The sequence below is a fragment of the Enterococcus salsurae genome, assembly GCF_054784955.1.
The window spans coordinates 173,015-856,337 of record NZ_BAAHWY010000001.1 but is presented as its reverse complement, the minus strand read 5'-3'; the positions used below and the strand labels follow the sequence as shown (position 1 = coordinate 856,337).

General features: G+C 41.4%; 642 protein-coding genes, 9 tRNA genes, 1 rRNA gene, 1 other RNA gene, 21 pseudogenes, 2 riboswitches and 4 other annotated features (1 of these 680 only partly in view). Of the genes and pseudogenes, 513 read left to right on the top strand and 161 right to left on the bottom strand.

All coding sequences use genetic code 11. The annotated features are described in order from the left end of the window. The first annotated feature begins 11 nt into the window (after positions 1-11). The 22 genes from rrf to ACYVRS_RS04140 all read left to right on the top strand — a co-directional run bounded on the left by rrf (position 12) and on the right by ACYVRS_RS04140 (position 14,384). Positions 12-127: ribosomal RNA gene (gene rrf / locus ACYVRS_RS04245) — 5S ribosomal RNA — on the top strand. Positions 128-143: 16 nt separating this feature from the next. Then, a tRNA-Val gene (locus tag ACYVRS_RS04240) sits at positions 144-216 on the top strand. Positions 217-219: 3 nt separating this feature from the next. After that, positions 220-292, top strand: a tRNA-Lys gene (locus tag ACYVRS_RS04235). 14 nt (positions 293-306) lie between these two features. Further along, positions 307-388, top strand: a tRNA-Leu gene (locus tag ACYVRS_RS04230). 8 nt (positions 389-396) lie between these two features. Continuing rightward, a tRNA-Thr gene (locus ACYVRS_RS04225) sits at positions 397-469 on the top strand. Between the two features lie 11 nt (positions 470-480). Beyond that, a tRNA-Gly gene (locus ACYVRS_RS04220) sits at positions 481-552 on the top strand. A gap of 17 nt (positions 553-569) precedes the next feature. Beyond that, positions 570-655, top strand: a tRNA-Leu gene (locus ACYVRS_RS04215). A gap of 12 nt (positions 656-667) precedes the next feature. Next, positions 668-741: transfer RNA gene (locus tag ACYVRS_RS04210), tRNA-Arg, on the top strand. 30 nt (positions 742-771) lie between these two features. Beyond that, positions 772-845 (top strand) — tRNA-Pro (locus ACYVRS_RS04205). Positions 846-941: 96 nt separating this feature from the next. Then, positions 942-1,823, top strand: coding sequence for a ribosome small subunit-dependent GTPase A (rsgA, locus tag ACYVRS_RS04200; RefSeq protein WP_312542818.1), 882 nt, complete (start codon positions 942-944; stop codon positions 1,821-1,823). A 12-nt stretch (positions 1,824-1,835) separates the two neighbouring features. Next, on the top strand, positions 1,836-2,486 hold the full coding sequence (rpe, locus tag ACYVRS_RS04195; protein ID WP_054114899.1) for a ribulose-phosphate 3-epimerase: 651 nt from the start codon (positions 1,836-1,838) through the stop codon (positions 2,484-2,486). Further along, entirely contained in the window at positions 2,487-3,128 is a 642-nt protein-coding gene (locus tag ACYVRS_RS04190) for a thiamine diphosphokinase (protein WP_313540813.1), read from the top strand. A 136-nt stretch (positions 3,129-3,264) separates the two neighbouring features. Continuing rightward, positions 3,265-4,122: a rod shape-determining protein MreC gene (gene mreC / locus ACYVRS_RS04185; RefSeq protein WP_312498424.1), complete on the top strand. Its 858-nt coding sequence runs from the start codon at positions 3,265-3,267 to the stop codon at positions 4,120-4,122. Positions 4,123-4,124: 2 nt separating this feature from the next. Further along, complete coding sequence (gene mreD / locus ACYVRS_RS04180; protein WP_054114821.1) at positions 4,125-4,634, top strand: rod shape-determining protein MreD; 510 nt, start codon at positions 4,125-4,127, stop codon at positions 4,632-4,634. Positions 4,635-4,808: 174 nt separating this feature from the next. After that, on the top strand, positions 4,809-6,164 hold the full coding sequence (locus tag ACYVRS_RS04175; protein WP_461202640.1) for a C40 family peptidase: 1,356 nt from the start codon (positions 4,809-4,811) through the stop codon (positions 6,162-6,164). Positions 6,165-6,304: 140 nt separating this feature from the next. Then, positions 6,305-8,002 carry a PTS sugar transporter subunit IIBC family protein gene (locus tag ACYVRS_RS04170; protein WP_461202638.1) on the top strand — a complete coding sequence of 566 codons (1,698 nt, stop codon included), beginning with the start codon at positions 6,305-6,307 and terminating at the stop codon, positions 8,000-8,002. Then, complete coding sequence (locus tag ACYVRS_RS04165) at positions 7,965-9,995, top strand: BglG family transcription antiterminator (protein WP_461202636.1); 2,031 nt, start codon at positions 7,965-7,967, stop codon at positions 9,993-9,995. The genes ACYVRS_RS04170 and ACYVRS_RS04165 overlap by 38 nt, the downstream gene beginning before the upstream one ends. Before the next feature lie 12 nt (positions 9,996-10,007). Next, positions 10,008-10,442, top strand: a complete 435-nt coding sequence (locus ACYVRS_RS04160) for a PTS mannitol transporter subunit IIA (RefSeq protein ID WP_312542822.1) — start codon at positions 10,008-10,010, stop codon at positions 10,440-10,442. A 149-nt stretch (positions 10,443-10,591) separates the two neighbouring features. Beyond that, positions 10,592-12,358 (top strand): PTS mannitol transporter subunit IIBC, encoded by a 1,767-nt coding sequence (locus ACYVRS_RS04155; RefSeq protein ID WP_461202633.1) that lies wholly within the window; start codon positions 10,592-10,594, stop codon positions 12,356-12,358. Between the two features lie 13 nt (positions 12,359-12,371). Next, positions 12,372-12,809 carry a PTS mannitol transporter subunit IIA gene (locus tag ACYVRS_RS04150; protein WP_054114826.1) on the top strand — a complete coding sequence of 146 codons (438 nt, stop codon included), beginning with the start codon at positions 12,372-12,374 and terminating at the stop codon, positions 12,807-12,809. A 13-nt stretch (positions 12,810-12,822) separates the two neighbouring features. Then, positions 12,823-13,971, top strand: coding sequence for a mannitol-1-phosphate 5-dehydrogenase (locus tag ACYVRS_RS04145; protein WP_054114827.1), 1,149 nt, complete (start codon positions 12,823-12,825; stop codon positions 13,969-13,971). 113 nt (positions 13,972-14,084) lie between these two features. Next, positions 14,085-14,384, top strand: coding sequence for a hypothetical protein (locus tag ACYVRS_RS04140; RefSeq protein WP_312498413.1), 300 nt, complete (start codon positions 14,085-14,087; stop codon positions 14,382-14,384). A gap of 71 nt (positions 14,385-14,455) precedes the next feature. On the opposite strand, the gene ACYVRS_RS04135 is transcribed toward ACYVRS_RS04140, so the two are convergent. Beyond that, positions 14,456-14,968 (bottom strand): type 1 glutamine amidotransferase domain-containing protein, encoded by a 513-nt coding sequence (locus tag ACYVRS_RS04135; protein WP_313540162.1) that lies wholly within the window; start codon positions 14,966-14,968, stop codon positions 14,456-14,458. A 132-nt stretch (positions 14,969-15,100) separates the two neighbouring features. On the opposite strand from ACYVRS_RS04135, the gene ACYVRS_RS04130 reads away from it, so the two are divergent. From ACYVRS_RS04130 to ACYVRS_RS04120, 3 genes are all read left to right on the top strand, one after another. Further along, entirely contained in the window at positions 15,101-15,652 is a 552-nt protein-coding gene (locus tag ACYVRS_RS04130) for a hypothetical protein (protein WP_313540164.1), read from the top strand. Positions 15,653-15,831: 179 nt separating this feature from the next. Then, the gene (locus ACYVRS_RS04125; protein ID WP_313540167.1) at positions 15,832-16,254 is read left to right on the top strand and encodes a hypothetical protein; all 423 of its coding nucleotides are present in this window, start codon (positions 15,832-15,834) and stop codon (positions 16,252-16,254) included. Positions 16,255-16,262: 8 nt separating this feature from the next. Next, the gene (locus ACYVRS_RS04120; RefSeq protein WP_313540170.1) at positions 16,263-17,015 is read left to right on the top strand and encodes a DUF6681 family protein; all 753 of its coding nucleotides are present in this window, start codon (positions 16,263-16,265) and stop codon (positions 17,013-17,015) included. Positions 17,016-17,097: 82 nt separating this feature from the next. Here the strand turns inward: ACYVRS_RS04120 and ACYVRS_RS04115 are convergent, their stop codons facing one another. Then, positions 17,098-17,505 (bottom strand): Hsp20/alpha crystallin family protein, encoded by a 408-nt coding sequence (locus ACYVRS_RS04115; RefSeq protein ID WP_054114833.1) that lies wholly within the window; start codon positions 17,503-17,505, stop codon positions 17,098-17,100. A 188-nt stretch (positions 17,506-17,693) separates the two neighbouring features. On the opposite strand from ACYVRS_RS04115, the gene ispE reads away from it, so the two are divergent. The 8 genes from ispE (at position 17,694) to thiT (ending at position 25,697) form a co-directional block, all read left to right on the top strand. Next, positions 17,694-18,545: a 4-(cytidine 5'-diphospho)-2-C-methyl-D-erythritol kinase gene (gene ispE, locus ACYVRS_RS04110; RefSeq protein ID WP_054114834.1), complete on the top strand. Its 852-nt coding sequence runs from the start codon at positions 17,694-17,696 to the stop codon at positions 18,543-18,545. Positions 18,546-18,778: 233 nt separating this feature from the next. Beyond that, the gene (locus ACYVRS_RS04105; RefSeq protein ID WP_313538865.1) at positions 18,779-19,711 is read left to right on the top strand and encodes a metal ABC transporter substrate-binding protein; all 933 of its coding nucleotides are present in this window, start codon (positions 18,779-18,781) and stop codon (positions 19,709-19,711) included. An 11-nt stretch (positions 19,712-19,722) separates the two neighbouring features. Continuing rightward, a complete protein-coding gene (locus ACYVRS_RS04100; RefSeq protein ID WP_054114836.1) occupies positions 19,723-20,403 on the top strand; it encodes a metal ABC transporter ATP-binding protein in 681 nt (226 codons plus the stop codon). Continuing rightward, positions 20,376-21,206, top strand: coding sequence for a metal ABC transporter permease (locus tag ACYVRS_RS04095; RefSeq protein ID WP_054114837.1), 831 nt, complete (start codon positions 20,376-20,378; stop codon positions 21,204-21,206). The genes ACYVRS_RS04100 and ACYVRS_RS04095 overlap by 28 nt, the downstream gene beginning before the upstream one ends. A gap of 151 nt (positions 21,207-21,357) precedes the next feature. Next, the gene (gene purR, locus ACYVRS_RS04090) at positions 21,358-22,185 is read left to right on the top strand and encodes a pur operon repressor (RefSeq protein ID WP_312498399.1); all 828 of its coding nucleotides are present in this window, start codon (positions 21,358-21,360) and stop codon (positions 22,183-22,185) included. A gap of 162 nt (positions 22,186-22,347) precedes the next feature. Beyond that, positions 22,348-23,727 (top strand): bifunctional UDP-N-acetylglucosamine diphosphorylase/glucosamine-1-phosphate N-acetyltransferase GlmU, encoded by a 1,380-nt coding sequence (gene glmU / locus ACYVRS_RS04085; RefSeq protein ID WP_461202629.1) that lies wholly within the window; start codon positions 22,348-22,350, stop codon positions 23,725-23,727. Between the two features lie 111 nt (positions 23,728-23,838). After that, positions 23,839-24,813 (top strand): ribose-phosphate diphosphokinase, encoded by a 975-nt coding sequence (locus ACYVRS_RS04080; protein WP_312498397.1) that lies wholly within the window; start codon positions 23,839-23,841, stop codon positions 24,811-24,813. A 157-nt stretch (positions 24,814-24,970) separates the two neighbouring features. After that, positions 24,971-25,072, top strand: a riboswitch (TPP riboswitch). A gap of 52 nt (positions 25,073-25,124) precedes the next feature. Beyond that, complete coding sequence (gene thiT / locus ACYVRS_RS04075) at positions 25,125-25,697, top strand: energy-coupled thiamine transporter ThiT (protein WP_461199037.1); 573 nt, start codon at positions 25,125-25,127, stop codon at positions 25,695-25,697. A 33-nt stretch (positions 25,698-25,730) separates the two neighbouring features. Here the strand turns inward: thiT and ACYVRS_RS04070 are convergent, their stop codons facing one another. Beyond that, a complete protein-coding gene (locus ACYVRS_RS04070; RefSeq protein WP_054114842.1) occupies positions 25,731-26,519 on the bottom strand; it encodes a hypothetical protein in 789 nt (262 codons plus the stop codon). Positions 26,520-26,750: 231 nt separating this feature from the next. On the opposite strand from ACYVRS_RS04070, the gene ACYVRS_RS04065 reads away from it, so the two are divergent. From ACYVRS_RS04065 to gor, 18 genes are all read left to right on the top strand, one after another. Next, a complete protein-coding gene (locus ACYVRS_RS04065; protein ID WP_313538859.1) occupies positions 26,751-27,464 on the top strand; it encodes a class A sortase in 714 nt (237 codons plus the stop codon). Between the two features lie 73 nt (positions 27,465-27,537). Next, positions 27,538-29,208: a patatin-like phospholipase family protein gene (locus tag ACYVRS_RS04060; protein WP_461199041.1), complete on the top strand. Its 1,671-nt coding sequence runs from the start codon at positions 27,538-27,540 to the stop codon at positions 29,206-29,208. After that, positions 29,189-29,404 carry a YdbC family protein gene (locus ACYVRS_RS04055; RefSeq protein WP_054114845.1) on the top strand — a complete coding sequence of 72 codons (216 nt, stop codon included), beginning with the start codon at positions 29,189-29,191 and terminating at the stop codon, positions 29,402-29,404. Before ACYVRS_RS04060 ends, ACYVRS_RS04055 begins: the two co-directional genes overlap by 20 nt. Before the next feature lie 45 nt (positions 29,405-29,449). Beyond that, on the top strand, positions 29,450-30,334 hold the full coding sequence (locus ACYVRS_RS04050; RefSeq protein WP_461199043.1) for a YicC/YloC family endoribonuclease: 885 nt from the start codon (positions 29,450-29,452) through the stop codon (positions 30,332-30,334). Positions 30,335-30,346: 12 nt separating this feature from the next. Beyond that, the gene (locus ACYVRS_RS04045; protein WP_054114847.1) at positions 30,347-30,628 is read left to right on the top strand and encodes a hypothetical protein; all 282 of its coding nucleotides are present in this window, start codon (positions 30,347-30,349) and stop codon (positions 30,626-30,628) included. 126 nt (positions 30,629-30,754) lie between these two features. Continuing rightward, positions 30,755-31,369 (top strand): guanylate kinase, encoded by a 615-nt coding sequence (gmk, locus tag ACYVRS_RS04040; RefSeq protein WP_461199044.1) that lies wholly within the window; start codon positions 30,755-30,757, stop codon positions 31,367-31,369. A gap of 5 nt (positions 31,370-31,374) precedes the next feature. Then, positions 31,375-31,680, top strand: a complete 306-nt coding sequence (gene rpoZ, locus ACYVRS_RS04035) for a DNA-directed RNA polymerase subunit omega (protein ID WP_054114849.1) — start codon at positions 31,375-31,377, stop codon at positions 31,678-31,680. A 125-nt stretch (positions 31,681-31,805) separates the two neighbouring features. Then, entirely contained in the window at positions 31,806-34,208 is a 2,403-nt protein-coding gene (priA, locus tag ACYVRS_RS04030) for a primosomal protein N' (protein ID WP_054114850.1), read from the top strand. A 10-nt stretch (positions 34,209-34,218) separates the two neighbouring features. Continuing rightward, complete coding sequence (gene def / locus ACYVRS_RS04025; protein WP_054114851.1) at positions 34,219-34,710, top strand: peptide deformylase; 492 nt, start codon at positions 34,219-34,221, stop codon at positions 34,708-34,710. Then, positions 34,703-35,656 (top strand): methionyl-tRNA formyltransferase, encoded by a 954-nt coding sequence (gene fmt, locus ACYVRS_RS04020; RefSeq protein ID WP_461202626.1) that lies wholly within the window; start codon positions 34,703-34,705, stop codon positions 35,654-35,656. Before def ends, fmt begins: the two co-directional genes overlap by 8 nt. Next, on the top strand, positions 35,646-37,004 hold the full coding sequence (gene rsmB / locus ACYVRS_RS04015; RefSeq protein ID WP_313538849.1) for a 16S rRNA (cytosine(967)-C(5))-methyltransferase RsmB: 1,359 nt from the start codon (positions 35,646-35,648) through the stop codon (positions 37,002-37,004). Before fmt ends, rsmB begins: the two co-directional genes overlap by 11 nt. 14 nt (positions 37,005-37,018) lie before the next feature. Continuing rightward, complete coding sequence (locus ACYVRS_RS04010) at positions 37,019-37,759, top strand: Stp1/IreP family PP2C-type Ser/Thr phosphatase (RefSeq protein ID WP_312542847.1); 741 nt, start codon at positions 37,019-37,021, stop codon at positions 37,757-37,759. Continuing rightward, positions 37,756-39,738, top strand: coding sequence for a Stk1 family PASTA domain-containing Ser/Thr kinase (gene pknB, locus ACYVRS_RS04005; protein WP_313538848.1), 1,983 nt, complete (start codon positions 37,756-37,758; stop codon positions 39,736-39,738). The genes ACYVRS_RS04010 and pknB overlap by 4 nt, the downstream gene beginning before the upstream one ends. A 227-nt stretch (positions 39,739-39,965) precedes the next feature. Further along, entirely contained in the window at positions 39,966-40,433 is a 468-nt protein-coding gene (locus ACYVRS_RS04000) for a CtsR family transcriptional regulator (RefSeq protein ID WP_054114856.1), read from the top strand. 5 nt (positions 40,434-40,438) lie between these two features. After that, entirely contained in the window at positions 40,439-42,919 is a 2,481-nt protein-coding gene (locus ACYVRS_RS03995) for an ATP-dependent Clp protease ATP-binding subunit (protein ID WP_313538846.1), read from the top strand. A gap of 376 nt (positions 42,920-43,295) precedes the next feature. Then, complete coding sequence (locus ACYVRS_RS03990; RefSeq protein ID WP_313540848.1) at positions 43,296-44,216, top strand: peptidase U32 family protein; 921 nt, start codon at positions 43,296-43,298, stop codon at positions 44,214-44,216. A gap of 13 nt (positions 44,217-44,229) precedes the next feature. After that, positions 44,230-45,471, top strand: a complete 1,242-nt coding sequence (locus ACYVRS_RS03985) for a peptidase U32 family protein (protein WP_313540846.1) — start codon at positions 44,230-44,232, stop codon at positions 45,469-45,471. Positions 45,472-45,613: 142 nt separating this feature from the next. Beyond that, on the top strand, positions 45,614-46,957 hold the full coding sequence (gor, locus tag ACYVRS_RS03980; RefSeq protein WP_461199052.1) for a glutathione-disulfide reductase: 1,344 nt from the start codon (positions 45,614-45,616) through the stop codon (positions 46,955-46,957). Between the two features lie 40 nt (positions 46,958-46,997). Here gor and ACYVRS_RS03975 read toward each other — a convergent pair whose 3' ends face one another. The 4 genes from ACYVRS_RS03975 to ACYVRS_RS03960 all read right to left on the bottom strand — a co-directional run bounded on the left by ACYVRS_RS03975 (position 46,998) and on the right by ACYVRS_RS03960 (position 51,114). After that, entirely contained in the window at positions 46,998-47,984 is a 987-nt protein-coding gene (locus tag ACYVRS_RS03975) for a polyprenyl synthetase family protein (protein WP_461199053.1), read from the bottom strand. A gap of 11 nt (positions 47,985-47,995) precedes the next feature. Further along, positions 47,996-48,559 (bottom strand): Gx transporter family protein, encoded by a 564-nt coding sequence (locus ACYVRS_RS03970; protein ID WP_054114863.1) that lies wholly within the window; start codon positions 48,557-48,559, stop codon positions 47,996-47,998. Between the two features lie 10 nt (positions 48,560-48,569). Further along, entirely contained in the window at positions 48,570-48,980 is a 411-nt protein-coding gene (locus ACYVRS_RS03965) for a NusG domain II-containing protein (protein ID WP_054114864.1), read from the bottom strand. 190 nt (positions 48,981-49,170) lie between these two features. After that, positions 49,171-51,114 (bottom strand): NAD(P)/FAD-dependent oxidoreductase, encoded by a 1,944-nt coding sequence (locus tag ACYVRS_RS03960; RefSeq protein WP_054114865.1) that lies wholly within the window; start codon positions 51,112-51,114, stop codon positions 49,171-49,173. Positions 51,115-51,385: 271 nt separating this feature from the next. Between ACYVRS_RS03960 and pplA the strand changes: the two genes are divergently transcribed. The 14 genes from pplA to menA all read left to right on the top strand — a co-directional run bounded on the left by pplA (position 51,386) and on the right by menA (position 62,581). Continuing rightward, the gene (gene pplA / locus ACYVRS_RS03955) at positions 51,386-52,327 is read left to right on the top strand and encodes an extracellular electron transfer flavoprotein PplA (RefSeq protein ID WP_054114866.1); all 942 of its coding nucleotides are present in this window, start codon (positions 51,386-51,388) and stop codon (positions 52,325-52,327) included. Between the two features lie 238 nt (positions 52,328-52,565). Next, on the top strand, positions 52,566-53,003 hold the full coding sequence (locus tag ACYVRS_RS03950) for a hypothetical protein (protein WP_461199056.1): 438 nt from the start codon (positions 52,566-52,568) through the stop codon (positions 53,001-53,003). A 16-nt stretch (positions 53,004-53,019) separates the two neighbouring features. After that, entirely contained in the window at positions 53,020-53,610 is a 591-nt protein-coding gene (locus tag ACYVRS_RS03945) for an accessory gene regulator AgrB (RefSeq protein ID WP_313540854.1), read from the top strand. Then, a complete protein-coding gene (gene agrD / locus ACYVRS_RS03940) occupies positions 53,607-53,741 on the top strand; it encodes a cyclic lactone autoinducer peptide AgrD (protein WP_461199059.1) in 135 nt (44 codons plus the stop codon). The genes ACYVRS_RS03945 and agrD overlap by 4 nt, the downstream gene beginning before the upstream one ends. Before the next feature lie 25 nt (positions 53,742-53,766). Beyond that, complete coding sequence (locus ACYVRS_RS03935; protein ID WP_461202623.1) at positions 53,767-55,134, top strand: sensor histidine kinase; 1,368 nt, start codon at positions 53,767-53,769, stop codon at positions 55,132-55,134. Further along, entirely contained in the window at positions 55,131-55,880 is a 750-nt protein-coding gene (locus ACYVRS_RS03930; RefSeq protein ID WP_312542866.1) for a LytR/AlgR family response regulator transcription factor, read from the top strand. The genes ACYVRS_RS03935 and ACYVRS_RS03930 overlap by 4 nt, the downstream gene beginning before the upstream one ends. Before the next feature lie 394 nt (positions 55,881-56,274). After that, positions 56,275-56,667 carry a hypothetical protein gene (locus ACYVRS_RS03925; protein WP_312542868.1) on the top strand — a complete coding sequence of 131 codons (393 nt, stop codon included), beginning with the start codon at positions 56,275-56,277 and terminating at the stop codon, positions 56,665-56,667. 88 nt (positions 56,668-56,755) lie between these two features. Then, positions 56,756-57,499 carry a hypothetical protein gene (locus tag ACYVRS_RS03920; RefSeq protein ID WP_461199061.1) on the top strand — a complete coding sequence of 248 codons (744 nt, stop codon included), beginning with the start codon at positions 56,756-56,758 and terminating at the stop codon, positions 57,497-57,499. Between the two features lie 20 nt (positions 57,500-57,519). Further along, on the top strand, positions 57,520-58,281 hold the full coding sequence (locus ACYVRS_RS03915; RefSeq protein ID WP_312498703.1) for a hypothetical protein: 762 nt from the start codon (positions 57,520-57,522) through the stop codon (positions 58,279-58,281). Continuing rightward, the gene (locus ACYVRS_RS03910; protein WP_461202620.1) at positions 58,274-59,053 is read left to right on the top strand and encodes a hypothetical protein; all 780 of its coding nucleotides are present in this window, start codon (positions 58,274-58,276) and stop codon (positions 59,051-59,053) included. Before ACYVRS_RS03915 ends, ACYVRS_RS03910 begins: the two co-directional genes overlap by 8 nt. A gap of 25 nt (positions 59,054-59,078) precedes the next feature. After that, positions 59,079-59,729 carry an ATP-binding cassette domain-containing protein gene (locus ACYVRS_RS03905; RefSeq protein WP_313539021.1) on the top strand — a complete coding sequence of 217 codons (651 nt, stop codon included), beginning with the start codon at positions 59,079-59,081 and terminating at the stop codon, positions 59,727-59,729. A gap of 284 nt (positions 59,730-60,013) precedes the next feature. Then, positions 60,014-60,283, top strand: a complete 270-nt coding sequence (locus tag ACYVRS_RS03900; protein ID WP_461202619.1) for a hypothetical protein — start codon at positions 60,014-60,016, stop codon at positions 60,281-60,283. A 257-nt stretch (positions 60,284-60,540) separates the two neighbouring features. After that, complete coding sequence (locus tag ACYVRS_RS03895) at positions 60,541-61,617, top strand: FAD:protein FMN transferase (RefSeq protein ID WP_313539023.1); 1,077 nt, start codon at positions 60,541-60,543, stop codon at positions 61,615-61,617. Positions 61,618-61,627: 10 nt separating this feature from the next. Continuing rightward, positions 61,628-62,581: a 1,4-dihydroxy-2-naphthoate polyprenyltransferase gene (gene menA, locus ACYVRS_RS03890; protein WP_313539025.1), complete on the top strand. Its 954-nt coding sequence runs from the start codon at positions 61,628-61,630 to the stop codon at positions 62,579-62,581. A 63-nt stretch (positions 62,582-62,644) separates the two neighbouring features. Here menA and ACYVRS_RS03885 read toward each other — a convergent pair whose 3' ends face one another. Further along, positions 62,645-63,607: a biotin--[acetyl-CoA-carboxylase] ligase gene (locus ACYVRS_RS03885; protein WP_461202616.1), complete on the bottom strand. Its 963-nt coding sequence runs from the start codon at positions 63,605-63,607 to the stop codon at positions 62,645-62,647. Positions 63,608-64,040: 433 nt separating this feature from the next. On the opposite strand from ACYVRS_RS03885, the gene rpoB reads away from it, so the two are divergent. Together rpoB and rpoC are read left to right on the top strand one after the other, a co-directional pair. Next, positions 64,041-67,658: a DNA-directed RNA polymerase subunit beta gene (gene rpoB / locus ACYVRS_RS03880; RefSeq protein ID WP_054114878.1), complete on the top strand. Its 3,618-nt coding sequence runs from the start codon at positions 64,041-64,043 to the stop codon at positions 67,656-67,658. An 86-nt stretch (positions 67,659-67,744) separates the two neighbouring features. Next, positions 67,745-71,395 (top strand): DNA-directed RNA polymerase subunit beta', encoded by a 3,651-nt coding sequence (gene rpoC, locus ACYVRS_RS03875; protein ID WP_313539034.1) that lies wholly within the window; start codon positions 67,745-67,747, stop codon positions 71,393-71,395. A gap of 87 nt (positions 71,396-71,482) precedes the next feature. On the opposite strand, the gene ACYVRS_RS03870 is transcribed toward rpoC, so the two are convergent. After that, positions 71,483-72,127 carry an A24 family peptidase gene (locus tag ACYVRS_RS03870; RefSeq protein WP_461202614.1) on the bottom strand — a complete coding sequence of 215 codons (645 nt, stop codon included), beginning with the start codon at positions 72,125-72,127 and terminating at the stop codon, positions 71,483-71,485. A 124-nt stretch (positions 72,128-72,251) separates the two neighbouring features. Between ACYVRS_RS03870 and ACYVRS_RS03865 the strand changes: the two genes are divergently transcribed. Further along, positions 72,252-72,740, top strand: coding sequence for a Dps family protein (locus tag ACYVRS_RS03865; protein ID WP_086275881.1), 489 nt, complete (start codon positions 72,252-72,254; stop codon positions 72,738-72,740). Between the two features lie 52 nt (positions 72,741-72,792). On the opposite strand, the gene argH is transcribed toward ACYVRS_RS03865, so the two are convergent. Further along, complete coding sequence (argH, locus tag ACYVRS_RS03860; RefSeq protein WP_461202612.1) at positions 72,793-74,172, bottom strand: argininosuccinate lyase; 1,380 nt, start codon at positions 74,170-74,172, stop codon at positions 72,793-72,795. Between the two features lie 69 nt (positions 74,173-74,241). Further along, a complete protein-coding gene (locus tag ACYVRS_RS03855) occupies positions 74,242-75,456 on the bottom strand; it encodes an argininosuccinate synthase (protein ID WP_054114883.1) in 1,215 nt (404 codons plus the stop codon). A gap of 408 nt (positions 75,457-75,864) precedes the next feature. Here ACYVRS_RS03855 and rplM point away from each other — a divergent pair, with 408 nt between their 5' ends. The 3 genes from rplM (at position 75,865) to ACYVRS_RS03840 (ending at position 78,651) form a co-directional block, all read left to right on the top strand. Then, the gene (rplM, locus tag ACYVRS_RS03850; RefSeq protein ID WP_326930183.1) at positions 75,865-76,311 is read left to right on the top strand and encodes a 50S ribosomal protein L13; all 447 of its coding nucleotides are present in this window, start codon (positions 75,865-75,867) and stop codon (positions 76,309-76,311) included. 20 nt (positions 76,312-76,331) lie between these two features. Further along, positions 76,332-76,724 carry a 30S ribosomal protein S9 gene (gene rpsI / locus ACYVRS_RS03845; protein ID WP_054114885.1) on the top strand — a complete coding sequence of 131 codons (393 nt, stop codon included), beginning with the start codon at positions 76,332-76,334 and terminating at the stop codon, positions 76,722-76,724. Positions 76,725-77,493: 769 nt separating this feature from the next. After that, complete coding sequence (locus ACYVRS_RS03840) at positions 77,494-78,651, top strand: hypothetical protein (protein WP_461202610.1); 1,158 nt, start codon at positions 77,494-77,496, stop codon at positions 78,649-78,651. A 241-nt stretch (positions 78,652-78,892) separates the two neighbouring features. On the opposite strand, the gene ACYVRS_RS03835 is transcribed toward ACYVRS_RS03840, so the two are convergent. Together ACYVRS_RS03835 and ACYVRS_RS03830 are read right to left on the bottom strand one after the other, a co-directional pair. After that, positions 78,893-79,336 carry a helix-turn-helix domain-containing protein gene (locus ACYVRS_RS03835; protein ID WP_461202608.1) on the bottom strand — a complete coding sequence of 148 codons (444 nt, stop codon included), beginning with the start codon at positions 79,334-79,336 and terminating at the stop codon, positions 78,893-78,895. 310 nt (positions 79,337-79,646) lie between these two features. Further along, on the bottom strand, positions 79,647-79,868 hold the full coding sequence (locus ACYVRS_RS03830) for a helix-turn-helix domain-containing protein (protein ID WP_461202606.1): 222 nt from the start codon (positions 79,866-79,868) through the stop codon (positions 79,647-79,649). A 264-nt stretch (positions 79,869-80,132) separates the two neighbouring features. Here ACYVRS_RS03830 and ACYVRS_RS03825 point away from each other — a divergent pair, with 264 nt between their 5' ends. The 6 genes from ACYVRS_RS03825 (at position 80,133) to ACYVRS_RS03800 (ending at position 87,687) form a co-directional block, all read left to right on the top strand. Continuing rightward, complete coding sequence (locus tag ACYVRS_RS03825; RefSeq protein WP_461202604.1) at positions 80,133-83,162, top strand: glycoside hydrolase family 2 TIM barrel-domain containing protein; 3,030 nt, start codon at positions 80,133-80,135, stop codon at positions 83,160-83,162. A 19-nt stretch (positions 83,163-83,181) separates the two neighbouring features. After that, the gene (locus ACYVRS_RS03820) at positions 83,182-84,477 is read left to right on the top strand and encodes an ABC transporter substrate-binding protein (protein WP_461202602.1); all 1,296 of its coding nucleotides are present in this window, start codon (positions 83,182-83,184) and stop codon (positions 84,475-84,477) included. 23 nt (positions 84,478-84,500) lie between these two features. Then, positions 84,501-85,382, top strand: coding sequence for a carbohydrate ABC transporter permease (locus ACYVRS_RS03815; RefSeq protein WP_461202600.1), 882 nt, complete (start codon positions 84,501-84,503; stop codon positions 85,380-85,382). Further along, the gene (locus ACYVRS_RS03810; protein ID WP_461202598.1) at positions 85,379-86,194 is read left to right on the top strand and encodes a carbohydrate ABC transporter permease; all 816 of its coding nucleotides are present in this window, start codon (positions 85,379-85,381) and stop codon (positions 86,192-86,194) included. Before ACYVRS_RS03815 ends, ACYVRS_RS03810 begins: the two co-directional genes overlap by 4 nt. A 180-nt stretch (positions 86,195-86,374) precedes the next feature. Next, entirely contained in the window at positions 86,375-86,608 is a 234-nt protein-coding gene (locus tag ACYVRS_RS03805) for a hypothetical protein (protein ID WP_461202596.1), read from the top strand. Continuing rightward, the gene (locus ACYVRS_RS03800) at positions 86,575-87,687 is read left to right on the top strand and encodes a hypothetical protein (protein WP_461202594.1); all 1,113 of its coding nucleotides are present in this window, start codon (positions 86,575-86,577) and stop codon (positions 87,685-87,687) included. The genes ACYVRS_RS03805 and ACYVRS_RS03800 overlap by 34 nt, the downstream gene beginning before the upstream one ends. Positions 87,688-87,803: 116 nt before the next feature. Here ACYVRS_RS03800 and ACYVRS_RS03795 read toward each other — a convergent pair whose 3' ends face one another. Continuing rightward, the gene (locus ACYVRS_RS03795) at positions 87,804-89,180 is read right to left on the bottom strand and encodes an MATE family efflux transporter (RefSeq protein WP_312498442.1); all 1,377 of its coding nucleotides are present in this window, start codon (positions 89,178-89,180) and stop codon (positions 87,804-87,806) included. A gap of 387 nt (positions 89,181-89,567) precedes the next feature. Here ACYVRS_RS03795 and ACYVRS_RS03790 point away from each other — a divergent pair, with 387 nt between their 5' ends. The 14 genes from ACYVRS_RS03790 to ACYVRS_RS03725 all read left to right on the top strand — a co-directional run bounded on the left by ACYVRS_RS03790 (position 89,568) and on the right by ACYVRS_RS03725 (position 105,909). After that, positions 89,568-90,545 (top strand): ABC transporter permease, encoded by a 978-nt coding sequence (locus ACYVRS_RS03790; protein WP_461202592.1) that lies wholly within the window; start codon positions 89,568-89,570, stop codon positions 90,543-90,545. 11 nt (positions 90,546-90,556) lie between these two features. Beyond that, complete coding sequence (locus tag ACYVRS_RS03785) at positions 90,557-91,444, top strand: carbohydrate ABC transporter permease (RefSeq protein ID WP_054114370.1); 888 nt, start codon at positions 90,557-90,559, stop codon at positions 91,442-91,444. Positions 91,445-91,510: 66 nt separating this feature from the next. Further along, on the top strand, positions 91,511-93,124 hold the full coding sequence (locus tag ACYVRS_RS03780; RefSeq protein ID WP_312498437.1) for an ABC transporter substrate-binding protein: 1,614 nt from the start codon (positions 91,511-91,513) through the stop codon (positions 93,122-93,124). Beyond that, positions 93,121-94,599: a glycoside hydrolase family 32 protein gene (locus tag ACYVRS_RS03775; RefSeq protein ID WP_461202589.1), complete on the top strand. Its 1,479-nt coding sequence runs from the start codon at positions 93,121-93,123 to the stop codon at positions 94,597-94,599. The genes ACYVRS_RS03780 and ACYVRS_RS03775 overlap by 4 nt, the downstream gene beginning before the upstream one ends. Continuing rightward, a complete protein-coding gene (locus ACYVRS_RS03770; protein ID WP_312498433.1) occupies positions 94,596-95,474 on the top strand; it encodes an ROK family protein in 879 nt (292 codons plus the stop codon). Before ACYVRS_RS03775 ends, ACYVRS_RS03770 begins: the two co-directional genes overlap by 4 nt. A 53-nt stretch (positions 95,475-95,527) precedes the next feature. Next, entirely contained in the window at positions 95,528-96,496 is a 969-nt protein-coding gene (locus tag ACYVRS_RS03765) for a LacI family DNA-binding transcriptional regulator (protein WP_054114366.1), read from the top strand. Between the two features lie 172 nt (positions 96,497-96,668). Continuing rightward, positions 96,669-96,818 (top strand): transposase, encoded by a 150-nt coding sequence (locus tag ACYVRS_RS03760; protein WP_396206137.1) that lies wholly within the window; start codon positions 96,669-96,671, stop codon positions 96,816-96,818. A gap of 163 nt (positions 96,819-96,981) precedes the next feature. Further along, positions 96,982-97,530 carry an RNA polymerase sigma factor gene (locus tag ACYVRS_RS03755; RefSeq protein WP_461202586.1) on the top strand — a complete coding sequence of 183 codons (549 nt, stop codon included), beginning with the start codon at positions 96,982-96,984 and terminating at the stop codon, positions 97,528-97,530. Continuing rightward, positions 97,527-98,768: a DUF4179 domain-containing protein gene (locus ACYVRS_RS03750; protein WP_461202584.1), complete on the top strand. Its 1,242-nt coding sequence runs from the start codon at positions 97,527-97,529 to the stop codon at positions 98,766-98,768. Before ACYVRS_RS03755 ends, ACYVRS_RS03750 begins: the two co-directional genes overlap by 4 nt. A 379-nt stretch (positions 98,769-99,147) precedes the next feature. Further along, entirely contained in the window at positions 99,148-100,755 is a 1,608-nt protein-coding gene (locus ACYVRS_RS03745) for an ABC transporter substrate-binding protein/permease (RefSeq protein WP_461202582.1), read from the top strand. A gap of 12 nt (positions 100,756-100,767) precedes the next feature. Next, positions 100,768-101,502 (top strand): amino acid ABC transporter ATP-binding protein, encoded by a 735-nt coding sequence (locus ACYVRS_RS03740; RefSeq protein WP_461199114.1) that lies wholly within the window; start codon positions 100,768-100,770, stop codon positions 101,500-101,502. Positions 101,503-101,591: 89 nt separating this feature from the next. After that, entirely contained in the window at positions 101,592-102,542 is a 951-nt protein-coding gene (locus ACYVRS_RS03735) for a M24 family metallopeptidase (protein ID WP_461202580.1), read from the top strand. Positions 102,543-102,816: 274 nt separating this feature from the next. Then, positions 102,817-105,441, top strand: a complete 2,625-nt coding sequence (locus ACYVRS_RS03730) for a calcium-translocating P-type ATPase, PMCA-type (RefSeq protein ID WP_461202578.1) — start codon at positions 102,817-102,819, stop codon at positions 105,439-105,441. A gap of 153 nt (positions 105,442-105,594) precedes the next feature. After that, positions 105,595-105,909, top strand: coding sequence for a hypothetical protein (locus ACYVRS_RS03725; protein WP_461202576.1), 315 nt, complete (start codon positions 105,595-105,597; stop codon positions 105,907-105,909). A gap of 160 nt (positions 105,910-106,069) precedes the next feature. On the opposite strand, the gene ACYVRS_RS03720 is transcribed toward ACYVRS_RS03725, so the two are convergent. The 3 genes from ACYVRS_RS03720 to ACYVRS_RS03710 form a co-directional block, all read right to left on the bottom strand. After that, positions 106,070-106,270, bottom strand: coding sequence for a hypothetical protein (locus ACYVRS_RS03720; RefSeq protein WP_313540738.1), 201 nt, complete (start codon positions 106,268-106,270; stop codon positions 106,070-106,072). A gap of 77 nt (positions 106,271-106,347) precedes the next feature. After that, positions 106,348-106,812, bottom strand: coding sequence for an AAA family ATPase (locus tag ACYVRS_RS03715; protein ID WP_461202575.1), 465 nt, complete (start codon positions 106,810-106,812; stop codon positions 106,348-106,350). A gap of 36 nt (positions 106,813-106,848) precedes the next feature. Continuing rightward, a complete protein-coding gene (locus ACYVRS_RS03710; RefSeq protein WP_313540742.1) occupies positions 106,849-107,211 on the bottom strand; it encodes a hypothetical protein in 363 nt (120 codons plus the stop codon). A gap of 222 nt (positions 107,212-107,433) precedes the next feature. Then, positions 107,434-107,506, top strand: a riboswitch (Fluoride riboswitch). Positions 107,507-107,546: 40 nt separating this feature from the next. Between ACYVRS_RS03710 and ACYVRS_RS03705 the strand changes: the two genes are divergently transcribed. Beyond that, positions 107,547-107,894: a MarR family winged helix-turn-helix transcriptional regulator gene (locus ACYVRS_RS03705; protein WP_461202573.1), complete on the top strand. Its 348-nt coding sequence runs from the start codon at positions 107,547-107,549 to the stop codon at positions 107,892-107,894. Continuing rightward, positions 107,894-108,928, top strand: coding sequence for a threonine aldolase family protein (locus ACYVRS_RS03700; RefSeq protein WP_461202571.1), 1,035 nt, complete (start codon positions 107,894-107,896; stop codon positions 108,926-108,928). The genes ACYVRS_RS03705 and ACYVRS_RS03700 overlap by 1 nt, the downstream gene beginning before the upstream one ends. A 222-nt stretch (positions 108,929-109,150) precedes the next feature. Here the strand turns inward: ACYVRS_RS03700 and mazE are convergent, their stop codons facing one another. After that, positions 109,151-109,381: a type II toxin-antitoxin system PemI/MazE family antitoxin gene (gene mazE / locus ACYVRS_RS03695; RefSeq protein WP_313540748.1), complete on the bottom strand. Its 231-nt coding sequence runs from the start codon at positions 109,379-109,381 to the stop codon at positions 109,151-109,153. Positions 109,382-109,491: 110 nt separating this feature from the next. Between mazE and ACYVRS_RS03690 the strand changes: the two genes are divergently transcribed. From ACYVRS_RS03690 to ACYVRS_RS03625, 14 genes and pseudogenes are all read left to right on the top strand, one after another. Next, positions 109,492-109,917: a cytidine deaminase family protein gene (locus ACYVRS_RS03690; protein ID WP_312500052.1), complete on the top strand. Its 426-nt coding sequence runs from the start codon at positions 109,492-109,494 to the stop codon at positions 109,915-109,917. Positions 109,918-109,983: 66 nt separating this feature from the next. Beyond that, on the top strand, positions 109,984-110,361 hold the full coding sequence (locus ACYVRS_RS03685; protein ID WP_461202569.1) for a hypothetical protein: 378 nt from the start codon (positions 109,984-109,986) through the stop codon (positions 110,359-110,361). 352 nt (positions 110,362-110,713) lie between these two features. Then, on the top strand, positions 110,714-112,180 hold the full coding sequence (gene abc-f, locus ACYVRS_RS03680) for a ribosomal protection-like ABC-F family protein (RefSeq protein WP_461199129.1): 1,467 nt from the start codon (positions 110,714-110,716) through the stop codon (positions 112,178-112,180). A 267-nt stretch (positions 112,181-112,447) separates the two neighbouring features. Beyond that, positions 112,448-113,293, top strand: a complete 846-nt coding sequence (locus ACYVRS_RS03675) for an SDR family oxidoreductase (protein ID WP_461202567.1) — start codon at positions 112,448-112,450, stop codon at positions 113,291-113,293. A 235-nt stretch (positions 113,294-113,528) separates the two neighbouring features. Next, complete coding sequence (locus ACYVRS_RS03670) at positions 113,529-114,170, top strand: hypothetical protein (protein WP_461202565.1); 642 nt, start codon at positions 113,529-113,531, stop codon at positions 114,168-114,170. Then, positions 114,142-114,621: a hypothetical protein gene (locus ACYVRS_RS03665; RefSeq protein ID WP_461202563.1), complete on the top strand. Its 480-nt coding sequence runs from the start codon at positions 114,142-114,144 to the stop codon at positions 114,619-114,621. Before ACYVRS_RS03670 ends, ACYVRS_RS03665 begins: the two co-directional genes overlap by 29 nt. Positions 114,622-114,696: 75 nt before the next feature. After that, positions 114,697-114,966, top strand: coding sequence for a hypothetical protein (locus tag ACYVRS_RS03660; protein ID WP_054114339.1), 270 nt, complete (start codon positions 114,697-114,699; stop codon positions 114,964-114,966). Positions 114,967-115,060: 94 nt separating this feature from the next. Next, a complete protein-coding gene (locus ACYVRS_RS03655) occupies positions 115,061-115,942 on the top strand; it encodes a LysR family transcriptional regulator (protein ID WP_461202561.1) in 882 nt (293 codons plus the stop codon). A gap of 112 nt (positions 115,943-116,054) precedes the next feature. Beyond that, positions 116,055-116,468: a cupin domain-containing protein gene (locus ACYVRS_RS03650; RefSeq protein WP_461202559.1), complete on the top strand. Its 414-nt coding sequence runs from the start codon at positions 116,055-116,057 to the stop codon at positions 116,466-116,468. A 16-nt stretch (positions 116,469-116,484) separates the two neighbouring features. Next, the gene (locus tag ACYVRS_RS03645; protein ID WP_461202557.1) at positions 116,485-116,796 is read left to right on the top strand and encodes a carboxymuconolactone decarboxylase family protein; all 312 of its coding nucleotides are present in this window, start codon (positions 116,485-116,487) and stop codon (positions 116,794-116,796) included. Between the two features lie 30 nt (positions 116,797-116,826). Continuing rightward, positions 116,827-117,963, top strand: a complete 1,137-nt coding sequence (locus ACYVRS_RS03640) for an MFS transporter (protein ID WP_461202555.1) — start codon at positions 116,827-116,829, stop codon at positions 117,961-117,963. 105 nt (positions 117,964-118,068) lie between these two features. Beyond that, positions 118,069-118,203 (top strand): annotated as a pseudogene (locus tag ACYVRS_RS03635) (Txe/YoeB family addiction module toxin); the annotation flags it as partial. 103 nt (positions 118,204-118,306) lie between these two features. Further along, a complete protein-coding gene (locus tag ACYVRS_RS03630; protein WP_461202553.1) occupies positions 118,307-118,606 on the top strand; it encodes a rhodanese-like domain-containing protein in 300 nt (99 codons plus the stop codon). 266 nt (positions 118,607-118,872) lie between these two features. Continuing rightward, a complete protein-coding gene (locus ACYVRS_RS03625) occupies positions 118,873-119,667 on the top strand; it encodes a hypothetical protein (protein ID WP_461202551.1) in 795 nt (264 codons plus the stop codon). A gap of 132 nt (positions 119,668-119,799) precedes the next feature. Here the strand turns inward: ACYVRS_RS03625 and ACYVRS_RS03620 are convergent. Beyond that, a pseudogene (locus ACYVRS_RS03620) lies at positions 119,800-120,388 on the bottom strand (recombinase family protein). Positions 120,389-120,763: 375 nt separating this feature from the next. Here ACYVRS_RS03620 and ACYVRS_RS03615 point away from each other — a divergent pair. From ACYVRS_RS03615 to ACYVRS_RS03590, 6 genes are all read left to right on the top strand, one after another. Beyond that, positions 120,764-120,967, top strand: a complete 204-nt coding sequence (locus ACYVRS_RS03615) for a hypothetical protein (RefSeq protein WP_461202549.1) — start codon at positions 120,764-120,766, stop codon at positions 120,965-120,967. A 27-nt stretch (positions 120,968-120,994) separates the two neighbouring features. Beyond that, positions 120,995-121,519 carry a hypothetical protein gene (locus ACYVRS_RS03610; RefSeq protein ID WP_461202548.1) on the top strand — a complete coding sequence of 175 codons (525 nt, stop codon included), beginning with the start codon at positions 120,995-120,997 and terminating at the stop codon, positions 121,517-121,519. A gap of 1 nt (position 121,520) precedes the next feature. Then, on the top strand, positions 121,521-121,703 hold the full coding sequence (locus ACYVRS_RS03605; protein WP_312542937.1) for a hypothetical protein: 183 nt from the start codon (positions 121,521-121,523) through the stop codon (positions 121,701-121,703). A gap of 488 nt (positions 121,704-122,191) precedes the next feature. Beyond that, the gene (locus ACYVRS_RS03600) at positions 122,192-122,458 is read left to right on the top strand and encodes an NUDIX hydrolase (protein ID WP_461199146.1); all 267 of its coding nucleotides are present in this window, start codon (positions 122,192-122,194) and stop codon (positions 122,456-122,458) included. Between the two features lie 217 nt (positions 122,459-122,675). Next, the gene (locus ACYVRS_RS03595) at positions 122,676-122,879 is read left to right on the top strand and encodes a hypothetical protein (RefSeq protein WP_461199148.1); all 204 of its coding nucleotides are present in this window, start codon (positions 122,676-122,678) and stop codon (positions 122,877-122,879) included. Positions 122,880-122,893: 14 nt separating this feature from the next. Continuing rightward, positions 122,894-123,157, top strand: coding sequence for a rhodanese-like domain-containing protein (locus ACYVRS_RS03590; RefSeq protein WP_461199150.1), 264 nt, complete (start codon positions 122,894-122,896; stop codon positions 123,155-123,157). Between the two features lie 114 nt (positions 123,158-123,271). On the opposite strand, the gene ACYVRS_RS03585 is transcribed toward ACYVRS_RS03590, so the two are convergent. The 4 genes from ACYVRS_RS03585 to ACYVRS_RS03570 all read right to left on the bottom strand — a co-directional run bounded on the left by ACYVRS_RS03585 (position 123,272) and on the right by ACYVRS_RS03570 (position 128,636). Continuing rightward, positions 123,272-124,399 carry a glycerate kinase gene (locus tag ACYVRS_RS03585; protein ID WP_461202546.1) on the bottom strand — a complete coding sequence of 376 codons (1,128 nt, stop codon included), beginning with the start codon at positions 124,397-124,399 and terminating at the stop codon, positions 123,272-123,274. A 14-nt stretch (positions 124,400-124,413) separates the two neighbouring features. After that, complete coding sequence (locus ACYVRS_RS03580; RefSeq protein WP_461199153.1) at positions 124,414-125,895, bottom strand: glycoside hydrolase family 1 protein; 1,482 nt, start codon at positions 125,893-125,895, stop codon at positions 124,414-124,416. A 10-nt stretch (positions 125,896-125,905) separates the two neighbouring features. Further along, positions 125,906-127,717 carry a beta-glucoside-specific PTS transporter subunit IIABC gene (locus tag ACYVRS_RS03575; RefSeq protein WP_461202544.1) on the bottom strand — a complete coding sequence of 604 codons (1,812 nt, stop codon included), beginning with the start codon at positions 127,715-127,717 and terminating at the stop codon, positions 125,906-125,908. Between the two features lie 127 nt (positions 127,718-127,844). Beyond that, entirely contained in the window at positions 127,845-128,636 is a 792-nt protein-coding gene (locus ACYVRS_RS03570; RefSeq protein ID WP_461199155.1) for a MurR/RpiR family transcriptional regulator, read from the bottom strand. A 404-nt stretch (positions 128,637-129,040) separates the two neighbouring features. On the opposite strand from ACYVRS_RS03570, the gene ACYVRS_RS03565 reads away from it, so the two are divergent. From ACYVRS_RS03565 to ACYVRS_RS03500, 14 genes and pseudogenes are all read left to right on the top strand, one after another. After that, a complete protein-coding gene (locus ACYVRS_RS03565; RefSeq protein ID WP_461202542.1) occupies positions 129,041-130,252 on the top strand; it encodes a DNA cytosine methyltransferase in 1,212 nt (403 codons plus the stop codon). Positions 130,253-130,370: 118 nt separating this feature from the next. Beyond that, on the top strand, positions 130,371-131,978 hold the full coding sequence (locus ACYVRS_RS03560) for a hypothetical protein (RefSeq protein WP_461202540.1): 1,608 nt from the start codon (positions 130,371-130,373) through the stop codon (positions 131,976-131,978). A gap of 53 nt (positions 131,979-132,031) precedes the next feature. Further along, on the top strand, positions 132,032-132,430 hold the full coding sequence (locus tag ACYVRS_RS03555; protein ID WP_461202538.1) for a hypothetical protein: 399 nt from the start codon (positions 132,032-132,034) through the stop codon (positions 132,428-132,430). A gap of 369 nt (positions 132,431-132,799) precedes the next feature. Further along, the gene (locus tag ACYVRS_RS03550; RefSeq protein ID WP_461202536.1) at positions 132,800-135,547 is read left to right on the top strand and encodes a Z1 domain-containing protein; all 2,748 of its coding nucleotides are present in this window, start codon (positions 132,800-132,802) and stop codon (positions 135,545-135,547) included. A 10-nt stretch (positions 135,548-135,557) separates the two neighbouring features. Continuing rightward, entirely contained in the window at positions 135,558-137,621 is a 2,064-nt protein-coding gene (locus tag ACYVRS_RS03545) for a hypothetical protein (RefSeq protein WP_461202534.1), read from the top strand. Then, positions 137,621-138,553 (top strand): hypothetical protein, encoded by a 933-nt coding sequence (locus tag ACYVRS_RS03540; RefSeq protein ID WP_461202532.1) that lies wholly within the window; start codon positions 137,621-137,623, stop codon positions 138,551-138,553. Before ACYVRS_RS03545 ends, ACYVRS_RS03540 begins: the two co-directional genes overlap by 1 nt. A gap of 11 nt (positions 138,554-138,564) precedes the next feature. Continuing rightward, positions 138,565-139,245 carry a DUF6339 family protein gene (locus ACYVRS_RS03535; RefSeq protein WP_461202530.1) on the top strand — a complete coding sequence of 227 codons (681 nt, stop codon included), beginning with the start codon at positions 138,565-138,567 and terminating at the stop codon, positions 139,243-139,245. After that, complete coding sequence (locus ACYVRS_RS03530; protein WP_461202528.1) at positions 139,242-140,222, top strand: phospholipase D family protein; 981 nt, start codon at positions 139,242-139,244, stop codon at positions 140,220-140,222. Before ACYVRS_RS03535 ends, ACYVRS_RS03530 begins: the two co-directional genes overlap by 4 nt. A 40-nt stretch (positions 140,223-140,262) precedes the next feature. Beyond that, positions 140,263-141,528 (top strand): DNA (cytosine-5-)-methyltransferase, encoded by a 1,266-nt coding sequence (gene dcm / locus ACYVRS_RS03525; RefSeq protein ID WP_461202526.1) that lies wholly within the window; start codon positions 140,263-140,265, stop codon positions 141,526-141,528. Positions 141,529-142,334: 806 nt separating this feature from the next. Continuing rightward, entirely contained in the window at positions 142,335-142,646 is a 312-nt protein-coding gene (locus tag ACYVRS_RS03520; RefSeq protein ID WP_313540821.1) for a PTS lactose/cellobiose transporter subunit IIA, read from the top strand. 13 nt (positions 142,647-142,659) lie between these two features. Next, positions 142,660-142,971 (top strand): PTS sugar transporter subunit IIB, encoded by a 312-nt coding sequence (locus tag ACYVRS_RS03515; protein ID WP_461202524.1) that lies wholly within the window; start codon positions 142,660-142,662, stop codon positions 142,969-142,971. Further along, complete coding sequence (locus tag ACYVRS_RS03510) at positions 142,968-144,260, top strand: PTS sugar transporter subunit IIC (protein ID WP_313540824.1); 1,293 nt, start codon at positions 142,968-142,970, stop codon at positions 144,258-144,260. The genes ACYVRS_RS03515 and ACYVRS_RS03510 overlap by 4 nt, the downstream gene beginning before the upstream one ends. Before the next feature lie 25 nt (positions 144,261-144,285). Next, the gene (locus ACYVRS_RS03505) at positions 144,286-145,755 is read left to right on the top strand and encodes a glycoside hydrolase family 1 protein (RefSeq protein WP_461202521.1); all 1,470 of its coding nucleotides are present in this window, start codon (positions 144,286-144,288) and stop codon (positions 145,753-145,755) included. Between the two features lie 238 nt (positions 145,756-145,993). Beyond that, positions 145,994-146,847, top strand: a pseudogene (locus ACYVRS_RS03500) (IS30 family transposase); the annotation flags it as partial. A gap of 67 nt (positions 146,848-146,914) precedes the next feature. Here ACYVRS_RS03500 and ACYVRS_RS03495 read toward each other — a convergent pair. Continuing rightward, the gene (locus ACYVRS_RS03495) at positions 146,915-147,910 is read right to left on the bottom strand and encodes a LacI family DNA-binding transcriptional regulator (protein WP_086275838.1); all 996 of its coding nucleotides are present in this window, start codon (positions 147,908-147,910) and stop codon (positions 146,915-146,917) included. A 179-nt stretch (positions 147,911-148,089) separates the two neighbouring features. On the opposite strand from ACYVRS_RS03495, the gene ACYVRS_RS03490 reads away from it, so the two are divergent. The 8 genes from ACYVRS_RS03490 to ACYVRS_RS03455 are packed head-to-tail and all read left to right on the top strand — an operon-like array spanning position 148,090 to position 157,256. Beyond that, on the top strand, positions 148,090-149,409 hold the full coding sequence (locus tag ACYVRS_RS03490; protein ID WP_086275837.1) for an ABC transporter substrate-binding protein: 1,320 nt from the start codon (positions 148,090-148,092) through the stop codon (positions 149,407-149,409). Beyond that, positions 149,409-150,284 (top strand): carbohydrate ABC transporter permease, encoded by an 876-nt coding sequence (locus ACYVRS_RS03485; RefSeq protein ID WP_003125478.1) that lies wholly within the window; start codon positions 149,409-149,411, stop codon positions 150,282-150,284. The genes ACYVRS_RS03490 and ACYVRS_RS03485 overlap by 1 nt, the downstream gene beginning before the upstream one ends. After that, entirely contained in the window at positions 150,271-151,107 is an 837-nt protein-coding gene (locus tag ACYVRS_RS03480) for a carbohydrate ABC transporter permease (protein WP_003125479.1), read from the top strand. Before ACYVRS_RS03485 ends, ACYVRS_RS03480 begins: the two co-directional genes overlap by 14 nt. A gap of 12 nt (positions 151,108-151,119) precedes the next feature. Continuing rightward, on the top strand, positions 151,120-152,628 hold the full coding sequence (locus ACYVRS_RS03475) for an alpha-amylase family glycosyl hydrolase (protein WP_461202519.1): 1,509 nt from the start codon (positions 151,120-151,122) through the stop codon (positions 152,626-152,628). Then, the gene (locus tag ACYVRS_RS03470) at positions 152,625-153,530 is read left to right on the top strand and encodes an MTP-1 family protein (RefSeq protein ID WP_461202517.1); all 906 of its coding nucleotides are present in this window, start codon (positions 152,625-152,627) and stop codon (positions 153,528-153,530) included. The genes ACYVRS_RS03475 and ACYVRS_RS03470 overlap by 4 nt, the downstream gene beginning before the upstream one ends. 11 nt (positions 153,531-153,541) lie before the next feature. Then, entirely contained in the window at positions 153,542-154,609 is a 1,068-nt protein-coding gene (locus tag ACYVRS_RS03465; protein WP_086275833.1) for a BtaManbiosPhlase, read from the top strand. Continuing rightward, entirely contained in the window at positions 154,606-156,324 is a 1,719-nt protein-coding gene (locus tag ACYVRS_RS03460; RefSeq protein ID WP_461202515.1) for a phospho-sugar mutase, read from the top strand. Before ACYVRS_RS03465 ends, ACYVRS_RS03460 begins: the two co-directional genes overlap by 4 nt. Continuing rightward, a complete protein-coding gene (locus ACYVRS_RS03455; protein ID WP_461199490.1) occupies positions 156,321-157,256 on the top strand; it encodes a DUF1861 family protein in 936 nt (311 codons plus the stop codon). Before ACYVRS_RS03460 ends, ACYVRS_RS03455 begins: the two co-directional genes overlap by 4 nt. A gap of 967 nt (positions 157,257-158,223) precedes the next feature. Here ACYVRS_RS03455 and ACYVRS_RS03450 read toward each other — a convergent pair. Both ACYVRS_RS03450 and ACYVRS_RS03445 read right to left on the bottom strand, forming a co-directional pair. Continuing rightward, a pseudogene (locus ACYVRS_RS03450) lies at positions 158,224-158,761 on the bottom strand (transposase); the annotation flags it as partial. A 151-nt stretch (positions 158,762-158,912) separates the two neighbouring features. After that, positions 158,913-159,275: an IS110 family transposase gene (locus ACYVRS_RS03445; protein ID WP_461202513.1), complete on the bottom strand. Its 363-nt coding sequence runs from the start codon at positions 159,273-159,275 to the stop codon at positions 158,913-158,915. A 341-nt stretch (positions 159,276-159,616) separates the two neighbouring features. Here ACYVRS_RS03445 and ACYVRS_RS03440 point away from each other — a divergent pair. Next, a pseudogene (locus ACYVRS_RS03440) lies at positions 159,617-159,832 on the top strand (transposase); the annotation flags it as partial. Here ACYVRS_RS03440 and ACYVRS_RS03435 read toward each other — a convergent pair. Then, positions 159,815-160,297, bottom strand: coding sequence for a transposase (locus ACYVRS_RS03435; protein ID WP_461202511.1), 483 nt, complete (start codon positions 160,295-160,297; stop codon positions 159,815-159,817). The pseudogene ACYVRS_RS03440 and the gene ACYVRS_RS03435 sit on opposite strands and share 18 nt — an antisense overlap. Between ACYVRS_RS03435 and ACYVRS_RS03430 the strand changes: the two genes are divergently transcribed. The 5 genes from ACYVRS_RS03430 (at position 160,297) to ACYVRS_RS03410 (ending at position 164,738) form a co-directional block, all read left to right on the top strand. Then, on the top strand, positions 160,297-161,220 hold the full coding sequence (locus ACYVRS_RS03430) for an IS30 family transposase (protein ID WP_461202652.1): 924 nt from the start codon (positions 160,297-160,299) through the stop codon (positions 161,218-161,220). The genes ACYVRS_RS03435 and ACYVRS_RS03430 overlap by 1 nt on opposite strands. Positions 161,221-161,325: 105 nt before the next feature. Further along, entirely contained in the window at positions 161,326-163,176 is a 1,851-nt protein-coding gene (locus tag ACYVRS_RS03425; RefSeq protein ID WP_461202509.1) for a heavy metal translocating P-type ATPase, read from the top strand. Positions 163,177-163,239: 63 nt separating this feature from the next. Then, complete coding sequence (locus tag ACYVRS_RS03420; protein ID WP_054117211.1) at positions 163,240-163,476, top strand: heavy-metal-associated domain-containing protein; 237 nt, start codon at positions 163,240-163,242, stop codon at positions 163,474-163,476. A gap of 1 nt (position 163,477) precedes the next feature. Then, entirely contained in the window at positions 163,478-164,029 is a 552-nt protein-coding gene (locus ACYVRS_RS03415) for a Dps family protein (protein WP_054117210.1), read from the top strand. Between the two features lie 16 nt (positions 164,030-164,045). Beyond that, entirely contained in the window at positions 164,046-164,738 is a 693-nt protein-coding gene (locus tag ACYVRS_RS03410; RefSeq protein ID WP_054117209.1) for a Crp/Fnr family transcriptional regulator, read from the top strand. A gap of 110 nt (positions 164,739-164,848) precedes the next feature. Here the strand turns inward: ACYVRS_RS03410 and ACYVRS_RS03405 are convergent. Next, positions 164,849-165,283 (bottom strand): annotated as a pseudogene (locus tag ACYVRS_RS03405) (replication protein); the annotation flags it as partial. A 532-nt stretch (positions 165,284-165,815) separates the two neighbouring features. On the opposite strand from ACYVRS_RS03405, the gene ACYVRS_RS03400 reads away from it, so the two are divergent. The 5 genes and pseudogenes from ACYVRS_RS03400 to ACYVRS_RS03380 all read left to right on the top strand — a co-directional run. Beyond that, on the top strand, positions 165,816-166,130 hold the full coding sequence (locus tag ACYVRS_RS03400; RefSeq protein ID WP_266166957.1) for an ArsR/SmtB family transcription factor: 315 nt from the start codon (positions 165,816-165,818) through the stop codon (positions 166,128-166,130). A gap of 13 nt (positions 166,131-166,143) precedes the next feature. Continuing rightward, on the top strand, positions 166,144-167,223 hold the full coding sequence (arsB, locus tag ACYVRS_RS03395) for an ACR3 family arsenite efflux transporter (protein ID WP_461202507.1): 1,080 nt from the start codon (positions 166,144-166,146) through the stop codon (positions 167,221-167,223). A gap of 17 nt (positions 167,224-167,240) precedes the next feature. Then, positions 167,241-168,902, top strand: coding sequence for an FAD-dependent oxidoreductase (locus tag ACYVRS_RS03390; protein ID WP_461202505.1), 1,662 nt, complete (start codon positions 167,241-167,243; stop codon positions 168,900-168,902). A gap of 235 nt (positions 168,903-169,137) precedes the next feature. After that, a pseudogene (locus ACYVRS_RS03385) lies at positions 169,138-170,219 on the top strand (IS30 family transposase). Positions 170,220-170,509: 290 nt separating this feature from the next. Then, positions 170,510-170,824, top strand: a pseudogene (locus ACYVRS_RS03380) (transposase); the annotation flags it as partial. Positions 170,825-171,004: 180 nt separating this feature from the next. Here the strand turns inward: ACYVRS_RS03380 and clpL are convergent. The 4 genes and pseudogenes from clpL to ACYVRS_RS03360 form a co-directional block, all read right to left on the bottom strand. Next, positions 171,005-173,119 (bottom strand): ATP-dependent protease ClpL, encoded by a 2,115-nt coding sequence (gene clpL / locus ACYVRS_RS03375; protein ID WP_461202503.1) that lies wholly within the window; start codon positions 173,117-173,119, stop codon positions 171,005-171,007. A 650-nt stretch (positions 173,120-173,769) separates the two neighbouring features. Next, positions 173,770-174,573 (bottom strand): annotated as a pseudogene (locus ACYVRS_RS03370) (AAA family ATPase). Next, a complete protein-coding gene (locus ACYVRS_RS03365) occupies positions 174,566-175,993 on the bottom strand; it encodes a transposase (protein WP_461202501.1) in 1,428 nt (475 codons plus the stop codon). The pseudogene ACYVRS_RS03370 and the gene ACYVRS_RS03365 overlap by 8 nt, the downstream one beginning before the upstream one ends. After that, positions 175,971-176,555 (bottom strand): recombinase family protein, encoded by a 585-nt coding sequence (locus tag ACYVRS_RS03360; RefSeq protein ID WP_016612514.1) that lies wholly within the window; start codon positions 176,553-176,555, stop codon positions 175,971-175,973. Before ACYVRS_RS03360 ends, ACYVRS_RS03365 begins: the two co-directional genes overlap by 23 nt. Positions 176,556-176,795: 240 nt before the next feature. Between ACYVRS_RS03360 and ACYVRS_RS03355 the strand changes: the two genes are divergently transcribed. The 4 genes from ACYVRS_RS03355 (at position 176,796) to ACYVRS_RS03340 (ending at position 181,088) form a co-directional block, all read left to right on the top strand. Beyond that, the gene (locus ACYVRS_RS03355) at positions 176,796-177,155 is read left to right on the top strand and encodes an ArsR/SmtB family transcription factor (protein ID WP_003726380.1); all 360 of its coding nucleotides are present in this window, start codon (positions 176,796-176,798) and stop codon (positions 177,153-177,155) included. After that, a complete protein-coding gene (locus ACYVRS_RS03350) occupies positions 177,152-179,269 on the top strand; it encodes a heavy metal translocating P-type ATPase (protein WP_001291323.1) in 2,118 nt (705 codons plus the stop codon). The genes ACYVRS_RS03355 and ACYVRS_RS03350 overlap by 4 nt, the downstream gene beginning before the upstream one ends. 130 nt (positions 179,270-179,399) lie before the next feature. Next, positions 179,400-179,969, top strand: coding sequence for a recombinase family protein (locus ACYVRS_RS03345; RefSeq protein WP_461202497.1), 570 nt, complete (start codon positions 179,400-179,402; stop codon positions 179,967-179,969). A 39-nt stretch (positions 179,970-180,008) separates the two neighbouring features. Next, on the top strand, positions 180,009-181,088 hold the full coding sequence (locus ACYVRS_RS03340; protein WP_461202495.1) for a hypothetical protein: 1,080 nt from the start codon (positions 180,009-180,011) through the stop codon (positions 181,086-181,088). 68 nt (positions 181,089-181,156) lie between these two features. On the opposite strand, the gene ACYVRS_RS03335 is transcribed toward ACYVRS_RS03340, so the two are convergent. Continuing rightward, a protein-coding gene (locus ACYVRS_RS03335; protein WP_461202493.1) for an IS6-like element IS1216 family transposase occupies positions 181,157-181,838 on the bottom strand; the annotation gives its coding sequence in 2 pieces (ribosomal slippage) (positions 181,157-181,828 and positions 181,830-181,838; 681 coding nt in all). 154 nt (positions 181,839-181,992) lie between these two features. Here ACYVRS_RS03335 and ACYVRS_RS03330 point away from each other — a divergent pair. The 8 genes and pseudogenes from ACYVRS_RS03330 (at position 181,993) to ACYVRS_RS03295 (ending at position 192,688) form a co-directional block, all read left to right on the top strand. Next, entirely contained in the window at positions 181,993-182,793 is an 801-nt protein-coding gene (locus ACYVRS_RS03330) for a MurR/RpiR family transcriptional regulator (RefSeq protein WP_461202492.1), read from the top strand. Between the two features lie 113 nt (positions 182,794-182,906). Beyond that, positions 182,907-184,277, top strand: coding sequence for a glycoside hydrolase family 1 protein (locus ACYVRS_RS03325; protein ID WP_461202490.1), 1,371 nt, complete (start codon positions 182,907-182,909; stop codon positions 184,275-184,277). Positions 184,278-184,282: 5 nt separating this feature from the next. Continuing rightward, positions 184,283-185,572 carry a PTS sugar transporter subunit IIC gene (locus tag ACYVRS_RS03320; RefSeq protein ID WP_461202488.1) on the top strand — a complete coding sequence of 430 codons (1,290 nt, stop codon included), beginning with the start codon at positions 184,283-184,285 and terminating at the stop codon, positions 185,570-185,572. Positions 185,573-185,680: 108 nt separating this feature from the next. Continuing rightward, positions 185,681-187,357, top strand: coding sequence for a glycoside hydrolase family 3 protein (locus tag ACYVRS_RS03315; protein WP_461202486.1), 1,677 nt, complete (start codon positions 185,681-185,683; stop codon positions 187,355-187,357). 24 nt (positions 187,358-187,381) lie between these two features. Beyond that, positions 187,382-189,820, top strand: coding sequence for a glycoside hydrolase family 2 TIM barrel-domain containing protein (locus ACYVRS_RS03310; protein ID WP_461202484.1), 2,439 nt, complete (start codon positions 187,382-187,384; stop codon positions 189,818-189,820). Between the two features lie 205 nt (positions 189,821-190,025). Then, positions 190,026-191,107 (top strand): annotated as a pseudogene (locus ACYVRS_RS03305) (IS30 family transposase). A 280-nt stretch (positions 191,108-191,387) separates the two neighbouring features. After that, positions 191,388-191,834, top strand: a pseudogene (locus ACYVRS_RS03300) (transposase); the annotation flags it as partial. Positions 191,835-192,484: 650 nt separating this feature from the next. After that, positions 192,485-192,688, top strand: a complete 204-nt coding sequence (locus ACYVRS_RS03295) for an LPXTG cell wall anchor domain-containing protein (RefSeq protein WP_461199170.1) — start codon at positions 192,485-192,487, stop codon at positions 192,686-192,688. 310 nt (positions 192,689-192,998) lie between these two features. Here the strand turns inward: ACYVRS_RS03295 and ACYVRS_RS03290 are convergent, their stop codons facing one another. After that, positions 192,999-193,082, bottom strand: a complete 84-nt coding sequence (locus ACYVRS_RS03290) for a type I toxin-antitoxin system Fst family toxin (RefSeq protein ID WP_071869432.1) — start codon at positions 193,080-193,082, stop codon at positions 192,999-193,001. Between the two features lie 209 nt (positions 193,083-193,291). Here ACYVRS_RS03290 and ACYVRS_RS03285 point away from each other — a divergent pair, with 209 nt between their 5' ends. Then, on the top strand, positions 193,292-193,615 hold the full coding sequence (locus ACYVRS_RS03285; protein WP_077915062.1) for a helix-turn-helix domain-containing protein: 324 nt from the start codon (positions 193,292-193,294) through the stop codon (positions 193,613-193,615). A 379-nt stretch (positions 193,616-193,994) separates the two neighbouring features. On the opposite strand, the gene ACYVRS_RS03280 is transcribed toward ACYVRS_RS03285, so the two are convergent. Further along, positions 193,995-194,489 carry a P-loop nucleotide/nucleoside kinase family protein gene (locus ACYVRS_RS03280; RefSeq protein ID WP_002337568.1) on the bottom strand — a complete coding sequence of 165 codons (495 nt, stop codon included), beginning with the start codon at positions 194,487-194,489 and terminating at the stop codon, positions 193,995-193,997. Between the two features lie 907 nt (positions 194,490-195,396). On the opposite strand from ACYVRS_RS03280, the gene ACYVRS_RS03275 reads away from it, so the two are divergent. The 19 genes and pseudogenes from ACYVRS_RS03275 (at position 195,397) to ACYVRS_RS03185 (ending at position 212,533) form a co-directional block, all read left to right on the top strand. Continuing rightward, positions 195,397-195,819 carry a cupin domain-containing protein gene (locus tag ACYVRS_RS03275; protein ID WP_002307506.1) on the top strand — a complete coding sequence of 141 codons (423 nt, stop codon included), beginning with the start codon at positions 195,397-195,399 and terminating at the stop codon, positions 195,817-195,819. An 83-nt stretch (positions 195,820-195,902) separates the two neighbouring features. Continuing rightward, entirely contained in the window at positions 195,903-196,556 is a 654-nt protein-coding gene (locus ACYVRS_RS03270) for an ABC transporter ATP-binding protein (protein WP_002307505.1), read from the top strand. Continuing rightward, entirely contained in the window at positions 196,553-197,317 is a 765-nt protein-coding gene (locus tag ACYVRS_RS03265; protein WP_002337614.1) for an ABC transporter permease, read from the top strand. Before ACYVRS_RS03270 ends, ACYVRS_RS03265 begins: the two co-directional genes overlap by 4 nt. Positions 197,318-197,727: 410 nt before the next feature. Continuing rightward, positions 197,728-197,982 (top strand): DUF302 domain-containing protein, encoded by a 255-nt coding sequence (locus ACYVRS_RS03260; RefSeq protein ID WP_231455875.1) that lies wholly within the window; start codon positions 197,728-197,730, stop codon positions 197,980-197,982. Positions 197,983-197,987: 5 nt separating this feature from the next. After that, positions 197,988-199,168: pseudogene (locus ACYVRS_RS03255) on the top strand (DNA topoisomerase); the annotation flags it as partial. After that, positions 199,168-199,407 (top strand): annotated as a pseudogene (locus ACYVRS_RS03250) (transposase); the annotation flags it as partial. The pseudogenes ACYVRS_RS03255 and ACYVRS_RS03250, both read left to right, overlap by 1 nt. 534 nt (positions 199,408-199,941) lie before the next feature. Continuing rightward, positions 199,942-200,514 carry a Dps family protein gene (locus ACYVRS_RS03245; protein WP_461202482.1) on the top strand — a complete coding sequence of 191 codons (573 nt, stop codon included), beginning with the start codon at positions 199,942-199,944 and terminating at the stop codon, positions 200,512-200,514. Positions 200,515-200,658: 144 nt separating this feature from the next. Continuing rightward, positions 200,659-201,363 carry a Crp/Fnr family transcriptional regulator gene (locus ACYVRS_RS03240; RefSeq protein WP_003125436.1) on the top strand — a complete coding sequence of 235 codons (705 nt, stop codon included), beginning with the start codon at positions 200,659-200,661 and terminating at the stop codon, positions 201,361-201,363. Positions 201,364-201,591: 228 nt separating this feature from the next. Next, positions 201,592-201,930, top strand: coding sequence for a hypothetical protein (locus ACYVRS_RS03235; RefSeq protein WP_407857802.1), 339 nt, complete (start codon positions 201,592-201,594; stop codon positions 201,928-201,930). Beyond that, entirely contained in the window at positions 201,915-202,769 is an 855-nt protein-coding gene (gene lgt / locus ACYVRS_RS03230; RefSeq protein WP_068710168.1) for a prolipoprotein diacylglyceryl transferase, read from the top strand. Before ACYVRS_RS03235 ends, lgt begins: the two co-directional genes overlap by 16 nt. 146 nt (positions 202,770-202,915) lie before the next feature. Beyond that, complete coding sequence (locus tag ACYVRS_RS03225; RefSeq protein ID WP_003103602.1) at positions 202,916-203,149, top strand: heavy-metal-associated domain-containing protein; 234 nt, start codon at positions 202,916-202,918, stop codon at positions 203,147-203,149. A 197-nt stretch (positions 203,150-203,346) separates the two neighbouring features. Then, positions 203,347-205,251 (top strand): heavy metal translocating P-type ATPase, encoded by a 1,905-nt coding sequence (locus ACYVRS_RS03220; protein ID WP_087626983.1) that lies wholly within the window; start codon positions 203,347-203,349, stop codon positions 205,249-205,251. A 310-nt stretch (positions 205,252-205,561) separates the two neighbouring features. Continuing rightward, complete coding sequence (locus ACYVRS_RS03215; RefSeq protein ID WP_075492049.1) at positions 205,562-205,924, top strand: ArsR/SmtB family transcription factor; 363 nt, start codon at positions 205,562-205,564, stop codon at positions 205,922-205,924. Positions 205,925-205,940: 16 nt separating this feature from the next. Continuing rightward, entirely contained in the window at positions 205,941-206,558 is a 618-nt protein-coding gene (locus ACYVRS_RS03210) for a CadD family cadmium resistance transporter (RefSeq protein ID WP_047389834.1), read from the top strand. Between the two features lie 789 nt (positions 206,559-207,347). After that, on the top strand, positions 207,348-207,908 hold the full coding sequence (locus ACYVRS_RS03205) for a recombinase family protein (RefSeq protein WP_016171843.1): 561 nt from the start codon (positions 207,348-207,350) through the stop codon (positions 207,906-207,908). A gap of 249 nt (positions 207,909-208,157) precedes the next feature. Further along, positions 208,158-208,898 (top strand): MurR/RpiR family transcriptional regulator, encoded by a 741-nt coding sequence (locus ACYVRS_RS03200; protein WP_258173302.1) that lies wholly within the window; start codon positions 208,158-208,160, stop codon positions 208,896-208,898. A gap of 94 nt (positions 208,899-208,992) precedes the next feature. Next, positions 208,993-210,426: a 6-phospho-beta-glucosidase gene (locus ACYVRS_RS03195; protein ID WP_075492047.1), complete on the top strand. Its 1,434-nt coding sequence runs from the start codon at positions 208,993-208,995 to the stop codon at positions 210,424-210,426. Then, positions 210,416-211,027 carry a YczE/YyaS/YitT family protein gene (locus ACYVRS_RS03190; RefSeq protein WP_430604980.1) on the top strand — a complete coding sequence of 204 codons (612 nt, stop codon included), beginning with the start codon at positions 210,416-210,418 and terminating at the stop codon, positions 211,025-211,027. Before ACYVRS_RS03195 ends, ACYVRS_RS03190 begins: the two co-directional genes overlap by 11 nt. Before the next feature lie 24 nt (positions 211,028-211,051). After that, positions 211,052-212,533, top strand: a complete 1,482-nt coding sequence (locus ACYVRS_RS03185) for a PTS transporter subunit EIIC (RefSeq protein ID WP_016171847.1) — start codon at positions 211,052-211,054, stop codon at positions 212,531-212,533. 421 nt (positions 212,534-212,954) lie between these two features. Here the strand turns inward: ACYVRS_RS03185 and ACYVRS_RS03180 are convergent. After that, positions 212,955-213,493 (bottom strand): annotated as a pseudogene (locus ACYVRS_RS03180) (IS30 family transposase); the annotation flags it as partial. 186 nt (positions 213,494-213,679) lie between these two features. On the opposite strand from ACYVRS_RS03180, the gene ACYVRS_RS03175 reads away from it, so the two are divergent. The 12 genes from ACYVRS_RS03175 to ACYVRS_RS03120 all read left to right on the top strand — a co-directional run bounded on the left by ACYVRS_RS03175 (position 213,680) and on the right by ACYVRS_RS03120 (position 225,371). Beyond that, the gene (locus ACYVRS_RS03175; protein ID WP_002318881.1) at positions 213,680-213,943 is read left to right on the top strand and encodes an AbrB/MazE/SpoVT family DNA-binding domain-containing protein; all 264 of its coding nucleotides are present in this window, start codon (positions 213,680-213,682) and stop codon (positions 213,941-213,943) included. Further along, positions 213,937-214,281 carry a type II toxin-antitoxin system PemK/MazF family toxin gene (locus ACYVRS_RS03170; protein WP_461202477.1) on the top strand — a complete coding sequence of 115 codons (345 nt, stop codon included), beginning with the start codon at positions 213,937-213,939 and terminating at the stop codon, positions 214,279-214,281. The genes ACYVRS_RS03175 and ACYVRS_RS03170 overlap by 7 nt, the downstream gene beginning before the upstream one ends. A 1,217-nt stretch (positions 214,282-215,498) precedes the next feature. Continuing rightward, entirely contained in the window at positions 215,499-215,831 is a 333-nt protein-coding gene (locus tag ACYVRS_RS03165) for a hypothetical protein (RefSeq protein ID WP_022797073.1), read from the top strand. Continuing rightward, positions 215,809-217,770 carry a V-type ATP synthase subunit I gene (locus ACYVRS_RS03160; RefSeq protein WP_461197946.1) on the top strand — a complete coding sequence of 654 codons (1,962 nt, stop codon included), beginning with the start codon at positions 215,809-215,811 and terminating at the stop codon, positions 217,768-217,770. The genes ACYVRS_RS03165 and ACYVRS_RS03160 overlap by 23 nt, the downstream gene beginning before the upstream one ends. Next, positions 217,767-218,237, top strand: coding sequence for a V-type ATP synthase subunit K (locus ACYVRS_RS03155; protein ID WP_005225567.1), 471 nt, complete (start codon positions 217,767-217,769; stop codon positions 218,235-218,237). Before ACYVRS_RS03160 ends, ACYVRS_RS03155 begins: the two co-directional genes overlap by 4 nt. A gap of 13 nt (positions 218,238-218,250) precedes the next feature. Beyond that, positions 218,251-218,835 carry a hypothetical protein gene (locus ACYVRS_RS03150; protein WP_054115304.1) on the top strand — a complete coding sequence of 195 codons (585 nt, stop codon included), beginning with the start codon at positions 218,251-218,253 and terminating at the stop codon, positions 218,833-218,835. A 3-nt stretch (positions 218,836-218,838) separates the two neighbouring features. Then, positions 218,839-219,825 carry a V-type ATPase subunit gene (locus ACYVRS_RS03145; protein WP_461202475.1) on the top strand — a complete coding sequence of 329 codons (987 nt, stop codon included), beginning with the start codon at positions 218,839-218,841 and terminating at the stop codon, positions 219,823-219,825. Continuing rightward, complete coding sequence (locus ACYVRS_RS03140) at positions 219,815-220,123, top strand: V-type ATP synthase subunit F (RefSeq protein WP_054115302.1); 309 nt, start codon at positions 219,815-219,817, stop codon at positions 220,121-220,123. The genes ACYVRS_RS03145 and ACYVRS_RS03140 overlap by 11 nt, the downstream gene beginning before the upstream one ends. A gap of 15 nt (positions 220,124-220,138) precedes the next feature. Then, positions 220,139-221,926 carry a V-type ATP synthase subunit A gene (locus tag ACYVRS_RS03135; RefSeq protein WP_461202473.1) on the top strand — a complete coding sequence of 596 codons (1,788 nt, stop codon included), beginning with the start codon at positions 220,139-220,141 and terminating at the stop codon, positions 221,924-221,926. Next, a complete protein-coding gene (locus ACYVRS_RS03130; RefSeq protein WP_461202471.1) occupies positions 221,910-223,307 on the top strand; it encodes a V-type ATP synthase subunit B in 1,398 nt (465 codons plus the stop codon). The genes ACYVRS_RS03135 and ACYVRS_RS03130 overlap by 17 nt, the downstream gene beginning before the upstream one ends. Then, positions 223,288-223,917: a V-type ATP synthase subunit D gene (locus ACYVRS_RS03125; RefSeq protein WP_022797081.1), complete on the top strand. Its 630-nt coding sequence runs from the start codon at positions 223,288-223,290 to the stop codon at positions 223,915-223,917. Before ACYVRS_RS03130 ends, ACYVRS_RS03125 begins: the two co-directional genes overlap by 20 nt. Positions 223,918-224,000: 83 nt before the next feature. After that, a complete protein-coding gene (locus ACYVRS_RS03120; protein WP_461202469.1) occupies positions 224,001-225,371 on the top strand; it encodes a TrkH family potassium uptake protein in 1,371 nt (456 codons plus the stop codon). Positions 225,372-225,538: 167 nt separating this feature from the next. Here ACYVRS_RS03120 and ACYVRS_RS03115 read toward each other — a convergent pair whose 3' ends face one another. Continuing rightward, positions 225,539-226,597, bottom strand: a complete 1,059-nt coding sequence (locus tag ACYVRS_RS03115) for a zinc-binding dehydrogenase (RefSeq protein WP_461202467.1) — start codon at positions 226,595-226,597, stop codon at positions 225,539-225,541. Between the two features lie 171 nt (positions 226,598-226,768). Between ACYVRS_RS03115 and ACYVRS_RS03110 the strand changes: the two genes are divergently transcribed. Beyond that, positions 226,769-227,179, top strand: a complete 411-nt coding sequence (locus tag ACYVRS_RS03110; protein ID WP_086275796.1) for a MerR family transcriptional regulator — start codon at positions 226,769-226,771, stop codon at positions 227,177-227,179. A gap of 70 nt (positions 227,180-227,249) precedes the next feature. Here the strand turns inward: ACYVRS_RS03110 and ACYVRS_RS03105 are convergent, their stop codons facing one another. The 3 genes from ACYVRS_RS03105 to ACYVRS_RS03095 form a co-directional block, all read right to left on the bottom strand. Further along, positions 227,250-227,834 carry an acyltransferase gene (locus ACYVRS_RS03105; RefSeq protein ID WP_461197950.1) on the bottom strand — a complete coding sequence of 195 codons (585 nt, stop codon included), beginning with the start codon at positions 227,832-227,834 and terminating at the stop codon, positions 227,250-227,252. Positions 227,835-227,971: 137 nt separating this feature from the next. Then, on the bottom strand, positions 227,972-228,775 hold the full coding sequence (locus ACYVRS_RS03100) for a Cof-type HAD-IIB family hydrolase (protein ID WP_461197951.1): 804 nt from the start codon (positions 228,773-228,775) through the stop codon (positions 227,972-227,974). A 45-nt stretch (positions 228,776-228,820) separates the two neighbouring features. Then, entirely contained in the window at positions 228,821-229,450 is a 630-nt protein-coding gene (locus tag ACYVRS_RS03095) for a sugar O-acetyltransferase (RefSeq protein ID WP_461197952.1), read from the bottom strand. A gap of 177 nt (positions 229,451-229,627) precedes the next feature. Here ACYVRS_RS03095 and ACYVRS_RS03090 point away from each other — a divergent pair, with 177 nt between their 5' ends. Both ACYVRS_RS03090 and ACYVRS_RS03085 read left to right on the top strand, forming a co-directional pair. After that, complete coding sequence (locus ACYVRS_RS03090) at positions 229,628-230,629, top strand: ROK family protein (RefSeq protein ID WP_461197953.1); 1,002 nt, start codon at positions 229,628-229,630, stop codon at positions 230,627-230,629. Between the two features lie 58 nt (positions 230,630-230,687). Continuing rightward, entirely contained in the window at positions 230,688-230,957 is a 270-nt protein-coding gene (locus ACYVRS_RS03085; protein ID WP_461197954.1) for a hypothetical protein, read from the top strand. A 93-nt stretch (positions 230,958-231,050) separates the two neighbouring features. Here ACYVRS_RS03085 and ACYVRS_RS03080 read toward each other — a convergent pair whose 3' ends face one another. Beyond that, a complete protein-coding gene (locus ACYVRS_RS03080) occupies positions 231,051-232,451 on the bottom strand; it encodes a M23 family metallopeptidase (RefSeq protein WP_461202465.1) in 1,401 nt (466 codons plus the stop codon). Between the two features lie 183 nt (positions 232,452-232,634). Here ACYVRS_RS03080 and ACYVRS_RS03075 point away from each other — a divergent pair, with 183 nt between their 5' ends. Further along, positions 232,635-233,102, top strand: coding sequence for a GNAT family N-acetyltransferase (locus ACYVRS_RS03075; protein ID WP_086275791.1), 468 nt, complete (start codon positions 232,635-232,637; stop codon positions 233,100-233,102). Between the two features lie 218 nt (positions 233,103-233,320). Here the strand turns inward: ACYVRS_RS03075 and ACYVRS_RS03070 are convergent, their stop codons facing one another. Beyond that, positions 233,321-234,424 (bottom strand): iron-containing alcohol dehydrogenase family protein, encoded by a 1,104-nt coding sequence (locus tag ACYVRS_RS03070; protein WP_461197956.1) that lies wholly within the window; start codon positions 234,422-234,424, stop codon positions 233,321-233,323. 1 nt (position 234,425) lies between these two features. Beyond that, positions 234,426-235,361 carry a bile acid:sodium symporter family protein gene (locus ACYVRS_RS03065; RefSeq protein ID WP_461202463.1) on the bottom strand — a complete coding sequence of 312 codons (936 nt, stop codon included), beginning with the start codon at positions 235,359-235,361 and terminating at the stop codon, positions 234,426-234,428. Between the two features lie 680 nt (positions 235,362-236,041). Between ACYVRS_RS03065 and ACYVRS_RS03060 the strand changes: the two are divergent. The 5 genes and pseudogenes from ACYVRS_RS03060 to ACYVRS_RS03040 all read left to right on the top strand — a co-directional run bounded on the left by ACYVRS_RS03060 (position 236,042) and on the right by ACYVRS_RS03040 (position 242,574). Beyond that, positions 236,042-238,696 (top strand): annotated as a pseudogene (locus ACYVRS_RS03060) (HAD-IC family P-type ATPase). Positions 238,697-238,902: 206 nt separating this feature from the next. Next, positions 238,903-239,421 carry a VOC family protein gene (locus tag ACYVRS_RS03055; protein WP_054115281.1) on the top strand — a complete coding sequence of 173 codons (519 nt, stop codon included), beginning with the start codon at positions 238,903-238,905 and terminating at the stop codon, positions 239,419-239,421. Positions 239,422-239,705: 284 nt separating this feature from the next. Continuing rightward, on the top strand, positions 239,706-240,779 hold the full coding sequence (locus ACYVRS_RS03050) for a FecCD family ABC transporter permease (RefSeq protein ID WP_313538919.1): 1,074 nt from the start codon (positions 239,706-239,708) through the stop codon (positions 240,777-240,779). A 5-nt stretch (positions 240,780-240,784) separates the two neighbouring features. Then, on the top strand, positions 240,785-241,555 hold the full coding sequence (locus ACYVRS_RS03045; RefSeq protein ID WP_313538917.1) for an ABC transporter ATP-binding protein: 771 nt from the start codon (positions 240,785-240,787) through the stop codon (positions 241,553-241,555). A gap of 5 nt (positions 241,556-241,560) precedes the next feature. Further along, complete coding sequence (locus tag ACYVRS_RS03040) at positions 241,561-242,574, top strand: ABC transporter substrate-binding protein (RefSeq protein ID WP_313538915.1); 1,014 nt, start codon at positions 241,561-241,563, stop codon at positions 242,572-242,574. 133 nt (positions 242,575-242,707) lie between these two features. On the opposite strand, the gene ACYVRS_RS03035 is transcribed toward ACYVRS_RS03040, so the two are convergent. After that, on the bottom strand, positions 242,708-243,673 hold the full coding sequence (locus tag ACYVRS_RS03035) for an NAD-dependent epimerase/dehydratase family protein (protein ID WP_461202650.1): 966 nt from the start codon (positions 243,671-243,673) through the stop codon (positions 242,708-242,710). Positions 243,674-243,862: 189 nt separating this feature from the next. Here ACYVRS_RS03035 and ACYVRS_RS03030 point away from each other — a divergent pair, with 189 nt between their 5' ends. Then, a complete protein-coding gene (locus ACYVRS_RS03030) occupies positions 243,863-244,282 on the top strand; it encodes a MerR family transcriptional regulator (RefSeq protein WP_312542711.1) in 420 nt (139 codons plus the stop codon). A gap of 142 nt (positions 244,283-244,424) precedes the next feature. Next, entirely contained in the window at positions 244,425-244,961 is a 537-nt protein-coding gene (locus tag ACYVRS_RS03025) for a hypothetical protein (protein WP_313538913.1), read from the top strand. 56 nt (positions 244,962-245,017) lie between these two features. On the opposite strand, the gene ACYVRS_RS03020 is transcribed toward ACYVRS_RS03025, so the two are convergent. Next, a complete protein-coding gene (locus tag ACYVRS_RS03020; RefSeq protein ID WP_312498033.1) occupies positions 245,018-245,746 on the bottom strand; it encodes a DUF554 domain-containing protein in 729 nt (242 codons plus the stop codon). A gap of 137 nt (positions 245,747-245,883) precedes the next feature. Here ACYVRS_RS03020 and ACYVRS_RS03015 point away from each other — a divergent pair, with 137 nt between their 5' ends. The 4 genes from ACYVRS_RS03015 to lpdD all read left to right on the top strand — a co-directional run bounded on the left by ACYVRS_RS03015 (position 245,884) and on the right by lpdD (position 249,381). Continuing rightward, positions 245,884-246,762: a LysR family transcriptional regulator gene (locus ACYVRS_RS03015; protein WP_313538911.1), complete on the top strand. Its 879-nt coding sequence runs from the start codon at positions 245,884-245,886 to the stop codon at positions 246,760-246,762. A gap of 108 nt (positions 246,763-246,870) precedes the next feature. Next, complete coding sequence (locus ACYVRS_RS03010; RefSeq protein WP_461202459.1) at positions 246,871-248,346, top strand: UbiD family decarboxylase; 1,476 nt, start codon at positions 246,871-246,873, stop codon at positions 248,344-248,346. A 27-nt stretch (positions 248,347-248,373) separates the two neighbouring features. Then, entirely contained in the window at positions 248,374-248,952 is a 579-nt protein-coding gene (locus ACYVRS_RS03005; protein WP_461202457.1) for a UbiX family flavin prenyltransferase, read from the top strand. Next, on the top strand, positions 248,953-249,381 hold the full coding sequence (lpdD, locus tag ACYVRS_RS03000) for a prenylated flavin chaperone LpdD (RefSeq protein WP_312498038.1): 429 nt from the start codon (positions 248,953-248,955) through the stop codon (positions 249,379-249,381). Between the two features lie 72 nt (positions 249,382-249,453). On the opposite strand, the gene ACYVRS_RS02995 is transcribed toward lpdD, so the two are convergent. Together ACYVRS_RS02995 and ACYVRS_RS02990 are read right to left on the bottom strand one after the other, a co-directional pair. Further along, on the bottom strand, positions 249,454-250,182 hold the full coding sequence (locus ACYVRS_RS02995) for a class I SAM-dependent methyltransferase (RefSeq protein WP_461202455.1): 729 nt from the start codon (positions 250,180-250,182) through the stop codon (positions 249,454-249,456). Positions 250,183-250,276: 94 nt separating this feature from the next. Continuing rightward, a pseudogene (locus tag ACYVRS_RS02990) lies at positions 250,277-251,469 on the bottom strand (MFS transporter). 347 nt (positions 251,470-251,816) lie between these two features. Between ACYVRS_RS02990 and ACYVRS_RS02985 the strand changes: the two are divergent. The 6 genes from ACYVRS_RS02985 to ACYVRS_RS02960 all read left to right on the top strand — a co-directional run bounded on the left by ACYVRS_RS02985 (position 251,817) and on the right by ACYVRS_RS02960 (position 259,153). Beyond that, positions 251,817-252,782, top strand: a complete 966-nt coding sequence (locus tag ACYVRS_RS02985) for a tRNA dihydrouridine synthase (RefSeq protein ID WP_054115257.1) — start codon at positions 251,817-251,819, stop codon at positions 252,780-252,782. Between the two features lie 221 nt (positions 252,783-253,003). Further along, positions 253,004-253,447, top strand: coding sequence for a MarR family winged helix-turn-helix transcriptional regulator (locus ACYVRS_RS02980; RefSeq protein ID WP_312498041.1), 444 nt, complete (start codon positions 253,004-253,006; stop codon positions 253,445-253,447). An 83-nt stretch (positions 253,448-253,530) separates the two neighbouring features. Continuing rightward, positions 253,531-254,931 carry an MDR family MFS transporter gene (locus ACYVRS_RS02975; protein WP_312498066.1) on the top strand — a complete coding sequence of 467 codons (1,401 nt, stop codon included), beginning with the start codon at positions 253,531-253,533 and terminating at the stop codon, positions 254,929-254,931. Positions 254,932-255,104: 173 nt separating this feature from the next. Then, positions 255,105-256,001 carry an EamA family transporter RarD gene (gene rarD, locus ACYVRS_RS02970; RefSeq protein WP_461202453.1) on the top strand — a complete coding sequence of 299 codons (897 nt, stop codon included), beginning with the start codon at positions 255,105-255,107 and terminating at the stop codon, positions 255,999-256,001. 302 nt (positions 256,002-256,303) lie between these two features. After that, a complete protein-coding gene (licT, locus tag ACYVRS_RS02965) occupies positions 256,304-257,143 on the top strand; it encodes a BglG family transcription antiterminator LicT (RefSeq protein ID WP_313539178.1) in 840 nt (279 codons plus the stop codon). A gap of 141 nt (positions 257,144-257,284) precedes the next feature. Further along, complete coding sequence (locus ACYVRS_RS02960; RefSeq protein ID WP_461202451.1) at positions 257,285-259,153, top strand: beta-glucoside-specific PTS transporter subunit IIABC; 1,869 nt, start codon at positions 257,285-257,287, stop codon at positions 259,151-259,153. 77 nt (positions 259,154-259,230) lie between these two features. Here ACYVRS_RS02960 and ACYVRS_RS02955 read toward each other — a convergent pair whose 3' ends face one another. Together ACYVRS_RS02955 and ACYVRS_RS02950 are read right to left on the bottom strand one after the other, a co-directional pair. Next, entirely contained in the window at positions 259,231-259,902 is a 672-nt protein-coding gene (locus tag ACYVRS_RS02955; protein ID WP_313510207.1) for an ABC transporter ATP-binding protein, read from the bottom strand. 1 nt (position 259,903) lies between these two features. Then, a complete protein-coding gene (locus ACYVRS_RS02950) occupies positions 259,904-260,998 on the bottom strand; it encodes an ABC transporter permease (RefSeq protein WP_313539169.1) in 1,095 nt (364 codons plus the stop codon). A 112-nt stretch (positions 260,999-261,110) separates the two neighbouring features. Here ACYVRS_RS02950 and ACYVRS_RS02945 point away from each other — a divergent pair, with 112 nt between their 5' ends. Both ACYVRS_RS02945 and hemH read left to right on the top strand, forming a co-directional pair. Beyond that, positions 261,111-261,698, top strand: coding sequence for a TetR/AcrR family transcriptional regulator (locus tag ACYVRS_RS02945; protein WP_313539166.1), 588 nt, complete (start codon positions 261,111-261,113; stop codon positions 261,696-261,698). A 118-nt stretch (positions 261,699-261,816) separates the two neighbouring features. Then, the gene (hemH, locus tag ACYVRS_RS02940; RefSeq protein WP_461202449.1) at positions 261,817-262,764 is read left to right on the top strand and encodes a ferrochelatase; all 948 of its coding nucleotides are present in this window, start codon (positions 261,817-261,819) and stop codon (positions 262,762-262,764) included. An 82-nt stretch (positions 262,765-262,846) separates the two neighbouring features. On the opposite strand, the gene ACYVRS_RS02935 is transcribed toward hemH, so the two are convergent. After that, positions 262,847-263,512, bottom strand: a complete 666-nt coding sequence (locus ACYVRS_RS02935) for a cyclic nucleotide-binding domain-containing protein (protein ID WP_054115249.1) — start codon at positions 263,510-263,512, stop codon at positions 262,847-262,849. Between the two features lie 192 nt (positions 263,513-263,704). On the opposite strand from ACYVRS_RS02935, the gene ACYVRS_RS02930 reads away from it, so the two are divergent. The 5 genes from ACYVRS_RS02930 to ACYVRS_RS02910 are packed head-to-tail and all read left to right on the top strand — an operon-like array spanning position 263,705 to position 267,808. Beyond that, the gene (locus ACYVRS_RS02930; protein WP_313539187.1) at positions 263,705-264,625 is read left to right on the top strand and encodes a phosphate/phosphite/phosphonate ABC transporter substrate-binding protein; all 921 of its coding nucleotides are present in this window, start codon (positions 263,705-263,707) and stop codon (positions 264,623-264,625) included. A 55-nt stretch (positions 264,626-264,680) separates the two neighbouring features. Then, complete coding sequence (gene phnC / locus ACYVRS_RS02925; RefSeq protein WP_461197967.1) at positions 264,681-265,445, top strand: phosphonate ABC transporter ATP-binding protein; 765 nt, start codon at positions 264,681-264,683, stop codon at positions 265,443-265,445. Next, positions 265,442-266,221: a phosphonate ABC transporter, permease protein PhnE gene (gene phnE, locus ACYVRS_RS02920; protein WP_054115246.1), complete on the top strand. Its 780-nt coding sequence runs from the start codon at positions 265,442-265,444 to the stop codon at positions 266,219-266,221. Before phnC ends, phnE (ACYVRS_RS02920) begins: the two co-directional genes overlap by 4 nt. Before the next feature lie 20 nt (positions 266,222-266,241). Further along, positions 266,242-267,000 carry a phosphonate ABC transporter, permease protein PhnE gene (gene phnE / locus ACYVRS_RS02915; protein WP_396170588.1) on the top strand — a complete coding sequence of 253 codons (759 nt, stop codon included), beginning with the start codon at positions 266,242-266,244 and terminating at the stop codon, positions 266,998-267,000. Positions 267,001-267,004: 4 nt separating this feature from the next. Next, the gene (locus tag ACYVRS_RS02910; RefSeq protein WP_313539157.1) at positions 267,005-267,808 is read left to right on the top strand and encodes a metallophosphoesterase family protein; all 804 of its coding nucleotides are present in this window, start codon (positions 267,005-267,007) and stop codon (positions 267,806-267,808) included. Between the two features lie 69 nt (positions 267,809-267,877). Here ACYVRS_RS02910 and ACYVRS_RS02905 read toward each other — a convergent pair whose 3' ends face one another. Next, positions 267,878-269,299, bottom strand: a complete 1,422-nt coding sequence (locus ACYVRS_RS02905) for a glycoside hydrolase family 1 protein (protein WP_312542741.1) — start codon at positions 269,297-269,299, stop codon at positions 267,878-267,880. 169 nt (positions 269,300-269,468) lie between these two features. Between ACYVRS_RS02905 and ACYVRS_RS02900 the strand changes: the two genes are divergently transcribed. Further along, on the top strand, positions 269,469-270,182 hold the full coding sequence (locus ACYVRS_RS02900) for a GntR family transcriptional regulator (protein WP_313539154.1): 714 nt from the start codon (positions 269,469-269,471) through the stop codon (positions 270,180-270,182). 145 nt (positions 270,183-270,327) lie between these two features. Further along, entirely contained in the window at positions 270,328-271,650 is a 1,323-nt protein-coding gene (locus tag ACYVRS_RS02895; protein WP_313539152.1) for a PTS sugar transporter subunit IIC, read from the top strand. A 133-nt stretch (positions 271,651-271,783) separates the two neighbouring features. Here the strand turns inward: ACYVRS_RS02895 and ACYVRS_RS02890 are convergent, their stop codons facing one another. The 3 genes from ACYVRS_RS02890 to ACYVRS_RS02880 form a co-directional block, all read right to left on the bottom strand. Further along, on the bottom strand, positions 271,784-272,830 hold the full coding sequence (locus tag ACYVRS_RS02890) for a peptidylprolyl isomerase (protein ID WP_461202447.1): 1,047 nt from the start codon (positions 272,828-272,830) through the stop codon (positions 271,784-271,786). Positions 272,831-272,964: 134 nt separating this feature from the next. Further along, positions 272,965-273,321 (bottom strand): YtxH domain-containing protein, encoded by a 357-nt coding sequence (locus tag ACYVRS_RS02885; protein WP_312498056.1) that lies wholly within the window; start codon positions 273,319-273,321, stop codon positions 272,965-272,967. Beyond that, positions 273,322-273,747, bottom strand: coding sequence for an HIT family protein (locus ACYVRS_RS02880; protein WP_313539150.1), 426 nt, complete (start codon positions 273,745-273,747; stop codon positions 273,322-273,324). It lies immediately after the preceding gene. A gap of 208 nt (positions 273,748-273,955) precedes the next feature. Here ACYVRS_RS02880 and ACYVRS_RS02875 point away from each other — a divergent pair, with 208 nt between their 5' ends. From ACYVRS_RS02875 to ACYVRS_RS02805, 15 genes are all read left to right on the top strand, one after another. Continuing rightward, positions 273,956-274,435, top strand: coding sequence for a hypothetical protein (locus tag ACYVRS_RS02875; RefSeq protein ID WP_313539148.1), 480 nt, complete (start codon positions 273,956-273,958; stop codon positions 274,433-274,435). A gap of 62 nt (positions 274,436-274,497) precedes the next feature. Then, complete coding sequence (locus tag ACYVRS_RS02870) at positions 274,498-275,226, top strand: ABC transporter ATP-binding protein (protein ID WP_461197968.1); 729 nt, start codon at positions 274,498-274,500, stop codon at positions 275,224-275,226. Positions 275,227-275,228: 2 nt separating this feature from the next. After that, positions 275,229-276,440: an ABC transporter permease gene (locus tag ACYVRS_RS02865; protein WP_461197969.1), complete on the top strand. Its 1,212-nt coding sequence runs from the start codon at positions 275,229-275,231 to the stop codon at positions 276,438-276,440. A gap of 102 nt (positions 276,441-276,542) precedes the next feature. Next, positions 276,543-277,322 (top strand): phosphotransferase family protein, encoded by a 780-nt coding sequence (locus ACYVRS_RS02860; protein WP_461197970.1) that lies wholly within the window; start codon positions 276,543-276,545, stop codon positions 277,320-277,322. Between the two features lie 57 nt (positions 277,323-277,379). Continuing rightward, positions 277,380-278,030 (top strand): tRNA (guanosine(46)-N7)-methyltransferase TrmB, encoded by a 651-nt coding sequence (trmB, locus tag ACYVRS_RS02855; RefSeq protein ID WP_054115233.1) that lies wholly within the window; start codon positions 277,380-277,382, stop codon positions 278,028-278,030. Between the two features lie 79 nt (positions 278,031-278,109). Further along, positions 278,110-279,075 carry a competence type IV pilus ATPase ComGA gene (gene comGA, locus ACYVRS_RS02850; RefSeq protein WP_312498068.1) on the top strand — a complete coding sequence of 322 codons (966 nt, stop codon included), beginning with the start codon at positions 278,110-278,112 and terminating at the stop codon, positions 279,073-279,075. Continuing rightward, positions 279,026-280,057, top strand: a complete 1,032-nt coding sequence (comGB, locus tag ACYVRS_RS02845) for a competence type IV pilus assembly protein ComGB (protein WP_461197971.1) — start codon at positions 279,026-279,028, stop codon at positions 280,055-280,057. Before comGA ends, comGB begins: the two co-directional genes overlap by 50 nt. Next, on the top strand, positions 280,054-280,374 hold the full coding sequence (comGC, locus tag ACYVRS_RS02840) for a competence type IV pilus major pilin ComGC (RefSeq protein WP_313539295.1): 321 nt from the start codon (positions 280,054-280,056) through the stop codon (positions 280,372-280,374). The genes comGB and comGC overlap by 4 nt, the downstream gene beginning before the upstream one ends. After that, positions 280,374-280,817, top strand: a complete 444-nt coding sequence (gene comGD / locus ACYVRS_RS02835) for a competence type IV pilus minor pilin ComGD (RefSeq protein WP_312542754.1) — start codon at positions 280,374-280,376, stop codon at positions 280,815-280,817. Before comGC ends, comGD begins: the two co-directional genes overlap by 1 nt. Beyond that, a complete protein-coding gene (comGE, locus tag ACYVRS_RS02830; protein WP_313539292.1) occupies positions 280,798-281,115 on the top strand; it encodes a competence type IV pilus minor pilin ComGE in 318 nt (105 codons plus the stop codon). The genes comGD and comGE overlap by 20 nt, the downstream gene beginning before the upstream one ends. After that, positions 281,105-281,521, top strand: a complete 417-nt coding sequence (gene comGF, locus ACYVRS_RS02825; protein ID WP_461197972.1) for a competence type IV pilus minor pilin ComGF — start codon at positions 281,105-281,107, stop codon at positions 281,519-281,521. The genes comGE and comGF overlap by 11 nt, the downstream gene beginning before the upstream one ends. Next, the gene (gene comGG / locus ACYVRS_RS02820; protein WP_461197973.1) at positions 281,493-281,855 is read left to right on the top strand and encodes a competence type IV pilus minor pilin ComGG; all 363 of its coding nucleotides are present in this window, start codon (positions 281,493-281,495) and stop codon (positions 281,853-281,855) included. Before comGF ends, comGG begins: the two co-directional genes overlap by 29 nt. 168 nt (positions 281,856-282,023) lie before the next feature. Continuing rightward, entirely contained in the window at positions 282,024-283,028 is a 1,005-nt protein-coding gene (locus ACYVRS_RS02815) for a class I SAM-dependent methyltransferase (RefSeq protein ID WP_461197974.1), read from the top strand. Positions 283,029-283,052: 24 nt separating this feature from the next. After that, positions 283,053-284,237 carry an acetate/propionate family kinase gene (locus ACYVRS_RS02810; RefSeq protein WP_461202445.1) on the top strand — a complete coding sequence of 395 codons (1,185 nt, stop codon included), beginning with the start codon at positions 283,053-283,055 and terminating at the stop codon, positions 284,235-284,237. Between the two features lie 364 nt (positions 284,238-284,601). Beyond that, positions 284,602-286,062 (top strand): peptide MFS transporter, encoded by a 1,461-nt coding sequence (locus ACYVRS_RS02805; protein ID WP_313510179.1) that lies wholly within the window; start codon positions 284,602-284,604, stop codon positions 286,060-286,062. An 84-nt stretch (positions 286,063-286,146) separates the two neighbouring features. Here ACYVRS_RS02805 and ACYVRS_RS02800 read toward each other — a convergent pair whose 3' ends face one another. Continuing rightward, a complete protein-coding gene (locus ACYVRS_RS02800; protein ID WP_396170615.1) occupies positions 286,147-288,138 on the bottom strand; it encodes a KUP/HAK/KT family potassium transporter in 1,992 nt (663 codons plus the stop codon). A gap of 271 nt (positions 288,139-288,409) precedes the next feature. Here ACYVRS_RS02800 and ACYVRS_RS02795 point away from each other — a divergent pair, with 271 nt between their 5' ends. Together ACYVRS_RS02795 and ACYVRS_RS02790 are read left to right on the top strand one after the other, a co-directional pair. After that, positions 288,410-289,168 (top strand): ABC transporter ATP-binding protein, encoded by a 759-nt coding sequence (locus ACYVRS_RS02795; protein WP_312500003.1) that lies wholly within the window; start codon positions 288,410-288,412, stop codon positions 289,166-289,168. Further along, positions 289,165-290,745, top strand: a complete 1,581-nt coding sequence (locus ACYVRS_RS02790) for an ABC transporter (RefSeq protein WP_461202442.1) — start codon at positions 289,165-289,167, stop codon at positions 290,743-290,745. The genes ACYVRS_RS02795 and ACYVRS_RS02790 overlap by 4 nt, the downstream gene beginning before the upstream one ends. 246 nt (positions 290,746-290,991) lie before the next feature. Here ACYVRS_RS02790 and ACYVRS_RS02785 read toward each other — a convergent pair whose 3' ends face one another. The 4 genes from ACYVRS_RS02785 to ACYVRS_RS02770 form a co-directional block, all read right to left on the bottom strand. Further along, on the bottom strand, positions 290,992-291,468 hold the full coding sequence (locus tag ACYVRS_RS02785; RefSeq protein WP_313539273.1) for a universal stress protein: 477 nt from the start codon (positions 291,466-291,468) through the stop codon (positions 290,992-290,994). A 61-nt stretch (positions 291,469-291,529) separates the two neighbouring features. Continuing rightward, positions 291,530-291,817, bottom strand: coding sequence for a hypothetical protein (locus ACYVRS_RS02780; protein ID WP_312500006.1), 288 nt, complete (start codon positions 291,815-291,817; stop codon positions 291,530-291,532). A gap of 155 nt (positions 291,818-291,972) precedes the next feature. Further along, a non-coding RNA gene (gene ssrS / locus ACYVRS_RS02775) (6S RNA) lies at positions 291,973-292,167 on the bottom strand. 104 nt (positions 292,168-292,271) lie between these two features. After that, positions 292,272-293,546, bottom strand: a complete 1,275-nt coding sequence (locus ACYVRS_RS02770) for a replication-associated recombination protein A (RefSeq protein ID WP_312497944.1) — start codon at positions 293,544-293,546, stop codon at positions 292,272-292,274. A 185-nt stretch (positions 293,547-293,731) separates the two neighbouring features. On the opposite strand from ACYVRS_RS02770, the gene ACYVRS_RS02765 reads away from it, so the two are divergent. The 20 genes from ACYVRS_RS02765 (at position 293,732) to ACYVRS_RS02670 (ending at position 315,541) form a co-directional block, all read left to right on the top strand. Beyond that, positions 293,732-294,352, top strand: a complete 621-nt coding sequence (locus ACYVRS_RS02765) for a DNA-3-methyladenine glycosylase (protein WP_313539271.1) — start codon at positions 293,732-293,734, stop codon at positions 294,350-294,352. A 17-nt stretch (positions 294,353-294,369) separates the two neighbouring features. Then, positions 294,370-294,858, top strand: a complete 489-nt coding sequence (locus tag ACYVRS_RS02760) for a DUF3013 family protein (RefSeq protein WP_312497942.1) — start codon at positions 294,370-294,372, stop codon at positions 294,856-294,858. An 11-nt stretch (positions 294,859-294,869) separates the two neighbouring features. Then, positions 294,870-295,817, top strand: a complete 948-nt coding sequence (gene prmA / locus ACYVRS_RS02755; RefSeq protein WP_313539269.1) for a 50S ribosomal protein L11 methyltransferase — start codon at positions 294,870-294,872, stop codon at positions 295,815-295,817. 1 nt (position 295,818) lies between these two features. After that, the gene (locus ACYVRS_RS02750) at positions 295,819-296,574 is read left to right on the top strand and encodes a 16S rRNA (uracil(1498)-N(3))-methyltransferase (RefSeq protein ID WP_313539267.1); all 756 of its coding nucleotides are present in this window, start codon (positions 295,819-295,821) and stop codon (positions 296,572-296,574) included. Positions 296,575-296,578: 4 nt separating this feature from the next. Continuing rightward, positions 296,579-297,223 carry a deoxyribose-phosphate aldolase gene (locus ACYVRS_RS02745; protein WP_313539264.1) on the top strand — a complete coding sequence of 215 codons (645 nt, stop codon included), beginning with the start codon at positions 296,579-296,581 and terminating at the stop codon, positions 297,221-297,223. Between the two features lie 180 nt (positions 297,224-297,403). Then, positions 297,404-299,614 (top strand): RelA/SpoT family protein, encoded by a 2,211-nt coding sequence (locus ACYVRS_RS02740; protein WP_461202439.1) that lies wholly within the window; start codon positions 297,404-297,406, stop codon positions 299,612-299,614. A 7-nt stretch (positions 299,615-299,621) separates the two neighbouring features. Beyond that, positions 299,622-300,068, top strand: coding sequence for a D-aminoacyl-tRNA deacylase (gene dtd, locus ACYVRS_RS02735; protein WP_461202437.1), 447 nt, complete (start codon positions 299,622-299,624; stop codon positions 300,066-300,068). 278 nt (positions 300,069-300,346) lie between these two features. Then, positions 300,347-301,846, top strand: coding sequence for an ABC transporter permease (locus ACYVRS_RS02730; RefSeq protein WP_461197982.1), 1,500 nt, complete (start codon positions 300,347-300,349; stop codon positions 301,844-301,846). 13 nt (positions 301,847-301,859) lie between these two features. Beyond that, positions 301,860-302,534, top strand: a complete 675-nt coding sequence (locus ACYVRS_RS02725; protein WP_054115212.1) for an ABC transporter ATP-binding protein — start codon at positions 301,860-301,862, stop codon at positions 302,532-302,534. Next, positions 302,527-304,017: a PASTA domain-containing protein gene (locus tag ACYVRS_RS02720; RefSeq protein WP_461202435.1), complete on the top strand. Its 1,491-nt coding sequence runs from the start codon at positions 302,527-302,529 to the stop codon at positions 304,015-304,017. The genes ACYVRS_RS02725 and ACYVRS_RS02720 overlap by 8 nt, the downstream gene beginning before the upstream one ends. A gap of 224 nt (positions 304,018-304,241) precedes the next feature. After that, positions 304,242-305,981, top strand: a complete 1,740-nt coding sequence (locus ACYVRS_RS02715) for an ABC transporter ATP-binding protein (RefSeq protein WP_312497935.1) — start codon at positions 304,242-304,244, stop codon at positions 305,979-305,981. A gap of 25 nt (positions 305,982-306,006) precedes the next feature. Beyond that, complete coding sequence (locus tag ACYVRS_RS02710; protein ID WP_054115318.1) at positions 306,007-307,842, top strand: ABC transporter ATP-binding protein; 1,836 nt, start codon at positions 306,007-306,009, stop codon at positions 307,840-307,842. A 137-nt stretch (positions 307,843-307,979) separates the two neighbouring features. Continuing rightward, on the top strand, positions 307,980-308,474 hold the full coding sequence (locus ACYVRS_RS02705; protein WP_313538758.1) for a methylated-DNA--[protein]-cysteine S-methyltransferase: 495 nt from the start codon (positions 307,980-307,982) through the stop codon (positions 308,472-308,474). Positions 308,475-308,573: 99 nt separating this feature from the next. Beyond that, positions 308,574-310,067: a phosphohexomutase domain-containing protein gene (locus ACYVRS_RS02700; RefSeq protein WP_461197984.1), complete on the top strand. Its 1,494-nt coding sequence runs from the start codon at positions 308,574-308,576 to the stop codon at positions 310,065-310,067. Positions 310,068-310,095: 28 nt separating this feature from the next. Beyond that, the gene (locus ACYVRS_RS02695; RefSeq protein WP_054115207.1) at positions 310,096-310,299 is read left to right on the top strand and encodes a hypothetical protein; all 204 of its coding nucleotides are present in this window, start codon (positions 310,096-310,098) and stop codon (positions 310,297-310,299) included. 154 nt (positions 310,300-310,453) lie between these two features. Beyond that, positions 310,454-311,128 (top strand): two-component system response regulator SapR, encoded by a 675-nt coding sequence (gene sapR / locus ACYVRS_RS02690; protein WP_054115206.1) that lies wholly within the window; start codon positions 310,454-310,456, stop codon positions 311,126-311,128. Further along, positions 311,125-312,162, top strand: a complete 1,038-nt coding sequence (locus ACYVRS_RS02685) for a sensor histidine kinase (protein WP_313510157.1) — start codon at positions 311,125-311,127, stop codon at positions 312,160-312,162. The genes sapR and ACYVRS_RS02685 overlap by 4 nt, the downstream gene beginning before the upstream one ends. Positions 312,163-312,299: 137 nt before the next feature. Further along, a complete protein-coding gene (locus ACYVRS_RS02680; protein ID WP_461202433.1) occupies positions 312,300-313,166 on the top strand; it encodes a GRP family sugar transporter in 867 nt (288 codons plus the stop codon). 20 nt (positions 313,167-313,186) lie between these two features. Further along, positions 313,187-314,572 (top strand): APC family permease, encoded by a 1,386-nt coding sequence (locus ACYVRS_RS02675; protein WP_461202431.1) that lies wholly within the window; start codon positions 313,187-313,189, stop codon positions 314,570-314,572. Positions 314,573-314,659: 87 nt separating this feature from the next. Next, positions 314,660-315,541 (top strand): ribokinase, encoded by an 882-nt coding sequence (locus ACYVRS_RS02670; protein WP_461202429.1) that lies wholly within the window; start codon positions 314,660-314,662, stop codon positions 315,539-315,541. A 68-nt stretch (positions 315,542-315,609) separates the two neighbouring features. Here ACYVRS_RS02670 and ACYVRS_RS02665 read toward each other — a convergent pair whose 3' ends face one another. Beyond that, positions 315,610-316,803, bottom strand: coding sequence for a toxic anion resistance protein (locus ACYVRS_RS02665; RefSeq protein WP_054115201.1), 1,194 nt, complete (start codon positions 316,801-316,803; stop codon positions 315,610-315,612). A gap of 99 nt (positions 316,804-316,902) precedes the next feature. Then, positions 316,903-317,550, bottom strand: coding sequence for a 5-bromo-4-chloroindolyl phosphate hydrolysis family protein (locus ACYVRS_RS02660; RefSeq protein ID WP_461202427.1), 648 nt, complete (start codon positions 317,548-317,550; stop codon positions 316,903-316,905). A gap of 216 nt (positions 317,551-317,766) precedes the next feature. Here ACYVRS_RS02660 and ACYVRS_RS02655 point away from each other — a divergent pair, with 216 nt between their 5' ends. From ACYVRS_RS02655 to ACYVRS_RS02635, 5 genes are all read left to right on the top strand, one after another. Further along, positions 317,767-318,345, top strand: coding sequence for an NUDIX hydrolase (locus ACYVRS_RS02655; RefSeq protein WP_461202425.1), 579 nt, complete (start codon positions 317,767-317,769; stop codon positions 318,343-318,345). After that, positions 318,338-318,634, top strand: a complete 297-nt coding sequence (gene macP, locus ACYVRS_RS02650) for a cell wall synthase accessory phosphoprotein MacP (protein ID WP_054115198.1) — start codon at positions 318,338-318,340, stop codon at positions 318,632-318,634. Before ACYVRS_RS02655 ends, macP begins: the two co-directional genes overlap by 8 nt. A gap of 120 nt (positions 318,635-318,754) precedes the next feature. Further along, on the top strand, positions 318,755-319,450 hold the full coding sequence (locus ACYVRS_RS02645; protein WP_312497926.1) for a 5'-methylthioadenosine/adenosylhomocysteine nucleosidase: 696 nt from the start codon (positions 318,755-318,757) through the stop codon (positions 319,448-319,450). Positions 319,451-319,484: 34 nt separating this feature from the next. After that, positions 319,485-320,042 carry a cysteine hydrolase family protein gene (locus tag ACYVRS_RS02640; protein ID WP_461202423.1) on the top strand — a complete coding sequence of 186 codons (558 nt, stop codon included), beginning with the start codon at positions 319,485-319,487 and terminating at the stop codon, positions 320,040-320,042. Positions 320,043-320,044: 2 nt separating this feature from the next. Next, on the top strand, positions 320,045-320,344 hold the full coding sequence (locus tag ACYVRS_RS02635; protein ID WP_054115195.1) for a hypothetical protein: 300 nt from the start codon (positions 320,045-320,047) through the stop codon (positions 320,342-320,344). Positions 320,345-320,410: 66 nt separating this feature from the next. On the opposite strand, the gene ACYVRS_RS02630 is transcribed toward ACYVRS_RS02635, so the two are convergent. Next, positions 320,411-322,303, bottom strand: coding sequence for a M13 family metallopeptidase (locus ACYVRS_RS02630; protein WP_461202421.1), 1,893 nt, complete (start codon positions 322,301-322,303; stop codon positions 320,411-320,413). A 138-nt stretch (positions 322,304-322,441) separates the two neighbouring features. Here ACYVRS_RS02630 and ACYVRS_RS02625 point away from each other — a divergent pair, with 138 nt between their 5' ends. Beyond that, the gene (locus ACYVRS_RS02625) at positions 322,442-322,981 is read left to right on the top strand and encodes a C39 family peptidase (RefSeq protein ID WP_312497924.1); all 540 of its coding nucleotides are present in this window, start codon (positions 322,442-322,444) and stop codon (positions 322,979-322,981) included. A 71-nt stretch (positions 322,982-323,052) separates the two neighbouring features. Next, complete coding sequence (locus ACYVRS_RS02620) at positions 323,053-324,018, top strand: ribose-phosphate diphosphokinase (RefSeq protein ID WP_312497923.1); 966 nt, start codon at positions 323,053-323,055, stop codon at positions 324,016-324,018. A 66-nt stretch (positions 324,019-324,084) separates the two neighbouring features. On the opposite strand, the gene ACYVRS_RS02615 is transcribed toward ACYVRS_RS02620, so the two are convergent. Beyond that, the gene (locus ACYVRS_RS02615; RefSeq protein WP_461202418.1) at positions 324,085-325,110 is read right to left on the bottom strand and encodes a LacI family DNA-binding transcriptional regulator; all 1,026 of its coding nucleotides are present in this window, start codon (positions 325,108-325,110) and stop codon (positions 324,085-324,087) included. Positions 325,111-325,215: 105 nt separating this feature from the next. Beyond that, positions 325,216-327,480: a glycoside hydrolase family 65 protein gene (locus ACYVRS_RS02610; RefSeq protein ID WP_461202416.1), complete on the bottom strand. Its 2,265-nt coding sequence runs from the start codon at positions 327,478-327,480 to the stop codon at positions 325,216-325,218. 238 nt (positions 327,481-327,718) lie between these two features. On the opposite strand from ACYVRS_RS02610, the gene ACYVRS_RS02605 reads away from it, so the two are divergent. Next, the gene (locus tag ACYVRS_RS02605; RefSeq protein WP_461202414.1) at positions 327,719-329,893 is read left to right on the top strand and encodes a PTS transporter subunit IIBC; all 2,175 of its coding nucleotides are present in this window, start codon (positions 327,719-327,721) and stop codon (positions 329,891-329,893) included. 79 nt (positions 329,894-329,972) lie between these two features. Beyond that, positions 329,973-330,797: an endonuclease/exonuclease/phosphatase family protein gene (locus ACYVRS_RS02600; protein WP_461202412.1), complete on the top strand. Its 825-nt coding sequence runs from the start codon at positions 329,973-329,975 to the stop codon at positions 330,795-330,797. A 100-nt stretch (positions 330,798-330,897) separates the two neighbouring features. On the opposite strand, the gene ACYVRS_RS02595 is transcribed toward ACYVRS_RS02600, so the two are convergent. From ACYVRS_RS02595 to msrA, 9 genes are all read right to left on the bottom strand, one after another. Continuing rightward, on the bottom strand, positions 330,898-331,335 hold the full coding sequence (locus tag ACYVRS_RS02595; RefSeq protein WP_461202410.1) for a hypothetical protein: 438 nt from the start codon (positions 331,333-331,335) through the stop codon (positions 330,898-330,900). Then, entirely contained in the window at positions 331,328-332,101 is a 774-nt protein-coding gene (locus ACYVRS_RS02590) for a MurR/RpiR family transcriptional regulator (RefSeq protein WP_054115186.1), read from the bottom strand. Before ACYVRS_RS02590 ends, ACYVRS_RS02595 begins: the two co-directional genes overlap by 8 nt. A 61-nt stretch (positions 332,102-332,162) precedes the next feature. Further along, a complete protein-coding gene (locus ACYVRS_RS02585; protein WP_461202408.1) occupies positions 332,163-333,494 on the bottom strand; it encodes a 6-phospho-alpha-glucosidase in 1,332 nt (443 codons plus the stop codon). Positions 333,495-333,510: 16 nt separating this feature from the next. After that, complete coding sequence (locus ACYVRS_RS02580; RefSeq protein WP_461202406.1) at positions 333,511-335,103, bottom strand: alpha-glucoside-specific PTS transporter subunit IIBC; 1,593 nt, start codon at positions 335,101-335,103, stop codon at positions 333,511-333,513. Positions 335,104-335,317: 214 nt separating this feature from the next. Continuing rightward, positions 335,318-335,989 carry a type 1 glutamine amidotransferase gene (locus tag ACYVRS_RS02575; RefSeq protein ID WP_461197995.1) on the bottom strand — a complete coding sequence of 224 codons (672 nt, stop codon included), beginning with the start codon at positions 335,987-335,989 and terminating at the stop codon, positions 335,318-335,320. After that, positions 335,982-337,331: a MurT ligase domain-containing protein gene (locus ACYVRS_RS02570; RefSeq protein WP_461202404.1), complete on the bottom strand. Its 1,350-nt coding sequence runs from the start codon at positions 337,329-337,331 to the stop codon at positions 335,982-335,984. Before ACYVRS_RS02570 ends, ACYVRS_RS02575 begins: the two co-directional genes overlap by 8 nt. A gap of 185 nt (positions 337,332-337,516) precedes the next feature. Continuing rightward, complete coding sequence (locus ACYVRS_RS02565) at positions 337,517-338,923, bottom strand: TrkH family potassium uptake protein (RefSeq protein WP_313510131.1); 1,407 nt, start codon at positions 338,921-338,923, stop codon at positions 337,517-337,519. A 105-nt stretch (positions 338,924-339,028) separates the two neighbouring features. Then, positions 339,029-340,093, bottom strand: coding sequence for an iron-containing alcohol dehydrogenase family protein (locus tag ACYVRS_RS02560; RefSeq protein WP_461202402.1), 1,065 nt, complete (start codon positions 340,091-340,093; stop codon positions 339,029-339,031). A gap of 158 nt (positions 340,094-340,251) precedes the next feature. Further along, positions 340,252-340,770, bottom strand: coding sequence for a peptide-methionine (S)-S-oxide reductase MsrA (gene msrA, locus ACYVRS_RS02555; protein WP_312499333.1), 519 nt, complete (start codon positions 340,768-340,770; stop codon positions 340,252-340,254). Between the two features lie 88 nt (positions 340,771-340,858). On the opposite strand from msrA, the gene ACYVRS_RS02550 reads away from it, so the two are divergent. From ACYVRS_RS02550 to upp, 7 genes are all read left to right on the top strand, one after another. After that, the gene (locus ACYVRS_RS02550) at positions 340,859-341,038 is read left to right on the top strand and encodes a GNAT family N-acetyltransferase (protein ID WP_313539236.1); all 180 of its coding nucleotides are present in this window, start codon (positions 340,859-340,861) and stop codon (positions 341,036-341,038) included. A gap of 97 nt (positions 341,039-341,135) precedes the next feature. Beyond that, complete coding sequence (locus tag ACYVRS_RS02545) at positions 341,136-341,720, top strand: thymidine kinase (RefSeq protein WP_312499330.1); 585 nt, start codon at positions 341,136-341,138, stop codon at positions 341,718-341,720. 3 nt (positions 341,721-341,723) lie between these two features. Beyond that, entirely contained in the window at positions 341,724-342,797 is a 1,074-nt protein-coding gene (prfA, locus tag ACYVRS_RS02540; protein ID WP_313539233.1) for a peptide chain release factor 1, read from the top strand. Further along, entirely contained in the window at positions 342,790-343,647 is an 858-nt protein-coding gene (gene prmC / locus ACYVRS_RS02535; RefSeq protein WP_461202399.1) for a peptide chain release factor N(5)-glutamine methyltransferase, read from the top strand. The genes prfA and prmC overlap by 8 nt, the downstream gene beginning before the upstream one ends. A 176-nt stretch (positions 343,648-343,823) precedes the next feature. Further along, positions 343,824-344,852 carry an L-threonylcarbamoyladenylate synthase gene (locus ACYVRS_RS02530; RefSeq protein ID WP_461197998.1) on the top strand — a complete coding sequence of 343 codons (1,029 nt, stop codon included), beginning with the start codon at positions 343,824-343,826 and terminating at the stop codon, positions 344,850-344,852. A gap of 80 nt (positions 344,853-344,932) precedes the next feature. Continuing rightward, entirely contained in the window at positions 344,933-346,174 is a 1,242-nt protein-coding gene (gene glyA / locus ACYVRS_RS02525; protein WP_461197999.1) for a serine hydroxymethyltransferase, read from the top strand. A 180-nt stretch (positions 346,175-346,354) separates the two neighbouring features. Continuing rightward, positions 346,355-346,984, top strand: coding sequence for a uracil phosphoribosyltransferase (upp, locus tag ACYVRS_RS02520; protein ID WP_054115173.1), 630 nt, complete (start codon positions 346,355-346,357; stop codon positions 346,982-346,984). Between the two features lie 62 nt (positions 346,985-347,046). Here upp and ACYVRS_RS02515 read toward each other — a convergent pair whose 3' ends face one another. Then, positions 347,047-347,283 carry a hypothetical protein gene (locus tag ACYVRS_RS02515; protein WP_054115172.1) on the bottom strand — a complete coding sequence of 79 codons (237 nt, stop codon included), beginning with the start codon at positions 347,281-347,283 and terminating at the stop codon, positions 347,047-347,049. Between the two features lie 124 nt (positions 347,284-347,407). Here ACYVRS_RS02515 and ACYVRS_RS02510 point away from each other — a divergent pair. From ACYVRS_RS02510 to ACYVRS_RS02480, 7 genes are all read left to right on the top strand, one after another. Further along, a tRNA-Thr gene (locus tag ACYVRS_RS02510) sits at positions 347,408-347,480 on the top strand. Between the two features lie 219 nt (positions 347,481-347,699). After that, a complete protein-coding gene (locus ACYVRS_RS02505) occupies positions 347,700-348,881 on the top strand; it encodes an FtsW/RodA/SpoVE family cell cycle protein (protein ID WP_313539257.1) in 1,182 nt (393 codons plus the stop codon). A gap of 10 nt (positions 348,882-348,891) precedes the next feature. Next, on the top strand, positions 348,892-349,269 hold the full coding sequence (locus ACYVRS_RS02500) for an arsenate reductase family protein (RefSeq protein ID WP_312499320.1): 378 nt from the start codon (positions 348,892-348,894) through the stop codon (positions 349,267-349,269). After that, positions 349,251-349,589 carry a glycine cleavage system H family protein gene (locus tag ACYVRS_RS02495; RefSeq protein ID WP_461202396.1) on the top strand — a complete coding sequence of 113 codons (339 nt, stop codon included), beginning with the start codon at positions 349,251-349,253 and terminating at the stop codon, positions 349,587-349,589. Before ACYVRS_RS02500 ends, ACYVRS_RS02495 begins: the two co-directional genes overlap by 19 nt. A 79-nt stretch (positions 349,590-349,668) precedes the next feature. Beyond that, positions 349,669-349,918: a binding site (T-box leader), on the top strand. 74 nt (positions 349,919-349,992) lie between these two features. Then, a complete protein-coding gene (locus tag ACYVRS_RS02490; RefSeq protein WP_054115168.1) occupies positions 349,993-351,030 on the top strand; it encodes a methionine ABC transporter ATP-binding protein in 1,038 nt (345 codons plus the stop codon). Then, the gene (locus ACYVRS_RS02485; protein ID WP_054115167.1) at positions 351,020-351,709 is read left to right on the top strand and encodes a methionine ABC transporter permease; all 690 of its coding nucleotides are present in this window, start codon (positions 351,020-351,022) and stop codon (positions 351,707-351,709) included. Before ACYVRS_RS02490 ends, ACYVRS_RS02485 begins: the two co-directional genes overlap by 11 nt. Before the next feature lie 52 nt (positions 351,710-351,761). Then, a complete protein-coding gene (locus tag ACYVRS_RS02480) occupies positions 351,762-352,619 on the top strand; it encodes a MetQ/NlpA family ABC transporter substrate-binding protein (protein ID WP_054115166.1) in 858 nt (285 codons plus the stop codon). Positions 352,620-352,660: 41 nt separating this feature from the next. Here the strand turns inward: ACYVRS_RS02480 and ACYVRS_RS02475 are convergent, their stop codons facing one another. The 3 genes from ACYVRS_RS02475 to ACYVRS_RS02465 all read right to left on the bottom strand — a co-directional run bounded on the left by ACYVRS_RS02475 (position 352,661) and on the right by ACYVRS_RS02465 (position 355,035). Continuing rightward, the gene (locus ACYVRS_RS02475) at positions 352,661-353,683 is read right to left on the bottom strand and encodes a helix-turn-helix domain-containing protein (protein WP_461202394.1); all 1,023 of its coding nucleotides are present in this window, start codon (positions 353,681-353,683) and stop codon (positions 352,661-352,663) included. A 251-nt stretch (positions 353,684-353,934) separates the two neighbouring features. After that, a complete protein-coding gene (locus ACYVRS_RS02470; RefSeq protein ID WP_461202392.1) occupies positions 353,935-354,252 on the bottom strand; it encodes a DUF960 domain-containing protein in 318 nt (105 codons plus the stop codon). A 168-nt stretch (positions 354,253-354,420) separates the two neighbouring features. After that, positions 354,421-355,035 (bottom strand): 50S ribosomal protein L25/general stress protein Ctc, encoded by a 615-nt coding sequence (locus tag ACYVRS_RS02465; protein ID WP_461202391.1) that lies wholly within the window; start codon positions 355,033-355,035, stop codon positions 354,421-354,423. Between the two features lie 301 nt (positions 355,036-355,336). On the opposite strand from ACYVRS_RS02465, the gene ACYVRS_RS02460 reads away from it, so the two are divergent. From ACYVRS_RS02460 to udk, 3 genes are all read left to right on the top strand, one after another. After that, complete coding sequence (locus tag ACYVRS_RS02460) at positions 355,337-356,053, top strand: 16S rRNA pseudouridine(516) synthase (protein ID WP_313540630.1); 717 nt, start codon at positions 355,337-355,339, stop codon at positions 356,051-356,053. Positions 356,054-356,067: 14 nt separating this feature from the next. After that, positions 356,068-356,751 (top strand): YjjG family noncanonical pyrimidine nucleotidase, encoded by a 684-nt coding sequence (locus ACYVRS_RS02455; RefSeq protein ID WP_054115161.1) that lies wholly within the window; start codon positions 356,068-356,070, stop codon positions 356,749-356,751. An 82-nt stretch (positions 356,752-356,833) separates the two neighbouring features. Then, complete coding sequence (udk, locus tag ACYVRS_RS02450; RefSeq protein WP_054115160.1) at positions 356,834-357,457, top strand: uridine kinase; 624 nt, start codon at positions 356,834-356,836, stop codon at positions 357,455-357,457. Positions 357,458-357,804: 347 nt separating this feature from the next. Here udk and ACYVRS_RS02445 read toward each other — a convergent pair whose 3' ends face one another. Next, a complete protein-coding gene (locus tag ACYVRS_RS02445; protein ID WP_461202388.1) occupies positions 357,805-359,118 on the bottom strand; it encodes a sensor histidine kinase in 1,314 nt (437 codons plus the stop codon). A 3-nt stretch (positions 359,119-359,121) separates the two neighbouring features. Beyond that, on the bottom strand, positions 359,122-359,796 hold the full coding sequence (locus tag ACYVRS_RS02440; protein WP_461198006.1) for a response regulator transcription factor: 675 nt from the start codon (positions 359,794-359,796) through the stop codon (positions 359,122-359,124). Between the two features lie 131 nt (positions 359,797-359,927). On the opposite strand from ACYVRS_RS02440, the gene ACYVRS_RS02435 reads away from it, so the two are divergent. From ACYVRS_RS02435 to ACYVRS_RS02410, 6 genes are all read left to right on the top strand, one after another. Further along, positions 359,928-360,650, top strand: coding sequence for a polyphosphate polymerase domain-containing protein (locus tag ACYVRS_RS02435; RefSeq protein WP_054115157.1), 723 nt, complete (start codon positions 359,928-359,930; stop codon positions 360,648-360,650). Next, positions 360,640-361,317 (top strand): DUF4956 domain-containing protein, encoded by a 678-nt coding sequence (locus ACYVRS_RS02430; RefSeq protein WP_313540624.1) that lies wholly within the window; start codon positions 360,640-360,642, stop codon positions 361,315-361,317. The genes ACYVRS_RS02435 and ACYVRS_RS02430 overlap by 11 nt, the downstream gene beginning before the upstream one ends. A gap of 14 nt (positions 361,318-361,331) precedes the next feature. Further along, positions 361,332-363,194, top strand: coding sequence for a carbohydrate-binding domain-containing protein (locus tag ACYVRS_RS02425; RefSeq protein WP_461198007.1), 1,863 nt, complete (start codon positions 361,332-361,334; stop codon positions 363,192-363,194). 159 nt (positions 363,195-363,353) lie between these two features. Next, a complete protein-coding gene (locus tag ACYVRS_RS02420; protein WP_461198008.1) occupies positions 363,354-364,838 on the top strand; it encodes an ABC transporter permease in 1,485 nt (494 codons plus the stop codon). A gap of 10 nt (positions 364,839-364,848) precedes the next feature. Beyond that, positions 364,849-365,520 (top strand): ABC transporter ATP-binding protein, encoded by a 672-nt coding sequence (locus ACYVRS_RS02415; protein WP_461198009.1) that lies wholly within the window; start codon positions 364,849-364,851, stop codon positions 365,518-365,520. 122 nt (positions 365,521-365,642) lie between these two features. Beyond that, positions 365,643-366,095, top strand: coding sequence for a YaiI/YqxD family protein (locus tag ACYVRS_RS02410; protein ID WP_054115152.1), 453 nt, complete (start codon positions 365,643-365,645; stop codon positions 366,093-366,095). 41 nt (positions 366,096-366,136) lie between these two features. Here ACYVRS_RS02410 and ACYVRS_RS02405 read toward each other — a convergent pair whose 3' ends face one another. Beyond that, positions 366,137-367,882 carry an ABC1 kinase family protein gene (locus ACYVRS_RS02405; RefSeq protein WP_461198010.1) on the bottom strand — a complete coding sequence of 582 codons (1,746 nt, stop codon included), beginning with the start codon at positions 367,880-367,882 and terminating at the stop codon, positions 366,137-366,139. A gap of 192 nt (positions 367,883-368,074) precedes the next feature. On the opposite strand from ACYVRS_RS02405, the gene ACYVRS_RS02400 reads away from it, so the two are divergent. The 12 genes from ACYVRS_RS02400 (at position 368,075) to ACYVRS_RS02345 (ending at position 380,703) form a co-directional block, all read left to right on the top strand. Then, positions 368,075-369,136, top strand: coding sequence for a D-alanine--D-alanine ligase (locus ACYVRS_RS02400; protein WP_312541609.1), 1,062 nt, complete (start codon positions 368,075-368,077; stop codon positions 369,134-369,136). An 81-nt stretch (positions 369,137-369,217) separates the two neighbouring features. Further along, complete coding sequence (locus tag ACYVRS_RS02395; RefSeq protein WP_461198011.1) at positions 369,218-370,567, top strand: UDP-N-acetylmuramoyl-tripeptide--D-alanyl-D-alanine ligase; 1,350 nt, start codon at positions 369,218-369,220, stop codon at positions 370,565-370,567. Between the two features lie 285 nt (positions 370,568-370,852). After that, positions 370,853-372,397 (top strand): degradosome RNA helicase CshA, encoded by a 1,545-nt coding sequence (cshA, locus tag ACYVRS_RS02390; RefSeq protein WP_313537595.1) that lies wholly within the window; start codon positions 370,853-370,855, stop codon positions 372,395-372,397. Between the two features lie 231 nt (positions 372,398-372,628). Continuing rightward, positions 372,629-372,994 (top strand): holo-ACP synthase, encoded by a 366-nt coding sequence (gene acpS, locus ACYVRS_RS02385; protein WP_054115147.1) that lies wholly within the window; start codon positions 372,629-372,631, stop codon positions 372,992-372,994. 63 nt (positions 372,995-373,057) lie between these two features. After that, positions 373,058-374,179, top strand: coding sequence for an alanine racemase (alr, locus tag ACYVRS_RS02380; protein WP_313537591.1), 1,122 nt, complete (start codon positions 373,058-373,060; stop codon positions 374,177-374,179). A 9-nt stretch (positions 374,180-374,188) separates the two neighbouring features. Further along, complete coding sequence (locus ACYVRS_RS02375) at positions 374,189-374,560, top strand: type II toxin-antitoxin system PemK/MazF family toxin (protein WP_054115145.1); 372 nt, start codon at positions 374,189-374,191, stop codon at positions 374,558-374,560. A gap of 11 nt (positions 374,561-374,571) precedes the next feature. After that, positions 374,572-374,874, top strand: coding sequence for a hypothetical protein (locus ACYVRS_RS02370; RefSeq protein ID WP_313537586.1), 303 nt, complete (start codon positions 374,572-374,574; stop codon positions 374,872-374,874). Between the two features lie 204 nt (positions 374,875-375,078). Further along, a complete protein-coding gene (rlmN, locus tag ACYVRS_RS02365) occupies positions 375,079-376,143 on the top strand; it encodes a dual-specificity RNA methyltransferase RlmN (protein ID WP_313537615.1) in 1,065 nt (354 codons plus the stop codon). A 246-nt stretch (positions 376,144-376,389) separates the two neighbouring features. Continuing rightward, positions 376,390-377,073, top strand: a complete 684-nt coding sequence (locus ACYVRS_RS02360) for a DUF969 domain-containing protein (protein ID WP_461198012.1) — start codon at positions 376,390-376,392, stop codon at positions 377,071-377,073. Next, positions 377,074-377,994, top strand: coding sequence for a DUF979 domain-containing protein (locus tag ACYVRS_RS02355; RefSeq protein ID WP_313537580.1), 921 nt, complete (start codon positions 377,074-377,076; stop codon positions 377,992-377,994). A gap of 32 nt (positions 377,995-378,026) precedes the next feature. Then, complete coding sequence (gene pcp, locus ACYVRS_RS02350) at positions 378,027-378,674, top strand: pyroglutamyl-peptidase I (RefSeq protein WP_313537578.1); 648 nt, start codon at positions 378,027-378,029, stop codon at positions 378,672-378,674. A gap of 367 nt (positions 378,675-379,041) precedes the next feature. Then, on the top strand, positions 379,042-380,703 hold the full coding sequence (locus ACYVRS_RS02345) for a peptide ABC transporter substrate-binding protein (protein WP_313537576.1): 1,662 nt from the start codon (positions 379,042-379,044) through the stop codon (positions 380,701-380,703). Between the two features lie 98 nt (positions 380,704-380,801). Here the strand turns inward: ACYVRS_RS02345 and ACYVRS_RS02340 are convergent, their stop codons facing one another. Further along, on the bottom strand, positions 380,802-381,137 hold the full coding sequence (locus tag ACYVRS_RS02340; protein WP_313537612.1) for a DUF3899 domain-containing protein: 336 nt from the start codon (positions 381,135-381,137) through the stop codon (positions 380,802-380,804). Between the two features lie 90 nt (positions 381,138-381,227). Here ACYVRS_RS02340 and opp3b point away from each other — a divergent pair, with 90 nt between their 5' ends. From opp3b to ACYVRS_RS02315, 5 genes are read left to right on the top strand one after another with little or no spacing between them, the layout of a single operon-like run. Further along, positions 381,228-382,169, top strand: coding sequence for an oligopeptide ABC transporter permease (gene opp3b, locus ACYVRS_RS02335; protein WP_054115140.1), 942 nt, complete (start codon positions 381,228-381,230; stop codon positions 382,167-382,169). Further along, complete coding sequence (locus ACYVRS_RS02330; protein WP_313537574.1) at positions 382,169-383,212, top strand: ABC transporter permease; 1,044 nt, start codon at positions 382,169-382,171, stop codon at positions 383,210-383,212. Before opp3b ends, ACYVRS_RS02330 begins: the two co-directional genes overlap by 1 nt. Continuing rightward, positions 383,212-384,264 (top strand): ABC transporter ATP-binding protein, encoded by a 1,053-nt coding sequence (locus ACYVRS_RS02325; protein ID WP_313537609.1) that lies wholly within the window; start codon positions 383,212-383,214, stop codon positions 384,262-384,264. The genes ACYVRS_RS02330 and ACYVRS_RS02325 overlap by 1 nt, the downstream gene beginning before the upstream one ends. Before the next feature lie 13 nt (positions 384,265-384,277). Then, positions 384,278-385,225, top strand: a complete 948-nt coding sequence (locus ACYVRS_RS02320; protein ID WP_313537571.1) for an ABC transporter ATP-binding protein — start codon at positions 384,278-384,280, stop codon at positions 385,223-385,225. 28 nt (positions 385,226-385,253) lie between these two features. Then, a complete protein-coding gene (locus ACYVRS_RS02315; protein WP_082348598.1) occupies positions 385,254-386,249 on the top strand; it encodes an RNA-guided endonuclease TnpB family protein in 996 nt (331 codons plus the stop codon). Between the two features lie 140 nt (positions 386,250-386,389). Here the strand turns inward: ACYVRS_RS02315 and ACYVRS_RS02310 are convergent, their stop codons facing one another. After that, positions 386,390-387,220: an NUDIX domain-containing protein gene (locus tag ACYVRS_RS02310; RefSeq protein WP_313537567.1), complete on the bottom strand. Its 831-nt coding sequence runs from the start codon at positions 387,218-387,220 to the stop codon at positions 386,390-386,392. Positions 387,221-387,272: 52 nt separating this feature from the next. Continuing rightward, positions 387,273-387,545: a hypothetical protein gene (locus ACYVRS_RS02305; RefSeq protein ID WP_461198013.1), complete on the bottom strand. Its 273-nt coding sequence runs from the start codon at positions 387,543-387,545 to the stop codon at positions 387,273-387,275. A 180-nt stretch (positions 387,546-387,725) separates the two neighbouring features. On the opposite strand from ACYVRS_RS02305, the gene metG reads away from it, so the two are divergent. The 10 genes from metG (at position 387,726) to ACYVRS_RS02255 (ending at position 402,781) form a co-directional block, all read left to right on the top strand. After that, a complete protein-coding gene (gene metG, locus ACYVRS_RS02300; RefSeq protein ID WP_313537561.1) occupies positions 387,726-389,732 on the top strand; it encodes a methionine--tRNA ligase in 2,007 nt (668 codons plus the stop codon). 250 nt (positions 389,733-389,982) lie between these two features. Then, the gene (locus ACYVRS_RS02295) at positions 389,983-392,661 is read left to right on the top strand and encodes a cation-translocating P-type ATPase (RefSeq protein ID WP_461198014.1); all 2,679 of its coding nucleotides are present in this window, start codon (positions 389,983-389,985) and stop codon (positions 392,659-392,661) included. A 171-nt stretch (positions 392,662-392,832) separates the two neighbouring features. Then, a complete protein-coding gene (locus ACYVRS_RS02290) occupies positions 392,833-393,261 on the top strand; it encodes a hypothetical protein (RefSeq protein ID WP_054115132.1) in 429 nt (142 codons plus the stop codon). A 532-nt stretch (positions 393,262-393,793) separates the two neighbouring features. Next, on the top strand, positions 393,794-395,299 hold the full coding sequence (gene abc-f, locus ACYVRS_RS02285; RefSeq protein WP_461198015.1) for a ribosomal protection-like ABC-F family protein: 1,506 nt from the start codon (positions 393,794-393,796) through the stop codon (positions 395,297-395,299). Between the two features lie 445 nt (positions 395,300-395,744). Further along, positions 395,745-396,818 carry an ABC transporter ATP-binding protein gene (locus tag ACYVRS_RS02280; RefSeq protein WP_313537553.1) on the top strand — a complete coding sequence of 358 codons (1,074 nt, stop codon included), beginning with the start codon at positions 395,745-395,747 and terminating at the stop codon, positions 396,816-396,818. After that, positions 396,818-397,699, top strand: coding sequence for a carbohydrate ABC transporter permease (locus ACYVRS_RS02275; protein WP_312499378.1), 882 nt, complete (start codon positions 396,818-396,820; stop codon positions 397,697-397,699). Before ACYVRS_RS02280 ends, ACYVRS_RS02275 begins: the two co-directional genes overlap by 1 nt. A gap of 3 nt (positions 397,700-397,702) precedes the next feature. Then, positions 397,703-398,521, top strand: a complete 819-nt coding sequence (locus tag ACYVRS_RS02270; RefSeq protein ID WP_312499379.1) for a carbohydrate ABC transporter permease — start codon at positions 397,703-397,705, stop codon at positions 398,519-398,521. Beyond that, a complete protein-coding gene (locus ACYVRS_RS02265; RefSeq protein WP_313537550.1) occupies positions 398,505-399,794 on the top strand; it encodes an MBL fold metallo-hydrolase in 1,290 nt (429 codons plus the stop codon). Before ACYVRS_RS02270 ends, ACYVRS_RS02265 begins: the two co-directional genes overlap by 17 nt. A gap of 23 nt (positions 399,795-399,817) precedes the next feature. Beyond that, positions 399,818-401,095: an ABC transporter substrate-binding protein gene (locus ACYVRS_RS02260; RefSeq protein ID WP_054115127.1), complete on the top strand. Its 1,278-nt coding sequence runs from the start codon at positions 399,818-399,820 to the stop codon at positions 401,093-401,095. 138 nt (positions 401,096-401,233) lie between these two features. Then, entirely contained in the window at positions 401,234-402,781 is a 1,548-nt protein-coding gene (locus ACYVRS_RS02255; protein ID WP_461198016.1) for a bifunctional metallophosphatase/5'-nucleotidase, read from the top strand. 48 nt (positions 402,782-402,829) lie between these two features. On the opposite strand, the gene ACYVRS_RS02250 is transcribed toward ACYVRS_RS02255, so the two are convergent. Genes ACYVRS_RS02250 through ACYVRS_RS02240 form a run of 3 tightly spaced genes read right to left on the bottom strand, consistent with a single transcriptional unit; the run spans position 402,830 to position 404,416 of the window. Then, the gene (locus tag ACYVRS_RS02250; RefSeq protein ID WP_313537545.1) at positions 402,830-402,991 is read right to left on the bottom strand and encodes a hypothetical protein; all 162 of its coding nucleotides are present in this window, start codon (positions 402,989-402,991) and stop codon (positions 402,830-402,832) included. Positions 402,992-403,023: 32 nt separating this feature from the next. Further along, entirely contained in the window at positions 403,024-403,374 is a 351-nt protein-coding gene (locus ACYVRS_RS02245) for a hypothetical protein (RefSeq protein ID WP_461198017.1), read from the bottom strand. A gap of 19 nt (positions 403,375-403,393) precedes the next feature. After that, positions 403,394-404,416 carry a lactonase family protein gene (locus tag ACYVRS_RS02240; protein ID WP_461202385.1) on the bottom strand — a complete coding sequence of 341 codons (1,023 nt, stop codon included), beginning with the start codon at positions 404,414-404,416 and terminating at the stop codon, positions 403,394-403,396. A 119-nt stretch (positions 404,417-404,535) separates the two neighbouring features. Here ACYVRS_RS02240 and ACYVRS_RS02235 point away from each other — a divergent pair, with 119 nt between their 5' ends. Further along, on the top strand, positions 404,536-404,889 hold the full coding sequence (locus ACYVRS_RS02235; RefSeq protein ID WP_461202384.1) for a PTS glucitol/sorbitol transporter subunit IIA: 354 nt from the start codon (positions 404,536-404,538) through the stop codon (positions 404,887-404,889). 14 nt (positions 404,890-404,903) lie between these two features. After that, entirely contained in the window at positions 404,904-406,067 is a 1,164-nt protein-coding gene (locus tag ACYVRS_RS02230) for an AI-2E family transporter (RefSeq protein ID WP_313537537.1), read from the top strand. Between the two features lie 80 nt (positions 406,068-406,147). Here the strand turns inward: ACYVRS_RS02230 and ACYVRS_RS02225 are convergent, their stop codons facing one another. Continuing rightward, the gene (locus tag ACYVRS_RS02225; RefSeq protein WP_313537535.1) at positions 406,148-407,008 is read right to left on the bottom strand and encodes a MurR/RpiR family transcriptional regulator; all 861 of its coding nucleotides are present in this window, start codon (positions 407,006-407,008) and stop codon (positions 406,148-406,150) included. 216 nt (positions 407,009-407,224) lie between these two features. On the opposite strand from ACYVRS_RS02225, the gene rpsO reads away from it, so the two are divergent. From rpsO to celB, 5 genes are all read left to right on the top strand, one after another. Then, on the top strand, positions 407,225-407,494 hold the full coding sequence (gene rpsO, locus ACYVRS_RS02220) for a 30S ribosomal protein S15 (RefSeq protein ID WP_054115120.1): 270 nt from the start codon (positions 407,225-407,227) through the stop codon (positions 407,492-407,494). A gap of 214 nt (positions 407,495-407,708) precedes the next feature. After that, positions 407,709-409,826: a polyribonucleotide nucleotidyltransferase gene (pnp, locus tag ACYVRS_RS02215; RefSeq protein WP_313537533.1), complete on the top strand. Its 2,118-nt coding sequence runs from the start codon at positions 407,709-407,711 to the stop codon at positions 409,824-409,826. Positions 409,827-410,018: 192 nt separating this feature from the next. Next, entirely contained in the window at positions 410,019-410,795 is a 777-nt protein-coding gene (locus ACYVRS_RS02210) for a DeoR/GlpR family DNA-binding transcription regulator (RefSeq protein WP_313537531.1), read from the top strand. A gap of 131 nt (positions 410,796-410,926) precedes the next feature. Next, positions 410,927-412,306, top strand: coding sequence for a glycoside hydrolase family 1 protein (locus ACYVRS_RS02205; protein ID WP_461198020.1), 1,380 nt, complete (start codon positions 410,927-410,929; stop codon positions 412,304-412,306). A gap of 23 nt (positions 412,307-412,329) precedes the next feature. Continuing rightward, on the top strand, positions 412,330-413,676 hold the full coding sequence (gene celB, locus ACYVRS_RS02200) for a PTS cellobiose transporter subunit IIC (RefSeq protein ID WP_461198021.1): 1,347 nt from the start codon (positions 412,330-412,332) through the stop codon (positions 413,674-413,676). A 60-nt stretch (positions 413,677-413,736) separates the two neighbouring features. Here the strand turns inward: celB and ACYVRS_RS02195 are convergent, their stop codons facing one another. From ACYVRS_RS02195 to mvk, 5 genes are all read right to left on the bottom strand, one after another. Then, positions 413,737-415,611, bottom strand: a complete 1,875-nt coding sequence (locus ACYVRS_RS02195) for a heavy metal translocating P-type ATPase (RefSeq protein ID WP_461202381.1) — start codon at positions 415,609-415,611, stop codon at positions 413,737-413,739. Between the two features lie 190 nt (positions 415,612-415,801). After that, a complete protein-coding gene (gene fni, locus ACYVRS_RS02190; RefSeq protein WP_461198022.1) occupies positions 415,802-416,842 on the bottom strand; it encodes a type 2 isopentenyl-diphosphate Delta-isomerase in 1,041 nt (346 codons plus the stop codon). Further along, positions 416,839-417,921, bottom strand: a complete 1,083-nt coding sequence (locus tag ACYVRS_RS02185) for a phosphomevalonate kinase (RefSeq protein WP_054115113.1) — start codon at positions 417,919-417,921, stop codon at positions 416,839-416,841. The genes fni and ACYVRS_RS02185 overlap by 4 nt, the downstream gene beginning before the upstream one ends. Positions 417,922-417,931: 10 nt before the next feature. Then, on the bottom strand, positions 417,932-418,936 hold the full coding sequence (gene mvaD / locus ACYVRS_RS02180; protein ID WP_313537520.1) for a diphosphomevalonate decarboxylase: 1,005 nt from the start codon (positions 418,934-418,936) through the stop codon (positions 417,932-417,934). After that, entirely contained in the window at positions 418,929-419,861 is a 933-nt protein-coding gene (mvk, locus tag ACYVRS_RS02175; RefSeq protein WP_313537518.1) for a mevalonate kinase, read from the bottom strand. Before mvk ends, mvaD begins: the two co-directional genes overlap by 8 nt. A 302-nt stretch (positions 419,862-420,163) precedes the next feature. On the opposite strand from mvk, the gene ACYVRS_RS02170 reads away from it, so the two are divergent. After that, positions 420,164-420,805: a deoxynucleoside kinase gene (locus tag ACYVRS_RS02170; protein WP_082348597.1), complete on the top strand. Its 642-nt coding sequence runs from the start codon at positions 420,164-420,166 to the stop codon at positions 420,803-420,805. A gap of 85 nt (positions 420,806-420,890) precedes the next feature. Continuing rightward, positions 420,891-421,796, top strand: coding sequence for a magnesium transporter CorA family protein (locus tag ACYVRS_RS02165; RefSeq protein WP_461202379.1), 906 nt, complete (start codon positions 420,891-420,893; stop codon positions 421,794-421,796). On the opposite strand, the gene ACYVRS_RS02160 is transcribed toward ACYVRS_RS02165, so the two are convergent. Continuing rightward, complete coding sequence (locus ACYVRS_RS02160) at positions 421,793-422,425, bottom strand: pentapeptide repeat-containing protein (protein WP_461198024.1); 633 nt, start codon at positions 422,423-422,425, stop codon at positions 421,793-421,795. The two genes, ACYVRS_RS02165 and ACYVRS_RS02160, sit on opposite strands and share 4 nt — an antisense overlap. A gap of 335 nt (positions 422,426-422,760) precedes the next feature. Between ACYVRS_RS02160 and nox the strand changes: the two genes are divergently transcribed. The 4 genes from nox (at position 422,761) to rplT (ending at position 425,559) form a co-directional block, all read left to right on the top strand. Continuing rightward, positions 422,761-424,095 carry a H2O-forming NADH oxidase gene (gene nox / locus ACYVRS_RS02155; RefSeq protein WP_054115107.1) on the top strand — a complete coding sequence of 445 codons (1,335 nt, stop codon included), beginning with the start codon at positions 422,761-422,763 and terminating at the stop codon, positions 424,093-424,095. 87 nt (positions 424,096-424,182) lie between these two features. Beyond that, positions 424,183-424,306: a sequence feature (ribosomal protein L20 leader region), on the top strand. A gap of 48 nt (positions 424,307-424,354) precedes the next feature. After that, complete coding sequence (infC, locus tag ACYVRS_RS02150; protein ID WP_054115106.1) at positions 424,355-424,876, top strand: translation initiation factor IF-3; 522 nt, start codon at positions 424,355-424,357, stop codon at positions 424,874-424,876. Positions 424,877-424,936: 60 nt separating this feature from the next. Next, positions 424,937-425,137 (top strand): 50S ribosomal protein L35, encoded by a 201-nt coding sequence (rpmI, locus tag ACYVRS_RS02145; protein ID WP_003128650.1) that lies wholly within the window; start codon positions 424,937-424,939, stop codon positions 425,135-425,137. Positions 425,138-425,199: 62 nt separating this feature from the next. Further along, entirely contained in the window at positions 425,200-425,559 is a 360-nt protein-coding gene (rplT, locus tag ACYVRS_RS02140; RefSeq protein WP_054115105.1) for a 50S ribosomal protein L20, read from the top strand. A gap of 295 nt (positions 425,560-425,854) precedes the next feature. Here the strand turns inward: rplT and ACYVRS_RS02135 are convergent. Further along, positions 425,855-427,248: pseudogene (locus ACYVRS_RS02135) on the bottom strand (IS3 family transposase). A gap of 369 nt (positions 427,249-427,617) precedes the next feature. Here ACYVRS_RS02135 and ACYVRS_RS02130 point away from each other — a divergent pair. The 10 genes and pseudogenes from ACYVRS_RS02130 (at position 427,618) to ACYVRS_RS02085 (ending at position 438,112) form a co-directional block, all read left to right on the top strand. After that, the gene (locus ACYVRS_RS02130) at positions 427,618-427,935 is read left to right on the top strand and encodes a DUF2500 domain-containing protein (protein WP_461202377.1); all 318 of its coding nucleotides are present in this window, start codon (positions 427,618-427,620) and stop codon (positions 427,933-427,935) included. Between the two features lie 312 nt (positions 427,936-428,247). After that, a pseudogene (locus tag ACYVRS_RS02125) lies at positions 428,248-428,767 on the top strand (recombinase family protein); the annotation flags it as partial. Between the two features lie 108 nt (positions 428,768-428,875). Then, the gene (locus ACYVRS_RS02120) at positions 428,876-431,587 is read left to right on the top strand and encodes an ATP-dependent DNA helicase (RefSeq protein ID WP_461202375.1); all 2,712 of its coding nucleotides are present in this window, start codon (positions 428,876-428,878) and stop codon (positions 431,585-431,587) included. Positions 431,588-431,834: 247 nt separating this feature from the next. Continuing rightward, positions 431,835-432,137 (top strand): hypothetical protein, encoded by a 303-nt coding sequence (locus ACYVRS_RS02115; protein WP_461202373.1) that lies wholly within the window; start codon positions 431,835-431,837, stop codon positions 432,135-432,137. 324 nt (positions 432,138-432,461) lie between these two features. After that, on the top strand, positions 432,462-433,052 hold the full coding sequence (locus ACYVRS_RS02110) for an MptD family putative ECF transporter S component (protein ID WP_054115102.1): 591 nt from the start codon (positions 432,462-432,464) through the stop codon (positions 433,050-433,052). 15 nt (positions 433,053-433,067) lie between these two features. Further along, positions 433,068-433,760 carry an energy-coupling factor transporter transmembrane component T family protein gene (locus ACYVRS_RS02105; protein WP_054115101.1) on the top strand — a complete coding sequence of 231 codons (693 nt, stop codon included), beginning with the start codon at positions 433,068-433,070 and terminating at the stop codon, positions 433,758-433,760. Beyond that, positions 433,757-435,169: an ATP-binding cassette domain-containing protein gene (locus ACYVRS_RS02100; protein ID WP_461202371.1), complete on the top strand. Its 1,413-nt coding sequence runs from the start codon at positions 433,757-433,759 to the stop codon at positions 435,167-435,169. Before ACYVRS_RS02105 ends, ACYVRS_RS02100 begins: the two co-directional genes overlap by 4 nt. 160 nt (positions 435,170-435,329) lie before the next feature. Next, positions 435,330-436,037: a response regulator transcription factor gene (locus tag ACYVRS_RS02095; protein WP_313538078.1), complete on the top strand. Its 708-nt coding sequence runs from the start codon at positions 435,330-435,332 to the stop codon at positions 436,035-436,037. Then, complete coding sequence (locus tag ACYVRS_RS02090) at positions 436,027-437,370, top strand: sensor histidine kinase (protein WP_461202369.1); 1,344 nt, start codon at positions 436,027-436,029, stop codon at positions 437,368-437,370. Before ACYVRS_RS02095 ends, ACYVRS_RS02090 begins: the two co-directional genes overlap by 11 nt. 115 nt (positions 437,371-437,485) lie before the next feature. Continuing rightward, positions 437,486-438,112, top strand: a complete 627-nt coding sequence (locus tag ACYVRS_RS02085) for a PepSY domain-containing protein (protein WP_313538080.1) — start codon at positions 437,486-437,488, stop codon at positions 438,110-438,112. Positions 438,113-438,174: 62 nt separating this feature from the next. Here ACYVRS_RS02085 and ACYVRS_RS02080 read toward each other — a convergent pair whose 3' ends face one another. Beyond that, the gene (locus ACYVRS_RS02080) at positions 438,175-438,345 is read right to left on the bottom strand and encodes a hypothetical protein (RefSeq protein ID WP_162838219.1); all 171 of its coding nucleotides are present in this window, start codon (positions 438,343-438,345) and stop codon (positions 438,175-438,177) included. Positions 438,346-438,417: 72 nt separating this feature from the next. Beyond that, positions 438,418-438,867 (bottom strand): acyl-CoA thioesterase, encoded by a 450-nt coding sequence (locus ACYVRS_RS02075; protein WP_054115096.1) that lies wholly within the window; start codon positions 438,865-438,867, stop codon positions 438,418-438,420. 217 nt (positions 438,868-439,084) lie between these two features. Further along, positions 439,085-439,291 (top strand) — a binding site (T-box leader). A 118-nt stretch (positions 439,292-439,409) separates the two neighbouring features. Between ACYVRS_RS02075 and hisS the strand changes: the two genes are divergently transcribed. The 4 genes from hisS to ACYVRS_RS02055 all read left to right on the top strand — a co-directional run bounded on the left by hisS (position 439,410) and on the right by ACYVRS_RS02055 (position 445,606). Next, the gene (gene hisS, locus ACYVRS_RS02070; RefSeq protein WP_461202367.1) at positions 439,410-440,723 is read left to right on the top strand and encodes a histidine--tRNA ligase; all 1,314 of its coding nucleotides are present in this window, start codon (positions 439,410-439,412) and stop codon (positions 440,721-440,723) included. Continuing rightward, on the top strand, positions 440,720-442,495 hold the full coding sequence (gene aspS / locus ACYVRS_RS02065) for an aspartate--tRNA ligase (RefSeq protein WP_312541653.1): 1,776 nt from the start codon (positions 440,720-440,722) through the stop codon (positions 442,493-442,495). Before hisS ends, aspS begins: the two co-directional genes overlap by 4 nt. A gap of 157 nt (positions 442,496-442,652) precedes the next feature. Next, positions 442,653-443,528, top strand: coding sequence for a YitT family protein (locus ACYVRS_RS02060; RefSeq protein WP_312498147.1), 876 nt, complete (start codon positions 442,653-442,655; stop codon positions 443,526-443,528). Positions 443,529-443,725: 197 nt separating this feature from the next. After that, a complete protein-coding gene (locus ACYVRS_RS02055) occupies positions 443,726-445,606 on the top strand; it encodes an acyltransferase family protein (RefSeq protein ID WP_313538086.1) in 1,881 nt (626 codons plus the stop codon). A 108-nt stretch (positions 445,607-445,714) separates the two neighbouring features. Here the strand turns inward: ACYVRS_RS02055 and dhaL are convergent, their stop codons facing one another. The 4 genes from dhaL to ACYVRS_RS02035 form a co-directional block, all read right to left on the bottom strand. Then, on the bottom strand, positions 445,715-446,317 hold the full coding sequence (dhaL, locus tag ACYVRS_RS02050) for a dihydroxyacetone kinase subunit DhaL (RefSeq protein ID WP_312498316.1): 603 nt from the start codon (positions 446,315-446,317) through the stop codon (positions 445,715-445,717). A gap of 16 nt (positions 446,318-446,333) precedes the next feature. Then, the gene (dhaK, locus tag ACYVRS_RS02045; protein ID WP_312498317.1) at positions 446,334-447,317 is read right to left on the bottom strand and encodes a dihydroxyacetone kinase subunit DhaK; all 984 of its coding nucleotides are present in this window, start codon (positions 447,315-447,317) and stop codon (positions 446,334-446,336) included. Beyond that, positions 447,314-447,718 (bottom strand): dihydroxyacetone kinase phosphoryl donor subunit DhaM, encoded by a 405-nt coding sequence (dhaM, locus tag ACYVRS_RS02040; RefSeq protein ID WP_312541656.1) that lies wholly within the window; start codon positions 447,716-447,718, stop codon positions 447,314-447,316. The genes dhaK and dhaM overlap by 4 nt, the downstream gene beginning before the upstream one ends. A 211-nt stretch (positions 447,719-447,929) precedes the next feature. Next, positions 447,930-450,263, bottom strand: coding sequence for a cation-translocating P-type ATPase (locus tag ACYVRS_RS02035; RefSeq protein ID WP_461202647.1), 2,334 nt, complete (start codon positions 450,261-450,263; stop codon positions 447,930-447,932). A gap of 230 nt (positions 450,264-450,493) precedes the next feature. On the opposite strand from ACYVRS_RS02035, the gene queG reads away from it, so the two are divergent. Next, a complete protein-coding gene (gene queG, locus ACYVRS_RS02030; protein WP_312498320.1) occupies positions 450,494-451,660 on the top strand; it encodes a tRNA epoxyqueuosine(34) reductase QueG in 1,167 nt (388 codons plus the stop codon). A 95-nt stretch (positions 451,661-451,755) separates the two neighbouring features. Here queG and ACYVRS_RS02025 read toward each other — a convergent pair whose 3' ends face one another. Further along, positions 451,756-452,112 (bottom strand): hypothetical protein, encoded by a 357-nt coding sequence (locus tag ACYVRS_RS02025; RefSeq protein WP_054115088.1) that lies wholly within the window; start codon positions 452,110-452,112, stop codon positions 451,756-451,758. 165 nt (positions 452,113-452,277) lie between these two features. Between ACYVRS_RS02025 and ACYVRS_RS02020 the strand changes: the two genes are divergently transcribed. The 6 genes from ACYVRS_RS02020 (at position 452,278) to ACYVRS_RS01995 (ending at position 457,855) form a co-directional block, all read left to right on the top strand. Further along, positions 452,278-453,153 (top strand): SPFH domain-containing protein, encoded by an 876-nt coding sequence (locus tag ACYVRS_RS02020; RefSeq protein ID WP_054115087.1) that lies wholly within the window; start codon positions 452,278-452,280, stop codon positions 453,151-453,153. Between the two features lie 3 nt (positions 453,154-453,156). Further along, a complete protein-coding gene (locus tag ACYVRS_RS02015) occupies positions 453,157-453,651 on the top strand; it encodes an LURP-one-related/scramblase family protein (RefSeq protein WP_313538092.1) in 495 nt (164 codons plus the stop codon). A gap of 186 nt (positions 453,652-453,837) precedes the next feature. Next, positions 453,838-454,710, top strand: a complete 873-nt coding sequence (gene scrK / locus ACYVRS_RS02010) for a fructokinase ScrK (protein ID WP_313538133.1) — start codon at positions 453,838-453,840, stop codon at positions 454,708-454,710. 123 nt (positions 454,711-454,833) lie between these two features. Then, on the top strand, positions 454,834-455,571 hold the full coding sequence (locus tag ACYVRS_RS02005; protein WP_313538094.1) for an alpha/beta fold hydrolase: 738 nt from the start codon (positions 454,834-454,836) through the stop codon (positions 455,569-455,571). A gap of 108 nt (positions 455,572-455,679) precedes the next feature. Then, complete coding sequence (gene trhO, locus ACYVRS_RS02000) at positions 455,680-456,636, top strand: oxygen-dependent tRNA uridine(34) hydroxylase TrhO (protein ID WP_461202363.1); 957 nt, start codon at positions 455,680-455,682, stop codon at positions 456,634-456,636. A 280-nt stretch (positions 456,637-456,916) separates the two neighbouring features. Further along, on the top strand, positions 456,917-457,855 hold the full coding sequence (locus ACYVRS_RS01995) for a 2-dehydropantoate 2-reductase (protein WP_313538098.1): 939 nt from the start codon (positions 456,917-456,919) through the stop codon (positions 457,853-457,855). 64 nt (positions 457,856-457,919) lie between these two features. Here the strand turns inward: ACYVRS_RS01995 and ACYVRS_RS01990 are convergent, their stop codons facing one another. Further along, the gene (locus tag ACYVRS_RS01990; RefSeq protein ID WP_461202361.1) at positions 457,920-458,708 is read right to left on the bottom strand and encodes a PHP domain-containing protein; all 789 of its coding nucleotides are present in this window, start codon (positions 458,706-458,708) and stop codon (positions 457,920-457,922) included. Between the two features lie 132 nt (positions 458,709-458,840). On the opposite strand from ACYVRS_RS01990, the gene ACYVRS_RS01985 reads away from it, so the two are divergent. The 6 genes from ACYVRS_RS01985 to ACYVRS_RS01960 all read left to right on the top strand — a co-directional run bounded on the left by ACYVRS_RS01985 (position 458,841) and on the right by ACYVRS_RS01960 (position 464,510). Further along, positions 458,841-459,710 (top strand): helix-turn-helix domain-containing protein, encoded by an 870-nt coding sequence (locus ACYVRS_RS01985; protein ID WP_313538102.1) that lies wholly within the window; start codon positions 458,841-458,843, stop codon positions 459,708-459,710. A 207-nt stretch (positions 459,711-459,917) separates the two neighbouring features. Next, on the top strand, positions 459,918-460,994 hold the full coding sequence (locus ACYVRS_RS01980) for a Gfo/Idh/MocA family protein (RefSeq protein ID WP_313538104.1): 1,077 nt from the start codon (positions 459,918-459,920) through the stop codon (positions 460,992-460,994). Between the two features lie 28 nt (positions 460,995-461,022). Continuing rightward, on the top strand, positions 461,023-461,778 hold the full coding sequence (locus ACYVRS_RS01975; RefSeq protein ID WP_313538106.1) for a sugar phosphate isomerase/epimerase family protein: 756 nt from the start codon (positions 461,023-461,025) through the stop codon (positions 461,776-461,778). Beyond that, positions 461,775-462,494: a ThuA domain-containing protein gene (locus ACYVRS_RS01970; RefSeq protein WP_313538108.1), complete on the top strand. Its 720-nt coding sequence runs from the start codon at positions 461,775-461,777 to the stop codon at positions 462,492-462,494. Before ACYVRS_RS01975 ends, ACYVRS_RS01970 begins: the two co-directional genes overlap by 4 nt. Next, on the top strand, positions 462,491-463,459 hold the full coding sequence (locus tag ACYVRS_RS01965) for a sugar phosphate isomerase/epimerase family protein (RefSeq protein WP_461202359.1): 969 nt from the start codon (positions 462,491-462,493) through the stop codon (positions 463,457-463,459). The genes ACYVRS_RS01970 and ACYVRS_RS01965 overlap by 4 nt, the downstream gene beginning before the upstream one ends. A gap of 22 nt (positions 463,460-463,481) precedes the next feature. Beyond that, the gene (locus tag ACYVRS_RS01960) at positions 463,482-464,510 is read left to right on the top strand and encodes a Gfo/Idh/MocA family protein (RefSeq protein ID WP_313538109.1); all 1,029 of its coding nucleotides are present in this window, start codon (positions 463,482-463,484) and stop codon (positions 464,508-464,510) included. 46 nt (positions 464,511-464,556) lie between these two features. Here ACYVRS_RS01960 and ACYVRS_RS01955 read toward each other — a convergent pair whose 3' ends face one another. Continuing rightward, on the bottom strand, positions 464,557-465,468 hold the full coding sequence (locus tag ACYVRS_RS01955; RefSeq protein WP_313538111.1) for an ArsR/SmtB family transcription factor: 912 nt from the start codon (positions 465,466-465,468) through the stop codon (positions 464,557-464,559). Positions 465,469-465,709: 241 nt separating this feature from the next. On the opposite strand from ACYVRS_RS01955, the gene ACYVRS_RS01950 reads away from it, so the two are divergent. From ACYVRS_RS01950 to ACYVRS_RS01895, 12 genes are all read left to right on the top strand, one after another. Next, entirely contained in the window at positions 465,710-466,975 is a 1,266-nt protein-coding gene (locus ACYVRS_RS01950; protein ID WP_152911878.1) for an extracellular solute-binding protein, read from the top strand. A 64-nt stretch (positions 466,976-467,039) separates the two neighbouring features. After that, positions 467,040-467,948, top strand: a complete 909-nt coding sequence (locus ACYVRS_RS01945) for a carbohydrate ABC transporter permease (RefSeq protein WP_396170195.1) — start codon at positions 467,040-467,042, stop codon at positions 467,946-467,948. Between the two features lie 15 nt (positions 467,949-467,963). Further along, positions 467,964-468,800: a carbohydrate ABC transporter permease gene (locus ACYVRS_RS01940; protein WP_054115072.1), complete on the top strand. Its 837-nt coding sequence runs from the start codon at positions 467,964-467,966 to the stop codon at positions 468,798-468,800. Positions 468,801-468,804: 4 nt separating this feature from the next. Further along, positions 468,805-469,215, top strand: a complete 411-nt coding sequence (locus ACYVRS_RS01935; protein ID WP_461202357.1) for a hypothetical protein — start codon at positions 468,805-468,807, stop codon at positions 469,213-469,215. A 12-nt stretch (positions 469,216-469,227) separates the two neighbouring features. Continuing rightward, on the top strand, positions 469,228-471,021 hold the full coding sequence (locus tag ACYVRS_RS01930) for a glycoside hydrolase family 2 protein (protein WP_461202355.1): 1,794 nt from the start codon (positions 469,228-469,230) through the stop codon (positions 471,019-471,021). Positions 471,022-471,050: 29 nt separating this feature from the next. Next, a complete protein-coding gene (locus tag ACYVRS_RS01925; protein ID WP_461202352.1) occupies positions 471,051-472,457 on the top strand; it encodes a glycoside hydrolase family 43 protein in 1,407 nt (468 codons plus the stop codon). Between the two features lie 4 nt (positions 472,458-472,461). Then, the gene (locus ACYVRS_RS01920; RefSeq protein WP_461202350.1) at positions 472,462-474,237 is read left to right on the top strand and encodes a glycoside hydrolase family 2 protein; all 1,776 of its coding nucleotides are present in this window, start codon (positions 472,462-472,464) and stop codon (positions 474,235-474,237) included. A 446-nt stretch (positions 474,238-474,683) separates the two neighbouring features. Then, positions 474,684-474,839 (top strand): putative holin-like toxin, encoded by a 156-nt coding sequence (locus ACYVRS_RS01915; RefSeq protein ID WP_461198056.1) that lies wholly within the window; start codon positions 474,684-474,686, stop codon positions 474,837-474,839. A gap of 267 nt (positions 474,840-475,106) precedes the next feature. Further along, positions 475,107-476,042, top strand: coding sequence for an alpha/beta fold hydrolase (locus tag ACYVRS_RS01910; RefSeq protein ID WP_313538124.1), 936 nt, complete (start codon positions 475,107-475,109; stop codon positions 476,040-476,042). A 116-nt stretch (positions 476,043-476,158) separates the two neighbouring features. Further along, a complete protein-coding gene (gene serC, locus ACYVRS_RS01905; protein ID WP_461202348.1) occupies positions 476,159-477,238 on the top strand; it encodes a 3-phosphoserine/phosphohydroxythreonine transaminase in 1,080 nt (359 codons plus the stop codon). Continuing rightward, positions 477,239-478,423: a phosphoglycerate dehydrogenase gene (locus ACYVRS_RS01900; RefSeq protein WP_461202346.1), complete on the top strand. Its 1,185-nt coding sequence runs from the start codon at positions 477,239-477,241 to the stop codon at positions 478,421-478,423. After that, positions 478,423-479,646 (top strand): DUF1015 domain-containing protein, encoded by a 1,224-nt coding sequence (locus tag ACYVRS_RS01895; RefSeq protein ID WP_461202344.1) that lies wholly within the window; start codon positions 478,423-478,425, stop codon positions 479,644-479,646. The genes ACYVRS_RS01900 and ACYVRS_RS01895 overlap by 1 nt, the downstream gene beginning before the upstream one ends. Positions 479,647-479,737: 91 nt before the next feature. On the opposite strand, the gene ACYVRS_RS01890 is transcribed toward ACYVRS_RS01895, so the two are convergent. Both ACYVRS_RS01890 and ACYVRS_RS01885 read right to left on the bottom strand, forming a co-directional pair. Continuing rightward, positions 479,738-481,090 (bottom strand): Nramp family divalent metal transporter, encoded by a 1,353-nt coding sequence (locus ACYVRS_RS01890; protein WP_313540669.1) that lies wholly within the window; start codon positions 481,088-481,090, stop codon positions 479,738-479,740. A gap of 156 nt (positions 481,091-481,246) precedes the next feature. Next, the gene (locus tag ACYVRS_RS01885) at positions 481,247-483,586 is read right to left on the bottom strand and encodes an ABC transporter ATP-binding protein/permease (protein WP_313540671.1); all 2,340 of its coding nucleotides are present in this window, start codon (positions 483,584-483,586) and stop codon (positions 481,247-481,249) included. 140 nt (positions 483,587-483,726) lie between these two features. Between ACYVRS_RS01885 and ACYVRS_RS01880 the strand changes: the two genes are divergently transcribed. The 7 genes from ACYVRS_RS01880 (at position 483,727) to ACYVRS_RS01850 (ending at position 492,670) form a co-directional block, all read left to right on the top strand. Beyond that, positions 483,727-484,182 (top strand): MarR family winged helix-turn-helix transcriptional regulator, encoded by a 456-nt coding sequence (locus ACYVRS_RS01880; protein WP_312498786.1) that lies wholly within the window; start codon positions 483,727-483,729, stop codon positions 484,180-484,182. A 187-nt stretch (positions 484,183-484,369) separates the two neighbouring features. Next, positions 484,370-486,160, top strand: a complete 1,791-nt coding sequence (locus tag ACYVRS_RS01875) for a glycoside hydrolase family 13 protein (RefSeq protein WP_461198061.1) — start codon at positions 484,370-484,372, stop codon at positions 486,158-486,160. 306 nt (positions 486,161-486,466) lie between these two features. Continuing rightward, positions 486,467-487,519, top strand: coding sequence for an aspartate-semialdehyde dehydrogenase (locus ACYVRS_RS01870; protein WP_461202341.1), 1,053 nt, complete (start codon positions 486,467-486,469; stop codon positions 487,517-487,519). 123 nt (positions 487,520-487,642) lie between these two features. Beyond that, a complete protein-coding gene (locus tag ACYVRS_RS01865) occupies positions 487,643-489,325 on the top strand; it encodes a ribonuclease J (protein WP_312498792.1) in 1,683 nt (560 codons plus the stop codon). A gap of 296 nt (positions 489,326-489,621) precedes the next feature. Further along, on the top strand, positions 489,622-490,305 hold the full coding sequence (locus ACYVRS_RS01860) for a metal-dependent hydrolase (RefSeq protein ID WP_461202339.1): 684 nt from the start codon (positions 489,622-489,624) through the stop codon (positions 490,303-490,305). A gap of 30 nt (positions 490,306-490,335) precedes the next feature. Continuing rightward, positions 490,336-491,667, top strand: a complete 1,332-nt coding sequence (locus ACYVRS_RS01855; protein ID WP_054115056.1) for a DRTGG domain-containing protein — start codon at positions 490,336-490,338, stop codon at positions 491,665-491,667. A 58-nt stretch (positions 491,668-491,725) separates the two neighbouring features. Continuing rightward, complete coding sequence (locus ACYVRS_RS01850) at positions 491,726-492,670, top strand: DHH family phosphoesterase (RefSeq protein WP_461202645.1); 945 nt, start codon at positions 491,726-491,728, stop codon at positions 492,668-492,670. Positions 492,671-492,745: 75 nt separating this feature from the next. Here ACYVRS_RS01850 and dapD read toward each other — a convergent pair whose 3' ends face one another. From dapD to dapA, 3 genes are read right to left on the bottom strand one after another with little or no spacing between them, the layout of a single operon-like run. After that, complete coding sequence (dapD, locus tag ACYVRS_RS01845) at positions 492,746-493,459, bottom strand: 2,3,4,5-tetrahydropyridine-2,6-dicarboxylate N-acetyltransferase (protein WP_313538628.1); 714 nt, start codon at positions 493,457-493,459, stop codon at positions 492,746-492,748. 12 nt (positions 493,460-493,471) lie between these two features. Further along, positions 493,472-494,227 (bottom strand): 4-hydroxy-tetrahydrodipicolinate reductase, encoded by a 756-nt coding sequence (gene dapB, locus ACYVRS_RS01840; protein WP_461202337.1) that lies wholly within the window; start codon positions 494,225-494,227, stop codon positions 493,472-493,474. A gap of 12 nt (positions 494,228-494,239) precedes the next feature. Then, entirely contained in the window at positions 494,240-495,121 is an 882-nt protein-coding gene (gene dapA, locus ACYVRS_RS01835) for a 4-hydroxy-tetrahydrodipicolinate synthase (protein WP_312498795.1), read from the bottom strand. Positions 495,122-495,335: 214 nt separating this feature from the next. Between dapA and ACYVRS_RS01830 the strand changes: the two genes are divergently transcribed. From ACYVRS_RS01830 to ACYVRS_RS01795, 8 genes are all read left to right on the top strand, one after another. Then, entirely contained in the window at positions 495,336-496,508 is a 1,173-nt protein-coding gene (locus ACYVRS_RS01830) for a M20 metallopeptidase family protein (RefSeq protein ID WP_461202335.1), read from the top strand. After that, entirely contained in the window at positions 496,505-497,806 is a 1,302-nt protein-coding gene (gene lysA / locus ACYVRS_RS01825; RefSeq protein WP_461202333.1) for a diaminopimelate decarboxylase, read from the top strand. The genes ACYVRS_RS01830 and lysA overlap by 4 nt, the downstream gene beginning before the upstream one ends. A gap of 44 nt (positions 497,807-497,850) precedes the next feature. Further along, positions 497,851-498,678 (top strand): diaminopimelate epimerase, encoded by an 828-nt coding sequence (gene dapF, locus ACYVRS_RS01820; RefSeq protein ID WP_461202331.1) that lies wholly within the window; start codon positions 497,851-497,853, stop codon positions 498,676-498,678. A gap of 91 nt (positions 498,679-498,769) precedes the next feature. Next, positions 498,770-498,996 (top strand) — a binding site (T-box leader). A gap of 54 nt (positions 498,997-499,050) precedes the next feature. Further along, a complete protein-coding gene (locus tag ACYVRS_RS01815) occupies positions 499,051-499,902 on the top strand; it encodes a MetQ/NlpA family ABC transporter substrate-binding protein (RefSeq protein ID WP_313538634.1) in 852 nt (283 codons plus the stop codon). A 12-nt stretch (positions 499,903-499,914) separates the two neighbouring features. Beyond that, positions 499,915-500,940 carry a methionine ABC transporter ATP-binding protein gene (locus ACYVRS_RS01810; RefSeq protein WP_312499520.1) on the top strand — a complete coding sequence of 342 codons (1,026 nt, stop codon included), beginning with the start codon at positions 499,915-499,917 and terminating at the stop codon, positions 500,938-500,940. After that, the gene (locus tag ACYVRS_RS01805) at positions 500,933-501,592 is read left to right on the top strand and encodes a methionine ABC transporter permease (RefSeq protein WP_312499519.1); all 660 of its coding nucleotides are present in this window, start codon (positions 500,933-500,935) and stop codon (positions 501,590-501,592) included. Before ACYVRS_RS01810 ends, ACYVRS_RS01805 begins: the two co-directional genes overlap by 8 nt. Before the next feature lie 215 nt (positions 501,593-501,807). Beyond that, on the top strand, positions 501,808-502,140 hold the full coding sequence (locus ACYVRS_RS01800; RefSeq protein ID WP_054115047.1) for a zinc ribbon domain-containing protein YjdM: 333 nt from the start codon (positions 501,808-501,810) through the stop codon (positions 502,138-502,140). 85 nt (positions 502,141-502,225) lie between these two features. Next, positions 502,226-502,942: a zinc metallopeptidase gene (locus ACYVRS_RS01795; RefSeq protein WP_054115046.1), complete on the top strand. Its 717-nt coding sequence runs from the start codon at positions 502,226-502,228 to the stop codon at positions 502,940-502,942. A 50-nt stretch (positions 502,943-502,992) separates the two neighbouring features. On the opposite strand, the gene ACYVRS_RS01790 is transcribed toward ACYVRS_RS01795, so the two are convergent. Together ACYVRS_RS01790 and ACYVRS_RS01785 are read right to left on the bottom strand one after the other, a co-directional pair. Further along, entirely contained in the window at positions 502,993-503,682 is a 690-nt protein-coding gene (locus tag ACYVRS_RS01790; protein ID WP_461198064.1) for a hypothetical protein, read from the bottom strand. After that, positions 503,679-504,155, bottom strand: coding sequence for an RNA polymerase sigma factor (locus ACYVRS_RS01785; RefSeq protein WP_461198065.1), 477 nt, complete (start codon positions 504,153-504,155; stop codon positions 503,679-503,681). Before ACYVRS_RS01785 ends, ACYVRS_RS01790 begins: the two co-directional genes overlap by 4 nt. A gap of 681 nt (positions 504,156-504,836) precedes the next feature. On the opposite strand from ACYVRS_RS01785, the gene pyrG reads away from it, so the two are divergent. Then, positions 504,837-506,444: a CTP synthase gene (pyrG, locus tag ACYVRS_RS01780; RefSeq protein ID WP_313538641.1), complete on the top strand. Its 1,608-nt coding sequence runs from the start codon at positions 504,837-504,839 to the stop codon at positions 506,442-506,444. 84 nt (positions 506,445-506,528) lie between these two features. Here pyrG and ACYVRS_RS01775 read toward each other — a convergent pair whose 3' ends face one another. Then, the gene (locus ACYVRS_RS01775; RefSeq protein WP_313538643.1) at positions 506,529-506,993 is read right to left on the bottom strand and encodes a YehR family lipoprotein; all 465 of its coding nucleotides are present in this window, start codon (positions 506,991-506,993) and stop codon (positions 506,529-506,531) included. Between the two features lie 358 nt (positions 506,994-507,351). Here ACYVRS_RS01775 and ACYVRS_RS01770 point away from each other — a divergent pair, with 358 nt between their 5' ends. The 5 genes from ACYVRS_RS01770 to ACYVRS_RS01750 all read left to right on the top strand — a co-directional run bounded on the left by ACYVRS_RS01770 (position 507,352) and on the right by ACYVRS_RS01750 (position 512,352). After that, positions 507,352-508,221 carry a class II fructose-bisphosphate aldolase gene (locus ACYVRS_RS01770; protein ID WP_054115041.1) on the top strand — a complete coding sequence of 290 codons (870 nt, stop codon included), beginning with the start codon at positions 507,352-507,354 and terminating at the stop codon, positions 508,219-508,221. Between the two features lie 233 nt (positions 508,222-508,454). After that, on the top strand, positions 508,455-509,714 hold the full coding sequence (murA, locus tag ACYVRS_RS01765; RefSeq protein ID WP_461198066.1) for a UDP-N-acetylglucosamine 1-carboxyvinyltransferase: 1,260 nt from the start codon (positions 508,455-508,457) through the stop codon (positions 509,712-509,714). Positions 509,715-509,716: 2 nt separating this feature from the next. Beyond that, positions 509,717-511,012, top strand: a complete 1,296-nt coding sequence (gene rho, locus ACYVRS_RS01760; protein ID WP_054115039.1) for a transcription termination factor Rho — start codon at positions 509,717-509,719, stop codon at positions 511,010-511,012. Between the two features lie 100 nt (positions 511,013-511,112). Then, entirely contained in the window at positions 511,113-511,376 is a 264-nt protein-coding gene (locus ACYVRS_RS01755) for a type B 50S ribosomal protein L31 (protein ID WP_005228304.1), read from the top strand. 349 nt (positions 511,377-511,725) lie between these two features. Next, positions 511,726-512,352 carry a DUF4230 domain-containing protein gene (locus tag ACYVRS_RS01750; protein WP_461202329.1) on the top strand — a complete coding sequence of 209 codons (627 nt, stop codon included), beginning with the start codon at positions 511,726-511,728 and terminating at the stop codon, positions 512,350-512,352. A 140-nt stretch (positions 512,353-512,492) separates the two neighbouring features. Here ACYVRS_RS01750 and ACYVRS_RS01745 read toward each other — a convergent pair whose 3' ends face one another. The 3 genes from ACYVRS_RS01745 to ACYVRS_RS01735 all read right to left on the bottom strand — a co-directional run bounded on the left by ACYVRS_RS01745 (position 512,493) and on the right by ACYVRS_RS01735 (position 515,479). Beyond that, positions 512,493-513,245, bottom strand: a complete 753-nt coding sequence (locus ACYVRS_RS01745) for an AbrB family transcriptional regulator (protein ID WP_461202327.1) — start codon at positions 513,243-513,245, stop codon at positions 512,493-512,495. Beyond that, a complete protein-coding gene (locus ACYVRS_RS01740; RefSeq protein WP_461202325.1) occupies positions 513,175-513,564 on the bottom strand; it encodes an AbrB family transcriptional regulator in 390 nt (129 codons plus the stop codon). The genes ACYVRS_RS01745 and ACYVRS_RS01740 overlap by 71 nt, the downstream gene beginning before the upstream one ends. 136 nt (positions 513,565-513,700) lie before the next feature. Continuing rightward, entirely contained in the window at positions 513,701-515,479 is a 1,779-nt protein-coding gene (locus tag ACYVRS_RS01735) for a sensor histidine kinase (RefSeq protein WP_461202323.1), read from the bottom strand. Between the two features lie 53 nt (positions 515,480-515,532). Here ACYVRS_RS01735 and ACYVRS_RS01730 point away from each other — a divergent pair, with 53 nt between their 5' ends. Further along, entirely contained in the window at positions 515,533-516,249 is a 717-nt protein-coding gene (locus ACYVRS_RS01730; RefSeq protein ID WP_461202321.1) for a response regulator transcription factor, read from the top strand. Here the strand turns inward: ACYVRS_RS01730 and citG are convergent. From citG to ACYVRS_RS01715, 3 genes are all read right to left on the bottom strand, one after another. Then, positions 516,226-517,110, bottom strand: a complete 885-nt coding sequence (gene citG / locus ACYVRS_RS01725; RefSeq protein ID WP_461202319.1) for a triphosphoribosyl-dephospho-CoA synthase CitG — start codon at positions 517,108-517,110, stop codon at positions 516,226-516,228. The genes ACYVRS_RS01730 and citG overlap by 24 nt on opposite strands. Beyond that, entirely contained in the window at positions 517,082-517,777 is a 696-nt protein-coding gene (locus tag ACYVRS_RS01720; RefSeq protein ID WP_054114538.1) for a GntR family transcriptional regulator, read from the bottom strand. Before ACYVRS_RS01720 ends, citG begins: the two co-directional genes overlap by 29 nt. 118 nt (positions 517,778-517,895) lie before the next feature. Further along, a complete protein-coding gene (locus ACYVRS_RS01715) occupies positions 517,896-519,242 on the bottom strand; it encodes a CitMHS family transporter (RefSeq protein ID WP_461202317.1) in 1,347 nt (448 codons plus the stop codon). A 430-nt stretch (positions 519,243-519,672) separates the two neighbouring features. Between ACYVRS_RS01715 and ACYVRS_RS01710 the strand changes: the two genes are divergently transcribed. From ACYVRS_RS01710 to ACYVRS_RS01660, 11 genes are all read left to right on the top strand, one after another. After that, entirely contained in the window at positions 519,673-520,014 is a 342-nt protein-coding gene (locus ACYVRS_RS01710) for a hypothetical protein (RefSeq protein ID WP_461202315.1), read from the top strand. Between the two features lie 18 nt (positions 520,015-520,032). Beyond that, on the top strand, positions 520,033-520,431 hold the full coding sequence (locus ACYVRS_RS01705; RefSeq protein ID WP_461202313.1) for an acetyl-CoA carboxylase biotin carboxyl carrier protein subunit: 399 nt from the start codon (positions 520,033-520,035) through the stop codon (positions 520,429-520,431). Positions 520,432-520,455: 24 nt separating this feature from the next. Then, on the top strand, positions 520,456-521,571 hold the full coding sequence (locus ACYVRS_RS01700) for a sodium ion-translocating decarboxylase subunit beta (protein WP_054114534.1): 1,116 nt from the start codon (positions 520,456-520,458) through the stop codon (positions 521,569-521,571). Positions 521,572-521,594: 23 nt separating this feature from the next. Beyond that, positions 521,595-521,720 (top strand): OadG-related small transporter subunit, encoded by a 126-nt coding sequence (locus ACYVRS_RS01695; protein WP_086275536.1) that lies wholly within the window; start codon positions 521,595-521,597, stop codon positions 521,718-521,720. 12 nt (positions 521,721-521,732) lie between these two features. Then, a complete protein-coding gene (gene citC / locus ACYVRS_RS01690) occupies positions 521,733-522,728 on the top strand; it encodes a [citrate (pro-3S)-lyase] ligase (RefSeq protein WP_461202310.1) in 996 nt (331 codons plus the stop codon). Positions 522,729-522,740: 12 nt separating this feature from the next. Beyond that, positions 522,741-523,049: a citrate lyase acyl carrier protein gene (gene citD / locus ACYVRS_RS01685; protein ID WP_461202308.1), complete on the top strand. Its 309-nt coding sequence runs from the start codon at positions 522,741-522,743 to the stop codon at positions 523,047-523,049. Then, on the top strand, positions 523,037-523,924 hold the full coding sequence (gene citE, locus ACYVRS_RS01680; RefSeq protein ID WP_461202306.1) for a citrate (pro-3S)-lyase subunit beta: 888 nt from the start codon (positions 523,037-523,039) through the stop codon (positions 523,922-523,924). The genes citD and citE overlap by 13 nt, the downstream gene beginning before the upstream one ends. A gap of 2 nt (positions 523,925-523,926) precedes the next feature. Further along, positions 523,927-525,459 carry a citrate lyase subunit alpha gene (gene citF / locus ACYVRS_RS01675; protein WP_461202304.1) on the top strand — a complete coding sequence of 511 codons (1,533 nt, stop codon included), beginning with the start codon at positions 523,927-523,929 and terminating at the stop codon, positions 525,457-525,459. Then, positions 525,452-525,991, top strand: a complete 540-nt coding sequence (gene citX, locus ACYVRS_RS01670) for a citrate lyase holo-[acyl-carrier protein] synthase (RefSeq protein WP_461202302.1) — start codon at positions 525,452-525,454, stop codon at positions 525,989-525,991. The genes citF and citX overlap by 8 nt, the downstream gene beginning before the upstream one ends. Before the next feature lie 4 nt (positions 525,992-525,995). After that, positions 525,996-527,387, top strand: coding sequence for an oxaloacetate decarboxylase subunit alpha (locus ACYVRS_RS01665; RefSeq protein ID WP_461202300.1), 1,392 nt, complete (start codon positions 525,996-525,998; stop codon positions 527,385-527,387). Positions 527,388-527,848: 461 nt separating this feature from the next. Further along, positions 527,849-528,721 carry a PhzF family phenazine biosynthesis protein gene (locus ACYVRS_RS01660; RefSeq protein WP_461202298.1) on the top strand — a complete coding sequence of 291 codons (873 nt, stop codon included), beginning with the start codon at positions 527,849-527,851 and terminating at the stop codon, positions 528,719-528,721. Between the two features lie 125 nt (positions 528,722-528,846). Here the strand turns inward: ACYVRS_RS01660 and ACYVRS_RS01655 are convergent, their stop codons facing one another. Genes ACYVRS_RS01655 through ACYVRS_RS01645 form a run of 3 tightly spaced genes read right to left on the bottom strand, consistent with a single transcriptional unit; the run spans position 528,847 to position 531,399 of the window. Then, positions 528,847-529,620: an ABC transporter permease gene (locus ACYVRS_RS01655; RefSeq protein ID WP_461202296.1), complete on the bottom strand. Its 774-nt coding sequence runs from the start codon at positions 529,618-529,620 to the stop codon at positions 528,847-528,849. Between the two features lie 4 nt (positions 529,621-529,624). Next, on the bottom strand, positions 529,625-530,428 hold the full coding sequence (locus ACYVRS_RS01650; protein WP_312499422.1) for an ABC transporter permease: 804 nt from the start codon (positions 530,426-530,428) through the stop codon (positions 529,625-529,627). Further along, positions 530,425-531,399 carry an ABC transporter ATP-binding protein gene (locus ACYVRS_RS01645; protein WP_461202293.1) on the bottom strand — a complete coding sequence of 325 codons (975 nt, stop codon included), beginning with the start codon at positions 531,397-531,399 and terminating at the stop codon, positions 530,425-530,427. The genes ACYVRS_RS01650 and ACYVRS_RS01645 overlap by 4 nt, the downstream gene beginning before the upstream one ends. 346 nt (positions 531,400-531,745) lie before the next feature. Between ACYVRS_RS01645 and ACYVRS_RS01640 the strand changes: the two genes are divergently transcribed. The 12 genes from ACYVRS_RS01640 (at position 531,746) to ACYVRS_RS01585 (ending at position 542,258) form a co-directional block, all read left to right on the top strand. Next, positions 531,746-532,411: a CPBP family intramembrane glutamic endopeptidase gene (locus tag ACYVRS_RS01640; protein ID WP_461202291.1), complete on the top strand. Its 666-nt coding sequence runs from the start codon at positions 531,746-531,748 to the stop codon at positions 532,409-532,411. Positions 532,412-532,714: 303 nt separating this feature from the next. After that, entirely contained in the window at positions 532,715-533,776 is a 1,062-nt protein-coding gene (locus ACYVRS_RS01635; RefSeq protein WP_054114522.1) for a DUF1002 domain-containing protein, read from the top strand. Between the two features lie 58 nt (positions 533,777-533,834). After that, on the top strand, positions 533,835-534,209 hold the full coding sequence (locus ACYVRS_RS01630; RefSeq protein WP_313539111.1) for a YccF domain-containing protein: 375 nt from the start codon (positions 533,835-533,837) through the stop codon (positions 534,207-534,209). A 250-nt stretch (positions 534,210-534,459) separates the two neighbouring features. Next, complete coding sequence (locus tag ACYVRS_RS01625; RefSeq protein ID WP_313539108.1) at positions 534,460-535,212, top strand: amino acid ABC transporter permease; 753 nt, start codon at positions 534,460-534,462, stop codon at positions 535,210-535,212. A gap of 35 nt (positions 535,213-535,247) precedes the next feature. Next, a complete protein-coding gene (locus ACYVRS_RS01620; protein ID WP_461198070.1) occupies positions 535,248-536,060 on the top strand; it encodes a transporter substrate-binding domain-containing protein in 813 nt (270 codons plus the stop codon). 12 nt (positions 536,061-536,072) lie between these two features. After that, positions 536,073-536,783: an amino acid ABC transporter permease gene (locus tag ACYVRS_RS01615; RefSeq protein ID WP_054114518.1), complete on the top strand. Its 711-nt coding sequence runs from the start codon at positions 536,073-536,075 to the stop codon at positions 536,781-536,783. Further along, positions 536,780-537,526 (top strand): amino acid ABC transporter ATP-binding protein, encoded by a 747-nt coding sequence (locus tag ACYVRS_RS01610; RefSeq protein ID WP_054114517.1) that lies wholly within the window; start codon positions 536,780-536,782, stop codon positions 537,524-537,526. Before ACYVRS_RS01615 ends, ACYVRS_RS01610 begins: the two co-directional genes overlap by 4 nt. A 23-nt stretch (positions 537,527-537,549) precedes the next feature. After that, positions 537,550-538,770, top strand: a complete 1,221-nt coding sequence (locus ACYVRS_RS01605; protein WP_312499411.1) for an aminotransferase-like domain-containing protein — start codon at positions 537,550-537,552, stop codon at positions 538,768-538,770. 12 nt (positions 538,771-538,782) lie between these two features. Then, positions 538,783-539,754, top strand: coding sequence for an NAD(P)-dependent oxidoreductase (locus ACYVRS_RS01600; protein WP_461202288.1), 972 nt, complete (start codon positions 538,783-538,785; stop codon positions 539,752-539,754). A gap of 25 nt (positions 539,755-539,779) precedes the next feature. Next, positions 539,780-540,532 (top strand): amino acid ABC transporter ATP-binding protein, encoded by a 753-nt coding sequence (locus ACYVRS_RS01595; RefSeq protein WP_021150487.1) that lies wholly within the window; start codon positions 539,780-539,782, stop codon positions 540,530-540,532. 14 nt (positions 540,533-540,546) lie between these two features. Then, positions 540,547-541,719 carry an MFS transporter gene (locus ACYVRS_RS01590; protein WP_461198072.1) on the top strand — a complete coding sequence of 391 codons (1,173 nt, stop codon included), beginning with the start codon at positions 540,547-540,549 and terminating at the stop codon, positions 541,717-541,719. A gap of 92 nt (positions 541,720-541,811) precedes the next feature. After that, positions 541,812-542,258: an Lrp/AsnC family transcriptional regulator gene (locus ACYVRS_RS01585; protein WP_313539100.1), complete on the top strand. Its 447-nt coding sequence runs from the start codon at positions 541,812-541,814 to the stop codon at positions 542,256-542,258. Positions 542,259-542,315: 57 nt separating this feature from the next. Here the strand turns inward: ACYVRS_RS01585 and ACYVRS_RS01580 are convergent, their stop codons facing one another. Further along, entirely contained in the window at positions 542,316-542,747 is a 432-nt protein-coding gene (locus ACYVRS_RS01580) for an Lrp/AsnC family transcriptional regulator (RefSeq protein WP_054114513.1), read from the bottom strand. A 158-nt stretch (positions 542,748-542,905) separates the two neighbouring features. Between ACYVRS_RS01580 and ACYVRS_RS01575 the strand changes: the two genes are divergently transcribed. After that, positions 542,906-544,252 (top strand): aspartate ammonia-lyase, encoded by a 1,347-nt coding sequence (locus tag ACYVRS_RS01575; RefSeq protein ID WP_461198073.1) that lies wholly within the window; start codon positions 542,906-542,908, stop codon positions 544,250-544,252. Positions 544,253-544,394: 142 nt separating this feature from the next. Here ACYVRS_RS01575 and ACYVRS_RS01570 read toward each other — a convergent pair whose 3' ends face one another. Continuing rightward, positions 544,395-545,246 (bottom strand): MurR/RpiR family transcriptional regulator, encoded by an 852-nt coding sequence (locus tag ACYVRS_RS01570; RefSeq protein ID WP_461202285.1) that lies wholly within the window; start codon positions 545,244-545,246, stop codon positions 544,395-544,397. Positions 545,247-545,405: 159 nt separating this feature from the next. On the opposite strand from ACYVRS_RS01570, the gene gnd reads away from it, so the two are divergent. Continuing rightward, positions 545,406-546,305: a phosphogluconate dehydrogenase (NAD(+)-dependent, decarboxylating) gene (gene gnd / locus ACYVRS_RS01565; RefSeq protein ID WP_461202283.1), complete on the top strand. Its 900-nt coding sequence runs from the start codon at positions 545,406-545,408 to the stop codon at positions 546,303-546,305. Between the two features lie 11 nt (positions 546,306-546,316). Continuing rightward, positions 546,317-546,462: pseudogene (locus tag ACYVRS_RS01560) on the top strand (D-isomer specific 2-hydroxyacid dehydrogenase family protein); the annotation flags it as partial. A gap of 225 nt (positions 546,463-546,687) precedes the next feature. Here ACYVRS_RS01560 and ACYVRS_RS01555 read toward each other — a convergent pair. Further along, positions 546,688-547,482, bottom strand: a complete 795-nt coding sequence (locus ACYVRS_RS01555) for a helix-turn-helix transcriptional regulator (protein ID WP_461202281.1) — start codon at positions 547,480-547,482, stop codon at positions 546,688-546,690. Between the two features lie 253 nt (positions 547,483-547,735). Here ACYVRS_RS01555 and ACYVRS_RS01550 point away from each other — a divergent pair, with 253 nt between their 5' ends. The 4 genes from ACYVRS_RS01550 to ACYVRS_RS01535 all read left to right on the top strand — a co-directional run bounded on the left by ACYVRS_RS01550 (position 547,736) and on the right by ACYVRS_RS01535 (position 552,553). Beyond that, positions 547,736-549,352, top strand: coding sequence for a glycoside hydrolase family 43 protein (locus tag ACYVRS_RS01550; protein WP_461202279.1), 1,617 nt, complete (start codon positions 547,736-547,738; stop codon positions 549,350-549,352). After that, entirely contained in the window at positions 549,349-550,674 is a 1,326-nt protein-coding gene (locus ACYVRS_RS01545) for an ABC transporter substrate-binding protein (protein WP_461202277.1), read from the top strand. Before ACYVRS_RS01550 ends, ACYVRS_RS01545 begins: the two co-directional genes overlap by 4 nt. Positions 550,675-550,807: 133 nt before the next feature. After that, positions 550,808-551,719 (top strand): carbohydrate ABC transporter permease, encoded by a 912-nt coding sequence (locus tag ACYVRS_RS01540; RefSeq protein ID WP_054114497.1) that lies wholly within the window; start codon positions 550,808-550,810, stop codon positions 551,717-551,719. Further along, entirely contained in the window at positions 551,720-552,553 is an 834-nt protein-coding gene (locus ACYVRS_RS01535) for a carbohydrate ABC transporter permease (RefSeq protein ID WP_312541729.1), read from the top strand. Between the two features lie 57 nt (positions 552,554-552,610). On the opposite strand, the gene ACYVRS_RS01530 is transcribed toward ACYVRS_RS01535, so the two are convergent. Beyond that, positions 552,611-553,789 carry an ROK family protein gene (locus ACYVRS_RS01530; protein ID WP_461198077.1) on the bottom strand — a complete coding sequence of 393 codons (1,179 nt, stop codon included), beginning with the start codon at positions 553,787-553,789 and terminating at the stop codon, positions 552,611-552,613. A gap of 225 nt (positions 553,790-554,014) precedes the next feature. Between ACYVRS_RS01530 and xylB the strand changes: the two genes are divergently transcribed. The 7 genes from xylB (at position 554,015) to ACYVRS_RS01495 (ending at position 564,719) form a co-directional block, all read left to right on the top strand. Then, on the top strand, positions 554,015-555,514 hold the full coding sequence (gene xylB, locus ACYVRS_RS01525) for a xylulokinase (protein ID WP_461202275.1): 1,500 nt from the start codon (positions 554,015-554,017) through the stop codon (positions 555,512-555,514). 97 nt (positions 555,515-555,611) lie between these two features. Beyond that, the gene (xylA, locus tag ACYVRS_RS01520; protein ID WP_461202273.1) at positions 555,612-556,919 is read left to right on the top strand and encodes a xylose isomerase; all 1,308 of its coding nucleotides are present in this window, start codon (positions 555,612-555,614) and stop codon (positions 556,917-556,919) included. A 138-nt stretch (positions 556,920-557,057) separates the two neighbouring features. Continuing rightward, positions 557,058-558,524, top strand: a complete 1,467-nt coding sequence (locus tag ACYVRS_RS01515) for a glycoside hydrolase family 1 protein (protein WP_461202271.1) — start codon at positions 557,058-557,060, stop codon at positions 558,522-558,524. A gap of 28 nt (positions 558,525-558,552) precedes the next feature. Next, entirely contained in the window at positions 558,553-559,962 is a 1,410-nt protein-coding gene (locus ACYVRS_RS01510) for a response regulator (RefSeq protein ID WP_461202269.1), read from the top strand. 141 nt (positions 559,963-560,103) lie between these two features. Beyond that, positions 560,104-561,012: an ROK family protein gene (locus ACYVRS_RS01505; protein WP_461202267.1), complete on the top strand. Its 909-nt coding sequence runs from the start codon at positions 560,104-560,106 to the stop codon at positions 561,010-561,012. Continuing rightward, entirely contained in the window at positions 560,999-563,269 is a 2,271-nt protein-coding gene (gene yicI / locus ACYVRS_RS01500) for an alpha-xylosidase (protein ID WP_461198082.1), read from the top strand. Before ACYVRS_RS01505 ends, yicI begins: the two co-directional genes overlap by 14 nt. 4 nt (positions 563,270-563,273) lie before the next feature. Next, positions 563,274-564,719, top strand: a complete 1,446-nt coding sequence (locus tag ACYVRS_RS01495) for a glycoside hydrolase family 43 protein (RefSeq protein WP_461198083.1) — start codon at positions 563,274-563,276, stop codon at positions 564,717-564,719. A gap of 63 nt (positions 564,720-564,782) precedes the next feature. On the opposite strand, the gene ACYVRS_RS01490 is transcribed toward ACYVRS_RS01495, so the two are convergent. Further along, a complete protein-coding gene (locus ACYVRS_RS01490; protein ID WP_461198084.1) occupies positions 564,783-566,579 on the bottom strand; it encodes a sensor histidine kinase in 1,797 nt (598 codons plus the stop codon). Beyond that, positions 566,576-567,181, bottom strand: a complete 606-nt coding sequence (locus ACYVRS_RS01485; protein WP_313539622.1) for a YesL family protein — start codon at positions 567,179-567,181, stop codon at positions 566,576-566,578. The genes ACYVRS_RS01490 and ACYVRS_RS01485 overlap by 4 nt, the downstream gene beginning before the upstream one ends. A gap of 236 nt (positions 567,182-567,417) precedes the next feature. Between ACYVRS_RS01485 and ACYVRS_RS01480 the strand changes: the two genes are divergently transcribed. From ACYVRS_RS01480 to ACYVRS_RS01455, 6 genes are all read left to right on the top strand, one after another. Beyond that, positions 567,418-568,359 (top strand): ABC transporter permease, encoded by a 942-nt coding sequence (locus ACYVRS_RS01480; protein WP_313509173.1) that lies wholly within the window; start codon positions 567,418-567,420, stop codon positions 568,357-568,359. Positions 568,360-568,374: 15 nt separating this feature from the next. Continuing rightward, positions 568,375-569,307, top strand: a complete 933-nt coding sequence (locus ACYVRS_RS01475; protein WP_461202265.1) for a carbohydrate ABC transporter permease — start codon at positions 568,375-568,377, stop codon at positions 569,305-569,307. A 21-nt stretch (positions 569,308-569,328) separates the two neighbouring features. After that, positions 569,329-571,083 carry a type 2 periplasmic-binding domain-containing protein gene (locus ACYVRS_RS01470; RefSeq protein ID WP_054114483.1) on the top strand — a complete coding sequence of 585 codons (1,755 nt, stop codon included), beginning with the start codon at positions 569,329-569,331 and terminating at the stop codon, positions 571,081-571,083. Between the two features lie 105 nt (positions 571,084-571,188). Further along, positions 571,189-571,857 carry an SGNH/GDSL hydrolase family protein gene (locus ACYVRS_RS01465; RefSeq protein ID WP_461198087.1) on the top strand — a complete coding sequence of 223 codons (669 nt, stop codon included), beginning with the start codon at positions 571,189-571,191 and terminating at the stop codon, positions 571,855-571,857. Continuing rightward, complete coding sequence (locus ACYVRS_RS01460; protein WP_313539614.1) at positions 571,841-573,307, top strand: alpha-L-fucosidase; 1,467 nt, start codon at positions 571,841-571,843, stop codon at positions 573,305-573,307. Before ACYVRS_RS01465 ends, ACYVRS_RS01460 begins: the two co-directional genes overlap by 17 nt. Before the next feature lie 9 nt (positions 573,308-573,316). Further along, positions 573,317-574,126, top strand: coding sequence for an alpha/beta hydrolase (locus tag ACYVRS_RS01455; RefSeq protein WP_461202263.1), 810 nt, complete (start codon positions 573,317-573,319; stop codon positions 574,124-574,126). A gap of 147 nt (positions 574,127-574,273) precedes the next feature. Here the strand turns inward: ACYVRS_RS01455 and ACYVRS_RS01450 are convergent, their stop codons facing one another. Further along, entirely contained in the window at positions 574,274-575,512 is a 1,239-nt protein-coding gene (locus tag ACYVRS_RS01450; protein ID WP_312499991.1) for an amidohydrolase family protein, read from the bottom strand. A 178-nt stretch (positions 575,513-575,690) separates the two neighbouring features. Here ACYVRS_RS01450 and ACYVRS_RS01445 point away from each other — a divergent pair, with 178 nt between their 5' ends. The 7 genes and pseudogenes from ACYVRS_RS01445 (at position 575,691) to ACYVRS_RS01415 (ending at position 583,905) form a co-directional block, all read left to right on the top strand. Beyond that, a complete protein-coding gene (locus ACYVRS_RS01445) occupies positions 575,691-577,811 on the top strand; it encodes a glycoside hydrolase family 65 protein (RefSeq protein ID WP_461202261.1) in 2,121 nt (706 codons plus the stop codon). Positions 577,812-577,941: 130 nt separating this feature from the next. Next, a complete protein-coding gene (locus ACYVRS_RS01440; RefSeq protein ID WP_461202259.1) occupies positions 577,942-579,285 on the top strand; it encodes a hypothetical protein in 1,344 nt (447 codons plus the stop codon). A gap of 208 nt (positions 579,286-579,493) precedes the next feature. Continuing rightward, positions 579,494-580,855, top strand: a complete 1,362-nt coding sequence (guaD, locus tag ACYVRS_RS01435; protein WP_461202257.1) for a guanine deaminase — start codon at positions 579,494-579,496, stop codon at positions 580,853-580,855. Positions 580,856-580,859: 4 nt separating this feature from the next. Further along, complete coding sequence (locus ACYVRS_RS01430; protein ID WP_235505458.1) at positions 580,860-582,176, top strand: uracil-xanthine permease family protein; 1,317 nt, start codon at positions 580,860-580,862, stop codon at positions 582,174-582,176. Positions 582,177-582,524: 348 nt separating this feature from the next. Next, positions 582,525-583,142 (top strand): aggregation-promoting factor, encoded by a 618-nt coding sequence (gene apf / locus ACYVRS_RS01425; RefSeq protein WP_312499553.1) that lies wholly within the window; start codon positions 582,525-582,527, stop codon positions 583,140-583,142. Between the two features lie 264 nt (positions 583,143-583,406). Beyond that, a pseudogene (locus tag ACYVRS_RS01420) lies at positions 583,407-583,496 on the top strand (hypothetical protein); the annotation flags it as partial. A 22-nt stretch (positions 583,497-583,518) separates the two neighbouring features. Beyond that, positions 583,519-583,905 carry an MmcQ/YjbR family DNA-binding protein gene (locus ACYVRS_RS01415; protein WP_312499551.1) on the top strand — a complete coding sequence of 129 codons (387 nt, stop codon included), beginning with the start codon at positions 583,519-583,521 and terminating at the stop codon, positions 583,903-583,905. 91 nt (positions 583,906-583,996) lie between these two features. On the opposite strand, the gene ACYVRS_RS01410 is transcribed toward ACYVRS_RS01415, so the two are convergent. Beyond that, positions 583,997-584,788, bottom strand: coding sequence for an L-threonylcarbamoyladenylate synthase (locus ACYVRS_RS01410; RefSeq protein ID WP_312499559.1), 792 nt, complete (start codon positions 584,786-584,788; stop codon positions 583,997-583,999). 435 nt (positions 584,789-585,223) lie between these two features. Here ACYVRS_RS01410 and ACYVRS_RS01405 point away from each other — a divergent pair, with 435 nt between their 5' ends. Further along, complete coding sequence (locus ACYVRS_RS01405) at positions 585,224-586,060, top strand: YitT family protein (RefSeq protein WP_461202254.1); 837 nt, start codon at positions 585,224-585,226, stop codon at positions 586,058-586,060. Between the two features lie 61 nt (positions 586,061-586,121). Here the strand turns inward: ACYVRS_RS01405 and ACYVRS_RS01400 are convergent, their stop codons facing one another. Continuing rightward, positions 586,122-586,787: a GntR family transcriptional regulator gene (locus ACYVRS_RS01400; protein WP_312499549.1), complete on the bottom strand. Its 666-nt coding sequence runs from the start codon at positions 586,785-586,787 to the stop codon at positions 586,122-586,124. A 192-nt stretch (positions 586,788-586,979) separates the two neighbouring features. On the opposite strand from ACYVRS_RS01400, the pseudogene ACYVRS_RS01395 reads away from it, so the two are divergent. From ACYVRS_RS01395 to ACYVRS_RS01380, 4 genes and pseudogenes are all read left to right on the top strand, one after another. Further along, positions 586,980-588,586: pseudogene (locus tag ACYVRS_RS01395) on the top strand (mannitol dehydrogenase family protein). After that, positions 588,577-589,653, top strand: coding sequence for a mannonate dehydratase (gene uxuA, locus ACYVRS_RS01390; RefSeq protein WP_461202252.1), 1,077 nt, complete (start codon positions 588,577-588,579; stop codon positions 589,651-589,653). The pseudogene ACYVRS_RS01395 and the gene uxuA overlap by 10 nt, the downstream one beginning before the upstream one ends. Before the next feature lie 17 nt (positions 589,654-589,670). Then, complete coding sequence (gene uxaC / locus ACYVRS_RS01385; protein ID WP_461202250.1) at positions 589,671-591,059, top strand: glucuronate isomerase; 1,389 nt, start codon at positions 589,671-589,673, stop codon at positions 591,057-591,059. Between the two features lie 129 nt (positions 591,060-591,188). Then, on the top strand, positions 591,189-591,503 hold the full coding sequence (locus tag ACYVRS_RS01380) for an MGMT family protein (protein WP_461202248.1): 315 nt from the start codon (positions 591,189-591,191) through the stop codon (positions 591,501-591,503). A gap of 136 nt (positions 591,504-591,639) precedes the next feature. Here the strand turns inward: ACYVRS_RS01380 and ACYVRS_RS01375 are convergent, their stop codons facing one another. The 3 genes from ACYVRS_RS01375 to ACYVRS_RS01365 all read right to left on the bottom strand — a co-directional run bounded on the left by ACYVRS_RS01375 (position 591,640) and on the right by ACYVRS_RS01365 (position 593,725). Then, positions 591,640-592,410, bottom strand: coding sequence for an ABC transporter permease (locus ACYVRS_RS01375; RefSeq protein ID WP_312541752.1), 771 nt, complete (start codon positions 592,408-592,410; stop codon positions 591,640-591,642). Continuing rightward, entirely contained in the window at positions 592,403-593,338 is a 936-nt protein-coding gene (locus ACYVRS_RS01370; RefSeq protein ID WP_461202246.1) for an ABC transporter ATP-binding protein, read from the bottom strand. Before ACYVRS_RS01370 ends, ACYVRS_RS01375 begins: the two co-directional genes overlap by 8 nt. A 141-nt stretch (positions 593,339-593,479) precedes the next feature. Further along, positions 593,480-593,725 (bottom strand): helix-turn-helix domain-containing protein, encoded by a 246-nt coding sequence (locus ACYVRS_RS01365; protein WP_312498827.1) that lies wholly within the window; start codon positions 593,723-593,725, stop codon positions 593,480-593,482. 192 nt (positions 593,726-593,917) lie between these two features. Between ACYVRS_RS01365 and ACYVRS_RS01360 the strand changes: the two genes are divergently transcribed. Both ACYVRS_RS01360 and ACYVRS_RS01355 read left to right on the top strand, forming a co-directional pair. Beyond that, entirely contained in the window at positions 593,918-594,181 is a 264-nt protein-coding gene (locus tag ACYVRS_RS01360) for a hypothetical protein (protein ID WP_461202244.1), read from the top strand. A gap of 12 nt (positions 594,182-594,193) precedes the next feature. Further along, positions 594,194-595,126, top strand: coding sequence for a LacI family DNA-binding transcriptional regulator (locus ACYVRS_RS01355; RefSeq protein ID WP_312498829.1), 933 nt, complete (start codon positions 594,194-594,196; stop codon positions 595,124-595,126). A 47-nt stretch (positions 595,127-595,173) separates the two neighbouring features. Here ACYVRS_RS01355 and ACYVRS_RS01350 read toward each other — a convergent pair whose 3' ends face one another. Further along, entirely contained in the window at positions 595,174-595,959 is a 786-nt protein-coding gene (locus ACYVRS_RS01350; protein WP_461202242.1) for a MerR family transcriptional regulator, read from the bottom strand. A gap of 110 nt (positions 595,960-596,069) precedes the next feature. Here ACYVRS_RS01350 and ACYVRS_RS01345 point away from each other — a divergent pair, with 110 nt between their 5' ends. The 5 genes from ACYVRS_RS01345 (at position 596,070) to ACYVRS_RS01325 (ending at position 601,821) form a co-directional block, all read left to right on the top strand. After that, on the top strand, positions 596,070-596,924 hold the full coding sequence (locus ACYVRS_RS01345; RefSeq protein ID WP_312498832.1) for an HAD-IIB family hydrolase: 855 nt from the start codon (positions 596,070-596,072) through the stop codon (positions 596,922-596,924). Between the two features lie 13 nt (positions 596,925-596,937). Beyond that, on the top strand, positions 596,938-597,288 hold the full coding sequence (locus ACYVRS_RS01340) for a DUF1827 family protein (RefSeq protein ID WP_461202240.1): 351 nt from the start codon (positions 596,938-596,940) through the stop codon (positions 597,286-597,288). A gap of 130 nt (positions 597,289-597,418) precedes the next feature. Continuing rightward, positions 597,419-598,885, top strand: coding sequence for a nicotinate phosphoribosyltransferase (locus tag ACYVRS_RS01335; protein ID WP_461202238.1), 1,467 nt, complete (start codon positions 597,419-597,421; stop codon positions 598,883-598,885). Between the two features lie 64 nt (positions 598,886-598,949). Next, positions 598,950-599,774, top strand: coding sequence for an NAD(+) synthase (nadE, locus tag ACYVRS_RS01330; protein WP_461198099.1), 825 nt, complete (start codon positions 598,950-598,952; stop codon positions 599,772-599,774). A 223-nt stretch (positions 599,775-599,997) separates the two neighbouring features. After that, positions 599,998-601,821, top strand: a complete 1,824-nt coding sequence (locus ACYVRS_RS01325; protein WP_461202236.1) for an LTA synthase family protein — start codon at positions 599,998-600,000, stop codon at positions 601,819-601,821. A 45-nt stretch (positions 601,822-601,866) separates the two neighbouring features. Here the strand turns inward: ACYVRS_RS01325 and ACYVRS_RS01320 are convergent, their stop codons facing one another. Further along, complete coding sequence (locus tag ACYVRS_RS01320) at positions 601,867-603,516, bottom strand: MutS-related protein (RefSeq protein WP_461202234.1); 1,650 nt, start codon at positions 603,514-603,516, stop codon at positions 601,867-601,869. A 29-nt stretch (positions 603,517-603,545) separates the two neighbouring features. Then, positions 603,546-604,001 carry a class Ib ribonucleoside-diphosphate reductase assembly flavoprotein NrdI gene (gene nrdI / locus ACYVRS_RS01315; RefSeq protein ID WP_312498841.1) on the bottom strand — a complete coding sequence of 152 codons (456 nt, stop codon included), beginning with the start codon at positions 603,999-604,001 and terminating at the stop codon, positions 603,546-603,548. 128 nt (positions 604,002-604,129) lie between these two features. Between nrdI and gloA2 the strand changes: the two genes are divergently transcribed. Both gloA2 and ACYVRS_RS01305 read left to right on the top strand, forming a co-directional pair. Continuing rightward, the gene (gene gloA2 / locus ACYVRS_RS01310; protein ID WP_313538795.1) at positions 604,130-604,507 is read left to right on the top strand and encodes an SMU1112c/YaeR family gloxylase I-like metalloprotein; all 378 of its coding nucleotides are present in this window, start codon (positions 604,130-604,132) and stop codon (positions 604,505-604,507) included. Between the two features lie 97 nt (positions 604,508-604,604). Next, positions 604,605-605,171, top strand: a complete 567-nt coding sequence (locus ACYVRS_RS01305) for a GNAT family N-acetyltransferase (protein WP_054114448.1) — start codon at positions 604,605-604,607, stop codon at positions 605,169-605,171. A gap of 4 nt (positions 605,172-605,175) precedes the next feature. Here the strand turns inward: ACYVRS_RS01305 and ACYVRS_RS01300 are convergent, their stop codons facing one another. Together ACYVRS_RS01300 and ACYVRS_RS01295 are read right to left on the bottom strand one after the other, a co-directional pair. Then, positions 605,176-605,697 (bottom strand): LURP-one-related/scramblase family protein, encoded by a 522-nt coding sequence (locus ACYVRS_RS01300; RefSeq protein ID WP_312498846.1) that lies wholly within the window; start codon positions 605,695-605,697, stop codon positions 605,176-605,178. Positions 605,698-605,737: 40 nt separating this feature from the next. Further along, on the bottom strand, positions 605,738-606,607 hold the full coding sequence (locus tag ACYVRS_RS01295) for a Cof-type HAD-IIB family hydrolase (RefSeq protein WP_054114446.1): 870 nt from the start codon (positions 606,605-606,607) through the stop codon (positions 605,738-605,740). A 129-nt stretch (positions 606,608-606,736) separates the two neighbouring features. Here ACYVRS_RS01295 and ACYVRS_RS01290 point away from each other — a divergent pair, with 129 nt between their 5' ends. The 5 genes from ACYVRS_RS01290 (at position 606,737) to ACYVRS_RS01270 (ending at position 610,203) form a co-directional block, all read left to right on the top strand. After that, positions 606,737-607,414, top strand: a complete 678-nt coding sequence (locus ACYVRS_RS01290; RefSeq protein WP_461202231.1) for a uracil-DNA glycosylase — start codon at positions 606,737-606,739, stop codon at positions 607,412-607,414. A 152-nt stretch (positions 607,415-607,566) separates the two neighbouring features. Then, the gene (gene pta, locus ACYVRS_RS01285) at positions 607,567-608,550 is read left to right on the top strand and encodes a phosphate acetyltransferase (RefSeq protein WP_054114444.1); all 984 of its coding nucleotides are present in this window, start codon (positions 607,567-607,569) and stop codon (positions 608,548-608,550) included. Positions 608,551-608,682: 132 nt separating this feature from the next. Further along, positions 608,683-609,156, top strand: coding sequence for a tRNA (adenosine(37)-N6)-threonylcarbamoyltransferase complex ATPase subunit type 1 TsaE (tsaE, locus tag ACYVRS_RS01280; protein ID WP_312498849.1), 474 nt, complete (start codon positions 608,683-608,685; stop codon positions 609,154-609,156). Beyond that, entirely contained in the window at positions 609,149-609,670 is a 522-nt protein-coding gene (locus ACYVRS_RS01275) for a GNAT family N-acetyltransferase (RefSeq protein WP_312498850.1), read from the top strand. Before tsaE ends, ACYVRS_RS01275 begins: the two co-directional genes overlap by 8 nt. Before the next feature lie 17 nt (positions 609,671-609,687). Then, entirely contained in the window at positions 609,688-610,203 is a 516-nt protein-coding gene (locus tag ACYVRS_RS01270; protein ID WP_313538803.1) for a GNAT family N-acetyltransferase, read from the top strand. Positions 610,204-610,328: 125 nt separating this feature from the next. Here ACYVRS_RS01270 and ACYVRS_RS01265 read toward each other — a convergent pair whose 3' ends face one another. Beyond that, positions 610,329-610,862, bottom strand: coding sequence for a 3'-5' exonuclease (locus ACYVRS_RS01265; RefSeq protein WP_054114438.1), 534 nt, complete (start codon positions 610,860-610,862; stop codon positions 610,329-610,331). Between the two features lie 212 nt (positions 610,863-611,074). Between ACYVRS_RS01265 and ACYVRS_RS01260 the strand changes: the two genes are divergently transcribed. After that, positions 611,075-611,614 carry a ClbS/DfsB family four-helix bundle protein gene (locus tag ACYVRS_RS01260; protein WP_461202228.1) on the top strand — a complete coding sequence of 180 codons (540 nt, stop codon included), beginning with the start codon at positions 611,075-611,077 and terminating at the stop codon, positions 611,612-611,614. Positions 611,615-611,666: 52 nt separating this feature from the next. On the opposite strand, the gene ACYVRS_RS01255 is transcribed toward ACYVRS_RS01260, so the two are convergent. Beyond that, positions 611,667-612,419 (bottom strand): exodeoxyribonuclease III, encoded by a 753-nt coding sequence (locus tag ACYVRS_RS01255; protein WP_312498855.1) that lies wholly within the window; start codon positions 612,417-612,419, stop codon positions 611,667-611,669. A gap of 158 nt (positions 612,420-612,577) precedes the next feature. Here ACYVRS_RS01255 and murB point away from each other — a divergent pair, with 158 nt between their 5' ends. Then, positions 612,578-613,480 carry a UDP-N-acetylmuramate dehydrogenase gene (gene murB / locus ACYVRS_RS01250; RefSeq protein ID WP_054114435.1) on the top strand — a complete coding sequence of 301 codons (903 nt, stop codon included), beginning with the start codon at positions 612,578-612,580 and terminating at the stop codon, positions 613,478-613,480. Positions 613,481-613,588: 108 nt separating this feature from the next. Further along, a complete protein-coding gene (locus ACYVRS_RS01245) occupies positions 613,589-614,746 on the top strand; it encodes a hypothetical protein (protein WP_312498859.1) in 1,158 nt (385 codons plus the stop codon). A 45-nt stretch (positions 614,747-614,791) separates the two neighbouring features. On the opposite strand, the gene ACYVRS_RS01240 is transcribed toward ACYVRS_RS01245, so the two are convergent. From ACYVRS_RS01240 to ACYVRS_RS01225, 4 genes are read right to left on the bottom strand one after another with little or no spacing between them, the layout of a single operon-like run. Further along, a complete protein-coding gene (locus tag ACYVRS_RS01240) occupies positions 614,792-615,436 on the bottom strand; it encodes an ECF transporter S component (protein WP_461198112.1) in 645 nt (214 codons plus the stop codon). Position 615,437: 1 nt separating this feature from the next. Further along, positions 615,438-615,995, bottom strand: a complete 558-nt coding sequence (gene coaC / locus ACYVRS_RS01235; RefSeq protein WP_461202225.1) for a phosphopantothenoylcysteine decarboxylase — start codon at positions 615,993-615,995, stop codon at positions 615,438-615,440. A 24-nt stretch (positions 615,996-616,019) separates the two neighbouring features. Further along, positions 616,020-616,772, bottom strand: a complete 753-nt coding sequence (gene coaB / locus ACYVRS_RS01230) for a phosphopantothenate--cysteine ligase (RefSeq protein ID WP_461202223.1) — start codon at positions 616,770-616,772, stop codon at positions 616,020-616,022. After that, a complete protein-coding gene (locus ACYVRS_RS01225) occupies positions 616,769-617,758 on the bottom strand; it encodes an acrylyl-CoA reductase family protein (RefSeq protein ID WP_461202221.1) in 990 nt (329 codons plus the stop codon). Before ACYVRS_RS01225 ends, coaB begins: the two co-directional genes overlap by 4 nt. Positions 617,759-618,098: 340 nt before the next feature. Between ACYVRS_RS01225 and ACYVRS_RS01220 the strand changes: the two genes are divergently transcribed. From ACYVRS_RS01220 to ACYVRS_RS01200, 5 genes are read left to right on the top strand one after another with little or no spacing between them, the layout of a single operon-like run. Next, positions 618,099-618,641, top strand: a complete 543-nt coding sequence (locus ACYVRS_RS01220) for a helix-turn-helix domain-containing protein (RefSeq protein ID WP_054114429.1) — start codon at positions 618,099-618,101, stop codon at positions 618,639-618,641. A gap of 17 nt (positions 618,642-618,658) precedes the next feature. Beyond that, complete coding sequence (locus ACYVRS_RS01215) at positions 618,659-619,744, top strand: ABC transporter ATP-binding protein (RefSeq protein ID WP_461202219.1); 1,086 nt, start codon at positions 618,659-618,661, stop codon at positions 619,742-619,744. Positions 619,745-619,756: 12 nt separating this feature from the next. Then, positions 619,757-620,566, top strand: coding sequence for an ABC transporter permease (locus ACYVRS_RS01210; RefSeq protein WP_312499810.1), 810 nt, complete (start codon positions 619,757-619,759; stop codon positions 620,564-620,566). Beyond that, the gene (locus ACYVRS_RS01205; protein WP_054114426.1) at positions 620,563-621,405 is read left to right on the top strand and encodes an ABC transporter permease; all 843 of its coding nucleotides are present in this window, start codon (positions 620,563-620,565) and stop codon (positions 621,403-621,405) included. The genes ACYVRS_RS01210 and ACYVRS_RS01205 overlap by 4 nt, the downstream gene beginning before the upstream one ends. Next, positions 621,402-622,475, top strand: a complete 1,074-nt coding sequence (locus ACYVRS_RS01200; RefSeq protein ID WP_313538819.1) for an ABC transporter substrate-binding protein — start codon at positions 621,402-621,404, stop codon at positions 622,473-622,475. The genes ACYVRS_RS01205 and ACYVRS_RS01200 overlap by 4 nt, the downstream gene beginning before the upstream one ends. A gap of 264 nt (positions 622,476-622,739) precedes the next feature. Here the strand turns inward: ACYVRS_RS01200 and ACYVRS_RS01195 are convergent, their stop codons facing one another. Continuing rightward, positions 622,740-623,498: a MurR/RpiR family transcriptional regulator gene (locus tag ACYVRS_RS01195; protein WP_461202217.1), complete on the bottom strand. Its 759-nt coding sequence runs from the start codon at positions 623,496-623,498 to the stop codon at positions 622,740-622,742. Between the two features lie 229 nt (positions 623,499-623,727). On the opposite strand from ACYVRS_RS01195, the gene ACYVRS_RS01190 reads away from it, so the two are divergent. The 5 genes from ACYVRS_RS01190 (at position 623,728) to ACYVRS_RS01170 (ending at position 628,602) form a co-directional block, all read left to right on the top strand. After that, the gene (locus tag ACYVRS_RS01190) at positions 623,728-625,116 is read left to right on the top strand and encodes a glycoside hydrolase family 1 protein (protein ID WP_461202215.1); all 1,389 of its coding nucleotides are present in this window, start codon (positions 623,728-623,730) and stop codon (positions 625,114-625,116) included. Positions 625,117-625,143: 27 nt separating this feature from the next. Beyond that, entirely contained in the window at positions 625,144-626,442 is a 1,299-nt protein-coding gene (locus ACYVRS_RS01185) for a PTS sugar transporter subunit IIC (protein WP_461202213.1), read from the top strand. 632 nt (positions 626,443-627,074) lie between these two features. After that, positions 627,075-627,779 carry an HAD family hydrolase gene (locus ACYVRS_RS01180; protein WP_313540387.1) on the top strand — a complete coding sequence of 235 codons (705 nt, stop codon included), beginning with the start codon at positions 627,075-627,077 and terminating at the stop codon, positions 627,777-627,779. Between the two features lie 269 nt (positions 627,780-628,048). After that, complete coding sequence (locus ACYVRS_RS01175) at positions 628,049-628,282, top strand: type II toxin-antitoxin system prevent-host-death family antitoxin (RefSeq protein ID WP_461202211.1); 234 nt, start codon at positions 628,049-628,051, stop codon at positions 628,280-628,282. Continuing rightward, complete coding sequence (locus tag ACYVRS_RS01170) at positions 628,279-628,602, top strand: type II toxin-antitoxin system RelE/ParE family toxin (protein ID WP_461202209.1); 324 nt, start codon at positions 628,279-628,281, stop codon at positions 628,600-628,602. Before ACYVRS_RS01175 ends, ACYVRS_RS01170 begins: the two co-directional genes overlap by 4 nt. A 179-nt stretch (positions 628,603-628,781) precedes the next feature. On the opposite strand, the gene add is transcribed toward ACYVRS_RS01170, so the two are convergent. From add to ACYVRS_RS01150, 4 genes are all read right to left on the bottom strand, one after another. After that, positions 628,782-629,813 (bottom strand): adenosine deaminase, encoded by a 1,032-nt coding sequence (add, locus tag ACYVRS_RS01165; RefSeq protein ID WP_461198127.1) that lies wholly within the window; start codon positions 629,811-629,813, stop codon positions 628,782-628,784. 152 nt (positions 629,814-629,965) lie between these two features. Next, positions 629,966-631,072, bottom strand: coding sequence for an alanine dehydrogenase (gene ald, locus ACYVRS_RS01160; RefSeq protein WP_313540381.1), 1,107 nt, complete (start codon positions 631,070-631,072; stop codon positions 629,966-629,968). Between the two features lie 143 nt (positions 631,073-631,215). Continuing rightward, on the bottom strand, positions 631,216-631,935 hold the full coding sequence (locus ACYVRS_RS01155; protein WP_313540378.1) for a C39 family peptidase: 720 nt from the start codon (positions 631,933-631,935) through the stop codon (positions 631,216-631,218). A gap of 90 nt (positions 631,936-632,025) precedes the next feature. Then, positions 632,026-633,960 (bottom strand): ABC-F family ATP-binding cassette domain-containing protein, encoded by a 1,935-nt coding sequence (locus tag ACYVRS_RS01150; RefSeq protein WP_461202206.1) that lies wholly within the window; start codon positions 633,958-633,960, stop codon positions 632,026-632,028. Positions 633,961-634,178: 218 nt separating this feature from the next. Here ACYVRS_RS01150 and ACYVRS_RS01145 point away from each other — a divergent pair, with 218 nt between their 5' ends. Continuing rightward, a complete protein-coding gene (locus ACYVRS_RS01145) occupies positions 634,179-634,853 on the top strand; it encodes a redox-sensing transcriptional repressor Rex (protein ID WP_054114398.1) in 675 nt (224 codons plus the stop codon). Between the two features lie 305 nt (positions 634,854-635,158). Here the strand turns inward: ACYVRS_RS01145 and ACYVRS_RS01140 are convergent, their stop codons facing one another. Continuing rightward, a complete protein-coding gene (locus ACYVRS_RS01140; protein WP_313540374.1) occupies positions 635,159-635,527 on the bottom strand; it encodes a thioredoxin family protein in 369 nt (122 codons plus the stop codon). 211 nt (positions 635,528-635,738) lie between these two features. On the opposite strand from ACYVRS_RS01140, the gene ACYVRS_RS01135 reads away from it, so the two are divergent. The 7 genes from ACYVRS_RS01135 to ACYVRS_RS01105 all read left to right on the top strand — a co-directional run bounded on the left by ACYVRS_RS01135 (position 635,739) and on the right by ACYVRS_RS01105 (position 640,159). Continuing rightward, on the top strand, positions 635,739-636,665 hold the full coding sequence (locus ACYVRS_RS01135; RefSeq protein ID WP_461202204.1) for a permease: 927 nt from the start codon (positions 635,739-635,741) through the stop codon (positions 636,663-636,665). A 3-nt stretch (positions 636,666-636,668) separates the two neighbouring features. Then, positions 636,669-637,499: a TIGR03943 family putative permease subunit gene (locus tag ACYVRS_RS01130; protein ID WP_312500080.1), complete on the top strand. Its 831-nt coding sequence runs from the start codon at positions 636,669-636,671 to the stop codon at positions 637,497-637,499. 145 nt (positions 637,500-637,644) lie between these two features. Continuing rightward, positions 637,645-637,911 carry an IreB family regulatory phosphoprotein gene (locus ACYVRS_RS01125; RefSeq protein ID WP_005228556.1) on the top strand — a complete coding sequence of 89 codons (267 nt, stop codon included), beginning with the start codon at positions 637,645-637,647 and terminating at the stop codon, positions 637,909-637,911. After that, on the top strand, positions 637,911-638,345 hold the full coding sequence (gene ruvX / locus ACYVRS_RS01120; protein WP_054114394.1) for a Holliday junction resolvase RuvX: 435 nt from the start codon (positions 637,911-637,913) through the stop codon (positions 638,343-638,345). Before ACYVRS_RS01125 ends, ruvX begins: the two co-directional genes overlap by 1 nt. Before the next feature lie 20 nt (positions 638,346-638,365). Next, complete coding sequence (locus ACYVRS_RS01115) at positions 638,366-638,689, top strand: DUF1292 domain-containing protein (RefSeq protein WP_054114393.1); 324 nt, start codon at positions 638,366-638,368, stop codon at positions 638,687-638,689. 239 nt (positions 638,690-638,928) lie between these two features. Next, positions 638,929-639,651, top strand: coding sequence for an epoxyqueuosine reductase QueH (locus tag ACYVRS_RS01110; RefSeq protein ID WP_461202202.1), 723 nt, complete (start codon positions 638,929-638,931; stop codon positions 639,649-639,651). A 79-nt stretch (positions 639,652-639,730) separates the two neighbouring features. Beyond that, entirely contained in the window at positions 639,731-640,159 is a 429-nt protein-coding gene (locus ACYVRS_RS01105; RefSeq protein WP_313539909.1) for a GNAT family N-acetyltransferase, read from the top strand. A 54-nt stretch (positions 640,160-640,213) separates the two neighbouring features. Here ACYVRS_RS01105 and ACYVRS_RS01100 read toward each other — a convergent pair whose 3' ends face one another. Then, positions 640,214-640,522, bottom strand: coding sequence for a DUF2316 family protein (locus tag ACYVRS_RS01100; RefSeq protein ID WP_313539912.1), 309 nt, complete (start codon positions 640,520-640,522; stop codon positions 640,214-640,216). Positions 640,523-640,692: 170 nt separating this feature from the next. Between ACYVRS_RS01100 and ACYVRS_RS01095 the strand changes: the two genes are divergently transcribed. Then, the gene (locus ACYVRS_RS01095; protein ID WP_313539915.1) at positions 640,693-641,796 is read left to right on the top strand and encodes an alpha-hydroxy-acid oxidizing protein; all 1,104 of its coding nucleotides are present in this window, start codon (positions 640,693-640,695) and stop codon (positions 641,794-641,796) included. A gap of 14 nt (positions 641,797-641,810) precedes the next feature. On the opposite strand, the gene ACYVRS_RS01090 is transcribed toward ACYVRS_RS01095, so the two are convergent. Next, positions 641,811-642,200 (bottom strand): hypothetical protein, encoded by a 390-nt coding sequence (locus tag ACYVRS_RS01090; RefSeq protein WP_461202199.1) that lies wholly within the window; start codon positions 642,198-642,200, stop codon positions 641,811-641,813. A gap of 129 nt (positions 642,201-642,329) precedes the next feature. Between ACYVRS_RS01090 and ACYVRS_RS01085 the strand changes: the two genes are divergently transcribed. The 9 genes from ACYVRS_RS01085 (at position 642,330) to fic (ending at position 650,429) form a co-directional block, all read left to right on the top strand. Next, complete coding sequence (locus tag ACYVRS_RS01085) at positions 642,330-642,956, top strand: glycosyltransferase family 32 protein (RefSeq protein WP_461202197.1); 627 nt, start codon at positions 642,330-642,332, stop codon at positions 642,954-642,956. Positions 642,957-643,045: 89 nt separating this feature from the next. Further along, positions 643,046-643,558: a GNAT family N-acetyltransferase gene (locus ACYVRS_RS01080; RefSeq protein WP_461202195.1), complete on the top strand. Its 513-nt coding sequence runs from the start codon at positions 643,046-643,048 to the stop codon at positions 643,556-643,558. A gap of 99 nt (positions 643,559-643,657) precedes the next feature. Beyond that, positions 643,658-644,500 carry a DUF368 domain-containing protein gene (locus ACYVRS_RS01075; RefSeq protein WP_312499861.1) on the top strand — a complete coding sequence of 281 codons (843 nt, stop codon included), beginning with the start codon at positions 643,658-643,660 and terminating at the stop codon, positions 644,498-644,500. A gap of 245 nt (positions 644,501-644,745) precedes the next feature. Beyond that, positions 644,746-646,203, top strand: coding sequence for an amidase (locus tag ACYVRS_RS01070; RefSeq protein WP_313539920.1), 1,458 nt, complete (start codon positions 644,746-644,748; stop codon positions 646,201-646,203). Between the two features lie 16 nt (positions 646,204-646,219). After that, positions 646,220-647,068: a transporter substrate-binding domain-containing protein gene (locus ACYVRS_RS01065; protein ID WP_461202192.1), complete on the top strand. Its 849-nt coding sequence runs from the start codon at positions 646,220-646,222 to the stop codon at positions 647,066-647,068. Continuing rightward, complete coding sequence (locus tag ACYVRS_RS01060; RefSeq protein WP_461202190.1) at positions 647,068-647,748, top strand: amino acid ABC transporter permease; 681 nt, start codon at positions 647,068-647,070, stop codon at positions 647,746-647,748. Before ACYVRS_RS01065 ends, ACYVRS_RS01060 begins: the two co-directional genes overlap by 1 nt. Positions 647,749-647,899: 151 nt before the next feature. Continuing rightward, positions 647,900-648,535 carry a GyrI-like domain-containing protein gene (locus tag ACYVRS_RS01055; protein WP_461202188.1) on the top strand — a complete coding sequence of 212 codons (636 nt, stop codon included), beginning with the start codon at positions 647,900-647,902 and terminating at the stop codon, positions 648,533-648,535. Beyond that, positions 648,532-649,458 carry an ROK family protein gene (locus tag ACYVRS_RS01050; RefSeq protein ID WP_461198145.1) on the top strand — a complete coding sequence of 309 codons (927 nt, stop codon included), beginning with the start codon at positions 648,532-648,534 and terminating at the stop codon, positions 649,456-649,458. Before ACYVRS_RS01055 ends, ACYVRS_RS01050 begins: the two co-directional genes overlap by 4 nt. A 365-nt stretch (positions 649,459-649,823) precedes the next feature. Then, entirely contained in the window at positions 649,824-650,429 is a 606-nt protein-coding gene (gene fic, locus ACYVRS_RS01045; RefSeq protein ID WP_461202186.1) for a protein adenylyltransferase Fic, read from the top strand. A 398-nt stretch (positions 650,430-650,827) separates the two neighbouring features. On the opposite strand, the gene ACYVRS_RS01040 is transcribed toward fic, so the two are convergent. Beyond that, positions 650,828-652,018, bottom strand: coding sequence for an AI-2E family transporter (locus ACYVRS_RS01040; protein ID WP_461202183.1), 1,191 nt, complete (start codon positions 652,016-652,018; stop codon positions 650,828-650,830). A 184-nt stretch (positions 652,019-652,202) separates the two neighbouring features. Here ACYVRS_RS01040 and ACYVRS_RS01035 point away from each other — a divergent pair, with 184 nt between their 5' ends. Beyond that, complete coding sequence (locus ACYVRS_RS01035; protein WP_054115521.1) at positions 652,203-652,406, top strand: DUF1659 domain-containing protein; 204 nt, start codon at positions 652,203-652,205, stop codon at positions 652,404-652,406. 33 nt (positions 652,407-652,439) lie between these two features. Beyond that, the gene (locus ACYVRS_RS01030; RefSeq protein ID WP_312499955.1) at positions 652,440-652,652 is read left to right on the top strand and encodes a DUF2922 domain-containing protein; all 213 of its coding nucleotides are present in this window, start codon (positions 652,440-652,442) and stop codon (positions 652,650-652,652) included. 111 nt (positions 652,653-652,763) lie between these two features. Here the strand turns inward: ACYVRS_RS01030 and ACYVRS_RS01025 are convergent, their stop codons facing one another. Further along, positions 652,764-653,147, bottom strand: coding sequence for a PaaI family thioesterase (locus tag ACYVRS_RS01025; protein ID WP_461202181.1), 384 nt, complete (start codon positions 653,145-653,147; stop codon positions 652,764-652,766). Positions 653,148-653,324: 177 nt separating this feature from the next. Here ACYVRS_RS01025 and menB point away from each other — a divergent pair, with 177 nt between their 5' ends. The 7 genes from menB (at position 653,325) to ACYVRS_RS00990 (ending at position 660,916) form a co-directional block, all read left to right on the top strand. After that, positions 653,325-654,140 carry a 1,4-dihydroxy-2-naphthoyl-CoA synthase gene (gene menB / locus ACYVRS_RS01020; RefSeq protein ID WP_054115518.1) on the top strand — a complete coding sequence of 272 codons (816 nt, stop codon included), beginning with the start codon at positions 653,325-653,327 and terminating at the stop codon, positions 654,138-654,140. Then, positions 654,140-655,591, top strand: a complete 1,452-nt coding sequence (gene menE / locus ACYVRS_RS01015; protein ID WP_461202179.1) for an o-succinylbenzoate--CoA ligase — start codon at positions 654,140-654,142, stop codon at positions 655,589-655,591. Before menB ends, menE begins: the two co-directional genes overlap by 1 nt. Beyond that, on the top strand, positions 655,584-656,951 hold the full coding sequence (locus ACYVRS_RS01010) for an isochorismate synthase (protein ID WP_461202177.1): 1,368 nt from the start codon (positions 655,584-655,586) through the stop codon (positions 656,949-656,951). The genes menE and ACYVRS_RS01010 overlap by 8 nt, the downstream gene beginning before the upstream one ends. Next, positions 656,944-658,653 (top strand): 2-succinyl-5-enolpyruvyl-6-hydroxy-3-cyclohexene-1-carboxylic-acid synthase, encoded by a 1,710-nt coding sequence (gene menD / locus ACYVRS_RS01005; protein WP_461202175.1) that lies wholly within the window; start codon positions 656,944-656,946, stop codon positions 658,651-658,653. The genes ACYVRS_RS01010 and menD overlap by 8 nt, the downstream gene beginning before the upstream one ends. After that, positions 658,650-659,480: a 2-succinyl-6-hydroxy-2,4-cyclohexadiene-1-carboxylate synthase gene (gene menH, locus ACYVRS_RS01000; protein WP_312498267.1), complete on the top strand. Its 831-nt coding sequence runs from the start codon at positions 658,650-658,652 to the stop codon at positions 659,478-659,480. The genes menD and menH overlap by 4 nt, the downstream gene beginning before the upstream one ends. Positions 659,481-659,500: 20 nt before the next feature. Continuing rightward, positions 659,501-660,616 (top strand): o-succinylbenzoate synthase, encoded by a 1,116-nt coding sequence (gene menC / locus ACYVRS_RS00995; RefSeq protein ID WP_312498269.1) that lies wholly within the window; start codon positions 659,501-659,503, stop codon positions 660,614-660,616. Positions 660,617-660,793: 177 nt separating this feature from the next. Next, entirely contained in the window at positions 660,794-660,916 is a 123-nt protein-coding gene (locus ACYVRS_RS00990; RefSeq protein ID WP_312498270.1) for a hypothetical protein, read from the top strand. 124 nt (positions 660,917-661,040) lie between these two features. Here the strand turns inward: ACYVRS_RS00990 and ACYVRS_RS00985 are convergent, their stop codons facing one another. Together ACYVRS_RS00985 and ACYVRS_RS00980 are read right to left on the bottom strand one after the other, a co-directional pair. Next, positions 661,041-662,573 (bottom strand): AMP-binding protein, encoded by a 1,533-nt coding sequence (locus ACYVRS_RS00985; RefSeq protein WP_461202173.1) that lies wholly within the window; start codon positions 662,571-662,573, stop codon positions 661,041-661,043. Between the two features lie 138 nt (positions 662,574-662,711). Further along, the gene (locus ACYVRS_RS00980; RefSeq protein ID WP_461202171.1) at positions 662,712-663,338 is read right to left on the bottom strand and encodes a DapH/DapD/GlmU-related protein; all 627 of its coding nucleotides are present in this window, start codon (positions 663,336-663,338) and stop codon (positions 662,712-662,714) included. 91 nt (positions 663,339-663,429) lie between these two features. On the opposite strand from ACYVRS_RS00980, the gene ACYVRS_RS00975 reads away from it, so the two are divergent. From ACYVRS_RS00975 to ACYVRS_RS00960, 4 genes are all read left to right on the top strand, one after another. Further along, the gene (locus ACYVRS_RS00975; protein WP_313538377.1) at positions 663,430-664,623 is read left to right on the top strand and encodes a phosphoglycerate dehydrogenase; all 1,194 of its coding nucleotides are present in this window, start codon (positions 663,430-663,432) and stop codon (positions 664,621-664,623) included. Positions 664,624-664,678: 55 nt separating this feature from the next. Beyond that, entirely contained in the window at positions 664,679-665,323 is a 645-nt protein-coding gene (locus tag ACYVRS_RS00970; RefSeq protein ID WP_313538375.1) for a GntR family transcriptional regulator, read from the top strand. 129 nt (positions 665,324-665,452) lie between these two features. Continuing rightward, positions 665,453-666,667 (top strand): quaternary amine ABC transporter ATP-binding protein, encoded by a 1,215-nt coding sequence (locus ACYVRS_RS00965; protein ID WP_054115506.1) that lies wholly within the window; start codon positions 665,453-665,455, stop codon positions 666,665-666,667. Continuing rightward, positions 666,660-668,390, top strand: a complete 1,731-nt coding sequence (locus tag ACYVRS_RS00960; protein ID WP_312498281.1) for an ABC transporter permease/substrate binding protein — start codon at positions 666,660-666,662, stop codon at positions 668,388-668,390. The genes ACYVRS_RS00965 and ACYVRS_RS00960 overlap by 8 nt, the downstream gene beginning before the upstream one ends. Positions 668,391-668,435: 45 nt before the next feature. Here ACYVRS_RS00960 and ACYVRS_RS00955 read toward each other — a convergent pair whose 3' ends face one another. From ACYVRS_RS00955 to ACYVRS_RS00945, 3 genes are read right to left on the bottom strand one after another with little or no spacing between them, the layout of a single operon-like run. Beyond that, positions 668,436-669,272 carry a histidinol-phosphatase HisJ family protein gene (locus tag ACYVRS_RS00955; protein ID WP_461202169.1) on the bottom strand — a complete coding sequence of 279 codons (837 nt, stop codon included), beginning with the start codon at positions 669,270-669,272 and terminating at the stop codon, positions 668,436-668,438. A 6-nt stretch (positions 669,273-669,278) separates the two neighbouring features. Beyond that, positions 669,279-669,935, bottom strand: a complete 657-nt coding sequence (locus ACYVRS_RS00950) for a sugar O-acetyltransferase (protein ID WP_313538369.1) — start codon at positions 669,933-669,935, stop codon at positions 669,279-669,281. Continuing rightward, complete coding sequence (locus ACYVRS_RS00945) at positions 669,928-670,341, bottom strand: VOC family protein (protein WP_313538367.1); 414 nt, start codon at positions 670,339-670,341, stop codon at positions 669,928-669,930. Before ACYVRS_RS00945 ends, ACYVRS_RS00950 begins: the two co-directional genes overlap by 8 nt. 149 nt (positions 670,342-670,490) lie before the next feature. Here ACYVRS_RS00945 and ACYVRS_RS00940 point away from each other — a divergent pair, with 149 nt between their 5' ends. Next, positions 670,491-671,471, top strand: a complete 981-nt coding sequence (locus ACYVRS_RS00940; RefSeq protein WP_313538365.1) for an ROK family protein — start codon at positions 670,491-670,493, stop codon at positions 671,469-671,471. A gap of 89 nt (positions 671,472-671,560) precedes the next feature. On the opposite strand, the gene rnhC is transcribed toward ACYVRS_RS00940, so the two are convergent. Continuing rightward, a complete protein-coding gene (gene rnhC / locus ACYVRS_RS00935) occupies positions 671,561-672,487 on the bottom strand; it encodes a ribonuclease HIII (protein WP_054115500.1) in 927 nt (308 codons plus the stop codon). Between the two features lie 215 nt (positions 672,488-672,702). Between rnhC and zapA the strand changes: the two genes are divergently transcribed. The 9 genes from zapA to ACYVRS_RS00890 all read left to right on the top strand — a co-directional run bounded on the left by zapA (position 672,703) and on the right by ACYVRS_RS00890 (position 682,270). Then, positions 672,703-673,143: a cell division protein ZapA gene (zapA, locus tag ACYVRS_RS00930; protein ID WP_461202167.1), complete on the top strand. Its 441-nt coding sequence runs from the start codon at positions 672,703-672,705 to the stop codon at positions 673,141-673,143. Between the two features lie 23 nt (positions 673,144-673,166). Continuing rightward, positions 673,167-673,721, top strand: a complete 555-nt coding sequence (locus ACYVRS_RS00925) for a CvpA family protein (RefSeq protein WP_054115498.1) — start codon at positions 673,167-673,169, stop codon at positions 673,719-673,721. 73 nt (positions 673,722-673,794) lie between these two features. Beyond that, on the top strand, positions 673,795-676,158 hold the full coding sequence (locus ACYVRS_RS00920) for an endonuclease MutS2 (RefSeq protein WP_461202165.1): 2,364 nt from the start codon (positions 673,795-673,797) through the stop codon (positions 676,156-676,158). Between the two features lie 96 nt (positions 676,159-676,254). After that, complete coding sequence (trxA, locus tag ACYVRS_RS00915) at positions 676,255-676,569, top strand: thioredoxin (RefSeq protein ID WP_054115496.1); 315 nt, start codon at positions 676,255-676,257, stop codon at positions 676,567-676,569. 147 nt (positions 676,570-676,716) lie between these two features. Continuing rightward, positions 676,717-679,002 carry a L,D-transpeptidase family protein gene (locus tag ACYVRS_RS00910; protein ID WP_313538359.1) on the top strand — a complete coding sequence of 762 codons (2,286 nt, stop codon included), beginning with the start codon at positions 676,717-676,719 and terminating at the stop codon, positions 679,000-679,002. Positions 679,003-679,118: 116 nt separating this feature from the next. Further along, a complete protein-coding gene (locus ACYVRS_RS00905; RefSeq protein ID WP_461202163.1) occupies positions 679,119-679,445 on the top strand; it encodes a PadR family transcriptional regulator in 327 nt (108 codons plus the stop codon). After that, on the top strand, positions 679,432-680,097 hold the full coding sequence (locus tag ACYVRS_RS00900; RefSeq protein ID WP_461202161.1) for a DUF2812 domain-containing protein: 666 nt from the start codon (positions 679,432-679,434) through the stop codon (positions 680,095-680,097). Before ACYVRS_RS00905 ends, ACYVRS_RS00900 begins: the two co-directional genes overlap by 14 nt. A 27-nt stretch (positions 680,098-680,124) precedes the next feature. Then, positions 680,125-681,024: an ABC transporter ATP-binding protein gene (locus tag ACYVRS_RS00895; protein WP_461202159.1), complete on the top strand. Its 900-nt coding sequence runs from the start codon at positions 680,125-680,127 to the stop codon at positions 681,022-681,024. Beyond that, entirely contained in the window at positions 681,017-682,270 is a 1,254-nt protein-coding gene (locus ACYVRS_RS00890; RefSeq protein ID WP_461202157.1) for an ABC transporter permease, read from the top strand. The genes ACYVRS_RS00895 and ACYVRS_RS00890 overlap by 8 nt, the downstream gene beginning before the upstream one ends. Before the next feature lie 48 nt (positions 682,271-682,318). On the opposite strand, the gene ACYVRS_RS00885 is transcribed toward ACYVRS_RS00890, so the two are convergent. Next, positions 682,319-683,032: a gamma-glutamyl-gamma-aminobutyrate hydrolase family protein gene (locus tag ACYVRS_RS00885; protein WP_461202155.1), complete on the bottom strand. Its 714-nt coding sequence runs from the start codon at positions 683,030-683,032 to the stop codon at positions 682,319-682,321. A gap of 68 nt (positions 683,033-683,100) precedes the next feature. Further along, positions 683,101-683,323, bottom strand: partial view of a lactoylglutathione lyase gene (gloA, locus tag ACYVRS_RS00880; RefSeq protein WP_054115554.1) — the 3' portion only. It continues 152 nt past the right edge of the window; only the last 223 of its 375 coding nucleotides appear in the window; its start codon lies beyond the right edge, outside the window; the stop codon is at positions 683,101-683,103.

The following is a 683,323-nucleotide window of genomic DNA, read 5'->3' as shown; positions in this document are numbered from 1 at the left end:
CAATTGAATAGTGTGGTGGCGATAGCAAGAAGGATACACCTGTAACCATGCCGAACACAGAAGTTAAGCTTCTTAGCGCCGATTGTAGTGAAGGGTTTCCCTTTGTGAGAGTAGGACGTCGCCACGCGTTTTTTTTACCTTATGGGGGTTTAGCTCAGCTGGGAGAGCATCTGCCTTACAAGCAGAGGGTCAGCGGTTCGAACCCGTTAACCCCCATATGAGCCGTTAGCTCAGTTGGTAGAGCATCTGACTTTTAATCAGAGGGTCGCAGGTTCGAGCCCTGCACGGCTCATAGTAATAACCTATGCGGGTGTGGCGGAATTGGCAGACGCACTAGATTTAGGATCTAGCGCCTTCGGGCGTGGGGGTTCAAGTCCCTTCACCCGCACTTAAATCGCCGGCTTAGCTCAGTTGGTAGAGCATCTGATTTGTAATCAGAGGGTCGAGGGTTCAAGTCCTTTAGCCGGCATCAGGATTTATGCGGAAATAGCTCAGTGGTAGAGCACCACCTTGCCAAGGTGGGGGTCGCGGGTTCGAACCCCGTTTTCCGCTTTTGCCAACGCAATAAAGCCGGGGTGGCGGAACTGGCAGACGCACAGGACTTAAAATCCTGCGGTGAGTGATCACCGTACCGGTTCGATTCCGGTCCTCGGCATTTTTATATGATGCGCCCATAGCTCAATTGGATAGAGTGTTTGACTACGGATCAAAAGGTTAGGGGTTCGACTCCTCTTGGGCGCGTAGTCTTTTTATTTTTTTGTTTACTATTATCGGGAAGTAGCTCAGCTTGGTAGAGCACTTGGTTTGGGACCAAGGGGTCGCAGGTTCGAATCCTGTCTTCCCGATTTTTTATGTCTGAAGCAGATATGCTTCAGGCTTTTTTTGTCTTCAGAAATAGTGGATAAAGTATGATACAATAGAACAAACGAGGAGGAATCTTTTTGAAAGGACAAATCATCAAAGCTTTAAGCGGCTTTTATTATGTTGATGCGGCAGACGAAATCTTCCAAACCCGTGGACGGGGGAATTTTCGCAATCGCAATATCACACCATTGGTTGGGGATGAAGTCGTATTTGAAAGCAGCAGTCGGACTGATGGCTACTTATTAGAAGTTTTGCCGCGTAAAAACCAATTGGTGCGTCCCCCTGTGGCGAATGTCGATCAAGGTGTTGTAGTAACAAGCCTGATCGAGCCTAATTTTTCGTATAATTTGCTGGATCGTTTTTTAGTTACACTAGAATATGAAGACATAGAGCCAATCATCTTTTTGACAAAGGCTGATTTAATGGCGGATGAGAAAATGATTCACGAAATTGAAGCAATTTATGAGAAAATCGGCTATCACGTGATCACTTCTAAAGCTGATGGAGAAGAACTACAGGCACTACAAAGGTATTTTCCTGAGCGGCTTACCGTCTTTATGGGACAATCGGGTGCTGGAAAATCTACACTTCTTAATCGGATCATGCCTGAACTTGAGTTGAAAACTGCGGCTATTTCTGAATCATTAGGGCGTGGCAAGCATACGACAAGACACGTTGAACTCTTGCCAATTTGTGATGGTTTAGTGGCAGATACACCAGGTTTTAGTTCCATTGATTTTTTGGAGATCGAGAGCAGTCAGCTGCCTAAGTTATTTCCAGAATTTCAAGCAATAGCAAATCAATGTCGTTTTCGAGAATGTATGCATTTAAATGAGCCTGATTGTGCCGTGAAAGAAGGCGTCAATGAAGGCCACATCGCAGCCTCTCGTTATAACAATTATGTACAATTTTTAGAAGAAGTAGAGAACCGACGTCCGGTTTATAAAAAGAAGAAGTGAGGGAATCCAATGATCAAGTTAGCGCCATCGATTTTAAGTGCTGATTTTGCAAATTTGCAAAGAGATATTGAATTAGTTGAGCAACATGGAGCCGATTATATCCATGTTGATGTTATGGACGGACACTTTGTCCCCAATATTACTTTAGGCCCTAACATCGTTAAAGCGATTCGTCCTGTAACGAAGCTGCCATTAGATGTCCATTTGATGATCACTGAGCCTGAAAATTATATCCATGCATTTGCTGAAGCCGGTGCAGATATTATTGGTGTACATGCCGAAGCAACCGCACATATTCATCGGGCAGTTCAAATGATCATTGCCGAAAATGTGAAAGCTGAAGTTGTGATCAATCCGGGAACACCTGTTTCAGCAATTAAACATGTTTTATCTATGTGTGATCAAGTATTGGTGATGACGGTCAATCCAGGATTTGGTGGTCAATCTTTCATTGAAGAGTCATTAGAAAAAATTAAAGAGTTAGCTGAGCTGAAAGCAGAAAATCAGTACCATTACGATATTGAAGTAGATGGTGGGATCGTACCAGAAACGGCCAAACGTTGCTTAGATGCTGGTGCGAATGTTTTTGTAGCAGGAAGCTATATCTATGATGCGGATGAACCTGCCGCGCAGATCAAGGCGCTGAAAGAAGCATTGCAGTAGATGAGGATCCTATTAGCTGCTGGCGGTAGGCCTGAAACATGGCCAGATCTAATCAACTATGATGTATTTGTTGGCATTGATCGAGGGGCATTTTATTTATTCAATGCTGGGTTTCCTTTGACACTTGCAATAGGTGATTTTGATTCACTGACACCAGAAGAATTGGTTCAAGTAAAAACACAAGCTGAAGCATTTATCCAAGCACCGCCAGAAAAAGATGATACAGATACGCAACTTGCTTTAGCCGAGACTTTGAAACGTTATCCCACAGCTGCCATCGATTTAATCGGTGTGACCGGGGGACGGTTAGACCATTTGCTGGCGAATCTTTGGCTTGTTTTAGAGCCTAGATTTCAACATTATGCAGCAAATATTCGTTTACTTGATCGTCAAAATAGTATTCGTTTTTACTTGCCGGGGAGCCATCTGATCACCCATGAAAAAGGCATGAATTATTTGGCCTATTGTTGTTTGACGCCGGTAGTCAATCTAACTTTAAGAGACAGCAAATATGTATTGAACAATATGGATGTTTCTTACCCAACTTCTTATGCCAGCAATGAGTTTGTCACTGAAACAGCTGCATTTTCATTTGACGAAGGTGTGATAGCGGTGATTCAAAGCCGTGATGAAGAGACCTAGGTCTCTTTTTTTTGTTATTGAAATTTTCAGAAAGTCAATTACAAAAAAAACATTAAGACGGTCAACTTATCTTTTGTTTCAGTGATTTTAATGGTAAAATTAAGCCTATCAGTTTCTAACTATTTGAGGTGTCTTTGTGAAAAAGTTTAATCCGAATAAAAATATTATTATCACATTGATTATTGTGATTTTAGTCGTGACCGTATTGAGTGTGACCATTGCCAAACGTGCAGTGGGTAATTCGACAAATGTTGTTCAATCGACAGTGAATGATACCATGGCGATCGTTGATAAAGTGATCACAGCCCCTATCCGCTGGATTGAAAGTGGTGCCAACTCTGTGAAGAACTTGTTTGTCACGTTTGAAGAAAATGAGCGTCTGAAAGAAAAATTAGACAGCTATGATGAACTTGCCCAATCCAATGAAAATTATCAACGTGAGATTGATGCGTTAAAAGAAGAATTGGCGCTGAATGAAACATTGACCAATTATGATAAAATCTCAGCGAATGTCATTAATCGCTCACCTGATACTTGGCAAGATATGCTAGTTGTCGATCAAGGAACCAAAGACGGTGTTGAGATCAATATGGCAGTCATGTCACAAAAAGGCTTGATTGGTCGTGTGATTGAAGTCAATGCGGCGTCTTCTAAGGTGGAATTGTTGACATCTGAAAATCAAAATTCCAATCATTTTCCAGTGAGGATCAGCGGAGAAGATGGAGAAAACTTTGGTATCTTAAGCAGCTATGACCAAAAAGAAAAATCACTAGTCATTACACAGTTAACGGGCTCAAGCGAGCTAAAAGAAGGCGATGTCGTTCAAACATCTGGCCTCGGTGGGAATTCTCCAGCTGACCTTGCAATCGGTACAGTTGTCAGTACGACCAAAGATGAATTTGGCCTGGATACAAAAGTTTACGTCAAACCGTATGCACAAATGTATGATATTCAAACTGTGACCATTATCAAACGGTTGGCAGGTGATGAATAGCCATGAAAAAGCATGACTATATCAAATATATTTCAGCATTATTCTTGTTTGTGATGATGCTTGTCGATGGACAGTTGACGCGGTTGTTAGAAAAATGGACACAGGATAACTATATTGCCAGTGCGCATGTCTTGCTGATTGCTTTATTATGCGGCGCCCGATATCTGCCGAGAAATTTTCTGATTCCTACAGCGTTGGTTATTGGATGTCTATACGATCTATACTATATAGGTTTGATCGGAATTTATACTGTTGCCTTTCCGTTGATTGTTTGGATCATGTATTTGCTTGATAAAACAATCTATCAAAATATTTTTACCATGTTTTTTGGGATGATCATTTTTGTCACAAGTCTGGAAATCGTTACGCTGAGCATTCAGCTTTTGTTTAAAATTGCATCGGTCAATACGTCCTTTTTTGTATCAAGATTTTTGGCCCCGACATTATTGCTGAATATGATTTTATTTTTTATTTTAGTGATTCCATTTATGAAGCTATTCAAAGAAGAATAGCTTCACTTTTTTTGTTCTGAACCATCGTTAAATGAAATGTTTTTGTAATATTTCCTTTATCAATCTGACATGGGGCTATGTTACAATCAGTTTAGCCTAAATATCTTTAGATATTTTTAAGTAATTGTACATAAAAAAAGCACATTATGAGCATGTCAGCCGGAGGAATGAAGCGTGAAAAAACGTATTTTGTCAGCATTATTAGTAAGTTCGATCGTTCTTACAACAATTGCCACACCGACAATTGTTTCAGCAACTGATTATGACAACAAAATTGAAGCGAAAAATCAAGAAATCACAGATCTAAAAGATCAACAAGCAAGTACGCAAGCGCAGGTTTCAGCACTTGAAAGTGAAGTTGCTGGCATCAACGATAAAGCGCAAAACTTATTGCAGCAGCAAAGTGAATTGCGCAGTGATTCTGAAAAATTGACACAAGAAATTGCTGATTTGAAAGTAAGAATCGAAAAACGCGAAGCAGCCATTCAAGAACAAGCGAGAGATGTTCAAGTCAATGGAAAAAGTTCTTCATTCATCGATGCTGTTTTAGAAGCAGACTCTTTGACCGATGCGATTGGCCGCGTCCAAGCGATGACGACGATCGTGAATGCCAACAATGACTTGGTTGAACAGCAAAAAGCTGATCAAGAAGCAGTCGAAAGCAAAAAAGCTGAAAACGATGAAAAATTAAAGACGATTGAAACCAACCAATATGAGTTGGAAACTCAATTAAGTGATTTGCAAACCAAACAGGCAGCTTTGAATGTTTTGCAAGCTGATTTGGCTCTGCAACAAGCCAGCAAAGAAGATGAAAAAGCTGATCTAGAAAACCAAAAAGCTGAATATGAACCAGAACAAGCCCGCATTGCTGCGGAAGAAGCTGCTGCCAAGGAAGCTGCTGCCAAAGAAGCCGCTGAAGCACAACAAGAAGCCGAAGCTACTGCAGCTCAAAGTACTGAATCATCTACAACTGCTAGCTCAAATGAAGGATCAACAAGTTCAGCATCATCAACGAATCAATCTTCAAATAACGACAGCAATACAGAGACTTCAACTTCTGAGAGCAATTCAAGCAATACATCAAGTAATAGCCAAGAATCAGAGAATACCGATTCATCAACTAATAACTCAGGGTCGACGACTGATTCCGGCAGCACATCAGCACCTGCGCAATCAGTGGATGGTGCAGCCATTATTGCGGAAGCACAAAAATACATTGGCACACCTTATCTGTGGGGTGGTTCAACACCTAATGGTTTCGACTGTTCTGGTTTCACGCAATATGTTTTTGCTAAAGTCGGCATTTCATTGCCTCGGGTGACGTATACGCAAGAATATGCAGGTACTGTTATTTCAATCGATGAGGCCAAAGCGGGTGACTTGCTATTTTGGGGCAGTCGCGGCAGCACCCGTCATGTGGCGATCGCTATGGGAAATGGACAATACATCCATGCACCAACAACTGGTCAAACTGTATCAATCAGTAGTTATTCATACTACTCTCCAGATTTTGCGGTTCGCGTAAATTAATCAAAATGATCTTCAAAAAAAGCTGGCGTTTGACGTCAGCTTTTTTAGTGTCTTATACTATTCTTGCAGAAGAAACGATGGAAGGCAGTATTTTCATAGGGTCGAAAGTTAATGTGAAGTTCGAGAGAAAGGTAACAAGCATGATAAAACGCACATATGCAGCCAGAGAAAAAATGGATACGCTTAAATTTTATACAAACTACCTCACCAGAATGATGATGCCTAATTTGAGTATATTTATTGCTTGGATGCTCATCTCTTTGGTTTTGACCCAGCTAAATGTCGAATCAGCAATCATTCAACAAGCGGAAAAAGGCATCTTTCAGTTTGTGCTGCCATTAATGATCGCCTATACAGGAGGGGAACTTCAGTATCACGGCCGAGGAGGGATTACAGCTATCCTCGCTGTATTCGGCTTGATTTTAATGACAGATGCACCCCAAGTATTTGGTGCGATGGCACTTGGTCCAAGTGCTGGTTGGCTGATCAAACAGTTGGATATGAGAATCAAAAATAAAGTACCAACCGGATATGAAATGATTACTTCGAATATATCGGTAGGTTTTGTGGGCGGCTTGCTTTTTTTGCTTAGTTTCTTTTTATTGGCGCCTTTGTTCGAAAGCGTCAATCAAGCAAGTTATCGAATGGTTGACTTCTTTATTAACAAAAATGCGATTGCCATTATCCATATCATTCTTGAACCGATGAAGATTTTCTTTTTCAATAATGTCATCAATCATGGTTTGTTGACTCCTTTGGGCATTGAAGATACTGCTGTCCATGGTCGCTCACTTTTGTTTTTGATTGAAACCAATCCTGGACCGGGGATGGGGGTCTTAGCGGCTTATTGCTGGTTGAGCGCAAAGCCAATGCGAACTAACGCTGCTACTGCAATCGTCGTCCAGGCGTTGGGCGGTATCCATGAGGTGTATTTTCCATTTGTCTTGCTTCATCCAGCACTGTTTCTGGCGCCAATCATGGGGGGCATTAGCGGCACATTGATTTTTCAATTATTTGATGCGGGACTCAAGGCACCCGCATCACCAGGTTCAATCCTCATCCTCTTGGCCAATGCCCCTTTGACAAAAATGGCTGCTGTTCTAGGAGGAATTGTCATTAGTATGTTTGTTTCATTTACCATAGCAAGTATTGTTCTGAGAAGAAGCAGTCCAAAGTACGAGGTGAAAAATATGCCAAAGATCAATCAAATCACTGAGATCATCGTTGCTTGCGATGCTGGTATGGGCTCTAGTGCGATCGGTGCCAGTATGTTAAAACGCCAATTGCAAGCAGCTCAGATAACCTTGCCTGTTCGATATGAATCGATTTATCGTGTCACGGATCAAGACAATATTTTGCTGGTCACACAAAAAGAACTGGCTGCACTTGCCCAAAAGCAAGCACCATCTGCCCAACACTTTCATGTTGGAAACTTTTTAGATACAGCTGAATATGATCAGCTGATCTATCACATCCAAACAACACAAGCACCAGACGATCCCACTACGGCGATGGCCCCACAGTCTACAGTACGTGCAATGGTCTTTTTGTATCAGGGAACGGTACGAGGATCACAAACGATGGCAGTAGAGTTGGTCAAAAAAATGGTTTCTGAGGAAGGGTTATCGATTGAAATCAGTAAAGCACCATTGGAAGAGGTGTCTTTTTCTAAAGATGTGATCTATATCGCTTCAGAAGAATTAGCAAAGACAGTAGATGCCAAAGGCGCAGCACTATTTGCAGTCAACGACATGCTGCAAATGGAACAATATCGTCAGTTGCTGACAGAAGGAGCCGACTATGTTCTTAACCAAACGCGAAACGATTTTATTAACTGAACTAATGAATAGTGCAGGGCCTGTATCGTTGGATCGAATGATGCAAGTCTTAAAAGTCAGCAAGCGGACACTCTATAGAGAACTCGCTAACTTGGAAAATTCTTTGCAGCGAGTGGATGCATCATTGGAAAAGAGTGGCCGCGGTGCTTTCCAAATCATTGCTTCAGAACAAGGGTTCCGACAATTGCAAGAAGCGATCATGACGGACACAGGGCAAGAATTTGCCGCCAATGAACGACAACACCATATTCTATTACAACTGACGATGGCAAAGGAGCCAGTATCGATTCACGATCTATTAGCAACCTATCAAATCAGCAATACGACCTTTTTTGCCGACATCAAACAATTGGAGGAAAGTTTAGCGCGCTTGCCTTTGCGGATTGTCCGCAACCAGGGCTATGAAATCCAAGGATCGGAAAAATATCGCCGCTTGGTAACTGCCAATACGATGGTGATGGAAATCAATGAGTATCAGTTTTTTCACTTGCCCGAAGCAGAAGAGCAAGAGCGATCCGTTTTTCAATTCATCTCTCGTACCCACTTATTGTTGGCACAGCGTTTGGTTCGCGAGATGATCGAGCCTAAGTTTACAGAACTTAGTGATCGTAAATTGGCGTTTATTATCTTGATGTTGGCATTGGCGATGGATCGTGTCGAGCAAGGGCATGCTGTAGAAGAAGAAACCTATCCTAGCCAACTCAATAAAGGACTCTTAAAGGCAGCGAAGCAAGTCTTTGGTAAAGTGGCTGAGCAGACCAAGTTGTTGTATTCTATCAATGAAATTGTCTTTTTTGCTGTTCTGTTGGGTGATTTTGCCAATTCATTTGATCGAGATTTTTTTGATGAAAATTTCGATACTGATTTGGCTTATCGGGTCAAACGTCTGATAGAAGGTGTCAGCAAGCAAACTGAGGCGGCATTTTATGAGGATACCAATCTCTATAAAATGTTATTGACACATATTTCTGGGGTGATGACGCGGGCAATTTTAGAAGAAAATCAATTGAATAATCCAATCTTAGAAAAAATCATGAATCAATATGTAGAGATAGCGGCTGCCATCAGAAGCAACTTGCCGCATATCTTTTCGCAACAACAATTTTCCGAAGAAGAAATTGCCTACATGGTCTTGCATTTTGCTAATTCCTTAGAGAAAAATCCTAAAGTATTAGAAGTTAATATTGCAGGGGTTTCACCTAGTGGCTTAGCCTCAATCAGTTTGTTGGAGATGCAGTTGCGAAAACATTTTCCGTTCATCAACCAAATCACCTTTTTTCGCGTGGGAGATGTGCAGCGGGAGAAAATCGAAGAACACTACGACTTGATTATTTCTACTTCGTTGCTGCCGGGTTATCAAGGAAACTATCAACTGGTTTCACCGATATTACTAGACGAAGATATCAAAAAACTTAAAACGGCCTTTCAAGAAATCAGTCAGCAAAAGCACTCGGCCCATAAAGCACCTCCGCAAGCGAGTAAAAGTGATACCTATGAAGAAGTTTTGGCCTTTATTGACGCTATCAACGCTTTGTTAGCTCTGTTTCGTGTTGAAATGATCGACAACAGTCTCGATTTAGAACAAACCCTTGCTGAAGTCATGGCTCGTTTTGAAAGAACGCTGATTGCTGATCCCAAAAAAGTAGCTGGAAAATTGTTAAAACGGTATCTTCAAGCACCGGTTGGTATACCCGACACGCATGTTGCTTTGTTCCATGCATCGAGTTCAGCGATTCTGGCGCCGGTCTTTCGCATCTTTGATTTACGCCAACCTTTAGAACTATTCGCGATGGACAAAAAAGAAATCACGGTCACACGGCTGCTCGTTATGCTTGCACCTTATCCAATCAATGAAAAAAGCAGCCAAATGCTTGGGAAAATCAGCGGATCGATCATTATGAATGATTTGAATACTGAGATATTCAACTCGGGGAATGAATCGATCATTTACCAGTTGTTGTCATCCCTTTTGATTGAAGAAGTCAAACAATAGGAGGAATACGCGTTGTATATTCCAATCGAACGAATTATTGTTAACCAGCAATTTGCCAGTGCGGAAATTGCTTTACAGGAAATTGGTGCCTATCTGGTACAACAGGGCATCGTTGCTGAACCCTATGTCGATAGCTTGTTGCGTCGGCAACAGCAGTACGGTGTCTATATTGGTAATTTTGTGGCATTGCCTCACGCTGAAGAACAGGCGCATCAATGGATCATGGAAGAAGGGGTCTTTTTATTCCAAGTACCTGATGGTGTAGATTTCGGTACTGCAGCAGAAGCCAAGATCGCCACGATTTTGTTCGTGGTCATTCTGAAAGAAAAGCAGTTATCTTTTTTACAGGAGATTGCCTTTTTTTGTTCAGATATCCAAAACGTCCGCTTACTCAGCGATGCCAGCAGCCCGCAAGAGATACAGCAAATTTTACTAGCTGAAGAATGAAGCAATCTGGAAGCTTAGCAAGTATATCTTGCTAGGCTTTTTTTGCGTGGAAAATATTTGGCACAGCTTTTTGTGCCAAAGGGCGACTTTCGGCAAGTTTCGTAAGCGCCTACAATGAGGGTGTCAAGAAAACGAAGGGAGTTAGGAAAATGGAACAAGTACAAGGAGCAAATAAATCATCGCTGAAAGCCAAAGTCCAAAAACTGGGGAGCACGTTATCAAGTATGGTGATGCCGAATATCGGCGCATTGATTGCATGGGGTGTATTAACGGCATTATTTATTCCAGATGGTTATTTACCAAATGAATCTTTCGCAACGATGGTCGGTCCGATGTTGACTTATTTGATCCCAATATTGATTGGCTACACTGGTGGGAAAGTGATTGCTGGTGACCGCGGTGCGGTCGTGGGCGCGATTGCGACAATGGGTGTGATTGTCGGAACAGATATCCCGATGCTGCTGGGAGCCATGATCATGGGTCCTTTAGGCGGCTGGGTGATCAAGAAATTTGACGAAATGTTTCAAGATAAAATCCGAGCTGGCTTTGAGATGCTGGTCAACAACTTCTCAGCAGGTTTGATCGGTTTTGCTTTAGCTTTACTAGGATTTGTTGCAATTGGTCCAGTTGTCAATACATTGACTGAAGCCATGGCTTCTGGTGTAGAAGTGATCGTCAATGCTCATTTGATTCCACTGGCAAATATCTTTATTGAACCAGCAAAAATTTTATTTTTGAACAACGCAATCAACCACGGTATTTTGACACCGCTTGGCACTGAACAAGTGAGTGAATTCGGTAAATCGATTCTTTATCTATTAGAAGCAAACCCTGGACCAGGTTTGGGTGTCTTGCTTGCTTTCACTTTGTTTGGCAAAGGGGCTGCAAAATCCTCTGCGCCAGGTGCGATTATCATTCATTTTATTGGCGGAATCCACGAAATTTATTTCCCATACGTAATGATGAAACCAATTATGTTTTTAGCAGTAATAGCCGGTGGGGTTTCTGGTAGTTTCACCTTCCAATTACTAGGTGCTGGATTACGCGCACCCGCTTCACCAGGATCAATCATTGCGATCATGGCCATGACCCCATTTAACTCAGTCATGAGTGTAGTATCCGTATTAGCCGGAATCGCGGTGGGTGCCGGGGTATCATTTGTGATCGCCGCAGCGATCTTGAAAGCCGATGCCAAAAATACTGTTGATAACTTTGAAGAACAAGTCCAACAAACACAAGCGGCAAAACTCAGCGCAAAAGGGATCGCCGTACAACCTGTCAGCGGTATCAACCGGATCATCTTTGCTTGTGATGCAGGCATGGGCTCTAGTGCTATGGGCGCATCGATTTTGCGGAAGAAAGTCAAAGAAGCTGGTCTAGCACAACAAGTCAGCAATTCTGCGATCAACAATTTACAAGACGATGTCAACGCATTGATCGTGACGCAAGAAGAACTGCAAGAACGGGCAAAGCAAAAAGCACCAAATGCGACCTTTGTAGCAGTTGAAAATTTTCTGAATTCACCTCGCTACGATGAAATCGTTGCAAGTCTTTCAGGCAATACAGGTGAAGAAGCAAAAAAGCCTGAAGCGTTTCAACCAGAAGAACAGTTTTCATCAAATGAGTTGAAACATGTCAATGAAATTATTTTGGCCCACGATGACCGTAAGGGATCGGCTACGATGGCAAAAAAAGTCGTCCAAGATCTACTGACCAAAGAGTCATTGACAGTGCCAATCAGAAAGAGTCATATCAATGATCTGCAGGCGAGTGCCTCATCGTTGGTCATTACCAAAGAAGCATTGACCCAGCAAGCCAAAAATACAGCACCTGAAGCCATTCATTTTTCTGTTAATAGCTTGATGGGCAATACCAACTATCAACGAATCATCTCTTCACTGAAAGAAACAGTATAGGAAGGTGTGTACGATGAAAGAATTACAAAAAGAAATGATCGAACTGAATAAACAGTTTGCGACAAAGGAAGAAGCCATTCGCTACTGTGGAGAAAAGTTATTGGCCGCAGGCTGCGTTGAACCCGAATATGTCGATGCAATGGTGGTCAGAGATGAGATGCTTTCTGTCTATATGGGGAATTTTATCGCTATTCCCCATGGAACAGATGAAGCCAAGAAATATGTCAAAGAATCTGGGATCTGTATCGTACAAGTGCCAGACGGTGTCAACTTTGGTACAGCTGAAGAAGAAAAAATCGTGACGGTTCTTTTCGGGATCGCCGGCAAAGGGGAAGACCATTTGCAACTGGTCCAACAAATCGCCCTGTTCTGCAGTGACATCGACAATGTTGTTGAATTGGCTGATGCACTGGACAAAGAAGAAATTGCCAGAAGCTTAACGGTGGCATAAGGGGGAAACAAAGATGAAAGCAGTTCATTTCGGTGCCGGCAATATTGGCCGGGGATTTATTGGCGAGATATTAGCCAACAATGACTTTGAGATTACATTTATCGATGTCAATGATACAATCATTGACGCCTTGAAAGCGCGAGAAAGTTATACGATCGCACTAGCAGATGATAGCCACGAACAGATCCAGATCGATCACGTGACTGGGTTAAATAATGCCAAAGAACCCGAAGCAGTGATCCAAGCGATCGCTGAAGCAGACATTCTGACTACGGCGATCGGCCCCAATATTTTGCCGCGGATTGCTGCATTGATCGCCCAAGGTCTAGAAGCCCGCGCACAAGATACGACGAAGCAGCCAATCGATGTGATCGCGTGTGAGAATATGATAGGTGGATCAACCTTCCTGAAAAGTGAAGTTCAAAAACATCTCGCAAATTGGCAAGAGATCGAGGCAACAGTAGGCTTTCCGGATGCAGCCGTGGATCGAATCGTTCCCATGCAGCAGCATGATGATCCATTGTTTGTGCAAGTCGAACCTTTCAGCGAATGGGTCATCCAAGAAACAGGAATGAAATCAGGCATTTACTTAAACGGTGTCCACTATGTTGCCGATCTGGAACCGTATATTGAACGGAAATTGTTTAGTGTCAATACTGGGCATGCCACAGTTGCCTATACAGGCGCATTGCAAGGCTATCAGACGATCGATGAAGCGATGCAAGACCATTTAGTTGTTATTCAGCTAAAATCGGTCTTAGAAGAAACTGGACGGCTATTGATTGAGAAATGGGATTTTGATCCTGAAGAACATGAACAATATATCGAAAAAATCATCCAGCGCTTCAAAAATAAATATATTTCTGATGCTATTACCCGCGTAGCACGGACGCCTGTGCGGAAATTAGGAACGGAGGAACGGTTTATCCGTCCAGTCTTGGAATTGGAAAAACGCAATGTCCAGCCAGAGCATCTGTATGAAACGATTGGAATGATCTTTAATTACCATGATCCAGAAGATGAACAAAGTCGCCAACTGCAAGCACTTTTGGCAGAAAAAGAGTTGTCAGAAGTGATTACAGAAGTGACTGGTCTGACGGATGTCGAAATGATTGACCTCATTCGGCAAAATATCGAAAAATATGCCTATGTGGCAGCATAAAGCAACAACCACTGGTTTGACTCAATTTTAGAGTCAAACCAGTGGTTTTATCATTTCTAGGATTGACTTTTATCTGGTCTAGCTGATAATAGAGAGTGAAATGAGGGGATCATATGGATAGATGGTTTGAAGAAGCACAGCTGCATGTCGTTGAGCTGCCAGTTGAATGGGTAGAAGACCGCCCATTGTATCAGGCATTTATTCGCGAGTTGCCGACGCTGCAAGCACAAGGCTCTTCTCGTCAAGCAGTCTATCGGCAATTGGCCGAGTTGTACGCGGCATATGCGGCACAACTAAGAGAGCGTGCCGAATCAACGGAAGAGATGACCTCTTCTTTACTGACGACGGAAGAACTGTTGAAATATTATGATGGTGAAACCTTCGATGGGTTTGAATTGCCGCAAAATGACTAAAAAAAATCAGCCGCTGACTTTGATCAGCTGGCTGATTTTTTGCAGGATATGAACGCCCTGCAATGGAGACATTATTTCAATGCATCAACGATCGCTTGATTGAAAGCGGGGATGTCGTCAGGATTCCGACTGGTGATCACACGATAGGTCTCATCGATCACCACAGGTTGATCTTTGACATCCGCGCCTGCGTAAGCCAAATCAGGGCGTACTGAATCATACGCAGTCAATGTCAGTTTATCTGTTAAACCAGTTTGAATAAACAGCTGTGGGCCATGGCAAATGGCAAAAACTGGCCGATCTGAGTTGATGAAAGCTTTAGTCAGATCCACATAACGGTTATCTGCTCGTAGTTGATCAGGAGAGAATCCGCCTGGGATCAACAAGGCATCGAAACGATCTGGGTCAATGGCATCGATGGTTGTGTCCACCGCGAAGGTCCCGCCTTGTTTGCCGGTTACTTGAGAAGTGCCTTCATTACTAATCACGACGACATCGTGTCCGGCAGCTTCTAACGCTTCCTTAGGTGCTGTCAATTCAATATCTTCTACTAAATCTGTGACGATCACTGCAACTTTACTCATATGATTTCCTCCTTATGACTTGATGGACAAGACGTCCACCTGTTACTATTTATGCTAACGAAGTTTGTCATTGCTGACAAATGATTTGTTTGGCAGCGAGACATACGTCTATCAAAGAAAGAGGTGCCTGATGTGGCTGAGATCGAGTTATATATAGCAGAAGATCCTTTATGTTTAGAGAAGGTGACGTTACACTTTATGGGCAGCGAGGTGAGCCGCGCGCCACAAAAAATATTTGAAAAAGCCGATGCCAGGATGCACGAATCAGTAGATCACTTATGTACAGTGCTTATAGAAGAGGCAATCACTCAGTTAGAAGCAATTGGCGAAGAGTCAGATTATCTTGATCTCATCTATCTCAGGATCAAGGATGTTTATCAGACGAGAAGCGGCAAACAATTGATACAATACCCTTTCCCTAATATGGAGGCTGCATTAAGACCGATCATGATGGAGGTAGCTGAGCCAATCGCTGAGAAGTTCTATGAGGAACTGACCAATCAATTGGAAGAACTTACAGACGACGAGTTGTTCAGTACCTACTACCTTGATGACCAACAGGTCGTGATCCAATTGACGGCGCCAATCGACTATGAAGAAATTTTGGCCATCGACACTTTGATCAGAAATTACCACGACACACTGCACATCGTGTATGAAAAAATCTATCCCTATATCGTTTAACGACTGCTAAGACAGTCGTTTTTTGTTGCAAACGGATGCAAGTTTAGCTTTTTTTTAAATCAAGCCAATTGTTGCTAAGAAACCTTGACCCTTGTGAAAGAAACGATTATAAAGAAAATAAGCGGTGCAATCCTTTAAGCCAGATGTGCATCAAATAGAGAAAGAAAAGGATGAGATCTATGCGCAAAGTTCCGCCAATTTTGAAACCAATTGCTTTATTGACGATTTCAACGATCATCGCTACGGCAACGGGCGTCGTCAATTCTCAAAGTTACCGTGCCCCAAGTACGAGCAGCCAAACAAATGAATCGACTGACCAGTCCGTACCCGCGTCGACACAAACCTCAGTGAGTCAAGAAACGGGTGAACAACAAACACAGCCGACAAGCAGTTCTCAATCTATGGAGCAAGAGCAGCCAGCTTCATCGGTTGATCAAAACGTGACAGAAGAAACAAGCAGTGTGACAACGGATGACAGTACGACACCTTCCAGCGAGGCGAATACTGAACAAGAAAGCCAAGAAAATCAACAAACGCCAGCTTCTAGTGAAGAGAATAGTGTGGATCCACAAGTCGTTACAGACGAAAATCAAGATGAGTAGGTGAAGAGATGACACTTATATTAGATATGATCAATGGCATCCACAAATTTTTGGGCTATTTGGATATTAGTCCGAAATACTTAAATCGGGCCTATACCGTTTTGAGTATCATTCCCACGGCGTATATCTTACGGATCATCTTTGGTTTGTTCTCTAACCAAAACTATGTCCAAGCAACGCTGTATAGTATCGGTTTTTTGCTCTTGATCTACTTCTGGATCTTGAATATCTTTTACTATTTTTTGGATAAAAATATGAAAGGCGATGTGACCCAAGTATTTGTCAAAGTATTGCCAGATGAAGTATTCAATATCGAAAGCGAGCACGTCAGCACGACACAAATCGATCATTTGCACACCGAAAAAGCCCAAATCGACTTCGAGGAAGACTATCAATTGATTTTGGCAGATCACTTGCAGACCTTGATCAGTCGTGATGAATTGCGTTTGCAGCCATTGAAAAATGGATTTACGATTCCTAAGAATACGTTATATCCCTATTACTTTATCAAACAACAATCAGCCAATCGTTATATCTTGCAGATTGGTACCAGCTATAGTGACATGACCGCTATTGGCACGATTCAGTGGCAAGAGGAGAAAGCGTTGGAGCCAGTTGGATTATTCATCACTGGGGGCGATTTCCTCAAAAATGAGGTGACGTATCATGAGCCTTACAGCTTGAAATTATACATCAAAAAAGCGGTGAGCCAAGAAGAAGCTGCCACGTCTAGACAAGCGTATCGCCGTCAAAAAAAATAAACGTAGTTGTGTAAATAGTGAAAACCTGCGCCAAAAGGTTTGCAATGCATCATGCATGCAAGCCCTCGCGCAGGTTTTTTGGTTATTCAATAGGAATATTTTTGGCAGGCGCATCTTTATAACTTGCTTTAGGCAAGGTCAAAGTCAGCACGCCATCTTCAAATTTAGCTTTGATCGAGGCTTCATCGATATCTGTTATCGTGAAGGTCCGCTGATAAGCACTGCTGGAACGTTCTTTGCGCAAATAGTGGCCCAGGTCGTCTTTTTCTTCCACTTCATCCGTTTGCGTTGCCGAGATCGTCAAGGTGTTGTTGACATAACTAACGCGGATATTTTCTTTTTTGATGCCAGGCAAGTCTGCTTTTACGAGATATTGATCTTCGTATTCTTTAATATCTGTATTCATTTGCCGTTCTTGCCAAAAGCTATTCATTAATTTTCCCAACAATTCTTCGCCGCCTGTAAAATCTTTTGGAATCAAGTTTGCCATAATGTTCCCTCGCTTTCTTTTGTGTATATAATGATTGGTTCTCAGTTGCTACTTTTATTTTACGAGGAACAACAGGAAAGGGCAACCAAAAGGTCGGCATCTAAGAAAACAAGAGAAATCACTCAACTATCTTTACAGAATCTGCTATGATAGAACTAAACAACTATCAGATGATGGGATGAATGAAGATGGAGATAATTGAAAAAGCGCCCGCTAAGATCAACCTCGGTCTTGATGTCGTAGACAAAAGAGCAGATGGGTATCATGAGTTAGAGATGGTGATGTCCAGCGTTGATTTAGCCGACCGTCTGATATTGGAAGAACTTGCAGAAGATAAAATCATTATCGAAACCAATAAAGCGTTCTTACCAGTAGATAAACGTAATAACGTTTATCAAGCAGCAAGTCTGATCAAAAAACGATTCGGGATCACCAAAGGAATCAAAATCAAAATCACCAAGCATATTCCTGTTGCAGCAGGATTAGGTGGTGGCAGTACCGATTGTGCTGCGGCATTGCGGGGGATGGTTCGTTTATGGGATCTGCACATATCCATGGAGGAACTGATCGAGATTGGCATGGAAGTGGGGACCGATGTTCCCTATTGTCTATATGGCACCACAGCCCATATCGCCGGAAAAGGAGAAATCGTCACACCCTTAAAACCGATGCCGCAATGTTGGGTCGTTCTGGTGAAGCCGCGCTTGAGTGTGTCGACAGGTAAAATCTTTCAACAAGTAGCATTAGACCAATTGCATCATCCGAATATTGCTGCCTTATCTGAAGCAATTTTGGCAGAAGACTACCCAGCGATGGTGGCAGCGATGGGCAACAGCTTAGAAGCGATCACGATCCCTAAGTATCCAATTGTGCAGCAAATCAAAGACCGCATGCTAAAATATGGTGCCGATACCGCGTTGATGACCGGTAGCGGTCCAACTGTCTTTGCTCTATGTCAAAAATACTCTCGAGCACAACGCGTATACAATGGGTTAAAAGGTTTTTGTGATGAAGTCTATTTGGTTCGGACATTGAAATAACAGACGACAAAAAACACAAGTGGATGACTTGTGTTTTTTGTATGTGGCCAACATATGAACAAAAGTACGGATGTTTTCCGATTTAGCAGTCGATTTCCTGAGCAAATCGGAAAACATCCGATTTATCTTGACGAAGTTGCAAAGATTTGATACAGTATCTTTTGCTTGATAAAACGGAACAAGTCCGTTTTATAATGAGATTGTCGATTTTAAAAGGAACAAAGGAGAAAATAATGAAAAAAATCATCGCCGCAACCGCACTGTTTTGTAGTTTGCTCTTAGGTGCCTGCAGCAATAGCCAGAGCAATGACGCTGATCCTGCGAAAGATGCAGGATTGTCGATCGTGACGACTTTTTATCCAATGTATGAGTTTACCAAAGAAGTAGTCGGTGATGCTGGAGAAGTATCCTTGCTGATCCCAGCAGGAACCGAACCTCATGATTTCGAACCAAGTGCCAAAGATATGGCCAAAATCATGGAAGCTGATGCCTTTGTCTATAATAGTCCATCATTAGAAACGTGGGTATCAAACGTAACAGATTCTATTGATACAAAACAAACAGCGATCATTGAAGCCGCCCAAGATATTGACTTAGCAGAAAATGAGGAAGACCATGACCACGAAGAAGCAAACCATGACCACGAATTAGATCCGCATGTCTGGACGGATCCGGTGTTGGCCATCCAAGAAGTAAAAACGATTCGTGATCAGCTGTCAGAAGCGTACCCTGGCCAAAAGGACCAATTTACGGAAAATGCCGCGGCCTATATCGAGAAGCTAGAGGCATTAGATAAAGCTTACAGTCAAGCGTTTAAAGAGGCGACACAACGGACATTCGTGACCCAACATGCTGCTTTTGGGTATTTGGCACGACAATACGATTTGGTTGAGGCATCGATTTCTGGGATCTCGCCAGATCAAGAGCCAACACCTAGTCGTTTGGCTGAGTTGAAAGAATACGTCGAAGAAAATCAAGTCAAAGTGATTTATTTTGAGGAAAATGCATCGTCTAAAGTCGCAGAAACGTTGGCGAATGAAACAGGCGTCGAGTTAGCAGTCTTGAATCCAATAGAAAGCTTGACGCAAGAACAGATGGACAATGGCGAGACCTACCTATCCGTAATGGAAGACAATTTATCGGCTTTACAAAAAAGTATCAAATAAGGAGGCGCTCCGTGCGTTATATCGATGTAAAAGACTTAACCTTTTATTATGATGATGAACCAGTTTTAGAAGACATTTCTTACTATGTAGAAGATGGAGAGTTCGTCATCTTGACAGGAGAAAATGGGGCAGCCAAATCCACCCTGATCAAAGCAACACTAGGCTTGCTGAAACCGTCAAAAGGACAGGTCACAGTAGCTAGTCAAAATGTGGCAGGTGAAAAATTAAGTGTTGCGTATATTCCCCAGCAGATTGCTTCTTTCAATGTGGGTTTTCCAAGTACAGTTTTGGAATTGGTAGAATCTGGCCGCTATCCTAAAGATCGCTGGTTCAAACGTTTGACCAAGCGTGATCACGAACATGTACGTCGCGCTTTGGATGCGGTGGGTATGTGGGAGATGCGCAACAAACGGATTGGAGAACTATCCGGCGGGCAAAAACAACGGATTAGTTTGGCACGGATTTTTGCCACAGATCCTGATCTGTTTATTTTAGATGAACCAACGACGGGAATGGATGAACAATCACGTAATTTATTTTATGAACTATTGCGGCACAATGCCCATGATCATGGCAAATCGATTTTGATGATCACCCATGACCACGAAGATATCAAAGAATACGCGGACCGTCAGATTCGCTTAGTGCGGAAGGAGGATTCACCATGGCGCTGCTTTCATATGAATTCATGAGAAGGGCTTTTTTAGCCGCTATTTTTATTGCAGGTATCGCACCGATGCTAGGCGTCTTTCTCGTGATCCGTCGCCAATCTTTAATGGCAGATACACTTTCCCATGTTTCATTGGCAGGGGTGGCTTTAGGGTTCTTCCTCAATTTGAACCCGGATCTAACCACCTTGCTTATCGTGGTGATCGCAGCCATCATCCTGGAATATTTGCGAACATTATATCGAAGCTATTCGGAAATATCGATTGCTATTTTAATGTCAGGCGGGTTAGCCCTTGCACTGGTCTTAATGAATCTTAGTGGTGGGAATTCTGCGACAAGTATCCAATCATACTTATTTGGGTCAATCGTGACGATCACCCAAGAGCAAGTCTGGATTTTAGGCTTCCTTTTCTTGATTGTTTTTGCTTTATTCTTTTTGTTCAAGCGGCCCATGTATATATTGACATTTGACGAAGATACCGCCCATGTGGATGGTTTGCCGATTCGTGTGATGTCGATGCTGTTCAATGTCTTAACAGGTGTGGCCATTGCCATGATGATTCCCATCGCAGGGGCACTATTGATCTCAGCCATCATGGTCTTGCCAGCAGCCATCAGTATGCGTTTAGGTAAAAGCTTTAATGCAGTGATCTTGATCAGTGTCGTGATTGGCATGATCGGTATGATGACGGGATTGACGAGTTCGTTTTATTTAGACACACCACCAGGAGCCACGATCACGTTAGTTTTCATCGGTTTGTTCTTACTCATCAACCTGATCAAACGGATCATCATTCTCTTCCAACGAAAACAACGGCTAAAATAAACCGCTTTATGAAAAAGAAACGAAGAATCAGCGTTTCTTTTTTTTATATTCTAATCAAACCCGAACGTTTTAAACTTATTTTGAGATAATGCTCGCATTTATTTCAGAAAAGCCTTATAATAAGGCGAATAAACTAAAGGAGTTGTCTGGTGTGAAAATACGTCGCAGTGAACGTCTGATCGACATGACCCACTATTTATTGAATCATCCCCATGAACTGATTTCATTGTCTTTTTTTGCGAAGCGTTATGCCTCTGCAAAATCATCGATCAGTGAAGATCTTTCGATTATCAAAAAGACTTTCAAAGAGCGTGGAACTGGCCTGTTAGATACTGTACCTGGCGCAGCGGGCGGTGTTTTTTTTGTGCCTGAAATCTCAAAGGAAGAAGCGTATGCATATGTAGAAGGATTGGCAGAACGGTTGTCGGAACAAGACCGTTTACTACCAGGCGGCTATGTGTATCTTTCAGATTTATTGGGGGAACCAGAACTGTTGCGGCAAGTTGGCCGAATCATTGCGTCAAAGTATCTTGGTGAAAAAATCGACGCGGTCATGACGGTGGCGACGAAAGGTGTACCCATCGCACAAGCCGTTTCTTATTATCTGAATGTCCCTTTCGTTATCGTTCGTCGGGATTCTAAAATCACTGAAGGCTCAACTGTGAGCGTAAACTATGTTTCCGGATCTTCTGAGCGGATCGAGAAGATGGAATTATCCAAACGCAGTTTAAAACGCGGTTCTCGCGTGTTGGTGGTCGACGACTTTATGAAAGGCGGCGGTACGGTCAACGGGATGAAGAGTTTGATCGAAGAATTCGAAGCAGAACTCGTCGGGATCACGGTATTTGCTGAAACGAAATTCAAAGGTAAGCGGGCAATCACGGATTATAGCTCATTGTTGTACGTCGAAGATGTTGATACACAAACCAAAACGATCTCGGTTGTACCAGGAAATTATTTTACAAAAGAAGCTGAATAATTGAAACACCTTGCTCGCGGATGTTCATCTGAAGCAAGGTTTTTTTTTAATTGGTCTAGGTGCAAATAACGCTAAACATTGAAATTTACAATCACTTGGGCTAAACTAATTATAGGATAAACCAAAGGGCAGAACATGTCCCAATCGATAGGAGTGGAATACGTGGAAGCACGTTATGCAATTATTTTGGCAGCTGGTAAAGGCACACGCATGAAATCAAAGTTATACAAAGTCTTACATCCAGTTTGCGGGAAACCAATGGTCGAGCATATTATGAATCGTGTGGCTGTAACTGCACCTGAAGAGATCGTTACGATCGTCGGTCACGGCGCAGAAATGGTGAAAGAACAACTAGGGGACCGCACACAATACGCCCTTCAAGCTGAGCAGTTAGGGACAGGGCATGCAGTTGTCCAAGCTGAAACATTTTTGAAAGGCAAAAAAGGGACAACACTTGTGATTAGCGGGGATACACCGCTTTTAACGACCGAAACATTGAACAATTTGTTTGATTACCATCAAGGCAAAAACGCCTCAGCCACAATTTTAACTGCCCAAGCAGACGATCCAACCGGTTATGGCCGTATTTTGCGTGATCATGTCGGCATCGTAGAGAAAATCGTTGAGCAAAAAGATGCTACAACGGAGGAAGCACTAGTCAGAGAAATCAATACAGGGACGTACTGTTTTGATAATGAGCTGCTTTTTGATGCCTTGGCAAAATTAGATACAGACAATGCGCAAGGGGAATATTATCTAACGGACATTATCGAGATCTTGAAAGAAGAAGGCAAAATTATCGCGGCGTATCAAACCGAAGATTTCAATGAATCATTAGGCGTGAATGATCGCTTGGCATTGGCCGAAGCCAATCGATTGATGCGGATTCGTATCAATCAAACCCACATGCGCAATGGTGTCACGTTGATCGATCCGGCAACGACTTACATTGACGAAGGTGTTGTGATCGGTTCAGATACATTGATTGAAGCAGGGGTCGTGATCAAAGGCCAGACAACGATTGGCGATGATTGCATCATCACAGCCTCGTCGCAAATCATTGACAGTCAAATCAAGGATCATGTTACGATCAAAGCATCTGTTGTCGAAGAAAGTATCATTCATGCAGGAGCCGATGTGGGTCCTAATGCGCACTTGCGGCCAAAAGCTGAAATCATGGAAGGTGCCCATGTGGGCAACTTTGTTGAGATCAAAAATGCCACGATCGGCGAAGGAACCAAAGTTGGTCACTTAACCTATGTTGGGGATGCAACATTAGGCAAAAATATCAATGTCGGCTGTGGTGTCGTATTTGTCAATTATGATGGCAAACATAAATTTAAAACGACTGTCGGCGACAACACCTTTATCGGTTCGGGTTCAAATTTAGTTGCACCATTGGCGATTGCTGAAGAAACGATGATCGCAGCAGGATCCACGATCACCCAAGATGTGCCCAAGCACAGTATGGCGATTGCACGTGCCCGCCAAGAGAATAAAGCGGATTATGCAAAAAAACTGCCTTATCTAAATGAGAAATAGCGAAATGACTTGATTTATTCACGAAAAATGACTACTATTTATTAGGAAGAAGATTCTAGTAAAATAGTCGTCATTTTTTATTAGTTACACGTAAAGAAAGTGGAGGTTCTCATGTCAAATCATTATTTTGATCCAAGATTGAAGATTTTTTCTCTGAACTCAAATCGTCCTTTAGCGGAAAAAATCGCAGCTGCAGTAGGTGTCGAATTAGGTAAGTGTTCCGTAAAACAATTCAGCGATGGCGAAATCCAAGTGAATATCGAAGAAAGTATTCGCGGTTCACATGTCTATGTGATCCAATCGACCAGCAGTCCTGTAAATGATAACTTAATGGAATTGTTGATCATGATCGACGCATTGAAACGCGCAAGTGCGAAGACGATCAATGTGGTCATGCCTTATTACGGCTACGCTAGACAAGACCGAAAAGCACGTTCAAGAGAACCAATCACAGCAAAACTTGTAGCAAATATGATTGAAAAAGCCGGTGCGGACCGTATGGTGACACTTGACTTGCACGCATCACAAATCCAAGGATTTTTCGATATGCCAGTCGATCATTTGATGGGTGCGCCATTGATTGCCAATTACTTTTTAGAACGCAATATCCAAGGAGATGACGTTGTTGTCGTTTCACCAGACCATGGTGGCGTGACGCGCGCGCGCAAACTGGCTGAGTTTCTTAAATCACCCATTGCAATCATTGACAAACGTCGGCCTAAAGCCAATGTAGCTGAAGTCATGAACATTATTGGTCATGTTGAAGGCAAAACGTGTGTCTTGATCGATGATATGATCGATACGGCAGGAACCATTACACTAGCGGCCAATGCCTTGAAACAAGCAGGTGCCAAAAGTGTCTATGCCTCATGTACACACCCAGTATTGTCAGGCCCAGCTTTGGAACGGATCGAAGATTCTGCCATCGAACATTTGGTTGTGACTGACTCGATTTATTTGCCAGCAGACCGCAAATCAGAAAAAATCGATGAAATCAGTGTTGGTGCGTTGATGGGCGAAGCCATCAAACGAATCCATGAGAACAAACCTGTAAGTCCATTGTTTGAATCAAAATTATCTATCTAATACTTGGCGATCCTTCAAGTATGTTGTATCCTCCAGTTGACCGAGACAGCTGGAGGATTTTTATATTTGATTGGTATCGGAACAATAACGCTTCTTTTTTTACAGAAGTATGATATGCTATGAGAGGACTTACAGTCCAAAAAAAAACAAATAGAATCTAATCACAAAGGGGAGCCTGAAAAGGCTGAGAATGAGTATACTCTAAACCCTTCGTACCTGTTTCGGTCATACGAACGTAGGAATTGTGACGAGTTGAAGTGTCTGACACTTCTCCTTTGTGAATTGTGATGATTCGAAAAGGAGGAGTTTTTTTGACGAAAAAAATTGATCTGCGGGTATGGACGGAAGGGACGATGATTGCGGCGCTTGGGGTGGCATTGTCTTTTATTCCAGTACAATCGGTCAATGCAGGGTTGGATCTCTCGCTGGGATTGGTTCCTTTGGTCTTGTATTCCTATCGCCGCGGTTTTGTGCCTGGTGTGACAGCTGGCTTCATGTGGGGGCTATTGAACATACTGGTGGGTAGTGCCATGAAAAATTTCATCAGCGTCCCGCAAATTATTTTTGAATATCCTTTTGCCTTTGCCTTTGGTGGATTTGGCGGGTTGTTTGCCAATCGGATCCAACAAGCACTGCGGAACAAAGCCAATATCGCTTATTGGTATATCGGGATTGGTGGATTTATCGCCGTGGTTTGCCGCTGGTTCTGGCATTTCTGGGCGGGGGTATTTGTTTGGGGAATGTATGCACCAGAAGGTCAAAGCCCCTATGTCTATTCACTGATTTTTAATGGCGGGTCCGTAGTGATCAACACCATATATGTTAGTGTTGTGTTGATATTATTAGCCAAAACCGCACCAAAATTATTTTTGCCGAAAGGATAAAATAAAAAATGTCATGCCCGCGAGTCGTGTGGGTCATGACATTTTTTTGTCCATAAAGCCAAAAGCTAGATCTTCTTGATCAATATCTAATGTCCATTTTTTTTGGTTGGCGTAGTAGCGCAACACGGCAATTTGATCAAGGGAACTTTTGTTGACTTGGCTGCTTTTCAAACCGGAGTCTTCCATCAGATAAATCGGGATCGTGAATGTTTTGTCGATCAATTGATCTTGGCTCAAGCAGAATAAGACACCTTCTTGCATGACACTACGGAGTTCTTTCAGTAGATTGAAGTCTAATTTTTCGACAGAAACAGCTTTTTTGAAGAAAGAAATACGGTCGTTGATTTTTTCTAAGACGATTCGGGTGATTCGATCGGCTAAAATGCGGTAATACTCGTCCAAGTAGCGGTAATATACACGGGAGCGGTTGTCTTTCAAATCAAAAAAGACAAAGTTGTTTTGCAATTTATAAAAAAACGGTGAATGCAAGTGGGTTTTCATATGGCCAAAATATAACAGTTCTGAAATCTCTAACGGTGTGAGTTCCTTCAACATATCGAAATCATTGAAATCGACCCATTTCATTTCTTCCGTGACGCGTCCTTTGTTCAATTGCTGGAAGAAAAGTTGCACATTTTCGATGCCGCGAATCACTTTGAGGCCAGTGTGGCCGTCAAATTCACCAAATTCGCTGGAAGGATCAAGCAAAAGCAGATTCTTGGGTTGATGCACAATGCTCTTGTTGAAATCTTGGGGGGCAAGCCCACGGGTCAAGACGGCATTGCTGGTTGTATCTATATGTACGTAAATCGTATTGGACATGCCGGTTGATCCCTCCTATGTAATATGTTCATTCTACAACAAAGCGCTGAAAAATGCTTGTATCTTTTCGTTTAAAGTTATATTACAAAATAACAGAAAAAACAATTTTTAAGCTCCACCCCCCTCTTTGCCTAAACATTTCTTTTCTTTTGGTAAAATAACTGAGCAAAATTGGCGCTATCAAGAGGTTTTTGGTATGATAAAAGGAGATAAAAATTGGAGAGATATGAGATGAAAAAAAAGAAGAGATTCAGGCGCTGGCTCAGCAATCTTTTTTTGTTATTATTGCTTTTAGTTGGACTCGTGCTGGTATTCAACAATCAAATCAAAAACTTCTTTATCAAGCAGACCGGGGATGCATACGCGGTCAGTGAAATCAGTCGTGCCGATGTCGAAAAAAACATGGAAGCTGACACGACATTTGATTTCGATGCAGTGGAGCCGGCCAGTTCAGAAGCAGTGCTGAGAGCGCAACTCAGCAATAAAGTATTGCCTGTGATCGGGGGCGTAGCGATCCCAAGTGTGGCGATCAATTTACCGATTTTCAAAGGGTTATCCAATGAAGCCTTATTATATGGTGCAGGGACTTTGAGCCCTACGCAGCAAATGGGTGAAGGCAATTATGCCTTAGCCAGTCACCGCGCACAATCGCCGGAACTGTTGTTTACACCTTTAGATGATGTGGCGATCGGTGCAACGATTTACATCACTGATTTGGAGAATATTTATACCTACACCGCGACTTCAACAGTGCGGGTCGAGCCAACAGATGTCTATCTTTTAGACGAAGTGGAAGGACGCAAGATGATCACATTGATTACCTGCGGCGAAATGGGTGGTATCACTCGGCGGGTCGTGCAAGGGGATCTGCAAGCAGTGACACCTGTTGCTGCAGCCACATCAGATATGTTGGCTGCATTTAATATGGCACAACGAACATTTTAACGTGAAGAATAGCGAGTGGTAGGTCAACAGCCGTGTCATTCGGCTATTCTTTTGTTCTTTAAGGAGATTTCTGATGAAAGCCAAAAAAGTAACGACCGTCGATTTCGTGTTGCAACGAAGGGCGTTTCAAGAAAGCCAGCTGACCTTTTCATTCTTTGACAGTCATTCTGCAGGCAGGGCGTATTTTGGCCAGCACATAGAGGAACAAGGCTGGCAGATCAACACACGTCAAGGCCGCTTGTACCTCAGTTGCCGTCTTGAAGAAAATCAAATGATCATTTATGATTTGTTGCATGAAGCCGATACGCAGTTTTCATGGCAAAAATACACGGGGGTTGTCGAAAGTTTTGCCCGCAGTCGATTTGCCGCAAGTGTCTGTTGGCGATTGCCTGACCATCCGCTATTTTCGGAGTTTTTCACCCAGCAAGGCTATCAAAAGGTGGCAGCCGGCTTTCAAAAAACATTGGTTTATAATACAGCCTTGGTTTTAGGTGGCGGCGGGGCTCATGGCGCATATCAAATAGGGGTCTGGCAAGCGCTGCAAGAGCGCGGCATCAATTTCAAGTGGATCACGGGTACCTCAGTGGGGGCGTTGAATGGCGCATTGATTTTGATGAATGATGTGGAAGCAGCGGTGGACTTGTGGGCCAATATTTCTAATGCCAAAGTTTTGCAATATCCGTTGGCAGAAGCCAAAGCGCAGACGTTGCGAGAAATGATGGACCAGACGCATTCCTTAGTGGTGACCGCATTGAAAACCAATGGTGCGCGCACGGAACCATTAGCCGCTTTATTGGCTTCAGTATTTGACGCAGAAAAATTTGCGCAAACGACTAGACAACTGCTGATTTGTACCACGCGACTGCCTGATTTCAAAGAAACGATTTATACCTTTGATCCTGCAGATACGGCAGAGAACCTGCAATGGCTGTTGGCTTCAGCATCTTTTTACCCGGCGATGCAAGCCCAGCAAATCAATGGTACTTATTATATCGATGGCGGCTACCGCAATAATCTGCCGATCGATGTAGCCATTGCACAAGGCGCAACAGAATGTATCACCGTGGATGTCCAAGGACCCGGCGTCAATAAAAAAATCAATGTGCCGGAAAATATCGCGCAAATTTCTCTCGGTTCCCCGTGGACGATGGGCAGCTTCTTGATCTTTGATGCCCAAAGGTCTTTAGACAATATGACCTTGGGCTATTTGGAAACGTTGAAAACCTTTGGCAAGTACCAAGGCTATTGGTATACTTTTGAGAAAGATGCCCAGTTCCAGCGTCCATGGCGACAGTGTTTGCGTTGGTTGAAGCAAGAGCACGCGTATCTATACGAAGAAATCAAAAAAACTGATTTCTTAAAAAAACTGCGTAAATTTTATCAAGGGGATATCCCAGTGGCCGAGTGGGGACGGATCTTGTTGGAGTGCAGCGCCAAGACATTACATTTGCCGCCAACAGTCATTTATGAACCAGCAACGATGACCCAAGGCATTGCCAAAAAAATTGCGCAAGAAGCCAATGGCGGTAGCGAAGCGTGGTCCATCAGTGAGTGGCTGACCTTTTATAAAGACCGTTTTTACCTTTTATCGGAGCAAAATCGTTTTTTGTTCTTTTATCGAACACAAGCCTTATCCACACCTGCATTGCAGCAAATCCGCCGGCGATATCCTCTGCTTGCGACGCTTGCTGCTTATAGTTATTATCTTTTGAAAGGAGATAGAGATGGAGAAATTTTCTTATGAAATCGTTGAAGAGATTGCCGTTTTGTCAGAAAACCCGAAAGGATGGCGCAAAGAATTGAACTTGGTCAGTTGGAGCGGACGGCCGCCGAAGTTTGACTTGCGAGATTGGGCACCTGATCATGAAAAAATGGGCAAAGGCATCACATTGTCCAATGAGGAATTTGAAGGGTTGAAAAAGGCATTGGCGTCAATGTAGTCGCCAACCGCCAAGTCAGGTACGACCAAGAAAGGACGTCAACAGATGAAAAGTATGACAGGTTTTGGCAAGGGCAGTGCGGATACACCAGCTGGCCAAATCGAAGTAGAGATCAAAAGTGTCAATCAGCGCTTTTTTGATTTACAATTACGCATGCCTAAGCAATTGAATACCATCGAGAGCACGATCAGACAACAAATCAAGCAGACCCTGCAACGCGGGCGCATCGAACTATATGTCACGATAAAAGAGACCGCAGCGCAGCAGAAACAAATCAATATTCAATGGGATCTATTGTCGGCATTTATGGAAGAAGTAGAAACAGAAGCAAAGCAACGTTTCGGCCTCACTGATTTGCCCAGGGAACAATTATTGGAGCGCTTTTTGACCAATGACGCTTTTTTGTCTGTATCAGACAATGAACCAGAGGAAAATCAGCTCACATCAGGGGTCTTGGCTGCGTTGACGGACGCGTTAGCCGCTATCGAGCGCAGTCGCCAAGCAGAGGGTGCTGGCATTTTGCAAGTGTTGCAAGAGAATCAGCAGCAACTGCAAGACAAACTGGCGGAGTTGTCGCAATTTGTCGCTGTCTATGAGGCAGATTACCAAGCCCGTTTTGAGAAAAAATTGACCGCTTATCTTGGGGAAACTGTCGATCAAGATCGCTTGCTGACAGAGCTAGCCTTGCTATTGGAGCGTGGCGACATCCACGAAGAAATCGATCGTCTAGGCATCCACTTGACAACAATGACCAGTTTATTGGCCACTGAAACACCGGTTGGTCGGGAGTTGGATTTTTTGATCCAGGAAATGAATCGCGAAGTCAATACGATCGGATCGAAATCAGGCGCGATCACCATCAAAAATCACGTCGTTCAAATGAAGACGATCCTAGAAAAAATCCGCGAACAAATCCAAAATATTGAGTAGGAGGAAGCAACAATGACATATTACGATATCACTTTTCATGAATTAAGCGGCAAAAGTATCATCAAACGGAGTGTCCCTTCGGACAAAACAAATTTCGATGCATGGCAAGATGCTTGTGCAGCCATCGAACCCGATTTTTTGCATATTCTAGTCAATGGAGATGCCGTTTCGTTGAACCGACGCTATATCGTGCGTATTGATTGCCAAGAAGTATCAGATCCAACTGAAAAAGCCATCACCGCAAAGGATGAATTGGCAGGTGTCATCAATACCTTGAGCAATATGGGCTTTTAATGAGAATCTCGCAGACGAGGGACTAGCTATTTCATAAAATTCCCATTATAATAAAGTAGTTCTTGAAAGTTGCTGAAAAAAAGTGCAAAATAGACGTTAAGCAAATGTCAGTGAAAGGACGTCATTATGTCAGAGCGAGGATTACTTATAGTTTTATCAGGGCCTTCTGGAGTAGGCAAAGGCACCGTTAGAAAGGCGATTTTTGAACGTGATGACAACGATTTTCAATATTCGGTGTCAATGACAACACGCCAACAACGCCCAGGAGAAGTCGAAGGTGTAGATTATTATTTCCGCAGTCGCAAGGAGTTTGAAGCCTTGATCGAGGCTGGCGAAATGTTGGAGTATGCCGAATATGTCGGCAATTATTATGGCACACCATTGTCTTATGTCAGACAGACCTTAGACCAAGGAAAAGATGTTTTCTTGGAGATAGAAGTACAAGGGGCTAAACAAGTCAAAGACAACGTACCCGACGGAGTCTTTATTTTCTTGACGCCGCCTGATCTGGCCGAATTACGCTCTCGTATTACAGGAAGAGGGACCGACTCTGCCGAAGTGATCGATGAACGCATGCGGGTGGCCCGCGAAGAAATCGAAATGATGGCATTATATGATTATGCTGTTGTGAATGATGAAGTCCCCAAGGCAGTCGATCGGATCCGCGAGATCATTTCTAGTGAACATTTTCGCGTCGACCGAGTGATCGGAACCTATATCAAAATGTTAGAGGAGCTGTAAGAAAAATGATGTTAAAACCTTCAATCGATTCATTATTGGATCGTGTCAATTCAAAATATTCATTGGTGATCCTAGCCAGCAAACGTGCCCATGAGCTAGATGCCGGTGCCCAAGCAACATTGGAATCTTTTGACTCAGTCAAAAGTGTTGGCCAAGCATTAGAAGAAATCGAGGCAGAAATGGTCGTAAACGATCCGCATCCAGAAATCAAACGTGCCCGTTTGAAGATGGAGCAAGAAGAACGTAAAGCGCTAAAAGACCAAGAACAAAAAGAACTAGAAGCGCGCATTCGTGACGAACAAAAGCTTTAAACAAAACAGCTGGAGCACGCCTGTGTTCCGGCTTTTTATTTGGTTTGCCGATCGTTAAATTTTTGTAAGGGATACAGACAAACAGACAGCTATTTAGTAAAATAGAGCCTAAAGGAGGAGCAGAGATGACGCACATAGCAGAAGTCATCGTGGATGTCCCCACGATGCAGACCGACCAGCCGTTTACATATGAAGTACCAACTGAATTACAAGCTGTCATCGAAACTGGGATGCGTGTGGAAGTCCCCTTTGGCCAAGGCGATCGCCACATCCAAGGCTTCGTCGTTGGATTGTCACAGATAGCAAAGATTGACCAGCCATTGAAACCAATCACGCGGTTGTTGGATCTTTCACCAGTAGTCAATGATGAGCTGCTCCAACTCGCCGATTATATGAAGCAAACCACATTCGCCTTCAAAATCACTTGCTTGCAAACGATGTTGCCGAGTGTGATGAAGGCCGAATACCAAAAACAAATCGTTTTGTTAGATGATAGCCACCAGATTCGCAGTTATTTTCCAGAAAACGGGGTACTAAGCTGGCAAGATGCTGAAGCAGCTGGTTTGCTGCCGCGTTTAAAACCATTACGATCAGCTGCCGTAGTAGAAGTACAGTACTTAGTCAAAAATAAGAACAAAGCCAAAATGATCCGCTACGTGCAACGACAAATCGATCCGGCAGTGATTCCTGATATCGTGGATCAGTTGCGTAAAGGGTCGACCCGAAAAGCAGCGCTCTTACACATTTTGTCACAGGAAGCCTATCTGCCGGTTTCCTTTTTTACCGAAAATGGCATTTCTTCTGCTGTCTTGAATCAAGGGGAAGCAGAAGGGTGGTTGACCTTCAAAGAAGTGGAAGCCTACCGAGATCCTTTCAAGGACCATGACTTTCAAAAAACCAGCCCACTTGAATTAAATACCGATCAAATAAAAGCAGTGACGGCTATCACAGCAGCCGTGCAAAACAAGCAAGCCCAAACCTTTTTACTGGAGGGCATCACTGGCAGCGGTAAAACTGAAGTCTATCTCCAAACGATTGCGCAGTTGCTGGAACAAGGCAAAACAGCGATCATGCTCGTACCCGAAATTGCATTGACACCTCAGATGGTGGAACGCTTCAAGAGCCGTCTAGGCAATGCCGTCGCGGTCTTGCACAGTGGCTTGTCGCAAGGCGAAAAGTATGATGAGTGGCGCAAGATCGAACGAGGTGAAGCGCAAGTCGTGGTTGGTGCCCGATCAGCTATTTTTGCTCCGTTGAAAAATATTGGGGTGATCATCGTTGATGAAGAACATGAAGCGACATACAAACAAGAAGAAGCCCCCCGTTACCATGCACGAGATTTAGCCATTTGGCGTGGCTCTTATCACCATTGCCCTGTTGTGCTAGGCAGTGCAACGCCTTCACTGGAATCGCGGGCCCGGGCACAAAAAAATGTCTATCAGCTATTGCGCTTGAACCAACGAGCAAAAGCCAATGCCCAACTGCCGACAATCGATGTCGTAGATATGCGGACTGAGTTTGCGCAAAAACAATACCAAACCTTTTCAAAACTACTCCAGGAAAAAATCGTTGATCGTTTGGCGCGTAAAGAACAAATCGTCTTGTTGTTGAACCGCAGAGGCTATTCTTCCTTCGTGATGTGTCGCGACTGCGGCTATGTTTTACCCTGTCCCAATTGCGATATTTCTTTGACCTTGCATATGGATACAAAAACGATGCGCTGCCACTACTGCGGCCATGAAGAACACATTCCGCATCGTTGCCCCAACTGTCAAGCCGACAAGATCCGTTATTATGGAACGGGTACCCAAAAAGTGGAAGAAGAACTGCATGAATTATTCCCAGAGGCGCGCGTGCTGCGGATGGATGTCGATACCACGCGTAAGAAAGGCGCACATGAGAAGATTTTAACGGCCTTTGGCGAAAAGAAAGCGGATATTTTACTGGGTACCCAAATGATTGCCAAAGGTTTGGATTTTCCCGATATTACTTTGGTAGGCGTCCTCAATGCTGACACAGCATTGAACTTGCCAGATTTTCGCTCCAGCGAGCGAACATTTCAATTGCTGACGCAGGTTAGCGGTCGGGCAGGACGAGCTGAAAAAACCGGTGAAGTAGTGATCCAGACTTTCAACCCAGAACACTATGCGATCCAATTGGCACAAACGCAGGATTATGAAGACTTTTATCAAAAAGAAATGTGGGTCCGCCATCAAAGCGGCTATCCGCCTTACTTTTATACCGTTAAAATTACGTGCAGCCATCCTGAAGAACAGGTGGCGGCCCAGAAAATGTTTGCTATCGCCCGCGACCTCAAACAAGAGCTTTCTCCGCAAAGTGTCTTGTTGGGTCCGGCACCTAGTGCGATTTTGCGGATCAAAAACCGTTATTATTATCAACTGATCATCAAATATAAACAAGAACCGCAATTACCAGCAATGTTGACCCGTCTGTTGGATCAAAGTCAAATCGATCAGCGCAAAGGCCTATATGTGTCGATTGACCAAGAGCCGTTGAATTTTATTTAGAGGAGAAATTATGCGTTATCCAATTATATTAAATCCCGACGAACGTCTTCGTCGTAAAGCCAAACCTGTATCCGTGATCACAGATGAGCTGGTCCAGTTGTTAGATGATCTTTATGAGACGATGGTCGCCCATGACGGCATTGGCATCGCTGCACCACAAGTTGGCAAAAATCTGCAAGTGGCTATCGTTGAAGTAGACGAAGACGATCGGTTTGAACTGATCAATCCTGAAATCATCGAAGCCAAAGGCGAAACGCTAGATGTTGAAGGCTGCTTAAGCATTCCCCATACATTCGGTACGGTCAAACGGGCGGATGAGATCACTGTCCGGTACTATGACCGTGAAGGAGAAGAAATGGAAGTGGAGGCTTTTGGCTATTTGGCGCGTGCCATGCAGCATGAAATCGATCATTTGAACGGTGTCTTATTTACCGATAAACTGATCGAACGTATTCCAGAAGAAGACCTAGAAAAATATATGGAGGAACATGACCATGACTAAAATCGTCTTTATGGGGACACCGGCTTTTTCAGTGCCGATCCTTGAAGGCTTGCTAGAAGAAGGCTACGAAATCGCTGCAGTTGTGACACAACCAGACCGACCCGTCGGCCGTAAAAGAATCATCACACCGACACCAGTCAAAGAAGCTGCTTTGAAACACGGGTTACTTGTTTTACAACCAGAAAAAATCAGCGGTTCTCCAGAAATGGAACAAATCAAGACGCTGGCGCCTGATTTATTGATCACGGCAGCTTTTGGCCAATTTCTGCCTAGCAGCTTGTTGGCAGTTCCTACACATGGTGCGCTGAATGTCCATGCATCATTGTTGCCGAAATATCGCGGCGGTGCGCCCGTGCATTATGCCATCATGGCAGGTGATCAAGAAACTGGCGTCACCATCATGGAAATGATCAAAAAGATGGATGCTGGCGGCATTTTTGCCCAAGAACGGTTACCAATCACCCCTCAAGATGATGTAGGTACGATGTTTGACAAATTAAGCGCACTAGGTAAAACGCTATTGCTGCAAACTTTGCCAAAAATTTTATCGGGGGAATTGACACCTGTGCCTCAAGATGAAGATTTGGTGACCTACTCGCCAAATATCAGCCGAGAACAAGAAGCAATCGATTGGGGCAAAACAGCCCAGCAAATTGATGCACAAGTTAGAGGCATGCGGCCATGGCCTATCGCATTCACAATGTATCAAGACCAACGTTGGAAAATTTGGTCAGTGTCATCAGTAGCGCAAACGACAACTGCTGCGCCGGGTACGATCATTGAACGCAGCAAAAAAGAATTATTGATCGCCTGCGGATCAGGAACCGTTTTAGCAATCGATTCATTGCAGCCGGCAGGCAAAGGCCAACAAGACATTGCCGCTTTTTTAAATGGTAGTGGACAACAGGTTCAGGTTGGACAAAAGGTCGGTGCATATGAAGCGTGATGTAGGAGATATTCAATATACCGTTCGATATGTAGCGCTGGATGCACTGCTTAGGATCGAAAAAGGCGGGGCTTATTCCAATCTCTTATTGCGAGAGTTGATCAGCCATGGGCGCCTAAACAGCAAAGATGGCCGCTTATTGACAGAATTGGTCTATGGTACAGTCAGCCGACAAATCCTGCTTGATTTTTATTTAGAACATTTTATCAAGGATGCCAAAAAAGTTGAAACATGGGTCAAATCTTTGTTGCGTTTGTCGCTATATCAATTATTGTATCTAGATAAAGTACCGGACCATGCGATCATTCATGAAGCAGTAGATATCGCGAAAGCCAAAGGCAATCCAGGTACAGGGAAGTTCGTGAATGGCGTCTTGCGCAATGTCCAAAGAAAAGGTGTACCAGCCGTTAAAGTGCTCAAAAAACCGCTCAAACGCTTGGCCACGGAGATCAGTATGCCCAAGTGGCTGACAGAACAATTGGTGGATCAAATCGGTATGGAAGAAACACGAGAGCTAGGGTATTCATTATTCGACCCGAATCACGCCAGCGGTCGGATTGACTTAGCGCGTATCTCTCAAGAGGCGGCGATCGCACAATTACAAGAAGAAGGTATCGATGCCAGACCTAGTGAAATCTCGCCTTATGGCATTATCGCCGATAAAGGCTTTTTGGCTGGTTCCTCCTTGTACCGATCGGGTATGCTGACGATTCAAGACGAAAGTTCTATGCTGGTGGCACCGGCATTGCAGATTGCACCCGATCATAAGGTGTTGGACGCTTGTGCGGCACCTGGGGGCAAGACCACCCACATTGCTTCTTTCTTATCCGCAGAAGCCGGCGGTAAAGTGACGGCATTGGATATTCATGAGCATAAAGTGAAATTGATCCAGGAAAATGCGACCCGCTTGGACGTATCCTCTGTCGTTGAAGCGATGGTCTTAGATGCGCGTAAGGTCGCGGATACATTTCCTGCAGAATCTTTTGATCGAATCTTGGTCGATGCGCCTTGCTCCGGTTTAGGCCTGATGCGCCGCAAGCCAGACATCAAGTACAACAAAACAGCCGCTGATTTCGCGCGGTTGCCAGTCATTCAACGGGCAATTTTGGAAAGTGTTGCCCCAACACTGAAGAAATCGGGTATAATGGTGTACAGCACATGTACGATTCTTGCAGAAGAAAATCAACAAGTTGTGGCCGCCTTTTTGGCTGATCACCCAGAATTTGAGTTGTATGATATCGCAGTTGATCCTGTGGTGGCATCATCGATCAAAGACGGTTTATTAACGATTTATCCGCAAGATTTTATGACAGATGGCTTTTTTATCAGTTGTCTGCGCAAAAAGTAATGAGGTGAAAGAAATTGGAGATACGTTTTCAATCAGATGTCGGCAAACGGCGTAATACGAACCAAGACTTTGCAGCAACCTATGTCAATAAAGCAAATATCACATTGGCACTGCTTGCAGATGGCATGGGCGGCCATCGTGCCGGCGATGTAGCCAGTCGACAAGCAGTTAGTGAGATCGGCACCGCTTGGGAACAAACGACACTGACCGATAGTGAAAAAACGGCCCAATGGCTGATCCAAAAGATTCAGCAAGAAAGCCAAGCCATTTACCAAAAAGGCCAAACGCAAGAAGAACTCAATGGTATGGGTACAACGATCATTGCCGTGGCGCTTTTTGGCGATCAATTTACGATTGCCAATGTAGGCGACAGCCGTGCGTATTTGTTGCGTAATCATACATTGACACAAATCACGGAAGATCATTCATTGGTCAATGAATTGGTCAAATCGGGACAAATCACTGCTGAAATGGCCTTGAATCATCCAAGGAAAAATGTGTTGACCCGCTCTGTGGGGATGCCCAGTGAAGTAGAAGTGGATGTAGCGATCCATTACTTTGGTGCACAAGACTATTTATTGGTTTGTTCAGATGGATTGACCAATATGGTGTCTGATCAAGAAATCGCTGCGACGATCGAAGGAACGCCAGCGTTAGAAACCATTGTCCAACAATTGATCGACCAAGCCAACGCTAGAGGCGGCGTAGACAATATCACTGTACTGCTGATCAAAGTCGGAGGAGAAGGCCTATGATAGAAATTGGCAAGAAAATCAACGGCCGTTACAAAATCATCGGCAATATCGGCAGTGGCGGCATGGCCAACGTCTTTTTGGCCCACGATCTGATTCTAGACCGTGAAGTTGCTATCAAAGTCTTGCGCTTTGATTTCCAAAATGATCAAAGTGCGATCCGTCGTTTTCAGCGTGAAGCATTGGCAGCTACTGAATTGGTTCATCCCAATATCGTGACGGTCTATGATGTAGGTGAAGAAGATGGGATGCAATTTTTGGTCATGGAATACGTCAAAGGCATGGATCTGAAACGATACATCCAAACGCATTATCCAGTTCCTTACTTACAAGTGGTGGATATCGTGCAACAAGTATTGTCGGCAGTAGCCTTAGCCCATCAGCACCGAATCATTCACAGAGATTTGAAACCGCAAAATATTTTGATCAATGAAGAAGGTGTCGTGAAGATCACCGATTTTGGGATTGCGATCGCATTATCGGAGACATCGATCACGCAAACCAATTCGATGTTAGGTTCAGTCCACTACTTGTCACCAGAGCAAGCCCGGGGCAGCATGGCGACCAATCAATCGGATATCTACGCCATCGGGATCATTCTATATGAAATGTTGACGGGCAAAGTACCGTTCGACGGTGAGTCAGCCGTCACCATTGCATTGAAGCATTTCCAAGATGATATCCCATCGATTCGCATCTATGATAAAAATGTCCCACAATCGATTGAAAACATCGTATTGAAAGCCACTGCCAAAGAACAAGCCGATCGCTACAAAACGGCAGACGAAATGCGAGAAGATTTGGCTACTGTTTTGTCACCAGACCGTTTGAACGAGCCTAAATGGACGCCCCATGCTTTGATGGATGAAACACGGGTGATCACACCGATAGAGGAAGCAGCCATCGTGGCACCTGCGGAAACAGAACCAGTTGAGGTACCTGAGGAAGAAACCAAGGACAAACCTAAGAAGAAAAAGAAATGGTGGTTGATTTTTCCGATTTTAGTGTTTGCAGCAATACTTGGGATCGGCGGTTATTTCTTATTTGGCGGTGGTCGAGGAGATGTCGCGATCCCAGATGTCAGTGGCGATACTGAGGCCACTGCGCGAACGACCCTGACGGATGAGGGCTTACAAGTTGCTGAGGAAGTGGAAGAAATCGCTGACGATGAGATCGAGGCAGGCCAAGTGGTCAAAACCGATCCCCCAGCCGGCAACGAGGTCAAAAGAAATGCGACCGTGACCCTGTATATCAGCAGCGGCACGGAGAAGATTGCTTTCAAAGACTATACTGGCCAAACCTTTGAAGATGTCAAAGAAGAATTGATCAAGCTGGGCTTCTCTGAAGATCAGATCAATTCAGAAACCAAGTCAGATGAAGATGTTGCCGAAGGAGATATCATCAGCCAATCTCCAGCAGAAGACGAAGAAGTATCGCCGAAAGAAGATACAGTCAGCTTCGTTGTCAGCAGTGGCCCGGCTTCTTTCGAAATGGACAACTATTATGGGAGGACTGAAGCAGCTGCAAAAGCAGATCTAACCTCTAAAGGTGTTGCCTCAAGTCAGATTTCGATCGTCTACGCCACCAGTGATCAGCCATCAGGCACTGTGATTGCCCAGGCACCTGAATCAGGCGGTGAAGTGTTTGCTTCTAGAACGACGATCACTTTGACGATCAGCAGCGGACAAGAAATGGTCAATGTGCCGCGGATCGTCGGCAAATCACAAGCGGATGCTGAAGCAGACCTAAATGAAGCAGGATTACTCTATGATATCGAAGAAGCGTCTGATTACAGTGATACCCCAGCCGGTCAAGTGACAAGCGTTTCACCAGGTGCGGGGACATCAGTTGCTGTCGGCTCAAAGGTGACCGTCACTGTATCAAAAGGACCAGAACCAGAAGAATCAAGCAGCAGTTCAACGACAAGTTCAGACTCCACAACCGAAACACCAACGAGTTCTACTACATCGGATGATGATTAATCCATAGCAGCATCGTATTTTTTTAGAAACGTCAATCGCCAGCATCGGGAAATGCTCCCTGCTGTCGACTTGGCGTTTTTTGTACTAGTCAAGCAAAGAATCAGCCCAATTCCGTATGTGATTTTAAAAATTCCTTTAGTAAACGCCCCCTGTTAAGCGTACGTCTTTGCAACGACGTAAAATTTGGGTATAATGAAGGTCAGAATTAGTCAAGGGAGGGAAATGAATTGAGTCATCATAACACTTCCGATTTGATTGAAGCCTATTTGAAAAAAATCCTTGAAGATAGCGAAATCATTGAAATTCGCCGTGCCGAAATGGCCAACCTTTTCAATTGTGTGCCTTCACAAATAAACTATGTCATCAATACCCGTTTTACCGTACAGCGGGGCTATACCGTTGAAAGCAAGCGAGGCGGGGGCGGATACATTCGGATCGAAAAAGTCAAAATCACAGATAGCCATCACTATTTAAAAGAAATCAATCAATTATTTGATGAAACGATTTCGGAAAAAGATGCCTATGCGATTATTCAAAAGCTGTATGAGGAAGGAATCCTGTCCAAGCGAGAAGGCAATTTATTATTGACCGTCATCGCGAAAGCAGTTCTAGGACGTTCTCCTTATGAAAATAGAACACGCGCAGATTTGCTCCATGCAATACTAGAACGATTAAGTTATGAAGACAGGAAGTGAAAGAGATGGATGAACTATTCACCCAACGCGCGAAAGCCGTTTTGGCGATTGCGCAAGAAGAAGCGAAATACTTTAAGCACCAAGCCGTTGGTTCAGAACACATCTTGCTTGCCTTAGTCATTGAACAAAATGGCATTGCTGGCAAAACACTACGAGAAATGAATATCACTGAAAATGATATACGTGAAGAAATCGAACATTTGACCGGATATGGCACTGTACGCCATTATCCAGAGAACGCCTATTTGGCTTACTCGCCACGGGCGAAACATACCTTCGCCTTTGCTGGAGATGAAGCCAAGCGATTAGGGGCTCCGCAAATTGGTACAGAACATTTATTGCTGGGACTATTACGAGATGAAGACATTCTGGCGTCTCGGATCATGCTGAATTTGGGCTTAAGCTTAGCCAAAATGCGGCAATTATTGAAGAAAAAAATGGGCTTTAGTGAAACCAAAAATGGTGCAGCCGGTCGTCGTCGTCCAGCCCAAGGAAAGGCGCAGCCACAAGGCACGCCAACCCTTGATTCATTGGCGAGAGATTTGACCAAATTGGCCAGTGACAAACGCTTAGACCCTGTTGTCGGCCGTGCCAAAGAAGTCAAACGGCTGATCCAAATTCTGAGTCGCCGGACCAAAAACAATCCAGTATTGGTTGGTGAACCTGGTGTAGGTAAGACCGCGATTGCTGAAGGGCTAGCCCAAAAGATCATCAATGGCGAAGTTCCAGAAGATATGCAGAACAAACGCTTGATGATGCTAGATATGGGGGCATTGGTAGCAGGCACGAAATACCGTGGCGAATTTGAAGATCGGATGAAAAAAATCATCGATGAAATCTATCAAGATGGGCAAATCATTCTCTTCATCGATGAATTGCACACCTTGATTGGTGCTGGTGGTGCAGAAGGCGCGATCGATGCCTCAAATATCTTGAAACCAGCATTGGCCCGTGGGGAACTGCAAACCATCGGGGCAACTACACTAGATGAATACCAAAAATATATCGAAAAAGATTCCGCACTTGAACGACGTTTTGCTCGAGTTCAAGTGGATGAACCAACACCCGAAGAAGCCGAAGAAATTTTACGTGGCTTACGTCCACGTTATGAAGAACATCATGGCGTAGAAATTTCTGATGAAGCATTGCATGCAGCCGTTCAATTGTCTGTTCGCTACATCAATTCCCGTCAATTGCCTGATAAAGCCATCGACTTGATGGACGAATCGGCAGCCAAGGTCCGCTTGGATCGCACGGATGAGAGTTCAGAGTTGGCTGAATTGCAAAATGATATCGCCAATTTGATCGAAGAAAAAGAAGCTGCGATTCGCCAGCAAGATTTCGAAGCCGCAGCCCGTTTGCGGATCAAAGAAAAGAAATTGACCCAGCAATTAACGGAAGTAGCTTTCATGGAAGTCAAAGAAGCATCGGGCTATGCAGATAGTGTGACTTCTGAAGATGTTGCAACTGTCGTGTCTCAATGGACAGGTGTACCCTTGCAGCAAATGGAGAAAAAAGAAAGCGAACGCTTATTAGATCTTGAGAAAATCTTGCACCAACGCCTTGTTGGTCAGGAAGAGGCGGTCAAAGCCGTTGCCCGTTCGATTCGACGCGCCAGAAGCGGGTTGAAAGATCCTAACCGTCCGATTGGTTCCTTTATGTTCTTAGGCCCAACCGGCGTGGGTAAGACTGAATTGGCGAAAGCCCTAGCGGAAGCCATGTTTGGCAGCGAAGATGCCTTAGTCCGTGTCGATATGTCTGAGTTCATGGAAAAATATAGTACCAGTCGATTGATTGGGTCACCGCCAGGCTATGTCGGCTATGACGAAGGTGGGCAGCTGACCGAAAAAATCCGCTCTAAGCCTTATTCAGTCATTTTGCTGGATGAAGTCGAAAAAGCCCATCCAGATGTTTTCAATATTCTATTGCAAGTCTTAGATGATGGCCATCTGACGGATGCCAAAGGCCGAAAAGTCGATTTCCGCAATACGATTTTGATTATGACATCAAATATCGGGGCACAAGCAATCCGAGAAGAAAAAAGTGTTGGCTTCAATGTGACGGATCTGACCAAAGACCATCAAGCAATGCAAAAACGGATCCTTGAAGAGTTGAAGAAAGCCTTCCGCCCAGAATTCTTGAACCGTGTCGATGAAACAGTCGTCTTCCAATCATTGGGTGAAGGCGAGATCCACGAAATCGTCAAAATTATGAGCAAGTCGATTATCAAGCGATTGGCGACACAAGACATTCAATTGAAAATCACGCCATCTGCCATCGATGTGATCGGCAAGGCTGGTTTCGATCCTGAATATGGTGCCCGTCCTATCCGACGTGCACTGCAAAAAGAGGTTGAAGATCGGTTGAGTGAAGCCTTGCTATCTGGACAAATCCATTTAGGTGACAAAGTCACGATCGGTGCCTCTAAGGGAACGATCACCTTAAATGTCAAAGAAGGCCAAGCCAAAGTATTGCAACAAGTCTAATCACGGAAGGCAGCAGGTATCCTGTTGTCTTCTTTTTTTGTTTGCACATGTATGAGAAACGAAAAGGCCCGTTGATCTATCTATTGAAAGGGCTTCTTTTGTTACCGCCAGACAGCTGCATCTATTGATTCAGTTTTTTTTCTTAAGCCTTTTTTGTTGGCTCATAGGCGCAAGGATTGCATTCATGTATCATTCGTATCAAGGAAATCTCGTCAGTTATGCGTGTATATTCACAAACATTTTCCATGTAAAAGCTTTCTATATCAACAATGAAAACTGATCGACATCATTTTTCGTGAAAGAAAGAATAGCGGATGCTATTGGAAACTTGCTGTCTATGTGATACTATGAATGAGTTAAAAAAAGGAGGCGCACTATGGTCGAGATTATTGCAACGGTCGAATCGATCGAACAAGCGACGGCGATCATGCCCTATATCGATACTTTATTTTTTGGAGAAGAAACATTCGGACTGCGGTTGCCGGCATCCTTTTCTCGTGAAGAACAATCCACATTGATCCAAATGGCCCACCAAGCAGGCAAGAAAGTAACAATTGCTGTCAACGGGATCATGCATCCCGAAAAAATGACTTTGATCCCCGAATATTTACGTTTTTTACGGGCACAGGCAGCAGATCAAATTGCCATCGGTGATCCAGGCATTATTTACCGCATGCAGCAAAATCCTGAATGTGCGCTGCCATTTATATATGCAGCTGAAACCTTAGTTACCAGTGCACGCCAAATCAATTTTTGGGGCCAAAAAGGTGCAATTGGTGCAGTCTTAGCGCGGGAAGTTCCTTTCGATGAAATGAAAGACCTTGCGCCGCAAGTCGATATTCCAGTAGAAGTATTGGTCTATGGTGCAACTTGTATCCACCAATCGAAACGGCCGTTACTGCAAAATTATTATCACTATACGCAACAAACAGAAGAAAAAAATCATAAACGCGGATTGTTTCTATCGGAACCTAAAAAAGAAGAAACCCATTATTCAATTTATGAAGACAGTCATGGTACCCATATTTTTGCCAATAACGATCTTAACTTGATGGAACAACTGCTGGAATTGACAGAACATGGCTATCATACGTGGAAATTGGATGGACTATATACACGAGGAACTGCTTTTGTCGACATTGCGGCCTTGTTTGCACAAGCCAAAGCGGCAATTGAAACCGATCAATTCACAACAGCTGATGCCATGCATCTGAGCACACAAATCCAAGCACTTCACCCGCAAAATCGGGGACTGGATACTGGATTTTATTCTTTTGATCGTGATGATATCAAGTAAGGAGCAATCGGAAATGACAGTCAAACAAGCATTGAAACGACCAGAAGTGTTGGCACCTGCTGGGACGTTAGAAAAATTAAAAACAGCGATCCATTATGGCGCAGACGCTGTCTATATCGGCGGTAATGCCTATGGATTACGCAGCCGTGCCGGCAATTTTACATATAAAGAGATGGCGGAAGGCGTTGCTTTTGCCAAAGCCCATGATGCCAAAGTCTATGTGGCAGCGAATATGGTCACCCATGAGGGCAACCAAGAAGGCGCGGGAGAATTCTTCCGAGAGTTACGGGATGTCGGCATTTCAGCTGTGATTGTATCTGACCCAGCATTGATCAGTATTTGTGCTGCGGAGGCCCCAGGTTTGCCGATCCATTTATCGACACAAGCTAGTGCCACCAATTACGAAACACTAGAGTTTTGGCGGGAAGAAGGCTTGGAACGTGTGGTTTTGGCACGGGAAGTTTCGATGGCAGAAGTGGCTGAGATCCGCAAACATACAAGTGTTGAGATTGAAGCCTTCATCCATGGCGCGATGTGCATTTCTTATTCAGGTCGTTGTACGTTATCGAACCATATGTCGATGCGAGATGCCAACCGCGGCGGGTGTTCGCAATCTTGCCGCTGGAAGTATGACTTGTTCGATATGCCTTTTGCAGGAGAACGGAACAGTTTGACCAAAAACGGCGCAATTGAAGAAGAATACTCCATGAGTGCAGTAGATATGTCGATGATCGAACATATTCCTGATTTGATCCAAAACGGTGTTGATAGCTTTAAAATCGAAGGGCGCATGAAATCGATCCACTACGTGTCCACTGTAGCCAATGTCTATAAAGCAGCCGTTGACAGTTATATGGCCGATCCTGACAATTATGTCTGCAAACAAGAATGGATCGATGAGTTATGGAAAGTGGCGCAACGAGAATTGGCCTCAGGTTTTTATTACGATACACCAAGTGAAAATGAACAACTATTCGGAGCCCGGCGCAAAATCCCGCAATACAAATTCATCGGGGAAGTCATGGCGTATGACCCAATCACCCAAACCGCCACGATTCGCCAAAGAAATCACTTTTCAGTCGGCGATGAGATCGAATTTTATGGTCCCGGATTCCATCACTTTCACCAAACTGTGGAAGTCATGTATAATGAAGATGGTGAAGCCATCGATCGCGCACCAAATCCAATGATGCTTTTAACGATGCCGGTCAAAGAACCAGTAGCCGTTGGAGATATGATTCGGAAGAAAAAATAAGGTCGAGAGTTATTCTCGGCCTTTTTGCTATCCATCCTCTAGGTTGTCATGCTCCACATGACAGAATGGAAGAGGAACAGCACTAAAGGAACCTAGTGGCACATAGTTACGCTAAGAACATAACAAAGGGAGGAAATAAAATTTGGAAATTTATGATTACATAGTGATAGGCGGCGGTAGTGGCGGGATTGCTTCTGCTAATCGTGCGGGCATGCATGGTGCCAAAGTATTATTGATTGAAGGAAATGAATTAGGCGGTACCTGTGTCAATGTCGGTTGTGTGCCCAAAAAAGTGATGTGGCAAGCCAGTGAAATGTTGGAGATGATCAAGCGGGATGCACCTAGTTACGGAATTTATCCACATGTGGATAAATTTGATTTCGCGGATCTTGTGGATAAACGTGAAAAATATATTGAGTTCTTGCATTCAGCCTATCAAAAAGGCTTAGATAGCAATCATATCGATGTGATTCGAGGTTATGCACAGTTTGTGGATAACCATACAGTGACCGTCGATGGCACAGCCTATAAAGGCAAACATATCCTGATCGCTACAGGTGGCAAACCAAGTAAAATGCGTATACCTGGTGGCGAATATGCGATTGATTCCAATGGATTCTTTGCCCTCAAACATGCACCTAAACGGATGATCGTCTTAGGCGCTGGCTATATCGCTGCAGAAATCAGTGGTGTCAGTCAGCAACTAGGCAGTCAGGTGGCTTGGGCTTATCGCAAAGAACGGCCATTGCGGACTTTTGATCAGATGCTGGCAGATAACTTAGTAGAGATGTACCAAGAAGCGGGTATCGAAACATATGCTGGTTATACTGCGAGGGCGATTACTAAAGAGGATGAAACCTATACGGTCACCTTTGAAAATGGCGCTACTTTGACTGGAGATTGTGTCCTGTTTGCAGGGGGCCGTATCCCGAATACAGATCAGTTGAATATTGAAAACACGGATGTCACATTAGATGAAAAAGGATTTGTTGTGGTTGATAAATATCAAACGACTACCGTTGACCACATCTATGCAGTCGGCGATGTGATCGGCAAATTAGATTTGACACCAGTAGCCATCGCCGCTGGCCGCCGTTTATCTGAACGGTTGTTTAACGGACAGTCCGAATCTTATTTGGACTATGATCTCGTACCGACGGTTGTCTTTACGCATCCGCCAATTGCTACGATTGGTCTAACCGAAGAAGCGGCCCGCACACAATATGGAGAAGCAATCAAGGTTTACCGTTCACGCTTTACCCCGATGTATTTTGCTTTGAATGACTATCGGCAAAAATGTGAAATGAAATTAGTATGTCTTGGCAAAGAAGAAAAAATCATTGGCCTGCATGCTATTGGTGTAGGTGTGGATGAAATGTTGCAAGGCTTCGCAGTCGCAATCAAAATGGGGGCAACAAAAGCTGATTTTGATCAGACAGTGGCGATCCATCCAACGGGTTCAGAAGAATTTGTGACGATGCGTTAAAAAAAGTTGTTGAGGGGCTTCCTCAACAACTTTTTTTTGATTAGTTTGTGCGGCTTAAAATTTGTTCAGTGATGCGATAAAGATAGTCTTTACTCTCGTCTGGTGTTTCTGGCAGTTTCTTGATGCCTTGCAAGGCTTTATCGGTGTATTTGGCGGCTAATTTTTTGGCCTCAACCAATCCTTTACCCTCTTGCACCAGTTGATAGATCACTTGGGTATCTGCATCTGTCATGGCGTCTTTTTTGGCTAATATCGGCAGCATGTGCGTCCGGTCAGTCTTTAATGCCAACAATAAAGGCAGTGAATAGACCCCCTGACGGACATCTTCCAAAACCGGTTTGCCAAGCTGCGCAGAAGCTTGGCTATAATCAAGAATATCGTCCATGATTTGGAAAGCCAATCCAATTGATTCGCCAATTTCTTTGGCTTGATTGGCAAACCGCAGCGAAGTGCCGCTTTCATATGCCCCTATAAAACAACTCAAAGCAAACAATTCAGCTGTTTTGCCGCTGATATTTTCTAAGTAATCGGCGACCGTCACATTGACATCGTATCGTTTACTCATTTGCCCCAATTCGCCAGCCAATATTTTTTCCATACTGCGAGAATTCATTTGCAGGCTTTTCATAGAGCTGGCATAATCCGCCATCAATTTGAAACAGCAGACAAATAAGTAATCGCCCGCATAAACCGCCACATCGTTGCCAAACTGTGACCGAATCGTTGGCAAGCGGCGACGTGTATCTGCGTGGTCAACGATATCATCATGGATCAATGATGCCGTATGCAGCATTTCGATCGATGCCGCCAATGCCACAGCTTTTTCAGGATCTTTCTCACTGCCAAAGGAAGAGAATAAGAGTTGATAGGCTGGGCGCAATAATTTACCGCCGGAATGAATCATAGCGAGAATGGCTTCTTCAACAGCCTTATTTTTTAATTTGAGCGATTTTTCCATTAATTGCAAGGAGGCAGACAAGTCAGCTTGCAGTGCTGGATATTCTTGCCACATTGAATGAAGTTTCATAATTGGCTCCTTTATTTTGAATCCGTCGTGCGCCATTTGACCTTTGTCTGACGCTCATAATCCAGTTGAAAACGGCGAAGCGTTTCAACGCGTTGTAATAAGTAATTGGCGGCGATCCCGATGGCTATCCCGGACAAAATCCCAAAAAAAGACAAGACAGGTAAATAGAGCATCACACTCCATGATTGTGCAATCCAAGAAGCGGTCACTAGTTGGCCTACATTATGCAAAAAACCGCCTGCCGCACTAATCCCGATAATGCTGACTCTTTTAGGCCCTAATTGTTTCACTAGGAGCATGCCGAAATAACTGAGTAGCGAGCCGCTCATGCTATACAAGAAGGTGGAAACAGTCCCGCCGAGCAATGTGGTGAGGATCAATCGCAGCCAGATCAGCAAAAAGCTGTCTTTTTTTGGCATCGTGAACAAGGCGATGATCGTGATCAGATTCGCTAATCCCAGCTTGGCACCAGGTGCAAAAGCGAAAGGATAAGGGATCATATTTTCCACTAAGCCAATCACGACACCTTGTGCCACCAAGAGGGAAATGAAAATTATTCGTTGTAATCGACTCATAAGCAAACGATCAATAAATCAGATCGTCGGTTTCACTCCCATCTGAAGCTTGGATTTCTATCACCATTTTGTGGGGCAGACACACGATCGTTTCGCCGTTTTTGCTGGCCCAGCCGCGACGTACGCAGATCTGATCACCGCAATTGGCTTCTTTGATCCGGATACGATCGCCATCTATTTCAAGTAAATTATAATCACCATCTTCATCTTCGTAAAGATAGGTATAGCTTTTTTGTCCTTCTACGAGATCAAAACGTTTGATCTCAGTGCCATCCACCCGCAAAACAGCTTCTTTGGTTGCTGTTTGTGTTTGCCCGAAAATGAGGATTGGCAAAAAAGAGCTGAGAATCAAGAGGAGGATGATCACGCCGTCCCACGGTTTTAAATGGGCGTTTTTGATAAATGTTTTCAATTTTGTCATCATAAGACTCCTGTTCTGACATGGGATCTGTTTCATTCTAGCACAATCACCCATTCTTCTACTAGGTCTATCCGCCAATTTATAGGCAAGTGCATAGGATCGATCCATAATTTGGAAAAAGACTAAGACACTGATCAAAAATCAGGCTGTCTCAGTCTTTTCTCGTGCTATTGAATTGTTCCTCAAAGGATTATTTTTTGCCGTATAAAGATCGTGGTGTACCGTACCACCATTTACCTACAGTACGTTGCAACCATGGAATCACCCAACGATCTAAACCAACTGCGCGGCCAGAACCATTCATCAAGGCGAAGGCAACTGGAATGAACCAGATGTTGACCCAATAGAACATGCCGGACATACAGAAAGTGATCACCAAGATGATCGTTGTTGCGTTGACTAACCATGTGAACAAACCAGCCATCAAAGCCAAAGCCAAAGCAATTTCAGCGAAGACCATGAATTTTTGGAAGAACATTGCGACATCGTTGTTCGGCATGATGAATTGCATCACTTTTGTGAACCAATCAGGTGATTTTTCGATCACGATCATTGGTTGTTCGCCGTAAGCATAGCTTAAACCGAAATGCGCTGCTTGCGTTGCCGCTTCACCAGCTGCTTCACCAGCGCCACTTGCTGCACTTGCTGCATCTGCCGCTTCGCTCGCGCCACTTGCCGCGTCTGCAACAGTTTGATATTCCCAAGTCCATGGGAAGACACTGTTTCCTTGGAACCAAGAACCTTCACCAAACCAAGTACTTGGTTTGAATACTTCACCATTGTCGCCTAAGATTTTGGTAAAGGCTTCAATGAACCAAACCAAACCGTAGAAAATACGTAAAGGCACACTCCACAAGACATTACCATAACGAGAAGTATGGCCGCGGGCCACTGTCCGGTCGTCTTTGATGTGGAAAATTTCATGCATCAAGTATTGGAACATATAGTAACCTGAACGAATATCAAAGAAATATTTTAAGTTGACGATATGCTTCATAATGATGGCTAAGAAACCACTTAAATGAATTTTGTTGAATAAGTTCGCTACGCCCCATTTCGCGCCGATCGATACCATAAATCCTTGATAGTTTCCTTTGAATTTATGTTTCTCGCCGCCTTTGATGGCTGCTACGATATTGCTTGCCGCAGTATGACCAGTTTGTTCAGCTGCTTGCACGATTTGTGGTGTTGGCGTATTCGGGAATTCTTCGAAGTAAACCAAGTCACCGATAATATACATATTTTTGTCTTCATAGCCTTTGGCTTCCATATATTCATTGGCAACCAAACGGAACCCACGGGCTGTTTCCAAACCAAAGTCAGCTGCATCGCTGGTTCCTTTCACACCAGCTGTCCAAATCAAGGTATGCGTTGGTACAGTTGACCCATCTTTCAATTTGATATGGTCAGGTGCGACTTCAACGATTGGTGCATTCAAGACCAAATCAACATGATTTTTCTTCAAGTAACGTTCTGCTTTAGCTGCATCGTTACGATCCAACATGTTCAAGATCGTTGGCATTGCTTCAACGACTTTCAGGCTGATCTCGCTTGCATCTAACTTGTAATCTTCTGCTAGACGGTCTTTCCATTCAATCAGTTCACCGATCATTTCGATCCCAGTAAATCCAGAACCGCAGACAACGAATGTCAACATTGCTTTACGCAAAGCTGCATCGGGTTCGATCGCTGCTTTTGCGACAGTTTTTTCGATATGTTCGCGAATGCGGACAGCATCGTCGAATGACCACAACGTGAAGCCATGTTCTTTCACACCAGGCGTACCGAAGTCGTTTGGCTCGCCACCCATACCAAGAACAAGGTAATCAAAGGAATAGCTACCTAATTTTGTTTGAACAGTTTTATTTTCTTTATCGATACCTGTTACAGTATCGGTAACCAAGCGGACATTTTTCTTACGGGCGAACAAACGTTGCAGATCGTATTGGATCGCAGTTGGTTCAACGCGTCCTCCAGCGACTTCATGCAGTTCAGTCATCATCGTGTGATAAGAGTGACGGTCGATCAATGTTATCTCAACATCATTGTCTTTTTTTAGCTTTTTTGCCATGTACTTTGTTGCAGAAACCCCTGCATACCCCGCACCGACAACGACAATGTTTTTCTTTGCCATTGCAAATCTCTCCTTAGTAAAAAATAATCTATGATAATAATTACACAATCGAACCTATTATATAGAGAAAAGTTCCATTTGTCTAACTATTCTGTTGAAAAAAATAGGGATTTCATGAAATTCGTGAAAATTTCCGGAAATCAAAAAAGAAAGTAAATTTATGTGAAAAAGCGTTAAGTAAGCGGTTGACATATTGATAATTTACTTTACAATGTTATATATATCACAAACTTTTTTGTGGGAAAAATAATATAGTAAAAGGTGGATAATCATGAAAGCAAAGAAATTGATTGTAGGTATGGCAGTATTTTCATTCGCAGCGTTATTGTTAGGGGGCTGCGGATCAGACAACAACAGTGCTGACTCTTCGTCAACTAACGAAACAACATCACAAAGTTCTACAGTGGCATCATCAACGGCAACAAGTGAAAGTGAAGCGACAGTGGTGGCTGGCGCGCCTATGCAAGATGGCACTTACAAGTTAGAAGAAAAGAATTATAAAAATGATTATAGAGTATCATTTGAGATCACAGTCGTAGATGGCAAGATCACAGAATCTAAGTATGACAACATCAATGCCGATGGCGAATCAAAAACAGAAAACACTGAATACAATGAAACGATGAAAGAAAAAGCAGGTATCAGCCCAGAAGAATTTATTCCTAAATTCAATGAAGAGTTGGTTGCTGCCCAAAGCCCATCTTCGATCGAAGTGGTTTCAGGTGCGACACATTCATTTGATTCATTCCAAAACTATGCACAACAATTGATCCAAGCAGCACAAGCCGGTAATACAGAAACGATCGAGATCGATAATGGCGCAGACTTGCAAGATGGAACATATACTTTAGAAGAAAAGAACTATTCTAACGGTTACCGAGTAGCCTTCTCTATCACAGTTGCCGATGGCAAAGTATCAGAATCAAACTATGACTATGTCAATGAAGCTGGTGAATCGAAGAAAGATGATGCCGACTACAACGAAAACATGAAAGCGAAATCTGGTACCAACCCTGAAGAATTCATTCCAAACTTCAACGAAGAATTCGTCACAGCAGTCAATGCAGAAGATGGGTCAGTTGCTGACATGGACGTCGTTTCAGGTGCGACACACAGCTTCCACAGCTTTGTGATCTATGCACAACAATTATTGAACGCTGCTGAAAAAGGCGATCAAACACCAATCGAAGTTGACAACTTTGTCACTGAATAAGCTTCTAGCAATGCATGAACAGCATCCTGAGGGATGCTGTTTTTTTGTTGAGTGAAAAGAAACGGATAGGAAAGATTGATCAGAACAAGTAACGTTTGGGTAGTCCTAAACGTTCAATTACTTTATTTGATGTATATTTACGAATGAAAAGATAGGTTTGGCGATATCAATGTGTCTGTAAAGTAAAAATGGGTAAGATAGTACGTAAGAGGACATACAAAAGAGGAAGGTAGAAAGCGTGTTGGACATATTAGAGGACAAATTAACAAGCATTCCATTTGCGTCTTTCGAAATGGTAGAAGAGGCGAATGGTGAACCAATTGTGATATATGAAATTTTTAAATTACTTAATTGTATGCCCAAGAATAGGGATGATCGATTTGAGTATGACACAACACTCATCATTGTTCTAAACAACCAATTGTTTATAAAACAAAAGAGAAAGAAGCAAGTCGATGTTTTTTTCAATCATCTTTTCAATCATTTAACAGAAGAGGGGCATTTTTTATTCTTTATTGAAACTGAATCTTCTAAAGAGCGTATTTCACTTTTAAAAAAGAAGGTGGAGGAGCTACTATTATTCATGGATAGAAAATGGATTGAAATACCGGATTTGGAAGGTCCATGGAGTGGAATGATCGTGGATAGAGTGATTGAAACAGACCTCGGATATTAGGAGAGAGGGGTAAAGAATGGAAGAAAAAGCACAATTACTAAACTTATGGCATATTGAAAAAAGAATGAGTTCATGGCTAGTTGAAAAATTGCCAATCCATAAAGAGCATGATCAGAATTTATATATCAAAGTTACGTTTGGTGCAGATGTGTTCATGAACAATTTGCTGAAGACATTGATTATCTATGGCATGGCGCTATATTTCGAGTTATTTATGCTAACGATGATTTTTCATGCGAGCTTTCTTCTTATACGTAGGCATGCCTATGGCAGACATGCAAAAAATACATTTCATTGTGTTTGTATCAGCATGTTACTTTTCTTATGTATCCCCTACTTGATTCGCCAATGGGTTCTGCCATTTCCTATACTCATGATCCAAAATATCCTTTCACTTACGATTCTTACAATCTTTGCGCCTGGAGTGACAGCGAAAAATAAAATTCGTGATGAGCGCAAACAAGAGTTAAGGGTTAAGGCGGTGACGAATAGCTTGATATTAAGCGTGATTCAACTACTTGTTCCATTGAATCATGCAAACTTAATTGCTGGCGGGATGTTTGTTGCGGCGTGTTTAACAATTATTAAGGAGGAGAAGAACAAATGAATTTTATAAAAGCCGGATTAACCAAATTTGTCATATCATGTTTTCGCTTTATTGGTGAATATAGTGTTTTAACTTGTTGTGTATCTTATTGGGATGAGATTGAAGTTCCGGATGAATTAATCATAAAATAAAAACGCCAAAAAAACATATATAAGTATGTTTTTTTGGCGTTTTTATTGTAAAATAGAATTAAAACAAGAAAGCTGGGTTTATCTACTAATGTGGTACCTATATGCATTTTACCAGTCGTTATTATTATTTTTAACTTGCTATGTCTTAGATAAAGATCAAGATAATATCTTAACCTTAACACAAGTAATTTTAGCTATTGGTGTGTGTATATTATCAGCGATATCTGGAATATTTATGGGAATATATGGTGCATTTATAATGCTTATAAGTATATCTTTGTTGAACTTTCAAAGAAATAAAAATTTACAACGTTCAATTGGCATCACTTCAATTGCTTCAATACTTTCGATAATAGCAGACCATTTATCTAATCTGGTTCGAATATTTCTGGGATTCGAAAATTCAGTCTACAGTTCAGCTATAAGTTTATTTAGATATGGTCTTTTCTTTAGTTTAGTAGTTGCTCTATTAACATACATAACTTCTTTTTTGTTTATATCTTTAAAGAGAATTAAACAGATCGAAGTACGAGATAATAAGATATTTATTCTTGCTAATTTTTTCATTCTTATTACTTACTATTCGAGTATTTTCCTAGGTTCGTATCTAGGCAATTCATCAGATTTAGTTCGTCTAAATTTCTTTTTCTTTTTATTATATCTGTGTTTATCTATCATAGCATTCAGTTTCTACTATCGAGCAATGAAAGCAAAGGTTGAAATGATCAAAAAGGAGTCAGATTACCAATCACTAATGGAATACACAGAATCAATGGAAAACCAGTACAAGGAAGTCCGAAAGTTTCGACATGATTTTCAGAATATTTTAAATTCCCTTGACGATTATGTTTTATCTGAAGATTTTTCAGGGTTAAAGAATTACTACTTAAATGAAATCAAACCAACATCTGAAGAAATATCAGAAATGAACTTTAAATTAATTGAATTACAAAATATAAAACAAAGAGAGATCAAAAGTGTTCTTGCATTGAAGTTGATGAATGCTCAAAATATTGAAATCGAAGTAAACCTAGAAGTAAAAGAAGTGATTGAGGATATTCCATTGGATGCGATTGTTTTGGTTCGCGTGTTGGGTATATTGTTGGACAATGCCATTGAAGCAATAGAGGAATTGGCAATTGGCAAGCTCACAGTGGCAGTATTTAAGAATAAACAAGAAATACAATTCATTATTCAAAATGACTGTAAAGATCATATGCCATCTATTCAGCAACTCAAAAAAGAAGGTTTTTCTACAAAAGGCGATAATCGAGGTCTTGGTCTTAGCAATATAAAAGAGATGTTAGCTAATTATAAAAATGTAGTGCTAAAAACCACTATCAAAGATCAATTGTTTACCCAACAATTCATTATTACTAGGAGGGACATATGATGCTATCAGTCTATATATGTGAAGACAACAGCAGCCAAAGAAAGAAAATGGAGCAGTTCATTACAGACTTTATCATGATTGAAGCGCTAGATATGGAGCTAATATTATCCACTGATGATCCCGAAGAAATGTTGACGTATGTTCGGCAGAATCCCGAAAAAGTTGGATTATACTTTTTAGATATAGATTTAGGTCATCAAATGAACGGCATGACGTTAGCTTCTGCGCTCAGAGAAATCGATGACTTGGGGAAAATCGTTTTTGTCACCACACACGCTGAGATGTCTTTTTTGACATTTACATACAAAATAGAAGCAATGGATTTTATTATTAAAGAAGAAACCCATCAGTTGCAGACCAAAGTTCAAAGCTGCATCATAACGGCTTACCAAAGATATGTCACTGATCGCAGTGGTAAGAAAAAGTTGTTTCAACTGAAAGTAGGGGACACGCAACAAAGTTTGCCGATAGATGACATTATAGCTTTTGAAGCTTCAACGTCAGCGCATCGGTTGATTTTATATACCGAGGACAGCGAACTAGAATTTTACGGTACAATGAAGAATTTAGAACAAAGGCTGCCTAATTTTTTTAGAAGTCATAAATCCTATCTCATTAATCTCAATCATGTATCTCAGTTGAAAAAACAAGAGCGAGTAGTGGAAATGTCAAACGGGCTGGAATGTTTTGTGTCTGTAAGAATGATTTCTAAATTAGCAAAAGTTTTGCATCAAAGAAATGAGTAAAACACACTAAATGAAATAAAATGATACGAGCAAAAGATCATATATTCTTTTGCTTTTTTTTTGAACTACCTGTCGATTGAATTTGACTAAGCAGACTAAAAATGACGTTGAAGAAGTCGTGTATGTTTTTGATAGAACGAAATAATACGGTTGCGCGTATATATATAGGTTTGAAGAAGAAAGCGTATATTCTGTTGATATTTAAGTACACTGATGAGTGTAAAGAAGAAATAAAAAAAGCAAAGCCATTAAAGTATATCTGCTAAAAACATTTAATGTGCAGCTTTGGAAGGAGGAGCGATTTGTTACAAATAGCATGGATCCTATTCGACAAGCAGAGTTGAATTGAAAATTAAAGAATGAAAACTAAAACCCCAATGTGAGGAGAAAAAATATGAATAAAACAAGAAAAAAAATTATGGCCGTTACTTTTATGTTAGCTTTAGTCGGCGGTCCTATTGCCTCAGCGCAAACATCATATGCAAATTTTAGTACTACTACAGGTAGGCTCAACGGAAGTGGATATACGGCATATCAAAAGAAAACAAATGCAAGTAACTCAGGGGATGTCCAAAAATTTTATAACGGCGGGTACAATGCAGATATCCGAATGAATAGCAGCGTTGGGAGTGGTACATGGAGACGTCAAATCGGTAGCCAATCTACTACAACTACTATTGCACCACATTCAAGTGTGAAATCAGGAACAAATGTTAGAATACAGGTCTCAAATAATTTAACAACGACTGTTAACACGCAATCAAGTGGGTCGTGGAGAGCGAGATAGAAGTTAAAAAAGAAAAATAAGGCAAATAGAATCATTTTTGCCTTATTTTTTTAAACTAAATTTGCACTAAGGTAGGAGCGGTGATTTTATGATGAACGAAATAAAACAATTAAGATGGATGGCAATGTTTTCCTCTTTTTGTGGTTTAGCAATAATTTTAATCTACTCGGTGATCGTCAACACTAACTCAATGTTTGAAAGTAATCTTCAACTATGGGAAGTCAGTCAAGATTTTTTTAATTTTTTATTTCCTTTATTTGCCACAATTCCCTTTTGTACGCTGCTGTTCTTAGAAGTCAAAGAGGGTTATCTAACATTTGTACATAACAGAATAAAACTAAAAAAATACTTGAAGTTAAAATATCAAGCCGGAGCGTTGCTTTGTGGCGTGAGCATTTTTCTAGTATCGTTTATCAGTTTCATTATCATTCTCTATCTCATCGATATTCGCTTCCCGGTGTCAGACGCTGAAGTTGAAATGAGGTACTTCTTTGATGGTATTCGACTAAATCAACCGTTAATTTATGGGTTCTTTTTATCGTTGTGGCGAGGATTACTTGGAATAGTATATTACACGTTGACATTTAATTTAGTATTTTTTACGTCAAATATTTTTATTGTGTCGACAGGTGGTTTTATCTATTCTCTCATCGAAAATTTTATTTTTTCAATTTTAGGAAAACCACAATATTCGATGACCTCTTCACTTATTCCTACACGTGTGAGCCCTGAATGGACGACGATTTCAAGTTTATTGATTGGTCCTTTGATCCTCATTTTTTTTATTGCAGTATTCATGATTTTGCAAAAGAGAAGAGGGGTCTTCAATTGATGGCAAGGAGTCGGCGATGTATGAATCGTTCTGTTTTTCGATATGACTTAGTTAAAGAATTATATTCTTGGAAAACTATTTTTATGGTGACCCTTTTTTCATTTTATGTTTCAACGTATCTAAGTACAGGTTACCAATTGGCGTTAACAGCAATTGAATTTATGATTATGTTGATCACAGACCATTACTACATTTTATACATTTTCCTTGCGCTCTATATTTTTGCAACAAACAGTGTCAAAAAAAAGCAGAGAGCATTCGTAATGATCCGTTGCAAAAACTATCTTTATTTTTGGCTTCAAGAGTTATTGAATAGTGCTTTACTAGCGATTTTCATGGTTGGTCTTCATTTGTTCACTATTGGGATGATTAGCTTTTTACACTTTCCGGCAACGTCTGATTTTAGCGGCAATCCAACACCTGAGCTGCCATTAGATGTATATCGAGAGAAATTTTCTTCGCCAATCATTACTTTGGCTGTTGTATCATTATTTTTAATCATGGGATTGATTTTTTTCACTGTCATTATTAGGTGGATGGAACATTATATCTCACAACGTAGTATTCATCTAGTGACATGGACCATCTATCTTAGTGGCATAATTGGGTTGCAAATGGGTTGGGATGAACATCTACCGTACTTATTTATCAATAATTACTTGATGTTACATCACGCAATAGCTAGAGATGCGCTTTTCAATATACTAATTGTTCAATTACTTGTTTTGGGTGGGGCGCTCTATTGTCTAAAAAATGGTAAGGGGATAAAAAACTATGAGTAAGGGTATATTTTGGTATTTTACTCATTTTATGTCTAAAAGAATCATCATGATAACACTGATCATGCTTGTCATATTTACGATATTAGATGCCTTGTATTTAAGGGTGTTTTCCAAAGAAGAATTTATTATACATTCAGGACTTGGATATGGCCAAGGGTATATACATTTACTTGATTTTGTTAAATTATTGATTTTAAATTGTACGCCAATTTATTTTATCAGCATGGTGATGGCAGATGATGCGTTTAATGACAACGCACGCATCATCCGGCTTGGAAACTTTCGCAGGAGCTTTAAGCAAATGCAAATGGTTCATTTTTTTGTCGTAACTGTCTATGTTCTTTTATATGCGAGTGTAGTTGCGATCATCACATGTATATTTTCGACAGAAACATCTATCTTCTCTATTACGGATATTCTTCTGACGAACCAAGATTTTTTTATCGGTGTACATGACTTACAGATTCTCATTATTACAAGTATTTTGAAAATCTGTGAACTAATGATGCTGCAAATATTTTATTTGATTATTTATGTATTGAGCAAAAATACAGTGGTGTCCTTTTTATCTTGTCTAGGATTGTATAGCATCTTATTTTTCAATATGTCCAGTTATATGCCAGTGGGCATATCATCAATTCAAAGATTGGTCATGCTTAATCAAACATTTGTTCCAGCAAGTGTTGTCGCTGCAAGTATATTAGTAGCCTCGTATGGTGTTGGCTATTTTATCATATGGAAAAAAGGATGCAGAAATGTGTTTTCATATTAAAAAATTATAATAGGGGTGATGTACATTGAGTCATATTATTGCATTGGAAAATATTGAAATGACCTTTAAAAAGCGATCTATTTTTTCAGATTTACATTTAACTATTGATAGGCCTAAAGTAGTGGGTTTTATTGGAGAGAATGGCAGTGGAAAGTCAGTACTATTTAAAATCATTGCCGGAATTTACCGTGCGGATAAGGGAAGGGTATTTATTCGTGACGTGAAACTTGGTGATGGGGGGATAGATTTTGCAACAAACTTAGGTCTCTTAGTAGATAGCCCAGGATTTATTGGCGTTTATACTGGATTAGCAAATTTAAAATACCTTGCTGGTATTCAGAACAAAATCGATGATGACAAAATTATTGAGCTGATGCAATTAGTAGGATTAGATCCTAATGATAAGACGTTGGTCAAAAACTATTCATTGGGGATGAAACAAAAATTGGGTATTATTCAGGCAGTGATGGAAAATCAGGATATTATTATATTGGATGAACCGTTTAATGCATTAGATGCCAAATCGGTTTCAATCGTAAAAGAACTTGTCATGACATTATTTGAAGAAGGAAAAACAATTCTTTTGACAAGTCACAATCAAATGGATCTGGATGATTTATGCCATGAAATGTATCGTATAGAAGATTTTAAATTAAATCCAGTTTCTACTAAGTAACTAACTTCAAAGAAGTAACTTCAAAGCTGTAGGTTGATAGTTGCCATGTATCCTGAGCAATCACAACTTTGTCACTAAATAAGCTTCCAGCAATACATGAACAGCATCCTGAGGGATGCTGTTTTTTTGTCCATCAGAAAGTATATACCTAGCTGTTTTTTTCACGAGATTCATCGTGGCGTGAAAAACGTGAGTATCTATTCTGGTACTGTCCATTATATAGTGAAGTCAAAAGCGTCAGTATAAGACTAAGTAGACACACCAACAAATGAAAGGATGTTTTTTTGAAAATAGATAAAATCGATTTTTCTGCTTTTGTGTATAAAATGAGTTGCTTGGAGTATTCCTACTACTTGATAAAAAATGGGCAATCCAATATCACCTTAACAAGCAAAGAAAAAGAAGAGATAGAAAGTATTATTTATAACCAATTACATAGAGCTTTACTGTCTTCACGACGCACCTATTTGTTCTCCTCTAAAGTCAAACTATCCAAAAAAGAAAAAGCCATTTATAAATTATTAAAGAAATATGCGCATATCGTTGAGACGTAAGATAATGGAAATGTTAAAGCGCGCATCAATGGATTGATAGCGAAACGATCGATTAGATCTCTTTTATCCAGGCAGTATTCGTGTACGTTTGAACGAGGTAGCTCATAGTGAACCACCCACGAAGTGAAATCCGCATGCTATTTTCTCCGACCATTAAAGAATCCTAAAACCAGCACCGAATCATAGAAAAAACCTTTTCATCGATGCAAAAAAAGGCTATTATATGATGGTTGAAGTCAATAGAAAAGAGGAAAATCATGAAAAAGAAACTACCGTTTTTTCTGATGATTGTTTTATGTGTCACAATGTTGGCAGCATGCGGCAGTGAAAAGGAAACAACCACACTTAGAGACGATCCTTATTATCAAGAAGAATTTTTGTTAGGCACTTATACCCGTATTCGTATTTATGATGAAGGCAAGGAATCTGCGATGGAACCAGCTTTTGCCCGCATCAAGGAGTTGGGGGACAAGATCACAATCAATCAATCGGGTTCTGAGATCGATGAGATCAATTCCCAGGCTGGGATCAAACCGGTCAAAGTGTCCGATGATATCTACTACTTATTAAAGGACGCTTATGCGTATAGTGAAAAGTCGGATGGCGGATTCAATATGGCGATCGGTGCAATCACACAATTGTGGCGCATTGGATTTGACGATGCCCGCAAACCAGAACAGTCAGAGATCGATGAAGCGTTGAAACATATCGATTACAATAAAGTTGAATTCAATGACGATGACCAAACGGTTTATTTGCCGGACAAAGATATGATCATTGATTTGGGTGCGATCGCCAAAGGATATATCACAGACGAAGTGGTCAAAGTGTTGAAAGACAATGGGGTCACTTCAGCAATCGTTGATTTAGGCGGGAATGTTTATGTGCTTGGTCATAGCAATCGCGGGGAAGATGAACCGTGGAATGTCGGCATTCAAGATCCAAATAAATCTCGTGGATCGATCATTGGGAGTATCAAAGAAACCAACAAAACAGTCGTCACATCAGGTATTTATGAACGCTACTTGAAAGTCGGCAATCAGACGTACCATCATATTTTTGATTCAGAAACCGGCTATCCTTATGACAGCGATGTAGCTAGTGTGACTGTCATTACCGACAAATCTATTGATGGCGATGGGTTAACGACTGTGGCCTTTGATAAAGGGGTCAAGGAAGGGCTTGCGTACATCGAAGAACATACAGAAGATGGCACGGATGCGATTTTCATCACCAAAGAAGACATTGTCTATGTGACAGATGGCATCAAAGATACCTTTGAATTGTCGGATGAATCTGGGTATACGATGGGAGATCGTTCAGATCTAGAGTAGGAGGAGTCAAATGTCCCTTGCGGTATTTTTAGAAGTTGTCGAGCTGCGGACCAAAGTAGCAAGTGTGTTTCCCTTTGTGATGGGGGTATTGTTCTCTTTGGTGTATTTTCATGAAATACATCCGGTAAATACAGTCATCTTTTTTATCGGTATGCTGGTTTTTGATTTGACCACCACATCGATCAATAACTATATGGACTTTAGAAAAGCCAAATCAGAGCAATACAAGTTTGAACACAATGTGATTGGACGAGAAAAAGTACCGGAAGCATTGGTGCGCAACATGATTTTTGGGATGTTGGCGTTGACCTTTGTGATTGGCTTGTATTTGACCTATGCGACAGGTTGGCTGCTGCTGGTGATGGGGGCTGTGGTTTGTTTCATTGGGGTCTTTTATACCTTTGGGCCAATCCCGCTGTCTCGGATGCCGTTAGGTGAAGTCTTTAGTGGATTTACGATGGGATTGGGGATTTTTGCGATCACGATCTATATCAATACTGTGAATCAAAAAGTCTTCTATCTAGCCCTTGATTTTGCGAGCGGGACATTTGGTCTGATTGGCAATCTTTGGGCGGTCTGCGCCATCGTGTTGGCTTCCTTACCCTTGGTGTTTACGATCGCCAATATTATGTTGGCCAATAATTTACGAGATTTAGAAGCGGATATCGAGAACCATCGGTATACGTTGGTCTATTACATTGGTCGTCAACATGGGATCCAATTGTTTCAAGGCATGATGCTGGCGTCTTATGCCGCCTTGCTGCTAGGTTTCTTGTTTGGGATTTTTCAATGGCCGATTTTACTGGTCTTCTTGTCATTGCCGAAAATTCGCCAAAACTTGAAGGCACATCAAGCCAGTCTGCCTCATCCGAAGAGCTTTGGTTATTCGATCAAGAACATGATTTTTTTCAATAGTTGTTATGCTGGTGGTTTGCTGCTGTGCTTATTCTGGCAACTGATTTGAATCGGCAAAAAACGTCTGCGATGCATCAGCCAAATGGTTGATCTTTTGCAGACGTTTTTGCGTTTAGTATTTCTCTAGACTGATCTCGCCAGAAGACAAGACCTTGGTTTCCGTGGCAGTTTTGACCACTAGTTCCCCCGTTGAAGTAATATCTTGTGCGATCCCTTCATAGGTGACCCCTTGTTGGGTAAATTGGACGTGGCGTCCTAAGACAAAGGACTTCTCACGGTAACGACCCAAATAATCGTCGTTAGGCAATGCAGCCAATAAAGCAAAGAAGCGGGTCCAAATCTCAGTGATCAATGCACTACGAGAAAAGGTTGGTGCTTCTTCGTGGGCAAACAGTGAAGTGGCTTTGTCGCGAATCTCAGCTGGGAAGTCGGACTGGGGAATCGAGAAACTAATGCCGATCCCAATAATGATTGATGTGATCCGTCCGCTCTCGAAATCACTCGTGGCTTCAGACAAGATACCACAGATTTTCTTGCCATCTAAATAAATGTCGTTGACCCATTTGATCGACGTTTGTTGACCCAATAAAGCATCGATGGCTTCAGCAACAGCAACAGCAGCCAGTACAGTGTATTGGGGCAATTCTTGGAAAGATTGGTTGGGTTTTAAGAGCAGGCTCATATAGATTCCTTGTTTTTTCGGTGAAAAGAAGGGCCGATTAAAACGACCATGGCCGCCTAATTGTGTTTCAGTCAGAAACAAGGCCGGTGTCGTCACGTCAAGCTCAAGCGCCGCCAATTTGGCTTCTTTCATGGTCGATTCAGTCGCTTCACTCGTACTAATCGTGGGAATCATGGCTAAATCTTTGCTCAATGCTGCGGCATTGTACAGATCAGTAGAAAGATAGCGATAGCCGTTGGCCAAATGGTCAAATTGATAGCCTTCTTTTTCCAATTCTTTGATGGCTTTCCAGACGGCGGTTCGAGAGATTGCCAATGATTGGGCAATTTTTTCGCCAGATAACACAACATCTGATTGCTGGAGCAAATGCAGGATTTTTTCTTTGGTTGTCATAGCCGATTTCCTTTCAATATGTTTCACGTGTAACGTTTTCGTAAGCATAGCAAGAAAATAAGAAAAAGCAAAGAATTTTCAGATAAAATTTTGAGATTACGCGTCCGTTTTTTCTTAAAAAAATCTTAGCATTTGCCCCCATCAGAAAAGGATTGGAACTTCCAATGAAAGCTTGACATAAAAGTGTTTCATCTGTATAATAAGGAGTTGCAAAAACTATCTGAACGAAAAAAGCAGAAACGAAATATTGTCCGTTTCGGCGTAGGAATAGGAAAACAAAAGTAGAAAATGCCCAATGCATCTGTTCTATTTTTGGTTTTTTTTTGCCTAAATGCCGCAAAAAATGCTTTCTGTTACACATACTTAATATTTGTAATAGTTTTGTAAATAATCGGATAGCCTTTTTGAAAGACTTTATGAAGAGGTGAAGAGCTTGGCTGGACACGTAGTAAAATACGGAAAGCACCGCGAACGTAGAAGTTTCGCACGGATCAGTGAAGTATTAGAATTACCGAATTTGATTGAAATTCAAACCGACTCTTACCAATGGTTCTTAGATGAGGGCCTAAGGGAAATGTTTGAAGATATTTTGCCGATCGAAGGATTTAATGGCAACTTGTCCCTTGAATTTGTTGATTATGAATTGAAAGAACCGAAGTACACAGTAGAAGAAGCCCGCGCCCATGATGCGAACTATTCCGCACCATTGCACGTGACATTGCGTTTGACAAACCGTGAAACTGGCGAAATCAAATCACAAGAAGTCTTCTTTGGCGATTTCCCATTGATGACAGAACAAGGCACATTCATTATCAACGGAGCGGAACGGGTTATCGTTTCTCAGTTGGTCCGTTCTCCAGGTGTCTATTTCCACGGTAAAGTGGACAAAAACGGAAAAGAAGGCTTTGGTTCAACTGTGATCCCTAACCGTGGTGCATGGTTAGAAATGGAAACTGATGCCAAAGATATTTCTTACGTACGGATCGACCGTACCCGCAAAATTCCTTTGACTGTCTTGGTCCGTGCTTTAGGGTTCGGTTCAGATGACACGATTTTTGAAATTTTCGGTGACAGTGATTCATTGCGCAACACGATCGAAAAAGACTTGCACAAAAACGCAAGTGATTCTCGTACTGAAGAAGGATTGAAAGATGTTTACGAACGTCTGCGTCCAGGCGAACCAAAAACAGCAGACAGCTCAAGAAGCTTGCTGAATGCCCGTTTCTTCGATCCAAAACGTTACGACTTAGCAAATGTTGGTCGTTACAAAGTCAACAAAAAATTAGATTTGAAAACACGTTTGTTGAATCTAACATTAGCAGAAACATTGGTTGATCCTGAAACAGGCGAAATCATCGTAGAAAAAGGCACTGTGTTGACGCACCAAGTCATGGAAACATTGGGCGCCTTTATCGATAATGGATTGAACAGTGTGACATACTATCCATCTGAAGATGGTGTTGTCACTGAACCAATGACTGTACAAGTCATCAAAGTCTTCTCACCAAAAGACCCTGAACAAGAAGTCAATGTGATTGGCAATGGCTATCCAGATACAGCTACACGGACGGTTCGCCCCGCAGATATCATTGCTTCAATGAGCTATTTCTTCAACTTGATGGAAGGAATCGGCAATGTCGATGATATCGATCACTTAGGGAATCGTCGGATCCGCTCTGTCGGTGAATTGCTGCAAAACCAATTCCGTATCGGTTTGGCACGGATGGAACGTGTGGTTCGGGAACGGATGTCGATCCAAGATACCGAAACATTGACACCACAACAATTGATCAATATTCGTCCAGTTGTTGCAAGTATCAAAGAATTCTTTGGTTCTTCTCAGTTGTCACAGTTCATGGACCAAACAAACCCATTGGGTGAGTTGACCCATAAACGTCGTCTATCTGCCTTAGGACCTGGTGGTTTGACTCGTGACCGCGCCGGCTATGAAGTCCGCGACGTTCACTATTCCCACTATGGCCGTATGTGTCCGATCGAAACGCCTGAAGGACCAAACATCGGGTTGATCAATAGCTTGGCGTCTTATGCGAAAGTCAACAAATATGGGTTTATCGAAACACCTTACCGCCGTGTGGATCGCGAAACAGGTCGCGTGACAGACAAAATCGATTATTTAACTGCTGATACCGAAGACCACTACGTTGTGGCCCAAGCGAACAGCTTGTTGAACGAAGATGGTTCATTCGTGAATGATGTCGTTATGGCCCGTGCCACTTCTGAAAACTTAGAAGTAACGATCGACAAAGTGGATTACATGGACGTTTCACCAAAACAAGTAGTTGCTGTCGCAACTGCATGTATTCCTTTCTTAGAAAACGATGACTCCAACCGTGCCTTGATGGGTGCCAACATGCAGCGTCAAGCTGTGCCGTTGATCAATCCGAAATCGCCTTGGGTCGGTACAGGTATGGAATACAAATCTGCCCATGACTCAGGTGCTGCATTACTATGCAAACAAGACGGAATCGTTGAATATGTCGATGCTGCTGAAGTCCGCGTACGTCGCGACAACGGTGCGCTAGATGTATATTCAGTAACCAAATTCCGCCGTTCAAACTCAGGAACAAGTTATAACCAACGCCCATTGGTTGCCCTTGGCGAAAAAGTAGAAAAAGGCGATATCTTAGCAGATGGCCCTTCTATGGAAAATGGCGAAATGGCTTTAGGCCAAAACGTCCTAGTCGCATTCATGACTTGGGAAGGATACAACTACGAAGATGCCATCATCATGAGCCGTCGGTTGGTCAAAGATGATGTGTATACTTCGGTCCATATTGAAGAATATGAATCAGAGGCCCGTGATACAAAATTAGGACCTGAAGAAATCACCCGCGAAATCCCGAACGTAGGGGAAGACGCATTGAAAGACTTAGACGAAATGGGGATCATCCGCATTGGTGCTGAAGTCAAAGATGGCGACTTGCTTGTTGGTAAAGTTACACCGAAAGGCGTGACTGAACTATCTGCTGAAGAACGCTTATTGCATGCGATCTTTGGTGAAAAAGCCCGCGAAGTCCGTGATACATCCTTGCGTGTACCACATGGCGGCGGCGGTATCGTCCACGATGTCAAAATCTTTACCCGTGAAGCCGGCGATGAATTGTCACCTGGTGTCAATATGCTGGTTCGCGTTTATATCGTCCAAAAACGTAAAATCCATGAAGGGGATAAAATGGCCGGACGTCACGGAAATAAAGGGGTCGTTTCACGCATCATGCCTGAAGAAGACATGCCTTTCTTGCCAGACGGCACACCAGTCGATATCATGTTGAACCCATTAGGGGTACCTTCTCGGATGAACATCGGACAAGTATTGGAATTACACTTAGGAATGGCTGCCCGCCAACTAGGTATCCATGTCGCAACACCAGTCTTTGATGGTGCAAGTGATGAAGATGTTTGGGCAACTGTCGCAGAAGCTGGAATGGCCAGCGACGCTAAAACAGTCCTTTACGATGGCCGTACCGGAGAACCATTTGATGGTCGGATCTCTGTCGGTGTGATGTACATGATCAAATTGGCCCACATGGTCGATGACAAATTGCATGCCCGTTCAATCGGACCATACTCATTAGTTACACAACAACCATTGGGTGGTAAAGCCCAATTTGGTGGACAACGTTTCGGAGAAATGGAAGTATGGGCACTGGAAGCTTATGGTGCTGCATATACATTACAAGAAATCTTGACCTACAAATCTGATGATGTCGTTGGTCGTGTGAAAACATACGAAGCCATCGTCAAAGGTGAACCAATTCCAAAACCAGGCGTACCAGAATCATTCCGCGTATTAGTGAAAGAATTGCAATCATTAGGTCTAGACATGCGTGTCTTGGATATCGATGATGCAGAGATCGAATTGCGTGACATGGATGATGACGATGATGATTTGATCACCGTTGATGCCTTAACAAAATTTGCTGAGCAGCAAAATGCCCGTGAATTAGAACAAAAAGCACAAACAGAAGCTAAAAATGCCGCCGATGCGTTGAACCAACAAATCGAAACAGCAGAAGATCGCTTGCAATAATAGCCAAGTGCCTTCTTTCCGCAACCTGCGGAAAGAAGGCCTGCGCTATCGGACATGTCCATGAAACGAAATGGAGGGAACCTTTTTTGATCGATGTAAATAAATTCGAAAGTATGCAAATCGGTTTGGCTTCTCCTGAAAAAATCAGAAGCTGGTCTTATGGTGAAGTAAAAAAACCAGAAACCATTAATTACCGTACGTTAAAACCTGAACGCGAAGGGTTGTTTGACGAGCGTATTTTCGGTCCTACCAAAGACTGGGAATGTGCTTGTGGAAAATACAAACGGATCCGTTACAAAGGAATCGTTTGTGACCGTTGCGGCGTTGAAGTAACCCGCTCTAAAGTACGTCGTGAACGCATGGGCCACATTGAGTTGGCTGCGCCAGTATCACATATCTGGTACTTCAAAGGGATTCCTTCACGGATGGGTCTCGTCTTAGACATGAGCCCCCGCGCATTAGAAGAAATCATCTACTTTGCCTCATATGTCGTGATCGAACCAGGCAATACCAGCCTTGAGAAAAAACAATTATTGACTGAACGGGAATACCGAGAAAAACGGGACCAATACGGCCAAGAATTTTCAGCAGCTATGGGTGCTGAAGCCATCAAACAATTGCTAGATGGTGTTGATTTAGAAGGCGAAGTTGCTGAACTGAAAGAAGATTTGAAAAATGCAACTGGCCAAAAACGGACCCGTGCGATCCGCCGTTTGGATATCTTAGAAGCTTTCCGTGCTTCAGGAAACAAACCAAGCTGGATGGTCATGGATGTCATTCCAGTGATTCCGCCTGATTTGCGCCCAATGGTGCAATTAGAAGGTGGCCGTTTTGCCACAAGTGACTTGAATGACCTTTACCGTCGTGTCATCAACCGTAACAACCGTTTGAAACGCTTGTTAGACCTGAATGCACCGAACATCATTGTCCAAAATGAAAAACGGATGCTTCAAGAAGCTGTTGATGCATTGATCGATAATGGCCGCCGCGGCCGTCCAGTCGCAGGTCCAGGGAACCGCCCATTGAAATCTCTTTCTCATATGTTGAAAGGGAAACAAGGACGTTTCCGTCAAAACTTACTAGGTAAACGGGTTGACTACTCTGGTCGTTCCGTTATCGTCGTAGGTCCATTCTTGAAAATGTATCAATGTGGATTGCCAAAAGAAATGGCTATCGAATTGTTCAAACCATTTGTGATGCGTGAATTGGTTTCCCGTGAAATCGCCTCAAACATCAAAAATGCCAAACGCAAAATCGAACGCCAAGAAGATGAAGTTTGGGATGTCTTAGAAGACGTCATCAGAGAACATCCAGTCCTATTGAATCGGGCACCTACGTTGCACAGACTAGGAATCCAAGCTTTTGAACCAGTATTGGTTGAAGGCCGTGCGATCCGTTTGCACCCATTGGTTTGTGAAGCCTACAACGCCGATTTCGATGGAGACCAAATGGCCGTTCACGTACCGTTGAACGAAGAAGCCCAAGCAGAAGCACGGATGTTGATGCTTGCAGCGCAAAACATTTTGAATCCAAAAGATGGTAAACCAGTTGTAACCCCATCTCAAGATATGGTTCTAGGGAACTACTACTTGACGATGGAAGAAGAAGGCCGTGAAGGGGAAGGCATGATCTTCCGTGACATGGATGAAGCCGTGACTGCTTGGCGCAATGGCTACGTGCATTTACACTCACGTATTGCTGTGAATCCAAACACACTGGGCGACAAACCTTTCACTGCTGAACAAAAAGAACGTTTGATGGTAACGACTGTCGGTAAAGTGATCTTTAACTCGATCATGCCGCCTGAATTCCCATTCTTGAATGAACCAACAGACTTCAACTTGACTGTTCAAACACCAGACAAGTATTTTGTCGAAGCGGGTACTGACGTGCCAGCATTCATCAAAGATCAACCATTGGTCTTGCCATTCAAGAAGAAAAACTTAGGAAATATTATTTCTGAAGTCTTCAAACGTTTCCGTATCACAGAAACGTCACGCATGCTTGACCGCATGAAAGACTTGGGATACAGCCACTCAACAATGGCCGGTATCACTGTTGGGATCGCCGATATCATGAACTTGCACGAAAAACATGACATCATTGACAACGCCCATAAACAAGTCGAAACGATCACCAAACAATTCCGTCGTGGTTTGATTACAGATGACGAACGGTATGAACGGGTTATCGGCGTGTGGAATGCAGCCAAAGATGAGATCCAATTGAAACTGATGGAATCATTGGAAGCGAAAAACCCAATCTTCATGATGTCAGATTCAGGTGCCCGTGGTAACATCTCCAACTTTACTCAGCTTGCTGGGATGCGTGGATTGATGGCCGCACCGAATGGCCGTATCATGGAATTGCCGATCATTTCGAACTTCCGTGAAGGTCTATCTGTCTTAGAAATGTTTATCTCTACCCATGGTGCCCGTAAAGGGATGACCGATACCGCCTTGAAGACAGCCGATTCAGGTTACTTGACCCGTCGTTTGGTTGACGTGGCCCAAGATGTCATCATTCGTGAAGACGATTGTGGAACGGACCGTGGTTTAGATATCCAAGCGATTCGTGAAGGCAATGAAATCATTGAAGCACTAGAAGAACGCTTAGTTGGTCGTTATACACGTAAATCGATCATCCATCCTGAAACTGGCGCAGTAATGATGGGTGTCAATGAATTGATCACAGAAGATTTGGCTCGTGCGATCGTAGATGCGGGTATCGAAACCGTATCGATCCGCTCTGTCTTTACATGTAACACCAAACATGGTGTATGTAAACATTGTTATGGCCGTAACTTGGCAACTGGTTCTCAAGTTGAAGTAGGTGAAGCAGTCGGAACCATCGCTGCCCAATCTATCGGTGAACCTGGTACGCAGTTGACCATGCGTACATTCCATACCGGTGGTGTAGCCGGAGACGATATCACACAAGGTTTGCCTCGGGTCCAAGAAATCTTTGAAGCCCGTAACCCTAAAGGTCAAGCGGTCATTACTGAAGTAACTGGTGAAGTCATCGACATTTCTGAAGATCCTTCAACCCGTACCAAAGAAGTGACGATCAAAGGTGAAACGGATACTCGTACGTACACAGTACCGTATACCGCCCGCATGAAAGTGGCAGAAGGCGACTTCATCCACCGTGGTGCACCATTGACTGAAGGTTCGATCGATCCTAAACAATTGCTGCAAGTTCGCGATGTGCTGTCAGTTGAAAACTATCTATTGCGTGAAGTTCAACGTGTTTACCGGATGCAAGGGGTAGAAATCGGCGACAAACATATTGAAGTAATGGTTCGTCAAATGTTGCGTAAAGTTCGCGTCATGGATCCAGGTGATTCAGGTATCTTACCAGGTACATTGTTAGATATCGCCGACTTTACTGACCAAAACTACAATACATTGATTGCTGGTGGCGTTCCTGCAACAAGCCGTCCGGTATTGCTAGGGATCACGAAAGCTTCCTTGGAAACAAACAGCTTCTTATCTGCTGCTTCCTTCCAAGAAACCACACGTGTATTGACTGATGCTGCAATCCGCGGCAAGAAAGATCCATTGCTAGGATTGAAAGAAAATGTTATCATCGGTAAAATCATCCCAGCTGGTACTGGTATGGCCCGTTACCGTGAAATGGAACCAAAAGAAGTTTCAGTAGCAAGCGAAAATGTCTATAGTATTTCTGACATCGAAGCCCAAATGGCTGCTGAAGATGCGTTGAATAATCAAAAATAAGCTAAAATGAATGAGCCAATGTTCTGAATAACAAAACACCTGAGAAGTCAGTGATGATTTCTCAGGTGTTTTTTTGATGAATATAGCTTATAGGGAGTTAGGAATAAGTCGGACGATACATAGACCCAAACTTAAAAAAGGAACGAAAGGTAAGTGGTGAATAGGCCATCTCCATATGACATAGTACAAGGCAAAAACTACCATGCCTAAGCCGCTGGCAATGAGCAGCAGCCAGGCAAGCTCTGATAAAGTCAGCCAAGGTGCCCATCCAATCAGGAGCAGCACATCGCCATCGCCTAACTTCCCCCATAGAACAAAGCCAAACATAGGGAGGACAATCAGTAGTGTATGCCAATGTATGTGGTTGCCTTGCAAGAGATGGCCAGCAGCTACTGCCGCTAGACCTGGATAGAGCAGGCACGCAGGGACGCTGTAATCAATCAAATCAGTGATACTAAGCAAATAGCCGCTAGTTAGCCAAATCACTGTCAGCACCGCCTCAGAAGCGGATAGACTGTTGAATATCGTACATAGCAAAATCCCATAGATCAAACCGATAGCGGAGATTGTGAAAGGATTGAAAGAAAGGATAGTAGATGCTTTTTCAGGAAAACCTTCGGGGTCTTTTGATGGTTTGGTATACGACAATGGCGGTTGGCTATAATACTGGTGAAGTAAATAGACCAAGATCGTTCCCAGAATCCAGCCAAATAAGAAGATAAAAACTGACATATTCAATCACCTCATAAAGAAATACGTAAATATGTTGAGAAATTTTCTCAAGTAGAGGATTTCAGTGTACTTTTATCGAGATTCGTACTATGCTTAAATTAGAGAAATTTAAGGAGGAATCGTTATGAAATTTGAACAAACAAAAGAAGTTTTGAACCAACTTGTTGCTGATTTGAGCCAAATGGCAATGGTCGTTCACCAAACACATTGGTATATGCGTGGACCAGGATTTTTGACTTTACATCCGATGATGGATGATTTTATGGATGATTTGAACGATCAATTGGATGAGATCTCAGAGCGTTTGATCACATTGGATGGTTCACCTTATTCAACATTACGAGAAATGGCTGACAATACACAAATCCATGATGAAGTAGGCAATTGGGACCGTACGATCCCAGAACGCTTAGCGACATTAGTGGAAGGCTATCGCTACTTGGCTGACTTATACCAAAAAGGCATCGAAGTCAGTGGTGAAGAAGGCGATGATCCAACACAAGATATCTTTATCGGCTTCAAAACAGCCATCGAAAAACGCATATGGATGATCCAAGCGCATCTAGGCGAAGCGCCATTGATCGATCCAGCAAAATCACGGGTCCGTCATTAAACAAACGAAAAAGTGCGGGGCATAAAGCCTCCGCACTTTTTTTATTTATGGGTCAATGCGCCATCAATGCTTCTTTGGCGACCTTGATTTGATACGCGACTTGATCGAACCCAGTCCCGCCATAAGAATGACGATTTTTGACAGCGGCATAGGAATCAAGTTTGTCGTAAATATCGGCGTCGATCAATTCGTTGATGGCTTGATAGTCTTCCAAAGGAATATCTTGCAAATAGATCCCTTTGCTGAGACAATCACTGACCAACTTCCCAACGATCTCATGGGCCTGTCTGAAAGGAATGCCTTTGGTTGCCAGATAATCTGCCAATTCAGTGGCGTTGGAGAAGTCTTTCTCTGTCGACTCTTTCATCCGTTCTTGGTTCACCGTCATCGTGGCAATCATCCCCGCCATGATCTGCAGGCTTTTGGTGATGGTTTCGGCACTGTCGAACATGCCTTCCTTGTCTTCTTGGAAGTCTTTGTTATACGCCAAAGGCAAACCTTTCATCACCGTCAATAAGCCAAAGAGGTTCCCATAGACACGTCCTGTTTTTCCACGGATCAATTCCGCCATGTCTGGGTTTTTCTTTTGAGGCATAATCGAACTGCCGGTAGAGAAGGTATCCGTTAGTTCGACAAATTGATATTCATGGCTGCACCAGAGGATGATTTCTTCACAAAAACGAGAAAGGTGCATCATCAAGAGCGATGCATTGCTTAGAAACTCCAAGATGAAATCACGGTCGCTGACCGCATCCAGGCTATTCGCATAAATATGGCTAAACCCCAGGGCATCTGCCGTGAATGTGCGGTCGATAGGGAAGGTGGTCCCTGCCAATGCAGCACTGCCTAAAGGCATGATATCGATGCGGTCCAAGCTCTCGCTGAAGCGGGCTTGGTCTCGTGTCAGCATACTATAGTAGGCCAGTAAATGATGGGCAAAAGAAATCGGTTGGGCGTGCTGTAAATGCGTATAGCCAGGCATTACAGTATATATATTGGCTTCCGCTTGATCCACCAAGGCCTTGCGCAATTCTTCGATCAATCCAATGACTGTTTCAACGACTTCTTTCAGATACAAATGCATATCCGTTGCGACTTGATCATTTCGACTGCGGGCTGTATGCAGCTTGCCAGCAGTTGGACCAATCAATTCGTGTAAGAACGTTTCGATATTCAAATGAATATCTTCATTCTCGACACTGAAAGTCAGTTCGCCTGCTGCTAGTTGTTGCTGGATCGTTGTTAAGCCGCCAATGATTGCTTCGCTGTCTGCTTGGCTGATGATCCCAGTATGGGCCAACATCTTTACATGGGCCAAACTACCCATGATATCCTGTTTTGCTAATTTTTGGTCAAAGGAGATCGATGCCCCAAATGCGTCGACCCACGCTTCGTTTTTGCCATCAAAACGGCCACCCCATAATTTTGCCATGTCACACTCACCTCAAAAAAAGATTACGGCTGAAGCGGCACCTGCGTGTCTTTTCAGCCGTGTTGGTTTTTAAATCAATGTTTCGGTTAGTTTTTGCTGCGCTTGGATCTCTGCGTGGACTTTACTTGGCAGTCCCCATAGTTTGATGAAGCCAATCGCTGCATGTTGATCAAACGTATCTGCAGACGTATACGTCGCTAAGTTTTCATCATATAGACTGTTTTCTGATTTCCGACCTTCACAAATGACGTTGCCTTTGAATAATTTCAAACGCACGATGCCGTTGACGTAGACTTGCGTGCTTTTCAAGAAAGCAATCAAGGCATCAGTGATCGGGTTGAACCACAAGCCGTCATAAATGATTTGGGCCAATTGTTGTTCGATGATTGGTTTGAAATGTGCCAACTCACGGACAAAGACCAAATCTTCCAATTCTTTATGGGCGGTCATCAAGGTGATGGCCCCTGGACATTCGTAGACTTCCCGCGATTTGATGCCCACCAAACGGTTTTCGATATGATCGATCCGGCCAATCCCATGTTCACCAGCCATTCGATTCAACTTCAAAATCAATTCAGCCAAATTCAAGGTTTCACCATCGATCGCTGTCGGTACGCCTTGATCAAACGTAATCTCAACGATGGTTGGCACGTCAGGCGTGTCTTCCAATTCTTGTGTGATGGCATAAGCCCCTTTAGGCGGTGTTGCCCACGGATCTTCTAAGACGCCGCATTCGCATGCGCGTCCCCACAAGTTTTGGTCGATTGAGTAAGGATTGTCTAAATCAGCAGGGATCGGCACCCCTTTTTCTGCGGCATATGCAATCTCTTCCTCACGGGACCATTTCCATTCCCGGACAGGAGCGATGACTTTCAAATGCGGTGCCAAAGCTGAGATCGCCACTTCAAAACGTACTTGGTCGTTGCCTTTGCCGGTACAACCATGGGCAACCGTCGTCGCGCCAGTGGCCAAAGCCAATTCAACCAATTTTTTGGCAATCAATGGTCGAGACAAAGCGGATACTAACGGATAAGAGTTTTCATAGAAAGTATTGCCTTGTAAAGCAATCAAAGCGTAATCTTGCGCAAATTCTTCGCGGGCATCGATGGCATAGGATTCGATGGCGCCAACTTCCAAAGCTTTATTCTTGATCGACTCGGTGTCGCGGCCTTCGCCAATGTCCAAACAACAAGCGACCACGTCATAGCCTTGATCCGTTAACCATTTAATTGAGACAGAGGTATCTAAGCCTCCAGAATAAGCCAAAATTACTTTTTCTTTCATATTTATGAACTCCTTTTCTCGGTTGTATTCAAGTGATTGAAGTTATCTTAACAGAATAAAAATAGAAAATCAAGCAATAAATTAAATATTTATACATAATATGATGCTGAATTCATCTTTTATACGTAAAAATGTGAGTGCAGATGAAAGGCCTGCATAGGCATGGTCAATTTATTATATACACTAGATTCGATTGAATATGCAATTTTATGAATAGTTGATAGGAAGAAATAAACATGGAGGAATATCAGGAGAAAGCGGTGAAAGAAAATTTTTGAAAACACGTGGAAATACGTTGACATTAGGCATCTAAGAGGGTATTATGTTAGATGGTATTGTTTGCCCCACAAGAGCCCCGGAAACTCAAGTGTATGTCAAACATTCGTGAAATTGAATTGGAGGAAAAAAATCGTGCGTACAACATATATGGCCAAACCAGGCGAAGTAGAACGTAAATGGTACGTAGTAGATGCAACAGATGTTCCTATGGGTCGTCTTTCAGCAGTCGTAGCATCTATCTTACGTGGTAAAAATAAACCAACATTCACACCTAACGTGGATACAGGCGATTTCGTAATCGTCATTAATGCAGAACAAATCAAATTAACAGGTAACAAAGCAAGCGATAAAATTTATTACCGTCACTCAAATTACCCAGGAGGATTGAAATCAATCTCTGCTGGTGAATTACGTGCTAAAAATTCTCGTCGTTTGATCGAAACTTCTGTTAAAGGCATGCTTCCTAAAAACACTTTAGGCCGTAAACAAGGAATGAAACTTCATGTTTATGCTGGCGCTGAACACCCACATGCTGCTCAACAACCAGAAGTATTGGATATCACAAACTTAATCTAATTAATTAGGAGGGAATTTCATTGGCACAAGCTCAATATATCGGCACTGGCCGTCGTAAAAATGCAGTAGCCCGCGTACGTTTAGTACCAGGTACTGGTAAAATTACTGTTAACAAAAAAGATGTTGAAGAATACATCCCACACGCAGACTTGCGTGAAGTTATCAACCAACCATTCGGCGTTACAGAAACTAAAGGTTCTTATGATGTTTTTGTAAACGTAAATGGTGGTGGATATGCTGGACAATCAGGTGCAATCCGTCATGGTATCGCACGTGCATTGTTAGAAGTAGATCCTGACTTCCGTCTAGCGCTTAAACGTGCTGGCTTGCTTACACGTGACGCTCGTATGGTTGAACGTAAAAAACCAGGTCTTAAAAAAGCGCGTAAAGCTTCACAGTTCTCAAAGCGTTAATCTTTTTATACAGATTTCGAAAGGCATTCTCCGTTGGAGGATGTCTTTTTTTGATGTATACGAATTATTCATCGATAGGTAGCATTATTTCTGCTATAATTATGAAAATCTAATCTTGTGATCTAAATCTAAATTATAGGTTACAACTACGGGGTGCTGGAATTGAATAAACTTAATATTTGATATAATAATATCGAGTAGAAGGAATCAGTCCCAAAGAAAGCTAATAATAAAAGGCAGAGATTGCATCTTTCTTAAATAGAGATAAAGGGAGTACTAATTATTTAGGTGCTAATGATAACGGAAATCTAGCTGAATTTCTAGATAAAGTAAATAGTATAAAGAAGTGATGGAAAAATTACTAGTCGCCAAGTGATTCAAGATGCACTAGACATACAGAAAAGCTGTACATCTGAGTTATTTCTAGTCTGTAGAAGCAGTAATAACTGTTTCTGATGTCCAGTTACTATATAATATTTATCAATCAATGATGATAGTTAACTTTAAAATGATTTCTTGACGTTATCGGAGGAAATGTCATTAATCATATCAAGGTTATAGATGTAGGACGATAGGGGAATAAAATATGATGCAAAGAGAAATATTATAGTTTATATTTTAATCAGCCAACTTATCAAGTTGAGGTGATAACGACATATGTATTTGTATATTTGTTTGGAAAATTCCATGAAGAAGAGAGCGTTGATTTTCCAATATTTATATGCTTGTTAAAAAGATGAAAATAGAGGTTTATTAAGGAGTTGAATATGTGTTTGTTTATATAAAAGAAAATCCAGAAGAATTTATAGCGGTATTTACAGTTATTAGTGCGTTGTTATTAAATTTATTAGGATTTGGTGATGAGGAATTAAAGGAAAAGAAACTTAAAGTTATTTTGTTAAGCTATGGAATTATATTTATGTTGGTGCTTACTGCGGGAGAGAGAGTAACATTATTTCTATTTATTTTTAACATCAGTCTCTTTCTATTTGGTGGCTTGATGTATGGAACAAATGGGAATCAAGATCTAGAAAAAGAACTGAATTTATTTAGGTTTATTATATATAATTCTAGTGCATGGCTTTTATTAGCACAGAACTATATAATATTAGCCTTGACAATAATTCAATATTTCCTAATATTGTTATTTCAAATTTTCAATTTTAGCTTGTTTTTCATAACTCTTATTCTCAGTGTCGTTTCAATATTTTCATTATTTATACAATATCTTTTAGTAATCAAAGATTATTTCAATTTAAATCATTTTAGTAAAGTTTTATCGCAATTATCTCAACCTAAAACGATTGCGCTGAACATGGGAGCTCCTAATAAGAGGTTTAATAATCTAAAGGAAAATCAGATGAAACTCCTAGCTTTTGTAATATATTGTGAAGATAAAAACTTTTTTGAGCGTAAAAGTAATACGATTAACTTTATTGACGTAAAAATGAAATTTAAGAATCCGTCAATATTCAAAGAAATAGTTATTGATGAAGAATCACGTAGACGAACATATTTCAGGGGATATTCGACAATTGAACAACAATTAGTCCGACAATTCTCAATGGCAGCCTACTCTTATAGGTATACTTTTAGGAGAAAGCTATTTAATGATTGGTTATATACCCCACTGTTTTGTAGGTCAATATGTGATAGAAAAGCAAGGACATATGGGAAAAAGAAAAAGAAAAAAGCTCGTAAGGAGCTAATGTGGAATTTAAAATATATGATGTTGATACAATATTACGTAATTGTTTTAAGAAGTCCTAAGAATCCAAAAGATTTAATCAAAGAAATGTCTAAACACTCTAGAGTTTCAATACCAGTATATGATGAAATGTATTCTATTTTTAAAGATTCAAATAAGGTTAATTACTATATGGAACAAATTAAAGATAATGCCGCAAGAGAATTTAATTTCTATTGATAGATGCTTATTTTTTGAGAATTAACGGCAACGATAAAAATTAGGAAAATAGGTGTGGACATAATTCTGTACAAAAAAGTTCAGACTTATGTCCGTATTTCAATGCCTAATTAACAAAACATCAGAAATATAATTTCCTTCTCTTGATAAGGAATAATTAAACAGATTGATTATCAATTGAGTTTAACAAATCAATTAAAAATCCCGATTCAGCCTGCTAAAAAAAGCAATTAGACCTATATTATATCTGTAATAACTTCTCACCTATCAAACGATTCATAACCTCAAAAGCCATAGCTATATCCTTCCGATCCTCACGCGAAAGTTCCCTACCTTCAAAAGTTAAACCCGGTTCACGCTCTAAATATTCAATAAAATAAGGTATCTGTTTAGAGATATCTTTCTGATTATTTCTTCGATAGTCCAAAAACTTTTCTTGTTCGTCAAGATCAACTTCTGTTTTGTTATCCAGAATCAGATCCGTAGATACTTTAAATATTTCAGCCAACTTCAAAATTTCTACATCTCTCAGCGGTCGTTCTCCTCTTTCAATTCTACCCAGAACATTTTTATTCAAATTTAGCAAATCTGCTAAGTATGTCTGAGAAAAATCTCTGCTTTCTCTGAGACCGACCACGTTGTTACCGAAATTTGAGTATTTATAGGTATTTTTTTGTTTGGTCATAGGAAATATACCTTCCAATATCTATTTTATAAAATCGTATCATAGAGCACAAAATAGATTCAACTTAAAAATCCAGAAGAAGGATATAATGTTGTGATTTATAGTCACAAAAAAGAAAAAACCAATAAATTGTTGCTTATAAAAGCAACAATATGTATAATAAGCACCAATGATACTTATATAAGTATCATTGGTGCTTATTTATTAAAAAATGATTCATGTCACGTTTTTCTAAAATATCTTCACTTAAAATAATTCTCTCTCTTTTTCAGTGAATTTAGTTGATACAACTAAGAAGCATACACGTTGCTTATTTATCTTCAATTGTCAAAATTTCACGAATATCATCTATATCCAAAGCCTCAGCTATCCGTTCGATATATTCAATATTGATACGTTGCCGTTTACCGCTAGATAATTCACTCAAACGGGCAATATCTATGTCGGATCGGCGGGAAAGCTCACGTAAAGAAATATTGTGTTTCTTCACGAGCTCTTGAATATGAATGACTAACATTTTTTCTTTATACATAAAATTCACCTCTTCACTTGATACTTATATAAGTATCGTAGATGAAAATATTATATTTTGTGTTACTTGTATAGCAATCATAGATGCTTTTTTACTCGTAAATTAACATTGAGAGAGTACTCAACAATTTATATGAAGGAAAATGGCGTTTTTATATTGAACGATAGAAATGTAACGAAGAAACCAATATAAAATTGCCGAGTAACATATACAATTTTCTTGCGAAAGACGTGATCAAAAATTTCATTATTTTAGGAGGACACCATGCTAAAAGAAAAAATCTTCAACCCAGCAATCTTACACGAAAACCGTCTAGCCCCCAGATCCAGTTTCTTTGCCTATCAGACCATCGAATCAGCACTGCAAAACAATCCCACCGATGCTTATGGCTATCAATCACTAAACGGTACATGGGATTTCCAGCTGAGCAATGAAGAAAATGTAACCGCATACGGACATAAGATTGAAGTACCTTCTCATTGGCAGTTCCAAGGACATGGACAACCCATCTATACCAACGTTCAATATCCGTTCCCTGTCGATCCGCCATTTGTCTACAAAGACAATCCCACCGCTTTTTACCGAAAAGTATGCTGGATCGATGAACTAGGTCCGGAGTATATTCTGCATTTTTCCGGTGTAGAATCGGTTTTTGAAGTCTATGTCAATGGACACTATGTCGGATACAGCACAGGGAGTCGACTGGCCGCCGAATTTGATGTGACACCCTATATAATAAGCGGCAACAATGAAATCTGTGTACAGGTCAAGCAATGGAGCGCGATGAACTATGTAGAAGACCAAGATATGTGGTGGTTAGGCGGGATTTTCAGAGATGTCTACCTCTTTTGCCAACATCCGCAAGCCATTCAAAATATCACGATCCAGGCCGACTTATCCAATGACTACCAAGACGGTGTCTTTGAAGCAACAATGTTTTTTAAACCCGACATACGAAAGCAAGCAGCAAAAAGTATTATCGAAATTGAATTGACTGACCACAACAATGTAACCGTTTTAAATCAAACGCAAGACCTACAAACGAATACCAAAACCTGCAGCCTTTCAGGGAAGATTCCACATGTGACACCGTGGAATGCCGAAGAACCATATCTTTATAAATTGTTGATCAAGCATTATATCGACGGGGCATTGTTGGAAGTCATTCCTTTGCAAGTCGGCTTCAGGCATATTTCGATAGAAGCAGGTATGTTGAAAATCAACGGCCAGCGAATTGTCCTAAAAGGCGTCAATCGCCATGAATGGCACTGTGAAACAGGGCGAAGTCTGACATATGACACAATGAAGCAAGATGTCTTGATGATGAAACAGTTTAATATCAATGCAGTGCGTTGTTCGCACTACCCAGCTGATTCAAGGTTCTATCAGTTGTGTGATCAATATGGCTTGTACGTCATTGATGAAGCAGATATCGAAACCCATGGTATGGATATTGTCCAAAGAATCAATGAACTAAGCAATAGTGATATATGGTTGCCAACGTATTTAGACCGCGGAGAAAGAATGGTTGCCAGTAACCGAAACCACCCCTCTATTATTTTCTGGTCATTAGGCAATGAATCTGGCTACGGAGAAAATCATTTGAAAATGGCGTACCTGATCAAGCATTTGGATCCGAGCCGATTGATTCATTATGAAGGGGAGGCCCGTTACTGGAAGACTTTCGGGGTATATAGCCAATGTGAAGCCTCAGATGTGATTTCAACGATGTATACGTCCGTTGAGGAAATGATAAAGCAGGGACAAACTCCTTTAGATCAACCGCATATCTTATGCGAGTATGGGCATGCGATGGGGAATGGCCCAGGTGGTCTGATTGACTATATGGATCTTTTTTATCGTTATCCTAGATTGCAAGGCGGGTTTATCTGGGAATGGATCGACCACGGTTTGTTGCGCAAAGATCGGTCTTCAGGTGAGACGTATTACAGCTATGGCGGTGATTTTTCTGAAGAGATCCACGATGGCAACTTTGTGATCGACGGTTTACTATTTCCAGATCGATCCCCTTCGCCAGGTTTGTTTGAATACAAGAAAGTGATTGAGCCAGCGCAGATCAGCATCAATCTTCAAGAAAAAAATTACCATGTGATCAATCGCTTTGACTTTCGAAATTTGGCTACGTTACGACCGGTGCTGCAGATCAAGCACGATGATCAAGTGGTTTATCTAAAAGAGTTGCCTCGAGTGGATCTCCAGCCACAAGAAGAGAAGTGCTTGCCTTTACCAGATGATGCGTTAGCATGTTTGGCAGCTATCAGGCATGCCAATATCACCATCTTTTTCTTCGAAGAACAGATAGCGGTGTTCACTTTGGAAAATGCATCTGCATGGGGGCAGGAAATCATGGATGAACCAAAGCCTGAGAAGATTGGTCCAAGGAAGGACACTACATTTGTTTGTTCCGAAACGACAGATGAACTGACCATTACTTTGGCGGATCAAGTCTATGTTTTTCAGAAGCAGACGGGCGTATTTCGCCAATGGATCGTCGATGGTGAGCCACTCTTCATCAAACCATTGCAAATGAACTTTTGGCGGGCTATGACTGATAATGATCTGCTAGGCAGTGAAGAGTTTGGTGCGGCAATCATCAGTGATGAATGGGAAAAATATCGCATTCGCTATCTCAAGGAACGTCTGCTTGATTTTCAATACAAACAATCTCCTGAAGAAGTAAAAATCGATGTGAAGATAAAGACCATGCCGATCTCCCTTGATTGGGGTATTCAGTTGTTCTTTACCTATAGGCTCTCTATAACAGGAGAAATCCAGGTTGAAGTAAGAGGGGAACCTTTTGGTAAGGGCCCGCAAACACTGCCCAGAATCGGTATGCAATTGATGATTGAGAAAGAGCACCAGCATGTGGAATGGTATGGTTTTGGTCCACATGAAACGTATCCGGATAGTTGTCAAAGCGGCTACCTCGATTGGTGGAAAAAAACGGTCGCTGAGATACATACACCTTATGTTCGACCACAAGAGAATGGCAATCGCATGCAGACAAAGACGTTTCTATTATCAAAGGATTCAGGAAAGGGATTACGGGTTGCAAGTGAGGCATTAAACTTTAGTGTCCATCACTATACGCAAGACAATGCAGCACAAGCGACGCATCGCAATCAGTTAGTCGAAGCAGACGGCATTGAAGTAAATATTGATGCAGCTGTTCAAGGTCTAGGCACCGCCAGCTGTGGTCCAGGGATTCTACCGAAGTATCTTTTATTGAATCAGACATTTCATTTTGAGTTTACGATGCATTATCTAACTTAAGTCAGGAGGAAAATAGACAATGAAAAAAGTATCTTTGTTTTTGGTCATTTTTGTATTAGGGGTATTGGCTGGATGTGGCAGTGAAAGTAGTACGTCTGGCAGCGATGCGAAGGAAACGAGTGAGGGGCAGGAAATCACCATTTGGGCGTGGGATCCTAAGTTTAATATTGCCGCTTTTGATTTGGCTGAGTCATATTATCAGGAAGATCATCCCGGTTTTAGCATCAATGTCACAGAAATATCACAACAGGATAGCGTGCAAAAAATGAATACGATTTTTAGTTCTGGTGGGACACAAGGGCTGCCGAATATTGTATTGATCGAAGATTTTCGTATTCGGAATTTTTTAGAAGTATTTCCTGAATACTTTGTTCCATTAACGGATTATATCAATGTTGAGGACTTCATGGATTATAAAATTGAAGTTTCTTCTGTGGATGGAGAGCAGTATGGGATGCCTTTTGATTCAGGGGTAGCCGGTGTCTATTTGAGAAAGTCGATCATTGAAGAATCTGGATTGGCGATAACCGATTTTCATGACATCAGCTGGCAAACCTTCAATACATTAGGTATACAAGTAAAAGAGGCAACAGGAAAGCCATTATTTTCAATCGATATGAATGATTTGGCACATTTGAGAATGATGATGCATTCTAGCGGGTATTGGTATACAACGGAGGATGGCGAAACACCATTTATTGATGGCAATCCGTCTTTGAAGCAAGGATTTGAAGATTTGAAAATGATGCTTGATTCAGGAGTGATCACGACACATAACGGATGGGATCAATTGTTGGCTGGTTTTAACAGCGGTGATGTTGCGGGTGTTTTACAAGGGAATTGGATCACGCCCTCTGTTAAATCAGAAGACAGTCATAGTGGTGACTGGGTAGTGGTGCCAGTACCCAAACAAGAGAATATCGACACATCAGTTCATGCAACGAACTTAGGCGGTTCATCTATCTATGTAATAGATATTGACGGGAAAGAAGAGGCGCTACACTATATTTCAGAAGTATTCGGCAAGAACATCGCTTTTTATGAAGAACTTGTTCAAACAGTAGGTGCGATCGGCTCATATATTCCGGCATCAGAAGGAGAAGCCTACAAAGCAACGGATCCATTTTTTGACAACCAACCGATCTATCAAGATTTTGTGACTTGGGCGACAGAAATTCCATCTGTTAATTTCGGCAAAAACACATATGCACTAGAAGATATTATGAATCCTGTTTTTCTAGACTATGTCAATGGTGCTGATTTGGCAGAGGGTTTAAAGAATGCGCAAGCAATTGCTGAAAATCAATTAAACTAACACTTGCTGAGGAGAATGTACTTATGCGTAATCGATTATTGTTGAAGAAAGGGGCGCTGACGGGTTGGTGTTTTATTGCCATCCCGACGCTCTTGATTTTCTTTTTCTCATTCTATCCGATGGTTCAGGCTTTCATGATGTCATTGCAATCAGGCACAGGTATTGGGCTGAGTTTTAGTGGGTTAGCCAACTATCGGCGACTATTTTCTGACCAAACATTTTTAGCAGCCACAAAAAACACGCTGACCTTTCTCTGTTTTCAAGTGCCGATCATGGTTATACTGGCGATGTTTTTTTCCGTACTATTGAATAATCGAGCCCTCAAACTCAAAGGCGTTTTTCGGACAATTATTTTTTTGCCAGCTGTCACTTCATTGGTGGCTTATTCAATGGTATTTAAGTCCCTTTTTTCAAATAATGGGGTCATCAATGGGATTTTACTAAGGCTATCGCTTGTATCCGAGCCGATTGCTTTTTTCTCAAGCCCTTTTTGGGCGAAGGTGATTATTGTCTTGGCGATTACTTGGCGTTGGACGGGGTATAATATGATTTTCTTTCTATCCGCTTTGCAGAATGTTGATCCGTCGATTTACGAAGCGGCCAGAATTGACGGAGCTTCGCCGCTCAAACAATTTTTCAACATTACGATACCAATGCTGAAGCCAGTTATCTTGTTTTCAGCAGTTACTTCAACGATTGGGACATTGCAACTATTTGATGAACCGATGAATTTAACTCAAGGCGGACCAGGGAATGCGACATTCACGATTTCGCAATACATCTATAACCTGTCTTTTCGCTATACACCAGACTTTGGCTATGCTTCTGCAGTGTCTTATGCCATTGTGGTTATGGTCATCTTCTTTTCATTCATTCAGTTCAAGGTAGGAGGAGATGATACATGAAAAAAGTTGGCAGTTATCTGTTCTTAGGGTTCTTCACGATTCTTTTTGCTTTTCCTTTTTATTTTATGCTTGTCAGTATGACCAATCCGACAGTAGAGATCATGCAAGGGAAACTCACACCCAGTACCCATTTGCTGGAAAACTGGCGCAATTTGCGCGCAACGTATGATATTGGACGAGTATTCATGAATAGTGCCAGGATTTCTGTTTTACAAACGCTATTTTCTATAACGATTGCATCGTTAGCTGGGTATGGTTTTGAGATCTACCAAACCCGAGCGAAAAATGTGATTTTTCATGTGTTGCTGCTATCCATGATGTTGCCCTTTGCAGCAACAATGATCCCATTGTTCCGTATGTTTGGCAGCTTTTCAACGACGATTCCCTTTGTCGGATTGGATACAGTGGCTTCAGTTATTTTGCCCACGTTGTCGACAGCATTTTTGATTTTTTTTTTCAGGCAAAATACCAAGATGTTCTCTAGGTCTTTGATCGAAGCCGGACGGATAGATGGGCTGTCTGAGATTGGGATATTTATTCGTATTTATATGCCCACAATGAAAACAACATATGCGGCTGCCGCCATTATCACCTTCATTAACAGTTGGAATAGTTATCTATGGCCGTTGATCACCCTCCAAACCCAAGAAAAGCAAACATTCCCTTTGCTCATCTCGGCCATCGGCGCAGCCAATAATCCAGATTATGGCTTGTTGATGCTGGCGATCATGGTTGCTACATTACCGACCATGATCGTGTTCTTTTCTTTGCAAAAATATTTTGTGGCAGGGATGTTGGGGTCGGTGAAGTAAATATAGTGCTATTTGGACACAATCGTTGGGTTGTGTCTTTTATACATAGATAGATAACTAAACAATCCTAGCATTATATTTATGAATTACTGAGTAGAAGTATGATGTCGTGATATACTAAATAATTATAGGTATATATTAATTGAATTAAAAATTTTGTAGGTATGAGGCGATGTAGGGATGGAGATATTGAGTATAGTTTTAATTCTATCAATGGTTTTGATAATAAGTTTAAGATTGGTTTTTAAGAAAAAGAAGAAACAAGTAGAAGAGGAGAAGGCAATAAAAGCACCGACTGTTGTTGTAGAAAAAGAGAAGAATCAGCATAAAGATCTAACGAATAGTACCGAATTTTTTTTGAAAAATAGTTTAGGAACGAATTGGTTTTTAAGCGCTCAGATGGCACAGATATAAAAGAAAGAGAATATAGAGAAGTTTCATTTTCTCAAGTTAATCAGGTAAGTGGTGTAGTGGTTAATGGTGCGCTGCCTGTTTTACAGCAAGTTATGACAGCAGAAAAGATTGCTAAAGTTGCACCCAATGGATTGTTTACCACATCTGTTAATATTGATAAATTATCAAAATTTAAAGATGGTAGCTTTTCCACCATGGTACGTGATGCGCATAATGATTTAATTGGTCATGAAGGATTCACAAAAGTTACAGATATCGTGAAAGGAAATCCTATAGTGGCAATAAGCGCAGGTATGCAAGCTTTGGCACTGGTTTCTAGTCAGTATTATTTACATGAGATCAACACGCAACTGGAGGATATTTCGGGAAAACTAAATGAATTACTGAGTATTCATCACGATGAAAAAATAGGTATGCTTCTCACTGTAAAAGAAAGACTGTCTGGAATTGCAAGCAAAGAAAATGTTGACGGGCACGATATTAATGAAATTAGAATTTTGCTAAGAGATACGCGAAATGTTTTTTCAGAATATAGCGTCAGACTGTCTCGACAACAAGAAGATTTAAAAGGCTTTAAAGCAAACAATCTTTTTGAAAAAAGTAGGATTGCTTTGTTAGAAGAAAAAATTAGTGATATCAACTTTACAGCTAAAATGGTTTTTGAAGCAGATCAGTTAAGTCTTCAAGCTGAATTATCAGAAATCGCTGTACGTATGAAACTGAATAGTGACACTGAAATTCTTAAAGAATTAACGAATCAGTTACAAGAGCATTATGAGGACAGTTTTTATAAGAAAATAGATCATTTTGTAATAGACGAATATCGCCCGACAGTCCAAGCAAAATATCGTGAGCTAGGGAAGAAATATCTATTGAAACATCCAGACCATTTAAAACAAATCAATGATTCGTTACGTCTATCTGAACTAAGAGGAAATGATACATATGTTGGCAAGCTAACACAACGAATAATAGAGGATTATGATAAAGAACAAAAACTTCTTTATATGCCCGGCGATGATATGAATGAACAAAGAGTATTTTTAGAGGTGGAAAATTTGGCATACAACTCGAACTAGGACATAATTAGGAGTTGGTGACACACAAAACCACCCATAGAAAAAACAAAAAAATCGAATCATCAAGTTTGCGCATGCATCTTGATGATTCGATTTTTTCATTACATATATTTTCCTCAATGCACGATATTTTTCACCCAAAGATCAGAGCGGATCAAGCGGTACCCGATCCCACTCTTCAACAGTTCTACCAATTGGCAGCACAAGTAAACCAAGACAATCGAGAGCGTCGTATGCGTACTTAGTACAAAGGCCAACGGCAGAACGATCACCCAAGTGAAGACACTGTCGAACAAAAAGGTAATAAAGGTTTGGCCACCAGAACGTAAAATGAAATAGCTGGCATGGTTAAAGGCGTACATCGGCATACACAATGCAGCTACTTTGATAAATTGGCTGGCTAGGCTTTTGACTGCCGGTTCGGTTTGGTAGATTTCTGGAAAGAACGGTGCCACCACCAGCATCAAAATTCCCAGTCCGAGACAACTAACGACAGAAAAGAAAAGCAGTTTTCGTGCACTGTCCTTGGCTTCATCGAATTTATCAGCGCCTAAAAGTTGACCGACCATTATAGCAACTGCACCACCCAGTGCCATATAGACAATGTTGAACAGGTTGGAAACAGTAGAAGAAATGTTCAAGGAAGCAATCACCGATAACCCACGAACGGAATACGCTTGAACGATCATCGTTTGGCCAATTGCCCAAAGGATTTCATTGGCCATCAAAGGCGAACCTTTACGCAAAATCTGTTTCACCAACTGCAGCGGTACGCTGAATTGATGGTAGACCCGAACGGCAAACGGATTGTCCTCGACATGGCGATGCACCCAATAGACTGTGATGGCACATTCAACGATACGGGCAATCATTGTTGAAATCGCAGCGCCCCGAACGCCCAATGCAGGGAAGAAGAATAGGCCGAAAATCAGCAAGAAATTCAAGGCCGTATTGATGACTACGGCGATGCTGCTGGCAAACATCGGCACCATCGTTTTGCCCATTTCTCTAAGCGAACTAGCATACGCTTGAGAAATGGCAAAAAATGGCAGGCTGAACAATAGGATGATTAAGAACTCTTTGGCAGAGGTCAAAGCAAGAGCCAACTCAGCACTATCGCCACTGCCATGCAAATAGAGACGAATCAAGAAATCTTGCCCAAAGAACAACAACCCCATCGCAAATAGACAAATCAACAAATTGCCCACCAATTTGAAGCGAAAGGCATCCCGCATCCCATGATAATCTTGCTTCCCATAGAACTGGGTCCCGAAAATACTGCCCGCAGAAACGATCCCAAAGATGCTCAAGTTAAATACAAAGATCAGTTGGTTGACAATGGCTACACCCGACATTTGTGCGGTCCCGATTTGTCCCACCATTAAATTATCTAATAAGCCCACAAAGTTGGTGATCGCATTCTGGATCATCACTGGAATCGCGATCGTTAAGACCGTACGGTAAAAGGCTTTGTTTCCAATATATTTTTGCATGATTCCTCCATAAACAATAAATAATTTCAAATATGCTTACTCAGTATAGCAAAAAGTCGCTGGTTTAAAAAGCAGGGTTTGATGTGAGACAGATAAGATTCGTTTTTTGATGACCTTTAGTTAGAATTGATGAGCGTATCAGTGGGAATACTCAAGAAAAATACTTTGATGGGAAATGACTAGAAAATCAAAAAGAAAGGCAGACGTAGCGATAGATTTTGTACAATTATAAATTTTTGTACTATCAATATACATTTTGATATTGACATGAAAAAGAAGGCGTGCTAATCTAAAAGCAGAAAAAGGGAAACGTTTCCACTTTTGCGTTGGGAGGTTTTCTTTTTTAAAAAGTCAAAAATGGAAACGTTTCTAAAAAGGGGGATCTATATGGAAAAAGTGATAAAGGAACAGTTTTCGGGACGAAAACGAGCCATACCTAATCCTGATAGAAAAAAAGAAAAATGGCAAAAGTTCAGAAAAAAAGTAGCAAAAGACAAGTGGCTTTATTTACTCATGGTTCCAGGCATTTTACTTACAATTGTTTTTCGTTATTTCCCAATGTATGGCGCCATCATTGCGTTCAAAGATTACAACCCAATGCTGGGCATTTGGGAAAGTCCCTGGGTTGGCTTAGCGCATTTTCGAACATTTATCTCTTCACCTAACTTTTCAGTCTTGTTAACCAATACTTTGAAAATTAGTGTTTATGGACTGATATTGGGCTTTTTTCCTCCCATACTGTTGGCATTGTCACTAAATCAAATTCTTAATAAAAAAATCAAACAAAAAATCCAATTGATACTTTATGCGCCTAATTTCATTTCTGTCGTCATTATAGTAGGTATGCTCTTTTTGTTCTTATCTGCAAATGGTCCAATTAACGGGCTCGTCGAAAAATTCACAGGACAGTCCATTATGTTTATGTCAAACCCTGATTATTTTCGAACAATTTACATTCTTTCTGGTATTTGGCAAGGGATGGGTTGGGCTTCAATACTATATACAGCGACTTTAGCTGGCATTAGTTCAGATTTATATGAAGCTGCAAATATCGATGGCGCAAATATCCTGCAAAAAATTTGGTTTATTGATTTGCCCGCGCTCAGACCTGTTATGGTTATCAATTTTATTTTATCAGCAGGAAATATCATGAATGTTGGTTACGAGAAAGCTTACTTGATGCAAACGTCAATGAATATTCCAACTTCAGAGATTATTTCGACATACGTATACAAAATAGGATTGCAATCTGGTGATTATGCGTATTCAGCAGCCGTGGGGTTATTTAATATGATCATCAACGTAGTACTTTTATTGCTTGTCAATGGAATTACTAAAAAAATAAATGACGGCGAAGGCTTATAGGGGGAAATAAAATGAATCTTACTATGTATACGAAGATAGACAGGCAGTTGCTCTGGGTCAATCGTATTATTGTTGGGTTTTTGGTGATAATCACACTAGTGCCACTGGTATACGTGGTGGTAGCCTCATTCATGGATCCGGCTACTTTAATCAATCAGGGGATCAGTTTTAATCCTAAAGATTGGACGACGCAAGGGTATAGTCGTGTGTTTGCTGATGATGCTATTTTAAGAGGATTCCTCAATTCATTGTTCTATTCGTTTAGTTTCAGCTTCCTGACAGTATTCATTACAATGATTACGGCATATCCGCTGTCGAAACCAGATTTAGTGGGTCGTAGGGTCATCATGATTTTCTTCATCATTACCATGTTTGTTGGTGGGGGATTGATTCCAACCTATTTATTGATCAAAAATTTAGGAATGTTAGATACCGTTTGGTCCTTGATCGTTCCTGGGGCAATCAATGTTTGGAATATCATATTGGCGCGGACATACTTCATGAGTTTGCCGAAAGAACTATCTGAGGCTGCCACGATCGATGGCGCCAATGACTTGCAAATTTTGTTTAAAATTATGCTGCCTTTAGCAAAACCAATAATGTTCGTGTTATTTCTATATGCGTTTGTGGGGCAATGGAATGCCTATTTTGATGCCATGATTTATATAAAGAATCCCAATTTAGAACCTTTACAGTTAGTTTTAAGGAACATACTGATTCAAAACCAGCCTTCTCAAGATATGGTAGGCTCAAATACAGCCATGGCTGAAATGAAACAAATCGCTGAATTGATCAAATATGCCACCATAGTTATCTCGAGTTTGCCATTGATCGTCATGTATCCATTCTTTCAAAAGTATTTTGATAAAGGCGTATTGGTTGGTTCGGTCAAAGGATAAGATATGGATGTATGGTTTATATCAAGAAGTCATCAAAATAAAAATTTTTTTAAAGGAGAGAAACAAATGAAAAGGAATGCAAGAATGATCACCACATTAGTAACAGGTTCATTGCTTTTGGCTGGTTGTGGAGGCGATTCAAAGGACAGCGCAAAGTCAAGCCCAGATTATGAGCTAGCAGATATCAGTTTTCCGCTTGCTGAAAATGTGACATTAAAAATGATGTCGCAAAGTGCAGCACTCGCACCAAATGATCCCAATGAAAAATTGATTTTTCAAAGAATTGAAGAGGACACCAATGTTCATATAGATTGGACCAACTATAAAGCTGATTTTGCGGAAAAAAGAAATCTAGATATTGCAAGTGGAGATTTACCAGATGCAATATTTAATGCTGGCGCCGGGGACTATGACTTACTTAATTGGGCAGAAAGTGGTGTGATTGTGCCGGTTGAAGATTTGATTGACCAGTATATGCCGAATTTGAAAAAAATATTTGACGAGTACCCTGAATATCGTCAATTATCTACAGCACCAGATGGTCATATCTATTCTTTTCCATGGATTGAAGAATTGGGTGAGGGAAAGGAATCGATCCATACGGTCAATGACATGGCATGGATCAATGTAGAATGGTTGGACAATTTAGGACTAGATATGCCGACGACAACGGAGGAATTGATGACCGTATTAGAGGCGTTCAAGACAGAAGATCCTAATGGAAACGGAGAAGCAGATGAGATTCCCTTTTCATTTATCAATGATGGTGGAAATGAAGACTTGAAAATGCTTTTTGCTGCCTTTGGCGAAGGGGACAATGATGATCATTTGATCGTCGACAATGATGGCAATGTGCAGTTTACTGCGGATAAAGACGGATACAAAGAGGCAATCGCTTACTTTAATGAAATGTATCAAAAAGGCTTGATCGACAATGAGGCTTTTGAGCAGGATTGGAATACGTACGTCGCAAAAGGAAAAGAACAAAAATATGGTGTGTATTTTACTTGGGATAAGACCAATGTGACTGGAGACAATGACCAATATGATGTACTGCCGGTATTAGCAGGGCCGGATGGGCGAAAACATGTGACGAGAACAAATGGTGTCGGCTTTTCAAGGGATCGGTTCGTGATCACTAGTGCGAATAAGAACTTAGAACTGACAGCTAAATGGGTCGACAAAATGTATGAGCCATTACAGTCTGTACAAAACAACTGGGGAACATATGGAGATACAGAACAAGCAAATATTTTTGAGCTGAAAGATGGGATGTTACACCATCTGCCTTTGGATGGAGTCGCGCCAGGGGAATTGAGACAAAAAACTGAAGCAGCCGGACCTTTGGCTGTGTTGAACACCTATTATGGCACGGTTACGACAATGCCCGACGATGCACAGTGGCGCTTAGATTTGATGCATGCTACTTATTTGCCTTATATCAATAATGAAAATATCTATCCAAAAGTTTTTATGGAAAAGGATCAAACAGATCGACTGGCAAAAATAGAAACAGATATGTGGGATTATATTTACCGCAAGCGTGCAGAATGGATTACGAATGGCAATATTGATGATGAGTGGTCAGATTACTTGGCTGAGTTGAGTAGAGTGGGAATAGAAGAATGGCTTGAAATCAAGCAAACCGGTTATGATAATTTTATTAAAGGGACTGAATGAATTTGACAGAGAAACGGAAAGACACGATAGAACAGGCAAATCACTTCATTGCGCAATCCAAACATCAAGTGAACCAGCAATACCGCCATCAGTATCATCTGATGGCGCCGATTGGTTGGATAAATGATCCGAATGGGTTCATTTTTTTTCAAGGCGCATACCATTTATTTTATCAGTATTATCCTTATGATAGTCAGTGGGGACCGATGCACTGGGGACATGCCAAATCAACGGATATGATACATTGGGAACATTTACCAGTCGCACTGGCGCCTGATCAGTGGTATGACAAAGATGGTTGTTTTTCAGGAAGTGCGCTCGAAAAAGATGGTTTGCTCTACCTTATGTATACAGGACATAGGATAGAAGAGGGCAAAACGTACCAAACACAATGTATTGCTATGTCTAAAGATGGTATCCACTTTGAAAAGTTAGAGAATAATCCGGTAATTGGAGAATCGATTCTTGGCAAGGAAGGGAGCATTCATGATTTTCGTGATCCAAAAGTCTTTGTACATGGCGAAACATATTTTGCTGTTGTAGCCACTAAGACTGAACATGATCGAGGGCGTATTCTTCTCTTTTCATCAGAAGATTGTATCAACTGGCAGTTTTACTCCATTCTTCTGGAGGGCGATGCATCTCAAGGAATCATGTGGGAGTGTCCGGATTTATTTCATTTAGATGGTAAAGATGTATTGATTTTGTCACCAATCCAGATCGAAAAGAATGGTTATGAATACCATAATATCAGTTCTACGATGGCATGTATCGGAAAAATGGATTGGCAGACTGGTAAACTAGAGGTAGAAACGTACCATGAAATCGATTTTGGGTTAGATTTTTACGCGCCACAAACGACGCTCGGAGCCGACAATCAACGAATCATGATAGCGTGGATGCAAATGTGGGCCAGAACACTGCCAACCCATGTATTAGGCCATCGTTGGGCTGGATCAATGACATTGCCGCGGACCTTACATGTAAGAAATGGGCGCTTGGTGCAAGAACCCTTTCCCCAAATCCATGATGCGTTAAATCTTCAATTAAATGAAGAACAAATAATAGTCAATGAACATCCGATTGTGTATCGACGCGTAATAGAAGACAACACATATTTGCGCCTAGTTATTCAGCTAAACGAAGCAAGAGAATTTACGTTCACCTTGGCTGGATTGCAATTGAGCTATTCTTATGACAAAGAAGCGTTGACGTTGTCACGAGAGAACGTTGGCCATGTGATCTCAGGAGATGAACAGCCAATACTGACACAAAGAACGATCCAGACTCCTTTAATAGAAGATTGTCTAACGTTAGAGATTTTTCGTGATACATCGTCGATCGAAGTCTTTATTAGCGGGCAAGAAACCATAACAACTACTTTCTATGAAGAAGAAAAGAATAAAGATTTAATTTTCTCAGCAACTGGAAATGCAATAATTCAACAGTTGGATATAGGTCAGGTGATAGTATGACGTACTATGGCGCAATCGAAGCAGGAGGCACAAAGTTTGTATTGGCAGTAGCGGATCAAGAAAACCAAATAATTGCGCAAGTTTCGCTTCCTACAGAGACTCCAGAAAAAACGCTCAGCGCTGTGCAGACATTTTTCAAGCAATATAGCTTGAAAGGATTAGGTGTTGGGAGTTTTGGACCATTAGATCTGGATCCGAAATCTTCTACTTATGGTTGGATCACCAATACACCAAAAGTTGATTGGCAATTTTTTGATTTGCTTAGCTACTTGAAACAACATATTTGCAATCAAGTTACATTAACGACAGATGTCAATGCTTCGTGTTTAGGTGAATACTTATATGGGGCTGCGAAACATGTGCGTAGCTGCTTGTATTATACTGTGGGCACAGGTGTCGGTGCCGGTGCAATCAATCAAGGTACATTCGTTCAAGGTGCTGCACATCCTGAAATGGGACATGTCATCATACGCAGAATGGATGGCGATGATTTTGAAGGTATTTGTCCTTTTCATGGTGATTGTTTAGAAGGCATGGTCAGTGGTCCTGCATTAGAAAAACGTACTGGAAAATTAGGAAAGCTTATCTCAAAAGAGGATGAACATTGGACATATGTGGCAAATTATTTGGCACAATCTGTGTATAATGCGAGTTTGACATTAGACCCTGAAGTTATTTTGTTTGGGGGTGGTGTTTTTAAGCAAACACATTTATTACCAAGAATCAAAAGTGCATTTGATGAACTAAATCATGCGTATAAGAAAATAGGAGATCAAGATTCTTACTTGAGATTGGCAGCGTTAAATGACCAGCAAGGCGTTTTGGGATGCCTTGCGCTAGCTAAGCAGACAGAGAGACCACTTATCCCGCACTAGTCTTTTGTGTCTTGCTCCATTATAATAAATCGTAGAGATTGCGAGGGGATTTTGTGAAAGCTACGATGAAAGAAGTTGCTAAGCTAGCGGGTGTTGGTGTAGGAACTGTATCAAGAGTGCTAAATAATGGATCTGTGAAGCAATCCACACGAGAAAAAGTGGAAACTGCTATCAAGTCTTTAAACTATCAACCAGACATTTACGCAAGAGGATTAAAGACAAATAAAACCAATACGATCGCCTTAATTTTGCCTAGTGTATGGCACCCTTTTTTTTCAGAATTTGCTTTGCATGTTGAAAGTCATTTAGAAAGAAATCATTATAAACTCTATCTTTGTAATTCTAATGGAAATTCAGAGAAAGAGCGAGAATATATCCAAATGGTCATGCAAAATAAAGTGGATGGCATCATTGGTATCACCTATTCTGATATTGATGAATATATTTCCAGCAATCTTCCTTTTGTAAGTATTGATCGTTATTTTACTGAAGATGTAATCTATGTGACATCTGACAATGCAGCTGGAGGAGAATTGGCTGTTAAAGAGTTGCTAGATAGGCAATGTCATCACTTAGCGTATATTGGTGGATATCAAGATACACCGAATGAAACAAAAAATCGCCGTAAATTTTTTGAATTGTCTTGTGAACGTTATGGAATCAGGTATGATGTGTTAAATATGCTCGAACCAATTGCATGTATTGAGGAACAGATCACAGCATTTTTGACTACCCATCCATTGATCGATGGCATTTTTACAATCAATGATTCAATGGCTTTAGAAGTATGCCGGGTGCTGTCTAAAATGGGGCGAAGGGTACCTCAAGATGTCCAAGTGATTGGATTTGATGGGCAGCGCATTAGAGCGGAGGAAGATTATCTGGTCTCAACGATTGTGCAACCTATTCAGGACATGGCCATCCAGGCTGTAGAACTGCTTTTAGATGTGATTGAAGGCAAAGAGGTTGAAAAACGTACGGTTTTGCCGGTGAAATTTGCTGAAGGCGGCACAACTAAATAATATCCAGTGAATTTGGAGGCGACCCGCTAAACTGAGGTGAAATATAGAAGCACCTCTTGTTGTATTCAAGTTAATGTAGTGCCCCTAAAAGTTAGACTTTTAGGGAGTGGATAAATCTGGAGTTGGTATAATAAACTAGACAAAGAATTAAGGGAAGGCGAAGATCTAGATTATGCCAAGACGTTCATTTGATAAAGCATTTAAAATCGCCGTAAAACTGGTGACGGAAGAAAAATTTTCTGTTAAAAAAGTTAGCCTACAGCTAGAAGTTCACGCGAATAGCTTGTATCGATGGGGTCAAGAAGTTGAAAAATATGGATAAAAATGCGTTCCCTGAAAAAGGGGGCTCTATAATTTATGGGACTGAAGAATCATTTCTGATTCATCAGTCCCATAAATTATAGAGCCGAAATAAATTTTTACATCATTTTAGTATTTTTAATATTTTGTCTTGTATATAAATATAAAGGAGAAAAATGCTGGAGATGAATGAAAAAGATGCGTATTTGAAAGACCGCTTGCTGCAGCAAAACAATGATGCGTTAAGAGAAGTCATTGATACCTATTCGCATGACTTGTATGCGGCAGCGGCGATTGTACTTACCAAACAGTATGCGCAACGTGTGCAAGATATAGAAGAAGTCGTACAAGATACCTTTGTTTTTCTGTGGCGGTATCCGGAAAAGTACAATCCTGAAAGAGCCTCCTTGAAAACCTATTTGTCTTGGAAAGTCATTAGTCTAGCAAAAAACAAAGTGGTAAAGAACAATCGAGAGATGAAATTGTTCGCTTCACTAGCTGGTCTGTATCAACATCAACAAATACCTGATTGGTTTGATGATCACTATCTTGATATGTTCCTTGCCTTGCCTGACAAAGCCAGAGAGGTCATGGTGCGGCGATTGATTTTGAATCAAAAACCAAAAGATATCCAAAATGCACTCGGCATACCACTAAAAGAAATCAATAATATCCTTTTCTACTATAAAAAACGCTTGAAAGACATGATCAGAGAGGGGATGGATACGAGATGAAACAGGATACTCAAAAAGTGGATCTCTTCTTGCAGGAAGAAGGCCTGCTTGATACGATTGATGAACAACGAATTTTTCGCGCAGTTCAGTCTAAAGCAGTTCCCCGAAAACCGAAGAGGCTGAAAAAAGGTGTCGCATTGATGGTTGCGTCTTTTTTGATCCTTACTTTAGTTGGATTTACGACTGTTCCTTATCTTTCCAAAATCATCAACACGTATTTTGGGCACAACTTTAGCACTTTGTTGACACCGCAAGAGGAAATCAGTGTCACAAAAAATGGGGTTAAAATTCGGCTGCTGCAGTATTTTCAAGATAATGGTGTGTATTACACAGTCATATCGACTGAAGGGACCGAGCAGAAAGTGTTGATTGATCCTGCTGATGTACCTGGTGTGTCTGTGATCAAAGAAATCACGCCTGAAAAAGAGCATAGGAAGCAGTTCTTTTTACTCACCAGTTTCGATAAATTATCCGAATTAGCGATTAAGCTGCTGCAAACAAATCCAGTCAAAATCAAAGAGGAGATAAAGTTAAGCAGCAATGAAGAGAGGGCTGCCAATCAATCTGAGCAGATATCTCGTTCAGCTATTTTAAGCAGTACAGGCATTGAGGAAGCCAATGATCCGCTGTTGATTCTTAAGGGAGAACATCGGTCAACAGACGACTATTTCGCTATCAGCAGCTATGGGATGATTCAAGATAGATTCCATGTCCAGATTCAAAGCCTGAACAAATCCATCAATGACCTTTTACTTTCAGCGAATACAGACACAGAAGTGGTATATCAGCCGACTGTGACATATCTGTTTGATTATTATCAGGGAGCGAATAAAACGTACCGGAAAGAATTTGTTTTTGACATAGATGAATTGGATAAGGTGGATGCTTTCACTATTTCTGGTACGTTGTTTACAGAACAAATTTCTGCTGATTGGACTATAGACATGGGTGATCCTGATCCATTGCCAACGAAAGTATTTGAAAGTACGGACAAAGCAGTATCTGTTACTGTTTCTCCATTATCTGTCCATATCCAAACACCGTATACAACACGGTTAGCAGGTAGTTCAGTGATTGCGGAAGATAGTGAAGGGAACAAACAAGAATTGGCCATTTTAAATCCACAGGATCAGCAGGGAACCAATGATATGACCTATATGACATACTATAATGATCTTAGTCGAATCGAAAAGGTATATATCGGTGATGAGGTGTTTACACTAGCTGTCCACCGGTAATCGGTACTTTGGTACCATGGCTTGAATGATCAACAAAATAACGAATGAGGCAATAAAAAAAGTAAAAACAGTTGACGTACCCTGAATAAATGGATAGAATATTTCTTAATAAAGACAAGGAGGCTTTTTTGATGCAAACACACGTAATGAATACTGGACAATTTTATTATTACGCTTTTTATAGATGATGTTTGCGTCATATAGATGCAAACAACAGTTGTTTGTATCTATGAAGAGCTCATTTTTGGTGCCTGCATAGATTGGTGAATCTAATGTAGGGCTGAGAAATCGAAACTGATTTTTTATACAACTTTCTGCCGACATTAGAATGATCTGATGTCGGTTTTTTGTGTAGATAAGGAAAGAGGTATGGAGAAAAATGAAAAAAAGAGACAAGGAACAGAAAGGGTGGCAACTGGTTGTTGCAGCCGTCATCTTGGGATTACTGGTCGTAGTAGGGAGTCCTTTTCAAGCAGCAGCGCAAACCGTTGTGGTAGGAACTTCTGGTCAAACCAAACCATTGAACTTTTTCAGTGAAGACAATCAATTGACTGGATTTGAAATCGATGTATTGAAAGAAATGGACGAGCGTTCAGACACTTTGAACTTTACATTTGAAACAGCTGAGTTTGCCTCATTGTTTGCGGGACTGGATGCGAAAAAATTTGATTTAGTCGTTAATAATCTTGGGGAAAGTGGTGACCGTCGAGAGAAATATTTGTTTTCTCTGTATCCATATATCGTCACTCATAATGTGTTGATAACCGCTACAGACCAGTCAGATGGATTGTCGATTGGTGATCTGAAAGGAAAATCAGTGGCGGTTGTCCCTGCTTCACCACAATCACAATTTTTAGAGTCGTGGAATGAGGACAATCCAGACCAAGCTGTACGCATCCAATATGTGGATTCGGATCCATCGCAAATCATTCGCGATGTAGAGAGAGGGAAATTTGACGCAACAATCTACGCGACGACCTATGTCCATGATGTGGAATCGACCTTTGGCATTACACTAAAAACGCATCCCATTGAAAACGAAGCAGATATCAGACAACCCGGTTCGTACTTTATTTACCGTAAAGATGAAGTGGCATTACGGAATGAAATGGATGGACTTTTAGCAGAAATGCGTGCGGATGGCACATTGGCTGAAATCAGTGAGCGGTATTTAGGTCAAGACGATACAAAACTAACAAACGAGATTATTGAAAAAAATGATGCGTTGAACAAAGAAATCGTGACAGCTACAGAAAATACTGCTGTCGAGACCGAAGCAAGCACGAAGGGGAAATTATTTGTTCCGTCGATGATTCCAACAATCATGAAGCAATTGTTGCCAAAACTACCCATCACTTTACTGATGACGGTCGTATCAGTGGCGATTGGGTTCTTGCTGGGTTTTTTGATTGCCATGATTAAGATAAAACAGATTTCTTTATTGACTCAGTTGAGTAATGTTTTTGTTTCATTTATGCGGGGGACACCACAATTGGTACAACTGTTCTTGTCCTTTTATGGCTTCCCTATTCTCGTAGAATGGCTTGGAGAAAAGCTGCATTTTAGTGCGGATGTCAATGCGATCCCTGCGTTAGTGTATGTATTTATTGCGTTTGGACTGAATGAAGCTGCCTATACTTCGGAAACATTCCGTGCGGCCTTATCATCTGTTGATCAAAGTGAGATTGAAGCGGCCAAATCGATTGGTATGACGAATGCGCAAACCATGCGCCGGATCATTTTGCCCTCAGCGTTAATAGTAGCTTTGCCGAATCTAGCCAATAGTTTGATAAGTCTGCTTAAAGCAACCTCATTAGCTTTCACTGTGACAATTGTAGATATCATGGGTCAAACACGAATCATTGCCGGTGCGAACTTGCGCTTTTTTGAAGCCTACATTGCCGTTGCCCTTGTGTATTGGGCGATGTGTATTTTTATTGAGCAGTTGTCAAAGGTAGTCGAACGCAAGTTGAAAGTGGATCAGTAAAGGAGAAAAGATATGCTTACATTAAATAATTGGAACAAGTCTTTTAAAGATAATCATGTATTAAAAAATATCAATTTGACTGTCGGTACTGGTGACGTACTTACGATCATTGGGTCAAGCGGTTCCGGTAAATCGACCTTATTGCGTTCGATTAATTTCTTAGAACCTGCAGACGCAGGCACTATTCAAATCGGCGAGGTTGTCTACGATGTAGCCAAGGCCACAAAAAGAGATATCTTGGCTGTCCGAAGACAAACAGCCATGGTCTTTCAAAACTATGCCCTATTCTCTAAAAAGACAGTTAAAGAAAACGTCATGGAAGCGCTGATTCAAGTGAAAAATCTGTCTAAAAAAGAAGCCATCGAACGTGCAGAGGGGCAATTACATTTGGTGGGTATGGCAGACCGAATGGACTTTTATCCGAATAAATTATCAGGTGGGCAACAGCAACGTGTAGGCATCGCACGGGCATTAGCCATTGAACCAGAAGTCATTTTATTTGATGAACCTACGTCGGCTTTGGATCCAGAACTTGTCTCAGGTATTTTAGCGCTCATCAAAAAGATTGCCCATCAAAATACGACGATGATTCTCGTGACTCATGAAATGAAATTCGCTAAAGAAGTATCAGATCAGGTCATATTTTTGGATCAAGGGACGATTTTAGAGCGAGGCACCCCAGACGAATTGTTTAACCATTCAAAAGAAGCGCGAACGAAGCAGTTTATTCAAGGATTTCAATCATGAGAATGAACATGTTATCCTAGTCATAGAAGAAGACACTAGCATAAAGTCACAGAAAGAAGGGCCAACATGTCGGTCTAGTTGGTTGGAAAATGTTCACGACTGCTGGAGACAATCGAAAACTGTATGATCTGCCTGCATTTATCGTCAACGGAGTGGAAGCCCTCGTTGGCTCAGAGAATGTCAGCAATCAGACTGATCTATTCATTCATAGCAACTACGGCGTTCGGTCCCAAAACAATGCCAATGAAATCGCACATTATGCGTTTGGCTCATCTTTGGCTTCAGATTGTGTATTACGGGCAATCGACGAAGTAGCGGTAGGAAAAACGGAAATGGAGATTGGCAGTCATTTGGTGAAATATGGCCAACGCACGAATGTCTTTCCAATTGCCGCGACGGGTGAACGCTTTGAACATGCTGTGATCTCACCTACAGACAAGAAAATAAAATTAGGCGACAAAATGTCGATCACCACAGGCTTTAAAGGCGGATTGGCCAGTCGCAGTGGATACGCCGCTGCATCAGCTCAGGATCTGCCTGAAGAACAAAAAGCATATATAGAGAAAGTAGCCGCACCGTACTACAAAGCGGTAGTGACCTGGCTGGAAAATATCAAGATCGGCATGCAAGGCAAAGCGTTATATGCATTGATTGAAGAAGTTCTGCCGCAAGCCGACTATCACTGGCATTTAAATCCGGGTCATTTAACCTCTGATGAAGAGTGGATGTCTTCACCGGTGAAGAAAGATGCAACGATTCCCTTAACATCTGGTATGCTGCTGCAAATCGATATCATCCCCTCAGTTGCAGGTTATGCGGGAACAAGTTGTGAAAATGGCATTACTTTGGCTGACGAAAACCTGCGGCATGCATTAGCCGAATCTTATCCAAATTTTTGGCAACAAATCATCAAGCGCCAAGCGTATATTCGTGCGGTACTCAATATTGATTTACCTGATGAAGTCTTACCATTATCCAGCGGCGTTGCTTACTATACACCCTTCTTTTTAGCGAAGGATGTCGCGTTTGTTAAAGGATAGGTGAGGTTGAGAGTTACATCGTAGACCTTTAGTTTCCCATGAGATAAAACCAACCAGTAGAGAAATTGTCATGCATTATACTCATTTCTAAACCCGTCGAATTCGACGGGTTTAGAATAGTTGTCCACAGGTTATGCACAACGAACAAATCATACGCTGATATCACAGCAGAATCCCGATTCTCTGCTGTGATTCTTTTCATAAACGCACCAAACAGCGCCAAAATAGAGTATAGTATTATATTGATAGTTAAAAAAATGAATATGAATAGGGGATGAATCGTTTGACATTATGGTTTGCCAAATCCAAAGTGGAAGTTTTACAGGCTTTGGATACTGACCAGCAAAAAGGACTGTCTAAACAAGAAGTCGAAAAGCGGCTGCAGTCTTTTGGTCAAAATGCACTAGACGTGCAAAAGAAAGAAAGTTTATTGAAGAAAGTGATCGGGCAGTTAAAAGATCCGATGATCATCGTATTGTTGATTGCGGCATTTCTTTCCTATGTATCCAGCGGTTTTGAAGATTGGGTCGAATCAGTGATCATTCTTTTGATCGTGGTGATCAATGCCATTATTTCGATCTCGCAAGAAAACAATGCCAGCAAATCACTGGAAGCTTTACAAAAAATGTCTGCACCTTTGGCCAAAGTGATCCGGGATGGACAACTGGAACATGTGGATACAACCACATTGGTACCAGGGGACATTATTGAGTTAGAAGCGGGAGATTTGGTTCCTGCCGATGCCCGAGTGCTGAAAGCAATCAATCTAAAAGCGGATGAAGCGGCGATGACAGGTGAATCGGTACCGGTCAACAAGAAAGATATCGACAACCTGCCAGATGATACCGGCTTGGCGGATCGCAAAAATATGTTGATTTCTTCCACCGTGATCACCAATGGCCGTGCAACATGCGTGGTCACTGACACAGGGATGAAAACCGAAGTCGGTCGGATTGCGGGCATGTTGATTTCTGAAGATGAGAACATCACGCCTTTGCAAAAGAAAATGGCTGAAATTTCAAAAATATTGTCGATTATTTGTTTGGGTATCTGTGTGTTGATGTTCGTTGTCGGTTTATTATATGGCCGTCCGATCCTAGATATCTTTATGATGGCTGTTTCACTGGGTGTTGCTGCAATTCCTGAAGGATTAGCAGCAATTGTGACCATCGTATTGGCATTAGGTGTTCAGCGTTTGGTGAAACGCAATGCAATTGTCAAAAAATTGCCAGCTGTAGAAACGTTAGGGGCAGCTTCCGTGATTTGCAGTGACAAAACTGGGACATTGACTCAAAACAAAATGACCATTGTAGAAACGTTTGCTTATGGAGAGGAATCAGAAGCTGAGTTGCTGACGATTGGTGCACTTTGTAACGATTCAAAATTAATTGGTGATGCTGCAGATGTCCAAGTGACGGGGGATCCAACAGAAACAGCTTTCGTCACCAAAGCTTATGAAGAACAATTGAACAAAAATGATTTAGAAGTAATGTATCCACGGGTCGCAGAAATTCCGTTCGACTCTGAACGGAAACTAATGAGTACCATCCATAAAACTGCTGCTGGCTATCGGGTTATGGTCAAAGGAGCACCTGATGTCCTACTGACACGTTGTATCATCGATGGTGCAGACCAACAGATCATTGCTGACAAGAATGCCGAAATGGCATCGAAAGCCTTGCGTGTTTTAGGGGCAGCGTATAAAGATATCACAGAAGTACCAGAAGAATTGACTTCAGAAGACATTGAAAATGGCTTAACCTTTGCTGGGTTGGTGGGTATGATCGATCCGCCGCGACAAGAAGTCAAAGAAGCTGTGGCGCAATGTTACGATGCAGGCATTCGTCCAGTCATGATCACAGGGGACCACAAACTGACTGCAGTGGCGATCGCCAAAGAGTTGGCGATTTTCCGTTCCGGCGACCTTGCGCTGACAGGTGCCGAATTAGATACCATGCCGCAAGAAATCTTGGAAGAAGAAGTCAGCAAGTATTCTGTTTATGCCCGGGTTTCACCGGAGCACAAAATGCGCATTGTCAAAGCGTGGCAAGCCAACGGCATGGTCGTTGCGATGACGGGTGATGGCGTCAATGATGCCCCTGCTTTGAAAGTCGCAGATATCGGTTGTGCGATGGGGATCACTGGTACAGATGTAGCCAAAGGTGCGGCAGATATGATCTTAACAGATGATAACTTTGCGACGATCGTTCATGCAGTTGAACAAGGACGCGGTATCTATGCCAATATCAAGAAATCGATCCAATATCTATTAAGCTGTAATATCGGTGAGATCATTACGATCTTTGTTGCAACTGCCTTGAATTTCCACCAAATGCCTTTAGTAGCGATCCAACTGTTATGGTTGAACTTAGTGACCGACTCCTTACCTGCGTTGGCTTTGGGAATGGAACCTGTTGAACCAGGCGTCATGAAACAAAAACCACGAGATTCACGGAAAAGTATTTTTGCTGATGGCTTTGCCTCAAGTATGATTTTTTATGGTGTCTTGGTAGGGGCGATCACCTTAGCAGCGTATTGGTTAGGGGAGTATGTTCTGTCAGATCCAGGGATAGCTGATGGAACGGCCAATACAATGGCCTTTGCCACATTGGTCTTCGGGGAACTGACGCGGGCGTATGCTGTTCGTAGTGAAACCCGCTCGATCTTCAGCATTGGTTTATTTTCAAACAGTGCCATGAATAAAGCCTTCGTTGTTAGCTTGGCGATGCAATTGGCGGTCCTATTCATTCCTTTCTTGCAAGATATCTTTAGAGTGACAAGCTTGAATGGAACAGAATGGCTGATCGTGATTGGCTTGTCATTGATTCCACTGATTGTCAGCGAATTGAACAAATTGATTCGCCACGGCGGAAAAAAGACAACTGAAGCAACAGCATAATCCAAAATAAGCATCATGCAGACCATGAATACAATGGTTTGCATGATGTTTTTTTAGCATGGTATACTTTTAAGCAAAATAGGAGAACAGCAACTAAGTGCTCTGACAAAGGAACGGATGTTGGATACAACAATTATATGAAGGAGGAATCAGATGGACAAGTCATCAAATGAAGCTTACCTATATCAAATCTCCACCAACCCCATCCATCAAAATGGCACCCTTCTTTCCATGCATGACCAAGATACCGGGTTTGGTTTTGGTGGAGAGCTTTCCATTGTCACAGGCATGAACAACTCCTTAGAGACAACGATTGCGACTATCAAAAATAGTACAATGGTGTATATTTCAGGTGAGGTTGACGCAACAACTTATTTTGAACTTAGGCTGGCTATTTCTTTGGAAAAGACCGTGTATTATGTGACGGAACGAGGCGACAACGCTGTTGAAGCGTTGCTACCCATATGATATGGCGCAACTGAACTGTGTGTCATTCAAAACATTTATCCAGATAGTGGAAGAGCAGTTATAAAAAAGCAAGTAGGCGCTATCCTCACGATAGCGCTTACTTGCATACGATTTGTCCTGCTTTCCTATGGAGCAGCACGGATCTCCATGATTCAAATGTTTATGTCCAATTCTGAAGAAAATCAACAAATAGCTGTAGCATCTCACGATCATTCTTCCACCGATACGCTGCTACGATTGCCTGTTCCTCCTGATTGGCATGTAAATCAAGAATATGGATGTGGTATTTTTCTGCTAGGCTGCCGTCGTTCATCCCTGAATATAAGAAAGCCAAACCTTCTCCTAGCGACACTTTCGTCAACCTTTCATCCAGGTCTTTCGCAGAAGCGATAAGCTTCTGTCCCTGTTTGTTTTGTATCATCCAAAATTGATATGCATTCAAAAACCGATCAAAGTATAAATGTCTCTCACAACGTCGTCGATGGATTGATCGGTGGATACGATCCTATCACAACTTTGCATCAGCAGTGGTTCAACAGTTTCCTTATCCTTTAGAATATTGGTCCATTCGGTTTCACTTTTGCCAAATTGATTGTTGCTTCGGTTTTGGATGCGCTGGTGCATCACATCGATAGGCGCAGTCAGCAGAATGACCCAATCAAGAGAAGGATAGATCTCTTTTTGGTTGATCGTTGTTCCAGCAAAAAATAGTGGTTCGTTGGGATGTGCTTCGATATATCGGATGATTTTATTCGTGTCCATAAGGTAGTCAGCGACCGTATCATCAAAGATGATCCAGTCATTATAGTCCAAATCAATGCATTGGTGACCACTTGATCGAATGTGATCAAGAATTGTAGATTTGCCGACACCGGACATACCGGTCAATAAAACTTTTACCATATGAGGACTCCTTTTATATAAAAGAAATTAGACGAGTCAATGTTTTTTTCTGTATATTTTCGTACAAAGTGTCGTCAAGACATGTGCAATGACAAAACTGACAATCAACAACCCAAAGGCAATGGCGAAAGACAAAATAGTTTGATTCAAGAAATTTTGAAAAATAGGAAGTGTCACGAACAAGTAAAAACTAAGGATCGTCAAAGCAATGCTTAGTACATAAAAACTAAGGATTTCTGAAAAAGTCTTCTTGTTTTCATATTTTGTATCTATCGAAGCAAAGTCCCCTTGTTGGAATGGAACAGGTGAACCCTGCTGTGATGGATCAGGTTTTGTATTCATGGTGTTGAAAGTATTGTTGGGTATTTGTGTGTTCTTTCCTTGAGGTTTATCGGGCATGATTGACTCGACTCCTTTATGAGGATTATAGCATAAGCATGGACGAAAATATTAAGATGATCATTATTGAATGCTTTCCTTAGATTTAAAGATTAAGGTAGACGGCTGGTCATTTGATGAAAAGTGACACGCTCATTGATAATATAGTACATGCTTCAAGCATAAAAAAGATTTTTCTATCTATTAGTATTGACGAATAATGATAGGTATATGATAATGAGTGGAGAATAGGGGAATGAATGTCTCCCTCAGTGATTACTGAAACCGCAATTTTGCTAATGACTTCTACAAGCTTTTTTTGAGCTTGTAGAAGTCATTTTTTTTAGGAGGAAACGATGTTTAAGAGTATCGGTGAAATCAGCCGACAGCCTAGTGTGACCGCCAATGCTCTGACCCAGTACTTGATGATAAAAAAAAGCTATTTAAGCCGTATGCTGTCAAAGCTCGAAAAAGACGGGCAGATTTTTCGGAAGAAAGATCCAGTGGATAGCCGTGTCTATCATCTCTACCTGACAGAAGCAGGCCAACAGCTAAATGCCTTTATCGAAGAACGGTCGAATGAGAAAGTGCAGGGACTAACAGAACACTTGGATACCGAGGAGCTACAGACACTCGTTGGTGCCATGGAAAAGATTACGACAATACTCGACAAAGTCGTGCCAAATGAAATGGAGGAAATCTAATGCTATCTTTTGAAAATGATTATTCGGAAGGGGTTCACCCCGCTATTTTAGACCGATTTGCCGCAACCAATATGGTGCAAGAAAGCGGCTATGGCACAGACATATTCACTCAATCGGCCAAGGAAAAAATTCGAGAAGCGATTGGACTAAAAGAAGCGACCATTCACTTCCTTGTCGGTGGTACGCAGACAAATCAAATCGTGATCGACAGCCTATTGCGCAGTTATGAAGGCGTGATCGCTGCCGATACCGGCCATATCAGCACCCACGAAGCTGGTGCCATCGAATACAGCGGCCACAAAGTATTGACGATTCCTGCCGAGGCGGGAAAACTATCGGCCGCATCCGTAGCCAACTATCTGCAAACATTTTATGCCGATGCCAATCACACGCACATGGTGTACCCAGGGATGGTCTATATTTCTTATCCCACAGAATATGGCACGTTGTATACGAAAGAAGAATTGACCAAATTGTCTCAAGTATGCCAGGACTATGAGATTCCTTTATTTATTGATGGTGCACGTTTGGGGTATGGGCTAGCCAGTCCGCAAGCAGATCTGACCTTTGCGGATATCGCCGCACTAAGTGATGTGTTTTATATCGGCGGCACCAAAATAGGCGCACTTTGCGGAGAAGCTGTCGTCTTTACCAAACAAAATGAACCCAAGCATTTCACTACATTTATCAAGCAACATGGTGCCTTGTTGGCCAAAGGTCGACTTTTAGGCATTCAGTTTGATACATTGTTTACGGATGATTTATATCTAACAATCAGTCAACATGCCGTTGCGATGGCAATGATACTCAAAGAAGGTATGATTGCCAAAGGCTACCCTATGTACTTAGATTCACCCACAAATCAGCAATTTTTTATCCTGCACAAGGACATGTTGAAAACCTTGGAAGCGCATATCAAATTTTCTCGATGGGAAAACTACGATGACCACCATCAAGTCGTACGTTTTGCGACAAGCTGGGCTACCTCAGCAGAGAATATTGCGGCGTTGCTGGCGTATCTGCCGGAGGTTTGAGTAAAGGTAAGCATTTGATAATGGTATTGTGAGGGATTGTTGGTGTGACCATCGAATAAATAAAAAATCAGGCATCATCTCACAACGAGGATGCCTGATTTTTTTACATAGAAGCTATAGAATAGTCGGTGTTGAAGTAATCCACTATAGATTAAATTCATATGTAAGCATGACTAGGCTAGAGCGTCTTTTTCTAGGTAATATATCGCTTGTCATTTGTCATCAAATAAGTTCTCTTCCCTCAGGTAAGAGAGCCATCCATTCATCTGCTTCATAAAAAGCAGCTTCATCGCCTATTAAAAAAGGGTCTTCTACCTTCGGAACCAAAAAGATCGTCCCATCTTCGACATACACAACAATATAGTCTTGATTGGCCATAGGCTTGTGTTCATGATTAGATGGTAAAGTGATGATTACAGAATTTCCTTGCATCCTCGATGTAGCTGTAAGCATGTGAATCACTCCTTTTGGTATACTATACCATGATATAGGAAGAAGCATCGTTGTTTCATGGAACAATGGTATAATTGAATCCTAACTGGTCATAACTGAAAGGGGTCTATATGGATATTTGGGCGCAACTCTATCAAGAAGCAAAAGCACTGTACAATCCGCATGAAGTATCACCGTTTATCTACGCTGAGCATGTCGTTTGTGCTTTAGAAGCCGGCGATGGGCAAATTTATACCGGGTATTGTTTTGAAGCTACAGCTGGTGTTTTCCACCTTTGCGCCGAACGTGCAGCGGCTTTTAACATGTATCAACAAAGCAAACAGACCAAAATCAACAGGATCATCACCTTTCGTGATGAAGCACCCGCAGCAGTCGGCGGTATGCCCTGTGGCGCCTGTCGAGAGTTTCTGATGCAATTGGATCAGGAAAATGCGGAAACAACCTTTATGGTGGACTATCAGAAAAGAGAAATCGTGACACTAAAAGAATTGCTGCCGAAATGGTGGGGTGCAGACAGGTATGATGCAGCACCATGAGTCATAGTCTGAAGTGCCAAATGAACGGATGAATATCAGAATCAATCTCTGGAAAGGAGCAAGCGAATGGATAAAGAATCGAATGGTACGTATATCTATCACATATCTACCAACCCCAAACACCAAAAGGGCGATCTTTTTTCGATGGATGAACAAGCTATCGGATTTAGCATTCAGGGACAGGTATCGATAGTTACAGGCATGAATGATTCTTTGGCAGCAACGATAGCGACTATCAAAAAAAGTGAGCTAGTATATATGGCTGGTGATGTTGATGCCACAACATTATTTGAATTGGGCATAGCCATTTCTTTGGGGAAAACAGTGTATTATGTGGCTGAACAAGCCGAAAACAAGGTCGCAGCGTTGTTTCCTTATGATGTGGAACAACTAAAATATATTTCCTTTCAGCAGTTCATGGATATTGTGGAAGCGTATATTTAGAAAGTGTTGCTGGAATCACTCTTTCTAAATATAGATTCTGTTCCAAAATTTGGTTGATCCCAAACATATGATTGGCCTGCATTTTGTATAGCGAAATAGTATTGGACTTTACATCTTTCTTTAAGCATGGTATCTTTGAATTAAAGAGATGTAGAGGGGGAAAAGTAATGACAGCGTCTATGAAATTGCGTAAAAACCTTTTGAATGGCTAATTAAATAAAATTCAAAAGACTAGGTGAGCAATTTCAAGGGATGAGTGTATACTTTTCTAATATTTTATGCGAGGCATAGTCGGATACTATGCCTCTTTGCGTACACTTTTCTGGGTTTTCCTAGCAAGAAAGGGAATACTATGGAAAATTTATCGATAAAATTAACAAACATACAGCAAAGTTTCGGTGCAAAAGAGCTATTTTCTATCAAAGAATTAACAGCTTATCAAGGAGATCGTATTGGAATTATTGGTTCAAATGGGCAAGGAAAATCTACGCTACTGAAAATCATTAAAGGCGATCTGATACCTGATGTAGGAAAAGTTCAAAGAGAAGTAGAATTTAACTTTTTTACCCAAATCGATGAAATCAATGAATTGAAGAATATTGATTTGCTTGATTGGGAGTTGATGGGCCGCTTGTCAGTTCCTAAAAATCAAGTAAATACGTTAAGCGGTGGTGAGGAAACAAAATTTCGTTTGACACAAATTCTTTCTGATTATCAAATGGGGCTTATGTTAGATGAACCCACTACTCATTTGGATAGAGCAGGCATGCATATACTAATTGAAGAGCTTCGCTATTATTATGGAACATTATTATTTGTCAGCCATGATCGAACTTTTCTAAATCAACTAGCAACGAAAATTTGGGAAGTGAGAGACGGAAAAGTTTATGAATATCTTGGGAATTTTGATGATTACCAAGAACAGAAGAAACAAGAGACATTAGAAAATGAGCGAGCCATTGAACGTTTTTTGAAAGAAAAGCAGCGCTTAGAATCTGCAATTATAAAAAAGAAAGAGCAAGCAGAAAAAAGCAATCAACTATCTGCTAAGAAAAAGCAGAAAAATATACGTCCGGATCGTCTGTCTTCCTCCAAACAAAAAGATACGGTTCAGGCAAATTTACAAAAATCTGCTAAAAGTATGGAAAGCCGTTTAGATATGCTAGACGAACAGAAAAAAATAACAAAAAAAAGGAGAATCGTATTTCCACCTTCTCAAACAGTCGCAATCCATAATAAATATCCAATCAGAGGTGAAAACTTTTATTTGAAAAAAGGTGATAAGCTTTTATTCAAAGATTGTAATTTTCAATTTGATTTAGGTAAACGAATTGCTATCACTGGAGGAAACGGGACTGGGAAATCTTCTTTATTACACAGTATTTTGGCCAATGACCAAGGAATTGTACTTTCACCCAAGGTGGTCTTTTCAATCTATCAACAGATGTCTTATAAAATGAGTGGAGAAGGAACAATTTTGGATTATTTTTTTAAATTAACTGAGTACAAGGAGTCTGTTATTCGTAGTGTCTTGCACAATGTAGGATTTTCGCAACTAGAAATGACTAAACCAATCAACGGGTTAAGCGGTGGAGAAGCGACGCGATTACAAATAGCGTTGCTTTTCATAAAGCCATCAAATGTTTTGATTTTAGATGAACCAACCAATTTTATTGATTTAGAAACAATCAGTGCTCTGGAGAACCTTATTCGGTCCTACCAAGGAACTGTAGTTTTTACTTCTCATGACGATTATTTTGTAGGTAAAGTTGCGGATGAAGTATATGAAATAGTGGATTATAGTCTAAAAAAATTATAAGGATGTGTATCCTACTACACAAAAATCAGTATAGATAAGAATCATATATAAAACCTGATGGATTTGTTCATCAGGTTTTCCTTTTGTAAAAGTAGACCCAAAAAAAGGTTAGCAGTGTCCTTTTATATTTCATCTTTGTATAGTGGATCTGTTTCTCCAAGTTTTCTTTTTCTTTTACTTGACGAAACACGGCAAACTGCGTATGATGATGTTGTAACTATATTAATTACAACTAAATAACATAAAAAATGAAGGAGTGTATGATAAATGACCTACTTAGTCACTGGTGCAACAGGTGGATTTGGCGGATTGGCGCTACAATTTTTGAAAGAGTTGGTACCTCAAGAAGAGATTTATGCGTTGGTTCGGAGTGAAGAAAAAGGCGCTGCGTTGAAAGAAGCGGGCTTTCATGTGCGGATCGGGGATTATTCTGATCTAGATTCGATGAAAGAGGCTTTGACAGGTATCGATCGTTTGCTATTTGTGTCAGGCGGCACAGACAATCGTCAGGCGGAACATACCAATGTTGTGAAAGCGGCGCAAGAAGCGGGTGTCTCATATATTGCCTACACAAGTTACGCTGAGGCCACAAGATCGACAACTGCGTTAGCTGCAGACCATATCTTTACGGAAAAATTGATTGGCGAAAGCGGGATTGCCCATACATTTTTGCGCAACAACTGGTATCTGGAAAACGAATTATTGCTCATTGGTGAAGCACTCAAAACGGGTAAGTTTGTGTACGCTGCAGGAGAAGGCAAGACTGGCTGGGCATTGAGAAGAGAATATGCTGAAGTTGCCGCCCATGCATTAGCTGGCAAGGATTTTCCTGAGATTCTTGAATTATCAGGGGCACCAATCACGTATGAAGCATTGGGGGCAGCACTAAAAGAAGCAACTGGTAAAGATCTAGAGATCGTGGCCACCGATGATCAAGGCTTTGTACGGCACTTGGTGGCAGGAGGACTGCCGCAACCAGTAGCGGAAATCTTTTTGACTTTCCAACAAGATATCAGAGACGATCAACTGGCAGTTTACAGCGATGACTTTGAAAAAGCATTAGGCAAACCATTGGTCAGCCGTGTGGACGGGTTAAAAGAATTGCTGCAATAAGGAAATAGAGAAGCTTTATTCCGGAACATGCAGTCCAAAAATGACAGCCAAAAGCAGATATTGATTGCTTTGGCTGTCATTTTTGTGTATATAATTTTCTTCTGAGGCGTTCAAGGCCTCAATCGCTCAACTTTTGCCAACAAGAGAGTATTTATTTAGTTTGAAGGGTAAGATATACTATGACTAAGTCGATGCGAAGCATGTAGACGACAGCAGCATGTAAAGGGGTGATTTTGTGAAAAAAAGCATATTTGTACTTATCAGTATCATGCTCATCGGTAGCATCATATTTCATGCTTATAGCAATTATATCAATGGACATATTGTTGGGATGATACAAGATGAAGACAGCAGCCTACAATTCAACGAGGCCATGTACTATCCCGTCTACAATGCAGAACATATAGACGAAGGCGACTTTTTGGGCTATCTCACAAACGGGCGCAGTCGGATAGAGGTTTTTGATTCAAAAGAAAAACTGTATCAAGTCACTGATGAAGAGCCAATGGACTATCTTCTCTATACACTTCATGCCAAAATGGAATTGATTCGCGTTCTGCATGTTACCAACCATGTGAAGACGATACCTATCACATTTTTTGACCAACTTCCATATGAATCGATAGATGATATCACATATCATGGCCAGTCATTTCATCAATACTTGGCAGTCGAAGAAAATATCACCCAGCAGTTGCGTATCCTAGATGAAGATGCCACGTTGGTGTACTATGCTTTTGAAAGCGTTCCTTCACACCAATGGTTGGTTGTATACAATAAAGAAGCAAATACGTATCATGCATTTTTTACAGAATTCGATCAGTTAGATGCAGTGCCGGCTGCAATCTATGTCTATCATCAACCGGATACGTTGTAGAGAAGGGATAACAAGTATTGTGACAAGCAACCAGAAAAAGATTGGAATCGGCGTATTATTTTGTGGGCTCATCATTGTCTTAGGCGTAGCTGTTTTCTTTCTCACTCACCCCAAAAAAGACCTGTCGATCATCAATGCGCAAGGGACGATTCAACAGTCGATGACCCTGACAAGACAGTATCAAAATGGAGAAGAAACCATATATCATAGCGATACAATCCATTCTGCAGAAGCAGCTGTTCCTGATAACGAGAGCAGCGGTGAGAGTAGTCTATCCCTGATGATCAATGGTCAAGCGCAGACAATCGTTGGGTATATCGATAGCAATACAAAAAAATATTCACTCGAACTTAAAGTCGTTGATTTCGAGGAAGCCACAGGAAGAATCGTGATAGCTGTCACGTATGTTGACGGCTTGAATGATCATAAGAGGGAATTTGTTTTTGAGTGAAACAAAAAAGGGGGAGTTAATATTAAAAAAAGCTATTTGATCCTACTCAGAACCATATTATATATAGGTGTGCCAATGATTATTGGATTGATTGTTGGTCATATATTTGATTTCAGCCCATTCATTTTTGCAGCGATTATCTATGGCGTGATGTTCATTTTTATGATTCCTTCAGATAGTTTCTTTTCTAGTTCAGTTGACTATCAGACGAAAACCTTGAATCCTACTTTTAGACCGGCCAAGTTTGAAATGAAGACAGATAGTCTAGAAAGCACAACAAAGGTCATTGTCGTTTTTTTGGCTTTGATTATTTGCCTTATAATTGTCTATTATCAGTACGTATAAAGTAGATTTCAAGACGATAAACCTTGAAAAAAGTCGCTAGCGCATTATCCCTATAAATCTGCTATAGTAAAAATAAAAGAAGAAGAGGCACAGGATGGAAATCAGACTTTTACGTTATTTTTGGACAGTTGCCCAAGAAGGCAATATTTCAAGAGCGGCGAAACTATTGAATATCACGCAACCTACCTTGAGTCGTCAGATTCGCGAGTTAGAAGAAACCTTGGGCGTGCCGTTGTTTCGCAGAGAAAAGAACCAACTGTATTTATTGCCGGATGGCCTTTTTCTCAAAGAGCGGGCAGAAGAGTTGATTCTTCTTAGTGATAAATTAGATCGGAACTTTGCTGAAAGGAAGCAGGCGCAGCTTGAAGGCGTGATGACCATCGGCTGTGTGGAAGCAGATAATTCGGACACTGTCGCCATGATGCTGGAAGAAATGGTCAAGGATTACCCCAAAGTCACCTTCAACTTGGTGACGGGCACTAGTGATGATATCAGTGACAAACTCGACAAAGGATTGTTGGATCTAGCTGTCTTACTGGAACCAGCATCCTTGACAAATGTCCATGTATTAAAGCTGCCGCGAGAAGAAACATGGGGGTTCTTAGTGTCAAAAGATTGGCCCATTGCACGCAAAAACCAGTTGACGCCAGCAGATATTCAAGGACTGCCGCTGCTGTGTTCCAATAGAGAAGAAGTGCAGCGGTTATTGGCTTCGTGGGCTGGCGTGCCATTGGCACAGCTCTCGATCGTTGGCCATTTCAACTTATTGTTCAATACTTTGCCATTGGTGGAACACAACGTAGGAATCGCCTTAACGATTGAAGGTGCTGTGACGAAACGAGCAGCCGATCATACCGTGTTTATTCCCATGGAACCAGCGATCCAGACAAACTGTCTATTGGTGTGGAAAGAACGGATGCAAACACCTGCAGTGCAAGAAATCATTATGCGCTTCAAACATGCCTTCAAAGCATAGCATGATCTAAAAAGAGCATTAGACGAATAGTGAAACGAGAGGTACGATGATGCTATACATCGTACCTCTCGTTTTTTTGTAGGACGAAATCAACATAATGGAGGAAAGTAATATGAGCAAACATGAAGAAGTTAAAGACGGTCTGATCTTCCCAATCGGAGAAAAAAATGATGCCTATGCACAATATTTTATCGGGCAAAGCTACTTGCAAAGTCTAATCGCTGATCCAGCAATCAATGTCGGTGTCGGCAACGTGACTTTTGAACCAGGCTGCCGCAACAACTGGCATATTCATCACGATGGGTTCCAATTACTCCTCGTCACAGGGGGAGAAGGCTGGTACCAAGAAGCAGGCAAACCAGCGCAATTCCTACAAGCTGGAGATGTCATTACCACCCATGATGGCGTCAAACATTGGCATGGTGCCGCAAAGGATAGCTGGTTCACGCATATCGCGATCACCGCAGGCACCCCAGAATGGCTAGAACCAGTCACAGATGAATGGTACAACAACTTAGATAAGTAAGAAGGAGAGATTTATGATGAAAAAACAAACAGCTGGCAGAGAGCAACTAGGCGAATTCGCCCCACAATTTGCAGCATTGAACGATGATATTTTGTTTGGCGAAGTCTGGGTAAAAGAAGACACCTTGTCTGCCCACGACAGAAGTATGATCACCTGTGCGGCACTTTTGGCAATGGGTGCCCCACAACTGGAAGCACATTTGACGATCGCAAAAACCAATGGTGTGACCAAAGACGAAATCGTTGGACTGATCACACATTTAGCTTTTTACGCAGGCTGGCCAAAAGCTTGGAGTGCCTTTGCACTGGCAAAAGAGATCTTCGAATAATCAATGACGCAGCTAAGGAAGATTTCTTTATTGTCCGTTTCTTTATTGGTTGTTTCAGCAGGGGCGATCGCCGGAAATATCCCAGCGATCGCTCAGGCTTATCCTACCGTTAATGAAACGTTGGTCGAACTTTTGACAACGATCCCTTCATTATTTATTATCTTAACCATTCTTATCAGTCCCAAAGTCGCGCAGCGTATCGGCTACAAACGAACTGTCCAAGTAGGGATTGGCATTGTCTGTCTGGCAGGCTTACTGCCAGTGGTGACAACCTCCTTCACTAGCCTTTTCTTAAGCCGGATCCTCTTTGGCGTTGGCGTGGGGCTATTTAATCCTTTGCTTTATACGATAGCTGCCGGTTTATATTCGGGCGGTCATCTGGCGACAGTCATTGGATTGCAAAGTGCCTTTGAAGGTATTGGTGGAATGCTGATCACCTTTTTGGTTGGCCAATTATTGGTCACTGGATGGCGCTATTCCTTTATGGTCTATGCCCTATCCATACCAATTCTTTTTCTATTTGGTTTGTTTGTACCTGACATCAGACCAACCACATCCAATGAGAAAGAAGCCAAGACAAGGCCAACGATTGATCGGACACTGATCTATTATCTGATCTTGCTCTTTCTGGCAGTGACTGTTTATATGTCGATTGCGGTAAAGGTCACGGGCTTGCTCTATGATAAAGCGATTGGGGATGCAACAGATGGCAGTAATTTATTGGCATTCATCGGGTTCGGTGCAATGACAGCCGGCATGGTATTCGGCAAAACAGTCCGTATCTTTAAGGAATGGACGATTCCCGTGTCATTCTTAGGAATGAGCATAGCGCTCCTGCTTTTAGCGCGTGCATCAAATCTCTGGATTGCCTCCCTCGCAGTCGTCATATGCGGCTTCTCCTTCCGAACCTTCGTCCCTTATGTCTTTAATGAAGTCAATCAAAAGAGTCAACAGGCCACAGATCAAACAGCGCTGCTGCTGATCTTCTTCAATATCGGGACTGCTGCCACACCACTCACAATCGCCTATCTACAACATCTATTTCCTTTCCTGCACCAGTCAGGCTTGTTTTATGGCGGGGCTGTGTTGATGCTGGTGTTGGGTGGCGTTGTGGTTGTGGGGAAAGTTAGTTTTATGATGAGAATGAATGATTCAAGGAAGAGATAGAAAAAGATCGCTTACTTTAGCGTAGAATATAATGTACAATAAAGGTGAATTTACCACACATGATTTAATTGAGGTAAAGATGGAAAGGTAAGGCGTGGATACCCTTTTCTAGGAAAACCAGAACCACTAAAATATGATCTATCTGGAAAATGCTCCAGAAGAATTACAGATGAGCATCGGCTGATTTATAAAGTTGAACATGATACAATTTTTATCTACTCGGCAAAAGATCATTACTGAAACAAGCAAACCCACATCCATCGATGTGGTTTTTTGCAGTTCAATTGACAAAAAGCCACTTCACCTGTTAAATAAAGCCACAAGACATAAAGGAGTGGCAAAAATGTTCCCATCAATCAGCAATGACGCATTTTATCAAAGAAGCAAACAAACACCTTTAACGATCATCGATGTACGAGAAAGCGATGAATTTGCAGAAGGACACATACCCCAGGCAATTAATCGGCCATTGAGTAAATTGGTGGAAGAAACCGACTCATTTGAGAAGGATAAAACGTATTATATCGTTTGCCAGTCTGGCGGGCGTTCGTCGCAGGCTTGTAGTTATTTGAGTAGTCAAGGCATTCGAGTGGTGAATGTTTTAGGTGGGATATCTGAGTGGCAAGGTGAGGTTATTAGGTAAATAAAAAACATGAGCGAGTAAATGGCTCATGTTTTTTTGTGCTATGAATGGAATTAAAGCTACATTCAGAATGACAGTATAGTACAAATTAGCCTGAATTCACTTGTTGCCTCATCTGAACTTTTATGCGATCCTAATAAGAAGAATACGATCAAGTTAAGGGGGATATATGAAAAAGAAATACAAGTAGTTGGCGCGGCCATAAAAGTAAACTCAAATCTTATTTGAAAATATACCGTGAAGAAACTGAATATAACGTCTTAGAATTGGCAAAAAAAGAATATCAAGTTCTTTCTAATTATGAAAATAACCAGTTTGAATCAGCAGTTGATTTGTTAAGTAGTAACTTTATAAATAATTCAGATATTTCTATAGATGATCAAGGTTGGTATTTACAATTAGGAGCACATATTACAAACTCACATAACCAAAGCGCAGCAAATGATATGCAAATAAAAGCGAAACAAAAAAATGCAAATCTTTTAATACCTGCAATACCACTTTTGACGAAAAAGACCCGATCAACAACTGAACAAATAACAAATGTAAAAAATTGGATAAATCAATATGACAATGCTACAGATTTTCAAATTACAGTTCGTTCTATATTAATTAAGCTTGTTTATTCGCCGAAGAATAATAGCAATATCTTTGAATCTGGACTTTTGGAAATCGGTGAGTTTCTGGATATGATTCTTCAAGACTCGAAAATGATTACAATGATGGACCCGATAATTTTTTGGGCGACTAGGGATTATAGTTTTGTCATCGAATGTAAAAACCGAACAACTAACGACAAGTTTTCAAGAGATAATGCCGAACAGTTACTGCACTCAGAAAATTGGTATAACGGCTCTTTCATTAGCGGACCTGATGTTTTTTGTATTGCTTTTCATAAATCAAATGTACTATTTAATAATGTACACGTTAATCACAATTGCTATTCAGTAAATGATAAGATGCTTGAAAAATTTAAAAGTAAAATATTAAATTTCGTTAATGCTTTATCTATTAAAAACCCATCTGACTGGACGAATACTGAAATTGCTAGCTTAATGTAAGAGAACCTTTTACTGGATAAACAATTTATACAAAATTTTACAGTTGCTTTTTCATACAGCTAATAAACAGAAGTGAATGAATAGTTAATTTTGAAAAATTACTTAATTAAGAAATTTTTTTAATTTTAACTTTTATTGAAAACTATCTATTTTTATTCTATAAACAGTTTGTCTGGTAACATTATACTCCTTTGCAATCTTTGAAATAGCAATTCCCTTATTAAGATCTTCAACGATGCTTTTATAAACAAGGCGATGTTGAGGATCTTTTGTGTCTGCACTATAGAGTTTGGGGCGACCTTTATAAACACCATTCGCTTTAGCAATCTTGATTCCTTGTACCTGGTGTCGTTTTGATTCGGTACGCTCTTGCTCAGCAATCATGGCCAAGATCTGAACGATTAGGTTTTTGATAAATTTATCCAGGAGAGGATTTCTGATCGCTTCAGCCATAATTGTAAACTAGTGATAACCAGCTGTACATTTTTCTTCTTAGGATAATTCACGAAATCAATGATCTCATCATAATTCCTTCCGAGTTAATCGATAGTTTCCATAATAAAAACATCCTGTTCTCTAACAAAATCTAAAGCCTCTTGAAAAATTGGTCTTTGAGTGATGGTTGCTCCAGATTGCTTCTCGATGAAAATTTTTTCATTTCCTAAATTTGACGTTGTTCATTTTGATCGATCGATGAGACTAGTATGTATGCAATTTTCAAAAGTTCAACCTACTTTCTTACACAATTTAAAACACCCCCTAATCACACACGAGAAAACCGTATTTTTCTAATGTAACGATTATGTCTATTTAAGGTACGCTTTAAACATACAATACGTTTATATTTTATAGAAAATAATAGATTATAATTAAAGAGAGATAGTTTGAATTCAATCTTTAGAATCCAAAGCTATAAGGGAACAACGTAAAATTGACAGTTCACAGTTATAACTAACGAGCAAGAACAGAAATACTCAGTAACTGTGATCTTTCAGATGAAGGGTAATCGTTTAAAACCGTTAAGAAAACGCTTGCTTTATAGGAGGTTTTATTATACAGTTAATATAAAATTAATAAAGGGTAAGGGGAGTTGTTAATGAACAAACTTATTTCGTTATGTTTAGTTTCTATGATGTTTTTGGGATTGTCAGTACCTGTAACTGTGTATGGAGAAGAAGTTTTTGAAAATGTAGATACAGAAGTAGATACAGAAGTAGATTCAGAAGCAATTAATCCATATGTAGAAGAAAAATTGACTGATCAAGAGATATTAGAACAAGAACAAGCTTTAGGTGATTAAATTGCTTCAAATAATAGTTCAAACCCAATGTTGAGAAGCGCAACCGGACAGACTTGGAAATTAGTAAAAACAAGAAAATTAACTACGGATCAAGTTGTTGCAACCCAATATGTACAAAAATTGGATGCTAAAACTTCTAAGTCTAAATCTGTTTCTTTTTCATTTGGAATAAATGCTGAGATTAAAGGTGTAAAATTAAGTACCTCTTTTAGTTATAGTACATCTATGACACGTAGTGGACCTTCTAATGAGAAGATAGTCGGAACTCAAACGAAAGCCAGTCACGCATACTTCACCGCTGCTATATGGGGATATGTGAACGAGTATACTTATGATGTTTATGATAATGGTAGTGGTAAGAAAATTAAGACTGTAAAACAAAATGGTTTTATTCGGACTAATACACAAGGTTATTCACAGAATGCGTATACAAGAAAAGATGGAAAGGTAATGGTTGAGAATGCTTCTGGAACAAAGTACAAAACTTTCAATTCGCATGATTCATTTGTGAACGGTTTTGGCAGAGGTAAATCTTCTAATTTATGGTGGTAATATGAAAAAGATTGGTATTGTTTTAGTTCTTTTTTCACTTTTGATTTTAATTATTTTACCAAAAATAATTTTCCCTGAATCTGATACTGTTGATTCTACAGGAATAGTGAATGCTATACGCTTTACTGGATTATCTTTAATATTGTCTGCAATAGGGATTAAACTTTTTTTTAAAGATAAATGAGTTTAAAAATTATTAATTAAACAAAAGATAAGAATGCTGGTATTGAATATGTTCCCTATAAAGTAGACAAGGAAAAAACAAAAATTCCCAATCTATTTTATAGGGAGTTTTCGTATGTCTAAAAGAAGACATTTTTCTGTAGAAGAGAAGTAACGTATTATATCGTTTACCAGTCTGGCGGGCGTTCGTCGCAGGCTTGTAGTTATTTGAGTAGTCAAGGCATTCGAGTGGTGAATGTTTTAGGTGGGATGTCTGAGTGGCAGGGTGAGATTAGTAGGTAAATAAAAAACATGAGCGAGTAAATGGCTCATGTTTTTTTGTGTGCTATGAATGGAATTAAAGCTACATTCAAAATAACAGTATAGTACAAATTAGCCTGAATTCACTTGTTGCCTCATCTGAACTTTTATGCGATCCTAATAAGAAGAATACGATCAAGTTAAGGGGGATATATGAAAAAGAAATACAAGTAGTTGGCGCGGCCATTAGTGAACCTGTGGGAATTTCCTAGTGACAAAATCGAAGAAGATGAAAATAGAGTTTGCACGCTTAAATGTGAGTTAGCAGAAGAACTTAGGATACAAGTAAGCATTCAAGAGGAAGACTTTGAATTTTGTCGTAATGAATATGATTTTAGTTTCGTAAATCTAACGACATTTATTTGTGTATTAGGTGAAGTAGCGCCACAATTAACAGAACACATACAAGTAAAGAGTGATATCAAAGATGTGCGCGCTCTGATTGACACCATGTAAACCAATGATTGCTTATAAAAATAGTAAAATCATGAGATATTTGTTTCATCAAACAAGGATGGAAGATTTTATTTATGAAAATGGCGTATTTAAGTTTATTGTTTGGTTTATCACTATTCATATTTGGAGGAAACAAGGAACTGGGACTATAAAAAAAGCTTATGGTGTTTCATTTAGTAAAAAATTTGTATATAAATAAACCTGAGGAGGTTTCTTAATGAAAAAAACAATAGGAATTCTATTATTAGTTGTTGGTGTGCTGATACTAATATTTTTAAATAACTTTATTGAGCCTCGTTCTTTAGAAGATATGCCCACAACGGAGTACAATATAAGAATGAGTATTAATGCAGCTAGATATTTAATTATGGCATGTATATTGTCTTTTTTCGGCATCAAACTAATTTTAAAAGACCTCTAATAAGACATGGATTTATGGAATACCTCGTTGTTAAATCATTGATCCAATGGAAAAATTTATGTGTCAAAATAAAGAAAAAGGATATATCTTGTGAAAAAAAAAAGATAAAAATTTGTATCGGTCATCCTCAACAATTTTTTGATAGAATCATTCTTAATGCCATCAATCGACCGTTGCGTAAATTGGTTGAAGAAATCGACTTATTTGAGAAGGATAAAACTTATTATATCGTTTGTCAGTCTGGCGGACGTTCGTCGCAGGGGGAGATTGGTAGGTAATATAGGCTTAATAAAATTGTTGGAGAAGATGCAGAAGATAAAAATAACCCCACATAATAGAAGGATTTCTTCTATTATGTGGGGGTTACAATGCTTATCTGGATACTTATTGAGCTATTTCGCTAAATGTACAATCCGCATGATATCACGACCAGTTTCCTTGGCTAGTCTCTGTGTTTGTCGCATGGAATCGTTCAATGACATAGGCCCTCGTGTCAGGTTAAGGATTAAATCAAATCCGGATTCATAATTAGCTGTATTTACTTCACTTGCATCACCAACGACTGCGATAACTTTTTTATGTTGTGATTTAGCTAATTTTGCAATTACTGTAGGGAGTTTTCCGTAGGCGGACTGTGCGTCCATTTTCCCCTCGCCAGTAATGACAAAATCAGCAGACTGGATGTGCTCAGAAAGATGGAGCATGTCTATGATAAAATTAGCTCCAGAAACAAAGTGACTATTTAAAAAGCTGACAAAACTAAATCCAATTCCACCAGAAGCGCCAGTACTCGGAAGTAGCGCATAATTTGTTCCGGTTGATTCACATACTATTCTTGCATAGTGTGCAATAGCCAAATCAATTGTGACCAAATCAGCGACTCCTTTTTGATTCCCAAACATATGTGTTGCCCCTGTAGGTCCGGTTAAAGGATTAGAAACATCTGACAGTAATATAAATTCTATTTTCAGTATACTAGTATCAAGATCATGCGTAGAAATCGTTAAAATATCAGCTATTTCAGAAACACCAGGTACTATTTCTTTGTTGTTCTTATTTTTGAATGAAACACCAAATGCTTGCATCATGCCGATACCAGCATCATTTATCCCACTCCCACCTAAGCCAACAATACATTTGTCCACCAAGGGATGCTTCTTTAGAATTGCTAGAATCATTTTTCCAAATCCATATGAGCTCGCATTTTTTGTGTCTAAATGAGTATCTAATTGGTGAATACCAGCAGCTTCAGCAACTTCCACCACAACCGTATGCGAATCAACAAGAACATATTTAGCTGTTATCCTTCTCTGAAATAAATCGATTGTATCTATAGTAAGACATTCGCCACGCCTATTTTCATAGAAAGCTGCCAAGGTTCCTTCGCCACCATCGGCGACTGAGTAAGACTGGATGGTTGTTTGAGCATCGATTTCTTTGATGCCATCTGCTATGGCAAGGTTCATTTCTTCAGAAGTGGCACTACCTTTAAATGAATCGATCGCAACAAGTATATTCATTCAAATATCCTTCCTTATTGTTTCATAGTATCTGTTAATGTATTTCCATTTGAAGCAATGACTTCTTTATACCAATCAAATGAAGCTTTTTTGTATCGACGATAGGTTCCATTTCCAAAGTCATCTAGGTCAACATAGATAAAACCATATCTCTTTTCCATTTGATTCGTGGAATTGGAGATAAGATCGATACATCCCCAAGAGGTATACCCCATCACATCAACGCCGTCTTGATTGATTGCATGAGAAATTTGCATGATATGATCGTTCATATATTGAATACGATAATCATCTTTAATTTCACCGTTAACCAACTTGTCCTTTGCACCTAGACCGTTCTCTACAACAAAAAGCGGCTTTCTATAGCGGTCATATAATTCGATTAAAGAAATACGCATACCCAAAGGATCAATTTGCCATCCCCAGTCTGTTGCATTTAAGAAAGGATTTTTAATTGTCGTTGCAGTGTTTCCTTCATTGATATCTAAACCTTCTTTGTCGTAGGCGGAACAAGACGAACTGTAATAGCTAAACGAAACGAAATCGACTGCATATTTTTTCATAACAAAATAGTCTTCAGATTCGACCGATAAATGGATACCTTCATTCTCGTACTTTTTCAATAAATAAGCTGGATATTCTCCAAATACTTGTGTATCAGAAAAGGCAAACAACTTCCTTGCATCAAGCTGTGCAGCTAAGACGTCTTCAGGTTTTGAAGTTAACGGGTAATAAGTCTGTTTTGTAATCATACAACCAACTTTTGACCCCGGGATGAGTTGATGGCAAATTTTAGTCGCATGCGCACTTGCTACAAATTGATGATGCATTGCCTGATAGATTGCTTGTTGATATTTTTCTTCACTTGAGAAATGATCGCGCAATAGACCACCAGACATAAATGGATGTCGAATAATGCTATCAATTTCGTTGAAAGTGATCCAATATTTGACTTTATGTTTATACCTTGAACAAATTGTTTCAACATATCTCGTAAAAAAATCAATGGCTTCTCTGGATGCCCAGCCATTGTAGGATTCAGTGAGATTCAATGGCTGTTCGTAATGACTCATCGTCACAAGTGGTTCAATACCATATTTTGCTAACTCATCAAATACATCATCATAGAACTGTAATCCGGCTTCATTTGGGACAAGTTCATCACCGTTCGGGAAAATACGGGACCAAGCGATGGACATTCGATAAACTTTGAATCCCATTTCAGAAAATAGTTTGATATCTTCTTTGTAATTGGTATAAAAATCGATACCGTGGCGTTTTGAGTAGTATGTGGTGTCTTCGGACTGACGTGCTTTCGCAATATCATCAGAGGTGATCGACCAATGTTGACTCATATTTTTTTTGTCAACGTTTGGTTTGAACAGGCAGATGTCAGCAACTGACATTCCTTTTCCATCAACATTCCATGCACCTTCCATTTGATTGGCCGCTGTAGCGCCACCCCATAAAAAATCTTTTGGAAATCGTTTATTCATTTATTTACTCCTATTGTTCAACTGATAAAACAAACTCAGTTTTCATTTTGTTACCAAGGGATGCAGTAGTCATTTCTTTTACTGGTTTTGTAAGGATGACCATTGTTGTAGGATCATAACCAGCTGCAATAATTTTTTCTAAATCAAAATCAATCAACGGTTGACCTTTCTTCACCACGCTACCTTGCGTTACTAATGCTTCGAAAAATTGACCTTTTAAATTGATTGTATCGATACCAATATGAATTAATAGGTCAAGCCCATTTTCAGAAGTTAAACCAATCGCATGTTTCGTATCAAAAAGCATCGAGACTTCTCCATCTATTGGTGAAACCAAATGCCCATCTGTTGGTTGAATGGCAAATCCTTCGCCCATTATTTTTTGAGAAAATACTTCATCAGAGACATCTGATAAATCAATAACAGTACCATTTAATGGAGAGTCAATGTTTGTTTTTGTAGCCAATATTTCTTCAGGTTTAAATCCCCAAATATACGTAATAATAAAGGTCGCTACAAAAGAAATCACCATGGTGATCAATGCATGAATCAAGTTCATCGGATTTTCTCCAACAAATACCGGGAGCAATGCAATGCCTGCACCTCCTGCTGAGTATCGTACTAATCCAGAAAAACCGGCATATGCGCCACCAATAAGTCCACCAGCCATTACAGAAAATAGAATGCTTTTTTGTTTGATTGTTACACCGAACATCGCAGGTTCAGTAATACCTAGAAGCGCAGTAAATCCAGCTGAACTAGCAATTGATTTTTGCTCGGGATTTTTTGTCTTAATTGCAACAACTAGTGAAGCTGCTCCTTGAGCAATATTTGATGCTAAAGAACCAGGCCCTAATAATGTTTCGGAGCCAGTTTGTGCAATAGAAGATAACCAGAATGGAGCCAAACTCCAGTGCATACCTGTCATAACCAATAGTGGGAATAAACCACCGATAACAGTTGGAACAATCCATGATCCATATGCATTTAATCCTTCTATGAAATTTGCGACAACATTCCCAATTAAGTTGCCTAAAGGAGCTAAAACAAGCAAAGTAATCGTTGCTGTAACAGCAATTACCACAAGTGGTTTTAAGAAATATTTCAAAAAGTTCGGAATGATCTTATCACTGATTTTCTCTACATAAGACATAAGCCAAGTAGACAACAAAGCAGGTATGATTGTACTACCGTAGCTCACCAATGTGACTGGCATACCCATGAACGTGAGTGGGGTGCATTCTGCCACAATGCCCGTGAAAGTCGGATGAATCAAAGCCGCCGCAACCACCATCGCTAATACTTGATTGGTTTTGAATTTTTTCGCAGCACCATAAGCAACAATAATAGGCATAAAGTAAAAGGCTGCATCTGCAACAAAATTCAATAGGACATAAGTATCTGATGTATTGCTAATCCATTTCAAGTTCACAAATAATGCCAAAAATGCTTTCAATAATCCAGCACCAGTTAAGGCAGGGATCATAGGCGTAATTGATCCAGATATAATACCTAGAACACGGTTAAACCAGCCTTCTGTTGATTGGTTGTGTTCAGATGTATCCGTTTCAAATTCTGAGCCTAACACGTCAGTGATTGCTGCGTATGCTTCAGGTACATCTGTACCGATAATGATTTGATATTGTCCAGATGTGCGCGAGATTCCTTTAACACCGTCAATTTTTTCGACTGCTTTGTCTTGAGGGATCGTGCTATCTTTTAATACAAATCTTAGTCTTGTTGCGCAGTGGGATAAATCTGATATATTCTGTTTTCCACCAACTGCTTCCAAAATTTCTGACCCTGTTTTTTTGTAATCCATTTCTAAACCTCCAATATAATGATGAAACCGATTTCCCAACGAAAGTATACTTGATTTATTCATCACTCAATCCTTATTTTCAAATTCTGAAAATAAAAACTGATTCCTACATGTGAGGAATCAGTTTTTATTGCACATATTTTTGGTAATAAATTAAAGTTATTAATTGTACAAGTAGAAGAGAATCAACGGGGTGGGCAGAAAAACTATTGGCGTTATCAGGTAACAAGATGGTCTCTTGGACATATCTTAACTTTGCTACTTCCTCATTCATGGTGATGACATAAATTTTCAAGTGTTCTTTTCGGGTAATTGTAGATATATATTCTCTAACATAATTTCCGGATAAAGAAAAGATGATGACTAATAAGTCCTCTTGACTATCTTCAACAAAGTCAATTTGCTTATTCGGTGTTAACCGTGTTTCTATGATTTTTTTGCATCTAAATAAATTATTTTGCAACATTAGTGAAATTGTTTCCATGTGCATAGCACCAAATGTGACTACATTTTGATAATGATAAATATCATCTACTAAGGAATTTAATTTATTTAAGTCTAGTGTTGACTTAAGTGAGTCAATATCTCTTTGTACTGCACTTAAATAGCTATCTGCCAAAGAATTGCTATCTTCTGTATTTTGAAAATCATACCGTGGCTCTGTCGCGCGCTTATGGTCATTGATCAAATTCCTAAGCTCAGCAAAACTCTGCAAGCCGATTTCTTTACAGAATCGACTGATTGTTGCTGTAGAAACATGTGTCTTCGCAGCAAGGTCTTTTATGGCTACATCATGAAGATCTTCCATATGCGTTAAAATATATTTTGCAACGATATAGTAGGGAGAATTTGTTTCAATCCTATTTAAGAAAGTATATAAAATCACGCCTAATCCATAAGGTCCATTTAATTGTGCCATGAATTTACCTCCGAGTATGTTCTTTTTATATAATACTACTTATTTGGGGAGGGTGGGTGATTAAATAAAGGGTATCAGTCTAAAGTACAGAAAAAGTCATCTGTCTTAGTCAATTATGTGATTGATATTGTTAGATAATTTGAGGTGGAATTTGACAACCTAAATATTAGTAAGCAAAGCATCAGTAGATTTATAGAAATAATTCAATTTTTTGTGTATTCGAAAAAATATAATGAGAATTTAGAGTATTTTTATATAGAGCAATGGTTTTGAGTAATCTCAGATATTGTTTTAATTAAGCAGAAAAAGAATTTTTTAAAATAGGAAATATGTCAACATAATACGAACAAGTGTGCTAAAATAACTAGGTTACAATAAAAATAAAGTAGAAAAGAGTGAGCTACATGACAAATTCTGTAAGTTCTTCGGACAAGAGTAAACGTACAATTGCAGCGTTTTTTTCGGGTGTTGGAGGAATTGAGCTAGGTTTTAAAAATACTGGTAAGTTCAGAGTGGTGTATGCGAATGAGTTTGATAAAAATGCAGGTATTACTTATCAAGTAAATCATCCTGATACTCCCCTAGATTCGCGAGATATTCATGAGGTGACCCAAAATTTATCTGAAGTGCCTAAAGCAAACATCATCATGGGAGGTTTTCCGTGTCAAGCTTTTTCAATTGCTGGGTATAGAAAAGGTTTTGAAGATGATAGAGGAGACTTATTTTTCGAATTACTAAAGGTGATTAATAACCAAAAACCTGAAGCAATTTTCGTTGAAAATGTTAAAAATATGGTTACCCATGATCATGGAAACACATTTAAAATAATAAGAGAAGCTTTGGTTATGAGTAATTATTTTATCAAGTGGAAAGTGCTAAATGCTAAAGATTACGGGAATGTTCCTCAAAATCGCGAGCGTATTTACATTGTAGGCTTTAGATCAAAAGATGCATACGATTCTTTCCAATTTCCAGATAAAATTGATTTAACGAATAAATTGAATAGTGTGATAAACTTTGGTCTTAAAGCTGAAGACAAATTTTATTATGATGAACATAAAACCGTTTTTTGGGATCAATTACAACCAGCTATCATTTCTCAAGAAACAGTTTATCAATGGAGAAGGCAATATGTACGAGAAAACAAATCGGGTGTTGTACCAACGTTGACAGCGAATATGGGAACTGGAGGACATAATGTTCCACTTATTTTAACTGATGATGGAAGAATTAGAAAATTAACACCTAAGGAAACTTTTAATGTGCAAGGTTTTCCGGAAACTTTTGAATTACCTGATATATCGAATGGTCAACTATATAAACAAGCGGGAAACAGTGTCGTGGTACCAGTGATTGAACGCATTGCTAATAATATTGATGAGGCACTTAATCATGGAATCTATAGGTATGATGCAATTCCGAAAGGAAAGTATTCTATTATGCATACAGTGATGGATGGGCGTTTCGTAGGACAATCAGAATTGGTAGCTACAGTTAATAGTGAAAAAGAATTAGCTCAATTTTCAATCGATCAAGGGATATCCTTTTTAAGCCATGAAGACTACTTGCGAAATATCCAGAAGAACAAGTATTTAGATTTTTATAGTTATGAATAATTATTTACAAATTTAGTTAGAAATAAAATATAATATCTCTGTTTTTGCTGAGGCCCGCTACACGCCTCAGTTTTTTTGGTATACTATAACTAAACTATTATAGGGCGAGGGTGATCTTATGTGGGAAAAATTAGATCATGAAAAAAAAGAAAAGTATAGATTGTTAATTACAAATTTTGCGAGTTTAAGTGAATCATTTTCGCAAAAAAGTGAGAGCCAATATGAATCTGAAAATATTTCGGAAGCGGTTGCGCCAATTGTTAACTCTAAATTTCAAGAAACTGCATTCCAGCGTGCATTTGGTGCAATTGGAGAAGATATAGCAAATACTAGTTATGATGCTTCCTTACAGATAGATGAAAAACATAAATATTTAATAGGAATAAAGTCTTTTGGTATTCATTCCGGTGATCAAAAAATAGCTCAATTTAAGGCTAGTAGTGTATCTGAAGATTGGCGTAGAACTCTAGGAGAAGCAAGAGAGAATGCTAAGCGATTAAATGATAAAAATTTAGCTGACCTAGAAAATGAAGAACTTTATAAAAATATTGCTATGAAGATAGCAAAACTAAGAAATGAACGGATTGCATCATCAAAAGAACTGATCAAAGGTTTCGATGCTTCCGACGATACAAGCGTTGAAGCGTTATATCATGTATTGATGCCATCTAAAAAAAATGAGCATCCACAGATTTTTGTTGGAGAAATAGAATATACTCCTATTAATATTGAAAACTTAAAGATACTAGGCTCAACTTCTTTAAAACACTCTGCAAATTTTAAGTTTACGGATGGCCATCACACATATAAATATGCAGATGCAGATTCACAACTATTTATGAATTTTCAAAATAAAGATATCATTGTAGATACTTGGAACGTTAATTATGTAGAAGATGCGTTTTCTTTCTTTGAGAATATTCATCAGACTATTGAAACTATCGCTGAAGAAAGAAAAGTCGAAGCCACAGTGTCTTGGATGATTGCAAACAAAAAAGGGCAGGTTGAGAGAAGTTCTGGATTCAATGGATTTGACGGGGCTACAAAGTTAGCAAAAGCAAATGGATATCGAGAAAAGAGAATACAAAATTTTAGAGAAAAATATAGTGATATTATAAGTGCTATAGAAATGAACTATATTACTGATAAGCTAGAATTGATTTTATTAAATAAATTTTCTACAACAGAAGAAAAAGAAATAATGAAAGGTTTGCGTTCAGAGCTAAGAGACTATATTCTTGTTTTAGATAATGAATATATAAAACAAGAAGTGTTTTCAATGGTTTATCGACCAGTAAGTGAAATGTATATTCCTATTCCAGATGCTAAAAATTTTCACATGAGTTATCCTGATTTTTTTGGTGAGAATATTGGCACATTCCAAAATAACTCAAGTAAACTTGCGTTGCCTAAGGACAAGAGAGAGTTCATTTTAGAATTTCTTCCAAGCAAAGATCGTGTAGTAGCCTATATTAATCAAGACAATGGAAAGAGTATTCAGTCTGTTAATGAACAAGGTATTTTGGGTGAGTGGATTCTGAGAGGTATATTTCAATTAAGAGAGTACGAACCTCTTACAGGAGAACGATTAAATGAACTTGGTATAAATGGAATTAGATTAATTAAGTATGCAGATAGAGAAAGTATTGGATTGGAATTTATTTGGATTGATATTGAGAATCCTCCTTTTGACGCAATTGGATGGGTTAAAGAAAATCATAAGTAAATTAGGAGTCCAATCACTAATTGTCTAAATAATATAAGATAGAAGGAATATGTATGCCTAATAGAGGGGATTCATTTATCGTTGAATTGACAAGAACACATGTATCTTGGGGAGAACATAGAAATACTAATTCGAGAGGAAGGGTTGCTGGAGAATGCTATATACCTATACCCCAAAAGTATGCAATAAGATATAGAATTTATAATGTGAATAATGACGGGAATGGAATTGGTAAAAATGAATTCATGGCCACTTCTTCAGATGGATTTTATAACGGGATTGTTAAAGTTAGTGGTAATTCGAAAAGTGGATCAATATTTGCAAAGAATATTTCAGAGTCAGGAAACCTAAAAGGATTTTCAGAATGGTTTTCTACAGCCAATATTAAGGAAGGATCAAAAATTAAAGTTGAGTGGTTATCAGAAACAGTTATACTATTTACCAAAATATAGCAAAGAAAAAAGTAACTTATTGTAAGGCATGTTACAGTTTAATCAGAAAAAACAGTTAGATAAAGACTAATTAATTACAAGGTATTTGTAACCGCTCGTCAGGATTTCTTGAGGATTCTTGATAAGTTAATTACAAATACCTTTTTTATGTGTGTGAAGTCTAGAATGGAGATTTAAATGAACTGTTCATTTAAAAAAACAAATTCCAACATTCCTTTATATTTATATAGTAAAAAAGAATGGTTAAACATATAATTAAAGTATAGGTCAATTTAATAAGTTTTATATAATAAAAATAATCAGGTGATATTTGACTTGAATTCTAGTTGTTTTATTAAAAAATCAATATAGAGAAAAGGAGTGCTTTTTATGGATTTTTCAGATTCTAGATATCAAAAATTAAAGGATCTTATTCATGAAAAAATAGGTGAGGGTTATCCATGGGATAAAATAGAAAGTTTTGACATAGTTAGCGAAGGTTATGCTATTCCCGCAAAATATTATTGGTCTGTCCAATTGGAGCAAGCTAAAATTCCTGAAGAAGAATTTAGCAAAGAGGATTGGAAGAATTTAGTAAAAAGTGAAAAAGAAAAAAGTAAAATCAAACATTTAGGAAAACTTGCAAAAAAAACAAGAAATAATGCTATAGCTTCGGTGGAAAGAAGCTCTCAGTGGTATGGATATCGAGAGCATCTTAGAGCGGAAGGTTTTTCAAGCGAGTCAATTGAAGGGATACAATCTTCTTGTCAAGAAATTTTGCAGCAACTAGACGATAATACAATAAATTCAAGTCCGGTTAAAGGATTGGTTGTTGGAGAAGTACAATCAGGAAAGACTGCTAACATGGCAGGGCTAATATCAATGGCTGCAGATTATGGTTTTAATTATTTTATTATATTTTCAGGAATTATCGAAAACCTTAGAAAGCAAACTGAAGATCGGATGTTTAATGATTTAAAGAAACCAGCAAAAAAATTTCAATGGCACCGTATCGAAAATCCATCTATTCAAAAAGCGTTAAATACTAATGAATTACGGTGGGAAAATATTCATTTAGATAAAAATGAACGATATTTTACTGTCTGTTTAAAAAATAAATCTCGTATGGAAGATCTTTTAAAATGGTTATATCAAGATAAAAATAAAGTTAAGAAATTAAAAGTTCTTATTATTGATGACGAGGCTGATCAAGCTAGTATTAATACAAATGAAGAAACGAAGTGGAGAACTTCAATAAATGATGCAATGCTAAATATAGTGGATGGAGTAGAAAGTAATAAGTTGCTCGCCTCAAACTATATTAGTTATACTGCAACTCCGTACGCTAATATTCTCTCGACAGGTGAAAAAGATACGTTGTATCCATCAGATTTCATATTCCAGTTAAATTCACCTGCGGATTATATTGGCGCTAAAAAACTTTTTGGATTAGAAGACCCTCAGCGTGATGTAGATATTAATTATGTACGAGATATCCCAACTGGAGAAATAGCGATGATAAGCAAGATTCATAAAGAAGCTATGTTGGATATTCCAGATTCATTAAAGCGGTCAATAGACTGGTTTTTTGTTTCAAGTGCAGCACTTAGGGCAATGAATTACCGAAAACCAGTCTCAATGTTAATTCATACCAGTCATCTTAAACAGCATCATATGAATATAAATAATGCTATACAAAGCTATATTAAATCGATGAAAAATGATATTCCGGCTTATTTAAAAAAATTAAAAATTCTTTATAGCGATGAACGAGCAGAGCTTCCATATCAAAGTTTTATTGATGGAATGCCAGGTTATTCCTCGAAGACTATTAATAATTATCCAGAGTGGTCAGAAGTGAAACCGCAAATTGAAATTGTTTTACATGGAGAAGAATTAAGTAAGTATACTAAATTAGATGAAGATAATGTCCCTTTGTATGATTTCAGAGGTTTTCAAATAGCTATCGATAATAGCGACTCAAGTATTCCTAAATCTGATGATGAAGTAGTTCGTTTAGCTTATCCAGAAGAAAAGGCAAAATTATCGTTTGCACCCATGTTTATCGTTATTGGTGGAAATACATTATCACGAGGATTAACACTCAAGGGACTTACAACAACCTATTTTTGTAGACAAACAAATCTAGGTGATAGTCTAATGCAAATGGCAAGATGGTTTGGTTATAGAAAAGGATACGAGTTGTTTCCGAGAGTGTGGTTGAATAGTCTGACTATTGAAAGGTTTGGATTCTTAACACAATTAAATGAAGAATTATTTCAAGAAATAAAAGATATGGACGAAAGAGGTCATACACCGTCAAGTTGGGCACCAAGATTGAAAAATACACCATCACTTCAATTTCTTCAATTAACTTCATCTAATAAAAGGAGAGGAGCACAAGAAATTGAACTAGACTTTACGGGAGAAAATTGGCAAACAACTATATTCGATAAAGATATTGAAACTCAAAAGAGAAATATGAATCTAACTAAAAATTTTCTTAATTCTCTAGAATCAATGGACGATACTTTTATCGATAATTCTAGAATGATATGGCGAGACGTTGATTTTGAATTAGTGCAAGACTATCTTTCAGCGTTTAGTTTTAATGACCGAACTAAGTTCGCACATGTATCTTCCTTATTAGAGTGGTATCAAGAGGTAATTCAAGAATCGGGTTACCAAAACTGGACTGTTATGGTAAGTTCTAAAGGAAGTATTACTAAGAGTACTGATGAAAACGAAGATTGTTTAGTTCATGGGTATAACGTGCCTAGTGTAACTCGGAGTTATAGATCGGAAGATGAATTATCATATAATATAGGTGTATTGAGAACGCCTACGGATCAACTATATGATATAAAAGGTATTACTAAACAAGAAATAGCAAATTTTAAAGGAACTGATATTAAGAAGATTCGGAAAAAATATAATTTCGATCGTGTACCTCAATTAGTTATTTATAAGATAGATGGAAATAATTCGCTTCAAGATAAAAGAGGTATGCGTATAGGAACTGATATAATTGGAATATTTTTAAGTCTTCCGGGCATAAGAAAGACATCGCAAATAGCTAGATATGTGAATGTTAGGCTCCCGCAAGATGATGAGATGAAAGACATGATAGAAGAATAGAGGTTGAAAATTGCATATATATAAATTACCAAGACAAAAATTTGCACAAGATGGTAAAGCTATTTTAAGAAGTTTACAAAATGATAATCTTCCATTAATAGATTTAGTAATTAGAGAGTCTTTCCAAAATTCTTTAGATGCTACAAAACCAAATCAAGAAGCTACGAAAATTGATGTATTGACTAATGATATAGATACAAATTCAGTTGCTAAACATTTTGAAGGGCTTGAGGAGAAACTTAGCGAAAGGTTTACGTCGGAACAAACAGTACTTGTTATTCAAGATAGAAATACGATTGGTCTTCAAGGAATTACGGATGAACGAAATGCTAGCCAAGATGAGTTAGATAAGAGTAATTTTTACAAATTAGTTTATGGACTTTCAATGAATCAAGAAGGTGAAGGAAAAGGAGGTTCTTGGGGACTAGGAAAAACTAGTTTTTTTCGAATAGGTATTGGTATAGTAGCATATTACACCCGTGTAAAGTTAGACGATGGGACATACGAGGAACGAATAGCTGCCTCCTTAATTGAAGACCCTAAAAATCCTGATGCTTTAATAGACTCATCTCTCGGACTAGCTTGGTGGGGAGATAAAGATAATAATAACCATTTTGATACACGTCCCATAACAAATAATGATAAGATATCTGTGTTTTTAAGCGATTTTGGAATTCCAAGATATACTGAAAATGAAACTGGAACAACAATTATCATACCATTTATAAATAGAGAATTATTTTCTCCTTTAAAGGATGAAGGAGAAAAAAAGTCGATGTGGTGGGAGCATTCTATTGAAGACTCAATCATACTAGCCATACAAAGATGGTATGGGCCACGTATATTAAATGAAATATACTCTAGAGAACATAAGCAGTCCTTTCTGTTAACATCAGTAAATGGAAAAAGCTTGAATCCGTCAAATTTTGAGAAAACGTTCCAATGGTTTCATAAAATTTATAATGCTGCACTAAATAAGGTATCGCCGTCAAATGACTCACCCATAAAAGTGAGCAAAATTGTTGTGCCAAGAGATGCACTTGCTATTACTAATCAAGCAATAGGTTATGTTGCATATGCAAAATTATCTCTTTCTCAACTTGGGATGGAACAAAACTATTCTCCGTTTTCTTATGTTAATCATGAAGATTTGGAAGATAAACAAGGAAAAGGACATGCGCTTTTAGCATATTCGCGTAAACCCGGTATGGTAATTGAATATGAAACGGAAGATTCACCTTGGTTTAAGAATGTTAACTTAACAGATAATACGTTTATACTAGCTTTTTTTGTTCCATCAGGGGAGGCTTTATTACGGGAATCTTATCAGAATAACTATAGTAAGTCGTATACTACACTAGAAAGTTATTTAAGAGATACAGAAAACGCTGATCATGCCAAGTGGATTGATAAAACTGAGGGGCAAAAAAGGATTTCACTTGTAACAAGAATACAAAAATATACAGCTAATGCCATATCTAATACGTTTGCGTTAGAGGATCCAAGAGATTCTAACTCATTGACTTCTGCACTCCAAAGAAAGTTTGGTCAAATACTATTACCGCCAGAAAATTTCGGTAAAAGTGCTAATTATGGAAGAAAAAGTAATGGGGGAAACAGTTCACATAAAGTATCTTTGAATAGTAAAATATCAGACATAAAAGTTGTAAAATCAGTACTAATAAATGAGTCTCAAGTTCGAGTTGAATTTCTAGCATTTTTACATAAGGCTGGAATATATGATATAAGGTTTGATGTCTCAAGTGTAGAAGGATTAATAGATGAAAAAGATTGGATAAGAAATATGGGTAAGGTTAGATATCCGTTCATTATACGGAAAATGGATTTTACACAAATCAATGGAATGCCTTTCTCATTAACTGGGGGAGAAATTTCAGATCTATCTGTTCAGCTTTTTCCAAATAATTTAAAAGGTGCAATTCGAGTAAATTCTCAGTTTACACAAGGCATTAAATTATATGGATTTATTCATTTAGAAATATCGGACAAAACATTACAACCCGAATTAGTTGTTCGACAAATAAAATCTGAGGGTAGAAAGGGGGAAGAGTAATGCCAGCTATTTCTTTGTACCGATTAATTGATGATAAAATATTAGAAGAAGCCGGGTTAAAAATTAATCAACCAGAAATTTATTATGAATTGGAAGACGCAACTATAGAAATTCCTATTAATGAACAAACCAGCATAGTAAATATTAATGAATTAGATGGTACTTGGACTCCAGAATTGCATAATCTAATGATTAGCCAAAATATTGAATTTAATAATTTTTCTGTTTTTTTTGGTGAGAAAAGCATAACAATGCCCAATAATGACATAGGTATAGCCGTCCATATATACTCAAGAGAGTCTAATTTTCAAACTACAACTTCGTTAGAATTTCACCAATTTGATCAAAATAATGTATCATATTATTTAAATCATATTTTTGAAAAAGATTCCATTAAAGGTAAAATAAATTTTGATTTTTTCCTATATTTAAAATCATCAAAAACGTCTAATTTTTTTCAAGCCGATATAGTTGGAAGCAAGTTAGCAGAGGACTCTGTATTGACATATACAATTGCTATTGATGGTACAGGATCAATGTTCCCAATATTAGAAACGAATGAGCCAGGAGCGCCACTGTGGTCACTAGATACAAACTGGAATGATCCTTTGGCAGATCCTTTTAATACCTCATATGTTTCATTGAGGTTGAATCAAGCACATCCAAGATATAATAGTCTAGTGGGTGCAAAAGGAAAAGTAGACGCATACTTAATGAATGAAATATTGGCAAATTCTATGAGTATAATTACGCAATCAGTTTTATATGGAGAAGAACCATTGACACTTGAAGAAATAAGAGATGAATCTGAGGATGATAGTATTGGTAAAGTTGTTTATTATTGGATTGAATCATTTAATTTAAATACTCGTTCTCCTGCAGAAATTTCGAATTCATTTCATAAATATTTAGAATCGATGAATTTATCATAGGAGGTACTTAATTGAATATAGAACCTTATAATATATCTCAAGCAGAAAAAGATTTTCGAGAATTGACAATTGAAACAATTGATCCACGAAATTTTGATATAGATAATAAGTATCGTGAATTACGTTTAGCATTGCTAGATGCTAGAGATAGAGTATTTACTGAACTAGAGTTAGATGGTGGAATTGATAATCACAAGTATGAATTTGATTTATCATTTGGTATAGAAGTATACAATATATTAAAAAACGAATATAAACTTTCTAATAGACAATTAAGCAATGATGACGTTTGGCGATTTATCAATATACGTGTTGTTCCTGACATTCTTCATGCACGCTGGGGCTTTAGAGAAGCTTATTACTTCCGTGAATCTAGAAGACTGTATATGAAACGAATTTTTTGGTATATTGAACTAGCTTGGTGTGGTGATTCTGAAAGTACTTTTAAGGTACTTGAAAATAACGATACAGACGTTATAGCGGGATTTGTGGAACGCCCAGGATTAGGCTATGATGTCCCAGTTTACAAAGAAATACTTAAACAAATTTATTTAAATGGTCTAAAAGGCCGTGAAAGTATACGTCCTATACTAAAGTTGCATACAGCAAGATTAAAAGTAGTATCTCCATATTTGGTTACTGGGGGCATCCAAGGATATGTTGAAAAACTAATCGAGGTAACTAAACAGTGAAGTTTTTTGATACTAATCTATACGAGAACGTTATAATAAAGAATGCGAAATTATCGAATAAGTTAAGAATTATTAGTGGATATGGTTCAGCAAAATTTGCTAAAAAAGTAATGAATGATTTTCCACATTTATCTATTGACTTATTTTTAGGGATGTCCCTTCAAGGTATAAGTAAAGAAAATCATTCGGAGTTTATAGCTTTGATGACGCTAAATGATAAGTTTCAAGTATTTTATCAAATTGAAAATCCTGTAACCCACATAAAATTGTATCAATTTCTTAATGATGACAAAGTAATTGCTACGTTTTGCGGATCAGCAAACTTTACCTCACACGGGTTTATTGAATGGCACGAGATGTTAACTATAACTGAGGAAAATGTAAGTGGGTTGATAGAAAATCAACAGAATATTTCTCTTTTAGCTAATAATAGTTTTATTGAGGACTATATTTTATTTTACGATGAAAACATACTAAATATAGATGCTAACACTGTGAATAGCTTTGAAACAGATAATTCAATAATAAAAAATATTGAAACCCGAACCCAAACAAAAAAGATAACAAATAATAAACTTTTTTGGTCAAGATTGAATAGAAGCTCTCTTGAAGAAATAAAAATTCCTATTTTATATGAGAACTCAAAACTTTATGCTCCGGTAAACGCAAAGTTTTTTAATTCTATAGGATATCTAATGCAGCCAAATGGTGTTTCATTTGAAAAATTCTTTCCTATTGGAGAATCACTACAGTTTTTAACAGATGATGGTATTGTTTTACAAGGGGAAGTTCCTATAGGTAAATCAAGAAGATTATATTTCCACCGAGAAATATACGACTATATATTTTCTCGACTGAATATCTCTGAAAATAAACCGTTAGTATGGGAGCAATTGTTAAATTATGGTAGGACAGATATAGTAGTTTATAAAGAAGACAACAAGCATTATTTACTGGATTTTCACCAGCCTAAATAAATGTTAGAATAGTATCATTGGTTTTAAGGAAGGTGAAAAAATGCTAAACGTTGTGGAAACATTTAGTGGTATCGGATCACAAACACAAGCATTAAGAAATATAGGTGTTCCGCATAGAATTTCGGCAACATCTGAATGGGAGATAAGTGCACTCTTTGCTTATGATATTTTGCATCATGGTAATCAAGATTTAAGTCCGTATAGACATCATACTAGAGATTCGTTAGCGCAAAAATTGAGTCAATTCGGTTTAAGTACTTCTGGTAAAGACCCCCTTACATATCAATCTTTATCTACAATGAATATGATTCAATTAAAATCAATTCTTTGCGCGATTGAACGAAGTAATAACTTGGGCAATATAACACAAATTCACGCCGAAGATTTGGAAGAATCTATTGACTTACTGACGTATAGCTTTCCTTGCCAAGATCTTTCTGTATCTAGTCATTGGTGGCATAACAAGAGTGGTATAGAAAAAGGTTCTGGAAATAGGTCTAGTTTGTTATGGGAAGTGGAGAGAATCCTGGGAGAATTAGTGCAACAAGAGAGAGCTTTGCCAAAATTTCTTCTAATGGAAAACGTTTCGGCAATTCTTAATCAAAACCATATAGGTAATTTTAATGAATGGCGCAATTTTTTGTCCGGCATTGGATATGTAAATCAAACTTATACGCTTAATGCAAATGATTTTGGTATTCCTCAAAGAAGAGAACGTACATACATGCTTTCGGTATTGACATCTAATAAAGAAGATGCTCTAGAAGTAGAAAAATATTTCTTTGAGAACAATCTTGAAAACTACAAAAGAAAATTAGACTCAAATACTCCACTTGACAAATATTTAAAACTTGATTATTCAAATCCAGTTTATCGTAACGAAGCTATAGAAAGTACACCTAAATTTACTCCGAGTAGAATGAAAATATATCAACAAAATGTTGTTTTAGCTCATGATGATAGTGTGTGTGAAAGAGTGGTAGCAAGAACAATTACTACTAAGCAAGATAGACATCCTAATTCTGGTATAATAACATATTCAGATGATAAGCAATTAGTTCCAGGAAGTAAATATAGAAACATTACATCTAGAGAAGCTTTCTTATTGATGGGTTTTACTGAAAATCAATACAATCTATTAATTGAAGCCAACATTAAAGTAACCAATGATCGTTCAATGATTGCGCCAAGTAAAATGTTGAAACTTTGTGGAAACAGTATTGTGGTTAATGTTTTAGAGGCTATTTTCAAACAAATGATAGAGATAAAAAATAACGTGTTAGATAGTAAACTTGAATCTGTTTGACTCTAAGCCACTACTAACAGAATTAATCATGTTCAATTCATAAAATCAACTCCAATGATATAGAGCCAAAATCTGCAAAGCCCAACCGCTATGCAGATTTTTTTGTTATTTTTACCCCTCCCTTATATAGGCACCCCAATCCCCATGTTATTAAACCCCTCACCTCAAATGTTCCCCTTGCAAACCTAAACCGCTTTCAGATAAACTAGTAAGCGAATAGAAACCAAAAAAATAGGCACTTCGTAAGGTGTTGGCGCACCTATACGAAGCCCTGACTAGTCACAACCCTTACAAGGACGACCAATCAAGTTGCCATAGTTGATACCCGTAGGCATCAACGTGTTTATTGTACCGAAAAAGCGGATTCATTTCTAGTGGTTTTCCACCTTTTTCGTGAAAAAAATACGTGCTGCTATACGCTTATTTCGCTATTTCACAGGCATTGGACACCCGTCCAGTGCCTTTTTGCTTTGTTTGATAAAGGATAGACGATTTGAAATGAATGATGGGTATACCCTCGGTACCAGCGCAGTACCGCAACGTGTTTCCTAGTCTCAGCAGCTGCCAACTACTGGGACCGCAAAGCACATAGGTGGCACGAAAATAGGCAGTCATAGTTGAACCAAGGCATAGGTATAATTTGAAAATATACACATCGCACCAACTTGTGCCACCTATCGCTGAAATAAGCAACGGGATCAATCTTCTGATCCTAGATAAAGAAGGGCAGTTTTTGGTTTCTATTCGTTTGTTTGCACAGTGACTCAAGAAATAATAGCACATAGGGAATAGAAAGAGGAGAGACGATGGAAAATGTCGAAATCAGCTTCACATTGATTCTGCATGCGGGCAATGCCAAATCATCCGCGATGTTAGCAGTAGAAGCAGCACGAGAAGGCGACTTCACTGCAGCCGAACAAGCTATGGAAGAAGCCAAAACTGAATTACACAAAGCCCACCAATGTCAGACCGACTTGATCCAGTCAGAGGCCAGAGGTGAGGCGACGGCCTTATCGATTTTATTGATCCACGCACAAGACCATTTAGCCATGGCGATGACAGCGACAGAGCAAGCCGCCGAATGGCTTTATTTATATAAAAAAATCACGAAATCATAGGAGGACACAAACAATGAGAATTATGTTAGCCTGCGCTGCAGGGATGTCTACCAGTATTTTAGTCACAAAAATGGAATCCGCAGCCAAAGAACAAGGCAAGGATTACAAGATTTGGGCGATCGATCAAAGCATGATTGAACGTGAACTAGGCAATTTTGATGTCTTATTATTGGGTCCGCAAGTCCAACATACGATGCGGAAAGTCAAGAAAATCATCAATGGCACTGTACCTGTCGCTGTGATCAAAGCTGTCGATTATGGACGTGGCAATGGCGCAGCTGTGCTGAAACATGCGGAAGAATTGATCGAAGGAGGTCAAGCATGAGTGCGTTTGATACTTTTGCTGATCGTGTCAGCATCGTTGCGGAGAAAGTTGATGACAACAAATACTTAAGTGTAGTCAAAAATACATTTACAGTACTGATGCCGTTCATTATTGTAGGGTCATTTGCCACACTTGGTAATTCATTATTGACCAGTGAGAGTACTGGCTTGGCACAATTTTCAGCGCTGCAGTTTTTAACTGTGTTGGAGCCAGCATTCACTGCGATTAATTTCGCAACAATGAATACGATGACATTGGCTGTGATTGTTATTTTAGGGTGGATTCTCGGTGAGAGGAACAATGAGAATGGCATCATGTGTGCAGTGGTTTCTCTCAGTGCGTATATAGCCGTGGTACCACAAGGCGTTGAAACCATGGTGGATGGCGTGGAAAGCCTCGCATCTGGTTTGCCAGTCGCCACACTAAATGCTGGGGGGCTCTTCATTGGGATGTTTTTAACGATTATCACAGTCGAGTTCTTTTGTAAATTGAACAAAATCGAGAAACTGCAAATCAAAATGCCGCCAAGCGTTCCAAGTGCCATTAGCAAATCCTTTAGTGTGCTGATACCGATTTTCATTACTTTATTTGTGATTGCAATTGCGGGTCGCTTGTTTGAACTGGCAACAGGATTATATATTAATGAAGCACTGTACCAATTTTTGCAAGCACCGTTAGAAGGGATTTTGCAACATCCGGCAGGAATCATCGGCTTAGTGGTCATCTCGCAAGTATTTTGGCTTGTGGGCATCCATGGTGGTCTGGTCATCTCGCCGATTCGTAATCCGATTCTAATCGCTGCATTGGCAGCCAACATTGCGGCCTTTGAAGCGGGACAAACACCGGATCAAGTCATTACCATGGGCTCTTGGGTCACATTCTTGGTTGTTGGCGGTGCGGGGTTGATTTTATCTTTAAATATTGCATTGCTCTTATTTTCTAAAAAAGATGACCTTCGGGCTGTGGCTAAGATTGGATTAGTTCCTTCTTTGTTTGGCATTAGTGAACCTGTCGTATTTGGACTGCCGTTGGTACTGAATCCAATTTTTGCGATCCCTTTTGTTTTGGGGAGTGGGATACCGGCGGCGATTGTTTTGGTGGCCAATCAGTGGGGATTCCTTGGATCAAATATCGTGGATGTCCCCTTTGGTTTGCCAATCATTATCGGGGCCTTCCTTGGATGGGGAATCAATGGTGTGATTCTACAGGTTATCCTGATTGCATTGGGCGTGCTGATCTATTTGCCGTTTGTTTTCTTAAGCAATCGAACCATGTCAGCTGATGCCTGAGACCTATAAGTAAAGGAGAGAAATGATGACGAAAAATTATTTTCCAGAGGGATTTTTATGGGGTGGTGCGATTGCAGCCAACCAAGCAGAAGGCGCTTGGGATATTGAAGGCAAAGGGTTGTCGGTCGCTGATGTTGCCCGCTTTAAACCAGATGTATCCGTAGAAGATTATCAACAACAATGGCATGTTGACGAACAAAGTATTGCAGCAGCGATAGCTGAGAAAGGCACAGCTAATTACGCAAAGCGACGAGGCATTGATTTTTATAATCGATACGAGGAAGATATCGCCTTGTTCAAAGAAATGGGCTTTAACGTTTTGCGGGTATCCATCGCTTGGACACGCATCTTTCCCAACGGTGATGAAGATCAGCCCAATGAAGCAGGCCTTGACTATTATCGGGCACTATTCACAGAACTCCGAGACAATGGCATTGAACCCCTGGTAACATTATCCCATTATGAAATGCCGCTGCATTTGGTTACCCATTATCAAGGATGGGTCTCACGTGAAGTCGTCGATTTCTTTGCAAAGTTTTGTCGCGTAGTTTTTGAAGAATACAAGTCATTGGTGACCTACTGGCTGACCTTTAATGAAATTGACAGTGTCTTTAGGCACCCTTTTACAACTATTGGGGTTGTAGAAGAGCGCTATCCAGACAAAGCCAGTGCTGAAGCCGCTATTTATCAAGCATTACACCATCAGTTTGTTGCCAGCGCTTTGGCAACGAAGTATTGCCGTAAATCCAATCCTCAAGCGCAGATTGGCGCAATGGTGACCAAATTGATGACCTATCCCGAAAACTGTCACCCTGAGAATGTGGCTTTAGCGGAGAAAGCCAATCGGGAGAATCATCTTTATTCAGATGTTCAGGTGTGGGGCGCTTATCCCCAATGGATCCTAAATGAATGGAAAGAAAAAGGGATAGAAATCCAGATGGAGAATTGGGACTTGGCAACGATCAAGTTGTACACTGTGGACTTCTTATCATTTAGTTACTATATGTCTTTGGTGGTTTCAAAAGATGCAGACCAAAGAGAAAAAGTCAGCGGCAACATTGCCACAGGTGTCAAAAATCCTTATTTGCCTATGACGGAATGGGGTTGGCAAGTGGATCCAATCGGATTGAGAACTTCGCTGATCTCCCTATATGACCGCTACCGCCTCCCACTGTTTGTGGTTGAAAACGGCATTGGCGCCATAGATACACCGGATGCCCATGGAGAAATCAACGACCAATACCGGATTGATTACTTTAAAGCACACTTTGAACAAATCAATTTGGCGTTAAAAGAAGGCGTTGATTTGATGGGGTATACTTCTTGGGGATGTATCGATATTGTCAGTGCATCGACCTCCCAGATGAGCAAGCGTTACGGATTTATCTATGTCGATGCCGATGACTACGGACAAGGGACATACAATCGGAAGAAGAAAAAATCCTTTGCATGGTACCAGAAGGTCATTTCATCCAATGGGGCGGATCTAGATTGAAAGGTCTGATAGCCAATTGAGTTTTTGATGCGCTGACCTCCCTGGCTCAGTAGTCATCGAACCAGATTGCCCACCTGAAGTCATGGTGGGAGATCAGATTTTGGTGAAGAAGAAGTTATCCTAGACTTGACCATGTTTTTCAGTAGTAGTTCACATGAAAAAGCCAGACCGATTGCGAAGAGGTCTGGCTTTTTGTTGTTCAGTGCGCAAAGGTATTCTGTTTCCTAGACAGATTGCATCAAGAAATTCAATACATAGACAAAGTTTGAAAACTGGTGCTACGATACTGAACTACTATCAACAATACAAAGAAAACAAAAAACGCTGCGTAGACGCTCGATGGCTTTACCAGAGGAACAAAAAGAATATGTTCAAAAGAGGGTTGTTCAAGGGTGGACACCGGATGTGATTGTCGGCCGCTCGGAAATGAAACTTGATTGTTTAGTCCGTACACTGTATCGAATGTTTCGAACTGGCGCATTTAATGTGCGTGATTTGCCTATGAAAGACAAATGAAAACCAAATGGACACCAAGAAAAACGTGGGAAACAAGCTTTTCGGCGCAGTATACATGAGCGCATCAAGGAGCATCCAGAATTTGGAAACGAGATTGGCCATCTTGAAGGAGACACTATTGTCGGTCAAAAACACAAAAGTGCTGTTATTACATTGGTGGAACGTTTGTCAAAAGTGATTATTACATTGAAGCCAGCCGGTAGACAGGCAATGGACATTGAAAATCGAATTAATCATTGGTTTCAAACGGTTCCTAAACATCTGTTTAAATCAATTACGTTTGACTGTGGGAAAGAATTTTCAAATTGGAAAGCTATGGGAAATCAAAATGATATTGATATTTATTTTGCGGATCCAGGCACCCCGTCACAACGCGCTCTAAATGAACATTCAAATGGATTATTACGTCGTGATGGATTAGTTAAAGCCATGGACTTCAATGAAGTATCAGAATCATTTATTCAAGCTGTTGCTTCCAAACGAAATCACATCCCAAGAAAATCTCTAAAGTATCAAACACCGATGGAATTATTTTTGAGAAATATAAAACCAGATGATTTGTCTAACTTAATTTGACAAATGAAATTTTAAAAAATTAACAATCTGAACAAAATTGTTTCCGAGATATTGATTCAAATTTATATTATTTAGTATTGGGAATCCGAACCGATTCTCGGACGTTCAGCTGTGGAACAATTTGCTGATGGACGATTGGTTCTTTGGGATGAGCGATGCGATGGACCAATGTCCGAATCGCCAACTGACCCATAAACTTCAGATCGGTAGCGATATTTGTCAATTGAGGAATCGCCATGCGTGTAAATTCAGTTTCATCAAAACAAATCACGCTGATATCTTTGGGAATCGTGTAACCAGAAGATTGAAGATAACTGTTTAACATGAAAGCTAGCCCAGAATTCACGCAAAACCATGCATCTGGCATTTGTTTTATATTCTTTAAGCTGTTAAATAAAGCACCTTGAGATTCTTCAATTTCTGTGATTTCAATCGTAGGATCATTTGTTAGATTGTGTTCTCGTAAAGCCCGTTGATACCCGCGATAACGCTCAAGATAGCTGGGAGAAAATGCTGTATCACCAATAAAGCCAATTCGCTTCATTCCATTTTCAATCAGAAGTGAGATGGCTTGGAACGTTCCGTCGGTGTTTTTTGTCAAGATGGCATCTGCTGTGAGTGAAGGATCATGGTGATCGATCAATGTGACAGGAAGCCCAGTATCAATTACTTTCTTGATGTAGGCATTTTTACTATGAGACAGGATCAGGATACCGTCATACTTTTTTAAGTTTGGCGGAAGCTTTAGGCTAAGTAAGTCTTCCTCTGTAATGGTATAAGTATCAAGTTTGATCGCTGTTTTTTGAGCTTCTACTTCTGCACTTTTAACGATCTCGCCAAAAAAACTCGTTTGAGAAAAAGCAAATTCGGTTGCCATCAATAAGAATGACATCGTGGTATCTTCATTCATCGTTTGATAACGATAGCCTAATTCATCTGCTTTGTTTTTAACGAGTAATTTGGTTTGTTGGCTGACACCAGGCTTATTTCTCAACGCCTGTGAGACAGAATTTTTTGAGATGCCCAATGCATCGGCAATATCTTGCATAGAGGCTTTTTTCATATTTTCACCTTATTTCTCCTAGTCTTATAATGATTATACCATAATGTTACAAAATTAATAGCCTAAAATAATTACAAAAGTAATGTTGTAATTATAATTACGTAATGTTGACAATTAAAATGACGGGTGGTATGATGACGTTGTAAAAAGAAATCGCTTACTATTTAGGAGGAACGATCATGAAAATGAAAAAAATGCTTATTGGTATTGCTGCGGTAGTGGCAGGGACAGTTTTATTCACTGGTTGTAGCAATCAATCAAAAGAGAGCGGTTCTGGGGCAACTGATGGGAAGACAAAGATTACTTTTTGGGCTGCACCCAATCCAACACAATTGAAGTATTGGCAAGAAATGGCCGCAGACTTTGAGAAACAAAATGAGGACATTACAGTTGAAGTTTCTCAAATGAAGGAAAGTCCATCTTCTGAAGCAACAATCCAAAGTGCAATTGCTTCTAACACCGCACCAACATTATCTGAAAACATCAACCGTAGTTTTGCTGCCCAGTTGGCTGCTAGTCAGGCTATTTTACCATTAGAAAAACAAGATTCTTTCGATACGATCGTCAAAGCTCGTAATATGAGTCAAACCATCGATAGTTGGAAATTCTCTGATGGTAGTCAATACGTGCTACCTGTTTATTCCAATCCGATTTTGTTTGGCTGGCGATTAGATAGTTTGAAAGAATTAGGCTTTGATGAAGTGCCAAGAACCTATTCAGATTTATTGAAAGTCGTCGACAAAATCAAAGGAACGGACAAAGCACTTTGGGCGAAAAAAGACTTAGCAGATCCAACGGCTTGGATGCGTTGGTTTGATTTCTTCCCACTCTACAATGCGGCCAGTGAAGGTGCGAGCTTTGTCGAAAACAATCAATTCACAGCTAATGAAGCTGCCATGACAGATGTATTTGGTTTGATGCATACATTAGCGGATGCAAAAGTACTGCGCACCGGTGAAGCAACGGATCCCTTTGAAAACGGCGATAGTATTATGACCGATTTGGGTCCTTGGACGTTCCCTAACTGGGAAGAAAAATACCCAGAGCTGAAGTTTGGTGAAAACTACACGGTTACTACGCCTGTGGTACCTGATGCTTTAGCGGATGCAGAACAAGTATCCACCTATGCAGATGCTAAAGGAATCGTGATGTACGCCCAAGCAACAGAAGAAGAACAAGCGGCAGCGATGAAATTCTTGGAATTTGTTTATTCAGATGAAAACAACGACATGAAATTACTAGAAATGACTTCGCTTATTCCAGCGCGTGATGATGCAACAGAAAACGATGCTTTCAAAGCCTACTTTGAAGAAAATCCAGCGATGAAAGTCTTTGCAGAAAATGTGCCTTACGCTGTTCCAGCAATGGACAACGAGAAATACAATGACATTCAGCAAGTATTTGGCGAACAAGCATGGGTGCCAGTTGTTCGGGGTGAAAAAGATGCGAAAACAGCTGTGAGCGATGCGAAGACGGCTGTCGAAGGGGCGCTTCAATAATGAGTAAGAACACAAAATTGGGCTGGTCATTTACCAGCCCCTATCTGATTTTTACATTGATTTTCTTTCTACTTCCTTTATTTTGGTCATTTTGGCTAGCATTAACGAGTTGGAATATGATTTCACCGACCGTTGAATTTGTTGGATTTCAGAATTTTATTGATGCGATAAAAAGTCCAGCGATCCAATCTGCATTCGTTGTTACATACAAATTTCTGATTATCTTTGTACCAATGGCGCTGGTTCTTTCGATGGTGATTGCGCTATTAGTCAATAGCCTGCCAAAGCTGAAGGGGTTATACATGGTGGCTTTCTTCTTGCCTTATCTGTCAAGCGGGGTTGTCACTTCTTTGATCGTCAAAGGATTGCTTTCCTACAACGGTCCCTTTAATACCTTCTTGCGAACGAGACTAGGCTGGGATATTGATTGGCTAGGTAATCCCCATGCAGCCATCATCATCGTTTCTCTGATGATCGCTTGGAAGATGTCTGGCTACTATGCGCTGATCCTAATTTCGGGCTTAGGGAATATCAACAAAGAAGTGTATGAAGCAGCGGCAATCGATGGTGCGAGTCCTTGGACAAGGTTTTGGAAAATCACCTTTCCCATGTTGTACCCAGCATTCTTTACGGTTACAGTTCTGGCGGTGGGGATCAGCTTTGGTATCTTCACAGAGGTCTACCAGTTGACAGGAGGCGGACCAAACTTTGCGACCAATACATGGCAAATGGAAATCTACAATCAAGCCTTTGTTAATTTGAAATCCGGCTACGCGTCTGCAGTTGCACTAATGGCTTCTGTCGTTACTTTTGCATCTATCGGCGTTATTCGGAAGTTACTAGAAAAGTGGGGTGAAAAAAATGGTTGGCAATAAACGAACGAAGGGAAAGAACAGTGTCCTATATCTAGTAACCACCCTGGTGATGCTCCTCATGACGTTTCCTTTTGTCTATCTTGTTTTGCACTCGTTTGCTGCTTGGGATCAAGTCGATCGAAAAATTATCCCGACCACTTTTAGCTTACGTTCTTGGACGTGGCTGTTTGGCGGTTCGGCCACTTCAGCAGATGTTCCTTGGATCGGTGCATTCGTGAATACAACGATCGTGGCTACGATCGCAACGTTTTTAATGATGGTCTTTGCATTGATGGTAGGGTATGCGCTTGCCAAAATCGAATTTAAAGGGAAGAAATTCGTGAATCATTTTATTCTCTTTCAAATGTTTTTCCCAGCGATCATTTTGCTGATCCCCCAATTTCTAATGGTGACCAAAGTGGGATTATTGGATTCTTATGCTGGAATGATCATTCCGACTGCAATTAGTTTATGGGCGATTTTTATGTATACCAACTTTTTCAAAGCCATTCCCGATGCGTTGATCGAGGCTGCAAAGTTGGATGGGGCAACGGAAATGCAAGTGTTATTCAAAGTGGTATTGCCAATGTCTAAGTCGATCACAACGGTGATTTTTCTTTTCCTATTCACGGATCGTTGGACGAACCTGCTTTGGGATATGATCGTTTCAAAGAGTGATGCGACTGTTACGCTGAATGTCTTGATTTCGCAAATGTTTGGGCCCTATGGGACATATCCAGGACCAATGTATGCAGCCTCTGTGTTGCTCACGTTACCGTTGATCCTTTTGTTTTTGATTTTTTCAAAACGATTCCAAGATGGGATGCAATTTACACTGAAGTAAGGAGTCCAACGAATGTGGTGGGAAAATGCTGTGTTTTATGAAATTTATATTGCCTCCTTTGCAGATAGTGATGGGGATGGAATCGGCGATATCAATGGGATTCGCAAAAAATTGCCTTATTTAAAAGAATTCGGTATAGATGCCCTCTGGCTAACACCATTTTATCCGTCTCCTAAAGTCGATAATGGGTATGATGTCTCCGATTATTGTGCGGTTGATCCTCAGTATGGTACTTTAGCCGCTTTTGATCTCCTTGTGGAAGAAGCGCATCAGCTAGAAATGAGAATTATCATTGATGTCGTAGTTAATCATACTTCTACCAAACATCCTTGGTTCATCGAATCAGCCAGTGGCAAAGAACATCCAAAGCGAGACTGGTATATTTGGCGGGATCAACCAAACAACTGGGAAAGTTTTTTTGGTGGATCTGCTTGGAAGTATGATGCGGCTACGGACCAATATTATTACCATAGCTTTGCCGAAGAGCAAGCAGACTTGAACTGGCAGAATCAAGAAGTGAAACAAGCCGTTTTTGATGTCTTGCGATTTTGGCTAGGCAGAGGTGTCGATGGGTTCCGTTTTGATGTCATCAACAATTTGACGGTCAGTGATCAATTTATTGATAATCCAGTGAGAAAAGATGGGAAACAAGATCATTGCATTGATGTGAACCAGCCGGGGATCAAACGTGTGTTAAAGGAATTAAATCAGTGGATCAAAACAGTCGATCCGTCAATTTTTACAGTGGCTGAAATTAGCTCGGATCAACTAGCACGGATCAACAGTTATACAGAAGATGGATTGTTCGATACCGCATTTCATTTTAATTTGGGCAGCATGGAAGAATTGGATCTTGAGAAACTAACTAGAGATTTTAAAGAAATGAGTCAACAAAAGAAAATTCCTACGCTGTTCTTTAACAGCCACGACATGAGCCGTTCATGGCAGCGACTGGCAAAAGAAAACCGCGACATCTATCGCTTATTGACCGTGTTTCTGTTGATCAATCGTGGCATTCCCTTTTTATTTCAGGGAGAAGAACAAGGGGTGGGGGATTATTTGCCTCAGCAGCTAGCTGATATCAGGGATATTCAAGCAAAAAATAAATACCAAGAAGAACTGATTTTAAGCGGAGAGTCACACGCTTTAATAATGGCCAATCAAGTGAATCGTGACCGCTCGAGGGGCATGCTTCCGTGGCTATCAAATCAGCAAAGCGGTTGGATCGGATTGGCAGCGGTGAACCAGGAGGCGAAGGGGATTTTGGCAGATTATCAAAATCTGATTCGGTTGCGAAAAACAGAAGGACCTTTTACAGCCATCCGCAACATTGAGTTAACAGGAGATTGCTTGAGTTATCAAACGGAAAGCCTACAAATTGTTTTAAATTTTGGACAGCCGATCAAGCACTCGTTAGAAGGAAATCGAAAGACCATTTTTGGAAATGGCATGTTAAGTGAAGATGGTCACTGGGTTCATCTGCCGGCAAAGGCATGTTGGATTGGAAAGGAGCAGCTATGATTTATATCAAGCAATTATTGCAGGAGTATCGAAATGAGAAAGCCAAAGTAGTCAAAGAAGCCGCAATTTTGCGATTCAGCGGTGTGGGTGATCAAGATGTTTATAATATCACTGCCCCTTTTGAATTGGCGGGGAAAGAAGTGATTGCAGGTCGCATTGAATCAAGAGACAGTGAAGTTTCCACTGTCAGTTTATTTGAAGAGGTTGAAACAAACAGGTGGACACTAATCGCTGATAGTATCGAACTTTCTTTACAGGATCCTTTTTATACCCGAATTGACGGACAAGTCATCCTTGGGGGGGTTGAAGTTGTTTTTCTAGAAGATGGCACAGCGAATTGGCGTACGGTTTTTTATCACTTGGCGACTCTTTCCGAAGCAAAAAAAATCTTTGAGGGGCCGTGGGGAATGAAAGACTTGCGCTTGAAACAATTATCTTCTGGAGAAATCCTAGTGCTGACACGACCGCAAGGAAGTAAAGGTGGCCGAGGCAAGATAGGTGCAACGATCGTTCACGCGCTTAGTGATTTGACCATTGAAATAATTACAGAAGCCCCGTTACTGTCTGACCAGTTTTGTGAAAGCGAATGGGGTGGCGGCAATGAGATCCATGAGATTGATGGCGACATTTGGGTCTTAGGCCATATCGCGAATTTCGATGATCAAGGAAATCGTCATTATTATGCGATGGTTTTCTGTCTGGAACGAAATCAATTTGCTATGATACAGGCAAAAATTATTGCAGAAAGAAACGATTTCCAACAAGGACCAATGAAACGCCCAGATTTAGAAGATGTCGTCTTTAGCGGCGGACTTCACATTTACGAAGATCATATCGTGCTATATGCTGGTATCAGTGATGCAGGCGCGCAGAAAATTAAACTAGAAAATCCATTTAGATAGAGGTTAAGCAGATGAAAATAGAACGTTTTAATGAAAATCCATTGATCACTCCCGCAGATGTGAAACCATTACATGAAGGGTATGAAGTGATTGGCGCCTTTAATGGTGGAGTAGCAAAATACAACGATGAAGTCTTACTTTTATTACGTGTGGCAGAGCGCCCAATCTCTGACGACCCTAACGTTATTAAAGCGCCTGTATTTGATCCAAGAACACAAACGATGGAAGTATTAACATTCCACCGAGATGATCCGGATTATGATTTTGACGATCCGAGAATGATCCGCAAAAAAGACAAGTTGGATAGTTTTGTCTATCTGACATCTCTTTCTTATATTCGAATTGCCCGCAGTAAAGATGGGCATCATTTTACGATTGATGAGGAGGCATTCTTGTATCCTTTCAATGAATATCAATCATATGGCATCGAAGACGCGCGATGCACACAGATTGGCGATACTTACTATATCAACTTTAGTTCTGTCTCACCAATGGGTGTTTGTGATTCATTAGTAGCTACCAAGGATTTTCAATCCTATCAAGATTTAGGGAATATCTTTGCACCAGAGAACAAAGATGTGCTGATTTTTCCAGAACAAATCAACGGGCGTTATTACGCCTTACACCGTCCTTCTCTGAAAAGTATTGGCAACTATGACATTTGGATTGCTTCTTCGCCAGATTTAGTTAGCTGGGGACAGCACCGGCATTTACTAGGGATTCGTGAAGATTGTTGGGATAGTGGGCGTGTAGGTGGAGGGCTAGTTCCTATTAAAACCGACGAAGGCTGGCTGATTATTTATCATGGTGCGACTCCCGAACATCGCTATTGTATGGGCGCAGCATTAGTAGACTTGCAAGACCCAACAAGAGTCATTGCTAGAAGCCAAAAACCAATCATGGAACCAGAAGCTGATTATGAAAAGAATGGGTTCTTCGGCGATGTCGTCTTTGGCTGTGGTGGTATTCTAGTTGCTGATCAATTGACGATGTATTATGGCGTAGCAGATACTTCAATGGCTGGCTGTACCTTGTCGATTGCAGAGATTCTCAAACAATTAAAAGAGGTAGAAAAATGAACTGGAAAAGAAAATATCAAGAATGGCTTGATTTCCCATCTTTGGAAGCAAACTTGAAAGATCAGCTGCTCGCTCTGTCTGATCCTGCTGTGATAGAAGAACACTTTTATGACTATTTGGCTTTTGGGACAGGGGGGATGCGGGGAGAGCTAGGCGTTGGCATCAACCGAATCAATGACTACACCATTAAGCGGGCAGCGCTTGGATTAGCTCACTATGTTCAAAAAGCGCATGCTGAACAACAGGGGGTAGTGATTTCTTTTGATAATCGACATGGTTCAAAACGATTTGCGGAATGGACCGCTCGCGTATTAGCCAGTCAGGGGATTCGGGTCTATTTATCTGATCAATTACGTCCGACCCCGCAATTGTCTTTTCTAGTTCGTTATTATAAAGCCTTTGCAGGTGTCATGATCACTGCGAGTCATAATCCTAAGCAATACAATGGATTTAAAGTGTATGCCTCGGACGGCGGTCAGATCACACTAGGAACTGCCGAAGAATTGATGGGAACATTAGCAAGTATTCAAAATGAATTAATGATCGAGGCGGATTTATTGTCAACTTATGTCGAACAACAGTTGATTGATATTTTTGGGGAAGAAGTAGATGCGTTGTATTTAGATCAATTGATTCAGGTGACCCAAAATCCTGAAAGGATCCGCCATTTTGGATCACAGCTTTCAATGGTTTATACACCACTTCACGGTACTGGAAATGTATTGATACAAAAGGCCTTTCAACGCTTGGGATTTACGAATCTTCGGATAGTGAAAGAGCAAGAACTGCCTGATCCTGATTTTACAACTGTCTCTTCTCCTAATCCAGAAGACCAACAGGCGTTTATTCTAGCATTGAAAGAGGCTCAAACACAGCCAACACAGCTAATTCTAGCCACAGATCCAGACGCGGACCGCTTGGGTGCTGTTGTACGTAAGGACGGACAGCCAGTCTTTCTAAGTGGCAATCAAATAGGGGTGTTATTGCTTGATTATTTGATTAGTATGAAAAAAGACTCTTTAGACAATAAATTTATCGCAAAAACGATTGTAACATCTGATTTAGGGGCAAAAATTGCCGAAGCTTATGGCATTGAAGTTAGAAACACGTTAACAGGATTTAAATTTATTGGGGAACAAATCCAATTATCAGAAGAAACAAAAGATAAAACCTTTCTTTTCGGCTATGAAGAAAGTTTTGGGTACCTGGCAGCCCCATTTGTTAGGGATAAGGACGCGATTCAAGCAGCTGTATTATTGGCTGAGACCGCACTGGACTGTTTCCTTTCCGGAATTGATTTAGTTGATCGCTTGAATGAAATCTATGACCGTTATGGTTATTACGAAGAGCAATTAGAAACAAAAGTTTTTCCCGGTAAAGATGGACTGTCGCAAATGAATCAGCAGTTAGATCGTTTAAGAACCCTGTCATTTTCTCATTTGGGGGATTTTGTCTTAATGGCCAAAGAAGATTTCCTGACTTCTGAACGGTGGGTGGCCGGTCAATCAATCGAAAAAATTACATTGCCATCATCCAATGTTCTAAAATATATATTTACCGATGGTTCGTGGGTCTGTCTGAGACCTTCAGGTACAGAACCAAAATTAAAATTTTATTATTCTGTCAATTCTTCTAGTCAACAATCTACAAAGCTGAAAATGCAACGGTTGAAGAGATTGTTTCATTCATTAATTATAGAGAGGGATTTAAAATGAACGTAACACAACAAAAAAAGAAATTTGAATTACAGCACATTACCAATACAGGAGAAATATTAGAATTTGATGGCGTGCCTGGTTTTGACGTCTATAATTGTTCTCAACCTTTCATTTTTAATGAAGAATGGTACATGTATGGAAGGGTAGAGAAGCGAAGTGAGTGGATGAACTCTCACGTACGACTTTTCAAAAAAAGAAGTGAACTTCAATGGTCTTTAGTAAATAATGCCATGATTTATCAACTTGAGGATCCATATATTACTAAAATAAAAAATCACATTGTATTAGGTGGAACTCACGTCCAAGTAAAGCAAGAAAATTTTTTGGGTGCTTATTACGGATATTTTTATTATGGACAAGAATTAGATAATTTAAAATATTTTACAACAGGACCTCGTAACATGAAAGATATCAGAATTGTAGAACTTAAAGATGGGCGTATAGGAATTTTTTCTAGACCGAGAGACACAGCATTAATTAAGAAATATGGTAGTGAATCCCTAATAGGTTTTATAGTTGTAGATAGTTTAGAAGAACTGACAGCTGAAACAATTTACCAGGCCCCAATATTACCCAATTTGTTCGAGAATGGAGAATGGGGTGGGGTAAACCAAGCTTATCTGTTAGACTCGGGGAAAATTGGTGTCATAGGTCATCGTGCCTACAAGAATGGTGATCAAAAGGTATACACAGTAATATCTTTTGTATTGGATCCTATCACTCGTCAGATTGATAATTATAAAATCATAGCAACAAGAAAAAGTTTCCCTAAAGGACCGGCCAAGCGTTCTCATCTACAAGACTGTTGTTTTCCCTCAGGAATCACCATCGAAAAAGGTAAATGTATTCTTTATTCTGGACTAGGTGATTGTAATGAGGGAATTGTTGAGATACCATATCCATTTAAAAATGATGGAAGTATTTGTTAAATTTTATAAAAATTATTTTATACATTACAGACTTGATTAGATAAGAATCAAAAGTTTGCATTTTGTCGTGATAACATTTAAAGATTTTAGTAAACAACAAAAAATAATTTCGCAATTAATATCGAATTAAATATTACAATCTTAATATCTATTATATTGTAGGATTGACGATAATTAGTTTAGTCGATGGCATGCTTCTGTCTAAGTATTCTTTGATAAACAGGACAAAGATTCATTGGGCACTGTTAGCCAATAGATAATTTAGTAGAATAAAGTCAGTTTAAAATAAAGTACAAAAAATGTACTAAATAACTTTAAATGGCGATATTATGTTAAGTCCAAGGTAGAGAATACAAAGTCTAGTGAAGAGACAGGTTTTATCTATACTGCTTGTAAGGACAAGGGATATTTCGACTGAGTAGCAATGTATAAAATTAAAAAAAGTGATCAACTTTGAGGTTAGGTTACAAGTAAAAAGAATGATTTTAGTAATTGGGAATAACAGTGGCTACGGAATATTGATTTAGTGAGAAAAAGTGTAATTGACTAATTCTTCGTGAATTTTTATGTAGGTATATAGAGGTGGTAGTTATGAAAAAATTTCTTAGTTATTCTATGTATTTTCACTATTTTTGGTCTTTCTGCTTGTGGTGATTTTACAAGTATGACATCGCTAGGAGCTGAGTACAAGGAAATTCCAAAGAATATCAGAAAATCTTTAGTCAAAAATAGGCAAAATATAAGGCGAGAAGACTACTACGTAGAATGGTACGATTTCGGGAAACTGGAAGACAAATCTAGAGAGATATTGGAGATTACGATGAAATTCAAGCCTGCCGTGGTCCAACAATTAAATTAGCAATATCAAATAGCGGTATCCAAAACGGCTCTTTGTCGATAAGGACTGATGAGTTGTGCAAAATCAAATCTGGATCAGAATGAACCTCATTCTGACTCAGATTTTTTGTTATCTTACTTTGATTAATTGATTGATCAAAGAGATTCTAATTCTCATGTTCTCAAATGATTTAAATCCGTAGGATACTCGTTTCATTGTCTTTATATGGGTATTCTTCGCTTCTGTTTTTCCATCGGAATAAGGATAGATCATTGCGTTGTGATGCTTTGTTCATAGGTCAAAAGGTTTTGAAGCTTCTTCCGAAAGCCGTCATCTAACGTTTCGGGAAGTTCTGCCAATAAGGAGAAAAATAAGTCGGGATCTTTGTCTTGAAAAGCTTCAACTGATTCATGAAAAAAGAGATATGCCTCCTTTGAGAGCGTGGAAAAGCCAAAAAATCGATCAATCATTATTACTTCATATAGAAACGTGCATTTAGGTGCTAGAAAATTTTTCCATGTTTTGTATTCGTAATGGTTAATGTTTGCTTTGCACGATTTTTTAGCGGAAAGTGCCAGTTCTTTTTCAGTTTTTCTGCCTGACTTTTCTGTCCTGCTTTACGAAGCTCATTCATTTCACGGATACGCAACTCATTGAATCTTTGGTCACAAAAGCATTTTCTATAAAGTTGCTTGTTACAGTTGCACTAGAATGCGTGTGTAGCTTACTTTTTTTCGAGTATAATCCTCTTTCAATCTGGCTGTATGTCGAGTTAAATACTTCAACTCAATTATTGAAGGGTTAGCACTAAATGATTGTTAATCAAGATCTGTTCGTATTTTTCGAGCGATCGTCATGGTGTCTTTTTTATCGGTTTTGATTTTTTGCAAGCTTTGATTTTTGGCATATTCTTTAATTAAGTACGGATTATAGCTGTAGGTTGGGTAGCCTTGCGTCCGAAGGAAGCGTAAGATATTAAAGCAATAATGATCGGTATCTTCTAAGGCGATTTGAATGTCTTCACCGGTAGATTTCTGCAAATTAGCAAGCGTCATTTGAAGCTTCGTAAAGCCTTCACGATTGTTTTTAATCTGAAGATGACGAATAAAAATCGCTCCTTTTGTGTCAATAACCGCTAAGTCATGTTTATGCTTGACAACATCTATTCCAACATACAACATAAGTATCACTCCTAATCAGATAAAATTCACGCTTTGATCCACTCACTCTTTGCCATGTAACCTTGTGATCAATCAAGCGTCACGAACAGACGTCAAGCGCTAACAAACTTATTAACAATTTGACAAAGAGATGTGGCTAGAGCCTTTCATTAACAGTATTCCAAAGGAATCTGGTGGAGAACGTACTAGTCCACAGAGTCTAACTCAATTATAGATAGAATAACAGCTAAATAAAACGAAATAGCTGATTAATTGAGTAATCTAAATATATAAGGAAGAACGTTTATGTCCAATTACAAAAAATACGATGAAGATTTCAAAAAAGCTTAGCTAATCTTTATCATGGCGGGAAAACTCAATCCAGTTTATGCAAAGAATATGGGGGCTCACAAACAGCCATCTCACGATGGATCAAACTCTATTCTGAAGTGGAAATGGAATCAGATGAACTTCTGACTGCTAACCAAGTAAGAGAACTTCAAAAACAAAAGGCCGCTTTAGAAGAAGAGAACTTTATCTTAAAAAAGCGATTGTCCTATTCACGCCACATTCCATAAACGACTAAGAGCTATCTGTTTGAAATGATAGAGCAGAAGCTGGCATATCTCATAGGCTGCGCTTAATTGATCATTATAACTTAAAAGGTCATCCATAATTGCTTTTTCAGTCATTGGTCTTCTGAACGATCGATTGTACCTGTAATTCGAGCTATCAAAGTTATAAGAGTTTTTAAGAAACAGTTTCCAGAAACGCTTTAATCTTTTATATTTGATTGAATCTGTTTTATGGTATTTATTCATCGTTTGAATACGTAGTTGATTGAGTGCGTGAGAGATTTGTTGGACAATGTGGAAACGGTCCGTAACGATTTGAGCATTAGGGAAAACTGATTTGACCAATTCAAAATAAGGGGCATTCATATCCATAACGATATGCTTTACCTTTGCCCTTGTTTTGCGACTATATTTAAGGAAATAGGCTTTTAAAAAAGCTAGTTTGCGGTTCTCTAGTACACCAATCAATCATAGAGTCTTATTTCAAAAATAATCAATCCGTTGCCAAAACTGCGCAATGCTTAGGACGTGCGCGACAAACGATTCATAACGTGTATCAATTTTTGAAAACTGGTGCTACGATACTGAACTACTATCAACAATACAAAGAAAACAAAAAACGCTGCGGTAGACGCTCGATTGCTTTACCAGAGGAACAAAAAGAATATGTTCAAAAGAGGGTTGTTCAAGGGTGGACACCGGATGTGATTGTCGGCCGCTCGGAAATAAAACTTGATTGTTCAGTCCGTACACTGTATCGAATGTTTCAAACTGGCGCATTTAATGTGCGTGATTTGCCTATGAAAGGCAAACGAAAACCAAATGGACACCAAGAAAAACGTGGGAAACAAGCTTTTCGGCGCAGTATACATGAGCGAATCAAGGAGCACCCAGAATTTGAAAACGAGTTTGGCCATCTTGAAGGAGACACTATTGTCGGTCGAAAACACAAAAGTGCTGTTATTACATTGGTGGAACGTTTGTCAAAAGTGATTATTACATTGAAGCCAGCCGGTAGACAGGCAATGGACATTGAAAATCGAATTAATCATTGGTTTCAAACGGTTCCTAAACATCTGTTTAAATCAATTACGTTTGACTGTGGGAAAGAATTTTCAAATTGGAAAGCTATGGGAAATCAAAATGATATTGATATTTATTTTGCGGATCCAGGCACCCCGTCACAACGCGCTCTAAATGAACATTCAAATGGATTATTACGTTGTGATGGATTAGTTAAAGCCATGGACTTCAATGAAGTATCAGAATCATTTATTCAAGCTGTTGCTTCCAAACGAAATCACATCCCAAGAAAATCTCTAAAGTATCAAACACCGATGGAAATATTTTTGAGAAATATAAAACCAGATGATTTGTCTAACTTAATTTGACAAATGAAATTATTTAGAACTACTGCATAAACTTGATAGTAATCAAGTTTATATCTCTTAAAAACTAATATACTGTGGTTGTACTAAAGTATAGGAGGGGTTTATATGCAACAGACTATATTGAAACATAAAAATCATATTACAGTTATTAGTGGTCTATTCATTATTATAGGTTTTATTGCACATTTCATCTTTAACAATACGGTTATCTTTAATAGTGCTTTTATAATTGCTTCCATATTGGGTGTTATACCAATTGCAATACAGGCTTATCAGGCTATAAAAGTAAAAGTAGTGAGTATTGATGTTTTAGTAACGATAGCCGTTATTGGTGCTTTCTTTATTCAAAATTACGAAGAGTCAGCTATTGTTACTTTTTTATTTTTATTCGGGTCATATTTAGAACAGCGTACACTTAAGCAAACACGGTCTGCTATTAAAGAGTTGACGGAAATGGCTCCAGAGACTGCTTTTAAGCAATTGAACGAGGGACAATTTGAAGAAGTAGATATTGATAAAGTAAAGGAAGGGGATATTCTCTTAGTAAAAACTGGGGCCAAGATTCCAGTAGATGGTAGGGTAACTACTGGAAAAGGATATGTAAATGAGGCTAATATCACCGGCGAATCTTTACCTCTAAAGAAAGAGAAGGGTGACAAAGTATTTGCCGGTACCACTATGGATAATGGGACTATTCAAATAATCGCTGATAGAATTGGGGAGGATTCTACATTTGGTCGAATTATTGAATTAGTAGAAGAAGCACAAGATTCTAAATCGGAAGCTGAACGATTTATTGACCAGTTCTCTCGTTGGTATACACCTGTGGTCCTTATCATTGGGCTATTAGTTTGGCTACTAACTAAAGATACAGCACTTGCGGTTACTGTATTAGTACTTGGTTGCCCAGGGGCCTTGGTCATTGGTGTACCTGTTTCAAATGTCGCGGGTATAGGAAATGGTGCAAAGAATGGAATTTTGTTTAAAGGTTCTGAAGTGATTAGTCATTTTGCAAATGTAGATACAGTCCTATTTGATAAAACAGGTACCTTAACTGAAGGAAAGCCTGAAGTTAGCGAATTCGTTTACTATGGAAATAATCAAGAGGAGGATTTATCTCTATTATACTCGGTTGAAAGGGAATCTGATCATCCCTTAGCTGTCGCTATTACAAATAAATTAGCGCAATATAAACTAAGACCTGTAGATAATACGCAGGTTATAAAAGGTGGGGGTGTAATTGCTCACGTTGACGGACACCTTGTTGCAGTAGGGAATAAAACCTTAATGGAACAAGAAAATATACCACTATCTGATGATGTTCTTAAAGAATTAGATAAATTAGAAAGAGCCGGTAGTTCAATTGTATTAACGGCAGTTGATCGTAAGTTAATTATTTTAATGGGAATCCGTGACCAAGTTCGAGCAGGTGTTAAACAAGACCTACAAAAATTAAAATCACTTGGTGTTAAAAATCTCATTGTATTATCAGGGGATAATCAAGGCACAGTTAATTTAGTTAAAAAGGAGCTAGGATTAACCGAGGCTCATGGCGATATGTTACCTGAGGACAAGCAAGCGTTTCTAAAAGAAAGACAGTCTACTGGTGAAATTATTGCTTTTATTGGTGATGGTGTGAACGATAGTCCTTCTCTAGCTACTGCAGAAGTAGGGATTGCTATGGGAAATGGGACAGATGTGGCTATTGAAAGTTCAGATATTGTTCTAATGAATTCCAATTTTAATCGTCTCCCCCATGCTTTAGGTTTAGCTAAAGGGACATATGCGAATATGCGACAAAATATTCTAATTGCTGTTGGTGTGGTGATAATTTTATTGGTTAGTTTAGTATTTAGTGAATGGATGTCTATGTCGATTGGCATGTTAGTTCATGAGGCAAGTATTTTAGTAGTTATTTTAAATGCGATGAGATTAAGAAGATATGAATTAAGATAATTGATCTACGTCAATTATCTTAAAAGAAATGTCCTGTATAATTTATTTAAAGGAGTGATAGATATGACTAAAGCAACATTAAAATTAGAAACATTAACTTGTCCATCATGTTTACAAAAAATTGAAAATGGTTTAAAACAGACAGCTGGTGTAGAAAAAGATTCTGTAAAAGTACTGTTCAATGCAAGTAAGGTAAAAGTGGATTTTGATGAAGAACAAGTCAATTTGAGTGCAATTGAAAAATCTATTGAAAACCTAGGATATTCAGTTATTAGTTCAAAAGTAAAGGAAGGTGTATAAAATGACAACAGCAAATGAAAGACAAGAAAAATTAGCTGCTGAAAAAGCATATAAAGAACACATTCATCATACTAAGATTAATGCTGCAGCTGTCACAGATCATATACTTGCTAATATCCATACCTTACATGTAAAATTACATCAATATCATTGGTATGTAAAAGGCACAAATTTCTATTCATTGCATAGTGTTTTTGAGAATTTATATAATGAGAATGAGACATGGTTTGATAAGATTGCAGAACGTTTACTAGCTTCAGGATTTAAGCCAGCTTCAACAACTACTGAATTTCAGGAATTTACAATAATTTCTGAAGATCCGTCTGAAAAATATTATTCTGCTGAAGAAATGGTCATACAGTTAGTAGGAGATTTTAGGACTAATCGTGAATTTACCGTTCGTGCAATGCGTTTAGCACAAGAAGAAGCAGATGATGCATTAGAAGATTTACTAATTAGTTATAAAGATTACTTAGATATAAATATTTGGCAACTTCAAGCCTTCGTTAACAAGGATGCGTTAGAAGATGATGACTATATAGATAACGATTAATTAGGAGGAAAGCTGTATGGCACACCATCACCACCATAGTCATATAGATTGTATACGTTTAGTTCCGATTTTTAATCACCTAAATGAAGAACAAATGAGTTTAATTGCGCAATCAGCGCAAGAAGTACATTATGCAAAGAATGCGTTGTTATTTGGAAATGGTGATAAAGATGACACACTTTATATTATAAATAATGGGCGTGTACGTGTTTATAACTTAAATGAATCTGGTCGTGAACAAACTGTACGCATATTAAATCCTGGTGATTTTATGGGAGAAGTGGCTATTTTTCAAACTGAAAGTTACCATTCTAATTATGCTGAAGCAATATCAGAAGTAAGCATATGTAGAATTCATAAAAAGGATATGGATGACTATTTAGGCGCTTACCCAGAAATTATGAGAAGAATACTATCAGATGTTACGAAACGGTTACAGGTATCAGAAAAGCAAACGATGCAGGTTGGTTTGGAGCAAGTAGAGTCTCGTATTATTGATTTTCTATCAGAATACGTTGAAGATGAAGAAAACCATACTTATGTGACTTTACCAATGTCGAAAAAAGATCTAGCCTCCTACTTGGGTACAACCCCAGAAACAATAAGTCGCAAGTTCTCATCATTGGAAGAGAGAGGTTTAATTAAACAGCATACTCAAAAACATATTGAGATATTTGATTTAGATAAATTATTATTTGCATCAAGTTAAGTTAAATGGTTCTATGATAAATAGTATTGGTTACCAACACTATTTATCATAGAACCCAATTTTTTAGTACAATGATCCATGGTGATATCCTTTCTTGGTGTAGTTTTGTTTTAGAAGCCTAGAAAGTCAGCATAATTATCAATCTCATTTTCGTAAATATAAGTGGCAATATCTTTCATCACACTTATTTTACTTGTTTTCGTTAATTCAAAATAACTTTCAACATCAGCACCACCATGACCAACTATTTCATCACGTGAATATTGATATTTTTCAGGATTATCCAAATGAATAAAATATCTAATCATTCCACGTCCTGAACCAACTTTTTGTGGTGCAGGCACATTCAAAGGTTCAATAATTTTCTCAACTGCTTTTAACGTAATCGGCCCATCAGCCGATAACATTACATGCCAATGCGGTTTTTTGATCGTTCCATCAGGATTGAAATCTTTATCATGCAAGGGACTTTCAATCCAACGCATATGCGTTTCGTCTAAAATCTCTCGCCAATTTTTTGGCGCACTCTCTGGATACACAATAAATGCCCAAACTCTTTCACTTCACTGACAACACCTTCTACTAGCGTTTTTATCTGTTCAGCCGTTACACTCTTAGATTTCTCAAAGAAAGCCGTAAAATGATATGCTTCCTATAAAGTAGACAAAGAAAAAACAAAAATTCCAAATCTACTTTATAGGGAGCACTTCATGACGAATTTCTGGACACTCTTTTTAGATACTGTAATTTATAGGTATCACTCTATTTTTGTGTTCATAAACTCGTAACTAAATCATTGTTCAATTAAAATTTAGGTTTATGAGTATTAGGACAAATCTTGGATGTGGTCAAAAATTTAAGGGTTTATGAGCTCTCTTTGATTGCTATAACTATAAAAGAGTTCAAGATAGAATATTCTTTAACAGTTTTTCTATGCTAAATTAACCTATAATGAGAGTGCTAACTATACTATTAATTCCTATTTACTTAGAAATTATGAGTAAACAACTTGACCTTATATAGATGGTTGTCTATATTACATATATAGACAACCATCTATATAAGGAGGGTCGAAAAATGAATTATGAATCTCTTTCATTAGTATTAAAATCTCTAGCGGATCCAAATCGTATGAAAATAGTAGATGTGCTTTCTTGCGGTAGTTTGTGTGCATGTGATTTACTTGAATATTTTGATTTTACGCAGCCTACACTTTCTCATCATATGAAAGTACTTGAAAAAGCGGGTGTCGTTTGTGTAAGTAAAAAAGGGCAATGGCACCATTATTCATTGAGGGAAGAATTTGTTGTAGAATTTATGGAATCTATTCAACAATTACTTGTAAATAATGAAGACAACTGTGTATGCAAAGTAAAAGAAGAATCTAAGTAGGAGGAAAGTAAAAATGAAATCAAAAGGTAAAGCTGAAGGGTTAGGCTTTTTTGAAAAGTATTTAACTCTATGGGTAATTTTGTGTATGATAATCGGAATATTGATTGGACAGTTTGCTCCAGCTATCCCTGATACATTAAGTCAATTTGAGTATTTTCAGGTCTCAATTCCAACGGCTATTTTGATATGGTTGATGATTTATCCTATGATGTTAAAAATTGATTTTACCAGTATTGTTCGTGCTGCTAAAAAACCTAAGGGATTAGTTATCACGTGCGTTACTAATTGGCTTATTAAACCGTTTACGATGTATGGCATTTCAGCACTCTTTTTTTATGTGATTTTCCAACAATTGATTCCAATAGAACTAGCAAAAGAATACGTCGCTGGTGCAGTTATTCTAGGAGCTGCACCATGTACAGCGATGGTTTTTGTGTGGAGCTACCTAACAAAAGGTGACTCTGCCTATACTTTGGTTCAAGTCGCAATCAACGATTTAATTATCCTAGTATTATTTGCACCTATTGTTGCTTTTTTGCTAGGCGTTGATAATGTAAGTGTCCCTTTAGCCACTTTATTACTGTCAACTGTTCTATTTGTAGTTGTTCCACTGTTTTTAGGCTTCATTACTCGAGTGTTGATCATAAAAAAAAGAGGTTTAACCTATTTTGAAAATGTCTTCTTGAAGAAATTTGATTCAGTGACGATTATTGGTTTATTACTAACTCTGATCATTATTTTCTCCTTCCAAGGTGAAAGAATTATTTCCAATCCATTGCATATTTTATTGATTGCAATTCCTTTAACGATTCAAACGATTTTAATATTTACAATTGCTTATAGTTGGTCAAGATTTTGGAAGTTGCCACATAATATTGCTTCTCCTGCTGGAATGATAGGAGCAAGTAACTTTTTTGAGTTGGCAGTAGCGGTATCAATATCACTTTTTGGATTACAGTCGGGAGCAACTTTAGCAACAGTCGTAGGCGTACTTGTGGAAGTGCCAGTTATGTTACTTTTAGTTAAGGTTTCTAATAAAACAAAAGACGGGTTCATAAATCCGGAATCTTTGAGTGAAATCAAGAACGTATAAAGGATAGGTGTGGAGAAATGAAAATCATCATTATTGGATCTGTCGCTGCTGGAACAAGTGTCGCTGCAAAAGCAAGAAGGAATACTGAAGATGCAGAGATTGTTTTGTATGATAAAGATATGGATGTGTCTTACGCAGTTTGTGGGATTCCATATGCAGTGGGGGGAGAAGTGGAAAACTTTGATGAACTGACGCCTCGTAATGCTGAATGGTTTAAAAAAAGGTACGACGTAGATATTCATACCTCTCATGAAATAACTCAGGTTGACTATGATAAAAAATTGGTGCACGGAATCAATCTAATTACAAAAAAATCATTTACCAATAATTTTGATGTTTTAGTGTTGGCCACAGGATCGGTTTATAATACCCCAGAAATATTTGTTAATAGACATTTTGAGAATGTTTTTCAGGTGAAAAACATTTCGAGTGGGAAAAGTATCAAGAAGTTTGTAGATGAAAACGAGCCAAAAAAAGCAGTTGTCATTGGTGCTGGATATATTGGTTTAGAAATGGCCGAGCAGTTGCAGAGACTAGGTCTTGAGGTCTCGTTACTTCAACGAAGTAAATATCCCATGTCCCATTTAGACTGGGACATGTCTTCAAGAATCATTAATGAAATGAAAAGGAAAAACATTGCCTTTTTCCCTGAAGAAACCGTCAGAAAAGTTAACGGTGATGGTCGTCTGAAGTCTATTGAAACGGCTAAAGGAACTATCTTTTCGGCAGATATTTTTGTATTAGCTACCGGAGTAAAGCCGAACACCGCATTAGCAAAATCCATGGGAATTAAATTAGGAATTACCGGAGCTATAGAAGTAAACGATAAGTTAGAAACCAATTTTTCAAATGTTTATGCTGTAGGTGATGTTGCAGAAAGTTTTGATTGTATAACTAGGCTACCTGTTTATCGACCTTTAGCTTCAACAGCCAATAAAATGGGAAGGATCGCAGGAGATGTTATTACAGGTGGCAATCTACGACACAAGGGAATCTTAGGAACTGGTATTTTACGATTCTTTGATTTAACAATTGCTCAAACTGGTCTCACAGAAAAAGATGCTTTAGCAAATGATATAGCCATTACTACTTTATATAATATTAAACCTAATAAGCCGGACTATATGAATGGTAAAGAGATGGTGATCAAAGCGATCGCAAATAAAGAAAATGGGAAGATACTTGGGGCACAAATCATTGGATATGATGGGGTAGATAAGCGTATCGATGTGCTTGCTACTGCTATTTCATTTGGCGCAACTGCTGAAGATTTATTTCACTTGGATTTAGCATATGCCCCACCTTTTTCTACAACAAAAGATCCCATCCATTATACTGGGATGGCTTTGAACAACGATATAAATAATGACACTCCGTTGATGACCCCTATAGAGCTATTGAGAAGAATTGATAGCGGTGAAAAATTACAAATTATTGATACTAGATCAAAAAAACAGTTTGAAACTTCGAAAGTTGAGGGAGCAATTCACATACCTTTAGCTGAGTTAAGAGATCGATATGAGGAATTGGATAAAGAATGTGTGACAGTAACTTATTGTAATAAAGGCGTTACTGGAAATGCAGCACAAAATATTTTACTGAACAATGGCTTCAGACAAGTCTATAATTTATCTGGAGGAAACAAAAATTATCAGGAAATACTTAAAAACACAAGATGAAATGAGGAAGAAAAGCAATAACTAATGAGAGAAGAAAAGTGAACCGCCGTACGTATTGTGGTTGCTAAACTTTTAAATTTTCCTATTCGATTAGGTGTATTTTTGAATATCCTTATTCTAATTTTTGTGGCGAATTTTAAAATGAACTTAGCCACTTCATAAAATAAAAAAACATCATTGCCCAATTTCATGTATTATTGAAGTTCCTACACAATCAATAAAGGATGAAATGACAATGACGCAAACTGAGAATACCACATTTTTACGCAAAGGCAAACACCTTGATTATGAAGAACGAAATAAAATTGAAGCTTGGAAACAAATCGATCGCCCTTTGTCGAATCGTGCAATCGCAAAATTACTCGGACGTGCCCCTCAAACCATTCATAGCGAAGTAAAAGACGGTACGGTTCGCCAAATCAGGCGCCAAGTCCAAAATGGTAAAACCTACGAATATGAATCGTTTGTTTATTCCGCAGATGCTGGTCAAGCCGCTTACGAAAACGCACGAACAAATTCTCGCAAACAACCGAAATGGGTTTCTTCGCCAAAGTTCATGGCGTATGCCGATCATCAAATGAAGACAGAAAAACAAGCGCCTGATGTCGTTGTTGGTCGTGCAAAGAAACTCGGCTTGTTTCCAAATGAGACAATCCCTTGTACCACAACCCTTTACACCTATATTGATCTCGGATGGCTGGAAACAAAAATATTGATCTGCATCTCAAGGTTCGACGAAACACCAAGCGATCACAGAGTAGGAAGAATAAAAAAATTCTCGGCGATTTGATCGAAAATCGACCAGATATTGTCGATACTCGTGAACGTTTTGGTGATTGGGAAATTGATACGGTGAACGGACTGCGCGTTGGCAAAGACCAAGCATTGCTTACATTGACCGAACGTAAAACACGTTACGAAATAATCATCAAAATCGATGGAAAAGCAGCTAATCCAGTTGATCGTGCACTGACTGCTTTAAAAGAAGCTGCGGGCAACGATTTCGAAGTGCTTTTCAAAACGATTACTTCAGATAATGGTGCTGAATTCGCTGGTCTAACCACACTTCTTAAAGATGTTACGGAAGTTTATTTCACCCATCCCTATTCTTCATGGGAACGAGGGACCAACGAAAATCATAATGGGATGATTCGCCGTTTTATACCGAAAGGAACACGTATGGAAGATGTAGCGTTGAGTACCATTCGTCGTGTACAGGATTGGATGAACAATTTGCCGAGAAGAATATTGGGTTACGCCACTCCGCGTGAGTGTTTATTGAACGAGCTATCGGAGCTATCCTTAGCCGCTAGATAACCAACAAAAACTAAATAACCAATGAATTTCAATAAGTGGCTAACTTGCACTTGAAATTTGGGAATCATATATAATTTTTACAATTAAAGAAATAATTAAGACTATATAAAAAATATTTCGGTACAAACTTTGATCATATTTTAGAAATACTAAAGCTAAAATAAAAACAACGACTAAAATTATATGGTAAATTTTAAATTTAGAACTTTTCATGATAGCTCACCCTCTTTTTTATTGCCATTCAAATCCCCATGGTATTGAAGTCCCACTAAATATCATGCCAGGTACGAAAATTGAATGACTTCGCCAACAACTGGCATCAGACCTATCCCAAGTTAATCAAAAATCTGCTTAAAATGCCGAATCTGCTCACTTTAATGGATTTCCCACCAGCTATTCGCGGTTCATTGTATTCAACCAACTTCATTGAGAACTTTAACAAACATCTCAAACGCAACACCAACCACAAAGAACAATTTCCAACGGAAGATTCACTGGATCGATTCCTGGTTTCTCAGTTTAATGTCTACAACGAGAAGTCCATGAAGCGAATCCATCGCGGATTCAAAGGACTTCAGGACACCCTGGAATCATCCTTTATTTAAATTAACTACATATTATATGTACGGAAGCATTTCATTTACACAAGATTCTTGACGCTACACATATTACTCAATAGATTAATATCAAATGGTGAAAATCAACGAAAAAAGGAGATCTATCAAGCAATCTCCTTCCCAATAAATCTCCTCTTATATAAAGTTATTTATGAACACTGATTTAAGCTAAGCTGCCGATATCACAATCTCAGCATCCACTAAATCAGCCTTCAAGTTTTTGACATCTAAATGGTCAAGGTAGAAATCCGTTACCTTATCACGAATTTGTTGTTCAATTACTCGCCGTAATGGCCGCGCACCCATTGCTTCATCATAGCCTTGTTCCATCAGCCAATCTTTGGCCGCTTTAGTTACCTCAAGTTTGATGGATTTTTTGGCTAAAGTTTTTTGTACATCCGCCAACATCAACTCGACAATTTGACTTAAGTCTTGCTTAGTCAGATGTGAAAATTCCACGATTCCATTAAAACGGTTCAGAAATTCTGGGCGGAAAAATGGTGCTAACTTATCCATTAATGACTGATCTCGTTGCTTGTCACCACTTAATGCTTCATTACCAAAGCCAGCATTAGAAGTAGCAATAATAATCGTATTTTTGAAATTAATGACATTGCCTTGTCCATCCGTTAAGCGCCCATCATCCATCAATTGTAACAGTAACGTTAATACTTGTGGATCAGCCTTTTCAATTTCATCTAATAATACAATGGAATATGGATTACGCCGAACCCGTTCAGTTAGAGTATTAGCATTATCTTCATAGCCTACGTATCCAGCCGAGGTACCAATTAATTTCGACACAGCTGTACGATCAGCATATTCACTCATATCTAGCCGAATAATCGCATTTTCATTTCCAAACATATCTAAGGCTAATTGCTTAGCTAATTCAGTCTTTCCTACGCCAGTTGGGCCCACAAACAGAAAACTTCCAATCGGCTGATCACCCTCTGAAAAGCCCGCACGGTTACGCCGAATTGCTTTTGCTACCATTTCAACCGCTTCATCTTGACCGATTACCTTACTTTTCAGACGCTTATCAAGATTTTTCAAGCGCTCAATATCATTAGCGCCCATATCAGAAACTGGTATACCAGTTAAACGTTCAACCGATTGTGCCACATCATCAATCGTGGCAGTGATTTTTTCTTTTTGATCCGTTTCATTAATTTTTTGCTTGGTTTCCTCGATCGACTTCTTGATATCAGCGGCTTTTGTAAAGTCCTCCGCTTTAATGGCGGCCTCCTTAGCTGCCTCTAATTTTTTAAGGCGTTGATCCAATGTCTCAACATCAGTTTGCGAATTTTTAGCCGCTAAATGAGCCGCAGTCATGTCGATCAAATCGATAGCTTTATCTGGCAAAGTGCGTTGTGGTATATATTGGATTGAATAATCCACAGCCGCCTTCAAAACATCATCTGGTAATACAACATGATGATGTTTTTCGTACAGCTCTTTAACACCTTGTAATATACGTAAAGTGTCAGCGGCCGTCGGTTCATTAATCACAACATCATTGAATCGCCGTGCCAAAGCCGCATTTTTCAAAATAGTATTGCGATATTCATCTTGAGTCGTAGCCCCGATTACACTCAGCTCGCCACGTGACAAAGCAGGTTTAATGATATCAGCCAATCCTTTGCCACCATCTTCACCACCAGTGGCACCCGTGCCGAGAATCTGATGAATTTCATCGAAGAATAGAATAATATTACCAGCTGCTTTAACTTCCTCTACCAGCTGTTTAATATTTTCTTCAAAAGAACCGCGATATTGAGTTCCCGCTTCCAAAGACGATAAATCAATCGAATAGATTTCTTTATCTTGAATCGTTTCTGGAACTTTACCAGCCACAATTGCTTGTGCCAGACCTTCGACGACTGCAGTTTTACCTACACCGGCATCACCTACTAAGATTGCATTATTTTTCGTTCTACGACTCAAAATTTCTGCAGTTTCTTGAATCTCTTTCTCACGTCCAATCACTGGATCTAGTAATCCATCACGAGCCTGTTCCGTCAAATTAGTCCCTAACTTTTCTAAAATCCCTCCTTTTTTAACAGCCTGTTTACCATCTTTAGATACTTCTATTGTTTTATTATTTTGGGGTAGCTTACCAGTTGCTCGGTATTGAGCAAACTCATCTGATGTCAACGATTGTCCATTAACTAAATACCGTGCACGCTCCGAATTTTGATTATCCATGCGCCGAAATAATTGATTGAAAACATCATCCATATCATTGTTAAAAAAAGGATCATTTCCGTAGAAATCTGCCATATTACCACACCTCCATAAAAATTTATATGTTTAACTTAGTGACCATAATATCCTTTAAAACTACAACTGAATTGTATCACAATTTTTATGTATCGCTAAGTAAAGTGCTTACAGAATCAATTAGAAATAATTAGGATAATTTTGTTTAAACAAAAGAGAAATCAATTTCATAAAATGAATTGATTTCCCTACAAGGTTCCCTATTTAATAGCCCTTGATAAAGAACTTGAATTAACAAGTTACTTTCCAGACCAATTTTAATTTAAGAGACTAATACTCATACGCGTGGTGCTAGTTAAATTTAGACAGTAAAAAAGACTGACGGTTTACACTTAGAGCAATCTATAGTAAAGAAGTGTTAAGCGTATCAGACTAAGACTTTGCTTTTTCGTGGGCTTCGATTGCCAGAACGTCCTTTGAAACTTCGTTCAATTCATTACCTCATTTCTTTTATTGTTTTCATTTGTCTAACTTAATTTGACAAATGAAAAAGGTATTTAGCTTTTATCATTCTAAATCAAATTGTATATTTAAAGCGTACCCAAAATAGACACTAACAAAACATTGATTTTACTGGGTGTAACTTTTCTATTTAAATGGCAAAAATTTCCAGCAATAAATGACAAAAGCTACCAACTTTTGGTAGCTTTTTATATGCCTATCACTAAACTATCTCTTGCTGCTTCGACAACTTCTACAGTAATCTTATCCATTTGATTGATTCTTAAAATACGATCAATCTGTGCAAATAAACGATGAATAAGCCTAAAATTTCCTTTTGTAATTTTAATGATAGTTGTGATAGCCTCTTAATCAGAAAAATCTTCTAACTTAATATCAATTCCTAAGTCTGACCATTTGTATTCCAAAATATGATGTGTTTCATCCTTACTAAGGTTATCAAATTCATGCGCAAATCCTATGCGAGAGTAAAGTTGCGGATAACGAGACAACCTTTTTTCAATACCAGGCATACCGATAAGAACCATTGCCAGATCATTTCTATCATAAATATCTCTTAACTGTTCTAAATGCTGAAGCTTTAAACGATCAATTTCATCGACAATAATTAAATCAATTGCCTCATAGGTTTTAGGCACAGAAGGATCTTCTTGATTGTATTTTAGTACCATATGCATTGCTTTAGTCAGACCTATTCTACTAGTTATTGTGTTAATATCAGAACTGACACGAGACATCTTTTCAGCTGGTGCAGTATAAAAAACTTTATTTACACCTAATATTTCATCTGTTGCATTTTTTCCAATATCATCAGCACGATGATAGGCAATTTGCTTTTCTATATTATCCCAGTTACAGTAATACCTTGAAGATAATGTTTTACCTACGCCAGGAGCACCATAGCAAATTCCAATATACTTATATTTAATACATGCGTCACAAAATTCAGCAAATCGTTTATATTCTTTTGTTTCAATAAAGGTTTTATTCATTATAGTACCTCTTTAAAGCTGATTTCTTAGGTGGGGTAGTTATTTCTTCATACTTTTTCTCTTCAATTAATAATTTTACAGAACTTGGTACTTGTATTTTTTGTTTTAATAATTTTTTTCGTTTATTTCTAGCAAAAATTAAATCATCCATATTAATTTCATAATTTGAAATATCTGGAGAAATGGCATTACAAAGAAACTGATTCTTATAAAATACTCTAATTTCTGCCAAATCATTTGGCGTATAACGGATTAAAACAGGTTCTCCAACAAACGCAGATAAATTAGGATTAGTATATCGTAATCCTTGGAAATGAATTCCATCAGAGTGGACTTTTCGAGTTTTTGGAATTTCTAATAACAATAAATCTAACTCTTCTAAACTATTAGGCATATTCGGTAAAAATAATTGCTCACTCCATTTTTTTATCGGACTTACTTTAATAGAAGAATGATTTGTTTGATTATATTCATTGATAAGAAAACAGTGTAATTTCTCTTTAAATTCTTGAATAGTTAATAATTTTTCGTTGCAGTTATTTTCAATATAACCTGGTAATCCTTCTAAAAGCATTTGGTTAATTGTCTGGAAAAAACGCTCAATTTTCCCACGCCCTCTTGGAATTCCTATGGCAGAAAAAATGAGATTTATTCTTAAATCAACAGCGACTTGTTCCATAAAATTTGAAGTAAAATCACTTCCGTGATCCGTATAAAAATTTTCAGGAATACCACATATAGGCCACGAAGAATCTTTTTTTGTCCAAATAGCTTGATGTAAGGTTAATGCGGTATTGATTGCTGAAGGGGCAGAAAAACTCAAATAATAACCAGCAACTGCTCGACTATAATCATCTAATATAATGGTCAACCAGGGACGATTAATATTTCCTTTTTCATCAAGCAAATTGATATCTAATAAGGTATGATCTGCTTGCCAAATTTCATTCGGACGTGTTGCTCCCCTTATAGCAACCAAATCATAATTCTCTTTATATGTTTTCTCTCCCTCATGGGCTAACTGAATGAGACTTTTGGGAATACTTTTCCGTAATTTATAAATTTGAGAATAACTTGGTATATCCAGTTTGTTTTCTTTACAATAGGAAGCAATTTTTCGTGATAATGTCTTAGTACTTATTTTTTTGTATCTCAATACCAATTCTTCTATTTTTTGTCGAACTTCTTCTGAAATCCTAATTTGCTCAAAATCTGTTCGAGTCTTTCTAATTAAACCAACTAGACCATCATGTTCATATTTTTGTACCCACCGATAGAGTGTACGAGTAGACACTTTATTTTTAATAGCTATTTCTTTTATCGTTTCTTGTTTATTAAGATAAGGCTCAATAATTTTATATTTTTTCATAGCAGCTATTCTATGCTGTTCTGAAAAACTAGTGAGCGTTTGTCTTTCCATCTTTTTCCTCCATTTTATCTAAATAACGGTAAATCGTTGTTCGAGAAACATTCCAACGTTCGGCAATCGTTTTAATAGGTGTTCCACTATCAACTAGAGTCTTTAATAATTCTAAGTCTTGGGTTTTTAATTTTTCAGGACGACCTCCAAAGCGCCCTCTTGCTCGAGCCGCTGCTCGTCCTGCTGCAGATCGTTCCAATATTAAGTTGCGTTCAAATTCTGCAAATGCAGCAAATAAATGAAACATGAGCTGACCAGTCGAACTAGATTTATCCATCGTAATGTTTTCTTGAAGACTATGAAAACTAACACCTCGCTCATTCAGTCGATTGACGATTGAAATCAAATCTTCCATATTTCTACCTAAACGATCTAAGCGCCAAACAACAAGTGTATCGCCAGAGCGAACAAAATCAATCGCCATTTCTAATCCTGGTCGATTACTTTTTGCTCCACTTATATGATCGGTAAAAATTTTTTCACAACCAAATTTATTTAGGCTGTCTTCTTGTAAATCCAAATTTTGTAAACCAGTAGATACCCGGGCGTATCCTATTTTCAAAAAAAATCACTCCTTCATTAATTTTATTGTAACATAACTTTATGCCAACGGTATAAATGAACATATATTTTGATATGGGTTTGTGAACATATAATAGAATCAAAATTATAGAAATAAGATAAAAAAATAGAGTGTTCAGAAACGCCTCATTTTATGAACATTCAAACATTCACTTGAATATAGATGGATGTTCTGATACAATACATTCAAACAAACATTTGAATGTAAAGGAATGATCGTATGAATAATGAAATTTGTGAAATTACTTGTATTCATGAAGACAAAGTTAATCGTGCTAAATCTAAACTAGCAAACTTTGATACTCCGTCAGTAAGTGGTTTCTTTAAAATATTGTCAGATGAAAATCGACTTAAAATTGTACATGCTTTAGTTCATGAAGATGAGCTATGTGTTTGTGATATTGCTAATATCATTGATGCTTCGGTCGCAACAACTTCACACCATCTGAACTCCTTAAAAAAATTGGGAGTAGTTGATAGTCACAAGGATGGTAAGTTAGTCTACTATTTTATTAAAAATATCAAAATCTTAAATCTTATGGAGCTTGGCGTAAATTTTAAAGAAGAGGTGCTAGCATGAGTGAGAAAATGACCGAAAAAACCTATCGAATAGAAGGATTAAGCTGTACAAATTGTGCAGGTAAATTTGAAAAAAATGTAAAGCAGTTGCCAGGAGTTACGAGTGCAACAGTAAACTTTGGTGCAAGTAAGATTTCAGTAGAAGGCCAAACAACAATTGAAGAACTCGAAGAAGCGGGAGCCTTCGAAAATCTTATCATTCGTGATGATCAAGAAAATGATGAACAAGTTAGATCAAAAGAGTCTTTTATTAAACGGAATATCGCTTTAATCATCTCTCTTGGTTTTATACTTGTTGCTGTGATTTCCCAACTATCATTGGGCGAAGATCATTTATTAACGAAAGCTCTTTATATATTGGCAATAATAATTGGTGGATTTGATTTATTTAAAGAAGGGTTCTCTGATTTGATCAAATTGGACTTCTCCATGGAATCTTTAATGACTATTGCAATTATTGGGGCCGCATTTATTGGAGAATGGGCCGAAGGTTCTATTGTAGTAATACTATTTGCTATTAGCGAAGCTTTGGAACGATTTTCAATGGATAAAGCAAGACAGTCGATTCGTTCTCTTATGGATATAGCTCCCAAAGAAGCTCTTATCAGGAGAAACAATGTAGAGCAATTAGTCAGTGTCGATAAAATCGATATCGACGATATTATGATCATTAAACCCGGACAAAAAATAGCCATGGATGGGCTTGTTATCAACGGTCATTCTTCAGTAAATCAAGCAGCAATAACAGGAGAATCGGTTCCTGTTGAAAAACAGTTAGATGATGAAGTGTTTGCAGGAACACTAAATGAAGAAGGTGTTCTTGAAGTCAAAGTAACAAAAAAAGTAACGGATACAACGATTGCCAAAATCATTCACTTAGTTGAAGAAGCGCAAGGAGAACGAGCTCCTGCACAAGCCTTTGTAGATAAATTTGCAAAATACTATACGCCATTCATAATTATTATGGCCCTTTTGATAGTGGTTGTTCCTCCGCTATTCTTTGGTGGTGACTGGAATAAATGGCTTTACCAAGGGTTATCCATTTTAGTTGTCGGATGTCCTTGTTCATTAGTGATCTCAACACCTGTTTCAATTGTTTCGGCTATTGGTAATGCAGCAAAAAATGGTGTTTTAGTAAAAGGCGGAGTCTATCTGGAAGAAATTGGTCATTTGAGAGCAATTGCTTTCGATAAGACTGGAACCTTAACAAAAGGAAAGCCTGTCGTAACGGATTTCATTGCAACCAGTTCTGAAACTGATATAAATTATCTATCGATTATTTCATCGTTGGAATCTCTTTCTCAACACCCATTAGCTTCTGCTATTTTAAACGAAGCGGATAAAACTAATGTGGATTACAAGTCAATACAAATCGAGGATTTCCAATCTATCACAGGTAAAGGACTTACAGGTATACATCAAAACATACGTTACTATATTGGAAGCCCTAAACTGTTTTCTGCATCAGTAATCGAAGAAACAGCGGTCAAAGTACAATACAGACAATTTCAAGAACAAGGGAAAACCGCCATGTATTTCGGTACTGACGAACAAATTTTAGGAGTAATTGCTGTCGCGGATGAAGTAAGAGATTCAAGTGCTGCCGTTATTTCTGAACTCCACAAGTTGTCAATTGAACACACTATTATGCTTACTGGTGATAATACTAAAACCGCTGAATCTATTGGTAAGCAATTAGGTGTGACTGAAATAAAAGGAGATCTAATGCCTCAAGAAAAATTAGATTCGATTAAAGCGTTGCGGACAACTTATAATAAAGTAGCAATGGTGGGCGACGGCATTAATGATGCACCAGCATTAGCTGCATCGACGGTTGGTATTGCAATGGGCGGTGCAGGAACAGATACGGCTCTCGAAACTGCTGATGTTGCTCTAATGGGCGACGATTTACAAAAATTACCATTCATTGTTAGACTTAGCCGCCAAACTCTAAAAGTAATTAAGCAAAATATCACTTTCTCATTAGGTATAAAACTATTAGCTCTACTACTAGTCATACCAGGTTGGCTAACACTATGGATTGCTATTGTAGCAGATATGGGAGCAACGCTTTTAGTAACATTAAACGGATTACGATTGATGAAAGTTAAATAACACAACAAATAAAAGAAGGCATGTTTATAAGCGTGCCTTCTTTTTATGATACATTTTTAGTTTTTTTGAACGCTAGTTATGAAGCAAACTATGCGCCATTTAAATATTAAAATGACAGACGGACCAGAATTTGGATCGACAAATCGAGGCACTAAAAAAAGCAGGAGCAGAAAAAATCTTTGAAGAGAAAATGTCTGGAAAGAGTATGACAGATCGGGAGGAACTACAGAAGGCTTTGGGCTTCCTACGAGAGAAAGATGTCTTTATTGTGGAGTCCTTGGATCGACTGGGTCGGAACTATGATGATATCGTTCAGATGGTGCAGCGACTTGATAGGAAAGAGATCAGTTTAATCGTTTTGAACTTACCCATTCTGAACCATGATTTAGGAGATCCCAATCTTCAGAAACTGATCCGGAATATGATTGTGCAGCTGTTGTCCTGGACTGCTCAAAATGAACGTGAAGAAATTAAGCGGAAGCAGCGACAAGGAATTGAGATAGCAAGAAAGAAAGGCCACTATAAGGGGCGACCAGTTAAGTATGCCGCCGATGCCAAAAATCCGCGTGACCGCTTGACATATAATGTGATCGTGAACAAATTAAAGAAAGAAGAGCCAATTAAAAAAATTGCAGAAGAAACAGGAGTAACCAGGGATACTGTTTATCGAATAAAAAAGATGATGGATAAGATATCGTGAAGAAAATCATATTTTGAATGTAAGGGGACGAGTTCCATTATGAAAAAAGAAGATTTTATTAGAAAAGGGGCACTTTTATTAATCAAGAATGATGTAGAGACACTTAAACAATTAGGAACTCACATGGAATCACCTACAAGTTTGATGTTGCTTCCATATATTTGTCTATGCTGCAATGAAGCCCTCAATTTTATGGAATATAATCTTCTAGCTGAATATTTAACATCCTCTCCAATCAGTTATACAGAAGTTCGGAATAAACTCAAATTATTCAGTAATCGTTATGGTAAATCTATCAAGCAAATAAAATTAGTTGATTCCAGACAAGATAATGAGTTTAAATCCAAACTAAGATTTAAGTGGATGGAAAACTGGAAGATTCATTATAACTTAGGTATTTATTGTACTCCTCAAGGACATGTTGTAGGAAATACACAGTATGTAGCTTTTTTACTGCAGAATCCCTCATTCAACTTAAATGAAGACAATAATACCCTCTACGAGTTCGGGGTTTTTTTGGGATCAGCCCTACAGAGAATTTCACAGGATTTAAACTTCTTACAATTGGATTCCCAAATTAATATGAATGAAGTCTTAATGGACTGGCAGTATAAGGATTTTCATACAGATAAAAAATTTAATCTCTTTCTTGAAATGGAAGATGGTAAGGAGCTTACATTATTTTTGTTACATCTTTTATCTACAGTTAATTTTGTAGGGTATGAGCTACCGAGATTTGTAGACAACGAAAACCCTTGGCTGCTTCGTATTCAATACATTACTGTGCACTATGTTAATGAGAGCTTGAATCGTATCAAAGATATGGACTTACCTTATAAAGCTCTTATTAGAGAAGAAGTAAAGGATAATTCCTTATTGAATAGTACTTTCCGAAGTTGTATGTTCCATTATGGATTCTATAATAAGGGAGAATGCTCTATTAAGGATGAATATTTACATGAAGAGCTCTTTTTTGGGTTAATCGAAAGTTGCTTTGAAGGAAAGTCGTATGAGGAATACCAAAAGCTTTTAGTTAGAAAAATTTTCAGCTTGTCGAAAACTATGGAAACAATCCTGTCCCTACCTGTTCACCGTTTTAAACCCCTTTCTGGTAAATAACAAATGAATTAATGGGTTCTGTTGCAAAGTTTTAAATAAAGAATAAAATCCCTTACGGTATCTATGATTTAAGCTGGGATTCCCAATAATACCTTGATTTCAGTACAGACCGAAAACCCGAAGAGAGTGCCTTCTTTTCGGGTTTTCTTATATAATCCTCGAATGGCTTCCATGCCTTTAATCGTGGTGGAGGCAGTGCGTAAACTTCGATAGAATTTATTGCGTCTCTTTACTGGACGATGGTCTTGTTCAATCAAATTATTCAGGTATTTAATGGTACGATGTTCTGTCCCATGATAAAAGCCGTATTCTTTTAGTTTCTTAAAGGCACTTGTAATAGAGGGGGCTTTATCTGTGACTACAACCTTCGGTTCATCAAACTGCTTCACTAACCGCTTAAGAAAAGCATAGGCTGCTTGTGTGTCCCGTTTTTTACGTAACCAAATATCCAAGGTTAAACCATCTGCATCGATGGCTCGATACAAATAATGCCATTTTCCTTTAATTTTGATGTACGTTTCATCCATTTTCCATGAATAAAAGGATTTTTTATTTTTCTTTTTCCAAATTTGATAGAGTAGTTTGCCATATTCTTGCACCCAACGATAAATCGTCGTATGAGAAACGTTAATGCCACGATCATATAAGATTTCTTGAACTTCACGATAGCTAAGGTTATAACGAAGATAGTAGCCCACGGCTACAATAATCACATCCTGCTGAAATTGCTTTCCTTGAAAAATGATTCATCGTCATTCCTCCTGCTATCTTTTTCTATTATTCTACTTTATTTGATAGTAGATTTAAAACTTTGCAACAGAACCGGAAATTTCGCCAATTCAACTTTGCTTTCCCTAGCTTTCATTGTATATTTAGGTGAAAGCGTATTTAGGAGGTAGATCGAATGGAAAATAAAGGAACCTCAGTCAGAAGTCTTTTGTTGCGCTATTTAAATAATCAGAAAAAACAAGACAATAATTACTTTATTGCACAGGCGATTCTAAGAAGTTTTTCGAAAATCCCTAAGATGACCATTTATGAACTCGCAGAAGAATGCTTTGTGTCGACTGCAGCGATTTCGCGATTCATTCGAATTTTGGCTTTTTCATCTTATACGGAATTCAAACAAGCGGTTGAAAAAGAGATCGATATCGTCAGCGATTATTCCAAAAAAGTGATCCAGCCCGTGGAACAAAGGGAGGAATTTCTGGACGAATTCACCTCAAATCTTTTGATCAATTTGAGGTACGCCAAAGAACATCTCTCGATTTCAGAACTTGAAACAGTGGTCTCTGCGATCTATGAAACAGAAAACGTTGCTGTGTTTGGCTTAGAATTTGCTGCTTTTATGGGACAGCATTTGCAAAGCAAATTAGCAAGCATGGATAAAATTATTCGGATTGGTTTTACAGTGGAAGAGCAATTAAAAATCGTGGAAGAAAGCTCGCCAGATAGCTTGGTTTTGATTTTTTCGATGGAGGGCGGTTTCTTTTACTTTAGTGAAAAAGTGATTGCAGCCTTGAAGAAAAAGGGAATCAAAATTATCGTCTTTACGTTTAAGCATTCTCCAATCATTGAGCGAAGTGCAGACCAAATTATCCTCTGTGGAGAGATCAACGAAAATACCGAAGGGCGGATTGCTATCTTATATATGATGGAGTTAGTGATTTATATGTATATGAAAAAGTTCTATTTGCCTCAATAGTTTCATATTTTGAAACAAGACCTTTGGATTTGAAACCAGAGGTCTTGTTTTGTTGTCGTTAGAATTAATCCCGGATGGTATCGTTTTCTTATAAGGGAAAGGTGGAAGGAACAATGGTCAAAAAAGATTTTTATTGGGGGGCATCAACCTCAGCATTTCAAGTAGAAGGAGGCTTTGGTGAAGGTGGAAAAGGGATTGCAACAACAGATGTGCGTCACGTACCGGAGGGAATTGCTGATTCAAAAGTAGCATCAGATCAGTATCATCATCTATTAGAAGATGTTGAGTTAATGGATGAACTAGGAATTAATCTCTATCGTTTTTCCTTTAATTGGACTCGAATCATGGGGGATGGATATCAGGTCAATCAAGAAGGAATCGAATTTTACAATCAGTTGATTGATGCTTGTCTTGAAAAAGGAATCACCCCTTTTCCAACGTTATACCATTTTGAAATGCCACAAGCTTTTGTGGAGGATTTTGGTGGTTGGCGTTCCCGAAAATGTATTGATCTCTTTGTCAAATATGCTGAAGTCTGTTTTGAAAACTTTGGAGATAGAGTCAAACTTTGGGGAACGATTAACGAGCAATTGATTGCGACTGCTGCTTCAGATTTGAATGGGAATCACGAGTCTGATCCTAATAAAAAAATGAAACAAATGTATCAAATGAGCTATCACATGTCTCTTGCAGAAAAAAAAGCAATTGCCCGTTTTAGAGAGATTGTTAAGAATGGTAAGATTGGTCCAGTTTGTTCGATGCAAGTGGTGTATCCAGAAACTCCGGCACCAGCTGATATTTTGGCATCAAAAAATGCTGAAGACTTTCTGCAAAATTGTTTTCTTGATATGTCTGTTTTGGGACGCTATCCTAAAAGTTATCAGCATTACTTAACAAAAAAAGGCTGGTTTCCGGAAACTAAACCGGATGATGATGAGATTCTTCGCCAAAATAAGCCTGATTTAATCGGTATCAATTACTACGCAAGTACCTGCATCCGATCATTAAAGCCAAAAGAAGATACGAGTAAGTTGCCACCCTTTTACCGCAACGAATTATTTACATTAGGTACAAATACCTATCTGGAGAAGACGAAATGGATGGAATTTGGTATTGACCCTGAAGGATTATATATAGGTATGCGGTCGATTTATGAAAAATACCATTTACCAATGATGGTAACTGAAAACGGTTTAGCGTATTCTGATAGTATTGAAGACGGGCAAATTCACGATGTCTATCGTATTGATTACTTGGAACAGCATATTAAGCAATGTGAGCGTTTTATGGAAGAAGGATATCCTTTATTGGGTTATAGTCCTTGGTCACTACTTGATTTGGTTAGTTCACACCAAGGGTTTAAAAAGCGATATGGTTTGATTTTTGTTGATCGCACAGATGAAGATCCGAAAGAATGTCGACGAATTCCCAAAGACAGTTACTATTGGTACCAAAATAAAATAAAAAACACTAAAAAGGGGTAAGAAAAATGAATACATTTATCCACTTTATGGAAAAAAGATTTATTCCCGTTGCGAATAAAATTTCTTCGAATCGCTATTTAAAAAGTGTGAGTACAGGTTCGATGTCATTACTAGGCGTTATTATGTTGGGTGCCATCTTTACAGTTATTTCTAGTTTAAGCTGGGAACCGTATCAAAACTTTCTATCAGTGACCAACATTGGGACAGTGATGAATTATATTCCAGCTTACACAATTGATTTATTAGGTTTGTATATGGCATTTAGTATTGCCTACTGTGGAGCAGGAATATTCGGGATCAAAGAACAAGCCTTGGGGACTGGGTTCATCTCATTGGTATGTTTCCTGTTATTAACGCCACTCACTGAAAATCCCGAAGCAAGAGCTTCATTTTTAAGTACCAATTATTTAGGTGCGCGCGGGGTCTTCGTGGCAATTTTCGTTTCACTGATCACGATTCAACTGATGAAATTTTTTGTGGAAAAAAATATTACGATCAAAATGCCCGATGGGGTGCCAGAAATGGTGACAAAGTCATTTACTTCTTTAATTCCAGCAGTTGTGATTGCATCACTTTTTGGAATTGTTAAATTTGGTTTTAGCGTAACTAGTTATAATTCGGCGACAGATTTTGTTTATACATTGCTTCAAGAACCATTGCAGCGATTGACGGGTTCCTTAACTGCCTTTTTGATTCTTATTTTGATCTCGAATCTCTTATGGTTTTTCGGGATTCATGGTTCAATGACCGTATTGCCGATTCTCATGCCGATTTTCTTGGGTTATCTTGCAGACAATAGTGCTGCTGTGGCGGCGGGAGAAGCAGTCCCTCATGCCATTAATTTTGGATTATACGATTTGGCATGTTTAGGGGGGAGCGGTGCAACGATTGGTTTAGTGACTGATATGTTTTTATTTTCCAAGAGTAAGCGCTACAAATCATTCTCAAAAATCGTATTTCCGAGCGGTCTTTTTGGCGTAAATGAACCGGTTGTCTTTGGAATGCCGGTGATGTTGAATGTAATGCTTTTGATTCCGTTCTTATTGACGCCATTAGTGATCACTTCTCTTGGGTACGCGTTGATTTCCATGGGAATAATTACCGCACCGATTGGCATCCTGGGGGCGAGCTCGTTGCCTCCGCTGATCCACGGCATCGTTCAAGGGAGTCTCTCCTTTGGTATCTATCAACTGTTTGCAGTTGCTATTTCTATGGCTATCTACTACCCATTCTTTAAAACCTTGGATAATCAAGCAGTTCAAGAAGAACGCTTGGCACAAGAACAAGCTGCATAAGAAACTTGCGCAGGATTTACATGTAACCATAATAACAACAAACGAGCGCAAGAGTGAATTGATTCTTGCGCTCGTCGTCTGTGAAAACATCGATTGGAGGACAACTCAATGAGAGAGACCAAGAAAAAACAAATTCAGAAGATTGTAGAAAATATGTCAGTTACGGAAAAAATTGGTCAGCTTTTTTTCGTGATTGGACAATCTGGTTCCGTAGAGGAATTGACGGCATTTATTAAGAAATACCAACCGGGGGGAATGATGTATCGCCCCGACAATGCTGAAAAGCTGAAGAATCAGCTAAGAACAGTCCAAGATGCTAGCACGATACCGGTGTTTCTTTCCGCAAATTTAGAGTCAGGTGGAAACGGTATTCTTACAGAAGGGACATGGGTCGGTAACCCTATGCAGATTGCCGCTACAGATTGCACCGAAAATGCCTATTACTTAGGAAAAATTGCTGGGTTAGAAGCGTCTCAAATTGGCATTAATATGGCTTTTGCACCGATTGTCGATATTGATTATAACTTCAAGAACCCAATCACGAATACTCGCACATTTGGAAGTGATCAAAAACGAATTATTCGCATGGCTCAAGCGCAGATAGACGGCTTTTCTGAGAGTAACATCATTCCAGTGATCAAGCATTTTCCTGGGGATGGTGTTGATGAAAGGGATCAACATTTACTGAGTTCGATCAATTCACTCTCCGCTAATGAGTGGATGGAATCGTATGGGAATATTTATCGCCAGTTTATTGAAAAAAACGTCAGCTGTATCATGGTGGGACACATTTATCAGCCAGCATGGGAGCGAAAACTTTTACCAACTATCAGAGAAACCGAATTGATGCCTGCTTCTTGCTCGAAACTTCTAGTTAACGGGTTACTAAGAGACACACTGGGCTTCAATGGTTTGGCTATCACTGATGCAACACCAATGGTCGGTTACACGACGATCATGCCTCATAGTGAGCGACTCGTTGCTTCAATCAATGCAGGAATCGATATGTTGCTTTTTAATAAAAATATTGATGAAGATTATGAAGTGATCACATCTGCTGTAAAAGATGGAAGCATTTGTATGGAACGTTTGGATGAAGCAGTCGCACGAATTTTAGCAGTCAAAATATACCACGGTTTATTGACTGAAGTAAGGGGAGAGACAGTCGATACTATTCCCAAAGGTATCATCGATCGTACTGAATATCAGTGGGTAACGAAGAAAATTGCTGATGAGTCGATTACATTGGTCAAAGACAGAGAAAAACACTTACCACTCACACCACAACGATACCCTCGAATCCGTCTCGTTATTTTGGGTGATTCTGACGACGGTGAGTTTAAAGAGGGAGGACGAGTGGGTCCGCTTTTTAAAGCTGGATTAGAAGCAGCTGGATTTGAAGTCAACCTTTTCGATAATCAACAATTGGATTTCCAGGAGGTTTTCGAGGCAGGGGTTGAGGATCTTAGAAATAAATTTGATTTGGCATTGTATGTTGCTAATGTTGAGACTGCCAGCAATCAGACAACTATTCGTTTGGATTGGAATCATTTGATGGCTGCAAATGCTCCCTGGTATGAAAAGGATCTCCCTACCATTTTTGTTTCTACTGCCAATCCCTATCACTTATTTGACATCCCTTATGTTTCAACTTTTATCAATGCGTATACAGGAAATCCAGAAACAGTGGAGGCTGTAATCCAGAAATTGCTAGGGAAAGAACCGTTTAAAGGTAAGAGCCCGATCGATCCATTTTGTGGGGACTTTTTAGCTAGAGCAAAATAACTTTTATAATAAGGCGGAGAAAAAATGAGACAAAATCGATTACTGAATGATGGCTGGCAATTTCACTTAGGTGAGATAGAAGAGCCAATGAAAACAGTCAGAAAAGCCGCAGCTATCGGTGGCTTGGCAGCTCCGCTTGAAAATGAAGCGGGGGATACTGTTTTGATAGGTGCTGGTGGAGAACATTTTCTACGGCTGATTGCTCAAGGTGATCGTGAAAAAGGCTTGAGAATGTTGGCGAACACTGCTTTGGAAAGTGAACTTGACGAAGATTGGGTATCTGTTGATCTCCCTCATGATTGGAAAAATGAACTTCCGTATGTTAATGATCCCGATTTACTGATGAGTGGATCAAAGCCAGATGGCATTGCCTATTACCGTAAGACTTTTGCGTTAACTCTAGATGAAGTGAACGAAAAGCAAGTGACTCTCCACTTTATGGGCGTCATGCGTATGGCATCTGTCTGGTTTAATGGTGTATTTCTAGGTGATCATTACAGTGGATACTCTGATTTTTCTTTTGATGTCTCTGAACTGATACGCATCGGCTCAGAGGGAGTGAATGTGGTGTTGATCAAAGTGGATACGACGAAAGGCGCGGAAGGCTGGTGGTATGAGGGAGCAGGTATATATAAGGATGTATATTTAGAAATAAAACCAAAGCTTCAGATTGTGGCAGAAGCATCGTTTATCGAAACAACTGAAATAAACCAGCAGGAAGCGCTCCTTAAAATCACCATTGGTCTTGCTAACCATCATTTTGAGAAAAAACAAAAGATAACGATCAAAAGTCAGGTGGCTGATCAACAAAATGTCCATGAGTGTAACGTGGATCCTTTGGCGACAACAGAATGGAGTTATTGTCAAAAAATCTGCGCGCCTCAGCTATGGTCTCTCGAGAATCCGCATCTATACCAAGCTACTTTTCAACTATTTGATGGCGAGAACCAAATCGATGACTATCAGCTTTGTTTTGGTATTAGGACAGTCGCATATACTACGAAAGGTTTTCTGCTTAATGGGGAACGTAAAGAATTAAGAGGGGTCTGTGAGCATCAAGATTTTGGTGGTCTAGGTGTCGCATTACCAAAAGATATTTTACGGTATAAGCTGTTGAAAATGAAAGAAATGGGGGTAAACGCCTATCGCAGTGCACATCACTTTGCTTCCAAAGATCTCCTTGAATTATGTGATGAGTTAGGTATCATCGTTATGAACGAGAACCGCATCTTGGAATCTAGTGAGTGGCGGACAAATGAGCTGGTAAAAATGGTGAAGCAAACACGTAATCATCCTTCTCTTTGTTTTTGGTCCCTTTGTAATGAAGAGGTGATTGGTCATACGCCGCTTGCTTACCGAATGGCACAAAAATTAGCAGCTGTGATCCGAACCCATACTTCGCAAAGTCTCATTGTTTCAGCGGAATTACTTAATCCTGCTGGTCAGGTGGATGCTTCTTATATGCGTATTTTTGATGTGAACGGGGTCAATTATCCTGAGTCTGCTGTAAATGGGACAGGTTTAGTTGCTGTAAAGGAAAAGTATCCGCTATTTTCATATCTTAGTACGGAAAGTGCTTCTTACTTTTCGACAAGAGGGGTCTATCAAGATAACAGCGAAAAATGTCATACTTCAAACTTTGGTTCTCTTTATTCTATGGTCTTACCTGGGAAACGAAAGCCTGAAGAGCCAGGAACCGGTGGTACGGCTAAACCGAAAGAAGTACTGCGTTACTTAGAAGAACATGCCTATATGGGAGGTGTCTTCTTGTGGACATTTATGGATTACTACGGTGAGCCAGCACCGTTTCACTGGCCTGGAATCAGTTCTCAATTTGGAATTACAGATACGGTCGGGTTTGAAAAGGATTCTTTTTATTATTATCAATCAAGGTGGACTGAAACACCAATGGTTCATGTGTTTCCTCACTGGAACAAAGAAGGGTTAACAATTGACCAAGGGGTTACGGAGGTGAGGACTTTTTCTAATTGTCATACTGTTGAGTTGTTTCTGAACGGGAAGAGTTTTGGAAAGAAAAAAAATGATAAAGATGGCCTATCTTGGCATATTCCTTATGAACCAGGTTGTTTAAAAGCCATTGGTGTCAAAGAGGAACAAACAATTGAAGCAACTCGAAAAACAAGTGGTCCGACTGATTCTGTCACAGTTAAAGAACGATTCTGTGGAGCGGACTACTCTCTATTTGAGATCCAAGGAATCGATTCAGAAGGGATCGAGGTGCCAACTGCAGACGAACTTGTAGCGGTTTTGGTAAAAAATGGCACAATCCTCGGACTTGCTAATGGCGATCCCGCAGATCTAGACGGGTATAATTGCCAAGAGAAAAAACTTTTTTCAGGAAAATTAATGGCAATCATAAAAAAAGAACCAGGAAAAGTACCACTTATCCAAGCAGCACTAAAAAAGTTGAGTGAACAAGAAACAATTGAAATCGGATGTTAGTAATAAGAAATATTCGTGGTTTAGTAAGAAGTATTCTAGATTTAGTTCTTCTAAAATTGTTTATAAAAGTATCTAAATAATTTACTTAATAATTGATTGGCGAATTTTAAAATGAACTTAGCCACTTCATAAAATAAAAAAACATCATTGCCCAATTTCATGTATTATTGAAGTTCCTACACAATCAATAAAGGATGAAATGACAATGACGCAAACTGAGAATACCACATTTTTACGCAAAGGCAAACACCTTGATTATGAAGAACGAAATAAAATTGAAGCTTGGAAACAAATCGATCGCCCTTTGTCGAATCGTGCGATCGCAAAATTACTCGGACGTGCCCCTCAAACCATTCATAGCGAAGTAAAAGACGGTACGGTTCGCCAAATCAGGCGCCAAGTCCAAAATGGTAAAACCTACGAATATGAATCGTTTGTTTATTCCGCAGATGCTAGTCAAGCCGCTTACGAAAACGCACGAACAAATTCTCGCAAACAACCGAAATGGGTTTCTTCGCCAAAGTTCATGGCGTATGCCGATCATCAAATGAAGACAGAAAAACAAGCGCCTGATGTCGTTGTTGGTCGTGCAAAGAAACTCGGCTTGTTTCCAAATGAGACAATCCCTTGTACCACAACCCTTTACACCTATATTGATCTCGGATGGCTGGAAACAAAAATATTGATCTGCATCTCAAGGTTCGACGAAACACCAAGCGATCACAGAGTAGGAAGAATAAAAAAATTCTCGGCGATTTGATCGAAAATCGACCAGATATTGTCGATACTCGTGAACGTTTTGGTGATTGGGAAATTGATACGGTGAACGGACTGCGCGTTGGCAAAGACCAAGCATTGCTTACATTGACCGAACGTAAAACACGTTACGAAATAATCATCAAAATCGATGGAAAAGCAGCTAATCCAGTTGATCGTGCACTGACTGCTTTAAAAGAAGCTGCGGGCAACGATTTCGAAGTGCTTTTCAAAACGATTACTTCAGATAATGGTGCTGAATTCGCTGGTCTAACCACACTTCTTAAAGATGTTACGGAAGTTTATTTCACCCATCCCTATTCTTCATGGGAACGAGGGACCAACGAAAATCATAATGGGATGATTCGCCGTTTTATACCGAAAGGAATACGTATGGAAGATGTAGCGTTGACTACCATTCGTCGTGTACAGGATTGGATGAACAATTTGCCGAGAAGAAAATTGGGTTACGCCACTCCGCGTGAGTGTTTATTGAACGAGCTATCGGAGCTATCCTTAGCCGCTAGATAACCAACAAAAACTAAATAACCAATGAATTTCAATAAGTGGCTAACTTGCACTTGAAATTTGGGAAAAATAATATTTAAATTTAACTTAGATTTTTAAAATGATAAATAATTTTTAAACTACATCCAAATCACTGTTCAAGTTTATGTTCGCTTGTCATTTAAAAAGTGTATTAATTTTTTTATATATCGTCGATTGTAAAATTAAGCTAGACAACTAAAAAGATCATTTGTGCTACACTCAAAATAGTTCCGACCAAAGAATTATTAAGGAGTGAGTACAAATGACCTACACCCATCTTACAACAGACGAACTAGTAATCATAGAGTCTTATTTCAAAAATAATCAATCCGTTGCCAAAACTGCGCAATGCTTAGGACGTGCGCGACAAACGATTCATAACGTGTATCAATTTTTGAAAACTGGTGCTACGATACTGAACTACTATCAACAATACAAAGAAAACAAAAAACGCTGCGGTAGACGCTCGATTGCTTTACCAGAGGAACAAAAAGAATATGTTCAAAAGAGGGTTGTTCAAGGGTGGACACCGGATGTGATTGTCGGCCGCTCGGAAATGAAACTTGATTGTTCAGTCCGTACACTGTATCGAATGTTTCAAACTGGCGCATTTAATGTGCGTGATCTGCCTATGAAAGGCAAACGAAAACCAAATGGACACCAAGAAATACGTGGGAAACAAGCTTTTCGGCGCAGTATACATGAGCGAATGTGTTTTGCAAAACATCCGCCCCCCCTTTCCTACATTTTATCGTGGCCCTTTACACAATGAAGAAATGAAGATAAAAAAAGAAGTTGCGAAAATTGTTTGAATAGTGCTGCATGAAAGATACTTTTCTACTAGAATTGTCTAATTAAGTTCAATATTAAGAGTGTTTGTAAAAATTATAAAAATGAGATAAAGAATCTAATAAGTATTTTTTTAAACACTATTTTTTATTAAAAAGGTTTAAAGAATTGAAATTCTTATAGAGTTGAATTTTTTGTCATGATACTTTTGTTTAAAAGGAGGAAGAGACTTATGCTCTCATACACAATTTATTTTTTTGCAGTTTGGTTTATACCCTTAGCCATAATTATTTATGGAATTTATAAAAAATCAAAGAAGTTTTGGCTTACAGGAATTTGCTTAATTCCAATCTTCCTTATCGTTATGCCGGTAATAGCTATGTTTTTTGGTGGAGATAATATGTAAATTATTTTAGATGAGTCAAAAAAATTGACTCTTCGTAAAATTTTTCATGTTAGTTTTTCCATTCTTGCTATTCTATAGGCTGATTATTTAGCTTATTAACGATAGACTCAATTGGTTTATTGAAACATACGCTACCTAAAAAATAATTAATCGTCAAATGATTTTTGAATATAGGAACAACAAAAAAAGTTGAAGCTAAAGAAATTGGAGCAGACGTTCAAAAAGACGGAACAGTTACAGTTAAACGTTTAGACGGAAAAATGAAAGTTTTACCAAAAACAGGTGAAACAGCAAATATTGCATTGTCTGTCCTAGGTTCATTAATGGTATTAGGATCAGGAATCATTTTAAAAAGAGAATTTAAGTAAATTTAAAAGCATGGTCGCAAGTTTCACTAGCAGCCATGCTTTTATTGAATCATTGTAGGACATTTTAAAGATAAAATTGCCCACTTTAAAATTAAACATGTGCTTAGAATCGTTCTAGGCAACACCAATAACAACAGATAGAATCAGCAACTTGGCTTCATTTTAAAATCATGCTATAATGAATGTGCGAAACGAGATAAGTTCTAATGAATAGCACAAAAGCCCAACCTATTGCGAGTAGGTCGGGCTTTTCTTTGCACTTGTTGCGAATACAAGCGTGTAAGTTAGACAGCAACTTGCTTGCTATCGTCTAATCATCTAACCAATGATCAACTAATGTGATTATTAGACCCACTAAAAGTGGTGCGATAACTAACGAGATAATTTGTTCCATGAATAGCACCCCCTTACGGGGCAAGTTGCCGTTAATTAGTATAGCATACTTAATATTCTAAACAGTTGATAAATTAAGATAAAAGCTAAAATCACTAATCACAAGTGATTTACAAGGTGTAACGATATAATTAAATGGAAAACGTGCAAAATATTTACATAAACAGGGGGGAGAAACTTGGAACTAGCATTTAGAGAAAACTTAAAAAGATGAGAGGTACCAAATCAAAAGAAAAATTCTCCCAAGAATTAGAAATGAGTAGATCAAATTATTCACGAATAGAATCAGGAAAATCAGATCCAACCATAAAAACACTAGAACAAATTGCAAAGTTAACTAACTCAACGCTAGTAGTGGATTTAATCCCAAATGAGCCAACAGAACCAGAATCAGAACAAGTAACATTGGATTTAGAAATGGAAGAAGAAATAATCTCAACTCTCCAAAATCCTCAAAATACCGCTATATCAAGCCATTTCCAGCCTCTACTTATCCACCCTTGTTATCAATCCCACCAACTCGATGTGGCTTGAGAGGACAGAATGAATGTCATTTGAGTATGTTCGTTCTCGGAAACATATCCACTGCGTTTTTAGCACTATCGGTAGACGGGAACATATCCATTCATGATAAAAAATAACGTGTCTAATTGCATAATCATAATTGAGTAGAGTTGTCAAAAGAATAAACATAACGTATTTCAGTAATTTTTTTTCCTGTAATTTCAATAATGCATTCATCGTCTTCATTGCATCGCCACTTATTCTTCCGGCTGAATCAATACTACCCCCTGCTCTGAGATGACAATAATGATATCACCTGAAGCTGGTATCCCCTTGTTGGAAGTATATCTTTCAAAAAATTTGACAAAACTTATCATCTAGTACAATTTCCATGCCTAAAACCACAATATTAATATCCCTCGACTACTATAACTTCACCTTCTTCATCAGTTGGGGGTTGAAAATGATCATAATAAGTGGAAGCTGTTTGCTCCGTCAATATGATATCATTTTGATGATTTCCGTTTCTTTTTCGAATACGTTCCATAACAACTTCCTTAGGTGTCTTTATATAATAGATTTTGGGTTCTATGTCGTATTTCTTTAATAATGAAATATATTCATTTCTCATTTCTCTAGACCAAAATGAATAATCGAGAACAATATCAATGTTTTGCATGATAAGTGAAATTAGTTTTTCATCAAGATAGGTTTTAATATCTTCTAAAACCTCCTGAGGTAAAGGATGTTCATTCAAACCTCGTTTGAATGATTCTTCATCATAAGATAGTATTGTCATCCCGGTACTTTCAAATTTTTTTGCTAGTGTTGATTTACCTGCTCCCGCAGGGCCGCACATTAAAATAACTTTACTTTTCGACAAATTATCTACTGTATTTTTCATTGATATAACCTCCTATAACAAACCAAGAAAACATGACACTCTCCTTAAGCATTATTACTATTCGCTCTTTTCATGATTTCCTGTACTATTGATGTTTTAGCATTCGCATAGTGCTGGACATGCCTCCATCTATGCATTGGCACTTAATCTCTTATTACTGGAGTTAAATTCATATGATTTTTAATCTGCAAAAAAGTTTATAGCACCGTCGCTTATACCAGAAAATATAACAAACGCCGCATTGTTTTTTTGTGCACTTTAATAATCTATTCAACTAAGGAATTAAGCTGGCTGTCAAGAGAGTAATATCGTATTGAATCTCAGGTGGAAATTTTCTGCGGTATCTTTTTTGACTGAAATGACATTAGTGTCTTTTGGGGATTGTGTATGTAAGTATTTTTTAAAATCATTTTAACAAGTTTTGGACAAAAATTCTTATGAAAAAACAGAATTTAAATAGCATGATAAATTAGAGAAGATAGTTTAATGTGCTTATAGGAACACCCCACTTTTACAGTCACAATCAATAACCTTGCTACTTTCTTTCGAAATTGATAAGAGTCTAAAGGATTGACAACGCTTGATAGTGAGCATAAACTTAATGTACGCTAGTTAGTTTACAAGTGCAAACTAAAAAAGTATGATGTGTCGTCTCTGAAATTCTCCCTGATTCAAGTCATAACCAGAGTACATATCGGTTATTTTTTGATTCCATATTTTTTCCTTTATGTGCTGAGGATTAAGGGGTACCAATTGTAATTGCGCGTTATATGGTCTTTGTTTAGAATCGCTCTCCAAAAAGCCAATTTTTTTGCATAGAATTTTAGATGTGGTGCCATTAATTAGAATTATTATAAATAAGAAGTAGGTATCATTGTTTCAGTACAAAGACTAGGAGGAATGGAAGATGGAAATAGACTACAAGGATCATGGGAAGAAGCCGTATATCATTAATATTGAAGACGCCACCACAGGAAATGATAATTACCGGACGACCATTTGGACAGGCAGTAAACTGCAAGTCACCGTAATGTCCATTCAACCGGGCGATGACATCGGTTTGGAAGTGCACGAAGGCATTGACCAATTTATCCGTATTGAAGAAGGAGAAGGCGTGTGTAAAATGGGGCCTTCTAAAGATAACTTACATGTTCAACAAAAAGTGATGGATGATGACGCCGTATTTGTTCCGGCGGACATGTGGCACAACATCGAAAACACCGGTGATAAGCCGCTCAGACTGTATACCATTTATGCTGGTCCAGATCACCTTGAAGGAACGGTTCACCCTACTCATGAAGACGCCAAAAACGATCCAAACGAACACTGAGGTACACTAGGATGAAACAAAAGCCCTGCACCCGTATGGATGGTCCACTGGTGCAGGGCTTTTTTATAAAGGAGAGAAGTGGTATGAGTGATTCATTGTTTCAATTAGAGAAGGTTGGTTTTCAGGCAAACGGAAACCAAATCCTTCAAGATATCTCTTTTACAGTAAACAAAGGGGAAGTGATTGTTTTTTCTGGTCCTTCTGGAAGTGGAAAAAGTACCCTTTTGAAATTAATTGGTACGCTGCTTTCCCCAACTTCCGGAAAAATTTATTATCGAGGTACGGATCTGCAAAAAATCGATCCTGTGGAGTATAGAAAAGAAGTCTCTTATTTCTTTCAAAACGCTTCTCTATTCGATGAGACAGTTCAAGAGAACTTGTCTTTTCCTGCCCGCATAAGAGAAGAAGGATTTGATCGGGAACGTGCAAAAAAATTGTTAGAACGAGTTCAAATACCTGAAACTTACTTATCGAAAGAGGTCAAGGAACTATCAGGAGGGGAAAAACAACGGGTTGCATTGGTCCGAAATTTGATGTATCAACCGAAAGTGTTGCTCCTGGATGAAGTTACAAGTTCATTGGACCAAGAAAACAGAGCGATTGTCCTTGATTTAGTCCGAGACATGATGAAAGACCAACAAACTACGGTGTTGGCCGTCACTCACAACCAGGAAGAAATCGACCAAGCTTCTCGTCTGATTACTATCAAAGGTGGAAAAATGGAGGAATCGAAATGACAAACAATTTGGAAATCAGTAATCTTTCTTTGCTTTTATCCTCTGTCCTCTTGATAGTTGCCTTGTTGATTGATTACAAAGAGAAATTGGGATTAGGAAACGACATTTTTATTGCGGGAATTCGCGCTGTCGTTCAATTATTCCTTATTGGATATGTATTGAGCTACGTATTACGAGTGGATAACAACTTTCTCACTTTAGCGATGGTTTTGTTCATTGTGTTCAACGCTTCTTATAACGCCCATACACGCAGTGAGGGGATCAACCGCTCTTTTAAAATTTCAACGACGGCTATTGGAGTAGGAACAGCCTTGTCCTTACTCATTCTTGTTTTTTCAGGAGTCATTGACTGGTCCCCTTCCCAAATCGTTCCAATTACAGGCATGATTGCCAGCAACGCCATGACTGCGATTGGAGTGACCTATCGGTCTTTGAATTCAAAATTTACGGACCAACGCCAACAGGTATTGGAAAAATTGGCATTGGGAGCCAATAAAAAACAAGCGTCCATGAGTATTGTAAGAGAAAGCGTCAAAACGGGCATGGCTCCTTCAATTGACCAAACAAAAACGGTTGGACTTGTCAGCCTACCAGGTATGATGTCAGGGTTGGTTTTTGCGGGAATTGATCCTGTTCAAGCGATTCGTTACCAAATTGTTGTGATGTTTATGTTGATTTCAGTTACTGCGATTTCTTCGTTTATTGCTAGTTATATGGCTTACCGTGAGTTTTATAACAATCGCAGTCAATTAATTATATGATTTGGGATGATACACTACTCTTAAAACCAGTGGTTACAATTTTATGTAGTTAAAAGAAGACCTCACGAGAATAATTGCAAAAAGAACTTCTTTTTTTAAGGAAGAAGGATATTTTTGTCATCGAATCTTTGGAACGACTAGGGCGAAACTATGATGAAATTTTTTATATAGTGCAGCAACTGGATTAAAAGGATATCGGACTGATTGTTTTGAACATGCCTATCCTCAACCAATGAGAACTTTCGACGAAATCATGTTCTAGAAAGAAATTTCTATCCAATAAGAATTCCAAATCATGGACACTATTATCAAAGAAGCTTTAATAGATAAAATATTCAAAGCAGATTCTAAAAAAGTCGATTCCACAAAATATACATGAAATGAAAAATGGAGGAATATAAGTGAACTTTATGTATGAAGTTAAAACAACTAAATCATTCCAAGCGGCAACAGAAGCACTCATTGAGAAACTCAAAGAAAGAGAATTTGGTGTATTGTATCAAGTTAATTTTAAAGAAAAAATTAAATCTAAAGGGTTAGATTTCCCTACAAATTTTGAGGTATTAGAAGTATGTAATCCAAAACAAGCAAAAGAAGTATTGGAAAAACGTATTGAAGTTGGCTACTTTTTACCGTGTAAACACGCCAAATTGCCGATTGGTTGATCGGCATGAACGTAAGCCCTTTGTATACGTTAAATTTACAACAGAAGGGCGTACAAGGTACATTTTCCCTAGGACGTGTTCAAACGCCCACCTTATACCTTATTTTTCAGCGCCAGGAAGCCATAGAGAATTTTAAAAAAGAACCTTTTTTCGAGGTGGAAGCTAGTATAAAAGTAAACCAAGGGTCATTTAAGGGCGTTCTAAGCCCCACACAGCGTTTTAAAACCCAAGAGGAGCTTTTCTTTTAGCTTTTGTTTCTTCTAAACAAGCTAAAATAGGCAATCAAGAGGGGATAATTGCTGATGTTCAAACCAAAGAGAAGAAAACGAATAGTCCGAGTTTGTTTTCTTTAAGTAGTTTGCAATCAAAAGTCAATCAGCTTTATAAAGCGACAGCGAGCCAAACTTTAAAAGCTATGCAAAGACTGTATGAAGCAAAATTATTGAGTTATCCAAGAACAGATACACCATTTATTACAGAGAACGAATTTGCTTATTTAAAGGCGAATTTTGGCAAATATAGCGGTTTTTTAGGACTTGATCTTGAAATGGTTCAAACAGAGCCTAGAAAGCGTTATGTGGACGGTAGTAAGGTACAGGAACACCACGCCATTATCCCAATGAAACAAGTACCTACAGAATCTGCATTAGCTAAAATGGACGATTTACAACGAAAAATTTATGCTTTAGACGTTAAAACGACCGTTGCCATGTTTTTACCTGATTACTTGTATGAAGAAACCAAGATACAAACGAAAGTAGCTGATTTGCTGTTTCAATCGATCGGAAAGACACCAAAACAAGAAGGTTGGAAAATTCTTTTCAAACAACAAACCAAAGAAGAAAAAGAGGACGTTCAAACGTTACCACTCGTTATCATTGGCGAACGTGCCGAAGTTGATGTTAAGAGTGTTGAAAAAGAAACGCAACCGCCAAAAGCTTTTACAGAGGGTACACTTTTAACCGCTATGAAAACGGCGAATAAAACGGTTGATAATGAAGAAGCAATAAAAATTTTACAAGAAGTTGAGGGGATTGGAACAGAAGCAACAAGAGCAAGTATTATTGAAGCGTTAAAACAAAAAGAATATATCCAAGTGATTAAGAATAAACTTGTTGTAACTGAAAAAGGAAAATTATTGTGCCAGGCAGTTGAAAGTCAGCACCTTTTAACGAGTGCTGAAATGATTTCCCATTAGCCATACGCAAGACTATTTACTCTACGAACTTGATTGAATCCTTTAATAAGCAAATCAAGAAATACAGCCACCGCAAGGAACAGTTCCAAAATGAAGAGTCGATGGAACGTTTCTTAGTCTCGTCTTTTGATACTCACAACCAAAAATTCCTAGGTCGCAGTCATAAAGGTTTCCAACAGGCCGAAGGCGAGCTCGAACAAATGCTGAGTCAACCGATGGAGAATTAGAAACAATCTACAGTAGGAAAGAACCATTTACACAAAATTATTGACGCTCCCAAGCTAAAACTCCTATTAATCGATCTACTAAAAATAAATAAAAAATTCTTTTCAATTTTTATTTATGGTATGACATAAATAAAGTAAAGTTATTCTTCTAGGTTAATCTTATTAATGCTCTTTCTCACTAGTGTTGCATGCAACACTAGTGAGAAAGAGCATTAAATATACTGCAAGGCAAGACATTTGGTAATTGAAGAATAACAAGCAAAAAAATAGCAGTCAGGTCTCTTGACAAAGTATAGTTGCTATTCTTTTTTTAGGCCCTACTTTAATGAAATTTTTGTTTGGAGGGAACGACTTCATTCCTTTGATTATTTCAGTTGAATTTAATAGAGAAGCCTGGCGTCTATTAAGAAATACTTTTCTTGATGAGCGTCAATTTTTTTAACGGAAATCTATCCTATACTAAATTCAGTAAAGAAAAAGGAGGAATCAAAGAAAGCTATTTTAAACAAACCAAAATTATAGGAGGAATAAATCATGACTGAAAATAAAGCTACTCAAGAAAGAACACCCCAAGAAAGATTGCAAGAAGAACAAGAACACAAGGAACATGTTCATCATACGAAAATTAATGCAGCGGCCATTGCGGATCATCTTTTAGGCAACATGCATACATTACATGTGAAACTGCACCAATATCACTGGCATGTAAAAGGAGCCAATTTCTTTACGTTGCATGAAAAATTTGAAGAGTTGTATAACGAAAATGAAAAATGGTTCGACAAACTTGCGGAGCGTCTAATTACTTCTGGGCATAAACCTGCTTCGACAACGGTTGAATTTGAAAAATATTCGATGCTTTCGGAAGATGCAGTTAATAAATACGCTAAAGCAGAAGACATGGTTGAAAATATTATCGAGGACTTCAGAAGCACTCGTGACCTAACTATTCGCGCGATTCGTTTAGCTCAAGACGAGGGTGACGATGCTTTAGAAGATACATTGATTGCTTTTAAAAATGACTTAGACAAGAACATTTGGATGCTGCAAGCGTTCATTGGTAAAGAAGCATTAGAAGATGATGACGCTCTTGATGAGGATGAAGATTAAGGTAAAAGTAGAAGCTGATTTAGGGATTGGAATTCTTTCCAGTCCTTTTTCCATTTTCTTGATGTGCATCAATTTTTTTGTAGTAAGAAACTTATATAATAAAAGCAGCGAATATAAACAAAATAAATAAAGGGGGAGAATGAATTGACTAAACATACCCATCATGAAATTGGCGACCACGCAGCCTGTATCCGCTTGGTTCCAATATTCAATCACTTAGAGGATAGCGCGATGAATTACATTGCTGAAAAAGCCCACACGAAACAGTATCAAAAAGGAGAGTTTCTGTTTCGTTCACAAGAAAAAGAGGATACTTTATATATTATCAATCGTGGGAAAATCCGTATTTATCGATTGGCAGACTCTGGCAAAGAGCAGCTAGTGCGGATCTTGAACCCTGGTGATTTCACCGGAGAATGGACCTTGTTCAACCCGGATGCAGTACACGAGGAATATGCCGAAGCAACCCGAGATACCGTTGTCTGTATGATTCAGCAAAAAGATGTCCAAGATTTTCTGGAACAATACCCAGCTATTTCTTTAAAACTATTGGCGGAAATGTCTAAACGGTTAGAAAGTTCAGAACGTCAAACGACACAAGTAGCCTTGGAGAGTGTCATTACCCGTTTAGTTTTGTTTTTGGCAGAAAATGTGGAACCTGAAATGGGCAACTCTCCCACCATCACCCTGCCGATGGAAAAAAAGGACATTGCTTCCTATTTAGGAACGACACCTGAGACCATCAGTCGCAAATTTGGAGAATTGGAGGACGAGGGATTGATTCAACAGCTGTCTGGGAAAAGGATCAAGATTCAGGATTTAGATGATTTATTGCTTTACAGCGAATAATCGGACACACTTTTTTCTACACGTTGGTGTTCTGTCGCTCTTCATTAACAACGGGACAGAACTCAGTGCTTTTGCTTCCATCTGTCCGTTTTTGGCTTTTTTAAGACAGAACGACCTTCATTCATTGGAAAAATAAAAGCACAAACATGATAACCCTCAAGTTTTTTTGTTTTATTTTTCTTTAAGATAGGGTTGTCGAACAAAACGTAAAAATAAGTAGGGGTGAATGTGCATTGTTTTTGGGTGATAGTTGCCATCACGTTGTCAGCAGCGGGTGCATTCTTTGTGGTCCCTTTCACCAAGAACACGATTGGCGGCGAAGCAAAAACGTCTAACGTTGTTGAGGCAGATAGGTTAGCTATGGAAAAAGAAGAGGAAGTTGTAAAAGGAGCCGGCGTAATCGGACACGGAAAAGTGGCGTATTACGAAGCGAGTGACCAGGGAGATAAAAGTTTATTCACTGTTTGGTTTCCATGGAGCTTAGCCGGAATCTTGTTCAGCATCACCATGACTAGAATGACGCGAAAAATTGAAGAAATGGAGCAAATAGAATGGGATTCGTATTAGGCGTTTTGAATCCCCATGTGGTGGAGATTGGTTCTGTTGTGATTCATTGGTATGGAGTCATTATTGCAGCGGGCATATTAGCGGCTCTCCAGTTGAGCACCAAGGAAGCAAAGAAAAAAGGACTGGAAGAGGATACCATTATCGATATGGCCTTATGGGCAATTCCGATTGGACTCCTCGGCGCTCGGCTTTATTATGTGTTATTTGAACTTGGTTATTATCTGCAAAATCCAGGACAAATCCTTGCGATTTGGAATGGCGGCATTGCGATTTATGGGGGATTGATTGCAGGAGGGGGTACGCTATATTGGTATGCAAAGAAAAAAGGTACTTCTTTGGCACTCGTTCTTGATATCTTAGCGCCCAATGTATTGTTAGCCCAGTCCATTGGTCGTTGGGGCAATTTTATGAATCAGGAAGCTCATGGTGGACCGGTTACTCGTCAATTCTTGGAAAATCTTTATTTACCTGAATTTATCATTGAACAAATGAATATCAATGGTACCTACTACCATCCGACTTTTTTATACGAGTCATTGTGGAGTTTGTTGGGCTTTGTCCTCATCGTCACTATACGGAACCGAAAACAGCTTTTGCGTCAAGGAGAAGTCGCTTTGAGTTACGTTTTGTGGTACTCAGTGGGTCGGTTCTTCATTGAAGGTATGCGAACGGACAGTTTATGGATTGGCGAGTGGATCCGCGTTTCGCAAGCCTTGTCTCTGGCCCTGTTTATTGGCGCGATTGTAGTATGGTTTATACGCAGACAAGATTATCCACCAATTTCTTATTATTCTGATGGCAATAAGGGGCAGAAAAAGACTATTAAGATGGTGAATTGAGCAAAAAGATAAAAAGAAGTGCAAAACTTGATATGCGTCAATTTTCGTTTGCTAAAAGTGAGCTATACTACAGTTGTAAAGAGGAAAAGGCAGTGTTCATTAATCTGCTGCCGATAAAATAAAAACACATAAAGGAGATAGGAATTATGGAAAAAGCTATATTGCAATTAGAAACGTTGTCTTGTCCAAGTTGTATGCAAAAAATTGAAGGTGCCGTGAAATCAGTTAACGGTATTGATAAAGACAGCATTAAAGTATTATTCAACTCCAGCAAAGTCAAAACCAATTTTGATTCAGCTGTCACTTCGATTGAAGAGATTCAAAAAGCTATCGAAAACGTAGGCTATCCGGTCCTTAAAGCAAAAGTCAAGGCCGCTTAACAGATTAAATGAACTAGGCAATTCTGGAAGAAAAGCTATTTTTCCAGGATTGCTTTTTTTGTTGCAATCCGATTCGAGGTGCTTAGAAACGATAAAAGAGAACTTTCTAAACTTGATGTCAGTCAATTAATTACTTAGGCAATTATCTTATACTGTGTTTATCAATAAAAGAGAAATTAAATTTGGAGGGAAAAAGCATGCAACAATATATATTAAGCAAGAAAAATGTTATCACCGTCATCAGTGGATTGTTAATCGTACTCGGTTTCTTCAGTCACTTTGTTTTAGAAAACGTAGGACTTTCAGAGTGGTCTTTGATCATCGCCTCTGTCTTTGGGATTACGCCAATTGCCATTCAAGCGTTTCAAGCAATGAAAGTCAAAGTCATCAGTATTGATGTCTTAGTCAGTATTGCAGCGATTGGTGCGCTTTTTATTCAAAATTATGAAGAATCGGCTATTGTCACGTTCTTATTCTTATTCGGACACTACTTGGAACAACGAACATTGAACCAAACGCGATCTGCTATCAAAGAATTGACTGAAATGGCACCCGAAAGCGCCTTGAAACAAATGGATAATGGCGAATTTGAAGAAGTAGAAGTGGATGATATAGATGAAGGGGATATCTTGCTCGTTAAAACGGGTGCGAAAGTTCCAGTAGATGGCATAGTCCTTACGGGTGAAGGGCATATCAATGAAGCTAGCATTACAGGTGAAGCTGTTCCAGTCAACAAGCTAGCTGATGCAGAAGTTTTTGCAGGAACCATTTTAGAAAACGGAACGATTCAAATCAGAGCTGACCGAGTTGGTGAGGACACCACATTTGGAAAAATTATTGAACTCGTGGAAGAAGCACAAGATTCTAAATCCGAAGCGGAACGGTTCATTGATCGCTTTTCTAAATACTACACACCAGCTGTCTTGGTTCTGGCAATTGTTGTATGGGCGTTCAGTCAAAATATTGAGTTAGCAATCACCATCTTGGTTCTAGGTTGCCCAGGCGCATTAGTTATCGGAGTGCCTGTCTCAAACGTTGCCGGTATTGGGAATGGTGCTCGTAACGGTGTTCTTTTAAAAGGGAGTGAAGTCATTCAAGACTTCAGCAATGTGGATACAATTGTATTTGATAAGACAGGTACTTTAACTGTCGGAAACCCAACCGTTGCAGCGACTGAACTGTATGAAAAAGATTCTGCTGAAACGCTTGGCTATCTGGCCAGTGTGGAACGGGAATCAGATCATCCATTAGCAAAAGCGGTCTTAAATCAAATTGGAGAAACAAACTTTTATCCTGTTGAAGGAACTGAAGTCGTGAAAGGCGGCGGAATCGTTTCAAGTGTAGCTGGACATAGAGTGGCTGTTGGGAATGTGGCCTTGATGGAAAAAGAAAATGTTACTCTCAGCAAAAAAGTGCAAAAAGATGTCAAACGGTTTGAACAACAAGGGAACTCTCTCGTTTTGACAGCGGTCGACGGTGAATTAAAAGTACTGATGGGCATTCGCGATCAAGTCCGTCCGGGTGTGAAAGCTAATTTGCAGGAATTAAAAGACTTGGGCGTGAAAAATCTAGTCGTTCTTTCAGGAGATAACCAAGGAACCGTTGATGTGGTCGCCGGCGAACTTGGTTTGACCGAAGCTCACGGCCACATGTTGCCGGAAGACAAATCGGCTTATATTGGAAAACTTCAACAACGTGGTCAAATTGTAGCCTTTGTTGGAGATGGCGTTAACGATAGTCCGTCCTTAGCTTTAGCAGACATTGGAATCGCAATGGGAAGCGGAACGGACGTAGCGATTGAAACATCCGATGTCGTTTTAATGAACTCGAACTTCAGCAACTTGCCTCACGCATTAGGATTAGTAAAAGCCACCGCAAATAATATGAAACAAAATATCGTGATTTCAATTGGAGTAGTGTTGGTCTTGTTGACTAGCGTCTTCTTCAGCGAATGGATGAATATGTCTATCGGAATGTTGGTTCATGAAGGTAGTATCTTGGTGGTAATTTTCAATGGCATGAGATTAATGAAGTATAAGTTGAAAGGTCGAAAAGAACAAAAAGAAGTATCAGCACCTGCAGAGAAAGTAAAAATATCTTAAGAATAAATTAGAAGAGGCTGAGACAATAGTCCATCCTTGAAATGACAAAAGTGGAAACTCAGATTTTTAAATCTGGGATTTTCTGCTTTTTTGAGTTCTTAAAAAAAAAATAAAAGTATAGAGTATGTTCTTTATAAAATTAATTTTCGTGAAAATGATTAAAAAATTTAATAATAAAATTTAAATTCCTATTAAGTTGTAACACATGAAATTGCTTATAATAGTGTATTGGAATTAAGATAGATTGACAAACGAGTGATCAAATAGATATACTTCATTCAAACAATCGTTTGAATTTGAGGTGAGATGAATGGAAAAAGTTTGCCAAGTGACTATCGTACATAAAGAAAAAGTAAATGTAATAAAAAATAAATTGGATCAAAAAGATTTTTCAAACTTACTTGTGTTAGGGAAATGTTTCAGCGATTCTTCTAGAATTAAAATTTTCTATGCTTTAGAAACCTATAAGGAAATGTGTGTATGTGATTTAGCAGAAATACTTACTGCTAGTGTCGCTACAACGTCACACCATTTACGTTTTTTAAAAAAATATGGAATGGCAAAATCACGTCAAGATGGAAAAGTAGTTTATTACTCTTTAGCGAATGAAGACATCCTTTCCGCTATTCGTGTTTTTTTTAAGTTATCAGAAAATCTATCTATGAAATCTTAGTTTGGAGGAAGTTATTTTGTTACAAAGTATTTTTTCAGCTATCGCTGTTTATATTTCTACCAGTATTGATTATTTGTTTATCTTGCTCATTATCTTTTCTCAAAGCCACACACAAAAAGGTATTCGTCACATTTTTTGGGGTCAATATCTTGGAACAGGTATTTTGGTAGCCGTAAGTTTGTTTGCTGCTTATGTGCTAAATTTTATTCCGCAAGATTGGATCATTGGACTTCTTGGATTAATTCCAATTTATTTAGGTATTCGTGTCGCTGTGATAGGTGAAGAGGAGGAAGAAGAAGAGGAAGTCGTTGAAAAGTTAGAATCTAGAGGAACCAGTTGGTTATTTTGGACTGTCGCCTTAATAACCATTGCGTCAGGTGGCGATAATTTAGGCATTTATATTCCTTACTTTACTTCGTTAGCCTTTTCAGAAATTGTTATTACTTTAATCGTATTTGCTTTCTCTGTTGCAGTTCTTTGCTATGTCAGTTATAAATTAGCAAAAATTTCCTTTGTTTCCGAAACATTAGAAAAATATGAACGAATCATTGTTCCTATAGTGTTTATTGGTTTAGGAATTTATATATTGATCGAAAATGGTACGATTCAAACTTTATTAAGTTTATTTAATTAATAAATAGTTTGACTGTTAGCACAAAAAAAGACATCGATTAAATCTCGTTGTCTTTTTTTGTGATAACAGATTGGCGCATTATCCAAATAGTATCATGCGATACATGAAATTAGATAAAATCATGTATGAAGAACCCTACACCCATAGGGTTCTTTTTTATGACCGCCAGAAATAAACGATTATATACCATAATCGGATAAAATCATGTATCGAAAATAGAAGCCTACGTTTTTTCTTTAATTATGTCTAATTTGGGTGTACCCAAAGCAGACACATGTAAAACATTGATTTTATTGGATGTCATTTTTATATTTAATTGGCACAGTTTTTTCTAATTATTTGTCATATTCATAGTCAACTATAGCTACAAAAGCAACTAATTTTGGAGATAGATTGAGATATTTAAAAATCTATCATGAAAAATTAGTTGCTTTTGTCACTTAGCGCTGAAAATTTATGCCATTTATCTAAAAAAATGACAGAGTATTGACTATAGTTTTCAGTTCCAGTGTCATTTTTATATTTAATTGGCACAGTTTTTTCTAATTATTTGTCATATTCATAGTCAACTATAGCTACAAAAGCAACTAATTTTGGAGATAGATTGAGATATTTAAAAATCTATCATGAAAAATTAGTTGCTTTTGTCACTTAGCGCTGAAAATTTATGCCATTTATCTAAAAAAATGACAGAGTATTGACTATAGTTTTCAGTTCCAGTAAAATCAAGGGGTTCAGAGGTGTCAGAACTAATGGTCAAAAGTAAAATAGGAAAAGAGGTTGAAAAACATGAAATATGGCTATGCACGGGTGAGTACACGTCACCAAGATTTGGAAGGGCAGATGCGACAGCTGGAAGAGGAACGGTGTGATAAAATTTTCTTCGAAAAAATAACAGGGACAAAAAGTGATAGACCAGAATTCCAAAAAATGCTTCAGAGGATTCAACCTGGCGATGCGTTAGTAGTCACAAAATTAGATCGGTTTGCGCGAAGTACACAAGATGCCTTAAATACGATTAAGTATCTTTTTGAAAAGGGCGTTCAGATTAATGTCCTTAATCTAGGTATAATTGAGAACACTTCGACGGGAAGATTAATTTTTACAATCTTTAGTGCATTTGCTGATTTTGAACGGGACTTAATTGTGGAAAGGACACAGGAAGGAAAGGCGATTGCGAAGCAACGTCCCGGATTTAAGGAAGGGCGACCAAAAAAATATTCAAAACAACAGTTATCTTTGGCAATGCAGCTACTTGAAGAAAATTCTTATACAGAAGTAGAAAAAATGACTGGTATTAGTAAAAGTACTTTGACACGCTATAAGAGAAAATACATGTCACAACACTAGCGATTTTTATATAAATTTCGTTTGTCAAATTGAAAAATCTCACTCCTACATCTCGTTATGCGATAGCGGTCTTTAATCAGTGCACAAAAAAATATCGATTCAGTCAAAGAAGAACGTCTGATTTATGAGAAAGAACGCATCCATTTATGATTCTCTCGATGTACTTTTGAATAAGTCTTTAGCCACTTCATTGAGCTGTTTATTCTCTCTGTTTTAACTTTACTTTATAAAGGACTGATATGATTGATAATGGATAGATTAAATGATGTAATAAATTCCTATAAAAAAAATTCGACATTCTATATATTGAGTTTATTCTTTCAAGAACATATTCACGAGATTCCTTATATTACAATGGATGAGGTTGCTAGTAGAACCTTTGTATCAAAAAGCCAAATTTCTAAATATGTCAGATATTTAGACTATAAAACTTACATTGAGTTTAAAGACGCTTGCGTAGAATACCTCGAATCCTTAGAGAGACGCCGTCACGATTCGAAAGCATCTAACAATATGAAAGATAATAGTTTAATCTTTGCAGGTACTATGATTCATTTTCTTAACTCTTTAACAAGTTCGTTAGATTATAATCAACTGGAGTTATTAACTGAACAGCTTACTTCCGCAAATACTATATTTGTCTTTGCTCAAGGCGATGCGCGCTATCTCTGCCATCAGATCCAAACAGAACTACAAGTGATTAACATGAATGTTATTATTTGCGATGTTGGTTTTCAACATTCCTACGATATTAACGACAATGATTTATTATTAGTACTCAGTATTGACGGCAATACTTTCAAGTACGACAAACGAGTAGTGAAGAGACTCGAAAAAATGAATGGAACAAAATGGCTTATAAGTTGTCAAAGTAATATAAAATTCAAAGGGCAACAGTTACATGTTCCCATACAATATGGAAAGTTCAATGCCTACTTCTTCAAATATGTTATTGATTTATTAATCCTCAATTTAAAGCAAACCTATTAAGCTTATTCGTCAAGGAAGTTTCTTTTAAAGAAACTTCCTTTTTGATTAGCAACATATACCTTATACTTTGTGATAAGAACAAGGAGGAATATACATGTCATTTCCAAAGAATTTTTTATGGGGCGGAGCAACTGCTGCGAATCAAACAGAAGGGGCTTACAATATTGATGGACGAGGTCCTTCAAATCTAGATTATATGCCTTACGGGGATTTACGTTTTCAAGTAGGTACAGGAAATTTGGACCCTAAATCTTTACCAGAGGATACTTTTTTTCCATCAAGAGTCGCCATTGATCATTATCACCATTACAAAGAGGATATTGCACTGATGGCCCAAATGGGATTTAAAGTCTATCGATTGTCAATCTCTTGGTCAAGGATTTATCCTAAAGGAGATGAATCACAACCTAACCAGTTAGGTTTGGACCACTATTTGAATGTCTTTAAAGAGTGTCGAAAGCATAATATTGAACCCTTAGTAACCATCAATCACTTCGATATCCCTATGTATTTGGTTAATGAATATGGGGGTTGGAAGAATCGTCAAACTATTGATTTTTATTTAAAATTTACCGAAACATTATTTAATCATTATAAAGACTATGTCAAATATTGGCTCACTTTTAATGAAATCAATATGGTCTTACATTTTCCTTTTGTAGCAGCAGGCCTAACTTTCAAGCCAGAGGATAATAGAGAGCAGATCGTAACTGATGTGATTCATCACCAATTAGTCGCCAGCTCGAAAGCGACCCAAATTGCTAAGGAAATAAACCCAAATTTTCACATTGGATGTATGTTGGCTGCTGGAAGCTACTATGCACAGACACCACATCCAGAAGATGTCTGGAAATCTATCCAAGATTCCCGTGAAAGCTATATGTTTTCAGATGTCCAAGTAAGAGGATACTACCCTAATTATTACTTAAAACAAATCGAACAACGCGGTCTCACTCTTCCTGTTAAAAAAGGCGATATTGAAGCTTTAAGAGATCACACTGTAGATTTTATTAGCTTTTCTTACTACTCTTCAAGAGTAAGCAGTGCCCAACCTGATGCTGCGAATCAAACCGAAAGTAATATCTTCGCTTCAGAAATTAATCCTTATTTGGAAACTAGCGAATGGGGTTGGCAGATTGATCCATTGGGGTTTCGCATTACAATCAATGAAATTTATGATCGTTACAACAAACCCATGTTTGTTGTCGAGAATGGTTTAGGGGCTGTCGATAATTTAACAGAAAATGGTGAGATTCATGATGATTATAGAATTAAGTACCATAAAGAACATATCAAAGCCATGTCGGACGCAATCACTCTAGATGGTGTCGAATTAATCGGTTATACATCATGGGCGTGTATTGATTCTATTTCTAACGGAACCGGTGAAATGGCTAAGCGCTATGGTTTTATTTATGTTGACCGAGATGATTCCGGGAAGGGAACATTCCGGCGTATTCCGAAAAAATCTTTTTATTGGTATCAAGAAGTAATTAAGAATAACGGTGAAAATTTAAATGATAAATAAATTTAATCTAACCTCATTATTCCGTTTATTTCTTCTTTTATTCGGATCTTTAGTTATGGGCTTAGGAGTTTCATTATCCATATCAACAGGTTATGGGAGTGATTCTCTTTCTTGGGTCTGGCAGGGTATTTCACTTCATACTAATTTAACTTTAAATCAATCCAATATGATTATCACTTTACTAATGCTGATTCCACCTTTAATTTATGACCGCGCTCAATTAGGTATTGGGAGTATTCTCCAACCTTATATTGTTGGAGCAACTGCCGAATATATATTAAATCAAGGACTCAGTAATCCGGGCAACTTTCTTTTCTTAATTATGGGTATTTTATTACTTGGGATTGGAGCCGGTATCTATACAAGTGCAAATTTAGGGAAAATGCCTTATGATGCATGTGTTTTTTGGATTAGTAAGGTCACGAAGCGATCAATTGGGTTGATTAGAAGTTTAGGGGATCTGTGTCTCTTTATTATTGCTTTGTTGCTTAATCAGCATCTTATTATTGGTCCTTTAATCTCCGTATTTCTGATTGGTTACATTCTAAACACTACGTATAATCTAATTAATAAGTTTATATTAAAAAAAAGTTGTCTCTAAAGCACAATTTTAGGAGGAATCGGAATGAGTAAACATACACAACTCGCTGAGAACATAATTAAACTAGTGGGTGGTCAAAAAAATATTAAAAGCTTACGTCATTGTATTACGCGCTTGCGATTTGAATTATATGATGAATTAAATGCAGATACTGACGCTATTAATTCGCTAGATGGAGTAATCACTGTCGTTAAGGCGAGCGGCCAATACCAAGTGGTCATAGGTAACGAAGTTGCTGATGTGTACGAAGAAATTAATAATCAACTAAAAAGCAACAAAGTCGTCGAGCATGAAGATTATGAAGATAGTACGAAAGGTAATAAAGTAAATATTCTAGACAAATTTATTAACTTTATTTCAAGTCTATTTCAACCATTTTTAGGTGCACTAGCTGCAGCTGGGATGATCAAAGGACTTGTTGCTATTTTTGGATCTTTTGGACTAAATGTTGATAATAGTGGTTTAGTCGCCATATTGAATATTGCTGGAGACGGATTTTTTCAGTTTCTCCCTATTATGCTAGCAGTCACTGCAGCGAGGTCATTAAAACTTAATGTTTTCAGTGCATTAGCGATTGCTAGTGCGCTTCTATACCCAACTATTGATAGCTTAGCCAGTGGAAATTCAGCTTTTATTTTATTTGAAAATACAATATTCCAGTCTGACGTCTATCAGACTTTCCTAGGGCTCCCGATTATTTTACCACCTGGTGGATATTATGCAACAATTATACCGATCATCATCGCAATTTGGTTCGGAGCTAAGATAGAAAAAATAGCAAAAAAAACTATCCCTAAGTCTGTTCAAACATTTTTCGTACCATTTGCTGTACTGTTAATTGCTATTCCAATTTCTATACTAATTATTGGTCCAGCCGCTTCATGGTCATCAGACTTGGTTGGAGCCCTATTTAAATATTTATACGAATTGAATACAATTCTTTTTGGTGTATTAATTGGAGGACTTTGGCAGCTACTTGTTATGTTTGGTTTACATTGGGGACTGATTCCAATTGCTATATTACAAGTTGTTGAACAAGGATACTCTCCTATATTTGGTGCTAGTGATGTTGCTTGGGCGGGAGTTATGGGTGTATTGTTGGCTGTATTTTTTAAAGCAAAAGATACACAAACTAAAGAAATTACCTTACCTGCTACACTTTCATCTTTCTTTGGTATTACTGAGCCTGGAGTATATGGTACTTTACTGCCTCAGAAGCATTTATTTATCATTGCATTAATTGCAAGTGGGATTGGCGGGGGCTATTCAGGTTATTTTGATGTTGTTCCATATCGTATGGGTGGGCTTGGTATTTTCAGTCTAGCAAGTTATATACCTGATAGCGGAGAAATTACCATGAATGTATGGCATCGACTCATATCTTATATTCTAACATTCATCATTGCTTTCATCATTACTCTAGTCTATGAGCAGCGTAGAGAATTGAAAGCTGAAAAAAATATTCGCCCAGTGGAAGATGGAACAAGAACAAGTGGAAATGGTTGAATCATTAGCTCATGATTTAGAAAAACCCCTCTTTCCATTATAAGAGGATATTTCGAGGCAATACTAGAATCTAATATTGATGACAATGAAAAATTGCATAGATACTTAACAGTTATAAAAGTAAACTTAGAGAAAATCAGATAGAAATATCGGTTCTATGTTAACTTGGGTGGACAATTTTAGTCCCTTATTTAATTAAAAAATTTGAACACTTTTCATGGTAGTTATTAAACTGCTATGAAAAGTGTTTTTTCGTTATTTTAACTTTTGCAAAGTCATTACATCACCTTCGTTTATTCTCTTTATACTTTTACTTCTAATTCTTATTTATCGATATAATTATATATAAACAATTATTGGTTCGTAATTTCTAACACTTGTGCGATATCTTACAGATAAATCATACATCTATTCCTAAATCTAAAGTAATGACGGCACTTTTATATGAATGCCAACGATCGTATCACCTTCAAGGTGACCAAACTCAGAATTGAAATCAGGATAATTATCAGGTCGATCATGGATTGAGCGCTGATACTGTTGTTTTCCCCGTTTTTCCTGACGGCCATTGGGTTTTCTTTTACCTTTCATCGGTAGTGTGTCACTATCAAATATTCCTTTAGAAAATAAACGATAAAGTGTTCTCATACCGCATGAAACAGGCCTTTCTTGTCGCCCGATAATGACGTCAGGCGTCCAACCAAGAGTGACTTTCTCTTTAATGTAATCTACTTCATGAGCAGGTAATTGAATGACTTTTCTACCACATTTTTTCTTATTTTCTTTATACTGGTGCCAATAATCAAGAGCAGTCTTGCCTTGCTTGAACTTATTGACTACATTATAAATAGTTTGTATAGCACGTCCCATTCGGTTAGCGATTTCAACCGGTTTATTATGTTGAAGATAATATGATTCTATCATTGTCAGTTCGTCTATGGTAAGATGTTTGTAGGTCATTTATGGTTACACTCCTTTGTTTTCTTTCGTCGGAAATACAATTTGAGTGTACCATAAATGCCTTTTTATTTTTCTAACTTAATTTTACAATTCGCGTTATAAAAAAGATATTAATGGATAATTATGTATATACGAAAATCGAGATATATGTTATACTTTGTATATACAATTAAAGAGGTGAATAACATGGAAATGATACCAATCAAAAAATGGGGAAATAGCAACGGACTTAGATTGCCAAAAAATTTAATGGAATTTCTGGAATTAAAGACTGATGATCGAGTATCAATCAAAAGCGAAGATGTTAATGGAAAAAGACGATTAATTATCGAACCAGCAATTTCAAAAGAAGAAGTAACTATTGAAGAGCTTTTCAAAGATTACACAGAGGGCAAAGTAAATATTAAAATTCAGGATTTAGGAAGCCCAGTAGGGAGAGAACTATGGTAGATGTTCCAAGACAAGGTGATATTCTTTTATTGAACATAGCTCCCAGATCTGGCCATGAACAGACTGGAAGAAGACCTTATATTGTTCTTAGTCACGATATTATTGCAGATACTAGTAATGTGGTTATTGTTGCACCGATAACTACAACTAGTAGAAATTACCCACTATACATTGAAATAACAGAAAATCATAAAATGAAAACACGCCGAAAAGTTATGTTAGATCAAATCACAACAATTGATTATGAAGCCAGGAACTGCAAATTTCTAGAAAAAGCTTCTGAAAAATTAATAGAAGAATTATTAACAAAAATACGAGCTGTATTTCAAAAAGTATAAATTATTTTTTCATAAAAAGTCGACCCCAAAAATTAGAAAAAAAATCTAATTCTTGGGGTCGTTTCATACTTTCAGAATCCTGCCGGTACCCCAAAAGCACACAAAACTATTATCGCGAATGAAATAATCATTTTGTGATATTTCCATTCATTTATTGTTACTGAAATGAAATCAATAAGTCAATACACAGAGGTCATAGCATAGCTTCAGAAGTTGGCACGCAAATTTATTCGTATCAAAATATTTATGAAACCGAACGATTGAAATAAATCAGGAATTTTATTGTTCCGTTTCATTCGTTTGAACAGTCGAAATCCTGGTTCCTTCAGGAGCAAATGTTGGGCAAATTCCCGAACTATTACTCTATTTGACATATTATTAAGCTGCGTACAGTGATAGTACGCTACTTTTACTGCTATATAATAAATTTTATACAATTAATTATCTAAGATACAAACTATTGAACAATCATTTTAAAAGACAAGTCAATGAGACACAATCAGATTCTGTCACATTCGATAAAATTGCTCTATCCTTAGAGGCTCTAAGAGAAAATTATTTTTCTTTTAGCGATTTTTTTCTATAGCTTTTTTAAATGTGACTTATCATCTGTTATAGTCGTATTAAGTAACATTTGTGAGGTGGCTAAACCGGAAAATATGGGCAATGAAATTAGATGCTTTTTAGTATGTATAAAATAACTACGGTCTAATAAAACGCCAATAAATCCTATAGCTAATATATTTTTTCTGCAATGTGTCCCATCGCAATCGCAGGTTGGCGATTGATTTCTCAGAGATTCACACATCTTTTTCTGATCATCCGATAAGACAATGGTTATATAATCGGTCCTCTCCAATTCTTTCGAATCTTTTGAAAGAATAATTTAGGGGTAAAGAATGTTAATATATAGAGTTTAGAGTAAATGTTGCCGCTGATTGGCGAAGTGCAGAGTGGTCTAGTGATGAGAGATGAAAATAATTGCACTTATCTATTGATGATTGGGATTATTTTTGTTAGAATATATATTGTATCAAAAAATTGAAGACACAAAGGTTGAGCATTTCGGTGTTTCAAGGATCAGGTTTGCCAAGGGGTGAGGCGAACATTCTTGGAGGAATGCTGGCCTTTTTTTGTTATAAGCATACTTCTTCGCGAGGTATGCTTTTTTGTTTGTTTTTCAGTTGAATATACACATGATTATAGGAGGGGAATTAATGAGAGAAGCTTTGACTCGTTTACGAGAAGCAGAAGAAGCCAATGAACAGCAATTGATCGCTTTGAAAAAAGCGCTACAATTGGAAGAAGCGCAGCAACAACAAGAATTGCAAAAACGGGCTGCCGCTTTGGAAGAGGCACTTGCACAAGAACAAGTCGCAGTCGAAGAGCAGTTACACCAGTCGCTGGAAGCACAAAAGCAACGGCTGGCAGAAGAAAATCAACAAGTTTTAGATCGTTACCAAAAAAATATGCAAAGCTTCCAAGAGCAAGCGATTCAACAGATCGTTGAAGGAGTGATCGGGACTTATGGCAGTAACCAAACTAAATAAATTAACGTTGATCACCCCGAAACGCTACCAAGAAAGTTTGTTGACGAAGTTGCAAGCGATGCAGTTTGTTGAAATCGAGAATGTATTTGAGAAAGAAGCCAACGAAACTTGGTTGCAGGAATTTTTTGCAGGTACAACGCCAGAAAGTACTTCTCATCAGACACTGATTCGTCGTCTACAAGAAGCAATCCGCTTTATTCGTCAAACTGGCGATGCGAAAAAAAGCACGGAGTGGCGGCGGGCTGCCTTGCGGCTGTCGGACTTTGAAACAAGCTTCGATGAAGCAGCAGCTTTAACAGAACTAGGTCAAGTTGAGAATTTGCAGGAGCGCTGGTTAGAGACGATTGAAGCGATCGAAGCAGCGACTCAGGCAGAAGATTGGGCGACACAGTGGCAAAATCTTGACGTGCCACTAGAAATTGAAGCACCTACACATACGTGTTTTTTTGCAGGTAGTGTTGAAGAACCACGCTGGGAAGATCTAGCTGAAGCTTTGCGTCAATTGGAAGATGTTTATATAGAAGTCATCTATTCTGATCAGAAGAAAGTTAATTTCAGCTGTCTTTTTTTAGCAACGACCGAGGCGCAAGTTTTCCAATTGTTTCACCGTTTTGGGGTGAAGAAAGAAACTGGCCTAACATCAGAATCACCAAAAGTGGTTTTGCAAAACGCGAAACAAGCGTTGACTTCCTTGACGCAGCAGCGCAAAGAACTGATTACAGAAATCAGTCAGCACAAACAACGGCTGATCCTGTTGCAGCAAGCGGAAGAACTGTTTTTGACTCGTGAGAATCGTGCAATGATGCAACAACGTCTAGCGGCAGGTCAGACATTTTCGCTCTTGCGCGGGTGGATTGCAGAAAAGGATCAACCGTTAGTGGCAGAAATGGTCCAAGAATCCTTTGCCAATGAGATTTACTATTCATTTGAAGAACCAACGGCAGACGAGATTGCTGCCAATCAAGTACCAACGAAGTTAAAAAATGCTTCATTTATACAACCCTTTGAAATGCTGACGGAAATGTATAGTTTGCCGAAATACGATGAAATTGATCCAACCCCTTGGATGACGCCTTTCTATTATGTTTTCTTTGGGATGATGGTGGCTGATTTAGGTTATGGTGCATTGATGGCTGTAGCGACAACGATTGGGCTGTATGCCTTACGTTTGCCAAAAGGAACCAAACGATTTCTGAAATTGTTCCAGATATTGTCTGTACCAACCATGATTTGGGGTGCAATCTACGGCTCTTTTTTTGGTGCTACATTGCCTTTCCAGCTTTTATCGCCCGCCGAAGATTTTATGGCAATCTTTGGTCTATCGATGATTTTTGGTGGCATCCAACTGTTTACAGGTCTTTATTTGGCGGCTAAAGAAAACATCCGCAAAAAGGATCTTTTAGGTGCAGTAAACGAAGGCTTTGCGTGGCTAGGACTTTTGAGTGGTCTGCTAGTGGCAGCCGCAGGCAATCTTTTGATTGATGTCCCTGCATTAACCACTGTCGGCTTGATTTTAGCGGGCTTTAGTGCCTTATTGATTATCGTGGTACCGATTCTTAAAGGGAAAACCAAAGTGGGCGGCTTCTTTCTAGGGTTGTACGACTTGTACGGTGTGACGAGTTACATCGGTGACTTTGTCAGCTACAGTCGCTTGATGGCTTTAGGGATCTCCGGTGGGAGTATTGCAGCAGCCTTCAACTTATTGGTGGGCTATTTGCCGCCAGCTGCTCGTTTTTCAGTGGGTATTCTCTTATTGCTTGTACTGCAAGCATTGAATATCTTTTTATCGTTACTGAGTGCATATGTGCATGCCGCTCGTTTACAATATGTAGAATTTTTCGGCAAATTTTTCACTGGTGGTGGACGTCAATTTGAAACCTTTACGCCAAGTGAGAAATATGTTGATTTTGACAAAGAAAATGGAGGAGACAATAAATGATTGATTACTTGATTAACAATAATGGTGGTATGGTGTTTGCAATTATCGGAATGGGGATTGCGACGATCTTTTCTGGGATTGGTTCAGCCAAAGGTGTGGGCCAAACTGGTGAAGCAGCGGCAGCTTTAACGACGAATCAGCCTGAGAAGTTTGGACAAGCTTTGATTTTACAATTGCTTCCTGGGACACAAGGTCTATACGGATTCGTTATTGCGTTTATGATTTATGGCAGCTTAAGTGGTGAAATGTCGACAGTGACTGGTATGGCTTATTTGATGGCATCACTGCCAGTTGCTTTTACTGGTTTATTCTCAGGAATGGCCCAAGGAAAGGTCGCTGCAGCTGGGATTCAAATTTTAGCGAAGAAACCAGAGCATTTCTTTAAAGGCGTGATGTTCTCAGTAATGGTTGAGATGTATGCCATCTTAGGCTTTGTTATTTCTTTCTTACTTTTAGGAACGATTTAAAGGGGGCGAAGGTATGGATGCAATCGACAAAATGATTGCTGAACTAGACCAAGAAGCGCAGATAAAACGGGAACGTTTGGCTGCCGCTGAACGTGCTAGGATCAGTGAAACCATGGCACGTGACTGGGCGAAGAAAGAGTCGGACTTGCAGCTTCGTGCCCAGCAAGCAAAAAAGCAAGTCGAAAAAAATTATCAGCAAGCCCTGAATCGCCAATCAAGTGCCGCCAAGCAGCAAAAAATGGTGAAGCAAAATGAATATCTGACACAACTTTTTGAGCAAGCTTATCAACAAATGATTGGTTGGACACCAGAAGAGCTCCAGACATTTGTTGAAAATGTGCTGGAGCGGCTGCCAATCAGTGGCACGTTGACCTTTCATGCGGGTCTAGATCAAGCAGCCCACTTAGATGATACTTGGGTCGCGGCTTGTCAGTCCGACTTGCCGTATCAAATCAAGGTAGGAACACCATTGTCAGAAGCTGGATTTTTGGTGGATGACAATGGTATTCAATACAACTTTACTTATCGTGTGTTACTTGAAGAATACAAGAAAGAATCCCGTGAACGGTGGTTACAGATCATACAAAAAGGAGGTTGATCCATGAGGAACTATCATCAATTGAATCCCATCATTCGGCTGAAAGAAATGACTTTACTGAAGCCGCAAGAAGTGGAACAAATGATTACGGCAAAAAACTTTGCTGTGGTCGAAACGGTGCTGCAGCAGACCCATTATCAACGCTATTTGCATCCATATTTTCACGAACAATTCGAAATATCACTTGATGAAGAATTGTTAAAGACAATCAAAGAATTGATCGAGCTGGTTCCCAATCAAGAAATCCTCCGATTGTATATGATGCCTTTTACTTTCCACAATCTGAAAGTCTTGACCAAAGAGTCAGTGACTGGAAAGGATTATGCGCATCTACTGGTTGAAGACGGTTTTTACACGATCGACGAATGCCGGACCGCCATCAAAACAGGCGTATCAGAAGTATTGCCTGAGAAAATCGTGACTACAATTCAAGAGGTTCGGGAATACTTGGAAGGCGGCGCTGTGTTGCAAGGCATCGATATCATATACGATCGCCGGTATTTGCATGAACAACGGCGATTGGCAGACAAAATCAATATACCTGAACTACAAGAAGCCGTCATTAAGATGATCGATTTAACCAATATAACCATCGCCGCTCGCTGTCTGAGCCAAAAGCGATCCTGCAGTTTTATGAAGGCGGTCTTGGTGAGTGTCGGCAGTATCCCGAAAGAAGAATTTTTAGCGTTTGCAGATGCGTCCTATAGCGACTTTATAACGTTCTTATTAGAAAGTGAGTATCAGGAAGTGATGCGGCCAATCATTCATGAACAAGTGATCGACTTCGCTGGCTTGGCGCTTTTACAAGACAACTTGATTACAGAAAGCTTTGCACCAGCCCAAATAGATGCTTTAGGACCACTACCTTTACTCGCATTTTTGAATGCTAAGATTTTGGAACTGCAAAATCTGCGTATCTTGCTGGTAGGCAAACGCAGCGGCTTTACGGAAGGACAAATCAGAGAAAGGATGCGGCGCTATGACGCATAAAATCGGTGTGATCGGCGAGAAAGAATCCGTCATTCCTTTTCAATTATTTGGGTTCCAAGTTTGTTATGCCTCGGAAGAAAAAGAAGTCAAGCAGGCACTGGCAAAATTAATGAAGAGTAGTACGATTATCTATCTGACTGAAAAATGTGCAGAGATGATTCCCGATGAATTAGCAAAGGTCCAACAAAAAATGACACCTGCGATCATCTTGATTCCTGATTACGATGGTTCCCGAGGAATCGGCAGACGGATGATTCAAGATAATGTTGAAAAAGCGGTCGGACAAAACATACTATAGAGAGGAGCCGATGTTGTGGAAAAAGGAACAATTATTAAAGTATCAGGTCCATTGGTTTTAGCCAAAAATATGGGTCATGCAAGTTTAGAAGATATCTGTTATGTAGGAGATTTAGGCGTGGTCGGTGAAATCATCGAAATGCGCGGCGACGTCGCTTCGATCCAAGTCTACGAAGAAACTTCAGGGATTGGTCCCGGAGAACCAGTCGAAACCACTGGTGAACCGCTATCCGTGGAATTGGCTCCCGGAATTATGTCTCAAATGTTTGATGGGATCCAACGCCCATTGGAAACCTTTATGGATGTTACCAAAAGTAACTTCTTGACTCGCGGGGTGCAATTGCCTGCGTTGAATCATGAGAAAAAGTGGTCTTTTGTACCGGTGGTCGAAGTGGGTGCAGCGGTTAGTACCGGAATGGTTATCGGAACTGTGCAAGAAACACCACTGATCGATCACAAAATTATGGTTCCTCATGGCATTTCAGGAACAGTCAAAGCTGTTTATGCAGGGGAATATACGATTGATGAAGTGATTTATGTCTTAGATACGACTAAAGGAGAACGTTCATTTACGATGCTACAAAAATGGCCGGTTCGTCATAGCCGTCCAGTGAAGCAAAAACTGAATCCAATCGAACCGATGATTACAGGACAGCGCGTGATTGACACGTTCTTTCCAATCGCTAAAGGCGGGGCTTCAGCCGTTCCGGGTCCTTTTGGTGCGGGAAAGACCGTTGTTCAGCATCAAATTGCCAAGTGGGCGGATGTCGACTTGGTTGTCTATGTTGGCTGTGGGGAACGCGGCAATGAAATGACAGATGTAATGAACGAATTTCCAGAGTTGATCGATCCTCGCAGTGGTGAATCTTTAATGGCTAGAACCGTTTTGATTGCCAATACATCAAATATGCCAGTAGCCGCTCGGGAAGCGTCGATTTATACGGGGATTACCATTGCAGAGTACTTCCGTGACATGGGCTATTCAGTGGCGATCATGGCGGATTCAACCTCACGTTGGGCGGAAGCACTGCGAGAAATGTCTGGTCGTTTGGAGGAAATGCCTGGGGATGAAGGATATCCGGCTTATTTAGGTAGCCGTTTGGCAGAGTATTATGAACGTTCTGGGAAAGCGATTTGCTTAGGTTCTGATCAAGAAGGCAGTATTACTGCAATCAGCGCCGTGTCACCATCTGGTGGGGACATTTCGGAACCAGTTACTCAAAATACTTTACGGGTCGTTAAAGTATTTTGGGGCTTAGATGCCACATTAGCGCAAAAACGTCATTTTCCATCAATCGATTGGTTGAAGAGTTATTCTTTATATGAAAACGAACTTGGCGCCTTTTTGGATCAGCAAATGCAAGTGGATTGGTCCAAACAAGTAACAGAAGCCATGCGGATGCTACAAAAAGAATCTGAATTGTCAGAGATCGTTCGTCTTGTCGGTATCGACGCTTTATCAGAAAAAGATCAATTATTGCTGGAAACGACCAAGTCCTTGAGAGAAGATTTCTTACAGCAAAATGCTTTTGACGATGTCGATACGTTTACCTCTCGTGAAAAGCAGTTCAAAATGCTAGAAACGATCTTATTGCTCCACAAAGAAGCCGAAGATGCGTTAACACTAGGTGCGTATCTTTCAGAAGTCTACTCAGGAATTGAAGAACTACGAGACAAAGTTGCACGCATGAAGTATTTGCCTGAAGGTGAATTTGCCAAAATTTCTGCTTTGCATCAAGAAATCAAAGCAACCATAAAAGAAATTTTACAGAAAGGAGACCGTACTGATGATCAAGGAATATAAAACGATTGGAGAAGTCGTCGGTCCATTGATGGCCGTCGATCGTGTCTCTGGTGTCAAATACGAAGAGTTGATCGAAGTCCGCATGCAAAACGGAGACATGCGACAAGGCCAAGTGCTTGAGATTCAAGAAGACAAAGCATTAGTCCAAATTTTTGAAGGGACTGGAGGGATTAACTTGCGCGAATCAGCGGTCCGCTTTTTGGGGCATCCTTTGGAATTAGGCGTTTCAGAGCAAATGATTGGGCGCGTCTTTGACGGTTTAGGACGGGTCAAAGACGGTGGAGTAGAGATCGTTCCCGAAAAATTTATGGATATCAACGGCGAAGTCATTAATCCAGCAGCCCGAGATTACCCTGATGAATTTATTCAAACGGGGATTTCATCAATTGACCATTTGAACACATTGGTTCGGGGACAAAAACTACCAATTTTTTCAGGTTCTGGTTTGCCTCATAAAGAATTGGCCTCTCAAATTGCCCGTCAAGCACAAGTGCTAAACTCGGAAGATGAATTTGCTGTTGTATTTGCCGGCATTGGGATTACCTTTGAAGAAGCAGAATATTTTATGGAAGATTTTCGGCAAACTGGCGCCATCGACCATTCTGTTGTCTTTATGAATCTAGCAAATGATCCAGCGATCGAGCGGATCGCTACTCCACGAATGGCATTGACGGCAGCTGAATACTTGGCCTATGAAAAGGATATGCATGTCTTGGTGATCATGACGGATATGACCAACTATTGTGAAGCTTTACGGGAGATCTCTTCTGCACGCCGTGAAGTACCGGGACGTCGTGGGTATCCAGGGTATCTCTACACGAATTTGTCAACGTTATATGAGCGTGCCGGACGAATTCGCGGCTTGAAAGGTTCAGTGACGCAGTTGCCGATTCTGACTATGCCAGAAGATGACAAAACGCATCCAATTCCTGATTTAACAGGCTATATCACTGAAGGACAAATCATCTTGTCTCGGGATTTATATAAAAATGGCATTCAACCGCCAATCGATGTCTTGTCATCGCTGTCACGCTTAAAAGATAAAGGGACAGGCGAAGGCAAAACACGTAAAGACCATGCTGCAACGATGAACCAGTTGTTTTCTGCATACGCGCAAGGACAGCAATCCAAGGAATTAGCAGTTGTTTTAGGCGAATCGGCCTTGTCAGAAGTTGATAAAATCTATGCTAAATTTGCAGAACGCTTCGAAATTGAATACTTGAATCAAGGATATCGAACCAACCGCTCCATTATCGAAACCTTGGAATTGGGCTGGGAATTATTGGCGATGTTGCCAAAAGTCGAACTGAAGCGAATCAGTGATGCGTTACTGGCGGAATATTTACCGGAAGAGGAGAATAATGGCGCAAAAAAACGTTAATCCAACCCGCATGGAGCTGTCGCGCCTCAGTAAACAATTGGCGACAGCTAAACGCGGCCATAAATTATTAAAAGATAAACAAGATGAACTCATGCGTCAATTTATTGAATTAATCAAAAAAAATGATCATTTACGTAAAAATGTGGAAGAGCAGTTGCAACATGCCATGAAGGCATTTCGCTTGGCCAATGCCACAATCAATGAAAAATACATTGAAGAAATGTTTATTTTACCTGCAACTGAAGTCTCCCTTGAATTATCAACGAAAAATATCATGAGTGTAGAAGTACCGGTCATGCATTTTGACTATGATGATGCTGTGATGCAAGCGCCGATCGAATACGGATTTTTGAATTCCAATGTTCCTTTAGATAACGCCGTCGCCCGTTTTACAGACGTTATGCCCAAGCTGTTGGCTCTAACAGAAATCGAAAAAACCTGTCAATTGATGGCAGGGGAAATCGAACGAACCCGCAGGCGGGTCAATGCGTTAGAATATTTGACGATCCCTGAATTAGAAGAGGCCATATATGGGATCAAAATGCGGTTAGAAGAAAACGAACGAGCGAATGTAACAAGAATGATCAAAGTGAAGAATAAATCAAAATAAAATGGTATGATAAGAGAAAAACGAAAGCAAAAGACTTGGATTACTAAGACATTCGTTTTTGAAAAAGGTCAAAGGAAATGAGAATGAAAAAAAGAGATCGTTTGAAAAAAAAGTTGGCACATCAACACTTTTTAATTCCACAAATCGTCTCACTAGTGTTTCTCTTACTGATATTGGCAGGGACAGGCTTACTGATGTTGCCTACGGTCACCAAAAGTGGTGAAGGTACCAACTTTTTAGATGCTCTGTTTACTGCTACTTCAGCTATTTGTGTGACGGGTCTTTCTACCTTAACGGTGGTGGATCATTATAATATCTGGGGCCAAGGCATTTTGTTGATATTGATTGAAATTGGTGGAATCGGCTTCATGTCGATTCCCGTCTTCTTTTACATTTTGGCAAGAAAAAGAGTCCATCTTAGTACGCGGATGATTTTGCGAGAATCCTTGAATCTAGATCGTATGTCCGGTGAAATCCATTTAGCATGGTACATTATCCGGATCGCCTTTTTGATCCAAGTTAGTGGGGCTGTATTGCTGGCTTTTGCTTTTGTTCCTCGTTTTGGTTGGCGCCAGGGTCTCTGGTATAGTGTTTTTCATGCGATTTCGGCCTTTTGTAATGCTGGTTTTGATTTGTTTGGCAACAGTATGGTCGGATTTCAGAATGAACCGTTTGTGCTAGGGGTCATCAGTTTCTTGATTATCGCCGGCGGTCTCGGTTTTCTCGTTTGGTTCGATCTCCTGCATAGGGCATCCAAAAAACGTTCCTTACATAGCCGCTTGGCATGGATCACAATGATCGTTTTGATTGTTCTTGGAACGGTAGGCTTCTTTTTGACCGAAAAAAATTCACAGTTGATCACTGGTGATTCTGTCATTGAACGCTTTTTTCAATATTTGTTCTTAGCGGTCACCCCAAGAACAGCTGGCTTTTTCAGTATTGATTACGGACAAATGAGTCAAGCCAGTTTGATGCTGACGATGATGTTAATGTATATCGGCGGAACCTCCGGATCAACTGCTGGGGGATTGAAGACAACGACATTTGCAGTCTTGATCATCAAGGTCCGTAGCTTGTTAAAAGGACGCAGCCAAGCTGAGATTTTTGGCCGAACAATTAAAGAATCTGCCGTTTCGCGAGCTTTTACTTTGTTTTTTCTAACTTTGTCGTTATGTTTCATATCTATTTTCCTGTTATCGATTACTGAAAATATGCCGCAAAACCCTACATTCGGTTTGCAATATATTGCCTTTGAGGTCTTTTCAGCTTTTGGGACTGTGGGCTTGACGATGGGACTTACGCCCTATTTATCGGTTTTCGGCAAGCTATTGATCATTCTTTTGATGTTCATTGGTCGTGTGGGAATCATGACAGTTGCTTTTTCATTGATGAAAAAAGCCAACCAGCGAGAAGTTGGATACAAATTTCCTGAAGAGCGAGTGATGATTGGTTAAGCTAGACGTATTCTGTTAAAACAGTTGCGTATTTCAAAAGAGGATGATTTTTTTTCTGAGTAAATCATAGGAGTGAATATCTATTTTTATGTAAACGAAAGGGGCTGTTGATACAGCCCCTTTGTACTTTATGTGTGTTTTTCTCACACTAAGTAACACAGAATCATTCAGTCGGTCATCTTTTTCGAAACAACCACCATCGATTTGATCGTGCGACGATTTTGCATATCTGCATAGGCTTGGTTGATTTGTGCCAATGGATACGTTTGGGTGAAAACACGGCCAGGATCAATGGACCCATCCAAGACTGCTTTCAGTAAGACTTCTTTGTCATAGGTGGTCACAGAAGCAGACCCACCGGCAATCGAGATATTTTGGGCAAATGTCGAGCCAATGGGCCGATTGTTGTAGTGAGGGACACCGACATAGCCAATACGGCCACCATTGTGCAAGACCCCAAGCGCTTGCTCGATAGCCGCTTCGGTACCAACACATTCTAATGCCGCATCAGCGCCACCACCTAAGACTTCTCGTACTTCAGCAATCCCGGCTTCACCGCGCGCTGCAACGACTGCTGTTGCACCAGATTGGCGGGCCATTTCTTGACGGTCTGGGTGTCGACTCATTAAGACGATTTGTGAAGCCCCAAGCATTTTTGCGGCGATCACCGCGCATTGACCAACGGCCCCATCGCCAATAACGACCACTTTATCGCCTCTTTGAACATGGGCACAACGGGCAGCATGATAACCTGTTGGCATCACATCTGCCAAAGTCAGCAGTGATTTGATCATGCCTTCTGTGTAATCCGATGGTTGACCAGGGACTTTGACCAGCGCCCAGTTGCCATAATGGAAACGAACGTACTCTGATTGAAAGCCATGGGACCAGTTGGTCGCACCTTGGTGGCGATCACAAGTCCCATCGAATCCTGCAAGACAGGCATCACATTCCCCACAACCATGGGTGAAAGGAACGATCACGAAGTCACCGGGTTTAACGGTGGTAATAGCTGTACCAATTTCTTCCACAATCCCTAATGCCTCATGGCCATCGTTGACAGAGTGGGGTTCTTTGTTGTCGCCATGGGCATAAGACCAGAGGTCAGAACCGCAGACACAGGCCCGCACGATTTTGATGATGACATCATCAGTTGCTTGCAACTGTGGTCTTTCTACTTCTTGGACAGAAACAAGCCCGGCTTTTTCAAAAATAGCTGATTTCATATACATCCTTCTTTCTTTTTCAACATACAGCTAGTGTAAATCTTGAAGTGTACTTTAAGGCAAGACAAAGACGTCAAAAAGGTGCAAAAATGTTTCTGGTTGACTTAAAGTATACTTTAGGGGTTAAACTAAGGTTGAAGCAATGCAAAAATCACAAAGAGGGTGGCTTATATGGCAGATACGATTGGCGCAGTCGCCAAAAAATTCAATCTCAATCCGTCTACATTGCGGTACTATGACGCAGAAGGGTTGATTCCAGCAATCAAGAAAAACGAGCAAGGCAACCGCATATTTGATGAAGAAGCGGTGTCTACCTTATTCACGATTGAATGTTTGAAAAAATCAGGGATGTCGATCAAAGAAATCAAAACATTCATGTCTTGGTGTCAAATTGGAGATGACTCACTCAATCAGCGCCTCGCCATGTTCAAAGAACGCAGAGCATGCCTAGAAGCGCAAATCAGCGAATTGACCGCGACATTGGATTATATCGACTACAAAATTTCCTATTATACACAAGCAGTCGAAGATGAAACAGAAACCCATGTGAAAGGGACTTTCCGATTCAAGCAAGAGGCATAAGCCATAGGATAAAACAAGCAACCAAAAACAGGTGGCGCAGCATTTTTTGCTGCCCACCTGTTTTTTTGGATCAATGAGTGGCGGGTGTATCCTCGATCGTTTTGATCAGTTTTGCTGGTACGCCGCCTACGATCGTCTTGGGCGCCACGTCTTTTTGGACGACTGCGCCGGCTGCAATAATCGCGTGGTCACCAATCGTGACACCAGGCAATATGGTTGCTTGCGCGCCAATCCAGACATTCTTGCCAATGGTGATAGGCGCTGGGTAGAGATCCTTTCTGGTTTTTGCTGAAAGCCCGTGATTCAATGTGGCCAGCACCACGTTGTGTCCAATCAGCGTGTCATCGCCGATAGTGATTCCACCTTGGTCTTGGAAGTGGCACCCAGCGTTGATAAAGACACCTTTACCAAGGGTAATATTTTTGCCGCAGTCTGTATAAAAGGGTGGAAATAAACCAAAATCAGTATCGACTTCTTTGCCAATCAATAGAGCGAAGCGTTGCCGCAATTCTGCCTGTGTATGATACTTGTTATTGATCTCCGTCGTATGTTTGCGGGCTTCGTCACTTATCTTAGCCATCATCTGGTGATAGTCCGAACCTGCCTTTACGACTTGTCCGCTATTTAAATAATCTGTGAATGTCTTGTTATCCATGTGTCCATCTCCTTTATGTGTCTGTCATAGCTGTGTGCTTTATTCTAGGTTACAGCTTCAACTCAACTTGAAGTCAACTGCAAAGGAGCAATCAACAAAAAAAGCTTGCCATCGTCTAGAGGCAAGCTTGGGGAAGCTTAAGCAAATGTGGTGAGTAATTTTTCGATGGTGCGTAGGACGCCATTTTCGTCATTTGATTTTGTGACAAAATCAGCGCGCGCTTTGACTTCGTCAAAAGCGTTGGCCATCGCAAAGCTGATGCCTGCTTGTGCAAATAATTCCAGATCATTGAAGCCATCGCCAAAGGCAATCGTTTCGGCTTTGGTGACGTGCAGTCTTTTTTGCAATTCATTGACAGTTGTTCCTTTATGCACATTATGGTTTGAAATATCGATCCAAGCAGCTTCCGAGGCTACGATATAAGCGCGATCACTGAATGACTGCAATGATTTGACACTTTCAAAGCAGCGTAGTTTCGGATCGAAGACAGTGATCTTGACAAAATCTTCTTGGATGTCGGCAAGATCGGCCATTTTTTGAACAACAGCGTAAGAACCGCGCACTTTTTGGGCTTCTTCTTCAGGAGTTGTTTCTTTGATAAAGGCCGCTGTCGGTGTGCAGGCAATAATCACATGATCTGAGGCGATCGAATCTAAAGTCTGGATGATTTCTCGACCGACTGTGTTTGGCAACAATGATTCATAGACATATTGGCCTTGATGTTTGATGCGTGTAGCACTATCTCCTAAAATCCAAATGTTTTTTGACGCTTCAAACCCAAATAATTCTTCGACGCGTTCACATTGCTTGCCCGTGCAAGCCGCAAAAATAATGTCTTTGTCGTGCATCAATGCTTGGATCCGTTGGTATTCTTGCTGATCAAAATCACTCTTGCTTGTCAAAAAAGTGCCGTCTAAGTCAGTAATAATTAGTTTTATCATGGTACGTTCTCCTTTTGTTGGCTTGCCCTTTGGCGAAGCGTCATCTTATGGTTGTTGGTTTACTTGTTGGACTGTTTGTAGTTCACTCGCGTTGATTGGCCGATTGTTTCGATAATAGTGGTAGTCATGTTCGTTGATGGATCGCAATACACGGCACGGGTTGCCTACCGCAACGGTATTGTCTGGGATGTCTTTGGTCACGATACTGCCAGAGCCGATCACACAATTTTCACCGATCGTTACCCCTGGATTGATCACCGCGCCGGCACCAATCCAGCAATTGTCTTTGATCGTGACCGTTTCAGCATACATAAAGGTGCGGTAGTCGGGGTGAACAGGATGCCCAACAGTGGCGATCGTGACATTGGCTCCGAACATGACCCGGTCGCCAATCAAAATCTGCCCATCATCAATGAAATTGCACTGATAATTGACATAGCAATCTGTTCCAAAGTGAATATTGCTTCCATAGGTGAATAGGAAAGGGGTTTCAATCCAAGCATTACAAGAAGCGCCAAAAATATCTTTTTTCAGCACCTCTTTTTCGGCGAGCTGGTCTGGCGATAAAGCATTCAATCTATGACGCTGCACCCGCGCGCGCTGTCGTTCAATATCTAGCCCTTGGCAGTGATCAAGAAATAACTGACCAGAGGCGATTCGTTTTTTCATATCCATAGCTTACCTTTCTGATTTTAGTTAAAGTTTTTAATTAAGTATATTAACTAAGTGGAAAGATGTCAAGAAAAAATGTGATAAAAAGCATGAGCTAGCTGTGCAGATTTACTTTTTCCGACAGATAGGGTATGATCTATGAGAGTTAATTAATAGATTTAATTAAGGACGTGCTTTTTTATGTCACAAAACAAAAATTTGATTCGTGAAAAAAATATGCGTGCCATCAAACAAATGATGCGTGAAAAGGGGACCGCCTACAAGGCAGAAATCGCTGCTGAAACGGGGCTGAGTGTGGTGACTGTGAATGCGCTGGTGGCCCAGTTGGTAGAAGCAAAGGTCTTGATTGAAGGAGATTTGATGCCGCAGACAGTCGGTCGTCCAGCCATCGCCTATCATTTCAATGAGGAGCAGCAGTACTTCTTATTGCTAAGTATTCAAGAGAAGCTGACCCCGAACTACCGTCAATTGATGATTCATGGTCAAATCGTGAACTTGGCCGGGGACATCAAATATACACAAACAACTGAATTTTCAGAAGTGACAATGCCCTTCTTTTTGGCATGTGTCCAGCCATTTCTATCTGCTGGTTTTGAGATCGCCAAAATCGGCGTGTCGATCCCTGGTAAAATCTACCAAGGGGTGATTCTGTCCAGTTGGGAAAATTTATTGAATCAATGGCATTTACAAGACGCGTTGTCTGCATTTGCTTCTGTACCAGTAGTTATCCAAAATGATGCCCATTTGGTCACGATTGGCTATACGGTTCGAGAAAAACGCAGCAAAGAAGAAACGATCGTCGGTATTTTCTATCCCGAAAATAGTATGCCTGGTATCACGATCTATGCCAAAGGGACATTGATCGAAGGCAATATGAACTTAGCCGGCGAGGCAAAATTTTTGCCTCATTTGATGGAAGAGATCTTTCCTTTGACAAACGAGAAGTTGATTGGGAATTTAGTTGAGATTTTTACGATTTATAATGCAGTCATTGCACCAAATACCTTTGTGATCTCGGCTGATTCTGTCACTGAGACCGCCATTCGAAACAAGATTGCGCAATCCACGCTATTGGCCATGCAAGTCAACCAGCCTCAATTTTTATTCGTGGACCAATTTACAGCATGCTTGTATACGGGTTTGCTTTGGTTGGTGCTGAAAGACAGTGAGTATGCACTATAGACGTATCATCCTTGCCCGCACAGTTAGATAATCATACAGTAAAGAAAGGGGATCGATTATGAATACGATCATTGTAAGCTTGACGATCTTACCTGTGGTCTTGCAACTGCTGATGCTGCTGTTTCTTATGCAATCTCGACAGCCAAGGACACGAGGGATCAAGATACTATTTTGGGCAATGTCCATTTTGAATGGCGTAACTGCTATGTTCGTTGCCCTTCTGCTCGGTTATTTGGCGGATGAGAGGCTGATTGCTTCCACATCGTATATGCTGATCCCAGTGCTTGCAACAGGATTGGCAGCCATCGCGACGCTGCTCAAGGTATAAAGGCAACTGTGGCATCAGCAGGCAGAAACGAAAAAAAATGCTAGACTAGGTTGGTTGTCCAGCGCTGGCTAGCATTTTTTAGTTGCCTGTGGTCTATTTGTTCAACACCGTCATTGGATCGATCAATTGATCTTGCGCCAACGTAGGGGACAAACTTACTTCAAAGTGCAAGTGTGGGCCAGTACTATTGCCTGTGCTGCCCATTGACGCAATCACTTCTCCTTGTGCGACTTTTTGGCCGACTTTTACAAGGTTTTGATTGTTATGCGCATACAAGGTGGTCAGGCCATTGTCGTGAAGGATCGCGACATAATTCCCCCATGAATAGTGGCTTTCCGCACGAATCACAGTGCCTGATTGACTAGCGTAAATAGGTGTGCCCATTGGTGCAGCAAAATCGACACCCCGGTGGAAACCACCGCCTCGCGGACCAAATGAAGACGATATTTGCGGATCTTTGACCGGATAGATCAAGGCTTCGCTGCCTTCTGGCAATTCTTGGTCATAGCTGGTCAATGCATAGGCTTCGATCAAGGCATTTAATTTTTGGTCATATTGACTATCCGTTGCATAACGACCAGTTAAATAAGCAGTTGCTTCTTCATAATCTTCGGTCTCTGATTTCCATGCGCCTTTATAAAATTCTTCGTTATGATCCAAACCATTCTTCAATAAATCAGCATAATCTTGCAAAGATTCGGCATATTCATTGTAGTGTCTGAAGGCTGCAGTGATGGTAAAATAATTGCCTGATGCGTCTTCTTCTTGGGTGCGGAAATTGACACCCTGGCCTTCAAATGTCCCTTTGATGCCGAACAAATTGAAATAAGGCGCTTGACTCAATTGACTTTGTCCATTGCCAGATTCCAAAATGGCTTGTGCGATCATCACTGACGCATATAAATCTTCTTCCAGACCAATTTCGCGGGCATCTTCACCAATTTCTTGGATAAAAGCCCAAGTTTCTTTGGTTGGCGTCACTTGGATCGATGAGGCGTCGGTGACTGTAGTGGTGCCATTGTTGCTTGTTGCTGATTCTGAAGGGGTGTTACCAGGTGTGGTGGTTTCAGGTTGTGCGGGTGTCTTTTCAGGGACACTTGGTGTACTGGTGTCTGGTGTTTCTTCAGCAGGTGTTTCAGGCTTCACCGGTGTTTCGGGTTTTGTTTCAGGTGCTGTAGGCTCCTCAGGTGTTGGTTCTGCAGGTGTCTCAGGTGTTGTCGGTGTTTCAGGTTCAGCAGGTGTTTGAGGCGTTTCCGGCTCCTCAGGTGTTTCAGGTACTACTGGTGTTTCTGGTGCAGGGACGCTCTCTTCTGGCGTCGTCTCCACCGGTCCTGTTTCCGTTACTTCAGGGACCGCTTCGGTTGCAGGTGTTTCTATTGTACCGCTTTCCTCAGCTGCGTTGTCGCTAGCGACTACAGCGGCTGAAACGGGTAAACTCGTTAATAATTGGCTGCATACCAACGCAATGGCGAGCCATTTTCTTGTATGTTTCAAAATATAAAACCTCCTTTATATCATAGTGTACCAAGGGGGGACAGACATGTGTAGTCAAATTTTTCATGCAGTTGTGAAAAATTTAACAAGACAAAGCATTTAGCAACAGTTTCCTGTAGATTTTGGTAAAATAATAAAATGATGAGAGCCTATACCATCATTTTACAAGAAAGGGTGACTTTTTTGAAACTAAAAGGGTATCGTTCTACCTACCATGAAGATGTAAGACATTATGTGCAAACAGAAGAACTGTTGCGATACACAGGCACACCGCAAGACAATATCGCAATTTCTGCAACCACCCCGACGCATCACTCTATCTTAGTATACGAAAAAAATCAGCTTGTGTGTTTTTTTGCTTTGGATGAGGGAGCGTTAAAAACGCAATACACCTCAGAACCGTCGGCGTTCGTACTTCGCAGTTTTTCAACAGATGCACGCTACTTGCGTAGAGGTTATGGCAAGCAGGCATTAATGTTGTTGCCTGATTTTGTGCGCAATCAGTTTCCTGACATCAAAGAAATCGTTTTAGGAGTCAATCAGAACAACTTGCCCGCACAAGCTTTGTATGAGAAAGTCGGGTTTGTCGCGAACGGGCGAATACTCCAGGGGCCTAAAGGACCGCAAAATATATTGATGTTGTCCATTTGACAGCTATCCTAAAGAACAAAGACGTGTCTGGACAAGAAATTCTCTTGCGGACACGTCTTTTTGATTGTTTAGGCAAAGAAGTAGGAAGGGTCTAGTCCTAGATGGATACAGATTGTTTGCCAATCTTTGGCTTCGGGATAGCGTTGATCAATACATAGGGATTGGTCGCGATTTGCTAAAAAGAAAGATGTATCCTAAAATCAACTTTTATATGAAAGTCAGATTGTTTTCACTAATGAATCAACTTGAGCTTGCGTCACATGATACGCCTCAACCGCCAAGATCGCTTCCTTGAACATCTCCCGTGTGATCTCATATGGCACATGGACGATGTCGTTGGTGGTCATCGCTTTGTCCAAAATCGCATCCAAATCGCTGGCAGCATTCAGCTGCATATCCGCCAAACAAACTGGCAATCGATTTTCTTTCATAAAACGATAGATTCGTTCAAAAAGTGCTTCTTGCTGATCCAATTTCAAGAGGGCTAAGACGCCATAGCTGACGGAAGCACCATGAAGGAAGTCTTCCATTTTTTCTAAGACGGTTGTGCCATAGTAGAAAGAATGGGCCATTGCGGAGTTGTAGTCATTGATCACCAAGACGGAGACCAAACCAGTGGTCACAATGATGTCCAAAACGACTTGTTCAATCGAATAAGACGGGATATTGGCGGCGCTATCGGTCAACGCTTGGGTACCATACGTCAATAAGCGTTCGGTACACATTTTGCCGATTTGGATCCCCAGTCCGTCCGTGTAATCTAGCTGGTCGCCTCTAGCAGAAAAGCTGGATTCGATTTCTTTGGATAAGGCATCGCCAATCCCTGCCCACAAATATTTGTCAGGGGCTTCCGCTATGATTGCGATATCGATGAAGGCATGGGTTGGTGGTTTGGTTGGGAAGAATAAGCCTTGCATTTCGCCATTTTCTTGATACATCACGCAAACAGCAGTGACTGGTGAACAGTTGGAACCAATCGTCGGAAAGGTAAAAATGGGCTTGCCTAATTTTTCAGCAGTGACTTTGACGGTATCGCAGACCCGGCCGCCACCAACTGCAAATAAGACATCCGCATTTTGGACACTGGGTTCTTGCAAGAGTGTCTCAACGTTTTCATAGGTAGAGTTGCCACCATACCAAAGGGTATCGGTGACAGTCACTTCTTTCGTTAGGGCAGCTTTGATCTTGGTTTCAGCTTTTTCAAGGGCGGTTTTGCCCCCGATCATCACGGCTTTGGTGCCATAGGATTTGACGATATCATTGATGGCGCTGTAGGCATCGGCACCGATGGTATAATTTGGCAAAAAGATACTTTGACTCATATTATTTTCCTTCTTTCTTTGATACGAGATTGGCTAAGATGGGTCCTGTGATTTGATGGATGACCATCCCGACGGCAGCAGGCGTCACGGCAGCTGCGATGGTCGCGAAATGCACATTTGCTAAGGAAATCGCGAGGCCGGTATTTTTCATCCCTAATTGAAACATGATTGATTTGGCTTGTTTGGCACTGACCCCGAGCATTCTGCTGAGTCCGTATCCGGCACCGTAGCCAATTAGGTTGTGGACCAAGACCAATACGATGACAATGAAACCGGATTGAACGATCACGGCACCGTTTTTAGCGACGGTTCCTGCCACGATCAACAGGATACTGACGGAGGAAATCAAGACGAATGTTTGCAGCCATTGATCGATATACTTATGTATCACACGGTGGACGATGACCCCGAAGATGATTGGGACTAAGACCATTTGCAAAACAGACAACAGCATATCGACAAATGAAATCTCAGTATATTTTCCTGCTAAGATGTAGGTCAAAAAAGGTGTGACAACCGTGGCCAAAAGGGTGGAGACGGTTGTCATGGATACGGTCAGCGCCACGTCGCCTTTCCCGATAAAGGTCATAACGTTGCTGGCGGTACCGCCGGATACCGAGCCAAGTAAGACAAAGCCGATGATCAATCCGGAGGAGAGGCCGAATACTTGAGCGAGTCCATAGGCGACCAACGGGCTGATCGTAAATTGAAAAAGAACACCAATAATAAAGGCTTTTGGCTGGATAACAACCATTTTAAAGTCATCAAGATTCAAGGTCATGCCCATGCAAAACATAATGATGCTTAACAGATTCGTGATTCGAGGTGGAATCCACAAAAAAGGTTGCGGCATGAAGTAGGCGAGTATCATGAGGAGAATCATAATATAGATCAAATATTTATTTACAAAGGCAGCGATCTTATTGACAGTTTTCATCGTAGGTTTCTTCCTTCCACATCCTGTTGTAGCAGGATCATCTATAGAGTCAACGTTTATCAAATCTGCCATACATGACAGTTAATAAACGGAATATAAGGGCAAATTGAGGTATAAAAAAACATTCCATCAAAGAAGCGAAATCTTCTTTTAGATGCAATGTGAATAGGGACTTTTTGAATGTTTGTTCAAAAAAGTCCCGTTTATAATAATAAAATAATGACTTGATTCGGCATTCGTTTCGACATCTGTTTCACGCTCCTATTTTGTCAGAAAATTCATAATATTAACAATAATTTCTTTTCAGTCTACAAAATCCAATAAGAAATGTCAACAGCTTTGCGAGAAATTTTGTCATTTTTTCTGAAATATGCAAGAAAACATCATCTTTGTTCTGTAATGGTTTCATCAAATAAGCGAGTAGGAATCTGTTCTTTGATGGGTGAAAGAAGCGGATTCTTGATAGTCAAAAAAGACTACGCTATCATAGAGGCTAACTTTAAATCTGGAGGTGGTAAATAAATGTCTAGTGACTCGAGTGATGGTGAGCAGAAAATGTATTTTGCGTTGCCTTACTTCCTAATTGAATAGCGAATAATCCAGCACGTTTATTTATCATGTGATAAATAAAGGGGCTTTTTTGTGCTATTGATTTTCGCAGATAGAAAGGGAAGAGAAAAATGAGTAAACAAGCATTTCAACAAACAGTAGCGGAAACCCGCGAGACCTATCATGTGCAACAACTTGATGATGGACTGACAGACAGGCAGGTGACCGAAAGACTGGCTCGGTATGGATTGAACCAGTTGGCGGTCGAAAAAACCTCAAAATGGCGCTTATTGCTGCGTCAGTTCAACAACATGATTATTTATATTTTGATATTTTCTTGTGTATTGACTTTACTGATGGGCCATCGCTCAGATGTATTGATCATTGGTATCGTTGTGATCGTGAATGCTTTGATCGGATACTATCAAGGAGCCAATGTCTCAGATGCATTGGAACGAATCAAAGAATTGCTATCCGCAGAAGCGACTGTCTATCGTGACGGCGTCCGTCAAGATATTCCTGCGGAAGAAGTTGTACCGGGAGATGTCGTCTTCCTGGAAGCCGGCGATAATGTGCCTGCTGATTTACGTATCTTTGAAGCAGATAACTTACGGCTCCAAGAATCCGCGCTAACTGGAGAGCCAGATTCAGTTGAAAAAAATACGCTGCCTATTGATGATCCAGCGACACCTTTAGCCGAACGAACCAACTTGGCATTTGCCTCAACATCAATGACTTCCGGCAGTGGGAAGGGGATCGTGATTGCCACTGGGGAACAAACTGAGATTGGCCAGATCTCATCGGAAGTCAATCTTGCAAAAGAACGCAACCCCCCCCTTGATGAAAGAGATCGATGGCTTAGGCAAAGGGATTACCTATGTGATCATGGCTGTCGCGATAGGTTTGTTTATCATCAGCCTATTCCAGCAAACATATGCTTTATCCGTACTATCGTTAGCGGTGGTCACGATGATCGTGGGATCGATCCCTGAAGGATTGCCGGCGACGACTTCTGTTGTGCTAGCAATGGGTGTCAGTGATATGGCAAAGAACAAACATACGATCATCAAAACATTGCCTGCAGTTGAAACACTAGGCTCTGTCGATGTGATCGCCACAGACAAAACTGGTACTTTGACCAAGAATGAGATGACCGTCAAAGACGTGATCCTTGCAACGCATCAATACCATGTCACCGGAGATGGGTATGCACCAGAAGGAAAGCTTGTACCAGTGACACAAGAAAGTGCTGAGGATACCCAACAATTGGCATTGTTCTTGGCTGCCGGGTATGAAGTCAATGATACTGTTTTGGTCAATGAGTCATCACGTTGGCAAATCAATGGGGAACCTACGGATGGTTCATTTTTGACCCTGTATCATAAGCAGTATCCATATCCAGAAGCACCTGTGTATCGAGAATTGTCTATGTTGCCTTTTGATTCGGACAATCGCTATATGGCAAAACTCGTGGAAGACCAAGCCCAACAACGCCTGCTCTTCCTTAAAGGCGCCCCTGACAAAGTGTTTGCGATGGCGAAGACAGCGGACCCAGCCTTTGATGAAGCGTATTGGACTGCCCATGTTCGTCGCTTATCCGAGCAAGGAAAACGGTTTGTCGCTGTGGGCTATCGGCAAGAAACAGCAGCTGAGATCACCGATCAGACGTTTGAACAAGGAATCCAGCTGCTTGGCCTTGCTGGTATTATCGATCCTCCTCGTGATGAAGTGATTGCTTCTTTGAAAGAAATGAATCAAGCGGGTATTCAAGTAAAAATGATTACTGGCGATCATCCCTTAACAGCCAAAGCGATTGGCGAAACCTTAGGCTTAGCACCAGAGATCAAGACAGTCACTGGTACCGAACTAGACGGGATGACAGAAGCTGAATTTCAAAACGCAGCTGTCAATAACCAAGTGTTTGCCCGAACCACAGCGAAAAATAAGTTTGATATTATCAAAGCACTGCAAGCCAAAGGCAAAGTGACAGCGACGACTGGAGATGGTGTCAACGATGCACCCGCATTGAAACGAGCAGATATTGGTGTTGCGATGGGAATCAGCGGTACCGATGTGGCGAAAGATGCGGCGGATATGATTTTAACCGATGACCATTTCGGTACGATGTCCGATGCTATCCGGGAAGGGCGCCGCATCTATGACAATATTAAAAAAAGTATTCTTTTTTTATTGCCGACGTCATTTGCTGAAGGGTTGATCATCGCTTTTACGATCTTGATGCAGCAAGAAATGCCTTTACAGGCCACGCAATTGTTGTGGATCAATATGGTATCAGCGATCACGATCCAGTTCGCGTTTATCTTTGAGCCAGATGAAGCAGGAATCATGAAACGGCAACCGCGTAAAACAGGAAACAAGCTGTTAACGAAACACGATTGTTGGCAAATGGGGTATGTATCGGTCTTGATGGCCCTCATCAGTCTGATTGCCCATGATTGGCTCTTGGCCCAAGGTGTCAGCGAAACAGTGGCCAGTACGATGATGGTCAATATCGTTGTCTTGAGTAAGATTTTCTATTTATTCAATATTTGTACCAATGCTCCAGCATTTTCTAAAGCGTCCTTTACCAATCCAAAGGCTTTTTGATTATAGGCATCATGTTGGTCTTGCAGTTCTTGTTGACCTATGTGCCATTCATGCAACGGGCCTTTCATACCGCCAATATAGATCTTACTGGGTGGCTGATTGCTATTGCATCAGGAATCATTGTTCTATTGGTGACAGAATTAGACAAATGGCTGCGGCATCGGCGAACTGCTGATTAAAGAAACAACTGACCTGATCTATCTTATGTGATCGTGGATCAAAGCAGACCCAAGAATAAACAAACCCTGCTTCAATAAAGGGTTTGTTTATTTGTTTACAGTAAAAAATATGCATTTTTACGCGATGTTTTATGTTTGACAGATACATTCCTTCTTGTGCACTATGAAAAGGAACGATTGAAAAAAAGTGAGAATGGGGGAGGATCATGAACAATAATATGCACGGCATCGATCATATTGGTTTGACTGTACCGAATTTAGATGAAGCCACACAGTTTTTTTCAGAGGCTTTGGATGCAACTGTTATTTATGATACGTACAAAAAAACAGAGCCGATCAAGGATGCTGCATTTACCAAAAAACGCTTAGGTATCCCAAACGATATGGCAGAACGGGCCATTCGTATGATTGGTTTGCCGAATGGCCCGCAAATCGAATTATTCGAATTTGTTGGACCGAATCAAGCCGGACCAGTCGCCCCTTCTGATTATGGCTGGCAGCATGTCGCATTCAAGGTGGATGATATCCAAGAAGCAGTAGCGAAAGTTGAGGCTGCCGGTGGAAAAAGAAATGCAGATCCCACTGATTTAGGCGGGATCGAAGCTGGTGCGGGCAACCAATTCTGTTATTGTCGAACACCATGGGGCTCAACGATCGAATTGATTGCCTATCCGACACCGCAACCCTATTTGGCACAGGCAGAGCGAAGAAAATGGGATGTCTAAGTAAAGAAACGATCCAATATAAAGCAGCATATAAAAAAGGCACAGTCTGGTATGTGCCTTTTTTTTTGCGGTCAAAGATAGGGACTATCTTGGTAAATAACAGGTAAATGAAATATTTATTAGTGAATTTTCAGAAAATTATTTACATTTGTGAGGCTTTTACTTATAATAAACTCAATCATTGAGAGTGATTCTCATTTGCAATTATTAGATTCTCTTATGCGTTTGCACAATCATACACAGAACATTGTCTATCGTTGCTGTGTATCAAAGGGGATAAATATATGTCGGTCGGAATAATCAAAACAAATCGGTGGTTCGTGTCCACCACAATTTTTGCGCTACTGATAGTGGCTATCTTACTATCTGTAGGAATTGCCTTGGCCAATGGTCAAGCAGATATATCAATAGGTGAAGTGTACCAAATTTTATTTTACAAATTAAGTAACGGCCTTTATGGCAGTATAGCTGGATTATCAGAAGCCAACGTCAATATTGTTTGGTTTGTGCGGGCACCACGGGTGTTGTTATCGATTTTCGTTGGAATGGGTCTGGCGATCAGTGGGGCTGTGATGCAAGCAGTCGTACAAAATCCCTTGGCAGATCCATATATTTTAGGTATTTCTTCAGGCGCTTCATTAGGTGCAACCTTCGCGATTTTGGTTGGATTTGGCGGTTCAGCACTGGTTCTGCAATTGGGCCTTTCTTTCGGTGCATTTGTTGGGGCGGGTCTGGCGACTATTTTGGTCCTGGTCCTTTCCAGTATCGGCGGGAGAATGACTTCTACCAAGCTCGTTCTTTCAGGCACAATTGTCAGTGCATTATGCAGCTCAGTGTCGAATTTGATTGTCTACTTAGCCAGCAATGCCGAAGGAATGAAAACGGTGGCTTTTTGGTCAATGGGTAGTTTGGCCTCGGCCTCTTGGAACAAGTTGACGTTTATTGTGCTGATCGTCTCGCTCGTTACGGTCTTTTTCTTATCGCAATACCGTATTTTGAATACGTTGTTATTGGGAGATGAAGTCGCGTCGACTTTGGGGGTCAAACTGACGTTTTATCGACGCCTTTATATGATTTTGGCCGCATTATTGACCAGTATTATTGTGGCTAATTCCGGAATGATTGGTTTTGTGGGATTGATTATCCCCCACATCGTACGTGGCGTCAGCGGCTCAGATCATCGTTTATTGATGCCGATGACGGCGTTGACCGGCGCTCTTTTCTTGATCTGGGCGGATGTGATCGCTCGTGCCACATTGCATGGTGTAGAATTACCGATCGGGATCATCACGGCCATTATCGGTGCACCGATTTTTATTTATATTATTGTCAAACGACAATATAACTTTGGAGGGTAAAGTGGATGAAATTAACAGTCGATGCACTCAATCTCACAATCGGTGATCAGCAGATTTTAAAGGATATCTCGGTGCAAACACAAGAAGGACAATTTGTCGGTTTAATAGGCTCGAATGGCAGCGGCAAATCCACCTTATTGAAAGCTATATACAAAACATTGAAACCTGACAGTGGGGAGATCCACCTTGGGGACATGAATATTTTAAAAAGTACTGAAAAAAAAGTGGCGCAGCAAGTAAGTGTTGTCAGCCAGTTCAATGAAATAAGTTTTGATCTCACAGTGGAACAGATGGTTCTTTTGGGTCGGACGCCCCACAAATCACTATTGGAGCAAGATACCCAAGCAGATGTCGATCTGGTCGAGCAAGCCCTCGAAAAAACAGGATTAAGCCGCTACAAAAAACGCAGTTATCTATCTTTGTCTGGTGGAGAAAAACAACGGGTCGTCTTAGCGCGCGCCATCACGCAGGAGCCGAAATTCATGATTCTTGATGAACCCACCAATCACTTAGATATCAGATACCAACTGGATATTTTAGAAACAGTCAAAGCATTGAATATCGGCATATTGGCTGCTTTGCATAATTTGGAACAGGCAGCCAATTATTGCGACATCATCTATGCGTTAAAAGATGGGCAAGTGATTGGTTGCGGTACACCGGAAACGTTATTGACCGAAAGTCTGATCGAAGAAATCTATGGGGTAAAGTGCAGTATCTATCACCATCCGATCACCGGCGGTTTAGGTTTTCATTATTATTTTGAGAAGGAGTAGCGTAAATGAATAAATGGGGTAAAATGATTGGCTTAGGATTGGTTATGATGACATTGAGTGCTTGTGGAAGTAATGATAGCGATGCAGCAGCATCCACGTCCAGTGAGGCTGCAAGCACCTATCCATTAACGATCAGCAATTTTACAAAAGCAGAAGGCGGCACAGAGTGGACAGCAAAAGATCAGACCTTTACAGAAGCACCAAAGAAAGTCTTGGCCAATTCACAGCCAGCAGCTGAATTGTTGCTGCACCTAGGATTGAAAGACAGAATTGCCGGTGTAGGCGCGACTTTTGGCGCAGCTGACGCATCTGTTGCGGATGAATATGCCGAATTAAATGATTTAGGTAGTGATTATATCAGCAAAGAAACTGCGTTGAGCGTGGATCCGGATATGATTTATGGTCGGGGTGGGTTATTTGACAACCAAGACTGGGGTGTGGGGACGGTTGACTCATTGAATGAGATGGGGATCCCAACCTATGTCCAAGAAACATCCGTTACAGGGGCGACGTTTGACTCTGTCTATAAAGATATAGAGAACTTAGGCAAAATCTTTGATGTGCCTGAAGCAGCTGCAGCATTTGAGCAAGAATTGAAAGATCGCCAAGCAGCTTTAGAAGACAAAGTGGCAGACAAAGAAGTACAAACCTTCGCGCATCTATTTATGTCTGACCCTAGTGTGGTCAGTGTCTACGCAGCGCAAGATGAATCTTTCTTTAATAGCAACTTTGAAATGATCAAATTAGACAATGTCTTCAAAGATTATTCCGGAGAAGTGAGTGTTGAAACGTTGATTGAAACAGATCCAGATGTCTTGATCGTAGGCGATTGGTCAACGATCGAGGGCAGTGTCTCTGGGGATGAGATCATTCAAGGCTTGTACGACAATGAAAAATTGTCCAGCATGAAAGCCATCAAGAACAAACAAGTCTATGCACTAGACTACAATTATCTATTTGGATATGGGTATCAAGCTTTGACGGGGTTAGAACAATTGGTTGATGAGATGGCGAAGTAAACACAAAAAAAGTGAATAGAACGCATGAACAGTTTGGTGTGAAAGCCGAGCTGTTTTTTCATGGCTTTCTATGTGCTATCATGTTTGCAATTGACCATGTATTTGCATCAATTCTTTTCTCTTGCTGCTGTGCTTACTTTTTGTCTTCAGCCGTAATCAAACTATCCACAGCTGCCAAAAGTGCTGTTTGATTATCTGCTAATGGGTGCCATCCTAAAACAGCTTTGGCTTTTTGATTGCTGACTTGGCGATTCATGCTCAAAAAGAGGGCGCCTTCCTTGGCTTGGTGGTTGAATAAGGCACCGAATTTTATGATCCATTGCGGTATCTCTTTCGTTGTTACACGTGAAACCAATTGTGGTCGTTGTTGCTGAATGATCGTGGCCATTTCTTTCATTGTAATTTGGCCATCACAAGAAGCGATGAAACGTTGGCCGGCTGCTTCTGGAGTAAACATGGCTAGCAAATGGATTTTTGCCACATCTCGCACATCCACAATATTCAAAGGAATATTTGGGTACCGTTTGTTGGCACCAGCCAATAATGTGTCTATCAACGTAAAACTACCAGAAACATGCTGATCTAGTGATGGACCGAATATCGCAACAGAGTTGACAGTCGCAAAGGTATACGCTGGTTTCTCAGTTGCAACGAAAGCCCAAGCGGCTTGTTCGTCAAGTAATTTTGATTTTTCATAGATAGATAAACCAGGTTGTTCAGGATCTGTCCAATCGGCTTCTGTCGTTGTCGAATGTTTGTCCAGGTTGCTAAATCCGACTGCACCAAAATTGGATGTCATGACGACACGTTTGACAGGGCTGTTTTTTGCTGCTTGAAGAATACGGATAATGCCTTCTGTTGCAGGACGGATCACTGCTGCTTCATCGGTGACTTTGCCAAAGAAAACTGGAGAAGCCACACTGAATACATAGGTACAATCAGCCATCGTTTCATGCCACTCAGCATCTTTGGCAAATCTGCTTCGACAAAGGAAAGTTGATCCAATGCGGTAATCCCATTGCCCGCCATCGTACGTAAAATTTATTCTTGACTCTTCAGTGACCGAACGGTCGTTTTCACTGTATGGCCTTCTTGTAATAACTGAAAAATAATGTGGGAAGTCAAAAAACCTGTGCCGCCGGTAACCAATACTTTTTCTTTCGTATCTGTTTCCTCCTAAATTTAAGCGAACTGTGAATGATTGTTTTATTGATAGCCAAATTGTAAACCCTAGAGTATACTCTAGGGAAAGGAGACTGTTTGAAAATTTTTGAAAGGTGCGAAATCAATGACTTATTCTATCAAAGAAGTGGCCGAAATGTTTGATCTATCTGTCTACACCTTGCGCTATTACGACAAACAAGGTTTGATGCCTTTTGTGGTCAAAAATCCTTCTGGGTATCGTGCATTTACAGAGTCTGATTTATCTTTGATCCATACGATTTGCTGTTTGAAAAATACCGGTATGCCGATCAAAGAGATCCGCAAGTATATCGAGTATTGTATGGCAGGACCTCAAACAGCCCCCCAACGCCGGGTGTTGATGGAGGCACATCGTAAAAAGATCGAGGACGAGATGACAAAGTTAAGAGAGAATTTGGTAGAAATCGACCATAAACTGGAAATCTATACAGATCCGCAAGCAGAACAGATTTTACAAGAGATGCGGGAGTATACGGAGAATGAAAAGGCAGCCCTTCATTTTTGAGGGGCTGCTTTTTTATGTATTATTTTTTGTTCATTTCTCTAATTTGCAGTTAAAATATTTTTATGATCTAAATATTGATAAGTACCATATGAGAACGTATACTGAACAGTAATAATAGATCGTACAAAATAGGGGGAAGTACATGAAAAAATGGTTGGGTTGGTTAGCGTGTCTATTAATTGTAGGTTTGTTCATATACGGTGGTATGCGTTGGGTTTTTCCTGATATGTTTGGCAATAAAAGCACTTTATCAGCGTATGTAGAAGCAACCGATGATACACAAACCACATTTTTGGTCAAAGAAGCAGCTGGTACCTTTCAAGTGACTACGCGTACGCCTGACGAGGAAAAGAAAACTTGGTTGAGCAATGCAGAGCTAGTTAATGACTATACAGGGGACTGGACAGTAACCTTTGGACTAAAAGGGAAAGGGCAAGATGGGGTAGTCGAGTCGACCAAGATGGACGATCTTTCTGTAGGTGGGACGGTCACCAGTGATTTAGCCTATGCTGCGTATATACCGTATGCCACAGCGAATGGCAATGAGGTGGGCTTGTTTGTTGCGACAGATGACCAAGAGATCATCAAGGCGATTCAAAAAGACCCACAGTCTGCTGAAGAATATAAAGAAAAAGCAGAAATCCGATATATTGGTATTGAAACGGCATCGAACGATTAAAAAAGCTGACCCTTTCGGCGGTCAGCTTTTTTGCATATTGATATATAAGGTATATTTTATAGCAATGGCAATATCCAATTGACCCACATCCAACTAAAAGGCATAATCAAGACCATTGCCGGAATCATATCCGCAACAGGGAACATTTTGACTTTGATCATACGAAAACCAGTCGCTAACATCAAGATACCGCCGCAGGCTTTAAAATCCAAAATCATATCAGGGGTGGTTAATGGGAAAATGAATTTTGCCAACAAGAACAACAAGAAAAAGATAATAAATTGTGGAATGGCAATGACTGATACGACGAATCCTAAGTTGCAAGCGAAAATAGCAGCAGTGAAGAAATCTAGAATAGATTTGGCGATCAGAACCGAACTGTCACCAGTCATACCTGAATCTAAGCTACCGTAGATTCCCGTTCCGCTAGCACAAAACAGGACGATAACTGTGATCAATGTGCTCATGAATTCATCTTCTGTTAGACTGATGCTTTCGTTTGGCACGATTTTGGCAATTGGCTTTTGCATCATGCGGGCACCTTTATTGATGATATCCCCTAAGTGGATCGCCAATCCAAAACCAGTACCAATAACCATCGCAAAAATGACAGCAGGCATGTATCTCATTGGTGCAATGGCAAAAATCCCCATTGCCATTGAACAAGCACCGAAGACCAAATTGATTTCTGTTTTGAATTTCTCTGGCAATTTTTCACCTAAAAAACCGCCAAGTAGTCCGCCGAGTAAGACGGATAACGCATTGATAATGACTCCTGTAGGCATGAAACTCGCTCCTTCAATAAATAAAATAGGTACAATAAGTACATCTGACAGTGCTTATTGTACCAAAGAAAATTTTCGCAACAATTCAAAAATCATGATAAAGTATTCTAAAATGGAATAGATGAGAGGCGCCAAAAATGGATATTCATAAACTTGAGATTTTTATCGATTTATCTGAAACATTGAACTATACAGAAACCGCTGAACGACAATTTACGACCCAAGGCAATATCTCAAAACAAATCATTGCGTTGGAAAAAGAAGTCGGCGCACCATTGTTTGAACGGGCCCATCGCCAAATCAGCCTTAATCCATTAGGAGAACTTCTGCTGCCTCATGCACAAGAAATCGTCATGCAATATCAGCAAATGCAGCAGCATTTGAGCGAACAACTGTCTCAAGATAGTTTGGTTTTGATGATGCTGACGATTCCGACGATGGCCAATTACTATGGATTTGAACTAATCACTAAATTTCTTAAGCACCACCCTGAAGTCGATGTGCAATTGAAGGAAGGTGAAGGCAACGCATTGCTGCCATTTCTGAAAAGCGGACAGAATCATGTGATTTTTGCCCGCACCTTTAGCCGTACCATGGCTGAATGCGAGATGTTGTTGACTGAAGAAGACCGATTTGTCGCTGTTTTGCCGAAACACCATCCGCTAGCCAATGAAAAAAAGATTGCCCTTGCTGATTTGGGTATGGAACAATTTGTTGCCTTAGAAGAAGATACTTTGATCTATCAACCTATGGTCGATCTTTGCCATGAAGCGGGGTTTGATCCGCAAATCAGCTTTCGCAGTGCCCGAATCGACTTATTGCTGAATATGGTAGAACGTGAATTGGGTGTGTCACTACTTATGGAAAAAAGTATCGACAAATATTGGGTCGATCGTGTCGCCATTGTGCCAATCACTCCTACGAAAAAGAGTTACCTTTCGTTTATTCGGACAAAAAATAGTCATTCATTGGCGAGTCAGCTGTTATGGCAGTACATCAAGGAAGAAGTGAACTGAGAAGGGGCGCCTATTCCAAAATGGAATAGCTAGTGACTGAAAGTGAATTGTTCTCTTCGTGCAAGCCTTATATCATAAGGTTGTAAACGAAGAAGGAGGAGCACAATCATGTCAAATACACCTTATGATTTACGTAAAGTGATCGAGGAATTAAAACAACTGCCTGGTCAATATCATGAAACAGATGTTGAAGTGGATCCTGAAGCAGAATTATCGGGGGTTTATCGCTATATTGGTGCTGGTGGTACCGTTCAACGTCCAACACAAGAAGGACCTGCCATGACCTTCAACAACATCAAAGGGTTTCCTGGCATGCGGGTCAATATCGGTACTATGGCAAGCCGTAAACGGGTGGGTCAGATTTTACATCATGACTACCGTACCTTAGGTCAATTACTACAAAAATCAGTCGAAAATCCAATCAAACCAATCAAAGTCGCAAAAGAAGAAGCACCGGTCCAAGAAGTCGTTCATCTAGCGACTGATGAAGGTTTCGATATCCGAAAATTGATTCCAGCACCGACCAATACAGAAGAAGATGCCGGACCTTATATTACTTTGGGTGTTGTCTTAGGTTCAGATCCTGATAAAACAATGAGTGATGTGACGATACACCGGATGGTGCTAGAAGATGAAGACACGATTGACATGTACATTATGCCTGGCGGCCGCCATATTGGTCATTTCCAAAAACAATTCGAAGCATTGAATCAACCTATGCCGATCACGATCAATATCGGTTTAGACCCAGCCATCGCGATTGGTACGACTTTTGAACCACCAACCACGCCTCTTGGCTATAATGAATTGTGGGTAGCAGGCGCCTTGAGAAATGAACCTGTACAACTGGTAGATGGTGTCGCTGTGAATGAAGTGGGCATCGCCCGTGCTGAGTTCGTGATCGAAGCTGAGATCATGCCAAATCACACCATGCAAGAAGATATCAATACCCATACAGGCAAAGCAATGCCAGAATTCCCTGGCTACACAGGTGATGCCAATCCAGGTGTCAATGTGGTCAAAGTCAAAGCAGTGACGCACCGAAAAGACAAGCCAATCATGCAAACAACGATTGGTCCAAGTGAAGAACACGTATCTATGGCGGGCATCCCTACAGAAGCAAGTATTTTGGGTCTGGTAGACAAAGCGATCCCAGGGAAAGTCGTCAATGTGTATAATCCACCAGCAGGTGGCGGGAAATTGATGACCATTATGCAAATCCACAAAGAAAATGAAGCGGATGAAGGCATTCAACGTCAAGCAGCGATTTTGGCGCTCTCTGCATTCAAAGAGTTAAAAACCGTTATTCTGGTGGATGATGATGTGGATATCTTTGATATGAATGATGTGATGTGGACTTTGAACACACGTTTCCAAGGCGACAAAGATGTGATCGTGATTCCTGGCATGCGTAATCATCCCCTTGATCCTTCAGAATTGCCACAATACAATCCAGGTGTGATCCGTTTTAGAGGGATGAGTGCCAAAACCATCTTTGATGGCACAGTACCTTTTGATATGAAAGAACATTTTGAACGTGCAAAATTCAAAGATGTTCCTCATTGGCAAAAATACTTGGATTAAGCAAGAATGAGGAAAGAGGAATGACCTATGACAAGAAAGAAAAAAATCGTGATTGGCATCAGTGGGGCTTCAGGAACAACGTATGCAATTGATCTAATCAAGAAATTACACGCCAATCCAGAGGTGGAAACCCACGGCGTGATCAGTACCTGGGCGAAGCAGAATTTGAAGCTAGAATCAGATATGTCATTGCATGAACTAGAATCTCTATTGGAGGACTATCATTATGCTATCAATGATCTTGGTGCCACGATTGCGAGTGGATCCTTTCTTGTCGATGGGATGGTCATCGTTCCAGCAAGTATGAAAACAGTCGCAGCCGTTTCGATGGGATATAGCGACAACTTGATTGCACGTGCGGCAGATGTCACCTTAAAAGAACAACGAAAGCTGATTCTCGTTCCTAGAGAAACACCATTAAGTACGATCCATCTGGAAAACTTAACAAGATTATCCCGATTAGGTGTTCAAATCATCCCACCAATTCCGGCTTTCTATAATCATCCAGAAACGATTGCAGATTTGGTCAACCATCAAACGATGAAAATCATGGATGCCTTAGGAATCGAAAATGAGAGCGATGGGCGTTGGAAAGGGGAAGAATAAATGCTGACCCAAAGATGCCAAACTACAGAAGCAGGCTATACGATGACGGCAGAAGCAGTTTTTGTAGGCGCTGATTTATTGATTGTTCTGACTGGTGGCGATGTGCCGCATTTAGGCACAGTGACAGCTGTTGCGGATGATATGGCTACGGAAACGATTCGCTTCCATAGCCATCACGGACGCTACCATAAAGATGATGTCCTCAGTACGATCATCGCAGAAATCATCAAAGATGCATTGCCCGGGCATTGTCTGATCACTGCCGGGATACATGTGAATGATATTGCTGATGAACAAATCAAAGCTTCCGCTAACATGGCTAAAGATCTTGGCCATCAATTGCTGCAGTGGCTGCAAACAACCGAAATCTCTCTGCCAGATACGGTATATACACGGTATCGGCAGACGTTTGATGAACAAAACGAATAGCATATTTGTAATAAAAAAAGATAAGTTGAAATGTGATTTTCAACTTATCTTTTTTGTTTTGATCAACTGCAACTATTTCCTAGCTGCAACCAACAACATCATAGGTCTGCGTAATTCATCTTTCATTTCTGGAAGATGCATCATTGTTTCCGGTGGTTGCGGCTCGATCACATCAGTGATGACCAGCCCTGCTTGCAACAGGGTATGTAAATAAGTGGTGAGGGTGCGATGGTATTTTTGCACCGGTTCACCTAAAAAGACAGCGTCTCTCACGCCTTCTTCATAATAATGGTCTACTGGAAAATGCAGTTTTTCCCCATTCAAACCATAAAACCAATCTTGATCACCTCGTGCTGTAAATACCGGATGTTCCACCGAAAAGACAAAAGTCCCATTCGGGCGTAACCAGCGGGTAATGTTTTGTACAAGTGATGAGAAATCGGCAATATAGTGAAAGGCCAGTGAGCTGATGACGCAGTCGAAGTGGTTGTCGGGATAATTGAGATCTTCCATTGCTGCACAATGATAGCTTATATGGTCATTCGCATTTTTGGCTTGCGCAACCGCCAACATTTTTTGAGATACATCGATGCCAACGACGTGACTTGCCCCGTGATCGGCTGCAAACTTGCAATGCCAACCATAGCCGCATCCAAGGTCAAGAACCTCTTTGTTCGTGAAATCGGGCAATAGCTTTTGCAATTCTGACCATTCGCCTGCACCTGCCAATCCTTGAGTGGATCGTGACATTTGGCTATATTTTTTAAAAAAATCTGGATTGTTATAATGATTCACTGTCATGTTCGATGCTCCTTTTATTATGCACGAATGATGGACACAAACGAGAAAGATACTATCAGTGTATCACAGCTGCCGACTAAAATTGAAGCTGGTCTTAGCTTCTTGTTTTAGGTTCTGCAACAGCCTGTCGGCGAACGTGGCGATTTAGTGTAACTAACAAGACTAGGGTCATCAATGTAAAAACAGCTCCACCAGGACCTACATACTTTGTGCCGTTAAATTGAACGATCAAGCTGCAGACCCTAAGGCAATCCCGAAATTAGCGAATATTGAATTTAGAGACGAAGCCAAAACCAGTGATTGAGGGAACGATGCTTCAGCAATCTCAAGAACATGTAATTGAATAGGGGAATTGATCAAATACACCGTCAATCCCAGCAGCATAATATCGATCGTTCCAAGAATCGGTATCGTCAGCAAAAATGGCAAGGAAATCAATAAAGCCAATTGGCAAAGGTAGACCTTAGGCATGAAAGACAATCCGGGGCCTTCCGCGATTTTTCCGCTTAACTGATTGCTCAACAAGGACATGAATCCATAGACCGTAAAAGTGATCGTGATCAGTGAGATACTAATGTGCAATTGTTCGGAGAACAAAGGACGGAGATAGGTATAGACGACATATACGGCGGCTAAGCTAAACATCGTGATCAAGACACTAAGCTGGATCTGGGGATGTTTGAAAATAGTGAACTGATCTGAAAAGCGGTTGTGTTCAGAACGGACTTGTTTGAAATCAGCGGGTAAGCTGAGCCAAACAAAAAGCATGGCCACAATACTGATGACAAAAATCGTATAGAAAGCCATCGGCCAACCAAATTGATGGCTGAGCCACGTACCCAGGGGCACCCCAAAGACAGAAGCCACACTAAAGCCGGAACAGACCCATGAAATCAACCACGCTCTTTTTTCTAAAGGGGCTAAATGGGTGCCGAAGGCCATTGCAACGGAAATGGCGGCACCAGAAACAATGGCTACAACGATTCTTGAAATCGATAAAATCAAATACGTTGGGGCCAATGCCGTCAATAGATTGCCGACAGTAAAAATACCAAGAAGAATTAGCAATACTTTTTTTAACGGTCTTTGACCAATCAAACTGGTGATCACGGGTGTGCTGCAGGCATAAATCAAAGCAAATATCGTGACCAAATAGCCAACGGTTGAAACTGAAACAGAAAATTCACGGGATAAATCATTTAGAATACCCACAATGATAAATTCACTAAATTCTAAAATAAATGCAATCAAGATCAATACGAAACTTTGAAATGGGAATTTTTTCAACCAACTAACCTCACTTTTTTATTATTGAATAGACCACTTGTTATAACGTGCTGAAATATCAACGAATAGCAAGCGTTCACGTAGTATACCAAAAGAGTCTTTTGGCCGTTAAACGAAGGACACATCAGTCAGAGAATCATAATAAAGTGATTGTGCTTAAAAATAAGTGACACGAAGCAACAAATAAAAGGCTCGGGTGAAGCAATACTATTTTTCGTAGAGAGTAAGTTTGAGAGGCAGTTTCTTTGCGCGCCATTTTTTGCTTCTTTTGTCTATTCCTAGTATAATAACTTTGTTTTGCGAGGAGTATCTTGCTGACTTGAGGTCAAAGAAATGGAGCGTAGATCATGACAACAAATTTTTGGGCTGAATTACCGTCGCCCTTTTTCGTTTTGGCACCTATGGAAGACGTGACTGATGTCGTCTTTCGACATGTGGTGCAAGCAGCCGGTGCACCGGATGTGTTTTTTACCGAATTTACCAATTCAGACAGCTATTGTCATCCAGAAGGTCGCGACAGTGTACGTGGTCGGCTGGTCTTTACTGAGGATGAACAGCCGATGGTGGCACATATTTGGGGAGATAAGCCTGAATTTTTCCGTGAGATGAGTATTGGACTGGCTGAAATGGGCTTTCAGGGGATTGATATCAATATGGGATGCCCAGTACCCAATGTTGCTGGTCGAGGCAAAGGCAGTGGATTGATTTTGCGGCCTGAAGTTGCAGCGGAATTGATTCAAGCCGCCAAAGCTGGGGGACTGCCTGTGAGCGTCAAAACGCGGTTAGGCTATACCGAGCTGGGGGAGATGGAGGCTTGGTTGACCCATGTGCTGCAACAAGATATTGCCAATTTGTCGATTCATATGCGGACCCGCAAGGAAATGAGCAAAGTTGATGCCCATTGGGAACTGATTCCTGAAGTTGTAGCATTAAGAGATAAAATCGCGCCACAAACCAAGTTGACGATCAACGGCGATATTCCTGATCGGCAAACAGGCTTGGCCTTAGCTGAAAAATATGGTGTCGACGGTTTGATGATCGGCCGGGGGATTTTCAAGAACCCCTATGCCTTTGAAAAAGAACCTAAAGACCATACGTCGGAAGAGTTGTTGGGATTGCTGCACTTGCAATTAGATCTGCAAGACCATTATGCGCAAATGGTGCCCCGTTCGATCGCTGGTTTGCATCGATTTTTCAAAATTTATGTTAAAGGCTTTCCTGGTGCCAGTGAATTACGTGGAAAATTAATGAATACCAAGTCTACAGATGAAGTGCGCCAGTTATTGGCTGCTTTTGAAGCACAGCAAACGTAAGCCATGAAGTATTGAGTTGTCGCTGACTCAATACTTTTTTTGTGTTCAAACCCGCTAAGAGAAGAAAATAGCTAAATGAATACGCCTTCCATGAAACGACTTCTTGACAATAGATAGGTACCTATGTAAAATGGACTATGTCTTTTAAGTAGGTACCTATCTAAACAGTTTCACTTTGGCGTGATGTACATAGTAAAAACAGAAAGAAAGGAGAAAATACAATGGCTTATTCAGATGTAGCAATCGTAGAACGATTATTTGAAGTATATAAATTGAATCGACGATATGCGGAAAAGAAATATGGCAATTTTATGCCGGGACGCGGACAGTTCAATTGCTTGATTGTATTAGATGAAAAAGGCACGTTGACACAAAAGGATCTGGCGGCTTATTTGGCGATTCGTTCGACATCTACGGGAGAACTGATCAAAAAATTGGCGGAAAAAGGCTTGATCCATAAAGAAATTGATCCAAAGGACAAACGGAGTCATCTGATTTCATTGACAGAAGCTGGCAAAGCAGAAGCACAGTTGATGAAAGACAAGCGCAGCAAAGCACATACCGAAATGTTGACCTATTTATCAGACGAGGAAAAACAAATTTTTGGCGAAGGTTTAGCCAAAATCGAAGCATTTTACCATGAGAAGGAGGCACACATGGATTGAGTGACCTAAATGAACCGAATGACCTAAATGAAGTAAATCATATAAACAAGCAGGTCCATGAACGAACGGAAAGGCAGCGAACGTTGATTTTCATCAATTTGATGATTACCTGTATTGCAGTATCGATGTTGGCGACAGCCCTCACAACGGCATTGCCAGCAATCGTGACCGACTTGCAGATCTCAGTGACAACAGGTCAGTGGTTAACTAGCGGCTATTCATTGGCGATGGCGATCGTGATGCCTTTGACTGCCTATTTGATGAATCGGGTACCAACGAAGAAATTATATTTATCTGCCTTAGGGATCGCGCTGGTAGGGTTGTTATTATGTGCTGGGGCACCGAACTTTTTTGTTATGATGATTGCGCGTATCTTGCAAGCAATCGGGAATGGTATTCTGACCGCTATGGCGCAAGTAATTTTGTTGACGATTTATCCAATGAATCGCATTGGCGTCGTGATGGGCTGGTATGGCTTGTCGATCACGGCAGCTCCAGTGATTGCACCAACGTTGGCGGGGCTGATCGTAGATCGGCTGAACTGGCATGCGATTTTTTATATTGTTGCGGCGATCGTTTTGCTATCATTGATTTGGGCGATTCGAGTCTTTGACGATGTCTTGCCTACAGCCAAAAGCCGATTTGATCAATTATCTTTTGTGCTGAGTGCCTTCGCTTTTGGTGGGGTGACATTAGGATTTGGCAACATTGGCAGTTATGGATTTATGAGTGTACCTGTCTTAGGGTCACTAGGGATTGGTTTGCTGGCTGGTATTTGGTTTGTTTTCAGACAATTTCGATCAACCCAACCATTTCTTGATTTACAAGTGCTGAAAACCAAAGAATATGCAATCAGCGTTTTTGGCAGTATCTTGCTGTATTTAGTCTTGATGGGATCAGCGATGTTGATGCCGTTATACGTACAATCGATCCTCGGCAAATCGGCGACGATATCCGGATTGGTGATTTTGCCAGGCTCTTTGGTTTCGGCCCTGCTTAGTCCGATAGCCGGCCGTATTTATGATAAAATCGGCATCCGTCTGTTAACGATTTTCGGTGGCGGTTCTCTGGTTTTAAGTAATATTGGGATGTATTTTGTTCATATGGACTCAAGTATTTGGCTGGCGGTTTGTTTGAATATACTGCGGTGTGCAGCGACAGGTTGCTTGTTGATGCCCTTTGTCACATGGGGCAATAAAAACATTGCACCAGAATTGACTGCCCACGGGACAGCGTTGCTCACCTCTTTGCGAACAGTAGCTGGTGCGATCGGTACGGCACTTTTTGTTGGCATTATGAATAGTGTTGCCCAAAAAAGCACCACTTTGTCCGGGGCTGCGGCTTTGCTCCATGGGATGAATGTATCTTTTCTATTGATGACGATCGCATCAGGGCTGCTGTTTGCGACCGGTTTGTTTTTGATTCGAGACAAGCAGGATACTACGCCTGTCTGGGTCGAAGGGGCAGAAGAACCAATTGAATAAGGGCAGCGCTGCTGTAAAAAAAGACGAAGAAAACGATTGTTTTGTTCGTCTTTTTTCATGAAAAGGATATGAAAAATCAGAATTTTCGCTATAATAAGGTAACTTATAAAAAGAGGAGGCGTATTTTTCTCCTGATCGAGTGGTTGTCGGTCCTCAGAAAAATCAATCGATACATGAAAAATAAAGGGATTTATTATGGGTTGTCAGCATATGTATTGTGGGGATTGATCACCCTTTACTGGAAAATGATCGTTGGGGTATCACCTTTAGCCACGATGTGCTATCGGATTTTATGGTCGTTTATTTTTATGATTCTATTTATTCTTGTATCTGGCAAATGGACACAATTTATCCAGGAACTAAAGTTATTGTTGAAAAACAAAGCTTTTGCGGGATTGGTCGCATTGGCCTCTGTGCTGATTTCGATCAATTGGTTTACGTTTATTTTCGCTGTAAGTGCAGGACATGTGATGCAAGCGAGTTTGGGTTATTATATCAATCCGTTGGTCAATGTCTTGTTAGCCACGCTGTTTTTGAAAGAACGATTGAGTCGTTCAGGCCTTATTGCCTGTTTATTGGCCAGTATCGGGGTAATCATGCTTTCGATCCAAACCGGCAGTGTGCCGTACGCTTCATTGATCATGGCCTTTTCTTTTAGTACCTATGGCTTGATCAAACGTCGTATCCCGGTTAGTTCTGTCACCGGATTAACAGTCGAGACTGGCATCATTTTGACCTTTGCGCTGATTTATATTTTCGCTTTTTCTAGTGTTGGGTTCATGGATTATCCATTACAAACCAATCTCTTGTTGGCGGGGGCTGGAATCGTTACAGCGATCCCTTTGCTGCTCTTTGCCGAAGCCGCGAAAAGTATTTCGTATATCTCATTAGGGTTTATCCAATATATCAATCCGACGATCATGCTGTTACTGGCAGTCTTTTTGTTCCACGAAACGTATACAGTGGCGCAGTTCTCTGCCTTTGCCTTTATCTGGTTTGGGATTGCCGTCTTTACATACGGCACACTGGGCAACGCCATCAAAGCACGTCGGATGCAAGGGTTAAAATAATCGGTCAGTATATGGAATGAAGAAAAGTAGAGGCGAGGGGATCAATCCTCGTTTCTTTTTTAGTTAAAAAACATAATGATACATAAAAAAGATTATTTTTTTAAGGGAATTGGTCTACTTGGATAACACTGCTATGGCAGTTGAAAGAAATCCTTTTTGAAAAGGGTTGCATCTGTTAAATGAGTATGTTATTATTCTCTCAGTTACAAGGATTGTTACTGTTCGGCAGGCAAAACCAGAATTGACCGTAGTGTATTGATGGGGAGATTCTAGGTTTTTTTATTTTGGAGTGAGTGATATCGATGATCATTGGAAAAATTTTGAATAATAATGTCGTGATCTCGACCAATGATGCCGGTCAGGAAGTCATCTATATGGGACGAGGGATCGCTTTTAAGAAAAAAGTGGGCGACCCAGTTGATGCGGCTTTTGTGGAAAAAGAGTTTGTCTTAAAAGATGGATTGACAGCCAATCAGTTTCAACAATTATTCTCTGATATCCCAGTGGAAGAGGTCGAAGCTGTCAAACAGATTGTTGACGATGCGGAAACGATTTTAGGGGTTGAATTATCCCAAAATATTTATCTGACTTTGACCGACCATATGCACTATGCCTTGATTCGCGCACGAGAAGGCATCGAGATTCCCAATCCGCTCTTGTTCGAGACACGCAAGTTTTATCCTAAGGAATATGGTGTTGCCACAAAAGCGATCGACTATTTCGAGGATGTATTTGGGGTCAGATTACCGGATACTGAGAAAGGGTTTATTGCCTTTCATATCGTCAATAGCGAGCAAGCCAATGGGACGATGGAAACCACGATGCAAGCTGTTGAGATCGTTCGTGATGTGTTGGCGATCATTAGTCGCTTTTATGGACGTGTCTTTAATCCGGACTCGTTGAATTATCAGCGAATCACCACGCATCTACAGTATTTCGCACAGCGGTATTTAAGTGATGCACTATCTAGCGAGAAAGATGAGTTTTTATTTGCACTTGTGCAATCAAAGTACCCAAAAGCGTTTCAAACGGTACAACGGATCAATGAGTATTTGATCAAGACCTACGATAAATCGATTGGTGAATCAGAAATGATTTATTTGACGATCCATATCGAACGGGTGGTCAATGATCAAAAGTAATAGACATTCAATCGTTCAAGGATTGTTACTGTTCGGCAGGCAAGACCCAGATTGAAAAGACAACAGTCAGCATGGTTTGATTTGCTGATGGTCGTTTTTTCAATCTGGGTTTTTTTATATCAAAAAAAGGAGTGTTGTAAAATGAGTACAAACAAAGAAATCGCGGAACGTGTCTTAACGGCCGTTGGCGGCAAAGAAAATGTCAATAGTGTGGTCCATTGCGCCACCCGCTTACGATTCAAACTAAAAGATGAGCAAAAAGCGGACACAGCGGCTTTGAATCAAGATGATGATGTGATTCAAGTGGTTCAAAGCGGTGGGCAATATCAAGTCGTGATCGGCAGCCATGTCAGTGATGTCTATCGTGAACTAAATAGTGTAGCAAATTTCGATGGCACTGCTGAAAACACTGGTGAAAAAGGGAATATCTTCAATCAATTGATCGACATTATTTCGTCCATTTTTACACCGTTTTTAGGTGCGATGGCTGGTGCAGGGGTCTTGAAAGGGTTCTTGACTTTGGCGCTGACCTTGAATTGGATGACAGCCGAATCTGGCGTGTATACAGTTTTATATGCCATTGCAGATGGGTTGTTCACTTATTTACCTGTAATGTTGGCCTTTACAGCGGCTAAAAAGTTTAAAACCAATGAATTCTTAGCTGTTTCTTTGGGCATGGCATTGGTTCATCCCAGCATCACGGCATTAGCTGGCCAAACGCTGCACTTTTTTGGGATCCCAGTGATCATCGGGGCAAGTGCCTATACGTCATCGGTCATTCCAATCATTTTGGCAGTCTTTCTACAAAGTTATGTCGAACGTTTCTTTAAAAAAGTTATTCCGAGTTTCTTGCAAATCATTTGTGTGCCGTTAGCGGTATTTCTGATTATGGCACCATTGACATTTATTGTTGTTGGCCCATTAGGAACGATTCTTGGGAATCTGCTAGGAAGCGCTTATGGCAGTATTTATGACTTTAGTCCGCTTGTCGCTGGCGCAGTTATGGGTGGATTATGGCAAGTATTCGTGATGTTCGGTATGCATTGGGGCTTTGTACCGATTATGTTGTTGAATCTAAGTCAAAATGGTGTCGATACGATGGTTCCTATGTTGTTGCCAGCCGTTGTCGCTCAAGGTGGTGCCGCATTGGCAGTCTTCTTTATCACAAAAAATGTAAAGTTAAAAGGTTTAGCTTTGTCGTCAACGATCACAGCATTCTTCGGGATTACCGAACCGACTGTTTATGGGGTCACATTACCATTGAAAAAACCATTTATCGCTGCTTGTATCAGTGGTGCAATCGGCGGCGCATTTATAGGGTTTAGTCATGTTGAAAACTTTACTTTTGGTTTAGTGAGTGTCCTGAGCTTACCTTCATTTATCCCTCAAGATACCAAAGATCTTAGTGGGTTGATTGCAGCATCGATTGGTACGGCAATTGCCTTTGTTGCCGCCTTTGTCTTGACCTTCGTCTTGCGTTTTGAAGACAAACCCGACACAGCAGCTGCTAAAGAAACGAATGGACCAGCAGCGCCAGTGACTATTAGTGGTACGGAACGAATCATTTTGAGCAGTCCGTTAGAAGGCAAAATTCTTCCGTTATCTGAAGTTAAAGATCAAGTTTTCTCTTCAGGTGCATTAGGAAAAGGGATCGCGATCGAACCTGTTGTTGGTGCATTGTATGCCCCGGCAGACGGCACGATCACGACACTATTTCCTACCGGTCATGCTGTTGGCTTAACGACAACAGAAGGTGCAGAGATTTTAATGCATATTGGGATGGATACAGTTGAATTAGAGGGCAAAGGCTTTGAAACCTTCGTTAAACAAGATGATCAAGTCAAACGCGGAGACTTGCTGGTCAAATTTGATTTAGATGTAATCAAAAATGCGGGCTTCTCAACGGTTACCCCTATCGTTGTCACCAACACACCAAATTATTTAGATGTGCTGGATATGAATCAAAGCGATGTCTTGCAAGGCGAAGATTTCTTGGCAATCGTGAAATAAATAAACGAAATGACCACAAGCAGCGGGGATTCTTCCGCTGTTTGTGGTCATTTTCCTTGAGAGAATGGAAAGTAAAATCAAGCTTCTTCCTGTAGCAAACCGTCCTTCATCCGATACGTTCGATCGCTCCATTGCGTCATCCGCGGATCATGTGTAACCATGATGATCGCTTTTTGTTTGTCATGCGCCTCTTTGGCCAATAACTGAACAACTTCAAAGGCATGATCAGAGTCTAAACTGGCGGTCGGCTCATCAGCTAAGATGATGGCAGGATCATTGAACAATGCGCGGGCAATTGCCACGCGTTGGCGTTCACCACCAGAAAGTTCTTTGGGAAACTTGTCTTTCAAATCAAATATGTCTAGTGATTGCAACAGTTCTTCTGCTTTGGCTTCTTCATGTCGCTTGTTCAACTTGTCAACGAGGGTAAATTGTTCTTGAACAGTTAAAAAGGGAACTAAATTTGCGCTTTGCAAGATAAAGCCAATTTCGTCGAAACGGGCTTTGGCACGTTCTTTTCCTGTTAAGTGAGTAAAGGGACGAGTGCCAATCGTGATCGTCCCTTCTGTAGGGGTTTGTAAGCCACCGGCAATCGTTAAAAAGGTGCTTTTTCCTGATCCAGAAGGGCCGATGATACTGATAAATTCACCCGCTGCTACGTTAAAATCGATGCCTTTCAAGGCAGTGACTTCTGTGTGGCCACTGCCAAATCGTTTGATGATGCCTTCCATAGATAAGACTGTTGCCATCTTATTCGCCTCCTATCGCGGTAATGGGATCAACTTTGGTCACGGTACGAATGGAGAATAGTCCGCCGACCATAGAAACGACGATCAAAATCACACCATACAATGACCATTGGATCAAATCAACTGTGAAGGGCATCGCTGCGGGTAATACAAGGCTTGTCAAAAAACTCAAAAGATAAGCCAAAGCGACACCGACAATACTCACGATCAAAGATTGACCGACAATTGAACGGACCAAATAGCTTGTTGCTACCCCTTGGGCTTTTAGTATCCCAAAGAGACTGGTTTTTTGCAAAGTCATCACATATAAAAAGATACCAACAACTGCTGCTACAACAATAAATAAGAAGTAAACCATGGCATTCAGTGTGAGTTTTTCTGCAGCATACCCAGGTAGATTTTGAATGAAGTCATCCATGGACAACGTCGTTAATTTGGTTGTTTCATCTTTATTGTCCAAAGAAACTGCGGAAGCTGCTGATTTTGTGGCAATCAGAGTGATCGGTTTCTGGCTATCGTCAGTATAGGCTTGCTGGCCATATTTTAGCTGCGTATAGGCATCTAGATCAAGGTAGAGCACTGGAACCACACTATATGTCGTAGCTTTAGTGACACCAACGATCGTGAAGGTCGTGTCGTCACTGCCTAAAGTGATTTGATCCCCCAGCTGATAATCATCATCCAATAAATTCTCAGAAACGATCACTTCGTTTGTTGCTTGATATAGCCGGCCATCAATGACCTTTGGGACAACAAAACTATCTGCTGCTGCACCAAAAACAGAAAGGTTGGTTTTTTCATCCGTGCCTGCATGGGCGATCGCAGAAGCAGTCAGGCCGACAGCTGCTTTTTCTTTCGCGCTTATCCGATCGAGATCTCCTTGTGTGAGGATAGAGGCGCTGGCTACTTTGTTGCTATCTTCTGACAGAATGATCGAAGAAGCCCCCCAATCACTGACTGCTTTTTTGTGACCATCTGACAACCCGTTAGCGAGCCCTGACAACATGAAGACAACATAAGCGACTAAGAGCATGATGCCAATGATCAAGCTATACCGTAACTTGGCATAGCGGATTTCTTTCCACGCTAAATACATAATGCATTTCCCCTTTCGAAAAATATCATACACCCTCGGTGACATTTTGTCACCGTTTTTGTTTGCTTTTTTTATGCTATAATTTAAAAAAACGAAAGAGGAGGGCAATTGTATGCCGAAAGCGACCTTCAATCATTTGCCTGCAGAAAAAAAAGCGTTTGTGCGCGGGGTGTTATTGCACATTTTTGCTAAACAACCTTTGAGCCAAGTGAAAGTCAGTGAGATCGTTCATGATCTGCAAATGTCTAGAGGCATCTTTTATAAATATTTTGAGGATTTAAATGATGCGTATGATTATCTGATCAAAGATGCTGCCAATAAAATCCATGGTCGGATTTTGCAGCAGATTGCCCGACATCATGATGATTTTTTTGCAGGATTGGCTGTTTTTTTGACTGAGGCATTGGCATACGATCCTGCTTCTGATGGGTATAAAGAATTACAGCTGTTGACTCAAAATAGTTATTTGTTTTCTTATCGAAGTGAAGATCCGCATGGCGCAGAGGCGTGGCAAAAAATTTTGACCGCCAATCATTTCAATATCAAAGGGGAAGCAGAAGCTATGAGTTTTTTGTATTTTTCTATGAAATTGGTGATCGACAGCTTGACGGATGCCTATGCCAATGAATGGACGGCGGAAACACTGCTCCAAGACTTTGATTATAAAGTCAGTTGGTTAAAACGGGGCATCCAATCCTGAAGCATCCGACTGCGTCAAAAATCAGCGTCCCTTTTACTTCACAAGCATATCGTAAGCTTCAGGAGCGAATGTTCGTTATAATAAAGCTTTGTGCAGTATGACTAAAGGAGATGGATCCGTGGAAAAGAAGCGCGGGGTATTATTGATCAATTTAGGGACACCAGATAGTCCTGATCCGCAAGATGTAAAAAAATATTTGAAACCTTTTTTATCAGATAAACGTATTATCAAAATGCCAAGTGTTATTTGGCAACCGATTTTGAATAGCTTTATTTTAACGACACGACCAAAAAAATCAGCGGCTTTGTATGCACAAATTTTTGAAGATGGTGTTTCTCCTTTGCTGAAATATGCACGTGCGCAAGAGGCAAATCTACAGCAGTTATTACCAGATACGAAAGTCGGTATCGCTATGTCTTATAGTTCACCTGCGATCCCAGATGCCATCGAGGAGATGTTGGCTGGTGGTGTGACTGATCTAACGGTCATTCCGTTATACCCGCAATATTCGGGAACAACGGTAGGCTCCGTTTTTGACGACGTCATGGGTTTCTTTCGTCGTTCTGACAACATCATCGATCTTCGTTTTATCCGCTCGTTTTATGATCATCCTGGATATATTGCTTATTATGCTGACAAGATCAAGCAGGCATTGGCTGCACATACAGTGGATGCAGTAGTGTTTTCTTATCATGGTATTCCGGCATCCTATGTGAAAGATGGCGATCGATATCCTGAAGAGTGTACAGCCACCACACGTTTGATCATGGAAAAAATGGGAATAGATGTGCCGCACTTTCAAACGTTCCAATCTAAATTTGGTCCCAATGAATGGCTCACTCCAGCGACAGACGCGACATTAAAGACTTTACCTGGACAAGGAATCAAAAAAATCTTGATCGTTGCACCAGGATTTGTGGCGGATTGTTTAGAAACGATCGAAGAATTGGAACAAGAAAACAAAGGATATTTTTTGGCATCCGGCGGAACCGACTATCATTACGTGCGCCCCTTTAATGAGGAGCGAGCGCTATCAGAGATTTTTGTCGATTTGCTGAAAAAATAGAAAGACACTAAAACAGCGAGAAGCACCCCTAGAAGAGGTGTTTCTCGCTGTTTTTTCTCGCTATTTATAATGTCATTTTTGGTTAACTAAGATTTTCTGCTAAAGATTCTAGTGCAGCTATATCAGATAAGATATAACCTTTTTTGTCGCGCTCGATCCATTTCTCTTCGCGAAAGTTATTGATGGTTCGTAAAAGATGGCGATAACTGACATTTAGAATAGCCGCGCAAGTAGTCAGTTGGAAAGAAAAGCGCTCATTTTCTTGATTTGCCAACATAAATTTTGCCAATCGGGCTTCTACTGGTGTGTTCAAGGCGTTTGCCAAGTTGATACCGGCATTTAAGCGATAACTAAGCAATTGACACACTGTTTGCAAAAACCGAACATCTTGCTGTAATGTGGTGCGATACCGGTTGAGTGGAACACAGACACATATACAGGTAGAAGCAGCTTTGACACTACTTTTTGGAATCAACTCCCAAAGCGAAGACGCTTCACCCAATGGGGATGCTGGTTGCGCATAATCTATACAGATCGTTTGGGTGTCGGAGGAAAAAGAGTAAACCATCACTGTCCCTTCAACTAAAAAATAAAGGTAGTCTGATGGGGTTTCTGCATAGATCAAATGTTCTTCTTTATCAAATTTTTGCAGAGAAGCCATCGACAGCAGATCACTATCCATGTACCCCTGCAGGTCAAAGGTGTCAATGTATTCTGCTAAGCGTTGACTATCATGAATGATTTTCATCAAATGCGCCTCCCACATGATTTCTCTAAGTATAACGTAGAATTTCCATAGACTCAACACGAACGATAAAAAAAAAAATATGTAAATTGTATGTAAAAATAAGGTAAAATAGGACATATGTCACTTCATTTTATATAAAAAATTGCTATGATTTACAGGTAACGCAGGGTAAACCATTAGGAGGAAAAAATGATGCTTATTAAAAAGATGACCAAAGGGATTGTGGCAATGAGTTTGGCTTTGCTATTGACTGGCTGCAGTAGTGGGAGCAGTGATCAAAGTGCTGAAATGGATAAATTGGTGGTTCAGTTTGTACCTACCAACAATGATGGCACGATGGAAGCCAAAGCCAAGCCATTTGCTGAATATTTATCTAAACAATTAGACCGTGATGTCGAGGTGACGTTAGCTACAGATTATTCAACGATCGTTGAAGCGATGGCATCGGGACAAGTGGATCTAGGTATCATGCCGCCTGCAGCCTATGTGCAAGCCAAAGATATGGACGCAGCTGAAGCGATTTTGACTTCTCAATTAGGCGAATATGATCAAGAAACTGGATTACCGATCGAAGGAGAGAAAACCAATACCTTCAAAGGTGAAATTTTGGTTCGTGCGGATAGCGGCCTAAATGAACTGACAGATTTGAAAGGGAAAAAAATAGCCACATTGAGTCCAAACTCAGCAAGTGGGTATATTTATCCAGTCGCAGAAATGAAAGATGCAGGAATCGATCCAACAACAGAAGCGACGTTAACGACAGTCAATGACATTCCTAGCGAGATCACAGCCGTCCTTAACGGGCAAATGGATGCCGCATTTGTTTTTGAAGGAGCCCGCAATGTATTTGCGTCAAGTTTTGCCGACAATGATCTGTTTTCTGAATTGAAAGTATTGTATTTGACTGAAGGGGACATCCCAAATGATGCCATCGCTGTTCAGCCAACAATGGATGATGCGTTGAAATCTGAAATCAAAGAAGTTTTTCTGCATATGGCAGATGATGAAGAAGGTGCTGAAGCAATGGCATTGTGGGGACATCAAGGCTATGAAGAAGCGGCTGATTCAGCGTATGATACCATTCGTGACTATACCAAAAAGGCTGCAGAATAAAATCATAAGGTAGTCCCTCTTTTGGGGTCTGCCTTTACATAGATGGAGAATAAAGATGATAACATTTGATCATGTATCAAAAACCTATCCAAATGGCGTACAAGGATTAACAGACATCAATTTGACGATCGGACAAGGGGAATTCGTAGCAATCATTGGTCTAAGCGGCGCCGGTAAAAGCACACTGCTTCGATCAATCAACAAACTAGTCCCAATTACAGAAGGGGATATTCGGGTCAATGAACAATCAGTGACTAAAGCAAATAAGAACGAGTTGCGGTTGATTCGACGACAGATTGGCTTGATATCGCAGCAGTTCAATTTGGTCAAACGCAGTACTGTGCAGAAAAATGTCTTATCCGGCAGATTAGGCTACTACAGCACATGGAGAAGTATTTTAGGCCTTTTTACAAAGGAAGATTATCAACAGACGCAGACCGCCTTGGCATCTGTCGGCCTGTCAGATAAACTGCAAACCCGCAGTGATCAGCTTAGTGGTGGTCAACAGCAACGGGTATTGATTGCCCGGGCTTTAGTACAGCAAGCCCCTATTATTTTGGCCGACGAGCCCGTGGCTTCCCTTGACCCCATCACAACTGAAAAAGTCATGCACGACTTGCAGCAGATCAATCAAACTATGGCAAAAACGATCGTGATCAATCTGCATTCTGTACCATTGGCCAGAACCTATGTAACCAGAGTGATTGCCTTGAAAGCTGGAAAAATTGTTTTTGATGGTTCGCCGGAAGTTTTGACAGATGAACGTTTGGAACAAATATATGGCAAAGCTATTTTTGAAGAAAGTGGGGGAGATCTTTGAAGCTAAGAGATACAGTTCACTTTCATCTATATAAGCATCTCTTGCTTCTGATCTTTTTATTGTTGTGCTTTCAAAGTAGTGTTTGGATCACGGGTGCTGATTTTACCAAAATTTGGACAAACAGCAATCAAATGACGGCATTTTTTGCGCGGTTTTTACATCCAGATGTACGCTATATACCTAAGCTGCTCCTTCCTTTGCTGAAGACGTTGCAAATGTCCTTTCTCGGTACCATCATTGGTGTAGCAATGGCATTGCCCTTTAGTTTATTGGCAACAACCGTGGTCACCGAAAATCGTTGGCTTTCTATAGTGATTCGCTTCATTTTAGGGTTGATACGGACAGTGCCGAATTTATTGCTGGCGGCTTTATTCGTTGCCATCGTAGGGATAGGAGAAGCGACTGGGGTCTTGACCATCGCAGTCTTCACATTTGGAATGGTCTCTCAATTGATGTTTCAAGCAATCGAAACGATCGATCAGGCGCCGATTGAAGCAGCTGCTGCAGTAGGCGCCAACAAATGGCAAATCACTATTTACGCGATTTTGCCGCAAGTGATGGGACAATTTGCCAGCTACACTTTTTATGCTTTTGAAGTGAATGTACGGGCTTCAACCGTTCTGGGATATGTAGGTGCTGGAGGGATTGGTGTGATTTTGAATGCATCACTGGCATTAATGAATTACGAACGGGTGTCGATCATCATTATACTGATTTTAATGACGGTTGCTGTAGTCGATTTTTGCAGTGAACGAGTCAGGAGGGCGTTTCTATGATGGTGAAAGATATAAAAAAAATGACATGGGTCTGGTGCAGTATTTTTATGGCGTTCGTTCTGCTTGCGTTGTTGACATTAGATTACTCTAGCCTAAGTACTTTTTCGCTTACCATGGGGCAGGAAGTGATCAGAGGCTTGAGCAAGCCAGACTGGTCATTCTTTTATGATGGCAGCGGAGAAGATTTGTTTAGTTTGTTACTACTGACATTGGCGATTGCTTGCTTGGGTACGATGATTGCTGCAGTTTTGGCGATACCCATCACGTTGATCAGCGCGGCCAATCTTTGGCAAAGTGCCCCGTGGGTCGCTAAAATGGGTAAAATGATCTGCAATGTGTTGCGTGCCTTTCCAGAGTTGGTGTATGCCATTATTTTCGTGAAGGTTGTAGGCCCAGGACCTTTTGCAGGTGTCATGGCGATTGGTGTTCATCAAATCGGTATGTTGGGTAAACTTTTCACTGAGGAGATGGAAGCGATGAACGATCATTCGATAGAGGAAGCACAAGCAGTAGGGGCCAATTTTTGGCAAACCATGTTTTTTGTTCGGGTACCTTATCTCGCACCAATCTATAGTTCCTTTGCTCTGAATCACTTTGAGATCGCAGTGCGAAGTGCAGCGACCTTGGGATTAGTAGGTGCCGGCGGTATCGGGGCGCCTTTGATTTTTGCCATTCAAACACGCACGTGGAGCAAGGTGAGCATCATCTTGCTGGGTGTTGTCGTCACCGTTTTTTTACTGGATCAATTGACCGGTATCATTAGAAAGAAATTGAGATGATCGTATGAATATATTACACGTTTCAGACATCCATTATCGTCAGCAGTATGCAGCTCAAACCGAAGGCTATCAAGGGATGCTTGGCCGGATGCAAAGCCCGATGATTCCATTGACCACTTGTATCGAACGTGCGAAAGAAAAAAACACAATAGATTTGCTCATTGTTAGTGGAGACTTAACTGAAGATGGTTCTCCAGAAGATTACGCTTATCTCAAGCAAAATCTTCGAGATATGCTAGGCGAGATCCCAATACTTGTTACGTTGGGGAATCATGATATCAAGGCCAATTTTAGACAAGGCTGGTGTCAATCGGCAAGTGAGTCATCGCCATACAATCAAGTGTTTGATGCAGGGGAATTTCGGATCATTTGCTTCGATAATTCTTGTCATGGCTTTGCGGATGGTGTTGTAGATGAAAGGCAATTTTTATGGTTAAAAGAGATCTTAGGGGAAGAGGATGGAAAACCGGTTCTTTTTGTGACCCATCATCATCTTCTTAAAGGGCAAGCTAGTACATCAGCTTGGCCAGGTGCAAATCGTTTGCTCGATTTATTAGGAAACAAAGATATTTGTGCGATATTATGTGGACATACACATCATGCTTATACAGGTACAGTTAGAGGGATACCCTATTTTACGGTTGCAAGTATGTCGTTTGTCGGAGAAGACGAAGGGAACGGCATCGTCCGCTTTGAAGAACGATATGGGTATAATTTATACACGATTACAGCCGGAAAACTGACCTACCATTCAGCAGAAAATTTCCGGCCCAACCATGTATTGATGCGTCTTGATATGCGACAGTAAAAAAGAAGGCAAAGTTCGTTCTAAAGATACTGGAACGGACTTTGCCTTCTTTAATTTGTGTTGCCAATATTATCGAATGAGTAAATCAGTGTCATAAAGAAAGCCATTTTCCTCACTCAATGTTTTATAGAAATAGCCGCTTTTTTTGATGGTTCTTGTTTGTGTCTCTAAGTCTAATGATACAAGACCGTAACGATTTTTGTATGAATTTATCCAGGACCAACAATCAATAAATGTCCACAAATGATACCCTTTAATGTTGCAGCCATCTTGGATTGCTTGCCAAAGATATGCTAAGTGATCTTGGATGAAGGAAATCCGATAATCATCGATCACTTGTCCGGTTTCGTCCATAAACCTTTCTTCATCTGCTACCCCCATACCGTTTTCTGAGATAAAAGCTTCGATATTGCCATAATTGTTCTTTATATCAAGACACAAATCATACATCCCTTTTTCATAAATTTCCCAACCACGGTATTCATTCATTCGTCTTCCAGGCATAATATGATGCTCGAAAAACCAGTCAGGTAGGAAAGGTCCATCAGGGTTGATGGCAGTTAAGCGTGCTTTAACTCGGCGAGGTTCGTAATAATTCAGACCTAAGATTTGTGCTGTATTCTCTTTGATAGTAGCTAAATCTGACTCTTGGTAGTCAGCCGGCATTTGTTCATATGATTTTAAAAGAGTAATCAATTTTTCGGGAAATACGCCTTTAACCATTGGATCTAAGAAACTTCGAGTATAGAATAAATCTGCAATTTCTGCAGCGCGAACATCCGCTGAATTTTGACTTCTAGGAAAAGTTGGACTCAGATTAAGAATTACACCTATTTTGCTTGTCAAATCATATTTTTTGAATGCTTCTATTGCTTTTGCATGAGCCAGAATTGTAAAGAATGCTGCTTGTGCACCTCTTTTGAAATCAATCATATTAGGATAATGAAAATCTTCCAAATAAGAACCTAAGATTGGACCTAAAGGCTCATTGAATGTGAACCAATGGTACACTAAGTCACCAAAATATTGAAAGCAAGTATCCGCAAAGTGAACATAGGCGTCTACAACTTCTCTGGATTCCCAGCCACCTTGGTCTTGTAGTTTCGCGGGCATATCAAAATGATAGAGATTTGCGAATACTTTGATACCATTATTGTTCATCTCAGTAAATAAATCACGGTAGAATGCGATGGCTTTTTTATTTGGTTCTCCAACGCCATCATTTGGAAACATCCGCGCCCATGAAATTGAAACACGGAATGAATTGTGCCCGGTTTGTTTCATTAGTTGAATATCTTCATGATAGCGATGAATGTGATCGGTAGTCGTATCAGGACCGATTCTTTTATAAAACCGATTGGGCTGTTCGTGAAACCATCGTTCCCATACGGTTTCTGCTTTTCCGGTTTCACCTCGTCCCTCAGCTTGTTCAGCAGACCAAGCAGATCCCCACCAAAAATCTTTTGGAAAGACTAATTGTTTTTTTGTCATATCTTTTCCCTCCACTCAATGACATTATTTTAACACCGCTTTCACTTTAAAGTAAATACTTTTATGCAAAAATATATATCTTTTTTTATGGTGTATATTTTTAGTAGCATAAACTGATGTCTTTATGATAAAGTAGGGTTATGATTGTTTGGTGAAAGGAAGTTTTGAAATGAAGAAACAGCCCAAATATATGGAAGTCTATACAGATATCAAGAAAAAAATTGCTAAAGGTACATATCCGATAGGTGAGAAACTACCACCAGGTGATATTTTAGCGAAAAATTATCATACAAGTAAATTAACGGTCAAAAAGGGGATCGATATGCTCGTATCAGAAGGACTCCTGCGTACAAGAAGTGGTTATGGTACTGAAGTATTGCGCACACCAATCGATAATTCAAAAGTATTTGGTCCGAATGAAGGACTGTTTGACTTGGTAGGAGAAGAGCATGTTACGTCGAAGATACATACATTTTCCATTGAACTACCAAAAAATGAAGTCGCTACCATTCTGGGAATCAATCCAAATGAATATGTCTATAATATTATTCGAAGTCGCTTTATTGACGGTGATCCCTACTCAATCGAACAAACCTTTATGCCTCTTTCAGTTATTCCCGGATTGGAGCCGAAGCATTTGGAACGCTCAGTTTATAGGTATATCACAGATGAATTAGGATTAGAAATTAAATCTTCCCATATTTGGATCAAAGGCGATGTTGCGAGTACATTTGATGCAGAAGTTTTATCCATTGATCCAGGTTCTTTTATGATTGAAGTAGACAAAGTGGTTTCATTATCTTCTGGTTTGCCATTTGAATACTCATTGTCTCGCCATTTATATCAAGATTTTATTTTTGAAGCAGTATTTGTAGAGAAATAAAAACCAACGTAGAAGTTGGTTTTTATTTTTTATTTATACAAAGGTATATAATTTTATATAAAGGTATTTACTTTGTTGAAAAGCTGATGTATTATCATGTCATAAGCAATCGCTTACAGCGAAATAGAGGGAGATGGATTGTATTATGAGTAAAAAAGATGCTATTTTTGAAAAATTTGGTATCATTGCGACGAAGTTGGGGAATCAAATACATTTGCGTACACTGCGTGATGCATTTGCAACTTTTATGCCATTTATGATGTTGGCGGGGTTTGTCACATTGATTAATTATGTGATTTTAGAACCCACAGGTTTTATGGGGAAAATCATTGATCCGGCAACGTTAACAACAATTCAAGAAATAGGAACATCAATAAGCAATGGGACATTGAGTATCACGACATTGCTAGTTGTGGCAGCGGTATCATATCATATGTGCGTCAGTAGAAATTATACCAATCAAATCGCTGCGGTATTAGTAGCTATTTCAACATTTGTTGTATTAACACCTATGATGACATTCTTTACACCTGAGGGAAGTCAACAAGCTTTTGAAGTTAGCGGGGTAATACCCGTTACACATACCGGTGCTTCAGGTATGTTTGTGGGGATTTTTGTTGGACTAGCAGCTACAGAATTATTTATCAAACTTTCAAATAACCAAAAACTGCAGATTCAGTTATCGGGTAACATCCCACCAGCAGTGTTGAAATCATTCAATGTGTTGATACCCATTATGATAACAGTCACTACTTTTGCCATTGGTTCTTTTGCAATCAATCAACTATTTCATATGGACGTTAATACGGTCATTACTACTGTAATCACAGGGCCTTTGAGTAAAGTGACGACAGGGTTGCCAGGATTCTTACTCATCACATCGATTGCCAATTTATTTTTTGGCTTTGGCATTCATCAAGCGGTTATTTCTGGCTCACTATTAGATCCGTTTTTATTACAAAATATGCAAGAAAATATGGCAGCTTATGCCAACAAAGAGGAAATACCACATATTATCAATATGGCGTTTAAAGACACTTTTGCAGTGATGGGTGGCTCGGGAAATACGATTGCTTTGCTGATTGCTATATTTATCTTTAGTCGTCGAAAAGATTACAAAGATTTTGCGAAACTTTCCGTAACACCTGCGATATTTAATATTAGTGAACCGATCATTTTTGGATTGCCGATTGTATTCAATATTAGCTTGATTATTCCTTTTGTATTGGCACCAATTTTTTCTTTAACTGTTGCCTATTTTGCCACCGCTGTTGGTTTGATTAACCATGTCGTAGTTCAGATTCCTTGGACTACGCCACCTGTGATCTCCGGATTTTTAGCTACAGGAGGCGACTGGCGTGCCGCAGCATTGCAGATCGCGATTATTGCAGTCAGTGTGTTCATCTATCTGCCTTTCTTGCGTATCGATGAAAAAGTAACATCAAACATGAGTAAAAAAAGCAATTAATTAAAAGTTTTGATTTGAAAATCACATTTTTTGCAGTGCGTGTTTAGGCCAATATTAATGTGAAACGATCGAACACAAAAAAAGTACAACCACTTCAGAGTGGCTGTACTTTTTTATAATTATAAAGGGATAACTATTCAGCAGAAGAATCAGTTGCACTTTCGCTAGTTGCAGTTGAATCATCAGTTGAATCAGTTGCTGCGTCACTGTCTGTACTATCAGTTTCAGAAGAGTCTGTAGCATCAGTTGCGGAAGAGTCAGTTGTAGAATCTTCTGTATCGGCAGCTGTGATGTAATCAGAAAGCAGATCAGCAAGATCAGAATCTTTCATTTTGACATTGGCAGCTTGTAATTCTGTACCAATCGTTGAAGCAACAAATGTGGAATCATTTAACAATGTGTTTTGAGCGATTTCAGTCAATTCATCATTGAATTTGTCCATGTCATTGCCTTTATCTTGGTTTTTCACCATTTTGACAACATAGTAGCTTGTTGTATAAGTTGATGTATCCGTTGCTGAAATGACATCTGAGATTTCGCCATCTTTTAAAGCAAAAGCAGCTGTTTGTACTTCAGTCGGTACATCTGTTGAAGTAGAATCAAATTTGATCGTCCCGCCATCTTCAGCAGTTGCTGTGTCAGTTGATTTATCTTTTGCAATCTCACCAAAGTCAGCGTCATCTTTATTCACTTCATCTAAAACATCATTTGCATCATCTTCACTTGCTACTTTGATGATTTGTGCTTCTACTTCAGGATGGAAAGAATCCCAAGCAGTTTTCAATTCGTCATCCGTGATATCCATGTTGGCTTTCAAACCTTCTTGTAAAGACAATTGTTGTCTAATTTGTTCACGGTAGGTTTTAGTTGTGTAACCAGCAGATTCTAATGCGGATTCAAAGGTATCACTGCCGCCATATTGATCAGCAGTCGTATTGAATTGTTCATCGACCATATCATCGGTCACTTTGTCGCCATATTTTTCATCGAATACTTTTAAGACGATCAATTGACGAATCAAACTTTGGTTCGTTGAATCTGTTTTTGCTTCATCGTAAAAATCTTGAACGGTGATCGTACCACCTTTCATTGTTGCAATTTCTTCACTGGAACTGCCACAAGCAGCTAATGCAAAAAGGCTCATTGCACTGACAGCGGCTAAAATCAATTTTTTCTTCATTCTAGTAAGCACTCCTATTTCGTCAAAATTCTAAATAATCACAAATCCTACTATACCACTTCTATAAAAGGTTGGAAAGAAAACCGTAGATGTTTCAAACAAAATTCATAAAAACTACAATGTTTCTTAGGAGACTACTCTTCATCGGCGGTTTTAGCTTGGATCGTTGTGACATGCTGATTGAGTTGCTCAAGCTGGGTTTTGATCCGCTCGATCCGTGGTTGGGCTTGGAATTTAAACGATTCTAGATCCTTTGTGAAAGATTCTGTCACTACTGGGATCGTTTCGTCTATGGTTTTGCGGGTGACCATCACAGCATCTTTTAAATGTTTGACACTATCATTGAATTCAAGGGTTGCTTCCGTGGTTTCATCCAAATAACGAATCATCTGTTCGCGGGTTTCTTGCCCGCTTTTAGGTGCAAACAAAAGCCCACCTAAACCGCCGGCTAATGAACCGAAGAACAAGCCTTTAATGAATTGACCAATCATCTAACGCACCTGCTTTCTGATTTTATCTGCGATATCTGCTAATTTTTCAGTCGTATAGTCTGCTGTATGGTCGCCGAAATGCATTGAGAAATCGTCTTCTTTGCTATACCGAGGAATCAAGTGGATATGGGAATGAAAGACAGATTGATAGGCCAAGGCTTTATTATTATTGACGATATTCAACCCCTCGATCTCAGGAAACGCGTCTTCGATGGCTTGAGCGATTTTCGGGATACGGGAAAACACATCCGCTGCTAACGCATCATCAAAGTCAAAGATGTCCATGACATGTTTTTTGGGGATCACAAGGGTGTGGCCGGGTGTGACTTGAGAAATATCCAAAAAAGCATAAACGACATCATCTTCATATACTGTATGACTAGGAATCTCCTTTTGACTGATTTTACAAAAAATACAATTGTCCATTGCAAGAACCTCCTTTATCTATTCATCTTACTTTACCATATTTGCTTGCATTTCGTCAGATTTCATTCATAAATCACAATGGCAAAACTGCTCTATCAAAGAACAACAAAGTTTGATTTGAAAAAATAATAAAACTTCTCAAGAAACGCTTGCATTTCAATTCTGACAACCCTAGACTTAATCTTAATGAATCGGAAAGTAGGATTATATGAAACCAATTATAAAAAAAACGCTGCAACAAAAGAAAACCTTTCCCGAAAAAGCACGCTACCTGGCGTATGCCTACAAAGAATGGCTGATTGCAGGCATCGTGATCATCGCTGTCGGCGGCTCGCTGATTTATTCAGTGACCAGACCGAAAGAGGAGTTTGTCACAGCCGCCGTTGTTTCAGAAAGCGCATTGGATCAAGATACGCAAAATGGACTGACAACTGTGGTCAGCCAGTGGGCGAAGGCGCAGGATATCGATGAAGACACGCTGACGATCAATTTTGTCTCCTATGATGAACCAGCGGCTGTTCAAGCGTTCACTACACGTTTAGCAGCGGGGGCCATTCAGATCGTGGTCTATCCGACTGCAGAATCTCAGACTTGGCAAGATCGTTTTGGCAGTCAAGACTTGGCAGTAGAAACGCTATCTGTTGGAGAAGAAGACTATAGTTTGCAAGTCACCAACCGCTTTGATTAGTTGATGGACTACTGTTGCATACGCCAAGGCATGGTATAATTGGCAAAACGGAGGAGAAAAGAATGACACTACAAGTAGAAAATGTGACGGGCGGCTATCATCAGCTGCCAGTATTGAAAAATATCGATTTTACGATCGAAAATGGTGAATTGGTCGGATTGATTGGACTAAATGGTGCAGGAAAAAGTACCACGATCAAAGAGATCATCGGTCTTTTGCAACCCCATAGCGGCAAGATCATCATTGATGGATTGACGTTAAAAGAAAATCCTGAGGCCTACCGCAAAAAAATCGGGTATATCCCAGAAACCCCTTCTTTATATGAAGAACTTACGTTGCGAGAACACATTGAAATCACAGCTATGGCCTATGGATTGCCTCAAGAAGAAGCAATGTCCCGAGCGGAACGGTTACTCAAAACATTTCGATTGGAAAACAAACTGGATTGGTTCCCAGCCAATTTTTCTAAAGGGATGAAGCAAAAGGTGATGGTTCTTTGTGCTTTTTTGATTGAACCAAGTGTCTATATCATTGACGAGCCCTTTTTGGGGTTAGACCCATTGGCGATCAATGCTTTATTAGAGTTGATGAATGAAATGAAACAGTCTGGTGCGGCGATTTTGATGTCAACCCATATTTTAGCTACCGCAGAAAAATATTGTGATAAATTCATTTTGCTGCATAATGGCGAGATTCGTGCCCAAGGCACATTGGCGCAATTACAAGCGGAATTTAAAACACCTGACGCATCACTGGATGATCTGTACCTAGCGTTGACAAAGGAGCAATAACTATGACTGATTTCTTTTCTCAACGATTGCAGCGCCACCAAAAACATATGATGCGTTATTTACGCTATGTGTTCAATGATCATTTTGCTTTGATTTGTACGTTTTTAGTTGGTGGATTGGGGTTGTATTATTCTGAACTGTTAAAAACATTGCCTCAACCGTTTAGGATCGGTGGCTGGATCGTTTTATTGTTGTGGATAAGTGCTTTGTCCTTTGGTCGTCTAGCCACATTAACGAAACCAGCGGACTTGATTTTTTTATTAGCGAAAGAAAGTCAAATGGCTGCTTATCTGAACCGGGCTGTGCGCTACTCTATGTGGCTGCCTTTTGGTGTGCTTTTTCTGATCGTCGGGGCTTCGATGCCATTGGTGGTGGTTTCTGTTGACATGCCTTTCTCTTCCTTTCCTCTATATGTTCTCCTGATGTGGTTGTTGAAAATCAGTGATTTAACGATCCAGCGGCTGCGGTTGTATCAAGATACGACCGCCCAAAGCAAGCGTCAACGGCTGATCTGGCTGTTGGCAGTCATTGCTTCCATCAGTTGCAGTTTGTGGCTCACGCCTTGGTTAGGTTTATTATTGGCGGTCGTACAAGCCCTTTGGTTTGTCTTCTTCTTAAAAGCGCCCAAGCATTTGCTGGCGTGGGATCAGATGATCCAAGTGGAACAAACTCGGTTGCATCGAATCTATCGTTTTATCAATCTGTTTACGGATGTACCGCAAATCACAGCACAAGCCAAACGCAGAAAATATCTGGATTGGCTCTTGAATTGGGTACCTAAAGACCACAAGAACACCTATCTTTATCTTTATCTGCGACGCTTGATTCGGGGAAGTCAATACGGTGGACTGTATGTTCGTCTCACGTTGATTGCCAGTTTGATTCTTTGTTTTGTACAAGAGACGTGGCTTAGTTTGCTGATTGGCTGTTTGTTTATTTACTTGATCGGCTTTCAGTTGCTTCCATTGACCAATGAGTTTCAATATATGGTCTTGACGCACTTGTATCCGGTACAAACAGAACAAAAAGTTGCTGCGATGAAAAAAGTTTTGGCACTGCTGTTATTTTTCGCAGCGTTGATTTTTGCGGTGATTGGTGGCTTTACGCTGACATCACTCAGTCAATGGGGATTAACTGCTGGCGGTTACTTCATTTTTACCGGAGGATTTTTGAAAATCTACTTGCCAAATCGCCTCAAAAAAATGAATCCATGAAATAGATTGTTTTTCTCAAAAAAAGCGAACGCATATGCGCTTGACGGCGACACTTTAGGAAGCTAGAATAAGAGTTACTGTGAAATAAGGAGAGAAGTAAGGATGGATATTCGTTTGGATCAAGATTGGCGGATGCGGCCAATCAAAGGCGACACCGGAAAAGCCTATATTGGGCTTAAAGACGACGATAAAGTCTTTATCAAACGGAATACGACTCCGATGCTAGCAGCACTCTCTAAAGAGGGCATTACGCCGAAGCTCGTATGGACGAAACGGACGGGCAACGGTGACACACTATCGGCACAAGAATGGTTGGATGGACGCGTCTTAGACCCTGAAGAAATCGGTCAACGCAATGATGTGATCGATGTATTGTATCATTTGCACCACTCCAAAACATTGGCGCAAATGTTAAGCAAAATCGGCGGCCAAATCATGACCCCAGAAAAAATGGTCAAAGAATTTTCGGAAGATTTGCCAATATCGGTGGCGCAAAATCAATTCATCCACCTCGTGACGACTTATTTAAAAAAGAATATTCCAACTTTTCAAGCCCAAAAAGCAACGGTTGTGCATGGAGATGTCAACTATCGTAATTGGTTAGTGTGTCAAAACTATCTGTATTTGGTTGACTGGGATTCCATCATGTTTGCTGATCCAGCCATGGATATTGGTACGATCTTAGGCCATTACGTTCCTCTATCTAGCTGGCCTCATTGGTTGATGCGTTATGGTATCCACGGCAGCAGTGAAGTGATCGAAAAAATTTATTGGTATGCCTTATTGAGCATGCTGCAAGAAGTCAAAAAATATTATCTGCGGGGCGATTTTAAAGCAATGAACGCAGAGATTTTACAATTAAAAAGAATTTATAGTGAATAAAGCCAAGATGGAGCACAATAAACTGGTTCCATCTTGTTTTTTCGGAGAGGAAAGATTATGAGAGTAAGAAAACGCGCGGGTGCACCAGAGCTTGTGGCAGCCCATCCAGAATTTGTGGTAGCAGATCCTACAGAATGGAAAGGACGCTGGCAAGAACGGTTTGGCAACGACCACCCGATCCATATTGAAATCGGTATGGGAAAAGGACAATTTATCACAGGAATGGCAAAAGCCAATCCAGACATCAATTATATTGGTATCGAGATGCAGATCAGTGTCGTATCGATTGCCTTGGATAAATTGATCGCCGAAGAAATCCCAAATGTTCAATTATTACATGTAGATGGTTCGGCGTTAACTAATTATTTTGCAGACCATGAGGTAGATCAAATCTACTTGAACTTTAGTGATCCGTGGCCGAAGAAAAAACACGAGAAACGTCGTTTGACCTCGAAAGCATTTCTTGCAGTAGATGAACAGATCATTCGTCCAAATGGTGAAATCCATTTTAAAACAGACAACCAAGGGTTATTTGAATACTCATTGGCTAGTTTTTCTCAGTATGGCATGATATTGAAACAAGTCTGGTTAGATTTGCATACAAGTACGTATGAAGGCAATATCATGACTGAATATGAGGAAAAATTTGCCAATCGCGGGCAACGGATCTATCGTGTCGAAGCCCAATTTGTGGCAGAAGAAAAATAAATAGCAATGCTCGATCAAGACGAAGCTTAAATATGCTTCGTCTTTTTTGCGTACTTCTATTTAGGAGGGGATAGACATGATGGATATTACAACTTTTTCAGATGAATTGGTGGACTATGCACGCAAAGCTTGTATCCAAGATGTGTCTGTGCTGCCGCAATTAGGCCAAACAGCCGTGGTCTGCAGCAAAAGCTATCAACGATTGCTCTATGCGCATCTATCCGATGAAGAAGCGCAGCAACTGATCACACGCTTTAAATTTTTGGGCGGCATGGATGTGGGTGAACGGCGCAAAGCCCAATTAGGGGCGCTCAGTTACCCAATAGCCAGTGGCGATCAGCGGATTCGGATTTCAACAGTGGGGGATTACCAAGGGAGAGAGAGTTTGGTGCTGCGTTTTTTGTATACCGTCGATCAGCAGCATATCAGCTATTTCTTCCCAGAAGACATGCAAAACATCTTGGCAGCGACGCGTTATCGTGGTCTGTATTTGTTTGCGGGACCAACTGGTTCTGGTAAATCGACCTTGATGTATCAAATCGCTAACGAAGCGCAAGGGCAAGTGATCACCATCGAAGATCCCGTTGAAATCGAAGCAGCGCATTTTCTGCAATTACAAACGAATCTAAAAATCAGCCAAGACTATGACGAATTGATTCGTCTATCCCTGCGCCACCATCCCGAACTGCTGATCATTGGTGAAATCCGTAACCGGGAAACGGCGCAAGCTGCTGTCCGAGCTGCTTTGACAGGTCATCGGGTGTTTGCGACGATCCACGCCCGAGGTGTAAAGGAAACGAGGACGCGTCTAACAGAATTGCTGGGTGAAACAACTAGCCTGAACCATGCCTTGCAAGGGGTTATTTATCAGCGGCTCATGCCCAATGCGGAAGGGGACGTCCAAGGCGCAATGGCATATGCATTTGTTGATGCCCAGCAATCTTGTACATGGCAGCAGACATTAACGCAAATCTACGAGAAAGGATGGATCTCAAATGATACGTTTCAAAAAGAAGGCGGACAAATTGCCCCGCAAAGCAGCTGAATCTTTTTTGGCCACATGTACGATTTTGTTGGAGAGTGGATTTTCATTGCAAGAAAGTCTGCAGGTCATGTTGCGCAGTGGCCAATATATGCCTTCAGTGATTCAAGATCAGATGGCGATTCTGGCGCAAGGGAGATCATTGGCGCAAGCGGTGGAGAATTTACAACTAACTGCATCTGAAATCAATCAATTGTATTTGGCAGAGACACATGGAAACTTGATTGATACTTTGCGTCGGATGGTTGATTATCAAGTACTATTCAACAAACAAAAGCAGCTGTTGCAAAAAACGATCCTCTATCCTGCTTTATTATTGGTTTTTGTCTTTAGTGCATTGTTTGGCATGCGCAGCTTCTTGTTGCCGCAGCTTTTAGCTTCAGGCATGATCGATGGGGACCACTGGGGCATTCGATTAGTGGAACAGGCACCCATCGTATTGTTGGGTTTCGTGCTGCTCATTGTCGTCCTCTGGCTGTTGGCCAAGTATATATTCTCTCGAAAAACAGCCATTGAAAAAGCCGAGTTCTTTAGCCGCATGCCTTTATTTGGTTCAGTCTATCGTTGCTGGCAAACGAGTTTTTTTGCTTTGGAGTGGGGCAAGCTGTTCCGCCAAGGGCTAGAAATCAACCAAATCATTGTTTGTATGAAGGAAACCAATAAGGCGACGTTGATCCAAGAACTTGCTATACGATTGGAGCAGACGTTGGTGCAAGGAGGGCGGTTGACAGATCAACTGGAACAGTATCATTTTTTGACACCGGAGTTTGCCTTGATCGTTTTTCAAGGAGAAATCAAAGGTCGGTTGGGAGAAGAGTTGTTTGTGTATAGTCAGTTATTGTCTGAACGGGTCTTTGAACGGGTAGAAAAAACGATCCAATGGATTCAGCCGGTGATTTTCTTATTTGTAGCGTTACTGATTGTCGGGATTTATGCAGCGATGTTTTTGCCTATTTATGGAAATATACAAGGAGTGATTGAATGAGTATATTGTTGAACCAACGCATATGTGCATTGAAAAAAAGAAAAGGCGACTTAAAAAAAGGATTTACTTTAGTTGAAATGCTGATTGTTTTATTGGTGGTCAGTGTTTTGATATTGTTGTTTGTTCCGAATTTGGCGCAACAACGCGGGACGGTCGATGAAAAAGGCAACGCGGCGATCGTGAAAGTGGTTGAGACACAAATAGAATTGTTTAGACTGGAAAACAACCGAGAACCAAGTGCGAATGAACTTGTCGATAGAAACTACGTGTCAGCTGAGCAATATCAGATTTATCAAAATAGACCGCCCTCAAATTAATGGCCCAGTCTAAAGGTTTTACACTCATTGAAAGTTTGATCGTTCTTTCGGTAGTTAGCATCTTTGTACTGTTGCCGATTTTAGCGATCGATCAATATCAAAAACAAATCGAAGTGGTCGGTTTTTGCGGAAGATTAGAAAAAGGCTTATACACTGCACAACAAACAGCAATCATTGATCAGCGTCAAACACGTGTGGCGTATACGAGCGGAACGGATCCCGCAGTACATTTTCAATCGACGATCACAGGGGAGCTGCGTTTAAACAGTATCGATATGCCTGAACAATTAGAAGTCCGCAGCTTTCCTACGATTTTATTCAGCAGCAACTCTGGCAATAATAGCAGTTTTCCGCGGATTGTTTTGTATTGGCCAGAAAAAGAGCAGACGATCACCTATAAATTTCTTTTTGGGAGTGGACGTTATGAGAAAATCATCGAATAAAGGGTTCATTCTTCTCGAAAGCATGCTGGCCTTTAGTGTTTTGACCACGTGTATTTTTATCTTTTTACACTTGCAATCTGCCTCGCTGCAACAAAGTGCCCATTTACAAGAAAAAGCTGAAATCTTGCGGGTCTTGTATGAAGAAGTCCAATATCAGCAGACCGCACTACCCGCAAACGTTTCATACAAAACGATCCGCAAAGACATGTATCAAGTAACATTTTGGCAGTCCAATCAACAGCAACAAGTCCAGATCAATAAAGGAGATAGTCAGGTGGTGATCAAAAGTGAAAACTAGCGGGTTCACCTTGATCGAATGTTTGTTGGCGCTGGTCGTTTTGTCAGTCAGTTTGTTGATGGTCGATGGCATCATCAAACAGATTCCACAAGTCAACCAACAGCTTTCTGACAGGAAAGATCAGGAGTGGCATATTTTTTTATTGCAGCTTGAAAGAGAATTGGCGACTTGTACGTATATCTCTGTCTCGGACTATACGTTGTTTTTGCGCAGCGCAGAAAATAATGTCGTGACGATTGATCGGATCAATGGTGTGATCCGGAAACGTGACAACAACGGATATCAACCACTGTTGACAGAAGTCAGTGGACTGAGTTACCAGAAAATCAATGAAAGTATACGCTTTACAGTTACTTTTGAGAATGGAGTACAAAAAATTGGGCAATGGAAGATCCATACGGTATAAAGGGGGGATTTTACTCACCGCTTTGTTACTGATTCAATTGTTAAGTCTCATGCTGATCACTGTTTTGGAAAGCAGTCGAACCACCACAGATTTTTATCATAAAACCATCCAACGCTATGAGGCTTCGATCATGAGTGAATTGTTTTGGGCCGAATATCAGTCAGTTCTTTACCCTAAAAGTGGTACCAGACAGTTCAATACGGGGGAATTAACCTATGAAAGCCGAGGAGAGCAAGTGGTCATCACATGTATGGTAGGGACGAGAACCTTTACATTCTATTACGCACAACCCCCTGAAACACCAGAAATAGACACAGATGAAGAAACAGATTAGTACAGAAAAAAGATGCCGTGGTTTGGCATCTTTTTTCTTATAGACAAACGGAGAAAAATGTTTACAGCTTCACAAATTAATCTGAACGAAAGCGATTGATTATTTTTCACAAATCAGCTAGAATTAAACAGGTATATAAGTTGTTATAGTTTTGAGAAGAGGTGCGAGATGTCCGCAGAGAAAATGGAGTCATCCTTTCATTTGACTGTCGAAGCCATTCAGTTGTTGCAAAACGCATTAGAATCATCTTTTTTTGATTCTTATGTAGAAACCATCGAAAATTTTATTGATCATTATCAAGTGCGTGTGATCGATGGTGTACCCGATGAGACAACGGTTGCTCGACTGCAAACCATTTATGAAGAGCTCAAAGCAGTGTCACTGACTGCTGAAGAAAAGCGTAAACTTGCGCAATTGCTCCTTTTAAAAGGAGGTCAAACTGAACGGCTGCAAGCCAATCATCAACTCACACCAGATAGTCTAGGCTTTTTATTCGTCTACCTGATTGAACAGTTGACCAACGCCGATGATACAACGCAGATCCTAGATTTGTCAGTAGGAATGGGCAATTTATTACTCACGGTTTTGCTGAATCTGCAATTGGCAAAGAGACAAGTAGAAGGTACCGGCGTCGATATCGATGAAACCTTGCTGGCGATTGCCGCAGCCACTAGTGAATGGACACAAGCGCCTTTGCATTTGTTCCATCAAGACGGCTTGCAAGATCTGTTGATCGAACCAATGGATATCGCGATAAGCGACTTGCCTGTCGGCTATTATCCGCAAGACGAAAAAGCAGGTCAATTTATTTCAGCAGCGCCAGAAGGCCACAGTTATGCCCATCATTTATTGATGGAACAAGCCATGAACTATGTAAAGCCTGATGGGTTCGGGATATTCTTGATGCCAAGTAATTTCCTGGAAACTGAACAAAGCGACTATCTAAAAAAATGGTTGAAAGAGAAAGTCTATCTGCAAGGCATGATTCAGTTGCCGGATGAACTTTTTAAGCAAGCACATTCACGTAAAAGTATCTTGCTTTTACAAAATAAAGGAGAAATGAGCCAACAAGCCTCAGAGGTCTTGCTTGTTAAATTGGCCTCCTTGAAAGAACCAAAGAATATCACCAAACTTTTTGAACAATTTGCTGCTTGGAAGGCGGCAAATCTGTAATATAAACCGGATAAGGAGATCATCATGTCAAAAACAATCGCTATCAATGCTGGAAGTTCAAGTTTAAAATGGCAATTATATCAAATGCCAGAGGAAACAGTAATTGCCAAAGGAATCGTAGAAAGAATCGGTTTGAAAGATTCAATTTTCACGATCAAATATGGTGAAGATCAAAAATTCGAACAAATCATCGATATCAATGATCACGAAGTAGCAGTAAAAATGCTATTGGATCAATTGATCGAATTATCGATTTTAGGTGCGTATGATGAAATCACAGGTGTGGGTCATCGTGTCGTTCACGGGGGAGAAGACTTCCCAGAATCAGTGATCATTACAGATGAAGTGATGACACGTATCCAAGATTTGGCTGAATTTGCACCATTACACAACCCAGCAAACCTCATGGGAATCACGGCCTTCAAAAAAATCTTGCCAGAAATCATTAGTGTGGCAGTATTTGATACCTCTTTCCATGCGACAATGCCAAAACACAATTATTTATATAGCCTGCCAATCGAATTTTACAATGACTACAAAGTTCGTAAATATGGTTTCCATGGCACCAGTCATCGCTATGTGTCAGAACGTGCGGCAGCGATGTTAGGCAAACCAATCGAAGAACTGAAAATCATTACATGTCATTTAGGCAATGGCGCATCGATCACAGCAGTCGATGGTGGTAAATCAGTTGATACATCAATGGGCTTTACACCATTAGCAGGTGTAACGATGGGGACTCGTTCAGGTGATATCGATCCTGCCGTATTGCCTTATTTAATGGAAAAACTTGACTTGAACATCGATCAAATGGTAGATGTATTGAACAAGAAATCCGGTTTATTAGGTTTAACAGGTATCTCAAGCGATATGCGTGATCTAGAAGCAAACTACGACAAAGATGAAGTCAAAGTTGCTTATGACGTGTTCACTGACCGTATCCGCAAGTACATTGGCGGCTATGTGACAACTATGAATGGTGTTGATGCAATCGTCTTTACGGCAGGAATTGGTGAAAATGATGCCCATGTCCGCAGTGAAGTTATCAAAGGCATGACATGGTTCGGTTGTGCATTAGATGAAGCACAAAATGCCAAACGCGGCGAAGAACTTGTGATCTCCACAGAGGATTCCAAAGTGAAAGTATTATTGATTCCAACAGATGAAGAATTAATGATTGCCCGCGATGTCGAAAGTTTACGGGGATAATTCCAATAACCGAACAAGCCGCTCTGCTGAGAAGATAGTTTCTCTAGTAGAGCGGCTTTTTTGGTTTTCCTATCGTGAAGACAAAGACAATTTGATCAACTGATAAAAATTGGTTAAGACCATTTTAATGTTTTGTTGATTTTTTTAATAATTATATACGCGTTAAAATAAACATGTAAGTGCTTCTTTGCTTTTTCTCTAATAAATATTTCATTTTCATGCGGTGGTAAGATGAAAATCTGACATGTCTTCTCACCATTTTAGCCTTGTAAAGCAAGTGAAATGAGCATAAACTAGCGTGTATGAATTTTCAGAAAAATTCAGCTATTCAATTTTCATTACTTTATTTAAGGAGCCAGGAATTATGGAGAAAGAAAAAACTTTTTTAGGTCAGCCGCGAGGGCTTTCGACACTGTTTTTCACTGAAATGTGGGAACGATTCAGCTACTACGGAATGCGTGCCATTCTGGTTTACTTTATGTACGATGCAGTGACCAATGGCGGATTAGGTTTGCCAAAAGGGACCGCTGTTGCAATCATGTCTATTTATGGCTCATTAGTGTATATGTCTAGTATCGTTGGTGGCTGGGTTTCTGACCGTTTGCTTGGATCAAATAAATCTGTCTTCTATGGCGGGATATTGATCATGTTTGGTCATATCGTTTTGGCAACACCATTAGGGATACCAGCCTTGTTTGTATCGATGATGTTGATCGTTATCGGTACCGGATTGTTAAAATCAAATGTTTCTGGTATGGTGGGGCACTTATACAGCAAAGATGATGTTCGTCGTGATGCTGGATTTTCTATTTTCTACATGGGCATCAATATTGGGGGCTTGTTGGCACCGATCATCGTAGGGATCTTAGGTCAAAATGTCAACTATCATCTAGGATTTTCTGTGGCAGCAATCGGGATGTTCATCGGATTGGTGCAATACTATGTCCAAGGAAAAACAACCTTGAAATCAGTCGCAACAGCACCAACCAATCCTTTGACAGCTTCTGAGAAGAAAACATTCTTCCGAAACATCGTCATTGTTTTAGTGGTCTTGGCGGCAATCTTTGGCGGCGCAGCAGCTGCTGGCTATTTATCCGTTGACTTCTTTATCAACTGTATCAGTGTTTTAGGTATCTTTTTACCAATCTACTATTTCACAAAAATGTTGCGTTCAAAAGATGTGACAGCCGATGAGAAGAAAAAAGTATTGGCCTATATTCCATTGTTCTTGTCTGCTATTGTGTTTTGGTCGCTAGAAGAACAAGGCTCTTCGATCTTGGCGTTGTTTGCTGCTGATCGGACACAAGCATCTTTATTCGGAATCACGATTCCAGCTAGTTTGTATCAAACTTTGAACCCATTGTTTGTTGTCTTATTGACCCCGGTTTTTGTTTGGTTATGGACCAAATTGGGGGATCGCCAACCACGAACTGAAGTTAAATTTGCCATTGGCTTGATTTTGGCTGGCTTGTCATTTGTCTTGTTGATGTTCCCAAGCATGATGTTTGGTGTCGATCAACGGGTAAGTCCATTGTGGTTAGTATTCAGCTTCCTGATCATGATTGCTGGAGAAATGTGTTTATCACCTGTGGGCTTGTCCGTGACAACTAAATTGGCACCAAAAGCTTTTGAAGCACAAACCTTAGCTATTTGGTTATTGGCAGATGCTTCATCCCAAGCGATCAATGCCCAAATCGCCCGCTTCTATACCCCGCAAACAGAAGGTGCTTACTATGGCATCGTCGGTGGGATCGCAGTGGTCGTTGGGATCATTTTGTTCATGGCAAGAAAACCAATTCGCAAATTGATTGGCAATATCCATTGATCAAAGACTAAATAAACCTCAAGCGCAACAATCGCCCGTTGATCGGTTGATTGACAGCTTGAGGTTTTTTTTGCGTTGTTAAGGTTAGCTGCGTTCTGACAAATGACTTTCTTTTGGCTGACCAATCACCAATGGGACCGTTTCGTGGACCACATCACTGTATTCTAGGCCAAACCAACGTTCTGGTGAGATCGTATGGCGTTTGATAAAGAGTTTCATTTGCATAATTTGTTTTTTCCATTTTGACAAAGCAGTGGCATTAGATAATTCTTCTTCGATCAAGACGAATTGGAAATCCCCCACATTGCGTCCAGGAGTCAAAGAGTAACGCTGCGGCTGCTCGGGCAAGCGACCATCTTTCATCAGTTCTTGAATGATTTGGCGAATGTACACATTGACTTCTTGCGGTACCCGAAAACCTAGGTACAGTTTTAATTTGACGATAAAGTCGGTATCGGCCATAGAGACTTCATAGGATTTCGTATAAGGCTCATCTGTGACTTCGACATTGACAAACCAATAGACTTTCGCCCGCTTTGGCCGTTTGTCTAAAATTGAATAGATAAACTGTTGACCGATGTGATCATCCGTCAAATTAGGGACCATGAAGACCACATTGGTTTGTGACAACGGCAAGGAATCATCATTTTTTAATTGTTCCAACTGAGGAATATAGGCAGACAAAGAGACTTCTTCAGCAACATGTTCTTGAATTTGATTGCCCCATTCCCAAATCAGCATAATCATGATGATCACACTGGCCATAATGACTGCGACATAGCCCCCATGTAAAAACTTCGTGGCACTTGAAATAAAGAATACACTTTCGATCGCCGCAAAAAAGAGGGTGATGAAAGGAGCCAATAGGCGTGTTTTTTTGTTTTGGTGCAAATAAAAATAGAGTAAGATCGTGGTCATCAGCATCGTGACCGTAATGGACAATCCATAGGCAGCTTCCATTTTCGTTGAGGTTTGAAAAAGCAGGACCACGCCAGAACAAGCAATCCACAATAAGGTATTGAGGGCTGGGATATACATTTGCCCAATTGAAGCGCCAGGGTAAATAATCTGCATCCGCGGCAAAAGTTTTAATTTGATTGCTTCAGAAACTAACGTGAATGAACCTGACAACAACGCTTGAGAAGCGATGACTGCGGCAATCGTTGCAAATCCTACACCAAAAACGGTCCAGCCTGCTGGCAGTGCTTCAAAAAATGGATTTATATGGTCAATCGATTGATAGTTTGGCTCTTGATACACTTGCAAAAGCCAAGCTGCTTGACCAAAATAATTCAACATCAAGCAGATTTTGATATAAGGCCAACTGGCATAAATGTTTTTTTTGCCGACATGCCCTAGGTCAGAATACAACGCTTCGGCACCTGTTGTTGCCAAAAAGATATTGCCTAAGATGAATAATCCTGAAGCATTGTCTGGGCTAAATAGCAAGTTCAGGGCATATCTAGGGTCAAGGGCTCTGATCACTGAAAGGTCTCCGGCAAAGTTAAAGACACCCACCACACCTAAGAAGGTGAACCAGCCAAACATGATTGGGCCAAAAGCCTTCCCGACAAATTCGGTACCAAAACGTTGCAAAGCGAATAAGACCAGTAAAATCGCTAATGTGATCCCGACAATAATGGATTGATCATTGCCAAAACGGTCGTAGAATAGAGGGATTCCTCGTAACCCTTCGATCGCTGTCGTCACAGTCACAGCAGGTGTCAGTACGCCGTCTGCCAATAATGCCGCACCACCAATGATTGCTGGAATGATCAAGTAACGGCTATGCTTGCGGACCAAAGTAAAAAGTGAAAAAATACCACCTTCACCATGGTTGTCTGCATTCAACGCAATGAGGACGTATTTGACTGTAGTCAATAAAGTCAATGTCCAAAAGACCAAAGACACACTGCCTAAGATGAAGTCAGGCGTCAGTGAAGACAATCCCCCATTATCTTCCACTAAGGCTTTCATCACATAAAGCGGACTGGTTCCAATATCTCCATAAACGACCCCCATGGCTACCAGCAATCCCCCGGCAGTTATTTTTTTCATTTGATTTGTTGCGCGCATGTGTTTATTCCCTCCAATTTTTTCATGCAAAAAGACCTAAGCGGCCCTTTGCCACTTAGGTCTTGCAAGAAACATCTTAAACCAGCGGATTCCCGCTTGCTGTTGATCTAAGATCATGGAAATGTCCATGTGCTACTCCCCTAAAGTTCCCTCATTATCATTGTTTTTTGATTTCTTGTCAACCAAAAGAATAAAAAAATCGCAATAAACATTTTTCTTTCTATTTTCGATAACGTAAAATAACATTCAAAGAGTAAAAGGAGGGTAAGCGATGATTGAAATCAAACATCTTGTTAAAAAGTATGGGACCACATTGGCGTTGAAGGATCTGTCTTTAACGATCCGTCAAGGAGAGATTTTCGGCTTTTTGGGTCACAATGGGGCGGGGAAGTCAACGACGATCAAAAGTATGGTTAGTATTTTACAGCCGACCAGCGGTGAAATTTTTGTCGATGGTCAAGCCTTATCTAGTCATCGAGAAGCCATCAAAAAACAAATTGCCTACGTCCCTGACTCGCCGGATCTATTTTTACAATTGACCGCAGCGGAATACTGGGACTTGATTGCCGCAGCATATGAAGTGCCGCAAGAAAAGAAAGAACAACGATTGCAGGAGTTGGGGCAATTGTTTGATATGTTGACCCACGCAGAGGAAACGATCGCTAGTTTTTCTCATGGTATGCGGCAAAAAACCTTGCTGATTGGTGCACTGATTCCAGACCCGGATATTTGGATCTTGGATGAGCCATTGCAAGGCCTGGATCCCCAAGCCGCATACGATTTGAAGCAGATGATGAAACAGCATGCTGAAAAGGGAAAGACTGTTATTTTTTCTACCCATGTCTTGGATACTGCACAGCAGTTGTGCGACCAATTGGCCATCCTAAAAAAAGGTGAATTGCTCTATAACGGATCGGTTTCAACATTGCTGGCTGACAATCCAGACACTTCTCTAGAAACCATTTATCTGCAAATGACGGGTCGTAGTCCGGAGAGCCAAACAGTGGAAAGTGGAGATGCAGTCCTATGAGAAAACAGCAGCTCTTGATGTTGACCAGAATCAATTTACTGTATGCGAATCCGCAAATGACAGATAAAGCCCGTAAAAAAGGGAAGACTGGTGGAAAACTGACCCGCTATCTCCTTTGGCAATATGGCTTATCGGGATTAACCTTTATCCTTATCTATGGGGTGGCTATGTTTACGATGGATTTCAGCCAAATGCCTGGTTTCTTTACTTATTATGTGGCCCTCTTCGGTATTTTAGGATTCTCGCAAGGGATCTCCGCTATTTACAATGTTTTTTTTGAAAGTCAAGATCTCATGGCTTATTTGCCTTTACCCTTCAGGCAAACTGAGATTTTCGCTGCTAAGATTTTAGTGGTATTTTTGACGGTAGCGCCTTTCGTCTTTCCAATGATGGTGCTATTCCTATTGACTGGTGTGCGTGCGTCTTTATTTTTTGTGGTGACGATCGGTGTATCGATATTGTTGTTTCTTTTCGTGTTGGTGATTTTATTTAGTATCTGCAGTTTGATCGTATTCGGATTAACACGAACCAAGTTCTTTCTCAAACATAAAAAACTGGTGACGACATTGCTTTTAGTTGTGACGATAATCGTGGTCATGGCTGGGGTTTTGATGATGAATCAAGTCACTTCCTACGACACAGAGATCTTAGATCGAGGGGCGATCGTATTCTTGCTGCCTTTTTACTATGTCATGACTACGCCTTTTCACCTATCAGGTGTATTGAGCTTTGTCGGAATCATTGGGCTAGCAGTTTTGTTGGTTGGGGCACTTTACTGGCTGATCTTACCTAAATTTTTTGAACAAGTAGCAGCTGCAGCGCCGAATCAAGGCAATCTAACACGAAAGCATAAAAAAGGACGGAATTTGAGCCAATTGCTCTTCAATTACAATTCGCAACTGATTCGAGATCCGAATCTGATCATGCAGGTGTTTTCGTCTTCTTTATTGATGCCTATTGTTTTTCTATTGTCTTTTGTCTTCACAGGTGTCTTTCGCTTAGATCAATTGGATGAACGTTTTTTGGGAGTAATGTTCGTGGCAGGGGGAGCCTTAGCAGTTTTAATGGTCAATCCAACGTCGTTTGTCAGTAATCTGATTTCTTTAGATCAGGAGAACTTTTTGTTTGTCCGTTCTTTGCCTTTATCGATGAAAACATACCTCAAAGCAAAATTTCATTTTGGTCTGTTGATACAAATTATGTTAGCTGTGGTGGTCGCAGTCGTGGCCATGTTCCTATTACAGGCGCCATTTGTCTTGGGCTGTGCCTTTGTATTAGGTGCAATATGGAGTACGATCCTGATCAGCAGCCACTACTTTGCCCGCGATTATCGGTTGCTCTTACTGCAGTGGACCAATATTAGTCAATTATTTGCGCGAGGGGCTGGCAGTGTCGGATTGGCTTTAGTGACGATGGGGACAATCTTCTTAGCATCTATCGTGATAGGCGCTTATGCTTTTGCAGCTACAATAGTTGATTTTTGGCTCTTGAATTTGCCTGTATGTATCGCGTTGCTCGTCATCACTTTGATTGTATACTTGCAGATCCACCTTAAATTTTGGCGTCGATTTTCTTGAAATCGGCGTTTCTTTTCATAGCAATGGCATGTCAACGAATGAGAAATGAATATCTATTCAGAAAATTCAGAATAAACTATTTACATTAACGCCAAAACATGTTTAGATAGAGATACCTATTACTTTGCTTTCATTTTTTGCTGTACAAGTTAGGATAACCGACTTGTCATCCTGAATGGTTTTTACCATTCAGGCTTTTTTTTGCACAAAAAAAGCCTATCTGAAATCAGACAGGCGCATGTAAGCTTATTTTTTGGTATCTTCTGTTGGCAATTGATTGTGCAAATCTGTACGGACCACCAACACGTCGCATCCTGCATGACGGATCACGTATTCAGACACGGAGCCAATAAAAATACGTTCTACAGCATTCAATCCGGTAGCACCGATCATGATCAAGTCGATATGATGGTCTTCAGGCAGTTGTTTGGCGATGATTGGTTTTGGTGAACCATATTCGATGACGGTCTTAACTGAAGCAACATCGTGGTCGTGGGCATACGCTTCATAGTCTGCCAAAGTTTGTTTTGCCATTTCAGTTGCTTGTTCAGCCAGCATGCCGTCAAAAGAAGAAACCGTTTGAAAGGCACGGGTATCGATCACATGTGCCAAAATCAATTCAGACTCGTTTCGTTGCGCTACATTGACCGCTTTCTTAAAAGCAAGCTCCGATTCACTCGATCCGTCGACAGCGACCATGATTCGTTGATATTGTTGTAACATATGAAACACTCCCATCTGATCTTTTCTTTTATTGTAGTCCTTTTTGACCGAAAAAGAAAACCTAATCTCCGCTTTTTTTCATTTTATGGGCAAGCATGATACTAAAAGCTGCAGATGAAATCAGCAATAGTGCCAAATAGAATAAAGCAATCAGTTTCAGATCGATCACCGCTACGAGGATCGCCAACAGTCCTAGTACCAGATGGACGACGCTATAGAGTTTAAGAAATGCTTGGTTGTTCGCCGTTTTAGGAATCATCGTGAAAAAAATGGCTTGTTTCGCATAAAGCATGTAACTAGTAGCAAATAAGACAAGTGCCACGAGTGTGAATAAAAAGATGATCATCATATGCAATTCTCTCCTGTAATCAAAGATATATTTAGTATAACGAAGTCCTGGCGGAATAGCAAAGAACCGCCAGTCTGCTTAAGAAAGATAAAGCAGCCAACAGACAAAAAAAGCCACCTGTCAAATAACAGGTGGCACATTCTATAAAAGAATGGGTAATATCCGTAGATGCCGTTCTTTTTCCCGTAGTATTGATCCCGCAAATTCTAGCAGGTGGGTTCCACGGTCTAAGCTTCGAACTACCAAAAGAAAAGGCATGTTACCAGCATTGACACAAGACAGATCCCAAGATATCAATAAAAATGTTCGGTCAACACACAAAAGGGATAACTCGTACATCACAGAATTCCCACCCTTATAGTAGCACAGGAATATAAAAGGTGCAATAAAGTTGACTGAAAACGATACCAAAAATTAAAAATGATTGGTGTGAATAGTGGAAGATGCTGTGATATCAATGTTTTTTGCGGTTATTCAACTGTTGATAGCGTTGTCCAAGAGCTTGTTCATACTTGCCTGTGGCTTTCGGCTCGTAATAATGGGTACCTTTTAATTTATCCGGTAAATACTGCTGGTCGACCCAGGCATCATCAAAATTATGCGGATATTGATAACCGACACCACGGTTTAGTTTTTCTGCGCCTTTATAATGACTATCACGTAAATGATCAGGGACATCGCCAGCCTTGCCATTACGAATATCCGCGATGGCGGCATCCAATGCCATATAAGCACTATTGGATTTGGGGGATAAACAAAGATCGACGACGGTATCTGCTAATGGAATCCGGGCTTCAGGTAAGCCTAGGCGCTCTGCTGCCAATACAGCATTCACAGTGCGTGCGGCAGCTGCGGGATTGGCCAGACCAATATCTTCATAGCCAATCACCATCAGACGGCGGCAAATAATAGCCAAATCACCCGCTTCAACTAAACGCCCCAAGTAATGCAGCGCGCCATCGACATCACTGCCGCGTATCGATTTTTGAAAAGCAGAGATGACATCATAATGGGCATCGCCATCTTTATCATGGGTCAGTGCTTTGCGTTGGACACATTCTTCGATCACGGAAAGAGAAAGGTGGATCACACCATCTTCAGATTTGGGTGTGGAGCGGGCAGCGAGTTCTAACCCATTCAAGGCACTGCGCAGATCACCATTTGTGGCTCTAGAAAGATGGAGTCTGGCTTCTTCGCTTAGCGTAATGGCTTCATTACCTAACCCCCGTTCGCTATCAGCCAATGCTTGATCGATCGCCAGCAAGATATCCTCTTCTTGCAATGGTTTGACTTCGAAGATTTGGGTTCGGCTCCGAATGGCTGGGTTGATGGTGATATAAGGGTTCTCGGTTGTTGCGCCAATCAAAATTATTTTGCCGCTTTCCAAATGAGGCAGCAAAAAGTCTTGCTTGGTCTTATCCAAACGGTGGACTTCATCTAGTAACAAAATCACTGTCCCGCTCATGCGGGCTTCTTCAGCGACAATCTGTAGATCCTTTTTCGTGTCTGTTGCGGCATTCAACATGCGGAACGCGTAACGGGTCGATCCAGCGATTGCGCTGGCGATACTCGTTTTTCCGGTTCCAGGAGGTCCGTAGAGAATCATCGAAGACAGCATTTTGGCTTCAACCATTCGACGAATGATTTTTCCGGGACCAACCAAATGCTGCTGGCCAACGACTTCATCTAGATTTCTGGGACGCATGCGGTAGGCTAATGGTTGTTGCATAAAAACGATCCTCTCCTTTTTTATTAGTATAGCATAGAATCAAAAACCGCCGGTGCACAGCGTGCTGTCGTTTTTTGATCGAATACCCGCTGCAAAACGGTTTTTACGCGCATTTCAGCAGATTTGGTTCCAATGATAGTAACTTGCCTTGTAATTGTGTAAAATAGGGTAACGGAGTGATGACTATGGATGACTTAATGGCTTTATTGAATCAAAAAGACACAACAAAGATTGCCCGTGCGTTGATTGGTATGTATCTGGTCCATGAAACGACAGTTGGTCGTTTGGGCGGGTACATCGTCGATTGTGAGGCTTATCTGGGGCCAGAAGATTTGGCAGCGCACAGTGTCGGTATGCGGCAAACCCCAAGGGTGCGTGCGATGTATCAACAAGCAGGGACCATCTACTTATATACGATGCATACCCACAGGATCGTCAACATCATTACCCAGCCTGAAGGCACGCCTCACGGCATCATGATTCGCGGGTTAGAACCAGTGGAAGGTATTGAAGAGATGCACAACAATCGTCAGACAAAAGGGCCCGCATTGACCAATGGACCAGGAAAACTAGTCCAGGCGATGAACATTGGGCCAGAACTATATGGTGCATCGATCATCACCAGCCCACTCCATTTGGAGCCGCAAAAGAAACGGCTGCCAAGAACGATCATGGCTTTACCGCGAATTGGCATTCCCAACAAAGGAGAATGGACGGACAAGCCATTGCGTTTTATCGCAGCGGGCAATCCTTATGTGACAAATATCAGAAAATCAGCGGTCCAACCGGATCATGGCTGGTTATAAGAAAGAAGGAAAAAAACATGGCGAAAGAAACGATTTTAACGTATTTAGACCAACGTTTGACCAAACAGATCACAGAATATGATGTGGCTATCGACTGGGATGCCAAGAATCATACGATTGAACTTGTCCTGCGTTTATTTGCAGAAAATCCAGCCCACCAAAAAATCGATGATGCCGATGGTGTGGCCTCTGAAGAAGACATCATTGAATTTGAAGATGGCATCTTATTATATGATCCGCAGAAATCTAGTTTCAATGAAGCGGACTTTTTGGCAGTGATTCCTTACGAAGGGAAAAAAGGATCGCGAAAAGCGTTATTGGATGGTTTGGTCGATTATATGAAAGAGATATTGAGTGAAGGAGAAAGCGACTTGTTGGATTTCCTAAATGACGATGCGGAAGATGCTGTATTCGAGTTGAGATTTGATGAACAAGCATGGCTTGAAAAAGTCGCGAAATACCAAACAAAAGATGGGGATACAATGATCCCTTATCCAAGTTATTAAGGAGCAGAATCATGAAATGGAATGAAGTAACTGTTGCCACCGCGAGTGAATCAGTTGAAGCTGTAGCCAATATTTTGATGGAACAAGGGGCCAGCGGTGTGGCGATCGAAGATGTGTTAGATGTTGAAAACTTCAAAAGTGATGCCTACGGGGAAATATTAGACAAAGAAACCTATACGACTTTGGCTGAAGGGGCCCAAGTCACAGCCTATTTTCCAGAAACGATTTTTTTACCGGAAGTGCTGCCGATCATTAAAGGCGCCATTGATCGTTTGCCTGAGTACGGCTTAGCGCTTGGCAAAAATGAGATTTCTACGAATGAAGTGGTTGAAGAGGCTTGGGCGACCGCTTGGAAAAAATATTATCACCCTGTGCGGATCTCCCGCTATTTGACGATCGTCCCAAGTTGGGAAAAATACCAAGCCAAGCAAGCAGATGAAAAAATCATTACGTTAGATCCCGGCATGGCCTTTGGGACAGGCACACACCCAACGACCCGCTTGACATTGCAAGCATTGGAAGTCTATGTGCGCGGCGGAGAAACGGTATTAGATGTTGGAACTGGTTCAGGTGTTTTAAGTATTGCCAGTAAACATTTAGGGGCACAAACTGTGCATGCCTATGATTTAGATGAGGTGGCTGTCCGTTCGGCAGTAGAAAACATGCAGTTGAATCCGATTGCCCATGATGTACATGTGCAAGCCAATAATTTATTAACGGGTGTAGAAGAAACAGCTGATATCATTGTCGCCAATATCTTGGCCGATATTATTTTGTTGATGATTCCAGATGCGTGGCGTTTATTGAAAGCAGAAGGCACGTTGATCGTTTCGGGGATCATTGAAGCCAAAAAACAACTTGTTGTAGAAGCGATGCACGCCCAAGGATTTGAGATCGACCAAGTATTTACCCAAAAAGACTGGGTAGCGATCGCATTCAAAAAAGCTGAGGAAGAATGATATGCAACGATATTTTATAGATCAGCCGTATCAAACACAGGCAGAGTATGTGCTAAGCGGTGAACCATTTCATCATATGATCCGCGTCATGCGCATGACGTGCGGCAGTCAAGTTGGGTTAGTATTTAGTGACCAATTGGCCATCATTGCCGCTATCAGTCGTATCGATGAAACATCTGTCTATCTGACAGAAATCGAAAAAGAACAGCAAAACAAAGAATTGCCCATTCATGTGACCATCGCCAGCGGATATCCCAAGGGTGACAAACTAGAGTTGATCGTTCAAAAAGGCACTGAACTTGGCGCCGCTGCTTTTATTGGTTTTCCAGCCCAAACATCTGTCGTCAAGTGGGATGATAAGAAGCTGCAAAAAAAACAACAACGGCTGTACAAAATCGCCCAAGAGGCCGCAGAGCAATCGCAACGGCAAGTAGCACCTTCTGTAACGCTGCTTAGCAGCGAAACGATGTTCTGGGCGCAACTTTCAGCATATGATTACATCGTGGTGGCGTACGAAGAGTCAGCCAAGCAAGGCGAAACAGCTATGCTGTTACAACTATTGGCGGATGTGAGACCTGGTAGTAAACTATTGGCGATTTTTGGTCCAGAAGGTGGTTTGGCCCCTGCGGAGATCCAAATGGCTGAAAGTCATCACGGCGTAGTATGCGGGCTAGGTCCCAGGATCTTGCGCACAGAAACAGCACCTTTATATTTTTTAAGTGCTGTCAGTGTACAATTGGAATTGACAAGGAAGTGAGAGAATGGAAGCACACCACAGAAATGTCAGTGTTCGTTTATTAGCGGCTGATTTGACAGATTGGTATTTAAAAGATGTATTGATGGATTGCCAACAAACAACGGTCAAAGAAATCGTCGTTCTTCCAGCAACGATCCGTCGTGCCAAACAGTTGGCCCAAACCTCTGATATACAGATTGGCGGAGTCATCGACTATCCGTTGGCACAAGGAACGACGGCAAAAGTGGCGTTTGAGATTGGCCGTGCATTTATGGATGGCGCAGACTTTCTTGAAGTATGGCTCCCGGCATCTTTGTTGCTGCATAATAGCCGCGGCTTTGAAGAACTGATCGAAACGATCCGCTCATTGACGTTGACCGGCGGCGAGATCCGTTTGGCTTTACAAACGGAGAGCATGAATGAATTGACCAAAATCCAAGTAGCCCAACAGCTGAAAGCCCAAAACTGGCCTAGTGTTGTGTTAGGGCAAGAAACCCCGCTAGCGGATGCGATCCATGATGTGACACTTTTTGCTTTAGACGGCGGTGATCAACTGATGATCCAAAGTAATCCAGAAGCTATTGATGGGGCAGCTTATGATCAGTTGGCCGCAGCAGGGGCATCAAAAGTCAGCATTCCATTCACTGCCTATGATGCGTTCTTCGCATAAGTGTGACGTTGGCTAGCGAGCACCAGTGATTGAAAAATAATGAAAAAATTTGTATAATGTCAGTGATTATGAGTAAGAGTGGTTTAGACAGGAGTCCATGCTTGAAAGAGTTTGCTTCGGCAACCTCTTATGCGGGACTGCTGTCTAATTTTTGAAGACAAGAAGAAGGAGGCGACAATCATGGCGAAAGAAGTCATTTTGACCGGCCCAAACGTGATTAAGTTAGTATCGTACTATATGAGCGATGAGCATGTGGCATTTGTCCAAAAAGCGTTAGATTATGCGACAGAGGCCCATAAAGAACAATTTCGCAAATCTGGCGAACCATATATCATCCATCCAATCCAAGTTGCGGGTATTCTTGCTGAATTGCAAATGGATCCCCATACGATCGCGACGGGGTTTTTGCACGATGTCGTTGAAGACACTGACATCACATTAGCCGATTTAAAAGAAAATTTTGGTGCCGATGTGGCCATGCTGGTAGACGGCGTCACGAAATTAGGCAAAATCAAATATAAATCTCATGAAGAACAACTGGCAGAAAATCACCGAAAAATGTTGATTGCTATGGCGCAAGATTTACGGGTCATTATGGTCAAATTAGCAGACCGTTTACATAATATGCGTACGTTGAAACATTTGCGTGAAGACAAGCAGCGTCGAATCGCCCAAGAAACCATGGAAATATATGCGCCGCTGGCACACCGCTTAGGGATCAGCCGAATCAAATGGGAACTGGAAGATATTTCATTGCGTTACCTCAATCCGCAACAGTACTACCGAATCGTTCATTTGATGCAAACCAAGCGGGAAGAACGAGAAGCATACGTGTCAGAAACCGTAGAAGAGATCCGGGTGGCAACAGAAGAACTTGATATTTTTGCAGAAATCTATGGCCGCCCAAAACATATTTATTCGATTTACCGCAAAATGAAAGATCAAAAGAAACAATTCAATGAGATCTATGATCTGCTGGCGATCCGGGTCGTAGTGGATTCAATCAAAGATTGTTATGCCGTCTTAGGGACGATCCATACCAAGTGGAAACCGATGCCGGGCCGCTTCAAAGACTACATTGCGATGCCCAAAGCCAATATGTATCAATCTTTGCATACAACGGTGATTGGCCCTAAAGGCAATCCAGTAGAGATCCAAATCCGGACCCATGAAATGCATGAAATTGCTGAATTTGGGGTAGCTGCCCATTGGGCCTATAAAGAAGGCAAGACTGAGAAAGTCAAACCGGATAAAATGACCCAGCAAGTCGGCTGGTTCCAAGAAATTTTGGATTTGCAAGACGAGTCGTATGATGCATCTGAATTCATGGAAGGTGTCAAAGGGGATATTTTCAGCGACAAAGTCTACGTTTTTACACCAAAAGGCGATGTCACAGAACTGCCGCAAGGCTCAAGCCCGTTAGACTTTGCCTATAGTATCCATACCGATATCGGCAACAAAACCACCGGTGCCAAAATCAATGGCAAAATGGTTCAACTTGACTACAAACTGAAAAATGGCGACATCATCGAAATTTTGACCTCGCCGAACTCTTTTGGTCCAAGTAAAGACTGGATCAAATTGGTGGCAACAAGTAAAGCCAAAAATAAAATCAAGCGTTTCTTTAAAGACCAAGATCGTGAAGAAAACATCATCAAAGGCCATGAAGCAGTCGTTCGTACCTTGCAAGATATGGGCTTTGTGCCAAAAGAATTTTTATCAAAAGCCAAGATGGCAGAAGCCTGCGAGCGATTCAATTACCATACTGAAGACGACTTGTTTGCCTCGGTTGGCTTTGGTGAAGTCAGTCCGACAACATTAGCCAACCGGCTGACGGAAGAAGAACGGCGAGAAAGACAAATCGAAAAACAAAAACAGCAAGTGCAAGATATGATCAATCAGCCAGCCAAAAAAGAACCGGAGAAAATGAAGGTTCGTCATGAAGGCGGGATCGTTATCGAAGGTGTCGACAATTTGTTGATCCGGATTTCTCGTTGTTGTAATCCAGTTCCGGGAGATGAGATTGTCGGCTATATCACGAAAGGTCGAGGGATCTCCATTCACCGCAGCGATTGTCCGAATGTCCAAAACAAAGAGGCGGCCAATCGATTGATCGATGTCGAATGGGAAGATGCTTCAGATAACAACAAGGAATACAATGCCGATCTTGAGATCTATGGCTATGACCGATCCGGTCTGCTCAATGATGTCTTGCAAACGGTCAACACCATTAGTAAGCGTTTGGTCAGCGTAGAAGCGAAGACCAACAAAGACAAAATGGCTACGATCCGCATCACTGTCTCGATCCAAAATTTGACCCATCTGCGATCGATCGTGGATAAAATCAAACAAATTCCCGATGTGTACAGTGTGAGACGAACGAAAGGATGATGGCAAGATGAAAGCAGTCATTCAGCGGGTTCGTCAAGCCAGTGTGGCCATCGAAGGGACCGTTGTTGGTGAAATCGAGCAAGGATTGATGGTATTATTGGGCATTACCCATGACGATCAACAGGAGGATGTGGATTATCTGATTCGCAAAATCATGCAGTTGCGCGTTTTTGAAGATGAGGCAGGCAAGATGAATCGTTCCCTGGCTGCAATCAACGGTGCAATTTTGAGTGTTTCCCAATTTACATTGTATGGTGATACGAAAAAAGGCAATCGCCCCAGCTTTATCAAAGCTGCCCCTCCCGCACTTGCAATTCCTTTGTACGAGGCCTTCAATCAAGGTCTGAAAGAGTCAGGTGTAACTGTAGCAACGGGTCGGTTTGGCGCCGACATGCAAGTGTCTCTGATCAATGACGGACCTGTAACGATCATCATTGATACCAAAGAAAAATAATGCGACAAAGTACCTATTCGTTCAAAACGAGTAGGTACTTTTTTTGGTGAAAAACCAGGATACCAACGACTGAAACGCTATCTTACAAAACTGTTAGAAAAATCCATTCATCCTCTAATGTTATATAACGCAGATTAAGTCGCTTTTTAGATGGTGATTACAATGTTTGTCCTGTTATCTTAAAAAAATAGTACAAATAACCTCCATTTATTCAGATTGTTCTTACTGGCGAAGTATGGAATAATTGTTAAAAAATAATGTCACTGGAGGAAATGACAATGAATTTTTGGCAGCGCGCATTAAAAAGCATCACTCGCAGGAAAGGGAAATCATTTATTTTATTTTTAGTTGTATTTGTATTGGGAAATGTCATTGCAGGCGCAGTAGCAATCCAGCAATCAACAGCCAATGTTGAAAGAGAAACAAAAAAGAAAATGGGCAATGTGGCGACGGTCGAAATGGAATATGAACGTTTTGAAAAAGAAACGGCGGATATGCCAGACGAAGAAAGATATAGTGAAGATTTTTATCCAAAGACTCCTAGTGTAGATGTCTATGAACAGATAGGAGAATTGAGTTATATCAAGTATTATGACTATTCCAATACGAGTGGTTTTGAAACGAATAAATTAAAAGTATATACGCCAGAAGACGGTTCAATGGGCATGGGCGGCAACTATTTCTCACTAAAAGGTGGCAACCTGACCGAACCATTGGATATGCGTGAAGGTTTGATCAAGCTGGTTGAAGGAGAAGGCTTTACTGATAAAGACATCAATGAGTCAACCAATGCTGTTTTAGTCAGTAAAGAAGTAGCAGAAGCCAATAATTTGTCCGTTGGAGATCAACTCGTCTGGGATATTCGCAGCGAAGTGTATATGGATAGTTCAGAAGCCGAATCTGATGAGGAAACAGAGGATAGTGGCAGTACCGTCGTGACTTTCGACTATCCGGTGACGATCGCGGGTATCTTCTCTGTCGTTAAAAAAGATGATAGTAGCCAATCAGATCAATCAGATAGTGCACAACAAAGCAACCAAGCGTGGATGCTGATGGATCAGATCAATACCTTTTACGCAAGTAATAATTTTGTGAAAGAATTTAACAAGGTCCAAATGGAAAAACTATGGGGAGAATCAAGTGAAGATGTGGATGATCAGCAATACTATACCCCAATGTTTGTCTTAAATTCTATTGATGATGTGGATGCCTTTAGGCAAGAAGCAGATGCCTTGCTGCCTGATTATTATAAGGTCGTTACCAATACGGATCAATATGACGAGATTGCCGGCGGCTTTAATCGTTTGGGTGTGATCGCCAACTACATCGTCATCATCGCATCGATTGCGGCCATGTTCATCATCTCGTTGGTTGTGTTGCTGTTCTTGCGGGATCGCAAGCAAGAGTTGGGCATCTATCTTTCTCTAGGGGAGAGCCGAGGAAAGGTGATCGGTCAAATCGTGATCGAAGTATTGCTGGTTAGTGCGACGGCGCTATTGGTATCGTTAGTGACCGGGAATCTTTTAGGCGGCGCAGTATCTAATACCTTGATGCAAAGTGACTTTATGTCGCCGCAAGTTGACAATGGGATGGTTTATTACGGTAGTTTGATGTCTGTCGATCTCAATTTGAATGATGTGAAGGATGCCTATCAGGTCAATTTCTCTGTTGGGTATATCATCACCTACTTATTGCTGGGGCTAGGCACAGTCTTGTTATCAGCAGTCTTGCCATTGCTTTATATCTTGCGCTTAAATCCGAAGAAAATCATGATGTAGGAGGAAAAACACCATGACATTACTAGAAACCAAAGCAGTCGATTATTATTACCAAGACGGGGATCAACGCCGCTACATCCTGAAAGAAACCTCTGTTGCCTTTGAAAAAGGCAGATTTTACGCAATTTTAGGTCAATCTGGTTCTGGGAAAACCACCTTTCTTTCTTTGATCAGTGCTTTAGACAGCCCGAAAACGGGTGAAATCTTGTTTGAAGGCACCGACATCGAAAAAATCGGTCATGAAAATTACCGTCGGGACGATATCAGTATCATCTTCCAAAGTTACAATTTGATTCCTTATTTAAGTGCTGTCGAAAATGTACTGGTACCGATGTCGATCACCAAAAACAAGTTGCCAGACAATCAACAAGAAGTTGCCTATAATTTATTGGATTATATTGGCATCACGAAAGAAAAAGCCAACCGGCTAGTCAATCAACTCTCAGGTGGGGAACAGCAGCGTGTCGCCATCGCCCGCGCGTTAGCCACCAATGTGGACATTATTTTGGCAGATGAGCCAACTGGAAACTTGGATGAGGCCATGGAACAGGAAATCATTGATATCTTCAAAGATTTGGCCCATGTTCATAACAAGTGTGTGATCGTCGTGACCCATGCCAATGAGATTGCCCAGCAAGCCGATGAAGTCTTGTATCTTCGTAAAGGTGTGTTAAGCAGTCATGAGTGATTTTTTATCCAATTTCAGTCCAGATAAGTATGATGGCAAAAAGCAAGAACCGACACCTCAAGACAAACCAGAAACACACACGCAAGCACCTGCGCAGGAAGAAACGCCTGTGCCTGCAAACGATCCAGAGACCACAGGAAGTCGGCGAGGAAGCAAGCCTAATGGTCGTCGTGAGGCCAAGGACGAGGAACAAGCAAACAGCAACAAGCAATCTGTGAGCCGTTTTGGTCAGGAAGAAACAGAGTTTGACCCAACGTACAAAAAGCGAAAACGAAAAAAGATCTTTATCATAGCGGCTCTTTCCCTCCTTCTAGCGGTGGTGATTGGTATCGTGTATTATCAAATGACCCATGTCACAGTCCCTGACTTTAAAGCAAGCAATCTTTCGGATGCACGCACCTGGGGCAATGAGGAAGGGGTGACCCTTAAGGTCGAGCAAGTCTATGATTTTGAGCTGGATACCAATCAAATCATTGATCAAGATGTAGCTGCAGACAAAAAAATCAAAAAAGGGGCGACTTTGACAGTAACGGCTAGTCTTGGTCCAGATCCAGAAGAACAGTTGACATTGCCTGACTTTGCTGAGATGGAAACGGCGGCAGCCAAACAATGGATCGAGGACAACAAAGCGGAGAATATTTCCTTGATCGAACAATTTGATGATACCGTTAAAGCCAATGCTTTTATTAAGCAAGAAGCCAACAATAAAGAATTGGATTTGACAGCCTACCGCCGGAAAGATCGCTTAAGCGTCTATTATTCTAAAGGCAAAGAAGTCTTCGAGAAAGATATCGAAGTCACCGATTTTACGGGCAAAACGAAAGCTGAAGCGGCAGAATGGGCCAAAAAGAACGAGTTGACCTACAAAGAAGAAGCGGTATTTTCTGATAATGTCGCGGTGGATCTAGTGGTGTCACAGGAACCGGTCAAAGGCAGTAAGCTAGCGAAAAAAGACACCTTCCTTGTGAAAGTATCCAAAGGGGAAGCCATGACAGTGCCAGACTTCTCTCAATATACGATCGAAGAAGCCCAAGGATTAGAATCTAAGATCCCCGTTCAAGTCTCAACGATCTATGCCACCAACGTTTCGTATGGCAGTTTCATCAGTCAATCCGTCGAAGCAGGCAAAGAATATGGCGAAGGCGATAATCTGCCGACAGTGCAGGTCGTTTATTCACTAGGACAACCTTATCTGAAAGATATACGTTTGCAAGCAACAGAAGGCGATCTGCCGAAGTTGTTCTTTGATGAATACAAGTCTAAAGGCGCGTATATTTACTATGATATTTACTATGTTGATTCTGCAGAACCGAAAGGAACGGTCGTGGAAATGAGCCGCTATGGCGAATTCATTCCTTTAGAAACATGGATCACGATTGGAATCAGCCGCGGCAATCTGCAAGGAGCAACCACCACTGTGCCGGAAGAAACGCTAGCGGATGCACCTGTTGAAGAAACAGACACTGTCGATTCTGGGGAGTAAACGAAAGCTATAAGCAAATAAATGAAGCAACGGTCTTTAAAAGCGGCTCAGTCGGTCGCTTTTGAAGACCGTTTGCCGCTTCTTACAAAGCTATGCGTTTTTTTGAGAAAATAGTCTTAAAAAAAAGAGCAAACCAGAAGCTTGTATTCGGAGAAGTGATACAGTAAACTTGATGTAACAATAAAATCGGTGTTTGATGCCATTTACAGAAAGGGAAGAAAATAATGATAAAAAAATTGCTCGCAAATGTGGGCAGCTACAAAAAAGACAGTTTGATGACCCCCGTATATGTAGCGGGAGAAGTGGCATTGGATGTGATCATGCCCTTGATCATGGCAATGATGATTGACCAAGGGATCGAAAAAGGAGACGCCAGCGTAATTCTGCGAGATGGTGGCTTGCTTTTTTTATTGTCTTTATTGGCGTTGCTGCTAGGCACTTTGGGTGGACGAACAGCGGCGATCGCTTCCGCTGGGTTTGCTCGTAATTTAAGACATAACTTATTTACACGGATCCAAGATTTTTCTTTTTCAAATATTGATCGCTTTTCTTCGGCTAGTTTGATCACGCGGATGACAACAGATGTCACCAATGTTCAAAATGCCTATCAAATGATTATCCGCATTCTTGTACGCAGTCCGTTAGTGTTGATATTTTCCTTGGTAATGGTTAGTACGATTAGTCCAGAACTGATGACGATCTATCTGGTTGTGCTGCCGATTTTGGCGATTGGTTTAGCGTTGGTGATCAAATTTGCACACCCGTTGTTTTTGAAAGTCTTTCGAATCTATGACAAGTTGAATAATGTGGTGCAGGAAAATCTGCAAGGTGTGCGGGTCGTTAAATCTTATGTCCGAGAAGAACAGCAGGAAGAGATTTTTGACAAAGTCTCAGAAGATGTTTATCGCAACTTCACACTGGCGCAACGAATTGTTTCCTTCAACATGCCATTGATGCAATTTTCAGTCTATACGTGTATGTTGCTGTTGTCTTGGTTTGGTGCTCAGCTGATCGTAGAGCAAAGTAGTCTGACAACTGGTGAATTGGTCAGCATGTTCAACTATACGATGCAAATTTTGATGAGTTTGATGATGATGTCGATGGCATTTGTTCAAATCTTGATTGCTAGAACCTCTGCGGAGCGCGTGGTAGAAGTACTGGATGAAGAAAGTGATTTAAAAAATAACGCTGAGCCGCTAACAACGATCAGAGATGGTTCTATCGTGTTTGAAAATGTTTGTTTCAGTTATGCGAATGACAAAGACAAATTGGCCTTGGAGCAAGCCAATCTTGAGATTGCTTCAGGAGAAGTCATTGGGATCATTGGTGGAACAGGGAGTGGGAAATCGTCCCTTGTTCAGTTGATTCCCCGGCTCTATGATGTGATCGAAGGTCATGTCAAAGTCGGCGGTCATGATGTCCGTGACTATGATTTGGCCGTTTTAAGAGATCAAGTCAGCATGGTGCTGCAAAATAATGTGCTTTTCAGCGGAACGATCAATGACAATTTGCGTTGGGGCAACGAAAATGCCTCTGATGAAGAAATTCGTCGCGTAGCAACGATAGCCCAAGCGGACCCATTTATCCAAGAATTTCCGGATAAATATGAGACCATGATCTCTCAAGGCGGAAACAATGTTTCTGGTGGTCAAAAACAACGGCTGACGATTGCCCGCGCTTTGTTGAAAAAACCAAAAATCTTGATTCTAGACGATTCTACGAGTGCTGTCGATACAAAGACAGACCGCAGTATTCGCGAAGGATTGAAACGGGAGATTCCAGGGACGACAACGATCATCATCTCGCAGCGAATCAATTCGATTGAGGATGCCGATCGGATCATCGTCATGGATGATGGTAAAATCAATGGAATTGGCACGCATGATGAATTACTAGCCAACAATACGATTTATCAAGAAGTGTATCATTCCCAACAGAAAGGATTTGGTGAAGGTGAAGAATAGACAAGCAGCAAATCCAGTAGGAACGATGAAACGGTTGTTAAAAACCATGTTTGGGGATTACAAAGGTCAATTGCTGATCGTGATGTGTATGATTTTATTAAGTGCGTTTGCCAACGTGCGCGGTTCGCTCTTCTTGCAAGTGGTGATCGATGATCATATCGCACCATTGTTGGGACAAAGTAATCCTAATTTCAGCAGTTTGCTGCAAGCAATCATTCAGATGGGGATCATCTATTTGATTGGGATTTTGGCTGGGTTGGTCTATAACTTTATGATGGTCAAAATCAGTGAAGGGACGCAAAAAAAGATTCGTGATCAAATGTTCACCCATATGCAATCATTGCCAGTCGGTTACTTTGACGCACGCTCGGATGGCGATATCATGAGTCACTTCACCAATGATACAGACACACTCCGTCAAATGATCTCGCAAAGTATTCCTAATTTGATGATGGCAGCAGTAACATTTTGTTCCGTGTTTATTGCGATGTTCTCAATTAGTTTGCCGTTGACACTCTTCGTCTTGCTTTCTATTGTCTTAATGTTGAACGTGATCCGCTTGGTTTCAAGAAAAAGCGGGCGTTTCTTCGGTGCCCAACAACGAGATTTAGGTGCAGTCAATGGCTACATTGAAGAAATGATGCATGGTCAAAAAGTCGTGAAAATCTTTAACCATGAAAAAGTTGTGATGGCTGAATTTGATGCTCTCAATGATCAACTGCAAGAAAGTGCGACCAAAGCCAATGTCAATGCCAATACGTTGATGCCGATCATGATGAATCTTTTGAACATTCAATATGTGCTGATCGCCATTATCGGCGGGCTGTTTGCAATCAATGGCGTGTCTGGATTGACAGTAGGGATGATTGCTTCTTTTCTGCAATTAAGCCGCTCATTGAATGGCCCAATCAGTCAAGTGTCACAACAAATCAATTTTGTGATCATGGCATTGGCAGGTGCCGAGCGGATCTTTAATCTCTTAGATGAAACGCCTGAAGTGGATACAGGCTATGTGACATTGGTCAATGCCAAGTGGTCACAAGGGCAACTGGTAGAAACCCAAGAACGCACCGGGACATGGGCGTGGAAACATCCCCATGAAGATGGCACGATCACTTATACAGAAGTCACTGGTGATGTGCGCTTTGAAGAAGTTGACTTTGGTTATGTCGATAACAAAATGGTCTTACAAGATATCAATTTGTTTGCAGAACCTGGTCAAAAAGTGGCCTTTGTTGGTGCGACCGGCGCTGGCAAGACGACGATCACAAATTTGATCAATCGGTTTTACACGATCCAAGAAGGAAAAATCCGCTATGACGGAATCAATATCGAAAAAATCCAACTTGAATCATTGCGCCGTTCATTAGGGATCGTTTTGCAAGATACCCACTTGTTTACCGGGACGATCAGAGAAAATATCCGCTTTGGTAAACTAGATGCAACAGATGACGAAGTATTAGCAGCGGCCCAGTTGGCGAACGCTGATATGTTTATCAATCATTTGCCGCAAAAATATGATACGGTGATCACAGGGGATGGAGATGGCTTGTCCCAAGGGCAACGCCAATTACTGGCGATTGCCAGAGCAGCGATTGCCGATCCACCGGTGATGATCTTAGATGAAGCAACTTCAAGCATCGATACGCGAACAGAGCGCATCGTGCAAACAGGGATGGATCGCTTAATGACTGGACGCACTGTCTTTGTCATCGCGCATCGCTTATCAACGATCCAGAATTCTGATGTCATCATGGTGATGGACCATGGACGCATCATTGAACGCGGGACCCACGATACACTACTAGCCGAAAAAGGTACCTACTACCAATTGTATACTGGTAAAATCGAATTAGATTAAGCAAAAACAGCGGCGTATCAGAAAAGCCGCTGTTTTTTTGTACCGTATCGTCTGGTTTGTGTATACTAGAGAAAAGAGCTTTGATTGTGGGCACTATAGATCAACTGGGTTCTCAAGCAAACAAGAAGAGGTGCTGTATGACTTTCACACGACAAATAATCCACATCAATGAAGAAACGTATGAAGCTGTTCGAACAGAAAAAGGCTATGTCTATTTTGGAAAAGAAGCAGCCCATGATGAATGGATTAAGTTTTTTCCGCTGGCAGTGCTCCACGAGGGCAATGAAATCAATAGCAAAATCGAGCTGCAGCTCCAACGATACTTTGCTGGAGAGGCAATCGCCTTTGACATTCCCTTCGACTTTGTTGGTACACCATTTCAACAAGCAGTCTGGCAAGCGTTGACTGAGATTCCTTATGGACAAACGATCAGTTACAGTGGGTTGGCGCAAAAAATCGGGCGACCAGAAGCAACGCGGGCAGTAGCCAATGCTGTTGGCAGAAACCCATTAATGATTCTGGTCCCTTGTCATCGTGTATTAGGAAAAAATGGGCGGTTGACGGGCTATCGCGGCGGTTTACCAACCAAACAACGCTTATTGGCACTAGAAGGAATCGCTTATAAGATGTAACATAAACTGATTTAAGGTAAAAAATACTAAAAGCCCACCCATTTCAGCAACTGTCTGGTATAATGAAGATGATTCCGGTTACAAGAAGGGGTGGCGAAGATGACGTTTATGGATTTACAAAATGGTTCTGATATTCGGGGGATTGCGATAGCAACTGCTGATGAAGAAGTGATATTGACAGAAGAAGCAGTGGCAGCAGTGGCATCAGGATTGCATCACTGGTTAGCCAGTAAGGGCACAGGTCCGTTTCGGGTGGCAGTGGGCAGAGATAGCCGCTTAAGCGGAGAGGCCCTGCAACAGGTATTGATGACCCAGCTGCAAGCTGAAGGCATTGATGTGATCGATTGCGGACTGGCAACGACGCCTGCGATGTTTATGAGTACCCAATTTCCAGATTTTGCTTGTGATGCCGGGGTGATGCTGACGGCTAGTCATTTACCCTATTATTTTAATGGCATTAAAGTATTCAGCCGTGAAGGCGGTGCAGAAAAAGCCGATATCCAGTACATCTTAAGCCATAGCCAACCACAACCTAAGGATGAGCTAGGCACCTATCAGCAAAAAGATTTGATCACACCTTACGCAGAGGATCTAGTGACTAAGATCCGTCAGGGGATGGGGACAACTGAGGCGCATCCGTTATCAGGTTTGAAAATCATCGTTGACGCAGGAAATGGAGCAGGCGGCTTTTTTGCCGAAAAAGTGTTGCTTCCATTAGGCGCAGATAGCAATGGCTCACAATTTTTAGAACCGGATGGGCATTTTCCAAACCATATCCCGAATCCGGACAATCAAGAAGCGATGAAAAGCATCACTGATGCTGTATTGAGAGAGCAAGCAGATCTTGGAATCATTTTTGATACAGATGTTGATCGCTCGGCAGTAGTCACTAAAAGCGGTGCCCCGTTAAATCGCAACAATATGATTGCGGTGTTAAGTAAAATCGTGTTGGCCGAGCATCCTAGTACAAAGATCGTGACCAACTCCCCTACCTCAGATCATTTGAAACGATTCATTGAATCGTTAGGCGGACAACAAGTACGCTATATTTCCGGTTACCGCAATGTGATCAACAAAGCCATTGCCTTGAACAATGCAGGAGAAGATGCCCTGTTAGCGATTGAAACTAGCGGTCATGCGGCCTTTAAAGAAAATTATTTTCTAGATGACGGTGCATATGTGATCGCGAAGATCCTTATGATTTTACCGGAGCTCCAAGCACAAGGCACCTCGCTGGAGGATTTGATCGCGACACTAAAACAGCCGTTGGAGACCCAGGAGTTGCGCTTTAAGATCAATACGCCAGAATATCGGCGGTATGGTCGTCAAGTGATCGCTGATTTTGGCGCATTCAATCAAGAAGGTTGGGTCATTGATCCTGAAAACGAAGAAGGTATACGTGTCAAAGTAGCAGAACCATATGGCAATGGCTGGTTTTTGTTACGGATGAGTTTACACGAGCCGTTACTCGTGTTGCAGATCGAAAATGATGTTGCAGGGTATTTGCCGGCCATTGCCCAGAAAGTCGGTGACTTCTTCAATCAGTATCCAGCGATTGATCAAAGTCAATTACGGTCGTTTTTGTCAGAATAAAATACGTCATAGAAATGCAGGGAAAAAAATGGTGATGGTAATGGGTTTGATCATGTTGGTGACTTACGGAACAAATTTCTTTTTGATACGCTATTTGAAGCAGCGGCCCCATATTGATGTCATAGAAAAACTCTCAATGTTGTTAGGAATCAATATGAGTGTGCTGTTTTTAGACGGTATTTTATTATTCGTTGGAAAATTGCTGATCGACACCGTAGAAATCATTGAGTAACGCACACAACAGGGAAGAGAGAACCGAAAAGATCCGCCATATGGATGGCGGGTCTTTTATTATTGGTTAAATGAGCGATTATTGTTCGCTTTCAGGTATATTTTTTGATACAGTTAAGGAAAGTATTTTCGAAAAAAGTGAGGCATGCATATTTATGGCTAAAATCATGGTAGTAGAAGATGAAGTTGTCATTCGGCAATTGATCATGGAGGAATTGGAAAAATGGCAATTTGATACGATTGGCACGACAGATTTTCATCAAGTAGGTGCCGATTTTGAAGCAGAAAATCCCCAATTGATCCTTTTGGATATCAATTTACCGGTGTTTGATGGGTATTATTGGTGCCAAAAAATTCGAGAAACATCGAAGGTACCCATCATTTTTATTTCTAGCCGCAATACCAATATGGATATGATCATGGCGATGAATATGGGCGCCGATGATTTTGTGACTAAGCCCTTTGAGATCGATGTTTTGATCGCAAAAATCAACGCATTGCTGCGTCGTTCGTATAATTATGTTGAGAGCAGCAATGAAACATTGGTCCATAACGGATTGACGTTGAATATTGACAATAGCAGTATGTCGATCAATGATGAAACGATCGATTTGAGCAAAAACGAGTATCGCTTGCTCTATATTTTAATGAAGAATCATGGCAAGATTTTAAGTCGTGAAAAACTCCTGCGGGCATTGTGGGATGATGAGCGGTTTGTGGATGACAATACCTTGACCGTCAATATCAACCGATTGCGTCGGAAGATCGAACAAACAGGGACTGCAGGTTATATTGAAACCAAAGTGGGCCAAGGGTATATTGTGCCATGAACCATCTAAAAACGCTGCTTGGCTTTCTCAAAGATCGTTGGCTACTGCTGGCTGCTTGGTTGATTCTATTTGTTTTGACTGTGTTGGTCTTTTGGTTGATCCCCCACTCACCATTAGACTGGGGAACTGTTGGCTACCTATTTTTGATGCAATGCGTCCTGCTGGTCTTTTTTTTGGCGGTCAGTTTTTTGGCAAAGCGGCGTTTTTGGCAAAAACTCACGCCGCGATCTGGCGAAAATTTATTGCAAAATTATCTGCAAGGGGCGCGCTCTGTCGAAGAAGAGCGGATCGAGCGCTATATCAATCAATTGATTAGCGAACATCAAGAGTTGATGCAGCAAGTCGTGGGCAATCAAGAAGAGCAAAAGGAGTATATTGATTCATGGGTCCACGAGATCAAAGTGCCACTAGCCGCTTCTCGTTTATTGCTCCATGCTGTGGAGTTTGATATTCCTGATGATAAATTTATCTTATTAGAGAATGAACTCAACCGCATCGATGCTTACGTCGAACAAGTCTTGTATGTTTCCCGATTAGATAGCTTTTCGAAGGACTATCTGGTTCAAGAAGTGTCGATAAAATCAGTGATTCAACCTGTATTGCGCAATCAGGCCAACTATTTTATCCAAAAGAATTTGCATTATAAAGTCGTGGGAGATGATCAGCCAATCTTGACAGATGAAAAATGGCTGTCCTTTATTTTTAGCCAGTTGGTGAGCAACGCGGTCAAATATACGCCTGATAATGGCCAGCTGACGATCCAAATCGATAAAGATCCACAAGGTACGTATTTGCGATTGATCGATACTGGTATTGGTATTCCCCCAGAAGACCTGCGCCGTATTTTTGATAAAGGGTTCACAGGTGAAAATGGGCGTAAAACCGACACCCATTCTACAGGATTGGGTCTATATTTAGCCAAAAATCTGGCCAAGGAGTTAGGGATCGAACTGACTGCCGCGTCTACTGTTGGAAAAGGCACAACCATGACCTTGTTTTTCCCTTTATTAAGCTATTATGAAGAAATTCGCTAGAAAAATGAGGATTGGTTAGGTACAGTATCACGCCTGATTTTCACATTGTTTTCAGCAAATTATAACTTGTCCTTTAAACGTTTTCACTGATACACTTACCCTTGTGTACTAAAAACTGAATAGTAAGGATGAATAAAATGGAAATGCTTGTAGCTTTAATCCCTATGTTCGCGTGGGGCAGCATCGGTTTAGTCAGTGGAAAACTTGGAGGCGATGCCAATCAACAAACACTAGGGATGACGATTGGTGCGTTTGTCTTTTCGCTGATTGTGTTTTTTGTCACGATGCCTACGATTGACGGGAAAGTGATCATCATTGGTTTACTCTCAGGTTTATGCTGGTCTGTCGGTCAAAATGGCCAATTCCATGGCATGAAACATTTAGGTGTTTCTGTAGGTTTGCCGTTGTCAACAGGGATGCAGTTGATTTTGAATACTGTGGCAGGGGCGGTCTTTTTTGCTGAATGGACACAAACCCGCGATTACTTGTTAGGCATCTGTGCCTTGATCTTGTTGGTGCTAGGTGCGTATTTGACGGCACGACAAGATGGAGAAAAAGCGCCAGAAACAGAAAACAAAATGCTCGATTTTCCTAAAGGATTCAGAGCTTTGATCTCTTCTACGATTGGTTATGGTGCCTATACGATCATTATCACTTGGGCAGGAATCGATCCGTTGGCGATTATTTTGCCTCAAAGTATCGGTATGCTGATTGGTGCCAGTTTGTTCGCATTACGCAAAACGACGGTGGATCGCTATGTTTGGAAGAATACATTGTCTGGTTTGTTGTGGGGCGTCGGGAATGTGTGTATGTTGATCACCGTACAACAAGTCGGTTTGGCAGTTGGGTTTTCATTGTCGCAAATGGGCATCATTATTTCAACGCTGGGCGGTATTTTCATTCTAGGAGAAAAGAAAACCAAAAAAGAATTGCGTTATGTTGTCATTGGCTGTTTGCTGGTGATTATTGGTGGCGTTTTGCTGGGATATATGAAAGCGGCGTAACGTAAATTTCAGGAGGAACCATGGATTTATTTCGTAAAAAGGTCATACAACCAGAACGTGTGACAAACCTAAAGAAAGAATTGAAATTAAAAGATTTGATCATGCTGGGGATTGGCGCCATTATTGGTACGGGGATTTTTGTTGTGACCGGGGCGGCATCTGCTGAGTATGCAGGACCGGCACTGATTTTGTCCTTTGTGATTGCCGGGATCGTGGTGGTGTTGTCAGGTCTGTCTTTTGCAGAATTTGCTTCTCGTATTCCGGTTTTGGGGGGCGCTTATTCTTACTTGTATGTCGTTTTTGGGGAATTCATTGCCTGGTCGGCCGGTTGGTTCCTGATTTGTGAATTCTTATTGGCTGTTTCTTCGGTGGCCTCAGGGTGGTCCGGATATGTCCAAGGATTCTTAGCCAGTGCCGGGATTTATTTGCCTACGGCGCTGACGGCGGGGTATGACCCAAGTAAAGGGACGTATATTGACTTGATTGCTGGTTTGGTGATCGTCTTTGTCACTTTATGGGTGAGCCAAGAGGCGAAGAAAGCCTTGCGATTGAATAATGCAATGGTTTGGGTCAAATTTGCGATCATTGCCTTATTTATCATCTTTGGTGTATTTTTCGTCGAGCCGGGCAACTGGCAGCCCTTTATGCCGTTTGGCTTCTCAGGTGTCTTTAATGGTGCTGCTTTGGTGTTCTTTGCTTTCTTAGGGTTTGACGCGGTCGCAATGGCGGCTGAAGAAGTCGAGGATGCCAAGAAAAATGTTCCCAGGGGGATTATTGGCTCGATTGCAATCGCCACTGTTTTATATATCGTGGTGACACTGATTTTGACAGGTATCGTTCCGTATACTGAATTAGGTGTTAGTGATCCGGTAGCATTTGCGATGCGTTATATCAACCACGGATTGGTCGGTTCGATTATCTCCGTCGGTGCGATCTTGACACTCTTAACAGTCACGATTGCTATGATGTATTCATTGGCACGCTTGTTGTATGCAATCAGCAAAGATGGATTGCTGCCGCGTTTTATGCAAGAGGTAGATCCAAAGCAGCAAACGCCCAAAAAAGCGACCTATGTTGCTGGGGCCTTTGCCTTGTTCTTTGCTGCCGCATTTCCATTGAATATTTTGGCTGAGTTGACCAATATTGCCGCATTGTCGTATTTGATTTTAATGTCGCTAGGTATTATCAAACTGCGCAACATGTTGGGAGAACCAAAGAAAGGGGAATTCAAAGTCCCCTTTGTTCCAGTTCTACCATTGCTTTCCGTGGCCAGCTGTCTATTTTTGATGACCCGTCTGCAAATGACCACTTGGATCGTTTTTGCGATTACTTTGGTGATTGGTGTGGTGATTTATTTTGTGTATGGATATCGGCATAGTGCGTTGCAAGATGAGGAGAAGAGTTAGCTTTAGGCTGACTCTTTTTTGCTGTTTATCATAGCCTAAGGGAATATGATAAACTACCTATATATATGATTTTGGGGAGGAGAAAAAATGCCAAAAATTTTGGTCGTAGGTAGTCTATCTATGGACTATGTAGTCGAAACACAGCAAATACCGCAACAAGGCGAGACGGTATTTGGTACGCAGTTCAAACAATTTTTTGGCGGCAAAGGGGCCAATCAAGCTGTCGCTGCGAGACGCGCAGGGGTGGAAGTTGCCTTTTGCGGTGCGGTGGGTGATGATCTATTAGGTCAACAATTGATCAACAACTTAGCAGACAATCAGATCGAAACGGATCATGTCGCCAAAATCCCAGCATCAACTTCAGGAACAGCGCACATTACATTGTTTGAAGGAGATAATCGGATCATTGTTGTGCCAGCTGCCAATCAGCAGCTAACTGCATCTTTTATTCAACAGCGCTTGATTGACTGGGAAGATCTCTCAATGGTTATTCTGCAAAATGAAATTCCTCAAACGGTCAATCGCGCACTGATTGACAGGTGCTGTGAGAGAGGGATCCCCGTTTTATACAATCCAGCACCAGTGACACAGCTTGACTCAGAAATCATAGGTCAAATCACTTATCTTACACCAAACGAGGAAGAATGTAAGGCCTTATTCTCAGAGCTGTCGATTGAAGAAGCGGTACAAAAGTATCCGAACCAGCTCATTGTGACTTTGGGTGCGCAAGGGGCTATCTATCATGATGGCCAAGCGGTGCGCAAGGTTCCTGCTATGTCATTAACAAAAGAGCAAGTCTTGGACACAACAGGTGCTGGGGATACCTTCAATGGTGCTTTTGCCGCAGCAATTTGTCGTAACTTATCTCTGGAAGCGGCAGTACAGTTTGCCAATCATGTAGCAGGATTGTCCGTGCAGCAATTGGGTGCCCAAACAGGAATGCCCTATCTAGATGCTTTCTCTAATTAAACAAAAAAGCCAAAAGCGCATATCAGATAACGTGCAGGGCACGTCTGATATTGCTTTTGGCTTTTTCTTTATTTATTCCCCGTCAAATCCAACAGACGGTCTTTCAAATCTTCTTCTAAATGACCCAATTCCACTTCGGCAGCCCGACGTTTTTCTTTTCCTTCGCGTTGGATGCGTAATGTTTCTTGGATGGTTTCTACCAAATCATTCTGCGTTTTTTGCAAGGTTTCGATATCGACGATGCCCCGCTCGTTTTCTTTGGCTGTTTCGATTGCAGAGACTTTAAGCATTTCAGAATTTTTCTTCAACAGTTCGTTGGTTGTTTCAGATACTTGTCGTTGTGCTGTAACGGCATCTTTTTGTCGCAACAAGGTCAATGCAATGACGACTTGGTTTTTCCATAATGGAATGGCTGTGTTGACAGAGGCTTGGATTTTCTCTGCTAAAGCCTGATTGGTGTTTTGGATCAAACGAATTTGTGGTGCTTGTTGGATCGTGATTTGGCGTGCCAAGCGCAAATCATGGGTCCGTTTGTCTAAACGGTCCAAAAACTGAGTATAGTCATTGGCAATCTGTACATCCATTTGATCATTGGTTTGTTCGGCTTTCTTCATAGCTTCAGGAATGATGGTGGTTTGTAATTCTTGCATTTTCAATTCCCCAGCTGCGATATAGATATTTAATGCGTCAAAGTAGTCTTTATTTTTATGATAAAGCTGCTCCAGCATTAAGTTGTCTTTCAGCAGACCATCTTTTTCTTTGTCTAGTTTGACGGCGATTTTATCGATTTGGGCGCCGATTTTTTGATATTTCGCTGTGATCTCAAAAATTGATTGTTTGACTTTGCCAAACATCCGCTTGAATAGATTGCCTTCACCCGCACGCAATTCATCGGGATTGGCTTCTTGCAAGCGATACATCAATTCTGTCAATGAATCGCCAACAGGACCAATATCGGCTGCTTGTACATGATTCAACATCGATTGCGAAAATTCCCCGAGCTTCGTCTGTGCGGCTGCCCCATAAGTGATGACTGCTTGCTGATCAGTGGCATCGATCTTGTTGGCAAGTTCTTGGGCTTGTGCCTGTCTTTCTGGCGGCAATTTGTCGATTAGCCGAGGGGCTTGTTGTTGTTCTTGCAGCGCAGTGATTTCTGCTTGTTGTGTAGTTGTCAACGTGTCGACAGGGGTTGCAAATGGGTTGTTCAATAGATCGTCAAGGGTATCGTTGACTGGTTTTATTTGATCAGGTGTATCACTCATAGAAACTCCTCCTAAAAATGTGTTCATTTCGAAAAAAATCTAGCCTGGGCTAGATTTTTTTTTAGATCTGATTCGCTTATGTAAGCGTGAGATCTATCCCTATTCATTATCGCGTTTTATGCTTTGTTTGGCAATGGATAACTCAATATCCATATCATCAAGGTCATCTGCAACAAATTGCGAGTAATCTTTGGCGATCAAAGAGGCCATTTGTTCGATGATCTGGGTGCTTTCTTCGATTTTTTCATAGGTTTCACGACTTTTGATCTCATGTTCGTTAATCTCGATGAATTTGTCGGTTAGATCGACCATATTTGGCAAATGGGTATAAAGAAAGTGATTGGCCAATGGCAGCTTATTTGGTTCCTTGACCAATTCTTTAAAGAGCGCCTTCGATGCCCGTAAAGCGTCATGCCGCAAGTCAATCGCTTTTAGTTTATTGTTGCGGGCAATGTTTTTTTGCAGTTGGTCGATTTGCTGTTTGCTTTGGTTCATCGTGTCGCGAAATAGTTCGATTTCACGTGTCGACATCCCGCTTTTCAAATAGTGCGCTTCTCTTTCTTTGGTCAAAGAAGGCAACACATGGGGATTGGCTTCGACTTTGCGGCCTCTAAGGCCGACCACGATTAAAACGATACCTGCTAACAACAACAAGGTTGTAAATGTATCAGTACCAGTTGCGCTAACAAATAGCAGCAACATAATGAGTATGATCGCACCAGCGATCAACCGGATGTTTTTTTTCATTTTTCCTCCTCCTAAAAAAATCGTTGGACAAGTTGATTTGGTTGTTCGACATCTTTATTTTAGCATGTTCCAGCGGATAAAAATATCAGACTTGGGGTGGATATTCTGATATTTAGTAAATTCATAAGCTTTCTTGTCTTTTCTTAAGAAGATATTTTTGGCAAATTATGCTAAAGTGTTTGTTAGATAAGACGAGTAAAGGTTAGGTGGAGAAAAATGCTTGAATATACAGATTTTGAAGAAAAAACGATCCAGCGCAAGGAGATCTTCCATGGAAAAATCATCGATGTTGTGATTGATGATGTGGCTTTGCCAAATGGCGGCACCAGTAAACGAGAACTGGTCTTTCATCCTGGCGGTGTTGCGGTGATCGCTTTAACAGCAGAAAATAAAATGGTGTTTGTGCGCCAATTCAGAAAACCATTGGAACGGGTCATCTTAGAAATACCTGCTGGGAAAATCGATCCTGGTGAAGGGTCGACACCTGAATTGACAGGTGCCCGCGAGCTGGAAGAAGAAACGAGTTATCGTCCAGATGCCCTTGAACATCTTTATTCTATGTATTTATCGCCAGGTTTTGCCAACGAGATCCTGCACATATATTGTGCCACGGCTATCACGAAAGTGGAAAATTCGTTGCCGCAAGATGACGATGAAGTGTTGGAAATCTATGAACTGACTTTTGAAGAGGCGCAAGCTGCTGTGGCAGATGGAAGGATTTGCGATGCCAAAACATTGTTTGCGTTGCAATATTGGGAATTGCTGGAATTGAAACGGAGGAAGGGCCTTGCCTAAAGAACCATTGATCACTCGTTCGGAATTGCGGCGACGCAAAGAAGAGGAAGAGGCGGCGAATGAACGCAATCAAAAACTGATCGCCAAACAAAGCAACAAAGAATTACAGAAAAAAGAAAAGCAAATCGACAACCATTACCGAAAAGTACGTAAGCAAACAAAGGATATCACCAAAACGCGGGCCGGAGAAAATCAAAAGTCCCGTGATTTGAATCGCTTTTTGATGAAAGCAATCGTGATCGTTGGTTTGTTGTTGATCGTTGTTGGCTTGGCTATTTTTCTGTTGTAATTCGCTGCGTTTATTATAAAAGAGAAGCATGCAGAGATTCATATGGGGGTTATTTGGTTTGATATGGCCTAATGATAGCTGCTTTGTATAATGTATGGATTTTTGAAGGGGGATATATGTATGAAAATCGGTATTATCGGTGCAATGGATGAAGAAATCAAAGCACTAAGAGAGCAATTAGCCACACCATTGTCATGGGAAAGAGGCGGTGCGCTATTTATTTCTGGGAGTATCGGCAATCATGAAGTGATCGTGGTACGTTCTGGTATCGGCAAGGTGTTGGCCTCGATCACGACGAGCTTGCTGATTCAGCAATATGGTGTCAATATGGTGATCAATACGGGGTCTGCTGGCGGCATAGGGTCAGGTTTGCAAGTCGGTGACTTGGTGATCTCAGATAAAGTCGCGTACTTTGATGTTGATGTCACTGGTTTTGGTTATGCGTTTGGCCAATTGCCTGGCGGAATGCCTTTGTATTATGAAGCAAGCCGCTATTTGATCAGTGAAATGACGAAAGCAGCTGAAGCCACTGATCATATTGTGAAGAATGGGCTGATCGTTACAGGGGATAGCTTTATCAATGATCCGCAAAAAGTTACGGCTATTTTGGATCACTTCCCTGAGGCGTTGGCTTGTGAAATGGAAGGGGCAGCGATCGCCCAAACTGCGCAACAATTCAATGTACCTTTCTTGATCGTTCGGGCGATCAGTGACACGGCAGACCATGGAGCCACCCAATCGTTTGATGACTTTATTTTAGATGCGGGCAAACGTTCGGCTGAAATGGTGCTGGCTTTTCTTAAGCAATTAAAGTGAGGCTAGCAGCGCTAGACTAAAAGGAGGATTTTCTATGAGAGCATTGCTGTCCATTGATTATACAGTTGATTTTGTAGCTGATGACGGCCGTTTGACTACAGGTCAAGCAGGTCAAGCGATTGAACAACGGCTGGTAGATCAGACACAAGCGTTTATTGACGCTGAGGATTTTGTTGTTTTTGCGATAGACCGCCATGACCCTGAGGATCACTATCATCCGGAAAGTCAGTTGTTTCCACCACATAATATTGCAGGCAGTTCTGGCAGAGCATTGTATGGATCGTTGGCACCACTGTATGAAGCGCAAAAAGATCGTGAAAATGTGTATTGGATCGACAAGCGCCATTACTCGGCATTTAGTGGAACAGATTTAGATATTCGGTTGCGAGAGCGCGGCATCACGGAGATATATTTAACGGGTGTTTGTACAGATATTTGCATTCTCCATACAGCTGTAGATGCATATAATTTAGGCTATCGATTGGTGATTGATGCAGATGCAGTCGCGAGTTTCGATGCGGTTGGTCATGAATGGGCATTGCGCCATTTTGAACAAACACTCGGTGCCAAAATCATAGCGAAGGAGGAATAGTCATGGGATGGATGGATCAACTGAAAGAAAATTTTAGTTTTAGTGAATTGACTGGATTATATCAAGCATATCAAAAAGGTAATTTAGATATCAAAGGATTGCTGAACAATGATTTTTTAAAAAAATATACGGATTTTGCTGACTTGGATGCTTTCATGGCAAAACTTGGTATCAAAGATGAGAATCAAATCATGGACTTCTTGAAAGACCGTGGCAACCGACAAAAAGCCGATCAAGTGGTCAATGCCCATACGCAATTTGATTCAGTAATCGCTATGTTAAAGAAAGCGTTGAATCAATAATTGTTTGATAAACCAAAAAATCCATCACGAAAACGGTTGATGCCGTTTTCTGTGATGGATTTTTTTTTACCAGATATGGACCCGTTTTTCGGGAGCAAGATACATAGGGTCTCCTGGTTTGATGTCGAAGGTCGTGTAGAATGCGTCGATGTTTTGAACTTGAAGATTGGCTCTCAATTTTGCTGGGCCGTGGACATCGATCGACAGCAATAACTGTTGATACTGCTCTTTGGCTTTGGTACGCCAAATTTTTGCCCAGTTGATAAAGAAGTCTTCCAATGCTACGTCCGCTTCTTTTTCAGCTGCCTCTAAGGCACAACTCAATCCGCCGGCATCGGCGATGTTTTCAGAAACGGTTAACGTCCCGTTCACGGTACCGCCCGCAAATGGTACACCGTCAAAGGCTTTGATCATATCTTGTGCCAACGTGTCAAAATGGGCCAAATCTTCTTCAGTCCACCAATTATTCAAATTCCCAAACTCATCAAATTTGGCACCGTTGTTGTCAAAGGCATGAGAAATTTCATGGGCGATGACTGCCCCGATCCCGCCATAATTGGCACTGGATGATTGTTTTAAACTATAAAATGGTGCTTGTAAAATGGCTGCCGGAAAGACAATGACGTTTTTGAACGGATGATAATAAGCATTGACCGTCGCGGCAGACATTTCCCACTCGTTTCGATCAACTGGCTGCTGCCACTTTTTAAATCCGTCTTCTCGGAATAAGCGGCCAAAGCGCAATGCATTTTGTAAGAGTGAAGAAGTCTCATCCGTATGCAGCTGATCGTAGATCGCTGGGATTTGATCAGGATAGCCGACATGAATGCCTAAATTGTTTAATTTGACGATGGCTTTTTCACGGGTATCCTGACTAAGCCATTGATTGCTGGTCAATCGGTTTTGATAGACACCAATCATGGTCTCTACCATATGTTTGACATCATTTTTGGCTGTTTCACCAAAATATTTGCGACCATAATAGTCACCCACCACTTGGCTGAACTGACCAATCGTTAAATAGTAGGCGGCTTTTTGTTGGGGCATCGCTTCGTCGATCCCAGACAAATAGCGGCCGTAAGTGCCTCCTAATTGTCGGATCTCTTCGCTCAGGTAAGCCGTATATGTCAAACTTTGGTTGACGATCATCCAGCCTTTCAGTAAATCGAAATGGCTCAAAGAGAGCAAATGATCGAATGCTTCGAAATATGCTGGTTCTGTGACGATCAGGGATTCTGGTGTGGCTGAAAGTAAAGCAGTCAAGGTTGTTTTGAAATCGATATGGGAAGATTGTGCAGCAAAAGCATCCAATGTTTGCGGGTTGTAATTTTTGCTGTAATCTGCACTCTCTTCCGCACTGCGTACATGGGGCGCAATCAATTTATCAAAAGTAATCGCTTGTTCCACCAGGGATTCAGCAGCTGCTTGGTCTTTGCCGTAAGCCACCAGTAATTTTACTGCCATATCAAAGTAGACTTGCAGCATTTCTTCTGCTTGCGGGTTGTCCGTGTAATACGTCTTATCCGGTAAAATCGTTGCTGGTGGATAGACGAGTAATGTATTCATTTTGGCGTTCTTCATGTCAGAATCGACATCGAATTGGAAAGGCAATGTGATACCATCCAAGATAAATTGGTCCAATTGCTGATTTAAATCATCATAAGAAGCTAAGGCTTCAATTTTTGCTAGGATAGGTAAGACTTCTGTACCGCCAGCAGCATCGCGTGTTGCAAAATCCTTTGCCAACCGGTAGAAAGCGACCGCGTCTTTCATCCGGCCTTTGGGTGTTGCATGGGGATCTTTGGCCATGTTCTCGAATTCTGCGATCATCAATGTGTCGATGCCATCTACCAAATCTTGAAACCCGCCAGTTGCAGGTTTATCCGCAGGAATCACTGCAGTGTCCATCCACTCGCCGTTTACATAATCATAAAAATCATCTTTTAACAGGGTTGTCATGTCTTTCGCTCCTCTCGCTTTCTACTATTATGAATCAAAAATCGAAAGGACGCAAAGAAAAGTTTTTCTTTAGATAAGGATTCGATAGGAGATTGTTCGATCCTTTGAGGTATAATAGAAACAAAGAAGGTGAAGCAGATGGAAAAATCCACATGGCAGGGCATCCCCGAAGAACGCTTTCGTTTGTATCGGCAATGGGTCACGCCCTCGGGGTATTTGTGCGGGACATATGCAGCGGCTGTTTTTTTGGCTTATTATCAGGATCACATCGACGCGTCCATCATTCCTCAAGCATTTCGCAAGAAAAATCAACGGGATCTCACGGCTGTGACCGCGTTTTTGCGATTGGTGATCCAACCACATGGGTTGCCGACAATCTCTTGGCAAGTTGCCCATGGATTGAGTCGTTACTTTGCCCATTTTCAATTGCCTTATCGTGGGCGCGCAACGATGGTTGGTGGCTGGCAACGTGCTTGTAAGCGAATCGATCAAGGAAAACCTGTGATTATCGGTATCTTGAAACCATTGGGCAGCACGTATGGGAATCATTGGGTGGTTGCCTACGCCTATTTAGAAAATGATAAAGGAGAACGATTCTTTAAAGTCCATGACAATTGGGGAAACTATAGGAAAGTGATTCCAGCTAGTTGGGTGAACGGCACTGTGACATTACCTTGATCCCGCGACTTAAAAAAACAGCAAATTTGTGCTAGAATAGATAAAAATAACCATATTCATTGGAGGCAATCATGGGCGAGAGTTATAAAGATAGTTCGTTGAAGATTTTTAGTTTGAATGGCAATCTGCCATTGGCAGAAAAAATCGCAAAAGTGTTCGGAACAGAACTAGGGAAATCGAAAGTGAAACAATTTAGTGATGGCGAGATTGCGATCAATATTGAAGAAAGTGTTCGCGGGGATCACATTTATATTATCCAGTCGACCAACGAACCAGTCAATGACCATTATTTGGAGCTGTTGATCATGATCGATGCGATGAAACGTGCTAGTGCCAAAACCATCAACGTGGTCTTGCCTTATTATGCTTATGCACGGCAAGATCGTACAGCAAACCCGCATGAACCGATCACAGCAAAATTGATTGCGAACATGCTTGTTGAAGCAGGTGCTTCTCGGGTGCTGACGTTAGACCTCCATGCTGTTCAAGTACAAGGATTTTTTGATATTCCAGTGGATAATTTGTTCACGATTCCTTTATTTGCCCATTATTACCGTCAAAAAGGGATGACAGGAGACGATTATGTCGTAGTTTCGCCTAAAAACAGCGGTGTTCAAAGAACCCGCAGTTTGGCAGAATATCTGGATACAGCCATTGCGATCGTTGATCAAGATGAAGCACAAGAAGGCTACGTGATTGGTGATGTTGTAGGGAAAAAATGTATTTTGGTCGATGATATTCTGAATACCGGTGCAACGTTGTCCAAAGCTGCCCAACTATTGAAAGAAGCTGGAGCAACTGAGATCTATGCCTGTGCCTCTCACGCATTGCTTTCACCGCCGGCCAAGCAAATCCTTGATGACTCACTGATCGAAAGTATTTGTGTGACGGACTCTTGTTGGACAGAAGATGCACGGCATCCAGAAAAATTACAGTATATCTCATGTGCTGAACTCATGGGTGAGGCGGTCAAACGCATCCATGAAAACACACCGATGAGCCCGTTATTCCGTTTAGAAAGCAAAGACTATCAATAATAGAGAATAGAAAAACAGCCACCAAATGCTGATTTGGTAGCTGTTTTTTTGTAGAAACGTGAATGGTCACACTTGATCCACATGATGCAAGTTCAAGACCGTTTCTCGTTTGATCAATTTATGCGGCACGACCAATTGCATGCCATTGGAGTCTTCGTGATTCAATTGTGCCATCAGACGCTCGGTGGCGATTTTGCCTAGAGACAATACATTGATATCGATACTCGTCAAATAGGGGTGGGTCAAGGTCGCAAAAATCGAATTGTTGAAACTGATCACTGAAAGATCATCAGGAACCTTGATGCCGTACATTTCAGCCAATTGAATGATCCTCACCGCAAAAAGATCATCGATGACCACGATAGCCGTTGCTTGTGCCTGCTTGATGACTTCTTCGAAGGTGACATAATCCTCGGCTTTCTCAAAAGTCAACGCCGGATAGAAGGGTAAACTGGCTAGCATCATGGCTTTCTGGTAGCCAAAAAAACGCTCGAAATAGAGGTTTTCATGGGTGGTGTTAGTGGCAAATAAGATACGGGTATGGCCTTGAGCAATCAAATGTTCGGTCGCCTGTTTTCCTAAGAGTTGGTTGTCATTATCGACAAACACGATTTTATCTTCATTGCTGTAAGGATGACCAATCAAAGTAAAAGGGACTTCTTTTTCGACTAAGTAGTTGATGATTGGATCTTTCTCATCAGAGTAGACGAGAATAAAACCATCCACTTGTTTTTGCAGATGCATACGTTCCACATTTTTCAATAGTGTATCAAAATCTCGGGCAGAGGCGACAGCAACTGTCATTTGGTGATGACGGGCCTCTTCGTTGATGGCTTCTATTGTTTCTAAGTAAAAGGGATTTCCTAGCCGTTCTTTGGAATCTAAGGGGGGCAAAACGACGCCAATCGCACTGGAAATTTGTTTGCCAAGATTTCGGGCCGCTAAATTGGGCACATACCCCATGTCGGCCATCACTTTGCGGACTTTCTTTTTGGTATCTTCAGAAATACTTGGATGATTGTTGACGACGCGTGAAACCGTAGAAGTGGCAACCCCAGCTTTTTTGGCCACATCTTTGACCGTTATACTCACTGTTACTCCTCCTTTTTTAGCTTATAGTATCACAAAGTATCACTGTTATGGTAGGACCAATCAAAAGAAAGAAGAAATGCAGCCATTTCTTCTTTCAATCAAATCTTATACGATGTCAGCTGTTACTTCTGTTTCTAAAATGCAGTCTTTGCCGTAAAGTTTGATTGGCAATGAGTCACCTGAGATTTTCTTCAACGTAACGGTCGTATCATCGACAGACACAAAGATCAAACGATCCCGGTAGTTGATGTGGAATGCATAACTGCGCCAGGTACTTGGCAAGAATGGTGCAAAGCCTAAATGACCATGGTCGGTTTTCATTTGGGCGAATCCTTGTACGATTGCCAACCAGCTGCCGGTCATTGATGTGATATGCAAGCCGTCATCGGTATCGTTGTTATAATTATCCAAGTCAAGTCGTGCAGTTCGTTCATACATTTCTAAGGCTTTTTCTTCCATGCCCAGTTCTGCGGCTAAAATAGCATGCACACTAGGGGATAAAGAAGATTCATGCACAGTCATTGGTTCGTAAAAATCGAAATTCCGTTGTTTTTCTTCTTTGGTAAATTGATCACCGAAGAAATAAATTCCTTGCAGCACATCGGCCTGTTTGATAAAGCAAGAACGTAAAATATGGTCCCAAGACCAGTTCTGGTTCAATGGCAAATGCGCAGGGTCTAAGTCGGATACCGGCATCAAGTCTTTGTCTAAGAACGTATCGTGTTGAACGAAGACCCCTAATTCTTGATCTTCTGGGAAGTACATGTTGTCAATGATATCCTGCCATTTGGCTTGCTCATCTGCAGAAATCTCGACATTGGTTTCATCTTCGAAAGTGCGATAATTTTCTAAAGTATAGCGTAAGACCCAAGCAGCCATTTTGTTGGTATACCAGTTGTTGTTGATGTTATTTTCGTACTCATTTGGTCCAGTCACACCGTGGATCATATACGCTTGCTTTCGTTTCGAATAATGGACACGGTCAGCCCAAAAACGTGCGATAGCCGTCAATACGTCCAATCCCTCATGTTTCATATAAGTCGTATCACCAGTATAATTTGTATAATTATAGATCGCGTAGGCAATTGCCCCATTGCGGTGGATTTCTTCAAAGGTGATTTCCCATTCGTTATGACATTCGATCCCAGTGAAGGTCACCATCGGATATAAGGCACCAGCCAATCCCTGTTTTTGGGCATTGATGTGGGCTTGCGGCAACTGATTGTGGCGATATTTCAATAAGTTGCGTGTCACTTCAGGTTTCGCTAAAGCCAAATATAGTGGTACAGCATAGGCTTCCGTGTCCCAATAAGTGGCACCGCCATATTTTTCACCAGTGAACCCTTTCGGTCCGATATTCAACCGCTCATCTTCACCGTAATAAGTAGAGAACAATTGGAACAGGTTAAAGCGAATCCCTTGCTGGGCGGCGTCATCACCTTCTATGATGACATCCGCTAAGGCCCAGCGTGCTTGCCATGCATCGACTTGTTCTTGCCGTAATTCTGCGTATGAAGCTCCATATAAAGCAGCCAATTCAGTGATTTTTGCTGGATGGTCAGCTTCTGGCACATCACGGCTTGTAATAATCAACACTTCTTTGATCAGTGAGAATGCTGTCCCAGCATCACCGCTAAAAGCAAAGGTGTCGGCTACAGAAAGTTCACTTTTTATGGAAGCGTCAGGGACTTGATCGTGGTGCATTGCAGAAGTGACAGTAAATTGTTCGATATCAAAATGATTCTCTACTGTACGGGTCGTCAAATAGCTGAAATCAGCTGCTTTTCCATCAGCCAATTCTTCCCAAAAACGTTCATCATAATTGCTGTCTTCGTTGTGGACATTATTGTCCAATTTAGAAACGATTTTGACTTCAGCGTGGCCGTCTAAGATTTCTGCTTCCATCTTGATCAAAGCAAGTTCTCGTTTAACGATACTTAAAAAACGTTCGAAAGAGAATTTCACAGTGGCGCCTGCTAAAGACACGGTAAATGTCCGGCTTAAAATACCTGTTTGCATATCTAGTTCCATCCGGAAATCTTTCGGACTGACTTTGGCTAAGTCTACCTGCTGGTCGTTGATATATAAGTCCATTGCGATAAAATTAACAGCGTTGATCACTTTACCGAAATAATCGGGGTAACCATTTTTCCACCAGCCAACGCGGGTTTTGTCAGGGTACCAAACACCAGCAATATAGGTGCCTAAATGATGGTCGCCGCTATACTGTTCTTCAAAATTGCCCCGCATGCCCATGTAGCCATTTCCAATACTTGTTAACGACTCTTGCAGTCGGCGGTTTTCTTTATCTAGTGTTGATGTGGCGATTTTCCACGGATCGATTTCGAACAATCGTTGGATTTTCTTCATGAATGAGCCCTCCATAATTTTTATGATATATTTATCATAAGCGCAAACGATTGCGTGGTCAAGTCTTTGTTGTTGCATTCTGCGAGTTTTCTTGTTTTTGTTAATAATCTTTAATGAAAAAGGCTTTTTTTCTATTGTTCATTCAGAAATTGATGGTTTACAAAATGTTTTTTCTTCGTTAGAATAAAAAAGTAGAGAAACCGATTGCGTCAATCGTTTCAGAAAGGAAGGAAAGAAGATGAAAAAATTATTGAGTTTCGAATTTTGGCAGAAATTCGGAAAAGCACTGATGGTGGTCGTTGCAGTCATGCCAGCGGCTGGGTTGATGATCAGTATCGGGAAAACGATTCCGATGATCAATGCTGACTGGGGCGTCCTTGTTACCACAGGCGGTGTGATCGAAAGTATTGGTTGGGCAATTATTGGCAATTTGCATTTATTATTTGCGTTAGCGATTGGTGGCAGTTGGGCAAAAGAACGAGCTGGGGGTGCATTTGCAGCTGGTATCGCCTTTGTATTGATCAATCGAATCACTGGGTCGATTTTTGGCGTGACAAGTGCCATGTTAGCAGAGGAAGGGGCGTTCACCCATACCTTATTCGGCACAAAAATCATGATCGATGGCTTTTTTACAAGTGTATTGGAAGCACCTGCTTTGAATATGGGGGTTTTTGTGGGGATCATTGCGGGATTTGTTGGGGCAACTGCGTATAACAAATATTATAATTTCCGCAAATTACCGGATGCGCTATCCTTCTTTAATGGCAAACGATTTGTTCCCTTTGTGGTGATTGCACGGTCAGTAGCTGTCGCATTGGTCCTTTCTGTGGTATGGCCATACATCCAAGCTGGTATCAATAATTTTGGGCTGTGGATCGCCCAGTCGCAAGAAAGTGCACCTATTTTGGCACCGTTTTTATTTGGTACTTTAGAACGGTTGCTGCTGCCATTTGGCTTACATCATATGTTGACGATTCCAATCAACTATACAGAATTGGGTGGGACTTACACGATTCTTTCTGGCGCACAAGCAGGAACGCAAGTGTTTGGTCAAGATCCATTATGGTTGGCGTGGGCGACTGATCTAGTTAATATGCGCAATGCCGGAGACACATCGCAGTATCAATTTTTGTTGGAAAACTTTGTGCCGGCCCGCTTTAAAGTGGGGCAAATGATTGGTTCTTCGGGTATTTTGATGGGCTTGTCTTATGCGATGTATCGCAACGTCGATGCGGACAAACGCCACAAGTATACGTCGATGTATTTGTCAGCAGCCATCGCGGTCTTCTTGACAGGGGTAACAGAACCATTAGAATTTATGTTTATGTTCGCGGCTGTACCGCTATACATTGTCTACGCAGTTGTACAGGGTGCCGCTTTTGCGATGGCGGATATCGTTCATCTGCGTGTGCATTCCTTTGGCAATATTGAGCTGTTGACACGAACCCCAATGGCAATCAATGCAGGTTTAGGGCAAGACTTGATCAATTTTGTTCTCGTGACCATTGTTTTTGGTGTCGGTATGTACTTCCTGGCGAATTTCTTGATCAAGAAGTTCAACTTTGCTACACCTGGCCGAAATGGCAATTATGAAGTCGAAGGAGCTGCAGATACGCCGGCAGCAGCAACGGCAGACGGCACGCTTGACCCAAATGCACAAGTCGTGAAAATCATAAACTTGTTGGGTGGGCGCGAGAATATTCAGGATGTTGATGCTTGCATGACACGGTTACGAGTGACCGTGAACGATCGGACAGCTGTCGGTGATGAGCGATCTTGGAAAGCTGCTGGTGCATTAGGTTTGATCGTCAAAGACAATGGCGTTCAAGCCGTCTATGGACCGAAAGCAGATGTCTTAAAATCAGATATCCAAGATCTGTTAGATTCCGGTGTTACGATTCCAGCAGCAGTCATTTCCGAGCCAGCAGATACACCGAAGGCGCATCAAAGCCAAGGCTTGACGATTGACATGGTGTCGGTTGCAGATGGAGAAGTGGTTCCAATCGAGCAAGTGAAGGATCCAGTTTTTGCAGGTAAAATGATGGGCGAGGGATTTGCAGTCATTCCTGACCATGAAACAGTGTATGCACCGGTATCTGGGAAAGTCACTAGTGTTTTCCCCACCCAGCATGCCATCGGTCTGTTGATGGATGAAGGCGTCGAAGTCCTCGTGCATATGGGATTAGATACAGTTGATTTAGATGGCAAACCATTCAACGTCCATGTGTCAGAGGGACAGCAAGTCGCGCTAGGCGAGGCAATAGCCGAAATGGATATTGCTGCGGTGGCCGCTGCAGGAAAAGAAACAAGCATCGTGGTTGTCATCACAAATACAGATCAGATTGATGCATTCACATTGGAACAAACTGGCCAGCAATCAGGGAAGAAGGTTGTTGGAACGATCAAATTATAATACAATAAACCATCGGGTCATGTTGATTGACCCGATGGATTTTTTCGCAATGATTCGATATTGAAAGATAGGAGCTATCATGAAAGTTTTAACGTTAAATACCCATAGCTGGTTAGAAGAACAGGCAGAAGAAAAGCTGCAGATACTCGCCGATGAAATCGCAGCGGAGGACTATGATCTCATTGCGCTGCAGGAAGTCAATCAAAGTATGACGGCGCTAACGATATTCCCTGACGGTTCCTACTGTCCAACGCAAACCTTTGTTGAGATCAAGGAAGATAATTTTGCGTTGCGTTTGGTTGAAGCATTAGAGATTAGGGATATTGAGTATTATTGGTCCTGGAGTTATAGCCATATCGGTTATGATCGCTATCACGAAGGCAATGCGCTGTTATCAAAGCAGCCGATCGTAGCAACGGACTATCTGGCGTCAAAAACCAATGACGTATTAGACCATACCACTAGGAAAAATTTGAGCGGATTGACAGAAGTCGCTGGCAAGATGGTCCGTGTCCTAAGCTGTCATTTCTCATGGTGGGAACAAGACAAATTTGCTCATGAGTGGCAGCAAACGGAAGCATTCTTAAAAGGAACAACGGAACCAATCTTGCTTCTTGGCGATTTTAACAATGATGCGGCCAGTCCAGGGTATCAGCTTGTGTTGGATAGTCCATGGCAATGGCAAGATGCGTTTGCCGCAGCACAGCAAACAACTGGCGCAGCGACGGTGAATAAGAAAATCGATGGGTGGCATGAAAACGAAGGACAGTTGCGGATCGATTATGTCTTTGTTACAGGGCACGTAATTGTCCAAGAATATGAGGTCGTTTTTGATGGCAACCGTGTACCGGTCGTTAGTGATCACTTTGGTGTGAAGGTCGTTTTGGCGTGGAAAGAAGAGTAGCAAAAAAGGAATCTCTGTAGGAGATTCCTTTTTTTGTTTATGCAGGCATACCGTGATGCAGTAAACAGGAGGCGCATGCCCTAAAAAATCATTCAAATAGTCAAATTCTATTTAGAATCAGTAAAATGAGTAAAGTTAAGCTGATACAGATTGTACATGAAACATACACAACCCCTTTTTCTAAAGAGGTTGGATTTTCTGAGTGATTTTCTAACTGATTTCGATAAAAGAAAACCAATCCGGCACCAATCAAATTTCCTGTCATTATTTGTTGGAATAGTAAAACAAAGAGATACCTACCTAATAAACCATTTTTACTTTGCGAGAGGCGGGCGATGTAGTGGAGAGACCCCGTTTGAAGCATCATGATGCTTGTCAATAATATACCTAATGTAAATAAAGGATTGGCTAATAATAGTGAATGTAGTGAAATGTTTTGGGTTGTGATCGTAATAGATACATATAAATAATACAAACAAGAAACAATCATCCAGTAACCCAACAAAATAGGATGGAATGGAAACTTTCGTTTAGTCATAGTCACTCTCCTTTAGCGTAAATTGTCCATAAGAGCGAATCAAATAATCAATCAAGCAGTTTAAGCCAATCAATGACTGGCTAGGGATTTTTTTTCGTCCTATTTGAAAGAAATCACAGAAATAGGTTAGGTGATAGGTCGTATGGCGGGCAAAATAATTATCACCTGGCGCAGTTAATGAAAGTACGGGAATCTTGCGAATAGAAAAGGTACTGATATTTTCTTTGATATTTTCTGTTTCGCCACTCAATGATGCAATAATTACACAATCTTCTTTTGTGATCATTGGCATCACCATATCAAACTCAGTTTTATTTGGTAGTACGATGACTCTTTTTTCCATTGACAACATCATTTTTGAAAACTCTTCGATGGCTTTTTTTTGAGAAAAACCTGTCGCGTAACAATAAATTGTTTTGCTATCATCAAACAACTTGTTGATCACACGCAAATCTACTTTATTCATATAGTTCAGGGTAGCGAGAATATCATCCATTTGTTTATCGAATATAGATTTATCGTGGCGTTTCACTTGTTCTTCTTTTTGTTGATTTCGCATGAAATACTTGAATTCGGAATAACCAGAGAATCCAAGTTTCTTTGTTAGGCGCAAAATAGATGATTTAGACACATGTACACGTTCAGCCAAATCAATAATATTCAGTTTTGAGATCGTGTCCTCATTTTTCAGAATGTAAGATAGAATTTCACGGTCAAGAGTGCTTAAATCTGAATGATGTTGGTGAATCAAAATCTGTAATTTCAAAAAAATTCCCTCCTTTTATTTAAGTATAACTGAAAAAGAGGGAATTCGGTGGACGTACTAATCAATGGAGTGTAGGCCAGAATGATTGATTCGCTTCAATCAAATCATCTAACAATTCTTTTGCTACTCTTGCATTCGGAACTACTTTAGATAAAATCAATGCTTGCCATAATTTATGATAAGAATGTTCTTCCCATGCTTCAACCACTAATTTCTCTACGGCGACTTGCTGTTCCATCATCCCTTTTTGAAAGCGGGGAATACTGCCTTGTGTGATGGGCACAGGTCCATTGCTTCCTACGATACAAGGGACTTCAACCATAGCAGTTTGATCAAAATTGACGATCGCTCCTTCATTGGGTACGATCAACAACATCCTTTCTTGTGTGTTGTAGGCAATAGCACGGGCTAAATCAACAATATAACTGGCATGCTCATCCACTTCTAAGGAAGTATCTTTGGCTGTTTGGTTTTCAATGATTCTTTGACATTCACCAAATACATGTTTTTCACGACCGGCCATAACCTCATTCGCTCGCGTGAAATTTGGATTGGCATGAGCAACTTCATCTTGTGGGAAAAAGTAGTACTTCAAATACGTATTGGGTAAGGTAGAGGGATCAATTTCGTAAACTTCTTTTGCTTTAGCAAAAGTATGTGACCAACTCGCATCGGTATGTTGTGATGCTTCAATTTCTTCTGCTAAAGAGTAACCATACTTAGCTACGTGCGCTTTAATAGCTGGCATCAGATCCTTTCCTGACTTATCACGAATATCTGTCCACCATCCAAAATGGTTTAAGCCATAATAGCGGACAATTAGGTCCTTGCGGGATGCCAATCCAATTGCTTGCGCCATCCGTTCTTCAATGCCCACAGGCATATCGCAGATATTGATGATTTTCGCATGTGGTCTTAATTTACGGGTTGCTTCTGCAACGATTGCTGCTGGGTTTGAGTAGTTTAACATCCATGCTTCTGGTGAATATTGTTCCATGTAATCAACCAATTCCAATACACCGCCAATAGACCGCATACCATAGGCTATCCCGCCAGGACCACAAGTTTCTTGACCAACAACACCGTACTTCAAAGGAATTTTTTCATCTTTCTCACGCATGGCATACAACCCGACACGAATATGCGCCATCACGAAATCAACATCAGTAAATGCCGTTTCAGGATCAGTAGTCGCTAAAAAATCAATCTCAGGGGCACGTTCCTTCAATAAAATTTCACACGCTTGAGCGACTTTATCTTGTCGCTCCTCTAAGTTGTCATAAAATTTGATTTGACGAATTGGAAAACGGTCTAAATGTTCAAGTAACATCAAAACGATTCCTGGCGTAAATGTACTACCGCCTCCTGCAATAACGATTGAAAATTTTTTCATTTATAATTCTTCCTTTCTATTCATCGATCATTAATAATTTTTCGAATTGTTCCCTTACTTGTGGCACATCTAAACCAACTATGACTTGAAAAGCATTCCCATTTCTAACAACACCGTGGGCACCGCCTTCTTTAAAGACATTGTCTGGTAATACCTGATTTTGATCTCTGACTGTGATGCGGAGGCGTGTGGCGCAATTCGTCACTTTATCGATGTTATCGCGCCCGCCAAAACCCTCTAGATAAACAGCGGCTTGTTCTGTATATCGATTTGCCCCGGCAACTAAGGGGGTTCCGTTGGCTGCTTTTTTCTCTTTATACTCTTTTTTCGAATATAGTTTTACCTCTGCGTTGCTGTCTTCTCTGCCTGGTGTAGCCAAGTTGAATTTCAAAATCAAGAAACGGAAAACGATAAAGTAAATTGCAGTGAAGGCTAGACCTATCAATAATTGTGTGAAAATCATTGATTTATGATTTTGGAACAATGGAATCCAAACTTTGGCTAATAGATCAATGAACCCACCACCCATATCACCAACAACACCAAAGGCAAACATCGTTGCAGCCATTGTAGCTGCGAGAACAGCATGTACGGCAAACAGTGGCGGAGAGATAAACAAGAATGTGAATTCTAGTGGTTCCGTAATACCAGCTAAAACAGCTGTTAATGTTGCAGGAATCAAAATCGCTAATACTTTCTTTTTATTCTCAGGTTTAGCTGTAAAATAAAAGGCAGCTGTAATACCTGGGGCAGCAAAAATTTTGGAATTTCCATGAAGCGCGAAACCACCTTCAGGAAATAGCTGTTTTAATGGCGTGCTTGATTGTGCAAATTCTTGCAAATGTGCCATCCAGTATTTTGAAATACCTTCTTCAACAACAGCAGGACCAAAAACAAAAGGTGTATAAACGAAGTGATGGAGGCCTGTGGGAATCAATATTCGCTCTAAAAATGTATATAGCCACACCCCAAAGACACCGGCACTTGCTAAGAATCCTTGCATTGAACCAATACCTGCTTGAACTTTTGGCCAAATCAAAGCAATCAGAAAAGCAACTGGCAACATAATGAAAAAACCTAGAATAACAATGAATGAAGAACCTTGAAAAATACCAAGAAAATCTGGTAGTTTTGTATCAAAGAATCGATTATGCAAATAAACGACGATTGCAGATATAAAAATTGCACCGATGATTCCTGTATCTAATGTTTTGATTCCAGCTATTAGCTTCAAACCACTCTCCCCACCAGCATCCGCGGCGAAGTTCACACCAAAAAAATCTCCAAAGTATTCAATCATACCAGATATAAAATAATTACATGTAATATACACGACAAACGCCTCCATGGCAGCGCGTGCGTTTGCTTTTTTGGCTAAGCCAATTGGTAAGCCTATAACGAAAAGCAATTCCATTTGATTGAATACAGTCCAAGCGCCATTCTCAATAATCGTCCAGATGGCATACCAGGTAGTACCTTCTGTAGCGATACTGCCAACCAACATTGGGTTTTTGAAAATAATACAAAGTGCTACCATAATACCTGAAAATGAAAATAGAAGAACGGGTGTAAACATGGCGCCTCCGAAGCGCTGAATCTTTTCCATCATTTTTTTAAACATCCCCTTTCAATTTTTACTACATTCTTAGTATAAAAAAATGTGATAGCGGTTACAACGGTTCTTTAATGAGTAGGCACTTGGATTCAAACGTTGAGAAAAGGTAGCAAAGTCAGGGAATTTTCCCGCAAAAAAAGAACAGCACTAAATTATGCTGTTCTATACACTATAAAAATAAGTTTAGCTTGATGATGAAAGGCATGCTCTACACATCAATCTCCCCATAACGATTGGTCAACGCAGTACGGATCAAGCGTTCCGCCAAATGTTCGTTGCGGGCAAGTAATGGACCATGGAAATAAGAACCGAACACATTCCGGTAAACGACACCTTCTGTTTGATCTTCTCCATTGTTGCCATGGCCTTCGATGACTTTGCCAAGAGGCTTTTCGCCTTTACCTAAAAAAGTCCGCCCATTATGATTTTCAAAACCATAGTATGTTTCGTCGAATCCTTCATTGTGAATCACGATGTCACCGATGAAACGATTGTTGTCTTGGCTAAGTGTATAGTGATCGAGCGCGCCGATGCCCTCGATTTTCTCCCCATTGGCCCCCATATAATAATGCCCTAATAATTGATAGCCGCCGCAAATAGCTAACATGACACCATCATTTTCGATATAGCGGGTCAAGTCGTCTTTTTTACTTTGGATATCTTTGGAGACAATCAATTGTTCAAAATCCTGCCCACCGCCAAAGAAGACCAAATCATATTTTTCGGCATCGAAAGGTTCATGGATACTGACAACTTCCACATTGAAGGCAACGCCCATTTTCTCAGCCACATAGCGCAGCATCAGGAGATTGCCGTTGTCGCCATAGGTATTCAGCAAGTTGCCGTATAAATGGGCAACAGATAGACTGTACTTAGTCACGTCCCATCCCTCCTTTGATATAGCCTTTTTCTGCTAATTTTTTGCGCAATTGCAAGACCGCAGTATACGTGGCTAAAATATAGACTTTTTCTGTCGGAAGATCAGCTATATCATTGATTACTTCATCTAAGTCTTTGGTTTCAGTGATCGATTCTTCTGGAATGCCAGCAACTTTCAGACGCAAGGCCATGTCTTTATGGCGATCACCGCCTGCAATCACTTTGGGGATACCCATTTGTGCAAAAGCTTCATGGTCACCATCCCAAATCCAGCTGACGTCGATGCCATCTGCATAATTGGCATTCAATAGACAGACCAGAGAGAATGGGTATGGGGAAAGACCGATCATATCAATAACTTGATTAAGACCAACAGGGTTTTTGACCAAAACAAGGGTGCATTCTTTGTCACCGATCCGGATCACTTCTTGACGTCCGAAGACTTTCTCATCATAGGCTAAACCAGACTTGATTTTCTCGGGTGCCATTTGATAGTATTCCGCAACAGCGGTTGCCGCCAAGGCGTTGTAAACATTGTACATACCGCCAACTTCGATCCGATAGGGATTGTTATCGATCACAAAATCAGCTGAAGTATTGTCCATCGCTGAGATCGCAGTCAATCGATAGTCTAAGTTTGGCCGATGGAAGCCGCAATTTGGACAGTAATACTTGCCCAAGTTGGCATAGGTGATCATTTGGTAATGCAGCAAGTGATGACATTCTGGACATAAAACACCATCCGTATTGTAATGAGCCATCTGCTCTTGATCAGGCAAATGATCGAATCCATAATATTTCCGAGGATTGACCGTTTTGACAGAATTGAATAGCGGAGAATCACCATTGCATAATATCGTCGCTTCAGGTGCATTTGCAGCCCCTTCAACGATCATCTTATATGTTGTATAGATTTCTCCATAACGATCCATCTGATCGCGAAAAATATTGGTAAAGACAAATAGTTCTGGTTTGATATAGCGTGTGACTTTGCTTAAGCTGGCTTCATCAATTTCTAAAACAGCAAATTTTTTGCCTTTTTTTGGCTTTGCAGACAAGAACGTCGAAACGATCCCTTGCACCATGTTTGCGCCAGTTGGATTGGTGAGTACTTCATCAAATTCCTGACGCAGAATGTTGACTGTTAATGCGGTCGTTAAGGTTTTGCCATTCGTTCCTGTGATAACGACCACTTGATAATCTTTGGCCAAATGATCCAAGATATGCGGATCGACTTTTAATGCCAATTTGCCTGGCAGACTAGATCCGCCTTTGAAAAAGTTTTTTAATACCCACTGAGAGGTCTTACCGACTGTGACCGCCAGTTGACTTCGTATACCCATAATTTACCCTCCATTTAGCGCACTGAAAAGATCACGCAAATTCAATTTATCATACCATATCCAACCAAAAAGGTTAAATTGCTTTTGCTATTCTTTAAGTTTCTGCTAAGGAGAATAAAAAAAGGCCAGCAACAAAGCTGACCTGTATGGTACAAGCAATCTAATGAACAGGAAAAAGACATCTGTTAACCAATAATGATTTTCTCAGTTGGATATTCATAGCCGATGTCGCGGGTTTCTTTCGGTACGAACAGCATCAAGGTATAGAGCATGCCAATCCGTCCGATGAACATCAGCAAGGCAATCACCAATTTGCCAATCGTAGATAAATCCCCTGTAATCCCCAACGATAACCCGGTCGTTCCAAAAGCAGAAGAAACTTCGACAATGATCGCAATCAAAGGAATATCTTCGGTTGCGGTCAAGAACAACACGCAAAAGAAACACATCCCCATAGATAGCATAAAGACGACCACTGATTTTCGCACATCATCATCGTCAATGCGCCGACCAAAAATACTGATGTTGTCTTCACTTTTCAAGAAAGCATATAGATAAAGACCAATGATAGCGATCGTCGTTGTCCGAATGCCGCCGCCAACAGAACTTGGACTGCAGCCGATAAACATCAACAAAGAGAAAACGATCAATGTCGTCGTTTGAAAATTTCCTAAATCATGGATCTGCAAACCAGCATTCCGCGTGGTCATTGAATAGAACATGCTGTTTACCCACATTCCGCTAAAGCTGTAATCTTTGAACAAATGATCTTTTTCAAGAAAGAAGATGGCCAGGGTACCGCCAACAAAGAGGATCACAAAAGCCAAGACAGCGATTTTGGTAAATAAGGAAAAACGAAACGGCAATTGGCGGCGCCGTTTTTTTAGTTTAAATTGGACCCACTCGCGAAAATCCATAATGACTGGAAACCCAATGCCGCCAATAAAAATCAACAGCATGATGGAGATCAAAAAGAAATAATCATGGGCAAAGGGTAAAATGGAGTTGCCTGTGACATCAAAGCCAGAGTTGGTGACTGCTGATATGGCTTGATAAAAACCATAAAAAATTGCATCCCGCCAATGATCGTAATAGCCATACAAGTGAAAATAGATGGCAAAGACCGTGCCAGCTATGACTTGGCACAACAGAATGATGGTGAATGTCGTACGAATCATGCGCACGATCCCGCTTAGTTTAGGCTGGTTCATATCCGTCATGATCAGCTGTCGTTGTTTTAAGCTGATTTTTCGTCGAGAAACGATCGCAAAAAAAGTAGAGATCATCATAATACCCAATCCACCTACTTGAAAAAGGACTTCAAGCAGCACCACGCCGCGGTCATTGAAAATATCATTGATCGGAAATGTGGTGAGCCCAGTCACGCTGACCGTACTGACAGCCATAAAAAAGAGGTCGATGAAAGAGGCATGAGAACCCGGTTCACGAAAAAAAGGCAGATAAAACAAAGCCAATGAGAGAACGGTCATCACAATATAATAAAAAACGATCACTTGGATCGAAGAAACATTTTTAGATAAAAATGTTTTGCCGCGACGTTGTGTCAGGCGGGCAAAGCGGCTGATGTTCATCTTGATTAACCCCTTACTTGGTAAACTAAGAATAGTATACCAAAGAATAGGGGGTTTTTGAATGGAAGTGATAAGGCAGGACATGGTTGCTGTTTATCTTTAGCGTTAGAGAGCTTCAACAGCAAGGATCGCTTGGTAGACTTTTTCGGTCGTGATTGCTGGATCAATCAACACGAAGGTTTCTTCCGGCTTGATCGCATATTGTAAAACATCTTCAAAATATGCTTGATCGGTGCGGGTGACATGGATATCTTTTAACTTCATCGGTAAATGCAACGCTTCATAAAAAGGGCGCAATTCTTCAATCACCGTAAAGTCATTGGTATAAGCGAGTTGGACCCAGATGCAATAAGCGACTTTATTGCCATGCAAAACAGCATGTGTTTCTGCCAAGTAAGACAAGCCGTCATGGAGCGCATGTGCGCCAGATGTACGACCGAAATCAACTGCAAAACCGCCAACTTCGCCAGCCAACGCAATGATCGCATCTGTGATACGGGCAAATGCGGGGGTCAAATGTTGGGCTTGCAAATCAGCGACTGCTTGGTCGGCATCTTGAATCAGCAGTTCTTTGATCAAACAAGCACTTTGAAAACCTAAGCGAACCAACGCTGTTTTTTGATCCTCGGTCAGATGACGATAAATGGCTTCCATTTCATAGTATTTTGCCAACGTGTCAGCGATACCGGCGATAAAATAATCGACTGGTGTCGCCAATAAGAAGGCCGTATCAACGAGGGTCAGATAGGCTCCTTTTTTTGCATAATCGATTTTGTTGATGGTATGGTCTGGATGGTAGACAACGATCACTGGCGTGAACGGCGCGCAGTTAGACACAAGTGTAGGAATGACGATCAGTTCAGCCCCTAGCCTTTCTGAAGCAATCTTTGCTGTATCTGCGACACGACCACCACCGATCGCTACGACAGCATCTGCACTGCCAATCTGATCTGCAAGAAATTGGCCATTCTCATAGCTGGAAGAACCATCATAACGATAAACTGGGTAATCAAAATCATGGGGATAATAGGCTTCAAATGCAGCAAAGGATTGGTTGCCAGTAATCACTGCAACTTGTTTGAACACTTTTAAATAGTCAGGCAGATCCTTTAATACGTGTTCACCGGTCACATACCGGTTAGGGCCAGGGCGAACTTCATTGGCTAACATACACAACACTCCTCAATAATCGTCAGAATTTTCAACCATATTAACGCGTAATCAAGCCTATTGTCAATTTTTTTTGATAGAAGAAAAAGCCGGTCTATTCATCTGAGATGAATGGATCGGCTGATAGCTGCTATTTGCGACAATGATCGTGTTGCGCGTCAAAGCCAAGTCTTACGAATAAATCCGGCACGACCAGAACCTTCGCTGTAGGCGTTGTAGTGGGCGGCATTTTTCTTGTAAAAATCTTGGTGGTATTCTTCAGCGGGATAGAATGGTTCAGCTGGCTCAATGCTGGTCACGATTGGTCCTTCAAAACGGCCGCTGGCTTGCAGGTTGGCTTTTGATCGTTCAGCAATATCTTTTTGTTCTTCACTATTGTAGAAAATCACCGGTCGATAAGAATCACCGCGGTCCGCGAATTGACCGAAGGCATCGGTCGGATCGGTTTGTTGCCAGTAAATCGACACCAATTCATCGTAAGAAATCAGCGCAGGGTCAAAGGTGATCTCGACTGCCTCCGTATGTCCTGTTGTACCAGTGGTCACTTCTTGATAAGACGGATTGGGGACATGCCCACCTGTAAAACCGGAAACGACTTTTTCAATGCCAGGCAATGAATCGAAGGGCTTGACCATGCACCAAAAACAACCACCTGCAAATATTGCTGTGTCTTTCATATTAAATGCCTCCTTTTTCTACTATGGTAAGCTTCTCATGGCGAAAAACAAATGATATGCTTGAGGTAAAGGAAATAGGAGGGATCATTTGGGTTGCGGTCCATCCCGTGCCCAGCGGCAAGGAGCCCCTCGACAACTGTTGTATCATGTTCTGGAAGTCTGTCAACAATCAGATGCGCCAACGATTTATTTACCTATACAAACTTGGAGTCATCACGCCATTGCTTTGTATCGTTATGAAACTGTCCATACATTTCCCCCAACTTGACTTTATGGATGGCAAACACAGCTGCATGAATTTAAGTCTGTAAAAATTTCGCTTTTTCAAGTATAATACCAAAGGAGTATGAGGAAGGATGGGCGAAATGGCACAGCTTTTTTTTAAATATGGCGCGATGAATAGTGGGAAGACCATTGAGATTTTAAAAGTGGCACACAATTATGAAGAACAAGACAAGCCAGTCGTGATCATGACTAGTGGTTTAGATACTAGAAGCGGTATTGGCAATGTATCCAGTCGAATTGGCTTAGAACGCGATGCGATCCCAATCTTTGATGAAACGGATCTATACAATTTAATCAAAGATTTAGGCTATACACCTTACTGCATTTTGATCGATGAGGCACAATTCTTGAAAAAGCATCACGTATTGGCTTTTACCAAAATCGTCGACGACTTAGGTATCCCTGTGATGGCGTTTGGTTTGAAAAATGATTTTCGCAATGAGCTGTTTGAAGGCTCGAAATATTTGCTCTTGTACGCAGATAAAATAGAAGAAATGAAAACGATCTGCTGGTTCTGTCACAAAAAAGCGACAATGAATCTGCATTACATCGATGGCAAGCCAGTCTACGAAGGAGATCAAGTCCAAATTGGCGGCAATGAAGCCTATTATCCGGTTTGTCGAAAACATTACTTTCACCCTGTCATGCAAAAAGAAGGAGAATAAACCATGTACGATCAGTTACAATCAATAGAAGACCGTTATGAAGAATTAGGCGAATTACTGAGTGATCCAGCTGTTATTTCCGATACCAAACGGTTCATGCAGCTTTCCAAAGAAGAAGCCAATACCCGGGATACAGTTGAAGTATACCGCCGCTACAAAGAAGTAGTGGAAGGAATCAAAGATACAGAAGAGCTGCTTGGCGAAAGTTTGGATGCCGATATGGCAGAAATGGCGAAAGAAGAACTTTCCGATCTAAAGAAAGAAAAAGATGTTTTAGAAGACCGTATCAAAATCCTATTGTTGCCAAAAGACCCGAATGATGACAAAAATATCATCATGGAAATTCGTGGTGCTGCTGGCGGAGATGAAGCGGCTTTATTTGCTGGTGATCTATTCAATATGTACCAAAAATACGCGGAAAATCAAGGCTGGAAAGTCGATGTGATGGACGCCAATGTTACTGGTATTGGCGGCTACAAAGAAGTCATCATGATGATTACTGGTGATAGCGTCTTTTCAAAGTTGAAGTATGAAAGTGGTGCCCATCGTGTGCAACGGGTACCGTCAACGGAATCTCAAGGACGGATCCACACGTCAACGGCAACGGTCGTTGTCATGCCAGAAGCCGAAGAAGTAGAGATCGATATTGCTGACAAAGACATTCGTGTCGATATTTACCATGCTTCAGGTGCAGGTGGACAGCACGTCAACAAAACGGCTTCTGCGGTTCGCTTGACCCACTTGCCAACAGGGATCGCTGTTGCCATGCAAGATGAACGTTCTCAGTTGAAAAACCGTGAAAAAGCGATGAAAGTGTTACGGGCGCGGGTCTATGATCAAATTTCGCAAGAAGCGCAAAGCGAATACGATGCCAATCGTAAATCAGCTGTCGGTACAGGTGATCGTTCTGAACGGATCCGTACTTATAATTTCCCGCAAAACCGGGTAACCGACCATCGAATCGGGTTGACTATCCAAAAATTGGATCAAATTTTGGCTGGTAAGTTGGATGAGATCGTCGATGCATTGATCGTGTATGATCAAACATCGAAGTTAGATGAGATGCAAAATGGCTAAAACCTATCGAGAAGTCCTTTCACGGGCTTCTTCTTTTTTAGAATCTGCCGGATTGGAAGGATATGCGATCCACTATCTTTTTTTGCGGCGCAAGCATTGGCAGCAATTGGATTGGCTGCTGCATATGGATAAAGATATTCCGCAAACGGATGAACAGCAAATAGCTGCTGATTTGACACAATTATTGGCCCATCAGCCACCGCAATATCTGCTAGGATGCGAAGAATTTTATGGGCACACGTTCAAAGTGACCAAAGATACGCTGATTCCCCGACCAGAAACTGAAGAATTGGTTGAGGCCTGTTTACACGTGACGTCAGCACAAGGCCTATTGCGGGTGGTGGATATTGGTACAGGCACAGGTGCGATTGCAATTTCCTTGAAAATGGCTCGGCCTGATTGGCAAGTGGCAGCAGTGGATTTGTCCCCTGCCGCATTGGCCGTAGCCAAAGAGAATGCGGATGTGCTTGGCGCAGAGATCGATGTTTATCAAGGGGATACATTGGCGCCAGTCATCGAACAGCAATGGGATTTGATTGTGTCTAATCCGCCTTATATCAGTCAAGATGAATGGCATTGGATGGATGTAAGTGTCAGGGAAAATGAGCCTAAGATGGCACTTTTTGCAGAGGACAACGGGTTAGCGATGTATAAAAAAATGGCCACCCAAGCACAACAATGTTTAGCAGTGAATGGGCAGATTGCAGTGGAGATCGGGTTTCAACAAGGCCAGGCTGTCCAAGAAATTTTTGCCAGTGCTTTTCCCCACAAACAGGTCACGATCAAAAAAGATTTAGCTGGTCAAGATCGAATGGTTCTCGTCACTCATCCACAGTTTGTGGATAAATAATTTTTTTTGCGGGGATAATTTAAATGAAAAACCTATGATATGAACAAATTCAAGTGAAATCGAGTTATGAACAGACTTGTCCACACTTGACAAACGATTTATCCACAAAATGTGGATAAAAAAGCAAAAAATGTTGATAACTATGGAAATGTACAAAATAAGGATGTGGATAAACTGTGGAAACCAAAATATTTGATCAACAACATATTGCCGAAGCTGCCGCCGTTATAGCCAACGGAGGGTTGGTTGCTTTTCCGACTGAAACTGTCTATGGGTTAGGGGCCAGCGCACTGTTGCCAGATGCAGTGGCGCAAGTTTATCAAGTCAAAGGACGACCAAGTGACAATCCTTTGATTGTCCACGTTGCTGCACCGACACAAGTGGAAACATATGTGGATAACTTATCCCCGGTGGCTAAACAGTTGATGCAAACATTTTGGCCGGGTCCGCTGACATTGATTTTTAACATCAAGCCCAATAGTTTACCAAGTATCGTCACAGGAGGATTGCCCACTGCGGCCTTTCGGATGCCGGACCATCCTCAGACGGTGGCATTGATCCAGCAAGCACAGCAACCCCTCGTTGGGCCCAGTGCCAACACTTCTGGGAAACCCAGTCCTACATCAGTGGACCATGTATGGCATGATCTTCATGGGAAGATCGCCGGAATCTTGGATGGGGGCGCAACGCGCATTGGTGTGGAATCAACAGTGCTTGATTTGAGTGATCCGTCAGGGACACCCATCATTTTACGACCAGGCGCGATAACCAAAGAGCAGCTTGAAGCAGTTTTAGAAAGAGACGTTTTGTTAGATAAACATTTGGTATCTGCTGGAGAAACACCGAAAGCGCCTGGGATGAAGTACAAACATTATGCACCAAATACCAGAGTGATGATGGTGAAGGATGCAGACTGGGCGGCAGCGACCGCTTGGGCGCAAGCCAATCACTTCAAAGTTGGGGTACTAGCAGGTCCTGCGATCGCTGAAAGGGTCCGCACGGAAACAGCGGCTGTATATCAATATTTCAACGACAGCGCTGAAGCCGCAGCGAGAGGTTTATTTGCCGGCTTACGGGCTTTGGATGAATCGACTGTGGGGCTTGATCTCTTGTTCGCAGCCGCATTTCCGGAAGAAGGAATAGGCGCTGCTTATATGAATCGATTGAAAAAAGCGGCAAACCACGAATATTTCCAAGAAAAATAAAGGAAATCGCTCATTCGTTATAGGTGGCTTTTAGGAAATATGATACAATGCAACCATTAAGGTTAAGGGGTGTTGTAAGCATGGATTATCAAACGTTTGATCCCGAGTTGTGGCAAGCGATCGACCAAGAAGCAAATCGTCAGCAAAACAATTTGGAGTTGATTGCGTCAGAAAATATCGTTTCTGAAGGCGTAATGGCTGCTCAAGGCAGTATTTTGACCAACAAATATGCTGAAGGGTATCCTGGGCGTCGCTACTATGGTGGTTGCGAATTTGTTGATGTTGTAGAAAATTTAGCGATTGAACGTGTGAAAGCAATTTTTGGTGCAGCATATGCCAATGTGCAGCCACATTCAGGATCACAAGCCAATACGGCTGCTTATCTAGCGTTGATCGAAGCCGGTGATACGGTTTTAGGAATGGATCTATCCGCCGGTGGTCATTTGACCCACGGTTCACCAGTGAATTTCAGCGGCAAGACCTATCATTTCGTCAGTTATGGCGTTGACCCTGCCACTGAAGTCATCGACTACAATGTCGTTCGAATTTTAGCCCGCAAACATCAACCTAAGTTGATCGTTGCTGGTGCTAGTGCATATTCCCGAACGATCGATTTTGCGAAATTCCGCGAGATCGCTGATGAAGTTGGTGCCAAATTGATGGTGGACATGGCGCATATCGCGGGTCTGGTAGCAGCAGGTCTTCATCCAAATCCAGTGCCATATGCAGACATCACCACTTCAACCACCCACAAGACCTTACGGGGACCACGAGGCGGTTTGATTTTGACCAATGACGAAGCGTTGGCCAAAAAAATCAACAGTGCTGTTTTCCCAGGGATTCAAGGCGGTCCATTGGAACATGTGATTGCCGGCAAAGCAGTTGCTTTCAAAGAAGCACAAGAAGATAACTTCAAAGTGTATTCTGAGCAAGTGATCAAAAATGCCCAAGCAATGGCCAAAGTCTTCAATCAAGCACCGCAAGCCCGATTGGTTTCAGGCGCGACAGACAATCATTTATTGTTGATCGATGTCCGTGGTTTTGAATTGAACGGCAAGGAAGCAGAAGCATTGCTGGATCAAGTCAATATCACTGTCAACAAAAATTCGATTCCCTTCGAATCATTGAGTCCTTTCAAGACTAGCGGTATTCGAGTAGGCACGCCAGCAATCACGAGTCGCGGATTTAAAGAAGAGGATGCTGTGGAAGTGGCGAAGCTGATCGTCAAAGTATTGGAAAAACCAAATGATGAAGCAACAGTGGCGGAAGTCAAAGCCCAAGTCAAAGAATTGACCGACAAATATCCGCTTTATCAAAACTAACAGAATAGGACTGTGACAGATGATTGCCTAGACAACCCTCGTATATACGAGGAGGTGTCTGCAAAAAAAATCTGGCACAATCCTTTTTTTTGAGGGAATCACCCTGCAAAAAAAGTGCAAGGTTGTATCAAAGGACAATATGCTTTAAAATAAAAGAAAAACCAAAGGAGATTTTTTAAAATGGGTAAATTTCAAGTAATCGATCACCCGCTGATCCAACACAAATTGACGATGATCCGCGACAAGAACTGTGGAACAAAAGTTTTTAGAGAAGTAGTCGATGAAATCGCGATGTTGATGGCGTACGAAGTGTCACGAGATATGCCGCTAGAGGATTTAGTGATCGAAACACCGATCGAAGAATCAACACAAAAAACCTTATCTGGTAAAAAAGTTGCGATCGTACCGATCTTGCGTGCCGGCTTAGGCATGGTAGATGGTATTTTGGAATTGATCCCAGCAGCGAAAGTGGGACATATCGGTATGTACCGTGATGAAGAAACATTGGAACCTCACGAATACTTCGTGAAATTGCCTGAGGATATCGATGAACGCCAATTGTTTATTGTTGATCCAATGTTAGCAACTGGCGGTTCAGCGATCATGGCAATCGATGCCTTGAAAAAACGCGGTGCGTCAAATATGAAATTTGTGTGCCTCGTTGCAGCACCAGAAGGGGTCAAAGCCTTGCAGGATGCACATCCAGATGTAGATATCTATACAGCAAGCTTAGATGAACGCTTGAATGAAAATGGCTATATCGTCCCTGGATTGGGCGATGCTGGTGATCGCTTGTTCGGCACAAAATAAATAAAAAAGGGAAAATCTTCAAGATTTTCCCTTTTTTTGATGCTGAGTACGGCTCAGCAAAGTTAGATTTTGGTTAACTGTTTGTAGTTGATGATCAGGACACCATTGCTTTGGGTCACTAATTTTTGGTTGTCCGCAGTTTCGTTTAGTTCAACGACAGCGGAATTTTTTAACTGTTTCGTGATCGTACCCGTTTGCTGGATACCATGGATCGTGAACGTGACAGGAGTGGCGACCTCAAATGTTGAACCTTCTTGTGACGGGACAATCGTTGTTTCAAATTTACCAAATGTAGCCATGTAAAAACCTCCTTGATATCTTCATTATAACATATTTTTTGAAAATTTTCAGCAATTGGAATTTTTCTCCCCAAACCTCTTTACAAAACGAGTGTTATTACCTATAATCGTCTTTGTGTGAGTTGCCAGCTTAGCTCAGTTGGTAGAGCAACGCACTCGTAACGCGTAGGTCACAGGTTCGAATCCTGCAGCTGGCATATTGAAAAGACGATGATCTTCTCTTTAAACAGAAGATCATCGTCTTTTTTTGTTTGATGGGTGTATGCAGATACAGCAGCTGAAAAATATCATTAATCCTTCCTTTCATGAAAATCATTAAAGTTTCTAAATTTTTTATGAATGCGGACGGAGAATCCTTTCTTTTCTAGGCAAACATCACTATAATGGATAAAGATTCTACAGAAGAGAGTGTGGGCATGGAAAATACACGAAAAAAGAGTGACAATCGAATTGACTACGGTGTGATTTTACCCGTATTTTTATTATGTCTGATTGGGGCGGCTTCGCTTTATGTAGCGTTGACCCATGACCCCAGCAATCCGTCGGTATGGCGGATCTTAGGCTTCCAAGCGTTGTGGTATGTGTTGGGGATCGTGGCGATCATTATTATTATGCATATCAAATCAAAATGGCTTTGGAAATTGACCCCATATATATATGGCGCAGGGCTTGTAGTCATGTTGGCGCTGGTCAAGTTTTATGATCCAGCCATGGAAGCTTCTACAGGCTCGAAAAACTGGTTCCGCTTTGGCTCCTTTACCTTGCAGCCGTCGGAATTGATGAAGATCGCCTTTATTATGATGTTGGCGCTGATTGTGACGAGGCACAATGTGCAAAATCGCGAACGTACGCTGAAAAGCGACGGCTTGCTGATTGCTAAAATGTTGGCAGTCACGATTCCAGTCCTCATACTGATCACTTTGCAAAACGATTTTGGTACCATGCTGGTCTTTCTAGCAATCTTTGGCGGGGTCTTCTTGATGTCAGGGATTTCCTGGCGGATCGTGGTCCCAGTGATTGCAGCTTTTGTCTTGATTGGCGGAGGAACGATTTTTCTTGTAACGACAGATACGGGGCGAGAGTTGTTGTATAATACTGGGATTTTCAAAGAATACCAATTTGCCCGGATCGATTCTTGGCTGGATCCTTTCCATGATACACAAGGACAATCTTTTCAGTTGGCGTATGCGTTGATGGCTATTGGCTCTGGCGGCATGTTTGGTAAAGGGTTCAATGTCAGTGATGTCTATGTGCCCGTAAGAGAGTCAGATATGATTTTCTCCGTTATTGGAGAAAACTTTGGTTTTGTGGGGAGCGCCTTCGTGATTTTGCTCTATTTTATTTTGATTTATCGCATGATTCGCATCTGTTTTGATACGAATAATGAATTTTATGCCTATTTGGCGACGGGGATCATCATGATGATTCTTTTCCATGTATTTGAGAACATTGGTGCCAATATCGGTCTATTGCCGTTAACAGGGATTCCTTTGCCGTTTATCAGTCAAGGTGGTTCCGCACTATTAAGTAATATGATTGGGATTGGGTTGATTTTATCCATGCGGTATCAAGCAGAAACCGCACCTAAAACGTTATAAGGAGTATGTGATGGTTGAATTATATTGCTATCCCAAATGTGGGACCTGTAAAAAAGCACAAGCGTGGTTAGAAGAAAATGATGTCGCATTTGAACATATTGATATCGTTCAAGATACACCAAATGAAACACAGATAAAAACGTGGATCGAAACGAGCGGGTTGCCTTTGCGCCGGTTCTTTAACACAAGCGGCATGAAATACCGCGAGTTGGGTCTAAAAGATAAGGTACCTCAAATGACAATCGCCGAAGCAGCAGCGATTTTAGCGACTGATGGGATGCTGATCAAGCGACCATTGATTGTAGCAGGTGAACGATTTTTGATCAACGGGTTTAAAGAAAACGAATATGAAGGAGTTTTACTAGAATCATGGAAAAAAGATGTTTAAGAAAAAAAGACAATTTGTGGATTTTGTTTAATGGCAAAGAATATTGCGTTGGTTTGACCAAAGAAGCCCAAGAAGAACTAGGTGTAATCACTTTTGCTTCAATCCAAAAAGTTGGTACTGCGTTGCAACAAGGAGATACATTGGTTGAATTAGAAGCCGAAAAAGCAGTCAGTGAATTTACAAGTCCGATCACAGGGGTGATTTCTTCTATCAACGAAAAAATCGACCAATCTATCGATATCTTAAATGATGAAGACGAGATGAATGCTTGGTTAGTTAGTTTCAAAGATGTCGATCCGAGTCAATTCGACGCCCTCTAAACAGGTCTTTACAAATAACTAGTTTTTTTACAAAAAGAATTGACAGGACCATGAGACGTTGCTATAATTTGCTCAATAAATGAATGCTTTGAAAAGAAGAGTACATCCTTTTGACATATACAGAGAGCCTTGTTCGGTGCAAATAGGCGATGAAGAAACGGTGGAAGATGGTCTTTGAGCAGGATAGGTGAGTTTGTATGAGCCTATCACGGGAAGCACCCGTTATCGTGCAGCAGTATGCGAAGCAATTCAAGTACTGAACGAGGTTGTTGATGCGAGTCAACAACAAATCAAGGTGGTAACGCGGAAGTTGTGCTTTCGTCCTTTGTAACAGTATAATGTACAAAGGACGGAAGCTTTTTTTGTATGCAGCCGCCTAAAGCAAAAGAAAGATGGGAGTACAATGGCACTAATCGAATTAACACATGTGAAGAAATCATATGCCCAAAAGAAAACAGCCGTTCACGCGGTCAACGATGTATCATTGCAAGTCGAAAAAGGGGATATTTATGGGATCGTCGGCTACTCAGGCGCAGGAAAAAGTACCTTGGTACGATTGCTGAATGGACTTGAATTGCCAACCGATGGCGATGTCGTGATCAATGGTCAAAACATCTTGGCATTAAAAAACAAAGAATTACGCAACTTTCGTAAAAAGATCGGGATGATCTTTCAGCATTTCAACTTGCTATGGTCTCGCACGGTGATCCAGAACATTGAGTTGCCGTTAGAGTTGGCGGGTGTCAAAAAAGCACAACGCCGCCAAAAGGCCAAAGAATTGGTGCAGTTGGTGGGCTTAGAAGGTCGGGAAGATGCCTATCCAGCCCAATTATCTGGTGGACAAAAACAACGGGTCGGCATTGCCCGGGCTTTAGCCAATGACCCTGAAATCTTGTTGTGTGACGAAGCAACGAGTGCTTTGGATCCTCAGACCACAGAAGAGGTCTTGGAACTGCTCTTATCTATCAACAAGAAATTACATTTGACAATCGTTTTGATTACCCACGAAATGAATGTGATCCGTAAGATTTGCAATAAAGTTGCTGTGATGGAGCTAGGGAAAATCGTTGAAGAAGGATCGGTTCAAGCGGTTTTCAGCAATCCGCAACAAGCAGTGACCAAACGGTTTGTTCAGCAGGATCTTGAACCAGAAGAAGATCCCGAAGAGCTGCGACAAGCGTTCTTGCGAGAAAATCCCCACGGCCGATTGGTAACATTGACCTTTACCCAGGACAACGCCAATGAACCGGTGATTTCACAAGCGATTCGCCAATTCAAAATTGATGTGAATGTCGTCTATGGCAAGATCCAACAAACCAACGAAGGCTCTTTCGGGGCGTTGACTGTTTTATTGACAGGCGATACGAAGGAGATCGACCAAGCAGTCGCATTCTTCGGCGCGCAACAAGTCGCTGTGGAGGTGATCGAACATGGGAAATAAATCATTTTCAGAAACCTATTTGAACTTTGAGCAAATTGATTGGGGCAATATGCAGCAAGCAACGATCGACACCTTGTTTATGACGTTCTTTTCGATGGTTTTAGTGATTATTATCGGTTTACTATTGGGATTGGCGTTATACTCTTTAGGACGCAAGTCTACCACAGGTGCAAGTGTTGCTTATAACATCGTATCCATCGTCAGTAACGCGTTCCGCTCAACACCATTTATGATTTTGATGGTCTTGATCATTCCCTTTACGACATTATTAGTCGGTTCTTTCTTAGGAGCAAAAGCAGCGATTCCTGCGTTGGTATTATCTGCAGCGCCGTTTTACGCACGGATGGTTGAAATTGCCTTTCGTGAAGTTAGTCCTGGCGTGATCGAAGCTGCGGAAGCAATGGGCGCTAGTTATTGGGAAATCATTTACAAAATCGTGATTCCTGAAAGTGTACCAGCATTGATCTCAGGGATCACCGTAACAACGATCTCAATGATCGGCTATACCGCAATGGCGGGGGCAATTGGTGCCGGCGGCCTAGGTTCACTGGCCTGGCAAGAAGGATTTCAACGTGGAAATTACACTGTGACGCTCGTCGCAACAGTGATTATTTTACTCATCGTATTTATTTTACAAGGCTTAGGCGACTTCTTAGCCAAAGCCACCGACAAACGGTAAAATAAGGAAGATGGACCAAGATTAAAAGTGGAGAATATGGGAGGAAATAAAAATGAAAAAGATTTTAGGTTTTGCAACAACAGTTTTGTTAACAGCAGCATTGGCCGCATGCGGCACAGGATCAAATTCAAGCAGTTCTGATTCAACGACAGCCAGCAGCGGAGAAAATACCAAATTAGTTGTAGGTGCTTCTGTCACACCTCATGCTGAAATTCTAGAACAAGCTAAACCGTTATTGGCTGAAGAAGGAATTGATCTTGAGATCCAAACGTTTGATGACTATATTTTACCGAACAAAGCTTTGGAAAATGGGGACATTGATGCCAACTATTTCCAACACATTCCTTACTTGAACAAGCAAATTGCAGACAATGGCTATGATTTTGTCAATGCAGGCGCGATCCATATCGAACCAATGGGTCTATATTCTCAACGTATCGATGATATTGCTGATTTGGCAGACGGTGCGACTGTTATTACATCTAATTCTGAATCTGACTGGGGTCGGATCTTGACGATCTTACAAGATGCTGATTTGATCACATTGAAAGACGGTGTGGATACAGAAACAGCGACTTTCGATGATATTGCGGAAAACCCTAAGAACTTAGAATTCAAACATGACATCGACCCTTCATTATTGGCAACTGCTTATCAAAATGATGAAGCAGACTTAGTGGCGATCAATGCAAACTTTGCTTTTGGTATCGACTTGAATCCAGTTGATGATTCTGTCTTATTAGAAGCAGACAATTCACCTTACGTGAACGTGATCGCAGTACGCAAAGGCGATGAAAATACCGATAAAATCAAAAAATTGGTCGAAGTACTGCACTCTGACGAAATCAAAGACTTTGTTGATCAAGAATGGCAAGGTTCTGTCAAAATCGTTGATGCAGATGCGCAATAATCCAGCATAGATCGTTGAACACATCACCCTAGTTTCTTTTACTAGATGGTGTGTTTTTTTATCGTCAGCATAGGCTGAAAGATGGATTGTTTGTGCCAGATACATTCGTAAAGCAAAGGTAATTCGGGATGCTTTTTTAGTAATTTTTCATAATGGGGCAGTTGCAATAAGAAACTTTGAATCAATTGTACCGTTGTTTCTGAAAGTGAAAGAAGCGCTGGTTGAAAGACAAAAATATTGCCCTCAAGCAAAGCACACACTAAATGGATTTGGTATATTTGGGATAAACTGTCTGCCAAAGGCTGATCCACATGATCTTGAAGAACGGAATCAACGATTCGGCTGATCAATGTTGCATCATGGGGTGGGACAAAGAATGTTTCTTGGGCCAAAAGCTGTTTCCATAAAAAAAGATAGGCAGTGTCAGTGGTCAAATAATAATCCGGCACAAAGCACCTAGGCCTAATTTCCTCCACAGTGATACAGGAAGCCGAAGGATAAATTGCCTGCTGGCGCAAGGTATGGATATCAAAAAAATGTTGATAAAGCCTGGATGGAGAATCATACAGAGAAGGCAGCAAAAAAGTTGTCAGTTTGAACAGCAGGAAACGAATCTGACGTTCATTGCCTTTAACAAATGGATATGTCCGACGGTCAATGGCGATCAAATAAGGGGAGAGAAACTGGGCAAAGGAAACAAAGCGTCGATGAAGGGTCGCTGTACTCATATACGCAGCGTTGCCAAGCATGGGGAAAGTCAACACTGGTTGTTTCATAGATAGGATCAAAAGCGCTAAGTTTTGGCTTTTATGCAATAAATCGGCGATGAATGCCGGCTGATTTTTCAGCAACGCTTTGAAATCGGTACTCCTGATCTTTCCAGTAGTGATATGGCAATTAAAGAAAGCGGATTCATTTGACCGGCTAGCGATCAAACGCCGCACGGTTTTATCAGATATCCGCTGTATAGTGGCTGCTTTTTTGACAGACAGCGGATTTTCTTCCAACAAGGCAGCCGCTAGCTGACATATGAGAATAATCTCTTTCTCTAACAGTTTGTCCAAGCGCAATCACCTCTTAACAGTTAACGTTTTGTCATTATTGTAGTAGAAATGTGTCTGTTTTTTCTGTCTATAATAGAATACTTCGTAAAATATAATAAATAAATATACAGGGGAACGAAAAAGAAGCTCTTGCCCGTTTCTCCAATAAAAAAAGAATGATAAATCCAATAAAAAAAACTATCCTCTTCTTGAAAAGGATAGTTTAATAAATAGATTGTGTTATTCCTTAAGTTCCAAGCCTGATTTGGTGCTTAACGGGTCTCACTTGGCAGCAGAATCGTTTGTCGTTGGCCATCATCATAAGCATAGATGCTTTTCGGCAATGATTCATCATAAAAATAGGGGAGATCCACCCCTAAGGCCAATTCAGAATGTGGTTGTGAAAAGAGTAGTGTGACGCGTCCTTGATTGTTTTGAACGTCGAAGGTCAATAAATTTGTCAGCGGGAAAACCCCTTTCAAATCCAGATCAATAATCATCCAAATACTGTCGATCAACTCACCAGGCATTCTTTGGACGATGCCACCCGAGGCGTAGCGGCTGCGTTCGTGATCAAATGTTTCAAACATAGCAATCCCTCCTTCAAAGGTCTTGATACAGGCAACACATTTCGTGTATCTATCATAAGGAAGATGCTGAGAAAAAGCAAATGATTTTGATTTTTCTTATAGAAAAAAACAGTACCCTGTTGAAGCAGTACTGTTTTGATAAGTCATCTACGGACGCAGATGACAGATTTATTCTTCTTCTTCGCCGATCACTGCAGGTTCAGCTACTTCGCCAGCTTCTTCATCTTCAGGAATCTCTTGTGGTTCAGTGATCGCAACGATTTGCTCTTCTCCATCAGTAACGATCGTATAATCATCGTTCTTCGGTAGATCAGCAACTGTCAATGAATCACCAATTTCTAAAGCAGTCACATCGACTTCCACACGCTCAGGCAATTTGTCAGGGGTTGCGGAAACGACAACTGCATATAAGTTTTGTGCTAAGACACCACCAGCTTTGACACCAGCAGCTTCACCAGTCAAGCTGACTTCAGCTTCAACTTCGGTTTCTTCATTCATATCGACTGAAAGGAATTCAACGTGGGTCAAATTGCGGGTAAAAGTATCTGCTTGATACTCTTTGATCAACGTATTGACTTTCTTTCCTTCTAAATTGATCGTGATCACGGTATTCAATCCATTTTCACGCAAGATTTTTTCTAATTCAGTGGCATTGACTGCAATTGCAGTACTTTCAACTTTGTAGCCGTTGACTACTGCAGGCACTTTGCCTTCGTGACGTAATTTGTTCCTTAAAGAACGGGGGCGGACTTCTCTTTTCGTAACTTCTAATGATACTGACATAACTCAATTCCTCCTAAAATTTTCTCGGTTTGCCCGAGCGTTTTTTAAGCAAATTTTGTTAACTCTGCACATTAAGTGGTACGTGAATGAAAACACGCAAAAGGACAGTTGTGTACACAACTGTCCCGGAAAGTTTTGGTTCAACTTTTCTCCACCAGGTCGTAACGCTGTGTATGAGAAACTTTATTTACTTTACTCTTTAACCTTACCCGCTATCCAAATGAAAGTCAACTGATATGAAATCTCACTAGTTTTCAGATTGGACGATCTACGCTATAATAGCCGCAATGGAGAGAATTTTATGCGTTTAGATAAACTGATCGAAGAACAATTACATACCCCAAGAAAAACCATGAAGCGCCTGTTTCAGACTGGACATGTCTATGTGGATGGTAAGATCGAGCGTCGGCCTGAACGAAATGTCGATCATGCATTGCATCGCATTGTTGTCCAAGGCAAACAATTGCAAACCGATGACGTCTATTTTCTATTGAATAAACCAGCTGGTGTCGTGACGGCTAATCACGATCAGCAGCATCCAACCGTGATTGATTGTTTGGCATCCGCTGACCAGCGGTCCGATCTTTATGCTGTTGGACGTTTGGACCGAGATACGGAAGGATTGGTATTGCTGACATCGAATGGGCAACTTGGCTATGCACTGATGCATCCAGAAAAAGCCGTCACGAAGTGCTATGACGTAATCGTGAATGGGTGTTTGACTAAAACCGACCAAGCAGCCTTTGCTGCTGGCGTGGTCTTTCATGATGGGACAACTTGTCTGCCAGCTAAACTTACGATCCTTTCAGCCCAGGAAAAGCGATCACAGGCGATCGTGCAGATAACGGAAGGCAAGTTTCATCAAGTAAAGAAAATGTTTCTTAGTCGTGGTGTCAAAGTGATCGGCCTGAAAAGAACGGCCATCGGACCTCTGACTTTACCGAAGGATCTCGCAACGGGGCATTACCGCACATTGACCCAAAAAGAACTAGAAAGTTTAGTGGAATATTTTCACTAAGAAAGAAGGAAGCAATGACTTACAAAACATTATTATTCGACGTTGATGATACGCTGCTTGATTTCCAAGATACAGAAAATCAAGCGTTGCAAAAATTATTCGCCGCACAAGGGATCCAGATGACAGATACCTTAAAGCAAACCTATCAGACGTTGAATCATGGATTATGGCAAGATTTTGAAAAAGGAAAATTGACCCGTGAACAAGTGACAAATGAGCGCTTTGGCTTATTTTTTGCCACACTCGGAAAAACGGTGGATAGCGCTGCTTTGGAGCAGCAATATCGAGGGTTTTTGAATCAAGGACATAAACTTTTGGGCAACAGCGATCAAGTACTGGCTCAGCTGGTGCCTGATTTTGATGCCTACGTGGTGACGAATGGCGTGTCGAAAACCCAATATCAGCGCTTAAAGGATGCCAAATTGATGTCTTTTTTCAAGGATATTTTTGTGTCTGAGGATACAGGTTATCAAAAACCGATGAAAGAATTTTTCGATTACGTTTTTGCCCGTATCCCGAATGTAAAAAAACATGAAACAGTGATCATCGGCGACTCATTGAGTTCGGATATATTAGGGGGTCAATTGGCAGGAATCGATACGATTTGGCTGAATCCGCATAAAAAAAACACTGACGGCATCAAGCCTACCCATATGATCGAATCGATCGAACAATTGCCTGATTTATTACTGGGCTGATTTTTCAGAAATAGTAGTAATTTGCAGAAATTTCGCTATAATAGAAACAGTGCGAATTTTAGAAATGAAAGAGGTAAATCGAATGACGAATGGCAAGCCCATTATAATTGGTGTGACAGGTGGATCAGGAAGCGGTAAAACAAGTGTGAGCCGAGCGATTTTTAATCACTTTCCGAATCATTCTATTATGATGTTGGAGCAAGACTCATATTACAAGGATCAAAGTGAATTGAGTTTCGAAGAACGATTGAACACCAACTACGACCATCCTTTTGCATTTGATACAGATTTATTGATCGACCACTTGAAACAGCTGCTTGCGTATCAAACGATTGAAAAACCGGTCTATGATTATGTAGCACATACCCGCAGTGAAGCCACGATCGTTCAAGAACCGAAAGAAGTCATTATTCTAGAAGGTATCTTGATCTTAGAAGATGAGCGTTTGCGTGATTTGATGGACATCAAATTATATGTTGATACAGATGATGATATTCGTATCATTCGTCGTATCAAACGTGATATGGAAGAACGGGGCAGAACATTGGATTCAGTCATCGAACAGTATCTAACAGTTGTGAAGCCGATGTATCACCAATTCATCGAACCAACGAAACGCTACGCCGATGTCATTGTGCCAGAAGGCGGCGAAAATCATGTGGCCATTGATTTGATCACCACGAAAGTTGCGACTTTCTTATCGTAAAACAAAATGTATCATATAGCTGCAGTCTAGCGTGCAGTGGTCGCCCAAAGCCGGATGGTCTATCTAGGTTTTGGCGGCCATTTTTATACATTACAGGCGATTTAGTCAAAAAAAGGTAGCATTCATGAGGATTGTGTGTTAAAGTAATCCTCATGCGACGAGTCGAGAAGGTCTAGCATTTGCTGACCAGATTGATAGCAGAGGCACACCGCGTAAGCAACCTGCCGGATTTGCAGGGTGTCGGAATCGTCCTTTTGTGGAGATAGGGCTTTTCTACTAGCAATAGTACTGTGAGTAAAAAAACAGCTATGAACGTTTTCGTTCATAGCTGTTTTTTTTTGCGTACATCATTCCTTGGGCAAGCGAATTTGGAAAATAACCCCCTTAGGCAACAGATCTTTGACACTAATTTGCCCTTTGTGCTCATCGACAATTTGTTTGGCGATGGCTAACCCTAGACCGTAGCCGCCGGTTTCTTTCGAGCGAGAACGGTCTTCTCGATAAAAGCGATCAAAAATGCGGGCCTTTTCTTCATCCGTGATCGAAGGGCCTGTGTTTTTGACCTCGATCAGCCAATGCTTATTAGAGATTTCCGAAAGCAGCGTGATTTTGTCCCCAGAGCTAGTATATTTCAACGCATTGTCTAACAAGATCACTAAGACTTGATGGATCTTTTTTTGATCAAATATCGCGGTTGCATCAGCGAAATTCTCGATAACAAAACGCTTCTCATCTAATTCAGCAATTTCTTTGAATGGCTTGACGAGCTCAGCGATAAACGGTGCCAGTTCAACTTTTTCTTTCACTAAGGTCAATTGATTGGCATCGCTGCGGGCAATCGTCAGCAAATCGGCAGTCAAGCCTGTCAAGCGCCGGGTTTCCGCCAATGCTTGGGCGATGCTTTCTGATTCATCAATAATGGTATGGTTGGGTTTGGTAAACAACCGTTCCAAACTATTTTGGATGATCGTCAAGGGTGTGCGCAGTTCATGAGAGGCATTTTCAACAAACTCTTGCTGCTTTTTCCATGATGCCAAGATTGGCCGCATACTCAATGTGGTCAAGAAATAACTGATACCAATCGACAAAATCCAGAAAAAGACCATCGATAAAATCAAAATCGTTTGAAAATTTGACATGGCATTTTTGATTTGGTTGGTATTGGCTAAAACCTGAATATAACTGACACCTAAATTGTTTGACGGTGCCGCTGTAGTGATCGAACGAAAGAGCAGCTTGTCTTCGGTTGTAGAGGTCGATTGATCATCAATCGAAAAAGATTGAATACTGTCCAGATTTTCGGTCGATAATATCAGATTCGTCAATTGCGAAAAACGCCCGCCTAGCGCTTGCTTATTCAAGATTTCACCATCTTCTGACCATAAAATCAATTGGGTATTGAAGCGATTGGTTCCGGGAATGTTGGGCATGGCGGAACCCGGAGGCATCGTCAGACTGTCAGATTGATAAGAATTGATCTCTGCTTGGATCAAGCGTGTATCTTCGATAGCTTGTTCCAAAGATAGATCCGTTTCACGATAGGCGGATTGATTGAACAGCTCCAAGACGATCACACCTAATAAGAAAAAGACCAAGGCAAATGCACTGACGTTGATCAAGAAAGACTGCAATCGTTGTTTGTTCGAACGCTCATTGTTCATCGGCTACGCTCCTTGCATGATATAACCAACATTACGCAATGTGCGGATCTCTTTATCAATACCGGTATCTCGCAAATGTTTGCGTAAGTTGCTCATATAGACTTCAACAACGGTCAAGGTGGTTTCTGAATCAAAGCCCCAAATACGGTCGAAAATTTGTTCTTTCGTCAAGATAATCCCTGGGTTTTGTAAAAAGTAGAGCAACAATTCAAATTCTTTGCCTTGAATCGGCAATAATTCCCCTTTGTACGTCACTTCGTTCGCTGCCAATTTGCACAGCAATCCATTGTATTCTAAATGATTCTCATTGAACAATCCTAGTGATCGTTTCAATAGGGCTTTGACCCGCATCAATAATTCTTCTCGGTAAAAGGGCTTTGTCAAGTAGTCATCCGCCCCTTTTTGAAAGCCTGTGACTTTATCCTCTAAGCCATCTTTTGCGGTTAGGATCAACACTGGGGTCTGGATCCCCTTGCTTCTTAATGCCGCCAACACTTCATACCCATCCATTTCAGGCATCATCAAATCTAAGATGATCAAGTCGTAGATGCCTGTTTCAGCTTCGTATAACCCTTCACTGCCATCAAATGATTGGCTGACTTCGCCGATTTCACTAACGATTTCTTTGATATTTTCAGATAACGTTTTGTCATCTTCGACAAGTAATATTTTAATCATTTTTCCACCTCTTTAATGATAAGAATAGCATGAATAGCATAAAAAATACTTAAAAAGCAGAGAATTACTTAAGCTGGTTTTAAGTTGCTTCCTTTAAATTATAAACAAGAACAACGAGGGAGGACAAGCAAATGAAACTTAAGAAAGTTTTCCAACGAAAAGAAACCAAATATTTGATCCCAAACGATCGCTTTCCCGCATTCTTTGAAGCGTTGCAGCAACGAATGCAGATTGATGTGTATGGCAAACATACGATTATGTCGCTGTATTATGACACGGATGACTTCCGTTTTATCCGTCATTCAATGGATAAACCGAAGTACAAAGAGAAATTTCGGATCCGGAGTTATGGGGTGCCAAGCCAAGATAGTTTGATTTTTTTGGAGATCAAAAAGAAAGTCAATGGGATTGTTTACAAACGACGCGTACCCATGTCCTATCAGCAGTATCAGCATTGGGTCAGGAGTGGACAATTGCCAGAAACAGTTGAGCCAGCGCAGATTGCGGCTGAAATTAAATGGTTGTTCAAACAAAACCAAGATTTGACGCCACGGGTACTGATCGCCTATGACCGTTTGTCGTTGTTTGTGGATGATGACAGTGATTTTCGGGTGACTTTTGATCAAGCGATTCGTTTCCGTACATGCAATTTAGATTTGGCTGCCGGTAGTGATGGTGCATTGGTGGCACCAGAAATCGGCGTCTTGATGGAGGTCAAGGCCCTTGGTTCATATCCGTTGTGGTTCGTTGACTTGCTGAATACCTATGGTGTACGCAAGGGCAGTTTTTCAAAATATGCGCAGACTTACCAACGGCATTTATTCAAAAAGGAGGAAGTTTTACATGTTATCTAGTTTGTTTTCAGGCGATACCAGTTCATTGGAGTGGGGGAGCCTGTTGATTTGTATAGCCGCTTCATTGATTTTAGGTTTATTGGTGGCAATCGTGCATATGATCAAAAATGTCTATACCAAAAATTTTGTGATCACATTGGCTGTTCTGCCGATTTTGGTGCAGTCTGTGATCATGCTGGTCAATGGCAACTTAGGAACGGGGGTTGCGATCCTTGGCGCCTTTAGTCTGATTCGTTTCCGTTCAGTGCCAGGAGGATCCAGAGAGATCACCAGTGTCTTTTGGTCAATGGGGATTGGTTTGGCGACCGGAATGGGGTATGTCGGCTATGTGGTTGTCTTTTCGATCATTGTGGCGTTCTTTTTAACGCTCTTATACACCGTCCCATTTGGCGATCGCCAAAAGACAGCCGAACGAGAATTAAAAATCACGATTCCCGAAGATTTGGATTATCCGCAACTGTTTGATGATATTTTTGATACCTACACCCATTCAGCCAAATTAGAATCTGTTAGAACAACAACTATGGGCAGCTTATACGAACTGAGATACCGCTTGATGCTGAAGGATCAAGCACAAGAGAAGCAAATTATTGATGAAGTCCGCGTGCGCAATGGCAATCTGCCTGTTGTATTAGGCAAAGCTGCTGCGAATCGCGATGAGCTATAGAAGGAGGACTTTCTATGAAAAAAATCATTTATCCATTATTGTTATCGACACTGCTTTTGGGTGCCTGTGCCCAGTCCGATACAACGTCTAGCAGCAGCTCAAGTGCTGCAGCAGCAACTTCAGGTTCAGCTGCAGCAGTGACCAATGTGTCGACAACATTGGATGATACAACGGATTATTATGGCACATATGAAGACGAAGATGTTGATGCGAGTTATGACGAATCAGCTGCCACTACGATCACGCTGAACGATGATGCCACAGAAGCTGCAGATGGCGTGACGGTCGATGGCCAGACAGTGACGATCACCCAAGAAGGCACGTATGTAGTCAATGGTTCATTGAGCGACGGGCAACTGATCGTGAATGTCGACAAAGAGGCCAAGGTACATTTGATCTTCAATGGTGTCACCATCACCAATGAGTCAGGTGCGGCTGTGGTGGTAGAGCAAGCCGAAAAAGTCATCACAACATTGGCAAGTGATACAACGAACACATTGACAGATGGCAGTGACTATACACTGGCGGATGGCGAAACAGAACCAGATGCTGCTTTTTACAGTAAAGAAGATCTATCTATCAATGGTGATGGCAAACTGGTGATCACTGGTAATTACAGCAATGGGATCCGCAGCAAAGATGATTTGGTTTTAGCTGGCGGGACATATGAGATCACCGCCAAAAACAATGCGATCAAAGGGAAGGACTCTGTATCGATTTTAGCAGGTCAATATACGCTGAATACTGAAGAAGGGGATGGCATCCAAGCCAATAATACTGAAGACACTGCGAAAGGCTATGTAGCAATCGACGGTGGCACCTTTACGATTCAAAGCGGACGGGATGGGATCCAAGCGGAAACCAACCTCAGCATCCAAAACGCAGATATTTCGATCCAAACGGCCGATGGTGCACAAAGTCAATCCATCAGCACCGATGAAAGCTATAAAGGATTGAAAGCTGGCGGGGCTATGATCATCAGCAGTGGGACTTTCACCATCGATAGTGCCGATGATAGTCTGCACGCCAATGATACGATCACGATTTCCGGTGGTACGATCACTGCCAATAGTGGCGATGATGGCATTCATGCGGACAATGAATTAACGATCAATGATGGAGATATCTCAATCGAACAATCTTATGAAGGATTAGAATCCAGTGTGATCAATATTGCCGGCGGTACGACCCAAGTTGTCGCCAGTGATGATGGTGTCAATGCTGGCGGCGGCAGCGATACCGATGAAGGTACAGGGCAATTTGGTCAAGACAGCTTCGGCGGTGGACAGCCTGGCGGCGGTGATGAGGCTGACGACAGCAAACTAGTGAACATTACCGGTGGCACATTGGTGGTTGATGCAGAAGGTGACGGTATCGACAGTAACGGAAATGTGACCATGAGCGGCGGAACAGCAATCGTCAATGGACCAACAACTGGCGGGAATGGTGCGTTAGATTATAATGGTACCTTTACCTTGACAGGCGGCGTCTTATTGGCGGCTGGCACCACTGACATGGCCATGAATGTGAGTGATGGTACGCAACAATCTGTGGCGGTCACGTTTGATCAATCGCAATCGGCGGATACGCTAGTCACCTTGCTAGATGGTGACAGCAATGCCATTGTTTCTTACGCGCCAAGTAAATCCTATCAACATGTGGTGATCTCTACGCCAGACTTAACAGATAGTTCATATACACTGGTTAGCGGCGGCAGCAATGATGGCGAATCTACCTTTGGCTATTATGCCGGCGGTACGGTGTCCGATGGTACTGAATTGGGTACATTGCCAGTGTCAGATACAATTGCCAATTTGACACAATCTGGAGAAACAGCCTCCACGAATCAAATGGGTGTCGGCGGTTTCGGTCGCTAGGCATCTAGCCAAGTGAAAACAGATGATCAAAAAGGAGAAAACGGAACGAAAGCAGGCAAAATAGCTGTTTTTGTTTCGTTTTTCTTCATTTGGTCGTTTAAGTTTCTATTAAGTTAAAACAAGTATAGTCAGCTTATGTTAAATATAGGAGGAAATGCTATGAATTTTTTTAAGCGAGGGCTTCAAAGTGTATGGGCCAAAAAAGGCAGAACGATTCTGCTGATCGCCGTTTTTTCAGCTATTTTGATTTTTGTTTTAGCAGGCTTGACCATTAGAAGTGCGGCGTTGGTTGCGACCGAAAATGCCCAAAAGAGTGTTGGCGCTACTGTGACTTTACAAGCCAACCGTGAACAAGCGTTTCAACAAGGAACGACAAGTTCAGGTAGTGATAGCGAAGCGTCACGCCCAGATCCTGGCAGCTTTCAATCCACACCAGTGGAGATCGAGGATGCACAGGCCATCGCAGACATAGATGGTGTGGCGTCATACAGTTTTGAAGTCAGCACATCGGCAGATGCTGTCAGTGGCATCGAAGCAATCTCAAGCTCAGATACGGACACATCCACTGATGATTCCAGCGCAGATGCCAACCAAATGGGTGGGATGCCTAGCGGCGGGATGCAAGGGGGCGAAATGAGTTCTGGTGATTTCCAAATCACAGGCGTTTCCACAAGTGCCGCTTATACGAGTTTTTCTGAAGGTACCGCATCGCTGACAGATGGGGAAGGCATCACAGCAGAGGATGAAGGCACCAACAATGTAGTGATTGAATCTGCATTGGCTGAGGCCAACGATTTGGCAGTAGGCGATACCTTCACGATCACAGACAGTGACGACAATGAAGTCGAGGTCACGATCAAAGGCATTTATGAAACGTCAGAAGTCGGCAACAGCATGAGCCAAATGTTTAGTTTCCTGAATCCTGCCAATACGATATTCGCGTCTTATACCTTCGCCAATACATTAAGCGGCAATGATGGAACGATTGATTCAGCGACCTACACACTAAGTGATCCTTCTGAAATGGATGCTTTCGTAGAAGAGGCAGAAGGATTGATCGATACGGATACGTATAGTATTCAATCGAACGATCAACAGTATCAATCTATGTTGACACCATTGAATAATGTGGCTAGTTTTGCCAAAAATATCATTATATTAGTGGCTGCAGCAGGTGTCATCATATTGACCTTGATCGTGATGATGTCGATTCGTGAACGCCGCTATGAAATTGGCGTTTTGCTATCATTGGGTGAATCACGAGCAAAAGTGATTTTCCAATTCTTTACGGAAATCTTTATCTGCATGATCTTTGCTTTGGGCATTGCTGCGGCGAGCGGCAATCTTGTAGGGAATGTTGTAGGTGAGCAGTTGCTGGCACAACAGACAGAAACGACGACTGATCAAGATACGACCAATGCCGGACCTGGCGGCGGAGGCGGGATGCAGCAAATGGGCGGCAATGGCGGTGGCTCTTTCCCTTCCTTTACCCAATCTGAAGAAATCCAATCATTAGAAATCACTGTTTCTGCAGAAGAAATCGGTCTATTGGCATTGATGGGCTTAGGTATCAGCTTTGGCTCGATCATTTTATCATCGGCAGGCATTTTACGTCTGAATCCGAAAAAAATCTTGGTTTCCTAGGAGGGGTATAATGACACTACGAACAGAACAACTTGGTTATTGGTACCAGACAGAAGCGGAAGCGTTATTTCGTTCAGTCGATTTGACGTTTGAACCAGGGAAGATGTATGCGATCCTTGGGTCTAGCGGTTCTGGCAAGACCACCTTTTTATCGTTGATCACGGGGCTAGATACCCCTAAAGAAGGCAAAATCTTATATAATGACGAAACTTTGGCGAAAATCGGCTTGCGGGAGTATCGACGCAAAGATGTATCGATCGTTTTTCAAGCCTACAATTTATTGCCGTACATGTCTGCTTTAGATAATGTCACAACGGCGATGTCGATCGCTCAGTCACAACAAACAGACAAAAAAGCGTATGCCTTAGCAAATTTGGCCAAAGTTGGCATCACTGAAGAGTTGGCGATGAAAAAAGTAACCCAACTTTCTGGTGGGCAGCAGCAGCGGGTAGCGATCGTACGGGCCCTTTGTTGCGAGCATGAACTGATCGTTGCGGATGAACCAACCGGGAATTTGGATGAAACCACATCAAAAGACATCGTGGCATTATTTCAAGAAATCGCCCACGAACAAAATAAATGTATTATTCTAGTGACCCATGAACAAGATGTCGCCAAAGCATGCGATGTCGTCTATGAACTGAAAGACCGCAAATTTTCGATCATCGAATCCGTGAACTGATTCGGTGAAATAAAGAAATAATCAAGCAGAGGCATTGTTCTGGGCATCCTGCCCAACAATGCCTCTGCTTGATTATTGGTGCTGTGACCCGTACAATAAAAGCAAAAGCGAGGGGGAGCAATATGCGATTGTTGATCGACGGAGATGGTTCACCTGTCAAAAATGAAGTGATCGCCCTTGGTGCAACATATCACTTGCCTGTAATGATCGTGACCAGTGTCGATCATTATACCAAAAAAGAATTTCCAGCCCATGTACAATTCATCTATGTAGACAAAGGCTCTGATCGCGCAGATTATGAGATCGTCAAAGAGATTAAAGCTGGAGATTTTCTGGTGACCCAGGACTATGGCTTGGCATCGTTGGTTTTGCCCAAGCATGCACGTGTGTTTCACCATAACGGCACCGAATACTTAAAAGAAACCATTGATTTTTTACTGGGACAGCGCTATCTAGGTGCCCAGATGCGCAAAGCCGGCAAACGTACCAAGGGGCCGAAGCCTTTTACCAAAGAAGATCGGCTTCGTTTCGAAGAAATATTTGAAACAGCGATCAAAGAAACGCAGAACAAATAAAGACCGGGACACTGCCCACGAAAAGCAGTGTTTGCCGGTCTTCACTCTTGTTTTCGAAAATGATCATAAAAATATTTGCCAGCCAATAAGATACAGGCGATAAAAGCCAAACAAAAGCCGAATATGCCCATGCGATGGACGAAATCCCCTTTTTCAGGACTGGCGACCACCAATAAGGAGGAGCTTAAGATGACTGCCGCCAAAATAATACCGATCACTAAGCGATTGACCATTTTGTCAAATCGATCGAGTAATTGTTTTTGTTCACGAATTTCTAAATTCAAACGGTGTTTGCCAGTAGCAAAGGTATCAAGTACAGCCAATGCGCGGTCAGGCATACGGCCAAGCGCACGCAAGCTTTTGGCAGCAGCAAGAGTACTTTTCTTTAATTCTTCAGTGGCATCGAATTGAGCTAAAAAATACTTTTGTGCGAAAGGCTGTGTCACTTCCATCATAGATAAATCTGGATCCAATGCTTTGATGACACCTTCTAATGTCCCAAATGCCTTGATCAGCAAAGTGATATCGCGATTCATTTGTAAATGATTGTCATAACATATCTTGATCACTTCGCCCATGACTCTTTGGAGATCGATATCCTTTAGCGGCATATTATAGTAGTTTTCAACAAAGCGCTGCAAATCTTGATAAAACAAGACTTCATCAAAGGCAGTGCCTTGGCTGCCGCACAATCTGAGCACAGCCTTGCCGACTTCTTGTGTATCTTGGGTATAAAGCGCGATCAAGGCATCTGCCAGACGGCTGCGCAATGCCTGATCCAAATGACCCATCATCCCGAAATCCAAAAAAATCACTTGATAGGGCGGCAAGATAGATTCATCTTGCCATTTTAAGGTATAGTCTACGCCACCTAAAACGCCCACGCGTTGCTTTAATTGAAAAGGATGGGGACGATGTTCTTGATCAGCAAAAACATGGAGGAATAGATTTCCAGGGTGAGGATCTGCATGAAAAAAACCATCTTCAAAAACTTGTTTCATAAAGTTCTTCACCAGCAATGTTCCTATGGCTTTTTTGACTTCTTTGACAGTTTGGTTGCCATAAAGCAGTTCCTGATCAGCGCGGTTCAACAAGCAATTCAAACTCTCGCCTGCCATAAAATCCATGACCAAGACTTTTTGCGTACACCATTCGGGGTAAACTTTTGGCAATGCCAGTTGGGGATCTTGATGGTTGTCACGATAGAATACTTGCGCATTGGCCATCTCTTGCAGAAAATTGGTTTCGTTGGCCAAAGAGCGGCGGATTTCTGCCAAGACACTTTTCAGATCTACTACATTGGCTTCCGGCACGTAACGGATCAGAGGGATCGCTTTTTCAAAAAGGTTCAAGTCCACCTCGATGTCGGCGATGATCCCTGGATGCTGTACCTTGACGATCACTTCTTTTCCGTTACGCAAAACAGCGTGATGGGCTTGTCCAATCGATGCGGAGGCGACGGGCAGCTGATCAAAGGAAGTAAAAACATCAGATAGAGATTGTTGGAGCTCAGCTTCAACTAAAGCTTTGACCGCTTGGAAAGGATCACTTTTGACATTGTCTTGCAACTGTTTGAACGCTGCAGCAAAAGAAGGATCCAGCAAATCTGTTCGTACCGAAAGCATTTGGCCAATTTTGATAAAGGTTGGGCCTAATTCCTCAAACGCTTGCCGGACCATTTCTGGTTGTTGCTGTTTGCTGATATTTTGCAGCACTCTGTATTTGATAAAGACCTGAACAATTTGTTTTAATCTGATCCGTCTGGAAGGAATCGTTTCTTTTGCCATCTTTCACACCTCATCATTCACATCTTGATATAGTCATAGTACTGACAAATTGAAAAACATTCAACTCTGGACCTATCTATTCCTTTGAGAGAAAAGATTTTTTGTCCAAGATTTAGTGCCGATTGACTGAATTTATGCTAAAATGTGAAAGACTTAGTGTGGTAGAAACCATGGATGCAGGAGGAATTTCTTTTGAAAATCATTTTATTATATGGGGGACGCAGTGCAGAACACGATGTATCGCTGCTATCCGCTTTTTCAGTAGTCAATGCTGTATATTATACTTACTACCAAGTGCAATTAGTAATGATCACGAAAGAGGGACAATGGCTCAAAGGGCCATTATTGACTGAAGCACCAACCTCTAAGGATGTATTGGCCTTGACAGATGACGCCCATAAAGGTGAAGTCATTCAACCAGGCGCCATTTATGAAGAAGAAGCAATCGTCTTTCCATTGTTGCATGGGCCGAATGGAGAAGACGGCACGATCCAAGGTTTCTTGGAAACGATTGGCATGCCTTACATTGGCGCAGGCGTACTGACAAGTGCTTGCGGCATGGATAAAATCATGACCAAATATATCTTGCAAGCTGCAGGGATACCCCAAGTACCCTATGTGCCTGTTCTTAAGAATGCCTGGAAAGAAAACCCTAAAAAAATCTTCGATCAATGTGAAGGCAGTTTGCTGTACCCAATGTTTGTGAAGCCTGCCAATATGGGATCAAGCGTAGGAATCTCCAAAGCAGAAAATCGCGAAGAATTGCAAAACGCTTTGCAAGAAGCCTATCGCTATGACACAAGAGCCATTGTTGAACAAGGAATCGAAGCCAGAGAAATCGAAGTGGCTGTTTTAGGCAACGAAGATGTACGTACCACGATGCCTGGTGAAATCGTCAAAGATGTTGCATTTTATGATTACAATTCAAAATACATCGATAACCGAATCGATATGCAGATCCCAGCACACATCCCTGAAGACACGCAGGCAAAAGCGCAGGAATTTGCCAAAAAAGCATACACGATGCTAGGCGGCAGTGGACTGAGTCGTTGTGACTTCTTTTTAACAAACAAAAACGAACTGTTCTTAAACGAATTGAACACGATGCCAGGTTTTACAGCGTTTAGTATGTATCCACTATTATGGGAAAAAACCGGCTTGCCATATGGCGATTTGATTGAAGAATTGATCCAATTAGGCATGAACCGTTTCAATCAACGCCGGGCATTTTTGACTGACGTCGAAGCTGAATAATGAAGAAGAAAGCCAGGCTCAACTCAAGGGAATACTTGAAGCGAACTTTGGCTTTCTTTTTTTAATAAAGGAGATAGATCCATGAATCTGACAATAGAAGAAGTAGCCGCTTTATTTGAACAAGAAAGCAATGACCAGAGAACAATCTCTTCCGTCGAGTTTGACAGTCGCCTAATCAAAGAAAATAGTTTGTTTGTTCCGATAGCAGGAACCAGAGATGGCCATGAATTTGCGCAACAAGCGAAGGACAATGGCGCAATCGCCACGCTTTGGAGCCATCCAACGATCCTGCCCCCTGAACATATCCAGGTTATCCATGTGGAGGATACGGTGGCTGCTTTTCAGCGATTGGCACGAGGCTATAAAGAAAAGATCAATCCCAAAATCATTGGTATCACAGGCAGCAATGGCAAAACAACAACAAAAGACATGGTAGATGCCGTAATGGCACAAAGCTATAAAACCTATAAGACCCAAGGCAACCATAACAATGAACTAGGGGTACCTTTGACGATCCTGCATGCGCCGGCAGATACGGAAGTCCTGATTTTAGAAATGGGTATGGACCACGCAGGGGAAATCGAAGTATTGTCATTATTGGCAGAACCAGATGCCGCCACGATCACCTTGATCGGTGAGGCCCATATCGAAAATCTAGGTTCACGGGAAGGAATCGCCAAAGCAAAAATGGAAATTGCTGCCGGACTGAAAAAAGATGGCTTTATGATGGTTCCAGCTGACGAACCATTATTAGCCCCTTATCTGCCTGAGCTAACGCAAACAATCAAAACCTTTGGCCTAGCAGCAGGTGATGTGCAAGGAACGATTTTAGCAGAAGCACAGCAAGAAACAACCTTTTCTGTTGAAGGCGTCAAATATACGATCCCCGTCATTGGCGGTTATAATGTCAAAAATGCCTTGATCGCTATTGGCATGGGCCGGTATTTTGCTGTGCCTGACGCAGCGATCCAAGCAGGTCTGGCAGGCTTTCAGTTAACAAAGAACCGCACCCAATGGCTGACAGCAGGAAACGGCGCTGCACTTTTGAGTGATGTGTACAATGCAAACCCTACAGCGATGGGCTTAGTGTTAGATAGTTTCAAAAAAATCCCACTTCAAGGCAGACGAATCGCCGTATTGGCAGATATGCTGGAATTAGGGCCAGACAGCGCTGAGATGCATGCAGGAATGGCGGCACATATCGATGATACTGTACAAATGGTCTTTTTGTACGGTCCAGAGATGAAAGCATTACAAAACCGTTTGACTGATCAGGGCTTTGCAGGGCAAATCTATCACTTTGACAAAGAAGAAAAGACGGGATTGATCAATGCCTTAATAAAAACTTTAAGTCCCGAAGATAGCGTTGTGCTCAAAGGCAGCAATGGAATGGGTCTAAATGAAGTAGTCGATGCCTTGATCGGAATGTAAAACAGAATTGAAATCTTGCTGAAACTTTCAATTTATGCTATACTTATCTAACGCCGAAAGATGAAGCACAGAATGATTACTGTAAAAAAAACATTGACGTTTTGAGATAAATGATGGCTGAAGCATATCTTTTTGTTTTAGCCTTTTATAATGCCTTCGAGAAGCGGTTTTTCGGTACCGAGAGAAAGATAAGAGTAATTGGACTGCTCTTGTGTTTCTGAAGAACTACCTACGCTTCAATGATAAAAACAGGCATCGAGATGATGACCAAATAGGAGGATCCATTTGAAATTTAAAGATCTAGAATTATCCAGCGAATTATTGACTTCTGTTGAGCGTGCCGGCTTTGAAGAAGCAACACCCATCCAAGAAGCAACGATTCCGTTAGCCCTAGCAGGCAGAGATGTGATTGGTCAAGCACAAACTGGTACTGGTAAAACCGCTGCTTTCGGTTTGCCAATGCTAGAAAAAATTGACACGACAAACCAACAATTACAAGGTTTAGTTATTGCGCCAACCCGTGAATTGGCTATCCAAACCCAAGAAGAATTGTATCGTTTAGGGAAAGACAAAAAAATCCGTGTCCAAGCAGTATACGGTGGGGCAGATATTGGTCGCCAAATCCGTCAATTAAAAGATCGTCCACATATCGTTGTTGGTACACCAGGACGTATGTTGGACCACATCAACCGCCACACCTTGAAATTAGGCACGGTTGAAACCCTTGTATTAGATGAAGCAGACGAAATGTTGAACATGGGCTTTTTGGAAGATATTGAAAAAATCATCAGCCAAGTGCCAGACGTTCGTCAAACATTACTATTTTCTGCAACGATGCCGCCAGCAATCAAAAATATTGGTGTCAAATTTATGAAAAATCCTGAGCACGTTCAAATCAAAGCCAAAGAAATGACGGCTGATTTGATCGATCAATATTATGTGCGCTCGAAAGACTTTGAAAAATTTGATGTGATGACGCGCTTGTTGGATGTTCAAACGCCTGAATTAACCATCGTCTTTGGCCGTACCAAACGTCGTGTTGACGAGTTGGCTCGTGGATTAGAAGCCCGTGGTTACAAAGCAGAAGGCATCCATGGGGATCTTTCTCAACAAAAACGGATGAGCGTCTTGCGTTCATTCAAGAGCGGTAACTTAGACATTTTAGTAGCAACAGATGTCGCTGCCCGCGGCTTGGATATCTCAGGTGTGACCCATGTCTACAACTACGATATCCCACAAGATCCTGAAAGCTATGTGCATCGGATCGGTCGTACCGGTCGTGCTGGTAAAGGCGGCATGTCCGTGACTTTCGTTACACCAAACGAAATGAGCTACTTGCATGTCATTGAAAACTTAACCAAAAAACGGATGACACCTCTTCGTCCGCCAACCGAAAAAGAAGCCTTCAAAGGTCAATTAGGTGCAGCATTAGAAGCGGTAGAAACCAAGATGGATGAAAATGGATTAGACAACTATTTGGCAGCTGCAGATGATTTGGTTGAACGCTACTCAGCGCAAGATTTAGCAGCCTTGTTGTTAAAAACATTGGCGAAAGATCCGACTGATCAAGTACCAGTTAAAATTACGCCAGAACGTCCACTTCCTCAAGGGAAAAAATCATTTGGCAACAAGAATGGTCGTCGCAGCAATAGCAATGGTGGCAACCGCAACCGTAAAGAAGGTGGCAGTCGCGGCAATGGCAGCTATAGCAAAGACGGCGGCGGCAGCAACAAAGCCCGCGGCAACTATGCAAAAGATGGTGCCAAACGCAACAACCGCCGCAGCAATGACAAAAAACGCGGTTTCGTGATTCGCAACAACCAAGACTAAGCTAAAAAAGCAGAGCCCTAAGTCAACGCCTCGGCAGATCTTAAGAAATATTCTTTAAGATCTGTCGATGTCCGTTCGTCTTAGGGCTTTTTTTTTTGATTTTTTTATAATCAAATCGTAAAGAAAATAGTTAGGCATGGTATTTCGCCGAATTTTTGGTAGAATGGTAACTAGTTGAAGGCGTTGTTGTTGGATAGACAGCAACTGTCGAGAATAGTTGGAGAGATAAAGATGATCAAAGGAATAGGCATCGATGCAGTGGAACTGCCTCGTATCAAGACGCTGATTGAGGAAAAGCCCCGCTTTATTGCACGAATTTTAACAGAAGCTGAAGTGGAATTGTTCGACAAGCTGCCGTTGAAACGGCAAGTCGAATTTCTGGCAGGAAGATATGCTTGTAAAGAAGCATTCTCTAAGGCGTGGGGCACAGGAATAGGTAAATTATCCTTTCATGATATCGAAATACTAACGAATGAGGTCGGTGCCCCGGTGGTCACCAAAGCGCCACATCCTCTAAGTATGATTTTTGTCAGTATCACCCATACCAATGATACAGCATTTGCACAAATTATTTTAGAAGTGCCCGCAATCAGTTGAAACAGCCTAAACAAGCACCAGCTGTTCAACTTCATGCACGTTGTAGGAAAGAAGGAATCAAACATGGTCGTTGCACGTCATAGACCCACCAAAGCGATTATCGATACCGCTGCTATTACAGAAAATATCCAAAATGAACGGAAACGGTTGGCCAATGATACGGCGCTTTTTGCTGTGGTCAAAGCCAATGGCTATGGTCACGGTGCTGTGGAAACAGCACAAGCAGCGATAGCAGGCGGCGCAGCAGGCTTCTGTGTGGCAACCATTGATGAGGGAATTGAATTGCGTGAAGCAGGCATTGCGGCCCCAATATTGTTGTTAGGTGTCGTAGCGGTCACAGATATTGCCTTGCTCGCAACCTATGATTTTTCATTTCCAGTTGCGAGTCAAGAATGGCTGTCAGATGCTGAACACTATCTATCAGACATGTCTTTGCCACGGCCTTTGCGGGCCCATATCAAGGTCGATACAGGCATGGGGCGGATTGGTTTTTTAGATGCCCAAGCTGTTGCACACGCAGCTAGCTGGTTAGATCAGCACCCTGCATTTGAATGGGAAGGCATTTTTACCCATTTTTCAACTGCCGACCAAGCAGACACTGTTTATTGGCAGCAGCAGCATCTTTTTTTTCAAGAAGTCTTAACAGCACTGCCGCATTTACCGACATATATCCATACAGGGAACAGTGCCACTGCATTATGGCATGAGCAAGCTGTGGGGAATATGATCCGCTATGGCATCGCAATGTATGGATTGAATCCGTCAGGACATGCATTGGAAGCACCGATCCCGTTAAAACCAGCGTTGTCGCTAGTTTCTACCTTGATTCAAGTGAAATTGCTTGAAAAAGGCGCTGGAATTGGCTATGGTGAAACATATATCACGCCACAACAAGAATGGATCGGTACCGTTCCAATCGGCTATGCGGATGGCTGGTTGCGCAAAATGCAAGGATTTTCCGTACTGGTTGAAGGGGTATATTGTGAAATCGTTGGGCGGGTCTGTATGGATCAATTGATGATCCGATTGCCTCAAGCATTTCCAGTTGGTACCACAGTTACCTTGATTGGTGAAAATAATGGGGAACGTATCACGATGCAAGATGTAGCGGATCAATTAGGGACGATCCATTACGAAGTTGCATGTACATTGTCAGCGCGGGTGCCGCGAGAATACAAAAGTTAGGGTGGTCCTATGGTAAAAAGAGGAGATATTTATTTTGCGGATCTATCACCAGTCGTCGGTTCAGAGCAAGGTGGCATTCGTCCAGTATTGGTCATTCAAAACGATTTGGGCAATCATTTCAGCCCAACCGTGATCATCGCTGCGATCACTGCCAAGATGGCCAAGCCGAAATTGCCAACGCATATTGGCATTTCCTCCGATTGTACCGGAATTGGCAAAGATTCGGTGATTTTAATGGAACAGATCCGAACCATCGACAAATGTCGGTTAAAAGAAAAAGTCTGTCATTTAGACGAAAAGATCATGGATGAAGTCAATGCGGCATTAATGGTCAGCATTGGGGTTGAAACGGCGTATACGCCATCAACGATCCAGGTGTGAGGCACGCAGCAATGATTGGATATATTTTTATAGGATTAGTTATATTATTATTGTTTTTATTTACTTATCAACACTTGCGCCATTTTTTGAGTGAATCAAAAAAGCAGCAAGAAAAGGTTATAAAAGGCTATTACTTGGTCAGTCATACATATGAAGAAAAAAGTACAAATCAGCAAAGTCACTACTATGGTGTTTTCCAACAAGGCGATCAAAGCTATACGCTGGAAATATCCTTATCGCTGTTTTTGCAATTACATCCGCCAATGCGGGGAGAACTGATTGCGCAAGATGGCAAAGTTCAGACATTCAGTTAAATATCTAATGAGAATCAACTACTTGTGTATGGTCGGTACAAGTAGTTTTTTTGTGAGAAAATAAGTCATTTTAAATGCAGGGCTTGTGTATATTTTCATCATTGATGCAAAGGAGATAAGACTTTGATAAATGCTTGCAGGATCGGTTGATTTTGTAAGATCTTTCAGTTATAGTATGTAGCGACTAGTTTGAAAAGAGGAAAAATTGTGAACCCATCTATTTACGGATCAACCAAAGAATCATTGTCTTTGTGGTTAAATGAACAAAATGAAAAGAAATTCCGGGCCAACCAAATTTGGGAATGGCTGTATGAAAAACGCGTCCAAGATTTTTCTGAGATGACGAATTTGCCCAAAACCCTAATTGAAAAACTGATCAACGCTTTCGTGATCAATCCACTGAAACAAATCGTCGTTCAAGAAGCCAGTGACGGCACGGTCAAATATCTGTTTCAGTTGCCAGACAATCATATGATCGAAACCGTCTTGATGCGTCAGGACTATGGGATGTCTGTTTGTGTAACGACACAAGTAGGCTGCAATATTGGCTGCACATTTTGTGCCAGCGGTTTGTTGAAAAAACAACGGGATCTGACTGCCGGTGAGATCGTGGCACAGATCATGCTCGTACAACATTATTTTGATGAACGTCAAGAAAATGAACGGGTGTCGCATGTGGTCGTCATGGGAATCGGTGAACCATTCGATAACTATGATCATGTGATGAGCTTCTTGCATATCATTAACGATCCCAAAGGACTTGCGATCGGCGCCCGCCATATCACAGTCTCCACCAGTGGACTGGCACATAAAATCCGAGAATTTGCCGAAAATGGCTTGCAAGTCAATTTAGCCATCTCATTGCATGCACCGAACAATGAAGTCCGGACGTCGATGATGCGGATCAACCGCAGCTTTCCTATCGAAAAATTGATGGCGGCAGTCGATTATTATTTGGAAAAAACCAATCGCCGTATCACTTTCGAATACATTATGCTAGATCATGTCAATGACCGGCCAGAACATGCCAGAGAGCTTGTGGCCTTGTTGAAGGACAAGAAGAAGCTGACCTACGTCAACTTGATCCCGTACAATCCTGTCAGCGAACATGATCAATACGCCCGCAGCAAAAAAGAAGATGTGGCTGCTTTTTATGATATTTTGAAAAAGAATGGCATCAACTGCGTGATCCGCAAAGAGCATGGTGCTGATATCGATGCCGCATGCGGCCAGTTGCGGAGTAAGCAAATGAAGAAAGCGACAGCTTAAATATATCCATTGGCGCGTATGCGCTCGAGAAACGATTGCACGATCGCTTCATTTCGTCATGACGGATAAAAATCATACATGCATAACTGATGCGTGTATGATTTTTTTGTCTACATACAACATATTTAATAACGATAAAAGAAACCGATTGAGTATGAGAATATTCTAAAAACAATGTTTTGTACTTGAAAAATGCATTATACTTAAGAATGGTTTTTACTATAAATAACTTAGTGGGAAGATTTTATGGAATGGATCAAACTAATTGGTATCTTAGTTATCCTGATTGGTTTTTTGCTGAAATTGGATACGATCGCTGTCGTAATCATTGCTGGTTTTGTGACATCGTTAGTGTCTGGGATCTCGGTCACAGATTTTTTGACGATGTTAGGAGAAGCCTTCGTTAACAACCGTTTGGTAACACTGTTCTTACTGACATTGCCAATGGTTGGTTTGTCTGAACGTTTCGGATTAAAACAACAGGCGGTGATTTTGATTGAAAAAATCAAAGGGTTGACGCCAGGCAAGTTTTTAAGTTTGTACTTATTTATTCGTGAGGTTGCAGGGTTCTTCTCAATCAGAATCCAGGGCCATACCCAATTTATTCGGCCGATCGTTAATCCAATGGCACAAGCTGCCGCAGAAAATAAATTTGGCGAGATCGACGAAAAGGACCAAGAGAAAATCAAAGCGCGCGCTGCTGCCAATGAAAACTTTGGGAACTTTTTTGCTCAAAACACGTTCGTGGCCGCTTCAGGTGTCTTGTTGATCGTAGGTACCTTGAAATCACTTGGCTATGAAGTTGCTGCAAGTGCCGTTTCTCAAGCCTCATTACCCATCGCATTGATTGTCCTAGTCATTACAACGGCTTCGAACCTTTTGTTCGATCGTAGTTTAGCCAAAAAATATGGCAAGAAGGAGGAAGAATAGATGGCAGATTCTATCAATACGATTTTAGAATTCTTCTATATTTTGATTGGCTTGTTGGCGATGATGACGGCAGTTCGTGTCTTTCGTGAAACAAGCCATCCAACACGTTTAGGTACGGCGGCATTTTGGCTGCTGCTAGGGGTGGTTTTTGCTTTCGGTAATTTTATCCCTTATATCATTGATGGGATTTTGATTGTCTTGATGGGCTGTTTGACGATGTTCAAACAAGTTCAAATTGGTAAGATCGTCGATGTAGATGAAGAGAAAGCTGAAACTTCAGCAAGAAAAATCGGCAGTCTGATTTTTGTTCCTTGTATTTCGTTGGCGGTGATTGCTGTCGCGATCTCTTATACGCCTTTAGGTGGCCAAGTAGGGATCGGGATCGCTTCTGTACTAGCACTGTTGATTGCTATTGCCATCACCGGAGCCAAACCTAAAACGGTGTTGGACGATTCAGACCGGATGTTGCGTCAAGTGGGTACGGCAGGTATTTTGCCTCAGTTATTGGCTGCTTTGGGGGTGATTTTCAATGCTGCCGGTGTTGGGGATGTCATTTCTCAAGGAATCTCAGGTGTTGTACCTGAAGGCAATCGTTTGGCAGGCGTTGTCGCGTACTGTTTGGGGATGATGATCTTCACCATGATCATGGGCAATGGCTTTGCCGCGTTCACAGTCATTACCGCCGGTATTGGTGTGCCTTTTGTGATTGCGCAAGGGGGTGACCCTGTTGTTGCTGGTGCGTTAGCGATGACCGCTGGCTTCTGCGGCACGTTGCTGACACCTATGGCTGCCAATTTCAATGCATTGCCAGTGGCGTTGCTAGAAATGAAAGATGCCAATGGGGTGATCAAAGCCCAAGCACCGATTGCTTTGCTGTTATTGGTGATCCATATCGCTTTGATGTACTTTTGGGCGTTTTAGTGATACAACGGAAATAGAGAGGATGAACATGAATGAAAATTTTGATTACCGGATTTGATCCATTTGGTGGCGAAGCCATCAATCCCGCATTAGAGGCAGTCAAGTTATTGCCCGATACGATCGGGGGTGCACAGATCATCAAAGCTGAAATTCCAACAGTCTTTGGCAAATCCGCTGCGATCGTAGCGGAAAAAATCGACGCGCATCAACCTGATGTGGTACTGAACATCGGTCAAGCAGGCGGTCGATTTGCCATCTCGCCTGAACGGGTCGCGATCAATGTAGACGATGCCCGTATCCCAGATAACGAAGGCAATCAACCAGTGGATGAAGTGATCCAAGCACAAGGACAGCCAGCTTATTTTACCCAGTTGCCAATCAAAGCAATGGTAGAAGCCATGAAAGCCGCTGGAATCCCAGCGGCTGTTTCCAACACGGCAGGCACGTTTGTTTGCAATCATATTATGTACCAAGTCCAATATATGATTGATACACAGTACCCAGCAATCAAAGGCGGATTTATCCATGTGCCGTTTATCCCACAACAAGTGGTAGACAAAGCAGGACACCCAGCCATGAGTTTGGCAGATATTGCTACAGGACTTGAAGCAGCTGTCTCAGCTATCGTAGAATTCTCAGACAAAGACGACTTGAAAGCAATCGGCGGCGCGATCCATTAAGCAAGATGATTTTGCAAAGGCACGGTATAAGCGAAGACTTATAGCGTGTTTTTGTTTTACCTAAAATAGGGGAGATGATTATCTGTAAAACAGAAAGGAAATCTAACGAAAATTCATTGAAAAATTTCATTCCCGTCTGTTTTTTAATTATTTTTTTTAATAATTACATATAAGCAAAAAGTTAAAAAAAGCTTTCACTAAGCGTTCAATGAGAATAGCGTAAGAAAATAAAAAGAATACTATCTTTAATGACTGTTTTTTATCAAAAAAAAGATTGCTTTTTTAATAATTATTAATTAAAATCTTATCTAACTTCAGAAATCGAAGGATTATTCTGAAAATTATTTCAATTAAGGGGTAGGACAGGATGAAAAATAAATGGGCATATGGTTTGGTTGCTGTGTGCGGCTTAGTATTAGCAGGCTGTACAACAGGCGGAACCGATAGTTCAGGCGACAACACTGCTTCAAGCGGTACAAGTGATGCAGAACAAGTATTTAATGTAGTGGTTTCTCAAGAAATGCCAAGTGCAGATTTATCTTTGGCAACAGACACGATCAGTTTCAGTGCATTGAACAATGTATATGAAGGCTTGTATCGTTTAGATGCGGACAGCACACCACAACCTGCTGGTGCTGCGGAAGCGGCTGAAGTCAGTGAGGATGGCTTGACTTACACAATCAAATTGCGTGAAGATGCGAAATGGTCAAATGGTGATCCTGTAACAGCTGCAGATTATGTCTATGGTTGGCAACGGACTGTGAAACCAGAAACAGCGTCTGAATATGCGTATTTGTATGCACCAGTTAAAAATGCTGAAGCCATTACAGCTGGCGATACTGATCCATCAGAATTAGGCATCAAAGCGGTGAGTGATTATGAATTAGAAATCACATTAGAAAAAGCAACACCATATTTTGACTACTTATTAGCATTCCCATCATTCTTCCCGCAAAATCAAAAAGTGGTGGAAGAAAATGGTGATCAGTACGCAGCAACAAGTGATAATGCAGTCTACAACGGACCATTTGTTTTAAGCGGTTTTGATGGTGCTGGTACGGATACAGAATGGGCGTACGAAAAGAACGACCAATATTGGGATAAAGACACAGTTAAATTACAAACGATCAACGTTAGTGTCGTGAAAGAATCAGCAACTGCTTTGAATCTATTCCAAGATGGCCAAGCAGATGATGTGATCTTGACTGGTGAATTGGCGCAACAAATGGCCAATGATGAAGCGTTTGTTTCTCAACCAGAAGCAACAACTTCTTATTTAGAATTGAACCAACGTGATGAAGATTCTCCTTTCCGCAATGAAAACTTGCGTAAAGCTATCTCATACGCAATCGACCGTGATGCCTTAGTGACATCGATTCTAGGTGATGGATCTATTGCATCATCAGGATTGGTTCCAGAAGGGATGACATTCAGCCCAACAGACAATACAGACTTCACTGAGGCTGCCGGCAGTGTACTTGAGTACAACGAAGACAAGGCCAAAGAATATTGGGAAAAAGCCAAAGAAGAGTTGGGGATTGATTCATTAGAATTTGATATCTTAGCTTCTGATACAGATTCAACGAAGAAAATCATTGAATACTTGCAAGATACGATCCAAAACACATTGGACGGCGTGACAGTTACCTTAAGCCCAGTGCCATTCTCTGTTCGTCTAGATCGCTCAAATGCGGGTGACTTTGATGCTGTTATGGGCGGTTGGGGTGCTGACTATGCGGATGCAAGCAGCTTTACTGACTTGTTCACAACAGGCAACTCTTACAACCGTGGTCAATGGAGCAACGAAGAGTACGATGCAGCTGTTGAAGCATCGAACACAACTGATGCCAATGATCCAGAACAACGCTGGGAAGATTTGGTCAATGCTGAGAAAATCATCATGAACGAACAAGGTGTCATTCCAGTATACCAAAAAGCTGAAGCACATTTACGTGCGACCAACGTCAAAGGTGTCGTTGTCCATGCAGCTGGCGCACAATATGACTACAAGTGGACATCAATCGAATAATCACGAGTAGTTGACTTGAAAGGCCGAAGAAAAGGCTGGGACAATTTCTTGTCTCAGCCTTCTTCTATTGGTAGATGTATGCGAGCAGAAATAAGCTATTAACTAGTAGCAATCAGTAAAAAGAGCATGGAGAGGATGAATAGAAAAAATCCGGGCCATACCCAAAAGGCATAGCTTTGCTTGCCAACTTGCGACATTTTCAGATAATCGGTTTTGTTTCTCGCAAAGGTTTTTTTCATGGAGTATTGAAAGTGGTCAAAGAAACCAGAAGCAAATACCCAGAGAAAACCGCCGATGATCAAGAAGAACATCGCCCATAAAAAGAGGGCATCTGAAAGAGTTGCGAAAGTCAATTCGTTTTTGAACGCCAACCAGCTAAGGGAAGCGGCAAAACACAAGAGGGTGATCCACCCGCTGCTTTTATTTATTTTTATTTTCATGATCTGGCTCCTTTTTAATGATTCGTACTATGTTAATTTACATAATTATTGAATAGAAGTCAAAATACTTAAGGGGGAAAACGCGTGAACGGCTTTTTGAAATATTTATTAAAACGAGTATTCTATATGGTACTTACCTTGTGGTTGATTGCCACCATCACATTTTTCTTGATGCAATTCTTGCCAGGAACACCATATACCAATGCAGAAAAATTGAGTCCAGAACAAATTGCTTTGCTGAATAAGCAAGCTGGCTTAGACAAGCCAATCATTGTCCAATACGGACTTTATCTGATGAATCTAGTGAAGGGTGACTTCGGGATCTCCTTCCAATTTAAAAATCAACCTGTAGCGAATTTATTGTCAGGACGAATTGGTCCATCCTTGCAATTGGGTGTCCAAGCAATCATTTTCGGCACGTTCTTTGGGATTATCTTAGGAACGATCTCAGCAATGAAACAAAATACATGGGTGGATACAACATCGACGTTGGTAGCCATCTTGGGTCGTTCGATCCCGAACTTTGTGTTCGCAGTGTTACTACAATACATTTTTGCAATCAAACTTGGTGTGTTGCCAATTGCAAAGTGGGAAACCTTCGCAAGTACCATTTTACCAACTGTCGCCCTGGCTATGTCGCCATTGGCAGATTCGGCCAGGTTCATTCGAACTGAGATGGTAGAAGTCTTGCACAGCGATTATGTAGAATTGGCTAGAGCCAAAGGGCTTAGCCGCTGGGAAATCGCCTTTAAACATGGGTTGCGGAACAGTTTGATTCCCTTATTGACCTTATTAGGACCATTAGCAGTTGGCTTAATGACAGGGTCATTGGTTGTTGAAAACATTTTTGCCATTCCTGGAATCGGGGAACAGTTCGTTAAATCAATCATGACCAATGACTATCCAACAATCATGGCAGTCACGATTTTGTATTCAGCTATGTTGGTCTTTGTGATTTTGATCGTAGATATTTTATACGGTATCGTTGATCCGCGGATCCGTGTATCAGAAGGGAGTCGTGGCTAATGGCAGAGAAGCCTTATACAGCAAATGAAGTAGCTGCGATTGATGCAGCAAAATTTCAACCATTACAAAAAAATACCAAAGAAGAACGAGAAGCGATTGCCACACCATCTTTGACCTTCTTCCAAGATTCTTGGCGTCGTTTGAAGAAAAACAAAGCAGCCGTCTTTTCTATTGTTTTACTGTTGATCATCATTGCGATCTCGATCATTACGATTTTCGTATCGCCTCATGATCCAACCGCTCAAAATGTAAAATTCACCAATTTGCCGCCCAAAATCCCAGGTATTAATATCAATGGGTTGAATGGTTACGCAATGGTAGGTGGAGAACTTGTTGATAAATACGCCGCTGCCAATGTCCCTGACGGCACCTATTACTTATTGGGAACAGATGGCTTAGGTCGTGACTTGTTGAGCCGATTGTTCGTGGGTACGCGTATCTCCTTATTGATTGCGTTTATCGCTGCGCTGTTGGATATCGTTTTCGGTGTGACCTATGGCTTGATCTCAGGCTTACTGGGTGGACGTGCAGATAATGTGATGCAGCGCTTCTTGGAAATCCTTTCAGGGATTCCCAACCTAGTGGTCATGATTTTGATGCTGGTCGTCTTTGAACCAGGGATTCCATCGATCGTGGCTGCCATGGCCATCACCAACTGGATTCCAATGGCACGGATCGTCCGAGCGCAAACGATGAAATTGAAAGACCAAGAATTTGTCTTAGCAGCAACGACTTTAGGTGAGAGTCGCTCCAAAATTGCCATGAAACATATCTTGCCGAATATCTCAAGCGTCATTATCGTTCAAATGATGTTTAGTATCCCCTCTGCGATTTTCTTCGAGGCCTTCCTGAGCTTCATTGGACTGGGCTTGAAACCACCTGCAGCTTCATTGGGGATGTTGTTGAGTGATGGGTACAAAACGTTCTTGTTCTTGCCTTACCAAATGTGGGTACCGGCTGTGACTTTATCTGTGATCATGATTGGTTTTAACTTGCTCGCAGATGGTTTACGAGATGCCTTTGATCCGAAAATGAAAGAGTGATTGCGATGAAAAAAGTCTTAGAAGTGAAAAATTTAGAGATCTCCTTTGATACCTTTGCCGGTAAAGTCAAAGCAATCCGCGATGTCAGTTTCGATTTGTATAAAGGCGAAACATTAGCGATCGTGGGAGAATCAGGGAGTGGCAAATCTGTGACGACACGCAGCATTATGGGACTATTAGCCAGCAATGCCAATGTCGACAATGGACAAATCTTGTTCAATGGTACCGATATTCTGACCAAAACTGAAAAAGAATTGCAAAAAATCCGCGGCAAAGAGATCGCGATGATTTTCCAAGATCCGATGACTTCTCTTGACCCAACAATGCCAATTGGCAAACAGGTGGCAGAGTCATTGATGAAACACAACAAAATCAGCAAAAAAGAAGGGCTGAAACAAGCCTTAGACTTGTTGAATCTGGTTGGCATACCAAATGCCGAAAAACGCTTAAAGAATTATCCCCATCAGTTCTCAGGTGGACAACGCCAACGGATCGTCATTGCGATCGCGTTGATCTGCTATCCGCAAATCTTGATTGCCGATGAACCTACAACTGCATTGGATGTAACGATCCAAGCACAAATCTTAGAGTTGCTAAAAGACATCCAAAAGAAAATCAATTCATCGATTGTCTTTATCACCCATGATCTAGGGGTCGTTGCCAACGTTGCAGACCGTGTAGCCGTGATGTATGGTGGGAAGATCGTTGAAGTAGGTACAGCAGAGGAAATCTTTTACAATCCTCAGCATCCTTATACATGGGGCTTGTTAGGATCAATGCCAACGTTGGAAGGGACCGGTGATCGCCTTTATGCGATTCCTGGATCACCACCAGATTTATTGGATCCGCCGACCGGCGATGCATTTTATCCGCGGAACGAATTTGCATTGCAAATCGATGCAGAAGAACAACCGCCATTCTTTGATGTATCACCGACCCATAAGGCCGCTACTTGGTTATTGGCACCCCAAGCACCGAAAGTAACGCCGCCTGACGAAATTTTGATTCGGTGGAAAAAATTCCAAAAAAAGAATAGCCAAACAACAGTCTAAGGAGGAGAAACGGTTGGAAAAAGTTTTACTTGAAGTAAATAATTTAAAGCAATATTTTAATGTTGGCCGCAAAGACGAAGTCAAAGCCGTAGATGACATCTCCTTTAAAATCTATGAAGGAGAAACCTTTGGACTAGTTGGCGAGTCAGGCAGTGGAAAATCCACTACTGGTCGGACAGTGATTCGGTTGAACAACCCGACCGGAGGGGAAGTACTCTTTGATGGACACGATGTAATGAAGATCAAAGGCAAAAAAGACTTGGCCGATTTTCGTCGTGAAGTGCAAATGGTTTTCCAAGATCCATATGCTTCCTTGAATCCGCGGATGAAAGTGCGGGACATCATTGCAGAAGGTATCGATATCAATGGTTTAGCCAAAAACGAAACAGAACGGAACCAGCGTGTAGACGATTTGTTGAAAACTGTTGGCTTGAATCCAAGTCATGGCACGCGCTATCCTCATGAATTTTCGGGGGGACAACGGCAACGGATCGGTATTGCCCGCGCATTGGCTGTTGACCCTAAATTTATCATTTGTGATGAACCCATCTCAGCGTTGGATGTATCGATCCAAGCACAGGTAGTCAACCTGCTGCAAGATTTGCAAGAACAACATAAACTTACGTATCTGTTCATTGCCCATGATTTATCAATGGTCAAACATATCAGTGACCGTATCGGCGTTATGCACAACGGGAAATTGTTGGAAGTCGGCACGAGTGATGAAATCTATCATTATGGTGTACATCCATATACAGAGAGTCTTTTATCAGCGATTCCATTACCAGATCCTGACCATGAACGTCAGCGGAAACGGATCAAATATGTCAGCGAACCTACAGATGATCAACCAAGACAAATGGAAGAGATCGCACCAGGTCATTTCGTTTACGCATCGAAAAAAGAGGTTGCACAGTATCAAGAAAAATTGGCACAAAAAAAGGGGCAAGTATTGGTTTAAAGGTATAGGGGGATAAGGTTAGGAGGAGATGAAACTGAGTGTTTTAAAAGCATACAAATTTCGGATCTATCCTAATGGACAGCAAAAACAATTCTTCATTGAAACGTTTGGTTGTGTAAGATTTACGTACAATCAATTATTGAAAGCAAAAATGGATGAATTGGCAAACAAGGAAGTAAAGTTAGGGTTAACACCAGCTAAATTGAAGAAAGACTATCCGTTTTTAAAAGAAACGGATAGTTTAGCATTAGCGAATGCACAACGGAATCTAGAACGGGCTTTTCGGAATTATTTCCAAAAACGGGCTGGCTTTCCAAAAATGAAAACCAAAAAAAGTGTGTGGCAATCATACACGACCAACAATCAGCAACATACGATCTATTTTGTCGACGATCAACTCAAGCTGCCGAAATTGAAATCATTGGTACCGGTGAAATTGCATCGGGAAATCAAAGGAACGATCAAATCAGCGACTATCTCAGCAAAAAACGGGACAGAATTTTATGTATCGATTTTATGTTTGGAAGAAGTTGAACCTCTGCCAAAACAACAACAGAATATTGCACTGATCTTTGATCCGCAAATACTGGTACAGGCCAACCATTCTTTGCCAGTAGCCTGTACGCATGCCTTGTCAACGCTGCAAAAATTAGTGAAGGCGGAAAATAAGTTAACGATCAAAGCCAAAGCGGTCAAACGCAAGAAGATCCTCTTGAACAATGCCCGCAATTATCAAAAGCAAAAAGGCAAAGTGGCCAAACTTTATCGGCTTCATGGCTGTCAAAAGCGGGAATATATTGATCAAATGAGTTACCACTTAGTTAAACAATACGACACGATTTTTATTGAAAAAATCAATGAAGATATGGATGTCGCTGGTAATTACAGTGTCAGCGATTGGCACCAATTTATTCGTAAAATGCAGTATAAAGCCAAATGGTATGGGAAAGAGCTGCATTTTGTTCCTTTATCGGCAACGGAAAACCAAAAAATGACAGAATTATTGTCACAGATGGGCTCTTGATGGTCAAAACTGGAAGGAACGCCAGGGTTCGCCTAGGGTATAGAAAAAGCCAATAGCGGCTTTTGTTTCTAGGAACCACGTTCACTAATTATGATTAGCCAGTAAAACCCTCCAAACACGCGTTTGGAGGGTTTTACACATTACATTTTATTGTCTAATACAGCATCATTCAAGCGGTAGATCTTTGATGGGCGGCCGATACCAACTGGCTTTTCGCCAACTTCGATCAAGTATTGCAGCATGGATTTTTTGAAGTTGGAATGGTCGATCAGTTTAAAGTCGATCCCTAAGAACTTGGCAAAGACTTTGCGGGCTTCTGTGATCGTAAAATCCCGACCTAAGACCAAAAGGACTTGCGGCTCATGTTCCATTTTGTTGGCAACGCGTTGGAAAGCTTTCAAAATAATGGCACTATGGTCGAAAGCCAGGGTGTCTTTCCCGATAGAATCCCCTGACTGCATGTCTAGGATAATCTCGATCTCACCACTGCTCAACAATAGTCGATGACCCTGGCGCTCTAAAGAAAACCAGCGGACTTGATTGGCATCATCCCCCGCACTCAAAGGTTCTTCCCCAATGAATGCTAGATAGCTGACAGTGATGACCCAACCTCGCGGATCGCGATTTGGGGTACTGAAGGTATGCAATTGTTCGATATTCTGCTTAGAGATCGTCACACCAATTTCTTCATTGGTTTCACGAATGACACTATCACCGGTGGATTCTTGGGGATTGACGAATCCGCCAGGCAGTGCCCAAGAATTGCGAAAAGGATGACCTTTTCGTTGGATCAAGGCAATTTTCAATTGTTCCTCTTCTTTGTTGTAGCACATTAAGACCATATCGACGGTTACGGAAGGTTTTTCATATTTTGGTTGATCTTGTTCTTGGTACCAAGCAAGAAAGTCAGCTTCTGAAGCTTCTTGTTCGTAATAATGTTTTTCTGCTGATTTAGAGATGAATTTTTCCATGGGTTTCTCCTGCATAGATTCATTTGTGGGCATGTTTTTTTATGACCTGTCTTTATTGAAACAAATACGGACAGACTAGATTGACAAAAAAGAGGGCGATATACAGCCAAGTTAATTTTTGCTGATCATGCAATGCACGGTAGCCGCAATAAGCGAACCAAGCCAGAAGCATGATGCGCAGTACAGTCACAATGGCAGCAAATGCCGATGCTTGGCCTTGGCCATTGAAGTAGGCATAAGCATACAGATAATAACTTGAACCAATCAGATGAATGACTGTCAGTAAGATAGACAGCCAAAAAAATCGTTTGTTAGATTTTGACATAAGCGTTCCTTTCAACAGGTGATTTATCTCTATTATAACAAATATCGACCCTGTTTTTCAAAGTGAGGAAATCGGCTGCTTAGACAGCTTCATTCCGAACAAAAAAAGAAAAAACTAGCTAAGAATTATGGTATACTACCTTAGTATACACTTTATTCGACAGAAGGAGGACACCTGTCCATGGCTGAAAAAGAAACATTTTATATCACGACGCCAATCTATTATCCAAGCGGTAAATTACATATCGGAAACTCATATACAACCATTGCCTGTGATGCAGTGGCGCGTTACAAACGCTTGATGGGCTTTGATGTGTTTTATTTGACCGGTGTCGATGAACACGGTCAAAAAATCGAGAAAAAAGCAGAAGAATTAGGCGTAGACCCTCAAGAATACGTAGATAAAATGGCAGCAGATGTCAAAAAGTTATGGAAAACACTGGATATCAGTTATGACAAGTTTATCCGTACCACGGATGATTATCATAAAAAATCCGTGCAAAAGATTTTCCAACAACTCCTTGATCAAGGGGATATCTATTTAGGCGAGTATGAGGGCTGGTATTCTGTATCAGACGAAGAATATTTTACGGAAACTCAATTAGCTGAAGTTTTCCGTGATGAAGCGGGTCATGTCATCGGCGGGAAAGCACCAAGCGGGCATGAAGTCGAGTTGGTCAAAGAATCATCTTATTTCTTCCGCATGAGCAAGTATGCCGATCGTTTGGTGCAATACTATGATGAACACCCAGAATTTATTCAACCTGAATCTCGCAAGAATGAAATGTTGAATAACTTTATCAAACCAGGGCTAGAAGATTTAGCTGTTTCTCGGACGACGTTCAAATGGGGCATTCCTGTCACTGCTAGTCCGGAACATGTGGTTTATGTATGGATCGATGCGTTGTCCAACTACATCACTGCTTTAGGCTATGGCACAGAAGATGATACGTTGTTCCAAAAATTTTGGCCTGCAGATGTCCACATGGTAGGGAAAGAAATCGTCCGTTTCCACACGATTTATTGGCCAATCATGCTAATGGCATTGGATTTGCCATTACCAAAGAAAATCTTTGGCCATGGCTGGTTGATGATGAAAGATGGCAAAATGTCGAAATCTAAAGGCAATGTCGTGTATCCAGAAATGCTGGTTGAGCGCTACAGCTTGGATGCATTACGCTATTATTTATTGCGGGCAGTACCTTTCGGCAGCGACGGTGTCTTCACGCCGGAAGATTTTGTTTCTCGCTTGAACTATGACCTAGCTAACGATCTAGGCAATTTGCTGAATCGAACAGTTGCGATGATCAATAAATACTGTGACGGTTTGGTACCAGACTATGCCTCTAAAGTGACACCTTTTGACAGTGAATTGTCCACAACAGCTGCCAATGTCGTGGGGCGTTACCATGAAGCGATGGAAAAAATGGAATTCAGTACGGCATTGTCTGAAGTATGGACACTGATTTCAAGAGCCAATAAATACATTGATGAAACGCAGCCTTGGGTCTTAGCCAAGGAAGATGAACGCAAAGCAGAATTGAACAGTGTGATGGTGCATTTAGCTGAAAGCTTGAGAATCGTTGCCATTTTGCTGCAACCAGTGATGACGGAAACACCGGGCAATATTTTCAGTCAATTAGGATTAGCTGTTGAAGCTATGGACTTGAAAGATTTGCGTTTTGGTGAATTCCCAAGCGGCACCAAAGTCGTTGCCAAAGGCACACCGATTTTCCCTCGTTTGGAGTTGGAAACAGAGATCGCCTATATTCAAAAGAAGATGGCTGAAGGTACGCAAGGACCAGAAGAAACGGTGAAATGGAATCCGGAAGAAACCAATGTGCAATCGGAAAAAGAAGAAATCAAATATGAAGATTTTGACAAAATCGAATTGAAGGTAGCAGAAGTCATTGATTGTCAAAAAGTCAAAGGTGCAGACAAATTATTGCAATTCCGTCTCGCTGCTGGCGATGATCAAGACCGCCAAATTTTATCAGGCGTGGCTGAGTTTTACCCAGACCCGCAAGTCTTGATTGGCAAGAAAGTCGTGATCGTTGCGAACCTGAAACCGCGAAAAATGCGCGGACAAGTCAGTCAAGGGATGATTTTGTCAGCAGAAGATACAGAAGGCCGCTTAGAAATCGTGGATGCGCCTAAAGGCATGCCAAATGGTGCCATCATCGCTTAAAACTTTTGATGGCTTATCCTAGCGCTTTGGATTGCAACGAAAGAAAACTTTTTGTATAATGAGTGTTATTGATATGATCATGAGGGAGTAACTGGCGGTTTTTCAATCCGTGGCAACATCACCATCCTGAAAGCAATTTCTGGTGTTGCCTTAAATAGTGAGACTTATGTATGTGTTCCAGTGCATACATAAGTCTATTTTTTTTCATTTCATGTACAATAAAGGAAGGTAATACAAGGGAGGAAATAGGATGTCGGAAGAAAATAAAAAAGAACAATTGGCGCAGGCTTTCTATGCGCAAGATACCGCAAGTGTGTTGCAAGAATTGCAATCAGATACCAATGGACTCACAAACGATGAGGCCAAGAAACGCTTGGCTGAATACGGCCCCAACGAACTTGAAGAAGGCAAGAAAAAATCAATGCTCCAAAAATTCTTTGAACAATTCAAAGACTTGATGATTATTGTCTTGTTGGCCGCAGCGATCATCTCAGCTGCCGTTTCGCATGAATTTGTTGATTCGATCATTATTTTAGCTGTTGTCATTATCAATGCGATCATGGGTGTCGTTCAAGAAGCCAAGGCTGAACAAGCGATCGAAGCATTGCGGGAAATGTCGACACCAAATGCCAATATTTTGCGTAATGGCCACACTGTGACGGTCAAAAGTGATGAGTTGGTTCCCGGCGATATCGTTTTATTAGAAGCTGGCGATGTCGTTCCCGCAGATTTACGTTTATTAGAAGCAAGTTCCCTAAAAATCGAAGAAGCTGCACTGACAGGTGAATCGGTCCCTGTTGAAAAAGAATTGACAGTGATCGAGGGCAACGATATCGGGATCGGTGATCGGGTCAATATGGCTTATTCAAACAGCAATGTGACCTATGGGCGAGGGAAAGGCGTTGTTGTCAATACAGGGATGGGCACTGAAGTAGGTAAGATTGCCGGCATGCTGGCCAGCGCCCAAGAAACGGAAACACCGCTCAAACGCAATTTGAATGAATTAGGCAAATTTTTAACGATTGCGATCATCGTGATTGCAGTGATCATGTTCTTTGTCGGCACGATCTTTAATCACACTTCATGGGTTGACATGTTGCTGACATCCATCTCATTAGCTGTGGCGGCGATTCCAGAAGGACTGCCTGCCATTGTAACGATCATTTTGGCATTAGGCACGCAAGTGATGGCCAAACGCAATGCGGTTATCCGCAAGTTGCCAGCTGTTGAAACATTAGGCGCGACAGATATTATTGCATCAGATAAAACGGGTACGCTAACATTGAATCAAATGACCGTTGAAAAATTGTATGTTAACAATCATCAACATGCTGCGACTGAAGACATTCCGTTGGACAACATGGCGTTGAAAGTCATGAACTTTGCCAATGACACCAAATTCGGTGAAGAAGGCAATTTGATTGGTGATCCAACTGAAACTGCCCTTGTGCAATTTGGGATGGATCAAGGGTTCCACGTCCGTGATTTGGTTGACCAAGAACCACGTGTGGCCGACCTGCCTTTTGATTCTGATCGAAAATTGATGAGTACGATCCATCAACAAGAAGATGGCCGCTATCTTGTAGCTGTCAAAGGTGCACCAGATGTGCTGCTAGGCCGCACGGCAAAAGTGTTATTGGATGGACAAGAAGTACCAATGGATGACCAGCAAAAACAAGCCATTTTGACCAATAATACCGATATGGCTAAACAAGCGTTGCGGGTGCTAGGTATGGCCTATAAATATGTTGCTGCCATACCAGAAAATCTCGAATCAGAAATCGTTGAAAATGATTTGGTCTTTGCCGGTTTAGTCGGCATGATCGATCCAGAACGGGCAGAAGCGGCGGACGCTGTCAAAGTCGCCAAAGAAGCCGGTATCCGGCCAATCATGATCACCGGGGACCACCGAGATACTGCAGAAGCGATCGCCGGTCGTCTAGGGATCATTACACCAGGTGACGACGATGCTGTATTGACTGGGGCTGAACTGAACAAAATGAGCGAAGCTGAATTCGCACAAAAAGTGACGCAGTATTCTGTTTATGCGCGGGTATCTCCGGAACATAAAGTACGAATCGTCAAAGCATGGCAGCAAGAAGGCAAAGTAGTTGCCATGACTGGGGATGGTGTCAATGATGCCCCAGCATTGAAACAAGCTGATATCGGTGTTGGTATGGGGATCACAGGGACAGAAGTATCTAAGGGCGCCTCTGATATGGTCCTAGCAGATGACAACTTTGCCACCATCGTAGTAGCTGTTGAAGAAGGCCGCAAAGTCTTCTCGAATATCCAAAAATCGATCCAATATTTATTGGCTGCCAACTTAGGGGAAGTCTTGACTTTATTCCTTGCCACGCTATGGGGATGGGATACGTTGCTGCCGATCCATTTACTTTGGATCAACTTAGTGACGGATACCTTCCCAGCCATCGCTTTAGGGATGGAACCTGCCGAAAAAGACTTGATGAAACATGCGCCCCGCGGTCGTAGTTCAAACTTCTTCTCCGGTGGTGTCATGAGTAGTATTATCTATCAAGGGATCTTAGAAGCAGCAACAGTGCTCTTTGTCTATTGGTCTGCCATCCAATGGCCGGTCCACACAAACTATACTGATATCCATGCAGATGCCTTAACGATGGCCTTTGCGACATTAGGCTTGATGCAATTGTTCCACGCATTTAATGTGAAATCTGTCTATCAATCATTGTTTACGGTGGGGCCTTTCAAGAACAAAGCCTTTAACTGGGCGATTGTATTGTCCTTTGCCTTGATGATGGTCATCATTGTAGTACCAGGATTGAATGACATTTTCCGTGTCGCTCATTTAGACCTATATCAATGGGGCATCGTGCTGGGTGCATCTTTTGCGATCATTCCGATCGTAGAGATCGTGAAGGCAGTGCAGCGCGCAATGGGGCGCAAATAAGCAGTCCCTTAGCGCCAATGATCATTCGATAAAGTGCTGTAAAAGCATTGAACCACCACTTCATAAACCAAGCAACGCGGTTTATGAAGTGGTGGTTTTTCTTCACCCTTTCTATTTCCCGCTAGAAACGGTAAAATAGATAGTATCAACAAAAGAAAGTAGGAATCTATTGTGCGACCAAATTTAGGCTATTATGTCCAAACGATCAATGATTTAGTGAAAGAAACCGAAACAATCGGGGAAAGTATGCATCCCAACTATGAAGAAATCCGTCAAGCAATCGACGAAAAAAAGACAGCTGACCTTTCCCAAGAACGTTTAGCAGAGATTGCTGAAACATTCAAAGAAGGCACAGACAAGTACCGAGTAATGCTGAAAAAAATCAGTCAATTACGACCACCAGCAAATGTGATGGGCATCCACAAAAAATTTGAACGGTCCTATATGAGTTACGTGGCAGGCTGTGATGAAATGATTCTCAGTATTGCTGATGGCGTAGACCAAGAAGCATTTGATGCTGCAGAACAAAAGCAAGACCAAGCGACAGATGATATTTCCTTTGCGATTCAACGGATGACCGCACTATTGTTAAAAAAATGATATATAAAAACGCTTAAACAAGAGTTATTTAATTTAACTGTTATTTTATTCACATGATTAAATGTTAAATCGGCGCTATAATAAAGCCACAACCAACAACCTTTTTATTTTTCATTTTACTCCTTTTGCCACCGGGACTAACCAACCTGGTGGTTTTTTGTATTCTTAAGTGTTTTTTTATATACTTTTAAATGCGTATTTAACGAATCTTTGTGAAAAAAGTGCTTTCGTTTTTTCTGCAACGTCCTATTGGCAGACGTTTCGGCGGAAGAAATGAAAAATGTTTGCTTTTGTTGAATCAGGCATGCTATACTGTTGGCAATTATAAACGAAGTGAGGGATCTTCCATTGAAAAAGTAACCAATTTGTTGAAAGCTGCATAAGACTGGAACCACCAAGGGGACAGTCTGCAGATTTTCAGAATTGGCAACTTTTTTCTGGAAGGTCTTTTTGTGTCCTTTTCTTTTGCTGATTTTCTGAAAATACCTATAGGCTCCCGTCTATTCAGTGAATAGACACGAGGTGATAAATAATGGGCACAATCAGTATCAAACAATTAACCTTTGGCTTTGACAGTCAAGAACAGCTGTTGTTCGATCATACCAATTTAACAATCGATACGCATTGGAAGCTAGGCCTTTTGGGTCGAAATGGTCGGGGGAAAACTACTTTGTTGCGGTTGCTGCAAAATCAGCTGCCTTACAGTGGGACGATCACGCATGGCCAAACGTTCGTCTATTTTCCGATGGCGATCAATGATCCGCAACAGTTGACGTATCATGTCTTGCAAGAATCAGGAGATGTAGCGTTGTGGCGCTTAGAAAGAGAATTAAACTTGTTGCAGATAGCACCCGACGTATTGTGGCGTCCCTTCGATACATTATCCGGAGGGGAGCAGACGAAAGTACGTTTAGCACGGCTGTTTGTCGATGAAGAAAACTTCCCCCTAATCGATGAACCAACGAATCATCTTGATATCACTAGTCGTGGTCATGTAGCCAGTTATTTGCAGCAAAAAACCGGCTTTATCGTAGTAAGCCATGATCGTCAATTCATTGATGATGTCGTCGATCACGTGCTAGCCATCGAAAAAAGTCAGCTGGTGCTGTATAAAGGCAATTACACAACTTATGATACCCAAAAACAACAAAAAGACAGTTATGAGCAAGAACAAAATGCGAAGTTGAAAAAAGAAATCACCCGCTTGCAGCAAACTGCCGCAGAAAAAGCAGAATGGTCACGGGGACGAGAACGTGACAAATTGGGTTCTCCTACTAAAAAAGGCAGTGGGGGTATCTTTGATACAGGGGCAATCGGCGCCCGGGCCGCGCGCACCATGAAACGATCAAAAGCCATTGCCAAACGAATGGATGAGCAAATCCAAGACAAGTCGGCTTTGCTAAAAGATATTGAATACATCGATCCGCTAAACATGTATCCTTTGAACAGCCATCACGATGTATTGCTGCAAGCAGAAAACTTCGTATTAGGTTATGACCGTCCGTTGTTTCAACCCTTGACTTTTTCGATACAACAGCAAGACATTTTGGGGATCCAAGGGGCGAACGGCTCAGGCAAATCTAGTTTGATCCAAGCACTATTTGGCACCTTCACAGGCGCAATGTCTGGTGATATCCAATTGGCACATCAAATCAAAGTCAGTACTGTTAGGCAAAATTATGAAGACAATCGAGGCACATTGGCCGCATTTGCTGAAATGCAAGGCATTGCCTATCAAGACCTGCTGAGTAATCTAAAAAAATTAGGCTTAGAACGGAGGGTATTTCAAACCCCGATTGAAAAAATGAGTATGGGACAACGCAAACGTGTGGAGTTAGCGAAGTCGTTGGCGACGCCAGCCGATCTCTTTATTTGGGATGAACCGCTGAACTATTTAGATGTCTTTAACCAACAGCAATTGATCGAAGTGATTACAACGGCAAAACCTACGATGTTGCTCATTGAACACGACCGTTATTTTCTTGATCAAATTGCAACAAAACAAATCAAGCTGATAAAACCCAAGGCAAACGACTGAGTGGTTTTTTAGAACGACCGTTAATTGACGTCGTTCTATTTTTTTGTTATTTTTACCCTCCTGATTGAGCGTGATAAACAAATAAGAATAATGAGAGTTGCAAGTGGCGTTGAGAGCGTTTTATCTGTATGGATAAAAAAAGGGCTATTTTTCGCTTTATTTTTATGTAAATGCAAAAATAAATGAAGAAATGATAAGATAGGAAGCGATATTATGGATGCCGAAAAAGATAGACTCATTTAAAATTAAAAATTCTTTCATAATTCCCTATGGTTTTTACAAAACATTTACAATAATAGTATCGAATGAAAATAATCGTTTGTTATCATTAAAATCGAATTTCTTTGCATGTTTGACAAGACATCAGGCGTTCGTGCTTTTTTTATGGCCTGATATGTTAGCCAACTGGATTGGGAATGAGAAAAAGAAAACGGAGGGGCAGTTTTTGATAGAAGTAGTGGGGTTGAAGAAGGTCTTTGATAATAAATTTGAAGCGTTGAAAGCAGTCGATTTTACCATTGAAAAAGGAGATCTAGTTTGTTTGTTGGGCCCTAGCGGTTGCGGTAAATCAACCATCTTGAATTTGATTGCTGGTTTGCTGCATCCAACGGGAGGCGATATCCGCTTTAATGGCAGCTCTGTAGTCAAAACAGAGCCCAAAGACCGCAATATCGGGTTTGTATTTCAAAACTATGCGCTATATCCGCATATGACAGTCTTAGAAAATGTGATGTTTCCTCTTACCGTGGGAGAAAAGAAAATCAAAAAGGCGGAAGCCAAGCAGATTGCTGAAACATACATGCGTTTGACCAACATTGAAGAGTTAAGTCAGAAAAAGCCGGGGACATTATCTGGTGGTCAACAGCAACGGGTAGCGATCACACGGGCATTGGTCCAAAATCCTGAGGTTCTCTTATTGGATGAGCCTTTAAGTAATTTGGATGCTCGACTACGGTTGAAAATTAGAGAAGAGATTCGGCGGTTGGTCAAAGAAGTTGGGATCACAACGATTTTTGTGACCCATGATCAAGAGGAGGCATTGTCCATCAGTGACAAGATCATTTTGATGAATGAAGGCGTGATCCAGCAAAATGATGATCCGCAAAACTTATACTTAGAGCCGAATAATCAATTTGTGGCCAAATTTATCGGTAATCCGATCATCAATATGCTGCCAGTGACAATCAAAGAGGGGCAAATGATGCATCCAGTATTTACGATCCCTCTTGCTCGGTTTACGGATATTCGTTTTAAGAAACCTGTGCCAGACGGACAATATACGTTGGGCATCCGACCAGAAGATGTATTGACCACGACACAAGATGCCTTGTTTACGACGCAGATCAAGAGTGTAGAACTGATTGGCCGCGAGCGAATCTTGAACTTTGACCTGGCAGATAAACATGTGAAGTCGATCGTCACTATTGAGGAAATCATCGAAGAAGGTGCAGAGGTGGCGTTTGATTTTCAGTATAAGAAGGCCTTCATTTTTGATGACAAAGGGGAGCGGGTCTACTAATGTTTAAAAAAAATTATAACCCCGAAAATCAACCCAAAGCCTGGCTGTTCTTACTGCCTTCATTGGTCATCATCTTTTTGTTCAGTGTCTATCCGTTGTTTCGCTCGTTGATCATGAGTTTTCAAAAAGGAACGCTGATCAACCAACGTTATGCTGGGATCGAAAACTATCAAAAAGTCTTGACCGATCCAGTTTTCTTTAAAGCATTACGTAATACTGCACTTTTTGCTTTCACGGTGGTACCGATTGCCTTGATTTTGTCTTTGGCGATTGCCTGGATCATCTTTGAAAAAGTCAAACATAAAAGTTTCTTTGAGACGATTTTCTTTATGCCTTATGTCACCAGTACGATCGCGATCGGGATCGTCTTTCGCTATTTTTTCAATGGTTCCTACGGGATTATCAATTACTTATTGAGCCTGGTGGGCATCGCGCCAGTCAATTGGTTGGATAACGTCAATATGAGTATGACAACACTGATCATCTTCGGGGTTTGGACGAGTTTGGCCTTCAATATCATCATTTTATTGGCAGGGATGCGCAATATTGATCAAGAGCATTACAAGATCGCAAAGATGTTTGGTGCCAATAACTGGGAAATCTTTCGCAGGATCACGTTTCCGCAATTGATCCCAACTTTTGCTTTCTTATTGACAGTCAACATTATTGCTGCATTCAAAGTGTATACCCAAGTATATGCATTGTTCGGTGGACAACCAGGAATTGCGAAGAGTGCGACAACAGCTGTCTATTACATCTACGACAAGTTTCATATCGCAGGTCGGCCAGGAATAGCCATGGCGGCAACGGTCATCTTATTTGTGATCATTTTGCTGGTCACTTTTGTCCAAAATAAAATCTTGAAGAAAGTCGGTGAGTAACAGATGAAAAAAATCGTGACCTGCCTCTCACTGCTATTTTTGGGTCTGTTGGCGATCATTACTGTCTTCCCATTTATTTATATGATTTTGGCAGGATTGATGACATACAGCGAAGCGACAAGCATTCCGCCGACGATTATTCCAGCATCCTTTCAATGGGAAAATTATGCTGAGGTTTTTACGAAAGCACCATTTTTGCGTTACTTCATCAACACAGTGTTCGTTTCTGCGGTCACAACGATTGCAACACTGATCACTGCGGTCCTCGCCGCTTTTGCGTTGACGAGTCTAGAATTCAAATACAAAGGCCTAGTCATCGCCTTGATGATCTCATTGCTGATGGTCCCGTATGAATCGATTATTTTCACCAACTACAATACGATTGCCAGAATGGGCTTGCTCAATACTTATAGCGCCTTGATCATTCCATTTTTGACCAGTATATTCTATATCTATTATCTGAACGGTTATCTTAAGAGTATTTCCAATACGTTCTATAAAGCTGCCAAAATCGATGGTGCTAGTGATCTGGCGTATATCCGTCGGATCTTGATCCCAATGTCAAAACCAGCGTTGGTCACAGTGGGGATCTTGACCTTCATTTCCAGCTGGAATTCATTTTTATGGCCGCTGCTTGTGACGAACGAGAAAAAATACCGATTATTGAACAATGGATTGGCTGCATTCACGACAGAAAGCGGCAGTGATGTCCATTTACAAATGGCTGCTGCCACACTGACGGTCATTCCGATTTTGATCATTTATTTGATCTTTAGAAAAGAAATTATCAAAGGAGTGGCAAAAGATGGTATCAAAGGATAAAACCAGTATTACATTTCACAGCGGCATCATGACTATTGGCGGTACAGTGATCGAAGTGGCATATAAAGATGCCCATATCTTTTTTGATTTTGGAACGGAATATCATCCTGAAACGCCATTGCCCAATGAAGAACTGAAGACGCTGGTCGATCATCGTTGGGTACCACAGCTGAAGAACGTCTACGATCCGCGATTGACCTATCAGTACCAAGGAGAAGAAAGCAAGACATACCGTGAAACAGCTGTCTTCTTATCTCATGCACATCTCGATCATTCAAAAATGATCAATTACCTTGATCCGGCGATTCCTTTGTATACATTGAAGGAAACCAAAGCGATTTTGGAAGTGCTGAACCGCAAAGGGGACTTTTTGTTGCCGGTTCCTCATGAAGCCCCTCATTTTGTTCGGGAGATGATTGGCTTAGCCCCTCACGATGTGATTCGGGTAGGCGATATCGAAGTGGAGATCGTCCCTGTCGATCATGATGCCTTTGGGGCCGCTGCGCTATTGATTCGTACACCAGATCATTTTATTGCGTATACCGGAGATCTGCGTTTGCACGGGAATCATCCGGAACGCAGTCAGGCTTTTTGTCAATTGGCGAAAGGCACGGACTTGTTGATGATGGAAGGCGTCAGTATTAGTTTTCCTGAGCGGACACCTGATCCAGCAACGATCACCGTTGAGAGCGAAGCGGCACTTGTCCAAGCCTTTGTGGAATTGGTACAGGAAAATCCCCATAGACAAATCACCTTCAATGGTTATCCAGCCAATGTCGAACGGTTTTTGGCATTGGTAGAAGCGTCACCACGGAGGGTAGTATTGGAAGCACAGCAAGCAGCACTGTTGAAAGAAATATTTGACAAAGATGTTCTGTATTACAGTATCGATGGTCAGGTGCCAGACCTTTTGGCGCCGGAACACGCGATTTCTTATCAGGCACTATGTGCGGATACCACACAATATGTGTGGCAAGCGGTGGCACATTTTGAAGATCTACAAACGGGTGGATTATATATCCATAGTGACGCCCAGCCTCTAGGCGACTTTGATCCTGCTTATCAAACATTTTTGGATCAATTGGCGGCACTGGATATTGCATTTGTTCGTTTGCCTAACTCGGGCCATGCAACACCAGCAGATTTGGATCAAATCATTGCATGGATCGAGCCTAAATGTTTGGTTCCTATCCATACGCTGCGACCAGAAAAATTGGTCAATCCGTTTGGTGAAAGAATACTGCCGCAACGCGGTGAGAAAATCATTTTATAAGAAGGAATAGGGGAGAGAAGAAAATGACAACAAAGAAATGGGTATTTGCAGCAGCTGCTGCCGCAACATTGGTATTAGGGGCGTGTGGCAACAATGACTCTTCAGCTGGAAACGATGAAGAAATCGCAACGGAAATCACAGAAGAAACCACCGTCACTTTTTGGCATGCGATGAATGGCGCGCAAGAAGAATCATTAACCAAGTTGACCGATGCATTCATGGCGGACAATCCAAATATCAAAGTTGAACTGCAAAATCAATCGCAATATTCAGATCTGCAAGCCAAAATCAATTCAACTTTACCATCTCCTAAAGATTTGCCAACCATAACACAAGCCTATCCAGGTTGGTTATGGAATGCCGCACAAGATGAGATGCTGGTAGATCTAGGGGAATATATCGATAATGATACGATTGGTTGGGGTGACCAAGAAGAGATTCGCTCTTCTTTATTAGAAGGGGCACAAATCGAAGGCGTTCAATACGGGATTCCTTTCAATAAATCAACAGAGATGCTCTTTTATAATGCCGATATGCTAGAAGAATACGGGGTTGAGGTACCAACAACGCTAGATGAATTAAAAGCTGCTTCGCAAACGATTTATGAAAAATCTGACGGGAAAGTCGTAGGTGCTGGATTTGATTCATTGAATAACTATTATTCAATCGGCATGCAAAATCAAGGTGTCGATTTTGACAAAGATTTGCAATTAGACAGCGATGAATCAAAAGAAGTGATCAATTATTATGCAGAAGGGGTCAAAGATGGCTATTTCCGCATTGCTGGTTCTGATCAATACTTGTCTGGTCCATTCGCTAACGAACAAGTGGCGATGTTCATTGGTTCGATTGCTGGTGAGGGCTATGTCAAGAAAGATACTGAAGGCAAGTTTGAATATGGTGTTTCTGCTCGTCCAGAAGCCATTAATCTGCAACAAGGTACGGATCTATACATGTTCAATAGTGCATCTGCTGAAGAACGGACTGCTGCGTTTGAATATATGAAATTCTTGACCTCTCCTGCGTCACAATTGGAGTGGGCAGTCGCTACCGGATACATGCCTGTTGTAGAATCTGTCTTAGAAAGTGATGACTACACCAACAATCCTGATACAAAAGTCGCTGCTGAATTGGCATCAGCAACCAAAGAATTATTCTCTTTGCCAGTGGTTGAAAACAGCGACTCAGCGTACACTGAAATCCGCGCGATCATGGAAAATATTTTGTCAAATACTGACAAAGATGTCGATCAATTGATTGAAGAAGCGAAACCACAATTGGAAGATGTGTGGAATCAATAAGACGTCGTACGTTCTTTAAGGTATAATAAGCGTAAACGCTTTGATGAAACGATGACAAAAGGATTTGTGTCATAAGGTGTTGCGATACCTAGACACAGATCCTTTTGTGTACATAGCTGAATAGAGGAGAATAGTTATATGAAAATCACGTTCTTAGAAACAAGCGATATGCACGGTTATGTCGCACCTACCAACTTTTCTGACGACCAGGAGCAAGGATTCGGTACCGCAAAAGTCGCTGCCAAAATGAAACAGCTGAAAGCAGAAGCAAACGGCCCGGTGATCACCATTGAAAATGGCGACTTTATCCAAGGTTCGCCATTGAGTTATTATATTGCGAAAAGTCAGCATCCTGTCGCTGCATTGACAGCGCCCGTCAACCAACTTGGGGTAGATGCCCATGTGTTAGGCAATCATGAATTCAACTACGGATTAGATTACTTGAAAGAAGCCATCAGCAGCTACCAGAGTCCAGTGCTGGCGGCCAATATCGTCAACGATACCGGCGAGCCGTTTTTCGGACAAGCGTATACGATCATCGAAAAAGAAGGCGTAAAGATCGCTGTTTTGGGCTTGGTGACACAATATATTCCTCACTGGGAACAACCAGCAACGATCAAAGGGATGACCTTTCAATCAATCGTGGATACGGCAAAAGTGTATGTCCCAAAATTAAGAGAATTAGCTGATATTGTCGTCATAAGCTATCATGGGGGATTTGAGAAAGACTTGACGACAGGAGAACCGACAGAGTTGTTGACAGGAGAGAATGAAGGCTATCAATTGCTCCATGAAGTTTCAGGCATCGACGCGCTATTCACTGGCCATCAGCACCGTGAAATTGCAGGTGTGGTCAATGGTGTACCTGTTGTTCAGCCAGGATTCCGAGGAAGCTTCATCGGGAAAATCGAATTGACTGTAACCACAGATGAGGGGCGTGTCCGGGTAGTGGAACGTGAGGCAGCATTGGTGCCGGTGGCTGATGCAGCACCAGATGAAGCGACGTTGGCCTTATTGGCGCCCATCAATGAGGAGCTGAATACATGGTTAGACCAACCTTTAGGTCAAGTGCAAGGCGATATGCGGATTACAGATCCAATGGGTGCCAGGATCAAAGAGCATCCTTATATCGAGTTTATCAATCAAGTACAAATGGCTGCTAGCGGAGCGAAGATTTCAGGTACTGCGTTGTTCAATAATGAAGGAAAAGGTTTTGGCAGCACGATCACGATGCGTGATGTCATCACCAATTATATTTATCCGAATACATTGGCCGTTGTCCGAGTGACGGGGGCAGAATTGAAGGCGGCATTGGAACAAACAGCGAACTATTTAGTGAGTGAAGCAGGGCAAATCATTTTCAATCCAGCATTCATCGATCCTAAACCGCAATATTACAATTATGATATGTACGAAGGCATCGAGTATACCATCGATCTGCGGCAACCAACAGGGCAGCGGATCACTGCGCTCGCATTCGAAGGCGCAGCGATTGGCATGGAACAGCCCCTTGATATCGTGATCAACCAATACCGAGCAGTCGGTGGGGGCAATTATGATATGTTTTCTGCAGATAAAATCATTCGAGAGATCCAAGTAGATATGACCGAACTGATTGCTGATTATTTGAAGGCACATCCTATGATCGAAGCAGCAACCAATCAAAATTTCACCGTGATCGCCTAAAAAAAGGCACCTGAGAAGTGAAGACTTCTTAGGTGCCTTTTCGCTGATTTAGTTCTCTACATTCCGGACATAATCATCGAAATACTTGATCAAATCCGCTTTGACTTGCTGATAATCTGCTTCTGTATATACTTTGTCTGCTAATTTTGCTTCAAAGAATGGCATTTCCAATTCTTCTCGCAATCGATCTAATACGTCTTCTCGATTCATGGGCTCACCTTTTCATGTTTGATTTGCTTCCATCATAGCAAATTGAATGAGGCTGTCAATGCTTCATAGGCTGAAGCTGTTTGGGTCAACCGATTTTTTAAAGAAACAAAATCATCGTCATCATGAAAAAGAACTTGTTTCAATTCAAAATAATAAATTTCGAACGCATCAAAGAAGGCTTTGACTTCAGGTGTTTGCAGTTCTTTGAAGGTGTCACAGCGAATATACGCTTTCTCTGCGATCGCATAGGCTTCAGCTGTTGTCAGTAAAACCAGCGACTCATTATAGCGCCGACTGGTGACCAATTCATATGTTGATTGGGATTTATTGTAAATATTTGAGAAATCTTTTAGTACAAGTTCCTTTGGCGTTTTTTCAAACATGGGGGAGTCCTCCAGAGAGTTATTTTTCGAATAATACACAGACGCATTCAGGTGTATAAATGTCTTTTTCCAACAAGGTCAAGACACCAGTGTCTGTATCACGACGGTATAAAGTCAAGTTATCAGAATTTTGATTGGCATTGACTAGGTAGCCGTTGCTTGGATCTAAATCAAAGTCCCGCGGGAAGTCGCCTTCAGTCGAAATCGATTGAACAAAAGTCAGTGCGGCACCATCTGCTGCAACTTCAAAGACAACGATTGAATTATGACCACGGTTAGAGCTGTAAACAAAGCGTCCGTCAGTTGAAATACGTACGGCAGCACCACTATTGAAATCAGTGAAATCAGCAGGGATCGTTGAGACTTTTTGGATCGCTTCAAAGCTGCCATCTACTTCGCTGTATCGCAGGACAGTCAATGAACTATCCAATTCACCAACAAGGTATGCATATTGATTGTTGGGATGGAAAACCAAATGGCGTGGACCAGTACCATCTTCTGCTACATAGACTGAAACTTCGGTCAATTTGCCTTCTGCGGATACATCGTAGGTGTAGACACGGTCTGTTCCTAAATCACAGACAGCCAAACGTTGATCAGGCGTTAAGTCTGTATAATGGACATGCGGTTTGTCTTGGTTTTCATGGGAGCCAACGGGTTCGTCATGGTAAATGCTGTCAGTGGCTTCGATACTGCCGTCTGCCAAAATTTTATACACATTGACTTCTCCTTTATGGTAATTGGCGCCATAGAGCAATTGACGACTTTCGTCTACAGCTACATAACATAAAGGCGCGCCTTCTTCAGTGGCTGTGTTCAATAGTGTGAAATCAGGGGTATATGCTGCAGCCCCGCCTTTACCATCAACTTCAGTTACGGAATAAACCGCTTCTTTTTTACTGCGTGCCAAATACGTAGGGCTGGTTTCTTCTGCCCGTAAGGTTAAATCAGATAATGTTTCTTTCTCTGTATCTAAAGCGATCGAATAAATCCCTTTACTTTCGCGACGCGTATACGTACCTAAATAAATCGTTTGCAACATAAATAACCTCCTAATATTTTCATTTCTTTTTAATTCTACCATACTATGCGGATTTCGGCGGTAAGAAAAACTCTTTATGTTATAATAATCATGGAAGAATTGAAAGGGGAGTTTGTCTTATGAAACAAGGAACCATCAAAGAAATCGGGCCGCAAGCCATCGATGAAAAAGAGAAAATGCTGATTTTCTTCGGTGAAGAAGCTGGTGGTGCACTAAAAGAATATTCAGTGATTCAATCTTTGCCTGATTCCCAAGCGTTGATTGTCAAAAAAGACGATCAAATTTTTTTTGGAGATCAAGCCTATAGTGTACAATATGTAGGAGCTGTTGCGAACCAAATTTTGCAAACGATCCAACACGTCACGTTTGTTTTCGGTGAAGTACCAGCAGAAAATCAATTGTCTAGTGCGATCTATTTAACACCAGCAGTAGTGCCGAGCTTGGCAGTTGATATGAAAGTGACCTACAAATAGGGGGCCGTCTATTCATGAAAGAAACAAATAAGAAGCCATATTCTTGGTTTTGGAAATGGTTTTTGAACAATCAAGCAGTGACCAGTCTATTGGTCATTCTTTTGGTTTTGCTGATTTTGTTTATGTTTACCAAAGTATCATATTTATTCGAACCTTTTTGGCAATTTTTGGCCATTGTCGGATTGCCAATTATCTTGGCAGGGATTTTGTACTATTTGATGAATCCGACGGTTGATTATTTAGAGCGTAAGGGAATCAAACGTATTTACAGTATATTTGGCTTGTTTATTCTGGTGGTTGGGTTGATCGTTTGGGGTGTTGTCGTGATCATTCCGAAGATCCAAGAACAGTCTTTAAGTTTTGCTGACAATCTGCCAGGTTATTTAACGATCATTGAAAATAAAGTCAATGAAATTTTGTCAGATCCAATCTTTTCACAAGTACAAGACCAAATCGAAGCGTCCAATGAAAAGCTGATTACATCAATGACGGATTTGATTCAAAACTTATCGAAGAGTACGATCCAGAATTTAGGTAGTTTCTTCGGTGCCGTAGCAACGATCGTATTGGCAGTAATCACAATGCCCTTCATCTTATTCTATTTGTTGAAAGATGGTCGGCAGTTGGCGCCTTATTTTGTAAAATTCTTACCAACGAAGATGCGTCAGCCTTCACTTGTCGTGTTAAAAGAGATGAATGATCAAGTGTCGTCTTACATCCGTGGTCAACTGACAGTGGCGTTTGCCGTAGCGATCATGTTTATGATCGGTTTTAGCTTGATTGGTTTGGATTATGCGATCACTTTAGGTATCGCAGCCGGCTTTTTGAACTTGATTCCTTATCTCGGCTCATTTTTGGCCATGGTGCCAGCGGTTTTCTTAGGCATTGTTGGCGGGCCGATCTTGCTGGTAAAAGTCTTGATCGTCTTTGTGATCGAGCAGACGATCGAAGGCCGCTTTATCTCGCCACTTGTCTTAGGGAATGAATTGTCGATCCATCCTGTAACGATTCTATTGGTATTGTTGACCTCTGGTAAGCTGTTTGGGCTGGTGGGCGTCATTCTAGGGATCCCTGTTTATGCAGCTGCAAAGGTGATCATCACCCATGTCTTTGAATGGTATAAGGAAGTATCTAATTTGTATGAAGAGGATACAAAAAGTGAAGTCAAGCAAGAATAGCAAGCAATACTGCAATATACAAAAAAACTTGTTGTCATCTGACAACAAGTTTTTTTGATTGACGATCAGTGAAAGCGAGCTTACAAGTATTTCGTTCTAAAATCAGCGATTGCTTGCCGCGACTCATAAATATTGCGGGCCAAACGTTCATTTTTACTTAAAAAAACATAGAAAAGGACATCCACCGCCAATAAATGGGCAATGATCGAATTGGTGGCAGCACTGCGGCGATTGGCCTCTTTGGCTCGAGAAACTTGAAGAGGCACATCTGCTAGTTTCGACAAAGGATTATTGCCGTAGCGGGTCAAAGAGATAATAGGGATTTTTTTGCCCACGGCGAACTCAGCCAAATGGACCATTTCGGGGGTATGTCCACTATTGGAAATCACCCATAACACACTTTTTTTCTCGTATTTTACAAGTTGCGGCAGCAGCAGATTATAGTCGTTCTCGAAAATCACGATTTTTCCTAAGCGTGTCCATTTTTGCTGGATATCCTGGGCAATCAATGACGAAGCACCGATCCCGCAGACAAAGATTCTTTCACGGGTCGCCAACAAATCGGTCGCTGCTACCATGAGGGATTCATCTAATAAATTGGCTGTTTCAGTCAAAGTGACCTGGGCATTATGACTTAATTTGGAGGTGATCGCTTGGAAAGGCTCGTTTAATTCAACATCTGCGTAACCCAATTTCTCGTGGGGATTTTGGCGCAGACCAGTTTCGGCAGATAATTGTATTTTCAAATCAGTCAGACTGGCAAAACCAGTTTTCTTGGCAAAACGTACCACGGTAGGGGCACTGATCCCGGTCGCCTCAGCCAATTGGCTGGCAGTCATGGAAGGCACCTTTTCAGGATTTTCTTCCATAAAGACAAAGAGTTTCTTTTCAGAGAGGGACAGTTCGTTTTTCATGCTCTCGATTCGGGAAAGAACACTCATTCTTTCACATCCTTTACATCAATATCTAAAAACAGTATAACATAAGATTTGTATGAGCTTTCACTATTCGCAAAAAGAATCGGGTCATTAACTTGCTTTTTTACCTAGAATAAAGTAAAGTAGTAACGTGCGAAATGCACGTGTCCTGTTACTTGGTTCAACGAATCACCAACGTTTTACTCAGTCGCAGGGGAAAAAGAAGAAGAGGTGAAAAACATGGCAATTTCAAAAGAACGCAAAAACGAACTAATCAACCAATTTGCACGTCATGAAGGAGATACTGGTTCTCCAGAAGTTCAAATCGCTGTCTTGACAGAAGACATCAACCAATTGAACGAACATGCACGTATGCACAAAAAAGACCACCATTCATATCGTGGTTTAATGAAAAAAGTTGGACATCGTCGTAACTTGTTGGCTTACCTACGTAAAAAAGACGTACAACGTTACCGCGAATTGATCCAAGCTTTAGGATTACGTCGTTAATCAAAATGAGGAAAAGTGAGGTTCAACCCGAATCTCACTTTTTTTGCTATGAACCACCGCTTTTGAGTTGGTGAATCAAAAGGGATGGCCAAAAATAATCATGCTGGATCCTAGTGAGCAGTATCCTACTAACCAAATGAAAGCAGCGGATGAGATGCCGATTTTTTCATTTGTTTAGTAGTGACTTACTTGGAACAGCCCAAAGGAGCAGAACATGACAGAAAAACAAGTATTCAAAACAACTTGGGGCGGACGCCCATTAGAAGTTGAAATCGGACAAATGGCCAAACAAGCCAATGGCGCTGTTTTGGTTCGTTATGGTGATACAGTCGTTTTAAGTGCTGCTGTAGCTTCTAAAGAAGCAAAAGACACAGACTTTTTTCCATTAACCATCAACTATGAAGAAAAAATGTACGCAGTAGGGAAAGTTCCTGGCGGCTTTATCAAGCGGGAAGGACGCCCAAGTACAGCAGCTACATTGACTGCGCGTTTGATCGACCGTCCAATCCGTCCGATGTTTGCTGATGGCTTCAGAAATGAAGTTCAAGTCACGAATATCGTGATGAGTGTGGAACAAGATTGCACACCAGCAATGGCTGCAATGTTTGGTTCATCTTTGGCATTGTCTATTTCTGATATTCCATTCGACGGCCCAATCGCAGGTGTCGATGTTGGTCGTGTCAATGGCGAATACGTCTTGAACCCAACAGTGGAACAAGCAGAACAAACCGACATCGAGTTGACAGTTGCTGGAACCAAACAAGCCATCAACATGGTTGAATCTGGTGCCAAAGAAGTCTCTGAAGAAGATATGCTCGGTGCATTGCTTTTTGGTTTTGATGCCATCAAAGAATTGGTTGCTTTCCAAGAAGAAATCGTTGCTGCAGTCGGCAAACCAAAAATGGAAGTCAAATTATTGCAAGTGGATGCTGATCTGAAAAAAGAAATTTTCGATCGCTATTACCAAACAATGAAAACTGCGGTGATGACTGAAGAGAAATTGGCACGGGAAGATGAAATCGACCAAGTCAAAGATACAGTCAAAGAAGTTTACGCAGAAAAATTTGCTGGACATGAAGAAGAAGCACAGCTCTTAAAAGAAGTGAAACAGATTGCGGAAGATCTTGAAAAAGATGTCGTACGTGAATTGATCACGATCGACAAAATTCGTCCTGATGGCCGAAAATTAGATGAAATCCGTTCATTGGCTTCAGAAGTTGGCTTATTGCCACGCGTCCATGGTTCAGGCTTGTTCACACGGGGACAAACACAAGCATTATCTGCTTGTACATTGGCACCTTTAGGTGAGCATCAAATCATCGACGGATTAGGTGTCGAAGAATCAAAACGTTTCATCCATCATTACAATTTCCCACAATTTTCAGTAGGGTCAACTGGCCGTGCCGGATCACCTGGTCGTCGTGAAATTGGTCATGGTGCGTTAGGTGAACGTGCCTTAGCGCAAGTGATTCCTGATGAAACAGTCTTTCCTTACACAATTCGTTTGGTTGCAGAAGTTTTAGAATCAAATGGTTCTTCTTCTCAAGCAAGTATTTGTGCCGGTACGTTGGCATTGATGGATGCTGGTGTGCCAATCAAAGCGCCAGTAGCTGGTATCGCTATGGGTCTGGTTTCTGATGGTGAAAACTATACGATCTTAACGGATATCCAAGGCTTAGAGGACCACTTAGGGGACATGGACTTTAAAGTTGCGGGAACCAAAGATGGGATCACTGCTTTGCAAATGGATATCAAGATCCAAGGGATCACAGAACAAATCTTGACCGAAGCGTTAACACAAGCCAAAAAAGCCCGTATGGAAATCTTAAATGAATTGACTTCAACCCTAGCTGCACCACGTGAAGAGTTAAGTCAATATGCACCGAAGATCGAAATGATTCAAATCGAACCAGCGAAAATCAAAGATGTGATCGGCAAAGGCGGCGATACCATCAACGGCATTATTGAAGAAACTGGTGTTAAAATCGATATTGATCAAGACGGGAAAGTATCGATCGCTTCTGCTGATGCAGAAATGATCAAGAAAGCCATCAAGATCATTGAAGAACTGACCAAAGAAGTCAAAGTTGGCGAAGTCTATCTTGGTAAAGTTGTACGCGTTGAAAAATTTGGCGCATTTGTCAACTTGATCAAAGGCAAAGACGGCTTAGTCCATATCTCACAATTGGCCAATGAACGGGTCAATAAAGTCGAAGATGTGGTCAAAGAAGGCGATGAAATCTTAGTTAAAGTCACTGAGATCGACAAACAAGGCCGCGTCAATCTTTCAAGAAAAGCGTTATTGAATGAAGAAAAAACAGAACAAAAATAAAAGATAAGCGTACGTCGTTTTTCAATACAACAAAGAAACAAAGTCGAATTTGATTCGGCTTTGTTTTTTTTGTGATTTTTGATTGAAAGATTTTTTTTTGAATGGTAGCGCTAGATAGGGACAGATTTATTCTTTGCGTTACGTGATAAAATAAGAGATAATTCAAAATATTCGCTATGAAGGGAGCCTATGATGAAAGCGAGTCAAGGGAGTGTCTACCGTCGTCGAGAAGCAATGATCCAGTATATTGAAAGAAGGGGACAAGCAACTGTTAATGAGTTAGCAGTCTTATTTCATGTGTCGTTGGTGACGATACGCAGGGACTTATTGTTTTTAGAAAAAAAACGATTGATTGAGCGATACTATGGGGGTGTGCGTATCAACAAAATCCCCCAACCATATCACCATCAAGAACAGTCATCTTCAATAGAAACAGCTGGATTGATCCAATTTTGCCAATCATTTGTGCAAAGGAAACAAACGGTTTTTGTCGGTGCCAGCAAGCATTCAACTGCTTTGATTGAGGCATTGGTTCAATTGGATGTCACCATCATCACAAACGATTATCAGGCGTTGTCTATCGCACAAAGGGAGGACCCCGATATGATTTATTTATGTGGTGGCGAGTTAGAAGCTGGAACAAATGCTTTGGTCGGAGATATTGCGACATGGACTTTTTCAAAATTTGATGCGGATCTATGCTTTTTGGAAGTGGTTGGGATAAATGAACATGAAATCACTAGCCGTTCTTTGGCAGAGTCGTTTGTTTACCGCACGATGCTTCATCATACGAAAGGAAAAAAAATCATTTATACAGACGGGAAACATTTGGGTCAGGTGCCGGGATTTATGATAGACAGAACGTTCTCAATGGACCATTTGATCGTACCTAGAGAAGTACCTGCATATCTTCATACGTACTTTGCACAGGCAGGTGTGGTCATCGACTCGCTAGCTGCATCAAAATAAATCATCAAGTCAAGCAACCGTTCATAAAAAAAGATTCATGAACGGTTACAGGAGATGTCTTGAAATTAGCTTGGCAAAAGATTAACCTAAGGGTCAGAAAGCGCTTTACTAAAAAGAGATAGGAGAACGATATGACAGAAAGATTTCCAAAAGATTTTTTATGGGGGGCATCGATTTCTGCCCATCAAACAGAAGGTGCCTATGCAACTGATGGGAAGGGACTTAGTGTCCAAGATACCCGTCCCCGAGATAACCATGAGATTGCTGACTTTACCGTAGCAGTTGACCATTATCATCACTACAAAGAAGATATTGCATTGCTCGCTGAAATGGGGATCAAGATCTTTCGTTTTTCGATTGCTTGGACACGGATCTTTCCCAATGGCCGTGGGACCATCAATCAACAAGGGCTCGATCACTATAGTGATGTGATCGATGAACTGCTGAAGTATGATATCCAGCCGTATATCACTTTGAGCCATTTTGATTTGCCGCAAGCTTTAGAAGATGAAGGTGGTTGGACGAATCGAGAAACAGTGACAGCCTTCAAAGAATATGCCGAAACGTTGTTTACAGCATACGGTGATCGTGTGACCCATTGGTTAACGATCAATGAACCCAATATCATGCTGTTGGTAGATCGCAAGATTTTAGGTAAAGAGATTCCTTTGCAGGAAAAATATCAGCAGTTCCATCATTTGATGATGGCTGAAAAATATGCCTTTGACCGGTGTCATGCATTGGTTCCTGGCGGAAAAATTGGGCCAGTGCCGAATATTTCATTGGTCTATCCGGCAACGAGTAAACCGGAAGACAATCAAGCCGCCCTATATTTCAATAGTGTTCGTAATTGGGCTTATCTAGATTTTGCGTGTTTTGGTCGTTACAATGCTGTTTTTAAGGATTATCTTCAACAAAATCAGATTACTGTCACGTTTGCGCCTGAAGATGAAGTACTGATGAAAACAGCTTTGCCTGATTTTGTGGCGATGAACTTTTATACGACAGTGACTGTAGAACAACCGACGACAACTGGGGATATGAAAAATGGCATCAGCGATCAGCAAAGTGAAGATATCATGGAACGCGGATTCTATAAAGGGTTCACCAATACGTATTTAAAAAAGAATGCCTTTAATTGGACGATTGATCCGTTAGGGTTGAAAACCACGCTGCAGACGCTATATGACCGCTATCATTTGCCTATTATCATTACTGAAAATGGGTTAGGTGCGGAGGATCAATTAACAGCGGACGAAAAAATCCATGATGATTATCGTATCGACTATTTGGCACAGCATACAGCGCAATGCTTGGCAGCGATCAATGCTGGCGTAGAACTGATTGGTTATAGTCCTTGGTCGGCAATTGATTTGATCAGTGTCCACGAAGGGATCAAGAAGCGCTATGGGTTTATTTATGTCGATCGGACAGATGATGACGAGAAGGCACAAAAACGGTATCGGAAAGATAGTTTTTATTGGTATCAAACATTAATCAAAGAAGGGTGAGCCCTTGGTTGGAGGAGTAAAAAATGAATAGTGTCTTTGGTTTTTTAGAAACACGCCTGATGCCGCCTTTGAATAAAGTGGCGAATCTACGCTTTATCCGGGCGATCATGCAAGCCGGTATTATTACGGTGCCATTTACGATCGTGGGTTCTATCTTTTTGATTATCAATAATCTGCCCCAGATCATCCCACCGTTAGCTGGTTTTTTTGAAGGAACGATTTTGAAATTTTCCCCTTTGTATACGGTGGCAACAACGATGTCGATTGGCTCGATTGCGGTCTTTTATTGCTTGGCAACGGGCTATTACTTGACTGAGATCTATCGTAAAGAGGATAAGCTGGGTGTCAGCAGCTTTGTCGGGGCGATCCTGGGCTTGTACGCGTTCTTGATGACGATCATTCAAGTGGATATCACAGACGGGGCAGCGCAATTGCTACAAACTGAAAGTGATACAGCCATTGTGTATAATGGCATCGCTGTTGGCGGTTGGATCACGCGTTTTAGCGGCGTTGGGATTTTTATCGGTATCATTACCGCTGTTTTGGCAACAACCGTCTATCGCTTGTGTGTCAAACACAATATCACGATCCAAATGCCTGAGGGCGTGCCGGATGGTGTCAGCAAGGCATTTGCTTCATTGATCCCGGCAATCTTGATTGCCTTTTTGATGGTGATCATCAATGGCATCTTAGCTTTGTTCCATACGGATCTGCATGGCTTGCTCTCAAAACCGTTTGAATTTGTGAAAGATTTGACGGGGTCATGGTTAGGGATCATGGTGATCATGTTGCTGATCCATCTATTATGGGCAGTCGGTGTTCATGGAACGGCAGTGATCAAGAATAGTTTTATCAACCCGATTTTATTGGTTGCCTTGACGGAAAACATTGATGGGGCAAACAATATTTTTGCTGGGGATTTCGTGAATATGTATATCTTTATTGGCGGAGCTGGTAGTACATTGGGCTTGGTTTTACTGATGCTTTTTGTCGCCAAATCGCAGCAATTGAAAGTATTGGGGAAAGCAGCCATTTTACCAGGATTATTTAATATCAATGAACCGGTGATCTTCGGGGCACCGATCGTCTATAACCCATACTTGATCATCCCGTTTATTGTGACGCCCATGATTACGGCATCCATTGCGTACTTTGCGTCATCCGTTGGCTTTGTCAGCAAAATCATCACTGGTATCCCTTGGATCTCTCCCCTTGGTATTGGGGCTTTCTTAGGTACTGGCGGCGATTTTCGCGCCGTATTGATCGCGTTGATCAATTTGGGTGTATCGATTGTCTGTTATTACCCCTTCTTCAAAATGTATGATGGCAAATTGTTTGCGGAGCAAGAAGGGCTTAAACAAAGTAAATAAAAGAAATGCAGCACATCCGTTTTTTAGATGTGCTGCATTTTTTGATATAAGACGCAATCATCACAGTGAGGGGTCGGTAGATGCTGCTCTTTTTTTGAGGGGAATCAACAGCCGCAAGCCATTGAGGATCACTAGGATCGTACTGCCTTCATGACCAATCACACCGAGGGGCAGTGACAAGAAACGTAAGAAGTTCGAGGCGATCAATAGAAGGATCACGCCAATGGAAAAAAGAATGTTCTGTTTGATGATCCGCTGTAATTTAAGGGCTAAACGATGACAGTCGACTAAACGCAACAGATCATTTTTCATCAACACGATATCAGCGACATCCATGGCCACATCTGTTCCTTCTCCCATAGCGATACCCAGACTAGCTGTGGCAAGTGCAGGGGCATCATTGATGCCATCGCCGATCATGGCATTGACTTGATACCGCGCTTTCAATGTCTTGATGGCCGTCGTTTTTTCATCGGGCAGACAGTCACTGAGATAGTCATCTATGCCGATTTCTGCGGCCACACGTTGGGCAGTGCCTTGATGATCGCCTGTCAGCATGGTTGTGTGGATACCAAGTTTACAGAAATAACGGATGCATGCCTGGGCATCTGTCCGGGGTTGATCTAATAATGCCAAATAGCCAACAAGTTTCCCATCTCGGTTGATATAGATCATCGTTTTTCCTTGGGCTTTTAATTGATCCAGTTGCGCCGTTTGCTGCGGGGATAAATCGGCTGTAGTGGCTTCTTTGCCTATTTGCCAATGGTGGTCTTGAACGTCTGCAGTCAATCCAACTCCTGCGTGTTCATTCACTTTCATTGGTAATGGCTCCGTGTCGGCGTAAAACCTTTTGATTGCTTCTGCTAATGGATGTGCAGATTGTGCCTCCATGCCTACGATCAAACGAGGCAGATCGGGGATGTCCTCAAAAAAAGCAACATCTGAAACAACAGGTTGACCATTGGTCAAAGTGCCAGTTTTATCAAAAGCGATCGCCTTCATGTGGGCGAAAGTATCTAATGCTTGCCCACCTTTGCAAAGGACACCGATCCGGGCAGCGTGGGAGATTGCGGCCAGCGTTGCGGGTGTAGCTGAAGCCACCAATGCACAAGGTGAGGCAACAACGAGTAATACCATACCGCGATAAAAACTTTCTTGAAATCCCCAATCCGTATATAACGTGCTCAAGATGATCATCAATGGCACCATACCCATGACGATGGGCACATAAATCTTTTCGATTTTTTCAATGAGTGTAGCGGTTTGGCTAGGGAGTTGCTGGGCTTCTTCGACAAGTTGAATGATCTTGGCAAAACGTGTCTGTTCACTCGTGTGGGTGACAGTGATCAATAACGGCTGCCCTAAATTGATCGTTCCACCATAGACTGTATCTCCCTGTTGCTTATCTACGGGCAATGATTCACCGCTGAGGGCTGCTTCATCGACAGTGCTGATACCATGGATGATTTGTCCATCAATAGGAATAGCAGTGCCTTTGGCTACCATGATTGTATCATGCATAGTCAATTCTTCGACGGCTACTTCTTTCAGTTGCCCATCTGACAGCACACGCTGTGCAGTGGTGGGTTTCAAAGCCATCAAGGAACTGATTTCACGGGTGCTTTTGTTGGTGGTATATTCTTCCAGTGCACCACTCAGGCAAAAAATAAAAGTCAACATGGCACCTTCGAACCAGTGACCAATGGTACAGGCACCAATTGCAGCTAACGCCATCAACAAATCAACATTGAGTGATTTATCTGTCCACAACTCCTTGATCCCTGCCCATGTTTGTTTCCAACCACCGGCAAGAATCGCCAATCCATAGGCCGCTTCACTGAAAGGCAAGGCAAGATAGGATAAAGCAGTGCCTACAATCATGAGAATAAGGCAAATTAGGGTAGATATCATGGCTGAACTGGTTGATTTAAGCATCAGAACGCCTCCTTCTTTTTTTGAGCACTGTCTGCTTTATCTTCAGCATAGCATATTGGGCATTTTGATTGTAAAAAAATAGGCTACTTGATAATGAAAGTGATTATCAAAGCTATCGTTGGCTGAAAGGCCAGAAAAAAGAACGTCTGACTCAAGGAGAATCAGACGTTCTTCGTAAAGATAGGATGGATCAACGGAAACTATAAGTGGTTAAAGGAATACGTCTTGCTTCGCACCAGTCTTTGACAGGTCCGCTAAATACCAAAGGCACATTCGTCAAGTCACTGGTCTGGGACTGCCCAACCATGGCATAAAGCAAGGTCAATTCTGCTTGCCAAGATTGAATGGTGGCAATCGTTTCCTCTTTGCCTTTGGTCAATAGAAGGTTCAGTATCGTACCAGATAAACCAACGCTTTTGGCGCCGAGGCAGAGGGCTTTGAAAATATCGAAGGCATCTCGTATCCCTCCCGACGCGATGCGGGTGAATGCTTGTTTGACTTCATTTGATTCCAATAAGGAGATGACCGTAGATTGACCAAAATGATCGAGATAAGCCATTTCGCGCTTTTTGCGACGGGCATTTTCGATTTGCGTAAAACTTGTACCGCCACTGCCTGCAACATCAATGGTTTCAACGCCAATATCCAGCAACTGCTGAATGGTTTCCCGCGACATGCCGAAACCGACTTCTTTCACGATCACAGGGACATTGACCTGGGCAACGGTTTTTTCTAATAAGGTCAACCATTGGCGGAAGTCACGATCCCCTTCAGGCATGACCAATTCTTGGGGGGCATTCAGGTGGATCTGCAAGGCATCTGCTTGAAACAAATCAATTGCCCGCTGCGCATTCTCAACAGGGCTGCCAGCACCGATATTGGCAAGCAAAAAGCCAGTGGGAAAAGTCTCTCTGACGACGGTGAATGTGTCAGAAACAGATGAATCTTTCAGCGCCGCTGATACTGAGCCTGTCGCCATCATCAAGTCGCACGCTTGAGCAATCTCCGCCAAATCGCGATTGATCTCTTTGGTTTTTGGACTGCCGCCAGTCATGGCGTTGATAAAAAAAGGGCTGGTGAAGGAGCGGTCGAATAATGTGGTTGCGAGGGTCACTTGGTCAACATCTACTCCCGGAAAGGAATGATGGACAAGCTGAACCGCATCAAAGTCATTGCTGCGATCTTTGTGAAACGCTTTGGCTAAAGATACGTGTTCATCTTTTCGATTCATACTTGATCCTCCCGATAGTGGTAGACATGTAATGGCAACGGTATGATAGCCGCTTTTTCCCAGGCGCTCATCAAAGGTAAAATCCCCGTTTTTTGATCGACGATCACGATTCCGCAGTCACCACCGCCTGCACCAGAAGACTTGGCTGCACCGCGATAGGTTTCTGCTAAGTCGCATAGTTTTTTGAGGGCGGGGGTTTCGATCAACACACCAGTCAAGGCAGATAATCCCACCAATAACTTGCGGTTTTCAGTGATCATTTTTTTGATTGTTCGGCTATCTTCATTCAAGAAGCCATCGATCAACCGATTGACACAAGATTTGCTGGCATTGAGAAAATCAGCATAGGCAGTTTCCTTGGCTTCTTTTGATTGATACACTTGATCGACTAAATCAGAAGTAGAAGCGGGAGAGCCTGTCCAACCAATCAGCAATCGCAATGTTTTCGGTACGGTGAGCGGGCGAATCGACAATCCTGGCCAGTCCGCTGCCAACAAATCAGTCAGCGAGCGTTGTTTCTGCTGCGTCAAGACCCAGTCATGGTCAAAGGTCGAAAATGCCAACCAGCCGCCATAACATGAGGCCGCGATGTCACCGCAAGAGCCATTGCCTTGTATCGCTAAATGAGCCAAAGCGGCAATTTTGAATTGTGTCAATCGATCCATGTTCAACTGATAAAACAAGTTCAATGCTTTGACGGTGGCCACCGTCACTGCACCACTAGAACCTAGACCATATTTCCGGCCATTGGAATTATCCAATTCACTGGTCACTTTTAAATCATAAAAGGACAAAGTAGTCCCTTTTTCTCGTGCGTACTTTTCTGTTAAGCGAATAGCGGCCAAAATATAATGGAAAGGATTGTCACGGTGATCTAAAACAAGTTCTCCTTTACGCCTAGTCCAACGGATAGGCAAGTCACTATATTGAGCAGATTGGATACTGCCGTTTTTCTTGGCTTGCTCGATCGTGATATTGATAAATTGGTCAACGGCTACGATAATCGCGGGGTGACCAGGCTCAACCACCGCATATTCACCTGCAATAAATAATTTTCCCGGGACAGATAGTTCAATCATGTCGACACTCCTATTTGCTCATTTTTGGTACGTCATTCTCTAAGGGTAATGCAGTCAGTCCAGAACCAGCGTGCGCCAATACCAGCTGTTCTGGTGTGAAGCTTGCTTGCAGTGCGTCTAAAATCGCTTGTTCGTCTCGCTTTTGGCACAAGACTTTGACATTTGGTCCAGCATCCATCGTAAAGTAACAAGGCAGACCTTGTTGGCGTATGTGTCGGACGCAATCCATCGCTCGCAGCGATTCTGGCGACCAGTATGTGAAAGGCGGCTGGGCAGCTAAGGTCGTCCCATGCATTTTCAACGCATTGGACTCGGTGACAGCGCCCAAAGCAGCAAAATCTTTGTCAGCAATCGCTTGTTTGATCGTTACCAAGTCTTTTGCTGCAGCGGTCAGCCAACCATCATAAAAACTAGATGTTTCCACCGTCCGGCGCATCCCATCGCGGCTGGAGACTTCCTTTTCTTGGTCATTGATCAAGATGAAAATCATGCTCAAGTCATTTTCCCAATTATCTGATGCTACTTGCAAAGCGTAAGAGGTGTCATCTGTTCCTTGCTGCCACTCAGCAAAGCCGCCATATATACTGCGGCAGGCGGATCCAGATCCTTTCCGTGCCAAACGGGATAGTTCCTCCACTGAAAGCTGCATGTTCAAAGCCTCGTTACAAGCGCCTGCTAAAGCAGCTAACCCACTTGCAGAAGAGGCCAAACCAGCAGCTGTCGGCACGAAGTTGCGGCTGTCGATGGAGGCATAGAGCGGACAGTCTGCTTCGGAACGGATCATATCTAAGAATGCGCTGATTTTTTTGGTAGCTGCTGCAGATTGTTCTATGCCATCTAAGAAAAATCGGTCCTCTGCGAAGTCTTCTGCAAACGTGATAGATGTTTCTGTATAAAACGCATCTAACGTGAGAGACAGACTATTGTTCATCGGTAAAATCAGTGCTTCATCTTTTTTGCCCCAATACTTGATCAACGCGATATTCGTATAGGCACGTGCTTTCCCTTTATACATGTTCATAAACTCCTAATCCTTGTATCCAAGCCGCACGGGCGCCTTCGGACAATAAAATATGGCTGATCGTTTCAGCCTTTTCTCTGGTATCGGTCAAGACGATCAAACAACCGCCGCGACCGCCACCGGTCAATTTGGCACCATAGGCACCCTGCTGTCTTGCAGTGGCGACTAAATGATCCAGGCGATCATTGCTGACGCCCAATTGTTGCAACGCCTGATGGGCATGATCCATAGCCTGACCTAGGGCAGTTAGCTGATTGTTGATCACAGCTTGCTTGGCTGCCTTTGTTTCCTGTCCCAACTGCTGGATCGCTTGACTAGCTACCGTGGGTTCTGTATCGAAAAGATGTGCCACACTTTTGACTGCTTCACGGGTCTGTCCTTTGATTCCGGTATCTGCGACCAATAAGTAGCCATCGATCGTTAAGGGGAAAGAAGTGATTGGCTGACCTTTGATAAAATAGATCGCATCGTGTCCGCTGGCTGCGGCTGCATCAATGCCGCTCGGATTGCCATGGGCGATTTTCTCAGAAAAATCAACATAGACCATTAATTCTTCTTTGGTATACGCATGACCGATCCAATCAAAAAAAGCCCGGGTCAAAGCAACCGCTACTGCTGCACTCGATCCCATTCCTCGTTCAGAAGGGATGGTGCTGACGATCGTCGTTTGAAACGGCGCCGTCTGAAAATCCTGCTGCAACCGCAGTAACAATGTTTTGACATTCTTCATATGTGGAGGGGCATCCGATAACGAACCATGAAAATAGCTTGAAATCAATGTATTGGTTGTACTATCGATGATTTCGACTTGGACTTTTGCCCCCGAAAAAGGGAAGGCAATCGCTGGTTCTCCATAGACAACAGCATGTTCCCCCATCAAGATGATTTTACCCGTAGCTATGCCACTACCGACTGACATGTTTTTCCTCATTTCTTTAGGGAGCGTAGCCCACCTATATCTTTTTTTAACTATCATTATCGTAAAAAACGACTGACAAAAATTAAATTGAATGAAAGATCCTTTCCTATTCTACTAGAAGATGACTGATTCGTTAAGCATTCCGACAGAGATTTGCAAAAAAAGCAAAAATCTTTAAACTTTTATTGAAAAAAAACTTGATGTATGCTTCATTAATTTTAGTTGACGGTACAAGATATAGTGTTGTATAGTTGATATCGCAAAAGAAACATACAATATTTAGTGTAAGTGAGTTGGGGGATATGAGCGTGATCGTATTAGCAGGAACGATTGGTGCCGGCAAATCAAGTTTAACAGCATTGATTGCCAATCATTTAGGCAGTGAAGCCTTTTATGAATCGATCGATGACAATGAAGTGCTGCCATTATTTTATGCAGATCCAAATAAATATGCGTTTTTACTGCAAATATATTTTTTGAATAAACGATTTGATAGTATCAAGAAAGCCATGACAGACGACAACAATGTGCTGGATCGTTCGATTTACGAAGATTCGTTATTGTTCCATTTAAATGCTGATTTGGGACGAGCAACTGATACAGAAGTCAAAGTCTATGACGAATTATTGGCCAACATGTTGGAAGAATTACCCTATGCGGCCTACAAAAAACATCCTGATCTATTGGTACATATCCGAGTATCTTTTGACACGATGCTAGAACGGATCCAAAAACGCGGCCGTGAGTACGAGCAGTTGACCTTTGATCCAACATTGTACGATTACTATGAAGAATTGAATAAACGCTATGATCAATGGTATGCGGACTATAACGAGAGTCCCAAAATTCAAATCGACGGCGACCGTTTCAATTTTGTCGAAGATCCGGAAGCTGCACAAGCCGTGTTGACCATGGTGGAAGACGCATTGAAAGGCGTACGCTAATTGATCGATTGACCCAAAGACCGCTTATAAGTGGGCTTTGGGCTTTTTTTCTTTTATAATAGAAAGGAAGACTGGAGGGAACGCTTTGGAAAAGAAACATTTATTCAATGATGGCAACTACGAATGGATCCAAGTGGACCAACAAGATGCCACGAGTATTACTGCTTTACAAAAAGAATACCGTTTGTCAGATGAGATGCTGACCTATTCATTGGACAAAAATGAACGCGCACGGGTGGAGTATGATACGGATGAAGCTGCCTTGTTGGTGGTGTACAATGTCCCGCAGCAAGACAAACGGGACAATCACTTTGAAACAAGTCCGATAACCTTTATTTTGAAAAAACAGCAATTGTTTACCTTCTCTTCACAGCATACACAGTATGTGATTCCAATGATGGAACGTCTGATCATGCAATCACCGATGCAAACACCCATCCACTTTTTGTTTCAAAGTCTATTTTTGATATCAGGGACGTTCTTCCCGCTGGTGGAAGAAGTCAACAGTGACCGTATTCGACTCAATCAAAGACTACGCGAAAAAACAACGAACAAGAATCTATTGCAGATGTCCGACTTAGAAGTGGGGCTTGTCTTTTTGGTGTCTGCTTCTAAACAAAATGCAGTATTGTTGGAACAAATCAAAGCCTTATCGATATACCGCTTGATGGATGCTGACGAAAAAGAGCAATTGGATGATGCACTGATCGAAGCCAAGCAAGCGGTGGAAATGACGCAGCTGGCTTTTCAGATTTTGGAACAGCTGTCAGGCACGTACAACAACTTGTTGAACAATAACTTGAACGATACCATGAAATTTTTGACAGTTTGGTCCTTGTTGTTGACCGTACCGTCGATCGTCACTAGCTTCTTCGGTATGAACGTACCTTTGCCCTTTACCAATTCTGTATTTGGCTGGGGGATCGCTTTGCTGATCAGTTTGGTGTTGTCGATTTGGATGCTAGTAGCCCTTTGGCGGCGCATTCGCTAATCGATGACTAAACCCAAACCTGCGGCAATGATCAAGGCTTGTTCTTGATCAACGACAAGTCCTTTCAGCTGCGCCATGGAGAGGGCGATTTTCTCAAAGTGATTGCTTCTGAAATCTAATGAAGCCAATTTTGTATGGAACCAATTGCTGTTGTTCAGCTGGTTTTCCTCTAGGGTCAGGTGCTTCCAATCGACTTCTGTAAATTCACTATCGTTGCACTGACAATGATCGATTAGCATGGTGCGTATATTGGTATTGCTAAAGGAAGAGAAGTTGGCGGTGCAATCGATAAAGGTACAATCGCGAAAGTAACTGTCCGCAAAATTGGTGCCAGTCAATTTGCATTGCTTAAAGACCACCCGATGAAAACTAGCGCCGTAACATTCAAGATTCGAAAAATCACACTGCTCAAACACGACATGTTGACATTCCCATTGTTCAAGTCGGGTTTTTTGCAGGGTGATTTTTTTGAGTTGGCATTGCTTTAAAAGCAAATTTTTGCACGTGTCATAACTGCAGTCAGCGTCTTCAAGAAACGCCCCTTCGAATATTTTTTCCTCTTCAAGATAAAAATCACTTGGAATGAGTGTCGGAAGCGATGGAGGGAGGGGCAGATTTTTTTTAGTCATAGAATGTTCCTTTCCTACTTTTTTTCTAGTATACCATGAGGGGTGATTTGCGGGATGTATTCTTGCTGAATCTTTGTTTGAGATTGTGAAATTTATTCAATGGCAGTCAGGAATGCTTTTAAATTGGTCGAAACCAAGCATAAAATTTATTCTAAAATTCACAATCTTGTCTTCGGACGAGATTGTCAGGTCTGTTTATCCATCAGTTTCATGCAACAAAGAGGGGGTAGTCTTGCGAAAACTGTCAATTTTTTTGAAAAACCCGAAAAAGTTGATAGTAGTTCTTTTCACAATCTAGCTATAATGACAATGTAAACAAAAGGAGGAAATTTTCCATGACAAAAACAGTCATCATCGGTGCGAACCATGCAGGGATCGCAGCCGCTAATACATTATTAGACAATTATCAAGATCAAGAAGTAGTCATGATCGATCGAAATACCAATTTGAGCTACCTAGGTTGTGGGACTGCTTTATGGGTTGGTCGTCAAATCGACTCATATGAAGGATTATTTTATACCAAACGCGAAGACTTTGAAGCCAAAGGTGCTAAAATCTACATGGAAACAATTGTTGACCATATCGATTTTGCTAAAAAAGAAGTTCACGCTGTGACACAATCAGGTGAAGAAGTCGTTGAATCTTACGATAAAGTTGTGATTGCAACAGGTTCTGTTCCAATCTCACCTAAAGTACCTGGTCGTGACTTGAAGAACATCCATTTCTTGAAAAAATTCCAAGATGGTCAAACTGTGGATAAAGAATTGGCTTCAGATGAAGTCAAAAACGTAGCAGTCATCGGTGCTGGTTACATCGGTGTAGAGATTGCGGAAGCAGCAAAACGCCGCGGCAAAAATGTTCTATTGTTTGATGCAGCAACACGTGCATTGCCAAACTACTATGATAAATGGTTTACAGACGATATGGATGTCAACCTAGCAGACAATGGCATTGAATTGCATTTCGGCGAATTGGCGCGTGAATACAAAGGAACTGATAAAGTAGAAGCAGTTGTCACTGACAGTGGTGAATACCCAGTTGATTTAGTCATCAACGCGATCGGTTTCTTGCCAAACAACGAATTAGGCAAAGATCACTTAGAATTGTTTGCGAACGGGGCATACTTAGTAGACCGTCACCAACAAACAAGTGATGCAGACGTATATGCAGTGGGTGACTGTGCGACAGTTTACTCAAATGCTTTACAACAAACAACTTATATTGCATTGGCAACCAATGCGGTTCGTTCAGGAATCGTTGCTGCCCATAACATTGGCGGCACTTCATTAGAATCAACAGGCGTTCAAGGTTCAAACGGTATTTCAATTTTCGGTTATAACATGGTTTCAACTGGTTTATCTGTGGAAGCAGCTGAACGCAATGGGTTGAAAGTGAAATATTCAGACTATGAAGATACACAAAAACCAGGCTTCATGAAAGAAAATGCGACAGTGAAGATCCGGATCGTTTATGAAGAAGACTCTCGTCGCGTCGTAGGGGCACAAATGGCATCACGCACATCTGAAATTGCGATGGGTATCCACATGTTCTCATTGGCGATCGAAGAAGGCGTGACCATCGACAAGATGAAATTACTAGACATTTTCTTCTTACCGCATTTCAACCAACCATACAACTACATTACAATGGCTGCATTGAAAGCTGAATAATCTTAAGAGCCGAGGCGAAGTGCCTCGGTTTTTTTGTGTAAAAACATTGACAAGTGGTGTGGAAGACTATATACTATAAGAGTTGAGAAATAAAAGTAGAAGCACCCGCTTCTCGCCTGAGTGATGATCTTGCTGGGCAGAATAGGATTCCAATCATTTATTTGTATGGAATACGTGCGGGTTCGTGAAGAACTCGTTTTTTTTATTGTCTGATTTCGAATCGACAAGCTTTTCTTTCTCTCAAAAAACTCGGAGGTGAATGACCATAGCAAAGGATATGATGGTAAACGACGGCATTCGTGCACGTGAATTGCGTTTGATTGATCAAAACGGCGAACAACTTGGTGTAAAGAGTAAAGCTGAAGCATTACAAATTGCAGAACGAGCAAACCTTGACGTGGTATTGGTGGCACCAAATGCAAAACCGCCAGTAGCAAGAATTATGGATTACGGAAAATACCGTTTCGAGCAACAAAAGAAAGACCGCGAAGCGCGTAAGAAACAAAAAGTAATCAGTATCAAAGAGGTTCGTTTAAGTCCAACGATCGATGTGAATGATTTCAACACAAAATTGCGTAATGCACGTAAATTCCTTGAAAAAGGTGATAAAGTGAAAGCTTCTATCCGTTTCAAAGGCCGTGCCATTACCCATAAAGAAATTGGTCAGAAAGTGTTGGATCGTTTAGCTGAGGAAACAACTGATTTGGCAACCGTTGAGCAAAAGCCCAAAATGGACGGCCGCAGTATGTTCTTAGTATTAGCACCAAAAAACGATAAATAATGACTCACTGAGTTTCAGTTTAAAGTCAGATAACGAAAGATTTTGAGGAGGAAATTAGTTATGCCAAAACAAAAAACACACCGCGGATTAGCAAAACGCGTCAAACGTACTGGCGGCGGCGGATTGAAACGCTTCCGTGCATTTACTAGTCACCGTTTCCACGGCAAAACAAAAAAACAACGTCGTCAATTGCGTAAAGCTTCAATGGTTTCAGCTGGCGATTACAAACGTATCCGTCAACAATTAGCACGCATGAAATAATTGCGTCACCAGTCTTTACGTCAACAAATAATGAGTGATTTTCAAATTAGGAGGAATTATACATGGCACGTGTTAAAGGTGGAACAGTAACTCGTAAACGTCGTAAAAAAGTGCTTAAATTAGCAAAAGGTTACTACGGTTCTAAACACACTTTATTTAAAACAGCAAAAGAACAAGTAATGAAATCATACAGTTACGCATATCGCGATCGTCGTCAAAAGAAACGCGACTTCCGTAAATTATGGATCGCGCGTATCAACGCAGCGGCTCGTATGAATGGCTTAAGCTACTCAAAATTGATGCACGGCTTGAAATTAGCTGAAATCGACATCAACCGTAAAATGTTAGCTGACTTGGCTGTAAACGATGCAACAGCATTTACTGCATTGGCTGACCAAGCAAAAGACGCTTTAAACAAATAATCAATCGTTGGTAACAACGTTAACCCCCACTCATTGAGCGGGGGTTTTTGTGGCTCTTCGACATTTAGTGTTGGTAGAGATAAATTCAGTTGAAAAATTAAGTCTGATCCAGTTAAACAGATTGTTTAGCGGGATTTAATTTTTGTTGTAAAAATAAGTCCTTGCATAATATAAATTCTGGCACGAAAGTTGAAGAAGATACGGTAGTGTTAACGACAGCGATAAAATGTAGGAAAAGGGGTGCGGATGCTTTTATGGACCTTTTTCAACAATTACATTCCTGTTTCTTCCGATATTAAATAGGACTTAGTCCTCCTAAAGATAACTTGTTCCGATGATTATTATACCACTGGATGTAGTCATCCAAATGATCCATAAATTGATTCATTGAGGTGTTTTTCTAGTCCCGTTGGTAAAACATTGCATTCTTTAATCTTCCAAAGAAGCCTTCACACGCAGCGTTATCTGGTGAGCAACCTTTTTTTGACATGGAACGTGGCACATTTGTTTTGTTCATTCTTTCAATCCAACCGGGCCATCTATAATGAGCCCCGCGATCAGAAGGAACAATTGTCCAACTAATAATAGCTCCATCATAATAATCAACAATTGGCGACAAATAAACTTTTTCTGCCGGGATTTTGATTTTAGTAATATCAGTCAACCATTTTTCATTAGGTTTTGTCGCTTTAAAATTCCGATTCAATAAGTTTGGTTGTGCAGTACTGATCTCACCAACATAGGAAGAGTTTTTTTTTGCTTGGAAAATATAATGATTAGATTTTCCACGATCATCAACATCCGTACAACTTTTTCAGAAAGAATTTTCCCATATTCTTTAGTTCTTGATGAATTCTGCGGTAACCATAAGCGCAGAAGTTACTGTTGAAAATAGTCACAATCAATTGATATTATTCAACATATTTATCTGATTTATCACTTACATGTTTCTGATTAAAATAGCTGTTTTTAGACAAATGAAGCTATTGAAGAAGTTCATTTAATTTAAATTGATTTCTTAAGGCATCAATCAATCGTGTCTTTTCCTGATTTGTCAATTGAAGGAGATGGATGTCTTCTTCTTTTTTTAGTAGTTCAGTAGTTCCTTCAAGTAATGCCTTCTCGAGTTGCATTGGTGTACTTGTTTTTGTAATTCTTCGAATTCCGTTAACAGTAACTCTTTTTGTTCTTCTTGGGTCATACGCAGTGGAAAACCACTTTCAAGATACATGTCTTTCCATTGATACAGAGTGACTCTACTGATGCCTTCGGATTCAGCTAAGATTTTTCTGTTGGTTTGAGGCGCATAGAATTTTTTGAAGACGTCATCTTTTTGATCTTGGATTAACATTACTGCACTTTTCCGAAGTTTTTAAGCCCTAGGCGCTAGTTCTTCACACCATTGCCGTAAAGACTCTCGATTAGGGTAACCAAGCAATCGAATCGTCCTTGAATAGCACTATCTATATTCAAAATAATGATTTACAGCTATTCGTTTTTGTTCTTCAGAATATTTTGATTTTTTTCGGTGTTCTATATGAAGCGCTCCAGATATAAAATATTCCTTGTATCATTTGCGAAGTGCGCCAACGGACGGATGGCCTAATTCACGAATAGTAATAGCATAGGAACAATCGTACTTTAAAAATAACTGAATGGCTTTTTTACACGTTATTCGTGGGAAAACATGCGAACATTCCTCCTGAATTCTTTTTTGGTCCAGGATTATGTCCGCACTCCCTTTCCTACATTTTATCTCTGTCGTTAACATCTCAAATTCAAGTTATAATATAATTCCTCACAAATTGATGAAAACCTATCAAATTTGAACGAGTTTGAGACCAAAACCTTTTAAATATCAATAATTGAGTATTTTTGTAAACGAATAAAAGAAGGCGTAAATAAGTCATTTTATGATGGTCATTTTCTAAGTGTAGTTTGATTATTTTTCTGAGATAGAAATTTGTAACTTAAATAATGTATAATATAATAAACAACATAATTTTTTGATTATATTTGTAAAATTTTGAATTAGATAAATTGAAAGGGCTGTATTTCATGGATTTTCTATTTACTTTATTTGTATTTATTTTCATAGCAATTATCTTATTTCAAATTGTCGAGTTTCTAAAAAATGAATCTACACCAGAAGTCTCAATTCCTGCCACATTAGTGGATAAAAGCATGAGAAGTAGTAGTAATGTTGATGCAAATGGGATTTCTAATCAATCAATTACTTATTTTCTTCTATTTGAACTTGAAAATGGAGAGAGAATAGAATTTAGGGTAGGACATGGTAAATACAAATTATATGTTATCGGAGACAGTGGAGTTTTAAGATATCAGAGGAAAAGGTTTAATTCTTTAGATAGGTAAATACTAGATTAGATATCTTGTTTATTGATATTAGAATTAAAGTTTTTTAGTTCTTTATTTCAGATGAAACTATATCAAATTCGAACGAGTTTGATAAAAAAACTTGTAAACATCAATAATTGAGCATTTTTTTAAACTAATAGAATAAGTTGATTAATCAATGAATTTTCTTGATTATTTTCTAAGTGCGGTTAGATTATTTTTTTGCGGTAAGAAATTCAAATTAATTAAATTATTTATGGTGGGAATGGAAAGATACTAAGGATATTAGTATAATAAGGTGAAATTTTTTCAATCAAGGATGTGAAAATCGTGAAGAAAATTGATTTTAGAGAGGAGCAGAAGTTAACTAACCAACAGAAGAAGATACAAGAAGCGTTTAGTAATAATCGTGAAGTAGAAGTTATTCCTGCAAAAATATCTAATTCTTCTATACAGAAAAAAAGAGTAGGTGCATATTGCAGATTAAGTACGTATGATGAAACCCAATCCGGTAGTTTCGAACTACAAATCCAATCGTATACGGAAAAAATACTGTTAAATCCAGAATGGGAATTTGTCGATATTTATGCGGATAGAGGAGCATCAGGTACTACTATAAAAAAAAGAGAACATTTTAATCGTATGTTGAATGATTGCCGATCAAATAAGATTGATTTGATTATTGTGAAAAGTATTAGTCGGTTCTCAAGAAATGTATTAGATTTTATTTCAATTTACAGATAATTGAAAGCGCTACCCGATCTTGTGGGAGTGTTTATTGAAGATTTTGAATATCAATACTTTAGATACTACTAGTGAAACGTTGTTATTAATACTGAGTGTAATGGCTTAAGTAGAAAGTGCTTTCTCATTTAATTAAGTGGATGAATATTATTGTGATAAAATTACTCATACTAATATGTTTAAAATAGTTTAAGTATGAAAGGATGATGTTTTTTTGAAGAAGATTGATATAGCTATACTAGACATTGATAAAAATATATGTAAGAACATTGAGAGAAATCATGATGATAGAGGGTACTTATCTCAAAATATATTAGCACAATTGAGAAATTTTGTAGAACATATTTCAATAAAGTACTTCGTTCATTCAATTAGTGGAGACATAAGCGGCATCCCAGAGGAAAAATTTAATGAGATTAATCAGGGGTTGAAATTTATTAAAGGTAATTCTAAATTGTATTTTTTAAATAAATTTCATCAAATGCTTCAAAAATCTGCTTCACATTATACGATGAGTGAAGAAAACTCTGAGCGACTAATGCTAAAGTATTATGAATATCTTTTGAAAATAAAAAAAAATTTGAAAATAGATTTTAATTTAAATGTTCTTTCAAATATTGATAAGTTTCCAGTTAATTTAGATAATCAGTTGAGTGATTATTATGAAAAAATAGTTGATAAATTAGAAATGACATATGTCTCTGAAATATCTGAGGATAGATACTATATACAGAAGACAAAACCTTTTTTTATTGATAATGAAATTTACTATGAAATTACATTTAGGGAAGCAAATGACAAAACAAGTAAATTTGAAAGAAATATTGCGTTCACTAACCAAGACATCCTATCAAATTATGCTGTGAAATTATCAATTAAGCATGACACAGTAAGTATGTATGGTAAACATATGCCAATTCTTATTATTAATGACTGGGAAGTTTCAATTCGTCCATGTGAATTAAATGTTTTTTCACAAATTTTAAATAATTCCACGCAAATTCAATCAAATCATAATGAATACAGAAGGTTAATGAAATTCATAAAAAAAAGTAGATTTAATATATTAGATATTCTTTTATTAGAGACGAGTAGTTACGAAAAAGTAAAAAAATATGTGACTTCCAAATCAAAACAAGTCTATTTATTTAAAACGCTTGATACATGTAGAGAAATCATCCTTAATAATCGTCCTGGATGTAATATGCTAAGGTATCTTTCTTACAATTTAAATAATAAAATTATGAAGTTGCAAAAAAATATCTATGGAAATTATTGTGAAAGATTATCAAATTTGAGAGTAGAATATGGATGTATACCTTTTGATGAAATGCCATTTGTAAGTTCACTAATAGGTCATAATCCTAAGATATATGACTTATTATGGTGCATAGATACAAATGGTAGAGAACATGAGCTATTAGCTAGAAAAATTCAAATCAATTCTCAAACTAATGGTAAACTATACACTTCAATCGATGAACTTGAATCTTTTGAGGATATCCATTTGTTGATAGAGAAGTATAATTCCAATTTATATTGGAAGCATAGGAAAACTAGAGGAATAGGCAATGTTGGGAAAAACTACTATATCAAAGGTTTTGAAGATGATGTTATTAATATATTAGAGAAATTAAAAGAAATTTCGAAAGAAGGAATAGAGAGTTATGAAAACTCAGTTGAATCTTGGCTAAACACAGGAAGCTACATTATTGATTGTAAAGATAAAAAGGAAATTTTGAAGACGATGTTTTCTAATTCTAAGGTGTCTTTAATTTATGGTGCAGCAGGTACAGGGAAATCAACAATGATTAACCATGTTAGTATTTTTTTTGGACTTCAAAAAAAATTACTTTTAGCTAATACAAATCCGGCAGTCGATAATCTGAAAAGGAAAGTTTCTGCTCCTAATTGTGAATTTAAAACTATTGCAAAATATTTATATAGCAAAGAGAAACAAGTTTGTGATTTATTGATAATAGACGAGTGTAGTACTGTTAGTAATTCTGATATGAATAAAATTTTATCGAAGGCAGATTTTAAATTGTTAATCCTTGTAGGTGATATTTATCAAATTGAATCAATTACTTTTGGAAACTGGTTTAAATTAGCAAAGACTAATGTGTTAAGAACTTCTGTGTTTGAATTGACAGAACCTTATAGAACAAAAGATAAGCCTTTATTAAACTTATGGACAAAAGTAAGAAAAAATGAAGATGATTTAATTGAATATCTAACTGCGAATAATTACTCCGTTAGACTAGATGAAAGTGTATTTTTAACTGATGATTTAGATGAAATAATTTTGTGTTTAAATTATGATGGTTTATACGGAATAAATAATATCAATTGTTTTCTGCAAAGCAATAACCCTAATAAACCAGTGAATTGGGGAGTTGTATCATATAAAATTGGTGACCCTGTGCTATTTAATGAAACATCAAGATTTTCTCCATTACTGTTCAATAATTTAAAAGGTAAAATTTCTAATATTGAGAAATTAGATACTGAAATTATTTTTGATATTGAGATAGAAACGGTAATTAATGAGATGGATATTGTAAATTTAGATCTGGAATTGATTTCATCAACCAAAAATAGCTCAATAGTTCGATTAAGTGTTTATAAGTATCCAAATATGAGTGATAATGATAATGATAGTGATGATACAGTTGTTCCATTCCAAATAGCTTATGCTATTTCTATTCATAAAGCTCAAGGCTTAGAATTTAATTCGGTAAAATTAATAATAACTGATGAAATTGACGAATTAATAACGCATAATATCTTGTATACAGCTATTACAAGGACTAAAAAGAATTTAAAAATATATTGGACTCCAGAAACAGAAAAGAAAGTAATAGAACATATTAGGATAGACGAGAGTAGAAAAGATGAATCGATTTTGAAAAGAAAATTAAAATGATATTATTCAAAAAATTTCAATTTTTATTAAAGTAAATGATATGCGTTCGAGCTATTTTAAAATTAAAGATTGGTAGAAAAAAATTATGAATATTAAACGCACGACGCTAGAACTTTCCATAGATGGCGTATTTTCGTGCGAAAAGTTTGCCTATTTTTATAATGCCATTTTTCCGCGCCCAAAAAAAGTCAGTGGGTTAAATTGGATTTTGTCTTTGAGCTTTTGAATATGTTAAAGGAGTTTTTAGATGGGAATTAAAGTTGTTACAATTTGTGGAAGTATGAGATACGCGGAACAAATGTTGAGAATAACAGAAGAGTTAGAGTTGTTACAGGGGTTTGCAGTTATTCAATGTAGCTACAATGTATCTGGGAAGACCTATAGTTCAATAGATATTGCTACTTTGGCAAAAAGTCACAGGAAGAAAATAGCGATTAGTGACGCAATTTATGTTGTCAATATATCTGGCTATATTGACAACAGTACGAGACAGGAAATAGAATATGCTTTATCTAATGGCAAAGAAGTTATGTATCACGAGCCGTTATAAAATATGTGTTGCGCTGTACGCTGTAGGAATAATCTTAATATCTGTAAGTGATTTTGCAGGGAATCCACGGGTTGTAGCGGATCAAATCGATGTCGGTGCCTATCAATCTTCCGCTTATTGATCAATAATGCATGCCGTAAAAAGAGTGAGAAGAGGATAAAAAAGCAATCGCAAGGAGCGGCGTGCCTCCTTGCGAGCATATTTCATCTGTTTGTGGTGCCATTTATGCTATACTCAAACTTTGTAACAAAGAATTTGCGTAAGGGACAGAGTGAGGCAAATGGTTGTACATCCTCTCTGTTCAACAAAAGGAGCGTATCAACAGTGAAGAAGTTAAAGGTACAAGATTTGATTGCAATTGGGATTTATACGGCTATTTACTTTCTATTGATGAGTGTCTGTTTATTGATCTTAAGATTCGTGATCCCTGGTTTTCATAATTTATTTATTCCTGCAGTATCGGCATTATTTTCTGGTGTGATTTATCTTATTTTATTGAACAAAGTACCAAAATTTGGCGCTATCACCATTATGGGTACCGTTGTCGGGCTCTTTTTTTTGATTTCAGGTCACTTTCCATTGGCATTTTTACCCAATATGCTGTGCGCACTTGCTGCAGACTTGATTCTCTATCGTACAAAATTGGCGGCACAAGTCAAGGTGATGGTCAGTTATATTGTGTTTAGTTTTGGCTTGATGGGACCGATTTTGCCGTTATGGCTGATGAAGAATGCTTATATAGATTCTTTGATTGCCCGAGGAAAAGATGAGGCCTACATCAATGGGGTCTTTGCTCATACGACGACGGCGATGTTTGTGTTCTGTGCAGTGGCTGTTTTGATAGGCGCCATTGTGGGATTATTTATAGGCAGCCGGTTATATGACAAGCATTTTCGCCCTGCCGATCAAGAATAAAAAGGATGACTTGTGGTGAATAAATCAGTTTTTGACCCCCGTACCAAATTAGCCGTGATTCTTTGCGCTAGTTTTACAATGATGATCCCTGTTGGCTGGGAAGAGGAATGTCTATTCGTGACATGTCTCTTCCTGCTATTTGTATGGAGTGGTTTTTGGAAAAAAGGGCTCGCATTGTATCTATTGTTTCTGTTTTTGACTTGGACGGACCAGCGATTGTTTGCCCAAGGTGATCATCTGTGGGTATTCATCCTTGATTTCTTTTCGGTCGGTTATCGGCGGTTGCTGCCCACGATCATGGCAGCAGTCTTCGCAGTCAGCGGCACGAGAAATAGCGAATGGATGGCGGCTTTGCAAAAAATCCACATACCCAACGTATTGTTGGTTCCATTGGCGGTATTGTTTCGCTTTTTCCCAACATTGATCCAAGATTTTAAACGGATCCGGCAAGCAATGCGCTTTCGGGGAATTGGCATGAATGGCGCTTCGTTGTTCTTGCATCCCATCCAATCCCTGGAATATCTGTTGATTCCGTTGCTGATGTCTGCGGAAAAGACCGCTACTGAATTATCTGCCACTGCATTGGTGCGGGGGCTGGCGACAGACACGCGGCATACAACTGTCTACGATCAAAAGTTGCAATGGCGTGATGCGTTTGTCTTGTTGGTCCTTTGCGGCTTTTTATTGGGAGGGGTGTGGCTTACGTGATTCGATTGGCAAATGTTCAGGTGATACGAGAAAAAAGAGCTGTTTTGACAGATGTTTCCGTGATGATTCCCTCTGGCGAAGTGATCGTCTTGTGCGGTGCCAGCGGGAGCGGTAAATCAACGATCTTAAATGTATTGAATGGCTTGATTCCAGAGTTGTATCCAGCAACGGTCAGCGGTGTGATCCAAGTGGATGCTATCTCGTTGCCGGTAGCTGATTTTTCAGCCTATGCCCAAAAAATTGGGGTCGTTTTTCAAAATCCGAAGACCCAGTTTTTCACCACAGATGTTTATGCTGAATTGGCCTTCTCAATGGAAAATGCCGGCATTGCCCCTCATTTGATTCGGCAGCGAATCAAGGAAACGGCAGCACGATTTGCGATTGCCCATTTACTATCTGCTAGTGTCTTTGATTTATCTGGAGGCGAACAGCAGCTTGTGGCATTGGCTGCGGCTGCGATGCTACCCCACGATGTATTCTTATTGGATGAACCTTCAAGTAATCTGGATGATGTGGCATTGGCGAAGTTGGTTGATGCATTGATTGCCTTGAAGCAGCAAGGAAAAACCATCGTGATCGCGGAGCATCGCTTGGCGTATCTGACTGGATTAGCGGATCGCTATTGTTTACTTGAAGAAGGACAGATCAAAAAGCTTTTTCCAGCAAATGAAATCCTCTCCTTTAGTTCGCAGATGATCCATGATCTGGGGTTAAGGCAGCTGCAAGAACCTGTAGATTTTAATGAGGGTGGATACAGTGATACAGAAAAAAATGAAGCGTTGGTGATCACAGGGTTGAAGATCAAACAAACCAGAAAAAAAGCGCCCCGTCCTTGGGCTGTTTCGATCCCTGCGTTAACCTTACCGATGAAACAAGCAATCGGCATTACAGGACCCAATGGAGCGGGAAAATCAACATTGGTTCAAGTATTATCAGGGTTAAAGAAGGCGTCAAAAACTGCCTTTCATATAAATGGACAAGCAATTTCGCAAAAACAATTGTTGCAAAATAGCTTTCTGGTGATGCAAGATGTCAATTTACAGTTGTTTTTTGAGACCGTAGAAAAAGAGTTGCTGATAAAAGCTGAGAAACAGGCGGACTTCGAAAGAATCGTTGCTTTGCTGGATTTGTCTGCATTGCTGCAACGTCACCCGCAAAGTTTATCTGGCGGCGAAAAACAGCGAGTGGCTATTGGCAGTGCCTTGTTATCAGGAAAACGTTTCTTGTTTTTTGATGAACCTACCAGCGGATTGGATCTGCGGCAAATGGAAGCCGTCAGTACGTTACTTCAGCAAGTTGCCAAAGAAGTGGACTTGCTTATAGTGATCAGCCACGATCAAGAATTTCTGCGAAGAACCTGTCCGCAGGTAATTCGCTTGGCCGAAGGTATGTTGGCAGATGATGAGTAAAGATCAATCTGATAGACCGTTCCTGTTGCAGAGGGAACGGTTTTTTTCTGTGATTCGATCGCTATATGAAAAAATCTTCATCAAATTTTGGCACAATCGATTAGCGGCAAGAAAGATTATCCGTTAAGATAGAACAAAAGAGAGCGTTAGGAGGGATCATATGGCTTTCAAAATCTTGATTGTAGAAGACGAAGAAAGTTTAGCTAGTTTTATCCAACAAGAACTGCATTTTGAGGGATATCAGACGCTGTGGGCCAAAGACGGTCAAGCAGCATTGACGATGTTTCAAGAAGAGGTGTCTTCGATAGATTTGATTTTATTGGATTGGATGCTGCCTATTTACGATGGCATGACTGTTGCGCGCCGGATACGAAAAAACAGTGAGGTGCCAATCATCATGATGACAGCGCGAAACCAAACGGCGGATATTGTGACAGGACTCGATGTCGGCTTAGATGATTATCTGACCAAACCTTTTGATATCGAAGAACTGTTTGCACGAATTCGTGTGATTGAACGGCGCATAGCGAAAATGGCACAATTGCAGCACAGCAGCCAAACCCAATGGACGGCTGGTGGGTTGCACTTAGATGCGGCGAAACATTTGGTCACGATCAAGGATGAACGCATTGAACTGACCCCAAAGGAATTTGGCATCTTATATGAATTAATGAAAGAACCAGGCATTGTCAAAACCCGAGATGATTTATTGAATGAGATCTGGGGGTATCACTATGACGGGCAAACCAATGTAGTAGATGTCTACATTCGGACACTACGCAACAAACTGGCTGTACACATCACAGGAGAGGTCATTGAAACTGTCCGTGGTGTGGGCTATGTTTTGAGGGCAGGAAATGAGCAATAGCAAAAAGAGGCTGTGGAGACATACCGCCCAGTTTCAGCTGACACGGCAGTTTTCGCTGCTGCTGGGTGCAGTGATGCTGTTTTTCAATGTTGTGTTTATAGTCCTGTCGATTGGCTTCTTGTATGAGCGAATCGAGGATCAAACAGACAATGTTTTTGAGGCTATTGAAAAAGGGCATGCTGCAACAAGCGGATGGTCGTCCTTGATCGATGCTTATGTATCTGCAGATGAAGAAAATGCATTGCGGGTACAACAGCCAGATGGCACAGTCTACGTATCCCAAGAGGGGCAGGAAGTGTTCTCTGCATTGGCTGCAGGCAAGATCACGCCTTTGCTAGAAGGCGTGGTCTTTAGTGAAAAAGGTGTTTATTTTTCGAAATCGGAAAGCATCAATGGAGACCAAGTCACCGTCGCGTTGAATGCAGAAGCTAGTGTGGAATTGGCCTATGGGTTGTTGTGGATCAGCAGCTTATTGAATCTTGCCGCGGTTGTGATCGGCAGTCTGTTGATATATTGGCGAGTAGGCAAATGGAGTCGAAAATTGACCTTGATGGCCAGTGAAATCACAGCGATCGAGTCGGGCGGGCAAGGAGAATTAACAGTGGTAGACGAACCTGTTGAGATTCAATCAGTCGCTGTTTCTTTCAATCAATTGCTGAAAGACCAGCGGGAAACGATCGCCCGTGAAAAGCAGTTTATCGCTGATGCATCGCACGAATTGCGCACACCTTTAGCGGCGATTCGCGGACACGTTCAACTGATTCAGCGCCGTAGTGAGGCACATCCGGAGATCATTCCATCCTCTCTAGCCTTTATCGATAAAGAATCCAAACGCTTAGAGGGCTTAAGCAATCAATTACTGGATATGGACAGGCAACAAGTGAAGAGGCAGACAGCAACGTTGAATGTTGGCCAGCTGATCCGAGAAATATGCGAAAAACAAGCGATCATAAGTCCGCAAACCATCGATTATACGATTGACGAGCCACTGCTGATGCAAGGTGTAAAAACCGATTTTCAACAAATTGCGCAAAATCTGCTGGAAAATGCAGCCAAATATTCCCCAGATGATGGGATGATCCATGTGCGCTTTTGTCAACAAGGCAGTCAGGTATGTTTGACAGTGGCGGATCAAGGCATAGGGATTCCTGATGATAAGAAAGAGCGGATCTTTGATCGCTTTTATCGTGTAGAGGATTCTCGATCAAGTGAGATCGCCGGTTCAGGGATTGGTTTAGCGTTGGTCAAGCAAATTGCTGATCAATACCACGCAACGATCACTGTGGCGGACAATCAAGCGCAGGGAAGTGTGTTTACGGTTTTTTTCCTTTGAGTAAAGAATAAATGAACATTTCTTCATCTAACCTTCAAGCATTTTTGATTCTTTTTGATCGCGTACTTGGTATGCTAAAGATACAAACAAGAAAGCTTATAGGAGGAAACATCAAATGAAGAAAACAACGATTTTTATGGGGATTGCCTTTCTCGGATTATTGGCTGGATGTACCCAAAACACGACGCAAAGCAGCTCAGCACAAAGCACTGAAAGCAGTGCGTCAATGGCAATGTCTGCCACAGCTTCAACCGAGCAAAGCGCCAGCGGGGAGACGGCATATGCGACAGGGGAATTGCCTTCAGTGACTGTGGAAGAAGCTATACAAATCTTTCAAGATACGCATCCAGATGCCGTCGTCACTTCTTTGGAATTGGATACGACTTTCGGCAATTACTTCTATAAAATCGAAGGTGTAGACGATAACAACGAATATGAATTAACGATCGATGCAGAAACCAAAGTGGTTTCTGATGCGCGGACAGAAAAGCTAGATGCAGATGAGCAAAATGGCGTGAAAAAGGCAGAAGATCAACTAAACACGCAAGACTTACTGTCCTTGACTGAAATATCCGATATCGCTGTCCAAGAAGTGGGTGGCGGTGAAGCCACAGATTGGGATCTGGATAAAGAAATGAATGTGACGTATTGGGAAGTCAAAGTGCAAGAGGGAAATACCAAAACCAATGTCAAAATCAATGCCCAAACTGGCGAAGTCTTAGAAACGGAAATAGATGACTAAACGCTTTGAAGATAAAAAACAGCAGCTAGATTCTTTGATAAAAGAATCTAGCTGCTGTTTGTTTACGTATGTTGTTTGACTTCTTTCAACGGTTTGACGCGACCACCAATTTTAGCTGCAAATGCTTCGGACTGTTGCCGATCTTCAAAGACCCATAATTTGTCTGGAATTTTTTCACGTGTGCGACGACCATCTTTGCCTATGTACCCATGCAAAACTTTGATAACGTACATCGCCATCTTCCTTCCCTGAAATTACCTTTGATTATACGAAAGCAGTTTCAAAAAGCAAGTATAATGCCTCGGTCAGGCCTCTTTTGCCGTAGTTTCAGACAGGGCAGCATAGTCAGCAAAGCGTTGATGGATCTCAGGGAATTGGCGCTTTAACTGTACCAGACGGTTGGTCTCTTTGGCTAAGAAGCAATGTTGAGAAGTACCGATCGTCGTTAATTGCCCATCGCTGGTTTTAGAGATTTCATAGCGGAAATCCAAACGTGTACCTGTGTACTTATCGACCAATACCTTGATCAAAACTTCGTCTTCATAGTGAATCATTTGTTTATATTGCGCAGACACACCCAAAACGGGGACAATCAGGCCTACTGATTCAATCGTATGATACGGCAAATCTAAATAAGCCAAAAGTTCGACACGGGCTTCCTCGAACCAGCGGATATAGTTGCTGTGGTGAATGATGGCCATTTGATCGGTTTCGTAATAATGGGGTTTGCGGATATAGCCAGGATATAAAGACATAATCAGACTCCTTTTTTTAGCTGTGGTTGTTACTCAGCATAACCCAATTTGAACGAAAAGCAAAGCAAACTTGGCGCGCATTGTTTACTTGGTACAATGGAATGATCACCGCGTCCACTATTTACAAAAAAGGCTGAAAATATGCGATCAAAAGGTTTGAAAAAATCTTGAAAAATCTTGACATTTCACCTTGTTTCTTGTAGTTTATAGATAATATCTATTATCGATGAAGGATCGAGTACTTTGATTTTCCCCCTTAAAAGAGAGAACTGCCATGGCTGAAAGCAGTGAAGGAGCAAACAAAGGAAAGACAATCTGGAGATGAACAGAAGCAAAGCTGTTCCGTGACCGAGCGTTAATCGTGATGAGGAGAAAGCAATTTCTCGAATTTAGGTGGTACCGCGTGTGATAACTCGCCCTTGTGAACAAACAAGGGCGGGTTTTTTGTTGTCAAGCAGTACGGACAAGAAAGCAATACATATAGAGCAGCAGCCAGAAGGTATATGACGAGCAAGACCCAAACAATAGGAGGATGAACGAGCATGAGTTACCAACGTCCAAAAGGGACCAATGATATTTTACCCGGTGAATCGGAGAAATGGCAGTTTCTGGAAGAAACGGCACGGTTGGTCTTTCGTGACTATCAATTTAATGAAATCCGCACACCAATCTTTGAACACTTTGAAGTGATTGCCCGCAGTGTCGGGGATACGACTGATATTGTATCGAAAGAAATGTATGACTTCCACGACAAAGGGGAGCGCCATATTACATTGCGGCCAGAAGGTACAGCACCGATCGCCCGTTCTTATGTGGAAAACAAACTATTTGGACCGGAATACACCAAACCGTATAAAGTATTCTATATGGGACCGATGTTTCGCTATGAACGGCCGCAAAAGGGCCGTTTGCGCCAATTTCATCAAATCGGTGTCGAAGTCTTTGGTTCAGCGAATCCCGCAACGGATGCTGAAACGATGGCCATGGCCATGGACTTTTACCGCCAACTTGGCTTGAATCAATTGCGCTTAGTCATCAATTCATTGGGAGACAAAGAAACCCGCCAAAATTATCGTCAAGCATTGATCGATTACTTGATGCCGCATGAAGCAGAATTGAGTGAAGACTCAAAACGCCGCCTCCATGAAAATCCATTACGGGTTTTAGATAGCAAGGACAAGCGCGATCAAAAATTTGTCGCCGATGCCCCATCTATTTTGGATTATTTGACGCCAGAGGCAAAAGCCCACTTTGACACAGTGACGACCATGTTGGATGCTTTAGGGGTTGCTTATGAAGTTGATGCGACGATGGTTCGCGGGTTGGATTATTATACCCACACGATTTTTGAAATCATGAGTGATGCACCAAAGATGGGCGCACAAGCTACGATTTGTGCTGGTGGCCGCTATAATCATTTGGTAGAAGAGCTAGGTGGACCAGCCACACCAGGTTTTGGTTTTGCTTTAGGGATGGAACGTTTATTGTTAACGCTAGAAGCAGAAGAAGTCGTGATCCCTGCATTGAATCAACTAGATGCGTATGTCGTTGGTTTAGGACAAGAAACCAATATAGAAGCATTGAAAGTCGTGCAAGCCATTCGCAACTTTGGTTTTTCGGCTGATCGGGACTTTATGGATCGCAAGGCCAAAGCACAATTCAAATCCGCTGATAAACAAGGGGCACAGTTGGTGCTGACTTTAGGTGAAACCGAGTTGGCACAACAAGTCATCAATATCAAATCAATGGCTAGTCGAGTAGAAAAACAATTTCCGCTGGCAGCACTTTATGATCATTTCGATGAAATCTATGACGAAATGACCACGACTATGATCGAACAAGGAGAAGAAAAATGAGTAAACGTACAGTATATTGCGGGCGCGTATCTGACGCCCAATTAAATCAAACGATCACACTGAAAGGCTGGGTCCAAAAGCGTCGGGATCTAGGGGGCGTCATCTTTATTGACTTACGCGATCGTGAAGGGATCGTTCAAATCGTCTTTAATCCAGAAGTATCAAAAGAAGCATGGGAAATTGCAGATAAATGCCGCAGTGAATACGTATTAGAAGTCACTGGTGAAGTGATCAATCGGGCGCCAGAAGCAATCAATCCGAAAATGGTTACTGGACAATATGAAGTGATGATCACCGATATCACGATCTTGAACACAGCCAAAACACCGACGTTCTTGATTGAAGATGACCAAACCGTCAGCGACGAAATTCGCATGAAGTACCGTTATTTAGATTTGCGTCGGCCGAAAATGACCCAAAATATCGTGATGCGGGCGAAGACGACACAGTCGATCCGCAATTTCTTAGACAATCACGACTTTTTGGATATCGAAACGCCTTATTTAGCAAAATCAACGCCAGAAGGTGCCCGGGACTATTTGGTGCCTTCAAGGGTCCATCCAGGCCATTTTTATGCGTTGCCGCAATCACCACAAATTTTCAAACAATTATTGATGGGGGCAGGCTTTGATCGGTACTACCAAATCGTACGCTGCTTCCGTGACGAAGATTTGCGTGGCGACCGTCAACCAGAATTTACGCAAGTCGATATCGAAACAACCTTCTTAACTGCGGAAGAAATCCAAACGTATACAGAAGAAATGCTGGCAAAAGTCATGCGAGAAGTCAAAGGGCTAGACGTGACATTGCCTTTCCCACGAATCACATATGATGAAGCAATGAGCCGTTACGGCAGTGACAAACCAGATACCCGTTTTGAGATGGAATTGATCGATTTGTCTGACGTTGTCAAAGCGGTGGACTTCAAAGTCTTCCAAATGGCGCTTGAAAAAGGCGGCGTTGTGAAAGTCTTGAATGCGAAGGGTGCTGCGGACAAATATTCTCGTAAAGATATGGACAACTTAGGTCATTATGCAGGCCAGTTTGGGGCGAAAGGTTTGGCTTGGGTCAAAGTGGAAGCTGATGGGCTGAAAGGGCCAATCGCAAAATTCTTGACTGAAGTTACTGACGAGATCATTGCCGCTGCCAATGCTGAAGTTGGGGACATTTTGATGTTCGGTGCTGATTCTTTTGCTGTGGTATCAGCGACCCTAGGCGCGATCCGTAATAAACTGGGCAAAGAACTTGGTTTGATCGATGAAAGCAAATTTAATTTCTTATGGGTCACTGATTGGCCGCAATTTGAGTATGATGATGAAGCGGGTCGTTTTGTTTCAGCCCATCATCCATTCACATTGCCAAAAGAGCGTGATATCCCATTATTGGCGACTGATCCTGCAAAAGTATATGCTGAGGCGTATGATATTGTCTTGAATGGCTACGAATTAGGCGGCGGTTCTTTGCGGATCCATGACCGGGCTGTGCAAGAGCAAATGTTTGAAACATTAGGTTTCTCCCGACGTGAAATGCAAGCACAATTTGGTTTCTTGTTAGATGCATTAGATTATGGCTTCCCACCACATGGCGGTATCGCTTTAGGGTTGGATCGCTTGGCGATGTTGTTGGCAGGAGAAGACAACATCCGCGAAGTCATCGCCTTTCCAAAAAATGGGAAAGCTGCAGACCCAATGTCACAAGCGCCAAGTACCGTATCACCAATGCAATTGTTTGACTTGAGTATCGATGTCACAACAGTTGAAGAAGACGAATAGACAAAAATGATTTGAAGAAATGAGTAATGAATCAGAAACTGATGAAGGAATGAATATATTTCATGAGAATTTGTCGATTTCTTTCATTGTTCATTTCTTTTTTTGTTTGCTGACGTATAATAAGACCAAAATCACAAAAGCGAGGCTGCAAAATGCAATGAATCCCCTATTTAAATGGCTCCCACACCCAGACTATGCGAGTAAATTATCCTTTTCTGTCGTCTATGCATTATTGGCATCAATTGCCGTCAATTTCTTTTATCAACCAGGTCATATCTATTCCAGCGGTATTACAGGGGTTGCCCAAATCATTACCACACTATCGAAAGATTGGCTTGGGGTCTATCTGCCTGTATCCCTGACATTACTGTTGCTGAATATCCCGCTGTTTTTTATTGGGTGGTTCAAAATTGGGCATAAGTTTACGATCTTTACCGGTATCACTGTTTTATTGACATCATTGTTCGTCCAAGTACTACCGGAAGAAACGGTAACGACTGATCCAATGATCTGTGCCATTTTCGGTGGCGCCATCAGCGGTGTTGGGATCGGCTATGCATTAAAAAACGGCTTGTCTTCTGGCGGGTTGGATTTTATCAGTATTGCGATCCGCAAACGGACGGGTCGAACGATTGGCACAATCTCGATCGGGTTTAATATCGTGATTTTGTTTGCTGCGGGTATTTTGTTCGGATGGCAATACGCATTGTATAGTGCAATTGCGATTTTTGTCAGCGGCAAAGTGACGGATGCTGTTTTTACCAAACAAAAGAAGATGCAAGTCACGATCATCACTAGAAACCCCGAAGAAGTGATCCAAACGATTCAAAGACATATGCGTCGCGGGATCACCATCATCAATGAAGCTGAGGGTGCTTACAAACATGATAAACAAACCGTCCTGTTGACTGTCGTGACACGGTTTGAATTGCCAATGTTGCGCAGTGCCATGAAAGAGTCTGATCCGAAAGCCTTTGTCAGTATTGCGGACAATGTGCAAATCTTGGGTCGTTTTTATGAAGAAGAATTATAAGATAAAGCATGAGAAAAGTATTTCGTTGATGAAATACTTTTTTTATACAAAAATTAATTTTTTTAGAAATATAACAAAAGGTGCTAGCTTAAAGGGGGTCATTTCTGGTAAATTATGAGAGAATGACATATGCAGGTTTTTTTGTCATTTATTTACGAGAAAAGCAAATGGATCAATTTGAGAAAAGTGGTTGGATAATGAGCAAACGTTTAAGCACAAGCCGTTACATCACAGGTTTCGATGGTATTCGAACATTAGCAGTGATCGGCGTTATTTTATATCATTTATTGCCTACCCAAATGCGGGGCGGGTATTTAGGCGTACCAGTATTTTTTGTTGTATCGGGTTATTTGATCACGGACTTGCTGCGGCAAGAATGGGATCAAAATGGGAAAATAAAGGTGATTGATTTCTATGTTAGGCGGATGAAACGTCTCTATCCCGGCATGGTCGTGATGCTGGGGCTGGCAGCTGCCTATATCACCTTATTCCAGCGTAATTTGTTGAACAATCTACGAGGTGTCGTGGTCAGCTCCTTGCTATATTACAATAATTGGTGGCAAATCAACCATGGCTTATCTTACTTTGACCGATTCGGTAATGAGTCCCCTTTTACACATTTATGGTCTTTGGCAGTAGAAGGACAGAATTACTTGATTTGGCCGTTGGTGTTCATTCTGTTGATGAAGATCGGTAAGAAGCGAAGCAGGGTGTTCAATGTTGTAGCAGGCATCACCGTTTTTTCAGGTATTCTGTTCGCAGTGTTGTATACGCCGGGGGCGGATCCAACGAGGGTCTATTATGGAACAGATACCCGTTTGTTCTCTATTTGGATGGGGAGTGCGCTGGCTTTTATCTGGCCAACGACTCACTTGAAAAAAGAAATTCCTATCAAGGCCAAACGAATATTGAATCTGTCAGGGATCGTTTCGCTGCTGGGGTTGGTGTTCGCCTTCTTCTTGCTGGATGATCATTTGACCTTCGTCTATTATGGCGGCATGTTTTTGATCAGTATACTGGCCACGGTACTCGTCGCCGTGACTGCCCATCCTGGGGCTAGTCTGAATCGGCTGTTGACCAATCCGTTGTTTAGTTATATTGGCAAGCGCAGTTATGGGATCTATTTGTATCAATTCCCAGTGATGATCTTTTATGAAGCAAAAGTAGGCAATATTGGGGAGAATGTTTTATTGCATACGTTGGTTGAACTGTTCTTGATTTTACTTTTTAGTGAGCTGTCGTATCGTTTTATCGAGAACCCACTACGAAAATTCAAATACAAGCATACAGTAAGCACCGTACGTGGGTGGTTTACAAAGCCTATCTTTAGTTGGAAGAAGCCATGGGTGATTCCGGGGACATTGATCACCATGATTGCGTTAGTTGGGATTATCTCAGCGCCAACGAACTATGTGGATGCGCAACAGCAGCAATTGAAAGATACGATTGCTGCCAATAAGAAAGCGGCAGAAGAAACCCAAAAAAATGCCAACGGAGATAGTGCGCAAAGCAGTACGGACAGCAGTGATGCTGCCGATACTACTGAAGCTGAACAAGATATCATGACCAAATACGCGTTGTCAGAAGCGCAACTCAAAAAGGCTGAATCACTGGAAATCACCGCTTTTGGCGACTCCGTGATGCTGGATGCCACAGCCGATCTTCAAGAATTATTTCCCCAAGCAGTTGTTGATGGCGATGTCGGCAGGCAGTTGTATGCCAGCCCTGATCTGATCAAATCATTGAAAGATCAAGGTTTATTGCGAGATACGGTCTTGGTTGGCTTAGGGACAAACGGCTCATTTACGGAAGCGCAATTCGATAGTTTTATGAGTGAGATCGGGGATCGCAATGTGTATTGGGTCAATGTACGTGTACCGACGCAGCGTTGGCAAAATGAAGTCAACCGTATGCTGGAAAAAATGGCGGATAAATATGACAATATGACGTTGATCGATTGGTATGACTTGAGCAACAGCCAAGAATCTTGGTTTTATGAAGACCGGGTCCATCCGAATCCGGATGGCATGGTTGAATACGTGAAGTTAGTTGCCCAAACGATTTTAGCGGAGGATTAAACAAACGAAACACCCAAGCAACAGATGTTAGCTGCGACAGTTGGTCAGCAGCTTGCATCGTGTGTGCTTGGGTGTTTTTTTGTAAAATGCGCTGTAGTCGATCTTTGGTTATGGTTCGATCACCGTAAGCAAGGTTTTAAAAAGAATGGCACTGGAAGCTGCCCCCGGGTCGATATGACCAATTGCCCGTTCGCCTAGATACGAAGCCCGGCCTTTTTTGGCTACAAGTTCGCTAGTATGGGCTTCAGCTGTGTCGATATCTGACTCGGAAAGGCCGCCTTTTTGCAAAGCCTCCGCGACAGGTTGCCAGACATCAACCATCGTTTTGTCTTCGAATTCGGCTTTGCCTCGTTGTTTGATGCCGGCGAGTCCTTCGGCAATGATGTCCCCTAATGCTTCATACGAAGTGATCTCATCTAATTCTTTGGTGGCTTTGGTCATGTTCATAAAGGCGGAACCGTACAAAGGACCAGAAGCACCGCCAACTTTTGAGATCAAAGCCATCGAAAGTACTTTGAAGGTATCACTGATTGTTTGTGGTGATTGTTTTTGAAAAGCCTCTTGATAAGCCGCGACGCCGCGGGCCATGTTGTTGCCATGATCGCCATCACCGATAGGGGTATCCAAATCACTTAAATAGGCTTTGTTGTCTTCAATGGCAGTTGTAAATGTATTTAACCAAGTTTGGATCGATTCAGTTGTCAGATTCATTTGGTGGTTCACTCCTTTACCATGCAATAGTTGTCACAGGGGCGGTCAGTGCCTCTGTGTAGTCTGTATCTGTACAGTCGATCAAGGTCAAGGATAAGCCTTGCATATCGATCGAGGTCATATAATTGCCAACTTTGTGGAAGCAAACGGTGACGGCTTTTTCGGCCAATAGTTGTTCAACGTCATTGGCAAAGACGAAGAGTTCCATCAAAGGTGTACCACCCATACCGTTGATCAAGACGCCAATTTTTTTGGGTGTTTGTTCATAATCGGCCAATAGTTTTTCAACCAACTCTTTGGCCAAATCCTTTGAGGGCTGTAATTTTTCTCGCCGATAGCCTGGCTCTCCGTGGATGCCGACACCATATTCGATTTCGTCGTCAGCCAACGCAAAACCGGGTTTGCCGACTTCTGGGACTGTGGCAGCTTTCAAGGCAACACCAATCGTTTTGATTTTTGCAACGATCGTATCGCCGAGTGTTTTTAGTTCTGCTAAAGAGGTGCCGTTGCGGGCAGCATTCCCAAGGATCTTGTGCACAAGGACTGTCCCTGCAACACCACGTTTGCCAGCGGTATAGGTACTGTTTTCAACGGCGATGTCATCATCGACGACAACGATCTCTGTTTGGATATCTTCCATATCAGCCATATCCTTAGCCATTTCAAAATTCAAAATATCGCCTGTATAATTTTTGACGATCAACAAGACACCCTGTCCTTGATCGGCGGCCTGGATACCATGCAAAATCTGATCAGGTGTAGGGGAAGTGAAGACATCTCCTAAAACGGCAGCACTTAGCATACCGTCGCCAACAAAGCCAGCATGTGCCGGTTCGTGGCCACTGCCGCCACCAGATACCAAACCAACTTGCGGCTGCTGATCATTTTTTGCAAGCACCCGTGTATCTTCAACTTGATGGATCAAATGCGGATAACTACCTGCCAATCCTGCCAACATTTCTTCGACGATCTTGCTTGGATCATTGATAATTTTTTTCATGCTGTGGGCCATCCTTTCTCTGCTGCTTTTTTTGCTTCTGCTGTGATTTGCGATAAATCATCACTAAAACCGGCGGTTATGGCTGCCGCGAAGGCGCCTTCTACCAATGGTGCATCGATCAAATGATATCTCTTCTGCTGTTCAGGTGCCAACATATCGTAGGCAAGTTCCGCATTCAGCACGGCACTGCCTAAATCTGCAAAGACGAGGATCAGCGCCGTTTGATCGGATTCATTGACAGCGTCTATGATTTTTGTGGCATCAGAACCTAATGCGCCATCCGCGGTACCGCCAAGCGCATAAAGAGTTACCGTCTGCGTATCTGCCATATCTTCAATCATTTGTTTTAAGCCTTCAGTAAGTTGTTGACTGTGAGAAACGAGTAAAATACTTTTTTTCATGCATGATCACCAACGCTTTCTGAGCAAATTTGCAGCACAGTTCAATCATTTTGTCCGCATTAAAAAATAAAAGGCACACAATGATTGTAACCGCCTACAAGATTAGTATAACAAATTTTCAAAATCTTGCATGGATTTCATTTGGTCAGTGGGGGATGGGTCTATCCATGAAAAAAACGTCCCCGTAAATATACGGAAACGTCTAAGTATGTCATTCGTGTTGTGCTTTTGCTAGGCGCATGGCTGTCCACTTTTTGGCCAATAAAGACAAGCCGGTGAACAAAATGATATTGATGACCATCAATCCTATGAAATAAGGCAATGTCACGGCTGTTAAGAAACTGATTTCCAATAAGTGATGGAAGAGCATCGCAGCCACATAGATGCCTATCGTGGTGGAGATTGCTAAGAAAAGACGTAGCGGATTTAACGGCAGACAGGCACGAATCACTGCCAAACAACTGATCCCAATCAACAAATAATATAATAATGTTGTGGTATCGCCTGCGTGCCACCCGTAATCGGTTTGTAAGAAGCGCACAGCGAAGTAATTCACGAGCACGAGCAAGGCATTAGGTAAAGCATGCAGCAAGGCAGTAGACAAGTAGTTTCCATGAATGCGTTGCTTATTTTCTTCGAAAGATAAGAAGAAAGAAGGATAGCCTTCGATCGCTAAATCAATCAAAGTGATTTGGATCGGCAAGAATGGAAAGGCACTGGAAGTCAAAATACAAATCAGGGACAAGAGAAAACTGTAGATCGTTTTGATAAAAAAGATCCCTGAGGCTTTGGTCACATTATTGACCACCCGGCGGCCTTCAAACAAGACATCTGGCAATGTGGTGAAATCGGAGTCCAATAAGACAAAATTGGCGATTTGTCTTGCGGCACTATCCCCAGCAGCCATGGCAATGCTGACATCGGCTTCCCGCAAGGCCAACACATCATTGACGCCATCACCAGTCATGGCTACAGTTCGGTTGGCGGCTTTTAATTCTTCCACCAGTAGTTTCTTTTGTTCAGGCGTGACACGGCCGAAAACTGTATAGCGCAAGGCTGCGGCGCGAACGTCTTCTTCCGTAGATAAAGTGGATAGATCAATGGCTTTTTCGGCATAAGGGACACCGGCACGTTGGGCAATCGCCGCGACAGCGATTGGATTATCCCCAGAGATCACTTTCAAATCAATGCCTTCATCGGAGAGATAAGCCAAGGTTTCTTGGGCGTTTTGGCGGATAATGTCCGATAAGACAATGACAGCTATCGCTTGTGCGTCAGTAGGATCAAACGCTTCTTCGGTGTGTTGTGCTGTTGTTGAATGGGCCAAAATCAGTACCCGCAAACCGGCCATTTGTGCTGCCTTGACTTCAGGTAATTCCCTGCAGTCAGCAACTTTTTCTGGCGCCCCCAAATAGAGCGTACCTAGTGAATCGAAAGAAACAGCGCCCCATTTGCGTTCGGAAGAAAAGGGGAGCATGGTTACAGGGGTTTGTGCTGCGCTGACAGGCAAAGCTTCTCGCAAGGCTTGCATGGTCAAGTTATTATCGGTACTTGCGGCTAAATAATGACCAAGGAACACATGAGGATCGACTGTATCCTGCAATGGCAGCACGTCTTCTAAGCGCATTTTGCCTTCTGTCAGCGTACCGGTTTTGTCTAGACAAAGGGTATCGACATGGGCCAATGTTTCAATCGCATGCATTTCTTGGACAAGGATCCTTTTTTTGGCCAGTTTGATCACACCTGTGGTCAAAGCGATGCTGATCAGCAGGACAAGGCCTTTAGGTAACATGCCCAATAAAGCTGCGGCAGAAACGATCACCGAAGATTTGATGCCTGTATCTCGCAAGAAATAAGCTTGCAAAAATAAGATGACGCCAAGAGGAACGATCACATAGCTGGTGAATTGTGACACCCGACGAATCGATGAAACCAATTCAGAACGTATAGGTTTGTGGACTTTGGCTTCATTGCTTAGTTTCGCTGCGTAATTATCAGCACCCACATGAAGAACTTCAGCCGTGACCTCGCCACTCACAATAAAGCTGCCAGATAATAAACGGTCCCCTGCTTGTTTGACAACAAGATCGGCTTCACCTGTCAGCATGGCTTCATTGACTTCCACGCGTCCAGATTGAATCGTTAAGTCAGCAGGGATCTGATCCCCTGCGCCAAGTACCACCCAGTCGCCAAGTACCAATTCCTTCGAGGTGTGGCTGCTGATTTGACCATCCCGCCACACCCGCAAAGTTTGAGGTGCAATGAGCGAGAGCTTTTTGACCAGATTCCGCGCATGAATTTCTTGACTGATCCCGATGGTGATATTGACCAAGATGATGACTAGATAGAACATATTTGAGTAGGCACCCACTGCAAATAAGAAGATACCGATCAGTATATTCAAAAAATTGAATAAGGTGAATATATTGTCTTGAATAATGGCTGTAGTTGTTTTACTGGCGGTTGTTTCATAGTCATTATGCAAGCCAGCTGTTGTTTTTTTGGCTGCTTCTGCAGAAGTCAGCCCAATCGTTGTTTGATCCATAATCTTCTCCATTTCACTTTTTCTTTTATTAGTCTAGCATGACAGACCTTTGAAGTAACCAATGATAACGGTAACAAATCAAAGCTAATTGAAATCTTAAAATTTTGTACGCATTTTTCGATGTATACAAACCAAAAAGAGCTAGATATCGACATTCTGCATTTACTTTCGTATAATGGGAGAATAAAAAAATATGCTTTGAACGGTCAGTTATCAAAAGAGGAGCAACTATGTCTTTAAAAGAAAAAATTATCGCTGAAAGCAAGCGGTTAGGCATCGATAAAATTGGGTTTGCATCTGCAGAACCTTTCACTTATTTAGAAGAATCACTGCGAGAACAAAAGGCCAAAGGGCATACCTCGGGTTTTGAACATCCAGTGATCGAGGAGCGTATCTATCCTGAGCGGACTTTCGAGAATCCTCAAACAATCATCGCCATTGCACTAGCTTATCCAACAAAAATCAAAGAAAAAGTACCTAGAGATGAAAAAAGAGGCATGTTTGCCCGTGCTTCTTGGGGAATTGATTATCATGATGTGCTGCGTGACCGTTTAGATAAGTTGATTGCCTTTATCCAAGCGCAAGCAGCATCTATGGAAGCAGCGGAAGACTGGCGATTTGCACCGCAAGTGGATACCGGAGAATTGGTGGACGTTGCTGCAGCACAACGAGCCGGACTAGGTTTCATAGGACGTAATGGGTTATTGATCACGGAGGAGTTTGGTTCTTTTGTTTATTTAGGAGAAATCGTCACCAATATCACCTTGGCCCCAGACGAAGAAGTGCCTTTTGGTTGTGGAGAATGTACCCGCTGTATCACAGCTTGTCCCACCAAAGCACTGCTGGGAGACGGCCGGATGAATGCGCAACGCTGTCTCTCTTATCAAACACAAACCAAAGGGATGATGCCTGAGGAATATCGGAAGAAAATGCATAATGTGATCTACGGTTGTGATATCTGCCAACTGGTTTGTCCGTATAATCGAGGCAAAGATTTTCATTTTCATGCTGAGATGGAACCGGAAGTAGAGACTGTCTATCCTAAATTGAAACCGATGCTTTCGCTGTCCAACAAAGACTTTAAAGCACAATTTGGCCATTTATCTGGTTCATGGCGCGGCAAGAAGCCCCTGCAGCGCAATGCCATCATTGCCTTAGCCAATGTCGGAGATCGTAGTGCCTTGCCAGACATTTGGCGGTGCGCCACTGAAGATGTAAGACCCGTCATTCGGGGGACCGCTTATTGGGCGATAGGTCAGTTAGGAGTGAAAGAACCGGCGCTTTGGCTGGCCCGCCTGCAAGAGTGCCAATCCCTTGATCCAGAAGAAGAAGCCCAACAAGAACTAGGCCCGGCTATCGCCCGTTTGCAAGCTGTGCTAGACAAACAAGCACCATAAGCAATTTCCGCAAACAAAAAAGAAGCGACCTGTGACAGGTTCGCTTCTTTTTGTTAGTCTAGAACGTCATCTTGTTAGTCTAGAACGTCATCTTGTTAGTCTAGAACGTCATCGCTTTCAACGATTTCTTCTGCTTCAAGTTCAAAATCAGGCGCTGGATGGACTCTTTCTGGCAGTTCCATTTCCAATTCGCCTTCGCCGCTGTACTGATTGTCCGTGTCGGCGACGTCGATCAAAATGTCTTCAGGCAATTCTTGATCCAAGCGATACCCCTCTGCATGACGGGTATCTAATAAGGCCAACAGATGCTGCCATTCATCTTTAGAAATGACCACCACGTCGATACCTTCTGTATTTTGGATCTCAACGACAGAAGACAAATCAGTCCCGACAGTTTTGATGATATTTTCTAATGACCATTTGGTATTTTCTAAATCGATTTTTTGTGTCATAATATGTGCTCCTTTTTTGACTAGAATGGTTGCTCCTTTAATTGTAACGGGAAATGGGTCAAAATCAAAATAGGACGATTGGTCCTGTAAAAAAATGCGTAAGAACATTTGCAGACTTGAAACAACCGCGGTAAGATGGAGAGAATAAGACAAAGGAGGAACAAAATGAAAGAAAAACAAACGTTTCATGTGAATGGGTATTTGGCATTGGTGGTGTTGATTGGGTTGTTGATCGGTGGTGCCTATATGTTTTATGACGGTGCGGTCAATGAACGCGCATTTGAGATCATCATCGGTGTGGTTTTGTGGATCATTTCTTTTTTATTCCTCAGCTCACTGACCATCGTGCAACCGAATCAAGCCAAAGCAATTTTGTTTTTTGGTCAATATTTAGGCACGATCAAAGCCAATGGTTTGTTCGTGACCACACCATTGACACAAAAGATCAATGTATCATTGAAAGTCCGCAACTTTAATAGTTCTTTACTAAAGGTCAATGACTCTGATGGCAATCCAATCGAGATATCGGCGGTGGTCGTGTTCAAAGTCGTTGATACCGCAAAAGCACTGTTCGACGTTGACTACTACCAAAACTTTATTGAGATTCAAAGTGAAACGGCAGTTCGCCATATTGCCAGTCAATATCCATATGACACATTCAATGATGACGACATCACCTTACGTGGGAATACCAATGAAGTGTCAGCCGAATTAGCCAAAGAGTTGCAAGAACGGTTAGCTGTTGCTGGTGTTGAAGTGATCGAAACGCGCTTGAATCATTTGGCTTACGCGACAGAAATTGCCAGTGCGATGCTGCAACGACAACAAGCCAAAGCAATTCTTTCCGCCCGCCAAATCATTGTTGAAGGGGCCGTTTCAATGACACAAATGGCTTTAGAACAGATCGAAGATGGCCAAGACATCAATTTTACAGATGACCGTAAAGTGCAACTGATCAATAATTTACTGGTATCGATCATTACCGATAAAGGCACGCAACCAGTGATCAATACCGGAGATGTCAAAGAAAAAGGAGTCTAACAGATGAAAAAACTCTATATCAAGCAAAAGGTATTTAGTATTGGTGAAAAATTTACTGTGATGGATGAACAACAAAATCCCCGTTACTATGTGGAAGGCAGTTTTATGCAAATTCCTAAGCGTTTTAAGATTTTAGATGAACAACGCCAACCAGTGGCAGAGATCACCAAGAAAGTCTTTAGTTTGCTGCCAAAGTTTTTTGTTGAAGTCCATGGCAAAGAAGCCATTGTCTTATCTAAACAATTGACTTTTTTCAGAGCAAAATACGACATTGATGCAGAAGGGATCAGTGTTGATGGCAACTGGTGGGATATGGACTTTGTTGTCAACCGCCATGGCAAACGAGTCGCTGAGATCCACAAAAAATGGATCTCATGGGGAGATACTTACGAAGTTGTGATTTATGAAGAAGATATGGACGATTTGATCATTTCTTTGGTTATCGCCATTGATCGTGTCAAAGCAGATGACAATGCAGCAAGTTCAGCGAGTTCTTAACAGAGAAAGATCTGCAGGATGCAGGTCTTTTTTTGTCCGTGAGGGAAAAATAGACAAGTGAAAGTGAAATCGGTTAGAATCTTATGGTCAAAGGGTTTATTCATGGGATAAGTTTTGTCGATCGCCTAGTATTTCCAATAAAAGTTAGTTAAAATGAAGTATCAACCAAAGAAAGAAGTGGAGTACATGTTATACGGTTCGATCGAAGCCGGCGGCACGAAATTTGTTTGCGGCATTGGCGATGAAGAAATGACGATCAAAGAACGGGTTAGTTTCCCTACCACAACACCTGATGAAACGATGGCGTTGGTGATTGACTTTTTTAAACAATATCAAGACCAGTTGGCGGGCATCGGGATTGGTTCTTTTGGACCAATCGATATCCATCATGAGTCACCAACTTATGGCTATATTACGTCAACGCCAAAGTTGGCATGGCAGAATTTTGACTTTATCGGCACGATGAAAAAAGCATTTCCTATACCGATTTCATGGACAACAGATGTCAATGCGGCAGCTTACGGGGAATATGTTTTTGGCAATGGCAAAGGCCGTCGCAGTGTTGTCTATTATACGATAGGTACCGGCGTGGGCGGTGGTGCGTTGCAAGATGGCCGTTTTGTTGAAGGGTTCAGCCATCCTGAGATGGGTCATGCATTGGTCGTGCCCCATCCTGATGATGATTTCAAAGGCAGTTGTCCGTTCCATGGCAATTGTTTAGAAGGCATGGCTGCAGGACCAGCGATTGAAAAACGATTAGGCAAAAAAGGCCAAGATGTGTCAGAGGATGATCCATACTGGGCCATTGAAGCCAGCTATATTGCCCAATGTGCCTATAATACAACATTGATGCTCTCACCAGATGTGATCATATTTGGCGGTGGGGTCATGAAACAGCGGCATATGCTGGAAAACGTCCGTCAAGCATTTCAAAAACTGATCAATGGCTATGTAGAAACGCCGACTTTAGATAAATACATCGTTACGCCAGCACTAGAAGACAATGCGGGAACATTAGGCTGTCTGGCATTGGCAAGAGAAGCAGTTTTACACGCATAGGAAAGCGAAGACCATGCGGTAGCTGGCATGGTCTTTTTCATGATAGGCTGACTAGGAGCGTACAAAGGGAACTTGCTTTGCAGAAAGCTGGACATTCCGTATACTTAGAAAGAGGTGGAGAAAATGAAAGTAGCAGTACGCAAAAGAAAAATCGGCAATATTCCTGTGTTAGAGGTGGTACCGGAGGCGTTGATCTATGAACCGTTACCATTGATCATTTATTATCACGGTTGGCAAACCAGCAAAGAGTTGGTTTTGACCCAAGGGAGAAAGTTAGCACGTGCCAACTTTCGAGTGATTTTACCAGACGCCGCTAACCATGGCGAAAGAAAAACTGCTTTATCGGAAATTCCGTCCCTAACGTTTTGGCAAAGTATTCAAACGAACTTGTTCGAGTTTGCATACTTAGTAGATTTCTTTGAAAATTTAGGTTTAGTCAATGGACAAATTGCAGTCGGCGGCGTTTCGATGGGGGGCATGACCACTTGCGGTCTTTTGTGCCAACATCCTGAAATCACTGCGGCTGCCTGTATCATGGGTTCTCCTTCCATGATCAGCTATCGGGCGCGCATCCAAACCCATGCCGGCGCAGCTGGCTTTTTTGTGCCAGACGATTATGCGAAGCTGTTGGGTTGGATGGACGACTATGATCTGCAATCGCAACCAGAAAAATTAGGTCAGCGACCGTTGCTGTTTTGGCATGGGACCCAAGATGAAAAGATCCCCTATCAAGATGTAGAAGCTTTCGTAGAGGCCAATCCTGAGGCCAACCTACAGTTTATCTCCCGAGAAGAACGGCATTTGGTTCGCGGTGAAACAATGGATCAAGTCACAGCATTTTTCGTCACATCGTTGCAGTGATCAATGTTGCAGCAATTGGCGAGATTGTGTGAAAAGGTACAAGCATAAAACTCGTTTTTTGTCACGAGATAACCTATACTGTAGTGTGCAAAAAAAGGAGGAATTATTGTGAATTACCGTGTCTTATTGTTTTACAAATATACAACTATCGAAGATCCAGAAAGCTTCGCAAAGGAGCATTTAGCATTTTGTAAAGAAAACGACATCAAAGGTCGTATTTTAGTCGCAAAAGAAGGTATCAACGGCACGCTTTCAGGAACGATCGAAGCGACAGATAGATACCGGGAAATGATGGAAGCAGATCCTCGTTTCCAAGGCATTTTTTATAAGATTGATGAAGTGGCAGACCATGCCTTCAAGAAGATCTTCGTCCGTCCAAGAAAAGAATTGGTTTCATTGAATCTTGAAGATGATATCGATCCATTAGAAATGACTGGGAAATATTTAGACCCGAAAGCGTTCAAAGAAGCATTGTTGGATGAAGATACAGTTGTGATCGATGCCCGAAATGATTATGAGTATGATTTGGGTCATTTTCGTGGTGCGGTTCGCCCAGACATTCGCAGTTTCCGGGAATTGCCGCAATGGATCATCGACAACAAGGAACAGTTTATGGACAAAAAAGTGGTCACATACTGTACCGGCGGTATTCGCTGTGAAAAATTCTCAGGTTGGCTCATGCGGGAAGGCTTTGAAGATGTTGCCCAATTGCATGGCGGCATTTTTGCCTATGGCAATGATCCAGAAGTACAAGGAGAATTGTGGGATGGCAAAATGTATGTCTTTGATGAACGCATCAGTGTGGAAATCAATCACGTAGACAAACAAGTAATTGGCCGTGATTGGTTTGATGGGACACCATGTGAACGTTACGTGAACTGTGCTAATCCTGAATGTAACCGTCAATTCTTGACGTCAGAAGAGAATCAAGCTGCGCATTTAGGTGCCTGCAGCTACGATTGTGCCACGCACGAACACAACCGCTATGTTGAAAAACATGGCATTTCCGAAGCCGAAAAGGAACGTCTATTGGCGAATTTTGCGGTAGAAGCCATGCGGGCATAAGTAGTTTGGTGTGAAAAGATAGGTAGTGAAATACTTGTTAGTTGGACGGTCATGACCGTGTCGGCTAGCAAGTATTTTTTTGTGGTTGCAAGCGGTCAACCGTTTACACGAGGAAGAGCGTACTGTAAAGGAGTAGTGTACGTTCTTTAATTATCAGAAAAATCAAACTATTCCAATTCGCTTTTTCTTAAATTTTCTTGCTTGAAACGCAAGCCTCTCGCATATTTGGGCAATTTAGAGTAAACTATACCTAATTGTCAGATAGGAAAGAGGAAGATAGATGAAAATTGTTATTGCTGGTGCTGGTGCGATGGGTAGTCGCTTTGCGATCATGTTGAAAAGAGGCGGCAACGAAGTGACGTTGATCGATGGTTGGCCGGCGCATATCGAAGCGATTCGGGAACATGGGTTGAGAGCCAATTTGAATGGAGAAGAAATCGCCGTTCCATTTCCAATCTATGCGCAACAGGAAATCCCTTCAGACACACAAGCAGATTTGATTTTGGTATTTACTAAGGCGATGCAATTGGATCAAATGATGCAAACGATCCAGCCAATGATCGGTGAAGAAACGAAGATGCTTTGCCTTCTAAATGGCATCGGCCATGAAGATACGATTGAAAAATATGTAGCTGCTGACAAAATTTTTCTTGGGAACACCATCTGGACGGCAGATTTGATTGGCCCTGGCCAAGTGCGCTTATTTGGAGAAGGCTCAGTGGAATTGCAGAATTTGAAACCAGGGTATGAAACTGAAGCGAAGGAAGTCGCGGCTGTCTTGGCAGCTGCAGGTCTACATGCTGCATATTCAGAAAATATCCGTTATTCAATCTATCGCAAAGCCTGCGTCAACGGGACATTGAATGGCTTATGCTCGATTTTAGATGTCAATATTGCCCAGTTTGGCAGTACCTCAACAGCTCGGAAAATGGTTGAAACGATCGTTGCAGAATTCGCTGCTGTTGCCCGACATGAAGCAGTCGAATTAGATATTCCAGAAGTGGTTCGTCATATTGAAGAAACGTATGATCCAGCAGGGATCGGCATGCATTATCCATCCATGTATCAAGACTTGATCAACAATCACCGAAAAACCGAAATCGATTATATCAATGGCGCCATCTCACGCAAAGGTAAGAAATACGATGTACCGACGCCTTATTGTGACTTTTTGACGCAATTGATCCACGCGAAAGAAGAAGTGTTGGAAGCGAAGTAACAGCGTCCGAAAAGAAAAACGGGTCTGCAGAATTGCTGCAGATCCGTTTTGTTGTGAATAGCCATTATGCTTCCGGCAAATCCGTCATCATCCGTTCCGTACCTTGAAACACAGCCAATTCTGTCACGTCAAAAGAACGCAGCAGTTTGCTCATCGCAGCAAAATCCATACGATAATCACTTGCTACATGGGCGTCAGAACCGAGGGTGAAGAGCTTGCCCCCTACGCTTTGATATAAAGGAATCGCATACTCGTACAAATGGGCATTCTTGTAGGGGCCAAAACTTTTGGCATTGATCTCCATCGCCAATTCTCGCGCCACGATTTTCTTGAAGATCGTTGTCAATTCAGTTTCAAAATGCTGCGCCAATTCTTCTTGACTGAAATCAAAACGGCGCAATCCATAATCGAAATGAGTCATGATATGGCCTTCAGGAAATGAGTCGAGGACGGTTGACATCTGTTCAAAATAGATTTTTGCCACGTCGAATTTGTCTTTTTTCAAGACAGCATCATCCATATAATCAAAGGTACCGTTTTGATGGATACTGATCAGTTTCAAATCATAGGGATGGTCATGGAGATAGTCGAGAATCTGTTGTTCTTGGCCAGGAACTACGCCAATCTCAATCCCTTTCAGCAAGTGTGTGCTGGTGGTATCTTGCAATTGCTGATGCTTTTCGACTAGGCGTTGATAATCAGGAATATCATCGTGAAAATTCGAATAGGGGTTTTTTAGATCAAAGTGATCTGTCGCTACAAAAAATTCAGGTTGGTACGCCAAATAATGTTCAAATTGTTCATTGGAATCGAAGGATAAAAAGGTGTGCAAATGTTGGTCATAGTAGTTCATAAAAAGCCTCCTTTTTCTGAATACGATACCACAAAAAGCCAGTAGAAACCATGCTCTTGCAGAAAAGGTTTTCTCTTCTATTCATTTTCTATTATAATAGACTACGAATAGCTGAGAAGGAGCCGTCAGTCGATGAGTATGTATCTAGAAATTCCGGAATTTGAAAGTGAATTTCGTTTTCGCACGTTTTTAAATGATGGATTAACGATCGTTTACCCCCACGTACATAAAGAAATCGAGATTATTTATGCCAAGCGCGGCACAGTCAATATTGGTGTTGATGATACGATCGTTGAACTGCGGGAAGGGGATTTGTATCTTTTTGCCAGCGGTCAGCCGCATTATTTTCTGGCATCTCCAGAAAGTGAGCGTTATGTCTACCAATTTGATTTGAAACTATTTGAAGAAGGCTTATTAAGAGAATCTGAAACGTCTCTTTTGCGTTTGTTTGAAGAGGGTGAGCCCCATAGCCGTGAATGGCCTGATAGCTTTACTGAGAAAATCACAGGTCTGTTGACTGAGTTGTATCAACTAGAAGAAGAGAATGTCCGAGGAAAGCGCTATTTGATGATGGGCTTACTCTATCAAATCATTGGAGAATGTTATCAAAGTTTACCCAAACGTCAAAAAGTCCATGGTACGTTGAAGCGTTCTGCTGCCCAATACAAAGAAACATTGCAACGATTGAATCAAGTCTTCGAGTATATTGAATCACATTATCAAGATGTGCTGACGATGGAAGAAACTGCGCGCTATGTTGGGTTTAGTCCCCATTACTTTACCCGTTTTTTTAAGACCAATACTGGGAAAACATTTATGCAGTTTTTGACGGAGTATCGGATCAATCAGGCCAAATTTATCTTGGCCAATCAAAAAATACCGATGGCAGAAGTGGCAGAGAAAGCAGGATTTGCCAGTGTAAAAACCTTCCATCACGTCTTCAAGGAAACGGTAGGTCAATCGCCATTACAGTACCAAAAACAACTGAATTTAAACGAGTAACACAACTTGCTGGGATCCACGGCAAGTTTTTTTTGTCGCTAAAAGGCACCTGTTCCCAATCCGAAATAAGCACGTCCTGACATATTTGGTGAGAATTCCATAAGATAAATTTCGGGAATTTTTTCCTTGGAAAGCGGGAAGAAGTTCGTTTGCGGGTTCGTTATAATAACTCTATAGAAAATAAAAAGCGTTTTCAGGAGGAAAGTTATGACAGTTAAAGTTGGAATTATTGGTTGTGGCGGGATTGCGAATGGCAAGCATATGCCTGCATTGTCACATGTTGAAGAAGTAGAAATGGTGGCATTTTGTGATTTGATCATTGAACGTGCAGTGGAAGCAAAATCTGTTTTTGGAACAGAGGATGCACAAGTGTTCAGTGATTATCAAGAGATGTTGGCACAAGCGGATCTTGATGTGGTCCATGTGTGTACACCAAATGCCTCTCATGCAGAATTATCGATTGCTGCGTTAGAAGCAGATTGCCATGTGATGTGTGAAAAACCAATGGCCAAAACCACTGAAGAAGCCAAGGCGATGATCGAAGCCGCGAATCGTACAGGCAAAAAATTAACGATCGGCTACCAAAACCGATTCAGAAAAGATTCTCGCTACTTGCATGAAGTTTGTTCAGAAGGCCAACTAGGCAATATTTACTTCGGGAAAGCCCATGCGATTCGTCGTCGTGCAGTACCGACATGGGGTGTTTTTCTAGATGAAGAAGCCCAAGGCGGCGGTCCATTGATCGATATTGGTACCCATGCCCTAGACTTGACCTTGTGGATGATGAACAATTACAAACCAAAATTCGTGGTCGGCAAAGCCTATCATGAATTATCACAAACCAAAAATGCAGCCAATGCATGGGGCTCATGGGATCCTGAAAAATTCTCTGTTGAAGATTCTGCCTTTGGTTTTGTTGTGATGGAGAATGGGGCAACGATTTTCCTTGAAGCGAGCTGGGCTTTGAACAGTTTGGACGTCAAAGAAGCCAAAACAACGCTGATTGGCAGCAAAGCCGGTGCAGACATGAACAACGGCTTGACGATCAATGGCGAAGACCATAGCTTGCTCTACGAAAAAAATATTGAATTAGAAACTGGCGGCGTTGATTTTTATGAAGGCACTGGCGAAACCCCTGAGATCCTAGAAGCCCAATCATGGATCCAAGCGATCATCAATGATACAGAGCCGGTCGTAAAACCAGAAGAAGCAATGGTCGTGACCGAGATTTTAGAAGCCATCTACAAATCATCAAATACAGGTGAACCTGTCTATTTGGGCTAGAGAATAGAAGCGCATGGGAGGAACGGACATGACGAAACCAAAAATTGGCGTACAACTATGGAGCATCCAGGATGCCTGTAAAGAAGACTTTGCCACAGCGTTGCAAACGGTCAAACAAGCAGGCTATGATGGGGTTGAATTTGCCGGTTATTATGATCACTCTGCGGCGGAAATTGCCGCGCTGTTAACTCAGTTATCCCTTGAAGCAGCGGCTTCTCATATTCCCTATGAAGCATTGCTGCCTGATAAGATCCAAGAAACATTGGCGTTTGAACAAGCAATTGGCAACACGCGTATCGTGATTCCTTATGCCAGTTTTGATACTGTTGAAAAATGGCAGGATTTTGCCCAATCACTGAAAGACATTGCCCAACAGGTCCAAGCGGCAGGAATGACATTATATTATCATAACCACGCCCATGAATTTACCGAAATTCATGATCGATCCATGATCGACTTGTTGCTGAAAGATAACCCATCTTTAAGATTAGAAGCAGATCTGTATTGGTTGGCATTTGCCGACGTGGATGTATTGCCGTGGCTGACGGCGCATCGAGAAACAGTTGGATTGGTCCATATCAAAGATATGCAAGCACAACCAAAAGAAAGCACCGAAATCAATCGAGGTATCCTGCCAATCAAAGACTATGTGGAGGCAGCAAAAGCCCTTGATTTGCCATGGTTGATCGTTGAACAAGAAGCGTTCCAAGCCTATGGCCCGTTAGAAGCAATTGCCATTGATTATTTACAATTGAAAGAGATCGTAGAGGAGGTCCACCAATGATTAACGTCACAGTCTGGAATGAATTTCGTCATGAAAAAACGGATGAAACAGTCCAAAAAATGTATCCAGAAGGCATACATGGTCAAATCGCTGCTTTTTTGGGCGCGGACGACTTTGAAGTGCGAACAGCAACTTTAGATGAACCAGAGCATGGGCTGACGGAACAAGTATTAGCCGATACAGATGTTTTGATATGGTGGGGACATATGGCCCACGACGAAGTCGATGACACGATTGTCGCAAGAGTCCATCAGCGCGTGTTAGAAGGAATGGGTTTGATCGTTTTGCATTCTGGTCATTTCTCAAAAGTATTCAAAACCTTGATGGGTACTTCTTGTGATTTGAAATGGCGTGTCGATGACCGCCATGCCCGGGTGTGGAATGTCAATCCAAGCCATCCAATCGTGGAAGGTGTCGGAGAATATATTGAATTAGAACAAGAAGAAATGTACGGTGAACATTTCGATATCCCTGCGCCAGATGAACTGATTTTTGTTAGCTGGTTCCCAGGGGGCGAAGTGTTCCGCAGCGGGTGCACATTCCGACGTGGAAATGGCAAAATTTTCTATTTCCAACCCGGACATGAAACATTCCCGAGCTATTATAACGAGAAAGTCCAAAAAGTCATCAAAAATGCTGCCCGTTGGTGTGCGCCAACGGAAAACAGCTATCCCTATTATGGACACTTTCAAGCATTAGAGGAGGAAATCAAATGAAATTAGGCGTATTTACACCTTTATTCAACCAATTAAGCTTTGAAGAAATGATCGATGAAGTAGCCAAAAAAGGCTTGCAAACTGTGGAAATCGGCACTGGCGGTTCTCCAGGGAATGCCCATCTAGATATCGATCGATTATTAGACAACGAAGCTGCACGCAAAGAATATTTAGCGAAGTTAGCAGACAAAGGATTATCGATTTCTGCATTAAGTTGTCACAACAATCCGATTTCTCCATTAAAAAATGAAGCCCAAGAAGCAGATGAATTGCTGCGCAAAACGATCAAACTAGCAAGCTTGATGCAAGTGCCAGTAGTCAATGGTTTTTCTGGCGTCTCCGGTGGGAATGCGACAGACACACAAGTCAACTGGCCAGTCCTGCCATGGCCGACTGAATACGACGACAATTACAATTACCAGTGGGACCAAAAATTGATTCCATATTGGAAAGGCATCAACCAAGAAGCTGAGGCAGCCGGTGTCAAAATCGGTATTGAATTGCACGGTGGATTCTTAGCCCACACACCTTATACAATGCTGAAACTTCGAGATGCGGCCGGTAAAGCGATTGGCTGCAATCTTGACCCAAGTCATTTATGGTGGCAAGGCATCGATCCTGTAGCCGCAGTCAAAATCTTAGGGGAAGCAGATGCCATCCATCACTTCCATGCCAAAGATACCTATTTGGATCAAGACAACATCAATATGCATGGGTTGACAGATATGCAACCGTACAGCAATGTCAAAAGCCGGGCATGGACATTCCGGTCAGTCGGCTGCGGCCATAGCCTGCAAGTCTGGTCAGATATCATCTCTGCACTGCGCATCTATGGGTATGACTATGTATTGAGTATCGAACATGAAGATCCAATCATGTCCATCGATGAAGGATTGACACGGGCGATCAGTAATCTAAAAACGATCATGATTCGCGAAGAAGCCTCATCTATGTGGTGGGCGTAAGAACGGAAAGGTGGTTCAAAAAATGAGTGCAATCAACTTTGCAGTAATCGGCTATGGTGGCATGGGCGCTTACCATGTGCACAATATTATGCCGAATGAAAACGAACGGATCCATATCGTAGGTACGTACGATATTTCAGAAGAACGGCAGGCTATTTCGCAAGAGAAAGGCCATAAAATCTATAAAAGTTATGAAGACGTATTGGCAGACGCAGAAATTGAAGCGTTGCTGATCGCAACACCAAATGACTTGCATAAAGACTTATCGATCGCAGCACTGCGGGCTGGCAAACATGTGGTGTGTGAAAAACCGGTTGCTTTGAATGTCGCGGAATTAGATGAAATCATGGCTGTTGCAAAAGAAACAGGCAATACATTTATGGTCCATCAAAACCGACGATGGGACCCTGATTTCTTGATCGTACGAGAATTGTACCGCAATGGACAAATTGGGGACTTGTTCCAATTGGAATCACGGGTCCAAGGTGCTAACGGTATCCCAGGTGATTGGCGACATGTCAAAAAACAAGGTGGCGGTATGCTGTTAGATTGGGGCGTGCATCTGCTAGATCAACTGTTGTGGTTGGTGGATAGTCCAGTGAAGGATGTTAAAGCAGACTTAAGCTATGTCTTAGGTGAAGAAGTCGATGATGGATTCTTCAGTCTGATCACCTTCGAAAATGGCGTTAAAGCAATCGTCGAAGTCGGAACGTCCAACTATACACAGTTGCCACGCTGGTATATCAAAGGAACAGAAGGCACGGCAACGATCACGGATTGGTCATTGAATGGTGAAATGGTTCGGGCGACAGGTCGAGAAGATGTTGCCGCACCAAAACCAGTGCAAGCAGGCGTAGGTTTGACCAAAACAATGGCACCGCCATCCGAATTAGCCGCCGAGAAAGTCCCATTCCCAACGGCAGAAGCGGATTTCGATCCATTCTACAAAAACTTTTACCATGTCGTGCGTAATCAAGCAGAACCAATCGTGAAAAACGAAGAAGTGCGGCAAGTGATGTTGCTGATTGAGCGAATATTTGCAAGTGCATAGAGAAAAAGGATCACAGACCAATTTATTGGTCTGTGATCCTTTTCTATTAACTATCTAAATAATAAACATTCACAAGAATATTTTGATTGTGATTCCCGAATCCTTTGCCAAATAAGGTGAGTCCGCCTTTATTTTTGGCATTTTCTTCGATTTCTAAGCGCAGTTTTATAAAAGGAGAATCATCCAGGTTTAGATCATCGATGGTAACTTCTGAATATGATTCACCATCAATTCCGGTGTCTAGTTTGTTGATCCGAATGTGTTTGAGCAAGCCATATTGACTAAAGCGATCATTCCACCAAAGGGGCGTATAGCGACCTCTGGTGTCTGAGAAATTTCCAGGAACCGTATAGACAGCTACTTTGACATCGTTGACAAAAATCGAAATATCACTTGGCCAAATGTTATTGGATAGTGGGAATTCCGAAGCCAATTCAAGACTGATTTCCAACAATTCTGCTGTTTCAGACTCTTGCAAAAGGTTTGGGATCTTGTACTCCACAAAGCCTTCGCTAAACCATAGCAATCCTGCATTGACACGATTGGAATCTAAGAAATACTTTGGATCATCCGATTTGCCAACCACTTCTTTGACAGTGGCCAAACCGCAGGTTGGGTTGACAGAGAAATCAGTAAAGTGGCCAATGCTGAGATCGGTTGAGTGCAACTTAAAGGCTTGGTAGATTCTTTCTGGAAATGTGATATGGATATCGTCTACTTTTAAAAAAACCATTTTTTTATTTCGATTGGCGCCAATCCCTCTTTCTGAATCTAATAATCCAGCATCCTCCATTTGTTGTACATGGCGGGTGGTGATGGCATTGCTGATCTGTAATTCTTTGGCGATCTCACTGATACTTTTCTTTTCGCTGCCGATAAAGTGAATCATTTTTAACCGTGTTTCGCTCGCTAATGCTTCATACACAGCAAGTGAGTGTTTCGTTAAATCAAGTTCCATTGCTTCATCTCCTTAACTTTTAAGTTAAACTAAATGCAGGGATCTTAGGTAACATTTCTATGTTCATTAACCAATGAGTTGTTTTTACTAAATTAATATACCATAGCATTGACAGCGCTTGCAATAGATGATAATTTAATTTTTGTAAACGGAAACAACAAAATACTAATACTAATTAGTTAAAGTATAAGTCGTGTATAAAGATTAACGAATTAACTAATTGGTAAAATGGAGGATGGCAATGAAAGCGAATAAGATGGCAAAGTGGTTGGTGATGGGTGTCTGTGCAGGTCTCTTGGTTGGTTGTGGCAATTCGTCTAGCAGTTCGGGAAGCAGCAAGAACGAAATCACGTTTTGGAATCCATTTACGGGGGCAGATGGGTCAAATATGGTGGCCATGATCGATGCCTATAACAAAACAGATCCAGAATATAAAATCAAAAATGTGTCCTTAAAAGAAGGGGATATGTATGCAAAGATCCCAACGGTTGTCAATTCAGGCAAGAATATCCCGGATTTAACCATCGTCCATGCGGAACGGATCAAACAATACAACGATAATGGGATGCTAGAAAGTTATGATGATTTGCTGGGAGATTATGAAAACATCAATGCTGACAATTATGTTGCTGAAGCTTGGAATCTTGGAGAATTAGATGGCTCTCGCTACAGTGTACCGCTAGATATTCACAGTTGGGGAACTTATTACAACAAAGATTTAGTCGAAAAATATGCACCAGGTGCGTTGGATGACAATATTTTGACATTTGATGAGATCAAAGCAGCCGGAGAAAAAGCAGCTGCAGATGACGTTCGTGGTATGGCTGTTACTTGGGTCAAACCAAATTTCTTATCGTTGATGAAACAATACGGAGGTGCGTTGACTGAAGATGGCACAGAGCCAACTTTAGATACGCAAGCATCTAAAGATGCCATCGGCCTATGGAAAGAAATGTATGACGAAGGTGTGACAACAAAAGATGGTGAAGATCCAACACAATTATTCCTTGCAGGTAAATTGATTTTCTTCCCAGAAGGTATCTGGTTGCAAAACAATTTGAAAGACGCGGAATTTGAATGGGGATTGACCAATTCACCACAGTTATCTGATGATTTAAATGAAACAGTCAACTGGGCTTCTTCGCACCAATTTGTACGCTTCAACAGTGAAGAACGTACAGATGAAAAAGAAAAAGGCATCATGGATTTCTTAGAATGGTTACGTACGAATTCACTTGAATGGGCGAAAGCTGGTCAAAATCCTGCCTCATTAGATATTTTGAATGATGAAGAATACCAAGAAATGCCACAATCAATATTCATCTCAACACCAGAACAACAAGCAACATTGAGCATCTTCGATTATAAATACAACGGATATGTTGCAGAATACTTAGATGCCCATGGCTTTGATACGATTTTTGGCAAACAAGAAATCGATGACTTTACGTCTGGTATGCAAAAAGAAGTAGCAGACAAGATAGCAAAAGATAGTTCGAACAAATAAACATGAACGGTATCAGCTTGGTTCTGTGCTGATACCGTTTTTCTTCAAGAAGGGAGCATGATGTATGATCACGTCGATGGAAAAAACCAAGACGGTCAAGAAATCAACAACGAAAGAATGGTCTGCCTGGCTATTTGTCGCACCTCATTTAATTATTTTTTCTATATTCTTTCTCATTCCAGTTGTTTTTGGGATTTATATTTCCTTCACAGATTGGGATTTATTCAATGCACCAACATTTGTCGGTCTGGATAATTATAAAGAATTGTTCTTCAATGTAGATTCGACGTTCTATACCCAGTTAAGGACTGGTTTGACCAATACCTTTATTTTTGTTCTCTGTGCAGTGCCATTTTGTATTATCGTTCCGCTGCTATTGGCAGCTGCACTGAATACCAAACCGTTTCTGAGTAAAGTATTTCAGTCTATATTCTATATGCCTTCACTTTTCGCCATTTCTGCCATCGTCATCATTTGGACATTGGTTTTTAACGTGAACTATGGCCCAATCAATTCAATCTTCAACACATCCACACCTTGGACTGGTACGCAGCCATATGCGTGGATTGCATTGGTTGTTGTCACTGTATGGTGGACGATCGGCGGAAATATGATTATTTATCAAGCTGCCCTGAATGGTATTCCAAAAGATTATTATGAAGCGGCGGATATCGACGGCGCTACTGCTGTTCAAAAGTTCTTTAAAATCACGTTGCCGTCCATTCGCGGACAAATCTTATATACCGTTGTGATGACGACGATCGCACAATTCAATGTGTATGGACAGCCCTTGATGCTAACTGGTGGCGGACCGAATAATTCGACGCGGGTATTGCTGATGTATATTCAACAGAACGCCTTCGGATCAGGACAATCGATTGCGGGGATTGCCTCAGCAATGGCAGTGATTTTAGGGGTATGTATCATGATCGTTTCTGCAATTCAATTCAAATTTCTACGTGTTAAAAGATAAAGGAGGTCCAAGCGTATGAAAAAAAGAACAATTTCATCAGTTGTTGCGTTTATATTTCTTATCATCATGGCAGCGATTTGGCTCGTGCCTTTATTGTATGGTGTATTGACTTCATTCAAGTCAGAGATGGAGCTGATGACTGCTGGTTTTAAAATTTTACCCATTGAATGGGTCTTGACCAACTATACCGAGTTATTAGTCAATAATACCAGTACGCCGCTTGTTAAGTGGTTCATGAATTCAATGTTTATATCAGTCAGCCACACCTTGTTGGTATTGGTTGTTGTTTCCTTTTCGGCTTTCGCTTATAGCCGATTGCAATTTAGAGGCAAAAATGTATTATTTTCTTTTTTACTGGCAACGATGATGTTTCCTTCAGTGGTGAATTTGATTCCCCTCTATAAAATCGTTGATATTTTTGGATGGGTCAACACACCTTTGGCCATGATCGTTCCGGGCGCTGCTGGCGTCTTCAATATTTTCTTAGTCAAGCAATTTATGGACAATATCCCCAAAGATTTTGATGAGGCTGCCCAAATTGATGGCGCAGGCGACTTGACCATTTTTATGCGAATCATCTTGCCGTTGATCAAGCCAGTACTACTTGTTGTTGCTTTGTTCTCATTTACGGGCTCTTGGAATGATTTCTTGTGGCCATCAATTGTGTTTAATGATATCGAGAAAATGCCGATCACTTCTGGCTTGCAGTTGTTGCAAGGTATGTACCAAGCCCAACCAACGCTCTTGATGGCAGGCGCATTGATTGCCATTATTCCAACGTTTCTACTGTACTTATTTGCCCAAAAATACTTCTTGCAATCGATGTCTTTATCGGTTGGCGTGAAAGGATAAGACAATGAGCAGAAAAATGGAACGGCGTTTGGTGCTGATCATGGGGATTTGGCAAATCATTGACGGCTTGATCACGATCATTTTTTATGGGTTAGGAAACCAATTGAATCTCTTTGGGTTCAATAGTGGGAATGTGACTTACTTGAAGCAGTTAGATGCGACATATGGCAATATCTTTTTGTTTGTCAGTAGTTTTGGCGTTGTGTTGATCGGTTTGGGCATCGTCAACATTCTGCTGAGTAAAAAATATATCAAAGATGATCAAATCCATTTTAAGATGGGCATGTACATCATGATTCAGAGCTTGCTCTCTTATTTTATTTTGGACTTTATTAGTTTGATTTTAGGCATGACCGCAGGTGTCTTGTTGATTGCCAAAAATAAATCGATTCGATTGAAAAAAAAGCTGGCATAAAAGGAGGTAATTATGAACAGAACAGAATATCCAAGACCACAATTTGTCCGCGATAAGTGGACAAACTTAAATGGTGAATGGTTATTTATGTACGATGACCAAAATGTAGGTGTGGAAAATAAATGGCAGGACGATCCATCCCATTACCAGAAAACCATCCAAGTACCTTTTGTCTACCAAAGTGCGGAAAGTGGCATTGGTGATCGTACCCCGCATGATATTGTGTGGTATATGCGGGAGTTTGAGGTGTCTTACAGCAAGCACGAACGAGTGTTGCTGCATTTTGGTGCTGTGGACTATGAAGCGGACATCTATATCAATGGACAACATGTCAAAAATCATATCGGTGGGCATACATCATTCGAGGTGGATATCACGCACCAGTTGCTTGAAGGTTGTCTGCAGCGGGTAGCGGTTCGTGCCTACGATCGGCATGATGATGAGAGTACACCTCGCGGAAAACAATTTTGGGAAGCAGAATCCGCAGCGATTTGGTACACCAATTCTACCGGTATTTGGCAAACTGTCTGGTTAGAAGTGGTCCAAGATAGTTACTTGCAAAAAACAAAGTTAGTTCCACGATTTGATGCGGGGAAAATCGACATCACTGCTGAAGTGAATCAGGTGATCAATGATTTATCTTTGGCTTATGAGATTACATTTGGAGAGACTGCTATTGCAGCAGGTACTGCTGTGTTCACTGAAGCAAAAGTTGTCTTCGAAGTCGAATTGTTTCAAGAACATATTTTCAGGACGAATTTTCATAACAATGGTTGGTCCTGGACGCCAGAGAACCCGCAACTTTTCGATATCCGATTTACACTCAAACAAAAAGATAGATGTCTCGACACAGTGAACAGTTATTTTGGCATGCGGAAAATCCATACTGAAAACGGGATGGTGTACTTAAACAATAAGCCATATTATCAAAAATTGGTGTTAGATCAAGGCTATTGGCCAAGCGGATTGTTGACTGCACCAACAGATGAAGCGTTCCAACAAGACATCTTGCTGGCGAAAGAAATGGGCTTCAATGGTTGTCGCAAACATCAGAAGACCGAAGATCCACGCTTTTTATACTGGGCGGATCGGTTAGGTTTTCTTGTCTGGGGGGAATGTGCAGCACCAGCGATTTATAATGAACGATCGGTCTCTCGCTTGATGCATGAATGGACGGATATCATTGATCGTGACAGCAATCACCCCTCGATCGTGACGTGGGTGCCAATCAATGAGAGCTGGGGTGTACCGGCGATTGGCCATGATCGCCAACAACAACATTTTTCGCAAGCCATGTATCATTATATTCATTCGATAGATCCAACGCGCTTGGTCATCTCAAATGATGGCTGGGCGATGACTGAAACGGATATATGTGCGCTGCATAATTACAGCCATGGTACGCAAGAAGAACCTGAGAAGTATGACTACTTCAAAAAAACACTAAGCACAAGAGAAAATCTGGTGTCGAGAATGACATCTGCCTGGCCTGTGTTTGCCAAAGGATTTGCTTATCAAGATCAACCTATCTTATTGACTGAGTTTGGCGGTATCGGTTTTGATGTGTCTGGGCAACCAGGATGGGGGTATACCTCTGCAGACAATGAAACAGACTTCTTGAAAGACTATCAACGCATCATGACTGCAGTCTATCAATCGGTCGGTCTTTGGGGTTATTGCTATACGCAGATCACTGATGTTGAACAAGAAATCAATGGCTTATTGACCTATGACCGTCAGCCAAAAGTACCATTAGTGGCGATCAAAAAAATCAATGACCAATTTCACGCCCCTCAAGTCGATTAGTCCAAAACAAGGACAAAAGGAGAGAGTGAATGAAGAAAAGAGGGTTTGTATGGTTGTGCATGTGCGGCGCTGCGTGGGTTTTGAGTGGTTGCGGACATGCTGCGACCCAAAGGACAGTTGTGGAAGATTTCACACCGATTATCGACAATGATGGTGCAGATCCTTGGATCTTGCAGACAGATGATGTCTACTATTATACGAAAACCACTGGCAATAATCTTACACTTTGGCGCTCAGAACAGTTGACGGATGTCGCTGCTGGCGAAGAAAAAGTGATCTGGGAAATGCCGGCGGATCTTGAGAATATTTGGGCACCTGAACTCCATTTTATAGAAGGACAATGGATCGTCTATTTTGCCGCCAATAAACCTTCAGAAACCCATCGAATGTATGCCCTCATCAATGATCAAGCAGATCCTTACTCAGGTGAATGGGTGTTGAAAGCTGTGGATGGCATGGATGACACATTTGCCATTGACGGAACGGTGTTGACGCTTGGGGACACCAACTACTTCATTTGGTCTGGTTGGGCAGGGTATGAAAATGTGGCCCAAAATATTTATATCGCAGCAATGACCTCGCCGACGTCAGTTCAGGGAGAAAAGCAACTGATTTCTGCACCAGAATATGCGTGGGAAATAAAGCAGACACCTTTGATCAACGAGGCACCGCAAGTCATCATCAAAGAGAATACTGTCAATTTGGTCTATTCTGGCAGCGGCAGTTGGGACAATGATTATGCCTTAGGTTTGCTGACAATGGCGACCGATGCAGATCCATTGGTCAAAGACAATTGGCAAAAAGAAACTGAACCCATCTTTCAGCAGACGGACGCAGTATTTGGTCCTGGTCATAACGGATTTGCCAAATCAAAGGATGGTACAGAAGATTGGTTGATTTATCATGCTGCCCGATGGGATCATTCTGGTTGGGCGCGGTCGATCCGGCTGCAGACCTTCACGTGGGATGAAGCGGGCAAACTAGTGATAGATCAGCCGCTGGGAGATGGAGAAACACAAACGCTGCCTGCTGGTGAGCCAAGCCGATTACGTTTAGCAGCGAAAGATGCTGTCGCAGCAGGAGATCTCACAACGATCGCCGATGAGGCTGCCCTTACGAAGCAGATTGTTTCTGGCTTTGAGTCAACAAATGATCGGTTGACTTTCCAAGCAAAAATTGATCAAACCGGTGATTATACAGTGATTGCTTATGTCAAATCACCTGACTATCTGACGCTATCTGCGCCAATACAATTCAACATGGGCAACAAAGAAGAGGTGCAAACACTATTGGTGCCGCCATCTCAGTATTATCAGCCCATTCAAGTACGATTTTCCTTAGTAGAAGGAAGCGAAGAAATCATCTTATCATCCGAAATTGGGGTCGATACAGTGCAAGTCGACCGCTTGGAAATTATTCAAATAGACGAGGAGTAACTTTATGACAATCGATCGCAGTACACATCCACGCCCGCAATTTATCCGAAAGGATTGGGCTTCACTTGATGGCAAATGGGATTTTGCTTTTGATGATGAAAACAGAGGCAAAAGAAACAATTGGTTTCAAGGGTTTGAGCCACAACACAAGATTCAAGTGCCTTTTACATATGAAACTGAGGCAAGTGGCATTCATGAGGAGAACCATCATCAAATTTTATGGTATCAAACAACCTTTCAAGCACAGGCCGATCAGCCAATAACACTTCATTTTGAAGGGGTAGACTACGTAACAGAAGTCTGGGTCAATGGACAAAAAATTGGCCGAAATCAAGGTGCATATAGCCGCTTTTCATTTTTGGTCGACAGTGAATTATGTAACGGAGACAATCGCTTGGTCCTTCGGGTAGAAGATTCATTGGCCACTGATCAACCACGTGGCAAACAGCGCTGGTTGAAAGATAATTTTGGTTGCTGGTACGTACAGACCACTGGGATCTGGAAATCAGTTTGGCTTGAAAATACGCCGACCCAGTATTTAGATCGTGTGAAAGTCACGCCCGCTTTCGATCAGGATCAAATGATTTTTGAGCCGCAAGTGAAGCATCGGGGAAGTTACAGGACAGGATCGGAAGAAAAGCTGTCTTTAGAAATCAAGTTGCTTTTTGATGGGTTATTAGTCAGTCAATCAGTCACTGCATTGACGCATGACAGTGCGCCCATTGCGTTGGATACGAGAGTTCGAGAAGACGCTTGTTGGGGGACTAAAGTATGGCACCCGCATCATCCAGATTTATATGATATCGAATATCTATTGCTTGATGAAAACAGGCAAGTGATTGATGAAGTCCATAGCTATTGCGGCATGCGCAAAATAGCGATCGAAGAAGGGCAGATTCTATTAAACAACGAAAAACTTTATCAACGCTTGATTCTGGATCAAGGCTATTGGCCGGAATCTGGCATCACGCCACCTTCGATCGACGCAATGAAAACTGACTTAGCACGTATACTTGAAATGGGGTATAACGGATTAAGAAAACATCAGAAAATTGAAGATGAGCGTTTCTTATACTTATGCGATCAAATGGGGCTGTTGGTTTGGGTTGAAATGCCCTCGACGTATACCTTCAACGATACAGCAATCCAGAATCTGACAAAAGAATGGACATCGATCGTGTGGCAGCATTACAATCATCCTTCTGTCATTACTTGGGTGCCATTTAATGAGTCTTGGGGCATCAAAGGCATCCATTCGTTGGTGAAACCGCAACAACTGACAGAAAGTATCTATCACTTGACCAAAGCGATCGATAGCCAACGGCCGGTCATCACGAATGACGGCTGGGAGCATACAGTTTCTGATATTTTGACATTACATGATTATGAAGAAGTAGGCGAGCGATTCAGTCAGCGCTATGCAGACAAAGAAGCGATCGTTACCAATCAGCAAATGTTCAACAACGATTGGTTTGCTTTTGCCCATGGCTATCACTATAATGGGCAACCAGTGATCATTTCTGAGTTTGGTGGAATCGCGTTTACGACCGACTCTGATGAAGATTGGGGGTACGGCAACCAAGTCAAAGATGATGCAGCCTTTATGGCAAGATTCGATGCTATTCACCAAGCAATCCAAAATTTACCTTATGTCACAGGCTATTGCTATACCCAACTGACAGATGTCGAGCAAGAAGTCAACGGTCTATTAGATCCTCAAAGAGCACCTAAAGTTGATCTGGCGGCAATCAAAAAAATCAATCAACGCCGTATAAAATAGAGACGAATTTATAGTATTTGTCGAAGGCACGGTCTTCGACATTGATTAGACGATGACAACGATCGCCGATCAGTCCAAAGTCTTCTTTACCCTATCCTATAGTTTTGATTTGACGCAGGTGATGTGCAGAAATTGAACTTCCTTACTTACCATGCTGAAGTCCAAAAATCAATTGATTGAAGGATTGAAGAAAAATAACGGTCTGGAATCTTAAAGTGCCCCCTAAAAGTCTAACTTTTAGGGGGGCACTTCAAGATTCCAGGTCTTTTTTTGAAGGGAAATGGTGATGCTGGTGCGACTGGAGGAACAAGTTCTGTTGCTTAAACAATACCGATAAAATAACGCTAAAACCTTTGGTAAATCTAGGCTTTTAGCGGAGGGCATGGTATAATATGCGTACAGTAAAGTTTGTGACGGTGGCTATCTTTTGAAAGGTGGTGGTGCTTATGAAAGTAAGTGCTGACTCTTTAGAAAGGAGAAGCCTTTTGTCTGTAGCTGAAGCATTAGGGCTAATGATGAGTTTCGGTTCATTAATCGTGACGATCATCTTTGGCATCCTATCAGCAGTGAAAAATGACAAAAAAAATAACCGTCTACTTTAGCAGGTCACGGTTATTTTCGTTTAAATAATTGTACTGCCACCGTCTTAAATGGTGCTGTAGGGGAGTTGTTCGCGCAACTCCTCTTTACATAGCAAGTATAGCAATATTTCAGTGAAATATCAACCTTTTGCACCACAGACGTGCCTTGTACGTCTATTTTTTTGCCCTCCTTTCTTTTTTTTGTGAAAAAACAATTGACCTATTGCGCACTGCGAAAACTATGTATAATAAAGTCAACATACAATACAAAGATGGAAGAGGTGCCAAATGAATCCTTTAAGAGAGTCTATCCAGTCGTCAAATGGACAAGACACATTGCATATCCTGTCTTGGATCCCAGAAGAAGAACCCAGCGCTGTGGTACAACTGATTCATGGAATGATTGAACACATTGCCCGTTACGATGATTTTGCCCATTACTTGGTTTCTTTAGGGTATGTCGTGATTGGTCATGATCATTTAGGTCATGGTGAAACGGTCAAGGAGAAAGAGAAGTATGGCCATTTTGGAGAGGTTGATGGTGTGGACTTCTTGGTTGCGGATTGCGGCCTGATCCATCAATTAGCTGCTGAAAGATATCCTAGATGTCCGTATTTCATTTTAGGTCACAGTATGGGATCGTTGATTTTGCGCAATTATCTTTTTCAACAGCCAAAACCTTTAAACGGGGCAATCATTATGGGTACAACGATGGAGCCAGCAGCCTTGATGAAGAGTGGACAATTCGTGACACGAATGTTCAGACCCTTTGCAAAACAAGACTGGCCGTATCGTGTGATGGACCAAATGGTGTTTGGCAAACACAATCAGCGTTTCAGACCGAATCGGACAAAAAAAGACTGGTTATCTAGTGACGCGTCACAAGTAGATACCTATTTACGAGATCCTCATACGCAATTTCATTTTTCTTTGTCAGCTTATAGAGATTTATTTGTGCTGACGGAAACTGCTAGTGCGTCAAAAAATCTTCGTAAAATCGATTCTCGATTGCCATTGCTTTTGATCTCTGGCGACCAAGATCCCGTCGGGCATTATGGGGAAAGTGTGCGACAATTAGCAAAACAACTTGAAGGGAATGCTGACGTGACGATGTATTTGCTGGAAAATGGCCGACATGAAATTTTAAATGAGAAACAAAAAGACATTGTGTATGGGGAAGTCGCAAGATGGTTGTCAGTAAAACGCTGTAATGACGAACGTTAAGGAATTGCTAGTTTTTTCTGAAAATTCCAATTCATTTTTTCTTTTAAGGGTTCTTTCATCCAAGGTTATCTGTTATAATAATTTTCACATCTAACAATAAAGGAGAGATTTTTTGTATGACTGTTTATAATTTTTCAGCTGGTCCCGCCGTATTGCCCCACACTGTATTGGAAAAAGCACAATCCGAACTTTTGGATTATCGTAACAGTGGGATGTCCGTGATGGAGCTGAGTCATCGATCCTCCTTATTTGAAGAAATCATTCAAGATGCTGAAAACTTGCTTCGTGAATTAATGGCTATTCCAGAAAACTACCAAGTATTGTTCTTACAAGGTGGTGCAAGTTTACAATTCAGCACAATTCCTTTGAACTTAGCTCGCCATAAAAAGGCGTTGTATGTCAATACTGGATCTTGGTCACAAAAAGCGATCGAAGCGGCACAACAGATTGCAGACGTGACTGTTGACGTGATTGCTTCAAGTGAAGACAAGCAATTTTCGTATATTCCTGACATCGATCCATCTTCTATCGATCAAGATGCTGCATATCTACACATCACGACCAATAACACGATCGAAGGCACTGCGTTTCAGACGATTCCAAATGCTGGGATTGTTCCGGTCGTTGCAGATATGTCTTCTAATATCCTGGCCAATGATTATCAGGTGGAAGATTTTGGTTTGATCTATGCAGGTGCCCAAAAGAATATAGGTCCAGCAGGATTGACGGTTGTGATCATCCGTGATGATCTGCTAAATGATGAGGCCATTTTTGCGCCAATGTTGGATTACCGTCTACAAGCCAAAAATGATTCATTATACAATACGCCGCCAACGTATACTATTTACATCGCCAAATTGGTGTTTGAATGGTTGCAGGAACTGGGTGGTGTCAAAGAAATCCTAGCACAAGACCGCCAAAAAGCAGCGTTGCTTTACCAAGCAATTGAGAAATCAACATTGTTTAGCAGTCCGGTTGCTGAAGATAGTCGCTCATTAACGAATATTCCTTTCGTTACTGGCGATAAGGAATTAGATCGCCTGTTCAATGAACAAGCTGTCGAAGCTGGTTTTGAGAATTTGAAAGGGCACCGTTCTGTTGGCGGTATGCGTGCCAGTCTATACAACGCCTTCCCTATCGAGGGTGTTCAAGCGCTAGTTGATTTTATGCAAGCATTCGAAGCGGAGGTCAAATAAATGTTTCAAATCAAAACATTCAACGCGATTGCACCCGAAGGTTTACAACGATTAGAAGAAGCAAATTACGCAATCAACCAGAGTGAGCAGCCACAAGGGATTCTCTTGCGCAGCCAAAAATTACATGACTACGATTTTCCAGAAAGTGTACTGGGGGTTGCTAGAGCGGGTGCCGGCACCAATAATATTCCTGTTGAGGCATGTACAGAAAAAGGGATTGTTGTCTTCAACACACCTGGAGCCAATGCCAATGCTGTCAAAGAATTGGTGATTGCCAGCTTACTGTTAAGCGTTCGTCCGATCATTCAAGGGGCACAATGGGTCCAAACGCTAAGTGGATACAATGTGGAAGAACAAGCAGAAGCCAACAAAAGCCAGTTTGCTGGAACAGAATTAGAAGGAAAAAAATTAGGCATCATTGGTTTAGGATCGATTGGTGCAATGGTAGCCAACGATGCGTACCGTTTAGGGATGGAAGTCGTTGGGTACGATCCTTATGTTTCTGTAGATACTGCATGGACGATTTCTCGACGTGTCAAACGTGCCAATGATATCGCAGAAGTATTTTCAACCTGTGATTTCATCACAGTGCATGTGCCTTTGATGGAAAACACACGTGGGTTGATTGGTGCAGCTGAAATCAGCAAGATGAAACCTACAACGAAGATTTTTAATTTTTCGCGGAAAGAAATCGTTGATACAGACGCCATCCTACAAGCATTGCAAGAAAATCGGTTGGCCGGTTATACGACAGATTTTGCGGATGAACAATTGCTGCACAACGAAAAAGTTCTGGTATTGCCGCATTTAGGCGCTTCGACCGAAGAAGCAGAAGTCAATTGTGCCAAAATGGCTGCTAGAACGTTAAAGAAGTTTTTGGAATTTGGGACCATCAAACGGTCAGTCAATTTTCCTACCGTTGAAATGGCCTTCCGTTCACCTTATCGAATCACGATCATCAACCGGAATGTGCCAAATATGCTCGGGCAAATTTCTTCGATCATCGCCGAAAGTGGGATCAATATCGACAATATGTTAAATCGTGGGCGGGATGACTATGCCTATACACTGGTTGACGTCGACTCTGAGGACAAAGACTTATTGCAGGCGTTGGCAGGGAAGTTACGAGACAATGAAAATATTATTCGGGTGCGGGTCATCCAAAACCAGGAGGCTGGTTATTAATGGTGAAAGTCTATCCTTTTAAAGCGATTCGGCCACAGGCAGCATTGGCGACACAAGTCGCAGAGTTGCCTTACGATGTGGTCAATTCTCAAGAAGCGGCCGCTTATGCTGCGGACAACCCGTACAGCTATTTTCATATCGATCGTTCAGAAATTGATTTGCCAGGTGTAGATCCCTATGCGCCAAAGGTTTACCAAAAAGCGGCAGACAATTTGACGGCCTTTAAGGATGCAGGCTGGCTTGTGCAAGATGAACAACCTGCGTATTATTTGTATCAATTGACGATGGATGGACGCAGTCAAACTGGATTGGTGGTTTGTACATCGATCGATGATTATATTTCTGGTCAAATCAAGAAACACGAATTTACCCGACCGGAAAAAGAAATTGACCGTATCAACCATGTCTTAGCGTGCGATGCCAATACCAGCCCGATTTTTTTGAGTTACCGTCAACCGGCTGCTTTGAAAGAACAAATCGATGCGTGGCAAGCAGCGCATCCACCAATCTATGACTTTGCTAGTTACCATGATGTTCAGCATCGCGTGTGGCTGGTGGATGATCCAGCATTGTTGGAGATCATTAGCGGCGCCTTTGCCCATGTGGATGCATTGTATATTGCTGATGGTCATCACCGTACAGAATCAGCGGTGAAAGTTGGACTGCAAAAACGTGAAGCTGGCCAAAGCAGCATAGAAAGTGAACGATTCCTGTCTATTTTGTTTCCTGAAAATGAATTAGCGATTTGGGAGTACAATCGTGTGTTGCGATATCCTGTACCAGAAAACTTTTTTGAGGATTTGTCTGTCAACTTCACGATCGAACAGACAACGGACAAAAAACCAGCGCAAGCAGGTACGATCCATCTTTATTTGGATCAGCAATGGTGGGCATTGACCATCAAGCCTACTGCTATTCCAACGGATGCCGTCGGGCGTTTAGATGTTTCTTTGCTGCAGACGTATATATTAGAAGCAATTTTCGGCATCAAAGATATTCGTACCGACAAAGGGATTGACTTTGTTGGCGGGATTCGCGGGCCAGAGGAGTTGGAGCGTTTGGTGGATAGCGGTGATTGGTCGTTAGCATTCTCGATGTATCCGACACAAATGAGTGACTTGCTGGCTGTAGCAGACGCCGGCGAAATCATGCCGCCTAAATCAACATGGTTTGAGCCCAAATTATTGAGCGGGTTGTTCTTGCATGACTTAGAAACCAAATAAAATTGAATCACTAAAAAAGATACCTTAGAGACAGATCGTGTCTAAGGTATCTTTCTTTTGTAGTCAATACAACAGGCGTTTTTATCTTGTGTTAGAACAATCCTGCCAGTGTATCGATGATTAGCCGTGCGTTCAAGATCGTCAAAGCAATCATACAAATCCATCCTAAGACAGACACCCATAAAGGATTTTTGAAGCGATCACCCATGATTTTTTTAGAGCTGGTGAACAAGACCAATGGGATCATCGAAACCGGAAGGGCTAAACTGAGAAACACTTGTGAATAAATCAATAGACTATCCAGCGATTGTTCATTACCGCCGAAATAAATCGTACATAGCAGTACGGGAATGACAGATAAGCTGCGGGTGATCAAGCGTCTGGCCCAAGTAGGGATCTTCATGTGAATAAAGCCCTCCATTACGACTTGGCCGGTCAGCGTACCGGTGATCGTCGAGTTTTGGCCAGAAGCCAAAAGGGCAACTGCAAACAAAACACTTAACACAGGACTTGCGACAGCCCCCGCGATCGTGGAGTTTTGCAGGGCATCAAAGAGTGCAGAGAAGGTACCAACTTCTTCGCTATGCCCGAAAAAGAGAGCACTCCCTAAAATCAACAGCAGACAATTGACCAAAAAAGCAGCGGACAATTGAATATTTGAATCCCAAGTGGCAAAACGAACCGCTGTAGCTACTTCGCCTTGATTTTGTCGGTCGATTTTTCTGGATTGCGATATCGACGAATGCAAGTATAGATTGTGGGGCATGACAGTGGCACCAACGATGCCTAAGGCCATCGTTAATTGCCCGTGGTTCAATACTTCTTTTTGGGGTATGAACCCTTGCAGTACGTCAGGCATATTTGGTTGTGCGATCGCTACTTCGTACAAAAAGACCAACATGATCACCAATATCAAGGTCATGACAATCGCTTCGATTTTTCTGAATCCTAATTTCATCAAGAATAAAAGCAATAACACATCGAAAATCGTTAAGATGACACCTATCAGCAAAGGGATGCCAAAAAGCAGGTTCAAGGCAATGGCACCACCGATGACCTCGGCGATATCAGTGGCCATGATCGCCAGTTCCGTGACGATCCACAAAACAAATCCCAGCCCTTTGCTGGTATGTTTGCGGGTCGCTTGGGCTAAATCCATCTGTGTGACGATCCCTAGTTTTGCAGCCATATATTGCAAGAGCATAGCAATCAGACTCGAAATCAGAATCACGGACAGCAGCAAATACCCATATTCGGCACCGCCGCCGATGGAAGTGATCCAATTACCTGGATCCATGTAGCCGACAGCGACTAATGCGCCTGGACCTGAAAAAGCCAGTAAATTGCGCCAAAAATTACCGTTTTTTGGAATGGTGACTGTATTGTTTATTTCTTCTAAGCTAGGCCCGTTGGCTGCTTGGATCAATTTTTTTTCTTCATTCATGCTTTCACACCCAATCTTTTTAGGTACACCTAAAATCAAATCAATTGTAGTCCTCATTTATGAAAATATCAAGTGAAAATCACTGAAAAACCATAATAATTTAAAATGGCAAAAAAAAACCACACAGCAGGCTGTGTGGTCGAGTAACGTTATTGTTTAATCGGCACGTAAAGCGATAGCGGCATCTTTTTTTGCTGCCATCCGTGCAGGGATGTGTCCGCCAATCATGGTCAAAACAGTGCTGACGACGATCAAAATCAATCCGTGAAGCGGATTTAATTGGGCCACATTTTCTAAATCTGTCATATTGTATAAAACAGCATTGATTGGGAAAGTTGCCAACCATGCGATGAAGACGCCTAATGCGCCGGAGGCGATACCTAAAATACACGTTTCAGCATCGAAGACACGAGTAATATCTTTTTTACGCGCACCCAATGCCTTTAGCACACCGATTTCTTTGGTTCGTTCTAAGACGGAAGTATAGGTGATGATCCCGATCATGATCATGCTAGTGACCAATGAAATACCAGCAAAGGCAATCAATACGTACGTGATGGCATCCATCAATCCACCTGTTAATTGGGTCATCGTCCCTGCTAAGTCAGAGTAGACGATTTGATCTTCACTGTCTTTTCCTTCGTTGTAAGCATCCAAGTAATCTAGGATTTTTTCTTTGGCGTTGAAGTCATTTGGATAGATCATAATGCTGTTTGGAATATCGCTGCCGCCAAGATAAGCAATCAATGAATCTTTGGTACTATCATCAACTGGTTCATTGGTCATCACGTTTGTATCGCTGTCTTCTTGTGCTTGTACGATAGCTGAATCTTGGTTTTCCTTGATGACTTCTTGGGCCAAAGTATCGCTATAAGCGATACCAGTTGAGAGCAAGTTCATCGTTGAGTTTTGCTTGATGCGTAAAATCCCGCTGATCGTTAGTTCTTTGTTGCTGTCATTTTCATATACGGCATCTAAATCTTGGTTAGGAATGAAGTTGCCGGTAGGTAATTCGGTATAGTAGGCATCATTTGTCGCTAAAGTGATTGTTGTGCCGACTACATCATCAAAGTTTACAGTGTCGCCATCTTCGATATCAAAGCCAAGATTGATCAAGGCGTTGACATTGGTGACATTGTTTTCATCTACGATCAATACAACGTCTGTACTAGCACTTGGATAACGACCATCTAAAAGATCATAATTGTCTTCTAAGAAATTGCCATTGCCTTCAGACAGTTGCTCAGGAAATGTAGATACACCAATTCCTGTTGAAGCACTCATCGCACTCATCATGGTGCTGGTTTGTTCATTGTCTGCAGAAGCATTTGAAAAGCTGACTTGTTCAACCGTATCATCGATTTTACGGAATAGGTTCAATGAAGTAGAACGGGTATAGCCGATGTTGTTGCTTAGTTCAGGGTCGATATCATTGATATAGTCAATAAAATCTTGGTCAATATTGTTGATATGTGTGGCACGATCAGCATCACTTAATTTTGCTGTGATTTCTTTATCTGCCGGAAACTCTTCTTTTTGGGTACGGGTAAGAGCTGTTGGATCTTGTTCTGTCGCGACTTGTGAAATCGTGATTGGGAAACGGGACAATGTTTCAGATTGTGTATCGTCGATTTGTTTTTGGAAGCCAGTCGATAAGGCGAGTACGATGGCAATCCCGATAATCCCTATACTTGAAGCAAAAGCAGTCAAGAATGTCCGGCCTTTTTTGGTGCGGATATTATTGAAAGACAGGCGCAATGCAGTCATAAAGCTCATTTTTGTATGCTTTAAGTGGAACTGGTCTTTCTTTTGTCCTTCAACATGAGGGTTGGAGTCGTGAACGATTCGCCCATCTTTGAATTCAATGATACGACCAGCATATTTATTGGCCAATTCAGGGTTATGCGTCACCATGATGACGAGTTTTTCTTTCGACAATTCTTGGATCAATTCCATGATTTGCACGCTGGTTTCGGAGTCCAAAGCGCCTGTTGGTTCATCACACAATAAAATGTCTGGGTCATTGGCTAATGCCCGGGCGATAGCCACACGCTGCATTTGTCCGCCAGAAAGTTGATTTGGCTTTTTGTGCATATGATCCGCAAGGCCCACACGTGTCAGCGCATCAGAAGCTTTGGCTCTTTTTTCTTCCTTTGATACGCCGCTCAATGTCATCCCAAGTTCCACATTGTCAATAATGCCCAAATGGCTGATCAAGTTATAACTTTGGAAGACAAAGCCGATGGAATTGTTTCGGTAAGCATCCCAGTCTCGGTCTTTAAAGGATTTTGTGGATTTTCCGTTGATGACCATATCGCCAGAATCATAATTGTCTAAGCCGCCGATCACATTCAACATGGTGGTTTTCCCGGAACCGCTGGGGCCTAAAATGGCCACGAATTCTTGTTTACGGAAAGAAACAGATACACCGTCTAAGGCTTTGGTGGTACTTGAACCTACCGTATAATACTTTTTAATGTCTTTTAATTCTAACATGCTGTCACTCTTTTCTTGCTGTTTTCACAACTTTTTTCATCCTGTATCCACGCTATCACAATGGTTAACAAAAATCAACGATTATCATTGTTTAATTGAAAGATTTATACTAAACTAAAAGATAGAAGAGAGGGAGCAAGATGGAGAAACAAATCGGGGAATTCAATATTGCTGTGTTTGCAGAGATTTTTTCATTGATGGGAAACATATTATTTGAAGAAATCGGGTTAGAGGATTTAAAATTGACAAAAATGGAAATGCTGGAGCTGGTGATCATTTCCAGTAATGAAGGGTTGACCATGTCTGAACTGGCGAACCAAATTGGTACATCGAAAGTTCAAATCAGCCGTTCTGTATCTGGTTTGGAAAAAGATGGTTTTGTGCATCGTGAAACCAACGGGCTGAATCGACGGAATGTCAACGTCTATCTTGATGAAGCGGGCAGACAATTGTTTGTCCAAAAGAAGCAGCAAGTCGAAGAACGTTTGAATAGTAAAGCGGCTGAAATGTCTCAGGCGGATTACAACCAGTTAACGGATGCCTTAAGTGATGCCGTTCGATTGTTGCGCAAGTATGATATTTTGAAGCGTCCATAAATAAGCGGCTTGAGATTGATTTGCCAAAGCAATCGATTGCTTAGATGTTTTTATTCGATGATATGTACATCGATTATATAGTTAAAAAACAAGAGATAAACGAAAGCAACCGATTGCATTTATCTCTTGTTTTTGTGCAGATATTGTGGGAGAATGGAAGCAACAAAACAATCAAAAGGAGATCTGTATGAATACAACTGCTATTTACCATCGTCCCGAAAGCGAATTTGCTTATTTATATGAAAAAAACCAGATGCATATCCGTCTACGCACTGCCCGCCAAGATATCCGCCATGTCCAATTGTTGTGCGGTGATCCGTATACGCTTTATAAAGAAGCGTGGTATCAAAAGAGAATCCCAATGGAAAAAATATTGTCAACAGACTTGCATGATTATTGGCAAGTATCTGTCGGCGCGGAGTTCCGTCGCTTGGCTTATGGCTTTTCCATTGAGAGTTTTGATGGGTTACATGTTTTTTATGGGGACCATGGGGTCTATCCCTTTGAAGAACAATATTTAGAAATGAACAACAACTACTTCCGGATGCCTTATTTTCAAGAAGCTGACCGTTTCAAAGTACCTGAATGGGCCAAAGAAACTGTGTGGTATCAAATTTTTCCAGAGCGTTTTGCAAATGGTGATCCATCTAATGACCCTGAAGGAGTTTTGCCTTGGGGATCGAAAAATCCTGATCGACAAGATTTCTTTGGCGGTGATTTGCAAGGGGTCATCGATCATTTGGATTATTTGGTCGATCTTGGGATCAACGGCATTTATTTCTGTCCTATTTTTGAAGCTTATTCCAACCACAAATATGATACGATTGATTATTTGGCGATCGATCCTGCCTTTGGAGACAACGATACCTTTAAACGATTGGTAGAGGAGTGCCACAAACGTGGTATCAAAGTGATGCTGGATGCCGTGTTCAATCACATGGGGGATACCTCTAACCAGTGGTTAGATGTCATCAAGAATGGGCAAGACTCACCCTTTGCCGACTGGTTCCATATCAATGAATTTCCTGTTGATTACAAAGAAGGGGAGAACTTTGAAGATGCCTACGATATTACGTATGACGTATTTGCTTTTACCCCGCATATGCCAAAATTAAACACAGAGAACTCAGACGTTCAGGCGTATTTGTTGAATATTGCCCGTTATTGGATCGAAGAATTCGATATTGACGCATGGCGATTAGATGTCGCAAATGAAGTCAGCCATTCCTTCTGGAAAAAATTCCGACAAGTCTGTGACAATGCAAAAGATGATTTTTATATTCTCGGTGAGATATGGCACTCATCACAACGTTGGCTGCAAGGCGATGAATTCCATGCTGTCATGAATTATGCCTATACTGATGCGATCATTGAGTTCTTTGTCAAAGACGAAATCTCCATGACCAAAATGGTATCGGAATTGAACAATCAGCTGATGCTCTACCGGGAACAAACCAATCAAGTCCAATTTAATATCCTAGACTCTCATGATACCCCGCGTATTTTGACGCTGGCACAAGGGGATAAAGATTTGATGCGGCAAGTCATGGCCTTTATGTATCTGCAACAAGGGGTTCCTTGTTTGTATTATGGCGATGAAATCGGCTTGACAGGAGATATGGACCCCGACTGTCGAAAATGTATGATATGGGAAGAAGAAAAGCAAGACCGCGATCTGCTGCAATTTACAAAGAATCTGATCCGTCTGCGCAAAGAAAATCAAAAAGTCCTGTCTGAAGGGGCGATGCATTGGAATTGGGTTTCAGAAGACGATGGCTTGATTATTTTCGAAAGAGAATTAGAGGCACAGCGCATGATTGGTATCTTTAATACCGGTGATGAGCAAATCACTTTATCTAAACCAGAAAATGTTCTGTTGCAGCAATTTATGCAAGAGGAAGAAGAAATCATCGTGATTGATAAAAAAGGGTTTGTGATCGCTAAAGTCGATCAAGAAGATACTATCGAAAAAGAATAGAGTAAAAATGAGGCAAGATTCCCGTGGAATCTTGCCTCATTTAAGTTATTGGGTTTTTTTAATTTCCCCATGCACGTTGGAAAGAATCTTCCCCAAAATTCCTTCTGCGGCTATTATAGCCTATAACATATGAATGTGACAAATGATATCTATTCAGAATGAGCGGGTTTTTTGAAAAAAAAGTGCGAATTGCTGAAAATTCTGATGATTCACAACATTTTTCATTGCTTCTTTCATAAAGGTCTTTTCTTTTTTGAGGGATATGATAAACTAGGGAAAATAGTTGAATATTCGAGGAGTGATTTGATGAGTACAGGGTATCACGTAGCGGTTGTTGGCGCGACGGGCGCAGTTGGCACAAAAATGATTGAGATGTTGGAGCGAACCACGCTGCCCATTCAAACGATCAGATTATTGGCGTCTAAACGCTCTGCTGGCAAGACCCTTGTGTTCAATAATCAACCTATTGTCATTGAAGAATTGACCCCAGACTCTTTTGAAGGGATTGACATTGCGTTGTTCAGCGCTGGCGGGGGGATCTCCAAAGTCTATGCACCGGAAGCTGTCAAGCGCGGGGCTGTTGTTATTGACAATACCAGTCATTTTCGTATGGATCCTGAAGTGCCTTTAGTGGTGCCGGAAGTCAATGCCCACGCACTGGCGCGGCACAAAGGCATCATTGCCAATCCCAACTGCTCAACGATTCAAATGATGGTCGCTTTAGAACCGATTCGGCAAAAAGTTGGGTTGAAACGGTTGATCGTTTCAACATATCAAGCTGTCTCTGGTGCGGGTGCCAAGGCCTTGGCTGAGTTGGCGCAAGAATCAACAGATTTATTGGCGGGCAAGCAGCCAGAAGAATTGAATCCAGAGATTTTACCAGCTGGAAGCGACAAAAAACATTATCCGATCGCTTTCAATGCGTTGCCGCAGATCGATGTTTTTGCAGATGACGATTATACGTATGAAGAGTGGAAAATGATCAATGAAACCAAAAAGATCATGGAGGATGAGACGATCCAAGTGGCAGCAACTTGTGTGCGCATCCCGGTATTTAGCGGCCATTCTGAATCGGTGTACATTGAAACAGCTGACCATGCCGATGTCGCTGCGGTCAAGCAGTGGATCAGTGAAGCACCCGGCGCGGTCTTGCAAGATGATCCGAGTCAGCAAATCTATCCTCAAGCCTTAAACAGTGTGGGGAAAACAGAGACCTTCGTTGGGCGGATCCGCAAAGATTTAGATGTAGCCAATGGTTTGCATTTATGGGTGGTTTCTGACAACTTGCTCAAAGGTGCTGCCTGGAACTCTGTACAAATCGCCGAAACCTTGCACCAACAAGGTTTGGTCCATGTGTAAACCATAAGAATTTCGGAAAAAGTGTGGTGAATGCCACGCTTTTCTTTTTTTTGTTGTATAATAGAAAAGACGGCTTATGCTTGGGATATAAAAGATAAAGAAAATTATAAGAGGTGAATAGAAGTGGAAACAATAAAAATCATTCCTCTTGGCGGCGTACGTGAGAACGGAAAGAATATGTACATTGCTGAAGTAGGAGAGGATATATTTGTGCTGGATTGCGGTGTCCGCTATCCAGAAAATGAATTATTAGGAATCGATACAGTCATTCCTGATTTTACCTATTTAGAAGAAAATGCTGACCGTGTTGCTGGTGTCTTTTTGACCCATGGACATGCGGATGCAATTGGGGCCTTGCCTTACTTCTTGGAGAATATTCAAGTACCCGTATTCGGGACGGAATTAACGATTGAATTGGCTAAGTTAACAGTGAATAAAAATGAAGCTACCAAGCGTTTTAAAGATTTCCATATTATTGATGAACATTCAGAAATCGATTTCGGTGACGCAACGATCAGTTTCTTTAGAACGACCCATTCAATCCCGGATTCAGTCGGGATCAGTGTCAAGACAAAAGCTGGCAATATCGTTTATACAGGGGACTTCAAGTTTGACCAAACAGCGATTCCCATGTATCAAACAGACTTTGGTCGTTTAGCAGAAATTGGCAAAGAAGGCGTCTTAGCCTTATTGAGTACTTCTTCTAATGCAGAAAATCCTGCACCAGTTGCTTCTGAGTTGACCATCCAAGACGAAGTTTATGACAATATTCGTTACTGGGAAGGCCGGATTATTGTGGCTAGTGTGGCCAGCAATCTGCAACGGGTCCAACAAGTATTAGATGCAGCCTTTCGTTCAGGCCGTAAAGTTGTTTTGACTGGACAAGATTTCGGTCGAATCATCAAAACGGCGATGAAATTAGGCAAGTTGAAATTACCAGCTGAAGATTTATTGATCACACAAAAAGAAATGAAGAAATATGCACCGGAACAACTATTGATTTTGGAAACAGGACGTATGGGTGAACCAATCAGAGCCTTGCAAAAAATGGCCAATGGCACACATCGTTCGCTAAAAGTGCAAGAAGGGGATTTGGTGTATATTACGACGACCCCAACAACTGCGATGGAAACGATCGTTGCTAAGACAGAGGATATGATTTATCGGGCAGGCGGAACGGTCAAACAGATTTCGGACAATTTCCGCGTGTCTGGTCATGCCAATCCCAATGATCTGCAACTAATGTTGAACATGATGAAACCGAAGTATCTGATTCCGATCCAAGGCGAATATCGCCAACTGGCAGCGCATGCTGATTTGGCGCATGAAGTCGGTATTCCAATGAAAAACATTTTCATCACTGCACGTGGGGATGTGCTGGAGTACAAAAAAGACCACATGCATGCTGCTGGCAATGTACCTGCTGAAAACGTCATGATCGACGGTATCGGTGTGGGGGATATTGGCAATATCGTATTGCGTGATCGTAAAGTACTATCAGAAGATGGTATTTTTGTGGCTGTCGTGACGATCAATCGTCGCGAAAAGAAAATCGTTTCTGCACCGCAAATCACTTCTCGCGGCTTTGTGTATGTCAAAGCGAGTCGTGACTTGATCCGCGAAAGCGGTGAGATCGTAGCTGAAATCGTTGAAAAACATTTGCACGATGAAGAGTTTGAGTGGAGCAAGTTGAAACAAGATATCCGCGATCGTTTGAGCCGTTTCTTGTTTGAACAAACCAAGCGTCGTCCGGTGATCCTGCCTGTGATCATGGAATCAAGTCAAAGAAATCGTCACCGTAAATAAACCGTCATTTGCTGTAACTAAAGCCAATGAGTGCCCAAAAGCGATTCCGCTGACTGGGGCCTCGTTGCGCTTCAGTTACAGTTTTTTTTAGTCTCTGTTCTGTGCTGAATCAATGATAAAAACTGTGTCATTTCCTTTTTTTAAGAATACCTTGGTTTTATGGTATAGAGACCAGCGGATGGCTATAAAGGGGATTGATCAGGTGTTGTCGATTTTCCTCTTTGGGTATCCTGTATTTATCTGTTATAATAAAAAATATTAGACTGTATCAATGGATAGGAAAGGAGTTTTTTTACATGAAATTGACATACCATGGACACTCCGTCGTGACAATTGATTTTGACAATGGACAAAAAGTGTTGTTTGATCCTTTTATCAACGGTCATCCTGCAACGGATTTGAAGGCAGAAACAGTAACAACAGACTGGATCTTGATCACCCATGGTCATAGTGACCATATCGGGGACATGGTCGATATTGCGATGCGCAATGAAGCGCCGGTCATCAGTGTTGTAGAAGTCTGTCAATATGCTGCGCGTAAAGGCGTTTCAGAAACACATGGCATGAATATTGGCGGGTCCTATGACTTTCCCTTTGGCCAAGTGACTTTCGTCGACGCAAAACATAGTTCGGGGATTGAAGAAGACGGCACAACGATCTATATGGGAAATCCTGCAGGGATCATGATCCAAGCGGAAGGCAAAACGATTTATTATGCGGGTGACACAGCGCTGTTTGGCGATATGGCTTTACTTGGTGAACAATTCGATATTGATGTGGCTTTCTTGCCGATTGGGGATAATTTTACGATGGGGCCGCAAGATGCTGCAACGGCTGCAGGATTATTGCAAGCAAAAAAAGCAATACCGGTCCATTACAATACATTTCCGCTGATCAAACAAGACCCGCAAGCATTTATTCAGCTGCTGCCAAAGGGTGTAGGACAGATAATGACGATCGGTGAATCGATCACCTTATAAAAATGAAGATGGTTCGTAGAGGGGATAGTTATGGCAACAAAACATGATTTGATTTTAATGCATATCGAGAATTTACCGGTTGGCGACCGCATTTCTGTGCGGGGCATCGCAAAAGATTTAAATGTTAGTGAAGGAACAGCGTATCGGGCGATCAAAGATGCTGAAAATATTGGTTTGGTATCAACGATCCAGCGAGTGGGAACAATCCGCATCGAACGAAAATTAAAAAAACATATTGAAAAACTGACCTTTGGTGAAGTGGTTCAAATCATTGAAGGCAATGTGCTTGGCGGTGCCAGCGGGTTGGATAAAGATTTGAACAAATTTGTGATTGGTGCCATGAAAGAGTCTGCGATGGAACGCTATATCACACCAGGTTCATTGGTGATCGTCGGGAACCGAAATGAAGTCCACAAATTAGCGTTAGAAGATGGTGCAGCGGTTTTGATCACTGGGGGATTTGAAACAACACCAGAAATTTGTCGCTTGGCAGATGAGCTAGCGTTGCCGATCTTACAAACGACCTACGATACATTTACAGTAGCGACGATGATCAACAGAGCCTTGAGTGACCAACTGATCAAGAAAGACATCATGTTGGTGAGTGATATTTATATGCCTTTAGAAAAAACAAAATATCTCCATACATTTGATACTGTCAAAGACTATAAAGTCCTTTCAGAATCAACCAACCATTCTCGCTATCCTGTGGTCAATAAAAATATGCGGGTCGTGGGGATTATAACTGCAAAAGATGTGTTGGAGAAACCAGATACACAAATCATTGAACGGATCATGACCCGTGATCCGCGCATCGTCAAGAAAGAAATGAGTGTCGCTTCTGCTAGTCATCAAATGATTTGGGATGGCTTGGAAGTCATGCCTGTAGTGGCAGATGATTTATCATTGATAGGGATCGTGACGCGTCAAGATATTATGAAAGCCATGCAAATGGTCCAAAGACAAACGCAAATCTCTGATACGATCTCTGATCAGATCTCAGGACAGATGCAAGTGATCGATCAAGATTTTGAAGGCAATAAACTGCCGCAACCGCATTTCAGCTTTGCAGTCACACCGCAAATGGTCAATGAAGTCGGGACGATTTCTTTTGGTGTATTGAGCGAAGTGATCGCCAATACAGCCAAACGAACGATGCAACTCAATCAAAGACGAAATAGTTGGATCGAACAAGTCAATCTGCATTATTTCCGCTTGATTCAATTAGAAAGTGAAATTATTATTCAACCAAGAATTTTAGAATTGGGTCGACGCTCAGCAAAAATCGATATTGAGGTAACGATCGAGAATTCTTTGGTCGCTAAAGCAATCGTCGTTTGCCAAGTCATGGAACGGCCATAATCAAAGCAATCGCAGGAGATATCAAACGGCAAATCGAAGAGAGAAAGTTGTGACAGACATGAATGTACAAGAAGAAATTTTACAGACGATCCAGCGGTATCAAACGATTATTATCCATCGCCATCAACGCCCTGATCCAGATGCCTTAGGGTCTCAAGTTGGCTTGGCAGAGATATTACGCAACAGTTTTCCGGATAAAACCATTTATCAAGTCGGTGGTCCGGTAGAAGGTCTAGATTATCTGGCACAAATGCACACTGTGACGGACGATGATTATCAAGGTGCCCTTGTGATCGTTACGGATACAGCCAACGCACCACGGGTCAGTGATCAACGCTATGACAAAGGCGCCAAATTGATCAAAATCGATCATCATCCAAATGATGAACCTTATGGAGATATTGTCTGGGTCAATACGCAGGCCAGCAGCTGCAGTGAAATGATTGCTGCTTTTTGGTCAGATCATCAAGAAATACTTAAAATGAATAAAGAAGCTGCCCGTTTACTTTACGCAGGCATCGTTGGTGATACAGGCCGCTTTTTATATCCTGCCACCACAGCAACCACCTTACGGCTCGCTGCTGATTTATTGGACTTTGGCTTTGATGCACCAAAAATCAATCGTCAAATCGATCAAATATCTTCATCAGTCGCACGGCTTTCCGGGTATGTCTATGAACATCTGGAAGTGGATGAGATAGGTGCTGGAAAAGTGATCCTTTCACAAGAATTACAGCAATCTTTCGGTGTGGTCGATTCAGAAACATCAGCGATCGTTTCTTTGCCAGGGAAAATCGAAGATGTTTTGGCTTGGGCGATTTTTGTCGAACAGCCTGAAGGCTATTATCGCGTGCGGATGCGTTCGAAGGGACCTGTCATCAATGAGATTGCCAAGCGCCATCATGGCGGGGGGCATCCATTAGCTAGTGGCGCCAATGCAGCTGATTTAGAAGAAGTCGCAGTGATTTATCAAGAAATCCAAGAAGCGATCCGACAAGCATAAAAAAAGAAGCAGCCGACAAGCTGCTTCTTTTTTTATGCTTTTCAACACCTAGTAGGCGACAGGAGCATGGGGAGATCATCCTCGCAAGTCGTCTAAGAATTCGGTTTTGATTTTGGTTTTGTCATCTTTCATTTTGATGACCTTTGCAGGGGATCCGGCAACAACTGCACCAGCGGGCACGTCTTCAGTCACCACAGAACCGGCGGCTACGACGGCACCTTCACCTACACGCACACCTTCCAAAACGACTGCGTTGGCGCCAATCAATACATGATCTTCTACGACCACTGGACTTGCTGAAGGTGGTTCAAGGACACCAGCCAAGACGGCACCAGCACCAATATGGGCTTTCTTGCCCACAGTTGCCCGAGCGCCTAAAATAGCCCCCATATCGATCATCGTTTCTTCACCAACGACGGCCCCAATATTGATGACTGCGCCCATCATAATGACAGCATTTTTCTCGATGATGGCTTGATCACGGATAAAGGCGCCTGGCTCGATCCGCGCATCCACAGCGGTTAGGTCTAAAAGCGGAATGGCTGAATTCCGGCGATCATTTTCCAAATAATGATCGGTGATCTTGTCTTGATGTTCCGTGAGAAATGCAGCGACTTTTTGACTATCGCCAACAACAAAGAAAAACTTCCCGCTGCCGAATAATTGAATGTCGTCAACCTCAACGTCTGACAGGTCGCCATTGATATATACTTTGACTGGGGTCTGTTTGTTGGCGTCTTTGATATATTTTGCTAATTGATACGGATCTGAAAATTGTAATTCTGACATAAGATACCACCTTTACTTATCGAGTAGATTTTGCATAGAATAGAGTCCTGGTGCTTGATCAGCCAAAAAGACTGCTGCTTTTAAAGCACCGTTTGCGAAAATGTCGCGTGAGAGCGCGGTGTGTTTCAGTTCAATGATTTCATCTTGTCCCGCATAGATAACAGTATGTTCCCCAGGGATCGTACCGCCTCGTACAGCGTGGATGCCTAGTTGTTGTCGATCGTTGACGAGGTCGCTGCCAGAACGGCCATAGAGATAATCCTTCTTGTTTGCGCAACTGTCATTGATGGCGTCGGCCAACAATAGTGCGGTGCCGCTAGGTGCATCCAGCTTCTGATTGTGGTGTTTTTCAATGATCTCGATATCGAAATCAGCTTCTAGTGCTGGGGTGATCGACTGGAGCGCTTTGATCAAGACATTGATCCCCAATGACATGTTGGCGGAATAAAAAACTGGAATGACGTTGGCCGCTACTGGCAGCATCATTTGCGTTTCTTCCGTTAATCCTGTGGTTGCCACCACGATGGGCAATTGCTGATCAACACAGTAATTCAACAGCTCAGGGACATTGCTGTAATGCGAAAAGTCGATGACGACATCGATCGTTTCTTTGATGTAAGCGGCTGAATCATAGATCGGAAAAGCGCCGTTAAGATCTTTGTGGCGATCCAATCCAGCTGCAACTTCAAGATCTGGGTGCTGCCCAATCAGTTTTTGCAACACCTGACCCATGCGGCCATTGGCGCCGCTTAATAAAATGTTTTTCACCTTGCTGCCTCCTTAAAGCAAACCGTATGCAGTCATTTCTTCTTCTAAATGGACCAAGGTCGCATCTTCCGGCATGCCAAGGGGCAACCGGTAATGCAAATCGCATTTTCCTAGTAAGGACACCGCTGCTTTGATCGGCACTGGGTTTACTTCTCTGAAGATGGCATCGATCAATGGTTTTTGTTTCAGTTGTTCTTGAATGGCCGGCTGAAGATCGCCTTCTAAGAAATCAGCAACCAATTTCGCCGTTTGTTTAGGTGCGATGTTAGCAATCGTTGAGATGACGCCAGCGCCGCCAAGTGCGAGGATCGGTGTCACTTGATCATCATTGCCGGAATACAGTGCAAAATCATCATCTGCCAAGCGTGCGATTTCAGCAATTTGTGAAATGTCGCCACTGGCTTCTTTGATCCCTTTGATATTTGGAATCTTTTTCAACTCAGCTACAGCGTCAGGGGTTAAATTCAAGCCTGTGCGGGAAGCTACTGAATATAAGATCACGGGTAAATCAACACTTTGACAAATGGCTTCATAATGCGCCACTAAACTTCTTTTTGTTGCTTTATTGTAGTAAGGTGTCACCACCAATAATGCATCTGCACCAACACGTTGCGCTTCTTGCGAAAGGTAAATGCCATGCTGGGTGTTATTCGAACCAGTACCACCGATCACGGGAATTCTGCCAGCGACTTGCTGCACCACAGCTTCGATGACTGCGATGTGTTCTTCGTCGTCCAGTGTGGAGGCTTCTCCGGTCGTACCACAAGCAATGATCGCGTCAGTTCCTTGTTGCACATGCCACTCTGCCAACTCCTTCAACTTGTCGAAATCCACCGAACCATCTTGAAGCATAGGGGTGATCAAAGCAACGCCAGAACCTTTGAATATTGTCAAAATACGACACATCCTTCCAACCAATTTTATTTTTGTCTATAAGATAAGTGTACCAGAAAAGTTTGAATAAAAATCGAAAAATTTAGACAATTTATCTATAGATTATTCGAATTATATACTATAATATTAACCAATATCAATGAAAAACCATGAAAAACTGAATATCCAGCCCCTTTATGGATAATTTATTCGGATGAAAGAAAGGTGTTTTTACATGCAAGTATCTCAAGCTGTCAAAGATTTAACTGAGGATGTGGTGCGTTATCGACGTGCGTTACATCAAATTCCTGAATTGGGGTTGACCGAGTTCAAGACAAAAGAATACTTGCTGCGTCAGTTGCAATCTTTTGGCATTAAGGAGATCTATCCTATTTTAGATACAGGTTTAGTGGCGGTTTTCCGCAGTGAAGTACCAGGGAAAACACTTGCTTTTCGAACAGATATTGACGGATTGCCGATCCAAGAAGAGACTGGGGTCGCGTTTCATTCAACCCACGAGGGGCGCATGCATGCTTGTGGGCATGATGGACATATGGCCACAATGTTGGGTTTTGCTAAGTATTTGTCCGCACACCCAGACGCGATCCAAGGAACGATCATTCTCATTTTCCAACCAGCAGAAGAAGGGCCAGGGGGGGCACAACTGCTGATCGATGAAGGTGTCTTGCGGGATTTTGCGGTGGAACAAATCGTGGGCTTGCATGTCTTTCCGGATTTCCCTGAAGGTGTGATCGCTTGCCGCAAAGGGCCGATGATGGCCCGCAATGGCGAAATCAATATCACGATCCATGGCGCCAGCGCCCATGGGGCACAACCGCAACAAGGAAGTGATGCGATCTTGGCAGCTGCGGCTGTGATCCAAGGGTTGCATTCAGTGATTTCTCGCAACATCAGTCCGTTGTCCTCTGGTGTGATCACGTTTGGCAAAATCCATGGTGGAGATGCTGAGAACATCATTCCGGGAAAAGTTGTCTTGAATGGGACGATGCGCGCGTTTGATGATGATGTGTATGATACGATGACACAGCGTGTGACTTTGTTAGCGGAAGAAATTGCTAAAGGCTATGGTTGTCGTGCAGAAGTAGAATTTGAGCACCTGTATCGTGTCGTAGATAATGATGCACAAATGGTGGATGTTTTGGCGAAAGTCGCAGGAGATAGTTATCTCGAAACCCCAACCTATATGTTGGCGGAAGACTTTTCGATGTATCAAAAAGAAATTCCTGGTGTTTTCTTTTTCGTTGGGATACGGAATGAAGACAAGGGATATACGTACCCGCTGCACAGCAATAAAATGAATTTTGATGAAAAAAATCTCTTGCAAGGGATTGAGTGTTATGTCCGACTGATCCCTGCATTGAATGAAACGAAAGGAGCTGCAAAATGACAAAAGAAATCAAAGAAAACCATTTATACATCGATGGTGTCGATACGGTGTCATTGGCGCAAACATTCGGGACCCCCTTGTATGTCTATTCTGTTTCTGACATTCGGGAAGAATGTCAGAAAATCCATGCGGCCTTTTTGGCTCGCTATCCGCATACGCGAGCGGCTTATGCAGCCAAAGCATTTTGTACAACTGCGATGTTGCGGATCATTGCTGATGAAGGATTGTCATTGGATGTTGTGAGTGGCGGTGAATTATATACGGCGATCCAAGCTGATTTCCCTGCAGAACATATCGAGTTTAATGGCAACAACAAATCAATCGAAGAGCTGACAGCGGCCATCGAGTATGGTGTTGGCCGGATCATTGTCGATGGGATCCAAGAAATCGGCATGATTCGGGCGATTTGCCAAGAGATGAATCAGGTGGCGAAGATTATGTTGCGGATCACACCAGAAGTGTCTGTAAAAACGCATCAATTTATTTCTACTGGCCAAAAAGATTCTAAGTTCGGGATTCCATTGGATGAAGACATCTTGTTTCCGCTGATAGCCGAAGTCATTGATGCGCCAGAGCTCGATTTTTATGGGCTGCATTTTCATGTTGGCAGTCAGTTATCCGATAACCAATCACATCTAGGCGCTACAGATGCAGCCCTGCAGTTAGTCAAACAAATTTTTGATCGGTTTTCTTATTGGATCAAGGAGTTGAATGTTGGTGGCGGTTTTGGTGTCCGTTATACTGAAGCGGACATCCGTCAGCCTTACAGTTTCTTCCTTGACCCAGTGATGGAAAAAATCGATGCATTTTATCAACAGCAAAACCAAGAACGGCCAACGATCGTTATTGAACCTGGGCGTAGTATTGTTGCAGAGGCCGGTATTAGTTTGCATACGATTGGCAGTATCAAAACACTTCCTGGTATCCGGACGTATGCCAGTATCGATGGTGGGATGACAGACAATATTCGTCCGGGTTTGTACCAAGCAGCTTATACAGGCATCTTGGCTAACCGCGCCAATGAACCAGCAACAGAAACCATCACGATTTCTGGCAAAGCGTGCGAAAGTACCGATATATTGGTGAAGGACTTGGCGTTGCCGCCCGTTAAAACCGGTGACATCTTTGCGACATTTTCAACAGGGGCTTATGGCTATTCAATGGCCAGCAACTATAACAATCTGCAAATCCCAGCTGTTGTGTTTGTCAATGAAGGCCAAGCAGAATTGGCCGTCAAACGCCAAACCTATCAGCAAATGATCCAAAATGAAGTGATTCCTTCATTTTTAACGAAATAAATCGGCGTTTGGTCAGATCAAAATAAGAAAGCAGGTGACCAACCATGAAGATTCCCTATACCAAAATGCAAGGTGCCGCCAATGACTTTATCGTGATCGATAATCGGTCATTGAAGCTGACCCATGAACAACTCTCAACACTAGCGATCCAAACTTGTCAACATAAATTCTCGATTGGTGCCGATGCCGTGATGGCAGTGGACTATCCAGAAGGCACAGCTGATTTTCGCATGCGTTTTTACAATGCAGATGGCACGGAAGCTGAGATGTGCGGAAATGGCGCGCGTTGTATTGCGCGTTATGCCTATGAACAGCAAATCGCTGGTGAAGCAATGACCATTGAAACAGTGGCTGGGGATGTACCCGCTTGGCGCTTAGACAAGAAAGAATACAAAGTTTTGTTAAATCCGCCAACAGTGACGCGTTTTGATCAATCCTTCCCAGGAACAACGGTCACAACGCTGGATTATGTTGAATTAGGCAATCCAGGGATCCCCCATGCTGTCGTCCATTATCCAGGTTTAGCAGATGTACCTTTAAATGAGCTGACAGACACTGCAAAAGCGATACGCCATTGGGATGCTTTTCCGAAAGGCGCCAATGTCAATTTCTATGATGAGACGCCAACAGGTGATTTAGTCGTCAGAACCTTTGAACGCGGGGTGGAAGACTTCACGTTTGCCTGCGGTACGGGTTCGGGTGCTACTGCCTATGCAGTGTCACACCATCAAGGGAAAACCACGGCAGAAGTCTTGCTGCAGGTGCTAGGTGGAACCTTGACTGTAGTCGTTGACCACGAAAACCTTGCGTTGATTGGTGATGCCATCATGGTGTCAGAAGGGTTGATCACAGATGAGAATTTACATCTATAAACTAGGTGAAAACACTTGTAAATGAATTGGATTTTCATGAAAAAAAGATTGACAATCAAATCTGCGTATCGTATAGTTAAGCACAATTAAAAAATACGCAACGATAAGAAAAGTAAATCATTGCTGCTTGTTTCAGAGAGCTCGGTCTGGTGGGAAAGAGCACAAGCGATTGATCGAAGATGGTCTTTGAGCGTTTGTATGTGAGCTTTAGGCTAGCCTACAACGGGATGCCCGTTACAGCAAATCAGTGAACTGATAAGGTTGATTTCGATCAACGAATAAAGGTGGTACCACGAACTTGGTTGTTTCGTCCTTTCTCTATGCTTATAGAGAAGGGATTTTTTTTATTTTAAAATAAAGGGGAAATGAAGAATGATAGGGTTAAAAAAATTAACAGTTGGGTTGGCGGCAACTGCCGTCTTGTTCACACTAGCAGCTTGCGGAAACGGCAGTACCAGTGAAACAGAAGCATCAAGCACAACAGCAGCGCTAGAAGAAAAAGTAGTAGGTGTTGCACCTGGTCCTTATGGTGATATGGTAACAGATGTGATTTCACCATTATTGGCAGATAAAGGCTATACTTTGACAACAAAGGTCTTCAATGATTATATCCAACCAAACAATGCCTTAGCCAATGGGCAAATCGATGCCAATTTATTTCAACATACGGCTTATTTAGAAAAATTTTCAGCAGACAATGATTTAGATTTGACAGCATTACAAAAAGTACCAACATTAGGAATGGGGATCTATTCCAATAAACTGACTAGTCTGGATGATCTAGCAGATGGTGCAACGGTATCGATCGCCAATGATGCATCAAACTTGGCACGGACCTTGCAATTGTTAGCCGCCAACGGCTTGATCACGATTGCAGAGGATATCGATGAAACCAAAGCCACTGTAGCGGATATCAAAGACAATCCGAAAAATTTGACCTTCAAAGAGCTGGATGCTGCACAATTGGCCCGTTCTTTAGATACCGTAGATGTAGCCTTGGTACCTGGGAATTTTGCTTGGGCGGCTTCCTTAGATCCGGCGGATGCATTGGCGCTAGAGTCGTTGAAAGAAGAATATAAAAATGTTTTTGTTGTTCGCACAGAAGATAAAGACAGCGACTTTGCACAAGCTGTGACTGAAGTGTTGGAGAGTCAAGATTTCAAAGATGCGATTGCTGATTCAGCTTTCAAAGATTTCAATCAACCAGATTTTTGGACAGAGTAAGAAGGAATAGCGATGGTAAAAATAGAAGTAAAACAGGTTTCGGTTTTATTCAAACAAAATAAGCAATTCAAAAAAGCGGTGGACAGTGTGGACTTTTCCGTACAGACAGGAGAAGTGTTCGGTATTGTGGGCTTGAGCGGCGCGGGGAAAAGCACCCTCGTTCGGACGTTGAATTTACTGCAAGTCCCTTCAAGCGGCCAGATCTTGATCGACGGAAAAGATATCACGAAAGCGCGGGGACAGGAATTGCGGCAAATCCGCCAGAAAATCGGCATGATTTTTCAACATTTCAATTTGATCCATAATCGAACGATCAAAGAGAACTTAGCGTTTGCGCTAAAAGCCGGCAACTACCCCAAAGACCAGCGGGAAGCTAGGATTATGGAATTACTGGAAATGGTGGATTTAACAGATAAATTGCATGCGTATCCCAATAATTTGTCTGGTGGCGAGAAACAGCGGATCGGCATTGCCCGTGCCATTGCTAATCAGCCGGAAATTTTGCTCTGTGATGAAGCAACGAGTGCGTTGGATGTTGAAACCACCGAAGAGATCCTGCAATTATTGACGAAAATCAAAGAACAAACCGGTATCACGATCGTCTTTATTACCCATGAATTAGATGTTGCCCGCAAATTTTTTGATCGCGTAGCAGTAATGGAGAACGGCCGAATCGTGGAAGAACAAACGACCTATGGGCTGTTCAGTCAACCCAATCAACCAATCACGCAAAAGTTGGTTGGCCGTTATTTAGATTTGACACTACCGGAGGAAATATTGGCGCTCTTTACACAGGGCGATTTGCTGGAATTAAGATATCAAGGGGAGTATACGTTGGAACCCTTGATTTCAACAGTAGCCAAAGCGTATGATGTGGCTGTCAATATTATTCATGGCAAAATTGACTATATCCAACAAGATGTGATCGGTATTTTATATGTATATTTGACAGGCCCGCAAGAAGAAATCGACAAAGCCCGCGCGTATATTGCGGCCAATGTCTTCTCTTTGAGGAAAGTAGGTGCAGCCAATGACTGAAACGATCGAGATATTGAAAACCAATTTGCCTAAGGCGCTTTGGGAAACCTTCTTTATGGTAGGGACTTCTGCAGTGATCGGCGTTGTTTTTGGCTTGTTGATAGGGCTCGTGCTGTTTTTAGTAAGCAGCCGACTTTTTTATAGAAACAAAGCTTTGCACCATGTGGCTGATTTTATTGTCAATGCGATTCGTTCACTGCCTTTCTTGATTCTCTTGATCACATTGATTCCTGTATCGGCGTTGTTGATTGGTGACCCTTATACACCAGCAGGAGGGGCTATCGCATTGTCGATTGCGGCCATCCCATTTTATGCACGGATCGCGGAGTCGGCCTTCGCAGAAATCGACTATGGTGTTCTAGAAGCGAGTATTGCTTCTGGCGCATCTACAGGTCAGATCATCCGTGAGGTGATTTTGCCGGAAAGCTTGCCAGCTTTGATTCGCGGCTTTGTTTTGACACTGATCAGTTTATTGGGCTACTCCGCCATGGTCGGTACGATTGGCGCAGGTGGGATCGGCGATTTAGCGATCCAATACGGGTATTACCGTTACGAAACGGCAATCTTGATTTTTGTGATTGTTTTGCTGATCGTTATCGTGCAAATCATCCAATGGATTGGCGATGCCTGTGCCAATTACTTTTCGAAATAAAGACATATGTATGGTAGGAAGAATAGGGGATTCCCCCCTGTGGCACCATAGACAACATGCACTGCAGAACGGACACATGAAAGTTCGGATGCAGTGCATGTTTTTTTTACAATTTTTATGACGAAAATAGTGGTTGCATCCGGTATCAATTTTGGGTATGCTGAAGCCGAATTGTTTTTTTTACAACTATACTATTTTATCAAAGGAGCAACAATATGACACAAATGCCACATTGTCCTACGTGCCAATCAAGTTATACATATGAAGACAGGGGGTTCTATGTTTGCCCCGAATGCGGCCATGAATGGGAAGACGCGCAAGCCACAGAAGAGCTGCCGGTTTACAAAGACGCCAATGGCAATCTTCTGGTCGATGGTGATACCGTGACTGTGATCAAAGATCTCAAAGTCAAAGGTGCAACAAGTGCCATTAAGCAAGGTACAAAAGTGAAAAACATCAAATTGGTCGAAGGTGATCACAATATTGATTGTAAAATCGATGGATTCGGTGCAATGAAATTGAAATCCGAGTTTGTAAAAAAAGGTTAAATACAAAATTTTCGTTTCATCTTCACCGTTTTTTCACGACTTTAATGGTAAAATAAGGTCAAAGATTTAAAGGAGGAATACACTTATGTATGGTATGGGTGGATATGGTTTTGGTTGGTTTTACGACCCTACGTTTATTTTAGTGATCATCGGTATGGTTATTTCGATGGCTGCTTCAGCATATGTCAAAAGTACCTTTAACAAATTTGACAAAGTCAAAAGCCGCAACAATATTACTGGAACGAAAGCGGCACAATTCATTTTGGAAAGCCAAGGCATTCATGATGTTGGTGTTCAAGCCATCGCGGGTGATTTAACAGACAATTATAATTCAGGCAATAAAACACTGAGCTTATCGCAAGCTACGGCGCAATCAACCTCGGTTGCGGCGATTGGTGTCGCAGCCCATGAGTGCGGACATGCGGTCCAAGATGCCAAGGGCTATTTTCCGCTGCGTCTGCGCCATGCGATCGTTCCGATCGCCAATATTGGCACTTCGATTTCGATTCCTTTGATTTTGATCGGTGTGTTGCTTCGTGGTTCGTTTCTTGTCAACTTGGGATTGATCGCTTTTTCATTGGCGTTTATTTTCCAATTGGTGACGCTGCCTGTCGAATTTGATGCCTCAAAACGGGCAATCAAAATTTTGGCAGACGGAGGATTATTGACAGAGGAAGAAGTTCCCCAAGCACGACGGGTACTGTTTGCCGCTGCATTAACCTATGTCGCAGCAGCGGTTGCTACATTGTTACAATTGCTGCGTTTGGTTATTTTGTTTGGAAATAACAATCGTCGGAATTAAACTTTCTGATAAGAGAAAAAATCTGCAGAGTAAATTTCTGCAGATTTTTTTTATTCAACGAGCGCATAGATATAAAATACAAGATCTAAGGTCTTAAGGTTTTCTTGCGCAATATTAAGTTTGAAGTCATCATAAATTTTCAGCGCATCTCCACTTGCTAGATAAAACAATGGAATTTCCTGCTTTTTTTGAATCTTCACTTGGTTATTTTCGATGCTGGTCACACCACCGAATGGGGGTGAAGCTTCTTCATCTTCTGTCGGATACCCGTACTGTGTCAAATCCGTGATTGCGCTAGACTTGGCGCCCTTGGAAAATATTTCTGTCAGCAGCTTGCCTTCACCTTTAGGAAAACCGATGTTCATGTAGCCGCTGAGATCTGCGTCTTTCTCATAGGTGAGAGATGCGGCCGAATCGTGACCAACTCTATCGCCAAAATGGTATGTGTCGACAAACACTGTGATCGAAGTTGCATGCGTGTTGAACATGAGATGAGAGCCGTAATCAAACAGTAAACTGCTAAGTCCATTATCATTTTCTGATTGAATCAAATGATTGTCTGGAACACCAGCCATTTTGTCTCCTTGGAAAGGACCGTAATTATAGTAACGCAGATACCAGGTAAGTGGGACACCTATAAATAGAATCAAACTGAATATAATAGTAAACATGATTTTTCGATTATTTTTACGTCTAGCTTTTTTCACGATAGCTGCTAATTCTTTGTCTTCAAGTGTCATTTTTCCTTCTCCTCTAATATCATTTTCAGTTGCTTTCGGCCGCGATAAAGAGATGTTTTGATACTGTCTTCAGATTTGTTGAATAAAAAACTGATTTCTTTGATACTACGTCCTTCGCTATATTTCATGTATAGAAGCGTAGCTGTGGTCAAAGGCAATTGCAGCAACGCATCATACAGTCGATCATCTGCTTCCTGCCATTCCGTACCTTCATTGACAGGGAGATATTGTCTGAGAATACGATTGCGACGCTTTGTTTGGTTATATAGATTGAAATAACGATTGATGCCTACACGAAACAACCACGGACGGATAGCATCAGCGGATAAGACCTGCTCGATCTCAAGTATTTTGACGAGGGATTCTTGTGCAATATCCTCAGCATCTTGCAGACTAGCGCCAATGGATCGAAGATACTGAATCAAATCTTTGGTCAATGCAAAAAGATACTGTTCATATTGATCTAACTGCATGTCGGTCCTCCTCTCATCAATACAACAAATCACTTGAGAAAAAGTGAACAAAAGAATAGAGAAAAATTGGAAAAATGCTTTGTTTGTTGTTTATAGCTATTGTCGCAAATCTTTTCGTTAGAATCAACCAACCGTCCATTCTGGAGAAGCGTATGAGACAGAATCGGGAAACCCACAAAAAAACAAGATACAACTCAGTATCTTGTTCAGGGTCAAACCATAGCGTAGAAGGCAGGAATCGAACCTGCACCTCACATTTGCCAAAAATACCTAGAATGAACCTTCCAATCATTTTTAGCAAAACGAGTAAAGCGCCAGTCTTCATCTACAAAAACGATTATGACAGATAAAAATCAATAAAGTAGGCGTAAAAAGAGATATTCTTTCGAATAGATATGGTGAAATCGTGAAGAGTAGTTAAGAATTTTTAATTACGGGTGGGTTTATGAAACCTCATGGAAGAACCACCTTCGATTTGAAACTCAATTCTTTTTCTGAAAAAATCCGATAAAGTTTTCTTGACATTTATCAGGTGAGATTGTATCATTCTGTTTGGGCACTCTTTACAAGAGTCAGAAAGTGATTTAGAATTTTCGCTCCCTATTCATTCGATGGATAGGGAGCTTTTACTATTTTCTAAGTGCTTTTCCTGTAAAATAGATTAAAGGAGTTTTTCAGTTTATGACAAAATATATTTTTGTAACCGGCGGCGTGGTTTCTTCAATTGGTAAAGGTATCGTTGCAGCGTCATTGGGCCGTTTGTTAAAAAACCGCGGCTTGAAAGTAACGATCCAAAAATTCGATCCTTACATCAATGTCGATCCGGGCACAATGAGCCCATATCAACATGGGGAAGTATTTGTAACAGATGATGGCGCAGAAACGGACTTGGACCTTGGTCACTATGAACGGTTTATTGATATCAACTTGAACAAATACTCAAACGTAACAACTGGAAAAATCTATTCAGAAGTTTTGCGGAAAGAGCGAAAAGGGGAATATTTAGGCGCGACTGTCCAAGTCATTCCACATATCACCAATGAAATCAAAGAAAAAATCATGCGGGCTGCCAAAATGACAGACTCAGATATTATTATCACTGAAGTCGGCGGCACAGTTGGGGATATCGAGTCATTGCCTTTCTTAGAAGCGTTGCGTCAAATGAAGGCCGATGTAGGTGCGGATAACGTGATGTACATCCATACAACCTTGATCCCCTATCTAAAAGCTGCAGGAGAAATGAAAACCAAACCAACACAACACAGTGTCAAAGAATTACGTGGCTTAGGCATACAACCGAATATCCTAGTTGTCCGTACAGAACAACCAGTTTCCCAATCAACCAAAAACAAATTGGCGCAATTTTGTGATGTGGCGCCTGAAGCAGTGATCGAATCTCGCGACGTTGAAACACTGTATTCAATCCCATTGGCACTGCAAGCGCAAGGCATGGATCAAATCGTTTGTGATCATTTGAAATTGACTGCTCCAGCAGCTGATATGACAGAATGGCAAGCATTAGAAGAGAAAGTCCTGAACTTGAAGAAAAAAGTCCGGATTGCACTTGTCGGAAAATATGTTGAATTGCCAGATGCCTATTTATCTGTGGTTGAAGCGTTGAAACATTCTGGTTTTGCTTTTGACGCAGACATTGAATTGGATTGGATCAAAGCCCAAGACATTACTGCTGAAAATGTAGCTGCCTACTTATCAGATGCAGACGGTATTTTGGTTCCCGGTGGTTTTGGTGATCGCGGCATCGAAGGGAAAATCGAAGCCATTCGCTATGCCCGCGAAAACGATGTACCATTCTTAGGGATTTGTCTAGGGATGCAAATGGCATGTGTGGAATTTGCCCGCAACGTAGTTGGTTTAGAAAATGCCAATTCTGCAGAAACAGATCCTGAAACAGCCAATAACATCATTGACTTGATGGCCGATCAAGAAAATATCGAAAACATGGGTGGTACATTACGCTTAGGTCTATATCCATGTAAAGTGAAGAAAGGTACCAAAACAGCTGCGGCTTATAATGATGAAGAAGTGGTGCAAGAACGTCACCGTCACCGTTATGAATTCAACAACCAATACCGTGAGATTTTTGAAGCACAGGGAATGGTATTCTCTGGTGTATCACCTGACAATCGGTTGGTTGAGATCGTGGAAATTCCAGAAAACAAATTCTTTGTTGGCTGCCAATTCCATCCAGAATTGATCTCACGTCCAACACGTCCACAACGCTTGATCAAAGCGTTTGTTGGGGCATCATTAGACAATCGCCAAGCCTAAATAAAAAACGCTATGCCGCTACTGTTCTTTCATGTGAAAGACAGTGGTGCATAGCGTTTTTTTCTATTGTGACCCCTGAGGGAGTTATTCTTCTTTTAGTTCATATCCTTGATCCAAAAGCATCTCTTCTGTCCGTTCCATACTGATACCGTTGTCCGTGTCGCCCTCAAAGCTGACACCAGGCAATTGTTTGGCGGAGTCATAGTCCAACTCATCGTAATTGATGGTCAAAGATTCAGTGGCTTCGCTGTCACTATATTCTAGAGAGTAATCCAAGCCTTGAACTTTCTGGTATTGTTCTGCGATGGGGTCCAGTAATTCTTGTGCTTCTTCTTTCGTTGTCGCACCGATCGCTTCATAAGGCATGACATTGTTCGCTGTCTGACTTGTGACTTTGTCGCCATCATAATGGAACACCAATTCCATCGAAACCCCATTTTGCGCCATTGTGAACGTTTTTGACTCTTCAGATGTACTCGTACCATTGCCGCAGGCTGCCAAAAATAAAATACCAATCAATGTAAAAAATCCAAGTAATGCTTTTTTCATTTTATCCCTCCTTTTTTAATATGATAGTATAGGCGCTTTCACAAGGCTATTGATATGCTCAAAAATAGCTGGACTGAGAATTATGATAAAACAGCGAAAAAAATTGTGAAATTTTTCGCGAATTTTCACATGTGAAATAATGTGATAAATGCAAGCAGGCAGGAAAGAATTGCTTATAAAACGGCAAGTTTTCTGAAAACCGTTTGAAAATAAGGTTCTTTTGACTTTGTGCAGACTTTTTTTGAAAAGATAAATTCTTCTTTTTAGTAGCAAATACCGCAAATATTTGCTAAAATAGCAGTGTCGGTTAAGCATGGCTTAACAAATAAAGTTTTTTAAAACTTAGGAGGAATTTTTTATGCCAGTAGTATCAGGAGCTGAATTCTTAAAAGCTGCTCGTCAAGGCGGATATGCAGTCGGCGGATTCAACACAAATAACTTAGAATGGACACAAGCGATCTTAAAAGCCGCTGAAGCAAAGAAAGCACCAGTTTTGATCCAAACTTCAATGGGCGCTGCGAAATACATGGGCGGTTACAAAGTTGCTAAAGATATCATTACTAACTTAGTTGATTCAATGAACATTACTGTTCCAGTTGCGATCCACTTAGACCATGGTGATTACGATGCAGCAATGGAATGTATCGAAGTTGGTTATACTTCAGTTATGTTCGATGGCTCTCACTTACCATTTGATGAAAACTTGAAATTGGCTAAAGAAGTTGTAGAAAAAGCACACGCAAAAGGCATTTCTGTTGAGTGTGAAGTTGGTTCAATCGGCGGAGAAGAAGATGGTATCATCGGTTCTGGCGAATTAGCTGACATCGAAGAATGTAAACAAATGGTTGCAACTGGTTTAGATTACCTAGCTTGCGGTATTGGTAACATTCACGGTCAATATCCAGAAAACTGGAAAGGCCTTGCTTTTGACCACTTACAAGCAATCGCTGATGCTGTAGGTTCTGATGTACCTCTAGTATTACATGGTGGTTCTGGTATTCCTCAAGAACAAATCCAAAAAGCAATCGCTATGGGTGTTTCTAAAGTCAACGTAAATACTGAATTCCAATTGTCATTTGCTAAAGCTACACGTGAATATATCGAAGCTGGCAAAGATCAAGAAGGCAAAGGATTCGACCCTCGTAAATTATTGGCACCAGGTGTTGCTGCAATCGTTAAAGATGCAGAAGAACACATTGACTGGTTCGGTTCAGCTGGTAAAGCTTAATTCGAATAACTGCTAAAAACCGTTAGAAAGATGTCTTTCTAACGGTTTTTTTATGCTTTGGATAGGACTAGAAAATGAATAAAAATCATTATCCGCAAGACATACAGCCATCGGCTGCTACACCTTCAGCAGGTGACAACGTCGCGTGAGAAGATGGTTCTTTTTTCTTTGCTGATTTTATGCTAAAATCAATTTAGTATACACAAATTTTAAAAAAGTATAGGTGGATATAAATGAAGAAAATTGTCATTGAAGGCAATCGTCCCTTAAAAGGGGAAGTCACCATCAGCGGGGCAAAGAACAGTGCTGTGGCGTTGATTCCAGCTGCGATCCTCGCAGATTCTCCTGTTGTTTTAGAAGGAGTGCCAGACATTCAAGATGTGCACTCATTAATTGAAATCCTCGAAATCATGGGTGTCAAAACCCATTTTGCACACAATACCCTCGAAATTGATCCAACCAATATTGTCTCGATCCCAATGCCAAGCGGAAAAATCAATAGTTTACGTGCGTCCTATTACTTCATGGGTGCTTTGTTGGCCAAATTTGGTGAAGGTGTCGTTGGGTTGCCAGGCGGCTGTTTCTTGGGACCACGCCCGATCGATTTACACATTAAAGGATTTGAAGCGCTGGGTGCTACTGTGACGAACGAGCATGGTGCAATGTATTTGCGCACTAGTGAAGAAGGGCTAGTTGGTGAACGGATCTTTTTGGATATGGTGTCCATCGGTGCGACGATCAATGTGATGCTGGCCGCTGTCAAAGCCAAAGGCAAAACGATTATTGAGAATGCTGCACGGGAACCGGAAATTATTGATGTTGCTACATTGTTGAACAATATGGGCGCTAAAATCAGAGGTGCAGGCACCAACGAGATTCGTATCGAAGGCGTAGAAGAATTGCATGGATGCCGACATTCAATCATTCCTGATCGCATTGAAGCTGGGACTTACTTGTCCTTGGCTGCAGCTGTCGGGGAAGGGATCGTAGTCAAAAATGTGATTTATGAGCATCTTGAAAGCTATATCGCCAAATTAGAAGAAATCGGTGTCCGCATGGATATCAGCGAAGATGAAATTTACGTTCATCCTTCGAAAGACCTAAAACCTGCTGTCGTCAAAACCTATCCATATCCAGGATTTGCAACTGACTTGCAACAACCAATCACACCTTTGTTATTGAAAGCCCAGGGCAAGTCAGAAATTTTAGATACGATCTATGCGAAACGGGTCAATCATATTCCTGAATTGGCAAGAATGGGTGCCAATGCGACAACCGAAGGCAATATGATCTTTGTGAGCGGACCAAGTCAATTACAGGGCGCAGAAGTTGTTGCATCAGATTTACGAGCTGGGGCTTGTCTGGTGATTGCTGGGTTGATGGCACAAGGTACAACGACCGTCTTCAATGTTGAATATATTTTGCGTGGGTATGACCACATTATCGAAAAACTGACTGCATTGGGTGCGGATATCCAAATGATAGAGGAGTAATTATGAGCGATTATTTAACAATGGCTGAATTGGAAAACAAAACGTTGAAAGAAATCTATACTTTTGCCAAACAGTTCCGGATTCCGTATTACAGTCAAATGAACAAAAAAGAATTGTCTTTAGCGGTGATTCGTGCACAAGCGGAGAAGCAAGGCTTCTTCTATATGGAAGGTGTTTTGGATATCGTGGGGCAAGAAGGCTATGGTTTTTTGCGGCCCATCAATTATGGTCCTAGTGCAGAAGATATTTATATTTCTTCTTCACAGATCCGTCGCTTTAGTTTGCGTAACGGGGATAAAGTTGCCGGCAAAGCAAGACCACCGAAAGAGTCGGAACGTTACTATGGGTTGATGCATGTGGAGTCTGTCAATGGCAAAGACCCAGAAGAGGCCAAAGAACGTCCGCATTTTCCAGCCTTGACGCCACTGTATCCGAACCGTCATTTGAATTTGGAAACCACCGCTGGGCGCTTATCTACCCGAATGATCGATATGTTTTCACCGGTTGGTTTTGGACAACGTGGCCTGATCGTGGCCCCGCCAAAAGCTGGGAAAACAAGTATTTTGAAAGAAATTGCTAATGGGATCACCGATAATTATCCAGATGTTGAATTGATCGTCTTGCTGATCGATGAACGGCCAGAAGAAGTCACTGATTTAGAACGCAGCGTCAAAGGGGATGTGGTGTCCTCAACTTTTGATTTGCAGCCGAGCAATCATACCCGAGTAGCGGAGCTTGTGTTGGAACGGGCGATGCGCTTGGTGGAAGACAAGCGGGATGTCGTGATTTTGATGGACAGTATCACGCGTTTGGCACGGGCATATAACCTAGTCGTACCGCCAAGCGGCCGAACGTTGAGTGGGGGGATCGACCCTGCTGCGTTATATAAACCAAAGAAATTCTTTGGCGCGGCCCGTAACATCGAAGAAGGCGGCAGCTTAACTATCCTGGCGACAGCTTTAGTTGATACCGGCAGTCGCATGGACGATGTCATTTATGAAGAATTCAAAGGAACCGGCAATATGGAATTGCAATTATCACGCAGTTTGGCTGAGCGTCGTGTCTTCCCTGCTATAGATATTAGAAAATCAGGAACCCGCAAAGAAGAATTGTTGATGAGCAGCGAGCAGTTAGAAGAAACATGGCGTTTACGCAACAACATGACCGGTGACTCATTAGAGTTCACGGAACAATTCATCCAATTCCTGCGAAAAACCAAAAACAATCAAGAATTCCTTGCTGCGTTTCAGGAAGTTCATTTCGGCGACAAACGTCCAAAAAGAAATATCAAAAGATAATTGCATCTGTAAATCAAACATGGTAAGATAGTCATGTTGTAAATTCGACAAAATCAACTCTGGTGAAGCAAATGAGCCAGGGCAAAGGAGAGAAGAAGAAATGAAACAAGATATCCATCCAGATTATCATCCAGTTGTATTCATGGACTCAACTACTGGTTTCAAATTCTTATCAGGTTCTACAAAGAATTCTCAAGAAACAGTTGAGTGGGAAGACGGCAACACGTATCCATTGATCCGTGTCGAAGTAACTTCTGATTCACATCCATTCTACACTGGACGCCAAAAATTCACACAAGCAGACGGACGTGTGGACCGTTTCAACAAAAAATACGGTCTCAAAGACGCAAACGCTGCGGAATAATAGACATATTGATTTATCAATATTCAGCGACTTTCTTTTCGAAGAAAGTCGTTTTTTTTGTGCAATTAAAGTTGTATTCTTTTGATGCATCATTGAATAAAATGGATAAATAAAAGGATACACATAAACTAGAGTGATCATAAAATAACTTGAAGGTTATCTGTTTTGAATGTATCATTAATTTAAAGGAAATGAAGCAACATAACTATATATTGAGGGGCTAAGTGATGAAAAAAAACTTTGGGGTTGTTTTGATCGTATTATTGAGTCTGCTATTTGCATTTCTTAATCCATTTATTGCTTTGCTTATTTTAGTAATTGGCATGGTTCTTTTCAAAGGAGCGAAGCGATGATAGGAACATTTTTATTGAAGTTATTCAGGGTGAAAATATATCTGTGGCTAGTTGTACTTTTTATTGCTGCGTATATAGCGCTAATGTTGATGAACAAGTATAGTGAACCGAGTATTGCAGAAACACAATCATATTCAATGGTTAAATATTTGGAAGAAACGCAGGAGCAGGTTTTTCTGAATGTGGGCATCCAAGATGTTGAAACGCAAACGAATAATACGAAAATTCCCTGGACTAAGATAGGCATTCCACTTACTGAGAAAAAAGCGATTATTATTTTGAACTATCAAGCAAAATTGGGGATAAAAAAACCAATAGATATCGAACACGAAGAAGACGGGAAATATAAAATTACGATTCCTCAATATGAAGTGATTGGCGTGGCTTTAGATGAAGAAAATCCGTATCAACTATTTAACAAGAGTGGTGAACTTTTGAGTAGTTCAACGGAAGAGATCGATACAGGAAAATTGGTAACGGAAACGCTGTCTAATGAGAGGCAAAAACATTATTTGGATCAATATAAAGATTTCTTAAATGAATCAGCTAAGAATTATTATGAATCTTTATTTGATTCAATTGATTCGGAAATTGAATTGACATTTGTTTTTCCTGATCAATAGGATCACTATAAAGTATAGCTGATGAGTGATTGCTATTTTGTTTTTACATTAGCTGAATTATTTTAATTAATATTTACATTTCTTATATAATCAAAAAAAAGCCTCGTTAGAGGATTTTTTTGTTGCACGCAAAATTTTGCTCAATTCATCATATGTATAAAAAAATTGATCAACTGTGGTAGTACCACAATCGCAAACAGGGTACGTGTGATTTGAATACTAGCAATAGAAGTTAAATCACCGCCTAAATCAGCAGCAATCAGAGAGATATCTGTTGCACCAGCGGGGGATGAAGCAAAAATTGCAGACTGAGTATCAAGTATGTCAAAATGGCTGACAATCAATGTAAAGGTTATGTTGACCAATAAGAAACCGATAAACAAGATAATGATTGGTAAGACTAAGGTTTTCATTTGTGAAAGACTGTGCATCGTAAAAGTGCTGCCAATAATTGAAGCCGCCAATATCTGTGCACCATATCTTACATATGGTGAAAGAGAAAAAGGATCCACTCTCAATTTATACATAAAGGAGAAAAGCAAGGCAAAAATTAAAGCGCCAACAGGAATACCGAGGAACACACCAAGGGAGCCGCCAATAAAAGCAATAAACAAGATCTTTATATCGTTGGTCATTGATTTCTTGGCCACGATCGTTACTGAAGACGCAGATTGATTATCCTTATTAGTACGGGATTTTTGTTGTTTATTTTTTTTAGCAAAAGTAGTCAAAATCAATTTTGACCATTGAGGCAAGATGATCAACATACCTACAAGTCTTGCCAATTGCATTATAGCAACGATTTCAGCATTCGCACCCATATCAATACTGATGAGGGAGACATCCATGATACCTCCGGGTAAGCAAGATAAGAGTGCAGTTGTCCAATCCATTGAAAAAAAAATGAACAAAAATAGCACCCAAGATAAAGCTGTTGATAGTAAATAAGGACATCAAGAAAATAATTGGCAAAATCAAATGCTTTAATTGTAAAAAAGCATTTCTAGAACTTTGTTGGCCGATATAAGCACCGCTGATAACTTGAGCGAAAAACTTCATAGAACGAGGCAGAGCCATTTGATTTGTCAGAATCGAGAGGATGGCGACTGCAATCATACCACCGGTCATAAAAGCAGCTGGTATTTTCATTCTTTTAAATATCAAACCACCAATCAAGGCGATAAGAAGTGTGAAAACAATTTGGATTATCACAAAGGCCTCCTTTAGATGTCTGTTTTTTTATATAATAAACATTTGGTCATACAAATTGTTCTTTCATTGTTCTTTTCCATTTATCAATTGCGAAGTTGGTATAATTAATATGGCGAGCAGTTAACAGGCATTGTTCTTACTCGATAGGCACACCAAGGTAAAAGGTGGTGCCTTCATTGCTGCTTTTTAGATCAATGATCCAATCGTTCTTTTTGACGATAGAAGCAACAGTGAAAAGCCCTAATCCGGTTCCGCCAGAAGATGATTTAGTAGTGAAAAATCGTGTGAAAATCTTTTCTTGTAAATCAAAGGGAATGCCCGGCCCATTATCTGCAATTTCTATCAATGCAATTTTTTTGTTTTTCATTGAGTGGGGGATATCCGAAAATTGAAAATCAACCAAATAAGCATAAGGACTGAGTCTGATCGAGCAATTTGCTTGTGCCTGATAGGCATTCATTAGCAAGTTATAAATGATTACCTGCAAATCAATGGCATCAAAAATGCCATTGCCGACTTCTCTGACGTCGACAGTAATAGACATTTTATTAGATAAAAGCTGTTGAATAGTTGTGATTGCTTCTTTCAGTGTGTCAGCAATTGATATTTCTTTTTTATTTTGGACGTCAATTTTAGAAAAGCGTAATACATTTGTGGATAATTCTTTCCCTTTTTCAGCTGCGTGATAAACTTCTTCCAAGTCTTCGACAAGAGCTGAATTGCTTTTGTTCTCGTCAATCAATAATTGCAAGTGTCCAATCATTGGCGTAAGGAAGTTGTTCATATCATGAACGATTGTGGTTGTCAGAACACCAATGGTTTCGAGTTTTGATTCTTGAATAATCGATTTTTCAATTTCGTGCTTTTCTTTTAGTAATTCCTGTCTGGTTTGTAACTCATTGTACTCAATATAGATGCGATTTCTTTTGATATAGTTTCGGATGAAGAAAGTGAGTAATACAATAATGATCATAAGGAGAACAAGTAATCCTAAAGAAATTAAGCTGTCTTGTAATAAAAGACCATTTCGTTCGTAATAATCAGAATTGCTTGCAACGATTAAGCGGGTATGTCCAACTGAAATCCATTCATAAGCAGATAATTTTAGGACTTTTTCAGGAAATTCTTCATTCCACCAGTAGGAATAATACATGGCAGTTCCTTTTTCAAACTGACGTTGTTCTTTTTCTAATTGTCTCAAGTCAGTGAAATCTAGATTAGGAAACTTATCATACCGATCATCAACGATAGAAAGACCGATTTGATCGCCAGAGGGATGCATGACGATTTTCATATTTTTGTCTTTGACCATTGTATATCCAGACAATCCAGAATCATTGGCGAAGTCGGTATTGTATAGTGTTTGCAGTTGCAAAGGCATGACCAAGGTCAGCGTTTGGTCATTCAATGTGAAAGATTTATATAAATTCATATAAGCATTGTGCTGCGCAAAATAGATACCGCCATTCGTTACATAATGATTGGCAAGAAGATCATTGGAAGCGATATCAGCAATTGAATTGTCGATGACTGTTTGTTCTTTCAAAGATGGGATATTTTTGAAAGAAACTTTAGATTGGATCTGCTGGTTCTGGTCAATCAAAAAAAGACCGATCGCAGCGTTCGTTGCATTGGCTGATCCTGGCAGAGTAGCTGCTTGGTTTAGGTTTGGTGAGTGAGTATCTTCTATATAGTTATCAACATATAATGAGAGCGATGCTTTGTATCCATCGATGCTATGGCGAATCAATTTGATTGCAGATTGATTGATGGTGGCCAGTTGTTTCTTACCAAGAGTGATTGCTTGGCTTTGTGCCTTGTGATAGCTTGTATAGGTAAAGATAATGCCAGCTGTTGTTAGGCTAAACGTAAGAACAATAATAAGGTAAAGCCAAAGTTTTGATGGTGGTTTCATTGTAAATCCCTTCCTTGCTGACTATAATTATAATGAAATAGGAGGAGTTTGTTTTGAGAAATGAAAAAATTTTAATTGTTGATGATGATCCGGCCATTCGGAGATTGATTTGGAAATCGTTACAATCGACAGGTATTTTGATTTACCAAACAGATTCTGTTGATAAAACTATTGCAATCAAGTCTCGTGTGACATTTGATTTATTTTTGTTGGATATTAGTTTGGAGCATGAAAACGATGGATACCATTTAGCACAACTCATTCGAGAAGAAAATCCGACTGTTCCTATTGTATTTTTGAGTGGTAAAAAAGAAGAAAAAGATATTATTAATGGCTACGAGATTGGTGCAGATAATTTTATTACGAAACCATTCTCACCAGCCGTTTTGAAGGCGCAAATTGTTTCGATCCTTGATAGATTGAAAGTATATTTGAAGGATGCTAAAGAAGTACCAACTGTGGATATATGTCATGGTATTTTTAGATTTGACCAAAAACGCTATCAGTTTTTCAAAAATGATCAACCTATCAAGTTTTCCTCGAAAGAGATTCAACTGATTCGTTTTTTTATGGAATTTCCAGACCAAGTTTTTTCAAAAGAACAAATTTACAGCAGTGTCTGGAATGACGGGGAATTTGATGCAAACACAGTCATGGTTTTTATCAATCATTTGCGCAGTAAAATTGAGGATGATCCCAAACAGGTTCGCTACTTAAAGACTGTTTGGGGCATCGGGTACACGTTTTTACCAGAAGGTGAAACCTTCTAATTGTAAGAAATAAATTGCTAAGGCAAGTAAATCGGCAGAACCACCAGGACTTAAGTGACGATCGATCAATACTTGATCATAGGCTGTTAATACATGAAGCAAATCTGATTTTGGGAGGTTTGCTTCGTGTATTTTTTTCATTTCACATTGTACCTCTTTCATAGCTTCGTATCCGCCGCGATGAACTAAATTGCTGTCTTCCGTTTCGCTCATCAAGTAAACAAGGCCCCGCAACAATTTGATGTTCCCTTCATCTGGCAATCGCCGCAAATAGTTTAATAATTTTTGCACAGTAGGATATCCAGCCACAGCTTCTCCTCGGATACCAGTTAGTCCGTAGGTGAGATAGTTTTTTTGTCCATAGGATAATTCATCTTGCACGTTTAGCCCTTGCAGATCACATTCGACAAGATGGCGGCACAGAGCTGCAGCAATATTAAATAGTTGATCGGTATCTGATTTCGTCCATGCTTTCACTGTTGTTTGCTGATAATAAAATCCAGTTGCCCCTAATATAATAGCGAAAGAGAAGTTCGCCCCCTTATGGGTATTGATTCCTTTGGTAGCAGTCATCATAGCCGATTCTGCCTGTTTGCCGATTTCCCTTAATTCTTCAAATAATGAAATATATGATTGCTGATGATAAAAACCGGCGTGGATATATTGAATAAAGAACGGAGCAAGACTAGTGATACTGCTGATAAACGTAAAGACGTTCATATCGGTATGCGCGCCATTTGATTGTGGGTCTACTAAACCAGGTTTTGGTGATAGTGAAACTTCATAGTGTAAGGCATTTATGGCACAATTTACTGCGTGTTCAATCGGTTGATTAGTCAATTTTACGTCGTTCCATTTCATTTAAAATAAATTTCAAGGAGTGATCCAAATGTTCATGGGTGATCATCGTGATTTGTTCAATATTTTTTGTTTTCATTCCACGATAAATCAACCAGTGCTCGTTCAGCGCCGTTTCCCTGCGTTTAGAGGAACGGATGGCGATATCTCTGAAATAGACAAGATAAGCTTGTAAATCGAGAACGATATTTTTTAAGCGAAGCATCTGACTCTTTTCATAAATGAATGCATTAAAGTCAGAAAAGTTTTCTAGTAATTCATCTACCTTGTCTTGACGATTGAATTGTTCACCCCGTTTGAGTAGGGCATGTAAATCCTCAAAGTCTTTAGCAGACATCAATTCCATTGCTTTAATCGTTGCTAATGTGTCTAATGATTTTCGAATGGCATAGATTTCATAGGCATCTTTGATACTAATCCCTTTGACCACGATGCCTATTTTGGGGACATGCTCAACAAGCTTTTCAGCAGCAAGTTGTTTCATGGCATAACGAATCGGGGTTCGGCTGATATTTAATGTATCCGAAAATTCTTTTTCGTTAATACGAGAGCCCGCTGGAATATCGCCTAAGATAATTGTTTTCTTAAATGCTTCATAGATAAGCAGTTTCAATGGTTTGTTTTGTGTAAGGTCTAAATTTTTAGTGACTGCAGGAATAATTGAATGCATTGTTTTTCTCCAATCTTTATGAAGACTCAGCAAGTATCATCATATGAACAGGTGCTTGCATCGCTATAATTGAAACTATCGAGCGTGCGTTTCCATGCTCGATAGTTTCAATGTTTAATTATTGCGGAATATAAAGTGGCATATGCCCCATTAGGATTATCGTTACAATGAAAATAATGAAAATTCCAAGTGCATATTTTGCTGCTTCTTTTTGCCATTGGCCCATATCTAATCCGGTTAAACGTAGTAATAGATAGATGAAGGCAACAAGCGGGCTAAGTAAATGGAAGGCTTGTCCCATCAAAGAAGCAAGTGCCATTTGCATATTTGTGAATCCATAAGAACGACCAGCTTCAGCTAAGACTGGTAAAACACCAAAGTAAAAGCCGTCATTTGAAATAAAGAATGTACCAGGTGCTGAAATCAGCGCAATGACAAGTCCCCAGAAACCAGCAAGTTGGCGAGGAATAATCTGAGTGAAGCTGTTTGCCAACGCAGTTGCCATACCAGAACCTTGGAAGAGACCCATAAATACACCAGCAGCAAATACTAGGATGACAACTTGAACGGCATCTCCACCATTTGCCCCAATTCTAGTTGATTGATCTTTTAGAACAGGGTAATTGACCATTAAAGCAATACAAGTACCCACAAGGAATAACAAGATAGGTGGTAGTGCAATAGAGGAAATAAAGGAGCTTGCAACTAACCAGCCAATCAAGACGATTGTTAAAATACCATTGAACAGGAAGTTTTTTGGTCTGCGAATTGCTAATGTTTCTGGATCGGTAACGGTGGTCATTTCAATAATCTCAGCATCAGTCAATTCAGTGATGCCTAAACGAGTTCTTTCTTGTTTACCCATTCTTCTAGCAACAAAGAAAGTAACATATAATAAAGAAACAACCATGCCAGGCAACAAATAGGATAGAATATCTGCATCTACTTCCAAAACAGCCATTGCTCTAGCCGTTGGTCCACCCCAAGGCAATAAATTCATAATCGTATTTTGTAAAATAATCAAAACGCCAAGGTTCATCATTTTCATATTTAATTTTTTATAAATTGGAATAAAGGCGGAACAACAAATCAGTGTTGTTGTCGTGCCATCACCATTTAATGAGACAGCTGCTGCGACAACAGCAGTGGCCATCAAGACTTTCATTGGATCGCCCTTGGCAAAATAAATCATCTTTTTTGTGATAGGATCAAATAATCCGGCATCTAACATGATAGAGAAATACAAAATAGCAAAAAGCAACATAATTCCTGTGTTTGCTGTTGTTGAAATTCCTTCGAGGACAAATTCCCCTATATTTCCATCTTCAGAAACTCCAGCGACTATAGCAATAAGAGTAAATATTAACGGGATGATTACTAAGGATGTAAATGGCGACATTTTCTTTTTCATGATAACGTACATAAATACAATAATCATGGCATATGATAAGACGGTAAGTAACATTCTCTTCTTCCTCTCCTATATCTTAATGTAAGCGGTAACAAAAACGTTTTTTCTAACTACAGGCCTGCAGTTGTTTAAGTGATATGAATCACATATATAACATATTTTTTATATTGATTTACATAAAAAACGTTATTGTTTGCTTTACAAGATTAAGAATAAACATTCTAAATATTAAAAAAAAGAGGAGATTTAAAAAAGAACAAGAAAAAAACAATTTCTGAACTTAAATCTTATTTAGAACTTAAAAAGTTCTTAATGAAATATTAATGCTCAATAAACGCTGTTATATCAGTGTTTATGGTCGTTTTTTTTGTTTTTGGCAAAAAATGAACAACAAAAAAACAATTCATGTGCTGAATAAGGCTAGCCGATTCTGCTAGTTTTTTTATAATGAAATGGAAGACAGCGAGAAAGAAAGGAGAAGTAAATGGACTTTATAAAAAGATTGTTCAAAAAAACACATAACGAAGCTACATCGTCAAATGAGAACAAAAAGATAGCGGTTACGGAAAATAAACCTTCAGTGAACAACGAAATATGGAAAGAACTTCCCGCTTACATTCCTGCGTCAACCGAAGATTATCGAATCGTTAGTTTGATTGCCACCGCATTGGCAGCCGAATCTTACCCAACAAGTCAATTTGCGATCAAGAAGATTGAACAGAGAAATCCAGAAGTGAAATTAGTGTCACTTATTTCATCTTGTATAGGGGCAGAAAACGCTGATTTTTCAGATGTTACTATCAAAAAAATTTTTAAAAAAATATAAATAAGTGAGGGAAAATAGATGTTGCGTAAATTTAAAATAGCGATTGATGGCAAAGAATATTTAGTAGAGATGGAAGAAGTAGGGGCACCTCAGCAAGCAATAGCCCATCAGGAAAGTGCACCAGTTGCTCCTGTTGCAGAACCAGAAGTAAAACCAGTGGCAGAGACTCAAACTGTTGCGCCCACACCTGATGTTCCAACAGATGGAGAAGCGATCAATTCCCCTATGCCTGGTACTATCTTAAAGGTTTTAGTCAATATCGGAGATAGTATTCAAGAAAATCAACCTTTGATGATTTTAGAAGCAATGAAAATGGAAAATGAGATCGTTGCAAGTAAACCAGGTGTGGTAGTTGCTATTCAAGTAAATACTGGAGACATCGTGAATCCAGGAGATGCGTTAATTACAATCGGATAATTTAGTGAGAAGGAAGTGACATAAGTGGAAACATTAATTGAAGGTGTTATGGGGTTAGGGTCAGAACCTGGACGCATCGTAATGATGGTCATTGGTGGTGTTTTGATGTATTTGGGTATCAAGAAAGAGTACGAACCAACTTTGCTTGTACCTATGGGATTAGGCACGTTATTGGTCAATTTTCCTAATTCAGGTGTTTTAAGTGCTGGTGGGGAAGCTGGACCTTTCCAAGTACTTTTCGATATAGGGATTTCGACAGAATTATTCCCATTGCTTTTATTTATCGGAATTGGCGCAATGATTGATTTTGGTCCGCTTTTGCAAAATCCATTTTTGCTATTGTTCGGCGCAGCAGCTCAATTTGGTATTTTCTTTACGATTATCGTTGCTGTTCTATTAGGATTTGATTTAAATGATGCTGCTTCAATCGGTATTATCGGTGCAGCTGATGGACCAACATCGATTTTTGTGGCCAATACCTTGAATTCGAAATACATGGGTGCGATCATGGTCGCGGCTTATTCTTATATGGCATTGGTTCCTATTATTCAACCAGTTGCGATCAAAGCTGTAACAACAAAACATGAACGTAAAATTCGGATGACTTATCGTGCAGGAGAGGTATCTCAAACAGCGAAAATATTATTTCCAATCGTGATCTCAATCGTTGCTGGTCTCATTGCACCTGTATCTTTACCATTAGTAGGATTTTTGATGTTTGGTAATCTGCTTAGAGAATGTGGCGTGCTGGATCGCTTATCGATTACTGCACAAAATGAATTAGTGAATATCATCAGTATTCTCTTAGGTTTAGCGATTTCAGTAAAAATGCAATATGAAGAATTCTTACAAGTGGATACGTTGATGGTTATTGGATTAGGATTAGTTGCGTTTATCATGGATTCAGTCGGTGGGGTATTGTTTGCTAAGTTGTTGAATTTGTTCCGCAAAGAAAAAATCAATCCGATGATTGGTGCTGCAGGAATCTCAGCATTCCCTATGTCTAGTCGAGTCATCCAAAAAATGGCAACGGATGAAGATCCGCAAAACTTTATTCTGATGCATGCTGCGGGTGCCAATGTTTCAGGACAGATTGCCTCAGTAATTGCAGGTGGTTTATTGTTGGCGCTGATTGCTTAAACAAATAGAAAGGGGACAAAACAATGAGTCAAGACTTACTGACTTCTTTTGAATTATTATTATTTGGATGGGGTGGGGTCTTCGTAGTTATTTTGATTATTTACTTAGCCTCGTTACTTCTATCAAAGGCTTTTCCAGTCAAAAAATAAAGAAGGCATTTTATGTATAAATTAAAACGAATCTGGTTATCAAAAGATCCGCACGCATATAAACAATGGGAAAAATTGGTTACAGCTGCCGGTCTTACCGTTGGGGAAGAAGTGACTTACACGATTGGCTTGTTTGACGAAGACAACTTGATTGCCACGGCATCTTGTTATCACAACATTATGAAATACATTGTGGTGTGTAAAGAGAAACAATCTGAGCAGCTTTTGACGCGAATGGTCATTCACTTAACGGTGCGGATCAAGGACGAAGGATACACCAATTATTTTGTCTACACGGCGCCAAAAAATCGTGTGATTTTTGAATCTTTAGGTTTTCATGAAGTAAATGTGTGTAAGGATATATTATTTATGGAACAAGGCACGCCGTCATTTGCCAGTTATATTGATTTTCTTAGAGAAAAAGCGACGGGGGAAAAAGCAAGTGGAATTGTGATGAACGCCAACCCTTTTACCAAGGGGCATCTGCACTTAGTTGAGATTGCTGCTAGTCAAAGTGACCAAGTATATCTGTTTGTGGTTTCAGAGGACAACGCCCAATTTTCGTTTAAAGAAAGATTGGAGATGGTCCAACAAGGAGTCGCTCATTTATCAAACGTACTCGTTTTACCGACAAACAATTACTTGGTTTCATCTGCAGTTTTCCCAAGCTATTTCTTGAAGGAGCATGCACCTCTTGAAATTGCTAAAACACAGGCGGCTTTTGATGCAAAATTATTTAAAGAAAAAATTGCCCCCGTTCTGTCGATCACCACACGCTACGTTGGCGAGGAACCTTTTTCGGATGTCACCCGTCTATATAACGAAGCGATGGCCTCAGTATTTCAACCAGAAATACAGTTGAAAATTATACCGCGCTTACTGGTGGGGCAAACTGCAATATCGGCAACAAAAGTTAGGCAAGCACTTAACGATAATGATTATGACATATTAACGCAGTTTTTACCTGAATCAACCTATTCATTTTTGAAAGAACATAATTATATTTAGAGGTGATGTGAAGTGGAAATCAAAAAAAGTGCAGTTGCAGGATCTGTTGAATCAAGTGATATCCTGATTGCCATTGAACCAATTAAAGATCAAGAAATCATACTCTTGTTAGATAGTAGTGTTGAAAAACAATTTGGTAATCAAATTCGAAAAGTGATTCTGGATACTCTAGCACATTTGAATGTATCGGCTGTTAAAGTAACTGCTACTGATAAAGGCGCGCTTGACTGCACCATCAAAGCCAGAACATTGACGGCAGTTCATCGTGCTGCAGAACAAGAGCAATATGCTTGGGAGGAGATTGACACATGGAACGACTAAGAAGAACTATGATGTTTGTACCGGGTGCAAATGCAGCAATGCTAAGAGATGCACCATTATTCGGTTCTGATTCTGTCATGTTCGATTTAGAAGATGCAGTTTCTTTGAATGAAAAAGACTCTGCCCGAGCATTGGTTCATTTTGCTTTGAAAACATTTGATTATTCGCAAGTCGAGACGGTTGTCAGAATCAATGGGTTAGATACGGTAGGGAGATTAGATATCGAATCCATGGTTTTAGCAGGCGTGAATGTTATTCGTTTACCAAAAACAGAGACAGCGCAAGATATCGTTGATGTTGAAGAAGTCATCTCTCAAGTAGAGAAACAACATGGTATCCCAAGAGGAACTACTAAAATGATGGCCGCTATCGAGTCAGCAACGGGTGTATTGAATGCCCGAGAAATCGCTGTCGCATCAGATCGCTTGATAGGAATTGCATTGGGTGCAGAAGACTATGTGACAAACATGAAAACAAATCGTTATCCAGATGGGCAAGAATTGTTGTTTGCCCGCAGTTATATCTTGCATGCTGCTCGAGCAGCAGGGATCGTAGCGATTGATACGGTTTACTCAGATGTCAATAATACGGAGGGTTTTATTGCTGAGACCACGCGTATCAAGCAACTTGGTTTTGATGGTAAATCAGTAATCAACCCACGACAAATTCCTTTGGTAAATGCGATCTATGCACCTTCTGAGAAAGAAATCCAACATGCAAAAGAAGTCATTTGGGCAATTAATGAAGCTGAAAGCAAAGGGTCAGGTGTCATTTCCTTGAATGGGAAAATGGTAGATAAGCCAATTGTAGAACGCGCGCAACGCGTGATTGCACTCGCCAAAGCAGCGAAGTTGATTACAGGGGAGGAAGTGTGAACATGGTTTTAAATAAAGTAGGCAAAGAAATTCCTCAAGCATACGCCGATCAATACGGTGTCTACCAGAATGAGACTGTCAATATTAAAACGTATCATGAAGCAAGTCGGACCATCAATCCTGTGATTCCTGGACAGTCCAAATTGGTAAACAGTATTCGCGAGGCTATTGAAAAGACAGGGCTGAAGGATGGTATGACCATTTCATTTCATCATCATTTCCGTGAAGGTGATTATATCATGAATCTAGTCTTGGCTGAAATCGCGAAAATGGGCATCAAAAATCTAGCGATTGCCCCAAGTTCAATCGCCAATGTACATGAACCTTTGATTGATCATATCAAATCAGGGGTAGTAACAAATATTACTTCAAGCGGGCTTAGAGATAAAGTCGGGGCGGCAATTTCAGCAGGTATTATGGAAAATCCCGTGGTGATTCGATCCCATGGTGGAAGAGCAAGAGCTATTGCTGCGGGAGATATTCACATAGATGTCGCTTTTCTTGGTGCGCCAAGTGCAGATGCTTATGGCAATGCAAATGGAACAAATGGAAAAGCAACCTGTGGCTCTCTGGGGTATGCGATGATTGATGCAAAATATGCCGATCAAGTGGTTATAATTACAGATACATTGGTACCATTTCCTAATACGCCAATCAGCATTCCGCAGACAGATGTAGATTATGTCGTACAAGTTGATGCGATCGGAGATCCTTCTGGGATCGCTAAAGGCGCAACACGTTTTACCAAAAATCCCAAAGAATTATTGATTGCCGAGTATGCAGCGAAAGTCATTATCAACTCTCCTTATTACAAAGAAGGTTTTTCTTTCCAAACCGGAACAGGGGGTGCTGCATTAGCTGTCTCTCGTTTCTTAAGAGAAGCAATGATCAAAGATGATATCAAAGCTAGTTTTGCTCTAGGCGGAATCACGAATGCGATGGTAGAACTATTGGAAGAAGGCTTAGTGGATAAACTGATCGATGTACAAGATTTTGACCATGCATCAGCAATTTCACTGGGGAAAAATGCCAATCATTATGAAATCGATGCGAATATGTATGCATCACCTTTAAGTAAAGGCGCCTTTATCAATCAACTAGATACGGCAATTTTGTCTGCTTTAGAAGTGGATACTGATTTTAACGTCAATGTCATCACTGGATCAGATGGTGTGATTCGGGGGGCATCTGGGGGACACTCAGATACAAGCATGGCGTGTAAAATGAGTTTAGTTATAGCACCCCTTGTGCGGGGCAGGATTCCAACAATCGTGGATGCAGTCAATACGATCGTCACGCCAGGTGCGAGTATCGATGTGATTGTCACGGAAGTAGGGATCGCTATTAATCCTACACGTCAAGATCTGATGGATGCGTTTGGATCGTTAGATATTCCGCAATTTACAATCGAAGAGTTAAAGGAAAAAGCATACAGTATCGTTGGCAAACCTGAGCCAATCAAATATGGTGATAAAACAGTAGCATTGATTGAATACCGCGACGGATCAATTATTGATGTGGTCAAAAATGTATAAAGCATTTGTCGATGGACCTGTTATCACTTTGGCTGACATGCTCGATGCAAGGGAAAATAGAGCTATGATTCAAAAAGAGTTAATGATGGCAGATATACAAGCATCATTGGTCGTAGCAACTTTGAATATTCCAGGCCCAATCAAGAATTCTCCTGTCCTTACCAAAGTATTTGAAACGATGATCGTGGAAGTTGAAGAAGCTGTTAAAGATACGGTGCCTATAGCTAATCTTTATCGAAACTTACCTACTGGTCCTGAATATTTTCTTGTTCTTCCCATCACTAGGTATGAATTAAAGAAGCAGATGACACATATTGAAATGACCCATCCATATGGTAGACTGATGGATCTTGATGTGCTGCATCTCGAGCAAGAATCAAACCAAGTCGTACCGGTAAGTCGTACAGAAATAGGACTAGCAACAAGAACATGCTTTGTTTGTGATCAAGTAGCGAAAGAATGCGGCCGTTTGCGAAAACATAGTATGGATGAGATGTATCAAGCGATACAAAAAATCATCGAGGAGGAATGAATAGATGAAAAAAATTCGCTTCACAGAAACTGTCCTACGCGACGGACAACAAAGTTTGATCGCAACAAGAATGCCAACAAGTGATATGCTGCCAATAATAAAAACAATGGATAAAGCGGGCTACCATGCCTTAGAAATGTGGGGCGGCGCAACTTTTGACGCTTGTCTACGTTACTTAGAAGAAGATCCGTGGGAAAGACTGCGGTCAATTCGAAAAGAAGTCAAACACACTAAGTTGCAGATGCTGCTAAGAGGTCAAAACATACTGGGGTATAAAAATTATGCAGATGATGTTGTCCGAGAATTTGTACAAAAATCAGTTGAGAATGGAATTGATATCATTCGCGTATTTGATGCGTTAAACGATGTCCGTAATTTGGAAACAGCGATTCGTGCTACGAAAGAAGCTGGCGGAGAATGCCAAACGGCCATTTCATATACAACAAGTCAAATTCATACGGTGGATTGTTTTGTGGATCTTGCGAAAAGAATGGCCGCGGCTGGTGCAGATTCGATTTGTATCAAGGACATGGCAGGGGTTTTAACGCCGAATGTGGGATATGAATTAGTCAGTCGAATCAAAAATACGGTAGATTTACCGTTAGAAGTTCATACCCACGCAACAAGCGGCATTGCAGAGATGACATACTTAAAAGTAGCAGAAGCGGGTGCAGATATCATCGATACAGCGATATCTTCTTTTGCAGGTGGCACAAGTCAACCAGCTACAGAGTCAGTAGCGATTGCATTGGATACTTGCGGTTTTGATACTGGATTAGATATGTCGTATGTTTCGGAAATCGCAGAATATTTTAATCCTATTCGTGATCGATTCCGCAACGAAGGATTGTTGAATCCTAAAGTCAAAGACATTGAACCAAAAACACTGATTTATCAAGTTCCTGGTGGCATGCTATCTAATCTTCTTAGTCAATTGACTGAGCAAGGTTTGCAAGACAAATATGAAGAGGTTTTAGCTGAAGTTCCTAAAGTCAGAGCTGATTTAGGGTATCCACCACTTGTGACACCTTTATCCCAAATGGTTGGTACACAGGCATTGATGAATGTTATTTCTGGTGAAAGATACAAATTGGTTCCTAGTGAGATCAAGGATTATGTGAAAGGTCTCTATGGTCAATCTCCCGCACCGATCAGTGAAGAAATCAAGGAAACAATCATTGGGGATGCAGAAGTGGTTACTGATCGACCGGCAGATCTGATTGCGCCTCAGTTGCCGGCTATCCGTAAAGAAATTTCACAGTATGCAAAATCCTCAGAAGATATCCTCATGTATGCACTATTTCCGCAACAAGCAAAGGATTTCTTAGGTAGAAGAGAAGATCCATTTTATGATGTGCCTGTGCAGGAAGTTAAAGTGACAATAGATATTGATTAAACATACTGCGCAGTAAAAGCATCCGTAGGTTAATAATGCCTTACCTTCACTTTTATAGGTTTATAAACAAAATGCCATGAACTTGAACACATTTCTTCTTTGTTTTCAGAAGATTAGCGTTCAGATTCATGGCGTTGTTGTTTCATTGTCAATTGGATTTCTCCTTAGCATGTCACAAATAATCCGGGAAAAAGAAAATCACCGAAACAAGCACCAAACTAATCAAAATCAGCCCAGACAAAGAAAGGAACAATAGTCCAAAACGTTTCTTTTTATAACTGATTCGCAGAAGAATCAGGTCCATGATCAAAAATAAGATGAAAATCAGAGAAAAGCCCATAATCGTTCCTCGTTTGCTTTTTTTTCTATCTTATCAAAGAATGCTTGATTTTCCTAGGCGAAAAAATAGCTTTGACAAATTTGCTGTCGTCTGATTAGATAATCAAAAAGGGGTGCAGCAAATGACGAAGGTAAAACAATATGATGTCTTCACAATGATACCAGGAAAAGGCAATCCGGCAGGTGTGGTTTTTGAAAAAGAGGGGTTGATAGACCAAGAGATGCAGAATATGGCACAGGCCGCTGGTTTTAACGAAACTGCCTTTATTTTGCCTTCGAAAAAAGCCGATTATCGCTTTCGTTTTTTTACACCAGGTCACGAAATGGCGCTATGTGGACATGGAACGATTGCTTGCGTCCAATCCCTGGTGGACATGGGGCTGATTGCTGATGGACCCATAACGATCGAAACCAATGCAGGGGTTTTACCGATCAGTGTAACCATGACTGGTGAAAAAATACTGATCACGATGCAGCAAGCTGCGCCAAAATTTGTTCCGTGGATAGGCGATACTGAAGGTTTGATGGCGTCAATTGGTCTAACTGTGGATGATTTGGATGCGGAACATCCAATCGTTTATGGTAGTACAGGTATTTGGACGTTACTTATTCCAATCAAAGACCTGCAGCGTTTTGCTGCTATGCGTCCGGATAACCAACAGTTCCCACGGCTATTGACCGACATGCCACGTGCTTCAGTCCATCCGTTCACTATAGAAGTTCGTGAGGAAAAAGCAATGATGCATGGACGCCACTTTTCCTCTCCATACTCTGGTACGATTGAAGACCCGGTGACAGGCACTGCTTCAGGTGTCATGGGGGCGTATTACAAAACCTATATTCAACCTGATTTACCTACACCCGCTTGTTTACCTATCGAACAAGGCCATGAAATAGGCAAGGATGGCATGGTTTATGTCCATGTGACAGAAGCGCCAGCATTGTCGATTAAGATTTCTGGTACTGCGGTTTTTGCGAAAGACGTATTACTTTAATGAAAAAGCGATGCACACACGCCAATGATTCAACTAGTAGTCGTCTGATATTTTCAGTCGGTAAAAAAGCAAACCATCCTTAAGAATCACTGAAAAGGATGGTTTTTGTTGTTACATATATCATGTTATGATCCCGTGGATACATAATTCTTCAACCCAACTCGCCAGAACCAGATAGCTGGCACAGCGAAGACCAAACAAACAAGAGGCGAAGCAATCCACAATGGATTTGTCCGTTGGCCGATCAGATACAAAAATGGATAATATTGGAACCAAGCCATTGGCACCACGTAGGTGAGTATGCGTAAGACTTGTTTGCCGTAAATACTGAATGGATATCGTCCAAATTCTCGGGCGCCATCCGTAAAAATGTTCATAAATTCTAATCCTTGGATCGTGAAAAATGAGATTGCTGCATAGACAAGAAACAACAAACTAAAAAAGATACTCCCACAAATGATCATCAAACAAAGTGTCACGATCGTACCAAGATGCCAATTCACACCACTTCTAGGAATCGCATAGAAAAAGACCAAGACAGCTTGCAGTAAGCGGCCAATACGAGAAAATTCCATTTTAGAAGCCAGTACCTGAAAGATCAGTGAACGGGGACGAACCAAAGCGCGATCGAATTCACCGTTGCTGATCATCTGGGGAAACAGATCAAACCCGCGCCCGAAGCATTCGGCCATCGAATAGGACAATAGGACTGTTGCAAAACACAGCAAAACCTCTTCGAAACGAAAGCCATTGACTTGATGAAAGCGAGTGAACATAAACCAAATACCTAGAAACGCAGTCAGTGAGCCAAGGAACTGACCCAATGCCGTGAAAATAAAAGAAACTTTATATTGCAATTGACTCTTTAAATGAATACAAAAATAGTGCCAGTAAACCATCGCCTTAGCCTCCTTGAACGACCACCCGTTTAAGGGCTTTTTTTAACCACCATTTGCCGAACGCAAACAACACAATCAGCCAAAAAATCTGTAACAGCAAACTACGTATTGCATCAAGTCCCTGTAAATCACCACTGTAAATGCGCAAAGGCACATTCTGCATGGCGGCAAACGGCAGCACTTCGGCAATTTGTCGAAATGGTTGCGGAAAGAAAGGAAGAGGGACGATGCCGCCAGCTAAAAATTCACCGATCGCACCGACGACCACCCTTACCCCGATCGATGATAAGGTATAGAATGTTGAAATATAAATCAATTGGGACACAGAAACGACCACGCCTAAACTAAGCAGCAAAGAAAGGATAAACAGGAAAAGAGTTGTGATCGTTGGAGGTAGTACAAGACGATAAGGCGCCGGCAGTAAGAAAGCTATCGCAAAAATCGGCAGACAGCGTAAGACAGCCTTTGCTGATCGATTGGCGATGGATTGACAAAACCAACGATGATAAATATCCATTGGGCGCGCCAATTCATAAGCAATCGAGCCGCTCGTAATGGATTCGAAGATTTCGTTTTCAAAAAACCAGAGCATGAACAATGATAAAAAAGCTTGCTGCATCCAGACATAAGAAACTGTCTGTTGAAAGCGCATAGGAAAAGCAGTTGGATCAGTTTGATAAAAGGCGTGAAAAGCGAGTATCTCCATCATGCCCCAGACAAACTGAGTGACCATACCTGCAATCGCAGCTGAACGATACTGCAGCGTATGGATGAAACGAATACGAAACAATGCGCGGTATTTGATCATATGTGATACTCCTGATACATTTTGGCCACCATTTCTTCAGCTGTGATACTCGCGACAGCCAAGTCTGTGATCTCAACATGCTGACTAAAGAAATTGATCAATTGTGCAACCGAAAAAAAGTGAGGATCGACTTTCATCACAGCACGACCATGCGTTTCTTCCACCATTTGGACAGATGCAGGTAACGGCGGCAACTGTCCAGTGTAATCAAGAGACACAGTTTTCACATCTGAAAACTGTTGTTTGAGTTGGTCTAAACGTCCATCAAGAAGGATCTTTCCTTTGCCAATCAACAAAATACGTTGCGTCAAGGCTTCAATATCTTGCATGTCATGGGTAGTCAAGATAACGGTAGTGCCTTTTTCTTGATTGAGGCGTTTGATAAATTGCCGTACAGCGATTTTGGATACGGCATCTAAGCCGATCGTTGGTTCATCCAAGAAAAGAACCTTAGGATCATGGAGTAAAGAAGCCGCGATTTCACAACGCATACGCTGTCCCAAACTGAGGGAACGGGCGGGTGTTTTAAGCAGCTCACCTAGATCTAATAACGCAGTTAATTCCTGCAAATTTTTTTGGTACCGCGGGTGATCGACTTGATAAATATCTCTGATCAAATCAAAACTATCGATCACAGGGACATCCCACCAAAGTTGACTACGTTGGCCAAAAACAACACCAATTTCTTTGACATGCTTCACCCGGTCTTGCCAAGGGATGCGACCGTTGATCAGACATTGACCTTGATCAGGTGTCAAAATACCGCACATCATTTTGATCGTGGTACTTTTCCCTGCACCATTGGGGCCGATGTAGCCCACCATTTCGCCTTCTTGAATGGTGAAACTAACATCTTGCAGCGCATGGATCGCTGTGGTTTCTCTTGAAACGAAGGCCTTTGTTGCGGCCAAGAAACCACTTTTACGCTTTGCGACGTGGAACGTTTTACTGAGATGTTCTACTTGGATCATTTGGATTCACTCACTTTCTTTTGACAACAACGCGACAAAAAGAGCATTCGCAATCGAATACTCGCAACGAGATGGTCCAAACGAACATGGTTGGGGCAGCGGTTCGTCAGCCAAACAAAAGTAGCAATAGTGTATCATAGCTGAAAGGTGAATACAATCTATAGTCGGAAAAATGCGTGATCTAAAGCGTATTTGTTTAAAAAGGGGGTTTGATGTACAAAAAAAGCAAAAAACTATTTATTTGCATAATCGCCTTGATTCATCTAGCGATCATCGGTACTATTAAAGTGAAAGGATGAAGGCATGTCGTCTTCATCAAGAAAATAAAGAACGAGCAGGAGGGTTTATGAAAACAGTCAAAAATGTATGTATCGTCATAGGGTTATTTCTATTAAGTCAAATCAGTATGACCACGTTTGGTCTGGTGAAGCTTCATTATTTAGAGGTAGGTGAAAACTATATCCCAAGTTTGGTATCCTATGGACTAATCGCCTTAATCCTCATCAATATCGGGCTGACTATGTGGCTAGCAAAAAAATTACGACTCGCCAGTTTTACATTCGATTGGTCTACCAAAAGGAACTGGGGATGGATCATTGGGGCGTTTGTCATTGGAAGAATCATCGCCATCGTCGGTACGCTCTTTTTGCAAGCAAATACCGGACAGCAGACGACCGCCAACGATGCGCTGTTAAATAATATATTCTCAGGCGAGAACCCGCTATTGATTTTTTTGTTGCTCGCCGCTGCTGCACCAGTGATGGAAGAAATCGTGTTTCGTGGGGGAATCATTGGCTTGGTGTTTAAGAACTATCAAATTGCAGGGATTATTGTAAGTATTAGTCTATTTGGATTGGCCCACACTGCTACTAGTTGGATCGAGTTTGTTATCTATGCATTGATTGGGTTGCTGATGGCACTCGTTTATGTGAAAACGAAGCGATTAGAAGCGGCCATTGCAGTCCATTTTCTGAACAATGTCATTGGTGCGATCGCGATGATGTTTTTGTAAAGGATATGGGTCATCGTTCTAAACAATGCAGATTCTTTACCAAAAAAATAACCATCGCGGTCTAAAGGCGACGGTTTTTTTTGTCATTTTTTGCTGCTAAAGTAGTTTATTTGATCGTGAAAAAAGAAAGCTCGTTTCCTTTTTCCTTTATTTTACAAAAATTCACGATGTTCTATAAGTTTTTCTTCAAATCGGACCCTAGCCGTAGGTACTTGCCAAATACCTATTGTACAATAGAGGATAGTTACCAACGGTTGATAGTTATGCGACCGTATCCTAAATTCGATCCACATGGAGGAACTTATGAAAAAACAAACACGTAAACCCATCGCGATAATCGCCACGCTCTTGGTATCAAGCCAAGTTTTACTTACGATCCCGACCGTATTCGCTGAAGAAACGTCTACGACAGAGAGTATCATACCGATTTCTGGAACAGTAGATACCACAAATTCAGAATCGACAACCGCGTCATCGGATAGCAGCGAACGCTTGCAAGTCAATGCGGTGGCTATTGGAAATGCTTTAACGAAAGACCAAGAAGACTACACGTTAGATAAACTAGGCATCCAAGGAGAAACGCCTATTTATACGACTTCTGGTACGGATTTGATGAAGTATATCCCTGATGGCGGGTTTACTTCCGATTGGGCTGTCTACAGCTCGGTGCGCATGCAGACATTAGACGAAGGGGCCGGCATCACAGTAGACATCGCCACTCCGGACAATATCACTAAGATCACTGCTGCGCAGTATCAAAATGCCGCATTGACTGCCGGCATCACTGATGCGAAACTAACAGTTGCTTCAGCTGTACCGATCGATGGTTCAGGTGCCTTGGCAGGCGTCTATAAGATCGTTGAAGAATCCGGCGGAGTCATCAACCAAGACCGTGTAGCTGTGGCACAAGATGAAATGGATGTTTTGTCAACGATCACAGAAGAGAATAAAGACAAAGATGGCTATTCAGATGATGCCTTGAATGCTGCACAAGAGCAAGCAAAAGCCGATTTGGCTGCGCAGACTGCAGATGGTACGGATTTGACACAGTCTGATATCCAAGAAACAGTCGAAAAAGCCTTGAAAGATAATGGATTAGAGGGCATCGTGACAAACAGTCAGATTGCTGAATTAACGTCATTGATGAGCGATATGAAAGACAACAATATCTTTGAAGATTTTGTCAATGAGTTGGATCTATCTGAAGCGCGAAAACAAATTGAAGAGACATCCAAAGGGTTATGGGAAAATATCAAAAGTTTCTTTAGCGGCTTATGGTCTTCGATCACAGGGGTCTTTGGCGGCGATGACACCGATACAACTTCTGATACGACTACGAGCGAGTCAACGAGTACGATAGAATAGTCTGTTCAGACAAATCACATACATCATCAAGGGTTTTCAGAGGAAAGGGAGTGGAACAATGCACGTTTTAGGCAATATCATTTGGTTTATCTTTGGCGGCTTAGTTGGTGCCATTTCCTGGTTTTTGGCAGGCTGTCTGTGGTGCATCACGATCATAGGAATCCCCATCGGATTACAATGTTTTAAATTTGCCAGCTTGTCATTGGCTCCTTTTGGCAAAGATATTGCTTATCGTGGTGGTGGTGTTTCTTTGATTCTGAATATTATTTGGTTGATTGTATCAGGATTACCGATTGCATTTGGTCATCTGATCAGCGCCTTATTGCTGACAATCACAGTTGTTGGTATTCCTTTTGCGGCGCAATCACTAAAGATGGCTCGGTTGGCCTTGATGCCTTTTGGTGCAGAGATCGTGTCGAATCGTTGGAAATAATGAAAGCAGTCGATTTGCCGAGAGTTGGTGTTTGTTCACCAATTTCTTGGCTTTTTTTTATTTGTGACCAAACAGAAAAAAAGATGATGTCGCTTTCTTCTTATTTTTCTTTGGTAAAAGGACTGGATCACAAAATAATCATAGATAAACTTCGTCTGCTATTGTCTAAAATGGACTTTATAAGGTATTGTTATGAAAATTCAGAAAATTCTGAAATACAAATTTGAGTTTTATTCGAGGGGGGAACGATATGTCCGCATTTTTTCAATGGCAATTGGTTTGGGAGTATTTTCCAAAGATTTTAAGTGCCTTGCCGGTCACGCTGATGATCGTAGGCGTAGCGACAATCGCAGGCTTGCTTTTAGGGATTTTGCTTGCATTTATTCGTGTCGAGAAAGTGCCATTTCTCAGTCAACTGGCGGCAATCTTCGTTTCATTTATTCGAGGCACACCGATATTGGTCCAGCTTTATGTGGTGTATTATGGTGTACCCGCCTTATTACAAATGATACATATCGATGTTTCTTCATGGAACAAAATCATTTTCATCTATATCACCTACGGATTAAATACTGCTGCCTTTCAGTCTGAAACTTTCCGGGCTGCGATTCTAAGTGTACCGGTCACACAGAAGGAAGCGAGTATTGCTTGCGGATTGACGAAAACACAAATGTATCGACAAGTGATTTTACCGCAAGTTGTCCGTGTCGCATTACCTGCATTTGGTACAACTACGATTGCACTGCTGCAAGACACATCGCTGGCTTTTACCATTGGGGTCGTGGATGTTGTCGGCAAAGCGCGAGCGATAGGCGCAGTGACCTTCCATACGCTTGAAGGCTATGTCGGTGCGGCGATCTTGTTTATTACCTTAAGCTTCCTCTTAGAACGTGTTTTCACCGGTCTGGAACGTCGGATGAGTTTTTCGAAAACAAAACAACAAACAGCAAAAGTACCACTGATATCATGGACCAAAAAACAACAAAAAATCAAAACAACATAGGAAAATTTTGGGTAGAGGGAAAGGGAGGAATTCAAATGAAAAGAACGATTTTAGGTGCAAGTACATTGGTGACACTTTTGGTTTTAGGGGCTTGCGGAAGCAGTTCTGCCGACACTGCAAGCAGTGGTGCAAGTGATGCAACAGAAATCAAGGTGGGTACGGGGAATGAAGCGTTGCCCTATGCCTATTTAGACGAAAATGGTGAATATGATGGCTATGATGTCGCCGTCGTTAAAGCAATCGACGACAAATTAACTGATTATACCTTTACCTTTGAAGGGGCGGATTTCCCAACGACGTTATCAAATTTAGAAAGCAATAAAGTCCAGATGGCTGCCTATGAATATGAAGTCAATGATGAACGGAAAGAAAAATTCGTCTATGGGGATGTAGGCTATGTGGTCTGGGATACGTATATCGTCTCTGATCCAGATGCCGGTACGGTCTACGATAGCTTCGAAGATCTAGCAGGAAAAAAAGTCTATGTGACGACTGCTACCAACCAAGCAGCAATGGCTGAGGCTTATCTGGCAGAAAATCCCGATGCTTTTGAATTGGTTTATGGGGAATACAACAATGAGCAAATCGTACAAGCAGTCACTTCAGGTGCGGTCGATGCAACGTTAGCACCAGAATATCAAGTCGATAATTGGAACAATTCATTTAGTGAAAATCTAGAGATCGGCAGCGAACCAGTCCACAACTCAAATGCCTACTTATTGTTCAACAAAGAAACGGACCAAGACTTTATTGATGCGGTCAATACAGCGTTAGAGGAATTGAAAGCAGATGGAACGATCAAAGAATTATCAGAAAAATATCTAGATGGGGATTACGTCCCAGAATAGGGAGGAATGGCGATGAGTTTTCAATTGTCTATTATGATCGAAGCGCTGAAAACAGCAAGTCATTATATTGGTACGACGCTTTTTATGGCGTTGACTGCACTCGTCATTGGCGCGGTGGTTGGGTTGATCATCGCCTTGATTCGTCTGTATAGGATCAAGATCCTCGCACCAGTGCTGCAAGTGATGGTCACGGTCTTAAAAGGGGTCCCAGTGGTTTTAGTGATTTTAGCGTTATATCTTATTTCTGCCAAACAGTTTGATATTTGGGCGGAGTCGATGCATTGGACTTTGCGATTTAAAGATTTCAATATGGTTTGGATAGCGATCGCCGCCTTGAGTTTAATGTCTGCTATCAATAGCAGCGAGATTTTCAGGGGCGCATTTGCGGCAGTAAAAAAAGGGCAGTTCGATGCAGCCAAATCGATCGGCATGACGAACGTTCAAGTGATCCGTCGTGTGCTGCTCCCGCAAGCCTGGCCGATTTCATTACCCATGTTCAGTAATTTGCTGATCTCGTTGGTTAAAGCGTCGGCCTTAGCTTCCATGGTCAGTGTCGTCGATGTTTTTGCGGCAGCTAAGATTACGGCCCAGCAGAATTATCGTTTTTTAGAAGCGTATGTGGCTGTTGCGATCATTTATTGGCTGATTAGTTTGGTCATCGAAAAAGGGGCACAATTACTGGAAAATCGGATGTTGCGCAAACTAAGGAGGGCCGCATTATGATGAAAGTAACAGATATCCATAAGCGATTCGGCAAACAAGAAGTGTTAAAAGGGATTGATCTTGATGTCGCTAAAGGCGAAGTAGTCGTCTTATTGGGGCCTTCCGGTTCGGGAAAAACGACCTTCTTGCGTTGTCTCAATTTTTTGGAACGAGCAGATCAAGGTGTGATTCAATTGGGAGAAACCACCACCACATTGCACAAAGCAAGTAAAAAAGAAATATTGACCCATCAACGGCAAACAGCGATGGTTTTCCAAAATTATGCCTTGTTTCAAAATAAAACAGCCAAAGAAAATATCATGATGCCATTGATCGTGACCAAAAAACAAAGCAAAGAAGCTGCCCTGCGAACAGCAGAGGCTTTGTTGGATCAAGTCGGCTTGTCTGAACGACAAGATTTTTATCCTAGCCAACTGTCAGGTGGTCAACAGCAGCGTATCGGGATCGCCCGTGCGTTGGCGTTGAATCCTAAGGTCATCTTGTTTGATGAACCTACCTCGGCATTGGACCCGGAACTAGTGGGACAGACATTGGCGCTGCTCAGAGAAATTGCGGAAGCCGGTGCGACCATGGTATTGGTGACCCATGAAATGAAATTCGCGTATGAAGTAGCAGACAAAGTCGTTTTCATGGAGAATGGACATATTGTTGAACAAGGCACACCGCAACAAGTATTCGAGGAAACCAAAGAAGAACGAACCAAAGCCTTTTTAGCCCGCTTTACCACGCAGCTGGCTGGCTAACAACTATGCAGGGAGGAAATAGAATGGCCTATCAATTCGCACAACGTATCATGACATTAGAAGCATCTCCATTAAGAGAGAATGCCAAAAAAAATATGGAGTCTGCAGCAGCTATTTCCTTTGCTTACGGATTTCCACCGACAGAAGCATTTCCAATGGCTACATTGAAAGAGATCTCGCAAAAATTATATAACGAAGCGGACCCAGAGTCTTTCTTGCAGTATGGGGCATCAGAAGGGTATCCGCGCTTACGGACCTTGATCAAAGAACGTTTGCGTCAATTGTCAAATATCGATAACGAAGAGGAGGTGCTGGTGGTGTCGGGCTCGACCCAAGCCATGGATTTGGCGGTCAAAGTCTTTTGTAATGAAGGCGATGTGGTGTTATGCGAGGAGCAAACATTTTCCGGTGCGGTGAATGCCATCAAAGGATATGGGGCGATCCCAGTGCCGGTACCGATGGATCTTGCAGCAGAATCAATGGATCTTGACGCTTTAGAAACAATCCTCAAAACAGACGCAAGAGTGAAAATGCTGTATCTGATCCCCACTTTCCAAAACCCTTTAGGCACATCAATGCCATTGGAAAAACGTAAAGCCATTTATGCATTGGCGTGTCAATATGATGTGCTGATTTTTGAAGACGATCCTTACGGTGAGTTGTTGTATGAAGGTACACCGATCCCTAAGATGAAAACATTAGATACCGAAGGACGAATCATTTATGCGGGATCTTTTTCAAAAATTTTGGCACCTAGCAGCCGGATTGGTTTTATGATGGCTGCTGGTCCTGCAATGGAAAAATTGATTTTGGCCAAGCAATCCGCCGATTCCCACACCAATTTTTATTGGCAAGTGGTATTGGCCGAATATATGGATCATCATGATTTCGAAGGTCATGTGGCCCAATTGACCTTGTTGTATCAGGAGAAATATGCCCGCATGCTGCAAGCATTACAGGCACTGCCAACGGATAAGCTTACCTTTATCAAACCAACAGGCGGCTATTTTATCACCTGTTTCCTATCGACTGAGGTGGACGCAGAGCGGTTCTATGATTATCTGGATGAGGCGAAAGTTGCGGTTATTCCAGGCAATATCATGAGTGTTGCGGGAAAAGGCTACGAGCATTCATTTCGGCTGAATTTTACGAAGCCGACATTGGCACAGATCGATCAAGGGATTGCTTTATTAGGTGATGCGTTGGAATACGCTATGCCGCCAGCATATGAAGGGGTCATTTAGGAGGTGTTGCCGATGAAATTGATTTATTACGGGGTAAGTGAAGAAGAAATTGCTTATATCGAACGGTGGCAATTTATCCACAAAACACCAGTGACGATCGTAATGGAGGGCTTGTCTTGGGAGAATATCCATTTGGCAGCAGGGCACGACGGCATCTGTTTGTATCCTAGTCTGGCTATGCAGCAAGATGAGTCCCTGTACCAACGCTTGCATATTTTAGGGATGAAGCAGTTATCGATCAAATCAACGGGGGTCGACGGTGTTCGCTTTGACTGGGCGCAAAAGCATCAGTTGACGGTTACCAATGTCCCTTCTTATAGCCCAACATCGGTGGGCCATTACACTGTGATGTCGATCTTGATGGCTTTACGCAATATTCCAGCAATGATCAAAGGAAAACTTGATCGACGGTCTGTGATTGGTCGGGAGCTACAAGACGTAACAGTCGGTTTGTTAGGCACTGGTCGAATCGGTGCTGTAGTCGCAGAAGCGATTTATCATATGGGGGGACATGTGATTGCCACTAGTAGGAGTGAAAATCCTCGGTTGAAGGGGATTGTCGAATATGTGTCATTTGAGACCTTGATTGCTGCATCGGACGTCTTGTCGATCCATATCCCGCTGACAAAAGCATCAGAAGGACTATTTTCGGCATCTGTTTTTGCACAGATGAAGCCTGGTAGTTGTCTGGTCAATACGGCACGTGGCGGAATCGTTGATACGGATGCGTTGATTGCCGCACTCGCGCAAGGGCGTTTGTCTGGTGTTGTATTAGACGCTATCGCCAATGAAGAACGGTATTTTTCAGTTGGGTGGGATCAAAATCCTTATTATCAACAGCTGAATCAACTGCCAAATGTGCTTTTGACCCCGCATATTGCGTATTATACCCAATTGGCTGTACAAGAAATTGCAGAAACAGCTTTGAACAATGCAAGAGATATTTTGCTAGAAGGACAATCTGCCAATACGATCGCGCTTTGAGCGATAGAAAAGAAAGGGTGGGAGTATGCTGCAAGCAGAAATCAAAGGATTGAAGAAGTCTTTCGATAAACAAGTCATCTTAAAAAATGTTGGCTTACAAATTGAACGTGGGGAAGTTGTGTGCATCATTGGTCCTAGCGGCTCTGGAAAAACGACCTTTTTGCGTTGCTTGAATTTGTTGGAGCAGCCTGACGCGGGGAGTTATTCTATCGGTGACTTCCAGTATGATCTCGCACATATTGGCAAAACCCAACGATTGGAGATCGCCCGCAAAACAGCGATGGTCTTTCAATCCTATGAGCTGTTCAGCCACATGAATGTGTTGCAAAATGTGGCGGAAGGACTACGCACACCACGGCGCTTCCCAAAAAAACTGGCAGAAAAAGCAGCGCTATCTGCTTTAGAAAAAGTGGGTTTGGCAGATAAAGCCATGATGTATCCTAGTCAACTGTCTGGTGGACAGCAACAACGTGTAGGTATCGCCAGAGCGATGGCTTTGACGCCAGAATTATTACTGTTTGATGAACCAACTTCAGCGCTCGATCCAGAACTTGTCGGTGATGTTCTAAATGTCATGAAGCAACTGGCTGATAGTGGGCAAACGATGATCATCGTGACGCATGAAATGCAATTTGCACAAGAAGTCGCGGATAAAGTGATATTCATGGCGGATGGTGTGGTGGTAGAAGCGGGAACACCAGAAGAAATTTTTGAGGACCCGCAAGAAGAACGTACACAGCAATTTTTGACACAAGTACGTTTTCAATTAGCTGTATAGAAGCGAGGCACAATATGGAAAAGGTGAACAGCTCTAGTCGGCTTTGGTCGAAAGATTTTTATTTAGTGATGGTGGTCACAGCACTAGCAATGACAGCCATCACGACCCAAATGGGGACCTTGCCGTTATATGTTGCTTCTTTAGGTGGTTCTAAAGCAGTATCCGGCGCCATTGTAGGTGTCTTAGGGCTATCTGCTTTGTTTTGCCGTTTGCCAATCGGTGTGGCATTGGATCGATATGGACGCAAAGTCTTGCTTTGTATGGGCTTAGCCATCCTGTTGATTGATTTTAGTTTATTGAATCTGCTGCAGGGGCTATTGATGCTTTTTTGTCTGCGCATCTTGCAAGGGGTGGGCAATAGTTTGCAAGCGACAGCAGCGGCGACGATGGCAGTTGATACGATTCCTGAAGGCAAATTAGCAGTCGGATTGGGGTATTTTAGTATCGCTCAGGCTGTGCCGAGTGCCATCGGCCCGTTGATAGGACTTGCTGTTGTAGAAAATTATGGATTTCCTGCACTTTTTCGGATGGCTGTCTTGTTGAGCGGAACGGCTTTTTTATTGAGTTTGTTTTTGAAAGAACAGCCCTTTTCACGGGAGAATAGGCACTCTGGCGAAGAGAAATCATCGTTACGAGAACTGCTTCGCATCAAAGCGGTTGTGTTTCCTAGCGGTATCCTTTTTTTGATATGCTTTGCCAATTCTGGCGTGGTAGCGTTTATTGCGCAATATGCCCTTGAACGTGAGATTATCGGCGCAGGCTATTATTTTACGGTCATGTCGATCATGACGGTCACAACACGGGTCGTATTTCCACGTTTGCTCGCCAAAATCCATACGGCTACACTGATTTATGGCAGTTTATTATTGATTTTGGTTTCTTTTTGTCTGTTGCCATTTACAACACAGCTCAGCGGCTTGCTTCTGGCCGCGAGTTGTTATGGTGTCGGTTATGCCGGCTTATTGCCTGTGATGAATACGATTGTATTAGAATCGGTGTCTGAGGCGCAGCGAGGGCAAGGGACAGCGGTATTTTCAGCAGCCCTAGATGTAGCTTATGGAGGTGGGGCTTTTTTGTGGGGAATCATCGCCAGTCTTTTTGGCTTTGACATGATGTTTTTTGGGTGTGCTCTGTTTGCTTGTGGGGCGATGATTGCTTATCGCTATTTCCAATTATCTCAGCGTTGATGTTAGGAAATTTAACATAGGATGTAATCTGTAACTTGCGCTTCTGTTGTTTTCTCGATAAACTGAGAAAATAATGAGAACGGGGGATGATTATGGATAACTTAGACCGCAAGATACTGAACATCATGCAGCAAAATGCCCGAGTCACTGTCAAACAGATCGCAGAGCAATGCTTTATTTCGTCGCCATCTGTTTCTGTGCGGGTACAAAACCTTGAAACCCTTGGTTATATCCGTTCTTATCAGGCACTGATCGACTACCAAAAACTTGGTTATCTGATCAAAGCGTATGTCCATTGCGCAGTGAATGCCAAAGATAAAGAAGCCTTCTACGACTATATCGCAGACATCCCAAATGTGATCGAGTGTGACTGTATCACTGGAGATTATTCTATGCTCTTAAAGGTTTATTTTAGTGATACAGTCGTCTTGGATCGGTTTATCACAGATTTGCAATTTTATGGAGATACCAAAACCCACATTGTATTTTCAACGAATGTCGGACCACGAGGCTTGCAAGTGCCAGTCGATGACCAGTGATCCCTGCATATAAAAAAGCGTGCCTGTCTACGTGAGATAAGCGCGCTTTTTGGGTTTTCAGAATTGATATCCTCGAGAGGGAACTGGCGTCGAGAAAACGATTTGGGTGTTGGTTCGACCGAATTTTTGCAAGTCATTGATAAAGCTGTCCAATGATTTGGTAGAAGGGAAAACGACTTTGATTAGCATCGAATAAGGGCCTGTGACACAATCACATTCCAGCACATTGGGGATCGCCTGTATGAAAGGATAGAAACTTGCTTTTTGCTGTGGTTCGATCGACAGGTGGATAAATGCTTTGATAGGCAAGCCGGCTTGTTCATAGTCAATCGTCGCTTGATAATACAACAATTGCCCGGTTTCTTCTAAATGTTTTATTCGTTGGGAAACAGCAGGTGCAGTGATGAATAACGCTTCACTTAACTTTTTGATCGATAACCGACCATTTTGCTGCAACAGATTCAACAACTTCTTATCTAGTTCATCCAAATACTTTCCTCTTTTCTGTTTTTGTACTGTTTCTCTTTGTTTTTCAAAGTGAAAGGAATCAATTTCAAGGATTAACAAAGAGATGGCTGAAAAGGCTCGTGTCTTTTTCTCTTATGTGATATTTTATCACATATAATACAAAAAGGGGCGTTTAAATCATGATGAGGATCGAATCAGATACAATTGGCAGTCTACCTATATACGAGGGGGCTTATTATGGCATTCATAGTTATCGCGCAAAAGAAAATTTTGCTTTCACTGATCAAAAAGTTGATCTGACAATGATCAAACAAGTAGCACGTATCAAAGCCGCAGCTGCGCTAGCCAATCAACAATCTGGCACGCTATCCAAAGAAAAAGCACAAATCATTGTGACTGCCGCGGAAGAAATCATCATGGGCAAGTGGGATGAAGAATTTATTGTTGATACATTTCAGGGGGGAGCAGGAACATCCACCAACATGAATGTGAATGAAGTGATCGCCAATCGCGGGTTAGAATTGATGGGGCATAAGAAAGGGGAATATCAATATCTTCATCCTTTAGACGATGTCAATCAAAGCCAATCCACCAATGATGTCTATCCTAGTGCTGGGAAACTGGCTTTGCTTATATATATTGAACAATTGGATGAAGCACTGGTACAGTTGATTGACAGATGGCATATGAAAGCGAAAGAATTTCAGCATGTGGCAAAAATGGGCCGAACCCAACTGCAAGAGGCGGTGCCAATGACAGTAGGTGAAAGTTTCGCTGCATATGCCCACAGTTTGACGCGCTGCCGTGAACGGCTGCACCACTTATCGGCAGAACTATTGACCTTAAATATGGGGGGGACAGCCATTGGGACAGGTCTTAATGCGTCCTATCGCTATCAAGAATACCTCTATCAAGAATTGAACCGACGTTTTCCAAGACCTTTACGGCCAGCGAATGACCTTATTGATAGTACACAGCATACCGACAGTTTCGCCTCGATTTCAGGTGGATTAAAAACGATTGCTATCACATTGAACAAAAGCGCCAATGATCTGCGGCTCTTAGCCAGCGGTCCGCGAACTGGTTTTCATGAACTCAACTTGCCAGCAAGACAAGCAGGCTCATCGATCATGCCGGGCAAAGTCAATCCAGTCATTCCAGAAGTTATTAGTCAAATTGCCTTTCAAGTGATTGGAAATGACGGTGCCATCACCTTTGCGGCAGCTTCTGGAGAATTGGAATTGAATGCTTTTGAGCCGGTGATGTTCCATAATTTATTTGAATCATGTCAACTGTTGACCAAAGCGTGTCAAATTTTTGCTGATAAATGTGTGGCGGGGATTACCGTGAATGAAACAGCGTGTGCGGAAGCCGTGGCTAGCAGTACGGGGAGCGTCACAGCCCTTGCACCACAAATCGGGTATGAAAAAGCTAGTGCACTTGTCAAAGAAGCTTTAGCAAAAAATTGTTCCATCGACGAACTGTTGGTGCAAGAATCAATCCTGCAAACAGGGACCTATCAGTAAGGAACAGTCGGATCCTCTATCTATTCAAAAGTATAAAAAAACTTATCCGCAGCAAAGACCGCTGTCTGTTCACAGACAAATGGGCTTGCTGCGGATAAGTTTTTTTCGGTTATGCTAGAGGGAAGACTATGCTGTAAAATGATCAACTCTCTTTGATTTTTGAAATCGAGCGACGAATCTTCTTGATCGATTGTTGTGCAGCATCCCGATTGATGAACATTAAAATCACATATAGTGCATCCATGATGCTGAGTTGCGAGATCCGTGAAGCCAGTGCTTCTGAACGAAATTCGGTTTCTTCGGAAATAGAGATAAAAACCACGTCACCTAGTTTAGCCAAAGGTGAGCCAGCATGACTAGTGAGAACGATGATTTTTGCGCCAGCTTCTTTGGCGATTTGCGCCATTTCGATCGTTTCACGAGATTTCCCCGTATGGGAGATAAAAATCGCACAGTCATCAGGAGTCAGCAAAGAAGCTTCCATCAGTTGAATATGGAAATCCGTACTATGGTATACCGCAATAGGTGAACGCAAGAATTTATGATAGGCATCTGTAGCAACGATTTCAGAACCGCCCACGCCAAAAAAATAGACCCGCTTAGCGTTATCGATCATAGAGACCGCTTGATTAAGATTCTCCTCCGTCAATAAATTACGGGTATCCGTCAGTGTGGACATATTGGAGTCAAATACTTTTTGCGCCATTGTCAATTCATTGTCAGATTGTTGGATGTTCTCATGGAAAGAAATAGCAGATAAATCGTTTTCTTGCATCAGCATGGACATCTTAAAATCTTTGAAGCCATTGTAGCCCAATTTTTTTGTGAATTGAAAAAATGTCGAATCCGCAATCCCTAAGGTGTTAGAAAGATCACTGATTGAGCTATGGCTGACTTTACTAGGATTCTCCAAAATATAATCGGCGATTTTTTGTTCTTTCAAACTAAAATCTTTATAATGTGTTTTAATTTGCAAACGGATAGATAACGTCAAAATAGAACCTCCTTTCAAGGAATGAGATAGATTATGCTTAATTTATCATAAAGACATGGAATTTCATATCAAAAAGCTAACAAAAATATTTTTTCTTTTTTGTGTTTACAAAAAAATATTTTTTTGTATAATGGAGATATAAGAAATGGAGGCGCTGACATGGAGATTGGCATTATCGGCCTAGGTAAAATGGGCTTGAATCTTGCATTGAATTTAAAAGACAGTCAGTATCGTGTGATCGGTATGGATATTTCACAGCAGGCCCAGCTTGCAGCAAAAAAGGAAGGGATCGAAACGGTTGCATCTGTGGCTGCTTTGGCAACGGATTTTACAGGCAAGCGTATTTTTTGGCTCATGTTGCCAGCAGGGGAGCCTACTGAGCATGTACTGATAGCGCTGCAACAGCTGGCAGAACCCGGTGACATCATTATCGAAGGTGGGAACACCAATTATAAGGATTCGATCCGTCGGGCTGCAACTTTCAAGGAAAATGCGGTGACATATTTTGATTGTGGGACATCCGGAGGAATCTCTGGTGCCCGCCATGAGGCCTGCTTGATGATTGGCGGCGATGAAGCGGCGTTTCGCAGGATCGAACCGTTATTCAAAGTTATATCAACCGAAAATGGCTATTTGTATGCAGGACCTTCAGGCAGCGGACATTTTCTAAAAATGGTTCACAATGGCATCGAATATGGCATGATGCAAGCCATTGGCGAAGGCTTTCAATTGATTGAACGAAGTGATTATAACTTTGATTTGGCTGCAGTGGCAAAGGTGTGGAATCATGGTTCTGTCATACGTAGTTGGTTGATGGAAATCGCAGAAGCACAATTCTCAAATAGTCCGCGTTTGGCAGAATATCGAGGAATCGTGGCTGCTTCAGGAGAAGCCCAATGGACTGTCGAAACAGCTCTTGAAATGAATGTGGCTGTCCCAACGATTGCCTTGAGTTTGTTTTTGAGAAATCTGTCGCAAGAAGAAGACAACTTTTCTGGAAAAGTGGTTGCTGCGTTGCGTAATGGATTCGGCGGGCATGAGATGGTGGTGAAGGAATAAGGGGGAATCCTATGAAACAATTTAAGATCGCTGTAGTAAATTCCAGCAGTTTCGGTAAAATTTTTCCACAACCTAGTTTTTTGAGCACAAAGATGAACTACTATTCATTACGCGCCATGGTGTGAATTATAACAATTTGGATTTAGAGGCTGCAAAATATGCTAAGATTCCAGCATTTTTAATTGAAGACGATTTGACCGATCTACCGGTCAAAAACTCCGGGAAACATCTTTTGCTCAAATATCCCAAAGTTCAGGACGCGAAAGATGCGGAAACAAAGATTTTTTCTGATTTGAATGAGGTAAGAGATTGGTTCATTAATCACAATTTATGAAAATCACAGTGCCTTGCTATATATGTGAGGTACTGTTTTTTGTGACTGCTAATTTTTTGGCACTGAAAAAAGTGCATTGTGTTTTAAGCGATAGGCTTTTGGTGTTAGAGACGTCAATAGTTTGAAATTTCGATTAAATGTTCGAACATTTTGAAATCCCGCTTCTTCCGCCACTTCTGTGATAGGCAATAGACTATGAGTAAGCAAGAAGGAAGCATGACGAATCCTTGCTTGGTTTAGGAGACGAGGAAATGAGCTTTTCAGTTTATCCGTGATCAACCTTGATACATAGACGCTACTGTACCCAACGTGACTACTTAATATTTCAAGATTCAGCTCTTCTTTGAAGTGTGATTCGATATAGATAAGGAGCTGAACCAGTATATCATCTTGATTTTTAACTGGAAGTAAGGTTGTTTGGTGTTCAAAAAGGTATAGCAGATGATATAGCGCAGATTTTCGGAAATAAAGAGAATCTGTTTCGAATAAAGGATAATAAAGCTGTTTAGCGACAGATGGATCGATGGTGATGACTGGATCAGACAAACTGAAGTCTCTCGTTTTTGCATAAAAATCAGGTATATATTCCGGCGAGAAAACAAGAATATGCAGCTGCGATTCTCTAGGTGTTTCAATAGCATGGGTCTGGTATGGCATGACCAATAATACTTGGCCAGCAGTGAGGACATACGGACTTTTTTCTATTTTGACAACCGCATCGCCATCACTACAAAAAAGTAGCTCAAAGGAGCGATGGAAATGCTCCATGTAGTTTAGAGAATAGGGATGATAACTTGAAACGCCAAGATATTCGCCAAAATGGTATTCTTCTATAATGGTCACTTTCTTTTTCTCCTTTTTTTTGTCTGTCGATGTGCGGAAATTGTCCTGTAAATGACAGCGATTTCATTTTATAATTATGACAGTTCAGCTGGAAAAAGTAAATAGAGCAATGATTATGGTTTTTTTATAAAGGTATATCGCAGTGAGTTTTTTTTTAGCTAAGTATATTAGTAAATAAAACTTACTAACCTTAGTGATTAACTATTCTGATGGTCAGTTGAAGCATAAATTCACAAAAAGAGGAGGAGTTTATTTGATTATCAATCCAATACTGGCAGGCTTTCATCCAGATCCGAGTATATGTCGTGCAGGGGAAGATTATTACATTGCTACATCGACCTTTGAGTGGTTTCCAGGAGTACGTATTTTCCATTCGAAAGATTTGAAGAATTGGCGCTTGATTAGTACGCCACTCAATCGTAGCAGTCAATTGAATATGTTGGGAAATCGAGATTCTGGTGGTGTTTGGGCACCAAACCTAAGTTACAGTGATGGACGCTTTTGGCTAATTTTCTCAGATGTGAAAACGCAATCCAACAGTTGGAAAGATGTAAATAATTATTTGGTCACATGTGAAACAATAGATGGAGAGTGGTCGGAACCAATCTATATGAATTCCTCTGGTTTCGATCCATCTTTGTTCCATGACGAAGATGGTAAAAAATATTTTCTGAATATGGTTTGGGATTATCGTCCCGAGAATCACTCCTTTTATGGAATAGCCCTTCAGGAGTTTGACTGGAAAGCTAAGAGGTTAGTAGGGCAACCAAAGATTATTTTTAAAGGAACCGATCGAAAACTGACAGAAGCACCAGTTATGTATAAAGTAAACGGCTATTATTATTTGCTGACGGCAGAAGGAGGGACGAAATTTGAACATGCTAGTACGATTGCTCGTTCTAAACAGATCAATGGACAGTACGAGGTCCATCCGCAAAATCCGCTAATCAGTTCATGGGCCCATCCAGAAATTCAATTGCAAAAAGCCGGCCATGGTTCGTTTGTTCAAACCCAAACTGATGAATGGTACTTTGTACATCTAACTGGTCGAGCATTAAAGTATCCGGAAACACCACTGATAGAAAATCGCGGTTATTGTCCTCTTGGGAGAGAAACAGCAATCCAGTCTGTTTATTGGGAAAAAGATTGGCCGTATATCACAGGAGGAAACTATCCAAAAAATGAGGTTCCTCAGCCGCAACTAACCGAACATCCATGGGAAATTGAAACAGGATTTGATGATTTTGAAGATGAATCGTTGGCACCGATATTTCAAACATTGAGGATTCCTTTTTCTGAGGAAATCGGTAGTTTGTCCGCACGACCAGGATATTTGCGATTATATGGGCGAGAATCTTTCAACTCATTATTCCACCAAGCAATGGTGGCAAGAAGATGGACCGATTTCCACTTTGAAGCAACGATAGCAGTCGAATTTTCACCTGAATCTTTCATGCAGTTGGCAGGGTTGACGAATTACTACAATACACAAAATTGGTCGGCTATTTACATTACCCATGATGAATATAAAGGAAAAATCATCACCTTATTGGCCAGCGAAAAAGGTGAATTGAAGAGGAAAGTAGACACAAAAATTGAGATACCTCTAAATGTTCAGACAGTTTATTTCAAAACAATCGTTAACTATAGTCAATATCAATATGCTTATTCATTTAATCAAAAAGAGTGGCTAGTGATTGATCAGCTATTTGACAGTTTGGTTTTATCTGATGATTATGTGTCAGAGCATTATGGAGGTTTCTTTACGGGTGCTTTTGTGGGAATGTTTACGATCGATACCACCGGTAATCGTTTGGTGGCTGATTTTGATTCATTTGACTATCAAAAAATCGAGGAGGAAGAAAGATGAATAATTGGAAACGGGTGATACAAACAGCGTCATTGATCGGCGTAGGCGCTCTTTTACTTACTGGCTGCGGAAATGGTTCAGGAAATAATGCGTCAAATAACGGCGCATCTGGGAGCAGTGGAAAGGATGAACTCGTTGTTTGGACGTTTACCTCGGAATTATCAACTATGATCAATGATTATTATTTGCCGGCGCATGACGATTTAGCCTATGACATTCGTATTGTGGAGATTCCTTCTGACCAATTCGAGACCAAACTAGATCCGATTCTAGGCGCTAAAGATGCACCTGATGTGATTGCTTTAGAATCAGCCTTTGTCAAAAAATATGTGGAATCAGGCATGATGGCAGACCTTGGCTCACTTGGACTTGATGAAGCTGCGACAGACACGTATCAATATGTCAAAGATGTAGGAACTTCAAAAGACGGAGTTCTTCATGCATTGGCTTGGCAAGCTGCTCCTGGTGGTTTTTATTACCGGGCATCGATGGCAGAAGAGCTTTTAGGGATCGATGATCCAACGGCTGCACAAACGACCTTGTCAGATTATGATAAGTTCTACAATGAAGCAAAAGAAATCAAAGAAAAAAGTGGTGGAACGACCTATATGATTTCTAGTGTCCAAGATTTGGCAAAACCTTTTTATGGTCAGCGAGAACATGGATGGGTTGAAGACGGCAAATTAGTTATCGACAACAGTCTATATGACTTGTTGGATGTATCACGAAAATTTGTTGAAGAAGGGCTGACACAAGATACAGAAGGACAGTCAGAAGCTTGGTTCGCTGGCATGAATGGCGACAATGTATTCGGTTATAGTTTGCCGACATGGGGACTACATTATTGGTTAAAACCAAATGCGACAGCTGCCGATAACTCTAGCACAACGGAGGGTGACTGGCGCATGATTCAAGGACCATCATCTTGGTTCTGGGGCGGTACGTGGATCGGTGCCACAGCAAATTCTGAGATGCAGGAAGAAGCGGCGCAATTGGTGGCTTATCTGACGACAGATCAAGAATTTTTAAAACAATGGGCAGAAGATACCGGTGACTTTGTATCGAATGAGCAAGTCGTTGAAGAGATTAAAAGTGAATACGAAGAGGAATTTTTAGGTGGCCAAAATCACTATGCAGAATTTGCAGATATGGTACAAGATATCAATGCGAAAATTCTGACAGAGTATGACCAAACGATTGAAACACTCTTTACGGATAGTTGTTTGACGCCATACTCAAAAGGAGAAATTGATCAACAAACGGCAATCCAAAACTTTAAAGATGCAGTCGCCAACGCATATCCAGATATTCAAATAGATTAGGCGTTCCTGCTGAAACCGGCACCGAATAAGAGTCGGTTTCAGCTTCTTCTCGGCATTATGTCGCTATTTGAAGAGCTTAACTTTATAGACATGATCTAGCTGTGGAGGAGAAAAATTATACAGGGGGATTATGATGCAGAATAAGAGAAAATTTGAACAATATCATCGCTATGGGCTACTATTTATCGCACCATTTTTTCTAGCATTCTTGGTTTTTCAACTTTATCCAATTCTCTATACGATTTATCTGAGTTTTACGGATCTTAAAGGGTGGAATCCAACTGCCAATCTCGTGGGACTAGATAATTATTTTTCTATTTTCCGCAATCCGTTATTTTTAAAATCGATCAACAACACTTTTATTTTGTGGGGCGTAAACTTTCTCCCTCAAATTGGCTTAGCTCTTTTGCTAGCGGCATGGTTTACCAACATCAAGCTGCACTTAAGAGGGAAAGGCTTTTTCAAAGTTGTTTTTTATTTGCCCAATATTATTACCGCTGCTTCAGTAGCAATCTTATTTTTCGTTTTGTTCAGCTTTCCATTAGGACCAATCAACCTTGTTTTACAGCACTTTGGTGTTTTGGACCAACCTTACGACTTTTTTCGCAGTGAAACGGGAACTAGACTAATTGTTTCTTTTATCCAATTTTGGATGTGGTATGGCCAGACAACGATTGTTTTGGTTTCTGGAATCTTGAGTATTGATGATGCTCTTTTTGAATCAGCAATGGTCGATGGAGCTAATGATAGCCAAATTTTCCGCAAGATCACGCTGCCTTTGTTGAAACCAATCTTGCTCTATACATTGGTAACTTCCTTGATTGGTGGCTTACAAATGTTTGACATTCCATTTTTGCTGACAAACGGCAATCCTAACAATAGTGTCTTAACGATCACGATGTTTATCTACAACCAAGCATTTACTGGCAGTCGAAATTTCAATGTTGCTGCAACGGCCTCGGTGCTATTATTGGTGCTTTCAATCATATTAAGTACACTATTGTTTCAGTTTTTCAAAGAAAACAGCAAAGTGGGGAGAAAATAAATGGAAAACAGCTATCGAGCAAAGCGATTATTGATTTATGTCTTTCTAGTGTTACTGACCATTCTAAGTATTTTGCCTTTTTGGGTTGTCTTGGTCAATGCGACTCGTTCAGCTGAACAGATCCAGCAAGGGTTGTCCTTATGGCCGGGAAGTAATCTACAATACAACTGGTCCGTATTAATGGGCAGAGGGTTCAATATCTTCAATGGGTTTAAAAATAGTTTCTTAATTGCAGCTGGAGCTACCGTTCTCAATGTTTATTTTTCTGCATTGACGGCTTATGGTGTGATTGCTTATGAATTTCGTGGGAAAAAAATATTGTTCGCAGTCATTCTAGGATTGATTATGATTCCTCAGCAGATTAGCATGATCGGTTTCTATCAATTTATGAATCGCCTAGGACTTTTGAATAACTTTCTTCCATTGGTTTTACCCGCGATTGCTTCGCCAGCTACAGTATTTTTCTTAAAACAATACTTAGAAACAATTTATCATCCTGATTTAGCAGATTCTGCACGTCTGGATGGTGCTGGTGAAATCAAAATATTCCATCAAATCATGCTACCTTTGATGAAGCCAGGTTTAGCTACTATGGCAATATTTTCTTTTGTAACGTCTTGGAATAATTTTTTGATGCCATTGATTTTGATAAATGACACAGAAAAATATACGTTGCCAATGTTGGTTCAATTATTGAAAACCGATGTATATCGCACAGAATTTGGTAGTATGTATCTAGGGATCTCGTTAAGTATTATTCCTTTACTGTTGATTTATCTGTTTCTATCGAAATACATTGTTGGTGGTGTGACTGCTGGAGGAATCAAAGGATGATAAGAATTTTTTTGCAGAAAATAAAAATCTGGACTGAATATCCAGTCCAGAAATCAGCTAGCGTAGATGTTGAGATAGACCAAGTGATGCAAAGCGTAAATCACTGATATTCAGGAAGTGCTTCGCAACTAAAACATTGCCACCAAACAATGGGGCTTGATCGCCTAGTTGACTGTTTTTGATTCTGGTTTTTTTAGTAAACTGGCTGGTCAATTTTTGCTGTAAAGCATGGAGCAAGGCAGGGATTTTGCGATAGACTGAGCTGTTTATAAAGACTTCTTCTGGATCTGAAAAAGTGATGACATTATTCAAGCCAATACTAAGAAACTCAACATTCTGTTGCGCCAATTCAATTGCAGATTTGTCCCCGGCGTGATAGGCTTTTGCGAAGGTATCTGAATTGACGATATCCGTTTCTGTATATTTTCTATAGGTATCAAATAATACCTTGTTCGAGGCATATTGCTCTAGACAGCCCCGGTTTCCACAGGGACATAAGTTGCCGTGGGGAAATAACGTGGAATGACCGACTTCTCCAGCCATACCGTGCGTACCAGTTTGCAACTGGCCGTTGACAATAATCCCGACACCAATACCGCTATGAACGCTAACACTTAGCAAATTTGTTGAATCAGAAGAAAAACAGTACTCTCCTAAAGCAGTCAGATTGGCTTCGTTCTCTATATAGACAGCTGTATTGTATTTCTGGTTTAGCGGTGTGATGAAGTCAAAGTCTTCCAAGTCATAGTAGGGGGTAAAGGCAATTGATTGATTGTGAATGATACCATGGATCGCAAGACAAATCCCCACCAAACCGTGTGTGGTTTTTGGCATTTTCGGCCAAAACTCTTTCATCATTGAATCGATCGTTGCTAATACGTTCTCTTTTGTAATCATCTTATCTGAGTGATTGGCAGAAGCTATCATCTCTCCATTGATGTAGGACAACATTCCGCGAACATAGTTATAGCCGATGTCAAAAGTAACCGCTAGGCTACTGTAGTGGTTGAATTGCAGTTGAATTGGCTTTCTTCCACCAATCGAAGTAGAATCACCAATCCCGACTTCACGTACAAAATCAGTTTCAATCAATTTTTTTGTTATTTGAGAAACAGACGCTTTATTGAGGTTTGTCAAATTTGATACTTCAGCTCTTGAAATATTCTCATTATCAATGATCGTCTTTAATACAGCCGACTCATTTTGTTCGCGTATACCCATTTTATTGATAATCATGTGTTCTCCTCTTCATCACTGTAATTAGTGTTAGTTTACCGTGCAAATTAATAATGTGCAAGCCATCGGACATAGAAAAATAAAGATAGGGAAAATGAAAAAGTTTACTGAAAGCGCTTGACTAAAATGTATAATTCCTATATTATCCAATTAGTTAGTTTTGAAAGCTAATTAACCTATTGCGCGTCAAACATTTAAATGTCGAAGTGAGAAAGGAGAGAATAAATGGCTTATCTTTTAGGGTTGGATCTAGGAACAAGTTCGTTAAAAGGGTTAGTGTTTGATCAATCAGGAGACCTTTGTGGCACAGCAAGTGCAGAATACCCGCTATCATCACCTAAACCAGGTTTCAGTGAACAAGAACCAACACACTGGCAAGAGGCGGCCGATGCAGTGATTCACGACTTGATCAAAAAGCTTCCTCAGTTACAAACTGAATTAATTGGTATTAGTTTCTCTGGACAAATGCATAGTTTGGTTTTATTGGATGAATCAAATCGTGTTATACGGCCAGCAATTTTGTGGAATGATGTTCGCACAACCAAACAATGTCAACGGATAATGGCATCTTTTGGTGAGGAAGTAAAGGCAATGACTAAGAATATTGCACTTGAAGGGTTTACTTTACCCAAAATTTTGTGGGTACAAGAGCATGAACCTGAAAAGTGGCAACGGGTCCGTCATATCATGCTGCCAAAAGATTATTTGGCTTTTTGGCTAACAGGCAATTATTCGATGGACTTTTCAGATGCAGCAGGAACTTTAATGTTGGATATTGCGAATAAATGTTGGTCTGAAGCCATCATCGAAAAATTTTCAATTTCTCCAGATTTGTTACCACCGCTGTTTGAGTCTGCTGCGCCTGTCGGTAAGATGCGCAGTGAATTGAAAGAAGCTTTCGGATTTGAGCAAGAGATCACAATTTATGCAGGTGGAGCAGACAACGCTTGTGCCGCGTTAGGTTCAGGCATCATTTCGGAAGGAATTGGCATGGTATCGATTGGTACAAGTGGTGTTTTCCTTTCTTTTGAGGAAGCGCAAGAAGTTGATTATCAAGGCAATCTGCATCTTTTCCGCCATGTAGTCAAAGACAAAATGTATTCGATGGGTGTTACCTTAGCAGCGGGGAATTCTTTGAGTTGGTATCGAGAAACATTTGCACCTGACCGAAGCTTCTTGGAATTATTGACTGAGATTGGGGAGGTAGAACCTGGATCAGAAGGCTTATTGTTTACACCATATATTGTGGGGGAACGTACGCCCTATATCGACAGCAAAATTAGAGGTAGTTTTATAGGAATTGATACAAGGCATCGCGCGAAGCACTTTAGCCGTTCAGTTTTAGAAGGCATTACCTTTTCGTTGAAAGATTCGCAAATGATAATGGAAGAACAAGCCCAACGTAAGTTCACCCAAATAATTTCAGTAGGGGGTGGTGCACAGAATTCGGATTGGTTACAAATGCAAGCGGATATTTTCAATGCAGAAATACTCACGTTATCGACAGAGCAAGGACCGGGGATCGGAGCTGCGATGTTAGCAGCTATTGGTAGCGGTTTGTATCCAGATGCAGCAACTTGTGTTGACTCGTTTGTAAAGTATGGGGAAACCATTCACCCAATTCCTGAGAATGTCCTGAAATATCAACAAATTTATTCAGTCTATCGCACTATTTATGCGCAAACTGCACCCATCTGTCATACGCTTATGCAGATTGAAAGATAGTTCAGATCGTTGCGTAGATTTAGCTAAATGATGGAATAGAATAATACGAGCGTGTAAGTTAGTTTGCTATACTAAAAAACAAAATGGAGGCAATAGTATGACTTATTTCCCAGAAATCGAAAAAATCCAGTATGAAGGTCCAACAACAGACAATATGTTTGCATTTCGCCACTACGATGCCGATGAAGTCGTTCTAGGCAAAAAAATGAAAGATCATCTTCGCTTCGCTATCGCTTATTGGCATACGATGACCCAAGATGGGTCAGATCCCTTTGGCGCGCCAGTCAACAAGCGCACTTGGTTTGGCGAAACGGAAATGGAGACAGCCAAGAATCGTGTAGAAGCATTCTTCGAAATTTGTGAAAAATTAGGGGCAGAATTCTTCTGTTTCCATGATATCGATGTGGCACCAGCTGGTGAAACATTGGAAGAGTTTTTCCAAAATCTTGATGAAATCACCGATTTGATCAAAGAAAAAATGGATCAAACCGGAATCAAATTGCTTTGGAATACTGCAAATATGTTCTCCCACCCACGCTTCAACAATGGTGCTGCTTCAACTAACAACGCCGAGGTGTATGCATACGCAGCCGCACAAGTCAAAAAAGGTCTAGATATCTCGAAAAAATTAGGCGGAGAAAACTATGTTTTCTGGGGTGGTCGTGAAGGCTATGAAACTTTATTGAATACGGATATGAAATTTGAACAAGACAATATTGCGCGCTTGTTTAAAATGGCGATTGCGTATGGTGAAAAAATTGGTCATAAACCACAGTTTCTATTGGAACCAAAACCAAAAGAACCATCAAAACACCAATATGATTTTGATGCAGCCACAACAATGGCCTTTATCCAGCATTATGGTTTAGAAGGCGATTTTAAGTTGAATTTAGAAGCCAACCATGCGACATTGGCTGGACATACTTTCGAACATGAAATTGCGGTTGCCCGCAGTTATGATGCGCTAGGATCGTTAGATGCGAACCAAGGGGATATGTTATTAGGTTGGGACACGGATGAGTTTCCAACAAATGTATTTGATTCGACACTTGCTTTATACGAAGTGCTGGAAAATGGAGGTATCGCACCTGGTGGTATCAACTTTGATTCCAAAGTTCGTCGCTCATCGTTTGAAATGGAAGATTTGCTATTGGCGCATATTGCCGGTATGGATACCTATGCAAGAGCATTAAAGGCAGCGGCAAAATTAAAAGAAGACCGCTTCTTAGATGCGTTGAAAGAAAAACGATATGCTTCTTTCCACGAGGGCATCGGTTCAGCAATCTTGGCAGATAAAGAAGATTTGGAATCACTTACAGCATATGCGTTGGATCATGATCAAATCGAATTAGAATCTAGCCACATCGAATATGTGAAATCGCGTTTGAATGATTATTTGTTTTAATGTTTGACTGTCGTTCTTTGGAGCGACAGTTTTTTCAGTGACATATGCATTTGAGAAGAGTCTTAAAAAAAAACAAATAATATGGTACGATAAAATGTAACCGGTTTATTTGGGGCTGAAAATGAAGGGGGAAACTTAATGTTTCACACGCAATTAGATCCTTTTCCACAAAATTTTTTATGGGGTGCAGCTTCAGCTGCCTATCAAATCGAAGGGGCATGGGCGACAGAAGGCAAAGGGCCTTCAATTTGGGATACCTATGCACAGGTCCCTGGAAATACCTTTGAAGAAACGAATGGTAAAGTGGCGATTGACCATTATCATCATTACAAAGAAGATATCGCCCTAATGAAAGAAATGGGGCTGGGTGCCTATCGCTTTAGTGTGGCTTGGTCACGGATTTTGCCAGATGGTGAAGGAGAAGTCAATGAAGCTGGATTGGCATTCTATGAAAATCTAGTGGATGAATTAGTAAAACAAGGCATTGTCCCCATTTTGACGTTGTACCATTGGGATTTGCCCCAAGCTTTACAAGATAAGTATCAAGGATGGGAAGGTCGAGAAACAGCAGTGGCTTTCGAGAAGTATTGCCGCATTCTTTTTGAACGGCTAGGGACAAAAGTGACCTATTGGGTAACGATGAACGAGCAAAATGTGTTTACTTCATTAGGTTACCGTTGGGCAGCGCATCCACCTGGTGTAAAGGATTTGAAACGGATGTATGCAGCCAATCATATCATCAACATAGCCAATGCAAAGGCAATCAACTTATTTCATGAGATGGTCCCATTAGGGAAAATCGGTCCAAGTTTTGGTTATGGCCCAATGTATCCATTCAGCTGTGATCCTGAAGATGTTTTGGCTGCTGAAAATGGTGAAGCATTCAATAATGCTTGGTTTTTAGACGTCTATTGCAAAGGAGAGTACCCAAAATTTGTATACAAGCAATTAGCCAAAGCAGGACTGGCACCCGTTGTGACTGAAGAAGATCAAGCCATTTTAAAAAAAGCAAAACCTGATTTCCTGGGCATCAACTATTATCATGGCGGTACGGCGCAGCAGAATAATTACCAAAAACAAATTGCTGAAAAGAGAGCGTTCTCGAAAGTGGATCCCTACTTGATGCAAGCCGAAGATGGTACATTCTCACCAGAAGAAACGATGTTTGCGACTGCTGAAAATCCCAATTTAAAGAAAACCGATTGGGGGTGGGAAATCGATCCGGTAGGCTTCCGAGTGGCATTGAGACGAATCCAAGCCAACTATGACTTGCCTATTTTTATTACAGAAAATGGATTAGGGGCGATCGATCAGCTGACAGAAGATAAAAAAATCCATGATCCATATAGGATCACCTATCTGCAAGAACATTTGCTTGAATTACAAAAAGCGCTGACAGACGGGGTGGAGATCATCGGTTATTGTGCATGGTCATTTACGGATTTATTGAGCTGGTTGAATGGTTATCAAAAGCGATACGGGTTTGTGTATGTTGATCGAGATAATCAAAGCGCACGTCAGTTGGAACGCATCCCGAAAGATAGTTTTTATTGGTATCAAGAATTGATACGAACAAATGGTGCTAGTTTGATCAGTCATACGTAAAGTATTTAGGGGGAATGGAGGTGGAAAGATGCGGAAAGTGTTGATTGTTGATGATGAAATGTCGATTCGAAACGGATTGCCTTTGATCATTGATTGGGAGAGCTTAGGCTATCAGATTATTGGTTTTGCTGAAAATGGGCAGATTGGGTTGGAAAAAATTCGAACACTCAAACCGGATGTCGTGATTGCGGATATCCAAATGCCTGGCAAAAATGGCCTAGAAATGGTTCAAGAGGCAGTTGAGGAAGGGCTTTTGTTCTATGCGATTATACTGTCAGGGTATTCAGATTTTGAGTATGCAAAACAAGCGCTACAACTTGGGGCAGTCACCTATTTATTGAAGCCAATCGATGAAGAAGAACTAATCGATATTCTAACCAAAATCGATCAAAAGGCCAAAACAGATCAACAGAAGAATCAAAAGAGTCAATTAATCGATAAACTTTTTGGTGGTGATCCAACTGGTATCAAACAAGCACAATTTGCCAAACTGCTGCGGGTATCGGAAGAAGCCAATAGTCAAAAATTGACGGAAAAATTATCTGATCATGTTTCTCAAGTCATCCAATTGATCCATCGACATCACCAATATCTTGTTTTGCTGAATGATGAGCGATTTCCTGATGAAGAGATCGACCAATGGTGTCGTAAATGGTTGAAATCAGAAGAAATATTGATTTCTCGATGGGTTGCTGCGCAAGACAATTTGAAACCTTTGATGGTTGATATTCAAGCATTAAGCAAATTAATTTTTTTATTTCCGAATCAAGTGATTTCTCATCATGTTCTTGATATGGATCAACAACGTGAGGAACGTGAAGTTATCAAAGAACAACTCGTTATGTCCCTGCTATCGAATCAATCTTTACAAGAATACATCACAAGCTATTATCAATCCTTTTATGGATCTTTGACTTTGGAAGAAGAAATCAAGTGGCAAATCAATGGGGATATTGAAGGGATCCATCATCAAATTCAAGAAAAATTAGCATTGGACATCGACTGGTCGATGGATGCGTTGCATCAGGAGATTTTTCTGGCACAAACATTTCCAATGTTGCAATCAGTGGTTTCTGATAAGTTAAGCCAACTGCAAGAGACGATTGCCAGCAGTTTGAACCAAGTTGATATTATCGAAGCATTGATCCAATATACGAAAAAACACTATAAAGAAGATTTGACGCTAAAAAAAATTGGGGCTCATTTTAATTACAATAGTGCATACTTAGGCAAAAAGTTTCATAGAGATACTGGGCTGAATTATCTCGCTTTTTTGGACAAAGTCCGTATGGATAAAGCAGTAGAAATGTTGAGACATTCCAATTTAATGGTCTATGAGGTAGCTGAGTTGGTTGGGTATAGCAATGTGGATTATTTCTACAAAAAGTTCAAACAGTATCATCATGTGTCGCCAAATGAATTTCGAAAAAATGAATAGCCTATCAGATGTCCGAATGTGTTTTCGGACATCTATTTTTTAGGGTAAGGATGACTAAATTACTTGGTAGGCGTCTATTCTATTCTTTTATATAATTTAATTGAACGTGTAAGCGCTTTTCGATCGAAGGGAGGAGAATAGATGAGACAAGTCCGCTTGTGCTTTGATGTTGGCGGTACGTATATTAAATTTGGGGTGTTTGCACAAGACAATACTTGGCTTTCTCAAGGGAAGATAGCGACACCCCATGAAAGCAAGGAAGTCTTTTTTGATGCGTTATTAGCCAAAATCGTTGAAATTGAGCAAACAGCAATAATTGAAGGGATTGGCTTAAGCTTTCCCGGTTTTATCGATCCTGAACAAGGAGTAGCCATCATGGCAGGGGCGCTTGCCCCTATACATGGGTGCAACATAATAAAAGAGTTGCAGGGACGATTGATAGGTAATTATCCTATTTGGATCGAAAATGATGCGAGATGTGCAGCCTTAGCAGAACTTTCTTCTGGACATGCCACAGATGTGCAAGACTTTGTACTGATCACATTAGGAACTGGTGTGGGTGGTGCACTGGTCCACCAGCGTAAGCTGATTCGAGGCTTAGGCTTTCGTGCAGGAGAATTTGGGATGATGGTGACAGATTTTCAAGCTTCTTCTTTTGCGACATTGCATGATTTAGCATCAACTAGAGGGTTGATTGATGCTTTTCGGCAGACAAAATCGATCCCGATAACCAAAGAAATACTTGGAGAAACGATCATGGAACAGTGGGACAAAGACCCTGAGACGCAACAAATCGTGCGACAGTGGGCTAGGTATGTTGCGATTGCCATCTATAATTTAGCAGTGACGATGAATCCGGAAAAGATATTGATTGGTGGAGGGATTAGTCAAAACCCTGTTCTCCTACCTATAGTGAGACAAGCACTCAAAGACAATCCTCACTGGCTAGATTTTCAAGTCCCCCTAGAAACGTGTCGTTACTATAATGATGCTGGTTTGTTGGGGGCACTATCATTGATTGAACAAGGAGGAAAAAATGAAATTTTCTGATGGCGGTTGGTTATTCCGTGAAGGATTTGATGTGAAATTTGCGGTGCATGTGTACGATGCCCGTAAAACGCAAGACAAGCTAGTTTTGTACTTGCCTTATAGTTATGTTGGGCACAAAGGAGCAACCTTGGATGGTGGACTTTTAACGATGGAAGTCACTACGCCAAGGCGCAATATTATCGGAATCACACTGTTCAATTACAAAGGGGTTCAAGCCAAATTACCTGGATTTGACTTGATCACTGAAGAAATCACACCAGAGATCTCAGAAGATGAGGGAACCTATGTCTTTCGATCGGGAGACTTACAGGTGATGATAACCAAAGGTGAACATGTGACAGCTGATTTTTACTACAAAGACACGCTGATTACACAAAGTAAGCCACGCAGTAAAGCGGTGGTCATTGATCCTAATGAGAAGACATATATCAGTGAGCAGTTGACATTGGATGTTGGCGAAACGATCTATGGATTGGGAGAACGGTTTACAAATTTTGTTAAAAATGGCCAAAGTGTGGATATTTGGAATGCGGATGGTGGAACAGGGACGGAACAAGCCTATAAAAACATTCCATTTTATCTAAGCAATAAAGGATATGGTATTTTTGTCAATTCGCCAGATCGGGTTCAATTCGAAGTTGGCAGTGAGAAAGTCTCCCGTGTGCAATTCAGTAATCCGGGTCAATCGTTGCAATACTATGTCATCGCAGGGGATGATTTAAAACAAGTGATTCAGCGTTATACGGATTTGACAGGAAAACCAGCGTTACCGCCGGCGTGGTCCTTTGGCTTGTGGTTAAGTACCTCTTTCTTAACTGATTACGATGAGCAAACAGTTACTTCTTTTGTAGACGGTATGGCAGAACGTGAGATTCCACTAGAAGTCTTCCACTTTGACTGCCTCTGGATGAAAGAGTATGAATGGTGCAACTTTACTTGGGACGAGCGCACTTTCCCGGAACCTGAGAAGATGCTTCAGCGATTGAAAGCCAAAGGTTTGAAAATTTGTGTCTGGATCAACCCTTATATTGGTCAAAAATCACCGCTCTTTGACGAAGGGATGGCCAATGGCTATTTCTTGAAACGTGAAAATGGTGATGTATGGCAGTGGGATAAATGGCAAGCGGGATTAGCTATAGTGGACTTTACAAACCCTGCAGCAGTTACTTGGTACAACAGCAAATTACGGGCGTTGCTAGATATGGGGGTTGATTGCTTTAAAACTGATTTTGGAGAGAGAATTCCTACAGATGCAGTTTATTTTGATGGTTCTGATCCTGAAAAAATGCACAACTACTATGCGTTTTTATACAATAAAGTTGTGTTTGATCTATTAAAGGAAGTCAAAGGAGAATCTGAAGCGATTGTGTTTGCGCGGGCAGCTTCTGTGGGCTCTCAACGCTTGCCTGTCCATTGGGGCGGTGATAGTACTTCTGATTATCCATCGATGGCTGAATCTTTGCGCGCTGGATTATCCTTTGGTATGGGGGGATTTGGTTATTGGAGTCATGATATTTCTGGCTTTGAAGCAGGGGCAACACCAGATTTGTATAAACGTTGGACCCAATTTGGTTTGTTATCCTCTCATAGTCGATATCACGGCAGTTGGGAATACAAAGTGCCTTGGGTGTATGACGAAGAAGCAGTGGCTGTATCGAAGGCCTTTACCAATCTGAAACTATCTTTGATGCCCTATCTGCAAGCACAGTCTGTGTTAACAGCCAAGACGGGGCTGCCGATGATGCGCGCGATGGTCTTAGAATTTCCAGAAGACCAAATGACGCACTATTTGGACCGTCAGTACATGTTAGGCGAACATCTTTTGGTGGCACCAATTTTTAATGCACAAGGGACAGTTTCCTTTTATGTACCAGATACCAAAGGCGTTTGGATCGATTATTTGTCTGGTAAGGCCTATACAGGTGGTCGCTGGTATCAAGAAACCTATGATTATTTTCATTTGCCATTGCTGGTTCGGCCTAATCAAATGATCATTGAAGGTTCTGAGCAGACGAAGGCAGTTTATGACTATGTCCAAAAACCGTTGATCCATCTTTTTGATCCGCAAGAGGCGGCAAGTGCAGAAATCTATGATCACCGAGGCCAATTGGTCGGTGGTGTACATGTGACGAAAGCAGACGGCCAGCTAATTATTGAACTAGAGGGGATCAAAGAAGCGACGTTGTGCATCCATACGGCTGCTGGCGCAACAACGCATCAATTGACGGCTGCAAAAACGACCATCAAGGAGGACTAAGTGGATGTTGACGATGACTAACCCGATTTTACCGGGGTTCCATCCTGATCCGAGTATTTGTCGAGTAGGCCAAGATTACTATCTAGTAACGAGTACGTTTGAATACTTTCCGGGTTTACCGATTTATCATAGTCAGAATTTAGCAGATTGGCGATTGATTGGACATGGAATTTCACGTCCGGAGCAGCTTACGTTATCTACGAAGCAGCCGAATGCCTTTGGATTATATGCACCTACGCTGCGCTATATCAACGATCGATTTTATCTTGTATGTACCAATGTTGGGGGAAACCAAGGAACGGAAGGCAACTTTTTGATATGGACAGACAATATTTACGGTGAGTGGTCTGAACCGATTTGGTTGGATACGCCAGGAATTGATCCGACGCTTTTTGTTGATGATGATGGACAAACTTATTATTTGGGTACACACAAAGATATCTATGTGCGAACAATTGACCTAGAGACTGGCATTCTAGGGAAACGGCATTCTATCTGGACTGGCAGCGGTGCGGCAGATCCCGAGGGACCGCATTTATATAAAAAGGATGATTTTTACTATTTACTGATTTCGGAAGGAGGCACTTCGTATGGTCATATGTTGACAATGGCACGCAGTCCTTCATTGATTGGACTGTACGAAGCATGTCCCAATAATCCAGTGATGACCAACCGAAGTACCAATCTGCCTTTGCAAGCCGCTGGGCATGCGGATTTGGTTCAAGATCCAATGGGAGAATGGTGGGCTGTCTGTCTGGCTGTTCGTCCAATCAGCTACCCACTGCGGCATCTTTTGGGACGAGAGACATGCTTGCTGTCTGTTGAGTGGTCGGATGATTGGCCTATATTTGGCGAAGAAGGACATCTACCGCTTACCGTCACATTGCCTACAACCGCGACGTTGGCTGTATCCAGAAAGCCCGATTACCTCACGTTATTCGAGTGGGACACAGATTTGATCCAACAGACGGCTCAAAACTTCACACTGTATCCCATTGAAACTGGCTTGTCAGATCAAGCCAAACTAGCTGCTGTTTTTCAAAGGCAGACAACTTTTGATCAGCAATTTCAAGTCACATTCGATTGTACCTCTTTGGTTGAGGGAACCGTGGGAATGACAATGTTCTTGAATGCATCACATCACTATGATTTATTTATTGAAAGAAAGCAGCACAGACAACAATTGGTGTTTCGTAGACAGATTGGTTCTTTATGGAAAGTTGAAAAAGAGCTGTCTTATGCGAAAGCAATCGTCACGTTAGGCATTGAAGCTGACAAAGAAAGCTATCGATTCTATTTCTTAGATGAACAGTTGCAGAAGCAGTTTATCGGCAGTGGAGAGACCCGTTATTTGACGACTGAAGTTGGCGGCGTATTTACTGGCATCATGGCTGGTTGTTTTGCAAGTACACAGCGAACCAATCAACAGGTTGTTGTCACGGGATTTTAATAAGAGAAAAAGAAAGACCACCAATTTGCTCACGTGGATAAGCAAATTGGTGGTCTTTCTAGGTTAATCAGAGACTGCTTTATCAATGGTTAAATCATGGATTCTTAGGATAACTTGGGTTCCACTGCCAAAGATGCTTTCAATCGTCAATCCATAGTCCGGTCCATAAAACATTTTGACCCGGTGGTTGACATTTGCTAAGCCAATATTTTTTTTTGCATGGGTCGAGGGTATTGCAATTTTTCGCTGCAGCAGTTCTAACTTCTCAGGGGTGATTCCAGTACCGTTATCCTGAACGACAATTAGCACGTCATGATTTTCTTTGGTGATTGTCAGACGGACGAATCCGGGATAAGTAAGTCCTTCTAGGCCATGAGAGATGGCATTTTCTACGAGGGGTTGGACCAAAAGAGGCAAGATCTGCATGTCCTTTTGATTGATTTCGTTTGAAACAGAATAGGAGAAGTTCACACGGTTGCCAAAACGCATACGTTGGATCTTTACATAGACATGTACTGCATCTAGGGATTCTTCTAGACTTGTCAATTGCGTACCGTGGGCTTCCAATGTGTAGCGCATGGATTTTGCCAATAATTTGATTGCATAGACCACATCTGAATTGCCAGAAGTTAGTGCCATCATTCGGATCGTTTCAAGCGTATTGAACAAAAAATGTGGATTGATTTGTCCGGCAAGTATATTAAATTCCATTTGTTGTTGTTGATTCAATAATTCTTGCTGAGTCAAGCGAGAACGATAGATTTCTTCTTCATTGGTTTTGATTCGCTGGATAATCTTATGAAAGTCGAGGGAAATCTGTGAAATCTCATCCTCACCACTGATATTTTGAAAGAAATCATAGTCTTCGATTGCCGCAAAGTAGACAGCTTGCTGCAACTGAGAAATCCGCTTGGTAAAAAAACGAGCAAAGAGATAGACAATCATAAACGTGGCAATCAAAATTACCAAAACGATCGTACTCCAGCGAATAAGATTGGCTTGAAGATTTGAATATGCTTTTGTATCGGCAGCATAGATGGTAATGACATCTTCTTTATTATTCATCATCAAAGTGCTTTTAGTGAGCAAAATTTTATTCTGATTACTGTTTAAAAAAAAGGTAGTAGGCTGTGTATTGGCTAAATTTGTGAGTTGACCAATTTCTCCGACTTGACTGATTTTGTCACTATAAAAAATGGGGTCATCATTCAGTTGTAATTCTAGCTCATAAGAAGAATTACGCAATCGATTACTAAGGTAATTATAGTCAATTTGGATGTCTAAGACAGCTGTTTCTGTTGATAAAGGTAAAGGCAACGATTTATACAAATGCAAGCGATTAGCATTGCTTTCTTCTGGTAAGGTCATTAGAAATGCATCTGGCTGTACGAGGGCTTTTTGATACCAAATAGTCTCTCGGGTTGCGTCATCAACTTGTTGAAAATATGTATAATTGGGGATGGATCGATTTGTCGTATAAATGGTTATATTTGCAATGGATGTTTGCATTTTTTTGATTTCATCTAGTTGATCGTAGTTAGCTATATCTGCGATCGCGCTGATATCTGTCTCATAATTTGTAGTCAAAAACTGACGCAAATGTGTATCGTTGGAAAGAGAACTTGCGGTATTGTTTAAGGTATTTGTTGTATCAAAAAGGACTGATTTGACGCGTTGCGCATTTAATTCCGCAAGATGTTGATAATTCGCAGTCAATTGTCTGGTTGAATCAAAAACAAGGAATAAACCAATAGCAACAGTTGATAAGAATATAACAGGTAGATACACGATGAACAATTGCCGGCGAATGGAAAACTGACTCAAGCGACGGAAAATGGATAAATATCTGATATTTTTCATGCGTGTTGTTTACGAAAAACGGACAACAAGAGAAATGAGCTGCAGTAGATCACAAATGAAAAGCCAAAAATCAACAAAAGCATTTTAACAACAGGGAATAAGATAACCATACAAAAGGCTGTAACAGGTATCAGTGCAAGCCCTAACGACCGAACGGGTGCTGATAAAGGTAATAGAAATGCATTTTTAAGTGTATGCTTAAAGCTGTTCTCGTAGCGGCCTATCAGTGCCAAACAATAAACGAGAACAATAAACAAGTAAAGTGCTGCGACAGTTAAAAGAAGTGCAAACACACTGGCAAGAATTGTTTCTGCTGAAAACCAAAACAAGCTGCTATAGATCAATGCAACAATCGGAAACAAAAGCAACAAAAAACTGGCGGTTGCCTGCATAAAATTTGTACGTAGTGCTTGTAGATAGCCGATGATCAGTTCTCCTCGTTCATCATCCGCAAAGCGAATCGTGACTTCAAAGAGAGCCGAAGTAGCTGCCCCTATCGTAAAGAGTGGGAGACAGGAGAGCAGATAAAGTATGTTCAAAAAGGTAAATTGGAAAATAGTCGTAGTCACTTTATAAAACTGGCCATCTGGATTGTATTTCATGATGATTCCCCCAATGAATTAATATATCCATATAATACGTGTAAAAAGAGAATTTTGAAAGCCTTATCAAAAATCACAGATGAATAAGAACGCTGCGAAATCAGTCTTTTTGTTCAATAAGGGAAAAATAATGTCTAAAATTGACGGATTGACCTCTATTTTTAACAGGTGGCAAAACGTTTTTCAGATGCTAGTATTAAACATGTAAAAGCGGTTACAACAGAAGGGGGAGGAAGATGGACATACAGAAAAATACGATGCCAAAAAGGAGTAAGCGGGTGACACGTGAAGGGAAGATCATGTTTTTATGTATTGTGCCTTTCTTGGTATTGGTCTTTTTATTCTCTTATTTTCCTTTACATGGTTGGATTTATTCTTTATATGATTACAAACCAGCACTGGGATTGGGACGAAGTGAATTTGTCGGGTTTCGCTGGTTTCGCTTATTGGTGTCAAGTCCTACTCAAGTCGATCAAATCGTACAAGTGATGAAAAATACCTTTGCGATGAGTTTCTTGGGTATTGCCACATCGATTTTGCCAGTCGGATTTGCGATTTTACTGAATGAAATCAAGTGCAAATGGTTCAAAAATTTGGTTCAAACATTGACAACCCTACCTAATTTTATTAGTTGGGTATTGGTTTATACGATAGCCTTCAGTCTTTTTTCATCTACCGGATTGGTCAATACTTTGTTGCAAGAATGGGGATTTGTCACGGATCCAATCAAATTCTTAGATAGTGGCAATCATACATGGTTGATTATGTGTTTATGGAATATTTGGAAGGGATTAGGCTGGGGCGCAATTATGTACTTGGCGGGTATTTCTGGAATTGATCCAGAATTATATGAATCGGCAAGGATCGATGGCGGCAATCGTTTCCACTTGATGCGTCACATTACATTACCTGCACTCATGCCGACATTTTTAGTGATGCTGATGTTATCAATCGCCAATTTGTTGAACAACGGCATGGATCAGTACTTCGTCTTTCAAAATGCCTTTAACAAAAATACGATCCAGGTACTGGATTTATATGTCTATAACTTAGGGATGGGGGGCAACAGCCTATCTCTGGCAACAGCCATTAGTATGCTGAAAAGTGTGATCTCCGTTGCTTTACTGGCAATCGTTAATGGCGCATCTAAAAAAATCAGAGGTACGTCCATTATATAGAAAGGAGTGGCTTTTATGGAGTTGTCACTGACGGAAAAGAAAAGAGAAAAGAAAGTTCGGCAGACCGATGATCTTTGGTTTAAAATCATCAATTATACGTTCTTTGTGGTCATCACATTGATCTGTGCTTACCCTTTTTATTACTTGATCATCAATTCAATCAGCAACAATGAGTTAAGCGCGTTAGGACAAATTCGGTTTTTCCCAGAAGGTATTCATCTTGAAAACTATAGTCAAGTATTGCAATTAAAAGGACTGCCTCTAGCTGCGACAGTTTCGATAGCTAGAACAGTCATTGGAACAGCCGCAACAGTTTTGGCTTCGGCATTTCTAGGATTCATGTTTACACAAGAAAAAATGTGGAAGCGAAAATTTTGGTATCGTTTTGTGGTCATCACGATGTATTTCAATGCTGGGCTGATTCCATTGTTTATTACGATGAAAACATTAGGGCTGACAAATAGTTTTTGGGTCTATATTTTACCAGCAGTCGTACAACCCTTTAATATTATCTTGGTCAAAACGTATATCGAATCCATTCCAAAATCGTTGCAAGAAGCCGCAGAAATGGATGGTGCGGGTATCATTCAAGTTTTCTTCCGCGTGATTTTACCAAACTGCACACCGATTTTGGCGACTGTAGCGATTTTCTCCGCAGTTGGACAATGGAACTCATTCCAAGATACCTTGATTTATATTACTGATCAAAGCCTCTATTCACTGCAATATTTGCTCTATACTTATATCAATCAAGCCAATTCGCTGGCACAGATGGTCAAGAATACCTCGGGATCACTATCGAGTATTGCATCGGCTGCGACAACTCAAACGCCGACATCGATTCGCATGACCGTATCTGTTATCGTTGTTTTGCCTATTATGTTCATTTATCCGCTGTTCCAAAAATATTTTGTCAAAGGAATTATGTTGGGCGCGGTCAAAGGATAATCAAAAGAAAGAGGGAAGAAAATGAAAAAAATGTCCAGATATATGACAACAGGGTTAGTGGCAGTTACATTGCTGGGTGCATTGTCCGCTTGCGGAGGTTCGTCAGATGCAGACCAAGATTCGGCAAGCAGCGATGGCAATTATGATGAAACGATCACCATTGATGTATATGATGGCTTGGCCAATTACATGGGGATGCAAGAAGGTTGGTTCGCGAAAATCGTCAAAGATAAGTTTAATATGGAACTGAATATTATTGCGCCAAATGTGGCTGGAAATGGAGATACATTGTATCAGACACGGACAGCTGCTGGTGATTTAGGTGATTTGATTATTGTAGATAATGGACAGCAATACAATGAGTTGGTTGAAGCGGGTCTGCTGACTGATGCAAGCCAATACTATGAAAACATGGACAATGTACAGCGGTTCGATGCGGCGGTTCAGAATTTAAATGACGGGACGGACGGCATCTACGGCTTTCCTACATCAGTCTCTACCCTTAAGTCTACGGATCCTTCTGAAGGGTTAGACCCGACGTTCGGCGCATATGTCCGGTGGGATCTATATGCGGATCAGGGGTACCCTGAAATCGACACTTTAGAAGATTTGTTGCCTGTGATTCAAAAAATGCAAGAAGACAATCCAACCACTGAGTCTGGGAAAAAAGTCTATGGCTTTTCTCTTTTCGGTGATTGGGATGGCAATATGATGAATGCAGGAAAACAATTGGTTACCTACTATGGGTATGATGAGCAAGGATTTGTCTTAGCCAAGGCTGATGGATCAGACTATCAAAGTATCTTGGCCAGTGACTCTGAATATATTCGGGCGCTTAAGTTTTACTTCCAAGCTAACCAATTAGGGTTGATCGATCCAGAATCAACAACGCAAAACTATGATACCTTGTTTGCAAAATTCCAAGATGGGCAGGTGCTATTCTCATGGTGGCCGTGGTTAGGACAAGCTGCCTTTAATACAACCACCAACTTAGATGCTGGTAAAGGGTTCATGTTGGCACCTATCCAAGATCAGACCATTTTCTCTTATGGCGCTGAAGTATATGGCGGCAAACAGTTCATAGGTATTGGATCAAATGCGGAAGACCCAGAAAGAATTGCTGCTTTTATTGACTGGCTGTACTCTGCAGAAGGTGTGTTGGCAAATTCCTCGCAAACTAGCGGCAGCAGCGGTCCAGAAGGTTTGACTTGGGAAATGAAAGATGGCGAACCGGTACTCACTGACTTCGGGAAACAAGCGTTGTTAGATGGAAATGGCGATGTACCAGAAGAATATGGCGGTGGTACGTACAAAGATGGTGTGTCTGCATTGAATGTCAATACGGTTTTACCAATTGATACCAATCCAGATACTGGTTTCCCTTATGCGTATACAATGTGGGAAAGCTATCAAAATGAGAACACCAATCCAGTAAAAGAAGATTGGTCCAAGAATATGGATGATGCAGAGTCAACGATTGCCTATCTGGAAGATCATGACCAATTGGCAGTTGCTCCCGGTGCAAGTTATGTCGCACCAGAGGACAGTTCAGAAATCTCGACATTGAGAAATCAAGCGAAGTCAACGATTGTTGAGTATTCATGGAAAATGGTTTTTGCAAAAGATCAAAGTGAGTTCGATAAACTGTTGAAAGAAATGCAAGATACTGCTGATGGCTTAGGCTATCAAACTGTCTTGGACTTTGATATGGCGAATGCCAAAGATCAAAATACGAAACGAGAAGAAGTGGCCAAAGAGTTTGGCGATGCAGATTAAAAAATGATCCAGTGAAATACAAACGATAGTACGGCATAAACTGTTGCGAAAAAAGATCGATCCTTAGCTTCAGGATCGATCTTCTTTTTTTTAGGAGGAAATGTGATGATAATAGAAAAAAAAGACCGAATACTTTTTGTGGGAGATTCGATCACAGATAGCAATCGTAATTATGAGGCTATCCCTGCTGGATGGTCGTCGTGGGGGGATGGCTATGTCAATTTGATCAATGCTTACACCACGGCTTTGCTGCCCCGTGAGGAGTTGATGATCGTCAATCGTGGCGTCAGCGGCGACACCATCCTTGATTTGAAGAAGAGGTGGCAAGTAGATGTACTCGATTTTAAGCCAGACTGGCTTACGATCATGATTGGTGTGAATGATGTCTGGCGTCACTTTGATGGAACCTTTGCACAAACGCCATTGGTTTCATTAGATCGATTTGAAAGCGAACTACAGACGTTGATTGAACGAACATTGCCTCATGTAAAAGGCATCATTTTACTGAGCCCGTTTATGGTTGAGCAAAATGAGAAAGATCCAGTTCGAGAAATGCTGTTGGGATATCAACAAGTGATCCAAACACTTGCCGAAACATTCGGATTGCCCTATGGAAACGTACAAGAAAAGATCGATGATTTTTTGAGACACCAATCGTCTTATGTACTAAGTAGTGATCGGGTGCATCCATCACTTGCTGGTCATGTGTTGATTGCGAAGACATGGCTTGAAACGACAGGTATTCTGGAGGGAAAAGATGCAGACAATCGCTGAGATCACACAGGTCGCCAATCAAGGTCCTTTTGCACCAAACTGGTCATCATTAGGGCGGTTTTCAATGCCAGAATGGTTTGTAAAAGCCAAATTCGGGATTTTTGTCCACTGGGGTCTTTACAGTATCCCCGCGTATAATAACGAGTGGTATTCTAGAAATATGTATTTGAAAGGCCACCCAGAATTTGACCATCATGTCGCAACCTATGGTCCACAAAAAGAATTTGGCTATAAAGACTTTATTCCCATGTTTACTGCTACCGCATTCGATGCACAAGAATGGATGAAGGTTTTTAAAAAAGCTGGTGCCCAATATGTATTTCCTGTAGCAGAACATCATGATGGCTTTCAAATGTATCAAAGCAGCGTCTCCACATGGAATGCTGCCGAGAGGGGGCCGAAAAAAGACATTTTGGCTGAGCTAAAGCAAGCAGCAGAAGACCAATCGCTGCATTTTTGCACATCTTCCCATCGTGCGGAACACTGGTTCTTTATGGGACACGGCAAGGAATTTCCTAGTGATGTAGTGGAACCATTACAAAAGGGAGATTTTTATTGGCCAGCGATGCCAGAGCCAGATAATCAAGATTTATACAGTGAACCTTATCCCACGGAAGAATTTCTAGACGATTGGCTGCTAAGAACTTGCGAATTAGTGGATGAGTATCAACCGGAATTGCTGTATTTCGATTGGTGGATCCAGCATGAGGCATTTAAGCAACATCTGCAATTGTTTGCCGCATATTACTATAACCGTGGTGTGGAGTGGGGCAAGCAAGTAGCAATTTGTTACAAGCATGATGCGCTGATGTTTGGCACCGGTATCGTTGAAATTGAAAGAGGGAAATTCGCCGAACCGCAACCGTTTTATTGGCAAACGGATACAGCAATCGCACGAAATTCATGGTGTTATACAACCACCTTAGACTATAAGTCAAGCAGTGAGATCATTCGAGACTTGATCGAAGCCGTGAGTAAAAATGGCAATATGTTATTAAACGTTGGGCCAGATGGACAAGGAAAGATTCCTGACAAGGATCAAGAGATACTCGCAGATATTGGTGTGTGGTTAACGATGAACGGCACGGCCATTTATGAAAGCAAACCATGGCGTATCGCTGGTGAGGGACCGACCACTATAACAGCAGGTCAATTTCAAGAAAACAAGGTCACACAGTATACAAGTCAGGATTTTCGCTTTACGATTCAAGGTGATTCGTTGTATGCTATGCAAATGATCAGCCCAATGGACGGCCACGCATGTATTCAATCCTTGTCTTTGTCTAGCGATCAAAACTTGCCGGCCTTTCATGGTATCATTCAAAACGTTGCACTAGTAGGACATCCCCAACAAAATCTCGATTGGCAAGCGACACATGATGGATTGTCTATCAACTTTGCGCCAATCGAAACAGATAAACCAATCGTGTTTAAAATTACAATGAAATGAGGCATCCAAGTGTTACACAAAAAAATTGAGGCACTACGACCAAATAGCCAAGCAACATTGACCACTTATATCATAGAGAATTCAGCTGAGATCGAAGTGAATCGCCTTCGCCCCGCAGTCATTATTTGTCCAGGAGGCGGGTATGAAATGCTCTCTGATAGAGAAGCAGAACCGATTGCCATCAAGATGATGAGCTTTGGCTTTCACGCGTTTGTGCTTCATTACAGTATCAAACCAGCTGTCTATCCTATCGCGTTGACGGAATTGGCAACAGCCGTTCAATTAGTGCGCCAGCAGCATGAAGCGTGGCATGTGGATCCGGATAAAATCATCGTTGCGGGATTTTCTGCAGGCGGCCATTTGGCTGCCAATCTAGGTGTATCATGGCAGGAACCATTCTTATCAGAATTGCTTGATGGACAAAAAGAAGAGTGGAAGCCGAATGGCTTGCTGCTAAGTTATCCTGTCTTATCAAGTGGTAAGTTTGCGCATGAAGGATCATTCCAGTCGCTTTTGGCAGATGCATACGTAGAGCAAAAAGACGCGCTTTCACTTGAACATCTTGTATCCGCACTTACGCCACCTACTTTTTTATGGCATACATTAGAAGATGGGTTGGTCGCAGCAGAAAACAGTTTGTTGTTTGCAGAGCAGTTACGGAAGTACGATGTTCCTTATGAAATGCATATTTTTCCGAGAGGGGGCCATGGTCTGAGTCTAGGGACCAAGGAAACAGCAAATGGCGGTATTCATAACATTGAACCGTCAGTTGTCCGTTGGCCTGAGTTGTTCGCAGATTGGGTGAAGTGGAATATTTGATTTTGAATGTTTCATGAGTAAATAAATTAAAGCGGCGCTCTTCTAAATATGAAGTAATCTAATAAGAAGCGACCTAAAAGGTAGATTTTTAGTCTAACTTTTAGGTCGCTTCAATAATGTCTAGTATGTGTCTCTTTTTTCCTTCGATTACTTAGGTGAAGGTGATTCATTTGATGTAGACCAAATAATCTTCCCTCGATAAAAACTCTTCGATACAACGCCTTTACGTGCTACGAAGGCAGCAGAGGATGTAGCAGTCGTAAGCACGAAGTTTGCTTCGTCGCCAACTTTCGGCCATTGTTGCAGACCTGTTTGGTCGATCGTGACCTTGCCGTCCGTGACCAGCCCCAATGCCTCAGTCAATGCCTCTTGGGTGTTGATACCAAATATCTCTAAATAACGAACCAATTTTTCTTGCAAAGATCCGTCACCCAATGAAGACCACGAATCATAGACGTTGTCACAACCGATATGGACTTTCACACCATAACTTTGGAGTTCTTTTAATGGTGGAATCGTATGCGGCGAGAGAGGGATGCTAGAAATAATATGAATATTTAGGTCAGCTAAAGCTTTGAAGACTTGTGCCCGTTCCTTCCCCTCAAAATCATTCAGTCCAAAGGCATGACTGATCGACACGTTGCCTTCTAAACCGTGAACGTGGGTTAAGCGTATGATTTCTTTGATCGTGGCTCTGCCAGCTTCTTGTCGGTCATGAAGATGGATATCGATACCTGTATGATGCTTTGTTGCCAATTCAAAGGTTTGTTTCAAAGAGGCTTTGTAGTCTTCATCTAAAGTATAGGGATCCACACCGCCAATCAGTGCAGCCTTTCCAGTCGCTAGAGCCGCTTCGATCAAAGGCTTCGCTTGGCTGCGAAGTAGCCCATGCTGTGGGAAAAGAACGAGTTCAGAGCCAAAAGACTTTTGTGCCACCAATCCAGCAATAGCGTCAAAATACCGCAATTCAGTCATCGGTTCGATATCAATATGAGAGCGGAAAAAGATCGTTCCGTGAGGGAGTTCGGCATCAATCAATGCCTCTGCACGGTCTTCGATGGATAACGGCAATGCATCTAATTGTGGAATCTCTGATTCAAAGCGTTCAACTAATGATGCCGCTGGCGTCACAGGTCGCCATGCCGTCCCTAATTTGCTTTTGTCCAAATGACAATGTTTTTCTACCAAACCTGGTAAGAGCAGTTGGTTTTTTCCATCTAAGATTTTTGCAGTTTGGTCTTCTATCCATTGATCCATCGGTAAAACAGCGGCAATGGTGCCATCATTGATACCGATTGCTGAGACTTGTTTTTGTGTATCATACGCCCAGTCATCTTGTTTTAAATAGGTGGTTTCAATAAGAACGTTGATTAGCCATACGTCCAAGACATCGCCTTCTTTCTTTTTTTACTATGTTAACATATCTAAATCTTTTTTTAGATTAGTCAACTTATAAGGCGGTCAGGTGTAAGTGGTGCGGCTTGCATTCATTATTGAGTCGTGTAGGATAGATATAAAGCAAGAAGTCGATAGACTGGATAGAGATTAACAAGGAGGCGCTTTTATGGTAAATCATCAATCATTTCAATTATCTGCAGAAGAATTACCCCATCAGACTCAAGAATATTTAGAAACACTTTTTGCTGTAGGCAACGGTCAGATTGGTGTGCGCGCGGGGCACCCGCTGAAGGTGAATCAATTTTATCCTGGAAATCCTGGTGTCTTCGTGAATGGTTTTTTTGATAGTGAACCCATTCAGTATGGAGAATGGGCCTATGGTTATGCCAAGAACCATCAGACAATCTGTAAGCTGCCCAATTTACGTGGTGTAGTTTTGCGTATCGGACAAGAAAAGTCATCTGACAGTGAATGGCAGACAAAACGGACAGTAATGGATATCGATTTGTCTACGGGAGTGCTAACAGAAACTTACCACATCACAACACCGTCAAATAAGCAGTTTGATCTACATATGGCCTCCTTTGCTTCGATGACGCGAAGAGAGTTATATGCCTGTCGCTATACCATTAAGAACTGCGATTTTTCGGATGCAGTTGAACTTACGCATACGCTAGACCAATCGTTTTATACAATTAAGACAGATGATCCTCGCGTGGCCAATAAAAATCATCAGCTAGAAAAAGAATCAATTGCAGATTATCATATTTGGACGGCGCCTCATAGCAACAAACGGATTGCACTGCGCTTAGATTTAAAACCCCATCAACTGGTTGAGGGTGCTTCTCTGGAAGCTATTTTTCAGTTGGCACTGTTGGATGACAACCAGACAGCACCTTTTCAAAATCAATGCGTAGCGTATTCACTTTTATTAGAAGAACAAAGGAATAGTTACCGTGGTTTTTGGGAAAAAAGTGATATCTTGATCGGCGGCAATGAACAATTGCAAAAAGGCATAAGGTTTAATCTATTTCATTTGAACCAAGGCGCTGGCAGGGATGGCAAAACCAATTTTGCTGCGAAAGGATTGACGGGTGAAGGCTATGAAGGCCATTATTTCTGGGATACAGAAATGTATCTATTGCCTTTTTTCATCTATACAAATCCAGAAGTTGCAAAACAATTACTGACTTATCGAGGCAGTATTTTGCCGCAAGCCAAAGCAAGAGCACAAGAATTGGGGCAATCAGGTGCATTGTTTGCTTGGCGGACTATTGATGGCAATGAAACTAGTGCCTATTATCCAGCTGGAACAGCGCAACTGCATATCAATGCAGACATCGTTTATGGATTCCAATTGTACGAGCGTGTTACCGGAGATCATTCGTTAATGGAAGGAATTGGCAAGGATGTTGTATTTGAAACCGCAAAGTTTTGGCTGGATTATGGAACTTATGCCCGCAAGCATGGGCAAGATTGCTTTGGTATTCATGGAGTGACTGGGCCGGATGAATATAGTGCCCTTGTCAATAACAATTTTTACACCAACAAAATGGTGCAAAATAATCTTTACTATGCGTCAGAGCTAGCAGAACGCTACGGTATGTATACTGAAGAGAGCAGCAAATGGTTAGCGGCAGCAGATGCAATGTACTTCGGTTTTGATGAGGAACGTAAAATCACTCAACAAGATGACTGCTTTTTAGATCAAGCAGTCTGGCCTTTTGAAGAAACGCCGGCTGAGAATTATCCATTGCTGCTTCATTATCATCCAATGATCATTTACAAATATCAAGTGTGTAAGCAAGCGGATACTGTACTTGCTGAGATGTTATTTACAGGCGATTTTAGTCTGGAACAATTAGCCCGTGACTATGATTACTATGAAAAAGTTACCACCCATGACTCATCGTTATCGCGTTCGATCTTTAGTGTGATGGCTAGCCGAATTGGCGATACTGAAAAAGCATATAGTTACTTTATGGATACAGCATTAATGGATCTCACTGATTTGCAAAAAAATGTCGAGGATGGCATCCATGCTGCCAATATGGGGGGGAGTTGGTTAAGCTTGATTTACGGTTTTGCAGGACTGTACTATGATCAAGGCTTGCGAATGACGAACCATTTACCAAAAGAAATTGAGCAGTTGTCCTTTACGCTTACCTATTTAGGTGAGTCCGTGAAAGTCACTTTGGATAAAGGGAACATTGCCTGTGTGTTGCAAATAGATTCTCTGTTGGTTGTTGAAGAGATGGATGGGGGCATTCGGATCAGACAGAAATAAGTAAATCATGAATAGATACATCAAAAAGGTTGCCGCTTGCAACCTTTTTTTGCATAGTTAACAGTTGACACACCCACCATAAAGCGTAGGATAAAAGTAAAGCATTCTATCCTAAAAAGGCGGTTCTTCGATGACATCTAATCCAGCCCATCACGCACTATTTGTTCTAAGTAATACACTGACGATCGTTCCGTATATTTTTTTTCTTTCGATCAGTAAGGAACAGACCTTATTCGCTATATTGGCATTTGTTTTATATTATACGTTCAAAATGACTGGGGTCTTTTTTTTACAAACCTTACCCCAATTTTCGACTTCAGCTTTGTTGACGATCAGTTTTTGGATTGGCACAGTTGGGGCGCTTTTCGGCATCTTTAGTATGGTTTGGGGAAGTGCGCTTTTACCGGCAGCGGCCTTGATTGGCTTGAGCGCTGCTTGGATACCGCCTGCAGATCTCATGTATCGTCAACAAGCACAGCTGCAAGAACGATCACTAAAGAATGATTGGCGATGGGTGCTTATCTATTTGGTGCTGCTTCTGGGGGCCATTCAGTTGAATGGTAAATGGCAAGCAGTCGGATTATTTACTGGCTATTTGTTCTTGTTTATTTCTGCTATCTGGCAGAGTGGGAAGATCAATGTTCGGCCTAGAGGTGTATGGCAAATGCTAAAGCAAGTGACAGGAAAACAGCTGTTGGCTTATTTATTGTTTTTTGGTCTGCTTTTCTTATTGCGGACTGGACGACTGCTGAAGTCAAACACATTGTTTGAATGGGCGCTTTTTGGTTTTATGTTTGTGTTTGCTTTACTGATGCTGACAGTGGGGAGAAGAAGTCAGTTCTGGCGGATGCCATTTTATTTGAATGTGTTGACGTTTTTGCATGGAATCGTGGGGAATTTTTTGTTTTTATTTGGCTCAGTCTACGTTGGCGCGCGGTTTGGTCAAGCGGTTTTGACTTCTCATGTATATATTCCATATGCGATCGGTCTGTTTGTTTCAATGACTTTTGGTGTTTTTTTAGAAAAGAAGCTTGGGGCATCTACGATTTTCGTGCATCTTTCCGGATTGATCCTTTGCACATGGCTTTTTTGCTTTGATGCAATGTTGCCTATAGGAATGGCAGGCATTAGTTTTTTTAATGGCGGCTTGAATCGTTGGCTTGGCCAACGTTATCGGATGTTGACTGCAGAAACGATCGAAAATAGAAGTTTAGCCAAATATGCGACACAGAGCAAGGGAAGTTTAGTCCATCAATTTCTTTTGATGGGACTGTTGTTTGGGTTGATCCAAAAAGCGCAACTTCCTGTAAATGCGATTTTTCGCTTATCCAGTACATCAGGAACGCTGCACCAGGAAACAATCGTTGGCGTATTAGATCCAGCAAAATGGGTTTCTGCTGTTAGTATCATCCTCTTGTTTCTTGTCGCGGGGTGTTATTTCCGAAAAGATTTAAAACAGAACCCATTGCCATGATACATTGGATCAATGGACTTAAGAACAGTGAGAACTGTTCTTTTTTTGCAACCGGATAAAAACCGAACGTTGATCAGAAAAGTGTCATTTATCATCACGATTATTATTGCGCTTTTTTTGTTTAGCGTTAAAATAAGAACATCCCACGTTTAAAAGAGGAACATTGTCCTTTTTTAGCGTGTTTTATGATGAATGGAGGCTTTACTGCATGACCACCGAGAGTTATTTCAAAGGGGACGTGTTTCATACACCAACAGATGGAAAATTAGAATTTCTCGAAGATGCTTTGATTCAAGTTGATTCTGCTGGCATCATCACAAAAGTAATAAAAAAAACCGATAAGCACTACGAGAAAGCCTGTCAACAGGCTGACATCACTTTGTCTTTGAGCACGGGACAATGTTTTTTGCCAGGGTTTGTTGACTTGCATGTCCACGCACCACAATGGCCGCAAGCGGGTATCGCCCTGGATGAGCCTTTGAATGTATGGCTTGACGAATGTACATTTCCTTTGGAAGCCAAATATGCGGATACTGATTTTGCCCAACAGGTCTATGCAGATTTGGTCACGCAATTACTGTCTAGAGGGACAACAACGGTTTTATATTTTGCGACGATCCATTTAGAAGCGAGTCTGTTGTTGGCGAAGATCTGTGTCGAAAAAGGACAACGAGGGTTAGTCGGCAAAGTTGTGATGGATGATCCACAAGCCAATCCAGATTTTTATCGAGATGCATCGACTGAAGCTGCTTTACAAGAAACCGAACAATTTATCCAAAGCGTCCAAAAGTTGGCTGAATCTGCCCTGCAAGGTGTATATCCAGTTGTCACGCCAAGATTTGTTCCCAGCTGTACCGATGAAGGACTAGCTGGTCTAGGCGCGTTGGCACAAAAATATGATGTCCATGTGCAAACACATTGCAGTGAAGGACAATGGGAACATGACTTTGTCCAAGAACGTTTTGGCAAGACGGATACTGAAGTGTTAAAAGATTTTGGTTTATTGAAAGAAAAAGCGGTTATGGCCCATGGCAATTTTATTCGTCCCCAAGATGGGGCACTGTTTATTGAAACTGGCGCGGCAGTTGCCCATTGTCCAATCTCAAATGCATATTTTGCTAATGGGGTGATTCCCATCAAACAATTGAAAAAGCAAGGTGTCACAATTGGCTTAGGGACTGATATATCTGGCGGATTTTCGCCTAGTTTATATGACAATATCAAACAAGCGGTGATGTCATCGCGTATGCTTGAAGATGGTGTTGATGTCACGCGTGCCCAACATGAACGTGGGGTGGCGGATTCGCGTATTTCTGTGATAGATGCCTTTTCCCTTGCTACAAAAGGCGGCGGTGACGCTTTGCAATTGCCTATTGGGGTTATCAAAGAAGGGTATGCTTTCGATGTTCAAGTCATTGATTCCCGAAATCAAGGCAATCCATTACCCGATTTTGGTGTCTTTCCAACACCGGAAGCACGATTGCAAAAAATCTTGTACCTAGCGACAATGCAAAATATTCGTCAAGTATGGGTCCAAGGAAAAAAAGTACATGACAAACAAGGAGAATGAGTACGTGGAAACTTCAAAAAATAAACATTTAACGATTGGCATCAATGACGATATTCCTTTTGGACAAGCAGTGATATTAGGGCTGCAACATGTTTTAGCGATGGATGTCTATGTACCGCCATTTATTATTGCCACAGCTGTGGCGATGTCATCATCAGATGCCTCCGGATTGATCCAATCAACTTTTTTAGGGGCAGGGATTGCTTCTTTGATCCAAGTATTATTTTTTCTGAAATTACCTGTTTGCCAAGGGCCATCTTTCGTACCAGTGGGTGCGATCATTGGGATCTACTTTGGGGCGAAAGGCATGGATACTGTATTAGGTGCGAGTATCGTTGGTGCAATTGCAGTTGTTTTGCTCGGTTTTACAGGCATTTATAAGTATATCGTTCGACATTTTATTCCAACGATCGTTAGTGGAACGATCATCATGATCGTTGGCTTGACGTTGCTGCCAACAGCATTTACGAGTAATATTTATCCTGCAACGGAAACTTTGAGTGCAAATCAGAATATGCTTTTAGCAGCGATCACTGCGGCTATCTTGATTCTTTTTTCTATGTTAGGGGACTATTTCCCGGGATTAGGCAAATACTTTCGTATCAGCTCTGTCATCATTGCTTTAGTCATCGGGACGACGATTGCATCATTCATGGGCGGGGTTGATTTTCAATCAGTTGCAGAGGCGCCATTGTTTAGTTTGCCTAAGTTGGCCTTTGTTCATTATGGTTTGCACTTCGATATTTCTGCCATCTTGACCATGCTGGTGATTTATATGGTATTGTTGGCAGAAACAACAGGTACTTGGTATGCGGTCAGCTCTGTGACCGAAGAACCGATCACGGATGAACAAATCAATAAAGGGGTCATTGGCGAAGGATTAGGTTGTATGGTGGCCGCTTTGGTGGGCACGACACCAGTCACTGGTTACTCAACAAATGCAGGAATTATTTCGATCACTGGTGTGGCGAGCAAAAAAGTTTTTGTTATGGCTTCATGTTGGTTCATTTTGTTGTCCTTTATTGGCAAACTATCTGCCTTGATCCACGCAGTTCCTTCTTCAGTGATTGGCGGTGTATTCGCGGTGGTTTGTGTCATCATCTTGCTCAGCGGATTTCGTGTGATCAAGAATCAAGCATTTTCCGAGCGGGAATTGTACATCATTGGGGTTCCTTTGATTATCGCCATCGGTCTTTTATTTATGCCAACAGAAATCAAAGAATCCGCACCTCAATTTTTGCAATACCTGCTTGATTCGCCAATTGCGCTAAGCGCAATTGCTGCAATCGTGATGAACAAATTGATTCCAGTGAAAAACTGAGATCCATTTTAGACAAAGCAAGCGGACGTCAAATTGGCTGGCCGCTTGCTTTTATGTTACATAAACGTGTTAAAGCGGTTTATTTGTAATATTTGAAAATGATCATTGGGTAAATCAGTTTAATTTCAAATTAATTAACGAAATTGGTTTGAATATATCCGGGTATTTTCCTTTTGTTATAAGGATTCTTCGCTATTCTTACAAAACGTAAGAATTTTGTCTTTTTTTCACTCAAATTGTAACGCAGTTATCACCTATGAAATATTCTTCGATGTTAGACTAGTGCATGCGCTTGAGTTATTTCAACTCTCGCATATCGATGTTTATCAAAGAAGGAGATATTACTATATGAAATCTTTTAAAACTGTTTTACTAAGTACAGCTGTCTTGGCCGGGTTTGGTCTTTTCTTAGGTGGCAAAGATGCCTTTGCCGACGAACAATATACTGTTCAATCTGGTGACACACTATCCACTATTGCATACAATTACTTTGGCTCTGCAGATGCAGTCGATGCCATTGCTGAAGCAAATGATATTGCAAATATCAATTTGATCTATGTTGGTGAATCGTTGGTGATTCCTACTGATGATAGCGATTATACAGCCTCTTCTTATGAAGGATCATCTTCCTCATATGCAGCAGCTAGTGAACAACCTGCCCAATCAGAAGCATCTCAAGCCAGCAGCAGCCAAGCGTCATCAAATTCAGAAAGTACAACAAGCTATACATCTTCAGCAACAGGTTCTGAATCTTCTGCTAAAGAATGGATTGCCAACAAAGAGTCAGGTGGCTCATATACAGCGACGAATGGTCAATACTATGGTCGTTACCAATTAACAAATTCATATTTAAACGGTGATTACTCAGCAGCCAATCAAGAAAAAGTTGCCGATGAGTATGTAGCTTCACGTTATGGTTCTTGGACAGCAGCCAAAGCTTTCTGGGAAGCCAATGGATGGTACTAAACATCTAACGAACAGACCTTTCGGGGTCTGTTTTTTTATTCATATCTGTTTGATTGACATACTATTGCAAGGTATAATGTTAACAAAGGTTTTCTGTTTTATCGATGGGAAACAGCTGGTCTGGAGCGTAAATCAAATCTGTGCAGTAATGAAACCGTTATTATAGGCGGAAATCATCAGTATATTGCGTCGATAGTACTTACCAAGCAATTCTATCTAGAGTGTAAGGACCTGATTTATTAGTATTAAGAAGAAAGTCGTTCCCTCGGGATCATGGGTACGATATTGGTTGCATTGGCTGGGTTCTTTGGTATAGGACGCCGGAAGAAATCAGAAGAAGATCAAGATAAATAAAATCATAGGGAAGGGCAAATGAATGGATGAGCAACAAGTAGCTTCTAGAATCGATCAATTCAAACGTTTTGGTGAAAGTTTACCTGGTGCAAAAGTATACTATCGAGAGGACTGGGGAACGATTTATTTTGATTTGCTGGGCAAACAATTCGGAATGATGTCGCCAGAACCTACTGCAGATACATTGATTACGCTAAAAAATTTACCTGAAGTGAATGAATCTTTGCGGGAGCAATTCCCCGGTGTGATTATTCCAGGATATTATGCAAACAAAACACATTGGAACTCCATAAAAATTGCAAACGAAGAAATGGATCCTCAGGCAGTGGAATCACTGATCAAAGTTTCCTATGACCTAGTAAAAGAGAAGTTAACGAAAAAGCAAAAAGCTGCATTGCTTGAGATGTAGTATCTCCCAAACGAGGTTGCTCAGAAGAAGAAAAGGACTTGCAAGGTAGACAACAACGTCTACCTTGCAAGTCCTTTTTAGTATGCTTTCATTAATAATACTCACCATGACGATAATCCCATGAATTGAACGTATCAGACAAGTACATTTGTATTTTGTCTACATCCAAACCTTTACGGATCAATACAGGGGCAGGTGTGATGGAGCGTTGATCGCCTTGTTCAGGAATCAATTTTCCCTCTTTATCTACAAAAGAAACCATGACCCCTTGTTCATAACGGGTTTCAATCGATTTATCAGGTTGAATTGAAGCAACATAATCATTGCTTTCGATAATCAAATCTGCCTCTTCAGCAATTTGTTCACCTATTCCTTCAACCAGACCACGATTCCCTTTACCAGAAGGATTGGCAGAACTCGCAAACAATAACGTGTGGTCTTTCTCCCACAATGCCTTTGAGATTTGTTCTCCTGGTACACCAAATTTGATGACAAAGCAACTCGTGCCGCGAACATCGGTCATCAGCTCTTCAGATCCATCAGCCGGAATGTAGGTTTTCCCGGATTCTTTCCAAGGTAAAATAGCACCGAACAGCACATCGTTTTCCCAGCAGGTTTGATATACGGCAGCTGTTTCCGCATTTAATTCGGCTAATTCATGCAACTGTTCCAAAGAGCCGCAAAGCACCACACCAGGTTTATTGCGTTTTCGGTTTTTTGCAGAGAATTTCCGCTCTAGTCCTTTTTTATCTGATACTGTGATGATGTAACCAACTTTTGTTGGACAGACAACAACGTTGCCTTCTCCCTGCAATAGGTCAATTGCGGATTGGCTAGGTTCCCCAGACCATTTGATATGTTTATCTTGACTCAAGTGACTCATCCTTTCTTGATACATGAATACTCTTACTGAAAATAAGGTGGAATATTCTGAAAATTCTGATTCCCAGTTGTTACCACTGATGATAAGGGAATCAAAATGGATAGTCAAGAGGATTTAACATGATTATGTGAAAAGCTAGAAAAAAGGCGCTACCAATTAGCTGACTATAGCGAGACGTTCATATTCCCTTAGGAGTAAAAAATTCAGTATGTAATGAAAAAATTGACTATTATCATTGTTTTTTTTATGTCATCATTAGAAAAGTCCCATTCATAGTACACGCACTACCTGTTCTGATGCATGTGGCAATAATCAAGAATGGACCATAAACTTTGTTGGTACGAATAAATAAGCGTATAGTAGAAATGTGTAAGAAAACGTATCTATTGAACGTTCATATAGGACAACAGACAGTTCAACGAAAAGAGGAGAAAAATGAATTTTATTAAATCATATGGAAAAATTACCGCTGCGTTATTCCTTTTAGCTGCAAGTATCAATCTTTTTTTAGGCCCGCATCATATTGCAGCAGGAGGGGTCAGCGGCATTGGGATTTTGCTGGAATCATCTTTAGGCTGGGACCGTGCAGTTGTCATTATGGTCTTGAATATTGCTATGCTCGTTTTGGCTTATATCTTCTTAGGTAAAGGGCCATTCATGAAAGTAGTATTTGGCAGTTTTGCCTTTCCTTTAGCGATTGCCATCGTGCCTGAAATAAAAATTGCAGATGATCGCTTGTTGTCTGTGATTTTCGGCAGTGCTATTTTCGCGGCAGGTGTCGCAATCTTGTACAAAAACCAATCCTCTAGTGGTGGAACGACCATTCCGCCACTCATCTTTAAGAAATATTTTGGTCTTAATCCAGCAATCGGTCTGTTGGTGACAGATGCAGTTGTTGTGTCGATGAATTTGTTTGTCTTTGGTTTTGAAGAGTTTCTATTTGCTATTTTGTCGATCGTGATTACATCGGCAGTCATGAATTATATTGAAACTGGCTTTAACAGGAAAAAATCACTTATGATCATGAGTGATGAACATTTAGAAGAGATTCGAACCGCGGTTTTTGAGAAAGTGAGCCGAGGGGCGACGCTGTTGAATGCGCAGGGAGGCTATCAGCAATCAGAAAAGCAAGTCTTGCTGATTGTTTCAAGTGACCAAGAATTTGTCCGTATTCGACAGATTATTGAAACAATCGATCCTACAGCGTTTGTGATCGTGAGTACAGTTTCGGAAGTTTTAGGGCAAGGGTTCAGTTATCATCCGATTGAATAAAAAAATCATAAAAAGAACAAAGACGATCGTTGTTTCTATCCAATGATCGTCTTTGTTCTTTTTATTGAGAAAAATAGTCTGGGTAGGCTTGTTGCACCACCAATAAGTCATTGTCGATCACATCGATATGTTTTTCTACTAAAGAAGTGATTTTCTTTTCGTCACGGGCTTTTAATGTGTGTAGAATTTCTTGATGATCATTTAAAATGACATCCCAGGATAACGCTTCGACTTCTAAACGCAAATATCGAAACCGATTCAAAGGCAAAATGACCGCTTGCAGCCAATCCCAAACATTTTCCTTATCGGATATTTGGTAAATCAAGTGATGGAAGTCTTCATCTAATTGAAAAAAAGCCTGCTCATCTTTTAATTGCGCATAGGTTTGTTGCAAAATGATCAGTTTTTCTAAATCCTTGAGCTGTTCATTCGTAATGACTGTGCAAGCAATCCTAAAAACTTCTTTTTCTAAAGTTTCACGAACGAAACGAGCTTCCGCGATTTGTTTGGTATTCATACGAGAAACATAGGTGCCGCTTTGAGGAATGACATCGATCAATGCTTCTCTGCGAAGCCGAATCACCGCTTCTCTAATCGGTGTCCGACCTATGGACAATCTTTCTTCTAGGTCTTTTTCTGAGATTTTTTCCCCAGGGATCAATTGTGCTGTGAGAATCATCGATTTGATCGATTCATAGGCTTGGTGTTGGAAATTCGTTGGTTTCATCAGGAACGCTTCTTTCTATTCAATGTCCTTTAAGGAGGCCAAATCGACCATCAACGGCGATTTCTTAAGTCATTGAATCATCAATCAAAATATAAACTAGTATATATTTTGATTGAGTTTTTGTAAAGGGTTGCAATTTTTCAGAAGGTGAACTAAAATACTAATATATCAGTTAGAGAAGGGGGCGTTTATGTGTTTGATTTAAAGGTTTTACATGCAGCAGGGGTTCAACTACCAAAGAAGGACAAAAATGAGGTCATCAAAAATACGAAAAAAGAGCCGCGATGGGTGCATTTTGGTGGAGGGAATTTGTATCGTGCATTTCATGCGGAAGTTGCCCAAACTTTGATTGATCAAGGGTTTCTCGAATCGGGTATTATTGTTTGCGAAACGTTTGATGAAGAGGTGATCGATCAAGTATATACACCATACCAGCAAGATATATTAGAAGTGATCATGCACGAAAAAGGGCGCTTTGAGCAGAAATTATTACAGTCAACAGCTGCAAGCTACTTTTGCCATCCTTCCCGCGAAGAAAGTTATCAAGCAGTCAGAGAGGTTTTTCAAAATAAAGCCTTGCAAATGGTGACGGTCACCATCACGGAGAAAGGCTATGGTATAACAACAAGTACAGGTGCATATCTAAAATCAGTCGAACAGGATATCATTGCGGGACCACATGAAGCAACACATACAGTGAGTATTTTGGTTAGTCTGTTATGGGATCGCTTTCAAGCAGGGGCTGCACCACTGGCTTTGATTTCAACGGATAACTTTTCTCAAAATGGCCAACGATTCCAAAGGGCAATCTTGACGATTGCCCAAGAATGGGTCGCGAAAGGCCATGTTCCACAAGCATTTGTTGCGTATTTAAGTGACAAAGAAAAGGTTTCTTTCCCATGGTCAATGATTGATCGAATCACCCCTAATCCTTCGCAAGTAGTCTTAGATCAGCTGACTCAAGCAGGAATCGAAGGGCTGTCATTGATCCGGACCAGCAAAGGAACAAATATTGCCCCATTTGCGAATACAGAGGCAACCCATTATTTAGTGATCGAAGACGACTTTCCTAATGGTCGCCCTGAGTTAGCAAAAGGCGGGGTGATCCTAACGAGCCGAGAAGTTGTTGATAAAGCAGATGTCATGAAAGTAACAACTTGTTTAAATCCATTGCACACAGCTATGTCAATATTTGGTTGTCTGCTCGGTTTTCAGACGATTGCAGAAGAAATGGCAGACCAAGATATTTCTCGACTTGTCAAAGGAGTTGGTTATATAGAAGGATTGCCAGTGGTTGAAGACCCTGGTATTATCCAACCGAAGGCATTTATTGATGAAGTCATTGGGTTGAGATTGCCTAATCCATTGATTCCAGACACCCCCAACGGATTGCGACAGATACGTCGCAAAAGATGGCAATCCGTTTTGGTGAAACCATCAAAAAATATGCGGAAAATCAACGTGTGGATGAACTACAGTTTATTCCATTGGCCATAGCAGGTTGGCTGCGGTATTTGTTGGCGATCGATGATGAAGGACAATCCTTCAAGGTAAGTCCAGATCCATTGTTGCCAGAATTGCAAGAGCAATTGTCAGCCATCAAAATGGGAGAAGCGATGGATACTGCAGTATATATTCAGCCTATTTTAAAGAACGAAACACTTTTTGGTCTTGATTTATACACAACTGGACTTGGCGAAAAAGTACAAGCTTATTTTGAACAAATGCTGACAGGCCCTGGAGCGGTTCGTCAGACTTTACATGAAACAGTAGGAGGCGTATCAGAACAATGGAGATGACATTTAGATGGTATGGCAAAGAAAATGATAATATCAAATTGACAGATATTCGGCAGATTCCGGGAATGAAAGGCATCGTTGGCACATTATTTGATATTCCAGCGGGGGAGGTTTGGCCTAAAGACCGGATCGCTTCTTTGGTTGCGGAAGTTGAGCAGGCTGGTTTGACCTTGAAAGTAATTGAAAGTGTGAATATCCATGATGATATCAAAATCGGCTTACCAACGAGAGATCAATATATTGAAAACTACAAAGAAACGATCCGCAATTTGGCTGCTTTCGGAATCGAGGTCATCTGTTATAATTTCATGCCGATTTTTGATTGGATCAAAACGGACCTTAACTATCAGCTGCCTGATGGCTCTTTCACGATGGCTTTTGAAAAGGCAGGTATCGATAAGGATCCTGAAGAAATCGTGAAGGAAGTTGAAGAATCGAGTTCAGGCTATACATTACCTGGTTGGGAGCCGGAACGTTTGGCCCATGTGAAAGAATTGTTTGACGCATATAAGGATGTCGATGACGACAAGTTAAGAGCGAATTTTGCTTATTTCTTGAAAGCAATCATTCCCACCTGTGAGGAGGTCGGGATCAAGATGGCTGTCCATCCGGATGACCCACCCTATTCGATCTTTGGGTTGCCGCGAGTGGTCAAGAATCGTGATGACTTAGACTGGATCTGTCGTGTTGTGGATAGTCCGTCGAATGGTATCACATTGTGTACGGGAAGTATTGCGGAGGACCCAAGCAACGATGTCTATCAAATCTTGGCTGAATTCTGTCGCCGGGATCGGATTCCATTTGCCCATGTACGTAATATCAAATATTTGGGAAATGACAAAGATTTTTATGAGGCGCCACATTTGTCTTCTGAGGGGTCATTGGATATGTACAAAATATTAGAAGCAATGTACACCAATGGTTTTGATGGGTATATTCGTCCAGATCATGGACGAATGATTTGGGGAGAAACAGGGCGTCCAGGCTATGGCCTGTTCGATCGTGCAATTGGTGCTTCTTATTTACTGGGCCTTTGGGAAGCTATCGATAAAGCAATCGGCAGATAAGAAAGGAGGCGGAACGCATGTTTTTAGACGAAAATTTTGTGTTGAAAAATGATATTGCCAAGCAGCTGTATCATGGATACGCAAAGGATCAGCCGATTATTGACTATCACTGTCATCTTGATCCAAAGGAAATCTATGAAGATCAGCCTTTTAGAAATATCACAGAAGCATGGTTAGCCGGCGACCATTACAAATGGCGGTTGATGCGTGCGAATGGGGTGCCAGAAACCTTGATTACAGGGGATGGCTCTGATTATGACAAGTTTGCTGCATGGGCCAAAACAATCGAATTATGTATTGGCAACCCGCTGTACATTTGGGCCAATCTCGAATTGAAACGGATTTTTGGCATCGAAGCGCTGCTGACAAAAGAAAATGCAGCCATTATTTGGGAAAAAGCCAACCAAAAATTAACAGAAAAAGACTATACACCAAGACAATTGATCAAAAAAATGAACGTATCGGTCATTTGCACGACAGATGATCCTGTTGATGATTTGCTGTATCATCAACAGCTGAAAAATGAGTCTTTCGCTGTCTATCCGACATTCAGACCAGATCGTGCATTGAACATCCACTTGCCTGAATATACGGACTATTTGCAAAAACTATCCGAAGTTTCGCATACGTCTATTCAAACATATCCCCAATTAATAGCAGCATTAGCGAATAGAGTTGCTTATTTCCATCGCCATGGGTGCCGATTATCAGATCATAGTTTGGCACAATTGGCTGATAGTCGCTATGATCAGGAACGAAATAGTGCTATTTTTGCGAAAAAAATGGCGGGTGATCCCTTGTCTAGTGAGGAGATCATGGCCTACCAATCTGGGCTGCTCGTTGAGTTGATGAAGCTATACGCCGACTATGAATGGACAGCACAATTACATTTATCAGCTACGCGAAACAATAGCGGTCTTTTGATGGCGCATGTAGGACCGGATAGTGGTGGGGATGCTATGGGGGATGGTCGATTGGAAAAGGGTGTCAGTCGCCTGTTTGACCAATTGCAATGCCAGGGCAAATTGCCAAAAACGATTTTATATTCTTTGAACCCGAAAGATTATGTCTCCCTCACTGCCTTGATGGGTTGCTTCCAAGAAGAGACCCAAGGGAAGTTGCAACTCGGATCAGCTTGGTGGTTCAACGATACATACTCCGGTATGCGGCATCAGTTGACGACGTTAGCTGAAGGGGGGATTCTCGGGAATTTTGTAGGAATGCTGACAGATTCTCGCAGCTTTTTATCCTATCCGCGGCATGAGTATTTTCGGAGGATCTTGTGCCAAGTAATCAGTGAGTGGGTAGAAGATGGACAGTTGCCAGAAGACTTGCCATATTTAGGTGAAATTGTAGAAAAAATCGCCTATCAGAATGCAAAAAATTATTTTCACTTTGGACAATGAATATAGGAAACTCACTACAGCGATAAAACCGGTGATTCGGTTTACCGCTGTAGTTTTTTTGATTTACGAATGACGGAATTTCCAGTAGGATACTAAGATAAGCGCTAAATACAGGACGAGGTGTAGTGATTGAATCCATTTTATGAAGAAGTATATGCTTTAGTGGCAAAGATACCATACGGAAAAGTAGTGTCCTATAGCCAAATATCATGGTATTTAGGAAAGATGAATCAAGCACGAGCAGTGGGTCGTGCAATGAAATTAAGTCCCAGTGATTTACCTGCACACCGTGTTGTCAAGGCAGATGGCGTGTTAGTCGGGGCGTCGGCAGAAGACAGACGCGCTGCCTTGATGGCTGAAGGCATTTTGTTCAAACCGAATGGCCGTGTCGATATGAAAGCTTGCAGTTGGCAGATACCCGCTGCTGATTTAGAACAACATTGAGAAGGATACTGGCATGAGATGCTAATGCTAAAGATGGTGAGGAGCATTATTAGAAAAAAGTTATATTAAAAGCTTAATATCCAAGCAAAATAAAAGACGCGACTCGAAAGAGCCACGCCTTTTATTTTTGTCGAAACTAACTTCTCAATCCACGGCCATTTTCGATCAAATACCAACACACGCCATACAGAACGGCAATAAAGAGGACTAGAATGCTGATCGATAAGAGAATAGGAACGTCGATCGTTCCTAAAAAGCCATAACGAAATCCTGAAATCATATAGACGATGGGATTTACTTTAGAAACGGCTTGCCAAATGGGTGGCAGCATACTGATCGAGTAAAAGACGCCACCTAAATAAGTCAAAGGTTGTAAGACAAATGTAGGTACGATCGATACATCATCAAAAGATTGGGCAAAAATGCCGTTCAATAGGCCAGCCAGTGAAAAGAGAATCGCCGTCATAAGTAATGTCAGTACAACGATGGTCCAAGAAAAGACATGGAGTGGAACAAAAAAGAGGGAAATAATAGTCACCAGAATCCCTACCAAGACACTCCGACCTAAGCCGCCAAAAACAAAGCCCCAAATAATGACATGTGTCGGTACCGGTGCAACCAGTAATTCTTCAATATTTTTCTGGAATTTTTGAGAGAAAAAAGAAGAAGAGACGTTGGAATAAGAACTTGTGATCGTGGACATCATAATTAAACCAGGCACGATAAATTCCATGTAAGAAAAGCCGCCCATATCACCAATTCGGCTGCCAATCATCTTGCCGAAGATAATAAAGTAAAGAGAAGTGGTGATGACTGGCGGAACCAGAGTCTGGACCCAGATCCGCAAATAGCGGTTGGTTTCTTTGGCCGCTAAACTTTTTAATGCAGTAAAATAAAGACTAAACATGTTTTTCCCCCGCTTCGTGCGCTTCTTCTGTAATTTTCAAAAATAGTTCTTCTAAACGATTGGATTTATTTCTCATTGAGAGGACAGTCACACCTTGATCGCTAAATTGGCGAAACAAATCGTTGACCCCTTGATCTCGCGCAACTTCAACAGCGATTGTCTGCGGATCTTCCATTTGGCTGACATAGTCTGTGATCACTGGTGCAGTGGTTACTGGCGCAATATCGAATAAGAAGGTTTCAAATTGTAATTTCGCCAATAGTTCTTTCATACTGGTGTTTTCTATCAAAGCGCCTGATTGGATGATACCAATATTGCGGCAAAGCATTTCTGCTTCCTCCAAATAATGGGTGGTCAAAATAATCGTTGTGCCTTGCTGATTCAATTCGCGTAAAAAAGTCCACATTTCACGGCGCAACTCAATGTCGACACCCGCTGTCGGTTCATCCAAAATCAACAAGCGCGGTTCGTGCATCAATGCGCGGGCAATCATCAAGCGTCGTTTCATTCCGCCAGACAACATGCGTGCCCGAACATGACGTTTTTCCCACAAATTGGCTTGCTTTAAATATTTCTCACTGCGATCTAAGGCTTCTTTACGAGAAACCCCATAGTAACCTGCTTGATTGACCACGATTTGCTGTACCGTTTCGAAAGGATTAAAGTTGAATTCCTGTGGAACTAAACCAATCTGTTGTTTGACTTGAACCAATTCTTTGTCTAAGTCATAGCCAAACACCTTTACGGTACCGGAAGATTTGTTGACCAAAGAAGTGATGATACCGATGGTGGTTGATTTACCGGCCCCATTTGGTCCCAGCAAAGCATAAAAATCGCCTTCTTCAACCGTGAGATCGATGCCCTTCAAAGCCTCAACCCCAGTGGCATAGACTTTGCGTAATGCATTTATTTCTAGTGCATATGTCATGATAATAGAATCTCCTTATGTAAGTGATGCTTTATTGTAGCATTTCTTCGCCAACAAGACCGAATAGTTTGATTTTTCTTAGATAAGTGCACAAAAAAAACGATCGAAACGATCGTTTGAGCAGCATGATCCGTCAAGATTTTAATTGTCGCGTCGCGGCTGTTCTGTCTGCCCGAGCAAATAGTCAACGGATACTTGATACAAAGCAGCAGTATGTAATATAGTCAAAACATCTGGCAGCCTTTCACCCTCTTCATAGGTTAAATAGTCAGTCAAAGGCACATCCAAGTGTTGTGCAGTTTCTTGTGCTGTGAAGCCTAGCTCCTCTCTTAAGTACTTAAAACGGCAGCCTAAAGTATCTAATAAAAATGCTTCCTCTAACGTCACGTAGCACGTCCTCCTTTAAAAACAACCAGTATCAACAACCCTATCACCTATTGTATCAACAATCTGTGAATTTGCGAAATGATTCACATGGATGCTGGTTAGCCCAGTCAAAATAACTGAACAAAAGGCTTGCTCTGGGACGCGTTTCATAGCGTATGCTTAGGGTACAAAAAGAAGGAAGGATTGGTATACATGAATACTTATATGAAAAGAAACGATGAACAATGCTGTTATGTATCTTTGTTTTTTGATGGAGAGAAGTTGGTCCTTTCGCAACCAAAAGGTTTTTTGCCTGACACAAAATACGCGCTTTCACAGGCAGATATTTCACATCTGCGCTTTGATGAACACTTCGGTGCGCAAAGAATCGGTTTTGTGTACAAAAATGATTACTATCAATTTTATGCTTGCGGCTTAAGTGTGATAGACTATATGAAAGAACAATTAACCGCGTAAGGAGCATAGGCTATGGCAAATATTCGGGATATTGCAAGAATGACTGGCTATTCAGTATCGACTGTGTCGCGGGTCATTAATAACAATCCCTATGTCAGTGAACAGAAACGACGAGAGATTTTGGCAGCCATGCAAGCCGTCAATTATATTCCCAACCATACGGCACGGGTCTTAAGTGTCGGCAAAACCAAAAATATTGGTGTGATTCTGCCATTTGTCAACCATCCCTATTTTGATGCCTTATTAAGCGGCATCACAACAGCTGCATTTTCTCGTGGCTACAAAGTGACATTGCTGCCGACAAATTATGATCCGCAAGCGGAGGAAGCGTATCTCAAAGAATTTGCTGCGAAAAGCTTTGATGCCATGATCATCACCTCTCGTGCCAATCCCATCGAAGTGCTATTGCCTTATTTGGCCTATGGACGGATCATTTTCTGCGAAAAAATCGCAGCAGTACCAGATGGCTGTACCTATATAGATCGGGAAGGATCCATTCGAGAAGTTTTTACTTTCTTTCAGGCACAGGGAATCACAAGTATTGGGGTGACCCTAGGCAGAAGCCGCAAACTAAGCAGCAACTCCAAAATCACAGTTCGATTAGCCAAAGAATATTTTCCGGCTTTTTCGGAAGACTTGATTTTTTGGGATAGTCTGACGGAAGAAGATGGTAAGGAAGCCGCGGTCTTTTTTGCAGACAAAGGCGTGGAGGCGATATTTACGAATGGGGATCGTGTGGCTGCTGGAATCCATTTAGCCAAGCCAGACGAATGGCTCGTGATTGGCCGTGATCATTTGTTTATCAGTGATGTATTGCAACTCTCAACGATTGATTATCATTTACAAGATTGTGGCGAAATGGCCGTCCAGTTGGCAGTCAATGAAAAAAGCGGCAGTTTCAAAATTCCGTATACGTTTGTGCAACGCCCAATGGCAAAAAAATGAAGACCTCTTGCATCACTTGTGGGTGACAAGAGGTCTTTGTCTATGCTTCACTTTGTTGCGCTGCTATTTGTTCGCGTATAATAGTCGATCAATTGTTTCAGCAAAAGGGTTGCGCCGGTTCCCGCCCGTTGATCATAGTAAGCGGTAAAGCGAGGATCACTCACGTACATTTCGCCTAAGCCGCGATGGTAATCAGGTGTATAAAAAGGAGCGGCTTGGCTCAGCCATTGTTTGTGCTTCGTAAATGCTGTTTGGGCTTTTTCTGATGAAAGATCTGCTGGATTTTCCTGCAGCATTTCCTTCAATAAGCGCATCAAACTCTCTTCATCGGCGGATAATTGTGCAAAGACTGTCTGCGGCATCTCTTGCCATTTCTTTTGACTGTCTGCAACAGTCTGCGCACCATACGTTTTTCTGGCTTCTTCTCCGTACAAAGTGTCGTTCTCAGCTAATGTATGTTCTTTAAAATATGCAAATTTTTCTTGATCGTTCATTTCCTTCTCTCCTTCGTAAGTGGCAAGTGTGTCAGCCAGTGCTGCCAGTAAAGCGTCGAGCGTTTGTCGCTGCTGTGTCAATTGCTGATAATGGTATTGCAAGGTATGGTGAATCTGCGTTTCGGAACTATCTAGAATCGAAGTGATCGTCTCCAATGGTAGGCCAAAAGCCTTAAAGTACAAAATTTGCTGCAAGCGGTCGGCTTCTTGTGTGCCATAGAAACGATACCCATTTTCTGAAACTGCAGCGGGTTTCAGCAATCCGATCTCGTCATAATAACGTAAGGTGCGGCTGCTGACACCAGATAATTTGGCTAAGGTGCTGATACTATATTTCATCATGATTCCTCCTATAGATCGAGCATACAAGTTGACGGTACGAGAAGGTCAAGAAAAATGTTTTACCTTTTTTTGTTGTGCTATAATTATAGCAAAGAAAGGAAGATAACATGCAAATCATTTTTTCTGATATTGATGGCACATTTCAAGAAATGGGACACCCGATCCCAGCAATCAACAAAGAAGCCATTCGTGCCTTGCAAGACCAAGGGGATCATTTTGTTTTTGTTACAGGCCGTGGTGTGGAGCTGGTCCAAGACATGATGCAAGAGGAAGACATCACTTGTGACGTTATTTTTGGTAATGGCGCTGGTATGATGCTGAAAGGAAAATCCCCGGTATTGACTCATACAGTTCCGATAACGACACTGACTCGGGTCATTGATATTTTGGAAGCCGCGCAAGTGTTTTATTTTCTGCACACGGATCAAGGGATTCTCTCCCCAGAAGCGCACCGCTATGAAGCACAATTCCAAGCCAGTCGCGCTGCACTGATCGCTGAGTTGGGTGAACGTGGAGAAATGATCGCAGATTATAAGTACAACTTTTTCTACAACGAATGTATCCACCATAAAGATGTTTTGGCGTATATGCAAAATAATCCTACGATCAAGGTCATGAAAATTGAATTAATGGAAGCCTCTGATGAAAAACGGGCTGCATTGCGCACCTTGATCCAAGGAGAAGATGCAGATATCTTCCAATCCTTTGTACAAACCTTAGAAATTGTGGATCCGTTAGCAACAAAGGGTGCTGCGATCCGAGCATTTTTAGCGGATTTTCCTGATGCCAAAAGTTATGGTATTGGTGACGGAGAAAATGACCTGCCGATGTTCGAAGCAGTCGATGTTTCTCTGGCTGTTGCCAATGCAAGTCAAGCGATCCAAGCTGTTTGTGATCGAACCATTGACAGTGCGGAGAATGGCGGTGTCGGCACATTTATTCTAAGTGAATTGATTTCATGAGAGGATGATAGTGATGAAACTGATTGAAACACCTGTAAACCAAAACTTAAATATGGAATCTTTTTATCCGAATATCTCCAAATTTATTTTTGATAAAACAGCTGTGAAGCTGTACAAAATTTACGCATTGGACCGGACGCAAATATTGTATGTCGATACGTATGATCAAATTTCTTTGGTCTTGATCAACAACAAGAAGAAAATCAGCCGTGAAGAAGTGGATACGGGCATCCACCGTTTACTAAAGGTAGACCGCAGTCAAGTGACTGTCAATGTGACGATCCGCAAAGAAATGGAAGCCAAAGGCATTGTTTTTTCACAACCACGCAAAGATATCATTTTGGTTCAACTGCCAATCGCGTAAATGAACATCGATTGATGACAGAGAAAGTGCCAATTGGACTTTCTCTGTTTTTTTGAATTGAACAATATTTTCTGCGTTTTTTGTTTTTTTTGCTATAATGAGAAGAAGTAAGTTAAAGGGAGTAAGACACATGCAGAAATTATTTAAAGATGATACCTTGACGTTGCACACAGATTTATATCAAATCAACATGATGCAGACTTATTGGGAATTGGGTCGGGCAGAATTAAATGCAGTCTTTGAATGCTATTTTCGGGAGATGCCATTCGAAAATGGCTACGCGATCTTTGCAGGATTAGAACGCTTGATCGATTATTTGAATGATTTATCATTTTCAGCATCAGATATTGATTATCTTCGTGAAATCGGCGGCTATCCAGAAGCATTCTTGGACTATTTGAAAGCTTTTAAGTTTTCTTGTACCGTTCGTTCAGCTTTAGAAGGTGATTTGGTTTTCAATAACGAACCAATCATTCAAGTGGAAGGACCGTTGGCGCAAGCGCAGTTGGTCGAAACAGCGCTGTTGAATATGGTCAATTTCCAAACGTTGATTGCAACCAAAGCGGCCCGAATCAAGTCGGTGATTGGTCCAGATCCTTTATTGGAATTTGGTTCTCGGCGGGCGCAAGAGATGGATGCTGCGATTTGGGGCACCCGGGCAGCGTTTATCGGCGGCGCGGATGCGACGAGTAATGTACGTGCGGGCAAGATCTTTGGCATTCCTGCCAGCGGGACCCATGCGCATTCGTTGGTGCAGTCCTACGGCAATGACTATGATGCCTTTATGGCCTATGCGAAGACCCATAAAGACTGTGTTTTTTTGGTCGATACGTATGATACCTTGCGTTTAGGTGTACCGAATGCCATTCGAGTGGCCAAAGAGATGGGCGACAAAATCAATTTCCTTGGTGTTCGTATCGATAGCGGCGACATGGCTTACATCTCTAAAAAAGTGCGGGAACAGCTCGATGAAGCTGGATTCACAAAAGCCAAAATCTATGCGTCAAACGATTTAGATGAGAATACGATTTTGAGCTTAAAAATGCAAAAAGCCAAAATCGATGTGTGGGGTGTGGGTACGAAGTTGATCACGGCTTATGACCAACCGGCACTAGGTGCAGTGTATAAATTGGTGGCAATTGAAAATGCCGAAGGGCAAATGATTGATACCATCAAATTATCCAGCAACGCTGAAAAAGTATCCACACCTGGCAAAAAGCAAGTATGGCGTATCACCCGCAAATCTGATGGGAAATCAGAAGGGGATTATGTGACCCTGTGGGAAGAAACGCCGCAAAAAGAAAAAGAATTGTTCATGTTCCATCCGGTCCACACCTTTATCAACAAAACGGTCACGGACTTTGATGCACGACCACTGCTGCAAGATATTTTTATTGAGGGCAAGCAAGTGTATGAGGTGCCTGATCTAGAGCATATCAAAGCGTATGCCACAAATTGTTTGGACTCCCTATGGGATGAGTACAAACGTGATTTGAATCCGCAAAAATATCCAGTCGATCTGTCACAAGAGTGCTGGAATCACAAAATGCGGACCATCGAAAAAGTCCGCAAACAAACCAAAGGTGAGATTCTGTAGATGCAAGATAACTGATCTGCATGTATAGTGAGTGGCACAATAAAAAATCAAGGGGGCATTTTTTATGACATTGCAAAATGAAATTATCAAGGAATTAGGTGTATTGCCAACAATCGATCCAAAAGAAGAAGTACGTAAGAGTATTGATTTTCTAAAAGCGTATTTGCAAAAAAATCCATTCCTGCATACCTTTGTCTTAGGCATCAGCGGCGGACAAGATTCTTCATTGGCTGGTCGGATCGCACAATTGACGATGGAGGAAATGCGCAGCGAAACCAATAATCCTAACTACCAATTTATCGCTGTACGCTTGCCTTATGGCGAACAAGCTGATGAAGCAGATGCCAAACGCGCTTTGGATTTCATCCAGCCAGATATTTCTTTGCGGGTCAATATCAAAGGTCCGGTGGATGCCGAAGTTGCAGCTGTTGAAGAAGCAGGTCTAGCAGTTTCCGACTTTAACAAAGGCAATATCAAAGCCCGACAACGAATGATCACACAATATGCGATCGCTGGCGAAAAAGCTGGCGCAGTGATCGGTACCGATCATGCGGCAGAAAATATTACAGGTTTCTTTACAAAATATGGTGATGGCGGTGCGGATATTTTGCCATTGTTCCGATTGGATAAACGTCAAGGCCGCCAGTTGCTGGAATACTTGGGTGCACCAGAAGCGCTGTATACCAAAGTACCAACAGCCGATCTAGAAGATGGTAAACCATTGGTTGCTGATGAAGCCGCATTAGGTGTCACTTACAATGATATCGATGATTATTTAGAAGGCAAAACCGTTACTGGTGAAGCACAGCAAACGATCGAAAACTGGTGGAATAAAACACAGCACAAACGCCATCTGCCTGTGACGATCTTTGACGATTTTTGGAAATAAACCAGTCTGCTAAATCCAGATAAGATCCTTGGAGAAAAATGAGTCGCGGGGAAATTGGGTGTCAACGCGCCTAGCGACTCTTTTTTAGGCCGAGGATTTTTTTGCATATCCGTGCATGTTGTCAGGAGACCTTGCTAACTACAACGACTTTACATTGTTTCCGTGAAAGCATAAAATACGGAGGGGACTAAAAATGGTCAGGGTACAAGGAGGAACAGTCTGAATGAAACAAAAACTCCCTCAATATGGGAAAATCGCTTTAAAAGTGATGGCTGTGATTGGCTTGATCATTTTCAGCAATCTTTTTTTACAGTGGTGTCAAAATAATCTATCGATAAGTCTGGCCCTTAAATTTGCCTTTTCATGGCATACGGAGAAATTCTTTTTAGCTTGCTTGGTTCTTGCACTTGTCTATGGCTTTTTTGCGAGTATCGCAGGATCCTTGCGCATAGGCGGGGTGTTCTATAGTGTCGGGATCGGTATTTTAGGCTATGCCAATTATATGAAGATGTCCTATCGGCAAGAGCCGATTTATCCAGATGACCTCAAAATGGTGACACAATTTACGCTGCTGCGAACCATGATCGGCAATGGGGCATTCTTATTGGCGCTGCTATTAGCCATTGCAGCTATCGTGGCTGTGGGCTGGAGTATCTATCGCAGCCGCAAGTTGAAGCGTAGACAGCAGATTTTCCGAGGGGCAGTGCTGATTCTATGTTCTCTAGGGCTGGTCTATGTTTCGCATTTCAACGATAGTACGAATCTGTTGCGTAAAGCCTATAATCGAACAGCCCTTTGGATTCCTTATTCGCAAAAAATGAATTATTACAATACAGGTTTTATTGGCGGTTTTTTGTATAATTTGCGGGTGGATGCGATGGAGAAACCAGCAGGGTACAGCAAAGAAGCTGTTGAGGAGATTGCTGCAAAGTATAGTGCATTAGCGGCTGATACCAATAAGACACGGGACAGTGAAGCGCCCAATATCGTCTATGTGATGAGTGAAAGTTTTTCTGATCCTAGTCATTTAAAGGGCATTACGATTACGGGAGATCCTTTGGAAGATTATTATCAAGTAGCAGATCAAACGATCAGCGGTAAGATGCTGTCACAAAACTACGGTGGTGGGACAGCCAATATCGAGTTTGAAGCATTGACTAGTTTTTCGATGGGGTTGATGAATCCGCAAATGACGACGCCGTATACAATGCTGGTACCGAAATTGACACAATTGCCTTCTTTGGTGTCATTTCTTAAGCAAGATGGATATGGGGCTACAGCCATTCATCCTTATGATACATCGATGTATAAGCGCAAAGATGTTTATGACGTGATGGGCTTTGATTCGTTTTTGGATCAAGATACCATGACCTATACGGACAAAATTGAAAACAATCCCTATATATCGGACGCGTCAGCTTATAAAGAAGTCATGTCTGTTCTTTCAGACGAAGCACAACCACAATTCGTTCATTTGGTGACGATGCAGACCCATATGCCTTATGTGGGCAAATATGATACATTGGATTATCAAGCTACAGGTGACGGGAACATGGATTCATTGGAGAATTATTTACAAGATGTGTCCTACAGCAGTACAGCATTGAAAGAATTCATCTCTGAATTGTCTACCTTGAACCGGCGCACATTGGTTGTCTTCTGGGGAGATCATTTACCGGGGATCTATTCAGATGCGATCAAAGATCAAAATGACACCGCCACATTGCATGAAACACAGTTTCTGATGGTTGATTCTGATGGAGATTTCCAACAACAAGATGTTGCGGTCACGAGCCCGTTTTACTTTGCACCAACGCTGTTGGAAGAAAGTCAACAGCCGACCAATGGCTTTTATGAGATGTTGTTGACCTTGCAAGAGGAATTGCCGGCTTTTGAAACGGGTCAATATTATATCGGCGGACAATGGCAAACCCAATTGTCCTTGAATAAGGAAACCCAAGCGGTTTATGATGCCTATCAAATGATTCAGTATGATGTTTTGCAAGGAGAGCAGTATAGTTTAGCGACCGATTTATTCGGAGAATAAAAAAGAATCACTTTAGCTGCGATGCAGTGAAGTGATTCTTTTTGTTCATGATAGATCAGACCAGGTTCTGGTATCATCAAAGATCGCGGCAGCATGATTGGCGTGATCAACGATGGCTTGTGGATAGCCCAGTACACCAAGCAGTGCGATGGCATTGCGGCTTTTGGCAGCGCCAGTCTTGACTTTATAGTCGAATGAAATACCGTCATCAGCTGTGACTTGTTCAGAAAAGTGAATGTTGCGGCAATCCTGTTTGAGTATCTCAGTCAGTTCGATATCGTGGGTCGCAACAAAGGCAAGACTTGGATAGCCGCTGAGCCAGTGGATGATACTGGAAGAAGCGGCAATTCGCTCAACTGTGTTGGTTCCTTTCAAAATCTCATCAATAAAGCAGTAACACCGTTCTTTGGTAGCTACTTGATCCAGCAGGCGTTTGATCGATTTGATCTCAGCGACAAAATAACTATCTCCTTCAAACAGATCATCTTCGACAGCCATTGAAGTAATGACATGTCCTGGTGCCAACGTGAAGGTTTCTGCTACCGCTGTATAAATCGTTTGTGAAAGCCAACAATTGATGGCAATACTTTTGACATAGGTCGATTTGCCGGAAGCATTGGCGCCAGTCACAAGGGTATTGTGTCCCCAGTCGACATCATTCATGACGGCTTCTTTCAGTAATGGATGATAAGAACCGCTTGATACGACAGGCCCGTCTTGGAAATCAGGGATGCAGGTGATTGGCATATACGTTCGGAAATTCAAGATCGCCGCTGCGACTTCTAACTTTCCTAAGAGATCCCAGAGTCGAATGGCATCGTCGTGGTGCTTGGCTAAAGTGCTAGTCACCGATTGGTAGGAAATGAAAGGCAACATAAAGAAAATATTGATGTATTCAAATAGCATATCGCCGTCACTGCCATTTTTGGCGCGGAAGGACAGCCCAAAACGTGGAATATTCTTTAACGGTTTCAGTGCGTCTTTGATTTCTTGTTGCAGTGGTGTAGCGATTTTAGCGATTTGATTGCCGCTAGCAATGGTTTGTACCAAGTAGCGCATACTGTTCAGTTCTGTTTCCAAGCGGGCTTTTTTGATGGAGTAATAGATCGTATTGAACAAGATACCACCTATTGTCAAGATCAAGCCCACAGGAATCCCAATCGCAAACAAAAGCAGCCCAATGAGCGGCAACAGGCCTAAACAGATAAATAAAGGCAAGGAGCCAATAGACGGCGCAGCTTCTTGCGCCAAGTAGGATTTCGAAAAATTATGATCTTGCTTGCCTAAACGGGCAAACGTATACTGCGACTGTTCTCTGGCAGAATGGTTTTGCGCAAAAAAAGCAATCAGCTCTTGTAATTGGCTATCTTCTTTGAATTGATAATTGCGCAATTGCTGATAGAGTGCTTCTGATCCGACACTTGAGTAGGTCAGATTGATGGCTTCAAATAAATGAAACCCATCAAGGTCATACCATGTGATATCATCGATTTCGCTATCGAATTGCTGAAAGTTTTTTTCGATCTGCCAAGCTTTCTTCAAACTATCCTCTTTGTCAAACCGCGGTTGGTGGGGGATCTTGCCCCAAGAACGTTGGACATAGCGGCGCAGCTTGATTCGATTCCAAATGTCTAATGCGATGAGCGCCGCGACCACGGCGAGGATGAGCACCAATACTGTGAATTGTGGGGTCATGCGTTTTCTCCAATCCTTTGCTGTTCAGTCTACTTGATCGTTTCGGCTGCGTGCGGGTCGATTTCTTTCAAGATATGATAGATTCGTTCAATATCTTGGTTTGTTCCTCTTAATTCGAAGTCAGCCAAAAAAGGAACGGCAAATTGCGCTGCATATTGTTTGGCAGTCAGACAATACTGATAGTTGAAATTTTTGTTGCCACTGCCGATGACACCCAAACAATGTTGGGCATTGTCACCGAAATCGATATATTCCCGCAGTGTTTCGGTCAAAATTTCTTGATCGCCATTATCAACGCCATTACCGCCTTCTAAATAAGTCGGTACAAAGGCAACGAAGGGTTCTGTTTCTTCTGTCAAGGCGCTGTTGTCATGGATCTCTTTGATGGTCCAATCTGCTTCAACAGTTTGTTCTGCCGCGTATGCCTGCAATCGTTGAACAAACGCTCGGGTATTTCCAGATATTGATATAAATAATAAATTCATTGATGATCACCTTCCCATCACAAGTATACCAGAAACACAGGGGCAAAAAGGTAAAAATTTGCGTGGTTTTTCCTAGCAAAAAACAGGGACAGAGGATACACTGATAGAGAAATGAGAGGAGAGAGTCTATGTTTGATCAGATGCACCATATCGCCATCATTGCCAGAGACTATCAAGAAGCCAAGATGTTTTATGTAGATAAACTGGGGTTTGAGGTGATTCGAGAACACCACCGGGCGGATAAAGGAGATATCAAAATCGATCTTCGTTTTGGTTCCTCAGAGATTGAATTGTTTATCAACCAAAATGCACCAACAAGACCAAGTTTCCCTGAAGCTGCGGGTTTGCGCCATTTGGCTTTTCATGTGACACACATTGAAGAAGTGGTGGCCGCTTTGGCAGCGAAAGGGATTGATTGTGAACCGATACGTTTTGATACGTTTACGAATAAGAAAATGACTTTCTTTCAAGACCCCGATGGATTGCCGCTTGAATTGCATGAATAAACGATCGTCTATCGGGACAGGTCCGTGTGGTGTTGAAAAAAGCTTGGTTTTTATACTGAAAGTTGTTATGCTAAAAGAGTAGCTAGGAGGAATAATCGTGATAAGATTTGCAAAAAAAGAAGATCGCTTCGCAATGGCTGAGTTGGTCTTAGTGATTTTAAAGGATATGGAGTTGCCTTTTGTCAAAGAAATCGGTGAAGCAAAGACGCTAGAGATATTGGCAGATGCTATGCTGGAACCGAGTTACCGCTATGGGTATACGAGAGCATTGGTCAACGAAATCGATGGCACCGTAGCAGGTGTTGCATTTGGGTATCCAGATAAAGAAGAAGCAACGATTGATCAGCCGTTGGACCGTGTATTAGAACAATATGGATTGAGTAAAGACATGAAGTTATTTATTGATGAAGAAACGATGCCGAATGAATGGTATTTAGATACCATATGTGTCGCAGAAGCGTTTCGTGGACATGGTGTCGGATCTGCGCTATTAGAGGCGCTGCCAAAGATTGCCCATCGCGATGGTTATGATGTGATTGGATTGAGTGTGGATCGCGCCAACCCGAATGCCAAACGACTGTATGAGAAACATGGATTTGAAGTTGTGGCGGAACGGGAAATCAGCGGACACCTGTATGATCATATGCAAAAGAAAACCAGCTGAGCAATCAGCTGGTTTCGTTGTGAAGCCGTAATTCTAAAGGATGATCGGCTTTTTTTTGGCGATTATACAACCAATAGTCCATGACTGCGGCAATGCAAATACAAACTGGCGCATCCTGGTCATCCGTTACATTTAGGACATAGTAATCCCCCGTCAACAAAGTGGCTTTATCCATCTCCATGATTTTCCGATTGAAATGATGGATGCCATAACGATGATTGTAAATATCGCCATGGACAGCCCAATGTAATTGCTGGATATAGTAAAAGTCCCCAGGCCAATTAAAAATTTTCTGCAGCGTACCGACTTTTTCAAAGTCTTTGTAGATTTCAAAGCGGGTGCCAAAGGTAAAACTGATTTGCTTGATACTGGCTAACAGCTCACCATTCAAACAATAGAGGGACAAGGCATCCCCTTTGGTTCCCCAGCGGCCAACCATCAAAAACAGCGATTTGCCCTTTTCGTCTTTGACGATAGTTCGCGTGATTTTACTCAGTTGTCTGTCTTGAATAAAAAATTCTGACATCCTTCCGCCTCCTTTTGTATCCCCAAAAAGCAGTATGTGATTATAAGTTTTCCTCGATCGCACGCATGATCGCTTTCCCAACGCCGGACTCGATGTTGGTACTGGTCAAATATTTCGCGGTCTCTTTGACTTCCAGTTCACCATTTCCCATAGCAAAACTCACACCTGCAACTTGCAGCATGCTCAAATCATTTAAATTATCGCCAATCGTTAGCACTTCAGATAAATCGATCCCTCGATCTTTGGCCACGTGCGCCACAGCAATTCCTTTTTGGGCATTGCGATGATTGATCTCAATATTGTTTTGACCAGAAGAGGTGACCACCAAGTCACCATATCCATCGATGACTTGTGTGATCGGCGCCAAGACGCTGTCACCGTCAGGATGGAAACAAATGATTTTCAAGAATTCTAATTCTTCCAGCAAAAATAGTTCGGAAAAATCAGTGACATAATTGATCGGCAAAAATTCTAACCGAGCGGCGGTCATCGCAATCGCCATTTTGTGGGTCAAATGGGGCATCGCCTCCGCAGTATGGATCGCAAAATTTTCGATCCGTCGTGTTTGGCTTTCTGAATAGATCCCATTGCTGGTTGAGATTTCAAAGTAGATATTTTGTTCTTTCAAAAGATCAATGATAGAGCGGGTTTTTTCGCGATCGATCGGCACCGTAAACAATGAGGTACCACTTGAATCAAAGACTTGTGCACCGTTCAAATTGATCATCGCGCAATCTAAACCAGCTTCTTCTAAAGGAGGCAACGCCTCTTTGCGGTTACGGCCAGTTGCAACCATGAACTCGATGCCTTTTGATTGGGCATATTTGATCGCTTGAATGTTTTCTTCTGAAATTTGCATACTGGCATTCAATAAAGTTCCATCCATATCAGATGCAATTAATTTTATCATGTTCAGCGTCCTTTCTGATTGTTTCTACTAACTAGTGTACCACAAAATGGGGTGGAATTTTTTGTCTATGAGTAAATCTTGCGTCATCTTCTATCGGTTTGATATGATGAACAAAAAGGGAGGCGTAGTATGAATCAATCATTACCCCAAGACTGGCAAGAACGATTGGCGGCGAGTTTCGCACAGCCATATTATCAAGAACTACAGCATTTTTTAGACAACGAGTACGAGACACATACGGTGTATCCGCCCAGAGATCAAATCTTTGCAGCGTTGCAATACACGCCGTTTGAACAAGTAAAAGTCGTGATACTAGGGCAAGACCCATACCATGGCCCAAATCAAGCCCATGGACTTGCATTTTCGGTGCAGCCTGGGGTGAAATTACCACCATCGTTGCGCAATATATATCAAGAATTAGCAGATGATCTGAAGGTTACACCACCAATCGATGGCTATTTGGTCCCTTGGGCTAAGCAGGGAGTCTTTTTACTGAATACCGTACTGACTGTACGCGCAGGTGAGGCAAATAGTCATCATGGCCGCGGATGGGAGAAGTTGACTGACACGATCATTGAGACGTTAAATCAAAGAGCGCAACCGGTGATCTTTGTTTTATGGGGCAAACCGGCACAAAAGAAAATCCACCTGCTTGATACAGACAAACATATTGTATTGACGGCACCACATCCTAGTCCCTTATCTGCGTATCGCGGTTTTTTTGGCTCAAAGCCTTTTTCAACGATCAATGCGGCATTGCGGGATCTCGGAGAAACCCCTATTGCGTGGACTAGTCATGATAAATAAGTGAGAAGGCCTGTTTTGCTGGATATGTGTCAGCGAATTGTGAAGCGCTTAACGAAAGTCGAAAACTTTGACTAGTACAGCATTTTTATCTGTTCTTTTTTTCACTTCTATTGTACAATGTAAGGGTATAAAAAAACTGGAGGTCATTATCCGTGGAATTATTCGAAAGCTTAAAATTTAAAATCGTGCGTCGTCATATCAAAATCGTTTTCCCTGAAGCAACTGATCCTCGTATCTTAGGTGCTGCCAGCCGTTTACGTTCAGAAGAATTGATCGAACCTGTTTTGGTCGGCAATCCTGAAGAAATCGAAAAAGCTGCTGAAGCGCGCGGTATCAACATCGCCAACTTTGAAATCGTTGATCCAGCTTCTTATGATCGTTGGGATGAAATGGTGGAAGCTTTCGTTGCTCGGCGTAATGGCAAAGTAACCAAAGAACAAGCTGAAGAAATTTTGACAGATGTCAACTATTTCGGCACCATGCTTACTTATATGGGCATCACTGATGGGATGGTATCTGGTGCAATCCATTCAACAGGAGATACTGTTCGCCCAGCCTTGCAAATCATCAAAACCAAACCTGGTGTCAGCCGTACGAGTGGGGCTTTCTTAATGGTCCGCGGCCGTGATCAAGAAAAATATTTGTTCTCAGATTGTGCGATCAATGTTAACCCAACCGCACAAGAATTAGCTGAGATTGCTGTTGATTCTGCAAAAACTGCTGAATTATTTGAAATCGATCCTAAAGTAGCGATGTTAAGCTTCTCTACTAAAGGTTCCGCGAAAGCACCAGAAGTAGACAAAGTAGCTGAAGCAACAAAAATTGCCCAAGAATTGGCACCTGAATATGAGATCGATGGGGAATTGCAATTTGATGCAGCCTATGTATCCTCTGTTGCTCATTTGAAAGCGCCTGACTCTGAAGTCGCAGGTAAAGCAACAGTCTTTGTCTTCCCAGACTTGCAATCAGGAAACATCGGTTACAAAATTGCCCAACGTTTTGGGAATTTCGAAGCGATTGGCCCAATCTTGCAAGGATTGAACAAACCAATCTCTGACCTTTCTCGTGGATCAAACGAAGAAGATGTCTACAAACTATCGATCATTACTGCAGCACAAACATTGATGGAAAAATAATCTTGCTTGAAAGCTGCTCCTTCATAGGAGCGGCTTTTTTTATGTTTGTTGCGAGAGAAGGACTGTATCTTTACAAGGATTAGTCAAACAGGCTATACTAACACAAAGCAAATAGAATAAAGGGTGGTAAGAATGATAACCATTGAGAATACTGAGGCAACGCAAGCTTTAGCCATTGTGATCGGGCAAGCAGCACAACCAGGAGATAATTTGATTTTGACCGGCGATTTGGGGGCGGGCAAAACAACGTTGACGAAAGGAATTGCTAAGGGTTTGGGCATTGACCAACTGATCAAAAGTCCGACCTATACGATTATCCGGGAATACAACCAAGGACGAATACCTTTGTATCATATGGATGTCTACCGCGTATCGTCGGGCGCCGATGCGCTGGGGTTGGATGAGTATTTCGAAGGAGATGGCTTGTCTGTGATTGAGTGGGGCAACCAGCTGGAAGAGGCTTTGCCAGAGACATATCTAGAACTGATTCTTGAAAAAGATGATACAGATCCAGATAAACGGATTGTGAAGTTCAACGCATTTGGCCAACGAGGGGCTGCTTTTTTGACCCGGATCCAGCAACTTTGGGGTGCAGATCATGACTGAGATTCAGTTGGACATTCGAGAAGCACAAGGGGCCGATGCAGCCGGTGTACTAGCAGCCAGCCAGCAACTGGCGCTGGAAACAGACTTTCTGCTGATGGATGACAATGGCTTGGCACTGCCGGAAGCCCTGTTAGCACAAGAGCTTGAGGCATTGGCTGAAGCAGACAACTATATGCTGTTGCTTGCCTTAGATGGGGATACGGTGATAGGCTTGGCATCGATCAAAGGCCATAATGAACATCAGCTGGCACATGTGGGGGAAGTTGGTATTTCGATCCTTAAAGAGTATTGGGGATTGGGTCTAGGTACTATCTTATTGGAAGAGTTGCTTGCTTGGGTCAGTGCATGTGGTGTTCTGACACGCATCGAATTAACTGTTCAAACGAGAAATCAACGGGCAATCGGACTGTATCAGAAATTTGCTTTTGTCACTGAAGGGTGTATGAAACAAGCTGTGCAAACAAAAGAAGGCGACAAAGTGGATGTCTTGATGATGGCACGGTTATTTGATTAAACCAGAGGAGGTGCGGTATGGAATTGAGAGAAGTGACACAATCAGATGAAGCGCAAGTGACACTTTATCGGAAAGCGTTTATGGACCGTGGTGAGGTTATCCATGGCGGTGCAGGATTGGCACAAGCCGCATCTGCTGCTCAATGGCTGGCAGAGTTGCCGCTTTTTGCGTCGAAAGATACTGTACCAGAAGGATTTGTTCCGGCCAAAACATATGCTGCTCTTGAAGATGGACAAATTGTCGGCTTACTGAATCTGCGATTGGCACTCAATGCCTTCTTGCGGGATTATGGTGGGCATATCGGTTATTCTGTAAAACCAGATCAGCGTCAAAAAGGACTTGGCGCAGCAATGCTCAAAGCTGGTCTGCAGCAAGCCAAAGCGGAAGGATTGACGAAAGTTTTGGTAATCTGTGACAAAGAAAATGTCGGATCAGCGAAAGTGATCGAAGCAAATGGCGGTCGCTTTGCTGAGGAAATCAAGGATCCTAGTGATGGTGCTCTGTTGCGGCGTTATTGGATCGATTTGATATAGGCGCAACATTCGAATGAAAAGCAGCAACAACCGCAAAAGAACCAGTTTGGGCTCTTTGCGGTTGTTGCTGCTTTAATAGACTGATCAAGGAGACCATATACGGACTCAAGGTCTTTGTGCATCGATTATTTGACCAATACAAGTTTTTTTAGTGGTTCAATGCCAAAATCGTGTTCCTGCCGCAGCAAAATCTGGGCACAGGCACGACTATCTTCTAGGGCATCATGATGATTCAAAAGGGGAATCTGTAATTGCTCACAGACCGTATTTAATTTGTGGTTGGTAAATTCCGGATATAATTTGCGACTTGTACGTACGGTACACAAGGACATGAAGTTGGGCTGAGTCAGTCCATAATAATCCAAGCAGCCAGCAAGGACGCCATTATCGAAGCCTGCATTGTGGGCGACCACTAAACTATTTAAATGGTAATATTGTTGGATCTTCTGCCACACTTCAGGAAACTTCGGCGCATCCTGTACATCTTCGGGATGAATCCCGTGGATCTGGATGTTTTTCCAAAAGAAATCTGTTTCTGGTTGGATCAATGTATAATACTCGCCAACGATTTTGCTTTCTCGCACCATGACCAATGCCAATGAACAGGCACTATGTTTTTGATAATTCGCCGTTTCAAAGTCCATTGCGATAAAATTCATAGCCTTCACCTCACCTGTCATTTTAGCACAATTTCTTTTAGAAAAACGACTCGATCTTGCAGGTTTAGGCAAAATTAAGTAATTGTTCATTGGACGCACGCGAGATGCTTCTAAATGCGGCGTACGGTTTTTAGGATATGGAAAGAAAGAATGATACTGTTTTCACAAATGATGGGCCCATGCTATAATCATAGAAAACGGAGGATGATGATATGGCAAGACCAACAACGAAAGCCACATTGATCGAAGCGAGTACCAGCAAATATACCGAATTGATCAACTTGCTGGGATCATTGACACCCGAAGAAATCAATCAACCTTTTTCATTTGATCTTTCCAAAGAAAAAGGCGCCCATTGGCAGCGAGATCAAAACATTCATGATGTCTTGATCCATTTGCACGAATGGCATAAACTGCTGATCGATTGGGTTGTAAGCAATCAACAGGGGGAGGCAAAACTGTTTCTGCGAGAGGGCTATAATTGGCGCAACTATGGCGCGATGAATGACGCCTTTCAAGAGGAAAACCAAGACAGCAGCTATCAAGAAGCGTTGATGCTGTTTCAAGCCAGCCATGAACGTGTCATGGCGCTTTTGGCAGACTTCTCAACGGATCAACTATTCACAAAGAAGGTGTTCTTGTGGGTAGGCGGCAGCACATTAGGCAGCTACTTTGTATCATCGACTGCTAGTCACTATGACTGGGCAATCAAGAAAATAAAGAAATTCAAGAAAGCCTTAATTGCTGGGTAGGATATCAATTGATTTGCAGGCAATCAAAAAAGCAGCCTAGGCTGCTTTTTGATTAAGATAATTGCAATTCAACTGGACAATGATCACTGCCCAAGATATCTGTATGGATCTTCGCATCCACCAAGCGGTCTTTTAAGTCATCGGAAACAACAAAGTAATCGATGCGCCAACCGGCATTATTTTGGCGGGCATTGAAGCGATAACTCCACCAAGAATATACGCCTTCTAGTTCAGGATAAAAGTAGCGGAAGGTATCAGTATAACCAGCAGCCAAAAGGGTTGAGAACTTCCCTCGTTCTTCGGGGGTAAATCCGGCATTCTTTTGGTTGGTTTTCCAATTTTTGATATCGATATTTTGATGGGCCACGTTTAAGTCGCCACACAAAATCACTGGTTTTTGGACCTTCAAGGAATCAAGATACCTGAGAAAACTTTCTTCCCAAGTCATTCGGTAGTCTAAGCGCTTGAGTTCATTTTGAGAATTTGGTGTATAACAAGTCACCAAGTAGAAATCGTTGTATTCCAAAGTAATGACCCGTCCTTCTGTATCATGAGCGGCTTCACCAATACCATAATTGACAGATAAAGCGGGTTCTTTTGCGAAAATCGCAGTGCCAGAATAGCCTTTCTTTTCGGCATAATGCCAATATTGATGATAGCCTGGTAAATCAAGTTCGATTTGCCCTTCTTGCAGTTTGGTTTCTTGCAAACAAAAGAAATCAGCATCAAGTGCGGCAAATGCTTCATAAAAATTCTTTTTGACGATGGCTCTGAGGCCATTGACATTCCAGGAAATAAATTTCATTCTGTATCCTCCTCATGTTCTTGCTTCAATTCATTTTACCTAAAATCGGCAGAATATCAAAGGAAGGGATTGTTGCAGGCTGTTTGGGCAAGAGGTAGCAACTTTTTCGCGAACATGCTAAAATAAAACAGAATGTGAAAGCGAAAGGAACTTTTTTTGTGAATAAAGAAGAAATGATTACGCAATTTCCCAAAATTGCTTTATTAAAAGATGAACCCTTGATGAATTATACGTACACTAAGACGGGAGGGCCAGCAGATATTTTGGCTTTTCCAAAGATAGCTGATGAAGTCAAACAACTGGTCGATTATTGTCGCAACGAAGGGATACCATGGCTTGTGCTTGGTAATGCGAGTAATTTGATCGTTCGTGATGGGGGTATTCGTGGTGTTGTGATCATGTTGGCGGAAATGAATGAGATCTCGGTAGAAGGAACGACCATCACCGCAGCAGCTGGAGCCAAGTTGATCGATACGACCTATGTGGCACTCCATGAATCATTGACAGGTTTTGAATTTGCCTGCGGGATTCCCGGAAGCGTAGGTGGTGCTGTCTTTATGAATGCCGGCGCTTATGAAGGCGAGATCCAAGATGTGTTTGTTTCTTGTGATGTCTTATTGGCCGATGGCCAGATCGTGACCTATCATCAAGCTGAGATGGACTTTGCTTACCGCCACAGTGCATTGCAAGAGCAGCAAGCCGTGATTCTCACGGCACGCTTTGCATTAGCTGAAGGTCCCCAAGAGCAGATCAAAAAGCGGATGGACGAATTGACGGCATTGCGTCAAGAAAAGCAGCCATTGGAATATCCATCTTGCGGCAGTGTCTTCAAGCGTCCAAAAGGCCATTTCACGGGTGCGTTGATCCAAGAAGCGGGCTTGCAAGGATTGAAGTGGGGCGGCGCCCAAATCTCCGAAAAACATGCCGGATTTATTGTGAATGTGGATCATGCAACGGCCACGGATTATGTCGAGTTGATTGCACATATCCAAGCAGTCATCAAAGAGAAATTCGATGTGACATTAGAAACAGAAGTACGGATCATTGGTGCGCATGCATAAATAGCTTAGGCAAACAGTCATTCCGCTGTTTGCTTTTTTTTATCAAGGTTTATCAATTGTAAGGCACATGGGAGTTCGGTACAATAAATGCGAAGGGAAGTGAGTAGAATGAGAAAATGGCTTAAAGTGTTTTTAGTTGTTGGGTTGATGGCTGTATTAGGTGCATGTACCAAGTTGCCGCAGGAACAATTTTCTGAAGCGTTGACAACCAAGCAAGCGTTCCATGGGGGAGACTTTTCGATGACGATCGATACATTCGATATGGGGGATGGTCAAACGTCTGATGAAGCAGCCAATATCTATGCTTCAATGATCATGTCGCAAATCGTTGGAACGAAGGTGACTGGAACTGTTGTGCAAGACCCAGACACGGATGCTGTATCGTTGGATATGACAGTCGGATTTGGCGGGCAAGAACTGCCTATTTCAATGATTTTAGATACTACCTCGGATACGGCATATCTATCTGCTGATATTTATCAAACATTGATGGGGTATGTAGTGGCTTATGGGGACAGTAGTTATCAAACTACACCAGGAGCGACCGATCTGGAAGGCAAATTTATTCGTATAGATGATGCGGATTTAGATAGTTATTTAGAGGGAACAGCAGACACAAGCAAAACGGAAGATTCTACGATCTTGCCAATGCTAGGGACCTTCAATAGTGACACCTTTGCTGACTATTTGAAGACGTTAGATCGAGATTCTTTTGAGAAAGATGGTGACGAGATCAGTCATACCTTCACCAAAGCAGAGTTGACGGATTATCTCACCTACGCCAAAGCGCAAGATCAAGATACACAGATAGATGCGCTGCAATCAGTGCTTGATGCGGTTTCGGAAATCACAATCAAAACCACTGTCAATACGAATAGCAATAAACAAACGATGGTCATTGATCTGGTACAGGCCGATGCATCACAACTCGCACTAGGGATGACAGTCACATTTACCGGCAAAGAGAGTCAGCAATCGGTCATTATTCCAGCTGCAGAAGATGTGATCGAAGCAGAAGAATTGTTTTCAACATATGATAGCTGGGATGATAGTTACGATGATGCAGATACGTCGACTTCAGATGACTGGACTTCATTTATGCTGACCGATGATGAATTTGATGCCTTGCTTGAAGAAGTCAGCGGGCTGTCTGGCCAAATGAGTCAAGAAGACATTGACTTTTATCTGAGCTTTTATCAAGACTATTTAACGGAAGATCAATATCAGCAATTGGTCGAAGCATTACAGGTGAGTCAGACATTTTAACAAAGAAGACGACGTATGATCATGAATTGATCATACGTCGTTTTTTTATATCCGATTTTTATTTCGGTTTGTTACAAGCCGAAGCAGAACACTGGCAACGGCCATTGTCGCGATCCCAGCCACCATCGCTTCTGGGATGCCTTGTGTGAAGATCACGCCCAATATCGCAGCGTAGATCGCGTTGCCCGCTTTACCAACAACTGCAGCGTATTCTTGATGGAACAAGAAATAAATCAAATTCATGACAAGAATCGTATTGGTTAAACCACCAGCGATGCCTGCCAGTAACAATGACAGACTCTGTTGTTTGTTTTTCCACATTTTTTGACAACCTTTAAAGACAAAATAAGGCGCAACGCCAATCAAAATGCGGGGAATCAACGCAACGAGAACGGCTTTCCAACTGCCTTGATCAGTGCCGTATAAAGGTACGAAGGGAGAAAAGACGAAAGACAGCGGTGTGATGATCAAGGTTGAGCGGATCATGCTGATGAGTCCGAAAGCGCCACCTAAGAATCCGCCGATCCGCGGGCCTAAAATAATCGAGGCAATGATCACGGGAATATGCATGGTTGTTGCATTGATAGGACCTAACGGGATAAAACCCAAAAAGGGAACAGAAGCCAATAAAATCAAAATACCTAAAAAGAATGCGGTCAAGACTAAGTCAAAGGTTGATCGTTTTTTCATGTTAGACACTCCGAGTTTCTAAAGCTGCAACAGCTTTTTCTACAATCGTTTCGGTGGCAGCAAGGGCACCATTACCAAAATCCCCACATGCCAACAAAGCTTCCCGCGGATCGATTTCTTCGAAACCGACTTCGTGTAAAATGGCGAGATTTCGTTGTACGATCGGGTTTTGATACATGACAGTGTTCATGGCCGGTGCAATCAGACGCGGTACGGATAAGGGCAATGCCAAAGCAACCGTTGAAATCAGGTCGTCCGCCAAACCGTGGGCGAGTTTGCCGATGAGATTGGCACTGGCTGGCGCCAATAAAAACAAGTCCGCTTGTTTAGCCAATTCGATATGGTTGATACGGTCGGGTTGATTTTCCTGCATGACATCGACATGGATCGGTCGTTTGGCTAATGATTGCAATGTCAATGGTGTAATAAATTGGGTACTGTTCTTCGTCATCAAGACATCGACCGCATACCCTTTCTTTGTTAATTCGTTGGTTAGGTCAGCGGCTTTATAGGCAGAGATACTGCCGCTGATGCCAAGTAGTACATGTTTTTGTTCCATAGCTGTTTCTCCTTTGTATAGGTGTTAGGCAGAATGCAGGTCATGTTGCAGTGTCGTGACGATCAAAGCGGCCAGTTCGGCTTTGGTTTTTCCTTGGGCAACTTCGCCAGCTTGATTCAATAAATACCCGATATGCTGGGTTCCGTGAATCTGCTGCAAGTCGTTGGCCAGTACATAATCGGCCTGACTTTTGCGCAAACTGGCTTGGGCAACGGCAAATAACGCTTCTTTGCTGACATTGGTCAATAATTTAAAACCCACCAATAGTGTGTCAGGTTGTAATTGTTTGATGATTTGGATCATTTTTGGGGTTTTTTCTAAAACAACAAACAAATGATCAGTATCTGAAGAAATTTTGCCGCTTGTCTGTTTTTCTGCAGCAAGTACTTCTTCGATCAGTGCAGGTGTTACTTGGTTGTCGAAATGCGGCAATGCCTGATTCAAAGCTTGATAAAAAGCCTGTTCTGAAAAACTTGCAGCCGGTGTAAAATCACTGACGGCCATACTATGGATGACTGCATCATAGGTTTTTGTTGTCAGCAGATGCTGCAAGGTATTGAAAAGATCATTGGTTCCTTCAATCAGATGTAATGTCAAGCGCGGATCTGCTTGCGGCTGTTTGGCTGTTCTTGTCGTCACATAATCGATTTGACAAGTCGGATCATCAAGCCATGCCTGCGCCAGTGCTTGACCCAAAGCACCTGTTGAATGATTGGTGATCGCTCGGACATCATCGATTCTTTCAGATGTTCCACCGGCGGTAATCAAAATGTTCATTTCTCGGCAGCCACCTTTACGATGGTTCTGCCTTGGTGGCTGCCTGCTAACAAGGCAGCTAAGGTGTCTTGTAATTGGTCCAAGATGATTTCTTGGGTGTGCAATCGATCACACACTGACCAGTCAGCAGCTAATTTCCCCCAGATCAGGTTTCGTACCTCATGTGAGACATTGACAGAATCAATGCCGACTATACGGATCCCGCGTAAAATAAAGGGCAATACCGTGGTTTCCATTTTGATGCCGCCAGCATTACCGCACAAGAATGCACCCCCACCGTAAGCAATCTGTGGTAGTAAGCCGCTGATCAGCTCGCCGCCAACGGTATCGATCACAGCAGCAAATTGTTGTTTGGCCAGAGGTTTGATTTTCTCCGGCATCACTTCATCAGGTGTCATGATTGCAGTGGCACCTAAGTCCAGCAACCATTGTGCTTCTTTTTTGCGGGAAAGGGCAATGATGTTGCGATACCCTAATTTGTTTAATAAAGCAATACTGACACTGCCTACGCCACCGCTGGCGCCGGTCACTAAAATAGGTGCCGAAGCTTCAAGCTGTAATTCTTCTAGGGATTGGACGGCTAAAGCAGCGGTGAAACCAGCAGTGCCATAAACCATACTATCTTTCGCTGACAAACCAGCTGGTCTTTTGATCAACCAGTCAGCGGGGACCCGCTGGAATTGGCTATAACCGCCAGGGTGGGAAACACCGAGGCCGTATCCCGTCAGTAAGACTTGATCGCCTGCGGAGAAAGCAGCGGATTGACTGTCGATGACTTCGCCAGCCAAATCGATCCCTGGCGTCATGGGATAGCTGCGGATCACCCCGCCGTTTTCTTTCGCTGCTAAAGCATCTTTATAATTGACATCAGAATAGTCAACCCGGACAAGAACGTCGCCTTCAGGTAGATCAGTCAATGCTGCTTTTCTCACAGCAGCTGTAAATGTTGGTTCATTGTATACGCGGAACGTAGAAAAATTGGTCATTTATGACCCTCCTTTGATTGTTTGTACCCATAATACCATAAGCGCTTCAATTTTTGATTCTTGAAGCGACAAAACGTTTTGTTCAGTAGTCATTTTTAAATAGAAACAAAAAAATGTCCAAATCTAGGCTTCTTCGATACACTAAAATAAGTGGTTGTGGATTGGCATGGCAAAGCGCGGAGCGTACATTGCACCTAACAGAGAAAAAAAGACAGTATTCTAATAAAAAATACTTGTGTTTTCTGCAAATATTTGTATACTGGAAAAGGTGAAATTAAACATGGAGTTTACTTATAGCAAACTTTTTTGCAAAGGTGTACCTGTTTAGGAGGAGAAGCCTATGGAAATTGGCGATAAGCTGCGTAATCTGCGAATCCAAAAAAATCTAACTCAGGAAGAGCTAGGGGAACGTACCGACTTGACGAAAGGGTATCTTTCTCAGCTCGAGCGAGATTTAAGCTCGCCATCAATGGAAACTTTTTTTACAATATTGGAAGTCTTGGGTGTAACGCCGGAAGAGTTTTTCCGAGAAGATCAAGCCCATCACCAAATCGTTTATCGTGATGAAGACAGTACCCGTTATGTTGATGAAGAAAATGGCTATGAACTCAAGTGGCTGATTTCTGATTCCAACGAAAAAGAGATGGAACCGATCCTCTTGACCTTCGAAAAAGAAGGCGAGTACAAAACGTTTGAACCATCGTTAGCAGAAACATTTATCTATGTGTTAGATGGCACCATCGCATTGACTTTGGGGGATACACAATACAAAGCCCGCAAAGGACAATCGGTCTATTATCAGGCCACAGAACCGCATCAATTAAAAAATATCGGGCGCCAAAAAAGCCGTGTGCTAGTTGTCGTCACGGATTCTTATTTATAAGTACAGGGGGAAGAAGTGTGGGAAAAACAATTATTTCATTCAACAATGTCGTGAAGCGTTTTGATGATGAAACAGTGTTGAAAAGTGTTGATTTTGATATAGAAGAAGGGCGTTTTTATACGTTGCTAGGCCCTTCCGGTTGTGGGAAAACAACGATTTTACGAATCATTGCCGGGTTCACAGAAGCGACGGAAGGCGATGTTTATTTCGATGGGCAACGCATCAATGATGTGCCGGCAAATCAGCGCCAAGTCAATACGGTCTTTCAGGATTATGCGCTATTTCCGCATATGAATGTTTTTGAAAATGTGGCATTTGGTTTGCGGATCAAAAAACTGCCTAAAGATGAAATCAAGCAAAAAGTCTTAGATGCCTTGCGTCTGGTCCAGCTGCCAGGATACGAAAATCGTGAGATCAGCGAAATGTCTGGTGGTCAGCGGCAACGGGTAGCGATTGCTCGGGCAATCGTCAATGAACCAAAAGTCTTGCTGTTGGATGAACCTTTATCGGCATTGGACTTGAAATTGCGGACAGACATGCAATATGAATTGCGGGAATTGCAGCAGCGCTTGGGCATCACGTTTATTTTTGTCACCCACGACCAAGAAGAAGCATTGGCGATGAGTGATGAGATCTTTGTCATGAACAAAGGGAAAATCGTGCAAAGTGGTACGCCAGTTGATATTTATGACGAACCAATCAATCACTTTGTAGCGGATTTCGTTGGCGAAAGCAATATTGTCAATGGCACGATGATCGAAGACAATATCGTGGAATTTGTGGGTAAGCGATTTGAGTGTGTGGATGGCGGGATGCGGCCGAATGAAGCTGTTGAGATCGTGATCCGTCCAGAAGACTTGAGTTTGACAACGTTGGATAAAGGCAAGTTAGTGGTGGAAGTTGATACCCAACTGTTCCGTGGTGTCCACTATGAAATTATTTGTTATGATGAGCAAGGCAATGAATGGATGGTCCATTCCACACGTAAAGCTGTTGAAGGCAGCAAAATCGGCTTGTCCTTTGAGCCTGAGGATATCCATGTCATGCGGTTCAATGAGTCTGAAGAAGACTTTGATGCACGTTTAGAAAGCTACGAAGATTAGGAGGGAAGCACATTGGCGAAAATGCGTCGTTTTTATGCGATACCCTATATCTTTTGGTTATTGCTATTTGTCATCGCACCAGTATTATTGATCATTTATCAATCCTTTTTTGATATGAATGGCCATTTTTCACTGGTCAATTATCAAAGTTACTTAGGTTCAGGGAAATACCTGATCATGACACTGAACTCGGTCTGGTATGCGTTTTTGATCACAGTGATCACCTTGGTCATCAGTTATCCAACAGCCTATTTCTTGACCAAGTTGCGACACAAAGATTTATGGTTGTTACTGATCATTTTACCGACTTGGGTCAATTTATTGTTGAAAGCTTATGCCTTCATTGGGATCTTTGGGATCCATGGCAGTGTCAATAACTTCTTGGAAATCATGGGCGTCGGGCCTAAGCAGATCCTGTTTACTGATTTCAGCTTCTTGACGGTGGCAGTCTATATCGAACTGCCGTTTATGATCATGCCAATCTTCAACGCGTTAGAAGAATTGAATCCTTCTTTGATCAGTGCCAGTCGTGATCTAGGCGCGAATAGTTTTGAAACTTTCCGTCGGGTCATTTTCCCATTGTCGCTGAATGGGGTCAAAAGTGGCGTGCAAGCCGTCTTTATTCCATCTCTTTCCTTGTTTATGTTGACACGTCTGATTGGTGGTAATCGTGTGATCACATTAGGTACAGCCATTGAGCAGCACTTCCTTGTGACACAAAACTGGGGAATGGGCTCCACGATTGGCGTGATCTTGATTATTGCAATGTTTATCGTGATGTTGCTGACAGGTGAGAAAAAGAAAGGGGGGCAACGTAAATGAGAAAATTTCGCTGGTCGAATCTGTATTTGATCCTGGTGTTTATTTTATTGTATGTGCCGATTTTCTATTTGATTTTCTATTCCTTCAATGATGGCGGAACGATGAACGAATTTACTGGGTTTACATTTGAACATTACCAGTCCGTTTTTCAAGATACCCGGTTGATGATCATTGTGTTGAATACCTTTATGTTGGCTTTCTTGTCGGCTTTATTGGCTACAGCCATTGGTACCTTTGGGGCAATGGGCATTTACTATACAAAAAAACGTCGGACGCGGACAGCCTTATTGAGCTTGAATAATATCTTGTTGGTATCTCCAGATGTCATCATCGGTGCTAGTTTTTTGATTTTCTTTACAATGGTTGGCAGTTTATTCCGCGGGTTCAGTTTGGGATTCTTTAGTGTTCTACTGTCCCATGTGGCTTTCAGTATTCCAATCGTTGTTTTGATGGTCCTGCCGAAATTGCAAGAAATGAATGATTCGATGATCGATGCCGCCCGTGATTTAGGCGCCAACAATTTGCAAGTCATCAAAAATATCATTTTGCCTTTCTTAACACCAGGAATCATTGCTGGGTACTTTATGGCATTTACGTATTCATTAGACGACTTTGCGGTGACCTTCTTCGTCACAGGCAACGGCTTCAGCACATTGTCCGTTGAAATCTATTCCCGGGCTCGACAAGGCATCAGTTTGGAGATCAATGCATTAAGCACGCTGGTCTTCTTGTTCTCAATGATTCTCGTGGTTGGTTATTACTTTATCAGTAAAGAAAACGTCTCGAAAAAATTGCGGAAAAACCGCCGGAATCAAGTGGAGGTGGCAAATCTGCGATGAAACGACTACAATCTTTGCTTATCGGCATTGTTGCGATCGTCCTTATTTTGCTCTTCGGTGTCCGTGAACTAGAACATTCTTCTGGCATGGCGGGGGCCAAAGTCTTGAATATCTACAACTGGGGCGATTACATCGATCCGGATCTATTGACCAAATTTGAAGAAGAAACAGGCTATAAAGTCAATTATGAAACCTTTGATTCAAACGAAGCCATGTTCACGAAGATCCAACAAGGCGGTACTTCGTATGATATTGCGATTCCTAGTGAATACATGATTCAAAAGATGATGGAAGAAGATTTGTTGAAACCATTGGATCACAACAAAATCAAAGGCTTAGATAATATTGACGCCCGTTTCTTAGACCTTAGTTTCGATCCAGGTAATCAATATTCGATCCCGTACTTTTGGGGAACTTTAGGGATCGTGTACAATGACAAGTTCTTTGATGAAGGTGAGATCACTGAATGGGATGATCTTTGGAAGCCAGAGTTGAAAGACAGTATCATGTTGATCGATGGCGCACGAGAAGTCATTGGATTGGGATTAGACAGTCTAGGGTATTCTTTGAATAGTAAGAATGATACTGAATTGCAAGAGGCCTTCAATAAATTGCGAGAAATGACGCCAAATATCAAAGCCATCGTAGCTGATGAAATCAAGATGTACATGGCCAATGAAGAAGCGTCTGTGGCTGTGACTTTCTCAGGAGAAGCAGCCGATATGATGTACGAAAACGAGCATATCCATTATGTGATCCCTTCGGAAGGCTCAAATCTGTGGTTTGACAATATGGTCATTCCAAAAACATCGCAAAATGAGGAAGGTGCCTATGCCTTCTTGAATTTCATGTTGGAACCAGAGAATGCTGCGCAAAATGCGGAGTACATTGGCTATTCAACACCAAATGAAGCCGCAATGGCCTTGTTGCCAGATGAAATCACGGAAGATGAACAATTCTATCCGTCAGATGAACTGATGCAGCACTTGGAGGTCTATGAGAATCTAGGGTCTGAGTATTTGGGTATCTATAATGATTTATTTTTGGAGTTGAAGATGTATCGGAAGTAATCAGTTGGCAAGAAAAGGTATTCTTACCTCTAGTCTTATTCTAATTTAGCTAAGATTTATCTAGAAAAAATAAAGGCAACAAAGCTCGCATTTAACGCTAGCTTTGTTGCCTTTTTATATGGATTAGTGGAATAGTTATCATAAAAAATATATCATAATATACCAAATAGTTAATAATAAAAAAGACGGAAGATACATATGAGTATGATAGAAGATGATAGAGGAAGGTTATATTTGGGTTTAAGCTGATTATAATGTCTTCTATTATAAATACTCATTTAATTGATGAATTTGCTTTGAGATATATTCAATAAAATGTAAAACTGGAATTTGAGTAGTCGCAGTAACGTGGATTTGTTGAGTTCGCTCAGAAATCATAAATTCTTCATGAGGAACATAGTAGGTTAAGGAGACGTCCGACATTTTCGCCATTGTATTATTTTTATTGTTCGTTATAGAAATAATGGTCGCTTTTAATAATTTAAAACGAGTTAAGCGATTGATGACGCTTTTGGTTTCACCCGACACAGAGAGCGCGATAATGACTGTATCATGAAAATCATCTTCAGGTATTGAATAGTATGGTGTATCGATATACTGAGCAGATTTACCCATACTGGAAAGATAGAGTGCACCATATTTTGCTAGCACACCTGATGGACCAGCACCAATAAACATCACTTTTCGCGATTGATGAACTATACGAATGACGTTATTTATGCTCTCTTTTAATGTTTTATTTTGATCATACATTTTAAAATATTGAATAATTGGTTGTGCTGCTGTTGTCTTCGTGTTTGCTTGTTTCTTCGTATGTTCTTTAAATTTTGACTTAAAATCAGCCCACCCGTCGCAATCCATTTTTTTACAAAAATTAAGGATGACTGTTGTTGATACATGTGCTTCATCAGCCAATGTTCTTATTTTCATATGAATAATTTGCTTTTCTAGGCTTAAAATCGTGCTGTACACAATAAATTCTAAATCGTTTAACTGTTGGATCCGTTCGTAAGTAAATAACAAATTCCTTCCTCCTTTCTTGAAAATGAAAGCGGTTGTTTTTTCGATTATAGCAAAATATTGATGATAGTGTCTATAAATCCTTGAAGTATCGTCATTTCTCTATTTATATGTAGTAGCTCGTTTTTTCATTTGTTTTTTGGTCAAAAACAGGTTTTTTACTGAGCTAGAACCATTGTTGCTGTATGTCTACTCTGATACATTTTGCTTATAAAGGTGAAGGAGGAATTTGATGAAAAGTCAGAGAGCGGTATTGAAAGAAGGATTTTTATGGGGAAACTCTGTCTCGAGTATGCAGACAGAAGGCGCATGGAATGAGGGTGGAAAAGGGCGTTCAGTTTATGATGTGAGAGAAGCGACCGAATTTGCTTCTGATTGGAAAGTGGCAACGGATAGTTATCATCGGTATAAGGAAGATTTTGATCTAATGCAAGAAATGGGCATGAACTGTTATCGGTTTCAAATATCGTGGAGTCGCGTGAATCCTCGGGGAGATGGGGGATTTAATGAAGAAGGTATTGCTTTTTATGATCAGTTTATTGATGAGCTGATCAACCGAGGAATTGAACCTTGTATTTGTTTGTATCATTTTGATATGCCGTTACACTTGGCCGAGACATACAATGGTTTTTTGGATAGACATGTTGTAGACGCTTTTGTGCGATATGGGAAAGAAATGGTGAAACGTTTTGGACACAAGGTGAAATATTGGCTGACTTTGAATGAGCAAAATTTATACAGTACAACGAAAGCGTTTAAATATAGTGGGTATCTTAAAGGGGAACAAACCCTTGAGGAGTTATATACGATTAGTCATCATGTGATGATGTCTCATGTACTTTTTTCAAATTATGTAAAAGCAAATTTTCCAGATTGTTTAGTCGGTGGAATGTTGACATATATGGAGTTTTATCCATTAACGTCAAAACCGGAAGATGTTTTTGCAACCCGGCAATTAGATGAATTCTTGAATCATAACTTACTGGAGGTGTTTGTAAATGGTTTTTATTCTAAAGAAGTAGTGGCATTTATGGAAAATGCGGGTCTATTACACATTTTACGAGAAGGAGATTTAGCTGAACTCGCAAAAACAAAAAATGATTTTTTAGCGTTTAGTTATTATGCTTCACATACGGTAGATGCCAGTCTGATTCCAGATAATACGCCTGTCAATTACTATTGGGAAAAAGGATATGCCCAAAATCCGTATTTAGAAGCGTCAAAAGATTGGGGCTGGCAAATTGACCCACTTGGCTTGAGAAACATATTGGCAAAAATGAGTAACCGATATAAGATGCCGCTTTTTATCAATGAAAATGGGATTGGTGTCAAAGAATATTGGGATGGTATAAACGAAATTCAAGACGATTATCGAATCGACTATCATAAAATTCATATACAGGCGATGAAGGACGCCGTTGCATATGATGGCGTAGAATTGCTTGGGTACTTGGGATGGGGATTGATTGATATTTTAAGTTCACAAGGTGACATGAGAAAAAGGTACGGCATGGTTTATGTGAATAGAGAAAATCATGATTTAAAAGATCTAAGACGCATTCCTAAGAAAAGTTTTTATTGGATGAAAAACACGATTGAAAGTAATGGGGAAGAACTTTAAAGATATGAGATAGAAAGGGAGAAAGAAATGGAAGAGAATAAATATTTAGATAAATTCACAGTCGTTGCCGCTAAGTTCGGTAATCAAGTGCACTTACGTTCACTTCGAGATGCTTTCGCTATACTCATGCCCTTCTTTATTTTGGCAGGCATGGCTGTTTTGATCAATAATGTTGTCTTTCCATGGTTCTGGCAAGAAGATAGTCTATGGACTGCTCAATATTGGGGGAAGATGGTAACGAACGGAACTTTGAATATATCCAGTATCTTACTAGCGCCAATGATTGCATATTGTTTGTCAAAGAATAAAGACTTTAAAAATCCGATTGCAGCTACAGGCTTGGCGCTTTCGGTATTGGTCGTAATCATGCCTTTTGCAACGACAGTTACACCAATTGATGCTGAATCTGCAGTGGATGTCATTGGTATCATGCGATTTAGCGACTTAGGAACACAAGGGATGTTCGCAGGTATCATCGTTGGCTTGCTTTCAACTGAATTATTTATCAGAATATCAGCCATTAAACAACTGGAAATTAACCTAGGAGATGATATTCCACCAGCAGTTGGAAAATCATTTAATGTGTTGATTCCTGTAATGTTAGTTGTTTCAATTTTTGCCGGCTTCTCTTTAATTTTATTAACAGTCTTTGATACCAATCTATTGGATCTAGTTGCTAAATTTATTCAGGAACCACTACGCGGCATCAATACTTCATTATGGGGCGCGATATTGATATACAGTATTGGGAATTTCCTGTTTACATTAGGAATCCACCAAACCATTGTTAATGGTGTTTTATTAATGCCTGTTGCTTTGATCAATATGAATGAAAATATGTTGGCACTTCAAAATGGAGCAGAAATACCCAATATTATAACTAATGTATTTATACCGACTTTTGGCATGATCGGTGGAATCGGGAGTACAATTTCGTTGATTTTGGCCACAATTATTTTTGGGAAACATCGTGCAACCAAAAGTGTGGCTAAATTAGGAACAGCTCCGGGAATTTTTAATATTAATGAACCGGTGATTTTTGGTTACCCTATCGTATTTAACCTGCCACTAATGATCCCATTCGTACTATTACCTTCTTTGGGATTGATTATCGCTTATTATGCGACTGCTTTAGGTCTTATGAATCATACAGTTGTTTTGATTCCTTGGACAACACCACCATTGCTCAGTGGGTTTTTAGCAACCGGTGGAGATTGGAGAGCGGTTATTGTTCAATTAATCATTATTATAATGGGTGTGTTCATTTATTTGCCATTTATGAAGATCAGTGAAAGAACTGCATTGAAGATGATGAATATGAATTAATGAAGTATTTTTGGAATTGAAGATGTATCGGAAGTAAGGCAAACGCGAAAGATATTGGTGTAGATCAGTAGCTTTCGCGTTTTTGGATACGTATCACAAAAATGACGTCCTGATCATATGGTATCTTTTTTTTTATATTAATGAATATATAGTTAAGTAATTGGAGAAAGAGGGGATTATTGAAAGAAGTGAAAAATGAAATTTTGGTAACTGGTACGTTAAATATAGATATTTAGTATTGAAAACTTGTTTTTTTGTGGGCACTTGATTTTTGAGATAATATAGTTAGAATTTTTATAACAAGTATCAGATGATGGTACTGGTTTTATTGTTTAATTCTATAAATTGCAACAAGTAAACAATTTTGTTTCAAAGTTGCTGCAAAGAAATGTAATATTCAATATTTGGTTATCTGTTTATAATAAAAACGTATAATGGTCCTTTTTATATAAAGGATATATCTTTATGGCTGACTATCAATTCAATAAATATAGTAGTCTGTTAGTTTTATTTTTCCAAACTATAAGGAATAAAAAAATGCATTGACGTGGTAAAATAGTTGTTACTAATGATTTTGTGAAAATGGCATTGATGTTTTAGATACATAAAATTTTACTTTTTAAGGAGCCAACATGAAAGCTGTTTTTTTCGACCTTGATGATACACTTTATGATCAGTTACAGCCTTTTTCTCAAGCCTATCATGATCATTTCGCCTTATACGACATCCCAATCCCCGCACTTTATCAACGAAGCCGTGTCCATAGTGATACAGTATTCCATGACACCGAAGCGGGGACGATCAGTGTTTCTGATATGCACCATTACCGTATTCAGCAAGCAATGGCTGATTTTGGTTATCAAATCACTTCGACCGAAGCTGCGGCGTTTCAAAAAAGCTATTTTGCGTATCAACAAAAAATCACGCTGCTTGATGATGTACGAGCAACATTAGACTTGTGTTATCGGTCAAATATAACGATGGGGATCATAACGAATGGACCTAGTGCCCACCAGCGTATGAAAATCAAACAACTAGCGCTTCAACAATGGATTCCAGAGAACCGCATCTTTATTTCATCAGAACAAGGGATTGCCAAACCGAATAAGAAGCTATTTTTAAAGGCTGCTAGGGATATTCAAGCTTCGCCAAATGAGTTACTGTATGTTGGTGATTCATACCAAAATGATATTATGGGCGCAAAAGCTGCAGGATGGCAGGTGATTTGGCTCAATAGACGTCAGAACGTGCTGCCGGAGAATCAACTCTTGCCCGATATGATTGTCGAACCGCAAGACAGCTTACTTGAAAAAATGATGGCTATACTCTCTCATTAAAAAATCGGTTTTTCGATAGCGTAATAAGTGTTGGCCTGTTTTTCAACCCATCACTTGTACTAAAATCAGATTAGAAGATGGTTTTATTTGAGGAACAATAGGAAACTTTGTCCTATTTTCTTTTTGCTGATAATGGTGGCGTTTATTCTACACGCTACACCAGAGGTAAGTCGTGGGCTTGGGTAAGATGGGTGAAGTGGCATTGATAAAGAAATATGCTGTAAATTGTTCGTAAAATATAGTACAATATTTACAGGAGGATGATGATTATGATGAACATTAAGCCTGTATCTGATTTGCGTAACTATAACCAAGTTTTGAACGAAGTTACCAATGACCAACCAGTATTCTTAACGAAAAATGGAAGAGGGAAATATGTTGTAATTGATATTGAAGATTATGATCGATTAAAAGCAAGTTTAGAAATTTTGGAACAACTGAAAAAAGCTGAAACAAGTGAAACTGTAGATCTTTCAATTGCTAGAACGAGATTTCATATATGAACTACCAAGTAAAATTAACGAATGACTTGTTAGAGGATTTGGATCAACTGTCTGATTATTTAATAAATGAGTTTTCAAAATCTGTATCACAGAAAATATTAGTGTCACTATTTGATCATTTTGATTCTTTAGGTGAATTTCCATACAAAGGTAAAGAAGCAACAACATTGATGTATACTTTCAGTGGGTATAGATATTTACCATTGAAACAAAATGTTGTGTTTTATACGATTGACGAAGAAAATCAAACAGTTACATTATTACGATTGTATTCTGTTACAGAAGATCCTATACGAAAATTTAAAAGATATTTAGAATAAATGACCCACTATATAGCAAATACACGAATCTTTGAAATATGCTACTACATAAGTCCTTATAAGTCCTTAAAAATAGCGCATGAAATGACGAAAAAACACCCCTTGTTAAATTCATTTAACTTGAATTCAGCAAGGGGTGTTTTTTGTTTTAATTTATGGGGTCAATGCCGTGCTGTATTTTATTTGATCGTCTCACTGTGGACAGTGCATTTTATCTGTCGCAACAATGCCTCTTTATCTTCCTCTGCTGCAAAAGAATGCTGCACCGCAAGTGTCAGCATGTCTTGCATTTCATGGATCGTTAGATCACAGTGCTGCACCATTTGCCAGTATTCATTGGTCAGCGTTGTATTGGATACTGTTCGATTATCTGTATTTAAGCAAAAAGGCATCTTGCTTTCAATCCACTGCCGCAAAGGGTAGTCAGCATAGGATTCGATCATTTTGGTATGGAGGTTGCTTGTTGGACAGCCTTCTACCAATCGATCGTGTTGGCGGACAAAGGCTTGTGCAACGAAATCATCTTTCATTGCAATACCGTGACCGATGCGCTGTGCACCGCTCTCGATGGCTTGATAGACATTTTGGACACAGCCGCATTCACCAGCATGAAGGGTCAACTGTATCTGTTGCTGATCAATCAGCACTTGGTAGCTTTCAGCCAATGAAGGGACATACCCATCGTCTTCTGGACCAGCCAAATCAATACCAACGACCTTTGGTTCGTCTGCTGCTAGCGCCTCTTTGAATATCGTGGAGATATCTGTAAGTGCTTCTTGACGCATGCCGATCACCAGTATATTGCCCTTGATGGGAAAAGTCTCTTCTGCTTGAGCGATCCCTTTTGCGACAGCTTTGATGGTTTGGATACAAGTCAACCCTTCATCCATTGATAGACTGGGTGCAAAACGAATCTCAATATAGGCGACGCCATCTTCAGCGGCTTGTTCCATGACATCGTAGGCAGCCATTGATAAGGCTTCTTCGCTTTGCAGGTAGGGACGTACAAAATCAAAGCAACGAAGGTAATCGACTAAGTGGTCACATCTTTCTGGGGCGCGCATGTTGCGACTGACCTCAGCTAGATCTTGTGCAATGGGTAGTCCTTGTTGATTGGCAATGTTTATCATCGTTTGAGGGCGGATTGATCCGTCCAGATGGCAATGTAATTCTATTTTAGGAAATTGTTGGATGTGGTCTTTGGTTAGCACGTTGTTCCTCCTAGCAGCAATTTTTTTAAGTATGAATATAGCATAATTCGCTTTTGTCTGCTAGCACAAAAAGAAAATTCTCATAATCAACAAAAAAACAGTTGTTTTCCCGAATGTTATTAGGGAAAACAACCGTTTTGTTAATGGAATGGTTAATTACAGTCCACGAAAGGCGTATATTGTAAGGCTAAATCTTTCGCAGCCTCTTTTAACGTGAAATGTCCCTTATAGGCAATGATGCCTTTTGCTAACGCAAGATTGTTTTGCAATGCGTTGTTGGGATCACTAGCCAATTCTCTTGCGAAAGGCAATGTAGCAATACTCAGCGCGACTGTTGCTGTTTGCGGAACGGCGCCAGGCATATTCGCGACTGCATAGTGGATCACGTCTTCGCGGATATACGTCGGATCATCATGAGTGGTAACTTTGTCTTCTGTTTCAAAGATGCCACCTTGATCGATGGCAATATCTACGATCACCGATTGTTTTGGCATGCTTTTGACCATCTCAGTAGTGACCAAACAAGGTGCTTTTTGCCCAGGTAGGAGTACAGCACCAATTGCGAGATCGGTGGTTTTTAAGGCAGTTTCGATATTCAAACGATTGGAATAAAGGGTTTGGATTTGACCTGCAAATTGACGATCCAATACTTGCAAACGAGGAATTGAGACATCCAAAATGGTCACTTGTGCGCCGAGACCAACCGCAACTTTTGCTGCATTCTCACCTGCCACACCACCACCAATGATCGTGACACGGCCTTGACGGACGCCTGGAACACCTGAAAGTAAAATGCCTTTGCCTCCATAGATTTTTTCTAAAAATTGGGCACCTATTTGAACAGACATTCGACCGGCGATCTCACTCATAGGTGAAAGAAGCGGTAAGGTGCCGTCAGTTAATTGAACATTCTCATAGGCGATGGCGGTGACTTTGGCAGATAGTAGTGCTTCTGCTAATGATTTGTTGGCGGCGATGTGGAAATAGGTGAATAAAATCAAGCCTTCGTGAAGGAATGGATACTCTTCAGGCAGCGGTTCTTTTACTTTCATGACCATATCTACAGCCCAGACATCTTCGACGGAAGTGATGGTGGCACCGACGGATTGATAGGCATCATCAGAGAAAGTGGCGCCTTCTCCTGCGCCGGTTTCAACAAGGACTTCATGTCCATCTTTTACCAATTCGTAGACACCGGATGGGGGTAATGCTACGCGATTCTCATTGTTTTTGATTTCTTTTGGCAAACCAATTTTCATACATATCACACCTCTCTGTCACCTATTATAACGAGAAAGCGAATTCTTGTGCTAAAGTATGCGAAAAAAAATATTGTTGTACAAAAAAAGTGCGATTCACCAATAAAGAGGAATCGCACTGAAGTGCAAGGTAGAGCACGTGACTATAACGACAATGCCCAAAAACGAACACTTTGATCCGCGATTTCGTCTAAGGTGAAATAGGTATCATAGTGATACTTTTCTGGAGAATCGTTTGGATCTAGGACGATGACTTGCTCATCTTGAAGACGAGCGAGCACCATGATATGACCAGTTTCTGTGAAGCTGCCTGGACCTACAGAAACAATGACAGGGTGATCAGCAGTTAAATAGCTGGAAACTAGATCAAGATTCGTACCAAGGTCTTGATATTGATAGCCATAGTCTGCAGCATAGTCAGAAAAAATCTGCCATTGCGTCCCTTGTCCCGCGACATAATAATTGTCGCCAGCCCAATCGTTTACTTCTGTCGGCAATACTTCATAGCCGCTGATGGAAGATGCGACCATTGCCAGTGAAGCAATTGCACAGCCATTTTCCGCCATCGTTTGGTTCCCGTCAAGGCCGTAATAGTCATCCGCCCATTGTTCATTTGTCTGCAAATACAAAGGGGTATCAATCCCGTTGTCAGATAAAACCAGCGAGGCCTCATCGTTAAATGCTGCATAATCATCTGCCCAATCTGATTCGACCATGGATACAGATACCATGCTTTCGTCATCATACCCCATATCATATGATTGTACGAAAAACACACCCCGCACAAAAGCTGCAAACAACAAAATAAATCCAATGAACACCAAGCGCGGCTGTCGTTTTCGATACGTTTTGGCCGATAGCATCAAATCTCCTCCTATCTATGTTTTACGTTTTTTCTCTTACTTCCAGTAAAACAAAGGAGGAGAGGGCTGTCATCAGACCAGAGGCGGATTCTAAAGGGATGATTGCGCTTCTTCTAGCGCAATGCTGCTTGCTTCCCAATCTTCCAACAGTTGTTCTTGCTGATGATGGGCAGCTTCCAACTGTTGATTGAAGGTGGTTAGTTTCAAATGGTCATTCAATACTTCTGGTTCGGTCATTGCTTTTTCAATTTCGCTGATCGTCTCTTCGATGGTTGCCAAGTCGCTTTCGATCTGATCGACTTTACGTTGTAAGGTGCGAACGGTTTTTTGCTGTTCTTTACTCTGGACAAAGCTTTTCTTGCCAGCAGACTGTTGTTTTTCGGTTGTACTGGTGTCTAATAAAGCGGCGATCTCGGCTTCTTCTAATTTCTTTTCTAGATAGTAATCATAATCTCCTAAGTACAGTTTGCTGCCGCTTTCTGATAGTTCGATGACTTTCGTGGCGATCCGATTGATAAAATAACGGTCATGGGAAACGAAAAACAGTGTGCCTTCATAATCGATCAAGGCATTTTCTAAAACTTCTTTGCTATCGATATCCAAGTGGTTGGTTGGTTCATCTAAAATCAAGAAATTGTCATGGTCCATGGCTAACTTCGCTAGCGCTACGCGCGCTTTCTCACCGCCGCTCAGCAAAGTGATGGGTTTTTCGACATCTTCACCAGAGAAGAGGAAACTGCCTAATATCGAACGAATCTCTACTTCAGGTGTGGTCGGATGTTCGTCCCAAAGTTCATGAAGGATCGTTTTGGTCGAATGCAGATCAGATTGTTTTTGATCATAGTACCCAATGGTGACATTGGCACCTAAATGTACATCCCCTGTGATCAATGGTAATTGATGGATCAATGATTTCAATAAAGTCGATTTGCCGATCCCGTTAGGACCGACCAAAGCGATGGCATCTTTGCGGCGTACGTCCAAATTGATGGGTGCAGACAACACATCTTGTGCGTAACCGATGGCGCCGTCTTCTAACTGCATGACAACATTTCCAGAAGGCTTTTCGATGGAAAAAAGAAAATGGGCTGATTTTTCATCGCCTTGGGGCCGATCGAGGCGTTCCATTTTTTCTAACTGTTTGCGGCGGCTTTGGGCACGCTTGGTCGTAGAGGCGCGAACTAGATTGCGCGCGACAAAGTCTTCTAACTTATTGATTTCGTCTTGTTGCTTCTCGAAAGCTTTCCAATCGCTTTGCAGCTGTTCGGCTTTCAAATCTAGGTAACGACTGTAATTGCCTTTATAATGGCGCATTTTTTGCCGGCTTAGTTCATAGACTTCATTGACGACTTTATCTAAAAAGTAGCGATCGTGAGACACGATCAGTAAAGCACCAGCATATCCTTGCAAGTAAGACTCCAACCACGATAATGTATCAATGTCCAAATGATTGGTTGGTTCATCGAGAATCAGAATGTCTGGCTTTTGCAAGAGCATTTTGGCTAACGCCAGACGGGTTTTCTGGCCGCCGGAAAGTGTGTCGATTGATTGTGTATAAAAGGAAGGATCGAATTGAAATCCATGCAACACTGAACGAATCTCATTTTCGTACCCATAGCCGTTCTTCTCCGCGAATTCATGTTGCAATTGGTCGTATTCTTTTAGTAAAGAAGACATGTCTGTCGCAGGAGCTGCATCTGAAATCGCTTGCTCAAGGCTGCGCATACGCTGCTCCATTTTCCGAACGACCGTGAATGCTTCCAACATTTCTTCCCAAACAGTGGCTTGACTGTTCAGCCCTGTGTCTTGGGCTAAGTACCCCATGGTTGCACTTTTGTTCTTAGCGATCGTTCCTTTGTCAGGACTTTCGATCCCTGCAATGATTTTCAACAGCGTGGATTTGCCAGCACCATTTCGACCTACTAGGGCGATCCGAGATTGCCTGGCGATCTCGAGTTGGATATGTTCAAATAAGACCTCGGCGCCGAATAGACGGGCGATTTGGTTGGCTTGTAATAGAATCATTAATGTCTCATTCCTATCTGTGAGAAGCGAGTGGCTTCAAGGATGCAATAGCTTCATTTTATCATATCTTAAAGAAAACGGCGATTGATGAAAATTTTGATTTTACCATTTTTAAAAATAAATTTCAATTTATGAGCATTCAAATTGATTTTTGAACAATGTATTTGATATGATAGCTACATCACACGTGAATTTTTCACAATGGGGGAGTAATTTCTTTGAAAGATCATCAAATTCCAAAGGCAACGGCAAAGCGTTTGCCTTTATATTACCGTTACTTACGCATTTTACACAATGCTGGCAAATTAAAAGTTTCATCTACTGAATTAAGTGAAGCTGTTCAAGTGGACAGTGCGACGATCCGCCGCGATTTTTCTTATTTTGGTGAATTAGGCAAACGTGGTTATGGCTACGATGTTGAAAGCTTGATGCAATTTTTTGCAAAAACTTTAAACGAAGATCATATGACCAATGTTGCCCTTGTTGGGGTAGGGAACTTGGGCAGTGCATTATTGAAATATAAATTCCACCAAAGCAATAGTATCCGGATCAGCGCTGCATTTGATGTCAGCGAGGACTTAGTTGGCCGTATCGTGGATGGCGTACCTGTATATCCAATGGATGATATGAAAGAACAAGTGAAAATTCAACAAATCGATGTGGCAATTTTAACAGTTCCAGCACAATACTCACAAGATTTGGTCAATGATCTTGTAGAAGCCGGAATCAAAGGAATCTTGAACTTTACACCAGCCAGAATCACAGCGCCTAAAGGTGTCTTGATTCAGAATGTTGATTTGACCAACGAATTACAAACATTGATTTATTTCTTACATTCAGGCAACGTACTATCCCATGAAGAACCCGTGGAAGAACCAGCGACTGAAGAATAGACGATAGAATAACCACCTTATGCCAACCCGCATAAGGTGGTTTTGCTGTGAATCACTGCGATTGACGACCAAAGGGCGTCAGAGCAGATGATGAACAGTACTAGCTGACCGGAGGGAGGGTAGTCACCGCCGAGCCGAATCACTGCGATTGACGACCAAAGGGCGTCAGAGCAGATGATGAACAGTACTAGCTGACCGGAGGGAGGGTAGTCACCGCCGAGCCGAATCACTGCGATTGACGACCAAAGGGCGTCAGACGAGCTGAATCGTTGTGATTGAAATGTGATAAATAGTTGTTCAGCCCATTATTCAGCTAACTGGTCAAACAAAGAAGCATAGGACAGGGGTTCTTCATTCGAATCCAAAGCAGCTTGATAACGCTGCATCTGCTTGTCCAGTCGTCCAAAGTCGATGATTCGCGCTTCACGATGAACTTCTTTTCCTTTGGCAATCAGTAAGACGACGGGGACTGTCATGACAGCAAAGTGTGCTGCAATGGCAGGTTCCTCCAAACTATTGACAGCATGAAATGGGATGCCATGCATCTGCGCAAGTTGTAGGACACGCGGTTTGTCTGCTAAACAAATACTGCAATTTGGTTGTGAAAAATAAAGAATTCCTAACGGTGCACCCTCAACGAGAATTGCTGCATCGATGTTGGTTTCATTTTCCATTGAAATCACCTCTTTCCCTCAATGTACCTGCCTTTGGCGTTTCTGTCAAAATGTTTGTTGTAGCGCTGAAATCTGGCGAAACAAGATGAGCAAAATGTAAAGCTATCAAAAAAAAATCAGTCTAAAAGATAAAAACCATTGTGTTAGCCAAAGAAAAAACGTATAGTAATGCCAGCAATTAGATATTATAGATAAAGAAGGTTAAAAAAATATGTTCCAATCCTTGCCGAATTCTGTCTTGCAAATGAGTGTGATTTTTTTATCCATTGTCATCGAGGCGTTGCCATTCGTATTACTTGGTTGTTTGATCTCAGGGGCGCTGCAAGTTTTTTTGACCCCAGAACGGGTTACAAAAATATTACCTAAAAATAAATTGGCTTCTATTGCGATGGGTTGTGGTCTGGGTGTGTTTTTCCCTTCCTGTGAATGTGGAATCGTCCCCATTGTCAATCAGTTTGTCAAAAAAGATGTTCCAGTACATACAGCCTTTGCGTTTATGTTGACTGCGCCGATCGTGAATCCAATCGTGATCTTTTCGACATTTATTGCTTTCGGAAATTCAGCCAAATTTGCATTTTTGCGTGTCGTTGGCAGTTTGATCGTAGCGATGGTTGTTGGTGTCTGGTTGGCCTATTTTAATCAACAGGGGGTGTTGAAACAGCAATCGATGTCCTTGATGCAAAAGGGTACACCCAATGGACACCATCATCATCACGGGCATGACCATGCGCCGGTAGAGGGAAAAGGGCAGCAGATCAAAGCACTGTTGCAACATAGCTTAGATGAGTTTTTTGACACGGGCCGCTATTTGATCATAGGGGGTTTGATTGCTTCAGCCATGCAGACCTATTTGCCGACTGGCTTGATGCTGACATTAGGATCGACAAAGTTGCTGGCGGTATTCGTGATGCTGCTCTTGGCTTTGACGTTATCTTTGTGTTCAGAGGCAGATGCCTTTATTGGCTCTTCGTTGTTGAGTTTGTTTGGCGCGGGGCCTGTTGTAGGCTTTCTGGTTTTTGGCCCAATGGTCGATATAAAAAACCTTTTGATGATGAAGCGTTATTTCACTGGCCGTTTTATTGCTTCTTTGGTCGGTTTGGTGGCTGTCGTCGTGTCTATTTTTGCATGGGTGGTGTAGGAAATGATACGTTTTTTGATATTATCTGGTTATTTTGAGCTCATGATGTATCTACAAGTATCTGGAAAACTCAATCAATTCATTAATGTCCACTATCGGTACTTGGCGATTCTGTCAATGATCATTTCATTGGTTTTGGCACTGGTGCAACTTTATTTTTGGGTCAAGCAGGAGCCTAGTCACCATCATGGTGATGACCATCAGCATGGTTTAGAAAAGAAACATCAAAGGCTGTTGGCCTATTTACTGCTGGCTTTGCCGATCATTGTCGGTCTGTTCTTCCCAACGGTCAGTTTGGATACGACGATTGTGGAAGCAAAAGGCTTCAACTTTCCCTTGAGTGAGGAATCTGTGGGCGATCCTGAAATGACAACGCAATATCTGAAACCAGATACGAGCCTGTATTTTAACAAAGATGATTACAACACGCAGATGGAAACGTCTTTGGCGCGTTATGCCGATCAGACTACGATCAAGATCACGGATGAGAATTATCTGGAAGTGATGGAGCTGATCTATACCTATCCTAGTGAATTTATCGGCAAGAAAGTGAGCTACGAGGGATTCGTCTACCATCAAGATCAAGACGATGATAACGAAATCTTTTTGTTCCGTTTCGGGATCATCCACTGTGTGGCAGATTCTGGTGTCTTTGGTTTGCGGGTCGAATTGCCGGCAGACACACAAACAAAGAACAATCAGTGGCTGCAGGTCGAAGGAACGATCCAGTCGCAGTATTATGCGCCGTTCAAACGAGACTTGCCAATGGTCGTGGTGGATCAATCATCGACCATCGACGCACCGGATAACCAATACGTGTATCGGGCATTTTAGTTTTTTTTGATAAACTTCATAAAAACATCATAAAGCTTTGTTATAATAGAGAAAAGATAAGGCATATGTTTGTAGTTTTCAACAACCTTTAGTACAATTAGAGTGCAATATATGCTAAAATCTACACAAAGAGAGGTGTCGTGAAATGGGTTTTACAGATGAAACAGTTCGCTTCGATTTTGATGATAGTCGAAAAAAAGAGGTTAGTGAAACATTGGCTATTGTTTATCGAGCATTAGAAGAAAAAGGATACAATCCAATCAATCAAATCGTTGGCTATCTCCTTTCTGGCGACCCGGCTTACATTCCTCGTTATCGGGATGCCCGGAATTTGATTCGTCGCCATGAAAGAGATGAAATCATGGAAGTGCTGATCCGCTACTATTTAGGCAATCACGGGATAAACCTATAATGAGAGTCATGGGATTAGATGTTGGCTCGCGAACGGTCGGTGTGGCTGTAAGTGACCCGATGGGATGGACCGCCCAAGGGATCGAAATCATTCGGATCAACGAAGATGAAAATGATTTCGGTTATGATCGCTTGGCTGAGCTGGTGCAAGAATATGAAGTCACCCACTTTGTGGTTGGCCTACCCAAAAATATGAACAATACCATAGGACCGAGGGCCGAAGCATCAATGGCATATGGTCAAGCAATTGAAGCGCGTTTTGCGTTGCCTGTGGTGTATCAGGATGAGCGTCTAACGACTGTTCAAGCAGAGCGGATGCTCGTAGAACAAGGCAATGTTTCTCGTGCGAAACGCAAGAAAGTCATTGATAAGTTGGCGGCAGTCATGATTTTGCAAAATTATTTGGATGGCGCTGGAAAACAATTGTTTAATTGAAAAGAAAAGAGGAAATTATTATGGCAGAACATACACACGATCACAATCATGACCACGATCATGATCACGAAGGACATGAACATATCACGTTAGTGGATGAACAAGGCAATGAAACATTGTTCGAAATCCTTTTAACAGTAGATGGCACCGAAGAGTTTGGCCGCAACTACGTGTTGTTATACCCAGCAGGTGTTCCAGAGGATGAAGATGTCGAATTACAAGCCTATGCTTACGTTGAGAACGAAGACGGTACAGAAGGCGATCTAGAACAAATCGAAACTGAAGCAGAATGGGATATGATTGAAGAAGTCTTCAATACATTCATGGCTGAAGAAGAAGAATAGAACGAAAATGGAGCTGAACCCTTGAATGAGAGGGGTTCAGCTTTTTTTGTTATGTATTGAAATGTATAGATAGAGAAAGATAGAGAAAGTTTGTTTCTCTTAACGGCCTTGTAACCGTTACGCAACACGTTTTTTATATAGCTTTGATGCAATATGTATGTTTAAATAAGGCCATAAATACTAAATGCTGCGCATACTTATTAGTGCCAGACTTCATTGAAAAGGTGACACGGACAAAAATGTTGAATATTCTTGATGTGTTAGAAAAAATGGATTCAAATCAAAAAATAAATTATGACAAGCTTCTTCAACAAATGATTTCTAATTGGCAAGCAGCTGCCCAAAGACCCAAGATACTCTTACATAGCTGTTGTGCGCCATGCAGCACGTATAGCCTTGAATATCTTTCTGCGTTTGCCGATATCACAATATATTTTGCGAATTCAAATATTCATCCACGTTCAGAATATCAGCGACGTGAGGCTGTTCAAAAGCAATTCGTGGCAGATTTCAATACAAAAACAGCTGCGAACGTTCAATTTTTGGCGGCTCCCTATGAGCCAAACCAATTTATTCAACTAGTGAAACAAAATCATTTAGAGGATGAACCAGAAGGTGGTCAAAGATGTGCGAGTTGTTTTCAAATGCGGTTAGATATTGTTGCCCGCAAAGCCAGTGAATTGAATTACGATTATTTTGGCAGCGCGCTGACGTTATCGCCAAAAAAAGATAGCCAACTGATCAATCAAATTGGAATCGAGATTCAACAATTTTTCGATACAAATTATTTGCCTAGTGATTTTAAAAAAAATAATGGCTATAAACGGTCGGTTGACATGTGTCGGGCATATAATATCTATCGGCAATGCTATTGTGGTTGTCTATTTGCGGCTTCTAAACAAGGCGTCGATTTGAAGCACATTCAAAAAGAAGCGAAAGCTTTTCTTGATCAGCTAGAATGAAAAGGATACGCGTCATTTTCTTACACTTTGGTAAACGAGTCATCCATTATATTTTTCGGAAAATAAAGGAGGAAATACTATGTTAAGGTTCATGATACAAGCAGATGCTGAGTGTGTTCAGAAATTAAATGCAAACGACTTAGGGTATCTCTATCCATTGTCATCCGTAAAGGAAAAGTTGGCCATCATTCTGTCGAATAACCATCATTATGTCTTGGTATATGAAGATGCGCATGGGGGTGTGGTAGGATATGTCCATGGAGAAATATATGAGACGTTATATGCACCGACAGTCATCAATATTTTAGGATTGGTGGTGGCTGAAGCGTATCAAGGGCGTGGAATTGGCAAAGCGTTAATGCAGGGAATCGAAAACGAAGCGCAGAAGCAAGGCATACAAGGCATACGGTTAAATTCTGGTGCAGATCGAGGCGCTGCCCATCGATTTTATCAGCATATCGGGTATCGGATGGATAAGGAGCAAAAACGCTTTTTAAAATATTTTTGAGAGCAAACAAACAGGGAAAGGTTGGCGCCTTCCCTGTTTTGCATGATCCAGGCCTTAATTTGATCGTTCTAGCTTGCCCGCTTCAATGCGCTGGCTATCCAGAAACCAGTATTGATGAAAATCACCTTTTAGCGCAGTGAAAGGGATGGGTTTCTTACCTGAGCGTTGGAGTTGCCCTTTCAGATAATTCTTCAAAATCCATGGATCTTCAATATGTACCGCATCTAAATTGGCGACTGCTTGAACATATGCAGCGCTTGTATTGAGGGCCTGGGCGATCTCTTCAAAGGACTGAATCAGCAGGGTAATATTTTCTTGAAAAGACGTACGAGTGGCCTGCATTTCTTGTGGCGTCAATGACATAGCGCATCTTCCTTTCATTTCCCATGAGGGGTATCTTTCAAAGGCGTTTTGAGCATAAACCTATTGCAACTTTCTGTCAACTATTTCACGAGCGGATGAGTTGCCCGCTCGCCCAAAGAGGCGTAGGATATAAAATGTAAACGTTATCTTATTGGAGAGCAGGGATTGGCATGGAAAAATTATATGAAGCAAGTACAGCAGAAGGCACCATCGATTTTATCAATATGCAAGATTTAGCGGAAGAAGCAGAAAAAGTGATTCCCAAAGGCGGCTATGGCTATATCAGCAGTGGTGCTGGAGATATTTTTACCTATCGAGAAAATGAGCGGGCCTTTAATCATAAGTTGATCATTCCGCATATTTTAAAGGACATCGAACGACCAGATACAACAACTGAGATCTATGGGGAAAAACTTACAGCCCCAATTATGATGGCGCCAGTTGCGGCCCATGGCTTAGCAAATGTAGCTGCAGAACGTGCATCTGCGAAAGGTGTGGCTGATTTTGGTACCGTATTCACGGCGAGTTCCTATGCGTCTTGTACATTAGAGGAGATTCGCGCAGCTGGAGGCGATTCGGCACCCCAATGGTTCCAGTTTTATATGAGCAAAGATGATGGAATCAACCGCGATATTTTGGCGATGGCGAAACGCAACGGGGCGCAAGCAATCGTATTGACAGCTGATGCCACTGTGGGGGGGAATCGGGAAACCGATCGCCGCAATGGCTTTACGTTTCCGCTGGCGATGCCTATCGTTCAGGCGTATCAATCAGGGATTGGCCAAACCATGGATGCTGTCTATGGTTCTTCGAAACAAAAATTAAGTCCGGCAGATGTGGCTTTCATTGCGAGAGAAGCGCAACTGCCAGTGTATGTCAAAGGTGTGCAGTCGGAAGAAGATGTGGCACGGGCGTTAGATGCAGGGGCACAAGGTATTTGGGTATCCAATCATGGCGGTCGGCAATTAGATGGTGGTCCGGCGTCCTTTGACTCACTGCAGATCGTGGCGGAAGCGGTCGCAGGTCGGGTACCGATCGTCTTTGACAGCGGGGTTCGACGTGGGCAGCATGTATTCAAAGCCATCGCCTCTGGTGCCGACTTGGTAGCCATTGGCAGACCGGCAATTTATGGATTAGCCCTAGGCGGTCAAACGGGTGTGAAACAAGTTTTTGACTTTTTCAAGAAAGAATTGGAAATGGTCATGCAGTTGGCTGGCACACAAGATGTGGCAGCAATCAAAAAAGCTGTATTGCGAGAAAATCGTTACATGTAGAAGAAAAGGAGCCTTTACACAGCTCCTTGTTTTCTTTTTACAGAGGAAGAGGATGGAGAAGTTCGTTGTGGTGGATTGACTTTTAGGGGACTGTCATGCTGATTCAGCTGATGATAGTAGGTATCTCGTTCTCGATATTGCCGCGCAAAACGATTGCCTTGAATGGTTTCAATGATACCCATCACCAAGGCGAGCAGCAACGCAGCACGAACCAACCAAACAAAGAAAGTGAACCAGTAGATCAGTGAATAAAATAGTGCAATCAAATAAAAGAACGTCACGACATTCATGGCAAAATCCAGTTTGCGATAAAAAAAGAAGCGCTTGTTGCTGATTTCTTGATCCTTCCCTATTCCTCCAACTTCTATTGTCTTAGTGGAAAATAATTGTATTGATTTTATCATGGATTTCCTGCCGAAGCAAAATATGCTGATTTTTCTGTTATTCCTTCTTTCCATTGTGGTGTAAATCATTTTGCATCATTCATTGAATCGGCTACACTATTTATATAGACCAAAAAAGGAGCGGTTCATATGATACCCAAAAAAATTCATTATTGCTGGTTTGGCGGCAATCCATTAGGTGAGCAAGAAAAGAAGTATATGGATTCGTGGCGCAAATATTGCCCGGATTATGAGATCAAGCGTTGGGACGAGTCGACCATCGATTTGTCTAAGTTTGGTTCGTATCTCAAGGAAGCTTATGAACAAGAAGAATGGGCTTTTGTATCCGATGTCGTACGTCTGTATGCATTGGTGACAGAAGGTGGCATTTATATGGATACCGATATTGAAGTGGTCAAGCCGCTAGATGAATTGTTGCAATTGGACGCCTTTATGGGGTTTGAGATCGAAACCAAAATCTCAACAGGCATCATCGGCGCTGCGCCTCATCAATCCTTTATGGAAGAATGGCTTGAGGATTATGACGGCCGGGCATTTGTGCGGGCAGAAAAAACAGAAGACGTCGTGACCAATGTGATTCGGGTAACAGCGTTATTGCAAAAACATGGATTACAGCTGAATAATGAGAAGCAAACCATCAAAGGTGTCACGATCTTCCCGCAATTGACTTTCTCACCAAAAAGTTATATCACGGGAGAAGTCGAGAAAGATCCAGCAACGATGGTCATCCATCAGTTTTCCGGTTCATGGTTATAACAGCTAAAAGCCCATACAGGGGCTTTTTTTTATGGAAGGGGAAAATCCTTTGTGATAAAATAACCCGATAGACAGAAGGAGGTATAGCCGTGGAAATCAAACAATGTACAGGCGCAGATTTAGAGGAACTCGCTGCTATCAGTATCAGCACCTATAAGGATACATTCGATGCGTTTAATACAAAGGAAAACATGCGCATTTATCTAGAAGAGGCCTATAACAAACCTAAATTGACCAAAGAACTGAATACGGCAGCTTCTGCTTTCTTTTTCTTACAAAGTGAGGGGCAGACAGCTGGCTACATAAAAATCAATTGGGGGGATGAGCAGACGGAAGCTATTGCGCCGAATGGATTAGAGGTTGAGCGGATCTATATCAAGAAAGAGTATAAACGACGCGGTTTAGGAACAGTATTGCTCTCCCATGCTGAAACATGTGCCAAAGAGATGGGGAAAACATCGATTTGGCTAGGCGTCTGGGAACACAATCCCAATGCATTGGCTTTTTATAAAAAAATGGGGTTTGAAAAGGTTGGCAGCCATTCTTTCTTTATGGGAGATGATGAGCAAATTGATCTCTTGATGGAAAAGCATCTGATCTAGAAATCGCTTTTCATTTTTTTGAGAATCAAGTATAGTTAAAAGGATCAATGAAAAAAAGTTGGATTGCTGCATAGCGATCATGAAGGAGTTTGCAAGTAAATGGAAGAACGAAAAAACGAAAGTGTGTTATCCCGATTTATCAAAGGGGTCGTGATCGCATTGGGCTTTATTTTACCAGGGGTTTCTGGTGGGGTTTTGGCCGCTATATTAGGTATTTATGAACGCATGCTTCGGTTTATGGCGCATCTGACCAAAAATTTCAAAGAAAACCTGCTGTTTTTCTTGCCTGTGGGGATTGGTGGAATCGTTGGGATCGGACTGTTATCGAAACCGTTGGAGTGGTTGCTGCAAAATTATCAGATCATTGTGCTTTGGGGATTTGCAGGGGCCATCGTCGGCACGCTGCCAGCCTTAGCCAAGGAATCAACTGTCAAGAGTAAGCGGACCAAAGGCGATGTATGCTGGTTTTTTGGCACCATGATCATCGGTTTTTTATTCTTGTATTTCATGGACGATATTTTAGGGACGATTCCCGCCAATTTCCTCGGTTTTGTATTAGCCGGTGGCTTGATTGCATTGGGGGTTTTGGTGCCGGGATTAAGTCCTTCCAATTTACTTTTGGTATTAGGGTTGTATGACCCAATGCTGAAAGGGTTCAAGAGCTTCGACATGATTGGTGTCTTTTTGCCAATCGCGATTGGCGGTTTGGCCGTTATGTTGCTTTTTTCTAAATTGATGGAATGGCTATTGGCACACTTTCATTCAAAAGTGTATCATTTTATATTAGGGATCGTAGTGGCGTCAACTGTATTGATCGTGATCCCTCCGGTTGCCGATTATGCAGGGTTTACTTGGTTGACAGCAGTGATCGGTCTCATCTTGTTTGGCTTAGGATTATGGTTGGGTCTATGGATGAGTAAGTTGGAAGATAAGTATAAATAGGCAATGATTGAGTGGATAAACCCACTCTTTTTTTTGTGTATCAGTCGATGTTTAAACTGGCTCATGAGTATATAACAGGTTTAATAACTGTTTTAATTTTGTTGCTGTAGAGAGAAGATTTTGGTATATTAAACAATATAAATAAGTGATTTTATGATTGTAATACAGTTTATGGAGTTGTTAGATTAAATAACGAATATTATATATAGTTTACCGAATAGTACCTAAATGTTAGGAGGCACATCATGCAAGATGCAATGTATTGGTCAGAGTTGCTGAAAACTGGCAAAATCAGTTTTTCTGAGCGCCTAGAGATGATTGAACAAACAGTCGCACGGCAAAACCCTAAATTGAATGCCCTAGTTCATAGCAATCGAGAGGCGGCTTTGAACCAATTTCAGGCAACAGATTATCAAAATCGCCTTTTTGGCGGCCAACCAATCCCGTTGAAAATTCTCGGGCAAGGGAAAGCCGGATGGCCAGCGACAGCTGGGGCAAAGTTGTTCGCGAAGACAACAGCTAGTCAGACGAGTCATTTCGTCAGCGGATTGGAGCAAGCGGGTTTCGTGCCTTTTGGTCAAACGAATGCGCCAGAATTTGGTTTCAAGAATGTGACGGATCCTGTGTTATACGGTGTTACCCGCAATCCCTGGAATGCGCAATTCTCTGCTGGCGGTTCAAGTGGCGGTGCTGCAGCTGCGGTTGCAAGTGGTATGTTTCCAATTGCTGGTGCGAGTGATGGGGGTGGATCGATTCGTATTCCTGCTTCCTTCACAGGACTGATCGGTTTGAAACCGACACGTGGCACGATGCCGGTGGGGCCAGGTGAATGGCGCAGTTGGCAAGGCGCCTCGATCAATTTTGCCCTGACGATTTCGATGCGAGACACAGAACACTTATTTTATGCACTGCGGACATCACAACCGGCAGCGCCCTATCAAGCACCGCAAGTGGAATGGACCCATCAGAAAGCCAGCGATAAGAACCCACTGAAAGTCGCGTTTTCTACTCAATCTCCTGTGGGTGGACGCGTATCAGAAACGGCGATTCAAGCAGTGAGGAAAGCGGCTCTTTTTTTGTCAGAACAAGGCCATCAAGTGGAAGAAATCGATTATCCAATCGATGGACAGCGCATGATGCAGAGTTATTATGCCATGAACGGCGGTGAAACAGCCGCTATGTTTGCGGCGATTGAAGCGGCTGGAGGGAAAGCTGCAGGGATGGATGAGATGGAATTGATGACATGGGGCTTGTATCAATATGGCCGTAAATTATCAGCAGCTACCTATATCGAGTCATTACAATATTGGGATCAGATTGCAGAAAAAATGGAACGATTTTTCGCGCGTTTTGATTTGTTTTTGACGCCGACGACAGCCTATACAGCACCCATGATCGAAACGGATCTGCAGAGTGATGGTATCCGTCATGGTCTGCGAAAAATCGCAGACTTGTCTGAAGGGCAAGCAGCTGATTTGATTTATGAGATGTTTGATCAAAGCTATCAGTTGACACCATATACACAACTGGCGAATTTAACTGGTCAACCGGCCATTAGTTTGCCTACGATGGTTGGTGAAAATGGGCTACCACTGGGAATCCAGTTTATGGCATCAAAAGGCCGGGAGGATCTACTTTTTCAAATTGGCCGTCTTTTTGAAGCGAAGGGGCAATTCCAATTGCCGCCACAAGTAGCAAAATAGTGTTTAGGAGGATATCATGAAGTTTTTGAATAGAAAGAAAAGTTGGGTAGTCATTGGTTTGGCAGGTTTGATCTTAGGTGCGTGCGGCAATCCGTCCGCTACGTCTCAGGAAGATCAAAGTTTAAGCAAAGTGGAAGAAGCCAAAGAGTTGGTGGTTGCAACGTCAGGCACGCTGTATCCGTCTTCTTATTATAACGACAACAATGAATTGGTCGGCTATGATGTCGATGTGGCGAAAGAAGTCGCTGAGCGTTTGGGTGTTGAAGTTGTTTTTAAAGAATATAACGTCGATGGTCAAGTTTCTTCTTTGACTAAAGATGAGGCGGATCTTGCCGCCAATGATTTTGGTTTGACAGATGAACGGGCAGAAAAATTTAGTTTGTCAACACCATTCAAATATTCCTTCAATAGTATGATCGTCCGTGAAAGTGATGACTCTGGGATTGCTTCTTTAGATGATTTGGCTGGCAAAAAAGCAGCTGGCGAACCAAATACCAGCTATATGCGGTTGGCTGAATCATATGGTGCAGAGTTGGTGACCTATGACAATGCGACGAATGATCAATATTTGACGGATGTTGCCAATGGACGAACAGATGTGATCATCAATGATTACTATTTACAAAAGATGGCGGTTGCGGCTATGCCAGACATCCCAGTCAAAATTTTAGAAAATGTGTACTTTGATCCCAATGAAACAGGCTTTTTATTTGTCAAAGACCACAAGGCATTGCGGGAAAAAGTGAATGAAGTTTTGGCGGAAATGAAAGAAGACGGCAGCTTAAAGGCACTTGCTGAGACGTACTTCCAGACAGATATCTCTGTGGAATCTGATCAAGAGATCCAAACGGTGGACACAGAGTAATGTATATACCGACGCTTGATTTTCCTTTGATGTGGGAGTCGCTGCCTTATTTGCTGTCGGGGTTGTCCTATACTGTGGGGATTGCCGTTGTTTCCTTTCTTGGGGGCAATCTGTTGGGGTTGCTGCTGACGTTTCTAGGTATGCTGCAAAACCCGATTCTGAGTGGGCTTGTTCGGAGCTATTTGTCATTTCTCCGAGGTGTACCAGCATTGGTCTTGTTGTTTCTGCTCTATTTTGGCTTGCCATATCAGTTGTCCGCGCTTAGTGCGGCAATCATTTGTTTTACTTTGACAAGTAGTGCCTTTATCGGCGAAATTTATCGTGGATCCATTGCTGGCGTGGATCGTGGGCAGTTTGACGCTGCATATGCTTTGGGACTGTCCTTTACCAAAACGATGCGTTTGATCATTTTGCCGCAAGCGTTTCGCATCTCAGTTCCTGCATTGAGTAATGTGGCGATGGATCTGCTAAAAGGCACCTCCTTGGCTGCGATGATCACGATTCCTGATATCTTTCAAAAAGCCAAAATCGTAGGAGGACGAACATTTGATTATATGTCGATGTATGTCCTTGTTGCGGTCATTTATTGGGGACTGTGTCTGTTGATCGAAGTGGGACAGAAACGATTAGAAAAGTATTTTTCCGATCGGTTGACTGCAAATAGGGCAGTAAAATCATAAAAAAAAGAGCCGTAGCTCTTGTACTGCAATCAACGTGCCTATATGGGACGTTGATTGCAGTTTTTTATTTAAAAAAAAGAAATAACTGTTTTTTCGCTAACTAGCTATTCATGGTAGAATAGAGAAAAGCACAAGAGGCAAGGAGGATATGATGAAATACGAATGGCGCAAGCAAGAAAAAGATGTCTATCTACCGAAGAAACCAGGGGTCTTGGTGCTGCCTGCTTACAATTTTATCAGTATCAGCAGTCAAGGAGATCCCAATCGTCCAGCATTTTCACAACAAATCGAAGCATTGTACAGTGTTGCTTACAGCATACGCATGGGATTAAAAAAAGGCACGATCGGCACCACACCTTTTGAATATACTGTCTATCCTTTAGAAGGGGTCTGGACAACCGCAAACAAACCCGATGGCCCTGTCCGAAAAGACGAGCTGATCTATAAGATCATGCTGCGACAACCTGACCAAGTGACAGAAGACATGTTTCAGGAACAACTGATGCAGGTGAAGAAAAAGAAAGACAATCCATTTCTCGATCAGCTGATTTTTGAGCGCTATGAAGAAGGTTTGGTCCTGCAGGCTCTTCATGTTGGTTCTTTTGATACAGAAGCAGCTACTTTTGCTCAGATGGCTGAAGTGCTGCAGCAAGAGCATTTGGCGATGCGGCCAACTATGGACAGTTTTCAGCATCGAGAAATTTATTTGACCGATCCTAGAAAGACTGCGCCTGAGAAAGCAAAAACGGTCTTGCGGTGGGCTGTCACAGGGGAGGTTGTTTTATGAGCAGACACTATCTAAGCATCGACATCGGCGGAACGAACACGAAATCGGCTTTGATCGATCGTTCCGGCAATATTTTGTCAAAAACTCGGACCAAAACGCCAAAAGAATTGTCTGGTTTTTTGGCGGCAATTCATGAAATCGTGGCTGAGCACCAGCAAGACATTCGCGGCATTGCGTTCAGCACACCAGGGAAAGTGGATACACATACGGGGAAAATCTCTTTTGGCGGGGCACTGCCTTTCCTAAATGGGGTATCTTTAAAGGATGAGTTGGCGGAAGCTTTTGATTTACCTGTTTCAATCATCAATGATGGTAAAGCAGCAGCTTTAGCTGAGTTATGGTTAGGCAATCTGCAGGGCGTCGATCATGGTGCGGCGATCACGTTAGGGACTGGATTGGGCGGTGGGATCATTCTCGATGGCCGATTGATCGAAGGGGCGCATTTCCAAGCTGGAGAATTAAGTTTTATGTTGAATGCCAGCCGAACTGCAGAATCGGAAAAGGTCGACGGTCTAACTGTACAGCAATTATATGGCTTTAGCGGTTCGGCTGTGGCGATGATTCGCCAAGCGGCCGAGCAGCTGGCTTTAGCTGATTTATCTGACGGAGAAACGGTATTTGACGCCATCAATCAGCGGGATGAACGCGTTTGGCCGCTGTTTACAGCCTACTGCCGAGAGATTGCGTGTGTGATTCTGAATGTGCAATCTGTGATCGACTTATCATGTTATGTGATCGGCGGCGGAATCAGTGCACAAGACATTGTCATTGAAGAGATTCGCCGTCAGTATTCGCAGATCCAAGAAAGTCTGCCATTGCTCAAACAAACCCTCACGACACCGGCGATTCGCGCCTGTAAATTCCAAAACGACGCCAATATTTTGGGGGCATTATACCAATTCTTTTTGTTGTCAGAGTCGTAAACGCTTGATAAAGGGTACGATCTATGAAAGTAACAACTATAAAACAACGACAAATACACCATCTGATGGTGGTTTATTTAAAATGGTATCTGTAGATAGGACACTTGTAACAAAGAGTGTCCAACCTACAGGTACCTTTTGTATACTTGAATTGAGAATATGCGCGTTAAATGTCAGGCGAGCGTGTTTATAACAGTTTTCAGAAAATGACTAGTTTCAGGATATTCATCTTAATTAATAACGAATAGGATAAATCTTCAAAGGAATCAGAGTCTCAATAGTTTTTGACCCCATGAATGCATTCGCGATATAATAGGCTTGAGGGTGTTTCACAAACTTATGTCATAAAGTTAAGGGGATTTTGCATGGTTTTAGAGAATAAATTGGGCTTGACCAATCAAGTTGAGTTGGCCAAGGCTGAAGAAAAACTCAGTAAGCAAAAAGCGAAGGAATTATTCGATTCAGGAAAAATAAATGAAATCGAAGTCGGCACGTTTAAAGGCTTATCTGAAATTCATGATTTTCTCTTTTCAGAAATTTACGAATTTGCAGGAAAAATTCGGACGGTCAATATCGCAAAAGGGAATTTTCGTTTCGCACCTATCATGTACCTGGAACATTCGTTAAAGCATATTGATCAAATGTCGCAAACTTCTTTTGACGAGATTATCAAGAAATACGTGGAAATGAATATCGCTCACCCGTTTCGTGAAGGCAATGGTCGGAGTGCTAGAATTTGGCTTGATCTTATTTTGAAGGAAGAATTGCAAAAAGTTATCGATTGGAACATGATCAACAAAGAAGACTATCTTTCTGCAATGGAGAGGAATCCGGTAAATGACTTAGAAATACGCTATCTAATTTCTAACGCGCTAACTGATGAAATTAACGATCGCGAGTTGTACATGAGAGGAATCGATGTCAGCTATTTCTATGAAGGTTACTCGGAGTATACGATAGATGATCTGTAATAACAGGTGGAGCAAATGACAACCTATGGGTATGCACGATTTGTCCGCTTACCAAACAATATATCATTCAGAGTAAGCCACATATAGTAACGTGGCTTTTTTGGTGTTATTAGCGATCAATCATCTATCGAATCAACGGATGTTATTTCCATAACTTTACGGTGTTGATTCGCTCTAGATTTTTCTTTCAAAAACACAACAGAGAAAGTTAAATGGAACTTCATCATTATCGTGATTAATGGAATGAAAAAAAGATGACTCCTATTCAATAGAGGAATCATCTTCACGTTGCTTAATGTCTTTCTTTATTGTGTCTTTGACAGAGGGACCATTTTAGACTGGCTGTCCTCTCCTTTTGTATTTAGAATGAAATCAATGCTCAAAGTGAACCGATGTATTTATTTTTTAGCGGCCTCATCTTCATCCCCTAAATAATCTTTACTCGTAAAGGCACTATGGAAGTATTTGCCTTCTTGACCATAATAACGATTATAGCGTTGCTTGAATTTGCGGAACAGATAAACCACCAATACTTTGATTAGGCAATAAATCGGAATACCGAAGATCACACCCACTAATCCCATCAAATCGCCCATGACCAATAAGACAACCAAAATTGTGATGGGATGGATTTTCAAGCGGTCCCCCATGACACGAGGTACGACCAAATCGCCGTGCAGCAATTGGACTGCAAACCAGGCAATCAAAAACTTGATCAGCATACCCGTTGAATCTTGAGCAGCGATGAATAGCCCAGGGAAAAAGACGATAAATGGGCCAATATAAGGAATAATACATAAAATACCAGCGGCAATTGCGATGATACTTGCATATTCCAAGCCAATCAATAAGAAAACAACCCAATAGATCGCTCCTAGAATCAAAGAAGAAATGACCTGTCCCTTAAGGAATGCGCCGACTTGCAAATTAGAGATTTTTACAAGTTCGTTGAAATCTTTTCTAAAACGAGGTGGAATCAAAGATAGCACCGAAAAATAGAATTTATTGGGATTGCGCAGCAAGAAAAACGCAATGATTGGTCCTGTGAATAAGGCAATAAATAGGGTAGAGATTGTAGAGAAAAGACTACTCAATCCTGCTGCACCAGTTTGCCAATAGTCGCCAATAAAGGACATGATGTTGTTGGCAATATCTTGGAACGTATCCGCGATTTGACTCATTTCATCGTTAAATGGTGTGTTTGCCAAAAACGAGTCGGCATTGCGTTGGAAGTCATTGACTAGATCTGGCAAGTTGTTGATCAAATCTGTGGTTTGTTGTGCCAAAACAGGATATAGTTGAAAACTTGCAAAGACGATCAACAAAATAATGATCAGATAGAGCCCTGCAATCGTGACCGTACGCGGTATTTTTGGTGCCAATTTATCAACGATCGGGTTAAATAGATAATACAAAATCAGACCAAAAAGAAACGGTGGAATAATTGCTGTAATGATTGCTGTGAAGGGGGTAAACAAAAAAGATATTTGATTAAGTAAAAAGATAGCGATGGTACATAGAATAATCAAACCCAATACATAATAGCTGGTTTTGCCGCCTAAAAATTGAATCAAACGATTTTTTTTCATGATTTGCCTCACTTTCTATGCTTCATTATAGCGAATCTCGTTCATGATGTAAAAAAAGAGCGAGTCTTAGCAAAAATATTTTTACTTTGGCTTCTTCCCCTCGTTTCTATTGATGTAAGGGCGCCACTTACAGAGAAAAAAGCCAGAGAAAGAACCAAAGATCAATTGAAAGGAAGTGGAACGAATGAAAATCGGTACTACAACGAAGTTGGCGGTGCGGATCGACACACCTGATTCAGAAAAACCTGTCAATCAAACATTGAATCGTGTGAAGAACGGTGCCAGTGAAGCACAAATCGTTGCCGTTGGAGAGGCACTGACACAATTCTCAGCGACAGCAGCATTGTCCTCCGTCGTCGAAACGATCCAAAATGAATATGTCAAATAATCGTTGCTGAACAAGCACAGAAAGGAGTAGCCAATGAAGAAATTACACACGATTTTTTTGAACAGTGAAGGCAAGAAGCATACCTTGCAACCCAAAGTATTTGATGAAGCGATTTCGGCAGAACAAGTGCGACAAGGAATGGCATCTATCGCAGCGGTGGGGATTTTTGAAAGCAATGACATTCAGTATTACACAGAAGTGTCAGGGGCAAAGATCGTAGAAACGATTGAAACCAAATTGTTTTAAACAGAATCATGAAAAAACAGCGAAAAGCAAAGTCCTTTTCGCTGTTTTCTTTTATGATACAAAAAGGGGATAACCATAGGTTGAAAGATGAAGAGAGGCAAGCAACTGGAGTCAGCTGCTTGCCTTTCTTTTTTTCAAAGTGGTCAACGTACAGCGACCAACTGCTGTTTTCGGCCCTTCTTTTTGCCAAATGGTTGCTTGCCAAGTTTGGATGCGGGCACCGATTTTGTCAGGTACTGCTTCAACGATCAGTACCCCTTCTTGCACAGCGGCTAAATGGTTGACTTGCAGATCAACACCGACTGCAAACGCTTCGTCTGCGGCCAAAGCTTGATTGGCGCCGATGCTGCAGGCTGTTTCGATCAAGACACCATTGATACCACCGTGAACGATCCCAAAAGGTTGTTTATGCGCTGCGCCGATTTCCATACGCAAACGGACATGCGCCGCTGTGGCTTCTTCGATCTCAATCCCTAATAGTTCAAGTAAGTTCATATTTATGGCCTCCTATTTTGTTTGATTATAGCATGTTTTACAACAGACTCGCCCGCAGCGATCAAATAAACCCGTAACAATTTGGGTCAAAATAATTCATGAAAGTAAAGCAATTTACAACGAAAAGCACGGAGTTATGTGTATAATGGAACTACGTGAGTTGAGGAGGAAATTAGAATGAGAGAATGGAAATCCCTTAAAGAATACGATGAAATTTTATTTGAACAACACGGCAAAGTGGCGAAAATCACGATCAATCGTCCCCATGTACACAATGCCTTTACACCGAAAACAGTCTTTGAAATGATCGATGCGTTTTCAATCAGTCGTGATGAACCTGGTATCGGAGTGATTATTTTGACAGGCGCTGGCGACAAAGCTTTTTGTTCTGGCGGTGACCAAAAAGTTCGCGGACATGGCGGCTATGTTGGAGAAGACCAAGTCCCCCGCTTGAATGTGTTGGATCTGCAACGCTTGATTCGGACTTTGCCTAAACCTGTCATTGCGATGGTCAAAGGCTGGTCGATCGGTGGCGGAAATGTCTTACAACTGGTTTGTGACTTGACGATTGCGGCCGAAAATGCGAAATTTGGCCAAACAGGACCAAATGTTGGTAGTTTCGATGGCGGCTATGGTTCTGGTTATTTGGCGCGGACGATTGGCCATAAGAAAGCCAAAGAAGTTTGGTTCATGACCAAACAATACACAGCTGAAGAAGCTTTAGCAATGAACTGGATCAACACGGTTGTGCCTTTGGAAGAAGTCGAAGACGTGACGATGGAATGGGCAGAAACGATGTTGCAAAAGAGTCCTTTGGCACTGCGCATGATCAAAGCTTCAATGAATGCCGATACGGACGGATTAGCCGGAATTCAACAATTAGCCGGAGATGCAACACTCTTGTATTACACTATGGATGAGGCAAAAGAAGGCCGCGATGCCTTCAAAGAAAAACGACAACCTGACTTCGATCAATTCCCTAAATTCCCATAATGGCAGGGAGTTGGCTGCAAAGGCAAGCGCAACTTCATCCAGAACGACCAGCTTTTTATTGGCAGAATAAAGGCTGGTCGTTTGCTGCCTTGCAAGCAGAAGTTCAGCAATATGCTGCCTATTACGAAGCCCATTTGATCCATTCGCAACGGGTCGCGGTTTTCAGTGACAACAAACCAGAAATGGTCTTTACGATTTTGGCACTCTGGGAGTTAGGGATCGAGCTACAGTGTTTGAATACACGTTTGACCAATAAAGAGCTGGCCTTTCAACTGCAAGATGCGGACTGTCAGCTGGTGATCACAGATAGTCTGCTTGAACTTGATGGCGTCCAGCTGCTGCCATTCGGTAAAAAAAACACGATCGCTTTTCAAGGCGAGGATCGTTTGGTTTATCGTCCCACTCAGATTGCCTCAATCATGTACACATCGGGCACGACTGGCCAACCAAAAGGCGTCCCGCAAACATTTGACAATCATCAAGCGAGTGCCAAAGCCACACAGCAAAACTTAAGTATCGCAGAAGATGACTGCTGGCTATGTGCGGTACCTTTATATCACATCAGCGGATTGTCGATCGTGTTGCGGATGGTACAATTAGGGATCAGTATGCGGTTATATGGTCGATTTGATCCGCAAACAATGGCAACGGATCTATCCCACAACAAAGGGACAGTCGTCTCATTGGTCAGCAAAATGCTCAAAGATATATTGCCCTATGTGCCGCAAACGGGCTTTCCTGGATTGCGTTATATCTTGTTAGGGGGCGGACCAATCGACCGTAGCTTGCTTGAACAATGTCAGCATAAACAGCTGGCGGTCATTCAATCCTATGGGATGACAGAAACCTGTTCGCAAGTGGTCGCATTGCCACCTGCGATGGCAACTGCTAAACTAGGTGCATCAGGGATTCCCTTGAAAGGTGTCCAGTTGCGGATCATAGCTGCGAAAGGCAAGTCAACTTCAGCGAGGGATGAAGCGCATAGCGTCGGCGAAATCTACCTCAAAGGCTCGGCTATTGTTTCAAGTTATCTCAATGAACGTGGCAGCGAACAGTGGGATCAGCAAGGCTGGTTTGCCACGGGGGATCTGGGATATCTCGATGAAGAAGGCTATTTGTATGTGGTGAGCCGCGCAAGTGAATTGATTATTTCTGGCGGTGAAAATATTTATCCTGCTGAAGTCGAACAAGCGTTGCAGCAGCATCCGGCTATTGCGGAAGCGGCTGTTGTGGGCCAAGACAATGCCCAGTGGGGCCAAGAAGTCACTGCATTTGTAGTGTTGAAAGAAGCTGTATCGAAGGAAGCCTTACTGGAGTCTTTGGAAGATACGATTGCCCATTATAAATTTCCCCGCCGTTTTTATCAGGTTGCCGCATTGCCGCGTACAGCAAGTGGCAAGGTCATCAAACGGCGGTTGTTAAGCGAAGAAAGAGTGAACGAGATTGAATAGTAATGTGACAAAAGAATACCAACAAGCATTAGCTGCTGGGAAAAGCTACTTTAGTACCTGTGAAGAGATTGTCTGTGGGGATGTATTGGCCCTTTATACTGCGGCTGAAACGGCCAAAGGGGCGCGCTATTTTTGGCGTAATCCTGATCAAACCATGACGATTGCGGCTTTTCATTGGTTGGTTGACTATCAAAAACCAAGATTATCGACCTTTGATTCCCTGCAAAAAGACTTGAAAGATCGTCATTATCAGCCACGAACAGATGCGTGCCAAGCGCTATTGCTAGGCGGTTTCGCATTCGATGAAACTCATACTGCACAAGCAGAATGGGGGCAGTTGGGCAGCGGCTTATTTGTTCTGCCGGAAATCATGATCAAACAAGAAGGGGATCAGACTTGGGTCGTATATACAGTCAAAGCAACAAATGAAGAACAATGGCTGGCCAAAGTCGCTGCCTTACGCATGCAAGTCATGCAGTGGGTCGCTGATAGTCAACGCTGTGCTGCAACAGCAGCATTTTCTGTTGTGACTGGACAAGTAGAAGTGGCAGTACCTGAATGGCTGCAAGCTGTGGAAGATACTGTCCAAGCAATCAAAGAACCAACGACAGATTTGACAAAAGTTGTTTTGGCACGACAAATGCGTTTAACGACAACGGAGACCATCCGCAGCGAAGCGGTATTGGCGCATCTAAGCCAACAGCAACCAAATACGTATGTCTTTGCTATGGAACATGGGGAAACCTTTTTCATCGGTGCCACACCAGAACGCTTATTAAAAGCCACAGTTGATTATTTTGAAACAGTCAGTATTGCAGGTTCAGCGCCTAGAGGACAAACGGAAGCTGAAGACCAGCTTCTTGCTGCTGCACTCTTGCAAGATCCTAAGAACACCCATGAGCATCAAGTAGTAGTGGATCGATTGACACATGCGTTGTCCAGCTTGATTGAAGGCGGCTTCCACTCTGAAACACGCGCTGTGATCAAGAACCGTGATATCCAGCACTTGTTCCTTCCGCTAAAAGGAAAACGCCAAACAGCTGTTTCGTTTTTGACAGCCGTTCAAAAACTGCATCCAACTCCGGCTCTGGGGGGAGAGCCCAAAACAGCTGCTGTTCTTTGGATCAAAGCGCATGAGCCGAATAGCCGTGGCATGTATGGTGGGCCATTTGGTTGGCTGGGCATCCAAGAAGATATCGGTGAATTTGCGGTGGCGATCCGTTCAGGTGTGGTGACCCAAAATAGAGCGACCTTATACGCCGGCTGCGGCATCGTCGCTGATTCGCAAGCAGTTGATGAGCAGCAGGAAACACGTTTGAAATTTCAACCAATGCGAAGGGGGATCATCGGAGATGTCTAATCAAGAAGTGATGACTGATTATTTGTTGGCCGCTATTGAAGGACTAAAAGCAGCTGGCGCAAAAAGGGCTGTGATCAGCCCAGGATCTCGATCAACACCCTTGGCTTTGTTATTGCACCGCGATCCAGATATGGCTTGTTTTGTCGATGTCGATGAACGTTCTGCGGCTTTTTTTGCACTGGGAATGACGAAAGTGGATGGTGCGCCAACAATTTTATTGTGTACATCTGGTACAGCTGCCGCCAATTACTACCCAGCGATTTGTGAAGCAGAAGCAGTCAATCTGCCGTTGATCGTATTGACAGCAGATCGCCCCCCTGAGTTAAGAGGGGTTGGTGCGCCACAAGCCATGGATCAGCAACAGCTGTATGGTTCTCATGTCAAGAAAATGATTGAAATGACTGTCCCTGAAAACCAGCCCAACATGTTGCGGTATAGTTTTTGGCAAACGGCCAGTAGTGTGACAGAAGCCACGAAACAACCAAAAGGTCCAGTTCATATCAACTTTCCTTTAAGGGAACCTTTATTGCCAGATTTTGCGCGACAAAGCCAGTCTCAGCAGTCTTTTGTATATATGGCGCCAATCAAACAGCTGGCTGAAGCAACGACCCAGTCCTTGCTGCCTCAGCTGCAAAAGAAGGGAGTCATCGTTGTGGGCGAGAGTTTGACAATAGCTCAAGCCAAACACTTGCGCCTTTTTGCAGCCAAAATCGGTTGGCCGATCATAGGTGATCCGCTGACGAATTTGGCGACTTGCGGGGTGGAAGCAGGCACGTTTATTAGTCAAGCAGACCTAGTATTGCCCAAAGTAGACGATGCCTTTCAGCCAGAAGTTGTCTTGCGTTTTGGCCGTTTGCCCGTGACCAAAAATGTGCTTTTGTGGTTGAATCGCTTGCCTGAAACCACCACCTGGCTTTTTGTGGATCCCTCTGGGCAAAGGCAAGATCAGTTGCAGCGGGCAACTTATTTGATCGAAACAGAGATCGATACCTTCGCAGCGCATTGGCAAGGGCACCATTTTAAGATTGACCAAGGATGGGTCACGCAATGGCAAAAGGTGCAAAAGATTGGGCATCAGATCGTTGCCGAACATTTCGCAGATCATCCCTTTGATGAAAGCCAATCCGTGCGGATCTTGCAACAAACCTTGCCGACTGATGCCCAGATTTTATTGGCCAACAGCAATGCGATCCGTTTCTTTGATCGATTTGGCAGCGAAACGACCAACGCTTATCGTGTGTATGGAAATCGAGGCGTCAATGGCATTGACGGGTTGGTCTCAACTGTTGCCGGAATTGCCATGATAAGCAAAAAACCAACATATCTATTGATTGGTGATTTGGCATTGTATCATGATATGAACGGGTTGCAGTTACTGCGACAATATCATCTGCCCGTGACGATCATCTTGTTGAACAACAATGGCGGCGGTATTTTTTCTTTCTTATCGCAGAATAGTTTGGCACCGGAAGATTTTGAGCCGTTATTCGGCACACCTTTGCATCTTGATTTTCAAAAAGCAGCAGCACTTTATGAAGCCGATTTGCTGTTAGCGGAAAATATAGAAATGTTTCAAGCGCAAATCGCTGCTTCAATTGAACAGCCAAAATTTCAAATCATCGAAGTCCGGGGTACGCAGAAGGATCCTGTCTTTCTTTGGGAAGAATGCCAGCAACTGTTTGCTGAGGAGTGGTCAAAATGAGCCAACAGATCCGCGGTGTCGATTACGCTTATCACTGGCTCCAGCCTTACAATGATCAGCTGCCAACAGTGGTCGCCTTGCATGGTTTCACTGGTTCCGGCAAAACGTTTAGCCCGATGTTCGGGGAACAGCAAAACTACAATATTTTGACGATTGATCTAATCGGACATGGCCAAAGCGCTGTCTATGCACATCCTTTGCGCTATGAAGTCCCACAACTTGTGACTGATTTGGCAGCCCTGATGACAGCCTTAGCTGTACCAACGTATATCCTGTACGGCTACTCAATGGGTGCAAGAGTGGCTTTGGCTTGGACGGTGCTTTATCCAGAGTCTGTTGCAGGACTGATCATGGAAAGCGGCTCGCCAGGTTTAGCCGACACTGCAGAAAGAGCGCTGCGCTATCAACAAGACCGCCGACTCGCGATAAAACTGCTGCAAGAGCCATTAGCAACATTTGTCGATTACTGGGAAGCTCTGCCTTTGTTTGCTAGTCAACAAGCATTGTCTGATGACCAGCAGAAAATGGTGCGGCAAGGACGACTGCAGCAATCGTCTTTTGGCTTGGCGATGAGTCTGGCTTACGGCGGGACAGGGAAGCAGCCGAGTTATTGGGATGCCCTCGCAACGATTCATTGTCCAATCCTCTATATAGCTGGTGAGAAGGATCGTAAGTTCCAAGAAATTGGTCGAAGAATGAAAGAAAACCAACCGCTTATCAGTTATCAATTGATCCCGGCAGCCGGACATTGTATTCATTTAGAACAGCCGCAGGTGCTTTTGCACTGTATCAATCAGTGGATCGCGCAGATTAAGATCACAACCTAAAAAAAAAAGGGGCGACGCCTATGCAAATCCAAAAAATTGAATCCATTGCTTGTCGTTTGCCGCTGAAACAACCTTTTGTGACAAGTTATGGCCAATTGAATGAGAAAGCCTTCGATATCATTCGTATCACCGCAGCTGATGGGACCGTGGGAATGGGGGAATTGGTGGCTTTTGAAGAACCGGACTACATTGAGGAAACAATCTTTTCAGCACGGCAGGTGATTCGGGAACAATTGATTCCGTTGGTGACGGGTGCAACTATTGCGCATCCTGACCAAGTGGCTATATTATTTTCAGTTATTCAAGGCAATGCCATGGCGAAGTCCGCCATTGAAACCGCTATTTGGGATTTGTATGCCAAACAATCTGGCTACAGTATGGCGGATGTGTACCCATCCATCCACAATCAAATTCCAGTAGGTGTTAGTGTGGGTATACAGCCAACGATTGGCCAATTGCTGGCTCAAGTCGAGCAATATGTCGCACAAGGATATCAACGAATCAAATTAAAAATCAAACCTGGCAATGATCGAGCACCCTTGCTGGCGATTCGTGAGCGGTTTCCAGAAGTCCTGCTTATGGCAGATGCTAATGGAGCCTATGTGGGACAAGAAGACGTATTGCTGACTTTAGACACCCTCGGATTGGCGATGATCGAGCAGCCATTAAAGGTACGAGACTTGACAGGACATGCTGCGTTGCAAAAGAAAATGCAGACCCCTTTGTGCCTAGATGAAGATATTCGTTGTGTTGAAGATATTGCCACGGTAGCCGCGCTAGGCAGCTGTCAGGCGATCAACTTGAAAATTCCACGGGTAGGTGGAATCTCAGAAGCACAGAAAATCGTGAAGGCGTGTAAAGATCATGGACTCACTGTCTGGTTAGGTGGCATGTTTGAATCAGGTGTTGGGCGTGCTATGAATCTTCAATTTGCCAGCCAAGCAGGTTTTGATTTTCCTGGTGATTTGTCTGCGGCAGATCGGTATTATTTTGATGATATCGTAGCGCAGCCAGCTGTTATCGAAAATGGCTGCTTATCCGTACCGAAAGGTAAGGGTTTTGGCGTATCTTTAGCCGAGGAAAAGCTGATAAAGTATGGAGAAAGCCCCTTCGTTTTATTTGAAAAGGCATACTAAGGTCAGAGAAACCACCATCGCAAAAAAGCGCATTGCATAATCCATTCGATTAGGCGATGCGCGCTTTTCGTTTTTAGCTAAAGAAAAGTTTTCTGGAGTCATTCGATAATTGCTTGGCTCTTTTTTCATCATAAGCCAATTTGCACTGGAACCAAAACAGCTAAAGAGTTAACTGCGATGGCGTCTGCCTTTACTGTAGGCCTGATCGAAATACATTATGCGGATCACTTAGAAGCAAAAAAAGGTCTGGATAATCAAGAGGCATTGTTTGCATCATTTATTGATCTGTTGCTTCATTAATCAAGTGGAAAGGCTACTGCTTTTGATTCAAAAAACCGACCGCAAAATGTGACTGTTTTGCGGTCGGTTTAGTCGTTCATTATGATACAAAAGATTTCATGTATAAATCATTTAATAGCAAGTCTTAAGCTTTGAATTCTTTTTCGATCTGTAATCGTTGGACTTTCATCGTCGCGGTTCTTGGGATCTCTTCATAAGCTCTAAGCATCGGTTCATTTAATCGGGGTAGATCTGCGACAGCTTGCCACCAAGCAGCCCAGTCCATTTCACGGTTTGGTGCCAAAGCAATGATTGGTTGTGGTGCATTTTCTTTATCGCGAACGACCACAACTTCTGCTAGAAAATCAAGTTGATCCAGCAATAGGTCTTCGAGGGCTAAATTGCTTTCGATCGATTTGATCAAATCGACTTGACGGTCTTTTAGATACAAATGGCCTGCTTCATCGATCATGCCATAATCCCCACTGTCCCACCAGGCATCATAGACGTTATCGGCAAAACGCTGATCTTCTTTGTAGTAGGTCAATGCCCGACCTTTAGAAAGGAAATGAATATGGCCATCCGTATTGTTTGGTAGTTCATTCCCTTGGGCATCGGCAATCCGCGCTCGGGTCAAATCGGTAAGACCAATACCCATATCACGGGCATTGTTTTCTTTCAAACTTTCCAAGGTATGGGCCTTCAGAATCATTGGTCCACATTCACTTTGGCCATAGACTTGTAAAAAGATCGCTTGATGATCAGTTGCAGTGGCTAAAAATGAGGCCATTGTTTGATTGTTGATGGCATCAAATGTGGAATGGTAATATCGAATACCAGCAAAGGCTTCAGGATATTCTTCAGCCACAAAGCGCCATTGCACAAAGTTGTTTGGATGAGTTTCCAGCGCAATCGGGGGATACTCTGACAGCATACGGACAATATGGGGGCCATTCGATCCTGCCAAGGGCATCATTGGAAAACCCATCGCCATCAATGATGAGATCCCAATATTGAAGCGTGAATGCACCGGCGAGATGTGGAATGCGACCAAATCAGAATCTGCTTGCTGCCGATCGATCTTGGTGAAGATCGTTTTTTGCCATTTGGTGCGCCAGCCCATTGATTGCGCAGAATGGCAAATCAGTTTGGGGATCCCAGTCGTACCAGATGTATGGGTCATATAAGAAATCTGATCGATAGGCAATTCGACTTGTTCAACAGATTCTGTTGGCGCCAACAATAAATTGCGCACCGCGATTTGCTTTTCAGGACTACTGTTTTTGACCAGTGCCACCCGGCCTTCTGTTTCATCATCAAATAGGATATAAGGATCTTCCAATCGATCGACAAAAACTTCGATGGTAGATGCGGGGAAATGATACGAAATCATCGCTGGTACCGCACCCAAGTATGAGGCAGCTGTTGCCAACAAATAGGTATCGAATGTCGAAGATTTGTATAAGATGATCTTATCCCCAGCCTTGACACCCAAGGCAGCCAATTGATAAGCGCGAGTCAAAATCGCTTCGTGGCTTGATTGGTAGGTACTTTGATAGCCCAATTCAGGAAAAGCGCCTAAAACTTGATCGTGGATGATTTTGACGTCTGGATAGGCCTTGGCTGCATCTCGGTAGTTGTTATAGAGATTTAATGGTTGATAGCTTAATAGATCCATGTGTTCTGCTCCTTTGACTTCGTGAATAATTTCATTTAGTGTTTATTTTAGCATAGTCATGCGCGCTTACAAGGTTTCTTTCTTGTTTTTTTAAAACAAAAACCTAGTCCAAAAATAGACTAGGTTTAAAAGACGAGCTTATTTTTTATTGTATGCAGCAATGAAATCTGCAATAGGTAAGCGAAAATCTAAATAACGTGTCTCAAGTTCTTCCCGAGACCAATTCCACCAAGCAATCGTTTGTAAAGCTTCGATCGTGGCAGGATCAAAACGATATTTGATGATTTTGGCAGGTACACCACCAACGATTGCATAAGCTGGAACATCTTTGGTGACAACAGCATTCGAAGCGATCACTGCACCATTGCCAACTGTAACACCCGCTTGAACAACCGCACCATGTCCTATCCAGACATCATTGCCAATGGTGGTGGTCTTTTCTTTTCGTTTTGCTAGAAAGTCGCTGTCTTTCGGTTTGAAGCCGTATCCTTCTCCGTTATACGCAAACAAGTGCTGACTCGGTCTTTCGTAGGGATGATTGGTGGGGCCGATCCGGACGGCTGCTGCAATACTGACAAAGCGGCCAATATGACTATTTTGAATAAAACAATATTGTCCAGTATATGTATAGGCATCTAACGTAGAATGATCGATATGGTTGGCCTCGCCAATCTCTACATAATCCTCTAACTTACTGTCTTGAACGTGTGAATCTTTGCCGATAATAGGTTGTTCATCTGGAAATTCTGTCATCGATAAGTGCATCACTATCACCCTTTCTTGCGTATTGCTATCATTCTACCGCACTTTTGGGTAATATTTGATTCATAAGCATTTCAAAAAAGGAGGGATCTGGATGAAAACAATCTATTTACTTGATGAAATCACCGAAGCAACCAAAGAAAAAGCCCGAGCAAAAGGCTATCGATTTGCCGATACCCAAACCCCAGAAGCGATTTTTGTCAGAAGCAAACAAGTACCGGATGCCCTGATTACTGCTGATCTGGCTGTGATTGCCCGGTCTGGAAGCGGGACAAATACAATCAACATAGACAAATGCACAGAAAATGGCACGGTGGTATTTAATAGTCCGGGTGTCAACGCCAACGCGGTGAAAGAATTGGTGTTGACGAATTTATTTTTGAGTGTCCGTCCGTTAGACAAAGCCCATGAGGTGATGTGCCAGATCGAAGAAGAACTCGCGAAAGGGAACGTTGCAGGCGATGCAGTCTTAGCTGCCGCTGAAGAGAGAAGATCCACCCTGATCGGTGAAGAACTGACAGGTAAAACGATTGGGATTTTGGGACTGGGAGAAATCGGCGAGCGTTTAGCAGAAGCTTGCTATCATCTAGGCATGGATGTGATTGGCTATGCCCGAACCCAAAAAGACAGTATGTACTTTGAACAAACAGCAGCACTTTCTGAGTTGCTGAAGGAAGCTGATTTTGTGGTGGTCCTTTTGCCTTTAAATGATCAGACACAAGGCTTGATCAATGAAGAAGCGTTCGCATCTATGAAACCAGAAGCGATTTTACTTAACTTTGGTCGAGGAGAGATTGTTGACGAAGCAGCAGTATTAAATGCTTTAGATGCTGGGAGGATCAAACAGTATATCACCGATTTCCCAACCGCATCTGTTGTGCAGCATCCGAAAGTAGTGACCTATCCACATATTGGCGGCACGACTGTCGATGCATTAACTGCGGGTGATCGTATTGTGTTTGCACGTATGGATCGTTTTTTGCGGTATGGCACCATCAAGGAATCAGTCAATTTTCCAGAAGTGACATTGCCATTTTTGGCACCATATCGGTTAACGATTTTTCATAAAGATGCACCAGGTGCGTTAGCGCCTTTATTAAAACTGTTATCAGATGCAGCGATCGATATCGCGCATCTGGCAAGTGAACGAAAAGCCGGTATGGCCTATACGATCATTGATATGGCTGAACAAAAAGTGGAAGAAGTACAACAAGCAGCGGCCATGCTGCAAGAGGTGCCGCAAGTGCATCGCGTCCGTCTTTTACACAATCCGCATCTCGATGTTTAGTTGTCAGATAGGTCAATTCTTGTTATCATGAAAAAAAATGCAAAGGAAGTTTCACATGACCAATCAGGTGCCAAACAAAAGGAAAGTCGCATTGCCCAGATATCAGCAGATCGCTGTCGAAATCGCAGAACGAATTGTTGAGAATCGCTATCACGTCGGGCAAAAAATCCATGCTCGCTCCACACTAGCTAGTAATTTTAATGTATCACCTGAAACAGCGCGAAAGGCCATCAATGTTTTGGTGGATCTTGAAATCATGGATGTTCGTCATGGCAGTGGGGCCTATATTGCCTCAAAAGAAAAAGCCCAAGCCTTTGTTGAACAATACCAGGATGTCCAAACAATCCAAGAAATTCGAGGAGATATTTTAGAAAGTGTTGATCGTCAGCAGCAAGAATTGAATAATTTTTCAGAACTCTTGAATGTATTGGTTCAGCAGACAAAAAAAGCCCATCAAATGAGTCCTTTTGTACCATTTGAATTGGCCTTGACAGCAGAAGCCCAGCATCTTGAAAAAAGTGTCAACGAGTTGAACATTTGGCAAGTAACTGGGGCAACGATCGTTGCCATCCAAACCGCACAAGAACTTCTATTGTCTCCTGGACCATATGCGAAGTTCAGTGCAGGAAATAAGATTTACTTTGTGGGCAATGAGCTATCGTTGCAACGGATGACCAACTTTTTTTACCCAAATGATTGATCGTGTAATGCGTCTGTTTTTATCTTTGTATAAAGCAGACGAATTTTTTTTTTTGACAAAGTGACCACATCTTGTTAGTATGGTATGGTCACTTTCGTGAAATTTTTCAGAAAAAGGAGTATTATACATTTGAGTAAAGTTAAAGTGGAACATTTAACCAAGATTTTTGGCAAAAAGAAACAGCAAGCTTTCGCCATGATCCAAGAACAACGCAGCAAAAATGAGATTTTAGAAAAGACCGGTGCTACGGTTGGTGTCTATGATGTCAATTTTGAGGTCAACGAAGGAGAAATCTTTGTGATCATGGGGTTATCTGGCAGTGGGAAGTCGACCTTGATCCGTCTGTTGAATCGCTTGATTGAGCCTTCTGGCGGGGATATCTATATTGATGGTGTCGATATTGCCAAAATGAGCAAAGAAGAATTACGAGAGGTGCGCCGTCATAAGATCAATATGGTTTTCCAAAGTTTCGGTCTGTTTCCTCATCGTACGATTTTAGAAAATACCGAATATGGTTTAGAAGTGCGTGGTGTATCAAAAGAAGAAAGAACGCAAAAAGCAGAGAAAGCTTTAGACAACTCAGGGTTATTGTCTTTTAAAGATCAATACCCCGATCAATTATCCGGTGGGATGCAACAGCGGGTCGGTTTGGCACGGGCATTGGCCAATGATCCAGAGATCTTGTTGATGGACGAGGCCTTTTCAGCGCTAGATCCATTGATTCGCCGTGAGATGCAAGATGAGTTGCTGGAATTGCAAGCCAACGTGCAAAAGACGATCATCTTTATCACGCATGATTTGAATGAAGCATTGCGCATCGGTGATCGCATCGCTTTGATGAAAGATGGCCAAATCATGCAGATCGGTACGGGTGAAGAAATATTGACCAACCCTGCCAATCAATATGTGCGGGACTTTGTAGAAGATGTTGATCGCTCAAAAGTTTTGACTGCACAAAATATCATGGTGCCGGCTTTAACTACCAATATTGAAATCGATGGACCAAGTGTTGCATTGAACCGCATGCGTAAAGAAGAAGTCAGTATGTTGCTGGCTGTCGACAAACGGCGTCACTTAAAAGGAAGTCTAACAGCAGAGTCGGCGCGGGAAGCCCGTAAAAACAACCTGACCTTAAAAGATGTCATCGATAAAAATGTAAAAAAAATCGACAAAGATATGCTAGTCACAGATATTTTCAATTTGATTTATGACTCTCCAACACCATTAGCGGTCGTAGAAAATGACCGATTGATTGGCGTAGTGATCCGAGGCAGTGTGATCGAGGCATTGGCAGAAACGGATAGCGCGTCAAACAATGAGGAAGGAGTGGTCATCAATGGGTAATTTCTTACAACAAACAATTCCAGTAGCAGATTGGGTCGAGTCTTTCACTGAATGGCTAACGGGAACATTCAGCGGTTTATTCTCCGCGTTGCAATCTTTTGGTCAATTGATCATGGATACAATCACCAATGTACTATTGTTCGTACCACCATTGGTTTTGATCGTCTTGTTGACGATTGCGGCATTTATGGTTTCAGGTAAAAAATGGGGGTTGACCGCCTTTACTTTTGTTGGGTTACTATTTATTTATAATCAAGGATTATGGACCGACTTGATGAATACAGTGACTTTGGTCTTGCTTTCCAGCTTAGTGTCGATCATTATCGGTATTCCGTTAGGCATCTTGATGGCCAAAAGTGAGAAAGCCCAAAGTATAGTTACACCAATTTTGGACTTTATGCAAACCATGCCAGGTTTTGTTTACTTGATTCCAGCTGTTGCTTTCTTTGGTATCGGTATGGTACCAGGGGTCTTTGCCTCAGTGATTTTTGCATTGCCGCCAACCGTGCGAATGACTAATTTAGGGATTCGTCAGATTTCAAGAGAATTGGTTGAAGCATCAGATTCATTTGGTGGTACCGGCTGGCAAAAACTGATCAAGCTTGAATTGCCATTAGCCAAAAGTACGATTTTGGCCGGTGTGAACCAAACAACGATGTTGGCCTTGTCGATGGTGGTTATTGCTTCCATGATCGGGGCACCCGGATTAGGTCGCGGTGTGTTATCCGCATTGCAGCGGGCACAAGTCGGAAATGGCTTCGTCAGTGGTGTGTCATTGGTCATCTTAGCGATCATTATGGATCGGTTTACCCAAAACCTAAATAAACCGGCACACAAAAAGCAAGCAGCAACAGTGAAAAACCGCAAACAAAAGCGATTATTTGGCGGCATTGCTGCCGTGGCAGTCGTTGCACTGATCGGCGCTTCTGTTGCATTTGGCAATGTGTCAGACAACAAAGGAACAGTCAATTTGGCCTATGTGGAGTGGGATACTGAAGTTGCTTCAACACATGTCGTTGCGGAAGTCTTGACTGAGATGGGCTATGAAGTCAAGACGACACCTTTGGACAATGCAATCATGTGGGAATCGGTCGCAAAAGGTGAAGTGGATGGTATGGTCGCAGCTTGGCTGCCTTCAACCCATGAAGCACAATATGAACAATACAAAGACCAAGTAGAAAACTTGGGTCCCAATTTAGAAGGGGCTAAGTTAGGGATCGTCGTGCCAAGTTATATGGATGTCGATTCGATTGCCGATTTATCAGATGAAGCAGGCAAAACGATCACAGGAATCGAACCAGGAGCCGGTGTGGTTTCTGCAGCTGAGAATACTGTGGCAACATATGATAACTTGTCTGATTGGGAAGTCGCAACGTCTTCTTCAGGAGCAATGACTGTTGCGTTAGGACAAGCCATCAAAAATCAAGAAGATATCGTGATTACTGGCTGGTCACCCCACTGGATGTTCGCCAAATATGACTTGAAATATCTTGATGATCCTGAAGGAACCATGGGCGATGCTGAGAGCATCAATACGATGGTTCGTCAAGGCTTGTCGGAAGATATGCCAGAAGTCTATGATGTGTTAGACAAGTTCAGTTGGACCCAAGAAGATATGGAAGAAGTGATGTTGGCAATCAACGACGGTGCATCCGCAGAAGATGCAGCCAAAGATTGGGTCGACAATCACGCAGAAGAAGTCGCTGCTTGGACCAATCAATAAGACAAAAAACCAGTCCTTTTTTAGGACTGGTTTTTGTCTGTCTTCTTATGCAAATGAATGAAGTATCGGGGTCATTTGATCGAAGGTATATAGACCGGCGAAGCCAAGAGATTGCAGTAACGCTTGTCCTTCTTTGATTTGAAATCCAAGATGGGCAGGTTCGTGGCTATCACTGCCAATCGTGATGATTTGACCACCTAGATCGCGATACAGCGTCAAAATGTCAATTGACGGCGTATAACCGTGGATACCATAGCGGTGAGAAGAAGTATTCAATTCGATCCCTTTGCCATCTTGGATCACGACTTTCAAGATTTCTGCAATTTGCTCTTTGGTCGTATCGAAAGCATCTGTTTCTTTATCCAGATATCGGCGAATCAAATCCATATGGGCAAGGACAGAATAGTCTTTATACAAAGTGACCAATTCATACATTTCCTCGTAATAACGCTGATAGCTTTCTTGTTGCGTGCGTCCTTTTTGAAATTCTCCCGTCCAAAATTCTAAATTGTCGATCTGATGCACAGAGAGCAGAATAAAGTCGAATGGATGGGCATCAAAGAGTGTCTGAAAGGGGGCGATCGTGTGCTGTTGCATTCCAAATTCCATACCGGTTTTGATGGTGATTTGATTTTGATACCGCTGCTTTAATTCTGCGATTTCTTTGAAATATCGAGGATAATGGACATTTTTTACGACTTTGTTTTTACCCACTAAGTAATTGTCATCCGGGAGCCAATCTTCTTTGACCCCATAATCGACATGTTCCGTAAAACATATTTCAGATAAGCCTATCTTGATCGCATCCTGTACGACATCCTCCATTAAATACCAAGAATCATCACTATAATCGCTGTGTACATGGTAATCCATAAATTGCATAGGACACTACTCCTTTATAATGGGATGCGCAGCACCAAGGGCGCGGCTTTTTTTCTCGCGATACTGCTGTGCAGCTTCTTGCCAATCGTGTTGATCCTTATCGTTGATCTTGCGAATGACGCGGGCGGGGTTTCCGCCAACGATACAATCTTCTGGTACGTCTTTAGTCACAACGGATCCAGCCGCAACGATTGATCTTGCACCAATCGTTACGCCGGGAAGAATCGTACTATTGCCACCAATCCATACATGGTCTTTGACAATGATAGGCAAGCCAAACTCTAATTCTTGGCTGCGAATAGCGGCATCGATTGGATGTCCTGCAGTATAAAAACTAACCCGAGGTCCCACCATCACATGATCACCAATGATGATGCGGTTCACATCCAAAAATAGACAGTCCATATTCGCATAGAAATGTTCGCCAATTTCCACATGCCGTCCGTAATCGACATATAAAGGGGGCTGGACAAACCCATGTTTGCCAAATTGACCGAACAGCTCTGCTTCTAATGCGACGATCGTTTCTGGTTGATTGAATGGCGTTTGATTGATTTTTTGTTGCAGCATTTTTCCTTTCGTTGATTGATGGTGGGCGCTGATATCTGAAGCAAGATAAAGTTCACCGGCTAACATAGATTGATAATCAAAATCTTCAGCCATGAATGTCACCTCCTGAATCGCTGTCGGTGTCCGTCGTCAATTCAATCAAATTGCCTTCAGGATCCTGGATGACTGCTTCGTAATAGCCATCTCCCGTCGTTCGAGGACCACTCAAAAGCGGGTAGCCATCTGCCACGAATTGCGTAGCGAGTTGATCAACTGCTAACTTGTTTCCGACTGCCATGGCAAGATGGGTATAGCCAAAACTTTCGGCAATGCGTGGGCTCAAATTTGCCTTTGTCGTTAATTCTAAGCGACTGCCCGAAGTGAAGGTGAGAAAGTAGGATTGGAAGCCCGTTTTCTGATTGTGGTATTTTTCGCCGCTTGTTGCGTCAAAATAGGTTTCGTAAAAGGTTCTCATTTTTTCTAAATCTTTTGTAAAGATAGCCACATGTTCGATTCTCATAGTAATTCTCCTCTTCATCATAGACTGTCATCAAACTTTATTAACTTTATTTATTAAGTTACGATCATTATACCTTTATGAACAAAATTAATAAAGGTATAAATTCTAAGAATCATCTGCTATGATACAAATGATAAGGAGGGAGCCAGATGAAAGCATACCAACCCAAAAACATCAAAGCCCACAATCAAGCCTTGCTGCTTTCTCTTTTGAAAGAAGAACATCGAGGGATGACAAAGCGCCAATTGGCAGAAGCGGCGGATTTAAGTGTTGTGACTGTCAATAAATTGTTGCCGGAAATGGTCGACAATCAATGGATCATACCGCTAGATATCCCGCAAAAAACCGGTGGCAGACGCGCGTTAGCCTATCAATTCAATGCCATGAGAGCGCTGGTGCTGGTGATTCAATTTGTTGAAGCGCATCAGAAGATTCGCGTCAGTTTTTTCATCACAGATTTAAACGGCGCAGTGATTTCAACGATTAAAGAGGCTGTTACTGATAGCAAAGCCTTTCAACAATCCTTAAAAAACATCAAACAAACCTACCCATCTATCTATAAGACGGTTGTTGGCATCCCTGGCGTGGAAGTAAACGGCAAGCTTGAGCTGATGGATGCGGCCGCGTTTAAAGGTGTTGCACTCAGGTCGATCATTGCGGCAGAAATCAGTGACGAGATCATCATTGAAAATGATGTGAATGCGGCTGTGATGACCTATCGGCAAGACGCAGCAATTGTTGCAGCAATTTATTTCCCAGAATTGTTTCCACCGGGGGCAGCACTTGTCATTGGCGACCATTTATTTACCGGAGCCAATCAAATGAGCGGGGAAATCAAATACTTGCCACATTTTGACACAGTGTCCTTTCCTTTGACACTTTCAGACGTGTCAAAACATGTCGCTGCATCGGTGCAAGCCATGATTGCGATGTATGATCCCCATAAGATTGTCGTATTTATCCCAAGGACATGGTCAGAACTGATATCGCCGCGAACCATCACATCTTATCTAGCTGCTGCGTCAGGTGCGTTCATTGTACCTGAGATCACGGTTGAAACTGATTTTAGTCAAGCTTGTTTGACAGGACTGATCCAGATTGGTCGTGATGCACCTCAGATGGTCATGTGATGCATCATGGTCAAAATGGGGCAGCGTCAGACGGACAAATAAATCTGACAAAAAACTGTCAGTTGCATGAACTGACAGTCAGTAGATGTTTAGTTACGCGACGCGATTTTTTTTGCCTTCTCGGTATTGGCAAAATGCAGCTTTGCATACTTGCCCAGTAAATCTTCACCGCCGAGTTGCAGTATTTTGGCAGCAACAAGATCTGAAGGGTTGCCGGCACCAGAAGGTACACGAAAACCAAGCTCTTTTGAGGCTTTGTCTAATTCCTCAAGGAATACGGTTCGGCAGAGAATCGATGCCGCAGCGACGGACAGGTGATATTGTTCTCCCTTTGTCGCAAAATATAAAGGTGAGGTAACGGCATTTTTTTCTGATTGTAGATAGGTGCGGTAATTTTTTTCTGAAGTAAATTGATCAATCAAAATCGCTTCCGGTTTTTGTGGAGCGATTTTTTCCAATAATAAGCGGATGGCTTGATTGTGCAAGGCAACTTTCATTCGAACTGTATTATAGGCTGGTTGGATCTGATTGTATTTTTCTGGTGTGACTGTCAGTAATTGAAAAGGAACTAAGGCTTTGATTTTTGGCGCCATTGCGCGAATTTGCGGATCAGTCAACATTTTGGAATCTTTGACGCCGATTTCTTTTAGGCGAGGCAAATGCGTCCTCTCAGCATAGACCGCACAAACGACCAACGGGCCGAAGTAACTGCCATTTCCAACCTCATCGCTGCCGATGGCATTTCTTTCACTAAAACCGGCTGGCAATGGGTCGCCACCAGAAGCGGCCTTTTTTGCCGTCGGGGTTGTCCCTGAACTGGCCCAAAGTGCCGCTTCTTTCTCTGCATTGGCTCCTTGGAACATCACCTTTCCAGATTGATAGGCTGTGATGGTGGTTTGATTTTTCTTAGCAGTGAATAACGTGTAGGGGGCCGTTTTTGCTAAACGGTCAGATTGATAATATAATTGTATTTTTTTCATTTCGCTTGCGGAAACTTTGATGACAGACGCAGACATGTTTTTCCTCCTCAATCATTGTTTTTGCAGACAAAAACAAAGGATACGTTAAGATTTTACCATATTTTCTGAAGTTTTTTTGGCTTGCAAGTGGATTAGAGGCTAGGGGCATGGAAATTCAGATGAAAATCACGTATAATAGTGAGGAGTTTGCGGCAACGGTGCTTGAAGTGATACAATAATACAGAATGTAAGCAGTGGGAGGAAGTTTTCCTATGACGGAGCAAAAAAAACGCTACAAAGCAGTGATTGCGAATCAAAATTACACAATCATTGGCCGCGAGAGCAAAGAACATATGGACATGGTGACCAAACTGGTCAATGAACAATTGGTAGAGATCATGCAATTGTCCCCACAAACGGACAAAGAGCAAGCGTCGATCTTGCTAGCGATCAATGCTATTTCTGATCAATTAAAAAAACAAGAACAGGTATTGGGGCTACAAAAGAAAGTCGATGAATTGCGCAGTCAAGCCATCAAGGCTACTGAGTTGGAAAACCGGATCAAGCGCATCGAAGCTATTGAGTCGGAAGCACGTCAGGTACTTGATGAAACTGGACGCATCGATGTGGAGATCCATAATCATGTGGAAGCACAACAAATTTTAAATGAACAAAGAAAACGCAATATTCAAGAAAAAACAGCCCATGGCTAGTGTGGCGTAGAAAGGATACCTAAATGATTGGATTAGTGGTTGCGATGCTGCTTTTAGCTGCCTTTTATAGCGGGGCGCGTCGGGGAACCAGTTTACAATTGGTTTCCGTTTTAGGGTATATCATCTCTTTCATGGTCGCTGTAGCGAAATATCAGGAGATTGCTAAAAAAATTGAATTATATGTTCCTTATATGTCAGTCACAGCAGATTCTACACTCAAATATTATGATTTGGAAATGGCACTAGATTTAGATAAGGCTTATTATGCAGCTGTCGCCTTTGTCATGGTGTTGTTCGCTGGGTGGCTGATTACTAAATTGATTGCGATTTTCGCAGATAGTCTGCGGTATAAACGGCTGCGTTTTTTGTACGGCTACGATTGGGTCTTGGCCGGTGTCTTGAATGTGGTACTCATGTATATCAATTTGTATATCTTCTTCATGATTTTGTCTATGATCCCTTTTGCAACGGTACAAAATCTATTTGATAAAAGCAGTACGATCGATTTTATCGTCAATCATTCACCGATCATTTCAGATTATTTCTATCGAATTTGGATCACAGATGTGATTGGTTAAGATCTCTAGGCAGATGGTTGGAAAGCCAGACTGCCTTTTTTACAGCAAACAATAGCAAAGCAGGTGAAAATAAATGAATAAAAAAATATTAGGCGTATTGGCATTTGATCAGGTCAAACAAAAAATTGCCCAATATATCGTCACAGCGCAAGGGAAAGAAGCCCTTGAAAAATTAGTACCTTCAAGCGAAGAACAAGTGATCACTGCATGGCTTTCTGAAACACAAGATGCGTTGAAGGTGCAACGGTTGCGGGGTGGGATTCCTGTGCCGAAAATCGAAAACATCCGTCCGCAAATGAAACGAATCGAAATTGGTGCGGACTTGAATGGCATTGAATTGGCACAAGTCGCTAGAGTCCTGTCTACTACACAAGAACTCAAACGCTTTTTCGATGATTTAACGGATAGCGAGATCGAATTTGGCCGTTTGTATCACTGGGAAGAACAGCTGGTTTCATTGCCGACACTCAACCGCCGCTTAAAAGAAGCCATTGATGAAGATGGCCGCGTCACGGATGACGCTTCGCCGGCATTGAGAGGGATCCGCCAATCGATTCGCCGTGCAGAGCAAACGATTCGTGAAACCTTAGATAATATCGTTCGAGGCGGCAACGCGAAGTATTTAAGCGATACGATCGTCACCATGCGTAACGATCGCTACGTGATTCCTGTCAAACAGGAATATCGCGGTGTCTTTGGCGGGGTCGTCCATGATCAAAGTTCTTCTGGACAAACGTTGTTTATCGAGCCGAAACAAGTGGTCGAGCAAAACAATCGTTTGCGGCAACATCAAATTGCAGAACGAGATGAAATCACTCGGATTTTAGCAGAACTGTCTGCAGAGTTGGTACCGTACCAGAAAGAAATTTTGCACAATGCCTATGTGATCGGCCAGTTCGATTTCATGAATGCCAAAGCACGTTTCGGTAAAGAAATGAAAGCCATCGTACCACAAATCAACCGCGAGAACCATGTCGTGTTCAAACAAGCGCGTCATCCTCTGATCGATCAAGAAAAAGTCGTACCGAATGATATTCAAATCGGTCAAGATTATCAAGCGATAGTCATCACGGGACCCAATACCGGTGGGAAGACGATCACATTGAAGACCTTGGGCCTATTGCAGATCATGGGTCAAGCTGGTTTGCCTATTTTGGCCGAAGAAGAGAGTCAAATGGGGATCTTTACGGAGATTTTCGCGGATATTGGCGATGAGCAATCTATTGAGCAAAGTCTCTCCACATTTTCTTCTCATATGACGACGATCGTGGATGTTCTGGATAAAGTCAATGGACAAAGTTTGGTCCTATTTGATGAATTGGGCGCCGGAACGGATCCTCAAGAAGGTGCGGCTTTGGCGATTGCGATTTTAGATGATTTAGGTGCCAAATCAGCGTATGTCATGGCGACGACCCATTATCCCGAGCTGAAAGTGTATGGCTATAACCGTGCCAATACCATCAATGCCTCGATGGAATTCGATGTGGATACGTTAAGTCCAACCTATCGTTTATTGATTGGCGTGCCGGGACGAAGCAATGCGTTTGAAATATCTAAGCGATTAGGCTTGTCAACAGGTATCATTGATCAGGCTAAGCAAATCATGGATGGTGAAAGCCAAGATTTAAATGAAATGATCGCTGATCTTGAGAACCGCCGCAAAATGACGGAAACAGAATACCTTGAGATTCGTCATTATGTCAAAGAAGCCCAAGATCTGCATAAAGAGTTGCAAAATGCTTATGGGTACTTCTTTGAAGAACGAGAAAAAGAATTGGCTAAAGCCCGCAAACAGGCCAATCAAATTGTCGAAGAAGCCAAAGAATCATCAGAAAAAATCATTGCTGATATTCGCAAAATGCAATTAGCTGGCGGTCAAACAAAAGTCAAAGAACATGAGTTGATCGACGCAAGAACGAAATTATCCGGGTTACAGCAAGAAGAAAAATTACAGAAAAACAAAGTGTTGCAAAAAGCCAAAGCGGCCAAAACGTTGAAAGTCGGCGATGAAGTCCTGGTGACGTCCTATGGCCAGCGTGGCGTACTGCTGAAAAATGTCGGCAAAAATCAATGGCAAGTACAAATCGGTATTTTAAAAATGACGTTGCCTGAAGCTGATTTGCAACTGGCCGCGCCGGTCAAAGAACCTGTGCAGCGTATCGTCAACACTATCCGTTCCGCAGACAACAGCCCTGTCATCAATCAATTGGATCTAAGGGGAAAACGGTATGAAGAGGCTTTAGCAGAAGTCGATCAGTATTTAGATGCCGCTATCTTAGCTGGGTATCCGCAAGTCACGATCGTCCACGGTAAAGGAACAGGTGCTTTGCGTCAAGGCATCACTGAGTATTTAAAAAATCATCGATCTGTCAAAAGTTATGAGTTTGCGCCGAGCAATCAAGGGGGAAATGGGGCAACTATCGTAAAATTTAAGTAATTCTTCAATATTCTTACCTTTTGTAAGCAGACGGTTTTAAAAATTGATTGATCCATGGTATACTTTTTTTAGTCACACAAATGGAGGGGAAGTACAATGGCATTAGAAATTACCGATAAAACTTTTGCAGAAGAAACCGATAAAGGTTTAGTCCTGATTGATTTTTGGGCAACATGGTGTGGTCCTTGCCGCATGCAAGCGCCAATCTTAGAACAATTAGCAAGTGAATACGATGAAGATGAATTAAAAATCGTAAAAATGGATGTGGATGAAAATCCCGAAACACCGGCTTCGTTCGGCATTATGTCGATTCCTACACTGCTGTTGAAAAAAGACGGTCAAGTGGTAGACAAAGCGATCGGTGTTCACACAAAAGATCAATTAAAAGCATTGATTGCTGAACATAGCTAAACCTATTTTTATATGAGAGAGCATCGACTAAGGTCGTCGCTCTCTTTTTTTTATGTTTTTTCATAGTCAGTGGTATACTAAATATGTAGGGTTTAATCATATAATGACCAAAATGAAATAGTAGCATAACAACGAGGGGGAGTTAGGATGAAAAAAGTGAAACGACGGTTGTTAAATGGGGCCCTTGCGTTTCTATTACTCGCAACACCGGTTTTAGGCACAGGGATCGAGGTTTTCGCTGCAGCAACAAATACGGTTGCCACAACAGAAAGTACCACAAATGATTCCAATCAAAGCACCAATCAAGAAAATAGCGCCAGCAATAACGAAGACAACAATACAACTGGGGACACGTCCACTTCAGCAAGCAGCTCGGACACCGATACACAAGAAAGTTCAAAAACCCCTTCCTCAGAGGAAAGCATAGATGAAGGATCGTCGGATGCAACAGGAAAAGAAGCAAAAACCGAAACAGGACCCTCCAGCTCAACTAGCAAGGAATCGCGGACTGTCACTGCATCATCAGAAGACACAACAGCAACGATCGCAGTACAGGAAGTACAGGGCTATGCAACCCAATATGTGAAGCTGAAAACCATTGCTATCAGCGATACGGAAAATGTGCCAACGAGCAGTCTCTTCTACCGACTGACAGAGGGAACTTTATCCGAAAATGGCTCAAACCAAGGATTTGCTGGGCAAGTATTCAAGGCTGTTAAGCAGTACAAAGATTCCACGGCCAACCAAGCGTATCTCCTCTTGCAAAATGACCAAGGCCAAGGAGGCATCGTTGAGTCTGGTGCCGTATCGATTGCTTCTGGTACGCTAAAAACAGAGAACAAGTATGTCACGATCCAAAAAAATAACTACCCACTGTGGCAATCTGTCTTTTTAGACAAACAATTGACCACCACGGCAAATTACAATCAAAAAACCTATTTAGTGAAAGAAAGTTTTTATAAAAACAGCAACAATGCTACGTATTACGCACTATATGACAATAAACAAACTTTCATTGGTTGGATCAATGGAGCTGGTACCAACATCGCAGCCAACGCAGGCGGTGTTTGGCAAAAAGAAAACAGCTATGCGACCATCACCAGCAGCAATTATACGTTATGGCAGAATTTCAATTGGACAGCCCAAAAAGGCACGACTGCAGCTATCAATGGCCAAACGGTCAAAGTGACAGGAAAATACAGTCATTTCAATGGCTCGACGTATTATTCCTTATATGACAAAAACAACAAATGGCTCGGCTATATCAATGCGACAGGTGTCAAATTGTCCAGTAACGCCCAAGGTGTTTATCAAAATTACGGTAAATATGTCACATTGACGAAGCAAAACTATACGATCTGGGGCAATTTTAGCTGGACAAGCAAGAAAAACAATACGACTGCCTTAGCAGGCAAAACCTATCTTGCCAAAGGGAAATATAGTCATGCCAATGGCGCACTATACTTATCATTGTATGACAAGAGCGGCAAATGGATCGGTTATGTGAATGCAAGTGCAGCAACAGTTGCCACTAATCAAGGTGGCATTTGGCAAAGCGAAAAATTGAGTGTTCAAGTCAAAAACAGCAACTATACACTATGGCAAGACCTTAACTTTTCTAAGCAAAAGGCTAATAGTGGCAGTTATTTGAATCAAACGATCAAAGTAACGGGTAAATACCAGCATTACAATGGCTCGACCTATTACTCCTTATACGATAAAAACAATAAATGGCTTGGGTATATTAACGCAACAGGTGTAAAATCAGCCCATACGATCTATTCACAAAGTACCATTAGCCGTTATGTGATCGTCAACAATAGTAGTGGGAATTTCTTTGATCAAGCAGATCCAAACAGTACTAAACTAGGTGCCAAGAGTACCTACAAAGGCTATATGGCACAAGCGACCAAATTAGCGAAAACCAGTGACGGGAATTATTTGTATCTGGTATCACCAGCTGGCAAGATTGGTTGGATCAAAGAAAGTCAGACCTATAGTGTCAACAGTAATTTTTGGATGTATACCACAGGTGGCAAATATCCATCATTAGATGTGAAAAACTTGAATATCCAAGTGTCTATCAGCAAGCAAAGAGTCTACATCAAATCTGGCGATAAAGTGATTTATACCATGCTTTGTTCCACTGGAGCAGTAGGTACACCAACCCCATTAGGCAGCTTCCGCATACAAGCAGAAAAAGGATTGGCCTTCTCAGGGGCAGCGTACTATCGCTCGTTTAAAGACCACGGCATCTATTTGTTCCACACGATCCCAACCAGCATCGCCTGGTCAACCAATACTTTCAGTGCTGTGGAGGGACGTAAATTAGGCACACGGGCCTCCCATGGCTGTATCCGTTTGGCGGTTCCTGATGCCAAATGGTTCTATTACAACATGCCTTACAATACACCAGTCAAAATCGTGAATTAAAGATAGCCGCTGCTTTCCTTCTGGAAGCAGCGGATTTTTTTGAAAGGGTTTGACATCGCAGCTCAGATTCGCTACTATATCATTAAGTGATATAGTTTGCGGGATGGAGGAAACAAATGGAGGAAGGGTTGACCGACGCAACCTATTTGATTTTATTGGCATTGCTCAAGCCGCAACACGGCTATGCGATCATGAAGCAAGTACATGAAATCAGTCAAGGTTCCTTTGAGATTGGTCCAGCGACCATGTATACGATTTTAAAAAAATTGACCAAAAGAGAATGGATCGTCCTAGATGAAACCGAAGAGCGCAAAAAGATTTATCGCATGACCGATCTTGGACGCTCAGTCTTAGAAAAGGACATTCAACGACGGAAACTTTTTTATGAGATCGGGGCTGGTTTTGTTCAGCAAATAGGAGGGAGTGAACATGAAAAAGCGTAGGAAATATTTGTATTCTCTGGGGGTTGCCTATTACCCAGAAAAAGAAATGCTCCGCTTGCAAAAGCAAGCCATGTTAGGCTGGCAGTTTGTGGGCATGAACCGATGGGGATTTTTGACATTTGAGAAACAACCGCCGATGGCAAAGAAATTTGCAGTCGATTTTTTTGAAGGTGAACTTTCAGAAGAATCTGACTATATTGCGTTATACGAAGCAAGTGGTTGGCATTATATCAGTCATTATCAAAAACGCTATTATTATTTTGAAGGGAATTTAGATGCGCCGCCGATCTTTAGTGACCAAGACAGTTACCAAGAACGGATCAATGCAGAGCAACGATACCTGATGAAGCGCGCTTTTCTTGTTACAGCAATTGGCGCACTATTGCTGGCGGTGTTATACAGTATCAAAACGATCTGGGCTTGGCAAGACCATACTGTTTGGTCTTTTGTTTTTGGTATGTGTACCGGCTTGTTGTTTGTACCCGCTGTGGTAGCGATCATGTCTTATCTCATGGGTAAATTATACAAAGATCGTGCCACCTATTACAAAGAACCTGAGAAAATCGCCAACCGCCAAAAGGTGGTGCGAGATCTCTTGCTCATGGCGTTGGCAGGCGCTATTGTAGGTGGCATTATCGGCTATATATTTTGATAAAAGCAAAAAGAGGAAGGTGAAAATGTGTTAGAAGCAAAACAATTAGTGAAAACATTTGGAGAATATACCGCTGTGGATCATCTCTCATTTACGATCAATGATGGACAAATCATGGGACTGATCGGACAAAATGGTGCCGGAAAAACAACAACTTTTCGGTTGATTTTAGATTTCCTAAAAGCAGATCAAGGGGAGGTCTTGTGGAACGGACATCAAATCAGTGAGAAAGAATATAATATCATCGGCTATTTGCCAGAAGAACGAGGGTTATACCCTAAAGTAACCATTGAAGATCAATTGATTTATTTTGCCCGTTTACGGGGAAAATCGAAGGCAGAAATCGTGCCGCAAATCGATTATTGGATGGAAAAATTTCAAGTCAAAGGCAAAAAAACTGATAAAGTGAAGTCCTTATCGAAAGGAAATCAGCAAAAAGTTCAATTGATCGCAACATTGATCCATGAGCCAAAACTTGTGATTTTGGATGAACCCTTCAGTGGATTAGATCCAGTGAATGCTGAACTGTTGAAAAACGGTATTATCGAATTGAAAGAAAAAGGTTCCTGTGTTATTTTTTCTAGTCACAATATGGACAATGTGGAAAAAATTTGTGACCATTTGATCATGTTGCGGGATGGTTCCACTGTCTTAAATGGGCGTGTCCATGAAATCAGAGAATCATTTGGACGCACCAAAGTCTTTCTTGAATCTCATTTGACGAAAGAAGCGGTCAGCGCAATTGATGGTGTGAAAGAATTGCATGTCAGAGAGGATGGCAGTTTTGATATCACCATCAGTGAGCCGCAAGTTGGCCGACGTATTTTTGATTTAGCAACGGCGGATGGCTATATTCCAATGTTCAATCAACAACCGCCAACCTTAGAAGAGATTTTCAAATGGAAAGCGGGGCACGAATATGAATAAATTTTGGGTAATTGCATCAGATGTTTATAAGAAAAATATCAAATCCATTTCTTTTTTGATCATGATATTGGTGCCATTTATTGCTGTCGGCATCTTTTATGTGATTGGTTTGTTTGCCGATGGGATGAACAGTGCAGATACCATTGCTGTTTACGCCAATGACTCGGCCATTGCCGAAACCTTCAAAGCACAAAGTACGGATGATTACGTATTTGAAATCGTTGAGCGTCAATCGGATGGGGAGAAGAAATTAGCGGATGAAGAGGTAGATGGCCTACTCGTTATCGATGCTTCCGGTGACCAATTGAGTGGGGAACTTCTTAGTGAGTCTTCACTGGGACAAACTGCTGAATTAACGATCCAACAGCTATTGAGTGGGATCCAATCTTCATTAAGAGCAGATACATTTGGTCTGACGAGTGAAGAAGTGGGGCAATTGGCTGAGCCAGCAACATTCAGCAAACAAAAAGTCTCTTTTGATGAGGACGGCACCATGTCATTCGGAGAAGACCATAGTGACATGCAATATATCGTCAGTTACGTGGCAACGATCATCTTGTTCTTCTTTATTTTGACTTATGCGCAAATCATTGCCCAAGAAATCGCATCGGAAAAAGGTACGAGAATCATGGAAGTGATTTTATCTAGTACACGGGCGCAAACCCATTATTATGCCAAGTTGGCAGGTGTGATCATGGTTGCAGCCACACAATTGTTGGCGTACGCTGCTATTTTTGGCGGCAGTTACTTCTGGATCAAAGATATCCCGATGATCAGCGGCTTTATCGCCAACTTCTCGTTAGATGGAATTTTTGGTTCCTTCCTTGTTTTCTCGCTCATCTTTGTCTTTCTAGGCATCTTGATTTATGCAGTTCTTTCAGCCTTATGTGGGTCTCTCGTCAATAAAGCGGAAGACACGGCAAAAGCCATCATTCCAGTGACCTATCTCTCGTTGGCAGGGTATATGTTAGGATTGGTATTAGGTGCAGCGGATCCGAACAATATCATTATGCGGGTCACATCTTACATCCCATTCTTGTCTTCTTTCATTATGCCGGTTCGATTGGCAAATGATACAGTGGGTGTCGGAGGGGCATTGATTTCAAGTGGGATCCTTTTGATATCGACGATTGCCTTGATGCTGGTGTCTGCTAAAATGTATAAATCGAACGTGTTGATCTACAACGACAATGGACTGATTGCTTCATTGAAACAGTCCTTTGTCCTGATGAAAAACGAAAGATAAACACAGAAAAGCCAGCTTGTGCAGCTGGCTTTTTTGTGTTTTGAGCGCTCATAGCGTGTGGACAAAAAATTCAAAAATTGCTTGTTCAGAAGGACGTGATTGTGCTGCAAGTTCTGGATGCCATTGGATGCCTAACACTGGGGCAGCAAAAGCGTGCGATTCAATTGCCTCTACAACACCATCGGGCGCAGTCGCGATAATTTGAAAGTCTTTTGCGACATCCTTCACTGCTTGATGATGAAATGAATTGACCTGATAGCTGCTGCCCAAAAGTTGACCTAACTGACTGTCAGAATTGATGGTCACATCATGGGTCGCAAAACGAAATGGGGTAGGCAACTGGACATGTTTCAAAGTTGGCTTCTCCATCAGTGAGAGATCTTGATACAAGCTGCCGCCAAAAGCCACGTTGATCAGCTGCATCCCGCGACAAACACCGAAAATTGGTTTCTTTTGGGCAACTGCTTCTTTGATCAAAGCCAATTCAAAAGCATCACGTTCTGGATGTGTGCCTTGAATCAATGGATGAAGGGTTTCTCCATAATAACTAGGGGAAACATCGTGACCTCCTGCCAGTAACAGTTTATCGATCTGTTTGACATAAGTTTTTGCGTCTTCTAAGGCACCCATCGGCAGCAAAAGAGGAAGACCGCCAGCTTCTTGGATATGGGTGACGAAATTTTTTGGGGTGTAGGTTAGCCAATGTTCACTTTCTTCGATCATGGATCGTTCATTGGCTGCAATACCGATGATTGGTTTCATAGCTTCTTTCCTTTCATATCACAGGATGAGAAAAAATAAAAAAGGACGCAATGTCCTTTTCAATAGACCTATTTCTCACGAATCACTTCGATTTTGTAACCGTCGGGATCTTTGACAAAGTAGTAAGAAGGCTGTGTGCCAGGCAATCCTTTCAGATCAGTGACATCAAAACCAGCGGCTTTGTGTTTGTCATGTAAGGCTTCTAAGTCCGCGCTGCTGATGGCAATGTGGCCGTAGCCATCGCCTAAATCATACCCGGGATGGTCATAATTGTAGGTCAATTCCAATTCA

Bases quoted from the DNA above. Each gene is read 5' to 3' on its own strand.
- ACYVRS_RS02255 (WP_461198016.1), top strand. From the start codon at position 401,234: ATGAAAATCACGTTCTTAGAAACAAGCGATATGCACGGTTATGTCGCA.
- ACYVRS_RS01340 (WP_461202240.1), top strand. From the start codon at position 596,938: ATGAAACTGATTGAAACACCTGTAAACCAAAACTTAAATATGGAATCT.
- ACYVRS_RS03580 (WP_461199153.1), bottom strand. From the start codon at position 125,895: ATGAATAAACGATTTCCAAAAGATTTTTTATGGGGTGGCGCTACAGCG.
- ACYVRS_RS04065 (WP_313538859.1), top strand. From the start codon at position 26,751: ATGAAAAAAAAGAAGAGATTCAGGCGCTGGCTCAGCAATCTTTTTTTG.
- ACYVRS_RS01125 (WP_005228556.1), top strand. From the start codon at position 637,645: ATGGGTTTTACAGATGAAACAGTTCGCTTCGATTTTGATGATAGTCGA.
- ACYVRS_RS04105 (WP_313538865.1), top strand. From the start codon at position 18,779: ATGAAAAAAATCATCGCCGCAACCGCACTGTTTTGTAGTTTGCTCTTA.
- ACYVRS_RS02160 (WP_461198024.1), bottom strand. From the start codon at position 422,425: ATGACTAAAAAAAATCTGCCCCTCCCTCCATCGCTTCCGACACTCATT.
- ACYVRS_RS02685 (WP_313510157.1), top strand. From the start codon at position 311,125: ATGAACCATCTAAAAACGCTGCTTGGCTTTCTCAAAGATCGTTGGCTA.
- ACYVRS_RS04150 (WP_054114826.1), top strand. From the start codon at position 12,372: ATGAAAGAATTACAAAAAGAAATGATCGAACTGAATAAACAGTTTGCG.
- ACYVRS_RS01735 (WP_461202323.1), bottom strand. From the start codon at position 515,479: ATGAAACCACCATCAAAACTTTGGCTTTACCTTATTATTGTTCTTACG.
- ACYVRS_RS02295 (WP_461198014.1), top strand. From the start codon at position 389,983: ATGTCGGAAGAAAATAAAAAAGAACAATTGGCGCAGGCTTTCTATGCG.
- ACYVRS_RS00985 (WP_461202173.1), bottom strand. From the start codon at position 662,573: ATGGATCTATTAAGCTATCAACCATTAAATCTCTATAACAACTACCGA.
- ACYVRS_RS02020 (WP_054115087.1), top strand. From the start codon at position 452,278: ATGAAAGAAAAACAAACGTTTCATGTGAATGGGTATTTGGCATTGGTG.
- uxaC (WP_461202250.1), top strand. From the start codon at position 589,671: ATGTTTTTAGACGAAAATTTTGTGTTGAAAAATGATATTGCCAAGCAG.
- ACYVRS_RS04115 (WP_054114833.1), bottom strand. From the start codon at position 17,505: ATGGCAAACTTGATTCCAAAAGATTTTACAGGCGGCGAAGAATTGTTG.
- ACYVRS_RS03195 (WP_075492047.1), top strand. From the start codon at position 208,993: ATGTCATTTCCAAAGAATTTTTTATGGGGCGGAGCAACTGCTGCGAAT.
- ACYVRS_RS03745 (WP_461202582.1), top strand. From the start codon at position 99,148: ATGAAAAAAAGAGACAAGGAACAGAAAGGGTGGCAACTGGTTGTTGCA.
- ACYVRS_RS03170 (WP_461202477.1), top strand. From the start codon at position 213,937: ATGGTAGATGTTCCAAGACAAGGTGATATTCTTTTATTGAACATAGCT.
- ACYVRS_RS01400 (WP_312499549.1), bottom strand. From the start codon at position 586,787: ATGAAACCAACGAATTTCCAACACCAAGCCTATGAATCGATCAAATCG.
- ACYVRS_RS01505 (WP_461202267.1), top strand. From the start codon at position 560,104: ATGAGACAAGTCCGCTTGTGCTTTGATGTTGGCGGTACGTATATTAAA.
- ACYVRS_RS02995 (WP_461202455.1), bottom strand. From the start codon at position 250,182: ATGACAGTGAATCATTATAACAATCCAGATTTTTTTAAAAAATATAGC.
- ACYVRS_RS01245 (WP_312498859.1), top strand. From the start codon at position 613,589: ATGAGAAAATGGCTTAAAGTGTTTTTAGTTGTTGGGTTGATGGCTGTA.
- ACYVRS_RS03970 (WP_054114863.1), bottom strand. From the start codon at position 48,559: ATGAGTCGATTACAACGAATAATTTTCATTTCCCTCTTGGTGGCACAA.
- ACYVRS_RS03090 (WP_461197953.1), top strand. From the start codon at position 229,628: ATGTCACAAAACAAAAATTTGATTCGTGAAAAAAATATGCGTGCCATC.
- phnE (WP_396170588.1), top strand. From the start codon at position 266,242: ATGACATGGGTCTGGTGCAGTATTTTTATGGCGTTCGTTCTGCTTGCG.
- ACYVRS_RS01985 (WP_313538102.1), top strand. From the start codon at position 458,841: ATGAGTATGTATCTAGAAATTCCGGAATTTGAAAGTGAATTTCGTTTT.
- rpmI (WP_003128650.1), top strand. From the start codon at position 424,937: ATGCCAAAACAAAAAACACACCGCGGATTAGCAAAACGCGTCAAACGT.
- ACYVRS_RS02580 (WP_461202406.1), bottom strand. From the start codon at position 335,103: ATGATGGAAAAGATTCAGCGCTTCGGAGGCGCCATGTTTACACCCGTT.
- ACYVRS_RS01135 (WP_461202204.1), top strand. From the start codon at position 635,739: ATGTTCCAATCCTTGCCGAATTCTGTCTTGCAAATGAGTGTGATTTTT.
- ACYVRS_RS03660 (WP_054114339.1), top strand. From the start codon at position 114,697: ATGATTATTGGATTGATTGTTGGTCATATATTTGATTTCAGCCCATTC.
- comGC (WP_313539295.1), top strand. From the start codon at position 280,054: ATGAGTATATTGTTGAACCAACGCATATGTGCATTGAAAAAAAGAAAA.
- ACYVRS_RS01460 (WP_313539614.1), top strand. From the start codon at position 571,841: ATGCAGACAATCGCTGAGATCACACAGGTCGCCAATCAAGGTCCTTTT.
- citC (WP_461202310.1), top strand. From the start codon at position 521,733: ATGTATAAATTAAAACGAATCTGGTTATCAAAAGATCCGCACGCATAT.
- ACYVRS_RS02420 (WP_461198008.1), top strand. From the start codon at position 363,354: ATGAATTTTTTTAAGCGAGGGCTTCAAAGTGTATGGGCCAAAAAAGGC.
- ACYVRS_RS01910 (WP_313538124.1), top strand. From the start codon at position 475,107: ATGAATCCTTTAAGAGAGTCTATCCAGTCGTCAAATGGACAAGACACA.
- ACYVRS_RS03920 (WP_461199061.1), top strand. From the start codon at position 56,756: ATGATGAACGAAATAAAACAATTAAGATGGATGGCAATGTTTTCCTCT.
- ACYVRS_RS03560 (WP_461202540.1), top strand. From the start codon at position 130,371: ATGTGGGAAAAATTAGATCATGAAAAAAAAGAAAAGTATAGATTGTTA.
- prmA (WP_313539269.1), top strand. From the start codon at position 294,870: ATGAAATGGAATGAAGTAACTGTTGCCACCGCGAGTGAATCAGTTGAA.
- ACYVRS_RS01355 (WP_312498829.1), top strand. From the start codon at position 594,194: ATGGCAAATATTCGGGATATTGCAAGAATGACTGGCTATTCAGTATCG.
- ACYVRS_RS01615 (WP_054114518.1), top strand. From the start codon at position 536,073: ATGAGTTTTCAATTGTCTATTATGATCGAAGCGCTGAAAACAGCAAGT.
- ACYVRS_RS03400 (WP_266166957.1), top strand. From the start codon at position 165,816: ATGAATTATGAATCTCTTTCATTAGTATTAAAATCTCTAGCGGATCCA.
- ACYVRS_RS02505 (WP_313539257.1), top strand. From the start codon at position 347,700: ATGGAAAATACACGAAAAAAGAGTGACAATCGAATTGACTACGGTGTG.
- rplT (WP_054115105.1), top strand. From the start codon at position 425,200: ATGGCACGTGTTAAAGGTGGAACAGTAACTCGTAAACGTCGTAAAAAA.
- ACYVRS_RS01600 (WP_461202288.1), top strand. From the start codon at position 538,783: ATGAAATTGATTTATTACGGGGTAAGTGAAGAAGAAATTGCTTATATC.
- ACYVRS_RS02620 (WP_312497923.1), top strand. From the start codon at position 323,053: ATGGGCGAGAGTTATAAAGATAGTTCGTTGAAGATTTTTAGTTTGAAT.
- ACYVRS_RS04135 (WP_313540162.1), bottom strand. From the start codon at position 14,968: ATGAGTAAAGTTGCAGTGATCGTCACAGATTTAGTAGAAGATATTGAA.
- ACYVRS_RS03925 (WP_312542868.1), top strand. From the start codon at position 56,275: ATGAATAAAACAAGAAAAAAAATTATGGCCGTTACTTTTATGTTAGCT.
- ACYVRS_RS02460 (WP_313540630.1), top strand. From the start codon at position 355,337: ATGCGTTTAGATAAACTGATCGAAGAACAATTACATACCCCAAGAAAA.
- ACYVRS_RS01170 (WP_461202209.1), top strand. From the start codon at position 628,279: ATGAACTACCAAGTAAAATTAACGAATGACTTGTTAGAGGATTTGGAT.
- ACYVRS_RS01885 (WP_313540671.1), bottom strand. From the start codon at position 483,586: ATGTTAGAATTAAAAGACATTAAAAAGTATTATACGGTAGGTTCAAGT.
- ACYVRS_RS03935 (WP_461202623.1), top strand. From the start codon at position 53,767: ATGTTTTTTTGGCGTTTTTATTGTAAAATAGAATTAAAACAAGAAAGC.
- ACYVRS_RS03810 (WP_461202598.1), top strand. From the start codon at position 85,379: ATGAAAAAAGTTGGCAGTTATCTGTTCTTAGGGTTCTTCACGATTCTT.
- ACYVRS_RS03475 (WP_461202519.1), top strand. From the start codon at position 151,120: ATGTGGTGGGAAAATGCTGTGTTTTATGAAATTTATATTGCCTCCTTT.
- ACYVRS_RS03710 (WP_313540742.1), bottom strand. From the start codon at position 107,211: ATGCCCGATAAACCTCAAGGAAAGAACACACAAATACCCAACAATACT.
- ACYVRS_RS03915 (WP_312498703.1), top strand. From the start codon at position 57,520: ATGAATCGTTCTGTTTTTCGATATGACTTAGTTAAAGAATTATATTCT.
- ACYVRS_RS01785 (WP_461198065.1), bottom strand. From the start codon at position 504,155: ATGCAGTTAGATCAATATGAACAGTATCTTTTTGCATTGACCAAAGAT.
- ACYVRS_RS02960 (WP_461202451.1), top strand. From the start codon at position 257,285: ATGAGTACAAACAAAGAAATCGCGGAACGTGTCTTAACGGCCGTTGGC.
- ACYVRS_RS02905 (WP_312542741.1), bottom strand. From the start codon at position 269,299: ATGACAAAAAAACAATTAGTCTTTCCAAAAGATTTTTGGTGGGGATCT.
- ACYVRS_RS02445 (WP_461202388.1), bottom strand. From the start codon at position 359,118: ATGAACAATGAGCGTTCGAACAAACAACGATTGCAGTCTTTCTTGATC.
- arsB (WP_461202507.1), top strand. From the start codon at position 166,144: ATGAAATCAAAAGGTAAAGCTGAAGGGTTAGGCTTTTTTGAAAAGTAT.
- ACYVRS_RS03555 (WP_461202538.1), top strand. From the start codon at position 132,032: ATGCCTAATAGAGGGGATTCATTTATCGTTGAATTGACAAGAACACAT.
- ACYVRS_RS02495 (WP_461202396.1), top strand. From the start codon at position 349,251: ATGGAAAAAAGATGTTTAAGAAAAAAAGACAATTTGTGGATTTTGTTT.
- ACYVRS_RS03870 (WP_461202614.1), bottom strand. From the start codon at position 72,127: ATGTCAGTTTTTATCTTCTTATTTGGCTGGATTCTGGGAACGATCTTG.
- ACYVRS_RS01190 (WP_461202215.1), top strand. From the start codon at position 623,728: ATGAAAAGTCAGAGAGCGGTATTGAAAGAAGGATTTTTATGGGGAAAC.
- citG (WP_461202319.1), bottom strand. From the start codon at position 517,110: ATGAAATGGAACGACGTAAAATTGACTAATCAACCGATTGAACACGCA.
- msrA (WP_312499333.1), bottom strand. From the start codon at position 340,770: ATGAAAGACACAGCAATATTTGCAGGTGGTTGTTTTTGGTGCATGGTC.
- ACYVRS_RS02660 (WP_461202427.1), bottom strand. From the start codon at position 317,550: ATGAAAAAAAACATCCGGTTGATCGCTGGTGCGATCATACTCATTATG.
- rpoZ (WP_054114849.1), top strand. From the start codon at position 31,375: ATGATGTTAAAACCTTCAATCGATTCATTATTGGATCGTGTCAATTCA.
- ACYVRS_RS02095 (WP_313538078.1), top strand. From the start codon at position 435,330: ATGGCTTTCAAAATCTTGATTGTAGAAGACGAAGAAAGTTTAGCTAGT.
- ACYVRS_RS01650 (WP_312499422.1), bottom strand. From the start codon at position 530,428: ATGATCAAATACCGCGCATTGTTTCGTATTCGTTTCATCCATACGCTG.
- ACYVRS_RS03725 (WP_461202576.1), top strand. From the start codon at position 105,595: ATGGACAAGTCATCAAATGAAGCTTACCTATATCAAATCTCCACCAAC.
- ACYVRS_RS01485 (WP_313539622.1), bottom strand. From the start codon at position 567,181: ATGAAATACAATCCAGATGGCCAGTTTTATAAAGTGACTACGACTATT.
- ACYVRS_RS04125 (WP_313540167.1), top strand. From the start codon at position 15,832: ATGCGCAAAGTTCCGCCAATTTTGAAACCAATTGCTTTATTGACGATT.
- ACYVRS_RS01050 (WP_461198145.1), top strand. From the start codon at position 648,532: ATGAGCAGACACTATCTAAGCATCGACATCGGCGGAACGAACACGAAA.
- ACYVRS_RS01715 (WP_461202317.1), bottom strand. From the start codon at position 519,242: ATGTTACTTACCGTCTTATCATATGCCATGATTATTGTATTTATGTAC.
- ACYVRS_RS01130 (WP_312500080.1), top strand. From the start codon at position 636,669: ATGATACGTTTTTTGATATTATCTGGTTATTTTGAGCTCATGATGTAT.
- ACYVRS_RS03185 (WP_016171847.1), top strand. From the start codon at position 211,052: ATGAGTAAACATACACAACTCGCTGAGAACATAATTAAACTAGTGGGT.
- ACYVRS_RS03020 (WP_312498033.1), bottom strand. From the start codon at position 245,746: ATGCCTACAGGAGTCATTATCAATGCGTTATCCGTCTTACTCGGCGGA.
- ACYVRS_RS00910 (WP_313538359.1), top strand. From the start codon at position 676,717: ATGAAAAAAGTGAAACGACGGTTGTTAAATGGGGCCCTTGCGTTTCTA.
- gloA2 (WP_313538795.1), top strand. From the start codon at position 604,130: ATGTTTGATCAGATGCACCATATCGCCATCATTGCCAGAGACTATCAA.
- ACYVRS_RS03095 (WP_461197952.1), bottom strand. From the start codon at position 229,450: ATGGATATGAAAAAACGAATCGCCTCTGGTCAGTTATTTCTTGATCAC.
- ACYVRS_RS02230 (WP_313537537.1), top strand. From the start codon at position 404,904: ATGAAAGAAACAAATAAGAAGCCATATTCTTGGTTTTGGAAATGGTTT.
- ACYVRS_RS03510 (WP_313540824.1), top strand. From the start codon at position 142,968: ATGAGTGCGTTTGATACTTTTGCTGATCGTGTCAGCATCGTTGCGGAG.
- ACYVRS_RS02680 (WP_461202433.1), top strand. From the start codon at position 312,300: ATGGAAATGCTTGTAGCTTTAATCCCTATGTTCGCGTGGGGCAGCATC.
- ACYVRS_RS02980 (WP_312498041.1), top strand. From the start codon at position 253,004: ATGGCTTATTCAGATGTAGCAATCGTAGAACGATTATTTGAAGTATAT.
- ACYVRS_RS03965 (WP_054114864.1), bottom strand. From the start codon at position 48,980: ATGACAAAATTGAAAACATTTATCAAAAACGCCCATTTAAAACCGTGG.
- ACYVRS_RS03115 (WP_461202467.1), bottom strand. From the start codon at position 226,597: ATGAAATCAGCTATTTTTGAAAAAGCCGGGCTTGTTTCTGTCCAAGAA.
- pcp (WP_313537578.1), top strand. From the start codon at position 378,027: ATGAAAATTTTGATTACCGGATTTGATCCATTTGGTGGCGAAGCCATC.
- ispE (WP_054114834.1), top strand. From the start codon at position 17,694: ATGGAGATAATTGAAAAAGCGCCCGCTAAGATCAACCTCGGTCTTGAT.
- ACYVRS_RS03365 (WP_461202501.1), bottom strand. From the start codon at position 175,993: ATGGAAAGACAAACGCTCACTAGTTTTTCAGAACAGCATAGAATAGCT.
- ACYVRS_RS03005 (WP_461202457.1), top strand. From the start codon at position 248,374: ATGACAAGAAAGAAAAAAATCGTGATTGGCATCAGTGGGGCTTCAGGA.
- ACYVRS_RS01115 (WP_054114393.1), top strand. From the start codon at position 638,366: ATGGCAGAACATACACACGATCACAATCATGACCACGATCATGATCAC.
- apf (WP_312499553.1), top strand. From the start codon at position 582,525: ATGAAATCTTTTAAAACTGTTTTACTAAGTACAGCTGTCTTGGCCGGG.
- ACYVRS_RS03795 (WP_312498442.1), bottom strand. From the start codon at position 89,180: ATGCAAAAATATATTGGAAACAAAGCCTTTTACCGTACGGTCTTAACG.
- ACYVRS_RS02115 (WP_461202373.1), top strand. From the start codon at position 431,835: ATGGGAATTAAAGTTGTTACAATTTGTGGAAGTATGAGATACGCGGAA.
- ACYVRS_RS01665 (WP_461202300.1), top strand. From the start codon at position 525,996: ATGAAAAAAATTCGCTTCACAGAAACTGTCCTACGCGACGGACAACAA.
- ACYVRS_RS00990 (WP_312498270.1), top strand. From the start codon at position 660,794: ATGGCGTCTGCCTTTACTGTAGGCCTGATCGAAATACATTATGCGGAT.
- ACYVRS_RS01605 (WP_312499411.1), top strand. From the start codon at position 537,550: ATGGCCTATCAATTCGCACAACGTATCATGACATTAGAAGCATCTCCA.
- ACYVRS_RS03740 (WP_461199114.1), top strand. From the start codon at position 100,768: ATGCTTACATTAAATAATTGGAACAAGTCTTTTAAAGATAATCATGTA.
- ACYVRS_RS02725 (WP_054115212.1), top strand. From the start codon at position 301,860: ATGACATTACTAGAAACCAAAGCAGTCGATTATTATTACCAAGACGGG.
- ACYVRS_RS03325 (WP_461202490.1), top strand. From the start codon at position 182,907: ATGGTCAAAAAAGATTTTTATTGGGGGGCATCAACCTCAGCATTTCAA.
- ACYVRS_RS01800 (WP_054115047.1), top strand. From the start codon at position 501,808: ATGACACAAATGCCACATTGTCCTACGTGCCAATCAAGTTATACATAT.
- ACYVRS_RS01890 (WP_313540669.1), bottom strand. From the start codon at position 481,090: ATGAATGAAGAAAAAAAATTGATCCAAGCAGCCAACGGGCCTAGCTTA.
- ACYVRS_RS02225 (WP_313537535.1), bottom strand. From the start codon at position 407,008: ATGAGTGTTCTTTCCCGAATCGAGAGCATGAAAAACGAACTGTCCCTC.
- ACYVRS_RS02415 (WP_461198009.1), top strand. From the start codon at position 364,849: ATGACACTACGAACAGAACAACTTGGTTATTGGTACCAGACAGAAGCG.
- ACYVRS_RS03480 (WP_003125479.1), top strand. From the start codon at position 150,271: ATGGTTGGCAATAAACGAACGAAGGGAAAGAACAGTGTCCTATATCTA.
- ACYVRS_RS03985 (WP_313540846.1), top strand. From the start codon at position 44,230: ATGACAGTCAAACAAGCATTGAAACGACCAGAAGTGTTGGCACCTGCT.
- ACYVRS_RS03690 (WP_312500052.1), top strand. From the start codon at position 109,492: ATGGATATTTGGGCGCAACTCTATCAAGAAGCAAAAGCACTGTACAAT.
- ACYVRS_RS02635 (WP_054115195.1), top strand. From the start codon at position 320,045: ATGGGATGGATGGATCAACTGAAAGAAAATTTTAGTTTTAGTGAATTG.
- ACYVRS_RS02740 (WP_461202439.1), top strand. From the start codon at position 297,404: ATGGCGAAAGAAGTCATTTTGACCGGCCCAAACGTGATTAAGTTAGTA.
- udk (WP_054115160.1), top strand. From the start codon at position 356,834: ATGACGAATGGCAAGCCCATTATAATTGGTGTGACAGGTGGATCAGGA.
- ACYVRS_RS03485 (WP_003125478.1), top strand. From the start codon at position 149,409: ATGAGTAAGAACACAAAATTGGGCTGGTCATTTACCAGCCCCTATCTG.
- ACYVRS_RS01415 (WP_312499551.1), top strand. From the start codon at position 583,519: ATGGATGAGCAACAAGTAGCTTCTAGAATCGATCAATTCAAACGTTTT.
- ACYVRS_RS00890 (WP_461202157.1), top strand. From the start codon at position 681,017: ATGAATAAATTTTGGGTAATTGCATCAGATGTTTATAAGAAAAATATC.
- ACYVRS_RS01915 (WP_461198056.1), top strand. From the start codon at position 474,684: ATGAAAGTAAGTGCTGACTCTTTAGAAAGGAGAAGCCTTTTGTCTGTA.
- ACYVRS_RS02370 (WP_313537586.1), top strand. From the start codon at position 374,572: ATGATTGGATATATTTTTATAGGATTAGTTATATTATTATTGTTTTTA.
- ACYVRS_RS01110 (WP_461202202.1), top strand. From the start codon at position 638,929: ATGTTGAATATTCTTGATGTGTTAGAAAAAATGGATTCAAATCAAAAA.
- ACYVRS_RS02655 (WP_461202425.1), top strand. From the start codon at position 317,767: ATGCTTGAATATACAGATTTTGAAGAAAAAACGATCCAGCGCAAGGAG.
- ACYVRS_RS01920 (WP_461202350.1), top strand. From the start codon at position 472,462: ATGACAATCGATCGCAGTACACATCCACGCCCGCAATTTATCCGAAAG.
- ACYVRS_RS02860 (WP_461197970.1), top strand. From the start codon at position 276,543: ATGGATATTCGTTTGGATCAAGATTGGCGGATGCGGCCAATCAAAGGC.
- ACYVRS_RS00950 (WP_313538369.1), bottom strand. From the start codon at position 669,935: ATGGCTGAAGATTTTGATTATCAATCTATGTTAGCCGGTGAACTTTAT.
- ACYVRS_RS02490 (WP_054115168.1), top strand. From the start codon at position 349,993: ATGGCACTAATCGAATTAACACATGTGAAGAAATCATATGCCCAAAAG.
- ACYVRS_RS03050 (WP_313538919.1), top strand. From the start codon at position 239,706: ATGTCGGTCGGAATAATCAAAACAAATCGGTGGTTCGTGTCCACCACA.
- ACYVRS_RS01325 (WP_461202236.1), top strand. From the start codon at position 599,998: ATGAAACAAAAACTCCCTCAATATGGGAAAATCGCTTTAAAAGTGATG.
- ACYVRS_RS03340 (WP_461202495.1), top strand. From the start codon at position 180,009: ATGAAAAAAGAAGATTTTATTAGAAAAGGGGCACTTTTATTAATCAAG.
- ACYVRS_RS01180 (WP_313540387.1), top strand. From the start codon at position 627,075: ATGAAAGCTGTTTTTTTCGACCTTGATGATACACTTTATGATCAGTTA.
- ACYVRS_RS01275 (WP_312498850.1), top strand. From the start codon at position 609,149: ATGACTGAGATTCAGTTGGACATTCGAGAAGCACAAGGGGCCGATGCA.
- ACYVRS_RS02205 (WP_461198020.1), top strand. From the start codon at position 410,927: ATGACAGAAAGATTTCCAAAAGATTTTTTATGGGGGGCATCGATTTCT.
- ACYVRS_RS01950 (WP_152911878.1), top strand. From the start codon at position 465,710: ATGAAAGCGAATAAGATGGCAAAGTGGTTGGTGATGGGTGTCTGTGCA.
- ACYVRS_RS02670 (WP_461202429.1), top strand. From the start codon at position 314,660: ATGCCAAAAATTTTGGTCGTAGGTAGTCTATCTATGGACTATGTAGTC.
- gnd (WP_461202283.1), top strand. From the start codon at position 545,406: ATGGAGATTGGCATTATCGGCCTAGGTAAAATGGGCTTGAATCTTGCA.
- pnp (WP_313537533.1), top strand. From the start codon at position 407,709: ATGACAGAAAAACAAGTATTCAAAACAACTTGGGGCGGACGCCCATTA.
- ACYVRS_RS01880 (WP_312498786.1), top strand. From the start codon at position 483,727: ATGGAGAAACAAATCGGGGAATTCAATATTGCTGTGTTTGCAGAGATT.
- ACYVRS_RS02895 (WP_313539152.1), top strand. From the start codon at position 270,328: ATGAGTAAAAAAGATGCTATTTTTGAAAAATTTGGTATCATTGCGACG.
- ACYVRS_RS01895 (WP_461202344.1), top strand. From the start codon at position 478,423: ATGGTGAAAGTCTATCCTTTTAAAGCGATTCGGCCACAGGCAGCATTG.
- ACYVRS_RS02865 (WP_461197969.1), top strand. From the start codon at position 275,229: ATGACTGATTTCTTTTCTCAACGATTGCAGCGCCACCAAAAACATATG.
- ACYVRS_RS02785 (WP_313539273.1), bottom strand. From the start codon at position 291,468: ATGTTACAACAATATCAACGAATCATGGTCGCTGTCGACGGATCGAGT.
- ACYVRS_RS02935 (WP_054115249.1), bottom strand. From the start codon at position 263,512: ATGAAAATCATTCATGATAGTCAACGCTTAGCAGAATACATTGACACC.
- ACYVRS_RS04190 (WP_313540813.1), top strand. From the start codon at position 2,487: ATGAGGATCCTATTAGCTGCTGGCGGTAGGCCTGAAACATGGCCAGAT.
- ACYVRS_RS01155 (WP_313540378.1), bottom strand. From the start codon at position 631,935: ATGCTATCGGCCAAAACGTATCGAAAACGACAGCCGCGCTTGGTGTTC.
- ACYVRS_RS04120 (WP_313540170.1), top strand. From the start codon at position 16,263: ATGACACTTATATTAGATATGATCAATGGCATCCACAAATTTTTGGGC.
- ACYVRS_RS02770 (WP_312497944.1), bottom strand. From the start codon at position 293,546: ATGCAACAACCATTAGCCTACCGCATGCGTCCCAGAAATCTAGATGAA.
- zapA (WP_461202167.1), top strand. From the start codon at position 672,703: ATGACGGAGCAAAAAAAACGCTACAAAGCAGTGATTGCGAATCAAAAT.
- ACYVRS_RS03390 (WP_461202505.1), top strand. From the start codon at position 167,241: ATGAAAATCATCATTATTGGATCTGTCGCTGCTGGAACAAGTGTCGCT.
- ACYVRS_RS02265 (WP_313537550.1), top strand. From the start codon at position 398,505: ATGGTATCAAAGGATAAAACCAGTATTACATTTCACAGCGGCATCATG.
- ACYVRS_RS03290 (WP_071869432.1), bottom strand. From the start codon at position 193,082: ATGGAACAAATTATCTCGTTAGTTATCGCACCACTTTTAGTGGGTCTA.
- ACYVRS_RS04145 (WP_054114827.1), top strand. From the start codon at position 12,823: ATGAAAGCAGTTCATTTCGGTGCCGGCAATATTGGCCGGGGATTTATT.
- ACYVRS_RS00940 (WP_313538365.1), top strand. From the start codon at position 670,491: ATGAAAGCATACCAACCCAAAAACATCAAAGCCCACAATCAAGCCTTG.
- ACYVRS_RS02675 (WP_461202431.1), top strand. From the start codon at position 313,187: ATGGATTTATTTCGTAAAAAGGTCATACAACCAGAACGTGTGACAAAC.
- ACYVRS_RS02500 (WP_312499320.1), top strand. From the start codon at position 348,892: ATGGTTGAATTATATTGCTATCCCAAATGTGGGACCTGTAAAAAAGCA.
- ACYVRS_RS01200 (WP_313538819.1), top strand. From the start codon at position 621,402: ATGAAACGACTACAATCTTTGCTTATCGGCATTGTTGCGATCGTCCTT.
- ACYVRS_RS02765 (WP_313539271.1), top strand. From the start codon at position 293,732: ATGGATGACTTAATGGCTTTATTGAATCAAAAAGACACAACAAAGATT.
- rho (WP_054115039.1), top strand. From the start codon at position 509,717: ATGAGCGATTATTTAACAATGGCTGAATTGGAAAACAAAACGTTGAAA.
- ACYVRS_RS03055 (WP_054115281.1), top strand. From the start codon at position 238,903: ATGAACAATAATATGCACGGCATCGATCATATTGGTTTGACTGTACCG.
- ACYVRS_RS02405 (WP_461198010.1), bottom strand. From the start codon at position 367,882: ATGGCAAAAGAAACGATTCCTTCCAGACGGATCAGATTAAAACAAATT.
- ACYVRS_RS02470 (WP_461202392.1), bottom strand. From the start codon at position 354,252: ATGTTTGAAACATTTGATCACGAACGCAGCCGCTACGCCTCGGGTGGC.
- ACYVRS_RS02640 (WP_461202423.1), top strand. From the start codon at position 319,485: ATGAGAGCATTGCTGTCCATTGATTATACAGTTGATTTTGTAGCTGAT.
- ACYVRS_RS01875 (WP_461198061.1), top strand. From the start codon at position 484,370: ATGAATACAACTGCTATTTACCATCGTCCCGAAAGCGAATTTGCTTAT.
- ACYVRS_RS03015 (WP_313538911.1), top strand. From the start codon at position 245,884: ATGGATATTCATAAACTTGAGATTTTTATCGATTTATCTGAAACATTG.
- ACYVRS_RS01630 (WP_313539111.1), top strand. From the start codon at position 533,835: ATGCACGTTTTAGGCAATATCATTTGGTTTATCTTTGGCGGCTTAGTT.
- ACYVRS_RS04080 (WP_312498397.1), top strand. From the start codon at position 23,839: ATGTCAAATCATTATTTTGATCCAAGATTGAAGATTTTTTCTCTGAAC.
- comGA (WP_312498068.1), top strand. From the start codon at position 278,110: ATGGATATTACAACTTTTTCAGATGAATTGGTGGACTATGCACGCAAA.
- ACYVRS_RS03775 (WP_461202589.1), top strand. From the start codon at position 93,121: ATGAATTTGACAGAGAAACGGAAAGACACGATAGAACAGGCAAATCAC.
- ACYVRS_RS01810 (WP_312499520.1), top strand. From the start codon at position 499,915: ATGGTAAAAATAGAAGTAAAACAGGTTTCGGTTTTATTCAAACAAAAT.
- ACYVRS_RS03610 (WP_461202548.1), top strand. From the start codon at position 120,995: ATGTTGAGAAGCGCAACCGGACAGACTTGGAAATTAGTAAAAACAAGA.
- ACYVRS_RS03550 (WP_461202536.1), top strand. From the start codon at position 132,800: ATGGATTTTTCAGATTCTAGATATCAAAAATTAAAGGATCTTATTCAT.
- dhaK (WP_312498317.1), bottom strand. From the start codon at position 447,317: ATGAAAAAAATTATCAATGATCCAAGCAAGATCGTCGAAGAAATGTTG.
- ACYVRS_RS02130 (WP_461202377.1), top strand. From the start codon at position 427,618: ATGGATTTTCTATTTACTTTATTTGTATTTATTTTCATAGCAATTATC.
- ACYVRS_RS02890 (WP_461202447.1), bottom strand. From the start codon at position 272,830: ATGAAGAAAAAATTGATTTTAGCCGCTGTCAGTGCAATGAGCCTTTTT.
- ACYVRS_RS03855 (WP_054114883.1), bottom strand. From the start codon at position 75,456: ATGAAAGAAAAAGTAATTTTGGCTTATTCTGGAGGCTTAGATACCTCT.
- ACYVRS_RS02665 (WP_054115201.1), bottom strand. From the start codon at position 316,803: ATGAGTGATACACCTGATCAAATAAAACCAGTCAACGATACCCTTGAC.
- ACYVRS_RS01575 (WP_461198073.1), top strand. From the start codon at position 542,906: ATGATGAGGATCGAATCAGATACAATTGGCAGTCTACCTATATACGAG.
- mvaD (WP_313537520.1), bottom strand. From the start codon at position 418,936: ATGTATAAAGGGAAAGCACGTGCCTATACGAATATCGCGTTGATCAAG.
- ACYVRS_RS02250 (WP_313537545.1), bottom strand. From the start codon at position 402,991: ATGAATCGAGAAGACGTATTAGATCGATTGCGAGAAGAATTGGAAATG.
- ACYVRS_RS03100 (WP_461197951.1), bottom strand. From the start codon at position 228,775: ATGATAAAACTAATTATTACTGACTTAGACGGCACTTTTTTGACAAGC.
- ACYVRS_RS01470 (WP_054114483.1), top strand. From the start codon at position 569,329: ATGAAAAAAATGTCCAGATATATGACAACAGGGTTAGTGGCAGTTACA.
- ACYVRS_RS01085 (WP_461202197.1), top strand. From the start codon at position 642,330: ATGATACCCAAAAAAATTCATTATTGCTGGTTTGGCGGCAATCCATTA.
- nox (WP_054115107.1), top strand. From the start codon at position 422,761: ATGACAAAAACAGTCATCATCGGTGCGAACCATGCAGGGATCGCAGCC.
- ACYVRS_RS03410 (WP_054117209.1), top strand. From the start codon at position 164,046: ATGGCACACCATCACCACCATAGTCATATAGATTGTATACGTTTAGTT.
- ACYVRS_RS03460 (WP_461202515.1), top strand. From the start codon at position 154,606: ATGAACTGGAAAAGAAAATATCAAGAATGGCTTGATTTCCCATCTTTG.
- rpsO (WP_054115120.1), top strand. From the start codon at position 407,225: ATGGCAATTTCAAAAGAACGCAAAAACGAACTAATCAACCAATTTGCA.
- abc-f (WP_461199129.1), top strand. From the start codon at position 110,714: ATGGAAAATTTATCGATAAAATTAACAAACATACAGCAAAGTTTCGGT.
- ACYVRS_RS02245 (WP_461198017.1), bottom strand. From the start codon at position 403,374: ATGTTTGAAAAAACGCCAAAGGAACTTGTACTAAAAGATTTCTCAAAT.
- ACYVRS_RS03820 (WP_461202602.1), top strand. From the start codon at position 83,182: ATGAAAAAAGTATCTTTGTTTTTGGTCATTTTTGTATTAGGGGTATTG.
- ACYVRS_RS02585 (WP_461202408.1), bottom strand. From the start codon at position 333,494: ATGAAAAAATTTTCAATCGTTATTGCAGGAGGCGGTAGTACATTTACG.
- abc-f (WP_461198015.1), top strand. From the start codon at position 393,794: ATGGGCACAATCAGTATCAAACAATTAACCTTTGGCTTTGACAGTCAA.
- menH (WP_312498267.1), top strand. From the start codon at position 658,650: ATGAGCCAACAGATCCGCGGTGTCGATTACGCTTATCACTGGCTCCAG.
- ACYVRS_RS02645 (WP_312497926.1), top strand. From the start codon at position 318,755: ATGAAAATCGGTATTATCGGTGCAATGGATGAAGAAATCAAAGCACTA.
- ACYVRS_RS03815 (WP_461202600.1), top strand. From the start codon at position 84,501: ATGCGTAATCGATTATTGTTGAAGAAAGGGGCGCTGACGGGTTGGTGT.
- ACYVRS_RS03895 (WP_313539023.1), top strand. From the start codon at position 60,541: ATGAAAAAGAAACTACCGTTTTTTCTGATGATTGTTTTATGTGTCACA.
- ACYVRS_RS01590 (WP_461198072.1), top strand. From the start codon at position 540,547: ATGGAAAAGGTGAACAGCTCTAGTCGGCTTTGGTCGAAAGATTTTTAT.
- ACYVRS_RS01635 (WP_054114522.1), top strand. From the start codon at position 532,715: ATGAAAAAACAAACACGTAAACCCATCGCGATAATCGCCACGCTCTTG.
- ACYVRS_RS01175 (WP_461202211.1), top strand. From the start codon at position 628,049: ATGATGAACATTAAGCCTGTATCTGATTTGCGTAACTATAACCAAGTT.
- citX (WP_461202302.1), top strand. From the start codon at position 525,452: ATGTATAAAGCATTTGTCGATGGACCTGTTATCACTTTGGCTGACATG.
- ACYVRS_RS00975 (WP_313538377.1), top strand. From the start codon at position 663,430: ATGAAAACAATCTATTTACTTGATGAAATCACCGAAGCAACCAAAGAA.
- ACYVRS_RS03070 (WP_461197956.1), bottom strand. From the start codon at position 234,424: ATGAGTCAAAGTATCTTTTTGCCAAATTATACCATCGGTGCCGATGCC.
- dhaM (WP_312541656.1), bottom strand. From the start codon at position 447,718: ATGAAAAAAAGTATTTTACTCGTTTCTCACAGTCAACAACTTACTGAA.
- ACYVRS_RS01075 (WP_312499861.1), top strand. From the start codon at position 643,658: ATGGAAGAACGAAAAAACGAAAGTGTGTTATCCCGATTTATCAAAGGG.
- rarD (WP_461202453.1), top strand. From the start codon at position 255,105: ATGAAAAATAAAGGGATTTATTATGGGTTGTCAGCATATGTATTGTGG.
- ACYVRS_RS02790 (WP_461202442.1), top strand. From the start codon at position 289,165: ATGAGAAAACAGCAGCTCTTGATGTTGACCAGAATCAATTTACTGTAT.
- upp (WP_054115173.1), top strand. From the start codon at position 346,355: ATGGGTAAATTTCAAGTAATCGATCACCCGCTGATCCAACACAAATTG.
- ACYVRS_RS02605 (WP_461202414.1), top strand. From the start codon at position 327,719: ATGAAAAAATTATTGAGTTTCGAATTTTGGCAGAAATTCGGAAAAGCA.
- rnhC (WP_054115500.1), bottom strand. From the start codon at position 672,487: ATGTCTGCGTCTGTCATCAAAGTTTCCGCAAGCGAAATGAAAAAAATA.
- ACYVRS_RS01625 (WP_313539108.1), top strand. From the start codon at position 534,460: ATGTCCGCATTTTTTCAATGGCAATTGGTTTGGGAGTATTTTCCAAAG.
- ACYVRS_RS01350 (WP_461202242.1), bottom strand. From the start codon at position 595,959: ATGAAATATAGTATCAGCACCTTAGCCAAATTATCTGGTGTCAGCAGC.
- ACYVRS_RS02870 (WP_461197968.1), top strand. From the start codon at position 274,498: ATGACACTACAAGTAGAAAATGTGACGGGCGGCTATCATCAGCTGCCA.
- ACYVRS_RS01070 (WP_313539920.1), top strand. From the start codon at position 644,746: ATGCAAGATGCAATGTATTGGTCAGAGTTGCTGAAAACTGGCAAAATC.
- argH (WP_461202612.1), bottom strand. From the start codon at position 74,172: ATGGCAAAATTATGGGGTGGCCGTTTTGATGGCAAAAACGAAGCGTGG.
- ACYVRS_RS01925 (WP_461202352.1), top strand. From the start codon at position 471,051: ATGAAGAAAAGAGGGTTTGTATGGTTGTGCATGTGCGGCGCTGCGTGG.
- ACYVRS_RS02435 (WP_054115157.1), top strand. From the start codon at position 359,928: ATGAAACTTAAGAAAGTTTTCCAACGAAAAGAAACCAAATATTTGATC.
- ACYVRS_RS01465 (WP_461198087.1), top strand. From the start codon at position 571,189: ATGATAATAGAAAAAAAAGACCGAATACTTTTTGTGGGAGATTCGATC.
- ACYVRS_RS01030 (WP_312499955.1), top strand. From the start codon at position 652,440: ATGAAGAAATTACACACGATTTTTTTGAACAGTGAAGGCAAGAAGCAT.
- ACYVRS_RS02060 (WP_312498147.1), top strand. From the start codon at position 442,653: ATGAATCCCCTATTTAAATGGCTCCCACACCCAGACTATGCGAGTAAA.
- ACYVRS_RS03975 (WP_461199053.1), bottom strand. From the start codon at position 47,984: ATGAAACTTCATTCAATGTGGCAAGAATATCCAGCACTGCAAGCTGAC.
- ACYVRS_RS03190 (WP_430604980.1), top strand. From the start codon at position 210,416: ATGATAAATAAATTTAATCTAACCTCATTATTCCGTTTATTTCTTCTT.
- ACYVRS_RS01815 (WP_313538634.1), top strand. From the start codon at position 499,051: ATGATAGGGTTAAAAAAATTAACAGTTGGGTTGGCGGCAACTGCCGTC.
- ACYVRS_RS01655 (WP_461202296.1), bottom strand. From the start codon at position 529,620: ATGGTTTACTGGCACTATTTTTGTATTCATTTAAAGAGTCAATTGCAA.
- ACYVRS_RS02240 (WP_461202385.1), bottom strand. From the start codon at position 404,416: ATGTTGCAAACGATTTATTTAGGTACGTATACGCGTCGCGAAAGTAAA.
- ACYVRS_RS01645 (WP_461202293.1), bottom strand. From the start codon at position 531,399: ATGATCCAAGTAGAACATCTCAGTAAAACGTTCCACGTCGCAAAGCGT.
- ACYVRS_RS01265 (WP_054114438.1), bottom strand. From the start codon at position 610,862: ATGAATTTTATCGCAATGGACTTTGAAACGGCGAATTATCAAAAACAT.
- ACYVRS_RS02075 (WP_054115096.1), bottom strand. From the start codon at position 438,867: ATGTCTTTATATCCTGGCTATATCCGCAAACCCCATTATTACGAAACC.
- ACYVRS_RS01445 (WP_461202261.1), top strand. From the start codon at position 575,691: ATGGTAAATCATCAATCATTTCAATTATCTGCAGAAGAATTACCCCAT.
- ACYVRS_RS03280 (WP_002337568.1), bottom strand. From the start codon at position 194,489: ATGAAAAATACAGTAGATAATTTGTCGAAAAGTAAAGTTATTTTAATG.
- ACYVRS_RS03910 (WP_461202620.1), top strand. From the start codon at position 58,274: ATGAGTAAGGGTATATTTTGGTATTTTACTCATTTTATGTCTAAAAGA.
- ACYVRS_RS02560 (WP_461202402.1), bottom strand. From the start codon at position 340,093: ATGTTAGCCAATGAAGTTCGCCCTGGCCCTAACCGGTATGTGACCGGT.
- ACYVRS_RS03805 (WP_461202596.1), top strand. From the start codon at position 86,375: ATGGAGATATTGAGTATAGTTTTAATTCTATCAATGGTTTTGATAATA.
- ACYVRS_RS01440 (WP_461202259.1), top strand. From the start codon at position 577,942: ATGACATCTAATCCAGCCCATCACGCACTATTTGTTCTAAGTAATACA.
- ACYVRS_RS01410 (WP_312499559.1), bottom strand. From the start codon at position 584,788: ATGAGTCACTTGAGTCAAGATAAACATATCAAATGGTCTGGGGAACCT.
- ACYVRS_RS01790 (WP_461198064.1), bottom strand. From the start codon at position 503,682: ATGACACTTGAAGACAAAGAATTAGCAGCTATCGTGAAAAAAGCTAGA.
- ACYVRS_RS02750 (WP_313539267.1), top strand. From the start codon at position 295,819: ATGCAACGATATTTTATAGATCAGCCGTATCAAACACAGGCAGAGTAT.
- ACYVRS_RS03150 (WP_054115304.1), top strand. From the start codon at position 218,251: ATGGATGCAATCGACAAAATGATTGCTGAACTAGACCAAGAAGCGCAG.
- fic (WP_461202186.1), top strand. From the start codon at position 649,824: ATGGTTTTAGAGAATAAATTGGGCTTGACCAATCAAGTTGAGTTGGCC.
- ACYVRS_RS03750 (WP_461202584.1), top strand. From the start codon at position 97,527: ATGAAACAGGATACTCAAAAAGTGGATCTCTTCTTGCAGGAAGAAGGC.
- ACYVRS_RS01240 (WP_461198112.1), bottom strand. From the start codon at position 615,436: ATGAAAAAACGATCAACCTTTGACTTAGTCTTGACCGCATTCTTTTTA.
- ald (WP_313540381.1), bottom strand. From the start codon at position 631,072: ATGAAAATTGGTTTGCCAAAAGAAATCAAAAACAATGAGAATCGCGTA.
- nrdI (WP_312498841.1), bottom strand. From the start codon at position 604,001: ATGAATTTATTATTTATATCAATATCTGGAAATACCCGAGCGTTTGTT.
- ACYVRS_RS03830 (WP_461202606.1), bottom strand. From the start codon at position 79,868: ATGTATAAAGAAAAAATGTTAGTCATTCATATTCAAGAGCTCGTGAAG.
- ACYVRS_RS01515 (WP_461202271.1), top strand. From the start codon at position 557,058: ATGTTTCACACGCAATTAGATCCTTTTCCACAAAATTTTTTATGGGGT.
- ACYVRS_RS01860 (WP_461202339.1), top strand. From the start codon at position 489,622: ATGAAATTGACATACCATGGACACTCCGTCGTGACAATTGATTTTGAC.
- ACYVRS_RS02805 (WP_313510179.1), top strand. From the start codon at position 284,602: ATGGAGAAAGAAAAAACTTTTTTAGGTCAGCCGCGAGGGCTTTCGACA.
- ACYVRS_RS01585 (WP_313539100.1), top strand. From the start codon at position 541,812: ATGGATAACTTAGACCGCAAGATACTGAACATCATGCAGCAAAATGCC.
- ACYVRS_RS00945 (WP_313538367.1), bottom strand. From the start codon at position 670,341: ATGAGAATCGAACATGTGGCTATCTTTACAAAAGATTTAGAAAAAATG.
- hisS (WP_461202367.1), top strand. From the start codon at position 439,410: ATGAGTTACCAACGTCCAAAAGGGACCAATGATATTTTACCCGGTGAA.
- trxA (WP_054115496.1), top strand. From the start codon at position 676,255: ATGGCATTAGAAATTACCGATAAAACTTTTGCAGAAGAAACCGATAAA.
- dtd (WP_461202437.1), top strand. From the start codon at position 299,622: ATGAAAGCAGTCATTCAGCGGGTTCGTCAAGCCAGTGTGGCCATCGAA.
- ACYVRS_RS03350 (WP_001291323.1), top strand. From the start codon at position 177,152: ATGAGTGAGAAAATGACCGAAAAAACCTATCGAATAGAAGGATTAAGC.
- ACYVRS_RS01035 (WP_054115521.1), top strand. From the start codon at position 652,203: ATGAAAATCGGTACTACAACGAAGTTGGCGGTGCGGATCGACACACCT.
- ACYVRS_RS00885 (WP_461202155.1), bottom strand. From the start codon at position 683,032: ATGAAACCAATCATCGGTATTGCAGCCAATGAACGATCCATGATCGAA.
- ACYVRS_RS01140 (WP_313540374.1), bottom strand. From the start codon at position 635,527: ATGGAAAATGAAACCAACATCGATGCAGCAATTCTCGTTGAGGGTGCA.
- ACYVRS_RS03770 (WP_312498433.1), top strand. From the start codon at position 94,596: ATGACGTACTATGGCGCAATCGAAGCAGGAGGCACAAAGTTTGTATTG.
- def (WP_054114851.1), top strand. From the start codon at position 34,219: ATGCGTTATCCAATTATATTAAATCCCGACGAACGTCTTCGTCGTAAA.
- ACYVRS_RS01930 (WP_461202355.1), top strand. From the start codon at position 469,228: ATGAACAGAACAGAATATCCAAGACCACAATTTGTCCGCGATAAGTGG.
- ACYVRS_RS03030 (WP_312542711.1), top strand. From the start codon at position 243,863: ATGACTTATTCTATCAAAGAAGTGGCCGAAATGTTTGATCTATCTGTC.
- ACYVRS_RS03110 (WP_086275796.1), top strand. From the start codon at position 226,769: ATGGCAGATACGATTGGCGCAGTCGCCAAAAAATTCAATCTCAATCCG.
- ACYVRS_RS02625 (WP_312497924.1), top strand. From the start codon at position 322,442: ATGGAAAAATCCACATGGCAGGGCATCCCCGAAGAACGCTTTCGTTTG.
- celB (WP_461198021.1), top strand. From the start codon at position 412,330: ATGAATAGTGTCTTTGGTTTTTTAGAAACACGCCTGATGCCGCCTTTG.
- ACYVRS_RS03575 (WP_461202544.1), bottom strand. From the start codon at position 127,717: ATGGATTACAAAAAAACAGGGTCAGAAATTTTGGAAGCAGTTGGTGGA.
- menB (WP_054115518.1), top strand. From the start codon at position 653,325: ATGAGAGAATGGAAATCCCTTAAAGAATACGATGAAATTTTATTTGAA.
- ACYVRS_RS02355 (WP_313537580.1), top strand. From the start codon at position 377,074: ATGGCAGATTCTATCAATACGATTTTAGAATTCTTCTATATTTTGATT.
- ACYVRS_RS03655 (WP_461202561.1), top strand. From the start codon at position 115,061: ATGGAAATCAGACTTTTACGTTATTTTTGGACAGTTGCCCAAGAAGGC.
- ACYVRS_RS03310 (WP_461202484.1), top strand. From the start codon at position 187,382: ATGAGACAAAATCGATTACTGAATGATGGCTGGCAATTTCACTTAGGT.
- ACYVRS_RS01995 (WP_313538098.1), top strand. From the start codon at position 456,917: ATGAAAATTGTTATTGCTGGTGCTGGTGCGATGGGTAGTCGCTTTGCG.
- phnC (WP_461197967.1), top strand. From the start codon at position 264,681: ATGATAACATTTGATCATGTATCAAAAACCTATCCAAATGGCGTACAA.
- ACYVRS_RS02910 (WP_313539157.1), top strand. From the start codon at position 267,005: ATGAATATATTACACGTTTCAGACATCCATTATCGTCAGCAGTATGCA.
- coaB (WP_461202223.1), bottom strand. From the start codon at position 616,772: ATGAACATTTTGATTACCGCCGGTGGAACATCTGAAAGAATCGATGAT.
- ACYVRS_RS03470 (WP_461202517.1), top strand. From the start codon at position 152,625: ATGATTTATATCAAGCAATTATTGCAGGAGTATCGAAATGAGAAAGCC.
- ACYVRS_RS03495 (WP_086275838.1), bottom strand. From the start codon at position 147,910: ATGAAAAAAGCCTCTATGCAAGATATTGCCGATGCATTGGGCATCTCA.
- ACYVRS_RS01705 (WP_461202313.1), top strand. From the start codon at position 520,033: ATGTTGCGTAAATTTAAAATAGCGATTGATGGCAAAGAATATTTAGTA.
- ACYVRS_RS03225 (WP_003103602.1), top strand. From the start codon at position 202,916: ATGGAAAAAGCTATATTGCAATTAGAAACGTTGTCTTGTCCAAGTTGT.
- mreD (WP_054114821.1), top strand. From the start codon at position 4,125: ATGAAAAAGCATGACTATATCAAATATATTTCAGCATTATTCTTGTTT.
- ACYVRS_RS01225 (WP_461202221.1), bottom strand. From the start codon at position 617,758: ATGACCAATTTTTCTACGTTCCGCGTATACAATGAACCAACATTTACA.
- ACYVRS_RS02080 (WP_162838219.1), bottom strand. From the start codon at position 438,345: ATGTACGTTATCAAAGTTTTGCATGGGTACATAGGCAAAGATGGTCGT.
- comGB (WP_461197971.1), top strand. From the start codon at position 279,026: ATGATACGTTTCAAAAAGAAGGCGGACAAATTGCCCCGCAAAGCAGCT.
- ACYVRS_RS03245 (WP_461202482.1), top strand. From the start codon at position 199,942: ATGACTGAAAATAAAGCTACTCAAGAAAGAACACCCCAAGAAAGATTG.
- ACYVRS_RS01295 (WP_054114446.1), bottom strand. From the start codon at position 606,607: ATGATAAAATTAATTGCATCTGATATGGATGGAACTTTATTGAATGCC.
- ACYVRS_RS03085 (WP_461197954.1), top strand. From the start codon at position 230,688: ATGAATACGATCATTGTAAGCTTGACGATCTTACCTGTGGTCTTGCAA.
- ACYVRS_RS03175 (WP_002318881.1), top strand. From the start codon at position 213,680: ATGGAAATGATACCAATCAAAAAATGGGGAAATAGCAACGGACTTAGA.
- agrD (WP_461199059.1), top strand. From the start codon at position 53,607: ATGAATTTTATAAAAGCCGGATTAACCAAATTTGTCATATCATGTTTT.
- ACYVRS_RS01300 (WP_312498846.1), bottom strand. From the start codon at position 605,697: ATGTCAGAATTTTTTATTCAAGACAGACAACTGAGTAAAATCACGCGA.
- ACYVRS_RS03700 (WP_461202571.1), top strand. From the start codon at position 107,894: ATGCTATCTTTTGAAAATGATTATTCGGAAGGGGTTCACCCCGCTATT.
- ACYVRS_RS02330 (WP_313537574.1), top strand. From the start codon at position 382,169: ATGGCAGAGAAGCCTTATACAGCAAATGAAGTAGCTGCGATTGATGCA.
- ACYVRS_RS02210 (WP_313537531.1), top strand. From the start codon at position 410,019: ATGAAAGCGAGTCAAGGGAGTGTCTACCGTCGTCGAGAAGCAATGATC.
- prfA (WP_313539233.1), top strand. From the start codon at position 341,724: ATGTACGATCAGTTACAATCAATAGAAGACCGTTATGAAGAATTAGGC.
- ACYVRS_RS03165 (WP_022797073.1), top strand. From the start codon at position 215,499: ATGAGAGAAGCTTTGACTCGTTTACGAGAAGCAGAAGAAGCCAATGAA.
- ACYVRS_RS01205 (WP_054114426.1), top strand. From the start codon at position 620,563: ATGAGAAAATTTCGCTGGTCGAATCTGTATTTGATCCTGGTGTTTATT.
- ACYVRS_RS01750 (WP_461202329.1), top strand. From the start codon at position 511,726: ATGATAGGAACATTTTTATTGAAGTTATTCAGGGTGAAAATATATCTG.
- ACYVRS_RS03755 (WP_461202586.1), top strand. From the start codon at position 96,982: ATGAATGAAAAAGATGCGTATTTGAAAGACCGCTTGCTGCAGCAAAAC.
- ACYVRS_RS01025 (WP_461202181.1), bottom strand. From the start codon at position 653,147: ATGAACTTACTTGAACTATTAGGGATTGAGATCGAAGAAGCCACAGCG.
- ACYVRS_RS03415 (WP_054117210.1), top strand. From the start codon at position 163,478: ATGACAACAGCAAATGAAAGACAAGAAAAATTAGCTGCTGAAAAAGCA.
- ACYVRS_RS02715 (WP_312497935.1), top strand. From the start codon at position 304,242: ATGATAAAAAAATTGCTCGCAAATGTGGGCAGCTACAAAAAAGACAGT.
- acpS (WP_054115147.1), top strand. From the start codon at position 372,629: ATGATCAAAGGAATAGGCATCGATGCAGTGGAACTGCCTCGTATCAAG.
- ACYVRS_RS01660 (WP_461202298.1), top strand. From the start codon at position 527,849: ATGACGAAGGTAAAACAATATGATGTCTTCACAATGATACCAGGAAAA.
- ACYVRS_RS01405 (WP_461202254.1), top strand. From the start codon at position 585,224: ATGAATTTTATTAAATCATATGGAAAAATTACCGCTGCGTTATTCCTT.
- ACYVRS_RS03025 (WP_313538913.1), top strand. From the start codon at position 244,425: ATGAAAAAATGGTTGGGTTGGTTAGCGTGTCTATTAATTGTAGGTTTG.
- ACYVRS_RS01370 (WP_461202246.1), bottom strand. From the start codon at position 593,338: ATGACATATGCACTAGAAATAAATGCATTACGCAAAGTCTATGCCACT.
- xylA (WP_461202273.1), top strand. From the start codon at position 555,612: ATGACTTATTTCCCAGAAATCGAAAAAATCCAGTATGAAGGTCCAACA.
- ACYVRS_RS02055 (WP_313538086.1), top strand. From the start codon at position 443,726: ATGAGCAAACGTTTAAGCACAAGCCGTTACATCACAGGTTTCGATGGT.
- ACYVRS_RS02260 (WP_054115127.1), top strand. From the start codon at position 399,818: ATGACAACAAAGAAATGGGTATTTGCAGCAGCTGCTGCCGCAACATTG.
- citE (WP_461202306.1), top strand. From the start codon at position 523,037: ATGGAACGACTAAGAAGAACTATGATGTTTGTACCGGGTGCAAATGCA.
- ACYVRS_RS03730 (WP_461202578.1), top strand. From the start codon at position 102,817: ATGAATCGTTTGACATTATGGTTTGCCAAATCCAAAGTGGAAGTTTTA.
- ACYVRS_RS02955 (WP_313510207.1), bottom strand. From the start codon at position 259,902: ATGGCAACAGTCTTATCTATGGAAGGCATCATCAAACGATTTGGCAGT.
- ACYVRS_RS02170 (WP_082348597.1), top strand. From the start codon at position 420,164: ATGAGCGTGATCGTATTAGCAGGAACGATTGGTGCCGGCAAATCAAGT.
- ACYVRS_RS03275 (WP_002307506.1), top strand. From the start codon at position 195,397: ATGGAAATAGACTACAAGGATCATGGGAAGAAGCCGTATATCATTAAT.
- ACYVRS_RS03455 (WP_461199490.1), top strand. From the start codon at position 156,321: ATGAACGTAACACAACAAAAAAAGAAATTTGAATTACAGCACATTACC.
- ACYVRS_RS03130 (WP_461202471.1), top strand. From the start codon at position 221,910: ATGATCAAGGAATATAAAACGATTGGAGAAGTCGTCGGTCCATTGATG.
- ACYVRS_RS03570 (WP_461199155.1), bottom strand. From the start codon at position 128,636: ATGGCACAATTAAATGGACCTTATGGATTAGGCGTGATTTTATATACT.
- ACYVRS_RS01255 (WP_312498855.1), bottom strand. From the start codon at position 612,419: ATGAAATTTATTTCCTGGAATGTCAATGGCCTCAGAGCCATCGTCAAA.
- ACYVRS_RS02485 (WP_054115167.1), top strand. From the start codon at position 351,020: ATGGGAAATAAATCATTTTCAGAAACCTATTTGAACTTTGAGCAAATT.
- ACYVRS_RS01095 (WP_313539915.1), top strand. From the start codon at position 640,693: ATGGAAAAATTATATGAAGCAAGTACAGCAGAAGGCACCATCGATTTT.
- ACYVRS_RS01185 (WP_461202213.1), top strand. From the start codon at position 625,144: ATGGAAGAGAATAAATATTTAGATAAATTCACAGTCGTTGCCGCTAAG.
- ACYVRS_RS01150 (WP_461202206.1), bottom strand. From the start codon at position 633,960: ATGATTCTATTACAAGCCAACCAAATCGCCCGTCTATTCGGCGCCGAG.
- ACYVRS_RS02630 (WP_461202421.1), bottom strand. From the start codon at position 322,303: ATGACAACCCTGTTAAAAGATGATTTTTATGATTATGTAAACGGCGAG.
- ACYVRS_RS02455 (WP_054115161.1), top strand. From the start codon at position 356,068: ATGACTTACAAAACATTATTATTCGACGTTGATGATACGCTGCTTGAT.
- ACYVRS_RS03865 (WP_086275881.1), top strand. From the start codon at position 72,252: ATGAAATTTGAACAAACAAAAGAAGTTTTGAACCAACTTGTTGCTGAT.
- ACYVRS_RS02795 (WP_312500003.1), top strand. From the start codon at position 288,410: ATGATTGAAATCAAACATCTTGTTAAAAAGTATGGGACCACATTGGCG.
- ACYVRS_RS01490 (WP_461198084.1), bottom strand. From the start codon at position 566,579: ATGAAAAATATCAGATATTTATCCATTTTCCGTCGCTTGAGTCAGTTT.
- queG (WP_312498320.1), top strand. From the start codon at position 450,494: ATGTCTTTAAAAGAAAAAATTATCGCTGAAAGCAAGCGGTTAGGCATC.
- ACYVRS_RS00970 (WP_313538375.1), top strand. From the start codon at position 664,679: ATGACCAATCAGGTGCCAAACAAAAGGAAAGTCGCATTGCCCAGATAT.
- ACYVRS_RS03715 (WP_461202575.1), bottom strand. From the start codon at position 106,812: ATGGTAAAAGTTTTATTGACCGGTATGTCCGGTGTCGGCAAATCTACA.
- ACYVRS_RS03565 (WP_461202542.1), top strand. From the start codon at position 129,041: ATGACAAATTCTGTAAGTTCTTCGGACAAGAGTAAACGTACAATTGCA.
- ACYVRS_RS01475 (WP_461202265.1), top strand. From the start codon at position 568,375: ATGGAGTTGTCACTGACGGAAAAGAAAAGAGAAAAGAAAGTTCGGCAG.
- ACYVRS_RS02480 (WP_054115166.1), top strand. From the start codon at position 351,762: ATGAAAAAGATTTTAGGTTTTGCAACAACAGTTTTGTTAACAGCAGCA.
- ACYVRS_RS01745 (WP_461202327.1), bottom strand. From the start codon at position 513,245: ATGGATTGGACAACTGCACTCTTATCTTGCTTACCCGGAGGTATCATG.
- glyA (WP_461197999.1), top strand. From the start codon at position 344,933: ATGGATTATCAAACGTTTGATCCCGAGTTGTGGCAAGCGATCGACCAA.
- ACYVRS_RS03355 (WP_003726380.1), top strand. From the start codon at position 176,796: ATGAATAATGAAATTTGTGAAATTACTTGTATTCATGAAGACAAAGTT.
- ACYVRS_RS02780 (WP_312500006.1), bottom strand. From the start codon at position 291,817: ATGATGATCATCTTTTTATTCACACTCGTGGCACTTGTCTTATTTGCT.
- ACYVRS_RS01620 (WP_461198070.1), top strand. From the start codon at position 535,248: ATGAAAAGAACGATTTTAGGTGCAAGTACATTGGTGACACTTTTGGTT.
- ACYVRS_RS02310 (WP_313537567.1), bottom strand. From the start codon at position 387,220: ATGGAAAAATTCATCTCTAAATCAGCAGAAAAACATTATTACGAACAA.
- sapR (WP_054115206.1), top strand. From the start codon at position 310,454: ATGGCTAAAATCATGGTAGTAGAAGATGAAGTTGTCATTCGGCAATTG.
- ACYVRS_RS01040 (WP_461202183.1), bottom strand. From the start codon at position 652,018: ATGAAAAAAAATCGTTTGATTCAATTTTTAGGCGGCAAAACCAGCTAT.
- pplA (WP_054114866.1), top strand. From the start codon at position 51,386: ATGAAAGCAAAGAAATTGATTGTAGGTATGGCAGTATTTTCATTCGCA.
- clpL (WP_461202503.1), bottom strand. From the start codon at position 173,119: ATGGCAGATTTCTACGGAAATGATCCTTTTTTTAACAATGATATGGAT.
- ACYVRS_RS03490 (WP_086275837.1), top strand. From the start codon at position 148,090: ATGAAAATGAAAAAAATGCTTATTGGTATTGCTGCGGTAGTGGCAGGG.
- ACYVRS_RS00900 (WP_461202161.1), top strand. From the start codon at position 679,432: ATGAAAAAGCGTAGGAAATATTTGTATTCTCTGGGGGTTGCCTATTAC.
- ACYVRS_RS02610 (WP_461202416.1), bottom strand. From the start codon at position 327,480: ATGAAGAAAATCCAACGATTGTTCGAAATCGATCCGTGGAAAATCGCC.
- ACYVRS_RS02930 (WP_313539187.1), top strand. From the start codon at position 263,705: ATGCTTATTAAAAAGATGACCAAAGGGATTGTGGCAATGAGTTTGGCT.
- ACYVRS_RS01640 (WP_461202291.1), top strand. From the start codon at position 531,746: ATGAAAACAGTCAAAAATGTATGTATCGTCATAGGGTTATTTCTATTA.
- ACYVRS_RS04170 (WP_461202638.1), top strand. From the start codon at position 6,305: ATGATAAAACGCACATATGCAGCCAGAGAAAAAATGGATACGCTTAAA.
- ACYVRS_RS03790 (WP_461202592.1), top strand. From the start codon at position 89,568: ATGGAAAAAGTGATAAAGGAACAGTTTTCGGGACGAAAACGAGCCATA.
- yicI (WP_461198082.1), top strand. From the start codon at position 560,999: ATGAAATTTTCTGATGGCGGTTGGTTATTCCGTGAAGGATTTGATGTG.
- trmB (WP_054115233.1), top strand. From the start codon at position 277,380: ATGAGAGTAAGAAAACGCGCGGGTGCACCAGAGCTTGTGGCAGCCCAT.
- ACYVRS_RS03605 (WP_312542937.1), top strand. From the start codon at position 121,521: ATGAAAAAGATTGGTATTGTTTTAGTTCTTTTTTCACTTTTGATTTTA.
- ACYVRS_RS03995 (WP_313538846.1), top strand. From the start codon at position 40,439: ATGGATGAACTATTCACCCAACGCGCGAAAGCCGTTTTGGCGATTGCG.
- ACYVRS_RS02600 (WP_461202412.1), top strand. From the start codon at position 329,973: ATGAAAGTTTTAACGTTAAATACCCATAGCTGGTTAGAAGAACAGGCA.
- ACYVRS_RS02025 (WP_054115088.1), bottom strand. From the start codon at position 452,112: ATGACACAAAAAATCGATTTAGAAAATACCAAATGGTCATTAGAAAAT.
- ACYVRS_RS01945 (WP_396170195.1), top strand. From the start codon at position 467,040: ATGATCACGTCGATGGAAAAAACCAAGACGGTCAAGAAATCAACAACG.
- ACYVRS_RS03990 (WP_313540848.1), top strand. From the start codon at position 43,296: ATGGTCGAGATTATTGCAACGGTCGAATCGATCGAACAAGCGACGGCG.
- ACYVRS_RS02085 (WP_313538080.1), top strand. From the start codon at position 437,486: ATGAAGAAAACAACGATTTTTATGGGGATTGCCTTTCTCGGATTATTG.
- ACYVRS_RS01850 (WP_461202645.1), top strand. From the start codon at position 491,726: ATGAATGTACAAGAAGAAATTTTACAGACGATCCAGCGGTATCAAACG.
- menE (WP_461202179.1), top strand. From the start codon at position 654,140: ATGGCAGGGAGTTGGCTGCAAAGGCAAGCGCAACTTCATCCAGAACGA.
- ACYVRS_RS02440 (WP_461198006.1), bottom strand. From the start codon at position 359,796: ATGATTAAAATATTACTTGTCGAAGATGACAAAACGTTATCTGAAAAT.
- ACYVRS_RS00905 (WP_461202163.1), top strand. From the start codon at position 679,119: ATGGAGGAAGGGTTGACCGACGCAACCTATTTGATTTTATTGGCATTG.
- ACYVRS_RS03885 (WP_461202616.1), bottom strand. From the start codon at position 63,607: ATGACAACCAAAGAAAAAATCCTGCATTTGCTCCAGCAATCAGATGTT.
- alr (WP_313537591.1), top strand. From the start codon at position 373,058: ATGGTCGTTGCACGTCATAGACCCACCAAAGCGATTATCGATACCGCT.
- fmt (WP_461202626.1), top strand. From the start codon at position 34,703: ATGACTAAAATCGTCTTTATGGGGACACCGGCTTTTTCAGTGCCGATC.
- ACYVRS_RS01595 (WP_021150487.1), top strand. From the start codon at position 539,780: ATGCTGCAAGCAGAAATCAAAGGATTGAAGAAGTCTTTCGATAAACAA.
- tsaE (WP_312498849.1), top strand. From the start codon at position 608,683: ATGATAACCATTGAGAATACTGAGGCAACGCAAGCTTTAGCCATTGTG.
- dapF (WP_461202331.1), top strand. From the start codon at position 497,851: ATGAAGATTCCCTATACCAAAATGCAAGGTGCCGCCAATGACTTTATC.
- ACYVRS_RS02945 (WP_313539166.1), top strand. From the start codon at position 261,111: ATGCCGAAAGCGACCTTCAATCATTTGCCTGCAGAAAAAAAAGCGTTT.
- ACYVRS_RS03215 (WP_075492049.1), top strand. From the start codon at position 205,562: ATGGAAAAAGTTTGCCAAGTGACTATCGTACATAAAGAAAAAGTAAAT.
- ACYVRS_RS03735 (WP_461202580.1), top strand. From the start codon at position 101,592: ATGTTCACGACTGCTGGAGACAATCGAAAACTGTATGATCTGCCTGCA.
- ACYVRS_RS03420 (WP_054117211.1), top strand. From the start codon at position 163,240: ATGACTAAAGCAACATTAAAATTAGAAACATTAACTTGTCCATCATGT.
- ACYVRS_RS01805 (WP_312499519.1), top strand. From the start codon at position 500,933: ATGACTGAAACGATCGAGATATTGAAAACCAATTTGCCTAAGGCGCTT.
- ACYVRS_RS02730 (WP_461197982.1), top strand. From the start codon at position 300,347: ATGAATTTTTGGCAGCGCGCATTAAAAAGCATCACTCGCAGGAAAGGG.
- ACYVRS_RS01975 (WP_313538106.1), top strand. From the start codon at position 461,023: ATGACGAAACCAAAAATTGGCGTACAACTATGGAGCATCCAGGATGCC.
- xylB (WP_461202275.1), top strand. From the start codon at position 554,015: ATGGCTTATCTTTTAGGGTTGGATCTAGGAACAAGTTCGTTAAAAGGG.
- ACYVRS_RS03260 (WP_231455875.1), top strand. From the start codon at position 197,728: ATGTATGAAGTTAAAACAACTAAATCATTCCAAGCGGCAACAGAAGCA.
- ACYVRS_RS03760 (WP_396206137.1), top strand. From the start codon at position 96,669: ATGCCAAGACGTTCATTTGATAAAGCATTTAAAATCGCCGTAAAACTG.
- ACYVRS_RS01090 (WP_461202199.1), bottom strand. From the start codon at position 642,200: ATGATAAAATCAATACAATTATTTTCCACTAAGACAATAGAAGTTGGA.
- ACYVRS_RS00925 (WP_054115498.1), top strand. From the start codon at position 673,167: ATGATTGGATTAGTGGTTGCGATGCTGCTTTTAGCTGCCTTTTATAGC.
- ACYVRS_RS01935 (WP_461202357.1), top strand. From the start codon at position 468,805: ATGAGCAGAAAAATGGAACGGCGTTTGGTGCTGATCATGGGGATTTGG.
- ACYVRS_RS03125 (WP_022797081.1), top strand. From the start codon at position 223,288: ATGGCGCAAAAAAACGTTAATCCAACCCGCATGGAGCTGTCGCGCCTC.
- ACYVRS_RS03785 (WP_054114370.1), top strand. From the start codon at position 90,557: ATGAATCTTACTATGTATACGAAGATAGACAGGCAGTTGCTCTGGGTC.
- ACYVRS_RS01345 (WP_312498832.1), top strand. From the start codon at position 596,070: ATGCAAATCATTTTTTCTGATATTGATGGCACATTTCAAGAAATGGGA.
- comGD (WP_312542754.1), top strand. From the start codon at position 280,374: ATGGCCCAGTCTAAAGGTTTTACACTCATTGAAAGTTTGATCGTTCTT.
- citF (WP_461202304.1), top strand. From the start codon at position 523,927: ATGGTTTTAAATAAAGTAGGCAAAGAAATTCCTCAAGCATACGCCGAT.
- ACYVRS_RS04050 (WP_461199043.1), top strand. From the start codon at position 29,450: ATGAAAAGTATGACAGGTTTTGGCAAGGGCAGTGCGGATACACCAGCT.
- ACYVRS_RS02430 (WP_313540624.1), top strand. From the start codon at position 360,640: ATGTTATCTAGTTTGTTTTCAGGCGATACCAGTTCATTGGAGTGGGGG.
- ACYVRS_RS03960 (WP_054114865.1), bottom strand. From the start codon at position 51,114: ATGGCAAAGAAAAACATTGTCGTTGTCGGTGCGGGGTATGCAGGGGTT.
- ACYVRS_RS02875 (WP_313539148.1), top strand. From the start codon at position 273,956: ATGAAACCAATTATAAAAAAAACGCTGCAACAAAAGAAAACCTTTCCC.
- aspS (WP_312541653.1), top strand. From the start codon at position 440,720: ATGAGTAAACGTACAGTATATTGCGGGCGCGTATCTGACGCCCAATTA.
- ACYVRS_RS01530 (WP_461198077.1), bottom strand. From the start codon at position 553,789: ATGATTATCAATAAAATGGGTATACGCGAACAAAATGAGTCGGCTGTA.
- ACYVRS_RS03265 (WP_002337614.1), top strand. From the start codon at position 196,553: ATGACAAACAATTTGGAAATCAGTAATCTTTCTTTGCTTTTATCCTCT.
- ACYVRS_RS01965 (WP_461202359.1), top strand. From the start codon at position 462,491: ATGAAATTAGGCGTATTTACACCTTTATTCAACCAATTAAGCTTTGAA.
- ACYVRS_RS02005 (WP_313538094.1), top strand. From the start codon at position 454,834: ATGAAAGTAGCAGTACGCAAAAGAAAAATCGGCAATATTCCTGTGTTA.
- ACYVRS_RS01980 (WP_313538104.1), top strand. From the start codon at position 459,918: ATGACAGTTAAAGTTGGAATTATTGGTTGTGGCGGGATTGCGAATGGC.
- rsmB (WP_313538849.1), top strand. From the start codon at position 35,646: ATGAAGCGTGATGTAGGAGATATTCAATATACCGTTCGATATGTAGCG.
- ACYVRS_RS02305 (WP_461198013.1), bottom strand. From the start codon at position 387,545: ATGTCAAAATCTAACAAACGATTTTTTTGGCTGTCTATCTTACTGACA.
- ACYVRS_RS02700 (WP_461197984.1), top strand. From the start codon at position 308,574: ATGACGTTTATGGATTTACAAAATGGTTCTGATATTCGGGGGATTGCG.
- ACYVRS_RS03835 (WP_461202608.1), bottom strand. From the start codon at position 79,336: ATGACCAAACAAAAAAATACCTATAAATACTCAAATTTCGGTAACAAC.
- ACYVRS_RS01545 (WP_461202277.1), top strand. From the start codon at position 549,349: ATGAATAATTGGAAACGGGTGATACAAACAGCGTCATTGATCGGCGTA.
- nadE (WP_461198099.1), top strand. From the start codon at position 598,950: ATGACATTGCAAAATGAAATTATCAAGGAATTAGGTGTATTGCCAACA.
- ACYVRS_RS02270 (WP_312499379.1), top strand. From the start codon at position 397,703: ATGAAAAAAATCGTGACCTGCCTCTCACTGCTATTTTTGGGTCTGTTG.
- ACYVRS_RS01360 (WP_461202244.1), top strand. From the start codon at position 593,918: ATGAATACTTATATGAAAAGAAACGATGAACAATGCTGTTATGTATCT.
- ACYVRS_RS03160 (WP_461197946.1), top strand. From the start codon at position 215,809: ATGGCAGTAACCAAACTAAATAAATTAACGTTGATCACCCCGAAACGC.
- ACYVRS_RS01540 (WP_054114497.1), top strand. From the start codon at position 550,808: ATGCAGAATAAGAGAAAATTTGAACAATATCATCGCTATGGGCTACTA.
- ACYVRS_RS02880 (WP_313539150.1), bottom strand. From the start codon at position 273,747: ATGGACAATTGTATTTTTTGTAAAATCAGTCAAAAGGAGATTCCTAGT.
- guaD (WP_461202257.1), top strand. From the start codon at position 579,494: ATGACCACCGAGAGTTATTTCAAAGGGGACGTGTTTCATACACCAACA.
- ACYVRS_RS03825 (WP_461202604.1), top strand. From the start codon at position 80,133: ATGCTAAAAGAAAAAATCTTCAACCCAGCAATCTTACACGAAAACCGT.
- ACYVRS_RS02465 (WP_461202391.1), bottom strand. From the start codon at position 355,035: ATGTCAGTATCATTAGAAGTTACGAAAAGAGAAGTCCGCCCCCGTTCT.
- dcm (WP_461202526.1), top strand. From the start codon at position 140,263: ATGCTAAACGTTGTGGAAACATTTAGTGGTATCGGATCACAAACACAA.
- lpdD (WP_312498038.1), top strand. From the start codon at position 248,953: ATGCTGACCCAAAGATGCCAAACTACAGAAGCAGGCTATACGATGACG.
- ACYVRS_RS00980 (WP_461202171.1), bottom strand. From the start codon at position 663,338: ATGCACTTATCGATGACAGAATTTCCAGATGAACAACCTATTATCGGC.
- ACYVRS_RS02315 (WP_082348598.1), top strand. From the start codon at position 385,254: ATGAAACTGAGTGTTTTAAAAGCATACAAATTTCGGATCTATCCTAAT.
- lysA (WP_461202333.1), top strand. From the start codon at position 496,505: ATGACAAAAGAAATCAAAGAAAACCATTTATACATCGATGGTGTCGAT.
- mazE (WP_313540748.1), bottom strand. From the start codon at position 109,381: ATGCTTACAGCTACATCGAGGATGCAAGGAAATTCTGTAATCATCACT.
- menA (WP_313539025.1), top strand. From the start codon at position 61,628: ATGTCCCTTGCGGTATTTTTAGAAGTTGTCGAGCTGCGGACCAAAGTA.
- scrK (WP_313538133.1), top strand. From the start codon at position 453,838: ATGTTATACGGTTCGATCGAAGCCGGCGGCACGAAATTTGTTTGCGGC.
- ACYVRS_RS02515 (WP_054115172.1), bottom strand. From the start codon at position 347,283: ATGGCTACATTTGGTAAATTTGAAACAACGATTGTCCCGTCACAAGAA.
- menC (WP_312498269.1), top strand. From the start codon at position 659,501: ATGCAAATCCAAAAAATTGAATCCATTGCTTGTCGTTTGCCGCTGAAA.
- ACYVRS_RS02090 (WP_461202369.1), top strand. From the start codon at position 436,027: ATGAGCAATAGCAAAAAGAGGCTGTGGAGACATACCGCCCAGTTTCAG.
- ACYVRS_RS03520 (WP_313540821.1), top strand. From the start codon at position 142,335: ATGGAAAATGTCGAAATCAGCTTCACATTGATTCTGCATGCGGGCAAT.
- ACYVRS_RS04055 (WP_054114845.1), top strand. From the start codon at position 29,189: ATGGAGAAATTTTCTTATGAAATCGTTGAAGAGATTGCCGTTTTGTCA.
- ACYVRS_RS02800 (WP_396170615.1), bottom strand. From the start codon at position 288,138: ATGCGCGCAACAAATCAAATGAAAAAAATAACTGCCGGGGGATTGCTG.
- ACYVRS_RS01830 (WP_461202335.1), top strand. From the start codon at position 495,336: ATGCAAGTATCTCAAGCTGTCAAAGATTTAACTGAGGATGTGGTGCGT.
- ACYVRS_RS04045 (WP_054114847.1), top strand. From the start codon at position 30,347: ATGACATATTACGATATCACTTTTCATGAATTAAGCGGCAAAAGTATC.
- uxuA (WP_461202252.1), top strand. From the start codon at position 588,577: ATGGAGATGACATTTAGATGGTATGGCAAAGAAAATGATAATATCAAA.
- ACYVRS_RS00955 (WP_461202169.1), bottom strand. From the start codon at position 669,272: ATGCAATTTATGGATTACCATGTACACAGCGATTATAGTGATGATTCT.
- ACYVRS_RS02425 (WP_461198007.1), top strand. From the start codon at position 361,332: ATGAAAAAAATCATTTATCCATTATTGTTATCGACACTGCTTTTGGGT.
- gmk (WP_461199044.1), top strand. From the start codon at position 30,755: ATGTCAGAGCGAGGATTACTTATAGTTTTATCAGGGCCTTCTGGAGTA.
- ACYVRS_RS01320 (WP_461202234.1), bottom strand. From the start codon at position 603,516: ATGACCCCACAATTCACAGTATTGGTGCTCATCCTCGCCGTGGTCGCG.
- ACYVRS_RS03705 (WP_461202573.1), top strand. From the start codon at position 107,547: ATGTTTAAGAGTATCGGTGAAATCAGCCGACAGCCTAGTGTGACCGCC.
- ACYVRS_RS02705 (WP_313538758.1), top strand. From the start codon at position 307,980: ATGACTTTCACACGACAAATAATCCACATCAATGAAGAAACGTATGAA.
- ACYVRS_RS02745 (WP_313539264.1), top strand. From the start codon at position 296,579: ATGGAAGCACACCACAGAAATGTCAGTGTTCGTTTATTAGCGGCTGAT.
- ACYVRS_RS03285 (WP_077915062.1), top strand. From the start codon at position 193,292: ATGAGAGGTACCAAATCAAAAGAAAAATTCTCCCAAGAATTAGAAATG.
- menD (WP_461202175.1), top strand. From the start codon at position 656,944: ATGTCTAATCAAGAAGTGATGACTGATTATTTGTTGGCCGCTATTGAA.
- ACYVRS_RS03220 (WP_087626983.1), top strand. From the start codon at position 203,347: ATGCAACAATATATATTAAGCAAGAAAAATGTTATCACCGTCATCAGT.
- ACYVRS_RS03465 (WP_086275833.1), top strand. From the start codon at position 153,542: ATGAAAATAGAACGTTTTAATGAAAATCCATTGATCACTCCCGCAGAT.
- ACYVRS_RS01775 (WP_313538643.1), bottom strand. From the start codon at position 506,993: ATGAAAAAAGCATTACTTGGATTTTTTACATTGATTGGTATTTTATTT.
- ACYVRS_RS03270 (WP_002307505.1), top strand. From the start codon at position 195,903: ATGAGTGATTCATTGTTTCAATTAGAGAAGGTTGGTTTTCAGGCAAAC.
- comGE (WP_313539292.1), top strand. From the start codon at position 280,798: ATGAGAAAATCATCGAATAAAGGGTTCATTCTTCTCGAAAGCATGCTG.
- ACYVRS_RS03930 (WP_312542866.1), top strand. From the start codon at position 55,131: ATGATGCTATCAGTCTATATATGTGAAGACAACAGCAGCCAAAGAAAG.
- ACYVRS_RS02545 (WP_312499330.1), top strand. From the start codon at position 341,136: ATGGCACAGCTTTTTTTTAAATATGGCGCGATGAATAGTGGGAAGACC.
- ACYVRS_RS01270 (WP_313538803.1), top strand. From the start codon at position 609,688: ATGGAATTGAGAGAAGTGACACAATCAGATGAAGCGCAAGTGACACTT.
- murA (WP_461198066.1), top strand. From the start codon at position 508,455: ATGAAGAAAATTGTCATTGAAGGCAATCGTCCCTTAAAAGGGGAAGTC.
- ACYVRS_RS01710 (WP_461202315.1), top strand. From the start codon at position 519,673: ATGGACTTTATAAAAAGATTGTTCAAAAAAACACATAACGAAGCTACA.
- ACYVRS_RS03675 (WP_461202567.1), top strand. From the start codon at position 112,448: ATGACCTACTTAGTCACTGGTGCAACAGGTGGATTTGGCGGATTGGCG.
- ACYVRS_RS01770 (WP_054115041.1), top strand. From the start codon at position 507,352: ATGCCAGTAGTATCAGGAGCTGAATTCTTAAAAGCTGCTCGTCAAGGC.
- ACYVRS_RS01065 (WP_461202192.1), top strand. From the start codon at position 646,220: ATGAAGTTTTTGAATAGAAAGAAAAGTTGGGTAGTCATTGGTTTGGCA.
- ACYVRS_RS03585 (WP_461202546.1), bottom strand. From the start codon at position 124,399: ATGAATATACTTGTTGCGATCGATTCATTTAAAGGTAGTGCCACTTCT.
- ACYVRS_RS03590 (WP_461199150.1), top strand. From the start codon at position 122,894: ATGGAATACCTCGTTGTTAAATCATTGATCCAATGGAAAAATTTATGT.
- ACYVRS_RS03505 (WP_461202521.1), top strand. From the start codon at position 144,286: ATGACGAAAAATTATTTTCCAGAGGGATTTTTATGGGGTGGTGCGATT.
- ACYVRS_RS01055 (WP_461202188.1), top strand. From the start codon at position 647,900: ATGAAATACGAATGGCGCAAGCAAGAAAAAGATGTCTATCTACCGAAG.
- ACYVRS_RS02565 (WP_313510131.1), bottom strand. From the start codon at position 338,923: ATGAACATCAGCCGCTTTGCCCGCCTGACACAACGTCGCGGCAAAACA.
- ACYVRS_RS02035 (WP_461202647.1), bottom strand. From the start codon at position 450,263: ATGGATCAAACAACGATTGGGCTGACTTCTGCAGAAGCAGCCAAAAAA.
- ACYVRS_RS01970 (WP_313538108.1), top strand. From the start codon at position 461,775: ATGATTAACGTCACAGTCTGGAATGAATTTCGTCATGAAAAAACGGAT.
- ACYVRS_RS02360 (WP_461198012.1), top strand. From the start codon at position 376,390: ATGGAATGGATCAAACTAATTGGTATCTTAGTTATCCTGATTGGTTTT.
- ACYVRS_RS03065 (WP_461202463.1), bottom strand. From the start codon at position 235,361: ATGAAAACTGTCAATAAGATCGCTGCCTTTGTAAATAAATATTTGATC.
- pknB (WP_313538848.1), top strand. From the start codon at position 37,756: ATGATAGAAATTGGCAAGAAAATCAACGGCCGTTACAAAATCATCGGC.
- ACYVRS_RS03650 (WP_461202559.1), top strand. From the start codon at position 116,055: ATGAGCAAACATGAAGAAGTTAAAGACGGTCTGATCTTCCCAATCGGA.
- ACYVRS_RS01495 (WP_461198083.1), top strand. From the start codon at position 563,274: ATGTTGACGATGACTAACCCGATTTTACCGGGGTTCCATCCTGATCCG.
- ACYVRS_RS02695 (WP_054115207.1), top strand. From the start codon at position 310,096: ATGGTGATGGTAATGGGTTTGATCATGTTGGTGACTTACGGAACAAAT.
- ACYVRS_RS01870 (WP_461202341.1), top strand. From the start codon at position 486,467: ATGAGTACAGGGTATCACGTAGCGGTTGTTGGCGCGACGGGCGCAGTT.
- ACYVRS_RS03665 (WP_461202563.1), top strand. From the start codon at position 114,142: ATGTCTATCATCAACCGGATACGTTGTAGAGAAGGGATAACAAGTATT.
- ACYVRS_RS01100 (WP_313539912.1), bottom strand. From the start codon at position 640,522: ATGTCATTGACGCCACAAGAAATGCAGGCCACTCGTACGTCTTTTCAA.
- ACYVRS_RS03145 (WP_461202475.1), top strand. From the start codon at position 218,839: ATGAGGAACTATCATCAATTGAATCCCATCATTCGGCTGAAAGAAATG.
- ACYVRS_RS04070 (WP_054114842.1), bottom strand. From the start codon at position 26,519: ATGTCCAATACGATTTACGTACATATAGATACAACCAGCAATGCCGTC.
- ACYVRS_RS01375 (WP_312541752.1), bottom strand. From the start codon at position 592,410: ATGTTTAGTCTTTATTTTACTGCATTAAAAAGTTTAGCGGCCAAAGAA.
- ACYVRS_RS02885 (WP_312498056.1), bottom strand. From the start codon at position 273,321: ATGATTGGTCAATTCATTAAAGGCTTGTTCTTCGGTTCATTAGCCGGC.
- ACYVRS_RS03645 (WP_461202557.1), top strand. From the start codon at position 116,485: ATGAAAAAACAAACAGCTGGCAGAGAGCAACTAGGCGAATTCGCCCCA.
- mvk (WP_313537518.1), bottom strand. From the start codon at position 419,861: ATGTCAGTCGGTAGTGGCATAGCTACGGGTAAAATCATCTTGATGGGG.
- ACYVRS_RS01855 (WP_054115056.1), top strand. From the start codon at position 490,336: ATGGCAACAAAACATGATTTGATTTTAATGCATATCGAGAATTTACCG.
- ACYVRS_RS02235 (WP_461202384.1), top strand. From the start codon at position 404,536: ATGAAACAAGGAACCATCAAAGAAATCGGGCCGCAAGCCATCGATGAA.
- ACYVRS_RS02810 (WP_461202445.1), top strand. From the start codon at position 283,053: ATGTCAAAAACAATCGCTATCAATGCTGGAAGTTCAAGTTTAAAATGG.
- ACYVRS_RS02375 (WP_054115145.1), top strand. From the start codon at position 374,189: ATGGTAAAAAGAGGAGATATTTATTTTGCGGATCTATCACCAGTCGTC.
- ACYVRS_RS00920 (WP_461202165.1), top strand. From the start codon at position 673,795: ATGAATAAAAAAATATTAGGCGTATTGGCATTTGATCAGGTCAAACAA.
- ACYVRS_RS01990 (WP_461202361.1), bottom strand. From the start codon at position 458,708: ATGAACTACTATGACCAACATTTGCACACCTTTTTATCCTTCGATTCC.
- ACYVRS_RS01955 (WP_313538111.1), bottom strand. From the start codon at position 465,468: ATGGAACTTGATTTAACGAAACACTCACTTGCTGTGTATGAAGCATTA.
- ACYVRS_RS02985 (WP_054115257.1), top strand. From the start codon at position 251,817: ATGACAACAAATTTTTGGGCTGAATTACCGTCGCCCTTTTTCGTTTTG.
- ACYVRS_RS04095 (WP_054114837.1), top strand. From the start codon at position 20,376: ATGGCGCTGCTTTCATATGAATTCATGAGAAGGGCTTTTTTAGCCGCT.
- ACYVRS_RS03425 (WP_461202509.1), top strand. From the start codon at position 161,326: ATGCAACAGACTATATTGAAACATAAAAATCATATTACAGTTATTAGT.
- ACYVRS_RS03615 (WP_461202549.1), top strand. From the start codon at position 120,764: ATGAACAAACTTATTTCGTTATGTTTAGTTTCTATGATGTTTTTGGGA.
- ACYVRS_RS03105 (WP_461197950.1), bottom strand. From the start codon at position 227,834: ATGGATAACAAGACATTCACAGATTATTTAAATAGCGGACAAGTCGTA.
- ACYVRS_RS01960 (WP_313538109.1), top strand. From the start codon at position 463,482: ATGAGTGCAATCAACTTTGCAGTAATCGGCTATGGTGGCATGGGCGCT.
- dhaL (WP_312498316.1), bottom strand. From the start codon at position 446,317: ATGAATCTGACAACTGAATCGATCCAAACTTGGTTAAATACATTTACA.
- ACYVRS_RS01480 (WP_313509173.1), top strand. From the start codon at position 567,418: ATGGACATACAGAAAAATACGATGCCAAAAAGGAGTAAGCGGGTGACA.
- ACYVRS_RS03515 (WP_461202524.1), top strand. From the start codon at position 142,660: ATGAGAATTATGTTAGCCTGCGCTGCAGGGATGTCTACCAGTATTTTA.
- ACYVRS_RS03540 (WP_461202532.1), top strand. From the start codon at position 137,621: ATGCCAGCTATTTCTTTGTACCGATTAATTGATGATAAAATATTAGAA.
- ACYVRS_RS02900 (WP_313539154.1), top strand. From the start codon at position 269,469: ATGAAGAAACAGCCCAAATATATGGAAGTCTATACAGATATCAAGAAA.
- ACYVRS_RS03120 (WP_461202469.1), top strand. From the start codon at position 224,001: ATGAAAAAAAGAGATCGTTTGAAAAAAAAGTTGGCACATCAACACTTT.
- ACYVRS_RS02275 (WP_312499378.1), top strand. From the start codon at position 396,818: ATGTTTAAAAAAAATTATAACCCCGAAAATCAACCCAAAGCCTGGCTG.
- coaC (WP_461202225.1), bottom strand. From the start codon at position 615,995: ATGGAACAAAAACATGTACTACTTGGCATCAGCGGCAGTATCTCTGCC.
- ACYVRS_RS01510 (WP_461202269.1), top strand. From the start codon at position 558,553: ATGCGGAAAGTGTTGATTGTTGATGATGAAATGTCGATTCGAAACGGA.
- lgt (WP_068710168.1), top strand. From the start codon at position 201,915: ATGGGATTCGTATTAGGCGTTTTGAATCCCCATGTGGTGGAGATTGGT.
- ACYVRS_RS01260 (WP_461202228.1), top strand. From the start codon at position 611,075: ATGGCAAGACCAACAACGAAAGCCACATTGATCGAAGCGAGTACCAGC.
- ACYVRS_RS04165 (WP_461202636.1), top strand. From the start codon at position 7,965: ATGTTCTTAACCAAACGCGAAACGATTTTATTAACTGAACTAATGAAT.
- ACYVRS_RS03040 (WP_313538915.1), top strand. From the start codon at position 241,561: ATGAATAAATGGGGTAAAATGATTGGCTTAGGATTGGTTATGATGACA.
- ACYVRS_RS03045 (WP_313538917.1), top strand. From the start codon at position 240,785: ATGAAATTAACAGTCGATGCACTCAATCTCACAATCGGTGATCAGCAG.
- ACYVRS_RS01290 (WP_461202231.1), top strand. From the start codon at position 606,737: ATGAATCAATCATTACCCCAAGACTGGCAAGAACGATTGGCGGCGAGT.
- metG (WP_313537561.1), top strand. From the start codon at position 387,726: ATGGCTGAAAAAGAAACATTTTATATCACGACGCCAATCTATTATCCA.
- ACYVRS_RS03155 (WP_005225567.1), top strand. From the start codon at position 217,767: ATGATTGATTACTTGATTAACAATAATGGTGGTATGGTGTTTGCAATT.
- ACYVRS_RS03140 (WP_054115302.1), top strand. From the start codon at position 219,815: ATGACGCATAAAATCGGTGTGATCGGCGAGAAAGAATCCGTCATTCCT.
- ACYVRS_RS02395 (WP_461198011.1), top strand. From the start codon at position 369,218: ATGAATCTGACAATAGAAGAAGTAGCCGCTTTATTTGAACAAGAAAGC.
- ACYVRS_RS02185 (WP_054115113.1), bottom strand. From the start codon at position 417,921: ATGATTGAACTATCTGTCCCGGGAAAATTATTTATTGCAGGTGAATAT.
- ruvX (WP_054114394.1), top strand. From the start codon at position 637,911: ATGAGAGTCATGGGATTAGATGTTGGCTCGCGAACGGTCGGTGTGGCT.
- ACYVRS_RS03595 (WP_461199148.1), top strand. From the start codon at position 122,676: ATGAAAAAAACAATAGGAATTCTATTATTAGTTGTTGGTGTGCTGATA.
- ACYVRS_RS02595 (WP_461202410.1), bottom strand. From the start codon at position 331,335: ATGACTAAACGAAAGTTTCCATTCCATCCTATTTTGTTGGGTTACTGG.
- prmC (WP_461202399.1), top strand. From the start codon at position 342,790: ATGGCTAAAACCTATCGAGAAGTCCTTTCACGGGCTTCTTCTTTTTTA.
- ACYVRS_RS02570 (WP_461202404.1), bottom strand. From the start codon at position 337,331: ATGGGTATACGAAGTCAACTGGCGGTCACAGTCGGTAAGACCTCTCAG.
- ACYVRS_RS01755 (WP_005228304.1), top strand. From the start codon at position 511,113: ATGAAACAAGATATCCATCCAGATTATCATCCAGTTGTATTCATGGAC.
- ACYVRS_RS01060 (WP_461202190.1), top strand. From the start codon at position 647,068: ATGTATATACCGACGCTTGATTTTCCTTTGATGTGGGAGTCGCTGCCT.
- ACYVRS_RS02815 (WP_461197974.1), top strand. From the start codon at position 282,024: ATGTCCGCAGAGAAAATGGAGTCATCCTTTCATTTGACTGTCGAAGCC.
- ACYVRS_RS02345 (WP_313537576.1), top strand. From the start codon at position 379,042: ATGAAAAATAAATGGGCATATGGTTTGGTTGCTGTGTGCGGCTTAGTA.
- ACYVRS_RS01900 (WP_461202346.1), top strand. From the start codon at position 477,239: ATGTTTCAAATCAAAACATTCAACGCGATTGCACCCGAAGGTTTACAA.
- infC (WP_054115106.1), top strand. From the start codon at position 424,355: ATGACCATAGCAAAGGATATGATGGTAAACGACGGCATTCGTGCACGT.
- ACYVRS_RS03630 (WP_461202553.1), top strand. From the start codon at position 118,307: ATGTTCCCATCAATCAGCAATGACGCATTTTATCAAAGAAGCAAACAA.
- ACYVRS_RS00960 (WP_312498281.1), top strand. From the start codon at position 666,660: ATGGGTAATTTCTTACAACAAACAATTCCAGTAGCAGATTGGGTCGAG.
- ACYVRS_RS03330 (WP_461202492.1), top strand. From the start codon at position 181,993: ATGGAAAATAAAGGAACCTCAGTCAGAAGTCTTTTGTTGCGCTATTTA.
- ACYVRS_RS03780 (WP_312498437.1), top strand. From the start codon at position 91,511: ATGAAAAGGAATGCAAGAATGATCACCACATTAGTAACAGGTTCATTG.
- ACYVRS_RS03010 (WP_461202459.1), top strand. From the start codon at position 246,871: ATGTCAAATACACCTTATGATTTACGTAAAGTGATCGAGGAATTAAAA.
- ACYVRS_RS01535 (WP_312541729.1), top strand. From the start codon at position 551,720: ATGGAAAACAGCTATCGAGCAAAGCGATTATTGATTTATGTCTTTCTA.
- ACYVRS_RS02760 (WP_312497942.1), top strand. From the start codon at position 294,370: ATGGCGAAAGAAACGATTTTAACGTATTTAGACCAACGTTTGACCAAA.
- ACYVRS_RS04140 (WP_312498413.1), top strand. From the start codon at position 14,085: ATGGATAGATGGTTTGAAGAAGCACAGCTGCATGTCGTTGAGCTGCCA.
- pyrG (WP_313538641.1), top strand. From the start codon at position 504,837: ATGACAAAATATATTTTTGTAACCGGCGGCGTGGTTTCTTCAATTGGT.
- ACYVRS_RS01795 (WP_054115046.1), top strand. From the start codon at position 502,226: ATGTATGGTATGGGTGGATATGGTTTTGGTTGGTTTTACGACCCTACG.
- ACYVRS_RS01105 (WP_313539909.1), top strand. From the start codon at position 639,731: ATGTTAAGGTTCATGATACAAGCAGATGCTGAGTGTGTTCAGAAATTA.
- fni (WP_461198022.1), bottom strand. From the start codon at position 416,842: ATGAATCGAAAAGATGAACACGTATCTTTAGCCAAAGCGTTTCACAAA.
- ACYVRS_RS03200 (WP_258173302.1), top strand. From the start codon at position 208,158: ATGGATAGATTAAATGATGTAATAAATTCCTATAAAAAAAATTCGACA.
- ACYVRS_RS03205 (WP_016171843.1), top strand. From the start codon at position 207,348: ATGAAATATGGCTATGCACGGGTGAGTACACGTCACCAAGATTTGGAA.
- ACYVRS_RS04060 (WP_461199041.1), top strand. From the start codon at position 27,538: ATGAAAGCCAAAAAAGTAACGACCGTCGATTTCGTGTTGCAACGAAGG.
- ACYVRS_RS02950 (WP_313539169.1), bottom strand. From the start codon at position 260,998: ATGTATTTAGCGTGGAAAGAAATCCGCTATGCCAAGTTACGGTATAGC.
- ACYVRS_RS01940 (WP_054115072.1), top strand. From the start codon at position 467,964: ATGAAAAAAAGAACAATTTCATCAGTTGTTGCGTTTATATTTCTTATC.
- ACYVRS_RS03945 (WP_313540854.1), top strand. From the start codon at position 53,020: ATGGAAGAAAAAGCACAATTACTAAACTTATGGCATATTGAAAAAAGA.
- priA (WP_054114850.1), top strand. From the start codon at position 31,806: ATGACGCACATAGCAGAAGTCATCGTGGATGTCCCCACGATGCAGACC.
- ACYVRS_RS02015 (WP_313538092.1), top strand. From the start codon at position 453,157: ATGAAAAAACTCTATATCAAGCAAAAGGTATTTAGTATTGGTGAAAAA.
- ACYVRS_RS03315 (WP_461202486.1), top strand. From the start codon at position 185,681: ATGAGAGAGACCAAGAAAAAACAAATTCAGAAGATTGTAGAAAATATG.
- ACYVRS_RS03320 (WP_461202488.1), top strand. From the start codon at position 184,283: ATGAATACATTTATCCACTTTATGGAAAAAAGATTTATTCCCGTTGCG.
- ACYVRS_RS01695 (WP_086275536.1), top strand. From the start codon at position 521,595: ATGAGTCAAGACTTACTGACTTCTTTTGAATTATTATTATTTGGATGG.
- ACYVRS_RS02720 (WP_461202435.1), top strand. From the start codon at position 302,527: ATGAGTGATTTTTTATCCAATTTCAGTCCAGATAAGTATGATGGCAAA.
- ACYVRS_RS01220 (WP_054114429.1), top strand. From the start codon at position 618,099: ATGGAAATTGGCGATAAGCTGCGTAATCTGCGAATCCAAAAAAATCTA.
- ACYVRS_RS03685 (WP_461202569.1), top strand. From the start codon at position 109,984: ATGGATAAAGAATCGAATGGTACGTATATCTATCACATATCTACCAAC.
- licT (WP_313539178.1), top strand. From the start codon at position 256,304: ATGATCATTGGAAAAATTTTGAATAATAATGTCGTGATCTCGACCAAT.
- ACYVRS_RS03445 (WP_461202513.1), bottom strand. From the start codon at position 159,275: ATGTTGTATGTTGGAATAGATGTTGTCAAGCATAAACATGACTTAGCG.
- ACYVRS_RS01335 (WP_461202238.1), top strand. From the start codon at position 597,419: ATGCAGAAATTATTTAAAGATGATACCTTGACGTTGCACACAGATTTA.
- serC (WP_461202348.1), top strand. From the start codon at position 476,159: ATGACTGTTTATAATTTTTCAGCTGGTCCCGCCGTATTGCCCCACACT.
- dapD (WP_313538628.1), bottom strand. From the start codon at position 493,459: ATGTCAGAATTACAATTTTCAGATCCGTATCAATTAGCAAAATATATC.
- ACYVRS_RS02710 (WP_054115318.1), top strand. From the start codon at position 306,007: ATGAAACGGTTGTTAAAAACCATGTTTGGGGATTACAAAGGTCAATTG.
- ACYVRS_RS02195 (WP_461202381.1), bottom strand. From the start codon at position 415,611: ATGCTTAAATCAACCAGTTCAGCCATGATATCTACCCTAATTTGCCTT.
- ACYVRS_RS01610 (WP_054114517.1), top strand. From the start codon at position 536,780: ATGATGAAAGTAACAGATATCCATAAGCGATTCGGCAAACAAGAAGTG.
- ACYVRS_RS02410 (WP_054115152.1), top strand. From the start codon at position 365,643: ATGCGATTGTTGATCGACGGAGATGGTTCACCTGTCAAAAATGAAGTG.
- ACYVRS_RS04155 (WP_461202633.1), top strand. From the start codon at position 10,592: ATGGAACAAGTACAAGGAGCAAATAAATCATCGCTGAAAGCCAAAGTC.
- ACYVRS_RS01720 (WP_054114538.1), bottom strand. From the start codon at position 517,777: ATGCATTCAATTATTCCTGCAGTCACTAAAAATTTAGACCTTACACAA.